General features: G+C 44.6%; 598 protein-coding genes, 3 tRNA genes, 1 other RNA gene, 5 pseudogenes and 3 other annotated features (1 of these 610 cut by a window edge). Of the genes and pseudogenes, 121 read left to right on the forward strand and 486 right to left on the reverse strand.

Annotation, left to right across the window (positions count from 1 at the left end):
- From ACU1JV_RS02605 to adhE, 4 genes are all read right to left on the reverse strand, one after another.
- Positions 1–8: the 5' portion of a copper amine oxidase N-terminal domain-containing protein gene (locus ACU1JV_RS02605; protein ID WP_413986586.1), read on the reverse strand. It extends 2,215 nt beyond the left edge of the window; 8 of the gene's 2,223 nt are visible here — the first part of the coding sequence; the start codon lies at positions 6–8; the stop codon falls past the left edge of the window.
- 217 nt (positions 9–225) lie between these two features.
- Positions 226–984, reverse strand: a complete 759-nt coding sequence (gene pflA / locus ACU1JV_RS02610; RefSeq protein WP_413986587.1) for a pyruvate formate-lyase-activating protein — start codon at positions 982–984, stop codon at positions 226–228.
- A gap of 65 nt (positions 985–1,049) precedes the next feature.
- Entirely contained in the window at positions 1,050–3,311 is a 2,262-nt protein-coding gene (pflB, locus tag ACU1JV_RS02615) for a formate C-acetyltransferase (protein ID WP_013371804.1), read from the reverse strand.
- A 327-nt stretch (positions 3,312–3,638) separates the two neighbouring features.
- Entirely contained in the window at positions 3,639–6,251 is a 2,613-nt protein-coding gene (adhE, locus tag ACU1JV_RS02620; protein WP_013371805.1) for a bifunctional acetaldehyde-CoA/alcohol dehydrogenase, read from the reverse strand.
- A gap of 259 nt (positions 6,252–6,510) precedes the next feature.
- Between adhE and ACU1JV_RS02625 the strand changes: the two genes are divergently transcribed.
- On the forward strand, positions 6,511–7,227 hold the full coding sequence (locus ACU1JV_RS02625; RefSeq protein ID WP_014599995.1) for a Crp/Fnr family transcriptional regulator: 717 nt from the start codon (positions 6,511–6,513) through the stop codon (positions 7,225–7,227).
- 145 nt (positions 7,228–7,372) lie between these two features.
- On the opposite strand, the gene ACU1JV_RS02630 is transcribed toward ACU1JV_RS02625, so the two are convergent.
- The 7 genes from ACU1JV_RS02630 to ACU1JV_RS02660 form a co-directional block, all read right to left on the reverse strand.
- Complete coding sequence (locus ACU1JV_RS02630) at positions 7,373–8,140, reverse strand: DODA-type extradiol aromatic ring-opening family dioxygenase (RefSeq protein WP_413986588.1); 768 nt, start codon at positions 8,138–8,140, stop codon at positions 7,373–7,375.
- A 705-nt stretch (positions 8,141–8,845) separates the two neighbouring features.
- Positions 8,846–9,190 (reverse strand): winged helix-turn-helix transcriptional regulator, encoded by a 345-nt coding sequence (locus ACU1JV_RS02635; protein ID WP_013371810.1) that lies wholly within the window; start codon positions 9,188–9,190, stop codon positions 8,846–8,848.
- A gap of 243 nt (positions 9,191–9,433) precedes the next feature.
- On the reverse strand, positions 9,434–10,165 hold the full coding sequence (locus tag ACU1JV_RS02640; RefSeq protein ID WP_413986589.1) for a ThuA domain-containing protein: 732 nt from the start codon (positions 10,163–10,165) through the stop codon (positions 9,434–9,436).
- 19 nt (positions 10,166–10,184) lie between these two features.
- Positions 10,185–11,153, reverse strand: coding sequence for a sugar phosphate isomerase/epimerase family protein (locus ACU1JV_RS02645; RefSeq protein WP_013371812.1), 969 nt, complete (start codon positions 11,151–11,153; stop codon positions 10,185–10,187).
- A gap of 78 nt (positions 11,154–11,231) precedes the next feature.
- On the reverse strand, positions 11,232–12,314 hold the full coding sequence (locus ACU1JV_RS02650; RefSeq protein ID WP_013371813.1) for a Gfo/Idh/MocA family protein: 1,083 nt from the start codon (positions 12,312–12,314) through the stop codon (positions 11,232–11,234).
- Positions 12,307–13,074: a sugar phosphate isomerase/epimerase family protein gene (locus ACU1JV_RS02655; RefSeq protein WP_413986590.1), complete on the reverse strand. Its 768-nt coding sequence runs from the start codon at positions 13,072–13,074 to the stop codon at positions 12,307–12,309. Before ACU1JV_RS02655 ends, ACU1JV_RS02650 begins: the two co-directional genes overlap by 8 nt.
- Positions 13,067–13,255 carry a hypothetical protein gene (locus tag ACU1JV_RS02660; protein WP_413986591.1) on the reverse strand — a complete coding sequence of 63 codons (189 nt, stop codon included), beginning with the start codon at positions 13,253–13,255 and terminating at the stop codon, positions 13,067–13,069. The genes ACU1JV_RS02655 and ACU1JV_RS02660 overlap by 8 nt, the downstream gene beginning before the upstream one ends.
- A 304-nt stretch (positions 13,256–13,559) precedes the next feature.
- Between ACU1JV_RS02660 and ACU1JV_RS02665 the strand changes: the two genes are divergently transcribed.
- Positions 13,560–14,378, forward strand: a complete 819-nt coding sequence (locus ACU1JV_RS02665; RefSeq protein WP_016822319.1) for an AraC family transcriptional regulator — start codon at positions 13,560–13,562, stop codon at positions 14,376–14,378.
- Positions 14,379–14,462: 84 nt separating this feature from the next.
- Here the strand turns inward: ACU1JV_RS02665 and ACU1JV_RS02670 are convergent, their stop codons facing one another.
- The 5 genes from ACU1JV_RS02670 to ACU1JV_RS02690 form a co-directional block, all read right to left on the reverse strand.
- On the reverse strand, positions 14,463–15,947 hold the full coding sequence (locus ACU1JV_RS02670) for an alpha-N-arabinofuranosidase (protein ID WP_413986592.1): 1,485 nt from the start codon (positions 15,945–15,947) through the stop codon (positions 14,463–14,465).
- A gap of 324 nt (positions 15,948–16,271) precedes the next feature.
- Positions 16,272–16,550 carry a hypothetical protein gene (locus ACU1JV_RS02675; RefSeq protein WP_025674979.1) on the reverse strand — a complete coding sequence of 93 codons (279 nt, stop codon included), beginning with the start codon at positions 16,548–16,550 and terminating at the stop codon, positions 16,272–16,274.
- Between the two features lie 105 nt (positions 16,551–16,655).
- Entirely contained in the window at positions 16,656–16,976 is a 321-nt protein-coding gene (locus ACU1JV_RS02680) for a hypothetical protein (RefSeq protein WP_025674978.1), read from the reverse strand.
- Between the two features lie 55 nt (positions 16,977–17,031).
- A complete protein-coding gene (locus ACU1JV_RS02685; RefSeq protein ID WP_040103426.1) occupies positions 17,032–17,976 on the reverse strand; it encodes a Gfo/Idh/MocA family protein in 945 nt (314 codons plus the stop codon).
- A gap of 162 nt (positions 17,977–18,138) precedes the next feature.
- A complete protein-coding gene (locus ACU1JV_RS02690) occupies positions 18,139–18,828 on the reverse strand; it encodes a TerC family protein (protein ID WP_040103425.1) in 690 nt (229 codons plus the stop codon).
- Between the two features lie 354 nt (positions 18,829–19,182).
- Here ACU1JV_RS02690 and ACU1JV_RS02695 point away from each other — a divergent pair, with 354 nt between their 5' ends.
- Positions 19,183–19,800, forward strand: coding sequence for a TVP38/TMEM64 family protein (locus ACU1JV_RS02695; RefSeq protein WP_040103424.1), 618 nt, complete (start codon positions 19,183–19,185; stop codon positions 19,798–19,800).
- A 181-nt stretch (positions 19,801–19,981) separates the two neighbouring features.
- The gene (gene msrA / locus ACU1JV_RS02700) at positions 19,982–20,953 is read left to right on the forward strand and encodes a peptide-methionine (S)-S-oxide reductase MsrA (protein ID WP_413986593.1); all 972 of its coding nucleotides are present in this window, start codon (positions 19,982–19,984) and stop codon (positions 20,951–20,953) included.
- Positions 20,954–21,047: 94 nt separating this feature from the next.
- Here the strand turns inward: msrA and ACU1JV_RS02705 are convergent, their stop codons facing one another.
- Positions 21,048–21,851 (reverse strand): lipid II flippase Amj family protein, encoded by an 804-nt coding sequence (locus tag ACU1JV_RS02705; protein ID WP_413986594.1) that lies wholly within the window; start codon positions 21,849–21,851, stop codon positions 21,048–21,050.
- A gap of 152 nt (positions 21,852–22,003) precedes the next feature.
- On the opposite strand from ACU1JV_RS02705, the gene ACU1JV_RS02710 reads away from it, so the two are divergent.
- Positions 22,004–22,201 (forward strand): hypothetical protein, encoded by a 198-nt coding sequence (locus ACU1JV_RS02710; protein WP_013371825.1) that lies wholly within the window; start codon positions 22,004–22,006, stop codon positions 22,199–22,201.
- A gap of 210 nt (positions 22,202–22,411) precedes the next feature.
- On the opposite strand, the gene ACU1JV_RS02715 is transcribed toward ACU1JV_RS02710, so the two are convergent.
- Positions 22,412–23,116 carry a YitT family protein gene (locus ACU1JV_RS02715; RefSeq protein ID WP_013371826.1) on the reverse strand — a complete coding sequence of 235 codons (705 nt, stop codon included), beginning with the start codon at positions 23,114–23,116 and terminating at the stop codon, positions 22,412–22,414.
- Positions 23,117–23,536: 420 nt separating this feature from the next.
- Positions 23,537–24,463, reverse strand: coding sequence for a DMT family transporter (locus tag ACU1JV_RS02720; RefSeq protein ID WP_413986595.1), 927 nt, complete (start codon positions 24,461–24,463; stop codon positions 23,537–23,539).
- 305 nt (positions 24,464–24,768) lie between these two features.
- On the opposite strand from ACU1JV_RS02720, the gene ACU1JV_RS02725 reads away from it, so the two are divergent.
- Complete coding sequence (locus tag ACU1JV_RS02725; protein ID WP_013371828.1) at positions 24,769–25,182, forward strand: hypothetical protein; 414 nt, start codon at positions 24,769–24,771, stop codon at positions 25,180–25,182.
- Between the two features lie 175 nt (positions 25,183–25,357).
- Here ACU1JV_RS02725 and ACU1JV_RS02730 read toward each other — a convergent pair whose 3' ends face one another.
- Positions 25,358–27,883 (reverse strand): transglycosylase domain-containing protein, encoded by a 2,526-nt coding sequence (locus tag ACU1JV_RS02730; protein ID WP_040103419.1) that lies wholly within the window; start codon positions 27,881–27,883, stop codon positions 25,358–25,360.
- Between the two features lie 180 nt (positions 27,884–28,063).
- Between ACU1JV_RS02730 and ACU1JV_RS02735 the strand changes: the two genes are divergently transcribed.
- Positions 28,064–29,368, forward strand: a complete 1,305-nt coding sequence (locus ACU1JV_RS02735; RefSeq protein WP_165079665.1) for a DNA polymerase IV — start codon at positions 28,064–28,066, stop codon at positions 29,366–29,368.
- A gap of 127 nt (positions 29,369–29,495) precedes the next feature.
- Here the strand turns inward: ACU1JV_RS02735 and ACU1JV_RS02740 are convergent, their stop codons facing one another.
- Complete coding sequence (locus tag ACU1JV_RS02740) at positions 29,496–30,353, reverse strand: GRP family sugar transporter (RefSeq protein WP_058829805.1); 858 nt, start codon at positions 30,351–30,353, stop codon at positions 29,496–29,498.
- A gap of 136 nt (positions 30,354–30,489) precedes the next feature.
- The gene (locus ACU1JV_RS02745) at positions 30,490–31,329 is read right to left on the reverse strand and encodes an AraC family transcriptional regulator (protein WP_058829806.1); all 840 of its coding nucleotides are present in this window, start codon (positions 31,327–31,329) and stop codon (positions 30,490–30,492) included.
- A 280-nt stretch (positions 31,330–31,609) separates the two neighbouring features.
- Here ACU1JV_RS02745 and ACU1JV_RS02750 point away from each other — a divergent pair, with 280 nt between their 5' ends.
- Positions 31,610–32,974, forward strand: coding sequence for a glycoside-pentoside-hexuronide (GPH):cation symporter (locus tag ACU1JV_RS02750; RefSeq protein ID WP_058829807.1), 1,365 nt, complete (start codon positions 31,610–31,612; stop codon positions 32,972–32,974).
- A 432-nt stretch (positions 32,975–33,406) separates the two neighbouring features.
- On the opposite strand, the gene ACU1JV_RS02755 is transcribed toward ACU1JV_RS02750, so the two are convergent.
- The 4 genes from ACU1JV_RS02755 to ACU1JV_RS02770 all read right to left on the reverse strand — a co-directional run bounded on the left by ACU1JV_RS02755 (position 33,407) and on the right by ACU1JV_RS02770 (position 38,554).
- Entirely contained in the window at positions 33,407–33,694 is a 288-nt protein-coding gene (locus ACU1JV_RS02755) for a stage VI sporulation protein F (RefSeq protein ID WP_013371835.1), read from the reverse strand.
- 110 nt (positions 33,695–33,804) lie between these two features.
- Positions 33,805–35,853 carry an ATP-dependent DNA helicase RecG gene (recG, locus tag ACU1JV_RS02760; RefSeq protein ID WP_064962888.1) on the reverse strand — a complete coding sequence of 683 codons (2,049 nt, stop codon included), beginning with the start codon at positions 35,851–35,853 and terminating at the stop codon, positions 33,805–33,807.
- A 1-nt stretch (position 35,854) separates the two neighbouring features.
- Positions 35,855–36,721, reverse strand: a complete 867-nt coding sequence (locus ACU1JV_RS02765; RefSeq protein WP_413986596.1) for a DegV family protein — start codon at positions 36,719–36,721, stop codon at positions 35,855–35,857.
- A 48-nt stretch (positions 36,722–36,769) separates the two neighbouring features.
- A complete protein-coding gene (locus tag ACU1JV_RS02770) occupies positions 36,770–38,554 on the reverse strand; it encodes a DAK2 domain-containing protein (protein ID WP_013371838.1) in 1,785 nt (594 codons plus the stop codon).
- A 498-nt stretch (positions 38,555–39,052) separates the two neighbouring features.
- Here ACU1JV_RS02770 and rpmB point away from each other — a divergent pair, with 498 nt between their 5' ends.
- Entirely contained in the window at positions 39,053–39,241 is a 189-nt protein-coding gene (gene rpmB, locus ACU1JV_RS02775) for a 50S ribosomal protein L28 (RefSeq protein WP_013310881.1), read from the forward strand.
- Positions 39,242–39,464: 223 nt separating this feature from the next.
- On the opposite strand, the gene spoVM is transcribed toward rpmB, so the two are convergent.
- From spoVM to ACU1JV_RS02870, 19 genes are all read right to left on the reverse strand, one after another.
- Positions 39,465–39,545 (reverse strand): stage V sporulation protein SpoVM, encoded by an 81-nt coding sequence (gene spoVM / locus ACU1JV_RS02780; RefSeq protein ID WP_010345573.1) that lies wholly within the window; start codon positions 39,543–39,545, stop codon positions 39,465–39,467.
- 391 nt (positions 39,546–39,936) lie between these two features.
- A complete protein-coding gene (gene rpe, locus ACU1JV_RS02785; protein WP_013371840.1) occupies positions 39,937–40,605 on the reverse strand; it encodes a ribulose-phosphate 3-epimerase in 669 nt (222 codons plus the stop codon).
- Between the two features lie 4 nt (positions 40,606–40,609).
- Positions 40,610–41,527: a ribosome small subunit-dependent GTPase A gene (gene rsgA / locus ACU1JV_RS02790; RefSeq protein WP_165079662.1), complete on the reverse strand. Its 918-nt coding sequence runs from the start codon at positions 41,525–41,527 to the stop codon at positions 40,610–40,612.
- A 73-nt stretch (positions 41,528–41,600) separates the two neighbouring features.
- On the reverse strand, positions 41,601–43,880 hold the full coding sequence (gene pknB / locus ACU1JV_RS02795; protein WP_137078826.1) for a Stk1 family PASTA domain-containing Ser/Thr kinase: 2,280 nt from the start codon (positions 43,878–43,880) through the stop codon (positions 41,601–41,603).
- Positions 43,877–44,653 carry a Stp1/IreP family PP2C-type Ser/Thr phosphatase gene (locus tag ACU1JV_RS02800; RefSeq protein WP_413986598.1) on the reverse strand — a complete coding sequence of 259 codons (777 nt, stop codon included), beginning with the start codon at positions 44,651–44,653 and terminating at the stop codon, positions 43,877–43,879. The genes pknB and ACU1JV_RS02800 overlap by 4 nt, the downstream gene beginning before the upstream one ends.
- Positions 44,654–44,659: 6 nt before the next feature.
- A complete protein-coding gene (gene rlmN, locus ACU1JV_RS02805; protein ID WP_025675760.1) occupies positions 44,660–45,700 on the reverse strand; it encodes a 23S rRNA (adenine(2503)-C(2))-methyltransferase RlmN in 1,041 nt (346 codons plus the stop codon).
- A 186-nt stretch (positions 45,701–45,886) separates the two neighbouring features.
- The gene (rsmB, locus tag ACU1JV_RS02810; RefSeq protein WP_413986599.1) at positions 45,887–47,302 is read right to left on the reverse strand and encodes a 16S rRNA (cytosine(967)-C(5))-methyltransferase RsmB; all 1,416 of its coding nucleotides are present in this window, start codon (positions 47,300–47,302) and stop codon (positions 45,887–45,889) included.
- Positions 47,299–48,258 (reverse strand): methionyl-tRNA formyltransferase, encoded by a 960-nt coding sequence (gene fmt / locus ACU1JV_RS02815; protein WP_058710373.1) that lies wholly within the window; start codon positions 48,256–48,258, stop codon positions 47,299–47,301. The genes rsmB and fmt overlap by 4 nt, the downstream gene beginning before the upstream one ends.
- 6 nt (positions 48,259–48,264) lie before the next feature.
- Positions 48,265–48,762 (reverse strand): peptide deformylase, encoded by a 498-nt coding sequence (def, locus tag ACU1JV_RS02820; RefSeq protein WP_058710374.1) that lies wholly within the window; start codon positions 48,760–48,762, stop codon positions 48,265–48,267.
- A 132-nt stretch (positions 48,763–48,894) separates the two neighbouring features.
- Entirely contained in the window at positions 48,895–51,471 is a 2,577-nt protein-coding gene (gene priA / locus ACU1JV_RS02825; RefSeq protein ID WP_413986600.1) for a primosomal protein N', read from the reverse strand.
- The gene (gene coaBC, locus ACU1JV_RS02830) at positions 51,471–52,775 is read right to left on the reverse strand and encodes a bifunctional phosphopantothenoylcysteine decarboxylase/phosphopantothenate--cysteine ligase CoaBC (RefSeq protein ID WP_090738807.1); all 1,305 of its coding nucleotides are present in this window, start codon (positions 52,773–52,775) and stop codon (positions 51,471–51,473) included. Before coaBC ends, priA begins: the two co-directional genes overlap by 1 nt.
- Positions 52,776–52,865: 90 nt before the next feature.
- The gene (gene rpoZ, locus ACU1JV_RS02835; protein ID WP_013371850.1) at positions 52,866–53,069 is read right to left on the reverse strand and encodes a DNA-directed RNA polymerase subunit omega; all 204 of its coding nucleotides are present in this window, start codon (positions 53,067–53,069) and stop codon (positions 52,866–52,868) included.
- 121 nt (positions 53,070–53,190) lie between these two features.
- A complete protein-coding gene (gmk, locus tag ACU1JV_RS02840; RefSeq protein WP_013371851.1) occupies positions 53,191–53,763 on the reverse strand; it encodes a guanylate kinase in 573 nt (190 codons plus the stop codon).
- A 14-nt stretch (positions 53,764–53,777) separates the two neighbouring features.
- Complete coding sequence (gene remA, locus ACU1JV_RS02845; RefSeq protein ID WP_005548256.1) at positions 53,778–54,038, reverse strand: extracellular matrix/biofilm regulator RemA; 261 nt, start codon at positions 54,036–54,038, stop codon at positions 53,778–53,780.
- 56 nt (positions 54,039–54,094) lie between these two features.
- Positions 54,095–54,982, reverse strand: a complete 888-nt coding sequence (locus ACU1JV_RS02850) for a YicC/YloC family endoribonuclease (RefSeq protein ID WP_413986601.1) — start codon at positions 54,980–54,982, stop codon at positions 54,095–54,097.
- A gap of 35 nt (positions 54,983–55,017) precedes the next feature.
- The gene (locus ACU1JV_RS02855) at positions 55,018–56,904 is read right to left on the reverse strand and encodes a bifunctional homocysteine S-methyltransferase/methylenetetrahydrofolate reductase (protein WP_413986602.1); all 1,887 of its coding nucleotides are present in this window, start codon (positions 56,902–56,904) and stop codon (positions 55,018–55,020) included.
- A 156-nt stretch (positions 56,905–57,060) separates the two neighbouring features.
- Complete coding sequence (locus ACU1JV_RS02860) at positions 57,061–58,086, reverse strand: hypothetical protein (RefSeq protein WP_413986603.1); 1,026 nt, start codon at positions 58,084–58,086, stop codon at positions 57,061–57,063.
- Positions 58,087–58,244: 158 nt separating this feature from the next.
- On the reverse strand, positions 58,245–59,075 hold the full coding sequence (dapF, locus tag ACU1JV_RS02865; protein ID WP_413986604.1) for a diaminopimelate epimerase: 831 nt from the start codon (positions 59,073–59,075) through the stop codon (positions 58,245–58,247).
- Positions 59,076–59,184: 109 nt separating this feature from the next.
- Positions 59,185–61,983, reverse strand: a complete 2,799-nt coding sequence (locus ACU1JV_RS02870; protein ID WP_413986605.1) for a calcium-translocating P-type ATPase, SERCA-type — start codon at positions 61,981–61,983, stop codon at positions 59,185–59,187.
- Positions 61,984–62,213: 230 nt separating this feature from the next.
- On the opposite strand from ACU1JV_RS02870, the gene ACU1JV_RS02875 reads away from it, so the two are divergent.
- Positions 62,214–63,962, forward strand: coding sequence for an Rqc2 family fibronectin-binding protein (locus tag ACU1JV_RS02875; protein WP_413986606.1), 1,749 nt, complete (start codon positions 62,214–62,216; stop codon positions 63,960–63,962).
- Positions 63,963–64,055: 93 nt separating this feature from the next.
- On the opposite strand, the gene ACU1JV_RS02880 is transcribed toward ACU1JV_RS02875, so the two are convergent.
- The 9 genes from ACU1JV_RS02880 to ACU1JV_RS02920 all read right to left on the reverse strand — a co-directional run bounded on the left by ACU1JV_RS02880 (position 64,056) and on the right by ACU1JV_RS02920 (position 73,289).
- Complete coding sequence (locus tag ACU1JV_RS02880) at positions 64,056–64,925, reverse strand: PHP domain-containing protein (RefSeq protein ID WP_413987580.1); 870 nt, start codon at positions 64,923–64,925, stop codon at positions 64,056–64,058.
- 38 nt (positions 64,926–64,963) lie between these two features.
- Positions 64,964–65,881 carry a selenium metabolism-associated LysR family transcriptional regulator gene (locus ACU1JV_RS02885; RefSeq protein ID WP_040103406.1) on the reverse strand — a complete coding sequence of 306 codons (918 nt, stop codon included), beginning with the start codon at positions 65,879–65,881 and terminating at the stop codon, positions 64,964–64,966.
- A 203-nt stretch (positions 65,882–66,084) separates the two neighbouring features.
- The gene (locus ACU1JV_RS02890; protein WP_013371860.1) at positions 66,085–66,522 is read right to left on the reverse strand and encodes a hypothetical protein; all 438 of its coding nucleotides are present in this window, start codon (positions 66,520–66,522) and stop codon (positions 66,085–66,087) included.
- 229 nt (positions 66,523–66,751) lie between these two features.
- Positions 66,752–67,012, reverse strand: a complete 261-nt coding sequence (locus ACU1JV_RS02895) for a YlbG family protein (protein WP_017427798.1) — start codon at positions 67,010–67,012, stop codon at positions 66,752–66,754.
- Between the two features lie 34 nt (positions 67,013–67,046).
- Complete coding sequence (locus ACU1JV_RS02900; protein ID WP_013371862.1) at positions 67,047–67,487, reverse strand: YlbF family regulator; 441 nt, start codon at positions 67,485–67,487, stop codon at positions 67,047–67,049.
- A gap of 107 nt (positions 67,488–67,594) precedes the next feature.
- Positions 67,595–69,580 (reverse strand): helicase-associated domain-containing protein, encoded by a 1,986-nt coding sequence (locus ACU1JV_RS02905; RefSeq protein WP_413986607.1) that lies wholly within the window; start codon positions 69,578–69,580, stop codon positions 67,595–67,597.
- 6 nt (positions 69,581–69,586) lie between these two features.
- Entirely contained in the window at positions 69,587–71,410 is a 1,824-nt protein-coding gene (locus ACU1JV_RS02910) for a DNA repair helicase XPB (protein ID WP_413986608.1), read from the reverse strand.
- A 160-nt stretch (positions 71,411–71,570) separates the two neighbouring features.
- Positions 71,571–71,999 carry a CBS domain-containing protein gene (locus ACU1JV_RS02915; protein WP_025365208.1) on the reverse strand — a complete coding sequence of 143 codons (429 nt, stop codon included), beginning with the start codon at positions 71,997–71,999 and terminating at the stop codon, positions 71,571–71,573.
- Between the two features lie 84 nt (positions 72,000–72,083).
- Positions 72,084–73,289 (reverse strand): M20 family metallopeptidase, encoded by a 1,206-nt coding sequence (locus ACU1JV_RS02920; protein WP_413986609.1) that lies wholly within the window; start codon positions 73,287–73,289, stop codon positions 72,084–72,086.
- A gap of 248 nt (positions 73,290–73,537) precedes the next feature.
- On the opposite strand from ACU1JV_RS02920, the gene ftsW reads away from it, so the two are divergent.
- Positions 73,538–74,800: a putative lipid II flippase FtsW gene (gene ftsW / locus ACU1JV_RS02925; protein WP_040103401.1), complete on the forward strand. Its 1,263-nt coding sequence runs from the start codon at positions 73,538–73,540 to the stop codon at positions 74,798–74,800.
- A gap of 227 nt (positions 74,801–75,027) precedes the next feature.
- Here the strand turns inward: ftsW and ACU1JV_RS02930 are convergent, their stop codons facing one another.
- The gene (locus tag ACU1JV_RS02930) at positions 75,028–75,393 is read right to left on the reverse strand and encodes an Asp23/Gls24 family envelope stress response protein (RefSeq protein WP_013310912.1); all 366 of its coding nucleotides are present in this window, start codon (positions 75,391–75,393) and stop codon (positions 75,028–75,030) included.
- Positions 75,394–75,584: 191 nt separating this feature from the next.
- On the opposite strand from ACU1JV_RS02930, the gene cax reads away from it, so the two are divergent.
- Positions 75,585–76,655 carry a calcium/proton exchanger gene (gene cax, locus ACU1JV_RS02935; RefSeq protein WP_025675467.1) on the forward strand — a complete coding sequence of 357 codons (1,071 nt, stop codon included), beginning with the start codon at positions 75,585–75,587 and terminating at the stop codon, positions 76,653–76,655.
- Positions 76,656–76,885: 230 nt separating this feature from the next.
- Here the strand turns inward: cax and ACU1JV_RS02940 are convergent, their stop codons facing one another.
- The 5 genes from ACU1JV_RS02940 to ACU1JV_RS02960 form a co-directional block, all read right to left on the reverse strand.
- Positions 76,886–77,176: a YlaN family protein gene (locus ACU1JV_RS02940; protein WP_007431028.1), complete on the reverse strand. Its 291-nt coding sequence runs from the start codon at positions 77,174–77,176 to the stop codon at positions 76,886–76,888.
- A gap of 140 nt (positions 77,177–77,316) precedes the next feature.
- The gene (locus ACU1JV_RS02945) at positions 77,317–77,559 is read right to left on the reverse strand and encodes an HPr family phosphocarrier protein (RefSeq protein WP_013371869.1); all 243 of its coding nucleotides are present in this window, start codon (positions 77,557–77,559) and stop codon (positions 77,317–77,319) included.
- Positions 77,560–77,650: 91 nt separating this feature from the next.
- Entirely contained in the window at positions 77,651–78,766 is a 1,116-nt protein-coding gene (locus ACU1JV_RS02950) for an aminopeptidase (RefSeq protein WP_413986610.1), read from the reverse strand.
- Positions 78,767–78,842: 76 nt separating this feature from the next.
- Positions 78,843–79,664: a hypothetical protein gene (locus ACU1JV_RS02955; RefSeq protein ID WP_025675465.1), complete on the reverse strand. Its 822-nt coding sequence runs from the start codon at positions 79,662–79,664 to the stop codon at positions 78,843–78,845.
- A 169-nt stretch (positions 79,665–79,833) separates the two neighbouring features.
- Positions 79,834–81,819, reverse strand: coding sequence for a sensor domain-containing diguanylate cyclase (locus tag ACU1JV_RS02960; RefSeq protein ID WP_413986611.1), 1,986 nt, complete (start codon positions 81,817–81,819; stop codon positions 79,834–79,836).
- Positions 81,820–82,254: 435 nt separating this feature from the next.
- Between ACU1JV_RS02960 and rpsD the strand changes: the two genes are divergently transcribed.
- Entirely contained in the window at positions 82,255–82,854 is a 600-nt protein-coding gene (gene rpsD, locus ACU1JV_RS02965) for a 30S ribosomal protein S4 (RefSeq protein ID WP_013371873.1), read from the forward strand.
- Between the two features lie 77 nt (positions 82,855–82,931).
- On the opposite strand, the gene ACU1JV_RS02970 is transcribed toward rpsD, so the two are convergent.
- On the reverse strand, positions 82,932–83,798 hold the full coding sequence (locus tag ACU1JV_RS02970; protein ID WP_413986612.1) for an AraC family transcriptional regulator: 867 nt from the start codon (positions 83,796–83,798) through the stop codon (positions 82,932–82,934).
- Positions 83,799–83,994: 196 nt separating this feature from the next.
- Positions 83,995–85,248, reverse strand: coding sequence for a tyrosine--tRNA ligase (gene tyrS, locus ACU1JV_RS02975; RefSeq protein ID WP_013371875.1), 1,254 nt, complete (start codon positions 85,246–85,248; stop codon positions 83,995–83,997).
- A gap of 65 nt (positions 85,249–85,313) precedes the next feature.
- Positions 85,314–85,580: a binding site (T-box leader), on the reverse strand.
- Between the two features lie 135 nt (positions 85,581–85,715).
- Between tyrS and ACU1JV_RS02980 the strand changes: the two genes are divergently transcribed.
- Positions 85,716–88,739, forward strand: coding sequence for a transglycosylase domain-containing protein (locus ACU1JV_RS02980; protein ID WP_413986613.1), 3,024 nt, complete (start codon positions 85,716–85,718; stop codon positions 88,737–88,739).
- 123 nt (positions 88,740–88,862) lie between these two features.
- Here the strand turns inward: ACU1JV_RS02980 and acsA are convergent, their stop codons facing one another.
- On the reverse strand, positions 88,863–90,578 hold the full coding sequence (gene acsA / locus ACU1JV_RS02985; protein WP_413986614.1) for an acetate--CoA ligase: 1,716 nt from the start codon (positions 90,576–90,578) through the stop codon (positions 88,863–88,865).
- A 246-nt stretch (positions 90,579–90,824) separates the two neighbouring features.
- Between acsA and ACU1JV_RS02990 the strand changes: the two genes are divergently transcribed.
- Positions 90,825–91,457 (forward strand): GNAT family N-acetyltransferase, encoded by a 633-nt coding sequence (locus tag ACU1JV_RS02990; RefSeq protein WP_058829830.1) that lies wholly within the window; start codon positions 90,825–90,827, stop codon positions 91,455–91,457.
- A 13-nt stretch (positions 91,458–91,470) separates the two neighbouring features.
- On the opposite strand, the gene ACU1JV_RS02995 is transcribed toward ACU1JV_RS02990, so the two are convergent.
- From ACU1JV_RS02995 to ACU1JV_RS03010, 4 genes are all read right to left on the reverse strand, one after another.
- Entirely contained in the window at positions 91,471–92,169 is a 699-nt protein-coding gene (locus ACU1JV_RS02995) for a 5'-methylthioadenosine/adenosylhomocysteine nucleosidase (protein WP_413986615.1), read from the reverse strand.
- 113 nt (positions 92,170–92,282) lie between these two features.
- Positions 92,283–93,290, reverse strand: a complete 1,008-nt coding sequence (gene ccpA, locus ACU1JV_RS03000; RefSeq protein ID WP_013371881.1) for a catabolite control protein A — start codon at positions 93,288–93,290, stop codon at positions 92,283–92,285.
- Between the two features lie 107 nt (positions 93,291–93,397).
- Positions 93,398–93,739, reverse strand: a complete 342-nt coding sequence (gene ytxJ / locus ACU1JV_RS03005) for a bacillithiol system redox-active protein YtxJ (protein WP_413986616.1) — start codon at positions 93,737–93,739, stop codon at positions 93,398–93,400.
- Positions 93,740–93,840: 101 nt separating this feature from the next.
- Entirely contained in the window at positions 93,841–94,287 is a 447-nt protein-coding gene (locus tag ACU1JV_RS03010) for a hypothetical protein (RefSeq protein ID WP_013371883.1), read from the reverse strand.
- 336 nt (positions 94,288–94,623) lie between these two features.
- Here ACU1JV_RS03010 and ACU1JV_RS03015 point away from each other — a divergent pair, with 336 nt between their 5' ends.
- Positions 94,624–95,160, forward strand: a complete 537-nt coding sequence (locus ACU1JV_RS03015; RefSeq protein WP_413986617.1) for a type 1 glutamine amidotransferase domain-containing protein — start codon at positions 94,624–94,626, stop codon at positions 95,158–95,160.
- A gap of 138 nt (positions 95,161–95,298) precedes the next feature.
- On the opposite strand, the gene ptsP is transcribed toward ACU1JV_RS03015, so the two are convergent.
- From ptsP to aroA, 4 genes are all read right to left on the reverse strand, one after another.
- Positions 95,299–97,044, reverse strand: a complete 1,746-nt coding sequence (ptsP, locus tag ACU1JV_RS03020; protein ID WP_025675451.1) for a phosphoenolpyruvate--protein phosphotransferase — start codon at positions 97,042–97,044, stop codon at positions 95,299–95,301.
- Positions 97,041–98,924, reverse strand: a complete 1,884-nt coding sequence (locus tag ACU1JV_RS03025) for a glucose PTS transporter subunit IIA (protein WP_013371886.1) — start codon at positions 98,922–98,924, stop codon at positions 97,041–97,043. Before ACU1JV_RS03025 ends, ptsP begins: the two co-directional genes overlap by 4 nt.
- 299 nt (positions 98,925–99,223) lie before the next feature.
- Entirely contained in the window at positions 99,224–99,658 is a 435-nt protein-coding gene (locus tag ACU1JV_RS03030) for a CoA-binding protein (RefSeq protein WP_413986618.1), read from the reverse strand.
- Between the two features lie 33 nt (positions 99,659–99,691).
- Positions 99,692–100,984, reverse strand: a complete 1,293-nt coding sequence (gene aroA, locus ACU1JV_RS03035; protein WP_013371888.1) for a 3-phosphoshikimate 1-carboxyvinyltransferase — start codon at positions 100,982–100,984, stop codon at positions 99,692–99,694.
- A gap of 268 nt (positions 100,985–101,252) precedes the next feature.
- On the opposite strand from aroA, the gene ACU1JV_RS03040 reads away from it, so the two are divergent.
- Positions 101,253–101,558 carry a rhodanese-like domain-containing protein gene (locus ACU1JV_RS03040; protein ID WP_013371889.1) on the forward strand — a complete coding sequence of 102 codons (306 nt, stop codon included), beginning with the start codon at positions 101,253–101,255 and terminating at the stop codon, positions 101,556–101,558.
- A 244-nt stretch (positions 101,559–101,802) separates the two neighbouring features.
- On the opposite strand, the gene gndA is transcribed toward ACU1JV_RS03040, so the two are convergent.
- A complete protein-coding gene (gndA, locus tag ACU1JV_RS03045) occupies positions 101,803–103,209 on the reverse strand; it encodes an NADP-dependent phosphogluconate dehydrogenase (protein WP_013371891.1) in 1,407 nt (468 codons plus the stop codon).
- A gap of 174 nt (positions 103,210–103,383) precedes the next feature.
- Positions 103,384–103,983 (reverse strand): hypothetical protein, encoded by a 600-nt coding sequence (locus ACU1JV_RS03050; RefSeq protein WP_040103394.1) that lies wholly within the window; start codon positions 103,981–103,983, stop codon positions 103,384–103,386.
- A 280-nt stretch (positions 103,984–104,263) separates the two neighbouring features.
- Between ACU1JV_RS03050 and ACU1JV_RS03055 the strand changes: the two genes are divergently transcribed.
- Positions 104,264–104,896 (forward strand): YktB family protein, encoded by a 633-nt coding sequence (locus ACU1JV_RS03055; protein WP_040103393.1) that lies wholly within the window; start codon positions 104,264–104,266, stop codon positions 104,894–104,896.
- A 42-nt stretch (positions 104,897–104,938) separates the two neighbouring features.
- Here ACU1JV_RS03055 and ACU1JV_RS03060 read toward each other — a convergent pair whose 3' ends face one another.
- On the reverse strand, positions 104,939–106,225 hold the full coding sequence (locus ACU1JV_RS03060) for an MFS transporter (RefSeq protein ID WP_413986619.1): 1,287 nt from the start codon (positions 106,223–106,225) through the stop codon (positions 104,939–104,941).
- A 187-nt stretch (positions 106,226–106,412) separates the two neighbouring features.
- Here ACU1JV_RS03060 and ACU1JV_RS03065 point away from each other — a divergent pair, with 187 nt between their 5' ends.
- Complete coding sequence (locus tag ACU1JV_RS03065) at positions 106,413–107,888, forward strand: aminotransferase class I/II-fold pyridoxal phosphate-dependent enzyme (RefSeq protein WP_013371896.1); 1,476 nt, start codon at positions 106,413–106,415, stop codon at positions 107,886–107,888.
- 111 nt (positions 107,889–107,999) lie between these two features.
- On the opposite strand, the gene ACU1JV_RS03070 is transcribed toward ACU1JV_RS03065, so the two are convergent.
- Both ACU1JV_RS03070 and ACU1JV_RS03075 read right to left on the reverse strand, forming a co-directional pair.
- Positions 108,000–108,305 carry a DUF1292 domain-containing protein gene (locus tag ACU1JV_RS03070; protein WP_007431055.1) on the reverse strand — a complete coding sequence of 102 codons (306 nt, stop codon included), beginning with the start codon at positions 108,303–108,305 and terminating at the stop codon, positions 108,000–108,002.
- A 79-nt stretch (positions 108,306–108,384) separates the two neighbouring features.
- Positions 108,385–108,942: a hypothetical protein gene (locus ACU1JV_RS03075; protein ID WP_013371897.1), complete on the reverse strand. Its 558-nt coding sequence runs from the start codon at positions 108,940–108,942 to the stop codon at positions 108,385–108,387.
- A gap of 200 nt (positions 108,943–109,142) precedes the next feature.
- Here ACU1JV_RS03075 and ACU1JV_RS03080 point away from each other — a divergent pair, with 200 nt between their 5' ends.
- Positions 109,143–109,901, forward strand: a complete 759-nt coding sequence (locus ACU1JV_RS03080; protein ID WP_413986620.1) for an MBL fold metallo-hydrolase — start codon at positions 109,143–109,145, stop codon at positions 109,899–109,901.
- Positions 109,902–110,029: 128 nt separating this feature from the next.
- On the opposite strand, the gene ACU1JV_RS03085 is transcribed toward ACU1JV_RS03080, so the two are convergent.
- Entirely contained in the window at positions 110,030–110,266 is a 237-nt protein-coding gene (locus tag ACU1JV_RS03085) for a DUF3892 domain-containing protein (protein WP_013371899.1), read from the reverse strand.
- Between the two features lie 86 nt (positions 110,267–110,352).
- Positions 110,353–110,796: a GNAT family N-acetyltransferase gene (locus ACU1JV_RS03090; protein ID WP_025675812.1), complete on the reverse strand. Its 444-nt coding sequence runs from the start codon at positions 110,794–110,796 to the stop codon at positions 110,353–110,355.
- Between the two features lie 139 nt (positions 110,797–110,935).
- Here ACU1JV_RS03090 and ACU1JV_RS03095 point away from each other — a divergent pair.
- Positions 110,936–111,007: transfer RNA gene (locus tag ACU1JV_RS03095), tRNA-Val, on the forward strand.
- A gap of 276 nt (positions 111,008–111,283) precedes the next feature.
- Here ACU1JV_RS03095 and nirD read toward each other — a convergent pair.
- Both nirD and nirB (ACU1JV_RS03105) read right to left on the reverse strand, forming a co-directional pair.
- Positions 111,284–111,613, reverse strand: coding sequence for a nitrite reductase small subunit NirD (gene nirD, locus ACU1JV_RS03100; protein ID WP_413986621.1), 330 nt, complete (start codon positions 111,611–111,613; stop codon positions 111,284–111,286).
- Positions 111,614–111,625: 12 nt separating this feature from the next.
- Positions 111,626–114,058 (reverse strand): nitrite reductase large subunit NirB, encoded by a 2,433-nt coding sequence (nirB, locus tag ACU1JV_RS03105; RefSeq protein WP_413986622.1) that lies wholly within the window; start codon positions 114,056–114,058, stop codon positions 111,626–111,628.
- Positions 114,059–114,501: 443 nt separating this feature from the next.
- On the opposite strand from nirB (ACU1JV_RS03105), the gene ACU1JV_RS03110 reads away from it, so the two are divergent.
- Both ACU1JV_RS03110 and ACU1JV_RS03115 read left to right on the forward strand, forming a co-directional pair.
- Complete coding sequence (locus ACU1JV_RS03110) at positions 114,502–115,104, forward strand: ANTAR domain-containing response regulator (protein WP_013371903.1); 603 nt, start codon at positions 114,502–114,504, stop codon at positions 115,102–115,104.
- Between the two features lie 19 nt (positions 115,105–115,123).
- Positions 115,124–116,197, forward strand: coding sequence for an anthranilate phosphoribosyltransferase (locus tag ACU1JV_RS03115; RefSeq protein ID WP_064962255.1), 1,074 nt, complete (start codon positions 115,124–115,126; stop codon positions 116,195–116,197).
- Positions 116,198–116,329: 132 nt separating this feature from the next.
- Here ACU1JV_RS03115 and nasC read toward each other — a convergent pair whose 3' ends face one another.
- Together nasC and nirB (ACU1JV_RS03125) are read right to left on the reverse strand one after the other, a co-directional pair.
- On the reverse strand, positions 116,330–118,510 hold the full coding sequence (gene nasC, locus ACU1JV_RS03120) for an assimilatory nitrate reductase catalytic subunit NasC (RefSeq protein ID WP_413986623.1): 2,181 nt from the start codon (positions 118,508–118,510) through the stop codon (positions 116,330–116,332).
- 79 nt (positions 118,511–118,589) lie between these two features.
- Positions 118,590–120,764, reverse strand: coding sequence for a nitrite reductase large subunit NirB (nirB, locus tag ACU1JV_RS03125; protein ID WP_413986624.1), 2,175 nt, complete (start codon positions 120,762–120,764; stop codon positions 118,590–118,592).
- A 427-nt stretch (positions 120,765–121,191) separates the two neighbouring features.
- Here nirB (ACU1JV_RS03125) and ACU1JV_RS03130 point away from each other — a divergent pair, with 427 nt between their 5' ends.
- The 4 genes from ACU1JV_RS03130 to ACU1JV_RS03145 all read left to right on the forward strand — a co-directional run bounded on the left by ACU1JV_RS03130 (position 121,192) and on the right by ACU1JV_RS03145 (position 127,669).
- A complete protein-coding gene (locus ACU1JV_RS03130; RefSeq protein WP_058829838.1) occupies positions 121,192–122,415 on the forward strand; it encodes a nitrate/nitrite transporter in 1,224 nt (407 codons plus the stop codon).
- 338 nt (positions 122,416–122,753) lie between these two features.
- Positions 122,754–124,472, forward strand: a complete 1,719-nt coding sequence (locus tag ACU1JV_RS03135; protein WP_058829839.1) for an NAD-dependent malic enzyme — start codon at positions 122,754–122,756, stop codon at positions 124,470–124,472.
- A gap of 100 nt (positions 124,473–124,572) precedes the next feature.
- Positions 124,573–125,532 (forward strand): AEC family transporter, encoded by a 960-nt coding sequence (locus ACU1JV_RS03140; protein ID WP_013371910.1) that lies wholly within the window; start codon positions 124,573–124,575, stop codon positions 125,530–125,532.
- 373 nt (positions 125,533–125,905) lie between these two features.
- The gene (locus ACU1JV_RS03145) at positions 125,906–127,669 is read left to right on the forward strand and encodes a methyl-accepting chemotaxis protein (protein WP_025678998.1); all 1,764 of its coding nucleotides are present in this window, start codon (positions 125,906–125,908) and stop codon (positions 127,667–127,669) included.
- Between the two features lie 90 nt (positions 127,670–127,759).
- On the opposite strand, the gene ACU1JV_RS03150 is transcribed toward ACU1JV_RS03145, so the two are convergent.
- The 7 genes from ACU1JV_RS03150 to ACU1JV_RS03180 form a co-directional block, all read right to left on the reverse strand.
- Complete coding sequence (locus tag ACU1JV_RS03150; RefSeq protein ID WP_165079636.1) at positions 127,760–128,812, reverse strand: glycoside hydrolase family 53 protein; 1,053 nt, start codon at positions 128,810–128,812, stop codon at positions 127,760–127,762.
- Positions 128,813–128,910: 98 nt separating this feature from the next.
- Positions 128,911–130,998: a beta-galactosidase gene (locus ACU1JV_RS03155; RefSeq protein ID WP_165079635.1), complete on the reverse strand. Its 2,088-nt coding sequence runs from the start codon at positions 130,996–130,998 to the stop codon at positions 128,911–128,913.
- A 28-nt stretch (positions 130,999–131,026) separates the two neighbouring features.
- Positions 131,027–131,905 carry a carbohydrate ABC transporter permease gene (locus tag ACU1JV_RS03160; RefSeq protein ID WP_013371914.1) on the reverse strand — a complete coding sequence of 293 codons (879 nt, stop codon included), beginning with the start codon at positions 131,903–131,905 and terminating at the stop codon, positions 131,027–131,029.
- A 27-nt stretch (positions 131,906–131,932) separates the two neighbouring features.
- Positions 131,933–132,823 (reverse strand): ABC transporter permease, encoded by an 891-nt coding sequence (locus ACU1JV_RS03165; RefSeq protein ID WP_165079634.1) that lies wholly within the window; start codon positions 132,821–132,823, stop codon positions 131,933–131,935.
- 187 nt (positions 132,824–133,010) lie between these two features.
- On the reverse strand, positions 133,011–134,693 hold the full coding sequence (locus ACU1JV_RS03170) for an extracellular solute-binding protein (RefSeq protein ID WP_165079633.1): 1,683 nt from the start codon (positions 134,691–134,693) through the stop codon (positions 133,011–133,013).
- 120 nt (positions 134,694–134,813) lie between these two features.
- On the reverse strand, positions 134,814–136,439 hold the full coding sequence (locus ACU1JV_RS03175; RefSeq protein ID WP_165079632.1) for a response regulator transcription factor: 1,626 nt from the start codon (positions 136,437–136,439) through the stop codon (positions 134,814–134,816).
- Positions 136,414–138,234, reverse strand: coding sequence for a sensor histidine kinase (locus ACU1JV_RS03180; RefSeq protein WP_058712101.1), 1,821 nt, complete (start codon positions 138,232–138,234; stop codon positions 136,414–136,416). The genes ACU1JV_RS03175 and ACU1JV_RS03180 overlap by 26 nt, the downstream gene beginning before the upstream one ends.
- Before the next feature lie 114 nt (positions 138,235–138,348).
- Here ACU1JV_RS03180 and ACU1JV_RS03185 point away from each other — a divergent pair, with 114 nt between their 5' ends.
- Complete coding sequence (locus ACU1JV_RS03185; protein ID WP_013371919.1) at positions 138,349–138,525, forward strand: hypothetical protein; 177 nt, start codon at positions 138,349–138,351, stop codon at positions 138,523–138,525.
- Here ACU1JV_RS03185 and ACU1JV_RS03190 read toward each other — a convergent pair.
- Complete coding sequence (locus ACU1JV_RS03190; RefSeq protein ID WP_165079631.1) at positions 138,518–138,955, reverse strand: NucA/NucB deoxyribonuclease domain-containing protein; 438 nt, start codon at positions 138,953–138,955, stop codon at positions 138,518–138,520. The genes ACU1JV_RS03185 and ACU1JV_RS03190 overlap by 8 nt on opposite strands.
- Before the next feature lie 141 nt (positions 138,956–139,096).
- On the opposite strand from ACU1JV_RS03190, the gene ACU1JV_RS03195 reads away from it, so the two are divergent.
- A complete protein-coding gene (locus ACU1JV_RS03195; protein WP_013371921.1) occupies positions 139,097–139,291 on the forward strand; it encodes a hypothetical protein in 195 nt (64 codons plus the stop codon).
- A 385-nt stretch (positions 139,292–139,676) separates the two neighbouring features.
- A complete protein-coding gene (locus ACU1JV_RS03200) occupies positions 139,677–139,979 on the forward strand; it encodes a hypothetical protein (protein ID WP_013371923.1) in 303 nt (100 codons plus the stop codon).
- 72 nt (positions 139,980–140,051) lie between these two features.
- On the opposite strand, the gene ACU1JV_RS03205 is transcribed toward ACU1JV_RS03200, so the two are convergent.
- The 20 genes from ACU1JV_RS03205 to ACU1JV_RS03300 all read right to left on the reverse strand — a co-directional run bounded on the left by ACU1JV_RS03205 (position 140,052) and on the right by ACU1JV_RS03300 (position 210,750).
- A complete protein-coding gene (locus tag ACU1JV_RS03205) occupies positions 140,052–141,938 on the reverse strand; it encodes an Ig-like domain-containing protein (RefSeq protein ID WP_129549586.1) in 1,887 nt (628 codons plus the stop codon).
- Positions 141,939–142,058: 120 nt separating this feature from the next.
- Positions 142,059–142,481: a hypothetical protein gene (locus tag ACU1JV_RS03210; RefSeq protein ID WP_013371925.1), complete on the reverse strand. Its 423-nt coding sequence runs from the start codon at positions 142,479–142,481 to the stop codon at positions 142,059–142,061.
- Positions 142,482–142,497: 16 nt separating this feature from the next.
- The gene (locus tag ACU1JV_RS03215) at positions 142,498–143,166 is read right to left on the reverse strand and encodes a uracil-DNA glycosylase (protein ID WP_013371926.1); all 669 of its coding nucleotides are present in this window, start codon (positions 143,164–143,166) and stop codon (positions 142,498–142,500) included.
- A 258-nt stretch (positions 143,167–143,424) separates the two neighbouring features.
- Positions 143,425–144,087 carry an S-layer homology domain-containing protein gene (locus ACU1JV_RS03220; RefSeq protein WP_040103373.1) on the reverse strand — a complete coding sequence of 221 codons (663 nt, stop codon included), beginning with the start codon at positions 144,085–144,087 and terminating at the stop codon, positions 143,425–143,427.
- A 225-nt stretch (positions 144,088–144,312) separates the two neighbouring features.
- Positions 144,313–146,082, reverse strand: coding sequence for an aspartate--tRNA ligase (aspS, locus tag ACU1JV_RS03225; RefSeq protein ID WP_413986625.1), 1,770 nt, complete (start codon positions 146,080–146,082; stop codon positions 144,313–144,315).
- 177 nt (positions 146,083–146,259) lie between these two features.
- A complete protein-coding gene (gene fabD, locus ACU1JV_RS03230) occupies positions 146,260–148,614 on the reverse strand; it encodes an ACP S-malonyltransferase (protein WP_413986626.1) in 2,355 nt (784 codons plus the stop codon).
- A 31-nt stretch (positions 148,615–148,645) separates the two neighbouring features.
- On the reverse strand, positions 148,646–149,599 hold the full coding sequence (locus tag ACU1JV_RS03235; protein ID WP_040103370.1) for an acyltransferase domain-containing protein: 954 nt from the start codon (positions 149,597–149,599) through the stop codon (positions 148,646–148,648).
- Between the two features lie 62 nt (positions 149,600–149,661).
- A complete protein-coding gene (locus ACU1JV_RS03240; RefSeq protein WP_413986627.1) occupies positions 149,662–150,537 on the reverse strand; it encodes an SDR family NAD(P)-dependent oxidoreductase in 876 nt (291 codons plus the stop codon).
- A 59-nt stretch (positions 150,538–150,596) separates the two neighbouring features.
- Positions 150,597–159,485, reverse strand: a complete 8,889-nt coding sequence (locus ACU1JV_RS03245; RefSeq protein WP_413986628.1) for an SDR family NAD(P)-dependent oxidoreductase — start codon at positions 159,483–159,485, stop codon at positions 150,597–150,599.
- Between the two features lie 31 nt (positions 159,486–159,516).
- A complete protein-coding gene (locus ACU1JV_RS03250) occupies positions 159,517–172,914 on the reverse strand; it encodes an SDR family NAD(P)-dependent oxidoreductase (RefSeq protein ID WP_413986629.1) in 13,398 nt (4,465 codons plus the stop codon).
- A 50-nt stretch (positions 172,915–172,964) separates the two neighbouring features.
- Complete coding sequence (locus ACU1JV_RS03255) at positions 172,965–192,722, reverse strand: SDR family NAD(P)-dependent oxidoreductase (RefSeq protein WP_413986630.1); 19,758 nt, start codon at positions 192,720–192,722, stop codon at positions 172,965–172,967.
- Entirely contained in the window at positions 192,706–203,838 is an 11,133-nt protein-coding gene (locus ACU1JV_RS03260) for an amino acid adenylation domain-containing protein (RefSeq protein ID WP_413986631.1), read from the reverse strand. The genes ACU1JV_RS03255 and ACU1JV_RS03260 overlap by 17 nt, the downstream gene beginning before the upstream one ends.
- Positions 203,839–204,072: 234 nt before the next feature.
- Positions 204,073–204,822, reverse strand: coding sequence for a polyketide synthase (locus ACU1JV_RS03265; protein ID WP_064962171.1), 750 nt, complete (start codon positions 204,820–204,822; stop codon positions 204,073–204,075).
- A 46-nt stretch (positions 204,823–204,868) separates the two neighbouring features.
- Positions 204,869–205,630, reverse strand: a complete 762-nt coding sequence (locus tag ACU1JV_RS03270) for an enoyl-CoA hydratase/isomerase (protein WP_040103364.1) — start codon at positions 205,628–205,630, stop codon at positions 204,869–204,871.
- Positions 205,627–206,889, reverse strand: coding sequence for a hydroxymethylglutaryl-CoA synthase family protein (locus tag ACU1JV_RS03275; RefSeq protein ID WP_013371938.1), 1,263 nt, complete (start codon positions 206,887–206,889; stop codon positions 205,627–205,629). Before ACU1JV_RS03275 ends, ACU1JV_RS03270 begins: the two co-directional genes overlap by 4 nt.
- Before the next feature lie 15 nt (positions 206,890–206,904).
- Positions 206,905–208,152, reverse strand: coding sequence for a beta-ketoacyl synthase N-terminal-like domain-containing protein (locus tag ACU1JV_RS03280; protein WP_040103362.1), 1,248 nt, complete (start codon positions 208,150–208,152; stop codon positions 206,905–206,907).
- Positions 208,130–208,369 carry an acyl carrier protein gene (locus ACU1JV_RS03285; protein ID WP_013371940.1) on the reverse strand — a complete coding sequence of 80 codons (240 nt, stop codon included), beginning with the start codon at positions 208,367–208,369 and terminating at the stop codon, positions 208,130–208,132. The genes ACU1JV_RS03280 and ACU1JV_RS03285 overlap by 23 nt, the downstream gene beginning before the upstream one ends.
- A gap of 25 nt (positions 208,370–208,394) precedes the next feature.
- A complete protein-coding gene (locus ACU1JV_RS03290; protein WP_040103361.1) occupies positions 208,395–209,156 on the reverse strand; it encodes a 4'-phosphopantetheinyl transferase family protein in 762 nt (253 codons plus the stop codon).
- Positions 209,157–209,265: 109 nt separating this feature from the next.
- On the reverse strand, positions 209,266–209,787 hold the full coding sequence (loaP, locus tag ACU1JV_RS03295; protein ID WP_013371942.1) for an antiterminator LoaP: 522 nt from the start codon (positions 209,785–209,787) through the stop codon (positions 209,266–209,268).
- A 327-nt stretch (positions 209,788–210,114) separates the two neighbouring features.
- Positions 210,115–210,750 carry an MBL fold metallo-hydrolase gene (locus ACU1JV_RS03300; protein ID WP_040103360.1) on the reverse strand — a complete coding sequence of 212 codons (636 nt, stop codon included), beginning with the start codon at positions 210,748–210,750 and terminating at the stop codon, positions 210,115–210,117.
- A gap of 572 nt (positions 210,751–211,322) precedes the next feature.
- Between ACU1JV_RS03300 and ACU1JV_RS03305 the strand changes: the two genes are divergently transcribed.
- Together ACU1JV_RS03305 and cysK are read left to right on the forward strand one after the other, a co-directional pair.
- Positions 211,323–211,781, forward strand: coding sequence for a carbohydrate binding domain-containing protein (locus ACU1JV_RS03305; protein ID WP_225683669.1), 459 nt, complete (start codon positions 211,323–211,325; stop codon positions 211,779–211,781).
- A 691-nt stretch (positions 211,782–212,472) separates the two neighbouring features.
- Complete coding sequence (cysK, locus tag ACU1JV_RS03310; RefSeq protein ID WP_013371947.1) at positions 212,473–213,414, forward strand: cysteine synthase A; 942 nt, start codon at positions 212,473–212,475, stop codon at positions 213,412–213,414.
- A 206-nt stretch (positions 213,415–213,620) separates the two neighbouring features.
- Here the strand turns inward: cysK and ACU1JV_RS03315 are convergent, their stop codons facing one another.
- The 19 genes from ACU1JV_RS03315 to ACU1JV_RS03405 form a co-directional block, all read right to left on the reverse strand.
- Positions 213,621–213,950 (reverse strand): YolD-like family protein, encoded by a 330-nt coding sequence (locus ACU1JV_RS03315; protein ID WP_165079620.1) that lies wholly within the window; start codon positions 213,948–213,950, stop codon positions 213,621–213,623.
- Between the two features lie 173 nt (positions 213,951–214,123).
- Entirely contained in the window at positions 214,124–214,519 is a 396-nt protein-coding gene (locus ACU1JV_RS03320; protein WP_413986632.1) for a hypothetical protein, read from the reverse strand.
- A gap of 1,722 nt (positions 214,520–216,241) precedes the next feature.
- Positions 216,242–216,544 (reverse strand): phBC6A51 family helix-turn-helix protein, encoded by a 303-nt coding sequence (locus ACU1JV_RS03325; RefSeq protein WP_413986633.1) that lies wholly within the window; start codon positions 216,542–216,544, stop codon positions 216,242–216,244.
- Between the two features lie 267 nt (positions 216,545–216,811).
- Positions 216,812–217,243, reverse strand: a complete 432-nt coding sequence (locus tag ACU1JV_RS03330) for a DUF6623 family protein (protein ID WP_413986634.1) — start codon at positions 217,241–217,243, stop codon at positions 216,812–216,814.
- A gap of 112 nt (positions 217,244–217,355) precedes the next feature.
- A complete protein-coding gene (locus ACU1JV_RS03335; RefSeq protein WP_413986635.1) occupies positions 217,356–217,490 on the reverse strand; it encodes a hypothetical protein in 135 nt (44 codons plus the stop codon).
- Positions 217,491–217,508: 18 nt separating this feature from the next.
- Entirely contained in the window at positions 217,509–219,545 is a 2,037-nt protein-coding gene (locus ACU1JV_RS03340) for a phage tail tape measure protein (RefSeq protein WP_446724493.1), read from the reverse strand.
- Positions 219,546–219,587: 42 nt separating this feature from the next.
- Positions 219,588–219,932 (reverse strand): hypothetical protein, encoded by a 345-nt coding sequence (locus tag ACU1JV_RS03345; protein WP_413986637.1) that lies wholly within the window; start codon positions 219,930–219,932, stop codon positions 219,588–219,590.
- 58 nt (positions 219,933–219,990) lie between these two features.
- On the reverse strand, positions 219,991–220,566 hold the full coding sequence (locus tag ACU1JV_RS03350; protein ID WP_446724494.1) for a hypothetical protein: 576 nt from the start codon (positions 220,564–220,566) through the stop codon (positions 219,991–219,993).
- Positions 220,567–220,666: 100 nt separating this feature from the next.
- The gene (locus ACU1JV_RS03355; protein ID WP_413986639.1) at positions 220,667–221,368 is read right to left on the reverse strand and encodes a hypothetical protein; all 702 of its coding nucleotides are present in this window, start codon (positions 221,366–221,368) and stop codon (positions 220,667–220,669) included.
- A 20-nt stretch (positions 221,369–221,388) separates the two neighbouring features.
- Complete coding sequence (locus ACU1JV_RS03360) at positions 221,389–221,709, reverse strand: cold-shock protein (protein ID WP_413986640.1); 321 nt, start codon at positions 221,707–221,709, stop codon at positions 221,389–221,391.
- Complete coding sequence (locus tag ACU1JV_RS03365) at positions 221,706–221,984, reverse strand: hypothetical protein (RefSeq protein ID WP_413986641.1); 279 nt, start codon at positions 221,982–221,984, stop codon at positions 221,706–221,708. The genes ACU1JV_RS03360 and ACU1JV_RS03365 overlap by 4 nt, the downstream gene beginning before the upstream one ends.
- Positions 221,981–222,133, reverse strand: coding sequence for a hypothetical protein (locus ACU1JV_RS03370; protein ID WP_413986642.1), 153 nt, complete (start codon positions 222,131–222,133; stop codon positions 221,981–221,983). Before ACU1JV_RS03370 ends, ACU1JV_RS03365 begins: the two co-directional genes overlap by 4 nt.
- A gap of 28 nt (positions 222,134–222,161) precedes the next feature.
- Positions 222,162–222,299 (reverse strand): hypothetical protein, encoded by a 138-nt coding sequence (locus ACU1JV_RS03375; RefSeq protein ID WP_413986643.1) that lies wholly within the window; start codon positions 222,297–222,299, stop codon positions 222,162–222,164.
- 157 nt (positions 222,300–222,456) lie between these two features.
- The gene (locus ACU1JV_RS03380) at positions 222,457–222,669 is read right to left on the reverse strand and encodes a hypothetical protein (protein ID WP_413986644.1); all 213 of its coding nucleotides are present in this window, start codon (positions 222,667–222,669) and stop codon (positions 222,457–222,459) included.
- Between the two features lie 65 nt (positions 222,670–222,734).
- Positions 222,735–222,959 carry a helix-turn-helix transcriptional regulator gene (locus tag ACU1JV_RS03385; RefSeq protein ID WP_413986645.1) on the reverse strand — a complete coding sequence of 75 codons (225 nt, stop codon included), beginning with the start codon at positions 222,957–222,959 and terminating at the stop codon, positions 222,735–222,737.
- A gap of 81 nt (positions 222,960–223,040) precedes the next feature.
- Positions 223,041–223,895 (reverse strand): hypothetical protein, encoded by an 855-nt coding sequence (locus ACU1JV_RS03390; protein WP_413986646.1) that lies wholly within the window; start codon positions 223,893–223,895, stop codon positions 223,041–223,043.
- A gap of 388 nt (positions 223,896–224,283) precedes the next feature.
- Complete coding sequence (locus tag ACU1JV_RS03395; protein WP_413986647.1) at positions 224,284–224,718, reverse strand: hypothetical protein; 435 nt, start codon at positions 224,716–224,718, stop codon at positions 224,284–224,286.
- Positions 224,693–225,103, reverse strand: coding sequence for a hypothetical protein (locus ACU1JV_RS03400; RefSeq protein ID WP_413986648.1), 411 nt, complete (start codon positions 225,101–225,103; stop codon positions 224,693–224,695). The genes ACU1JV_RS03395 and ACU1JV_RS03400 overlap by 26 nt, the downstream gene beginning before the upstream one ends.
- Positions 225,104–225,175: 72 nt before the next feature.
- Positions 225,176–225,616, reverse strand: a complete 441-nt coding sequence (locus ACU1JV_RS03405; RefSeq protein ID WP_413986649.1) for a helix-turn-helix domain-containing protein — start codon at positions 225,614–225,616, stop codon at positions 225,176–225,178.
- A 369-nt stretch (positions 225,617–225,985) separates the two neighbouring features.
- Between ACU1JV_RS03405 and ACU1JV_RS03410 the strand changes: the two genes are divergently transcribed.
- Positions 225,986–226,156, forward strand: a complete 171-nt coding sequence (locus ACU1JV_RS03410; RefSeq protein WP_413986650.1) for a hypothetical protein — start codon at positions 225,986–225,988, stop codon at positions 226,154–226,156.
- Between the two features lie 115 nt (positions 226,157–226,271).
- Here the strand turns inward: ACU1JV_RS03410 and ACU1JV_RS03415 are convergent, their stop codons facing one another.
- From ACU1JV_RS03415 to ACU1JV_RS03425, 3 genes are all read right to left on the reverse strand, one after another.
- Positions 226,272–226,628: a hypothetical protein gene (locus ACU1JV_RS03415; protein WP_413986651.1), complete on the reverse strand. Its 357-nt coding sequence runs from the start codon at positions 226,626–226,628 to the stop codon at positions 226,272–226,274.
- 2 nt (positions 226,629–226,630) lie between these two features.
- Positions 226,631–226,831, reverse strand: a complete 201-nt coding sequence (locus ACU1JV_RS03420; protein WP_413986652.1) for a hypothetical protein — start codon at positions 226,829–226,831, stop codon at positions 226,631–226,633.
- 93 nt (positions 226,832–226,924) lie between these two features.
- Positions 226,925–227,206: a hypothetical protein gene (locus tag ACU1JV_RS03425; RefSeq protein WP_446724495.1), complete on the reverse strand. Its 282-nt coding sequence runs from the start codon at positions 227,204–227,206 to the stop codon at positions 226,925–226,927.
- 400 nt (positions 227,207–227,606) lie between these two features.
- Between ACU1JV_RS03425 and ACU1JV_RS03430 the strand changes: the two genes are divergently transcribed.
- The gene (locus tag ACU1JV_RS03430) at positions 227,607–227,855 is read left to right on the forward strand and encodes a helix-turn-helix domain-containing protein (RefSeq protein ID WP_413986654.1); all 249 of its coding nucleotides are present in this window, start codon (positions 227,607–227,609) and stop codon (positions 227,853–227,855) included.
- Between the two features lie 496 nt (positions 227,856–228,351).
- Here ACU1JV_RS03430 and ACU1JV_RS03435 read toward each other — a convergent pair whose 3' ends face one another.
- The 6 genes from ACU1JV_RS03435 to ACU1JV_RS03460 form a co-directional block, all read right to left on the reverse strand.
- Positions 228,352–228,903, reverse strand: a complete 552-nt coding sequence (locus ACU1JV_RS03435) for a hypothetical protein (protein WP_413986655.1) — start codon at positions 228,901–228,903, stop codon at positions 228,352–228,354.
- 74 nt (positions 228,904–228,977) lie between these two features.
- A complete protein-coding gene (locus tag ACU1JV_RS03440; RefSeq protein ID WP_413986656.1) occupies positions 228,978–229,583 on the reverse strand; it encodes a hypothetical protein in 606 nt (201 codons plus the stop codon).
- Between the two features lie 136 nt (positions 229,584–229,719).
- Positions 229,720–229,980 (reverse strand): type II toxin-antitoxin system HicB family antitoxin, encoded by a 261-nt coding sequence (locus tag ACU1JV_RS03445; RefSeq protein WP_413986657.1) that lies wholly within the window; start codon positions 229,978–229,980, stop codon positions 229,720–229,722.
- A 15-nt stretch (positions 229,981–229,995) separates the two neighbouring features.
- Entirely contained in the window at positions 229,996–230,946 is a 951-nt protein-coding gene (locus ACU1JV_RS03450) for a tyrosine-type recombinase/integrase (protein ID WP_413986658.1), read from the reverse strand.
- A gap of 662 nt (positions 230,947–231,608) precedes the next feature.
- The gene (locus tag ACU1JV_RS03455; protein WP_413986659.1) at positions 231,609–232,559 is read right to left on the reverse strand and encodes a tyrosine-type recombinase/integrase; all 951 of its coding nucleotides are present in this window, start codon (positions 232,557–232,559) and stop codon (positions 231,609–231,611) included.
- Positions 232,560–232,702: 143 nt separating this feature from the next.
- Positions 232,703–232,788 (reverse strand) — tRNA-Leu (locus tag ACU1JV_RS03460).
- A gap of 249 nt (positions 232,789–233,037) precedes the next feature.
- Here ACU1JV_RS03460 and ACU1JV_RS03465 point away from each other — a divergent pair.
- Both ACU1JV_RS03465 and ACU1JV_RS03470 read left to right on the forward strand, forming a co-directional pair.
- Positions 233,038–233,196: a hypothetical protein gene (locus ACU1JV_RS03465; RefSeq protein ID WP_013371953.1), complete on the forward strand. Its 159-nt coding sequence runs from the start codon at positions 233,038–233,040 to the stop codon at positions 233,194–233,196.
- A gap of 126 nt (positions 233,197–233,322) precedes the next feature.
- Positions 233,323–233,514: a hypothetical protein gene (locus tag ACU1JV_RS03470; protein WP_165079618.1), complete on the forward strand. Its 192-nt coding sequence runs from the start codon at positions 233,323–233,325 to the stop codon at positions 233,512–233,514.
- Between the two features lie 32 nt (positions 233,515–233,546).
- On the opposite strand, the gene ACU1JV_RS03475 is transcribed toward ACU1JV_RS03470, so the two are convergent.
- The 3 genes from ACU1JV_RS03475 to ACU1JV_RS03485 all read right to left on the reverse strand — a co-directional run bounded on the left by ACU1JV_RS03475 (position 233,547) and on the right by ACU1JV_RS03485 (position 234,344).
- Complete coding sequence (locus tag ACU1JV_RS03475) at positions 233,547–233,699, reverse strand: hypothetical protein (RefSeq protein ID WP_019688000.1); 153 nt, start codon at positions 233,697–233,699, stop codon at positions 233,547–233,549.
- A gap of 95 nt (positions 233,700–233,794) precedes the next feature.
- The gene (locus ACU1JV_RS03480; protein ID WP_013371956.1) at positions 233,795–234,121 is read right to left on the reverse strand and encodes a YnfA family protein; all 327 of its coding nucleotides are present in this window, start codon (positions 234,119–234,121) and stop codon (positions 233,795–233,797) included.
- Between the two features lie 40 nt (positions 234,122–234,161).
- Positions 234,162–234,344, reverse strand: a complete 183-nt coding sequence (locus ACU1JV_RS03485) for a hypothetical protein (RefSeq protein ID WP_165079617.1) — start codon at positions 234,342–234,344, stop codon at positions 234,162–234,164.
- Between the two features lie 353 nt (positions 234,345–234,697).
- Here ACU1JV_RS03485 and ACU1JV_RS03490 point away from each other — a divergent pair, with 353 nt between their 5' ends.
- Both ACU1JV_RS03490 and ACU1JV_RS03495 read left to right on the forward strand, forming a co-directional pair.
- Positions 234,698–234,976: a hypothetical protein gene (locus tag ACU1JV_RS03490; RefSeq protein WP_040103358.1), complete on the forward strand. Its 279-nt coding sequence runs from the start codon at positions 234,698–234,700 to the stop codon at positions 234,974–234,976.
- Positions 234,977–235,006: 30 nt separating this feature from the next.
- A complete protein-coding gene (locus ACU1JV_RS03495; RefSeq protein WP_165079616.1) occupies positions 235,007–236,038 on the forward strand; it encodes a glycosyl hydrolase in 1,032 nt (343 codons plus the stop codon).
- A gap of 71 nt (positions 236,039–236,109) precedes the next feature.
- Here the strand turns inward: ACU1JV_RS03495 and ACU1JV_RS03500 are convergent, their stop codons facing one another.
- The 6 genes from ACU1JV_RS03500 to ACU1JV_RS03525 all read right to left on the reverse strand — a co-directional run bounded on the left by ACU1JV_RS03500 (position 236,110) and on the right by ACU1JV_RS03525 (position 240,707).
- Positions 236,110–236,325 (reverse strand): hypothetical protein, encoded by a 216-nt coding sequence (locus tag ACU1JV_RS03500; protein WP_013371960.1) that lies wholly within the window; start codon positions 236,323–236,325, stop codon positions 236,110–236,112.
- Between the two features lie 186 nt (positions 236,326–236,511).
- Positions 236,512–237,615 carry a glycerol dehydrogenase gene (locus ACU1JV_RS03505; RefSeq protein ID WP_040103356.1) on the reverse strand — a complete coding sequence of 368 codons (1,104 nt, stop codon included), beginning with the start codon at positions 237,613–237,615 and terminating at the stop codon, positions 236,512–236,514.
- Positions 237,616–237,754: 139 nt separating this feature from the next.
- A complete protein-coding gene (locus tag ACU1JV_RS03510; protein ID WP_040103355.1) occupies positions 237,755–238,297 on the reverse strand; it encodes a GNAT family N-acetyltransferase in 543 nt (180 codons plus the stop codon).
- Positions 238,298–238,497: 200 nt separating this feature from the next.
- The gene (locus tag ACU1JV_RS03515) at positions 238,498–239,484 is read right to left on the reverse strand and encodes a ketoacyl-ACP synthase III (protein WP_040103354.1); all 987 of its coding nucleotides are present in this window, start codon (positions 239,482–239,484) and stop codon (positions 238,498–238,500) included.
- A gap of 31 nt (positions 239,485–239,515) precedes the next feature.
- Positions 239,516–239,866, reverse strand: a complete 351-nt coding sequence (locus tag ACU1JV_RS03520; protein ID WP_013371964.1) for a hypothetical protein — start codon at positions 239,864–239,866, stop codon at positions 239,516–239,518.
- A 187-nt stretch (positions 239,867–240,053) separates the two neighbouring features.
- Positions 240,054–240,707, reverse strand: a complete 654-nt coding sequence (locus tag ACU1JV_RS03525; RefSeq protein ID WP_090738760.1) for a cell wall hydrolase — start codon at positions 240,705–240,707, stop codon at positions 240,054–240,056.
- Positions 240,708–241,163: 456 nt separating this feature from the next.
- Between ACU1JV_RS03525 and ACU1JV_RS03530 the strand changes: the two genes are divergently transcribed.
- Positions 241,164–241,829 carry a cupin domain-containing protein gene (locus ACU1JV_RS03530; protein WP_413986660.1) on the forward strand — a complete coding sequence of 222 codons (666 nt, stop codon included), beginning with the start codon at positions 241,164–241,166 and terminating at the stop codon, positions 241,827–241,829.
- A 115-nt stretch (positions 241,830–241,944) separates the two neighbouring features.
- Positions 241,945–242,172 (forward strand): hypothetical protein, encoded by a 228-nt coding sequence (locus ACU1JV_RS03535; RefSeq protein WP_013371968.1) that lies wholly within the window; start codon positions 241,945–241,947, stop codon positions 242,170–242,172.
- Positions 242,173–242,362: 190 nt separating this feature from the next.
- Here the strand turns inward: ACU1JV_RS03535 and ACU1JV_RS03540 are convergent, their stop codons facing one another.
- The gene (locus ACU1JV_RS03540; protein ID WP_013371969.1) at positions 242,363–242,491 is read right to left on the reverse strand and encodes a hypothetical protein; all 129 of its coding nucleotides are present in this window, start codon (positions 242,489–242,491) and stop codon (positions 242,363–242,365) included.
- A gap of 169 nt (positions 242,492–242,660) precedes the next feature.
- Between ACU1JV_RS03540 and ACU1JV_RS03545 the strand changes: the two genes are divergently transcribed.
- A complete protein-coding gene (locus ACU1JV_RS03545) occupies positions 242,661–242,927 on the forward strand; it encodes a DUF2642 domain-containing protein (protein WP_025676485.1) in 267 nt (88 codons plus the stop codon).
- Between the two features lie 71 nt (positions 242,928–242,998).
- Here the strand turns inward: ACU1JV_RS03545 and ACU1JV_RS03550 are convergent, their stop codons facing one another.
- Positions 242,999–244,543 carry a GH25 family lysozyme gene (locus ACU1JV_RS03550; protein ID WP_165079614.1) on the reverse strand — a complete coding sequence of 515 codons (1,545 nt, stop codon included), beginning with the start codon at positions 244,541–244,543 and terminating at the stop codon, positions 242,999–243,001.
- A 190-nt stretch (positions 244,544–244,733) separates the two neighbouring features.
- Entirely contained in the window at positions 244,734–245,759 is a 1,026-nt protein-coding gene (locus ACU1JV_RS03555) for a YeiH family protein (protein WP_025676482.1), read from the reverse strand.
- A 118-nt stretch (positions 245,760–245,877) separates the two neighbouring features.
- Here ACU1JV_RS03555 and ACU1JV_RS03560 point away from each other — a divergent pair, with 118 nt between their 5' ends.
- Positions 245,878–246,765, forward strand: coding sequence for a LysR family transcriptional regulator (locus ACU1JV_RS03560; protein WP_013371973.1), 888 nt, complete (start codon positions 245,878–245,880; stop codon positions 246,763–246,765).
- A 58-nt stretch (positions 246,766–246,823) separates the two neighbouring features.
- Here ACU1JV_RS03560 and ACU1JV_RS03565 read toward each other — a convergent pair whose 3' ends face one another.
- The 7 genes from ACU1JV_RS03565 to ACU1JV_RS03595 all read right to left on the reverse strand — a co-directional run bounded on the left by ACU1JV_RS03565 (position 246,824) and on the right by ACU1JV_RS03595 (position 255,001).
- The gene (locus tag ACU1JV_RS03565) at positions 246,824–248,401 is read right to left on the reverse strand and encodes a glycoside hydrolase family 43 protein (RefSeq protein ID WP_413986661.1); all 1,578 of its coding nucleotides are present in this window, start codon (positions 248,399–248,401) and stop codon (positions 246,824–246,826) included.
- A complete protein-coding gene (locus ACU1JV_RS03570) occupies positions 248,398–249,375 on the reverse strand; it encodes a pectinesterase family protein (protein ID WP_129549606.1) in 978 nt (325 codons plus the stop codon). Before ACU1JV_RS03570 ends, ACU1JV_RS03565 begins: the two co-directional genes overlap by 4 nt.
- Positions 249,376–249,400: 25 nt before the next feature.
- Positions 249,401–250,285, reverse strand: a complete 885-nt coding sequence (locus ACU1JV_RS03575) for a dienelactone hydrolase family protein (RefSeq protein WP_413986662.1) — start codon at positions 250,283–250,285, stop codon at positions 249,401–249,403.
- A gap of 23 nt (positions 250,286–250,308) precedes the next feature.
- A complete protein-coding gene (locus tag ACU1JV_RS03580) occupies positions 250,309–251,670 on the reverse strand; it encodes a glycoside hydrolase family 28 protein (protein WP_413986663.1) in 1,362 nt (453 codons plus the stop codon).
- A gap of 171 nt (positions 251,671–251,841) precedes the next feature.
- Positions 251,842–253,362 (reverse strand): extracellular solute-binding protein, encoded by a 1,521-nt coding sequence (locus tag ACU1JV_RS03585; protein ID WP_040103344.1) that lies wholly within the window; start codon positions 253,360–253,362, stop codon positions 251,842–251,844.
- Positions 253,363–253,390: 28 nt separating this feature from the next.
- A complete protein-coding gene (locus ACU1JV_RS03590; RefSeq protein WP_126666827.1) occupies positions 253,391–254,014 on the reverse strand; it encodes a YesL family protein in 624 nt (207 codons plus the stop codon).
- A gap of 21 nt (positions 254,015–254,035) precedes the next feature.
- Positions 254,036–255,001, reverse strand: coding sequence for an ABC transporter permease (locus ACU1JV_RS03595; protein ID WP_013371980.1), 966 nt, complete (start codon positions 254,999–255,001; stop codon positions 254,036–254,038).
- Between the two features lie 269 nt (positions 255,002–255,270).
- On the opposite strand from ACU1JV_RS03595, the gene ACU1JV_RS03600 reads away from it, so the two are divergent.
- The gene (locus tag ACU1JV_RS03600; RefSeq protein WP_165079609.1) at positions 255,271–256,170 is read left to right on the forward strand and encodes a carbohydrate ABC transporter permease; all 900 of its coding nucleotides are present in this window, start codon (positions 255,271–255,273) and stop codon (positions 256,168–256,170) included.
- On the opposite strand, the gene ACU1JV_RS03605 is transcribed toward ACU1JV_RS03600, so the two are convergent.
- A complete protein-coding gene (locus ACU1JV_RS03605) occupies positions 256,167–258,428 on the reverse strand; it encodes a helix-turn-helix transcriptional regulator (RefSeq protein WP_025676468.1) in 2,262 nt (753 codons plus the stop codon). The genes ACU1JV_RS03600 and ACU1JV_RS03605 overlap by 4 nt on opposite strands.
- Before the next feature lie 165 nt (positions 258,429–258,593).
- Between ACU1JV_RS03605 and ACU1JV_RS03610 the strand changes: the two genes are divergently transcribed.
- The 3 genes from ACU1JV_RS03610 (at position 258,594) to ACU1JV_RS03620 (ending at position 262,087) form a co-directional block, all read left to right on the forward strand.
- Entirely contained in the window at positions 258,594–260,090 is a 1,497-nt protein-coding gene (locus tag ACU1JV_RS03610; RefSeq protein WP_446724496.1) for a GDSL-type esterase/lipase family protein, read from the forward strand.
- 287 nt (positions 260,091–260,377) lie between these two features.
- Complete coding sequence (locus ACU1JV_RS03615) at positions 260,378–260,710, forward strand: hypothetical protein (protein WP_019688017.1); 333 nt, start codon at positions 260,378–260,380, stop codon at positions 260,708–260,710.
- Positions 260,711–261,289: 579 nt separating this feature from the next.
- Positions 261,290–262,087: a DUF4352 domain-containing protein gene (locus ACU1JV_RS03620; RefSeq protein ID WP_413986664.1), complete on the forward strand. Its 798-nt coding sequence runs from the start codon at positions 261,290–261,292 to the stop codon at positions 262,085–262,087.
- 253 nt (positions 262,088–262,340) lie between these two features.
- Here ACU1JV_RS03620 and ACU1JV_RS03625 read toward each other — a convergent pair.
- The 11 genes from ACU1JV_RS03625 to lspA form a co-directional block, all read right to left on the reverse strand.
- Positions 262,341–262,414 (reverse strand) — tRNA-Ile (locus ACU1JV_RS03625).
- Positions 262,415–262,537: 123 nt separating this feature from the next.
- The gene (locus ACU1JV_RS03630; RefSeq protein ID WP_010345444.1) at positions 262,538–262,702 is read right to left on the reverse strand and encodes a hypothetical protein; all 165 of its coding nucleotides are present in this window, start codon (positions 262,700–262,702) and stop codon (positions 262,538–262,540) included.
- A 147-nt stretch (positions 262,703–262,849) separates the two neighbouring features.
- Positions 262,850–263,491: an orotate phosphoribosyltransferase gene (gene pyrE, locus ACU1JV_RS03635; RefSeq protein WP_413986665.1), complete on the reverse strand. Its 642-nt coding sequence runs from the start codon at positions 263,489–263,491 to the stop codon at positions 262,850–262,852.
- Entirely contained in the window at positions 263,488–264,282 is a 795-nt protein-coding gene (gene pyrF / locus ACU1JV_RS03640; RefSeq protein WP_081317856.1) for an orotidine-5'-phosphate decarboxylase, read from the reverse strand. Before pyrF ends, pyrE begins: the two co-directional genes overlap by 4 nt.
- Before the next feature lie 66 nt (positions 264,283–264,348).
- Positions 264,349–267,564, reverse strand: coding sequence for a carbamoyl-phosphate synthase large subunit (carB, locus tag ACU1JV_RS03645; RefSeq protein ID WP_058829865.1), 3,216 nt, complete (start codon positions 267,562–267,564; stop codon positions 264,349–264,351).
- 1 nt (position 267,565) lies between these two features.
- Positions 267,566–268,702: a glutamine-hydrolyzing carbamoyl-phosphate synthase small subunit gene (gene carA / locus ACU1JV_RS03650; RefSeq protein WP_013372064.1), complete on the reverse strand. Its 1,137-nt coding sequence runs from the start codon at positions 268,700–268,702 to the stop codon at positions 267,566–267,568.
- Between the two features lie 62 nt (positions 268,703–268,764).
- Complete coding sequence (locus ACU1JV_RS03655) at positions 268,765–270,087, reverse strand: dihydroorotase (RefSeq protein WP_413986666.1); 1,323 nt, start codon at positions 270,085–270,087, stop codon at positions 268,765–268,767.
- A 60-nt stretch (positions 270,088–270,147) separates the two neighbouring features.
- The gene (locus ACU1JV_RS03660; RefSeq protein ID WP_058711738.1) at positions 270,148–271,062 is read right to left on the reverse strand and encodes an aspartate carbamoyltransferase catalytic subunit; all 915 of its coding nucleotides are present in this window, start codon (positions 271,060–271,062) and stop codon (positions 270,148–270,150) included.
- A gap of 2 nt (positions 271,063–271,064) precedes the next feature.
- Entirely contained in the window at positions 271,065–271,625 is a 561-nt protein-coding gene (pyrR, locus tag ACU1JV_RS03665) for a bifunctional pyr operon transcriptional regulator/uracil phosphoribosyltransferase PyrR (protein ID WP_013372067.1), read from the reverse strand.
- A gap of 503 nt (positions 271,626–272,128) precedes the next feature.
- Positions 272,129–273,100 (reverse strand): RluA family pseudouridine synthase, encoded by a 972-nt coding sequence (locus ACU1JV_RS03670; protein ID WP_013372069.1) that lies wholly within the window; start codon positions 273,098–273,100, stop codon positions 272,129–272,131.
- 1 nt (position 273,101) lies between these two features.
- The gene (gene lspA / locus ACU1JV_RS03675) at positions 273,102–273,593 is read right to left on the reverse strand and encodes a signal peptidase II (RefSeq protein WP_013372070.1); all 492 of its coding nucleotides are present in this window, start codon (positions 273,591–273,593) and stop codon (positions 273,102–273,104) included.
- Positions 273,594–273,827: 234 nt separating this feature from the next.
- Here lspA and ACU1JV_RS03680 point away from each other — a divergent pair, with 234 nt between their 5' ends.
- Positions 273,828–274,562 carry a TraR/DksA C4-type zinc finger protein gene (locus ACU1JV_RS03680; RefSeq protein WP_025676453.1) on the forward strand — a complete coding sequence of 245 codons (735 nt, stop codon included), beginning with the start codon at positions 273,828–273,830 and terminating at the stop codon, positions 274,560–274,562.
- A 17-nt stretch (positions 274,563–274,579) separates the two neighbouring features.
- Here the strand turns inward: ACU1JV_RS03680 and ACU1JV_RS03685 are convergent, their stop codons facing one another.
- From ACU1JV_RS03685 to ACU1JV_RS03865, 37 genes are all read right to left on the reverse strand, one after another.
- Positions 274,580–274,972 (reverse strand): DUF5665 domain-containing protein, encoded by a 393-nt coding sequence (locus tag ACU1JV_RS03685; protein WP_419538197.1) that lies wholly within the window; start codon positions 274,970–274,972, stop codon positions 274,580–274,582.
- Positions 274,973–275,112: 140 nt separating this feature from the next.
- Complete coding sequence (gene ileS, locus ACU1JV_RS03690) at positions 275,113–278,202, reverse strand: isoleucine--tRNA ligase (RefSeq protein ID WP_413986667.1); 3,090 nt, start codon at positions 278,200–278,202, stop codon at positions 275,113–275,115.
- A gap of 79 nt (positions 278,203–278,281) precedes the next feature.
- Positions 278,282–278,561 (reverse strand) — a binding site (T-box leader).
- Positions 278,562–278,731: 170 nt separating this feature from the next.
- Positions 278,732–279,241 (reverse strand): DivIVA domain-containing protein, encoded by a 510-nt coding sequence (locus ACU1JV_RS03695; RefSeq protein ID WP_013311075.1) that lies wholly within the window; start codon positions 279,239–279,241, stop codon positions 278,732–278,734.
- Between the two features lie 172 nt (positions 279,242–279,413).
- Positions 279,414–280,196 carry a YlmH family RNA-binding protein gene (locus tag ACU1JV_RS03700; RefSeq protein WP_013372074.1) on the reverse strand — a complete coding sequence of 261 codons (783 nt, stop codon included), beginning with the start codon at positions 280,194–280,196 and terminating at the stop codon, positions 279,414–279,416.
- Between the two features lie 8 nt (positions 280,197–280,204).
- Entirely contained in the window at positions 280,205–280,462 is a 258-nt protein-coding gene (locus tag ACU1JV_RS03705) for a YggT family protein (RefSeq protein ID WP_013372075.1), read from the reverse strand.
- A gap of 7 nt (positions 280,463–280,469) precedes the next feature.
- Positions 280,470–280,922, reverse strand: coding sequence for a cell division protein SepF (locus tag ACU1JV_RS03710; RefSeq protein ID WP_013372076.1), 453 nt, complete (start codon positions 280,920–280,922; stop codon positions 280,470–280,472).
- Entirely contained in the window at positions 280,913–281,614 is a 702-nt protein-coding gene (locus tag ACU1JV_RS03715; protein WP_413986668.1) for a YggS family pyridoxal phosphate-dependent enzyme, read from the reverse strand. Before ACU1JV_RS03715 ends, ACU1JV_RS03710 begins: the two co-directional genes overlap by 10 nt.
- A gap of 8 nt (positions 281,615–281,622) precedes the next feature.
- A complete protein-coding gene (gene pgeF, locus ACU1JV_RS03720; RefSeq protein WP_413986669.1) occupies positions 281,623–282,507 on the reverse strand; it encodes a peptidoglycan editing factor PgeF in 885 nt (294 codons plus the stop codon).
- An 82-nt stretch (positions 282,508–282,589) separates the two neighbouring features.
- The gene (locus ACU1JV_RS03725; protein ID WP_016324551.1) at positions 282,590–282,934 is read right to left on the reverse strand and encodes a YlmC/YmxH family sporulation protein; all 345 of its coding nucleotides are present in this window, start codon (positions 282,932–282,934) and stop codon (positions 282,590–282,592) included.
- 117 nt (positions 282,935–283,051) lie between these two features.
- Entirely contained in the window at positions 283,052–283,834 is a 783-nt protein-coding gene (gene sigG / locus ACU1JV_RS03730) for an RNA polymerase sporulation sigma factor SigG (protein ID WP_013372080.1), read from the reverse strand.
- 96 nt (positions 283,835–283,930) lie between these two features.
- Positions 283,931–284,671 (reverse strand): RNA polymerase sporulation sigma factor SigE, encoded by a 741-nt coding sequence (gene sigE, locus ACU1JV_RS03735; RefSeq protein ID WP_013372081.1) that lies wholly within the window; start codon positions 284,669–284,671, stop codon positions 283,931–283,933.
- 110 nt (positions 284,672–284,781) lie between these two features.
- Entirely contained in the window at positions 284,782–285,768 is a 987-nt protein-coding gene (spoIIGA, locus tag ACU1JV_RS03740; RefSeq protein ID WP_413986670.1) for a sigma-E processing peptidase SpoIIGA, read from the reverse strand.
- A gap of 191 nt (positions 285,769–285,959) precedes the next feature.
- Complete coding sequence (gene ftsZ / locus ACU1JV_RS03745) at positions 285,960–287,084, reverse strand: cell division protein FtsZ (protein WP_013372084.1); 1,125 nt, start codon at positions 287,082–287,084, stop codon at positions 285,960–285,962.
- 67 nt (positions 287,085–287,151) lie between these two features.
- Positions 287,152–288,423, reverse strand: a complete 1,272-nt coding sequence (gene ftsA / locus ACU1JV_RS03750; RefSeq protein WP_040103330.1) for a cell division protein FtsA — start codon at positions 288,421–288,423, stop codon at positions 287,152–287,154.
- Positions 288,424–288,622: 199 nt separating this feature from the next.
- Entirely contained in the window at positions 288,623–289,387 is a 765-nt protein-coding gene (locus ACU1JV_RS03755) for a cell division protein FtsQ/DivIB (RefSeq protein ID WP_013372086.1), read from the reverse strand.
- Between the two features lie 56 nt (positions 289,388–289,443).
- Entirely contained in the window at positions 289,444–290,754 is a 1,311-nt protein-coding gene (murA, locus tag ACU1JV_RS03760) for a UDP-N-acetylglucosamine 1-carboxyvinyltransferase (protein WP_413986671.1), read from the reverse strand.
- On the reverse strand, positions 290,744–291,649 hold the full coding sequence (gene murB, locus ACU1JV_RS03765) for a UDP-N-acetylmuramate dehydrogenase (protein ID WP_413986672.1): 906 nt from the start codon (positions 291,647–291,649) through the stop codon (positions 290,744–290,746). Before murB ends, murA begins: the two co-directional genes overlap by 11 nt.
- A gap of 146 nt (positions 291,650–291,795) precedes the next feature.
- On the reverse strand, positions 291,796–292,905 hold the full coding sequence (murG, locus tag ACU1JV_RS03770) for an undecaprenyldiphospho-muramoylpentapeptide beta-N-acetylglucosaminyltransferase (protein ID WP_025677710.1): 1,110 nt from the start codon (positions 292,903–292,905) through the stop codon (positions 291,796–291,798).
- A gap of 6 nt (positions 292,906–292,911) precedes the next feature.
- Positions 292,912–294,009 (reverse strand): stage V sporulation protein E, encoded by a 1,098-nt coding sequence (spoVE, locus tag ACU1JV_RS03775; RefSeq protein ID WP_058829870.1) that lies wholly within the window; start codon positions 294,007–294,009, stop codon positions 292,912–292,914.
- Between the two features lie 49 nt (positions 294,010–294,058).
- On the reverse strand, positions 294,059–295,480 hold the full coding sequence (murD, locus tag ACU1JV_RS03780) for a UDP-N-acetylmuramoyl-L-alanine--D-glutamate ligase (RefSeq protein WP_413986673.1): 1,422 nt from the start codon (positions 295,478–295,480) through the stop codon (positions 294,059–294,061).
- Positions 295,481–295,484: 4 nt separating this feature from the next.
- On the reverse strand, positions 295,485–296,453 hold the full coding sequence (gene mraY / locus ACU1JV_RS03785) for a phospho-N-acetylmuramoyl-pentapeptide-transferase (RefSeq protein ID WP_013372092.1): 969 nt from the start codon (positions 296,451–296,453) through the stop codon (positions 295,485–295,487).
- Between the two features lie 22 nt (positions 296,454–296,475).
- Positions 296,476–297,879, reverse strand: a complete 1,404-nt coding sequence (locus tag ACU1JV_RS03790) for a UDP-N-acetylmuramoyl-tripeptide--D-alanyl-D-alanine ligase (RefSeq protein WP_025677705.1) — start codon at positions 297,877–297,879, stop codon at positions 296,476–296,478.
- Positions 297,879–299,366, reverse strand: coding sequence for a UDP-N-acetylmuramoyl-L-alanyl-D-glutamate--2,6-diaminopimelate ligase (locus ACU1JV_RS03795; protein ID WP_090738742.1), 1,488 nt, complete (start codon positions 299,364–299,366; stop codon positions 297,879–297,881). The genes ACU1JV_RS03790 and ACU1JV_RS03795 overlap by 1 nt, the downstream gene beginning before the upstream one ends.
- A 55-nt stretch (positions 299,367–299,421) precedes the next feature.
- On the reverse strand, positions 299,422–301,338 hold the full coding sequence (locus ACU1JV_RS03800) for a stage V sporulation protein D (RefSeq protein ID WP_058711727.1): 1,917 nt from the start codon (positions 301,336–301,338) through the stop codon (positions 299,422–299,424).
- 81 nt (positions 301,339–301,419) lie between these two features.
- Positions 301,420–303,774 (reverse strand): penicillin-binding transpeptidase domain-containing protein, encoded by a 2,355-nt coding sequence (locus ACU1JV_RS03805; protein WP_413986674.1) that lies wholly within the window; start codon positions 303,772–303,774, stop codon positions 301,420–301,422.
- 59 nt (positions 303,775–303,833) lie between these two features.
- Positions 303,834–304,214, reverse strand: a complete 381-nt coding sequence (locus ACU1JV_RS03810) for a hypothetical protein (protein ID WP_013372097.1) — start codon at positions 304,212–304,214, stop codon at positions 303,834–303,836.
- Positions 304,215–304,238: 24 nt separating this feature from the next.
- Positions 304,239–305,189: a 16S rRNA (cytosine(1402)-N(4))-methyltransferase RsmH gene (gene rsmH / locus ACU1JV_RS03815; RefSeq protein WP_013372098.1), complete on the reverse strand. Its 951-nt coding sequence runs from the start codon at positions 305,187–305,189 to the stop codon at positions 304,239–304,241.
- A 17-nt stretch (positions 305,190–305,206) separates the two neighbouring features.
- Positions 305,207–305,644 carry a division/cell wall cluster transcriptional repressor MraZ gene (gene mraZ, locus ACU1JV_RS03820; RefSeq protein WP_025677696.1) on the reverse strand — a complete coding sequence of 146 codons (438 nt, stop codon included), beginning with the start codon at positions 305,642–305,644 and terminating at the stop codon, positions 305,207–305,209.
- 331 nt (positions 305,645–305,975) lie between these two features.
- Complete coding sequence (locus tag ACU1JV_RS03825; RefSeq protein WP_016821550.1) at positions 305,976–307,241, reverse strand: adenosylhomocysteinase; 1,266 nt, start codon at positions 307,239–307,241, stop codon at positions 305,976–305,978.
- A 43-nt stretch (positions 307,242–307,284) separates the two neighbouring features.
- Positions 307,285–308,916: a bacillithiol biosynthesis cysteine-adding enzyme BshC gene (gene bshC, locus ACU1JV_RS03830; RefSeq protein ID WP_058829877.1), complete on the reverse strand. Its 1,632-nt coding sequence runs from the start codon at positions 308,914–308,916 to the stop codon at positions 307,285–307,287.
- 122 nt (positions 308,917–309,038) lie between these two features.
- The gene (locus tag ACU1JV_RS03835) at positions 309,039–309,977 is read right to left on the reverse strand and encodes an ABC transporter ATP-binding protein (protein ID WP_058829878.1); all 939 of its coding nucleotides are present in this window, start codon (positions 309,975–309,977) and stop codon (positions 309,039–309,041) included.
- Between the two features lie 11 nt (positions 309,978–309,988).
- A complete protein-coding gene (locus ACU1JV_RS03840) occupies positions 309,989–310,939 on the reverse strand; it encodes an ABC transporter permease (RefSeq protein ID WP_013372102.1) in 951 nt (316 codons plus the stop codon).
- 4 nt (positions 310,940–310,943) lie between these two features.
- The gene (locus ACU1JV_RS03845) at positions 310,944–311,876 is read right to left on the reverse strand and encodes an ABC transporter permease (protein ID WP_013372103.1); all 933 of its coding nucleotides are present in this window, start codon (positions 311,874–311,876) and stop codon (positions 310,944–310,946) included.
- A 201-nt stretch (positions 311,877–312,077) separates the two neighbouring features.
- Positions 312,078–313,778, reverse strand: coding sequence for a peptide ABC transporter substrate-binding protein (locus ACU1JV_RS03850; RefSeq protein WP_413986675.1), 1,701 nt, complete (start codon positions 313,776–313,778; stop codon positions 312,078–312,080).
- Positions 313,779–313,931: 153 nt separating this feature from the next.
- A complete protein-coding gene (locus tag ACU1JV_RS03855; RefSeq protein WP_013372105.1) occupies positions 313,932–314,321 on the reverse strand; it encodes a DUF3397 domain-containing protein in 390 nt (129 codons plus the stop codon).
- 4 nt (positions 314,322–314,325) lie between these two features.
- Complete coding sequence (locus ACU1JV_RS03860; RefSeq protein WP_413986676.1) at positions 314,326–315,306, reverse strand: ketopantoate reductase family protein; 981 nt, start codon at positions 315,304–315,306, stop codon at positions 314,326–314,328.
- A 103-nt stretch (positions 315,307–315,409) separates the two neighbouring features.
- On the reverse strand, positions 315,410–316,060 hold the full coding sequence (locus ACU1JV_RS03865; protein ID WP_013372107.1) for an RsfA family transcriptional regulator: 651 nt from the start codon (positions 316,058–316,060) through the stop codon (positions 315,410–315,412).
- A gap of 296 nt (positions 316,061–316,356) precedes the next feature.
- Here ACU1JV_RS03865 and ACU1JV_RS03870 point away from each other — a divergent pair, with 296 nt between their 5' ends.
- Positions 316,357–317,442, forward strand: coding sequence for a coiled-coil domain-containing protein (locus ACU1JV_RS03870; protein WP_413986677.1), 1,086 nt, complete (start codon positions 316,357–316,359; stop codon positions 317,440–317,442).
- A 58-nt stretch (positions 317,443–317,500) separates the two neighbouring features.
- Here ACU1JV_RS03870 and ACU1JV_RS03875 read toward each other — a convergent pair whose 3' ends face one another.
- From ACU1JV_RS03875 to ACU1JV_RS03895, 5 genes are all read right to left on the reverse strand, one after another.
- Positions 317,501–318,832, reverse strand: coding sequence for a PhoH family protein (locus ACU1JV_RS03875; RefSeq protein ID WP_013372109.1), 1,332 nt, complete (start codon positions 318,830–318,832; stop codon positions 317,501–317,503).
- Between the two features lie 301 nt (positions 318,833–319,133).
- On the reverse strand, positions 319,134–320,195 hold the full coding sequence (locus ACU1JV_RS03880; protein WP_413986678.1) for an LCP family protein: 1,062 nt from the start codon (positions 320,193–320,195) through the stop codon (positions 319,134–319,136).
- Between the two features lie 124 nt (positions 320,196–320,319).
- Entirely contained in the window at positions 320,320–322,161 is a 1,842-nt protein-coding gene (gene typA, locus ACU1JV_RS03885; RefSeq protein ID WP_013372111.1) for a translational GTPase TypA, read from the reverse strand.
- A 293-nt stretch (positions 322,162–322,454) separates the two neighbouring features.
- On the reverse strand, positions 322,455–322,946 hold the full coding sequence (locus ACU1JV_RS03890) for a hypothetical protein (protein WP_013372112.1): 492 nt from the start codon (positions 322,944–322,946) through the stop codon (positions 322,455–322,457).
- 162 nt (positions 322,947–323,108) lie between these two features.
- Positions 323,109–323,768 (reverse strand): TerC family protein, encoded by a 660-nt coding sequence (locus tag ACU1JV_RS03895; protein ID WP_016324552.1) that lies wholly within the window; start codon positions 323,766–323,768, stop codon positions 323,109–323,111.
- Positions 323,769–323,984: 216 nt separating this feature from the next.
- Here ACU1JV_RS03895 and ACU1JV_RS03900 point away from each other — a divergent pair, with 216 nt between their 5' ends.
- A complete protein-coding gene (locus tag ACU1JV_RS03900; protein WP_165079590.1) occupies positions 323,985–324,680 on the forward strand; it encodes a TerC family protein in 696 nt (231 codons plus the stop codon).
- A gap of 71 nt (positions 324,681–324,751) precedes the next feature.
- On the opposite strand, the gene thiI is transcribed toward ACU1JV_RS03900, so the two are convergent.
- The 6 genes from thiI to ACU1JV_RS03930 all read right to left on the reverse strand — a co-directional run bounded on the left by thiI (position 324,752) and on the right by ACU1JV_RS03930 (position 329,506).
- Positions 324,752–325,978, reverse strand: a complete 1,227-nt coding sequence (gene thiI / locus ACU1JV_RS03905; protein WP_165079589.1) for a tRNA uracil 4-sulfurtransferase ThiI — start codon at positions 325,976–325,978, stop codon at positions 324,752–324,754.
- Between the two features lies 1 nt (position 325,979).
- Complete coding sequence (locus ACU1JV_RS03910) at positions 325,980–327,128, reverse strand: cysteine desulfurase family protein (RefSeq protein ID WP_165079588.1); 1,149 nt, start codon at positions 327,126–327,128, stop codon at positions 325,980–325,982.
- Positions 327,129–327,283: 155 nt separating this feature from the next.
- Positions 327,284–327,982 carry a lytic transglycosylase domain-containing protein gene (locus tag ACU1JV_RS03915; RefSeq protein WP_040103319.1) on the reverse strand — a complete coding sequence of 233 codons (699 nt, stop codon included), beginning with the start codon at positions 327,980–327,982 and terminating at the stop codon, positions 327,284–327,286.
- Between the two features lie 163 nt (positions 327,983–328,145).
- On the reverse strand, positions 328,146–328,541 hold the full coding sequence (locus ACU1JV_RS03920) for a hypothetical protein (RefSeq protein ID WP_025677688.1): 396 nt from the start codon (positions 328,539–328,541) through the stop codon (positions 328,146–328,148).
- Positions 328,542–328,582: 41 nt separating this feature from the next.
- A complete protein-coding gene (locus ACU1JV_RS03925; RefSeq protein ID WP_013372120.1) occupies positions 328,583–328,810 on the reverse strand; it encodes a DUF1540 domain-containing protein in 228 nt (75 codons plus the stop codon).
- A 189-nt stretch (positions 328,811–328,999) separates the two neighbouring features.
- Positions 329,000–329,506, reverse strand: coding sequence for a YpuI family protein (locus tag ACU1JV_RS03930; RefSeq protein ID WP_025677687.1), 507 nt, complete (start codon positions 329,504–329,506; stop codon positions 329,000–329,002).
- Between the two features lie 186 nt (positions 329,507–329,692).
- Between ACU1JV_RS03930 and ACU1JV_RS03935 the strand changes: the two genes are divergently transcribed.
- Positions 329,693–331,573, forward strand: coding sequence for a S8 family peptidase (locus ACU1JV_RS03935; RefSeq protein ID WP_165079587.1), 1,881 nt, complete (start codon positions 329,693–329,695; stop codon positions 331,571–331,573).
- Between the two features lie 57 nt (positions 331,574–331,630).
- Here the strand turns inward: ACU1JV_RS03935 and ACU1JV_RS03940 are convergent, their stop codons facing one another.
- Together ACU1JV_RS03940 and pdxR are read right to left on the reverse strand one after the other, a co-directional pair.
- Positions 331,631–331,861, reverse strand: a complete 231-nt coding sequence (locus tag ACU1JV_RS03940) for a hypothetical protein (protein WP_013372124.1) — start codon at positions 331,859–331,861, stop codon at positions 331,631–331,633.
- Positions 331,862–331,949: 88 nt separating this feature from the next.
- Positions 331,950–333,425, reverse strand: a complete 1,476-nt coding sequence (pdxR, locus tag ACU1JV_RS03945; RefSeq protein ID WP_413986679.1) for a MocR-like pyridoxine biosynthesis transcription factor PdxR — start codon at positions 333,423–333,425, stop codon at positions 331,950–331,952.
- A gap of 116 nt (positions 333,426–333,541) precedes the next feature.
- Here pdxR and ACU1JV_RS03950 point away from each other — a divergent pair, with 116 nt between their 5' ends.
- Positions 333,542–334,762: an aminotransferase-like domain-containing protein gene (locus tag ACU1JV_RS03950; RefSeq protein WP_413986680.1), complete on the forward strand. Its 1,221-nt coding sequence runs from the start codon at positions 333,542–333,544 to the stop codon at positions 334,760–334,762.
- A 284-nt stretch (positions 334,763–335,046) separates the two neighbouring features.
- On the opposite strand, the gene rnpB is transcribed toward ACU1JV_RS03950, so the two are convergent.
- The 33 genes from rnpB to ACU1JV_RS04115 all read right to left on the reverse strand — a co-directional run bounded on the left by rnpB (position 335,047) and on the right by ACU1JV_RS04115 (position 377,031).
- Positions 335,047–335,445: RNase P RNA component class A (gene rnpB, locus ACU1JV_RS03955), an RNA gene on the reverse strand.
- 79 nt (positions 335,446–335,524) lie between these two features.
- Positions 335,525–336,091 carry a flavin reductase family protein gene (locus ACU1JV_RS03960; protein ID WP_413986681.1) on the reverse strand — a complete coding sequence of 189 codons (567 nt, stop codon included), beginning with the start codon at positions 336,089–336,091 and terminating at the stop codon, positions 335,525–335,527.
- A 62-nt stretch (positions 336,092–336,153) separates the two neighbouring features.
- The gene (locus tag ACU1JV_RS03965) at positions 336,154–337,269 is read right to left on the reverse strand and encodes a Nif3-like dinuclear metal center hexameric protein (RefSeq protein WP_413986682.1); all 1,116 of its coding nucleotides are present in this window, start codon (positions 337,267–337,269) and stop codon (positions 336,154–336,156) included.
- The gene (locus tag ACU1JV_RS03970; protein WP_413986683.1) at positions 337,245–338,006 is read right to left on the reverse strand and encodes a tRNA (adenine(22)-N(1))-methyltransferase; all 762 of its coding nucleotides are present in this window, start codon (positions 338,004–338,006) and stop codon (positions 337,245–337,247) included. Before ACU1JV_RS03970 ends, ACU1JV_RS03965 begins: the two co-directional genes overlap by 25 nt.
- On the reverse strand, positions 338,003–338,842 hold the full coding sequence (locus ACU1JV_RS03975) for a hypothetical protein (RefSeq protein ID WP_019688048.1): 840 nt from the start codon (positions 338,840–338,842) through the stop codon (positions 338,003–338,005). The genes ACU1JV_RS03970 and ACU1JV_RS03975 overlap by 4 nt, the downstream gene beginning before the upstream one ends.
- A gap of 87 nt (positions 338,843–338,929) precedes the next feature.
- Complete coding sequence (gene rpoD / locus ACU1JV_RS03980; protein ID WP_007431230.1) at positions 338,930–340,063, reverse strand: RNA polymerase sigma factor RpoD; 1,134 nt, start codon at positions 340,061–340,063, stop codon at positions 338,930–338,932.
- Positions 340,064–340,105: 42 nt separating this feature from the next.
- On the reverse strand, positions 340,106–341,980 hold the full coding sequence (gene dnaG, locus ACU1JV_RS03985) for a DNA primase (protein ID WP_025679646.1): 1,875 nt from the start codon (positions 341,978–341,980) through the stop codon (positions 340,106–340,108).
- Complete coding sequence (locus ACU1JV_RS03990) at positions 341,973–342,449, reverse strand: YaiI/YqxD family protein (protein ID WP_025679644.1); 477 nt, start codon at positions 342,447–342,449, stop codon at positions 341,973–341,975. The genes dnaG and ACU1JV_RS03990 overlap by 8 nt, the downstream gene beginning before the upstream one ends.
- A gap of 122 nt (positions 342,450–342,571) precedes the next feature.
- Positions 342,572–344,647 (reverse strand): glycine--tRNA ligase subunit beta, encoded by a 2,076-nt coding sequence (glyS, locus tag ACU1JV_RS03995; RefSeq protein ID WP_064962118.1) that lies wholly within the window; start codon positions 344,645–344,647, stop codon positions 342,572–342,574.
- Complete coding sequence (gene glyQ / locus ACU1JV_RS04000; protein WP_013372135.1) at positions 344,640–345,527, reverse strand: glycine--tRNA ligase subunit alpha; 888 nt, start codon at positions 345,525–345,527, stop codon at positions 344,640–344,642. Before glyQ ends, glyS begins: the two co-directional genes overlap by 8 nt.
- Before the next feature lie 403 nt (positions 345,528–345,930).
- Positions 345,931–346,683, reverse strand: coding sequence for a DNA repair protein RecO (gene recO / locus ACU1JV_RS04005; RefSeq protein WP_413986684.1), 753 nt, complete (start codon positions 346,681–346,683; stop codon positions 345,931–345,933).
- Between the two features lie 42 nt (positions 346,684–346,725).
- Positions 346,726–346,863, reverse strand: a complete 138-nt coding sequence (locus tag ACU1JV_RS04010; protein ID WP_080658633.1) for a YqzL family protein — start codon at positions 346,861–346,863, stop codon at positions 346,726–346,728.
- 515 nt (positions 346,864–347,378) lie between these two features.
- A complete protein-coding gene (era, locus tag ACU1JV_RS04015; RefSeq protein ID WP_025679640.1) occupies positions 347,379–348,281 on the reverse strand; it encodes a GTPase Era in 903 nt (300 codons plus the stop codon).
- A 50-nt stretch (positions 348,282–348,331) separates the two neighbouring features.
- Positions 348,332–348,706, reverse strand: coding sequence for a diacylglycerol kinase family protein (locus ACU1JV_RS04020; RefSeq protein WP_016324558.1), 375 nt, complete (start codon positions 348,704–348,706; stop codon positions 348,332–348,334).
- Positions 348,706–349,203 (reverse strand): rRNA maturation RNase YbeY, encoded by a 498-nt coding sequence (ybeY, locus tag ACU1JV_RS04025; protein ID WP_013372141.1) that lies wholly within the window; start codon positions 349,201–349,203, stop codon positions 348,706–348,708. The genes ACU1JV_RS04020 and ybeY overlap by 1 nt, the downstream gene beginning before the upstream one ends.
- A gap of 55 nt (positions 349,204–349,258) precedes the next feature.
- A complete protein-coding gene (locus ACU1JV_RS04030) occupies positions 349,259–351,505 on the reverse strand; it encodes an HD family phosphohydrolase (protein ID WP_058711711.1) in 2,247 nt (748 codons plus the stop codon).
- A 95-nt stretch (positions 351,506–351,600) separates the two neighbouring features.
- Positions 351,601–352,572 carry a PhoH family protein gene (locus ACU1JV_RS04035; protein ID WP_013372143.1) on the reverse strand — a complete coding sequence of 324 codons (972 nt, stop codon included), beginning with the start codon at positions 352,570–352,572 and terminating at the stop codon, positions 351,601–351,603.
- A 6-nt stretch (positions 352,573–352,578) separates the two neighbouring features.
- On the reverse strand, positions 352,579–353,772 hold the full coding sequence (gene yqfD / locus ACU1JV_RS04040; RefSeq protein WP_058711710.1) for a sporulation protein YqfD: 1,194 nt from the start codon (positions 353,770–353,772) through the stop codon (positions 352,579–352,581).
- Positions 353,769–354,062 carry a sporulation protein YqfC gene (gene yqfC, locus ACU1JV_RS04045; protein WP_025679631.1) on the reverse strand — a complete coding sequence of 98 codons (294 nt, stop codon included), beginning with the start codon at positions 354,060–354,062 and terminating at the stop codon, positions 353,769–353,771. Before yqfC ends, yqfD begins: the two co-directional genes overlap by 4 nt.
- A gap of 338 nt (positions 354,063–354,400) precedes the next feature.
- Positions 354,401–355,810 carry an amino acid permease gene (locus ACU1JV_RS04050; protein ID WP_058829895.1) on the reverse strand — a complete coding sequence of 470 codons (1,410 nt, stop codon included), beginning with the start codon at positions 355,808–355,810 and terminating at the stop codon, positions 354,401–354,403.
- A 422-nt stretch (positions 355,811–356,232) separates the two neighbouring features.
- Positions 356,233–356,811, reverse strand: coding sequence for a hypothetical protein (locus tag ACU1JV_RS04055; protein WP_129549634.1), 579 nt, complete (start codon positions 356,809–356,811; stop codon positions 356,233–356,235).
- A gap of 44 nt (positions 356,812–356,855) precedes the next feature.
- Positions 356,856–357,857: a flotillin-like protein FloA gene (gene floA, locus ACU1JV_RS04060; RefSeq protein ID WP_016324559.1), complete on the reverse strand. Its 1,002-nt coding sequence runs from the start codon at positions 357,855–357,857 to the stop codon at positions 356,856–356,858.
- A gap of 43 nt (positions 357,858–357,900) precedes the next feature.
- On the reverse strand, positions 357,901–359,268 hold the full coding sequence (locus ACU1JV_RS04065; protein ID WP_165079576.1) for an NfeD family protein: 1,368 nt from the start codon (positions 359,266–359,268) through the stop codon (positions 357,901–357,903).
- 277 nt (positions 359,269–359,545) lie between these two features.
- Positions 359,546–359,989 carry a GatB/YqeY domain-containing protein gene (locus tag ACU1JV_RS04070; RefSeq protein ID WP_013372151.1) on the reverse strand — a complete coding sequence of 148 codons (444 nt, stop codon included), beginning with the start codon at positions 359,987–359,989 and terminating at the stop codon, positions 359,546–359,548.
- Between the two features lie 16 nt (positions 359,990–360,005).
- The gene (rpsU, locus tag ACU1JV_RS04075; protein WP_005547957.1) at positions 360,006–360,179 is read right to left on the reverse strand and encodes a 30S ribosomal protein S21; all 174 of its coding nucleotides are present in this window, start codon (positions 360,177–360,179) and stop codon (positions 360,006–360,008) included.
- Positions 360,180–360,349: 170 nt separating this feature from the next.
- A complete protein-coding gene (locus tag ACU1JV_RS04080) occupies positions 360,350–360,709 on the reverse strand; it encodes a histidine triad nucleotide-binding protein (RefSeq protein WP_013372152.1) in 360 nt (119 codons plus the stop codon).
- Between the two features lie 162 nt (positions 360,710–360,871).
- Complete coding sequence (locus ACU1JV_RS04085; RefSeq protein ID WP_413986685.1) at positions 360,872–362,215, reverse strand: aminotransferase-like domain-containing protein; 1,344 nt, start codon at positions 362,213–362,215, stop codon at positions 360,872–360,874.
- A gap of 348 nt (positions 362,216–362,563) precedes the next feature.
- Entirely contained in the window at positions 362,564–362,968 is a 405-nt protein-coding gene (locus tag ACU1JV_RS04090) for a hypothetical protein (RefSeq protein WP_413986686.1), read from the reverse strand.
- Between the two features lie 261 nt (positions 362,969–363,229).
- Positions 363,230–366,619 (reverse strand): AAA family ATPase, encoded by a 3,390-nt coding sequence (locus ACU1JV_RS04095; protein WP_413986687.1) that lies wholly within the window; start codon positions 366,617–366,619, stop codon positions 363,230–363,232.
- Positions 366,616–367,800, reverse strand: a complete 1,185-nt coding sequence (locus tag ACU1JV_RS04100) for an exonuclease SbcCD subunit D (protein ID WP_165079573.1) — start codon at positions 367,798–367,800, stop codon at positions 366,616–366,618. The genes ACU1JV_RS04095 and ACU1JV_RS04100 overlap by 4 nt, the downstream gene beginning before the upstream one ends.
- Before the next feature lie 28 nt (positions 367,801–367,828).
- Positions 367,829–371,848 (reverse strand): helicase-exonuclease AddAB subunit AddA, encoded by a 4,020-nt coding sequence (gene addA / locus ACU1JV_RS04105; protein ID WP_413986688.1) that lies wholly within the window; start codon positions 371,846–371,848, stop codon positions 367,829–367,831.
- Positions 371,845–375,411, reverse strand: coding sequence for a helicase-exonuclease AddAB subunit AddB (gene addB / locus ACU1JV_RS04110; RefSeq protein WP_058829903.1), 3,567 nt, complete (start codon positions 375,409–375,411; stop codon positions 371,845–371,847). The genes addA and addB overlap by 4 nt, the downstream gene beginning before the upstream one ends.
- Positions 375,412–375,651: 240 nt before the next feature.
- On the reverse strand, positions 375,652–377,031 hold the full coding sequence (locus tag ACU1JV_RS04115; RefSeq protein WP_413986689.1) for a class I SAM-dependent rRNA methyltransferase: 1,380 nt from the start codon (positions 377,029–377,031) through the stop codon (positions 375,652–375,654).
- A gap of 292 nt (positions 377,032–377,323) precedes the next feature.
- On the opposite strand from ACU1JV_RS04115, the gene ACU1JV_RS04120 reads away from it, so the two are divergent.
- On the forward strand, positions 377,324–378,346 hold the full coding sequence (locus ACU1JV_RS04120) for a Na/Pi cotransporter family protein (RefSeq protein WP_337682793.1): 1,023 nt from the start codon (positions 377,324–377,326) through the stop codon (positions 378,344–378,346).
- Here ACU1JV_RS04120 and ACU1JV_RS04125 read toward each other — a convergent pair.
- The 15 genes from ACU1JV_RS04125 to hrcA form a co-directional block, all read right to left on the reverse strand.
- Positions 378,336–378,770, reverse strand: a complete 435-nt coding sequence (locus tag ACU1JV_RS04125) for an NUDIX hydrolase (RefSeq protein WP_264215966.1) — start codon at positions 378,768–378,770, stop codon at positions 378,336–378,338. The genes ACU1JV_RS04120 and ACU1JV_RS04125 overlap by 11 nt on opposite strands.
- 103 nt (positions 378,771–378,873) lie before the next feature.
- Positions 378,874–380,217 carry a tRNA (N(6)-L-threonylcarbamoyladenosine(37)-C(2))-methylthiotransferase MtaB gene (gene mtaB, locus ACU1JV_RS04130; RefSeq protein WP_413986690.1) on the reverse strand — a complete coding sequence of 448 codons (1,344 nt, stop codon included), beginning with the start codon at positions 380,215–380,217 and terminating at the stop codon, positions 378,874–378,876.
- 1 nt (position 380,218) lies between these two features.
- Positions 380,219–380,983, reverse strand: a complete 765-nt coding sequence (locus ACU1JV_RS04135; RefSeq protein ID WP_129549642.1) for a 16S rRNA (uracil(1498)-N(3))-methyltransferase — start codon at positions 380,981–380,983, stop codon at positions 380,219–380,221.
- A 159-nt stretch (positions 380,984–381,142) separates the two neighbouring features.
- A complete protein-coding gene (locus ACU1JV_RS04140) occupies positions 381,143–381,835 on the reverse strand; it encodes a site-2 protease family protein (protein WP_016821607.1) in 693 nt (230 codons plus the stop codon).
- Between the two features lie 2 nt (positions 381,836–381,837).
- Positions 381,838–382,803, reverse strand: a complete 966-nt coding sequence (gene prmA / locus ACU1JV_RS04145) for a 50S ribosomal protein L11 methyltransferase (protein WP_413986691.1) — start codon at positions 382,801–382,803, stop codon at positions 381,838–381,840.
- Positions 382,804–383,050: 247 nt separating this feature from the next.
- The gene (locus tag ACU1JV_RS04150) at positions 383,051–383,236 is read right to left on the reverse strand and encodes a YfhD family protein (RefSeq protein ID WP_016821609.1); all 186 of its coding nucleotides are present in this window, start codon (positions 383,234–383,236) and stop codon (positions 383,051–383,053) included.
- Positions 383,237–383,260: 24 nt separating this feature from the next.
- Entirely contained in the window at positions 383,261–383,635 is a 375-nt protein-coding gene (locus ACU1JV_RS04155; RefSeq protein ID WP_016821610.1) for a hypothetical protein, read from the reverse strand.
- A 179-nt stretch (positions 383,636–383,814) separates the two neighbouring features.
- A complete protein-coding gene (locus ACU1JV_RS04160) occupies positions 383,815–385,011 on the reverse strand; it encodes an NAD(P)-dependent malic enzyme (RefSeq protein ID WP_064962102.1) in 1,197 nt (398 codons plus the stop codon).
- Between the two features lie 63 nt (positions 385,012–385,074).
- The gene (locus ACU1JV_RS04165) at positions 385,075–386,421 is read right to left on the reverse strand and encodes a 2-hydroxycarboxylate transporter family protein (RefSeq protein ID WP_040103296.1); all 1,347 of its coding nucleotides are present in this window, start codon (positions 386,419–386,421) and stop codon (positions 385,075–385,077) included.
- Positions 386,422–386,541: 120 nt separating this feature from the next.
- Positions 386,542–387,249: a two-component system response regulator DcuR gene (gene dcuR / locus ACU1JV_RS04170; RefSeq protein ID WP_013372172.1), complete on the reverse strand. Its 708-nt coding sequence runs from the start codon at positions 387,247–387,249 to the stop codon at positions 386,542–386,544.
- Positions 387,242–388,897: a DcuS/MalK family sensor histidine kinase gene (dcuS, locus tag ACU1JV_RS04175; protein ID WP_413986692.1), complete on the reverse strand. Its 1,656-nt coding sequence runs from the start codon at positions 388,895–388,897 to the stop codon at positions 387,242–387,244. The genes dcuR and dcuS overlap by 8 nt, the downstream gene beginning before the upstream one ends.
- Before the next feature lie 153 nt (positions 388,898–389,050).
- Positions 389,051–390,175 (reverse strand): molecular chaperone DnaJ, encoded by a 1,125-nt coding sequence (dnaJ, locus tag ACU1JV_RS04180; RefSeq protein WP_013372174.1) that lies wholly within the window; start codon positions 390,173–390,175, stop codon positions 389,051–389,053.
- A gap of 246 nt (positions 390,176–390,421) precedes the next feature.
- Positions 390,422–392,257: a molecular chaperone DnaK gene (dnaK, locus tag ACU1JV_RS04185; RefSeq protein WP_013372176.1), complete on the reverse strand. Its 1,836-nt coding sequence runs from the start codon at positions 392,255–392,257 to the stop codon at positions 390,422–390,424.
- 87 nt (positions 392,258–392,344) lie between these two features.
- The gene (gene grpE, locus ACU1JV_RS04190) at positions 392,345–392,917 is read right to left on the reverse strand and encodes a nucleotide exchange factor GrpE (RefSeq protein ID WP_040103293.1); all 573 of its coding nucleotides are present in this window, start codon (positions 392,915–392,917) and stop codon (positions 392,345–392,347) included.
- Between the two features lie 121 nt (positions 392,918–393,038).
- Positions 393,039–394,070, reverse strand: coding sequence for a heat-inducible transcriptional repressor HrcA (gene hrcA / locus ACU1JV_RS04195; RefSeq protein WP_013372178.1), 1,032 nt, complete (start codon positions 394,068–394,070; stop codon positions 393,039–393,041).
- Positions 394,071–394,512: 442 nt separating this feature from the next.
- Here hrcA and ACU1JV_RS04200 point away from each other — a divergent pair, with 442 nt between their 5' ends.
- Complete coding sequence (locus ACU1JV_RS04200) at positions 394,513–394,977, forward strand: hypothetical protein (RefSeq protein WP_058829911.1); 465 nt, start codon at positions 394,513–394,515, stop codon at positions 394,975–394,977.
- 71 nt (positions 394,978–395,048) lie between these two features.
- Here the strand turns inward: ACU1JV_RS04200 and ACU1JV_RS04205 are convergent, their stop codons facing one another.
- The 6 genes from ACU1JV_RS04205 to gpr form a co-directional block, all read right to left on the reverse strand.
- Positions 395,049–395,525, reverse strand: coding sequence for an N-acetyltransferase (locus tag ACU1JV_RS04205; protein ID WP_025674283.1), 477 nt, complete (start codon positions 395,523–395,525; stop codon positions 395,049–395,051).
- Between the two features lie 156 nt (positions 395,526–395,681).
- Positions 395,682–396,869: a radical SAM family heme chaperone HemW gene (gene hemW / locus ACU1JV_RS04210; protein ID WP_040103291.1), complete on the reverse strand. Its 1,188-nt coding sequence runs from the start codon at positions 396,867–396,869 to the stop codon at positions 395,682–395,684.
- A 410-nt stretch (positions 396,870–397,279) separates the two neighbouring features.
- Positions 397,280–399,094 (reverse strand): translation elongation factor 4, encoded by a 1,815-nt coding sequence (gene lepA / locus ACU1JV_RS04215; RefSeq protein WP_165079563.1) that lies wholly within the window; start codon positions 399,092–399,094, stop codon positions 397,280–397,282.
- A 71-nt stretch (positions 399,095–399,165) separates the two neighbouring features.
- The gene (locus ACU1JV_RS04220) at positions 399,166–399,675 is read right to left on the reverse strand and encodes a hypothetical protein (RefSeq protein ID WP_165079562.1); all 510 of its coding nucleotides are present in this window, start codon (positions 399,673–399,675) and stop codon (positions 399,166–399,168) included.
- A gap of 27 nt (positions 399,676–399,702) precedes the next feature.
- Positions 399,703–400,962, reverse strand: coding sequence for a stage II sporulation protein P (locus ACU1JV_RS04225; protein WP_413986693.1), 1,260 nt, complete (start codon positions 400,960–400,962; stop codon positions 399,703–399,705).
- Positions 400,963–401,194: 232 nt separating this feature from the next.
- The gene (gpr, locus tag ACU1JV_RS04230) at positions 401,195–402,196 is read right to left on the reverse strand and encodes a GPR endopeptidase (protein WP_025674275.1); all 1,002 of its coding nucleotides are present in this window, start codon (positions 402,194–402,196) and stop codon (positions 401,195–401,197) included.
- 198 nt (positions 402,197–402,394) lie between these two features.
- Here gpr and rpsT point away from each other — a divergent pair, with 198 nt between their 5' ends.
- A complete protein-coding gene (gene rpsT / locus ACU1JV_RS04235; protein ID WP_013372187.1) occupies positions 402,395–402,667 on the forward strand; it encodes a 30S ribosomal protein S20 in 273 nt (90 codons plus the stop codon).
- A gap of 83 nt (positions 402,668–402,750) precedes the next feature.
- On the opposite strand, the gene holA is transcribed toward rpsT, so the two are convergent.
- From holA to ACU1JV_RS04265, 6 genes are all read right to left on the reverse strand, one after another.
- A complete protein-coding gene (holA, locus tag ACU1JV_RS04240) occupies positions 402,751–403,782 on the reverse strand; it encodes a DNA polymerase III subunit delta (protein ID WP_025674274.1) in 1,032 nt (343 codons plus the stop codon).
- A gap of 213 nt (positions 403,783–403,995) precedes the next feature.
- Positions 403,996–405,459 carry an anti-sigma factor family protein gene (locus tag ACU1JV_RS04245; RefSeq protein WP_413986694.1) on the reverse strand — a complete coding sequence of 488 codons (1,464 nt, stop codon included), beginning with the start codon at positions 405,457–405,459 and terminating at the stop codon, positions 403,996–403,998.
- Complete coding sequence (locus tag ACU1JV_RS04250) at positions 405,456–406,004, reverse strand: RNA polymerase sigma factor (RefSeq protein ID WP_013311184.1); 549 nt, start codon at positions 406,002–406,004, stop codon at positions 405,456–405,458. Before ACU1JV_RS04250 ends, ACU1JV_RS04245 begins: the two co-directional genes overlap by 4 nt.
- A 408-nt stretch (positions 406,005–406,412) precedes the next feature.
- Complete coding sequence (locus ACU1JV_RS04255) at positions 406,413–409,142, reverse strand: ComEC/Rec2 family competence protein (RefSeq protein ID WP_413986695.1); 2,730 nt, start codon at positions 409,140–409,142, stop codon at positions 406,413–406,415.
- A 79-nt stretch (positions 409,143–409,221) separates the two neighbouring features.
- Complete coding sequence (locus ACU1JV_RS04260; RefSeq protein ID WP_413986696.1) at positions 409,222–409,740, reverse strand: deoxycytidylate deaminase; 519 nt, start codon at positions 409,738–409,740, stop codon at positions 409,222–409,224.
- An 87-nt stretch (positions 409,741–409,827) separates the two neighbouring features.
- Positions 409,828–410,475: a ComEA family DNA-binding protein gene (locus ACU1JV_RS04265; protein WP_413986697.1), complete on the reverse strand. Its 648-nt coding sequence runs from the start codon at positions 410,473–410,475 to the stop codon at positions 409,828–409,830.
- 287 nt (positions 410,476–410,762) lie between these two features.
- Here ACU1JV_RS04265 and comER point away from each other — a divergent pair, with 287 nt between their 5' ends.
- Positions 410,763–411,608, forward strand: a complete 846-nt coding sequence (gene comER, locus ACU1JV_RS04270; protein WP_216974344.1) for a late competence protein ComER — start codon at positions 410,763–410,765, stop codon at positions 411,606–411,608.
- On the opposite strand, the gene leuS is transcribed toward comER, so the two are convergent.
- Positions 411,589–414,027, reverse strand: coding sequence for a leucine--tRNA ligase (gene leuS, locus ACU1JV_RS04275; protein WP_413986698.1), 2,439 nt, complete (start codon positions 414,025–414,027; stop codon positions 411,589–411,591). The two genes, comER and leuS, sit on opposite strands and share 20 nt — an antisense overlap.
- Before the next feature lie 61 nt (positions 414,028–414,088).
- Positions 414,089–414,346: a binding site (T-box leader), on the reverse strand.
- 179 nt (positions 414,347–414,525) lie between these two features.
- Between leuS and ACU1JV_RS04280 the strand changes: the two genes are divergently transcribed.
- The gene (locus tag ACU1JV_RS04280; protein WP_013372196.1) at positions 414,526–414,915 is read left to right on the forward strand and encodes a tautomerase family protein; all 390 of its coding nucleotides are present in this window, start codon (positions 414,526–414,528) and stop codon (positions 414,913–414,915) included.
- Positions 414,916–414,987: 72 nt separating this feature from the next.
- On the opposite strand, the gene ACU1JV_RS04285 is transcribed toward ACU1JV_RS04280, so the two are convergent.
- From ACU1JV_RS04285 to spoVAC, 15 genes are all read right to left on the reverse strand, one after another.
- Positions 414,988–415,761, reverse strand: a complete 774-nt coding sequence (locus ACU1JV_RS04285; protein ID WP_413986699.1) for a class I SAM-dependent DNA methyltransferase — start codon at positions 415,759–415,761, stop codon at positions 414,988–414,990.
- Positions 415,762–415,764: 3 nt separating this feature from the next.
- Positions 415,765–416,673 carry a CvfB family protein gene (locus ACU1JV_RS04290; RefSeq protein ID WP_013372198.1) on the reverse strand — a complete coding sequence of 303 codons (909 nt, stop codon included), beginning with the start codon at positions 416,671–416,673 and terminating at the stop codon, positions 415,765–415,767.
- Complete coding sequence (rsfS, locus tag ACU1JV_RS04295; protein WP_013372199.1) at positions 416,670–417,017, reverse strand: ribosome silencing factor; 348 nt, start codon at positions 417,015–417,017, stop codon at positions 416,670–416,672. Before rsfS ends, ACU1JV_RS04290 begins: the two co-directional genes overlap by 4 nt.
- Entirely contained in the window at positions 417,014–417,610 is a 597-nt protein-coding gene (yqeK, locus tag ACU1JV_RS04300) for a bis(5'-nucleosyl)-tetraphosphatase (symmetrical) YqeK (RefSeq protein ID WP_013372200.1), read from the reverse strand. Before yqeK ends, rsfS begins: the two co-directional genes overlap by 4 nt.
- Entirely contained in the window at positions 417,594–418,184 is a 591-nt protein-coding gene (gene nadD / locus ACU1JV_RS04305; protein WP_413986700.1) for a nicotinate-nucleotide adenylyltransferase, read from the reverse strand. Before nadD ends, yqeK begins: the two co-directional genes overlap by 17 nt.
- Positions 418,185–418,201: 17 nt before the next feature.
- Complete coding sequence (yhbY, locus tag ACU1JV_RS04310; protein ID WP_013372202.1) at positions 418,202–418,498, reverse strand: ribosome assembly RNA-binding protein YhbY; 297 nt, start codon at positions 418,496–418,498, stop codon at positions 418,202–418,204.
- A 68-nt stretch (positions 418,499–418,566) separates the two neighbouring features.
- Positions 418,567–419,436, reverse strand: coding sequence for a shikimate dehydrogenase (gene aroE, locus ACU1JV_RS04315; RefSeq protein WP_013372203.1), 870 nt, complete (start codon positions 419,434–419,436; stop codon positions 418,567–418,569).
- A gap of 105 nt (positions 419,437–419,541) precedes the next feature.
- Complete coding sequence (gene yqeH / locus ACU1JV_RS04320; protein ID WP_013372204.1) at positions 419,542–420,669, reverse strand: ribosome biogenesis GTPase YqeH; 1,128 nt, start codon at positions 420,667–420,669, stop codon at positions 419,542–419,544.
- Complete coding sequence (locus tag ACU1JV_RS04325; protein ID WP_013372205.1) at positions 420,662–421,192, reverse strand: YqeG family HAD IIIA-type phosphatase; 531 nt, start codon at positions 421,190–421,192, stop codon at positions 420,662–420,664. Before ACU1JV_RS04325 ends, yqeH begins: the two co-directional genes overlap by 8 nt.
- Positions 421,193–421,334: 142 nt before the next feature.
- On the reverse strand, positions 421,335–423,581 hold the full coding sequence (locus ACU1JV_RS04330; RefSeq protein WP_413986701.1) for a transglutaminase domain-containing protein: 2,247 nt from the start codon (positions 423,579–423,581) through the stop codon (positions 421,335–421,337).
- Positions 423,578–424,825 carry a DUF58 domain-containing protein gene (locus ACU1JV_RS04335; protein WP_413986702.1) on the reverse strand — a complete coding sequence of 416 codons (1,248 nt, stop codon included), beginning with the start codon at positions 424,823–424,825 and terminating at the stop codon, positions 423,578–423,580. The genes ACU1JV_RS04330 and ACU1JV_RS04335 overlap by 4 nt, the downstream gene beginning before the upstream one ends.
- Entirely contained in the window at positions 424,822–425,787 is a 966-nt protein-coding gene (locus tag ACU1JV_RS04340; protein WP_413986703.1) for an AAA family ATPase, read from the reverse strand. The genes ACU1JV_RS04335 and ACU1JV_RS04340 overlap by 4 nt, the downstream gene beginning before the upstream one ends.
- A gap of 215 nt (positions 425,788–426,002) precedes the next feature.
- The gene (spoVAE, locus tag ACU1JV_RS04345; protein ID WP_413986704.1) at positions 426,003–426,359 is read right to left on the reverse strand and encodes a stage V sporulation protein AE; all 357 of its coding nucleotides are present in this window, start codon (positions 426,357–426,359) and stop codon (positions 426,003–426,005) included.
- The gene (gene spoVAD, locus ACU1JV_RS04350) at positions 426,356–427,378 is read right to left on the reverse strand and encodes a stage V sporulation protein AD (protein ID WP_013372210.1); all 1,023 of its coding nucleotides are present in this window, start codon (positions 427,376–427,378) and stop codon (positions 426,356–426,358) included. The genes spoVAE and spoVAD overlap by 4 nt, the downstream gene beginning before the upstream one ends.
- Positions 427,375–427,881: a stage V sporulation protein AC gene (gene spoVAC / locus ACU1JV_RS04355; RefSeq protein WP_016821646.1), complete on the reverse strand. Its 507-nt coding sequence runs from the start codon at positions 427,879–427,881 to the stop codon at positions 427,375–427,377. The genes spoVAD and spoVAC overlap by 4 nt, the downstream gene beginning before the upstream one ends.
- A 184-nt stretch (positions 427,882–428,065) precedes the next feature.
- Here spoVAC and ACU1JV_RS04360 point away from each other — a divergent pair, with 184 nt between their 5' ends.
- The gene (locus ACU1JV_RS04360) at positions 428,066–429,145 is read left to right on the forward strand and encodes a M42 family metallopeptidase (protein WP_413986705.1); all 1,080 of its coding nucleotides are present in this window, start codon (positions 428,066–428,068) and stop codon (positions 429,143–429,145) included.
- A gap of 94 nt (positions 429,146–429,239) precedes the next feature.
- Here the strand turns inward: ACU1JV_RS04360 and ACU1JV_RS04365 are convergent, their stop codons facing one another.
- The gene (locus ACU1JV_RS04365) at positions 429,240–429,956 is read right to left on the reverse strand and encodes a metal-dependent hydrolase (RefSeq protein ID WP_013372213.1); all 717 of its coding nucleotides are present in this window, start codon (positions 429,954–429,956) and stop codon (positions 429,240–429,242) included.
- 350 nt (positions 429,957–430,306) lie between these two features.
- Between ACU1JV_RS04365 and ACU1JV_RS04370 the strand changes: the two genes are divergently transcribed.
- Both ACU1JV_RS04370 and ACU1JV_RS04375 read left to right on the forward strand, forming a co-directional pair.
- Positions 430,307–431,020: an expansin EXLX1 family cellulose-binding protein gene (locus ACU1JV_RS04370; protein ID WP_337682776.1), complete on the forward strand. Its 714-nt coding sequence runs from the start codon at positions 430,307–430,309 to the stop codon at positions 431,018–431,020.
- A 230-nt stretch (positions 431,021–431,250) separates the two neighbouring features.
- Positions 431,251–433,512, forward strand: a complete 2,262-nt coding sequence (locus tag ACU1JV_RS04375) for an AraC family transcriptional regulator (protein ID WP_064962084.1) — start codon at positions 431,251–431,253, stop codon at positions 433,510–433,512.
- Positions 433,513–433,584: 72 nt separating this feature from the next.
- Here the strand turns inward: ACU1JV_RS04375 and ACU1JV_RS04380 are convergent, their stop codons facing one another.
- The 5 genes from ACU1JV_RS04380 to ACU1JV_RS04400 all read right to left on the reverse strand — a co-directional run bounded on the left by ACU1JV_RS04380 (position 433,585) and on the right by ACU1JV_RS04400 (position 439,207).
- A complete protein-coding gene (locus ACU1JV_RS04380; protein ID WP_413986706.1) occupies positions 433,585–435,126 on the reverse strand; it encodes an extracellular solute-binding protein in 1,542 nt (513 codons plus the stop codon).
- 111 nt (positions 435,127–435,237) lie between these two features.
- Positions 435,238–436,131, reverse strand: a complete 894-nt coding sequence (locus tag ACU1JV_RS04385) for a carbohydrate ABC transporter permease (protein ID WP_058829923.1) — start codon at positions 436,129–436,131, stop codon at positions 435,238–435,240.
- An 18-nt stretch (positions 436,132–436,149) separates the two neighbouring features.
- A complete protein-coding gene (locus ACU1JV_RS04390; protein ID WP_013372218.1) occupies positions 436,150–437,142 on the reverse strand; it encodes an ABC transporter permease in 993 nt (330 codons plus the stop codon).
- A gap of 233 nt (positions 437,143–437,375) precedes the next feature.
- Positions 437,376–438,152, reverse strand: coding sequence for an NAD-dependent epimerase/dehydratase family protein (locus tag ACU1JV_RS04395; protein ID WP_413986707.1), 777 nt, complete (start codon positions 438,150–438,152; stop codon positions 437,376–437,378).
- Between the two features lie 167 nt (positions 438,153–438,319).
- A complete protein-coding gene (locus ACU1JV_RS04400; RefSeq protein ID WP_058829925.1) occupies positions 438,320–439,207 on the reverse strand; it encodes a DMT family transporter in 888 nt (295 codons plus the stop codon).
- Positions 439,208–439,354: 147 nt separating this feature from the next.
- On the opposite strand from ACU1JV_RS04400, the gene ACU1JV_RS04405 reads away from it, so the two are divergent.
- Positions 439,355–440,104 carry a YdcF family protein gene (locus tag ACU1JV_RS04405; protein ID WP_058710250.1) on the forward strand — a complete coding sequence of 250 codons (750 nt, stop codon included), beginning with the start codon at positions 439,355–439,357 and terminating at the stop codon, positions 440,102–440,104.
- A 104-nt stretch (positions 440,105–440,208) separates the two neighbouring features.
- On the opposite strand, the gene ACU1JV_RS04410 is transcribed toward ACU1JV_RS04405, so the two are convergent.
- Entirely contained in the window at positions 440,209–440,670 is a 462-nt protein-coding gene (locus tag ACU1JV_RS04410) for a DUF523 domain-containing protein (protein ID WP_013372222.1), read from the reverse strand.
- Positions 440,671–441,057: 387 nt separating this feature from the next.
- Here ACU1JV_RS04410 and sigK point away from each other — a divergent pair, with 387 nt between their 5' ends.
- Positions 441,058–441,759 (forward strand): RNA polymerase sporulation sigma factor SigK, encoded by a 702-nt coding sequence (gene sigK / locus ACU1JV_RS04415; RefSeq protein WP_013372224.1) that lies wholly within the window; start codon positions 441,058–441,060, stop codon positions 441,757–441,759.
- A gap of 108 nt (positions 441,760–441,867) precedes the next feature.
- Here sigK and ACU1JV_RS04420 read toward each other — a convergent pair whose 3' ends face one another.
- From ACU1JV_RS04420 to ACU1JV_RS04430, 3 genes are all read right to left on the reverse strand, one after another.
- A complete protein-coding gene (locus ACU1JV_RS04420) occupies positions 441,868–442,239 on the reverse strand; it encodes a hypothetical protein (RefSeq protein ID WP_264215992.1) in 372 nt (123 codons plus the stop codon).
- Between the two features lie 254 nt (positions 442,240–442,493).
- Positions 442,494–442,859, reverse strand: a complete 366-nt coding sequence (locus ACU1JV_RS04425; RefSeq protein WP_225683670.1) for a hypothetical protein — start codon at positions 442,857–442,859, stop codon at positions 442,494–442,496.
- 80 nt (positions 442,860–442,939) lie between these two features.
- Positions 442,940–443,164, reverse strand: a complete 225-nt coding sequence (locus ACU1JV_RS04430) for a hypothetical protein (protein WP_413986708.1) — start codon at positions 443,162–443,164, stop codon at positions 442,940–442,942.
- Between the two features lie 208 nt (positions 443,165–443,372).
- Here ACU1JV_RS04430 and aiiA point away from each other — a divergent pair, with 208 nt between their 5' ends.
- The 6 genes and pseudogenes from aiiA (at position 443,373) to ACU1JV_RS04460 (ending at position 449,183) form a co-directional block, all read left to right on the forward strand.
- A complete protein-coding gene (aiiA, locus tag ACU1JV_RS04435; RefSeq protein ID WP_413986709.1) occupies positions 443,373–444,131 on the forward strand; it encodes a quorum-quenching N-acyl homoserine lactonase AiiA in 759 nt (252 codons plus the stop codon).
- A 14-nt stretch (positions 444,132–444,145) separates the two neighbouring features.
- The gene (locus tag ACU1JV_RS04440; RefSeq protein ID WP_446724498.1) at positions 444,146–445,468 is read left to right on the forward strand and encodes an MFS transporter; all 1,323 of its coding nucleotides are present in this window, start codon (positions 444,146–444,148) and stop codon (positions 445,466–445,468) included.
- Between the two features lie 45 nt (positions 445,469–445,513).
- Positions 445,514–446,902 (forward strand): amidase, encoded by a 1,389-nt coding sequence (locus ACU1JV_RS04445; RefSeq protein WP_413986711.1) that lies wholly within the window; start codon positions 445,514–445,516, stop codon positions 446,900–446,902.
- A 29-nt stretch (positions 446,903–446,931) separates the two neighbouring features.
- On the forward strand, positions 446,932–447,123 hold the full coding sequence (locus ACU1JV_RS04450; protein WP_029515917.1) for a hypothetical protein: 192 nt from the start codon (positions 446,932–446,934) through the stop codon (positions 447,121–447,123).
- 116 nt (positions 447,124–447,239) lie between these two features.
- Positions 447,240–448,383: pseudogene (locus ACU1JV_RS04455) on the forward strand (IS3 family transposase).
- Positions 448,384–448,571: 188 nt separating this feature from the next.
- The gene (locus ACU1JV_RS04460; RefSeq protein ID WP_413986712.1) at positions 448,572–449,183 is read left to right on the forward strand and encodes a TetR/AcrR family transcriptional regulator; all 612 of its coding nucleotides are present in this window, start codon (positions 448,572–448,574) and stop codon (positions 449,181–449,183) included.
- A gap of 1,489 nt (positions 449,184–450,672) precedes the next feature.
- Here the strand turns inward: ACU1JV_RS04460 and ACU1JV_RS04465 are convergent.
- From ACU1JV_RS04465 to ACU1JV_RS04475, 3 genes are all read right to left on the reverse strand, one after another.
- Entirely contained in the window at positions 450,673–455,265 is a 4,593-nt protein-coding gene (locus ACU1JV_RS04465; RefSeq protein WP_413986713.1) for a fibronectin type III domain-containing protein, read from the reverse strand.
- A gap of 232 nt (positions 455,266–455,497) precedes the next feature.
- Positions 455,498–456,376, reverse strand: a complete 879-nt coding sequence (locus ACU1JV_RS04470; protein ID WP_413986714.1) for a hypothetical protein — start codon at positions 456,374–456,376, stop codon at positions 455,498–455,500.
- A gap of 211 nt (positions 456,377–456,587) precedes the next feature.
- Positions 456,588–458,054: an Ig-like domain-containing protein gene (locus ACU1JV_RS04475; protein WP_013372240.1), complete on the reverse strand. Its 1,467-nt coding sequence runs from the start codon at positions 458,052–458,054 to the stop codon at positions 456,588–456,590.
- A 334-nt stretch (positions 458,055–458,388) separates the two neighbouring features.
- Here ACU1JV_RS04475 and ACU1JV_RS04480 point away from each other — a divergent pair, with 334 nt between their 5' ends.
- Positions 458,389–458,877, forward strand: a complete 489-nt coding sequence (locus ACU1JV_RS04480; RefSeq protein ID WP_013372241.1) for a hypothetical protein — start codon at positions 458,389–458,391, stop codon at positions 458,875–458,877.
- 37 nt (positions 458,878–458,914) lie between these two features.
- Here the strand turns inward: ACU1JV_RS04480 and ACU1JV_RS04485 are convergent, their stop codons facing one another.
- The 10 genes from ACU1JV_RS04485 to moaA (ACU1JV_RS04530) all read right to left on the reverse strand — a co-directional run bounded on the left by ACU1JV_RS04485 (position 458,915) and on the right by moaA (ACU1JV_RS04530) (position 466,575).
- Positions 458,915–459,745 (reverse strand): hypothetical protein, encoded by an 831-nt coding sequence (locus ACU1JV_RS04485; RefSeq protein WP_013372242.1) that lies wholly within the window; start codon positions 459,743–459,745, stop codon positions 458,915–458,917.
- Positions 459,746–459,771: 26 nt separating this feature from the next.
- Positions 459,772–460,209: an AAA family ATPase gene (locus ACU1JV_RS04490; RefSeq protein WP_013372243.1), complete on the reverse strand. Its 438-nt coding sequence runs from the start codon at positions 460,207–460,209 to the stop codon at positions 459,772–459,774.
- Positions 460,210–460,274: 65 nt separating this feature from the next.
- On the reverse strand, positions 460,275–460,622 hold the full coding sequence (locus ACU1JV_RS04495) for a DUF2294 domain-containing protein (RefSeq protein WP_013372245.1): 348 nt from the start codon (positions 460,620–460,622) through the stop codon (positions 460,275–460,277).
- A 184-nt stretch (positions 460,623–460,806) separates the two neighbouring features.
- Positions 460,807–461,472, reverse strand: coding sequence for a molybdate ABC transporter permease subunit (gene modB / locus ACU1JV_RS04500; protein ID WP_058829934.1), 666 nt, complete (start codon positions 461,470–461,472; stop codon positions 460,807–460,809).
- A 27-nt stretch (positions 461,473–461,499) separates the two neighbouring features.
- Positions 461,500–462,315, reverse strand: coding sequence for a molybdate ABC transporter substrate-binding protein (modA, locus tag ACU1JV_RS04505; RefSeq protein WP_058829935.1), 816 nt, complete (start codon positions 462,313–462,315; stop codon positions 461,500–461,502).
- Between the two features lie 74 nt (positions 462,316–462,389).
- Positions 462,390–463,469, reverse strand: a complete 1,080-nt coding sequence (locus ACU1JV_RS04510) for a thiazole biosynthesis adenylyltransferase ThiF (protein WP_413986715.1) — start codon at positions 463,467–463,469, stop codon at positions 462,390–462,392.
- Positions 463,470–463,558: 89 nt separating this feature from the next.
- Positions 463,559–464,263 carry a molybdenum cofactor biosynthesis protein MoaE gene (locus ACU1JV_RS04515; protein ID WP_058829936.1) on the reverse strand — a complete coding sequence of 235 codons (705 nt, stop codon included), beginning with the start codon at positions 464,261–464,263 and terminating at the stop codon, positions 463,559–463,561.
- Positions 464,264–464,325: 62 nt separating this feature from the next.
- Entirely contained in the window at positions 464,326–464,574 is a 249-nt protein-coding gene (locus tag ACU1JV_RS04520) for a MoaD/ThiS family protein (RefSeq protein ID WP_058829937.1), read from the reverse strand.
- Between the two features lie 134 nt (positions 464,575–464,708).
- On the reverse strand, positions 464,709–465,521 hold the full coding sequence (gene fdhD, locus ACU1JV_RS04525) for a formate dehydrogenase accessory sulfurtransferase FdhD (RefSeq protein WP_013372251.1): 813 nt from the start codon (positions 465,519–465,521) through the stop codon (positions 464,709–464,711).
- 40 nt (positions 465,522–465,561) lie between these two features.
- Complete coding sequence (moaA, locus tag ACU1JV_RS04530; protein WP_129549670.1) at positions 465,562–466,575, reverse strand: GTP 3',8-cyclase MoaA; 1,014 nt, start codon at positions 466,573–466,575, stop codon at positions 465,562–465,564.
- Positions 466,576–467,178: 603 nt separating this feature from the next.
- Between moaA (ACU1JV_RS04530) and fdhF the strand changes: the two genes are divergently transcribed.
- Both fdhF and ACU1JV_RS04540 read left to right on the forward strand, forming a co-directional pair.
- The gene (fdhF, locus tag ACU1JV_RS04535) at positions 467,179–470,121 is read left to right on the forward strand and encodes a formate dehydrogenase subunit alpha (protein WP_413986716.1); all 2,943 of its coding nucleotides are present in this window, start codon (positions 467,179–467,181) and stop codon (positions 470,119–470,121) included.
- A 12-nt stretch (positions 470,122–470,133) separates the two neighbouring features.
- Positions 470,134–470,616 carry a DUF1641 domain-containing protein gene (locus ACU1JV_RS04540; protein ID WP_064962064.1) on the forward strand — a complete coding sequence of 161 codons (483 nt, stop codon included), beginning with the start codon at positions 470,134–470,136 and terminating at the stop codon, positions 470,614–470,616.
- 82 nt (positions 470,617–470,698) lie between these two features.
- Here ACU1JV_RS04540 and ACU1JV_RS04545 read toward each other — a convergent pair whose 3' ends face one another.
- The 6 genes from ACU1JV_RS04545 to ACU1JV_RS04570 all read right to left on the reverse strand — a co-directional run bounded on the left by ACU1JV_RS04545 (position 470,699) and on the right by ACU1JV_RS04570 (position 478,728).
- Positions 470,699–471,046, reverse strand: a complete 348-nt coding sequence (locus ACU1JV_RS04545) for a hypothetical protein (protein WP_413986717.1) — start codon at positions 471,044–471,046, stop codon at positions 470,699–470,701.
- A 151-nt stretch (positions 471,047–471,197) separates the two neighbouring features.
- Entirely contained in the window at positions 471,198–472,199 is a 1,002-nt protein-coding gene (gene kdgT / locus ACU1JV_RS04550) for a 2-keto-3-deoxygluconate transporter (protein WP_413986718.1), read from the reverse strand.
- Between the two features lie 48 nt (positions 472,200–472,247).
- Positions 472,248–473,255, reverse strand: a complete 1,008-nt coding sequence (locus ACU1JV_RS04555; protein ID WP_413986719.1) for a tripartite tricarboxylate transporter substrate binding protein — start codon at positions 473,253–473,255, stop codon at positions 472,248–472,250.
- A 129-nt stretch (positions 473,256–473,384) separates the two neighbouring features.
- Positions 473,385–475,826 carry an AraC family transcriptional regulator gene (locus ACU1JV_RS04560; RefSeq protein WP_413986720.1) on the reverse strand — a complete coding sequence of 814 codons (2,442 nt, stop codon included), beginning with the start codon at positions 475,824–475,826 and terminating at the stop codon, positions 473,385–473,387.
- A gap of 205 nt (positions 475,827–476,031) precedes the next feature.
- A complete protein-coding gene (locus ACU1JV_RS04565) occupies positions 476,032–477,696 on the reverse strand; it encodes a methyl-accepting chemotaxis protein (RefSeq protein ID WP_413986721.1) in 1,665 nt (554 codons plus the stop codon).
- A gap of 27 nt (positions 477,697–477,723) precedes the next feature.
- Positions 477,724–478,728 (reverse strand): BMP family lipoprotein, encoded by a 1,005-nt coding sequence (locus ACU1JV_RS04570; RefSeq protein WP_413986722.1) that lies wholly within the window; start codon positions 478,726–478,728, stop codon positions 477,724–477,726.
- A 296-nt stretch (positions 478,729–479,024) separates the two neighbouring features.
- On the opposite strand from ACU1JV_RS04570, the gene ACU1JV_RS04575 reads away from it, so the two are divergent.
- Entirely contained in the window at positions 479,025–482,201 is a 3,177-nt protein-coding gene (locus tag ACU1JV_RS04575; protein ID WP_446724499.1) for a bifunctional cytochrome P450/NADPH--P450 reductase, read from the forward strand.
- An 88-nt stretch (positions 482,202–482,289) separates the two neighbouring features.
- Here the strand turns inward: ACU1JV_RS04575 and ACU1JV_RS04580 are convergent, their stop codons facing one another.
- The 9 genes from ACU1JV_RS04580 to ACU1JV_RS04620 form a co-directional block, all read right to left on the reverse strand.
- Positions 482,290–482,886 carry a restriction endonuclease gene (locus ACU1JV_RS04580; RefSeq protein ID WP_164964502.1) on the reverse strand — a complete coding sequence of 199 codons (597 nt, stop codon included), beginning with the start codon at positions 482,884–482,886 and terminating at the stop codon, positions 482,290–482,292.
- Between the two features lie 467 nt (positions 482,887–483,353).
- The gene (locus ACU1JV_RS04585) at positions 483,354–484,736 is read right to left on the reverse strand and encodes a lanthionine synthetase C family protein (RefSeq protein ID WP_413986724.1); all 1,383 of its coding nucleotides are present in this window, start codon (positions 484,734–484,736) and stop codon (positions 483,354–483,356) included.
- A complete protein-coding gene (locus ACU1JV_RS04590; RefSeq protein WP_058829947.1) occupies positions 484,733–486,610 on the reverse strand; it encodes an ABC transporter ATP-binding protein in 1,878 nt (625 codons plus the stop codon). Before ACU1JV_RS04590 ends, ACU1JV_RS04585 begins: the two co-directional genes overlap by 4 nt.
- Positions 486,607–489,801 (reverse strand): lantibiotic dehydratase, encoded by a 3,195-nt coding sequence (locus ACU1JV_RS04595; protein ID WP_058829948.1) that lies wholly within the window; start codon positions 489,799–489,801, stop codon positions 486,607–486,609. Before ACU1JV_RS04595 ends, ACU1JV_RS04590 begins: the two co-directional genes overlap by 4 nt.
- Positions 489,802–489,957: 156 nt before the next feature.
- Positions 489,958–490,134 carry an FDLD family class I lanthipeptide gene (locus ACU1JV_RS04600; protein WP_165082011.1) on the reverse strand — a complete coding sequence of 59 codons (177 nt, stop codon included), beginning with the start codon at positions 490,132–490,134 and terminating at the stop codon, positions 489,958–489,960.
- A gap of 525 nt (positions 490,135–490,659) precedes the next feature.
- Positions 490,660–491,250 carry a restriction endonuclease gene (locus ACU1JV_RS04605; RefSeq protein ID WP_413986725.1) on the reverse strand — a complete coding sequence of 197 codons (591 nt, stop codon included), beginning with the start codon at positions 491,248–491,250 and terminating at the stop codon, positions 490,660–490,662.
- A 169-nt stretch (positions 491,251–491,419) separates the two neighbouring features.
- Positions 491,420–492,829, reverse strand: coding sequence for an aspartate ammonia-lyase (gene aspA / locus ACU1JV_RS04610; RefSeq protein WP_413986726.1), 1,410 nt, complete (start codon positions 492,827–492,829; stop codon positions 491,420–491,422).
- A gap of 198 nt (positions 492,830–493,027) precedes the next feature.
- Positions 493,028–493,558: a GNAT family N-acetyltransferase gene (locus ACU1JV_RS04615; protein WP_413986727.1), complete on the reverse strand. Its 531-nt coding sequence runs from the start codon at positions 493,556–493,558 to the stop codon at positions 493,028–493,030.
- Between the two features lie 109 nt (positions 493,559–493,667).
- Positions 493,668–494,069 (reverse strand): VOC family protein, encoded by a 402-nt coding sequence (locus ACU1JV_RS04620; protein WP_413986728.1) that lies wholly within the window; start codon positions 494,067–494,069, stop codon positions 493,668–493,670.
- Between the two features lie 451 nt (positions 494,070–494,520).
- Between ACU1JV_RS04620 and ACU1JV_RS04625 the strand changes: the two genes are divergently transcribed.
- A complete protein-coding gene (locus ACU1JV_RS04625) occupies positions 494,521–495,684 on the forward strand; it encodes an aminotransferase A (RefSeq protein WP_413986729.1) in 1,164 nt (387 codons plus the stop codon).
- 511 nt (positions 495,685–496,195) lie between these two features.
- On the opposite strand, the gene ACU1JV_RS04630 is transcribed toward ACU1JV_RS04625, so the two are convergent.
- The 7 genes from ACU1JV_RS04630 to ACU1JV_RS04660 all read right to left on the reverse strand — a co-directional run bounded on the left by ACU1JV_RS04630 (position 496,196) and on the right by ACU1JV_RS04660 (position 503,215).
- Entirely contained in the window at positions 496,196–497,269 is a 1,074-nt protein-coding gene (locus tag ACU1JV_RS04630; RefSeq protein WP_013372268.1) for an ABC transporter substrate-binding protein, read from the reverse strand.
- Positions 497,266–498,087: an ABC transporter permease gene (locus ACU1JV_RS04635; protein WP_013372269.1), complete on the reverse strand. Its 822-nt coding sequence runs from the start codon at positions 498,085–498,087 to the stop codon at positions 497,266–497,268. The genes ACU1JV_RS04630 and ACU1JV_RS04635 overlap by 4 nt, the downstream gene beginning before the upstream one ends.
- On the reverse strand, positions 498,077–498,889 hold the full coding sequence (locus ACU1JV_RS04640) for an ABC transporter permease (protein WP_013372270.1): 813 nt from the start codon (positions 498,887–498,889) through the stop codon (positions 498,077–498,079). The genes ACU1JV_RS04635 and ACU1JV_RS04640 overlap by 11 nt, the downstream gene beginning before the upstream one ends.
- Positions 498,879–499,988, reverse strand: a complete 1,110-nt coding sequence (locus ACU1JV_RS04645) for an ABC transporter ATP-binding protein (protein ID WP_058829950.1) — start codon at positions 499,986–499,988, stop codon at positions 498,879–498,881. Before ACU1JV_RS04645 ends, ACU1JV_RS04640 begins: the two co-directional genes overlap by 11 nt.
- A gap of 76 nt (positions 499,989–500,064) precedes the next feature.
- Positions 500,065–501,201 carry an N-acetyldiaminopimelate deacetylase gene (locus ACU1JV_RS04650; protein ID WP_090738682.1) on the reverse strand — a complete coding sequence of 379 codons (1,137 nt, stop codon included), beginning with the start codon at positions 501,199–501,201 and terminating at the stop codon, positions 500,065–500,067.
- Between the two features lie 182 nt (positions 501,202–501,383).
- Positions 501,384–502,097, reverse strand: a complete 714-nt coding sequence (gene dapD, locus ACU1JV_RS04655; RefSeq protein ID WP_129549677.1) for a 2,3,4,5-tetrahydropyridine-2,6-dicarboxylate N-acetyltransferase — start codon at positions 502,095–502,097, stop codon at positions 501,384–501,386.
- A 212-nt stretch (positions 502,098–502,309) separates the two neighbouring features.
- Entirely contained in the window at positions 502,310–503,215 is a 906-nt protein-coding gene (locus tag ACU1JV_RS04660) for a hypothetical protein (RefSeq protein ID WP_413986731.1), read from the reverse strand.
- A gap of 233 nt (positions 503,216–503,448) precedes the next feature.
- Here ACU1JV_RS04660 and ACU1JV_RS04665 point away from each other — a divergent pair, with 233 nt between their 5' ends.
- Both ACU1JV_RS04665 and ACU1JV_RS04670 read left to right on the forward strand, forming a co-directional pair.
- Positions 503,449–504,393 carry a DMT family transporter gene (locus tag ACU1JV_RS04665; RefSeq protein WP_413986732.1) on the forward strand — a complete coding sequence of 315 codons (945 nt, stop codon included), beginning with the start codon at positions 503,449–503,451 and terminating at the stop codon, positions 504,391–504,393.
- A 74-nt stretch (positions 504,394–504,467) separates the two neighbouring features.
- Positions 504,468–505,331 (forward strand): sulfurtransferase, encoded by an 864-nt coding sequence (locus ACU1JV_RS04670; RefSeq protein ID WP_413986733.1) that lies wholly within the window; start codon positions 504,468–504,470, stop codon positions 505,329–505,331.
- A 140-nt stretch (positions 505,332–505,471) separates the two neighbouring features.
- Here the strand turns inward: ACU1JV_RS04670 and ACU1JV_RS04675 are convergent, their stop codons facing one another.
- From ACU1JV_RS04675 to ACU1JV_RS04715, 9 genes are all read right to left on the reverse strand, one after another.
- Positions 505,472–506,476: a phosphotransferase enzyme family protein gene (locus tag ACU1JV_RS04675; RefSeq protein WP_413986734.1), complete on the reverse strand. Its 1,005-nt coding sequence runs from the start codon at positions 506,474–506,476 to the stop codon at positions 505,472–505,474.
- Positions 506,477–506,544: 68 nt separating this feature from the next.
- On the reverse strand, positions 506,545–507,144 hold the full coding sequence (locus ACU1JV_RS04680) for a YdeI/OmpD-associated family protein (protein WP_413986735.1): 600 nt from the start codon (positions 507,142–507,144) through the stop codon (positions 506,545–506,547).
- Positions 507,145–507,234: 90 nt separating this feature from the next.
- Positions 507,235–507,603, reverse strand: coding sequence for a hypothetical protein (locus ACU1JV_RS04685; protein ID WP_413986736.1), 369 nt, complete (start codon positions 507,601–507,603; stop codon positions 507,235–507,237).
- Between the two features lie 137 nt (positions 507,604–507,740).
- A complete protein-coding gene (locus ACU1JV_RS04690; RefSeq protein WP_058829958.1) occupies positions 507,741–508,364 on the reverse strand; it encodes a class I SAM-dependent methyltransferase in 624 nt (207 codons plus the stop codon).
- Positions 508,365–508,453: 89 nt separating this feature from the next.
- On the reverse strand, positions 508,454–508,708 hold the full coding sequence (locus ACU1JV_RS04695) for a hypothetical protein (RefSeq protein WP_240664064.1): 255 nt from the start codon (positions 508,706–508,708) through the stop codon (positions 508,454–508,456).
- A 573-nt stretch (positions 508,709–509,281) separates the two neighbouring features.
- Entirely contained in the window at positions 509,282–509,812 is a 531-nt protein-coding gene (locus ACU1JV_RS04700; protein ID WP_058829959.1) for a hypothetical protein, read from the reverse strand.
- Between the two features lie 809 nt (positions 509,813–510,621).
- A complete protein-coding gene (locus tag ACU1JV_RS04705; protein ID WP_058829961.1) occupies positions 510,622–511,035 on the reverse strand; it encodes a GNAT family N-acetyltransferase in 414 nt (137 codons plus the stop codon).
- An 88-nt stretch (positions 511,036–511,123) separates the two neighbouring features.
- Positions 511,124–511,573: a GNAT family N-acetyltransferase gene (locus tag ACU1JV_RS04710; RefSeq protein WP_413986737.1), complete on the reverse strand. Its 450-nt coding sequence runs from the start codon at positions 511,571–511,573 to the stop codon at positions 511,124–511,126.
- A 524-nt stretch (positions 511,574–512,097) separates the two neighbouring features.
- Complete coding sequence (locus ACU1JV_RS04715; protein ID WP_058829963.1) at positions 512,098–512,667, reverse strand: TetR/AcrR family transcriptional regulator; 570 nt, start codon at positions 512,665–512,667, stop codon at positions 512,098–512,100.
- A 239-nt stretch (positions 512,668–512,906) separates the two neighbouring features.
- Between ACU1JV_RS04715 and ACU1JV_RS04720 the strand changes: the two genes are divergently transcribed.
- A complete protein-coding gene (locus ACU1JV_RS04720) occupies positions 512,907–513,656 on the forward strand; it encodes an SDR family oxidoreductase (RefSeq protein ID WP_413986738.1) in 750 nt (249 codons plus the stop codon).
- A 242-nt stretch (positions 513,657–513,898) separates the two neighbouring features.
- On the opposite strand, the gene ACU1JV_RS04725 is transcribed toward ACU1JV_RS04720, so the two are convergent.
- The 13 genes and pseudogenes from ACU1JV_RS04725 to ACU1JV_RS04785 form a co-directional block, all read right to left on the reverse strand.
- Positions 513,899–514,354 (reverse strand): NUDIX hydrolase, encoded by a 456-nt coding sequence (locus ACU1JV_RS04725; RefSeq protein WP_058830142.1) that lies wholly within the window; start codon positions 514,352–514,354, stop codon positions 513,899–513,901.
- Between the two features lie 114 nt (positions 514,355–514,468).
- Positions 514,469–514,914, reverse strand: a pseudogene (locus tag ACU1JV_RS04730) (GNAT family N-acetyltransferase).
- Positions 514,915–515,305: 391 nt separating this feature from the next.
- Positions 515,306–516,361, reverse strand: coding sequence for an ankyrin repeat domain-containing protein (locus ACU1JV_RS04735; protein WP_165081977.1), 1,056 nt, complete (start codon positions 516,359–516,361; stop codon positions 515,306–515,308).
- A 163-nt stretch (positions 516,362–516,524) separates the two neighbouring features.
- Positions 516,525–516,785, reverse strand: a complete 261-nt coding sequence (locus ACU1JV_RS04740; protein WP_064962032.1) for a hypothetical protein — start codon at positions 516,783–516,785, stop codon at positions 516,525–516,527.
- Positions 516,786–517,032: 247 nt separating this feature from the next.
- Positions 517,033–517,401 (reverse strand): hypothetical protein, encoded by a 369-nt coding sequence (locus tag ACU1JV_RS04745; protein WP_165081975.1) that lies wholly within the window; start codon positions 517,399–517,401, stop codon positions 517,033–517,035.
- Between the two features lie 221 nt (positions 517,402–517,622).
- A complete protein-coding gene (locus ACU1JV_RS04750) occupies positions 517,623–517,973 on the reverse strand; it encodes a hypothetical protein (RefSeq protein ID WP_165081973.1) in 351 nt (116 codons plus the stop codon).
- Between the two features lie 772 nt (positions 517,974–518,745).
- Positions 518,746–520,467, reverse strand: coding sequence for a helix-turn-helix domain-containing protein (locus tag ACU1JV_RS04755; protein ID WP_165081971.1), 1,722 nt, complete (start codon positions 520,465–520,467; stop codon positions 518,746–518,748).
- A gap of 109 nt (positions 520,468–520,576) precedes the next feature.
- Positions 520,577–521,353 (reverse strand): (2Fe-2S)-binding protein, encoded by a 777-nt coding sequence (locus ACU1JV_RS04760; protein WP_058829969.1) that lies wholly within the window; start codon positions 521,351–521,353, stop codon positions 520,577–520,579.
- A 1-nt stretch (position 521,354) separates the two neighbouring features.
- The gene (locus tag ACU1JV_RS04765) at positions 521,355–522,395 is read right to left on the reverse strand and encodes an ABC transporter substrate-binding protein (RefSeq protein ID WP_058829970.1); all 1,041 of its coding nucleotides are present in this window, start codon (positions 522,393–522,395) and stop codon (positions 521,355–521,357) included.
- Positions 522,396–523,013: 618 nt separating this feature from the next.
- Positions 523,014–523,514: a hypothetical protein gene (locus tag ACU1JV_RS04770; RefSeq protein ID WP_058829971.1), complete on the reverse strand. Its 501-nt coding sequence runs from the start codon at positions 523,512–523,514 to the stop codon at positions 523,014–523,016.
- Between the two features lie 224 nt (positions 523,515–523,738).
- A complete protein-coding gene (locus ACU1JV_RS04775) occupies positions 523,739–524,167 on the reverse strand; it encodes a hypothetical protein (protein ID WP_058829972.1) in 429 nt (142 codons plus the stop codon).
- Between the two features lie 200 nt (positions 524,168–524,367).
- A complete protein-coding gene (locus tag ACU1JV_RS04780) occupies positions 524,368–524,835 on the reverse strand; it encodes a DUF2691 family protein (RefSeq protein ID WP_058829973.1) in 468 nt (155 codons plus the stop codon).
- Positions 524,836–525,019: 184 nt separating this feature from the next.
- Positions 525,020–525,244: a helix-turn-helix domain-containing protein gene (locus ACU1JV_RS04785; protein ID WP_413986739.1), complete on the reverse strand. Its 225-nt coding sequence runs from the start codon at positions 525,242–525,244 to the stop codon at positions 525,020–525,022.
- A gap of 171 nt (positions 525,245–525,415) precedes the next feature.
- Between ACU1JV_RS04785 and ACU1JV_RS04790 the strand changes: the two genes are divergently transcribed.
- Positions 525,416–525,703, forward strand: a complete 288-nt coding sequence (locus ACU1JV_RS04790; protein WP_058829975.1) for a hypothetical protein — start codon at positions 525,416–525,418, stop codon at positions 525,701–525,703.
- Positions 525,704–525,791: 88 nt separating this feature from the next.
- On the opposite strand, the gene ACU1JV_RS04795 is transcribed toward ACU1JV_RS04790, so the two are convergent.
- The 13 genes from ACU1JV_RS04795 to ACU1JV_RS04855 all read right to left on the reverse strand — a co-directional run bounded on the left by ACU1JV_RS04795 (position 525,792) and on the right by ACU1JV_RS04855 (position 539,567).
- Entirely contained in the window at positions 525,792–526,616 is an 825-nt protein-coding gene (locus ACU1JV_RS04795; protein ID WP_058829976.1) for an HNH endonuclease, read from the reverse strand.
- Positions 526,617–526,788: 172 nt separating this feature from the next.
- Positions 526,789–527,217 (reverse strand): NUDIX hydrolase, encoded by a 429-nt coding sequence (locus tag ACU1JV_RS04800; RefSeq protein WP_058829977.1) that lies wholly within the window; start codon positions 527,215–527,217, stop codon positions 526,789–526,791.
- A gap of 254 nt (positions 527,218–527,471) precedes the next feature.
- A complete protein-coding gene (locus tag ACU1JV_RS04805) occupies positions 527,472–528,077 on the reverse strand; it encodes a class I SAM-dependent methyltransferase (protein WP_058829978.1) in 606 nt (201 codons plus the stop codon).
- Between the two features lie 236 nt (positions 528,078–528,313).
- Complete coding sequence (locus ACU1JV_RS04810) at positions 528,314–528,730, reverse strand: DUF2569 family protein (RefSeq protein WP_058829979.1); 417 nt, start codon at positions 528,728–528,730, stop codon at positions 528,314–528,316.
- Positions 528,731–529,110: 380 nt separating this feature from the next.
- Positions 529,111–529,203, reverse strand: coding sequence for a competence inhibitor ComI (gene comI, locus ACU1JV_RS04815; protein WP_007431380.1), 93 nt, complete (start codon positions 529,201–529,203; stop codon positions 529,111–529,113).
- 296 nt (positions 529,204–529,499) lie between these two features.
- Complete coding sequence (locus ACU1JV_RS04820) at positions 529,500–529,871, reverse strand: hypothetical protein (protein ID WP_058829980.1); 372 nt, start codon at positions 529,869–529,871, stop codon at positions 529,500–529,502.
- Positions 529,872–530,025: 154 nt separating this feature from the next.
- Complete coding sequence (locus ACU1JV_RS04825) at positions 530,026–531,075, reverse strand: hypothetical protein (RefSeq protein ID WP_058829981.1); 1,050 nt, start codon at positions 531,073–531,075, stop codon at positions 530,026–530,028.
- 155 nt (positions 531,076–531,230) lie between these two features.
- The gene (locus ACU1JV_RS04830; protein ID WP_058829982.1) at positions 531,231–532,016 is read right to left on the reverse strand and encodes a hypothetical protein; all 786 of its coding nucleotides are present in this window, start codon (positions 532,014–532,016) and stop codon (positions 531,231–531,233) included.
- Between the two features lie 261 nt (positions 532,017–532,277).
- A complete protein-coding gene (locus tag ACU1JV_RS04835; protein ID WP_058829983.1) occupies positions 532,278–533,090 on the reverse strand; it encodes a class I SAM-dependent methyltransferase in 813 nt (270 codons plus the stop codon).
- Between the two features lie 163 nt (positions 533,091–533,253).
- Positions 533,254–533,688, reverse strand: coding sequence for a tyrosine-type recombinase/integrase (locus tag ACU1JV_RS04840; RefSeq protein WP_301336201.1), 435 nt, complete (start codon positions 533,686–533,688; stop codon positions 533,254–533,256).
- Between the two features lie 375 nt (positions 533,689–534,063).
- Positions 534,064–536,127, reverse strand: coding sequence for a methyl-accepting chemotaxis protein (locus ACU1JV_RS04845; protein WP_413986740.1), 2,064 nt, complete (start codon positions 536,125–536,127; stop codon positions 534,064–534,066).
- A 284-nt stretch (positions 536,128–536,411) separates the two neighbouring features.
- Positions 536,412–536,951 (reverse strand): CueP family metal-binding protein, encoded by a 540-nt coding sequence (locus ACU1JV_RS04850; protein ID WP_165081963.1) that lies wholly within the window; start codon positions 536,949–536,951, stop codon positions 536,412–536,414.
- Between the two features lie 228 nt (positions 536,952–537,179).
- A complete protein-coding gene (locus ACU1JV_RS04855; RefSeq protein ID WP_165081961.1) occupies positions 537,180–539,567 on the reverse strand; it encodes a polyprenyl synthetase family protein in 2,388 nt (795 codons plus the stop codon).
- Positions 539,568–539,743: 176 nt separating this feature from the next.
- On the opposite strand from ACU1JV_RS04855, the gene ACU1JV_RS04860 reads away from it, so the two are divergent.
- Positions 539,744–540,313 (forward strand): TerD family protein, encoded by a 570-nt coding sequence (locus ACU1JV_RS04860; RefSeq protein WP_413986742.1) that lies wholly within the window; start codon positions 539,744–539,746, stop codon positions 540,311–540,313.
- A gap of 43 nt (positions 540,314–540,356) precedes the next feature.
- On the opposite strand, the gene ACU1JV_RS04865 is transcribed toward ACU1JV_RS04860, so the two are convergent.
- From ACU1JV_RS04865 to ACU1JV_RS04880, 4 genes are all read right to left on the reverse strand, one after another.
- On the reverse strand, positions 540,357–541,277 hold the full coding sequence (locus ACU1JV_RS04865; protein WP_413986743.1) for a hypothetical protein: 921 nt from the start codon (positions 541,275–541,277) through the stop codon (positions 540,357–540,359).
- 213 nt (positions 541,278–541,490) lie between these two features.
- Complete coding sequence (locus ACU1JV_RS04870; protein ID WP_413986744.1) at positions 541,491–542,432, reverse strand: ADP-ribosylglycohydrolase family protein; 942 nt, start codon at positions 542,430–542,432, stop codon at positions 541,491–541,493.
- Between the two features lie 83 nt (positions 542,433–542,515).
- The gene (locus ACU1JV_RS04875; protein WP_013372338.1) at positions 542,516–543,601 is read right to left on the reverse strand and encodes a hypothetical protein; all 1,086 of its coding nucleotides are present in this window, start codon (positions 543,599–543,601) and stop codon (positions 542,516–542,518) included.
- Positions 543,601–544,596, reverse strand: a complete 996-nt coding sequence (locus ACU1JV_RS04880) for a hypothetical protein (RefSeq protein WP_413986745.1) — start codon at positions 544,594–544,596, stop codon at positions 543,601–543,603. Before ACU1JV_RS04880 ends, ACU1JV_RS04875 begins: the two co-directional genes overlap by 1 nt.
- A gap of 217 nt (positions 544,597–544,813) precedes the next feature.
- On the opposite strand from ACU1JV_RS04880, the gene ACU1JV_RS04885 reads away from it, so the two are divergent.
- From ACU1JV_RS04885 to ACU1JV_RS04895, 3 genes are all read left to right on the forward strand, one after another.
- Complete coding sequence (locus ACU1JV_RS04885; RefSeq protein ID WP_025679202.1) at positions 544,814–545,464, forward strand: hypothetical protein; 651 nt, start codon at positions 544,814–544,816, stop codon at positions 545,462–545,464.
- Positions 545,465–545,498: 34 nt separating this feature from the next.
- Entirely contained in the window at positions 545,499–546,068 is a 570-nt protein-coding gene (locus ACU1JV_RS04890) for a DUF1697 domain-containing protein (RefSeq protein WP_413986746.1), read from the forward strand.
- Positions 546,069–546,261: 193 nt separating this feature from the next.
- The gene (locus ACU1JV_RS04895) at positions 546,262–546,846 is read left to right on the forward strand and encodes an RBBP9/YdeN family alpha/beta hydrolase (protein ID WP_413986747.1); all 585 of its coding nucleotides are present in this window, start codon (positions 546,262–546,264) and stop codon (positions 546,844–546,846) included.
- A gap of 109 nt (positions 546,847–546,955) precedes the next feature.
- On the opposite strand, the gene ACU1JV_RS04900 is transcribed toward ACU1JV_RS04895, so the two are convergent.
- From ACU1JV_RS04900 to ACU1JV_RS04940, 9 genes and pseudogenes are all read right to left on the reverse strand, one after another.
- On the reverse strand, positions 546,956–547,492 hold the full coding sequence (locus ACU1JV_RS04900; RefSeq protein WP_413986748.1) for an SMI1/KNR4 family protein: 537 nt from the start codon (positions 547,490–547,492) through the stop codon (positions 546,956–546,958).
- Between the two features lie 52 nt (positions 547,493–547,544).
- The gene (locus ACU1JV_RS04905; RefSeq protein ID WP_413986749.1) at positions 547,545–547,979 is read right to left on the reverse strand and encodes a hypothetical protein; all 435 of its coding nucleotides are present in this window, start codon (positions 547,977–547,979) and stop codon (positions 547,545–547,547) included.
- Between the two features lie 29 nt (positions 547,980–548,008).
- On the reverse strand, positions 548,009–548,668 hold the full coding sequence (locus ACU1JV_RS04910) for a DUF2625 domain-containing protein (protein WP_413986750.1): 660 nt from the start codon (positions 548,666–548,668) through the stop codon (positions 548,009–548,011).
- A gap of 35 nt (positions 548,669–548,703) precedes the next feature.
- Positions 548,704–549,222 (reverse strand): hypothetical protein, encoded by a 519-nt coding sequence (locus tag ACU1JV_RS04915; RefSeq protein ID WP_413986751.1) that lies wholly within the window; start codon positions 549,220–549,222, stop codon positions 548,704–548,706.
- A gap of 30 nt (positions 549,223–549,252) precedes the next feature.
- A pseudogene (locus ACU1JV_RS04920) lies at positions 549,253–550,414 on the reverse strand (immunity 26/phosphotriesterase HocA family protein).
- Between the two features lie 84 nt (positions 550,415–550,498).
- Positions 550,499–551,506, reverse strand: a complete 1,008-nt coding sequence (locus ACU1JV_RS04925) for a phosphotransferase enzyme family protein (protein WP_413986752.1) — start codon at positions 551,504–551,506, stop codon at positions 550,499–550,501.
- A gap of 93 nt (positions 551,507–551,599) precedes the next feature.
- Positions 551,600–552,598 carry an AraC family transcriptional regulator gene (locus ACU1JV_RS04930; protein WP_413986753.1) on the reverse strand — a complete coding sequence of 333 codons (999 nt, stop codon included), beginning with the start codon at positions 552,596–552,598 and terminating at the stop codon, positions 551,600–551,602.
- A 28-nt stretch (positions 552,599–552,626) separates the two neighbouring features.
- Positions 552,627–553,820, reverse strand: coding sequence for an MFS transporter (locus ACU1JV_RS04935; RefSeq protein ID WP_413986754.1), 1,194 nt, complete (start codon positions 553,818–553,820; stop codon positions 552,627–552,629).
- Positions 553,821–553,834: 14 nt separating this feature from the next.
- Positions 553,835–556,597 (reverse strand): family 78 glycoside hydrolase catalytic domain, encoded by a 2,763-nt coding sequence (locus ACU1JV_RS04940; RefSeq protein ID WP_413986755.1) that lies wholly within the window; start codon positions 556,595–556,597, stop codon positions 553,835–553,837.
- 261 nt (positions 556,598–556,858) lie between these two features.
- Between ACU1JV_RS04940 and ACU1JV_RS04945 the strand changes: the two genes are divergently transcribed.
- Positions 556,859–557,863: a hypothetical protein gene (locus ACU1JV_RS04945; RefSeq protein ID WP_413986756.1), complete on the forward strand. Its 1,005-nt coding sequence runs from the start codon at positions 556,859–556,861 to the stop codon at positions 557,861–557,863.
- Positions 557,864–557,991: 128 nt separating this feature from the next.
- Here the strand turns inward: ACU1JV_RS04945 and ACU1JV_RS04950 are convergent, their stop codons facing one another.
- From ACU1JV_RS04950 to ACU1JV_RS04970, 5 genes are all read right to left on the reverse strand, one after another.
- Entirely contained in the window at positions 557,992–558,393 is a 402-nt protein-coding gene (locus ACU1JV_RS04950; protein WP_029515491.1) for a hypothetical protein, read from the reverse strand.
- Positions 558,394–558,415: 22 nt separating this feature from the next.
- On the reverse strand, positions 558,416–558,742 hold the full coding sequence (locus ACU1JV_RS04955) for a hypothetical protein (RefSeq protein ID WP_413986757.1): 327 nt from the start codon (positions 558,740–558,742) through the stop codon (positions 558,416–558,418).
- Positions 558,743–558,836: 94 nt separating this feature from the next.
- Positions 558,837–559,187: a CbrC family protein gene (locus ACU1JV_RS04960; protein ID WP_413986758.1), complete on the reverse strand. Its 351-nt coding sequence runs from the start codon at positions 559,185–559,187 to the stop codon at positions 558,837–558,839.
- On the reverse strand, positions 559,165–559,308 hold the full coding sequence (locus ACU1JV_RS04965; RefSeq protein WP_158453334.1) for a hypothetical protein: 144 nt from the start codon (positions 559,306–559,308) through the stop codon (positions 559,165–559,167). The genes ACU1JV_RS04960 and ACU1JV_RS04965 overlap by 23 nt, the downstream gene beginning before the upstream one ends.
- A 115-nt stretch (positions 559,309–559,423) precedes the next feature.
- Positions 559,424–560,626, reverse strand: a complete 1,203-nt coding sequence (locus ACU1JV_RS04970; protein WP_413986759.1) for an MFS transporter — start codon at positions 560,624–560,626, stop codon at positions 559,424–559,426.
- Positions 560,627–560,986: 360 nt separating this feature from the next.
- On the opposite strand from ACU1JV_RS04970, the gene ACU1JV_RS04975 reads away from it, so the two are divergent.
- Together ACU1JV_RS04975 and ACU1JV_RS04980 are read left to right on the forward strand one after the other, a co-directional pair.
- Positions 560,987–562,747 carry a methyl-accepting chemotaxis protein gene (locus ACU1JV_RS04975; protein ID WP_080902334.1) on the forward strand — a complete coding sequence of 587 codons (1,761 nt, stop codon included), beginning with the start codon at positions 560,987–560,989 and terminating at the stop codon, positions 562,745–562,747.
- Between the two features lie 296 nt (positions 562,748–563,043).
- Positions 563,044–564,639 (forward strand): S-layer homology domain-containing protein, encoded by a 1,596-nt coding sequence (locus tag ACU1JV_RS04980; RefSeq protein ID WP_413986760.1) that lies wholly within the window; start codon positions 563,044–563,046, stop codon positions 564,637–564,639.
- An 87-nt stretch (positions 564,640–564,726) separates the two neighbouring features.
- On the opposite strand, the gene ACU1JV_RS04985 is transcribed toward ACU1JV_RS04980, so the two are convergent.
- From ACU1JV_RS04985 to ACU1JV_RS05145, 33 genes are all read right to left on the reverse strand, one after another.
- On the reverse strand, positions 564,727–565,689 hold the full coding sequence (locus ACU1JV_RS04985; RefSeq protein ID WP_413986761.1) for a helix-turn-helix domain-containing protein: 963 nt from the start codon (positions 565,687–565,689) through the stop codon (positions 564,727–564,729).
- A 130-nt stretch (positions 565,690–565,819) separates the two neighbouring features.
- A complete protein-coding gene (locus tag ACU1JV_RS04990; RefSeq protein WP_413986762.1) occupies positions 565,820–566,215 on the reverse strand; it encodes a hypothetical protein in 396 nt (131 codons plus the stop codon).
- A 43-nt stretch (positions 566,216–566,258) separates the two neighbouring features.
- Positions 566,259–567,242 (reverse strand): sensor domain-containing diguanylate cyclase, encoded by a 984-nt coding sequence (locus ACU1JV_RS04995; RefSeq protein WP_413986763.1) that lies wholly within the window; start codon positions 567,240–567,242, stop codon positions 566,259–566,261.
- A 24-nt stretch (positions 567,243–567,266) separates the two neighbouring features.
- A complete protein-coding gene (locus ACU1JV_RS05000) occupies positions 567,267–568,073 on the reverse strand; it encodes an alpha/beta fold hydrolase (RefSeq protein ID WP_446724501.1) in 807 nt (268 codons plus the stop codon).
- 86 nt (positions 568,074–568,159) lie between these two features.
- Positions 568,160–568,510 (reverse strand): hypothetical protein, encoded by a 351-nt coding sequence (locus tag ACU1JV_RS05005; RefSeq protein ID WP_413986765.1) that lies wholly within the window; start codon positions 568,508–568,510, stop codon positions 568,160–568,162.
- Between the two features lie 112 nt (positions 568,511–568,622).
- Positions 568,623–569,459, reverse strand: a complete 837-nt coding sequence (locus tag ACU1JV_RS05010) for a methyl-accepting chemotaxis protein (RefSeq protein WP_413986766.1) — start codon at positions 569,457–569,459, stop codon at positions 568,623–568,625.
- 226 nt (positions 569,460–569,685) lie between these two features.
- Positions 569,686–571,143 carry a glycoside hydrolase family 1 protein gene (locus ACU1JV_RS05015; RefSeq protein WP_413986767.1) on the reverse strand — a complete coding sequence of 486 codons (1,458 nt, stop codon included), beginning with the start codon at positions 571,141–571,143 and terminating at the stop codon, positions 569,686–569,688.
- Positions 571,144–571,171: 28 nt separating this feature from the next.
- Entirely contained in the window at positions 571,172–573,088 is a 1,917-nt protein-coding gene (locus ACU1JV_RS05020; protein ID WP_413986768.1) for a beta-glucoside-specific PTS transporter subunit IIABC, read from the reverse strand.
- A 116-nt stretch (positions 573,089–573,204) separates the two neighbouring features.
- A complete protein-coding gene (licT, locus tag ACU1JV_RS05025) occupies positions 573,205–574,029 on the reverse strand; it encodes a BglG family transcription antiterminator LicT (RefSeq protein ID WP_025679241.1) in 825 nt (274 codons plus the stop codon).
- A gap of 202 nt (positions 574,030–574,231) precedes the next feature.
- A complete protein-coding gene (locus ACU1JV_RS05030; RefSeq protein WP_413986769.1) occupies positions 574,232–574,417 on the reverse strand; it encodes a hypothetical protein in 186 nt (61 codons plus the stop codon).
- A gap of 10 nt (positions 574,418–574,427) precedes the next feature.
- Entirely contained in the window at positions 574,428–575,444 is a 1,017-nt protein-coding gene (moaA, locus tag ACU1JV_RS05035) for a GTP 3',8-cyclase MoaA (protein ID WP_013372373.1), read from the reverse strand.
- A gap of 69 nt (positions 575,445–575,513) precedes the next feature.
- Positions 575,514–575,747, reverse strand: a complete 234-nt coding sequence (locus ACU1JV_RS05040; RefSeq protein WP_025679245.1) for a MoaD/ThiS family protein — start codon at positions 575,745–575,747, stop codon at positions 575,514–575,516.
- The gene (locus ACU1JV_RS05045; RefSeq protein ID WP_025679247.1) at positions 575,740–576,183 is read right to left on the reverse strand and encodes a molybdenum cofactor biosynthesis protein MoaE; all 444 of its coding nucleotides are present in this window, start codon (positions 576,181–576,183) and stop codon (positions 575,740–575,742) included. Before ACU1JV_RS05045 ends, ACU1JV_RS05040 begins: the two co-directional genes overlap by 8 nt.
- Positions 576,184–576,269: 86 nt before the next feature.
- Entirely contained in the window at positions 576,270–577,289 is a 1,020-nt protein-coding gene (locus ACU1JV_RS05050) for a ThiF family adenylyltransferase (RefSeq protein ID WP_413986770.1), read from the reverse strand.
- Positions 577,290–577,397: 108 nt separating this feature from the next.
- Complete coding sequence (locus ACU1JV_RS05055; RefSeq protein WP_025679251.1) at positions 577,398–578,594, reverse strand: nitrate/nitrite transporter; 1,197 nt, start codon at positions 578,592–578,594, stop codon at positions 577,398–577,400.
- A 206-nt stretch (positions 578,595–578,800) separates the two neighbouring features.
- Complete coding sequence (locus tag ACU1JV_RS05060) at positions 578,801–579,448, reverse strand: response regulator transcription factor (RefSeq protein WP_040103856.1); 648 nt, start codon at positions 579,446–579,448, stop codon at positions 578,801–578,803.
- Between the two features lie 7 nt (positions 579,449–579,455).
- Positions 579,456–580,520: an ATP-binding protein gene (locus tag ACU1JV_RS05065; protein ID WP_413986771.1), complete on the reverse strand. Its 1,065-nt coding sequence runs from the start codon at positions 580,518–580,520 to the stop codon at positions 579,456–579,458.
- 1 nt (position 580,521) lies between these two features.
- The gene (locus ACU1JV_RS05070; protein WP_013372380.1) at positions 580,522–580,974 is read right to left on the reverse strand and encodes a GAF domain-containing protein; all 453 of its coding nucleotides are present in this window, start codon (positions 580,972–580,974) and stop codon (positions 580,522–580,524) included.
- A gap of 45 nt (positions 580,975–581,019) precedes the next feature.
- The gene (narI, locus tag ACU1JV_RS05075) at positions 581,020–581,703 is read right to left on the reverse strand and encodes a respiratory nitrate reductase subunit gamma (protein WP_013372381.1); all 684 of its coding nucleotides are present in this window, start codon (positions 581,701–581,703) and stop codon (positions 581,020–581,022) included.
- Positions 581,700–582,266 carry a nitrate reductase molybdenum cofactor assembly chaperone gene (gene narJ / locus ACU1JV_RS05080; RefSeq protein WP_013372382.1) on the reverse strand — a complete coding sequence of 189 codons (567 nt, stop codon included), beginning with the start codon at positions 582,264–582,266 and terminating at the stop codon, positions 581,700–581,702. Before narJ ends, narI begins: the two co-directional genes overlap by 4 nt.
- Positions 582,259–583,848: a nitrate reductase subunit beta gene (narH, locus tag ACU1JV_RS05085; RefSeq protein ID WP_016324613.1), complete on the reverse strand. Its 1,590-nt coding sequence runs from the start codon at positions 583,846–583,848 to the stop codon at positions 582,259–582,261. The genes narJ and narH overlap by 8 nt, the downstream gene beginning before the upstream one ends.
- The gene (locus ACU1JV_RS05090; protein WP_165081898.1) at positions 583,838–587,512 is read right to left on the reverse strand and encodes a nitrate reductase subunit alpha; all 3,675 of its coding nucleotides are present in this window, start codon (positions 587,510–587,512) and stop codon (positions 583,838–583,840) included. Before ACU1JV_RS05090 ends, narH begins: the two co-directional genes overlap by 11 nt.
- A 198-nt stretch (positions 587,513–587,710) precedes the next feature.
- Complete coding sequence (gene modB, locus ACU1JV_RS05095; RefSeq protein WP_238791056.1) at positions 587,711–588,382, reverse strand: molybdate ABC transporter permease subunit; 672 nt, start codon at positions 588,380–588,382, stop codon at positions 587,711–587,713.
- Positions 588,383–588,384: 2 nt separating this feature from the next.
- A complete protein-coding gene (gene modA / locus ACU1JV_RS05100; protein ID WP_413986772.1) occupies positions 588,385–589,236 on the reverse strand; it encodes a molybdate ABC transporter substrate-binding protein in 852 nt (283 codons plus the stop codon).
- 46 nt (positions 589,237–589,282) lie between these two features.
- A complete protein-coding gene (locus tag ACU1JV_RS05105; RefSeq protein ID WP_413986773.1) occupies positions 589,283–589,990 on the reverse strand; it encodes a DUF542 domain-containing protein in 708 nt (235 codons plus the stop codon).
- A 109-nt stretch (positions 589,991–590,099) separates the two neighbouring features.
- A complete protein-coding gene (gene hemY, locus ACU1JV_RS05110) occupies positions 590,100–591,521 on the reverse strand; it encodes a protoporphyrinogen oxidase (protein ID WP_413986774.1) in 1,422 nt (473 codons plus the stop codon).
- Positions 591,514–592,620 carry a TIGR04053 family radical SAM/SPASM domain-containing protein gene (locus ACU1JV_RS05115; RefSeq protein ID WP_413986775.1) on the reverse strand — a complete coding sequence of 369 codons (1,107 nt, stop codon included), beginning with the start codon at positions 592,618–592,620 and terminating at the stop codon, positions 591,514–591,516. The genes hemY and ACU1JV_RS05115 overlap by 8 nt, the downstream gene beginning before the upstream one ends.
- A 15-nt stretch (positions 592,621–592,635) precedes the next feature.
- Positions 592,636–593,424, reverse strand: a complete 789-nt coding sequence (locus ACU1JV_RS05120) for a YwiC-like family protein (protein ID WP_043886028.1) — start codon at positions 593,422–593,424, stop codon at positions 592,636–592,638.
- A gap of 123 nt (positions 593,425–593,547) precedes the next feature.
- Positions 593,548–594,345: a hypothetical protein gene (locus tag ACU1JV_RS05125; RefSeq protein ID WP_413986776.1), complete on the reverse strand. Its 798-nt coding sequence runs from the start codon at positions 594,343–594,345 to the stop codon at positions 593,548–593,550.
- A gap of 34 nt (positions 594,346–594,379) precedes the next feature.
- Positions 594,380–594,850: a hypothetical protein gene (locus tag ACU1JV_RS05130; RefSeq protein WP_025679271.1), complete on the reverse strand. Its 471-nt coding sequence runs from the start codon at positions 594,848–594,850 to the stop codon at positions 594,380–594,382.
- 50 nt (positions 594,851–594,900) lie between these two features.
- Positions 594,901–595,371 carry a DUF6097 family protein gene (locus tag ACU1JV_RS05135; RefSeq protein WP_413986777.1) on the reverse strand — a complete coding sequence of 157 codons (471 nt, stop codon included), beginning with the start codon at positions 595,369–595,371 and terminating at the stop codon, positions 594,901–594,903.
- Positions 595,372–595,395: 24 nt separating this feature from the next.
- Entirely contained in the window at positions 595,396–596,097 is a 702-nt protein-coding gene (locus tag ACU1JV_RS05140; RefSeq protein WP_413986778.1) for a DUF1963 domain-containing protein, read from the reverse strand.
- 20 nt (positions 596,098–596,117) lie between these two features.
- On the reverse strand, positions 596,118–597,044 hold the full coding sequence (locus ACU1JV_RS05145) for a cell division protein ZipA C-terminal FtsZ-binding domain-containing protein (RefSeq protein ID WP_164964565.1): 927 nt from the start codon (positions 597,042–597,044) through the stop codon (positions 596,118–596,120).
- A 156-nt stretch (positions 597,045–597,200) separates the two neighbouring features.
- Between ACU1JV_RS05145 and ACU1JV_RS05150 the strand changes: the two genes are divergently transcribed.
- From ACU1JV_RS05150 to ACU1JV_RS05165, 4 genes are all read left to right on the forward strand, one after another.
- Positions 597,201–597,950, forward strand: coding sequence for a hypothetical protein (locus ACU1JV_RS05150; protein WP_164964646.1), 750 nt, complete (start codon positions 597,201–597,203; stop codon positions 597,948–597,950).
- Positions 597,951–598,224: 274 nt separating this feature from the next.
- Positions 598,225–599,310 (forward strand): WXG100 family type VII secretion target, encoded by a 1,086-nt coding sequence (locus tag ACU1JV_RS05155; RefSeq protein ID WP_013372400.1) that lies wholly within the window; start codon positions 598,225–598,227, stop codon positions 599,308–599,310.
- 34 nt (positions 599,311–599,344) lie between these two features.
- Positions 599,345–600,181 carry a hypothetical protein gene (locus tag ACU1JV_RS05160; RefSeq protein ID WP_058710292.1) on the forward strand — a complete coding sequence of 279 codons (837 nt, stop codon included), beginning with the start codon at positions 599,345–599,347 and terminating at the stop codon, positions 600,179–600,181.
- Positions 600,174–600,659, forward strand: a complete 486-nt coding sequence (locus ACU1JV_RS05165; protein WP_090738600.1) for a DUF5381 family protein — start codon at positions 600,174–600,176, stop codon at positions 600,657–600,659. The genes ACU1JV_RS05160 and ACU1JV_RS05165 overlap by 8 nt, the downstream gene beginning before the upstream one ends.
- Positions 600,660–600,852: 193 nt before the next feature.
- Here the strand turns inward: ACU1JV_RS05165 and ACU1JV_RS05170 are convergent, their stop codons facing one another.
- Together ACU1JV_RS05170 and ACU1JV_RS05175 are read right to left on the reverse strand one after the other, a co-directional pair.
- Entirely contained in the window at positions 600,853–602,028 is a 1,176-nt protein-coding gene (locus ACU1JV_RS05170) for an aminotransferase class I/II-fold pyridoxal phosphate-dependent enzyme (protein ID WP_165081878.1), read from the reverse strand.
- 66 nt (positions 602,029–602,094) lie between these two features.
- Positions 602,095–602,934, reverse strand: coding sequence for a MetQ/NlpA family ABC transporter substrate-binding protein (locus ACU1JV_RS05175; RefSeq protein ID WP_165081876.1), 840 nt, complete (start codon positions 602,932–602,934; stop codon positions 602,095–602,097).
- A 288-nt stretch (positions 602,935–603,222) separates the two neighbouring features.
- Here ACU1JV_RS05175 and ACU1JV_RS05180 point away from each other — a divergent pair, with 288 nt between their 5' ends.
- Complete coding sequence (locus ACU1JV_RS05180; protein ID WP_058710295.1) at positions 603,223–603,780, forward strand: YdhK family protein; 558 nt, start codon at positions 603,223–603,225, stop codon at positions 603,778–603,780.
- A gap of 114 nt (positions 603,781–603,894) precedes the next feature.
- Here ACU1JV_RS05180 and ACU1JV_RS05185 read toward each other — a convergent pair whose 3' ends face one another.
- Genes ACU1JV_RS05185 through ACU1JV_RS05200 form a run of 4 tightly spaced genes read right to left on the reverse strand, consistent with a single transcriptional unit; the run spans position 603,895 to position 606,089 of the window.
- A complete protein-coding gene (locus ACU1JV_RS05185; RefSeq protein WP_013372406.1) occupies positions 603,895–604,182 on the reverse strand; it encodes an antitoxin Xre/MbcA/ParS toxin-binding domain-containing protein in 288 nt (95 codons plus the stop codon).
- Entirely contained in the window at positions 604,154–604,681 is a 528-nt protein-coding gene (locus ACU1JV_RS05190) for a methylated-DNA--[protein]-cysteine S-methyltransferase (protein WP_013372407.1), read from the reverse strand. The genes ACU1JV_RS05185 and ACU1JV_RS05190 overlap by 29 nt, the downstream gene beginning before the upstream one ends.
- 23 nt (positions 604,682–604,704) lie before the next feature.
- Positions 604,705–605,265 carry a bifunctional transcriptional activator/DNA repair enzyme AdaA gene (locus ACU1JV_RS05195; protein WP_025679286.1) on the reverse strand — a complete coding sequence of 187 codons (561 nt, stop codon included), beginning with the start codon at positions 605,263–605,265 and terminating at the stop codon, positions 604,705–604,707.
- Positions 605,266–605,285: 20 nt separating this feature from the next.
- Positions 605,286–606,089, reverse strand: a complete 804-nt coding sequence (locus ACU1JV_RS05200; protein WP_013372409.1) for an isocitrate lyase/PEP mutase family protein — start codon at positions 606,087–606,089, stop codon at positions 605,286–605,288.
- Between the two features lie 420 nt (positions 606,090–606,509).
- On the opposite strand from ACU1JV_RS05200, the gene ACU1JV_RS05205 reads away from it, so the two are divergent.
- Entirely contained in the window at positions 606,510–607,511 is a 1,002-nt protein-coding gene (locus ACU1JV_RS05205) for a chitosanase (protein ID WP_025679287.1), read from the forward strand.
- Positions 607,512–607,721: 210 nt separating this feature from the next.
- Here the strand turns inward: ACU1JV_RS05205 and ACU1JV_RS05210 are convergent, their stop codons facing one another.
- Positions 607,722–608,093: a hypothetical protein gene (locus tag ACU1JV_RS05210; protein WP_025679288.1), complete on the reverse strand. Its 372-nt coding sequence runs from the start codon at positions 608,091–608,093 to the stop codon at positions 607,722–607,724.
- A gap of 183 nt (positions 608,094–608,276) precedes the next feature.
- Here ACU1JV_RS05210 and ACU1JV_RS05215 point away from each other — a divergent pair, with 183 nt between their 5' ends.
- The gene (locus ACU1JV_RS05215; protein WP_013311365.1) at positions 608,277–608,456 is read left to right on the forward strand and encodes a hypothetical protein; all 180 of its coding nucleotides are present in this window, start codon (positions 608,277–608,279) and stop codon (positions 608,454–608,456) included.
- A gap of 90 nt (positions 608,457–608,546) precedes the next feature.
- On the forward strand, positions 608,547–609,236 hold the full coding sequence (locus ACU1JV_RS05220; protein WP_040103172.1) for a hypothetical protein: 690 nt from the start codon (positions 608,547–608,549) through the stop codon (positions 609,234–609,236).
- Here the strand turns inward: ACU1JV_RS05220 and ACU1JV_RS05225 are convergent.
- From ACU1JV_RS05225 to ACU1JV_RS05235, 3 genes are all read right to left on the reverse strand, one after another.
- A complete protein-coding gene (locus tag ACU1JV_RS05225; protein ID WP_413986779.1) occupies positions 609,192–610,364 on the reverse strand; it encodes an MFS transporter in 1,173 nt (390 codons plus the stop codon). The two genes, ACU1JV_RS05220 and ACU1JV_RS05225, sit on opposite strands and share 45 nt — an antisense overlap.
- Positions 610,365–610,435: 71 nt before the next feature.
- Positions 610,436–610,714 (reverse strand): ArsR/SmtB family transcription factor, encoded by a 279-nt coding sequence (locus tag ACU1JV_RS05230; RefSeq protein ID WP_013311367.1) that lies wholly within the window; start codon positions 610,712–610,714, stop codon positions 610,436–610,438.
- A 228-nt stretch (positions 610,715–610,942) separates the two neighbouring features.
- Positions 610,943–611,680 (reverse strand): SDR family oxidoreductase, encoded by a 738-nt coding sequence (locus ACU1JV_RS05235; protein WP_040103170.1) that lies wholly within the window; start codon positions 611,678–611,680, stop codon positions 610,943–610,945.
- A 338-nt stretch (positions 611,681–612,018) separates the two neighbouring features.
- Here ACU1JV_RS05235 and ACU1JV_RS05240 point away from each other — a divergent pair, with 338 nt between their 5' ends.
- On the forward strand, positions 612,019–612,954 hold the full coding sequence (locus ACU1JV_RS05240) for an AraC family transcriptional regulator (RefSeq protein WP_413986780.1): 936 nt from the start codon (positions 612,019–612,021) through the stop codon (positions 612,952–612,954).
- 97 nt (positions 612,955–613,051) lie between these two features.
- Here ACU1JV_RS05240 and ACU1JV_RS05245 read toward each other — a convergent pair whose 3' ends face one another.
- Positions 613,052–613,687 (reverse strand): hypothetical protein, encoded by a 636-nt coding sequence (locus tag ACU1JV_RS05245; RefSeq protein ID WP_413986781.1) that lies wholly within the window; start codon positions 613,685–613,687, stop codon positions 613,052–613,054.
- Positions 613,688–613,774: 87 nt separating this feature from the next.
- Positions 613,775–614,812 carry a LacI family DNA-binding transcriptional regulator gene (locus tag ACU1JV_RS05250; protein WP_013372419.1) on the reverse strand — a complete coding sequence of 346 codons (1,038 nt, stop codon included), beginning with the start codon at positions 614,810–614,812 and terminating at the stop codon, positions 613,775–613,777.
- A 341-nt stretch (positions 614,813–615,153) separates the two neighbouring features.
- Here ACU1JV_RS05250 and ACU1JV_RS05255 point away from each other — a divergent pair, with 341 nt between their 5' ends.
- Positions 615,154–616,206, forward strand: a complete 1,053-nt coding sequence (locus ACU1JV_RS05255) for a 2,3-butanediol dehydrogenase (RefSeq protein ID WP_090738590.1) — start codon at positions 615,154–615,156, stop codon at positions 616,204–616,206.
- Between the two features lie 117 nt (positions 616,207–616,323).
- Here the strand turns inward: ACU1JV_RS05255 and ACU1JV_RS05260 are convergent, their stop codons facing one another.
- On the reverse strand, positions 616,324–618,318 hold the full coding sequence (locus ACU1JV_RS05260; protein WP_413986782.1) for an ABC transporter substrate-binding protein: 1,995 nt from the start codon (positions 618,316–618,318) through the stop codon (positions 616,324–616,326).
- A gap of 272 nt (positions 618,319–618,590) precedes the next feature.
- On the opposite strand from ACU1JV_RS05260, the gene ACU1JV_RS05265 reads away from it, so the two are divergent.
- Together ACU1JV_RS05265 and ACU1JV_RS05270 are read left to right on the forward strand one after the other, a co-directional pair.
- Positions 618,591–619,934, forward strand: a complete 1,344-nt coding sequence (locus ACU1JV_RS05265; RefSeq protein ID WP_013372423.1) for an amino acid permease — start codon at positions 618,591–618,593, stop codon at positions 619,932–619,934.
- A 7-nt stretch (positions 619,935–619,941) separates the two neighbouring features.
- The gene (locus ACU1JV_RS05270; protein WP_413986783.1) at positions 619,942–621,099 is read left to right on the forward strand and encodes a VanZ family protein; all 1,158 of its coding nucleotides are present in this window, start codon (positions 619,942–619,944) and stop codon (positions 621,097–621,099) included.
- 144 nt (positions 621,100–621,243) lie between these two features.
- Here the strand turns inward: ACU1JV_RS05270 and ACU1JV_RS05275 are convergent, their stop codons facing one another.
- From ACU1JV_RS05275 to ACU1JV_RS05310, 8 genes are all read right to left on the reverse strand, one after another.
- The gene (locus tag ACU1JV_RS05275; protein ID WP_016821829.1) at positions 621,244–621,897 is read right to left on the reverse strand and encodes a nitroreductase family protein; all 654 of its coding nucleotides are present in this window, start codon (positions 621,895–621,897) and stop codon (positions 621,244–621,246) included.
- A 50-nt stretch (positions 621,898–621,947) separates the two neighbouring features.
- Positions 621,948–622,340, reverse strand: coding sequence for a MarR family winged helix-turn-helix transcriptional regulator (locus tag ACU1JV_RS05280; RefSeq protein ID WP_413987505.1), 393 nt, complete (start codon positions 622,338–622,340; stop codon positions 621,948–621,950).
- Between the two features lie 282 nt (positions 622,341–622,622).
- Positions 622,623–623,999, reverse strand: coding sequence for an NADP-specific glutamate dehydrogenase (gdhA, locus tag ACU1JV_RS05285; RefSeq protein WP_016821831.1), 1,377 nt, complete (start codon positions 623,997–623,999; stop codon positions 622,623–622,625).
- 419 nt (positions 624,000–624,418) lie between these two features.
- Positions 624,419–625,810 (reverse strand): threonine synthase, encoded by a 1,392-nt coding sequence (gene thrC, locus ACU1JV_RS05290; RefSeq protein WP_413986784.1) that lies wholly within the window; start codon positions 625,808–625,810, stop codon positions 624,419–624,421.
- Positions 625,811–626,025: 215 nt separating this feature from the next.
- Positions 626,026–627,369, reverse strand: a complete 1,344-nt coding sequence (locus tag ACU1JV_RS05295) for a TldD/PmbA family protein (RefSeq protein WP_216974249.1) — start codon at positions 627,367–627,369, stop codon at positions 626,026–626,028.
- 3 nt (positions 627,370–627,372) lie between these two features.
- Complete coding sequence (locus ACU1JV_RS05300; RefSeq protein WP_413986785.1) at positions 627,373–628,767, reverse strand: TldD/PmbA family protein; 1,395 nt, start codon at positions 628,765–628,767, stop codon at positions 627,373–627,375.
- 402 nt (positions 628,768–629,169) lie between these two features.
- Positions 629,170–629,475: a hypothetical protein gene (locus tag ACU1JV_RS05305; RefSeq protein ID WP_240664069.1), complete on the reverse strand. Its 306-nt coding sequence runs from the start codon at positions 629,473–629,475 to the stop codon at positions 629,170–629,172.
- Between the two features lie 357 nt (positions 629,476–629,832).
- The gene (locus ACU1JV_RS05310; RefSeq protein ID WP_413986786.1) at positions 629,833–630,705 is read right to left on the reverse strand and encodes an AraC family transcriptional regulator; all 873 of its coding nucleotides are present in this window, start codon (positions 630,703–630,705) and stop codon (positions 629,833–629,835) included.
- Between the two features lie 495 nt (positions 630,706–631,200).
- Between ACU1JV_RS05310 and ACU1JV_RS05315 the strand changes: the two genes are divergently transcribed.
- The 4 genes from ACU1JV_RS05315 (at position 631,201) to ACU1JV_RS05330 (ending at position 637,267) form a co-directional block, all read left to right on the forward strand.
- Positions 631,201–632,052 (forward strand): copper amine oxidase N-terminal domain-containing protein, encoded by an 852-nt coding sequence (locus ACU1JV_RS05315; protein ID WP_413986787.1) that lies wholly within the window; start codon positions 631,201–631,203, stop codon positions 632,050–632,052.
- Between the two features lie 1,090 nt (positions 632,053–633,142).
- On the forward strand, positions 633,143–636,220 hold the full coding sequence (locus ACU1JV_RS05320) for a polymorphic toxin type 15 domain-containing protein (protein WP_446724502.1): 3,078 nt from the start codon (positions 633,143–633,145) through the stop codon (positions 636,218–636,220).
- Positions 636,221–636,235: 15 nt separating this feature from the next.
- On the forward strand, positions 636,236–636,784 hold the full coding sequence (locus ACU1JV_RS05325; protein ID WP_446724503.1) for a T6SS immunity protein Tdi1 domain-containing protein: 549 nt from the start codon (positions 636,236–636,238) through the stop codon (positions 636,782–636,784).
- A 198-nt stretch (positions 636,785–636,982) separates the two neighbouring features.
- A complete protein-coding gene (locus ACU1JV_RS05330) occupies positions 636,983–637,267 on the forward strand; it encodes a hypothetical protein (protein WP_446724504.1) in 285 nt (94 codons plus the stop codon).
- A 29-nt stretch (positions 637,268–637,296) separates the two neighbouring features.
- On the opposite strand, the gene ACU1JV_RS05335 is transcribed toward ACU1JV_RS05330, so the two are convergent.
- The 15 genes from ACU1JV_RS05335 to ACU1JV_RS05405 form a co-directional block, all read right to left on the reverse strand.
- Positions 637,297–638,919, reverse strand: a complete 1,623-nt coding sequence (locus ACU1JV_RS05335) for a recombinase family protein (RefSeq protein ID WP_446724505.1) — start codon at positions 638,917–638,919, stop codon at positions 637,297–637,299.
- Positions 638,920–639,009: 90 nt separating this feature from the next.
- Positions 639,010–639,135, reverse strand: coding sequence for an SHOCT domain-containing protein (locus ACU1JV_RS05340; protein WP_446724507.1), 126 nt, complete (start codon positions 639,133–639,135; stop codon positions 639,010–639,012).
- Between the two features lie 64 nt (positions 639,136–639,199).
- Positions 639,200–640,351, reverse strand: a complete 1,152-nt coding sequence (locus ACU1JV_RS05345) for an Ig-like domain-containing protein (RefSeq protein ID WP_446724508.1) — start codon at positions 640,349–640,351, stop codon at positions 639,200–639,202.
- Complete coding sequence (locus ACU1JV_RS05350) at positions 640,348–640,638, reverse strand: hypothetical protein (protein WP_446724509.1); 291 nt, start codon at positions 640,636–640,638, stop codon at positions 640,348–640,350. Before ACU1JV_RS05350 ends, ACU1JV_RS05345 begins: the two co-directional genes overlap by 4 nt.
- Positions 640,638–640,949 carry a phage head-tail connector protein gene (locus tag ACU1JV_RS05355; protein ID WP_446724510.1) on the reverse strand — a complete coding sequence of 104 codons (312 nt, stop codon included), beginning with the start codon at positions 640,947–640,949 and terminating at the stop codon, positions 640,638–640,640. The genes ACU1JV_RS05350 and ACU1JV_RS05355 overlap by 1 nt, the downstream gene beginning before the upstream one ends.
- Entirely contained in the window at positions 640,942–641,160 is a 219-nt protein-coding gene (locus tag ACU1JV_RS05360) for a hypothetical protein (protein WP_446724511.1), read from the reverse strand. Before ACU1JV_RS05360 ends, ACU1JV_RS05355 begins: the two co-directional genes overlap by 8 nt.
- A gap of 98 nt (positions 641,161–641,258) precedes the next feature.
- Positions 641,259–642,089 carry a phage major capsid protein gene (locus tag ACU1JV_RS05365; RefSeq protein WP_446724512.1) on the reverse strand — a complete coding sequence of 277 codons (831 nt, stop codon included), beginning with the start codon at positions 642,087–642,089 and terminating at the stop codon, positions 641,259–641,261.
- Between the two features lie 28 nt (positions 642,090–642,117).
- Positions 642,118–642,735 (reverse strand): DUF4355 domain-containing protein, encoded by a 618-nt coding sequence (locus ACU1JV_RS05370; RefSeq protein ID WP_446724513.1) that lies wholly within the window; start codon positions 642,733–642,735, stop codon positions 642,118–642,120.
- 769 nt (positions 642,736–643,504) lie between these two features.
- Positions 643,505–644,812, reverse strand: a complete 1,308-nt coding sequence (locus ACU1JV_RS05375) for a phage portal protein (RefSeq protein ID WP_446724514.1) — start codon at positions 644,810–644,812, stop codon at positions 643,505–643,507.
- Between the two features lie 135 nt (positions 644,813–644,947).
- A complete protein-coding gene (locus ACU1JV_RS05380; RefSeq protein ID WP_025685200.1) occupies positions 644,948–645,265 on the reverse strand; it encodes a cupin domain-containing protein in 318 nt (105 codons plus the stop codon).
- Between the two features lie 170 nt (positions 645,266–645,435).
- On the reverse strand, positions 645,436–646,071 hold the full coding sequence (bluB, locus tag ACU1JV_RS05385; RefSeq protein WP_446724515.1) for a 5,6-dimethylbenzimidazole synthase: 636 nt from the start codon (positions 646,069–646,071) through the stop codon (positions 645,436–645,438).
- A 203-nt stretch (positions 646,072–646,274) separates the two neighbouring features.
- Positions 646,275–647,825: a phage terminase large subunit gene (terL, locus tag ACU1JV_RS05390; RefSeq protein ID WP_446724516.1), complete on the reverse strand. Its 1,551-nt coding sequence runs from the start codon at positions 647,823–647,825 to the stop codon at positions 646,275–646,277.
- A 177-nt stretch (positions 647,826–648,002) separates the two neighbouring features.
- Positions 648,003–648,848, reverse strand: coding sequence for a tyrosine-type recombinase/integrase (locus ACU1JV_RS05395; protein WP_446724517.1), 846 nt, complete (start codon positions 648,846–648,848; stop codon positions 648,003–648,005).
- A 159-nt stretch (positions 648,849–649,007) separates the two neighbouring features.
- Positions 649,008–649,751: a transposase gene (locus ACU1JV_RS05400; RefSeq protein ID WP_446724518.1), complete on the reverse strand. Its 744-nt coding sequence runs from the start codon at positions 649,749–649,751 to the stop codon at positions 649,008–649,010.
- Between the two features lie 64 nt (positions 649,752–649,815).
- A complete protein-coding gene (locus ACU1JV_RS05405; protein WP_446724520.1) occupies positions 649,816–649,977 on the reverse strand; it encodes a hypothetical protein in 162 nt (53 codons plus the stop codon).
- 168 nt (positions 649,978–650,145) lie between these two features.
- On the opposite strand from ACU1JV_RS05405, the gene ACU1JV_RS05410 reads away from it, so the two are divergent.
- Positions 650,146–650,406, forward strand: a complete 261-nt coding sequence (locus ACU1JV_RS05410) for a DUF3953 domain-containing protein (protein WP_044648991.1) — start codon at positions 650,146–650,148, stop codon at positions 650,404–650,406.
- On the opposite strand, the gene ACU1JV_RS05415 is transcribed toward ACU1JV_RS05410, so the two are convergent.
- From ACU1JV_RS05415 to ACU1JV_RS05480, 14 genes are all read right to left on the reverse strand, one after another.
- Positions 650,407–651,663: a site-specific DNA-methyltransferase gene (locus tag ACU1JV_RS05415; protein WP_446724521.1), complete on the reverse strand. Its 1,257-nt coding sequence runs from the start codon at positions 651,661–651,663 to the stop codon at positions 650,407–650,409. It abuts the gene before it with no gap.
- A gap of 73 nt (positions 651,664–651,736) precedes the next feature.
- Positions 651,737–651,925 (reverse strand): hypothetical protein, encoded by a 189-nt coding sequence (locus ACU1JV_RS05420; RefSeq protein ID WP_446724522.1) that lies wholly within the window; start codon positions 651,923–651,925, stop codon positions 651,737–651,739.
- Between the two features lie 676 nt (positions 651,926–652,601).
- Positions 652,602–654,614, reverse strand: a complete 2,013-nt coding sequence (locus ACU1JV_RS05425) for a hypothetical protein (RefSeq protein WP_446724523.1) — start codon at positions 654,612–654,614, stop codon at positions 652,602–652,604.
- A gap of 14 nt (positions 654,615–654,628) precedes the next feature.
- The gene (locus ACU1JV_RS05430) at positions 654,629–654,799 is read right to left on the reverse strand and encodes a hypothetical protein (RefSeq protein ID WP_196765464.1); all 171 of its coding nucleotides are present in this window, start codon (positions 654,797–654,799) and stop codon (positions 654,629–654,631) included.
- A 101-nt stretch (positions 654,800–654,900) separates the two neighbouring features.
- Positions 654,901–658,302: an RNA dependent RNA polymerase gene (locus tag ACU1JV_RS05435; protein ID WP_446724524.1), complete on the reverse strand. Its 3,402-nt coding sequence runs from the start codon at positions 658,300–658,302 to the stop codon at positions 654,901–654,903.
- Between the two features lie 386 nt (positions 658,303–658,688).
- Positions 658,689–659,522, reverse strand: coding sequence for a hypothetical protein (locus tag ACU1JV_RS05440; protein WP_446724525.1), 834 nt, complete (start codon positions 659,520–659,522; stop codon positions 658,689–658,691).
- A 34-nt stretch (positions 659,523–659,556) separates the two neighbouring features.
- Positions 659,557–660,471, reverse strand: coding sequence for a hypothetical protein (locus tag ACU1JV_RS05445; RefSeq protein WP_164965140.1), 915 nt, complete (start codon positions 660,469–660,471; stop codon positions 659,557–659,559).
- Positions 660,472–660,645: 174 nt separating this feature from the next.
- Positions 660,646–661,731 (reverse strand): phospholipase D-like domain-containing protein, encoded by a 1,086-nt coding sequence (locus ACU1JV_RS05450; protein WP_164965141.1) that lies wholly within the window; start codon positions 661,729–661,731, stop codon positions 660,646–660,648.
- Positions 661,732–662,368: 637 nt separating this feature from the next.
- Positions 662,369–664,225 carry a hypothetical protein gene (locus tag ACU1JV_RS05455; RefSeq protein ID WP_446724526.1) on the reverse strand — a complete coding sequence of 619 codons (1,857 nt, stop codon included), beginning with the start codon at positions 664,223–664,225 and terminating at the stop codon, positions 662,369–662,371.
- Positions 664,218–664,712, reverse strand: coding sequence for an ABC-three component system middle component 2 (locus tag ACU1JV_RS05460; protein ID WP_164965143.1), 495 nt, complete (start codon positions 664,710–664,712; stop codon positions 664,218–664,220). Before ACU1JV_RS05460 ends, ACU1JV_RS05455 begins: the two co-directional genes overlap by 8 nt.
- Complete coding sequence (locus ACU1JV_RS05465; protein WP_446724527.1) at positions 664,702–665,787, reverse strand: ABC-three component system protein; 1,086 nt, start codon at positions 665,785–665,787, stop codon at positions 664,702–664,704. Before ACU1JV_RS05465 ends, ACU1JV_RS05460 begins: the two co-directional genes overlap by 11 nt.
- A gap of 607 nt (positions 665,788–666,394) precedes the next feature.
- Positions 666,395–667,033, reverse strand: coding sequence for an ankyrin repeat domain-containing protein (locus ACU1JV_RS05470; RefSeq protein WP_446724528.1), 639 nt, complete (start codon positions 667,031–667,033; stop codon positions 666,395–666,397).
- 9 nt (positions 667,034–667,042) lie between these two features.
- On the reverse strand, positions 667,043–667,438 hold the full coding sequence (locus tag ACU1JV_RS05475; protein WP_446724529.1) for a hypothetical protein: 396 nt from the start codon (positions 667,436–667,438) through the stop codon (positions 667,043–667,045).
- Positions 667,439–668,035: 597 nt separating this feature from the next.
- Positions 668,036–670,276, reverse strand: a complete 2,241-nt coding sequence (locus ACU1JV_RS05480) for a right-handed parallel beta-helix repeat-containing protein (RefSeq protein ID WP_413986796.1) — start codon at positions 670,274–670,276, stop codon at positions 668,036–668,038.
- A 200-nt stretch (positions 670,277–670,476) separates the two neighbouring features.
- Here ACU1JV_RS05480 and ACU1JV_RS05485 point away from each other — a divergent pair.
- The 8 genes and pseudogenes from ACU1JV_RS05485 to ACU1JV_RS05520 form a co-directional block, all read left to right on the forward strand.
- A pseudogene (locus ACU1JV_RS05485) lies at positions 670,477–670,728 on the forward strand (phenolic acid decarboxylase); the annotation flags it as partial.
- Positions 670,729–671,192: 464 nt separating this feature from the next.
- Positions 671,193–674,261, forward strand: coding sequence for a DNA/RNA non-specific endonuclease (locus ACU1JV_RS05490; RefSeq protein ID WP_413986797.1), 3,069 nt, complete (start codon positions 671,193–671,195; stop codon positions 674,259–674,261).
- The gene (locus ACU1JV_RS05495; RefSeq protein WP_058830041.1) at positions 674,254–674,736 is read left to right on the forward strand and encodes an antitoxin YezG family protein; all 483 of its coding nucleotides are present in this window, start codon (positions 674,254–674,256) and stop codon (positions 674,734–674,736) included. Before ACU1JV_RS05490 ends, ACU1JV_RS05495 begins: the two co-directional genes overlap by 8 nt.
- 124 nt (positions 674,737–674,860) lie before the next feature.
- Positions 674,861–675,286: a hypothetical protein gene (locus tag ACU1JV_RS05500; RefSeq protein ID WP_058830042.1), complete on the forward strand. Its 426-nt coding sequence runs from the start codon at positions 674,861–674,863 to the stop codon at positions 675,284–675,286.
- Positions 675,287–676,137: 851 nt separating this feature from the next.
- The gene (locus tag ACU1JV_RS05505) at positions 676,138–676,518 is read left to right on the forward strand and encodes a hypothetical protein (protein WP_253806513.1); all 381 of its coding nucleotides are present in this window, start codon (positions 676,138–676,140) and stop codon (positions 676,516–676,518) included.
- Positions 676,519–676,610: 92 nt separating this feature from the next.
- The gene (locus ACU1JV_RS05510; protein WP_058830043.1) at positions 676,611–677,402 is read left to right on the forward strand and encodes a hypothetical protein; all 792 of its coding nucleotides are present in this window, start codon (positions 676,611–676,613) and stop codon (positions 677,400–677,402) included.
- Between the two features lie 210 nt (positions 677,403–677,612).
- On the forward strand, positions 677,613–677,945 hold the full coding sequence (locus ACU1JV_RS05515) for an Imm8 family immunity protein (protein WP_058830044.1): 333 nt from the start codon (positions 677,613–677,615) through the stop codon (positions 677,943–677,945).
- Between the two features lie 188 nt (positions 677,946–678,133).
- Positions 678,134–678,493 (forward strand): putative zinc-binding protein, encoded by a 360-nt coding sequence (locus ACU1JV_RS05520; protein WP_013311396.1) that lies wholly within the window; start codon positions 678,134–678,136, stop codon positions 678,491–678,493.
- Between the two features lie 276 nt (positions 678,494–678,769).
- On the opposite strand, the gene ACU1JV_RS05525 is transcribed toward ACU1JV_RS05520, so the two are convergent.
- Complete coding sequence (locus ACU1JV_RS05525) at positions 678,770–679,024, reverse strand: restriction endonuclease (protein ID WP_081317865.1); 255 nt, start codon at positions 679,022–679,024, stop codon at positions 678,770–678,772.
- A 69-nt stretch (positions 679,025–679,093) separates the two neighbouring features.
- On the opposite strand from ACU1JV_RS05525, the gene ACU1JV_RS05530 reads away from it, so the two are divergent.
- Positions 679,094–680,521, forward strand: a complete 1,428-nt coding sequence (locus ACU1JV_RS05530; RefSeq protein WP_058830045.1) for a pyridoxal phosphate-dependent decarboxylase family protein — start codon at positions 679,094–679,096, stop codon at positions 680,519–680,521.
- A 268-nt stretch (positions 680,522–680,789) separates the two neighbouring features.
- The gene (locus ACU1JV_RS05535; RefSeq protein ID WP_058830046.1) at positions 680,790–681,662 is read left to right on the forward strand and encodes a copper amine oxidase N-terminal domain-containing protein; all 873 of its coding nucleotides are present in this window, start codon (positions 680,790–680,792) and stop codon (positions 681,660–681,662) included.
- Positions 681,663–682,077: 415 nt separating this feature from the next.
- On the opposite strand, the gene ACU1JV_RS05540 is transcribed toward ACU1JV_RS05535, so the two are convergent.
- From ACU1JV_RS05540 to ACU1JV_RS05580, 9 genes are all read right to left on the reverse strand, one after another.
- Complete coding sequence (locus tag ACU1JV_RS05540; RefSeq protein WP_058830047.1) at positions 682,078–682,590, reverse strand: copper amine oxidase N-terminal domain-containing protein; 513 nt, start codon at positions 682,588–682,590, stop codon at positions 682,078–682,080.
- A gap of 179 nt (positions 682,591–682,769) precedes the next feature.
- Positions 682,770–683,702 carry a M23 family metallopeptidase gene (locus ACU1JV_RS05545; protein ID WP_058830048.1) on the reverse strand — a complete coding sequence of 311 codons (933 nt, stop codon included), beginning with the start codon at positions 683,700–683,702 and terminating at the stop codon, positions 682,770–682,772.
- Positions 683,703–684,827 (reverse strand): serine hydrolase, encoded by a 1,125-nt coding sequence (locus tag ACU1JV_RS05550; RefSeq protein ID WP_013372454.1) that lies wholly within the window; start codon positions 684,825–684,827, stop codon positions 683,703–683,705.
- Positions 684,828–684,837: 10 nt separating this feature from the next.
- The gene (locus ACU1JV_RS05555) at positions 684,838–685,614 is read right to left on the reverse strand and encodes a DCC1-like thiol-disulfide oxidoreductase family protein (RefSeq protein ID WP_412534808.1); all 777 of its coding nucleotides are present in this window, start codon (positions 685,612–685,614) and stop codon (positions 684,838–684,840) included.
- A 544-nt stretch (positions 685,615–686,158) separates the two neighbouring features.
- Positions 686,159–686,842 carry a DUF5819 family protein gene (locus ACU1JV_RS05560; RefSeq protein ID WP_446724530.1) on the reverse strand — a complete coding sequence of 228 codons (684 nt, stop codon included), beginning with the start codon at positions 686,840–686,842 and terminating at the stop codon, positions 686,159–686,161.
- Between the two features lie 75 nt (positions 686,843–686,917).
- The gene (locus tag ACU1JV_RS05565; protein WP_413986799.1) at positions 686,918–687,235 is read right to left on the reverse strand and encodes a hypothetical protein; all 318 of its coding nucleotides are present in this window, start codon (positions 687,233–687,235) and stop codon (positions 686,918–686,920) included.
- A 660-nt stretch (positions 687,236–687,895) separates the two neighbouring features.
- The gene (locus tag ACU1JV_RS05570; protein WP_446724531.1) at positions 687,896–688,420 is read right to left on the reverse strand and encodes a VOC family protein; all 525 of its coding nucleotides are present in this window, start codon (positions 688,418–688,420) and stop codon (positions 687,896–687,898) included.
- 49 nt (positions 688,421–688,469) lie between these two features.
- Positions 688,470–689,096 carry a type 1 glutamine amidotransferase family protein gene (locus tag ACU1JV_RS05575; RefSeq protein WP_165081829.1) on the reverse strand — a complete coding sequence of 209 codons (627 nt, stop codon included), beginning with the start codon at positions 689,094–689,096 and terminating at the stop codon, positions 688,470–688,472.
- A 108-nt stretch (positions 689,097–689,204) separates the two neighbouring features.
- Positions 689,205–690,167 (reverse strand): helix-turn-helix transcriptional regulator, encoded by a 963-nt coding sequence (locus ACU1JV_RS05580; RefSeq protein ID WP_165081827.1) that lies wholly within the window; start codon positions 690,165–690,167, stop codon positions 689,205–689,207.
- A 249-nt stretch (positions 690,168–690,416) separates the two neighbouring features.
- Here ACU1JV_RS05580 and ACU1JV_RS05585 point away from each other — a divergent pair, with 249 nt between their 5' ends.
- From ACU1JV_RS05585 to ACU1JV_RS05635, 11 genes and pseudogenes are all read left to right on the forward strand, one after another.
- Positions 690,417–691,919, forward strand: coding sequence for a hypothetical protein (locus tag ACU1JV_RS05585; protein WP_413986800.1), 1,503 nt, complete (start codon positions 690,417–690,419; stop codon positions 691,917–691,919).
- A 20-nt stretch (positions 691,920–691,939) separates the two neighbouring features.
- Positions 691,940–693,043 (forward strand): pentapeptide repeat-containing protein, encoded by a 1,104-nt coding sequence (locus ACU1JV_RS05590; RefSeq protein ID WP_413986801.1) that lies wholly within the window; start codon positions 691,940–691,942, stop codon positions 693,041–693,043.
- Positions 693,044–693,055: 12 nt separating this feature from the next.
- Positions 693,056–693,568, forward strand: coding sequence for an imm11 family protein (locus ACU1JV_RS05595; RefSeq protein WP_413986802.1), 513 nt, complete (start codon positions 693,056–693,058; stop codon positions 693,566–693,568).
- A 12-nt stretch (positions 693,569–693,580) separates the two neighbouring features.
- Positions 693,581–694,210: a hypothetical protein gene (locus ACU1JV_RS05600; RefSeq protein ID WP_413986803.1), complete on the forward strand. Its 630-nt coding sequence runs from the start codon at positions 693,581–693,583 to the stop codon at positions 694,208–694,210.
- 31 nt (positions 694,211–694,241) lie between these two features.
- Positions 694,242–694,721, forward strand: coding sequence for a DUF4280 domain-containing protein (locus tag ACU1JV_RS05605; protein ID WP_446724532.1), 480 nt, complete (start codon positions 694,242–694,244; stop codon positions 694,719–694,721).
- Between the two features lie 25 nt (positions 694,722–694,746).
- Positions 694,747–697,644, forward strand: coding sequence for an EndoU domain-containing protein (locus tag ACU1JV_RS05610; protein ID WP_413986804.1), 2,898 nt, complete (start codon positions 694,747–694,749; stop codon positions 697,642–697,644).
- An 18-nt stretch (positions 697,645–697,662) separates the two neighbouring features.
- Positions 697,663–698,127 (forward strand): hypothetical protein, encoded by a 465-nt coding sequence (locus ACU1JV_RS05615; RefSeq protein ID WP_013372467.1) that lies wholly within the window; start codon positions 697,663–697,665, stop codon positions 698,125–698,127.
- Between the two features lie 176 nt (positions 698,128–698,303).
- Positions 698,304–698,567 (forward strand): annotated as a pseudogene (locus ACU1JV_RS05620) (hypothetical protein); the annotation flags it as partial.
- 13 nt (positions 698,568–698,580) lie between these two features.
- Positions 698,581–699,048: a DUF6985 domain-containing protein gene (locus ACU1JV_RS05625; RefSeq protein WP_413986805.1), complete on the forward strand. Its 468-nt coding sequence runs from the start codon at positions 698,581–698,583 to the stop codon at positions 699,046–699,048.
- 319 nt (positions 699,049–699,367) lie between these two features.
- Positions 699,368–699,841, forward strand: coding sequence for an SMI1/KNR4 family protein (locus tag ACU1JV_RS05630; protein ID WP_413986806.1), 474 nt, complete (start codon positions 699,368–699,370; stop codon positions 699,839–699,841).
- A 279-nt stretch (positions 699,842–700,120) separates the two neighbouring features.
- Entirely contained in the window at positions 700,121–700,339 is a 219-nt protein-coding gene (locus tag ACU1JV_RS05635) for a hypothetical protein (protein ID WP_413986807.1), read from the forward strand.
- Positions 700,340–700,565: the final 226 nt, after the last annotated feature.

The raw sequence follows: 700,565 nt of genomic DNA on the forward strand, positions 1-700,565 counted from the left end.
AAATTCATTGTCTGTCTCCTTCTATCCCCAAATTATTATCATTCCCGTGAAAAGTCATACTATTAGACGCGCCAGTTGCTAAAAAGTTTCAGGAAATTTTGACGATCATGAAAAAAAGGGAACTTTCTCCTGTGACTGCAAAAATTCAACAACAAAAAACCGCCGTCCATCTGATCTGATGTGGCGGCGGCTTCACAACCTGAAAGTAGTTCTGATCTATTTACATTATGATGGACGACAGGCAGTATTCGTTCCTGCAGTCTCCAGACGACCCTCTTCAATGAGTCGATAAGCGCGTTGAACTTCTTCATCTGTAGGGGACGGAACTCCCTCCAGCGGATACGCCTTACCGAGCATTTCCCATTTGTAAACACCCATTTGATGGTAAGGTAAAATTTCGAATTTTTCGACTCCGTTCAACGTTCCAATGAACCGTCCCAAATTTAGTAGATCTTGCTCGTCATCATGAATACCCGGTACAAATACATGTCTAATCCACATCTTGCGCCCTTGCTCAGACAACCATCGGGCCGTACTTAACATACGGTCGTTAGACTTGCCTGTAAGCTTAATATGCTTGTCGTTATCGATGTGCTTAATATCCAGTAACACCAAATCCGTTACGTCCAGCAGATCATGGATACGACCTGCATCATTAAAGCCGTTACTGTCCAATGTCGTATGCAAATTCCAGCGACGCTTCACTTCCCTGAACAGCTCTGCTACAAAATGAGCTTGCAGTGTCGGTTCTCCACCAGATACGGTTAATCCGCCTCCCGAAGAGCGGTAATAGGCTAAATACGGCTCAATCTCAGCCAATACTTCTTCTAGCGTCATCGGATTACCTTCATTCAAGGCCCAAGTGTCCGGATTATGGCAATATTGACATTTTAACAAGCATCCTTGCATAAAGAGCACGAAGCGGATGCCGGGACCATCGACGGTCCCGAAGGTTTCCAATGAGTGTATGTGACCTTTCAACATGTTGCATCATCCTTCCCGCATCCGCTATGCGTGCGTCAGTGTATTATTTGATACATAAAACTTATTTACATTGTACCGTGGAAAGTACGGTTAATAACATCCAATTGTTGCTCACGAGTCAGCTTGATAAAGTTAACGGCATAGCCGGAAACACGAATCGTAAGTTGTGGATAGTTTTCTGGGTGCTCCATTGCATCCAAAAGTTGTTCACGAGCAAACACATTGACATTCAGATGATGTGCGTGGCTTCCAAAATAGCCATCCATCATCGAAACAAGGTTTGTTTTGCGTGTTTCTTCTTCTTTACCCAGTGCTTTAGGCACGATAGAGAAGGTATTCGAAATACCATCTAAGCTGTGTTCATAAGGCAATTTGGCTACGGAACTCAGAGATGCCAGAGCACCTTTTTTATCACGACCATGCATCGGGTTTGCACCTGGTGCGAACGGTTCGCCTGCTTTACGTCCATCAGGTGTTGTACCTGTTTTCTTACCATATACCACGTTGGAAGTAATAGTCAGTACTGATTGAGTAGGAACCGCATTACGATAAGCTTTATGTTTGCGGATCATGCTCATGAAGCTTTCTACCAGTTCTACAGCGATAGTATCTACGCGGTCATCGTTGTTACCGTAGCAAGGGTATTCGCCTTCGATTTCAAAGTCAACAGCAATTCCTTTTTCGTTACGAATTGGTTTAACTTTTGCATATTTAATGGCGCTCAAGGAGTCGGTAGCAACTGACAGACCCGCAATACCACAAGCCATGGTACGCAGAATATCACGGTCATGCAACGCCATTTCAATGCGTTCGTAGCTATATTTATCATGCATATAGTGAATAACATTCAAAGTGTTCATGTACAGTTTTGCCAGCCATTCCATCATAGGTTTGAAACGGCTCAACACTTCTTCGTAATCCAGCACTTCGCTTGTAATGGCTGGGAACTCAGGTCCTACTTGAACGCCGGATTTTTCATCCTTACCACCGTTAATGGCATACAGCAGAGCTTTTGCCAAGTTGGCACGAGCACCAAAGAATTGCATTTGTTTACCAATTCTCATGGCGGATACACAACAAGCAATACCATAATCATCGCCGTAGATTGGACGCATCAAATCGTCATTTTCATATTGAATGGAGCTAGTTTCAATAGAAACTTTTGCACAATATTTTTTAAAGCCCTCAGGCAGTTTTTCTGACCACAGTACAGTCAAGTTAGGCTCTGGAGCAGGTCCTAAGTTGTACAGTGTGTGCAAGAAGCGGAAGCTGTTTTTGGTAACACGAGTTTCTCCAGTGACAGACATACCACCAATGGATTCTGTTACCCAAGTTGGGTCACCACTGAACAGTTCGTTGTAGTCAGGTGTACGCAGGAACTTAACAATACGCAGTTTCATAACAAAATGATCGACCAGTTCCTGAGCTTGTTCTTCGTTCATCGTACCTTCCTCAAGATCACGTTGAGTATAGATATCAAGGAATGAAGATACACGTCCCAAGGACATTGCTGCACCATTTTGTTCTTTAATCGCTGCGAGATATCCAAAATATACCCATTGGAAAGCTTCTTTTGCATTGTTAGCTGGTTTAGAAATATCAAAACCGTGCTCAGCAGCCATTTGTTTCAATTCATTCAAAGCACGAATTTGTTCAGAAATTTCTTCACGTAGACGGATTACGTCTTCTTCCATGGAATCAACTTCAAGGCTTTTCAATTGAAGTTTTTTATCTTGGATCAAGAAGTCTGCACCATACAGAGCTACGCGACGATAGTCACCGATTATACGACCACGACCATATGCATCTGGCAAACCAGTAATGATACCAGCTTTACGAGCTGCTCTCATTTCATCTGTATAAGCGTCAAATACACCTTGGTTGTGTGTTTTACGAATATGAGTGAAAATGTCAACAATGCTTTGTGGCACTTCAAAACCATAGGCTTTGCAAGCGTCGATCATCATCCGAATTCCACCAAACGGCTGCAAAGAACGTTTGAATGGAGCATCTGTTTGTACACCGACAATTTGTTCTTTGTCCCGGTCCAAATAGCCCGGTTTATGTGAAATAATGGTGGATGGCGTATTTACGTCTACATCAAGCACGCCGCCGTTTGCCAACTCTTTTTTAGTAAGATCAGATACAATTTCCCACAATGCAGTTGTATTGGCGGTAGGACCAACCAAAAATTCTTCATTGCCAACATAAGGTGAGATATTGGTTTCAATAAAATCGTTGACGTTAACTTCTCTAGTCCATTTTCCTTTTTTAAAACCTCTCCAGCCAGATTGTTGCTCTTGTAATTCTCTCTCAATCACCGACATGTAAATCCCTCCAAATTGTTTGGTCTTCCGGACTTGTGATTTTTTTCACGTTTAAACTATTTCTTGAGCCCGGCCTTTTCACCGATGCCTTACGCTCAGTGTCGGGACCTTTCTTACACTCTTATTGTAGAATAATGATAGAGTGTAGTATGTGACATAAATCACAATACGAGTGATTTATGTCACTTTATTTTCCCTAGCTTCACGCCTATACCTTCAGCCTCGCCGCTCACCTCCCTTCCCAAACCAAGAGGCCCTCTATATAGAGAGCCTGCATTGGTATTGTATAGGAAAATGCTTTGTTACAAGCCTCTTCATACTATTATATTATTGATCAAAGCGTCCGTAGAAGGCATTGCGGTATACATCAGCCAATTCAGTAACCAGCGGCAGCTTTGGATTTGCAGTTGTACATTGATCCTCAAAAGCGCGGTCAGCCAGATAATCTACACGTGATTCAAAGTCTTTTGGATCGAATCCGAGTTGTTGGAACGATTCCTCGATACCGAGTGTTTTGTTCAACTTACGGATCGCGTCAATTAAGCTGTTAACCCCTTCTTCAGTGGTACGTGCAGGCAGTCCCAGTATGCGTGCAATTTCTGCATAGCGCTCATCTGCAACAAAGTGCGAATATTTAGGGAACGAAGCAAATTTTGTCGGTTTTTTCGCATTGTAGCGAATAACGTGCGGCAGCAAGATAGCATTCGTGCGGCCATGCGCCGTATGGTATTGTCCGCCCCATTTATGTGCAAGACTGTGGTTAATACCCAAGAATGCATTAGCAAACGCCATACCTGCAAGTGTAGAAGCATTATGCATTTTTTCGCGAGCCAACTTGTCGCCGATCAGAGCCGATTGCTCCAGGTATTGGAATACCAGTTGAATGGCTTTAATTGCCAGACCATCTGTGTAATCATTGGCCATTACAGACACGTAAGCCTCGATAGCATGTGTCAGAACGTCCATACCTGTATCGGCTACAGCTGTTTTAGGCAGCGAATATACAAACACAGGGTCAATAATTGCCACATCAGGAGTCAACTCATAGTCAGCCAGCGGATACTTCGTGTTGCCCAGGTTTTTGTCTGTAATTACTGCAAACGATGTGACTTCCGAACCTGTACCCGAGGTTGTAGGGATAGCTACAAATTGTGCTTTTTGACCCAGACGTGGGTACTTGTAAATCCGTTTACGAATATCCATGAATTTTTGCTTCAAGTTATTGAAATCAGTATCCGGATATTCATAGAACATCCACATGCCTTTAGCAGCATCCATTGGCGAACCGCCGCCGAGTGCGATGATGCAATCCGGTTGGAAACGTCTCATCATTTCAGTACCACGCTCTACCGTAACTGTCGATGGATCTGGCTCAACTTCAGAGAACACTTCAATCGCAACTGGTGTTTGGCGCTGGTGCAAATAATGAATGACGCGGTCCACATATCCGAGTTTCACCATCATAGGGTCAGTGATAATGGCTACACGTGTGATATCAGGCATTTTAGCAAGATACTGTGTCGAATTTTTCTCAAAATAAATTTTGGAAGGTACTTTGAACCATTGCATATTCACCGTCCGTTTCGCCACCCTTTTCACATTAATCAAGTTAACTGCAGATACGTTCGACGAAGTCGAGTTACGACCGTACGAACCGCAACCAAGTGTCAACGAAGGAAGGTTGGTGTTGTAAATATCACCGATTGCACCATGTGTGGAAGGTGCATTTACAATGATACGACCTGTTTGCAAACGGTTTGCAAAGCGAGCGATAACGTCCTCATCTTGCGAATGGATAGCTGACGAGTGACCCATACCGCCGAACTCTACAACTTCAGCAGCACGTTGGATACCTTGCTCTGCATTTTTCACTTTGTAGCAAGCCAATACCGGACTCAATTTTTCCGCAGATAATGGGAATTTGGTTCCTACTCCTTCAATTTCAGCGACCAAAATTTTTGTTCCTGCCGGTACTGTAATGCCGCTCATTTCAGCTATTTTTACAGCAGACTGTCCGACGATGGCCGGGTTCACTGCACATTTTTCTACATTCATAGCCCCTTGAGTGAGCTTAGCTGCTTCTTCTTTATTTACAAAGTAGCAACCATTAGCAATCATCAATTTCTTCACTTGCTCGAAGATAGGCTCTTCGATAATTACGGCTTGTTCCGAAGCACAAATCATACCGTTATCAAAAGATTTAGAAAGGATAAGGTCGTTCACGGCCTGTTTGATATCGGCTGTTTTTTCAATAAAGCAAGGTACGTTACCAGGACCTACGCCAAGTGCAGGTTTACCACAGCTATAAGCTGCCTTAACCATGCCTGATCCGCCAGTTGCCAAAATCAATGCCACATCAGGGTGGTTCATCAGTACATTTGTTTTATCCATCGAAGGTGCTTCAATCCATTGGATGCAATCCGCTGGAGCACCATGTTTAACAGCTGCTTCAAGCAATACGCGGGCTGCTTCCGCACTACACGATTGAGCAGATGGATGGAAGCCGAAAATGATTGGGTTACGTGTTTTAATGGCAATTAACGCTTTGAACATCGTAGTCGAAGTCGGGTTTGTTACTGGAGTAATCCCCATGATGATACCGACTGGCTCTGCAATCTTTTGGAAGCTATCGAAATCATTATCTTCAATGACACCAACGGTCTTCTCATTTTTGATGCTGTGATAGATATATTCTGTTGCAAACATGTTTTTGGTGATTTTGTCCTCGTACACACCGCGTCCTGTTTCTTCAACAGCCAACTTCGCTAGGTGCATGTGCTTATCCATCCCTGCGAGTGCCATAGCTTGTACGATTCCGTCAATCTGCTCCTGATTCATACTCATGAAAGCTTGCTGTGCCCGGTTCGCCCGGTCAATCAGCGTTTGAATATACTGCTCTGCGCTTTGCTCTTTTTGGATAACCTCGTTTTTAACAGCCATTTCCCTCATCCTCCTGTTATCTCGTGTACTATCTCTTGTTCACGCACTGATCGTAACACAGCTTTTCAAGATATTTTGTGATTTTTTTCACAATCTATTTAAAATTTTATTTTATGAAGTGAATTAAATCACAAAGTTTGGAATTCTGCCACTTTTACCCCCTCTTCTTGCCCCAAAAACTCATTGCACAGGTATATAATGAATTTGAATTGATCAAGTTGCAGATAAAATAACATAGGATACAAAGGGGAAATGGACGATGAGAAACCCTACAAATGTAATGGAAGCCCGCGGCAACACCTGTTGCTTCTCGGAGGCCAGCTTCAACCGGCTGCAAGTGATGATGAAAGATCGAGTCATGCCAGAAAGTTCGCATCTGTTCTGGGAAGGAGATACAGCGGATAAGCTGTTTTATATTAAGCGCGGTCGCGTAAAAGTAACCAAAACAACGGATGAGGGCAAGGAACTTATTCTATATATGTATCAAAGCGGCGATCTTGTTGGTCAAGCTGATCCTTTCTTCGGTACCAAGCATTCCTTTTCTGCTGAAGTTCTAGAGGACAGTGATATTGGCGTAATCGATCATACAGATCTGGAGCTGCTTATTTGCCAGCATTGTGATTTTGCGATTGACTTTATGAAATGGATGGGATCGCATCATCGCATTACTCAGACCAAGTTCCGCGATTTGATGATGTACGGCAAGCCTGGCGCTCTATGTTCCACACTCATCCGACTATGCAACACCTATGGTGAGCCTCACGGCGACTATATCCTGATTCATAAAAAGATTACTCATACTGACTTATCAAATATGATCGGTGCTACCCGGGAAAGCGTAAATCGGATGCTCAGTGATCTGCGTAAGAAAAATGCAGTAGAATACGATAATGGTATGATTGTTGTCAAGGATTTGGAAATGCTGCAAGGTGTATGTCATTGTGAATTGTGCCCACGTGAGATTTGCCGGATATAATAAATTGTTTTTTAATGTAAAAGGGAGTGCTGTAAGCCATTATTAGCTTATAACACTCCCTAATTTTATTCCACTCCCCATTTTTTAGAGAACGGACGGGACAGTAACAAAGCACATAACTCGACCTTCTTCTGCCCTACACGCTTTAAAACTGAAAGCATAGATAACTTAAATTTCCCATCTCATAGCTTCTATGGATGACCTTAGCTTTGTTTGCAGGATTGCCACTACCCATTGCAATAAACAACGGTACAAAGTGTTCTGCTCTAGGTACGGCCTGACGAGCATATGGCGCTTCGCTTTCATAGTGATCCAAAGCTTCTATATCTCCGCTTTGCACTTTTTCGATAATCCAGTCATCAAAATCAATTGCCCAAGGCTCCGTTTTCGTTTCTCCCCATTTGACAATACGCAGATTATGGACAGTCACGCCACTGCCAATGACCAGAATATCTTGTTCTCCCAACTCACGCAACACCTCACCAATGGCAAATTGTGCTTTGGGCGAGAGGTACGGATTTACGGAAATCTGAACTACCGGAATGTCTGCCTCAGGATACATACGATGCAACAATGTCCAGGAACCATGATCCAGTCCCCTCACCCGATCAGTTTGTACATCGATGCCCTTTTGTTCATATAACTTTTTCAACTTATTAGCTAGTTCAACAGAACCATGTGCTGGATACTTCATTTCGTACAGTTCGGGTGGGAAGCCTCCAAAATCATAAATTGTATCGTATATGTCATCCATTGAACTAATCGTTAACACTTGCGTCTCCCAGTGAGCTGTAAAGATAACAATCGCCTTAGGGTGAACGCTTTTCCCCAACTGCTCTAGAAATGCAGTGTAGTCCGTCTGTTCAATAGCAAGCATAGGTGATCCGTGGGCTAAAAATAAAGATGGTACCATTAAAAAATCCCGTTATCGCAAACAATTTATTTTATTCACTTGGTAACTTTATGTAAGCAATAATACATAAGTAATATAGTAATGTCAATATAGATGCCAGCATATACTTAAAGATCAGCAATTCTTTAAATAAAGATTGATATAGGTATAAAGTCATAGTAATATGTAACTAATAAATTTAAAAATATTATTATATCCCGATACAAAGGACTGGTTTCTATGGAGATACATACTTCGAATTGCCCAAAATGCGGTTCCGTTTTCCGTCAAAATCTTAGAAACCTGTGTAATACTTGTATTCAAGAAGAAAATATATTCTTTGACCGCTGTTCTAACTATCTATGGAAGCATCCTTCTACTCATACCCACCAACTCAGTGATGTGACTGGCACACCTATGGATTTGCTCACAGAGTGGGTAAGAGCAGGCAAATTTCCCTCCACATACAGTCAGCTTGATTATCCTTGCGAGTCCTGCCGTTCTCCCATTTATGCAGGAAGACTTTGCCACTCGTGCTTAGGCACATTTCGTTCAGCCGCCCTGGATATTCAATCCCGTGTCCCTCGCCGTACAAAAGCCGGAGTATTCTCAGTAGCAGGGCGCGCTAAAAGCTATTAAGCCGTACTGCCTACCACAAAATAAAAAAACAGCCTTTTCCTAGGAAGAGGCTGTTTTGCTATGAGAAACACTTAATGAGTTTGGTGATCATCTAATCCATTCCTCAGCCCAAAATTGAATCTGCTCCATAACCGGCTGAAGTGCACGACCTTTAGTGGTTAGCTCATATTCAATGCGGACAGGAGTTTCCGGATATACATGGCGTGTAAGAATCCCTTCATTTTCCAGATCCTTCATCCGCTCTGATAACATTTTGTCACTCATTGTGGGAATCAGATTGGAAATATCCTTAAACCGCTTGGGACCGCTCATCATGGATTGAATAATCAATCCATTCCAGCGCTTACCCAGACATGAAAAGGCGGTTTCAAAACGCGGACACATTTTTGTAAATTGCGGTTGACTCTCCAAATTTTTCACCTTCTTTTGCATTTCGGTTTGATAAAGCTTTCCTTTTGTTAGTATATATCATTTTAGCATACTTTATCCCGAAAGAAAACACTTTCTTAAATTTAATACCTGTGCTGATAAAGTTGCCATGACCAAAACTGATTATACAACAAACCAATGCAGCAGGTATATGTCTAATTCGTTAAATACAAAAAGGCGGAATCCCCAGAGGTTCCGCCTGTAAACCTGTTATTTATATAATTCATCAATATGTGATAATTGTAACTATACCAACACTCCACCAAGCGGCCTTACCGGTTCACTTCTACCATATACTGGTTTTTTATTGTTTGTCGGTGAAGCCCAACGGATGCTGTTAGCAATGACCTTCAAAATATCAGGCTGGTAATACGTCGGATAGGTCTCATGCCCTGGTCGGAAATAAAATATTTTACCACTGCCTCGATGGAAGGTGCATCCAGTTCTAAATACTTCGCCGCCTTCAAAGTTACTGATAAAGACTAGTTCATCCGGCGCAGGAATATCAAAGAACTCGCCATACATCTCTTCCTGCTCTAAGAGAATTTTGGCGTCTATTCCTTCCGCAATGGGATGTGACGGATTTACTGACCAAATAATCTCCTGCTCGCCTGCAACTCTCCATTTTAAATCACAACTGGTGCCCATCAGAGCTTTAAATGGCTTGGCGAAATGGCCTGAGTGCAATACGATGAGGCCCATTCCTTCCTGCACAAGCTTGACGACACGCGCTGTAACTTCATCGCTCACCTGATCGTGGGCTTTATGTCCCCACCACAGCAGCACATCTGTGGAATTGAGGATTTCTTCTTCCAAACCATGTTCGGTATTATCACACAAAGTAGCTGTTCGAATGGCAAAACCTTCATCTGCCAAGCCGTCAGCCAATGCTTGGTGTATGCCGTTAGGATAAATCCGTTTGGCTTCTTCATTTAACTTTTCGTTCAAAAATTCATTCCAAATGGTGACGTTAATCATCACAGTTCCCCCTATTAGGTTAGACCCACCACATCTCGCTCAGCGGTTCTTCAATCAGGACCTGGCGAAGATTATGGACAGCTTTAGTAAAGCCTTCTTCCACGGACATCAGACCGTCTTCATGCTCAATACTTACTACATAATCGTATCCAACCAGACGCAGAGCACTGATAATATCTGCCCAGGTTTTTACATCATGACCATAGCCCACAGTACGGAACTGCCATGCTCGATCTAACATATTTGTATACTCCTGCATATCGGTAAGTCCGTATTTATTAACATTGATCGGATCAATCGTCGTATCCTTGGCATGGAAATGGTGAATGGCTCCCTCTCGGCCTAAAATTTGAACCGCCTGTACGGGATCAATTCCCTGCCACCACATATGGCTTGGATCCAGATTAGCACCAATGACCTCTCCTGCCGCTTCACGCAAACGAAGCAAGGTTGCTGGTGTATGAACGGAGAAGCCCCCATGTAACTCCAGCCCTATTTTAACATGGTGATCTGCTGCAAATTTACCCGTTTCAGTCCAGTAAGGAATAATTTTATTCTCCCATTGCCACTTCAGCACTTCCTGAAAATCATTAGGCCACGGAGCCACAGGCCAGTTTGGATACTTCGCATCCTCGTGATCACCTGGACAGCCTGAGAAAGTGTTCACAACAGGAACTTCCAGCTTTTCTGCTAATCGGACGGTTTTAAGAAATGTGTCATGATCTGCCTGTGCCAAATGCTTTTGTGGATGAAGCGGATTACCATGACAGCTAAGCGCGCTAATCGTTAATCCCCGGGATTCTACTGCCTTTTTAAAATTTTTGAGCGCCGTATCGTTCTCTAGCAACTCATCAGGCTTGCAATGCTTATCTCCCGGGTTGCCACCTGTTCCGATTTCTACAGCATCCAGTCCCTGAGAAGCCACATAATCCAGCGCCTCCTCCAATGAACGTCCACCGAACAACACCATAAATACTCCAAGTTTCAAAAGAAATCCCTCCCTGTATCATATGTGAAAAAAGCTGCTTTCATTATAGTGATTGTCTATTCGGGATCATTACAAGGCTTAGTCAAAATAAACTGCTTTTCCTGTACGGGCCGATTCATAGATGGCTTCCAAAATTTCAGTAACCACCAGGGCCTGCTCCGGCTTCACAAGGAGTTCTTTGTCGTCCAGAATAGATTCAATCCACAGACGGGCTTCACGGTCTGCCTCATTTTCCGTTTCACCGGAGTAAAAGGCCACTCCTCCTGCATCCAGATCTATTTTCGTGTCAAACAAGCGGCTGTTCTTTTCTCCGTTAATACGCAACCCATCCTGCATATCTGCTCCGCCTTCGGTACCGCATAACAACGTCTTGGCTTCACCAAACTCTACAACATTTAATGCCCAGCTGGATTCCAATACAATTGTGGCTCCATTTTGCATGGTGATGAATCCAAAAGCTGAGTCCTCTACTTTAAATTCATCAGGATTCCACGGTCCAAAAGCATTTGCTGCATTTTTTCGATCTCCCAGCTTATGGAAGGTTGAACCTAGTACACTTTTAGGCTTGTAATTATCCATCAGCCAGAGTGTCAAATCAAGTGCGTGTGTGCCGATATCAATCAGCGGGCCACCACCCTGTTTCTCTTCATCCAAAAACACTCCCCAGGTGGGAACCGCACGGCGGCGTAGAGCAATGGCTTTACCAAGATAAATCTCACCAAGCTCTCCTTGCTCGACCAATTGCTTCAGATACAGACTGTCATCACGATAACGATTTTGATAAGCAATGGATAGCTTTTTGCCTGTACGGTTGGCCGCATCAAGCATTTCCCGTGCCTGCTCAGCAGTTTTAGCCATTGGCTTTTCACATAATACATGCTTACCTGCCTCAAGGGCCGCTACCGTAATTTCTGAGTGCGAGTCGTTAGGGGTACATACATGCACAACTTCAATGTCTTTATTTTCTAGCAGCTGACGATAGTCGCTATAAACTTGCGATCCTTCAGCACCATACTTTTCAGCAGCCTCTTCAGCACGTTCCTGTATAATGTCACAGAAAGCAATGATTTCTGCTCTCTTTTGCTTGGCAAGACTCGGCAAGTGTTTACCGTTAGCAATGCCCCCACAACCGATAATCCCGATCTTGAGTGTTTTAGACATGAATATTTCCTCCCTGAGCTGCGTATTGTTGGAGCCACTTCATACTGGTTTCAATGCTTTCGATTGGAGGATTTGAGCTGAAATCTTGTTCCACAACAACCCAATCCACACCTGCTTCAATAGCGGCATCTGTAATGGTCTGAAGCTGCACTTCTCCTTGGCCTAACTCTACAGTAACTGCTTTTTGCTGCTCGTCGCGTGCCATATCCTTTAAGTGAATGATAGGCAGGCGTCCACGATATCGTCCGATGTATTCCACTGGATCATAGCCCCCATAGTATACCCAACAAGTATCCATTTCGACCTGTAACAAATCATCGGGAACCGCATCATATAAAGCATCGAATACCGGGCGATCATTGATTTTCTCTGTTAGCTCAAAATCATGATTGTGATAAGCCAGTATCAACCCATGCTCCTTTACTTTTTTACCAATACGATTCAGATTAACAAAAAGGTCATCCCACTCCCGCTCTTCTTCGGTTAAATAAGGAACAATGAGGTACTTGTTGCCCAATTCTTTGTGATATGCAATTTCCTCATCCAAATGATGCAGCAAGCGGCTGTATTGTATATGAGTTCCGACAACTTCCAGATTTAGTTCATCCAAAAGCGCCCTGACATCCTTGGCACTACGCCCAAAGAAGCTATGAAACTCAACCCCTTTATAGCCCAGCTCAGCTACCTTGCGCAATGTGCCTTCAAGATCCTGTTCAAGCTCTTCCCTAACTGTGTATAATTGTAATCCTACTTTAGTCAATCCCCTTCACCTCTTCGTTAGGATGAATTTTCGTTATATCTGTTCCATTACACATACTTGCCCGCCTTTGGTATCCGCACATCTGCCGTGCATGGCTGCCAGGCACTGGCAGATAAAATGCAAGCTCCATCTCAGGCTGGTGAAGCAATTCATCCACTTTGTATACGTTTTCAACATTCAATTTATCGGCCCTCTCCTTGGCCCTCTTATCCAGTAGATCATGGGCAACTACTTCAAAGGGCGGGTTGGTTTGGAGAATTTAAAGATATACCAAGCTAGTGTTACCACAGCTGATAATCCCGGCCTTATTCGTTTTACGTCTTCACACTCCTTGGCCTCTAATATGTACTTTCTCATCTAACATGTAAGCTTTACAGTTCACATGGTATTCTATTTTGCTTTCGTTTAAAATGAATAATATGATTAAAACATGAACAATCTGGTCAATATTTGAAACAGCCATATGCCCAAAAGGAGTCATCATCATGTCTATCATTGAGCCTTGCCAGGTTCTTACCGCAGGCTATTCCTTCCACCGTAAGCCCTTTTATTCGAACCAGCCTGATGGAATCAAAAATTATTTATTCCGTCTGCAAACAGATGGACGCTGTCAAGCACGCATTGACGGGAAAATGACACGGATTGAGGCAGGTGATCTGCTGCTGTTCAATCCGACCGAGCCTTATGAACTGGATATTCACAGTGAGTTGAACCCCATGGGAGAGCAGGTTGTAGAAAGTGGGGATTATCACATTTTTTTCGGTGGCCCCTGGGTAGATGAGTGGTGGAATCATCACAAACGTCCCAACCGAATTAAGGTTCAGCTCACAGAAGCCCTGCTTGGCCTATTTCGTCAGCTCGTGTTGGAGCAGCGACGTATTTCTAATCCTTACCCGGAAATATCAAGCTATTACATACGCATTTTATGTTTGGAGTTTGACCGTATACTATCCGAGCAGCCCACTGCTACTCATCATAACTATCTTGCTTATCAGATAAAAAATTATATTGAAGAAAATGCATCATCTAATTTTAAGCTGGATGACGTGTCTTCGCACGTCGGGATCAGCGTATCCCGAGCGGTACACCTGTTTAAGGAAACGTTCGATACGAGCATTATGCAGTACACACTGGACGTCAGGCTCAACATGGCAAGGGAGCGTATCATTTTCAGTCCCATGTCACTGGAACAAGCCGCCGAATCGTCAGGATTTGCAAACTACACATACTTTCACCGTGTATTTCGTTCCCGCTTTGGTATGTCGCCCAAGGAATTCAGAATGATACACCGCGAGCAATTGTAGGAAAAAGAGAGCGTTCCCCTGAACGCTCTCTTTTTTCTAACAAATCATTTAACGGGTGCTGCTTACATACCACAATCTAATTTTTTAAGGAGCGATTGTCAGCATCACAACCGACATCGGTGGCAGTGTAACATCCAAATGCTGACCTTGCAGCTGATAAGATGTAAAGGCTTCCTTTTTCACACGCTCTGGCTGATCAAATGTATTATGTGCCTGCATATCGTCACTGGCTAAGACAACACCATTGATCTTCTTAACCTCTTCGATCCCTCTTAGCTCAAGGCTCAAATTTGCCGATTCGCCCGGATGGACATTGCATAAGCTTATATGAATAAAGCCATCTTGTGCCTTAGAGGCGGACACACTTACTTGTGGGATGGAGTCTCCATCATACTCATAATTGCCTACCTTCGCATGAATAGCCAGTGCTTGTGCATCCTGATGCACTTTGAACATTTCAAATACATGGTATGTCGGGGTCAACAGCATAGCAGGGCCTTCAGTTAGAACCATCGCTTGCAAAACGTTGACCATTTGAGCAATATTCGTCATCTGCACACGATCATGATGATTATGGAATATGTGCAGGTGTAGTCCGGCTACCAGCGCATCCCGCATCGTATTTTGCTGATACAGGAAGCCAGGATTGGTACCTGGTTCGGTCAGGAACCAAGTTCCCCATTCATCGACGATCAGCCCAACCCGTTTGTCAGGATCATATTGGTCCATAATGGCAGAGTGGCGAGTAATCAATTCATCCATGTGCAATGATTTTTTCATCGTCTCAAACCATTCTGCTTCATCAAAACCGACTGCGCGTCGTTTCCCTTCCCAACTCCCCGGTATTGTGTAGTTGTGTAGACTCAAACCGTCCATAAGGTGCCCGGCTTCGCGCATCAGTACTTCGGTCCAACGATAATCATCCACATTCGCCCCACCAGCTATTCGATAAATGCGATTCTCTCCATAATTACGGACATATGTCTGATAGCGGCGATACAGGTCAGCATAATATTCCGGGCGCATGTTACCGCCACAACCCCAGTTTTCGTTACCAACTCCAAAATATTTGAGCTTCCATGGTTTCTCACGACCGTTTTCCTGACGCCATGCAGCCATAGGGGACTCCCCGTCAAAGGTCATGTACTCTACCCACTCCGACATTTCCTGCACTGTACCACTGCCTACATTCCCACAGATATACGGCTCTGCATTCAATAGCTCACACAATTGGAAAAACTCATGTGTACCAAAATGGTTATTTTCAATCACACCGCCCCAGTGCGTATTTACCATTCTTTTGCGGTTTTCTTTCGGTCCGATCCCATCTTTCCAATGATATTCATCGGCAAAACAGCCCCCTGGCCAACGCAGCACAGGAATGTTCAGCTGTTTGAGCGCTTCCACCACATCATTTCGAATTCCGTCAGTGTTAGGGATTGGAGAGTCCTGTCCCACCCATAAACCTTCATAAATGCATCGTCCAAGATGCTCGGCAAATTGCCCATAAATATTTTTATTAATAACGCCCTGTTCCCAATCGGTATTTACAATAACAGAACCCTTCACCACAAAACCTCCCAAACATTAAAATTGTTGAAGTATCACAAAAATGATTACGTTTTCATAACCGCATAAATTACACTCACACTACCGTTCTCTTTTCGAACTCTAATATTACACATTGTCACACCTAACAATCCTTTTATTAATATAAATATTAATAATTAAACAAAAACATTTTACGTGTTTAATATATTTTATTGTCTACAATTTGTCAATTGCTAACAACAAAGTCCAAGCAAACCAAAAAGGTCTGCCATTAAGGCAGACCAGGGGATGACTACTTTAGCCTGTAATCTCAGATTTAATTGAGTCTGGGCTTTGCATTTTTCAAGCTGATCCTTGCCAACGTGAACCATGGTAGCTGGGACAATTTTGAGTTACTGCCAAGGCACGTATACGAACAATACTTCCACTAATGCCACATGTGTGACCGGACATTAACTCATTGCATTGTGCACAGGCCAACAGTCTGGCTTTGTATACTTCATCGTTTACACAATCCATTTTGGGTCTCATATTGTTAAGAATTCTGGTAATTTGCTCTTCCGATAAAGCGATATCTCTTTCACAGCCTTTACAAGTACTTGGCACAGGTATATCTTCCATCGTCAGCTTACCCTCCACCTCCCCGATCAACAATATCCTCAGTAAAAACAGTTTATTTCCACGATGCCACGAATGACTTTGCCAGATGCTTTATTATAGGTGGACTTATTTCCGTTCCGACGGGAGCTGGGCGGCCGCCTCGGATACGACCATCGCCAAGTCCTCATTTCCGAACATGGACAGCACCCCTAATACCGTATCCAGCGGAATATCACCTGCTTCTTCGCGCGATACAGTCAGCTTGCGTATTCGCAGCAGACGCTCGTTGCTATCCTGCTGCGGATACGCTGTACGATATAATTCCTCTGGTTCCAAGTCGTTATTGATGCACCATTGAGCAAACACAAGGATCATCATATCTTCTTCTTGCTTATAATTTTCAATGATGGCTTCTTCTACCTGTTTACCGCGGTTGTCTTCTTCCATTGATACATTTCTCCTTCAACCTAATTCTTGATGTCTGGATCATCATGGTTCGATATTAATCACTCAAACCACTAATCAGTTCTTCCGCTAGCATATGGCTTTCCAACACTTTTCCAGCTTGTATAGCACACTCCTCCGGACGATGAATATGCTCCAGAAAATGATTCACCACCCCGGTGAATCCCCGTCTTTCCAATATTGTCTCCCAGCTTCCAAAAGTTTGCGTTCGTGATAAATGATTTTTTTGCATGAAAACAGCCTGTTCCATATTCGTGACTTCAACAGACCGTCCTGCCCCGTGAAGCTCCAGCTTCTCTATGTCAGCTCCTGCCTGTCTGCTCATACTGTATGTACCGGCAGCATTCCCCAAACGCAAAGTCCCGAACGCAGCGTCCATATACCCTTCACTTGTTGTATCCAGACTACTATGTAGTAGCTCATAATTATCGCCACCCAGCCACAGTAGCAAATCAAGCATATGAATTAAATCATCATAAACCGTCTGTGTCGCCGGTCTACGATCATATCCAGTTCGGTGTTTAATCGCCGCACATTGACTGAAACCGCCCACTTCCTCTAGCCAAGCTTTTGCAGCCACATAGTGCGGAGCAAAACGTCGATTAAAACCTACCGCCAGCAGTACAGCCTGTGCTTCCGCGAAAGCAGTCATTTCCAAATTCTGACGAACATCATAGGACAATGGTTTATCTACGTACACCGCTATCCCTTTTTCAATACACGCCATAACTAGGTCAAAATGAGCTTCGGTGGCCGCATGTATAAATACAGCTTCCGGCTCCCATGCCAGCATTTCCTTCACGTCCGTCGTTCCTCTTGGTAGTCTATACTGCTCCATAGTAGAACTGACCGGCTCCTGTGAACGGTTCATCACTCCTACAATGTCTACGCCTTGGTGTGCAGCCAGTAACGGCAGATACACTTTACGAGCGATTCCACCTAATCCTGCAATAGCTACTCTTGTCTTGATTTGCTTGTCCATATCGTTCCACCTCTAATCACTCATTTCATCTGTTGTCTAGTTTACATGGAAGTCCGCTGACAAGCAAAGAAAAGAGACTGCCCCTGATCCAGATGGATCTGAGGAACAGCCTCTAAGACTTGAGTATCCAGCTTCAGCCAGATTACTTCAATATAAGTTAGCTTATGCGTGCAACGCTTCTTTTTTTGTTTTCTCACTTTTTACTTTTTTAACACGCATCCCGATGGCTACAACCAGAACTACAATCAAGGCTTCAAAACCGTATTTAACGACTCCATTTGCGAACCAGTGTGCAATTAATGGCTCGGCCACCACCATTTTAGCAGCGGTATACGCTAATACTGCGGCTCCAATCGTGATCACTACTGGGTAACGTTCTGTCAGTTTCAGAATAATCGTACTTCCCCACACCATGATCGGAACGGAGATTGCCAGACCGAGAATAACAAGTAGCATATTTCCATGAGCGGCTCCCGCAACAGCAAGCACATTATCGAGTCCCATCATTGTATCCGCAATAATAATGGTGCGAATCGCTGCCCACATCTGATTTGTAGCTGAAATTTCATGTTTTTTCTCTTCGACCAACAACTTATAGGCGATATAGATAAGGGCCAGACCCCCAACCAAACGCAATCCATATATTTGCAGTAAGTATGTGACCAGTACTGTAGCAATCACACGAATGACGACTGCTCCGACCGTTCCCCAGATAATGACCTTCTTTTGATTGGCCTTATCAACATTCCGCGCCGCCAAGCCAATTACGATCGCATTGTCACCAGCTAGCACCAGATCAATGATAATAATGGACAATAATGCGGTTAAAAACTCAATTGACAAAAAATCCATACGTTTCTCCCACCTTCTTTGTTTATTTGTTATACTGTACATAGTTCAGCGCTTTATACTAAAAAAAAAGCGCCATTTCGCGGAATCCGGAAATGGCGCTTGACCCAATTTTGGCATCAAAAAAAGACCATTTACCCGGATTCCTAAAATCCTGGCAAAGGTCTCGCTTACAACATTACGTTGCCAATAAAGCCGGGGATTAAGAATCCCGTAATGACGACTTTACTCGCTGAGCTACTCCCCTTTGGGAACTATTCTGTTAGTGGCAGTATAGCATACATTTTTGGGAATGTGAACCCCATTTTTTTCTGTATAAGCAATAAGCCGAACAGGGATATTGAAAGAGGTATATAAATGAAAAAATGGTTGCTCCCCGCGGCTTATGTTTCGCTGCTCTGCATCGCGTTTATCTACAGATATGATTGGCTCGCCTGGGCAAACAAGCAAACCTCCTTTCCGGTTCTGCTACTGCTCGCATTTTTATTCGCATTAATTCCGTTTATCCCTTACAAGCTGATTATCGCTTCCATTGCTTATGCAGCAGGCGCCTGGCAAGGTGCTTTGATTTGCTGGCTTGGCACTACTTTGGCTGCGTTGGTCGTTTACAGTGCTGTACGTACCCTGTTCCGTGACAAAGGACGTACATATTTGGAGCGTGTTCCCGCACTGGAGCGCTTCAATCAGGTCATGGAGAAAGAGCCTTTTACTGCTGTGCTACTGGCTCGTTTGATTCCAATCATTCCTCAGGCAGCTGTAAATGTATATGCCGGAGTAGCAGGGTTTCCGTTTTGGAGCTTTATGCTAGGCACAGCGATCGGCAAGCTTCCCGCGATTGCAGTGTATGCTTATGCAGGCGGTACCTTTGCGGAACATCCAATCACGGGTTTGCTTATTTTGCTGCTATATACTGCACTGGTAGGTGGAGGGTTTGTACTTTACAGAAAAAGAGTTAGGCGCGTCAACAAAACATAACACCAATGAGTTTGTGCCGCTTCTGTAGAATGTTTCATTGCAGTTTTTGGGACACACTACAGCTACGCAACTGAGTACTTTCTGATGTTTCGTTGGATTTTGCAAAAATCCCGTATATAATTTAATTGTAAGCTATTTAAATAACAACTAATTAAACATTCTCAGATTGGAGTGATAAAATATGAGCACCAACAATCCAAATACGGTAGAAAAGGCAACTTTTGCGGGTGGCTGCTTCTGGTGCATGGTCTCCCCTTTTGAGGAAATGCCCGGTATTTTGAAGGTTAGATCTGGATATACAGGGGGACATACCGAAAATCCTACCTATGAAGAGGTATGCTCTGAAACAACGGGACATGTGGAAGCCGTACAAATTACATTCGACCCTCAAGTGTTCCCATATGAAAAACTGTTGGAGCTATTTTGGCAACAGATTGATCCAACGGATGAAGGTGGACAGTTCCACGATAGAGGTTCATCCTACCAAACGGCTATTTTCTATCATAATGATGAACAACGCATCAAGGCAGAGGCTTCCAAAGAAGCTCTCGCTCAAAGTGGCCGTTTTGACAAGCCCATTGCTACATCTATCCTGCCTGCGGCAACTTTTTATGAAGCAGAAGAATATCATCAGGACTATCATAAGAAGAACCCCGCTCACTACAAACGCTATCGCAAAGGCTCAGGACGTGAAGATTTTATTGAGCAAAATTGGTCTGCCAATATTGATAAATCCGATCTTAAAGATCGGCTGACGCCTATTCAATACGAAGTAACACAAAAAAACGCAACCGAGCGCCCATTTCAAAATGAGTTTTGGGATCATGAAGCTGAAGGCATTTACGTGGATATCGTATCAGGAGAACCTTTGTTTAGTTCACTGGACAAATATGATGCGGGTTGCGGCTGGCCTAGCTTTACCCGTCCGTTGCGCAGTTACAATGTCAAAGAAAAGACCGATCTCAGCCATTTCATGATTCGTACCGAGGTCCGAAGTCGCGAAGCAGATTCCCATTTAGGGCACGTATTCGATGATGGTCCAGGTCCAGAGGGTTTGCGTTATTGCATCAATTCTGCCGCGCTCCGCTTTGTGCCTCAGGAAGACTTGGAGCGTGAAGGATATGGAGCCTATAAGTCATTATTTGAAAAGTAAGTAGCCGTAAAAATAACGAGGCTGACCCGGAATCTATCTGTATTCGATGATCACGGGTCAGCCTTTTTTTTGATATGGTAGCGCATCTACTGATTTAGCTCATCACCCACCCAAGCCAAATGGCTAGCGGTACCAGCAATAGCTGAGCTAATAAAGTTCCTGCCAAACGCGAGATGATCATCCATCCGTACACGCTGTTCATTCGGATTAGGGGCAGCTCCCCTCGTAGCGTTTTTTCTGACAACACCGCCAATCTTGGATCAATTAACAAGGTCAACAATACCGTCGCGACACCATTGATTAAGCCTGACGACATTGACATTGCCGTACCTTGAGCGGGCCATAGGAATGACGCATACAAGGCAGATACCACTCCGGTTGTATAAATTGCGGTAACGGCAATATTTAAAATAATTAGACGCTTGGGGATCACTCCACTGATTAGGGAGGTAAACATGGACCAGCTAGGGCGCTTTATGTAGTAGCCTGCATGCTTCCAGCGATTTCGCCTCATTAAATGACGTATTAAAGCCGGAATAGATCCAGTATTCTCCAAATGTACAATCCATCTGGCTGACATGCGCACCACTGTTGGATACAGTAATATAGCAAGCATAGTTCCAACGGTGGCGGCCAGCAGTACCCCGTGCATATACAGTTCCAGTCTCATATCCGTTCCGCCCAATTGTGCTGCCTCTTTAGCCTGATCGACCATCCCTCCAAGTAAAGGTCCCTGTGCCATATTGGAGGTACGTGAAACCAACAGCAGCATTCCGGCCACGGTTAATGCCAATCCAATCCGACGTGCTCGCAAACCACCAAGCCGAAGAGCATAGGACAAGCTATCAATAGTATGAATGATGATGGTTAGTAAAAAAACGAAACCCCAGGCAAGCAAATGTTTCACTCCTTTTTCTGGTATTCTGCTCACCATTATACGCTTTTTCTTAAGATAAATTTTACAATATATTCATTACTCTAATTTTTGTTAGTCTAAGCCGACAACGGGTAATACATAATACATCACCTGCTAAAAAGGAGTGTGCAACCATGCCTTGGAACAAACATGATTACCCGCCATCCATGAAAAATCTAGAACCCCGTGTGCGAGAAAAAGCCGTTGATATCGCTAACGCTCTACTCCGCGAAGGCTATGAAGAAGGGCGTGCAATTGCGATTGCCACTGCACAAGCTGAGGAATGGAACGATAATCATCCAGCCGCACGAGAATCGCCGAGCAATCAATGAAGTGAGAGACGAACAGCCCATTTCAACCTTTAAATACAAAAATGAATCGGTGGACGAAGCTCAAAGATTTATAGAATAGCAATAGATTTCTGCAAATATTCATGAACAGAACGGGCGTATCCATTCTACTTTAAAGCCTTTCTGATGAAGCTAAATACAGCGAAAGGGTGTTACGTAAGAAGATTTCTCTCCTGACGTAACACCCTTTCCTTATTGACGAAGGCTGTGGACGACCGGCACTGTTTTGGCAACTACCTTTTTAGCGGGAATAGCCGCTGGCAGTACCTTTTTCACAGGTCGGTGCAATTGGAACGTGGTCGTCCATGTAATTATTTTTCCGGCAAGCCACACAGCCAGTATTGTAAACATTGTTTCCTTCACAGGCAGATACAACAGCGATAATCCCAGTACGATGATGTCACTGACGATAAACACGTTGCCGATTTTCCATCCGCGCCACTCGCTGATTAGCAGAGACAAAATATCATCGCCCCCGGTTGCTCCACCGAATCGCAGTACGATTCCGGCTCCTAAACCTGTGAGCACCCCACAAAGTAGAGCTGCTATTAGCAGATTTCCATGCAGGTCTATAACCAGAGTCGAATATTTCTCAAATCCTGCATAAAACAGTGAAAAGGCGACGGCTCCGATTAATGCTAGCATCATAAATCTTTTGCCCTTCAGTACCCATGCTAGCAATATGACGGGAACATCAAGCATCAGCATACTCCATGCTGGAGATATGCCAAACGCATAATGACCCAGCAAAGCTAAGCCTGCAAATCCGCCCTCTGATAAATGATTCTGGGCATTAATGTGATAGTACGTAAAAGCTAAAATGCATGTTCCGAGCAACATGACAGCAATCTGTCTCAGTGCTCCATTGTTCACGATAGATTCGTAAGTTTTCCTCATACAGGCTCCCTCGGTTTCTCGTAAGTTTGATGTGGATGAACCCACTCTTACGGAAGCAACCTGGTAAGATGTGCCTGGAGGACTTGGTCCTTCGCATGTACAATCCCCTCTTCCGCAGAGTTGGCTTTCGCAACTTGACGTTACTCCGCGGAAAAGCTAAGTATAAGACAGATCAAATCGTTTCCAAATCGTCCTTTGGGGAAGTATCCTTCGGGGACACATGGTATCCTGATCCTTTCTTTTGTGGAATAAAACTCCGACATTTCTGTGGTGCATATAATTCTATAATTTATTATACCACACCTTGTCACCTGCTAAACAGCTTGCTTTTTTGCTGCACCATATTTTATTTTATGTGTGAGCATGCTTTATTGTATGTGCGAGTTGACGCATTATACCAAAGGTTTGGCGAATACACACTTAATGACCTGAGTGTGTTTTATTTTCACTTGGAGCTATTACCCTTAGTTTGGCTGTTCTGCGCTGATTGGCCATAAATACGCCCCCGAGTATAAGAAGCAGCCCGGTCAGCACGTTCCAGCCGATATGCTCATTCAGAAGTAAAAAGCCCCATACGATGGCGCTCACGGGTACAAAATACGTTACCGAAGAAGCGAATTCCGCACTCCCGCGCAAAATCATATAGTTGAACAAGATATATGCTACCCCTGATCCCAAAACTCCTAGCCCTATGAGGGAACCCAATACTCCTGGAACAGAAACGATCGACAAATCTGGTCTCTCTACAATTGCCATCATAATACCACCCCCTGTTGCCGCACCAAACAGTGTCGCAAAGGTAGCCTGATACATGGAAAGATTGGAGAGAAAACGTTTGGAGAGCTGTGTTCCAAATCCGTAGCAGAGAGTCGCAAGCAGCATACATCCAAAACCTACAGGATCAACAGAAATAATAGAGGCAGGGTTAATACCCAATAAAATAATAATTCCTATAAAAGCGAGCCCCATTCCTAACCACTGCAGGCGATGAAATATAGCTCCGAAGAAGACAAGGCCCACCAACATAGTCCATATTGGCGTGGTCGCATTCAATACAGAAGCCATGCTGCTAGCTATTCTGGTCTCACTAAAACCAATCAATGTCCATGGTAAAACCATGTTGACACATGCTACCAGAATAACCGATTTCCACGGAATGCTTTTGATTTTAAACGGCTTGCGCATAAGAAGCATTAATAAGACGATAAAAATAAGACCAAAGCTGGAGCGCAGAAATACAATGGTCCACGATCCTACTTGATGTAGCAACAACACCTTAATAAACATAAAGGAACCGCCCCAAATAAGGCTCAACAATAATAAAGCTACATATAACGAACGTGACAATATGTAAACCTTCTTTCTCTACTTTCTTAAGTTAAATAGTAAAAAATGACCGCTAGCAGAACACTATCCCCTTCTATGTAAGGTTTTTTATCCATCAGCTTAACACAAACTCTGTTTGACTGTCATCGGTCATATACGAAAGAACCTTTAGGCAATGGCACATGGAAGTAGGGCTCCCTGCCCCTTTTCCAATAATTGATGATTGCTTTGGCAATAGAAAAATCTCTATGATGAGGTATATACAGAACGTGTGTTCTATATACTTATTATATATTGTAATTTTACTCCAAGTAAAGGAGATATTTATGACAAACAAAAAGGTACTTGATAACAAGCATAAAGCTCCTTTGCCTTCTGAAGAAGACGCAGGACTGATCAAGATGTGTGTACTTCTAACTCTTGTGCTAGATGTGTTGGAACGAGACATTCGTATTATGAATATCTCTCCTCTAAAAATGCCCGATTTGTATATTCGTAGCCTGACTGAAGTACAACAGCGCATAACTGTTCAATTAGCAGAAACAAAAGCGCGAATGAAAAGACAGGGAGTGAAAATATACAGCGAAATCCGAAATCATGAAGGCGTAGAGGTTTTGTATGTATGCCGCGGTTACCAAAGGCGATTTTTCATGCTTTCATCCTTTGCCCGCAGTGAGGTTCGGCGTAAACTCGGATACTACCTGGGAATTGATCTGACCCAAGACTATGCCCCCTTATAATCTCGCCTTGCCTACTTGCCTAAACAAAGAGAAGATTTTAAAGCCCATTGGTTACATAGCAAATAATTTGGCTCGTATTTTCAAAAAGGAGAAATCTAAAATATGAAAAAAAAGAGCAGAGCCGCATAAAATGCTGGCTCTACTCATAATTACAACAGACTGATCGCCGTGTTGCTTAGTTGTTGGATTGATCAGCCGTTGGCTCAGGATAGATAACCTCGTCAGGCTGAGTTTTTGGAGCACCACTCTGGTTCTCTGATTCAGAAGGTGTCTCCGGTTCGTTTTCAATAGAAGGTTGCGATGTATCTGTTGATGGCACATCGTTATTCTCATCAAGCGGTTCGATCTCTGCATCTGTGTCAGGAACAGCAGGAGCTGTTTCCTCTGGTGGAACCTCCTCTTGATCTGTTGCAGGCACCTTAACCTCAGGGACATCTTCTTTCTTGACCTCTGGTTTGGACGGAACTACTGGTCTAGCAGAACGTGGAAGCTGTTCTCTTCCGACTTCGGTCGGCACATACTTTTGGTTAAACCAGTCCGTCACGAGGTGACCCGATTGGCGGGAATAACGCCCTGGCAGTTTACCTGTAAGACTAGATACCGTAACTTTCACAACGCCTTCCGGCTGTATAAAATGCTTATTCTTAAAAAGCTCAGGCTGGTCCTTGACCGCCTCATTCATGATCAGTGCCCACACCGACTGTGCTCTGGTGTGACCTTCTTGAGATAATGTATTAACCTGTTGGCGATAACCAGCCCAGACGCCTAGCGTAACGTCAGGTGTGTATCCCATAAACCACACATCACCAAAGTTCTGTGTCGTACCCGTTTTACCCGCGATATCAATGGTACCGTAGCTTTTAAAAGCTTTTTGCAGACGTTTGCCAGTTCCTCTCGGGTCTGATATAACGGTTCTGAGCATATCCGTCATCAAAAATGCGGTTTGCTGCGAATATACACGCTTTGTCTGTGGTTTAAATTCATATACAATCTTACCGTTGGCATCTGTAATTTTACTGATCAAGTGAGGGGCATTATACACGCCCATATTGGGAATTGTCCCATATGCTGCGGTCAGTTCTTCGACGGATACCCCCTTACTAAGTCCACCTAGCACTCCTGTTTGAGCATGTTCATCCTGTGGTTGAATCGTTGTAATTCCAAGAGAACGCACAAAATTCCAAGCGTTTGGAATTTTAACTTCATATAAAAACAGCCTCAGTGCAGGGATGTTGATTGACCGATTGAGTGCTTCACGGGCTGTCATAAGCCCCTCATACCTTCTGTTATAATTTTTAGGAATATGATAACCCTTACGTCCGTCTTTCAATATGATTTGTGAATCATCAATAAGACCGGCGGGCTGAGTGTAGCCCTTCTCCAAAGCAGGTAAGTAAGCAGCAATAGGCTTCATGGCAGAACCGGGCTGACGTGTCATTTGAGTTGCATAGTTCATTTGCTCGGTATTAAAATCCCGGCCCTCGATCATACCGAGGATAGCCCCTGTCTTATGATCAATCATGATTGCTGCAATCTGTTCTAGCCCCTTCTTCTTACTGTATGGAGAAAAATTTTGTGGATTGGCTGCAATCTGCCGCATATTGCTATAAATTTTTTTATTTATCGTTGTATAAATTCGATAGCCGGATCGTTGCAACTCTTCTCGCGTATTTTGAAGAAGTTCAGCATGCTCAGGCTTAGAAATCTCGGCTGCTGTGAGATTCGGATTTTGCTGGAGTGCTAACAACTGTGCGGCCTCCCGCTCTGTTTCCAGCATCAAATAAGGGAATGTGTTATAGCTTTTTTCGCGATGTGGTGCAAGAGTCGCTCTCACATCAAATTGAAGCGCCTCGTTATATTCGGACAGCGTGAGTTTGCCTGTTGCCAGCATTCTTCCCAACACAACGCGTTGGCGCTCCATCGCTTTATTGAAACCTTCTTCATCAAAATTCCCTTTACCATCAAAAGCGGAATAAACAGATGGCAGCTGTGGAAGACCTGCCAAATAAGCCGCTTGAGCAATATGAAGCTTATGTAGGTCGCTTACATTGAAAATCCCTAACGAAGCAGACTTGATTCCATACAAATTGTAACCAGCGGAACCATTACCAAAAGGCATTTTATTTAAGTAAGCCGTTAATATTTTGTCTTTGCCCATAAAACGCTCCATACGTAGTGCCAGCAGCATTTCCTTCACCTTTCGGCTGTCCGTTTTATCCAGACTCAGGAAAACTCTTCGGGCTACCTGCTGTGTCAGTGTACTGCCGCCAGTTTGGCGGTTTTCATTCAAAAGCTTCTGCTTGACAGCACGAGCCGTCCCCTTTAAATCTACACCATGGTGCTCATAAAATTGGCTGTCTTCCGTTGAAATGAGGGCATCCACAATGGACTGAGGAACATCCTTCAGGTCAACGAGCTGTCGGTCCTCCTCCATGCGCATTCTTCCAACCGGAGTTACCTGATCATTAAAAAATACAAAGCTGGTCAGAGCATTCTCATTTACCTTTTCATATATCAATTGACGTGATCGTACAGGTTCATCATGAACCAGTGCCGCCACATAACCGGATATAAGACCTCCGGCAAACAGCACTCCAAGTACACCCGCAAGCGAGAACCACTTGATATTAATCAGCAAAACTCTGCCAAAAATGCGCCACCTACTGCGTTTTTGAGATGATGGTCGACGTTTTGGGTTCATAAAAATGGTTTTCTCCCCTCAATATTCATTCATTTCCACTTGTTTTTGTTCAAGATAATATGATACGCCATGCTAGGTTTCCCGTAAACTGTAATGTTCCAAAAAATACATTTGTATTAGGAACACTTGTTCTGTATATAATACTACTATAAGAGTATACGTTCAAGAATATTTTGGAATATGATCAATTACATATCAGGGGAGGAGACCAACATTGTGAAGGAGCGTGGAAGTAGAACCATATTTCTAGCGGACTGTCAAAGCTTTTACACCAGCGTCGAAAAAGCGGATGATCCCACCTACCAACATAAGCCGCTCGTTGTGGCCGGTGACCCTGCACTTCGTTCAGGCATTATTTTAGCTGCGTGTCCGCTGGCAAAAAAACTTGGTATATCCACTGCAGAACGTCTGGGAGAAGCTGTAAAAAAATGTCCTGACCTTATCATTGTACGCCCGCGCATGCAGCATTATATCGATGTCTCATTAAAAATAACAGAAATTTATAATGAATATACGGATTTGGTTGAGGTTTTCAGCATTGATGAACAATTTCTAGATATGAGCGGAAGTCTCTCCCTGTTCGGAGATCCGATGAGCATTGCAAGTGAAATTCAGCAGAAAGTGCTCGCACAAACAGGAGTATGGATTCGAATTGGTATCGGTCCCAATAAAATGCTGGCTAAAACCGCAACAGATATATGGGCTAAAAAAAATGACAGCGGCATTTTCTTGTTGCCTGCGTCTGACATTGCAACTTTGCTGTGGCCCCAACCAGTACGTCTTATGTTCGGTATCGGTTCGCGTATGGAACGACATTTGGAGAGGCTTGGACTGTACACCATTGGGGACATCGCCCGTACTCCCTTACCCCGGCTTCAGGACAGATTCCGCTCTCATTTCGGCAAACAGTCCAACATACAGGCAGAGGTGATATGGCGAACTGCTAACGGGATCGATCATAGCCCGGTTAAGCCGGAAACATTTGAGACACCTCCTAAATCCATCGGTCATATGATGACTCTTCCCCGAGACTATCTCCAGCCTGCGGAAGTGGAAACCGTTCTGCTCGAGCTCACCGAGGAAGTATGTCAAGACAGCCGGCGCAAAGGGTATATGGGGTATGTCGTTACTGTCAGTTGCATGTGCAGCCCGTTTGAGTCGCCGACCGGGTTTTCGCGCCAGATGAAGCTGCCCGATCCGACTAACAACACGAATAAAATTTACAAAGCCGCCAAGGAAATTTTCTATAAATTTTGGGATCGCATGCCGGTAAGGCGATTGGGCGTTAGCCTAAGCAGTCTAATGGATGCGGAAACGTACCAGGTTTCCTTTTTTGATGATGAGAAACGGGCACGCTCCCTAGAGAAAGCCACCGACAGCATTAAGGAGCGCTACGGCAATACGGCGATCGTAAGAGCCTCCTCCCTCACTCATGTCGGCCAGGCCCTGGAAAGATCCAGGAAGATTGGGGGGCATTATAAGTAAGACATTAAATAGATTTACTGTACAACCTGAAAGGATTCTGGATCACACAAATCTATTTAATCATCGACTCATATACCCTAACCATCTGTAGCCGTACTGCATGTACAGTTCTTAATTCTGAATATTCTCAGAGCTTGACCAGGCTAATCAATCCCACTCCGACCATGATTACCATAATGCCAGCCAATAGACGAAGCCATTCCCCTGGGCTCTTCTTTTCCCTGAAAATCAGAATACTGCCAACGCAGGAGATGGCGATACTCGCCTGAGAGATGGGAAAACTGGCAGCGACCCCAATAAGCCCATTCGAAATAAATAGCGCCAAATTCGCTACGCTCCACGACAAACCCGTAGACAAATTGCGCAGCACCTGAACCAAATGGAGCTTCTGCCCTCCCTTACAGTTCATTAAAAGCGCTGAACACAACATGCCAAGTGATTGCGGTAAGATGACTGACAGACCGGAGACATGAAAGATTTGATTAATAATAACATACAAGGTTAAGGCTATACCTGAACAAACCAACATGACAAGAATTTGAAGGGGCAAGGGCTTGGACAAACCACTTGATCTCCCCTGATAGCTCGTCAGCAAGATGCCAGACAAAATAAATATAAGCGCTGCTGATCCAATACCAATTTGGTACCCGGTCGTCCATTCGCCCAAGATTAGTGCTGCAAAAAGCGTCGTTCCCATGAGTTGCAGCCCGCAAATAATAGGAATGGCCGTTGAAACGCTTACTTTCTGGAAAGCTTGAAATTGAAGCAACTGTCCTACGGACCAAAACACACCAGAGACAAAGCTCACAATAAATGGTGTGACTTGAAAGTTAACAGGTGAGTACGAATACAGGCACAGTGCGAACAATACGGCACCGATGACCGTCCCCGTCAGTTGCTCGCGAGGACTGGCTTTTGTCAGTTGCGCCAGTATTGGCATGAATCCCCAGCCTATGGCTGGAATAAAGGCAATGAGTGTATCCACATGCAGTTCCCCTCTCGTAAAGTGAGTTCTTCCGTGCAATCCTTTAAAATACCATGCAGGAAAAACCAACAGCTTTACGATATCAAAACAACCCTACCTCAAGCACCAGTATTTTTAGAAGATATATATAGTAAAATCAAAGAGTTTTCTCACGATAAGCGCTGGGGGAAATGCCCATCATATTTTTAAATGCCCGCGAAAAGGTCAGTTGATCCGAGTAACCGACAGAATTGGAGATTACTTGAATAGAGTAACTGGTATCCTGTAACAGCTCGCATGCCTTTTTAATCCGAATGTTCATTAAATACTGCTTCGGTGTTTCACCTATTTCCTGCTTAAAAACAGAGGTCAAGTAATTTGGGTGAAGTCCGAGATACTCTGCCACCTCACTAATTTGAATGCCACCGTTGTAGTTTTTCTCCATATAGTTGATAGCTTGAACTGAATAGGGAAGCTCTTCTTTCACAGGCATCGTTTCACCTGATTCATGTACCAACTTGGCGAGAATATGGCACAAATAGCCCTGAATAGCCAAGGATGAAGAAAGTGTATTATTCCCTATACGAAGCATTTCAAGAATAGTCGAATGAAAAAAAGTGATGTCTCCGATACTTACCACATACGGATTATCCTGAACAAGAGAGATATTCTGCAAGTACATTTCGGATTTGATCCCCATAAACCCTACCCAGCTGTACTCCCATGGCTCGTACTCATCAGCTTGATAATAAGCGGCCTTATTGGCAGGGATTAAAAAAGCCTGTCCCTTCTCTATGTTATATGTTTCCTTATCTAATACCAGCTTGCCTCTACCCTTTAATACAAAGTGAATAAGATTGAAATCCCTGGCGATAGGTCCGAAATCCTGGTTGGGAGAACAAGGCTCCGAGCCACAATTATACAGAATTAAATCTGTAATATTTTTATGCTTTGAACTGGTACGTGTATCTACAAATTGAATCATATTGTCACCCATCCCTAACCTCCATGCTTCAGAATTTTATAGTTAACCAAAGGGCGGTGTCCTCGTAACAAATATAGCATAAATTAAGAAGCATATCCTAAGACCTAAAATGAAACCTTAATCCGTAAATGTATGCAATAATCTTTGTTTTTACTATCTTCTACTTTAGAAAAATCATGTACTCCTGCCACAGCTTTTGTTATTCTGTATCTCAAGATAACGCTTACAATTTCTCATAACAAAATATCATAACAGGCTGTTATGATCGTCAATTTTTGAAAGGGGTTAAAATATGCTTACTTCTGCATCTGCAAAAAATAACGACAAAGTCAGTTTAAAAACACTTATCTCTTACTCACTGAGTAGTTATGGGATGAATGTTATTTACAATTTAACCGCTGTTTATCTCATGTTCTTCTATACTGACAGCTTCGGATTGAATGCGCTTGCAGTCGGAACATTGCTGATGGTGGCACGGGTGATTGACGCGGTCGTTGACATCTTTATTGGCATTGCAGTCGACAACACGAATACGCGTTGGGGGAAATTTAGGCCTTACATGTTCATCGGGGCTTTCTTGGTAACACTCACCACCTTGGCGCTTTTCCTCAGTCCGGACCTTTCTTCCGCCGGGAAGCTGGTTTATGCCTATGTTACCTATATCGCTTGGAGCATTAGCTATTCCATATTGGACATTCCGTATTGGTCACTGTCCGCCGCCATAACCAAAGATGCTGCAGAACGAACCAAAGTCGTGACTGTCCCTCGTACGGTTGCAAGTGCCGGCTTATGGACGGTCAATGTCGTAGCGCTTCCCCTCGTCCATTTCTTCAACGGATGGGCTGGAGCCGTTGCTGTACTTTGTGGTCTGTTTTTCGTCTGCATGATGTTTACGGTGTTTGGCGTAAAAGAAAAACACGTAGTGCCTCGACATGAAAAACAAACGTTAAAAGGAGTACTCCGCCTTTTCTTCATCGAAAACCGACCTTTGCGGCTGTTGATCATCTCGTTTTTTATTATCGAAATGACTGCCAACATCCGTAATGCGTTTACTCTGTATTATTTTAAATACAACCTAGGTGCCGAAGCATTCATTCCACTGTTTATGGGACTAACCGTGGGCTTTCAAATCGCAGGCAACGTCGCAGTTCCGTTCATTGCCAAGTGGATCGGCAAAAAAGGCACTAGCATAGCAGGGGTGCTAATCACCTCCATATCCATGATAGCTCTTTTCTTCTGCGGCAACTCTATTGTACTTGTCTTTATTCTCAGCTGTATCATTTCTTTTGGCGTGGGGCTGAACTATGTTGTCATGTCCACAATGCTAGCAGATTGCGTCGATTATGGAGAGTGGAAAACAGGAAACAGATCAGAGGGGATGGTTTTCTCAGCTAACGTTTTTCGGGCCAAATTGGCGGCCGCAATCGGCAGCGCCGTGGGTGGTTATGCGCTAGCGTTGGCGGGTTACCAGCCCAATATAGTCCAAACAAATACAACCCTTATTTGGCTCACACTACTATTTACGATTATTCCGGGGGTTCTGACATTTCTCTCTGTATTTCCAATGAAGAATTATGAGCTAACGGAAACAATGAACAGAAAAATTGTCCAGGAGGTTCGGGCAAGACGGGAACAAGGTGAACTATCCGTACAGTAACCGGATTTGGTCCTTCAGGTAAGGTTGAGGGTCGAATAAAGCTTTTCTTAAACACATCATTAAAGGAGTCTTCCATACGAACTTATCCAAGTCTGACAGAAGCTGAACTGCATACCTAGACCAATTTGACCGCTTTATCGAACGCAGCTACCGCCCCGTGCGGCGAATTCAATTGACAGGCGCCTGGGGCAGGGAGCGCCTTCAGCACCGAACAACGGTACGTCTAGGTGCACAGGCCATGGAATGGTCTATCAAAATTAGCGGTCATTACAAATAGAATTTCACACTAAGACCACTGCCTATTGCCCGGGGAATGAAATACAAAAACCTAAAATAAAGCCAAAAAGGATCGCCTAAACATCAGGCAATCCTTTTTATCTATGCTTCACATAAAACATAGAAAGTGCTTTGAAGCACCCCTTCGAACAGCAATCAACGGAACATCCCCCATAGCTTGATCAGATGGAACGTATTGGACGGATCAATTTTTTGTGCCAATACGAAGGCGGTCAGTTGCTCCTCCTGTGTAGCCGTCAATCGCTCGTTTAAAATAGCAGAAGTGGTTTTCACAAGATGGCGCACCTTAGCTTTGTTTTGCAGATCTGCTTTGGTCACGCCCTCAATCTGCTGCTTAACCCGCTCCTTGAGCACACGATTTTTCATTTTCAACTTAATCCGCTCCACCAGTTGCGGACTAATTCCATATTGCTGATAGCTCATGTTGCCACACCTCCCATATCATTCGGTCATTCCCAAATATATGACGGCCAGCCTGTCCATTGTGCCTATCTGTTAAAAACGTTTAGAGCATCCTCATCATTCATCATGGGTCAGTCGATAAGATCCCCTTGGAAAATCTGCTCTTTTTGCAAATAACCGCGAAGTGCTTCATACTGCGGAGATGTCCAAAAAGAGGAGTCTTTGATCAGATCAGTTGCATCCTCACGCGCCTTTTCCAGCACCTCAAAGTCCGCTACCATATCTGCTAACCGAAACTCGGGCAACCCGCTTTGTTTGGTGCCAAAAAAGTCCCCCGGCCCTCTCAAATCCAGATCACGTCTAGCAACCTCAAAACCATCGTCCGTATCGGTCATAACCTTCATCCGTTCCTGACCAACCTCCGACTTAGGATCAGCGATGAGTACACAGTATGAGGCATGTGCGCCCCTTCCAACACGTCCACGTAACTGATGCAACTGGGACAATCCAAAGCGATCTGCATCCATAATGATCATTAGCGTCGCATTGGGCACATCTACCCCCACCTCTACAACCGTGGTTGAAACAAGTAGCTGAACCTCATTTGCATAGAAGGAACGCATAACTTCTTCCTTTTCTGCAGGAGTCATTCGTCCGTGCAACAGCCCAACGCGATAATGTGGAAAAGCCTGCTGCATTTGGATATGCAGATCGATGGCATTCTGTACGTCCAGCTTCTCTGACTCTTCAATCAACGGACAAATCAGATAAGCCTGCCGTCCCTGATCTACCTCACGAGAAATAAAACCGAGCACTCGATCCATCAGTTCGTGCTTCACCCAATACGTAGAAATTGGAATACGTCCCTTGGGCCGCTCTGATATCGTAGAAACATCCATATCACCAAAAGCAGTAATCGCCAGCGTACGCGGGATCGGTGTGGCCGTCATGGTCAGTACATCGGGATTGTAGCCCTTGCGGCGCAGTACACTACGCTGGTTGACTCCGAACCTGTGCTGCTCATCCGTCACAACTAGTCCAAGCTGGCGGAAATACACATCCTCCTGAATAAGGGCATGCGTGCCCACCACAATATCCAGCAGACCCATTTGAAGAGCGGCAAGCAACTCCTTACGCTTCTTCCCAGTTGTACTTCCTGTCAGTAATCCCACGCTGATTCCAAAGGGTTCAAACAGCTTGTGAAGCGACCGCATATGCTGCTCGGCCAATATTTCGGTTGGCACCATCAGTGCTCCCTGAAAACCAGAACGTACTGTTGCAAATAAACCGATGGCAGCAACCACTGTTTTCCCCGACCCAACATCCCCTTGAAGCAGACGGTTCATACAATAAGGTGAGCGTAGATCATGCAGTATTTCAAGCTCAACCTTCTTCTGTGCATCCGTTAATTCAAAAGGCAAAGCCCTCACAAATTCACGGATCGTGGCGTTATCCACCGTATGCACCACCCCGTCCGCTCGACCACGATTTAACGCCCGGAATGCCTGCATTTTCAGCTGGAATAAAAATAGCTCCTCATACACCATTCGTCGCCGAGCCTCTTGTCCCTCTCGATTGTCCTGAGGTTGGTGTATACCTGCAATAGCCTGCTTGCGTGGCATCATACTATACTTGCGTACCAGCAGATCTGGCAATATCTCGGGAATCATTTCACCAAACTGCTGGAGTGTCTGATTCATTGTTTTTCGCATCCAGCTCTGCGTAATCTTGCCACCTATAGAGTACACCGGTTGAAGTGTCCCTGAACGGGCCACTCCTTTATCAGGGAACTCAGAGTCTGCAACAGTCATCTGCATTCGCTTAAGATCCCATTTACCAGTCACCACAATTTCACGACCTGATGTTAGCTGATCCTTCAAAAAATGCCGATTAAACCATGTTGCAGTAAACATCCAATCCTCAGCCATCAATTTACAAGTCAACCTTGATTTGCGCCCGTAACGCTGAAGCACCGGAATGCCCATAATTTTCGCCTGTACTGTAATCTTATCTCCGTCCTTCACTTCGCTTAGCGAGCGCAGCCGGTAATCTTCATACCGAAACGGATAATATTCCAGCATATCTTGCACGTTAGAAATGCCAAAAGCGTGAAGCTCTCCCTCTTTGAGAGCACTCACGCCGTGTATTTGTTTTAATGGTATTTGATCCAATTGCAGCATATTACCTCTCATCTCCGGCCGGCCATGCAAAAATACCAATCGTTCCTGGTCCCACATGAGTTCCGATCACAGCGCTAAGTTCAGTATATATTTGATCGCCCAGCTCAAAATGCTCTGCCAGCTGAGCCACGAACGCTTCTGCCGCCGAGCGATCTGCCGTATGACCCACAGCAATATTAATTTTTTGGCCTTTTAAATCCCGCTCCAGCAGTTCAATAATTCGTGCTGTCGCTTTTTTATTCCCTCTCGCCTTATCAGCCGAATAAATAATACCTTCTTTGTCAATCGAAAGAATTGGCTTAATGTTAAGCAACGTACCAACCATAGCCGCTGCCTTGCCAATACGTCCGCCTTTTTGCAAGTATTCCAGTGTATCCACCAGGAAATACAAACAACGGCGTTCCCCAAGACGTTCCACACCCTGAATAATTTCAGTCGGGGATTGCCCGGCAGCCGCCAGCTCTGCAGCATAAACCACGAGCATACCGTATCCGTACGAGGCCGACTTGGAATCCATAACGGTCACTCTATCTTCATGCTTCTCCAACATGGATTTGCCTAGCAGAGCAGACTGGTACGTTCCGCTCACACCGGAGGATAAATGGATCGAGATAATTTGGCTCTCGGGGTATTGCTCCAACAGCTCCGTATACGTCTCCAAAAAACGGGCTGGTGATGGCTGTGACGTTGTAGGCAGTTCATCAGCCCGTACCAGTTCGCTGTAAAACTGTGCAGCTGACATCTCAATACCATCCAGGTAAGCTGTGCTACCGAACATCACTGTCAATGGTACAATGACTATGCCGAGACGATCTGCTATTTCCTGTGGAATATCAGCCGTGCTATCCGTCAAAATGATAGTTCTCATCAGTCAGACCTCCTTTGTAGTGGACTACCATGGGCGTGCTAAAGCACATCAGGTTTCCACTGAGAACAGATAAGGATAAATCGGCTGACCACCTTCATGAACTTCCACTTCAACATCCGAATAATTTTCTTCAAGCCACGCAACAAGCTGATCTGTCTCTTCTTGTTTTGCATCCGAACCTGTAAGAATCGTAACAATTTCATCGCCATTCACCAGCATTTTCGCCAGCAAAAGACGGGATGTTGCCATTAATTGCTCCTCAGTCGCCACAATTTTAGAATCCTGAATACCAATGTAGTGGCCCGCTGTAATATGCAGGTCATCAAGTGTCGTATCCCGTACCGCATAGGTCACTTGTCCAGACTTCACACGGGTAACTGCGTCCCGCATATTATCTTGGTTTACCTCAAAGGCTTCTTCCTCTTGGTAAGCAAATGCTGCTGCAATGCCCTGAGGAATTGTTTTGCTCGGAATAACCGACACCAAACGTTCCACCTCTAGCAATTCACGCGCTTGTTCAGCCGCCAAGATTATATTGGAATTATTCGGCAGAATAAAAATATGTTGAGCCGCAATCGAGCGAGCCGCATTAACGAAGTCCTCTGTGCTCGGATTCATTGTCTGACCACCCGAAAGGACAACATCAACACCCAAGCTTCTGAAAATATCAGCAATCCCTTCACCAGAAGCCACAGCTATAAAGCCAAAGGGTGCCAGCTCATGAGCTGGAGGCTCAGATGGCTCCTCCTCACGTGCAGGCTCTGTTGGTATTTCAGCAAACCACTCAGGCTCAGGAGCACCATCCATACCTGCAGACAGCAAATCACGATGCTGCTCGCGCATATTCAAAATTCGAATCTGTGTAATTTCCCCATAACGCAGCGCAAGATTCAAGACTTCACCTGGAGCCTTAGAATGCACATGAACCTTGATAACATCATCGTCTGAAATAACGATAATCGAATCACCATCTACTGACAACGCTTTCCGGAAAGCTTCCTCATCAAAATTTGTACCTTGCGCTTCGCCCAATTGTCGATTAATAAAAAACTCCATATCATACAAAAATTCAATATTCTCCGTTTCGAGCTTCGCCTGCGCAGAAATCGGCGCATCTGGGGACGGAGCAACAGGCGCAGAAGTAGGTCTCTCCGATACATAAGGAGCAAAAACCGGATGTACATTATCGCCTTTTGAAGTTGGAGATGTCACCAATCCGCTTCCAAGATGCTGCATAAACCCTTCATAAATATACACAAGCCCTTGACCACCCGAGTCTACAACCCCTACTTGCTTCAGTACAGGGAGCATGTCCTGCGTCATGGCAAGTGTTTCCTTTGCTTTGGCAAGCACTTCTTCCATCAGTTCTGTGATGTCGTTCGTCCGGCGCGAGAAAAACACAGCATGTCTGGCCGCTTCCTTCGCTACGGTAAGAATTGTACCCTCCACCGGCTTAACCACCGCCTTGTAGGCCGCATCCACCCCGCTCTGCAATGCCGATGCGAACTGAAGGGTATTCAATTCCTCGTATGGGGCAGCGTAACGGCTGAAGCCACGGAACAACTGAGACAGGATAACCCCTGAATTGCCGCGGGCCCCCATCAGCAAGCCTTTGGATAAGATGCCGGACATGACACCGATGGAGGAAGAATCTCCTCTCTTCAATTCCGTTACGCCCGCGCTCATCGTCAGATTCATATTGGTTCCCGTATCACCATCTGGCACCGGGAATACATTTAGTGAATTGACATGCTCCGCATGCTGCTGTAATTGTTCCGCCCCGGCTAAAACCATCGCGGTAAAGTCTGTTCCATTCAAAGAACGATTACTCAAGAGAATTCCCCTTCCTAGCTTAATACAATTGTTTTACAATCCATCTTCACAACACTTGTTCAAGGTTTAATTGAATTATACTAAAGCCAGACGACGAATACGAATGTCACCCTTTCGTAAGCTTCCGTAACCATCCTCTGGTTTCTTTCTACAGCTCATATAATATGAAAAACCAGTCAACTACCCAACAAAAAATCATTGGCCGGAATGATGATTATGGTCCCGCCTCTGAACTGCCCGGCATGACTGGAATAAGAATTCACATTCCATTAAAAAACAAAATAGTCGCAGCAATAGCTATCCCATATTGTACTATAATGCGAAAGAGAAATAAATAAAGTTTTTGAATCAGTTGACGGAGCTTTTTTGACTATGATATTATATTTAAGTATTGTTTTGTTCAGGTTAGTGACTTATAAAGTCCGGCTGACCCAGTCGGCCTGAAGAGCGACCCATTCCATATGGAGTTTGGTTATTTTCAGAATAGGAGGTGGAATCATGTCTCGTAAATGTTCTGTAACAGGCAAAAAGCCTGGCAGCGGTAACCACGTATCTCACGCTAACAACCGTAATCGCCGTACTTGGGGCGTCAACGTACAAAAAGTTCGCATTCTCGTTAACGGTAAACCGAAACGCGTTTATGTCAGCACTCGTGCATTGAAAGCCGGTAAAGTGACTCGCGTGTAGTCGTAAAAAAATATCGTTATAAACAAAAGGCACCTCGTTTTAAACGGGTGCTTTTTTGATTATTCGAATAATATCCCACTGATTCAAGAGGACAAAATGTCAGGCACCTTCCCGCGCGTTTCTGTCGTTTACTGCCGAGCTATCAATCTGCTGTGCCCGGGAAGCGTGCCTCCTGTGTACCTTTAGCCTTCATCCTACATCCTGTGTTAACGTTACTTTGATTTCAGTTCTTCTGGAATGTATTCAAAATGGCTTTGACGAATCCACCCAGAAATTTTGGCAGCTTGATTGTGTAAAACTTCATGCCTCACCCTCCCCATCATCCTCCTGCATCCGTTCTCTGTAGTTTATGCAACCTGTCAAGGGTTGTTGCCCCACAAAAAAAAGGCTACATGAGAATCCCGCTCATGTAACCATATTTATGCACAACCATCCCAGGCTATACCATCAGACAAGTCCGTGAACATAGAGATATGCTGAGAGTATAAAAATAAACAAGATATAATAAAGCACACTACACACCACAAAACCGATGCGCAAACCACGCCGTTCATTTTTACGAAAATAAAACAGGACAATAAGAACAGCCAAAAGTGAAAGAATGGCATTCCAAGGTGTCTTCACTAGCGAGAAACAACTGAGGGTCAAACCGGTCATCATACTCGCTAAGGTCATCCACAGTGCTTCAGTTAGCTTCACTTGGACAAATGAGCGACACTATCCCGAATAGCAGTAATAGCCGCTGCACGGTCCGCTCTGCCGTATACTGCACTACCTGCCACTAATACGTCAGCACCTGCTTCAAATACGGCTGGTGCCGTCTCTTCCGCAATACCTCCGTCCACCTCGATATGTACGTCTGGACGACCCAATTCGTTCAACCAAGCACGGATTTGTCTGATTTTATTCAACGTCTCTGGAATGAAGGACTGGCCTCCAAAACCAGGGTTAACCGTCATTACAAGAATCATATCCACATTGGGCAGCACTTCTTTGATCGCGTATGGTGATGTCCCCGGATTGAGAGCCACTCCCGCCAGAGCGCCTTGCTGCTTGATCAAGTGAATGACACCATGCAAATGAACACAGGCCTCCGCATGAACCGTGATGATATTGGCTCCTGCCTTTACGAAATCACCGATATAACGTTCAGGCTGCTCAATCATCAGATGAACGTCCAGTGGGAGAGTTGTATGCGGCCGAATAGCCTGAACGATAGGGGGGCCCAGTGTAATATTGGATACAAAATGACCATCCATAACATCAACATGAATCCAGTCTGCCCCCGCTGCTTGGACTTCCGCGACTTCACTGCCCAAACGAGCAAAATCAGCGGATAAAATCGACGGTGCTATTTTTAACATATGCTCAATACCTCCGCTTTTTTTCTTTTAATTCCTGATAAAATTGCAGATAGCTATCATATCGTCCTTGTGAAATATGTCCCTCTTCCAAGGCCTCTCTTACTTTACAGCCAGGTTCGTGAATATGCGTACAACCTCGAAATTTGCATCCTTCTGCATATTGTTGGAATTCTCGAAAACAAGGCGATAACTCATCTACACCCAGCTCCAAAAAATCCAGTTGGCTAAACCCTGGTGTATCTGCTACAAACCCACCGTTGTCTAATGGAATCAGCTCCACATGACGAGTCGTATGTCTTCCTCGTCCCAGCTTATTGCTGATGGCGCTCGTCTCCAGCGTTAACCCGGGCTCCAAAGCATTTAGCATGGAGGACTTTCCTACACCTGACTGACCGGAAAACACGCTGATTTGGCCAGCCAACAGCTTCTTGAGCTCAGCCGTCCCCTCTCCGGTACGGGCGCTGGTTACCAGCACCTCGTAACCGATCTTCCGGTACATTTCCTGAACCTTCAGCACCGTATCATCCTCTGAAGGGCTGTCTTCATACAAATCGCGCTTGGTCAGACAGATAATCGTATCCAGCCCGGCGTGCTCAATATGGACTAAAAATTTGTCCAGTAAAGGCAGGTTTAAATCCGGCTCACGCAGGGAAAACAGCAACACAGCCAGCGTGGTATTAGCCACAGGAGGGCGAATTAGCTCCGTCGTACGCTTTCTAATCTCCTTGACCATACCTTCCCCGTTTTCAGTCAGTTCGTAAACGACCCGATCACCGACAAGGGGCGTAATCTCTTTTTTCTTGAAAAGGCCACGTGCTCTGCATTGTACCGTAGCTTCGCCGGATACCGGACGCCCATCCTGATCCAGGCTGGAGACATAATAATATCCGCTAAGCGCCTTGACGATCAGACCTTCAGGCATGTGTAAGATGTCCTCCTTCATAATGTTCAAGTTTCATTGTGTGGAACAGGTTAAGCTTCTTTCTCTAGTAAGTTTACTGATGCTGCACAGCCTCGATCACTTTGTCCTTCTTTTTGTAGGAACCGTGACCAGGATTGTTCTTTTTGCTAACCGCTAACTCACTGCGCGTAACTCCTGCGGAATCGGTTCCTGGGGCAAAAGCAGAAGGCTCACCATCACCTTCTGTTCCCTCCTGGTTGTTAGGGTCGCCTCCACCATTACCGTTATCATTAGAAGATTCCCCGCTGTTTCCTTCCTCACCGTTTCCATTTCCATTCTGCGAGGAAGTACCACCAGATGAATCCGTCGGTGATGTTCCTGCAGGTGGAGCAATTTGAGGCATCGTCACCGTTCCATTTTTTGCATCAATATAAGAAACAGGATACGTGTCAACAAAAGCACCATCTCTAAATACGGAGACGACACTGTCTTTGTTAGGGGCCATCAGCAGGTTGATCGTAAACGTCTGTGTCGTATTAATCGTACGGCTGCCCCACTCCTGATTTTCTCCACGTGCATCTGTATAAGTGATACGAATTTTACTGTTCTTGCCCTCTTCCTTCGGCGCCACAGGTACATTAAATGGCAGCGTAATCGCTTCTGGCGGGTAACCAGTGCTTACATAAAACGTAATTTCCGTATTTGGTGGCAACTCACTGCCTGCCTCGGACGGCCATTGTTTGGTTACTCTTCCTTTTTCCTGCTCATAGCTAAATTCTTCTTTAATCGAGCCAACCTTCAGCCCTGCCTTTTTGACCTCATTTTCCGCTTGGTTCTGCGTTTTCCCTACGAGACTTGGCATTTTTACAGTGTCAGCGCCTTTGCTGACTGTGAGCACTACCTGAACCGAATCCTTATCAAATGGCTCATTTGCAGCGGGTGTCTGACTAAGGACAGTTCCTTCAGCCTGATCACTGAACTGCTCATTTTGCTGAATCTGCGTTTCCTTAATTTGCTGGGCGGTCAGTAGCTTGACAGCATTCTCGTAGCTTTGCCCTTTGACATCTGGCATCGGGGTGAGCGGCTTGGCAATTCCGACTTTCAGACTAATCTCCGTTCCTTCCTTGACTAAAGAGCCTTCAGGGTAGCTTTGATAAAAAACAACTCCTGGTGCAATCCCCTCTTTATATTCATGCTGGATTGGATCGTCAATGACTAGTCCTGCTTTACTTAGAGTGACCTTCGCTTGGTCTTCTGTTTGTGTCAGTACACTTGGTACTTTCACATCAGCCACGACAAGCACACTTTGCACATAGTACACCACGCCGCCCATGCACAAAAGTAGCACCAACACTAGTGTTACCCAGAAGATCGTTTTTTTTCTATTTTTCTTGGACGATTGCTTGCTCGGAAGCTGTTCAGACTCACGAGGTTGGACAGGCACATCGTCACCACTGGAAGACACACCTAGTTGTTGAGGCTTAATAGCTGGGATAACCCGTGTTTGGTCCTCATCATCCAAATGTGTAAACTCCAGCTTAGATTCATTGCGCCGCCCCGGTAGCAGACAGGTTTCCAAATCTCTTAGCATTTCGTCTGCCGATTGATAACGTTCCTCCGGATTTTTGCGCATCGATTTTAAAATGACATTTTCTACACTTTGTGGAATCAACGGGTTAATTTTACGCGGTTCCTCAAATTCCTCTTGCAAATGCTTGAGTGCCACACTAATTGGGCTTTCTCCCAGAAAAGGAAGCTGTGCCGTTAGCATTTGATATAAGACAATACCTAAAGAATATAAGTCCGATTTTTCACCGGTAATGACACCCTTTGCATGCTCAGGTGAAAAATAATGAACAGAACCCACAACAGAACCTGTCTGGGTAATTGTCGTTGACGTAACAGCTCGAGCAATCCCAAAATCGGTTACCTTAACCCGTCCATTACGTCCAATTAAAATATTATGAGGCTTAATGTCTCGGTGAATAATCTGATTTTGGTGAGCATGTTCCAGCGCATCACAAATCTGGGAAGCAATCCGCACTGCTTCATCCACTTGTAATGGCGCACGTTCTTTAATAATCTCATTCAAATTTTTGCCTTCAACGCATTCCATTACAATATAATGGATTTCATCCTCTTGGCCGACATCATAAATACTGACCACGTTCGAATGAGAAAGTGAGGCTGCTGACTGTGCCTCGCGCCGAAACCGGCGAATAAATTCCTCATCATGAACAAATTGCTGACGCAGCACTTTAACCGCGACATTGCGATTCAGCAAAATGTCTTGAGCCTTATACACCAGCGCCATACCGCCGCCACCGATGCGCTCAATAATTTCGTATCTTCCCCCAAGCAGGTGCCCGATCATGCTTCACACCCCTTTTCACTCAATGAAACCGTGTTGTCGGGCAATTCAAACAAAGCTACAGTAATGTTATCGTCTCCACCGGCAAGCAACGCCAGGTGTAGCAGACGATCCGCACGTTCCTCCAAAGGATTTTCTGCGGCACCTACTACCTTACTGATCTGTTCTTCTGTTACCAAATTGCTTAATCCGTCACTACATAGTAATAGCACATCGCCTTTTTCCAGCGTAATGGTGTCAATGTCCACCTTCACCTCGGAATCAGTGCCCAATGCCCGTGTCAGTACATTGCGACGGGGATGGTTCTCCCGCTCTTCCTTACTGATCTGACCGTTTTTGAACAACTCATTAACCAAAGTATGGTCTTCTGTAAGCTGACGTACCGTACCTTTGGATATGACATAGGCGCGACTGTCACCGATATGTCCGATAATTCCAGATGCATCGTTGAGCAAAACGGCAACAACCGTCGTTCCCATATTATGATACTGGTCATCGCGCGCAGCCGTTTGGAAGATGACTTCATTGGCATGCAAAATAGCGTCGCTGAGCGCCGCCGTCAAAGAATGTGCGGATAACCCGCTCTCCAGTGTCGCCAAATCAGCGACAAGTGTCTCTACCGCAAGGCGGCTGGCCGTATCACCGGCCAGATGCCCCCCCATACCATCGGCAACAATTCCAAGAATATAGCCTTGCTCCAAGTGCCTGATCCAGGCAGAATCCTCATTTACCGAACGCACACGTCCGACATGGCTGACATGAACTGTTTTGATCAAATGGTTTCACCCCAACTCCATATGCTTTGCACGCAACTGACCGCAAGCAGCGGCAATATCGTGACCCTGTTCACGCCGGATCGTCACATTGACGCCTTTTTCGGCAAGAATACGTTGAAAATTAAAAATATCACTGCGCGATGTGCGCACATACTTGCGCTCAGGCACATGGTTGACCGGAATCAAATTGACGTGACACAGCATGTCCTTCAACACATCCGCAAGCTCTTCAGCATGTTCTGCCTGGTCGTTCACTCCACCGATCAAGGCATATTCGAATGAAATTCTCCGCCCCGTCTTAGCAAGATAATAACGAAGAGAATCCATAACATCCTTAAAAGGATAACGCCGATTTACAGGCATTAGCTTCGAACGTAGCGCATCATTAGGCGCATGAATGGATATTGCCAGATTAATTTGTGTATCCTCGTCAGCAAATTTATAAATATTGGGCACAATGCCGCTGGTTGAAACCGTAATATGACGTTGACCAATATTTAAGCCCTTTTCATGAATCATTGTACGTAAAAACGTCATTGTCGCTTCATAGTTCTCAAAAGGCTCACCCGAGCCCATAATTACGATACTGCTCACTCGTTCATTCGTTTTATCCAGAATTTTCTGAGCCTGCACCACCTGTGCAGTAATTTCGCCAGCCGTCAGGTTTCTTTTGAGACCCCCAAGCGTCGAAGCACAAAAAGTACAGCCAATCCGGCAACCTACTTGAGTCGTTACACAAATACTGTTTCCGTAATTGTGTCTCATGATAACCGTCTCAATAGCATGGTCATCATGTAAACCAAACAGAAATTTAACAGTACCATCTTTCGATTCCAACTTTGTAATTTCGTGAAGCGTCACAAAACTGAATTGCTCCTCCAGCTTTTCTCTCAGCGCCTTGGACAAATTCGTCATCTCACTGAAATTATTGACCCGCTTTACATACAGCCAGTCAAAAATTTGTCCTCCCCGAAAGGCAGGCTCACCATTATTTTTGGCCCAGTCCTGAAGCTCTTCCAGTGTTAAATCGTATATAAAAGGTTTCATCAATATTTGCACCCGTTCCTTCTTCATTAAGTTCTGTTTAATCGCAGACAGTGTTTTTCATTCTTCCTATTTTAGCACAAATCCCTGAGGGGGTAAAAATTTTTCATCTTCATGCAAAAAACCGCCGGAAGTGTCCGGCGGATTGTGGAAATACTGGTGGGCAGCTACCTGGAATTCTCTTCCGATCTACTTTACCCGGCGCAGACGGGCGATATAAAATCCGTCACTGTGAAAATGCTGCGGTAACAGCTGTACTGAGCCTTTCTGTATACCATCCATTTCGTGATTCACGTCTGGAAAAGAATGATCCTTTGCCAACTCATACTCTGGATGTTCGCTTAAAAACCGAGCCAATTGTCCTTCATTTTCATCAGGCTCAATCGTGCAAGTGCTGTATACCAGAATACCACCCGGCTTCAACAGTCCGGCCACACTATCCAGCAACTCGTGCTGCAGTTGAGTAATATCGCGAACATCCTCCGCAGTTTTGCTCCAACGCAGATCAGGTTTACGGCGAATTACCCCAAAACCGGAGCATGGTGCATCCAGCAAAATACGGTCAAAAGAAGCCAGAGCATATCGTTCCTTTAAGTCCAACGCATCACCGGTAACCGTCTCAACAGCATCCAGACCAAGCCGATTCGTTTGCTCACAGATTAATTGATGCTTATGGGCATGCAGATCATTCGCAACGATCCGGCCGCGATCCTTCATCAGCTCAGCCATATGAGCTGTTTTACCGCCTGGAGCTGCGCAGCAATCCAGCACTGTCATGCCAGGCTCAGGAGCGACCGCTTCGGCAACAAGCATGGAGCTTTCATCCTGTACAGACAACAATCCGTCCGTATACCACGAGGTAAGCGCCATATTTCCGCCGCTACGAACAACAATCCCATAGGGGCTAACGGGCGAAGGAACGGCATCAATCCCTTTTGCAACCATCTCGTCCAGCAGCTGATCACGACTGGTCATCGTCGTATTCACTCGTACACTGACCGCAGGGGGCTCGTTATTAGCCTTGCAGATAGCCTCAGCTGTATCGGCACCGTATTGCTTGATCCAGCGCTTAACTAGCCACTGTGGATGGGAATGTTCTAGAGAAATCCGTTCCTCTGCTGACAAATCGTCAGGAATGCGCAGCTTGTCCGGCTCACGCAGCATGCTGCGAAGTACGCCATTGACCATACCGGAAATCCCCTGATGCCCGCGCCGTTTGGCAATGGTCACTGCTTCACTAACAACTGCATGATCCGGAACTCGATCCAGATACACCAGCTGATACACGCTCATCCGCAGCAATGAACGTACCCAAGGTTGAAGCTTGGCCGTTCCTTTTTGAACAAATTTATTCAAAAAATAATCCAGTGTATTTCGGCGTGCCACTGTACCGTATACAAGTTCCGTCGTCAAACCAACGTCACTTGCAGATAAACCTGCCTGCTGAAGCCGGCGATTGAGCTCAAGATTGCTATACGCGCCCTCTTGCTCCACACCGGTCAGCACATCAAGTGCAACTTCCCGCGCCGTCTGTTTGCGAGTCTTGCCGGATCTGGTCCCCACTCCCTTGCGTTGGTCTCCCTGACGGGAGTGTCCCCCGCTCATCCGAGCACCGTGCCGGGCTTCATCTGTCCACCGCGCGCAAAGGTTCCGGCTTCCATAACCTTCTTGCCTGCCGGTTGAACCTGGGTCAGCCAGAGGGTTCCTTTACCTGTCTGCACCTCAATGCCACGAGCGGTTAATTGAAGAACCGTGCCGGGTGCTGGAGCATTTGAGCCACTCGCTTCATTATTTATGGAAGGCTGCTCCGCAGCCCATATTTTAAAAACATTGTTCTCCCAAAGTGTAAACGCGCCAGAAAAAGGAACCAGACCGCGAATCCGGTTGTATATTTGCTGCGCATTATCACTCCATGTAATGCGCTCATCATCACGGTTCAGGTTAGGGGCATAGGTTGCCTCGTCCTCATTTTGCGGCGTACGGTCTGATTGCCCTGCCAGCAACTTGGGCAGCTCGTCCTGCAAAAGTCTCGCTCCGGCTACGCTTAGCTTCTCAAAAATTGTGCCCGACGTATCCTCCGGCTCTATAGCCACCTCAACCCGCGATATCATATCACCGGTGTCCAGCCCTTCCGCCATATACATTAGCGTTACACCCGTCACTGTTTCACCGTTAATAATCGCACGCTGGATCGGTGCACCTCCCCGATATCGGGGAAGTAACGAACCATGCACATTCAGACAGCCGAAACGAGGCAAGTCTAATACGGACTTAGGCAAAATTTGACCGTAAGCTGCGGTGACGATCAGGTCGGGACGCAACTCTGCCACCTGAGCCACTGCTTCCGGCTGCCGCAGGCGGGTCGGTTGCAGCACAGGTAATCCGCGCTTTTCAGCCGCTTCCTTGACTGGTGTAGGCGTCAATATTTTTTTCCGCCCCTGTGGTTTATCTGGCTGAGTAATTACGCCGACCACGTTATATCCGTTGTCCAGCAACATATTCAGCGATGGGACTGCAAATTCAGGTGTACCCATAAAGATAATACGAATGTCTTGACTCATCGAACCTCACTCCCCTGCCTGACGGTTCGGTCCTGGCTGTTCCAGAGCAACCTCATATACTTTTTCTGCAATATCCGTGAACAATACTCCATTTAGATGATCAATTTCGTGCTGAAAAGCACGAGAAAGCAATCCTGTCGCTGTAACGGTAATAGCCTTGCCCTCGCGATCCAGTCCCTTGACTGTAACCTTCTCGGCACGACGTACATCTCCGTTCAACCCTGGAATACTCAGGCAGCCTTCAGGTCCCAATTGTTCTCCTTCTTCGGCCACAATTTCTGGATTGATCATTTTAATCAAGCCATGCTCGTCTCCAGCATCTACAACGATGAGTCGCTTCAAAATACCTACTTGTGGAGCAGCAAGACCTACTCCTTCTGCTTCATACATCGTATCAGCCATATCGTCCAGCAGCTTTTGCACATTAGGCGTAATTTTTGTAACTTCCTTTGCTACTTTATGCAATACGTCATCCGGCTCCAACACTATAATTCTAATTGACATGACAACAGAACACCTTCCTCTTTTTCCTTCATTTAGGTTTTACTGTATTCATCACAAAAGCGACTGCTACATTATCCTATGTACGGACGGCTTGTCCGCATTAATTGTACTAATAACTTTAGTGTTAACACTCTACATAAGCATTTGCGGATCAACATCCAAACTAATCAGCAACTTTTGTGCCTGTGCAGATTCGGCCATTTCATCAGCCACTTGCTGAGCCAAACCAATCGCGTCAATATTTCCACGCCATTTTATCATACATTGAAATCGGTATCTATTCTTGATTCTCGAAATGGGTGAAGCTACTGGCCCCAAGATGTCCAGCACATCCGATGTAAGCCGGTCCATATTCCCGAACCAGCCCCGTTGTCTGGCTCGTCCTTGTAGTGTCGCTGAATAATTTTCAGCCAGTCGGACCAGCACCGGGAGCTGTTCATGAGAAAAGGTCACTAAGATTAGTCGGCAGTATGGCGGGTAGTGCAGATTGCGACGATGTTTCAACTCTTCTCTCACAAACGATGCATAATCATGACGACTTGCGTGAACCACCGAATAATGCTCTGGAGTGTAGGATTGTACGAATACTTCCCCCGGCAATTGATGCCTTCCAGCACGCCCGGCTACTTGTGTTAACAGCTGAAATGTCTTTTCCGCAGCCCGAAAATCCGGTAAATTAAGAGCGGAATCCGCAGTAATGACACCTACCAGCGTTACATCGGGAAAGTCCAGCCCTTTGGCTACCATTTGAGTACCCAGCAGTACGTCTGCTTTTTTATCACGAAATTGCTTGAGCAGCTTTTCATGAGCGTTTTTTTCAGTTGTGGTATCGACATCCATTCGGACAACACGTATGCCGGGGAATAGCTTAGCCAACTCTTCTTCCACTCGCTGCGTACCTGTACCGAAGTAACGAATATGCTCACTACCGCACTCCGGGCAAGTCTGAGGTACAGGCTCGGAATAGCCGCAATAATGACAACGTAAATTGTTCGACCGCTGATGATAGGTAAGCGAAATATCACAATCCGGACATCCTGCCACATAGCCGCAGCTCCGGCACATGACGAACGTGGAGTGACCACGCCGATTCAACAGCAATACCGTCTGCTCCTTACGCTCTAATCGCTCTGCGATTCCATTATGCAACGCACGGCTGAACATGGAGCGGTTGCCGGCCCGTAGCTCCTCACGCATGTCCATGATATGGACTTCCGGTAACGTGTTCCCTAATGCGCGGGTCGGCATTTCAAGCAGCAACGGCGCGAATTCGTCGTTGCTTTGGGAGCGGGCAGCATAATAGCTTTCCAATGATGGTGTAGCTGAACCGAGAATAACGACAGCCCCGTGCTGGTGTGCTCTGCGAATGGCTACATCACGCGCATGGTATTTGGGCGTCTCTTCCTGCTTATAGGATGTTTCGTGCTCCTCATCCATAATAATGAGCCCTAGCTCACGAAAAGGGGCAAATACCGCCGAACGAGCGCCGATTGCGACTTTCACACGGCCTTCGCGTATTTTGCGCCACTCATCGTACCGTTCTCCCCCCGACAACCTACTGTGCATCACTGCGACCTGGTCGCCAAAACGACCTTTGAAACGTTCGACCATTTGTGGGGTTAATGATATTTCAGGTACGAGCACAATGGCCTGGCGATTCTGCTCGATACAGCGCTGAATAGTCTGCAGATAGATTTCCGTCTTACCACTCCCTGTGACTCCATGCAGCAAATAAGCTCCTTGCTCACGCATGTCCAGCTGACGAACAATCCGTTCATACACCGACTGCTGCTCTGCCGTAAGCGGAAGAGGATCTGTAGGCTTGAAGTGTCTGCCCCGATAGGGATCGCGAAAGACTTCAATGTCTTCCTGTAACACATAGCCCTTATCTTCCAGTGCCTTAACCGTGGCAGCCGATACACCTAGCGAGGTCATTACTTCCTTCAGCGGCAGAGGCAGAAACTCGCTACGCTCCAGCAAAAAAGCAAGTACCTCCCGCTGACGCTGCGCCTTGGCAGAAAATTGCTCCAGTGCCATGGATGCCTCATCTATGCTGATAGCCAAATCAACAGCTTTCATCGTCTTTTTGCCAAGCTTATCTTTAATAACCTGACTTTCCTGAAGCACTCCGCGGCGTAACAGCGATTTAATAACCTCCGCCTCCTCGGGGAAGCGTCTACTGAGTTGCTGCAACGGGACTTGCTCCTTATTCTGAATGAAGCTGACAATCTGACGCTCCGCCGGATCACTCATACCGTCGTCAGTCAGAAGGGCCCATTCGATCTCATCCTCCTGATTAGACAGCATAGACCGCTGTGGATTCGTAGACTCATGCTGTTCGGCAATTGAGATATAACGTTCCGCCTTGCCCTTAAGCGCGGTAGGAATCATCACTTGCAGTGCCATAATCTGATTACAAGCATAACGTTCGCTCATCCATTTGCCCAATTCAACCAAATCGGGAGATAAGGGCGGTACCAGATCTAGCAACTCCTGAATCGCCCTCATCCTGTATTTTGGCGGCTCCTCAGCTGGAACTACCGAGATAACAAAAGCCTGCACCGTCCGTTTGCCAAAAGGCACAGCTACCCGACTACCTGGCTCAATCCAAGGTTTCATTGAATCCGGTATCAGGTAATCGAAGGTACGATCTGTATCTTTGGCAGGTACATCGACAATAACCTTGGCAACTAAATTGCCTGTTTCCATTAATGCAACACCCCACCCATGCGTCCCGCGGCTAGAGTAAGCAATTTACGCGCAACTTCTTCCTTTGACTGTACAGGGATCTGCTCTACCATCCCGCTTCGGTCATATATTTGAACAGCATTTGTATCAACACCAAAACCTGCACCATCCACAGTTACATCGTTTGCCGCAAGCAAATCACAGTTTTTACGTTCTAATTTATCTATTGCATACGTCTCCAAATTTCCCGTTTCTGCTGCAAAGCCAATTAAAAATTGATGTTTCTTGCTGCGTCCGAGTGATTCCAAAATATCGACGTTCTTCACTAACTCCAATGTAAATACACTATCTTTTTTCTTGATCTTGGTCTGTGCCACCTCACGTGGTCGATAATCTGCCACAGCAGCAGCCATAACGACCATGTCACTCGTTTCCCATTGTTTTAGCACAGCCTGGTACATATCTTCAGCTGACTGGACTCTTTCAAGCGAAATACCTGAAGGCGGCTCCGCGCTGGTATTGGCAGCAATCAAATGTACCTCCGCCCCCATCTCCTGAGCCACTTTCGCAATGGCAAAGCCCATTTTACCAGATGAATCATTCGTAATATAACGGACAGGATCAATTCGCTCAATCGTGCCTCCAGCCGTGACAATGACTTTTTTTCCTGAAAGCGCTAGTTCATTCTTATTTACAAGTGGCTCAGTTACTTGATTCTCTGTAGATTCTTCTCCAAACCACCGTGATTCAGATTTGATTGCGGCTTCAGGTTCCAGAGCCTGCTGATCAAAAAAGCGCTCAATCGTTTGCACAATAGTTTCTGGCTCTTCCAAACGTCCTTTGCCAACGTAACCGCAAGCCAGTAATCCTTCCCCAGGCTCAATCATCTTCACACCACGTGATACCAGTGTCTCCATATTTTGCATGACTGCCGGATGAGTGTACATGTGTACGTTCATCGCAGGGGCCACCATAATAGGTGCTGTCGTAGCCAGTAACGTTGTCGATAACATATCATCAGCAAGACCATGCGCCATTTTTCCGATGATATTCGCCGTTGCAGGAGCAACTAGCACCAAATCAGCCGCATCCGCCAGATGAATATGAGATACGATGGACGGCTCTCTTTCATCAAATGTATCACTGTACACCGGATTGCGAGAGAGTGACTGCAGTGTAAGTTCGGTAATAAACTCCTTGGCAGAAGCCGTCATAATCACATGAACATCGGCTCCCTTTTGCGTCAACTTACTGCAGAGCGCAGCCCCTTTATAAGCAGCAATTCCACCGGTTATACCAAGAATAATAACTTTCCCCTTCAACATCGTTAACTCCCCCTGACCGAAAAAAATAACAACCTTGCGGTTGTCAAAGGAATTGGCATTGCGCCTGGTTATAATGATTGTCTATAATTCTTATTCTTCTTCGCCGCTTTCAAGCAAAAGATGATCTGCATAGATCTCTTCCAGAGCTACTCCAACCTGTTTGTGAGATTTAGGACTCTTCAAGCTCGTCTTCTCACCCTCACGCAACTGTCTAGCACGGCGTGATGCCGCTACAACCAGCGAATATTTACTATCTACCTTTTTCATCATTTCATCAATGGAAGGATACAGCACGAATAGACACCTCTTCATGTAGTTTTAAGCTATATAAGCTGAACTCCAGTGTACACCTTCAAGCTCAGCTTATACAGTATTATTTCTCTTTTGGTACGCTTGGCATATGTAAAGCCCTCGATTAAGGTCGAACCTTACAATGTTCGGCGATAATAATGGATTCTATTCGTTTACAAGCGAAATCAATCTCATCATTGACAACCGCATAATCATAGTGACGTAACAGGTTCATCTCGTCCACAGCTACCGACATACGATGATCAATGGTTGCTTGAGTTTCTGTGCCACGTCCCCGAATTCTATCCTTCAATTCATCCAGTGAAGGCGGAAGCAAGAAAATGAATATGCCTTCCGGGAATTTTTCTTTAACCTTTAGCGCGCCCTGAACTTCAATTTCCAGAAAGATATCTTTACCCTGCGCAAGCGTCTGGTCTACAAAATCACGTGGAGTGCCATAGTAGTTACCTACATACTCTGCGTACTCCAGCAATTCATCTCGTTCAATCATGCCTAAAAATTCTTCACGCGTTTTGAAAAAATAGGTCACTCCATCCTGCTCGCCCGAACGAGGTGTTCGAGTTGTAGCAGAAACGGAATACGTTATCTCAGGTAGCTTTTCGCGCAATGCATTGCCTACCGTCCCTTTACCGACCCCCGAAGGTCCGGATATTACAAATAATAATCCCTTAGCCATAGTACACTCCATTTTTATTCGTCATTGTCATCATCTTTAGTGGATAGGCGATGAGCGACCGTCTCCGGCTGCACCGCAGACAGGATTACATGATCACTGTCTGTAATAATAACAGCCCGTGTCCGGCGGCCATAGGTAGCATCAATTAACATATGACGGTCCCTGGCTTCCTGTATAATCCGCTTGATCGGAGCAGACTCCGGACTGACGATGGAGATTATTCGGTTGGCCGACACGATATTGCCAAAGCCAATATTGATCAATTTGATTGCCATATTCAGGTCTTTCCCCCTATACATGTGACTATTGCAGCCGTGCCGCTACCAGGTAGCTACTCAATATTTGCAGCCTGCTCACGAATTTTTTCGAGCTCTGCTTTCATCTCAACGACCAAATTAACTAATGTGAGATGATTAGCCTTAGAGCCGATCGTGTTGACTTCCCTGTTCATTTCCTGGATTAAAAAATCTAATTTGCGACCGGCCGGCTCGTCCGACAGCAGCAACCTTTTGCACTGTCCAAAATGACTTTGAAGCCGGGTAAGCTCCTCATCAATATTGCTGCGATCCGCGAATAACGCAATCTCCATTCCGAACTTATGTTCATCAAGCGTAAATGAACCGTCCTGAAGCTCTTTAAGCCTGTTCTTCAGCCTGTTACGGTAGTCGCTCACAACATGAGGAGCCAACACCGTCATTTCATGATGGAAGGATTCCAGACGTAAGATACGGGATTCCACATCTTGTGCCAAATGCCCACCTTCTCGCCTTCTCATCTCCAGCAATCCTTGCAAAGCTTCGTTCAAAGCTCGCTGTAAATGCTCTTCCCAGTCCTCTTCGTCTCCATTGCAAGCCTCTCCAGGCTCACCCAGAACATCAGGCAAAGCAAGGATATCACTTATACCTAACGTTCCTTTCACGCCATAACGATCCGCCAGCTGCTCCGCTGCACGCAGGTAAGCCTGCACGACAGTGTCATTCAACCGTGCGGCGGGTATCTGTTCTTCATCACGTTCCCTGTGGATGAAAACATCGATACGACCGCGTTTAATCTGCTGTTGAACCGTTCTTCTCAAGCCATCTTCATAACGAGTCCATTCACGTGGAATTCTCATCATCACTTCGCAATATCGGTGATTGACCGATTTCAATTCCAAGCGCACTTTATACCCCTCATGATGAAGGATGGCTTGACCGTATCCGGTCATACTCAATGACATCGGCATCACATCCATTATACTATTGTAATTGATTATTATAGTCGAAACAAGGGGGCCTGTGCTCGGCCTGATTTTTGCCACACATATGAAGTCAGCTCAGCTGTCATTTCATAGAACATGAAAGGAGTCATGAAATAGATCCCATTAAAATGTTCCATGGCCGTATCAAGCAGCTCCTTGGCAATAGACACGCCCATAGCTCGTCCTTCCGGGCCTTCCAGCCCCGACATGCGTGCACGCACCTCATCGGATAACTGAATGCCTGGCACTTCATTGTGCAAGTATTCTGCATTGCGGCCACTAGCCAGCGGCATAATACCGATAAAAATCGGTATATCCAAGTGTCGTGTCTGTTCTGCAATGGCTGTAATCAGCTCGGGATCGTAAACAGGCTGGGTCATAATATAATCGGCCCCGGAGGCAATTTTCTTTTCCAACCGCTGTACGGCTTTCCCCAAATGCTTAACATTTGGATTAAAAGCAGCTCCCACCACAAAATTAGCTTTCTGCTTGAGTGGCTTACCAGAAAATGCGACACCATCATTTAGTTGCTTGATCATGCGTATGATTTCAAAAGATGTCATATCATACACCGAACTGGCGCCTGGTAAATCACCGAACCGCGCTGGATCTCCAGTAACCGCCAGTACATGGTCAATACCCAGTGCGTCAAAACCCATCATGTGGGATTGCGTACCAATCAGATTACGGTCACGACATGCGATATGAATTAATGGACGCAAGCCTGTTTCAATACTAACCAGATGCCCAAGCGCCATATTGCTCATACGAGTGACTGCAAGCGAATTGTCAGCAAGTGTAAGTGCATCGGCTCCGGCTTTCTTCAAGGCATGTGCACCTTGCATAAACCGGGTAATGTCGAGATCTCGCGGAGGGTCCAGCTCTACAATAACCGTATGCCGTTCCTTAACCAGATCCACAATGTTGGGTTCGCTGGTATGTCTGCCATTTCCTCGTCCCCCTTCATCTGCTGTCTGCTCCACCACATGAATGACTTCCGTCGAAAAGGTTTCTTTTGGAGCCAACGGGGGTGGTTGCAAATCATTTAAAGCTTTGGAAATAGCAGCAATATGGTTTGGTGTCGTTCCGCAGCAACCACCAATCAGCCTCGTACCGAGATCTACAAAGGACGTGGCACATTCTCCGAAATATTCAGGTGATGCACCGTATACATAGTGACCGTCCACATAATCTGCCAATCCCGCATTCGGATATACAGACAGTGGAACAGACAAGGGACCGTCCAGTTGCTCCATTACACTCATAATTCCCTGCGGACCGGAGTGACAGTTAAACCCGAGGATGTCAGCTCCTTCACTACGCAGTGTTGAAAAGGCTTGTGCCATTAAAAACCCATCTTGGGTACGACCAACTTGGTCAACCGCAAATTGACAAATTACCGGAATGTCACTGTATTTACGCACACTGTGAAGCGCAATGCGCATTTCGTCCAGTGAATAAAACGTTTCGCATAAAATGCCGTCAACCCCTTCGGACAGAAGAGCATCAATCTGCTGTTCGTAGTTTCTTGACAGCTCTAGCTTGGATATGCTGAGACGTTTGCCTCCGCATATGGAACCGACCGCACCTACTACATAATGTTCGGGTCCAGCCGCAGCCCTGGCAATCCTCACACCAGCACGATTGATTTCTTCTACCTTAGATTCCAATCCAAAGCGGGCTAATTTATAATCATTTGCAGAGAATGTATTCGTCTCCAGCAATCGTGCTCCTGCATTTAAATACTGACCATGCACGTCTGATATGACGCCAGGCGAAGTAATGTTCAGTTCTTCGTAAGACGTATTTACTGGAAATCCTAGCTGGGACAAAAAAGTCCCCATAGCGCCGTCTCCGACAATAATTTCACGATTCAGCACAGTACGCAAATCCGGTTTCATGTCCTCTGCTCCACCCCGCTCTTTATTTTCATACTAATGTAACATAAAGAGACTACAAACATAAGCCAAAAACAAAAAAAGCCGCCTCACGTCCCGACAATATGATATCAGGAGTGAAGCAACTTGATTGATCATTTTCTATTTCCCACCACATTTTTATTGCATTTTCCCATCAGAAGAATGGAGGGAAAACTCGTAAAAAGTCCCTTTTTTATTTACTTTAGCCACAATAGAATCCGTCCCCTTTTGCTGCTTGGAGAACGTATATTGATTTCCTTGAACTTTCACTTTATAGCCGGACACATTGATATTAAACAACAGCTGAACCTTAGGCTTGACCAGCTTCAATGCTTCGGCGGCAGTATATTTTGGACTTGCAAAAGATTTTTTGAAATCTGCGTCATCATTCCAGTCCATCCCTGATGTGGATACAGCCAGCACTTTACCGGTTACCGCACCAATTTTGACTTCATTCGCCTCGCTTGCATCCTCGAACGACCAATAAGAAAGCCCCTTTTTCTCATCCTTGTACCGTGAGACATGCTGCACTGTGATTCGCTGTCCACTCACTCGCTTAAACGTGTTCATTGCACGGTTCAGTAACACAGGATCCACCTGCTTCAGTGCATAGTCCGCATTGACGGTAATAGCATTACCTTGATCCACATCAACATACAATGAGGAAGCTTTTTCTCCTGCCCCCCAGAATACCCAGTAATTTGAAGGCTTGTTGGACTGATAAGGGGATTTGACTCGCCAGAATGCTTCAAATTGTAAGGGGCGCTTGCTGTCAAACGCTTTGGCGCTGTTTAATACTTTTGCCTTGAGTGGCGCGTTCATCGCCTTTCCCAAACTACTTATTTTATATCGTATGGTTGTAGAATCTACTCTGTTTTTCTCTTTATTATATTCTGTCTGTAACGTAGCTGTTCCATCTTCCAATTCACCCTCGACAATCCAGGTTTTCCCCATATCCGTTACATCGTCAAATTGAAATGCAGTTTTTGAACCGATAAGTTCTTGCACTGCTTTTTCTAAACGGCTTACGACTGTCGGAGTTAGCGAACCAACCTGCTTGTCCGTCGTTTCTGTGGCAGCAGGAATAGCCGCCGCTTGAACCGGAAGCGCGGTGGCTATAAGAATGAGGATTGCAATTGCTGATACCCAACGAAATTTCCGCACTATGAACGGCCTCCTTATCGTTTTCTCATTTTCTATATTATACATCGTTCAGACGTCAAAAAAAGACAGAATATCGCTCTGTTCACCATTTTCCCAGTAAACAGCGGCATAAAAGGGCAAAAAAAGAAGACCTGCTAAGGTCTTCTTCACCCTCACTTCTATATACGACCTTCGAACACAATCTCAGCCGGCCCTGTCATATAAATGTGATTATCATCCTCGCTCCATTCGATATCCAGATCGCCGCCTTTTAGGCTTACCATGGCGCGGCGGTCGCTGTATCCATTTAGTACAGAAGCAACAAGCGTAGCACAGGCTCCGGTTCCGCAGGCTAGCGTAGGTCCAGCTCCCCTCTCCCATACCCTCATATCTATATGCTTCCGACTCCGTACCGTGGCGAACTCAACATTTATTTTTTTAGGGAACAATGGATGACACTCCAGCTTCGGCCCCCAGGCCTCCAGATCAAAGCTAGGCGCGTCCTCAACATAAATGACACAGTGCGGATTTCCCATAGATACAGCCGTAAAGCGAAAACCGCTTCCTCCAGCTTCAATGGGCTCATCAATTACGTTAGTCAAATCGAGTGTAGTTGGAATTTTCAATCCTTCTAGAATCGGCTCTCCCATATCTACCTTCACCATTCGTACAGTTCCGTTTTCCACAGTCAGTTCAACCTGCTGCACACCTGCACCCAGCGTCTCGATCGTGATCTGTTCACGGTTGATATGCTTACAGTCATACACATATTTGGCAGCACAACGAATAGCATTACCGCATTGCTCGGCCTCCGAGCCGTCCGAGTTAATGATACGCATGCGAAAATCTGCCTTGTCAGACGGCAATATATATACCAATCCATCGGCGCCAATACCAAAATGTCGATCACATAGCCGAACAGCTAATTCCGAGGCGTCAGACGGCAATTCCTGATGCCCATACCAAACGATAAAATCATTACCCAGACCATTCATTTTAGTGAATTCCATAGCTTCCCCCCGCCGTTGCTGCTGATCTCATGCTCCTCTTGAAGCTTTAATCCCATAATATCATACAGGGCAAAAGCGGGAAAGCGATGCGATATGCATGACTCAAATTCTAGGCTGAAAACTTTGTACGTCCCGCTGAAAAGTGTGTATTTCCGCCGTGCCGACGGTTACGTCGACCGCCCCATACACTTCCCGCTCCCATCAGGAACGTTGGAATTCCAGCTGCGACAATAGATAGTGCCCATTCACGTAAACCAAGGGGTACCGTTTTGAAAATAGGCTGCAGCACAGGCACATACATTACAACCAGCATCAGTACAATGGAGGACAGTACGGCAAGCACGAGATAACTATTTTGAAACGGATTACGGTGGAAAACGGAACGAGAGCTGCGGCAATCAAATACATGAATTAACTGCGCCAGCACTAACGTAGCAAATGCAACCGACTGTGCTTTGATCAGTTGCCCTGCATCATTCGGAGCAATCCGTAATGTCAACCAAAAGGCCGCAAGTGTACATAAGCCGATCAACAGACCGCGACTAATGATTTTCCAGCCCAGTCGACGAGCAAAAATATTTTCCTTTGCGCCACGAGGCTTATGCTCCATAAGATCCTTTTCCGGCTGATCCACACCCAGAGCCATCGCCGGCAAACCGTCAGTTACCAGATTTACCCATAAAATCTGAATGGGCAGCAAAGGCAGCGGTAGCCCAGCCATCATGGCAAAGAACATCGTCAAAATTTCACCAACATTGGAGGCGAGTAAATAACGGATGAATTTACGGATATTCTCGTAAATATTTCGGCCTTCCTCAATTGCCGCTACAATCGTTGAGAAATTATCGTCACTCAGTACAAGTGCAGCCGCTTCTTTAGTCACGTCTGTTCCTGTAATGCCCATGGCAATACCGATATCCGATGCCTTGATCGCTGGTGCGTCATTGACGCCATCTCCGGTCATAGCTACGACATGTCCGCGTCTTTGCAGCGACTTGACGATTCTCAGCTTGTGTTCCGGCGACACCCGCGCATACACGGAGACGGTATCCACAACGTTATCCAACGCCGCATCATCCATGAGAGACAGTTGCTGTCCCGTCAACACATGTGAGCCGCGTTGAAGAATACCCAGCTGCTGTGCAATGGCTTCCGCAGTTGTGCCATGATCACCCGTAATCATCACGGTGCGAATGCCAGCACGACGGCACTTGCCGATGGCCTCGCGAACCTCGCGGCGTGGCGGATCAATCATGCCGGTCAGGCCGATAAAAACCAGCTGTTCTTCAGCCTCCTCAGCCGTAGAGACACGTTCATGCGAGCGGATGTCACGGTAAGCGACACCAAGTACACGCAGCGCTTCCGATGCCATACCTTCGTTGGCTGCCAATACCTTTTGGCGCAGCGTACCCGTTAATGGAACGACATTCCCTTCCCATAAAATGTAAGAACACTGGCCCAGTAGCACGTCTGGCGCTCCTTTGGCAAATACAATGTGTCCTCCCTGGTGGCGTACGAGTACCGACATCCGCTTCCGATCCGAGTCAAAAGGGAATTCTCGCTCTCGTGTGTACAGTTCATATAGCCCTTGTCGCGTGACTCCGCCTTTGGCAGCTAACGTGACCAGCGCTCCTTCCGTCGGATCACCTTTTAGCTCCCAAACAGCGGAAGGCGTAGGCTCTTTGGTTTTCTTTTTCGAACGCAGCTCATCTATATCGGCTTGAACAATCTCCGCATTATTACAAAGTACACTGGCTTGCAGCAATCTACGCAAGGATTGTCCGTTTTTTAGGTCGGCCGGAAGATCCCTGTCCATAATATGACCGTGTGGATCATAACCTTCCCCGGTAACTCCCCAGAAACGACCATCCAGCCACAGCTTGGTGACTGTCATTTTATTTTGGGTCAGTGTGCCCGTTTTGTCAGAGCAAATGACAGACGCGCAGCCGAGCGTCTCTACGGAAGGCAACTTGCGTACAATGGCCTTGCGTTTGATCATACGCTGTACACCCAAAGCAAGTGCAATGGTTACAATTGCGGGCAATCCTTCCGGTATAGCTGCCACAGCCAAGCTCACGCCGGCCAAAAACATGTTCATGGCTGGCTGACCATGCAAAATGCCCGCTACGACCACGAGCACAGTTAGCGCCAACGCCACGATAATCAAAATTTTGCCCAATTGTTCCAGTCTGTGCTGCAACGGTGTCTCCTGCGACTCCGTATTTTCGATCAAATCTGCGATCTTCCCCATTTCGGTACTCATGCCTGTGCGAATGACCACGCCTTGTGCGGTGCCTCTGGTCATCATGGTGCCCATAAAACCGATGTTCTTTTGGTCCCCAAGAGGTACTTCGGCGGCATGAATAGGGCGGCAATGCTTACTCACCGGAACCGATTCACCTGTCAGAACAGACTCCTCCACATCACAGCCATTGGTACTCAACCACCTTACATCTGCGGGGATACGATCACCACTTTCCAGCAGCACGATATCGCCCGGCACCAGCTCTCTGGCCTGAACATGTACTCGTTTACCTTCTCGCAGCACTTTGGCGGTTGGAGCAGAAAGCTGTCTTAAAGCTCGCAATGAACGTTCAGCTCTGAATTCCTGCACAAAGCCGAGAATTCCATTTAGCACAACGATAGCAATAATGGTAATCGCGTCCAAATACTCACCGAGTAGGCCAGATATCAGGGTCGCTCCCATCAATACAAGCATCATAAAATCCTTGAACTGGTTGAGCAGCAGCAAAATTGCCGAAACACGCTTGCCCTCGCTCAGCTCATTCCATCCCGTCCTTTCTCTTCGTTCCGCAATCTGCTCCTCCGAAAGACCCTGCTTCGGGTCGACTTCCAGACTTGTTGAAAGCTGTTCATTGCTTAATTGGTGCCAGTGTGCTTGTTCCATTCTCCCCAATTCCCTCCCGGTCAGATAGTCCGTTTCCGTCGGTTGTGCGTAGGATGGCTGCCCGTTATTATATTTTTGTGCCACGATTGCTGATATGCTGGACAGACTTTCTTGATTCAATCTATTCGGACAGGACTCGAAATATCACAAAGCCGCTTAAGTTTTGTCCCAAAGTTATGTATCATAGAAGGAAGGCGAAAATACATTTGCTTCAAAGGAGAACATACATTATGGCATTGGACGGAATCGTAACCCGCGCTATCGTACACGAATTGCAAGCCATCCGGGGCGGGCGCATTAATAAAATACATCAGCCAAACGAACGCGATATCGTGCTGAACCTGCGGGCACAAGGTGGGAGTGTAAAACTGTTGCTGTCGGCTAATCCGACATTTCCGCGTGTACATTTTACAGAGCAAAGCTTTCTCAATCCGACAGAAGCTCCCATGTTTTGTATGCTTCTTCGCAAACATTGCGAAGGAGGCATTATTGAGAACATCGCGCAGGTGGGCATGGAGCGCATAATTCATATGGATATACGTCAGCGTGATGAGCTGGGGGATATTTCATTTAAGCGCATTATTATTGAAGTAATGGGGAGACATAGCAACATTATTTTGCTTGACCCGGAAACAGGTGTGATGCTGGATGGCATTCATCATGTCACACCCTCTATCAGCAGCTATCGGGTCGTTATGCCAGGCTTTCAATACACAGAGCCTCCTGAACAAAACAAGCTAGATCCACTAGAAGTCGAAGAAGCAGCCTTCTTTTCCTCGTATCAAGCAGCCATTGAGGCGGAAGAAGCTCCCAAACGCTGGATCGTGAACACTTTTACCGGACTTAGTCCCCTCATTGCTGAAGAGATACTAATCCGAGCATCTGATGAAGAAGCTTCTGGTGACAAGGATCGTCGACTGTGGAGGGCATTCAGTGACATCATGGATGACGTGCGGAATCATCATTTTCAGCCGGTATCTGGACTGAACGCACTTGATAAAGTAATATTTTCAGCCATCCCACTGACGTTGATCCAAGGAGAACGTAAGGAATACGCTACCATCAGTGAGTGTATGGAGGACTTTTTCGGCGAAAAGGCAGAAAGGGACACGGTTAAGCAAAAGGTTAGCGACCTACTGCGGTTTCTGCAAAACGAGCGGAGCAAAAACGTAAAAAAACTCGATCATCTCCATCAAGATTTGGCCGAAGCAGAAGATGCCGATCAATTTCGGATTTACGGAGAGCTGCTGTTCGCTTCACTGCATGAGGTAAAAAAGGGTGACAAGGAAGTAACACTCACTAACTTTTATGACGAGGAACAGAGTGCGATCACCATTCCATTGGACCCGCTGCTCAACCCTTCAGATAATGCACAGCGTTATTTTAAAAAGTACAACAAATATAAAAACAGCCTGGCTGTTATTGACGAGCAACTAGAGAAGACTCACGATGAAATTCGTTATATGGACAATCTTCTTCAGCAGCTAGCCCATGCCTCTATCAACGACATTGAGGAAATACGTGAAGAACTGGTTCAGCAGGGCTATCTTAGAGATCGGGTTAAAAAAGGAAAGAAAAAGAAGAAAAATGACCGTCCGACCTTGCATGTATATACATCATCCGAAGGCATCGAGCTACTGGTTGGCAAAAATAACTTGCAGAATGAATATGTGACCAACCGACTGGCCGGACCCAATGACACGTGGTTGCATACAAAGGATATTCCAGGGTCACACGTCGTTATTCGTGCCGAGAAATTCGGAGACGCGACGTTGGAGGAAGCAGCTCAACTGGCTGCCTATTTCAGCCAAGCCAAGCAGTCCAGCAGCGTACCTGTAGACGCCACCTTGATTCGACATGTACGCAAGCCCAGCGGAGCAAAGCCCGGCTTTGTCATCTACGATCATCAGCGTACGCTCTTTATCACACCTGATGAGGAACTGGTCAAAAAGCTGCCGAACCGCATCAAAAACGGCTAGGTCCCACCAGCATATGGAATCCACATAAAAAGCCCTTTGTCCTTTGCACGATACACTTCTGTGTTCCATGCGGTAGGCAAGGGGCTTTTTCATTTACTTTTGTCCAACAGCAGCCTTTCTCAACTCCTCGACGACCTGACCGTCCACACTACGGCTACCCAGATCGCCGTGGAAAATCACACCTTGGCGTGCACCGTGAAAATCCGAGCCGCCCGTTGCGATAAGCCCATAATGCAGCGCCATTGCAGTATATCGTCTCTCGGCCTCAGCATCATGATCCGAATGACGCACCTCCAACCCTACAGGCTTCGCTGCCTCTATTATGGAGCACACCAGTTCGTCATTTCCATACAAGCCAGGGTGGGCCACTACAGGCACTCCTCCTGCTTCACGAATCCAGCTTATAGCCTCCGCAGGCTCTACACGGGGTACAGACACGTATCCGGGCGCACCTTCTGCCAAGTAACGATCAAACGCATCCCGCATATCCTTCGCGTAACCTTTTTGAACCAGGGTATCTGCCATATGCGGACGTCCAATACTTTCATCCGGCGCTAGTGGTCTGCCCATTGTAGCCACCACCTCATCTAGCGTGATTTCCACGCCCAAGCTACGCAATTGACTCAAAATCAAATCATTACGGGTATCCCGCGCCTGTCTCAGCTTTTCCAACCGTTCCAAAAACATTTTATTACGGTAATCCATAAAATAACCTAATATATGAATATCTTTGCCGCCAGCACGTGTACTGATTTCCACACCCGGCACCACGGTCATTCCAATGCGTCTTCCCTCCTCCAAGGCTTCCTCCAAACCGGCCACCGTATCATGATCTGTAATAGCCACACCGGCCAGCCCTTTTTCCTTCGCCCAGTGCACATTATCAGCAGGTGATTGCATACCGTCAGATGCTTGGGTGTGTGTATGTAGATCATATCGTTGCAAATTATTCTGTTCCTTCATCATGCAGATTCTCCTCCTCTTCATCTCTAAAGCTTGTCCTACGAGTCCTCGAATACGTCCATTCCCTGATCATGACGACGCAAGTAAGACAGAAAAGTTACTACCGGGATCGGCAACAACGCTGATTTCAAATGAATTGCATAAAATTCTCGTTTGAAGGTAATATCTGAAATATTTACAATTTTCAATAACCCAAGCGCAACCTCATGTTTGACTGAAGAAGGTGACAGCATAGTAATCCCCAGTCCTGCCTCTACCGCTGATTTGACCGCTCCAGTGCTGCCCATCTCCATTACAATATCAAGTCGAGAGGCATCCGCACCACGATTTTTCAGCCCGTCTTCTATGACTTGGCGTGTACCAGAACCTTTTTCTCTGGCTACAAAGGGATGCTTGAATACATCTTCTAAAACTACTTTTTTGGCCTTGGCCAGCACATGCCCCGAAGGAACAATCAGCTTCAGTTCGTCCTGCATCACAGATTCTACCACAATATCCGGGTGTTGAACCGGGGCCTCAATCAGCCCTAAATTCAACTGGTGCTTTAGTATATCATCCATAATTTGAGTCGTATTCATTACATTCATTGCCATGCGTATGTGAGGGTACTCCTGACCAAACGGTCCCAACATTCTTGGCACAATGTATTCACCAATCGTTAGGCTGGCACCAATATGCAATCTTCCCTCCAGCATGTGAGTAAAAGCAGACATCGCTTCGTCAGCTTCCCTGATCAGTTGCATACTTCTTTTTGCAAAAGGCAGTAATGTCGCTCCTGCCTCCGAAAGCTCAATTTTTTTAGTCGATCGGTGCAGCAGCTTCGTGCCAAAATAATCTTCCAAAGACTGAATTTGCATCGTCACCGCAGGTTGCGTCATATGCAGCGCTTGCGCCGCCGCCGAGAAGCTTCCGCGCTCTGCTACGGTATAAAAAATGTGCAGCTGATGAAAGTTCATACTGACCAGCCCTCTCCCCTCTGATCTCCTTATTTTAACATAAGAAAAACATCTGGCGAACAATTTCCGAGTAAATTTACCGAAATGGGGAGTTATATGCTTGCAAAATAAAAAAGCATGCAGCTGATAACTGCATACTTCTACTCAAACTCGACGTTGTCAATGTGCCCGCTTTCTAATGGAACCGTCCGTCAAATCACCGTCTATTTTTGCTTACGAGTGCTTTTCATCAGTGTCATGCGCCGTGAATGGCGTAGCCATGAATAGTAGGACTTCAAGTCCCTTAATTCGATAGTCTCTGACATCCGACCCAAAAAGGTAATAATAATCATCTTATGAAGCGGATTCCCCGCAATGTCCATCTCACCTGGCAACTCACCAAATTCGGCGACAACGACCAGATCACCATCAATTAAATATACATCCTCTTCATTATGATAGTAGGACTCCATCCTGTTTTGCTTCAGGCACTCCCAAAGCCAGGCGGCGATATGATTCGTCTCGGACTGTTTCTGCTCTACCCGATCTAAATAACGTGTTTTCGCATGATTTGTAATCACGATATCGGCGACTTTCTTATCGCCCATCTCCACGTAGAACGGTTCGTATGTACTCCATCGCTGCATTGCCTTGTCACGCACGGGATCACTCTCCCCACCAGATAGGTCTTTATATCTACCAATATATTCATATGTTACCTCAACAGACCCGGGACTACAAGTTACAAAATTGAAGTTTATGGGTGTTTTTTAAAGAATTTTTAGGTCTAACAGCATTAAGATTAGTATGCAAAAGTCCTGGCTTCACAAAAAAAAGCCAGCCCGTAGGCTGACCTTTTTCAAGAAATTTGAATGTATAGACAATCAAAGCTTATATTTCATATTCTTTCATCTTTTCCTTATCGTCGTTGTACTCCGTCCTAATCTCATTTCGGAAAGAGCGCTCAACCTTACGTACATAGGAAAGTCTGCGAATATTTTTAACGGTGTCCTCTGCCCGATCCGCATTCATATAAATAACTACATAATGCATACGCTTTGAAATATAGTGGACATTTCCGTATTTCTCCAGATTGCGGGCAGCCTTGATATCGCTTACCCAAATGATGTACCCTGTCCGCTCGGCAAACATTCGCTTCATCTCCCCTCCGTATCATTCCTATGGCCTATCCGCAGGAGCATTTCCCTCCGCTGCCGCATCCGCCCTTTTTCACATTCGGGTCGTTGCTCGGCACCTTAATGGTTTCGGACACGGAATATGCAATCGTTTCAGACATGGCATGAAGCATATCATCCAGCGCCTTTTCGGCTCGCTTGAACTCCTTAACAGCCTCAAATTGTTCTAGCTCCAGTTCAACGGCCTGCACTGCGTCCTTCGCTTCATGATAGTTGGGATGAAAATGCCCAAAACGCTCCGTTTCAGCGAAAAGCTCCTTTTTGGCATCCAGCTTGCGTACACACGCCTGAATAGACGGGTTCAATTCCACACGCTGCTTCCAATATAAATAATCCGATACCTCAAAGGACCGGTTGACCATATCGCCCAATTCATAGGCGTTAATAAGCACTTCTGCCATATTGACCGTGTTCAATTCGGCTACGCTCATGAATGTCATCTCACTTTATATAAAGTTCTACCCAATAAAAGTAGACTCATTTATCATACCACATCCTTCTTTTGAGAAGAAGGAGTTTCATGCACTTCCTGACACGACTATGTAAAAGGAACCAACAACCTCATATCGGACCAATCCCTTGGCTGCAAGGTCGCACGAGAAGGTGTTTCCTCATCCATTCCTGAGGCGTACCAGCCTGTGACACTCCAGGGATCGCCCGAAACCACCGATTCCGGTATCCATTTAACCTCTTTCCCACTAATGCGCAATCCCACCGCCGCCTGCCAACGGATCGCTTGCTCCATCAACTGCCTGGAAGTGGACGTATGGTAACTCCTCCATTCTTTTGTCCATGAAGAGGGTACTGTAGATCTTTCCGGGAAATAGTCAGACGGATCAGGCAGGGTGTGCTCTTGTTCATAAAAATGCAACGTGCGCCCTGTGTAAACCAGACCAGCTCTTCCCTCTTGCGAAAATAGGGAACGGCCGGCTTCTAGGTTCTCTGTCTCCGTCAAAAGTGGATAATGATGAGCTGGCTCATCCGCACCTTTTGGCTCAAGACGCGGACTTAATCCAATTGCAGCGAGCGCTTTTCGTATTTTGTCAGCAGAGCGTACCGGGATAATAAAATCTTTGTCGCCGAGTCGCTCCAGTAATCCTTCTAATGCAGGATGACGCGCAACCATGTCCGCATCCTCCTGAGTACCGCATCGCAGAAGTGTTACCGTCGCAAAAGCCGTTCGTCCGACATCGCCTGTCCACTGCTCTACTGCCAGCCGTACATGTTCTGGCACCCCTGTCCGACTGTACTTGTCCAAAAGAGCGGGAATCGCCTTGGCCTCCATGCCCAGCTCGATTGCCTCTGTAATACTCTCTCTGGTGATCCGATATACTACCAACCGGTCTCCTGTCAAACGCTGACAGCAGCATTCCAATCGCCAGCGCACATCATATGCGACATCTGGCGGTACCAATATTTCAAAATCAGGCTGCACATAAAAGGCACCTTGCTCTTGATAAGTATCCTCGTCATGATAGGGACGAAGCAGATCTGTCGCAGAGACATTCCAGCGAAAACACAATTCGCCTGATGTGGTCTGACCCCAATCCCCCATTCCAAAAGCCGTCAGGGCCTTCAACCAACCCTTTATATCTTCCATAAAAGGTTCATTAAAATTAAAATCAGATACTGTTTCATCCGCAAGCCCATCGAGGTTTGCGATTGTAGGAACAATGTCTATAAGGGTACTGTTTGTGGAATCATCTCCCTTTAAACGATTTTGCGGCATTAAGCCTACCTGAAGCATCCATTGCAGCAGATACTGAATAGATATCCATCCGTCTGTTCCTACATACTGCGAGACGGCACACAGCATATAGCGAAAATGCTGTATGGGCGCTTCAGCCTTGCCGTACCTTTCCATGAGAGTGGCAAAAATATGCTTGCGCATTTGCCCAGCAGACAAACGAATCCATATCGCCAGTTCCGCTTCCTGAATACGGAAAGACACAGTTTCTTTCACTAACAGCCCCAAACTGAGTAGTAAATCGATCATGACCACCGTTTGTACTGGATACAGCTCGGCATGCGCATAATGTAACCCAAGTCCCTCCAGGTCCTCCGGACGAAAGGGGGTCAGTTCATTTAACTTTTGCAATGACCGCTTATGTATGGTTCCTTTGGCCGTCAAAGGAATTCCCTGTATCGCAATACGTGACAACACATGCAGTAACTCTGACTCCAGTCCAGTCATTGCTTCATGTACCGTTATCGGATGATCCGTATGTATCTCGTTCATTGGAGTTTGCTCTAACAACATATCGTACAGAGCGGGTAGTCGATCAACCGGAATGTATAAAATCCGCTCACCCCACGATTTGGTAACTGCCTCCAGCCACCCCCGGGTGCGAAGCCCATGCAGTGCCAGTTTTGTTTCGACTCCGCTTAAGGCACCTTGGGTAAGCTGCACAGGCTCCTCTTCCCTCATAGGCTGTGCAGCATGCCGGATAAAGCATCGTTTAAGCACCAGCAGTTCATCCGCTGAAAGCTCATTATAGCTGCCATGTGTATTCGTTACGCCCATCCTTGATTAGGCCTCCTTTTTCTTTCCACCATCTTCTGTCCCATCCTCCTGGCTTCTGCTAGCCATTGTCCTATCAAACCTGCGAACCGCATATTCATAGCCCTGCTCAATCAGAAACAGCTGACGACGTGCTGCAAAATCCATCTCCTTACTGTTCTCTGTCACTAATGCATAAAAATAAGCTTTATTCTCTCCTGGCTTTGGTCGTAAAATGCGGCCAAGTCGCTGCGCTTCTTCCTGACGGGAGCCAAAGCTACCCGATACCTCTATGGCCACCGCTGCATCCGGCAAATCCACCGCAAAGTTCGCCACCTTGGATACCAATAGGGTTTGAATACTACCCTTGCGAAACGCATCGAACCAACGCACCCGCTCACTCTGAGTCATGGATCCCGTAATCAGTGGAACGTCCAGCTCCTGAGCCAATTTACGTAACTGGTCTAAATATTGACCAATAATAAGCGTGGGTAGCCCCTTGTGTTTCTCCATCAGACTGCGTACTGCCTCCAGCTTAGCCGGATTTTCGGCTGCAATTCGGTATTGCTGTCTGCCTTCAGCGCGCATACTTCGCTCCAAAAGGTCAGCGGTCATAGGCAAACGCAACTCTACACAATCGACCTGAGCAATCCAGCCCTGTCGTTCCAGTTCCTTCCACGGCATATCGTACCGTTTGGGTCCAATTAAAGAGAACACATCCCGCTCACACCCGTCCTCTCGAACTAACGTGGCTGTTAAACCCAAACGACGGGTAGCCTGAATATCAGCCGTCGCTCGAAATACTGGCGCAGGCAGCAGATGTACCTCATCGTAAATAATGAGTCCCCACTTCCGCTCACTCAGCAGCTTCATATGTTCAAACTCTCCGTCTTTGGTGCGACGATGCGTCAAAATCTGGTAGGTTGCCACCGTTATCGGTCGCACCTCCTTTTTCTGACCACTGTATTCCCCGATAGAATCGACAGGAATATTCGTCTTTTGCTTCAATTCTTCGATCCATTGCCGCACAGAGATAGTATTAGAAGTTAAAATAAGCACCTCGCACTGAAGTCGATTCATCACTGCCATACCGATCACTGTTTTTCCGGCTCCGCATGGGAGCACTAGTACACCACTCCCCCCTAAGCCGTCTGTGCCTTCAAATGCATCAGCAGCTTTCAGCTGGTAATCACGAAGCTGCAACTCCGTTTGTCCCTTCCTCAAGGTAAAACGAAGCAGATTCCCCTCAAGATAACCTGCCGTATCCACAACGGGATATCCCAAGCGAGTTAATTCCTGCTTGAGCAAGCCACGATTTTCGGGCGGTACGGATGCGCTTGTCTTATTGGTGCGAAGCAAACCAAGCTGTTTTAGCTCTTTCTTGTTCAATAGCTCATCCAGTAAAGTTGGAGTCTCTACTGCCAAGATCAAGTGATCACCTATTGTGTATGTGTTGGCTTTCCTCGTCTTTGTATCTCTGTCTGACTCTTGCTCATCACGATGCGCGTCAATCGTATCTGTGCCGTAAGTTTGTTCTTCTTTTGCACTCGCCCGTGACAGCGTCAACGTCCCATAACGAGAAACAAGCTGTTCAATATCCTTCAACAAATCACGCGGAATATCCCAACGGGACATAGCGTGCAAACTATTTTGAATGTCCTCAGCACTCCACCCGAGAGCGGCTGCGTTCCAGAGCGACAATGGAGTAATGTGATATGTATGAAAAGCGGACGGACTTTTTACCAGCTCCGCATAAGCCTGCAACTGTGAACGGGCCCATTCCGAATCGGGCAAACCCATTTCCAGCAGAACGGTAAAATCACGTTGTACAATACAAGGATGATCGGGATTCATGACTACCTCCTGACACTCAAAAGTTCTATAATAAATAGCTTATCCGTTTATTCGGATATCAACCGGAATAGCAAGGAGTTCAACCCACACTCGGGTTGAACTCCTGATCAGAAGCTCGGGATAACGACCGTCCCAAACTGGTGCCTACTATATTATCCTTCTAGTGAACCTGCTCGGAAATTTGGCTAAGCGCCTCTCCAGCGTTGTCTGCAAAAATATTACGAACCGCCAAATCTCCGATCGAAACAATCCCGATCAGACGGTCTCCTTCCGTCACGGGCAAACGACGGATTTGCTGCTCTGCCATCAGTTCAGCTGCCTGGTCCACCGACATGTCCACACTAGCTGTACGAATACCTGTCGTCATTACCGCATCAACTGAGCTAGAACCGGAATGCTTGTCCGCATAACCACGAACGACAAGGTCACGGTCCGTTATTACACCGATCAACTTGTCACTGCCTTCTCTTTCCACAACTGGGATAAAACCAGTATCATTGTCCTTCATTTTGACTGCAACCTCATAAATATTGTCTTGTGGGGTCACCGTTACACATTTTTTAGTCATAACTTCCTGAACCTTTTTCATGGGTACTCCCTCCTTTTCAAGAGTAGGGTACCCCATTTCATTCAGCTCATACTCCAGATTGGACCGTTCCCAATTTAGCTCGTATTAGCCGTTAATTGCCCCTGCTTTTCGTTCCGCTGCGTATCCGGTAGACATGGCAATAAATAAACGAACCGCATTAATCATGGCAGCCTCATCAAAATCAAATTTTGGATGGTGGTGCGGATAAATTGCACCTTTGGCCGGATTACCCGCCCCTACGAACATAAAACAACCTGGCACACGTTCCAAATAATACGCAAAATCTTCGGCAGGCATCAACTTTGGCGCTTCCTGTACATTCCCCTCGGCGAACACAAGCTTTGCTTCCTTAAAAAAGCGAGATGCTTCTTGCGTATCATTAACAACTGGCGGGTATCCCATAATGTAACGAATCTTTGCTGATGTCCCATATGTTGCTGCTGTAAGCTCAGTTACCTCATGCAGTCGCTCCTTCATGACCGTCCGGGTCTGCTCATCAAACGTACGAATGGTTCCACTCAAGCGACAGGTTTCCGCAATTATATTTTGCGCAGAGCCCCCCTCGATGGTTCCCACCGTCAACACAGCAGGACTTAACGGGTCGACTGAACGGCTTACGATACTCTGCAGTTGCATAACAAGAGCTGAGCCTGCCACCACACTATCATTTGTAGATTGGGGCATACCACCATGTCCACCCTTACCTGCAATTTCAATATAAAAATCGTCGGCCGCCGCCATCAACGGCCCTGCACAACTCGCAGCGGTCCCGACCGAGAATGGTGTCCATAAATGGATGCCATAAATAACTTCCACACCTTCCAGTACACCATCTTTGATTACATTGACCGCACCTCCAGGCAACAATTCTTCCGCAGGTTGGAACAAAAATCGGATTTCTCCTTCCAGCTCATCGCGGTTCAGACTGTAATAGTAAGCTGTCCCAAGCAATACGGACGTATGTCCGTCATGTCCGCAAGCATGCATGGCCCCATCCACGGTGGAGCGATATTCACACTCCTTTTCATCCTGAATAGGAAGAGCGTCCATATCGGCGCGCAACATAACAACAGGTCCAGGTTTGGCACCACGAATGGTACCTACAACACCGTGTCCCCCTACCTGTCGACGAACATCTAATCCCCAGCTTTCTAGCTTATCCGCTACAAAAGCGGCAGTTTTACTTTCCTGAAAAGAAATTTCGGGATTCTTATGTAAATGTCTACGCCACTCTACCATGTTTTCTTGTAATTGATCGAACCAGGTTTGGTCCATCGCCTGTTGTGTCATTATGTTCCACCTCTCCTTTTAAAACATCGGGCAAGTTTCCGATAAATCATGCAGCTTTACCACGTATGCGCCGTTTCTCTCAAGCCTTTATTTTTATCCTATTGTAGCAGATATGGAATTGTTGTGATATCTGTTGCTCCAGATGGTTGCAGAAGCCTATCAAACATACTATGATAAAATGGATAAACGATAAAATGATAAACGTCTGCGAGGAATGTACCTTGCGGCGAATACCGGGGGAAGCTGATATGAGAAATACGAAGCCGGAGACTCGAAGAAGAGGGACACCGGATTTCCAATTGCTGATCCTCACTTTGTTGCTGGTTGGATTCGGTGTAATCATGGTATTTAGCTCCAGCTCCAGCGTAGCTCTGCTGAATAAAGAATACAATTTTGACTCTTTATATTTTGTGAAGCGCCAAGCCGCATTTGCTGTACTTGGACTCTTCATTATGTTGGTAGCTATGAATATTAAGATGGAAAAATATAAAAAGCTTTTTGTGCCTTTATTTTTCATAACCATATTACTGCTAATCATCGTTCTTTTTACAGGCTCTCTGAATGGTGCAAAAAGCTGGCTCAGATTTGGTAGTATTGGCTTCCAGCCAACGGAACTTGCAAAAATCTCCATCATTCTTTACTTATCCGCGCTGATTGTCAAAAAAGGAGATCGATTTAGAGATTTGCGGACTGGCTACATACCTGTAACTGTCATTGTAGGCTCTGTCGCAGGACTCATCATGCTTCAACCAGATTTAGGCTCCTGCTTTATTTTGGTAGCCACCAGTGGCCTGATTATTTATGCCGGGGGAGCCAGCGTCAAACACATTACCGCATCAATCATCCTGCTCGTGCTAGGCGCTTCCATCGTATTTGGTATTGGGTCATTGTTTGGAGGAGATTCCGAAAGCGCAAATGGACAAGCTACTGCTGCCAAGCAAGATTATAAAATCGGACGCTTTCAAGCCTTTCTTGATCCTGAGAAGTATAGACAAGGAACGGGATACAATCTGGTGCAGTCTTTGCAAGCTATTGGCGAAGGCGGCTTAAACGGATCAGGATTTGGTAAAGGCATTATCAAGCTTCATTATTTGCCCAATTCATTTAATGATTTTATCTTTTCTGTCATTGGTGAAGAGTTTGGATTTATCGGAACAGCCATTTTCCTAATGCTATATTTGTATTTCATTTGGCGAGGCATGCTCATTGCTCTGCGTTGCCATGATCCGTTCGGAACGTTGGTGGGCACTGGCATCATGGGTTTGATCGCCATTCAGGCCTTCATTAATATCGGCGGAGTAACCCAAACGATTCCAATCACTGGCGTAACCCTTCCGTTTATTAGCTTTGGTGGTTCCTCCCTGCTTGTTATGATGTTCTCCATGGGCATCATGCTCAGTATTTCTCGTGAGAACACCAAACAAGCAGTGCAAGAACGCACTACAGGGGTAACTGTCCGTAATGAAGTCCCTACTCGCTTTCAAACTCGTAGAACCAATCGTTACCGCTAAAAAAAGAACTTCCATATAGCCACTAACCACGGTGGCATTGGAAGTTCTTTTTTTGTATATGTATATAACTACAGGTCCGTCTGCAAAATGTTATCCAGCAGATTCACAAAACGAAAACTGGCGTTTTATAACCACCAGTTTTCGTGTAACTTATTCGGATTATCGCAGGGAATTCCCGGCATCTATACCATTGGTGAAAAATGTCCATTTAGCATGTGATGGGTCTATTACACTGCATCGTCCTTGAAGGCGACACCTTCCACTTTTACGTTCACTTCCACGACCCGCAATCCCGTCATACTTTCGACGGCTTCTCGCACATTTTGCTGAAGAATTCGGGACACCTCATGAATAGGTGTTTCGTAGAGCACGATAATACGTAGATCAATGGCAGCTTCCAGTTGTCCAACCTCCACTGATACGCCCTTTTGTACATTTTTACCGCTCAGCCTTTTGGCCCAGCCTTCCGATAAGCCGCCTGACATTGCAGCAATGCCTGGTGTCTCTAATGCGGCCATCCCGGCAATTTTTCCTACGACATCGTTGGAAATCTTGATGTTTCCTGCTTCCAGTTGTTGAATTTGCTCTGCCATGACCTATGTCCCCCTTCATCCATCCTTTATTTGTATTGTAAAGCCTCAGCCACTCCAAATGCAAACCTTACGTATAAAAACATCGTTCGTTTACAACCTATATCATTTTGGGTATATTAATTTAGAAAATCCATACAAGTGACAGTATTCACCAAACTTGTACACAACTATTGATATCGAGGTGCTCTTCATTGAAAAAATGGTTATCTCCCGCTTTGCTCCTAGCGACATTTGCTCTTAGTGCAGTCGCTCATTACACACATTGGAATGCCATAGCCCAATTTGTCATTTGTGCGATTTCTGTTGTATTCGTAGCCGGTTTTCTCGGTAGGGCGACTGAAAGTGTTGCTCATTATGCTGGTCAACGTTTAGGTGGATTCTTAAATGCCACCTTTGGTAACGCAGCCGAACTGATCATCGCCATTTTTCTCGTCAAAGAAGGTCTTTACGATATGGTAAAGGCCAGTCTTACCGGTTCGATCATCGGCAATCTGCTGCTGGTGCTCGGAGCGAGTCTGTTTGCTGGCGGTTTGAAATATAAAGTACAAAATTTCAATATATCGCTGGCTGGATTAAGTGGCTCCCTGATGATTGTGGCTGTTATTGCCTTGTTCGTTCCAGCTGTCTTTCTGAACACGCATGTGATCACGGATAGCGAGTCAGATACACTCAGTCTTATCGTTGCAGGCACGCTTATTGTCGCGTATATTGCTTGGCTTATTTTTTCTATGATTACGCATAAGGACTATTTAGCTGACGTGACCGAACAAAAAGATGAAGAATTGCCGCATGAGCATGCCCCTGTATGGTCTAGAAATAAATCCATTGCCTATTTGGTACTCGCTACCGTTATGGTCGCTTTTGTCAGCGAATGGCTGGTAGGTACACTAGAAGTATTTACGACTCAATTTGGACTCAGCGAATTGTTCGTGGGTGCATTTCTTGTCGCTATTATTGGTAATGCGGCCGAACATAGCGCTGCCATTTTACTGGCTATGAAGAACAAAATCGGTGCATCTGTTGAAATTGCTGTCGGCAGCAGTTTGCAAATTGCCCTATTCGTTGCCCCTGTGCTGATTTTTGTCAGTTACTTTATGGGAAACACGATGAATATTGTTTTCACAACCATTGAATTGGTAGCCATTGCCGTCGCTGTATTTATCGCCAAATCCATCACCCAGGACGGATCAACCAACTGGTATGAGGGACTTATGCTGCTGGTAGTGTATGTATTGTTAGGTGTATCCTTCTTCCTTGTGTAGCTTCCAAAGTTTTAAAATGTAGATTAAATTGTAGTGATTGCTTCGCGTTTTATTTAATCTCCTGATCACTATTGCCCTTGAATTTTTAAGACAATATAATCCTGTAAGCTGTTAAAATTCAAGGGCAAAGGTGAACGCTAAAAAGCGACCTCTCATCCTCTTTTTAAAAAATGGCATCAAAAAAAGCATGCTCTCAAACTTCGCATGCTCTCATCAATTCAACCGTCTTCCTAATTAGCCTTATTATTCATGGCCTCATATAGAATAGCCAGATTGCGTTCCAGCTCACTGACCAGCTGTTTACCTACCATTTCCGGAAGAAGTCCGGCGCGAACCGCAAAATCCACTTCCTTGGAAAATCCGTACATCTGAGTATCCAGCACTTCCTCATAGAGAGGGCAATAACGGGTTGCCAGATTCTCCATCTGTACTTCAATAAGCTTCTTTATTTTATCTGCATCTTCCTGAAGCAGATTAATGGCCTTGATATTCAATTGTTCCTGCAAATCAGATGAAGTCATGGATTCTTCCCCCCTATGTCTCAATGTCGCACAAGACGTCCTAACCTTAATATTAGACCAAATTGCAGGCTAATACAAGAACCTGACAAAAAAAGCATCCCTACAGTTACAGGTAGGGATGCTTTTGCTTCCTCAATAAGTTAGGTGGCTACTGAAATGTGCAGCCCGTGCTTCTGGAACACCTCAATAATCGCTTTTTTGGCTTCCTCTGCGTCAGGTCCGTGAACATGCAGCTCATAACTGTGACTGCTGACCAAGGTCGTAAACAAGCCCAGTATACTTTTCACATCAATATACTTATTTTCGGAATGAAGGACGATGGAAGAAGTGAATTTGCTCGCCGTCTGTGCAATTTCAACAACCGCCGCATTATTGTTGGACATAGTGAGATCCCTCGCTTTACTGGATTTTCATATATCAATGCTCATTCATTATGATACATTGAAATCGCTTTCTCAGCAAGAACAGATATCGTTATTTCAAGTTTTCAGGATTTAACGGCTCCAGCTCAGGCAGCACAAAAATACCGTCCTTACGGATTAAAACATCATCAAAATAAATTTCACCGCCACCATATTCCGGACGCTGAATCAATACCAAATCCCAATGAATCGAAGAACGGTTACCGTTATCCGCCGTTTCATAAGCTTGACCTGGTGTAAAATGCAAGCTACCAGCAATCTTCTCGTCAAACAGAATATCCTTCATTGGGTGTAAAATGTGTGGGTTAAACCCGATGGCAAACTCGCCAATATAGCGTGCTCCCTCATCGGAATCGAGAATATCATTTAACCGCTTGGTATCGTTGCTTGTCGCTTCCACGATTTTACCATTTTCAAAACGGAATTTAACATTCTCAAAGGTAATTCCATTATATAGGGTTTGTGCATTATAGCTAATGGTTCCGTTAACTGAATCACGTACAGGCGCGCTATATACTTCGCCATCCGGAATATTGCATTGACCCGAACACTTAATGGCTCCGATTTGCTTGATAGAGAAGCTTAGGTCAGTACCTGGACCGCTGATCCGTACTTTGTCTGTCCGGTTCATCAGGTCTGCCAATGCATCTTGAGCCTTGTCCATTTTCGCGTAATCCAGGTTACATACATCGAAATAAAAATCTTCGAATGCTTCAGTGCTAATATTGGCCAGTTGAGCCATGCTGTCATTCGGATAACGCAGCACTACCCATTTGGTGTGTTTCACTCGTTGTTCGCTATGTACCGCATGCTGATAAATGGAATTATACATTTTCATTTTATCTTCCGGTACATCTGACAGATCATTTACATTTTCGCCTGCACGAATTCCGATGTAACAGTGCATTTGTTTCATCCGGTTGAGGTCAATTTCAGCCCAAGTTTCCAGCATTTCCTTTGTTGCATTGCGAAGCATAGCGCTCTGAACCTTACGATCTGTAAGCTGAACAAAAACATTTCCGCCTTTTTTACCAACTTCATGAATGATGGTGTTAAGCAAGTCACGCTCTGTACCAATCATTTCGATCAATACATTTTCTCCAGGCTGCACTTCAACAGAGTAACCTACCAGATTTTCCGCCAGCTTAAGTATTCTAGGATCTTTCATGTAGTGTCTCTCCTTCTTTATTTCGCTCTTTTTGAACAACGGTTAATTCAAATCCCATTGTATCATGCCCGCTCCGTTACTTGTAGTCCTCAAAAGCAACTCTGGTTATCAGAGCCTCTTGGTGCAGCTTTTCATTCGCAACTTGTCGGGAAATTCGGCATTCTGACGACAGCTTTAAAGGCAAACCCGTCTGGCGGTCTATAGTTAAATGGTACACAGTCCGCACATTGGAATGCTCCAGCTGATTGTTCATATCCTCACAACTCTGCTTCCATACTTGACTCAGCTTTTGTTGCAGCTCTTGGTTCGTTTTTGTATGCTGCGTTTTTAATATCCTGATTTGAGGATTTAACGTATTCATTTCTTCCATTAAACGTTCTTTCAACCAACGCTTTGCTGAGGCAGGTTCTGGTTCAATCCTCACCATCCAAGTTCCCCGGGCAGCTCCCTTTTCCATACGAATGCTCTTATTCAGTGTGTTTAATTCCTCAAGCTCCTGTATCGGATTGAAGCGATTTAACATGCCATTTTGAACCATAGAAGTATCCCCAGATGTCAGCGCAATCCATTTTCCATTTTGACGAAGAAACCGTTCATGTGTAACACCAGGCTCAAACTTATCTTCTTTCAGTGCTACATAGTCGCCTTGCTTACGCAAAGCCTCTGCAGATCCCCAGTGCATGATTAGTTCATCGTGATTTTTTAGCTTCCCGCGATATTCAAACTGTTTAGTCGTAGGCAGGCCGTCAGTTCTGATTCTAGTCTGTCCGATAAACGTTATCCTCTCTCTGCCAGCCATTCCTGCAACAGCTCTTCTAAAAATCTGCTCAGGAGTATATTGCCGATCCAGTGCACAACCGCTTAACACACATATAATCAGAAACATACAGCCCCGCATTACCCATTGCTTTCTCCAATGCATACCATCATCCGTCCTATCCTAAACATGACTATAAATCATGATAAAAATTCTGTTTCAGAACATCCAGGTTATAGCTATGCTTAGGATTACCTGTCTACAATCGGTTATGCAAAACAAAAAGAGAACATTCCCTAAGGAATATTCTCTACATATCGCCTACATGATCAATAACTATACGATTACGTCCTTCATTTTTCGCTTCATACAAGGCCATATCAGCCCTATAAAATAAAGATTCGATGCTGATTTGCTCGTCCAGCCAGTTCCATTCGGCAATCCCGCAAGAAACAGTCACCTGAGGATTAGTTTCATGCTGTACACGGCTACGTATTTTTTCTGCATATCCCAGTGCCTGTTGAACCCCCAACTGCGGCAAATAAATGGCAAGCTCCTCTCCGCCCCATCTGGCACATACATCCTCATCACGGGTCGCCGAGCGAACAATATTGCTGACGCTTTTCAGAATTTCGTCACCCGTCTGATGGCCATACGTATCATTCACCTGCTTGAATTGATCAATATCAACCAAAATAAGAGAGCCACAGAAATCCTTTTCCTGATGTTCCTGAATAATTCGGTCTACGTAATGACGTACATACAAACCTGTTAACATGTCCATATTAGCCAGACGCCGCACCTCGGCATGCAGCATAGCATTGGTTACGGCCAGTCCGATATGAGGAGCTAGCATTTGCAGCATCTTGTAATTATCGTAAGAAAAAAAATGTGGAAGCTTGCTCGACAATAATATAACCCCTCTAGGAGTCCCCCTGTTCTTCATAGGCACAGCCATCAAAGACTGAGAGTCCGTTGTATCCATAAACCGAGAGGATATCTTCCCATCCTTTCTATAGTCAGACACAATCACGGGTTCTCCTGTTTTGCATATCAGTCCAGCAAATCCACCTTCACGAGGGTAACTCTCCAGCTTTAAACTTTCCACATTGCTTGACATCACCCTAAAACAACTTCCATCCTGATCCAGCTGCACAATACAACAAAAGTCGGCCATGAACATTTTTAATAATTCCTGCACGGCAAACTCAAATATTTCATTTAATTTCAGGCTCTGATTCAAACGCTGAACCAACTCATTAATGAGCCGTAATTCATGGATAAGTACATTCGATTGCTCCAGCAGCTTCGCATTTTCAAATGCGGTGCCAGCTGTATCTGCCATCATCGCAATCAGCTCTACGTCCACTTTTTCCATACTATCCGCACCTGCCGGAAGAATCATATGGAAAACACCATATACGCCCTGTTTGCCACGTAACGGGATACCGATTTCAGTTATTTCATCTTGTGGACCGGCAGGCTCATTCACAGCCATTTGCCCTTTCATAAATGCACGGACACATACATCCTCGTCCCGTTCATGTAGCAACAAAGGCTTGACCTGAGGATTTCGACTGTGCCGATCCTGACTCATATACAACGTGATATCCACATGGGGAAACAAATAGGCGATACTTCCAAATACTTCATCCAGCACGCCTTCTACATCAATCTTGTCATGCATCCGTTTTACAATCTGAAACAAAATAGAGCGGCGTCTGCCTTCGCGTTCGCTCCGATTCTGCATCCCTAGGATATCTTCCATAAATATATACTCAAACTTCGAGTAAAAGCAGGATCTAAAATGCAAAGAAGCCACTAACAATGCGTCCTGATTCGAGACAAAATGTTGAGCAGGCCGTGTAAAACGAAGAGCGGCGAAAGGCTCTCTCTTGTAATTGCGGCATAGTATGGGAACCATATATACAAATGCAAGGCTCCCATCTCGAAGTTTGCGCTGGCTCACTTCCATCTCTCTAGATATGCAACAACGCTCGACCAACTCTAAATCCTCTTCATCATCCTCTTCCCTACCAGCAACCCGAACACCTGTAAAATTAAAGACAGCAGTATACTCTTCACTGATCCAGGATATACCATTGCTCTGCTGTAACCAATTCCGATATCCTTGGACGAGAAGCTGATTAATATAGGGGTAATCATAGGGTGTCATATCCATGTTCTGGAGCCAGGCAAAAGACGTATATCCTTTATCATCAAACAGCGGAGCACCGCTAGCCTGCACTGTTTTACTGTCAAGCGTTTGCTGATCCGTTGTTGAAAATTCCGACATATTAAGGCGCTCCTTCACAGCAAAATTAGCTGTACCAAGACAGCGGCTATACACCACTATAGCTCATAATATGATCTATTTTACTCTCAACTTTAGAAATTTGCATCCATTTTTCAGAAATTCGTCCCACCTTTTTAGTTCTTAAGCCCTATCGACAAATTTTGACGTTTTCATTCTTTTTCTCTACTTGACATTGACCCACTATAACATATAATATATATTATTGAAAAAGACTGTACGGCAGAACTATCTACTGTGCGGATCTTAAATTTTGGGCGTAACAGTTTGTGTCACCCTCATCTTATTTGTTGCTGACAGGACAGCGGCTGAACTTTTCTGTCAGTAGTGCGTCTCACCTTCTAGGTAGCGCCGAACAAATTGGAGCGCAAAGAGAGCCCCAACTCAAATTTTAATTATGAAGGAGTTAACTCTATAATGGCACGTTACACTGGTCCTAAATTTAAATTGAGCCGTCGTCTCGGTATTTCCCTGAGCGGCACAGGTAAAGAATTGAAACGCCCTTTCCCTCCAGGACAACATGGTGCAAACCAACGGAGAAAAATCAGTAACTACGGTATGCAGCTTCAAGAAAAACAAAAGCTGCGCCACATGTACGGTTTGGGTGAAAAACAATTCCGTACCCTGTTCAACAAAGCTCAACACATGCACGGTATCGCTGGTGAAAACTTTATGTTCTTGCTGGAAAGCCGCCTGGACAACCTTGTATTCCGTCTTGGCTTTGCTAATTCCCGTGCAGGCGCACGTCAATTGGTAGCTCATGGTCACGTTACTGTGAACGGTAAAAAAGTTGACATCGCTTCTTACCAAGTAAGCCCTGGCGACGTGATCGGTCTTCGTGAAAGAAGTCGTTCCCTGTCTTCCATCAAAGAAGCTTTGGAAAACCGTAACCACTTGGTAGCTTACCTGGAGTACAATGACGCAGCTCTGGAAGGTAAATACATTCGTTTGCCTGAGCGTGCTGAATTGTCCCAAGATATCGATGAAAAACAAATCGTCGAGTTCTACAACCGCTAATCCTTGCATTAGCACCAAAAAGCACCCGAATTCATTCGGGTGCTTTTTATATTCCCCACATATTAAGCCTCAGATTTTTATTCAATGGGGATGTACACTTTTATATTCAAATGATCAGGATAGGAATTCATCACGTCCGTAATTTCAAAATCAGGCCCCTCCCTCCGTTCAAAATTAGAGTTAGGAAGCCATGTGCCATAGATAAAATCTCGTATATTCTGAACTCGTCCTTTTGAACCTGAAGCGTCAAACTCAGCATACTTGCCTGCTGGAATCTCCATATATATGAAACCCTCTGCCAGTTCTTTTGACTCTTTTTCAACTTCCTCACCCACCACAAATGAAAATGCACCGTTATCTTCAAATCGACAGGCAATCCCATATGACATTCCCGGAGCGATTTTATTCGGAATACACATAAAATATTCATGTGCGCCAAAGTGTTCATAAAATCCTGGGATTTCTTTATAGTGCTGCTCATTATTCAGATTTGTTTTATATTCATATCCTACAATTTTGGTCGTTTCGAGTTGCAATATCACAGGCTTGTTCACCTCTAATTCCTCCGTTGCGTTTTTTTGGTAATCCAGAAAATTGATTTTGCTTTGACCAGAAAGCTCAATATCACAGTTACGATATTTCCCAGGGGTGATCCCAAAACTTTTTTCAAATGCGCGAGTAAAAGCTTCTTGCGAGTTGTACTGATACTCAATAGCAATGTCCAATACCTTTTGATTGGATTGCTTTAGCCGTTTAGCCGCCTCGGACAATCTTCTCCTTCTTATATATTGTTGCACTGTAAAACCCGAAATGGCCTGAAAAACCCGCTGGAAATGAAAAGCTGAAAAGTATGCTTGTGAAGCAACCTCGGCAATTTTTAAATCCTCCCGGAGATTCAATTCAATAAACTCAATCGCACACTGAATTCGTTTAAAGTAGTCCATATAATCCTTCCCCGCACTTGTAATTTATCTAGCCTACGCCCACATTGGGCAACCCACGTATTCATTATGTATAACTCTTTACCTACTTGTTTGATTATTTGTGCTAAGTTTACCACGGCTTTTCACTTGGCAGAAATAAAAAAAGCAGCACTGAGATGTAAAATCAATCTCAACGCTGCTAGTGAATGTATTTTAATTATCCAAGCTTGATTTTAGCAAATTTCCGTTTACCCACCTGTACAATGTCGCCTTCTTGCGGCTTGTATGCTTCGTTCACATCGGTCCACTTCTCTTCATTAATTTTAACCGAACCCTGCTGAATACTACGCTTGGCCTCACCGTTAGATGCTGCAAAGCCTAGATGAGTCAGCAACTGGATCACACGAATGCCACCTTCTTCTAGCTGATCTGCTGTCAAGGTGAATTCTTCAATATCATCAGGAAGCGCGCGTTGTTGGAATACGGTCACAAAATGCTGCTTGGCTGCTTCCGCCGCTTCTTCACCGTGGTACATGCGGACTAATGTTCCGGCCAGTTTCATTTTGGCATCACGTGGATGCACAGAACCCTCCTTAACACCTTTCGCCAGCTCTGCCAGCTCCTCATTGGTAATATCCGTTGCAAGCTCAAAATATTTCAGCATCAACTCATCAGGAACGGACATCGATTTACCGTAAATTTCGTTTGGCTCCTCATCCACACCAATGTAATTCCCCAAACTTTTGCTCATCTTCTGAACGCCATCAAGACCCTCAAGCAGTGGTAATGTAATAGTTGCCTGCGGCTCCACTCCGTATTCCTTTTGCAGGGTTCTGCCCATCAGCAGATTAAACTTTTGATCTGTCCCTCCCAATTCTATATCACTTTGGAGAGCCACAGAATCCATGCCCTGCATCAGCGGGTAAAAGAACTCATGGATGCTGATCGGCAAGCCGTTTTGGTATCTTTTTGTAAAATCATCCCGCTCCAACATACGGGCAACCGTTACTTTAGCAGACAGAGTTACCACATCCGCAAAAGACATCGGGCCTAACCATTCAGAATTGTAGTATACCTTTGTCTTTTCAGGATCGAGAATCTTAAAGATTTGTTCCTTGTATGTTTGTGCATTGCGCTGTACATCTTCCTCAGTCAGTTGCTTGCGGGTCTCCGATTTACCTGTCGGATCACCAATTCTGCCTGTAAAATCTCCGATAATCAGTTGCACTTGGTGCCCTAATTCCTGAAACTGGCGCAGTTTGTGCATAACAACCGTATGTCCGATGTGAATGTCGGGCGCAGACGGATCCAGACCCAGCTTAATTTTGAGTGGCTCGCCGCTAACAACCGATTTAACAACCTTACGCTTCAGCTCATCCTCAGGTACAATTTCCGCTACTCCACGACGTATCACTTCTAGTTGTCGTTCTACCTCTGCCTGTTGCTCAGGCTTCAATTCTTCCCACTTCATCCTGAATCCCTCCTGTTTTTCATCCAAAAATTACTATTTCAACAAACCAAAAAGCCCCTTTCATCCCAAGGGACGAGAAGGAGCTGCTCGCGTTACCACCCTAATTAAAGAAACGTATGCAAAAGCAAACGTTTCTTTCACTTCATTCCTATAACGGGTCTACACCCGGTACCGGATTACTATGATGAGCTTCGCAAACCTGCAAAAGCCTTCCATTCATCCAGACAGCTCCAGACGGTAATTCAAAGGAGGGACGCTACCGATTCACACCACCCATCGGCTCTCTGCACAACGTGATTCCGCCTTCTACTGAAGTCTTTCTCTGCTTTTCACGATATTTACTTTGACCTATTTATAACACACTGTTTTTATGTAGTCAACGACACCAAAAGACAGGCTTTTTAGCATATGGGTTCATTTTGTAATTTTATGCTATAATAATGGCTGTTATAAAGGAGGAAGACTTAATGGTTGAAGAAAAAAACAATGTATCAGAGCCAAAGCCTTCCCGCTTACGGAGAACCATGCGAAGGCTCGGCCGTGTCATAAAGTGGGTCGTCATCATCGGTTTTATGGGAGCACTATTCGCAGGAGGAACCGCCGCCGGCTATATTGCTTCTATTGTAAAAAACGAGCCCGTGCGTTCCAGATCTACGATTCTACAGGAAGTAGATAAAAATGCAATTACAGGCTTCGCTTATTTCAATGATGGCTCTCCCATCGGGCAGCTTCGGACCGAGGAAGATCGAAGACCTGTTACATTTAAGGAGATTCCTCAGCTCGTCATTGACGCAGTCATTGCTATTGAAGATAACCATTTTTACGAGCATAAAGGTGTCGATTTGTCGGGAACGCTGCGTGCTGTGAAGCAAAAGGCACTACATGAATCCGTACAAACTGGGGGGAGTACTCTTACCCAGCAGCTTGCACGTCGTGTCTTTTTAAATCTTGATCGTACGGATGACCGCAAGGTCAAAGAAATTTTACTATCTCTGCGCCTTGAGCGCTTCCTGAGCAAGCAGCAAATAATTACAGCCTATCTCAATAAGGTACCCTTTGGTAACGGATCAAGCGGTTACAACGTCTTTGGTATTAAAGCAGCGGCCAAAGGTATTTTTAATGAGAATGATTTGGGCAAGCTTAATGTAGCCCAAGCTGCCTATCTGGCAGGCTTGCCACAACTCCCTTCTTCTTATTCTGCTTACAACGGTAAAGGCGAATTTAATGAAGCTGGTTTTAAAAGAGCGATCAACCGCCAGCACCTGGTGCTCAGCCGAATGCTGGAGGAGAACAAAATCAATAAAGCACAATATGATGAAGCGATGGCTTTTGACATCAAAAAATCTCTCGCACCACGCACTGTTAAGGCTTATAACACCTATCCATATCTTATGATGGAAACAGAGCGGCAAGCTGCGCAGGCACTCATGTCTGTCACCAATCCGAGTCAAAAGGCTAATGCCAGTGCGGATACCAAAACCAAGGATGATAACGACTTGCTCAAAGAAGCCGAACAGCAGCTTCGCACAGGCGGCTATATGGTATATACCACCATTGATAAGAGCGTGTACAAATCTATGCGTCAAATTGCAGAAAATAAGGACAACTTCTCTGCTACTAGTAAAACCAAGGGTGACGAGCAAGCGGCAGCCATTCTGATTCAGCATAAAACCGGCGCCATTCTCGGTATGATGGAAGGTCGTGACTTCCAAAAAGAGCAAATGAACTATGCTACCCAGATGGTACGCCAGCCGGGTTCAGCCATGAAACCGATTGCTGCTTATCTGCCTGCTTTGGACAGCGGTCTTGTACAGCCTGGCACGATTGTGGATGATGCCCCTATTATTTTGAAGGATGGCAGTAATGGATATCACATCCCGAAAAATTCCAACAACCGCTACCAAGGATTAGTCACAGCGCGTTATGCACTGAATCAATCGCTAAATACGATAGCACTCAAGCTGTTTAACGAAAAGGTAGGGATCAATAAGGCGTGGGCTTTTGCTAAAAAACTGGGTATTACCACCTTGGAACCAAGCGATAACAACGCCCAAACCGGTGTACTCGGTGGCTTGGCCCACGGGGTAACCGTTGAGGAGCTCACCAATGCATATGGAGCCATCCCAAATGGCGGTGTGTTTAATGATGCCTACATGATCGAAAAGATCGTGGATTCGCAAGGCAATATTGTATACAAGCATCAGCCTAATCCTGTGCAAGCCTTCACACCACAAACCGCCTACCTGATGACGGATATGTTACGTACAGCCGTATCGGAAGGCACAGGCAAACTGGTGAAACGTAACTTTAATCAATCCGGCAAGATTCCGATTGCCGGTAAGACAGGCACTACGCAATCCTACACCGATGTGTGGTTCGAGGGTTTTACACCTGACGTCACGCTGGGAGTGTGGGTTGGTTACAAGCAACCTGTCAATAAGCTTGAAACGAAAGCACAAAAAGAGCGGGCTCGTCGTCTATGGGCTCTAATCATGAATGAAGTAACGGCTAAAGATTCTCAGTTATTCCAAACGGATAGTTTCAAGAGACCTGACGGTATTGTAAGCCGGACAGCATCCGCTTATGGTTCAGACATTTATAACAGTAAATATTTACCCAAAAACAGTGAAAATGGCGTTACCCGTGCGAAATATATTACCTATCAGGGTGTAAATTACATTCCACGTGATGGTACGCCAGATGATATGTTGTATGAACGGACCGTTAGAAAACGGGAAAAGCCAATCTCAGAATTGATTAAAGAGCTTCAGCAAGCCTTTACAGTGATGAGACGGCATAATTCGTTGTCCTACTATCTGCCTCAAGATGCAGATAAAGAAGCTCCTACTCAGATTGATCCACGCAAGGACGATGGGGCAGCTCCTAACGCTCCATCTAGCGTCAGCGTAAGCTATAGCGACGGCAAGGCCATAATTAGCTTTAGCCCAAGCGGAAACAGTGATGTTGTAGGTTACCGTCTATATCGTTCTACAGATGGAGGCAGCTTCGAGCGGCTTGGCAAGGTTGTCATGGCTGATGGCTCCAAGGTATTCTCCGACAGCCCTGGTGGAAGCAGCGCAAGTTACTATGTGACCGCCGTTGATGTGGGAGGACATGAGTCTGGACCAAGCAGCAAAGCAGACACAGCACCTGTAGTACCACCTGCGGATTCTGAGTCACCAGACGCTCCGGGCGAGGGAGATGAAACAGGTGCGCAGCCTACAGAAGTTCCTACTGCTCCTGAACAGCCCCAAGCTAAAGCGGCAGGCACGTCCGTAGTGCTCCAATGGAGTGCAGGAAAGCCTGCGGACGCTATAACAGGCTATAACGTATATTACAGTGAAAGCGGTGCGGAGCCTTTTAAAAACATAGGCTCTACCGCAAACACCAACTTTGAGTATAAACCAGGCCGCAAGCCCAAAGGCTGGTTCCGTGTTACTTCCATGAATACCATGGGGGAATCGGCTCCTTCTGGAGCCGTTCGTCCATAGTTCAAGACAAAAACAAGAAGCAATATTTTGGGTGAGATGAATGAGTTCACCCTAATAAAAAAGGGAGTCTTCATAGCTATAATGGCTATGGAGACTCCCTTTTTAGTGCAAACATGCATCAATTCAATCCTCAATGGTAGACAGGTCACCTGTAGGAAGGTTAAGCTCCCAGGCTTTCAGCACACGTCTCATAATTTTGCCGGAACGGGTTTTGGGTAACTTTTCCTTAAATTCAATTTCACGCGGAGCAGCATGAGCAGACAGCCCTTCCTTGACGAAGCGGTAAATATCCTGTTGTAACGCTTCTGACGCGGTATAGCCATCACGCAGGGCCACAAATGCTTTAATGATCTCTCCTCGAACAGTATCTGGTTTCCCAATGACTCCAGCTTCCGCTACAGCAGGATGCTCCAGAAGCTTGCTCTCCACCTCAAAAGGTCCTATGCGCTCTCCGGAGGAGTTGATAACATCATCAATTCTTCCCTGAAACCAGAAGTATCCGTCCTCATCCATGTAAGCCGAATCACCGGATACATACCAACCGGGAAAACGGAAATATTCCTGGAACTTGTCTGGATTGTTCCATATACGGTTCATCATGGATGGCCATGGTGTACGAATCGCCAAATGTCCCATCCTATTAGGAGGCAACACCTGGCCTCTGTCGTCCAAAATAGCTGCCTGAATACCTGGGAGTGGCTTTCCCATCGAGCCTGGCTTAATCGGCAGCTCTGGGTAATTACAGATCAACTGTCCTCCTGTCTCCGTCATCCACCAAGTATCATGAATACGCTGTCCGTAGACTTGCCACCCCCATCTCACCACTTCAGGATTGAGTGGCTCCCCAACGGATAATACATGCCGCAAGCTGCTGAGATCATAATTGGCAACAACCTGCTCCCCTGCGCTCATCAGCATCCGAAACGCCGTAGGAGCACTATACCAAATCGTCACTTCGTGACGTTCAATCGTACGGTACCAGTCCTCTGGGCTGAAACGGCCTCCACGGATGACATTTGTTGCTCCATTTAGCCAAGGAGCAAAAATGCCATATGACGTTCCCGTAACCCAGCCAGGGTCCGCAGTACACCAATATACATCATCTTCCCGCAGATCCAGCACCATTTTACCCGTATAGTAATGCTGAATCATTGCATTTTGTACATGATACACGCCTTTGGGCTTGCCCGTTGAGCCTGATGTATAGTGAATAATTAATCCATCTTCACGACTCAGCCATTCGGGCTCAAGCTCTTCTGAGGATGTGAGCATTTCCGTTTCGAAATCAATAATTCCCTGCTCCCGTTCGTCCATATCACCGACCACAAAAATATGACGCAACTCAGGAAGCTCCTCACGTTTTACCCGTGAAAGAAGCGCAGGTGTGGTTACTAATGCCACCGCCCCGCTATCCTCCAAGCGATCTTTAACCGCCGTTTCCATAAACGCCTCAAACAGTGGACCGACAACAGCGCCTACCTTTAAAACCCCAAGCATACTAATGACCAGTTCAGGTGAACGCGGCATGAATATAAACACCCGTTCCCCTTTACCAATACCGTATTTGCGCAGCACATTTCCGAACCTGTTCGAGCTGGCACGAAGCTGAGAAAAAGTGTAGGTTTCATGACGGTTTGCATCACAATACAAAAGTGCTGCTTTCTCACCCCGACCTTCCTCTACATGTCGATCAATCGCTTCATGTGCCATATTCACTTTGCCTGTTTCATACCACGTAAAATGACGTTCTACATCTTCCCACTGAAAGTTGTTGTAAGCTTGTTCATAAGAGCCCATGTTGGATGTGGGAACTACAGCCTGGAGTTCTTCAATCTTCATGCGTTCAGCCTCCTCACAATGGAATAATGAGAATTACACAGAACAAAATAGCGCTTATAAAATTAATGGTGCAAATGATTTCTTTTGATTTGTGGTTTGATTTAAAGCACTTAATTGTGAACAATTCGTGTCTAAATCAGTATATCATAGGTAAGGATGTGACGACCATCCTTTTCATTTATTTGTTTTTTTGTTATAAGTAGGGGATATGAAGAGCTACTGATGGCAAACAAGGAGGTCGCACCCATGCAGCATTTAAAATTGTACCACTTGGACACGCTGGATCACAACGGACAAACCATCCATGTAGAAGGACCGGTATCCGCTGATCGATTGCGTTCATTTCAAATGCATACGCAATTGGATGCCTTTCGTAAACCAAAGGAGCAATTCGAGGCGCTGGTGGAAATTTCAGAACTGCCAGAAGGCAGAATTATCATTGCCCATGACGGAGAAACCCTTCTGGGATACGTTACTTTTCACTATCCTGATGAGATGGAACGCTGGTCGGAAGCTGGCATGAAGGATTTACTGGAACTCGGAGCTGTCGAGGTAGCCGATGACTATCGCGGACTGGGCCTAGGTAGCCGAATGATTCGGATTGCCTTTGAAGACGGACAGCTCGAATCCTATATTATTTTTACAACCGAATATTACTGGCACTGGGATTTAAAAGGCAGCGGTCTTTCCGTATGGGAATACCGCCGCATGATGGAACGCCTAATGAAAACCGTAAATATGATATGGTACGCCACGGATGATCCTGAAATATGCTCACATCCTGCGAACTGTCTGATGGTACGAATGGGAGATGATGTGCCCCTCGAATCACGAGAACAGTTTGACCGCATCCGGTTTGTCCGAAGATTCATGTATTGAAAAAATTACACCCTTAATCCAAATGCTTGAGCATGAACTCCACAATACGGTGTGAACGATGTGAAGCTTCCACTGTAAACTCAGCATAATTCACGTGAGCCGATCCATCAGCCTTATCTGACATAGATCGTAGGACAACATAAGGCACAGCATTCATATGAGCTGTCTGAGCCACTGCGGCGCCTTCCATCTCGGTACAAGCACCGTCCATTTCTTGATGCAATGCTGTTACTATCTCACGGCTTGCGACAAATTGATCGCCTGAAAGTACTTTTCCGACAATATATCGATCTCCAAACGATTTGCAGGCTTGTTCAGCCAGACGGACAAGTTCGGGATCGGCCGCGAACTCTGAGGTGTCCTGATAAGGAATGACCCCTCTGGCATAACCCAAAGGCGTTACATCCATGTCATGTTGCATACATGTTGATGAAATGACAATATCCCCAATGTTTAAATCCGGGTGTACCGCCCCTGCCACTCCCGTGAATATAATTTGTTCTACGCCAAAATGATCAATCAGGATTTGTGTTGTTACCGCAGCATTGACTTTGCCCACACCGGACTTGCAGACAACCACCCTTTGTCCGTGAATCATTCCTGTAGTGTATGTGATTCCCGCCTTGGTCGTCTTACTTGCTTCCGTCATCGCCGAGAGCAGCAATTCAATTTCTTCATCCATAGCACCTATTAATCCATAAAGTCGGCTCATTACGCATCCCTCGTTTCTTAGTTTGATGATGATTTCACAAGAGAATATGTATCTACGAAAAAAGCTCCGTCAAAGGAGCTTTCATCGAAGGTATATCCTATTCAGCACTGCCGCTAGTCTAAATAATTAACTGATAACCGTAAAATAGTTTCGTGCGGCAAAATAACGCGAGAGTTCTCCACGTTTTCCTTCTTCATCAGCTTGGTTAGCAAACGCATTGCCACCGCACCCAAATCGTACATCGGTTGTGCGACGGTTGTCAGCTGAGGACGAACCATGGAGGCCATGCGAATATTGTCAACACTAATTACCGAAAAATCATCAGGTACTTTCAATCCCTCATCCTGAATGCTATGAATCGCACCAATTGCCATTTCATCTGTAGCGGCAAAAATAGCACTTGGTTTCTTCTTCAGACCGAGGAAGTATTTCATGGCTTCAACACCGGATTCATAGCGGTAATTCCCGATTCGCACGAGATCTTCCTGATAATCAATTCCGGCTGTTTCCAATGCTCTCTTGTAACCTTGGAAACGTGCATAACCATTTGCAGGGTCTTGAAGCGTACCACTGATCATTGCGATTTGACGGTGTCCATGGCGGATCAATGTGTTAACCGCATCGAAAGCAGCGGCTTCATGGTCAATATCGACCGAAGGATAGCTACCTTTTTCATCACTCGTTGCACATAGAACAATAGGGACAGCAGCTGTGTGGAACGCTTGAATATGCTCGTCCGTTACTGTGCCGCCCATGAACAGAAGCCCGTCGACTTGCTTTTCAAGTAACGTATTGATAACACGGATCTCTTTTTCTTTCCGTTTGTCGGCATTACATAAAATGATGTTATAGTGATACATATTTGCAATATCCTCAATACCGCGCGCAATTTCTGCAAAAATTGAGTTCGATATATCCGGAATAACAACGCCAACAGTCGTTGTCTTCTTGCTGGCCAGACCTCTAGCTACCGCATTTGGGCGATATCCCAATTGTTCAATCGCTTCGTACACCTTCTTGCGAGTTTGAGGTTTTACATTAGGATTATTGTTAACTACGCGGGACACCGTCGCCATTGAGACCCCAGCTTCGCGAGCTACATCATAGATCGTTACCGTCACATTCCTTCTCTCCATTGCCAATAAATTTTCAACCGAATCCTAGATCAACTAATTAGAACCATGATACGACAAAATACTACTTTATGCAACGACAGCACTCATTCTATCTATGTGAGATGATCGTGGAGCGCACGGGCTGTAATATTCGAATGGGATGTATGCCAGACAGCCTCCCCGTCCTTGACTAAAATGGCTTGCGGCGATTCATGTTTCACCTGAAGCTTGTCCGCAGCCGCATTGGACACCGGCCGATCTTCTACTACATAAATGATACCGTATTCAATATTTTCGTGGGGAGCACCTTCCAAATAAGACTCCACTTCCTGGTATGCGCCTGCACTTATCGGACAACGTGTGCTGTGCTTAAAGAGGAGTAACGGTTTGTCTGATGACGCTTCCAGAGCCGTATTTAATTGTTGAATAGTAGTCATTTTCGTCATCGTCGCCATTGGATATACATTCCTTTCTGTGTCTTGTCGTATGGCCTATTCTCATCGTAACAAAAAGAACATGTAAAATCCAATGGTGACCATGAAAATTTTCATATTTTTTAGTTTTTCGTATTCGTGAACACCGATTTACTGGTAAAACCGGATAATTGAACCAATCTTTTCTCTACATCATTCATCCAGTCTTCATCTCCTAGGCTTCTCGCATAGCGATAAAGATCCAGCAAGAGATTAATTCGAAGCTCCATTCGCTCCTCCAAAGCAGATTGCCAATCAACATTGGGATTGTCCGCTTCCTCCAGTACAAGCTTGCGAATAATTTCTGCCAGTTCATTGTTGCGAGCAAAAGATATTCGCCGGGGCGCAGGTTTGCTCCCTAGACTTTGTAGAAGTTCCTTAATGTCCTTCGTCACATGTTGCAGAACCTCACTGGAAAAGCATGACGGGCATGAAAATACAGGAACATGCAAAATTTCAACCTTACTCGCATATATTACCTTTCGTAATTCCAGTCCCATCGGTTCACCGCATTGGCATTGCTTTTGCACTTTTACCACCTCATTACATAGGATCAAACTATATAAGGATCTCTTCAGCATCCAGATATATCTATCTACTAGTCTATAAAATATTTGTTAACTCTATAAAATCTATCATACCTTTTTTTATTTCGACTTTGGGGTCTCAAATCCTTCCACAGATTGCAGCAATGAACAAATTACCAAGGCATTAGAGGGTCAAAAAATGACGGCGATTGTTGTAAAAGAGCGACTCCTACCTGAGAATCTGCGAAGGAATGGACTTCGGGCTTACTTTTTCTTAAGATGTAAAAGTACAGATTACAAAACAAAGGTGTCATATGTGACCCATGAAAGGATGGTTAGATGTCAAGACTTGCCGGAAAAAAGGTCATTGCCCTCGTAGATGAGGAATTCGAGGATCTGGAATTATGGTACCCGGTGTACCGTGTTCGTGAAGAAGGCGCAGAGGTACATTTAGCCGGTGCTGAAAAGGGGAAAAAGTATATTGGAAAATACGGCGTACCTGCTGAAGCAGAATATGCCTTTGAAGAACTCAATAGTAGCGATTATGACGGTATTCTTGTCCCTGGTGGTTGGGCGCCCGATAAACTGCGCCGCTACCCCAAGGTTATTCAACTTGTACAGGAGTTTCATGCCGCACATAAACCCATCGGACAAATCTGCCATGCAGGCTGGGTACTGATTTCTGCTAAAATATTGGATGGTGTTACAGTCACCTCCACACCAGGTATCCGTGATGATATGGAAAATGCAGGAGCAATCTGGAAGGATGAAGCTGTTGTGACAGACGGACACATTGTATCCGCTCGTCGACCGCCCGATCTTCCACCTTACGGAAAAGCGTTCTGCGATGTATTAGCTAATAGCGCTCGGAAATAAGATATGTAGTCCGCACATTTAGGACTTGAGTAACCTTATCTATGGCTATATCGAAAAAGCACCTTCAAAACCACTTTATTCATGGTTTTGAAGGTGCTTTTTCGTCCGAGCTATCTAAGCATTGCGGATATTAAAATATTACGGCCGCCCGGGTCCGGCCGGGGTACAGCTGATATTAGCTGCAGTCAGCTTGTCTTCGATCGCTGCACCAGTGGACATGCCAAAGCAAGCACGAGCGATTGCCATTGCTTCAGATGCAGTCGTATTCAGCACACGATGCTTGACCCGCAACAAAGATTGGGGGGACATACTGAGCTGATGTATTCCCAGTTCCAGCCAAAGTGGAACGGATCGTTCATCTCCAGCCATCTCACCGCAGACACTCACATCAATTCCGGCTTGATGTGCCGCTTGTGCAGTCATGCGCAGCATTCGAAGTACAGCCGGGTGGTATGGATGGTACATATGCGCAATCTGCTCATTCATACGGTCTACAGCCAGCACATACTGAACTAGATCATTCGTTCCGATACTAAAAAAGTCGGTTTCAGCTGCTAATAGATCCGCGATCATCGCTGCAGCCGGAACCTCAATCATAATCCCTCGCTGAATTTTAGGATTATAGGCAAGCCCTCTTGCATCCAAATCCGCCATAGCTTCTTTCAAAAGAGCATCTGCCTGACGGACTTCCTCCACGGATGAGATCATCGGATACATGACCTTGATATTCCCCGTTGCACTGGCTCGCAAAATTGCAGTCAACTGAGTTTTAAACATTTCCTTCCAATCCAGACTAATCCGTATAGCACGATAACCTAGAAAAGGATTTTCTTCCTCTGGGAGCTCAAGATAATCCAACGGCTTATCGCCGCCGATATCCAATGTACGGATGACTACGGAGTGATTGCCTGCCTTTTCCGCTATTAGTCGATATACTTGATACTGCTCCTCTTCATTAGGAGCAGATTTACGATCCATATATAAAAATTCCGTGCGGAACAGCCCCACACCTTGAGCTCCATGCTTCAAAGCAGCCTCCAGTTCTTTAACGGAGCTAATATTGGCCGCCAGTCTCAGCGTGGTTCCATCCTTGGTCACAGCTTCTACCGAAGCGAGTACCTGAAGCTGTTCTTTTCTACGTCGCTGCTCGTCACGTAAAATGATATAGTGGTCTGTTACAGATTTTTCTGGATTCACATACACTCTACCCAGGTCTCCATCCACAACCATCATATCTCCGGTTTGAACAGGCAAATTCATATTGCTCTCCAATCCAGAAACGAGTGGAATACCAAGCGCACGGGCCATAATCGCGGAATGCGATGTTTTACCACCATTCATAGTCACAATCCCTAACACATAGCTGGGATTCAAGTGTGCCGATTGGGATGGTGAGAGCTCTTTGGCTACCAGGATATAGGGCTGAGTGTCCTTGGGAAGAGTCACTTCCGGTGCGCCCAGCAAATGCTTGAGCAGTCGGTTCCCCACATCCTTGATGTCGATTGCCCGCTCCTTCATATATTCATCATCCAGCAAATCAAACATTGTCACAAAATGATCAATAGCTTCCTTCACAGCCACCTCGGCCGCCTTATACTGACGCTGAATAATGCCGCTAATTTCATTCATGAACTCCGGATCTTCCAATATCGCTAGATGAGCATCAAAAATGCTGGATTCCTCCGCTCCCACCATCTCTCGGAACTCATCCTTAATAAACTGGATTTCACTTTTGGATGTACGTATCCCTTCATACAAACGTTCAAATTCCTTCGCTAGATCTACCGTATCCATTTTTTGATCAGGTAAATCCCATTCCCAGCTCGGCAGGACAAATGCCTTCCCGATGGCCACACCTGCTGCGGCGCCGATGCCTTCTATCATGTTTCTACCCCTCCAACATTCCTGTCATGCAGCACAACGGACATTACCGAGGCCTGACCTTTTTTCACTGTTTTAAACGGAGCAAAGCTCCACGACTTGACGCGATCCGGATTCGTGATGACCATAGGAGTCACCAGCGATGGAGCTTGCTCTCGTAGCGCCTGCAAATCAAATTTGATCAGCAATTGCCCCGGTTCCACCGTATCGCCTGCTTCTACCATAGCAGTAAAATTCCCTTTTAGCTGTGAAGTATCAATCCCGATGTGAAGCAGAACCTCAAGTCCTTCTCGTGTGGAGATGCCTAAAGCGTGCATGGTCGGATACAAGTGCATCACAGTACCATACACCGGAGACACAAGTTCACCGCGTTCAGGAACAAAAGCAACACCGTCCCCAACCAGCTTCGTTGCAAAAATTTTGTCAGGCACTTCATGAATCGGTAGCATTTTTCCATGTACAGGAGCATTGAACAAAATTTGAGGGAGATCACGCTCCATCAGCTTTGCAATTTCCTCACGAATCAGTTCTGAATAGGTTCCAAATACGACTTGTAAATTACCTCCGCCCAGATTAATAAGCCCGGCCGATCCCAATGCCTTCATCGCTCCGGTATCAATCAGCCTGTCATTATGGACAGTCAGCCGTAAACGGGTGATGCAGGCTTCTACCTGCACAATATTCTCCTTCCCACCGAGTGCTTCCAAAATAAGTGGAGCACTGTAAGGAATATTACCGGCCCAATCCTCCAGAACCGAGCCTTCCTCACGTCCAGGAGTTGGAATCCGGAAGCGACGGATTGCCCATCGAAACAGTACATAATACACAAGCCCATATGCCACTCCGACTGGAATTAACAACCAGGCGTTATGTGATAGATGGAAATTAAGGACATAATCTATAAAACCCGCCGAATATGAAAAGCCATGGTGAATGTCCAGTTCAAAGGTAAGCCACATGGCCAGACCGGACATAACCGCATGAACGAGGAACAAATAAGGAGCAGCAAACAAAAAGGCAAACTCAATCTGTTCCGACACTCCGGTAAAAAAGCAGACCAATGCAGCCGTCAGAAACGTTTTTTGCACCTTTGGCTTCAAATCTTCACGAGCTTCCTGAATGATCGCTAACGCAATCGCAGGGATCGCGAACATCATAATGGGAAACAACCCAGACATGAAATAGCCCGCTGTCGGATCGCCAGCAAAAAACCGGGGCAGATCCCCCTGCACAACGTTGCCAGACGGCGTTTTATATGTACCCAGTTGAAACCAAAATATATTGTTAAGCAGATGGTGAAGACCAAAAGCTGCCAACAGCCGGTATAGAATGCCGTAAATAAGCAGTCCAAAACCGCCCAAGCTCGATTCCAGGCCAACAATAAATTCCAGTCCTCGTTGAATCAGCGGAGCAATAATCAACATGAGCCCTGCAAATACAGCAGAGAACAGACCAATAAGCAGCAGAACAAATCGGGTGCCCCCAAAAAACTGAAGCACTTCAGGCAACTTAATGCTTTTGAAGCGATTATAAGCCAACCCTGAAATGATCCCCAAAATGATACCAATGAGCGTCGCTGGCTGAATGAGTCCGTTTCCAAATCTCAATGTGACCTGATCATATATAGCCATACCAGCCAATGCAGCCAGTCCGGCCTGACCTGCTTGATTCGACATACCCAGTGCAACACCAACCGCAAACAAATACGGCAAAAAATAAAATATCCCATGTCCCGCCGCATTTGCCATATCAGACACCATAGGAAATCCCCACGTGGCCCAAGGAAGGCTGCCGAGACTTAGCAATATTGCAGCTGCCGGTAGCACCATCGTCGGGAGCATGACAGCACGACCAAGCTGTTGTAAGGATCCGAGCCAATTCATGGCATTCCTCTCCCTTCTATCCCTGATGGTAAGCCGAATAAATACTTTTGTCAAAGCCATGGTTCCGTCAGCCAAAAATATTTATTTACGCTTTTACAGGTCATATAACTTATTACTCAACGATAACCCTATGAATTTAACTAGACCATATCATATTCCAAGCATATATACATTATATGGATTCCTGAAAGTATAATATACTGTATCATGATTCTGATTTCACACCAAAAACCTTCAACCCTATGAAACAAGGGAAGAAGGTTTTCTTCATGTGCATATAGCATGGGTCAGAGGTGTGATTATCCTTTACGAACAGCTTGGGTCACTGAATCCTCCACCTTAATGCAACGATCCATAATAACCGTCATTCCATGCTCCTGCGCAATGTCAGCGGCTTCCTGGCTTATAATTCCCTGTTGTAGCCACAATATCTTAGCTCCAATAGCAGCGGCTTCACGTGCAACCTCTGCGCAGTATTCGCTACGACGGAATACATTAACCATTTCAACGGGCTCTGGTACTTCAGCAAGACTGGCATAGCAAGTCTCTCCAAGAATTGTTTGCCCTGCGGCCGCAGGATTAACCGGAATAATCCGGTATCCCCGCTTTTGCATAGCATAAGAAACCATGTATGAGGTGCGGTCTGATTTATCAGACAAACCTACAACCGCAATATTGCCTACTTGTTCCAAAATATTCTTAATCTCTTCTCTGGATGGATTTTCAAAAGCCATTCTATCTCCTCCTGTCTGTATCTTAACTTACCTTTATTTTACCCATTCTACGGAAGCACCAAGCGTCGTCAGATGGTCGAAATACTGTGGATACGATTTGGCGACATGATGCGCATCCTTGATCACTAGCGGCTTCTGCGCGCGCAAACCTACAACCGTCAATGCCATAATGACACGGTGATCATAATGCGCGTTGATTTCCACTCCACCTTCGACACCCTCCGGTCTACCATGCACAATGATTTCCGCTTGACGTTCTTCTACCCGAGCCCCAGCCTTGCTCAACTCATTCAAATAATCCGTAATTCGGTCACATTCCTTATACCGTAAATTTTCCACGTTATAAAAACGAGATGTACCTTCGGCAAATACAGCCGCAGCTACCATGGCAAGTACAGCATCTGTCGCGGCATCACCATCAAACTCGATGGCCTTCAATCGGCCGTTCCCCTTTACAACAACGGTATCGTTCTCATGTGTCAGTGGTACTTCCATCATACGCAGTACATCTACAATAGCGCGTTCTCCCTGTTTGCTCTGCTCTTTAAGACGATGGATGGTAACATCGGAATTCGTTACTGCAGCCGCCGCCAGCACCGCAGCACTCCCTGGATAATCCCCCTGTACAGTATACGTACGTGGCTGATAGGATTGCCGACCCGGGACGCGGAAAGACATGTAGTCATCACTTGCATGAATGGTAATACCAGCCTCTTGCAATACCTCTAGAGTCTGCCCAATGACCACTTTGGATTTCAAATCATGCAGTACTTCAATTTCACTATCTTCCTCCAGTAAAGGTGTAAGGAACAACAGAGCGCTTAAATACTGTGAGCTAACCGAGCCGGACACCTCAATTTTACCGCCCTTCGCCTGACCACCCTGAATACGTATTGGCAACTTGCCTTCACGATGATCTACTTTAACACCTAGTTGGCCCAATGCATCAATTAGATCGTCATGGGGCCTTTTCCCCAATGAGTCGGGATATGTATTCACAAATGTAACATCCGGACATAGGGACGCAATTCCCATCAAAAAACGGAGCACCGCTCCTGCATTGCCTACGTTCAGTTCCTTCACAGCTTGAGGATGGCTACCAAAACCTGTAATCACTATTTTTTCATCATCCTCTTCCAGCACTGCTCCCAGATCGGTGATACAACGACGCATAGCGTCACTGTCCTCACTATGAGCTGGATAATAAATAGTACTTTGTCCATCGGCTAGTGCAGCCGTAAGCAGATAACGAGTCGTGTAGTTTTTGGAGGACAAAGCCCCAATCTCTCCTTGCAAGGAAGGGGTAGGTCTAACGATAACATCCATATTATACATGCTCCTTTTCGATTCAAACCATCCTAGTTTACGTTAATTATACAAGTTGTATCGTTCATTTCTCCACCTAAAAAATAAGGAATATTCATCTAGGTCTGTCGAGGTTTAGCAACCTGGTTGACTAATCTTTATTTAATTTTTAGATTTAGGCTAATTGACAGCTTAGAGATCGCTTCGCTATCATACATAGAGAGTGTGACGTTTCTCACACGCCAACAATACAAGTAGTACCCATTTACATTAGAAAAGAGGTCCAGCCATGACGCAAATCGCTCTGATTGAACCTTCTGAGCTTCGCGCACGCCTGCAAGCAGGAGAGCAATTGCAATTGATCGACGTCCGTGAGGCGGAAGAAGTAGCGGAAGGTATGATTGAAGGTGCCAAGCACATTCCGCTCGGACAGATTCCGGGCCGCCTTGAGGAAATTGAACGCACCGGTGAAATTATCTTTATTTGCCGGAGCGGTTATCGCAGTGAACGTGCCTGCGAATATTTGCAGCAGCTAGGTTACGAGGGATGCACCAACATGACTGGTGGCATGCTGCAATGGTCACAGGAGCAGTAAAACAGCTAGTCTATAAAAGAGACGGAAACTTTCCGTCTCTTTTATTTAGGCTCAGGCTTAGACGCGGTAAAGCATTAAACTATCATGCTTCTATCATACCATAGCGTCAAAAGATTACACAATCCTTTCGCACATCCAAATTCGTATCTAAAATACCAATTAAAAAAACGGAAGCTTCTTCTACCCCAAGGGCAAAAAGCTTCCGTTGTGTTACATACTACATCCTTACATATTCGTCAGTTCATTAGAACCATTGATGATGGAATACGCCTTCTTTGTCCACACGCTTGAACGTATGTGCACCAAAGTAGTCACGTTGCGCTTGCAACAGATTTGCTGGCAAACGCTCAGTGCGATAGCTGTCATAGTAAGCAAGCGCGCTGGAGAAGCCAGGCACTGGAATACCTTGAGATACAGCCACGGAAATCACTTGACGCCATGCATCTTGATACGTTTCTACTACATTTTTGAAATAAGAGTCCAGCAACAGGTTTTTCAGAGCAGGATCACGGTCATACGCATCCTTGATGTTTTGCAGGAATTGCGAACGGATAATGCAACCACCGCGGAAGATCATTGCAATTTTTCCGTATTTCAAATCCCAATCATATTCATCGGAAGCTGCGCGCATTTGAGCGAAACCTTGAGCATAAGACACAATTTTACTTGCGAACAGTGCTTTACGTACGCTTTCGATAAATTCTTTTTTGTCGCCGCTGAAGGATTCAGCTTTAGGACCGCTCAGCACTTTGCTTGCCGCAATACGCTCGTCTTTCATAGCAGACAAGAAACGGGAAAATACGGACTCAGTAATCATGGACAATGGCACACCCAGATCCAGCGCGCTTTGGCTTGTCCATTTACCAGTCCCTTTTTGACCTGCAGCGTCCAAAATCACATCTACCATAGGCTTGCCTGTTTCAGCATCATACTGGGAGAAGATGTCAGCTGTAATTTCGATCAGGTAACTGTCCAATTCACCTTTATTCCATTCTGTAAAGATTTCATGAAGCTCTTCTGCACTCACATTCAGAACTGATTTCAGCAAGTGATATGCTTCACCAATCAATTGCATGTCGCCGTACTCGATACCGTTATGCACCATTTTTACATAGTGACCAGCACCGTCGGGACCGATATATGTACAGCATGGGTCGCCGTCCACTTTAGCAGAGATTGCAGTCAGAATCGGCTCTACCAGTTTGTAGGCACTTTCTTGTCCACCTGGCATAATGGCAGGACCATTCAAGGCACCTTCTTCACCACCGGATACGCCTGTACCAATAAAGCGAAGTCCTTTTTCCTCCAGCTCCTTGCTGCGGCGCTGTGTATCAGGGAAGTAGGCATTGCCTCCGTCTATAATAATGTCGCCCTTGTCCAGATGAGGCACAAGCTGTTCAATCGTGGCATCTGTAGCTTTACCAGCTTGAACCATGATCAGGATTTTACGGGGTGATTCCAGTGAGTTCACAAATTCTTCAATAGAGAAAGTACCCGTCAGTTTTTTACCTTCTGCTTCTTTGATAAGATCGTGCGTTTTTTCTGGAGAGCGGTTAAAAACCGAAACGGTGAAGCCTCTGCTCTCAATATTAAGGGCCAAGTTTTTACCCATTACCGCCAGGCCGATCACACCAATTTGCTGTTTTGCCATCTGGTTCCTCATCCTTTGCAACATATTTTGTATTCTATATCGCCGCTTTACCGCATTACACTTTATGTGAATCGGAACACGTGCACTTCTATTTTAACGTTTTTAGTGTCAGAAGTGAACCCCTGTCTGATCGCAGATCAAAACACCTCATTTTGCATGAGGTGTTCCGATGTACTACGCTTCCATCATCAGCAGTTGGTGAGATAGCGTTTGCAGGCGTTTATGGCTATTCTCGATTTTAATCTTATCTTTCTCCGTCATCGCCTTGAACAGCTTCTCCAATTCATCGTCTACTTCCATCTTAAGCAGCAGCAGCCGGGTTTCCCCTTCATTGGAAGCGTACATATCCTCCATTTCCTGAGCGGACAGCACCGGTCCCTTCTGATAAATAACACGCTGCTTAAAGCCAGTAACCTCGACCAGACGAATGACCTCGCCGAACAAAATATTTTCCACCAAAATATGATGATCCTTGACTCTTTTGACAATGGCATGACCTCGGGTGCTTCCAATCAGCTTCTCCAACCACTCAGCCAGCTTGGCATCGCGGATTACATAATCTCCAGCCAGCTTGTAGTGTCCTGTGCGCAATTGTTGAAAACGGAGCTTCACCAGCTTGCGCCCGGTTCTCACCGACAAAACCAGATACGACTCATCCTCGCTCCAGTACAGCGAATACCCTTCCGATATCAAATCCTTGATCAGATTATGGATATGCCGACGGCTAAACCGGAGCTCTAGATTGCAATATTCTACCTCACAGCCCTTGTTCACGGCATTCCCTCCTTTTTCAAGTCCGATTCAAGAAGTCCGGCTACAGCAAGCCTGCGGCTTTCCCGCTTGATCTTCCCTTGCTCTATTTTATACTTCATTTTATGTAAGGGTACTTGGTTATTTGACCTATTTTTATGAGTAACAACGCACAATCCTACTTTTGCCTTATATGCTTGTACCGAGCCCGGCCTAAAGTCGGCCAAGCCCGCTGACATTATGCTATAATCGGACATATTACGTCACACGATATGGCTTAGCCTAGATACAGGAGGAAATAGGAATGACATTCAGTGGATTTACTGCAAAGGACTTTGATGTCTTTGAAATACCAGGATTGGAACCTCGCATGGAGGTGCTGATTCAGCAGGTTCGGCCCAAGTTGGAGACGATTGGCGAGGAGTTAGCCCCCTTCCTGACGGACTTATGCGGAGAGCCTATGCACGTTCACGTGGCCAAGCATGCACGACGCAAGGTCAATCCCCCGATCGATACATGGGTAGCTTGGGCGGCAAATAAACGCGGGTATAAGGCGTTGCCGCATTTTGAGGTAGGTATGTTCGCTTCCCATATATTCGTCATATTCGCAGTCATTTATGAAAGTCCGAATAAAATCACGTTTGCCCAGGCGCTTGAAGCCAACCTGAGCGATGTGCGCTCTAACATACCAGGTCATTTCTACTGGTCCATGGATCATATGGATCCAAAAGGTACAGAACAGCAGCAAATGGACACGGAAGAGTTTCAAACCATTATTAACAAGCTACAGCAGGTGAAAAAAGCCGAGGTCATGTGTGGGCTCCGTATTGATCGTAATGACCCTCTTGCCAGTGACGGAGCTGCGTTACTGCAGACGGTGCGTTCTACCTTTGAGCATTTACTGCCACTGTACCGGATGTCTTTTCCAAAGGACTAGTTTCAGATAAATGCGTCCCTGATCCGCTACTAAGAGTACCGTTCAAGTCTTAACAACGGTTTTTCTCCGTGGATTGCGCGCCAAAGCCAAATGGCAGCCAAACATGAGCAGCATCACGATCCCACTGATGATAAATGGAGCTGTGTGTCCAGCACGGTCCCATAGCACTCCTGAAACGAGCGGACCAATAACCATACCAGAGCCTTGGAGTGTTAAAAAAAAGCCCCATACTGTTGCACGCTCGCTTTCCGGAATCAGTTGGGCAAGAAACGTGTTCCATGCAGGCAAAATGAGCGCATACCCCAAGCCAATAATGGCTACGGATACGAACACAAGTGGAATGGTCTGTACTGTTGAAAAGAAAAATAGCGTGATCCCGGCAAGCAAAAAACCGATGTGCAAAAAGTACTTGGTTCCAAGGCGATCTACCAGCTTGCCACAAGGGATCAATGCCAGCACAGTCACCCCACCACCGGCAATCAGAAGCACGCTATACAGGTTCGGTGAAATTCCGAGATCCGTGCGCGCGTACAGCGTTAGCACAGGGCTGATCAAGCCGATGACAAAGGACTGCAAAAACAGCGCAGGATAAATTAACGGATTCACATTAAGCTTTGTTTTGAGCGTGTTGATCGTCTCCTGGATACCTCTCAACACTTGCCGCTTCTCCTTGGAGTTCCCACCAGAAGATATGAGAGCGCTCTGTTCGAGGTCGTCTTTGCCAGCTGACCTGTTCGTTCCAGGCAGCATAAGAGCAACCAGCAGCAATACAATACTGCATCCTATCAAAATCATGAACACCATACCGTAAGAGTGTCCGTAATGGGATATGGCGAAATTCATAATGAGTGGACCGAAGCCCGTTCCGCCCATGGACGCAATTTCCAGTGTCCCCATCGCTGCACCGTTATTGTTATTAGGACCAGACATTTCGGTCGTTCCAGTCATCACACAAGGCCAGAGCGGAGATGTTCCCAGTCCTAGTAGCAGACACGCGATGACGAGCCACACAGGTTCTGTCAGTGCGCTTAGCATAATGACCGCTACAAGTGTAAACAACAACGCGGTTGACATCGTTCCACGATAACCGAGCCGTTCAGCCATCCAGCCCGCCGGTGCCCGGAATGCATTGTCTCCAAAATACTGAAGCGAAAAGGCTAAACCGATAATTCCGGCCGACAGACCTAACGTTTCTCCCATATATACCGGCAGGATGGATACCAGAAGAGATCCCTTCATGAATTCGACCAGAAACACCAGTATCCATAATTTGGCGAAAAAAGGAGTCCACAGCCGCTGTGAAGCTTTTTTTCGTCTTATTTGCTTCATTTATCCCACATCCTCCGCCTTCGTTTATTGTCTATACATTCGGGGTTCTCCGCCTACTCCGCTCTTTCGCAAATAAATGCGCCCTCAATCGCTTGCATTCCTACTTCAAACTGCTATACTCAATTTTGTTCTATTATCAATTGCACAGGATTGTCGAAATCCTGCATGAAAGGTTGTGACAACACTAATGAATCAAAGCAACACCCCGCTTTTTACTGCTTTGAAAAAGCATGCTCAGAGCAACCCGGTTCAATTTCACATCCCAGGTCATAAAAAGGGAGTGGGCGCAGATCGGGAATTTCGCGAATTTATGGGGGATAATGCTTTTTCCATAGATATGATTAACATCGCTCCATTGGACGATCTGCATCAGCCATCAGGCGTCATTGAAGAAGCTCAAAAGCTTGCAGCAGAAGCCTTCGGAGCTGATTATACTTATTACAGTGTACAGGGGACAAGCGGAGCCATTATCACCATGATTATGTCCATTTGCATGCCAGGTGATAAAATTATTGTACCCCGAAATATACACAAATCCATAATGTCTGCCATTATCTTCGCTGGTGCGAAGCCGGTATTCATTTCTCCGGTCAGTGATGAGAATCTCGGTATTCACCACGGGGTTACAACCAAGTCCGTACGCCGGGCATTGGAACGTCACCCTGACGCCAAGGGCGTCCTTGTCATCAACCCGACATATTACGGTGTGTGCGCCGATTTGAAGGAAATTGTAGATCTCGCTCACAGCTATAATGTGCCGGTCCTGGTCGATGAGGCTCACGGAGTACTGATTCATTTTCACGCTGATTTGCCGATGTCCGCTATGGAGGCGGGGGCAGACATGTCAGCTACAAGCGTCCACAAACTGGGTGGTTCCTTGACTCAAAGCTCGATACTGAATGTCAATACAAAAAACGGATTCGTTAATCCGCAACGTGTACAAACTATTTTCAGCATGCTGACAACGACGTCCACTTCGTATATCCTGCTGGCTTCGTTGGACACATCCCGACGCAACCTGGCCCTTAACGGCCATGAAATAGCACAACGTGCTCTGGAATTAGCTGAATATTGCCGCGCAGAGGTCAACAAAATCGAAGGGCTATATTGCTTTGGCAGCGAAATTCTTGGCACAGAAGCTACCTATGATTATGATCCGACCAAAGTTACAGTTCATATTCGCCATTTAGGCCTTACCGGATATGATGTGGAAAATTGGCTGAGAGATCACTACAATATCGAGGTTGAGCTTAGCGATATGTATAATATTCTCTGTTTGGTGACCCCTGGTGATACCAAAGAGGAAATAGACATTTTATTAAAAGCTTTGCGAGAGCTGGCTGCACTGCACTATTCCACAGGTCAGCAGCATGAGCTGGTTGTAAAGATACCGGATATACCGCAGCTCTCCCTCATTCCGAGAGACGCTTTTTACGGAGATACAGAAATCGTGCCCTTCAAGGAATCTGCTGGCCGTATCATTGCAGAATTCATTTATGTATACCCACCGGGCATCCCGATCCTATTGCCGGGAGAAGTTATTTCGCAGGACAATATTGATTATATTGTAGATCATGTGGAAGTAGGACTGCCTGTTAAAGGACCTGAGGATCGAACGGTACATCAGGTGAAGGTTATCGTTGAAACTGACGCTATTTCTTAAACATGATCTGTTAACACCTGCTTGCAAAAAATGTTGATAGTCAACAAAAAAAGCCCCCATTTGGGGGCTTTTCTATTGTGTGAAGAGCAAGAACAGCTACTGTATCCAATCCTATTCGTATTGGGCAACAAGCTCGCTATATGCAGCTTCTACACGCTTCCACTCATCTTCGTCCTCAATATTGTAAAGCACCATTTCTTCGTTTTCTTCTTCCATACGAAGAATGATACCATCCGCTTCGGGATTGCCTCGCTCAAGCAAAAGAGCATACACGTGATCTTCTACGTCAAAGGTCTCTACCAGCACCATTTCTACATCTTTGCCATTTTCATCAGTTAGCGTAAGAACCATTTCTTCATGTTCGTGGTCATGATCGTGGTTGCAGGCTTCACCGTGTTCATGTTTGTGATCACTCATGGAAATACCTACCTTCAAATTGTTTTATTTTCCCTCGTATCGTAACATGATCAAGAGTGCAGGTCAATTTGTGGTATGCCTAATTTATCGCTGTAATGACTTTTTCGGACACGAGGGTATAACTGCCATCTTTACTTTCTTTAATGTAGAAACCTACCCGATAGTTTCCTGCTGTTTTGAAATCATACGTAAAGTCGTTTGTACGGAACCAGAAGTTATCCTTTTGCGCTCCTTTGATATCTTGGGACTGAATATCCTTTACATTGCCCGAAGGGTCGGTAATTGCTACTTTCACTCCGGAAATATCTGTTTTCAGGGTATCAATTTGACTGAAAACATTAAACTTCACTTTGTTACCTTTATTCACGTTACCAAACACAGTATCCCCCTTGAACAGGAACATATGCACGTTTGGCTGGTCGAAAACAACTTTTCCACCAGAGGGATCAAAATTTACAAGCCCATTAAAATCACGGATAGGCACATAAGTTTTCCCATCAATGACAACTGCTCCATCTTTTGACACTTCTCCGTTAATAATCAACTGCACTTGGTCCTTGGCGGACTCCGCCGAAATGACGGTCCCTCCCATTATTGAAAAGGCCATCACTAGGGCCATCACTTTTCTCCATTTCATACTACATATCCCTCCATCGTTATCTGTTAAAAACCATCTGTCGTACATTTATACCTAGCTCAGCCGCACAAGTTGCGCTGTGTTTCACAAATTGTCCAAAGTTTTTACATGAGGAGCCAAATCTTTAGTTCTCGCAGCCTAGATGTTAAAATACGATTGTAGAATGTCTTATAACACATCGTCTGGAGGGTGAATCCATAATGGGCCTAACGATACAGATGCTTGGTACAGGCAGCGCCTTTGCCAAGCATTATTACAACAACAACGCGCTGCTGGATAGCGGGGAAGGCAAGCTGCTGATCGATTGCGGTACAACCGCATCGCTGGCATTACACCAGATGGGTGTCCCTTTGCCTGATATTGACGCTATTTTAATCACACATATTCACGCAGATCATGTCGGAGGCTTAGAGGAATTTGGTTTTCAAATGAATATCCTCCATCGTCGCAAACCTCTACTTTATATCGCCGAAGCATTAATCCACCCTTTATGGGAGCATACGCTCAAGGGCGGCATGTCCCAGCAAGGTATGATTGACAAGCTTGAGGATGTATTTGAGGTAAATGTCATAACGCCTGGCGTATCCACCACATTAGTACCTGGTATCCAGATAGAGCTGATCCCTACACAGCATATTCCTGGTAAACACAGTTACTCTTTGTTCATAAATGATCGTCTTTTTTATAGTGCGGACATGGTTTTTGATCCTGATTTACTTCATCATCTGGTGCATGAACGGGGATGCCGGAGCATTTTACATGAGGTTCAGTTACAAGGCGCTGGAGAAGTACATACAACGTTAGATGAGCTGCTAAGCTTGCCAACACCTCTGCAAGAGCAAATTCATCTGATGCACTATAGTGATGATATGGAACAATTTAGAGATAAGGCAGGGATTATGTCCTTTCTGGAGCAGCAGCGAGTTTATCCGCTAGCAGATTTGGAACGTGCAGAGTAGCAGAGCTAATGAGAGCTTAAACAATTAACAAAAAGCCGCCCGGCTTTCCTACAAAGGATAGCCGGGCGGCTTGCTGCATATTTTTTGTATACAATGATAAGCTTGCACGTTAATGTTGCGAGTCAAGGTCAGAACAACGGCAGTTGATCCAGGTTATTAGAAGGATCTCCATCGGCATCTCCTCGAATTCGTTTGCTTCCATCCTTGGCCTTGAACACGTTGACGCCTGCAATGGAGCCTGCTTCAATCTCGTTCAACGCTTGGCTATAATCCAAAATCCGTCCAGTAGATGTCTGAAATGACGTAAGATCGCCATCCCCGTTTTTACGTACTGCCGTAATTTGTTCTCGTTCTGTATTCGCCATGCTGCATCGCTCCTTATCCATAGTATAGTGGAGGAACTTTTACTAGTATGTGCATTGTACAGCTTTGTATACACCCCGTGCCTCAATTACAACTTTTTACGCATACGTACGTGCGGTATTCCCGCATCGTCAAAAGGTTCATCAGAGATCGTTTCATAGCCTAGCTTTTCGTAAAACTTCTCAGCTTGACATTGAGCATCTAGCAACGAGTATCTCAGCCCCAGTTCACGTGCACGTTCCTCCAGTGCTAGCAGTAATACGCGTCCATAACCTGCTGCACGATGCTCCTTGAGAACGGCAATACGTTGCATTTTAGCTGTATCCTCATCATAATATGTCAACCGACCAGTAGCCACCATTTCCCCATGTTCACAAATTAGTAAATGATGGGCGGTATCTCCCAGCTTGTCATAATGATCAATTTCAAGATCTAGAGGAACCTTTTGCTCTTCGACAAACACTTTGGTCCGGATTAATATTGCCTTCTGCAGTTGCTCTTCTGTTGTTACAGTTATAATTTCTGCGGCCATCATCTGTTCCTCCATCTCTAATTTCAAATGTAAACTCGCTAAATTTGAATTATATATATAAATGGTTATGAAGTACAGGCTGATTTGTATTTTTTCACTTTACATATATGGTTAATACATGATATTATCTAGTAACTACAGGACGGTAGCTCAGCGGGAGAGCATTATCTTGACAGGGTAAGGGTCATGGGTTCGATCCCCATCCGTCCTATACGTCTAAAGCCTTGATGTTCAAGGCTTTTTTTGTTTATTTGGAGATACAGAGAATTTTGCTAAAAAGAGAAACAGGTCATTGTTTAAGATTTGAGCACAAAAAAGCCAACCTGAAATAAGGTTGACTTTTTTATATACTCTACCGTTACACTTAAGCTGTAATATCTCTTTATTCAGTAAGATTGAATTCTAGAGAATCGTTAGGCAATACATATCTCTTCTATTATATAGAAGAACAACTAAGCCAGCCCCAAGCACAATATACACGGAGCCCCTAGATTACGATATAAACAGCTCCACTCTCACTGTCAATCTCTGTGGGGTAAGTGGTCACACATCCAGTATCCGGATCTCGCACCTGGCCGGTGAATAGGTCGACTTTCCAGTCATGGAGCGGACAATGGACTACCGATCCACAGATCATTCCTTCAGATAACCGTCCCCCTTTGTGCGGACAACGGTTCTCAAGCGCACGCACGCTGCCGTCACTAAGGCGGAATACGGCTATCTCTGTATTTTGAATGCGAACTGTTCTTGCTCCACGTTGGTCAATTTCGTTCAGATCTGCAATCCTGATTCTGCTGGTTATCGTATTGCTCTCCATTTGGTCAGCCCCCTATTCCATTACTGCCTTAAGCTCTGGCAGCTGCACAAAATTTTTGTGCAGCTCTTCGTTATGAATGATTTCGTGCCACGGATCCGTCGTTGTACTTAACGTCTCCTCAATTCTGCTTACCAGTCGCTGCCTCATCTCCGCATTTGCTAGTACCTGTTTGATCGAGTCTACGCCTACCCGTTCTACCCAATGAGCTGTTCGCTCGTTCCAATTCGCCTGCTCACGGTAATACTGTAAATAGGCACCAGTCCATTCCATCACTTCATCCTCGGTTTTTACAGTACACAGCAGTTCTGCTGCCCGCACCTTAATACCGCCATTACCTCCAATATAGATCCCCCAGCCACCGTCAATAGCGACAACGCCCAAATCCTTAATCGTCGCTTCTGCGCAGTTACGCGGACAGCCCGACACAGCCAGTTTGACTTTGGATGGCGCGTTCAGACGCTCAAATGCCTTTTCCAACCGGATACCCATACTCATGGCATCCTGTGTGCCGAAGCGACAAAAGGTGTTACCAACGCACGTCTTGACCGTTCGTAATGTCTTTCCATATGCATACCCTGACGGCATATCCAATTCAGACCAGATTCCCGGTAGATCTTCCTTTTTCACACCAAGCAAGTCGAGACGTTGGCCACCCGTAAATTTAACCAAAGGCACGTTGTATTTCTCCGCGACAGCGGCAATCTTCTTCAGGTCGGCAGGTGAAGTAACTCCTCCATAAATGCGGGGCACCACAGAGTAGGTACCATCCTTCTGGATATTGGCATGGTACCTTTCATTCGTGAATCTGGATTCCTTCTCATCCTCATAATCCAGTGGCCACAGCATACCTAGATAATAGTTGAGGGCCGGCCGGCATTTGGTACACCCTTCAGGTTCGTTCCAGCCCAGCACGTTCATCACTTCTTTGACGCTCTTCAGCCCCATTTCCCGGATACCATTAATAATCGCTTCCCGATCAAGCGTTGTACAACCACATATCCCTTCTTTAATCGGTTCTCCGGTTTCTTCACCTGCGTACAGCTGTAAGAGCCCCTCCACTATTAGCTTACAGCCGCCGCATGATGCCGATGCCTTCGTACAGGCCTTAATCTCCCCAAGACTCCTGCAGCCTGCCGCAACCGCCTCTCCAATGTCACCCTTGGATACACCATTACATCCGCATACAATTTCATCTTCAGGCATCTGCTCCAGCATCACGGTACCACTACCTTCTGGTTGACCAGGGTTAAAGCCAAGTAACAACTCTTTCTCTCGACCAACCACCGAATCACCACTTTTGATCAGAGAAAACAACATAGCTCCATCAGATGTATCCCCAAACAGAACGGCTCCGATCAGTTTTTCTTCCTTGATGACGATTTTTTTGTAGACGCCACCAATATCATCCTGATACCGCAGAGATCGCGTTTCTGGCTCATCCTTGTAATTGCCTGCTGAAAATACATCGACGCCCGATACCTTCAACCTTGTCGAAGTGACGGAACCACTATAGCCGGGAGTCTCCATTCCCGCGAGTCGCTGAGCAAGGACACCCCCCTGCTCATATAATGGGGCAACCAGACCGTAAGTGATTCCCCGGTGTTCTGCACATTCTCCAACGGCGTATATGCCAGGAATGTTCGTTTCCATGTTATCATTTACGATGATGCCACGGTTTACGGGAATTCCCGCCGAAACCGCCAGTTCAATATCTGGTTTGATACCTACCGCCATAACGATCAAATCCGCTTCCAGTTCGCTGCCATCAGCAAACTTCAGCCCTTCCACGCGACGACGCCCGGTGATAGCCGCCGTCCGCTTATTGACCAGAAAAGTCATTCCCTGTTCCTCCAGCTCGCGCCGTAACATAAGGGAAGCTGCCTCATCCAGCTGTCGGTCCATAATATATCCATTGAGATGAATAACTGTAACGTCCATCCCCAAATTAAGCAGCCCCCTGGCTGCCTCTAGCCCAAGCAATCCGCCGCCGATAACGGCTGCTTTTTTGTGCGTCTTCGCCGTCTCTATCATCGTCTCGCAGTCACGGATATCCCGGAAACCAATCACACCATCCTTGTCGGCTCCTGGAAGCGGCAGGATGAAGGCTTTAGAACCTGTTGCCAACAACAGTAAATCATAAGAGACGCATACACCGGATCGTGAAGTCACCTGCCGCTTTTCCGTATCGATAGCTGTGACAGGATCATCGGTATACAATCGGATATTATTCTCTTCATACCAACTCCAATCGTTGATGATAATATCCTGCAAACCTGCTCCTCCAGCCAGAACAGAGGACAGCATGATCCGATTATAGTTGGGATGGGGCTCGGCCCCAAATACCGTAATCTCATAAGCACCTGGTGCGATCTTCAGCAAATGTTCGAGAGTGCGTATCCCCGCCATTCCGTTGCCGACCAGCACTAATTTTTGGATGTAGTTCATTAGGTCACTCCCTCTCCATTTCTATCCTTAAAACATAAAAAGCCTGCTTCACATACGGGGATGAAAAATATCCCTCCACATGTAAAAACAGGCTCCATTGCCGTTTCATCGAATACGCCGTTGTATCCATCAGAGTATGAATTTAAAGTACTGTAGCCAATATATAACGATTCAAATCACATGTCAATATTCCTTACGCATTATCTTATAAAAAATTATATTTTATCACTAAGTAACATATCCATGACGTATAAAATATCACTCTTCTGCAAAATTAGGATTGATTTTCAGTCCAAAACACGCCAAAATGGTTTAAAAGTCTGTTTCCACTTCATTATGATGGAAAAGTAAAACCATCTCGCAAAGTTATATGTCACATTTCTTATCAAGACATACAATCCTCATGCTTATTTACCCTTGAGTTAAAGAGAGGAGGAGCCCGCTTGCGTTCCTTGTTGGTAATCCACTTACACGCTGACCCTGCATCCGAGCAGGCAAACGCCATTCCCTCATGGCAGGCAGGACCTGAGCACCTTTTAGAATCCAACGGATACCTACCTTTGCCCTGCCGCAATGAATCTGAAATCAAACAGCTCATCCATAATGCAGATGCGGCAGTACTTAACATACCTGTCGGCACAATCAGCATGTGGAGCAGCAGGTTAGAGCAAACCAAAGCAATTCCGTTGCTCTGGTGGTGCAGCCCGATATCAGCGCTGTCATCGACGGAGGCTTGCGAAGCAGATGTGATTGTCGACGGTATTCTAACCCCTTCCATGGCAGCTCATGAGCTGAATTGGGCTCTTCATTTTAGCGCCAAACACTTTTTTGAACGCCAGCATTGGCAAAGTGAACGCAAACAACTGACTGCTCGGCTGGAAGAACGCAAATGGATTGATATGGCGAAGGGGATACTTGGCGAAGTAAACGGCATCCCGGAAGCGGAGGCATATGATCTGCTGCGTAAAAAAGCGATGAATGAACGCAAACGAATCGTTGATGTGGCCATCTCCATTGTGAAAGCACAGCAAATGCTAAAAGCATAAATCTGAAAGGGGCCTGAACATGAATATCATTGAAATATTAAAAGAAGTTGGGCGCGGCAAAAGAGGCGCCCGTGATCTGAACTACGCCGAAGCCGAAGCTGCTGCCGAACTGATTATGACCCGGTCGGCAACCCCTGCTCAAATCGGAGCCTTCTTTGCCGCGGAACGCATCAAAATGGAGAGTGTTGCCGAGCTGGAAGCATTCGTTAATGTCTGTCGTAAATATTCCCACCGTTTTCCCATGAAGGAAGGCATTGATTTTGCTGGTCCGTACGACGGTAGAAAGTCATCATTTATTGCCACCTTCGCAACTGCCTTTCTGCTTTCCTCCTACGGAATACCTGTAACGATGCATGGCAGTGCACCTCTCCCTCCCAAATGGGGGGTTACACTCCCACTTTTGTTGCAGGAGATGGGGGTAGCAACTGCGGATATAACACACGAAACCGCCATTCATGCTGCGAAGCAGACAGGCGTGCTTTTCGTCGTTTCCGAACAATGGTGCACGCCCCTGCGAGATCTGCGGCCTATTCGCGAAGAGTTGGGGCTTCGCACAGTACTGAACACAGCCGAGAAACTAGTTGATTACGGTTCTTCCCCGTACATTGTATTCGGCGTTTTCCACAACACCGTATTCGACAAGACGGCGAAAGTTATGCAGAATCTGAATTATCGCAGGGCTTTGATCATTCAGGGGAGCGAAGGATCGGAGGACCTGTTCATCGATCGACCGACCCGGACTTACCTGTTTGCTAACGGTGAAGTGTCACTCCAGGTTATAGATCCCGAAATGTACGGGCTGGATTCGGTAGTACCAGAACACAACTGGACCCCCGCTGAACAACTGCGCATATCAGAGGAAGTGCTGCAAGGTACAGCTCATACTGCCTTCTCGAACCAAGTGTTGCTCAACGGCGCGGTCCGACTGTTCGTTGCAGGGCGAGTAGACTCCATTGAGGAAGGCTTATATACCTGCAAACCACTGCTTGAAAACGGGGAAGCCTGGGATTTGTACTGCCGTTGGCGTGAAGCTATGTTGAGAAAAGAAATAAAAACGGGAGTCGGCACATCCGAACCCCATTTTCATTTATAAAACTCGTCTCCTACAGTCCAGCATTTATCGGGACATAAACTGAACTACTCAAAAAGGTCCGCCCCCATGCTCATGCAAAGGGGGCGGGCCTTTTATGCAAGGAAAAAGAAGATGCACTCACACCTTCCTGTTCTAGAACTGTGACCACTCCCCGTTATGTCCACTGGTTGCAGCTACAGCTAGGCGGAGGGGACGGATGCATACAGCTGCCGTCTTGAAGCCGGGCATCCGGCAGAACGGATCAAGGTCTGGACGGGTCGCCCGATTTACATTTTGCGCCCCGCCCCAATGCATAGGTACGAAAAGCGTATCTTCGCGAATATGTGGCCTGATCCGGCTGCGGACAGTAAAGCTACCGCGCTGGGATACTATTTCTACCCACTCCCCGTCCTTGATATACCAGTGCTGTGCTGTACGCGGATGAATTTCTACATAATTCTCAATCTCACGCGCGGCCAGCGAAGGACTTCTGCGTGTTTGTGCGCCGGTCAAATAGTGAGCCAGCACGCGGCCATTCGTCAAAGTAAGCGGGTATTCCTCGGATATTTCCTCTCCTGCTCCACAGCTTTCAACCACTGTAAAAACAGCCCTTCGGTCGGAAAGAGCAAAGCTTTCCCGAAACATCGTATCCATACCAGCTTCATCCGTAGATGGGCATGGCCAATATACTCCTTCCTCGCGACGCAGCCTGTCATAAGTGATCCCGTAATAATCAGCAACCCCTCCCCGGCTAGCGAGGCGCAGTTCTTCAAAGATATCCTCTGTATCCTTGTACGCGAAATATCCACCCTTGTTCAGTCTTGAAGCTATCTGGCATAAAATGCTCCAGTCATCTCTAGCTTCGCCCGGTGCAATCCGCACCGCTTCCCGCAGCAAAACGCGGCCTTCTAGATTAGTCATCGTCCCCGTATTCTCCAAATAAGACGTCACAGGCAAAACAACGTCGGCCATTCGCGCCGTTTCAGTGAGAAACATATCCGACACAATCAACAAATCCAGCTTTTTCAGCGCCTCCTCGACCAACCGGGCATTCGGGTTAGATACAACAGGATTAGAACCCATCACGAACAGAGCTTGGATTTTTCTCTGATGAACCAGTTCCATCATTTCATAGGCCGACACTCCTTTTCCCGGCAAACTGCTTGGTTCAACTCCCCACACGGACGCAACATAGGCTCGATCTTCTTCATTCTCAATCGATCTGTAGCCAGGAAGCTGGTCAGCCTTTTGACCGTGCTCTCGTCCCCCTTGCCCGTTTCCCTGACCTGTGATGGCCCCATACCCACACCCTTCTCTTCCAATCTTTCCAGTGGCCAGCACAAGATTAAGAAATGCACGCACTGCCATGTGCCCATCCGTCTGCTGTTCGACACCCCTGGCAGTAAAAACGATACCCGTTTCCACACTGCCAAAGGCACACGCTGCCTGCCGGATCATCTCTGCCTCAACTCCGCACAGCGCAGCCGATTCGTTCAGATCCACCCCATTCAAATGAGTCAACAACTGTTCATACCCGTTGGTCCGCTTGCGGATAAATTCTTCATTTACCAATCCCTCATCCACGATGACCTTTAGCATGGCATTGGCCAGTACAGCATCCGTACCCGGTCTGATTTGCAGGTGCAGATCGGCTATTGCCGCTGTGGGTGTCGCGCGCGGGTCAATTACGATGACAAACGCACCATTTTCCTTCGCTTGGTGAAAATAAGGCATTAACGTCGGCTGACATTCAGCGATATTCGTACCTGCAAGCACAATACAACGAGCCAACGGAATATCAGCCAGCCTGCAGGTCAGTCCGCGGTCAATACCAAACACTTTGCTGCCAGCAGATGCTGCTGCCGACATGCAAAAGCGCCCGTTATAATCGATATAGCGCGTGCCAATAGCCACCCGCGCAAATTTCCCGAGTAAATAAGCCGTTTCATTCGATAGCGAGCCTCCGCCGTAAATGCCGATTCCGTCAGGGCCCTGCGTGGACAGCAGCGAAGAGAAACTGCTACCTACAGCATCCATCGCTTCCCCCCATTGAACGGGAACAAGCTTGCCCTCTTTGCGCAGTAGGGGCTGTGTCAGCCTTTCTGCATGAGTTGCATGCTGATGCGCATTCATACCCTTGATGCATAACCTGCCTTGTGAGGCTGCGTTAGGTTTGCCTTCCGCTTTATACACCGTTCGAATGATACCCGCGAGTGTCTCCGTTTCCGTACTAACGGTCATCTTACATTGCACGCTGCAAAATGGGCATTGTGTCTCCACCACAGGGAGGACGAATTGACCGGCTTCCAGTTTGTTTTCTCCTGACTGACACATAAAAGTCACCTTCTCCCTCCATTCGCTTCAATGTTACTGTCCTCGCATACGAATCTATCACTACAACTCCCACAATCCGTTAACCTGTCAGCATGGTGGACCGCAGGCTACCGGTCAGTTCACTTCGCAGAGTAGCGTCGAGCACACTTTCCCGCAGCGCCAGAACGCCAGTCCGTTCAATCCATTCCCACATTTTCTCCCCATACCTAGCACTATGCCTGTATATTTGCAAGCAGGTTACAGCCATCAGCACTACTTCTTCTGGATTCTCCTCCAATCCAAGCAGCAACCCCTGACGAACCGGGTGCCCTGCATGGCCACCGGCATAAACCTCCCAACCTGCTGGTGATCGGGATATTCCAATGTCATGGACAAGGACGCCACCGGGATACTCTGAACCCGGACTGACAGCAACCGCAACTGGTGACGGTAATGAAAGACCGCCCCATACTGCCGCCAGCCGCTCTCTTAGCCAGATCACTCCACCACAAGCCTGATCGATCGGGGCAGGATCAACACAATCGCGACGTTCAGCATTCAAATTTGTAAAACTCAGGCCCACAGAACCCACTTCCCCTTCGTACGGTACGGTGGACTGAACCGCAACGTCTATTCCCAGTTGATTTGTTGCAGATCCGTTCCGCAAACCTAGAGATTCCAGATAATAAAGTACAGCTGGACGACATAATTCACACCCCTGCTGTCTGGTCCAACCAAGACGGGATACTACTTCCTCTGGAGTTCGACAAACTGCGTCCACCATCGCTGTCTTAAGCGAATCATGATCATAATGCGTACAACCACACACAGAAACAACTTCTTGAGCAGTCGGAGTTACCACAGGTCCAGAAGCTGCCGCTCGGGACAAACCATTTTTGACCAGTGCAGCCACTAGCGGCCGGCAGCCTCCGCAGGAACCGGACGCTTTGGTACGGCTCTTCACCTCTTCAACTGTTTTCAACTTATCCGTGGCAATCGCTCGCAAAATATCCCCCTTGCTCACACCATTGCATGCGCATACCGTCTCTCCTTCGGGCAATGCTTCCGCAGCATCCTCTGCTTTGCTTTTGCTATTTTTCTGGGATGTAAGCTCTGTAGTTGGCGCGCCGCGCCGTACCATTCCAAGCAGCGAGGTGCTTTCCGCCGTATCCCCAAACAAAATTGCTCCAGTGATATTGCCGGCGCGCATCATCACTTTTTTGTAAATCTCCTGCATACCGTTATATTCCATGATCGCGATCTCGCTGCCCTCTTCACGAATGTCTCCTGCCGAAAACACATGAATTCCCGCCACCTTGAGCTGTGCATACGGGACCGTCCCTTCATAGGGAGCCGTTTCACGACCACAAATCACCTTTGCCAGCACTTTGGCCTGCTCATATAGCGGCGCCACCAGCCCATATGAAATCCCGCGGTGCTCAGCACATTCGCCAACTGCGTAAATACTAGGAATACTCGTGCGCATATAATCGTCCACGACAATGGCACGGTTTACTGTCAGACCACTGTCCTGAGCCAAACCAATATTCGGCCGGATACCAACCGCCAGCACAACCAAGTCCGTTTCCAATCTGTTCCCGTCCGCAAACATCAATCCTTGTGCCCGGTTGCGACCTATAATGTTGACTGTATCCTTCGCCAAATGAAACCGCATGCCCTGTTGCTCCAACCGTCGTTGTAAAAGTACAGCCGCAGTACGGTCAAGCTGACGATTCATCAGATACTGCGCATTATGAACAACGTCAGTTTCCATCCCCAGATTCAGCAAGCCTTGAGCAGCCTCAAGCCCCAATAACCCTCCTCCGATGACAGTGGCCTTGCGGTACGTCTTAGCATATCTCGCCATGGTTTCACAGTCATTTACATCACGAAAAGCAATTACTCCCTCTTTTCGAACTCCGGGAATGGGTGGCATGAAAGGCAATGAGCCAGTTGCCAGTACGAGAATATCATAGGGCTCTTGAATACCGGATTCCGTTTCCACCATACCAGTTGCCACATCAATACGACACACACGTTCACCAGCTTGCAACTTTACCCCATTTTCTTCGTACCAGTCCCAGCTATGGGTAACGATATGTTGGAACGTACTCTCCTCCTGAAGCATTTTGGACAGGAGCACACGGTTGTATCCGGGCCGCGGTTCAGCACCAAATATTGTGATTTGGAACCGTTCCGGCTCCAGACTGAGAATTTCCTCCACACATTTGATGCCTGCCATACCATTACCGATGACGACCAGTCTTTTTATCATAATGAATCCAGCCCCATTCTCCGTACTAAAATAAGACAGAAAAAGCCCTTCTCCATTCGATGGAAAAGGGCACCGTTGCCGTAAATGTCGGCACATCGTTGTACCGATATGTACTTAAGATTACTGAATTGTGAGCGTCATGTCAATATTCAATACATGAAACCTGTATTTAAACCTTATTTTAAATTTATTATAATTTTAATGTTATGTATATTGACATAGATAGAATGTCTTTTTATAATTTGAATTAAAATCACTACGATGTGATCATATCAAAGCGATGCACAATGAGGTGTGTCAAACACGGCAATGAAGCCGCAAAGCGTTTCCCAGATACGATGTCGGGACGATTTGCGGTTTTTTTATGTTCAACAGAAGATTGAGGACTGAGCTCTACAAACCACAATAAGAAGAGGAGAGATCGAGAATGAAGAAAAAAAGTTTCTGGCAAAGCGGACACAAGCCCACCCTATTGGGCTCCTTTCTGTATTTTGATATTAGTTTTATGATATGGGGAATGATCGGACCGTTGGTCGTTGTCATTGCTAATGACTATCCAATGGACCCTGTACAAAAAGCCAACCTTGTCGCTCTCCCAATACTTAGTGGTTCCCTGCTGCGACTCGTGCTTGGATTCATGTCAGATTATATCGGTCCCAAGCTCACGGGACAGATCGGTATGCTTGTCACAATCATTCCTCTCCTGCTTGGCTGGCTGTGGGTTGATTCGCTGGAGCAGTTATACGCTGTCGCCCTGCTTCTGGGTGTGGCCGGAGCCTCATTTGCAGCTGCACTGCCGTTGGCTGGCCAATGGTACCCCAAAGAGCATCAAGGGCTGGCCATGGGAATTGCCGGCGCCGGCAACAGTGGGACCGTCCTCGCAACTTTGTTTGCCAACCGCATTGCCCAACATTTTGGCAGTTGGGAGGTCGTTTTTGGCTTAGCCATCATCCCGATTTTCATCGTCTTTGTTCTGTTTAGTATTTTTGCCCGCAACAGCCCTCATCGCCCAGCACCAAAAAGTCTCTCACAATATGCTTCGGTGCTCAAACAGAGAGATGCCTGGGTGTTCTGTGCCTTTTATTGCGTGACGTTCGGCGGGTTCGTTGGCCTTTCAAATTATTTGACCATTTTCTTCAATACCCAATACGGTCTCTCCGCGGTCCATGCTGCTGATTTTGCAACCGTTTGTGTCATTGCCGGAAGTTTCTTTCGTCCTGTAGGCGGCTTTTTGTCTGACCGGATTGGTGGTTCACGCATGTTAATGTACTTGTATGCCGGGGCCGGGATTATGCTCGCCAGTATTGCATTTTTACCCCCCCTTGCCGTGGTCGTAGTCCTGCTGTTCGTAGGTATGATGTGCCTTGGTGCTGGCAACGGCTCCGTATTCCAGCTCGTCCCGCAGCGATTTGGTAACGAAATCGGGCTCATGACTGGCATCGTCGGTGCTGCTGGCGGCATAGGCGGGTACTTTCTTCCCCTGATTCTGGGACATCTGTACAAATTAACGGGTTCTTACATGCCAGGCTTCATCTGCCTAAGCCTGATCACATTCTGTGCTCTTGTCCTCGTGATCATCATGCAATTGAAATGGCGCGACAGCTGGATGCGACGTTCTGCTCCAGTTGCTAATGAAGCCGTTAGATTTTAAGCCTCAATTATCCCTTATAATCAAAAATAGCTTAACTTCGTTATTAGAAAAATGAAGTTAAGCTATTTCCTTATACATATTCAATCTAATTATAAAATCTATGAAAAAAGTCACATTTAATGAATATTTACCGAAAATATTATGAAAATTTAATGAATTTTTCAGTTGAAAATCATTGAAAATCGCTTTCATTTTCATATTTTTTCTTATGTAAACACTTATATAACCATTTTTCACACAACATACTTGTTCACTTGGTTTAAAATAAGGCGTATACTTGTTCACGAATTGTTCAAGGGTTAACCAAATGTATTTTTTTAGGAAAGAAGGAATTGGAAATGCGTGCTTTTCATGTTACGGAAGATGGAACTATCGAAACCAAATTAACCGGAAAGGATCTTCTTGCCAACCCACTGCTGAACAAAGGAGTGGCTTTTACACTGGAAGAGCGTCAGCAGCTTGGACTTGACGGCCTCCTTCCTCCTACCATATTAACTATTGAGGAACAGGTTCAACGGGTATACGAGCAATTTCAAAGCCAACCAGATAATTTGCGTAAAAACGTTGCATTAAATGATCTTTTTAATCGGAATACCGTCCTTTATTATCGTTTGCTTTCCGAGCACCTGAGCGAGATGCTTCCGATTGTTTATACACCAACAGTCGGTCAGGCTATTCAGGAATACAGTCATGAATATCATAAACCAGGTGGTATGTATTTATCTATTGATAACCTTGCTGGCATCAAAGAAGCTTTTAAGAATTTGAACTTGGACCCTGATGATATCGACCTGATTGTAGCCACAGATTCCGAAAGTATTTTGGGAATCGGGGACTGGGGAGTTGGCGGTATTAACATCTCTATCGGTAAGCTTGCTGTATATACAGCTGCTGCTGGAATTGATCCTAGCCGGGTGCTGGCCGTTGTGCTTGATGCAGGTACAAACAACGAAAAGCTGTTAGAAGATCCTTTATACATGGGGAATCGTCATAAGCGTGTACGTGGAGAACAATATGATCAATTTATTGATACTTATGTTCAAGCTGCACTTTCTTCTTTCCCGAACGCACTGCTGCACTGGGAAGATCTAGGTAACGTCAATGCTCGGAATATTATTAATAAGTACGGAAATCATATTTTAACGTTTAATGATGACATTCAAGGTACTGGCGCGGTTACACTAGCAGGTGTGATGTCTGGTGTCCAATTGTCCAGAATCCCACTGAGCAAGCATCGGGTTCTAGTGTTTGGTCCAGGAGCTGCCGGAATCGGCAATGCAGACCAAATTAGTGCGGCTATGATGCTCGAAGGATTGTCAGAAACTGAAGCAAGACGTAACTTCTGGGCATATGATTACCGTGGTCTGCTTACCAATGAAACGGAAGGACTTTTCCCATTCCAGGTCCCTTATGTGCGTGATGCTGCCGAATGCCGTGACTGGGAGCATGCTGAAGATGGCAAAATCCCTCTGCTTGAAGTCATTCGCCGTGTGAAACCGACGATTATGATCGGAACTTCCGGTGTTGCTGGAGCATTTAGTGAGGAAATCGTGAAAGAGATGGCCAAGCATACAGAACGCCCTATTATTATGCCAATGTCCAATCCGACTCCTCTGGCAGAGGCAACTCCTGAAGACCTGATCCACTGGACGGAAGGAAAAGCCCTTATTGCAACAGGAAGTCCTTTTGAGCCAGTAATCTACAACAATATTAAGTTTGAAATTGGACAATCCAATAATGCTTTCGTATTCCCAGGTCTTGGTCTTGGAGCAATCGTAGTAAAATCCAAAATTATAACAGATAGCATGTTTGCAGCAGCTGCCCATGCAGTAGCTCAAATGGTTGATTTGTCACAGCCTGGTGCTTCCCTGCTACCAAAAATCAACGAACTGCGAGAAGTATCTGAAGCTGTTGCTGTAGCAGTTGCTAAGGCGGCAGTTCAAGATGGAGTTGCGCGTCATCAGCCGGATGATATCGTACAAGCGGTTCGGGATTCCATGTGGGAATGCAAATATAAACCCATCAAACAGTATGGACAGGAAGCCGTTCTGGTTTAAAAATAGCGAACAACATCAAAATTTATACTTGCTGTAAGCAAAGTGATTATTTAACTGATGTCCGCCATTTTTGGCGGACATCTTTATTGGAGGCGACATCATGGCTACAGGTCATATCTTTATTATCTTAATTCCTATTTTCTTTGTCATTTTAATTGGTTATTTTGCAGGTTTTTTTAAGGCTTTTAACCCAGCTTCATCTAAGGGATTAAATACACTGGTAACCAAATTCGCTTTACCTGCACACTTGTTTATTGGTATTACGACGACACCAAGAGAGACGTTAATCCAAAAGTGGCCCTTTCTTGTTGCATTGCTGCTTGGAGTGATCGGCTTTTACATTGTATTGCTCATCTTATATCGCTTAATTGCAAAAAAAGGTCTGACAGAATCCTCCATGTTCGCATTGAATTCAACACAGCCTTCTTTCGCATTCATGGGGATTCCGGTTTTGGGAAGCTTGTTCGGAAGTGCGGCGGTCGCCATTCCTATTGCGATTACCGGCATCGTCGTTAATGCGATTCTTGATCCGCTTGCAAGTATTTTGGGAACGGTCGGCCAGCGTAAATCAACAGAATCTGATGACACTAAAGGTAATTTATTTACAGTCACTATAAAATCTGTCCTTCATGGACTCAGCGAGCCGCTGGCTTGCGTACCCTTGATTGGTGTTGTATTGACTTTATGCGGATTCCAAGCTCCGAAGCTTTTGCAATCTATGTTTGATCAAATCGGCAATATTACTGCTGGTACGGCTCTATTTGCCATCGGGGTAACTATTGGAATTAAAAAGATTACGTTCAGTCCAAAAGCACTTAGTATCGCTGTACTGAAAGCGATCGTGATGCCTATGGTTATGCTCGGTATTGCTGTTCTGATCGGACTGTCCCCTGAGGATGTAACTAAAGCCGTACTGCTTGTCGCATTTCCCGGATCTGCTGTAGCCGCTATGATCGCGACCCGCTATGAATCACTGGAAACAGAAGCGGCATCTGCATTTGTTATAAGCTCAGTATTATCGCTCATTTCGCTCCCTCTGCTCATTTCACTACTTGTATAATGACAGAAAGCTTTCAACGTTCAGCGAAAGACTGTTATATATAATGGTTAAGGGCATTCGTTCGCCCTCATTTATCTTATTTTTTAAATATTGTCCAAACAATAAAGTGATTTAGTCATATTTGAGCTGAAAACCAGTATGATATCCCGTTTTGCTAGCAAGCGGCAACCTACATTTATTCCATGTGGGTTGCCTCTTTTTATTTTTGGTAAGCTTCCATACCTTTTGTTGGTTCTTATCATTATTTTCACTATCCATCAGTAAGTATATCCCAATTGTAATAATTCGCTAACATTTATAAAGGAAATTGACGAAATATATAAGGGATAGCTGTACTGTAGCATTAAATTAAAATTTAAAGGAGAAGAAACTTGTGAAAAACTTGAAGTGGAGCACTATGTCCTTTTTTGGTAAAAATCTATTAATATCTTTTCTTAACATCGTATTAATAGGTGCTATTCTTATCACATCTAGCTATATACTTCAAAAGAACATTCTCACCACGCAGCTGCAAGATCAGGTAAAAGTGTTGACCAAAAAATGGGCAGAAGATGTTGACAAAACAAAAGTACAACAAGCATTAAGCGAAAAAGATTATAACGGTTCTGCTCAACAAGAAATACGCAAATTTCTAGATTCCATTCACACATTTTATCCTAATGTCGCCCAAGCTTACATATTTGGGACAGAACTAAAAGAAGGAAATCAAACCTCCATTATTGGCGTTCCCACTAATTTGGTTCAAGCTTTCCAAAACTCGAAGATGAATATTGGGGATATGTACACGTTGCCTGACGAAAATGCAGACGCCGTAAATAAAATGCTTCAATCCAATGAATCAGCATTGAGCAGCTTTTATACGGACGAATATGGCACATGGACTACTATTGTTTATCCGATTACAGATGCAAGCGGTAAAGTCACAAGTGCAATTTACTTTGACGTAGATGCGAGCTCTGTACCTACGGGTCTTCATAAGTTGCTTGTATATGGTGTTTCACTGCTCATTCTGTTTCTTGCTATCTTCTTGACAATTCAATACTTGCTGGTAAAACGCACGCTCTCCCCGATTCGTTCCTTGATGAAGGGGATTGAAGAAGTCAGCGAGGGTAATCTGAATGTAAAAATCAAGACAGGCCTAGACGATCTTGGTATTATCAATCAAAAATTTAATTCAATGATCAAGCGCCTTAACGATACGATGGTGAAAGTACAGGATACGACGCAAGAAGTAACAGGATCAGCTCAGGAATTGTTAAGCATTAGCGAGAAAAATAGTACGAATACAAACATCATTAACAGCAATATTCGGGAAATAACTCAGGGACTTGAAGCTCAGGATCACGCAGCACTTGAAAGCTCCAGGGCTATGAATGAAATGTCTACAGTGATCCAAACCATTGCTGAAAGCTCCTCTTCTGTAGCGGATCAAGCTTATTCCATGGAAAAACGCTCCGTTGAAGGCAATCAGGTAGCCCAAAAGCTATCCACTCAAATGGACTCTATCTCCACTACAATGGGCAGTACAGTTGATTCGGTTAATGCACTGCAGAACCGTTCTAACGAAATCAGTAATATTGTAAGCATCATTACCGGCATTGCCAGCCAAACGAATCTGCTTGCTCTCAACGCTTCGATCGAAGCTGCCAGAGTGGGTGAAGAAGGCAAGGGTTTTGCAGTCGTAGCGGGAGAAGTGCGTAATTTGGCTGAACAATCTCAAGAGTCCGCCAAACAAATTGCAGAGCTTATTGAAGAAATTCAAAAAGAGATTGAACAAACTGTAAAAGGCATTAGCCTGGGTACAAAAGAAGTTCAGGTCGGACTGGAAGTTACGAAGCAGACAGGCGAAATGTTCTCTGAAATTTTAGAAGCGTCCAATAAAGTGTCATCACAAATCCAGGAGGTATCCAGTGCAACTGAGCAAATCTCGGCCAGCACGCAGGAAATGTCAGCTACCTCGGACGAGTTGTCTTCCACAGTTAGCAAAACAGTCAACAGCAGCAAACAAATTGAACAAACCATTGGGGAACAAACCGAGTCTATGGCTTCAATTGTCCAAGCTTCGGACAAGCTTACATCAATGTCCGGGGAGCTAGAAGAGCTCATTTCATTCTTCAAAGTAAACCGTGAAGTCTAAAACTATAACTATCCAATCCTCATAACAATAAAGAACCTCTAGTCTGCATAGAATGCACATTAGAGGTTCTTTGATATTTTACACACTTCTTTAGTTTAGAAAGCCTTCCAACGCTGAGGTCGGCTTGCCGTCAGCCTGCCAAGCACCTTTGTTATAACCTTGATTATAACCTGGGGTTGCAGCCGGCTCCCAATAAAATACGCCGACGCCTTTACCGCCTCCGATACTCCGAACCTTCGTTTTGATTGCAGAAATAAATGCCTTGGAAGCAGCAGGTTCATTATATTCCATTCCGATTTCACTGATGACAATGCCTTTACCATATTTTGCAATGAGGCTATTGGCATTGGTAATCGTCTGATCCACCATACCCTGCCAGTCAGAGGAAGACGGATATAGAGACAGGCCAATAAGGTCGAACTGAGCTCCGTTTTCAATCAGTCCACCAATGTTCCAGTTTAAAACGGAACTGTTATCCCCATTAGCTAAATGCACGATTGTCTTGGTACTGCTGCTTACGGATTTAACAGCGTTATTCCCTGTATTGACGAGCCACGCATAGTTTTTCATATTCACAGAAGCTTTGCCATCATCCCAGAGCATTCCATTGTTCGTCTCATTGCCGATTTGCACCCAATCCGGTGTCACACCCTTGCTCTTCATCGTGTTCATTACATAGACAGTATGGGACCAGACCGCATCCATAAGTTGTGTAAATGTAAAATTGCGCCATGCGTAAGGCTTATTCTGCTGGCCTGGATCAGCCCAGGAATCGCTATAATGCAGGGTCAGCATAACGCTCATGCCTAACTTTTGGGCTCGCTGCGCAAGTTCTGCCGCCTTCTCAGCATTCATGTATCCGCTTGCATAATCCTTCATGTCAGGATTTACCCAGACGCGAATACGAACCGAATTGATCTGATAATCGTCCCGTAAAATTTGCAGAACGTCCCGGCGAACCCCTTTTTTATCCTTCCAGGTCATACCTTGGGCTTCCATCCCTGCGACCCAGCTTATATCTGCTCCTTTGGCGAAAGCAGGGGCGGCCGAAGCCGCACCCACTCCCACAGAGCCCAATGGGTACAAAAAGCTGGATAACAAGATCAACATCGCAAATACCATAGTACGTTTACCTGTTTTCATAAGTCATCCCCTATCTAAATTATATACTCACATTGCCTCTGGCCAATCCACTTGCTCCCTCACTCGGGAAACGACGGCGATCACATGTATAACGTGTTCTATTTATTGCGCTCTGCCTTTAAAACCTTAACAGCATAGGCACCCAGTTGAACGCTGCTATCTGCTATCACATCATTTTCAAGCAGATCCGAATAAGTTCGTCCATCCAGTGTAATCTTTTGCGGCTCATGCGTAAAATTCATTACAAAAATATAGTCATGAACTCCATCAGTACGAATCGCTGTATTCACCCCATGTGGCAACTGCACATCGAGTGCTTTACTGAGACCTGCATCATCAATTAAACTTTTGTAAAAATGACTATGGAATAGTCCAGTGTTGCGTGAAGCGATGTAATAAGCTTTTCCCTGTCCCAAACGGTTCACCGTCAAAGCCGGACGGCCTGCATAAAAGTCTGCTCCGTACTCAGCCAGTACCTCTGCACCCTCCGTATGAATGAGATCACACAATTCTACAGCTTCATATTCCCCTTGTAGATCCAGCTCATTGCCTTCAACCGGTATAATGTAATTACGATCATGATCATGCAATCCATCAATCTCTTCCGACCAGATCCCCAGCGTCTTACGAAGCGGTCCTGGAAAGCCTCCAAGAAAGCATAAATCATGTTCATCCACGATGCCGGACCAATAGGTTGCTACGAATATGCCCCCGTTTTCAACAAACTTCTGTATGCGCTCTCCTACACCGCTGCGAACCATATACAACATTGGAGCTACCAAAAGCTTATATTTGGAGAAATCTGCATCCATATGAATGACATCTACTGGCACTCCCTGCTCCCACAATGCCAAATAATGTGCTTCAGCTGTCTCCTCATATTTCACGCCTTTGTTCCGCGGTCCCTGTGAATCGTTGATTCCCCAACGGTTCTCCCAGTCAAAAATGACTGCGGCCTCAGCCGGTACGGATGTACCGATAACCTCTTCCAGTTTTTCCAGTGCATGACCGACATCTGTCACATCCCCGAATACCCGAGTATGCTCGTGTCCGACATGATCGACGACTGCACCATGCAGCTTTTCACTTGAACCGCGGCTTTTCCGCCACTGAAAATATTGAACGGTGTCTGAACCGTGCGCCACAGCCTGTAAAGACGATAGCAGATGCATACCTGGTCGCTTCAGCTTGCTAACGTCTTGCCAGTTCGTTAAGCTTGGCGTACTTTCCATGAGCATCCAGGGTTTCCCACCTTTAATGGAGCGAATAATATCGTGCATCATAGCCACTCTCGCAGCCTGACGGCTGTCATCCCCTTCACGGTCATGCCACGTCGGATAACTGTCCCAGGATATAACATCGAGCAGATCAGCAAACTTCCAGTAATTCAATCCTTCAAAAAACTCCATTAAATTGGTTGTGACTGGAATGTCCGGATTCGTAGCCTTGAGCGGCACAATCTCATGTTTGATAAAATCTGCGGTCTGTTCGGTTACAAATCGTCTCCAGTCCAAATTCATGGCATGAACCTGCGTTTCACCATGAGGTGCCGGAGATTCAACTTGGCTCCAGTCCGTAACTGTATGACTCCAAAATGTCGTCCACCATGCATGATTAAGATTATCTAACGTACCATATTTATCCTGCACCCAAGCGCGAAATGCCTCCTGACAATGATCACAGTGGCAGTCTCCACCAAATTCATTGGAAATGTGCCAGCCAATAACAGCAGGATGATTAGCATAACGCTCAGCCAGCTTCGTATTCATGATACGTACTTTTTCCCGGTAGACAGGCGACGTATAACAGTGGTTGTGTCTAAACCCATGTAAGTTACGGACACGGTTAGCCCCCACTCGCAGCACCTCGGGATATTTTTGCGACATCCAGGCTGGTCTTGCTCCGCTAGGAGTAGCCAAAAACGCATAAATTCCGTTTTCAGCAAACGAATCCAGAATACGATCCAGCCATTCAAACGTAAATACGCCCTCCTCAGGCTCTAATGAAACCCATGAGAAAATGCCGACAGACATCACGTTACATTTGGCTAGTTTCATCAAGCGGATATCCTCCGCTAATACCTCGGGATATTGCTGCCATTGCTCCGGGTTATAGTCCGCTCCATGCAGCATACGTGGAACTCGCTCACTAATGGGTGGGTACTTGGTTATGTTTGAATAGGTCATTACAAATCATCTCCTTGTATTAGTTCTATTACTCTTTGACGGAACCTAGTGTCATACCTTTAACAAAATACTTTTGTAAAAAAGGATATACAACAAGAATAGGCGCTGCACCAATGAAAATTTGTGCTGCATTGACCGTCGTTTGTGACAGTAATTCCATCTCTTTGGGACTCATGCTCATGGAACTCATGTCCTTCTGTATAATTACAGTTTGCAGGAACGTCGCCAGCGGATAATCCTTTGCATTGCTCAAATAGAGCAGACCGTCAAACCATGAGTTCCAATGAAATACCATACTGAACAGCGCAATCGTTGCAATGGAAGGCATGGATATTGGTAAGAAAATACTAAACAATGTCCGAAAATGCCCTGCTCCGTCGATCAATGCGGCCTCTTCCATCTCTTTGGGAATTCCTCTAAAAAAGTTCAGCATAAGAATGACCAGAAATGTATTGACCGCTCCTGGCAAAACAAGTACCCAGAAGCTGTCCATAAGATGGATCTTTTGAATAACCATATAGAATGGAACCAGACCACCGTTAAAAATCATACTAAATACAAACAGCCATGAATAAATGTTGCGACTGCGGAACACCGTTGTTTCCTTCGAAAGCGGATAAGCAGCTAAAAAGGTAATAAGTAGCGTCAAGCCGGTTCCCAATACAGTCCGACAGACAGAAATCCAGATGGAGTGGAGAAAAATCGGGTTATTCATCGTCTTCTTATAGGCTTCTAATGAAAACTGCACTGGCCACAGTCCAACCAGATTGGCATCTGCTGCTGATTTAGCACTAAATGATACTGCCAACACATGAATCAATGGAACGATACACATGATAGACAAAATCACTAGTAAGCAAATATTGAACACATTGAAAATGCGGTATGGCGTTGTTTTATGATACATGACTCTCCCTCTTTCAGCCTCGTGGAATCAGAATATGCGGTAACCTGCCCATTTGTAAGCAAGCCGATAAGATATCAGAATGAGAATCATACTGATAACGGATTTGAACAACCCAATGGCGGTAGCAAAGCCCATCTCCCCATTGATCAATGCTGTCCGATAGACGAATGTGTCAATAATATCGCCTTTTTGGTATACCAACGGATTATAAAGGTTGAAAATCTGGTCAAAACCGGCATTCAGAACATTACCAAGGGCGAGCGTCCCAACAACGACCACCATCGGAATCAATGAAGGTACAGTAATGTGCAGTGTCTGTCTCCATCGGCTCGCTCCATCCATTTCAGAAGCCTCATACAACGAAGGATTGATACCCGCCAGTGCAGCGAGGAATACGATGGTATTGTAGCCAAACTCTTTCCATATGTCAGATACAATGACGGTAAAACGAAACCAGTTGTTATCTCCCAGAAAGAAGATAGGCTGGATTCCTATACTTCCAAGAATCCGGTTCATAAATCCATCAGTAGCCAACAGATCAATCAGAATTCCGCCCAAGATAACCCATGACAGAAAATGTGGCAGATACACCAATGTCTGAATGGAGCGCTGAAGTCCGACCTTGCGAATTTCATTCAGCAGTATAGCAAAAACAAACGGAACCAACAGATTGAAAAACATCTTTAACACAGCAATAATCAGCGTGTTCCATACGACCTGAAGACTGTCCTCCCGTTGAAACAAAAAGCGGAAATTATCAAGTCCAACCCATTCGGAACCAGTTATGCCTAGCCAAGGCTTGTAATTTTGAAAGGCCATCACGATGCCGCCCATCGGAATGTAGCTGAATACAATTAGGAAAATGATGGATGGCAGCAGCATGATATGAAATGGCCACGTACGTTGCAGACTTCTCATTGCAGTTCCTCCTGTAACTCTCATGGTATACCTTAATTATAAAAGCGTTTTCGCAGTCCCAACAGTTCAAAAAACCAACATACATGGCACAAAAGCAATCATTTTAATTAATCCGTGTGAAGCTTAAGTAAAAAGGCTGTCCACCTTGGGACAGCCCTCCTAATTTGTTTCACAACATCGACAACTTTTACTTTTCTACGCTCTTATACCATTCGTTTACTTCATTTGTAATTTGTTCGCCACCAGCGGCTTTCCACGTCTGTACAAAGGTATCAAAAGCAGAAATCGGCTGTTTGCCATAAATAATTTCATTGAAGGTCTGGCTTTCAATCTTATCCAGGTAATCTTTTTTAGCCTTCATGGTTGGCGTAGTTGGTCCTGTGAACTGATCTTTCATAGAGATATCCTTTTGTTCCATAAGCACTTTGGCCGCTGCGGGAGTGTCTTTCCCGTAATTCACCATTACATCTTTCTCCAGTCTGGTTTTCGGTTCTGCACCGTCAGCCAAGCTTAACAAAGCCTTCATTTGGGCATCAGGGATACGTGCACCATCACGAACCAGCAAATAACGAATAGAGTTTACATAACCGCCTGGTATTTTATCAATAGACATCAGCTTTCCATTGGCATCTAAATCATAATCGTAGCCCTTAAACAGCCCATTCGACAAGTCACCGTCCGGTTTGGCATTTGCATAATGGTCAAACAAGTAATTTTGATACGTGAAGAAAGCTTCAGGATGCTGCATTTGTTTGTTGATGAGTACGACACCATTGGTGTACTGCGTTCCATGGCGCATAGCTTTGTTGTCAGGTCCCGCTGGAATCTTGATCGGCTTCCATACAGCACTCGGCGCATTTTTAACCGTATCCTGGAGCGGCCAACCGCTCATCCAATATGGTCCTGGAATCATCCCGGCTGTCCCTGCAACTGTAGGTTCTGCCGTTTTATTTTCATCCCACAATGCTGCTTCCTGAGGAATATATCCTTTTTTGAGCCACTCGCTCAGCTTTTGCAGACCCGGCTTCATGCCAGGCTGAACAGAGCCATATTCCAAGCTACCGTTTGCACCTTTGTTCCACTGTTGGGGTAGTGTGCCATAAGCTCCGAAAATCCAGGATGGGTCACCCATCCATGTGTTCATGGATGTTTTGAAACCGATGCTGAGCGGGGTCACTTTGTCCGGAGCCAGTCCGTCTGGATTTTTGTTTTTAAAGGCATCCATCACTTTTTCCAGATCATCTATCGTCTCCGGAGCCTTCATCCCCAGCTTATCCAACCAATCTTGTCGTACCCACAATACATAATCATGGTTATAAGCGAAATCAAGCACAGGGATACCCATTTTTTTACCATCTCGGCTATACTGATTCCATACGTTCGTATCCTGACTCATGGCCTGCTTCCAAGAATTCGAAGCATATTTATCGAACAACGGGCCCACTTCAGCGAACATACCGGAATCGATCATATCCTGGGCCAGCTGCTCATTCTCTGTCCCCAGTACAACGACATCAGGCATCTCCTGACCGGAGGACATCGCCAACCGCAGCTTGGTCGCAAAAGCACCATTTGTATCCGTGACAGACCAGAGTGATTTTACATTAATACCAAATTTCTCTTTGGCCCATTTTGTCGCAACGTTATTTTCGATAGATTCGCCATTTTTAAATTTTAAGGCGGGATCTACACCCCATACCGTGGATATTGTAACTTCTGGGTTGTATTTTTCTTTGTATACGTTTTCAGTTTTAGCTGTGCTGTCCGCATTCCCATCATTTCCTGCACCTGAGCAGCCCACAAGGCCAACCCCTAATACCATAGTTGCGGCGAGCAACGACAATAGCTTTTTTTTCGAATGAACTCGCATCTTGTTCCCCCTCTAAAAATCATTTTCTACTCTTTTATTATAAGAGGGCTTTTCTTAGCAGCCTATGTCACAAAATAAATATTTCTGCACCTTTCTCAACTGATCTTTACTCATTTGTCTTTACTGGTCCCGAAATTCATGCGGAGTCATTCCATAATGCTTTTTGAACATCTTGCTGAAATATTGGGGATTCTGATAGCCGAGTTCAGTGGTTATTTCATATATTTTTTTGTTGGAATATTTGAGCAAATAAAGAGCCCGTTCCATTCTCATTCGGATAATATAATCTCCCAGACCTTCTCCAGTTTCAGCTTTATAGATTTTAGACAAATAGACGGGATGAAGATAAACTTGGTCGGCAATCGTCTTAACAGACAGCTCCTGCCCTTTATCCTGGGCGATCAGCTCCTGGACCTGCTTGACCACATAGCTTTTGGCGCTTTGCTCGCTTGCAGACCACTCGGCTTTAAGCTTGTTCATCATGGAAAATATCCACTCTTTGAGGTGTGGGAACGAATGAACCAATTTCTGCGCATGTAACGGATCAAAGCCTACTTGGTCCATCTGTGTAATGAAACGTCCTTGTTTGTGAGCTGTATACATAAAGGCGCTCGTTACCGAAATAAACAGTTCATATAAATGCTCGCGTGTATATCCCGCCTCTTCCATTTTGCCAAATACACGGCTTACTTTTGCTTCGGCCTCTTCCCATTGCCTGGACTCTAGCAGATGAGTAAGCGTAGGGTGCGTATAAAGCCCCTCCAGCGACTTCACTGAGTTGTGTGACTGTTCTGTCTGCTCTTCTATGAATAGGAGTGGATTCGTCTCCTCCTGTTGGTTCCAATATAAGGATCTGATCGCTGTCTGATATAGCTTAGGCAGCTCATCCGGGAAATGAAACCAATTGGTTAATGTGACGTAAATTTCCCCTTTCAAGTAATTGCTCACATTTTTTCGAAAGGTTTCAATCGCTGCACGCAAAAAATGATTCTGCTCATCCAGAGTCCGTTTAGGAAACAAATCCCAATTCCCTTCTATTAATACGATTAGGCAATCATGTGGCGCTTTGCAATGCCAAACATGAAAATCAGGAGCGAACACTTCTTCTGCAATATTCCCAATCGCATACTCAATTAAGGACACTGAGTGATAATCCATGTCAGAAAATTGCTTGCCCAGCTGAATAAGCAGCATACTGGCAGGATGTTCTGTGCGTAGCTTGATTTCATACTCGGACATTTTGTCCTTTATTTTTTGTAAAGTTAAATCACGCCCGAGTAACAAATCGTGCATCAAATGAGTGCGCAGCACACCGTAATCGTTCCTGCGACTGTATTGTAATTGATGAACCTTGTCGAATGCTTCCCATTCTTCCTTTAGCGAATCCATGGCAGCTGACACACATTTGATAAACTCTTCATCATCCACCGGCTTTAAAATGTAATCAAAAGCCTTAAGCTGGAGCGCTTTTTTAGCGTATTCAAAATCAGCATAGCCTGTCAGTAATAAACTACGGATATGCGGCCAACGCTCGTTTACTTCAACAATCAACTCCAATCCCGTCATGCCGGGCATACGAATATCCGTAACCAGAATATCAATGTCGTATGCTTCCAGCACATCTATTGCTGCCAAGGCAGAAGCTGCTTGATGAACCTTCTCGATTCCCAACATCTCCCACGGTATAGTAGCCGCCAGGCTTTCAGTAACATAGCTTTCATCATCCACTAGTAATATCTGAACCATCAGTATCCTCCAATTTACTATTTCTTGAATTTGACGAAGAATGGATCAAACCGTCTTCCTGCCCTTCTTCAATTGACAGTGGCCATTTTAAAATCACTCTCAATCCTCCCAACGGAGACAACGAGAATTCCAAGCCCGCGTTTTCACCAAAATGTAACCGCATTCGTTGGTGCACATTCCATAAACCATAACCACTTTTTTCTTCTACAGGTTTCTCTAGTGCTAATGTAAGGGACGTTATACCTTCATCACTCAAACCGAGCCCGTTATCATCTACAATCAAGTACATGGATGAGCCGACACACTCAGTCATAATACGGATGATCCCCTCCTCCGCCTGAGGTTCTATTCCGTGCAACACCGCATTTTCCACCAGGGGTTGCAACACAAGCGGTGGAACCAGCAGAGGATTGGCCTGTGAAGAAATATCAATAGTGAACGTTAACCGTGGCATACGCATCTGCTGAATTTTCAAATAATATTGCACAAACTCGACTTCATCTGATAAAGGAACCAAATCTCTTTCCTGTCTTGTCGTATAGCGATAATATTTGGATAAATTATGAGCCATGGCCACGACTGCCTCATGATTGCGCAACTTTGCCATACTCGTAATAAAGGAAAAACAATTATAAAAAAAATGGGGATTGATTTGAGACTGGAGCTGCTTTAGACGCGCTTCCTTCACATGCAGCTTCTCAACGTAAACTTTCTCAAACAGCTCCTGAATCTGTTCGACCATCAGGTTGAATTGACGTGACAGAAATGCAAACTCGTGACTCCCCTTAGGACTCAAACGAACAGCGTAGTCTCCATCCTTTAATCTCCGAAATGCCCGCACAAGCTGGAGAATCGGGACTTGTACCTGTGAGTGAAGGAGATAAGCACCAATGATGCCTACCAGTAGTGAGCCAACAACGGTTATATAAAATAGTCGGTTAGATGAGTAAATCGGAGACATCATATCGGACAAAGGCATGTAGTCAATCAAATACCAGCCTGTCGTTTGCGAAAGAACGGCGTGAACAAGGTAACTCTCTTCTCCAATTTTCACGGTCAAATTATCAACTTCATGTAATCCCAATTTCTCCAGTTTCGCAATCAGCTGGCTTGACAATTCTGCATTTGCAGAGCGATTATAAATCACTCCTACGCCTTTTTTATAATAAAAAGGCTCCTTTCGTCCATCGCCTTTAAAGCGGTCAAGCATGTCCTGAATATTGCTGCTATCGAATTCCACTTTAATAATCGTGTTAGCGGTTTCCGGATTAGCTAGAGAGGAAAACGGGGATAAGGTATACAATGAAAATATAAATTGATCCTTACCGTACACTCTTTTCTTAGATACCTGCCAGCCGTTTGTAATCGATTGATTTAATACCTTCTGATCATAATAACTGGCTCCATTTTCCGATACAACTCGTCCAAGTGAAGGGGAATATATACTCAGCCCTGTTCTCCAGTTAGAAGAGCTTTCCTGAAGCCCAAGCTTGGTTTGAATCCGCTTGACCAGGTTAATTCCATCCAGATTGAGAGTCTTGTCCTTTAAAAAAATCGCTTGGAAACTGGCAACATCAGGATCATGAATCAGCAGGTGCGGCCAGGAAGAAATCATTTCAATATTCGTATTCACCTGGTTTTGAAAAAAAGTTAGCTGATTATAATTGGATTGATTCAGTTCCTCACGTAATACACCTGTCGTTGTCTGATTAGAGTAGACATACAGAAGCAGCACAGGTATCAGCAATACGATAACGATGGACACGATTTTAGTATAAAAATTAAATTTAAACATGAGTTTCACACATCCTCTGCACAAAAAACAGGCATACTTAAAAGGTATGCCAGAGCCCTGACCTTCGTTGCCGCCACTACATACTATACATTATTAAGGGTTGGCGGTGATAATATGTTTGACGCTAAGCAAATGGAATGGTTAGACCAACTATCTGCTGAAGACCTGGCCATTTTAGCTGCCGGCTTCAATACACTAGGTGATTTTTTTGATTTTCTGGCGCTGATTAAAGCCAAACAGGAAACATCTAAGGAGCTAAAAGGTAAAAACACGAAATCAAAAACTATTTAATAACGAATTTTACACGAGTTCCATCCTCATACTGATCTAACTGGTGACTGACCCATGATCCTGCCCCACGGTTATCCTTAGGAGCTATGTATTTGACATTTGCACCCTTTCCCCCTTCTGAGCACATAGCCATCGGCCATTCATCACGATCAAACCCTTTACGAGTAGGAACACCCGCAAGCGAATGCTTACGATTTTGCTCGGCTCCTTCCCGGTCAATTGTGCATACTGGTGATTTTCCCGCTTGAATGGCTTCCTTAATATGCTGCGCCGTTTCAGGATAACGACCTGACGGAAATTGCAGCGTTACCTGAGCTGATGAAGGCGGGTTTTCTCCTGTTATTTTTGTAAAAAGATTGTCTCCTTCAACCCAGTACGCGCCCACAGCTAGCAGCACTAAGGCTATAAAACTTAGTAACTTTCTCTTCAATTTCCCTCTTCCTTTCAAGCTATTCCAGTAAATGACCTTCAGCTAAGGCAATCCCCAGATTTTATTTTTTGTAACCCCTTACCGACTATAAAAAAAGATTAAATATCCGACGACAAATAGTATAGAGAGGAGGTTGTACGAATGAACGATGAGATCCAACTGGCCGTGAGCCAAATGCAAGCTGTTGTAATCCGGTTACTGAATGGAAATACCGTAATTGGCTGGCCTAAGCTCCTATCTGACCAAGAAACTCAGCAATTCAAGCTCTACGATGACGAACACGTATATACGATTTCCGTTAATGACGTGGATACAGTCGCAAGAGTTATTGTATAAGATACAGGAAGGCACTTAATGAGTCATCCAGCGGACAAGCCCAAACAAGGCGCACCACAGGAGAAGACTGATCAGAATTCCCCAAAATAAACCTTTAAAAAGCTTCATACCATACTGACAACCTTTCCGACTGGGCTTTTTCCCCATTATAACATGTCAGAAAGACAGCTGTCGCAGCTCGCTCTTACATTGTCTTTGTATCATATATTTCAAATTTTTAAATCATGATACCAAGGGAAAAGCGCAAAATTCCGAAATTATGCCTGATCACCAATGAAAATGCAATCATGACATAATAAAAGTCACAATTTAATCGAAATTTAATGAAACTTTTCCGAAAATCATGTATAATTATTGACATAACAAAACGCACGAGGTGATCATCATGGCATTATTAAACAGAGTTAAGGAATTAAAATTACAACTGCCTAACGAGCATCATAGCATTTCACAATACGTGGAGCATGCACTGCATTCGATCGACAGTTTTGTAGAACAACATCGTCAATTTGTAGCCGCTCAAGCTTTATATGGTGAAAAAATCAATGGTACGGAAGAAAGATTATTTCGCGACACAATTGCTGAGATTAAAGCCCAACTGGTAGCTACGCTGGAGAAAACAGTTGAAGATTTCGCACATAAAGGCGATAAGCACTGGAAAAATCATTATCAGGATGGCGTAGAATAAGCTAAAAATAAACCCCCGGTCTTTGGACCGGGGGTTTATTTGACATACGCGAGGTGTGGTAATGTGCGTTGACTATTTTAAAACTTTGGCAGATGTCGTTACCTTCTTACCACCATAGACTACTTTAATACTGGAGCTTCCGCTATCCAATGCCTTCACCTGACCAGCTGTAACCTGTACGATCGACGGTTTGGAGGATGTCCATACCGCTGAATTGGTCACATTTGCAGTCGCGCCTGAATCATAAACGGCACTCACGCTAAGCACTTGAGACGAGCCTTTAGGCAGCTTCAGGTTTTTATTGCTCAATACCAGCTTAAGCAACTTAGGTGTAACCTTAATCTCCACGTTAAACGACTTATCCTGGTACGTACCCGTAATGGTTGCTGTTCCAATTCCAACAGCTTTAATGGAAGACCCTTTTACGACCACTACAGAAGCATTTGATGTTGTCCATTTCACTTTACTGCTCAGGGTAACTTTTTTACCATCTGTATAATTGCCGACGACTTTGATGGACTTACTTCCCTTCAAATTCATCTCAGCATTCGAAAAGCTTGGTGTCAATGTAGAAATGGCTCCCTCTACAATGACAGGCACTTTCACGTATTTATTCATATACATTGCCTTGATTCCCGAGTTGCCACCACTCACCGCTTTTACTTTTCCATTTCCTACTGTAACTGCGGCTGTTGTAGCTACCCAGCTTACCTGGTTGGTAACATCCAGTACTCCACCACCAGCCATGTGTGCTTTTACGGTCGGAATACTTGTTTCTTGGCCTGCAACCAATACATACTTTTTCTCAGAAGCCGTCAGCTTGAGAACTTTATATTGTACGGTCACTGGAATATCCAGCTTGAGCGCACCTACTGTCGCTGTCAATGTTGCACTACCTGGGTTTACTGCAACCAGCTTACCATTTGCAATCTTGACTGCACTCTCACTGCTTAAGCTCCATTTTACATCGGATTGAACTGCTTTTTTGGCTCCATTGACCAAATAAGCAGATATACTCGGAAGAGAAGTTTTGCTTCCAGTTTCGAGAGTCAGACTGGCTTTGCTTGAGACCAGTTTTTCAACAGTTGGAAGTACATTAATCTTCAGAGTCTTACTCAAACCATGATAGGAGGCTGTAATCGTCGAATTCCCTACATCCATCGGTGTGATTTTACCTTGCTCCACCGTAGCAACCAATGAATTAGAGGAAGTCCATTCTGCCGTGTTGGTCACATCTGTTTTACCGCCAGTCAGATTCACATCGGTTGCAGTAACCTGAAACGGGGAGCTACCCAGATAGACCGATTTGGAGCCAGATGCACTCAGTACCAATGCCTGGGATGAAGAACGCACATACACGATCAATTGTGCATTAAGTCCATCTTTGGTGGCTTTAATGTAAGTCACGCCTTTGGCAAGAGGACGTACAAGTCCATTTTCTACGGTAGCAACAGCTTCATTCGTAGATGTCCATTCCACGCCAGACACATTTTCCGTGCCGCCTCCGCTAAGCACACCTTGAGCAGTCAGTTGCTTCGATTCTCCGCCAATGGTCAGATTGAGAGGACCCGTCGGATTGAATTGCAGCTTGCTGTAAGGCGATTTTACCGTAATCGTCGTACTTACTGTTTTCTGATCATATGTGGCAACAATCTTAATCTGCCCTTTGGACACTGGAGTAATGAGTCCCTTTTCTACCTTTAAAATACTTGAATCTCCGGAGATCCATTCAGCTCTTTCGGTTACATCCGTTTTACCAGTCTGCGTCACAGACCACACTTTTAATTGAGCGGGGCTTCCACCCAGATTAACTGTGGTCGGATTTTGACTGTCCCACTGTACTGTTGAGGTCGTTTTCTCCTCAGCCCGGATCAAACCTGCTGGCCATGCTGCGAATACAAACATCAGCAAAGCAAGTAAGAAGGTACTCCGTTTGCTCATACGTTTCATACGCTCCATTCGTTTCTCTCCCTTGGTTTCATTCTATAAAACAGGATATTATTAACAATCCCAATATCTTTTATCGGTAAGCAGCTAACTAAATTGAACCCTTCATCAAAAAAAGGTGAATTATTACAGTTAAAGTTCTCCACGCAGTGACCTCACTACAAATAAATGCTCTTCCTTGGATAAGGTTTGTCCATCCTCAAGAGTCACATGGTCTGCCGAGTGACTAACCAGCTTTACATTGTAAGCAATCAGTTGATCATCTCTCCAAATCGTCACCGCTGACTGAAAATGAATGGCATTATCAAACTGTAACGGAACGTTCATTACATAACCGAAAGTGTTCAGCCTAGCTGGATGGCGGCTTTTACGCTCACGTCCCGGAGGAAGCATGGTAATATGCGTAATATTTTCAAAAGGAATAGCCAGCATTTTCGGGCCCAAAATAACGCATTTTCGTATATCATCCCATTTTTCAAGTGTGCCGCGCACCTTCTGGGTATGACCGTTGTTGCCGTGATATAAAATGACCTGACGTCCCTTCCATTGACGCATGTCCTCACCTCCCGTGCTAGCGGTTAGGAATCTCCCACTGAATCGGTTCCATTCCATGCTCCTGCAAAAATGCATTGGTACGTGAAAAAGGCTTGCTGCCAAAAAAACCTCTGTGAGCCGCCAATGGACTCGGATGGACAGATTTCAGCACCAAATGCTTGCTGGTATTCACGAAGCTGGCCTTTTTCTGAGCATGACTCCCCCACAAAATGAACACTACCGGCTGTTCACGTTCATTAATCGCTTCAATGACAGCATCCGTGAAACGTTCCCAACCTATTCCCTGATGAGATTGCGGTTGTCCTTCACGCACGGTCAACACGTTGTTCAGCAGCAGCACACCTTGCTCAGCCCAAGGAACGAGGTATCCCTGATTCGGAATGGGAGTGCCGACATCATCGCGTAACTCCTTATATATATTTTGTAGAGACGGCGGTGTACGCACACCAGGTCTAACAGAAAAGCTCAAGCCGTGAGCTTGTCCCTCTCCATGATATGGGTCCTGTCCCAATATAACCGCTTTGGTCAGATGATATGGCGTTAATTTAAGTGCTGAAAACAAGTCTTCTTTTGGAGGATATACCTTATGTAACTTGTACTCTCGAGCTAACGTATACCTTAATTCATTAAAGTAAGGCTTTTCGACCTCTTCTCGTAGTACATCATCCCAGTCATTCCCAAACATACCGCTGTCTCCTCTCAATATGTAAATCTGTGAAAGCTGTAAACTTTTGTCCAAACAAATAAAGCTGACCCCTCATCCGGAGCCAGCTTATTTATTCGTTACTTGTGTTCTATGCCGAAGGACCAGAAAAGTATTCTTACGATAGTCAACTACCGCGGGGTCTAAATTCGATTTCCTTATTATAGCATTCACGGTATTGATGTCAAGTAACTGAAAGCTTAAATTCCTCAGAAGAAAAGCGCTTTGTTGCTGTATTGGTTACGACTTTGGATGAGCATTCAGGTATTCCAATGCATTGTATAACATAACAGCAGCCTCGGCACGTGTAATCGCACTTTTGGGATGAAAATTTCCCTTCCCATCCAGGACATTGACCTTGTACACTAGCGAGCGTTGAATGCTACCTTGGTAAGAAGGCTCCAGTTCGCTGTCATCCGCAATATTTGCAGGTGCGATTTTAATCATGGGAAGAGCGCCTGCTTTTTCCATGCCCTGAATCAACATGTGGGTGAACTCTTCCTTGGTCAGAGCTTTGGCAGGATTGGTACCTTTTGGAATGTCTACGCCATTATAATACGCGTTAATAAAAGCTTCAGCGTACCATGCGGTATCTTTAACCTGGGTAAACAATCCACTCGCCTGTGGCGCCTGGTTCAAATCAATGGCAGCCAAACTGAGCTGAAGTCCACCCGAAATCAACTGAATACCTTGGGCAGCGGTCACTTTAGATGAGGGGAGAAACTGCATGTCTGAGACACCTTTAAGCAATCCCCGCTCTTTAAGGGAGATGATTTTTTCTTTGCCGTTTACATGGTCCAAATCCCTGAATTGACTATCTGCCGCAGACAAATGACCTCCAATCGAGAAGGACAGCAGAGCTACAGTCGTAAGGGCTGCGATTGCATTTTTTCTCATGCGCATGTTAAGTTCCACCTTGTAGTTGAATTAGGCCGCTTGGCCATTAACAACTTCTTGACGTGGTTCAAGCTAGAAAGGTTGCAGCAGACGCTACTAACCTAAAGTGAACGATCTAAGCTAAATAAAAAAACTCTCCTCTGCTTCTAGCAGGGAGAGTTTTTAGCTCACTCCATCGGATTTAATTGCGTGCTGGATTCAGCCTTGCTTGCAGTACCTTGTTAAATCCGTTTATTCTGTTTGTGGCTGAGCATTTGCCAATTTGATATGAACATCTCTCAATTGTTTGTCAGTAACCTCCGAAGGAGCTCCCATTAATACGTCCTGTGCTTTACTATTCATCGGAAAAGCAATAACCTCTCGAATATTCGATTCATTTGCAAGGATCATCACAATCCTATCAATTCCAGGTGCTATACCTGCGTGAGGAGGTGGCCCAAATTGAAAAGCATTAAAGAGTGCAGGAAATCTACTCTTGATCTCTTCATATGTATAACCCGCGATCTCAAAGGCTTTTACCATAATCTCTGTATCGTGGTTACGGACAGCACCCGAGGACAGCTCAATCCCATTACATACAATATCATATTGGTACGCCAGGATATCCAGAGGATTCATATTCAGCAGCGCATCCATACCACCTTGCGGCATCGAAAACGGGTTATGACTGAACTCTATTTTATGGGTATCAGGATCCAATTCAAACATGGGGAAATCAACAATCCAGCAAAACTTAAACGTATCCTTTTCCAATAAATCCAGCCGTTTGCCTAATTGATTTCGGACAGCACCAGCTATTTTTTCGACATTTTTAAGCTCATCGGCAGCAAAAAACAGTGCATATCCCGGACCAGCTTGCGTTACATTCATTAATTCGTTTTTTACCTTCTCCGGAATAAATTTTGCAATTGAGCCGCTGAGAGACATATCATCATTGAACTTAATCCATGAAAGGCCCTTCGCTCCAGCCTCCATAGCAAAGTTCACTATATCATCGTAAAAGCTTCTTGGCTGCCCTCCACAACCAGGAGTTGCAATAACTCTTATCGTTTTATTTTTAAACACTTTAAAATCAGTCTCTCTAAAAAGCTCTGTAACATCATGGATAATTAATGGATTTCTTAAGTCAGGTTTATCGCTCCCATATTTGAGCATGGCTTCTTGATAGGGAATTCTACTAAAAGGCTTTGAAATTTTATAATTTGTAAACTCGGAAAAAACTTCATACAGCATATTTTCAACTACATTAAAAACATCTTCCTGTGTAGCAAAAGCCATTTCCAAATCCAGCTGATAAAACTCGCCAGGCGATCTGTCTGCCCTTGCATCTTCATCTCTAAAGCACGGTGCAATTTGAAAATATTTATCAAAGCCGGAGACCATTAATAGTTGTTTGAATTGTTGAGGTGCCTGAGGCAAGGCATAAAATTGACCTGGATGCACTCTACTAGGAACCAAATAGTCTCTGGCGCCCTCTGGAGATGAACTTGTCAGAATCGGTGTCTGAATCTCTAAAAAATCCAAATCAATCATCTTTTTTCGGATACTTTGAATTACTCTAGAGCGAAGTACAATATTATCATGCAGATTTTCATTGCGCAGATCCAGAAAACGATACTTTAATCTTAAATCTTCCCGAGCTTCATGTGCTGAAGATACTTCAAAAGGCAATGGATTCATGACCTTTCCTAACACTTCTATCTCCTTGGCAACGACCTCAATATATCCGGTTTTCATATGGGGGCTGATCGTACTTTCGAATCTGTGACATACAGCTCCTATGACAGAGATGGTTGATTCCCTGCTGATCTTGGATACAAAATCCTTTAATTCATTAGAATCAGAGACAACGATTTGCGTAACCCCATAATGGTCCCTAAGGTCAATAAAAACAATCCCGCCAAGGTTACGAATATTTTTAATCCAACCTGCAATTCTCACGATTTCCCCGACATGCGTTTGATCCAGTTCTCCACAGTTATGAGTTCTATACCTATGCACGAAAACACCCTCTTTCTTTTACCCTAGTATCTACATGGTTTTAATGATGTAACCCATGGTCTGATTGCAGAGATTGTCACTCTATCCTGCATGTATCCGGCCATGGGCTTATTCAGCTAGAACGTACTGCACTTCACTATTAGCTTCTCGTAGCTTCTCGCCATTGCTTGAATCCAACTAGATTGTAAGTAGACTAGCAGTTAAAGCTTTAAATCTTTCATTCAGGTGTTCTGCAGTCTCAACCATTATTTTTTGTCCTATATCGTCAACATGTCTATTCTTCCAATCCTCAAGGGCTGTCCCCTTAACCCATTGATTAAAAGCACCAAGGGCTGGTCCGCAGTGTACTTGATAATCGACCCTGTTGTTTTTGTCCCCATTAATGGCAAGTCGGGTAGAATAAGTAAAGTACCATCTAAATATCAAGGCCATCTTACGTTTTGGGATTCTTTCAGCTTTTTCAATGATTTCAGCCGGGTAATAAGCTTTAATATCTTCATAGACTTGTTCGATACTCTTCTTAAAATATTTTTCTTCAATATAATGTTTGGTTTCTCTATCAATTTCATCTATGGAATTATAATTCCGGTAAAGATCATATAATTTATTCGCCCTCGCCGGGAAAAACACTCCTTTTTTCATAACCTGAACTTTTGCCCCCATTTCAAACATATCCCCTGCTGGAGCGTAGTCCGTATCCTGAATGTTTAATTGCTGGAGCAAATCTTTTACTTCATCACTCGTCCCTGCTTCAACCGTACATTGATTGATAGAACCCGTCATGATAAAATCAGCACCTAATATAAACGCCGCCGCTGCAGCTTGTGGAGTCCCTATTCCCCCCGCTGCCCCTACCCTTATGCTTTTATTGTATTTATACTTTCGAATCGCTTCATCCCTCATTTGAAGCATTAGCGGAACCAATACATATGCAACTGCATGGTCGGTATGCCCGCCTGAATCAGCCTCGACGCATAAATCATCGACCATGGGAATTTCCATTCCCATCATCGCCTCTTCCCGGCTGATCCTATTTTCCGCCAGCAGCTTATTTATAATATTCTGAGGCGCAGGACTCAGGAAGGCTTCAACAACCTCGGGTCTGGATACTTTCGCTATAATTCTGTTCTGTGGCGTTACGTTTCCCTTTGCATTCCGTCTCAGTCCCTTTAGCCTGTACCTAACCAAAGAAGGCGTGATACTCATAAACGCAGAGGCTTCAATATTTCTAACACCGTATTTTATGTACAAATCAACGATGTTATTTTCTATGTCCGGGTGGTCTGGCACATGAATAAGATTCATTCCATAGGCTTCGCCATGGTTCAATTCCTTTTGAATATACTTTATGGTTTCCTCCAGAGCATCAATCTTCACTCCCCCAGCTCCAAAAAATCCCATCATTCCTGCCTTTCCTGCTTTTACGACCATCTCTTTTGAAGAGATGCCCTTGTACATAGAGCCTATAAGATACGCATACTTAATTCCGTAATCTTGTTTAAATTCGCTATGCCCAAGAGACTCCGCCGTAAATCGTTTGCTGGATTCCAGTACGTCATGACCGGATTTTGTTCTGGGAGCCTGTCGCTTTTCGGATATCGATTCATCATTTCTCAACGTATCCTTCGACATCCTCTTCTGTACCTGTTCGTTCCGGTCTTCAACCTCTGTCACGATCAATGGCTCGGCTTCTCGTTGTATGGCATTAACCAATCCTGCCACAACATTTCCAGGCCCGATCTGAATAAACTGGGTTACACTTTTACCCATCAGATAGCGTATACTTTCCGACCATTTGACCGGGCTCACAATCTGGTTGATTAGCGTGCTTCTTAAATCCAGCTGCTTGTAGGGTCTGGCATGGACATTTGAAATAACGGGTATTTTGATTTTTGAGAATTCGAATGACGCCGCATAAGCCTCAAATTTCTGTCTCGCATTTTCCATATATCTGGAGTGAAATGCTCCACTTACATTCAAAACCACATAATTTCTGGCTCCAGCATCCTCAAAAATCGGTTTCGCCTGCTCAATCAGTTCCTTTGGCCCTGAAATGACAATCTGGCTGGGCGAATTATAGTTGGCAACATCGAGCTCTACTAATTTATTTTTTTCCATTACTTCCCGAAACACTTCTTCTTTCAAGCCTAAAACTGCCGCCATTCCGCCGCCAGCAGCCCGAGCCATCAGCTCTCCTCTTTTTTTGACCAGCTTCAAGCCGGTTTCAAAGTCAAACGCTTCCGCGGCAAATAAAGCATTATATTCACCCAAGCTATGTCCTGCAACATAGTCGGGTTTTCTTCCGGTTTCTCGTATTTTTTTCAGGTAACTTAAGGCATTTACGACAAATAGCGCCGGCTGGGTAAAATCCGTTTGTCCGAGTTGCTTGGCAGGGTCCTCAAGGCACAGCTTCTGAATAGAATAACCAAGAACTGCATCCGCTTGGGCAACCCATTCTGGAAATTCATCAAACAGTCCTTCGCCCATGCCTTTAACTTGAGCTCCTTGTCCAGGGAACAGATATGCGATCATTGATTTCCTCCTTGTTAGTAATGGATGCATATTAGTCAAATATTTCGAACAGACGATCCAAATTTTTTATGTCTTGTTGAAAAGGGGAGAGAATGGAACAAACACTTGCCTTTTTCTTGGGGCCAAAATTATACTTTACAAAATTAGCAAGCGTGCCCGAGGGGCCAAGATCAATATAAACAACCCCGTCACTATCTCCCAGACACTTTAGAGCGCTCTGAAATTGCATAGGCTTTCTAGTAACATCCCAAAGAAAATGGTTGTCAAGCCATGTCGTCTTCCCGCCGTACATAGATGAAACCATATTTATTTTAGGTTTTCTTATGGTCTTGAGCTTTAAGAACGCCGTATATTCCAATGCAATAGGGTCCATTAAGGAAGCATGAAAAGCATAATGTACTGGCAACCTTTGATAGATCATTTCATTTGCTTTCAAATAATGTTCAATCTCTGTCAGACCCTCGCAGCTGCCTGAAATGACAAAATGTGAGTCAAAGTTGATGGATGCCAGTTCTGAGTTGGTATTCAATATGGGTGCTTCGTCGTACAGACTGGGATTGCCAATGACGGCCAGCATGCCCCCTTTCGGACAATAGGCCTCCACCAACTGTGCTTGCTTGATAATACATTGAAGCGTGTCCTCATAGCTTATGCAGTCAGCCACAGCAACAGATACAGACTCACCCAGACTAGAGCCTAAAACATAATCAGGATAAATTCCCTTTTCCAATAACACCTGTGTGAGCGCATATTCAACCATGAAAATTGCAGGGTGAGTATATAGCAGGGTATCAAATTCTTCTCCCCTGCGACGCGTATCATCGTACAGCGTTTTTAATACAGAGCTGCCTGTAATATCCGTATGAATCTCATCCAACCTGGTCATCCATGTTCGGAAAACCGGGTTGGACATATATAATTCCTTTCCCATGCCGTAGTATTGCGAACCCTGGCCTGAAAACATAAAAACCACTGATCTGTCCATCCGAGTAACCCCCACAACGTATTGATCAGACTCTCCTAAGCAGTTCCTCTATCATTCAAAGTTCACAACAAATTGCGCACTAATTGCATTTGGGATGCCGTAGGATTGCTTTCGTTAAGAACATTCTCCATATGCTGCCTGATTGCAGGTTTGAATTTCGGTTCTGTGATGATATATAGCTGCCCTTTTCGGATGCCCTCAAAAATCTGATTGGCCACATCCTCCGGAAGTATTCCATTTTGGACAGCCTTGCGAGCCAATTCGGTAATAACTTGTCTTTCAGGTGGAAGATTGCCGCTCCCATCTGGCTTACGCAGCTCTGTCGGGCGGTTCCGCTCTGCATCCATGATTTGAGTACGAACGAATCCCGGACATACAACCGACACTCCCACATTAGAACCGATCAATCTGAGCTCCTGATATAACGTCTCAGACAGGCTTAAAACGGCATGCTTTGACGCGCTGTATATTCCATTTCCAGGACCGGACAGCAGACCGGCAATAGATGCTGTATTTACAATATGGCATGGAGTTTTTTGTTTCACCATAATAGGAACAAAAATTTCGGTGGCAAACAGAATTCCCCAAATGTTTACGTTGATTACCCACTGCCAATCTGCCACAGTATTCTCCCATAATAAGCGGCCTGTGCCAGCATCCACGCCTGCATTATTGAACAAAAGATGCACAGCGCCAAAGGTCTGAACTGTTTTTTGTGCTAATAAACGAATATCAGCTTCTTTGGAAATATCGGTCACAACGGAGAGGGTAGCTGCACCCATTGCTTTCAATTCTCGTTCAGTCCTTAGAAGAGCCCCCTCTTCAATATCCACCAAAACGACCTTCATTCCTTCTTTGACACATCGGTCTGCAATAGCTCGGCCAATTCCGCTGGCAGCCCCCGTAATCACGGCTACCTTATCTTTGAACTCCCTCATTTGTACCTCCGGATTATTCGTATTTTTCGTCAGACAGTGTTCAGTTCCCCAATTTTTGCTCAGAACGGAGAGGTCGGTAAGGGAATTCTGCGAACAGCTTGCCCCTCATGGAGCGCCTCCCACGTAATTCTGCCTCCCTGGGTCCAATACATAGCGATATTTTCCAGGTTCCTCTCCTCTAGAAGAATTTGAGAAACTTTCTCGCCTACTTTTCCTAAAAGGAGTGCACTTGTATTTGAATCCTCTCCGCCTTCCCCAATAAATATCGGAATAGACGCTCCCTCTGGCTCGTTACCCTTGCCGACGGATTCGATAAGCTCTCTCAGACCAGTGAGCAGTTCCTCTCGCGAGCTCGCTACGATTGCCGTCCGGCACTTCATCGCTTCGCGGCCTGTCTGAAGTGTGAAAGCCACATCATGTAAGGAAAGCTCGTTCTGCTGCTCCACATATTCAAGCAATTGACTCGCAAGAGCCTTCAATCGCTCCCAGTTTACGTCCGAGAGAACCACTACTTCTGTCTGATCTGCCCCTTTCAACTGAACAGCTTCTTTTGGCGAAGGAATGTATTCTTCCAGAATAAAATGGACGTTAGATCCCCCAGCACCGAAGGAGCTTACTGTTGCCCGCAACGGAAATTCCCGCGCTTCTCCTTCCAGCTCTATTACAGGCCGCTTCCATTCCTGAAGCTCCCGCTGCAGATAAAATGGAGTATTGCTGAAAGTAAGATTGGGATTCAGCTTCTCCGCTTTAATGGTGGGAACCAGTTTTCGATGCCACAATTGCAATATGGTCTTGGTTAGCTGCGATATCCCCGAGGCTGCTTCTGCGTGGCCTATATTGGATTTAACCGATCCCATGGCACAAAAGTGCTGCTCGTCCGTAAATTTCTGGAATGATTTTTTTAAGGCGACTAGCTCAATTGGGTCTCCCAATGTAGATCCATTGGCTGCTGCCTCTACATAGCTGACTGTCCGGGGGTGAATGCCGGCTTTCAAAAAGTTCTCTTCAACTAGTTGTGCCTGTGCATTGGGATTAGGGACCGTATACCCATTGCTGTGTCCTCCATGATTAGTTGCCGTAGATTTGATGACTGCTAAAATACAGTCTCCATCCTGTTCTGCCTTATGAAGCGGCTTTAAGAGAACTGCCCCAACTCCCTCCGCCGGAAGATATCCGTCTCCATCCGCAAAGCTTCGACTATCTTCATGGCTTCCGATCAAATTGTTCTGGCTGGATTCGATATATTTTTTGGGGCTTGTCAACAGATTCCCCCCGCCAGCTACTGCGATTTGGCACTCTCCTCTGATCAGGCTTTCACATGCCATATGGACAGCCACTGCAGAGGAAGAACTCATCGTATCAATGGATATGCTCGGACCCTGGAAATTGAAATAATGCGACATGGGGTTGGCGACAGCAACAGAACCAAAGGATGTGACCCGAGGGGCATCCGTATTTGTATCACAGTCGCAGTATTTATGATACGTAGCACCAACGTAGACCCCCACCTTGGACTGGTGTTTTTTCTGTAGCACCTCTCGCGTATATCCCGCACTTTCCAGCAGGCTCCATATCATTTCCAGGAAAAGCTGTTCCATTGGGTCCATCAAACTCACCTCATGAGGAGTCAGGTGAAAGAAAGAAGAATCCAACGGATTTATCCGGTTTAGGAACCCCCCCCATTTGCAGTAGGTTTTTCCCGGTTTATTTCTTTCTTTATCAAAGTAAAGATCGTGATCCCAGCGATCTGTGGGAACTTCGGTAATGCAGTCCTTGCCCTCTTGGAGATTTCTCCAGAATTCTTGAATATTTTCCGCTCCAGGATATTTTCCGGACACCCCGATGACAGCAATGTCCATCGCTCCTGTTCCTGTGACCGCCTCCTTAGGCTCTACTCGCACTGACGAAATGGGTGAGTGCCGAAATATTGGAGAGGGAGCTTTTGCATGTTCTACGATGCCAATGGATTTCGTGCTGGCTCCCGCAACTAGCTCTTGTTCAGCACCAAACAAAGCGTTCAATTCATCCCAGTGTGATTCCAGGAAGTAATCCGTTAAACTCTGGATATTTGGATATTCAAACAGTAAGGTTCTGGACAGTGATCCAAACGTTTCTTCCAGTTGATCGGTTATTTCCATAGACTTTATGGAGTCAACTCCATAGTTCTCTAGGTTTTTATCCTCTTCAATGCGTTGTTCCGGCAGTCCGGTGGACGAGGAAAGTAAGCCCTTTAGATACCCTGTCGTCTGATCACGCAGCCGCCCTTCTCTAGGCAGGGATTTTGTCTCATTGGCTACAGAAACCGTGTCAGCTATTGCACTTACAGTCGCTACCTGATCCAGACCAAACAAAGTGCTTAATTCGTCTCGGTGAGATTCCAGAAAATATTCGGTTAAGCTTCGGATATTCGGATATTCAAACAATAGCGTTCTGGACAGTGATCCAAACGTTTCTTCCAGCTGATCGGTTATTTCCATAGACTTTATGGAGTCAACTCCATAGTTTTCCAGGTTTTTATCCTCTTCAATGCGTTGTTCCGGCAGTCCGGTAGATGAAGATAGCAAGCCTTTTAGATAACTTGTCACCTGATCACGCAACTGTTCTTCTCCTGGTCGAAGTTCTGTACCCATTGCTGCCGTGGCGGTGGCGGCTTTTACACCTACAGTTACTGCCTGCTCCAGACCAAACAGAGCGATTAATTCGTCTCGATGAGATTCCAAAAAATACTCGGTTAAGCTTCGAATATTCGGATATTCAAAAAATATCGTCTTCGACACCTGATCGAACGTCTTCTCCAACTGGTCAGTCAGTTCCATGGACTTGATAGAATCCACCCCGTAATTTTCCAACGGCGTATCCTCTTCAATTCGATATGCAGGCAGTTCGATTGACGAAGACAGCAAAGTCTTCAAGTAATGGGCCGTCTTTTCACGCAGCAGATGTTCATCTTGGACGGACACTACCTTATTTGCTGAGAAGAGAACCATGTTGTCTTCTGATCCGAGTCTCTGATCTCGGGCTGCTTCTCCGCTTTCTTCAAGCTGTCCTTCCATAATCATCATTCTGCTGATCAGCTCAATGTCTCCTTCTACCACCATCGCTTGATTCGATATGCAGGCTATACTTTGATACAACGCACTAATACCAGTCTCTGTCCTCATCGCAAACATACCTACATTCTGCAAGGCCTTCTCCGTCTCCTGGTCAGGCCGCATTCCGCCTTCTTTCCATAGCGGCCAATTGATCGACAGCGTTTTGCCCATACGCTCCCAGGAGGATACCAAGGTATTACGATACCAAGCATATGCATCCATGAACGCATTCGCGGTAGCATAGTCAGACTGACCCGCATTTCCGCCCACTCCCGCAGCTGATGAAAAAAGGATAAAGAAATCTAGGGGCATGTCCTTACTGGCCTGATCCAAATGGGCTAGGCCGGCCACCTTTGGCGCCAGTACTTCCCTAAATTCTGCGCTCGTCTTTTTGATGATATAGTTATCTTTGATAATTCCAGCACTGTGCAGAATGCCATTAATTCCGCCGTATGCCGTTTGGATGTCCTCAATCAGGCCAACCACCGCTTCCTTCTGCGTAACATCCACCTGTCTATATTCCACCTTGGCGCCCAAAGCCTTCAATTCTTCCAATGGGGCCAGCTTGTCCTCGTCCAGCATGGAACGCCCCGTCAGAATCAGAGTTGCATCCTTGGTCTGACGCGCAATTTCTTTGGCAAAAATAAGACCCAGGCCTTTGGCACCTCCAGTAACCAGATAAACTCCATGATCTTTCCATGGAATTTGTGGTATCGACGGCATTTCGACCTTGTTCCAGGCAGGAATCCAACGTTTGCCTTCTACAAACCGGATGCGGCTGTCCTCTGGACGCCGACTGCTCGATCTTAATATTTCAATGAGTCTTTCATTTTTCTCCATTTCCCCTACTTCAATCAGTTGCCCATAGAACTTTGGATTCTCCTTATGAGCTGTTTTGAGTAAGCCGCACAGCCCGGAGAAAAGTAGCTTTTCATTTCCAGACATCATTACAATTTGTACCAACACTTTGCCTTTAGGCTTGTTAATCAGGATACCTTGTATTTTCTCAAAGACCTGAACAGCATATGTTTCAAAGCGTCGGTCGACCTCCTCCATGCGGGCTTGTAGGGTGATACATTCCGCGCCTGTCAAGGAAGCCTCGACATGTAACGCAGCTATGGCATCTGTCTCACAAAGTATGACCACATGCCGTTCGTAGTCGGTTGTTATGGTTTCCTCCCCAACCGCCTGTTCTTTCCAGAATGGCTGCAGCATCATTGCACCGAGCGGTTGCTCACAAGTCTCCGCTTCCTTGTAGGAGACCCCTTTTATGCGCACACAGATTCTGCCTGCCTCGTCGCACAAATCAATGTCAAACTTGTGCGCCCTATGATCAATCTGGTTTCCTCTTCCATGCCGTACCAACGCCCACATGTCGCTCGGACACTCCCGAAATATTTGAAGCCTGTCTATCGCAGTCGGCAGTATTTTTTTCCGAGAGTCAATGCCGGTGAACCGCATAATATTTTCATTATTCGAAAGCAGGTATAACGGCATTTGCAGGGCAGCACTTGTTATGAAGGGATGCACAACAAATAGGCCTTCAGTATTTGCAATACCGGAAGGCAGTGATAGCTTGGCCAGTACCAAGTCCTGACCTATATAAACTTGCTCAGCGGACTGGAATTCCGAACCGTAGTTAACTTCAATCGTCCGCAGTGCTTCATCGTCTCCCCCATGTGAAATACGATCAATGCACTCCATCTGCAAAGCCTGAATATCTAATGTTTCCGTTCTACTTAAAGCCTCCAGCTCGGCACTTCCCTCGCTGTATATGACAGGATCGCCTGCTTCGGTTCGTGTGCTGTAAATCTTAAAATCAATTCCACCTTGATCTCCCGGAAAGAGTCCTATATGTATTTCCGGCCGATCTCCTATGACAGGAGTATGTGTCCATACCATGTCTGTGAGTGTGATGCCTGCCTGACCCTTCTCCTGTACTGTTAACGACTGTTCAACCGCTGCCCGTGCCATTTCAAGACATGCTCCATCTGACAGGACAAGTCTTCCGTCAACGACGGAGCTATTCAGATAAAACTCCTGACCGTTAAAGGTTGAGCTAAATCTTTGCTCAGAAAGAACGGAGGTGTTGTGATGCAGCAAGGGGTGCAGATATGCTGGAGCGACACCAGCGGGCTTTTCTTCATCTACTGATATCCAGTAGCGTTCCCTAGCAAAGGGATATGTGGGCAAACTGATGCGGAAAGGCTGGATATCACTGTAGAGTCTGTTCCAGTCAACGTGCACACCCTTGACCCACAATTCCGAAATTCTGCCGTATTTCTCTGCTAGATTCCAGACATCAAAGGATTCATCCAGCGCTTCTTCCAGCTGAGCTACATCCAAGCTCTCCTTGTCCCGCTTGGCCTGTCCCCGATAAAGCTGTGCAATATCCCGTCTTCCCCCATTGAATTCCCGCAGTTTGTTCCTAAGTTCCTCTACTGACTGAACGACCACGGCAAGACGCTCATCCATCGCCTCACGCCCCATTTGCAAGGTGTAAGCCGCATTCACCAGGTCGTTATCTGAGAAGACATTTTTATCAATTGCAGCAGTCAACTGAACAGCCTGCTCTTTCAATGCTTCATCACTTTTGGCCGACAATATAATGACAACCGGCTTTTGCGGAGTAGAGACAGCCTGTTCTGCCGGAATGTATTCTTCTAGAACGATATGGGCATTAGACCCTCCGGCTCCGAAGGAAGATATGCCTGCAATTCTAGGGTATTCCCGTTGCTCGCCGTTTTTCTCCAAAATCGGACGTTTCCATTCAGCAAGTCCCTGCTGAACTGTAAATGGCGTTTTGGCAAAGTTTATATTGGGGTTCAATTCTTTGGCATGCAGGCTTGGGACAATTTTTCGGTTTTTCATTTGCAGAATAATTTTAGCGATTCCCGCAATCCCTGCGGCCGCCTCTAAATGGCCTATGTTTGATTTTACCGAGCCAATCGCACAGAACCCTGTATCCTGTGTATCCTTCTTGAAAGCCTGGGTAAGTCCGGTAATTTCAATAGGATCACCGAGTTCTGTCCCTGTACCGTGAGCTTCAATATAACTGACTGTTCGAGCATTGACGCCTGCTTTATCCAAGGTTTCTCGGATCAATTCTGCCTGTGCTACCGGATTAGGCACGGTATACCCGTTTGTTTTTCCGCCATGATTGATACTAGTTGCCCGAATAACCGCATAAATATGGTCCTTATCGGCAATGGCACGAGATAAAGGTTTGAGCAGCACAACACCCGCACCTTCACCAGGGACAAATCCATTTCCTCCTTCACCAAAGCTCTTGCACCGTCCCTCTGGCGATAGCATTCGCATTGTGCTTAGAAAAACATAGTTGGAAGGATGAAGATATAAGTTGACTCCTCCTGCAATGGCAATCTCGCATTCTCCGTTATGGATATGCTCACAGGCCTCATGGATTGCAGTTAATGACGATGAGCACATGGTATCGACCGAAAAGCTAGGTCCCTTCAGATTCAAGAGATACGATATTCGATTTGCTACCGAACTGAAGGATGTGCGAGGAAAGATTGGTTTGCCTTGCTCCCACAGCTTGGGTCCGTATAAATTGAAGCCTGTTGCGGTAATGCCTGCAAAGACGCCAATTCGCCCATTATATTGCGCTGCAAGCTGATCTCTGCTGTATCCAGCATCCTCGAAGGTCTTCCAGCATTCTTCCAGGAATATCCGCTCCTGAGGGTCCATACTCATAGCTTCCCGAGGAGATATATTGAAGAAAAGAGGATCAAAATCTGCAAAATCCTCCACAAATCCCCCAGATTTGCTATAGCTTTTGCCCTTCTCCACAGCTTCCTTTATGTTAGGAGAGTAAAATCCTTCCCTCTTCCAGCGATCTGCGGGGATTTCTGTAATACAATCTTTGCCCTGTTGTAAATTGCTCCAGTATTCCTCCATATTTTTCGCTTGTGGAAATCGTCCGCTCATGCCAATAATGGCTATTTGTTCGTGTTTTACACTGCCTGTGTCTATAACTGTCCTACTGGCATGATGGTTTTCTTCCTTTGGTAGAGTCGGCAATGATAATTCGCTATCAGTATGCAAAGATGCGGGGACGAAGTTTTCTTCCGGCTTTAGCGGTCTTCCAAGTCCTGTCCACCGTACGCATTCCTCATAGTAGTCAGCAATAAAATATTCCGCTACCGCTTCCAACGTCTGATATTCAAAAAACAGGGTCATCGAGATTTCACCAAAAACTCCTTGAAGCTTTTGGTTGAGCCTTGTAATCATGATGGAGTCTATGCCGTAGCTCTCCAAAGGCTCACTGACATCAATCTTTTCAATGCTCAGCTTAGTCACTTCTCCAAACAATACTTTAAGCTGGTGCAAGGTTTTTTCCAGAAGCAGCTCAGGATTTATCGGTGAAGAAGCTGTCTCTTCAATATATAATTTTTCCTGTGGCTGAGGCTCCAATAGATGCTTCCGCAATCTAGGCAAATCCCCTTCTATCACTAGTACCTGCTTCTGGCCAGAGGCTAGGCTATCATATAATGCCTTGACGCCGTTTGCAGTTTGCATGGCCACCATGCCAATACTTTGCCAAGCCATCTCCGTTTCGGCATCCGCATGCATTCCTCCATCCTTCCAGAGCGGCCAATTGACCGACAGCGTCTGCCCTTTGCGTTCCTTGGAAGAGACGAGGCTGTTTCGATATAAGGCATAGGCATCCATAAACGCATTTGCTGCGGCATAATCGGCCTGACCAGGATTGCCCATAATCCCTGCGATGGATGAGAAGAAAATGAAGAAATCAAGGTCTAGCTCCTTCGTCGCCTGATCCAGGTTGACCAATCCGGCTACTTTGGGAGCCATTACTTCCTTGAACTCTTCCTGCGTCTTATGAATAATAAAACGATCCTGTATCACCCCTGCACTATGGAGGATGCCATCAATCCCCCCATGCTCCTCTCGGATCTTTAGGATCAGTTGCGAGACCTCTTCCTTTCGGGATACGTCCGCTCGTTTGTACTCTACGCGGGCTCCCAGTGCTTTCAATTCCTCCAATATGGCCTGCTTGCCTTCGTCAAATATTGAACGCCCTACCAGGACTAGCGTTGCTTCTTGGACTCGCCGGGCGATATCTCTCGCAAAAACAAGCCCTAAGCCTCCTGCACCGCCCGTAATCAAATAAATCCCCCGATCCTTCCAGGGCACTCTTCCCGGAGTTTCAGGGGCTTTCATTTCGCTCCAGCTGAGAGTCAGACGTTTACTGTTCTCATACCGTATCCTTTTGTCTTTGGGGTATTGGCTGTTCTCTTTTAATTTCTCAACGATCTCTTCTAAACCTGTAGCTTCCAATTCAACGAATTGCCCTGCGATTTTTGGGTTTTCCTTTTCGGCTGTTTGCAGCAATCCCAAAAGCCCAGCAAAGAGCTGCTGTCCGCTTTGGGAGGAAGCAACAATCTGTACCAGCACGTTGCCCCTCAGATTCTCTTTGAGAATCATTTGCACTTCCACAAGCAGTTGAAGAGCATAGCCCTGAAACCGTTCATCCATGCCGGTTTGACCGGCATGGAGCTTGATGCATCGGGTTCCTTTTAAGAGCGCTTCAATGCTTCGCTCCGAGATATGATCGAGTTCGCAAAGCACCACCAGATGTTGGCTAAATTCAGGGAGAGTCGCTTTTTGGAGTGCAGCTTGCTCTTTCCATGAAGGCTCAAGCATAAGAATTCCTGTATTCGCCAGGGCCCCCGCCTCGGCCCCTGCTTTGCTTTGCAGGGTACCGTGTGAAGCCATTTGAGCTTGAACTTGGCGTATTCTAAAAATAGCCTCCTCTTTCTGCATCCGTCCGCTTTTTACCTCGCCCAGAATATTTTGAAAAAAGTCCTTCATCTTCGATTGCCTCCCAGCATGTAGAAACTTCTCATTTACGTGTGAATATATTGAAGATTTCGTTGGCAGCCTCATCAACAGACATGGCATCGTTCATCATTTCATCCAAGAGTCTGCCACACAATTGATCATCAAAATCTACATTGCTTTCATTTTGCGGCAGTAATGCATGGGCTTTTAATTGATCCTTGCTTTCAGAAGTCCAGTAATGCTCTTTTGCAAATGGATAGGTTGGCAAGCTGATACGGCGAGGTACCTTGCCAGTATAAAGTTTGTTCCAATCCAAATTTAGCCCTTTGGCCCACAGCTCCAGAAGCTTTGTATATTTCCTTTTGGAAATCCAATGTTCAATCAGTTGCTGCAGGTCTTCGTCCCCCGTAAAAATGGACAACGCTTCTTTGTTGCGCTTCACCTGACCTCTATACAGGTTGAGCATGTGGTGGCGTCCGGCCACAAATTCCTTTAATTTCTCCTCAAGATCTGTGATCGAATCCACAAGCATGGCTAGACGCTCCTCCATCGGTTCGCGTCCCACCTGGAGCGTATAGGCAATATCCAATATGCTGGCAGAGGATAACTGACCTTGAAGAGCCTCAAGCAGCTGTCGTCCTTTTTCCTTAAGCTGCTCCTCACTCTTGGCTGATAGCACGATCATGGCAGGTCCCTGAGAAGCAGATTCTATTCCTGATGGCTCCTGGACCTCGGGAATATACTCTTCAATCACGATATGAGCGTTGGCCCCTCCTGCACCGAAAGACGATATTCCAGCCCGTCTCGGATACTCTTTAGTGATTCCATCCGTTGTAATTACCGGTCTCTTCCATTCTTCTAGGCTCTGCTGAACGACAAAAGGAGTATTGATGAAATGAATTTCAGGATTCAACTTCCTAGAATGTAAAGATGGTACTAACTGGCGATGCTTAAGCTGCAACAATATTTTAGTTACTCCTGCAATGCCTGCTGCGCTCTCAGTGTGACCAATATTGGATTTGACCGACCCTATGGCGCAGAACTGCTTGTCTTGTGTGAATTTCTCAAAAGCCCTGGTCAATCCTGCAATTTCAATAGGATCTCCCAAAGCCGTGCCGGTTCCATGGGCTTCAATATAACTGATGGTTCTTGCATCAACATTCGAACGCTGGAGCGCCGCCTCGATCAGCTGAGATTGAGCTTGAGGGCTAGGTACTGTATAACCACTGGTTTTACCTGAAGCATTGAGCATGCTCCCTTTGATGACACCATAAATATGGTCACCGTCTGCAATAGCTTTCTCCAGCGGCTTTAACACGATAGCGCCGACGCCCTCCCCATCAACGAATCCATCCGCTTGGTCTCCAAACGACTTACATTCGCCACTTTTGGAAAGCATCGTCATTGCTGACAGCTTAATATAGTGGATTGGGTCTACGATCAAATTGACCCCCCCGACAATAGCGCACTCGCTGATACCGCTATACAGACTTTCCAAAGCTAGATGGATCGCCGTCAATGAGGAAGAACAAGCGGTATCGATGGTCATACTTGGACCTTGGAAATCCAAATGATAGGATATCCGATTGGAAATGGAATTGTATTGAGGTCCCAAACCATAATTCCCATTCATTACGCCCGCAAATACGCCCACTTTTCGACTCTCACAAAGATTGGCAGGGGTATATCCGGCATCCTCAATACTTGCGTATGCGGCTTCCAGAAAGAGCCGTTCCTGCGGGTCCATAGTTTCAGCTTCTGCAGGAGAAATCTTGAAAAATAGCGGATCAAATAAATCAATTCCATCGATAAAGCCGCCTGATTTCGTATAGATGGTGCCTCGCTTTCCTTTTTCTTCGTCAAAGTAGGTCTTCCAATCCCAACGGTCTTTCGGAATTTCAGTGATGCAGTTTTTACCCTCTTTTAGGTTGTTCCAATATTCCTCTACATTACGAGCTCCTGGATAGCGCCCTGACAAGCCCACAATCGCAACATCTCTGATATTAGAGGAGTGCTCCTTCGGTTTCTCACCTTTGCTGACAGACGGCTTAAGGAAGCGTCCTTCCCGTACAAAGCTCATTGGGGCCATATCGATTACCTGTGGAGCAGGTACCTCTTCCACTCTGGAAGTTTCTTCGCTCATCTCTGTCTCCTTCATACCTACCAGCTTCTTCAACGAATCCCTTTGCGTTTGAAGCAGGTACGCTACCAGATCATCTATGGTGTTGTACTCAAAAAACAGGGTGCTGGCAAAATCCTCGATGACCTCACGCAAAACATTGGTGATTTGCACAACCAATATCGAGTCGATCCCATACTCTTCCAGGGCAACCGTAGAGTCGATGCTTCCCGGTTCCATTTTTAGTGTTTCGCCAAGTAAATTTTTAAAGTAGGCCGTACTTTTGCTGCGCAGCACATTTTCTGATTCTGCCTGTACTGCCTCTCTTTTGGGCTGAGCTGATTGTTTCATTGATCCTGCTTCAACAGTCCTATTCTCTATCGATATGGTTTTCTGCTTTGGCTGTCGCTTTTGCCGAACCAAGCCATCGCTTTGGGCTGCAACGATTTGCTGGCCCCAATCATGCGCCTCCTGCGCTGGGAAGAACGCTGTGTGAAAGCCTTCTTTGGCCAATACGCTTTTCCATACGTGAGGATACAGCCCAGGGCAGCCGGGAATACGCAATTCCGAATCCTCATAAGCCCACCAGCCATCCAGCAAACCGAAGGTAAGATGGGTAAACACACTGCTGCCCATGAGTTCATTTAACAGAAGCAGGCCGTTGCTTTTCAAAACCGCTTTCGCATTGCGCAATGCCTGGCGGATATCTTTTGCCGTATGAAGTACATTGGCAGCAATGACAATATCATATTTACCCGCATCAATACCTTGTCCAGCAATAGGTTCTTCCACATTAAATATTCGATAACTGAGATACGGATTGTCTGGCCCGTACTTTTTTTCTGCGTGCATCAAAAAGGCCTTTGAAATATCGGTATAACAATATTCCTGAATGTGTTTGCAATATGGCCGTAATTTGAGAAATACGGTGCTGCTGGTTCCTCCGGTGCCTGCTCCAATTTCGAGAATTCTGATTTCTGCAGCGGAGTTGTTCGTAATTCTCTGCTGAACATAGGCGGCAATCGTATCGGAAAGAACTTCATTAAAATAGTCGGCGACCAGACTGTTTTTATAAATTCCTTCCACCAGCTCCATAGAGGAATTGGGGAACATGATTTCCGTGGCAGGACATTTGCCGGTAATAATTTCAGGCAAAGCTCGCAGCGTTGTCTCAACCAAATGTACCCTTGCTCGCATCTGCGGATATTTCAGCCATGTATGCTTGTGCTCTTCCCATTCCTGCCAGACATCCTCTCTATAAGTCGAGCTGGAATCATTTCCACCTGTAAGGGCATCATTCATCCGTGCCAAAATTTTTACGCTCTCTCCTAGCCATTTGCCGTATAACTCAGGCAGCCCATGCTTATGTTTAAACTCGTCGACAGACTGACGATCTGTCCCTGACAGCCCCATGGACAAAAGTTGCTCCTGCAGTAGCTTGCCCAATAGGTGTTCCAATTCCCTTTCCTGCAGGCTGCCAGCATCCTCTGCCGCATAGTCCTCGGCAAACTGGACTTTTGATTTGATCACTGCAGCAATACTTTCTTGTATATCCCGAAGATTGGGATCCGTGTTGTGCGGGTATAGGTTAATGGCTTCTGCCGGATTAGTCCCTTCCAGCTCCAAATGTTTTGTTGTTTTCATCAGTCCCATTTGACCCAGCGGTGAGGCAAGCAACGTCTCAAGTGCCTCCATCCCCTCGTGAGGCTCAATAAGTCCGACGCCGATCTGCGCTAGTTTTGAGAAATTTTCGACTTCTTGCTGCCTGTCTTGGGAGGTATTGTTTGCGTCGTTTCCCCAGTATCCCCAGTTCATGACTTTCACCGGGCAATGCCATTCCTGTGAAAGCCGCTGCGCAAACGCATCCTTAAAGGTACATCCCGCAGCATAGCTGCTTTGTCCCGGATTTTTTACATAGGCAATAATAGAAGAGAAAAACAATACGAAATCCAGCGGTTCATTTTGGAAGACCTGAGCCATACGCACACTGACATTGACCTTTGCTGAAAGCCCAGACCGAAGTCCTTCCTCCGTCAAATCCTCTAACCCCTTCTCCAAAAAGGCAATAGCAGAGTGAACTACACCGTTGATCTTGGAGTACCGCTGCTTTATCTCCTCATATGCCCCCTGCAGCGACCTTTCATCTGCTGCATTTGCCGTTATATAGCATGGGACAGGTCCGATGCCTTTAAATTCGTCCAATTTAGCCTGGATGGATGCATCCTTTGGCCTTCTGCCTATCCACACCATCTGGGCCTGATAGGTCGAAGCCATATACTTGCTCCATGCCACTCCGATGTTGCCTGCACCACCGATAACCACATAGACGCCTCCGGTTTTGTACAGCGTCTGTCCGTTTGAGCCTGGAGTCTGTTTAAACGGAATCAGCTGCTGGCGATACCACTGCCCGCCTCTGAAAACCCACATCCGTCCCTGACGGTCTGAAGGAAGCGTAAATAGTTCGGATAACGGCCAGTCATAGTCGGATTGTAGGTCTATAATACGAACCTTCCAGTTCGGATATTCTTTGGCCATCGTGCCTACCAAACCATGGAAACTTGCGTGGGCCGGGTGGACTGTATCATCCTGATCGATCGACTGAGCCTGGGTGGTTATAGTTGTCCAGCCTAATTTTTTCGTTCCATACCCCAGCAGGAGCAGCGCCTTGACCATTCTAAAGAAGAGCAAGACTCCTGGCTTCTGTTCGTCAATCAAGGATTCAGCAGTGACCGATTCGACGGAACTACAAGGTGCAATCCACAAAATGTGGTCAACTGCTCCATATTCTTCGACCTTTGAGGCAACCGTTTCTATGGAATCCTGCGCCTGTAGCTCCAAAAAATGCGCCTTCGGATAGTATTCCCGGATAGCCTGTCTATCTTTGTCTGTACCACCTGCAATGACCATTCGGTCTATCGACGATGGGAAAGCTGTATCTTTTTTAAGCGCAACCGGGTCCCATTTGGGGATGAGCATAACGGCTCCTACAAGCGGATCGGCGGCATGATCTCCTGCGACTACACCTTGTGCATGCTCAGTGCGGATATCTCCGTCCAGCGCCCGGGTGGATAGTCCCGTTATTCTGACACAAACGTTCCCTTCCTCATCACATAAGTCGATATTGAGCTTCTGTACCTTGTCCTCTTTCTTACTGCCCTCGCTGTATTGAATCAACGACCACATATTCTGGGTGCATCCCCCATGGATTTCGACCTCTTGAAGAGCGAATGGCATAGAAGGGGTATTTGGTACCTTGCTGTCCGGTAGCCCTCCATCTTGCCCCATGATTAATCCGATCGATGCATGCAAGGCCGCATCCATTAAGCTAGGGTGAAGAACAAAGCTGTCAGCCGAATCAGAGAGCATGGAGGGCAGTGCCAGCTTGACCAGTACCTTGCCCGGACGTGAGTACACTTTCTCCACACATTTGAAGGCTGGGCCGTAATCCATCCCGATTTTTTGGAAGATATCGTAGCAGCGCGCCCCCTCAAATCCGTGTGGATCAAATTCTGCCTGTAATGCCTCAAGGTTAAGCACTAGCTTTTGTTCCACGTTAAACTGCACCGCATTGCCCTGGCTGTGCACGGTATGTCCGATATTGCTTCCTTCTTGCTCACTATACACTTCAAAGCTGATTTTTCCGGCGTCTTCCAAGAATAGTCCGGTGTGTACTGAGAATGGCCGATCTTCCACCACAATTGGCCGAATCCAGTTTACATTTTTCAACCGGATTCCTGTTGCGCAGTTGTCCTCATCTCCTATAGAGCGTTCCACAGCCGCCCGCACTATCTCAAGATAAGCGACACCTGGTAGAACCCGTTGGCCTTTTACCGTATGATCCCTGAGGAAAAACTCCTCGCCTGTAAACGTTGAGCTGAACCGCTGCTTCAAGAAGTTTGAAGTGTTGTGATGCAGTAAAGGTGACAAAAATATAGACTGACCGAGAGCGGCTGTCATGCCATCGATCTTTACCTGGTTTACGGGCACCCAATAGCTTTCTCTAGCAAAAGGATAGGTTGGCAAACTAATCCTGCGAGGCTTCACTTCCCCATAAAGCCTGTTCCAGTCCAACAGCAATCCCGTCACCCAAAGCTCGGCGAGCTTTCCATATTTACCTTTGCTCACCCATGCACCTACCATTTTAGCCATATCCACATCGATTTCCTGAGTGACCAATACTCCTTTGTTGCGCTTTACCTGTCCTCTATACAGCTCTTCTATACCTTCCTTTTCCAGCAGGAAGCTTTCCAATTTCCAATCCAGCTCTTGGATGGAGGTGGCAATGATCGCAAGCCGTTCTTCCATCGCTTCTCGTCCGATCTGCAACGTGTAGGCGATATCTGCGAGACCTATACGCGGGTCATTCAGCTCTCTGATGGCAGATAGCAATCTTTGGGCCTGCTCGTTCAGTCTTTTCTTGTTCTTGGCCGATAGCACAATCATGGCAGGATTAAGCGACGCAGGAGCAGCTTGCAGCTGAGCAGTCTCTGCTGGAATGTATTCTTCGATTACCACATGCGCGTTAGATCCGCCTGCCCCGAAGGCCGAAACTCCTGCCAGCCTTGTGTATTCCCTGATTTCGCCATCGATGGATACGACAGGTCTTTTCCATTCCTCTAATTCCTGCTGAACTTTAAAAGGGCTATCACTAAAATCGATATTGGGATTTAACTTGCTTGAATGCAGCGAAGGCACCAATTGTTTATTTTTCAACTGCAACAGCACCTTTGTCACCGCGGCAATACCAGCTGCGCTCTCACAATGTCCGATATTAGACTTGGCAGACCCGATTGAACAGAACTGCTTGTCTCTGGTATATTCCCGGAACACCTTTTGTAAGCCCGCAATTTCAATCGGATCACCCAGAGGAGTTCCTGTCCCATGCGCCTCTATATAGCTAATGGTTCTAGGGTTGATTCCCGCCTCCTGAATGGCCTGCCCAATCACGCTAGCCTGTGCGTTGGGGTTGGGTACGGTATATCCATTGGTCTTACCTCCGTGATTCACTGCAGTACCTTTTATGACGCCATATACCCGGTCTCCATCTGCTATAGCTTTGGCCAGCGGCTTGAGCAGCAAAGCCCCGACTCCTTCTCCTGGCACATATCCGTCACCCTGTCCGAAGCTTTCACACCGCCCATTGCTTGATGCAAAGCTTCCCTGTCCGAGTAGTAGATATTTGTTGGGATGGACAGAAACGTTAACTCCCCCTGCAACAGCCAGTTCACATTCTCCATGCTGCAACCCGTGACAAGCCATATGGATTGCTGTCAGTGACGAGGAGCACATGGTATCCACAGCGATACTTGGTCCATGAAAATTACAAAAATACGATACACGGTTGGCAACCGCCGAAGCATTCCCGAGAAGCCCGAGCATATTCCCTTTGGCTTGTTCCTGGGCTCCATAAAGCTGATATTCGTGATACATCACTCCGACATAAACGCCAACATTGCCTTCCATGCCGCCAAGTCCCCGGTCTGCACAAAGAGTTTCTCGCGTATAGCCCGCATCCTCCATGGTTTCATATACGCATTCTAGGAATAGGCGCTCCTGAGGGTCCATCGTTTCCGCTTCTCTTGGCGAAATGTTGAAAAACAACGGGTCAAACCAGTCCACTCCGTCGATAAACCCTCCCCACTTGCTGTAGGTTTTCCCGGGCTTACCTTTAGTTTCATTAAAGTACAGGCTGTGGTCCCAACGCTCCTTGGGAATCTCAGTGATGGAATCCTTCCCATCCCTTAGATTTTTCCAGAACTCGTCGATACCTGCTGCCCCCGGATATCTTCCCGATACCCCGATAATGGCAATGTCCAAGCCCTTCTTTTCCTGACGGGGCTGCGTACCTGTCGGGAGAGGCCATGTACGTTTGCGACCCGCAGCTAACGAAACCAAAGGCTCTATTGCTGCTTTTGCAGGTTCGTTCGCTACTTTGTGAGGAGCCATATTCTTCTCCTGCGCTTTTAAAACGTCTACCAGCCGGCCGCGATGCGATTCCAAGAAATAGCCAGTTAATGAGCGGAGATTATGGTATTCAAAAAATAATGTCTTCGGCAGTGAGCCAAACGTTTTTTCCAATTCATTCGTGAGCTGCATGACCAATATGGAATCAATCCCATACCTGTCCATAGGCGCGTTTACATTTATACTTTCAGCTGGCAGCTTGATTACAGCCGAAAGCAATGTTTTCAAATAGTCTTCAGCTTTTTCTTTTAGCCATTCTTCGCCGATAACAGCGACTTCCCCGTCTTCCAATCCGGAACGGTCTGAAATTTCTGTTCCTGAAGGCTGTCCAAGCAGGGCCGCCTTAATCGTTTGAGGATACCCTTCGATAACCATGACCTGGCTTTTACCGGAAGATAAGCCTTGATACAAAGCCTTTATTCCATTCTCTGTTTCCATGGCAATCATGCCCAGACCTTGCATCGTCTTTTCCGTTTCCCCATCGACATGCATGCCCCCGTCTTTCCACAACGGCCAGTTGATCGACAGCGTGTGCCCATGGCGCTGCTTGCCTGCCACCAAGGCATTTCGATAAGAAGCATAAGCATCCATAAAACCATTGGCAGCAGAGTAATCAATCTGTCCTACATTACCAAGACTTCCGGCGCCGGAAGAAAACAGGATAAAGAAATCGAGAGGCAGGGCTCTGCTGGCCTGATCCAGATGGATCAACCCTGAGACTTTGGGAGTCAGCACTTCTCTAACTTCTTCTATCGTCTTTTTGATGATGAAGTTGTCCCGTATCACTCCTGCTGTGTGTAAAATACCGTTAAGACCGCCAAATTGCTCGACGATGCCATTAATTAACTCGGTGACCGCTTCCTTTTGACCCACATCCACCTGTCTGTACTCTATATGACCTTCCCGCGCTTCCAATTCACTTAACAAGGACTGTTTATCCGCTGACAGAGGTGATCGTCCTGCCAGTACGACGGTGGAGTTTTTCACATTGCACACGATGTCTCTGGCAAAAATCAGTCCCAGACCGCCTAGACCGCCAGTGATGAGATAGGTCCCTCCATCTTTCCATGGCCGGACTGGATCTTCACACAAGGTTTCAATTTCTTGCCACTTTAAAGCCTGTCGCTTGTCGCCATGATATCGTATCCGTTCGCTGTACTGGCTGTATCGGTTCTCTTGTAATTTTGCAATAATCCCCTCAGGGCCATCTTTGGCATCAAGCTCTAGCAGTTGACCCATGATACTCGGGTTTTCTTTTTGGGCGGTTTGCAGCATGGCAAAGAACCCGGAATAGACCTGTTGATCATTTCGGGCAGGGACTGCAATTTGCAGCAAAGTTTTTGGTTTGTGTATGTCCAGCATCATAGTTTGCAATTCTTCAAATATCTGAATAGTGTAGTCTTCAAACCGCGCATCCAAGTCAGTACTTGAGGACTGTAAAACAATGCAGCGAGTACCGTCCATGCGAGCTGCAATATCCTCCCCGGCGATACCTTCAAATTCGCACAGGATCACAATGTGCCGTATCTCGTCGAACGCGTTCTCTCCTGCGGGGACTGCCTTCTTCTCCCAGACCGGCTCCAGCATGAGTGTGCCCACATGCTCAACGAAGTCTGCTTGCCCTACTCCTTCTTCCAGCTCTCTGGATGAGAGCCCTTTGAGCTGCACACAAATCTTTCCGGTCTCGTCACAGAGATCGATATGTACCATGCTCAATCCATTTAGTGTCTCCTCATTCGCTTGTCTGGAAATCCGGGCCCACATCACAGAAGTGCATTTTTCGAATATTTTCAGTTCGTGCAAGGCAAAGGGTACTGAGAGCTTGCCCTCAGGCACATGTTCTTCCCGATCCATCACCAAGCCGATTGTGGCCTGCAAGGCTGAATCCATCAAAGCCGGATGCAATACAAATTCACTTTGGGTATGAGATACATTGGATGGAAGGGACAGCTTTGCCAGCACGTAATCCTTTCCCTGAAAGATGGTCTCTATTCCCCGATGTCCCGGGCCATAGTCTATTCCCATGGTTCTGAAAGCTTCATAGCATTGGCTTGAAGATAGTGAACTGCGAATACATTCTGCCTGTAAGACATTCAGGTCCAGATACTGCGACTCACCGCTTCTCTCCAACACAGCTATCCCCTGGCTGTGTATAATACCTTCGGCGTCTTCTCCCACTCTGCTATATATTTCAAACGCAATCGCTCCATCTTCCTGAGGATATAGGCTGGTGTGCACCCTGACTGGTTTGTTAGCTACAACGATGGGCTGAGCCCATACTACATTTTTAAGCTGTATATGAGTCTCACCCTCCATAACATCCCCCGCTGCTTCTTCTACGGCCGCTCGCACCATTTCAAGGTAAGCCACCCCGGGTAATGTCGGTTGGCCTAGGATTCGGTGATCCGCTAGGAAAAATTCCCGGCCTGTAAAGGTGGAGTCGTAGCGCTGCCCAGAGAGATCGGAAGTATTTTGATGCAGCAAAGGGTGGATTTGGGCGGCCATAGCCGGGTTTATATTCTCCTGCCCCATGTCTGTCTCAGACAACCAATAGCGTTCCCTCTCGAAAGGATAGGTCGGTAGACTGATTCGCTGAGGCTTAATTTCTCCATAAAGTGCATCCCATTCAATACTTGCGCCATTGGCCCATAATTTGGCCACCTTATCAAGTCTTCTATTCTGAAGCCAGGTCCGAACGAGGGTCCCGGTGTCTTCGTCAGAATCAAAAAGTTCAATTCCGTCTCTAGCATCGTCTACCTGTCCGGTTAACACCTTATCCGATGAGTTCCCATTCACAAAATGCTCCAGCTCATCGATCAGATTTCCTCTTGAATCTGTCAAAAACGCGAGGCGCCAGTTCATGGCATCTCTGCCCACTTGAAGGGTATAAGTCAGGTCCGACAAATTAGCATTTTCGTGCAATTTAACAAAGTCCATCATGTCAGCTGCATAGGCTTTCAAGGCTTGTTCGCTTTTGGCAGACAGTACAAATAGCACTGGGTTGTCTTGATCGACAGGGTCCAGCTTCATCTCAGAGGCTACAGGCACATATTCTTCAATAACCATATGTGCGTTAGTGCCGCTAAACCCAAAAGCACTTACGCTTGCACGCCGGGGTGTCCCCGGTTTGGACTCCCACTTTTGTAGCCCGGTGTTAATGTAAAACGGGCTTTCCTCCAAAGAAATATGTTCATTTAAGGCTTCAAAATTGATCGTTGGCGGCAATTGCTGGTGTTTCATAGCCAGGAGTACTTTCATTACCCCGGCCACTCCGGCCGCAGTCAGCATATGTCCCATATTGCTTTTCAGCGATCCCAGCGCGCAATAGCCCTTTTTGCTCGTATAGGATCGGAAAGATTCGGTAAGTCCTTCCACTTCGATAGGATCGCCCAGCTTGGTGCCTGTCCCATGGGCCTCTACCAGAGAGATGGTTTCAGGATTAATATTAAACCGTTGGTAAACCTCTCTTTCGAGCGAAATCTGTGAATTTACACTTGGAGCGGTGATGCCGTTGGTTTTCCCATCCTGATTCATTCCCCAGCCTCGGATAACCCCATGGATGGAGTCCTTGTCCCTGATTGCATCAGAGAGCCGTTTTAATAAAACAACGCCAACCCCTTCTCCGGGGACAAAACCGTTTGCACGGGCATCAAAAGTAAAGCATCGTCCATCCTTGGACAACATTCCTGCTTTGCTGGTCATAACATGCATCCCCGGTCCTGCCATAATCATTACTCCGCCCGCCAAAGCAAGATCGCTTGTTTCTAAAACAAGGCTGTTGCAAGCTTCAGCAATAGCTACCAGAGAGGAAGAGCATGCGGTATCAATCGCCAGAGAAGGGCCCTTCAAATTCAGTAAATACGAAATCCGGGCCGATAAAATGGAAGGCGCTCCTCCCATAAGAACCTGCGCGTTCAACCCCTGTCCGCTCATGGACCTTCCATAATCACTAGCTGCACAACCTACAAAAACACCGCAACGGCTCCCCGACAGTGAGGCAGGATTTAAACCTGCATCTTCAATGCATTTCCAGCTACTTTCCAGAAATAGACGCTGTTGAGGGTCCATCATCTCTGCTTCCGCAGGAGATATATTAAAGAACAACGGGTCAAATCGATCTATATCCTCTAGCACACCCATCCACTTGCTATAGGTTTTCCCCTCAACCTTGGGATCAGTATCATAATAATCATCAATGGACCAGCGTGTTGAAGGAATTTCCGATATACAATCCCTGCCTTGAGCCAGGTTATCCCAGAATTCAGTCAATGTTTTGGATTTGGGGAACTGCCCCGCCATGCCAATAATTGCGATCGAATCCTTCTCCTGACCATGCGGTATACGGGACACGTTTTTTTTCAGATCAGCCTGCTTGAGCGGTTTGTGCGTATCATCGCTATTCGACTGCTGTCCGTAGGCCGTTTGAATCCGTTCCTTGACCTCTTGCTGATTCACAAACGTTTTGTCCTGCATTTTTATTTCTTTTTCAATCGTCGCCGCCAGCTTTTCTCTTATCGGCTGAGCCATATGGTTTTTCAGCTCAATCAATGATTCTCTTGGCGATTCGGACAATTTTCTTGCCAGCTGCATAGCGTACGGTACCACTTCGTTTCTCGGCAGAACAGGAAAAGGAGTCCCTTTGGACTCCAGTTCTGAACCGCTATATCTAGTACCTGTGAATAAAATTTCCTGCGCCATGCTAACTCCGAATTTTTCAGGAAAAATGAGAGTTGAGCCCGCACCAGGAGTGAAGCCGTATTTCATAAAATTAGTGGTGTAGATGCTTTCTCTACTCATCACGATAAAATCGCAAAACATCCCCATGCACCAGCCTGCACCAATCCCATGTCCCTGCATAGCGGCAATGACCGGTAGCTTGCAATCCAGTGCAATCTTGTAAACATTGGTATCGCTATATTTTGCCTTTCCCTCATGAATTGCCAGCAGTCCCTCCTGTGTACCTCCTGTGGCAAAGTAGGTGTCGTACCCCGTCAGAATCACAACTTTATAATTTTCGTTAGCCTGCACCGTTTCGAACGCCTGATTCAGGCCTATAATCAGTTCATTGGAAAATGTATTTTTGTGCACTGTATCCTTCATTGTTAACAGGACAATGCCATGCTCAAATTCCTGCAGTTGAACCACAGGCGGCACTTCCGTTTCGCCATTGCTCTCCTTTTCCGGTCCGTGAAAACTGTCCAATGGCTGTAGCGAAAGAGACAATTCCTCTAATGATGATTCCTCTGATCGAGCTGCCAATGATTCTTCCAAAGATTCATCCGAGAGCCCGCCCATAAATTGGAGCAATTGTTTTTCGGCATCTTCAGAATTTATTTCCCCTGTTTGTACCGCACGAAAAATATCTTTTGGATCCATAAAAATGCCCTCCTAGCTGTATGAAATAGGACGAATATCGTGTCGGCAATTTACGAGTGTAATTGCTTGAACAACTGATCGGCCTGCTCAACATTTAATTCACCTTGCAGCACCTTCTGGATCAACGCTTGCATGGGCTGCGTAGAAGTTGACTCTACAGGCACTTGATTTGAGGCTTCCGCCGATTTGCTTAATTCCTTTGCTAAATATCTGGAAAATTCTTTAATGTTAGGATAGTCATACACTCTGGTTGCTGAAATAGAAGTTCCAAACCGTTTGTTCACGTCCTGTACCCACTCTACGCCTATGATAGAATCCAGTCCCATGTCGATAAATTTATCGTCCCGGCCGATGTCCTTTTCGTCCATACTCAAGGATTTTGCAAGACTTTCAATTAGTTCCTTCTCCAAGGCATCAACCCGTACAGCCGCAGGCCCATTAGCAGATCGCTTGACCTCATCCTTGACAGCCAGTTGCGGTGAGGAAATGATAGGTTTAGGTTGCGGCGGAGCCGGCTTCACTTCTGCGGGCTTGGCTGCCTTTTTCGGTGTATCGGCTACCTTCTCGATGTCAGAAACTGAGCGCAGCAAAATACCCTGCGGTTTTTCAGGTACTTTTGCCAATGTCTGTACCTGCACATTATCATCGACAGCAGGAGGACTGAAAACAGGCTTTTGTGCCGGGATATCAACTTCAAGAGGTTCCATCTTGGTCTCCTTGGACTGGCTTCCGAACGTAGAGATCCAATAGCTCTCCTGAGCAAATGGATAGGTTGGCAGACTCATCCGACGAGGTCTGGCCTTTCCATAAAGCCTGTTCCAATCGAATAACAAGCCCTGAACCCAAAGCTCTGCCAGCTTTGTATACTTGCCCTTGCTTATCCAGACATCCACCAACTGTTCCATGTCCTCGTCTGCTTCAAGAACAGTCAGAATATCTTTATTTTTCTTTACCAGACCCGAATAGAGTCCGTCGATATCCTCATTCCCCGCCAGGAAGCTCTCCAGCTTTCCTTCAAGCTCCCTCGTAGACTTAGCTAAGACTGCTAACCGTTCTTCCATGGCTTCCCGTCCTACCTGAAGGGTAAATGCTATATCCTCCAAACTGGCTTCTGCGTATTCCGATGCTCTGAGTGCAGAAAGCAATCTTTGTACCTGCTCGTACAAACGCTCTTGATTTTTGGCCGACAGCACGACCATGGCCGGGTTTTGCAATATCACGGCAGCTTGTCTAGTCTCCTGCACCTTAGGGATGTATTCCTCAATAAGCACATGTGCGTTGGAGCCTCCGGCACCGAAAGAAGAAATACCTGCAATTCTCGGGTATTCAACGGTCTTTCCATTTATAGTGACGATCGGTCTTTTCCACTCTTCAAGCTCCTGCTGAACTATAAAAGGGCTATTGCTAAAGTCGATGTTCGGGTTGAGTATGTTTGAATGCAGCGAAGGTGCGATTTGTCCGTATTTGAGCTGAAGGAGCACCTTAGTCACTCCAGCAATCCCTGCCGCACTCTCACAATGCCCTATATTAGATTTTGCCGATCCAATGGCGCAGAACTGCGTGTCTTCCGTATATTCCCGGAAAACCTTTTGCAATCCAGCGATTTCAATAGGATCACCTAAAGATGTCCCAGTGCCGTGTGCTTCAATGTAACTGATTGTTCTGGGGTTTATTCCGGCTTTCTTAAATACCCTCCCAATCACACTGGCCTGCGCCTTGGGGTTCGGAACCGAAAAGCCATTGGTCTTCCCACCGTGATTCACAGCGGTTCCCTTGATGACCCCGTATATGTGATCGCCGTCTGCAATTGCTTTGGTCAGCGGTTTGAGCAATACGGCCCCTACGCCTTCACCCGGCACATACCCATCTCCGCCTTCTCCGAAGCTTTCGCACCGACCCTTGCTTGATACGAATCTTCCCTGCCCAAGCATCAGGTATTTGTTCGGATGAATGGAGACATTGACACCGCCAGCAATGGCAAGCTCACACTCATCTTGCTGTAAGCTCTGGCAGGCTAGATGAATGGTCGTCAATGAGGATGAGCACATCGTATCCACGGCCATGCTTGGCCCGTGGAAATTACAGAAATAAGAAACTCGGTTTGCAATGGAGGCCGGATTCCCTGGTACGGCAATCATTTTGCCTCTAGCCTGCTCCTGCGCCCCATAAAGCTGGTATTCTTCATACATAACTCCGACAAAAACGCCTACATTCCTTTCCAAACCAAGCCCTTCTCGTGTATAGCCTGCATCCTCGATCGTTTCATAGACGCATTTTAGGAACAAGCGCTCCTGTGGATCGATGATTTCTGCTTCTCTAGGAGAGATGTTGAAAAACTTCGGATCAAATTGATCCACGCCTTTGATAAAGCCACCCCACTTGCTGTAAGCTTTTCCGGATTTGTCCGCTTCCTCGTCAAAGTGTATGCTGTGATCCCAACGCTCTTTGGGAATTTCCGTAATGCAGTCCTTTCCATTGCGCAGATTGTTCCAGAATTCCCCAACATTCTCCGCCTCAGGATACATGCCCGACAAGCCGATAATGGCAATATCCCCCGTACCGCCTACTGTTTCCGGCTGCGGTTGGAATTTTTTCTGATCCAGTAATTGTGTCTGAGCCGGCATTTCACGAGCTTCTCTTCGGCTACTGGAAAGTGGCCTTCCTGGGCTATCCTTCACAGTAGAAGACGTAAACGCTTGGACGGCGTTAACCTCTTCCTCCATTCCAAGCAGTTGAATCAGCTGCTTCTGGTGAACTTCAAGAAAATATTGGGTCAGCTCCCGGATACTTTGGTATTCAAAAAACAACGTTTTGGGTAGTGTTCCGAATGTTTTCTCCAGTTCACGTGTCAGCTGTCTGATCATAATAGAGTCAATTCCATACTTCTCCATAGGGGCATCGACTTCAATTTGCCTTGCCGGCAGTCTGATCGATGCAGCAAGCAGTTGCTTTAAATAATTTGCCACTTTTTCGGCAAGCAGGTCTTGTCCGATTCCTGACTCCTTTCTGCTCTCCATAATCATAGAGGAGGCATCTTCAGCCTGATTCAGGGATGGCTGCTGCAAGAGCGTTTCTCTGAGCTGATTGGCACGCCCTTCCAATACCATGATTTGATCTTTTTCGGAAGCCAGACTTTGGTACAAAGCCCTCATTCCTGTATCGGTCTTCATAGCAAACATCCCCATTTCCTCCATGATTTGTTCCGTTTCTTTATCAATACGCATTCCGCCTTCTTTCCACAGCGGCCAGTTAATAGAAAGCGTCTGCCCCTGACGTTGCTTCTGTTCTACAAGCGTATTGCGATATCTGGCATAGGCATCCATAAAGGCATTGGCAGCAGCATAGTCAGCCTGTCCTATATTCCCAAGGCTGCCGGCAACAGATGAATACAGGACAAAAAAGTCCAGCGGAAGATCTTTGCAGGCCTGATCCAGATTGATCAATCCTGTAACTTTTGGCGCCAATACTTTCTGCAATTCCTCCCCTGTTTTTTGAATAATGAAATTATCGCTGGTCACACCGGCGCCGTGAACAATTCCGTCCAGCTTCCCAAACTCTTCCTGAATATCCCGGATCAAATCCTCAACCGCTCTTTTATCGGCGACATCGACCTGTCGAAATACGACTCTTGCTCCTAGGGCCTCTATTTCCTCAACCCTTGCTTTGGTGTGACCACGAAGCACAGATCGTCCAACGAGAATTAAAAGGGCATCTTTGGTCTGTCGTGCCATTTCTTCAGCCAGAATCAAACCAAGACAACCTGTTCCTCCGGTAATCAAATATACCCCTGAGTCCTTCCACGGAATACGGCCCGCTTCCCACGAGGATTGGATTTCCGTCCATGCGGCTGCATATCGTCTGCCCCACTGATAGCGGATATGTGTATCCATGGAGTTGCCGCTATTTTCTTGCAGGATATTTATAAGACCTGCTGCATCTTCCTCCACATCCACTTCGATCAGTTGGCCCACCAGTCCGGGATTCTCAAGCCGCGCTGTTTGTAAGAGTCCGTAAAGTCCCGAGTATACCTGCCTATGATCCTGTACCGGAATGACAAGCTGAATCAATGTTTTGTGTTTGGAGTGGGTTTTAAGCACATGTTGAATTTGCTCAAACACCTGAGCTGCATAAGTTCTAAACCGTGCATCCATGCTTTCCTCTTCGGATTGCAAGATGAGACAATGCACCCCGTTCATTTGTGATTCAATCATTTCCCCGGAAATAGGTGCTGGTTCACATAGAATTACCAGATGCTGCTGATAATTAGGTGCTGTTCCTCTCGGGGCAGGCGCTTGTTCTTCCCATACAGGCTCAAGCATCAAAGTCTCAGGTATCGTCAATTCATCTGATTCCGCTGATCCCCTAGTTCCTCCTTCTGCAATTCGTGATGAGAAGCCCTTCATGCTTACACAAACATTCCCCTGCACATCGCACAAATCAATATCGAGCTTTTGCACTGGACCATCCTGTCTGCTGCCTTCACGATAACGGACCCAAGCCCACATCTCTGATGTGCAGCCGCTAAACACCTCAAGCTCTTCCAATGCAAATGGTAAAGCTGGCTTTATAGAAGCTTTACCATCAGACATGAGGTCTCCGCCTGTGCCCATAATCAGGCCTATGGACGCCTGCAAAGCGGAATCCATCAAGCTAGGGTGCATCACAAACTGTCCCATGGTCTGATAAACAGAAGAAGGCAAGGACAACTTGGCAAGTGCCTGACCCACGCCGGTATATATCTTTTCAATTCCTTGATATCCCGGCCCATAGGAAACCTGCATCGCTGCAAACGCCTCATAACACTGCTGGGATGAATAGGTACCTAGATTGCACTGCTCCAGCAAGGCTTCAATATCTATGACAGGAATCTCGGCCAACGGAACAATCGCTGCGCTGCCTTCGCTATGCACAACTAGCTCCGTGTCCACTGATTCAGACTTGCTGTAGATTTCATAGGCAATTTCTCCGCCATCTTGCGGATAAAGCCCAATATTTATAGCAATCGGCCGCTCCTCAGCTACCACAGGCCGGAGCCATAATACATCTTTTAGACGAACACAAATCCGACTTTCTTCCAGAGATGTATCGACTTCCTCTACAGCCGCTCGCGCCATTTCAAGGTAGGCCACTCCAGGCAAAAGCTTCTGTCCCTTGATCACATGATCAGTGAGGAAAAATTCTCTTCCCGTAAATGTGGAGCTGAACTGAAGTCCATAAATATCGGACGTATTTCGCTGAAGCAAAGGATGAATGATGGCTGACGTCTCCTGCTTCGGCCCAACATTGTTTGCTCCGCTCAGCTTATTGGTATCGATTATGCAATAACGTTCCCTGGCAAAAGGATAGGTAGGCAGGCTAATACGGTTCGGCTTATTCTTTCCGTACAGCACGTCCCAGTCAAAAACCGCGCCTTTTACCCAAAGGCGTGCGATTTGGGCATAGTCGCTTTCACTAACTAACGCCTCAATCGTCTCGGCCGCACCCTTTTGTGTTTCCCGGTCTCTATTTTCTTCTCTATAGCGTTTTGCCTGCCCAACATATAAGCTATGGATACCTTCTCGGCCTTCCACAAATCCCTTTAGCTTCTCCTCAAGCTCGGAGAGAGAAACTACAGTGAAGGCCAAACGTTCTTCCATCGCTTCGCGTCCCGCCTGCAGGGTATACGCTATATCTCCCAGACTGCTGTCTGTGAACTGGCGCACCCGGATTGCAGCCCGCAATTGCCGTGCCTGATCTTGCAGCTGTGCTTCAGTCTTGGCTGACAGCACAACAATAGCCGGCTTTTGGGTAGCGAAGGTAACCGGCTCTTTCTCCTGATTTTCCGAAACATATTCCTCGATGATCAAATGGGCATTGACACCGCCGAATCCAAAAGAGCTGACCCCCGCTCTCCGAGGAACATTTTTCCCAGAAGCATCTTGCTGCTGCTTCCATTCCCTCGTCTCCTGAACGATATAGAATGGACTGTCTTCAAGTTTGATATAGGGATTCATTGCATCGCAATGAAGGCTTTTAACAAGTTTTTTATGCTTCAACTGAAGCAGCACTTTGATGACACCGGCGATCCCAGCAGCCAATTCCAGATGTCCGATATTGGTCTTCACTGAACCTAGGCCACAATGGGGTTCATTGATCCCGGGTCCCTTTATAGTCTCATAAAGCTCTTTAAAGGCTGCTTTCAGTCCGTTAATTTCAATTGGATCGCCTAATTCGGTGCCTGTTCCATGGGCCTCAATGTAAGAGACTGTCCTTGGGTCGATACCGGCCTTTGTATATGCATTTACCAGCAAATCCGCCTGTGCCCTCGGATTGGGGGCTGTCAGAGAATTCGCCCGGCCTCCGTGATTAACGGCTGTACCCCGAATTATGCCGTAAATATGGTCTCCAGCCTTTTCTGCATCCTTCAGCTTTTTCAGGAAAAGCATGCCCGCCCCTTCACCGCGCACGTAACCGTTGGCTTGATCAGAGAAGGTTTTGCATCGGCCATCCTCACACAGCATCCCTGCTTTATTGAAGCTGATATGAAGCTCAGGTGTGATAATTACATTGACACCACCTGCAATTGCCATTTCGCAGCTTCCATCTTCTATAGCCTTTACTGCCCGGTGAATGGCCACCAGTGAACTGGAGCAAGCTGTTTCGACAGGCTCGCTCGGACCATGAATATTAAGGAAATAGCTCATACGATTGGGTCCCACCGACGGCGCCATTCCACTGGAGGAGTATGCCTCGACATCCACATTTCCCTGATAGATCATTCCGCTATAGCCGCTATTTGCGGTTCCTGCAAAAATGCCTGTACGGCTCCCAGATAGACCTGCTGCTTGAATCCCAGCATCTTCAATCGCCTTCCAAATATAAGTCATCAACAGGCGCTGCTGCGGGTCCATGAGTGCGGCTTCCCTCGGTGAAATTCCAAAAAATAAAGGGTCAAACTCATATATCCCGTCAATAAACCCGCCCCACTTGATGTTTGTTTTATTGCTCTCATCCGCAGGGTCACCGTAATATGCCTTCCAATCCCAGCGATCCTCAGGTATTTCAGTGATACAATCCCTGCCTTCCTCAAGATTTTTCCAAAACTCATCTACATCCCGGGCCATGGGAAAGACACCGCTTATGCCTACAATTGCAATAGGTTCAGAACCCGCCTGGGTCTGTTGCGGCATAGCTAGCACATTCTTGTTTGCAAATCGAAAACGCTGGCGTCTACTGCGGATGCAGTCTTCCCTATCCTCCTCTTCATTCTGCACAGAAGGCTCAGTCCGGGTCTGGACGAAAAACTGCTCACCAAGCAAGGTGGCATATTCGTCCACTAAATACCTGCAGAAGTCATGAAGTGTAGTGTATTCAAAGAATACGGCAGGTGTCAGCTCAAGTCGGTACAAGTGATTGATGTTGTTGGCAAATTGCGTGAGCAAGATGGAATCAAAGCCATACTCACTCAGTTCGACATAGGCATCAATATCTTCAAGTTTGACTTTCAGCAATTTCGATACCGCCTGCATCATGGCGGTCTGCACCTTGTCCAGCAGGTCCGGTGCGGCATTACTTTCAGTAGAAATTGCTGAAATAGTTGCTGAAGCACCCGCCACCTTTTCAAGCTGTCTGGTTTCCGGAATTGCTATTAAACCTACTGTTCTTTTCATTTTTTCGAGATTGCCTTCCATCACCATAACCTGATCAGCACCCGTAAGCATGGCACGGTACAAGGCCTGAATGCCGGAAGAAGTTGAAATACTGCCCATGCCTGTGTGCTGTTTTACCAGCTTCTCCGTCTCCTCATCAATATGCATCCCTCCTTCTTTCCATAGTGGCCAATTGATAGATAACGTTTGGCCCTGGCGCTGCTGCGATCCTGTCAAAGCGTTCCGGTATCTGGCGTAAGCATCCATAAAGGCATTAGCGGTAGAATAGTCCACCTGTCCCTGATTGCCCAGTCCTCCGGCTACCGACGAAAACAGAATGAAGAAGTCAAGAGGCAGGTTCTTACTCGCCTGATCCAAGTTCACTACCCCTAATACTTTGGGAGCGAGAACCTCCAGCATTTCCCTGCTATTTTTTTTGAGTATACGGTTGTCACGAATTACTCCTGCACTGTGAATGATGCCATTCAAGCTTCCGAATTCTGCCTCAATTTCCCGAATTAAATCAGCCACCGCCTGCTCCCGGGACACATCGGCCTGCTTATATGCTATTCGTGCTCCTAATGACTCCAATTTCTTTATCTCTGCCCGCTTGCCCTCATCCAGCGCGGAACGCCCCGTTAAAATCAACGCAACATTATGAACTTTATTTACAATCTCTTTGGCAAAAATAAGTCCCAAGCCACCAGCACCACCGGTAATGAGGTATACTCCGTTCTCCTTCCACGGGATGTCTACCATTTCCGGAGAAAACGGAACCTCGTTCCAACTGGAAATCCACCGTTTGCTTTTCCCATACCGGATCTGGATGTCTTCAGGACTCCAGCTGTTTTCTTTTAAAATATCTATGATTGCACTCGGGGCCTCATCCTGTTCAAGTTCTATCAACTGTCCCACCAGTTTTGGATGTTCTATTCTGGAGGTTTTTAAAAGACCCGAGAGCCCTGATACAAGCTGCTGCTCCTCCTGGTCGTTAGTGACAATTTGGATTAACACCTTGCCATGGTTTTTTTCGCTAAAAATTCTTTGCATCAGCTCAAGTACCTGAACGGCGTAACGCTGGAACTGTTCCCCGATTCTGTTTTGATCAGGTTGCAATAATATACATTGTGCGCCGCTTATTTGAGCTTCTACTTGTTCACAGGAAATCCCGGACGGCTGGCAAAGGATCACGACATGGCGATCATACACAGGTAAATCACCCTCTATGGTAACTCCCTGCTCTTTCCACACGGGTTCAAGCATCAAGGTACCAGAATTGGACTGCGCGTCTATGGAAATAGACTCTATATCCAAAATTCTTGATGAATAACCCTTTATTCTCACGCAGATCTCTCCGGTTTCGTCGCTCAGGTCAATATCTAGTTTCTGTGCCTTATCTCCCGCTTTACCGTCTGCACTGTATCGAATCAGCGCCCACATGGTGGAGCTGCAATTTTTTATAATTTCAACTTCCTGAATGGCATACGGCAGAGCGGGCTTAGTCTCGCCAGAGCCCAGCGTCAAGCCTATGGATGCCTGCAAAGCGGAATCGATCATGCTTGGATGCAAGACAAATTGGCTTTGAGTGTCAGAGACTGAGGAGGGCAATGATAGCTTCGCCAGCACCTGACCTTCTCCCGCATATACCATCTCAATCCCCTGATGCCCGGGACCGTAATCAATCCCCAAATCTCTGAAAACGCCATACAATGCTGTCGGATAAAAGCTTCTGCTGCATGTATCCTGCAAATCTTTTATATTCAATGCAGGAACCTCCACCGCCGATCTCCGTACCGCATTGCCGTAGCTATATATCATAAGCTCTGTATCACCGGCTCCGTTATTTCCATAAATCTCATATGAAATCTCTTGATCTTCATTCTGGAAAAGCCCGATATGCAACTGTATTGGGCCATCCTCTAGGGTAATAGGCCGTGCCCAAACCACGTTTTTAAGGCACATTCCGACCAGGTGGCCCTCATCCGTCCCTAGTGACTGCTCCACTGCCGCCCGCGCCATTTCAAGGGATGCAGCCCCAGACAGCACCTTGCGACCATTTACTACATGATCCTTCAGGAAAAACTCCTGACCTGTAAAAGTCGAGCTGAACCGCTGTTCAGAGAAATCGGAGGTGTTTTGGTGCAGCAAAGGATGAAGTGCAGCCGCAATGACAGAAGTCGTGCCTTTGCCTGCCTTATTGTCTAGCTCGGGCGCCCAGCACCGTTCTTTTGCAAAAGGATAGGTGGGTAGACTAATCCGGCGAGGCTTGATGTCCCCATACAGCTTGTTCCAATCCATCGTTAGACCCTGTACCCACAGCTCCGCAATTTTTTCTAATTTTCTCTTCTTGATCCAGGTTTCAAGCAAGGATTTGGCATCTTCATCTGCCTCAAAGAGCCCGATCCCGTCTTTGCCCTTTTTCACCTGAGCCGTCAGGACTCCAGCTGGCAGATGATGATGAATCAATCCATCCAGCGCTTTTAGTAGATTATCTTTTGAATCTGCCACAAAAGCCAGACGATAGTTCAGCGGCTCACGGCTCACCTGCAGCGTATACGCCATATCAGCCAAATTAAGATTTGGCTGATATGCAATAAAGTTTCTCATGTTTTCGGCATAGGTTACTAATTGCTTCTCATTTTTGGCAGACAATACGAAAAGAACGGGACTATGCGGTTCGTCCTCTACTGGTAATTTTCCAACCTCAGGACGATATTCTTCAATAATAAGATGGGCATTGGTACCGCTAAAACCAAAAGAGCTCACAGCGGCACGTCTTTTGTTCCCGCGAGAAGGTTCCCAGTCCTTTAATTGTGTATTTACATAAAATGGAGAACCATCAAAATCAAAATGCTCATTCGGGTTCTTGAAATTCAGTGTCGGTACCAGTTTCTTATGCTTCATGCATAATAGCACTTTTTGTATGCTTGCTACGCCTGCTGCTGCCGAAGTATGCCCGATATTACTCTTTACCGAGCCTATGGCACAGAACTTCTTCTGATCTGTTTTTTCTTTGAAAGCTTCTGATAAAGCCTCCAATTCAATAGGATCGCCCAGCTTGGTGCCTGTCCCATGCATTTCAACATAGCTAATACTTTCGGGTTCAATCTGATACTTATTGTATATCTCCTGCTCAAGCTCTATTTGGCTGTTTGCGCTTGGCGCGGTAATTCCGTTGGTTTTTCCATCCTGATTGATCCCAGTTCCGATAATAACCCCATAGATGTGATCCCGGTCAGCTTCCGCATCCTTTAGCCGCTTCAGAACCAGCACCCCTGCTCCTTCGCCTGGAACAAAGCCGTTGGCACTGTTGTCAAATGTCTTACACTGACCATCTGGTGATAACATTCCCGATGCAGACATACCTATATAGGATTCCGGGGTCAGGTATAAGGACACACCGCCGACCAGCGCCATTTCAATCTCTTTATTTGATAAAGCCTGGCAAGCAAGGTGAGTAGCCACCAGCGATGAGGAGCATGCCGTATCCACAGATATGGCAGGTCCTTTCAGATTAAGAAAATAGGAAATACGAGCCGCTGCAATAGCGTTGCTATTCCCGGTAGTATTGCTGAACTGTGCTTCATTCTTGTAGCGCATCATACTATACTCATTATTTAAAATGCCAAGATAAACGCCGCATTTTTTATTTCCCAACTGCGAGCCGCTATAACCTGCATCCTCAAAGGCTTTATAGGCTTCTTGCAAAAAGATGCGCTGCTGCGGGTCCATCCCTTCCGCCTCGGTAGGAGATATATTAAAAAATAACGGGTCAAAATATTCTATATCCTCCAGGGCACCCAGCCACTTGCAATTTACTTTCCCCTCTTGTGCCGGACGCGGATCATACAACGGGTCTACGTCCCAGCGGTTCTTCGGGATTTCAACAATGGAGTTTTGGCCTTGAGCGAGATTTTTCCAATATTGCTGTACATCTTCGGCACCAGGATATCTTCCCGAAATCCCGACAATTGCAATTGCATCTTGATTTTCCGAAGTTGCTGACACTGATTCCTCTTCTGCTTTTATCCGACGCAATGGCACCGTTTCCGCTTTAGGCAACTGCGCTGGAGAGCATTGGATCGTGTCTGTTCGCGGCAAATGGACTTCTGCTATAGGTTTGTCCGTGCCTGTGACTGTGTCCAAGGGCTGCTGAACGAAGCTTTTCTTACCCCCATGCTTATTGATTTCTTGTGCCAAAAACTCGGTAAATTGCAGAATAGTCGGATAGTCGTAGACCTTGGTAGCTGCAATGGATGTGCCGTAGCGCTTATTCATATTTCGAATCCATTCTACGCCTATAATGGAATCCAATCCGATGTCTATAAAGTTTCTATCTGCCTCAATCTCGCTCTGTTCCATGTATAAGGCTTCAGCTAGGCTTGCCGTCAGTTCTTCCTGTAATTGCTCTGTAGAGACACCAGACGGAGTTGTGCCGAATTGCGGCTGCTTTTCAGGCGATATCGGCATCAAATGGACTTGAAGTGAAGTCTCTGCCTGCTTATTCATTTCCAATGATACGAGCGGCGGTAAATGCTTCGCAGGTGCCTGATCTGGAATAGACGCAGCAGAAGACGGCATGATTAATTCGGCCTCACGACCGCCCAATTCCTTTTCTAAAAATTTACTGAACTCCCGTATGGTCGGATAATCGTAGACTTTTGTCGCTGTTATGGATGTGTGGTAGTGTTTATTAATGTTTCGAATCCACTCTACGCCTATAATGGAATCCAATCCAAGATCAACAAAGTTTTTATCCTCATCGATCTCGTCCCGATCTATATATAAAGCTTGCGCCAGACTTGTTGTCAGCTCCTCCTGCAATATTTCTGACGATATGGATAGGGCAGGAGCCACAGGCGTCTGTTCTTCCGTCTTTTTGTCCTTTTCTGATGTAGGCATTACCCCTTCCGGAGAAGTTAAAATAATCGGAGACCCCTGCTGGTTGGCAGACTTACTAAGCTGCGGCTGACTGTCCGACAAATTCCGTAAGGAAATCCCGCTTGGTTTTTCAGAACTACTGGAAAAACCGGATAGCAATAAAGCTTCAGGAGGTGCAGGCTCCATCACTTGAGATTGAACATGAACTGCTTTTTCTTGAGATTCACTAGGGATTCTTTCTACAGATGGGATCGTAATATCCGTGATCCAATACCGCTCCTTTGCAAAAGGATAGGCTGGCAAGCTTATTCTCTGCGGCTTGGCATCTCCATAAAGCATGCTCCAGTCCATCGCCAGTCCCTTCACCCAAAGATCCACAATCTTCGCATATTTCCGTTTCCCGATCCAGGCAGTGATCGTTTTTTCCATATCTTCATCTTCTATCAGTGCGGACAGTGCCTCTTTGTTTCGCTTGACCTGTCCTCGGTACAGCTCGGATATCCCCTCGTGGCCTCCTAGAAATCCTTCCAGCTTTTCCACCAGTGCTGGCATCGATTCGGCAATTACCGCCAGGCGTTCTTCCATCGCTTCACGTCCTACCTGGAGCGTGTAGGCTGCATCAGCCAGATTGCTTTCTGTGACCTCTCCTTTCCCGATCACGGACAGTAATCTCTCGACCTGCTGTTTCAGTCGTTCCTCATTTTTGGCCGACAACACAATAATAACGGGGTTGTGAGCTGTCACACGGATGGGCGCCTTCTCTTCCGGAACGTACTCTTCGATGATGACATGAGCATTGGCGCCTCCTGCTCCAAATGATGAAATCCCCGCCATCCTCGGGTATTCCCGGGTCTCTCCACCGAGTTCAACTACAGGCCGCTTCCATTCCTCCAGCTCCTGCTGGACAACAAACGGCGTCTGCTCAAAAGGAATGTTCGGATTCAGTTCCTGGGCGTGCAGGCTGGGAACCAGCGTCCGTTTTTTCATCTGCAAGACAATTTTCCCAATCCCTGCGATGCCCGCTGCCGCCTCCAAATGTCCGATGTTGGACTTCACAGAGCCCACGGCGCAAAATCCCTTGTCTGCCGTATCCTTCCTGAAGGCCTGGGTCAGACCGGTTACTTCAATAGGATCTCCCAGTTCTGTACCGGTTCCGTGAGCTTCAATATAGCTGATGGTCCGGGCATGTACCCCGGCTCGCTCTAGTGCTGACCGGATCAGCTCCCCTTGAGCAGTCGGGTTAGGCACTGTATACCCGTTAGTCTTGCCTCCATGGTTGATACTCGTTCCCCGGATGAGCGCATGGATCGGGTCTCCATCTGCTATCGCCTTGGACAGCGGCTTCAATAAGACGACCCCCACGCCTTCTCCTGGGACAAAGCCGTTGCCTCCCTTTCCGAAGCTCTTGCACTGTCCGTCTATGGACAGCATCTGGTTGGCGCAAAGTCCGACATAGCTCAGCGGATGCAGATACAGGTTCACTCCTCCTGCCATAGCCAGCTCGCATTCTCCGCGGTACAGATGCTCACACGCTTCATGAATCGCAGTCAACGAAGACGAACACATCGTATCCACCGGCATGCTCGGGCCCTGCAAATTGAACAGGTACGAAATTCGGTTGGCTACCGAGCTAAAGGAAGTGTGAGGGAATATTTGCGCTCCCTTTCTCCATAGATCAAGACCGTACAGATCAAATCCTGTTTTGGTAATTCCCGCAAATACACCTACCCGGCTGTTATGTCGTACTGCAAGCTGTTCTCTGGTGTAGCCTGCATCCTCCATCGCTTCCCAGCAGGCTTCAATGAACAGCCTTTCCTGAGGGTCCATACTGAGTGCTTCCCGCGGTGCAATATTAAAAAACAGTGGATCGAATTCCGAAAAGCCTTCGATAAAACCGCCCCACTTGCTGTAACTTTTACCATGCGCAGCCGCTTCTTCTTTGTCAGGCTGGAAGAATCCTTCCAGCGACCAGCGTTCCTGCGGGATTTCGCCGATACAATCCTTCCCTGCTTTGAGATTTTCCCAATATTCGTTCATGTCCTTCGAACCTGGATACTTGCCTGCCATACCAATGATGGCGATCGGTTCACGTGTTTCCTCTGCGCCAGACTGCACATAGCTTCGAACCGGCTTCACGTAGCTTCGGGTAAGCTTCGCTGTCACCTCTTCCGCAATCGTTTGTTCCGCAACTGGCGCGCTTTCTTCTTCGGCACACTGGGTTGCCGCAGTCGTTTCCTCCACCAGCTGCATGTCTGGACTCATTCCGACCCACTGCATGCATTCCAGTGCGTATTCCGCCACTAAATGTTCTGCCAGGGCACGCAAGGTCTGGTACTCGTAAAACAGCGTCTTGGACAGCTCGCCAAAAGATCCTGCCAGCTTGGCATTCAGCTGGGTAATCATGATGGAATCAATGCCATAGCGCTCTAGCGGTTCATGAGCTTCAATGCTACCAACGCTCAGCCGGGTCACCTCTCCCAACAGCGCCTTGAGATGATGCAAAGTTTTATCGTAAAGTGAGGTCGTAGCCAGCTTCGATACAGATGTCTGTATCGCACGGATACTGGTCTGCGAGACGGACTTCGCCAGATAGGCCTCGATTTTCTCGGGTTCTCCTTCCAGGACCATCACCTGCTCCTTGCCTGAGGACAGGCATTGGTACAACGCCTTAATGCCCGACTCGGTCTGTAAAGCCGTAATGCCCATATTTTGTCTCATGAGCTTTTCTGTGTCCGCATCGATCCGCATCCCGCCCTCTTTCCACAGCGGCCAGCGGATGGATAGCGTCCGGCCCCGTCGTTGCTTGGCTTCCACCAGGGTATTTCGGTATGCCGCATACGCGTCCATAAAGGCGTTGGCGGTGGCATAATCGGCCTGTCCCGCATTGCCCAGGCTACCCGAGATGGAGGAAAAGAGCACGAAGAAGTCCAGATCCTGACCGCTACTTGCCTCATCCAGATGGATTAGCCCTTGGACCTTCGGTCCCAGCACCTCGATAAATTCTTCCCTGCTTTTCTTGAGAATGAAGTTATCGTGAATCACCCCTGCACAGTGAATAATACCGTGGACACGCCCAAAATCCTCCTGGATGCTTTCCAGCAAGCCAGTCACCGTGTTCCTATCGGTGATATCCCCCTGCTTATACACCACTCTGGCCCCTAAGGACTCCAGCTCCTTTAGCCTCGTCTGCTTGTTTCCATCCAGCGACGACCGGCCTGTCAGGATCACAGTCGCTGCTCGGGTATGCCGAACCAGCTCTTCTGCAACAAGCAGCCCCAGACCGCCAAAGCCGCCGGTAATAAGATAAACGCCACCGTCTTTCCATGGCAACTTCTCATCCGGCCGAGATGGCTCGAACCTGCTCCAGCAAGCGGTTTTCCGTTGACCGCCTTCATAGCGAATCCATCCATCCACCGGACTGCGGCTGTTTTCCTCCAGCTTCGCCCGCAGGCTTTCCTCAGATTCTCCCTGTTCCACTTCGATCAATTGGCCGATGAGTTTCGGATTTTCCAGCCGGGCGGTCTTCAGCAAACCTGAAAGTCCCGAAAAGAGCTGCCCTTCTCCAGCCGCCGCCACGACAAGCTGAACCAGCACCCTTCCAGCAGGCTTGTCTTTAAGAATGCTTTGGATGCTCTCAAAGGTCTGAACTGCATAGGCCTGAAACCGCTCATCCACCCGGCTTTTCCCGGATGAGAAGGCCAAGACCTGCGCCGCTCCGTTCACTCGCGCTTCAAGCCGTTCAGGCAAAGCCTCGTCCGGCTCACACAGCAAGATGATACGACGGTCATAAGCAGGGGCTTCGACCTCCGGCGGTACGTTCTGCTCCTTCCAAACTGGCTCCAGCAGCAGGGTATGGCTAGCTGTAGCCACTGGTTTTGCCTCTGGTCTAGAAATCGTTAATTCGATTTCACTTTCTATACCTATGCTCTTAGCCATTTGAGCTTCATTCCCAGGCGCCCAATACCGCTCTTTTGCAAAAGGATAAGTCGGTAGCGGAATTCTGGAGTACTGTTCATTTGAAAACAAACGCTCAAAGTCTAACGGATATCCCTGAACATATAAATCCGCAATCGTAGTTAAAAACTCCAAATACTCGCGGGCATCACCTGCATTTTGACAGTTTTGGATACATTCATTTCCATATCTTTTCAAGGACGATTGAATGCGTTGGTCTTTTTCGTGTAGTTCAGAATAATAAACTTGAGAAGAACTGCCTTTTTCCAGCCACCTTTTAAGGGACATGACAAGCTCACCTTGATTGCGGGCAACACATGCAAGCCGATGATTGCAGTGCTTTCTCCCAAGCAATAATGTATAGCTCATGTTACCGCAGTCTGCCTCAGGCTCCTGTTCGCAATATGCAATCAGTTGCTCCACCTGGCGGCGTAATTGTTGTGAAGTCCGGGCGGACAGCGGAATGAAATAAGCCGGCTTTTCGGAATGTCTTCGTTTTGTATGTGGAGCCTCTTCGATGACCATGTGGGCATTAGTTCCACTGGCACCAAAGGAGCTAACCGCAGCACAACGTCTGGCTTCAGGCTCAATCAACCAATTCTGCAGTTGCGTATTGACATAAAAAGGGCTATCCGCAAACTGAATATTGGAATTGCCTGATTGGAAATGAAGTGAAGGCGGAATCTGCTCATGTTTTAATGACAATAACAGCTTAATTACTCCTGTAATTCCTGCTGCAATTTGCGTATGACCGATATTCGTTTTAATGGACCCGATCGCGCAATATTCCTTCTTGTCCGTATACTTTCTAAATGTTCGCGTCAATGCCTGATATTCAATCGGATCTCCCAATTTGGTACCTGTCCCATGCGCTTCCACCAATTGGATTTGCTCTGGATGAATATGAAAAGTATCGTACACATATTGCTCCAGTCGCTCCTGAGACTTCTGGCTTGGTGCAGTAAGTCCATTCGTGGTGCCGTCCTGATTGATCGCTGAACCTAAAATCACCCCATAGATGTGGTCACCATCGGCAACTGCTTCGTCAAGCCGTTTGAGCACAACCGCGCCAACAGCTTCACCCGGAACCATTCCGTCTGCCCTGTCATCAAAGGTATAACAGTGCCCTGTGTGAGATAACATGCCTGCCCTGTCACCATATAAATAACAGCGAGGGGTAGTATGAATATACACCCCGCCAGCTAAAGCCATATCCGTTTCCCCAGACCATAAGCTTTGGCAAGCAAGATGGGCAGCAACTAACGAACTGGAACAAGCTGTATCTACAGCTATAGCTGGTCCGTGAAGATTCAAGTAGTAGGAGATTCTGGAGGGAATCACGGAACCCATATGGCCCCACAGTGCTTGCGGAGGCAGGTCTTCACCCAGCAATCGCTGGTAGTCTCCTTCGGCACAGCCTACATAAACTCCGCACCGACGTCCATCCATCCCTGTACCCGCATAGCCCGCATCCTCTAGAGCATGCCATGCTTCCTCGAGAAACAACCGCTGTTGTGGGTCCATGTAAGTCGCTTCCAGCCCCGAAATATTGAAAAAAAGCGGATCGAACTTATCAATATCCTCCAAAAAGCTTCCATAATTGCAGTAGCTCGCATTTTTTTCCTGATATTTTGAAAGATCCCACCGAGTCACCTCTTTTACTAAATCGTCGCCATTCTTAAGGTGATTCCAAAGCTCATCTACATTGTCAGACCCGGCAAATCGCCCGCTCATTCCAATAATTGCAATCGGCTCTCTTTGCGCTAAATCCTTCCCTTTATTCTCCTGTTTAGGTCTCTCTGGCTCAATGGATGCACGTGCCGTTTGAACCGGATTAAACATATAATCTTTATCCTTATCCTCAGTCGCTTGGATTTCACGGCTTGCATCTTTTCTATCCTCTATTGAATCAGCATTGTGTCCCAAGGCCTGTAAAACGGTATCGCCAAATTGGCTTAAAATGTATACCGTCAGTTGTTTTACCGAACTGTAATCAAAGATGTCTGTAGTCTGCAAATGAATGCCCAGCCCCTGATTGACATCCTGTACAAAGTTGACGCCAAGAATAGAGTCCAAGCCATAATCTGCGAATGACTCATGGACATCAATCATTGAAAAGTCCACATTCAAGGCCTCTGCCAACTTCTCTACAATAAGCTCCCTGACATGCTCTTCAGCCATTTCATCGGTTACATCAGTAGCTGGTTGAATCCCTGTGTCACGCTGTTTCAATGGAAGCTTGTCATGTTCAAGCTCCTGTTGATGCCGAAGCATACCATCACTTTCAGCCACAATAATTTGTTGGCCTACTTCATGCGCTTCCTGAGCAGGGAAAAAGACGGACCGGAATCCCTCGTTTTCCAATACCTCCTGCCAACTTTCAGGGTATAAACCGGGGGAGCCCGGAATACGCAGTTCAGGGTCATTATAAAGCCACCATCCCTCCAACAAGCCAAAGGTTAAGTGGTTTAACAGCGAGTTTCCACTGATTTCATTGATAAGAATCAGGCCGTTTTTTCGCAGCGCTGCTTTGACATTGCCTAACGTATGCCGAATGTTCCTCGTGGCGTGCAGGACATTGGTGGCAATCGCAATATCATATCCGCCCGTGTCGATATCTTGTCCCACAGCCGACTCTTCCACATTAAAAATTTTATAAGTCAGGTAAGGATTTCGCGGGCCATACTCTTTTTGTGCATGCAATAAAAATGCTCTGGATTTATCGGTATAGCAGTATTCATGAATATGTTCCTGATAAGGTCGAAGCTTATGGAAGAGCATAGCACTGGTTCCTCCGGTGCCTGCACCAATTTCAATGATTCGAATCGACCCTATCGGGTCATGCTTAAGCCGTTCATTCAAGTAGGAAACCACAATATCCCCCAGCACTTCATTAAAGTAATCTGCTGCAGGACTATTTTTATATATGCCTTCCACCAGCTTCATGGAGGACTGAGGAAAAACAATGTCGGTGGCAGGTATGTTTCCGGTCAAAATTTCCGGCAACTTACGCAATGTTGATTCTACGAGTACAACCCAGGCCGAGAGATCCGGATTTTTCAGCCATTCACTTTTCTTCAATTCCCATTCCTTCCACACAGCCTGCACATCAACCGAAGCGGTATCCGTTACGCTATAAGAGTCTCCTTTACGATAAAAATAATGATTCCGTGCCAATACCTCTATGCTTTCTTCAAGCCAGCGATCGTATAAACTCAGCAATGCTGTTTTAGTTTTAAAATCATCAATCATAGCTTTCTTGTTCATATGTGCATAAGGGCATAATCCCATCAACTGCAAATACCCCCATAGCAATTTGCATAAGACATCATTCATTTCCTTCATCTGTAAGCCTCCTCATCCGATTAGTCCCTCGCGTCGCCCCATCCTGTTCCGAGTAAGCTTGGTTGTCGACCATAGTCGAAGGAATTCTTTCGTATTCAGCCGCTAGATAAGAAATATCTGGCATCTTCTTCATTTTGACACTGGTGGAAATGTGGCTCTGAATATTCTGGATATACGAAGGAATAGCTTCGGAATTTGGATCGTCGCTTTCTTTTCCATTCATTTGCGAAATATTTGCCGCTACCGTAGATGCTTTTTGATCGATAAATATATTCGTTGGCTGTACAGATTTGGTAGATTCAAAGGAAGCCTGCTTGGTTTTAATATCCGTGATCCAATACCGCTCCTTTGCAAAAGGATAGGCTGGCAGACTCATTCTCTGCGGCTTGACATCTCCATAAAGCATGCTCCAATCCATCGCCAGTCCCTTTACCCAAAGATCTACTATCTTCGCGTATTTCCGTTTTCCGATCCAAGCAGCGATCATTTTTTCCATATCTTCATCTTCTAGCAGTGCGGACAGTGCCTCTTTGTTTCGCTTGACCTGTCCTCGGTACAGCTCGGATATCCCGTCGTGACCTTCCAGGAATCCTTCCAGCTTTTCCACCAGTGCTGGCATCGACTCGGCAATTACCGCCAGGCGTTCTTCCATCGCTTCACGTCCTACCTGGAGCGTGTAGGCTGCATCAGCCAGATTGCTTTCTGTGACCTCTCCTTTCCCGATCACGGACAGCAATCTCTCGACCTGCTGTTTCAGCCGATCCTCATTTTTGGCCGACAATACGATGATCACGGGATGGTGAGCTGTCACACGGATTGGCGCCTTCTCTTCTGAAACGTACTCTTCAATGATGACATGGGCATTGGCGCCTCCTGCTCCAAACGATGAAATCCCAGCCATCCTCGGGTATTCCCGTGTCTCTCCATTGAGCTCAACCACCGGCCGCTTCCATTCCTCCAGCTCCTGCTGGACGACAAACGGCGTCTGCTCAAAAGGAATGTTCGGATTCAATTCCTGGGCGTGCAGGCTGGGAACCAGCGTCCGGTTTTTCATCTGCAGGACAATTTTCCCAATCCCTGCGATGCCCGCTGCTGCCTCCAAATGTCCGATGTTGGACTTCACAGAGCCTACGGCGCAAAATCCTTTGTCTGCCGTATCCTTCCTGAAGGCCTGGGTCAGACCAGTCACTTCAATGGGGTCTCCCAGTTCTGTGCCTGTTCCGTGCGCTTCAATATAGCTGATGGTCCGGGCATGTACCCCGGCTCGTTCCAGTGCCGACCGGATCAGCTCCCCTTGAGCAGTCGGGTTAGGCACTGTATACCCGTTGGTCTTGCCTCCATGGTTGATGCTCGTTCCCCGGATGAGCGCATGGATCGGGTCTCCATCTGCTATCGCCTTGGACAGCGGCTTCAATAGCACGACCCCCACGCCTTCTCCTGGGACAAAGCCGTTGCCTCCCTTTCCGAAGCTCTTGCACTGTCCGTCTATGGACAGCATCTGGTTGGCGCAAAGTCCGACATAGCTCAGCGGATGCAGATACAGGTTCACTCCTCCTGCCATGGCCAGCTCGCATTCTCCGCGGTATAGATGCTCACACGCTTCATGAATCGCGGTCAACGAGGACGAACACATCGTATCCACCGGCATGCTCGGTCCCTGCAAATTGAACAGGTACGAAATCCGGTTGGCTACCGAACTAAAGGATATTTGGGGAAATATTTTGGCCCCCATCTTCCATAATTCCGGCCCATAAAGCTCGTAGCCCGTTTTGGTAATTCCCGCAAACACACCTACCCGGCTATTATGCTGTACCGCAAGCTGTTCTCTGGTGTAGCCCGCGTCCTCCATCGCTTCCCAGCAGGCTTCAATGAACAGCCTTTCCTGAGGGTCCATACTGAGTGCTTCCCGCGGTGCAATATTAAAAAACAGTGGATCGAATTCCGCAAAGCCTTCGATAAAACCGCCCCACTTGCTGTAGCTTTTGCCATCAGCCACCGCTTCCTGTTTGTTAGACTGGAAGAATCCTTCCAGGGTCCAGCGTTCCTGCGGGATTTCGCTGACACAATCCTTCCCTGCCTTGAGATTTTCCCAATATTCGTTCATGTCCTTCGAACCTGGATACTTTCCCGCCATACCAATGATGGCGATCGGTTCTCGTGTTTCCTCTGCGCCAGACTGCACATAGCTTCGAACCGGCTTCACGTAGCTTCGGGTAAGCTTCGCTGTCACCTCTTCCGCAATCGTTTGTTCCGCAACTGGCGCGCTTTCTTCTTCGGCACACTGGGTTGCCGCAGTCGTTTCCTCCACCAGCTGCATGTCTGGACTCATTCCGACCCACTGCATGCATTCCAGTGCGTATTCCGCCACTAAATGTTCTGCCAGGGCACGCAAGGTCTGGTACTCATAAAACAGCGTCTTGGACAGCTCGCCAAAAGACTCTCCCAGCATGGCGTTGAGCTGGGTAATCATAATGGAATCAATCCCATAGCGCTCTAACGGCTCATGAGCTTCAATGCTGCTAACGCTCAGCCGGGTCACCTCTCCCAACAGCGCCTTGAGATGAAACAAAGTTTTATCGTAAAGTGAGGCCGTATCCAGCTTCGGCACTGATGCCTCGATCGTACGGACATCTACCTGCGACGCTGCTTTCGCCAGATAGGCCTTAATTTTTTCAGGCTCCCCTTCCATAACCATTACCTGCTCCTTGCCTGAGGACAGGCATTGGTACAACGCCTGAATGCCCGACTCGGTCTGTAGAGCCGTAATGCCCATGTTCTGTCTCATGAGCTTTTCCGTGTCCGCATCGATCCGCATCCCACCCTCTTTCCACAGCGGCCAGCGGATGGATAGCGTCCGGCCCCGCCGTTGCTGGGTCTCCACAAGGGTATTCCGGTATGCTGCGTACGCATCCATAAAAGCGTTGGCGGTGGCATAATCGGCCTGCCCCGGATTGCCCAGGCTACCCGAGATGGAGGAAAAGAGCACGAAGAAGTCCAGATCCTGACCGCTGCTTGCCTCATCCAGATGGGCCAGCCCTTGGACCTTCGGTCCCAGCACCTCGATAAATTCTTCCCTGCTTTTCTTGAGAATGAAGTTATCGTGAATGACCCCTGCACAGTGGATAATCCCGTGAACACACCCAAATTCCTCCTGAATGCTTTCCAGCAAGCTGATCACCGTATTCCTGTCGGTGATATCCCCCTGCTTATACACCACTCTGGCCCCTAAGGACTCCAGCTCCTTCAGCCGGATTTGCCTGTTTTCGTCCAGTGGCGACCGGCCTGTCAGAATCAAGGTCGCTGCTCGGGTGTGCCGAACTAGTTCTTCTGCAACAAGCAGTCCCAGACCGCCAGAGCCGCCGGTGATAAGATAAACGCCACCGTCTTTCCATGGCAGCTTCTCTTCTTCCCGGGACGGTTCGAACTTGTTCCAGCAAGCGGTTTTCCGTTGACCGCCCTCATAGCGAATCCATCCATCTACTGGACTACAGCTATTTTCCTCCAGCTTCGCCAGCAGGCTTTCTGCAGATTCGCCCTGCTCCACTTCGATCAATTGTCCGATGAGTTTCGGATTTTCCAGTCGGGCGGTCTTCAGCAGACCCGAAAGTCCCGAAAAGAGCTGCCCTTCTCCAGCCGCCGTCACGACAAGCTGAACCAGCACCCTTCCCGAAGGCTTGTCTTTGAGAATGCTTTGGATGCTCTCAAAGGCCTGAACTGCATAGGCCTGAAACCGCTCATCCATCCGGCTTTTCCCGGATGAGAAAGCCAAGACCTGCGCCGCTCCGTTCACTCTCGCTTCAAGCCGTTCAGGCAAAGCCTCGTCCGGCTCGCACAGCAAGATAATACGACGGTCATAGGCAGAAGCTTCGACCTCCGGCGGTACGTCCTGCTCCTTCCAGGCTGGCTCAAACATCAGGGTATGGCTGGCTGCAGTCACAGGTGCTTCCACCGCTGCTCTGACCCTTGCTGCCCCAGCCTCAACCTCAGGAGCCCAGCAGCGTTGCTGAGCAAAAGGATACGTAGGCAGACTGATTCTTTTCGGCCGGAGATCGTAATACAACAATTTCCAATCGATATAGAAGCCTTTGGCCCATAGCTCTGCCAGCTTGTTCATTTCACGATTTGAGATCCATTGGCTCACTAATTCCTTGAACACTTCTTCCTGTTCAAACCATTGAACTGAATCTTGCTGATTATGTTCTCCCCTCCAGCAATTCTCGATATGTTCTTGTCCATTCGCGAACGATTCCAGTTTTTGCACCAGCTCGCTCGTATTCTTGACAATAAACGCTACCCGACTTTTCATTGCCGTTCGTCCTGTTTGAAGCGTAAAAGATACATTCGACAAATTGATTTCTTGAGAAGCTGTCAAGAAAGCCGAGAGATCCCCAGCATATGCCTTGAGGCGCTGATGATTTTTGGCAGACAAAGGAATAAGATAGTCAGCAGCATCGTTCATCAAACTGGATTTAGAGCGTTCGGGTTCATCATTGGCTATAAATTGTTCGAAAATGGCATGAGCATTCGTTCCCCCTATGCCAAAGGAGCTTAGTGCCGCCCGATGGGGAACTGACGCATGTTCCCATTTCCGCAGTTTATCAACAACATAAAAAGGCGAATCAGACAAATGGATATCGGTATTGGGTGTATCGTAATTAAGCGTTGGAGGAATCTCATTATGATATAAGCTTAAAGCGACTTTAATACACCCCGCCAAACCTGCTGCAGTATCCAGATGTCCGATATTGGTTTTGACCGATCCAATACCACAAAATTGTTTCTTGGCTGTATACTGCCTGAATGTATCATTTAGGGCAGCAAATTCAACCGGATCGCCCAATTTGGTTCCGGTTCCATGTGTCTCAATATAACTGATCGTTTCGGGATGAATTCCGGTTGATTCGATCGTCTTCTGAATAACTTCAGACTGACCCTTAACACTTGGGGCATAAAACCCTAGTTTGTCAGTCCCATCGTTGTTCACGCTGACCCCTCGTAAAATCGTATAAATATGGTCACCGTCTCTAACGGCATCCAGCGTTTTTTTCAGTAGAACAACTCCAACCCCTTCTCCGCCAATCATTCCGTCTGCAGAATCATCAAAAGCTCTAATATGACCATCACTAGAAAAGTTCAAGCCAGGCTGATATACGTAGCCTAAACTGTTGAAAGGAAAGATTGTTGACGCACCAACCAACGCGTATTTTGCTTCACCGGACAACAGGCTTTGCGAAGCTAAACGCAGTCCGACTAACGAGGAAGAACAGTTGGAATGCACAAATAGGCTGGGACCTTTAAATCCCAATTTATGAGATATCATAGTAGGAATGGTCCCGCCCTGTGCCAAAATCCAGGTTACATATTCATCCGCATTCCTCAGGACATTAGGCGACTGCGATGCCAAATTAGGAATAAATGATTGATAAAAACTGCTGCTCGCCGACATATACACACTGGTTTCAGGAATTTCTTTAGAAACATAACCAGCATCTTCAACAGCCTTCCATGCATGCTGTAACAGCAATTTCATCTGGGGGTCCATAAATTCAGCATTTTTCTGGGACAAATTAAAAAACTCAGGGTCAAAATACTCTTTCCCCTCAATTGTGCATTGTCCGGGCACATAGTTTGGATGCTCGACAATCTCTCTCTCCAGCCCTAATTGAGCTAGTTCATCTTCGGAAAAGTACCGGACACTCTCTACCCCTGCCCTCAAATTACTCCAAAACTCAACGTGGTTTTTCGCACCCGGAAAAAGGGACGAGATTCCTATGATTGCGATGCTATCCTCATAATAATCAGGGTAGGATGGTTTATGTTTATCTTCCTTCGAGTCTATTCCCTGTGAAATGGTATTTTCAGTGGTATCTGTTTGTTCTGTTGCAGAAGCTGGGGCCTCGCCTTTTACTTTCATAATATAAGCACTAAGTTCCCTAATCGTTGGATACTTGAACAGTGCTGTCACCGAAATATCGCATTCCAGCTTGTCCTTGATCTTTCTAACCATCTCTGCGGCTGTAAAAGAATTTCCACCCACGTCGAAAAAGGCATCATCCGTACTTAGATGATCGACATCCAGAAGCTTTTTCCATATTGTTAAAACTTGATGTTCAACATCTGATTGTGGCAAATGGATTTTTCTTGTTGCTGTCGCCAGCTCGACCTTGCGACTCATTAATTCCTTCCGGTCTATTTTTCCATTCGGGGTCAATGGCAGCTTGTCTAGTTCGATAAAGAATGCTGGAATCATATAATAAGGCAAGAATGCTTTTAAATAATTTCGCACTTCTTTCGGGTCAAGTGAGGACTTCCCGAACTCGGAGTCGTTCCGCAAATAGTAGGCAACAAGTTGCTTATCCTCTCCTTGTTCCTTGGCAACCACGACGCATTCATCAATTCCTGGATATGTTCTGACCTGACCTTCAACTTCACTAAGCTCAATCCGAAAACCGCGAATTTTCACTTGATAATCCATCCGACCCAAATACTCAATAGAGCCGTCAGAAAGCCACTTGCATAAATCTCCAGTTCTATAGAGCTTAGTTCCGGGCTTGAATGGGTTGTCAATAAACTTTTCATCCGTAAGCACCGGCTGATTCAAATAACCTCTGGCCAAGCCACTGCCCGAAATGAAAAGCTCACCCGGAAGTCCAATAGGCACAGGTCTAAAGTGCTGATCCAAAATATAAATCTGAGTGTTGGCAATAGGCTTACCGATCGAAAGCGGCTTGTCGGCGGTAATCGTTTGAATTGTAGACCAAATTGTCGTCTCAGTCGGACCAAACATATTCCATGCGTCACCGTTGTTATGAACAAAATAAGATTTCAATGTTTCTGAAAGTGCTTCTCCGCCACAGAGCATTTTCATGTTCTCTTCGTTCTTCCAGCCAGCTTGAAAGAGCATGGTCCAAGTCACAGGGGTAGCCTGCATTATTGTCGGTTTTATTTTTTGTATCTCCTGCTTGAGTCTTTCGGCATCCTTGGCTTTTTCAGAACTGCAAACATAGCATTGAGCGCCTTTAATCAAAGGCAGGTATAATTCCAGTCCTGCGATGTCAAAGCAATACGTTGTCACTGCGAGCAGTTTGTCCTGCTCTGTTATGCCTGGCTTTTCTGCCATGGAAAGAAGAAAGTTGGTCAACGCTTTGTGCGGGATCATGACCCCTTTGGGTTTCCCTGTACTTCCAGAGGTATATATAACATATGCCAAATGGCTAGACTGCACTTCCCGTTTGAGTGTCTTTCTCCCCTTTACACTACTTGTCAGAAGATCCCAATCGTTATCAAGAACAATGCAGTTCACATTGCTCCCTGCCAGCCGAGACACTTTTTCCAACAATCCCGATTGCGTAATGACAAGGGCTACATTGGAATCCTGAAGCATATACTCCAATCGATCCTCTGGATAGTCCGGATCAAGTGGTACATAGGCTCCTCCTGCCAGAAGGATTCCCAACAGCCCAATGACCATTTCTAAAGACCGTTCCATGCAAATTCCTACCAGCGTATCAGGAGTCACGCCCTGATTTTGCAAATATATGGCGAGCAAAGTGCTCTTTTCTTTTAATTCCCGATAGGTAAGCGATTGTTCTTCATACACGACTGCAATAGCCTCAGGCGTTTTTCTTGCCTGTTTTATGAATAATTCGGGAAAGCATTTATCCGGATAACTCACTTCGGTTGCATTCCAGTCATAAAGGATGCTGTTCTTTTCCTCTTGCAATAGTACTGAATAGTCCTGCAGGGCCCCTGTAGGATTGCTCATTAGTGCTTCCGCTAATCCGATATAACGCTCAGCCATCTGTACAATAGTTGATTCATCGAACAAACCGGAACGGTATTTGATATTTAATGTCATCTCTTCTTCCTGCTCCAGCAGCTCCAATACCAGCTCATATTCACCTTCCTGGTGAATTTCTTCTACCAACTCAACGGTAAAGCTATCGCTATACGGCGCACAAAGCTGCTGCAAGCTTGAAGTTTGCAGGTAATTTTGGTAAGAAAAAACGGTTTGAAACACAGGCGAGCTCGCCAGCAGACGCGGCACATTTAATGCTCGAACCAGAGCCGGAAAAGGATAAGGAGCATGATCCATCCCATTGACTACGGTCATTTGCAATTTTTTCATGAAATCCAAGAATGTCTCTGTCTCCGACACTTTGCTGCGTATGGGAAGCATGTTGACAAAATATCCAATTAGTTGGTCAAAACGCTCCTCTGGTCGTACCATAACTGGCATACCAACGATGATATCTTCCTGTCTCGAATACTGGTTGAGCAATATCACATACATACCTAGCAAGACGGTAGACAAGCTCATATATTGCGTACGAGCAAAAGATTTTACCCGATTGACCCAATCAACTGGAAGCCGCTTGGTGTATGTTTGTCCTTCCATGCTCGGAGTCAGAAAACCTGAGCGGCTATATGGAAGCTCTAGAGTCGGTAAAGCACCCGACAACTGTTGCTTCCAATAGGAAAAATGCTTCTCCCCTTCTGCACTGGCCAGCATCGCTTGTTCCCATTCCACAAAATCATTATAGCTCGCGGCAGGTGGTAAAACGATCGGTCTATTTCCTCGTACCAAGTCTTTATATGCATCTAAAAAACTTTGAATAAAAAGGACGAAAGAACTACCATCAAAAATAATATGATGGATGACCACTAGTATGAAATGTTCTTGCTCGGACCTGGACATCAGATACACACGCATCATAGAGTCCTGTTCCAGCGCGAATGGCTGCTTTGCCTTGCTCCGAATAAAGGGCATGATTTCATCCGCTTTCAAGCTTGAAATATCCTCTACCTGCATATTGAACGGCTGAGCAGGCTCCAGCTTTTGATAAGGTGTCCCGTTTTCTTCTTCAATCACACTATTTAAAATAGGATATTGTTCTAAAACGGTGTGGAAAGCCTGTTTAACGTTCTCTATCTCCACTTTCGTATTAAATCGGAGACATATTGGTACATTGTAAGCATTGATTTCAGGAGACATTTTATGTAATAACCACAGTCCTTTTTGAACTTCAGAAAGTGGATTCCTTTGCAAACCGTGCAGGATTGTCTCGGTCTTGGCCTCTACAACCGGTTTATCTTTTTCAATCTTTTTGGCTAAATAAGCCGATAGTAGTTGAATCGTCGGGTATTCTAGAATTTCTCTTGCATTAACCTTGATCGGATAAGATTTTTCGATACCACGTATGAGCTTCATAACAAGAATGGAATCGATGCCGTAGCCGTGAATATTTTTATTCAAATCCATTGCCTCGGACTCCAGATTCAGTTCCCCATGCAAAAATTGCACCATATATTCCTGAATCTTCAGCTGTATCAACGAAACAGCGTTTATAGTAACATCCGTTTCTCCTATCTCTGAATGCGCTGTTGAGAGGGTACTCCGATATTGATAAAGCGCCCTAAGCTCTTGTTTGATATAGGCATTACGGCAGACCTTTCTTTGAATTTTCCCGCTCCCCGTTTTGGGAATACTACCCTTTGGCAGCAAATATATATCATATATCTCAAGTTGATGTGTCCCAGATACAGCGTTCAGCATGTTTTCAACCAGTCGTTTATATTCCTGCTGATGAAGAGGTGCTTCAATCTCCTGTACGACGATTACCTTTTCCTGACCATTGATTTCAGCGGAAAATACAGCGATAGGCAAGGTCAACTCCGGCATATTCTTTTGGATGGTCCATTCAATATCGACAGCATGATGATTTTTACCATGAATGATGATGACTTCCTTCTCTCTGCCGATGACATAGATATGATTGTCTGCAATAAAACCAAGGTCTCCTGTACGGAAAAAACCGTCTTCTTGTGTATTGGAAAGTACCGCCTCAAAAGTGCTGTCCGTTTCTTCCTTCCTGTTTAGATAGCCCTCTGCCGTCCGATCGGATTTAATCCAAATCTCGCCGATTTCCCCTGGTAGGCATTGCATATGACTTTCAGGATGAACAATCCGTATTTCTGTTGGAGCTTCGATTTCCCCGCAGCTGACAACGGTCTTTGATGGATTCTTCTCATCTGTGTATTGGACTCTTCTTTGCTCCAAGCTAGGAATATCCAAATTAAGAAATCTCATCGACTGGCCCGGTTTTACACTGGTAACAGGACACAGCTCAGACAAGCCCAGAAGAGGACAAAATATATCTTCTTTAAGCCCTAATGCCCGGAAATTATGAATGAAGTTTTCGTAACTCTCCTTCCGAATGGGCTCACCTGCACATATAATAGCTTGGAGATGGTGTAGAGAATATTCCTGTAGTGAAGCTATGTCCAAGGTGGAGCAGCAGTAATCGAATGCAAAGTTTGGCGCAGCCGTATGGGTAGCCTGATACTTGTCAATCATCTGAATCCAGTGCTCCGGATTTTTAGCAAAGCTTTCTGGTGGGAGAAGAATGCTTGAGGCACCATTGAATAGCGGTACCAAAATATTGTTTTGCAGTCCAAAAGCATGGAATTGCGGCATCCAGGACACGATACGGCTATTTTGGTCAATTCTCCATTGCTTAGCCTTAACCTGATTCATCAAACATCTATGGCTGAGAATTACGCCTTTAGGCAGGGATGTAGAGCCTGATGTGTACAGCAAAAGGGCCATATCTTCAGGTGCTGGCATTCTCATCTTCATATCTACGTGGGCGGCGCTCTTCTGAAAAATCTCATCAATATTTAGGATACGAAACGTTCTATACTCTGGTTGTGTTTGGAGAAAGGCTTTGAATGCAGTATTTGTTATGATACATACAGCCTCGGAATCTGTTTGAATAGGCTTTATTTTCTCAAGCATTTTTTCATCTGGCTCTGCTGCTGTAATGGGTGTAGGGATGGCTACGATGTTTGCATAAAAACATGCCAGCATGCTGCTGATATATCCCAGACCCTGTGGAAATACAAGAAGCGCTCTTTCCTGCGCGGCCAGTTCTTTCATTAGAATGTTGCCCAAAGTTTGCACTTGCAGCAAAAGCGTGGTTCCCGTAAGAACTTGAGGATGCTCTCCTTCATTTTCAAAAGTAAACAACTCTGTTTCAGGAAATTGCCGGCAAGTTTCCATAAAAGAAACGATCGGGATATTAAGGTCTGATCTTTGATCATGTTTACGTGTCATTCATCCACCAACTCCTCAAAACACAAAATTTAAATACAACATGAGCTAAATGCTTATCACGATGTCTATTTTGAGCTGCTGTTTCACGTTTGAAGCGTTGCCTAATCGAAAGTAGCAAAGAAAAAACGAGTGATGAGAAAGGCTATGTGCCCCTTTCACACTCGTTTCCAGATTCCCATGAACAACCGTAAAAGGCGTTCAACAAATCTCGATAAATTAATCTATAAAAAATTGTTATTTTCCAAACAGGTTGATAATTCGTTCTTTAACCTCGGCTTGATGAAAGGTCTTCTCATGCATAATCAGCTCTTGTTCTACGATTTTGGGAAGCTGAGCTCGGAGTGGAGCAACCAGATGATCCTTTAACGTGATTAATGAAAATCTGGGTTTTTCGGCAAGCTGTCTAGCAAGGTCCAACCCATAGCTCATCACTTCTTTGCGAGGCAGAACTGGAAACGGCACTCCCCGCTTCTCCAGTTCTGCACCTCGGTAATTCCCCCCATTTAACAGTAATTCTTCTCCCAGGCTGAACCCCAGTTTTTGGGGAATAATGAACGTCGCACCCATTCCCGGTGTGAATCCATATCTCATAAAATTAGTCGTGTACATACTTTCCTTGCTCAGGATCACGAAATCAGAAAATAGCCCCATGACAAAGCCCCCACCAACCGCATGTCCCTGCATGGCAGCTATCACTGGAACTTTGCAGTTCAATGCCAGAGAGTAAATATTTTCATCAGTAAACTTCGATGTCCCTTCATGTATAGCCAATAGTCCTTCTTGCGTCCCACCAGTGGCAAAGTAGTTGTCATACCCTGTTAGAATTACGACTTTGCAGGTCGAGTCATCCTGGATCGTATGGAACGCTTCTCTAAGTCCATGAGTCATTTCAAGTGTAAATGTATTTTTATGAACTCTATCTTGCATTGTTACTTGAATAATCCCTCGCTCGATCTCAAGTAACTCAACCACAGATTGTGACATGATGATCTACTTCCCCCTAAGCATCCCGTCTTGTGGCAAACGCCCATCAGTCCATCCACGGAAATTGACCTGTTTCGACATAGCGGAAAATGCCCTTAAGATTTTGAGCGTCTGAAAACACCTCTTGATTGGAAGCCAGCGCCAGTGGTTTGCACTGACGCAAATCGCTGAGTTCGTCCATAAAGCGCTTGTAGCGTAAAATACCCGTTTTGGACAATCGTCTAAGACGTAATAAATGCTTGCGCAGCACCGTATCGCTCTGTGCGTCATACACATCAACCAATCCCCATGAAAGGGCCTGTTGAACCATAATTGGCTGTGTCATTAATGTCAAATAATTCGCTTTTTGAAATCCAATTCTGCGTACTAAAAAGGGCAGAACACAAGCAGGGAAAAGCCCAAATAACAATTCCGACAGACTAAACTGTGCTGTCTGATCTGCTATCACAATGTCGCTGGCAGCAATAAATCCGATACCGCCAGCGTTTGCCTTTCCTCGCACATGAGAAATCGTGATATAGGGCCCCGTCGCCAGTTTTAACCACAGATCATACAGAGGTTCGGGATTCTGTGCATGCTCATGTTCATTTGTCATGTTTTCGTACATTCCTTGAAAATCCGCTCCAAGACAGAACACCTCCGGCAGACCTTCCAAAACGACGATCGTAACCGATTCCTCACACAGTGCAAGCACGTGCATGCATTCCTCAATGAGGATGTTATTAATCGTGTTATTTGCCTCCGGTCGGTAAAACCGTAAATAACAAATCGAATCTTGGAACCGAACCTGAATCGTTTGATAATTCATGATTCCCACCGATATTTGCGGTGGAATTCATAAATTTCTTCCAGATATAACCGCTGTCTCCCTTTCCCGGAATCAATCACTCCCGAAACCAATTGAAAATCCAGTTTGGTGTTGCGGGTTCCAAAGCGTACAGCACCGCTGCCTTTCAGCAAAGATTCATATTCATCCATGGATAATTGATAGCGATCATCCAAATTACGCTCGATCTCAAAACGACGCAGATACTCCTGGCCTTGCGGCATGACCACACCGCTATAAAATTCTGAGCAGCAGCCTGATCCATAGGAAAAACAACCAATCCGCTTCGGAGAATCAAATGTGCCCTTATCAATCGTGCCTGCCAAGGACAGGTACAAGGTCGCACCCATAATATTGCCGACTCGTTGGCAATACTCCAATCCTGGCTTGACACGTTGTAAATAATCCGCCTCAATCTCATTCGGTTTGGCCTGAGTCATCCTTCGCATCATTGTTCGATGCGCTCCTTTTACCATTCCACCGAATGGGGTATGGAAGGAAAGATACTGGAAGGTATCTTTATAATCCACCCCTTTTACCCGTTTCTGGTATTCCAGAAATGCTTGCTCGCAACAGTCCAGATAGGACATTAAAGACAAGTCCGCATCTCCGGCCTCGCTATCTGGTATCGGCCGGCAAGTATCCATCACCTCATAGCCATAATATCCATTAGCACCCGCATCAACTTGGAATATATGAGGATTTTCACTAATGAGCATAGCCACAGCTCCTGCCCCTCCGCTTGGTTCAGCGTAAGACCAATCCTCACTCAAAACATCCCCGCCTTCAGCGGCAATAAATCGTGAGATATCACTGGCAATGACAAGCGCTTTGGCCCCTGGCGAGACCTGGGATAAAATAAAATTCACCGCCATTTGGAATCCGGCAGTCCCCGAATAACAGGCTTGCTTGAGTTCAAATAGCCTGCAATTCCGATTCAGTCCCAAATAGTGGTGAATATATGTACTGATTGATTTACCAAAATCAATGCCTGATTCTGTACAGGTTATAAGCATTTCGATGCGGTTTTTTTCCGCTTCAGAGAGGGCGTCCACCAGCGGTTTTGCCGCATTGACTCCGAAGGTAACCGGATCTTCATAAGGCAGAGCAACAGCCTTTTCTTTCATTAATAAATTTTCAAATCTCGCAGGGTCCAACTGTCTGTGCTGCGCTAATTGCATGACATCCAGATAGGCTGAGCCCCCAAAAACGTTCATCGCCTCTATTCCTACCAATACCATAACGCTCCCCCCTTCTTAAATACCCGACTCACACTTTTGCATACAAATGGCAGTATTGATTCCGCCAAACCCCATGCTTAGGTTCATAGTATTATGAATAACTGCTGGAATGGGCTCATTTTTCACCCAGTTGCAATCCACTCCGATAGGCTTCTCCAAATTACGCGTAGGATGAAGTTTCGACTCCTTCATTTGTAAAAGAGTAGCAATAATTTCAACCGTTCCAGCCGCGCTCAGGCCATGACCGATAATGGATTTGGTTGCATTGATGTAAGCGTGCGATAAATTGCAATCCTGTATTGCCTTTATTTCGATCTCGTCCCCAACGACTGAGCCTGTCCCGTGGGGATTAATATAATCAATCTTTTCCGGCTGCAGCTTCGCTTTCTTCAAGGCCCGTTTAATCACCTGAACCTCGCCTTCATAAGAGGGATTGGGATTTCGATTCCGATCCATCCCCATGTCCCAGCCTGTAAGCTTTGCATAGGATTTCCCCTGACGCTTCATTGCAAAATCTGACCGCTCAATGACGATAACTCCGCAAGATTCCCCATATATGAACCCGTCGCGCATCTGATCAAAGGGGCGACAAGCCTTTGCCGGTTCATTAGCGTATCGGTCGCTTCCCATGGCCCCCAAGGATCGCAACGCCTGGCATTCCAAATACGAAATATCCATCAACGCCCCCATCGCAATGCACACATCAACCCGATTTGCTTGAATTGCCTCAATCGCTTGAATGATGGCGACTTGTCCGCTTGCGGAAGCCCCTCCGACAGTATACGCTAACCCTTGAATGCTGAATTGCTCGGTACATAGTCCGCATAAATCAGTATCCATAAAGGAAAGCCCATAGGTTGGAGGTACAAAGTGCATTTTTTCCCGATAAGCCTCATAGGTCTGAAATAATTCCCGTTGCTGAAAATTAGATCCTCCAATCACGAGCCCAATGCGGCTAGGGTCGACGTGATCCAGTTTAGCATCATCCCAGGCTTCTTGAAGGGTAACCATTGCCACCTGTCCTGAAAATGATGCGGTTCGTAACATTCGTTTGGATATGGACTCCGGATAAGATAGAGATGGCAGCTCCGCACCTATAAATGAAGCTTCTCCTTCTCTGCCGGGACGTTGCATAACTCCAAATGCATGTTGCCCTTTGAATAATGCCGAAGCAAAGGCCGTCTTCCCCTGACCAATCGCCGAAGTAACACCAATGCCCGTAATAACTAACTCAGGCTGTTTATAATTTGGCATAGAGCGCATCTGCCAATTCTCCTATATTTTTCACGCCAGATAACTCAACGCGCGGGATATTAAGAGATAATGCTTCCATAGTCTTCATTACAATTTCGGCTCGATCTACCGAATCCGCACCCAAATCTACCAAGCGATCGTCATACTGGAACTGGTGATCATTTAATTCCGGGAGCACTTCACAAATACAACCTTTAACGAGTTCAAACACTTCTTCTTTACGCATGTTTACCCTCCTAAAATTGGATTATCTACAAACAGCTTGGATGAAAAATCGAATTAAATTGCTCATACAATCGAGACATATTCATACTCCATTCCGTCTTCCTTGGCGCTACAATAGTAAAGATGTAGTTACCCAACCGATACGACTGGGCAGCATATTGTGGAAAGTGCGAAAATGTACTCTGAAAGCATCCACTTTTAAATCTGATCTCGTTAATTTCAAGCACTTGCAATGATGCTGCAAAACCGGTGCGCAATATTTTCGAAATCGCCTCCTTTACCGTCCAAGAAACCGTCAATAAAACAGAGTACTCCTCTACTCCCCGAACGGCTACGATTCTTTCCCTTTCTTCCATCGTCAACTGGCTTTCCATGGTCTTATTTCGGTTAGGACTTATCCTCTCAATATCAACCCCCATAGGATGCGCTTCTGGAAAAACAACAGCGGTCCCAATATCATCACAGTGGGCGATGCTCACTTGGTATCCAGGGGCGCCGGTAGTTCGAAGCAAGGGCTGGCCGAAAACACCTGTCTCCACGCTTATGTTGCTCAAGTTCGACTCACTCAACAGCAACGATGCTGCTTGTTTAGCACTTAGCCTGCCGAGCAGAAAGTTGGATTTTCGGCGCTGGAATAGCAGGCTCTCAAAGTAGCTACATTCATCTGAATGAAAAATCTCTGGATCGAGAGAAGCACCGGCATGACAAACTGCATGTACAAAACTTACAGCCGCCTTCATCACAGTATCTTCCCGCGTCAATATGAGCTGTTCCGTATACAAGACCACATGCATATCCCCCTATGAACAGGAAAGCCCAAACCAAAAAAAACCTTCAAATCCCTTAAGGGCTCTGAAAGCTTCCACATGGAGAAAAATATTCTCACAATTGTTCTATTTAAACTTTACTAATAATTTCTAAAGCTACGTTCACTAGTCTGATATCACCCATAAATTCTAACTGAATAACCGCCTGTCTTTTATGCCTGTCTATCTTCTTAACTATGCTGCTTCTTCCTTTAAGTGGTCCTTCTATGATACGTATATTGTCTCCTTCAATAATTCCAGTTGAGCATTCTATACAATATCTATCATTGCATAAACTCTCTAAAACTTGTCTCTCGCAATCTCGCATGGAGGCTTCTAACTTCGAATATCTCAATAAACGAATGATATCACTGGAAGTATAAATCATTGAATTTGTACTTGTTACGAACTGCAAGTCAGGTAAGTTGGACTCAATAAATACATAACTGGGGAACAAAGGTGCTAATTCTTTCTTGACTGTTCCTGCTACTTTAAAAAGTCTCTCTTGGATCGGTATAAATGGTTTGTAAACTTCAGAATCAAACCACTTATTAAAAAGTTGTTTAACCCTTTCTTCCCTACCCGTTCGCACAAAAAGCACATACCAATTCACTCCGCTCATCTCCTAACAAAACATACTGCCAAAATCAACTCCTATAATGTCCGCTGCCAGTATATGCATAGCTTCGCCCTTTCACTTATCCTGATTGATAAGCTACAATCTCTCACGATATGTCCCTCATCAGTGGTTAACGTGACCCGCCAGCGATTAACCGCAAACAAGTTCCTTTATTTTTCATATAATCATATAAATGGAATAGTATAATTCCATTATAATCCTCTGCCCAAACAGTGTCAATTGCCATTTTGGCAACACCCCAGTCTATCTTTAGGGGGGTGGATGCCCTATCCCCCTTTAGAACTCACCCTTTTTACCAACTCATTTGAAATTGAATAGACCTTTTTGGTTGGGACGCATTCTGAAATTAATAAACGGTTTCATACTCGTAAATTGAAAATAAATATTTTCATCCATAAGGTGACTGAGTGGGAAACCAGGTGCTTTACCATATGAATGAGCAGGATAAATTTGAATGGAGCTATCAACCTCTCGCTTTATTTTTTGAACGCTATGATATAAGTCTTTCGGATCTCCTCCATTCGGATCACAAAATCCACAACCTTCAATGAAAATGGTATCCCCCGTAAATAAGTGATTGGATAAAAGATAGCACACACTTCCCATGGTATGCCCAGGGGTCAGAAGACTTATAATTTCTGTTTCTCCAAGTTTGATAAAGTCCCCATCTTTAATAGGATGTAAATTTTTACATCTAAAATGGTAATAATCGATTTCTTGTATTGACATGAATACGTGCGGTCTATACTTTTCCAGGAGCGGATTTACCAAATTAACATGATCTAAATGTGAATGGGTTAATAAAATGGCTCTTAGATTACCATTCAACTGTCGAAGATATGACTCTATTTTTAATATATCCCATGACGGATCGACAATGGCAATGTCTCCTGTTTTTTTATCCATTACAATATATACATAGTTAATAAAATTCATAAAACGGACTCTTAACTGTTCCATATGGTATGTCAGACTCATATCAGCTTTACTGAACCCACCTTCCATGGCCAAATCAAAATTTGTGCGTAAAATTCACTGTTCAAATGCGGCTGAATTGATCTGCATCACTACGCGTTTCCTATGCTGCAATCTTTGCTAAGAGTCCCTGAATAACAAGCATTCCTGCGCTTTTCGGGATCATTCTTGTCTCCGATGGTCTCTCTGTAAAAAGTTGCTGTACCAACGATTATAGCAACTTATGCAATAGAAGGGCTTTGACTCTCTGTTACAAGATTTTGCACTTTAAAGTCGAAAAAGCTGCACTGAAAAGGTCGTAAGGCCCAGTATTACGTAACCAAAAAAATACCGCCCTACGACGGTATTTTTGGTTTCTCTTAATATGAACACTATTATTCACACTTTCATAAACTACTAATACAAAATACATTTTTTACGGAAAGAGAGTTGTTTAAATGAAACCTAAAAAAGCTGGAAAAAGTACAACTACTGTCCGTAGAGGGATGAATAGATCCCCTATACAATCTCACACATTGAAGAAGAAAAAAATTTTGCCTACCCAGGCTGTTGTTAGAAACGGTGGCTTTGAAGATCAAGATTTGACACCTTGGATTGCAAACGTCAGCAACGTGACAGGTCAAATCTTTATTACCAGAACCAACCCGCACAGTGGCAATCAAGCCGTCAGAATCTCAGCTAACCCGGGGCACAGCGTCTCGCTTAGACAAACGATTTCCGATCTGAGTAGAGGAAGAAGATACCGTGTGACCTTCTGGGTACGTAATTTGATCAGGCCTTTTGGCGGTCGGCTTCAAATTAGTCTAGGAGAGCAAACCTACACAATTCAGCTAAACTCGCTACCTTCATCACAATATGAGAGAGTCTCCCGTACCTTCTCAATCTCAGGGAATTCGGGGACAGTCTCTAGAGATTTAGTGTTCCGTGTTACAGCGCAGGATGCTTTTGCCACCATTCTTTTGGATGATGTATCAATATCCAGATTAAGATAACAAATCACTTGGTGGCATAATTATCCTTACAAAACACAAAACTAAACTGGATTTTTATAGCATGTAATTTACCAAAATAACAACGCCTCCTCCGCATACTAACGGTAAGGCGCTTCGTTGGTCCTGTGTACCTACGGATTGCTCCATTACAGCTACACAGGACCTAGCGTTATTTTCATCTGATTAACACTGATGAGATCGAGATAAAACATGAAATGCCGAGATAATCTATACAAAACACTAGAGTCTGTCCCCAATAAAAAGAGCAGAAGGATTAATTCCTTACTGCTCTTTTTGCCTTCTATTAAATACAAAATCATTATCCGCCGACCACTAGATTAGCGGGTAGTATCTTTTGCCGTATGTGTTGTCCTACCTCATGCCACTATCATTTATTGTACATTTTAATCTGATTTCTATCCTTCAACGCATCCTGGGAAAAAGCCAGTTTATTATGAACCGTGATAATTATTCTGAAATTAAAAAATGATACACCGTATACATTCTTAATGACTCTCTTGGTTCTGAATAAACTTGGTCTATTTTTTTATGAATAGCACCTTAGGCTTAAACTGTTCCATCCGTTCCTGCTCCTCACTATGAATTAACAGGACATGGTTATGAAGAAAAATTCGTGATAATATGTATGTTACAGTAAGTAGATATGAATTAATTGTTTGGAGGGATAATTTTGACTAAAATTCACCAAAAGTTGACAGAGTTAATTGGAAATACTCCTTTGTTAGCACTGTTAAACTATAGCCAAATCCAAAATATTGAGGCAAACGTGGTAGCAAAGTTGGAATATCTCAATCCGGCTGGTAGCGTTAAGGACCGCATTGGATATGCTATGATTAAAGACGCTGAGGAGAAAGGCTTAATCAATAAAGACTCCATTATTATCGAGCCGACAAGTGGCAATACTGGAATCGGACTTGCATTTGCGGCTGCGGCTCTTGGATACAAACTTATAATTACACTTCCTGAAACGTTTAGTATCGAACGTCGCAAGCTTTTGACTGCGTTCGGTGCTGAGCTTGTGTTAACACCGGGAACCGAGGGGATGAGAGGCGCTATCAAGCGTGCTGAGCTCTTGGCTGCCGAAACACCAAACTCTTTCATACCACAGCAGTTTAGCAATCCTGCCAATCCAGAAATTCATCGCAAAACTACAGCTGTGGAAATCTGGGATGATACGGACGGCGGTGTAGATATTTTTATCGCGGGCGTAGGTACAGGTGGAACTATTTCGGGCGTTGGACAGGCATTGAAGGAACGAAAACCTTCTGTAAAAGTGATAGCCGTCGAACCGTTCGATTCACCAGTGCTGTCTGGCGGTACTCCAGGTTCACATCAACTACAAGGACTCGGTGCTGGTTTCATTCCAAATAACTTTAATGAAGAATATGTAGATGAGGTTTTTAAAGTTAAAAACGAAGATGCGTTTGAAACTGCTCGCCTGCTTGCCAAAACAGAAGGGCTGCTTGTTGGTATTTCTTCTGGGGCTGCGGTTTATGCAGCAACACAAATTGCGAAACTTCCAGAAAACAAAGGCAAGATGATCGTGGTCATATTACCTGATACAGGTGAGCGTTATTTGTCCACTCCGCTTTTCTCAGACGTAGAATTATAAAACTCCGAAGGCAGGGATCCCCCTGCCTCTTTTGTTAATTTTCCAGCCACATATAGGATTTTTCTTTTTTTAGTTAATTAGCTAAAACACTAGCATCAAATGCTCCTAGAAAGACTTCAATTTGAATTTTCGTAGGTAAGGCGGATAAAAACATTTCTTGTTTGTTGGATAACGTCAGTAGAATATTTACTCCTCTTAGATTTTTGCTAGATACTTGCTGAAATGATACCCTCCAACTTGATCAAACTAAAATTATCCTCGCCACGAAACAGTTTTACTTCCCTACGAGCAGTATTTATAGACGTGATTACACCTGTGAGTTCTTCGTCATCGAACGGGCTAAAAACCACCAATGTTATAGGTTGACATGTGTTGTAGGACTCTATAAGCGCTTGCTCGATCAACTGGGCTTCCTGATCGTCAAGTTCCGGCTTGCCTCCCCGCTGACGGTCTTTCATGAGTTTTAAGTACACTTCCTTGTGTTCTGGTATGATAATCCGACTGCTTTCCCACAAGCCATTACCTTCACTGAACAACGTATACTCTTAATGGCTTAATGCAGCAGCGAATAGTTCTACATCCGACTTTAACACTTTATATGTATGGTTCATGCTATTCACCTCAGAATAGGCATTTGCTGGATTGGCGTAGTATTCCTTTAACGACAGAAAAAGACTTGCCACTTATCCAGCGAGCCTTAATTTTAAGTTTAATGCAACGGAGCCAGATCCCAATCCGTCTGTAAATCGGCGCCAAACTGTCTTATTGCTTCTTTAGTAGCAAAAAGGAAGAAGTCTTGTTGGGAACCGTAAAAATTCAGCTGATATAGAGTACCCGAGTCAAGTTTTTCCCAGCTTAACTCATAAAGGTCTTTCTCGAATGAGGAGTAGAATCCATTCAAACTTTCTACGGGAAATTGCGAGGTTGCTTCAATATAATTCTTAAGTGTGATATTGGTCCACCCAAAATCCAAATCATATACCTTTCTATTTGTTTTAAAGTATTTGAAATTGAGCTGACAACCTTCACGTTCACCTGGGATATGATATTTGAATGTAAATTCAACCCATGTTCCTTCTTCATTTTTGTCTTTAAGAATAGCCATTGTTTTCTCCTCTTTATTTAAAATTCCACATAGACTTAAACCAACGCTTTTTCACATTTACTCGGTAATTAATAGTGTCCTTACCGTTATCGCTATAAATTGTGATTACATCTTTCGCACTATTATCCAAAATGGCCAGGCGGACATTACAGATACTAAGAATAAAGCACCTAACGATTATGTAGATATGCCTTAATGGTATATGGAGGAACTGGTCGTCCATGTTAAAAACATGCGTAAACTAAGGTTTGAGGCAAAGGCAAATGGGATATGAAGAAGGCGGGGATCGGAACTTTATTTTTCACTCAGGTACAGGGAAACCTATTACCATAAAACGCCATCCCAGCAGTGGAAAAACAAGTGTGAGGGGCACGACTTCCGTAATGCATCACTTCATGGTCTCCGCCATACAAATGCAACGTATTTGCTGGGTCAGGGAACATCCATCAAGGAGCTTCAACATCGATCGCAACATTCCACTCCACATCTCAGGTGACTTCAGATAACTATGCTCACGTCACCAAGAAGCTCCGTCGTAAAACGACAGCACACCTTGACGTCTTCGATCCAAAAGTTCGTCCCCAATCCGTCCCCAAAAGCGAAAAGGCGCTCGCTCCCTGTGATATGAGTGTTATGGTCTCAATTACTAAAAAAGCAAAAAACCCTTGAATATCAAGGGTTTCATGCAACAAAACTGATATGCCGAGGACCGGGATCGAACCGGTACGGTAGTCACCTACCGCAGGATTTTAAGTCACTTACGATTAGTAAGCTCGTGAAAACCGCGCTGTATCAACGTTTTACACCGATTATATACGTTAAATTGACGACAAGTACCCGAGGACCTCACCGTTCATTTATGCGTGATGTGATTTTGTAGGCTCCCGCTCCTGTGCGGTTGCTACCGTTATATTATACGGTAAATATTTCCGGTATACAAGCGCCCTTAAACGAAGAAAAAGCGCCCGCCCACGGATCATAACCGTAGACGAGCGCTTTATAATTTTCGGAGGTTTATTTTGATACGCGGATTGTTTTCGCACCAGATTCCGGGCCGCGCGAGGGGGGCGCTTGGGGGTACGGCCCTCGCTATCTCCACGCAAAAACACGCTTATTCATTCGCTTTTGATATCGTAAATAAGCGTTATTTTCGATCGGACACATGCTGCCATACGTGCCATCCGTCCGTCTTTTATGCAGCGGATATTCACGGACATGTGTACAAAATACATATGTTTTGTGCATATGTCTGCGCTCGGAACCCGCGCCGTTATGCGGTTGATGCCGCGCTGCATAAACGTACCCTATGCACTGTATATACATTACCAGCGTATACTCCGTATAAATCCCGCAGCTACGCGGCTTTACGCCATGTCCGGCCACCTACCCGCTGGTAGCGTATGCAGTGAAATGCGCTGGTTCTTTCGGCCATTATGCATAACGTATGCAGCCGGAATGTATAGCGTAAATCCGTCATACCCGAAAGTTTCCGTAGCTATAAAACCGCGAAACTCCGCGCCCTAACTGGACCTTCAGCTATTAGCACGCTTTCGTATCCGAAAAATTCCGAAGGGGCCACGCGTCAGGAGGCTCGTGTAGGAAAATTCGCTATAAAGTACACTTTTGGGACGCGATAAACAGCCGCGAAAGCCCTATATACCGCTGATATAACGCCATGACACCCGATTTCGCATACGGTATGAATCCGAACCGACTCGCAGCTTAAATAAGGCCGAGCATCCGGCATCTCTCCGTGAGTTCATCCGCTGAAAGCGCGAGCCAATCTACCGCACTCCTATGTCGTCGACGTATTGCGGATATAAACCCTCGGTGTACCTTCTCGTATTCTTTATTAAAATCCTCACGCTGCCTCCAGCGGAACAGTGTCCGCCTATCCACTCCGCATAGGGACGCAATCTCATCCATCGTGTCGTGTACACCCTTGCGCGCTAGCATTTCGATTGCAAGCCTATGGCGCTCGTCAAGCGGTGGTCGTGCCCGTCTTTTGCGCTTCTTATTCGCCATTGTAACGCAACTCCTTCCGTATGTAAAAAGGGCGATCCGTAGCCCGCCCGTTATTAAATTCGGCCATGTTCGTAGCTCCTTTACGTGAAATTAACGTAAGGGCGTGCGGAGTTTGCCCGCATCAGGCGTTCCCAAACGGGAATAAGACCGCGCGACGGCGGCCCTTTCAGTTACTCTACGTTTCTCTTGCTGAATGGAATACCAATGGCTAGCTACTAATGCCATACACGCTTATCTGTCGCTGGGTCACAACTTTCCGAAGACGACTTATTCCCAGTCGGCTCCGAATGAAGCGAAAAGGTACGATGCAGCGAAAGTTGCCGATTCTATGAACATCGAGATGCCTAGCCCGTAATAGATAGGCTGCGAGCCCGTTAGAATAGTATTTTCAGACTGAATAACGAGTTTGTTACCACAAATGAGTACCGCATGATCCTGTACTCTTTGTGCGCCGTCAAAAATATGCACTCTTCTTATGCAACTACTAACGTCTGAGTAACCTAGAATAAAGACGCGTGTAAGTTTCGGGCGAACGCCGTTAAGAAGTACCGGCGAGGGCATCGGAGCGTGAAACCATTGGTTGGTACCTCTTCTAAGGCGTACCTGTGTTCCAAAACCAAGGCGAGTATTTTGGTCGAGCAATTCTGGTGTTTCGGGTACGACCGAATTGCCATGGGTCCACATCGCGGTAATTGCCATAGTTTTCCTCCCAGTTGTAGGAATTTGCCTTTTCGATTTAACAATATTCCGTTAAACATAATATTATTACAAAATTTACTACTCAGACTAAGATAAAGGCCCCCGCCAGTATCTACACGCCAATTCTCGTAGCCTGTCCGCTTGCGTCGCGTTGCCTACTGTAGTCTTTTCCGTCCGTTCCCGTTGCTTCTGCCGCTGAACCGGACGTTTCCCGATCCCGCCTAAGCTCGAACTGTCGTTCGCTCATGAACGGGTACTCCTTTCGTTACATAGCTAGACGGCGTGCTAGCATACCGGCGAACCTTTCAACGTCCATATCACTATTAATCGTTACGTTCTGTATGATGATTGATGGAGCGTTACCGCCTTTGCCACGTTGTTGATCGCGCCATTCAGACGCCTCGTGCTTCGTTAAGACCGCTTCATCTTTGTGGAGACGCGCAGGATAATCGTTAAAAGGCACGGCGTCGAGTCCGCCTGCGTGTTTATTGCCGAGCTTATTTCGACGTTCAGCGTTATGTGCCACCAACTGGTCATCCGGAACACCGCCCATCCACGTAGGCAAGTGCTTATTCGTCCAGTCAAAGAATCCATTCACAGCGTCGCTCGATCCAAGAGACTTCGCTCCCTGGCCAATGTAGACGTTAGATGCACCGCCGCCTGCTCCTATTGCAGCCCCTGCGAGCGCACCGCCAGGACCAAACACGCCACCAACTATCGCACCGCCACCGCCATTAATTACTGCACTAGCGATAGGGTCATTAGCGATCGCCTTTTGTATCCCGTCAATTAATCCAGATCCAAGTTTTAACCCGACACTCACAAACGTTGGTACGGCTGCTTCGAGAGACGAGGCCATGAACTGGACAACCTGTGCAGTTAAGTTCTCTACAGTTACCCGTCCCCCACCATTCCACCAACGAGCAAATGCCTTTTCTATCTTTTCGAAGGCGAACGCTACTTTACTTTTAATGTCTGGAAGTTTGGTAAACTCCGGGTTATTAATAAAATTATCCTTGAGAAACGTCTTAGCGGTATTGACCGTACGCTCTACCGCTGCGGTAATCTGCGGCGTATACTTAACAACGAAGTCTGCGGCAGCTTGAGCGAGCTTCTTCAGGATCGGCATCGTCGGAAGCAACGCGGAAATCTGCAACGTTTCGATTGCGCCCTGGAACTGTTCGACCGCACCCGCTGCGCTGTCCATCTTCTTGGTCGCGACTTGGAGCGCAGTTACATTCGCCATTTCCTGCTGAAACTTCTTGACGCCCGCCGCGCCTTCTTTAAAGAGGATGTTACCGGCACGAATCGCGTCGGACCCGAATATCTGATGCAAGTAGTATTGACGTTGCTCGTTCGTAAGCTTACCGAATCGGTTCTTCAACAGGTCCGCTACCTGCGCCAAGTCTTTAATCTCGCCTTTGTTATCGTAAAATGACGAATGGATCAAGTTGCTTTCGGTCAAAAACTTCTTCGTTTCCTTTGCCGCCTTAGACGTTCCGACCTTGAGCCCCGTCTGAGCTGCGACGTACTTCTCGATATCTTTCGTAACTGCTTGGACGGAAGTACCCGTAGACTTAATGCCCTTCTTGCTCATAAAAGCGAGTGCGTCCGTAGTATTTACGGTCAAGAGGTTAAAGTCTTCGAACATTGCGTACGCCTTGTCCGTCATTGGCACGAGGTTCGATAACATCGTTTTCAGCGACGTACCTGCGTCTGAACCTTTCAATCCGTTATTCGCGAACAATCCCAACGCTGTGTTCGTATCTTTAAACGACTGCCCTACGCCGTCCGCAACGGAACCAACAGCAGCCAACGAGTAACGTAAATCGTGTACGTCCGTAGCCGACGCATTTGCCGTGCCCGCCAAGATGTCCGCAGCTTGTGCCGCAGTTAAGCCGTCTTTCTTAAACGAGTTAAGCGCGGTCGACATAATTTCCGCAGATTCCGCTAGGCCGAGTCCGCCAGCCGTCGCGAGATTCAACGCTGCGTTAAGACCGCCCGCTTGGACCTGCGCGGTGGACATGCCCGCTTTCAACAGTTCCTCGATCCCTTGCGCGGCTTCAAGCGCACTATATTTCGTTAATGCGCCTTGTTGGAGCGCGAGTTGTTGCATGGCCTTCGTCTGCTCGTCGGTCGCTCCGGTTAACGCCTGAACCGTCTTCATTTGAGCCTCGAAATCCATGGCCTTCTTGACGGAGTCCGCAGCGAATCCGACGCCCGTTACCGCTACGCCGAGTCCTGTCGCCGCTACACCAAACTTCGTTATGCTGCTAAAAGCCTTGCGCATGGGACGGCTCATATCGTCGACTAGGCGTAAGTGTCCTATCAGATCGAATGAAATTTAGATCGCCGTCCTTTCAATCGCACGCACCAGTAGCCCTAACGCCTTGTAAACGGCAATTGCCGATCCTGCTACGTTCTTTCCGGTTCGAACGGCTGCGTCTACGTCGTCGATCGCGGGAAGTAGTTTCTTCATGCGGTAACCCATCGCTTGTACACGCGCCATGTCTGAAGCTTCAAATTTTGCGGCCACTTCGTTCCATATCGCTGCCTGCTCAGGAAAGCTATCTGCGAAATCATACGAACCGGGACGCTTGTGCGTTAAGACCGATTCAACCAGTCGGATAACGGGCGTCACGCGCTCCATATCAGCGAGGACGCTGTCCGGTAGTTTAGACTTGCTCATTCGTACTCCCCCTTTTGGATATAACAAAATGAGGCCCCGAAGGACCTCCGTGGTATCGCTATTCGATTTCTCTGCCAGGCGCTACGCTTGTCCGAAGTATCTTGCCGTAATTGTATGCCCTCGTGATCTCCATATCGGAAATCCCCCACACCTGACGTCCGCCTCCGCGCCAGTGTAACGCCGTTTCCTGAAAACAGGGCCGGTTTTCCCATTTCTCTCGACCGGGCTCTGTCGCCTCTACGGCATTCTTGTAGATATCAGACGCATCTTTCTTCAGAGTATACAAGTCTAAGAGCGCCCTCAAATACACATACTTGGCATCCTCAATTACTCTCAATTTATCGTCATAATGTCGTTGGAAATAGTCCATCGCCTCAGCCCGCCCGGTACGCATTGCCACTTCCGCAAGTGCGCTCCTCTCATCGGATGACCGTACGGACGCCTTAGACGCTCGTGCTTTGGCAGCCGCGAGTTCACTGGTGAGTTCGGCAACCTTACGTTGCAACTCGGCCTCACGATGTACATTTTTGGGTGTCGGATCGTCTAGCGTTGCGTCCCCCGCTTCCCGAAGTTCTGCGTTGGTTTTTTCGAGTTCTGTGGACAGCTCGACGGCATGGGAATAATGAGCCTCCACTACCCTGTCTATCTGTGCCTTGACGTCATGATACGCTTTAATTGCGTCTTGTACTTTCTGCGGTAATTTAACCATTTAAACCATCCTCTCTACTATCCGTTCACTCTCCATGTACTTGTAAAAACGACTCGTAATCCCGCAATACCTTGTCCGTGAGTTCTTCGCCCAATGTAGGGGCGGCTCCTAATCGGACCATTGAGTTAACAGGCTGCGCAGCCCTAAGTCGAGCAATCTCGTCAAGATTCTGTCTTGCCTGTGTCTTCGCGTCTGTCTCTGCCGTAGCCTTTATTTGCTCATATGAAGTCCGCAATCGTAACGGGTCGGTTATGTGTTTGTTCAGTTCGACGCCGGTATTTGCAAAGTCGTCTACGATGATTTTGGCAATGTACGGATCGCGGATGTCCTCCATAAATTCTAGGAGCTGTTGGGCAGCGCGTTTGTTATTGAATACGAGCAATTCCGTTTTTAGAGAGCCGTACTTATCGGTGAACTCCCGTAATTGCTCGGCGGACGGTTGGGGATTCGGAGAGCTAATCACAGCGCGGACGCTCTTTTCAGCTACGTCCAACTCGGCATCTATGTCGGCTTTATTGGCGCGGATAATCCTTGCCAGTTCGACAGCCCCTTTTTCGCGTATTCCACGCGCCTTTTGTGCGATGCCTATGCCCGATAAAGTCGGGTCTTCTTGCGCTTCTTTAACCTCTTTTTTTACACGGGTGAAGATATCATGAGAGGCTATGATGGAGCCATCTCCATAAATCAAATCTTTTACTTTTTGGATAGTATCGTTGTAAGTTGTCATTGTTCATTTCCCCTTTTAGTTTAGTTTGCTTGTACGTCCGCCGCCGCAGGCTTGCCGCCCCTACCTTCCGTTAGCACGTAACTCACGCGCAAGCCGACCGGTACTTCCGCCGTATCGAACGATTCGCAGTCGGATAGATGGAAGAATACGCGGTTATCACCGGACGAGATGAACCCGTAGCCCCGATCGCTAAAGTACGAAACTACACCGGATTTACGCTTTACTCTCGCCGGCTTATCCGACTCCTTCCGACTGATACCGAGTGACGGGCCGATGCTGGCGATCTCGTCGCCGGTGCCGATGCAGCCTGACCACGTTTTTGAATTGATGAATTTACTCACGCTGATTCCTCCCCTTCAAACTCTTTAACAAACTGGTCCACCGCTCCATTGACATTTGACACCACGGCAACCGGATATTTCCCGAAAAGGTGCCGCCGATCTTGTACCTCGAAGTACCCAGACCATAGCGCATCAACGGCGCTTTCTAGCGCTGTCCTCTCTGTATTAACAGGCCAAGTCCCTGTCAGTGTATCAATGCCGGACGCGTCATAAATCTTAACGATATCCTGGTCGCCCTCTTGCTTATGGATAACTTGCGTACATTGATCGCTCATTTCCGTTTCTCCTTCCGTTTTCTTTTTCTCCGTTCCTCTTCCGCGATCATAGGCGCAGCGAATCGAATCCACGCGCGGGATACGGAGTCACCGAATGTAACATTTATACCGTCAGCGAACGTCACGACCGTTTGATACTGCGGATTCACGTTTACGACCTCCTCGCTACTTGTGTACTCAAATACCGACAGCGAACGGAATCATCGCCGCGCCAGGATTTACACCGCTTATCCGCTTTTGACATCGCGTGAAGCAATACGCAGCTTGAATCCGGCTTGTAATACGGACAATATGTAGCCGCGTCCTCTCGATCACTCACTAGCTCACCTCCCGTTAAAACCGTGCATAATCCGTACTCATTTCCGTGTTTTCGCTTGATTTCAGACGCGCAAAAACAAGCCGAGGGTCATAGTTCCTCCGCTTGTCTAAAACGTTATTACCACGCTAATTCAACGTATAGGATACTACGCCGTCATGCGCTGACTTGGCAATTTAGCAGGCGCTTGATTGACCGTTTCCGCGCTTCCGGTACACGATACTGAATCGCAATTAACTGTCCGAATCGGAAATACTCGGCCATGACGTGAAAATCCGAATAGCTACGCTTGACCTTCGCCATAACGGTAGCATCCTCTGTGTAAGCTGCGAGGTTGTCCGAATCGATCCGCCATATCTTGTTACCCACGTAAGGCCCTCCTCGCTTTTGCAATTTAAAGCAATGAAGTAAAAAGACAAAAATAAAGACGCTTATTAAAGCGCCAGCTTAGTCGATTCTTTTGCACGTTGAATTGCAGCTAAAACGTCATCACCCGTTCCGAAAACCTGCGCGATCTTGATTCGCAGGTCTCGGGAAACCGTTCGACGGCCGTTTTCAACGTCAGATATGCAGGACTGACTCACGGATAAAGCCTCCGCGAAACTTGCCTGCGTCATACCGGTCATAACGCGAATGCCGCGAACTCCTGTCCCATCCATTATCACAGACCCCCTTGTCCTATTTGTAATAACGCCTGTCCCTTAAATAAAATTAACGGGAACGTTAGTTCCCTTCCCACCTTAGGCGGAAATGTGGACAGTACGGGGCTTGCGGCATTCTACAAACTCATCTGTCAATGGTTGTTCATACATGTTATACGTGACTACCGGCCCCCACCATATGGAATGTTCATTGCCCTTGTATTTGTTCCGGTTACTCGTCCACCTATATTCCCCATCCAGGTAGCCCGCACTCTCAGTGCCCTTCTTATCCACGAGCTGCACAGTATTCTTTCGACCGTGCCCTTCCTTCCGCATCTTCGCATCAATCATCTTCGCAATTTTCTTTGGATTTCCGAATGACCGCTCAGAGCGCTCCTGTAGGTCCTCCATCTCCTGGGGATTGTAGAAACCGTACTCCAATTGCGTGCGGTTTCGCTCGCCCTCAAGTTTGACAGTTCCGTATCTGTCGTGGCGTTCCCACAGCGTCTTAGATACTCGGCGGCAACTTTGTCCGCAATCCACTTTACTCGCGCGGCCCTCGAAAGGGTACCGGCACACACGACATAGCTTGACGCCCATTTTCTCGGCGATATCCTCTGCGTCAGCCTCACAGTAAATCCGTATATTGTGCTTCCTCATAAATTCTCGCGCTCCCTCACCTGGCGGAACATCAACGTCACGATCACGAGGTTTGTCGTATGGGTCACGTAAAATTGATAACCCGTTAATGTGATCTTCAGCGAGAACATAATCCGCCAGCCGTTCCAAGCGCTGTTTATCGAGCCGCGTCCGAAACCTGCCGTCACCGCCTATGTGAGCATCGAAATAATAAGCGTCATATAATTCGACCATTGTCTCCGCTATCTTCAGCCTCAGCTCAAGCGGATGCTTAGCGTAGGCCCGATAGTTGGCACGCGTCCAGTTCGGGAACAATTCGCTGGAGTCTCCAGAATAATCATATCTGTCTACGTATGGCGTGACGGTGAGCTCAAGTTGCGGACTATGTTGGTACTCAACTAACTTTTTGGCTGCTTCCAATAAATCCCCCTCCTACAATGGAAACTTAATATTTTGATGTCCGCGTATCTGTTGTTCTTCCTAGTGGAAGTTCTCACGCGAAAATCTATATGTGACTATCTCAATGCGCGTATGATACTTCGCTAGGAATGAGCGTAAGCGAATGACGACGCGTGAGGGATAGTGGTCTTCTATCCCGAAACAGGTTATGATGTCGTAATGTTTATTCTTATTTATTCGTTCTTGTTACTTCGTTCTTATTACATTCCTATAAACGGAGTACGACGATTCCCATGAACGGGATTTAAGCCACTCCGTCTACAGGAATCGCTTCTCCTACAGCCTCCTCTAAGCGCGGATAGTAAAGCGGAAGATAAATCTTTTTAACGTTTCCTCTCCACGGTATCTTCTTCGTAATCAAAAGGCCCTCTACCTCAAGCATCCGGCACAACGGTTTAATTCGGTCACCGTGTATCCCCGTATCTTCACGTATTTGCTCTACCGTTGGGAACGCCCACATATAGTAATCGTTCGCCTCGGTTCCGTTCACATACGCGTGAAGGTAAAGCAAAAGTAGAATTGCGTCTCTCGCGTCGTTCTTCCGGTATTTCTCCCCCATCTCAACTAAATGAACGCGAAAGAGCGAATGGAGCGAAGGCGAGTATCCGCCATGTCCCCGCTCTAGGACGATCTCTTTTTGTTTAGTAGCTATCTTAGCTAACGTCCGAAGGTCGCTCATCCTCTGTACTCCCTCCTATCTCGTATTTCTCGTGAAATTCCGCGTACGTCAGCGGCTCAAGCGGTTCGTATATGAGCTTGTTCGGAATGCGATCGGACTTTGTGACGTTGAGCAAACCGTAACGGCAAAGCGTAGCCGTGTGCTGGCGTATTTTGTACGGAGATAGCCCCGTTTGCGCCTCTATTTCGCGTTGATTTAGCCACGTTTTACCGTATAATCGGTGACTCGGCTTGTTTTGACACCAGGAGCGTAAATAGCCGTAAAAGCCCGCCGTTTCCACGGTAAAACCTTCGAGTTTCGGATACAGCCGGAACAGTATGACCGGGACCTTAACGAACCAGTCGTCCCGTTCATGAGACCGTAATTTCCCCGTGTCGATCGTCATAAGAATCGCGTCCTCCTCCCATAAGATAATTGAGCGACAGCCCACAACGGAGCCGCCGCGTTGTAACGCCGATTAATACGTAAAGAAATATTTACCTCCAGATTTCTCGCATAGCTCAATAGCGATATCCACGTTAAGATCGGGATTACCCGTGTCAATTTCTGCTACCTTCGTATATTCCTTTTTCCTAATCTCAATCTTTCCGGTACCTCCGATTTCTTGATCGACTAAATAATCCGCAACCAACTCCGCGTTATCTTCCGCACACATAAAAGCGTGAACTCTGAGGTCAAAGTACATGTCGTATGCTTTTTCAATGATGTTGGAAGAACGTACCGGCTGACCTAACTCAAACCGTCGAAGTGTGCTTGGACTAATGCCGAGGGCTTCCGCAACCTTCGTGAGTGTAAGGCGATGTGTTTCTCGCCGCTCTTTAAAACGCGCGCCCTTCTCGGCCCACTCTCCAGCTTTTTTAGCTACGTACTGCTCCCGTGTCAACAATGCATTTGTCATAATTAAAATCGCTCCCTTTTCGTTTGGTTTATATGAGATGCGGTTAACCCGCGGTCTACCTAATCGAATGCGCGGCGTAATCGTGCACGCAAGTATGTAGAAAGTCCTCACGCACTTCGCACATCGGATACTGTATTATCTACGACGAATTTTGACTCCGCACAGGGTCGTAAAAACTACCCCCTATATATAAATAGGACACGAAACTGCGAAAGTGGGACACGTGACTACCGCCGCACATTAACGAACAACTTTTTTGTAACAAAACGGAACCTATGTTCCTATCCTGCGTATTACTCGATATAACAAGCAGACGACCGGTGCCTGAACCGGATTTACCGGCCGATCGTCCGAGGATGAAAAATTTATGTGAACTACGCCTGCCTGACGGATATTGCCGTATCCGGACGTAGGAATTATCGAAGCTGGCCGGTAGTTGGGACGTTGGCGCGTCCTTTCGCTATCGACCGAAGTTTACCGAGCAGTTGGCGCTACTCAGCGATTGGTTCCTCCGATTGGCGTCGGAAAGTACGGATTTGAAACGTTTAGCCGCCAATGTTGGCGCAAAGGCAGCCCGGATAATAGGTAATACACGCGCGTCTCCTCCCCGTTGAGTGTCCGAAATGATTGGCGTCATTTTCGAACACACGCGGGTTCATCGGAGAACCTGAAACGGAAACTCTCCGACCATATGATTGAGGACGTCTTGCGTCAACCATTCGATGACATCACGGCCTTGCAGTTTGGTAACGATCTCCGGTATGACTACAGCCGGATCTCGCGTGACGTTGGTTGCGAGTCTAACGCTAGACGTGTTTCGGTTTTCGATATAAAACCGATTGACGCCCGTCTGGTATATCCGCTCAACCTTCGATAGATAGACGGTTCCCTCCAGTACAAAAGCGGCGTATCCCGGTTTGACGAGGAAGCCCTCGCTCATGTCGTAGTCAAGGTCGTCGTCTTCCCATACGTGCAAAATAACGATCTTTTCGAGAACAGAGATACCATCCATACTCAAGCGCCTCCATTCGGAAATACGTTGTTAAATGCTGTATCTAGTTCTTTTAACGTTTCAATTCGTTCGGCATCGGTGAAGTGCGGACTTTCTAATACGTTACCGACCGCAAGTATATAGAAACGGGATGCGATCATTAACGCCTCGCTCGTCGTTTCGGAACCAAGCCGATAATCCGTGAATATTTCCAAGTACGACATTACGTCAACACCTCTCGCGCTATCAACACGACAGCGTAAATAAACTTAAGAATTGCGACAATACGTTTGCGATTCTTACGCGATAGTACGATGTTACGCGTAGTTGATAAATTGCTTACTGCGTTCAATCTGGACGCCTCCCTTCCCGACAATGAATCCGAGTTCCTTCATTACGTCCATTGATAGCGTTAAACTACCGAGCGGCGACCGCCGACTGACTCCCGCTAATTTCCAAAAAGCTCGCGGCTGTATTACGAGTTCCTGACGTGTACCGACGTACCGAACTATGTAGTTCCCTGTGATCGGATCGAGTACGTAGCGGACTTGCGCCGGAGTAACTAGCGGACGGACGACACGGAAGACTTCCCGCTTCATTTCTGCGTCCAATTCAAAGCCGAGTTCGACGAGTTGTGCCGGAGTTGTTTCGACTGTATCACCGTAGAGAAACGGATTAGCTTGCGGTATAATAGAAAAGAATAATTCCGATGTAACGCGGAGTTCTTGACGAGTGCGGCCACTTCCGACCGTGATGATGACGTTACTTTCGCGACGATTACGGATGAAACCTAACGTGATTGACATATGATTCGCCTCCTAGCGGGATTATAGGATGAGTTGCGGCGTAGCTTCGGAACAGTACGATGTTGCTCGGGATATGAATGAAACTTTTTATTAACTCAATACGTTAATAACCTGATACGATAATAACCCAATGAGTTATTAGAGTCAAGCCCCTTTTATGATAAAATAAAATTAATTACAAGGAGGATCGCGGATGATTCGTTTTACACTTGAAGAGATGCTCAGAAAAAGAGAAATGAGTATGTATGCATTGTCTAAAAGCTCAGGTATCCGTCCAAATACCATAAGCCAATGGGTAACAAACGAGGGCGTTGACGTAAAGTCTATAACTATTGAGACTCTTGATCGGGTTTGCTCCGTATTAGACTGTCAACCGGGGGACTTGATTAAATACATAACGAGTGCCAAAGAAAGTACCGAACCAAAAAAAGAAGACCGTTAATCTCGCGGTCTTTTTTACGTAGGAGGCCTATTATGGAAATGAACGACGAAATTCACGCACTCGTCCTCGAACTAAATCACAAGCAACGCGTTACGATAAATAAGATCGACAACGTTAACGCACGCATAGACTCAATAAGCGAGGGCATACGCGAAATCAATTCCCTTTGTAATTACGTGAAATCAGCGTTAAATTAGCACCCCCAATCGTACCCTTCCGTATCCCCTAACGTAGGCTTAAACGGACTAATTTACGGCGATTTTACGGTGAAATATTTAATGAAGACTTGTATTGGGTCAAATAATCGCACAGTTCACAAAATTAGACGCTAATCCGAATTGTTGCATCTCCTCTACCAATTCAGAAAATCCTGAAGATGTCGCGAATATGAATGGATACTTAGAGCAGCCAAAAAGACATTACTGAAAATTGAAAAAGGACCGCTAACCTTTTTAATAGGCATGGTCCTTTTTTCGAGGTTTATTTTAGCTTTAGCTCAGTAGTTAGGCTTACGATTTTTATAAAAACCTCCACTTAGTCCTACTAAACTAAAAAGAACGCTTAAAAAGTCGTCAACGATTTGTGGAGCCTCTTTTGCTTTTGCTTCTATGGTTCCATTCTCGTATATTATTTCTTTATAAGAGCTTGAATAATGTATAATTTTATTTCTAGTTTCTGTTAACTCTACATAAGAACTTTTCACTTCGTCAGGAATAATCATATTAAACAATCTCTCAATTGTCTTAATTTTATTAGCAATAGAGCGAAAAGAAAATGGTGGAATAGATTGTGGATCGTTTAATTTATCTAATAATTTCTTATCATCATCCGATAAGGTCAGCTCATTAGACTTGAGATGGTTATATACTATAGTCGACATAGCGGCCTCTGCGGAGGTACAAAAATTGATTAATGACGATCTGAAAAACCGATATCGAGGGAATAAGTCGGTTGTCCCGTTTGCTTGAGATAAATAATATAAAGCATCATTGTGCATTTCTGCCATGTAACTCCTAATAGATATTGAGGCTTCTTTATCTGATTGCATTAATAACTCTCCTTATATCGTGATAATAACGAATGTCCGATCACACTCACTGGAGACTCAATACTCTGTCTAGCCTATTTCTCCCCAACCAGCTTAAACTCGCCGTCAGCGTAACTACCAATATCGTAGTTTTGGACAGACAAGCTAACGGCTGTGGAATCCGTCCATTTCGGCATACCCGGCGCTTCACCGTAATACTTCTTGGCCGCCGCGATAAGACTGTCAGCCTTCGCTCTCAACTCGCGGTCACCAACAGTGTAGGCACCTTTTCCTTTATACGCCAGCGCCATCGGCGGTTGATTAGTGACGTCCATAGTTACGCTACCAAGAGCGCCCCCATCCGTTTGGTTGAAGTATATACGATCTACTACGAAATCATCGGTAACTACTGAACCCTCGATAACGTGGGCTGCTTCCGTCATATAAGCGACTGACTTATATGTAGCTATTTCTTGCGCGTTAGTATCTTGCGCTGCCTTAACGTCATCCACCGACTTCGCCAGCGCAGCGTTTTCCGTTTTTAGCGAAGATACCTGCGCCTTTAGGTTGTGGTTCACCACGAACAGTACGATCGCCGCAACAATTGCAACGCCCGCCAGTATCGTCGCGATTAACGCAAGCTTATTTAATGGCGCAGTCTGCTTTTCCTCTACGACTTCATAACTACTTAATTCACCCATAAAATACATCCTCTCGACTAATATAGACATATTTTACTATGTAACAACCTCGTAATCTAGTATATTTTTCCTACGAATGAAAAAAAGCGGACCCACCTACGCACTATCGCCTAAATGAGTCCGCATATACGTATAGTTACTTCGGCATCCATACGTCAATCAACACAACGGACTGGTTCGCCTCTGCTCCAACGTCAGGCACGCGTGAGGGTTCCGGAATGTCGTCACCATCCGCTTCCATTCCGTAAAGGTGCAACGCAAGACAATCCTTCGCCATATACAGCGCTTCTTCATCCGTGTCGCCGCAAGTGTAGGCGCCAGGTAAGTCCGGGAAGCTGACGGAGATTCCGTCGTCCGCGTAATCGAATATGGCCGGGTATACGTAGCGGTTTTTCATAAGTGACGCCTCCTACTAATCATTAAGAATCGAATTTACCGGTGAATATTTCGTATGCTGTACGGAGATATCCGGCTGATACATCTCTGCGTAGAGTTTCACCATCTCCAACGTCTTGTGGCCCATGATCGACATAAGCGAAACAATATCACCGCCATTCATTAAGTAATTGCGCGCAAACGTATACCTCAGTGAATGGCATGATACGCGAACTCCCTTGATATTCGCCAGTTTTCCGTAATCGCTTATCTGCTCCTGTACATAGCGGCGTTTAAGCGGCTGTCCCTCCGCATTCACGAAGAAAATATCGTGTTCCTGTTCTCCGCGCATCTCCTGATATTCACGCAATCTTAGCGCCAAAGTTTCGCTGAATGGTACGACACGTTCTGTGCGGCCCTTCCCGTAAATTTGAATCACTTGCTCCTGCCAGTAAACGTCATGGACACGAAAGGTCAACGCCTCCTCCAAGCGTATCCCAGTATCCAAGAGAACGAGTAGGAAAACGTAGGCGCGGAAACCGGCTATCGTACCTCTATCAGACGCGTCCAATAACGCAATAACCTGTTCGCGACTTAGCGTGCGATTAATGCGCTTTTCTTCAACGAGCTTATCAATCGGTTCCATTGGGTTTTCATTTAAGTAGCCCGAGCTATGCAAGTGATTAAAGAACGCGCGCAGACCTCTAATATATTTGTTGACTGTAGACGCTTTATTACCTATGTCTAATCTTCGTTGTATAAATTCGTAGACGTCCTCTGTAATAACGTCTATAGGACGCGATACGTCATTTTCGGCTAGGAACTCTTTGAACTTACTCAAGGTCTGAAAGTAAAAATCATGTGTATTTTCGGTCAGATTTTTGAGCTTCCTTGACTGGAGGAAACCAGTTATAGCCTCGTTCATCTCCAACAGCTCCTTGTTCTGCTTTTGTTCAATGATTTTCTTTCTTTTCTCTTTGTAGTCCATGTTCAAACTCCTCTCCTATTATTAAGAGAGAGTTTAATCTATTAGCTCAGCGAATACAAAAAACGGACCCACTCACGCAATCTCCCGCGCAAATGAGTCCGTTAAACCTCGCTACTTCGTATCATCCGCCTTCTGCTCCGTCTTGAACGTTGAGTACACGCCTGTCCCGATCAACGCGTACGAAACGATGTTGACTCCGATTTGCCACATGCCGAAGTCTGGTGCAACTCCGTACTTTTCGAGGATTTGGTACGCGAGGCCGACGACGGATGCGAATACTAATTATGTTTATATAACACTGATTTCGTACCTACATTCAACAATATGAATACAAATACCTCGTGAGGTGAATTTAATATACAAAAATAATTAAATATTGCCTATAGTCAACGCTTAGTGTATAATAAAACAAAAGATCGCTACAGAAACATAGCGACCCTTGTGTTTACTTTTTAGTTGCAGATAATTTAGCATAAATTGCAATTAGAATCATAAGATTTAAAACTTCGTATAAATTTGCGTGCATTTACTAAACCTCCTTTTAGGTAGGTCTTTTTGTGTTTTACATACCTCCCTTGAGTATACACCATATTGCTAGCTCTCGCTATAATTTTTAGTATAAATAACGCCACCTCCGAAGAGATGAGCGTTACTCATACGTTTTATATTTTTGTATTCCGTTTCGCCTTCGTACTCTTAAACAGCCGATCCACCGGACTCGCCTTCGCGTGTTCCGTTTTCAAATCATCGTTTACAAGCGCCACGTAGCGCCGTGTCATTTCCATAGTAGCGTGACCGAGGGCCCGCTGTGCCGCGAAAGCATTCGCCCCGTTACGCAAGAACTCCAACGCGAATACATGCCGCAAATCATACGGTCGAATATGCGTCCCGATCTTTTTGCAGTATATCTCCATTCGGTCGCCCCACGTATGGCGGTTGAGCGGACGCCCTTCATACGAACAGAATATCGGAACGTCATCGCCCCATTCAGGCGCACGCACCGATATCAGTTTCCGCAGTGCCTTCGTTGTAGTCTCCGATATAGGAAGCGTCCGCGCAACACGACCCTTCGCCACCTTCGCCGGCACGTAAATTTCCCGCAAAGATGCGTTAAAATCCTGCGGTATTAGCTTTGTACCCTCCGACGGGCGGATGCCTGTATCTAGCGTTAAAAGGATGAGCGTATAGTCGCGTAGGCCGACGAACGTGCTTTGATTAGGCGCGGCCAGCAACGCATTCAATACGTCAACTTCGACGGCTACGGCCCGATTCTCTGTCTTGCGTTTCTTTACACTCGCGAGCGGATTCGTAGATAGCTCGCCTTCTCTTATGCAGTAGTTAAAGAACGTGCGTAAGTAGACGAGTCGATTGTTAAACGTTGGCGGTGCGATGTCCTCCGCTAGATGCTCCATTACCGCGTCCCTTAGCGCTTGCTCCGTTTCCCATGCGTTGGGGAACCGCTTGAATAACAGCTTAACGGTTCGATCGTAGTCGTGCAACGTATAATCGCCAACTCCGTCCTCTAGCTTCTTATGTGCGAGGAATTCCGTGAGAAGCTGACGCCAGTCCGTTCGGTTGCCCGCCGTAGGTTTTATACTTCGTAATCTTGCCAAAATAAAAACGCCTCCTCCGCATATTAACGGTGAGGCGCTTCGTTGGTCCTGTGTACCTGCGGATTGCTCCGTTACAGCTACACAGGACCTCGCGTTATTTTCGTCCATTTAACGCTGATGTGATCGGGCTAAAACCGCTTGAATGCCGAGGACCGGGATCGAACCGGTACGGTAGTCACCTACCGCAGGATTTTAAGTCCTGTGCGTCTGCCAATTCCGCCACCCCGGCAAGTATTTAGGAACGCTATTTTACACTTACTTGTTCTTGTCTTACAAGTATCTGAGAAGCTTACTTATTAAGAAGTGTTCTCGCTATGTAAATGTCGTTCAACCGGGCACCAACTTATAATACGACAATTTTATCAAATTGTAAAGTGTTTTTTTAAAAAAATAATAAAAAATCTCTTTTTGTATAACTTGTGCACATTTGAACTACACTAATAAATGTCTTTCCAAACCACCAGAAGGGGTGTTACGAATGCGTGAAGGTATGATTCCAACTGTTCTTGGGACGGTAGTATCGGCTTCAGGCGCTGTGTTGCTGAGCAGTAAGTACAAACTTGCAGCTACAGGCATTCTCGGTTTCGGACTGGCTCATGTTGTTCTGGGAGCGATTGATTTGATTGAGCATCGCTAGTTGTTTGGAAAGTACCGGGCGGGATTTATCCTTCCCGGTTTATTTTATAAGCGTTTAATATGGAGCATAAGCGTTTATGTAAAGTGTAGAACTGAATCATGCCTAAGAAGGAGCGTGTAATGTGCTATGAAAAAACATAACTCCGAAAAAAAGAGTCTTACTGACGATCAAATCGAATATAAACAATCTCTGGATACGCGTGAACCAGGATTTGATCGGATTCCTGACCCTGATGCCGATTCACCTGCAGCTACCGATATGATTGATGAAGCCGTAGACCGTGGAATAGATAAGCTACGTAATGACTTTACCAAATAAAGCATGAATTATAGGTCACAGGTTATTAAGTATCACTTGAAGATAAGCATGATCCAGCCAATAATCGAGATCCACAATACAATGCTGATGAAGAGTCCACACAAGAGACCAAAAGAGAAATTACCTTCACTCTTCGGCATAGCACTGCCAAATTTCAATCTAAGCTTCATTTGATTCCAGTTCATAGAACCCCCTCCTTAAGTTCTATTTCGGAATATGAAGCTTATTTTTGTAGACCTATAGTCATGTTTTTGAAAATAAAAAAGGGGTTTTTGTCCTATCACCCTGAGCGCGGCAACAGAATTACAGCTATACCTACCAAACAAATCAATCCACCAATGAAATCGTACAAGTCAGGTGTCTTTTTATCAATCCACCAGCCCCATGCAATGGAAAGAACAATAAAGACACCCCCGTATGCTGCATATACACGCCCAAAGGAGGAGAAAACCTGAAAGGTAGCAATGACTCCATAGACAGCTAAAATCACTCCGCCGCAAAGTCCGACATACCATGTCTTGCCTTCTCGCAGCCATTGCCAGATCAGATATCCACCTCCGATTTCAGCGATGCCTGCCAAAATAAAAAGTAAAGCTGCCTTTAACAACGTATCACGTCCTAAACTTTCTTACTTTTCAGTCATCTCATTATAGTAATCGATCTATAATAATAATCAATGCAATTACGCCAACCAGAATAAGCAGATTACTGACCTGACACCACAGGCTTGAAGCTCCCTCGGAGTGAAGCTTCCGCTGATTGGCATCAAAGTTTGCTTTGGTTCCCTCAGCATCTACCGGACTAGAAAATGGTCTGTGTTCTTCATTCATATGAAGGCCTCCTTTGCAATCCACTTTAATCATACCAAACTTTTCCGTCGATTTCGCGTTGCAATTATGCCTATAATTCAATGCAACTTCCGAATGAAGCTTCATATGTATGTAGTGTACAAACCAACATGTCGATATTTCACTGAATATAAAGTATGATGACGAATTAAGGAAGAGTGGGTATTTAGACGCCTTTCATTGCAGGACGGTAGTTATGGTATAATTTAGTCAACTTGTTCAGGATCGTATCAGGGCGCAACTGGTTACTCCATTTATAATGAAACTTACATCCAAGAATCCACATCCGCTTAAAACCTGCATATTCTGTTTGTAGATCTAGGAGGAGGAAACGGATGTCCCCTATTTTTATAGCTAGTTTAATGATAATGGGTATATTTTTATTTCAGGCAGCCCTTATTCTAGGCATCATACATTGGGTTTCTAAACGTACCAAGCGTCCAGCACAAACCAAAATGTACCTTACAGTGGGTTTGCTTGTCTTTATATCAGGCTTCCTTGTGTGGGACAACTGGATACACTTGCAGGAACTCAATGGGTGGACCATGATTAGTCTAGTAGTGATCATGATTAGCGCCTACATACAGCTTAGAAAACAAAAAGAAAAATACTAACCCCATTACCAGCATCAAAGGAGGAGCGCCATGAAATCTCACTCAACACGCTTTTGGTTACAGAGGGTGCTACTGCTAATGCTTGTTTTACTCTTTAGCGGCTCTCAACAATCGTTCATTGTTGCTGATGCCGCCCCGCCAATTAATGCTCATGCCTCTGCCAAAGCCAGGCAATTACTTGCCTACCTAACTAATGTGCCGGATGATATGCTAATTTCCGGACAGCACGATTACTTAGAGGCACCGGATGAACAAAATAACAAGCTGCAACAAATCAGCGGACAATACGCGGGACTTCACGGCTATGAGTTTGGAGGGTTGGCTAATCAATCCCGTACTGCCTTACGAGAGCAACGTCAGCGTGTTGTGAATAGCGCTATTCAATGGAGTCGGGACGGCGGAATCGTAGCTATCACCTTTCATCAGGCGTTACCGGGCAAACCAAAAACGTGGAAAAACGTACAAGCAAAAATTACTCAAGCTGAATTTAATCGTTACGTCACGCCGGGTACCCCACAATATAAGCAACTCATCGCTGATTTGGACGAGGCGGCTCTGTCCCTTAAGACCTTACGGGATGCGGATGTGCCAGTTTTATGGAGACCCTATCATGAAATGAATGGTAACTGGTTTTGGTGGGGGAACAAACAAAATTACGCTAAGCTGTGGGATCTAATGTATGATCGGTTCGTACATGTCCATCATTTAGATAACCTATTGTGGGTCTGGAGTCCCAATGCTCCGAACGCTTATAGCACTCCCTATAGTCTGTCCTTTCCAGGCATTAACCGGGTAGATGTGCTTGCAGCCGATATCTATAATAATGATTACAGGTCCTCCTACTACACTGAATTGCTAAAGCTTGCGCAGGGCAAGCCTATGGGAATCGGAGAAAGTGATATTCTGCCGAGTGCGAAGGTGCTACAGAATCAGCCAGCCTGGGCCTATGCCATGACATGGGGAAAGGAACTGTCGGCAACCAATTCGCAGGCAGTCATCAGACATTTTATGAACCAAAATAATATTATCACACGCGATCTTCTCCATGAGTCCCTCCGCTGAAAGAAAAAAGCTTGCACTTTGCTCCTAGAGCGAAGTGCAAGCTTTTTTCTACCCAATCCAAATGAAGCTCCCTAACTATTTCTAATTACCTCTTCAAGATCAAGATCGGCATATGCCTCTTCACCAAGATGTACAGATACAATGGTGTAGATCCGCTTGGTTAATCTAGACATCAGCCGATCACCTGGTGCTACGGAATATTCTTCCCGAAAATCCCCGATCTTGTGAAAACCGCTGGACATATGGATGTACAAGTTGCCCCTACGCGTTTTACCATGTACCAACATCAAATCTCCTCCTGCTGTGTGACCAACCTATTTTCCCTGTTACATCTATATCGGTCAGAACAAGATAGGATATAAGTCCCTGATCCCCTTCTTTTCTTTCACAAGATCGTGCACGTAAACGAAACGGGTCTGTCAGTGATATGACAGACCCGTCTTTGTAAATCCATTTTTCTAGCTAGAAAGAAACTATTCTTGATAGGATTCTGCAATCGCATTTGCTGCGATGATTGCGTTATACACATCATCAGGACTAACTGGGAACGGCATGTTGACCATTGTATCATTTGCTGCACAAGCATCTTCAGCCACCTGACGCCATTCAGCCTCAACAAATACCTCTACACCCAGATCACGAAGCGTTAATGGAAGACCTACATCCTTAACCAGCTTAATCACGGTCTCTAGCTCTTCTTTTGGTGCGTTTTCCAGCACCAGCTGAGTTAACAAGCCGAATGTAACTTTCTCACCATGCTGTGCTTTGTGAAGTGAAGGAACAGCCGTCATGCCATTATGAATAGCATGTGCTGCTGCCAATCCGCCTGATTCTGCTCCGACACCGCTCAGATAAATGGTCGCTTCAATCGTATCCTCAACTGCACGAGTATATACTTTACGATCCACTGCACGCTTTGCCTTCACGGCATTTTCCAGCAATGTATCATAGCAAAGGCGAGCAAGTCCCAGACCTGTAGTGGAAGGCTTGTTCAGCACCAGATTGTCCCCATTGGCCTGATAGCACGCACGAGCTTCAAAATAAGTTGCCAGTGCATCACCAATACCAGCTGCAAAGAAACGTGCAGGCGCCGCTGCCAAAATACCTGTATCTGCAAGTACTACATCTGGATTCGTAGGCAGGAACAAATATTCATCAAAGGAGCCATCCTTCTTGTAAATAACCGCAAGCGCGGTACAAGGAGCATCTGTAGAAGCAATGGTTGGAAAAATAGCGACAGGCAGCTTTTCATAATAGGCTGTTGCCTTGGCGGTATCCAGCGTTTTTCCCCCGCCAATCCCTATAATGATGTTCGAACCATGTTTGCGTACTAATTCACGGTTACGATCAATCTCTTCTTTTGTACATTCATATTGGAATTTCTCGAAGACCACCTGGTTACCAGCTGCTTCAATCGAAGCACCTGCCTCCTTTTGGGCTCTTTCAAGGATAAATTCATCGCAAATAACATAGGCCTTATCGCCATAATCCTTAATGTAGTCATTTAACGACGAGAGCAGATTTTGTCCAGAAATAAATTTCTTGGGTGAAGTAACGGACCTTACAACGTTTGCCATGTAAATTCCTCCTCAGCTTTGACTCATACTCAAATTAATAATGATTTGGGCATGTGACCCCTTAACTATAAACCTCTTTTCACATTATTAAAAGGCTTATTATGGAATATATTATGAACAAATTGTGTATCTATTACATTTAAAGAGACGAGCTCCATTCAGAGTACAGAATGCCCATCATGATGCGATCATAGCTGTTGCCATCACGGAGAACAGCGGAACGAACTCTCCCCTCAAGCTGGAACCCTGCCTTCTCATAGGTACGGATCGCTTGTGTATTGTACTCAATCACATCCAAGCCGACCCGATTTAAATTCAGCTCATAAAACGCATAACGAAGAATGAGACGTATAGCTTCCGCTCCAAAACCTTTGCCACGGTAGTCCGTATTACCTATACCTACTGCCAGCTGCCCGCAGCGATTATTCCACTCAATCCCATGAATAGCAACAAATCCGATCAGGACATCGTCTGCCAATGTTCTTAAGCGAAAATAGACCTCGTTAGAGCTAGGAGATCCTTCTGATTCCATCTGTTTCAACGTGTAGGGGAGTGCCAGATCCGTATCTACATTGCGCAAATACTTCGCATCCTCACCCCATTTGAACATCAGTTCAGCATCTTCTTCCCTAACTGCGGCCAGTTTTATTCGTTCCCCGTAAAATAAATTTTCGATTTTAATGACTCTTCAGCTCCTATTATGAATTGTGTACGATGTTTTCGTCATCTTTGTCATGTTATCCAACGTCCGCAATATAAGCTCTCCCTAATGAATTCATTGTTTAAATTTTACAAAATAATCATACCTAACACAACCAAATCATTACAAATATCATGGTGGGATATACAAAAAGACCTTGCAGCTGCAAGGTCTTCGTATTCCTAATATTTAAACAACATAGCAACCAGTTGATATCCAGCTCCAATCGTCCAAAATAGCACATAATCGCCGCGCCGGATACGCTCCGATTCGATACCTTCATATAGAGCAATGAACGGGCTGCTGGTACCTGTATAACCATAACGATCACCCACATAAATCATTTGGTCATCCTCTAGCTCCAAATGATCCTGGATCTTCAACACATTGGCCAATGAAAACTGCGACAGACAATAAGCCCGTACATCCTGAGGTGTAAGCCCATTCTTTTTTATAATGCGTTCAAGCAGTTCAAATGTTGGAGGCAAGGCCATATTGGCGTCGAACGGAAGCCACTGAATAAATTTGCCGGGTGCGTTCCTTTGGAGGGTCGCCGCTAACCCCCGGGCCGGGTACAATATTTTATCTATATTGATGGGGTCCGTATAATACAGGGAATCTATAAATCCAGTGTCCTCTTCTGTACGCTCCAAAATAGCTGCACATGCAGCATCGCCATAGTTCGCATACGTAATCTCATCCGCGGGATCGGAAATGAGCGAATTATAATCTGAGCCGATAATAAGCGCTGTCCGCACCTCGGGATTAGACATCATCGACCGACTGGCTTGATCGACAGCTACTGTCATCCCTGCGCAATTTGCATTGGAATCCATCACTGCCACATCATGTCTGGCCCCAATCGCCTGGTGTACAAACAAGGCATTCATCGGAAACAGCGACTCAGGAACTTGAGTGGAGAACACGATCATATCCACATCACGACCTGTCATACCGGCTTGCTCCAGAGCTTTTTGCGCAGCTGCTATTCCCATGGTTAGACCGTTTTCGTTCGGATCATCAATGATATAACGCTGTTTTCTACCCATATGCTCCATGAAGCGTCGAATATCCTTTCCCCGCTCGTCAAAATGGCGAACATAATATTCGTTATCCAACGAATGGGACGGATGGTGCACTCCCAGTGCTTTTATTCTGATATGGCTCATCAGGTTTCCCCCTTACACATACGTCAGCGCATTATTGTACTACAATATCTACGTTGTTTAATCCTGCTTCACGTGCTACACGACCAAGCTGCATTTTAATAATCGTTTGCTGGAGGCTGATGACAAAAATTATTTTGGCAAATCCAGTTTCTTTATAACGTGCAAAAGAACCCTTCAGTTTCTCTACTTCACCTGGTCCCAAAAGTGCCATTTGGGTGCAATCTACCCTGAGTGTAAAGTTCGATGCCTGAATAGATGAAGTTTTGGCTATATAATCCTTTACAAAGCTGTCATACTCCTCTTGGCTAAAAACTCCATTCACTGCCATATGTACCGTTTTAATGACTTGATCCACTTCGATGGTATAAGGATGTTGACTCATTTTAGAAAGACTCCTTTGATTTCATTTTTTGTCTATTAAGAGTATCGGAATAATAGGTAGAATTTTTAATATGAAACGAGATACATCATCCCTAACATATTACAAGTTTGTGAATACACAAAAAACCGTCACCGCTTCTAGAAGAAGCTACTGACGGCTGGAAAAAATTACAAATGACCATATGGAATTAATTCGTAAATGTATGACGACCAAGCGAAATGACTGCCGGACGGCTTTTACTCCATTTGGCTGTGGCAATGGCTGGGTTGTAATAAAACAAAGACCCATTGGTCGGGTCAGCACCATTAAGTGCCTGTCTGGCTGCTCGATACGCAGTCTTGTTGGGTTTCAAGCGGTATTGACCATCCTGTACAGCGGTGAATTGACCCGGCTGTAAAATAACGTCCGGAATCGAGCTTGGAAACTCGCCGGACTGTACACGGTTTAATACGACAGCGCCAACAGCTACTTGTCCTTCAAACGATTCTCCGCGCGCCTCGGAATAAATGATCCGTGCCAGTTGATCCAACGCGGTTACGCGGACCTTTCCGAACGAATCGAGCTTGGCCTGTGTTGCCGCTCCGGCAATACCGTCAGGCGCCAGACCGTGATCCCTCTGAAAACGAGCCACCGCTTTGCTGGTCAAAGAGCCATAGTATCCCGTAAAACCAGCTTTGAAGTAACCGAGTGAATGAAGCTGCTGTTGAAGCTCCAGCACTCGTTCGCTTTGAATCCCTTTCTTTAAAGCTGACGATTGTGCCTGTGCTTGTCCTGGTGCGACTGATAATACAGTACCTAACATGCATGCGCAGGACAGGATTAAAATAGATAATTTTTTCATATTCCAGACAACCTCCTCTTTCATGTTCTGTCCGGTGCAACCATTCCGGCCTGTACAACTCAGGGACGTTTATCCGATGATGCTTCTTGTGCCATAACTTATGACTAGCTGCGGAAATGACGCGTGGCTACATATGGAATCGGACATTGATGCGTTCACACGTCCGTTGCAGTATACCACAAGCCGCATTTACGTATCATCCGGCTCTGGTCCTAAGAATACCCAAATCAATAAAACACTATCCAGCAAGGGATGACGTGTATGAGAAGCAATAGATCACATTTTGACTACACTTGAATACGTGACTTTTTTCGCTATTTTTCGATTCAATCTACCCAGGACCTGAACCTGACATCTGCTTTTTTAAACCACATTTTTGTGCACATATATATGGGCGAATGCATAGAGTAGCGTACGATCATTCATTTCGAGTAACAGAAAGGCAGGAAAGAACACGTGAATTCATATATGGATTACACCTCTCCCACTGTACAGTTCACCTATGATTTAAGCGACAATATTTTGTTTCAGAAAGATGCTCAGAACTCAATCAACGAGCTGTCGATCCAGCAGCTGAATACATTAGCAAATGTATCGCTACTGGATATCCGTCTCAGCACTGCTAATGTTGTAGAGCCTCACTACCATCAAAATGCCACAGAACTAATATACTGTATCTCTGGAGCAGTGACCGTGTCACTGATTAATCCTTTTACCCGCGAGTTACGACATTTTCCGATTACACCTGGACAGGTGGCTAACGTCCCTCAGGGATGGTGGCACTATCTAGTCGCCACGGTGGACAACACTCACTTGTTGGCGATTTTTAACGCTCCAGTTCCTGAATTCATTTTGGGCTCCGATGTTTTGCGGCTCACGCCAAGTAACATTGTGGCTCATACTTACTGTCTGGATGAGAAAAAGGTCCAGGAAGCGCTCGCCCCTATAAAAAAACCTACCATCATCGGTCCTTCCAATGACTGCAAACAGCAGCCACCTCGAAAACCAGGGATTCACGTAAGGCTAACCGATACTTCATCACATCGTCAGGTCGCCCCCCAAAGAGGTTACACCTATACCCATGGATATCCTGGCTTTTCCTTTAATCCCTATCAAGAGTAAGATTAACCCTAGTCAGACCTTAAGTACGACGGAATCCCCCTTCCCTGTATGTTCGCCGTTACCATAAGGCTTTCTCTCTCATAAAATGCCAATGTGTATAAGAGGGGGTGATTGAATGGACGCTTACTACAACTGTTTGAACTGTATGAATAAAAGGGTGCGTATTCTCACCATTGATGGAAAACAGTACGAAGGAACCATTACAGATGTGGATCGTAATAATGTGTACTTAAAAACTGAACGGAATGGACGTGTACAAACGTCTGCCTTTTATCCTTACGGGTACGGTAATCAAATCTTAACTTTAAGCCTGTTCACCCTGTTGGCGATTGCTTTAATTTAGTCCCCAATCCATTGCCCGTTCCTGTCTATAGATGCCAAAGCACCTCATGTGACAGCTGCCCAGCCCGGCACAGTTTGTGCAGGGCCTGTACGCTGTTATTTGGGGTGTTTTATCATACGATCCATTCTCTAAAACACTTAACCCCCCATCGGTTATATCCCAATGGGGGGTTAAGCTAACTCAATTCAATTTAGACCCACAAAGACTTTGTAATGATAACGAGCAGAATGAACAGCACCAGAATAGCTCCTGTCGATGTCCAAACGCCTGGGTAGCCCCCTACTGAACCGCCACCGCAACCTCTTTCACATTCACTCATGGATCATTGCCTCCTTCAATTCAAGGTACAACATAGCTTATGTATTGAGCTTTCCTATGGACCGGGCTTTTTGGCAATGTTATGAATATTCTCGCTGATGGGCATTAGCCTACACCTTTTCTAGGCAGGAGCATAGGATATCACAACTAATCCTGAAGGAGTGAAGCAATTGAATTCAAATCAAATGTTCAATTATAACGTTAACCAACCTTTTCCTCACCATCCTACCTCCCACCATGTCGTGGTACACCCCGTAGATCCGTATGTCGTAGAAACATTAAAATCGATGATCGGCAAGTACGTTGTACTTGAAACAACACGTGGCAGAATTGATGGATGTGTAGTAGATAGTAAGCCTGACCATGTCATCTTGGATGTATACGGTAAAAAATTCTTTGTTCGAATCAGCGAAATCGTATGGATCATGCCTGGCTAACCAAATCAGACATTAAAAATCCTCGCAGATCCTAATTCGGATTCGCGAGGATTAATCATGACATGAACCTGCTAATCAAGCGAGCCTGCCAATGAAGCACGAAGTTCATCTATCGTTCCATTGTACTCATCTAGATCGACTTGGCCGCTAATACCTGGAACACTGCCTGTACTACTGTACTGCCAAGCCCACCAGCTATTCCAAGCTGGAACTGCGGTCGGCTTTTGCGTAGTGCTGTATCGCGCTACCCACAATTTATACATAGAAAACGTAGGATCAAACTTGGAAGCAAAGACGTTTCCCGTGTATACGATCGGCTCACGCCCGGTAAGCTTCTCCATTTCATCCAAAAATGCATGAGCCACTTCACTGATCTGTGCGGAAGTAAGACCTTTGGGATTATTTTCATAATCCATCACAGGGGGCAGATCTAGCCTTCCTCCTGCTGAATCTATAGCCCTAGCAAAATTAGCTGCTTCCTGGCGAGCTCCATCCACGGTAGTTGCGTTCAAAAAGTGGTAAGCGCCAACCAGGATGTTAGCATCTCTGGCCCCCTGAACATTTGCTAAAAATTGATTATCTTGATACTTGGTGCCCTCTGTAGCTTTAATAAAAGCAAATGTCTTGCCTGCCGCCGCCACTTGCTGCCAATCAATATTGCCATTATGGTGCGAGACGTCAATCCCCTGCGCGTGTCCGTCAGAAGACATCGTAGGCTCAACAGGTATAGTAGATATAACAGTATCGGTAGATGCTGACTCCTCCGTTGCCTGATCCAACGCTACGATCACTTTACCATCATCTGCATTAATAAGATGAAAGGGTGTGCTGTGATCAAGATCAACCACAATACGTACCGAGGCTGGGTTTGTACTAAACATGGAGTATCTTACCTTGGAAACATCTAGATCTTCTGTGACTGGAAAGCTTCCTTGTCCACCATTGTTAATTGATTGTGAGGCTGGAAATTCCTCACCAAACTTCGAATCAGGTATATCTACAACAATACGATCTGGTTGAGTTAACTTGGTGACTTTGGGGCTTACTTTTCCATCCACCGTTATCGTCAATTGGTGATTGTTGAAGCGAATTTGGTTTACAGCCGTACGCTCACTCTCTATAGCATCGCTTGCAGCTTGAGTAGCAGAGTGATCACCGGTGGTCACGCTATTTCCGCTTGAAGCAGGCGGAGTCGTCAAGAATACGGTTTTAAGTTCGTTGTTCCAGACCACTTCCACTCCTGTCTGTTCAGATACAAAGCGAAGCGGAACATAAGTCGTCCCCCCGTTAAGCAAAGGAGCTACAGCCAACCCCATCGGTTGATCATTGACTGAGGCAATGGGATTGTTGACCTGAAGGCTCAGGTTAAGATTTTCTTTATGTATAGTTATAGTCCCTGTCTTGGACTCCCAATTCACACTATAACCCAATTCTTCTACAATAAGACGGAGTGGAACCAGCACATTGCCCTTTACTTCCTGGATCTGCACCCCTTTGCTGACACTTATATCTTTACCATCCAGCTGAATATGTGAATTTGAAGACGCAGCGTGACTTTCTCTTGGAAATGCTAGTAGAAACAGAAACAAAAAAGCAAACAAACAAATTTTCTTCATATGTACCCTACCAATCTCTAATTTTTCACTATGTAAATTTTACATTCTATGCCCCTCTAAAGCCTCCATTTTGATAGACGCGACTCCTATGTAAAAAGTTACGATTCATTCATTATATATTTCAGCCTTATAATACGAAAGCACTAAAAAGCTCTGCCAGCTATACTCAAGCAGAGCTTATTCCAGTTATTCATACGGTTACAAATGTTAGTCCTACAAGAATGATCGAAGTAACAGATAGTACCAGTAAGGGCAGCATTGCTTTCTCTCGCAAAGTCTTAAAGCTCACATTTAGCCCCATGCCTACCATAGCCATCGTTAACATAAAGGTAGTAAGCTGAGAAAGTTCGTTCATTAGACTAGGTGAAACTACAATATATTTTCCAAAAACATAACTTCCCAAAATACTTGCCGCAATAAAGCCCATGAGGAACCAGGGGAACTCTACTTTAGTACCTGTACGAATCTTTCCGGTTCGTTTCATCCAATACATTAAAATAAAGCTAAGCGGTATGAGTAAGAAGACACGCCCCAATTTGGCTAATAAACCCATGGCAAGAGCATCCTGTCCAGCAGGTGCTGCCGCTAAGGCCACATGTGCAATTTCATGTAAACTGATGCCTGACCAGATTCCATACTGTATATCTGTCAGAGGAAGCCAAGGCCGAAGCACTGTAAACAAAATGGCAAATACCGTGCCAACCAAGGCAATGAGTCCGACACCTATAGCTGTATCCTCATCGTCGGACTTCAATATAGGAGAAACAGCTGCAATAGCTGCTGCACCACAAACTCCGGTTCCAATCCCGAGAAGAAGCGAAATCGAAGCATCTGCCTTAAATCGTTTGGCGAGCCAAACCGTAAACAAAATGGCAAATACCACAGTGCCTACATCGCGCATAAGCAAACCCAGCCCATGATGAATAACATCATCCATATTTAGCTTCAATCCATATAATACAATAGCTCCGCGCAGTATTTTCTTGGCTGAAAATTCAATTCCTGAGCGTACAGCTTCAGGGTACCCCCACAACTGTCGGTATAGTATAGCGAGAAACATTGCACATGCCAATGGACCTACATAATGAAAGCCCGGCACTTCGTTCAGGACGTATCCTGCCAGTGCAAAGATCATCGTTAGCACAATGCCAAATAAAAACTGAAATAATCGACCCCTGTTCAATAAAAATTTGACGTGTTGAATATGACTCTTCATGCTGATTCCCTCCAATTCTACATGCATACAGCTTAATATGTATTTTGTCATAAGAAAAATAAATCATTATAATAATGATGATAAGTAAATATGCATGATAAATTTGGAGGAATAGACTTTGGATCAATCTTTAATCGTCTTTGTTAGGGTTGCGGAGAAACAAAACTTCACACGAGCTGCTGAGGCACTACATATGACCCAGCCTGCGGTAAGTCAATATATTCAAACACTGGAACGCAGTGTAGGAACCCGGCTCCTGGAGCGAAGTAATAAATATGTGCGCTTAACTAAAGCAGGTGAAATTGTGTATCATCATGCCCAGGAGATTATCCGACTCCATACACGTATGCAGTACTTGGTGGACGAACTAATGCATACGGCAAAGGGTAACCTGTCTATTGGTGCAAGCTACACGTATGGTGAATATGTACTACCCCATGTAATTGCGCAAATGAGAATCCAGTACCCGCTCATTCAGCCCTCTATTACCATCGGCAATACATTGGAAATTGAAAAGCTCGTAATTCATAATCAACTGGATGTGGGCATTATCGAAGGAGAATTTCAGCATGACCATTTACACATTGAATCCTTCGCCGATGATGAAATGGTTATTGTCGTTCCGCAAAATCATCGTTTGGCCGGTACATCTCAAGTGGATATAAATGAGCTGCATGATGACATCTGGATTCTGCGGGAAGAAGGCTCTGGAACCCGGGAGGCGGCTGAAAAGATGTTTGCACAGCTTCGATTTTATCCTTCTCATATGATGAATTTTGGCAGTACACAGATCATCAAAGAGTCTGTAGAAGCAGGCTTGGGGATTTCTTTGCTGTCCCAATGGGTAATTCAAAAGGAACTTGCTTTGGGAACATTAGAAGTATTGGATATTCTCAATCTCCCGTTCATTCGGAAATTCTCCTTTCTGACCCCTTCTGCGGTATTTGAGACGAAAGCAACCACTGCTTTTTTGGAGATTTTGCGAGATTATAATGTAAAAAGGTAACCTGTAAAAGAAAAAAGCACCGATTAAGGTGCTTGCAATATAGTCAGTATTATATTTTTTATGAGGAGAGATGGTCCTTACCATAGTATAAGAAATGGGAAAAGTCAGCGTAGCTCCCTTGGAATTGTTGCATATCATGAGCAGCAATACCTACAAAATTCCCTGTAAATCCTCCCGACAAAAAGCTGATATCCTGTATTTCAAAAAGTCGCTTCCAGGAAAGCTCATCTCCGACTCCATAATAAAATTGTGCATAGGAGGCATGGACCTCTACAGCCAAATGTACAGGAAGATCATTCTGAAGTGCAATCACTTGCGGAACTAACGTAAATGAATTAGCTTCACAGCGCATCATGCGCAGCACTTTTCCCACTCCCTCTTCATAGCTGACATACGTATACAAATAGTCCTCTTCATTGAGATACAGCAAAAGTCCCGCCATTTGCAAATAGCTTGTTGGCTGATACTCCAGTGCTGTTTCTACCCGAAAATGATGATCCGTTTGCCGAATGGCAAGCACGTGGTGCTTGAATAGACTTTGTATGGATTCTCCAGCATGAATTCGAAGGTAGCCTGGGCGCTGACTTAATGAACACCAGCTATCGTCCGCCAGGATACGCAATGTGTTCCACGATTTATCAATTGTGGGGCCCTCGAAAAAGTCTTCGAAAATATACTCCTGCTGCTCTTGCTTAATCGAAACTGTCCCTTGAGGCGCAGGCACCTCCAATTGAGGTGTATGGCCCCCGGCGGTTAATCGCAGCCAGCCTTCATCATTCCAATAGACTTGTTGCAACGCTGTCTCGCGCCCTAAAATGGCGTATTTCCCCTCCACTGGACGTGTGCATAAATGGGCCATATACCATTCTCCGTCAGGTGTTTGCACAAGACTGCCATGTCCTGCGCATTGTAACGGGAAATTCAGCTGATCACGAGATGTAAGCATCGGATTATGCGGGTCCACTTCATACGGGCCGGATATTTGCTTGGAGCGTGCTACGGTAACTGCATGCCCCGTACCTGTTCCACCTTCCGCTGTAATAAGATAGTAATAACCGTTCTGCCTGTAGATGTGGGGCGCTTCTGTCTTCTTCAATGGAGTGCAATCAAAAATTTTAACAGGCTCGCCAACAAGCCGCTGTTGACTGCTGTCATACTCCTGCATGACGATACCTGAAGACTTATTGCTTTCCAACATGCGGTAATCCCATAGGGCGTTCAATAGCCATTTGCGTCCATCCTCATCATGAAATAAAGACGGATCAAATCCACTACTATTCAGATAAACGGGTTCCGACCACGGCCCGTGAATCGTAGGCGCTGTTATCACAAAATTATGAACGTCCTTGAACGGACGCTTGGTGCTTTTCACATCCGTATAGAGTAGATAAAATAGGTTATCCGCGTAGCTCAATTGCGGTGCCCAAATGCTGCAATTTTTTGGGTTCCCCCTCAAGTCAACCTGGTCAGTCAAAATATCCGTGCAGTGCTCCCAATGAGCCAAATCTTTGGACTGGTACACCCGTACTCCAGGCAGCCACTCAAACGATGACACTACAATATAGTAAGTATCCTCGACTCGCGTAATACACGGATCGGGATTAAAGCCTTTTAATATAGGGTTTTGGATCATCATGAGACATCACTTCTCCTTGCTTTCCAAAATGCGACTCCCTCAAAAACCTGTTCCTTGCTCCATGCTTCTGTCCTCGCTTCAAAACAATCCGCCCACGGAACACGCTGCTGACGTAATGAAGCTATTTCATCAGATCCGCCATATTCCTGATAGCATACGGTTTTCTCGTTCGCTACAGTGTCCCAATTGTCCCAGCCACGCGGATCGATATGGTCGCCCATTTTACAATTGACAAATACGGTTTTGGCATATTCCCGCCATGGACGACCCAAAAAAACAGGGGTAATATCAGGCTCTGCGGTTAAATAGCAATGATCAAATACATAGCCGTACGTTTGTCCTTGCGGTGTAGAGGCGGCTGTAACGTAGCTTGTATGGTTCTTATGATGACGCAAACTACGAATCTCGCAATCTTCAAAGTAAGCGGTAGCCCCGCCAAAAATGAAGTCTATCGTACCCTCGATGTAACAATGCTGATAAAGCTGGCGATAGTATGCGTGATGTTCTTTCAAAGGAATTCCACCAAACTTTAATCGTTCTTTGGGTGCAGGAGGCAGAGGGCCTGTAAATAACGTGTCCTGGTACCCTTTAAAGGTGCAGTTTCTAAAGATGGTTTGATCACAATGAGCGTATACCGCAACGGCCTGCCCAATGTGTTCTCCCTGTCCGGCCGTGTTGGAAATGATGAGATTTTCCAAGATCAAATGGCTGCCGCCTACAAATAAAGTGGGTGTTGCAAAGGTTCCTATTTCCTCACCTGCTTCATTCCGCTCCCTGGCGTACCGATTCATTCGAATTTCTACCTGTCCGATGCCTATGATATGTAGATTTGAACGGTAAATCCGCACCTCTTCCTCATAGGTACCCGATAAAATAGTTAGCGTTTCCATTTCGTTGGAAGGCGATTGCTCCAATACATTAATCGCCTCCTGAATGGTGTGGAAATCACAAAAGGATTCTTTTCCGACTAGCATGGTTACCCCAATCCTTTCATTTGATTTACAAGTGTTCAGCTAAAAATGACTGCCAAGCCGTTCGCATTTCCAATGTCTCCATATGACCACCGCTCGCAATCACAGGCTGCCAATGCTCAGGGTGACCTGCTTTCTGATAAGCTTCCAACAACCCGTTTGCCAAATGCTCGACTCCTTCTATAGGACACATTCGATCATTTTGACCTGTTATACTCATCCGTGGGCGAGGTACGATCCGCTTTTGAATATCCAACGTGGTGAAATGCTTCAACAAGCCGGGAACATAGGAATAGAACCCATGATGATCCAATCCCCTTTTGGCGATCAGCGTATGGGCATCTACCTGTCCGCAGATATCAACCGTGACCTGTATTCGTTCATCTAAAGCAGCCATCCACCATGCCATAAGTCCACCCATCGACATGCCGATCGTTGCGATGCGGGAAGCATCAATGTCCTCACGCTGGCACATATAATCTACCAAACGACGGTTATCATACAGCATCATGCCCCACAGCACCTGGCCTTGCCAGAGCATTTCTTTTACCAGCTCGCTCTCGGTTTTGCCCCCACGTTCATTGAAGCCCCACATGTCGATACAACACACGCAATATCCCATGTCTGTCAGAACTGTAGCAAACGAGGGCTGCTGTAGGTAAGGACTGCTATGGAGCAACTCCTTACGTCCATTCGTATAGTTGCCCCCGTGCGAATGGTTAAAAACGACCAATGGGAACGGGCCGTTCCGTTGTAAGGGTGTAGCTACATAAGCGGGCACAGACTCGATTCCGTTCAAGTCCAGTAGGAGACACTCCAGTCGATATCCCTCCCGCTCTTCTTGATTCAGCAGAGTTGCCGTTATAGGGCGATCTGCCGGAAGGTCGCCCAGCAATGCTTGCAACTTATCCACGTTTTATTCTCCTTTCATCCCTCCTAGTTCAGCACATTCTGTTCAGAAGGTTGTACCGTTACTTGTTCTATCAGCTTTTCAGGCTGAGCTGTATTCTTCGAATGGCAACGATTGATTTCAACGTTTTCCCCATTTTCAATATAAAAGGTAGGACCTTCATGATTCTCAATCGTAACCTGTTGAAAACGAATATCCTTCACGTTACCCAGATAAAAACCACGGTTATTCATATCTTCAATCCCTGTCATCATGGCCGGACGACCGGGAATCGCATTTTTAGCCATAGAAATATCAATATTGGAAAATGTGATTTCAGCGATATATTGCTCTGCAAGTCCGTACAAGAAGCCAGCCGCCGCATGAACCTGTCTTGCCGTAATATTAGAAAAATGGATTCTTCTAAAGCACGGAGTTTCATCAGTAATCGGATAGGGATTTTTATCCCAAACATATTTGTCTTTGCCCCGAGGTCCGCAGAAATAATACAGGTTTAGAATAAATGGACAAATGACCTCCTCCATCACAATGTTGCTGATGCGAATATCCTCGATGACTCCACCGCGTCCCCGTCTTGATTTCAGACGTATACCCCGATCCGTTTGCTTGAACACGCAATTGCTAATCGTAACATTACGAATATCTCCGCTCATTTCGCTTCCCAGCACGACAGCACCATGACCATGTACCATTGTACAGTTGGTAATCGTAATATTTTCACAAGGAATCCGTTCTTGCGTATCTTCGGTTCCTGCTTTGATCGCAATACAATCATCGCCTACATCTATATTGCAGTTGCTAATACGAACATTGGAACAGGATTCGGGATTAATACCATCCGTATTGGGAGAGTCCGCCGGGTTAAGAATGGACAAATTATCAATCGTAACGTTATAGCAAGCAATGGGGTTTACAGTCCAACTGGGGGAATTTTTTAACATAACATCTTTAATGGTAACCCGCTGACAACGGTCAAAGCTGATTAATTTGGGTCTCGGATACTGTAACTCCTCTGGATGATTCCGATGCTTTTCCCACCACGGCTGACCATTTCCATCCAGCGTTCCGCTGCCTGTAATCGAAATATTCTCAAGGTTCTCTCCATAAATACACGATGCATGTACTTCCCGCTGAACGCCCTCCCATCTGGATTCTACTACAGGGTAATCAGCCAGTTCCGTACTGAAGGAAAGAATAGCGCCAGGGCTTACATGCAGCTCAATGTTGCTTTTCAGAAAAATAGCGCCCGTTAGGTACGTTCCAGCCGGAACAAAAACGGTGCCTCCACCAGCATTACTTGCCGCTTCAATAGCAGCCGCAATCGCCTCTGTTGCCATCGTCGTACCATCCTGAACTGCTCCATAATCTACAATGTTGTACAATTGCATTTCGTTCTCTCCTGTCTTTATTTTATGTGAATGATAATGATTTATAGACTGGGCTGGAAAACACACTGGAAAACGGAGTAGGCGGAATGGTGCTGGACAAGTGTCAGCAATGATAAGCACCATCCGCCTGCGTAGTGACAATACATGTACACTAATATTCAACCTATATCTTTATTTTTTCGATTTCTTATACGCTTCTTCATACTCAGTGGTAATTCGTGCTCCGCCTGATTTTTTCCAATTTTCTACAGCTGCCTTAAATCCGGCTTCATCAATTTCACCCATAATAAATTTGAAGGAGGCGTCGGTAATGATTTTCTCCAGCTCTGTCCCTTGTTCATTAGCGGTAGCTGAATCCAGTGGCACTGTCGGGTCTAGAACAGCAAATTTATTATTTTCTCGCACTAATTCGTTAGCCAGTTCCTTTTCCGGATTGGCATCCTTTAAGTTATAAGTCACTTCACTTGGTCTGGAGCTTGAAAACGGCTGAACGTCTGCTTGCCATAAATCTGTATTCGTAATTTTGAAGGAACCATCCTTTTCAATTTTATAATGAGTACCTTCAAGACCACCGGTCATATACATGTATACATCTTTGTCAATTAAGTCATCTACAAATTGCAGCAGTCTCTTCAACTCAGCTTCTGTCTTTACTTCAGATTTCGGAAATGCCAGCAAGCCTCCTACCCCGCTTCCCTCAGACCATACGTGGTATTGTCCATCTCCATTCGAAATCTTGTTGACAGGTACCAGCTTCAGCCCTTTTTGTAAGCCTTGAGACAAGGTTCTGAGGTTAGAAATATCGATCATGCCTGTATAAATACCTGCTTTACCTTGTGCAAATTGTTGTTGCTGGTCCGTTTTAGCGGTTACAGCAAAGTCTTTGGAGAGATACCCGTTTTTGTATAATTTATTGGAATACTTCAAGGTCTCCAAATATTGAGGAGTATCAAATTCCGGCGTAAACTTTCCGTTTTCATCTACTTTCCAGCCATTAGGTGTACCAAAATAGGAACTTAACGTTTTGAAACTGCTGTAGCGCAGATCCGATCTGTCAACAAACCCAGTCGTATCATTTTTTCCATTGCCATCCGGATCATCTTCTGTAAACGCTCTCGCAACTTCATACAACTCATCCAGTGTGGTCGGCACCTTCAGTCCTAAGCGATCGAGCCAATCCTGACGAATGACCAGACCCGCCCGAGCCAGATTCTTCTGGAACGGAACACCATATAGCACCCCTTCAATAGAAGCGGCTTCTCGCACTTCAGGTGGGATCTTTTTCAAATTTTCGTAATCATCCAAGTATTTGCCTACATCCCAGAATAGTCCTGATTTCAATGAACTACGTACTGAGGAATTTGTCATCATCGTCAAAGTCACCATATCTGCCAATTCACCAGAAGCCAGTGCGGTGGTAATTCTCTCTTCCTTGGAAGCATCCGGTACCCAGTTGAACGTAATTTTGGAATTGGTGTATTCTTCGATTTTACTTTTAATCGTTTCTGTAGGCGGAGAGGCTGTATGCAATACGTTTAGCCAGGTAAATTCCAGTTTGGATTTAGGATCATAGGTTTGACTGCCTTGATCTTCAGTTCCCTTGTCACCACAAGCAGCTAGAAAAACACTCATGACCATAAGTGCGGCAAGAAGACCTGACACTCCCTTTTTCATCTTGATTCCTTTTTTCATCGTGTTTGCTCCTTTTTGGTTTGTATATTCATACCATATCTTCCTCTTTCACCAGAACCTCTCGCTCTATTTTGCTGAATACCTGATGCGTCATCCACATCACGAGATAACCGATGATGCTCGCTCCGGCAAAAGTTAGAATTCCTGGGTACAAGCCTAGAATCAATGCATAAAGCACGACAATGGCTACAAAAAGAACAAGTGTATATTGTAAATACGAAAAACCAATCACGATCGACATCTTGATCTTCAGCTTGATGCCTTTCCAATCATAGTGAGCCAGCAACGGAAAAATGTATGCCAAAGAGATAAGATACAAAAAGGCACCCATCAGCGTCACCACACGAATATACCAGGATGAGACGTTGACGATATCCACGTAGAGCACGTAACCCACAAGGCTGTAAAGCCCGCCAATGATGGCTGCTTCTTTAAAGCTTTCTTTAAAGTAACGTACAAACGTCGAGAAAATGGCGACTTCCTCATTGCCCCGAATCCACTGCCTTAAAATGCTAAGCATAGCAACGGTTGCAGGCCCAACACCTATAAAACCCAAGCCCAGGATCGTCGCAATCGTCCACAGCAAGTTAAGGTAGACCAGGCGTAGCAGGCGCATGCACCATTTGTTCATGTTTTCTACAAACCGTACCATTTTGCATCCTTCCCGTCGTCATTAGTAAACGCCGTCTTCACCAAATTTCTTAGCGAGTCGATTGGAGAGCATAATCAGAATTAAACCTACTACACCTTTAAAAAGTCCTACTGTCGTACTGAAACTTAATTGTCCATTCTTTAAACCCGCAGTATAAATATAGGTGTCAAAGATTTCGGCAACCTCGCGGTTTAATGAATTCAATAGCAGATACATATGCTCAAAGCCCAAATCCAGCGTGCTACCAATTTTCAAAATTAACAATGTAATAATAACCGGGCGGATCGCTGGCAACGTCACGTGCCATGTCTTTCGCAAACGTCCAGCGCCGTCCATTTCTGCTGCCTCATACAATTGCGTATCCACCACTGTAATTGCAGATAAATAAATGATGGTAGACCAGCCGAGTTCCTTCCAAATCACTTGCCCGATATATACCGTTCGCAGCCACTGCGGAGATGTTAAGAAGCTGATCTTCTCACCGCCCAGCGCGGCAATCATTTCATTCAGTACACCGCCGTCCACTGTCAGGAATACATAAGAAATCGAAACAATGATAACCCATGACATAAAGTGCGGAATGTAGATAATGGTTTGAATAATGTTTTTGAAAAACATCTTCCTAACTTCATTCAGCATGAGCGCCAATATGATGGGCAACGGAAAAAAGATTACAATATTCAGTGCAAATAAAATCAGCGTATTGCGAAGCAGCATAAAAAACGTAGGCTCAGTAAACAAACGAATAAAATGCTTCATTCCTACCCATGGACTGCCTGTGATTCCCTGAAATGCTTGATAATCCTGAAATGCAATTACCAATCCCCCCATAGGGAAGTACTTGAAGATAATGAAGTACACCAATCCGGGTAAAACCATCAGATAGAGCAGCTTGTGTTTCTGCATTCGTAAAAGGCTTTCCGTCGTTCTTTTGTTCTTCTTCATTTTCATCTTCATATTTGGTGCGGGGACACTTGAAACTTTCATTAGTTCGACCTCCTTCAAACATTCCTGTATACGCTTTCAAGAGTACGTTATTTTCGGCATTCCGCATATAATCATCAAATGATAGCGTTTACAAAAGTAGGCCGACAGCCTACTTTATAGCCTCTTCACCTTAGCTAATGATTACTACACAACTTAATGATCATCCTCTGTTTTCCACGCTTAGAGAACACCTCAAGATTTGATTATATACGGAATTCTTTCCTCTTGATAAGGTTTAATTGTAAACGATTACAAGGAGGTCACCCACATTGGAACAACCATTAATCAAACCAAAATTACGAAAAAAAGAATCACTGGGCAGTCGTATTTTCAACATTGTAAACAGTACACTTTTGATTCTCATTGCCCTCACTTGTCTCTTGCCTTTTTTGAATATCATCGCCAGCTCATTTGCCTCAACTGAGGAAGTAGTGGCCAAGAAGTTTATTTTATTCCCTGTAACTTTTTCCCTGGATGCTTATCGCTATATCCTATCCACTCCAACGATTTTTAGAGGACTTGGGGTTTCGGTCGGAGTAACGATCGTGGGTACAGTTGTAAGTATGATTTTTACCGCTTTTATGGCTTATGGGTTATCCCGAAAATATCTACTTGGCCGCAATACGATTAACTTCATTGTTGTGTTTTCTATGTTGTTTAGCGGGGGGATGATTCCGACATTCCTCGTTGTCAAAAGCATGGGGCTGATCAATTCGTATTGGTCCTTGATTCTGCCCGTGGCTATTAATGCATTTAACCTGATTATCATGCGTAACTTTTTTCAGGCATTGCCGGATGATTTAGAGGAATCGGCTAAGATGGACGGATGCAACGATTTTGGAATCTTCTTTAAAATTATGTTGCCATTAGCCCTGCCTTCTATTGCAACTATTTCTTTGTTCTATGCTGTTGCCTACTGGAATACGTATATGCACGCCATTCTCTATATCAATGATTCTGCCAAATGGCCAATTCAAGTCCTGCTTCGCCAAATTGTTATCGTCTCCAGTGGTATGCAGGCAGAAGGAACCGCGGTAGATGTCATCCCGCCTGCGCAGACGATTAAGATGGCGGTCATTGTTATAGCGACCGTTCCAATGTTAATCGTGTATCCATTTGTGCAAAAGCACTTTGTCAAAGGAGCTTTGCTGGGGGCGGTTAAAGGTTAATTGGCTTGCTTCATCTTTCGATAAGCCCCTGGTGTAACCTGTTCTTTTTTCCGAAAAGAGCGGATGAAGTTTTGCGAATTATGATATTGCAGTCGCTCGGCGATTTCTTTAATCGTCATATCTGTCTCAACGAGCCACTTCTTGCTCATTTGCAGGCGATAGCCCATCAGATATTCGCTAAACGTTGTACCGTATTCTTTTTTGAAAATACTGCTTAAATAATTCGGATTGTAATGCAGTCGATCTCCAATGAGTTCTAATGATAATTCCTGGTCATATTCAGCACGGATAATCGCGGCAATTTTCTCTGAGAGACAGCGGAATTGCTGGTTGGTCTTCTCCTTCATGCTTTTTACCATGGGGAAAATAACCTGTTCTAACAGCATGCGTTCTATCTCCTCCGGGTTACGGATATCCAGCAAACGGTGATACAAGGCATGATTGTCTTGCGTCAGTAGCACTTCAATCCCTAATAGCTGCTCTAATTGGATGAGGTTATTTACAAATCGTACCAATAGCACTTCAAAGTTCATGGAATGATTGTTCTTTGTCATCATTTCTGCCAATAAAGAGTGCACGGTATGATATACCTGCTCTTCATCCCCTATGCGAATGGCATCAAACAGTTTCGATTCCAATTCCGCAGGATAATGAAGCAGTACCGGACCTGAAATGACCATGGAAATATCCTCATAAAAAATAATCGACTCTTTACCTAGATTTAAACGGTGATGTAATGCTTGCTTGCTCATCTCACAAGCTTCTTTGCTTTCTAACAAGTTATCATACGCTGTGCTAATACCGATGCTGATGGATACATTCAAATACTCTTTTACATGCTGAATCAAAAGGGTCGCATGATCCAGCACTTGCTTTCTCATTTCCTGTGCACTCTTACCTGCCAAAATTAAAATGGTAGCCTGAGTGTTATCGTTCAAAATGATCGGAAGCATACGCAGCTGCTCTGGAATCGTTTCTTCTACGATTTTGTTAATAGCCAGCAGTAAAATATCTTTATCCGAAGGTTCTCGATCTCCCAGATTATCCAGTTGAACTAACAAGGTAATATACATTTGATTCTCGATCTGCGGGTAGCCCAGACGTGGCATTTTTCGTGCCAATTCCTCTGCGGAAACACGTTTGCGAAACAGGTTGAGAATCAATTGCGTTTCCAACTGTGGCATTTCGGACTGAATGAGACTTTCCAAGCTTTCCTTCTCAGTTACAATGTTGTCGATGGAATTAATAATCCACTCAATTTCATTTTTAGAAGGTTCATTTTTGAATGCGAAATTAGGATTTTTCGGCAAGCTGCGTTTTATTTGCTGAAATGGCTTGGTAAAGTAAATGGCAATGATGTAGGCCACCACCACTATTAAAAGCGTTAATACAAGGCCCATCATGATAATCCCAAATTTGGTCGTTTGAAACGCGTTTGCAATCTCTTTTTTATCTAATACCGTTAAGTAAGTCCAATTGTTGTAAGCAGATTTAGCATAAATGATTTGCCGTGCTGGCTGATGCTCCGTTTTCTCCAACGTTAGCATGCCTGTGTTGTCTGATTTAGCAGTTACTTCTGAAATGTGCTGAAGCTGCTGAGTAGACAATAAGGGAGTAGCAGGCTCCGTTTCGTACATTAAGTCGCCTTTGTTATTCAAAATAATCACAGGCATATGATCCTCTGTTTGAATGGTACGACTTAACGTCTGCGACGAAATATCAGACAGTGCAATGGCCTGCTTCTTTTTGGAAAACACAGGCAAGGTATTCACAAAACGGATTCCTTTATCTGTTTTAATCCAGAATAGTCCCTTATCCTGGTGGTCTATATAGGTGCTAATCAGCTGTTCTCGTTCCGTTTTCGTCAAATAAGACAGGCTTCCATTGGAGATTCTCCAATTCTGATTTAGGCTGATCAGTGAATACTCGGTTCCTTCTAATCCCATCGTAGCAATATAATTGAGCTGGGTATTCACATTCCGATATGCTACAAAATCTTTTTCTGTAATGGGATTTTTGACAACTTCATTAAAGGAACTGGTCGTGCTATACGTATTAAAAGCGTATTCAATCGTTTGAATTTTCTGCTCCAGGCTATTTCTAATCTGCGCCATGTAGCTTTGCTTGGTATTGGAAACTCTCTCCACAACGGAGCTAATTGTTGTAAAATAGATGTAGCTGCCGAAGCTGGCCACCAATCCTATTCCCAAAACCAGAATCGTAATAAAAATAGTGTAGAACATTCTTCCTTTTTTCATTGCGCTCCCCCTTTGGTTCTTGGTATCACACCAAATTATAGCGCTTTCATAACAAGGTTTAAATCATTTTTTTCACGTGTGCATTATTTTTTACATCCGTATCATTCCAATTTAAGTTGATTTAGTTTGGTTTGCGGCAGATAAAAAGAAATTTGGAGGTCTCTTATGTTACATGTCGTTAGTTCTAAAGAACAGATTGTAAAAGAAGAATTTCCGTTAGACACTTCCTTTCTCTCCCTCTATCCTGTAGCGGTCCGTGAAGCTCGTCCTTTTGTATTGGTGTTACCTGGCGGTGGCTACGAGCATTTGGCTTCACATGAAGGAGAGCCGATCGCCCGATGGTTAAATGATTTAGGTATTCACGCGGGTGTGCTGGAGTATCAGGTCGGCGATTTCGAGGTTACCTCCTTGCTGGAAGATGTAGAACATGCGTTGCAATGGATTCGCCAAACATCGCATGACTGGCAAGTGATCCCTGATCAAGTGTGTCTCATCGGTTTCTCAGCAGGCGGTCACCTGGCCTCCATTGTGTCCACGATTGGAGCGGAAAAACCAAATCTTCTGATGTTGGGATACCCTGTAATATCATTCCATGAGCCTTATACGCATTTGGGAAGCCGTACGCACTTTTTAGGCGAACAGCCGAACTCGGAGCAGCTTCAAGCCTTTTCATCCGATCGGCAAGTGACTGCACAGACACCCCCAACTTTTATGTGGACAACGGCCAATGATGGAGCTGTACCGGTAGAAAATAGCCTGTTGTTCGCTTTCTCATTATCCAGAGAGCGTATTCCGTTTGAACTGCATGTATTTGAAGAAGGGCGGCACGGATTGGGACTGTCTGAGGACAACCGTGAATGCCGACAATGGCTCGACCTGGCGGAAAAATGGCTTCAAAAACATGGATATGCGCAGACAAGACAGCGGATGACAACTCGACTGTTTATCGCAGGAGACTCTACTGCAGCCCAAAAAGGAGCAACCGAAAAACCGATGACAGGCTGGGGCGAACATTTGCAAGCTCATTTGGACTCTACTGTTCATGTGGACAATCGTGCCGTCAATGGGCGAAGCACCAAATCCTTTATAGTAGAAGGGCGATTAGCTGATATTGAAAAAGATATTCAAGCTGGCGATTATCTGTTTATCCAATTTGGACATAACGATGAGAAAAAAGAAGACCCCACGCGCTACACCGATCCTGAGGGAGAGTACCGTCTAAACTTAATTCAATTCATTCAGTCCGCTCGGGAACGTGGCGGAATTCCTGTGCTATTGACCTCTGTAAGCCGCCGCCGTTTTACCGCGGACGGTGAACCTGATCCGCTGGCCGTAGGAGCTTATCCCGATGCCATGCGAAAAGTAGCCGAGGAAACCCAAACACCGTTGCTCGATATTTTCGAAGCATCACAGCAGCTTTATCATTCCATGGGTGAAAAAGAGTCCCAACTTCTATTTATGCATTTGCCTGAAAAAATGCACCCTAATTACCCAGCCGGGGTAGCAGATAATACCCATTTTTCTGACGAAGGAGCAAGGAAAATTGCCCAACTTGTAGCAGAAGCGATTTGTCAAAGTACGGAGCTATCTGCATTAAAGCAATGCATGATCGATAGAAATCTAAATATCAGTGAGACGGTTGCACACCAACTTGTCAACTGATATCAAGTGCCAGGTATGTTAATACGAAAACGGACTTCGAGCGTATCACGCTGATGTCCGTTTTTTATTTCTTTTTAGCGAAGATAGCCAATCTATAGGGAATAGTTCAAAAATACAGTACACATAATAAATTTCTTTAATTGTTATATTTTAATTATTTTGTATCTAATAGGACTTTAGGATCATTTTATTGCATTGTTTTGACAACATTTGTCGAATGAAGTGAAATCAACAATTTTACATGGTATATTTTAGGAGCTCATATCATACATAAGGAGGATTTTTTAATGAATACTAAGAAAATATTATTATCAACAGCTATGTCTTTGGGACTCCTTGGAAGTATTATCGTTCCTAGTGCGTCCGCATCAGTAGGCCCTTCTCCAGTAATTACACCTATTGTAGAAGTTAATGGAGTATACTACAGAACGGCTACGTTGCCACGTAATTATTCCTATGCCCTGTCAAATTACCCAGGGGATACTTATAAAGTGGCGAGCGGAAATGTCACCGTTTCCGCTTCCGGCGTGGTAACTACCACCACTGCAACGAATGCAAGAGTTGAGATTTACGCCGGTAACGGTAAATTGAGAATGGTGTATACCGTTAAGGTAAACTAGGAAAAAGCCTTAAAAAAGCACTGTTCGTTTATTCGAGCAGTGCTTTCTTTGTTGGACCTATATTCCTACTAGCTATAGCGACGTTATCATGAGAGGCTTCAAAATTAATATACTCGGAACTTATTAAAAACGGATGGGCTGAGTCACCCCTCTCTTTGCTCCCCAATGTCTTGTTCTCTGACCTTTAAAGATCATATTTGGACCGAATCCAATAAAAACAAGGCCTAGCTTTATCAATAACAGTTTGTACTCTCTGAGACATTAACTAGTTCCTTACATAATAAGATTTTGGCAAACCAAACCACAAAAACAACTACATAAAAAATCCCATAAGCATAAATTGCAGACTTGAATTGTAGTCCTCATAGTAAGTTGCGGTATAAATATTAGAAAAAATAGTGAAATTAGTTATTCTTTAAATGTACTTACAGACCATTAGAGAAATCTTATTTTTGTATTTTTTGTTGGGTAGCAAGATTCAATATCTTGAGTTAGCCTGTTTTAAATTTTTATAGAAAAATAGAACTAGTTCTGATAGATTATTGCTACTATATTTTTATACTGGAGGATATTGGGTTCGTGAAAAATAAAACTTTTTTCTCTCTTTTGTGTGCTTTTATTATTTCTATAATGGGATTAACAGCATGTGGAGTATCATCAAGTAAAGATCATTCATTACTATCAAAAGAAGAATTTGAACAAATGTATGTAAATGCTGATCAGTTTGAAGATCGCTCTATTAATTTTTATGGACAAATCACCTATGGTCCTAAGGAAAATAGAAATGGAATTTATGTTCAAGTGAATGCTGATCCGAAAAATAATGAAAAAAACACTTTTGTTTACGGCGATAGTTTTTCCAGCTTCTCTAATGTAAAAGAGAATGATTTTATCCACGTAACTGGTACTGTCATAGAAAAATATCGTTATAGAACGACCCACGGCAATTACACCTCAGCTCCTGCCATCTCAGCAAATAAAATAGAAAAATCTATGTTTATTGATCCTACATTGAGCACTATAGAAGTAAATAAGTCAGTAAAACAAAAGGGCTATATCATGACTCTTCAAAAAGTCGAGTTTGCTGAAGAGGAAACTCGGATTTATATGGCAATCGAAAACAGATCTACAAGCACTATAAATTATTATGACTTTTATACTAAATTGGTTCAAGGAAACAAACAATACGAACCAACGTTTGATCGCGTAAGCTATACTTACCCTGAATTACAGTCCGAAATACTACCTGGTGTGAAGACAGAAGGAATCCTTACATTCTCAAAAATAGACTCTTCTAAGGATTTAACCTTAATTGCAAAAGGTTCTTCAGAGGAACTTGAATATAATCCATTCAAGTTTAAGATTTCAATAAAATAGTCTTTTCGGAGCTCCTTCTAGCGAATTGCATCCCCTAGAATAGATACTGCCCCCTTCGGGTAATGCAATATATTCTACGGGATGCATTCTTGATGGCAATAAAAGATCAAAAAATAAATCGAATTCATAAAAAGTAAAAAAGAGAAAGAGAAGGCTCGTTAGCAACTTAGAATTTCCTCCTCAAATGGCGATTTTACTTCCGCCCTCTGTAAACAACAAAAAAACCCTTGCTTAGCAAGGGTTTTTGAGGAAATGGGCCCTGAGGGACTCGAACCCCCGACCAATCGGTTATGAGCCGACCGCTCTAACCAACTGAGCTAAGGGCCCTCAAAAAAACATGTATATTCACGTTACATATTCGTAACAGCAACGTTAATTAATATACAACATTTTCTTGTGTTTCGTCAATAGTTTTTAGAAATTTTCTTTTTGAAAATTATTTTTGTAAACCTATGGAATAAATCGGACACCATAACGACCTTTGCGCGAGCGGTACACCTCCACTGCGCGGGGATCATTGTAGCCGTACATCCATCCGTCATGCTCCAGCCTTTTTGCCAAACATCCTGCCTGAAATTTAGTCGTGTACAGTCTGCCGTAGTAAACCCAATACATCCGAACTCCCTCTTTTCCCATGATAGTAGGAGTTAGTGTAACCGGATCGAATTCGATTTACACAGCTTGATTTCTAACAGTCTGGACTGGATCGCAATGAGTCTGTGACGCACTACTTATTAGCTCCATTATCTCTAATACTCAGCCTTATTTGCCGAAGGAAGCCGGGTCCTGACGCCAGGAACGTAGCAGTTCCATCTCTTCCTCCTGGATGGTTCCTTCACGCAAGGCAACCTCCATCAAGGCAGTGTAATTGGACAGGGTTTGTAGCTTCACTCCTGCTTCTTCAAAAGCTTGAGTGGCTTTGTCCAGCTGATAGCTGAAAATAGCCAGTACAGCTAACGGCTGAGCGCCTGCTTGCTCTACTGCCTGTGCTGCTTTAATGGAGCTTCCCCCGGTAGAGATGAGGTCTTCGATAACCATAACCTTTTGTCCAGCGCTGATGCGGCCTTCGATTTGATTCTCTTTCCCGTGTCCTTTGGCTTTATCTCTGACATAAGCCATTGGCAGATTTAGCTTTTGCGCCACCCAGGCGGCATGAGGAATCCCTGCTGTGGCTGTGCCGGCAATAACCTCGGTTTCAGGGTATTGTTCTCGGATGAGAGCCGCAAAAGAGTCTGCGATTAGTTCACGCACCTCCGGGTAGGACATGGTCAAGCGATTGTCACAGTAGATAGGGGATTTAATGCCTGATGTCCATGTAAAAGGCTGCTGTGGACGCAGTGCTACTGCCTGAATGCGCAACAGATGGGATGCAATTTGCTCTGGTATATTGTGTATTGTAGTCATACTTGTATCATCTCCTCAATAATATGTTTCGCTGCGGAGCGTGGGTCAGATGCTGCCGTGATCGGCCGTCCAACGACAATGTAGCTGCTGCCCTGGGCAATGGCTTGTCCAGGTGTTAGGACACGCGACTGATCACCTGTAGCGCTGCCAGCCGGGCGTATGCCAGGGGTTATGGTTTTAAAGTCAGATCCGCATACCGCACGAATTGCAGGCACTTCCAATGGGGATGCGACCACACCGTCCAATCCAGCCTCACGCGTCAATTGTGCATAACGAACAACAGCATCCTGTACTGTGCCAGGAATGCCTAACTCCGTATTCATGGTCGTCTGATCCGTGCTGGTCAGCTGTGTGACTGCAATAATTAGCGGCATGGCAAGTGAGCTGTCTGCGGAAATCGCTGCTTCGGCTCCGGCTCTGGCTGCCGACATCATACTGCGTCCTCCAGCAGCGTGTACGTTAAACATATCCACCCCTAGACGGGTAATGCTCTCTGCCCCTCCCCGTACCGTGTTAGGGATATCATGCATTTTCAAATCCAGAAATACGGAGTATCCTCTTGATTTTAATTGTTTTACAAAAGCTGGTCCTGCGCTATAAAACAGCTGCATCCCCACTTTTATATAACAAGGAATTCCCTCAAGCTGCCGAATTAACTGCTCTGCCTGTTGTGCATCCGGGTAATCTAGCGCAACCATCAGCCGTCCTGCCATCTGCTGAAATGCTTCGTTCACCGTTCTACCGCCCCTTCTCACATCAATTCGGGTATATTTGCCCGTGATAAAGGACATCCGTCAGCAAAAGCTGATGAATGTCCTTCCCATTACCACTTATTTTTCTCATCTATTCATAACTTGTTAGTTGCTCAGAACTGGCATCGATTCGGATGTGAAGTTAATCGTCTCCAGCATTTTTAACAGAGCGCGCACTGTATCCAGCGAGGTCATGCAGACAATACCGTTCTCAACTGCTTCACGGCGGATGCGGAATCCGTCACGCTCTGGTGTTTTTCCTTTGGTCAGCGTGTTGAAGACGAAGTTGGCTTCACCTGTGCGGATCATATCCAGAATATTCGGATTGCCCTCACTTAGCTTGTTAACAGTGTTCACTGGAATGTTGGCCTGTTCTAAGGCTGCTGCCGTTCCACCTGTAGCAATAATTTTGTAGCCTAATCTGTAAAAGCCCTGCATCAGCTCGACAGCTTCTTCTTTATCCTTATCCGCCACTGTGATGATGATCGCCCCAGTAGATGGAATTTTCATACCTGCACCTACGAGTCCTTTGTATAATGCTTTGGCGTACTGGATATCGCGTCCCATAACTTCACCTGTAGATTTCATTTCAGGCCCCAGTGTCGGCTCTACACGACGCAGCTTGGCAAAGGAGAATACAGGAACCTTAACCGAGACATAATTACTTTCAGGCCATAGTCCATCTGTATAGCCTGCATCTTTGAGCTTACCGCCCAAAATGGCCTGTGTCGCCAGATTTGCCATCGGAATATTCGTTACTTTACTCAGGAAAGGAACTGTCCGTGAGGAACGAGGGTTAACCTCGATGACATAGACTTCATCTTGATGAATGACGAACTGAATGTTTACCAGACCAATCGTTTTCAATTCCTTGGCGATGCTGATCGTAATGTCCACGACTTTTTTCTTCAGCTCGTCAGACAAGTGTTGTGGCGGATATACTGCGATCGAGTCACCTGAGTGAACCCCTGCCCGTTCCACATGTTCCATAATCCCTGGTACCAGGACCGTTTCACCGTCACAGATGGCGTCAACCTCAACTTCTTTGCCCAACATATAACGGTCGATGAGCACAGGATGTTCCGGATTGATTTTAACCGCTTCTTCCATGTACCGCAGCAATTCCGTATCCGAGTACACAATTTCCATAGCACGCCCGCCCAGGACGTAGGATGGACGTACCAGAACCGGATACCCTAATGCTTGGGCAGTTCCTACCGCTTCATCTACCGACGTGACCGTGTTGCCTTTAGGCTGGGCGATAGCAAGGCGAGACAGCAGCTGTTCGAACTTTTTCCGGTCTTCTGCTTCATCGATACTTTCCAAACTCGTACCCAGAATATTAACGCCTGCCGCACTAAGTGGAGCTGCAAGGTTAATCGCCGTTTGACCGCCGAACTGGACGATGACACCAATCGGTTTTTCCTGCTCAATGACATTCATTACATCTTCGAAGAAAAGTGGCTCAAAGTAGAGACGGTCCGACGTGTTGAAGTCTGTAGAGACGGTCTCCGGATTGTTATTGATAATTACCGCTTCGTAACCTGCTTTTTGGATAGCCCATACCGCGTGCACGGTGGAGTAGTCAAATTCAATCCCTTGACCGATCCGAATAGGTCCTGAGCCGAGTACGATAACTTTCTCTTTGTTGGATGGAATCACTTCGTTTTCCACCTCATAAGAGGAGTAGTAGTACGGAGTTGTGGCTTCAAACTCGGCTGCGCACGTATCTACCATTTTGTAGACAGGACGCAGGTTTTGATTTAGACGGAATTCACGAACCTCAGACTCGGTTGTCATACTCTTCTGTTGACCCATACTGCGAATCTCGGCAATGGAGCGGTCGGTAAATCCTTTTCGTTTGGCCTGATAGAGCGTTTCATAGGTCAGCTCAGGCTCTTCAGCGATAATCGATTCGAACTTGACTATTCCCTCTACCTTATCGAGGAACCACCAATCAATTTTGGTTACATCCTGAATGTCCTGTTGTTTCCAGCCACGACGGAATGCCTCGGCTACCAGGAACAAGCGCTCATCATCTGCTTTAGCCAGACGCTCTTTGAGTACCTCATCAGATAGTTGATCGGCGCCCTTTAGATGCAGGCGATGTACCCCAATTTCCAGAGAACGGACCGCTTTATGGATAGATTCTTCAAATGTACGTCCGATGGCCATGACTTCACCGGTTGCTTTCATTTGTGTGCCAAGCTTGCGGTTGGCAGAAATGAACTTGTCAAATGGCCAGCGTGGTATTTTACTCACGATGTAATCCAATGTCGGCTCAAAGCAAGCATACGTTTGTCCCGTTACTGGATTCACAATTTCATCCAGTGTGTAGCCTAGTGCAATTTTGGCCGCCATTTTGGCAATCGGATATCCTGTCGCCTTGGAAGCCAGTGCCGAGGAACGACTCACCCGTGGGTTGACCTCAATCACGTAGTATTGATAGCTGTGCGGATCCAGCGCAAACTGTACATTACAGCCGCCTTCGATATTGAGGGCGCGAATAATTTTCAGAGAAGCCGAGCGCAACATTTGGTACTCACGATCTGACAGTGTCTGGCTCGGTGCTACGACGATACTGTCGCCAGTGTGCACGCCGACCGGATCGAAGTTCTCCATATTACAGACAACGATGCAGTTGTCATTGCCGTCACGCATAACTTCATACTCGACTTCCTTCATACCTGCGATACTTTTTTCCACTAAGCATTGCCCGATTGGACTGTAGCGCAAGCCAGAGCTGACTGTTTCACGTAATTCTTCTTCTGTAGCGCAAATCCCACCGCCTGTACCTCCCAGCGTATAAGCCGGACGAACGATAATGGGGTAACCGATTTCGTTAGCAAATTCCAATGACTCTTCCAGTGTTGTTACAATTACGCTCTCCGGTACTGGCTGTTCCAACTCACGCATCAAGTCGCGGAACAAGTCCCGATCTTCAGCTTTTTCAATTGAATTCAGTTGAGTTCCGAGCAGCTTAACATTTTCGCGTTCCAACACCCCAGCGCGAGCCAGTTCCACTGCCATATTCAGACCTGTCTGTCCTCCCAGTGTAGGAAGGAGACCATCCGGACGCTCCTGGCGGATAATCTGTGTTACAAAATCAAGTGTAATCGGCTCGATGTATACTTTATCTGCCATATTGGTGTCTGTCATGATGGTTGCCGGGTTACTGTTGATCAGTACTACCTCGACGCCTTCTTCTTTGAGCGCTTGACAAGCTTGTGTACCAGCGTAATCGAATTCTGCTGCCTGACCAATGACGATAGGACCGGAACCGATCACGAGTATTTTTTTAAGTTCTGTATTTTTCGGCATATTAGCGCTCTCCTCTCACTGCGGCGGCGATAGCAGCCTGACGCGGTTGCTTTGGTTGATTTCTTTTGTGTTCACGGATCATTTCCAGGAAGCGGTCAAACAGGTAGCCATTATCGTAAGGACCAGGCGCAGCCTCTGGATGATATTGCACCGAAAACGCGGGATACTTAGTATGTTTAAGACCCTCAATCGTTTTATCGTTGTTGTTAATATGCGTCACTTCAAGTTCTGTTCCTTGGATCGATTCCTCATTCACTGTGTAGCCATGATTTTGTGATGTGATGAAGCAGCGTCCGCTCTCCAGTTCTTTCACCGGGTGGTTACCACCGCGATGTCCGAATTTCAGCTTTTCCGTATCTGCTCCCGAAGCCAAGGCGAACAACTGGTGTCCCAAGCAAATTCCGAAAATCGGGTATTCCCCTAGCAATTCAGCCACCGTACGTACAGCATGCGGTACGTCTTTTGGATCTCCAGGACCGTTGGACAGCTGAATACCGTCCGGATCCAAGCGTCGAATTTCCTCGGCCGTCGTATCATGTGGAACGACAACCACATCACAGTCTCGTTTATTCAGTTCGCGCAGGATGCCGCTTTTAGCACCATAGTCAATCAATACAATCCGTTCTCCGTTGCCAGGGCTGCTGTACGGATGAGGAGTAGAAGTCAAAGGAACCTGATTACGTAGTTCTTCTATGGTCATGTCGGACATCATTTCTTTTAGTTCTTCCAACGGCTGGGAACCAGTCGTCAAAATGCCCTTCATTGTGCCGTGATGGCGAATAATCCGGGTGAGCATGCGGGTGTCGATGTCGCTAATACCAATGATGCCATATTCCTTCAGCAAATCGCCCACGCTGTATTGAGCACGCCAGTTACTTGGCGCCGGCTCGTAATGTCGAACAGCAAAGCCGTGGACATAAGGCCGTACTGATTCAAAATCATCACGAGTAATTCCGTAATTTCCAATTAGCGGGTAAGTCATGGTTACGATTTGTCCGCAATAAGAGGGATCCGTCAGCACCTCTTGATAGCCTGTAATCCCTGTGTTGAAAACGACTTCGCCTGTTTTTTCACCTTCCGCACCAAATGATGTGCCTGTAAACAGCGTGCCGTCCTGAAGTAACAATCTTGCCTGCATCCCGTCTCACTCCTCTATTTTGTTTCCTGCTATAAGGTTCTATTTTTTTAATTAGTTGTGTATTATTTTGCTTCGTCAGCAGACCATACCAGTTTGCCGTCTACCCAAGTTTTCACCGGCCAGCCTTTGAGCTTCCAGTCTGTAAAAGGAGTGTTGCGTCCTTTGCTGGCAAACGTTTGTGGATCAACTGCCTGCTCCTGCTCCAGATCAATCATGGTCAGGTCAGCGGGTGCTCCCTCTTCCAGACGTCCCGTATCAAGGCGGAAGACACGCGCTGGGTCAGCCGTCATACGGCGCACCAGAAAGTCCAGCGTCCATTGCCCGGTAGCTACGAATTTGGTGTACAGCAGCGGAAAGGCTGTTTCAAATCCAACGATTCCAAATGGCGCCAGCTCCATCCCTTTTGCCTTCTCTTCCTCGCTGTGTGCTGCATGGTCCGTTACGATGATATCAATCGTTCCGTCCTCCAGCCCCTCGATGCATGCCTGTACATCACGCGGGGAGCGTAGTGGAGGATTCATTTTCCAGTTGGCATCCAGCCCAGGAATGTCCTCATCGGACAATACCAAGTGATGCGGGCATACCTCTGCAGTAACCTTGATGCCAAAAGATTTGGCATGGCGAATCAATCGCACCGATTGCTCTGTGCTGACATGGCATACATGATAATGTGCCCCAGTTGCTTCGGATAGCAGAATATCACGTCCAACATGGATTGCCTCGGATTCATTGGGGATACCTTTGAGTCCGTGACGCTTGGCAAATTCACCGTCCGTCACCGCTGCTCCTACAACAAGTGTGTTATCTTCACAGTGTGCAATGACTGGCATATCCAGCGCTTTAGCTCGTGACATGGCATCCTTCATCATTTGTGCACTCTGCACTCCGACTCCGTCATCAGTAAATCCGATGGCACCTGCTGCTTTGAGCGCTTCAAAATCTGTCAGCTCACGTCCCAGTTCGTTTTTCGTGATGGCTGCGTAAGGAAGTACCTTGGCCAGCCCAGCTTCCTTACCCTTTTTCAGCACTAGCTGAACCGTGTCTACATTGTCTGTCACTGGACGTGTGTTTGGCATGCAGGCAATCGTGGTAAATCCACCTTTCACCGCAGCGCGGCTGCCTGTTTCAATTGTTTCTTTATATTCAAAGCCAGGTTCTCTCAGATGCACATGCATGTCGATTAGACCGGGGATGACCAGCTTTCCCTGGGCGTCGATTTTTTCGACTTCGAGCTCTTGTCCAGATGCCCCTTCTTCCATAATGAGGCTAACTCCGGCTTCCGCATTTGCGATAGCCAAAATTTTTCCGTCAGCGATTAGGATGGATTTTAATTCCGTCTCGCCCTGCTCGTTCAATACGCTTGCATTCATAATTAATTGTTTCATCTGAAATATTCCTCCGCTCAGGTTTTTTGCAACTTTTTCCTACGATCCTACTGACAGCTGCTACAGCTTCATTGCCCGTTCCATAACCGCCATGCGGATTGGAACCCCGTTGGCCATTTGCGGAAAAATTCGCGATTGCTCGCTTTCCACAACTGCACTATCGATCTCCACATTCCGATTCACTGGAGCCGGGTGCATGATAATTGTTCCGGACTTAAGGCTCGCTGCTCTTTCTTCTGTCAGACCGTACTGCTCTCGGTACTCATCCGCTGAGCGCAACATCCCTTCAGCATGCCGTTCAAGCTGGACTCGCAGCATCATGACCACGTCTGCCTGCAAAGCTTCTTGCATTGGCACATAAGGCGCGTACGTTGCAAGCTCAGGTGCCTGCATATTGTCCGGCGCACAGAAGCTAACCTTGGCTCCGAATTTTTGCAAGGCCCACAGATTCGAGCGAGCTACACGGCTGTGCAAAATGTCTCCTATGATGGATACTCTCAAGCCTTTAAGCTCACCGAAAGTTTTGCGCATGGTGTAGAGGTCCAGCAAAGCCTGCGTTGGATGCTCATTGTTGCCGTCTCCCGCATTAACCAGCGGAACACTGACCTTCTCAGCAAGCTCTTGCAGCACTCCGGCTGGCTTTAACCGGATGACTCCAGCATCAATGCCCATGGATTCGAGCGTACGTACAGTATCGTAAATGGACTCCCCTTTTTCCACACTGGAAGCCGCGGCGGAAAAGTTCAAAACCTGAGCGCCGAGCCGCTTCTCCGCCATTTCAAAAGAAAAGCGTGTACGCGTACTATTTTCAAAAAACATGTTGGCCGCGAAGCGTGACTGTAGGACTGGAATCAGCTTTTGCGGCTGTGATTCCCAATAATGAGCACGATCCAGAATCGACTCAATTTCATTTCGGCTAAGTTCTTTTAATCCGAGCAGGCTACGTTCTCTAAGTTGACTGGCTGTTGTGATCATACCTATTCCCCCCGGTTCTGAATGATCGTCACTTCGTCCTTACCGTCCGTCTCCTGAAGTGCAACTACGATTTCCTCAGATTTGGAGGTCGGGATGTTCTTGCCGATGTAATCCGGACGAATCGGAAGCTCACGGTGTCCGCGATCTGCTAGCACAGCCAGCTGGATCATTTGCGGTCGTCCGCAGTCCATCAATGCATCCATCGCCGCGCGAATGGTGCGGCCTGTGTACAGCACATCGTCAAAGAGAATGACTTTCTTATCATGAACCGATACGTCAGCAGGATTCATCAAAAGCTCTTTTCCATTTCCTTTAGCCTCGGCAACGCTGCTCCGGTCATCCCGGTAGGCTGTAACATCCAGCTCTCCCCATGGAATCGGTGCGCCTTCAATCTCAGCAATTTTTTCAGCCAAACGCTGCGCCAGATGAACTCCGCGTGTTCGAATACCTACTAGCACGCAATCGTCGATACCCTTGTTTTTCTCCAAAATTTCATGTGCAATCCGTGTTAATGCCCGACGAATCGCAATTTCATCCATCAGTACATGTGTTTCATTACTCATGCTTCCAGCCTCCTCAGGTGATGTTCCCTTCAGACCTGGTCCCGTGTCGGATACAAAAAAGACTCCTTGCCCAAGTTTGGCAAGGAGTCTCGTATGAACAGTCTTCCACTGTTCTCCGATCTGTCGGACACACTGAAGACATACCGCCGCAGCGGATGCACTGATCAGTGATCCATTCACGTTACCTTGCCAGCCTCACGGGACTGATTTAAAGGTGCTATTCAGGATTTCCTTTGTCCTGCTTCTTATAGTGCGAGATGGCTAACCATCTCTTGGACAAAGTTCATCGCAACTACAAGAAGTATGACAGATTGAAAATCTCGTGTCAACACCCGTTCAACCGGAACCACCGGAAGCACTTTAATAAATATACATCATATCTGTATAATTATCCATAGTTGTTTTTACCCATTCCTTGTCTCACAATAAAAAAACCGCCATTTAGGCGGTCTAAATTAATGATTTATTCAAGTTTTTGAATAGAAAAGCAGTTCATCGTTGTTTTAGCGACTACGCAAGGACGTTAATACGTCCTCCATATCAGGAGGGATCGGTCTGCTAAATTCCAAGTATTCTCCCGTGGTTGGATGCTTAAATCCCAATACCGCTGCATGCAGGGCTTGGCCCTCCATACGAACCCCTTTACTGCGTCCATACATAGGATCGCCAACCAATGGATGCCCAATGAATTTCATGTGAACACGAATTTGATGTGTGCGCCCTGTCTCCAATTGAAGTTCAAGCAGGGTATAATCCCCCAACCGTTCAATGACGAGAAAATGGGTGACTGCATGCTTGCTGTTGCGTTCCGTCACCGTGAACATTTTACGATCACCTGAATCACGACCGATCGGAGCATCTACGGTTCCCTGATCGTGGCTCAAATGACCGTGGACCAATGCAATATATTTCCGAGTCACGCTATGATCCTTAAGCTGTGCTGCAAGTGATGCGTGGGCCTGATCATTTTTAGCCGCCATCAGCAGTCCTGATGTATCCTTATCAATACGGTGAACAATACCGGGACGTAATTCCCCGTTAATGCCGGAAAGGTCATGGCAGTGGTACATCAGTGCGTTGACCAGTGTTCCCGAGGAGTGTCCTGGTGCAGGATGCACCACTAGACCACGTTGCTTGTTAATGACAATAACGTCCGAATCCTCGTATACGACATCTAGCGGAATATTTTCCGGCATAATATCTACACTTTCTGGCTCAGGTACCGACAATACAATATGATCTCCTTCAGCCAGCTTGTAGTTCGCTTTGACCGCCGTACCGTTCACCAGTACGCGACCATTCCCGATCCACAGCTGAATTTGAGAACGAGATACTTCCTTCATTTCTTCGGCGATGTATTTGTCTATACGTGTTTTGACATTCCCTGAATCTGCCGTCCATTCCAGAGATTCACCCTCCAGTTCGTCCTCATAAGACAGACCTATGGCTTCGCCATTTTCATTCACTTCGTTCATGCTATGACTTCCCTTCAACGCTATCATTGCCATTCCCTTTTTCCCGACGCGATTCCAGCAATGTATCCAAAATAATCAGTGCAACACCGATGACAATTGCCGAATCTGCCACATTAAAAATCGGGAATGTGTAGCTTCCAAAATTGAACTGTGCAAAATCAACCACTTCTCCAGAAATAGCCCGATCCAAAAAATTACCAACCGCTCCCCCAAGCACCAAACTTAGCGCAACAGGAAGTAGTTTTTGCCCAGCTCTGACTGTTTTTCTTAGGTACCATACGATACCGATCACTACTACAATTGTGATCACGATAAAAAGCCAGCGTTGCCCTTCCAAAATCCCAAAAGCGGCTCCGCGATTACGATGGGAGGTAATTAAAAAGAAATTGCCGATGACTGGTATTTGCTCGTACAATTCCATCCGCGTAGCCACCAAATATTTGACTCCCTGATCAATCAAAAAAATAATTAGCGCAATACCAAAATAAATCACAGTCCTTCGTCACTCCGATCCGCTTATATCCGTTGTCGAACCCATTTATTGTAGCATAAGCCTTCTCAGATCGTCCACGAGTCCTGCAGGCTTTCAAGCACAGTCCTTGAATGGAATGAACTCGATCACATTTGATTAGAATTTCCTATGTAAAAGAGGTCTTCCCGGTGCACACTACAAGGAGCATACCTGACACAACGCATGCACGTAAATCTAGAACAAGGAGAGGATTCCATGTCCCCATTGACGGAGCAACAATTACAAGGCTTGCGTAACGAACTGCTGGAACGCAAAAAGGAAATTGAGCATCGGTTGCAAAGCAACGACCATTATGGACTCGGCGATTCTCAACGTGATCAAACCGGTGAGCTTTCTCCCATTGATAACCATCCAGGCGATCTGGCTACCGAAACCTATGAGCGAGCTAAAGATATTTCCTTGCTGGAGCATGACGAGTTTCAATTGGAACGTATCAAATCAGCCTTGATGGCTATGGACAAGGGAACCTATGGCATTTGCGCCGCCAGCGGTAAGCCCATTCCCTATGAACGTCTGCTCGCTGTTCCCTATACCATTTATTGCAAAGAATTCAGTCCTGAAACAGAAGTATCCAACAACCGTCCGGTGGAGGAAGAATTTCTCGCTCCCGCGTTCGGTAGAACAAGCCTGGATGAGCGTGAAGAACAAAACGGCTTTGACGGTGAAGATGCTTGGCAGATCGTTGAAAATTGGGGGACCTCTAACACTCCGGCCATGGCGGAAAGTGGAGAAATCCATCGCTATGATGATATGGAAATCGAAGCCGGCGATGATAATATGGGCTTCGTAGAGCCATATGAAAGCTTTGTCGCTACTGACATTTATGGCAGAAATGTATCCATTGTCCGTAGTTCTATTTATCAGCGTTATATAGAAGATGGCGAGGGTGAAGGTCTGCTGGAGCCAGATTTGCACGAGGACGAATCGTAAGCTTTAAAGTGAAACGCCTAGTAGGTAGTAAGCTCTAATTGTCGCTGTACGATCCGTACAATATCAGCGATATAATCACCGATAATTGGCAAATTCAACGCTCCGAGCACTTGAAGCACATAAATAATGGTAGCAGCAAAAAAAGTAAACCCTAGCGCAATGCCTATCCCTCGGGAAACACCTGATATTAGGTTTAGCCAAAGCAATCGCCAAGGCTTATTCAGCAGCAAAGCGTAATCTGCAATACGTGTTCGTTCCATCTGCTCTGACACAGCTTGCACCAGCTTTTCCACACGACTTAGTTTCTCTGCCTGTTCACCTGCTATTCCCTTTTCTGAGGCTATGGCGGCCCCTTCTCCGTTCATCCCTCGGAGACTCCTTCCCTGTCTGCGCCTTGACCGTGCTGTCATATGCACAATCCCCCTTTTCCCATAGCTGCCCCGAAAGCAGCAAACGAGCCGAAGCACGTAACGGAGGAAACCCGTTTCCGATGCTTAGGCTCGTTTTTATATGCTGCCTGTTATTGTATTATGGGACAGGGGGCTTGTAATTATTCCCCAATATGAACGCCGATGGTTTTGCCGTTCACTTCTACATGTTCCGCTGGTTCAGCTTGACCAAATGTCACCGTGGTTACCAATACGTTCTCACGCAACACAGAGTCGAAGCTTTCGATCGCCTGACGCAAGTCGCTGTCTACATCCAACGTCAATGCTACATACTTTTCAATCGGCAGATCCAGCTTTTTGCGGTAGTCTTGTACCGCGCGAACCACTTCACGTACCCAGCCCTCTTGCTCAAGCTCCGGTGTAATATCTGTGTTCAGCGCTACCGTTAAGCCATAGCCAGAAGCAGAAGCGAAGCCTTCTTTTGCTTTTTTCTCCACCAGCAATTCTTCGGCTGTAACTTGCAACTCTTCACCTTCTGGAGAAGCCACGTTCAGCACTCCTTTTTCTACAACAGAACGAGTATCCTCAGTAGACATTCCTTTGAAAAGGTTTTGTAGGAATCCGACATTTTTGCCGTATTTCTTGCCTGCTACTTTCAAATTCAGCTTCAATGTAAAATCAACAAATCCGCTATCATCCGTCTCAACATGAATATTCTTCACATTGATCTCGTCTTTGATGATTTCTTCATAGCCGCTCAGGTCAAAATCCTGATCCATAGACAGAATCAATTCAGACAACGGTTGACGTGTTTTCAAACCCGTTTCGTTACGGACATTACGTGCTAATTCAACGACGCGACGTGCTGTTTCCATATCTCGTTCCAGTTCCAGATCAATTAAGGATTCATTGGCAGACGGATAGTCATCCAAATGAACACTTTCCCCATTGCTCAGGTTGAGGTAAATATCCTCAGCAAGCAGCGGTGTGAACGGTGCCAGCAGCTTCGCCGTCGTTAACAACACCTCAGTCAATGTTCGATACGCATCCAGCTTATCTTCTGTAAGCCCGTTACCCCAGAAACGATCACGTGAACGACGGATATACCAGTTACTCAGCTCATCCACAAACGACTCAATCGCTTTGGATGAGTTCAGGAAGTCATTTACAGACAATGCTTTATCCACAACCAAGATTAGGCTGTTTAGACGGGATAAAATCCAGCGATCCAACTTGTGTGCCGATGGCTTGAATGGATGCTGTGCCGGATCAAATCCGTCAATATCCGCATACAGAGTCAGAAATGCGTGTGTATTGACAAGCGTATCTACCAGCTTCGATTTAGCCTCGCCTACAATGCCTTTGGAAAAACGTTTGCTATTCCATGGTGCACTATCGGACAGTAATGCCCAGCGGAAAGCATCTGTTCCGTACTCATCAATCACTTCCCACGGATCAATAACATTACCCTTTGATTTGGACATTTTCTGCCCCTGCTCATCCAGTACATGGCCTGTTGCCATGACAGCTTTGTAAGGAGCTTTGCCAGTCAGCATCGTCGAAACCGCAAGCAAGCTATAGAACCAGCCACGAGTCTGGTCAATCCCTTCACAGATCATATCTGCCGGAAATTGCTGCTCAAACGTTTCATTATTCTCAAAAGGATAGTGATGCTGTGCAAACGGCATAGAGCCGCTATCGAACCATACATCGATGACTTCCGGTGTGCGAGTCATTTCGTATTTACCGCATTGGCTACGAACCTTGATATCATCTACATAAGGTTTGTGTAGCTCGATATCCGCTGGTACATCCCCAATTGCACGTTCTCTCAATTCAGCAATACTATGAGGTGCGAACTGTTCTCCAGTTTCCTCACAAACCCAGATATTGAGCGGTGTACCCCAATAGCGATCGCGACTGATGTTCCAATCCACCAGTTCCTCCAAAAACTTACCGAAGCGTCCTTCGCGTACATGGCCCGGGTACCATTCAACTTCGCTGTTGTTGGCAATCAGTTGATCCTTGATCGCAGTTGTTTTGATAAACCAGCTGTCCATCGCATAGTACAATAATGGAGTATCGCAGCGCCAGCAGAACGGATAGCTATGCTCGTATTTTTCCTTGCTGTACAGCAACCCTTTTTCGGACAGCATTTTCACAATATCTACATCGCAATCTTTCACAAAACGGCCTGCAAAATCAGTGATTTCAGCTACATAGTTTCCTTGGAGATCCACTACGTTGATAAACCCAACGCCATTTTCACGACATACGCGATAGTCATCCTCACCATGTGCCGGGGCCATATGAACGATACCTGTACCGCTGGAATCTGTTACGAACTTGGCACCCAGAATTTGGTTACCTTTCTCCACCTGAAAATAAGTAAATGGCGGGGTATAGGTTTGGCCTACCAGTTCTGAACCCGATAGCGTGCCAATCACTTCATGATCACCTTTAATTACGGTCTCAACAAGATTTTTAGCAACGATGTATACCCCATCTTCCTGCTTCACACGTGCGTATTCCAGCTCAGGGTTGACGGCGAGCGCCACGTGACTCGGCAAGGTCCAAGGTGTTGTCGTCCAGGCCAATACATATTCACCACTGCTATGCAGCTTGAATTTGGCCGTGGCACTCAGATCCTTTACATCTTTGTAGCCCTGTGCTACTTCATGGGAACTTAGTGTTGTCTGACAATCCGGGCAGTACGGACTCACACGATGACCACGATACAGCAGATCTTTCTCATGAATCGTCGCCAAAATGTTCCATACACTCTCGATATAGTTATTGTCCAAGGTAATGTATGGGTGATCGAGGTCTGTCCAGTATCCGATCGCTTCGGTTAAATCGCGCCACTGCTGCTCGTATTCAAACACGCTCGCTTTACATTTTTTAATAAATTTCTCAACACCGTATTCTTCAATTTCAGGCTTGTGAGAGATCCCCAGTTGCTTTTGCACACCCAGTTCTACCGGCAGGCCATGCGTATCCCAACCCGCCTTACGTACAACACGATATCCCTTCATGGTCTGATAGCGGCCGACGAAATCCTTAATTACGCGACCCAGCACATGACCGATGTGTGGTTTGCCGTTAGCTGTTGGTGGGCCCTCATAAAACACAAAATTAGGCTTTCCTTCACGATTGGTAATGGATTTACGGAACGTGTCCTCCTGTTTCCATTTGCTCAGGATGCGTAGGTCACGTGACCGTGCTTTTTCTTTAACATCCACTCTGTTCATAACGTCATACTTCCTCTCTGCTCATCATTAATTGTTCTAGCGCACTTAAAAAAAGCAACAAAAAAAGCCCCATCCCTGTAAAAGGGACGAGACTGTGCTCGCGTTACCACCCTGATTCCGTAATTAGACCAGTCTAAAGAAGACGATCTTGTCACGACTCTCTGAGCCCTACTCAACTTCAGCAGGGCGCCATTATAACGCATGGCAAACGGTGATTGCTTACACACGCCATAAATTTAAGCGCTTCAGCTCACTTCTCCGGGAGGATCTTCAGTCATGTTCTGAACGTTGGCTTGCACCGGAAGGCCAACTCTCTGAGGGACAAATCATGACGTACTCGTTCCCATCAACGAATTAAACATGTTAAATTCATCGAATATTAAACCAGCAACATCGTTGCCTTGAATAACAACCATCAACCAATAGACGGATAATCGTTGAATTCAGTATAGTATTTACAGTTATAGCCTGTTTAAAGATAAAAGTCAACCCTAACAAGACCTAATAAAAAGCTTGTCAGAAATCAAAATCAGTAAATTTCTTTCATTTCACGCTCGCGCTCCAGCACTTCGCGTTCCCGGTTTTCAAGTGCTTCCCAGCCATCTTGGCTTAACAAGTCAAGCTGTGCTTCCACCAATGTACGAAACCGTGCTCGGTAAATTGAAGCCTGTTTCTTCAGTTCTTCAACCTCCAACGCGATTTTGCGGGATTTGGACAATGCTTCGTTCACAATACGATCCGCATTTTTTTCCGCTTCCTTCACGATCAGTTGAGATTCTTTCTTGGCGTTGTTGCGAACTTCATCAGCTGCTTCCTGCGCGACAATAATTGTCTTACTCAGTGTATCCTCAATCGTCGCAAAATGATCGAGCTTCTCCTGTACGTTCAGCAACTGGGTGCTCAGTTCTTTATTTTCACGAATAACGCCCTCGTAATCCTTGATCACCTGATCCAAAAATTCATTAACCTGGTCCTCATCATAACCGCGAAGCCGGCGGGCAAATTCCTTATTATGTATATCCAATGGCGTTAATGGCATGCCGTCCACCTCCTATAAGATTGACAAAAAATTCATTTTCCGCGTCACGACGCTCATTATCATCTATCGGTCATCATACCCCGTTTTGTGAATACTGTACAGAGCAAAATCGTTCCAGTTCTTTGCTATAGGTTAATTCTTTCGACAGAAAGCTCACGAATCCTGCCTACAGCTATACAAACTTACCAATTTTGACACGGAATCTACCCTTTTTTGTCATCCCGTCTGTTTCAAGCACTTTGAAACGCCCAAATCCCTGCATGGAAATAACGTCCCCAACCTTAAGTGAAGTAGATGGATTCTCCTCCACCTTCCAGTTTACCCGACATCGTCCCGCTCGAATCGGTGTTAATATTTTACTGCGACTCAATTTGTAGACGTCACTGGCAATCCCGTCCAGACGCAAAGAAGCGACCGTCAGATCCATCGCCTCTAATGCAACTTCCTTCGTTCGGAGACTTGCTACTGGCAACAGTTCTGTCCAAACATGAACACGATGTACCTGCTGCAAATGCATGGTTATAAAATCTCCGATCTCTGATGCCACCAACACATGACACCCATCATCCAGCACGTGAATGTCCCCGATTTTTCCACGCTTGATTCCAAGCCCCAAAATGGCACCTAGATAATCGCCGTGCTCAAGGGTATTGATTTTATGATCATCAGAAGAGATGGAAAGGACCTGAATTCCCATTTCCTCATCGTCCAAATACGAATAATCGGGCGCAATCAGCGCCCGCTTTCGTTCCGAAGCCGTATATCCGCCATCTACCCTAATCGTGACCTTGTCTTCCTTCGAAGCAAGTGTCTCCAATATGTACTGTTGTCGCGGATCCAAAAAATCAGTCAGCTTCTGCTCATGATAAGCTCCCGCATGACTGATCCATTCGGAAGCACGATCCACATAATCCCGTTCATCCGGGTGAAAATGCTCATAAATCTCAGTTCGCATAAATCCTCCTAGACGAAATTGCCAATTAAAGAAATCAAACCGTACGATGCAAAACGCAAAGCAATCAGCGCTACGATAGGTGAAATATCAATCATCCCGAAGATTGGCGGTATAAACCTGCGAAAAGGAGACAAATACGGCTCCACAAACCTGGCAAGTAAATCACCGATCACACTCTCTCTGGCATTAGGAAGCCATGACAGCAGGACATATGCAATGATCATGTACGAATAAATCTGAAATAACCAGTAAATTACCTCGATCAAGAAAAGCTCACCTCATTCTGTTAAGTTCTTGTTCAGTGTCAGCCAGTATCTCCGTAATGGAGCCTTGAATTTCAACCGTATCCGGTGTGCACAGAAAAATATTGTTACCGACCTTCGAAATGCCGCCACTCAGTGCATACACAGTACCACTCAAAAAATCAATGATACGTAGCGCCTGATCCTTGCGAATTCGTTGCAAGTTAACCACGACGGTGCGATGTGAACGGATATGGTCGGCGATTTCCTGTGCTTCATCGTAAGAACGCGGCTCATACAGAACAACTTTCACATTTTTCTGTGAATGGATGCTGACAACATTCGTGCCCTTCTGGTTCTTACGTTTATCAAAGCTTGGGGTTTCAATTTCTTGATCTTCCGGCGTATTCATAACCTCTCGCTCTATAACTTCCTCTTCTTCCTGAAGCCCCAGAAAGTTCATGAACTTATTCATTACGCCCACTGAAAATCCTCCTCTCGTCCGACCAGTACGGAACCAAGCCGCAACCAGGTCGCTCCTTCTTCAACCGCCACTTCAAAATCATTGGACATCCCCATAGACAAGTGAACGATAGGTTCTCTAGTCAAGGCTTGTCCATTTAACCGATCACGCAGTTCACGCAATCCTCGAAACACAGGTCGAGTATGTTCTGGGTCTTCCTCATGAGGAGCCATGGTCATCAAGCCGATTACGTCCACATGTTGCAACTCGCGAATTTGTTCCAAGAAAGGGGCGACCGCCTCGGGGGATAAGCCGTATTTTGAAATTTCCCCAGAAATATTGACTTGTACAAAAGCTTTGACTCGCAGTCCCAAAGCGGCTGCCTTCTTATCCAATTCCTGAGCGAGCGATAAGCGATCAAGCGAATGTATAAATTTAAATTTTCCAATTACATCTTTAACCTTATTCGTTTGGAGATGACCAATAAAATGCCACGTTCCCCGGTCACCCAACTTGCTCCATTTATCTGCAGCATCCTGCCAGCGATTTTCGCCCACATGCTCCAAGTCGTTATCCAATACGAATGCCATTGCCGCCGCCGAAACATATTTCGTGACAGCGATCACATTTACTTCATCACGCGAACGTCCGCTACGGGCACATGCCGCTTCGATACGGGCGTTAACTTCTTTAATTCGTTCCTCCAAAGACACGGGAGGACTCACCTCTCTTCCAGACCAATCCAACTCGCCATTCTTCCTGTAACGCCGCCTTCCTTACGATATGAAAAGAACAAATCGCTACGGCTACTCGTGCACAAGGTAGTACATTCGATATGGCTCGGCAATATTCCTGCTTTCATCATAATGTGTCGATTGCATTGTTTCAAGTCAAGTAGTGTTTTTCCGCCCGTTAAGGGGAAATAAACAGAACCTTCCCATTTATCATTACCCGGGCAATCATGCTCTAAAACCCGAATTTGGCTCATCACATGCTCATCTACCTCATAGGATTCAGGACCAATGGAAGGACCAATAGCTGCTAGTATATCGGACGGCTGAGATCCATATTCAGTTTGCATGGTCTGTACCATTTTCAACGCAATCTCCGCCACTGTTCCCTTCCAGCCTGCATGCGCCAACCCAATCACACGATGCACGGGATCACAAAAATATAGGGGTACACAGTCCGCATAAAAGGACGTCAGCAAAATGCCTGGTATATTCGTCAAAAGTCCATCTGTGTCCTGAAAAGCTGATGCACGATCCATAAAGCCTCGCCCACGATCAGCAGCCTGGACAACAGCAACATGATTACCGTGGACCTGCTCGCCGCACGTCCACGCTTCAGCAGCAAAACCAAGCTGCTCAGCAATTAATCGGCGGTTGCGAATGACTTTCTCGGGGTCATCCCCTACATGAAACGCACAGTTCAGACTATCGTATGGCGCTTCACTGACACCGCCATGACGCCCTGTAAACCCTGCTGTTAATCCCTGAACCTGTCGCTCCCAAGATTGAATATATAACAACTCCGGCACGGGACGTCTGCCATCTTGCATGGGCGTAGTCCCTGTAGCCTTGGTATTCACTATAAACGGTTCCATTTTGTTCTCACCTCTACTGCCCAGTGTACCAAAAAGCCGCCTCTGTGTCTTCACAACATACTAAATTACGTGTCCCTCCTGTTCAAAAGACCCGTCGGTCATTCCGCTCCTGACGTTCGATATACAGCTTTTCCTCCCTTTCATCCGGTGGCTCATGCAATCCCTCCAGTCGAACAAGCACAACATCCGAACCAATTTTCACAATGTTGCGCCACGGAATAACCAATTCGCTTCCCCCTCCAAACCAGCCCATGAATCGACTGCTGCCCGGAACCACAATAGCTTCAATTTTCCCTTGTCGTACGTCAATCTCCAGATCACTGATTTGTCCCAGACGTCGTCCATCTACAATGTTAATGACATCCTTGGTTTGAAACTCGGAAATTTTCATGGCTCTTACTGACGTTTCCGGTGCATTCACACGCATCACATCCTTTATTTCACTATATGAGTGGAAGAGCCCAAAAAATGTCCTACAAACGCAAAAACGATCCGCACGGGATCGTTTTTGTCACTGAATCATTCAAACATTTTATTCATTTCATTAGGACTTTACATGTTTTTGCATTTGCTGTATAGCCGACTTCTCTAATCTCGAAACCTGGGCTTGAGAGATACCGATTTCGTCGGCAACCTCCATTTGCGTCTTTCCTTCATAAAAACGCATAGACAATATCATCTTTTCACGCTGGCCCAGGCGATGCATCGCTTCCCGGAGAGCGATTTCCTCAATCCATGAGACGTCTTTATTTCTGTCATCACTGATCTGATCCATCACATAGATTGGGTCGCCCCCGTCGTGATATATCGGCTCGAACAGCGAAACTGGATCCTGAATCGCATCCAATGCGAACACAACATCTTCTTTAGGCACATTTAGCACTTCTGATATTTCAAAAATCGTTGGTTCCCGCGAGTTCAGATTTGTCAGACTGTCCCGCACCTGAAGCGCCTTATATGCAATATCCCGCAACGAACGGGACACACGGATCGGATTGTTATCCCGCAAATAACGGCGGATCTCTCCGATGATCATCGGCACCGCATAAGTGGAGAACTTTACGTTTTGCGAAAGGTCAAAATTATCAATCGCCTTCATCAGGCCGATGCATCCTACCTGGAACAAATCGTCCACAAACTCCCCCCGATTGTTAAAACGCTGAATCACACTCAGGACGAGCCGGAGATTGCCGTTGACCAATTTTTCTCTGGCTGATCGTTCATTATTTTGCTGAAGTGATGTGAACAGCTCGCGCATTTCTGCATTGGTTAATACCGGCAGTTTAGCGGTATCCACACCGCAAATTTCCACTTTGTTTCGGGTCATCGTGTCTTACCTCCCAAGGAGCAACATTAATGTACATTATCTCCTGAGGTCATTTTTTTATTCGCCGTTTCCATCGCTTCCGGATATCTCCAAGCATTATACCATTTTATTAAATTCCTTTCGTAAGCGCTTTATAATTCGTTTTTCCAGACGCGAAATATACGATTGCGATATACCCAACAGGTCAGCAACATCCTTCTGTGTCTTCTCTTCTCCGTCTTGTAAACCGAAGCGAAGTTCCATAATCAAACGCTCTCGATCCGTCAGCTTATCCAGTGCCTTATGCAATAATTTACGGTCTACTTGCTCCTCAATATTACGATAAATGGTATCATTTTCCGTTCCCATCACATCGGAAAGCAACAACTCATTACCATCCCAATCGATATTCAGAGGCTCATCAAAAGAAACCTCCGTTCTCGTTTTGCTATTGCGACGCAAATACATTAAAATCTCATTCTCAATGCATCGGGATGCATAAGTGGCAAGTTTGATTTTCTTCTCCGGATCAAAAGTGTTCACCGCTTTGATCAGCCCGATAGCACCGATGGATACGAGATCCTCAATGTTGATGCCCGTATTCTCAAATTTACGGGCAATATACACAACTAACCGCAAATTTCTCTCGATTAGCATCGACCGTACTGCTGCATCTCCAGAAGAAAGCTTTCCAAGCAAATACTCTTCCTCGTCTCTTGTCAATGGAGGGGGGAGCGCCTCGCTACCGCCAATATAATAAATTTCTTCACTTTTCAGCCCGAATAAAAATAAAATACGATAATATTGCAGTTGCCATGCTAGCCTAAATTTCATTTTTAAATTCATTTGCTCCCTCATATCATTCTCCCCCTTTTGAAAATAGTACAAGTTAAGTCTTACTGAGCTCCGTCCATTCCAGCATTGAATGTTTCTCCTCGTCTTTAAACCTTGTCCTACGCTCTTCTTCATTATCCTGATTCTGTAAAATGGTCTCTAGCATATGCTTTTCGTTTTAGGTTTGTATCAGCCTCCCCCTCTTCGTGTGCCGTCACATCTGGGTGGATGATGGCACGATATTTGCCCTCTGCCGACAACTTCCCCCCGTCTAAGCCAATCAGCACTCGATGATGTACAAAATGAACCCCATTCATCACCACCTCTACTCGATCTGGTTTGAGTGCGAGCATAAAGGAATGACTTCGGTTAATTCCACGATAAGGGACGAGACGAACACGATCCTGCCAGCTGAACGATTCCTCCCCCAGATCCATCACTAGTTGATCAGCATTACCCTCAGAACATTTTTGGAGCCAGGAAGCGGGTAAATACGATTCCCACAAAGCCGCCTCCATCACCATTACTGGGGTTCGGGTCAATGGATCATGCAGTTGGTTACCTGTATCCAACAAGCCTGTACACTCAATATGATCCTGCCCAATCCACACCTGTACTTGCCCCAAAAAGCCACTCATCCTTTCTGTACGCTGCTTTGAGGACTGCACAATACGAAAGAAGAGCATCACTCCGCCAAATGCGCATAAAATAAACCAGAATGCGATTTTTAATTCAAAAGACATTCCACCTGATGCGGTATACCAGATGCCATTAAACAAATCCCCCGTATTCTGGAGAAAATAATGCATCCCCAAAATGCCACCTGCTGCTACAAAATTGATCATGTAAAAAGCACCCATTGTACGAAGATACTTTTGCATGCTGCCAAAACCAAAGGCCACCAGCAGCATAATGATCGATAAGGCCAGCTTGATTAGAAACGTAAACAAAAATGACAGCTCCGGCACAAACATCATGACCACGTACATTGCGCCAATTCCAGCTGAAGTCATCAATCGCCACCACACGAGTCGGATCTTTCTCATCCAGGCGGTGGCCATTAGCAACACAGCATCAATAAACAAATTGGCCAAGAAAATCAAATCGATATAAACAACCAAGGATTCACCCGCCCAGCATTTTGCAGGATAGGCTTAAGTATAGTAGTCATACGGTTCAAAGTCTGTCTAACGGTGGGGACGGTGTCCGACTAATTTTGTCGGAAAGAGGAGAAGCACTGGCCGTGCGGGATGTGGAGAAAACAGAAAGAAGCCCGCATCTCCAAGGAGGATACGGGCTTTCTAAATTTAAACTAGTTATCGTTATTATTATTGCGTGAACGGTTACGTAAGAATGTCGGAATATCCAATTGGTCACTGCTTTGAGTGTTACCGAATGGACGCAAGTTAGGAGAGGACTTTTCCGTTGCTTCGGAAGCCGCTGGGTTAGCTGCTGGTCTACGTCCCGGTGCTGGCTGGCTCGGCTTACCTTCAAAACCAGTGGCGATGACGGTAACCTTAATCTCTTCTTTCAAGTCTTCATCAATGATGGCACCGAAAATCATATTCACTTCCGGATCGGAAGCTGATGTTACAATTTCAGCCGCCTCATTGACCTCGTATAGAGACAAATTGGTGCCGCCAGTGATGTTCATAATGACACCACGCGCACCTTCTATGGATGTCTCCAGCAACGGACTCATGATAGCCTTACGCGCTGCTTCAGCCGCACGATTTTCACCCGTTGCTTCGCCAATCCCCATCAACGCGGAGCCACGCTCCGTCATGATCGTTTTTACGTCAGCGAAGTCAAGGTTGATCAGACCCGGTACAGCGATCAAATCCGAAATACCTTGTACGGCCTGACGTAGAACATTATCCGCTTCACGGAATGCTTCCAGCATTGGAGTTTTCTTGTCCACAATTTCAAGCAAGCGATCATTCGGGATTACAATCAAGGTGTCTACTTTTTCTTTCAATCCCTCAATGCCAAGTTCAGCTTGATTGGAGCGTTTACGCCCTTCAAATGTGAATGGTCGGGTTACCACGCCTACAGTCAGCGCACCGCATTCCTTAGCAATTTCAGCAATGACAGGGGCCGCTCCGGTTCCTGTACCGCCACCCATTCCCGCAGTTACGAATACCATATCCGCGCCTTTGAGCGTATTCATAATAAGCTCACGCGACTCTTCAGCCGCTTTTTTACCCACATCAGGGTTAGCCCCGGCACCCAGACCGCGAGTGAGCTTATCGCCAATTTGAAGCTTGTGCTCAGACTTCGCCAAGTGAAGCGCCTGGGCATCTGTATTGACAGTAATGAACTCTACACCCTGAACTCCATTTTCGATCATTCGGTTAACTGCATTGCTGCCGCCGCCTCCGACGCCGATCACTTTAATTTGAGCCAAGCTCTCCATTTCAAAATCAAATTCCAACATACTATTCCATCTCCCCCTCAATGTGCATGGATGGCCCGTCCATGATTGGCATAATTAGCAATGAACGTTATATAAATTCACTGAACATATTTTTTAAGCGTTCAATCAACCCCTGCTTTTGCTCGCCTTCCGCAACGGGACTGCTGCTCTTGGTTCGGCTAGTCGGCTTCTTGGTACTACCGCCACTGTTGCTAACACTAGTCGATCTCCCGCGATAGTAACGGATAGCATTATGCAAGATACCAACTCCGCTCGTATATCCCGGATCCCTTACACCGATAAAATCAGGTACAGCGATCCTTACGGAAGCGGCCAGTTCGCTTTGTGCCACCTGAAGTACACCAGGCATGGAGACGGTGCCTCCGGTAAGTATATAACCCCCCGGAAGCTCTGTGTAACCCAAGCGCTTAACTTCCGCCTGAATGAGTTGAAAAATTTCCTGTACTCTAGGCTCAATAATAGCAGCCAAATCCTGTTGGTTGAACTCCTTATCTACATTACTGCCGATACGGGTCACTTTAAAGACGACATCGGCTGCTGCATCATCATACCAAGCGCAGCCGTATTTGAGTTTTACTTTTTCGGCTTGATCGGTAAGGGTTCTCAGTCCGTAGGCAATATCATTGGTTACAAATTCTCCGCCGATGGGGAGTGTTGATGTAGCAACAATCGTTCCTTCCTGGAAAATGGCCACATTCGTAGAACCTGCACCAATATCCACCAGCACGGAACCCATCACCTTTTCATCCTTCGAAAGAGACAACTGTCCAGCTCCAAGAGGCAACAAGACGAGATCTTTAATCCTCAGACCGGCTTTCTCAACGCAGCGCAACAGATTATGTATTGGGGTCTTGCCTCCAGTAACAATCGTAGCCTCTACTTCGAGACGAACACCGATCATACCACGAGGGTCCTGAATTCCTTCAAGGCCATCTACGACATACTGCTTGGCTACCACGTCAATAATTTCTCTCTCCGGTGGTACGGCAATTACTTCTGCTGCCTTCAGTACACGTTCAATGTCCTCCTCGCCGATTTCACGGTCCTCGTTGGACACGGCTACTACGCCATGACTATTTTGCAGACCAATATGGTTGCCTGAAATCCCCACATACACTTCTGTTATTTGAATACCAACCATGCGTTCTGCGTGATCCACGGCGTTACGGATTGATTGCACGGTTTGATCAATGTCTACAATTGCACCTTTGCGAATCCCTTCCGAGTCGGCAGATCCAACTCCAATAATATTAAAGGTTCCATTATTCATTTCCCCAATAATAGCCCGAACTTTGGATGTACCGATGTCCAAACTAACAATGATGTCATTGTTGCTCAAGTCTGTGGCACCTCCTGACTCCAAAATGAATTTCGTTCTTTAAACACACTCTGTACATATTCAACATACTCCATGCTTTCCCTCTTTTTTCTACAAATTTTTTAGAAGCCAATTTATGGTTGCAGTCACATAAAAATTTGAAGAAAAAAGAAGGAGGCAAGTCTATTACCCATAAAATCAATTCTAGCATTTTTTCACATCACTGAGTAGTATCTTTTTCTTGGCCCTCTTCGCTCGTATCGGGTTTGAATGGAACGTAGGAATCCGCCTCCAGCATTGTGATCACACCAGGATCTTCTGTTTCTAGCACCTGGTTCAAATAGCTGATTTTAGAGTTCAACAATGAAACGGTTGTAATAACCTCAAATTGGGAACGCGTGTACATTTTTATACGGTCTGGAAAAGAAGGAATCGGTGCGGGAATGATTTCCGAAATATCAGCTGTCCATTCTCCCGGAATGCGTGATAAAGCATCACATAGCTTCGCTTTGTAGGGATCATCTGATTTCCATTTAGTCAAAATAGGCTTTTCAACCGCTATCCCACTGCTTCCTACGCCCACGCTTGTCCCATTTGCTAGAATAGCACGCAGGCTACCGTCGCTTTGCAACTCGTAAGCTACCGTAGCAAACTCTTTAATGTGAATCGTAATGATACCCGGAAACTGCTTGTCCACTGTGACTTGCTGAATTGACTGAATTTCCCGCAGCTTCTCAGAGACGTCGGATGAACTGACTCCGAAATATTGATCTCCGACAGCGAGACCACTTCGATTGAGAAGTTGCTCCCGGGTCGAAAATACATTACCATCAAAACGAATTTCAGAAACCTGACTCAACGAAGAACGGAAAAAGAGAACAGCGAGCAGTACAATAAACAACAAAATGAGAAGAATAGCAATCTTCCGGCTTGTTCTTTTTTTCGTTCTGTTCTTTTTAAGAACAGGTATTTGAGCATTTGGCATAGCTTCTCTCCACAAAAGCCTTTTGTCCCCCCGTTAACGGAGGGACATTACAGGCATTAATTTACGAAATCCAGTTGCTCGGGCACCGGAGACTGACGGCTCATTCGGGCACCCAATCCCTGGAAAAGACGTTCGATCCGGTCATACCCTCTGTCAATGTGGTGAACCTGCTCGACAATGGTACGTCCTTGAGCGGCTAGACCGGCTATAACCAGTGCAGCCCCTGCCCGCAGATCGGTAGCCTCTACTGTAGCCCCGTACAAACGAGAAACCCCTCTTATAAAAGCAGCATTCGCATCGACCGTAATATCAGCACCCATTACATTCAGTTCATCTACATGCTTAAATCGGCTTTCAAAGACAGTCTCTTTCATGACACTGAAGCCGTCCGCCAAAGAAAGCAACACCATGACCTGAGATTGCAAATCCGTCGGAAATGACGGATAAGGTGAGGTAACGATCCTCTCCACTGCTTTGGGACGGCTCATACAACTTACGGTCATTATATCATTCAAGATGCCGATTTGAACACCAGCCCGCCTAAGGACGTGAATCAGAGCAGACAAGTGGGAAGGATTGCAGTGTGTCAATGACACACTACCTCGTGTAGCTGCCGCTGCAATCATAACCGTTCCAGCTACTATGCGGTCAGGAATGACCTCATACGTACAAGGATTGAGTTGACTGACCCCCGTAATTGTAATTGTGTCTGTTCCTGCACCAATAATATGGGCTCCCATGGCATTCAGAAAGTTTTGAAGATCCTGAATCTCTGGTTCCCTCGCTGCATTGGTAATCGTTGTTCGTCCTTCGGCCAGCGCGGCAGCCATCATAATATTTTCTGTTGCCCCTACGCTCGGAAAATCCATGTGGATGTCCGAGCCGATCAGCTTGTGGGCTCGAAACGTAATTTGCTCGTCTTTCTCCTCGATCTCTGCGCCAAGGGCTTTTAAGCCCCCCAGGTGAAGATCTATTTTGCGCTCGCCTATGGCGCAGCCTCCGGGCTGGTAAATGGAAACTTCTCCGTATCTGGCGAGCAGCGGCCCCATTAGAAAGATAGATGACCGCATTTGCTTCATCAAATCCTCAGGAATTTGGAACGTTCGGACGGACGATGTATCCACATATACCGTTTCCTCTTCATGTCGGCATGTGCAACCAAGTCTTTCTAGGATATGCAGCATGACCTTAATGTCTAAAAGATGGGGGACATTCCGAATTTCCACCTTACCTTGTGCAAGCAAGCTTGCTGCAAGAATAGGTAGTGCCGCATTTTTCGCCCCATGGATACGTATGGTGCCTGACAGGGGACGGCCTCCCTCAATCACCAATTTGTCCAATGTATCACCTCCGAGTTTACCGCTCACCCACTACGAAAACCTCCGGAACTAGCTTGATGCCGGTTTGAGATGATATTGTACTTTGAATATGCTTCATTAGGGTAAGCACGTCCTCTGCTGTCGCTTGACCGGTATTTACAATGAAATTAGCATGCTGTACAGATACCTCAGCGCCTCCCGCCTTCAAACCTTTAAGACCTGCGCTTTCAATAAGCCGGGCAGCATAGTCTCCTGGTGGATTACGGAACACGCTTCCTGCACAAGCTAACTGTAGCGGCTGGGTCAGCCTACGGCGGTCTTTAAAAGCCGCAAGCGCTGCTGAGATTTCCTCTCGGTCCCCCCGCTTCATCTGGAACACTGCCTCTGTCACCATTCCACGTTGCTCATGCAGCACGGAGTGACGATAGCTAAAATGCATATCCTCGGCATTGTACACAGCCAATTCCCCTGTATCCAGCACAATCTCAGCGGACTGGAATATTTGTGACACATCAGACCCGTGGGCACCAGCGTTCATGTAGACAGCCCCACCGACCGATCCTGGAATACCCCCAGCAAACTCAAGGCCTGACAGACCCTGCTTGCTAGCCATAACACATAGTTTGACCAGTGAAACGCCTCCACCAGCAACGATCTGTTCATCCTCAAAACGAACATAATCAAATCCTGGTCCCAGCTTGATCACCAGTCCCCGAATCCCTTTGTCAGAAACGAGCATGTTGGAGCCCCGCCCCAACTGCATCCAGGGAATTCCGTGCTCGCTAGTCAGCTTCAAAATCCTTGCCAATTGCTCTTTGGTATCCGGGATCACAAGAGCGTCCGCAGGGCCTCCGATCTTCCAGGTCGTATACTTGGACAGCGGTTCATGCTCCAGCACTTTTCCGATATCATGCTCCGCTAATAATGGCATCCATTGCTGCATTGTACTGAAACCTCCTTGTTGCTTGCCCCGCATCGTTATAAGGCTCTCACCTAACAACCGGCAGCCTGGGTGATGGTCACAATCTATAGGGTATCCTATGTAAATACCGTCCGGTGTGTGACAACCGCCCAAATCTGCGCTGCGGACTACCTTTTATGGGCAAGACGCTCCATTTCTTTTACTAAAATATCTGCTGAGTCAGGCTTGCCAAGCGCAGATGCCAACTCCGCCATCCGGCTCCGCCTTGCCTCATCCTTCATAATTTCCGCTATAGATTGAAACAGAGCCGGGCCACTCAATTCCTTTTCTGTGATCATGACAGAAGCCCCTGCCTTTTCAAGTGTACGAGCATTAGCCTCCTGGTGGTTATTCGTCACATTGGGTGATGGAATCAGAATGGACGGAATGCCGAGCGATGTAATCTCTGCCAAGAAGGACGCACCTGCGCGATTAACAATTAAAGAGGTACAAGCCAGTACCTCAGGCATATTGTGAATATAGGGAAGCACGTGTAGATGATTGGGCAATGAGCCGATCTGATTTCGTATGCTGTCCAGCGTTTGCTCATAGTAAGATTCGCCGGTCACATATACAAAATGGACGTCTTTCAGTTGCGAAAGTTGCGGAACCATTGCAATCATGGCATCATTAATGGCCTTCGCCCCTCTGCTGCCGCCAACCACCAGGACCACCGAGCTGTTCATCGGAACCCCTATCGTAGCAAATCCTCGATCCCGGTTAGCCAAACGAACTGTTGTAGCACGCGGGTTCCCAGTGTAAAGTACATTTTTAGCTTTAGGAAAAGCTCCTTCCGAGCCTTCAAAGCTAACAGCCACTGTATCCACATAGCGACTCAGAAATGCATTGGTCAAGCCAGGAATCGCATTTTGTTCATGAATAATGCTGGGTATTCCCAACTTGGAAGCTGCATAAACGACAGGGCCGCATACATATCCCCCGGTGCCAATAACGATATCTGGCTTAAATTTCTTTAATAATGCTTTGGACCTGCGAACTCCTTTGAAAAAGCGCATGATTGTTTTTATATTTTCTACAGACAAGCTGCGACGAAATCCTGTGATATCAATAGCCTCAAATGGAATTTTTTCCTGAGGAACTAATTTACTTTCGAGTCCTCGTTGACCGCCAATGTATAAAAATTCAGCGTCCGGATCTATTTCTTCGCACTGTCTGGCTACGGCCAGCGCTGGATAAATATGCCCTCCAGTACCGCCGCCGCTCAACACGACGCGCATAAACGTTCACCTCGCATAACGTGATAAATTTAATAAAATGCCCAGAGCAGTTAGCATTAAGGTCAATGAAGAACCTCCATAGCTGATTAAGGGCAGTGTTATTCCTGTCACCGGCATTAGACCGATAACAACACCAATATTAATAACGACCTGTACCGCCACCATTCCGACAATACCTACCGCAAGCAAACTGCCATAGGTGTCCGGGATGGTAATAGCCACACGCATCCCTCTCCAAACAAGGACCAAAAAAAGCCCCAGCACCGTCATTCCACCGATAAAACCAAGCTCCTCCGCCAGTATGGAAAAGATAAAGTCCGTCTGTGGCTCAGGAACGTAGCTATATTTTTGCCGACTCATGCCGAGCCCCAAGCCTGCCAATCCGCCAGGACCAATAGCATATAGCGATTGAATAATTTGATAACCCGCGCCAAGTGGATCAGACCAAGGGTCCAGAAATGCGGTAATACGCTGGAGTCGATAAGGGGCAGCTGCAATCAGTGCAGCAAACCCCGCTGCTCCCGACAAGGCCAGTAGACCAAGATGCTTCATACGCGCGCCTGTCGTAAATACGATCAGCATGGATGCTCCCATCATTACCGTGCCTGTGCCCAAATCAGGCTGGAGCATGATGAGCCCAAAGGCCAGCCCCATGAGCCCAAGCGGAGGCAACAACCCGCGCGTAAAAGAGCTAATATCATAGTCAGGACGACTGAGCCATTGAGAGAGAAAAAGAATCATACCCAGCTTCATAAACTCGGAAGGTTGAATGCCAAAAGAGCTAATACCGAGCCAGCTTCGTGCTCCGCCTCTTACTACACCAATGCCAGGGATTAAAACGGCAACCAGTAGAGCCAGACAGATCAACAATACGACCTTGGCATATTTCTGCCAAATCCGATAGTCCGTTCGGGCAGTAAAGTACATGGCTACAAGGCCGAGCCCCGCAAACAGCAATTGTCGTTTAACAAAATAGTAGGAGTCCCCGTACTCGTGAAAAGCGAGGACGGCGCCCGCGCTGTATACCATAACCATGCCGATGGCTAACAAGCTTACAATACAGACGAAAAGCCATATATCTGGCGCCGGACGAGATTGCTTCATCAGGAGGCCACCCCTTGCATAAAAGTAGGGGCTTATCCAACCCCCCTACTTACAATTTATGCGCCGCCTCTTTAAAAATACGTCCACGCTCTTCATAGGATTGGAACATATCCCAACTTGCACAAGCGGGTGAGAGTAATACCACATCTCCCGTCTCAGCAAATTCAGCTGCCTTGTTTACAGCCTCCACGAGCGTAGCGGCGGCATCCTCCCCATTATCGACGACCTTGACATGCTCTATTCCAGCCTGACGAGCCCGATCTGCCAGCTTATGCCGTGTCTCCCCCAAGAGTACAACAGCTTTCACACCTTCCTGCAAGGACGGTACAAGCTCCGCATAATCAGAGCCACGATCCAATCCTCCGGCAATGAGTACGATGGGTTGCTTAAAGGAAGATAAGGCCATCATTGTCGCTTTCGAATTGGTTGCTTTGGAATTGTTGTAATAAGCTACTCCACCGTGTTCTAAAACATATTCAAGCCGGTGTTCTACACCGCGAAAAGCGCTTAGTGGTTCCGACAATTTTGCTGGTTCTGCGCCTGCGGCTATGGCGATTGCACAAGCAGCTAGAGCATTTTCTACGTTAAAACGACCCGGAAGCCCAATATCGGTCACGCCTATAATAGGATGCAGTACCCCATTTCCATCACGGTATACGATGTTTCTTTCAATATCATCCGTCACATCCGGTATGTATGGCGGGTCAGCGAACAGCCCTTCCTGCAAACGTTCCGTCATTGAGAAAGGAAGCAGCTTCGCTTGAATATAGGGCACAAGCTCCCGGCAGACGGGATCATCCCAGTTCACGACTGCGGTATCCGACGCTGTTTGATTGGCAAATAGACGTGCCTTCGATGCAACATAGTCCTCCATACCTCCGTGGTAGTCCAAATGGGTCTCAGCTACATTGAGCAAGCAGGCTACTGCGGGCTTGAAATCCTTTGTTCCTTTTAACTGAAAGCTGCTCAGCTCCACAACTATCCACTCGTCCGACTTGGCGTCCACAGCCGCCTCGCATAATGGCGTACCAATATTACCAGCCACGATCGGATTCATGCCGGATGCCTCCAACAACTTGCCCACCCAAGTGGTCGTGGTCGTCTTTCCGTTGGAGCCAGTAATTCCGATAATCGGAGCTTTACATAGATGGTAGGCGACCTCAACCTCGGTCACGACCTCAATGCCGAGCTCGACAGCTTTCTGTACGGGAGGGGCCGTGTAAGGAATTCCTGGATTTTTGACAACTAGTTTCACTCCAGGATGAATCAGCCCTTCCGGGTGACCCCCGCATAAAACGGAAATTCCCAAAGCCTCTAATTCAGAAGCTTCGGGACATTGTTCCCTATCTTTTTTATCATTGACTGTGAGCTTGGCCCCGGCCTGATGTAGCACCTTGGCAACTTGTACGCCGCTTTTGGCCAGACCGATAATGACAACTTCCTGATCTCGGTATGCGTCTGGATGATTCATTTGTCTACAACCCCTTGTTGAGATAAAGTCCAAGTCCTGCCAACAGCAGTCCTACAGCCCAGAATGTAATAACTACGCGCCATTCGGACCAGCCGGACAGCTCGAAATGATGATGAATCGGGCTCATTTTGAAAATACGCTTGCCACGGGTTTTAAAGGAAGCTACCTGCAAGACCACGGACAGCATTTCAATCACGAATACACCACCGATGATGAGGAACAAAATTTCGCTTTTCGTAACAATGGCAATGGCACCAATGGCTCCGCCGATTCCCAGCGAGCCTGTGTCACCCATAAATACCTTGGCAGGATGAGCATTATATACGAGAAAACCAAGTACAGCGCCAATCATGGCCGCTGCGCAAACTGCAGCTGGAAGCGAGGTTGCTTGAATCGCCACAATGGCATAAGCAGCAAATGCAATCGCACTTGTACCAGACAGCAGCCCGTCCAGCCCATCTGTAAAATTGACAGCGTTGCTGATCGCCAGCATCATGATAATAATGAACGGATAATAGAACCAACCGCCCCAATCAAATGACCATGAGGTGCCCGGGATGCCAATTGCCGTGCTGTGATCATTGCTAATCAGAAGCCAGCACATAATCGCGCCAAACAATAACTGCCCGAACAGCTTTTGACGCGCTGTCAGACCGAGCGAGCGTTTGAATACGATTTTAATATAGTCGTCCAAAAAGCCGATCAGCCCAAAACCGAGCGTAGCAACCAGCAGAACGTAAAAGTCCGTATTTTTAATAGCTGAAAACTTTAGAAAGGTCAGCGTAAAAGCCAGCAAGATTACGATACCGCCCATTGTAGGCGTACCTATCTTTTTAAGATGGCTTTGTGGCCCGTCATCCCGGACCTGCTGGCCGAATTTCATTCGCCGCAGCAGCGGAATGAGCAGTGGAGCGGCAATGACCGCCAGTATAAACGATACGACGATCGTCAGCAGTAATAATTGAATATCCATGGGAGTCTCCCTCTCGTCAACATCAGTTCTGTAGCGGACCGTTTTTCAGCGCATCCACAATTTCTTCTAATCGCATCCCTCTGGATGCCTTAACCAGCACAATATCATCGGCATGGAGATAAGATCGCAAATGCTGGATCAGCTTTTGCTTATCTGTATAAGCATGTACGTTAGCAGTTGGCATTGTCCCTTGCGCACCCTGCGCAATCGAAGCGCCTAATGCACCATAGGTAAACAGTGCCTCTATGTTATGCTTTGCAGCAAAACGCCCAATTTCTTCATGAAATTGCTTTTCCTCAGCGCCCAGCTCCAGCATGTCACCAAGCACGGCAATTTTACGTCCACCCGTTTTATATGCAGACAACGTCTGAATTGCAGCCTTCATTGAAGCAGGACTGGCATTGTAAGCGTCATTTAGCACCGTAAGTCCATCCGAACACTTCACGACCTCAATGCGCATGCCCGTCAGCTTTAAAGACGACAACCCTTTACGTATATGGTCTACATCCACATTGAAATGACGTGCTACCGCCAGCGCTGCCAATCCGTTTACAACATTGTGCTGTCCGAGCAAGGGAAGCCGGAAAGCCTCTTGGCCGGATTGGGCTGTTATGAATAAGCTACCTTCTCCATCCGAAGTGATTTCAGTCGGATAATCATCATTGTCCGCAGCTAACCCGAACGTGAATAATTTTAATCCTTCAGGCTTGACCGTTTCAGGCTCCGCCAACACTTGTGGAAGTAGTGGTTCATCCCCATTATAGATAAGCAATCCACCGGGTTTAATCCCACTTGCGATTTCCAGCTTTGCACGAGCAATTTCAGTGCGAGAACCAAGCTGAAGTAAATGCGATTCGCCAATGTTAGTTATGACAGCTACATCTGGTTGGGCAATATTAGCCAGCAGACGGATTTCCCCGCGTCCACTCATGCCCATCTCCAGAATCAGGATATCTGTATCCTGCGGCATGGACAGTACTGTTAAAGGCAACCCGATATGATTGTTATAATTCCCTTCGGTTTTGTGTACTTTAAAAGTCGTGCCTAATAGAGCATTTACAATATCTTTTGTCGTCGTCTTGCCGTTGCTTCCCGTGATTCCAACGACAGAAACGCCAGTTTCGCGCAAGTATGCAGCTGCTAGATGCTGAAGGGCTTCTAACGTATCCTCGACCTCAATAGCATTGACGGTCGGGGATGCTCCATGATCCTTTTGCCATAGATATGCTGTTGCCCCTCTCTCGCTGACGATCTGCTGAACATAATGATGTCCATCAAATCGTTCACCCACGAGTGGAACGAACAGTCCCAGGCTCTGCGGCCTGCGTGAGTCTGTAAAAACGCCCTCAACCATCCGTTCGGCGTCCGCCTCTGCGTGAAGTGTTCCTCCACACATGGATGCAATCTGACCGATTGTTCTTTTCATCACTTGGATAAACCCCTTATCGCTTCTTTGGCTACGATGCGATCATCGAATTCATGCACCGTTTTTCCGATCAACTGGTAAGTCTCATGACCTTTTCCCGCAATCAATACTACATCGTCAGGGCTTGCCATTTCAACAGCTTTATGAATTGCAGTTCTGCGATCCACGATCAGTTCATAACGTTCGGCAGGTACACCTTCATCAATCAACCCTTGTTCGATATCTTTCAAAATCACTATCGGGTCTTCTGTTCGCGGATTGTCGGAAGTAATAAACGAATGATCGCTGTATCGTGCAGCAATTTTTCCCATCAACGGACGTTTTGTACGATCTCGATCTCCGCCGCAACCAAACACACACCATACTTTACCAGTCGCAAATTCCTTTACGGTGCGAAGGACATTTTCCAATCCGTCTGGCGTATGGGCATAATCAACAATTACAGCAAAGGGTTGACCCGCATCAACAGGCTCTACGCGCCCATCCACGCCTGCGATAGATTCCAGGCTCCGCTTGATATCTACCAGTGAGATTCCTTCCAGCAAAGCAGCTGAAATGGCTGCTAGTGCGTTGTACACATTAAACTTGCCTACCATTCGAAGCTCAATGTCAGTTTCTCCTTTAAAAGTGGATACATGGAAGGAGGTTCCCTTGGCACTTATAGTGATACGAGACGCTTGTACATCCGAATCCTTTTCCACGCCGTAGGTAATCACTTGAGCCGCAGTTTGAGCCTGCAAATAGGAAGAGGCTGGATCGTCTGCATTCAGAACAGCATATTTACTATAGGATGTATCACGCGAGAAGGCATTTCCCAGTCTGGAAAACAAAAGTCCCTTGGCAGCGCGGTACTCCTCCATCGTGTTGTGATAGTCTAGATGGTCCTGCGTCAGGTTTGTAAATATAGCGGTACGAAAATCTGTTCCTTTGACACGGCCCTGCTCCAAAGCATGTGAGGATACCTCCATGACACAGCATTGAACCCCTTGCTCTGCCATATTCCCGAGATAACGTTGCAGTTCTACTGCTTCAGGCGTAGTGCCGGACATCGGATAAGACTGGCCGTTGTAACGCATTTGAATGGTACCAATCAGCCCGGTGTTCACCCCGGCGTCCTGCATGATCTTTTCAATCAGGTATGTTATCGTTGTTTTTCCGTTTGTTCCGGTTATACCGATCATACGCATGCGTCGGCTTGGTGAATCAAACATATAATCCGCCAAAACCGCCATGGCATGTCGCGCATCCTTAACAACGAGCTGCGGAACAGGCACATCCAGTTCTCTCTCTACGACCAAAGCCGCCGCTCCTGACGCAACGGCCTGCCCAGCATAGTCATGTCCGTCTACTGTAAAACCGGGCAAGCACAGAAATAAGTCTCCCGGCTGGACACGACGTGAATCCGCCCCGATTCCTCGGCAATCCACTGTACCGTCACCCACCACTCGGGAGACGGCCAGCAGTGAAGCCAATTGTTGAAGCTGCATCTTACATTCCTCCATTGCTCTCTCGTTATTCATAGTATGGTATAAAAAGAACCTATCAATCCCCCATATATATACGGATCGTTGATCCTCGTTCCAATCGAGAGCCTGGCTTCGGTGCCTGACTTATGACCGTCTTGCCTGACCCAGATTTCACGAGCATAAAGTTCATATTCATATCTTCGTATAAATCAGCTGCAGTGGCACCTACTAGATCAGGTACCGTTTCGATCGGTTTTTCCCCATACTTGTACTCTTTGGCAATTTGATTGGTACGAGGCGGTATTTTCAAGGCAATCAGTGCATCCTTTAAAATATTTTGCACGATTGGCGCAGCAACCACACCGCCGAATTGAATCCCTTTCGGGTTATCGACAGCAGTATAGACGACGATTTGCGGATCATCCGCCGGAGCAAAACCAATAAAGGATACAATATGCTCCGAGGAAGAATAACGTCCGTTAATCACCTTTTGTGCTGTACCCGTTTTACCTCCAACCCGGTAACCCTCAATAAAGGCAGGACGACCTGTACCTTTAGCTACAACACTTTCCAGCGCTTCCCTTACCTGTCGAGAGGTATCCTCTGAAACAACTCTACGCACCAGTTCCGGCTCCACTTTTTCTAGAACCTTTCCGGTTTCGGGCTGAATCCAGCCTTTTGTGATGTGAGGCTTATAAAGATTGCCACCATTGATTGCTGCCGACACAGCCGTAACCTGCTGAATTGGAGTGACAGATACCCCTTGACCAAATGCCGTAGTAGCTAGCTCTACAGGTCCGACCTGAGGTAGCTTGAACAAAATGCCATTGCCCTCACCAATCATGTCAATTCCTGTTTTGCTGCCGAAGCCGAAATTGCGAATGTACTTGAACAGTGTTTCTTTGCCCAGACGTTGCCCCAACGTTACAAAACCGGGATTGCATGAATTCTCCACCACTTGAAGAAAGGTTTGGCTGCCATGCCCGCCTTTTTTCCAACAACGCAGGCGTGCTCCACCGACTTCAATATATCCCGGATCAAAGAAACGGTCATTTTTAAGATTAACCTTCTTTTCTTCCAAGGCAGCGGCCAGTGTAATAATTTTAAAAGTAGAACCAGGTTCATATGTCATCCAAATTGGCAGATTTCGATTATAAATTTCAGGCGCATATTGCTTGTAAAGCGCTGGCTCATAGCTTGGTCGTCCAGCCATGCCTAATATTTCACCCGTCTTGGGGTTCATCGCAATAGACAGCGCGGATTTCGCCTGAAATTTGACCATGGCTTGGTCAAGCTCCCGTTCCATAATGGATTGCACCGATTTATCAATGGTTAATTGTAAATTCAGTCCATCCTTCGGTTCAATGTACTTTTCAGAAGAACCAGGCATCAGGCGGCCACCTGCGTCTGATAAATACGCGATGCTTCCATCGATTCCTCGAAGCTTGCTGTTTTGCTGCTTCTCTACACCTGTCAGCCCTTGATTATCAATTCCGGTAAATCCAAGAATATGAGCCGCTAGATCACCATAAGGATAATAACGTTTGTTGTCTTCAGCAACAACGATACCCGGCAGCTTCAAATCACGAATTTTCTGGGCTTTCTCCATCGTAATTTTTCGTCCGCCGGGCTGAAGTTTTTGGCTTGCTGTTCGTTTGGTAATCAGCTTGAGCACTTTATCCTCACTCATATCTAGCAAGGGCGCCAGCCTGCGTGCCGTTTCTTCCGGCTCCTTAATCTGTACTGGTATCGCCATGACAGTCGGCGAACTGACATTATAGGTCAGCGCAGTACCCTGCCGATCCAAAATTTCGCCACGCTTGGCGGCAAAAGGAATATTGCGGCGCCACGAATCCTCAGCCTTGGCTGAGAGCTCGCCTCCTTTACCCAATTGAACATAGGCGAGCCGGATCGACAAGGCCGCAAACAATACAAACAATCCCAGTAGCCCCCATACCAGCCTACGCCGCATGGTCACGTTAGATTTTTTCAAACGCGCCCCCTCCGTTCCTCAAATACTCATGACATGTCTTACCTCATGAATATTCAAAAGAACGGACATTAGAACAAGCTATCAGTTATCTTGGCCTTTAATCGCGGCAGCACTTTTCTCATCTGCTACAGCAGATATCCCTCCCTTAGGAGTTCCCGCATTTGTTTCAGTATCCGCAGTAGTATCGGTTTTGGTTTTAGTATCGGCCTCCGTTTTCGTTGCATTACCTGTCTCGTTAATTGCAACTCCAGTGGTCGAATCCTGTGTTTCCTCCGGCTTCACTCCGGTCACTGTTTCTTTGGCCGGCTGAAGCGTAACACTGACGACCCGCTTGCCATTTACCATTTGTGCCTTTTGAGAGACAACATACCCTTCACCGCTTACCTGAACACCAACCTTCATAAGCGTCAGAACTTGAAGTGTGTCACGCAACGAGACACCTGTAAAATCGGGAATCGTCATGTTAGCACTATCCTCAGTCAGCAAATAAATGCGCTGTCCCGGTTTCATTTTGACGCCTGCTTCAGGATACTGACGAACAATTTTGGAGCCTTTACCTACCGTTTCGTAAGCAATCCCCTGTTTGAGCAATGCATTTTGCGCATCCTTCTTCACTTGGCCTGTTAATTGTGGTACCGTTGGCAAATTCACCGTTTTTACTGCAGCTTCACCTGATTTATTCGTTTTGGTTCCTGTTTTGGGAACCCCCATATATTGCAGCGATTGGGACACGATTTTTTTAAACACAGGTGCTGCTGCTGTACCGCCGCCTACCGATTTGTTAGGTTCATCCATAACAACCAAGACAGCTATTTTCGGATCATTTACTGGTGCAAAACCAATAAAAGACACGACATCCTTCGAATGATCGTAAACTTTTCCGACGACTTTCGTCGCCGTCCCTGTTTTACCAGCAACACGGTACCCGTCGATATAAGCAAGACGTCCCGTACCAATTTCTTGGTCAGACACGACCTGCTCCAGATAGCTGCTTGTCTGAGCTGCAGATTCCTGAGTAATCACTTGGCGGACTTCCTTCGGTTGAATCGTCTGCACTTCGCCTGTATCTGGGTTTATAATTTCCTTCACCAGATGAGGCTGCATCAACTTCCCACCGTTAGCAATTGCCGAGATCGCTGCCACCTGCTGAATTGGCGTTACCTGAACACGTCCGTGCCCATATGCAGCTGTCGCGACTTCGGATTTGTACTGGGTATGGAATGTAATAGCTCCGGTAGACTCACTTGGGAGATCGATGCCTGTTTTCACACCGAATCCAAAGCTATTGATATATTTCTTCAGCCTTTCGCCACCCAACTTATTCAGCCCCAGATGGACGAAACCCACGTTACTTGAACGCTTGACCCCTTGCAGATAGGTTAACGTTCCCCAGTTACGGCTTACGTCACGAATATCCCAGCCTCCGACGCGAATCATACCAGATTGGTAGGTCTCATTCGGATTAAATACCTTTTCTTGGACCGCAGCAGCCAAGGTTACTATCTTAAACGTGGAGCCCGGTTCGTAGATAGACTGAGTAGCATTATTACGGAAATTTTCCAAAGGCGTACTCCCATATGTATTGGGATTAAAATTCGGATAAGTCGCCATCCCGAGAACATCCATGGTTTTAGGATCGGCCGCTACCACAGTCATCGTTTTGGGATTATATTTTGCAATAGCTTCTTGCATGGCATCCTCTATATAATACTGAATCGTATCGTCAACCGTCAGCTTTAAATTTTTACCATTTTGTGCCGGCTCGTAGACACTTTCCGATCCCTGAAGAGGAACTCCCTTTCGATCCCGCTGATACAGAAGCTTTCCAGCCGTGCCAGAGAGCTCTTTATTGTAATAAGCTTCCAACCCCATACCTGCAGTACCATCTTTTCGTTGATAGCCAAGGATATGAGAAGCCAGCTTATTTTCCGGATAATAGCGTTTGGATTCCTGAACAGTGTCCACAGCTCCAACTACCTCATACTTATCCTTCAAATACTCTTTGAACGTATCGACCTGTGTTTTCACCTCAGGGTCTACCTTCCAGCCTCCATTACGAATCTCACGATTTTTTAAATAGTTACCTTCTTTATCCTTTGCAGATAGATGTCTTCTCAGCTCATCTTCAGGCGTTTTGAGTAGCTGATGCAGCTTGGCTACAACCTCATTCTCCAGATCATACTCCTGAATGATGCTAGGGTTGACAACCACCGTGTAAGCCGGTGCATCCGCAGCTAGTACATTCCCTTTACGATCCATGATGGTTCCACGCTTGGGTTGAATCACTTGGTCTTTTTCTACCTGTGTAACTACTAGATTATGCCAATATTCCCCACTTACGACTTGAATCCAAAATACTTTAAGTAGCAGAACAAGAAAAAAGAGGGTAATACATCCCCCTATCAGCAGTGTGCGAAGCTTTATTCTTTTGACCATAGCTCAAACCTCTCTGCAAAAAATGTATGTCAGAGCATAGCTTGATGCTATGCTCTTAACTATTTGGCAGCCTGCTTTTCCACACGAATGGGCTCTCTTGTTGGTTCGATATATCCCTGTTCCTTTGCCGTCGGAACAATCTGATTCTCCAAACGCTCCTTTTGAATCTTCAATTGGGCGATATTGGTCTGTAATTTGGAAATGTCCTTGCTGGCTGTATTAATCGCATAATTAATTTGATAAATGTGAGCATATCTGCCAATCAACGTCCCCGCAATGACAATGCATGCTACAAGTGTCAATAGATACAGCAGCTTTTCTCGAATCGGCAGCTCTCTGCGGCGTGTAACGACTTTGGTGGTCTCACGATACCGTTGTTGCTGAACCTGTTCCTGACGGGCTCTTTCTTTTACAGCCAAATTACCGCGTGTATAAGCCATGTCGCCTCTCCTTCTCCATTAAATTTACAATTTTTCGGCAACTCTCAGCTTGGCTGACCGGGATCGTGGATTAAGCTCCAATTCCTGTTCTGATGCCACAATCGGCTTACGATTCACCAGCTTTAGATCGCCTACCATTTTGTCATCCAGAATCGGCAAATCAGATGGATAGATGCTTTTCGCCAAATACTCCTTGAAAATATGCTTGCATATCCGATCCTCCAAGGAATGAAACGTAATAACCGAAATTCTGCCCCCTGGAGCCAGACATCTTACTGCCTGATGCAAAGTATCTTCCAGTGCACCCAGCTCATCATTCACAGCAATCCGCAAAGCCTGAAAACTGCGTTTAGCCGGATGTCCCCCGGTTCTGCGTGCCGCAGCCGGAATTCCTTCTTTGATAATATCGACAAGTTCCCCCGTTGTGTGAATAGGCTTGTTCATTCTACGTTCAACCATGATCTTTGCGATCCGCCTGGAGAACTTCTCTTCTCCATATTGAAACAGGATCCGCGCAATCTCCGCTTCCGGCCATTCATTAACAATTTCGTATGCCGTAAGCGAACTGCTCTGATCCATCCGCATATCAAGCGGCGCATCATGATTGTAACTGAATCCCCGCTCCCCCTCATCGAACTGGGGCGAGGATACACCCAGGTCGAACAAAATACCCTGGACCTGCGGGACGCCGTCTTTTTCGGGCAATCCCAGTTCGGCCAGCTTGTCCTGCAAGTGGCGGAAGTTGGATTTCACTAATGAAATCTTTCCTTCATAGGCTGACAGCTTCTCTCGTGCATTGTTCAATGCCCAGTCGTCCTGATCAAAGGCAATGAGCCTACCCTCAGGGCCAAGCTGTGACGCAATGACGGAACTGTGTCCTGCCCCTCCCAACGTGCAGTCCACATAAATCCCGTCCTGCCTGATGTTTAGTGCCTGTGTTGCTTCTTCCTTGAGTACGGTAATGTGGTGAAACAAACGGCTGACCTCCTAAATTACAATTCAAAGTTGAAATCAACCAATTTCTCAGCAATGTCGTTAAATGCTTCTTCTGATTGGTTGAAATATTGCTCCCAAGTGTGCTTGCTCCAAATCTCTACCCGGGTGGACACTCCCAATACGACGCACTCTTTTGTAAGCTTGGCGTATTCGCACAAATTCCCCGGTAAATTTACCCTGCCCTGTTTGTCCAATTCGCATTCAGTCGCCCCCGAGAAAAAAAAACGAGTAAACGCCCGCGCATCAGCCTTCATCAAAGGCAGTGCTTTAAGTTTTTTCTCCATAACAGCCCACTCATCCATGGGATACACGAAGAGGCATTGATCCAGCCCGCGGGTAACCACGAACGAGGCACCAAGAAGTTCACGAAACTTGGCCGGGACAGTAAGCCGTCCCTTATCATCAATGCTATGTTGGAACTCCCCCATAAACATTGGTTTCGTCACCCCTTACCCCATTCTCCCACTTTGGCCCACTTTCCACCACCTAAGCATAATAGATTCGCTTTAAAAAATCAAAGACCTCTTTTTCATGACGAAAAAGTGATAATTTCTAGATACATGGCACGATGTCTGTTATTGTAGCCCTGCGTCATAAGATGCCAAAAAGCCCCTTATCCCACGAAGCCGAATCCCCGACAATATGCATCAGGTTTCGAAACAACATGGAATAAAGGGCTTATTCTCTATCCATTGTGTCAACCTATACAAGCACTTGCATTAAAAATGCACCACTTCTACAGCGAACATCGTGACCGAAAATAGATTACGCGTTCCAGCTGTCCAGATAGACCTTTTGGTCTTCTGTTAATGTGTCAATCTTGATTCCCAGACTATCAAGCTTGAATCGAGCCACTTGCTCATCAATTTCATAAGGAACATTAATCACGGCTTTGCCCAGCTCGTTGTAACGATCATTCACATATTTCAAGCCGAGTGCCTGAAGCGCAAATGTGGTATCCATAATCTCTGCAGGATGACCGTCAGCGGCAGCCAGATTCACGAGACGCCCTTCTGCGAGCAAATACATTTTACGTCCATCTTTAAAGCGGTATTCCTCGATATTGCGACGTACCGTGCGAATGGATTCGGAGCGTTTGGCAAGCTCAGGCTTACTAACCTCCACATCAAAATGCCCTGCGTTACACAGCACAGCTCCATCCTTCATAACATCAAAGTGCTCCCCTGTAATTACAGCTTTATTTCCAGTTACTGTAATGAAGAAGTCACCCAGTTTGGCAGCTTCCACCATTGGCAATACATGAAAACCATCCATATGGGCTTCTACAGCCTTGATTGGATCAACTTCAGTTACAACAACGTTGGCTCCCAGCCCTTTTGCACGCATTGCAACTCCTTTGCCACACCATCCATAACCCACCACAACCACTGTACTTCCTGCCACAACCAGATTAGTCGTACGAATAATACCGTCGAAAGCTGACTGACCCGTACCATAGCGGTTGTCGAACAAATATTTACAGTAAGCATCATTTACAGCCACCATCGGAAAGTGAAGCTGCCCTTCTTTTTCCAAAGCCTTCAAACGAATAATCCCTGTAGTGGTCTCCTCTGCTCCTCCACGGATCGTAGAAATCAGATCAGGCCGTTCAGATTGCAACAGAGTAACCAGGTCGCCACCGTCATCTATAATGAGATCTGGCTTAGTTTCCAGTGCCTTGATTTGCAAATTCTTGAATTCCTCTGGATCTGGGTTGTATTTAGCCAATACCGTAACGCCATCTTCAACTAATGCGGCGCAAACATCATCTTGTGTTGACAAAGGGTTACTACCCGTAATGGTGACCTGTGCTCCACCTGCTTGTACCACTTTAGCCAGATAAGCCGTTTTGGCCTCCAGATGTAAACAAATCGTTACCTTCAGACCGGCAAAAGGCTGCTCTTGCTCGAATTGTTGACGTATGCGGTTCAATACCGGCATATGGGCTTCTACCCAATCAATTTTCAAATGCCCTTCAGGGGCCAATTTAAGATCGTGAATAATGCTATTTTGCAGAGAATGGGAAGTCATACGTTATTTCCTCCTATATATTAGTTAAATTCATTTATAATCATTATACATAAATCACACGATGCGTCCCCGACAAATCCAAAGGTACGTTCATAATCATATCCATCAGGTCGAGACCGTAACGGTTCAGAAAATGATAGATGGTATACGCACGCTCCTGCGGCTGTCCAAATGGGAAAAGCGACCATTCGATATGATCCCAATGGCGAAGTGCTGTTCCATTTTGCCGAAGCAGCGCTTCCTGCACCTTTGCCTCCAGATAGTCAATCTGCCCCAGAATTTTCTCGCAGTTGGTTTCTCCGAGCTGTAGCAAACCTTTCTCTATCATTCCTGTCTGCTGTATAAGCGGTTTATACATACGGATAAAAGCATCCTTAGCCTCGGAAAACTGATCCTGCATTCCAAGCTGATCTTGAGTGGCAATCCATTGCTTTTTTCGTTCCTCAAGCCCGTCTCTAACTTGACCAAAAGTTAGTTCGTACTTAAGCATATGCTTCTCCACGCCTGGCTCCATCAATGTAAAAGACATACGGGGCAGCAGTATTGGCATCTGCATCCCGAGCACTCCAAAAGCGTCCCGTGTAATTGCCCAGTAGGCAATTTCTCCTAGACCCAGCACAGATGCCAGTACCGGAAACAGTGAATCCTGCATGAGAGGACGGGTTAGTACATTGTTACTAAAACGTTCGGGGTGTCTATCTATCTCTTCAAGCAGTTCATCCGCTGTAAACGCCACTATACCGCGCCGATCTGTGAATAATCCAGCTTTTTTGAAAAGCAGCAGGCGTTCCTCTTCATGAATGTAAAAAAGGTTCGCACCACCTTCATGCACATCCGCTTGTAAATGATAACCATAGTCTACGATCCGCGTAGCGGTTGTCTTATACGCTGTCTCCAACTCATCATTGTGTTGAACCAACCGTCTAAAAACGGATGCCTCCAGCTTGCGCAGTAAAGGATCTGCAGAATCCATGAGCACCAATCCATAGGCACCAAACAAACGGCCCATCAGCCTGGCAAAGGCCTCACTTAGTCCATATGACTCTGTCAAACCTTGCCCAATCATGCGCATAATATCGGTCTTATGTTCTGAATCTGGCAAGCTTTGCTCTATATCCGCCATCACTTGCTTCCACTCAACCGTATCAACTTTAATGGCACTAACTGAAGAACGGTGTTCAGGCAGCTTATTCAGCTTGATTTTAACTGCTTGCGGGTCTTTCGCCATTACGTATGTATGATTGACCTCGTCCCAGTCATGATCTTCACCAGCAATCCAGAAAATCGGAATAACCGGACGTCCAAGCCGTTCCTCAGCTTCTCTAGCTGCTTTAATAATCGTAGCAGCTTTGTAAATGACCAGCATCGGACCTGTGAATAGTCCACTTTGCTGTCCGCCAACGACTACTAAAGCATCTGGACTTTCCAAACGGTCCAATGAAGCATGAACCGCCTCATGCGAGTTGTGTTGCTCATTGTATATACGAAGACATGCTACGACATCCTTACGGTTTAATCGCAGATGCTCCGTCTTATCCAGCCACTTCGCCCGTTGGGCATAAGCATCGGCGTGCAGAATATCATATTCATACAAATCGCTTGCGCGTCCTGTACCCTGTATGTAGTCTTCTGCCAAAGCCGACCCTCCGCGAAGCGTTTCCGGAACTATTTTCATGGGTCTGCCTCCTGTCTCCACCAAAACCTTACTGCTTGATTGTACCGAAAGCCCATGTCCACGTCAAAGCTTCCTATAAAAAAAACCGCCGAATAACTCGGCGGTTGGTATATAGAACAAGATCAAGCGTAAGGTTCAGCTACAAAATGTCCTTTAGACACTTCGATAAGCGTGGCATTTTCCAGGTTATAAGCCCCTGCCTTATTATCGGACGCGTTATGAATCGGTCCGCCTTGATCGTCAGGCATAATAATTCGTTTTTTGTTGGCTTCGACTTCCGGGTCAGGAAGTGGAATCGCCGACAAAAGCATTTTCGTATATGGATGAATCGGATTGGCATATAATTCAGAGCTTTCAGCAAGCTCCACCATTCTGCCTCTATACATTACAGCTACCCGATCACTAATGTGCTTGACCATCGACAGATCATGCGCAATGAACAGGTACGTCAGGCCCAGACGTTCTTGAAGCTCTTTTAACAGGTTGACAACTTGAGCCTGAATGGATACGTCAAGCGCTGAAATCGGCTCATCACAAATGATGAACTTAGGATTAACAGCCAATGCACGGGCAATACCGATCCGTTGACGTTGGCCACCAGAAAACTCATGCGGATAGCGTGTTGCATGGTCAGGGTTCAAACCAACCAGATCAAGTAACTCCTCAATCCGTTTTTTACGTTCTGCACGGCTACCTGCCATATTGTGAATATCCAGTGCCTCACCAATAATATCAGACACGGTAAAACGCGGGTTCAATGACGCATACGGATCTTGAAAGATCATCTGCATATCACGACGCATTGCTTTCATTTTACCCGGTGATAATTTGTAAATATCTGTGCCGTTAAAACGTACGCTACCTGCTGTAGGTTCATACAAGCGCAAAATAGTACGACCCGCTGTAGATTTACCACAACCGGATTCGCCAACCATACCCAGCGTTTCACCCTCACGAATATAGAAATTCAGGTTGTCCACCGCTTTGAGCACACGGTTTTTGCCAACATTAAAATACTTTTTAAGACCTTCAACCTCAATTAAATTGTTGCTACTCAGCATGATCTCACCTCCTATTTCTTCAACTTCGGATCAAGCGCATCACGCAAGCCGTCGCCAAAAAGGTTGAACGCAAGCATAATCAAACTGATCAAACCTGCTGGGAAAAGCATCCGCCACGGATAATACATCCACCCGGTCAGAGCTGATTCAATCATTGAACCCAGCGATGCCTCTGGATTCGGTACCCCTAAACCGAGGAAGCTCAGGAAAGCTTCGGAAAAAATAGCGGTCGGAACGCTCAACGTCAATGTAACGATGATCGGACCTACTGCATTAGGCAAGAGGTGACGGAAAAGCAAACGACCTGCTCCAGCACCCATTGAACGGGAAGCAAGTACGAATTCTCGGTTTTTAAGTTGCAGCATTTCACCACGTACAATCCACGACATGTTAATCCACCCCGTTACACAGAGCGCAATAATAATTGTAGTGATACTTGGCTCCAGTACAACCAGCAACAGGATCGTAACAAGCAAGTAAGGAATGGAGTACAAGATTTCAGAAAATTTATTCATGATTTCATCAACGCGGCCACCAAAGTAACCCATAATTCCACCATAAATAACACCAATCAGCAAATCAATCAAAGCTGCAGCCAGGCCTATCGTCAAGGAAATCCGTGCTCCCATCCATGTACGGACAAACATATCACGTCCAAGATCATCCGTACCGAACCAATGCTCCGCAGAAGGTGGCAGATTCGTGCTCAGTAAATCATTAGAGTAATAATTATAGGGTGACAATATCGGACCTATTAAAGAAAAAAGCACAATCAGAACTAAAACAATCAAGCTAGTCATTGCAACCTTGTTTTTACGAAGTCGTTCCCAGGCATCGCGCCAAGCAGATAAGCTTTCTCGCTGAATAACTTCAGACTGCTTTTCATCGACCCCTATTTTTTGGAAATCTTCCGGTTTCACCTGAAGTTTATCCAAATTCACAGCATTGTCTTTCACAGACATAAAGTTACCCCTCCTTCCCGCCGGACAGCTTAATCCGAGGATCAATAAACCCATACGCGACATCTGTAATAAAACGCGCTAACATAAGCAAAACACCGTAAAAAATCGTTATGCCCATAATCATGGTGTAATCACGGCTTGTGATACTTTCCACAAACACTTTACCAATACCGCCAATCCCGAAAATCCGTTCAATAACCACAGATCCGGTAATAATATTCGCTGTCATTGGACCTACGTAGGTAACAACTGGCAAAATAGCATTCCGCACAACGTGTTTGAACATGATCGTAATGGATTTCAAGCCTTTAGCTTTGGCCGTCTTGATATAATCTGCATGCAGTACTTCTATCATACTGGAACGCGTCAATCGTGCAATAAATGCAATTGGTTGAGCAGACAAAGCCGCAACAGGCAGAACGTAGTCCATTGGGCCCTCGAAGCCCATAACGTTAAACAATTCCAACTTTTGAGCAAAAAAGAACTGAATTAATGATGCCAGAACGAAGCTGGGAACGGCAATACCCAGAATTGCCAATATCATCGCCACGGTATCAATGAGTCTACGATGGTACAAAGCCGCCAGCATACCTAGTAAAATACCGACAATAATGGAAACAATAATTGCGACTAGACCTAACTTTAGTGATACCATGAAGGTCTGTCCAATAATGTCGCTCACATTTTGATTCAATTTTTTCATAGAAATACCAAAATCACCCGTAACAATATCACCTAAGTATTTAAAATATTGTACATATACAGGCTTATCCAACCCATACTGTTCCATTAATCGGGCTTGAATCTCAGGAGACGTCGCTCTTTCGCTCATGAAAGGGTTACCTGGAATTGCCTTCATCAGAAAGAACGTCGCAGAGATCAGAATGAGCAAAGAAATAAGCATAAATATAAATTTACTGATCAAATAACGCGCCATCGCCCGTTTACACCTCCCATATTTTTCGACACCATTCGATTCTATAGAAATAGAGTTGGGTTATCCAATCTACTTGTATGCATGGTTAGTTTAATCATATTAAGAAGAACCCTCACACACAAAAAAAACGGGATATATATGGCAGTACCCACATATATATCCCGAAGTAACTCCTCAACTTCAGAATCAAGTATTAGCTACTTACTGTGTTATATAAGCTCTTGTAAAATCAATTGCACCACTAAAATCCAAAGCAACGCCTTTTACATTTGGTTTCTTCAAAGAAGTATTAGAGTAGTAATAAATCGGCAGTAAAACCATATCATCCTGAACAAGAAGCTTCTCTGCTTTCGCAAATATTTCCATGCGTTTTCCTGGATCAGTTTCTGTTTTAGCCGCTTTAATCAAACCATCATATTCAGGATTAGAATATCCAGAATTATTGTTGCCATTACCAGTTGTCCAGATATCCAGGAAAGTCATCGGATCATTAAAGTCAGCAGACCATCCACCACGTGCAATTTGGAAATTCAACTTGTTACGTGTTTGGATAAATACGCCCCACTCCTGGTTTTGCGTTTTCACGTCGATTCCCAGGCTTTTCTTCCACATATCTGCAACTGCCAAAGCAATTTTTTGGTGTCCTTCAGTAGAATTGTAGAGTAGAGTGATTGGAGGGAGTGAAGTTACTCCTTCTTCCTTCATACCTTCTTGAAGCAATTTCTTCGCTTCAGCTACATCTTCTTTGAAATAATCATCTTTATGTTCATTACGGTATTCCTGAGATAAGCCTTTAATTCCCGGAGGTACAAAGCCGTAAGCAGGAATCTCTCCACCCATCGTTACTCTATCAACAATCGGCTGACGTTGAATCGACATTGCAAATGCTTTACGAATTTTAAGATTATTGAACGGTTTTTCGGTGACGTTAAACAAATAGTAATAGGTGCTTGCTATACCTTTAGCCTGGAATTCGTTAGGCATTTCATTTTTCACAGCCATCATTTGGTCTGCAGGAATTTCGCCATTAGGTTTACCTGCATAATCAAGTTGTCCACTTCTGTAAGAAGCGAGTTCTGTTGCACCGCTGTTTACGAGGGACATTGTAATTTTCTTCAGTTTAATTTCGTCCTTACCCCAATAATTCTCGCTTTTGGAAACCTCGATCTTTTGACCTGTCTCCCAAGTCGACAATGTGAAAGGCCCGTTAGTGATCATGCTTTCTTTTTTAGTCGCCCATTTATCATTTCCTTCAACAGACGGATGCACCGGATAATAGGTGTAGAAAGAAGTCAATCCCAGGAAGTAAGGTGTTGCATGTTCCAGTTCTACCTGCAATGTATGATCGTCAACTGCTTTGACACCTACATCTTTGAAGTCCGTAACTTTAGTACCTTTAAAAGATTTGGAGGTGCTTAGGTTGTAACCCTCAGCATTTTTGATATAGTACAATTGGTAAGCATATGGAGGTGCAGGAGCCGTGGAAGGATCCAATACCCGTTGCCAAGCAAATACGAAGTCACTTGCTTTGACTGGGTCGCCATTACTCCATTTTGCAGTATCGCGAAGCTTGAACGTATAGGTTTTGCCGTCATCGGAAATTTTCCAAGATTCAGCTACGCCAGGAATTTCTTTACCATCAGGGCCCATGCGAACAAGACCTTCATACATTGTTTTCAAAACAGTGTTTGCTTGAGTATCTTGAGCCTGTGCCGGATCGAACGTTGGCGGCTCGGATGCAAGGTTAATGCGCAAAATTTGCTTGTCGGCCGGGGCCGGCGTAGTCGAGGTGTTTTCTTGTGCGCCCTTACCATTGGTATCATTCTTGCCGCCGCAACCTGCGAGCAGTGCGCCAACTGCAAGAACGAGTGTCAAAAGGACTAAAAAGCTTTTCCTTTTCATCTAGCGTTTTCCCCCTAGTTCTAAAGTGGTATATGTTTATAGATTATACAACCAGCGGTCAAAAAAATCTACATTACATTTCTTCAAATTGAGCTTTTTTTTCAAAAAAACATGATTAATTCATATTTTTTCATCATTTCATGTCACATTTCATCACATAGAGTTGAATATATTTTTAAATATACCAACAACAGTCAACAAAGTATACGCCAATGTCATCGCCATAAAAGTTAATCTCCAGACCGCTCTACATAATCTTTTACCATCAACCTTTCCCTTTATTCGGTTTTGAGCTCCTCCAATTAAACCCAATGCCAGTAACAAGAGCAGTAGAATCAAATAAAAACCGAATCGGGATGTAAACAGGACATTAAAGAGTGCTGCGACGGAAAATATCAGAAAAAAAGTGGTAATATCCATAGAAGTAAGCAATGATTTCTTCTTTTCCATTTTAAGAATGTAGCGACAAACCGCAAACACGATCAAAAACGGAAAAAAGGGAAGAATACTGAAAGTGATAATAGTACCTTGTATAAGACTCAACTGATCACCCCTCTTTTAGCCGCATTCCTTCAATTAATTGCCACAATACCTCATGAGTTGGTGCACTAATCCCAGCTCGCTTTGCCATCTGCACCAGTTGCCCGTTAATGGAAGCAACTTCGGTCATGGACTGTGCAAGTACATCAGCTAGCATAGATGAGTGATTCTCTGCCGTTGCCCGGCAAACATCCATAATTTGATCCCACCATGAACTTTCCCAGCGGATACCATGAGCTTCATACACTTGAATGCCTTCATCATATAGTTTACGCATCATATGTATTCGAACAGGCTCCGATAGCAGCTCGCCATTTCGAACTCGCCATACGGCTGTCAGTGGATTGATCACAGCGTTAATCAACAACTTGCGATAAATCCCTTTCTCGATTTCTTTCGACAAGCAAACGTCAAATCCTGCTGCAAGCAGCCGATTTAGCACACATTGTTTGAATTGATTGTTGTGCTCCCCCTCTCCTTCCTCCGAAAATCCAATTTCAGTCACGCCCGATCCTGCATGCACAATGGATGCTGCCCCCTGTTTCTTGGCTCCTTCGGTTGTCACAGCAGGGTATACTACAGCTTTAGGCCACGCCTGCCTGATGCGTTCTATATGACCTATTCCATTCTGCAAACAAATAATCCCTGGATCTGTTTCCGTTTGAGCCACAGGCTGGATCTGTTCCAGTACTTCTCCTATCGCCCCCTGTTTGGTCAAAAACATAATCCATCGTGCCGGAGCCTGTGAATTTAACCGTTGCCAATCTGCCATTGGCGCTACCTTTAATTGGTCCCCCGTCACATGAACAACCACCTGCCCCTCATTATCAAGCACAGTAATCCCTTCACGAGCAATGATGTGTGCCTGTTCAAGTGTTCGTGTCCACAGCCTTACTGTAGCACCCGTGGCCGATAATCTCCCGGCAAACAGCAATCCCAGCGAACCCGCTCCAATAATATCAATCACTTTGTATCGTCTCGCTTCCATCTTTTTTTCTACTATATCATATGCACTCCAATGAAATAACAAAAAACGCCAACTACGGCCAAGCGATAGTTGACGTTTTATTTAGATAGCTATTGTAATCTTGCTACTCAATGCGCTCCAGATTCCCATTAGCATCCATTTTGAACCTGGATTTAAGCTCTTCCTCATCTTCAGTGATTAAAGCCAATCGCCGGGCACGGTCCATAATCTGAATCAGAGCTTTATAATCATCATTTACAACACGATAGTCGGTCTGCACATCATTCACTTCTTTGGACAGCCGGTCATTAATGGAGCGAAGCTGATTTAATTCTTCTTCCTTTTCCCGCAAATCTTTCTCCAGCATCTTAATCTGCCGATTCGTCTCCTGCATAGATCCCTTCCATTGACGCAAGAAGCGAATTACTGCATCAATAGATAACGTATCTTCACTCGTTCCATCTGTTCTGTATCCCCCTTCGACTGGATCGAGCGTGGCAAAGGCCGCCACCTGCGATACACCTACCGGGCTCTGCTTACGAATATAACTGCGCTTCTGGCGCTGTGCTTTGGCAATGCCAATCGCTTCATCATAACGTTTGCGCACGCAGCTATTCCAACGAAAACCGCATGCTGCAGAGGTTCTACCTATTTTTTGTCCAACCTCCTCAAACGCAGCGAGCTGTGTTCCACCTTCCCGGATATGCCGCAATGTCACCTCCGCCAATATCAAGTCATCTTCCGCACTCCATGCATCTTGTCTTATTGCAGTCATGCCTCTAGCCCTCCTAACAACATCCTGAAATAACCGTCTTCATGAACCGATCTTGCCGGTATTTGAATAGGGTATAAAAGCTGTTTATTCATTCCTATGCCTCTCGTAGAGTTCATAGAATCTATTTGATACTAAATTGTATTTCCATTTCTGCCAGAACTCATACGTGAAGTAAACAGTTTCGGGTTTCAAGCATGCTCTGACTGCTGTACAATAAAATGAATGGTTAAAGAATAAAAAAGGATCATATACATTACCATTAGTCTTTTTCTGGAATACATAAAAGGGGAAACTAAATGAATAAACGAATAAAAATCGCGATCTGTACCCTGCTGGCCCTCATTATGATGCTGACTACCATATATGTATGTCCTACTTTGGCCGCTCCCAGTCCTGAAGAAAATCAGATTTTACAAGATAGTCTGTCTATCGTGGAGATCGACCATGAAATCGAGCGAATTAGTCAGGAGCAGCAGGCTCTTTTACAGCGTCAGCAGGAACTGCGTAGTAGTCTAGCTGATCAACAGAAGCAAATGGACCTACAACGTGAGCGTGCAGGTTCTGTACTGCGATCTTACTATATGGGAGAAAGGGACAAGCTGCTGAGTGTAGTGCTAGGGGCTAAAAGTATAAAGCAACTTCTCTCTTTGTACGATTATTACTTATTGTTGATTAGTCACGATCAGGATGTGCTTCAGGAATACGAATCCAATTATCAATTTATGCGAAAAACAGAGCAGCAAGTTGCCCAAGCCACGACGGAACTGGAGACGGTTAAAACAAACCTACTGGCACAACGTAAACGGATTCTCCAACTCCAGTCGCGTGTAGATGACGGCGTTAACGCCAGTGATAGCCCTGAAACCCTACGCAAGCTAATTGGTGAAATGACAGCTTATTGGGAGAATGTAGGGGTATACGAGGTAAACAAACACTTTAAAGCATTAGCTCAAGCGATGCAGGATCTGCCCCAATTCATTCAACAACAGCAAGGAGCCATGGTTACAAATGGAAAAATCATTACGATAAGCATTCGTGAAGAGGAATTTAACCGTTTTTTAAAGTCTGAGAATGAATTGTTTAATCACTTCAACTTCTCCTTTGTGCAGGATCGGATTGTGGTAGAAGGTCAACAAGGAACGATGAAATTAAGGGTAGAAGGTCACTATACGGTAGAGAATGAACCGAAAAATGCAATTCTATTTCATGTAGATCGACTGATATTTAACGGGCTGGAACTGCCGGACACGACTCGCAACAAGCTGGAAGAAGATTTTGATCTCGGCTTCTACCCACAGCAGCTTATTTCATATGTCAAAGCCACAGAAGTACATGCTTTAAAAGGCATTCTTGAAGTTAAGCTCGAATTAAGCTTTAAGTAAAAACAAAAGACCTCGGGATGTTCCTGAGGTCTTAATTATTTGTAATAACGATCAAAAGTTATAACAGATCAGCTGCCAACTGCGCGAGTTTGGAGCGTTCTCCTTTTTCCAGCATAATATGCCCGCTAATCCCTTCTTGCTTAAAACGCTCCACCACATAGGTCAAGCCATTACTGGCTGCATCCAGGTAAGGGTGATCAATCTGCTCCGGATCTCCCATCAGAATGATTTTACTCCCCTCACCTACCCGAGACACAATTGTTTTGATCTCATGTCGGGATAAGTTTTGCGCCTCATCGACAATAATAAATTGCCCAGGTATCGAACGTCCGCGAATATAAGTGAGCGCCTCCACCTGAATACTGCCCAAGCCCATCAAAATTTTGTCGATATCGCCTGATTTTTTGGCATCAAACAGATACTCTAGATTGTCGTAGATTGGTTGCATCCAGGGGCGAAGCTTTTCATCTTTTTCTCCCGGTAAATAACCGATATCCTTGCCCATAGGAACAACAGGTCGAGCAATTAACAGTTTCTTAAATCGATGCTCATCCTCTACTTTAAGCAACCCCGCCGCTAGCGCCAGCAGCGTTTTGCCTGTACCTGCTTTTCCAGTAATGGTCACAAGTGGGATATCGTCATTAAGCAAAAGCTCCAATGCCATTCGCTGCTGAGCATTACGCGCGCTGATTCCCCACACCGATTCGTTACTTAAGTACAAAGGTTCTAATCGCTCTGCCTCCTGATTTACTTTCAACAGTGCTGATTTTCCAGTGCCCATTTCATCTTTCAAAATAACAAATTCATGTGGATACAGCGTATAAGGTAGCTTCAGTGGTTTGATTGGTAAAAAACGGTTAGAGTAAAATTCATCTATGATGGACGGATGCACCTGTATCGCCGAGTATCCGGGGTACAACTCACTTGGATCGCCTGTTCTATCGGATAGGTAGTCTTCAGTCAGCAGCCCCAATACATCTGCCTTGATTCTGACCAATACGTCTTTACTAACCAACACCACTGAACGCGGTTCAGACTGCTCCTGTTCTTCCAAGTGATAATTTAAGGCGACTGCCAAAATCCGGTTATCGTTCGAAACCTCCCCGAACATCTCCTGAACTTTCAAAAAACTCCGGTGGTTTAACTCAACCTTAAGCCTTCCCCCTTGGGGAAGTGGAACGCCACTGTGAAGATGCCCCACTTCTCTCAACCCGTCCAACAATCGCGATACATTACGGGCATTCCGTCCAATCTCATCCGCGTTGCGTTTTTTGGAGTCGATTTCTTCCAGAACAACAGCTGGAATAACAACTTCATGTTCTTTGAAGGTAAAAATGGCTTTCGGATCATGCAGCAGCACATTCGTATCCAGCACAAAAATTTTCTTCATTAAATCCCCTCCAAAGCGGCGTGGACAATCTCATGTTTCTTACCTATACCTATTCACCGGCTACCCAATACTTGCTGATTCCCTGAAAAAAGAACCCCAAAGCAGCATAATGCAACGAAAAGTGTAGCTGAAGATAGCCTCAGAGCCTGTACATTTTTAAAATTAGACACAAAAGGCCCAGTGATTGCTCACTGGACCTAGACTGGGTTCACTTTAAATTTAGACATACCTCAACCCCCTTATGCTATATAAGAGCTTTACTCGCTGCGAGTATAACATAAGCGGGGAAAAAGATACATACTCAGGAATTGGAAGAAGCTTCAGTGCTGTCGCTTGCTTTTTTGGCAAATTCCTCTTGTAGCGATTGTTTAGCCAAATCGAGCTGTTGCTCATCAATGTACACATAAGGACTACGCCATGTTCCTGCTACAGGATTGTATTTTACATTTTGCTTGGAAATATTCCAATAGGTTTGTACGATATTTTTCATTTGTTGTGACTCTATATCAGTCATCATATTTTTATCAACCGATTTAATAATTGCACTAAACTTGGTCAAAGCGTTAAAGGTTTGCATTTGGTCAATTAGGGAATGAAGCACCTGATTTTGTCGACGATTGCGATCAAAGTCGTCAGATTCAGCTGTTCTCGGACGACAATTCGACTTGCGGTAGCGAACAAAATCAAGAGCTTGGTCACCATTCAAATGCTTGGCCCCAGCTGTCAGGTTAATATCGGTGCCATCAGCACGGTCTCGGTAACACATATTTTTATCAACCGTCACATCTACGCCACCTAGATTATCTACAACATCTCTAAAGCCCTGGAAGTTAATAACCGTTACATAATCAATATTAATGTTTAAATATTTGCCGATCATCTTCTTCATTTGATCTTCAGCAACTTCGCCAGATTCTTTCTCTCTAGCCTTAAACACCGGATAATACTCATTCAGCTTGCGTGGCTTATACCCATCCATTTCTAGACGCGTATCACGAGGCAAGGACACAATGGTAGACGATTTAGTATTAGGGTTCAATGTAGCTACCATAATAACGTCTGACAAATAAGTCGGATGGTCAGGGCGATAGTCGGTTCCAAGCAATAAGATAGTCAAAGGCTTAGCCTCAGCCAATTGCGTTTTGGGCACTTCCTTGTTGATTCCAGTATCCAAAACTTCCTCTACCTGATTGTAAATATAGTAGGTATAACCACCTGCTGCCAAGATACCTATAATGAGTAGAAATAAGACAAACTTCATAAACGATCTGAAAAAGCTTTTTTTCTTTTTCGTTTTTTTCGGTTTGGCGGATTTTTTCCCGCTTTGTGTCCGGGGAGGCAATCCATTCGAAAGATTACTCATGCTTCAACACCTTTTCCTGCGTTTTGAGAAAATAGCTTTCTCCAAGTTTACAATCCTAAAACACATACAGCGGCGCATCCCGTTTCCGGGCGTCGCCGCTGTGGCCGAAGACCAATCCTATGAATTACATATTTGCTTGTGCTGTTTTACGTTGTTTCTCCGCACGCTCGCGCTCACCTTTGTTCAGGATCTTTTTACGCAAACGAATGGATTTAGGAGTGATTTCACAATACTCATCATCATTCAGGTATTCAAGCGCCTGCTCCAGAGAGAAGATAACAGGTGTTTTCAATTTAACCGTATCATCTTTTGTTGCGGAGCGAACGTTTGTCAATTGTTTTTCCTTACAGATGTTAACGACAATGTCGTTATCACGTGTGTGCTCACCAACGATCATACCCTCATAAATTTCAGTCCCTGGCTCCAAGAACAAAATACCGCGATCTTCTACGCCCAGCATACCATAAAATGTCGAGGTGCCGTTTTCCGTGGACACGAGTACACCTTGATGGCGCCCACCCACTTGACCGCCAACAAATGGTCCATAGCTGTCAAATGCATGGTTCATTACACCGTAGCCACGAGTCAAAGTCAGGAAGTTTGTAGTGTAACCGATCAAACCACGTGCAGGGATCAGGAATTCCAAACGAACCTGTCCAGTACCGTTATTAATCATGTTGACCATTTCGGCTTTACGGGAGCCCAGACTTTCCATCACTGCGCCCATGCTTTCTTCCGGAATATCGATGAGAAGACGTTCGATTGGCTCCATTTTTTTACCGTCAATTTCCTTAACGATAACTTCTGGTTTGGACACTTGCAGTTCGTAACCTTCACGACGCATGTTTTCAATCAGGATTCCCAAATGCAATTCACCACGTCCAGATACAATAAAGGCATCCGGGCTATCCGTTTCATCAACACGCAAGCTGACATCTGTTTCGAGTTCTTTCAGAAGACGCTCACGCAATTTACGGGATGTTACCCACTTACCATCGCGACCTGCGAATGGACTGTTGTTAACCAAGAAGGTCATTTGCAGTGTAGGCTCATCAATTTTCAGTACAGGCAATGCTTCAGGATGATTTGGATCGGCAATGGTTTCACCAATGTTGATGTCCTTAATCCCCGCAATCGCCACAATGTCACCCGCGCCTGCTTGATCGGTTTCAATTCGTTTCAGTCCTTGGAAGCCGAACAACTTCTCAATACGCGCTGATTTACTGCTGCCATCACGCTGGATAACTGTGACCGCTTGTCCCTGCTTGATGATACCGCGGTTCACCCGACCTACTGCAATTCGGCCCAGGTATTCGTTATAGTCCATCAGTGTTACGAGGAATTGAAGAGGCTCATCTACTTTCTCAGTTGGAGCTGGAATATGCTCTACCACTGTTTCATACAATGCTTGCATGTTGTCATCTTGCTTTTCAGCATCCATGCTGGAAGTTCCGTTCAGTGCTGAAGCGTACACAACAGGGAATTCTAATTGCTCATCATTTGCACCCAGCTCGATGAACAGATCCAGTACTTCGTCAATGACTTCTGCCGGACGAGCTGCCGGACGGTCAATTTTATTTACTACAACGATAGGCGTCAAATTTTGTTCCAGCGCTTTACGCAGTACGAATTTCGTTTGCGGCATGCAGCCTTCGTAAGCATCAACGACCAGCAAAACGCCGTCAACCATTTTCATAATCCGTTCCACTTCACCACCAAAGTCGGCGTGTCCCGGTGTATCTACAATGTTAATCAGGTAATCTTTGTAAGTGATAGCTGTATTTTTAGCCAAAATCGTAATACCGCGTTCACGTTCCAGATCGTTGGAGTCCATGGCGCGCTCCTGAACAGCCTCGTGTTCTCTAAATGTTCCGGACTGTTGAAGCAACTTATCGACAAGTGTCGTTTTTCCGTGGTCGACGTGGGCAATAATCGCAATATTGCGAATGTTCTCTCTTGCATGCATGGTTTGTATCCATATCCTTTCCGTATATCAAAATAGTGTCTCTATCCTGAAGCAATGCTCATTCAAGGCTAACAATCGTTCTTTAGGCCCACTCCCTGCCAGCCTTCTATATGTTTCAGGCTTTATACAGACAGCTTCTCTCTCCGATTCGCGTGAAAACCTTAAAATAAGCGTCAGAAATCATTCCGACGCTCTTTTCATATCCATTATATTATAGTAGAAATATGTCATAAAGCAAGACATTATTGCCCGTTCCGTAATTTACCGCCATGAAATCTGCACAGCTTGTCGGTTTACCAGTTGCGTTTGCTACGGTTGTTTATGACCAACCAGATTCCAGCTCCGATCAGTAAAACGGCAATAATATACATGATGCCTGTACTTAGCAAGGTAATAATCAATAATAGCACCGATATCAAGCCTAATAGTACGCTCCCTGTATATACATTACGAGAAAGCGAAATATCATTAATGGCATACTCCCATAATCCAATCGCCACACCTAGAAGAAACAAAGGCCATAAGTAGCCCATTAAATGCCATCCCCAAGTATTGCAGAGAAAAAAGAGGAAGCCATATACCGACAAAATCCCTGCCGGCAGCAACATAAAGGGTGATACTTTACGCATCATATACATTGCATGTAGCACGATTCCAGGTATTAAAATCAGCAAGGGCCAAAGGTTGCGTCCCAAGAAGGAGAACATCCCCAATTTCCCCAACAAAATAATCAGTCCTACGGCAACAATGCCTACTCCGATCATACGCTCTTTTCCGGAATTCATCGTGGTCTCCTTTGTTTGCTGGATTTGTTTTTGAGTCATTAAATGTAGTTGTTTTCAAGTACACTTTTATGAATATAGAATTTTTACAAAAACCGAGCTGAATCCTCGGCATCTGCAAAACCCTATGTCTAGTTTAGCCGATGTTTTCCAAAAAAACCACGTTCAAATATGACGGGGCCGTAGCTGCCGATATATTCCTGCAATGACAACTGCTGCTGCCAACAAGACCGGTAACCATGCATGTATAACCTCACCCAAGTCTGCTAACCATATGCCCAATTTGGGATCACGCAGTAGCATTTCTCCCGCCGTAAAGGCCAGGATGGCAGATCCCAGCAGAACAAGGATCGGGAACCGATGAAGCCAGATTGCTATCACGTTGCTGCCCCAGACGACAATCGGAATACTAATTGCAATACCAATGACTATAATAGCAATGTCCCCATTGGCTAGAGCTGCAATAGCTAATACGTTATCTAGACTCATCACAAAGTCTGCTAATAGTATCACTTGTATTGCCTTCCATATGGTTGTTTCCGCTCTTACTCCCACATGATCATCATTCTCATACAGCAGCTTAAACGCAATCCATAACAGAAGTAAACCGCCCGCCGCCTGAATAAAGGGTATGCCTAGCAAAATGACAGCTACAAAAGTCAACACACAGCGCAGCAGGACCGCGCCGACAGCCCCCCACCATATCGCTTGACTTCGCTGCCTTGCAGGCAAGTTTTTGCTCGCCATGGCTATAACAACTGCATTATCACCGCTTAGCACCAAATTAATCATTAATATTTTCAATAGCAAAATGACATGCTCCATATGTACAAACACCCCCATCCTACATGTATGCAAAATTGGACGAGGCTATGCTTGCAAGCTTTTCGAATAAGTCATAATTTAGTAATAACTAATGGCAATTTGATTGAGTATAAACCTTGAATTCAATAACAAACAGCAATATAATGAATCGTATTTCCGAAAAACGGGTATTAACATAAACAACATGCAATGTTTTGAGGATGTTTAATCAGGGAGATGAGAACGATTGACATGTCCGTATTTCAGTTCTTTTGGCTACTTCTTAATGTGATATTTATTGACCTTCTGCTCGCAGGAGATAATGCGATTGTAATTGGGCTTGCCGCCAGAAAGCTGCCTCCTGCAACGCAAAAAAAAGCGATACTATACGGCACCGGGGGTGCCCTGCTCATCCGCATAGCAGCCACTATTGTAGTCCTCTGGTTACTTCAAGTACCGTGGTTGTTACTCATCGGGGGTGTGATGCTAGTCTGGATCGCGTATAAGTTGCTCGTGGACCAAGAGGATCATGCCGAAGTTAAAGCAGGAACAACTCTATGGGGGGCTATCCGCACCATTATTGTCGCCGATGCAGCAATGGGTCTGGACAACGTTATTGCTGTTGCTGGCGCGGCCCAGCAGCATTTGCTACTTGTAGTGCTGGGCCTGTTAATCAGTGTGCCGATCGTTGTATGGGGAAGCACTCTTTTTATCAAGCTGATCAATAAATTCCCCTGGATTATCTATTTAGGATCGGCGGTGCTTGGTTATACGGCCTCTAATATGATCACTGAAGAACGTAAGCTGGCACCATACTTTACGGAGCATCCGGCGCTGCGTATCTTGTTTATTGCCACCGTTATGGCTGGCATTTTGCTCACAGGATATCTTCAAAATCGCAGAGCAGTATCCCGTCGAGAAAAAGCTGTCTAAAAGAGGTTTCAAAAGGACCCCACCCAAATAAAAAGGCAGACCCCAACATTGTTGCGGGTCTGCCTTTTTTATTAAAACCAATCTTCCTGTATAACTTCCTCTTTACGCCCCTCTACAGCTCCGTCTGCCTCAAGGACAACCGTCTCCGTTGTAGCTACAGCCTGATCGATCAAAGCATTCAAATCCCGAATAGAGGCTTCAATCTTCTGAACTACCCACAAATTCGGATTGGTCGTGGGAGATTTGGGAACAAACAATGTACAGCAATCCTCATACGGGAGAATGGATAAATCGTAGGTGCCAATTTGCTTAGCGATTTCTGTAATCTCCTGCTTATCCATCATAACGAGAGGTCGCAGCAAGGGAAGTTCCGTCGAACGACCAATCACATTCATGCTGGATAGCGTTTGACTAGCAACTTGGCCCAGACTGTCGCCCGTCACGAGTGCCAATGCTCCTTCACGCTCTGCCAGCATCGTTGCAATTCGCAGCATAGACCGTCTCATTAGCGTAATAATTAAATTATCCTGCCCAGTGCGTGTAAAGGCCGTCTGCACTTCTGTAAACGGTACAAGGTGGATTTTGATTCGGCCCGCGTAGCCTGCTAATACTTTTGCCAAATCAATAACCTTTTCTTTCGCACGCTCACTTGTAAATGGATAGCTATAAAAATGTACACATTCAATTTCCAAGCCTCTACGCATGGATGACCATCCTGCTACCGGACTGTCAATTCCACCGGACAGCAGCAGCATAGCTTTGCCGTTGGTTCCTAACGGAAAGCCCCCTACAGCCATAATAACATCACTAAAAATATATGCCGCCTGCTCTCTTACCTCCACACGTAGCTCAATATCAGGTTGACGCACGTCGACCTTCAATGCCTGAAACGTCCGCAAAATAGGAGAACCAATTAAATGATTCAACTCTTGTGAAGAATGGGGGAATTCCTTCCATACCCTGCGGGCATTTACCTTGAATGTCGTTCCCTCGTCTACGTTCAGCTCATGCATTAAAGCTACAGCCGTCTCAATGATAGCATCCAGCTCAACAGGAGCCATTTTAACAGGACTAATCGTCGTGATGCCAAACACCTTTTGCAACACTTGAATGATCTGTTCATAAGGCTCTCCTCCGAGAACTACATAAATCCGTCCAAATTCCTTGCGCAACGAAGCACCTGGAAAAGGCTTAAGCAGCAGCTTTACGTGTTTCAGTACAGCCTTCTCAAAACGAGCGCGATTCTTCCCTTTTAATGTAAATTCGCCGAAGCGAAGTAAAAGCATATCATAGTGCATTTTAACGTTTCCACCTTTCAAGGGATTCCAGCTTGGCCACAGCCTCTCGAAGCGCAAGTATGAGCTCGTCGATATCCTGTTCCGTATGTTCATCACCAAAGCTGATACGTATGCCGCCGGCTGCTTCTGCCTCATTGCGGCCCATCGCCAACAGTACCCGGCTAGGCTCGGCTAATTTTGAAGAGCAAGCCGATTTGGTGGACACTGCCACACCCAATTGCTCCAGCGTATGCAGCAGTACCTCGGCCTTCATGCCCGGATACGAAAAGTGGACAATATGCGGCGCTTCTTTCCCACTGTTCAGCCGCAGTTGTGGGATTGTTTTCACTTCTGCGGCCACCCGTTCTCTCCACTCGATCATGCGCCGTGCAGTCTCTGCTTGTCGTTCGCCCGCCAGCCGTACTGCCTTGGACATACCGACAAGCAGTGGTACATTTTCGGTACCCGCACGAACCCCTTGCTCCTGAGAGCCACCACTAAGCAATGGGAAAAGCTCTACGCCTTCCCGAACGAATAGCAATCCAGCACCTTTGGGTCCACGCAGCTTATGCGCCGAAAGGCTGTACAGATCAGCCTGCCAGCCCCGGAGATCAACCGGCAACTTGCCAAATCCCTGTACACCGTCAATATGAAATAGAACACGGGGGAAGCGCTTTTTCAGCGCAACTCCGATATCTCGCAACGGTTGCACCCTTCCTGTCTCATTATTGACATGCATGATACTGACTAAAATCGTATCTTTACGAACAGCTGCGCAAACCTGTTCGGCACTAACATGACCTTTCTCATCCACAGGTAAAAAAGTAACTTCAAAACCCAAATTTGTCAGCTGTTTGCAAGCTTCGTACACAGACGGGTGCTCTGTCGACACAGTCACGATATGCTTGCCTCTGGTCTGATAGTGCAAAGCCGCCCCCTTAACGGCAAGATTGTTGCTTTCCGTTGCCCCGGATGTGAAGACAATCTCCGCAGGAGATACTCCCAAAGCTGCAGCGCATACTTCGCGCGAGCGCTTGATCAACTTATCCGCATCCTCTCCATACCGATGCATGGAAGACGGATTGCCATAATGTCGTCTCATTACCTCGGCAACGGTTGTAATCACCTCTTCAAAAGGCGGAGTTGTCGCGGCATAATCAAAATATTTCATTAAACTCCCCTTTCTGCCCCACAACTGTTACAACAAAAAAAGACCAAAACAGAGAAAGGCCGCTTCATTACAGCGACACCCTTTCCCCATATTGATCCTGTCTGCGGACCTAATCGAATTGAAATTACGCACTTTTATGCTATAAGCTATAGGGCTTAGATGGTATATTTTTCACGTGCATTCTGAATTTTGGTAATATATCTTTGCGTTTCTACCGGAAGCTTGTCCAGTACAGACATCAACTGCTCATCACTACTTACTCCAAGCCGCTGCACCCGTCCGGGACCTGCATTGTATGCAGCCAGCGCCATATTTTCCTGTCCGTTAAAACGTTTAATCTGGTAAGACAAATAGCGTACGCCAGCATCAATATTTTGTGCAGGATCATAGGGGTCACTAACTCCCAAACCTTGAGCTGTAGCGTCCATCAACTGCATAAGTCCTTTGGCTCCAGCCGAAGAAGTAACCGATGGATTAAATGAAGATTCCGTATCAATAACTGCTTTAATCAAAGCTACCGGGACGCCGTATTTCTGACTTGCCTCATTAATCAAACTATCATACGCTGTAGCTTTTGTAGGTCCATCCGTTGCCGTATTGGAAGAAGCAGGATAGACTGCCAATGACGAAGTCGTTCCCCTCGATGGTCCCAGTTGAAGCCAGAGCAAACCGTTTTCATCTCTGGTAACATCGCCTGAATTTTCTCGAGTGACAGCATTATCTGTTTCCAGCTGACCTACTTGTTCCAGCAATCCAGAAAAAGCATCCGCTGTACCCGTCTGGGTCGTAGCACTCATATTATTTAACAGCTGCATGTCTAACATGGATTTGGACACGCGCGGATCAATTTGCATGTGGTGTTCCCAACTTTCTATAGTTGTTATATCCCAAATAGCTTGTCGTTATTGCTATGATACAACTTTTTACTATGTACTTCCATACTTTTTAATGAAAAAAAGCTCCGTTTCTGTCGAAAAGACAGCGGAGCTAAGATACCGGAACCTTTAACCAACAGGGTTAGCGCACAAATGGGATAAAAGCAAAATAACTCAATGTTGCTAGTGCGCCAAGACCAATCGACCAAATACCGGTTGTTTTACTGCCATTTACATAAGCAAAAAATCCTAAAACTGCTGCAATGGGTCCCAGCACAATAGACCACATAAACAATGATGCGATACCTGCAGCCAGCCCAATATAGCCGGAAATACGACCACTATTGTTAATAACCTGCTCTTCACCCTTGTTCTCATGTCTGGTCACAACTGGTGAGCCAGGAGCAACCTCTGCTGCATATTCCTCACGATGATGGCGGCGCTTGGCAGAGCGTTCCTGAACATGACGAGGATAATCTACACGTTCACGGCTAACATGCTCTTCATTCTTATGCTTATCGTTTTCATGATCTTCCATAATAACTGCACCTCCAAATGGAAATGAATCGTGTTATACATTTACAGAGACTTCGGCTTAAAGGTGTGGCAACAGGTTGCGGCAGACGTTGCAGCCTTATCACGTTCATCTGAACTAAAGCTTTCCCCCGCATATTCTTCTTTAAATTTTTTCCCGGCATGACCATCTACTTCAATCATGATCAAATCTGCCTTGCAAAAGTTGTTTTCTCCCCAATAATGGCAATTGGCTACGCTGCACTTTACGATTGGCTTGGCCTCTTGGCTCATGATCATCACCTCGGATTCATTGTCCCCCCGCTCCCCTGCACCTATGCGTTCATGGCATATGGCAGTTGGTGACATACGAAAAAAGCCGCTTCCCTTCGCCTCCTCCAAACTGGCAGGAAACAAGTAGAAAACGGCTTGCTTGTCTTGTTTTAGTTTTTGATTAGAAATGAATTTCTTGGATTGAATGCTTTAGGCATGAGTACGACGAGTCTGCATCCGGCGCTGTGTCAAATAATCACTTTCATAATAAGTCAGATCATCACGCAATTCTTCAAAGTTTTTCGTAATGTCCATGATCACTTCGCGGGCGGCTGGCACTGGCGTTTTACGGAAGCGGATAGCATCTTGTCCCGTATAAGCATAGCGTCCGTCCTCTGCGTAAGTTTCATTTTTGGGATAAAAAAAGCTGTTCACGCAGTCATGGTATACGTTATACAATGCCTTTTCCGCAAAATCGACGTCAAAGTTGGCACGGCGCAAAGCCACACCCAGCTTTTCATAGGATACTTCGGAAAAAACAAGGACATGGCGGAGATCCGACAAAAAACCTTTGTAAAAAAGTACGGACTCCTCATTACCATCCACAGCCAGTTGCGGCAGAGCATGCTCATTGAGGAATGTTTCCACACGTTTCACGGCAGTTTTCAGTCTTTCCTGCGCCGACTCACATAATTTTTGTACGTTGACTGCTGACATCAAGGCAGCTCCCCCTTATTTGTTGCTTGTTCATCAATTTGGTTACCCGAAAATAGTCCCTTCTAACCGAAAGAGCTGTAATTTTCAGTATTTATCCTACCACAAATAAGCATTGAAAGGTATAAAAACATGCCAATCTCCTCACGCTAAACCATAAATTTATGAATACTCAAGGAGGACGGTTTCATGTCTCGGCCAAAATGGTTAAAACCCCTGCTCGGAGCAGCTGCCGGGGTGCTTCTGATCACACTGATGCTACCTTCACGCGATCACCGCCAAACACCACAGCCCGAATATACGACCAAGATGGTACCACAGCAGGAGAAGCAGCTTAAAAAAGGAATGTTGGCTTTGGACCTGTCCGCTACGGATACCCTCACACGGATGGACGCAAGACAAGATATTCAATACGTATTGCGGGAGCTGAATGGTAAAACTGCCAATCAGAAAAGACAGTTCACCCACACATTGCAGCAATCACACAGTCATCTTCATACGCTCCAGTGGATTCACATTAGGGACGGAAAGACTAACACCTACACAGGCAACAAAGCACAGACAAGTCTGCTGAACCACCCTCAAATTCAAAGCAGCTTGGCTGCGGCTCGTCGTTCCGTCATGCAAAATAAATCCTATGAATCGGCTGCTTTTCAAGTTGAGGGCGGTAAATATTTCATCATGGCTGAACCATCGGCTGATGGAACATGCGGCGTTGCTGCCCTGGTCAGTCAGCAAGTATTGCGTGACGTGGAGAAGCATCAGCGCAAAAATTTGCGTTTAATTCCCTATCCAAAAGAAGGTAGCTACAAAATCGAATCCGTACATCCCGACACATTGCACGATATCACGGTCAAAACGGGTCACGACAACGAAAATGCAAGCCATTATTTTGAAAACGAAATTGTCGTTCGCTTCCGTCACAATCCTGATTCACGACAATTGAAGGAAATTGCAGCAGATTTGCACTGTGAACCAGGCCGTAAGCTTGGTTATACTTATGTATTTCATTCGGATAAAATGAACTTTAAAGAGCTAAAGCAATACTTTTCACAAAAGTGGAACCCGCTTTATGCTGAGCCTCACTATATGTATCTGACCAATGAGAAAGCACCTATCAATGCCGACAGCTCTATTCCTAATGATCTGCTCTTTTCTCGCTATCAATGGAACCTGCCTGCTACCGAAACCAACAGAGGCTGGAAACTAAGCAAAGGCAGCAAAGATGTAATTGTCGCGGTTGTAGATACAGGAGTAGATTTGGATCACCCTGATCTAAAAGGCCAAATTCTTTCTGGGCATAACGTGGTAAACCCGTCTGAAAAGCCTTATGATGACGTCGGTCACGGAACGCATGTCGCCGGCATCATTTCTGCGCTCGTTAATAATGGTGAGGGAGTCGCCGGTATGACGTGGTACAACAAGGTCATGCCGATCAAGGTACTTGACCAATCTGGCTCCGGTACAACTTACTCGGTTGCAGAAGGTATTATATGGGCAGCTGATCACGGGGCCAAGGTCATCAATTTGAGTCTCGGCAACTATGCACAAGCTTCATTTTTACATGATGCGATCAAATATGCCTATGACAAAGATGTTGTATTAGTTGCAGCCACAGGCAATGATAATACGGAGCGACCCGGTTATCCAGCAGCGTACCCTGAAGTATTTGCCGTTTCCGCTACAGATTCTTCTATGCACCGCGCATCCTTTTCTAACTACGGCGATTATGTGGACGTCATGGCTCCAGGTGCAAGTATTGCCAGTACGTATCCTGGGAATCAATATGCTGCACTATCGGGTACTTCGATGGCCAGTCCACATGTATCAGCGTTAGCTGCCCTGATTCGATCCGTTAACCCTGATCTAACCAATAAAGAGGTAATGGATTTAATGAGAGACAGCGTAATTGATTTGGGCACACCAGGGCATGACAAATATTTTGGGTATGGTCAAATCGACGTGTATAAAGCATTGAAAGCAGCACAACGTCCCTATGTTCCCCTGCAATTCTATCCACAGCATTTCAGTGACAAGTTGAAATCCATATTAAAGAAACTGGAAGCATAGGATACCCCTTTTGGAAAAAGCAGCCATGTTGCTCCATGGCTGCTTTTTTAGGTTTTCTTAACGCTTGGAACTGGTACGGACAGGTCGCTTTCCATGACTGCGAGTATGACAGCATGGGTCACCAGGATCCTTGACAACCACCGGAAATACGTGGTGGGGCACAGGTATAACATGCGCCTGATTGATGATCTCAATCGGATGAACAACAGGTACCACCTGTGGGTAAAATTGATGATTTACAAATTGGATCGGCGGGCACACGACCGGGTCGTAATGACAATGACTCATAATGTGCAACTCCTTTCGGTGAATTAGTACAGCATATTAAGGAGGCATATGCTGTGCTTGGATGTTTAACCCCTAATACAATTATCCCTTATAAAATAGGCTTTCGTTCCACAATGACCGAATGATCAAGAATATCGCCCAACAAATTACATAGCTTGCGCAGACCTGATTTAAGTGTTTCCTTGTCCGTATACGAAAAAGAAATACGGATATGATTACTATCCATACCACCTGCATAGCACACCGCACCAGGCAAAAAGGAAATGCCTTCACGGTCAGCTACCCGCTCCAATTCTGGAATATCCACCATAGAGGGAAGTTTAATCCATACATTGAGACCACCTTCAGGAGCATACCAGGTAACCTCTGGTGGAGCATAGCGCTGGAGTGTATTCAATGCGACAGTTAGACGATCTCGAATTTGTTCTCGCAATGAAACAAAATGCTGGTCAAGTCGGTTCCTGAGAAAAGGTAGCAGTGTTTTTTGCGTTAATAGAGGACTTCCCAAATCCGTAGTTGACTTGGCAGCCACCAAACGATCCATTACACTCCCAGTTCCCGCTACACAAGCTATGCGGCAACCAGGAGCAACGGTTTTGCTGAAACTTTTGATATAGACAACATGCCCGGACTGATCATGCGCTTTGATAGAGAGTGGGGGTTTAGTTTTGTAATACAGATCGGAAAATGGATCATCCTCAACAATGAGACAGTGATAACTTTGAGCCAGATCCAGTAATTGCGTGCGTCTGGCCATCGTCAAAGTTACGCCGGTAGGATTATGAAAGGTAGGTATGGTATAGATCAATTTTGGGGGATGGGTATCACAGAGACGTGTCAAAATATCAATCCGCATACCCTCCTCGTCCATCGGAATCATAATTACTTTGGCACCACGACTAGTGAACACATCAATGGCGCCAGTATAGGTAGGAGCTTCCATGTAGACCACATCTCCCGGGCCAACAAACGTACGCGCCACCAGGTCAATCCCCTGTTGAGCTCCGCTGGTCACAAGCAGTTGCTCTGCCACTATAGGTATACCGCGTTCACTCAAGTGGTCTGCGAACACTTCTCTTAGTTCTAAATCACCTTCAAAAGTTCCATATGCAGCCATTACATCGGAATTTTCAGAGGATAAACGATGAGTATCTGCGATGATTTCGCGCGTGGGAAGAAGCTCCGGCTGTATTGCCGCTATATGAAAAGAATAGGTAGCCTTTCGGCTATGATTAAAGTTTCTCCATAACTGTGCACGCGGCAAATAATCGATCAACGACATCTGCCAAGACAAATCTTGCGTCCCCTCAGGATAAATCGGTACTGAAGCTTCCGCCACATAGCAACCTTTTCCCTGAGTACACGTAACCAGATTCATGGACTCCAGCTCGGCATACGCCTTGCTTACAGTTACAGGACTCACCGCAAGCAGACTGGACAGATGACGGATAGAGGGAAGCTTGGTACCCTGAGGTAGTAGCCCTGACTGAATGCGATCCGCTAATGTTTTGGTAATCTGTAAATATAACTTGACACTGCTGTTGCGGCTGAGATCAATATGCATCGGAACCCTTCCCTCCAAAAATCAACTGTTACATTTAGACGTTTACTGTTATACTTCATTATCGATATAATACAACAAATTTCTTAGCACAGTATAGAACACAGGAGATGATTGGATTGGAATACAAATTTTCGGGTATGGCTCGTACTCAGGGCTCGTCCATGGTAAGGGACATTTTGAAGCTGACACAGGGAACAGATGTATTATCTCTCGCAGGTGGCCTTCCGGCCGATGCCTTCTTTCCCGTCGAAGCGGTTGCTAAAGCCTATGAGCGGGTATTCCGCCTCGGCGGTACTACCGCACTTCAATACGGCCTAACCGAGGGATACATTCCTCTACGGGAACGTCTGGCAGCAATCATGTCATCCCAAGGCATCTCCGTCACCAGAGATAACATCCTCATGACAACAGGCTCGCAGCAGACCATTGATCTAGTTTCACGTGTGTTGCTTGATCCGCAGGATACAGTATTGGTGGAGTCCCCTACTTATTTGGCAGCTCTTCAGGTATTCAATTCCTATGGCGCCAACATTGTAAGTGTAAATACAGACGCTAACGGTATGCAATTAGATGATCTTGAGGCCAAGATCAAACAGCATCAGCCAAAATTCGTGTATGTCATCCCTACCTTCTCCAACCCAGCAGGAAGTGTATGGAGTATGGAACGCAGAACAGGCGTTGTTGAGCTATGCCGTAAATACGGAACTTTGATTTTTGAAGACGATCCTTACGGACTGCTAAAATTTGATGAAAACCTTAACTTCCCATCCCTATTTTCTATTGATCAACAGCTAGGTGGCGACGGTCATGTAATGTACACTTCTACATTCTCTAAAACTGTCGCTCCAGGTGTTCGCTCTGGATGGTTGGTAGCCGATCAAGCCATCGTCGTTAAGACCGCAAATGCCAAACAATCTGCCGATCTGCACTCCAGCAGTATTGACCAGCGTGCTTTGAATGAGCTATTGGACTTCTTTGATTTGGAGGGACATATACGTACGGTGTCCGCTGAGTATCACACTCGGATGTTGCGTCTTACATCGTTAATGAGAGAACGTCAATGGGAAGGAATCACTTGGAATGATGCACTTGGTGGCATGTTTATGTGGGTTACCTTACCTGAAGGCTTCCGTTCTGATCAGTTGCTGCAACTCGCGATTCAGGAAGGAGTCGCATTTGTCCCTGGACAAGTCTTCTATGCTGACTTAAGCGGCAGTAACCATATGCGAATCAACTTCACGCATACCGATCCTGCCTTGCTTCCAAAAGCAGTTGACCGATTGGATCGGGCACTGAAGCTGTATATGGAGAAAAATGTGGTAAAAAGCGTACGTTAATCTCCAGCTTCAAATGCACGTTACGCTGACTACATGCCTCGTCCTCGCACGTTTTTGCGTCAGGAGAGTGTAAATACAATGAAGCCCCATTCACTATGTTGGGGGCTTCATTCCATAGATATAGCGGACTGCGTAATCCGGCTGCAAATTAAAAAGGGTGCTTCATAATTCCCACAGGAATATGAAGCACCCTTTTTAATGTAATAAATACATTTGGATTAAAGGTTTCTCATGCAAACAGGTCATTAACAAAAAATAATTCATACATTTTAAGGTGTTGCAGTGGGGAAAGTTTTCCGTAAGCCGGGTTCTGTGCTATTCGTGGTACAGACGGGAACTACCCTCCCACTAAAAGCGACAATCATCTATCTAGGCCGAACATTGCTATCCAGCTCCAGCGACCAACCTAGACACGCCTCGGGCTAAGGCTGCTTCGCGAAGAAGCTGTGTCCCTTTAGGTCTTGCTCCAGATGGGGTTTACCAGGAACGAAGTCACCAGCGTTCCTCGGGGTCTCTTACACCTCGGTTCCATCCTTGCCTGTGCCGCAAGCGGCCATCGGCGGTCCATTTCTGTGGCACTATCCTTCAACTCGCGCTGACTGGACGTTATCCAGCATCCTGCCCTATGGAGCCCGGACTTTCCTCTCGTGGCTTATGCCACCAGCGATTGTCTGTCAAACTTTCCGAACAACATTACATAGTATACAGGGAACGCGTGCATGATACAACCCTGAAAATATTGTAAATTATAGAGATCTCTCTTTACTTGTTCAAATAAAACGGATGTACCTTTCTCTGTAATGAATCATCTGCCACGTAATAAGCGGACCTTCCCACGTATAACGGAACTGAAAGCTTACTAAAATTAGGAACGTCCTCATCGAGGAATAGTTCATCATCCCGGTAGGTCTGCTGTATTTCACCGACGATCCAATCATGATCTCCATAGGTATGAATATCCACTACTTTACACTCATAAGCGAGATAAGCTTCCAGCAATATAGGCACATCCACTGAAATTCCGTCCTCATATGCAATCCCAAACTGCTGAAATTTATCTATATCTCTACCACTAAAGGTACCTACAGCCTGAATCCATTCCGATCTGTGCGCAGGCAAAAACTGAACACCAAAGCCTCCACTTTTCTTAATCAGTCCGTAAGAATACGTTTCCTTCCTCAATGAAATGCCATACATGCCCGGTGATGATCCGATATATGTATGCCAGCCTGAGGCCATGACATTATTTACTCCCTCATAGCGGGAAGTAACAACTGCAACCATCCCTGGATAGGCATGAATCACAGAATCGGCTATCAACTTTCGCATACAACCTCTCCCTACGAAAAAATGTAATAGTTCTCCTTTATTTTCTCATAGATGTGAAGCTTTTACAAAAATTGAAAAGGCTCGGTGTTCACTTCAGATACATATACTTCCGTTGAGTATCGATCTTCGGCCAAGCGTCTACGCATCCAATCTGCGGTTTTAGGCTTCATAATCTTTTCTGCGTTATGTCCAGGGTCAATAATAGCAATGCCTGCCATCAGGGCATCGTGAGCCGTGTGATAGTCGATATCCCCCGTCACTAATACGTCAGCGCCTTTAAAAAGTGACTTATTCACATAACGGCTGCCAGAGCCCCCAAGCACGGCTGCTTTTTTGATCATACGATCCAAGTCACCCACCACACGTACATGCTCAACGTTGAGACCTTTTTTCACAACATCTACAAACTCTCGTAACGTGCGGGCTTCCTTGAGCTTGCCTACTCGTCCCAAACCAAAGGTACGGCCTTTCAAATCCATAGGGTACAGGTCATAAGCCACCTCTTCATAAGGATGAGCCTTCAGCATCGCTTGGACAACTTTATTGCGTACACCCTGCTGTACAATGGTCTCAATACGAACCTCTTCACTACGTTCCATTTTACCTGGCTCACCCAAAAACGGCTGTGTGCCTTCACCTGGTACAAAAGTCCCATAACCATCAATGTTAAAGCTGCAATGACTGTAGTTGCCGATATGTCCAGCTCCCGCATTCAGTACGGCATCCAGTACACGTTGATGATGTGTTTTGGGTACGAAAACGACAAGCTTGAATAATTGCTCGGTGTGAACATCCTCCAGCGTACCTTCACTTTGAATCCCCAGTGCTTCTGCCATCCAATCATTCATGCCGTCCTCAGCCGTATCTAGATTCGTATGACTGATGTAGACAGCAATATCATTCTTGATCAGCTTTTCATACAATCTGCCTGCAGGCTGGTCCGTGTTCAAAGCTTTAAGTGGGCGGAATATAATCGCATGATGCGCAATAATGAGATCAGCTTTTATGCGGATCGCTTCTTCAACAACCTCATCATTGACATCCAGGGCTACTAAAATGCTTTTTATTTCCTTTTGCAGACTACCCAGTTGAAGCCCAATTCTATCGTCTGGAACTGCCAAGTATTTCGGAGCCAATTGCTCCATGTAGCTAATTACTGTCTGTCCTTTGGCAAACATGCAAGTACCTCCTCCAGCTGTTCAATTTGCTTGCGCAATTGCTCCTGCTTATGCTGCGCAGATTCCTGATCTGACCGAGCCACTTGTGCCAGCACATCCTGAAGCTTGCGAATCTCCAATTGCCATTTCGAAAAAAAGATTTCATTTGGTGCTTTGACCAATAACGGTCCGAGTTGTATCAGCAAATCCTCTGTCAGTACCAACGAACTACCAGGAAGTTCCCATGGCCGATACATGTCATCCTGTTTCAGTGAACTTTCCGAAGCAGGTACTGCCGTCAGAACTTCATATATTTTACCATCTTCTTCCATGATATGTTCATTTGTTAATACCCATTGATGCTTGATTAGCCAGCGCCGTAAAATATCCTCGCCCACGTTGGGCTGTAAAACAAGCTGTTTCACTGAAACAAGCTTGTCTTTTCCTTGCTCCAAAATAGAAGCGATCAAGGCTCCGCCCATACCCGCTATCGTAATAACATCTACCTCATTGGCCTTGATTACAGCCAAGCCGTCCCCTTTTCTAACCGCAATGCGATCTGTAAGACCTGCTTCAGCCACCTGCTTTTGAGCCGCACGCAATGGTCCATCGTTGACCTCACCCGCTACAGCTTGCGATACTCTGCCGGAGCGCACTGCAGCCACAGGGAGTAGTCCGTGATCCGAGCCAATATCAGCCAGTCTGCTACCGGCAGGAATTTGTTCCAAAATATATTGTAATCGCTGAGAAAGTTTCATGACGTCACCCACGTAATCCATTTTTTTCGAGTCCAAAATAAAATTCCTACAACAAAAGCCAACTTCAATATGCTAAAAAAAATCACTTCCCCTGCTGCTTGATGGCGCAGGACGATCGTGTCTGCTTCCGCCATAAACACTAGGGTCAAGCCTATAGCAAAATAAACCAACGCGAAACGTGGAAAGCGGCGATGTACCCACCAGCTTAACCCAATCAACAATACTGCGTGTAAAATCCAAAATACCTCAAGCATCGCTAAAGTAGCTGTAGGCCAATAGCGGCCTATAAGGACCGCATACACTAAAAGCAGCCCAGCAAGACCACAGTAATGAAGCAAGCTGATGCGCAAAGTTAATCCCACAAGACACCATATCAAACCGCATAGACCCACCAGCACTAAAAACCAAACCTTAGCTTCACCTTGGTGAAGCTGAATGATCCAGACACCTGAACCCAGCATAATTGCACTGCCTAAAGTGCTCAACATTGCACTCATACTCTTTTCGGAAGACCGCCAAACCGCGGCCATCCCATAGCAAATCGCAGTAACTGCACTTGCCGAGCATATTTGCATTGCCAACGGAAAAGCGGTAAAATAAAAACCGATCAAACAAATGCAGGAAATAATGACAAAACCAAGAAGCCAGGCGATCCCATGCCCATGTCGAAGATATGTAAGCAGCCCGGTGTTGTTACGGTTCTGGCTTTGTGCCGGATTTTCATCTTCCCGATACAGGTTGGACAGAAAATCGCAATATTGCTCAGGGAGCAGCCGACTTTGCCGCCAATGCTCAATTTCATGTAACAGTATTGTCCGTTTTTTCTCCTGGTCCAAGCTTCTTCCCCTCCACCAAGGCTGCCATGAGATAAAAAAAGACCTTCTGCGCGCTTCAAGCCGCAGAAGGTCCGCAATGTTACGCTTCTATTCGAGGAAATCCTTCAGTCGCTTACTGCGGCTTGGATGGCGCAACTTACGCAGCGCTTTGGCCTCAATCTGACGAATACGTTCACGTGTAACACCGAACACTTTACCCACTTCTTCAAGAGTTCTGGTTCTTCCGTCGTCCAAACCAAAACGGAGACGCAAAACATTCTCTTCCCGTTCGGTCAACGTATCCAGTACATCCTCGAGTTGTTCCTTCAGAAGCTCATAGGCTGCTGCATCTGCAGGCGCCAACGCTTCCTGATCCTCAATGAAATCCCCTAGATGTGAGTCATCCTCTTCACCAATTGGTGTTTCCAATGAAACCGGTTCTTGGGCAATTTTCATAATTTCCCGTACTTTTTCCACGCTTAGCTCCATCTCGGCAGCCACTTCTTCCGGCGTAGGTTCACGCCCCAGCTCTTGCAACAGTTGACGCGATACGCGAATCAGCTTGTTGATCGTTTCCACCATATGCACTGGAATACGGATCGTTCTCGCCTGATCGGCAATTGCGCGCGTAATCGCCTGACGAATCCACCAGGTTGCGTACGTACTGAATTTAAAGCCTTTTTCGTAATCAAATTTTTCTACTGCCTTAATCAAACCCATATTACCTTCTTGAATTAGATCCAGGAAAAGCATGCCGCGACCAACATAACGTTTGGCAATACTTACAACCAGACGCAAGTTTGCTTCAGCCAACCGACGCTTAGCTTCTTCATCGCCGTTATTGATCCGTTTGGCAAGCTCCACCTCATCATCAGCAGAAAGCAGCGGTACACGACCAATTTCCTTCAAGTACATCCGGACCGGGTCATTAATTTTAATACCGGGAGGCAGGCTCAGATCGTCATCGAAATTAAAATCATCCCCGTCATTGTTTTCCGGGTCGTCATTTTGACGCAATCTGGTAACTTCTTCGTCGTTATCATTCACAACCTCAATCCCCAAGTCACCCAGCTGCTCATAAAACTCATCCATTTGCTCGGGGTCCTGATCAAACGGCGACAGTTTTTCCATGATATCTTTGTAGTTCAGAGAGGAACTTTTTTTACCCAACTCAATCAGTTGATCTTTAACCTGATCCAGTGTTAATTCCGTCTCCAGTTCAGTATGCTGATCATTCGCCATCTTTCGACTCCCTCCTCCTAGAAACATCCGACCTCTGTGTGTTCATTGTCTCTCTAGGGCTATAATCTCGCTTGCAATTTGTGCTGCACGCAAAAAATCACCTGAGCGCTCAGCGGTTCTCATTTCTTCCCTCTTCAAATCCAGTTGCTCCTGCAATGGAAATTTTCGCACTTGACGAATATAATCATCCAAAATGTGCGGTGCCCATACGCCTGGAGCATCCATCATCATGATCGAACTTACGTTCTTCTCCAGTCGGTCGTCTTGCAAAGATGAAATAAAACGGCTTGTATCCGGTAACTTCCCTTGCGCGTAATAGGCATATAGATAAGCAGCAATTGCTGCATGATCCTCAATATTAAAGGCGTCCCCCAGATGCTTTTCTACATACTCTGCAGCTTCTAAATCCTGCATCATCCAGTGAAGCAGCCTGCGTTCAGCCACATGGTAAGCCGGCAACAGATTGGGCGTAGAGACCTGCCCTTTTTTATGCCTACCATTATTCCACCCATTTTCGTTATTATCCCCAAAGTTCTGTTTTTTTTGCAGGGATTGACGGAGTAAATTGCATTCTTGCTTTAAGGTTTCAAAATCCACCTTGACTTCGGCAGATACTTCGCGCAGATACACTTCCCGCTCAGTCGGGGATGACAGAGGTGCAATGACATTTAATGCTTCGCGGGAATACGCAATTCTTCCTTCTTCCTCTTGCAGTATATGGTTTTTTTTCAGATATATAAGCTTAAATTTCACCGTTGAAACAGCACTTTCGATAATTTGGCGCTGGAAACGTTCAGCGCCGTATTGCCGGATAAAATCATCCGGGTCCATACCATCGCTGACCAACGCTACTTTTACGTGAAGTCCCGCATTTTCCAACAGCGGAAAATTTTTAAGCGCTGCCGCTTGTCCTGCCCGGTCACCATCATAACAAATAATAACCTCGTCGCACAGTCCCTTTAACATCGTAGCATGATGCTCCGTTAGAGCAGTCCCCATGGCAGCCACTCCATTTTGTACGCCAGCTTCCCATGCCGAAATGACATCGCCATAGCCTTCAAAAAGAACACTTTGACGAAGCTTGCGAATTGAGGTCTTAGCATGATGGAGATTGTACAGCGTTCGGCTTTTGTTAAATAGCTTGGTCTCCGGCGAGTTCAAATACTTCGGCTGCCCCTCGCCAAGTATACGGCCTGCAAAGGCAATAACTTTTCCGTTTCGATTCCAAATGGGAAACATGATACGATCTCTGAATCGATCTACATATCCATCACCCTCATGTCGGGGAGAAATGAGTCCTCCCTTTTCCATCTCGACAGGATCAAAAGAACGCTTCTCTAGAAACTGAACGATCGTATCCCATCGGTTGGGTGCATAGCCAATTTGGAATTGGTCAATGATCTTGTCACTGAATCCCCGTGAACGCAAATATTCCATGGCTGGTTTGCCGTGCTCCGTATTTTTAAGCAAAAAATGGTACATCTTAGAAGTTAGTTCATACGCTTGCAACAGCCTGTCCAACTCAGGATGCTGATGCGATGAATCATGTCCCTGCCATTCGCCGAGCGGAATATGACTTTCTTCTGCCATTGTCCTGACAGCTTCGGGAAAGGATAGTCCTTCGATTTCCATCATAAACTTGATGGCATTGCCTCCCGCGCCGCAGCCGTAGCAGTAAAAAATCTGACGATCCGGTGTCACGGTGAATGAAGGGGTTTTTTCGGAATGAAAAGGACAGAGGCCTTTCATATATTTCCCCTGCTTGGTCAAATGCACGTACTTGCTTACCGTATCTACAATATCATGATGTTGTAAAACTGACTCGATGATATCGTCCGGTATGTTACCTTGTCCGGCACTCATATTAACCACCTTCATCTCTTTAGCACGTAAATATAATTCGATACCGTTACTCATTCTCCTGCAAGCGAAGTAAAAGTTTTGTCAGTTTATGTTGAAAAACTTCACGATCCTCTAATGTAAACGGTTTAGGACCTTTTCCATAACGTCCTTTTTTCCGTTCTTTGGCAGAAGTGTGGCGTCGGTCCAGCATGAAGTCTATCGAATCGTTTCGATAAATCGTTCCGCGAAAAGACATCACTTCACAACCTTTTGCCAAGGCGAGTGCAGCAAGACCATAATCGTTGGTTGTTACAATATCTCCGCGGCGGATATGATTGGCAATATAGAGATCGGCACTCTGGTCGCTTCGGTCTACTTTAACAACGCTTACGCCTTTGCTACCCTGAATGAGATGATCATACGAAGATACCATAATAACGTCAATATGAAAACGGGAAGCTGTCTCTGCAATTTCACTTTTAACAGGACAAGCGTCCCCGTCAACAACGATCCGTACATCCGGGAAATTTCCGGACTCTCCCATGAGCATCCCCCATCTCGCATCCGCATTCGAGTAAAATACGGAACGGCTGCAAGATCACTCTTACACCGTTCCGTATATTTATACCCATTTTTTCAAGTTGTTCATACTACCACAACCGACGTTTAAACTACAAGCTTGGAAAAATCAGCAAAACGCTTCAATTCTGAGTCAATAGCAGCCAGCAATGCCAAACGATTATTACGCACAGCATCATCCTCAGCCATAACCATAACGGAGTCAAAGAACGCCGTCACCGCAGGAGTAATGGATGAAGCAAGCGCCAATGCTTGTGTCGCATCACCTTCCTGTAAGGCTGTACAATAAGACTCATAGGCGCCATACCATGCTTCGTATAGGTTTTTCTCGCCCTGTTCCGTAAATTCACCCGTATTCACTGACTTATGAACTGCTTTAGCAGCCAAATTACCTACGCGATTAAAAGACTCCACTGTTGCCTTGAAGACATCACCCGTTTGTACAGCAGTCATTAATGCAGCCCCGCGGTTAACCACAGAAGCAACATCGTCATATCCAGCTGAAAGCACAGCATCTACAACGTCATAACGAAGTGTCTCGGACAATAGTTTCTTCACGCGTAATCCGAAAAACTCATGTAATTCTTTACGTATTTCATCTGCGGAACGTTTCATGTTTCCAAGGTTGCTGTGCACATCAAGCGCGATATTGAACACATCAGATAACGTAGCCGAAAGCTTACGATCCAACAGAATCTGCACGATACCTGCTGCCTGGCGACGAAGCGCGTAAGGGTCCTGTGAACCTGTCGGAATAATACCGATGGAGAAGCAGCCTGTAATGGTATCTATCTTGTCTGCGATACTTACAATCGCTCCAGCGTTCGTTGAAGGAACCGTTTCTCCTGCGAATCGCGGCTGGTAATGCTCAAACACCGCTCTTGCCACTTCTTCCTTCTCTCCAGCCTTACGGGCATAATCCTCGCCCATAACCCCTTGCAATTCCGGAAACTCATAGACCATTTGTGTTACAAGGTCAAATTTACAGATATCTGCTGCTCGGCTAACCGATTCCTGTGTATCTGGGGAAACACGTAGCTTCTCTGCCAGAGCATCAGCAATGCGGCGAATTCGACGCACTTTGTCTCCAACTGTTCCCAGCTCTTCGTGGAAAACGATACTTTCCAGCTTGGAGAGTGCATCCTTAATTTCCAGCTTCTGATCTTCTTCATAGAAGAATTTGGCATCAGACAACCGCGCGCGCAATACTTTTTCGTTTCCTTTTGCAATGACTTCCAGCGATTGACTGCCACCATTACGTACCGTAACAAAGTATGGCAGCAGCTTTCCTGTGCGATCCAGCACTGGGAAATAGCGTTGGTGTTCACGCATGGAAGTAATCAGTACATCCTTCGGAATGTTCAAGAACGCAGGGTCAAAGCCACCGAATAGTACTGTTGGAGTTTCCACCAAATACAGCACTTCTTCCAGCAAATCATCCTTGACCGCAATCGTCCAATCTTTTTCGGCTGCAAGTGCTTCAATCTGCTTCACAATAAGCGACTGACGTTCCTCAATGTCCACAATGACATGCTGCTTGCGAAGTACTTCGACATAGTCCGCTGGACTTTCTACAACGGCCTCCTGTCCAAGGAAGCGATGTCCTCTTGTCACATTCCCTGACTGTACGCCAGCAATCTCCAAATTAACAATATCGCTACCAAACAAGGCTACCAACCAGCGGATTGGACGAACAAATTTAAAGTCATAACTTGCCCAGCGCATAAATTTAGGGAATGTCATGGCATGTAAAATGTGTAGTAAACCTTCGGACAGCACATCTGCCGTTGGTACACCTATGCTGCTCTTGGTCGCGTAAATATATTCCACGCCTCCAAGTTCTTTGAACGTGAACTGTTCAGGATCAACACCTTGGCTACGGGCAAAGCCTAGAGCAGCCTTACTCCAGTTACCGGCTTCATCAAGTGCGATTTTGCGGGAAGGTCCTTTAACTTCTTCGTTAATATCTTCCTGCTTCTCCGCTACTTCCTTAACAAGTACCGCCAAACGACGAGGTGTAGCATAAGCCTCTACAGCACTGTAAGCAATACGCGAGCTGTCCAGCCACGCCGTCATACGTTCCTTCAACTGCTGAATCGCATTCGGGATAAAACGTGCAGGCACTTCTTCCAGCCCGATCTCAAACAATAGATCCTTAGACATTTGCCGCACCTCCTTTCTTCAACAGCGGGAAGCCCAGCTTCTCGCGCTCCTCCAGATAGGTCGCAGCGACCTGGCGCGCCAAATTACGCACTCGTATAATAAAACCTGTCCGTTCCGTTACACTGATGGCTCCGCGAGCGTCCAGCAAGTTGAACGTGTGAGAGCATTTCAGCACATAATCATAGGCTGGAAATACAAGATGCTGCGCCATCGCTTTATTCGCCTCTTCTTCATACATGTTAAAAAGAGTAAATAGCATTTTGACATCAGATACTTCGAACGTATATTTGGAATGCTCAAATTCTGGTTGGTGGAAAACATCACCGTACGAGATTCCATTAACCCATTCCAAATCAAACACATTTTCTTTGTCCTGGATGTAGGAAGCAAGACGCTCCATACCGTACGTAATTTCAACCGCAACCGGACTGGCATCAATACCGCCCACTTGCTGGAAGTACGTGAATTGGGTAATTTCCATACCGTCCAGCCATACTTCCCAACCTAATCCCCAGGCTCCCAGCGTCGGAGCTTCCCAGTTGTCTTCAACAAAACGAATATCATGCTCCAGTGGGTTAATGCCCAAACGGCTCAAACTCTCCAGATACAACTCCTGAATGTTATCAGGTGAAGGCTTCAAAACCACTTGAAACTGATGATGCTGATACAGGCGATTCGGGTTCTCACCATAACGTCCGTCAGACGGACGGCGAGAAGGCTCAACGTAAGCTACGTTCCACGGCTCAGGTCCAATTGAACGTAAATACGTCATCGGGTTCATCGTGCCTGCCCCTTTTTCCGTATCATAAGGCTGTACAATAATACAGTTGTGTTCAGACCAAAATTGTTGCAGCGTTAAAATCATCTGCTGAAAATTCATGGGCACACGCTTCCTTTCCAATTCCCTAAAATGTTGGTGATTTCTAATCCTTAAACTCATATGTACAGGGCTAATTTATTCCATAAGCCTTGCTAGAGACAGCAAAAAGCCCCCGCCTCTACGCCTGTACAGACGTAGGGACGAGAGCTAACTCCCGCGGTTCCACCCTACTTGATTGCGACCCTACATCACCAGTCAGATCGTAATCCTCTTTTCCGTGTCCATTCAGACGCTCCCGAGTGCCATGTTCACGAACAATTCCCGCCGGGCTTACACCATCCCCAACTCGCTAACTACAGAGAATACGTCTCGTTACTTTCTCGTTCAATGCATCTGCTCCCAAAGGAGATATATAGTAGGATATTACACGTTTTCAGTGATACAGTCAAGAGAACACCACATTTCACATGTCGTACTTGTCAAGCTGATCCAGGAAATTACGGGATTTCAGCTTGACCTCCAACTGCATATCCATGAACTGACGCATGACATGTTTGATCTCCAGCTTGGTGGAGTCCTTCACGTCGATATTGCCGAGTCGATTCAAATCTATTTGGGCGAACAAGCGCAGCAACTTCAATGTACGCGGAGCAACACTTAACGCAGCCGGATCAAAATGCTTGTAACCCCGACACAAAACCCCACCTAACCTCGGACTGATAAACATATCCTCATCAGCACATTGTTGACCGCTTGAAATACAAGCATCAAGCTGAGGTGCATATCCGGCCGCCTGCAATATTTTAAATTCATAAATACTCGTGACGATCAGCGGATCTTTGCCACTCTCCAGTGCCTCCAAGCAGGCTTTAAGCTGCTTAAACCAAAATGCACCTGTTTCCTCATCCTGTAATACCCGATCGAGCAATTCACAAGCATAGGAAGCGTAAGCAGCCTTTGTAATATCCTCGCGCAGTGTATGGTGGGATTGGATAATTTCACCGGCATTCAACGTGCCTAAGCCAGTGTTGCGAAAAAAAACAAATTCACCGTACGTAAACGGCTGCGTTAAAGCGGCATGACGGCTTTTGGATTTTTTCGCGCCTCTGACTAGCACACCTACTTTGCCTCCGCTTTCGGTGCAAAGCGTAATAATTTTGTTCCCCTCACCGTAATCCATGCTGCGGATGACGATTCCTTCCATCCTGTAAAGCATGCTTCTTCCCCCAAACTTTCGCGAAGAAGCCAGTGGTTCGCACTATTCACGGGCTTCTTCATGCTCGTCCGACTCTCCTTCATCCGTGTCTTGCTCCCTTGTCATGGCGCTCTCCCTATATAACAGATACGCACCGACATCTCCAGTCATCGCAAAATACTTCCACGAAAAATCTCGCAATCGTATTCATCCTTTCTTCGGAAATGACGTCTGCATCTCAAAAATAGGATGATGCGAAGAGAGGGGAAGTATGCGATGAAATAAATGGATTACGTTGAAAAAGGCTACTGTGTACGGTCTGGACACCGGTTCGCAAATGATTTGATCTTACGATCGCTGTTACCCCTGAATTTATTTTATCCAATGAGAAAAGGAGTAAATTCAGGGGTAAAGGCGAACGCTGACGCTTCTTCAGATTCAAATCCTTCGCTCCGCTACAACGTGTACGCAGTTATAATAACTCTTTTAAAAGCACTCCTTATTTCATCACTGGAAGAAAAGGGTAGGTATAGCGAGAAGTTAAGCGCCGCACAAGAGCGGCGCTTGGAATGACCGAAAGATTTAATTCATACGTCAGTGGTAGAGTCGGACGGCTTTTTTATGATGCCTACAACAACTATACATATTGATTAATATCAATTTTAGTCTGTATAATCCTTTGACAACCAAAGTGATCGTAGATATGATATCTACTTTTAGGCGTCGCGATGGAAGCCCAAGTCACGAAGGACACGTTCCTGGTTACGCCAGTCTTTTTTGACCTTAACCCAAAGTTCCAGGAAAATTTTGGAGCCTAGCAAGTTTTGGATATCTTGACGGGCTTGTTTGCCCACCTCTTTGAGCATGGCTCCTTGTTTGCCGATAATGATTCCCTTCTGGGAATCACGCTCTACAAAAATAACCGCCATAATATGCACTACACCATTATCCTGCACTTTCATGTCTTCAATCATAACCGCAATAGAATGAGGTACTTCCTCACGTGTCATGTGCAAAATCTTTTCCCGTACCAGCTCAGCAATGACAAACTGCTCTGGATGGTCGGTAATTTGGTCATCAGGGTAATATTGCGGACCTTCTGGCAAGTATTTTTGAACCTGATCCAATAGGGTGTTTACATTATTGCCCATTTTGGCCGAGATCGGTACAATTTCCGCAAAGTCATACAACTTGCGATACTGCTCAATCAGGGGCAACAATGCCTCCGGCTCAATGCGGTCAATTTTATTCAATACCAATATAACGGGTGTTTTTACTTGTTTAAGCTGTTCCGCAATAAAACGGTCGCCTCCGCCTAAACCTTCAGCAGCGTCAATCAGAAACAGTACCGCTTCTACTTCACCCAACGTATTAAAAGCGGTCTGATTCATATAATCGCCTAGTTTTGACTGCCGCTTGTGAATCCCCGGTGTATCCAAAAATACAATTTGTGTGTCCTCTGTGGTGTATACACCGTGAATTTTATTCCGTGTCGTTTGGGGTTTGTCTGACATGATGGCAATCTTTTGCCCAATGACATGGTTCATCAATGTTGATTTTCCGACATTGGGTCTGCCCACAATTGCAACAAAGCCGGATTTAAAGTGTTTCTTAGCCATTTTATTTCCTCCAGCGCGATTAAGCACCTAATTTTATTTTGCTCTTTTCATTAAAGCAGCTGACTCATTAACGTCAACAAAGGTCTATAAAATACAAATATGCCAATAATTACAGCAAAAACCGCTGCCAGGAGCACGGCTCCGGCGGCGGTGTCTTTAGCCGCTTTGGCCAGCGGATGAATATCAGGTGAGATCAGATCCACCGCTGCTTCAACAGCGGTGTTGATCAGTTCGGCTACAATGACTATGGCAATGGCCAAGCACACGAATAACCAGTCGAGCCGGGAGATGCGCAGAGTTAGACCTGCTACAATGACAAGAAGCGCCACAACCACATGTATCCGCATATTTACTTGCGTACGCAGGGCGTATATCACGCCTTCTGCAGCATAGCGAAAGGTCATTCTCCAAGGCTGACGTCTCATTACCGTGTCAACCCCACTTGAGCCAGCACAGCTTCCTGCTTACCCATCATTTCAGCCTCACTTGCATCGTCCTGATGATCATAACCTAACAGATGCAGAAAACCGTGGACAAACAAAAACCCGATTTCACGCTCAATTGAATGTCCATACTCTTCGCTTTGAGCTTGCGCTGTCTGTACAGAGATAATAATATCCCCCAGAACATCGGGTACATCATTTAATGGATTATCTTCCGTCGGTTCGTAGATAATTTCAAGCTCTTCATCCAGTGTTTCCTTCATAGCAAAAGACAACACATCAGTGGGACGATCAATACCGCGATAATCCCTGTTCAACTCATGAATTTGATCATCATTCACGAAAGTAAGGGCAACCTCACCGTCTGTAACCCCTTCCGCTTTGCCAGCCTGCTCTAATAAGGTGTTCAGCAGCGTGATCAACGATTCGTTAATTACCATATCGTTTTGTTCATTATTCCAAGCTAATTGAAGGCCCATGCCAACCGCTCCTTTTAATTCTAATGCTTTAGCTGTGCTTCATGCACAAGTAATACTAAGCTTTTCCACTTTCGGGCTTAGGTCTTTCCTCTGGATATTCAATACGGGAATGAAAAATCCCCATTACTGTTTCCTTGAGAGTTTGGGCCACGATATCAAGCTCCCTCATGGTCAGCTCACAGTCGTTAAACTGGTGATCATCAAGACGGCTCTTAATAATTTTCTCAATCATAGATTCTACCTGCTCCACCGTAGGTTTTCGCAAGGAACGAACTGCCGCTTCCACGCTATCAGCAATTCCTACTACAGCAGCCTCTTTCGACTGAGCCTTCGGTCCCGGATAACGGAAATCATCCTCCGTGAAGTCAGGCTCCACTCCCCGCTCTTCCGCCTCACGCAATGCCTTGTGGTAAAAATAGTGCAGGAATGTCGTTCCGTGGTGTTGTTCGGCTATATCACGAATCGGCTTGGGTAGCTTGTAATCCAATTGCATTTCCACACCGTCACGAGCATGGGCTATAATGATGGATTTACTCAGCTTGGGCTCTATTGTATCATGCGGATTTTCCATCCCATTTTGATTTTCAATGAAGTACGAAGGCCTTTTGGTTTTACCAATATCATGATAATACGAACCAACCCGGCACAACAACCCATTTGCTCCTATAGCCTCCGCTGCAGCCTCCGACAGATTACCTACCATAACGCTATGATGATATGTGCCAGGAGTCTCGGTAAGCAGCTTGCGGAGCAATGGGTGATTGGGATTTGACAATTCAACAAGCTTCAGTGCAGACAAGATGCCAAAGGTGGATTCAAAAAATGGCATTAGCCCTATAACGAGGATCGCTGTAACCAGACCGCCTGCAAATGCAAAGGCTACCCCATAGAGTGTCGTTGTTTGAGTCCAGTTCCCTTGGTCAATCAGAGCCAGAGAAAAAACACCCAGAGCCCCGAACAGGCATACCATGATAGCTCCCTTGAACAGCGTTGAACGCTGGCTGGCCCGGTGGGTGGAAAAAATCGACGCCAAACAGACCACAAGGGCAAAAAACCCAAAATTAAAATCAAAAATCTGGCCTTGACGGACATTCAAAATAACACTTGCCAATATACTGAATATAACGGCACATACGAATGCCAGCGACATGTCAAGCAACAGCGTTACAAGCATAGCTCCAAGCGCGATAGGCGCCAGATAGCCGAGATAGGATCGTTCACTAGTCTGCAGTATAGAAATTAACAGCATGGCCCCCACTGTAATCACAAAGATTAACACCAGCATGAGCAACTGTGCATTATTATACTTGAAGTTTCGTGTTCGTGATTGAAATTGACGAATATACATAAACAGACCCAATGCCAGCATCATAGACAACATCAGCAGGCCGAATTGTGGCCAATAGTTGATTTTATCCTTGAGCAGCTCGTTCTCATCAAGCAGTGTATAGATTTCCTGGGTAATAATCTCACCCTTTTTAACGAGCACTTCACCCTGTTTAATGTAAACTGTCGGTGTATCTTCACGAGCCTGTACTTTAGCGTCCTTCGTAGCTGTATCATCATAAAACTTGTTGGCTGTAATCACAAGCCGTGCAAGTTCCTGAACAACCTCCCGGGAGGTACGTTTGGTAAGCGAGCTTGTACTCACGCGCTCAGCTACCTTGGCTCGGGCAGTCTGGGCATCCGTAATTTGATCATTCATCAACCCTGTAACAATCTCACGGGCTACGGGCCGCATTTCGGCAATATCCTCAGATGTAAGTCGCGGAATTTTGATGTATGTCTCCTCTGGGATTCGGTACGTTTGCTCTTTCGTTTTTTCCAGTACCTCATCCAGCAACTTATCTGGATAGGCATCCGCATTACGGCTGTTGTTCACAAAATTTTGCACGAATTCCCGTGCACGTTGAGGAATCTCATCCTTATAAATCGAAATCTTGTCCGCTCTGGAGACCTGATCATCCTGATTTAGCCGTTCAATTCGATCCAAAATACCGGTAATCAGGTTATCGTTGCGGATCGGTACAATGGTATACATAGGCTGCACGCGCTCAGCAGATTCCTCTTGGGCCTTCAAAGTCGCCTTACTGTTAGGAAGCTGCATTGGAGCGACAATTTCCTTTTCACTCGGTTGATTCACCCGGATGTCGTAGCGTTCGGGAAGCAGCTTGGATGCAAAACCCACATAAAAAAGAACCACCAAAAATAAAAACAGAAGATAGCGTGTCGCCACGCTATACTTCCATCCATTCATTCTATGCTGGAACGTTTTTCCTTTAGATAATTCCTTCGAGGTCATCTAAAACAATCCCTCTCCATCATCTTTTTCAAGGCAGCTATGCTGCTCATTGTATTCGTTTTCTGATCATACACACTATACTCGTGCTTAAGAGCTTAGGCTTGATTTTCAGCAACACGGTCATAAGCGACGATGATTTTTTGAACCAGGGAATGACGAACAACATCCTCTTCCGCAAACTGGACAAAGCCTATTTCGTCAATCCCTTTTAAAATCGCATTTGCTTCAATCAAACCGGATTTCTTGCCACGAGGTAAATCAATTTGCGTAACATCGCCGGTAATAACCATTTTGGAACCAAAGCCAAGTCGAGTCAAAAACATTTTCATTTGCTCCGGTGTAGTGTTTTGGGCTTCATCCAAAATAATAAATGAGTCATCCAGCGTACGACCCCGCATATAAGCCAGTGGCGCAATTTCTATCAACCCGCGCTCCAGCGCTTTCGCCGTCTGTTCTGGCCCCATCACATCGTATAGGGCATCATAAAGCGGGCGTAAATATGGATCAACCTTTTCCTGTAAATCCCCAGGCAAAAAGCCCAAGTTCTCACCAGCTTCCACCGCAGGGCGAGTCAGTACAATACGCTTGACTGAACCCTCCTTCAGAGCAGCTACGGCCAGCACTACAGCCAGATAGGTTTTACCAGTACCCGCTGGGCCAATCCCAAATACAATATCGCGTTTCTTAATCGTGGTTACATAGTGCTTCTGTCCAATTGTTTTGACACGAATCGGTTTGCCCCGAAACGTCGTCGTAATTTCTCCCTTGAACAAATCAAGCAACTGATCAGCGCGCAGATCTTTTGCCAGCTCAATCGCATAATGGACATCCCTTTCGGTCAGTATATACCCATTACGAATTAACTGGAGCAAAACATCGAACAATTGTTCGAGCACTTCTACTTCGTGAGCATCACCAAAAACATTAATTTCCGCCTCACGAGATGCTATTTTTGCAGGAATAGCTGCTTCGATCAATTTTAAAAAGGAATCCTGCGGGCCGAATAACGCCTGACCTTCTCCCGCACTGTTCAATGCAATTTGTATGCTGCGTTGTTGTTCTGCCAAATAGCCTCATTCTCCTTGGTTATGAACTAACGGAAGTTCTTCCGCAATATCCTGTTCCACTTCAAAAAGTACTTTCATATAAACTTTACCATTCTCTCTCTTCTCATGCAAAATTTTTTGGCTCATTATTTTCGTTCCTTTGCCGTATTTAGCTAAAATATCCGCGCGTGCGCCTTCTATTCCTGACATTTTGGCTTCTGTTTCCGTTAACTTCTGCTCTTGTATCTTTGTCTCCCTCACACTTTCATTCATCCAACCCATCGGAAGTTTGTAAGAACGCCATGTTAGCGGATCATGCTCAACGGTTGTTTTATGTGTAGAATAAGGTATTTTTCCATAGCCCCACAATTGTATCGCACGGTTGCCTAGCACCAGATACAAGCGATCGTGACTATTACCTGTATATGTGCTGCTGCGTCGTACCATGGGACTACTAATTTCATATTCATGCCACACAAGCCCCTTAATCTCTCCTTTGGCTACGACCTGTTGCTGATTCTCCTCATCTCCAAGCGTTCCTGAAATGAGAATAGCTCCTTTTTTGACCCGCGTATTTTTATGCACAACAGGACGACCCTGCTCGGCAAAAATTTCAGTGACCACCGCGTCCGCCTTGCTGATAAGATGACGTGGACTGTAGAGCGACGGGGGAGTAGGCTGTGAAGCTTCAACAACCTGAATTGTCACCAAGGTCCCCTGTCTTTCCACACCGATCCAGGATGCCTCTGGAAGCTTCTGCATGAGTGCCCGCGAAAGCTTGTCCTGGCTGGAAAGACGAAAGCTCCATTGAAACGGATAAAGCCCCTCCTGTCGGGCTGCTTTCAAAATGGATTCCGTTGGGAGCTTATCATTCCCCTTTACTTCAATGTCCCAGATGAGCGATGACATCAGCAGGAGACCTATCCAGAACAAGGCCAGTCCTGTGAGAAAAAATTTGCGTTTGGCGAGTCGTACTGCAGTGAAGGGAAGTCCTTGACGCTTGAGAACATGCATTTTGCAGCCTGTCCTTCTCAAAAGCGGACGCAGCAGGAAGACGTGCGGCAGCAGAAGGTTCATTTCTGCATGTCTAGTACCCATTGGCCGCACGTTCCAAACAGGTATATGATGATCAGTGAGTAAATTAATGAATGCTTCCACACTTTCGCCCTCGACAGCTAGGGTAACCGTGCCACGCAGCTTTGCTAAAGCGGGATGTTTCACGAGCCTTCCTCCGTTCCTTCCATTTGAATATCCGTAATATGTCCCTCTACACTCACCTGGTCTGGCAGGATAGACGTAATGATTAGATTATGGCCTGACACCCTTAGCCTGCCTTGCGCAAGTGCAAGTACGAGTTGATCTGGCGTGAAATCCACCACACCCCGGTGATTCTCTACATAAAGCTGGCGGCTGCCGATGAGGGTTAACCGCGGCAGATCAAATAGAATGTCCTGCGGAAGCTCCAACGTCTCGCTGGCCCACTTTCGCAGTTTGCGGCTCATCCGGCTCATACGGCGAAATCTCCTTTCCTGTCATCAAAATAACTGTTATCCAACGGCAAATAATTATTTTGACGGCAGCTATGCTGCTTTTTTAATCGCTTGTTATTACCATTCGGTTTCATCCTATGTCTCAACCGTCACTAGACGCTGTTACACCAGCGTCACAGATATCTGTACTGTACATTTTATGATCTAGTCATCGCATTTATGAGGCTAAACTTACAATTCGTAGCAACTGCAATATTAAAGAGGAAAAAGACCGTACTTTCTAAAATTCACATAAAAAAAGACAACCTCGTTTTCATATCAAAACAAGGCTGTCTTTTTAACTTCATAGTATGAAATGGTTAGTTTTCAGAATCCTGATTCAAAAGCGAGTTTTTTCTGGAGTATAAAAAGTAAACGGCAATACCAATAACAAGCCAAATGATAAAACGAATAAACGTTTGACCATTCAGATTAAGAATAAGCACCCCACATGAAATGATAGCCAGAATTGGAATAAATGGAACCCCAGGACATCGGAAAGCTCTTGGCAAATCGGGTTGTGTTTTTCTCATCACTATGACAGCGACCGAAATGAGAATAAATGCTGATAAGGTTCCAATGTTCACCAAGCTTGCTAACTCATCCAGCGGGATCAACCCACCCATTAATGCAGATAAAGTACCAAAAAACAAGGTGTTAATATAGGGCGTTTTATATTTGGAATGAACCTTTGACAATACTTTAGGAACTAAGCCGTCACGTGACATCGCAAACATAATACGGGTTTGACCATATAGCATTACCAGCATGACCGTTGTCATCCCCAAGATGGCTCCGATATCCACAATACCCGCCACCCAGTTCTGACCGGCAACCTGCAAAACCAATGACACAGGATGGGAGATACCTTCAAATTGCATATACGGCACAATACCTGTCATAATCGCGCTAACGATCACGTACAAAAGCGTACAAATAGCAAGTGAGAAAATAATGCCACGCGGTAAATCACGAGCTGGATTTTTGGTTTCTTCAGCGGCTGATGAAACGGCATCAAAGCCAATGAAAGCAAAAAACACAAGGGCTGCGGCTCCAAACACCCCACTGAACCCAAATGGCATAAACGGTGTCCAGTTGTCTGGCTTTACATATTTAATAGCCACAATGATAAACAATAAAACGACAACAATTTTAACAATAACCATGATATTGTTAATTCGTTTGGATTCTTTTATCCCAAAATAAAGCAAGAACGTGATAGCCATCAAAATTAAAAAAGCTGGAAGATTAAAATAAGTAGTTTGGTCTTTTAAAGCTCCTGGCGCAGCAGTGAATTCAATCGGGATATGAAGACCAATTCCTTTCAAAAAGGATACAAAATAACCCGACCAACCTGCAGAAACAGCGCTGGCGGCCAACATATATTCCAAAATTAAATCCCATCCGATAATAAAAGCCAATAGCTCTCCCATCGTAGCATATGTAAAAGTGTAAACAGAACCGGATACTGGAACAGTGGAAGCAAACTCGGCATAAGCCAGTGCTGCGAATAAACAAGCGAGCCCCGCGATCACAAAAGACAATACCAAGCCCGGTCCAGCCGTAACTGCTCCCGTACCTGTCAAAACAAAAATCCCCGTTCCAATAATGGCTCCAATCCCAAGCATTGTTAAATCGAACGCACCCAATTCCCTTTTAAGCGCCTTTTCTCCCCGTGTAGCGGCGATCAGCTGATCAATGTTCTTCTTTCTGAACAAGCTATTCCCCATCCATCCCATCCTCCTAAACATAAATTTTTACTTTTTGTATAACCCTGTAATATCACCTCGATATAAATCAAATTTTAGCTAAATATGGGGTAAATTTTCATAAGTTCTATCGTTGTGAACATTATATATAAAAAAGAAAAAATGAAAACGACTTTTGGTAAGCTTCGTTCACATTGTTACATTTGATCATTTTTCACGAATATATTTTCACAAATCAGATCCCAAACTAGACAAAATGCCGTCTTTTTAGATGACAGTAAATGTGAGAAAAATGTAGCATATATGAGATCTTCACATTCGCTGTCAGGTAATTAGAGCATTTGCCGTTAAGTCTTTTTTTATTCCAGCATGTTTATGTATCGCTAAAAACATCGTAAAAAAAGATCCGCCACAGCCAAAGCCGTGACGGATCTACGATTATTTTAGCGTCTTCCTCCACCCATGTAACGCTTGGAACGCGGAGGCCCTAATATCTCTGCCCAAATTACACCTCTGCGTAGGTCATCTGCATTCACTGTACCACTCTCTTGTGAAGTTTGCTCTAGCCCATCTGTAATTTCCTCCGAATCTCTCGCATTGGATATACGATCGAGACGGGCTAAAACCATCCTTCGCTCTTCTTCCATAATACGAATTCGATCCTCTAAAGTCGTACCGTTATCTAATGAATCTTGGTCCATCCGTTCTTCCTTTTCCAGCCCGTCTCCTACTTCTTCTATACGACGAGCTTCGATCACCGCACGTCGCTCATTAGGAAATTGACGTTGCAATTCTCCAGTAACATCTTGCTGACGTCGCTCTTGCTCAGGTTCCGTTGTGAAAGGTCTGGGCGACGTCGAGGACCCGCGCGAACCATGATCACCACCAAAAGTAGGCATACCTTGCCGCCGGGAAGATTTCCGATCTCCGCCTTGAATACTTTTCCCCAAGAAGGACACCAGCGCAAAGCCAATCACGAGCAAGATATACAAATGGTCAAAGATCCAGCTGATAAAGTTCATCACTCACCGCCTAACTGCCTAATTCATAGGCTACGTCCCGTTAGTTAATCCCGGCTTTTGTTATCATTCCCCGAGTTCTCATTCGGTTTGCCTAAGGAACTACGCATTTGCGTATCTGCCTCAATATTTTTTAAATTCATATAGTCCATGACGCCAAGTTTACCGCTACGTAGCGCTTCAGCCATTGCCAGAGGCACTTCGGATTCGGATTCCACCACGCGTGCTCTCATTTCTACGACACGTGCCTTCATTTCCTGTTCCTGTGCTACAGCCATCGCACGCCGCTCTTCGGCTTTTGCCTGCGCAATACGTTTGTCAGCTTCCGCCTGCTCTGTTTGCAGGAAGGCACCGATATTTTTACCTACATCAACGTCTGCAATATCAATCGATAGAATCTCAAATGCTGTCCCTGCATCCAAACCTTTGGACAATACGGTTCTCGAAATGGAATCTGGATTTTCCAGCACGTCTTTATGCGAGTTACTGGAACCAACCGTTGTTACGATACCTTCACCAACCCGAGCAATAATCGTTTCTTCTCCGGCACCGCCGACGAGCCGATCAATGTTGGCACGCACCGTAACACGAGCTTTAACTTTCACTTCGATACCATCCTTGGCGACCGCAGCAACAATAGGCGTCTCAATAACACGCGGATTAACGCTCATTTGGACCGCTTGCAGAACATCCCGTCCCGCAAGATCAATCGCAGCCGCACGTTCAAATTCAAGCGGAATATTAGCCCGCTGCGCGGCAATCAACGCATTGATCACTCGGTCAACATTCCCCCCTGCGAGAAAATGACTTTCCAGCTGATTGATATTCAAGCCTAGACCAGCTTTGGTAGCCTTAATGAGGGGATTGACAATTCGGCTTGGCGTGACACGCCGCAACCGCATAGCTACCAGCGTAATGATACCGATCCGAACACCCGAAGCCAACGCCGAAATCCACAGCATCACCGGGAAGAAACTAAAAAACACGCTCAATACAATAATCGCTACTACGGCAATCAGCAAAATGCTGACAATACCCGATTCGAACACTCGCATCATCCTCCATTAATCTAATTCTTCGTTGTTAGCTTGCTTAGACACTTGCGTCTGCCTTGACCACAATTCGCCCGCCTTCTACTTTGGATACGATAATCGGCATATCCGGGGCGATAAACTCTCCATTCGTTACAACATCCACTCGCTCATCAGCGATTAGCACCGTTCCAGCTGGACGTAATGGGGTCAGACTGACACCCCTCTGACCTAGTAACGTTTCCCGATTCACAACCGAAGAAAACCCTTGGTCAGCCGTTAAACGTTCCTGAAGTATAAAACGGTTCCATATCCCTCGGTCCTTAAAGACAACTGCGATGATCGCCACCACGGCAACAGCCCCTGCAAAAGCAATCCCCAAAGATATAAACGCATGCTGCATGTTGTATGCTGCACGGACTACACCCGCGACAAGGCTGATGGAACCCAAAATACCCAGAATGCCAAAGCTTGGTATGAACATTTCAAGGATAAGCAGTGCCAGACCGATAATGAACAACAGCCACGTCTCCGAACCTGCAAAGCCAGCAATATAATTACCAAAGAAATACAAACCAAATCCAAGTACGCCCAAAATTCCCGGCACACCAAAGCCAGGTACAAGCAGCTCAATAACTACACCCGCGATACCAATAAATAAAAGCAAGGTCTGCACGATCGGATTGGTCAATATCTCGGCTGCTTTTTCAGCCCATGTGCGCTCCACATGGATTACATCATCTGTACTGTAGCCCATCCACTGTATAACTTCTTGTTCCGAAGATGCAATGTGATCCGCATACCCCAATTTCAGCGCTTCCTCACTGGTTAAAGAAATGATCTGGCCATTTTCCTTATTAAAGTTCATCTCCGGGATAGATACAGTCGTTTTGGAGTCGACCATGCCTCTAGCGATATCAGGATTGCGTCCGCCAGCTTCTGCGGCAGATGCCATGCTACTCTTCCACCAAGCTATCGTTTTGGGGTCTGTAATAGCATTCCCCCTGCCGTCTACTAACGCCGCTGCTCCGATAATACTACCCGGTTTCATAGCAATCTTGTTAGCACTCAACGCAATATAGCTACCCGCTGAGGCCGCTTCACCTCTTATATAGGCTACGGTCGGAATAGGACTGTCTTTCATCAGTTTGCCCAGCTTTTCCGCTGTATCTACCCGTCCGCCAGGTGTGTTAATATCCAGTAAAATCAGACCTGCTTTAGAATCAACTGCTTCTGCAAATCCACGCTCCATAAATTTGCCCAGCCCCTGTTCAATTTCCTGATCAACTGGTATAACAAACACTGCTCCACCCTTTGTTTGAGCCGCCGCTGGTCCAGAATAAACTAAGGGTAACAACAGAACGGATATCATAATCCACAACGTTAAAAAGATCAATTTGCGGCTGGAGTGGTGATGTTCTCTATGCATTTCTTTCCCCCCTTTCGATCTCTCCTTGTTACAGCATACCAAACTTTGTTAGACAAACTATACAGTTTTCAGGATTTAATGTGAAATTATTGGGTATATTGCTAATCCTGATGCCTGTAAAATACTTTACGCCCCTAACAGGCATCACGTTTCACACAATCATAGAAAACGCCTTCACAAAGACGTCTTCCACCATTCTATTTTGGCAGGCATCACACATATAGAAATAACACCCTCTGTGAACAGAGGGTGTTGTGTTTTCCTGTTTGTCGCAGGTTTATTGCAGAAATTGCTGAACCGCTTGGTTCACGAGCTTACCGTCAGCACGACCTTTTACCTTAGGCATCAAGGCCGTCATTACTTTCCCCATCTCGGCTTTCGAAGAAGCACCGGTTTCCTGGATGGTCTGCTGTACAATAACTTTAATTTCTTCTTCAGAAAGTTGTTCAGGAAGGTACTGAGCGATGATCTCTATTTCTGCTTTAGTGCTTGTCGCAAGTTCATCACGACCGGCTTTTTCAAACTCATGGAGGGCATCTTTTCGCTGTTTGATCTCACGACTCAGAATATCAAGCACTTCGTTGTCGTCCAAATTCCGTTTCAAATCTATTTCAAGATTTTTAATCGTAGAACGAACCATTCGAATGGTGGAGAGTTTGAACTTGTCCTTACTCTTCATTGCTTGCTTCATATCTTCGTTCAATCGTTCGCTCAAATTCATGATTACTTAGATCCTCCTAGAACTTTCTCTTACGAGCAGCCTCGGACTTTTTCTTGCGCTTTACGCTTGGCTTTTCATAATGCTTGCGTTTCTTCACCTCAGCCAATACGCCATCCTTAGCAATGGAACGTTTAAAGCGACGAAGTGCAGCATCAATTGTCTCGTTTTTGCGAACTTTAGTTTCAGACACCAGTTTTCCCTCCCTCCGACCAGACCGTCCAAGAGCAATAACACGGTTCATCAAATTTTATTATAGGTGAAACGGAAACCAGGTGTCAACCTATAAGAAAAAATGAGTACATAGAAGGAACCTTTTTTCCCGTCAGTTCCGCATTACTGAAAAGACTAGCTCTGTCATTTTTAAGAATGCGAGTCCGAAATACCTGTCAAGGCACCTAATTTGGCGCCCCCTAGCAAGTGATAATGCAGATGCCCTACCGCTTGTCCACTATCCGGGCCACAGTTGTTAATCAACCGATACCCAGACTCAGCAATTCCTAACTTTTTCGCAACCTCAACCGCAACACGATGGATCTCCGCGATAAGAGGAAGATCCTCCTCCGTTACAGCATTCATTGAAGGAATGTATTTTTTTGGAATAATGAGCACGTGTACTGGCGCCGCAGGCTGGATGTCATGAAATGCGAGCACATTGTCGGTTTCCAACACCTTTTTGCTGGGGATGCTTCCATCTACAATTTTCAAAAACAGATCGTCCATTCAAAACCCTCCTTTGGCAGTGAGCCGATCATCAGCAATTATACACAAGCAGTCCTTGCTGTCGGCATTCAAAGTTATGTATTTTTCACACCAAACAGAAACATAATCAATCATAATTGGTTATCCCTGTGTTTCTATATGTATCATAACGGAAAATGGGGCTTAATACCAGTTTCCCTTACTAACTTCCTCTATTATAGATTTAACCCCTTGATCAATTTGGTCTGGCTGTGCACGCGAGATACTTATGCGCAAAAATTTTTCTTGTTCCCTGTAGCTTGATAAATAAAAGCCTTTGCCAGCTACAACCTGGATGTTTCTGGCGTTAAGGCTGTGTACCAAACGTTCCAAATTCACCGTCCTCGGCAGCTTAAACTGCGTATAAACGCCTGAGGTTGCAGCTGGAGTTTGGATGTACCCGGTCTGATTGTATCGCTCCACCGCCTTGTTCAAAATACGAACGCGCTCCGAATATAGTTTGGATATCGTGTGTTTATGGCGTTCATACATTCCATTTTTAATATAGATATCAAGTGCTGCCTGAGACAAAATCGATGTGTCAACATATCTTTTATAGCTACTGAACGTCCTTAATAGGCTTTCTGGCAGTACCGCAACCCCTAATCGCAAGCCAGGGAAAATGATTTTGGAGAAGCTTTTCAAGTAAATAGTATGCTCTGTCTGATCGTATGCATAAATGGGATCAACAAGATGATCAACTCCCAAATCAGCCATATAGTCATCTTCTACGATGTACACATCGTATTTCGCAGCCAAGGCAGCTATCGTTTTCCGTTCCTCCGGGTTATATGAGATACCCAGAGGATTATGATGCCTTGACATGGTATAAAAAAATTTGATATTCTCCCGCTTAAATTGGTTCTCCAACTCATAAAAATCCAGACCTTCCGCTGTCCGCGCAATCGCATTGACGGGTATGCTCTCTTCCTCCAAAAAACGCAAATAAATATCGTAGCTGGGCTGCTCGACCAAAATCTTTTCTTTGCCATTGGGAAACGGCATTTTTGCGAGTATCTCTAATGCCTGTTGAACACCTGAGGTAACGATAATTCGATCTGTTTTTGCAAACACCTGAGTATCAGCCAAATGAGAGACGAGCGTATGTCGTAATGTTTCCAATCCTTGCGAATCCCCATATGTGAACAGATGATATTTGTAAGTGTCAATAGCCTGATTTAGACAATGCTGAAAATCTAGATAGGGAAATACATTCAAATCCGGGGATGCTGAAGCAAAATCAACGTAGTCTGAAATATGGCTATGGTGTACATCGCTGGGGTTTTCCACTACATAGTATCCGCTTTGCGGTATGGAATAAATGGCATGCTTTCTTTCAAGTTCAGCATAAGCTCGCAGAATTGTGCTTTTGCTGCACTTGTATAGCTCCGAAGCATCACGGACCGATGGCAGCTTGTAACCAGATCTATATTGTCCCTCGCGAATTTTAAGCTCTATATCTAATAAAACCGAAACATATTTTTTCACGACATCCTCCTGCCTGTTCTGTACATCCTCTTTATACGCTTATTCATTCTTATATTTCTGTACAAGGTTGATGTTAACATGGTTTATAGATAAACAGGATACCTCTTTTCATTAAACTGTACCCATACAGTTGTCATCCATAAATCATTGTAACCTCACCGAAGGCTGTAACCTTATAGCTCATTTACATATTGAGACGGTAGATGTGAAAAAGAGGCTGTTTCTTCATGCTGGAAGAAGCAGCCTTACTTAGTGATGATGTATGGATACGCCTATAGCCACTTGTACTGTACAAGAGCTGTAGGCGGGAGAGAGTAGAACGATGGTCAGGCAACGAAGGAGATCGGATTAGTAGTAAGGCAGTAAACTAATCGCTGTCAACGCAGCAAGTGGCAGAATCAAACGATTAAAGCGGCGACGTCCGTATGGAAATCCGTACGCATAGGCGGGTACTGGGACTGGGTAAGGGTACGGATAAGGGTACGGAGGATAAGATGCATAACCGCCATAAGCACGGGAGCCACATCCACAATTGTTGGGCGGATATGGGAGATTAACATTTTCCATTTCTTCTCCACCCATAGGAACGGCTAAGTATATCTTTTCATCATCCACATGCTCTACAATTCCGTCATACATTGTCCCGTCCTTCACCCATACGCATACATAACGATGCATATGCTGTTGACATAGTGTTTTAGCATCCATCTGTTTCGGTGCTGCAACATTTTCGGTTGTCATGCTTTTTTCCATGGTCGTTTCCTCCTAGGCTCTTACATGTATACCGTATGTTATTCAAAAACGGGCTATGTGCTACATCAAATTGGGCGAATTCCGGCTTACAAAAAAAAGAAGCACCCCGGGAGCTCTTGGCAGAGCCCCTCTGAACGGACGTATGACGGGAAGATTTCTTCCGCAGCATACGTCCGCCGGGGTGCTGTATGATTAACTTGTCGGCTTAGCTGTATTATAACAATAGTTTGAAACTGTATCTGTGATCCGTATCACATTGTTTCAAAATGTTTCCATAACTACACGAGAGCCTCCACCAGCCTGCTCTGCGGGAAGAACGACCAGCTTGCGTGGGAGCCGGGCCCGCAACTCGGGTACATGGCTAATCACACCAACAGATAATTGATCGTGATGCAGCTTTTCTAACGAGGTAATCACTGTGTCAAGCAGTTCAGGGTCCAATGTTCCAAAACCTTCATCCAAGAAGAAAAATTGAAGAGGGTATTGGCCCCGCAATTGAATTTGAGCCGACAGCGCAAGCGCAAGCGACAAAGAGGTCAGGAACGTTTCGCCGCCGGACAAGGTCGATACCGGACGTTTGACCCCACCGTTGGCATCATCACTAATGACAAAACCACCGCTGGAATCTACTTCTAGCGCATAACGCTGCTTAGTCAGAAAACGCAGGCGGCGTGAAGCGGATTGGCTGACCTGCATGAGCTGCTCCTCGGCAATATATTCAACGAAGGCATTGCCGCGGAAAACAGACTGGAGCTTGGACATTTTTTCTGCCTCGCCACGCAGATGTAAACGATTGGACTCCAGCTCCATCCAGCGGACATGCCGACGCTGCAAGTCCTCTAAATCACGCTCAGCCTTGGCGCGATTCTGAAGCGCCTCTTCATCGCGTGCACGGCAATCACGCAACCTCGCAGTGGTCGTTTCCCACTGTTCCTCTGTTAGTGTTGCTCCATTCAGCTGCTCTTGGACATGTTTTAAGCGCGAAGACAGCTCCTTCTCCCGTTCTCGGTGCAAATTCACTTCACGTTCATAGCGTGCGGCTTCTTCTGGTTCCAAGCAGCATTCCATGACCTCTGCCTCCGTAGCAAAAGAGGAAGCTTCCAGACGGTTGCTCCAACGGGATTCTGCCGTCTGCCGTCTTTCTTCTGCCGAGTCGGAGGCCTGCCGCGCTATTAGTGAAGCATGAACAGCCTGCTGCTTGCGTTCTTCCGCTTCGGTACGGCGGCGTGCAGCGGCTTCGGCTCCGTTTTTCAGTCCCAACAAGCGTGAGGTCGCTTCTTCCAGCAATGAGGCTGCTTGGCCTTCTCCAACCCACTTTCGGAGCTGTTCCAGCTTTTCACGCAGCAAATCATCTTTGCTCTGAAGCCCTGTACGACGGGCAATAATGATTTTGTCTTCCTCGATGATGCTTTGCTGTATCTGCTGTACACGCGCTGCCTTTTCTTCGAGGAAAGTCACGCTTGTCTCCAGCCGGGATCGTAACTCCTCCGCACGCCGGTCGCGCTCCTGCATAGCGCGATAACGCTCCGCAGCTTGGTCGGGGCCGACATCCGGCAGCTGCGTCGCCCATTCGGCGCGTAGCCCCTCGCTGCGCGTGGTGCATACCTCACGCTTGCTGCGCGCCTGCGCCAGTGCTGCAACCGCCGCCTCCTGCTCGGCGGCTGCACGGATACGCCGCTGCTGTCCGGCGGCGTCCGCCTCACGCAGTGCCTGTGCCTCGGCAGGCAGCGTATGCGCACGCGCTGCCAGCTCAGTCGCTGCACGCTCCAGCGCTGCACAGCGCTCCGCCCATACGGCGACACCGCGAGGCATAGCAGCCGCAGGAGTAAAAGGCTCGCCTGTGGCGGCAGCGCCGCTGTCTGCGGCGGCGGGCTGCGCCAGCAGGCTACGCTGCTCGTGCAACTGCTGGCGCAGCGTGAGGCGCAGCTCCTGTAGGCCGAGCCGCAGGCGATGCAGCTCATCCGGCGCAGCGGAATCCGCGCCATGGGCCGCAACAGTGGCAGGCGCAGGGTGATGTAGAGAACCACACACTGCGCATGGCTCTCCTTCACGCAGCTCGGCAGCGAGGTGCTGCGCGAGACGTCCGAGCTCCTCGGCACGGAGCTCGTGACGCAGCTGCTCCTCCTCGGCAGCCAGTGTTGACACGTCGGCTGTAATTTCCGCCTCCAGCGCCAGCAACGCCTCAATGCCTTCAGCCACTTGTGCAGCAAGAATAGAACGCCGTGCCTCCGTCTCCTGTGTCTCCTGCTCCATTAGCTTTAAACGTTCGTCTGCTAGCGCAAGCCGTTTCTCCTGAGTGGAATACTCCTGTTCAGCTTCACGCCATTGCTCATTCGCTGTCTCCAGCTGTTGCAGCCGCTGCACAGCCTCTTGCAGCATACGCCGCTCATCTGCCCGCACTTCATTTTGCTTCAACTCCTGTTGAAGCTCCTGCTGCCGCTTCAAACCTCGTGTCTGTAACTCTTGTTCCTTTACGAGACCTGCGGCATGCTCAGCAAGGGTTTGTTCGCTATGCGCCAGCTCGACCGCCAAACGTTCCCGTTCAGTCCGCAGCACTTCCGTATCACGTTCCAGTTGAAGTGCCTGCTCCAGTTGGTCGATCCGAAGTAACAGCTTTGGTTCTTCCGCACTGAGTGCTTGCCGAGCCTGCTCGTCTGCTTGCACAGATACAAGCGCCGCCTCCGCTGCGGAGGTAGCCAGGACTGCCATTTGTTCAGCATTCCTCTGTCGTTTTTCTGCTTCGACAACGGCTTCTTTCCAATCCGTCAGTGCAGGCAGCAACGCCTCCGCTGCAGATGCTTGCCGCAGCTTGCGCTCCAGCAAAGCAATGCCTGGTTCCTGTCTTGCCATCTCCTCCAGCTCGTTCACTCTTTGGCTAAACTCGATGACCAGTTCCCGTGTTTTGTTCAGCGCCTCCGCTTCCCGTGAAACACGCTCTAGCTCGCGGCGCGAGGCCTCTGCATGCTCCATCGCTTCTTGGAGGCGCAGCTTTACAAGCTCAAGCGCTTCAGCACTCGCATCCCCCAGCCCTTGCTGCTCCGCTTCCAACGATTTCAGGGCAATGTCGTTGTCCTTCACACGGCGGCTCAGCTTCTGTGCAAGTTGATCTCCGTACTTCTCTAGATGGAACAAACGCTGTAGCATCTGTCTGCGCTCACTGCCCTTTAAAGACAAAAATTCCGCAAACTTTCCCTGCGGTAATACGACCGCGCGGGTAAAATCGTCCATTTTCAGGCCGATATACTCTTCCACACAGCGTGTCACATCCTGAACCTTGTCAGCAAGCACTTCCTCGCCGTCTTCTGTATATGCAATAAAACGGCTAAGCGTATTATTAACCGATACGCCTCCTGCGCGTTTGAAACGTCGTTCTACACGGTAACGGCGAGGTCCTTGAGCTGACATTAATTCAAACGTAAATGCTACAGACAACGTGTCCTCGGCATGATTCATAATGCCTTGTGTACCATTCACCGCCCGCTCCACTTTACCGTACATAGCCAACGTAATGGCATCCAGCAACGTTGATTTACCACTACCCGTTGGACCAAAAATTCCGAACAGTCCCGTTTCGGTCAAATCGTCAAAGCGAATTTCCTGGGACTCCCGGTAGCTTTGCAATCCCGCCAGTTTCAGAAGGATCGGCTTCATACCTCATCCTCCTCAGCGTGGTCTCTTGCATCATCCTGTTCTACCAATTCTAGAAACAACTGTACTAATCCTTCATCCGGCTGTGCTCCGCCCGTCTGTCGTTGGTAAAACGCCCGGAACAGCTCATGAACCGGCAGTTCTGAACGTTGCTGTTCCAACTGTGCCGCAGCCATTTCTGGGTACACGGGGCGAATATGAATGATGCCTTCACGGCTTTTGCGCAACCGTTGAATATCTCCCATTGACATCGCTTCATCCAGCGTAATTTCCAGGTCAATAAAGGCATCAGCATCCAGTCCTTCATCCAGCCAGCGATATACCTCTTCCAGACCTCCCCGTGCTCGCCACCTCACTAATGGTCGTCCACTGGTAATATACAATTCCTCAACCTGTGCTGGCTTGCCGGCAATGACGTCAATTAACGTAACCGATTTGGCTTGTCCAGCTTCGGAAAAGCTATAAGCCAGCGGAGAGCCACTATAACGCATCAGCCCATCGCCCTTCACATATTGGGGACGATGCAAATGACCCAGAGCCGTATACTGCGCTCCAATGCTCAAAGCAGACGGATCTACGGTATAAGCTCCCCCGACCTGAATCGGGCGTTCCGAATCCGACTCCAGCCCACCAAGCACATAAATATGGCTCATCGACAAATTAACGGTATCGGGCTGAAACGCTGTACCTAACTGCGACATCAGCATCCCTACACGGCGGCTATATGCCTCGCGTAATATGGTTTCATCTCCGTCTTCAGACAATAGCTCATTCAAACGAGACTCGGAGGGATAAGGCAAGGCTGCAATACATGCCATTTCGCCCGTTCGCGGTGTACGAACGCGTACTGCTTCCCCATGAGGCAGTCCCAGCAATGTAATTCCACGCCCGCTCACCAGCGGGGTGACCGAGGCTACCCTTTCCGGCTGATCATGATTGCCGGCAATGACGACTAGCGGTCTTCCTCCAGCCGTAAGACGCGCAGATGCTTCATAAAACAATTGCTCTGCGGCGGCCGAAGGATTGACTGAGTCGTACACATCTCCAGCCATCATAATCAAATCAGCCTGCTGGTCGTCAGCCATTTTCACCAATTCTTCCAAAAACGCCTCCTGCTCCTTCAGGCGGCTTCGCCCTTCCAACGTGCGACCCAAATGCCAATCACCTGTATGCAAAATCCGCATGCTATTCCCCCTCTCCCTATCTATATAACTACAACCGCACACTCTCTTCAGCTTCTATAAAATACAACCATTTCTCAGCAACCTTATTGCCTGTAATCTCTTCAATCACACGGGCATACAGCTCCAATTGAAAACGATATTGGTCCGTTAAATGTGACAGCGTACGATATTCGGAGACCCGGTCTGTTTTATAATCCAGCAGCACCAGTCCTTCGGGAGTTTCGAACAGACAATCAATGATCCCGTTCATCAGCACTTTATCGTCCTGCCCGCCTTCCGTAACTGTCTTCTGTTCTGGCAGCATCACAGGTAAACTGTGATTCCAGTAATCGGTTGCCCGCATGGTATAAGTAAACGGAAGCTCACGCTGAATACGGGATGAACGCAACATTCTGCTCCCCAGCTCACTTGAGAAAAATCTTAATATTTTATCCGTATCCAGCGCCTCTGCATGAACATCCAGTAAAATGCGTTGATTCAGCAAACGAGCCTTTGTTTCCTCAATAATTTCAGCGCTCATTACTCCATCTAAGGGCAGATGCAGCATCAACGTATGATAGACCGTCCCTCGTTCCGTAGGAGTCAGTCGCTGATTCCCCATAAACTTAGGTCTGCGCAAGTGTAATTGACTGCTCCCAGTGTCAGAATTCTCACAATCTTCTGGTAAGTCTGCTTGTTGGAAGATAGAAGATAGATTCAGCCAATCGTCCGATCCAATTTCCTGCATCTCCAGCCATCTTTTCATCTCTGTGACCGATGTATTGGCTGCTGTCTTGCCCGCCCGTTCATACGGGTAGGTCCAGGAAAGAGCCGCAACAACATCCGTCTCACTCTCTTCGTTCAATTCGATTAGCTCGACATTTCTCAGTGCTTCTGTTTTCTTTTGGCGCTCTTCGGCCGATACCTCTTCTTCTTGATCCGAGTTCACACGAGAGCCAGAAAGTGTTTCTGAGGCTACGATTTTAAATGACCAGTCTGCCCCCGGCATGTGTTCCAGTCTGTGATAATACCCATCCTGATCACCTGCCGCTTCCCTCAGCGAAATCGCAGAAGGATGCCGAATCAATGCAGGACCTACCCAGTCCAGATAGCTGCGACCTGCCGCCAGCATATAATCTGGTAATACTGTTTCCGTATGCTCCTTGGCACGTGCCCAACCCGCTGCGCGGGAAGCGAGATCCTTCACGGTTCCGGTCATAATCAGCTTTTCACGCGGACGAGTAAGCGCTACGTATAGCACACGCATTTCTTCAGCTAACAGCTCCAGCTGTGAGCGTCGACGGATCGCTAAATTAGGCAGCGTAGGGTAGCTGACACGGTTTTGTTCCTCCACATATTTAGGACCAAATCCCAACTCCTTGTGCATTAGAAACGGCGCATTCAGATCCTGCTGATTAAACATTTTTGCCGTCCCCGCAATAAACACGACAGGAAATTCAAGTCCTTTACTTTTATGAATGGTCATAATGCGGACAGCCTGATCGGGTTCAGTCCCCCCACTGATCGATCCTAAATCACCGCCCCGCTCCCGCAGACGGGAAATAAAGGTCAGGAATCGGAACAAGCCACGGTTGGACGTAGAAGTCTCATACTGTCTCGCTCGGTCATATAAGGCCCGTAGGTTGCTTTGACGCTGTGAGCCGCCAGGCAATCCACCCACCCAATCCAGATATCCTGTTTCCTCCAGCACATTCCAAATCAATGCACTTAAGCTGCCTTGTCTGGCTTCCTGCCGCCATGCGTCCAAATTACGCAAAAATGAGCGTAGTCGGGCAGACAACGTATTCCCGTCGTCCCTATGGACAGAGTGGGGTGGAGATAGCGAGTCCTCAGTGAAAAGATCCATCTCCAATACGTCAGCAGAGGTCCCTTTTACACTCTGCTCGACTTGTTCAGTCTCTGCTGCCGCCAGCAATGCATCATAAAATAATCCATCCGGCTTCTCTAGCCGAATTTGTGCCAGTTCATCTTCGGTCAAGCCGACAATTGGCGAACGAAGCACGGATGCAAGCGGGATGTCCTGCTGCGGGTTATCAATAATATGAAGCAGGGACAACATCACCTCAACTTCCGTTGCTTTAAAAAAGCCTGTCGTCTGCTCTCCAGAGGCTGGAATGCCCTCAAGCCGCAATTCCTCGACAATTAAGGGAGCCCATACGCTTGCTGAACGAAGCAAAATGACAATATCACCGTAGACTGCTGGACGCATCGCTTTTAGTCCCCTGTCGTAAATCAACAGTGGTTGTCCAGTATCTCCAGTCAGCTCCTTAATCCGTTGCGCGATCGCACGAGCCTCTAACTGTGCCGTTTCAAGCTCCGCAAGCTCGGCCAGCTCACCTTCCTGTAATGGCGATTCGTCCCCCAATTCAGACAGCTCCGAAACCTCGGAAAGACCACGCCCGCCTTTATCAACTAACAGCAGCTCAGGTGCGTATGCAGACGCAGCTTCCTGCTCTGTCTTCTCGGGATAGGACGCGCCGTGCACCAGCCATGCTCGTTCATCGTATTCAATTTCCGCTACATCCACACTCATAATCTGGCGGAACACCAAATTAACCGCATCGACAACTTCCTCCCGACTGCGAAAATTACGCGCCAGATCAATCAAAAAGCCATCTTCCTGCTCCTGCATACCGTACCGTTGATACTTATTCAAAAACAGCCCTGGCTCGGCCAGTCGAAACCGATAAATACTCTGTTTCACGTCTCCCACCATAAAACGGTTACCCGGTTCCTCGCGTGATACCAGTCTAACGATATCTTCCTGTACGGTATTCGTATCTTGATACTCATCCAGCAACACCTCGTCGAACTGCGCCTTGTATTCAAGTGCAGCATCGGAAGGTAGCAGCTTGTAGGGAGTAGAGTCGGGATGTCTTAATATTTTGAGACAATAATGCTCCAAATCCCCGAAATCCACCAGTCCTTTTGACTGCTTGTACTGTTGAAATCGTTCCCCGAAAGCAATCACGGTCTCCACCAGTTCGTCCATCAGAGGAGCCGTCGCATGCAGTTCCTCCAAATAAGCTTCTGCTCTCCTACCGAACAGGGAAGCCTTCATATCTATAATCATTTTCTTGGCAGCCTCGCGTAGCGTCTTAACCCGTTCCTGCAATGCAGGCTCGGTTTGATCTTTTTTGACTGGCTTGAGCTTACCAAAGGACGCTACCTGAAAATGATCATACAAGGATGCCCACGGCTGTGTCTCCAGCTCCTGCAGCAATTCCTTCACCATCGCCGCATCTTCTTGCAGCGTCATGGCATATGGTGCAGGACCGCCAGGCTGTATAGCTGTTTCATGCGCCTGTTCCAGCAAACTCGCGGCTCCGCGCAACGAAAGTGCAGCATCCGCCAAAATACTGCGAACCCAGGGAGTCTCCCCCAACGCAGCTACATCCTGTACACGAAATGCTGCTGCCGTCTCCCGCAGCCAATGCTCCGGCCAAGGATGACTTTGCGAAAAGTCATACAACCGCTGAACAAGCACATACATGGCATCATCGGTGCGTTCTCCACTAAACCAGTCGACCAGTCTGCGGAATGTGCTGCCTTCATCATGGGCCTCATATTTCTCTTCAAACAGTTCTTCTAATAGCTCTTGGCGCAGCAATTCTGTTTCATGCTCATTCATAATCCGAAAGCCGGGATCAAGAGGAATGGCCTGATAATGCCTGCGGATGACCTCCATACAAAAAGAGTGAAGTGTCGTAATCGAGGCCCGATTCAACAACGATAGCTGTCGGCGCACATGTTCACTTTCCGGTTCCTGTTCCAGCACACGTTCCAGGGCTTCGCGTATCCGTTGACGCATTTCAGCGGCTGCAGCCTTCGTAAAGGTCGCCACTAGTAACCGATCCACACTGAAGCCGAGCCGGGGATCGACAATTTTGCGAATAATACGCTCTACCAGCACTGCTGTTTTACCAGAACCCGCCGCTGCCGCGACCAGCATGTTGTTACCAGACTCCGAAATGGCACGCCACTGATCATCACTCCACATACTTCCTTCCGGCTTCGGCAAGCCTTTAGCGTTTGACGTGCCTATCATTGCTTCATTCCTCCTTTTCCTTCCTGTGTATGACCGAGCAGATCCCAGACCTGATCCTTACCCGGTTTCCCCCATTGGTTGTAATCATTGCCTTCCAGACTGTCATCAAATTGACAAACAGGCTTAAAAGAACAGAAGGTACATGCCGTTTCTTGCTGGATGCGATAAGGTTCAATGGCAACATCGCCCTCTGTCATCCGTGTACCAATCGTCCGAATGTTATTGCGCACCGAAGCTAACAGGCTATCCCACTGTTCAGGCGAAGCAACGGAAGCACTGCTATAAAAACTGCCGTCTGCTTTCACCGCAACAGGTAAAATAGAGGAATATCCCTTGTCCAATGCTGTATCCATTTGCCCAACTACATCCCGATCCGCGAGCAATAATCCCTTCATCTTAAAGCGTTTCAAAAGCTCCTGACGAGCCTGTTCTGCGCTAAGGCCATTAGGTGATTGCAGCATCGGATTGTGGACGTGGAAATACAGTGTACCCGCCGGATAAGCAGTCTCGCCCAACCATTCCTCCGCCGCATTCAACAGCACATCCAGGTACGTGAGCATTTGCAGGGACAAGCCGTAATACACCTCGTGCAGCTTAAGATCCTTTTGGCTGGACTTGTAATCAATGACACGCAAAAGTAATCCTTTTTCTCCTTCTGCCACATCCACACGGTCAATCCGTCCGACAATTTCCATCACAACGCCGTTATCTAGTCGGAAGCTTAACGGAGGAAGCGGCTGACCTGGTCCGAAGTCCAACTCCAGCCCAATCGGCTCAAAGCTACCTCTCCGTGCATGTTCACCCAAAATTAGCGAAGCACGGCTCACGATGTCTTTCAACTTGCGCAAAATATAGCCATACCGCTTGGAGCTCATTAAAATCTCGCCTTGCAGACGAGGTGCCAAACGCTCCACCGTACTTTCCGCCTCTTGGCGACATTCCTCGGTGCTGAGACTTCCCCAGCTGACATTGCGTTCACGCAGATTGATCGCCATCTCACCAAGCGCTGCGTGGAATAATTGTCCGATATCCGGAGCCTTCAGACGATACATTTGACGTTCCTTCAAACGAAGACCGTGAGAGGCAAAGTGAGAAAATGGACATGCGACAAAACGTTCCATACGAGATACGCTGGTGCGCAGCTTGCTGCCATATAGACGGCGACTCGTTTCCTTCTGCATTTCGGCATGATTTTCGTAAAAAAGTGAGGTCAACAGCTGACGCAGCTTGTCCTTCTCACGCCCCTGCTGGCTGACATACCAGTTATACACCTCCCACCAGGGAGATAAAATATCACCGCCACGCCGCCAATGCCGTAATTGCGCAATGAGCTGCGGCAAAGCCTCGGACGGATGGGAAGCATACTCCCATTGCGTCGTCCAAGCGTCTCCAGGCAAAGGGTATCCGGCCAGTGGACGTTCATCCAGACCAGGAAGCAGTTGCCGCACATGTCGCACTAACTCTGACGGCAGCAATGGCTTGCCTTCTTCATCAGTCACCGCATAGCTCATCCATAGGCTTTTACCGGCTGAGGTAAGGGCCGTATAAGCGAGAAAGCGTTCGTCCAACAGACGTCTTGTCATATCTGGTGCCAGGTCTACGCCTTGTTCGTTCAATGCCGTACGTTCCTGCTCATTCAGCACACCATCCTCATGGAACACAGCCGGCATTACTCCTTCGTTCATCCCTAGCACAAAGGCATGTTGAATACCCGATACACGTGTACGGTCCGTATTTCCGACCAGCACCTGATCCAGAGCCGGTGGAACAAGCCCCATACGGAACTCAGCCAATCCCGTTTCCAGCACACCCGCAAACAAAGCAGTATCTAGTCTCTCATCACCCATCATTTCGACGATTTGATCCAGCAATTCAAGCACCGCATCCCATACCTGACGGTGCTCCTTCGCCTGCTCAGGATTTCCTGCTTCCTCTGCCTGATGAATGAAGGCGCCCAGCTTGTGACCGATTTCTGCATCCTCCAGCAACAGATATACGGCTTCACACTTCTCAAGCGCCGTTCGTGCCTTACCCATACGCTTCTCAAACGCATGTAAAGGCGTCACAATCACATCTCGGCACAACTCCATCAAATCCAGCGTTTCATCCCGTTGACGGTTACGTTCCTGTTCCTCCAGCTCCAGCGACAAACTGGGCACAGCCTGCCATGCCCGGCCATCTGTCCAACGGCTACCTTGTATTCCACAGGCCAGCACATAGTTTTCCAGACGGTCCATCTGCTCGCGGCTCACTCGACCGTCCAGCGGCAATAGAAGGTCCGTTTTGACCGCACGAAATACATCCTCATATCGCCAGCGTCGCTGCACGATATCCAGTGAAGCCCGAATCAATTCCACTAAGGGATGATGAAGTATACTTCTCCGCTGATCCAAAAATACTGGAACCTGATATTGCTTGAATATCGGTTCCACCCATGGCTCATAATCTTCAATATGACGCACAAACAGGGCCATCTCCCGATAACGCGCGCCCTCTTCACGGGCCAGGCGGCGCATTTCGCGTACGGCTCCTTCCAACTCGGCACGGCGATTTGCCGCAGCATACAGCTTTATGCCCTCCGGTTGTGTATCTGCCCATTGCTCTCGTAGCTGCTGTAGCCGCATCCGCTGTTCCTGATTCCGCAGCCCTGTACGATGTTCGAAATTAGCCTCCAAATACGCCAACGCTGGACGCTCCTTAAATCTCGGCATCGGATCGGGACGTAATAACTGTGTCTGCGTTTCAATCATCAGCTCGTCTGCCATTCCTTTAAGCTTGACGTAGGTAGCCGCCGAAGGATGAAACAAATCCAGCTCATGCGGAAGCTGGCCGCTTTCGTAGCTGCGGTTACAGGTCAACGCCACCGTCAGCGAAGAGGCGTGCAGCATAAGCTGCTCCACCACCTTATATTCATGCGGTGTAAACCTTCGGTAGCCATCCATCCAAATGTCTGCTCCGCGTATAAGTGAAGACAGTGCAATCTGTTCTGTTAGCATGCGAAGCGTATCTTCACCATCGATATATTTAAGCGTCAGCTCCCGTTCAAAATCCTCATAGATTAGACTGATATCCTTCAGCTTGCCTCTTAATATCGGGGCGGACTCCCCCGCAGCATGCATTCTCTCCAGTTGTTCCGGTACAGACTGAGCATCATTTCCGTACTGCTTTAGCTCTGTAAACAACGTATTCAACCGATCCACAAAACCGAGTTGGTCTCCCGAATCCTTAAACAAACTCAGTTCATCCTTGCGACGACGAATAATTTTATATAAAAGCATCTTCTTGCCTTCTTCTGTTACAGGCACCAGGGCTGAACCCCCTGTTTCCTGCATGACTAAATAGGCAAGACGATGGAATCCCATTACCTGGGCGCGCACCGACCCCTGAATACCGTTTCCGGCTTCTGTAAGCAACGCATGCTCTGAAGCAAATGACGATTGCTCGGGCACAAGTAACAGCATAGGTTTACCTAGCGGCTCCTCGCGTAACATAGACGTCATTTCATTACGGATTAACGTGCTTTTACCACTACCAGAGCGGCCAATCAATAAGCGGACCGACATGATGCGGCCTCCTTTCCAACCAAAAACATTCTATTAAACAGTATAGCATATCAGGCAAAGGAGAAAAGAACGTACGTTTGCCATGTTGTAGCAATTGAGTCCTTCTCAAAAATAAACAGTCCCGCAGGATGGCTTGGTGCAAGCCTTCTCTACAGGACTGATTTATATTAAAAATGAGTTTGTTTCACCTAGTTATCTTTATCGCCTAAAAATAGATTAACTTTGACAAGGGTATGAAGTCTACAGCCGTGTCCGGCTGCGCACTTCAAAGATGGCAAATTTCAAATAATGACCTTCCTCCACACCTAAAATTTGAGGATGGTCTTTTCCTGCCGCTCTCCAATCTACCAGTCGGAGGATTTTGCCGGCATCTGCCGCCGCTTCCTTAATCGTGTCCAAAAACAGCTCTGGCCGCATATGGAACGAACAACTCGCCGTTACCAAATAACCGCCCTCATTGACAAGCTTCATTCCGTGAAGGTTGATATCTTTATACCCACGTGTAGCTCCTTTGACAGCACTCTTCGTTTTGGCAAAAGCTGGCGGATCCAGAATAACTACGTCAAAGGTGCGTCCGCCACCCGCAGTCAGCGGCTTGGATGTATCCCCTTTGCCCCCTGCTCGCGCGGTGCGTTCCTCTACACCTTTCACCTGATTACGTAAATATTGAAAAGCATCGTCCACGACAAACTCGACGCGATCCTCAAAACCGTTCAGCTTCACATTATCCCGAGCACTTTCAATCGCATGTTCAGAAATATCCAGACAAGTTACTTTTTTCGCACCATGTTTACACGCATTGAGCGTAAAGCTACCTGTATGTGAAAAACATTCCAATACAGTTGCGCCGTCCCAGAATGGGAATTCAACAACCTTACCGCTTTTGTTCACAGGCTTCATGACCGTTGTGGCATCATCACCTGGGGTTGCAGCTACTTCTTGTAACGTAATTCCGCTACGCGCTCCCCAACCTGTCATCAACGTCGCGATAGCCGCGCGATTTTCACGCTGGTCAAAGAAATAACCAGTCTTTTGGCCCTCTTCGATATCGACCTTGATTTGTAAGCCATTTTCCGTCACCACCACATGGCGCGGGGAATCGCCGTACAAAGGACCCTTCGTCTGTTCCAACCCTTCCAGCTCGCGGATGGATACATCACTACGCTCATATATACCAACTGGCCCCATGACTTCAACAAGTGCATCTCTGATTTCTTCCCTGCGCCGATCCATGCCAAGCGTTAACAGCTGAACGACCAACACATCACCAAAACGGTCTACAATCAGCCCAGGCAAAAAATCAGCCTCTCCGTACACCAAGCGATAAGCATTTCCTCCGGTTACAAAGCGCTCGCGATGCTCCAAACAATTTCGGAAACGTTGAGCAAAGAAACTTTGGTCCATCACTTCCAGCGGCTCATAGGACATCACACGCACTGTAATTTGCGAAGCAGGATTATAATAACCTGTCGCCAAATAACGTCCTTGATGGTTAAGGATGTTGACCAAATCACCAGCTTCTGGCTCCCCCTCAATTTTAGCTATTTCATTTTTAAACACCCAAGGGTGTGCTTGCTCCAGCCTTTTTTTGCGGCTACGTTCTAATATTACTGAAGGCAAAATCCTTCACTCCTATTCTTGGATTACTTAAAGTCCTTAAAAGTGTGGTGTTCGAAGGGACGCAACTCCGCGGTTCATTTGTTCTTACGATCGCTGGCGCTTCTCTAGATTCAAATGAACCGCGCTTCGCTACTGCCCACCTGTATATCGACGTCACGCTTTTAAAGCTTGTGAAGATACTTCAAAATTATCGTTCCGTGAAAAACTGCTCAGCCATGCTTGTCATGGCTGTCCTTGACAGATCATAGGCTGTTACATAAGTATTTTCACCTAGAAAAGGGGGGCTATGCCCGTGTTCATACATGTTATACTCCCACTGTGCGGTGGGCTGCTTATTTTTTTAGGCGGAATGAAGCTGATGGAAGCTGCCCTCCGGCATTTGGCTGGCCCCTTCCTTACCCGCTGGCTGAACCGGGCTACGGTTTCCCCTTGGCGGGGAATGCTGTTCAGCTCAGGCATTACCGCCCTACTGCAAAGCAGCACCGCCGTAACTGTGCTGACGATCGGACTGGTCAACGCCGGGCTGTTGACCTACGGCCGCACGCTCGGTATCATTCTCGGCACCAATATTGGCACCTGCCTGACGACCGAGCTGATGGGCCTCCAGCTCGGCAAGCTGGCTGTTCCGTTGCTATGCGGTTCACTGCTCTGCTGGGGCACTGCCGTTCTGTGGGGAGAAACGGTCGCTGGCCGCCAGTATGCAGCTGCCGGAGCTTCACCCAGCTCTAATGGGCTCAGCCGCCCACAGGCTGTACAATTTATCAGCCTCGTCTTTGCCGGATTTTCGCTGATTCTGGCAGGTATCCGTGTGATGCAAGCCGTCGGCCCCTGGATTGAACAGGCCGGACTATTCCGCTGGTTTCTTGATCATGCTGCAGCCAACATGTGGTGGGCCTTCGCTGCTGGAGCCTGCCTGACCGCACTGGTTCACAGCAGCGCAGCCGTCATCGGTATGGCAATCAGCCTGGCTGCTGCGGGTGCCTTACCAGTCGATGTAGGGATCGCCATCGTCATTGGCTCCAATGTAGGCACCTGCGTGACTGCCCTGATTGCCGCTGTTGGCGGCAGCGTGTCTGGAAAATTTGTGGCCTGGTCCCATGTGCTGTTGAACGTAGGCGGGGCATTGCTCTTTATGCCGTTGATCCCTGGACTGGATATGGTCGCCAACTGGATATCTACCGAGCCCGGTGCCAAGGTAGCGCATGCCCAAACCCTGTTTAACGTCATCAGCTCTCTGCTTGCCTTGCCCCTCTGTTATTTACCTATATGGACACGTATAGAGGAGCGTATGTCCCTCCATAGAACTAAACGTTAATTCCTAACAAGGACAGCGCCTTGCTTAGAATGACATCATTGTTGTCATATCCACCCTGGCGCTGAAGACGCCAAGCTTCTTCGGGCGTATGCCATGCGACGCCTTTGATTTCTTCAATCTGTGCCTGTAAATTCCCATCCAGTGCCTCTACGAGATAATAATGAACTTCCTTGTCCACTTCCCCATATTCAGGGTGCTGATACGTATAAGCAATCATATCCACATGCTGAATAATTCGCCCGTTCAGCCCTGTTTCCTCACGAATTTCACGTAGAGCTGTTTGTTCGATTGTTTCACCTGGTTCCATTTTGCCTTTAGCCAAAGATATCTTGCCATATCGGTCAGTAATCAGCTGAATTTCAAGTTGCTCCTCCTGTTTGCGGAACACTACGCCACCTGCGGAAATTTCCTTTTTTGCTGCCATCCTGTAAACTCCTTTCCTTGCGCAACAAGGATTCCGTCCTCTCTGTAAGGAAAGGCGAAATCCTTGTTGGCCATCGCTATTGCCTGTTCAGGCTCTTTTTATTTTACAAAGCTGTTTGCAGCCCATTCTCCAATACGCGGACCAATTGGCCTTCACTTTCATTAACGCCTGCCTTCGTCAGCTTCACGCGGCACACCTTACCAACCAGATCCTTATTACCTTCAAACACCAGTTGAATGTAATTGTCACTATAACCGTAGAGTATGCCGCTATCTTCTGTCCCTTTAGGAGCTACTTCAGGAATAACTTCCAGCACCTGACCAACAAACTTCTCAGCATATGCCAGCTGCATTTGCTCAGACAGTTCAATCAGCTCACGCACACGCGCATTTTTCACGTCCTCGTCAACCTGATCCTCCATACGCGCCGCAGGCGTTCCAGTACGCTTGGAATACGGGAACACGTGCATTTCCGAGAAACCGATTTTTTTCATCAGCTCATAGCCATTGCGGAACATTTCGTCCGTTTCTCCAGGGAAGCCGACAATTATATCTGTTGTAATCGCTACATCTGGCATTGCTTTTCGAATCATAAGCATTTTGTTATAAAACTCTTCTGTCGTGTACTTGCGGCGCATCCGTTTCAGCACGGTATCGTCCCCTGCTTGAAGCGGTATGTGGAAATGGCGAACCAGCTTATTGGAGCGTTTCAGCACGTCCAGCATTTTTTCATCAATCTGGCTGGCTTCAATCGAGCTGATACGAATACGTTCCAGCCCTTCCACTTTCTCCAGGTCCCACAGCAGATCGGATAGGTCATAATTATCCATATCGTCGCCATAACCACCCGTATGGATACCCGTGAGTACGATTTCCTTGTAGCCTGCGTGCACCAGTTGACGCGCCTGTGTGATAATGCTCGCCGCATCACGGCTGCGGGATAAGCCCCGCGACCACGGGATAATACAGAAGGTGCAGAAGTTATTGCAGCCATCCTGAATTTTTAGAAACGCGCGGGTATGATGAGCAAAATCAGGTACATCCATTTCCTCAAACACACGGGTCTTCATTATATTACGCACCGCGTTTACGGGTTGACGCGACTCTTGGATCTCCTTTACAAACGGAATAATCTTATCTCGGTCCTGCGTACCAATAACAAGATCAACACCTGGAATATCTATAATTTCAGCTGGAGAAGTTTGAGCGTAACAGCCCGTCACTGCCACAATGGCATCTGGATTTCGGCGAATCGCGCGACGAATGATCTGACGGCTTTTCTTATCACCGGTGTTCGTAACCGTACATGTATTAATTAAATAGACATCAGCAGTCTGCTCGTCAAAATCCACCTGCTCATAACCTTCTTTTTTGAACAGCTGCCAGATCGCTTCTGTATCATAAAAGTTTACTTTACAACCTAATGTGTAAAATGCCACTGATGGCATATTAAACCCCTCCCATTTCTCCTGTCTCATATAAAATGCATGCCAATGCAACCATACCTGCGGTCTCCGCACGCAGAATACGTCTTCCCAGTCCTGTAGACTGTGCCCCGGCCTGCTCGGCCTCTAGGCTTTCCGCTTCAGTAAAGCCGCCTTCCGGGCCCACCACTACCAGCACACGCGGCTTGTCTGTGGACGCCCATTGTCCTGCGAAAGGCTGGATTACATCCCGTAGCTGCCGACCCTGCTCTTTTTCATAACAATAACATATCAAATCATACCCAGCAAAAGAAGCCAGAAGTTCTTTCCACGTCAGGGGTGCGCTAATTTCCGGAATCCGATTGCGATGGCTTTGCTCAGCCGCTTCTTTCACAATTTTGCGCCAACGCTCCAGTCGCTTGCCTTCCTTTTTGGCATCATACTGTACGACCGTACGCTCGGATAAAAACGGTACAAACCCGGTGGCTCCGATTTCTGTACATTTTTGCATCACCGTCTCCATCTTGTCCCCTTTAGGAAGACTCTGCGCGATGGTGATCTGAACATACGGTTCAGAGGTCATCTCCAGCAGCTCGATGATCGTCGCTTTTACATGGTCCTGCTCAATCGTATCCAATGCAGCCAGCGCTTCCCTGGATACCCCGTCACTGACTATAATTTTGTCACCACTACGGCCGCGCATGACTTTGGCGATATGTCGCGCGTCCTCACCCGTAACAATTACGTGATCTTCTAGAAATTGCTCTGCCGGAATAAAATAACGCTGCATTCTCTCACACCTATTCTAAAATAACTATTATCCACTAACGTTCCGTACAAATTCCGATAAAATCACCAAGCATCATCATATCATCTTTTGCGCCTGTATGACCAGTCTGTTCCCTCTTCTGTTTATGTTATACCGATTCTCGTAAAAAAAAGGGAGCCCTTAGGCTCCGAACAGTCCGGTAATGTAAAAAGAGAACTGCAAAAACTGTATATAAATCATCTGAGACAGCGTATATAGAGGTTCAATCGTTACAGCTCGTACCTGCGGAATTACCAGTATAAGCAGAAAAATAAAGATCGACCATTGCTCAAAGTGCTGAAGCTTGCGGCGCACAGGAGTCGGAGCCACATCCTCCACAATCCGGTAACCATCGAGTGGAGGCAGTGGGATCAGATTAAAGATAAACAAAAACAGATTTAAATTGATCAGCGCATTGATAAACAAATAGATTGCCTGTGCCACCCGCTGGTTCTCCATTCCCGGCAATACTTGAAAATGCAGGAGCACAGCATAGATCAGCGTCGTCACAAATGCAAGCAGCAGATTACTCAGCGGACCAGCAGCTGATACAATAATGCCCATGAGGCGCGGACGGCTAAAATTGTCACGATTAACCGGAACTGGCTTCGCCCAGCCAAAGCCTCCGATCAACAGCAGCAGCGTACCCAGCAGATCAATATGAACTGCCGGATTTAAAGTCACACGCCCAAGCAGCTTGGCCGTAGGATCACCAAATTTATTGGCATAATACGCATGCGCAAACTCATGCACCGTAAACGATATGATCACAGCCAGCAAGTAAAATGGAAGGACATTTAAATTTACCCGAAAAATACTTTGTAAAAAATCCATGCTTACCTCTTTCTCGCTACAAACGCCAGCCAATCTTCATCCCGGTTGATTTCGGCAATCTCAAAGCCAGCTGCTTTCAACGCAGATTCGACAACCTCTTCTTTGTTCTTCCAAATCCCTGAAGCAATATAAATGCCACCTGGCTCCAAGGCTTTATATACATCATCAATGAACAGCAAAATGATCTCAGCTAAAATATTAGCTACGACCAGCTTGACTGGCAGCTGGATCCCCAGCGTTGGATCGCTTGCATTAAGCACAGAGAGCAAATCGCTTTCTTTAATGGTGATGCGCTCCTCCAGTCCGTTCAAACGTGTATTTTCACGCGCACTCGATACCGCTACCGGGTCAAGATCCAAGGCAAGTACATGCTTTGCTCCCAGCTTTACAGCTCCAATCGCTAAGATACCGGAGCCTGTACCAACATCAATGACTTCTTCTCCCCCCTGAATCACGGATTCCAGCGTTCTCAGGCAAAGGGATGTCGTCGGATGTGTACCAGTGCCGAAGGCCATACCCGGATCGAGCTCAATGATTTTTTCATCTTCACTCGCAGGCTCATACTCTTCCCAAGTCGGTTTGATTGTCAAATGATCCGATACACGCAAAGGCTTGAAATATTGTTTCCAGGCATTAGCCCAGTCATCCTCGTTGACCGTTTTCAGCTCATACCGAACCTCGCCAGGGTCAATATCAAATGTTCTCAATTGTTCAACCCGCGGCTCAATTTGTGCACGCACGCTATCCATGTCTATTTCTTCAGCAAAATAGCCCTTGATGATCGCTTGTCCTTCAGGAATATCGTTCAAAGGGCGATCGTACCACTGTCCATAAGACGTATCCCGCGGCTTGTTGAGCGAACCGGATTCTTCAATGGAAACCCCTCCTGCACCTGCTTCGTGCAGAAAATTCGAAATCATTTCGACGGCTTCCTCGCTTGTATGTATTGTAATTTCATTCCACAACATGGTTTACATTTCCTCCTCATTTCACATGCATACATTACATTGTACTATATACTCGCATAGGAGTTCAAAAAAGCAGATGGACTCATTTTTGAAAATCAAACACCTGCGACTACTACCTTTGTCTTCAGCCCTCTAGTTTTAGCGTAACAGCATATAGCGGATAATGAATAGAACAAGGGGAAAACACAAATAAGACGGCTATCCCCGCAAATCACCTTTTTAGATGGGATACCCGCCTTATTGTATTCTACTCGTTGTCGTTTATGATACGTTGCTGACGGCGGTCAGCTACTTCACTACGCCGGATCGCTTCCAGATCCTCAGCATCTGCCTGCTCTGCCGAGAACTCAACATCTTCGTTTTTGGCAGATTGCATGCGTTTGATTTTCTCGGTTTTGGTCAGCACTTTATCGAACCGTTTGTTTTTAGACATCGGTCACTGCTCCTTCCAAACTTGTCACAGCATTCCACCCGCTTGTTCCACAATAGACATCGCCTGATGATGAATGGATTCATCCACCACCGCAGTCAACAAAATATCGCGGCCGGTCGGTCCACCTTGTCCTCCATCACTCATGCCACTGGCAGCAGGATCAGCCGCAGCCAGTATTGCAGGAGACGCATCTGTAAAATCCACGCCCTGTGTGAGTGAGGACAAGCTGCTAATCTGTCCCGAGAACACAGGCAGTCCGGCGTTGCCCGTAGACTGCCGCGGATACCGGCTAAAACGATCTATCGACATATCCGTTACCCGGAGAGCCTCCAATTTTCTCGCGGCTCCCTGTGCTTCCTCAGGACTTTTGAAATACGCCAAAATATTTTTTTCGCCCATCCCAAAATCTCCCTGTGTAGTATTGAGCGTAACCTTGGTTGAGAACATAGACCGTTACGCTTTGTTATATCCTGCTCATTGGCAAGACTTTATATTCTCCACGAAAGCTAAACGGATACAGACATTATCAAGAACAGCAGGCCAAGACCGTGAACTAAAGTTCGTAAAGTCCATAACTTTTACGGATGTAAAGTAGCGGCCGGAGCTTCTCCTGACATGGCTACTCCTGTCTCCCAGGCTGCGCGAATAACAGCATCCCGTACCTTCTGAACCACCTTCGCATTAAAAACATTCGGTATGATATAAGTTTCACTTAGCTCCTCAGGGCAAATGGCATCAGCAATGGCAAGACCGGCTGCCAGTTTCATCTCCTCGTTAATCGTCTTGGCATGGCAATCCAGAGCGCCCCGAAAAATTCCCGGGAAGCACAGCACGTTATTAATCTGGTTAGGAAAATCGGAGCGGCCGGTAGCAAGCACACGCACATAAGGTAAGGCTACAGCCGGATCAATTTCTGGCTTCGGATTCGCCATAGCGAACACTATAGGATCAGTTGCCATGCTTTGTATATCTTCCACAGTCAGTATATCTGGACCCGACACACCGATGAAAACATCAGCTCCCACAATTACCTCAGATAAGCTTCCACTTAAATTATGCGGGTTAGTCATGTTCGCATACTCTGTCCAATGCGGGTTACTGTATTCTACACCACGGTGAATGGCTCCTTGCCGATCCACGCCAATCAGATTGCGTACCCCTGCCTTGAGCAGCATACGGGAGCAGGCCATACCTGCCGCACCGATCCCGGCAAATACGACTTTGACATCTTCCATTTTTTTGCCGCATACCTTTAGTGCATTGACCAAACCTGCTAATACAACAACTGCCGTACCATGCTGATCATCATGAAATACTGGGATGTCGAGTTCCTGCTTCAACCGTCTTTCAATCTCAAAACAGCGTGGCGAAGATATATCTTCCAAGTTAATGCCGCCAAAGGCAGGAGCGATCATTTTGACAATTTGAACAATCTCATCAGGATCCTTCGTATTGAGACAGATGGGGAATGCATCGACACCTGCAAATTGTTTGAACAGTACTGCTTTACCCTCCATCACAGGCATAGCAGCCTCTGGCCCGATATCTCCCAATCCAAGTACCGCGGTTCCATCTGATACGACCGCTACTGTATTTTTTTTGATCGTTAATTGATATGCTTTGGCTGGGTCATTGGCGATTTCCATGCAAATTTCAGCTACACCCGGTGTATAAACTTTGGATAACCCCTCCATCGTTTCAATTGGCTTCTTGGGTAAGGTCTCCATTTTGCCACCTGCATGTAATTCTCTAATCTCATCTATTAAACTGCTCATAATTTTCTCCGTCCTTTCATGCCTCTATTTGGATATGAAACTCATTCCTGTGTATAAAACTCATCAGCTCCATAATTGGAGTAACAAGGTGGCTAAAATGACCGTGCCCGCCCCGCCAATCCGTGTTGCAATTTGGGCAAAAGGCATCAGTTCCATCCGATTGGATGCAGACAAAATGGCTACATCGCCCGTGCCCCCCAATCCACCGCGACAACTGGTCACCAAAGCAGCTTCTACGGGATACATGTGAATCCATTTTCCTGTGAAGTATCCAGTAACAATCAATGCAACCACTACAGATGCACAGGTAATCGCATAAGGAACCGTTAGAATCCCAACTACACTATCTAATGGCACATACAAAATACCTAACCCCACCATCAAGGGCCACGTCAGACTAGCGGTTATACATTTGTACAAATGAAAAGCTCCCTGCTCCAATGTGTTCGGCATGATCTGAATACATTTAATTAATGCCGCCGCCAGAATCATGAGAATCGGCCCTGGAATATGGAGATACGGCTCCAGCAGCTTACCCACAATAAAGAAAGTACAGGCCAACAGCAGACCACCACCCATTAATGGAAAAGAAACGGATTGTCCCAAGTTTACCGGAGATAACTCACCTTTGTCTTTTTCGAGTTTTAACAACCTTCCGTTACCAGAAGTTTTTGGTTTTTTCTCCGCTAATCTCTTCAAGACGCCTGCACCTATAATTGCAACAATGTTACCGATAATTGCAGCCGGGATAAACTGGGATACGAATACTGCAGAATCCTTGCCCAGTACCATTCCATACGAAATGGACAACGGTAAGATGCCTTCTCCAATCCCGCCGGAAATAATCGGAATGATGATGAAAAAAAATGTGTGATAAGCACTATAGCCAAAAGCCATACCCACCACCATACCGACGGCAACAGCAGCAATAGATCCTATGATAATGGGGGCAAAAATTTTGACAATTCCATTCATCAGCATTTTGCGATCCATACCAAGAATACTGCCGGTTACTAGACATGCGATGTAAAAATAAAGAAAATTCGAGGTTTTCATAAGCGTGTGCACAGCCCCCATCGCAGATGGACTGAACATATTCCAAAATACCATTAACGATGGAACCATAAGGGATAAAATGGCTGGCCCGCCTATATGTTTAAGCAGCGGAAGTTTGGCTCCCAGATCACTGAGCAATATACCTAAAATCATGATGACGGCAAACCCGCCTAATAGATCGTTCGGAAGTCTTTCTGTAATTGCAGCCGCATAAACAATTAGCGCGATCACGGCATATAGCGGAAGAGGAATCACTCCCACCTTTATCCTCCCCAGCATCCTAAACCCATCTACAGTATTTTTACTCCATCTTTGCCCCTTTTGAATGACAGGCTGGTTCGTAGCATTTTCCATAAATCTCCCTCCATAAAGTGAAGAATGATGATCATGTTCCCATTCTACACCTTGGAAAACGCTTTATTTGGTTTTAAAACTAAGAACTAACTTTTGTAACTAAAGTAATCAGAAATAGGGCTAAATATAACTATTGATGATTCCTTCTGCCTGCGGCAAAACCTGATATTGGTAAACAGGGCGTCCAATGGTACCATATATAGTTTCCATAGAAAGCACTTCAATCTCTGTCATAAAAGCCAAATACTTGCGCATAGACACCCTGGAGATCCCTGCACTCTCCGCAATATCCTCCGTGGAAAATAGAACCTTATGATGCTGCTGGATACAATTCCATATCATAGCCAGCGTGGATTTCGTTATCCCCTTGGGCAACCGTGCCAAGTCTTTAGTCAAGCTTTTATGATAAATCAGTCGATCCAGCTCCTCCTGCGATAGTAGACTGCGCTCACGCACAATACTAATGTGCTCTCGATACCCGGTAAGTGCCTCTAGAAAACGGTTAAAGTGGAAAGGCTTGATCAAATAATCCACAGCGCCAAAATTCATCGCCTTTTTGACACTACTCATGTCACTTGCAGCTGAGATGACAATAACATCCACATTCACTCCAGACTCCCGTATGAATGACAGTAAATCGAGGCCATTACTTTCTTGCATATACACATCCAGCAATATCAGATCAATAGCTTGTTCAGCTAAATATTTCTTAGCCTCTTCCACCGAAGAAGCCCAACCGCCACATTGGAATCCCTCTACCTGCTCCATATATTTGCGGTTAAATTCTGCAACCATCGGATCATCTTCTACAATCAGGACATTAATCATGTTCATCATTCCCCGCTATAATGTATGGAATCTTAATCTGAAAACAGCACCCCTGCTCGACTGGGATCAACTTTACACTACCTTGTAGCCTCTTCACGCTTTGCGCCACTAGATAAAGTCCCATCCCTCGTGACTCTCCCTTGGTCGAAAAACCTTTTTCAAAAATAGCCTTCACAAGGTCCTCCGGTATACCCGGACCATTGTCGCACATGATACAGGTCAGACAGCCATGCTTCTGATTTTCCTCATAATAAAGTGAAAGGGTAATCCGCTTGTGCTCCAGAGATTCCATCGCCTCCACCGCATTATCAAACAGATTGCCAAGAATAGTAATCAGCTCGTGAGTCGTTTGAGTTTGACTGGATTCAGGCAAGTGACTACCCGGAGTCAGTTCAAAACTTACCCCTGCCTCTCTGGCCCGGCTTAATTTTCCTAACACAAACCCCGCCATCACTGGGTCCTTAAGCTGCCGAGTAATGGAACCAATCTCTACTTGATGATGTTCGACGGCGTCCATAATATAGTGTTCCAGTTTATCATACATTCGCAAGTGCACCATCCCCATAATGACATGCAGCTTGTTCATAAATTCATGAGCCTGTGCGCGTAGTGCTTCCGTGTACAAAGAAACTCCGGTCAAACGTTCCGCAAGCTGGTTCATCTCCGTCTTATCCCGAAAGGTTACAATGGCTCCGACAATTTTTCCTTTGACCCGTATCGGAACACTGGTGGTCAGCAAGGTGATCCCACCCAGCTCCATCTCCTCATCCATCAGTGGAGTGCTTACTTCCAAGACCTCTTGTAATCGGAAAGCAGATAAATAAACAGTAATTTCCTGTCCAGAGAATGAGAAGTCTTCAATTCCCGCTTGCCTCAGTAAACGGATCGCTTCTGCATTCATCAACATGATACGACCGCATTCATCCACTGCAATGACTCCTTCCTTGATGGACTGCAACATCGCGCTGCGTTCCTCCAGCAAACGTGCGATTTCCGGCGGTTCCAGACCGACCAGCATATTTTTGATTTTACGAGCCAGCACAACCGCTCCTCCTGTGCCAATCAACATTCCGATACCAATGGCGATAGCAATAAGACGGGTGTTGCCTTCCTGGGCCCGCTGTATATCTTGCATGGATATACCAACAACAATTGCCCCTACCTGCTTTCCCGTCACACTGAACACGGGGGAAAAGGCTCGCATGGACATGCCTAATGTCCCCTTTGCAACGGACACGCTCTCCTGACCATGAAGTGCAGTATACTCGTCTCCTCCGACAAAGGCTTTGCCAATCCTCCTAGCATCGGGGTGCGTTTTACGAATTCCCTTCATATCCATAACCACGACAAATTGGATATGATTCGCTGTTGAGACCTTCTTCACATACTCCTGCATGGAAGGAGAAGAACCCGTCTGTTGCAATTGCTCGATAATAAGCGGTGTATGGGCGAGTGTACGCGCAATGGACATTGCCTTTTCCTCAAGCCCCTTCTCCGTTTCAAGCTCAACTCTCTCCGCAAATAACAGTGTTACTGGCAGGAGCACAAGTGCCATAACCAGACATACGAGCAGCGTTACTAGACCTCTGAGCTTTAAAAGCGGCTTACCCCGACGCAGACTTGTCCGTATTTTTTCGATGGAACTCACCCCTTTCTAGTTGATAGAAGCTCAATAGTTAACTTTGGTTATACAAAAATGGCTATGTATGTGTTTACGTGAATATAAAAAAAGGGACTATCCCGCAATTGCGGAATAGTCCCCTCGGATTCATGATTGAAGCTCCGCGATTTAGACTTTGGCTTAGTCGCCTCGGAAAGCCCGCTTCACACGATCAAAAAAGGACTGCTCATTCTCATGTGTCTGCTCTCCACTAAGCGAAGAGAACTGACGCAGCAAATCCTTCTGTTCCTCACTCAGCTTGCTAGGCGTTACCACAACTACCTTAATATGCTGGTCACCTTGACCTACGCCGCGCAGTTTTGGCACACCCTTTCCTTTAAGACGGAAATAAGTGCCTGTTTGTGTGCCTGCTGGAACTTTCAGCTTCACTTTCTCGGTCAACGTAGGGATCTCCACCTCATCTCCCAATGCTGCCTGTGAAAACGTCAGCGGAATTTCACAGTAGATATCGTCTCCCTCACGCTCAAAGAAGTCGTGCGACTTCACACGGAATACGACGTACAAGTCACCAGCCGGTCCTCCGTTGACACCGCCTTCGCCTTCCCCGTTGATACGCATTTGTGCGCCGTCATCCACACCCGCCGGAATGCGAATATGAATTTTACGTTTCTTGCGGACACGGCCTGATCCGCTACAAGTCGTACATTTTTCCTTGATAATTTTTCCGGAACCGCCGCAATTGGAGCAAGCGCGTCGATTAACCATGCGGCCAAACGGTGTATTCTGTACCACTTCTTCTTGTCCACTGCCATGGCAGACGGAACAGGTCTGTGGTTGAGTGCCCGCCTTGGCTCCTGTACCATGACACGTATCGCATGTTTCCGTACGTTCAATTTGAATGTCGGTTTCTTTACCAAACACCGCTTCTTTGAATTCAATCGTCATCGTATATTGAAGATCGTTCCCTCGTTGCGGTGCATTCGGATCACGCCGACCGTTGCCGCCACCAAAGAACATATCAAAAATATCACCAAACCCGCCACCGAAGTCGGCACCACCAAAGCCGCCTCCCATGCCCTGATTTGGGTCTACATGACCGTATTGGTCGTATCTTGCCCGCTTCTGACCATCGCTGAGAACATCGTAAGCTTCTTTTACTTCTTTAAATTTAGCTTCTGCGTCCGCAGCCTTGTTCACGTCCGGATGATACTGACGCGCAAGCTTGCGGTAAGCCTTTTTGACTTCTTCATCCGAAGCGCCTTTTGCGACACCTAGCACCTCATAATAATCACGCTTATCAGCCAATGTTCCACCCCCATGCCTACAACGTGTCTGCACTACATATAAAAGGAAAGCCAAAGGCGCGGGATGACCCGGCTCTGACCTTCCCATCATTTCAAGGCAGTACAACCCGTAATATGCTTATTTATCTTGGAAATAACGGTTACCCTTAGGCTAATTGTTATTTATCAAGGCAGCTACGCTGCAATTACTGTTCAGTATATCATAACGTACCGGTATACCGTAAAGTTACACTACCCGATCCGTTGCTTAGTCTTTCTTCTGATCTTCGTCAACAACTTCATAGTCCGCATCAACAACATTGTCACGGCCTTTGCTGTCTGCTGCTCCGTCTTGAGCTTGTGCTGCTTGAGCAGCTTGCTCATACAATTTCACAGACAATTGCTGAACGATTTCAGTCAGTTCTTCAGTAGCTTTTTTGATGTCTTCCAGGTTGTCGGATTCCAGCGTTTTTTGCAGATTTTCTTTAGCTGCATTTGCTTTTTCGACTTCACCTGCATCCGCTTTTTCGCCCAGATCTTTAATCGTTTTGTCTACGGAGTAGATCAGTTGGTCCGCAGCGTTTTTCGCTTCTACCAACTCTTTGCGTTTCTTATCTTCTTCCGCATGCAACTCGGCATCCTTCATCATACGTTCTACTTCTTCGTCACTCAAGCCGCTAGAAGATGTGATCGTAATTTTTTGGCTTTTACCTGTGCCTTTATCTGTAGCAGATACGTTCACAATACCGTTCGCATCGAGGTCGAAAGTAACTTCGATTTGCGGTACACCACGTGGTGCTGGAGGGATATCTCCCAATTGGAAACGGCCCAGTGTTTTGTTGCCTGCTGCCATTTCGCGTTCACCTTGCAGCACGTGAATTTCTACGCTAGGCTGATTGTCGGCATACGTCGAGAATACCTGCGATTTGCTCGTAGGGATTGTCGTGTTACGATCAATCATTTTGGTGAATACGCCACCTGCGGTTTCAATACCGAGGGACAGTGGAGTTACGTCAAGGAGAACGACGTCCTTAACATCACCTGTCAATACACCTGCTTGAACTGCTGCGCCCAAAGCTACTACTTCATCAGGGTTTACGCCTTTATGAGGCTCTTTACCTGTCAGCTTTTTGATTGCTTCTTGTACAGCTGGAATACGTGTAGAGCCGCCGACCAAAACGATTTTATCGATGTCGCTAGCACTCATGCCTGCATCTTTCATCGCTTGACGAGTAGGTCCCAAAGTACGTTCAACCAGACCTGCAGACAATTCTTCAAACTTCGCACGAGTCAGGTTCAACTCCAAATGCTGTGGAACGCCATCAGCTACTGTGATAAACGGCAAGGAAATTGTCGTTGTCAGCACGCCGGACAGTTCTTTTTTCGCTTTTTCTGCTGCGTCTTTCAGACGTTGTACAGCTGCTTTATCTTTGCTCAGGTCAATACCTTGATCTTTCTTGAACTCATTTACGAGGTAATCAATAATCACTTGGTCAAAGTCATCGCCACCCAGCTTGTTATCGCCGCTTGTTGCTTTAACTTCGAAGAAACCATCGCCCAGTTCCAAAATGGATACGTCGAATGTACCGCCGCCCAAGTCATATACGAGGATCGTTTGGTCTTCGGATTTTTCCATACCATATGCCAATGCAGCTGCTGTTGGCTCATTGACAATCCGCAGAACTTCCAGACCGGCAATTTTACCTGCGTCCTTAGTTGCTTGACGTTGACCATCATTGAAGTAAGCTGGAACAGTGATAACCGCTTGAGAAACCGTTTGGCCCAGATAAGCTTCAGCGTCAGCTTTCAGCTTTTGCAAAATCATAGCGGAAATTTCCTGTGCGGAATATTCCTTACCATCGATGTTTTCTTTATGATTTGTACCCATGTGGCGCTTGATGGACATGATTGTACGATCCGGGTTCGTAATTGCTTGGCGTTTTGCCGTTTCCCCTACAGTACGCTCCCCATCTTTTTTGAAACCGACAACGGAAGGGGTTGTGCGCGCGCCTTCCGGATTTGGAATAACGACGGCTTCGCCGCCCTCCATAACAGCCACACAAGAGTTGGTTGTACCTAAGTCAATACCGATTACTTTGCTCATCGGACAATTCCTCCTTCTGTATATACGAGGCCCTCAGGCCAGAATGGTTGAATCAAAATGATGTAATTCTAATGTATATAGAAAAAGTTACATGCTAACTTTTACCATCGCTGGACGAAGCACCTTGTCCTTCAGCATGTATCCTTTTTGTACCTCTTCAACGACGATGCCTTCATCATGCTCTTCGCTCTCTACCTGCATAATAGCCTGGTGGAAATCAGGATTAAACGGTTGTCCCACTGCATTCATGGCCGTCACTCCCTCTGCCTGAAGCACACTCTCAAACTGGCGGAAAATCATTTCCACGCCTTTGGTGAATGACTCAGACTCCGCTCCTTGCGATGCTGTTGCCAGCGCTCGCTCGAAGTTATCCAGAACAGGCACCAACTCGGTAACAAGCTTCATAGACGCATATTTAGCAAGGTCTTCCTTTTCTTTCAGTGTACGGCGGCGAAAATTATCAAAATCCGCCTGTGCGCGCAAAAACCGCTGCTGATGCTCCTCAGCCTCTGCACGAAGTTTTGCCACCTCTGTGTTTTCTTCCTCGGCTTCCAGTGATGCCGCTTCATTCACCGGCTCTTCCTGCTGGCTCGTTTCGGCAGCTTCCTCTGTGCTTACATTTTGTTGTTTTTCATCTTGGAACGCTTGTTCTTCCTTCAAAATGTTTCACCTCCTTCAAGTCATAACTACCCATACAAAAGCACGCAACAATGCACCCGCGCAGGATACAAGCCGTATCCCGGCGCGGAACATGTAGGACCGCAACCTGTGCGATCTTGTTCTATTTAAACCGTTGCGTTAGCATTGCGGTCAAATCCTTAGACAGGATACCCAAAATATTAATAACTCTCGCATACTCCATCCGCGTCGGACCCAATATACCTATCGTACCCAACGCTTCTCCGTCTACTGCATATGTAGCAGTAATCAGGCTGCAATTGGCAAATGCTTCATGATCATTTTCTGTACCGATGCGGACTTGAATTTCAGGGGCTCCGGCTACAGGAGTCATCAGTTTAAGCAGCGTTGGTGTTTCCTCCAGCAGATCGAGAATATGTTTAACCTTTTCTACATCTTTAAATTCAGGTTGATTCAGCATGTTCGTCGCACCGCTCAAATACAAGCGCTGATCCGATTCATTATCGAGTGCTTTATCCAGCACCTTCATAGCGTCCTCAAAATGAGACACATGCTTCTCCATTTCCTGACCAAGCGCGGTGTAAAGGCGTGATTTAAGCTGATAAATCGGCACACCGACCAGCTTGCTGTTCAGTAAATTCACAACCTTTTCCATCTCGGAAATTGAAATTCCAGGTGGAATATCCACCGTTTTATTCTCCACCTGACCGGTATTGGTCACGATAATCGCCACAGCCGTCGTTTCGTTGAGCGGCAACAGCTGAAAATGACGCAACGAAGTATGAAAAACCTCCGGCCCAAGCAAGATGGAAGTATAATTGGTCATATGGGACAAAATGCCTGATGCATGCTGAATCACTTGCTCCATTACATTCAGCTTTTCGGCGTAAAAGGCTTTTAGTTCCCGCATTTCCATAGGCTTCAGTGTATTTAGTGGCACCAAATGGTCCACATAATAACGATAACCTTTATGAGACGGGATGCGTCCCGCAGAAGTATGGGGTTGCTCCAGATAGCCCTGTTCCTCCAAATCCGACATTTCATTACGGATTGTGGCTGGGCTGAATCCGACATCCTGCCTTTTGGATATGCTGCGGGAACCCACTGGCTCAGCCGAACGAATGTAGTCATCAATAATCGCATTCAAAATGAGTCTCTGACGTTCGGTTAACAAGCGAATCCCCCCTTATCGTCTATCCATAATAGCATGATTGTTAAATGGAATCATTAGCACTCGTTCGCGATGAGTGCTAACTGATAATACAAAAATACCAAACCGACCTGATCATTGTCAAGTCAGATCAGTATTTTCAATAAACGAGATTTATTACATCCATTTTGATTATTGATATGGAAACAGAGCGTTTACACTTTTTCACATAAACCCTCATTATTCATCATATCCAAACCGTATTTATGTATAGGGATACAGAATGCAAAAAATTGAGACTGTGTCTCCAAACTGTTGTAACTTTATTGTCTTTGAGGAGGAATAGGATCTGAGAAGCCAGCGCCGCAACCTTTTATACGCATTAATCGCTCTTTCACCTACAATTTGTATGTTTTACATTTTAATCGAATTGTTTCCGTACACAGGCCTAGGAAGAATCCTTGCTTTGCCACTAGTTTTTATTCTGAACGCTGCCCTTATGATTTCAGTGAACCATTTAATTCGTAAATTAAGAACCTTGTGGTGTGCCTTAATCTTGATCCCTACAATACTGTTAAGCATATGGAATACCATTTTATTTTACCCACAAGAATTCAGTCCAAGCATTACCAAGCAAATAAAATATAGTGTCACTGCTATATTACATTATGATGATTTAACACCAGCTGATTGGGAAGAGTACACATATCGTCCAAGCCGAACTGGAGAGTCTGAAAAATATATTGTCGCCTTGTATAAATACAAAGGTCAAGTCCCGTTAGATGGCACTACATACTTTTATAATGATACGGATTATCATAAGGACCATCCCATAAGAAGCCTGAGTGATATACCTTCGGAACTGGAGCCTCATCATCAATTTATTTGGTGGTTACTCCAAACATTTGAGAAACGAACAGAGGCACAATAATGTAAGCTGTAACACATACGCAAGGCTGCGTCCTGATAAAAAAACACTGAACTGACCTCATTATTGACAGGTCAGTTCAGTACTTTCAACACTGCGATTTCATCACAATTGTTTTGTTTACTGCAATGAATGCAGTCAGTCCATACCTTTTCAGGGAAAATCTCTTTGCTAACTACATCAAAACCGTTTTTTATAAAAAAGGATACCTCGTAGGTCAGTGCCATAATTTTAGGAATATGTTGCCGCCGTGCTTCTCTAATAAGGCCTTCCACAAGCTTGGAGCCGATTCCCATTCCTTTATGCCCCTCAGAGATACCAAGGGAGCGAATTTCTACCAAATCAGCCCCCAATTTGCATAAAGAACCACAACCAACGACTTCGCCGTCCACCTCTGCAACAATAAACAGCTCCAGTTGGCGCGTAAGCACTTCCCTTGAACGTGGCAGCATAATCCCCCGCTCTGCATAGCCGCTAATCATTTGATATAAAGGCTCCACATCTTCAGGAACCGCACTTCTGCACAATACATCTTTACACACTGAAGCCATTTTGCTCTCCTCCTGCCGCTTGCCGCATATAATGAATAAATATACAACATTACGCATAGAATCGCAATACTCCATTTACCCTGCTGTGGCAGAATGGTGTAATAAAATGATGGCCCAGCTTACGAAGTCAAAATGTACTGTATTGAAGCTTGCAACTTATGAATTTACCGTGATCGAACCGATGAACTCTGCAAATACGTCATTTCCGAATAAAATACCGCGTTCGCTCAAACGATACCCATCCTCGATTGATTCGATTAACCCTGCATTCAGCATTTTTCTAAGAGGAACTGTAAACGTGTCTTCCAATGTCTGACCGAATTGAGCTTCAAAGCGGGATTTGGACACACCCTCCAGCATTCTCAAACCGACCATGAGGAAGTCCTCCATAGCTTCCGCCGTCGGCACCTCAAAGCTGTCCAAACGCGGTAGGCCATTCCGAGTAGCCTCCACATAAGGGTTAATGCCCTTAATGTTCATATGACGCTCTCTGCCAACATAACCATGTGCCCCAGCGCCAAGACCATAATAATCCTCATTCCGCCAATAAGTCATATTGTGCTTACTACCCAAACCTGGTTTAGCGAAATTGCTAATTTCGTACTGTTCATAACCCGCTTCTTTCATGCGACGCATAAGGAGCAAATACATTTCCAGTTCGTCATCTTCATGTGGAAGTGGCAGCTGATTTTTCTGGTATAACGTGTGGAAGAGCGTGTTCTCTTCAACCTTCAAACTGTAGATAGAGTAATGAGGAAGATCCAGCTCCAGCGCTCTACTGACGCTTTCATCCAGCATCTCGACCGTTTGGTTCGGCAAACCGAACATCAGGTCAATCGACAGATTGTCCAAGCCGGCCTTACGTGCGTTTTCCAAACTACGATAGACGTCATCTGTACTATGAATACGACCTATGCCTGTAAGCAGATCATTCTGGAAAGCCTGCACACCAAAACTGAGTCGATTGACGCCGCCCTCTTTCATCACAGAAAGTTTTTCAAAATCAGTTGTGCCAGGATTGGCTTCCATGGAAAACTCAATATCTTCCGCCCAGTTTGGAAAATAGGTACGAACGCTCTTCAGGAAATATTCCATTTCCTTCGGATTGAGGGTTGTTGGTGTTCCTCCCCCGACAAAAATGGTCTTTATCTCTCCTGGCGGGTGAAGTTTGACCGTATGTTCCATCTCCCGTTCTAAGGCATACAGATATTCCATAACAGGCTGATCCTTGAGCACATAAGAGTTGAAGTCACAGTAAAAGCATTTATTCGTGCAAAAAGGTATATGCAGATAAACCGCTTGAGGCGCGGATGAATATTCATGTTTTTGTATGGATGCGGTCATACCGATCCTCCTTGTCGATTCAGGGTATAGTGAGAAAATGAGCCGAGGTCGAGACCAACCGCTTCGTGTTCCATTTGATCTTCTGATCGCTGTTACTCCCCAATTTTCCATTATATAAGCACTCTTAGGGATAAAATTGGGGAGTAAAGGCGAACGCTACGCTTCTCCAGATTCAAATGGCCCACTCCGCTGCTGCCCACCACGAATCGGTCATTTTTTGTGGTGTAGGTGTTGCAGTAAACGAAAAACATTTTAGACATACTCTAAAGATTTAAATATAGTTGCCATATTACTCTAAATCAGAACTTGAACGAGCTCTCTGTCCTGAATAGCTTGCTCAAATAAAGAACGTCCATTCTCCATGCATGGCAAATGCCTCATGAAAGAATGGACGAATACTTCAAACTGCTTTACTCATCTATCTTCAGTACCGCCATAAATGCTTCCTGTGGTACTTCTACGTTACCGACCTGCTTCATACGCTTCTTGCCCTCTTTTTGCTTCTCAAGCAGCTTCCGTTTACGGGAAATATCGCCGCCATAACATTTGGCCAAGACGTTTTTACGCATAGCCTTAACAGTTTCACGCGCAACAACCTTTGTTCCTACAGATGCCTGGATTGGCACCTCGAACATTTGCCGTGGAATCAACTCGCGCAGCTTCTCACAAATGATACGTCCGCGGTGGTAAGCTCGATCTCTATGCACGATGAATGACAATGCATCGACCTGCTCACCATTCAACAGAATATCCATCTTCACCAGATTAGATTGGCGATAGCCTGAAATCTCATAGTCAAAGGAAGCATAACCTTTGGTGCTGGATTTAAGCTGATCAAAGAAATCATATACGATTTCAGACAAAGGAATCTGGTACGTAATCGTTACCCGTGTTGTATCCAGGTACTCCATGTTCACGTATTCACCACGCTTGCTCTGACAAAGCTCCATAACTGTACCTACATAATCATTTGGCACGATGATGCCTGCCTTAACATATGGCTCTTCTACATGTTCAATACGTCCTACTTCCGGGTAGTTGGATGGGTTATCAATTTCAAGCGTTTCCCCGTTAGTCAATTGTACACGGTAAATTACGCTTGGTGCCGTTGTAATCAGCGGAATATTGAATTCACGTTCAATACGTTCCTGAATAACGTCCATATGAAGCAGACCAAGGAAACCGCAACGGAAGCCGAAGCCCAACGCACTGGATGTTTCCGGTTCAAAGCTGAGCGAAGCATCGTTCAGTTGCAGCTTTTCAAGCGCCTCACGCAAATCGTTATATTCCGATGTTTCAATCGGGTACAGACCGCAATACACCATTGGATTAATTTTCCGATAGCCTGGCATCGGTTCTGGTGTTGGATTTTTGGCATCCGTTACCGTATCCCCGACACGAGTGTCGCCCACATGCTTGATTCCGGCAACGATAAAACCAACATCACCGATATTTAGCTCATCCACGATCGTCATACGTGGCATGAAAGCTCCAACCTCGATAACCTCAAACGTTTTGTCAGTGGCCATCATCTTAATTTTCGAACCCGCACGGATACTGCCATCTACAACACGTACATATACGATAACGCCTTTATAAGGATCATAATGCGAATCGAAAATAAGCGCCTTGAGCGGATTATCCGGATTTCCTTGCGGAGCAGGCACACTTCTGACCACTTGTTCCAAAATTTCCTTGATACCGATTCCAGCTTTGGCTGAAGCATGTACGGTTTCACTCGTGTCCAAACCGATAACATCCTCGATCTCCTGCTTTACCCGTTCAGGATCAGCACTTGGCAAATCAATCTTGTTAAGCACTGGCAAAATCTCCAGATTGTTGTCCAACGCCAAATAAACGTTAGCCAATGTCTGCGCCTCAATCCCCTGCGCTGCGTCTACTACCAGCAAAGCACCTTCGCAGGCTGCCAAACTACGAGATACCTCATAGGTAAAATCGACGTGTCCCGGTGTATCAATCAAGTTCAAAATGTACTCTTCGCCGTCATCGGCCTTATAAGTGAGTCGCACTGCCTGGAGCTTAATCGTAATCCCGCGCTCCCGCTCCAGTTCCATCTGGTCAAGCACTTGCTCCTGCATTTCGCGGGAAGTGAGTGCACCGGTGTACTCCAAGATCCGGTCAGCCAGCGTAGATTTACCATGGTCTATATGTGCAATGATACTAAAGTTCCGAATTTTACGTTGTCTTGCCAAAATGTCAGTCATGCCTTACCCCCACACAATGCCTAGTATCAATCAGCTTATTATAGCAGTTGTAAGGGGGGTCAGCAATATTTCTATTCTGTTACCCCGTCAAATACAGATACAACCCAGCGAATGCCCTGTCTTGACAGATTTTGAAGCAGTCCAGCCGTTTTGTCAGCCATGGTATCCACCGAAGCCTGCTGCGCCTTTACGGCTAGCAACTCACGAGGGGTCTCTAGGCCCTGCTGATTATTGTCATCCTGTGCAGTCTTAATATCCCATTCATGTGTCCAGCGTGCGGTCTGTTCCTCACTTCGTTCGTTTGTATTCCCTTCATTCGTGTCCGTTTGTGGCTCAAACTCGACCTTTCTACTTGTATTATACGTACCATTATGCGCTCGGGCATCAGCTGCCGGGGTATCCTCAATCACCGTCTGCTCATATTCAACTTTCTGTTGATTTACTGATGAAACTGGATTCTCGTCCCATTCCGGGCCATAGACTGAGCGCAGACCAGAACCTGCCAGCTGCATGCCAAGTAACACGCCCGCTCCGATCAGAAGCACAAATCCAAGCGCTTTTTTACGAAAATGTCCGGTCATTATATCCCCCCCTAACTGCTACCTTATTTAATTGCCGCTATTGCTCTTTTTGGTGTCAGATACGTCGGTGCCCGCCTTCTGGGCTTTCTGATCCTCCCAATACACTTCACTGATCATGTCCGCCAAAACGTCAGAAGTTCGTTTTAACTCCTCCTCCGTGTTGTCAATCCCACCGATTTCGATCAAAATGCTATGCGAAGACAAGCTTTGATTATATTCACCGTTGTTTCCTTTGCCGCCATCTTTTCCCCATACACCTCGTGATACGCCGTGATAGGATTTTTCCAGCTTTTCATGAATACGAGCAGCAAAAGCTTCATTTTTACGCCAATTTTTGTTGTCATGTCCGATGATAAAATACACTTTGGCATAAGAAAGTCCATTAATGGTGGCTGTTGTTTTTCCATGACGTTGCGAATCACGATGAATATCAAGCAGATAAGTCAAACCTTTATTTTGAGCCAAAGCCTCCTTGACTGTTGCGCGTGAATATTTATAGGAGTAGTTCCAATTGTAATTTTGAACTGTGGTGGCATAATCCTTGTTTACATGCAGTGTAGATATCCCTTGCTTTTCCAGTCTCTTCTTTACGAAGTCACCTACCCTTGATACATTAGCTGACTTAGAGCCTGAATTGGGGTTAGAGCTGGTTTTGCTCAGTAATGGATTATATGCTTCTCTGGGATGAGAATGGTAGATTAATATACGCTTCTCCCCTTTGGCGGCATCACCTGGATCATCCTCACGTGCAGGGTCTGTTTCCGGTGTTGTCGGAATACCCGGCGTAGTAGACGGCGGGTTCTCAGCTGCGTCTGAACCCCCAGGGGTATCTGTCGTTCCCTGATCAGGTTGATAATCCGTAGGACCCTCTACCTTGTCGTTCCCCGAACCCTTGCGCAGCAAGACAGGCGCACCAGCAGACATGCCAGGAATTTCACGAGAAATGAGACTTTTGGGATCCTGCGGATTAATACCTGTAAGCATCTGAAAAACAAATGGCGACCATTGTTCACCCGACAACGAAGAATGCTGCTTCTTTTGTGCCAAATGAGGTACCTCCATACCTAGCATATCCGCGAAAAAACCGCTGGACACCGAGCCTGCCAATCCTTTCATCGAAGAAACAGGAGAGGTTTGCAAACGATTTTCTGCCAACCCTCCTAGTCCCAAAACGACAAATAAAAGCGCCGAGCCCATGATAAGCAGCACAAGCGTATGTCCCATTGCCAAAATTTCGATACCTTTTCTTCTCCATCTTCCGACGTTCCAGGTCTGAATTTTTTTCATGTGAGCCTTGTCCTCCTTCGTCCCGTCGAAACCCGCTTATTACATTCAGAACACAGGGTTCCTATCTGTTGCGGAAATCTCTTATACTTCAACTCTATGAACGGAGAACAATTACTAGAACACAAAAATCTCTATCACAGGTCCAGCCCACCCCTTTTCGAAAGAGATAGGCTACCTGTTAAATAGAGATTTTTGTGTCGTGTCTTAGAAAGATGGTTTTGCTAGCCTTTCATTAATGCGTATAAGCGGCGACATTGTCGGGATCAACAGCCTCATGTAGAGCAGCGTTCAATCCGGTCGCAATGATATTTGCGATATCTTCAATGAATTCATCAATCTCTTTTGGAGTCACAATCAAATCATGCCCTAGTGGTTGGAGCACCTCTTTCACTAGTCCAAGTCTCTCAGGTTCTGATATTTCATCCAACATTCCGAGAATTACTTTGGTAGAAGCTTTTTCTTTGGTAAAATGCGTTTTCATCAGTTCGATTACATTGTTGACGATGGTCGAAGCATAGCATACCGTTGGAACGCCGATAGCGATACACGGAACCCCCATAATATCCTTGGTGATACCACGCCGCTTGTTGCCAATACCTGAACCTGGATGTATTCCGATATCCGCCACCTGGATAGTCGTATTGACACGCTCCAGTGAACGTGACGCCAAAGCATCAATAGCAATAATCAGTTCTGGTTTTGTGCGATCCACAATGCCTTGAACGATCTCACTGGATTCGATTCCCGTGATACCAAGAACACCCGGCGCAATTGCACTCACATCCCGATATCCAGGGTTGATCTGATCAGGTGTCAGTTCAAAATATTGACGGGTGACCATTAAATTTTCAACGACAAGCGGACCCAGAGAATCAGGAGTAACATTCCAATTTCCCAGCCCTACCACCAGCACTCTTGCCACCTTAGAAATCCCTATTTTTTGTATAAAATGCTCCATTTCTTTGGCAAAGGCAATAGCTACCCGTTGCTGAAGTCCAGTGTCGCCTTCACGCAAGCCAGGTACTTCGAGCGTAACGTAATGCCCTTGTACCCGCCCAATACGGTTGGCTCCTTCTTCATTTAATACATCCAGCCGCGTAATTTTAATACCGTTATCTTCCTCCACATTCTCATTTATACCCGCCAGCGGTACAAGCTGATTCCGTTCTGCCAGCTCTCTTGCCTCTAATGCCAAATCCGTGCGTACTGCATACTTCTGCAAATCCAGATCCATCTTTTAAACCTCCTTGTATACCATCTCTGGCTATAGTGTGCGAGACACCCAGCAGGTTTATGCACATCCATTTTCATCCTGTAATTTGCATCGTCTTAGAATGTTTTCTTATTGCAATTTGAGGTGTGGCATGCTAAAATATTTTAAGTTGTGAAACGTTTGTGTTCATAAGTAATGCCTTTACAGGAGGTGAATGTAATGCCAAACATCAAATCCGCTATCAAACGCGTTAAAACTAGCGACAAACGCCGTGCGTTGAACGCTTCCCAAAAATCCGCGCTTCGTACAGCAGTAAAAGCTGCCGATACAGCGTTGGTAGGTAACGAAGCTGAAGCTGCTGCTGCTGCTTTCAAAGTGGCTTCCCAAAAGCTGGACAAGGCTGTAACTAAAGGTCTGATCCACAAAAATGCAGCTGCTCGCAAGAAATCCCGCTTGGCGAAAAAACTTAACGCTCTTACAGCTCAAGCGTAAGCAAGAGCTACTTTTATACGTTAATGAAAAAATCCTGACCAGCCTTGGCTGATCAGGATTTTTTAGTTTATAACTTTATGAGATTAGATTGAAGCACCTGCTCCCATTTTCATCAAAAATAGTTCGAGTCCCAGCACCTTGTCAACAACACCTGTTTTCATATGATAGTCCAGCTCGCCCAGTTCATAGAGAAGCTGGCGCAGCTGCTCAGGACGGAAGCGTCGCGCTTGATCCCCTGCAACTTTCACCCCATAAGGATGCAAGCTGAGCTGACTCGCAATTTGTTGCTGAGAATAGCTTTGACCTGCCAGCTCTTTGACCTGCAACATAATACGAAACTGCCGTGTGATCAAAGCTGCAATCTTGATTGGTTCCTCTTTTTGCTTAAGCAATTCATAAAAAATACTGAGCGCCTTATCCAGCCGCAAATTAGCCAGATCCTCAACCATCGCAAATACGTTTTGCTCTGTATTACGAGGCACAAGGGATTCAATGTCAGCGGATGAAATCGTTCCCTGCGCTCCTGCGTATAAGCACAGCTTATCTATCTCGGCAGCCAAGGATTGAAGCCCGGTACCCGTGTATTGAATGAGTCTCTCAGCCGCTCCTGCTGCCAACTGCACTTCTCTTTCTGCTGCACGCTTATGGACCCAAGCTACAAGATCATCTCCACCCATAGGGGCGAAAGCAATAACTGAGGCATCACTTTTCAGTTTCTTGACGATCTTTTTCCGTTCGTCCAGCTTTTCAGCCTGAACCGTAAAAACGATGACGCTATAGTCAGTCGGGTTATCCATATAAGTCAACAGAGTCTCAAGACGGTGCTCTATTTTGCCATTATCTTTGCCTGCTGCAAATACACTGGTATCCCGTACAATAATTAGCTTTTTCGGCACCAGAAAAGGCGCTGTCTCCGCATCCTCCACAACCACCTCAATTGGCGTCTCGGTTAAATCATAAGAAATAATGGCGAAGTCACGATGCTCCTCCTCCACCACCTTCTCTTTTAGCATATCAACAAACTGCTTCATTTGATATTTTTCACTGCCATATAGCAGATACACTGGCGAAATATCACCTTTGCGAATAGCCTTAGAGGCTGTTTTTACATCCATTTTCCGTTCCCCCCACCCACTGATCGTACCTGACATCCGACCGGAAGGCAAGTCATGACACAAACAAAGGGACCCCACCTTTAGGCAGAATCCCTTCACCACCATCTATATCAACACGGCAGCAGAAAGCTCTAGAAACTTTCAACCGTCGGGATACGACGTCGGTTCATATAGTTTATTCTCTGTTTCTAAAAGTGTGCCAACTTACGGAAACTATTTTCCAGTGCTACGCGGGACGGTGTACGTATATTTACTTGCAGTCCCATCCTGCTCCGTCTCATACATAAAGGTCTGGCTGTCATCTGACCAGCTTCCTTTGACCCAAGCACCCTTCAGAGTACGGACTTCCAGTGTTGTTCGGTCTACACCGTTATCGGAAAGCTTATACACTTTCAGCTTTTTGCCTTCAATAGCCACTGCATAGCTACCATCAGGCGAGTTGAACTGATCTGTAGAGGCGGACTGGGCACCATAGGTGGAAGCATTATTGCTGTCCGGAGAGACCAGCGAATTAGATACAAAGCCTTCTCTACGAACCGGGTCTTGTGACACGGATGATTGCTCATCATTAGAAGCTGCATTGCTGCTATCCGCTCCTAAGGAGTTCCCAGCATCCTTGGTGACACTTTTGGATGTCGTATCTTTCGACGTTTCATTTGAAGCAATTCGACTCTGTACCTTCAATTCCTGACTAAGCGACGAAGATGCATCATTTGTACTTGTATCATCGCTGTTATCCTCCTGAGCGGTACGCGTATCTGCTAATGGTGCCTTTTCCATTTTCGGATCCAGCTGTTCATCAGGAGCAATCGTGGGTTGATCAGATTTTTTCTGTTTTAACTGTTTGTCATCGGATTGAGGAGCATCTGCAGACGAGTCATCCTTTGAGGCCTGACGATCGACGTTTGGCTGTACCTGCTTTTCATCCTGACGGGAAGAATGTTTAGTCGGTGCAGACTTTGTTGAAGGTTCCTCGCCAGCTTGCTGATCATCCACCTTCCCAGCATCCGGTTTGGAAGGATTCTTTTTGTCATCTGAACTGTTTATTCCCTGGTCGCCCAAGTCAGGTTCCTTATCTGCAGGTGTCAGAGAGGAATCGGCTCCTTGTCCCTGTTCAGATGGCGGCTTGGTTGATTCCGCTCCAATGGTTGCATCACGTCCTCCACTCCCATTGGTCGTACCTGGAATTTCCGTCTGATTCTGCTGGCTTGTCACCTCGGGCGACTGGGATGTAAGTATGCCTTCCGCATCCTGTACTGTTTTAGGCTCGAAGTTGAATACTACAATCCCCAGTACAACGGCAGCGGCAGCCACGCCCATGGCAGCACGCCCTCCCACCCGGTTCCACCAAGGCACAGGCTGAGTACGTTGTCCAAGCCCTGTTCCAGGCTCAGGATCAGCAGCTACAGGCTGCATTTCCTGAAGCGCGCTTCCCTGCTCTTCACGTGCGCGGTCAATGGCATCAAGCTGAGGCATGATGGAATCCACCAGGCTGAACGCCGGGGAAACCGCAGGCAATTCCTCCAGCTCGCGAGAGAGTGTCTGAAGAATATGAAATTTTTCCGCACAGTCCGGGCAAGTCGCAATATGGTTCATTAATTGGGACGTCTCTTCTTCACCCAGTTCATGATCCACATAACGCTGCATCCAATCCATCACCTCTTCTCCACACTTCATCCTGATACACCACCTTTCTGATACTCCTGAAGTAGCCCTTGCAATTGTTGTCTTGCACGATACAAGTATGACTTGACCGTATTTAGCGGCAAATCCAGAGAATCGGCAATCTCGTTATAAGAGAAATCCTGCAAATATCTCAGGACAATTACCGTCCGGTGGTGTTCCGGGAGCTGTTGTATAGCCTCACGAACATCCTGTGCCATGTAAGAGGTTAACACCTCGACCTCCACGTTTTGGGGGTCGTTAAATATCATGTCATGCTCGTCAATGGAAACCGAAGGCTTCGTTCTTCTGAATTTGTCGATGCATATGTTCGTTACAATGCGTTGGACCCAGGTTTTAAACTGCGCTTTTTCCTCATAAGAGTTAATTTTGGAATATATTCGTATGAGGGCTTCTTGTGAAGCGTCCATGGCGTCCTGCTCATTATTTAGAATGTAATATGCCGTACGGTACACATGCTGTTCTATCTCTCTTAATAGGGTAATGAGAGCGTCGCGATCGCCCGATTGAGCGGCTCGGATGAGTCCCTGCTCTACCACAAAGGATCCCCCTCTCCCTGCAATATTACAGACGTATCCCTTTTGCAAATTGTTGCAGGATAGACGTCTGACGCTAATTTTATTTTTTTAATAAAAAAAATTATAACAAAATGCCCAGAATCCCCATTGTATCCTCCCTTAGAATAACAGAAAAAGGGAAGGTAGTCACCTTCCCTCAGCCCCTACATATATCTAGATACTGAACCTATTGAATTGCATGAAACGTTTTGTGATTTATTGGAAATCAGAAAATCAGATATAAGTTCTAATTGATAAGACAGAGCAATCGGATCTTGAAAATAAAAATCGTCGATTGAGTATTGGTATCCCTTATCTGATATCGGCAGGCAAATTATTGGCTGTTATAAGCCTGCTTTTTTTGTATAATCAAAATCATTTTGTATCTATTTATTCACGTTTGCGTTGATACCGCACACTCAGCTTTCCTTGCTGCGCACGAATCTGTACCTCTCCCATTGTGTCTGTTCGATATATGGCAGAATCAATTTCGGCCAAACGTTCCAATACCGCTTTATTCGGATGTCCATATGTGTTGCTTGCACCAACTGATATGACGGATACTTTCGGCTGCCAATAGGACAACCACTCTTCCGAGGTGGAATACTTACTTCCGTGATGTGCCACTTTCATAACGTCGACAGCTTTCCTTGCAGCTCCTATTCCCTCCTGAGCTTTCACACGAGATGGAGAACGGGTTAATTCAGAAAGCAACAGCGACTCTGCAGCATCATCCATATCTCCTGTGAATAAAAACGAGGCCCCCTCCATCTCTAAAATCATGGCAACAGAATAATGATTCTGTTCCTTCATAACAGGCAACTGCTCAGATTCGTTCTCCTCCAGCTTAAACGGATAGAGAAAGCGAATTTTCGTATCCCGGTCCGGTTCCCACTCCATGCTATGATGTGCACCGTACAGCTTGATCTGCTTGTCCAAAGCCGTGTTTAACAACTTCCGGAATGGGGCTTTGTCTGTTAGGGTACCGTTAAAAAATAAGGTGGATACGGGAATTTGGTCAAATACAGCCTGTAGACCTCCGGCATGATCATGATCTCCATGCGTCAAAATGACAGCGTCCAGCCGGTGCACCCCACGTTGCTTTAGCAAGGGGACAATCGTATCCGCGCCTACCTCGTAGGAATCTGTACGCTTGCGCCAAGCGTTTTTTCCTGTTGCAAAGTCCATTGTACCCCCGCCATCCACCAAAATATGTTTCCCTCCCGGCGTTGTAATTAAAATGCTATCACCTTGGCCCACATCCAGATACTGAACAACTCCCGTGTTTCTTTCACTAGGAGATTGGTACCCTATACATAGTATGCCAAGCCAGGCAATACCACTTAAAGCCAGTGCCACATGACGATATCCATTCCACTGTCGACGCGCAAATTTCCCTGCACCCTCGGGTTCATGAGCCGTTTGCAAAATAGCAGCCCACTCAGCAGCAGCCTCTAATCCTGTATACATAGGTGATGTTATGGTAGTAGAATTCACAACGGAAATGTCGCCCGTTTTCCTTCGGGATGCCAACCACGTTTTGAGCCAGTACAAAACACTGTACAAAGCTGCATAATACGCCAGAACCCACAGAATAGAAGAAGACGGCCAAATACTCACATAAGCATCATCTACATTCAGCCATTTCACAAGCCAAAAGGTCAGATCGTTCAATTGCTCTGCCGGCCACGCAAGGATACGAGCACCATCCCCCCATAAAAAGGCCATTCCCATGGCCACCGTACCTAGTGGAAGCACGATATATGTAATTAGGGGGACAAGTACAAAATTAGCCGCAAATGATAATAACGAAAATTGATTAAAGTAGAATACCGTCATTGGAAACGAAACAAGCTGTGCCGTAACTGTAATCGCAACTTCACCACCGATCAGGAGGGGCCATTTGGCGAAAAACGGCTTCATAAGCGGCATATATATGAGCAACCCACCTGTTACCAAAAAGGACAGCTGAAAGCTGACGCTAAGCAGGTAGTATGGATTCCATAGCAACATAAGCAACGCAGATATACTTAAAATATTAAGTCCGTCTTTGAGCAGCCCTCGCCGAGCTGCAAACAAGCCAATCATCGCCATAATTCCCGCTCTTACAACAGAGGGAGAAGCACCTGTCAGCAGGACATAAGCCGGAATCAGTACCATCACAATCGTAAGAGAGGTTTCACGGCTAACTCGTAATAACTTGAGTAAATATAATAATGTGGCCGCATATACCGCCACATGCATACCTGAAATCGCCAAAATATGCGTTAAACCAAGCTGCGTAAATTCATTATACGTTGCTGGGTCCAGCTCATCTGTAACCCCAAGTACCAGGCCTTTCATATATCCTGCCTGAAGAAGTGATGTGAAAGCAGATTCCATTTTTTGACCTAGCTGCTCTCTAAGCTGATCATTCCATCTGAATAATATGTAGCGGTTCCACTGTGAAGCCTCCTGCCTCTGTAACGAGGCGGCTCCAGCCCCCTTGAAAAGCCAGTGAATTTCCTGTGTGTGCAGATATTTACTGTAATCAAAACTACCAAAGTTCCCTGCTTTTGCCGGTGCCTTTAAGCGGCCACGCAGCAGGATTGCATCCCCACGCTGCCATGCTGCCGCAAGTTGCTGTTCCTGCTTCGCAGCCAACTTGATATGAACAATGACCTGTTCAGAAATAGATCCTCGATGTTCAACCTTATTGGATTGACTTGCAAAGTGATGGATTGAAGTAACTCTCATCTCAAACTGCGCACGATCCCCATCAATCTCAACTTCTGAAGCAATAAACCCTGCTGCTTGAACAGGCATGTCTTCTATGACAGAAGACGATACATGAAGAGCACCAGGAATACTGCTTACATTATGCGTATCATGCCAAAACCAATGAAATCCACCACTACTTAATGCAATCCATAGCAATACCATATGTCGGATGGGAATTTTCATCAGTAAAGCTATAAGTGGGGAAATCAGGGTAACTCCCGCCCACAGTAATAAAAGTATCCGTCCCGAATACAGACACGCTCCTGCACTTCCTATAATCCAACAAACAGTGAGACTTAATATAGGCCTAGTAAACACAAGTTGGGCTTGAATACAATCACCTTCCATTCGCAAAAACATTGCTTTCTGTCCAACTCACAAAACAAAAAAAGAACCCCTGACAAAATAGCATTGTCAGAGGTTCTTCCTCGTATATTAATTAATCTTTAACATCCATCAGCGTTTCCTGTGGTGGATGATATGTCTCCAGCATACGAAAGGCGATTCCCTTTTCCTCCATCATAGCACGAACCTTGTTGGCATCTTTTGGATAAGGTCGGTGATATACAATCTCCACAATACCGCTGTTCGCCAACATATTGGCACACGTCCAGCACGGCTGGTCGGTGACATATACGGAGGAGCCTTCACGGTCAATCCGGTCAGTAAACAGCAACAGGTTCTGCTCCGCATGAATAGTGCGAATACAACGCTGCTTCTTAACCATTTCCTCCCGTCCATCACGGTGAACGACCTCATATTCCTCCGAGATCATACAGCCTGCCTCAGAACAGTCAGGCACCCCGGATGGTGCGCCATTATAGGCCGTCCCCAATAGCTTCTTACCTTGTACAAGTACGGCTCCAACATGACGCCGCGCGCAGCGCGAACGGGTGGATACCATATAAGCGATATCCATGAAGTAGGTGTCCCAGTCCTTGCGTACATCTGCACTCATTTCCATCTCTCCCGTATAAACAAGTTAAACGTAAAACATATCCGTTACAGCCACTCTCTCAAAGCCTATACCGTAAACTTAAATAAGTTATAAGCTGACATACGGCTTCATTTTCGCTAACATTTTAGCTCCGATTCCTTTTACACGATCCAAATCGTTCACACGTTTGAACAGCCCGTGCTGATTACGATAGTTCAAAATAGCCTCGGCCTTTTTAGCCCCAACCCCCGGAAGTTCCATTAACTCGGCAGCAGTCGCTGTGTTAATGTTTACCTTTTTTTCACCGGAAACGGATGGAATAACCGAATCATTCACCGTATTTGTCCTACTCGTCGTTGCAGCATCCGAACTTGCAACAGCTGTGTCTGATCTCGAATCCGCAACATCTGACTGCTTTACGGTACTTGAATTCCCCGCCATGGAGTTTTCACTCATAGCAGCAGATACACCAGTAGAACTCTGCTTAGTATTATGCTTCACATTGTCAACAGCTTCGACATTCGCTCTGCGTTCAGCTTGGTCTGAAGCCTCTTTTACAGCATGCTTTCCTTGGGCATAGTCACTGCTTCGCTGCGACTCAATTGACTCCGACTCCATCACCAAAGCCTGCTCCACCTTATGGTTAAGCAAACTCCACTCTTCTTGCGGCTCAGAGCGCTGCCCTCCGGCAAACAAAATAAGTCCACTCCCGATTACAGCAAGCGTTATTGCCGTTCCTGTCCATACGCGTTTCATTTTTCGTATCGTCCCCTACTCCACATGGATTTCGGAATTGAACCGACTGAAGACCAACGTCTCAATCTAACAGAGCAAATCTGTCCAATTCCCCTCAAACCGGAGGTTTGTAAACACCTCCATACGTTCTCGCTGTGAGCATTTATACAAAGAGTGGTGCGGCCCCAAGCATGATCTAATGTGTTCAGACATAAAATTCGTCATGTCGGCCAAGACCAAGTGCATACACTAAGAAGAATGACAGCACAGCGTCTATACCGCAAAGTATGAAAGGAGGACGTTGAACAATGAAAGTTGGATTTATCGGGACTGGCAGCATGGGAAGTCTGCTAATTGAATCTTTTATTCATTCGGACGCACTCAAACCGCAGCAAATATTAGCAAGCAACCGAACGTATTCCAAGGTAGCCGAGCTAGCCCGTCGTTATCCAGGTTTGCATGCAGCTCAAAGCAACCGTGAGACGGCAGCGGAAAGCGATATTCTATTTATCTGCGTGAAGCCGCTGGAATCAAAAACCGTAACGGATGAAATACGCAACGTCATTACAGAAGAGCAGATCGTCGTTTCTATCACAAGTCCAGTACAGATCCGTATTTTGGAGCATGCACTGAAAGCCAAAGTGTCCAAAATTATTCCCAGTATCACTCACCAGATTGGAAGCGGAGCCTCACTATGCATCCATGGAAACCGGATTACAGAGGAGGATCGCTCCCTTCTGGAAGAGCTTATGTCCCACATCAGCAGGCCAATTCGGGTTAAAGAGTCTCATACACGGATCACATCGGATTTTTCGAGTTGCGGTCCTGCTTTCTTGGCCTTTTTTATGGACCAGTGGATTCAAGCCGCAGTTCAAGCTACGGGTATAGACCGTACGGAACTATGCGCATTGGCCGGTGAAATGATCATCGGTACTGGAAAGCTGCTCACGGAAGGCGGGATGACACCAGCCGAGTTACAAGCAAGAGTAGCTGTTCCCGGAGGGATCACCGCCGAAGCTCTCGCATTGTTGGACATCAGCCTGCATAGTGTCTTCCCTGAGCTAATACGGGCCACGCACAACAAGTATGAAGAGGACATGCAAAAGATAGATGTCTCCTTCGGCCTAAAGCCGCTTAACCGGCAACAATATTAACCAGCTTACCAGGAACAGCAATTACCTTGCGAACCGTTTTACCAGTCAGTGCTTCCTGAACGCTGTCCAGCGACAAAGCAAAGGCTTCCATTGCTTTGGCATCAAGATCTTTGGCAATCGTTGCACGCTGTACAATTTTACCATTCATCTGGATGACAATTTCCACTTCAGCGTCCACCGTCCATGCTTCATCATAGGCAGGCCAAGCCGCGTACGTAATGCTCTCGTTGTGTCCCAGCAGCTGCCACAGTTCCTCGGCCAGATGCGGTGCAAGCGGAGACAGCATTTGCACGAAGTTTTCCATCGCTGCACGCGGCAGAAGGTCTGCTTTGTATGCATCATTGGTGAAGATCATCAGCTGGCTGATTGCTGTATTGAAACGCAATGCGTCCAGGTCCTCAGTTACCTTTTTCAGTGTTTTATGCCAGGTGCGTTTGAACTCGTCACTACCACCGTCATTTTTAATTTTTTCGTTCAGGCTACCATCCTCGGAAACAAACAGGCGCCATACGCGGGACAGAAAACGATGCGCTCCCTCAACCCCATTCTCATTCCATGGCTTGGTTGCTTCCAGCGGCCCCATAAACATCTCATAAATACGCAGCGTATCGGCGCCAAACGTATTTACAATATCGTCAGGATTGATGACATTACCGCGTGATTTACTCATTTTTTCATTGTTGTTGCCCAAAATCATACCCTGGTTGACCAGCTTATAGAAAGGCTCTTTAGTTTCCACTACGCCGATATCATACAGTACTTTGTGCCAGAAACGGGCATACAGCAAGTGAAGAACCGCATGTTCCGCTCCGCCAATATACAGATCAACAGGCATCCATTCGCGCTGTTTCTCTTTGGATACAAGCTCTTTATCATTTTTTGGATCAATAAAGCGCAGGTAGTACCAGCAGCTTCCTGCCCATTGCGGCATCGTATTTGTCTCACGACGTGCTTTCATACCTGTCTCAGGATCAACGATTTCTACCCAATCTATCGCATTCGCCAGCGGGGATTCACCTGTACCTGAAGGCTTGATATTGTCCATCTCTGGCAGTACGAGCGGCAGTTGATCCTCAGGAACCGTTTTGATCGTTCCATCTTCTAGATGAATTACTGGAATCGGCTCGCCCCAATAGCGTTGGCGGCTGAACAGCCAGTCACGCAGACGATAGGTAACTTTGCCCTGTCCTTTACCCTCAGCTTCGAGCCATTCGATCATTTTCGGAATAGCTTCCTCATTGGTGAGTCCATTCAGCAAGCCTGAATTGACATGCGGGCCATCCTCGGTGTATGGCTCTTTGTCCACGTCTCCACCTTGAACGACCTCAGTAATTTTCAATCCGAACTTCTTAGCAAATTCCCAGTCACGTGTATCATGACCCGGTACTGCCATAATTGCACCTGTTCCGTAGCCTGCTAGTACATAGTCCGCAATCCAGATTGGCAGCTTTTCGCCGTTCACCGGATTCACTGCATAAGCTCCTGTGAATACGCCTGTTTTGTCTTTGGCAAGATCCGTGCGCTCCAAGTCGCTTTTCCGAGCAGCTTGTTCACGATACTGTTGTACAGCGTCCTTTTGCTCAGGTGTAGTAATCATATCCACCAATTCCTGCTCAGGGGCCAGCACACAGTAACTTGCGCCGAACAGCGTATCTGGACGGGTTGTAAATACTGTGAGTTGCTCGTCATAGCCTTCAATTGGGAAATGAACCTCTGCACCGGTAGACTTACCAATCCAGTTCCGCTGCATATCCTTAATACTCTCGGACCAGTCCAGCTCCTCCAAATCATCCAGCAAACGATCCGCGTATTCCGTAATTTTCAGCATCCATTGACGCATTGGTTTGCGGATAACCGGATGGCCGCCACGCTCACTCTTACCGTCAATAACTTCTTCATTCGCCAGTACTGTTCCCAGTGCTGGACACCAGTTAACAGGCACTTCAGCTACATAAGCGAGACCGCGCTTATACAGCTGGATGAAGATCCACTGTGTCCATTTGTAATAATCAGGATCAGTTGTACTGATTTCACGGTCCCAGTCATATGAAAAGCCAAGTGATTTGATTTGACGGCGGAAGTTGTTTACGTTCTTTACCGTAATTTCGCGTGGGTGCTCACCTGTATCCAGCGCATGCTGCTCGGCAGGCAGACCAAAGGCGTCCCAACCCATTGGATGCAGTACGTTGTAGCCACGCATTCTTTTATAACGTGAAACAATATCTGTAGCTGTGTATCCCTCCGGATGGCCTACATGCAGACCAGCTCCAGACGGGTACGGAAACATATCCAAAGCATAAAACTTCGGTTTGCCCGGCTCTTCCCCAGTGCGGAACGTCTTGTTCTCATCCCAATATTTTTGCCATTTTGGTTCAATACTTTGCGGTTGATAGCCGTGCTTCGGCTGTGTGTCTGTCATTGTCTTTTCCTCCTCAAACGGTATGCAACAAAAAAACCTCTGCATCCCGTAGCGTGTCAGCGCTAGGGACGAGAGGTTATATTCCCGTGGTACCACCCTAGTTAGCAGAAAGCGTTCTTCGCATTCTACTCCCTTTGCACCTGATAACGGAGGTGATCCGATGCGTGTTAATAACAGAATGCTAACACCTATATAGTGCTTTCCTGCGTTGGACGCATATCTCCGAGGTGAGTTCGCTTTGCACTGTCAACCGGCTTGCACCACCCGCCGGCTCTCTACATGTCCAGTCAAAACTACTATTCCTCATCAGCGATTGTTTAACCGTTAATAATGGCACTATTATATTGAAAACCGCGAAAAAAGTCAAATAAAGACTACATTTGATACTAAACCCCATCTTCATACTAGTTGTCCATGACACATGAATACGAATGTTTTATAATAACTCCAAGTTACAATGATTCAAGTTGAGATGAGATAAGAAAGGTGAGCTGAGACATGGCACAGATTAAAATTTTCGGGATCAAAGAAAAGCTAAATCCGATCAAAAAGCAACTTTCAGAGGTAATTCACTCTGCCGTGGTGGATGCGTTCAACTATCCTCCAAACAAGAGGTTTCATCGTTTCTTCCCTATGAATCATGAAGACTTTATATATGCCGATGGTCGCTCCGAGGCGTACACCATTATTGAGATCAGTATCTTTGAAGGCAGAACGACAGAAGCTAAGAAGCAACTCATCAACCTGTTATTTCAAAGAATTAACGAACTTTTGGGGATTTCTCCACAGGATCTTGAGATTACTATATTTGAAACCCCGAAACAGAATTGGGGCATTCGGGGTGTACCAGGTGATGAACTTCAGCTGAACTATAAAGTGAATATATGAGTGCAAAAAGACGCCCTTCATGACTTCATGAAAAGCGTCTTTCTTTTTCTATATTAGCTCAATGATTCCTAGCTATTTTACAGCGACATAAAAAAGTCTCGCCGCGTCATCTTCTGCTTCTACCCATTCAAAATCTGCATATACCTTCACATCACGAAAACCCGCTTTGGACAATTCTGCCTTCATCCAGTCTGGATCATAAGCACGCTGTACATGAATTTCCTCAAAACGCTGGTACAGATCGCGTCCTTCATGTTCTGCTTTGGCAAAGATACTGAGATGATGCTCAATTTCACAACGTAGAGTGTCCAATGCGCATGTCCAGATATACGAGATAGAGCGTTCATCCAGTACGAATGGTTGTTCTTCATCATAACGCAAAAAAGTCTGGGGGTGATGTACATCAAACAGAAAGGTTCCACCAGGCTTCAGACCAGCATACGTTCTGCGGAAAGTAGAAATGATATCTTCTTCCTCAAGTAAATAATTCAGGCAATCGCAAAAAGAAATGACAGAATCCACGGGCTCCGGTAAAATCCATTCTCGCATATCTTGCTGTATCCAGCGAACGCTTCCCTCACGAAACAATCGCTGTCCTTGAGGAGTGGTTTCCATTTTGCGACGGGCTACTGCCAGCATGTCAGAGGATAAATCGATGCCAGCCACCTCGAAACCCGAGTTAACCAGTGGAATCGTAATTGAGCCCGTTCCGCAGCCCAGCTCTGCCACTGTATGTGGCATACCGTATCGATCCCAAGCCTGCCGTGCAAAGCGCAACCAGTCCGGGTACGGCATGTCCTGCATTAGCTCATCATACACATAGGCAAACTTGCGGTAAGAAGCCATCTTTTATTCCCCATTCCCGTCCTTCGGTTTAGGCATTGTCTCCACCAGGTAGGTCCAGTTTTCTTTTTGTGTAACCAGTCCTTCCTTCATCAGCTTGCCCATCGCACGCTTGAAGGCGGATTTACTGATACCAAACCGTTGTTTGATAATATCCGGCGGCGTTGCGTCAGAATATGGCATGCCGCCACCCGGACGTTCCTTCAGAAATGCAATTAACCGATCCGCATCCTCATCACGGCCTACTTCCTTGCGTGGCGACATCGCCAGATTGACCCGACCATCTTCGCGAACAAGCGTGACCCGTACCTTAACCTCCTCGCCCAAGCGAAGCATGCGGTTACGTTCCGAGGAATGAATCATCCCTATTGCACCAAAACCAAGCACACCCCCGTCCACCAGGACGAATGTGCCCATCTGAAGCGGCTTGTACACCGTCGCCTGCACCCATGTATTAAGCCACGAACTAGGAGCATGGAAGCACAATGGAGCCAGTTCCTGCTCCCCTGCCAGCTTAGCTCGCAGTCTGCCTTGTTTGTCATGCTCCATAATGGCATACACGTAGTCACCCACACGAGGATGCAGATCCCGGTTTTCTGGCAACTCACGAATCGGCAGCAAAAGTTGACGACCCAGTCCCATCTCCAGGAAACATCCTAAACGCGGATGCACATCGGCCACCTCGAGCTTTGCCATTTCTCCCAAAGACAAGAACGGTTTTTTCATAGTTGCAGCCAAACGGTCCTCTGTATCGTGGAAGATAAATACCTCCAGCCGTTCACCCACCTCGATTTCACGAGTCAGCTCCGTATAATGCAGCAACACATCCTGCTCGCCGACGGTAAGGAAGTAGCCGAAAGGCGATACTTCACGATCCACCATAATGGTGACATAAGTACCAGCGATCAAACTCATACCTTCTCCACAACCTTAGCATCCGACCAGAGTCGTTCAATGTTGTAATATTCGCGTTCGTCGCGATGGAAGACATGCACTACAACATCTCCCAAATCCATTAGAACCCAGCGAGCAGAATCCATTCCTTCGATCCCTTTGATGGCTACACCTTCATCATGAGCGCGTTTGCGAATTTCGGTTACAATCGCCTGTACTTGTGTATCCGAATTACCGTGACAGATTACAAAATAATCCGCGACTAGCGATACTCCACGCAAATCCAATGCGACAATATTCATTGCCTTTTTATCATTAGCGGCCTCAACCGCCGTTTGCATTAATTTCTCATTCGTTAGGGTCATTCATGAACCTCCGTTTTTTTCTGTTTTAGCTGTTGAATCAAGTCATTGCGCGACAAGACCGTCAGCGGAAAAATAACCTTTTGCTTTTCCAGCAACAATGAAATTGTAGAGTCAAATCCAGCAATAAGGCCCTGCTCCAAACTTTTCTTTGCCTGTTTACGGATATGTTCAACCCCAGGGAAATCCCGCCCTGGTTCGATGTAATCAGCCAAACACACGACTTTGTCCAGCAGGCTCATACCTACACGTCCTGATGTATGCCAGCGGATTGCGTTCCTTATTTCCGGATCATCCACTCCGTAATCTCTTGCTGCAACGCAGTACCCTACCTCTGAATGCCAGAGCTGCTTGTCATGCTCCAATAGCTCCTGATCACATTCAGGATAGTTACGAATTACTTCTTCCATCTGTTGAACAGGCCAATATTTCGCCACATCATGCAAAATAGCCGCCAGTTCCGCCTTATCCGGGTCTGCTCCATAACGTTTTGCAAGCTCCACAGAGGTATGCATAACACCCAGCGTGTGTTTCCAGCGTTTTTCAGGCATCTGACCAGATACGGCTTCCATTAGCTGCTCACGGCTGTACTTCATACAAACCGCCCCTTGTAATATAGTCATGTACACGATCAGGCACAAGATAACGAATGGTACGGCCTTCTGCAGCACGCTCCCGTATATCCGTCGAAGAAATGTCCACCACTGGCATATCTGCCAGCAGTACCTTGTCCTGCAAATAATGTGGCAACTCATCCAACGCAAGCTGGAAGCCTGGTCGCCGCACCCCAATAAAACAAATCCGCTGCGCCAATTCCTCAATTCCCTGCCAATGAGGCAAGTAGTTCACCATATCCGCACCAATAATAAAATAAAAATCTACAGCAGGATGCAGCTCCTGAAGCTTCTTGATCGTGTCAATGGTATAGGATACCCCCCCGCGAAGCACTTCAATATCCAGCACTTCAAAAGCAGGATGACCCGCCACCGCTTCACTTGTCATCTTCAGACGCTCCTTGCCGCTTGCCCCCGCTTGATGCTTGTGCGGAGGAATATGAGAAGGCATAAACCATACTTGATCCAGCTCATAGGCATCTCTTGCCGCTTCTCCAGCCAGCAGATGTCCAATATGAATCGGGTCAAATGTACCACCCATAATACCGATTTTCATAATTTTCTCCCCGCGTATTATCCTCTAGGCAACTCGATTTGCTTATGATCACGAGATTCCTTGTACAAAATAATGGTGCTTCCAATAAGCTGTACAAGCTCGGAACCCGTCTCTGCTGCCAGTTCTTCCGCAATTTCATGTTTGTCGTCCAAACAGTTGTTCAAAATTTGTACTTTCATCAGCTCACGCTTTTCAATCGCATCATTGATGTGACGCATAAGATGCTCATTCGTACCGTTTTTACCTACTTGAAAAACCGGGTCCAAATGATGCGCCATAGAGCGCAGATATCTTTTTTGTTTACCTGTTAACATGTATATTTAACCCCTTCGTCGCCACATATGCAATGCGGCATTTCCATAATTTTAATGTATAATCCGACTTACGACAGGCTTCTCAGCACAGCCGCTCTCATTTGGTCTACTGCAGGGGCCACCCCCGTAAAATACTCAAAAGCCACTGCCCCTTGGTACACAAACATGCCCAAACCTCCATGTACAGTGCAGCCACGCTGTTCACGGCTTTCGCGTAAAAGTCTCGTTTCCAGCGGGTTATAGATCAAATCACTCACAATGATTCCTTCCGGAATCAGACTCGTTTCCACTGGAAGCTCATCAGATAAAGGAGACATTCCCACCGAGGTTGTATTAATCAACACATCCACTGTCGTGAGCACATTCCTAGCTTCCTCGTTGGAATAGCCCATTACTGGAATTGCTTCTGTCGTCCACTCCAATGCCAGTTGTTCAGCTTTGTCACGTGTTCGGTTCAGAATAATGACCGATTCAGGTTGCTCCTCCAACAGGGCATGAATCACGCCCCGAGCAGCCCCACCGGCTCCTAAAACAGCAATTCTTGCACCCTTTAACTCGACAGAAGTCTCTTCTTTGAGGGAACGCACGTAGCCAATTCCGTCCGTATTATAGCCCTTGAGCCGCCCATTGTCATTCACTATCGTATTGACAGCGCCAATGAGCCTGGCCCCTTCATCAATCTCATCCAGATATTTCATAATCTCAACCTTATGGGGAATCGTCACATTGACTCCGCGGAAATGCAAAGCACGAATCCCCTTCACGGCATCCTCCAGCTGATCCGGTGTGACATGAAGAGGTACAAAATCTCCATCAACCCCCGCTGCCTGTAAAGCTATTTTATGCATAAGGGGCGATTTGGAGTGCTTGATCGGATCACCCAATACGCCCAATAGTACAAGATCTCGTTCGATCGCTCCAGACTCCCCGCTGCTCATCGTTGTTCTCCCCCATATTACAAAATATTAGGCCGCTCAAATACATGAATGGCGGCAGGAACCAGGTTGTGTTCCTTGCCGCCCTATCACTTGGTTACAGCATTGTTAAATCAACGCAGGCCGCAAAAGCACACGGACTCCCCGAGGAGCATGAACCGCTACCAGAGCTCCGTTCTCGCTATTTACCCTAATCCATCCCAAACCGGATATATAGATGTCTGATGGAGATTTGCGTGGAACACGGAACTCATGTCTGGTCCATTCCGGCATCTCTGCCAATTGATCGCGTGTTGGCGGAGACAATAACTCCCCGGCATGATCAGCGAACAACTGATCAGCTCGCTCCAGCTTCGTACGATGTATTTTAAGACCACCGTTAATGTAGCAGGTAAATGATTGGTGCTGACCATCTACAAAATCAAATCGGGCCATACCGCCGAAAAACAATGTTTGTCCGGCATCAAGCTGATATGCAGCAGGCTTCAGCGGCTTGTCCGGCATAATTGCGCTCAAGTCCTGGCGGGAGACGATTTCACTGAACCGCCAAGGGTACACAATACCCGGAGTATCAATAATGTGCTTGCCGTCGTCGAGCGGAATATTCACCATATCGAGTGTAGTTCCTGGGTAACGGGATGTTGTGAGTTCCTGCTCCATATCGCTGTAATCACGGATCAAGCGGTTAATGAGCGTGGATTTACCCACATTTGTGGCTCCGACCACATATACATCGCGGTTACCACGCAGTTCAGATACCACATCCAGCAGACGGTCAAAGCCCTGATTTTTTTTAGCAGAGCACAGTACGATTTCTTCCGTACGTAACCCTTGCTCCTTCGCTTGCTTTTGTACCCAGTTACGTACCTTGTTCCAGTTTGTCACCTTAGGCAACAAATCGGTCTTATTGACTGCCAGTACAACCGGATTCGAACCTACAAAACGCTGTAGTCCGGAAATCAAGCTGCCTTCAAAGTCAAAAATATCTACAATGTGGATGACGAGCGCATCCTTGTCCCCAATCTGACTAAGCAGCTTCAAGAACTCATCTTGATCTACTGTCACCGAAGAGGTTTCATTATAGTTTTTGATCCGGAAGCAACGCTGACAGATGACCGGTTCGCGAGTTAATAATTTTTCTGGAATATATCCCGGAAGGTCCGGGCCAGTGGTCTGCATGACGATACCGCAACCACTACATTTGACGGCAGTTCCGCCGTCAGGTCTTTCAGTCATTCTTCTTTTCCTCCTCAAGCCATAAGCCTTTCTTGCGTAACCTTGTGAGCGCGATTCGCTCCAACCGTCGATTAAATCGGGTCATGACTCCTTCATCATGAATGGATATCGGTAGTACCAGAACGGTATGCAATCCCATTCGGTTGCCTCCCAACACGTCCGTCAACATTTGATCCCCGACCATAATAGTCTCTTCCGGAGTAAGCCCCATCATACGAATGGCTCTACGAAAGGACGAGTTGGATGGCTTCCGGGCGGCATGTATAAATTCAATGTCCAAAGGCGTAGCAAACACGGATACACGGTCCATATTGTTATTAGACACGATGACAAGCTTAAAACCCGCCTGTTTGACCTTTTCAAACCAGGCCACCAGCTCGGGAGTTGCGTTCGGCGCTTTTGCACCAACCAGCGTGTTATCTAGATCCGTAATAATGCCGCGATATCCTTGAGCATACAAGCCTTCAAGATCAATATCAAAGACGGTATTCACCCGTAATTTGGGCATCAGCATTTCAAACAACGTCGGTCACCTCAGTTTCATACGACAAACTATACCATATTACTATGGCTTAGTAAAAAGCTATCCGCAACAAACGGACAGCTTTTTACTAAACATATAGATTAAGATTAAAAATTGCGGCATCAAACCCAGTAAAAATAGACTAGCCTTCATCCTTCTGATCAGACTTTGCTCTTCGCCCAGCCCATCGTTTCATCCAGGGTCCTTTCTGCAATAGGGAGGCTTGCTGGCGAACACTACGCCAATCCTCCGCGGTTACCGCCGAAGGACTATAACGCGCTTGTTCAAAGCGTCCTAGCAACTGATGTAAAATCACAGCGCGTTCCGGTGCTTCTTGTGACCATCTGTCGACTGATTCCCTCAGTGTCTCATGGCTGGCACGGACAAAGCCTTTCCTTCGCATGTACCGTAACCAGTGTTCAGTTTCGACGACCACCTTTTCATCCGGGGTCAGCGGCTTACCTGTCCGTAAACGCAGCAGATAAAAGTGAATGTCTGCCCGATTACGCCAGATGATATAAGCTACCCACAGCAGAAGAATGGCAACAGCAGAGCCTATGATTACAGGATGAATCTTAAATCCTTCCCCTGGAGCCATCTGCGGGGCCTGCTCAGGCTGCTCTGGTTCTGGTTGATCTTTGACCTCTGAGGCGTCTGGAGTCTTTGTATCCTCCTGCTCTGTGAGTAACGGCATATCAAAGCCAGGCGTAGCTTCTACAGGAACCCAGCCATATTCGCCTAAATAGACTTCTGCCCAGGAGTGAGCATCCGCATTTGTCACAGAGTAAGAGGACATACTTTCGTCACCATCGCCCGTTGTCGCATCATCGGAAAATGTCTGCTGGCCAGGTGCATACCCTTTGACCCAACGAGCTGGAACCCCAACGGAGCGAGCCATCATGACTAATGAAGTGGAATAATAATCGCAGTAGCCCTCCCGAATCTCAAACAGAAAGGCATCCACGAAATCCCTGCTTCTTTTCCGCGAAAGATCCGGATTATTCGTATAGGCATAATTTTGCTGTAAATACTGCTGTAGCAATCCGACTTTTTCATACGGCGTTTTGGCCGTTGACGTTACGTTCCGAGCCAAATCACGAACCCGCTGCGGCAATTCGTCTGGAATTTGCAAATAGGCTTCCTGTTTGCTTTTTCCGTACAACTCATTAAAACTTTTTGTACGCAGTTCTTTCTCAGGGATTACAGGAACATGCGATACCAAGGTATACGTTTTAGGATAAGCAGTTCTTCGAGAGGATGGATTCCAAAGCAGCTCTGCCTGTTCCGGATTCCAACGCAACCCGTTTGCACGTGAATCTCTATCCACCGATTGAACACGATGCACCGAATAGGCGCCAAACAGAACGGGATAGCTCTGATCATTTTGCATTGTAACGGTCTGCACGACTTGTTCAGTAGAATGCCGCGTTTCTTGTGTGTTTTCAAGCTCAGCGGTCATCGGCACCTCATTTGGTGTTAGATCATCGTTCCCACCGTCACTCCAGCCTGTACCGGAATAGATTCGTTTTGTTTCTCCCCGCCAATAGCTTCGCTGATTAGTTGTGATGGTCATGACGGGCGAATAATCAAAATTAAAACCTCCACCCAACCGATTATCCTGGCGACTATAACCTGATGCAGTGTTCATGCGCTGATTCAGCGCCCCAGATCCATTGGTGGTTCCGGCGGTGGTTGAGCTAATACGCTGGGTCCACGCTGTATAGGGGTCCGTCAATGCAGGCTGTACCTCGGGCATATTCACACCCGCCATAATAATAAGCGCAAAAATGACAGCAATATTGGCCGCAATCTTATACGGATAACGCCGAATATGCTTCCATCCTTGAGGATAATGCTGACGAAAATACTGCAAATGCTGTGTCACTAGCCATCCCATACCAGCAAAGACGATCCAGGCAACCTCCTCCCACAGCACAGTTGGTGTGAAGGAATCAAGCACCGCCAGAGCTGCGATATTGATGCCCACAAAAACTAAAATCCGCTGCTTCGTTGTAACGATGAGCGGCACCATTTCAATAACTAACCAAGCAATGAGTGAAAACCAAACATAAGGAGACATGTTAGATATAAATTGATCCAGACGATTGGCTACCCCACCGAAGGGGATAATGATGGAGTAAGACACTAATGTCCGATACAAAATAAAAAACAGCGTTACCGCCTTAACGACAAATTCAATCCATGGACGGAATGGTAGTAAAATCTTCACCAGCGCCAGCATTGTAATAGTCGTCAGTACAAGTGCTCTTGTCTCTTCCAGCCATAATTCGGAAGCAAAAGACACCCATTGCATGGCAATAATAATAATCCACAAGAAAGTAAAGGCGAGGGCCCAGGAGCTCTTTAGCGATTGTAACCAGGTTTTCATTGTGTCCCTCCCCCCATTACAGCCGGGAGCTCTTCGAGGCTCTCAACATCGTAGCCCTTAAATCCCCTTGCACGAAGCATGCTCATCCACTTTTCAGCTTTTCCCTCGGCAGAGCCTTCCCCGATATATACGTGGCACGGGGTCATCCCCCGTGTATCAGCCCAACGAAGAAGTTCCAGTGCCTGATGATCCTTCAGCGGACTAATCAGTATAAAATAACAGCCTTGCGGAAATTGGCGCACACAGCTTTCTACAGCGGTCATCAAGCTGCCTTGCGAAGTGGTGTGGATGTCTACCAAGTGATGCATCATTCGTTGTCGTTCCATCGTCTGCTCACTTGGCTGAAAAACAGTCCCCTTCTCTCCAGCTGTACACAGTCCGACCCCCATCCGCTCCCGTCCACCATATTCCAGCAATGAAGCAGTAGAAGATACAGCTAGCTCAAACTGATCGGCGTTTACATAATGGTTTGTTTGTACGTCGAGCACAAGCATCGTTTTGGGAACGGTCTCATGCTCAAATTCCTTGGATTTCCAACTGCCTGTACGAGCCGTCGCATTCCAATGGATGCGTGAAAACCGATCTCCATATACATAATCCCGCACACCGTTGATTTGTGTCGTTTCACGACGCGTTCGAGTTTGAACGGTCTGCGGTCCAGACATCCTTGAACGGCGATCATTGATCTGCCAGTAGGGGATAAATACCGTTCGGGGGAGCACCCGAAATTCACCACGTGCATTCAACCTGCCCTTGTGCTCCAACAGGCCAAAGATGTCCTCGCTCACACATTCGGTTTCCTCAAAATAGTAGCTTCCTCGTTCTAAAGCAGGGGTTTGAAATGTAAGCTGGCCGCCCCCTTTCATACTGGGGATGACACTGTCTTCAAACGACCAGGATTCCCCCGTATGCCGCTTGAGCACCTCGCGAACAATGACATAGGGTAACGGAAGAAAGCCCGGAATGCTCAGACTGAGCTTTACGTGTACCTGATCTCCCGCATGCAGTAGTTCCCCGAACTCCGAGCCTTGCGAAAGCTGCCGATGGCCCTGTACGCGACGAACTCCACTCAGACCAACCATCCACAGATAAACGATTAACAGCGTAACCATTGACAACAGCATGACCGATGTTTTGCCACCCTGAAACAACAAATAAAGCAGGCACACCACCCATATAAGCAACATAAGCCAGATGCGACCTGATAGCCGGGGAAGCCTGCGCTTCCTTTTGACCATGTTCATTCCCTAAGACGCTCCATTCGTACGGGTACATGAACCTGTCGGAGAACGGACTGCAGCACGGACTGGGCGTTGGAGCTATCGAGGCGTGCTTCGGGACGAAGCAGCAAACGGTGCGTCAGCACATAAGGTGCCAGTGCCTTCACATCATCAGGCAGCACATAGTCACGGTTATCCTGAAAAGCGTATGCCTTGGCAGCCATTACAAAAGCAAGTGCGGCGCGTGGACTAGCTCCGAGCAACACGGATGGATGTTCCCTCGTCGCACGCACAATATCGAGTAAATAGGACGTCACCGCTTCATCCATATAGATATCTCTGATTTCCTGCTGGATGTCAGCAATCTGTTCCATATGCGCTACAGCCTCCAGACGGTCTGCTGGCTGGCCCGTCTGATGATGAAGCAGCATGTTTCGCTCCGTCTCCAAATCAGGATAGCCCAAGCTGATTTTGAGCATAAAACGATCTAATTGTGCTTCCGGCAGCATATAAGTACCTTCAAAATCAATTGGATTTTGAGTGGCACACAGCATAAAAGGATGAGGCAACATATGAGTGTCCCCATCCACCGTCACACTTCGTTCTTCCATAACCTCCAGCAGAGCTGACTGGGTTTTCGTCGTCGCCCGGTTAATTTCGTCTGCCAGTAAAATGTTAGTCATAACTGGACCCGGACGGAAATAAAAACGCTCGTCCCGTGGATGAAATATAGATACCCCTGTAATATCGCTCGGTAGAATATCAGGATTACATTGAACGCGGCGATAATCACCACGCATGGATTTAGCAAGAGCCTTGATCATTTGCGTTTTCCCCGTACCCGGAACGTCCTCGATCAGAATGTGTCCACCGGCCAGCATAGCCGTAAGCAGTAATTTTATTTCAAAGGATTTCCCTAATATGCATGATTCCAGATTAGAACGTATTGCAGATACAATCTGCACAGATTCTTGACGCACGGGCATAACTCTGTAAACCTCCTAGATAGCAACATGTTTCCTATTATTGTACATGAAGGTGGACATAGAGTACACTTAACTCCCTGCCCATATTATTCAAGCTCCATCTTCTCTTGCACGTACATGTTTTTCGGAACAGTCAAAAACCCTTCGGCTATCAAATCCGAAGGGTTGATTGTATACAGTTTATTTTACTTTTGTCCTATTGTAGCACCCTGCTTTTATATGCTTCCTTTTGGACGAACAAACAAACATGCCAGAAAAGAGAAAATAATCGCCGAGGAAATCCCTGCACTGGTCAGACTAAAGATCCCTGTAATGACACCAAGCCATCCGTCCTTTTCCAATTCGGTTAATGCACCGTGTACGAGTGAGTTACCAAAGCTGGTAATTGGAATCGTCGCACCCGCTCCGGCAAATTTGATAAGCGGATCATATATTCCGACAGCGTCCGCAATTGCACCTGCTACCACCAACGTACTCATTGTGTGTGCCGGAGTCATTTTGATAACATCCATCATCAACTGACCCACGACACAAATGGCACCGCCTACTAAAAAAGCCCATAGATATATCATACTTTTCCTCCCGCTTCAAAAGCTACAGCATGTGCAACACAAGGAATGCTTTCACCCTGCTGTGTAGTCAAAGGAGATAATAACGCCCCGGTCGCCACGACCAGCACCTTTTGTAGTTCTCCCTTTTCGATCCGCTTTAACAGATGCCCATAGGTTACAACAGCCGAGCATCCACAACCACTTCCACCTGCAATGACCTTCTTTTGCTTATTGATGTCGTAAATCAGTAAACCGCAATCATTAAATTCCGTTTGATTCATATCGAATCCATCTTTTTTGAGCAGCTCTTTGGCAATCGGCAGCCCTACAGAGGCTAAATCCCCTGTTACAATAAGATCATAGTAGCCTGGGTCCCTGCCTGTATCTCGAAAATGAGACAAAAGCGTGTCCGCCGCCGCTGGAGCCATGGCTCCGCCCATATTAAAGGGATCTTTAATGCCCATATCCATTACACGCCCAATGGTAGCACAATCCACCACCGTCCCTGACTTCGCATGTCCCACAATGGCCGCACCGGAACCGGTAACAGTATACTGGGCTGTGGGGGGCTTCTGTGCTCCATATTCATTAGGATAGCGGAATTGCTTTTCCACGGTACAGTTATGGCTGGTTGTACCCGCCATCACGTAGTCGCCCGCCTCTGAATCCACAATAAGTGCTGCTAAAGCCAAGCTTTCCATCGACGTTGAGCAGGCTCCAAAAACGCCTAAATAGGGAATAGCCAGCTTGCTAGCCGAAAATGAGCTGCTGACAATCTGATTCATCAGATCACCACTGATGAAAAATTGCACTTCCTCTTTGTTTAAATTGGAATTAATTAACGCAAGCTCTGTAGAATGCTCAATTAATCTTCGTTCCGCCTTTTCCCATGTTTTCTCGTTTATTTCGATATTGTCATAAATATAATCGAAATCTGTGGACAACGGCCCCTCTCCTTCATCCGGGCCTACAACAGTTGCACTACCAATGATGCGCGGTCTCGACTCAAACTTCCAGGTTTGTCCTCCCTGTCTTCTCATAAGTGGTTGCCCCCCACACCGAGGATCGCGTATATAACGCCTACGATAAATGCGGCCACAACACCGAATACGACAACTGAGCCTGCCAGCTTGAACATATTTGCGCCCACTCCAAGTACCAATCCCTCGGAACGATACTCCAATGCAGCTGAACACATCGAGTTCGCAAAACCTGTAATCGGTACAGCGGTTCCTGCTCCTGCCCATTGGGCAATCTTATCGTAGACCCCGATGCAAGTTAATATAACAGACAACAAGATCATCATGGATGCAGTCGGTGCCGCAGCCTCTTTGGCGGGAATATGCATGCCTGCCATAAAGGCTTCCTGGATCGCCTGCCCAATCACACAGATGACGCCTCCAACCAGGAAAGCACGCACACAATTGGCAAATACTTTTCTGGAAGGTTCATGCTTTTGGGAAACACTTTGATAGTCTTTCTCATTTATGGACAACGGCGACGAATTGGTACGAAAACCGCGCTGTCCTGACTTAGCTGGCATCATTCACCACCCCTTATTCGTAAGTTCCGCGCTTGGCGGTTCAGATTGCTTGGCTCCTTAACATTATGAGCTTTTAGGGGAAATGTTATGTCAGGAAAATGATATCGTGGACATTCCGTACAAATCCATTCATACTGAATACATGACGACCACTGGTTAATTAATAAGGAGTGAGGTATGCATCATGGAAGCAAAAACATTGGAATTGTTTAAAACCTTAACAGAGTTCCCTTCTATTCCAGGACATGAGCGAGAGCTGCGGGCATGGGTTAAAGAACGAATATCCGGTTATACGGATGAAATCGTGCAGGACCGTTTGGGCAGTCTTTTTGGTGTGCTACGCGGGCAAGAAAGTGGACCACGTGTAATGGTCGCAGGACATCTGGATGAAGTTGGTTTTATTGTGAATGGCATTACGGAAAATGGAATGATTCGTTTTCAGCCGGTTGGAGGCTGGTGGAGCCAAGCCATCATGTCACAACGTCTTCAAGTATTGACCCCAAATGGCCCAATCATTGGTGTAGTTGGATCTGTCTCACCACATTTGCTTGATGAAGCGCAACGCAGCAAGCCGATGGACATCAAGCATATGTACCTGGATATCGGCGTAGACAGCAGACAGGAGGCGCAAGATCTGGGGATTGTACCAGGAACGGCTATTGCCCCGATCTGTGACTTCACTCCACTTGCGAATCCCAAAAAAATCATGGCTAAAGCATGGGACAATCGATATGGTGTAGGCCTGGCGCTTGAGCTGTTGGAGGCATTACATAAGGAAAAGGACCAGCTTCCCAATACATTGTATGCAGGAGCTACTGTGCAGGAGGAAGTGGGACTGCGCGGTGCGCGCACAGCTGCCAATCTGATTCAGCCGGATATTTTCTTCGCACTGGATTGCAGTGCTGCCAACGATATGGGTGGAGATCCGAATGCATACGGACAGCTTGGTAAAGGAGCACTGTTGCGGGTATTTGATCCAGGTATGATTACACACCGCGGGGTTGTGGAGTATGTGCAAGATATGGCGGATACCCACAAAATCAAGTACCAATATTTTATCTCCACTGGGGGAACGGATGCTGGTCAAGTGCACTTGAGCGGAATTGGTGTGCCATCCACCGTCATCGGCATATGTGGACGGTACATCCATACTTCCTCGTCCATTATTCATACTGATGATTATGATGCGGCCAAGGAACTGATCATTAAGCTGGTTCAAAATCTGGATCGCACAACGCTCAATACCATTATTGAACGAGCTTAAGAAGTAACAGAGAATAGGAAGCTATAAAAAAACAGTCAAGACACATACAACGTGTACTTGACTGTTTTTTTAATAGAAGAAAAAATAGAAGATCTCAAATTAAATGTTTGTACCGAAGTAAAGCAATCACTACAAGTACAGCTGTTAAAGTAATACAGATATTTTCTACCTTTGTTCCCTTCCGGGTTCCGGTACTCATTAATCTAAATCGTAGCTTCCATTTGAATGGTGGCAAAGGCTTAATCCCGTTATTCGTCAAGGAATCTGCCAATAAATGCAGTAAGTACGCTATCCCTCCAGCCAGCCATATGCTATCGCCATGCAAACGTGTCGTACCATAAAGCATCGCGGTCCATGCTACTGTGCCATACACCGTGTGCGTCAATCCTCGGTGCGGAACAAGCGTACATATGATCAGCAGACACCCGGCGATATAATTCCACGGTGCATATGATTCCCCATACCAGGCTAGGCCGATACCAATTAGAAAAATGATAACTTTACGCATAGACCGTGAAGGCATAAAAGAAGCGCTGATCATCAGCAAAGCCAAAACAAGATTCCAGGGCGGCGGAGCCAAACGGGTGAAAAACACCCAACCCGCAGCCCCAATCATTAGAAGCTGTACGAGTCTAAGCATTTTGTTCGGTAACGCACGGCTAACAAGCATGGAGTTAGGCTCGTCAATATCCGGTAGCAATGAACCAACCACAGCGGCTGCCACGGCAGCCGGAGTCACTTCGTATCCACTTAAGGCTAATACCGACAGGGAGACCCCGGTTCCAATAATTAAATGGGCTCTTCCCATCATGATGCATAACATCCTTTCGTTGCAGCATACACAGAGTCGACATCACTCTATTTGAATCAGCATGATTCGATTGTATACGACAATCAAAACGAGAACAATAGTTCGCTTATTCTATTTAAAAGACTTCATCCAAAAGTCCTAGTTTCGCCCCCATTACTTAACTCTCCCCTTATTTTTTATCTGTACAGCCATTTCTTAAAAAACACCCCATATGGCCTATAGGTAGGTCGACAAATATTTCCAACATTTTCTTTTTGCCTTAAAGTCCTATTGTACAATTTGGAATATTAGGTAATATAGTGTTTATATTTACTATATAAATCTATTAAATGAACAAGGAGGAAATGATTATGCGAGAAAAATCTCTGTTTCGAAAGTTCAAAACTATCGGTCTGACATCGTTGCTAAGTGTCGTATTGTTCGCCCTGCCCGCTTCAGCTGCTTGGAATGATACATACACCGGGTACGCCACATATACAGGATCAGGTTACTCTGGAGGAGCATTACTGCTTGACCCTATCCCTTCTGATGCCAAAATTACAGCGCTTAACCCCACACAACTGAATTATAACGGAATCAAAGCCGCATTAGCTGGAGCTTATCTGGAAGTTCAAGGTCCCAAAGGAAAAACGACCGTCTATGTAACAGATTTATATCCTGAGGGTCCGAGTGGCGCACTTGATCTATCTCCGAATGCCTTCAACCTGATCGGCAATCAAAAGGATGGAAAAATCAATATTTCATGGAAAGTTGTTGAAGCTCCGGTTAGCGGCAATGTCTCTTACCGCATTAAAGAAGGCAGTAGCCAATGGTGGGCAGCCATTCAAGTACGCAATCATAAATATCCGGTCTTAAAAATGGAAGTCCAACAAAACGGGCAATGGCTCAATCTCGAAAAACAGGATTACAACCACTTTCTGGGTACTAACTTAGGAAAACAGCCTCTGAAAATACGGATTACGGACATTCGCGGTGTCGTACTGAACGATACCATCCCAGCTCTAGCCGAAAATGGCACAGGCCAAGCCTATATCGTTAAAGGTAATGTTCAATTTCCAGACTGATTGAAGTGCCGCCTCATCTTTGCTTCTTTTCATTTGAACCAATAAAACCGACCGGGAACCGACGCAATCCAGTTTGCGTATACGTGTTCTCGGTCTTTTTACGGAAAAATCATTATTTTTCACAAAGAATCGGTTTGTTCACTGTCCTGTTCATAAGATCATACGTATAATGAATACATAAATAGGGTGTACTTTACAGCTACGTGCACACAGACAGGAGGCCTGTTCATATGAGCAATTTCAAAAAGCATCATAAGCTACACAGCAAATTGCTGGTCAGCATTACGTTATGTATAACACTAACATTGCTGGTATCCACCACTGTATATTATTTCTACTATATCCGCGTGGAAAAGGAGCAGGCGTTCGAAGCCAATCACAATAGCTTGACGTTGAGAAGCAAAGAGGTCATCAACATGACATCTATTGCTCAATCGTTGGCATTCCAAATGTACCGCAGCAGTACCCTATCCAAGCTGTTGTATTATCCCAAACCCAATGTATATGATGTAACCGCTGCCATGACCGAATTAAATAATTATCTTAACTCCATGCCGTATATTGAATCCATTTATGTGTATAACCCTAAAAGTGACACTTTCTACATTGCGTCTTCACAAGGCCAAAACGGGTTATTCAGCAAACATGAACTGGCTGATACAGATATCATTCGCGTGCTCGATCATTATCAGGACTACAAACCCTTTACGCCTATCCCACGTACGTATCCGTTGCTGTCTGCCTCAGACTCTGGAGCTGGCCTAGAGCAAGCAAGCCCAGACATCGCAGCCTATACGTATTTATGTTATGACGCAATCAACTCGAACGAAGCGATAAATTCGGCAGTGATTGTGAATGTATCGGCGGCCTGGATGAACAAGGAAATGGCCGCGAGCCCCATCTCAGGCGGGACCGCTTATATTTTAGACGATCAAGGCAGACTGTTATCTGGGACGACGTTGACAGACGAAGCTTTGAACGAAAAAGAACAGCTATGGCTGCATACCAGAGTCAAAAAACAGGAAACAGGCTATTTTGTAGAAGAATTTCATGGTAAAAGATCACTGATTTCCTATACTTCCCCGGATGGACTAGGTTGGCAGTATATTAGTGTCACACCATATGAAAGCGTTATCAAAATGGCGAGTGTTATTCGTAATGCCATGGTACTGATCGCAGCCATCATCGGAATGGCAGGATTTGTGGCTTCCTGGCTGCTGTCCAAAATGTTGTATACGCCTATTGGCCAAATTGTTGTGCATATGAATTCACTGGAATCGGAAAAACGCAACAGTATGTATACGATCCGGCAAAACATTTTACGGAATGTGATTCGGGGAATCCGAAATCTTCCTGCTGGTGAAGAACCGGAACGACTGCGCGAGCTTGGGATTACGTTCCAGTTCGACAAAGACTATCGCCTTGTACTCCTGCGCATAGATGAATATGCCCGATGGCAAAGCGAGCGTGGACCTGATCTGCTACCCTACAAGTTTGCAATCATGAATATCGCTTCCGAAATATGCGGGCAGACATACCGGGTGGAAACCGTTGATATGGATGAGGATAGCGTCCTGCTGATGCTCAACATTCTAGACCCCGCGGAACATACAGACACGGTACTCCTGGAGACCCTATTACGCCAAATACGTGAAGCTTGTTTTGAATATTTGAAGCTGAGTGTATCACTAACCTACAGCGCGATTACCAGTCAACCAGAACGGCTACATCTGCTGTACCGCCAGGTAGAGAACGCATCTATGCACCGTTTTTTTCAGGGTCATGGCTGTATTATTAATGCGCGAAACACTACAGATGAAGATGTCCAAAATACTTATGTGTATCCATCGGATAAAGAAAAAAAATTGCTGGATACGCTGCTATCTGGTCATACGGAGGATGCGCACCGGATGTTCAAAGATCTGTTGATGCATATGGAGAAATATCCGTTTTCCTCTGTTCGGGTGGCAATATCCCGGCTCATCATGAGTGTGAATAATGCCGTTCGGCATATAAGTGAACTCAATGGATTTGCTATCGAATCTAAACCTGAATTACCATCCGCAGATCGATTAGAGACCGCCGAGGATCTTATTGATCATTACCAATTGGTCTTTGATCAGATTCGCTCCAGTCTAGCGGAAAAACGCAATACGAAGCAAGAACGAATGGTACAACAAATCAATGAACGAATGGAGCAAGCTTATACGGACCCCAATTTCTGTCTCAATCAGATTGCGGAAGAGCTGGATATGTCGCCAATCTATGTCAGCAGGCTTTATAAGCAACAAACCATGTCCACCATCGTAGACGTCATCCAGCAACTCCGTATTCGCAAAGCCTGCGAGCTGCTGGAACAGACCGACTGGTCAGTGGCTGACGTGGCAGAACAAACCGGGTTTGCGAGTAGCTCTTATTTCCACCGTATGTTCAAACGTAGCTTGGGCGTGACGCCCACAGATTTTCGCCGTTCTAAAGCGAATGCGCAATAGGTAACATCAAAAAAGCAAGCCTCCAATTTTCTGGAGACTTGCTTTTCTGCTTTGTATCACTGCTCTTATGTTTTACTTGATCTCCTTCTCCTTCACATAGGCTTCCCATTGTTTTGTATATTCGGTTTGAATTTTCTCTAATCCAGCTTGATTCGCCTTTTGCATGAAAGTCTCAAGACCTTGATCAACGTTGTCGATCAGTCCAGCTTGGAGCGGGTATAGGTATTGCTTCTCAACCTGTTCCAAGGCCGCTTTCTCTGCTTGGTAGGTCGTATAGTCCTCTGCAAAGCCGGTAAACAGGTCAGGTTTCTGGATTTTATCCAGCTCAGCAAAAATCTTCTTCACACGGTCAAAACCTGAATCAAACAGCATGTATTCCGGGTTACGCCAAGCCCAGCTGTTCATACCTTCCCGTGAAAATCCATTCGTACTACCGCTACCTATCATTTGATAGTAACCATCTTTAACTTCGTAGTTTTTGCCTTCGATACCATATTGCGTAAGCAGGTTATAGCGTTTGTCTGTCACCAGCTTCTCATAAAAGGCCAATGCGCGGGCTGGGTTCGGGCTGCTTTTTGGAATTGCAAAGCCATTATGAATCGGATGTACCGGAGTTGCATAGCCCGTTGTCAGCGGGAATGGATAGTACTCAAGCTTCCAGTCCGGGTGGGATGCTTTGAGCTTAATGACCATATCATTAAACCGGGTTGGGTTGTCGCCGAAAATACTCGCTGCTTTACCAGAAGTGACTTGATCCTGAAGCGTATCTTTTACGTTTAATACGTTTTTAGGAATGAATCCTTTATCAGCCCAGCGTTTGTAAGTATTCAGCTCTTCTTTTTGTTCATCTGAGCCCCAATATTTATATACCTCTGTTGGTTTTTCATATTTGATACCAATGCCATAAGGTAAAGCACCCACACTCTTCGTTACTAATTCGGTATATCGATCATGCAGATTTCCCTTGATATCGCTGTTCAGAGATACGGTTTTCATATTTGGCTCATGCTGACGTATCCCATCCATATAAGCCTCGTAACTTTTGATATCGGTAGGTTTAGGCAAATTGTACTTTTCGCGTAAATCCTCACGCCATACAAAACCGTTTGTGACATATTCTTTATACGTGCCAGGTACAGTATAAATTTTGCCTCCGATTTTAACCCCATCCCACATATCCTGAGGTACAAATTTTTGCAAGGCAGGTGCGGCCTTAGGCAGCAGATCGTCTAACGGCAGGAAAGCGCCCTTCTTGGCATAGGCCTGATACTGCGTCCAATCTGCAGTGAAGATGAGGTCGATAGGCTGACCCGAAGACAATAACAGCTTATATTTTTGATCCCAGTCGGTCCACGTCGTATAGTTAAATTTGACGGTGGCATTCAGATCTTTTTCTGCCAACTTATTGATCTCTGCCTCAATGGTAGGCAGATCCTTAGGAGCATCACCCAGCATATAAAATTGCAGCTGTACTTTTTGGGATTTATCATCCTCTCCATTTGCTTTTTGTGCGCTGTTTCCGCTACCGCCTCCACATCCAGCTAAGAGCGCCATGATGACCATTACTGCAATCAGGATGGACATGCGTTGTTTTCTTTTCTTTGTGAATGTCATGTGAATCCTCCCTTTGAAATGGTAGTCCGTTTTAATAAAACGCTTACAAAAAGTGCTGCTTGGATGGCACGCCGTCAGCACGTCATGCCATCACAGCTCTATAGTACCGCTTTATCCTTTTACCGCACCAATGGTCAATCCCTTGACAAAGTAACGCTGAATGAACGGGTACAGTAGCAAAATGGGACCCGTAACCACGATCGCCATTGCCATTTTGGTCGACTCTGTCGGCATATCGTTGGAAAGGGACACGCCGGTACCTGCACCCATTTGAGCAATAAATTGCATGGAGTTAATTACATTATACAGATAATATTGCAACTGGTATTTGTGCGGGTCATTAATAAAGAGTGAGGATGAGAACCAGTCATTCCAGTAAGCCAAGGCCAGAAACAGCCCCACAGTGGCAATACCCGGTGTAGATAAAGGCAGTACAATTCGATAATAAATTTTAAAATCACCCGCACCATCAATTTTAGCAGACTCGAACAGCTCTTCCGGCATGGAGGAACGAATGAAATTTTTCATCAAAATAATCAGAAATGGAGTCATCAATCCCGGAAAAATAAGCACCGTATACGTATCTAGCAGCCCTAGATACTTCGTCAGCATAATGTACCAAGGTACCAATCCGCCTCCAAACAACGTCGTAAAGTAAATATAGAATGAAAACGCATTGCGGTATTTAAAATCTTTACGCGCCAGCACATATCCGGCCATCGTCATCAGGAACAGGCCCAGCGTCGTACCTACAACCGTGGTAAAAATCGTCACCCCATATGCCCGCAACACCTCTTCAGGAAAGGTGAACACCGTCCGGTATCCTTCCAGCGAGAATTGCTGTGGAATAAAGTGATAGCCATCCCTGATAATCGATTCATTACTGGTTAGTGAAGCCGAGATAATAAGTAGGAACGGGAGTAAACAAGCAATGGATGCCACAATGATAACCACATAAGAAATGATTTTAAAAATCCGAGTGTATACATCCTCTTTGATCGCCATCCGTTTCGGTCCTCCTTTCTAGAATAAGGCATATTCGTCGTTCAACTTGCGGATGATATAGTTCACGGTCATGATCAGTACAAATCCGAACAAGGATTGGTACACGCCTGCCGCCGAAGCCATACCCACATCAAAAGTCACTTTCAAGGAACGATACACATAAGTGTCCAAAATATCTGTCGTGTTGTACAGCACTCCGTTATTACCAATTAACTGATAGAATAGATCAAATTGTCCTTTCATAATACTACCCAGCGCAAATAACAGCAGCACAACGAATGTTGACTTGAGCATAGGAACGGTAATGTACCAGATTCGTTGAAAAATGTTAGCTCCGTCTATTTTAGCTGCCTCATAATATTCGTCACTGATCCCTGTGATCGCGGCCAGGTAGATTACCATACTGTAGCCGAGATTTTTCCACAAATAGAACAGAATAATCAGGAAAATCCACACCCATGGTTTGTTATACACATCCACGCGTTCACCGCCGAATTGCAGCAGCAGCGTGTTCAGAAAACCATTATCATAATTAAATATGTTATACACGATGACACTTAGAATAACGAAAGAAACAAAATATGGCAGAAACATCACAGATTGAGTGATCTTTTTAAAGTAGCGGCCTCTCAACTCATTCAGTAAAATGGCAAGGACAATCGCTAACACGTTGCCGAGTAAGATAAAAGCCGCGTTGTATCCAACCGTATTCAATGTCAATTTTGTCAGCGTGCCGGATTGCCATAGAAAGCGAAAATTCTGGAGTCCGACGAACTGGGCCTCAAAAAGGCTGGTATTGAAGTCGAACTGGGTAAATGCATAGTAGATGCCGACCATAGGAATGTACGAATTTATGAAGAAAAAGATTAAAGTGGGCAACAACATCAGAAATAATACTCGATTGCGGATCAGTTCATAGAAGAAACCGTGTTTCCTACCTGTTCCCAGCCTACCGTTCAAGCGGGAATCCGTCGTAAGCATTGCAGAATTTTTGGGCATAGGCTGATTCAATGTGAGTCACTCCCCCTCTATATACATTACCGACTGCAAGGTTTGTAGCATCGCCGCCGTATAACTATATATTATGTAAGCGCATTCAAAATGAAAAGTGAAGCCTCTGATGCTTCATGAACAAAGGAGTGTCTAGAGGAGTGAACAATTCGGATATTTGTGAAGTTTTGTGTAATAAGAGGCGCCTGATCGACGCCTTAAGCCTATTATAAAGCACATTTGGACAATCTGCTCTATTCCTTTTGTCCACCCTGAAAAGTGGTTTCATCTTGTTTCACATGAAATCCAATTTTCTCGGCCTGCTCCAGCAACTCAGCGGCATTATCCTGCGGCTTATATCCGATTCGTTCTTCCAAGTAGCCAATATCATAATAATTATCCGTATTGGCTGATGTCCCATACAAATTAAGATAATTCATCTCTGAAGGGGCCTCGATACAGCAGACGGTCAGATGGATCATATCGCGCTCAGAGATCCAAATATGAGCAGCGCGCTCCGAATGCGGTCGATCATCCCCAGGAAAATTACCGATGCGGATATTAATTGAAGATATTTTGCCCTGATCGGCATATAGCCGTCCTAGCAGTTCAATGTAGCACTTACTCAATCCATAAAAACTATCTGGTCGGTAGGGATCTTCTACATCTATGGTTTCGCCTACTCTATAAAACCCCGTGGCATGATTGGAACTGGCAAAAATAATGCGTTTTACCCCATTTTTAACCGCAGCTTCATACAGCTTATAAGCTCCGCTTACATTGCCAGACAGCACTTTGCCGAGAAAGTCCCCTTCATCCTTAATCCATGCAAAATGTAGTACCGTATCCACTCCGTGTGTAAGCTCAGCCAATCTTGCAGCATCATGTATATCCAGTTCGACAATCCCTGCTTCTTCATCCCTCCTTACATCGGCGGCGGTTATTTCATATTTACCTTCCGCTTTTAGCCCTTCATAGAGTACTTTCCCAATTGTGCCCGCCGCTCCTGTAATCAACAATTTCCGTGCCATCGTCCGCATCTCCCTTCTTCTTTGACAGTGTGCCGTCATCCATAGCTTAACCAACTACCTAGAGAGGGAACCTTGTTACTATCATTCACTGCATTCTGTTACCTATAAAAAAGGACCCTGCTACCTGAGCAGAGTCCTTACTTGTTGCTTTTTTTAAGATATTAATTTCAAGCTTGCCGTACTACCCTCACTCTGCGATTAACCAGATAAATGCTAAAGCCGATTAATACCAGACCGATTAGCAGAAAAGCCGTAATCGATTCGTGAAGCAGCATAGAACTGACAAATACTGAAATCACAGGCACCAAAAACGTATAGGAAGCGACCTTACTGGCATCCCCCGAATTGACCAGCGTGAAATACAGCAGCCAGGATAGTGAAATTCCCAGCACAGTTCCGAATACCAGCCCTGACACATACGGAACATTCCACACGATGTCCGACCAGCTTTCCGTAACCGATCCAGCTCCTGTTAACACGATGCCTCCAAGTGTACATTGAAATGCGACCAGCCACAAAGAATCCACACGCTGGTTGACCTTTTTCACATATACGGTTCCCAATGCCCAGCTCACTGCTGTAATAATGGCGATAATTACACCTGCGATAGCCACATGTCCTGAAAAGCCTCCGACACTGACAGCTGCCACGCCTAGAAAGCCAATGATTAATCCAATCACCTTGAGTTTGGACATTGATTCTCCCAGCCACATCCATGCAAAAATGCCGACCAGCACCGGCTGAAGATATACCAGCACAGAGAACAAGCCAGATGGAACATACATAAGCCCTACTGTTTGCAAACCATAAAACAGGACTACGTTAAAAATACCTGAAATAGCATACACTCGCCAATTTTCTTTCCAGCGAATACGATTCCATCTCGGTGCTAAAATCGCTCCCAATAGCAGACCACCCAACAATGTGCGTAGCCCTGCAAACAAAAGGGGCGGCGTGTATTCCAGTGCAATTTTATAGATGGGCCAAGAAATGCCCCACAATACAACCAGTAGCGCGATCATCATTATCCGCTTGGCTGTCGTTAACTCTCCCATGATGCTCTCGCTCCTCTATGAAAAAAATCACTAGACTTTATATATTACGCCTACAGCATAACTTTATCAACAGAGGAATCCAGTCAATTGCCTATGTTACAATGTATCCAATAGATAAAGCTTATAAGGATAGGAGGTTATCAGCACTTGATTTATTTCATCAAATTTCTATACAGCTTCGTGCTTCCTCCCGGTTTGTTTATCCTCGTGATGGCAGGGCTTGTAATCTGGCTATGGAAACGGGCGCGTAAACCTGCGATTGTACTGCTCCTTGTCACATTGCTGCTGTATATTTCATCGACCAATTTGGCTGGAGATGTGTTAATTCGTAGCCTAGAAAAGCAGTACCCACAGCCCCTTACTGTTCAAGGGGATGTTATTGTCGTACTTGGGGGCGGAGCTACAGAGGGAACTCCCGACATCAATGGACAAGGTAATCTGCTAGGGTCTGCGGCCAACCGACTGCTCACTGCAGCTAGACTTCATGAAGCAACAGGTTTACCTATCCTTTTTTCCGGTGGACAAGTGTTTGGAGACAGTGGTAATGAAGCGAATATTGCGCAGAGGCAGCTATTAGGACTCGGTATTCCGGCAAAGGATATCTTCATCGAAAATCGTTCCTTGAATACACAGCAAAATGCCGTATATACCTCCAAAATCCTAAAACAACACCAGCTCACAAAACCTATTCTGGTGACCTCCGCATTCCATATGCCACGTGCTGCACTGGAATTTCAGCGCGCAGGTATGCAAACGACAGCTTATCCAACCGACTATCTGGCAAGTGAAAAATTGTCACTGTATGCTGCCAAGCTCTCACCGTCTGCTGGGGCCATATCTACAACCGGGACAGCCCTCAAAGAATATTTAGGAATTTTGGCATTAAAGCTTAAATAATGTTGATACACAGGTGTAAAACGGACACAGCACAAACAAGCGTCTTGCGCCCACAGTTTATAAGCTAGTAAGCGATCAAGACGCTTGATCTACCATTACATATTCTAATGCAAGAAAATTTCCGATATTTGTTCTTCTGAAATAACTTTAAAGCCTTCCCTTTTTAACAAAGCCGAGGTTACCCCGTTGCCTGCGATTTTACGGTTTTCGAATGCCCCATTATAGATCGCTGCCGACCCACAGGATGGACTATTTTCTTTTAAAACAATAAGTGACGCGTTAACCTCTCTGGCTATATGCAGAGCTTCGTACGCACCTCTAATGTACATATCACTGACATCATTGCCTGAAAACTCGATCACCTTAGCTGTGCCACTCAGCACATCCTCCCCTGTCCCTCCAACAATCTCAGCAGGCTCTCTCGGCGTCATAAAGCCCCCAAGTAGCTCAGGGCAGATCGTCATTGCCTTTTTTTCCTCTACCAACTTCTGAATATGTACATCCAGGCTATCCGTCCCGTTATATCGCACCTTCATGCCTGCCAAACATGAACTTACCAGAATCATTAGTTCACCTCATATCCATTGCTTTCATATTAAGTAATTAAAGTATAAACAAATTTTCTCAAAGAGTCATCGTGCGAAAATTTAGACTTGCTGTTCTCTCTCTAACGGTTGTTGCTTCTGCGGGCATCCAATAAACCAAGTGAAATCTTTCCTTAGATAAGGATGTCGTGCAATTGATGACACACTCATGATCCTGCATATTGATAATGCTCCTGACGTTTTGAATTATGTATTAATGCTGCTCAAGAAAGATATCCGGCAATTTGTTACGAAGCAGTTTTCGGAGTACAGGCACGGATGGGCACCTGCCTACATACAATAAACAGACCGCAAGCCTGGTAAGTAACAAAGGTCGTAAGTTTGCAACTACCTCAGGAGGTGTCATCCGTGCCCGGACTATTTAGTGCTATCGCTCTGTTCATCAAGGAATTGACGCTACTCGTTTCCTACGTGAAAAACAACGCCTTTCCGCAGCCATTGACTGAGAAAGAGGAAGCTCGACACCTAAAGCTGTTTGCCGAAGGCAACGCACATTCCCGTAACACACTTATTGAACATAACCTAAGGCTGGTGGCCCATATTGTGAAAAAATTTGACAACACCGGCGAAGATTTGGAGGATCTTATATCCATCGGCACCATTGGACTGATCAAAGCTATTGAAAGCTTTCAGACCGGAAAAGGAACAAAACTGGCAACATTTGCAGCCCGTTGTATAGAAAATGAGATCCTGATGCATTTAAGATCCCTGAAAAAAACACGTAAAGACGTATCTCTCCACGATCCTATTGGGACTGACAAGGAAGGTAACGAGATTACTTTAATTGATATCCTCGGTTCCGAGGCGGACGATATTGTAGATAAGGTACAGCTCAAAATCGAGAAGAGCAAAATCTATCGCAATCTGGATATTTTAGATGAACGTGAAAAAGAAGTGGTAATTGGCCGATTCGGCCTGGAAGCCGGAGGAGAAGAACGAACACAGCGGGAAATTGCACGAGAACTGGGAATTTCTCGCTCGTATGTATCACGAATTGAAAAGCGTGCGTTGATGAAGTTATACCATGAATTTTACAAGCAGAAGGGATAATGAATAAACAGATACCTACCTAGAACTTTTGACTATTTGGAGGCCCTATAAAGGGCCTTTTTTCATGATTTGAATTTCAATTTGTTTTCCTTTTTTCTTAAATAAGTACTAACTTTTTTCTAAATATGACAATGGAAGTGGGGAATAGACTATCGTATCTCCATCCTCATCTCGTTTTAAAATAATAGCGAACTCAGCACCATTACTCTCATCGCCTCTTGGCAACGGGAAGATCATAGCGGGACAACGCAACTCATAATTATAAGGAAATTCTTTTCGAAAATCCTCTAAAGCATAATTCAGAATTGCATCTATTTTATCGGTAAGCACATGAAACCCACCTATTACAAAATCATTGGACTCTTGGGAAGCGGTATACTTCTCAAATAATTTGGTTTTGTATTCCTCAACAGTATTAAAACAAACTTCCCAATCCAAAGGGAATACGCCATCTGCTAAATAATAAGAGTATATTTTCATATTCCATACATTCTCCTTCTCGCACCTAAAATAGTTATTTATATTGTTTCTCTCAATCTTTTTCGATATAAATTAGCCTAGCCTTGAGAATGAGCTTGTTAAAGACCCGAAAATAGCACCCTTTTCTTATTTCCTCCTATATCGTTTGAATTTTTTAATTACGTAGGTTCTTATCCCGTCCATTGCTAGTATAGTTCATGAAATAACTGGTTGCTATTATAATGTTTGGCCACTCATTTATGATTATGCCTTTTTTAATTAAGGAATACATTCATTGAGAGTTTCATATAGATCATATACAACAACATATTTAGCAAATTAGAAATAATAACCAGTGTGATTCCGAAGTTATCCGCTGTAAATAGTATTCTAAGCTGACTAAAAGAGGGCACTGTCACAATTTCCTCTCCTACTTCGGGGTACCGTCGTAAGATTAAATCGGACCACACTTCAGATACAAATTCATCGTTGCTTTTCAATTCAAATCGTGGCAGATGACTAATCGACTCAGATCGCTTTTTGCCAACTGCCTCTGCATCTTCTTCTTGCTTCCGGGATGCGTAAGGGTAGAGCAGATACATACCAAAATGATATAGATGAATATCTATCTTATTGTCCATGAGCTCGTCCACCAGGTACTTGAGCATTATGAGACGGTCAGGCTTCTTTTCGGCATTCAAAAAGATATCATATCTGTGTCTCAGGTTTCGAAAGAATCTTTCCAGGTATTGGTATACATATCGACCTGCACCCGGCTGCAGGCTAGCCACTTCTCCAATCGATCAAAAACCTTAATTTCAAATCCCGATTCATTTCTCCATACTTCAAACCGGATGTTCTCCTCTACCGCCGGCCCTCCAATTGTAACTTGATCTCCTATCAGCATACCTTCAAGATTAGCTTTTCGACTTAGGCTTAGTTTCATAAAACTCATCCTTTCCTTATTAATTAAGTCCAACTGATCGACTCCACAGCCCGTAGCAGTTATTCAATCAATCTTTACTTGTTGCAGGTGTAAGGCTTTTGCCGAAGCCCAACCGCCGATGATAAATTGACATCGGACAATTTGTCCGATATAATCAAAACAAAACGGACAAAATGTCCGAATTTATAATATGAAGGGTGAAACTGGGATGTATATCAAAAAGTTGTATTTTTTACCTGTAGGTGAATGTTTCCTAGATCAATCGGCAGTTAATCGAACCCTTGCCCCCGGGGAATTAGTCGGAATGCCTGTGTGGTCTTTTCTATTGGAAACGACCAGCGGGCCAATACTCATCGATACGGGAATGCCCGACGCTTTTATCAACAATCCCGATTACTACAAGGGGACTAGACGTGAAGGGCTCGTCGTCCCCAACATGTCTGACGGCGACTCGATCGTAAATGTGTTAAAGCGTGTCGGTTATCGAGCTGACGATATTCAAATGGTCATTAGCTCCCATTTACACTTGGATCATTCTGGGGGAAACGGGCATTTCCGCAATACGCCGATCCTTATTCAAAGGGCAGAGTATGATGCGGCCATAAACAATGAGGATTACTCTCCATTAGAGTGCAGGCTGCCCGATTTACAATATCAAATCATTGAGGGTGACCATGAATTGATTCCGGGGGTTCAAATTTTATTCACTCCGGGTCATTCCCCTGGCCATCAATCAGTCCTTGTCACAACGGAAAAGTCGGGTCCAGTGCTACTGACAATTGATGTTGCTTATACTCGGGAGAACTTCGAGAATAGCGTACCGTTCTTGACATTCGATCAAGAGATGGCTGCCAAATCGATTACTCGCATGCAGGAGTTAATTCAGGATGTTCGGCCGTCCTATGTTTTCTTGGGACACGATAGAGATCAGGCGCAAAAATGCCGCACCTTTCCTGACTTCCTGTAATGGAGGGACAGGCTATGGATACTCAATCAATGGCTTTATCCGGCAATGAGCGGAAATTAATGGGGACACTTTGCTTGCTCATTATTTTCGGAAACATCAATATGACCATGTTTAATTTGTCTATACCTTCGATTTCCGCTGACTTTGCCCTGACCTCCTCGCAGTTGAGCTGGGTTATGGTCGGTTACAGCATTTTGATGGCTATCGGCGCCGGTACTTACGGCAAGTTAACGGAGTCCTTTTCCTTTCGCCAGCTGTATGTCATTGGTTTGATCCTTTTAGCTTTCGGCTCTATGATCGGCTTTTTTGCAGCTTCATACTTGCAAGTCATCACTGGAAGACTGCTGCAGGCAGCAGGGGCCTCATCCATCTCTCCCCTGTCTTATGCGGCAGTAACCCTGTATTTTAAGCCTACAGTCAAGGGACAGGTGCTGGGAACCTTATCCGCCACGATTGCCTTTGCTTCCGGCTTCGGGCCTGTGTTCGGCGGTTTCGTGGAGCAATACTTTGGTTGGCGTGCTTTGTTCATCGTGTCCAGTCTGAGCCTATTTGTTATCCCTTTGATATTCAAGTATGTTCCTGACAAGAAACACGACCGCGGTTCATTCGATTTTCTCGGAGCTGTTTTGTTCTCCGCGGGACTGGCGTTGGTGTTGCTAGGGGTTACGAACTATTGGTTTATGCTCATTGCAGGAGCAGCAGTTCTTCTATGGTTCGGTACTCATATTCAGAAAAAAGAACATCCATTTATCGATGCATCTTTCATGAAAAATGCTCCTTACCGACGAATTCTAGGGATTGGATTCCTTACCTTCGTATGCAACACGGGGTTAACCTTTACTCTTCCTGTCATGATGAAGAGTTCCTTTCATTTACCAACTAGTAAAATCGGTCTGCTGATGCTTCCCGGTGCCGCCTGTGCAGCCTTGCTCGGATCCCGGATCGGAGGTTGGACAGATCGTTTCGGAAGCTCCCGCGTGCTTGTCATATCGCAAAGTCTCGTCATCAGCGGAATTATACTACTGGGGGTATCCGTACATTTGCCGCCATGGATCGACGCTTTATTGATCATTATCCTTATGATTGGATTCAACGGTGTTCTCACCTCTAGCAGCAATTTAGTTTCGACGACACTCCGTTCGGCTGAGCTGGGTGTGGGGATGGGTATTTTCACACTGGCCTATCTCCTAGGCGGAGCATTCGGCCCTGCGCTGGTCGGCCGACTGATTGATCTAAAGATGCCTTTTTTTGTTGTTTATTTTACCATTTCCCTGTTGGCAATCCTGACATACTTATTCGCAAGAAAAGCAAATCCTAGCGGAAGCTATGGTAATTAGTTTGGTAGACTTACGACATGTCCGAAAGATATGGAGGATGAATAGATGAGTAAATTAAATTTCCAACTGTCCTTTGCTGCTATTCATGAGCTGGCCGAGGGGATCCGAACAAGGAAAATATCCCCGGTAGAGATTACAGAACATGCGCTTCACCGCATCGAACGTTTGAATCCGAAACTGAACGTTTTCGTTACCCAAACGTCCGAACTGGCGATTGAACAAGCGAAGCAATCGGAACGCGATATTATGCATGGTCGGTACAAAGGGCCCCTTCACGGGATTCCCATCGTTCATAAGGATCTATATTACACTAAAGGGATCCGAACAACTGCCGGTTCAAAAATATTGAACAGCTTCGTCCCCGATTACGATTCGACGGTTGCAGCTAAGCTACATGAGGCTGGAACAGTTCTGCTAGGCAAAGTACAGACTCACGAGTTCGCTGCGGGATTGACAACAACTAGCCCGCACTTCGGTCCTTGCCTCAATCCGTGGAACACTGAACTTGTAACGGGAGGTTCAAGCGGCGGTTCGGCTTCTGCTTTAGCGGCTGGACTTACTTATCTGGGCACAGGCTCGGATACCGGAGGTTCGATCCGCATACCCGCTGCTTTGTGCGGTGTCGTAGGGATGAAGCCGACGTACGGTCGGGTCAGTCGGTATGGTATCATTCCAATGGCCTGGTCATTGGACCACTCGGGTCCGTTGACCCGCTGTGTCATGGATGCGTCCCTGTGCTTGGATGTGATGTCTGGCTTCGATCCAAAGGATGAATCGACTGTCGATCTGCCTGCGCCAGGTATCAAGATGTATCCGAATGGTCTCAGGGGTGTGCGTATCGGATTGCCGACAAGCTACTATTACGAGGATTTGATGCCGGAAGTGGAAGCTGCGATGAAGGCCGCTATCAATAAATTCCGAGAACTGGAAGCAGAAATCATCGAAGTTAGCCTGCCCCTGATCAAACATGTTAGAAGTGCGACGATGGCCATTATGATGACGGAAATGTACTCGTACCACGAGAAGTGGCTTGAGACAGAATTGGAACAGTATGGACCGGACGTCCGAATGTTTCTTGAAAGCAGTAGAGATATTCCGGCTTCCATTTACCTTCAGTCTCAGCGGGCCCGGCAACTAATTGTCAATGATTTTTTGAATGCATTGTCCGGAATCGACATCTTGTTGACGCCGGCAACACCGATCACTGCGCCGCGTGCAGATGATGATGCTAGTGTATTCAGATTGAACTCATTTACGCTTCCGACCAATTTGACTGGCTTGCCTAGCCTGAGCATGCCTTGCGGCTTCTCACCTTCCGGTCTGCCGATTAATATGCAATTGATTGGCCGCCCCTTCGAAGAAGCGACAGTACTAGGTATCGGCAATACTTATGAAATGAATACAGACTGGCACAAGAGACATCCGGATTTGTAAGCCTGACTATATTTGATGGAGGGTAATCTATGGATCAAAAGCAACTTAACTCTGAAGTTAGCAGGAAAGCATCAACCGAAACCGGAACAGATACGACGAGCGACAAGAAAAAAGCATACGAGCAGTTTATTCATACGATCGCAAGTTTAAAGGAACTGGACCTATCGGGCATTGAACCGCATTTGCCTCCAATTTACAAAAAGCACTATACCAAGAAATAAAAAAAAGCTCATCGGTCACCCGGGACTGACCCCTTAACGTGAGACAAATCAAAACACCTTCAAGAGAATGCAACCATGTCGTAAGATATGGAGACAACCTTGGAGGTGTTTTTTCGTTGGCAACAAGAGTCAGTTATCCATTAGAGGTTAAAATGAAGGCGATTGAAATGAGAATGGCTGGTATACGGTCAAAGAAATCATGGAGCAATTAAACATACGAAACAAGACACAAGTGGAAACTTGGATGAGATGGTACCGTAATGGCGAGCAGAACCGTTTAGAGCAGCCTGTAGGTAAACAATACAGCTACGGCAAAGGGCCCGAATACACTTCGGAATTAGAGAAGGTCCAGGCTGAGAACAGGTTTTTGAGACAACAACTAGAGTTACTAAAAAAGTACAGGGTACTGGAGAGGAGGTATCGTCCAAGATCGTAATGGAGTGGATAGAGTCGATCCGAGGGGAAGTGAGTGTGAAGCAAGCTTGTGCATGGATAGGAATCTCTCGCGCCACGTACTATCGCTGGAAGGCGGAGTATGCGAGCAAACTTGAGGATCACTTGGTAGAGAAAATCCGTGAACTCTGTATCCAGCATAAATATCGTTATGGATACCGGAAAATCACCGCCTTGCTTCGGAGGGAGTATACGGTAAACCACAAACGCGTGCAACGGATTATGCAGCGTGAAGGGCTGCAATGTCGTGTCAAAGCGAAGAAACGGAAACCTACTGGGCAACCCATTCATATCGCGGAGCATCTACTAAAGCGACAGTTTGAAGCAGATACGCCTATGCAAAAACTTGTAACGGACATTACGTATTTGCCATTTGGAGGAAGAATGTTGTATCTGTCGAGTATTTTAGACTTGTTTAACGGAGAGATTGTGGCATACAGTATAGCTGAAAAGCAGGACACCGCATTTGTGCTCGATACCCTTGGTCAGTTGCCATCTCTACCAGGTGCAATACTTCATAGCGATCAAGGCAGCGTCTACACATCCTTGGCCTACCAGGAAGCGGTAAAAGGAAAAGGCATTACCATGAGCATGTCCCGTAAGGGAACGCCTGCTGATAATGCCCCCATCGAATCGTTTCATTCCACACTAAAGTCTGAAACGTTCTACCTCGAAGGTTTAACCTGTACGACGACGGCAATCGTCGAGCAGACCGTTCGAGAGTACATCCTTTACTATAACTCAATTCGCATTCAAACAAAACTAAACAACCAGTCGCCGGTTCATTTCCGACAACTGGCTGCTTAAACTTGGAAGGTGTTTTGATCCCTGTCTCACAAACGGGGGTCAGTCCCCCCAAATGAATGTATTTTTAATTTTTCACGAAATGTATTATAATTATGAAGACGGACAACATGTCCTATACACGAAAAACGGACATATTGTCCGTTTTTCGTGTTAAATAACAGTTAAATTAATGACGAAGGGAGATGTTTATGGTGAATTCAGAATCGCAATCTGTCTCTCTGAAAATTCCCAGAGAGGAGTTAAACCGAAGACGAATTTTGGCGGCAGCTAGAGAACTTTTCATCAAAAACGGTGTTTACAATGTCAATATGCATCAGATTGCGAAGACTGCTGGAGTAGGACAAGCAAGCCTATACCGCCGCTACTCGGATAAGGGCGACATATGTCAGGAGATCGCGTATGAAGAATACCAACCTTTGTTTGATGAAGTTCAAGCATTTCTTGATCAATCCCCAGAAACCGCTGCCTTGGACCGGATTTACCATGTAATCGTAAGATATGTCTCTTTTTTAGAGGCGAAAGTTCCTTGGCTCTGTGAGGTCAGCCGGGCCTCAACCGGGCATCGTCCGTTACAATCTCCGTTATGTCAATGGATGCGCAATATAAGCAGAAATCTGCTAAATGAGGCCGTTGAACAGGGAGACGTATCCGGGGTGGACATTTCATATACTATTGAAGCCCTGCTGGCCGTGCTTCACAATATCGATTACCATCTCCAAGATGAAGGCTTTACAAGCCAACGAGTTCTTGATGGATTACACCGCATATTTATTGAAGGTTTAAGAGCTAATAGACATTAATTGAGGGGCTGGCCACAAAGCCACATAACATGGATGAGGGATAGTCCTGCGTAACTCCTCTTTTTATCTCATAATGGTATATTGAATGTACAAAGAAACCATATCCTTTCAAATGGTCGGGTGGTACCTCCATTTTACCCAGGAACGGTTTCTTATTGTTTTACAATTGGAGAATAGGACGTCCCTAGTCATTTTTATGACTTATGGGACAACCCTTTTTTTCTGCCAATGACTGCTATGCGAGTTGAAGAGATTTGTACAGCACTTGGGGATTTTATTAAAATTTAGTCTATCTTTCTCCTTACGGATATACAGTAATACTTCGGGCATAGATTTATATAAAGTATGGTAAGATACCCCCGTGTATTCTAATACTGTACAAACTGTTATCCGGCCGGCTTTTTGGAGCAAATCGGAAATCACGAAGTCTACATCAGCCTTATATTTATTGATTCTTTCCTGTCTTAGTTTCTCTTTAGTTTCTTCTATTTTTGAAGTTATTTTATTGTTTAATTCGTTATAATTCGTGATTATATTGCTATAAGACATCCCTAAAAATGTGACTACATCCCTTAATGTAATTTGTTCATGATCGTGTGTTTTGATGTACTCATTTGCAAGTGACCAAAGATATTTTTCCTTTAACTTTTTCTTATTGTGGTTTTGCTTTCTAATTGCTTTAGAGATTCTATTACCCAGTCCGTACTCCCAAGGCAGAAAATGGAATTTTTAGATATCGAGCAATTGCCTTATGAGATATTTTAAGATTTTCATACACAAATGTTTGAAGAGCTTTCTCCAATTGATCTACAAGTTCAGCACTGTTATAATTCTGACGTTCTATTGTTTTCCTTTGATAATGTTCTTTATCAAATAGGGCATTAAATATAAAATACCGTTGCACAGAAGGATCAAATAAATAATAGTAGAACGTTAATATTCCAACCTAAAATCGCTTCTTGAGTTCTGTAGTAATCCGAGTTTACCCTCCCAATTTAAAAGCCCTCTAAAAATCTGTACCAAATCACTACTACATGTTCTGGTTGGACCGAATTTTTTAGATAACTCCCTTGACAAAAGCTTATTTTTATTTAAATATCCCATGATCTTGTACACAGTATTATTGGACCTTCCTAGTCGACGTGCTATTTCACTCACCGATTGTGTATTCTTTAGAATCTCCCGTGTTCTCTCAATCATACCAACCCAGTCATTAATTGATTTCCACATGTTATCTGAGGTATCAATCCCGTATTCCATCCAACATACTGTACAGACGGAATGCCTATTATATTTCTGACCTTGTACCATATGTTAGCATATATAGGGTAGATATAGTAAATAGAAACACAAAAAAACCAATAGAAACAAGGGGTTTTGTTTCTACTGGTTTAAAAATGTCTCAAACATATACCCAAAAATGTCTCAGTTATCAACCAAATCAGTCTCAATTATTACCGTTACTCACAGCCCCCCTCCCTAATTTTGGTTATTTCATTTGAAGCATATTATAAATCATCTCAGCAGCTTCCGCACGCGTAACTTCCTGTTTGGCACGGAAGCTGCCATCTGGATATCCTTGCACTAAATTAATCTCGGTTAGGCCAAGCACATCCTTTCTGGCCCACTCAACAATTTGAGAAGAATCTGAGTATACATTGCTTTCTTGCTGTGGTATAGCCTTAATAATGTTATTCACCATTTTAGCAGCCTGCTCCCGGTTTATGACCCGATCTGGACCAAATACTTTGCTACTAAAACCTCGAGCGACTTGATCCTTAATTGCTGTTTTGAGTAGATCAACGTACCACGCCGATGGATTAATATCCTCGAATTCTAGAGCCATATCCGTTTCGAGCGGTAATTTTAGAGAACGAACAAGCATCGAAGTGAATTCCATACGTGTTACAGGTCTGTTTGGTTCAAAAAGCGTGCTGGATGTCCCCTTCACTACGCCCAAATCGGCAAGCGCATTTATTTTCTCTCTATTAAATACCCGCTCGATGTCACTAAAATGATTTGGCTTCGTCTCGATTGTTAAGCCTTGAAAGAACTCTGTTTTTGTTTCTGTCGGCTCCTCTACAACAGTCTGAATCGGTTTTGCACTCCCTGCGCCTCCTGCTCCACCACCTGTATCCACAGTGTTCCCTGTAGTTTTGCCGTTTGCTTGTTTTGCCTCCGTGCGTTTTCCTTGACTATTTTCTGCCCAAAGTTGAACGGTATACAATTGCTTCTCTCTCAGTTGTCTCCAGATAAAACCTCGATCCTTGCCACGATATAGCTCAGTTCCTTCTTCACTGGCGAGGACGAAAATATCATTTTCATGTTCTGACTCCCAATGGATGATAAATTCACTATTGGTTGTTTCTGTCTTCGAAAACGCAAACGTTGGAGACGGTAGCGTCTCTGCCTGACCTTCTGTTCGCTTACCTTCACCGCTTGTGTTCACTGGCTTAACAGTAATACGAGACAATGTAGAACTGTCTAAACCGTCTACTTTAAACTCATGAGCAATCGTATGACCGAAAAGCATCTCATTTTTATAGACATTATAAGCATCTGCGCCTGGAGCTTCTTGCCACGTAATAAGCAGTTCGGTATCCGTTACGCTTTTCACAACCAAGCTACGATCTGGTATTTGACCTGGCAACGCGCGATACGTAAGAGGAGTTATGTCGCCTTCCCCCGTTGTATTCATCGCCTGTATACTAAACGAGTAAATTATACCGGGCTGGATGTCTGAAAGTATAATATAAGCCTTTCTAGTGTTAAAAATTTCTCCTGTATCTTTGCGGATTACAGCATATTTTGAAGCGCTCTTGATTTCATCCCAGGTCAGCGAAATCTTTCCATTCCCAAGTTCCGTGACTTTTACATTTTGTACCTGAGGCGGAAGCGTCAGCAGTTGACCCAACGCTGGTGGGCTGTAACCACTGCTGTTCCCACTCCTCACTTGAAAATCGTAGTTTTTCCCACCTGCTAAACCAGATACAACTACCCGTGGTTCCGTACTATAATAATTTTGACCGTTGATTGTTACCTTATATTGAGTTGCCCCATCAACCGGAGCCCATATCAATGTGGCATTATGCTCGCGAACATCTACAGCTGCAAGTTGTATAGGTGAATTAGGTAGTGTTAATACGTTGATAGATGTATCCCGACCCGTACCACTTCGATTGTAAGCTCGAATTTTAATATTGGCAGATCTGCCTGCTGGCAAGCCCTCAAAAGTATATGAACGGATACCACGCGGAATCTGCACCTTTGGTTCATCGTTAACATTCAAAATGTACCCTTCAGCCCCCTGCACATCTTGCCACGCTACACCGACAGAATATACATCCTTGGTTACACTTGAAAGTGTAGTTACCCGATCTGGCAATGTCATAACGCCGAGATGAGCGTAGTCTCCAAATCCTGTTGCATTTTCGGCAGATATACGATAGCTATACTCCGTTCCTGCCTGAAGCTCAGTATCGGTAAATTCTGTATACACATCGTTATAAACCGAGACCTCGTCTCGCTCAAGGGCGTAGTAGGTGGCAGTGATTACAGAATTCCACTCCAAGTCGATTCCATCTTCTCTTACGGTTACATTTCGGAATCCGCTTGGGCTGTCTGGTAGACTTAAAAAAGATACATGCTTTGCTGCCCCCTCTCCCGTGTCGTTTATAGCGGATACAGAAACTTCGTAATACTTACCAGGCTCCATTCCCTTAATTAAGTTATACACATCCTGTGTAACCGTATCCTTAAATATGATTTCTCCCGTACTTGCGTCCGCTGCTGTAATACTATATTTATTAGCTGAAAATACTGGCGTAAAGTCGGCCATAATTTCTGCTGAATGACGAGAGACTGGTCGCAACTGGACGTGATCTGGGGCATCAGGTAACGTTAATACATGCACTCGATTGGAATACGCATTGCCACCTACATGATTACTACAACGCACTTCATACTCATATTCATGTCCTCCTAGTAGCCCTCTATCTGTAAAAGAATTGGTGGGATGGCTAACATCCCAAACCTCATTTGTTGTTACATTCCGGACTGTATAGACATAACCATCGTTAAGACCAGAGGGTAGAGTCCATTGCAAATCAACCTCTGTGTTGCGTACAGATGTTGCCGACAGTACAACCGACTGCGGTTGCTTTTGAATGCGAAGTGCACTGCTGACCGTTTCGTAGATGTTTCCTGCCTGGTCTTTTACCTTCGCATGGACATACCATTCACCTTCATTTGAAAGATCCAGCTGGACTATGGGATCGGCTGCAGCCTCCCAGTTTTCGGGTGAATCGGAACTGTTCGTGATTTTATACTCCATTGTCGATGGTTCAATCCCTGAATGCTGATCAGCATATCGTATGTTTACATGAATATTAGTATCTTTCCATTCACGCGAATGGGGAGTCAGTTGGATGCTCGGCCGTTCCAAATCGATATAAGTTTTTGCGGTCACCGGAACGCTTCGATTTCCAGCTGCATCTACAGCCTGAGCAGTTACTTCTACAATCCCCGAACTATTTAATATTCCCGATGAACCAGGCACATAAGCGCCAGAGCCCAATTGATATTCATAATGTACGGCTGTAGTATCCGTTGCACCTGAGAGCGTAAATTGTACTGGCTTATTGATATATCGGGTAGGATTCGTTACCTCAGAAAACGCAACTTTCGGAGGGGTTGGTTTGGTACGATCAATCAGGACCGATTGAGTCACAATTGGACTAGACACATCAAGATTATTGATCGTCCGCGCTGATAGCTCATAACTCCCCTCTGCATTCAATGTAAAAGTGCTATTGTATGTCAGCCACTCCCCTGTTGGACTCAAACGATACTGCGTCATCTTAATTCCATTTGTAGAGTCACTCCCTGACTCAATGGCAATATTCACATCACGGTTTGTTGGACCTGTTTCGCTAGCCCGTATAAGAGGAGCCGTCGGCCCCTTTTTATCAATCGTGACTTCTTTGCTTACCTCCCGGCTCACATTACCGACGCTATCGATGGAACGAGCATATATCGTGCTTTTGCCGTCTTGATTCACATGAAACACTCCACCGTAATCCTGCCAATCCTGATTCACAACGCCGGTCAACCGAAATTGAGTATGAGCTAATCCAGAATAATCGTCTGCACCCGGTTGTAATGAAATGGCATATTCATTACTGTTTCCTGTTACGTCTATATTGGGGGGAGTGGGTGGCATCCTGTCTATCCGGACATTCGCGGAAGAAAGACCACTATACTGGTTATTCACATCCACTGAACGAGCATAAATTGTATTTACACCATGATCATAGACAGTGAAAGGCCCGATATATTGCTGAAATGCTCCTCCATTCAGGCTATACTCATAGTATTTTAATCCTTCAGGAGCTACATCTCCATCGATCCACACGGTTACATGCTCTTTGGTCCACCCTGTAACAGCCTGTCCCTCTGCACCTGCATGAATCTGGGGTGGTTTAGGCATCAAGTCTGATTTGGGAATAATACGGATTCCAAACCTGGATATTTCATTACTTGTCTGTTGACTAGTACCCATCGCTCTGAAATATCGAACATCCCTTAATGTAATAGAGTCGGTGATATCTATCCATTTTCCCTGGTAATCGCTATTGGCATAGAATTTCGTTACATTAGTCCATGTATATAAATTCGTTCCGTTAGGTCTCCAACTGTCGCCTGCTGCGGCATTAGATGTATATATATCGGTATGATAAGACCCCTCAATGTATACAAAAATCCTGTAATCAGAAGTCTTAATAGATCTTCCAATATCAATAAAACGATTTGTCGGCTGTGTAGTCCCATCACATTTATACCTTGCCGAACCCATGCCAGTGTATACTTCCGTTGCTCCTACCCCACTTCCTGACCAAGAGCCCCAACTGTCGCCCCCACCCGGCAAATTGTTTTGGCAAAAAGGGCCTCCTATGATTTCTTGGGTAGCAGCTGATACCCTTTCCGGGAATATAGGAATGATCATCAATAAGAGGAGTAAAGCCAGTGCTCCATACACCCATTTACTGTGCTTCCTAACCCTTCGTTTATTTTTTCGATACATATCACTTCTCCTTACTTTATTTTATTTTCAAAGATTTCTACGTACTCGCTTTGACTAAAATAGAAAAAGCACCCCAAACCAAGGCAATAATGCCTGAGTTTGAGGTGCTTCCTCAAGTTCACGAGTATGTTTTGAAGCTATTATACTTCGTTCCAAGGAGGATGTAAACAGAACAGCAAAATGAACTGTAATAAATTCTCGAATTTCTCATCTCAGCGATCGTTTTGAAGTTTTAATCAACCTGAACACCCAAGTTTCGAAAAAATCCCCGCATATTCTGCATGTAAGAGTCCTGAGCAGGAGAAGATTCCTTAAGAAGATTTTGCATACTGTTCATAAACGCAGAAACTGAGGATGTATCGGCTTTGTCAAACTGATTCGTTAACTGTGGTTTATTTAACAGCTCTTCAGTCTGTCCTGTACGCTCCTTGTATTTATTAATCCAATCGGAGTTTTGAGGAACCTTTTGCGCAAAACTTAGCAGCTGGCTTAATCCATTTCCTCCACCTTTGATGTCATTCATGAACGCAGTATATTTTTGAGGATCTACCTGTTTCATAACTTCCGATAGTTTAACGTAATCCTCAGGGGCACCTATCGGACGATCTATTGGAGTCGTGTAGCTAATATCTCCGGTCTCTGAATCCATAGTTCGTGTCAAGGCAATACCAGCTATCTGGTTCATGGTTTGCATAAATTCCTTGGCTTTATCGCCTTCCATGTAATGATCCGCAATATACTTGGACTGGGAAACTCCCATCTCCAGCAATACCGCGCGCTGCTTCTCATCCGTTACCGTTCCATCGACGATAAAATTGGATTGAATCATATTGTACACAGCATCGGATACTTCTTCCGGTTGGCCCTCCAAAACCCGGTTTAATGCATCGTTGATCTGAGTTGTGCCAAAATACTTGGCAGCATGTGACACGATATCCCCCTCAGCCAGCTTTCTGCCAGCTTCACTAATCTCCACAGAATCCTGAACGACGAACCTGGACACTTTTTCTTCATGTAGCTGGGGGGACGGAACTTGCTTGCTTGTCGGATTGATCCGTAAGCTACCAGAGCTAAGAACCGCTTGTTGTGCTTTAAGAGGTTCAAAATTCATTCAACTTCCTCCTGTCATTTTTGTAACAGGCAATCTAAGGCGTATGTACGATGTAATGTAACCCTGTTGCTATATATATCGGACAAAGCATATATGGAATGAATATATGCTTTGTCCTAAAAATGAACAATTTTTGAAGCAAGATCCTGACTCTGAATATAAATTGTTAAAATAAACAATCTGACGTTGTCATTGCTTTATAGACAGTACATCAACCACCATAAATGCTATAAGCAAAGTGATATACAATATCTGTAGCTGTAAGTGAAGTACCTGACACCTGGGCAGCTACACCTGAAAGATCATAGTAATGTGTAAAGCTTATGGGACCAGACAAGTATTCTGCAATACTTCCCGTAGAATGCGGCAGGGAAAGGGTCACACTAAAGGCTCCATTTTGATCCGTATAACCAGTACCTGTACGAGTTCGATTCCCGCTGCTTTCAGTCCAGTTCTGGTTCAACCATGTCACATTAACTGGTGCATTTGCTACTGGATAATTATCCGTTGTAGTAACAACACCCTTTACAGTCAGGCTGGTGTTTCCATTAACCCGATAATGGCGACCGTAAGAGTAGGATGGATAGTCATTCGGACCGTTTTTAGAGTCATAACCGTTAATTACAATTTTTCCAGCCCGAAGTACTGGTTTAAGTGTGAGTGCATATAAATGGTCGGGTGAATACTGGTTTGTGGTGTACACTCGCACATAGTAGGTTCCCGTATTCAAAGTGACATTATGATTGGTTTGCGGCAGAAGCGCCATTTGGTTGCCACTAAGAGCCCCATAAACTTCCGCTTTGTAACCGTAGCTTTCCGAAGTGCTGTCCAGTTTGACATTCAAACCATCATAATTGCGATTCGCAGGAATTGTGATTTGATACCAATCATTGTCAATTCCTGAATGAATGGAGCGTGAATTAAGGGTAGATCCCCCTGTACTAAATGTAAAGTTATAGGCATGAAAAGCACTCTCATCCGGTTCATAGGCATCATATTGGGAGTTTACATCCACGGTTAAATAGAAAGGATCATTTATGCTCGATCCCTTTTTGGAATGGACTGCAACTGCGTAAGCTTTCTCAGATCCGGTAGCATTGCGGCTTCCTACGTTTTCAGGAAGTGATGCCGATCCCTGTTCATACTTGTTAAAATAGGTTCCATAGGTGGAGGCGTCAATAGCATTGGGGTTGATATCCCCTGTTGTCATATCAAATTCGTACAAGTATAAGTCATAGTCAAGCTGCTCTGAAAATGGACCATCCAACTGTGCCTGCAACAATTCACCTGGCTTCACATAAATCGGATATAAAAACTGCGTGCCTCCCTCTTCCGTAATTGTACCTGAATACGTAGCAGAAGAAGCTGTGGCTGCCGTTGGACTAGCTTTCAGGGAAGGAAGGGTCTCCCTTTTCAAAGAGAATGTCTCTGGTGCTTTAAAATTGATATTTTCCTGCATGTTATAAACGGAGGATGTAATACCTTCAGGCTTGTCCACCCGGGTTAAACGCTCAATAACATCTTCGTTGTTCGTTGTTAGCTGAAAACTGGAATCAGCTTCAATAGCTTGTTTCTCCTTGTTCAACTCTGTACCTTGACTCGCGTTTGCAGTCATCCCAAAAGCAAACAGGAGCATCAAGCTTAGCATAACTGAAATAGCCTTTCTGAACCTCTTCATACTGAAATCCCCTCTCAAATGGTTTAAGGAATTCCCGCTTTCCCCGGAGAAACCAGGGCAATTCTAGGCTGTTGTCTCTATCATAAAACATTCTTGGTTCTAATGGAATATATTGAGTAAATATTTTTTAGTCTTCATTCCCTAAAATAGAAACCCCTAGAGTCAATAGATTATATGATAATTCTGGGACAATAAACTTATTTTAGACACTATTTTACCATAAAAACCCTACCAATCTCTTGTTTATACGTTATAATAAATAGATATGGGTAGTACTTTTAGCCTATATCAGCGTCGAATTACCCATAAACATACATAAAAAAGGGGAATACAGATGAAAAAACTCACCGTATTTATGCTAGTATTGTGTTGCTTTTCAATTTTGTCAGCTTGCTCTACCGATCCAGTAAAAAAAGATTTAATTACCTATGTGAATGACGGAATGCTTCCGTTAGCACAAGATGAAAAAGCAGTAACTGAAAAATATGAATCCGTGACAGGGGATAACTTCACAGATGATGAAACACTATATAATACGTTACGAGATGATATTATCCCAGAATACACCAAATACCTGGATAAGGTTGAAGCAGTAAAGACGGAAACTCCTGAGGTACGAGCTGTCCACGAAACCTACATCAAGGCAGTTAGCACTCAAAAGGAAGCACTCATTACGATGGTCGATGCGTTGGAAAAAGGGGATCTGAACTTAATTAATGAGGGTAATACCAAGCTAAGCGAGGGTAAAAAGCTATTCAGAGATTTTGGTGAACAGGTTAACACACTTGCCAAAGAGCACGACGTGAAGATCAATAAGAAATAAATTTTAAAGCTCCCGTCTGGGGAGCTTTTTCTATTTCCTAGGAATACTCGAAGCAAATTACCGCTTTCTTTAATTCTCGATCATAAAATAAGTAAACCGTATCAGCTCCAAACGCTTGAAAATAATACCCGGTGAAAGAACCGATATATGTAAATGTCTCACCATTGGTACGTTTAGGCACATGAAGCAAGTTAGTTTGCTCGAACTTAAGCATCTCTTCCAAGGATTCGTCATATTCCTTGATGTAGCTTTGAGCCTCATCAGACTGAAATGCAATATCATCCAGAATACCGTTGACTTCGGGAAAGCTTAGCCCCCAACCACTGGATTGCTTTTCCTCAAAATCGTGGGTGAGCTCTTCCACAGACTTTTTGGCCTCTCCAAAGGAGGAATAAGGATAGATTTTATTATTTTCTAAGAAAAATGCTTTGCGAGCTTCGTAATCTTGTTCATTAGCTGTGTACACCTGCTCCAGTCCGTCCAACGCCATGACTTCTCTCTTCATACGTAGGTACGCTTTATCCCCGGTAGATTTCAGCGCTTCATAGGTAGCTTCCAGCTGCGCTTTCTGATGAAGACTAAAATAATTCCAGTCTGCTTCGAATTTGTATTTGCCGTCAATTACATCGAATCCCAGCATATCTTCCTTGGTATATAAGGTATGAAATTGCTGAGTATTTTCACCCACACAGCCTTCGTGGATTTCTTTTACGGAAACAAAATGAAGCCACTCGTCCTGCTCTGGAAATAAAAATTGGAGATTAATCGAGCAAATTGGCAGAAAGTGTTTGCGGTGATGTTCAAGATCGCTGGCAAATACGTCCTCGTATGCTGGAAAACGTTTGATAAATCTCTCTGGTATGTTCATAGATGCTCCTCCTAAATTATACGGTTCTATGGTTGCTTTTCGATCCGAAACGTCCCCTCACTCGAAATCACGCTGTAAATTTCATCAAATCCTTCTTCGTAACTTGGGACCTCTAGTTTACTCATTACACTTTTAATACCGATTTCAGGAATATACTCTTTGCCTGTGCGCTGCTCATTACGCTTAATAGATTCAGCATAATCAGGTTCAAAGTAGTAGCCAATGATTTTAAATCCCTTGTTTTTACAAGCATCTATATATTTCTTTCGTTCTTCGACTGTGGGATTTGTATTGTCCACTACAAAACGCTGCATCGTTTCGATGGAGGTCTGAAGGTACATATTTTCCCTATTTCGTGTTTTAAGCATATCAAGATTTATTCGCATATGTGTTTTGAAGAATCGTTCTTTATAAAAAGTCGATTTGCCCGAAGCCTGAATTCCTATAAAAATGACACACTCCAAACCTCACACATCCTTGTTCAGATATACATATTGGTTAATATAATCTCTATTTTGTGAGAAGATTTTTATTTCACAGCAATATTATCCTCAAATACAAAAACGGAGATGGCTATATCTTCTTCCACTTTAATATCTGAAAAAAGATGCAGTAAGCGGGAATCCATATACTCCTCCAGTTCTTTATTGAACTGTACAGGATAGATTTTTTGTACCATTTTGGTTCGAGCTGCATGCACCATCTCTCTTCCTGCAACCTCTTGTGCAAGAAATTTTTCGGATGGAGTTAAATTGCCGTATAGCATTGTGATGGCCATATTATCTACAAAGGTTGTATGTATGCGTTCCGGGCCTTTTCCAAATAGCTCTTTACGTACTTTTCGAATAATTTCGTTAAAACCCGTTTCCTTTCTCATATCGCACCGCTCTCCTAAATCTACTAAAATCCTTGTTACTATTTCCATCATAACCGATTCCTATCATATAAAACAGAGATTAAGCGAAAGTGATTCTTGGAACATGCTTACCATTGGACGCATAGAAAAGAAAACACAGCCCGCCCGATCGGACAGACTGCGTATATTACTGAATCCAAACAGACTAATCTTTCACCAATCGATTCGACAGCATCAACATGATAAAAGAGAATAAAATAATGACGGCTACCCAACTCCAGGAGAGTGTCATATTTCCGACCTCGGACGCGGTGTAAATCGCCGTAGGCAGGGTTTGAGTCTGTTCAGGAATATTACCCGCAAGCATCAGCGTAGCTCCAAACTCCCCTAACCCTCGGGCAAATCCGAGAATGTATCCTGAAATGAGCGGTCGGTAGGCAAGAGGCACCGTAATATGGCGAAACACTTGCCATTCATTGGCACCTTGCGCACGTGCAGCCTGCTCTACCTCGGGATCTACAGCTTCAAAGCCTGCTTTGATCGTCCGATAAGCCAGTGGTAAAGCAACAACTACGGCCGCCACCACTGCGGCTCCCCACGTAAATACAATGGTCTGCTGGAACAGGCTTTCAAAGGCAGTGCCAATCCAGCTTTTCCTTCCCAGCAAGATGAGCAATATAAAGCCGACAACAGTGGGCGGCAAAACGAGCGGAAGAAGTAGGACGGTCTCAATCACGCTGGTTCCTCTCCGCAGCGAGCAGTTCGCCATCATCCGAGCTACCACAGTAGCTAATAAAAAGACAATAATGCTGGCAACGACAGCGACTTTGACAGATACGATAACCGGAGGAAGAAAAGCCGACCAATCCAACGGGACCCCCTCCTTTATCTGTGAATTCTATTTCTTTTCTGTTGGAGCTGAAAATCCATCTTTACTGAATACGCTCATGGCTTCATCTGTACGCAGAAAATCGACAAACTCGCCTGCTTCCTTGCTGTGTTTGGTTGCTTTTACAATACCTTCTGGATACAGGATAGGTGCATGCAATTCCTCAGGTACTTCTAGTGCTACGACTGTTTTATCGGATGATTTGGCATCTGTCAAATAAACGAGTCCAGCATCGGCATTACCTGTTTCAACATAGTTTAATACCTGTCTTACGTCTTTGGCGAATACCATCTTCGGTTCCAGCTTGTCCCACAATCCGGCCTTTGTCAGCGATTCTTTGGAATATTGTCCGGCTGGAACGGTAGTAGGCTCCCCAACAGCAAGCTTTAGGAAAGAAGGATTTGTCAGATCATTAAGTGTAATACTTTTGTTATCCGTGCTGTTCGCCTTATCTTGCGGAACAACCACAACCAGTTTATTTTGAAGCAGTACGCTATCTTTTTCCACTAATGAAGCATCGGTTAAAGCCTTCATTTGCTTCATGCCTGCCGATATAAATACGTCAGCGGGTGCACCCTGCTCAATTTGTTTTTGTAAAGTACCGGATGAAGCATAGTTAAAGGTAAGCTTGATATCTGGGTGCTGCTTTTCATATTGATCCTTGAGCGTATTCAGACTATCTTGAAGACTCGCAGCGGCAGATACAATCAACTCTGTTTTGGGTGCGGACGGTGTCGACTGTACAGCAGCCGGAGACGAACACCCAGCCAGAACCCATGCCAACAATCCAACAAACATGAATATGTACCCGAATCTCTTTTTCAATTTGTTTTTCCCCTGTCCTCTAAATTCCGAAATGAGTTGACAATGCAATCTCATAACGGTCCAAATCTATTGGGTCAACCCAAATATTTGTGATAAATAGATCTTGCCTCGGCGATATCCTTGGTGCCATGGATCAGAACACGTCCATCCTGAAAAAGAACCAACCGATGCGATCCAATGACAACGGATACTAGATATGGATTATGCTCCACTTTGCCCCCTTGGCGGGATAGCAGGCGTGCCGCTTCGTTCAGATCACGTACAGCACCCGTGACTGGTCGAATCTGAACCGTATCACGTCCGCACAGTACAGCCGTTTTAGCCTGATGCTCCGATTGTAGAAATGGATACACTGGATGCTCACCACACGTCGGACAATCTATTTTTTTCATGGCGCTGATCTGGATCGCCTGATGTTGATTATTCCATAGATCGAAGGAAATCAGCTTGCCTTGTAAGGCTGAATTGTCCCCAGTCAGCAGCTTCAATGTTTCGGCACTTTGGTAAGCTGCCACCATTTGTACAGCTGGACTAATGATACCGACCGTATCACAGGTGGCACCGCCGAGCGGTACAGTTCCGAGCAGACAATGCAGACAGGGTGTCTGTCCTGGAACGATCGTAAAGGTTGTCCCGTAGCTACCAACACACGCTCCATAAATCCAGGGGATTTGGTGCTTTACAGCGTAATCGTTCAAAAGCAGACGTGTATCGAAATTATCAGTGGCATCTACGATGAGGTCCACCCCTATCGCAATATCGCCGATTTCCTCCAGTGATACATCTTGAACTAGTGCACGGATGTCCACGTCCGAATTGATTTGCTGCAATCGCCTCTGGGCGGCCACTGCCTTGGGTATCTGTTCATGGGCATCCGCTTCGTCGTAGAGCTGCTGGCGTTGCAGGTTGCTCCAGTCTACATAATCTCGGTCTACCAACGTCAACCGTCCGATGCCCGCTCGCACCAGCATGTCCGCGTTCGCAGTTCCCAGTGCTCCAGCACCTACCATTAATACATGCTTGCTGCGGATATTTTTTTGTCCTGTCGGCCCGATTTTTCCGAATAATTCCTGCCTTGAATATCGGGCGTGAGACGCCTGCGTGTGTGCTTTTGCATCAGCATCCTTTATTGGGTCCTTTTTCATTTCAGACATGTTAATTTACGCCCCCATACTTCTTATCCATTAATTGCTGCAAGTTGATCAGACAAGATAAAAGTCCAGATGTCCCGCCTAACTCGAAGTTATGGGGTGTTATGAGGATTCCAGCCACCTAGCTGGTGCCCCTTCCACTCCGAGCCGTCCTCCCACACTTCCTTTTTCCAAATCGGTACGATTTGCTTCAAGCGTTCAATGGCATGGCGACTGGCCTCGTAGCAAGCATCACGGTGCGCAGCAGAAACAGCAATCACGACACTGGTCTCTCCAATCCTTACCGTACCAAGCCGATGTGTAATAGCAGTGCGCGTTGACGGCCAACGATCTGCAATTTCGTCACCTATCTGCTTCATCGTGTTCATGGCCATCGGCACATATGCTTCATATTCAAGCAGCACCGTTCGCTGACCTTGTGTAAATTCCCGAGTCGTACCATTAAAGGTCAATGAAGCCCCATGTGAAGGGTCGTGTACCTTGGAGGTTACCTCATCGGCATCAATCAGATCGTAGGTAATAGCGTATAAGCCACATTTTGAAACGACCGTCTCCATTCCGGGTGCTGACTGATGAAGAGCAATTGCGTCTGATGGAAGCACAAGTTCATCTGGAGAAGCCAACTTCTTATGATGGGTAAAAAAAGAACCTGACAGTTGTGAAGCTATCTTCGGGTACAGCTCATTCAGCCTTGTTCGAATGTCTGCAATGGTCACCGTTTCCTGTGAAAGTTCCATAGTGATCACGTCACCAAATTGTTCCGCCATACCTGCGAATAATTGAATATGATATTGCATTATGCACCCGCCCCCCTTTAATACACCCTATCTATCGAATTCACCTGGCCTGTTATTGAAACTCATCCTCCTGAAACCGGAGGAATAATCGCAATCTCATCATGTATACTAACCAGATCCTCAGGAGCGGCGTAGGCTTGATTTCTGGCAACAAAAGCCCCCTGCAACTGGGCCGCTGCTTCAGGGAAATATTTGGACAGCAAGTCTTTTAATTCGTTGATGGTCATCGTTTCCTGATCAGCAGACACCGTGATCATAGGCTTTCCCATCAGTTCTGCAAGTCCGGCAAATACTTGAATATGATAGTTCATTAAGTAGGTTCCCCCCTTTCAGTACAAGAATGACCATCGCATATACACCAAGAAAAACCAACATGAACTAATACCTCGAAAGGTTTTATTCCATGCTGGTTAACGACGATGGTCTACATTGATTATTTTTTATATTATATTTTAGATTCTACCAGTTCATCAATCCGCTCCGTGTGCGTGTACACGTTCAAAGAACGACTTCGTATAAAACCGACGGTAGTAATCCCGAGATCCTCTGCCAATTCAAGTGCAAGCTCTGTGGGAGCTGACTTGGACAAAACAACCTCACAACCAATTTTCGCAACCTTCAACAAAATTTCAGACGAGATGCGCCCACTGAATACGATGATTTTATCTTGTAATATAATATCATGCTTTAGGCAGTACCCATAGATTTTATCGAGCGCATTGTGTCGGCCGATATCCATTCTGGACAGGATTATTCCGTCTTTATCACACAGCGCAGCATTGTGAACGCCACCAGTCTCCTGAAACGTATGTGCCGAGGTTTGCATCAAATTCATCAGCCGAAAACAGTCATCGAAAGATACCGTAACATGGGCATCATTCATTCTTTTTGCCACTTTGGCATCATTTATAAAGTAAAATCCCTGTCTACTTTTTCCGCAGCAGGAGGTAATGTATCGTTTGGAATGAAAGTTTTGATAAAACTCATTCATCCGACGGGTTTTAATATGAACAAATCCTTCTTTTTCCTGAACCCAAATATCTTCGATATCATCATACCGTTGAATGACGCCTTCAGAGGCCAAAAAGCCTACTGCCATATCCTCTACATACTCTGGTGTACAAACCATGGTGGCAAATTCCTGCTGATTGATTTTAATGGTCACCGGATACTCCGTCACCACTGTGTCTTCAAAACGCTTGATCTGACCGTCCCGGTAACGTAGGATCTCGCGTTTTACCTCAGCCGGCTTTTCCATGTGCTCAACTCCCTTGTTTCTGACAGGCTGGCTCTTTGGTTCACCCGCCGATATGTGACATTTCAATTTTGGACGATGCTTGCTTTGTATGAGTCAACCGTTCCTCTGAATAGCGGTCGGTACGTCCTCTCCATACACGCTCAATGTAAGATCTAATCTCATCATCGGATTGCTCGGACCGCAGCATCGTGCGAAGCTTGTACCCTTTAGACGCAAACAGGCATGTGTACAAGGAGCCCTCAGCAGAAATTCTCGCCCGTGTACATGTGGAGCAGAAAGCGTCCGTAACGGATGAAATAATGCCGATTTCCCCGTCTCTGTCCAGATACCTATAGCGCGTCGCTACCTCACCTTTGTACTGGGGTGGAACAGGTTCTAACGGCATGTGCTCGTGGATCGTTTCGATGATCTGCTGCTTGGAAACAACCTGATCCAATTTCCAGCCATTGGTGTTGCCTACATCCATAAATTCAACAAAGCGCAAAATATGCTTTTTCTTTTGAAAATAGTCCGCCATGGGCACGATATCCTGATCGTTAAAGCCCTTTTGCACGACCATATTTATTTTCACCTGCATTCCCGCTTGAGCTGCAGCCTCAATACCTTCCAGCACCGCCTTTACACTGCTTCTCCCCCCGTTCATTCGGCGGAATCGATCATCATCAAGCGAATCCAGACTAACTGTCACTCTCTTCAGCCCCGCCTCTCGCAGTGACGCTGCATACTTAGGCATAAAGACACCGTTCGTCGTCATAGCAATATCTTCAACCCCATCGAGTTGAGTTAACGAATGAATGAGCGAGGACAGATCTTTTCTCAGCAACGGCTCACCACCAGTAATGCGAAGCTTTGTAACACCTAGCGAGACAAAGATACGAGAGAGGCGGGTAATTTCCGCAAAGGTCAATATTTTTTCTTTTGGCAAAAACGGATAGTCATGGCCAAATATTTCTTCAGGCATACAATATCGGCACCGAAAATTACATCGGTCTATGACGGATATTCTCAAGTCCCGTAACGGACGATTCCATTGATCGTCGCTGCGGTTCGCCATCCCGTTCACCTCAATCCGTCTTCATTAATAAACCTCTTTAAACTCTAAACTGAACCAAAAAAACCGGCATCACAACAACTTCTTCGCTTATGAATACCGAAGAATCTGCTAAATGCCGGTTAATTTATCTACATCAGGATTTTACGAATCCTCACATCATGTGATATAGAAAAATCAAACTAACAAGCGCTGCGCCAAATAAAATATACGCGATTCTCACGTACACTCCATTCACGAATGCTCTCAAATAGATACATTCCTATTGTTAGCAATCCTGGAACGTTTGTCAATGATTTTTCGCTTTCTCAATTGATAATCATTATCGATTAAAAATTTTAATAAATCACCGTTGAACTATCTTAAATTTTACGCTATAGTTACACCAGATGACATGCAGAAAATGACATATTCAATTTATTGATATACAGACGGTGCGTACTGTCTGGTATTAATACATACTCCTATGGCGGATTGGCCTCCAGGACCTAGAGCTTGGTCACTACTCCACCATAAACACAAGTGCTTAAACACGAGCACTTGTGTTTATGGTGGAGTTTTTTTGTTCCCAATTTTAAAATTCAAAATCTGAAAGGAGCCTGAACCGTGACGGATAGTACGATCAAAATTACATTAAACGGACAGGAACTGAAAACGAATAGCAGTGCAACCATTCTTGAAGTAATCAACGAAAACAATATTGCCCATCCCCAACTGTGTTACGTTCCCGAAGTGGATCCGATCCGCACCTGTGACACATGTATCGTGGAAGTAGACGGAAAGCTTGTACGCTCCTGTTCAACACTTGCTACGAATGGAATGAATATTCATCTACATTCAGATCGCGCAAAAGCAACTCAAACCGAGGCTATGGATCGTTTGCTGGAAAATCACCTCCTCTACTGTACAGTGTGCGATAACAACAACGGTAATTGTAAACTGCATAACACCGCAGAGCTTATGGAAATTGAACATCAAAAATATCCATATCGACCGAAGGTTGATCCCACAGAAGTGGATATGTCCCACCCTTTTTACCGTTATGATCCCAATCAATGTATTGCATGCGGCCAATGCGTAGAGGTATGTCAGAACCTTCAGGTCAATGAAACACTGTCCCTCGACTGGGAGGCTGAACGCCCTCGCGTGATCTGGGACGATGGGGTTGCAATTAACGATTCCTCTTGCGTCAGCTGCGGTCAGTGTGTAACGGTCTGCCCATGTAACGCCTTGATGGAAAAATCCATGCTGGGAGAGGCCGGCTTCATGAGCGGCATAAATAAGGATTTATTAAATCCAATGGTTGATCTAATTAAGGAAGTGGAGCCAGGCTACAGCGGTATTTTTGCAATTTCGGAAGCTGAAGCAGCGATGCGTGAAACCCGTACAAAAAAAACAAAAACCGTCTGCACGTTTTGTGGTGTAGGTTGTAGCTTTGAAGTTTGGACCAAAGGCCGCAAAATTTTGAAGGTACAACCTACCTCTGAGGGGCCTGTTAACGGCATTTCGACATGCGTCAAAGGGAAATTCGGTTGGGATTTTGTGAATAGCGATCAGCGTTTGACCTCGCCATTAATTCGTCAAGGAGACGAATTCGTGGAAGCAACCTGGGAAGAAGCCTTGAGCCTGATGGCCAGCAAAATGGGAGCGATCAAAGAAACCTACGGCGGCGAGGCACTCGGCTTTATTTCTTCGTCCAAATTTACCAATGAAGAAAATTATCTGATGCAAAAGCTGGCTCGTCAGGTGTTCCAAACGAATAACGTTGATAACTGCTCACGGTATTGCCAATCTCCTGCATCATGGGGTCTACAATACACCGGAGGCATCGGCGGAGACAGCGGTACGATTAAAGACATTGCCTCAGCAGGTTTGGTCATACTGGTCGGCTGTGCGCCGGGAGAAGGACATCCTGTGCTGGCTACCCGCATCAAACGTGCGCATAAGCTGCATGGTCAAAAGCTGATCTCGGTGGACCTGCGCAAACATGAAATGGCAGAACGCGCAGATCTGTTCATGCGTCCGAAGCAAGGTACGGATTATGTATGGTTATCCGCTGTAGCCAAATACATCATTGAGCAAAACTGGCATGATGCTAAATTCATTAAGGAACATGTAAATTTCTATCCTGAATATTTGAAATTGCTGGAGAACTTCACCTTGGAATTCGCCGAACAGGAAACTGGCATCTCCAAAGAGACGCTGATTCAGGTAGCAACCATGATTCACGAAGCGGATGGCACGGCCATTTGCTGGGGTATGGGCGTGACACAAAACATCGCAGGCTCCTACACTTCGATTGCAATTGCCAACCTGCTGCTGGTGACTGGCAACTTTATGCGTCCGGGTGCAGGCGCATATCCGCTTCGTGGTCATAACAATGTGCAGGGCGCTGCCGATATGGGTACGATGCCAGATATTTTCCCTGGCTATCAGCCCGTAACGAACGATGCCATTCGTTCCAAGTTCGAAGCGGCCTACGGCGTACAAATTCCAAGCCAACGCGGACTGGACAACATTCAAATGCTGGAAGCCATTGAGACGGGTAAGCTCAAAGGTATGTATATCGCTGGAGAAGAAATGGCATGGGTGGATGCGGACTCCAACCATACCCAAGAAATGCTGGCGAATTTGGATTTCCTTGTCGTTCAGGATGTATTTCTGAGCAAGACAGCTGAATTCGCTGATGTCATTTTGCCAGCCGTACCTTCACTCGAAAAAGACGGAACCTTCACAAACACCGAACGTCGCGTACAGCGTTTATACGAGGCGCTTCGCCCTATAGGAGACAGCAAACCGGATTGGTGGATTTTCAGCCAATTTGCCAAGCACATGGGATTTGATTGGGATTACAGTCATCCGAGTGAAATTTTTGAGGAAATGGCGGCGCTCACTCCATTTTTCTCCCAATGTAATTATGACGTATTGGAAGGCTGGAACAGCTTCCATTGGGGATCGCCGGATGGTAGCAACACACCGCTTCTGCATACCAATGGCTTTAACTTTCCAGATAAAAAAGCACGCTTGGGACTTTTCGAATATGTACCACCAAAAGAGTACCCCGCTGAATTCGATCTGACCTTAAATAATGGTCGACTGCTCGAACAATTTCATGAAGGAAATATGACGACAAAGTCAACAGGCCTTCAGCTCAAACTTCCAAAAGTATTTGTGGAAGTGTCCCCTGAGTTGGCTGAGGAGCGTGGAGTTACAGACGGATCGCTGGTTCGGCTGGAATCTCCCTATGGTGCGGTCAAGCTACGTGTTCTGGTGACGGACCGGGTACAGGGAACTGAAATTTATGTGCCAATGCACTCTACCAGCCATGAGGGTGCTGTCAATCTATTAACTGGTGGAGCATTTGATGTCATCACCCGTACACCAGCCTATAAACAAACCAAAGTACGGATGCAAATTTTGGAGATCGATGGTCAAAATCCACTGCCACATATCAATCCACGTTATAAAAAGCGGCATCCGCAAAATGGGGTTGAAGTGAACCGTAAGTGGAGTCGTCCCGGTTACGTCGATTTGGTAGATCAAAAATAAGGAGGTCGAACCATGGCTAAGCCTATTTCAATTGTGAGAAAACGTATTTTGACAGCAGAAGAACGGCAAAAACAATCCCTGGATCAACTGACTGCCGATCTGGCGGACAATGGGGCGGCATTGCAGAAGACACTTGAGATTGTACGGGAGCTGCATGACAGCGGTCTTCTCGAAGCAGCCCAGTCTATGCTAAAAGCCAAAGAAACCATCGCCAAAATCGCTGTAGGACAAGCGACGCGCAAGCCTGTGACGAAGATGATCAATAATCTGATGGGTGCAGCAGGGATGCTGTCTGAGGTAGACCCCGAGCTGATGAAAAAACTGGCAAGCAGCGTCACTACGGGCCTGAACGAAGCCGAAGAGCATCTAAAGCAGAATAAAAAGACTCGCCTACGTGATCTTATGAAGGCCATGAATGATCCGGATGTAAACCGGGCTATGGGGTTCGGTATTCATTTTCTCAAAGGCATGGGAAAAGGTTTGTCTGATAAATAGCTTAATAGATATGAAAGTGGAAGACTGCTAACCACAGATAATAAAAAGAGCTGCACCCGTTTTCGGAGCCAGCTCTTTTTATTTATTTTTTATCCACCTGTAACAAGGTCACCGTTTTAAGAGAAACAGCATCTTTTATTTGCTCCTCCGCGATAACCTTAAGTTTTAGCAAGCTGGAAATTTTTAAAGTGTCCGGCTTGGAAAACAAACGCCATAATTGAGGATCAGGCAATGCATCATACAATTTTGCATGATCGTATTCCTTGCGCTGCTGCTGTACAATCCTGACTCTGTAGTTGCCAATTTTCCAATCGGATACTTCCTGCTCTGCGCAATGAGCGGTAATGTCATTACGCAAATCAGCCAGTTCGCCTTCAATTTCTTTTTGCTTTTGCTTTAACTGGTAATAGCGACGCACCTTGTTTTCCAATTACATCACGCTCCTCTGCTTACATATGTATGTTGGCAGAAGCGTTTTAGGACAAGTTTTATCATGTCAGGATATAAGGTGTAACTGCAACTGACACAACATTTCCCGGGTAATGGTAACGTCGATGAATTGAGCCCTCATTATTCAAACTTTATTTAGGTACATTCGCCCCTGGAGTTACAGGTCCCGCTCCTTTGGACTCCCCCTTGCGCTTCATATAATTGGCCCAGTATGCCGTCAGAATTGGCACCAAAATAGAGGTCACTATGACCGAAGCGGCTACTAATGCTGTTGCAGATTGTGCAACAGGCAAAAATTCAGGTTTGATATTGGCAACAATGACTGGATTGGCTACCGCTGCACCTGCTGTGCTGGAGGCTGCAATTCCTGCCGTACCATTGCCACCACCAATATATTTGTCCGCCAGAATCAGCGGAATACCTGTAATGATAATGACAAAAATGCCCAACAAAATACCTGGTACGCCTGTCTGAACAATAACACTCAGGTCAATAGAACACCCCAGTGCAAAACCAAAAAATGGAATCAGAGCCTGTGTCGCGTTTCCAAAATATTTACGGAAATCATGATCCAGATTGCCCAACATAAAGCCGACCAAAAATGGTAATACGGCACCGACAAATGTTTGCGGTTCAAAAACGGCCAGTCCGGTACTACCTAGAATAAGCATGGTCACCAACGGGCCCGATTCCAGTGACATCAGCACAAATGCTCCTGCCTCTTCCTTCGAGCCATACTGCTGCATAATGGAGGCATAGAGCCCGCCGTTCGTCATATCCATAGCCGAGATCAGCGCCAGCACCGACAAACCTGCAAATAGCCCACTTTCTACGCCGCCAACAGGCAGCAATCTGGACGCTATGATCGCCACGACCCAGGCGACCGCGATTTTAGTCAATACGAGCGTTCCCGATTTACGCAATACGGTGCCTGTCGCTCGCACATCTATGGAAGCACCCATACAAAAAAACCACACTGCCAAAATGGGCACCGTACCGGTCATCAATCCCTTGGTAAAAGATCCAAAATAGTCGCCTGCCCATGGAGTAAACGTATGAAAAAGTGCGCCAATAAACAGCGGCACCAGCATAATGCCCCCAGGAATTTTATCGATATTTTGTTTGATTTTCATAACTTCATTCAACCCTTTCGTTTTTGCCAATGCAAAAACAAGGCCGTTTTACTTGCGACTTAAGCCGAGTTCAGGAATTAATTTGGCGAAAGTATCATGACTATCCTTCAGTTGACGTGCGAATGCCTCTGCATCCTGGACACGCAACCCTAACCCATGCTTCCGCATTTCCTCCCTGAATTGCTCGTCTTTCGTCCCCTTGATCAGTGCATCCGCTAACGTTCGAGCCACCTCATTCGGTGTATCCTTGGGTACAGCCAGCCCTCTCCAAGTGCCGATAAAATGGACACGTAACCCAGTCGCCTGCTGAAGTGTCGGCACCTTTGGAAACGCTTCCGAAACAGTGTCTGCTTGGATCGCCAGTATGCGAAGCTTCCCATCGTCCACGTATTTCTTTACTTCTGCGGGGCTGACGGGTACAGCATCCACGAATCCACTCATTAAAGCAGAAACTGCTGGGCCTGCTCCCTCATAAGGAATATGGGTAAAGCGGACTCCGCTTTTCTGCTCCAGCATCGCGGCAGCGAGGTGCCAGATGCTTCCTGTGCCTGCATTACCCATTTTCAGCTTGCCTGGATGGACCCTAGCATCCTCCAGAAATGCCTCCGCTGTCTTCCAAGGCGCATCCGCCCGAACCGTAATGGCAGAAGGGTCCATATTGGTTTGAAGCAGCGGCTTAAAACGCTCGTAGGTGATTGGTAGCAGTCCCAAATGTGGTAATGTAGTCAGTTCAGCGACCAGATACGTTACGGTATAACCGTCCGCCTGCGCCTCAGCTCCCTCCATCAGCCCGACAGAACCGCCGCCTCCTGTTCGATTAACGACGATGATCGGCTGCCCGAGATGCTTTCCGGCGGCTTTAGCCAACGCTCTTGCGGTAATATCTGTACCGCCCCCCGCCGCATATGGAACGACAAGCGTTACTGGCTTCGCAGGAAATATACGACTGTGATCCTGCAGGGTACGGTGATCCACATATTCACTGATACTCAAGGCAGAAAGCATAGCCACTCCTGCCGCAACCAGCACATATTTTTGCCATGGCTTTTTCTTCATTACGCTTCCTCTTCTCCAAAAATGAACTGGGCCCATCTTGCACCCGTTGTCACCTCCAACCTTTACGGACATATTGTTTACGCTTACATGAAGTCAATGTACCGCACCGTGGAGGTCCACATCTATCGCCTAATCCTCGTATTTATCTTCGATTTCACCAAAGCGCCGATCTTTTGACCGATCTGCATATTCATTAGAAGATTTGTTGATTTGTCTGAATTTCCCTGGGGTCACTTGTTTATACTTGCGGAATACACGAATAAAGCTGTTCTCATTTCGGTACCCGACCTGTTCTGCAATTTCACCAATTTTCAAATGCGTTTCACATAGCAATATGCATGCCTTTTTGACACGTAATCCAGTCAAATAATCGTAAACGGTAGTCCCCGTTTTCTCCTTGAACATACTGCTCACCGAGGACACGCTCATGTGAACATGATCCGCAATTTCCTGAAGCCCGATGTTCAAATGCAGATAGTTTTCCATATAGTCGATCATCTCTTGTACGCGTACAAAATCTTTGGACTGTTGGCGTCCATGCCATTTTTCTTCAATATCAGTCAACATAATGGCCAGCAAAAGCTCAATGTCTTGAAGGTCTAGTGTCAGAATCTGATTCCAATGATAATCAGCGAGCTGATCTGGCGGTGTCACACTCTGAGTGGCACACCATTTTAGCAAATCTTCCAGCAGTTCATGAACAAATAGGTAGACCTGGTTTGGAGATGTCCTATAGTGTCGAAGTTCTTCTATCCATTGGCTGACTAGCTTTGCACTTGCACCAGGCTCCTGTGACTCCACAGCACGAATCAGATCCACACGCCGATGGTCCAGTAATCTTGCATCCTGAGCCTGATCCTGTGATTGCACATCCACTATGCAATCCCATTTCACATTTATGTTGCTGCTCATATTCATATGTGAACGTCCATACCCCTCGTACAAACGTAAATTAAGCGCCTCTTTTCCTTGTATAAAAGAAGCCCATACCTCTTGAATATCTGTGACCTTATGGCCGATCCCTACCGAAATAGTCATGGGAAGATACTCCCCAACAACCTGAATTAGCCTGTCAACGCTCTTACGAAGCCATGTTCTCTCTTTGGCTGCTCCCTCTGCTCCAACTTCATATACACTCTCCCTGAGCTGCAGCAGGACAACCAGACCATTCTCCTCCTCCGGCGCACTGACTGCTTTCCACTGAGGCTCAAGCATCTCCAGCAAAATATTGTTCAGCGCATATTTGAGCAGCATTTTGTCCTCTTCTGGAAAGCTTGCGGTCCACATAGAATACCGATCAATCGACACGACCATAACAACCAAAGAATTACGGTCCCAATCGGAAAAATACTGTTCCCATTTCGTACGCATTTCCTGTATACCCATTCTACGCTGGATGACATCTTCTATATATTTGGATCGCAGCTCCGGCAAGCTTCGCTCTACCACCAAAGATTTGCGGTGAAATTCTCCAACCAACTTGCTAATCACGGGTTCCAAATCATACAATCCTCCCTGGCGTGTTCCCTTATTGCCTGAATTCAGGAGGCTATTAATTTTTTTCATGGGGCGAAAAGCGGCATAACTGTAATAGTAAACCGCTGAGCACCCAGCCAGGATAGAGATCAAGGCCAGCCACAGCATCATATTGCGCGCCAGCTTGACATTTTTCAGCAGCTTGTCCATCGGCACGAGTGATACTAGACGCCAGCCTGTGACATCAGAGAAGGTCTGGTTCGCCATATATTCCATATCCCCGATTTCTACATAAGCGTAAGGATTCACATCCAGCTCTTTCAAAACCCTGCCCATCTCATTTAAGGGTAAGGACGATCTCAGCTTGGGATAGATCAGCTCACCCTCCAGATCATAGACGTATTGCGAGTTGGATAAATGAATATACAATTTGGAGAAAAAATGGTCGTAATCCAAATTGATTAACACTGCACCGATGACCTGTCCATTCTCTACTATAGGCCTAGCCAGCGAGAGCAGTTCTATCGTGCCATGCTGTTGATCCGTGCCATACCATCTTCGCTTAATCAGTAGCGGCTTTTTTTGAATGTTCTGAATCCAGGGAACCCAGGTTGTATCCGGTGCCTGGTTCCAATCGGGCAAATAACCATAATTGCTGGAGATGAGAGCATGATTCTCCAAAGAAATGACTTCAACCGAATAAATTTCTTCGCTCGAAGAAAGGGTTTTCAAATATTTCTGAAGCCGATCTATAACGGAAGCTTTGTTGGATACCGACTTTCCGTTCGTATGAATACGTATAAAAGACTCTACATCCGGATGATAAGCTGCATCCAGCGCCTTGTTATCCGACTCACGAAAAGCCCGATTGGTCACATCCAGATTGATTTGCAACAATTCTATATTAGGTGTGTTCAGCTCGGTATCCAAACCTTCACGGTATCTTGAATACGATAGCAAGCCGATCAGGCTTATCACGAGCGACACGCACAGCGTGAGCAACAGGATCAGTCTTGTCTGCTTATTTTTCAGTATCAAACGAAGCTTAAGTCGCAACATTCCTGTAACTTCATCCTTCCGGACTACGTTGTCCATCTTCCTCTTACTTTATATTAGATGACATATTACCTCTACATCTATTTGACGCATGAAGTGGAATTTCCTGCCTTTACAAATCAAACTTAACAGAAGTCACATCATTAAAAATAAAAAGAAGAAGTCTCCCTGTACAAGGTAGAACTTCTTCTTACGTGCTGCCTGCCTTCATTGGTCAGCAGCATAGGTATTCGTATTACAGTGTTTAGCTCGTCTTTTCCACCTGAAAACGATTCAGTTCCCGCTGCATCTCCTCGCGAATCTGGCGAAGCTCCTTTACCTTCTCAGCCGATTCCTCGAAGGAACGCTTCTGCTCCACCGTGGAAGCCGTAATCTCTTCACTGCCTGCGGCGGACTGCTGAGTGATTGCGCTAATATTCTCAATAGCTTGCTGCACCTGTACACTCAGTTCTCGCGATACATTCATGTCTATGGATAACTTGCTGACTTGGCCGGCAATTTGCTGCACTTTGCCACTAATCTCTCTAAACGATTCTCCGGTGGAGGAGGTTGCCTTCTCCTGCTCGCGGAACAGCTCCTGACTTTGCTCCACAGAAGCCTTCACCTTATCCATAGCCTGCGTGATCCCCTCAACAGCGGTATAAATTTTCTTTACAGCAGATTCAGATTGACTCGCCAGCTTTTTCACTTCATTGGCAACAACAGCAAAGCCTTTTCCCGCTTCACCCGCACGTGCAGCCTCAATCGACGCATTCAAGGATAAGAGCGACGTCTGGCTGGCAATTTCAGATACATAACCAGTCATAGTTGTGATCTCGGCTGCATTAGACTCCAGCTCTCTGACTGTTTGCTCCACTTCGGACATTGCTGAACGATTCTCCGCAACGATTCGCATTTGATCACTCATAACACGCGCACCCTGCTCAATGACACGCAAAGCATCCTCACTATACGCGGTGGATTGCGTGGTCTCCAGCAGATTAGATTCAAACTTCTGCTGCATATCATCCACCACGCCAACCGTCGATGACAGGTCCTCAGCAATTTTCTGACTGCCTATCGCAAGTTCCTCTGTTGATGTGCTGACTTGTGTCACAATTTCCTTCATGGCCTCATTGTGCTGATCAATATCCCGAGCCATCAGATCGACACGATTCCCCGCCTGATCAATGGAGAGTACAATGCTGCGCAAGTTCCCGATCATAACACGGAAAGATTCATTGAGCTCGTCTAGTTCATCTCGGCCCTTTGTTTGAGGAAGTTGAACGGTTAAATTTCCCTCGGCAATTTGCTTCGCTGCATCCGTTAACTTGCGGGTTCTAAGGGCAAGCTGCCTGGAGGTATATGTATTATATAGCCCGACCGCCACCAGAAGTAGAACTGCGCCTGTCAAGGCTAATTGCCAAGTAAAACGAATACTCTTGGTCAACTCTTCTGTGTATTGTTCGTAACGCGCCTTGGTCAGTAGATCCAGCATAAATACATCGTTCTGAATCCCCTGGGCACGCATGGCCTCTCGTTTGGATTCTGGGCTGTTCTGAGCACTCATCGCTTTTTCCGTTGCTGCTTTCAATTGGCTGAATTTTGTTTTAATCGTATCCAGTCGCTTTTGCTGTGCTTCGGTCTGCATCATGCCCTGTGAAAGCAAAGTAATCGTTTTTTCAGACTGAGTTAGCTGATTTTGCACATCGGCTTTGTTGCTCTCCGTCATGGAAGTAGAATAATTTTGCAGCGCCTGCCCCGACTGAATCAAATAGGCATTAAGTTGCTGTACATTCAACATAGCTGGAACAAGATTACTGCTTTGAGCGTTAATACGTAACAATTCAAAAATGATATAAGCTACTAAAGCCAGGCAAGCGATTAGGGAAATCATCGCGTTAAGCACCAGTTTACCTTGCAGTTTCATCAGCATTCATCCTCCGTTTGCGAAAATTTATTGGGTGGGTACAGTAAGTGTGCCGGATTTGATTTTTTCCATTAAATCATCCATCACCTTTTGCTGATCCGGATTCAGTGTCACGACACGAATAGGCGCCAAACCTATACCTTCTTCCGCAAGTCCAAACACCATATCCTTCTCCGTAAATTTTCTTTGATGATCTGCAAAGCCTTTGACTACTGTATAAATTGCAGTGTCTACATTTTTAATCATTGAGGTCACTACCGCTTTTTCCGCAATAAAAAACTGGTCGCTATCGACCCCGATGGCGAATTTATGCTGCTTCTGCGCTTCCTGTAATGCACCTACACCGGTTAGCCCTGCTGCTGCAAAAATGACATCAATCTGATTCTGGTTGATCATGTCATCTGCAATTTTCGTACCCAGCTCCGGCTTGCCAAAATCTCCTGCATACGTTGTCGTAACTTTCGCATTAGGTTTGACTGATTGCACCCCTGCACGATACCCAATTTCAAACTTTTTCAGCAGAGGAGATTCCGCACCTCCAAGAAAACCCACCTGTTCCGTACGACTCGTCAAACCGGCAACAACTCCGGCCATAAAACTGCCCTCTTCTGCTTTGAACGTAATGGAGGCCACATTCGGCAATTCCGATGTTTCATCCACGATTAAAAATTTACGGTCTGGATTCTTTTTGGCAACGGCCTCCAAACTGTCCTTCACCATATAACCCAACCCAATGATTAAATCTGCTTTTTCTTGAACAAGCTGATTAAAAGCAGCATCATACGTCTTGGTCTCAGTTATTTCCCGGTATTCAAAAACAATCTTCCCCTCATCCCGTGCCTTGACCAAACCTCGAAAAGCCGCGTCACTGTAAGATTGGTCACCCAGACCAATATCTGACAGCACGATTCCCACCTTAATGGGTTGGGCCTTAGTTTGTACGTCTGATTGCCCACATGCACTTAGCAATAATGCAAAGATCGTAACAATGGGAATCCACCTAAAAGTTAATAATAGAGCTCTTTTCTTCATGACATATCACCTCAACATAAAATGCAAATCCCCAACATCTTTATATCGGTTATAAAAGCATATTTTTTCATAAGAGTTTCTGTAAATTCATTGTTAATAGAAGTGTGATAAGTGTGATGTCTTTATTTATTATGTAAAAAATGTATATTTTGCATTGTTTTTATTATACGAACTGTCTAAATTCATTTATTTCCGTTTATCTCGAAAGATTAAAGTGTAATTTCCATTGAAAAACCTAGGTATTTTGAAACTGAAACCATCACTCTATGTTGAAACTGAAAGGAGCTACATTTAGAATGACTTCAACAAATTCAATTCCGCAGCCTAAAACATATGGTCCCTTAGGAAATCTGCCCTTGATCGATACACATGCCCCTGTCCAGTCTCTGGTTAAGCTTGCTAATGAGCACGGTCCCATCTTTCGCGTGGATCTGCCTGAAGGAACGAACATTTATATTTCCGGTCATAAGCTGGTCGCAGATGCTTGTGATGAATCCCGTTTCGACAAACAGGTGTGGGCTCCTTTGCAAAAAGTACGAGCTTTTGCCGGAGACGGACTATTCACAAGCTGGACTGAGGAACCGAACTGGCGCAAGGCCCACCAAATATTGCTACCAAGCTTCAGTCAGCGGGCTATGAAGGGTTACCACAATATGATGCTTGATCTTGCTGTTCAGCTGGTACAGAAATGGTCTCGGCTCAATCCAGATGAAAGTGTAGAAGTACCGGAAGATATGACCCGGCTGACTTTGGATACCATCGGATTATGCGGCTTTAATTATCGTTTTAACAGCTTTTACCGCGACCAACCCCATCCGTTCGTGACCAGTATGACACGCGCACTGGATGAAGCAATGGGTCAGTTGCAACGCCTCAATTTGCAAAACAAGCTGATGTTATCGAAGAAAAAACAGTTTAAACACGACATCGAAACGATGTTCTCTCTAGTGGACAGCATTATTCAAGAACGCAAAACCCTGGGCAACCAAGGTGAAGAGGATTTACTGGCACGTATGCTGGAAGGCAAGGACCCGGAAACAGGTGAAACGCTGGATGATGAAAATATCCGTTATCAGATCATCACCTTTCTCATCGCCGGTCATGAAACGACCAGTGGGCTTTTCTCCTTTGCCATTTACTATTTGCTTAAAAATCCACGAACGCTAACTAAAGCCTATGAAGAAGTAGATCGCGTGCTCACCGATTCGCTGCCTTCCTATACTCAGGTGCGTGAGCTCAAGTACATAAGGATGATACTGAATGAAGCCCTGCGGCTATGGCCGACAGCGCCCGCCTTCTCTCTCTTTGCCAAAGAAGATACACTGCTCGACGGAACCTATCCGCTTAAAAAAGGCGACAGTGTCAATGTACTCATCCCGAAACTGCACCGTGATACCGAGGCTTGGGGCGAAGATGTTGAGGAATTTCGACCGGAACGCTTTGAGGACCCATCCGTCATCCCACAAGATGCTTATAAGCCGTTTGGCAACGGTCAACGTGCTTGTATTGGACAACAGTTTGCCTTACAGGAGGCCACCCTTGTGCTGGGTATGGTACTAAAACATTTTGAGCTGATTGATCATACTCATTATGAGTTGAAAGTCAAAGAGACGCTCACACTCAAGCCGGAAAGCTTCACCATTCAAGTTCGTCCGCGCAGCACACAGACTACCATCATGTTGCCAGGTGCCGCTCAAGAACTTCATGAAAAGGAGAAACAAAAAGTTGCAGCCCCCCATGCCGAAAAGCATGATACTTCTTTGTTGTCTTTATACGGCTCGAATCTGGGTACAGCTGAGGGACTTGCAGGTGAACTAGCCGATTTAGGTCGGAAATTGGGTTTCAACAGCAGCATAGCAACTCTGAATGATCGTGTGGACCATTTGCCTAAAGAAGGCGTGGTACTTATTACGACCGCATCTTATAACGGGCATCCGCCGGATAATGCTGATGCCTTCGTAGAATGGTTGAAGGAGGTAGATGAGGGACAATTGGCAGGCATAAGGTACGCTGTCTTTGGTTGCGGTGACCGGAATTGGGCCAGCACGTATCAGCGCATTCCAAGGATGATCGATGAACTGATGGCTGCCAAAGGGGCAAAACGACTGTATGATCGCGGCGAGGGCGACGCTAGTGGTGACTTCGAGAAGGATTGGGAAGTCTGGAACCACGGCTTATGGCCGGAATTGCTGAATGCTTTCGGGATAGAGCACAGTGATACAGAACCACAGGACACCAGCAGTCTGAGCATAGAGTTTGTAAGCGACGTACTTAGCGCTCCTCTGGCGGCCAACTATGAGGCAGCTACTGCCGTTGTTACTGTGAATCGTGAACTGCACGCTGCTGAAAGTGAACGCAGTACTCGGCATCTGGAGATCCAATTACCAACCGGATTGTCCTATCGCGAGGGTGATCATCTGGGTGTTTTGCCGCGTAATCCTGCTTTGCTGGTGAATAGGGTAATGCAACGCTTTAAGTTGCAGGATCAAAACTACATCGTATTGAGAGGCAGTGACCGGGATGCGGCGCATCTCCCCTTAGATCGGCCTGTCAGCGTAGGAGATTTGCTCACTCTCAGTGTGGAACTGCAAGAATCGGCAACCAGAGCCCAGCTACGGCAACTGGCATCCTTTACAGTGTGTCCTCCGCACAAGAAAGAAATCGAAGCTTTGCTAGAGGATACCACCTTTGATCAAGAGATACGAAAGAAGCGTGTCACGATGCTAGATATTCTGGAGAAGTATCCAGCCTGTGAGCTGCCATTTGAAAATTTCATCTCGCTGTTACCACCACTCAAGCCTAGATACTACTCCATCTCCAGTTCTCCGCTTGAATCGGAGAATTCGGCGAGTATAACTGTGAGCGTTGTGCGTGGACCAGCCCGTAGCGGACAGGGCGAATACCTCGGTATTGCCTCCAATTATTTGGCACAGCTCCAACCAGATGATCCGGTTGTCATTTTTGTGCGAAAGCCTCAGTCTGGCTTCCGTTTGCCGGAAGACCCGACCGTGCCTGTCATCATGGTCGGTCCGGGTACTGGTGTTGCCCCATTCCGCGGATTTCTCCAAACACGCCATGTGCTTATGGAGAGAGGAGAACAGCTCGGCGAGGCTCATTTATACTATGGCTGCCGTGATCCAAAGCTCGATTATCTATACAAGCAAGAGCTGCAAGCCTGGGAGCAGGAAGGGATCGTTACGGTCCATACAGCCTTTTCACGTCTGCCTGGTCAACCTAAAAGGTATGTACAGCACGTTATGAATGAAGATGCAGACACTCTGATTCACTTGCTTGATGAAGGAGCGCATCTGTATGTATGCGGTGATGGTAGCCGGATGGCCCCCGACGTTGAAGACACGCTCTGTGCGGCCTACGCGGATATACACCATACAAGTAAAGAAGAAGCGCAGCAATGGTTGGATCATCTCCAACAGGAAAAACGCTATGCCAAGGATGTCTGGACAGGCATCTGATGATAACGGTATATAAAGATCCATCATGTAAAAAATAAAAGGGCTGACTACCAGGCATCGATCTCGTTGGCTAGTAGTTCAGTCCCTTTTATGATTTGCTCTTGCTCCACCATTTGGAGGCAACCACGTCGGTTTTACTTTCTATACGTTCCATGACCTCGTCACGACGTTTGGCTTTGAACAGGTCAATCATATCCACCAAATCATTGCGGTCCAATAATTTAACCCCGTTGACAGCAGCAAGTGTTTTACAGGATTCCGTGTAACGTCCGGAGGTGATGACAACAGACTTATCGGCCGCATAATAACGCATGGAAGTATAAATTTCCTGTACAGCCCCCAAGCCGACCGGATGTTGTACAGCATAACGCTTGGCCTGAATTACGACTCTGGCGCCTTCTCGGTCTGTAAATACCAGATCTGCTCCAAAATCCCGGCTGCTGGTTGTTTTATAAATGTCCTTATAGCCAAGTGCGGATAATAGCCGCTGCAAATAAAGCTCAAATTCCGAGCCGTCTTCCATACGATCTATATCCTGGATTCCAATTTTACGCGGGTCCAGATCACGTAAAATCCGATTCCGACGACCACGTATCATCCCCCTGATGGTGAGCACAAGCAGTAATAGTAATACAATAAGTCCTATTCCTAATTCCTTATATGCCGATAATTGCTCCAGCAGCATTCCTCTTCCCCTTTTCTACAGCAGGTATGCAAGCGGTATATTCCTTAGTAGGCTTACCGTTACCACCTATCACACTGACACAGTTTTACACAAAGCAACCCCGCCGAATTCGACGGGGCTGCCTTTATTTTATCTCAAAGTTGCCAACTTACTTGGTTTGTGCGGCCGATTGCCCACATGCACTTAGCAATAATGCAAAGATTATAACCATGGGAATCCACCTAAAAGTTAATAATACGACTTGCTTTTTCATGACTTATCACTTCATCCTAATTTGGAAATTTCCAACATATTTATATCGGTTATTAGAAGCATATTTTTTATAAGAGTTTCTCTATAAACTTGTTGTAACAAGTAAAAACAATTTAGGGAAAGAGATTGCGAGCATAATTTTCTTCTGAATCACTTTTACTATGCATAAAACAAAAAACTGACACGGTTTTGTGCCAGTTTATCTAACAATTAGGTTAACGAATCATTAGTACAGCATCCCATTCTGGACTTCTATCACTAATCAATGAGGCGAGGACAAGAGCAATACCTGCAGTCCCCGTTAAAAATCCCGCTTCATCTATGTTTTTATAATCTCCATTCAGAAAATTCACATCGTAATAACCAAATATAGAGTTTGGATCAAACATATCTAATACTCGCTCCACAAGCAGATCACGCAGTGCTCCTAGCCTTTCGTTGCCTGTATCGGAGTACATCCGTTGAAGCAGATGAAGCAAGCCACCAAGACCGTGACATACTGTAGCGGAAGCCATCCCACCATTTTGATCTATTCGATTTTCGATGTCCAGATAAGCTTTCAATCCCAAGGATATCCATTCATCATTTTGTAAAGCCTTACCGGCCAACCAAATTGAACGCGCAATTCCTGGAGCACCATAGCACCAAGAATCCCTTTGATATTGAGTGTTTCCAACGGACAATTCAGATTGTTCCCATTCTTCAAAAGATACCTTACCAGGCCATATCGTCCCCACCTGGCTTTCAATCTGCCATTTAGTGAGCCATTCTGCCAACGTGGCAATTTCCTTGTTTACTTCTTTCGAGGTAACCCCCTGTAAGACAGATATACTCATTAATGCTAGCGGTCCTGCTATACCATGGGATAAGCTTAGATTAAAGTTACCTTTAGGATATTGCCTCTTCTCGTCCTGTAAAAACTGATGCTCTGCGCAAATATGCCAAAAGGGAATACGTTGTCCCTCCCAATTTTTATCTCCACAAAAAAGTTGAAAGCACCCAACAATTTGCCCCCATAGCTCTTTCATTTTGGGCCGTTCGTAAAAAAAAAGAATAATACGGCCGATTCCTGTAAAACCCATAATTGTATCATAATCACTCATTTTCAGGTGCCCTGAATGCCATTGTTCCATATATAATGGTATTCTTTCAGCCGCTAATTCTTCAAACCATGAGGCCACTTGATTCAACATAGACTGGTATCGTGTTCCACCCCGTGATAAAGCCCGAATACCTATTAGCACACCTGCTAATCCGCTATATAGGGATAGATCATACATCCCCATTTCTTCCATAAGCTTTTGAAGCTTTTCTAAATACATATGTCCAGTCTGATCCCATCCATCCTCTGGGTATAATAAATCCAACTGAGCCAGTAATAAACAAATTCCTGGATAACCATTACTTAAAATCCCATCATTCCATCTTTCTATTTCAAATCCGTCCACTTCTAATGTAGGTATACTTTTAGAACGTAAACAAACCTCTTCCGGATTCCTATACCGTTCTCCGATGGAATCCAATACCTTGACCACTCGTTCTCTTATTTCACCTGACAAGGGACGCCATGAACTAAATGGCAATTGAGCAGATGTCATGACTGAAAGACACCTCCCATGTTCGTCACAGCATCAGCGGCAAATGAACTGGCTTGTACCTGATACATTTCTAAATAGACACCACCTAATCTTACAAGGTACTCATGGGTTCCCTGCTCTATGATTTGTCCATCCTCCATAACAACAATGTGATGAGCAAGCCTTGCCGAGGAAATACGATGTGTAATAAAGATTCCAATTCTATCCTTCATTAAATCCAAAAACAGTTCTAGCAAATCACGTTCGGCTACAGGATCTAAAAAAGAGCTTGGCTCATCCAAGATATACACATCCGCCTTCCTAACAAAAGCACGCGCTATCGCCAGCCGCTGCCATTGACCTCCTGAAAGCTGGTGCCCCTCCTCAAACCATTTACCAAGTTGAGTATTCAGGCCATGTGGTAGCTTTTGGATCACGTCATCCATAGCAGCATACCTTGCGGCATCCATCAATGTCCCATCCTCCTCAAGTTGTCCCAAATCGCCAAAGCCTATATTATGGCGAGCAGACATTTCATACTGCATAAAATCCTGAAACACTACTCCTATTTTTCGTTGAATGTCCGCTAGTTCATAGTTCTTAATATTACAACCATTTACACTAATTGTTCCGCTGTAATCTGCATACAATTGCATCAAAATTTTCATTAAAGTCGTCTTACCTGATCCGTTTTTACCTACAATTGCAACTGTCTCACCTTTGGACAATGACAACCTAACCTTGTTTAATGCATATCTGGACTGTCCTGGATATTTGAAAGAGACCCCTTCAAATGCAATTTGTTCAATATGGAAATCCTGCCCGACTCCCGAAGGTTGCATGTAACTCAGATCTTTTTGATGATATACAGGATCTGAGGTGGGTAGTTTTAAAAACAAAAACAATTGTTCAATATAAAGATTATTTTGCGAAAATTGTGAAATACCACGCATCATCATCTGAATTTGGCTTTGCGTTAACATTATGGCTTGAATATACCCGTATAAGCTACCAATCATTATATTAGTAAGCAAAGTTTCCTTCATTGCCATCCATACAAACCATAACATTACTCCGAGCTCAAGCAAGTTATACATCAAAGTGAAGCGGGTGAGCCTACCTAACATTCGACGATCGACCTTAAAAAAACTTTCCAGTAAGTTGGAGTAACGTTCCAATAGATATGGACCTAATTGAAAAATTTTCACTTCTTTTACCGCACGATCATTCGTTAATAAATAAGTCATATACCAAGATTGTCGATACTGTGGAGTCCGATCCATGTATATTTGAAACTGTTCACGATTAATTTTAAATAAAGAATATAAAGATAACACTGATACAATTAGTAGAATAAGAACAACCCACCACTTCCATAAAATCAGCCAAATTGCAGAGGATATCATAGTAATAAGACTTGATACAATCCCCGCCATTTGAGTGTAAAGTTGATACGGACGATAAGAAGCCTCTTGAGAGGCACGTTTCAACTGGTCATTAATAGTCGCATTTTCATAATCCCCTAATCCCAATCGAGTTGATTTTTCACAAATCATAATGTTCAATGATTTGGAAAGAACAGCTTCCAGGTTTCCTTCCACATAACCCTGTGCGGCATTTACTATATTTTTCACAACATAAACCAATACAAACCAACCAAACGGTATGATTACTAAACCAGCGCCTTGTTGCAAAGCAATTGAAACTTTATTTAGTACATTTTGCATAACAGCCAGGGTGAAAATCGGTGTGACCCCTTGAATAAAATAGAACATAATACTGAGAATGAGATAACGTTTATTAGTACTAAAAATTAACCGAAGCAGCTTAAGACCACTCTTCACTGATTTCCAAGCGGAGTGCAATCCATTATTTCCATTACCCATATTTTTCATGTTACTTTCCTATGATAGTGAACGAGGCTATTCATTGCGTGACGAGCCATGATCATGATTTTCCGTTCTCTATATCGATCAATTCCAAGTAAGCGATTCAAATGCATATGAATGATACTGAATAAAATATCCTCTTTCGTATTCATTAAAGAACTCTGCTTTTCTTGTTCTAAAATTTTTTGTTGATAACAATAAGCTGTTGTTTCCCTGATCTTAAATAAATCTAGAATATCATTAATTTGATTCTGAGATTGACCTTGGCCCTGTGCAAATGTTTTATCCAAGAAATCCAAATAAAGCCTACGTTCTTTGCGAAATTCGCCTAGGAACTCCCTTATGTCATATTTTTGATTAAGAACGTCGTAACTTTCTGCTTCGCTAAAACCTAATTGATGCAACAAATAGATTACACTCCACACAGCTACAAAATCTAAATCTAATTTATTTTGTTGAAAACGATTCAAACGAATAAGTCTAGCGGCAACCTCGCTATCATCGGCGAACATAGACTCCGCTAACCCCATTAATTCTGGTCCTCCATAACGCTCAATTTCCGGTTCATAGGTATCGATAACAAATCTGGTCATCAATCCTTCTTGTATCCACACTTTTGTCCAATCATGAAACATGGTAAAAAAGTCAGCAACTACTCTCTCACTAGATATTTTGAATCTAACACGAATATGGGATTCTGGATCTGCATAACGAATATAATATCCATACTCAACTATACCCGACTCCTTTGCTTGCCGAGTACACTCATCCCAATATAAACCAATAAACTCATTTTGCCTGCTTTCCACTCCGTATAGCTTCGCATAGAACCATAAACTACCCGGAAAATGTACTCGTTGAGCAAAATTTACTGGCTGTGTAGAATGGGCTAGTTCCACATCTTCTGAAGTTGTCGCGACCTCCTGAAGAGTATCCAAAGCAACGACTGGCCGTCGAACTAGAGGAAATACGAATTCCGCTGTCAGTCTACCTTCACTACAATGAATAGGTAATTCTTCGAATCCACCAGTGTGTTCAATGAGAACAATCGAGTTACCGGATTTTAATTCTCTATATAGTTCTTCGATGTGTAAGGGATGCTCCAAATCTAACAAAATGCGATGATCGGATTGAATCAAGTAGACATACCGAGGTACCTTCCATTCTAAGCAGAATTGGTGCACCGCTTTTTTCAGGGCTTCCATACTCAGTGGTTTGTTTTTGTCCTGGCGAAACCCCATTCTCCATGTTGCCGGAGTAAAAATGATATTTTTGTACCGCAAACGAGGAGTAAACGGAGCCTGCGCAATAATTCCCCAGTTCATTGTGCTCCATTGTCCGAATCCTGCTAGACCGACCTCAATCAAGAATCGGTATACATTAGGAGCTTGATGATAATTGAGCATATGTCCGATTGTCGGTATGACTTCCCGATTGTGTTTGCGAGATTTTAAGTAGAAGTGATCATCACGCAGCCCCACAACTAAATCTGATACTTGAATTTGCCGATCGTCCGGTAGAGCCTGACTGGTGCCGATTGCAATCTCATAGTCTCGAAAATTTTCAATAAGAATAACATTCGTTGTTCTTCCAGAGCAAGGTAAATAGGATACCTCAGCCCAAATTTTATCAGGGTACAGACTTTGCTCTTCCTGATGAATAGCTTGGAATTCCTCTTTAAACGGTGTACCCAACAAATCCATAAAACGTCCAAACGTTTTTCCCGCACCATTCGACCCAGGGTTTGGTCCGAGCAGTAATGTGTAGTCTCCTCGATTAAGCGCTTGCTGGTCGCGGGTATTCAATAAGAAGTATAGTTCCATAGAAGGCAATGTCGGACGGGTAATGGAATCCTCAGTATGTGTAAGCTGCCCAATCATTTCATCCGTAAGATTCAGTTCATAATTGCCTTTATGTATGGAGGATACAAACCATTGAAAAAGAAGCTGTTCCCGATTGGCTTGCGTTGTGGCGCTTTTTTCCGTTTTTAAAGACCTGCGCCGACTCTGAGGTTGATGGTAGGTCGCAGGCGCGCCCAAACCCATTTCTTCATCTAATAGTTCCAGCAATGGCACCTCTCTACCATATCCATACTTTTCTGAAAACTCATCAGCGTATTCCTTGAGATGAGGATCGGTTTGGGGAGTGAGCTGGGACAATAATTCGGCCACCCGTTCAACATCCTTACGAATATATTCATTCAGAATAATGGAATGGTCCTCCAGTGATAAATCGACCTGCAAAGTGGACATTTCAATGTCCGAAACTTCACTCATCTTTTGCCGGAGCAACTTTAGGTGCTTCTCACCTTCCCCGATAGGAAGTTCATTGTACAATTGGATATCCTGATGAATACTTTGCAGCAGCAACTTTAGATCGTCCATTCCGTTTAACGGATCGATAATATTCAAAATATGAATAAAAGGATCTGACTTTATGGTCGAGGGCCGTAGCTCAGAAATAAGAAACTCTTGTTCAAAAAGTTGCCGAATATAGGGATCAACCCTTCCTTCGTCCGCCTCTGAAAAACGTTCCATAACAAGCTTAACCAATGTTGAATATACTACCGGATGAGCGCAGGCCTCCATAATATAATCAAAAACAGCGGATGCCTTCACCGATACGCTATCGTTTTCCCCTTTTATTAATTTTCCATATCTAGTTGTATAAGGAATTTTCGCCCGGTTTCCTTGCCGATAGATTAAAGGGTTGCTATGGAGACGAAGCTGGCATAATACTTCCGGAATATTTTCTATCTTTTCAATAATTTTCAATACCCATTCCATATCAGGTCTCGCCCGTTTGCGATGAGCCTGCGTATTCTTGAGATACAATTGAGAAGACTCACCAAAGTGTCCCACAGAAACGCCTGAAAATAAACCAAATGGCGTCGGACGGGTCATCATTCTTAGTACATATCGCATGAATCCTTTAAGTACCTGCTCTTGCTTGCGCGGATCGTCCACATCTTGTAAACGAAATAAGGATTCGTGTAGACTCGGACTGGAAACGGCAATGGCTTCCTTGATTACAGGGTCGTTAGACAATTCAATTATACGTCTCACGGTGTAGGCTTTCAGATCTTCCAGACTCCCCCATTCCTCAGGGAAACATGATGTATAATCGTCAAATGACAGGACAGGCGTTCGCAGTAAAAAGAAATCAAATGCTTTGTAAACATATCGCTGATGATTCATTAATTCCTCGCCTCCCCGGACTATCTTGTGCATATGCAATCTCTAAGAATAATTTACCTTACAATAGAAGAGAAAAGGGACTTGAAGGCCCCTTTTCTCTTCCATTTTCCTGTTCCAAAGTTAAACAAATACTCCGAATTATACACATCAAAAATCTTAGCAGCACCAAGTTTCAAAGTTTGTTACACATAATTTGTTGGTATGACAATTGGATGTGCGCTCGCCCTGGCACGCAGCAGCGGAACATGCTGCTATGCTATTCCAAGCTTGTGGTTCTATAGATCCCTTAGACTTATTCACTTGTACATCCAAATCAAAAGCATCGTTTGCCATTTTGTTTTCCTCCTCTCATTCAACTTGTTTTCATAGATGTGATGATTATCACTAATGATTTCTTTATGCTATCTCTTCGAAGTTAATTTATATGAACAATATCCCAACTGATCGTCATCTGTTGGAATATTCTCATATACATCTTTACTTTTATTATTGTTTAGGCTATCAGCTGCTAGTTACTTACGTAAAATCCATAACCTAAACTTCTGTAAAATTTGTATATAATTTATATACAAACAAAAATATATAACTCTATGCTCAAGGAATGGAAAGTTAATTTTACACATTATTATATTTTTTGAATATATAAAGAACAAAATACATTTATATCAATTTTTATTTTTGTAAATATAGCTTAAAACTTTCTAGTTTCAAGCACATTACTTGATTACCTCTCCTATCTTTATTGTCCACACCGTTCAAACACAATTATTTATATGTATCTAGCCATATAGTTAAGAGTATTTCAGAAAGGGGACAGGAACACCTGTCCCTAATACCCGTTTCACTCCTCATATACTTCTATTTGGTTTTACTCCATTTGGAAACGACCACCTCTGCCCTACTTTCTATACGTTCCATGACCTCCTCACGACGTTTGGCTTTGAACAGGTCAATCATATCCACCAAATCATTGCGGTCCAATAATTTAACCCCGTTGACAGCAGCAAGTGTTTTACAGGATTCCGTGTAACGTCCGGAGGTGATGACAACAGACTTATCGGCCGCATAATAACGCATGGAAGTATAAATTTCCTGTACAGCCCCCAAGCCGACCGGATGTTGTACAGCATAACGCTTGGCCTGAATTACGACTCTGGCGCCTTCACGGTCTGTAAATACCAGATCTGCTCCAAAATCGCGGCTGCTGGTTGTTTTATAAATGTCCTTATAGCCAAGTGCGGATAATAGCCGCTGCAAATAAAGCTCAAATTCCGAGCCATCCTCCATACGATCTATATCCTGAATTCCAATTTTACGCGGGTCCAGATCACGCAATATCCGGTTCCGACGACCACGTATCATCCCCCTGATGGTGAGCACAAGCAGTAATAGTAATACAATAAGTCCTATTCCTAATTCCTTATATGCCGATAATTGCTCCAGCAGCATTTCTCTTCCCCTTTTCTACAGCAGGTATGCAAGCGGTATTTTCCTTAGTAGGGTTACCGTTACCACTCCTATCACATTGACACAGTTTTACACAAAAGCAACCCCGCCGAATTCGGCGGGGCTGCCTTCATTTTATCTCAAAGTTACCTACATTCTAAATTCCGCAATATTATTCACGATTCAGCAAAGATTCTCCTGCAATACCAGGCTGAGTCATCTGGTACGGGTCCAATATAATGTCCAATTCTTCCTCAGTTAGTACATTATACAGCAGACACAATTCACGTACCGATTTGCCAGTCGTAATTGCTTCGCGGGCAATGCGTGATACTACCTCATATCCGAGGTGCGGATTGAGCGCTGTAATAATACCTACGCTGTTCTCTACATATTCACGACACCGTTCCACATTTGCTTCAATTCCTTCCACACAATGAACACGGAAAACGTGGAAGCCCTGCTTCATAATTTCCAGCGATTGCAGCAAATTATAGACAAGTACAGGCTCCATCACGTTCAGCTCCAGTTGGCCCGCCTCCGAAGCCAAGCAAATTGTATGATCATTACCAATGACCTGAAAAGCAATTTGGTTAATGACCTCACACATCACTGGATTTACCTTGCCCGGCATAATGGATGATCCTGGCTGACGAGCAGGCAGACTCAGTTCTCCCAGACCAGCACGAGGTCCAGAAGCCATCAAGCGGATGTCATTAGCCACCTTGGACATATTCATCATACAAATCTTCAAGGCAGCAGACACTTCGGTATAGGCATCCGTATTTTGTGTGGCATCTACGAGATGTTCATCTGCTTCCACAGGAAAGCCACTGACCTCAGCCAGTACCTCAGCGACACGCTGAATATAGCGGCGGTCTGCGTTCAAGCCAGTACCCACCGCTGTTGCACCCATATTAATCGTTAGCAGGTGCTCCTTGGTCGCACGGACACGTCCTATATCACGGCCCAGTACACGCGCATAAGCCTGAAACTCCTGCCCTAATCGGATCGGTACTGCATCCTGCAAGTGGGTTCTACCCATTTTGATCACACTATCAAACTCATTAGCCTTGCGGGAAAATGCTTCCTGAAGCTCACTCATGGTGACTAACAGCTTATCAATCATACTTAATACAGCCAAATGTACAGCCGTAGGAAAAGCATCGTTTGTTGATTGCGCCATATTAACGTGATTATTAGGACTGATTTCGTGATAGTCTCCTCGCTGCTTGCCGATCAGCTCCAGCGCACGGTTCGCAATCACTTCATTTGTATTCATATTAATGGACGTGCCTGCGCCGCCCTGAATCGGATCGACGATAAAATGATCATGCAACTGTCCTTGAATAATCTCGTCAGCAGCCTGAATAATGGCCTCTGCTTTGGAGCGATGTAGACGGGTTAGTTCCATGTTTACCGTCGCTGCTCCCTTTTTTACAATCGCCATGGCTTTAATCAACTCAGGATGCAATCGTTGGCCTGTAATTGGAAAATTTTCTTTTGCTCTTAGAGTTTGTACACCGTAATAAGCATCTGACGGCACTTCCTTGGTTCCTAAAAAATCATGCTCCAGCCTCATATTCTTTGATTCCTCCGCTGTGTTTGCTACGTTCTTCAATTCAGTACAGTCAAATGACAAAAAAGACCTTTTCTGATCTCCTCTTCATTATACGTTCCAATTCCCGTGCTTTACCAGTCGAATAAACGCGGAAAAAGGTTATGTAATCCTATGACAAGTTATGATTACCCGTAAATACCACGGTTATTCGGCAAATGCTCAGCTATGACTGGAATACAGATTTAAAGGCTTATAATAATATCGAGTGGCGTGCAGCTGACCATCGGCTGATTGAGCGTAGTTCGGAATAACGCCCGCTTCCACAAACCCGATCGACTCGTATAATCTATTAGAAGGATCTCCCACCCGCGTATCCAGTACCAGTAGAGTTCTATTCTGACGCACTGCCTCTTCTTCGGCTGCCTTCATTAACTGTCGTGCGATCCCAAGCCTGCGTCCAGACGGATGCACCATAAGCTTTGCAATTTCCGCACGATGTGTAGCGTTTGCTTTTTGGGCTAACTGAAGCTGAACCGTCCCAACAGGTACTCCGTCCTTCTCGGCAATCCACAGTACTACACCGTCCTCAAGCACACTGTTCCAATAAGCTGCTGCCTCCTGATACCCTAGGGGTGGTAAGAAACCTATAGATGCACCATCAGCAACCACGTCAATCAACAGCCGGTTTAGTGAATCTGACAATGTTTCGCTAAGCACTTGAACAGGGTATATTCTCACTTCGTTAGACATTGTAATTCCTCCTGATGAGTTCGATAACATGCAAGAAAGAAAGTAAACTATCTTTTTAGGACAGATTACTTCCCATCATACTTTGTTTACTTAATTACCCTTACTTCTATTACTGCTCTGCCATATAAAAGAACTCCCACAGATGACCATCCAAATCCTGAAAGCTCCATCCATACATAAAACCATGATCTTGAGGCTCATTTGAGGGTTTGCCGCCTGCTTCCAAAGCTTTGTGGACGATCTCGTCTACCTTTTCTCGGCTCTCCACCGAAAGAGCAACAATCGCTTCTGTGCTTTTCGTGGCATCTGAAATTTCCTTTGTAGTGAATGCTTTAAAACGTTCTTCAACCAATAGCATGACAAAAATATGCTCACTAACAACCATGCAGGTTGTATGTTCATCCGTGAACTGAGCGTTGAATTCAAATCCGATGGTAGTGAAAAAATCAATGGAGTGTTGCAGGTTTTTAACTGGTAAATTCACAAAGATTTGTTTAGCTGTTACTCCCACGACGCTTCACCTCTTCCTTCTACTTTAGCATACGACTTCTCCACAAAAGATAACTTAACTATCTCACAAAGTCAATCAATCTGACATTTACATAGTTCTATGGTCGATAAGTCAATTGGCTTGCTTGCCTACGCTCTTTCCGTGTGTTTTTCACCGAACTACCAATGCTTACCTTATCTCCTAGCTTTACACCATGACTAGGCTAGTACATCAAAATGGCTTCAGATGTTTTTTCATCCTGATCCACTCGATCATCCAACTCTTGAATATAGAAGCTCCCCTCTCTTCATTTTTCCTATGATTACGCTTACAAACATATCCTATATTTAAGATACCACAAATTAGCCAATTTAGTACCTTAAATATGTAAAATGAATTCTTCTTGCCGTAGCATAATCAGATCATATTATTGTAAACTTGTTCTAATACAGAAAAAGGTGGCACACACGCTATGGAGCATTTGCTTAACGACCAGGTCAAAAATATTCAAATCAGCGGCATTCGCAAAATCGCCAATAAAGTTGCCGCATTACCCGGAACTCTGTCATTAACGATTGGGCAGCCGGATTTCCCTACCCCTGCGCATATTATGGAAGCTGCCCATCGGGCGATTGATGAAGGCCGAACCACTTATACACCTAATCCGGGACTGCCGGAATTACGAGAAGCTGCAGCAGCGTTTGTAGCCCGCAAATACGGCCTGAATTACCGTGGACAAGATGAGGTTATCGTGACGAACGGAGCCAGTGAAGCGCTGGATATTACCCTGCGCACAATTTTGTCACCCGGAGACGAAGTTGTTCTATCTGTGCCGATTTACCCAGGATATGAGCCATTGATCCGTTTGTCAGGTGGCATTCCAGTGTTGGCTGACACCCGCAACAGCGGATTCAAGCTAACGGCAGAAGTGCTGGAGCCTTATCTGACTGAGCGGACAAAAGCAGTCATTCTCGGCTATCCTTCGAATCCAACCGGACGGGTGATGAGTCACCAAGAACTGGAAGCAGTCGCGGATTTACTCAAGAAACGCGATCTGTTTATCATTTCAGATGAAATATACAGCGAACTTATTTACGATACACCGCACGTATCTATTGCAACTCTTCCAGGTATGCGGGAGCGTACCATCGTCATTAACGGTCTCTCCAAATCACATTCCATGACAGGATGGCGCATTGGTTTTACACTTGCACCCGCCGAGATTACACAGCACATGGTCAAAGTACATCAGTACAACGTGACCTGTGCTAGCTCAATTAGCCAATATGCAGCACTGGAAGCCCTGACCGTTGGGGTGGATGATGCACTTCCGATGCGCGAAGAGTACCGCAAACGCCGTGACTATGTACACGGAAGACTGACAGATATGGGGATTCCGCTGGAGAAGCCTGAGGGAGCCTTTTATCTTTTCCCTTCCATCGCCCATTTTGGATTAAGCTCGATGGACTTCACCTTGAAGCTACTGGAAGAGCAAGGAGTAGCCGTCGTCCCGGGAGATGCTTTTTCTTCTTATGGCGAAGGTTACATTCGCTTATCTTACGCTTACGGACAGGATGTACTGGAGCAAGGGTTGGATAAAATAGAGAAGTTTGTTAGAGGAATCGTGAGGGGTTAAGGTGGTTAGAGGCGCTACGCAGTCCATTTGATCTTCCGATCGCCGTTGTTGATGGGATTCTTGAATGGATAAAACACTTATAGGTAAGAATCCCACCGCAAAAGCGAACGCTGCCGCTTCTACAGATTCAAATGGCCCGCTTCGCTTCACTGTCCGCCTTAAAGTCCCACAATTATCTAACGTGTGTGGAGTGGTAGGGTTAAAAACATTACTCACCCGCCTCACGCGGTGAGTAAACAAAACAGGCCCTTGAATCACCTACACGGGTGGTTCAAGGGCCTGTTTGCTTTCACTACTCCCTCACCGTCGGCGTGGGATTCAGGGGTACGTTGCTTTAAGCACGGCGCAGCGAAGGGGGCGGAATGGTGCTGGACAAGCGAAGCGGTCGCCTTTAAATTCCGATTTTCACCTTTATACGTAACATAAAAATCGGAATTTAACAGCGATGGTAAGCACCATCCGCCTCCGCAGCGGCCTTTAAAGCACCACCCCGTATCCACACGCCACTCTCCTACTTTAAATGCATTTTGAATTGCAGGAACAATTCGTTATAATGAGCGAGCATTCGCTTGCCTAGGTTATCGTATACTTCAAGCTTATCTGTAATTTCAGATGGAGGATAGAACCGCTCATCGCCAGAAATATCTTCAGGCAGCAATTTCTTTGCATCCTTGTTTGGTGTGGAATAACCCACAAATTCAGCATTTTGAGCGGCTACATCGGGCTGCATCATAAAATTGATAAATTTATGAGCCGCATCCACATGGGTAGCCGTTTTTGGAATAACTATATTATCAAACCACAGGTTGGACCCTTCATCTGGCACGACGTAATCCAGCTTATCGTTCTGATCCATGATTTCGGACGCATCACCGGACCATACAACTCCAGCAGCAGCTTCCTCGTTAGCTAGCAGCATTTTAATCTCGTCGCCAACCACAGCCTTGACATTAGGCGCTAGCTTTTCCAGCTTCGTCAAAGCTTGCTGCAAATGCGCCTTGTTTGTATCATTCAAGGAATAGTGGAGACTGTTCAGCGACATGCCCATAATCTCCCTAGCTCCATCAACCAGCAACAGGTTATTACGCAGCTTCGGATCCCATAGGCCATCCCAGCTATGAAAATCAATGCCTTTGGTCAGCTCCGGGTTAAACACAATCCCAACTGTACCCCAAAAATACGGAACCGAATATTGATTATTTGGATCAAACGAAAGGTTTAGATAATGAGAATCTACATGCTTCAAATTCGGCAGCTTGCTATGGTCCAACGGGAGCAGTAGATGTTCTTGCTTCATTTTAGCCAAAGCGTATTCCGAGGGAACCGCTACATCAAACGAAGTTCCTCCCTGCTCGATTTTCGTCAGCATCGCCTCATTGGAATCAAATGTCTGATAAATGACGGTAATCCCCGTCTCCTTCTGAAACCGTTCCAGCAGCTCAGGATCAATGTAGTCTCCCCAGTTGTACACCGTCAGTGTGTTACCACCGGAGTAGCCTTGACTGGAGTTCAACCAGGCTGCCACGCCCATCAGACCAAACGAGATGATGAAAATGGACAGAAACACGCGTACAAGCGACTTCATCTAGGCACCCCCATTTCCGCCGCAGGCTCTTTTTTACCATTACGATTCGCCTTGCGCATAATAAAGTAATAGCCCACCACCAGCAGCACAGTAAACAGGAATATGAGCGTGGACAGCGCATTGATGGACAAGGAAACCCCTTGACGGGCCCGTGAGTATATTTCCACCGATAAGGTCGAATAGCCACTGCCTGTCACAAAAAAGGTCACCGCAAAATCATCCAGCGAGTACGTTAACGCCATAAAAAAGCCTGCATAAATCCCTGGCTTGATAAAGGGCAAAATCACCTTGGTTAGCACATCCAGCCGGCTGGCACCCAAATCACGCGCAGCGTCCACCAGGGATGGGCTCATTTCCTGAAGGCGCGGCAAAATCATAATGACCGCAATCGGCACACTAAACGCAATATGGGATAATAAAACAGAGTAAAAACCCAGCTTAATGCCAACCATCGTGAACAAAATGAGGAAGGAAGCGCCAATAATGACGTCCGGGTTCACGATCAGTACATTGTTGAGCGACAACAACGTATTTTTGACTCGACGGTTCTGCATCTGATGAATAGCCAGCGCACCCATGATACCAATAATCGTAGCCAACGCAGACGACAGCAAAGCGATTACTAAGGTGTTAATAACAATAATGATCAAGCGGGTGTCTGCAAACACCTCTTTGTAATATTGAAGTGTAAAGCCTTCAAACTCGTGCATGGTCCCGCCGCTGTTGAAGGAATAGTACATCAAATACAAGATAGGCGCATACAACACGAGAAAAACAATCACCAAATATATATTCCCGAATCGGTTTTTATTTACCATGCCGCACCCTCCGTTTCGTTCGCGAGGTGAGCAGCATAATGATCGCCATCGCCAAAATCAGGAACACAGCCACTGTTGAGCCCATACCCCAGTCCTGAGTAACTAGAAAATGCTGCTCTATCGCCGTCCCCAGCGTAATCACACGGTTACCTGCAATCAGACGGGTAATCATAAACAGCGACAACGCTGGAATAAACACAGCCATACAACCAGACCGCACACCCGAAAGTGTTAACGGAAAAATAACCCTGCGAAATGCGGTCCATTTGGAGGCCCCCAAATCACGGGCTGCGTCCAGCAGTGAAGGATTCAAACCTTCCAACGCGTTATAGATGGGCAAAATCATAAAAGGCACAAAAATATAAACAGATACAAACACAAAGCTGGAGCTGGTAAACAATATTTGCTGACCGCCCAACCCAACCATGCCTAATACCGCATTTACCGGACCATAAGTCCCGAAAATCCCGATAAAAGCATACGTTTTGAGCAACAGGTTAATCCAGGTCGGCAAAATAATGAGCAACAGCCACAGCTGCTTATGCTTGGTGCGAGTAAGCAAATATGCCGCCGGATACGCCACGAGCAGTGAAAATACAGTGATGAGAAATGCATACCAAAACGAGCTAAGCGTCATGCTTAAATAAACAGGTGTCAGAAACTGAGCATAGTTGCTGAATGTGAGATGACCATCCACATCAAACAGTGAATAGTAAAATACAAGTACAACTGGAGCTGCCACGAACAGCACAATCCATAAATAGTAAGGCAGCAGATACGCTGCTCTTGTATTACCGGACATGCTGATCCACCTCTTCATAGGCTTCCAGGCGCCGATCGAATTCTTCCTCTGTTTCCCCGAACCGCATGACATGAATGGCTTCCGGGTCAAATCGCAGACCGATTTCACTTCCCAGCTCCGCCTTTTTGGTAGAATGCACCAGCCATTCCTGTCCTGAATCATCATAGCAGCTTATTTCATAGTGAACTCCACGGAACAATTGGGTATCCACCTGAACACGCAGCTTGCCTTCAGCAACACTGGTAATCTCCAAGTCCTCTGGCCGAATTACAATTTCAATAGGTTCGTTCGGACGCAATCCTCCGTCGACACATTCAAACTGTCGACCGTTGAATTCCACTTGGTAATCCGCGATCATACGTCCAGGAACAATATTCGATTCGCCGATAAAATCAGCAACAAACCGATTAATCGGCTCATCATAGATATCATTTGGCGTCCCACTCTGCTCGATCTTGCCCTTGTTCATGACAAAAATTTCGTCTGACATGGCCAGTGCTTCCTCCTGATCATGCGTAACGAATATAAAAGTAATTCCAAGTCGCTGCTGCATTTCACGCAAAATATACTGCATTTCTGTCCGCAGCTTTAAATCCAGTGCCGACAATGGTTCATCCAGCAAGAGAACATCAGGCTCATTGACGATAGCCCGTGCAATAGCTACACGCTGCCGCTGTCCCCCGGACATTTCAGAAATTTCCCGTTCGCCGTAGCCTTCCAGATTGACAAAGGACAACGCCTGTGTCACCTTCTCTTGAATTTCCTTTTTGTTCATCTTTTTGATCCGCAGACCAAAAGCGACATTTTCGAACACATTCAGATGTGGAAATAGCGCATAATCCTGAAAAACCGTATTGACCTGCCGTTCATTGGCTGGAACACGATTAATGAGTTTTCCATTCAAATAAATAGAGCCCTCTGTCGGCTCTGCAAAACCTGCAATCATACGCAGAATCGTCGTTTTACCACAGCCGGAAGGACCCAGCAGTGTATAAAATTTGCCACGCTCAATCTCAAAGCTGACATCCGCCAGCACTGGGGGATCGTTGTCATATTGTTTGGTCACCCGTTCGAATCGGATGATGGTTTGCTCTCCCATAACACCCTCCTTCAAAAAATTCGACTTCATTCCACCACATTCTCTTCATTAAACATAATTATTCAGACCGTATCATTCACCCTTGTGACTTCCATGTAAAATAGTCTGTCAACACACGGATAGCTACCTCGATGGCTTCCTCTGCAGGCTCCAGCTTGGCATGGTGCAAGCCATAAGGCGTATCCACGCCAAGCCAGAACATCAGGCCAGGAATTCGTTCCAGAAAATACCCGAAGTCCTCTCCGGTCATCGCTTCTCCGCATTCAACAAGCTGCACATCCTGCCGATTACTAACCCATTTCATGAATTCCTCAGTCACCTTGGCTTCATTGTATACTTGCAAATAATTGGAGCCATAATGAATCTTCGCTTGGCATTCAAATCCAGCTTCCACACCGCGCACCAGCGCCTCAATCCGCGATTTAACCAGCGTCATCGTATCGGCAGACAACGTTCGGATCGTACCTTCCAAACGAGCGGTTTCCGCGATAATATTCTGCTTCGTGCCTCCGCTAACCTTACCAACAGTAATGACCGCTGCATCCAGTGGATTCACATTACGGGCTACCACCGTTTGTAATTGTCCCACCAGCTGACAAGCAGCCACTACCATATCATTCGCCTTGTGTGGATACGCCGCATGCCCCCCCGTACCCTTGAGGTCGATGAAAAGCTCCGATGTATTGGCAAATAGGATGCCCGGGCGAGTGGCTATGGTGCCTACAGGATATTCTGGTGCAACATGCAATGCGACAATTTCATCCGGCATCCAGTCGGCCAGCTCCGTGCTGTCCCGCATAGGCAAGGCTCCACCAGGTCCTTCCTCAGCTGGTTGAAACAACACGACCAGATCATCCTTAATCGGATGACTCGCAAAGTGTGTTACAATTCCCAATCCAATCGTCATATGTAAGTCGTGACCACAAGCATGCATGTAGCCGGGATGAGTCGAACGGAAATCGTAACCCGTCTCTTCCTCAATCGGTAAACCATCCATATCACAACGATATCCATAGCGGCGCTCAGGAGCCGTTCCATGAATAAGTACTAACACGCCCGTACGCCATGTACGAATGTCCAGCCGCTCCTGAGGGAGCGTTTCCAAGTAGTTCAGCAAGTATCGTTGTGTTTTATATTCCTCAAACCCTGGTTCGGGAATTTGATGCAGATCCCTTCGTATTTGAACAAAAGAACGATCATCGGCTGTGCTCATTATGCTGCTACGCCTCCTCTTTATAGCTCATCAGCTCTTATCGGGCAAAAGAATAAAAGGACAAAAGCCCGGCGCAGCCGCCGAGCCTTGTCCGTTGTGCTTCGTCCCTAAGTTATGCTGTCAGTGCATCATGCTCCTGACAAGGAATCGTTCACCTTTGGTACCTAAAAAACGTTGCCTTCTTACAGAACGCGCAGTTCTTTCAAAATCTCAGTTTTGGATTTGGTCTTGTCATCGACCTGTTTGATTACACGTGCAGGTGTACCAGCTACTACGGAGTATGGAGGCACATCTTCAGTTACAACCGCTCCGGCTGCAACAACTGCACCTTTACCAATGCGTACGCCTTCCAGTACAACCGAGTTCGCACCGATCAATACCTCGTCTTCTACGATAACAGGCTGTGCGGATGGTGGCTCAATGACACCTGCAAGGACAACGCCTGCACCGATGTGGCACATGTTGCCGACTTTAACACGACCGCCCAGTACAGCATTCATATCAATCATTGTGCCTTCACCAATCGTAACGCCAATGTTAATCACTGCGCCCATCATAATGACGGCGTTGTTACCAATGCCCACCATATCGCGGATATAGGCGCCTGGCTCAATGCGTGCATTAATGCCTTTCAGATCCAACATTGGAACAGCAGAGTTACGGCGGTCATTTTCCACCACATAATCTTCTTCTTTCGCGTTTGCGCTATCCAGTATAGGCTTGATATCGGCCCAATCACCAAATACCACACCGCTGTCTCCAGAAATAAAAGCTTGAACATTCTCGCCAAAAGATGCGGAAGCCAAAGCCCCTTTTACATATACTTTAACAGGCGTCTTTTTCTTGCTGTTTTTAATCACGTTGATGACTTCTTGTGTATTCATTTCGATGGACATATTAAATCTAACAACTCCTTCATCGCTTCATACGACTTCGCAAGCCGGAATGATCTTATTCTCTCATCCTTTATAGCACAAAAGTGCAGGTCTCGCAATTACAGATTAGACCTTCGAATCGCTAATCCAGTACGTAAAACAACAATTTTCAGCAGTTTGACTGCCTTAAATTCATGATTATAAGCCAGCGACCACCTTAATTTTAAACAGGATTATTTATTAGCTTGCAGGCTCTCCAGCGATGTATAAATGAAGGATTCGAATCCTTCAGCAGGTTCACCATGTGGAATGTTCACTTTCACGCTGAAAGCGCCCGTAGTATTTTCCACAACAATATATTGTTGGGTGATCTTCGAACCGTTCGTTTGCAAGAACAGACGGCTGCTGGTCAGCGCTTGAGGCACGGCTGCTTTGTCCAGCTTTTGTACCTTGCCTATGGAAGCCAGGTCCTTCTCGCCATCTTTTTGAAGCTCATCTAAATTAAAGTTGGAGGGCAGCTTCGTAATTTCGGCGTAGTAGTTATCATCTACCGCTAAAGCGACACGGTTTTGATCGGGAAACAGGGACATCGGATCAAACACATACAACGAATAGCCCTCTCCCTTTGCCAAAGTTGCTGTCTGCTTTTCCTTTTTCCCTTCAAGGGTAAGCTCAAAAGTTTGAGTTTTCGTGCGTTCCCCGCCTACTTGTTGACCAGAGCTTCCGTTTTGATTGCTATCTGTTGCAGCCTCTGTCTTTTGTATTTTCGTTAAAGTCAGTTGCTTCGCTGTCGCGTCGCCCTCTACTGCTTTTTCGGTATATTCAAACGCTACTGGATCACCTTCCTTAAGTCCAGCAATTACTGTGTCCAGTCCTTCCCCCAGTTGGAAGGATTGGGCTTCGCCATTGGTTTCAATCTCTACCGTATGCGGGTCAGCAGCTCCGTTGTATACACCTGTGCCTTTTTTAACCTGCGACTCGGCGACCGGCTCTGGTGCGACTTGCGGCTGTTGCGTTTGCGGTTTGTCTGCCCCTTGAGGTGCATTGTTATTGGTTTGCGGTTTCGTACCACAGGCTGATAGAGCCAGCGCTGCAACGACAGTCAGTAGTATGATTGAAAATGTGTTGTGTTTTTTCATAAAATCCACCTCCACGATGATAGACGAGCTTGTGCAGCAAAAGTTCTATACAGCATATCACTTAAAATCCTTTCCTCTCGCTCCCGTTTATTATATTCTCAGGATTTTGCAAAATCCTAATACCATGGGGATGCCAGGTACGGTATAATGGGCTATATTAAACCTCATTTTCGAGATACCGTTAGAAGGAATATTAACGTATTTATTTTCTTCCATACGGATGGAGCTGCCACATGAATCAAGCACACAAACCGTCGTTTTCCTTTGAATTATTATACATCATAGGTATTATCGCTATTTCGTTCTCCTCGATCTTCGTCAGATGGTCTGAAGCCGAGGTGTCCGTCATCGCTATGTACCGTTTGTACCTGACCAATCTTCTGATGCTGCCATTGGTCTGGAAATACCGCACCGAGCTATTCAGCCTCACTCGCAAGCAGTGGATGATGATCCTCTGGTCCGGTATCGCCCTAGGGCTGCATTTCTTGCTGTGGATGGGCTCGCTGCGACTGACCACCGTTGCAAGCTCTACTGTTATTATGACATTGGAACCGATCCTTGTCATGCTCGGTTCTTTTTTGTTTTTCCGGACAGGCACGAATCGCGCTATGCTCTTCGGAATGGGCATGGCCTTTGTCGGCTCACTGGCTATCGGTGCAGGAGATTTTCATGTCTCAGGACAAGCCCTGCTCGGCGATGCACTGTCCTTTTTGGGTATGGTCGCCGTGTCCATCCATATGCTGATGGGCAAGCATCTGCGCGAGCATTTGAGCGCTTTTGTCTATAATTTTTGGGTTTTTATCATCGCAGCCACATCGCTAGCGCTGTATAATGTGGTCAATACTATACCTTTTACTGGATATGCACCACGGGAATGGGGGCTGTTCCTGCTGCTTGCCATTGTACCTACGCTGTTCGGACATTACCTGTTTAACTGGCTGCTCAAATACATTAACGCCACTGCGGTGTCGATGGCGGTACTCGGTGAGCCCGTTATTTCTTCCCTGCTGGCTTGGGTGCTGCTCGGGGAGAGGTTGTCTATTTTGCAATTTGGTGCAGGCTTTTTTATCCTGTTCGGGGTATGGGTTTTTATCCGATACGGAGCGGATTTTAAAAAGCAAGTTGTCCACCAAAGTGAGTTGCCCGGCACTGAGCACCCCCTGAAGGCTAACTCTTAGCTTATTACCCCATTTTCATAAACCATACTCAATGGATTAAATTTACTATTAAAAAAAGGAAGGCGGAATCCTCTATGAAATCCATCGTATCCAAACGCTGGTTGCTGGCCCGATTGTACGAACCTGATATAATCATTGCCGACTGCCGTTCCCTGCTTGGACAAGCCGGAGCTGGACGAAACGAATTTAATGAAGACCATATCCCAGGGGCGGTTCACTTCGATTTGGAAGAAGACCTTACCGCTCCTCTAGGCAAGCATGGTGGCCGCCATCCGCTACCTGATGTGGATACACTTGCCGCACGTTTGAGTCGTGCTGGGATCAACTCCGCTTCACGCATCGTTGCTTATGATGACCAAGGGGGCATGATGGCCTCCCGCTTCTGGTGGCTTCTACGCTACCTCGGGCATGAACAGGTATACGTACTGGAAGAAGGCTACAGTGCCTGGAAGGAAGCGAAGTTCCCCGTTACGGCAGACCAGCCGATTCGCATTCCCTCAACCTTTGTGGCAAATGTTCAGCCACAAATGCTCACAAGTATGAAAGAAGTACAACGTATATCCGAAACTTCTGTTCCTGTTGGCTCCTATATCGGTTTTTCACCTATATTGATCGACTCCAGAGAGCGTCCGCGCTACCTGGGGCTGGAAGAGCCCATAGATCAAGCAGCGGGGCATATTCCCGGTGCAGTGAATTTCTTCTGGAAAGAGGTCTTAGATGAAAAGGGGTCATTTAAAAACGCAGAGCAGTTAAAACAGCTTTTCTCAGACCTTGATCAGAACGCTGAGATCATCGTATATTGCGGATCAGGCGTATCCGCCTGTCCGAATGTCCTGGCCTTGAATGAGGCAGGATTTAGTAATGTAAGACTCTATCCGGGGAGCTGGAGCGATTGGATCAGCTATGAGGAAAATCCGGTGGCGACTGGACAGGAATAATCCATTTTTAACAGATATACAGGTTCTAAAGACAAACACACTGCCTTAAGCGATTGAGCTCATGGCAGTGTGTTTGCTTAATTTTGCAAAGGGCTCTGGGTTGATTTCCGAATATGGTCACCATTAACTTATCGTACTAATTAAAATATAGGGTTTAATTCCAACCACTTTTGAAGCAGTTTAATATCTTCATCGACATTTTTGATGACAGCAGAGTCTCCCCAAGTATTTGGAAGATAAGAAATGTATAGAGTACCAATATTAAAAATTCTTCTGAAGGGAATAAAGAGGGCAATAGAATCTACTTCACTTTGACTCATTGCTCTAACCTTGTTATATCCATTTAAGAATTGATATTTTCGTTCCGCTCTCTTTTGTAGTTTTGTTTCGTCACATCCCATGCCAAATGGGAAAGCATACATAGATATGTCATATGCTCTCCATCCATTTCCACAGAAATCAAAATCAAAAAGGATAGGATTACTGTTAGCGTCAACTCGGATATTCCCACTATATATGTCGCCGTGACATATACCATATTGCGGTCTTTCAACAGTCAAACACTCTAGTTTATCGCTCACATTCTTTGCTACTTCCTCTAAAAAATGCAGGTCAAAATCATGAATGGTTGAGAACTGTCTTATAGCATCCATAGAATTATCTATAAATGAGTCAGCATCTAGATTCCATCGTTTTTTTCCAAGCTCACATTTGTCCCAAGCATTATGAATTGTAGCAATATAACTACCTAGTCTCTCGTTTAATTCAGCAGTTTCCTCAATTTGATTAAACTCATGTTTTCCAACAGACGTATATAGTACTCCATACCTTATCCCATTTGCAGTGTTAAACTGTGAAATAAATTTTCCATCATGTCTTGTAACTGGTGTAGTAATTTCAATGTCTGATAATTTTAGGTGATTGAGCAAATCTACCTCTGTTTGTATTTCTTCCATGCTTCTTATTCCTTTACGGTAAACCTTAAAGAAATACTCTTTTTCGTCTGCATTAACTCTATATATGTCATGTATGCCTCTATAAAATAACCGGCATTTAAGTAAGGCATAAGAAAAATATTCTCTTGAAATGTACTCACGGAGTGCATCTGCAGATAGTACAGATATCTCCAACGGAAAAATTTCCAAATGAATATCTCCCTTCAACATTATTCATTCGATGTACCCAGCTGCATATGATCCGGTATCAACTGACTCTATCGATCGTTTAATCCCTTTCCATTGAGAATGTCCTGCATACATTTTTCAATCCTTGATTCACGAGTTTTAGATTGCTTGGGCGCAGAAAAATGCATAACGTATGCTCTTTGTCGTCCCGGCGTCAATGCAGCAAAAGCAGTTTTCAAGGCAGGATCTTCATCTAATTTAGCCTGAAATTCCTCAGGAAATATGAGTTCTGTATTCTTTTTGAAATCCACTTTCAAACCGGCTTTTTCCACTTCAATGGCTTCATTAATATAGTCCTTTAAGATGGCTTCCATCTCAACAATTCCTTCAACATTAGTGAACCGTATCTGGCGCCCCGCCTGCGTATCCTCCCCAGGTTTGATTAGAATACCATTGGGGTCTTTTAACAAAGCACCTTTGAAAAACATAAGCGCACAGTGTTCTTTAAATCCTTGTATTATAGCTATGTTACTATTCTGAAACATGTAACATGGTTTACCCCACTTCAATTCTTCAGTGAGCTGGCAGTCAAGCATGATCGCTCTCAACTTCTCCATTTCTGCCTTCCATTTTTTCACTTTATCTAAATATGCATCAACTTTAGGATTTATTTCCTCTCTATTTGTCATGTTTGCTCCCCCCTTATTAATTTACTCATAATGTTTATGTATATATATTTACAGAAAATCTATAGAATAGCCATCACATTGCTATATTTATTATACGTTCACCTCATCCCATCTATAAATTACATAACCCAATTGACATATAACTAGCAATAAATAAACTACGTTTATGCATAGATATATTTTAGTTTTTTTCTTATATTTATCTAAATCTACTTCTTCGTTCACTTCTCTTTCTTTTATTTTCTCACTCCAACTCATTATTCTTGAGAATTCTACCGCACCCAATACTCCCCATAGCAATGGAAAGACTAGAAATATGGCATTTACTAGAGACAATAATATACCCATCCCTACATCATCCATTGTTCTTATTGATTTAAAACAAATGTGCACCACTAGTGACAGACTAAATAATCCCAAGCCTATAACACTTACTATCGGTTTGTCTTGCATTCTCATTTTTTTATTCCCTTCGCTTCCAATTACATATAACGATCTGTATTCACGATGTCCCAGCGCTTTAGGACTAATAGTCCGTCTGTTACTTGCGGCAGTTAAGCGGTTGATGTATCTGTTGAATTGCTTCCCCGAAATAGCTATCCAATATTTTGAACAACTACATATCTTAATTCATATTCTTGTTGTTTTTCTGCATGTGTCAGACATTCTCTTATGGAACCCATTTCTAATATATTCAAATCATTAAAATGTTCTATTAAATTTTCTTCAGTAAAGAAGTGAGCATATTTCCCTTTCTTGTATTCATATGTTCCTTCCTCAACGTTCCTACCCACACCATTATTAAAATCGCGATCAGAAAAACACGTAAAATACATCACTCCCTGTTCCTTCAAATGCATCACACAATTCTGTATCAGTTTTTTTCGGTCTTCTAACAAAAATAAATGTAATAAATCATAACAATATATGCCGTCATACCTTTTGCTTGTACGAAACTCTAACACCGATTCTTGAATAAAATTCGTTTTTAAATCCCATTCTTTTGCTAGATTTATAGCTGAACTAGATATCTCAATTCCATCAACCTCAAAATAAGAAGAGAACATCTTGGTATTTCTCCCATACCCAGCCCCAGGAACCAAAATATTATGTGCATTATTCTTTTTGAACAAATCTATAGCTTGGGTTACAGTGTGACTTGGTTCACAACCCCAAATCATTCCTTCTTCAGCAAACCTTTTGTTCCAATAATCTCTCATATTATTCACCTGCCTATATACTCACATAGCTCTTCTTTTAAGCTCATCAATCTGTCTTATATGATGTTGATCATGCCAGATAAAATCTCTTAAATATGATAGTATAGTAAACTTCCCGTCAGCATATTCTTTAGTAAACTTGTCGTCTTCAAAGGTATATTATTTAATATCGGATTTATGGCTGCTTCAAAAAAATATTTATCCCACAGCAGTATATGACTTACGATATCGTGAACTGACCATTTATCTTCGGCAATCTTTATTTGCCAATCCATTTCACGAATCTCAGAAACAAAACGTATCCATTCCTTGAACTCCTCTAGTAACTGCGACTTCTCATTCATGGTTTCAGACCCCTCTTTTCAGATTTGAGTTAGTTAGATAATGTATTTGTATTCATGAACCCCAAAAGTGGGGTTTGCTAAAAATTTTTTCTGAATTCTATTTTTTATGAATTCTATAATGATTATATCTTTCAGCATCTATTTCTATCTCTCCTACAAACTTAAAATTACTTTTTTGAATAACTTTATTGGATGCTGCATTCTCAAGTGATGCAATTGCATTCCGTTTATATATAAAGCTATCCTCCAATTAATAACATGGACCATTCGCCCAGAATGTCTTGTTATATTTTTGTATTCTTTTCTTATGTCAATTTCCATATCTACTGACAGCACATCAAGTCTATTTTCATCTACTTTATTTAAGGATATTTTCATGGTTTCTCCCTGAACTTGTTGTATGACCACCATATTTCACCTAACATTTCTGTATTCATGTCCCCCTCAGGGGTCGCTGTCTGCTCTGGCTTCTTTAAAATCTCTCTGGCAAACCAAGAGCTCTGCATGACCCGAAGCATGAATATTATGTTATATGATTGTTACCATCTTCATGAAATACCTACAGTCCTTAATTCAGCTTCCATTATTGCAAAGTATACATCCATGACAATTTAAATAGATATCATGTTTTTCGCATTTAGGATACCCTCTTGGAATTGTAGGGTTATCATCCCCCTCTTCAATCTCTGACCATTCTGTATAATTATTTATGTCAACATCTTCTTTATTGAATGCATTAATCATTAAGCCAAATTGATTCAAACAATTAACAACCCAATCTTGCCGTGGTTTATAGCTTAATTTCTCCCACCCTAAGCCATCTGCTGCGTTTGAAATAGTATCTAGTATAAAATCTTTCTCACTTTCAAAAGAGTCTATAGTCCAAGGCATTTCATCAATATCAAAACCAACTGTTCCTATTCCAACTACAGACTGGTCCCTTTGTGCTAGCCAAATAATTAATTCTTTTTCTCGATTCGTTTTAGCTAGTAGTGATCCACTAATAGCTAGAACTTCAATAAAGACTGATGTTAATCCATTTGACATACCTATGGGCTCAACTACATCATTTAATTGTTTTGGTAATGAAATGGTGTTCGCCATACTATCCTCCAACACTTTTCAACTTACAAAATCAGCCCTTTATGATCCTCGCCTTAGAGCTGTTTAAAATTCTCAATCAACTATTTATAAGCAATTCTCTTAATCGTAGACAAAATTGCTTCGCATGAAAATGCCAACATTTATTTGTAATCATAATCCCTTAATGATAGTTCTTGAACAATTTTTCTACTGTCCTTTATTCTTAGAATTTGCTTCGGTTTATCATATATCCAACCAAGCTTTATACAATATTCAATTAATATGGATTTTATTAAAGGTCTATATAAGTTAGTGTAATAACATTCTTTCCAGTCGAACAAAATTTCAATAAAAGAAGTTTTATACTTCCTTGAATAAGCTCTAAACAATACCTCATAAGGTTTCTCGTCAACAATGCAAATGAATTGATAATGTCTAACAATGATTGGGATTGCTTTTTTTCGAAATGCTTTCATCATTCACCTCAACATTACTTTATCGGCAATTATGTCTAATAGGGTTCTTGTGTTCCTGAACTCGAGAAGCTTAAAGAAGCGTAGCGACTGGCTAGCTTCGGTTCTTAGCCTCGCAGGATTGTCCATCTGACTTTCACTTTCAGAAAAACGATGTTATGTGATACCTATAGTTCTTATTTAATATATTCTTCAATCCTTGTTTAATATTATTTGGTCTCGTCTATTCTGGATTACTCTATTAAAAAAAATCTCTGTAGTCTAAAGTCAATTCCTTTTTTAGTTCTATATTGGAAGAAATACACCACATATTAGCACTCTCTTCTTAAAATGCTTTTTACATTGATTTCCTCAACGTCAATTCTTGTTCAACTCCTTTGTCAATATTATTTCCAGAGGTTCGTTCTCAAGCATTAAGCATCCAGCATCTTTATACCCAAGCTTCCTATAAAAATGTTGAGCTCCTTCATTCGACTGTGTTGAGGTCATAACCATTTCAAATCCTTTTTGTTTCATTAATTCTTCCCAATACTGGACAACTTTTTTACCAATACCTGTTCCTCTGTACTCCTCATCTATCCATATCATATTCATAAATGGTGTGTTGTCCCAAAAAAAACCGTATCTCATCCAACCTATTTCTTGATTGGATTCTCTGATTATTAGGATTTCATTTTCTTTTATTTTTGGTCTTATCAGTGTTTTATGTATGTGCTTGTCTCTTAACGAGATATACTCGCAATCTGATTCAATTGCAAAATCAATCTTCATTGTAAATCCTCCCTTTCACGCTTTTCATTAAATATCTTCTTGGTAACACTTAGCATTGATGTCTCATAACGTTGTACAGTACATAAGTTTATAAAGTCTTTTTAAAAATGTATAAGTCACCTTCTTCTCCAACCTTAGTAAACCCACACTTTGAATAAAAGTGATGATTCTTCACACTCCAGCTAGGAGTATCCAGCCACCATTCAGTGCTATCTGGAAATTCACTTTCAATTTTCTCCATCACCTTCGTTCCGATTCCTTGATTTTTAAAATTTGGATCAATAAAGATTCTTCCTAAATTATGCACTTGATTACACTCTACAAATATTATAGCTCCCCCGATTATTTCTCCATTAAAGAGTATCTTGAAATATTCGCAATTTTGCATCATCTCTTCTTGCCAACTTATGGAGTCATATCCTATTGGCCCAACGGTTTCATTATTATTAAAATGCTTTGACTCATCCTCAAAACTGGCCTTTTGTATTTCAGCAAGTTTTTGTGCATCATTTTTTCTAGCTTTTTCTAATGTCAGCACCCAACATACCTCCATTGTCTTTTTATTTTTTCCAGGGTTGTCTGTTGAAACGCCTCCTCGAACTCCATCCCAGCAGGTCAAGGCTTCGTGAGGATTCTTATGCTTGAATATTATGTTATCAGAAGTTACCGAACTTCTTCACTATGCATTCAAAATCAATCTGCAATTTTTTTATTAGCGAAATTTCTTATATGGTCTTTTTTCATTTTGTAGTTTGATTATTAGTTCATATGCATCTCTTCGAATTATATTAATCCCATAATTGGCAAAGAGTATATTCATAAAATGACCTCAGATCTTTCACGTTCTTTATACTATAGTTTTTAGTACTTTTGAGATCTAATTATTATGTTTTTAGTAATTCAAGAATTTCTGATAGCGTTTCTGTATTCATGAACCCAAAGGGTCTGTCTGCTGAAATCCCTCTTCGAAACCCAACTCGCAGACCTAGGCTCCATTAGAGATGCAACTTGAATTCTCTTCATTATGGGTGCCAGCCTCAAAAAAGCCTCAAATTTAGAGACTCAAATGGACGATGTTGGTTCGTTTCCCTCGACACCACAATTCAGCAATTTCCAAAATTGTTCAACCATGACCGATGCTGGATACGGCATCGAACGGGTAATCCACCATTCCAATACCCCCACTGCCGCTGAAATTAAAAATTGCACCATAATGTCCCTGTTCATTTCCTGATCGAGGTTGATCGAATCCAGATGCTCGCTCAGACTTTGCCGAAACATTGTCTCTATTTGGTTTCGAAAAACCGTACTTCCCTTGTTCGTCAGCATTATAGAGTAGAATGAAGCATGCTGCTCCAAATATTCAAACGTACGCAGTAGTGCGGTTTTGGAAGGGAGATGAAAGAAGTTATCTTCAGACATACAATTGCGTAGTAACTCTTTAATTTGAGCTTCCATGCATTGATCGCGCAGATCGTACTTATCAGCGAAATGCAAATAAACCGTTCCGCGATTGACATTCGCTTCCTCCGCAATTTGATTGATCGTAATTCTCTCGAATTCCTTTTCTGACATCAGTCTCATAAAAGCATCAATAATGGCTTGCCTCGATTTTTGAATACGCCTGTCCATATCCTTCTCCCCTTTGTACCATCCGAAAAAATGAACATTTCGAAGTCCTCTGTTGAAAAATCAACAACCACGCTTGTTTTAACCATTGAACCCCACATACCGCTCTGATACATTCACTTTATAAAATTTATGTTGATGATTCAACATATGTTCAATTCTAGAGGAGCTGTAATCATGAAATCTATTGTTTTACAATTTTTTGAATTATTTAAATCATATTGAATTAGGAGGTTTAAAAATTGAAACTTACAAGAAACACGATTTTTATTACAGGCGGCGGTTCGGGAATTGGACGTGCGTTAGCAGAAGCTCTCCACAATCTTGGAAATAAAGTTATTATCTCCGGTCGACGTAAAGAGCGTCTGGAGGAGACGATTAAAGCGAATCCCGGCATGTCCGCAGTGGAATTGAATGTACAAGATCCTGCCAGCATAAAGGCGACCGCCAAGCAGTTAATCGAAGAATACCCGGATGTTAATGTCTTGATTAACAACGCCGGCATCATACAGTCCGATGACGCGGCGGGCATGATCGATGAGGATGTTTTGATTTCGACTGTCACTACAAACTTGCTAGGTCCCATTCGGTTGACTTCTGCATTCATCGAGCATTTGAAGGCCAAAGAAGAAGCGGTTGTCATCAACACGACTTCAATACTTGGATTTGTACCGTTAGCGACAACTGCTGTATACTCCGCGACGAAGGCAGCACTTCACACCTATACGCTGTCCCAAAGGTACATGCTTAAAGACACATCGGTAAAAGTAATAGAAATTGTGCCCCCATGGGTTCAAAGCAACAACGATGAACCGCGTGCGATGCCACTTGATTCATTCATTGATGCAACAATAAAGATACTTGGCACGGATACAGACGAAGTTCTGGTGGAAGAAGCGAAAATGTTTCGAAATAACCCTGGTCCGAAAGAAGGTGTTTTTGTGACCCAGCTTAACGATACGATGAATTCTGAACCTCCAAAGATCCATTGATCCATCTGTAATTCAATTTGCAAAAATTTAGGCGAACATGAAGTAAACACTCATCTCCGTCTACTTCATGTTCATTTTACTGCAACTTGCATGTGGAATAAGAGAAAACGCCAAGCAGTCACACCCATGTTTACCTCTTAAATAATTTTGTTGATTTCACATAACGTTGGGTATTCCCGAAGTTCAAGCAGCCCTTTGTTAGGTGATGTCGGGGACATCCTCGATTTACTAAAAAAATATTTTCATGATCTTACTTCATTTAAAAATCTTGTTATTATCGGTAGGTCAGGAGGACTTATTTGATTGGGTATCTTGTTTAAATCAAAAAATTGTACATCTTGTACTTCATTTCCATCGCCTCTAATTATTCCACTGTATTCTTTACATATATAAGCTGCAACTACGTTATATACTTCATCTCCATGAGGATATCGATAGTAGAGTTCCGGGCCTGAAAATATATCAAGTAATTCTAACTCTTCAGCTTCTAAGCCTACCTCTTCAAAAAGTTCCCGGCTTGCAACCTCCTTCATACTCTCGCCAGGCTCCATTGAACCTCCTGGTAATCCCCATAGACCATTATCAGTTCTTTGTTGCAATAGTAATCGTCCCTCATCATCTATGAGTATCACACATGCTCCTGCCATAATTATAGGTCGGGTACCTACTAACTCTCTTAATTCTTTTATGTAATTCAATATCTTCACGCCCCTTTGAGATCCTCCAACAGACCAAGGCTCCGTTAGGAGCCACTGCTTGAATTTAACGTTATATGATAATTGTGAATCTCTGATTAAGTCACAAAAATAAGTTTATAGAGTCTTTTTAAAAATATATAAGTCACCTTCTTCTCTAACCTTAGTAAACCCACACTTTGAATAGAAGTGATGATTCTTCATACTCCAGCTAGGAGTATCCAGCCACCATTCAGTGCTGCCTGGAAATTTACTTTCAATTTTCTCCATCACCTTTGTTCCGATTCCTTGATTTTTAAAGTTGGGATCAATAAAGATCCTTTCTAGATTATGCACTTGATTACATTCTACAAATATCATAGCCCCCCTATTATTTCTCCATTAAAGAGTACCTTGAAATATTCGCAATTTTGCATCATGTCTTCTTGCCAACTTAAGTCATATTCTATTGGCCCAACGGTTTCATTATTATTAAAATGCTTTGATTCATCCTCAAAACTGACCTTTTGTATTTCAGCAAGTTTTTGTGCATCATTTTTTCTAGCTTTTTCTAATGTCAGCACCAAACATACCTCCATTATTTTTTTCTTGCACGGGTTTCGTCTAACGATCTTGTATTCACGAATCCTCACCACCTTAAAGGAGAAGAGCGACTGGCTGCGATGCAGCTAAGTGGTGCAGGAGTTGTCAGCCTGATACGATTTCTTCGAAATGCCTCCAGCAGACCAAGGGGCATAAGCCTCGAAGCGTGAACATATTGTTATCAGATAATGATTGCCTTCTTCGAGTTACTCTACAACGCACTTCATTAATTACTTTATTTACTTGGTTCTTGACATTTCTTATTGTATTGAATTAAAATAATATCCCTCTTTCTTAGTTAGAAAGTGCTTAGAAAAAGGGAATGTATTTGCGTAAAAAAGCTTATTATATACGGTGATAATTCGAACTATATTATCGCTTATATTCAGGCTCTTCCAAAGTAATAGGATTCGGATTGCTGAGTACCCAATGCACTGCCAGTTCACACAGTCTCGCAGGTTCATCACTACCAATTCCGTTATGAAGTTCTTTAACTAATGTTACTGCTTCCTTAAGTGAAGCGGGATTTAATGGTGTACCCAAGCTAAAGTAATGTATCAAACTATTGAGCATTTTACGATATTGGTTATCCCAGTTAATACCACCATTATCTAAAATTTCGTATGACACTTTACCAGTAATACGGATAACCTCACCTTGTACGGTTTTCGCATGTCCCTTTGAAGGAATTAGTAAACTCCAGAGTTCATTATGTTGCGCCTGCCATCCTTTTGTTGATACTATTATTGAAGAGACGCCGTCGTGCGTCTTTCGCTTCTCTACTGGGGGAACATCAAATAGCTCATATAGACGTAAAAGTGCCTCATCGGTTTGATTCAAATATTCTTTATTAAAGCCTTCTCTGTGAAATTCAAAGTTATTTCCGATTCGCTTAATAGAATCTTTCATTTCCGGCGTTACAGTTGTTCCAGCGTTAAGCAAAATATCGGCAACTTCCGCCGTATTGACAATATCCGCGTTTTTGCACAATGCCAAAGCTTTCTCTAATGGAGTCTGTCCCATCTTATTTTTTGCGCTGATATTTGCGCCTTTAGTAACCAACGTGTAAACCACCTTTGGTTTAAATGAACCTGTAGCGGCAAATAAAGGAGTCTCGTTTTGATAATCAACGGCTTCTACATCTGCACCCAAATCAAGCAGCAACTCAGTATTACCACACCAACTCATTGCATGTTTGTGCAAAGGCGTTTTTCCGTAATTGTCTCTAGCATTTATATCAGCACCCTGTTCCACGAGCCAGCGAACCAATTCATTCGGTACTTGGTAAAAGCACAAGGCTGTTGATTTACTAGAACCGCCACGGGCATCCAATTCGCATCGGGTAAATACCTCTTTTAGTGCTGATATGTCACCTACATTAATTAGTTCATCAAAATTTTTCGGTAGGTTTTTTTTCTTCTTACCCATATGTATTTTCTCTCCTTATGTCAGAGTTTATAAATTTTCTTCATCACCATATAAACTCCACATTTTACCATCTTTTTTTAATTTCTGTAGTATTAATAAAAATTGCGCTCTGAAATCCATCTCGCAGACCAAGGCTCCGAAGGAGTCGTGCTTGAATATTATGTTATACGACGGAATTACTTAAGACTTCAATAAAACTAATTGCTGCATCTATATAGTCATCTGATGAGAAAACATCTTCATCTAGAAATCCACTTAAGAGTGCTGCATCTCCTTTATATTTCAAACAAAGATAGCCATACCCAGGGTCAATTATGTCATCTTCTTCTTGTTCTTTGGAGCTATCGAAAAATCTAACTATTATGTCCTTATCTTTGTAATAAATCTCAGTGTCACAGGAGAAATTCTTATAGCTAAACTTCATTGTACTATCCCCCCTCTTTTGGATTTTTTTAGCTGTTTTAAAAACTGATTTTTGCTTCCCTTTCACATAACGTTCTTGTATCTACGAATCCGAGAGGCTTAAGGCGCAAAGTGCCGGTTCCAACGGACTTAGCTTCGCAGGGTTGTGAGTTGATCCCGGCTTCTCTGCTTTCCACTTCTAGTGAATCAAGGGCAACGCCCGCAGCGTAGATGCGATGTTATATGAGGTCAGTTCTTCTTCGAGCCAACTAATAATTATGCTTCCTTGCTAGTTCCCACTTCATGAATAAATTTATATCACTTATAGCATCTAATATTATTCCTTTATGTTCTATATTATTTTTTAATTCTTTCAAAATGATTGGTTTTACTAGTCTTTTATCTAACTGTTTTTTAGTTCTTGCTATATGTGCTAATCCCAATACAGAATTCGCTCTTACATTTGGATTAGCATGTTGTGCTGATTTAAGACATATATCTTGAGCAAACTTCCAATTGTGATGATACATTCCAACTGAAAGTGGTAAATATAGAAGTTCTTCTACTTCTTGACGAGTTAAAATATCTTTTATTTCCTGATCTGTGTATTCCTTGATATGCTTGTAAATTCGCTCCATAGTACTTGCTCCTAAATATAATCTTTTATACCTAGCTGATTTCACGTAACGTTTCTGAATTCAAGACGTCCGGCGTATGCCGGATATGTTCGGCTGATTCTACTTCATGGCTTCTCAACTTCTGCCGGGCCGAGGGCGTATGCGACGATGCTTGGATGTGATGTTATACAAAGGTACCATGAATTCATTGAATCTACTTAGAAATCCTGTTTAATTCACCATCACCATTCTCTCCATTCTTCTGTAATATCCTGATCTTCCTCAATTTCTAATCCAGCTAGTCTTGCTACCTTGTCTATAAATTCAGCCAATTCTTCACGTTCCATCGTTTCAATAAAATAATCGTTCGATTCATTCAATTCATTAAAAGAAATTACAATTTCTTCTACAGCCTTCATAATACTTTCAGGATGTTTAGTTTCTTGTAATAATATTAATTGGTTTAGATAGTTATTCAGGACTTTATCAGACATTAATAATCTCTCTTCCGTAAAAAGGTCATCTCCGTATTCAACCATTCTTTTGTTCCACAATTGAGTTGGTTTTTCATTAAATAGGTCCTGTAATGTCATTGGGCATATCCCTCATTTTCTTTTCTTTGTTTTAATAGATTTTTAAAATTGTTGCATAGTATTTCGCATATGAGTTTGCTTACTAACTGGCTTTTCACTTCACTTATCTAATTTTTTCTTTAATTCATCTTTTTTCATCTGTTAGCACACTTAAAGAAAGACCAATTACGGTCAACATCTGGTCATTACAATTGGCTTGGAGGGTTTATTCCCTTCTAAGTCTCAGGTAATAAAAACCCACCTTCGGCTCTTAACCTTTAGGTGGTTTTTTACTTTCTCTTGTTGTTATTGATGCATGTTAAAAGTGCAAGAATAGATGTTCAAAATAGTACATTAGAGTCACCGCATCTTTTACATCCATGGTCTCACTTTTCGAAGGAAAACCATACCCACCCAAGAGTCAATTGTATCCATATTTTACCTGTGTTTACTTCTGAGAACCGAGTGTTCCCATCTATTTTCTTACATTTTTCTTTTATTCTATTTGTTGTCCATCATTTCTAGCATATAACGTTTCTGTGTTCACGATGTTCCTCTGACTTATGCGAACGAAATGAGCGGCCGTCGTGCGTATGTGTCCGCCTGCCCCCGCTCCCTGGCAATCCTCTTTGCCGGACCGAGGAACCGCCAGGCTCCGATGCGTGGATATGATGTTATCTGATGGATTGGCAAAAAAACAGTTCAACTTTCCCTCTATGACATAAGGCAAAGATGAACTGTCTTTAGTTCCTGTTAAAATCTCTATGCGCACAAGTAGCAACTTCTTCCCCCATCAAGCCAACAAAGCCTGAGCGATCTGATCCACAATGCCATTGATGCCAGTGGGTCCATAACAGCCGATCCATGTCGCGGCATCGACCGCGTGTATGTGCTGGCGCTCAACGGTATCAAGCATTCCCCAGACACGTTGCTCTGTCGCCGATATTTCCTCCTGCATGAGTTCATGGCTAAGCAAGAAGTAATGGCTGGCATGTACAGCCGGTAGTCTGTCAACTGAGATGTGATAGGCCGTGTCGGAGGTATCTGCCACAAATAACGGAACAGGCAGACCTAGATCACGGTACAGTACAGCCCCTGTACGATGAGAGGCAGAATGCACGCGAACCAGAGAATCCAGCGGACGGATCAGTGCCACGCTCTTGCCTGCCAGTACGGGAGCAAGTTCTTCGGACAGCAATGTGGTTCGTCGGTGATAATCCGCTATAATACGCTTTGCCTCTTCTCGTTTGTCTGTCAGTTCACCGAACAGCTTCAGAATGGTCTGCCAGTTTTCATTGCGCTTAAACATGAGAACTGGAGCGATCCGGCTTAACTGTTCATAGTGCTGATCATGCACCTCGGTGCAAATAATCAGATCTGGAGACAGTCGTTCCAATGCAAGCAGGTCGGGATACTCATATGTTCCGAGTAATTCGGTATTCTGAAGTCCTGCCCTGATCATTTGAGGGAAATGTAACACTGCACTTCCTAGTCCTACACTACCTGCTGGAGAGAGCCCCAGCGCAAGCAAATGATCGGCATATTGCACATCGAGTACAGCGATACGCTTCGGAGATCCGATAACATAGTATTCCCCTCGCATATGGCATATCACCGAGCCTTGAGCCGACTCATATGAAGAAGCTGTGTGGTTCCGCTGCAAGGAATGGGCATAGTCTATATCTGTTTTCGAAGCGGCATCAAGCCTATAACGCAGCGGAGGGACGCCATAATATTTCTTAAACGCCCTACTGAAATAATACATGTCGCGATAGCCCATTCTGTCAGCAATTTCACCGATGGGAGCATCCGTATGACGCAGCATCCGCGATGCACTCTCCATGCGCAACTGAATGACATACTCAATCAGTCCGAGCTGCTTCTCTTGTTTGAATCGTCGCTGCAGCTGTCTTAAGCTGCATCCAGCAAGGGCTGCCAGCTCTTTAAGCTTCAGATTCTGGCGATAATGCGACGCTATATATGAAGCGACAACATCCACCATGTCAGACGCTTCTCCTCCATGACCACGTTCGTAATCCATGATCAGTTCGTAGATCATACCCTGAAGCAACGCATTGGCATGAAAACGTTCCATCCCTTCGCCACGACGCCATTTGGCAACGATTTTCTCTGCATTCTCAATCCATTCTGCTTGGGTTACCGAATTTTGCACAAATGAAGTGCGCAACGGGTGTTTGCGATATGAGGGCAAAACAAGAGAGGCTCCCTCCATGGAAGAAGCCTTGTACATGATCACGATATAATAAATGTCGTCTGATCTAGCCGTCAGCGTTAAGGATGTCCCCTTAACAACATGACCAACAAAAGAAGCTCCAATGTGGCAAACCTCACCATTCATTGCAAGCTCCCCTTCCCCTCCGTATGCCAGCAACAACACATTAGAAGTTAATTCCGTTTCGCGAAGAACACTGCCTGTCTGCAAAGTACCGCTATACTCGTCAAGCATCTTGATCGTTGTATCACTCCATAGACTTGTCTGTTCTTGTAGCGGCATTTCTCTCATCTCCTGACAATAGCATCCTTTGCTAGAGTGACTCGCATGACTGGGCTTAACCAATTAACTACAACCAGGCCTGTTAGCAAAAGTAAAATTGTTGCTGTTGTCATTTTAATTGAGATTTATTCTCATTGTCAATTTTCGGACATTTTCTGCAATATTCCCCTGACATCTGGTAATAAAAACAACAGGTGGTACGCTTGCTTTTCACGGCTGGAATGCTGTCCTTATTTTTTGTGAACCGAGTGAACGGATTTCTTTTTACACCGAACAAATGCCCGGGCGCTCCTTGCGTCAGATATGAAAAATCTGCCTGGATGTGCTGACTTTCTTGCTCAGCATTGTCTACTTCAGGAGTATATAATGGGACAATGCGTATCATGATATTCTCCCAAAGGATACTCATCGAAAGAGGAGCAATCGCAGCAAGCGTCTTTAACAGCGGTGCAAGGTGTAACGCAAACATCTCCTTTACCACCTTTTCCCGCCATACTTCCCTGTCTCCCGTTAGTGCTTCTGCCCGAAGCCCGTTTATAGCCAGAAAAGGAAAACGCGTCTCCCCCTCATTAGCTGTGAGCGTCGGATGATAGAGAAAGCTGTTGTCTAGCCGAAAAGAAACATACTGATGATGAACGCTCATCGCGGTCAGTAACGGAGCAATCCACAGGTAGCCGATTCGCTTAGCTAACATCGAAGCGGCTACCCTCATGTCAGGCGCACCAATATACTCTTGAAGCCAGCTTAAATACTCTCGGCATGCAGCTTCTTCATGTAGTTGACTCAAAGCAATAATACGGACATTATCTTCAGACGGCTCACCAAGCCGAATCGAGTGTTCATCCGCCGTTTGCTGCCATAAGTCAGTCGATAGATAATGGTCCATTTTAATTCGATCCCAACAGTGCTTCCGATGCCTGATCTACAATAATATTAATTGCAAGTGGGCCATAATAAGCGATCCAAAGTGTAGAATTAACATCATATGCACGGTTATTTTTGACTGCATCAAGGGATTTCCATACTGAGCTGCTATCCAAAGCCTCTGCCTCTGCCGCAAACAACTCATCAGACAGAACAAAATAATGATCTGCTCCAATCTCAGGAACTTTCTCCATCGAGATTTCAACGGAGGTATCATCTTTGATCTTCTGGACTAATGCAGGCATTTTTAAGCCCAAATCCTCATACAGAATCCCGCCTGTACGATGCTCAAGACCATGAACACGAATGCCTTCTTTTCTCGGTCGAATAAGTGCTACCGTTTCCTCTCCCAACTTCTCCGACAGCTTCTCCTTCAGTCCTGCAATTTTGTCCTCATAAGCCTTACGCACAGTTTCTGCCTCTGCCTGCTTACCTGTGATCGCAGCCACCGTAGCTAACGTATCTCGCCAATCCTCGTAGAAGTCAAGTACGATTGTGGGTGCTATTTTGCTTACACGCTCATACTCTTTCTCTTGAAAATCAGTCATTAAAATAAGATCCGGGTCCAATGCTACAATCGCTTCCAGATTGGGCTTGTCCCGTGTACCTAAAACCTGTACGTCACCCGGCTTATCGCCTAAATATTCTGGAAATGTGGTATTGCCTTCAGCGATAACACTGCCTGCCGGTTGCTCGCCAATGGCTAGCAATTGATCCAGAAATTTGACATCAAGCACAGCAATTTTTTTGGGCTTCTCGTTAAGCGTATACTCACCCTTCTTATGCAAGATCGTAACCGGGAAGGCTCCGGCAGTCTGAGGCGCTTCATTCGAAGGCGTGTCCGTTGGAGTTGTAGCAGACTCATTGCCGCCATTTGTACCTGCTCCGGCACCGCAAGCCGTCAGTACAAGAACAAGGGCCAGCATCCAGCCCATTAAAAATCGTGATTTATGGTCAGCGTGTGCCATGCTTCTGGCAGCTTGCCTCTTTGTTCCTTTATTCATGGTGAATCCTCCTTATGTATGATAATGATTTTCATTATCGAAATATAAGGCGAGTATAATATATCTCCACATCGCGTTACCATATACTTTTGCGACATTTCAGCCGGACTAATACGACATGTAAACCGCTATATCTTCATTTACAATTCTATCAGCTCTTTTACTAATTACTGCATAATCATCGTCTATTGTATCAAGCCAACAAAACCAAGAATCTCCCATTTTTTCTTTTTATTGATTTCTACCTCTTGCATCAATGTACATTCCATATCCATTTGTTCCATTGAAACTACAACAGAGATTTGTATGATAAATTTGTGGGTACTCTTCATTAAATTCTGAATGTGGAAACTCATAAAATGTTCCTTTGGATTCATAAGCCATATTCGGTGAAACATATATCTTTAATACCCTTTCGTCCGCAGATATTTCTAAAACATTTTGCTTTCTCCCTTTATCAAGTATCTCCTATAACGTTCTTGTATTTATGAACCCGTTAGGGGGTGTCTGCTGAAATGCTTCCCTGAACTCCTTCTCACAGACCTAGGCTCCAACGGAGCCGCAGCTTGAATATTATGTTATGTGATGCCACATCTTCTTGGAACTTTCTACCTACAATTATTTATGGATTTGAACCTTGATTTTAGATATTTGTTTATCTATTAAATTATAGATTTTTTCGATTTCATCTTCTTTGATCTTATTTTTTACCAATTCATTTTTAATTTCTTGTTGAAGTTCAATTAACGCTTCAAGTTTCAATGTTATATACCAGCCTGTCCATTCCGTAACTAGGCTATCGTCAAAGCATTCGCCATCGGTATAAAAGAACATTCTATAATAACCTATTCTCTTTTTTTTGTAGTAAATGTCTAACGTAGATATAACCTGCTGGGAATAGTGACTGTCTGCAATCTGATAATCGGAATGAAAAATAGTTTTATACTCAATTGTATCTATTGAAGGCTTAATATCTTCTAGATTCAATTCATCAAAAAATAAACTAATTTCTTCTGGGCATTCTTTCATGTAGTTATTGAATGTTACCCAAAAACCTTCTAAGGTTCTATCCATAATTTTATGTGTATCAATCCAGCTCTCTAGCGCTAAATTATCCAATTGAATCATCCATCCTTTAAAATCTTATGTGATTTCACATAACGTTCCTGTATTCATGAACCCGAGAACCTTAAGTCCCAACGGGGCGGCCGCGACGCGGTTAGGTTCGCAGGTTTTGTCCGCCTAGATCCACTCCATTGAAAATTCCTCGGGAGGATCAAGGAGCCGTCAGGTTCCGCAGCGTGAATAGATGTTATGTGATGTCGACAACTTCCTCAAATTAGCTAAATGCCTAGTACTGAAATATAATTTTGGGATTTCAATCGCTCTTTAATCCATGTTTGAAATTCGTTAATTAATTTTCTCAGTTTTTCAATGTTATTTTCATAGTCTTTTATAAATTCATCTTCACTACATCCAAAGAAAAAGCCAATATGCTCTTTAAGTGTATTCATTTCGGGTTGTCCTTCAAGAAGATTTATTACTCTTTCTAATCTCCCTAGGATTCTCCACCAAATTTCCTTTTGAATCTCATTAAAAGCATAGTGATCATAAGTAGTATATTCACTTTCAATTGATTTCTCTATAAAACCAAATACTTCTTCGGTCAAAAAGATTGAAGTATCATTCCAACATTGACCAAGATATCTACCCGGCAAAATTTCAATATAACAAGTGCCTTCAAGTTCTTCTTTATTTATTATTATCTTCATTGTGCTTACCTCTTAAATAATATCGTCGATTTCACATAACGTTTCTATATTCATGAACCTCAACGAGGTTGTCTGCTGAAATGCCTCTCCGAAATTCATTCCGCAGACCAAGGCTCCATTAGAGCCGCAACTTGAATATTATGTTATCAGATTTCAGCGTCTTCCTTGAACTACTTACAACAATCATTTTTTGTTTTTAATCACCAAACTGATAGTCTTGTCCTTGTATCATTTTCATCAGTTATATATTCCAGAGATTTATATCCCTTTCTCTTTATGTGATCATATAAGTCCTCAAGTTTTCCAAGGTCTTTGCAGTAAACTGTTATGTACACACTATCAATCACAAGAAGAATAATCTGACACTCACTCGCAATATATTCTTCATATGACATTACATCTATTATATTTGCTCCTTTTGGATATGCCTTTAAATTCGCAAATATTAAGTAGTACTTGTTGTAATCAATAATCTTTTTAAGATCTTCTCCATCCATTCCAGTAACCATGTCTGGAAAGAGACTACCCCCTAAAGTATCATCAACGATAAAATATGACTCTTCTCCACCAATAAACCAACTGAAAGTAGTTATATCTATTGGCTTTAAAATCTCTCCAAGATGGTTTCCATAAGAATTTGGAATTTCAAAACTTATGCCTCTATTCATTTATTCACCCACTTCACCCTGATTTCATGTAACGTTTCTGTATTCATGAACCCCAAAGGGGTTGTCTGATGAAATGCTTCCCTGAAATCCTTCTCGCAGACCTAGGCTCCAAAGGAGCCGCTGCTCGAATATTATGTTATACGATGGAATCACTTCTTCGATTAACCAACATTCATTCTTGATTCTAATCTGTCATTGTTCTGCTATATGTTCCAATTATATGTTCCAATAAATCTCCTGGCTGACAACCTAAAGCCGCACATAATTTATCAGTCACTTCTAATGACACATATTCGTTCGTATTGAGTTTCGCCATTGTAGCAGACGAGATACCTGTCATTTTCAATAAATCCTGCTTCTTAATCTCCCTGTCGATCAATAATTTTTGAAAAGGTTTATAACTAATCATCTGAGATTCCTTTCACACATCAAGTGAATTTTTCTTTAATTATATGAAAGTATACTTTTTATATCAAAACCATCTTCAACATGTATTGACTTAATTATTCGATATGATAAAGTTATATTTAATAAGTTGGACTTTTATTCATAAAATCAAATACATTAGATGGTGTCTAAAATGCATAATTCTTTAGAAGTCTTACTTGATTCACTGATTCATACTCGAATTGAATCTTTATATGGCGAGCTTATCAAAAACAACTCCAGCTACAACCAGTTCTCATCCGAACGGAATCTCTACTTCAAGCAGTTACATGAAGGCGTACCGGAGAATATACATAAGACCCTATTTCTTTACGATGATGCTGAGCTTTCTGTTCAAGCTATTTTAGAACGTGAAATTTATTTGCAGGGTTTTAAGGACGCTCTTCACCTGCATAACGAATTACATATATCTTTAGATTGAGAGCCTTCTGGCTCTTTTTCATTTTGATTCTGTTGTATAACGTCTTTTATATGAAGTGCGATGCTTTTTCGAAATGCCATCAGAATATTTAAATATCCCATAAGGGCACTGCATAAACTGAGATCAAGCTACTTTTATTTAACTTTTTCAAATTGCACTCTTTACATAAAATTTGTAAGTTCGAAGGATCATTATTCCCGTAATTAGAAATAGGTACTATATGGTCAATCTCAAAATCTCCTCCTCGATTAATAACCCCCGTCAAGTCATTCCTACAAACTATACAAACTCCGTTATCTCTGTAAAACAATCCTTTCTTTAACCAGGCAGGCCATCGAATTCTTTTGACTTTGTTCCCCTTCTTAAAACTTTCAGGATATTCGAAATCCAAGTCATTTTCCTCGTAAGTTAAGCAATTCGCGAGTTCTTCGTGAAAATCTCTTAGGAATGATTTATTAAGCATTAATAAGTGAAAACTCGAATTAATTACTGTTGGATTAATTTCTTCTTGCATAGAAACCAGAAAATCTACAAATTCCTCAAATCGAATGCATTCAATACATTTTTTACAATGTTCACAATTAATAATTGATTCAAAATCTATGTCAACTTCCTGTAGGTCTATGCCTGCTCCTTCAATTAGCTTAACTTCGTAATAAATATAAGCTTCATATTCAGAAACACTAAGATTACTTAAAGTGCTTCTTACATCATGCTCAACAAATCCATCAACGTATTCTAAATAGTAGTGTAAGATAGTTTTTTTATGAGGTTTTAACAATCTTAATATTATTTCTTCTCTCAGTTCATTCCAAAAATCTTTAAATTTAAATCCATAAACATCTTCTTCATTGTAAAAAATCTCTATTGACCAATTCGCTAATTGAATTGCTTGACTATAACTAAATCTCACATGTCTAGTCTTGATCTGAACCTCTTTTATTTTAGTATTAACTATCGCATGTCATATAACGTAACGTTCCCGTATTCACGACGCCGAGAGGCTTAAGGACCGAGGGTCGTCATGCCCAAAGCGTGAATATAATGTTATATAAAGGATATGCCGTCTCTAACAGCTCACTAAATTACTTATTGCCTTCATTAAAATATGTTATTTCATTTCCATCTATTAGTCTTCTTAATCCATCTTTATAGTAAGGCATTAATTGTTCAGCCTTCTCTATATCAATCCAAGCTATTTCAGAAATTTCGTTAGGTCTAACTAATTCTTCATTCCCACCAATTACCTCACCTTTAAATGTAATAAATAATACATGTTCTTCTTTTTTTACAAATATACATTCATTCACTGACACTATTCCATGAACTTTAATATCTAGTCCAGTTTCTTCTTTAGCTTCCCTTATTGCTGCTTGGTCTAATGATTCGTCTCTTTCAACAGCACCGCCTGGAAGAGACCATCGGTCACTAGAATCATCAATATTCCTGACCATTAACACTTTGGAATTGGTTGGATCAGTAATTAAGGAGTAAGCTACATCGACTCTGATCATTATGTTTGACTTCCCTTCTGATTAGATCTGCATATCTTTCATATAACGTTCCCGCATTCACGACGTCTCAGCGCCTCGTATAGGGCCGGCTGCCGCTTGCGGCAGTTAGGCGGTGGGATGTATCCGGTGAATTCACTCCCCCGAAATGCCTCTTCCGGACCAAGTGGCAGACTTGACCCGCCACGCAGCGTTGAATGCGATGTTAACAGATGTCCACGACCTCTTCGAATTACATACGATAAATCTTTATATATTCATTTCTTTAATATGTAATCAATAAATCCTTGTCGTATTTTTTTGCCCTCATAGATTCTTTCCAAAACTCGATCTTCTTTATAGATTAATTTCATATCATCAAACATCGCATCAGCTTCATTGTAATCATAATACGAATGGATAACTGGCTCATTATCTTCAATCTGTTCATATTGGTTATCTCCTAAATCAATACCTTCTCCAACCCGAAAATCCTTAACGGTTAGGAAATTCACAAATAATACTCCATTGGGTTTCAATACCCGTTTCATTTCATTGATTGATTGTTTCACATCTTCTTTTCTCATATGAAACACCGAGTTATATGAATACACAAAACTAATCGACTCGTCACTAAATGATAAAGATCTCATATCACCATGTTGTATATTTAAATTCTGTCCTCTCATTTCTGCAAATCGATTCGCTTTTTGAAACTGTTCAATATTCATTTCTATTCCAATAGTTTTGTATCCATAATGTGCAAATAGACTTAATGGAGGGGAATCTCCTCCCGCCCCGCAGTCCAATACCGTTCTTTCCATACCGCTTTCATTACATAAAGCTAAAAATCTATACAGTGGTACTTGTCTGAAAAGCTCCACAACAATCGTCTCCTTCGTCTTTTGGTTTTATAATTTTATTGTTTCGTGGATTTCTGCTAACGTTCTTGTATTCACGAACCCTCACTGGCTTAAGGAGCGAACGCGCCGGATCCGACGGACTTAGCCAGTGCAGGGTTGTCCGGCTGCTTCCACTCCCCCAAAATGTCTCTGCCGGACCGAGGGCCGAATGGCCCGATGCGTGAATATTTTGTTATCTGTTGCCAATGCCTTCTTGATTAACTTTCAAATGTTGCTTTGACTCGTTTTGAGTTTTTAAAATACAAAATCCATATTGATCCAAAAATAATTGTAGAGATTAAACTTGGGAGTTCATCTATTTTGTTAATTGTGAGAATGAAGTTTAAAAATCCAAATATTATAGTGATTATTTCAATTTGAATTATTATATTTGGTCCTTTCCTTTTCTTCTTCAATATAAGCACTAGAGAAACAATAATTAAGACTTCAGAAAATAAATATATTCCGACAGAAATAGTTCTAGCAAGATTCCAACCAATTGTTCCAACTAACATATAAATATAAAATTCGAAATAAAGACCTATTAAATTACTTATAAGTAGATAAAAAGAATAGATCACAAAGAAAAGCAGCCAGCCTTTAATTCCACTCATACTATTCTGAGATAATTGCATTATTGGCTCCTTAATATTTGTCTTTTATTTGCATTGAGCATTGGTTTCAGATAACGCTTCTGTATTCATGAACCCGTAGGGTTGCCTGCTGAAATCCCTCTTCGATATACTTCCCGCAGACCTAGGCTCTATCAGGAGCCGCTGCTTGAATATTATGTTATATGATGGATATGCTTCTTCGAGATTGCTTACTAACCTGTCCTTTTCACTTCAATTATTTAATTTAGCTTTGATTCATCTTTTCTCATGTGTTATCATATTCTTAAAGAAAGACCAAGTGCGTCAACACTTGGTCAGTACAATTGGCTTGGATGGTTTATCCCTTCTTAAAGCTTTCGGAATAAAAACCCACCTTTGGCGGTCAACCTTGGGGTGGGTTTTTACTTTCTCTTGTTGTTATTGATGTATGTTAAAAGTGCAAGAATGAATGTTCCGAATAATAGCATAAGAGTCATCGCATCTTTCACTTCCATGGTTTCACCTCCTTTCGAAGGGAAACCATACCCACCCAAGATTCAATTGTATCTATATTTTACCTGTATTTACATCTGCGCACAAGCGTTCTTATCTGTTTTATTGTATTTTCATTCTTCTTTGATCATATTGCTTTTCATTTCTATCATATAACGTTTTTGTATTCATGAACCCCGAAGGGGTTGTCTGCTGAAATGCCTCTCCGAAATCCTTCTCACAGACCTAGGCTCCAACGGGGCCGCAGCTTGAATATTATGTTATGTGTAGTTATCACTCCATTGATTGACATTCTAATTTACGCCTTCCAACCCATCTCTTTATACAATCTTCTAATCTGTTTTATAAAAATATCATCTTCTCTTCCCTTATTTATAATCTCTTCATCTGTGGTTACAGCCCATCTAAAAATTTGTTCAATGCTCCCGTAGCTACGTTTAAATCCTTTGGCCAACTTCAGTATGTTTTCTTTAGTTGGTGCAAATGATAATACTACTCTTAACTCTTCATCTGTCCAAGGTCTCCCCTTATTTTCTGTACTATACGCTTGTTTTTTCTCATATTCAAAGATCAGTAATTTCGTTTTGTGGATTACTTGGTCTGTTGTTAGTTCTTCAATTCCTTCATTAAGTAATTCAATTAATCTATCTTTATATTCTTTCTTTTTCATAGATTTCCCCTCCATGATCTTTTCAATAATTACGCATAACGTTCTTGTATTCACGACCCAACGAATGTTGGGTGTCCGGCGAATGCCGGACCCAGGACGAATGTCCGTAGCGTGAATATTTTGTTAGGCGAATTTGCGTACTTCTTCGATGATTCTAGAAAGAATTCTTCAGTTCTTTTTCTAAATTGAAGCATAATATCCGCATACGATTGATTACTTCTTCTTGATCAAAATTATTAAACACGAATTTATATCTTCTTCGTTCCATAATTCTATCATAATAATTATTAATTTCTTGTAATTCAGCTTGGGTCCAGTTAGTTCTTGTATAATCTACTTCTAAAAACGGAGGCAATGCTGCTTCAGTCTTATTCGCGACCATAAATTTCATTTTCATCGAGTCAAAAATTAACGATAAATTTTCATCTGCTGTTACGAAAACTGGGACAATCTTATCTCTTAAAAGCTTTTGACTCACCAATGTTGGAAATGTTAAGTCTAACGATGCATTCCATATTGCGTGCAGCCTATCTTCATCATTATTCTTTGTTTTATGGATAAGCTTTCTAATTTTATTGTTACCACTAAAATAATAATGAGCAAATATTGTTGTTGAAGCACTAAAAATATCTACTTCCTTTTCCACAAAGTCAAAATACTCAATTATTAATTGAGTATTACTTTTCGACTCTTTTTGCTTATCCAATATGTACATTTTTAACAAACACGCATACGAAACAAATAGAAGACGTTGGAAACTACTTACGCTTTCTAGACTCTTTGTTTTACTGTCCGTTTTTAGTGTTTCGTGTTTAATGAATGGCTCAAACTTTATAATTTTGCTGTGCTGCAACATTTGAAAGTAATCCATCTCAAATAAAGATCTAATTGCATTATTCATGTCACGGAACTTCGACATATTAATTTCAAAGTTGCTTAGTTCTCGACATGACTCTTCCAGTCCAAGAGAAAAGTCAACTAATAAATTATTCATCTCAATATTTTTAAGCAAACTTAATAATTCTTCAAGAGTGTTATCTTTTTGACCTAAAAGACTACTTGGTTCCTTATAGAATCTGGTTAGATATATACAAATATTTGTATCCAAACACAATTCAATTAATTGGGGATCTATTTTATTTTTGATGTCTTCAAATGAGCTCAGTGTTTCATGTATATACAAAGATGAATAGTAAAATTTCATTCTAAATAACCATCCCTTTTATGTAATTTCGCCTAACGTTCCCGTATTCACGACGTCTGACGACGTCTGACGAAGTCAGATGTGTCCGGCTGCTTCTGCTTCCCCGAAATCCTTCTGTCGGACCGAGGGCATATGCCCGATGTGTGAATATTATGTTATACGACGTCATTTTCTTCTTTGAGAAGCCCACAATAATGACTTAATAGTTCCTGAGAAACTTCACTAATTCCTAGCCTCATTGCAACATCTATCGCACATGAATAATCTTTATAGTTTAGGTGCTTTAAAATTAATTTTCTTTTTTCATCTTCCGATACTTTGGAGTAGTAAATCGCCCACATAAGATTTTTGTTACTTGCTTTTATATTTTCAGGAATACCATCTTCAATCAGTATTCCGATTACTTCAGAAACTCTTTCTTGAAGCTTTCTTTCATTAACTATTTGACGTGCCCAGTTAGTAATAAGCCTGTTACTAGTAGGATAACGTAAGAGTCTGTTTACAATATGCTCAGACTCTTCAAAGTTATCAATCAACCAATTAATTTGTTCGTCCTCTAAGGGCTGATCTTTAATAAGTGTACTAACTGCCCACTGAATTTCTTCTGTGCTAGTCAAAATAAAGGTTTGGTAGATATAGAATAAATCATTTATAAGTTTTTTACTAAATAGCTTATTTGAAGATCTATTTTTGATTATTCTTTTAAGCACCTTAAGGCATTCCATTCGACGGAAACGGCTATTCGACTTTAAATCTTTGACAATTATATCGACAAAGTATTCAATGGAATCTGAGTCAAATTCAACTGATTTAAGTAAGCGTCGTTCTTCGTAAATATCTTTTGTACTCTTTACATATTTTTTCACATATTTTAAAGGGGTATAGTGCATTCGTATATGTTCAAGATATTCAATATTGTTTTTTATTTCATTAATATCCATACTTAGGCCCTCACTTTTTAAAAGATGTCGTATAACGTTCAGGCATTCACGAACCCTCACTGCCTTAAGCGACCAACGGGAGCGGCCACGATGCGGTTAGGCAGTGCAGGGTTGTCCGCCTGTTAATCTTCCCTGAAAATCCTCGGGCGGACCAAGGGGCGCGACAGCGACCCGCAGCGTGAATTTTTTTGTTATCGGATGTCAATACCTTCCTCGAACCTCTAAAAATCTTGGAATCAGTTTCGCTTTTGTTTTTATATCTTATAGTTTTCTTGCCTTTATCACAAAAGTTACTGGAAGCATTTTTGCTCTCTTTGCCATATCGCTGTTATCATCCCGCAATTGCATAAACTCATAATCAGATTCCTCAATCATTAGCTCAATTACAAACCCAGCTTTTGCAAGCGCATTTACATAAGTTGACAGCATACGGTCCGCTAACAATAGCTCACCTTCATCAACTGCTACCGGATACCAACCTTCATTAAAGTAACTCTTATTAATTACAAACCTATCATTCTCTGTAGTAACCCATCTGTGTATAGGGTGAGACCAACTGAAAATAAATAGCCCGTCTTTTTTAAGGTAAGAAGATATTCGTCGAAAGGTACCCTCAAGATCGGTGGTCCAACCTATGGCATAAATTGAATAAACATAGTCAAAATAATCCGTCGGGATGCCGCATTCTTCTTCCATGGGAGAACATATCAATTTTGCTGCTATTCCACATGACTTCAAATGTTGCGCTGCCTTTTCAATTTGTCTTTCTGAAATATCCACAGCCCATAGTTCAGATGCGTTTCGTTCCCCTTGATATTGCAAGGATTGACCATTTCCGCAGCCGATCTCCAGCAGTTTTTTTCCTGAGATATCACCAAAGAGCTGGCACTTTTCTTCTGAGATAAATGCTCCATAATAAGGGAGCACGATTGCTTTTAAGAAGTCATTGCCTTTGGTATCCCAATATAGGCTGTTTGTTTTATGAACAACATTCTTTTTTAACTCTTCCGAGCTGCCGACACCATTTTCCCCGTCAACAATAATGCTTCTTCTATTTAATGAATTCTTGTCCATGAAGGCACCTTCTCTTAGTAGATATTTATATTTGAGCATTTCAGATTTGCATTAATTTCTGATAACATCTTATTTACGAACTTTAGAAAAAATGTTCTCTTCGTCATATTCACGAACTTCGTGAATCCTGCACTTTGTTCCTGATTCCTGCACTTTCTGCGTTTCAATGCTCCAGCCCGCTCATCCGACCCAACGGACTTTGAATCCGCCCAATGTCCCGTCTGCTCCCATGTGTATACCGCTCCGTCGTTCGCACACTCTGATGCCCTAGCAGTTCCTGAATATAGCGAAGATCAATCCCATTCTCCAGCAAGTGGGTCGCAAAGGAATGCCTTAGCGAATGGATACTCACCTGTTTGCGAATGCCCGCTTCAGCCAGCGCTTTTTCAAACACTTTCTGCGCTGAACGTTCCGTCAGGTGGCGGCCTTCCCTCTGCCCTGGAAACAGCCAGTCTGCTGGCTGCTCCACCTCTATATACTGCTCGACCACCGCAAAAGCCGCTTCGGATAGTAGCGTTTGCCGATCCTTCCTGCCCTTTCCCTGACGAACTTTCAGTACTTTCCGTTCACGGTCGCAGTCTTCAAGACGCAACCTCACCACTTCGCTTACCCGTCCAACCGTACGCCAATCGTTTTTTTATCCCGATAAAGTAGGTTTATCTTCATCTCACTTGCCTCCTTAGTATATCAGCCGTTCAAAAAATTGGAAATCTAATTTTACACAAAAAAAGGGACTTAAGATGGATATTCATCTTAAGTCCCTGATTCTTTCAGATCGAATTATTGATCCATTAAGTCCAATTTTCGTCATCATAAAGTGTCTTGCCTTTACTTGTCCAGTTCCTCCGTCACATCACCGAAAAAACAAAAGAATAGCCTGCTTATTTTATTAAGAAAATAAGATAAGCCGTAAAAAAGCCCGCGCTGAACGCGGGCTTTGCTGTATATTTAGTCAAAATCATGCCTAGCCTTGTTACTCAACCTTAAACTGTTTTAATTCGTCTTGCAGCTTAGTGGACAATTGGTTTAATTGTTTGGAGAGTTCAGCAACCTGTTCGAAGCTTTCCAATTGTTCCTGCGTGCTAGCGCTAACTTCTTCGGTTGAAGCGGAATTCTCTTCGGTGGTAGAAGAGATAATCTCCAGTGCCTGCAAAATCTCATCTTTGTGCTTGTGGACTTTGGAGGTGTTCGTACTGATCTGGATCATTCGCAATTTTAAATCTTCCAAATCCTTGTTAATACTAAAGAACACTTGCTTCGTGTCCTCCACCGATCTCGCATTTTCTTCTGCGATTTTCAGACCATGAACGGTATGCTCAACCGATACGCTGGTTTTTTCTTCGATGACACGGACCTTCTTGTAGATTTCCTGTGTTGCTAGCGCTGTCTGCTCAGCCAGCTTGCGAACCTCTCCGGCAACCACAGCAAACCCTTTGCCCTGTTCTCCTGCACGCGCAGCTTCTATAGAAGCATTAAGCGCCAGCAGATTCGTCTGTGTTGCAATTTGGTTGACCGTATCCACGATCCCCGAAATCTCATGACGGCTCAGATCGATATCCTGAATGATGGCCGACATCGCTTGTGTGGAATTGTGATTTTCTTCCGCCCATCTGGATAACTGATCTACTACCGCAAGCCCCTGTCCGCTTTGCTCAGCAGAGATTTGCACCATCGTTTCGATGGTTTTGGCATCATTAGCAATTTCGTCAATTTGGCCGGATAAGGCTCCGGTTTTTTGTAAAATGTTATCCGTCTCGATGGACTGGTAGTTCGTCGCATTGGCAATTTCATTAATTGCTGTCGCCGTATCGTTCATCGTGATCGCGGTTCTGGAAGAAATGGATTGCAAATCATTTGAGGACTGATTCAAGACTTGGGCTGAGCCGCCCACCATTTGGAGCATGCCTTGAATTTTTTGAACCATATTGTAAATTCCTTGAGAAATTTGCCCGATTTCGTTGTTGGAATGCGTATCAAACTGAACGGTCAAATCCCCATTTTCAATCAGCTTGATTTTGGCAAGCAATTTCGGGATTGATCTCAACAGATAGCGGAGCGTTATATAACAAATTATAACCAGCAGGATGGTAGCTGCAGCAAAACCGCCAATCGTAATCCAGGTAAAGGTTCTTAGTTCTGAGAGTGCCTCTTGTTCAGAGATGGTTAAACCTACGGACCACCCCGTATCTTTACTGGTTGCATACCCAATGTAACGACGCTCGCCATTATCATTAATCAACTGTACTCCAGACTCACCAGCAATCATTTTCTTACCGATCTCGCCAAGATCACCTGTGCTTTCGTTAATCTTTTCTTTCAGCACTTTATTTTGATCAGGATGATACAAAATATCACCTGTTTTGGACGCAAGAATTGAATAGCCTGTGCTTCCAAGCGAATAGCTTTGCATAACAGCAGGGATGTCTTTGAAAGCAATATCGACAGCAGCAAATCCGATTAATTGGTTACCGCTATCCTTGATCGGATAGAAAATGCCCATGACCACATTCCCCGTATTGACGTCCTTATAGGGTTCTGAGTAGTATAAACCGTCTGCTTCAACAGCTGGCTTGAAGTATGGGCGTGTATTGATATCGAAATCCGGCTTGGAAACAGCACCATCATTTTGTAGAAAGAAGCCTTTACCAGCTATTCCCGCAATCCAAGCATCAGCAAATGATGGCTCTGCTTTTACAATCGCTGCCAGAGTCGCTTCGGTTTCCGCAGCGTGTGGGGAAGTTTTTACCGTTTCAGCTGATTCGGTGGTCTCTATATACTGCCGAAAAAGATTATTTGTTGCCATTTGTTTGACAAGTGAGCCCTTTTCCTTAAATAACGCATCAAATTGACTGACGGTGGCCTGCGTCTTGGTCTGGAGCATGGCCTCTTGCTGCTTGACAAGCATGCTTTGCGTGCTAGCATACATGAACGTCCCCAAGGTTGCAAAGACGACAACGATAATAACTAACAAGACCATGGCCAACGTGTTGGCGATGCTGGATGATCTGAATACGCGCTTCTTCATATTTTGTGACATGCTGCCATCTCCCCGAGGAATATTGAGCGAAAAGCTCTTAGATAATATGTCGGAAGTTTGCAGCTGTTTTAATAGGTTTTTAGTATACACAATTTAAAGTTTTGCTATCTGATTCCTCATAGATTTCCTCCCAACCTGTTCAGTAACTCCAGCAAAAGATTAGGGCAGCATAAAGAGCCTCCGTCAGACGCAGGCTCTTTTCTAAAAAAGCTATGAACACGCGAGGGTTTGCAGACCTAAAGCGTTCGAGCGATCTGTAAGCTCAACCCCATTATTCTCTATCGTTAGCCTAGCTGCATCGTTGTAATACATGTATCGTCTTTCTCATATGTAGAGAATTCAGTTTCAGCCGTTTTACCTTCATGATTCACGCTAATACGATATGTTTTATCCCTCGGCAGCCATAGATCAATAAAACCATTGGGTTGTGATTTCATGGCAGCATTCTCCATGATGACATTCCCTTCGGAGTCGTGAACGGTCACATTAAACTTTCCATTTTTTATTTCGCCTTGGCAGCCGGTTAGACTATGAGTAGCACAAGGGTGGGTCTCTTCTACATATGGCGCTATCGAAACAAAAAACTCGTTGTCAGGCAAATCATAAGTTATGGGTTGGGTGTTGTCTCCATTAACAATTAACTGACTGGAATTAATGGAAGCGGACTGAGCTGTTGCCTTGCCTGCGCTAATATCATGTACTAATTGCTTGATATCTGTGGTCCCGAGCTTGTCCGCTCCTTCTTTCTGCATATTTCCTGCAATCAGGTACGTGCCCAATGCCGCAACAACCAACCCTGAAGCGACCAAGATTCCTTTTTTCATCTGGAGTTCATCTCCTTGTCCGTTTTAAATCATTATAAGGGAGAACGCACCGTAACGGACAAAATACGGTACTGAAGTCACCGGATATTCACATCTTTGCTTGTTTATCCAGACGTATCTGCATTACATTAGATGATCACCAAAGAGGGCAAGGGAAAATGAGCAACTCTACTGTCTCAACGAACAAACACCCCACCACTCCTATAGAGCTATGGGGCACAATTCTTTTTAACGATCCCGGTTCACAATATAATTCATTAGATGCTTCAGAAAAGCGATATTGCGTGGCACCTCTTTTAATGCTTCCATGGCAAGGCAGTAGTGCTCCCACATTTCTTTACTGGCACCTTCGTAACCAAGGATGGACACGAAATTCGAGTTATTGTTATCCGAATCCTGGCCCACAGGTTTTCCAAGTAACAGCGTATCTCCTTCCACATCAAGCAAATCATCTTTAATCTGAAAAGCAATCCCCATATGATAGGCAAATTTCTGCAAAGCAGCAATCTCTGATTCCTCGGCCTGTGCGAGCATGGCTGGCATAACGAGACAAGCCTCGAACGCCACTCCTGTTTTGTAAAAGCACATCATATTCAGCTGTTCCAAGGTCAAAGCCTTTCCTTTGGAATCCAGATCCATCGCCTGCCCCATACACATATCCTCTGCCTTACGAGCCGAGTATTGGATCAAGGCAAGCACAGTCTCAGCATTGAACTGGTTCAGTGACGATTGCTCCCCGATGGCCTTCTGGATCAGATACAGACCGGTTAATTCCGCAGTAGCGCTATTGTGCACCTGATGTAATGTCTGGCGCCCTCTACGGGTAGAGGCGTTGTCCTGGGAAGGCAAATCATCAAAAATCAGGGAGGCTGTATGCATATATTCCAATGATCTTAGAAGAGGCACGATTGCCGATGGGTCTAATCCATATTCGTTCACACCCATAACCCAGGTCAATATAGGGCGTATCCTTTTCCCATCCCCCTCAAGACTATAATTGGCAGCATCAATAAGCTGTTCTTTCATGGCCTCGATCCCAGAAGGCTTGGTAATTTTCAATTGGTTGTTAATCTGGTCACGGACGGTTTTGACCGTATTCATAAAGTCTTCTTTTTCCCTCGAATCGTTCTTCAAATGGGTTATCATCTGGTCCCGAAGCAGCTTATCCAAGAAATCTACATCCTCCGCTTTGCCCACCATCTTCTGGATGAGACGGTTGAATTCAGGATTTCCGGATGCAAAAATCTCCATTATTTCATTGTACTTTTCTGCCCCTACCCGTTCTTTATAACGTTTGAGTCCATTTATTGCACGGTCCAGTATCACCTCGCGAGCCATAGCATCCGAGTCATATACGTTATGGATCAAATTCGAAATGACCGCCCAGTATAGTTCGAAGGGATTGATCAAATCCGATCTTTGATGATGATATTTTAAATAATAGGTATAGGGTGTTACCGCACCGTCCCTCATATCGTCGGCCATATCTGCAAAATCATCAGCAAGCTGGTTATAGATACCATAATAGAATGTTCGTTGCTCAAACCCTTCATCCTCAGGAGCACTAATCACGGAACGGACAATCAAGCGAGAAGAAGCAGATTTTAAAATAACGGGTATATAAAGCTCTTCATTGGTGTAATTAGCTCGTGTTAGATCCTTATCCCGGTCGATATCTTGAGAATGAAAGAAAACATAGGACTGCTCGAAAAAGGTTTGCTGTGTGTCTGGCCGCTGATGTGCCTTAATATACTCAAAAGCATCCGAGAGCTCCGAATGGATATAGCGAATGAACTTCATATGATCGCCGGACCAGTCGCCCAGTTCTGGCACAGATCCGGTAAGAAGCGCGGTACGTATCATATGGGAATATTGTTCTTTCTCTTGAACGGTCAACAGCTGAGAATCGAGCAGATCATCAATAAAAGGATAAGTCAACCCATAGGAATACCCAAGCCTGATGGCTTTATCCAGTCTGCACGAACGTTCAACAGGTGACACGGCTTCGTCCATTTCTTCCATCACATGCAGAATAACCCCAATGATGATTTTAATCAGTTTGCGCTGGGCATGCTCTGCATCCATTTCCTCAGGAATATGAGAAGCTACAGAGTTAAGCTTGTTGATTAGCCAGATTACAGTGGCTTCGATCCCTTCCTTTTGAGACCACCGATACACCCCCGCTAAATTCATAAAATCCGGTTGATCTCTCCTGTTAGCATGGGTGGGTTGAAGCAAATATCTTTTTACGTCAGCAATGACGCGCTGAATCCGGGTCTGTGTGTCGGCAGAATCTAGAGCCTTGCCTAGATCCCTCATGTAAATATAAGAGACACTCCGCTTCAGATAATCATCCAGTTTCCCTGTGTAACTCAGCCATTGAATATATCTGTAGTAATCCCGGGTATCCGGCTTTCTCTTATTCCGCGAAAAGAAGGATAACCATGAAGAAGAATGGATATGATTCCTTTTCCATATATGGATATCTTCTATAAGAGAGGTCACATAAGTTTTATCCTTGACCTGATTATAGAGTGATGCAAAATACTGAAGCGCCTTCTGTTCAGCCAGCTGATATCCTGTATCGGCTTGAAATTTTTTATTCATATGATGCATTACCTCAATTTCTCATTTTGTTAAACATGGTTGCATTTCTCCCTGAGGGAACGATTTGGATCATGTTTTTATCTTTATACGGAATAAAGTCTGTGAAGTTACGAATAGATTATATCCTTCTATATATATGCTACAATTTCAGAGTAGAACGAAAATAATGATAGGGAGGCATAACGTTGAGTATTAGTCTAGTTAAAGGGCAGAAGGTAGACCTAACCAAAAATAATCCACACTTATCCGTGCTAAAAGTAGGGCTTGGATGGGACCCTATGAGGGGCAGAAACATGGATATTGATGCGTCAGCGCTGCTTCTTAATGAGAACGGCAAGCTAACTCAGACGAAAAATCTAGTATATTTCGGAAATAAAAATAGCCCTTGCGGGGCCATCGTACATAGTGGTGACAACTTGACAGGACATGGTGACGGTGATGATGAAGTCATTACCGTCTCCCTCCAACAACTACCACCTGAAGTGCATAGAGTCGTATTTATAGTGAATATATTCCGTTTTTTTAGTTTTGGTAGACGTAAGGATTTCAGTATGGTGGACAATGCTTATATTCGAGTATTGGATGCGTCGCAAGATGAAGAGATTCTCCGATACAACTTGACAGAGTACTATAAAGGGATGTGCAGCATCCGTGTAGGTGAAGTATACCGCTATGGAGGAGAGTGGAAATTCGGTGCTATTGGAGAAGGAAGTACCATTACCTCCCTGAATGATCTTGTCAAAACGTATGAATAAGTATTTTTGATGTTAAGGAAAAACCCACGTCTGACGTGGGTTTTTATGCTAACTCTTCAACAGCCACCTGATACAGCAGAGAACCTTCACGGAGCAGCAGGCGGTCTTTTCTGAAATCCTGTTCGTGTGGCTGAAGGAACTCTTGCTCGTCATTTAAAAAACGAATGTGTTGTCCTTTGCTCAAGTTACCTGGCTTCACATTCTTTTTCAAGACATATTGTCCATTCTTTCCATACCCGCCGTCGAACAAAAAGTGATACCCATCTGTAGCCACCCCAGAGCAGCCGGAAATGCTCGGATTCATAAACGTAATCTTCGTACGATCGCTACCGGAAATGCACCCTAATGAAAAATCTGAATAGTAATAAAACCAGATTTCCTGTTCGCTGACTACGTTCAAAGCATAGCAATCATGAATGTCTGCCGCTTGGTTTTCATATATTTTGTGTCCCTCTTTATTCCAGGCGACAAGGCCGGAGGACCCCACAGGCTCATTCCAACCATAATTCCCAAATATACCTTCATCAAAATAGCTGGTCCAGATCGTACCTTCCCCTGTAACCTGAACACTCTGGATACCGTCTCCAAGCAGTAGTTCATTCACAGTACGGCCTTCATAATCAATAATTTTACCATTTAAATCATATTGGCCGGTTCCATAATAATGACAACGTGCTCCGACGAGCAGTAGATGATGATGTAGAGGCTGTACATAATGATAGTTAAACTGCTGTCCCTCCACATACACTTCTTCAATATGATCGTCTAGAATGAGTATCTTGTAAGTACGTCTCTCTTTAAGAGAGGCAGGCGGGAACATCCCCCGCACTCGTTCTGGGACTTTATCAATTAGCAAAATATACACGCGCCCATCAGGGCCAAATTGGGTCGAAACAATCTCAAACCCTTTAGTATAGTTGGAAATATCGACAAATGAATGAAGCTGTTTATTTAGATGTGACAATGTAGTTCCTCCTCTGAAAGATCAGTAAAGTGAAGTATGATTTGTACTGGACTTCATTTTGTCATAACAACATGCTACTGAGGAGGGCGGAAGTATGGCGATATCGATAGTGATCCCAAGAGATGAGTCATCGGCAAAAATATAGTCAACAAAAAAAGCTGGGTTCTGCTTCATAAGAAAAGCAACCCAGCTTGATCTTTATAGATGTCCCTCTTAAAGTATCTGGCCCTTGTCGGCCTTCTGCCATAAAGCCTCCGTCAGCTCATCAATAGTCTCCTTCATCACCAGCTTCTCGAGCCAGTGACTCGGGATACCGCTTTGCCCGTAATAAGCTCCTGCAATTTGCCCATACACCGCCCCGGTCGTATCGGCGTCATCCCCCAGATTTACGGCCAGCAGTGCCCCCTCTTCAAACGAAGTCGAATGGTGAAATGCCCACAGCGCAGCCTCAAGGGAACGAATGACATAGCCGGTTCCCTGTATTTCGGGCGGCTCCTTATCCTTGTAAGATCCCTGAATGATTTCTTCAATGGCTGCCGAATAAGCTGGCTGTTCCTGCCGCCGCCACTTATAGCAGATGTCGGCTGATAACATGGATTCTTTGTCCGCTCCCCACAGACCCGCCACAAGAATTGAAGCAAGCACGGCACAGGCCTCCACACTTTCGACTGCTCCATGGGTGGTTCGCGAGCTCAGCTCGGCGTACATCACTGCCTCTTCCGGACGGTTCGCATAGGCCATGGCAACAGGTGCAAGCCTCATAATCGAGCCATTACCGGCAGTCATGGGGTCAACGGACCCACTATACGGATCTCCAGAGGCCTCGAAGCGATGCAGTGCTGCTCTCGTTGCACCACCGATATCAAAGCACGTTCCCGTGCTACTCATATATCCCAGGTGATACCAATTGGTGTAGCGACGCATTTGGTCCGCTGGATCAAAGCTATCTTTTTGCACCATACTCTCGGCTAAACAAAGTGCCATAGACGTATCGTCGGTCCACTGCCCCGGCTTTAACCCAAAGACACCGCCGCCCACGATATCCGTTACAGGTTCAAATGTACCTGGACTGCTGAATTCCACAGTGGTTCCCAAAGCATCACCCACGGCCAGTCCAGCGAGACTTCCATAAAAACGATCCTTGATCAGTGCCATTTTGATCTAAGCTCCTTTATAATTGTTATAGCTAATGCGTATTTTCCCATACACTAGGAAGGAAGAAAGTCCGATACCGTCGTTTATTCGTAGCTTAAGGCTGTACAACCGCTATCTGGATTTAATTCAATGAAAATCCCTGCCTCATGATGGTAAATGAGTGGAAATCGCACCGTATCTACATATTCCCTCACACCGCTTGAAAGCCGCCATACCTGGAGCGGTACTCCTTTTCCCCACAAGAATAATCGGTCACCGGAAACGGCCATATCCGCTTGGGGATATGGGTAAATCCCGTATTCATCAGGCTTACAATTTAGAGGCGGGATCGCAGGAAGCACACGTCGGTACCCTGGCTGAGTCATATCGAATAGGACAACCGCCGGTTCCACTCCTTCCTCTCCCCAATCTTCCTCCTCCAGTAAATCGGCATCCATCTGTCCCCAAACCGCCAATCTATCGGGTCCTGTCCAACATACTGGCCCATCCCAATCTATGGTTTGCCAAAGATGGCGAACTGACGGACCATTCTCCGATTCCCATGAGTTCAGCAGCCAATTAGATAAGGACCAAGTTCGGACTACTCCTAATGGAGCCCATACCCATCCCGTATCCGCAATCCACTTTCCCTCTGGAGAAGTCAGGAGCCTCCCATGAAAATAATTTAGATAATGCTCATCTTTTCTTTCGCTGTTATAAACAGGGGTTGGTCTTGCTGTCAAAAGCATCCCGGTTTCTACATCCGTCAGATCCAGCCGGTTCCATTCCGTCCCATGAACAAGGATACATGCACCATCTCGATGAACAAATGCCAGGGGAAACATACTTTTATCGTAGTGGTATTCGTCCCGTGATAATTGCATTTTTTCTTGAGCATGGACTAAATCATACACTGCCGCATGTCGGCCAAATCGATTGGAGATCGCCACGTACTTGCCGTCAGGACTGGTAACCATTTGGACAGGTTGCAGGGGATTAAAATCAGGAATACAAATATGTGTGCATAATTCTGCGCTGCCAGAGCGAAGTTCTAGTCTCCACAGTTCTGCCTGTGTGTTTAGTGCTAGCAGGGTTATGCTTCCCTGAGAGCCACCCTTTAGTGGATGAATGGCCGTAAGACGTCCGATAGTCTGTGGTAAATCAGGTAAAGAAACGTGATGAAATGGCATCATTTAACCCCTTTTAATCTGGATAAATAATAATTTATACCCGTATTTGTGAAGCTGGATTTATCGATAAAAAATCTGATTTCAAGCAATGCAGATAATACTTTCATAAAAACTCCCGGTTTTTTCTTGCAGAAACATTTAAAATATGTAATTTCGCTAGGATTACTTTTGAGAATAAAATAGGAGTAATTCATCAAGATCAAATTGGAGATGAACTTCTCTGTTGGCGATTGATGCTCATTTATACAGTCGATCAGCACCTCTAATACCCTATTTTTATTAGAGTTATAGGCATGTATAAACATCGTTGCTTCTGCAAACGGCTTGTTGAAATCGTCATACGGAAAATCATATACATCATGACTGCCCAGGATGAAGTTCACCAACTGACCTTGCAAAATTTTTATTTTTCCTAGCGCTGCTCGGGTATCTATATCCATCTCATTTTTGTTAATATGCTCATGCAAAATGTCAATTAGAATATGCATATCATACTGTTGTGCGTCTTCCATCCTGTACATCATCTTATTATTTTCAATCGTTAGACGATCATAAATGTCATCCCCTAAACCCAGTTCAAATAAGAGATGGTGAAGAAAAAATAGCCTGTCCTGAGTAAGCGAGAATTCATTCCCTTTCTCTGCTAGATGTGAAACCTGATATTGATAATAAAAACAACATAAGTTTTTTTGGCTATAAGTAATATCTTTATGTATATCAAAAACGTTAAAAATGAGCGAAAGCAATCGAATCAGACGTTCAGCATCTGCTACGCTTAGAATGGGATGATCCATTTTTGTAAATAGCGACCTGTCAAATAAATCATGCCATCGCACTAAAGAAATATGACTCTGCTCATTTATATTCAAAGTTAATATTCTTAAATTTTGCTCTTGATCAGGATAGGAATAGAATAGATATTCATGACTTAAATCAGAAATACGCTCATTAAAGAAGGCTCTTAACTTGTAATCGTATATTTTAGAAAAAGACATTTCTCTCCTCCTTGCACAGCAAGACAAACTTCATGTTGAACCTGGCATAACACATTAATCCGAACTCCTATATTGTAAAATTAATCTGGATCGACTGGCAAGGTGACATAAAATAGAGAAACGTATGTTCTTCCTTTCTATATTATGATATCTTTATGCTAGGAATGAAACGTTATGACGAAGGTCATAGTCTGCGATTAGAAAGGAATGAACACCTATGAAACAGCTAAGCGAAGCTCTGGCCCGGTTTGTACAACTACAAGACTTGTATAATGCAGCCTACGGGCTGTTCCAAGACCACGACATCCAGCCCCGGACGGAGAACCTGACAGATTGCTGGGACAGCCGAATTCCTGTATCCCCTGAGCTTGAATACCTATATAGCCACTATGAAATGATCGATGCCAAGGCAGCGGGAACACACAAATTAAAAAATGCAGCAGTTGAAATTGGAGATGCCGCGGTTCTCTTTTTTGTCGCACCAGAACATCTGTATCGCCAACAGCTAGGCTATCGCTTCATTACATCTGGAGAGCTTGTTCATGAGTCATCTTCGTGGCCCTCCCACCATGTTGTAATTGCCACGTTTAATGATGATCCAGTCATTGTCGATACTAGCGCACCTGGTTCCCCTGTATATGCTGCAATTGAGAGTGGTGGGGCGCAGCAGGTGGCTGACTCTTTAGCTAACTTCTTTACGGCTCTTTCCATCCTGATTGAAGGTGCCTGTACCTTTAAGGGAGAATTGATAGATGAAGATACATACGAAACCAAAGCAGCATATATCGAGCACGTAAAACCATTGCTGCATCATTTGTTGGGCGAAAACCAAACCACGTATTTGCTGAATTACCTATCCTTTTGTTAGAAATCCTATTGGTTAAAGAGAGGTGGGGCTTTTTATGATCTATATCGCATTACTGCGGGGCATCAATGTCGGCGGCAACAACAAGATCGAGATGAAGAAGCTCAAGCAAACGTTTGAACATGCAGGTATGGGGCATGTGACGACTTACATTAATTCTGGAAACATTATTTTTTCCAGTCAGGAGCGGTCCAACCAGGAGCTATCGCTCATACTGGAACAGGCGATTCTCGAGGATTTTAGCTTACCTATCCGCGTCATCGTCCGTAATATGAAGGAGATTCAGAGCATTATGGAGGCACTGCCGAATGAATGGGCTAATGATACACAGATGAAAAGTGATGTAATGTTTCTGTGGGATGAAATTAACGATATTTCCGTTCTGGACAAGCTTCCTTTAAAACCGGGAATTGGACATGTCATCTATACGACCGGAGCCATTCTGTTTTCTGTCAGCAAGGAACAAGTCACAAAAAGCGGTTTAACAAAATTAGTAGGCACTAAGCTGTATCAGCAAATGACGGTGCGGAATGTGAACACAACCCGTCAGATTTATAAGCTGATGCAAATGGCTGAACAGGAAGAGTTGCAGGATATGGACGCATGACTGCAGTCGTGTTTAAATAGGGCTAGGCAAGATCAAAAACTCGCCAAAACTCATTAAAAAAATTATCTATATAAATCAACAATTTCTAATACTATAGGCATAGAGATTTTGCTAAACTGGAAGGGTTCTCAGACGTAGAGGGACACCTATCATCAGCATGAACTAAACACTGAATAATGGGAGAAAAAACACTGTGACAAACCTACAAAATCAAAAACAAGTATATATAATCCACGGCTATACAGCTTCGCCAACAGATCATTGGTTTCCTTGGTTACAAGATAAATTACAGGAAGACGGGGTTTCGGTAAATATACTAGATATGCCCAACTCGCAAGCCCCCAAACTTAATGAGTGGATTGAGCACCTATTGCAAAATATTAAAGCCCTACATAAAGACACCTATTTTATTGGTCATAGCTTGGGTTGTGTATCCATATTAAGATACCTGCAGCAAGTCAACATCCCGGAACCGCTAGGTGGCGCCGTTTTCGTTTCCGGTTTTACTGACCCAGTGCCAAGCCTGCCGTCATTAAATGAATTTACAAATGACCATTTGGATGGACAGCAGATCACGGATTCGCTAAAAGCGCGTGCGGTTATAGCTTCAAAGGACGACGCAATTGTCCCCTTTGCACTTAGTAAGAAACTAGCGGAAGATGTTCAGGCTGATTTTCACGAATTAGATCATGGAGGGCACTTTTTACAAAGTGACGGCTTTACCACTTTACCGATCGTCTATCAAGTTTTAATGGAAATGATGAATGAAAATAAGTAGCGTTAAAAACCCCCGCAAAATAGACCTAGCAAAAAGGGTCCAGCTTGCGGGTTTTACATTTTCCCACTGGATGAATTAGGAGGAATAAAGCGTATGTTTAGTCAAGATATTAATATAATGCCCATTTTTCTGTACACAGCTCCATAAAAGAATGAGCAACCTGTTCACATTCGTCATACCCCAAGCTACCAGAATGAGCAAAAAGAATGGGATATTCGTTGTTTCTTTTTTCCTCTCTCATATCAAACATATAGTGGTTTCCGCTACCATCCATCGCAAACGACACGGCACCCGGCATATACTCTGGCAGCTCGTAGGCGAGGTTCATTTCTCTCAAATCTTCAGTATTGAAAAACTGAAAACATCGTTCTCCATTTTGAAATTCCCCACCGTTAGAGTATTTCAAAAGTTCTATGTAACTATCAGGAAATTGTCCTTGGGGCAGATGCCAGCCAACAGGATCTAGAGGTTGATATTGATCATAAAATGGAGACGATTTCGGAAAAGGGTTCGCTTGTCTTTGTTGGATTTCGTGAATTTCCTGCTCCGATAGCTTGATGTTCCATGTGCTCAAAAAATTCGCGATTTGTTCACCAGTTGCTTCCGGACATTTTATAAATTGATGTTCAAAGTGAATACTCCACATAATAACCACCCTCCTACCTTGACGTCTCTAAAAGTTGTTTTTGCTACCTTTTTCAACCTTTTCCATCTTTTCCAACCCATTCAGCCACACTTTCATGAGGTTGAAGGTTCTCACATTTATAGTAATATACGGTCTTGAGCTCGTAATCCAAGCTTTCCGCAGCAATGAAAAATCGGGTACCAAACGTTTGATCTTCCATACAAATCACAGGCCCCTCAATAAATCCGTAAGAGACAGTTTTTAACATTTCCAATTCCTTGTCATTAGCCAGTCTAAAGTATTCAATTGAAAATACACCGCCCGGACAGGAAAGAAACGAGACCTTGTAAAATGTAATCTCTATGTTGTGATAATAGCTAAAGTCAAAGCTCCCTGCTAGTACTAGCTTAGGGCGACTTGTATAATCATAAATGTAGTAATGGTCAATGTTATTTTGAGAAAGTATTTCATTCAGCTGCATCAGTTTGGATTGAATGGAATGATTCATGATCCTATGTCCCCCCTCCCCACTCGCGGCTATTCCCGATCCGTCACCGCCTGCCACGCTTCTGTTATTGCTATAGGTGATTTGTGGCTGGTCTCTCCGCCACCTTCCTGAGTCCATAGCGGCGGATAATAAGCAAATACCTCTCCTGGCTGAAGTTGCTCCATATCCGACTGCCAACCATTCCAACGGAATGTCTGGTAGAACAAACCCAAATCTCCCTCAGCCAACCAGCTCAAGAAACCGGAATAGGCCAGCTCAGTGGATTCCCACTCCAATGCATCCGGTGCAAAATAGTAGATATGGCCGCTAAATCCAAACTTTCCTGTATCCAATCCAAAGAAGCCACCTGCTGCATCATAGGCCACAATCAGCATTCCCCCAAGTGCAGGAACGCTCGCTGGCTCTTGCAGCCCGTTCCATGAAGCCAAACTACCGTAAACTCCGGGCCCGCCTGCACCCAGTAAGGTGATCCATCCATGGTCAAACATGATCCCTCCTGTTTCATAGGCAACCGTTCCCAAATACGACTTTGTACTCGCCTGCAGACGGTATAGTGCATCTCTCCTAGCCGATTCCGATTCTGCCGATACAATGCAATATGGATTATTCCCTTCTTGCAGAATATTTCTGACCTCTTCCCATGCATGGTTGTCCTGATCCATTAGCTCATCAACCGTTAACGTATGCATATCCATTCTCCTTCCTGTATTCCAATATCCATCTTTCAACCTGTGAACTGATTTTCGAAAACTTGCGTTTGCTCTAAAATCACCCACTGATTCAGCTCGTCGTAGCCTTGGACAATCGCCGTGATCTCATGCCTCGGATACATCCACTCGGATGGGGCCTTTTCCGCATATGAATGGGTGTCTGCCAATCCGACTGCATTGTGCTGGAAAATATGAATTAGTGTTCCGTGTGGAAAAAGGGCTTCAATATATCCAGTTACCTTAGTCCCAACCGGCAGTGCATTTTTGATTTGATGCCATTCCTTTTTGAAGGTGTGAAGATTGTTGGACCAGACTTCTTCAAACTCTTTTTTTGTAATTTTCGTATAATAGGGCTCTGTATCATCAATCGCTTTCTCTGCTAACAAGAAATGATATTGCTCGTGCTTACGATTAGAAGCAATAAAAGTACCGTCATCTTGGATCACAATTTGCCGATAGGCTACGCCGTCTGAGTCTATTTCAAAATACCAGGTTCCCATGCCTGGTTCTGGACAATCTTTAAGATATTTCATTCGTACCTCCTAAAAGGATGTATAACCGTGTCATTTCATCTTTCTTTTTCCGCTATAGATTCTTGTCAAATATGCGAGATATTCCGAACGCGTCAGTCCTCCTGTTTGGCGATTGAACTCATCGTACGAAATGTCTTCCGGGAATCCGAATTCGGCCAGTGCTTTTCGGCGCTCTTCCCGATACAACGGGTTATCCAGGGTGTGGTGCCACTCCCGCTCTTCCCAAGGACCAAAACAGTCTGCAATGACACCTGAATATACACCGTTATTTAACAATTCGCGCGAAGACTTGAACACTGTCTTCCCTTCCGGTTTGGAAATTGTGCCCGTTCCCCAGGACAGTCTATATATTCTTTCTTTACTGCTATCTATGCTACTGCCGTAACCAATCGGAAACACAATATCCTCTTCCGCCAACGCTTTATGCCCTATCCGCTCGTAGGACCCTCGCATAAAGGAATCATCCATGACAATCCAGGTTGTATCAGATAACGGGGCGGCCGTGATGGATTCCAAAGTTATTGAACGGTCACGACTTGTACACAAATACGGACGTACGAATAAAGGCATCGTCATGACACTGTTCCATATGCTCTCCTTTGCAAACAACTGATCCTTTTGCATTTGGCGCAAATCTCCGACGACCAGTACATAGCCATCTGTAAAAAGGTCTATTTCCACGCGGAAGATGTCTCCCGGAATGGTTTTATAACGCAGGTTTTTCATATGCTTCAATCGTTCCAGCTTACGATCATAGTCGTTAGGCACAAGCGACGGGTAACGTTGAAGCCAATCGATGATCTCTTCTTTTACTATGTAAATGCTCACATCCAGTGATGGGCAATCTTACGCCAGTTTTGCTATTCACAGCAGTAACATAACTAATAGGACGATCTCTTCGAATGCCTGCTGAAAAGGACACACCTTCTGCTGTGATGCTCGAAACACTTGTATAATTCAGTTTTTTCTCTTTGCCACGAGCCGTTTTAGGTAGAACAAATGCCCGATCACGAGTAAAAATCTCTACATCAGCTTCTCCATAAGCATCCTCTTTGGAAGAAATTCGCTTGCGAATAACATCTCCATCCATACAAATAAAATATCCTTCTTTAATTTCTACTACGTCCCAATGTTCTTCCAGCGTCTCCAGCCCAAAATAGGGTCGTAACGCGTTCGTTAACCAACTATTCATCTGCTCCTCCTGTTCCGAGTACGATTCAGTAGACTTCATTTCTGTTATTCCAGAAATTATAACATAACACGGCATGTAGCTCGTTTATTCATACATTGTTCTAGCTTGGACCAACTCCTCCTGAATCCAGCTACTGCTGGTAGACAGTTGGAGCAAGTCGGCCGTGATCTGTTTGATCTGTTCTTGCAGCACGTGTGGCTGATCTGTTCCTTCCAGAAAGCGACTCATAAAATGAAGAAAAACGTCTACCTTCCTAAGCAGCATTAACACAGGCAAAGCGTCAACCTCGGATTGGCTTAAACAAACCTGACGGCTGAAGCCCCGGCAAAAATCACGAACAGCTGTCGCTTTCTCCGGTTGTCCCAAAAATCCTGATAAAATGACCGCCGGATCCATGACCCGAACGTCCAGCGTACAAAATTCAAAATCAAGCAGTGCAGCCACCTGACTAGGGTCAGAATCCTTTACTAACAAATTGGAAGCGTTCAAATCTCCATGTACAAGCTGATGCGGCAAGTCTTCCAATGCATGAAGTGAATCTATAATCTCTTCATATACTTTTCCTATCAAACGCAGCTCCTCATGTAAATCTTTTAGAGGCTCCGGCGGGTTTAAACAAAAGCCTTGGATTACTTCCCGGTTACATAATGGATAGGATTGCTGCAAAGCATAATACGGCCGATAGACTGGAGTCATATCAAGATTAAGTGTTGCAAGTGCAGCAGATAATTCGCCAGCTGTCTCGCCAAAAGAATAGGCAAAGCTAGGATCCTGCTCCGATGGGGATGTGCCTTCTATGTATTCGAACAGACACACATATTTGCCACTATCCTTCTCAACCTGTGCAAGTGTCTCTCCCGTAATCGTTCGGATTGGCATTGGAACCCTGAATGATAGAGAATGCCTGCTCAGTTCCTGCAAAACCGCATGCTCAAATTCGATTTTGTTCCGATCCCTGTGTGTATCGTAGATGCGCAGCACCCCACTTCGCCCACCGCTCTTAACAAAATACGTCGTATTATTCCAACCTCCGGTTCGTCTCTGTAGTGTCCCGTCCCACTCCGGCCAGTGCCGTCTTAATACCGCTTCCAAAATGTATCCTCCCTATTAAACATCCGCTTATGAATTTGCAGTTATTATAACAAATATAGACGCCCATTAGAATTGGACGTCCTTGTGTATCCTTCATTTCCTCATTTGTTTGTTTAGGATATTCTGCGGGGTGGCACCATACGCTGTTTTAAATTTTTTATAGAAAAAACTCATGCTGTTATATCCGACCTGCTTAAAGATCATTTCGAATGGCAGGTTGGTATTCACTACCAAAGAATAGGCCGCATTAAGTTTAATGTTGGCAATAAGCTGCGTGTAAGTAAGACCGGTTACTTTTTCCAACTTATTACTTAAATACGTACTATTGTAATTAAAATGAGTAGATAATTGCTGGAGGCTTAAATGCTGATAATGCTCTTCCATGTAATTCAGAATAGAAGTAATATTACTTTCCTGCTGGTTTAAGTGAATATTATGCTCGCTTTCCAATACACGGACCAATTCCCCAAATACAATGGGCAAATAAGCCTTGACCAGCTCCATTGAATCCTCTTGCCTGGAAAAATATTCGATCAAGATTCTACGCAATATATATTGAAGGTTTTCATTATGCTGTGACTCAAAAATAATAAAGTGATTATGATGCTGATGCTGGAGGACTGAATTGGCAAGAAACTCGCCGATCAAACTTTTTTTCTTAGATAGCCGCTGTAGAAATAGGGATGAAATCGTTTCTCTTTGCAGGAGGATATTAATCAGTATATCGTTTTCTCCCAAAGGTGCGATGCTGTGCGGCACATCCTTATCGAGGACACACACTTGGCCTTCACAAAGCTCAACTTCTTTACCCGCTATGATTTGGTTGCACTTACCTGAGTAAACATAGTTTAATTCAATAAATTCATGCATGTGCTCCAGCATCGGAGCAAACCTGTTGTGCTTGCTAATATAAATATCATGTTCTCCGAAGAAAAATAAAGCAGACATTCGATACATATTCTGATTTATATCAAAAAATCGCTCATCTTCCGATTCTTTGGAGAGATCATTAATCACTTGATTGTTTTGCTGTTGTAAAAGCTCAATTTCAGTTTTACTTCTCAGCAACTGATCCAACTCATGAAGGTTCATAAACACAGACTCCTCCTTCATACTCCCATTAACTGTGAACTGCCGTCTGTGTTTTGCTTCCCTTTCCTCTAATAGCGATTCCCAGACAGAGGAGCGCAGCAATCATAAATACAATCGCAGAGACGAGAAAGGAAAATGAGGCAGTTTCATTCCCAGACAACACCCCAACTAACTTGATAACATAAGGCGAAGCAAACGCTCCCAAATTGGAGCCTACCATTGCAATCGAAATAGATATCGTCTCACTGCCTTTAGGTACGATTTTAGTTAGTATCGTAAAAATATAAGGAATAAACAGCGCAAAGCTAAAGCCAATGATCAGCATGGCAACCGTAACCATGGTCACATTCTGAGCAAACCACAGCAGGACAAAACCTGTCGCTGTTATTAAACTGGAGATAAAAGGTGCGTAATTTCTGAACCATTTATATATTCTACCGAACAAGAAGCCTGCAATCATAGTTGATAAGGAGAACAGCGTCAAAGCGGTCCCTAAAAACCCTGCGTTAGGCATACTCTTTTCAGCAATCATAATACCTGTTTTGGTATACACAATCATGATAAAGGTCATAAACAGGAAAAGTGCAGCCCCTAATCCAAGTACAGGTAGGGACATTCCCCCACTCTTTTGGCCCGTTCCTTTCGAGCTTACTGTTGGCTCCCCACGCTCTGGTTCAGGAATGATAAAAAAGAACAACAGTGCGATAGGAATAGTGATCGCATAGCACAAAAAGGCAAACGGCCAGTCGATTAGGGCAAGCTGTCCTGCCACGAAGGTAGCCAAGCTGCTTCCGAGCCCTTGTACAGCGCTTTGAAAGCCTACCAATTGAGCACGCTCGTCCCCTTCAAAAAAATCACTAATTAAACTGACAGCCAGCGAATTGAACATCCCCAGACCTGCACCTAGCACCAAACGCAACGCGAGAATCCATGTAATGTTCGTAGTGAGCATAGGAAGTATTCCGCCGATGACCACGAGCAAAAGTCCTAGCAGGACTGTATTTTTTTTACCCAAGCGGGAAGAGATCGGGCCACTCAACAGCACAAACAGCATCATCGAGAAAGATGGGATTGTAACTATGCTTTCAATCAGTGAACTGGAGACTCCCGGTAATTGGTTCAGCATCATCGGGATGATAGCTGAAATAGCACTCGCTGATGTCAGGACTAAGGAAATGGACAACAATGCTGTTTTAAACCATATTTTGTTTTTAATATTCATCAAGCTTCTCACCTCTAGTCTATGTTATTTAGCCTCTGGTTGTATTTGTACTGGAACGTATACTGTCCAGATCCGACGGTAAACGTCAATTCATGATCTCCACTCAGTTGGAAAATCGCCTGTTCTCCGATAGAACCTAATTTCCCGGCCAGCTCTTGTGGCACATTACCAGGCGGATACTGAATCGACGGGTATTGCGTAGTAATGGTCTGTTGTAATGCATCTGGCTCTAGAACGCCCGGAAGCGTAATCTCAGCTGTCGTATTATGTGGTACGTGAACCGTCATCCGCATTTCTTCATTCACGATTTCCCAATGGACAGCAACCTCACCATAAGGTGTCTCCAGCTTGCCATGGGCCGAAGTAAGATTAACAGGCGGTTTGGGTGCTAACCGCGACTTTTTGTAGCCCGCTTCAAGTACATCGATTCCGGCAATATTTTGGTACATAAAGTTTCCAACTGAACCGTACGAATAGTGATTGAACGAGTTCATATCGGTGCTCCAGAACGAGCCGTCCACTTTGATACTGTCCCAATGCTCCCACATGGTCGTTGCTCCCCGTTCAACCTGATAGAGCCAAGAAGGATAATCTTTCTGAAATAAAATTTTATAAGCTATATCTGTATAGCCATTGTCGGATAAAACCAGGCATAGATAAGGTGTGCCTACAAAGCCAGTATCCAGATGCATATCATTTTTTTCTATCAGCCGTACGAGCTCCTGGATCACTTGCTTTTTATACTTTTCCGGAACCAATCCGAAGTGCAAAGCTACAACCTGTGCAGTTTGGGTATTCGAAGTCAGCTTGCCAGCGTCATCAAAATAACGGTTCGCAAAAGCGGCTTTGATCCCCTCATGCAAGCTTTGATAGGTGTTGTAATCGGTATACCGATTCAGCAGTTTGGCCGTCTGCGCCAAGATATGAGTCGAATACGCAAAGTATGCAGTCGCTACCAGCGTTCCATCGGTCGCTCCAAAATAGCTTCCTTCCTCGCTATCCAGCGCCAGCCAGTCTCCCAGCTGCAAACCAGTATCCCACAAATGTTCCTCGGTCCCCTGGGCACGAATATAATCGACCCATGCTTTCATACTGTCATACTGCTGAGCTAGAATTTGCTTATCCCCATAACATTGATAGATCGTCCACGGACATATAACTGCTGCATCTCCCCATGCGGCTGTCGTTTGGTCCATATTGTCTGCAAAGGTTCCTTTGAGGACATCCGGCACGACAAAAGGCACAGCCCCATTCTCCAGCTGGTTGTAAGCCAAATCTTTCAGCCACTTTCGAAAGAAGGAAGCACTATTCATATTGAAGCTGGCCGTTCTGGCAAAAATCTGTGCATCGCCGGTCCAGCCTAATCGCTCATCACGTTGCGGGCAATCGGTCGGCACATCCAGGAAGTTCCCCTTTTGTCCCCATACAATATTGTGCTGGAGTTGGTTCAGCTTTGGATCGGATGTCTCGAACAAGCCAATTGTCGCCATGTCTGAATGCAAAAAAACGCCTGTAAAATCTTCAATGGCTACGCCAGCCGGAAAGCCCTCAAGCTTCACATACTGGAAGCCTTGAAAAGTGAAATGCGGCCTAAATATCTCCGTCCTCTTGCCGCTGCAAATGTACGTAATCTGCTGCGCTGCATCACGAATATTATCTCGGTAAAAATTCCCTTGCTGATCCAGCACTTCACCATGAACCAGATTCAGAACCGTACCTTCGGGGGCTTCCACTTTAAATTCCAGCCAGCCTACCATATTTTGACCCAAGTTAAGTACTAGTTCGCCTTTAGGAGTCCAAATCAGTTCAACAGGCTTTAATCGGTTCATTACACGGACAGGCTCGTTCTCCTGAGCAACCAGATGACTTAACGGAAACGGGACGACCTGCATCATTTTCCGTTCGTTCAAGAAGCGATGTTCGGCTGCCTGCTGCTCCAGTCGATCATCATAGATTTCGCCGTTATAAATATCTGACATCAAAATGGCACAGCTCCTTTCCTCCCAGGAAGAATCAGAGCAAATGAGTTCTGAACGGCCATCTTCATAGCTAATCTTCATTTGAAATAGCAAAGCATTCGTGTTCCCGTAGGTATCCTTGCGCTTTTGCCAGCCTAGATAGCCGCTGTACCAGCCTTCTCCCACCGTTGCTGTGATGCGGTTATGTTGTTCTCGAACGGTAGAAGTCACATCATAGGCTTGCACCTGAACACGATCGTTATAATCTGTCCATCCCGGGGTAAAGTAGGCATCGCCTACTCTTTGTCCATTGAGCTCCAGCTCATACAGACCAAGGCTTGTGGCATAAATGACTGCTTTTTTCACTTTTCCCTCAACCAAAAAACACTTGGAAGCGGCAAAAGGGGCTCTTGTCTGAAACTTTTCATGAATGCTTCGCTCCTTCACTGTAATCCATTGTGCCTTCCAGTCCTGCTCATGGAGCAGCCCCATTTCCCAAAAGCCAATCTCACTCCATTCCGATTCCTCCGGTTCGGTGTCACCCGCTCCCTGAGCCCATACTTTTACCCGGTAATAATATCTTTGTCCTGATTCGAGTGGAGGACCTTCATAGGGAAACAGAATGGATTGTTCCGAATAGGAAAAATGATTCCAGAGCAGCGGTTCAAAAACAGGATTTATGGATACCTGCAATTGGAAGCGTTTTTGGAAAACATATATGTTGTCAGATTCAATTTGCCAACTTAATCGAGGCTTTAGACAACCCAGTCCAATCGGATTGTTTACATGTTCACATCTAAGCGCTTTCACTTTTAGCATTCTTATGTCCTCCCTGAGATCTTCTTTTGTGTTTCTATACTCAAATTAAAACGCTTTCATTAATTGTGCGCAATGTTGTATCCCTGCATGTTGTATGCTTGATTTACAGGTGTTGAATGTCCATCCCTCATATTGAATCTTAAAATGGGTCTATTAGAAAAATATGTACGTGTGACAGCGCAGTACTCAAAAGGAAAACTCTTGTTTTTTGTGCATATGGATTGTAGTATTAAGCCGATCCGTGAAAGGAGAATTACAGTAATGGAAACGAACTACAAAAAGCTGCTGGATCAGATGATGGCACCCTATGATGAAATGCTGCAGAGTCTAATAAGTGATCACGCCGATTTTTCGAAGGTTGACTATTTGGAGCAACACAGTGAGGAATATGGAAAAAGTGATGCCAATTATACCAATCGCTTGAAGGTGCTTTTGGCTTTGTATAATCGTGAGGATCGATATGCCCCGCATTACGAACCGATTGTGAGAAGGCTGCTCGTTAATGAGATTATAGATAGGGAAACGAACAGTTTTCAAGGGATTGGAGATGCTCTGCATTATGCCGTTTTTTTACTGCAAAAGTATGAGCGTGAACAGGACCAAGTTTTGTTCCAGCAGGCCAAGAAAGCCAATTTCGATACATACGCCGGGTTTGATCCTGCGTTGATTTTGGAAACATATTTGTTCAGCAAAGATACAGCTGATCTTGAAGATTGCATCAATATCGCGAGTGAACTCGGGGAAGATGTATACCTATCATTATTTATTGATATGTGGATCAGAGAGCAGACGGATTGGAACAAAGGAAATTTGCAGGCACTCGTTTATCATGAGAGATGGCGCAACCATGCAGAAGGCGAAATTGAAGCTCTCAAAAAGCTGGCCGAAATGGAGAAAATAGAAGAAAATCCTAGTAACTACTGTTCTACTGCATCCAGCTTGGTAGAAAAGCTCATTGAAACAGGACGATGGGATGAAGCTTGGGAAACGATGGCAACCATCATTCCGCTTATTACGAAGGAAAAAGAATGGTTCCTGTACGGACTTGGCCGCAATATAATTACAGCCTGTATCCACATCATCATGCATTTTGGAGCAAAAAGCCGACAGGCTACTTCGTTATGGCAAACGATAAAAGGGGTTCTTCAACCTGCCGCTAACAATATGGGGACCATTCAATATCAGCTTGCTGTATCTGTCAGCAAATTTATGGGTGATACCAAATTGGAGCAAAAGTTACTCAGGATTCGGAAGCAACGTCAATAATCCAGTTGCCATAAGGAGCCTGTCGCATGCAATGTAAAGAACGAGGCATTTGACCCAGCAGCTCGCTTTCCAGTTGCCCCTCGAAGCGAGGGGCAGCGAAAATACGGATTGCAGTGCATTGCCTTCCTCTACAGATTTCCGGTCACGATAATACCATCTGCTTGCTTCAAATGCGCTCTGACCCATGCTGTAAAGGAATCGATAAATATGCGTAATTCTGGCTCCTTGGCAGGCCAAGCATCCAATTCTGTTAATATTTCATGCCATACCGACGCCTGAATCGGATTATCCCAGCAGGCATCAAAAGCCTCATACGTTTCCCCCGTGTCAGGATCGACAAGTGGATATTTGGACTTTAACACAGACAGCACGATATCAAAGTCATCTGCGTAGATGAAGATCATCTCCTCCAGCTTTGGCTCATCTGTATCTCCATAGCGCAGCGGTTCAAAAGTATATCCAATATTGGCTCTTGGACCACTATAGCGATAGATTAGTGTCTGAATCTCTGTTTTTCCTTTCTTAGTCACTCTCTCTTACTCCTCTCTTCGGCTACAACTCGAACCAATCCGCAGCGCATTTCTCTTCTTCCAGTGCCCTACACATTCCTTCCCTCAACCTCATCGCATCTCCGCCGCCGATATGAAATAGACAATAGATATAAGGTTCATCATCTTCTAACCCTTCAATATTTCTTGCCTCTTCCACTGAAATCTGAAGCGCTTCAGGCCAATCAGAATTATTCTGAAGCAGAACAAAGCCATCCTCATCCCTTTGCATCCGATATCCCTCAATCCTAGGCAATGCTTCAGCTAAGCGTCCCATTAGCGCTTTAATATCCTTAACATCTGCGACCTTAATTCCATACTCCCACCCCATCTGCATTCCTCCAATTTTATGAACTCCTCCTTAATTAGAACCGCCCCTAAATTGGGTTTCACCTTCTCATTCACCTCAGGAAATTCACTTGGATTCAGTCATAGTCCGCATATAAGAGGTATTCCTTACAATGCCTGCACTGAAATAAATAACCCCGAAACGATCCGTCACGTTCCATGCTTTCCCGTATTCGACTCTTAGCCTCTTTTTCATTATACAAAGCCAAAATAGGCATAAACATCAGGTTGACATCATTTTCTATCCCTCTACTGACAAGCTCCTTCCAGCCCACAAAACCTATAAAAACACAGTAGTCATCGCAGTGATCCAGCCACGCGGCGGTCTGCCATGCCTCATAACCGGGAGTCCGATGCAGTAGCTCATCCAGTTTTGCTTCCTCTAGTTGTGCACAGCAAGCAGGGTCATGAAATATTCCCTGTAGCATGCTCGCTTTCTAAGCCCTCAAGCTCTTCCTTCAATTGGTACATGGCTTGTACAGCCTCGGGACTGGGTGCGTACAAACTATATCTTTTGTTTAGTGCCACCCATTTTTGCTGGATTTCCATAAGCCCCTCACTTCCTTCTGATTTTCCTGAAATTTCTTATAACTTATTATAATAGATATAGGCTTCCGGTGAGTATACCCCGGAAGCCTATGGATTCATCTAACCAATCTTTTATTTATTTTGCCTTATGAGAAACAGGCTCACTATTCCCGTTTCTTTTTCTCACTACCAACATAATAACAGCCATAACAGCTACCAAGACTGCTATAAGCGTAAAGGGAATATATTTGTCCACTCGATACAAGGTGGTCGTCAAAATAGGAGCAATGATCGCGGAAATTCCCTGTACCGCAGCTACCAGCCCCGCTGCTCCCCCTTGCTGCTCTTGACTGACCGAAAGCGAAGCACCTGCCATAAAACCGGGCATCAGTAAGCCTGTGCCTATGCCAAACATAAAGAATGCTGCATAGTAAACGACCAAGCTGGCTGAAATCAGAAATAATGCCATTCCAGCAATTAGGAATAGAGAACCAAGCAAAATCATCGGTTTAGGCTGCCATTTAAGCCATTTCATCTGGATGATCTGCACAATCAGCATCGCTGCCCCGGAGAACATAAGTCCAAAGGACACGACTCTTGCTGTTTCTTCGGATGTAAGACCTAACTGATCTTGAAAATAAAAACCACCTATAACCTGAATAGTCACAATACTTATCATCGTAACCAAGCCTGCAAACAAATACATTCTTAGACCTGGCTGGAGGGGGTTAATTCGAGCGGGTTTTTGCTGAATAACGGGCTGGGCCGCCGGAATCGCCAGCAGAGACACCACGAATGCAACAGCGGCAATGACAATTCCAAAATATAAGGGCCATAACAGCCCTATTAAAGTAAAGGCACCTGCAATCGCGGGGCCAAATACCAGCCCAAGCCCATTCGCCGCACTAATAATAGCCATACCACTTCCACGCTCTTCTCCTTCCGTTACATCCCCCATATAAGCTTGAGACGATGACAACACCGCCGGGATAAAGCCGCCAATTAAGCCGCGTGTAACAATCAGCAGGACTAACAGCAGCCCCCCACTAAGCCAACCATTTAATCCTGCAAAAAGAGTAAGTGTAAACAACAGACAGCTTACACACATCCCTATGAAACCAAGCAGAATCACCGGCTTGCGTCCCTTTGCATCACTCAGATTTCCCCATACTGGAGCCATTAAGGCCATCGTTATAGAACCAAGCGATATAATTAATCCGGAATGGCTTTCTCTTAAGCCTAATTCACGAATAAGGGGCGGCATAATTGGAGCAATGAGCATGAGCCCTAGCATAGCCACAAATACACTGAAAAAGATGCTCCCTTTTATTCTACTCATCCTCGCACACTCCTCTGTTAAAGATTCTCTCTATGCAGAAGTATACGGAGCATACCAAAACGCTACTGCCTATAGACGGATAAATTTGCGGTTAAACGGATTTAATTTTGCGTATAAAACAGCAGCCAGTCTTCAGACAGTAAAAAATGGCCTGCATTCTATGGCCCAATGGGCGTCGTTAATTATAGAGTCGCTCTTTCGTTGTGAAATGAACTACATCGGTCTCTTCATCGCTGACTGGATGGAAGGGCTTCATTTCCTGGCATGTTATTACGATATATGATGTACAGTCTTTTGCCTTTAGTAATTAGCGTAGCTGTGGGTTGAGTCTGTATATCGATGTCTAAGGGGGAAATCTCAGTGAAAACAAAAATAGGATCAATCATGAAGGTAAGATCGTTAAGAACGAAGTTAACCATAATGTGCTTGATTATTTTAATTGTACCCACATTCGTGATTGGAATCAGTTCTTATGTTGTTTCCAAGAATGAAATGAATGAATCAGGCAAAGTAGCACTTAAGAATAGTGTGCAAATGGTAATTGGTATGATTAGTTTCCTCAATGGGCAAGTCGAAGCCGGTAATTTAACATTGGAAGAAGCACAGGAAAAACTGCGCATCGAGCTGCTCGGTGTAAAAGATGCTAATAACAAAAGACCGGTAAAGATTAAATATACTGTAGGTAAAACAGGTTATCCGTGGGCAGTCAACCAAGATGCCGTTTCAGTGATGAACCCTTCAAATGAAGGCCAGGATTTAATAAATGCCGTATCGGAAGACGGTGTGCATGTGGGAAAAGAGTTTGTAGAAGCCGGTACAAACGGCGGGGGATTCGTCACTTATAAATGGGCTTTACCTGGTACAGATCAAGTGGAGACGAAAATTTCGTACGTTGAAAGGGATCCTTATTGGGGATGGATCATCGGTTCTGGAGCATATTTTAACGAATTTAACAGCGGGGCGACCAAGGTCCTTTATATTGTCCTGATTATTACGACTATTGCAGTTATTCTGGGAGCAATTATCGTAAGCTTTGTTTCGGGACGTTTTACGAAGCCTATTATCATGATTGCAAAGCGGCTTAATGCAGTTGCGGACGGTGATTTAACGGTCGAAGAAGTCAAAATGAATTCAAAAGATGAGGTTGGCGAGCTGGCACAGGATTTCAATCATATGATTAAAAATATTAGATATTTGATCGGTGAGGTAAACCTGTCCACAAAGCAGGTAGCAGCTTCCTCGAAAGAATTAACCCTTGGTGCAGAGCATACTGGGCAGGCAACCGAGCATATCACTATTGCGATTCAGGAATCGGCGGCCGGTGCGAAGGAGCAGCAGCTGATGCTCCAGAAGACAACCAGCTCGCTTGAGGAAATTTCAATAGGTATGCAGCGGATCACGGATAGCTCCTTGACTATTGCTGAATCGTCTGCAGACGCGATGGAAATGGCGAGCCTTGGCGGTACTGCTGTACAACATACGGTGAAGCAAATGGACTTGATTAACCATTCCGTCAATGAAACCGATGCGGTTATGAGAATGCTGGATGAACGCACTCAACAGATCGACACGATGCTACATGCCATTACGGATATCGCACAGCAGACCAATCTGCTTGCCTTAAATGCTTCGATTGAGGCTGCCCGTGCAGGCGAAGAAGGCCGCGGTTTCTCCGTAGTTGCTTCAGAGGTAAGAAAGCTGGCCGAACAATCGAACCAGTCTTCCGGGCAGATTTCCGAGTTGATTCAGAATATGCGCAAAGATATGGAGCATTCGCTTAAGACCATGGAACGCGTAAAACAGGATGTAGACTCCGGCATTAAAATTGCCAATGAGACGGAGCAGCAGTTTAATAAAATTGTGGCGTCCACCAATCATATCGCACAGCAAACGGAAGAGCTCGCGAGCATCACGGAGCAAATAACCGCAAGTGTCCAGGAGATTTCGGCGAGCGGAGAGAACGTATCCAGTCTGGCGCTTCAAGCGGCGGACAACTCGCAGAATATTGCAGCGTCTGCAGAAGAACAGCTGGCTTCGATGCAGCAGATCACCAGCCTGGCAACGACCTTGTCGGATATGTCACAAAAGTTACAAGATCTAACGGTCAAATTTAAATACTAACGGAAATAAGTCTTTCCAAAACATCGCGCTAAACTGTTATTCATATTATAAGGTCAACCAGTTCTTTCTGGTTGACCCTTTTTGCATTGTTCTGAGGAATTACTGAAAAGGCTTGCAAATCATGATTCCCTTCTAGCGATGTGAACTGGACACGCTTTTTGTTGATTTGGTTCAGAATTGGTTCAGAGGCATTTAGTATAGTAATTCAGTAGTGTAAGAAAATCATATTCGTAGGTTAGTCATCATGGAGATCTTAGTAAGCTCATCGTGACACCGGAAATTTATGGAGGAAGTTTATGAGTAAATTCAAGTCTTTTTGTTTAACTTATCTTGCTGTTATCGTCTTATTTGGAACCTGGACATGGAGTTTTTCCGAGAGTACCGTGTATGCAACCTCCTCACCAGCACCTAGTGTAACGGATGCTGTGTATGCTACTGAAACCACGGTAACGAGTTGGACAAATCCTTCTAAACAAGGTCAATCCGTAACGTTTAGCATCAAAACCATCTCAACCCCACAAATTACGAAAGATTTAACCGGCTCGGTTATCCTAATGGACGGTACGGATATATTAGATACGCTGACGATGAGGCCAAATGGCATTGCGAATGGATATGCCACTGCGACTTACACCACAAGCGATTTAAGTGTGGGAAGTCATCCGATTACTGCTATTTATAGTGGGGATGCTCGATTTGCTCCCAGCACATCTGAGCCATACATTCAGGTCGTAAATGCATCTACACCTACGACTACACCTTCACTGAGACCTACAGTAACTACAGTACTGAGTTCGCCGAATCCATCTAGTCACGGCCAAGAAGTAAGGTTTAGCGTGAGGACAACTTCGAACCCACAAACTTCGGGCGATTTAACCGGAACGGTCATTCTTATGGACGGCACGAATATATTAGGTACGCTGACGATGGAGCCAGTGGGCATTTCGAATGGTTATGCCAATGCGTACTACACTACAAGCAACTTAAGTGTGGGAAGCCACCCGATTACTGCTATATACAGTGGAGATGTTCGATTCGCGCCGAGTACCTCTGAAGCGTATATACAGGTTGTAAACGGAGATGCAGGCACTGGTGGTACTGGAAGTACGAGCGGAACCGGTGCTACTACTGGTAACGATAGCAGCAGTAGTAATAAAAAAGATAAGAAGGATAACGCGGATAGCAGTGATTCATCTTTTTCCAGTGAAACAACCACATCTTCATCACCATCGGTTTCAACAACGGATGTACCGACTCCGGAAATCATGCCCGTAGAGCAATCCGAGGTTGCGCATGAAAAATATATAACGGGTTATCAGGATGGTACATTCCGACCGGACCAGTCCATTACACGAGCTGAAACCGCCGCGATGATGGCTAGAATTATGAAGCTGGAGACAAAAGAAGGCTCAACGACATACAAAGATGTACCTAACATGTATTGGGCAAAGGATTCGATTATAGCGCTTACGGCACAGCACCTCATGAATGGATATGCAGATGGAACATTTCGGCCAGAGCAACCCATTACCCGTGCAGAAATGGCAGCAATACTCGCATCCTGGAAGCATCTTAAAGGTACACAAACCGCAGCGTCTCCCTATACCGATATCGAAAAGCATTGGGCAAGAGATTCCATTGTAGCGCTAGCTAATGCAGGATGGATTACCGGTTATAACGACAACAGCTTCCAACCCAATAAATATATAACACGAGTAGAGACTGTTACCATTTTGAACACGATCTTAAAGCGAGGACCCCTGGAAGGAACAATTCAGGCTACTTGGAAGGATGTACCAGTAGATTACTGGGCATTCAAAAATATTGAAGAAGCGTCTCGTACCCATACTTCAACCATCAATTCAGAGGGTACAGAAACTTTCGTAAAATAAGCACCAAATAAAAAGCTGGCATCCTTTCTATAACAGGGTTCCAGCTTTTGTTTACTTGATATTTTTAGAATGGTCAAAAAAGAAATTTTAAAATACTTTCTTCAAGGATGATGGTTTCACTCCGTATTCCCGGAAAAATTGCTCTGAAAATGCACTCACATTGCTGTACCCTACAGCCATCGCAGCTTCTGTTACATTGCTTTCCTGGCTTCGAAGCAGCTTCATCGCATAATTGAGACGAATTTGGCGCAAATATTCAAATACAGTCGTTCCAAAACATGCTTTGAATCCTTTTTTTAATTTAAAATCGTTTAATCCTACTTTTTGGGATAATGCGATCAGTGAAGGAGGATCAATCATGCTGGATTCAAGGATTTGCCGAGCCATATGCAACTTTCTGACATCTTCTTTAGATAATCCTTCGGGCATGGGGGTTAAATCAAATAATTGAATCATAAGTCGATTTAAAATCTCTAGTGCTGCTGCTTCCATTAATAAAGGCGATCTATGCACACTTTTCAAGTCTTTGATCAAATGTTCAATCATCACTATACTTCGGTGATCCAGTTCAAAACCAAGGTGATGGAATACAGCACCCTTCAGAATTTGATTAAATTCAATAGCTGCCTGGTGACGAGCCGCCAACTGTGAAGCAGCATAATTAAACAACGAAACAGGAATGCCAAGTGCAAATGATTGGTATTGTTCGTTAACCGGAGGATGGAAACGTGCTTTGAAATCCTGTAAAAAAATAAGAGCACCCTGTCCCATCGGGAGTGTATAATCCAGACCAGATATATTCACATGACGTCGTCCCGAAAGTGCAAATTGAAGTTCAATCATTTGTCCTCTGGAAGCAAAATACGTCGGGTACGGCTCGTGATATTGAATGTGCGAATAGACAATCTCGATTCCGCTGTAAGTTGTAACTCGGTAGATATATCCGTTACCCGCTTCTGGTAACATCATATACGTATGCTCGTTTTGTTTTCTAAACGGAGTTTTTTCTAAGTAATGCTGATATATTAATGATAACGAATTTGAATTCACAAGCATCCACCTCAAAGGTTTTCATTCATTTTGATGATTCAAATGAGAATCGTTATCATTAATATTAGCTGAATTTGAATGGTTTGACCAGACTTATTGGAGTATGCTGTAGTGATATTCGGGGAATCTATTAATCCCAATCCATATAAAACGTTGCTTTCAATTTCCCCTTTTCACATGCTGGGCAACTCAAATGAACAGGCACATTGTTTTCAATGTGTTCCTGCTCCATAACACTCGCGCATCTAGGACAAGCATAAGAAATTTTATACTGTGATGAGTCCGATATCATCTCAATAAACAGTTCATTGCGGATGGCCTGACAGACCGGACATACATATATCGCGTCATAAGCATCATATCTCGTCGAAGGGTTGCCTATGAATTCCCCAATACGTCGTTTAAGGACAGTATCCTGTACAAACGAAGCAATGGATTCCAAACTCGTATATGAAAAACCAAACCCTACAAATATGTTCTTAGTATAAGCACAGGTATCACAGTCCAGCTTGTACGCTTCCCCCATGTTTATCACTCCCCAACTCTTCATGCGGTTATTGAAGCCTCATTTATTTCTTTACGAGACTTGCTGAATGCGTGACTTGGTTTCTCCCGCCACTCTTAGAAGCATACAGTGCCAAATCCGCTTGATGAACTATCGATTGTTCCGTATCCGCTTGCGTAACCGTTGCCACACCGATACTCACAGTAATGCTGTATTCTCCCCAATCCCTTGAGGCCGTCATGGAACGATATCTTTCTGCCGTACGAATGGCTTCCTGTTGATTGTTGCCGGGAAGGATAATTACAAATTCCTCGCCACCGTAACGAGCGACAATGTCCATTTCCCGTGAAATGGATTGTAGTAATTCTGCCAGATGAGTGAGCACCAGGTCGCCCACCGGATGACCATAAGTGTCGTTAATGCTTTTGAAATGATCAATATCAATGAGCAGCAGCGAAAAAGGTATTCCAGTCTCTTGAAAAGAGGCTAGGCTGATTAGTAATTGATCTTGAAAATATCTTCTATTCTTTAGCCCAGTTAACGGGTCGGTTGACGCCATCGTTTCTAGCTGGAGATTGATTCGCACTAATTCCTGCTGCTTGATTTCATATTCTGCGTGCAATCGTTCAAGCTTCTGGTTGGCTTCATTCGTCGCCTGATATAATTCCTGAAGCTTGGTTTTGGTCTGTAATATATCTTTTTCATGTTCAATTCGCTTACGCATCATTAGCACTACACAATCAATAACAGCTTCTCCGTTTCGTTCCTGGCGAACCCCGTTTAGAAGTACAGGCACATCCTGTCGATCACTTGTCCGAAACGAAAAGTACATCTCATCGACACGCCCGTACAACTGGATATAGGGATAAAAATAAGTATGAAAAAATAGCTTGTTCGTAACAGACATTGTCGTTTCAATCGGCCGTCCAAGCAATTGATCGTGTTCATAAAGAAGCATGTCCAATAAAGTTTGATTTACCGATTGAATGATCCCAGCGTCCGAAATTGAAAAGTATCCACAGGGAGCTTTATCTAATTGAATGTCCATTGTATGACTGCCTTTCATTCGATATTACATACTGGCTAAATATTCTTTGATTAAATCGCTCGTTTCTCCTGGTTGGCTTAAATGAGGATAATGTCCCTTTGCTCTCATCTGCTGAAGTCTGCTATTTCTAAGATGGGTATGCAAATAATCCCCTACCTCAATCGGAGCAATACTATCGTCTGAGCACTGGAGAATAAGCGTAGGAACCGAAGCATGCTGAAGATCGACACGGCAATCTGAAAAAAATGTAACCTCTGCGAATTGCCGTGCTATATGAGGATCTCTTGAACAAAATGCTTTTTCCAATTCTTCGGTTAAGTTCCCTTGCTCGGGATTCTGCATAGCAATGGGTGCCATGTAACTAGCCCAGCCAATAAAGTTCATTTGCATCATATCCAGTAATTCATCAATATCACTCTTATCGAAGCCTCCATAATAAGAAGGCAGGTCATTCACATAGCGTGGAGAAGGACCGAGCATGACAATGCGTTCAAAATATTGAGGGCTGCGGATGGATGCGAGCATTCCGATCATGCTGCTAACGGAGTGTCCGACGAATATGGTATTTCGTAAGTCTAACGCTTCCATAATATCCAGCACATCTTGGGCATACCCTTGCAAGTCACTGTATTTTTTGGAATCATAGTATTTTATTTGAGAATCTCCGGAACCAACGTAATCAAATAAGACGATTTGGTAGTTGTCGATAAAGCTAGGGACGATATAACGCCACATATCCTGGTCGCATCCAAAGCCGTGAGCAAACACAATCGTCTGGCTACCTGTGCCCAGCACTTTTACATTATTACGTAGGAGAATATCAACGGTCATTGTAAATCACCTCTCTGAGGTAGTATCTGTTCTATGGCTTCTCTTCCCTATTATATCGGAAAAGATTTGATTATGGATAATGGATCTCATTCATAAATCCAGCGTTTAATGATCCCTTTTACCTTGTGCACATGTTGCTGTGATAAGGAACAAATAATAACTAATTCGTTTTTCCCATTCGTATCTAACCAATAGTGTACGTCATCCTCTTCATGAACCGTTTCTTGAATGATTCTGATGGATTTATGACTTAATTTTGATTTAGCCGAAAAAATGGGGTTCATATCCATGATTTTCTGACCATTAGAAAAAGATGTGTTGTAATAAGGAATCACCCAGTTCTCCTTATCCTGATCTTGTACTACATTTAGAAATACACGCACCCAATAATCCTCTAGTTCTGTGTAACTCTGTTCATTCAACCCATTCAAATTCATACATGTATCCACTCCAAGTTATTCATCTATAAACTTAAAAAAAGTCTCGCCCTGTGATCTACATTTCCATGACGGAATGCACAATTCACAGACCGAGACTTTTTTTCAATCTTTATTTTGCATCAATATCATTCGTGATTTTCTCTATTAAACCTCTCAAACCTTGGTTAGTTTCATTTAATTGATCGATAATATTCATAAACTCCGACACAAGCTTGGCCTGCTCTTGGGAAGATACCGTAATCTGCGTAATCTCTTGTTCCATGTTATAAACGGATTGTCTGACAGCTTGCAAGGATTGCTCGATTCGTCCAGTTGCTTCCTTAGTGCCCGTAGACATCTTGCGGATTTCTGCAGCGACAACTCCAAACCCTGCTCCTGCCTCACCCACCCGAGCAGCTTCAATGGCTGCATTTAATCCAAGCAAATTTGTCTGCTCTGAAATTTCCTTGATGTAGCCTGCCACCTCAGTCACATTACCAGAATCCTCAACCGCCTTTTTCGTATTGCTTAAAATGTCCTCGGCCGTCGCACTAAGCTCCTCCGAATGTGCTGCCACATGCTGAATCCCTTCAACTAGCTTGCTTGTAACATCCTCTGCTTGACTCATCAACTTCTTCAGTTGATCTTGATTATCCGTACTATAGGTGATGCACATTACTGCCTCGATCTCATTCTGTTCATTCTTAATCGGATGAAAGTAAGAATCAGCAGCAAACCCAAAAACTTCGGCATCATAACGCACTCTGGTCTTTTCTCCGCCTACTAGCATTTTGAAGTTCTTGTGTACATCAGGAAGAGGGTCGCCTGCCTTGAAGTCATAGACTAAACTTTTACCCGACTGAAAGAATAGAAATTTTTCCCTATCCATTACGGAAATTAAAATATCTTGTCGTGCAGCTTCTCTGATAAACGGCATGGCAGTCAAAACAGCTTCTACTTGATTCATAATATGTATCCACTTCCTTATATTTTGTTATCCATCCTACCCTCTATTTCGACATTTTCATCCCATGTGTTTAGTGAATTAACATACTATTGGCTAGGTTGAGTCCCTAATTTGTATACATTTACCGTAGTTTCCTGAAGGGGAGTCGTTTTTAAATCCAAACAGCGCATACCTATGGAATAGGCACGCGCTGACTGTACAACTTTTTGAAGACACACACGAAGCATTAATCCAGCTGTTCTCCATTGGTTTCGATCACGCTCTTATACCAATAGAAGCTCTTCTTTCTGGATCTGGCAAGTGTCCCTTTACCTTCATTATCCTTATCGACGTATATGAATCCATAGCGTTTTTTCATTTCACCGGTTCCCGCACTTACCAGATCAATACATCCCCAAGGCGTATAACCTATTAAATCTACTCCATCAGCAATGGCTTCTTTCATTTGCTCAATGTGTTGCTTCAAATAATCAATTCGATAATCATCCTGAATGGAGCCATCTTCTTCCACGGTATCCACAGCACCCAGACCATTCTCCACAACCATTAACGGAATTTCATATCGGTTATAAATGTTATTGAGGGACCATCTCAATCCCTGTGGATCGATTTGCCAGTCCCAGGCGCTTGCTTTTAAGTAGGGATTCTTTAATCCCATGGATAAATTGCCACCCACCTTCTCCTGATTGGGGTCTGCACTGACACAAGTAGATGAATAATAACTGAAGGTATAAAAATCTACGCAACCTTCTTTTAAGACATCCTCATCATTGTCCTGCATCGTAATTTGGATATTATGTTCTTTAAAATATCGTTTAGCATATCCCGGATAAGCACCTCTTACTTGAACATCTGAGCATAGGAAATTACTCAAATTATCCTTTTGTTGAGCCAGCAAAACATCATCAGGGTTACAGGTAAGTGGATATGAACACATATAAGCAATCATACAGCCAATTTTAAAATCCTTATTAATCTCATGTCCTAGCTTTACCGCCTTTGCGCTGGCTACAAATTGATGATGCAAAGCTTGATACAATACCTGCTCATCCTTCACTGTAGCATGGGCAAGCTCTCCATTTCCCTCTGGCATCATCGCTCCGGCCATGAACGCTCCGAAAGATAAGGTTAAGATATTGATTTCATTAAAGGTGAGCCAGTATTTTACGACATCTTTGTATCTGTTAAAAAGCACTTCACAATATCTTACATAAAAATCGACGACTCTGCGGTCTGACCAGCCATTATATTTTTGGGTTAAATGAAACGGTGCTTCATAATGTGAGATTGTAACCAATGGCTCAATGTTGTACTTTTTTAATTCTGCGAACACACGATCATAGAACTGCAAGCCTTGCTCATTCGGCTCTGTATCATCTCCGTTAGGAAATATTCTGGACCAAGCAATCGACATTCTAAAGACCTTGAAACCCATTTCAGCAAATAATCGGATATCCTCTTTATAATGATGGTAGAAATCAATCGCCTCGTGACTTGGATAGTTCATGCCTTCTTCCAACACAGGCGTAATTCTTCGGGAAACAGTATGCGTCCCGGCTGTTATGACATCAGCAGTGCTTAGTCCCTTACCACCCACGTTATATCCACCTTCAAATTGGTTAGCAGCCGTGGCCCCTCCCCATAAAAATCCTTGTGGAAATTCCTTAGTTATATTGTGTTTCATTGTTCATTCCTCCTAAAATATGGGTAGCTTAGACCATGACCGTCAATAAATCCTCTTTATAACCAATCGTCTTCTTCTCTGTTTCAATGACATCCAAGTAACTAGCAGTGTTGGCAACGATCACAGGGGTAGTCAGAACGTAACCTGCCTCTTTGATCGCCTCCATATCAAACTCCATGAGCAATTGCCCTTTTTTGACGGCTTCCCCTTGTTTTACTTTGGGATAAAAATGTTTACCTTTTAATTTGACCGTATCCTTGCCTACATGGATGAGGATCTCCACACCCTGATCACTGGTAATTCCGATGGCATGACCTGACGAAAATAAGGATGTTAATACACCATCTACAGGTGAAACAACCTTGCCTTCGGAAGGCTCAATGGCAATCCCTTTACCCAAAGCACCTGTGGAAAAGGCTTCATCAGTTACCTCAGATAAAGGCTTTACGTCACCCATTAACGGACTGATCACCGTCTCCTGCCTTACTAATACTTCCCCTCCTTTTGCTGCCCCTGTTGTACTCGCTTCTTTTTTCGTTTCTTTCACCTCATCATCTTTGAATCCGCCAAAGAACATAAGCAAGAAGCCTAATACGAAACTTACCAGGATACCGATAACAGCCCCATAAAATCCGCTGTCTATTCCTGATGGACTGATATAGCTCGGAATCGCGAAAATGCCCAAGCCGCCAATAATATAGCCTTTCGTTCCCATCATGCCTATAATACCGCCACCTACCGCAGACGCTATACAGCTTAAAATGAATGGTTTCTTACGTGGTAATGTAATCCCGTAAATCGCTGGTTCTGTCACACCAAAGATCCCGGAGATGACCGCTGGAATGGAAAGGGATCTCAGCTTTACGTTTTTGGTTTTGAACAAAATCGCCAGCACAACACCTGTTTGAGCAAAGGAAGCTCCCAACGTTGCAGCAAGGATCGGATCGAATTTGAGCACCGCCAAGTTGTTCATAGCGATAGGAACAAGACCCCAGTGTAATCCAAAAATAACAAATACCTGCCAGAAAGCACCCATGATGGTACCTTCTATAATTGGGCTTAAGTTATACACAAAGAGCGTTGCTGCGCCAAGCAGTTGACCTGCCCAAGTCGAGAGCGGTCCAATCACAATCAGTGCTAATGGAACAATAACTAACAAGGTGAAAAACGGTACCAAGAATGTTCTCACTACGCTAGGGATGACCTTTTTAAAGAAATTTTCTATTTTTGCGCCTACATAGGTGGATATGATAATCGGAAGAACAGTTGATGCATAGCTCATCAGAATGACCGGAATACCTAAGAAGGTGATGTATACTGGTGACTCAAATATAGTGCCGCTAAATAGAGTGTATAGCGGTTTACCCGAGGCTGTTATCGTGCTAAAGGTTGGATAAACAAGTGACGCCCCGATCGCCATACCTATAAAAATGTTGGCATTGAACTTTTTGGCCGACGTATACCCCAGGAAAATAGGGAAGAAGTAGAACAAGCAATCTCCTAAAGCATTGAGAATTTGATAGGTACCTGATGTTGCGGTCAACCAGCCCAAGGCTACAAACAATGCTGTAAAGCCCTTAATCATACCCGTGGCACTCAAGACACCCAGCGTGGGTGTAAATACACCTGAAATGGTATCAATAAACCTATTGAACAAACTCACTTTTTCACCTGATGCTTCTTCTGAGTCACCTGCCTGGAAACCACCTATCGTGGCAACATCCGCATAAACCTCGGGCACATGATTACCGATCACCACTTGGTATTGCCCGCCGCTTTTTACCACAGTGACAACACCATCCATGTTTTTCAGAACCTCTGTATTGGCCTTATTTTCATCTTTTAGCTTGAATCGCAAGCGTGTAATACAATGAGTTAGACTATTTACATTTTCTTTGCCGCCGACATTTCTGATGATGTCTTGTGCTAATGTCTCATACTTCATTGTAACTGCCCCTTTATTTGTATTTATAAAAAAAGGCAAAACCAAAATAGATCAAATTCGATCTAGGTTGGTTTCGCCTGCATTACCAGTAACAATCCAAGGAGTTATTCAATTGGTCATTGAGTTACGCGCTGAATATGAATCGTTATATACAGTTTTTCTTCATCTGATAATACCGTGTCCAAGTATTTCTCAATCTTCAGCATACAGCTGTAAGCTTTTTTGTATTTTGCTTTCACTTGCCTTAATAGAAAATCATCTTCCAGTGCTAATTTTTCTTTTTGAATTAACCGCTGAAAGAAAAACCTTAAATGTGTAATAAATCGTTCATAGCTGGTCGAGTGTTCGTCTAGCGTAATATTGTAAGAGTACTTAATAATATTTAAGATATCCTGTATTTTTTGAGTTTGCTGAGCGACATCAGTTACTTTATGGTTGGAGCCGTTTACTTGAGCATTGATTAAATGAAGAGCTATATTCCCTGCTTCATCTTCAGACAATCGTTTACCTGTCTCGTCTTCAATAAACTCCAGTGCTTTTAAGCCAACTCCAAATTCTTTAGGATAAAATTTTTTAATTTCCCAGATGAGCGGGTTCGCATTTTTAAACCCTTCATCAAACATTTTAAATGCATTGTTCATGTGATCTGTAAGCGAAACATATACATAGTCACTCAGTTGTGCTTCCAATATGCTTTTTCCATATTCAATGATGTCATAGCATAACGAAACATATTCTGTAGGGACATCCTCTAACAATAATTTAAATTTTTCTGAAGCATCTTTTTGTTTAAGTACAAACACCTTTTCAATTAAATGCTCTTCTACTTGTTCTCCTGCATTCTTTTTGAATGCAATTCCACGACCCATAACAACAAATTCATGCCTTTTTGAATCTTTGGCTATTATGGCGTTATTATTAAATATCTTTGTTATGATCATTCTGGCTGCCCCCTGATCCCGTAATAATTTAAAAAAGGATTTAGATGCTGGGCGATATTTCAGATAGGTCACAAGACGGTAATAGCCGATCAACTTTCATTGCAAACAAACTGTAAAGTGCAGTAAAGATCTACAACTCCATTGTATTGAAAGCGCATTCATAAAGAGAGATAAGCCCTACATCATCACTCACCTTTCTGTGTTATTGCAAATCTGTATACAAAAAGAAAAGGCAAAACCCAACACATGGAAATCCAGTTCCATGTCCCGGGTTTTGCCTTTTCAGTAACAATCCCAAGATCATAATAACATCAAATTTAAGTTTTGCCAACAAAAATGTTTGCGCTTTCTTTTTGGGGGCAAAACCTTGAATACGGCCCATTGCCATGATAAAAATGTCAGCCCCCAATATAGGACATGTTAATTTTTTTTCGGTTGTTTGCAGTCTCTTCAGTACGTTCATCGGAATACCGATCTAAACGTTGTTCCCATACTGAAGTAATCGCATCGAGTAGTTCCTCATTATTCGCCCCGTTACGAAGCATCTGACGCAAATCGAATCCGTCTGAAGCAAATAAACACGTATAAAACTTGCCATCAGAAGATAAACGGGCACGCGTGCAGGATGAGCAAAATGAATCAGAAACCGAAGTAATAAAGCCAACTTGCGCGTCGCTGTCTTTATAACGGTAACGTTTTGCCACTTCTCCAAAGTAATTTTGATCTATCGGCTCCAGCTCGTACGCATTCTTAAGACGCTCAATAATTTCTTCTTTTGTTACTACCTTTTTGAAGCTCCACCCGGTATCGTTACCTACATCCATAAACTCAATAAAACGAAGGGTTATTCCCTGCTCCTTAAAATAAGCGGCCATCGGCAAAATTTCAGAATCATTAACACCTTTTTGAACCACCATATTGACCTTGATCTCAAATCCGATTTCTCTTGCACAATCAATCTGCTTCAAAATAAAAGCAGGCTTAATGCCCCGTCCATTCATTCGCCCAAATAGCTCGGGGTTCAGAGCGTCTACACTGACATTCAGTCGTCGCAGCCCCGCATCATAGAGGCGCTGAGCCTGTTGCCCTAGTAGCAAGCCATTTGTGGTCAACCCCATATCCTCCACTCCGTTGATAGACAAAATTCGGGAGACAAGGTCGGGAAGATTCGGCCGCATTAATGGCTCACCGCCTGTGAGCCGGATTTTTTTGACCCCAAGGCCTACAAAGAGCTCCGTAAGGCGATGGATCTCTTCAAACGATAGGCATTCGCTTTTGGGAAGAAAGGCAAAATCGTCGCCGAAAATTTCTTTTGGCATACAGTAGGAACAGCGGAAATTGCAGCGATCCGTAACAGATATACGTAAATCGCGGATCGGACGCCGCAATAGGTCTTTCAGTGAATGTGAACTCATGTGACCACCTTCTTTTTTTCATTAGCTGTATTTGACGTTGCAGAAATGGACACATGACGAGCATTTTCACTAGCCACCGCTAACAGGCGGAATAAAAGCTGCGATATCTCCATCCTGCAGTACATCTGTAAGCAACGCGTACTCTTCGTTTACTGCAATTCGTGTAGACTTGATCGGCATATCTGGATATTTATCTGTAATCCAACTGCATAATTCTCCTACAGTTTGTCCTGCCAAATCTGCCATTTCTTCAGATTTCCCCGTCACCTCACGGAGTCCTGCAAAATAGTACAGCTTAATCATGACTGATTTCCTCCGGTTTTTTCTTTTGTTGTCCGATCCATTGCGTTCCGTCTTCCCAAATCTCTCGTTTCCAGATTGGAACGATTTCCTTGATTCGCTCGATTGCGTATTCATTCGCCTGATATGCATCCGAGCGGTGTGGTGAGGAGACGGCGATGACAACGGCAATATCACCGATCTGAAGTTCACCAATCCGATGTGCAATTGCTACTCTTGTCCCTTCCCATTTCTGTTCAATTTCGCGGCCAATCTCTGCAAGCTTTTTCTCGGCCATAGGCACATAAGCCTCGTAAGCAAGATATAATGTCCGCACGCCTTGGGTCCACTCTCTTACATGCCCCGTAAACACGGTCACCGCTCCCGCTTCCGGTCTTAAGACATAGTCTGCATAAGTCTGCGGAAGAATGGGCTCCGTCACGATTTCAAATACTCTCATCTTTTCCACCTTCCAGCCACCTAACAAGCTACTCTGCTATGAAAACTCTATACATTATTTACATTTATCAGATCTATATCTCTTGTTCAACCAAACAACTGATGGTATAGCTTTTGACCTCTGGCAACACTTCCGATCCCGTGAATGAGGAGTCTTCCGTTTTTAAATAAAATCATTCGATGCTTAAAGGCATAAAATTCAACGAAATAAGGGGTCCTTTTTACATGTTCCGCCATAAGTCTGCCCATCTTCTCTGCATCGTCCAGCGTGATCGGACGATGAGGGTCTGGAAGAACCTGCACCACATCCCGCCCGCACAGCGCCGCATATGCCGAGCGATGGGTTGCTGTCAGTGCAGGAAACTCAGGCTGTTCTCCACAGGTTGGACAATCCTGATTCCGGATGCGGGAAATCCCTATGTCCATTTGATTATTTTCCCATAGATCAAATAGATGAACCTTGCTGCGCATCTTATCACGTTTGCCGCTCAGCCACTTCATGGCTTCTGCACATTGGAGGGCGGCCGTCACTTGGACAGCAGGCGATATGATTCCAGCCGTATCACAGGTCTGATTGATCGCTGGCAGCGAAGGCAGAAGGCAGCGAAAACATGCCGACTTGCCCGGCACGAATGGAAAAACAACGCCTGTGCTTCCAACACAGGCGCCGTAAATCCATGGAATTTCAGCCTTTAGTGCAGCATCGTTTATAAGTAACCGAGTTTCAAAATTGTCCGTTGCATCCATCAGCAATGTGCTTTTACCAGCAAGCTCTTGAGCAAGCCCGGCATCCAGGCTGTCGAGATAGGTATACAAGCGTACGTCTTCTCGTATCGCCTTCAGTCTTTTTTCAGCAGCCATAACCTTGGGGAGCATTTGTACAGCATCCTGCTCCGTGAATAACTGCTGACGTTGCAGATTCGATGTCTCCACATAATCACGGTCAACCAGGTGAATCTCTCCGACGCCCGCTCTTACTAATGTTTCAGCAATGGCGGAACCTAGTGCCCCGCAGCCGATAATGGTGACAACAGCTTCAGACAGATTACGTTGTCCTTCACTGCCGATGGGTCTAAATAAGATCTGTCTTGAATAACGTTCCTTCATCACAATGTCCCCCTAACGTTGAAGAGCGATCGTTAACTTTGTGCTTATTCCTGTGGCTCTCGCTAGAAACGTTAAAGGTGCCTTTATAATTTCTTCACTCTTAATGCTTTACTGCTGAAGTTCCTTTTGTTTCTCAAAGTGGTTCTGCTCGGCAGCTACAGGGAAACGTGCTTGATAATATAGCCATATGACGAGAATCAGGCTAGCCAATGCCACTTGGGAGAGTAACATGAACCCAATGGAATATTGGCCAGTAGCCGCATGAATCGTCGATAACAAGATCGGAGGGAAAAAGCCACCAAGACCACCCATCATGGATACAATTCCGTTCACTATGCCTGCCTGTTTATTAAAATAAAATGGAACTAGCTTGAAAATGACACCGTTCCCGATTCCCGCACTCACAGCGATAGCCAAGCACCCTACGGTATACAGTGTGATATCTGGTGAAAAAGCCAGAAGAATCGCAGCAACCGTATACACAGCAAACGTACCTACCAGCAGGAACAAGGGCTGAAAACGATCCGCCAGCCAGCCACCGATAGGGCGGAAGAATGTGGCAATCGCGATAAAGCCTGCTGTACGCATCCCTGCATCCACTTTATCCAGTTCAAAGTTCGATACGAGGAAATTCGGTAGATACACCGTGAACGCTACAAATGAACCAAACGTAATAAAATAAAAGAGCGAGAAAAACCAAAGCTTTTCATTTTTGTAAACTCCTTTGATTTGCTCCATAATGGGGGTTTTGACTTTAGTTTCATGACGGTCCCCAAAGAAGAAATTCAAAACGATAAAAACAAGCAACAGGATCAGATACAGCTTAACTGTAAGTGCCCATCCTACCTGCGTCGCTACAATCGGAGCGGAGAAGGTCGTTACCGCTGTCCCCAGGTTGCCCACACCATACATCCCATTGACAAAGCCATGTCTTTCCTTCGGATAATACTTTGGCAACGAAGTCACCCCAACCGAGAACACCGCTCCCCCAATTCCAAGGAACAAGCCACCGATAATTAAATCCGTCATCGTAGAAGCTTCACTGATATAGTAGACCGGAAACAAAAGCAAAACAAAGCTAACGAGAAAAACGATTCTTGCCCCGAAAATATTGGCATAATAACCAAGCGGAATGCGCAAAATCGATCCAAGCACGACCGGAATCGCCGTAACCATAGCCAATTTTCCGGGTGGAATAGCAATATCCTCCGTAATGAACGGCATGAGAGATGAAATGATAACCCATACCATAAATCCAAGAATCAGGTTCAATGTTTGTAGTGGCAACTGCATTTTTCTAATCATTTAACTCACCTTTTCAACTTTATTCTGTCGAATGTTTGATTTGTATTTTTCTGTTCCCATTGTAGCCGCTAGCCTTCCTTTCGAATATAGGGGACTCCCCTTTCCCGGTCAGGGGAGTCCCTGAAAATAAAAAAGCAGCTTCTCGTAAGAAGCTACTTGATTTATTCCAGATATATTATTGGATGAAAGATAATCTTCTTCATAAACTAAAAATCCAGCATTTTTTTCTTTAAAGCATATTGGACCAGCTCAGGCCGGCTTTTTAAATTCAATTTCTCCATGATTTTAGCTTTGTTAGCTTCCACGGTCTTGACAGAGATGAACAGTTTTTCGGCAACTTCCTTGTTACCGTATCCCTTTGCGACCAGAGGGAGAATCTCCAGCTCACGCTTGGACAGGATCTCATATGGATCCTCTGTTTGTGATGTTGTGTCTTTTTTGATGAACTCACGCACGAGAGAAGTAGCCATTTTAGGATGGATATACGTCCCGCCCCCATGAATGGTGCGTATGGCAAGCAATAGCTCCTCATCAGGTGCATTTTTCAAAACATACCCTGAAGCACCGTTCTTCAAAATATGAAATAGATATTCTTCGTCGTCATGCATGGTCAAAATCAGAATTTTAGTGTCAGGGTGGTCTTCTTTAATTTTGCCTGTGGCAATCAATCCACTTTCGCCTGGCGGCATACTAAGGTCCATAATGAGAATATCCGGCTTATGCTTAGCTACCATAGTATACGCTTCAATACCGTCTGCAGCTGTCCCGACAACCTCCATATCCGATTGGAAGTTGAGGATCATGGAAAATCCACTTCGTACAATGGCATGGTCATCCGCTAATACAATTTTGATCAAGTTTCTATTCCTCCTCATGTCCAATCGGAATTTGTAAAAAGACTTTGGTGCCTTGACCGACATTCGAAAGGACGCCAAAACTTCCGCCTACCAGCTCTGCCCGCTCCTGCATACCATACAAGCCAAGTCCCGTTCCAATAGGCTTGCCCCCTTTATCAAAGCCAATCCCATTATCCTCGACAGTCAAACGAAGTGAATGTTCATGCTCGGACAAAGAAACTTTAATGGTATCGACCTGCGCATACTTCAACGCATTGAGCACAGCTTCCTGGCAGACACGGTATATGACTGTTTCTTTTTCACTTCCATACCGCTTTTGGGGAAGATCAGATACAAACTCAACCACTAAACCAAAGCTTTGCTCGACCCGCTTAAAGTGAGAGCGAAATGCCGCTTCAAGACCAAAATCATCAAGGGTGGCCGGACGAAGTTCCACAGACAGGTTACGGATATCATCCAGCAAGCGTGTCATGGATGCTTCCGTCTGCTTCATGTTTTTAATGAGCTGATCATCATTCGTCATGTATTTTAGCACCCGTAGTTCAACAACCGCGCTCATCAATTCCTGGGCGACACTGTCGTGCAGTTCCCTGGAAAGCCGTTTTCGCTCATTTTCCTGTGCTTCAATGACATGCTTCATCATTTTGTTTTGATATAATTTTTCCTGCGTCTGAAATTGCGGGGTCAAATCTCTCAGCATCAGCACCCGGATTCCATTTGTAGAATCAACGGTGTGAAAAGAAGCGGCATAGGGAACCATGCCATTGCTTTTGGTTTCCAAATAGACTTGAAAAGAAGCAAATTTGTCGGATTCAGGCACATTGAAGTAACAGTCAAGGCAGGTGCGAGGCTCTGTGTCGCTTGTATAACCCCTGCATGTTCCGCATAAAGCTCTGTCCTGTCCTTCATAGAGTTGAATGAGAACGTCATCGCCTACAATCTCCTCAGCCGCCGGATTCATGGCTAGGGTTTTCCCTTCCCTATCAAAAAAGAAGATAGCTTCTGTGCTGTTCTCAAACATCTTTACCATTAGCGCACTCAAAGAGTCTGTCCCTATAGACAATGTCAATTCAAATCACTTCCTTCCCGTTCAACTCTCCAAATCCCTCATGTGCCAAGGCTTCCAAATCACGCATCATGGCTTCGGTCATCAGTTGTTCTTCTCGAAATCCACCCAATAGTACGCCCGCGACGCGAGCATCGTTCCACAGAGGCACAGCCCCGAGACTCTTGAGCTTTTCGGATTGAACGATCGGATAGTTAAATAGGTTCTCTGCCCCAACATATTGATGAACAGATGGAATAAAGACAGACTTCCCGGTTTTAAACACGACTCCTGCTATGCCCTTTCCAGATTGCAGCACAATCCGCTTAAATCGATCATTTAAATTGCCAGCGGCATTTTTCCATTTAATGACGTATTGATATTCGGCCGGTTCAACCAGAGCAAGTGCCATAAAATCATAACCGAAATGTTCGCGTATTCGCTCAAGCTCCCTTTGATAATCCATCTTATTATTCATCACTCTCTCCTAATAAAACTAGGAAAGAAGGCAGGGCCCGCTTTCCTAGTTCGATTTATGTCTTCTGTACAGGATATAACTTCTGCGCACATAATTCAACGGAACGCTCCACACATGTACAAGCCGGGTAAACGGCCAGAACGCAAAAATCGCAAAACCCATAAGTACATGAAGCTTGAAAGAAATCGGTACATCTCTCATCAGTGTCGGGTCGACACGGAATATGAACAGGCCGCGGAACCAGATTGAGATCGTCTCCCGATAATCGAATTCAGGCTGTACCGCATTCGTTACGAGAGTTGCAAACATCCCCATGCATACAAGCGCCAACAGCAATACATTTACAATCAAATCAGAAGCTGTACTTAAACGGCGCACATTACGAATTGTAAAACGTCGAGAGGTAAGTATCAACATCCCCAGGAACGTCATAGCCCCAAATATTCCACCAATATAGACCGCTCCAATGTGATATAGATGATCGTTTACACCCAGCGCATGCATCCAGGTTTTGGGTATGCCCAGACCAGACACATGACCAAATATAACAGGAATAATCCCCAAGTGGAATAAGAGACTTCCAATCATCAATTGTTTCTTTTCAATAAATTCACTCGATTTTGCCGTCCAATTGAACTGGTCAGTTCTATAGCGGAAGATATGACCTACGATAAAGATGACCACGCACATATAAGGGAAAATGACCCATAAAAACTGCTCCATCATCATAACGCGGCTGCCTCCTGTTCTACGCAAGCTTTAAGCGTTTCGCGCAGTCCCTTGACCAGATGAAAATACGGGCTTTCCATTTTTTCCAGCGCTTTAAGCAAATGATAGGTGCCGTCTTCCAAAATCGCGATGGGCATGCGGAAGTTTTCTGTCGTCTTTGCATCCTGCACCCATTCAGCGGCATATAGAAATTCACACATGAGCGGCAGATAATCAGGCAGCTCTCCATCTGGCATTTCAAGACCATACATTTCATAGAGGACCTTTAACTTGACCAGCATTTGTCCTCTTTCCTTTGCATCTTCGAACTTGAAGTAAGTCATATATAGTGCGCAATTTTTTTGAAAATCAAAAGTTTCCGTATACATTTCCTGGATTTCTTCCATACTAAACTCTTGCATCAAAGACCAGTACATATTAGCATGCGTATACGCAGGATGATCCGGATTAAAGGATGCTTCCAGAAAAGCCGGATGAAAATCCAGCTTTTCTGGGTACATGAGTTGTTGGGCGAAAAACCCGAATGAAGGCTTGAATTCATACAGTTTCGCTACATTAATCACGCCAAATACCCCCGTAGAAGTTTTCTTCATACATTTGCTTGCCTGTTTTCGAAGGCTCTTCCATTCCTGTGGAGCTTCCCAGGCTACAACCGCTACAGCCAGCTCCTTGAGTTCCACAACTATCCATAGTCCCTAAAGTATCACCGTAACCGGCAGCTCCTTGGGCGCGATATGGATTGGCATAACCCTCTTTATGCGATGTCGGAATGACGAAACGGTCCTCGTATTTGGCAATGGCCAGAAGCCGGTACATTTGCTCTGCCTGACGTGCTGTCATGCCAGTGCGTTCCAGACGGCTTTCATCGAAAGATTGTCCTGTGGACTGGGCGCGCATATAGGAGCGCATCATAGCCATCCGCTGCAGCGATTCTTTCACCGTCTGGGTGTCGCCCGCCGTCAACATATTGGCAAGATACTGAATAGGCGTGCGCATTTCTTCGATAGCTGGAAAGATCATATCCGGATTCTCGATGGAGTCTTTCCCTTCAAAGTAATTCATGATCGGACTAAGTGGTGGTACATACCAGACCATCGGCAACGTGCGGTATTCCGGATGAAGCGGGAATGCCAGCTTATATTCAATCGCAAGCTTGTAGACCGGTGAGTTCTGCGCTGCCTCAATCCAGTCTTGCGAGATCCCATCTTTTTTGGCCTGCGCAATCACTGCCGGATCACTTGGGTCCAAGAATAAATCACACTGTGCTTTATACAGATCTTTCTCATCCTCTTTAGAAGCAGCCTCTTGCACCTTATCCGCGTCATACAATAGAACGCCAAGGTAACGAATTCGTCCAGTACATGTCTCGGAGCAGACGGTTGGCAACCCGGCTTCCACGCGCGGGAAGCAGAAGGTACATTTTTCTGCTTTGTTCGTCTGCCAGTTGAAGTACACTTTCTTGTATGGACAACCCGTCATGCAATATCGCCAGCCGCGACATGCTTCCTGATCCACGAGCACGATGCCATCCTCGTCCCGTTTGTACATAGCACCCGAAGGGCAGGACGCGACACAGCTCGGATTCAGACAGTGCTCGCAAAGCCGAGGGAGATACAACATGAATGACTTTTCGAAATTGAATTTAATCTCTTCTTCGATTTTCTGAATATTGGGATCAAGAGGTCCTGTCACATGGGTGCCTGCCAAATCGTCTTCCCAGTTTGGTCCCCAATTCAGATCCATTTTTTCGCCTGTTACAGCAGATTGTGCACGTGCTACCGGAGAATGCTTCTGCTCTTTAGCGTTGGTCAAATGTTCATAATTGTAAGTCCACGGCTCATAATAATCTTTCATTTCAGGCATATCGGGGTTGTAGAAAATTTTACCTAGCGCTATCTTGGACAGCTTGTTCCCTGACTTCAGTTCAAGCTTCCCTTTGCGAAGCTGCCAGCCGCCCTTATACTGCTCCTGGTCTTCCCAGCGTTTTGGATACCCAATACCAGGTTTGGTTTCCACGTTGTTGAACCACATATATTCCGCACCTTTGCGGTTTGTCCAAGTTGTTTTACACGTCACGCTGCACGTATGGCAGCCAATACATTTATCCAGGTTCATGACCATGGCAATTTGAGCTTTAATCTTCAAGCCAGTTAACCTCCTTCATTTTACGTACCGCTACGTACACATCGCGCTGGTTGCCGATCGGACCGTAATAGTTGAATCCGTAGCTAAGCTGAGCGTATCCACCAACCATCTGGGTCGGTTTGAGATGAATTCTTGTTGGCGCATTATGACTGCCCCCGCGTGTATCCGTGATTTCGGAGCCTGGCACTTGAATGTGCTTATCTTGAGCATGGTACATAAACATCGTTCCTCTTGGCATCCGGTGGCTGACAACTGCCCGGGCGGTTACGACACCGTTACGGTTGTACACCTCCAGCCAGTCATTGTCGGCAATAGCATGAGTCGCTGCATCTTCGTTATTGATCCATACCGTAGGACCTCCGCGGAATAGCGTAAGCATATGCTGATTATCCTGGTAGGTGGAGTGAATATTCCATTTCCCGTGTGGAGTCAGATAACGAAGCACCAGTGAATCCTGACCACCCTTGATTTCCCGATCACGCGTGCCGAATACCATCGGTGGCAAAGTCGGTTTATAGATAGGCAGCGACTCCCCAAACTGCTGGAAGATTTCATGATCGATATAGAAATGCTGTCTGCCTGTCAAAGTCCGAAACGGAACGAGACGCTCAATATTCGTGGTAAATGGCGAGTAGCGACGTCCCTGTTTGTTGGAGCCACTGAATACCGGTGTCGGTATAACTTCACGCGGCTGCGCTGTAATGCTTTGGAACGTGATTTTCTCGGCAGCGCGGTCGGCTGAGATGTCCATCAGCTTCACTCCGTGATCCTTTTCCGCCTCTTCGTAGGCTTTTTGGGAGACACGACCATTGGTTGCCGACGACAGATGGAGGATCGTATCGGCCACTTGGCGAGCTGTCTGGATTTTCGGCAGTCCATCTTTGATGGACTCATCGTAATAGACCCCGTTCAGCTTCTTCAATTCCTCATATTCCTCCGCTACCGAGAAGCTAACGCCGTGCGCGCCCGTTTTTCCTGTAGCCAAATTGGGACCGAGCGAGACATACTTATCGTAGATTTTCGTGTAATCGCGTTCTACGATGCTGAAATTAGGCATAGTTTTACCCGGTACAGCAGCGACCTCGCCCTTCGTCCAATCCTTGACAAGACCCATCGGCTGCGAAATTTCGCCTATAGAATCATGTCCAAGCGGTGCAGTTACAAGGTCTTTATATATTCCCGGCAGATGCACTTTGGCCATGTTCGAGAAGGTTTCAGACAGCTGACGGTAAATATCCCAGTCTGAGCGGGATTCCCAAAGCGGATTTACCGCCGGATTAAATGGATGTACGAACGGGTGCATGTCTGTTGAGGACAAATCCGTCTTCTCATACCAGGTTGCCGCCGGAAGTACGACATCCGCGTACAATGGCGTTGTGGTCATCCGGAAATCAAGTGCGACCATCAAATCAAGCTTTCCTTCTACATCTTCCCGCCAAACGATTTCCTCTGGCTTCTGATCTTCGTTCGGTCGGGCAAGCAGCGCGTCGGAGGCTCCGAGCAAATGCTTCATGAAATATTCCTGTCCCTTGGCCGAGCTGGAAATGAGGTTGGACCGCCAAATAAAGAGTGAACGCGGGAAGTTCTCTGCTGCCCCTGGATCTTCAATAGCGAAACGGGTCTTACGCGATTTAATCTCTTCCACAGTATGGTTAATGATTTCCTCGTTTGACTTCTTGCCTAATTGCGCTGCTTCTTCAGCGAATAGCAGGCTGTTTTTATTAAACTGCGGGTAAGAAGGCATCCAACCCAACCGGGCAGCAAGCACATTGTAGTCCGCCGGATGCTGGTAACTGACATCTCCCGCAGTCGGTGATTTCAATGTGTCGGTGCCACTTTCTTCATAGCGCCACTGTTCTGTTGCAAAATAGAAAAATGAAGTAGCATTTTGCAATCGAGCCGGTCCCTGCCAGTCTTTTGCAAAGGCAATCGTTGACCAGCCTTCAATAGGACGGCACTTCTCTTGACCTACATAATGCGCCCAGCCTCCGCCGTTGACACCTTGAGAAGCAGTCAGCACGACCAGGTTCAAGATGGAGCGATAAATGGTGTCACTGTTGAACCAGTGATTGATACCCGCCCCCATAATGATCATAGAACGTCCTTGGGTGTCGATTGCGTTTTGAGCAAATTCGCGAGCAACTTGCACTACAACCGATGCCTTGACTCCCGTGATCTTTTCCTGCCAGGCAGGAGTATAATGACAAGCTGCATCGTAATAGTCCTTTGCATTATGAGGGCTATCATTGCGAGCGACACCATACTGGCTCATCATCAAATCATATACGGTGGCTACGAAACGCTCTGAACCATCAGCCAGACGTACTTTTTTCGCCGGAATGACACGTTTAAACGTTCCGTTACCTGCGTTATCAAAATAAGGGAATATGATTTCTTCCCATTGCTCGTCATGACCTACCACCGTGAGCGCAGGTTCAACCTTTGTTCCGTCTTCCCGCTCCAAGATCAGATTCCATTTCTTATCTTGCTCCCAGCGCTGTCCCATTGTACCGTTCGGAACCATCATTTCGCCTGCTACTTCATCGAATATGACCGGTTTCCAATCTGCATGTTGTGAAGCATCCCCCAGATCGCTGGCCCGCAGAAAACGTCCGCCTTTCCAGGCTCCTTCGTGGGGATCAAGCAGAATCATGAATGGCATATCTGTATATTGCTTGGCATAGTTAATGAACATAGGTTCCTGGCGTTCTTGATAGAACTCATCCAGAATGACATGCGTCATCGCCTGTGCCACAGCGGCGTCTGTACCTGGATTAGGTGCAAGCCAGTTATCAGCGAACTTCACATTTTCCGCCAAATCCGGAGCCACGGATACAACCTTCGTTCCTTTATAGCGTACTTCCGTCATAAAATGGGCATCTGGCGTCCGGGTAAGCGGCACGTTCGAGCCCCACATGATCAGATAACCTGCGTTGTACCAATCTGAGGATTCAGGTACGTCCGTTTGCTCACCCCAAATTTGAGGAGAAGCAGGCGGAAGATCGGCATACCAATCGTAAAAGCTCAACATCTCCCCACCAAGCAGAGAAATGAACCGAGCTCCCGAGGCGTAGCTAATCATTGACATCGCCGGAATGGGGGTGAAGCCTGCAATCCGGTCAGGACCGTACTTACGGATTGTGTAAATTAATTGAGCCGAAATCAGGTGCAGAACATCATCCCAAGCCACACGAACATGGCCGCCTTTGCCGCGAGCCGATTTGTAGAGTTTGGCTTTCTCTGGATCTTCCACAATGCTGGCCCATGCGTCTACCGGATTGCTATGCTCCTTGAGGGCAGCTTGCCAGAGTCGCAACAACTTACCGCGCATATATGGATATTTCACACGTAACGGGCTGTATTCATACCAAGAAAATGAAGCCCCACGCGGGCATCCACGCGGCTCAAATTCCGGCATGTCTGGACCGCAGGAGGGGTAATCGATTTGCTGATTTTCCCAGGTGATGATGCCATTCTTAACAAAAACCTTCCAGCTACAGGAGCCAGTACAGTTAACACCATGCGTCGTACGAATCACTTTGTCATGAGACCAACGCTGGCGATACACGTTTTCCCATTCTCTATTTTTTTCTTCAAGGATTGACCAATTTCCAGAATAGCTCTCGATTGGCTTGAAGAAGTTGAGACTGTATTTTTTTTTCATCGGTGATCAACGCTCCTTTTCAGAATGAATCAGCCCATCGCAAACTCACGGGGAAGATTCATTCGCTTACTCTCATTATGTAATTCATTCATCTCCGTTCCCATTAGGGAATGTCCTATAGCGCTATAGAAAATCCCTCGTTCTATGGAAAGATACAAAAAAAGCCCCCTCTACCAGAGGGAAGCTTGTATGAATAAATTAATTTTTCTTTTGGCCTGTTAACAGGAGCATCATAAAGGAAATCAGTATAATAGAGCATGTCCATACCCAGGCCATAGGAAGATGACCAGAATCTACTGCAATATAGATGGCTGTAGGGATCGTTTGTGTTTTACCCGGAATATTTCCGGCAATCATCAGCGTAGCCCCGAATTCGCCCAGCCCACGGGCAAACCCGAGTATAAAGGCCGCTTTAAAAGAAGAGAAAATCAACGGAAAGGTGATATATCGAAAGACCTGCCATTCATTTGCCCCCATTGAGCGTCCCGCGTTTTCCAAGTCCTGATCCACTGAAGCGAATCCCATTCTCAGTGTTCGATAGACTAGAGGAAAAGCCACAACCACCGCGGCCACAACCCCAGCCCACCATGAAAATACAATAGGCTCGCCAAACCATTGCTCCACCAAACGTCCAAACCAACTTTTTCGTCCGAGTAAGATTAACAGTAAAAATCCAACTACCGTTGGTGGGAGTACCAAAGGCAGCATAAGCACGGTTTCAACGAGTGTTTTCCCTTTGAATAATCCTAACCGCGACATGGACCATGCCGCAAACAAGCCTAGTAGGATCACCAAAACGCTGGATAACAGTGCAACCTGTAACGATAATCGGATCGGAGGCCAATATTCGTTCCAATCTATAGCCTGCATGCTCACTTCGGTATGGTAAATCCATACTTAGCCATAATATTCAGAGCTTCTTGCGATTGAAGGTATTCATAGAAGCTTTCGGCTTCTTGGATGTGCTTGGAAGCTTTGATAATCCCGATAGGGTACTCAACCGTTGAATAAGTTTTAGAGTCCACCTCAAAGGCAATTTTCGCCTTTTGCGAAGTCAACGCATCTGTCTTATACACAAATCCGACATCTGCGTTACCCGTTTCCACATATTGCAGCACTTGTCTAACATCTTTTGCCTGAACGAGCTTGTCCTGTAGCACATCCCAAAGCTTTACGTTCGTCAGTGCTTCCTGTGCATATTTGCCTGCAGGAACACTCTCAGGAATACCGATTGCTACCTTTTTCACTTCGCTTTGCGTTAAATCCTTTACACTCGTGATGCTCATCGTCCCGTCTGCAGGGATCACCACTACCAACTCGTTCGTCAGCCATGTTTTTTGTTGATTGCTCTCGATTAACTGCTGATCTACGAGAGACTTCATGTTTTTCTTCGAAGCAGACAAAAACAAATCCGATGGAGCTCCTTGCTCAATCTGCTTTTCCAGTGCACCAGAACCACCAAAGTTGAAATTCAATTTAATACCTTTATGGGATGATTCGTACAACGGTTGAATTTCTTTGAGTGCATCTGTTAAGCTCGCGGCTGCGGAAATGGTCAGATCAACAGTTTCAGCCTTGTTCGATGAATCCTGGCCGGAGACCTCATTCTGAGCCGTGCTGCTACCACTTGAAGCTGATTGTTGCCCCGCACCGCACCCCGCAAGTAATAACACAATGGCAAAAATAAAAAAGAGTGCCTGACTATGTTTAACAAATCTATTCATTTTATTGGCTCCTTACGTTCAGCCTGTCATTAAGTGAGAGGTTACATTATGAATGGAGTTGTGCCTGTCTGGTACGTTCAACTAAGGTACAATTCTCAAGAAGAATATGATTATAAATGTCCGCTTCCAGATCCTCCAAACGCTTCAATACAAGTCGATGCGTACCACAAGCTTCCTGCAGCGGCTCAAAACCATTGGTAATCAAGCGCAGCTCCTGCAGTATATCCACAACCGCTTGATGCTCCTCTTGCAACTCGGATAAATGAAAGTGAAGTGCGTCCACACGCTCAAATGCCGAGTCTTGAAAAAACGCTTGAATCAACGGAAACAGGAGGCTTTCCTTGAATTGAATATGTATCGTTAACTTCTGTTTAAGCAAGGTATAAAGTTCATTCACTCGCTTTAGGTGCGAATAACGTTCGCCGTGAACCCGCGTTAGTTTGGTAATATACGGTGTGAGCGCCGCTAGTTCTTCACATAACTTTGTGTGATACTCATTCTGAATATAGGCAATTAGTTCTTTGGGTTCGAGTGAGGAAGGTTGCATTTGCTTGTGCCGTGCCTGATTTTCCTCCACTTCATGCACCCGCGCCAGCAGTTCACCAGCGTGAAGCCCCCGGCTGGCAGCTGCTTCACGGAGTGATATTTTCCCGCCACAGCAGAAGTCAATCCGTAGTTTACGGAACAAGTCACTTGTTTTGGGTACTTCTTTCACAATGTCCGCTACCCATGTTTCTTCCGTTAACTGGCTCATTTTTCATTCCCCCATCTTACTTCAGTTTTATACTCAACTCTCATTCTATGTCTCTCTCAAGGCTGAACCAATTAGGGTGATCCCTTTTTCACTCGTGGAAAGAGCCTGATTATAAAAAACCTGAGACCAGCTGTTCAGCTGCTTCTTTGCCTTGAGCGATACAATCTGGAATGCCAACGCCTCCATAACCAGCGCCACAAAGAAATACATTCGGAAAATACTGTGACAAATCATGTCTCACCTTCGCCATCTGCTCTTTGTGCCCAATCGGATATTGTGGCATCGATTGAATACACCGACTGACCTCGGTCATTTCAGGTTGAGCCTCGATCCCCATTAAATCTTTCAGGTCTTTGCGGGCAGCTTCCACCAGTTCCTCGTCTGTCATCTGAACCCACTCCTGTGCACCTGCATGACCAATGTAAGTCCGTAAGAGTGTATACCCTTCAGGTGCGGTATGGCTCCACTTTGTAGATGACCAAGTACAGGCCGTAATCATTTTTCCTTCCTTACGAGGAACTAAAAATCCTGTACCCTCATAGGAAAGATGAAGGTCTGAATTTTTATACGCCAAGGAAATATTCGCTACCGAAACGTAATTGATCTTATGGAGCCAACTTACACTTGCGATATCGGAAAATAATTTAGCTGCCTCAAAGGCTGGAATAGCGCAGATTATTGCATCTGCATCTATGATTTGTCCTTGGTCCAGGACTACCTGATAACCGTTCTCTTTTCTTATCTCAGCCACACGCTGCTCCATCACAAATTGGACAGTGTCGAGCTTTTCCTTTAACCGCTCCACGATGGTCGATAATCCATGTCGATAGGAAAGAAACATGCTTTTCTTGGCGATTTCCGGCAATTTGTTAGGTGCACCCGACTTTCTCCCCGCCCCTTTAGCCATACCTATAATCAGACTTCCATGCTTTTGTTCCATCTGTTTAAATTGAGGGAAGGTTGACTTGAGGCTAAGAGAATACGTATCGCCAGCGTAAATACCAGATAACAAAGGCTCTGTAATCTGCTCCAACACCTCTTTACCTAGACGCCGCTTGATAAAATCTCCCAGAGATTCATCCATATCACCTTTCTTGGCTGGAATGATCAAATCCATGGCTGCGCGCGCTTTTCCCAATGGAGAAATTAACCCTGTCCGAATGAAGGGAGTTAGCTTGGTTGGAATACCTAAAATAAAGCCCATCGGCATGGTGTGCAGCTTCCCTTTATGCAAAATGGAGGCCGACTTGGCCTTCGGATTTGTTGACACCAAATCAGCTTCCAGTCCCAATTCCATAGTCAAATCCAATATAGCCGTCTTTCTGGCCAGGAAAGCATCCGGTCCTTTTTCAATCATAAAATGATTTTGGCGAACCGTTTGCAGCTTTCCTCCCAGGCGATCGCTTTTCTCCACCAGTGTAATCTCCACTTCAAGCTGCCTGTCCTCTGCCAGCTTTTTCACATAAAAAGCGGCACTTAAACCGCTTATTCCTCCACCAAGGATCACAACTTTTTTAGCATTTTTATTCATAAGCGCACGTTTCCTTCCCCACTCCAGGCATATATGCACAATATGGATCACTCTCTAAGTAATCTCCTGTGATGGCAAAAGCCCTTGCTCTGGAGCCTCCACAGACTGTATTGAATTCGCAGACTCCACATTTTCCTTTAAGCAGAGATTTATCCCGAAGATTATTCATAATCGGAGAGTTCCGATAAATATGGGCCAAACTATCCTTTCGTACATTCCCGCATGTTAGCGGCAGGAAACCACTCGGGTACACTTCACCGATATGACTGATAAAAACAAATCCATCTCCATCATTTACACCTTTAGGGGCACGCCCCAGAACATCTGCCCTTTTTTGTTCGAACGTTGCACTATGCTGTCCTGCTTTGTGCTTTTCCTGTAGAACCACCCTTCGATAGTGAGGTGCTTCGGTAGCCTTTACACCGTAGGGCATCTGTTGCTGTATCTGATACAACCACTTCATTACAGCCTCATGCTCATCAGGAGTAATCATATCTTTTTCCATACCACGCCCGGTTGGAACGAGAAAAAACAAGCTCCATAACACCGCCTGCATTTCCTTTACCTTCTCTGCAATTCGCTTCAGATCGTGAAGATTGTATCGGGACACGGTTGTGTTCACTTGGATAGGAATGTTCAATTCCTTCAAATAGCCAATTCCCCGCATGGTCGTATTATAAGAACCCACAGTCCCTCGAAAATGATCGTGAATGTCCGCGCATGAACCATCCAGGCTAAAAGCCCACCGTGATAAACCAACCTGCTTTGCTTTTTCGACCGCTGCTCGTGTCACTTTTGGGGTAGCACTGGGCGTCATTGAAACCGATAGTTTTTTCTCCTCAATTGCATATTGAGCCAGCTCAAATAAATCAGGACGCGATAACGGATCTCCACCTGTGAAAACCACTAATGGATGATTCATTTCGGCGATTTGATCAAGCAGCTTTTTGCCCTCTTCAAATGTCAGCTGACGAGGGTCAGGCTTATATTGGGCTTCCGCTCTACAGTGAAGGCATTTTAATGCGCAAGCTCTTGTTACCTCCCAAATGACGATAAACGGGTCTACGCGATAATCTCGTGGCGTTTGCAAAGATATCATTGATGTCTCTCCTTTTTAAAAATATAAAAACAGCACAGATACATAGAGCATCAATGAAAATCCAATTTCAGCCATGCCTACATGCTTTGCCTTTAACTCGAACTTAGGAAGCCATATAGCTCGTATGAACAAAATTAAAAATGGAATAACCAAAAACACCTTGATCCAGGCGGCAAACAGCACAATGATCAGATGATAGATAATAGACGCATAATAGTAACGTGGATTTTTTCTTTCACGGATGATCGTTTTAACATAAAGAGCCGTTCCTATGAAATAACACACCAACAGCAAAAACAGCTCTGTGGTTAGCGTCCAATCTCCGCCTTCTCCAATATGAACAACAGGATATATAAAAGAGCAGAAAAGCAGAATAGCGGCAATATCATTTAACAAAGCACGCTCATTCTTCATTTTGGCGTAATACATATTAGCCATAAAAAAGAACAGAAGCAGAACTCCGTACCAGATCAACGCAGGTTTAACCCATACTAGAGAAGCTAAAAGAGGAAGGAGTATTGCTCCGTAAATAACAACAGGTTTACGGTATCTTTTACTGTTTCCTGTTTTGATCCATTGGAGAACAGGAAAACTAAATAAATAGATAAAAAACCAGCATACGAATAGAGGTATATGAATGAATTGTTTTGGAGAAGCAGCTAAGCCAAACAAAAATGGAAGAATGAGCATTGCCCAAGCTCCATGCTGATTGGGGATGTATCTACTGATCCCTTTCAAAGTCTTGATCCTTTTTTCACAATGTGTAACATCTTTGTAGCTACGGTTAATCGACTCATCATCCATTCCCCCAAAGTTCAATTTTTCACCCTACTTTAATTCTAAGTATTCTGTCCAATTGAACCAATCAGGGAGTTCCCTTATTTGTTTGGGGGAATAGCCTAACCTGAAGATAAACCTTCACTTTCTTTATAAAAACGTACCGAAGTAATAGTCGAGCGCTTCCTGTGAGTATCCGTCATCTCCTTGCCAGGCTGCTACCGAACAAAAATCATCATTGCCGCCGCGGCGCCTGCGAGGTGTGTCCCGTGGTGTGAGCAATCCTGCATATCCCCATACTTCCATAGCCACATCGCGTTCATTTTTACTGGATGGGAGCACATCTTTCCAGCGCTTCTCCAATTGTCGTGGACCGTTCTGATCCTCACAGTCCTGAATCGCTTCCAGCATGTTATGAAGGATAACCAGATCCTCATCAGTAACCTGGAACTCCTCCTCTTGACTGAACAATTCGAGGTCCATCCAGCAATAAAGAAGGTGATTCAGCCGAATACCTCCCCATTTGATTCGTTCAAAATTCAGTACATTCAAATCCTTATTGACGTATTCCTTATCGGACATTAGTTTATTAAAATTACAATCCCCACAGCTACTGTAGTTGGGCAGGACGACAGGCCGCTCCCTATAGGTGTGCAAAGGCAGTTTTGCGGTTAATGCCCAGCTCGATAAGGCGCTTCGTAAATGGACTTTTTTCGTGGAAAGACTGTGTAAAAACGCTGCTGCCACTCGCTCTTTTGTAGCCTTTTGCTGGTGCAGCTCATATAACCTTTTTATAATCTCATCATGTGTAATGGTGATCGGATCGAACATCAAGCCCATACTTTTGGCATATTCAAAATCCTCACCCGAAAAAGGTTCCCTCTCCTGCTTCCAGCCGCTGGAGGACCAGAAAGTGTTCATAAGTATTTTCTTAGCTTTTTTATCCATCACACTTCTCCTTACTCGTCTGACACTCTCACCTTCAACAATCATCTTTATACTTAAAAGCAATGGCCGTATTTCCCGACCGGGGGTCAAAATAAGAAGAGATTTTCCCCCAGTTCAGTTCATATTCCATATAGGGGTAAGGCTTGGTTTGACGATAGCTTGGCTTCATGGACAAATGTTGTTCTAACAAACGATCATGCTCCCTTTGCCGCTTTCTCTCCCCTTCCTCAGACCAATTATCCCATGAGGTTGGAAATTCGTTGCCCTGGAGCGAAATCTCCACAACAATTAGGGTTGTATCCTTAAAGCATACAGACACAAAAAAATGCCGGTGCAGCAAAGGAACCTGATCAAAATGGTACCAAATGTACCCATTTCCTAGCTTTCTTACAGAATGAAAATATTTCGTGTACAAAGCAGTCTCTAACAACTGATCTTCCGTTAAAGAAGAATAAATCGCGTGCTCATTATCAACTTGAATGATTCCCGATTCCCAGTCATTCATTGCTGCCACTCCTTAAGCTGGTATGACAATCTACTAGTTGCTCTCTAGCCTCATTTGTCCACATGTTGGAAAATGGCCTGCCAGGACCGATCCAGCACACGCGTATGTAATCGTCTGGCAAAAACATTTCTAACGATGGCAAGAACGATCACACCCACGAATACAACACTAAGTATGGTAATAGAGGGAACCCAGTAGTCGAACATGGCATTCACCAACACTTGCAGCAGATGTCGTTCCGGCTGCAAATATTCCACCGCCGCAACGATAACTGCTGCCAGCAATATAATCACAGATATGATCAAAAGCATTGTATTAATTACTTTGTATCTGGCAAGCCCTTGCTGAAAAATGCGAGTGCCGGCATATTGCTCCAGCAAGATGATCTGCTTGTGAAAATCATTCTCCACCTGCTCTACAGGCAGGTCGTGCTTCTGAATCAAGGCATGTGCTTTCTTCAGTTCGGATTGAATAAATAGACTGTTCTGGATGGCAGATCCTAACTGACCTAAAACATTCATCTCTTTTTTACCCCATTTCAATATTTAGTAAAAATCAAAGTAACCCCGCCAGATTCCTTCATTCTGATGCTTGGCAAAATAAAAGCTGCCCCCATCGACAATATTCAATCCAGCTTTGGCATCTGACGCAATCTGAAACACATACTCATAGCCTTCGCCAAAGTCGATGCCTGGTTGAATAAAGCTGGGATAGCCACCGATTTTGTGAACCGCATGTATTTCCTCCACGATGTCCTCAAAATAGTCGGGTTCCTCCTCATCCATGTTGTTGAGGGCATCACCATATTCCTCAGGGATGTCTTCCCCGTCCCAAACGGGATAGTCATTCTCTATGAGCTCGGGGAATAACGGGAATGCCTTGATATGCATGAATGCCTCCCCAAAATCTTTTTCGACCAAATCCTCTACCGACGTATACTCACGAATACACATATATCCTTCCATGTCCTCATGATCCAGAACATCGGGTGACAGGAAGACCGTCAACAGCTTGACATCACGCATAGCTTGTGGAACAAAAGGCATAGCAGGCAAATACAATTGCATGATCGGAGCCATAACATTCCCCTGTACATCAACGGGTTGTTCTTCCGCCGGCAAAGCCACTGCAACTCTGCCAATCCAGCTCTGTTCCAGGGAATCTAACGGTCTGTGGCCCCCTGTATGAAAAATAGTAGCTTTACGCTTTAGAATCGTTCTTAGCTTCTCGATAGAGTTGCTGGACAACGAAATCACCCCTTTCTAGGCTAGAGTAGAAACGCAACAGCATACGAGCCTGCTTTAAATCCAAACTCACTTAATCGGTCTTCCATCCCTTGAATTTGACAAAGATAATCTTCCGGTACAGCTGGCAGATCCTGTTCATTGACTAATGTTCCGCCGAGTCTAGCGCGTGCATATTCGGCACTTTTCCACATCGCCTCAAACACAGCTTGCGGCTGCACTGTTCTTACCACATCCATACTGAAAATCAAATCTGCAAACTGATCCTCTGCAAGTGTACTCAGCCAAAAAAATCCAGGCTCTGTTCCCGTATGTACGCTAAATAGTTCATCATTGCCTCCCCGACCGTGATGGTGTGCATGGAAAATATCCATATCTCCCCACTTCATTCCAAGGCTCAGCATGACATCCCAAATGTCCGCTCCACGATAAGATTGACCTTGATCCGCTACCAGCCTAAGCATGACAAAGTGTTCCCTCTCACCCTCCTGATCTGTAAAGGCTTGTAGCTTTTCCGCTTTTGCACGTGCATGGGCAGCATCCTCCCGAGGAAGCACGCGAATGGTCCCCTTCTCCTGAAATCGCGCCGGTAGTGTGTTCATAAAATCAGCAACCTTGGCTTCTTCCAAACAAATCTGCATCTCTACATTGTTGAATATATCCACACAAATACAGATTTTATCATAACGGCATTCGCCTTCTAGTCTACGCCCGACACTAGTCCATATCTGCAAATCTTGGACATGCCCGTATACGATATATCCTTTGAGCAATTGCAAAATGTCTTCATCTGACAACGTAAAACCATTGAATTCCACATCAATCAGCCAGTAGATATTAGAATCAGGCTCCACTTCATGGACTCCTTTTATTGTCTTTCTAGGCCCATGATCCAACTCTACGGCAAGGATGCTCGATACATCCTCACTTCCATATTCAGGTAAAATCAAAATCCCCCTCCTTATTACCTATTTTTTACTTTATAGTTTCCTATAATTCTCAATCTATATTAAACTATAAACCACCAAGCACAAAATAGGTTAAAAGTGCTGGGTTGTTGAACATGACTCGTAGAAACTCAAAGCTTCGAAAGGGGAGAACTCATGATGCAAAAACTTTGGCAAAAAGGAAAGGCTCTGTCCCTGCCTATAGTGGTGTCTGCATCGCTGATTTCAGGAACGCTGTTGGTAAATAATATACCTACGGTGAATGCGGCTGCGACCAAGGAACTGCTTCAGTTATCCGGACAGACGACTTACTACGGAGAGGTTGAGAATGGACAGCCAAGCGGACGTGGTACGATCAAATGGAGCGAATACAAGCAGTATTCGGGCGATTTTGTGAATGGCAAGCGATCAGGAACTGGAAAATATATGAATCAATACACAGATGCAGATGGACAACATCATAAAGTCGTATACAACGGAACATGGAGCAATGACACGATGAGCGGTAAGGGTACGCAGACTGAAAAAGTGACGCAATCGGATGGAACGATCCGTTCGAATCAGATCCAGGTAGGTACTTTTCAGGATAATGGATTACAGAACGGCTACCAAGTGATCCATGCTGTAGCCGATCCAGACTATAGCTTCACTTATAAAAATGGAAAAGAAGTGCTAAACATCTTGCACAGTAATCAGGATCTAGTCCAAAGATGGCAGCAAGGAGAGCTCTTCTCCGTAAATTATAAAAATGGCTCTGTTCAAAAGGAATACTCCATGTTCCCTGAAGAGGTCGCAACCAAAGAACATCAAAGACAAGCGGCCATCAAGTATCTCAAAGGGATTACCGCCAAGGTCACCCCTCACTTGCAGCAGTTTGAAAAATTGTCCAAGCAGGTCCCTCTCAAATAAGTTAGAGTATCGCACAGTATATAAATAGCCTCTACGCAAGAAGCCCTCTCTTTCTTATAGAAATTCCTACAAGAAAGAGAGTCTTTTTCCATTTTCTTCATAAATGACATATAAGAACTTCGGATCATAACGACTCCTACTATTCTCCCTTATGCCCATCAATGAACTCATACAAATGACTTATTTTTCGCTCAAACCCCCTCCTTTTTTTGCTAACTCCCGCTAGAATCACTAAAATATAAAGTAATTATTTTAATCATCCGAGGTGGACATCATGGCTAAAATTATGGTTCCTCCTGAGAAACTAGAGGCGGTTTCCAGGCAGTTCGCGCAGGCACGTGAGCTGGGGGCACAAATTTGCGGACAACTGTCACAGCATATTCAAATGCTAGAGAATAGCTGGGCAGGAACGACACAGCAGCGCTTTTATCAGGATTTTCACAAAGCACGTGGACAAATGGACGCTTTCACTCAAACCGTCGGTTCTGTCAGCACAGAGCTGCGTTCGATTGCAGTAAAATTCAAGGAAACAGATACCCAAGCAGACACAGGGATTAACCAAGGAGATCAAAGCGGACAGATTAAGAGCAGTGAAGGAGCAACTTCCGGGAAAAAAGGAAACGATCCCGCAGATATAGCCATTAACAGCCTGTCAGAGGCCAATAAATGGCGAGGGCAACTGGGCTTTGCCGGAACAGCGATCTATAGCGGTCTGGCTTCCACACTTGTCCTCACCAAAACAGTAGAATTCAAGAAAAGTCTGAAAAATCCCACTCGAGCGGTTATACATAATGCGGCATGGGTGAAAGGCAAAGGTAACAATGCTTTTATGCGTAATTTGGGCAAAAGCATAAACCGCCAGTTCGCTAAACCAGGTATTGTGATGAAGGGCTTGAAAGGTTTTGATCGTTTAGCTGGAAAGCTGCAAATGGGTAAGCTCGGCCTTGGGTTTAACAAAGCCAACAGCTTTCCTCAGTGGACGCGCAACGTCATCGCCGGGGTGGAAAAAGGACGCTACGGCATAGCAACACGCCAAATTCCCGGCATGATCGCCAAAAAGTTATATCCAATTAATGCCACCATGAATATTGTGGGCGAAGGCATCAGTCTGGCTGGAAAATGGAAAAGCGGGAAGCTTACCGGAACGGATGTGGCTGTATCTGCTTCTAACGTAGCGATTAAAACCGCCGCAACTTATGGCGGAGCTGTCGTTTTGGGGTCCATAGGCGGTGCTATCGGCGGTCCGGTTGGTGCAGCCGTCGGTGCATACGTCGGCGGTACAGTGGGGAGCTGGGCAGGTGGAAAAGTCGCCAAATTCGCCGAAAAAGGGATACGCTGGGCCAGCAAACTATTTAAATAAACATACACTTAACAGATGGAGAAGGAGCCTGACTATGGACAAACAAACGGTAATTTTAACGCTTGAGGAACTAGGCTTTGCCTTGACCGCGCTGGGTGCAGAGGATATGGCTTCGGGTCTGCTCCAATCCTATTACGGGGAACTAACCGAAGATCGCTGGGAACTGCTTTTTCATGCTGCAACACATAGCCTGGTATCCAAAGGCTTGTTGGAACAGCAGGATGACGGGCAACAGCAGCTTGAATTTGATGCGTTCATTGTTGAAATGCTAGCTCATCTGGTACAAAGCCGCCAAATGCTGCGTGGATACAAGGAGCAGCAGGACAAGCAAAATACATTAACGATACACCATGGAAACGAACGTTTTCTGTATCACTTTTCCAGCCACAATGAACTCCATTTCTTTCGCTGGTCTTCTCCAGAAGACTGGCATCACGATATTGATCAATTGTTCGGCCTGTCGGCTCCCAGCTTCAATGGTCACAGCCGATACGTCGATCTGACAGAAGAACAGTGGAATGAGTTGACCTCATCCAACTTCACGATGCAGCAAATGGCAACGTGGAAACTTCAAGAGTTGGATCAACAAATGATACAAGACTGGCGAGAGGATTTTAATCGTAATCACTGCAGCCTGGATAATTTGAGCCAGATGGTATACACGGACACGGATGAAGAGGGTCCTTCCGTTACGAATCTGCTATTTGTTCTTAAAGGAACGAATGATGTGTGGGTTGTAAGAAATACAGAACTGGATATGCAGGCCACCCCATGCCTGCGAATTGAAAGTGTGACCGAATCAGACTGGAGAGAACGGATCACTCATTTCATTCAGGCGTTTGTACCCGACGAGGCGGTATTCCGTGGATAAAATTGTATATCGCAGATCTTTGGCATTTTGGAAAGCCCTGGGCAGCTTGATGTTTGTGCTGATTTGTCTGTTTTTGCTGTTGCTCATTTTTATCGACGAAGATATCTCTGCTCTGCAAATCTTCTTCTTTATTACGTCCGCCATTATTGGAATTCCTTTTTTCGGTAGTTATTTGGTGGTCTGTTTGAGCAGAACGCTTCGTAAGGAAGCCTTCCTGTTCATCTTTGACGAACACAGTATTTCCGATGGTATTCGAACTGTCCCGTGGTCTGCAATCACTAAAGTCGAATTCGAGGGGGCCTCCATCCGTAAATGGCTGCGCCCTCGCTTCCCCGCCTTTATTTTTTATCTGAATGACCGCAGCACCTGGGAAGTCAGCACCGATTATGTGTTGAATGATATGGAATTGAATCAAGCCGGGAAACAACTTCGAACTCTCATTAACCAGTATGGCAAGCCAAAGAAAATACGTTCCTGAACATTGCATGGACGCAGCACAATAACTTCCTTGCCTTGAAGATGACCCGTATAAAAAATCCCGTTCGCAATCTGGGTCATCTTTATCCCTTCGATTTGCGCTCTCAAACCTGCTATTTCTTCTTCCATGGCTCCGATATGGCTATACTCAAAGTTCGTTTCTCGATCCCTCCATGAATTTCTTTTATTCCAGCTTAAGCTTGAAAAACACCCGTTGCTGCGATGCGCTGTACCGCCTCCAGCAGTCTTTCTTCACTATTCACCAGACTGACCCTCACATGAGAAGCTCCTGCACGACCAAAGCCTTCTCCAGGGGCAACCGCAACATGCGCCTCATCCAATAAAAAGTTTGCAAAGGAAGCCGATGTATACCCCTCCGGCACCTTGAACCAGGCAAAAAAGGACCCTTGGGGAGCAGCTACATCCCAGCCAATATTTCGTAACGCTGCAATGAGAACATCACGTCGCCGCTCATATAACGCCGCGAGTTCCCGTACTGGCTCCTGGGTGCCCAGCAATGCGACAGCTCCTGCATCCTGTACCGCACCAAAAACAGTGCTGTAGGCATGCGTATGATAATGCTTGAGTGCACCAATGACGGACGCATTTCCAACCGCAAAGCCGAAGCGCCATCCAGCCATGTTATACGTTTTGGAAGCTGTATACGTCTCGACACCATACTCCTTGCCGCCAGGGATTTGCAATAGACTAATCGGCTTATGTCCACCAAAGCCAAGAGCACCGTAAGCAAAATCATTCATAACCGGAAACTGGTACCGAGCAGCATAATCCAGTGTCTTCGTCAGAAAATCTACAGTAGCTACGGCTCCTGTCGGATTGTTCGGATAATTAATCATGAGCAGTTTGACCTGCTCTGCGATTTCTTCCGGCACGGTTGTATAATCAGGCAAGAATCCATGCTTCTCTTTCAGTGGAATCGTATGAATATGGGCTCTTGCCAGCGCAGCAGCGGAATAATATTGGGGATATGCCGGATCGGTGGTCAATAACCAATCACCAGGATTCAGCAACGTCTGTGGAATCCCCATTACACCTATGGCAGAGCCGTTGAATACGGCAACTTCCCGTTCAGGGTCCAGCTCCACCTGATACTCCCGTTTATAGAACGCAGCGACTGCCTCCAGCGTGCTTTTTTTTCCATGAAAAGGCGGGTAGCCCTGATTAATCGGTTGATCGACCGCATCCTTCAAAGCGCTGATGATATGCGGCGGTGTTGGCTGATCCGGGTTGCCGGCTGCCAAATTAATTACATCTATTCCTTTGCTTTTATACAGATTCACTTTGTCATCGATTGCACTAAAATAGTTGTCAGGCAGAGCCTTGACGAGATCAGAGGATGAAAAAATCACGTTTATCTCCACCTTCTATCCATAAGATATAGACTGAGAATGTCAGCCCGCCAGGATCATAGCCATTTATTTAAAATAGCTTGGCAGCTTGTAGCCTTCATACGCAGGATTCGATTTGATGTACTGTTGGAATTCATCTGAATGATATCCCTCAATAATGTCTTTGACAAATGGCTTGTCCTTATTCTTGCTGTCCACAGCCACCACGTTCGTGAACGGGTCTGTCATATTTTCAAGCTTTAATGCCGAGGTCAACTTCATTCCATTCGATACAGCAAAGTTCCCTTGTATAGCCGCAAAATCAACATCCTCCAGTACACGTGGCCCCTGTGCCGGATCGGTAGCAACAAATTGCAGATGATGCGGATTAGAGGTGATGTCATTCACCGAGGTTTGCAATGGATCGATATTGTCCTTTAACGTAATCCAACCTACTTCCTTCAAAATGTTCAGCGCGCGCAGCATATTAACTGGCTCGTTGGGCAGGTTGATTTGGGCGCCAGTGCTGATTTCATCAAGGCTGGTATGCTTGCTGGAGTACAATCCCATTGGAGGAGTCGGGACCTGCACAGCACCAACCAGATCAATATTCTCCCGCTTATTCATAGAATCCAGATAGAGCGAATGCTGGAACACATTGGCATCAATATCACCATTAGCCACGGCTACATTGGGCTGAACCCCGTCTGTAAACTCTTTATATGTAATCTTATACCCCTTCTTCTCCAAATATGGAGCCACACCATTCTTAAACTGATCGCTATATGGGCCGGGATTAAAGCTGATATGCAGTGTTTTCTTTTCTTCACCAGCAGCGCCGCCCGACGTATTCTTGCTGCCACAGCCTGAAATAAAGAGCACGACTACTCCCAGTAGCAATATAAATGAAATCCATTGTTTCTTCATTTTGATGTCTCCCCCTGCTCCTTGATATGATCTACGTTTAGTGAGTTAAAATGTTTACAGCTTTTTAAAACATAGTAATTTGATATGTTTTGTAGATATTACAATAATTTTTTATTCACTGTCAACAATATTTAATTACGCATCTTCCGCATAACTCAAAAGGATCACATCAGGCGCTCCGCTTGAAGGCAAAACACTTCACAAGTTTGTAATATAATTCTGTTTCAATTATACCCCCAGGGGGTATAATTGAGTGTGTAAATACAATCCTAAAGGAGCTATTTAAATATGAAAAAACAATGGGCTTTGCTTGCTGGTGCAGTCATGATTATTTTGAGTGGGTGCGGGAACAGTAACACGCCAGATCAGGAGCATACGACAAACAGCAGTCAACAGCACGACACATCAGATATGAACCATTCCACTTCCAGTGAGCTTCCTGCTGGGCTAAAAGAAGCTGAACATCCAGCCTTCAAAATTGGCAGTCAAGCGACCATGCAAGCCGATCATATGGCAGGCATGAACGGCGCTACGGCCACGATTGTGGGTGCTTATACGACTACTGCTTATACAGTCTCCTATACTCCAACGACTGGAGGAGAAAAAGTGACTAATCATAAGTGGGTTATCCATGAAGAGATTAAGGATGCAAGCAGCGAGCCCTATGAACCGGGAACGGAAGTTATCCTGGCGGCAGATCATATGAAGGGGATGGATGGGGCTAAGGCTACCATAGATTCCGCTGAACCAACGACCGTATATATGGTAGATTACACGCCGACTACAGGAGGAGAGCCTGTCAAAAATCATAAATGGGTGACGGAGAGTGAGCTTTCAGCCAATTAGAACTCTTTTATCACAGGTTGCTTGTGATCGCCAGAGGGAGCACGGCAACGGCTCCCTTTGTATAGCTTGATTGGGGTTTGGACGTGTTCATATGTATCTCCTTGTGTCAGTTGTTTAACGCGGCATACGCAGAATGGCTGCCTTCAGTGCTTTGGTCCCTTCTTCGCTTTTTAAATAATCCGACGGTGTTTCGTGACCAAGTGCGGGAACCTTTCGATCCATCCAAGTCAGCAAATATTCGCCCATGTCAGGCAGCAGCACAATCTGAATCTCCTTTGGAATTTCACTCTTGGCCACCTTTGCTCTTACCGCTGGATCTACCTGATCATATTGCTCCTGATAGATTTGAACCATGTTGGCCCAGCTTTCCGGCTTAAACTCTTTCAAATATATCTCTCTCATCCATGAGCCCTCCTTTTGATCCCAGACAACGCTTCTCATGCTGAAGAAGCCATTCTTTTCTCCATAGGCCCCCTGCATAGCCAGTTAGTTTCTGATTCGATCCGATAATTCGGTGACATGGAATCACAATGCTCAGCTTATTTTTGCCATTCGCACTGCCAACAGCTCGGATTGCTTTTTCATTTCCAATAGCAAGAGCAATATCTTTATAAGCTGTCGTTCTACCGTAACCTACGGTCACCAGCGCATTCCATACTTTTTGCTGGAAGTCTGTACCTTCAAAAGCATAAGGAAACGAAAATTTAAAGCGCTCACCTTTAAAATACTCGTCAAGCTGGCTGGCGCATTCCTCTAATACTTGGACTGGAGCCTCTTCTGTAAGCCTCGTTAAGGGCTCATTCCGATTAGAGAACATAATAGAATAGACAGCCTCTTTGGTGCCCTGTATCTCTATCTCTCCAATCGGCGATACATAATTCAATACGGATAGCTTGCTCATAAAAAGATAACCACCTTCCATTCCTAATCTTTATGTAACTTCCTATACTCACTAGGAGAACATTGGTTCAAGCTGCGAAACGACTTATAGAAATTTGAGGGACTTTGGAAGCCTGTCTCATAGCAAATTTCAAGATTCGTAAGATCTGTATTTTTAAGAAGATAGGACGCCTTATCTACTCTTATTTTTTCCAAATACGTACGCGGGGTTTCGGAGGTTTCCTGTTTAAAAATCCGATCCAAATAAAAAGGGCTTATTCCAACATGGTCTGCAATATCCTGCAATACTAGTTTTTCTTTATAATGATTGATTAAAAAAGCAACCACATTCTGGACAAGCCTGATATACGGCGAATGATCTATATGAGGCTGGCATCTTTTGCAAGCGCGAAAACCCGCTTTTTCCACGGTGTCCACATCAAAGTAAAACTCGACATTGATTTTTTTCGGTTTTCGGGATCGACAGGAAGGTCGGCAATATATACGGGTTGTTTTCACAGCGGTAAAAAACACCCCGTCATATTTACGATCACATGCTATAATTTTATCCCACATTTCTTCAAAAGAAAGACTAAGGTTAGCCATGATCGAAGATTCCGTCCCTTCTATAGTTCATACTCATCTAGTTCAGGATTTGCAAAATCATCATATAAATGTGACGTATCTCGAAGGTTGATCAACTGTTCCGCATTCTTTTGCAAAGCAACTATTATCTTATCAGAAAACGCATTTCCAAAGCTAAACCTTTTGACTCCTAACTGCTGAAGCTGGCGGACATTCGTCAGACCTGGCAAGGATAAAACATTAAGCGGAGCATGTATATGATATACAACTTTTCTGATCTCTTCATCATTCTTTAACCCTGGCACAAAAATGCCGTTCGCACCACTTTCCACATACGCTTTGGCCCTTTCTATGGTCTCCGAAAGTGGAGCTTCTATCTGCAAAAATGTATCCGTTCTTGCGTTTATAAAAAAATCTTTAAACCCATGAACATCCAAGGCAGCTCTTATTTTGGACAGCAGGTTACTGTGCGCCCTCACTTCTCGAAGCCCCTTTTGCTGTTTTAATGAATCCTCAATATTAATCCCTGCCACTCCGACATCGGCTGTCCTTAATACATGCTCAACAATCGTTGCTACATCCTTCCCATATCCTGCCTCAATATCTGCCGACACTGGAATCTGAACATGCTCTGCAATCGTCCGAATGATGCTTACATGCTGTTCAAAATCAATAAGCTCTCCATCTGAAAACCCAAGCGTATTGGCAATTCCCCAACTTGTCGTACCTATCGCCTTAAAGCCTGCTTTTTCCAGAGCCAGGGCAGATAGCAAATCCCAGGCGTTCCCTAGAAATAAAATTTCCTCTGATGTATGCAAATCGTTAAATTCTTGTATTTTGTTCAATTTATAACCTCCTGTTAGGTGATGTATCTCATTCTATCAAGAGGCTGTATTGGTTTTCGTCCTCATTCTTGCTTTTATGGTCTGTGTTAATCTAATTACTTGAATTCAAACGAGCTGTTAAAGTGTTCCTTCTGTTTTCCATACACTCTACGAATCTAATTTTGAATTAAAAAACAGAAGATTTAGGCCAATGTATCCAGTTACAATTCACAAAACTGGAATAAAAATGGTTATTCGAGCACTGTTCAATCATATGTTTCTTATCTATAATCTTGCTAAATTAATTCGAGTTAGATGCTAATCTACGTAAGCTTTAAAAGTGTATTTGGTGTTGCCACTTACTACTGACACAGCATCACTTTTTTTATATGTAACATTTCTTTTAGCCTTTCACAATTACATTATTAGAGGAGGAGTTATATGTTTAAAATCAGGAGTAAACTCATTTCCCATAAAACGAAGTTTTTTATGATATTGCTAAGCTTTTCTGTAATCGCTTCATTCTCTAGCTTGTACGGCCCCTTACCCGCCAAGGCTCTTGCTGAAGAAAACGGAACTCCAGTACAAGAAACAAATGAATCAAATATACAGCAAATCCCCCTCACCAGCGAGGAGACTACTAGCCAAACAGCGGTTACAGCTATTGATCATGATGCTAATTTCTCACCTTCAACACTTCAGTTTCTGAAGGATAATACAGGACTCGACGGTGAGCAATGGGATAATATTATGAAGCTAGTGAACAAGCCAGAGCAGGATTCTTTGAAATGGACTGAATTCTATGGCTATGCCGAAGATATTGGCGATGATCGTGGATATACCATTGGTATTTTTGGAGCAACAACAGGCGGTTCCAATGATACGGGACCAGACGGTCCGGCCTTATTCAAAGCTTTTGATGCTGCTAGTGGAGCTAGCAATCCTTCCATTGCAGGTGGATTAGCCCGTGCTGGACTGAAGGGGAAAATGAGTGGCTCGATTTTAAAACTCAGCGATAGCGATAGTGTAATCAAAAAGAAGATCAAAGCTCTCCAAAATAATGAAGCTTGGAGAGAAGCCATGTGGCGTACGTTCTATGACACCTATATCGAATATAGTGTGCAGCAAGCCCGGAAGCGCGGATTTAATACTGCTCTGACGATTGGATCATTTGTCGACACTGCACTCAATCAAGGTGCTACGGGTGATGACGGTAGTCTTGAAGGAGTCCTCTCACGATCTGGCAATAGCACGAATGAAAAGACATTCATGACTAACTTCTATGCTAAGCGTACATTGGTTGTCGATACCAACGATTATAACCAACCTCCTAATGGTAAGAATCGGGTGAAACAATGGAGTTCTCTTTTAGCTTCTGGCGAAACAGATCTTAAGAACGCAGATGCAGCCATAATCAAAGTAACTAATTGGGAAATGAAGTAAATAACCATATACGTAATAAGGAGAGCATATCGTATGCCCTCCTTATTTTATTTTCATGAAAATAACATTCCATTCATTCTTCCATACAGTTCTTCTCATCGTTCTATTATGTAGGCATTGTGTACAAATAGAAAAACTGCTCCAGAAGCCCGAAAGTTGCAAGCTCCTGAAGTAGTCTTGTAAAATGTTTATTGTGTCGAATGGAGTCCGTTAGATGATCCGATAGCCAGCTGGCAGTCTGCCAGTACTGCGGATATTACGGATTTGCTGCAACGTCAAACGTTGATTGGTAGAGATAATAGATTCCACATCATTCCCGCGAATCAGATCATCCAGGTCGGCAATGTTGCGATTGCCTCTAAACACACGGAAGTTACCTCTAAACCGCGTGCCAGTAAAGAGTACAAGTGTAGCATTGCTGCTGGTAGAAAAGAAACGCAGACTTTCGATGCCGTCGAGAATATTATCGGTATTACGAATGCCTAGGTTTCCTCTGAATACTCTCCTGGAACCCCGAAAATTTTCTTCGTTGTAAACTGTAAGACGTGGATACGTTTGAGATACATATGCTTTGTTGTCCATATTGTAATTCCTCCTTTCAACTTTATCTTATGCTTCACCATCCGATTGGCGCGGGCCTCGCAGCATCCATCTAAAAATGGTTATGTGATTGAATAGAGCAGACGCAGACTTGAAAAAGGAACATACGTTCTGTATAATCTAGCTTAGCAATTTGGAAAATCCTGAACTAACGGAGATGTAGACATGGACGATAAATTTATTGAGGAACTACGTGAAATTAGCAGGAACGACAAGCGAAGATCCGAATTTCTCATTAAGGGTATGAAAGAAACGCTTCAGGAAAGAAAAGAAAAAAACTTTATCGAAAGATGGATTTGGCGACAAAAGAATAAGAAACTTATAGCGCGGAAGTTTAAGTCCTAGTAGATATAACAACAGTACTTCGTAGCAGTTTAATTTTCATAGCATATACAAGTACATTAGATCAAACCTCATTTTTAGGGAGGCAAATCCATGATTGAGCAGCTAGTCCCATACGACGATCTATTAAATCACAATTTATTTTTAGCTGATGAGGTTCGATATAATTTGCTTCATCGAATATGTGAGTCAGAAGAATCAACATGCCTTAAAACGTCTGATGGAAATATGATTTTCGCTCAATCACCCGGACATAAGGCTTGGCTATGGATTTCACAGCAAATCATCGGCAACCATCAGTTGACCTATATCGAACAACTATTACGTTATTTAAAAGGAAACAACCTACCAGGTGTCTGTGGTGATGTCGAAACCGTCGAGAAGTTCGCAAATGCTTACGCCGAGCGGCACACTGCTCAGGTACATACACACATGGTCATGGAATCTTATTTCTGTCCTGAATACAAAAAACCTTTAGGCGTTGGGGGAATTCTGCGACAAGCCATTTCAAAGGACGTACAGTTAGTTGCCCAGTTTCTAGCTGGCTTTGCAGAGGAGGCTTTAGACCATTCAGTTGATCCAGCAAGTCAAATTTCAGCTGCGGAGGCAGCAGAACTACTGATATTGCGTTTGGATAAACCCTCCTGCTGTAAGAGAGCATATGATTGCTCATTCAAAATAAACAAGCCCAGCGATGCCATCTATCGCTGGGCTCATCCTTCAATTATCTATAATTCTTTATTCTATCACACCCAATTCCGTGTGAACCGAAGATCTTCGTGAAAGTAAATATACAGCTACCATGGCGATGGCGACACCAGCTGCTCCAAACCAAGTGATAGAAGCCAGCGAAACCTGGCTAACAGCCACACCACCAATACCAGCTCCGGCTGCCATAGCAAGCTGCATCATAGACTGATTGAGACTCAGCATCACACCGGAAGATTCCGGTACGAGAGTGACCAAGTTATATTGTTGAGTAGGTCCGGTTGTCCAGGCTGCGAACGACCACAGCATCAGTAAGACAAATAATACACCTAGAGAATGAGCGGCGACAGGAAGTAAAAGCAAGGAAAAGACATGCAACACCATGCCCCCGAATAATGTAAAGGAAATACCCTTTTTATCTGCGCTGTATCCACCGATTTTCGACCCGATCAGGCTGGCAATCCCGAAGGCAAGTAATACTGAGCTTAGCATATTATGCCCTACACCTGATACATTCAGCAAGTACGGTGAAATGTAAGTATACGCGAGGGAATATCCCCCTCCCCAAAAGAAGGTAATCGCCAATCCCAAAGCAACTTCAGGCTTCTTCAGAAGAGCAAACTGCTGTAGTAAGGGAATCGGTTGATCTCCTTTTAAGCGAGGGATTGTCATAGCGATAACAATCAAAGCAATAATCCCTGTCAAAGCGATGCCGAGAAATACGGTTTTCCAGCCATATGCAGAAGATATCATTCTTCCAAGCGGCACCCCGATAATCAGCGAGGCTGTAAAACCCATAGTGACCGTAGCAATAGAACTAGCCTGCTTGCCAGCTGGGGCAATTTTCGCAGCAATGCTCAATGCTGTAACCACGACCATCCCTGCCCCGAGGGCCATAAGAATACGTGCAGCGATAAACATTCCAAAACCCGGCAAAACAAAGGAGAGGACATTGGCTACTGCAAATAATCCGAGGGAACTCAAGAGCAGCTTGCGTCTGTCCCATTTAGCGGTTACTGCCATCAGAATCGGCGTGCCAATCGCGTAAGCAAGAGAAAAGACTGTAATTAGCTGGCCTGCTGCGGACACTGTAATCCCCATGGTTGTCGCAATCTGATCCAAAATGCCTGAGATAATGTATTCGGATGTGCCTACCAAAAAACTAACAATTGCCAAAATATACACTTTCCACGTGCTCTGCATTTTGTAAATAACGCCTCTTTCCTTTTTGTATTTTTATATTTTTACAAATATCGAAATAAAGACTAAAAAAATTATGTGATCAGAAACGGGGCATATTTCTGTGCTGCTTCCACATCCAAACTGTAATAAATAAACGTCCCCTCTTTACGGTATGTGAGCAGCCCCGACTCTGCCATTTGCTTCAGATGGTGCGATAGCGTTGAAATAGCTACACTGTTCAGTTTCTCGCCCAGCACAGAGCAGCATTGGTCACTTTCCTCTTTTAACAGAAGTGCTATCTTGAGACGAGTCGGTTCTCCAAGTGCTTTATATATTTTTACAGCTTGCTGCATCTCTGTTGTATCTTTCACCCTGTTCGTCTCCCTTCAGTTCCAACCTTAATTTCGATGTTTGTCGAAATTAAGTTAACACAAACTTTGGTAAAAGTAAACCCGTTATGGTAAAGTCACATCTTTTTTGAACTCTATAGTGTGAATAATGGTCTTTCTCATCTTATAATAAAATAATCCCCCATCCATAAAGATAGAGGACCAAACAATCTAAATGCAAAGATGAACTACGGATTTCATTTCATGGTGTTAATTCGGACTTGCCGTGGGTCTGACAATGATTTCATTCACATCTACATCTGTAGGCTGCTCCATGGCATACACAATGGAACGAGCAATGGCATCCGGCGAAATTGAAATACGGCGGTATTCTTTCATTCCCTGCCGGGCCTCTTCATCAGAAATACTGTCGGCAAGCTCGGATTCAGTTACTCCCGGTGATACCAGTGTTACACGAATATTTCCTCCAACCTCCATACGCAATCCTTCGGAAATGGCCCGAACTGCATACTTCGTTGCGCAGTATACTGCTGCAGTCGGAGTTACACTATACGCGCCAATAGAGGCAATATTGATAAACTGACCAAATCCTTGCTTTTTCATAATGGGAAGCCCTGCCGCGATCCCATGCAGAACGCCTCGTATATTAACATCAATCATGCGGTCCCATTCTTCTACCTTCAGGGCTTCCAATTTTGAAAGAGGCATCACTCCCGCATTGTTCACAATGACATCCACACGTCCAAATCGTTTTTCAGTATACTTAATGAACGCTTCCATCTGCTCCCTTTGGGTCACATCCAGTTGCAGATAATCAGCGGATCCCCCTTTTGAACGAATTTCGGAGGTAAGAACCTCCAATCGTTCTGTGCGTCTGGCCCCTAATACCACATGAGCCCCATGTTGAGCAAGTAAACGAGCAGTAGCTTCACCTATTCCACTGCTTGCCCCTGTAATAGCTGCGACTTTCCCTTTAATATTTAACATGCTTGTTCCTCCTGTACTGAAAAACGATAAGTTACCCACATCCCTATATAGGGATACCGAGAAGCGTGTACACTTTTTTCCGCTTTGTTGCTCTCCATGACTATTTCACTCCTTTGCACTTTTATTTTTTCTTAATTGCTCATTAGGTGTTGTATCTGCATCTTATTATGAGAGGAATGTCCATCGGGCTGGTAGAAGAATCAGAGCAAATTATTGCCTAATCCTCCAAATACACTTAATATGAATTCAAATCGATATCGAAAAACAAAGCGCATCTTAAAGTGAATTGTCCACTGAAGAGTGAAGATTAGCTACGTTGTGAAAAAGGGAGGGTCCTAGTGAAAGCAACCGAAATTGAGAGTTCTACTACGGAAAAGCAAGCCGAATTGCCCAGTCTCATAGAACAATTTACAAGTCACGACGGAGTTCACGCTACAGAGATCCCTTCACTTTACTTCGTCCGAAGTTCGAATACCACCGTTCCGATTTATCAGGTTCATGAACCCGCCTTATGCATTGTGGCCCAGGGGAGAAAAGTTGTGATACTCGCAGAGGAAAGTTACTATTACGGCACATCCGACTACCTTGTGGTTTCGGTGGATTTACCCATTTCCGGACAGGTGATACAAGCCTCAGCAGAAGCCCCGTACTTGTGCCTCCGGCTCAATTTTGATCCGCATCAGGTTTTGGATCTCATCAAGGAGTCTACTTTTCCTACTACCTCAACCTCAATACCTGATTCCAGACGAGGCTTGTATGTAAGTCAAACCAACTCCCTACTGCTGGATGCCGTGGTAAGGCTCGTACGTCTTTTGGAAAGACCGCAGGATATTCCGGTGCTGGCTCCATTAGTCATTCGTGAGATATTGTATAGGATTTTACAGGGGAAGCAGGGGGAATCCTTAAAACAACTGGTCATGACTGGCAGCCATTCAAGCCGGATCGCAGAAGTCATAAAGCGAATTAAACAAGATTATGATAAGCCGTTGCGAATTGAGGAATTGTCCCAACTGGCTAGTATGAGTCCTTCGTCGCTACATCGTCATTTTAAAGAGGTTACGGCTATGAGCCCCATGCAATATCAAAAACAATTACGTTTGCAAGAAGCTCGTCGCCTGTTGTTATCTGAATCAGCAGATGCGGCAGATGTCGGTTTTCAGGTAGGCTACGAGAGTCCCTCTCAATTCAGTCGTGAATACGCTCGTTTGTTCGGCCTCCCTCCAATTCGTGATATCAAGCGCTTGCGTGTAGATCAGGATTACCTCCAATCATAATCGCAGGATGTACAAACAGCACAAAAAAGCTGCCTCGGATAGAGAAGCAGCTTTTCATTTTATATACTTCGAGGCAAAGCTCATCACTCGTTCAGCATCAATAGGGATTATCCAGCTTGGCGAACAGAGCACGAATAACATCCTTCTCTGCCGTAGTAAGCTGTTGCCCAGCCTGCCATTGTTGAATCTCTTTCTTGACTTCCTTTGGGTCTCTATAGCTGAGAGCATACCCGATGCCCCCTATACCTTGTACACGGTTGGCTTTGTCCATATTTGCCAATGCTCGAGTCATCGCAGTTCTGTCTCTTGTAAACAAATCTCCCATAAGTGCATCATAGCTTTCAGTTAGCGCTCCGTCCAAGCCAGCAGTGCCCTTAATCACATTGGGGAAACTTTCCGAAGGAATCAAAGCACGCTGCTTATACAAATATTCGATAATTTCCATGCTTTGATGTTCACTGATTTCGTTCATCTTCCTCCAATCAATACCTGCCAATTGGTCCGTAATGTGACGTACCTTTACTTCATCCTTGAGAGAGGAATCCTTATAAAAGGACAGCACAAGCTCCTCTTTACTTTGCTGGGCACGCTGCGTACTGACTGCGCTATGCTTAGACACCTCATTGCTTGCTTCAGACGGCGCCGCAGGGTCAGCATGGGGAGTACACCCTATGATTACAGCCAGCAAAAGTATAGTACAAGCTACAGAAACAAACACGCTACCTTTTGACACGAATCCACTCTCCTATCCATATCTATTACTCCTGTAGCCATTCATCCATGGTTATAACGGAATAGGGTTCAGAGCTAGACTTATCTTCTACTCGTCACGCCCAACCGTAGGCTTACGGATCACAGAGACGCTGGATTCCCTGACGATCAAACGAGGCTCGAACTGTACACGCTCATAATCTCCCACGGTCTGGTCCTGAATTCGCTTAAGCAGCAGTTCCGCAGCCAGGCGTGCCACCTCTTCCCCCATGATAGAAACTGAGCTGATCTGTGGGGTCGTTACGGTCGCCCACAAATTGTTGTCAATACCAACCACTGCAACCTCTTGCGGTACTTTTACACCCAAATCCTTAAAGCGGTTTACGATTCCTATGGCCACCATATCATTAACTGCATAAATGGCATCCGGCATATTTTTCAAGCTGTAAAAATAATCGGCTGCCCGCAGCCCAGTTTCAAAGGAAAAATCATCGCCAAAATACACAAGCGAAGGGTCCACGTGCTGGAGAGACTGCTCGTAAGCAAAGTATCTCTCTTCGATTTTGTCCTTCGCCGCACCTGCATAAGCAATTCTCGTTCTCCCGATTTTAAGCAAATGCTCCATCACAAGTCTTCCCTCTTGCCGGGCCAAACTGACGATATCCGCCTTAACGTCTTCACCCAGCTTCTTACCATAGTTAATAATCGACACCGGAACGCTGGCTTTATTAATCAGGTCTACCAGCATTTTAGGATATGCCAGCGGCATAATGATAAGTCCGTCTACATGCAGCTTCTTAACCTCACGCACCGTTTCAAGCTCCATTCTGGCATTCCCGGCCGTATTGATCTGCACGACACGATAACCGTGCTGCTTGGCAGCCTGTTCTACAGACCAAGCAATCTCTGGAATGATCGCGTTCCGAATATCCGGTACAGCCAGCGCAATTTGCCGTGTCTGCCGCACCTTTAGACTTTGAGCTGAGGTATTGGGCGTAAAGCCCATTTCTTCAATCACTTGCAAAATAAATGCTTTCGTCTTGGGGCTGATGCCCTCACTATCATTAATAGCCCTAGAGACAGTCGCAATACCAACCCCTGCCCGCTTGGCTACATCCTCTATGGTTACTTTCTTTTGCTCTGACACACCCAAAATCCTTTCACGCTCGGAATCGTTTTCTATCTATGCACATAAACTCTCTAATATAGATATTATACCACAGAATAGTTCTCTAAAAATTGAATTCGTTTTCTTCTAGCCTCTGCTTCACTTGCAAAATTCGCAAAAATTCTTTTGTACTAAGCAATGAGTCAAATATAGCGCCATAGTCACAAGTGATTATATTCACAAAAAAATCAAGTGCTTTTTGCATTAATTTGGTTTGACAATGTGTAAAAATTGTGACATATTATTTTTCGGAAACGTTTCCTAATTCATTCACTTTTATAGCGGCAATGATCATATAATCATCAAGGAGATGACAAAACATGCAAGCATTGAGATGGCATGGAGTAAAAGATTTACGTTTGGAAAACATTGAGCAGCCCGCTGCTCTTCCCGGAAAAGTAAAAATCAAAGTCGAATGGTGTGGTATTTGCGGAAGTGATCTTCACGAATATGTAGCAGGACCGATCTTCATTCCTGAAAATGCTCAGCATCCATTGACTGGTGAAAAGGCTCCAGTTGTGATGGGACACGAATTTTCTGGACAAGTCGTTGAAATCGGTGAAGGCGTAACCAAAATTCAGGTTGGCGACCGTGTAGTCGTAGAACCTGTGTTTGCATGTGGGGAATGTGATGCATGTAAACAAGGTAAATATAACCTGTGCGATAAAATGGGCTTCCTCGGTTTGGCAGGCGGCGGCGGTGGATTTTCCGAATATGTGGCAGCTGACGAGCACATGGTTCACAAAATTCCAGAAAGCGTATCTTTCGAGCAAGGCGCTTTGGTAGAGCCTTCGGCTGTTGCTTTGTATGCTGTACGTCAAAGCCAATTGAAAGTCGGCGATAAAGCTGTCGTATTTGGCGCTGGTCCTATCGGCTTGCTCGTAATTGAAGCGTTGAAAGCTTCAGGCGCATCCGAGATTTATGCAGTAGAGCTTTCCGAAGAGCGTAAAGCTAAAGCTGAAGAGCTGGGTGCTATCGTGCTTGATCCTAAAACTTATGATGTTGTGGAAGAGCTGCACAAACGGACCAACGGTGGCGTAGATGTAGCCTATGAAGTCACTGGAGTACCTCCTGTGCTGACTCAAGCGATTGAATCCACTAAAATCAGCGGACAAATCATGATCGTCAGCATTTTTGAAAAAGAAGCTCCGATCAAACCAAACAATATTGTCATGAAAGAACGCAATCTGACTGGTATTATCGGCTACCGTGATGTATTCCCGGCTGTCATCAGCTTGATGGAAAAAGGATATTTCCCTGCTGACAAACTTGTGACCAAACGTATTAAGCTCGAAGAAGTGATCGAGCAAGGTTTTGAAGGTCTCCTGAAAGAGAAAAATCAGGTTAAAATCCTGGTATCTCCGCAATCCTAATATCGAATATAAACCAGATGTCTGCCCTTTGCAGGCATCTTTTTATATAAAAAAACGCTCTTCTTCCTGCGACATACTGTCGTCAAGATGAGCAGCGTTTTTTGATTACCGTTTTGCTTATTTCATTACATTTTTCAGAACATCGTCAATCATTTGACTGTTTGCGATTGTACCTGTATACAACCAGCTGGAATCCTTACCAAAATCGTATACGTGCCCTTCTTTAACTGCCGGTATTCCTGCCCAGACTGGATCTTTAATAATCTCATCCTTGCTCACTTTTTTGCTGTTCACGATAAAGATATAATCAGCGTCCAGCTCAGCTAGTTTTTCCAGGGATAAGTTGCTCCAGTTCGCCTTGGCTGTTTTGGAAATCTCCTGTACGACCTGTGGAATCTTAAATCCCAAATCCTTGTACAATACATCACCGCTGGATAGATTCTGGTTCACCACATATACGTTTTTATCCGTTACCCACAATGCCGCAGCGGTTTTTTGTCCTACCTTCTGACTTAGCTTGGCTTTCGCTTCTGCTGCTTTTTTGTCGTAATCGCTCAATGCCTGCTTCGCTTCACTGCTCTTATTCAGCACCTCACCCACGGTCAGCAGCTCTTGGCGCCAATCATTATTCATATTACTACCTACAACATAGGTCGGAGCAATTTTGGAGTATTGATCATATTTGTCACCTTCGACCATACTCGCACTGTCCATAATGATCAGATCAGGTTTGAAGTTCAGAACCGCCTCGAACGGAAGATCTGAAGCGATCGCAGGAACATCCTTCAATTCTTTTTGCAGGTAAGCTTGAACTGAATTTTTACCTACCGACCATTGGGCTACCGGTTTAACACCCAACGCTACCAGATGATCCTCAAGATAAGAAGCGAGCACACGCTGAGGCTGAGCCGGAACCTTCACCTCATGCCCAAGTGCATCCTTCAGCACCCTTTCCTGTGATGTTGGTTCCGCTGATGTATTATTGTTCCCTTGCGAAGCGCCATCGGTTGCCGCAGGACTGGATGAGTCTGAGCATGCGCTCAGCAGCAGGGTAAAACTAAGCAATAAAATAAATGCCATGGAATGCTTTGCGTTTCTATTCATTCGTAAAATCCCTTCATCATGATTTTGATAATGATTATTATCCTCAATAACAGTATGCAGGGCGCCACTTTTCGAATCAATGGAACATTCAGACATGCTTGATGGATTATCCAGACGCATATTACTAATAAAAGCAGATGAATATAAGCTGTCCCGATAATGAACCGGGGATACACCAGTATGTTTTTTGAATGCCCGGCTAAAGAAATACACATCCGGATACCCCACACTCACAGCAATATCCTGTAAAGTGGCATCCGTCTTCCGCAAAAGCTCCTTCGCCTTGTCCATCCGTAATTGAATCAGATACATAATCGGGCTGCAATCCGTTTGTTTTTTAAATAATCGGGTCAGGTGTCGCGGGCTGCATTCCAATAATCCGGCCAGACGTTCCAGTGTGATGGATTCCGCATAATGAGCCTGCATAAATCGAATTGTCTGTGCCACGACATCCCGCGTGGAAGTCCGAGCCTGCGGCTCCTGCCATTGACGCATACATTCATATGCAAAATCATAGAACCGACCCTGAGCCTGAATCTTCGATAACGTCTCTTGATCCTGCCAGGCGTCCGCCAGTAGTTGCAGCTTTTGATATAGTATAACCGGATAGGACGGTCTGAAACCATAAGCTATCGAAGGATGATTATACACCGTGTTTCCCGAAAAAGAGTTTGCTTTATATAGTACAAGAATATATTCGATTCCGCATGGCGAGGGCTTTATATTCAGTTCAAAGCCTTTGCTGCCATGCAGTACATAACCTGAATGGGGTGCATCCTTCCAATCACCAGCCAAGCGTACGCTACCCTGTAGCATAAACACAAAAGCATGCGCTGGGAGACGATAGGGTTGAGCCAGCTCTTCCGCTTCCAGTCGAATGTGCCGGACATCCATGACACGGATCGACGAATGAAGCCATACGGACAGCAGCTTGTTCAGCTCATCAGCTTCATGCCCCTTGCTCATCCCGGTATGGGAACCTGTCTGCTTTTGCCGATCCTGCTTCACGTATCCAAGCCTCCGCTTCTTAAATATCATACTTTTTTTCAAACCAACCTCATTATATATCATAAAGACAGAATGATATCATAATACAACAATCGTCAACGATATCATTCTGCCTCTGTTCACCAGTTTGTCCCCTATCTATGTCATTCTCCCTACCAGATCCTATTTCTTTCATTTCCTAATTGGATATTTTCATGTAGTATAAGTCTAATTGAAGTAACCCTGCTTGGGCTATGCTGAAGCTATACACTATGATGAAGGAGGATTTCATATTGAAATCAAATGAAGCAACTTTACACAAAAAGCTTCGACCACGGCATATTACCTTTATGGCTATGGGTGGAGTCATCGGGACGGGTATTTTTAAAGGAAGTACCGAGACGATTAGCTTGGCAGGACCTGGAGTTATTTTGTCCTATGTCTTCGCAGGACTCCTGCTCCTGGTCGTTATGGGCGCGATTGCCGAGATGGCTACCGTCTATCCTAACATGAATATGAAGGATTTTATTCGCAAGGCTTTTGGAGAGCGACTTTCTTTTATTATCGGCTGGTTGTATTGCTTCATGTGGCTGGCCGTCTGTGTCATTGAGGTCATTGCTGCTGGAAGCTTTCTGCAATATTGGTTGCCAGATGTTCCTCTATGGCTCCTCAGCTTAGCAAGTGCGGCTTTCATTATTGTCGTCAACATGCTGAGTGTCGGCGGTTTAGGGGAGCTGGAATTTTGGTTGGCGGGTATTAAGATCGCCATGATTATTATCTTTATCGCCTTGGGTGGCTGTATACTATTCGGAATTATTCCCACTGAAACTCCACCTTATCTGAGCAACTACGCGCAGCACGGCGGGTTTCTCCCCAATGGCTGGCTGGCTATCTTTTCGGCGTTGCTGGTCGTTACCTTTTCTTACGGAGGGTCTGAGCTGATCGGATTGACGTTGACGGAGACTGAAAATCCAGAAAAGGTACTGCCTAAAGTGGTTAAAAGTTTTATTCTTCGCGTTGTTTTGTTCTATACGCTGCCAATTCTCATTATTTGTGGCTTGATTCCCTGGAACCAATTGGATGCAAGTACCAGCCCGTTTGTACAGGTATTGTCTTCTGTAGGGCTTCAAGGCTCAGCTCATGTCATGAACTTTATTCTGATCACTGCTGTACTGTCTGCCGCCAATTCGGGAATTTACGGGGCTACACGCATGCTTCATTCGCTGGCGATTAATGGAGAAGGTCCCAAGTCACTCGCTCGCCTGTCTTCAAATGGAGTTCCGGTGAACAGTCTCAAACTGTGCGCAGTCATCCTGATTGTTGGCTCCATGGTCGCATACGTCGCTCAGGACGGGCTGTTCCGTATTTTGATGGCTGTACCTGGCTTTGTCGTGCTGCTTGTCTGGAGCTGTATCTGCCTGTCCCAATTGAAACTGCGCAAATCTTATCCAGTAGAGCCTACTTTCAAGATATGGGGATACCCTTATATAACGGCGGTAACAGTGGGATGCCTATGGGTCATTGCCTTCCTGTTCTTGATTGACCCGCAAAATCGGATCAGTATCAGTGTATGCGTGGCTTTTATGGCATTTTTAATCATCTGGTCTTTGGTGAAGTTCCGGAGAAAGCAGGCTTAAACAGCTCATGATTCAATCGTATCTGTTTCCAGTTTCATATGCTTTTCTAGCCTTCCCTGTTGCTGCGTTACTGTTTACACTACCATTTCTCATCGTGCAATATCGCAGACATGGCTATATTCACAAGGCTAGAGCGTGGTTGCTTTACTTGATGCTGTTATACTTGATGAACGCCTTCTTTCTGGTCATACTACCGCTTCCAGCATCGCGTCATAATGCAGCCTTGGCCGGGGGAGCGTTGCAATTGATGCCCTTGCAGTTCGTGCAAGACATTATAAGAGAAACATCCGTTTCACCTGCTCATCCCTCCAGTTATGTTCATTTGCTGAAGGAGCGTGCTTTTCTGCAAGTGGTTTTTAACGTGATGATGACCATGCCTTTCGGTATGTTCTTACGTTATTATTTCCGCGCACGATGGAGATGGTGTCTCATTCTGTCCTTCACCTTGTCCCTCTTCTTTGAGGTGACACAGCTGACAGGATTGTATGGATTTTTTGACCATGCGTATCGTGTGTTTGACGTGGATGATCTGATGGCTAACACATTGGGCGGTATGCTGGGCTTTCTGCTCGGCGAATGGTTTTCACGCTTCCTTCCCCGTTTGGAACATCTGGACAAGCACTTGGACATTACGACCAAACGGGTGTCCTATACGAGACGAGGAGTAGCCTATTTAGTGGATTCTATCCTTTGGGCGGGGTTGCTCAGCATTATGGAGTCCATGCATGTATCTGCTGCTTTCTGGGTTTCCAGTGGAATTTACTTTATGGTGGTTCCTTACCTGACGAATGGACGAACTCCGGGGAAGTGGCTGGTACGCATTCATCTTACGGGGAGAGAAAAAAGAGTTTCCCTGTGGGAGCTCATTAAGCGCTACAGTCTCTTGTATTGGTTGTATTTTGGACTGAATTACGTACTAGGTGGATCTGTACTGGGATCTCATCTGTCTCCTTGGATAAATGTTCTGATCAGTCTTGTGCTGTTGGTGATAAACGGATGGTTCTTTTTCCATCTGGTCATACGCTTATTCAAGAAAGGCCTGTTATTTTATGAGGAGCTTAGCCATACTTCGCACCAGATTATATGGCCCAAGCGCTACCATCCTACTCAGAATGACATCGCTGACCCAACACAGACGTTGGGAGCGAATATAGTACAAAAATAACCAGAGGATCGACACGTCACCAAACCCGGGATCCGCATTACATCTAGGCAAATAAAAAAACAGGTGAGAGCAAAGGGATGTCCTTGCTCCACCTGTTTTTTTATGTTGCTTATATTTTATGTTGCGTATAGATGTTAACTCAACTTATTTCCACTGTGCAATTTGATCAATTGGTAGACGTGTGGACGGATGACCCTCGTTGATTCCTTTACCCATCGAAATGAGCATAACAGGGACATAACGGTCTTTGTCCATACCAAAGGCTTCAGCAATTTGATCCTTTTCATAACCGCCGATAGCGTTAGTGTCGTACCCATGAGCACGTGCCACCAGCATAAGCTGCATGGACACCAATCCACCGTCGATCAGGACCGTTTCTCTATTCACAACTGGATCAAGGGCAGCAAAATGGGCTGTTACTTTTTCCTGTTGCATTTCTTTAATGTCTTGTGGCATATAGCCCAGTTCTACAGCTTCTCCGAAGATTTGTTCGAAATTATCAAAGTTGTTCAGATCCCCAAACACAGCGATCACTGCCGAGGAGGTCTCCACTTGACGTTGGTTGAAACGAGCCAATGGCGCCAGGGTTGCTTTACCTTCTGGGCTATCAATAACAAGGAAACGCCAAGGTTGCAGATTAATGGAGGATGGTGCGCGTGTAGCTTCCGTTAGAATCTCTGTCATTTCCTCGCGGCTAATCTTCACGGACGGATCGTATACTTTTACCGAACGGCGTCCCAGTGCGATTTCCTTAAAATCATTCGTTTTTACAATATTGGATGTATTCGTATTACTCATTCCAATCTCTCCTTTGTTCCTCTGTGGGTAATCGTAATATGACAATGTTGTCAGTCCATACTGGATATATGACTATTCATCACTTGCAGCATATCGGCTAGCTGATGCCGCTGCGTCTCATCAAAGCTCTGTAGCAGCTGAGCTACAAACTGCGAGCGCTCCTGCTTAAAGATGACAATACGCGCACGTCCATAATCGGTCAGGCTTACCAAGGTAACCCTGTTGTCCTCTGGCTTCGTGCGTCGTGTGACCATTTCAGTCGCCTCCAGTTGTTTCAAATGGCGCGTTACGGCCGCACCGTCGATGCCAATCTCTTTTTGCAGCAGCGTTTGGCTAATCTCCTCCACTTGATACAACTTGCATAACAACTGCAATCTGGATGCGCTGATCCCTGCACACCGCTCAAACTTGGAGCTAATCTGCTTGTTCAGCAGCAGCAGCATATCAAAAATATACTCAGCCTCGGATGGTGTCTGGGTGATATCAATCTCTCCTCCCTTTAGCATATCGCTGGGTCTCGTGATTCAACCTTTGATCTATCAATTATTGATCTATCAAGTAATATACATCCTCTTTAACAATAAATCAAGTCCCTGAGAAAAATAAAGTGCCTCATTCCAAATAAAAGCTGAGCGACTCCCACGGAGCCGCTCAGCTTCAAGTTTGCTTTTATTAGCTAGGTTATTAATCATTGTACAGTTGAGAAAAGGAATTGTAGCGTTCAATTAGATAATTCCGTGAGACAGCATAGCATCAGCTACACGCACAAATCCGGCGATGTTCGCTCCAACCACCAGGTTGCCCGGTACGCCGTACTCCTCAGCTGCCTTCACGCTGTTAGCATAGATATTTTTCATAATATCATGGAGTTTGGCATCCACTTCTTCAAAGGTCCATGACAGGCGCATGCTGTTCTGCGACATTTCAAGCGCCGAGACTGCTACTCCGCCTGCATTAGCAGCTTTGGCTGGTCCAAACAGAACTCTGTTCTCCAAAAATACTTCAATAGCCTGTAGCGAGGACGGCATATTCGCACCTTCACCTATAGCTTTTACGCCATTGCTTACCAGCAACTGCGCTGCATGCTCGTCAATTTCATTCTGTGTCGCACATGGCAATGCGATGTCGCATGGGATTGACCAGATTCCCGAGCAGCCTTCTGTATAGATTGCGCCTGGACGCTCTTTCGTATACTCGCTAATTCGCAGACGATTCACTTCTTTAAGCTGCTTCACCAGCTTGAGATCAATACCGTCTGGATCATAAACATAACCATTCGAGTCGCTACATGCCACGACTGTAGCACCGAGCTGCTGAGCTTTTTCAATCGCATAAATGGATACGTTACCCGAGCCCGACACAACGACACGTTGTCCTTCAAAGGACAAACCTTGAGCTTGCAGCATCTCGTTTACAAAATACACACAACCGTAGCCAGTTGCTTCCGTACGTGTAAGACTACCTCCGTAATGAATCCCTTTACCCGTCAGGACGCCGCCTTCATGCCCTCCGCGAATCCGCTTGTATTGCCCGAACATGTATCCGATCTCACGGCCACCTACGCCAATATCCCCTGCCGGAACGTCAGCATCTGGGCCGATATATTTATACAGCTCCGTCATAAAGCTTTGTGTAAAACGCATCACTTCGTTATCTGATTTACCTTTGGGGTCAAAGTCCGAACCGCCTTTACCACCACCGATGGGAAGACCCGTCAACGCATTTTTGAAAATTTGTTCAAAACCCAAAAATTTGACGATACCCAGATACACGGACGGATGGAAACGGAGTCCACCTTTATAAGGACCAATCGCACTGTTAAACTGTACGCGGAAGCCACGGTTGACCTGTACATTGCCTGCATCGTCTACCCAAGGTACGCGGAAGGTAATGACACGTTCGGGCTCCACCAGCCGTTCCAAAAGCCCCTGCTGCATATACTTAGGATGCTTAGCCAATACCGGAATTAGCGAATCCAAAATTTCCTTGACGGCCTGATGGAATTCATTCTCATGAGGATTGCGCGCGATAACCTTCTCAAAAACGGACTGCACATATTCAGCTGCTGCTTGTTGACTCTGCTCTGGACGGATCATGGTCATTATTTAATACACCCCTTTTATAATTAGCCCCTCTGTTAAATGACGGAATGACTTTATTCTGCACCCTTGAGAGTGGAACTTTATGTATTCATAAAATTTAGTTAACTATACATGATTTTTTATATAAATACATCCAATTCGCCTATAAAAGATTTTTGTATCCTTCATTAAATAACTCTATGAACCTACCATTGCCTGTTATATTCCTAAAGCCAAATCCCTTGATTTACGGGCTTTTTTCACGATTTCTAAGGCTTTCACACCTTACTTTGTATGGCATTATAATGTGAACAAATTGAAACTAAAACATACATTATATCTGGAAAATATGGATTATAAAAAAAGAGGCTAGCGCACAAGGCGCAGCCTCTTTTCTCATCAGCAAGAATGTAACCACTCACCGTTACGGAAATATTCTGTTACACATAAAAGGCTTCAAGCTGACGCACAATTTCGGCCTCGTCATGCTCTACCACCTGCTGGTGTTGTGGCTTGGCGAACAATTGTTCAATTTGCGCCGGGAACTCCTGCTTAATATCCACCAGACGGATCGCCTCATCGAATTTGGCCGGATGTGCTGTTGCAAAGGTCACACAGACTTCGCCTGCGCCATTATACGCCTCATACGCGGCAATACCGCAAGCTGTATGCGGATCGAGCAAATAATCGTATTCAGCCTTGTATTTTTTGATCAGCTCCAGACACTGCTCATTCGAAGCACCAAGCGCTTCAAAATCCTGCTGTACCCGTTTCAAATCCTCTGCCCCGATCACAATCCGTCCCTCGGTTTTGAGCTTATTCATGTACTCAGATACCTTGGCTGCATCCTCTCCGAGGAAGTAGTACAGGTATCTTTCGAAATTGCTCGCCACTTGAATGTCCATCGAAGGACTGTATGTGCTTTTGAAGTCTCCTGGCTTATATTCGCCTGTCTTCACGAAGCGCTCCAAAATATTATTTTCGTTCGTGGCAATGATCAGCTTATGGATTGGCAGACCCATTTTCTTTGCGAGAAAGCCGGAAAAGATATTGCCAAAGTTGCCGGAAGGCACGCTGACATTGATCTTCTTTGCACCCGATGACTCCTGCGCCCGGAAATAAGCATAGAAGTAATATACCGTCTGCGCCAAAATACGCACAAAGTTAATCGAGTTAATCGCCCGCAGATGATGTTTGGCTTTGAAGTCCAAATCGGCAAACAGGTCCTTAATCACTTTTTGACAATCGTCAAAGTTCCCTTTTACAGATAGATTCAGCACGTTCTCATCGTCTACCGTCGTCATTTGCAGTTCTTGTACCTTGCTCACCTTTTGGTGTGGGTGCAAAATACAGATTTTAATGCCTTCCTTGCCTCGCACGCCCTGAATGGCTGCTGCCCCGGTATCGCCCGAGGTTGCACCCAGAATATGAATGATCTCATTCTGCTTTTTGGACACGTAGGAATAAAATTCACCCATAAATTGCAGCGCCACATCCTTGAACGCGAACGTAGGTCCATGGAACAGCTCCAAAATAGACAGGGAATCGTTGATCTTCTTCACTGGCGTAACTTCCGGATGACGAAAGCTTGCATAGCTGCGCTCTACCAGTTGTTCCAAATCTTCACGAGGAATCTCATCATTGATATACAGCGCAAAAACTTCCAGCAGCAGCTCTCTGTAGCTCAATGTAGCCCACTGCTCCAGCGTAGCTCCCGACACGGTCGGAATCTGCTCCGGTACCATCAGACCTCCATCGTCAGCTAACCCCATGAGCACGGTATCAATAAATCCCTTGGCTTCTACTCGACCTCTAGTGCTTATATATCTCATATACATCCCCCAATAAAAATTCAATTCGAACCTTTTTCGAATATATTATTGTCTATAATACCCTGTCGCGGTGCTGTAACCAAGCCTTTTTTTCATATTTCAAAGACTTTCTCCTACTTTACCATACCCTGATGCATCAGGCATCTGTCATCGCCAGTCAATTAGAACGTCAGGTACAGGGCGTAAGTGTGAAAAAAAGTAGGCTACTCCAGCCATTACGAGCCTGAAATCGAGAGTGCAGCCAGCTTGAGCGAAGGAGAAGTGCAGCTTCCCGTAAAACGCAAATCGTTGCCAACTTCCTCTACCTGCTGTAGCACGTCAAAGAAGTTGCCCGATACCGTAATCTGATTGACCGCTCTGACCACTTGCCCTTGCTCAATCCAGTAGCCCAGACAAGCTAGCGAAAAATTACCAGACGCCGTATTCGTACCTGCATGCAGCCCTTGAAGCTCGACGATCATCAACCCGCGATCCGTCTTGCGAATCATGTCCTCCAACGTAGACGTGCCTGGAGCCACGTACAGATTATGATACGACACCCCAATTTTACCGTTATAGCTGCCTTTGGAAGCATGAGAGGTACTCTGTACCCCTGCCTTGCGGGCCGTCTTGCGGTTATGGAAATACGTCCGTAGTTCTCCATCCTTGATAATCTCGTTGCGGCGTGTCGCACTACCTTCAGCATCAAACGTACTGCCTGCGGGAACATTCTCCATCAGCGGATCATCAATCAGTGTGATATGTTCGCTTGCCACCTTTTGTCCCAGTTTCCCAGCTAAGCGTGAAAAGCCTTTATCCACTGACTCCGCTGAAAATACCGACGTATACGCAGCCAGCAATTGCGCTGCTGCATCATGACGGAAGATGACCGGATAGTTATCCGATTGGATGGTGTGCGCACCCAGCTTGGAAACGGCCTCTTGTACGGCTTTATGCGCCACATCCGCAATATCGATCTCCTCCACGCTCCGGAGCGAATAATCATGCCAGCCCCCGGTAACCGTCTCGCCATGGTCTGCTGCAATCACATACACATAAGCGTTCGCTAGGCTTTTACGACGATGGCAGTGTAACCCTTTGGTATTCACAATCAGGACTTCATTTTCACGAATGCTGACCGAACAATGCCGAGCCATCACAATCCGTGGGTCTGCGGCAAGCGCTGTACGCTCCATTTCCAGCGCAGCTTCAATCAGAATCTCAGGAACTGTGTCAGCAAGCGTTGAGGCATAATCAGGCTGCTCAGGATAGCTCTCAGAGCCTGCAAACAGCTCATCCTGCTCCTCGCTCTCCAATATGTCCGCGTTGCTGCGTGCTTCCTCCAATAAGAAGTCGATCACATCCGGTTCCAGCTTTTCCGTAGAGGCATAGCCCATTTTCCCGTTAATGACACCACGGAAGGAAAGTCCGCCATTTTCAACGATGGTATATTGGTCAATCTCTCCCTTTAGCACCTTTACCGAGGTAGAACGTCCATTTACATAGTAGATTTCCATATCCGCATAGCCCATTTCCCGGCCTTTGGCGAACAACGCTTCCTGAAATTGCTGAATATTCATCGCCTATTCCCCCTTCCGTCCACCGACGGTCATCTCGGACACCCGTATAGTAGGCTGTCCGCAGTTGACCGGAAGACTTCCACTGACCGAGCCGCACATCCCCTGACCATGATCCAGATTGTTGCCGACCCTATCAATATTTTGCAGGGTTTCAATCCCTTTGCCGATCAACGTTGCGCCTTTGACCGGCTCGGCAATTTTGCCGTTGCGAATCATGTACGCCTCTTCAACTGCAAAATTAAACTCGCTCGTCGAGGTGTTCACCGAACCACCGCCCAGCGATTTGGCATAGATTCCATACTCCGTATTCGCAATGATCTCTTCACGGGTCGAATCCCCGTTCGCAATAAACGTATTGTTCATACGGGATGCAGGCGCGAATTTATAGGACTGTCTTCGTCCCGACCCTGTCGCAGGCGCCCCCATCTGGCGCGAGCCCATGCGGTCGATCAGATATCCTTTTAAAATGCCGTTCTCGATCAATACGTTACGCTGTGTTGGCGCCCCTTCGTCATCGATATTGAGCGAGCCCCACGCATTCGGAATCGTTCCATCATCTATAGCCGTGACGAGCGGTGAAGCCACCTGCTGCCCGATTTTATTGGCAAACACGGAAGTTCCATGCGCCACCGCCGTAGATTCCAGCCCATGCCCACACGCCTCGTGGAAAAGAACGCCGCCGAAGCCGTTCTCAATTACGACAGGCAGTCTGCCACTAGGCGCATATCCCGCTTTGACCATCGTGGACGCAATCCGAGCTGCGTGTCTGGCATTTTCTTCGATATTCAGATTCTCCAGGAATTCAGTCCCTGCATACGCTCCCGGCCCACGGAACCCGGATTGTCTATGCTCCCCATCAGTCGCAATCGCGCTTATTCTCATGCGTGTATACGTACGGGTATCCTCCACCAGCAGCCCGTTGCTATTGGCGATCAAGACGTTCTGGATCGAGTTGCTAATCCCAACAGAGGTTTGCGTGATGGAAGGAGCGTATTGGCTTGCCGCCTCATGCGCCCGTCTCATCATGTCGATCTTGGCGCGCTTCTGCGAACCTTCAGGAATGATCGCAATCGGATGTTGGTTAGGGATCACATGAGGATGGAGTGTAATCGTGTGTGTACCTGGCGCTCCACCTCCGCGAATAGCCTTGGCGGCCGATTTGGCCAGTCTGATCAGGCTCTGCTTGCTCATATCACTGGTGTAGGCATACACCGAAAAATGCTCCTTCATGATCCGAATACCAATCCCAAAATCCCGGCCTGACAACGCCGTATCCACGACTCCTCCGGTCATGCCCAGTTGTCCATTGGTACGGTCCTCGACGAACACCTCTGCAAAATCCCCGCCCGTCTCCAGCGCGGCTTGCAGCATATCCTGAATCTGTGTTGGATGTATCATCACGTTCCTCCTCGTTTTTGCCATGTTTCATATTGTACGTCTAAGCGATCAAGATCATATGCGGGTTCATGTTTATTTCCCATAACTTTACTATACATGATGTTGGGAGTGGGTGTAACTATCTGGGTGGCAAGTGGTTTGGAAGGGAGTGAGATTTACGCGCGGGGATAGAGGGATTGAAATGAGAAAACCCGATTAGACCGTGAAAGGTCATGTCGGGTTATTGAGAAAATTGATTACTGGGTGGATTGAGCAAGTACGTGCATATGAGGCCGCTACGTGGACGGATCATTCTTCCGATCGCTGTTGCCCCCTGATTTTTTTAATTATATTTTAGCGGTTAAAACCCGGGGTCAAAGGCGAACGCTCCGCTTCTTCAGAACGATTCCGTCCCCTTCGCTGTTATGCTTGGGTTTGTTTCATTTGGTTTGCTAAAATACTTTTTTTCAAACGAACTTTAAACAGTTCTCTTCGTAAATCCAGTTCCATGATATGAAGATGGTCGGCCGCTTCTTTGACCGTATCCATGTGTAGTACGCTCGCCTTTTGAGAAATAATAGCTAGCGCATCCCAAATGAGCTTTGTGCATGTTTTAAGTCTCTCTATGTGTTCGTCTTCCTGCTGTACCAAGCTCTCGTATTCTTTAGCCGTATTTTCAGATGAGTTTGTATGTTCCATGCTCTTTAGTATCTTAGGTTGGGTATCCAAGTTATCATCTCCTTTTACTCAAAGTGTATCAAAGGATGATAACGGATATGGTACGTAGATACGTAGCAATTAGAAAATAATAGATAAGGTTATTATGACAATTTAGTGTGCAAGATAAAATAAGACCCTTTGACATTCCGAGATAAGGATTATATCAAACTTACAAGTTTTAAAAGTACAACTAAATGAATGGATATTTTTTCAATTCAAATCATTAGTCCCGTGAAATAAATTATCCTTCCTTTCACGCCAAATGGCTGTACCTTAAAAGAAATACCTTCTTCACAAAATGAGCTTCAATTGTAAAAAGAGCTGCCGAAACAGCTCAAGGAATACTTCATAATCACACGCATTATTTTACTTTTTTAAGATTGGTATCCATATTTCACTTTTGAAATTCGGTGAGGTTATATCCTTATTCTCATTCCACAAGATTTCCGGGCCTTCTATTTGTTCATAGTTTGAGGATGGAAACCATTCGGAATAAATACGGCCCCACACATCTTGTAAAGTATCAGGAAATGATCCGATTGCTTCAAATACTGCCCAGGTTGAGGCAGCAACTTCAAGTTGTGTTAGGTTATCCGGACACTCCTTTGTTGTTGCAACGCCAATATAGTGATCAAGCCCCCCTTTTTCCTCCATTCTACCTTCAGAAAAGTTCGTGGATGCGCTAAGCAACCCCATAGGCTCGACATTAGAAATTCTTTTAAGATTATTGATCGTTTCACCATCTAAACTTTCCCACATCGCAGCAATCTCTGGATTGACTCCGTTGAAAATAATGGGAACTCTTTTTTGGATACCAACGATGCGGAATGCCCCTTTTTCTTCAATTCGATAGTTCATTTCACTTCCCCCTTTAATTGATAACTGGAAGGTCATTCGTGGATATGCTTTAAGTGAACGGCCATTAATTCTGGCTTCAGACGGCGTTAATCCATGTAAATTTTGAAAAGCTCTTGTAAAAGAATCTGGTGAATTGTACCCGTATTTAATCGCGATATCTATGACCTTTACGTTGCTATCTTTAAGCTCAAATGCTGCAAGAGTGAGGCGTCTGCGGCGGATGTATTCTGATAACGTAGCACCTGCAAGAAAAGAAAACATCCTTTTAAAATGAAATTCAGAGCAGTAAGCCAGCCTTGCTACCTCTTTAAAGTCAATTTCGTTAGTCAGGTTTTCTTCAATATACTTGATTGCTTCATTCATGCTCTTAAGCAAATCCACTATATGACCTCCTTCATCAATAGAATAACAGTAGTTGAATGTATCCATCCGATAATTCCTGCACGATTATGTAGGGTCTATTCTTATTCATAAATTTAGTGCGAAAACATATATAACAGAGCCTATTCACCATATGTATCAGTTTAACTTTCAAAATTTTCCTCGTAAAAAAACTTGATATCCTCAATTACATTTGAATCAGCATGTAGCCGATGAAACCATTGAGCTTCACATTCTGGCGTTTGAAGTACTTATCAGTAATAGATGGCTGCAAGCCCTTTTCCAGCAAGCGTTTGACTGTCACGGAATTTTAAATCTGAAGTATTTTAATTTGTTATGTAATGGTATTATAGGTAAAATTAGGTTTATGTTGTGAGTAAGAAATGTTAGCACAGGGCAATTTCATTAAGGGGAACCTGTATAGCTAGCCCTCTAAACTGTAATTATTGGAGTAAAATATCTAGTGCAGTATAAATGAATGGAGGGCAATATTATATGAAGTTGTGTAAAAGTATTGTTTTATTTTCTTTGGCGGCCTTATTATTGTTTTCGTTAAACATGGGGAACGTAGATGCGAAAGCGACTGTCATTAAGGCACCAGTGATTCTTAAAATCAACCAATATTACATCTTATACACATCACCTGACGCGCCATACATCGACAAACAACAGCGCTTTATGATTCCATTACGTGCAGTAAGCAAGTTGCTTGGAGCGACAGTAAATTACGATGTGCCTAAAAAAACAGCCACAATTTCTTGGGATCACAAGAATATAGAAGTTACAATTAACTCTAACAATGTAACGTATAATGGAAAAAACACAAAAATTGATACTGTACCTGTTCTTAAACAAAAACAAGTTTTTATTCCTGCCAAGGTACTACTTGACGGCTTAAACATTAAGGGCAGCTGGGAGGATCAATTGTTAACGATTAAAGATAATAAATTCAAAAAAAGTAAAGTGATTTCCTATTTAGAGGGCGGCTACGATCCAATTACAATCCCCTTAAGCACGGACATAGATACCAATAAAATTCGCCCGCTATCTTATGAGCTAACCTTACCAGGAGATGGTAGCAGTTCAAAAATGGCAACATTATCTATAACCGCTCGAAATATATCTAGTAAGGATTTGAAATTAGGTAGCGAAGACCTTCGGCCCACTTTCATTACAGATATAAGCTACCAATACGATAAACAGGATAGAGATCGACCTGCAGTAGAAGCAGGAGCAACTTTTACGCGTACCTGGAACAAAATAGATCTTTCGTCTACAAGTTCTTCCAACAATTTTCAATCCAATCCTCTTAAATATATCGTAGCTGTCGGCAACACTAAAGATTAAATTAGGGGATCTAGAAGACCCTAGACATGTTTAGAACTATAGGAACATCAATTTCCAATAACTTCTCAAGCAAGGCATGCTGATATATTAAAATAAACTATTTTAAATCTATATAAAGGATTATTTAAGCAAAAGCGCCCATACTTTACTGGGCGCTACTTGTAGCCCTCTTTGCCTTTGAGAATTATTTTACGTAATAGAGATGAACCTAAAGTTTAAACATAATGATGAAATCAGTGAATCTCACAATATGACAACACTACAGAACATGAGATAAGGAATATACTTCAGCTTTTATCGAATATAGCAAGATCATTGAATGAGATAAAAGCTTTTTATGATGAAAAATCTTGAAATAAAATGCTACACTTTCTAAAAATATTCAGCATCTCGCAATTAAGAGGGGCACGCCGCCCCTCATTACTGTTTTCCCAGACATCTTCCAAGTTATTTGTCATTGTGCAATGCAGTGACAACCCTAAAGCGTTTTTTGAATGCATGAACATATGCAAGTTGCTCTCAAATCCTTGTGCATCAATGCTTCTCATTTCGATATATTACTACCACGCACTCCACATGTGTCGAGACAACAAAAGGGATATATTCCTTTTTATTATATATATTACCTATAGTATCAAAAGCTGCTCCTTCTCACAATACCCCTTTTGCCAGATAATGCCCTTCTCCCTTCACTTCTATTGATCCCACTGATTCCATATGAACCTGTATTTAGTTTACCGAATCCATGATCACGATTAAATCAGCCCCTTCCTGACTTTGGAAGGCAATTGCTCAAAATTACTGTCAGCTTTCTCTCTTCTCATACTCCTACTTCCAAAAATACACATTGAAAATCCCCCAATGAATGGGTCATTCTGTAAACTAAATCTCTCTTTTAACCGATAAATACATATGCTGGGTTGTTTATTAAATATCACCTCTCGCCCCTTTTTAGCGTACAAACCTTGTTATACATATTTATCTTGACTCACTATTGTGCTCATCTGCTGCTTCTATAATCAGAAGCAAATGCAAAATGAAGTGCTTTACTTGGAAACCCATCGCATCTAGAAAGGAGTTATGAACTCACTTGAGCGTAATATCAGATGGGATCGGATATGAAAGCCTACGCTTTTATGGTCCCTTTCAGCCACTACACATTGAACTACTTCAAATAACACGTGCCATCAACGATCATGCCTATTTACACATCAGTGGCATGCTCTCCGAAGAACAGGGAGCGGCTTGTATTGGTCAAAATATGGAGCAAGAGCCGATTGTGATTCGTCAGTTGAATGATCAGGGACAATCGCTAAGAAGACTGTTCCACGGGATCGTTACGCAAATGTCTGTGAATTGCACACGTGGAGTATATACCTTTGAACTGGAGGCCGCTTCCCATTCGTATCAGATGGATATTAAGCGTAAAAGGCGCTCCTATCAAGATATTCACCGCACTTATGATGATTTGGTCACTGCGCTGGTTCGGAAATATCAGTACGGAGATGCCATTGATACGGTAAGCAACTATGCCAAATTGGAGACATTTGTTTTACAATATGAGGAGACGGATTGGGCGTTTTTAAAACGCCTCGCTTCTCGCTTTGGTTCCGTACTTGTGCCAGAGGTAACCGCAGCCTCGCCCAAGGTTTTCTTCGGGATGCCAGAAGGCAAGCAGCATAAGATAGAGCGGGATGTATTTTATCGAGTACGAAAAACGTTTCATGAACTGGATGCGGAAAAGCCGGGAGAACGTGCTGGCTCGTATGTCACCTATATGATTGAAAGTCTGCAATACTATGCGTTGGGTGATTTCATCACGTTACCGATTGGACAAGGAAAAGAGTTGGTCGTTGTTCGGGCAGTGACCACACTAGCGGATGGCTTACTGCGTACCCGTTATGATCTCCAAGCGGAACAGAATATTCGCTATGCCCGGTATGAGAACGATCAGGCGACCGGGATTTCGCTTACAGGAACGGTGCTGAAGGTACAGCATGATTTTGTACAGCTTCAACTGGACATCGACCCAAAGCAAGATCCTGCCAAAGCCTGCTGGTTTCCTGTAGCAACTCGATATGTAGCTGAAGAACATAGTGGCTGGTACGATATGCCTGAGATCGGGGAACAAGTCGAGTTATATCTGCCTACACATCACGAACAGGATGCCTATGTGACAGATTCATTACGACAACAACGCCACGCGAATGGACAGCCCGATATGAAGGTGTGGCAACACGTGCAAGGAAGCGGCATAGAAATGTCTGAGCAAGAACTGACCCTGTCCACCTCGGATGGATTTTCAATTACACTAAATGAAGATGGTGGCATTACCGTTAACAGTCCGGGGAATGTGCAGATTCAGGGTGGTCATGTGAAGCTCGATGCAGGTGAGGAACTATCACTGGAAGCTGGCACGGCGCTATACTTAAAAGGTGGAGCCAGCAGCATGGTATTGGATGGTGAGACAGACACCAAAGCCCCAGTGATTTATCAAGAAGGTACGGTAAAAGCTCCAGTTTTCGTAGCTGAACTTCCTCCTGTACCTGAGCCTCCATTGATGAGTATTAAAGCCTATGAAGCGGCTCAAACTGCAGTAACAGCCAAAGCTCCATCCAGCAACACTCCTACCGCGAAAGTGACAAGTCCGGTAGCCCTTCAACAGGCCAAAGCCTTGATGAGTACGGTATCTAAGCTTTTAGGCTCCATTCCGGTGATGGGAAAAGTGGCTGGTGCTGTTATAGGAGCACTAAGTGGGCCTGCGGCGGGTGTCATTCTGAAAGCAACCGCAGCGATCCCTGTTCGGAGCAAAGGGACCCCTACCGTTGGAGGAGGCGGTAAGGGAACCAGAATTCATCCGTTAAAATACTTGGCTGGTTTAACAATGCAGGGACTGGTCAGTCAATACGAGTATGAGCGAGCTCAGGAAGCCTATTATAACAAGTGGATTTTGGGGAAAGTGTATACAAGTGCTCGTCATGTGGCTCATTCCGGTGGAACATTGGAGCTGGTTCAAAACTTGCTGAAAGAGTCTAAGATGATGGTTCATGCGTATCAGCAGGTTCCTAAAAGTGTTCGTGAAAAATGGATTAGGGATTATATGAAGCAACAACCTCCTCCTAAGCCGCTTTCCCCAGAAGAAGAAAAATTACAGAGAACAAGAAAGTATGTGCAAAGTATTCGTGACTGGGAAGCTAATCGTCCCGAACCCCCTAAAAAAAGCTTTGGCGAGGAAACGACACTCTTTTTCCAGGGCATGGAGGAAACAGTTCAAGCGAACGTTGAAGGCTTAAAACAGTTAAAAGATGCTCTTATCGAGCATCCTGTGGATACTATAAGTACTATAGTGTCAGGCCAATATGAAGAGGCAAAGGGAAATTTGGTATTTGCTAAAAATTATGTTTTGGATCAGGAAAATGCCAGAGAAGAGTATCTCAAAGGTTTAAAAGAAGACGATAAACGGATGTTAGAGAAGGGCCAAAGTTACATGGAGGGTGAGACATTAGCTGGGATGCTAATTAGCTCTCTTCTGGGTAAGGGAAAAATAAAAGGTGGAAAAGGGAAACATCATAATTCCAAAGATGCTCCAGAACCAAAACCCTTGAAGCCAACGAATGAGCCGAAATCGAGTCAAACTAAAACTGAGGGGACGGGTAAAGCTAATCTAAAAAAAATCCCCCGAATCTCTGAAGTTGAAGTCAATTTCAAAAGGAATCCAAAACATGATAAAGTAGAATTTGAAAGACAGCTAAAGGCTCAAGAGGAAGGACTTAATTCCTTAACCGTTGATGAGTTTATCAAAAATAGAGATAGATATTTAAAAGAAGGACGAGCACCCGAAGGTGATACTGCGCAAAAAGCTGCGAGAGAAAAAGCATACTTGGATAAGGTTACTGAGTTAAGAAAAGAAGGAGTGGATAAAGAAGAAGCAAAAAAACAAGCTAGTAAATGGCTAGATGGTCAGGCGGCATTACATAATCCTGATCAAATTGCTGGAGGTATACCAGAACATGTCAGTGGAGTGGGGGATAGAAGGATTAACTCTTCTCTTGGCTCCCAATGGAAAAAAAGGGCGGGTAAAATAGATGAACATGTAAGATCAGCTGCGGAATCTATGACCGAGGCAGAAAGAAAGTCAACTCATTTAAATATTAAACTAACAAATTAACAGAGGGAGATCAGGATGGATATTGGAATTTTTAATGATTTTGAGCTACATGAAAAGGCTTCTGAAAAACTGATTAATAAATTTGAAGGTAAAGTACCTGAGCAATTAATAGAAGTTTGGAAGCAGTATGGCTTTGGTAGTATCCTAAATGGATATTTAAAAATAGTAAACCCAGATGAATTTCATTCTTTGCTAGAAGAGGTGTATGTAAGAAGCAAAGAGGCTCTGGTTTTATTTACTACTTCCATGGGAGATCTACTTATTTGGGAAGATAATAAATATTTACTTTTACTTAATTTTAGAAGAGGAAAGATGCAAGGCATATCATCTGGGTTTGAATTTTTTTTCTCTGACCTAGAGGATGATTCATCCCTACAAAACGATCTAGATTGGCTACCATATCCTGATGCCATTGAAAAATACGGAAAACCAGCATTTGATGAATGCTTTGGTTATGTTCCACTTCTAGGATTAGGCGGTTCCGAAAAGGTAGAAAATCTAGAAAAAGTCAAACTAATTGAGCACATATATTTGATTACCCAATTCACGGGTCTTGTTAAGTAAGAAAATTGCTTTCAAAATTATTATATTCCTAAAGGCTCATTCCAACTTGATTTATAAGGTGGATAAGTCTTTTATCTATTCAAGATTAATAACAAAATAATATAGCCAGCCAATCCCCCATAAATAAACAATAACTTGCCATCCCTCCCCATCAGAGTTAACATACACACACTCAAACAGCGGGAGGGAAAATACGTTATGCCAAATTGGCCAGATTGGTTTCTGGAAGCATTACGCCAACGATTTTATCAATTAGAGCTTGCCAGTGAACAAGCTTCATGTTCATCTGAGGAAAAAAACTTATTCACGCAAATGGATCAATTCAAAATGAATCAAAACGAGGATGTTCAGCAACTGCTATCCGAATGGGAAGAAGCTATAGGCTATCAGCTAAGTCAGGACAAGCAATCCATCTATATGGAAGGAGTTAAAGACGGGATTCGATTGATCCTTCCCGTCATACACTCCACAAATATTCGTTAGCCTATTTATCGCATTAGCTTATGATTCTGTTAGTCCAATATTTCATCTATGCTCATTCCACTCTTCAAGGTAAAAACAAAATGCGCTGGTGAGAGAATCGTGATCTTCTCCACCAACGCATTAAATAGGTTATCATCAAATTGTTCCAGTATATCTTGCCGTGAGCTCAAAAGTTGAATAATCTCATCAACTCGTTCCTTGGTTTTCTCCTTCTGATCCTCTTCCTCCTCTAATATCAGCATCTGTTGCCGTAGCTCGTTTAGCTCGCTGGAAAGTCTGTTCGTTTCTTCATTATATACAATCTCATCAATCTGATTCCGTAGCTTAAGATTCACTAATTCCTTCAAGTCGGATTTCAATTGTTGCATCTGTCCTTCGATATCCAATAGCGGTTCTTGCCCTACTTTGCTGGAAAGCACCGATTCAATATTGGCTTTCAACGTCTTCATGAATCCTTTCTTATTCTCATACATCCGGTTGAACAATCGTACAAACGCGGAATGTAAAACTGGTTCATCAACCGATTTGGCATCACAGGCTACTTTCCCTTCATTGACATACGTTTTGCATTGCCATACCACTTTTTTGGATGGATTATTGCTGTTCCAGGTTCGGCGTTTAAAAATGGCTCCACAGCATCCACAATATACTTTGCTACTGAGTGCATATTTACTGGAGTATCTTTTACTCTCCCCCATCACACTCCCTTTTAGTTTGGCTCTCCGTTCCTTTTCCTTTTGCACCGCTTCAAATATTTCCTTGGATACAATCGGTTCATGGTTGTTTTCAATTAAATATTGCTGCTCCTGTCCTTTATTCCTTATTCGTTTGTGGGTTAGAAAATCTACCGTTACTGTCTTTTGCTGAAGCAAAGCTCCGTAATATTTCTCATTGGTCAGAATTAAGGTAATGGAGGAATCCCACCACGTATCGCCACCCGTGACTGTTTTAATGTGATCTCGCATCAATCCTCTGGCTATCGCCTGATAGCTTTTACCATCCAAATACTCCTCGTATATGCGCCGTACAATCTCGGCTTCTGGCTCATTAATGACCAATTCACCATGTTCATCCTTGTCATAGCCAAGGAAGCGATTCGTGTTGCAGAAGACTTTACCGTTTTGGAAGCCACGCAGTATTCCCCATCGACTGTTTTCAGAAATGTTTCGGCTCTCGTCTTGGGCAAGGGAACTCAGGATGGTCAGCAACACTTCACCTGTCGTATCAAGCGTATTAATGTTCTCTCGTTCAAAGAATACAGCCACTCCGAGACTTTTGAGTTCCCGTACATATTTCAATAAATCCAGTGTATTCCTAGCAAATCTCGAAATCGACTTGACCAGAATCAGATCCAGTTTACCGTTTCGAGCATCCTGTATCATCCGATTAAAGTGTGTTCTATTTTTAGTGCTGGTTCCGGTGATCCCTTCATCGGCATAGATATCAGCCATTTCCCATTCCAAGTTGTTTTGAATGTATTGGGTATAATGGTTTACCTGATTAGTATAGCTCTCCTTTTGCTCCTCGGAATCGGTACTGACCCGACAATAGGCAGCGACTTTCTTCTTTTGAATCGATTGAATTCCCTCTACGATGTCCATCGTTTTAATGGGAACAACGACGACTTTTTTTGCGGTTGCGGCTTGGGCCATAGGTGTTTCTCCCTTCGATATCTTCTTTATACGGTCACATGTTATAATGCTTGCGGCACATCATCAAGTCCATTTCTGCCCATGTTATAGCTATTTGAAAGACTTTTTATTCAGCTCATCAATTTCTCTAAACTCTTCTTCTGTGATTACATTTTGTGATCTCAATTGCTTCAACAGGCTTAGACTCAGTAGATAATCAATAGGTTTTCGTTGCATATGTAAGTGGCTCCTTTGAAATAAAAAATGGCTGCCCTCTAAGGCAAGCCGGTAGATACAATACTTAGAATAAATTCTTAAGGCTAATGTTCTTTTCTGCGGTCATGCTAGGATCGCTTACTAAAGTGGCAGTCAGTACAAGGGCTTTATTGTTCACCCCGCTACTGCTTCCGGCTTTCACCGTCACACTATTTCCTGTGCTGGCTGTTATGCTTCCCATGATCGGAATTGAATCATCTTGATTCCGTAGGCTCCACTCTACCGACTGGTCGAACACTTCTGTTCCATGATCATAGATATGACTAACGTATGAGGCGCTTTGGCCTGTTTTGAGCATAGGATTGCCGGTAATGGCTATCGAATAGATATGCGTTCCCGTTTCAACGACTCTCATTTCAATGGTACTCCGTACTGTGGGGTGATACGTTAATTTTGCGGTGATGCTTGCTTGTCCCAAAGCGATGCCTATCACCTTGCCTTGCTGATCTACACTAACCACACTTGGATCACTGGATATATAGGTAATTGCTAGATTAGCCAACTCATTCCCATTATCCGTAGCGGTCACATTCAAAGATAACGTTTCGCTGAGCAGCACATGAGCTATCCTTCCTTGATGTATATGTAATGCGTATGTATGAGCAATCTCGTACTTCCATTTGTCCGCAATATTATTTTCCACGTCATCATAAGCTGTATTTATGCTATCCAATGTGCAGCTTAACTGGATGATGCCATTCATCGTGCGATCCATTCCGACTATTTTAAATGGCTGATGAGTCATATAAAATCGTTGGCTTAATGTAATGCCCCTCGTATCTGCGTTGTCCTGTACAGTAACCATAATGTTTCCCTCTGGCATGGAGATAACTTTACCTGTTTCCGTTGAAAACGTTCTGGCTTCTACCACAGCATCAAACCATTTCACTTGTCCATCCCAGTTTAAAGCTAGCCGTTGATTACACTTTTTCATTCTGCCTCGACAAGACTTTTCATTTTGATCCACCTGACTGGTGATCAGATACCGTTCATCACGATAATCTACAATATCACCTGTGTGTAAAGGTGTCACTGTCCGAATGATTTTTTCATCGGTCATTTGAATGGTATCTGTCGCATCCCGAATCAGAGCAAGCTGCTTTACACTATTGATATGCACAAGCTCTCCCTTCTCTCGCAGAAAGAAATCCATCATCGGCTCTAGGCTCCTTGTCATTCCTCCACCTCCAATACAAAGTCCGGCTTACAGCGATACAGGTAACACTCCACGTAATCACTCCATTCCTTCATATCTAAAATAATAAAGACATCCTTACCAATTCGAACATAGGAATTTGACTGCAATAAGGATTCCAATGGACAGAAGGCTCGATGTATCGTCTCCAAGGTGTAGCCATCTTCAAATGAAAAACTTTTGCGATAAGGTTGTACATCTGCCATGATCAACTGGACAGGAGTGAAATCGGCATTATTCAAAATCTCCAGCTTCGTATCATAGAACATTAATCTGTTCCGACCTTGATTTTAGGTAGAGGAAGAGCAGGCCGGATACTTGTCGGAATGCCTGTTTCATAGGTGGCTGAGCGTTCACCTTCCTGCTTATGTGTTAAGCCAACCGAATCCCTATTTTTATAAAGAAACATTGCATAATCGACCATAACATCATCATATTCCACAGGCAGTGTTGCCACATTACAATAGCCATAAATATTACTCCTCGCTTTATTCAAATAGTGGATCAGGATATCATCCTTGGATATGTCTGTTGGTTCCATGCCTAATAATCGTTTCATCAAATCCATTAGCTCACTCATGTGCTGTCTCCTGTACCTCCTTTACCTGCTCCTTCTCGGTACGCTTCATGCTCTTGGTAGCTTGTACTTTCGTTTGGGCTGCTTCTTGCTCAGTCTCATCTGGTTGCGGTTCCTCTACTTGCTCATAATGCCTACTGGCCTGTAACCGCAGCATTAGCTCCTGATCTGTTACTTCCCATATACATCCTGTTTCCTGATTCAAAAACCACATTTCCATCACCCTCCAAAAAATAAGAATAGGGCATCCAAAACGGACACCCTAAACGTGTTTCTTCTATTATAATGTGTTTGCATATCATCCACTTTCAATTAAGACTTATTGGCTGTGAGTACAGCGAGAGCTTCCGGCTTGATACATTTAGCTCCGAATACTTGTAATCCTTTCACTGCATCTGAAAATTGTTTCTCTGGTCTGAAGGCTTCCACCGAATCTACTTGTCCGGCAAACGAAATGGCACTCTTATGACCTGCGATGATTTTATACTTGGCTCCTCCTGTATTTGGCACATTGTTGGATTTATAAACGGTCATACCATCAATATCTCCGACATAACCTGTACGGATAATGTTCGGGTCTTTGGTAAAACGTGCATCTTTCAGCAGCAAGCCATAGTACCATGCGGGAACCACCACAAATCGTTCCGTTTCAGGCACATTGTTCTCATCCAGCAGCACGCCAAGATCAATCAGCAAATCATAGGCTGTATCTTTCGTTGGAGTTATAGGTGTTGTATCATTGCCAATAATATTTTCAGCTTTGACCTCTGTGTAGAATCCAGCAAGATACTGATCGACTACATTGGCCAGTCCATAAGAGGCTTCCACGATTCCACCATCCAATAAGTTTACATTCGCTTGAGCAGCATCTACATCATCCACTTGAAAGTTGAAATACTTCGCTTGATCGATCACCAACGTTTTTTGCGTAGCGTCCAGTTCCTGTGGGTTACCGATTCCTGCAGCTTTATCATAATTGCCAATCGTTACTGCCCCAATGGAATTGATTTTTACGGTGGAGCCTTGACCTTGAATCTCACCTTCATAATCGGTGTTGACCACATTTCCGTATACCAGATTCTTTTTCAGACTTTCATTTAAACGTGCACTCCAAATGGTAGGAATAAAATGTTGTACTGACATATCTAATCACCCTGTCCTTTTCTATGGATTATTGTTTGTTTTGTAATGCTTGTTTGACTTGATCCCAATGCTGATTGATCTCGTTTGGCGACATGCCTTTAATCGCTTCTAATGTAAATGTGCTACTCATTGAACCAGCCGAAGGTGTATAACCATCCCCTTTGAGCCGTTGTTCCACTTGCTGTTGGATAGCCAGTTGGAGTGATTGTTCCAACATAGCTAAATTCGCTGTCGTTGTATCTTCATCTGCACCAATAAAAAAATCCACTAACGGAAGTGGAAGTTTCTTTTCGGATGCAATTTTGATCGCTCGGCTGGTTAACCGTTCACGCTGTTTCTCCAGCTTCATATTCTCCACTTCGGCTCGCAGCTTCTGGACTTCGATTTCTTTCTCATCCTTAGCCGGGAATCGCTTCTTGATCTCAGCATCCACTGCACTTTCCAGATGATTGGTCTTCCACGTTTCCAACGATTTGGCTGATCGTTTGTCCACCGTACTATCGAACCAACTTTTTGCTTGCTGATTAGATTGAATGTATTGCTCTACCCCTTTCACGCTATATGGATTCAAATTCTGAAGATACGATTGCCATTCCTCGTTTGTTTGGTTTTCCTCAATCAACTGCTTTACTTGTTCTAAATTCATTTTCATTAATCTCCTTTATTGCCCATTCGACTCTGTAGAACCGAACACGCTTATGTATGTATGGAGCCTTTTAATGTCATGCTCAGGACAGGATTTGTTACGCTTTAGAAATCACAAAAACGAGGAAAAGGTACAAACATACCAACTCCTACTTTTACCTATATTTCACCCATTGTTTATGCGGATTTTGGATAGCCTAAAGCGTAACACTGAGTCTGTATAGGTTCGAGCTTTCGAACACGCATATGTATGTTGAATTCGTTTAACGTCATATCTGATACAATGATGTTACGCATTAGAAACCGCAAAAATGAGAAATAGTACAAACATACTCCCTCACCATTTACAGTTGTTTTTCACCCTTAGTTTATTTGGCTTTTGAATAGCCTAAAACGTAACATCGAGCCTGCTTTTTCTCATCTGGCGCATCCGTAGCTTCGACTTTTCGTTCGCATTCTTATCTCTGCATTTCTCACAATATTTCTGCCGATTCGAATTTGCTGAAAATGTAGCCCTACATTTCGGACAGTTCACCCTCAGTTGCGCTGTTTTAAATTCAGATTCTATATTCCGCTCAGACTTATATTCTCGTTCTAACTTTTCATCTATGGGTAAAACCCCATTTTCAAAATATGTACATTGAGGCAGAGAATCATCTTGAGCGAAAAATACACATGGGCCATCCTGTAAACAGCAATAGTTTGGGATACCATGCTTTGCTCCGAGATAACACGCACAATTATTCTTGACCAGTCGCTTGATCCTATTTTTATTCTGCATTTGATACCTCCTTATCCGTACCAACTAATTGTTGCTGCTCCGCATGAAATTTATTGAATTCCAGCTTGGGATTCTCTACAAATGGTAATAGTGTAAGCAACGTTTCCTGAGATACGACTTGCTGCAATTTAACGATCACATCAGCCATCCCAACCAAATCTGTTGGCAAGTTTCTTGTAAACTTTACGGCGATATCACGGTAATCATATTGCACACCTTCTTTAATGTGCAGGAACGTGAAGAAATTCCGTAAACGCTGCTTGATTGCCTTTTCCATCAACGCTTCACGCATAGCTACTCGATTCTCCAAATTCAGCAGCTTATTCCTCAGCGCCAAGGAAGACGTATTGCTGGCCCAGTTTTCATTGAAGTTGACCTGATCCATCATGTCGAAGATTTTGCGTTCAATATTGTCCAGCTCGTTCTTCACAAAAGAATCATTAATCTCTTTCGTAAGCCAGCTTACTTTCCCACCAGCCGGAACCTGAATAATGCCCATCTTCTTCATATTCAATAAATCTTCAGCTTCCAGCTTTGCATTCTCAATCACAAGATAGGCGTTGCGATGATCTGCAATTTCATTGACCAAGTCAGAATTCAATGCGTTATAGGCATCAAATAAAGAAATCACATCATGGAAGCCACTTTTTCTCTCCGTATTGGCTGGACAGGAGATGAGCGGTACTCTTCCGAAGATGTGATTATGTTTACCGATATATTTTAATTCAGGTGCTTGATTTTGCTTTATTTGATTGCCTTTATCATCACTGTCGATTGTATAGTGTAGGATTTCATGATCGGTATACACGTCCAAATATACCTGCTTATCAAACCTTCTCGTAAATTTATGTAAGCCAAGTAATACATTTCGTTCTGCTGTTCCGTCCTCTAACACAAACGCATTCAAAGGAGATAATACCGTGGCTGAGAACTGACCATCCGAATCAATATAGTTCAATTCGAAGCTCTCACCGAAGATTTCGGATTGTTTCCGAAGCTGTAAATTATGCTCCTTATCCCAATGGTTCATATGCACATCTATTTTATGTATGGCTTCATCCTGATCCGACTTGGACACATAGTTTACTGGCTTTCCAAGCAGATAGCCGACCTCGTTATCTACAAATTTACGTGGGAAATTGAAGATAAGCTTTTGATTGCTTCGGCTTTCTTGCATCGCATAGTTCTTGAGAATAGCATGCTGACCATTGTAGTAATCTGAATATTTCTGTTTGGCTAATGCAGCCGATTGGAGTTCATTTAGACATTCAAAAATAAGTTCTACATTTATTTTCATACCTTTGCCTCTTTTCAAAAATGGGTCATTTAATTGCTGATTGTAATAATAAAAGAACCACCTTTAATAAGGCAGTTCCTTCTACGTTAAGTTATTAACGAACTACATGGCGTACTTGAGTATATTTCTATCCTATTAGTTACCCTTAATATTATTTTCTGCTTTCTCAAAACAAAGATTTACAGTTCTTCCGTTAGAGCGTGTTCTATGCATGACATTTTGGGGAATGGTATACACATCTCCTTGGTTCAAAACTATAGTCTGGTCTTCAAAATCTATTATTAATTCCCCTTCAATTACAATAAAGAGTTCATCGCAGTCATCGTGTTTGTGCCAATGAAATTCACCATCGATTACAGCAGCTCTTAAAACATGATCGTTAACTTCACTGACCACAAAGTTCGCATAATCGTTTATGTCTTTTGTAACCTCGAATAAATTTATCTTTTTCATTTGTCCCTGCTTCATAATCCTCCTACCTTTCTCTTCAGCGGTTTTTACCATATTGCAGTCTTTCTAAACGTAGCAAGCTCGACTAAACCAACAGCTTAATCTTGATGCTTATGAAACAATCGTTTCCATTAGCATCATATCCAAAAAGGAGAATTCACTTATATTTCAAATCAATCCCAAGCATTATGGTGTATTAGATTATTTAGATTTCGACGTCTCTCCCAATTTACTTGCTCTAGGATTGGTTTTGTAGGATAAAAATCCGTATAACCTAATGAAATCAAAGCAATAGGGTCAATATGTGGTGGAATATTTAGTATTTCCCGTACGTCTGTTTTCTTGTAAAAACTAACCCATCCCATAGCTATTCCTTCTGCATAAGACGCCAACCACATATTTTGGATACAACAGGCGACGGATAGAATATCTGTTTCAGGAATAGAATTTCGCCCAATTACATGTCCGCCACCTCTTGTTGGATCACATGTAATACAGATCGTTATAGGTGCTTCCCTTATACCCTCTAATTTTAACGAGAGAAATCTTGTCTTTTTTTCATCTTCATAGTGTATGGACAAGGCCTGTATTTCTTTATGACATGCATGCGCCAATCGTTCTTTAACTTCTTGAGAGTCAATTACAATAAAATCCCAAGGTTGCATAAAACCAACGGAAGGTGCATGATGACCAGCCCTTAATATGTTGTTTAACTTAATTTTGGATATGGGTTTTCCATTAAATGATCGAATATCTCTCCTTTCAAAAATGGCTTTAAATATTCCTTCTCTTTCAGAATCATTTAACAATTTAATTCCTCCCTTAAAACAAAAATTCCCAGCCTAAATAAGACTGAGAATGCGCCAGTACTCAGATTATTATGACAGGGCTTCAGGCTCAAGTTTACATTGAAATTGGTATTTTTATGATATAACTCTAATATTATTTATGCTTGAAATCAATATTATCTCTTGCAGTTCATTATCAATCCGTAGTCTAAACTGCCTGACCCTCAAAACAACAAACTACGATCATAAAACTTTAAACTTTTCACAGACTGAATCAATTGAACAGCCCCATATAAACTGTCTGGCGCATCATCATATGTACAATTTCGATTGTAATCCTTCACCTGATGATTATATCTGCGGTTATCTGCATTGAACAGAATATGACCCTTCTTCACTTCCGGCTCCAAGCTAATAATGCGTTCATGCTTCTGCCCCTTGGAATGAACACTTTCAACTGGCGTATGTATCTTCGCTTTCCATAACTCTTCTTCAAATTTCTGCTTCATATAGCTTTGTGCCTGATTGACTTCAAAGCCCAGCTTATCTACAGGATAAAGCTTTAACTTCTCAATAGCGACTTGGAACAAATCATCCGGCAGCAATTTATAGATAATGCCATCGATCACGTACATCTGCTTCGTCTTCCGATGCTGCCCAATAATTGAAACCGCAGAATAGTCATTTTTCTTCCCGGCTTTAATGGCTGGATCAATGTACATGGCTAGTTCCATATCCTCAAACTCAGGTAACCTATCCCAATACATGATATTTTGAAATATATATTCATCGGTTGAACGCGGATCGTTTTGTAATTCTTTATAGAAGCTCTTTTCACCCATGGCTTGCTTCTTACACATCAGATAATAATAGTCCAAATACTCGCTCCACAGGATTTCCGTACCCTTCAGCATTTCCTCCTCATGAGCTATAAAAAAAGACAAGGCCGTATTGATCCTGTCTTCATCCTGCAAGTTATTATACATCCGCTCCCACTCTGACCAAAGATCATCACGCTCTGAAAACCGAAGCACGGCTGCTTTACGAACACTTCTCACACCTGGGATTTTACCTTTGAGCAAATCGGCCATAATGTCCTCTTCATTCAAAATGGTTCCACAGATCAGAATATTTGTATCTCTTGTGCCAATAGGCAGAATGACATCCGTAAACGTATTTTTAATCTGTTCTCGTTTTGCTTCGGATCGAGCCGTATCCTCTTTAAGCAAATCATCCATTAGAACTAGTGTAGGACGATGATGCTTATAGTGAATACCTCTCAAACTACCATCAATCCCGCGAATCATAATACATGAGTCCAGTCCACCTTTACTCTTGAGCCATATTTCATTGTTGTTCCAGCGGCTCCCTTTACGAATCCCAAAATCCTCAATCAGCATCGTATTGGTTTCTAGCTCATCTTTGATCATATCGAGGAACGGAAGAGCAATTTGTTCTGTCGCAGATATAATCAATGTAAACTGTGATTTATCATATAGTGTGGCATACAGCGGAAATAAAAAAGAACTGATCGTCGACTTTCCATGCTCCCTTGGGAGGCCGAAAGCCGTAATCAGTCCTGTATTTGCAAGCATATGTCTTAATTCCGTGAATAGCTCTTTGTGAAACTTGCCAAATACTCGATCAAAATATTTAGGAAAATAGGCCAAAGCAAAAAATTCAATGTCTATCTCACCGATAAGCTTTCTTAGTTCAGAGAAAGAGAACGTTTCGATCAGTTGTTTCATTTTGGGCGGCTTGAAATGCTTCTCCATATACTGCTTAAGTAGCTCAGCTTGTCGCTGTTCTTCTTGCTTTATTGTTTCAATGGGTATAACTCCTTTCTCATATTCACTATAAAATCATCACAAAAATTTCTGCACCCTTTGCTGGCGACTCTGTTTCTACATATAGAAGCCCCCCTCCCCATCCACGACATAAAGAGTGGCTCATCACCACTCGATATTTGCCAAAGCTTCAGCCATATCCTGCTGTGTTGTTAGGGTATAAATATTGGTTGTGGCTACGTGATCATGTCCAAGGATTTGCTGGATGGTCGTCAATGAAGTCGTTTTGACCAGCTTATAGCCAAGTGTATGCCTGAGCATATGGGGCGTGACCTTTACGTTGACTCGGTCCCCGTATTTGTTCAAAATCAGGTTGATCGCATTTCGTTCCAATGCTCCACGCTGACCAATACATAGATATTCTGATTCCACTTTTGGCCTAATTTCAAGATACCGAATAATGGCTTTTCGCACATCCTTATTTATTGGTATGGTGCGGTAGGAATTCCCTTTGCCGAATACCTTCAATAAACCTTTGCGTTCGCTTATTTCAATATCTTTCAGCTTGATACCAACCAATTCGCTTACCCGTATCCCTGTTCCCAGCAGCAATTCAATCATACAGATATGCATTCGATTGCCCATACGGTGAATTTCATTCCGCAACTTCCACAAATCCTTTTCCGCTAGCCCTTTGTATTGCCGAACGACCTTGTTTCTGACCGCTTCGATATGTATTTCTTCCTTTATATAGTCTTGCTGATGCATCCACTGAGCAAAGACGTTGATACTAGCGATCTTACGGTTAATGGTCAGTATTGCTTGGTTGGTGCTTTGCAGATATTTCTTGTATTCTACCCCATCCAATTCAATCCACTTGTCCAGTCCATATTCTGTTTTCCTTTGAAACCAGGTTATGAATTGCAATACGTCCCTAATATAGCAGGAAACCGTATTTTCACTCCGATCCTTGCTCCGTAAATGTGCTTCAAAGCCTTGAATATAGTCCATATTCGCCCCCACCCTTCGCTTGTGTGTCACATCATACCGTTGATGTGGGGGAAAGTCCACTCATTACATAACTTATCTTATGCACTGATTTTGGCTTCTTTTGGGGCAAATTCCGGGCTGAAACTGGCGTTTATCTATACAAATACTGACGGCATAATGTTATGACTGTGAATCATCTGGCTCTATGTATCCTTCCTCAATATCCACTGATTCCTCAATAGCTTCATAGTCGGCATCCACTACATCGGCTTCAATCATATCCAAAAATAGCTGCTTGCGCTCCTGTTCCAGTGCCTTTGTATTGACCAGCAATTCACGTCGATCATTCCATTCGTTAGGTGCACGGTTCTTTAAGTAGAAGATCATCGCTGTCGGATTCGGAGGCTGATATCGTTTTACTTTTTCGATGCGCGTCTTCTTTTTTCCATTTTTATCCTCTTCAATAATCGTTTTAATTTCTTCATATTCATACCCTGTAGCAGCTTTCAATAAAGAATTTTCCACGTGGGATATAGGGACAGATCTGCTCCATTTGACTAGTTCAGCCAGCATCGGATGTTTATCTATATACTCGTACCAAGTTGTTTTACCTATATCGAGTTTCCTGATGATGTCCTCTGCGTTCATGCCTTCTTCGAACCATTGCTGAATCTCCGCTAATCTAGGATATACATGTGTCTCCCATTTAGTTGGACGTTCCAATGCTTCAGCAAATTTGGGATGTTTCCTACGATAATCGCCTAATGTCCAGATATGAATGTTTAGTCGTTTCGCAATTTCCTCATCTGTTGCCCCTTCACGTACCCAAACAGGAATATCTCTTAGTCTTGGCACAACAAATTGATCATACTTGGTCTGTATCTTTGGCTTATTCCTTTTTGGCTTGTCATTGTTTTTGCTCATTAACTCACCTCCATCACAAAAAAAGGGAACAGCCAACGATCAGCCATTCCCCATATGTATCAGCTTACCCTTCCAATTCAGCCTCGTAAAACAACTCGATATCCTCAATCACCTTTTGAATCAACTCATTGTCCTTCATAGCCTCCTCAGTCCCTAGCACATTTACCTTTTCAGCTTGCATGCCCTTTAGGAATCGAATCACCATATTCACTTTTGCCTTACCCACTTGAATCACCCCTTCGGTTTAGTCAGCACATGATACCTCTGACCTTGCCGACTCAGCAACTACTTCATCATAACCATACTACTTACCATTCCGAATCAAATAGTTGTATAATACTGTATAAAAGGGTTACACCGAATAATACGGTATATGAAGTGAGGGAATTTACCTATGCTTAAAAAACTGAATATCTATCAAGTTCTTAAATTTGTATGTGCCGCAGTTGTTATAATCACGTCCCTTTGGTCACTTGCTTATCCCGGCGACCATATTCTATTCAAATTCTCACAATTTTTCCTCGGTCTCATGTTTCTATTTTCTGGCTTCTCAGAACTTAAGGCAAATCGAAAAACTTACGCAATAATTAGCTTCAGTGTCTCCTTGTTTTCTATTTTGGTATTTATAACTACACTTTTATCAAGAAAAGGTTAACTACACGCACTCTAATTCTGACTCAGCAACAATTTCATGATAGTCATACTGTTTACCATCTCGAATCAGATAAACGCCGCTATTATCGCCAACATGGGCAATATATCGCTTCATAATCACATCTACATATTTGGGATCAAGCTCACTCGTATAGCAAATTCGATCCGTTTCCTCACAAGCAATCAACGTTGAACCTGAACCACCAAATGGATCAAACACAATTTCACCAAGCTTACTGGAATTTTTAATAGGATAGCTAATCAAGGGGATCGGCTTCATCGTAGGATGATATTCATTGCGGAAGGGGCGATCAAATTGCCATAATGTCGTTTGCTTACGATCACTATTCCAATAGTGTCCACTTGTCGGCTTCCAACCGTACAATACAGGTTCGTGCATCCAGTGATAATCTTGTCTACCCATAACCATCGCTTGCTTAGCCCATATGCAGCACTGTGCCAGTTTGAATCCAGCTTCGATAAATGACTTCCTAAAGTTCAAACCTTCACTATCCGCATGGAACACATAAATACTTGCTCCGTCATCTGCTACTTCATACATTCGAGTATAGGCGGCCAATAGGAAATTATAAAACTGGTGATTGTCCATTTTATCGTTCTCTATTTTCAATGCATCCTTGGTTTTACCTGTATAATCCACGTTATAAGGTGGATCAGTTACAATAAGCTGAGCCTTCTTGCCATCCATCAACGTTGCGATATCCTGCGGATTAGTCGAATCACCACATATGAGCCTATGCTTACCAAGTAGCCAAATGTCACCTTTACGAGTGATCGGATGCACAGGTAATGCTTCTTCTACATTAAAATCCTCTTCGTCTTCCGCTGTATCTTCATGTAATGTATCCAGCAACTTCTCCGCTTCAGACCAATCAAAGCCAGTTAGCTCAATATTGTATTCTGCTTCTTTCAACTCATCTAATAATGTAGCCAGTGCGTCAAAGTCCCACTCCCCTGTAATTTTATTGAGCGCTATGTTCAGAGCTTTCTCTTTCGACTTGTTCACATCCACTATGACACAATCGACTTCATCGTATCCGAGTGCCTTCAACACTTTGGCACGTTGGTGGCCTCCTACGATGGTATAATCACTATTACAAATAATCGGTTCACAATAACCGAATTCCATTACACTATTCCTGATCTTTTCAAACTCTGGATCACCCGCTTTTAAATCCTTCCTTGGATTATATTCGGCATGTACCAGTTGATCGATCTTCAATTTCATCCATTTCATTTATAGAATTTGCTCCTTTTATTTAAATCCATAACTTTGAATACTCGTTGCTACATAATCTACAGCTTTCTCATTATTTCTGGCGTTTTTTATGTAAGGTACGAGCATTTTTACGTTTACAAATTTGATTTCCAATCCACTTGATCCCCCTTTCTACCTTCATTTTTAAAAAGGCTGCAATCCACATCCAGGTGAAAAACACACCAATTGCAGTAACAAATCGTAATATTTCTATGATTATTACTTGTAACATTAATAACACTCTTATTTCTCCTCTCTAAATGAAAAAGGAACCCTAGCTCATAGCCAGAGTTCCCGTATATAATATGTACTTTTAAATTTTCAACATTGTGTCACGTGACACATTTTACTCTTTGTAGGTTCAAGTCCTCAATTCGTGTAGTTTAAAATTTTGCAAATAGCAGTTGGTATTCAACAAGATAAATTTGAATATGAAACATGCAAATTTTAAAATAAGCAGCCTGACTACAAATGAATAGCTGTCTTGAATATGAGGTAAACATCATTTCTCCATTTCATTCTTTCTAAGTTTAAGCTACATTCCATGGACTGACACCAGTTCCCCCTATATATAGAAAAGTAGGGTCACGACAATCCATCATGTTCAAGAAAATAAAATAAAGACAGCCAACGATGTTGGATGGCTACGGAAAGAAATAATTTGTTTACAAATTTTTGTTGACGGTTTCTTTTGATCTTTACATCTGTACCAACATAAAGGGAAACTCTCTCACCATCTCGATAAAAACCACTTCGCTACGCTTCGTAATCGGTATTCATCGACCTGCCGCCGTTTCCCCTCTTGCCTACGGCAATTCACCCTTTTGCGGCTCATTTTGGACACTTTATTTGCAAATTTATCATAAGAGGAAGAAATCTTCCCTTAATATTAGGGAGAAAATCTTCCTTTGGAACTACTATAATAGTTTACGATAATGCTCGCTAACCACGTGATCGGTAAATGCATCTTGATCCACTAGCATAAATAACCAATATTGTCGTCCAACTTTTGAGGTTTTTTCAAAAAGCAATATATTATGATTCTTTAACTCACTCAAAATGAATTGCTTTCTATTTCCCTTCCAATTATCTCTAAACCACTGATATAGTGCTTTTCCACCTATTTCCTTAGCGGTAAGCTTGATATTCTTTTTGCCCACCATGAGCTTAACCATTTCGATCATTTTCTTAGAACAAGCTTTCTTAAATCGAAGTTCATTATGTAGTTGATGCATATGGACTCGTTCATCCGGCAATCTAAATTCCTGTTGCATCAGTGTTAACCATTCCGTCCGTTTCGAGTACATTACAATATCCACTTCTTCGGTTAAATTTACATTGCGTAAGGATGTCCTATGAATAATTTGTGAGAGATTAGCCAGCACATCTTCTATATATAGTTTTTGTATTCTCTCATCTGTAAACCAGTTTCCTTTATTTCGGTTCTCTTTTAAGGATATATCGATGTCTACACCATACATGGCTACAGCGGTTTCCCGATAATGCCTAGGAGGGCGAATGGGAATACCAAATAAGGCCATCGCATTAAAGCTAGAAAAATCATTATTACCTACCACATTGAAAAGATGTTTCCTCATATCATCATCTGACTTCTGCTTGATTGTGAAAAATTGCTTGAGCTGCTCGTCCGTAATTACACCCTCAGCGTGATAAAATGCGATATCATCCTGCTTAGGTAATGCAATCATTTTGAAACTTGGACGTTTTTCTTGTAGTTTACTTTGTATCTCCAAGAAATCTCCTGCTATCGCTTCCTTGACTTCTTTTAGTTCACGGTAAGATAATGTTGTGGACGTATTTATATTTTTCCATCGAATATTCAACCGCTCAGCATATCGATGAACATTTGTCATGGGGATCAGTTCAAATCCAGAACGTTCATATATACTTTGGCTAATATGTGCTGTCCCGTCCAAAATCAACATATGGGTATGTAACCGACTATAGTCTAGCCACTCTGAACAAATAATAGCTTGCTTATTCGTTCGTTCTATACAGCCGATATGATCCTTTGCATACATCTTTATAAACCACGTATATCTTCTCATATCCTCAAGTTCGCCTTTAGCATCAGCCAATTTAGCCAGGATTGTATTGAAGAACCGTTCTCTTTCTGAACCCTCTATAAATCGATTCAATCGTAATGTTGAATGGGAAGTTACATTGTCCTTTAATTCCAAGTTGATCAACTCACTCAGGATATCTCTAGCTTCCTTAAATTCACGATTACTTAAATGAATACGATCTGCCAAATGCTCAAACCAGTCAAATGAATTGTCTTTACTGCCAATATCCCAGACACAACTGTCATAGTAAATAGGCATCTCGTCTATGATCACCAATCGTTTCCACTTATGTACCTCTTTAAGCTGAGCATCATCTTTCGTATTCTTAGCTCGCTGCGGGTAATAAAATAAATAGTTATTCATGTGCTCATCATCTAACATCAAATCTCGAAGTCTTTGCTGAGGAATACATAAAATTTGATATTTTCTCATGGTATCTATCACTTTATGAATCTCATCAGAATTGACATATGCAATGGCATCTGGTATTTCATGTTGCTTGGCAAATTCAAAGACATCCTTATATACATTATTCTTCATCGTGTCGTTATTATTAAACACAAGCAATAGCGGATACTTTTCATGTTGATTTGAAGCATTTTTCTCTAATAGGCTCTTGCATAGAACATTTAATGCTGTACTTTTCCCTGTGCCTGGAGCAGAATTAACTACCCATGACAAATAGGATTCTTCATTTTCAGATTCATCCATATTCATTTGAAATCCCTTATGTACAAAACTTGTTAATGCATGATATGTTTCCATAAACGCCTCTTCGTGGAGACTGTTCATATGCGAACGAGAAATATAAGCTTCCAGATCGCTCCATTGATTCACTGCCAAATCAGATTCACTCCTTATATTTTCAGTTGCTTAATTTCCTCTAAAGCCTGTTGAAATTCTTCATTAATAGCGTACAACCAAAACTTTTGATGCTTATCAATCGTCAAAGCGCGAGTAATGTACCGGATATTTTTACCCTGCAATTTCCGCATCATCTGACCATCGTAACAATAAAAATAGCTCACTCAGATTCACTCCTCTCATTTGTGAAATCGCACCTATATAGCAGGTGTCACCCAAGCGCCCGTGTTAACAGGCGCCTATCATGACAGACCTATGATTTAATTTATTCGATATGGACTATCGCCTTAAAGCTCGATTTCGTGACTTTCTCGGTAGTTATAAATTCAATTGTCGCACCGTCAAAATCAAAGAAGGATAACCCCTCATCTCGGTGAATGACCTGATCCCTCGGAATGATACACTTCACTTTCCCCTGCTCATCTACAATATGAACATATTGGTATTTGGCTATTTGAATCCGCCATGTCTTGCCTAATAGATCGTCAGCAACCAACTGCGATTCTTCCTGAGACTTTTTCAATGTGCTGAAGCCGAGCAAGTAATCCCTCAATGTTCGTCTTGTACTTTTCCCATCCAGCAAAGAAGGCGTATTACTAGTTTGTACTACGGTTTCCCTCTCAGCTTCGTACCCGATAAAAAATTGTCCCACGATCTCAAATAATGAATACACTCCATCCGGCACATGGAATGGAAACTCCAAATCATTTATGGCAGCGATGCCAGCGTGAACGGTAAGCCCTTTGCCTTCTACATTACGATTCGTGAGCCGGTTCACTCTTCGTACTTCCCTCTTCATCACATTTTCATGCTGCTTTAGATTTTCTAGTAGCCCATCTACAAATAGCCATGCAAAGGAGTACGTTCCATATTTCTGATAAGCGATCTCCACAGCTACACTCGCAAGTATTGAAGGGTGCTGACAAATCTCCTCACACTGAGCCTTGTACTTCTCTCTTAACTCGGCGTATTCAGCACTAATGGCTTTCCGAGTTTCATTGTCTCGTTCCCATTTTTTCAGTTCATTGAATTGCTTTTGGCGATGATTAATTTGGTTTTTCTGCTTATTGTATTTTTTATACAGTGGCTCAATATGGGCTAGATAGTCCAGAAACTTAGGCTGGCTAACCTTTCTCATATCCTGTAACAATTGTCTCGTACTTTCGATGCCCAAAATCGACTGATCCAGTTTGCCATCTTTCATCTGGAACTTGTCATCTATGTACTTCTCTGCCACAACGCAAAACTGGTTAAACGGTGATTTTTTCGAATACTGATAATAATCATCCGCTTTGCCACCATTCACGAAACGAAAGAAATACGGCATCTGAATAGCCAGACGATCCAACACATATGGGATCTCTACTTCTAGTCCATTTTTGGTCGCATCAATGATTTGACCTTGGAGAAATTTTAAGACTGAGTTTTCCAAAACGCGTGCTTGAAGGCTCCCTTCCTCCAAAGCCATATTCTGAAAATACGTATTCACATTCGTACATCTACCCGTCAGATTATGAAGGCTTTTCAGTTCCATCTTGACGATGCTATCCATATTATTCGATACAGGAGCAGCTACTTTTTTATCATCCTCATTGATAATGGTAGGAGCATCGATCACTGCTGAGAGTATGGTGGGATCGTTGGTACAGAGAGCCGTGTCCCCATCGACATCTCCTAGTCCGAGCCTTGCCAGTGTTAAATCACAACAATTCAGAACAATCACATTATCTAAATGACGTATATATCGGTTATGTACTTGTACAAAATCTAGCTTGCCAACTTCATTAAATATCGTTAGCGGTGAACGGAATAGCGCATGCATTCCACGTTTTCGATTCATAAAAGCCTGGTTCTTGTTTAGCACACCTGTTACATGTTTTCCAGCGGCGTGCTCCATAAATGCAATGGGATCATTGGTTAGATAAAAGTAGCTACCTCGAATCGGGATGCGACCTTTCAACATATCCTGTACTTTCAGCATGGCTTGCTTCACGATGAATTTGCGGACGTTTCCGTCATACAGCATTAGTTCATTCAAATCGATGGCTTGGATGATTTCATTTATAAATTGTTTCTTCTGGCCCCGTCCTATTTCATCTTCCTGTTCATCAGATTCTTCATCTACATCTTTAGGTTCATCGTCTTCTTGGACTAGCATATGTAGGAACGCTTTCGTGTACGCAATATCTCGAAGCCACTTTTCATGGGTGGCATTCTTTTGCCCATGTAGTACACGTTTGATGACATCCATTAGAGGCGTAGCTAATTGATATAAATCGTTCAGTGTAAGATTCAGCGCATGAATATATTGGTATGTCAGTGGTGTGTAGGCGTTCATCTGGTATGCTGGTTTCGCATAATTGGCGACCCAGAAGTTATTATGATTATGTACTTTCAGTAATGCTTCGTATTCCGATATATTTTCAAACAAACACTTAGGCTTTGCTTCTCCCTCACTGTATTGATGCCATGCTTTGAAGCAGGATTTGGTGAGGATGAGATCAATAGGACGACCCTGTTTGTCGATGATCGGCTGTGATTCACCAGAAACATCCTTTATCTCTGTCACGTTATGTTCCTTAAACCATTTCATCAGATCGAACCGGATAAAGTTACCTTTGATATATGGTAGTCTTCCCTGAACTGCATTAGCTGGATAAGATAGATTCAGGTGTTGTCCAATACGCTCGGCAAACTGGAAGCTCATTAGACCTTGACCATCAAAAAATTGGATATTCTTATTTTTATACTTTGGATACTCCACTCGCTTAAATCCGATGGACTCTTCATTGATTGCTATGATTGGGATTTCTTCTGTCTGCTCGATGGAATAGCAAGGGTATAGTTCGTCATTATACATAACCGAACGAGCAGGAAAAGGAATTGCTTCTAGCTTCACACGACGATTCTGTTTATTCCACCCATTGAAGGTTTTATAGTCTTTTGGATCGGGAACAGACTTCGTGCGACCATTCCACGAGATCGTTTTATTCGGTATACGTTCTAATTTATGTAGATGTTCCTTTGATGGCTTTAATTCTTTCTTCGCTTTGAAGTATTCACGTTGCTTTGCCTTTTCATCTAGTATCAACTTCTGCTGTTCCAAATCTTCAGCACACTTTTCTACTTTCCATACATCCTCAATGATCGTATCTTTTTCATAATCTGGAATGACTACAATACGAGGGATATACGGAACTGGTTGTGCTGCTGAACGACTCACACCAAGTGCTGCTTCCCACTTATGGATGTTGGTGAATGGTGACATTTTACCGAGTGTGATGCGGTCATACAGATCAGCAACATACTTTTCCTGGATAAATTCTATTCGCTGTGTACGTCCCATGGCAGGTGACTTGATCGAACGAACATATTTCCTTCCATTATAGTAGATACCCTCTCGTAACATACGTTCGAACAAAGCAAGTTGGGATGGATCATCTTCGTCAATTTGATCAGCTTTGAGCATAAAGACGACATCGGTAACATTGGTGAAAGGATCACATTCTGCTACGATTCGTTTGAGTTGATCGAGATAGATGCTGTTCGATACGGTGATGATACGAGTGCTGGATTGTGGCGCGTAAAGCTGATCTCCTTCAACCGTGATCTCGTTAAAGTGGAACAGTTTGATTTGGTATTGTTTTCGTGTTGGATTACTGGACAAATTTTGGCCTCCTATTTGTTGGTTTGAGTGATATGAATGTGAACGTTCCATCCTGATGGATTTTGTATCTGTACGACATACAGAACGAATGTTCTTATTCATTATACAGAATATATGTTCGTATAACAAGAGTTGAATTCTAATAATTTTTTATATGGAAAGGCATGACGAAAAGACCTAGCATCGGTTACTAAGTCTCCCTTTTAAATCCTTCGTACGACTTAACTTGAGCCGTTCCAGCTTGTTATTCTTAAAGGGATGCCCACAGTTGCTTTCTTATCCAAAGTCTCATGTGTTCTTCTTCAACCATTCTCTTGTTCCCATTTTAGATGCTTTTGGAGTTTACACAAAGTATCTTACAGGCTCACATTAAAATAATATCGAACCTATCCATCTTCTTCGATTTCTTTATTTTCATCCAAAAATGGATATGGATATTTTTTCTTGTAAATCTCAATATTTTTCTCATTGTATAAAAAACGATTATATTCTTTTTTTATTCCCACTCGAAACGTGACCCAATTTAATGCATAAAGAACTATCCAGAACATAGATATAAAAACCGTCCAGGGTAATATATACAGCATATCAACAACGAAATATAAATGAAAAAAATCTAATTTTAGATAAGCCAGATACTCCAAGTATATAATAACCGAAAGGCTAATAGATACCTTTGACAAACCCGCCACAGTTACATACAATTTTCTGAAGATTTCATAACAAAAGGCTAAAATAGGGTTACTCCGTTCTAAAATATAATACCAATTGTAATGCTTAAATATTACATTTCTATATTCAGATATTTTCTTATCTACTATTTCATCTAACAAACATAAAGCCATCCAAACTTTCTCATCATTTATTTGTGGTGATTTTAATTTATAATAGTCGTACTGAAGCTGTAACTCTCTGAAATTTGAGAGTACTTCAGTTTCAGTCGAAAGAAACAATGGGGTATCTTTACTTCGGTATTTTTCTACAAACGACTTTAATAATCGATCTCTGGCACTAATATTTTTTTCCTGAAAAATATTGCGTAACTCTTGATACATGGGACCCAATATCTCTGTTATATTCAATTCTGTTTTTGTTAGGAATACTTCATATAGCTTTTGTTTTCTATTTGCGTTGTAGTTTACTATCCATCCTAATACAACAATACAAACAGATATAAGTGGAATCAAATCTTTAAAATAAATCTGATAAAATTCAGTCACAAGTCACTCTCCTTTTTTCGCAGTTTTGCTTCAATTAAACATGAAGGTTTTTAGCGCCGATTTCCCCCTGAGTATTTCCTATTCTAATTCTTTCCAGATATGTGACAGTCAAATGAGATATTGCCAACAGCAGTTCAACTTCATATTGGTCAAGTGGGATAGTAGTCTTCAAACCATCTTCAAGTTGTTTTGATTCCCTGTGATGTCCGACTTTATTTAAGTATGTAGCTATACCTGAAAATAATCCAGCAAGAGCGGCCTTCTTCTGTGGTACAAAGTCTTTAAGGAATCCTTCCCAAGATTTGTTATCATAAGGTCCACCCCGATCCTTAGCATCCGAATAGGCTTCTAAGGTAGAAAGACACTGTCGAAGGGCGTCATGTGTGATTCCCCTTTGCATATGGTCTCTAGCAACTTTTAGTTTATCAAAAGCTTGAAGCCAACTCTTGTCGTTAAGGAGTGAAGGTGGTAACGTTAAACCGTACTTAGTTGAATACCCGAAATGTCTTATGAAAGAGAGCCATTTCTCTTCTGGGAAGCTTATCTGACCGCTACCGTTGAAAGGAATGATTTTATTTTCGTTCTTCGTTAGAATAATAATTTTGATTTCTATTGAAAAACTAGCATCCCCACTGCGAATCTCTTCAATATTGGAAATATCTTTGGAGTCAAAGACCCATTCCCATTCAGTAGAATTCGAATAATAATTAAAGGTTAAAAGAGAGCATTGGATCTGACCTATTGTCTTTTTAATTTTAATGTTATTTACCTTAGCACAAACTTGAACATCTAACACATTTTGAATTCGATTCTGCTGATCAGAAAGTTTAATCCTGCTAAAGCGAATCGTGTCTTCATAAAAATTCAGATCGAATTCCAGTTTTAGAGAGACATTGTTAGAAAGGTGGCTGGTCTGAATAGAACGTTCATACAAATAAACCTCATACATATATTAGCCTCCTAAAAATTAAGAAAATTAACATTTCTAATAAGAACTTCTTATGGGATCTTTAAAACTTGCATTTTCTACTCTTATACTGCAATTAGTTACTCAAAACTACATAAGTGTTAAGAAAGCCCTGTCTTCTTCTTTCTGTAGTTACCTCTTTCGAGCATAAATTAATTAAGTATTATTTATGGTTGATTGTTGAGTCTCAAGACGATTCAATTCCGTAACTGCAGTCTGGAATGAATTTTTAATGCTCCCTATCAATCGATACAGTTCTTCAACAGAAGCCTCCGCAGCTACAGCCAGATCATGCTGCTTTTCATTAGCACTATCTGCAGCTTCTTGTGAAGCGTCATTCATATCCTCATTATGAACCATTTGCTCAGATAGCAAATCAGATGCGTACTCAACAGCATTGAACTCAGCAAGTTCAAAAATTGGGGTGTCATAATCACAAAGTTCGCGTATTAAGTTTATCGACTCAATATCAATAAGATCCACAACATGCTCAAGTCCACTGACTGTACTAAATTCCTTTTCTAACTCAATTTCGATTTGCTCAAGCTCAGCTAAAAGATCATCTAAAGTTTTGTTGTTCAACCAAGGGTCATGCATGTTATATACTTCTTTATCCTCATACGGGTATCCTACAAACGTAAATAACCCATCACGCATGATTAAAGCTGCTCCTTCCAACCGTGACAAGAGAAAGGAAAGTAGGATTTTCTTATCATCCAACATACTACCGAAGTAAGGAATCCCTTCTTCGATCAATATAGGAACAAGATTTTCACTGATTTTGCTGACTAAGTCTGTTCCACGAACAATAAATCCTGTTTCTCTGCTTCTTCCGCTTTCATCTGAAAAATTTGCCGATCCAATATAAGCAATATTTTCGGTCATAACCACTTTTGAATGATTGCTAAGATGGAAAGTGGTAGCAAGGTTTTCAAAGTTAGTAGGGTCTAGCCGCTGTGTAATACGCTCAATACTTTGAGTTGCACGATCCCTTGGTTTTTGACTGTAATACTGCTCATACCGATCAGGGATATTCGTTACAATGCGTACATCTGCATGTTTTGTTGCACGTTCTAAGGCTCGTATTAATTGACTGCGATGTGCTGAAATATTATATGTTGTAACAAAAATTGATTCTGCATTAGGAAAGTCATCTAATACCTCCTGAAAGTTAAATTCTCCTTTCGAAGTTACAATATCAATCTGACCTGGTATTAACGGTATTATTGTTGTTTTATACAACTGTATTCAACTCCACAAAAAATTTATCCATGATAAAGTAACCTATAACTTATTCTTCTAATTCAACTTTCCGATATTACATTTTTATATAAAAAACTATATTTTTGCTATTAACTAAATCCACAACTGTTAGCTTTAGGCTATTAAGGAGCCTACGAGATGACTTACGTTTTCCTCAGGTTGAACGACATGATTCCGAAGGAATTACCACGCATTTGAAAGTTTGGCTTTGATATCATTTCACCCTCCAGAGCACATAGTTTTCCATTTGAAAAACCCCACTCTTTTTATAATAAAAGGATTATATTCCTTTTATAGATAACGATGCTATTCTGCAATTATTCAATCATACTAATACTTGAGATCAAACCAAGATTTGCTTTAAACTAGCTATCATCAATAATAGGTCTTCATTAATTACAGTAAAAAAGGCAAACTGATGTGATTAAAGATAAGTTCACCTAAAAAATCTGACAGAGTTCGTTGTTGAACCTTTTACTATAAAAACTGTACTATAAAATAAAACAATCACTGCGACATGAATAACCATTAGTTGGGGTCGAGTATAACTGTTTAGGAATTATTTTTCTGTTTTTATTTGTAATTCATCATTTTTTCTCCGTCTACATCTTATTCATTAATTAGGAATGAACCCCGTACGTTCTATTTCTTTGTTTCCTGTGAAATGATGATATGTGATATTTTCCAAATCACTCGGAGGAACTTCATTATCAAAAATAATTATTTGACATTCATTTGATAAGGTTGCCAAATGTTTGAAAAATAATTCCTTGACACTAGTTTTGACCTCTTCATTGTTCTCGTTTTGTTTTTTATCTCGTTCTTTATATGTCGTTAGTGGAGAGTCTAATATGACGAACCCAGGATGCGAGAGCCCACGGCTAACACAATACTCCATTATAGATAAAATAAAAGCAGAATTTATTATGGCTCTAGCACCCTTTCCATATGAAGCTTTTGTTTTATCCGCAACCACAACATCATTGGTATTTTTATTAAATGAAACCTCATCTTTATCAATAAAGCCCCAGTTTTCAAGAAACATCTGAATAATATTGCAGAATTCAATCATTAATTCATCGGATAACTTTTTGATTTCAACTTTATTTGCATCAGATTTGGTATTGTCAAACCTATTAGAAAGCTCACTAATACGGCTGCTCATATCAAACAACTTCTTTTTTCCTTTTTGAATTTCTACGATATTATCTCTTATTTTTAAATAATTTTCGTAATCTGATATTATACTAGAAACAGACAATGATTGTGTGCGTAGCAAGCTTTCCAGTTCTTCAATAGTGGTTTGATTCTTGTGCAGCAATCTATTGTTCTCCAACAAATCATTTTCAAAATCAAATATAGTATCATCTAAATCAGATAAGTGGGCTTTTAATTTTTGTTTCTCCTTATCAATAGCAATAAAGTAAATTTCCTTTGGGTGATTATCCACTTCGTTTTCCATTGGAGAATTACATACTGGACATTTTATATTAACTAGTTGATCAGTAAAGTTGTGAGACTGATCAATAAAATCCAGTCTTTCAATGTCTGATTCGTAGTTCTTTTTTAGCAATCGAAATTTCGATAAATTATCCATTATTCTTGATTTTTCATTTAACAGAATTCTAAGTTGATCTAGCAATAACCTATGTTCTTCTTCTTGCTTTTCTAGGAGCAATTTGTGTTCCTTTATAATAAGCTCTAATTCAGTAATTTTTTCATTGACTTCTCCTACTTTACTTTCTTCTACAAACTTCTCCATAGTTACAATTTCGATCTTTAAATCATTGCAAATCAGGGATAGCTCTTCGATTCTCCCCCTAAGCTGGGCCTTTTTTACATCTACGCTTTCGGATTTAACATATTTTTTGTAGTCATATCCAGATAGTATTGTAAAAAAAGTTGCTATTTCTTTAGAAGAATTTGCATCACGTTTTGTATCACCAAGAAAGATTGGTGAATTACGCTGAACAATCCTTGATTCATTTAACATCGTCAAAGAAACAAACTTCCTAAATGTGAATGCTTCAGTTTTTCCTTGAGATGTCGACCTCAATACATTTTCATATGTACAGTTACATAGGCTCATAAGCTTGGATGATAAACTGTTTTTAGCTTTTGAGTCGCTTGAGAGGACATCCAATGATGCATCATTCATATGATCAATATCTGAATAAAAATAGTGAATATTTGTTTTCTCGCTCTCATTTAAACTTCTTTTCAAAGTAATAGTTTGAGCAGATTTTTTCTCAAAAAACTCTAAAAGAACTATATCATAACCCAAGGACTCAATCGGCTTTTCTGGAATATCAGTAGCGCCAAAAATATAGTTGATACATTCGTATGCAAAAGATTTCCCAGTATCGGATGCCCCAGCAACAACGTTTAAACCCTCATTAAATATTAGAATGGCATCTTCTTTCCTAGCTCCTTGCAATACTAGTTTTTTTAATTTTATTCCAAAATCACTCAATTAATTCATCCCCCGAAGAATATTCTTTTTCAAACTCTCCTGTCCATGAACCTATATTTTTATTAATATACCTATAAATTTGAGTATCAGAATAATTAGAAAATTTTTCGTTTACCACAGCGATATTCTTCTTTAAGTGCTCGACATAACCATTAGAAAATAAACTCACAAAAGGATCGGTTATATTATTCTTTTTATAATATATTCCTGTTTTCGTATATTTAACATCTAATAATCCTTTAGAAAGCATAAGCGTTATTCCTTTGTTTACAATACCCCTTCGTACTGCAATTTCGGAAGAGTGATTGGGATTATCCGGGTGCAAGCTACCATATGAATTATCAATATCATTTAAATGCAAAACAAAATAATCATAGTACATAATTCTCTGTGAACTCATTCGTTTATCACATAAAGATAAGATAAATAATATTCGTGTACCAACTTCTTCAGGTGAATTAAAAATTTTAATTTTGTTAGTCGTCATATACCCAATTCATCTCCCCATCATTGACCAGTTCATGACATATCCCACTTTTCTCCATTACATTGATATCTCCTAATTCAGAACTGTTAATAGGAAGAATTTGAGATCTTGCAACGGTTTTATCTACGCGTTTCAAGTCATTATCATATTTAATCTCACAAGTTGATATAACTCCATGAAAGACTTGATTTTTAACATCTTCATAGATATCATCGTTTATTAACTCATCCCGAGTAAATCTTTTTAAAGCCTGTGCATTATGAAAACACTCTCTTTGCCGCTTAAAATGATTATGCAAACTTTTCTTCGATTTAAGACTATCAATATCCTTTATAGGTGTATTCTCATGATTTGAGTATACCTGTAATAATTGATCAACATAATTCATTCTTAATTCATCATCTTCAAGGGCTTCCTGGGGCTTTTTAACTTTTGGGCGTTGCTTCAGTCCTCCCCCAAAATGATATTTGTACCATCCTGTTTTGGCAAACTGCTCAATCAGAGTTGCAGGTGCAATTTCAGAGACAATAGAAAAATCGAAATCTTGTATGTACGTCTTTAATTGAGAAGATAAAGGTAAGCCACCAGATAAAATTTTTCTTTTCCCAGCACAGTATTTGTCCCAAGTATCTATTAATTCATTATTTATTCTTGATGGATGTTCAACTAAATTTCTCAAGTCTTGTCCTATACCATTGCTTGCAACTATAAAATATTTTCGTGGTTTATTGTATTTTCCAATCATAGTGTAATAGCAAAGCTTTCCAAATTCAGTCATGTACCCTGAAGGTGCAAGGGGATCTTTATATCTTTTACATTGAAATATATCAAAATTCTGCATAGAATCATCAAGATAGGCAACAATATCACGTCCTGAATCTTTAGAACCACCTATTTGAGCAATACTTTTATAATTTTCAAATTGCGTTAAATACCCGGATGCCCACTCGCATGCTATATCTTCGAACTCTCCAGCTTCAATAGTTCTTAGACGAACTAATGGATCAATCGTTGTATCAAAGATTCGACTAGTATTATTAGGAATTTCGAGCATCGGTACTGGATTAGTTTTCACTAGTGAACCTCCTTAATTAATTTCAATTGTCTCAGTAATTTTTATACTTTTGCTGGTCTGAAAAAGTCTTTTCTTGGTGGTTACCTCATTATCCTTTGAATTACCACAATTTATAAAAAAGGACTATATACTCACGACCAAGGAAACGCATTAGTCCATTTTCCTACTAAATTCTGCATAAATCTTCTTTATTTCTTACACTATAGCATATTCATGGGGATATATGGAACAAAAAAAAGCCCTTAGTTAATACTAAGGACCTAATTTAGAGCATTTATATAATTTTTGCTAAATTCCATTTTCATCCCGATTAATGAGGCTTGACAGAGCCTTCTGTAACCTTATTTATCTAATTTGCTTCTCTATTTTTTCAAACCATACAGTTTCCCACAACATCATCGCATATCCCTCAAACCATTCCGACCATGATGAAGGATTTTTCTCAACCACTCGATTATTATTCTCGTGCAACACTATTTTTTGAATTAATCTTCTTACAACCTCAAAGAAACTCTCTATATCCCCCTAATATCTCCGAGAAATCCCACCATTTACTCATACTAGATCGGCTATCAAAGAAATTACTTAAATCATATTTACAATTACATCATTCCATCATATTAAATATTGTTTTGTCTTCACGTGCCCGAGCCAATTCCAAAGGTGTTTTTCCATTATCATCTTTAGCCTGAATGTCGGCCCCATATCTTAATAGGATTTCAACTGCTGCTGCATTTCCCTTGCTGACAGCTCTATGCAAGGCCGATTGTTTATACTGGTTCCTACATTCAATATTAGCTCCATGATCCAACAGGAATTGAATACCCAAAACGTTATTACAATCCGCAAAATTATGTAAAGGGGGAAACGGTTTCTTTTCGCAATTCACATCACAGCCCATCTCTAAGATATCATTTAATAGAGCTTCATCTTTACAATGAAGAGCGATCCCGAATCCCTTCTTTTCTACCTCTTTTTGATAGATATCCGCATATTCCGTATGTATATAATTCACAATATCACTTGAATATCTAAATGCAATTTCAAGCGGTGTTTCAGCCAACGCACGTTTTCCTACATTTGCCCCTTTTTCTGCTAAAAGTCTAAATGCCTCTAAATTATTGTGTTTACAGCAAAACTGCAAAGCTGTGCCGTGATATTTCAAAACCTTATCTAAATTGGATTTACTTGCGTTCGCAACGAGTTCCTTGATTCCTTCCATATCATTCATATAACATGCAAACACTAGAGTTTTTTAAATTTTTTCGGCCTTTAATGATTTCCGTAAGGTTACTTTACTCTCCTCTCCCACCGGTTCCAAATCATATCTCTGGTAGATAATCAATTCGAAGACATCACTATCAAAAAGCTCTGGATTCATATCGTTTACAATACTATATTCCATTAATTTTCCAGCTTCCACTTTAATACAAAGAATCCCCTTTCCCTTCATTATCATCTCAATCTCATTTGTATATTTTTCAAAAAGAAAAACCGTTACATCACTAACATATGAGACTTCATTTTCAACAATCTTATAATATCCGCTGGTAAACGAATTCTCTGTGCCTGATATTAAATAAATATAAGTTTTCCCTTTAAGCACAGATTCATCGACAATACTGTTAACCAAATTCTCCACACTTTTCATACATTCATGCCCCCATGATTATACCTTCTCTATTTCTGTTATATTAGCATGAAATTCGTGCGCCAGTAAAAAATCAAACTGATTTTAAGCCCATTCAATTAAATTGTGTGAATCTGGAGTTTTAGCCTTCTTGAAATTGAAGCCAATTAACGCCGTGCTTCCATCCTGTGAAGGTTGAGTCTGCGTTTTATTTGATCCACAAAGGTAAATGTGATACTTATCAGGTGTTATCTCACAGCAACACACAGCACTCCACATGCTTTAGGTATGTAAATAATATATATTCCCGCACTCAACCCTAAAGCGTTTTTTGAATGCAGGAACATATCCAAGTTAATCTTAATCCCTCGTGTATTAATGCTTTTCCTCTCGATATATTACTACCACGCACTCCACATGCCTTGAGTGTACAAAAATGATGACCCTAAGGCCTGGTCGCCCCTTGGCGGAAAATCTATCGTTTTTAGATCAGAGTCTTTATGTCTTTCTTTTTTTATTTTCTACTGAAAGTGTCCCTCCTGATCCATCTGCCCCAAGGCAGTCTTGGTTTTTCTGACTTTCTGACAATCCTGTCAAACATAAAACCAGTAAAATAGTTTATTGCTCAACTACCCCAAAATCATCCACATAAACATATGCTGTACCAGGATTCTTGTAAGCATACACTGTTGCCCTGGTAGCGCCTGCTCCGGTTGTAAAAGGAATGTTTACCATTGTCCAGGATGTACTGTCAGATGTTGCGGATGCATCCGTTCCTTCAAAGCCATTAACGCCAATCTGAATCCGCTCTCCTATGTCTGCCTTAACCCACGCGGTACACATATAGCTGGTATTAGGACTTAGCCCCGTAAGTACCTGCTCGATACCATCTTCTCCGGGTCCCAATCTAACACTCTTAGAGCCGCTTCTTGGTACCGATACACTTGCAGCAGTATCTGAATATGTTGCTGCCCATGGTGAGATTATCCCTTTCTCGAAATCAGATTGCCTTACGTTATTAACATAAAGTAAGCTGACACTCTCAAAAACCGGGTCCGGAGGTGAAGAAAAATCATGCCCGGCAGTCCAGTCAGCTCCACCGAACTCATATGCTCCAATATCCGGTGCCGCACCAACATAATCATTCGTGATTCCAGATATTACAGCCCCTGCATTAATAGCTGGAGAAGTAGACTGCAACCTGAAATCATATGCTGTGGGATTCACAAATAACGGATTGGTTTCTGAGGTAATATTATTTCCCTCTATATGAGTACCAGGCAGTGTAAAGGTAGTAGTAAAGATATTGTTGAAAATTCTGTCGCCGTACATATCTGACTGAAAATTACTTCCCCAATATCCTACATTTCCGTTACTGTAGGTGGTATTGTTATAAATCAGGTTAAAATTACTGGGTGTATTCAATCTTATCCCTGTATAGTTTCCCCATACAACATTATGATGCACAATATAGCCCTTGCTACCGTTATCCAGATAGATACCAGTGCCGGAATAATTCTTTGCCAGATTATCATGGATGTAATTATGATGAATTACCGTCCCTTGCCCATCCCAGGCAAATTCATAGAGTATTCCGCAGTCTTTTGTCAGCTTTCCTGCATTGTACAGATTATTATATTGTATCTGGCTGTTTTGGGTAGGCATAAATATCAGATGACGTCCAGCGTTATATACCGTATTATGACTGATTAGATGGTTTGCCCCCAATAGATAGATTGCCGGAATATCCGCTGCCGAATAATTTGCTTCATGAATAAGATTATTAATTACCTTATTTCCTGTTCCCTCTATACTCACCAGATTACCGGAACTGTAGGTCAAAGTACTGTCTCTAAGCTCATTATTGGTACCGGACATAAATATCCCTGTACTGTATTGTCTGGTAACATCCGAATCATGACTGACATATTCCGCAATCATATTAGAAACTTTACAGTAATTAGAATTAGACATTTTAATGCTGGAGGCAAAGATATTAATTCCGGTAATATTTATGTAAGAGCGGGAACTTAAATCAAATGCATAAGTCCGCTTCTTTGCTTCTACTGTCAAAGTATTCGGATCAACTCCACCAGGTGCCCATAAATAAAGTCTGCCAGTAATGCTGTCAAAATACCATTCTCCCGCACTGTCAAGATCTTCAAGATTACCAGTAATATAATAGCTGTTACCGCCTGTCGCTGCAGTATCTATTTGATCAAAGGTAATGGAGCCGTCACTTGAGCTGGTAATGGTACTTTTATAAGATTTGTAGCCTGTTCCCGGAACACTCCAAACCGTTTTGCCAACCCAGTATCCAGGTGCCTGAGTTAAGTCTCCATCCTTGATGGTTGTAGTGGAACCGGAATCAACTGTTGCATATGCTAAATTTAAGGGATCAAGTGTTGGTGAATTGGGCCATCTGGCTTCAAATTGCATTTGCTTATTAACAAATATCTGATTTTTTGTTCCAAGGGAACCCTTCATTTCCGCATAATAGATGGATCCGGAGTAATTTTTCCAGCCAGTAACCGGATCGGCACCGGATACCGTTACGTTCTCTCCTGTATAAGCCTCAAAGTTTATGGGTTTTGCAGAAGTTCCGGAAGTATGAAGTGTTACTGTTTCCCGGTATGTACCACCTCGTATGATGCAGGTATCTCCGGCTGTCATGGTATCTGCTGCCTTTTGTATGGTTTTCCATGGATTTGATAGTGTACCGGTTCCAGTGATGTCATTCCCCGTTGTAGAAACATAATATACGGAATTTGCCTTTACAGTTTCCACACCCAGATTAAAAGTAAATACATAAATCATCATAATTACAACTAAAAATCTAAAGCCTGTTCTCTTATTCATAGCTTACCTCCTGGAATGAATTCTATTTTTAGATACGGCTTCTACGCTTGGGCCTAAGTTCACTGCTAGGTATGTTCTAATATAGAAATTTGTGTATATATAAGCCCTTAATTATTTAATCGACTTATACCGACTTAAAGTTTATGATTCTTTCGGCGAAGCTTCTCCAATACTGAACCCATCCAGCCATTTCATTGACCATGCATGGTATTATTTTCTTTCCGAAATGGGTGCATGAGCATCCAGGGATTAAAGTACGCTATCAAAATGATTTCATCCCTGTAATGGAAGAATCGCGTGAAAAGTATGAGACTTATCCGAAGCATGTAGTTCCTGAATTCGCATATATTACTTTCATTGAAAATGCAGGTGTGAACAACAAGAAGTTGATTGCCCAGGCACCTTACGCGGGCATGACAGATGATATTCGTGCGGGTAAGTTGCAAGCATAGTCAAACAAGACGAATTGAACTGAAAAGCCTGAGCCTGTGTCCCATAACGTAAGACAAATTAAAACACCTACCAACCTGGTCATACCCTGTCTACTTGACAGGGGTATGACCAGGTTGGTAGGTTTCCATATTAACTCATATTACACATCGCATAACTCTCCTTCTCCCATAAATACACATTGTATATACCGCTTTCAATGGGTCATTCTGTAAACTAAATCTCTCTTTTAACCGATATATACATATGCTGGACTGTTATTTAAATATCTCCTCTTGCCCTTTGTACCTTGAATGGAAGCTTACTTGAAACTCCTAAATCCGAATAACAAGGTTTCTATGCCAAATAAACTCAGTGATACATATGGGTCTTAACTCAAGTTGTACTCATCTGCGGCTTCTATAATCAGAAGCAAATTCAACTTAGAAAAATACCCATCACATCTGGAAAGGAGTTATGAACTCACTTGAGCGTATTATCAGATGGGATTGGATATGAAAGCCTACGCTTTTATGGTCCCTTTCAGCCCCTACACATCGAACAACTTCAAATAACACGTACAATTAACGATCATGCCTACTTACATATCAGTGGGATGCTCTCCGAAGAACAGGGAGTAGCTTGTATTGGTCAAAATATGGAGCAGGAGCCCATTGTGATTCGTCAGTTGGATGATCAGGGACAATCGCTAAGAAGGCTGTTCCACGGGATTGTTACACGTATGTTCGTACATTGTGTGCGAGGCGTGTATACGTTTGAATTGGAGGCCGCTTCCCATTCATACCAGATGGATATCAAACGTAAAAGACGCTCCTATCAAGATATTCACCGCACCTATGACGATCTGGTCACAGCGCTGGTTCGAAAATATCAGTACGGAGATGCCATTGATACGGTAAGCAACCATGCCAAATTGGAGACGTTTGTTTTACAATATGAGGAGACGGATTGGGCGTTTTTAAAACGCCTCGCTTCTCGCTTCGGCTCCATACTTGTACCAGAGGTAACCGCAGCCTCGCCCAAGGTTTTCTTCGGTATGCCAGAAGGCAAACAGCATAAGGTGGAGCGGGATGTATTTTATCGAGTACGGAAAACGTTTCATGAGCTGGATGTGAAAAAGCCGGGAGAACGTGCTGGCTCGTATGTCACCTATATGATCGAAAGCCTGCAATACTATGCACTAGGCGACCTTATCACGTTACCTATTGGACAAGGCAAAGAACTGGTCGTGGTTCGAGCAGTGACAACCTTAGCAGATGGCTTACTGCGCACCCGTTATGATCTTCAAGCCGAACAAGATATCCGCTATGCGCGGTATGAAAACCATCAGGCTACTGGAATTTCGCTGACAGGAACGGTGCTCAAGGTACAGCAGGATTTTGTACAGCTTCAACTGGACATTGACCCGAAGCAAGATCCTGCCAAAGCGTGCTGGTTTCCCATCACCACCCGTTATGTCGCGGAAGAACATAGTGGCTGGTACGATATGCCTGAGATCGGGGAACAGGTGGAATTGTATCTGTCCACCCACCGCGAACAGGATGCCTATGTAACGGATTCGCTCCGACAACAACGCCACGCAAATGGAAAGCCGAATGTGAAGGTATGGCAACATGTGCAAGGTAGCGGCGTCGAAATGTCTGAGCATGAACTGACCCTATCCACCTCCGGTGAATTTTCCATTACACTGCATGAAGGTAACGGCATTACGATTGACAGTCCGGGGAATGTGCAAATTCAGGGTGGTCACGTGAAGCTTGATGCTGGACAGGAACTTTCACTGGAAGCTGGAACGGCGCTGTATCTAAAAGGCGGAGCCAGCAGTATGGTACTGGATGGTGAGACAGATACCAAGGCTCCGGTGATTTATCAGGAAGGTACAGTGAAGGCTCCTGTTTTCGTGGCTGACCTCCCTCCTGTACCTGAGCCGCCACTCATGAGCATAAAAGCCTATGAAGCAGCTCAATCAGCAGCCAAGGATTCATCTAGCAGCCAAGCCTCTACTCCTAAAGCAAAAGTCACAAGTCCAGCAGAGCTTAAACAGGCGAATGCCTTGATGGGTACGGTGTCCAAACTATTAGGCTCCATTCCAGTGATGGGAAAAGTGGCTGGTGTTGTAGCGGGTGCGCTGAGTGGACCTGCGGGTGGTATAATTCTGAGAGCAACCGCAGCGATCCCTGTTCGGAGCAAAGGAACCCCTACCGTTGGAGGCAGTAAGGGGAACGGCATTCATCCGTTGAAACACTTGGCTGGTTTGGCCATGCAAGGGTTGATTAGTATACACGAGCATGAGAAAGCTAAACAAGCCTATTATAACAAGTGGATTCTTGGGAAAGTGTTTACGAGCGCACGTCATATAGCGCATTCCGGCGGCACATTGGAACTAGTACAGAATCTGCTTAAAGAATCGAATGCCATGGTTCATGCGTATCAGCAGGTTCCGGAAGAAGTAAGAAAACGCTGGAGAGCCAATTACGACAGCCGCATGGCACAGCAGCCTAAACCACAAGTCGTGGAACCTAAGCCTTGGTGGGAAAAGATGTTTGAACAAAGTGCTAAAAATGACATGATGGCTGCTCAAGCAAAAAGGGAAGCGGCACAGCTTCAAGGTGAATTGATATGGGATGCTGCTCAGGGAGCCAATGAAACCATCAAGGTGAATATGTCAATGGATTTATATAAGCAACGTGACTATCATCCTAAGCACCCGACAGCAGGTAAGGTAGGCGAAGTTGCAGGAAACGTGGTTAGCACTTTAGTAGGTGCTGGGGAAGTAATCGCTGGGGTGGGAGGAGAAGGCATATCTGTAATTGCGACTTCTACGGGCGTATTAACTCCTGTAGGCGTACTGGCAGCAGCAGCATCCGCTGGTTTCATGGTTCATGGAGGTAAGGCGCTCTACAGTGGCGCGTCCAACACTGGAAAAAGCTCCGCTGAACTCTGGCAAATGATCAAAGATGAAGGCAAACATGGTTCCGCTCCTCCTAAGCCGAGCAAACCTAAGGAGAAACCGCCTAAAACTGAGAAGATTTCAGAAAATCCTACCAAAGTAAACTATGGAGATCATTACACTAAAAATGGTCGCAAAAAGGTTTTGAAACCAGATATTGAGTATACTAGTAAGGAAGGATACAATTATAAAACCGATGGTCAAGGACGTGTTTCAAATGTGGAAGGTGAACTCAAATTAGGAGACGGAAAAAGAAACGGATATGCTCAGAGGATTGCAGGTCGAGAAGATCGTTTGCCTGATGACGAAGGTGGCCATCTGATTGCAAGTATATTTAAGGGTTCAGGGAATCTTGATAATCTCGTGCCAATGAATGGTAATCTAAATAAAGGTGAATGGAAGAAACTCGAAAATTCTTGGGCTGACGCACTTAAACAAGGCGATGAAGTGAAGGTAAAAATAACACCAAATTACAAGGGGAATTCTCAACGTCCTGAAAGTTTTGATATTAAATATAAAATTGGTGAAGAAGATTGGGAATTTAGTAGATTCGATAATGTACCAGGAGGGAAATTGAATGAATGATGAACGATTAGGAATATTATATCAACAAATAGCAGAAGTCATAGTGGATGCGATTCCCGAGGAATGGTCTAAGGTCTACCTGTACGGCGAAATCGTAGACGGTGCCCAAACTGCATATTTTTACTTTTATCCTGAGGGTAGTGATACAGCTGTTTACAGCCATGACATTCCTGAAATTTTCACAGTAAGTGAAATTGAATATTCTGAAAAGTGGAATGAATTAGTGGATTTAATTCAGGTGCTCTGGAGAGAATTTAAAGATAACGACCAAGAGGCCTGGAGCAATCTAACTTTAGTATTAGAAAGTACAGGAAAATTCAAAATTGATTTTAATTATGACAATCTTTCGAACACAGACCCTCATGCAAGAAAAACGATTTGGAAATACAATTATCTCGGCATTATGCCTAAAAGTAACTCAGGAAAAAAGCATTTAGAAAAGTATCTTGAAACTGTAGAAAGAGAAAATAAATAAGCATAACTATGTTACTTTTAGAGAAAATAATATTGAGATAGTTTGGAGACCTTCTAATCCTAAATTAGGAGAGATTTATATAACTAATCTATTTGAAAATTTTTTTAGCGAGTTACAAGCTGATATGGTTTCCATTTGCTTGGAATATGTTAATGATAGAGCAGATAAAATTTATATTTATTGCTCATATGAAGAGGGAATGATTTCTAGCGACTTTTTTTATCGTATAAACAACAAAGTTATTGAAAGACATAAACTTAATGATGTATTAAACAGTGCAGAAAAAGACGTTTTTGTATATGACGTATCTGTTAAAAGACAACGTAGAGTTATAAAAATAATAAACAATGATATTGAGAAATCTTTTCATTTATGCAAAAGATATGGACGTGAAATACCTACAGAAATGAAAATAATTTATGATGTCAAATCAAACAAATTAACAGCTAATTACAATTATGAATTAGTACACACTAATCATCCGGTTAAAACTGCAGACGATATTTCAATGGAATGGTTTGAACAAATTCAAGCAGAAAAGAGTTTTTAGAGTAAATTCGAATACTTACCAACAAACCAAACACTAACTGATTCAAGCACTCGATAAACTTACAAAAGCTCATTCCAACTTGTTTTATTAGTATGTATGGATTTCCATCCAAAAAAACAATAACTTTCCATCCCTCCCCATCAGAGTTTACATACACAGACTCAAACGGCTAAGGGAGGGAAATTCACTAAGAACAGTGTTTATTTATCAATAATAATCTTGATGAAAATCAAACCAGGTATATCACTAAAAAAAATCTAGAGCTACTGAATTATCCTTATTTAGAAGAAGATATTTTTAAAGATAGCGGATATAAAAGGTAACTTTTTCCTGTTTATTATATGATAAAAGTAAAATCAGAGTATCCTAAATAACATTTTTGAATTAAGTCGAACGAGTCGATTATGGTCAGATACTACCATGATTGACTTATTTTTTTGCTTTACTCTTGGCCTTAATGCCGTTTGGTAATATGAACAAGCTGGTGAGAACATTAGAGGATAGAGGGTTGAAGATAAAGGTGAAAGACGAGAGATCCCCAATGATGGCAGCTATTTAACTACAGATGGTGAAAATATAAAATCACCAATGCTAGATTAGTACACCTTTATAAGAAAGTGAGGTTATAGTGAAATGATACTTACTCTTGATATAAGTAATGAAGAATTTGATGGAATTATAGATGGTGATGGAGAATTTACACCGACTATTTTTTTGAATTTTCCAAGTGATGTTAGAGGAATATACGAATTTGAACTCATAAATACAGTGATAGATATTTATAATTTTAAAGATCAAATAAAAATCAGGGACTTCATGTAAAAGATGATTCACTTTTTGTATTTGGAAAAATGAAAGTTCGAATTGAGGGGGTCAAAGGTGCGGATTTCAAACTAATTGAAGGTAACCTTCTTGCAGGACGTGAGCAATCTTACAGTTGGCCCTATACAATTGATAGCGGTGATATTGTATGTAAATGTGGGGGGAAGTTATCTTTCCTAGAGGATTGCTACGTAGCATTAATGATTGTTACTGAAAGTAAGCCTAAAATAACATTAAAATTTAATATTGAGGAGACAGTTCCTTTTGATTTCATGAATAGCAGTAGCATAGAGCAAGCAAATTTTAAAAAAGTAGAGTCTAAATACATGAAATCTCTTGGGAAGTTGTTTGATTTCAACTTTTTCCAAGAGTATTTTGGATCTGGGAGAAGAGCTATTAAGAGTGAGTAGTTCAAATGTTAAATAAAAGGATCATCTAATGGCTTATTCTGAAACAATGAGGAGGATGAGCCTTTTAATCTAATCCTGAGAGGAAGAAATATGTGATTGGAAAAATTATGCACCTAATAATAAACGCGTCTTTAGATAAAGATGATAGTGTTATAGTAGCTGCTCTAAAGTTATTAAAAAATGATTGCAATTTAGAAGAATTAGAGGGTGACTATTTTGCTCAACTTGTTAGTATGATTCCTCTGGTTAAAGAACAGAGTACAAAGGCGCTTTTAATTGAAACAATTGTGGAATCTCCAGAATTCGTTAGCGACGATACGGTACTGGACGAATATGTGAAACTTATATCAGAAGGTGCGACTAACGTTCAGGAAGCTGCAAGATGTTTAGGTGCATTTACTGCCTCCGGATCTACAAACAATCAGATATTCTTACAATTGGCCAATAAATTAAATAATAAATTTGCCCTTGATATACTAGTTTCAATGGGACGTTCTAATTGGGGAGAAATCCCTCATTACCTAGAATCATTTGCTCAAGAGGTTCAAAAAGCACAAAGGATAAGATATCGTTCAGGAATAATTGCAGCCTTTTTATTAATTGTTCATCCTCTGTGTTCAGAATACGCTCATGTCAGTTCGTTATCTTTTGGATATCCATTTACTGAAGCGGCTATGAATGATTGGGCATGGGTAACCCCAAAAAATACAGAAAATATAGTACAAAAGAAAATAGTAACCTCAAAAGAAGCTGACGTATTGGTGAAATTAGGGAGATTATTGCGATATAATAAGGATTTGAATTTAAACGAAATTGCAAAGCTCTACACCGATTTTTTTGAAGATAAGAACCCATTTGATGTTATTTACACTTTACCAAAGTAAAAAACATAACGCCAAAGAAGTCACTGTGGACAAGAAATCGTAGAACCTGCCCCTATCTTTCCCCTAAAACAATGACTTGAGATCCCTTCCCATCTAAAGACGTTTGACTTGAAAAAGGAAATGTTCGAAGAATACAGTGCTGGTAAAGCATAGGCACCAAAGCAGGTAAGTAATGTTCATATTGATATTGAAGAATAGGAGAATAATTAAATGCTTATAATAAAGGCTTTAACCAAGATGTATGAGGATTGGGGTGAAGATATAGACGATTTCTATATTACTTATAATGTAGATATCGGACCCAGTGAAATAAATGGAGCATCAGACATGTTTTCACTTGAACTAATAAGTCCAAAAAGGTTAGATAGAATGGCAGATCAAGGTGATATTATTATCGGGCATGGTCATTTTATAGCAAAGGACTTTAATGAAAATACACTTGAAACAACATTAAACCGTATCATTAATAGATGCACAGATGATGATATTAATAAGGCATACAAAAACCTATCTACATATTTTCGTTGGGAGATGGATGAATAATTAGAGATCTAGTTGATTTACATACACACAGTTAGCCCTATAGCAGATTTCACAAAAACAATGTCGTGATCACGATCACGGTTTAGACTGTAAATTTAAGTTAAAATATAAACAATTTTAAATTTATTTCAGCTGAAACCAAAGATACCGTGATCGATCACAAAGAAAAAACAAGGAAGTGTACAAAGATGAAAAGAACTGATTTACCTCTTGTCTATTCTTGTTCTGGATGTTCCTCCGCAGCACAAACCGCTAACATGATCGCTATACAAATGGACCGAGAAAAAGTCGCTGAAATGTCCTGCATTGCTGGTGTTGGTGGTGATGTCAAACCCCTTGTCAGAACAGCAAAATCGGGACGTGACATCATTGCAATTGACGGCTGTCCCTTGTCCTGTTGCAAGAGTTGCTTAGCAAGGCATGAAGTTCAACCCAAACACCATTTCCTGCTGTCTGACTTTGACGTACCCAAGATCATAGGAGAAGATCCTAACCCTGATCATTATAGGAATGCTTACACACAAATCTTAGAACAAATTGGACAATAATCCTTAGTCAAAATTAAGGTGTGTATCGAAAGATGGCTCTCAATATGCACAATATCGTAAATTAGTTTTTACTGGTGGCTCCTAACATATCTTTAGGGGCCACCAGTATTTTTTTACTCCCAGTTTAATTATTGGATATAAAAATCCTAAAGAATTTGGGGTTCTAATTAGAGTCATTTTTCAAATTTTTAAGCAGCTCATTTGCAACATATGGCAAAGCGTTTTCGAACCCTTTTCTTTCTTACAAGTGACTATACATTCTTTTTTTAATACTTTTCAGATAACTAAGTTTCCCCCTCCTATATTCAAGCTCCCCCGCCTCCTTAGCTGCCTTGTAAAATTACTCGTCGTTACCATCCAAGCAACACAGCAACTATGTACCTGCGTACCAGCCTTGAGTTGGAGTACTATCTCATTCCCAACATCACGTTTCCAGCATCTGCACTGAACGGCGATTATATAGCCCTCTTTGCCTTTGAGAATTACTTTACGTAATAGCGAAAAGCCTAAAAATAAACATAATGATGAAATCGGTGAATATCACAAAATGACAACAGATGTTATATTATACTTTGTTGATATTAAGCAAAGGAGATGCTTATGATGAATCAAGAACCAAATCAGCAATTAGGTGAGATTATTGAGCGGTTCATACATTCATATATGTCAGAAAATAATAATATCCGATCTCAAAAAGTAATCAACACTGCAGATGAGGAAACAATAGCTCATTTAAGGAAAATTGGTTTTCCCAAAAAAGGAAGACCCGTAAAAGAAGTTGTCGATGAAATGAGGAAAAACGTTTATTCTCATCAAACTTTCATGCAACACCCTCGCTTTTTCGCCTTGGTTCCTAGTCCAATGTCTCTTTACTCTTGGTTAGGAGATATCATGACCAGTGCTTATAATACCCACGCCGGAAGCTGGATGCTGAGTTCGAGCGCAAGCCTTTTAGAGGGAGAAGTGATCCGGTGGATGTGTGACCAAGCAGGATATCCAGATACGGCTGGGGGCTTATTTCTGTCGGGCGGATCGCTGTCAAATTTGACCGCGTTAGCGGCTGCCCGCAATGCAAGGCTATCCGAGCAGGAATATGCCATTGGAACCGCTTATGTTTCAGATCAAACTCATTCATCGGTCGCCAAAGGGCTACGCATCCTCGGATTCCGTGGTGATCAAATCAGGAAAGTTCCAAGTGATAAAAAATTTCGTATGGATGTTTCAGCCTTAGAAAAAAAGGTAATGGATGATCAGGCGGCTGGCATGAAGCCTTTTGCGATCATTGCCACAGCAGGCACAACCAATACAGGAAGCATTGACCCGCTAAACGAAATTGCTGACTTATGTGAAAAACATAATATTTGGTTACACGTGGATGGAGCTTACGGTGCGTCGATTTTGGCTTCTTCGAAATATAAGTCTCTTTTGAGCGGGATATCGCGTTCAGATAGTATCACCTGGGATGCACATAAATGGCTAATGCAGACCTATTCCTGCAGCGTAGTTTTAGCCAAAGAAAATCAACAGCTTAGAAACTGCTTCAGCACACATCCAGAATATTTGAAAGATGCCGAGACTAATGAAGAATATATTAATTATTGGGATCTGGGCCCCGAATTAACGCGACCTGCTCGAAGTTTGAAACTGTGGGTGACACTGCAAGCTTTGGGGACTGATGCTGTCGGTGAAGCCATAGAGCATGGAGTTCAACTCGCAGAATGGGCTGAAGATGAAATCAAGAAACATAATCATTGGGAAATTGTATCCCCCGCGCAGTTAGCGATTGTTAATTTTCGATATGCACCACCTGGATTATCCGACCAAGAATTAGATTCACTCAATAAAAGGATCTCCCAAGAAATGATGACAAACGGATACGCCTCTGTGCTTACGACACAACTTAATGGAAAAACGGTTCTCCGAATCTGTGCCATTCACCCAGACACTACGGAAGATGAGATAAGGAATACAATTCAGCTTTTATCGAATATAGCAAGATCATTGAATGAGAAAAAAGCTCTTTTATGATGTTCAATTGTGAAAATGAAGTACTGCACTTTCTGTAAATAGATGAAAATGTTCAGCATCACACAAATAAGAGGGGCACGCCGCCCCTCTTTACTGTTTTCCCAGACATCTTCCAAATTATTTGCCATTGTACAATGCAGTAACAATGAACAGCACTCAATCCTAAAACGTACGCACTCCACATGTGTCAAAGAAGGACAAACTATCACTGCTCCAAAGCAAACATGCGATCTTACGCAACCTATCTCAATTCACGGAGGGTAAAAAAATGAAACGAAAATATTTTTATAGAACGGCTGTATTATCTCTTGCAGTTCTTGTGAGTGCTATATTTGGAACCTCTTCTTATAACGCTAATGCAGCACCGATTAATCACTCTATTCATGTCAAAGGAACCTCTTTGCTCAAAGTGAATGATTATGATGTTTTGTACTGCACACCGATTGGTCCCTACGTTAATGAAGAAAAACGTCTCATGGTTCCGCTTCGTTCCGTTGCCGAGCTTCTTGGCGCAAAAGTTGATTATAACGGTAAACTTCAGGAAGCAAAAATCAGGTGGAGTTCAAATGAAATTGTGTTTCAAAAGGGAGCAAAAACATATAAACTGAACAATACTCCAGCACAGATGGACACTCAGCCCGAAGTGATTCAGGATGCCTTTGTCATTCCGCTTGGAGTATTGCTGAGAAGTATGAATATCCCGTTTGAGTACAGGAACAACAAAGTGATTTTAAAAAATCCGGCTTTTGACCAAAGCAAGACTTTTCAAAGAGTAATAGAACTGGACCAAGGAAGATTCATTCTTGATAATCCTTCTGCACTGGATATTCAAAATTTCAAGCTTGTGGAAGAGAAAAACTCAGCAGGCGAAACCAGAGGGAGTATTACGGTGAGTGGATTAAATCGGACAGGCTCTACGATTAGAGAAGGGAAAGAAGATTTGCACATCATTGGCTATTTTAATCAAACGGTGGATATAGATGCAGACTTCGCGTCTATAGATCTCCCGGATCGAAAACGTCCAAAAGTTAATCCGGAAGGCAGCGTGTCTCAAAGTCTGTCGTATCTCAAAATAAATGACCCTTTGCAGTATATATTAGCTGCCGGAAGAACATTAAAAACGAAGAACGAACGAAAATAGTAATATTGGAGAAGTTTAAACTCAATACAAATGCTTGGTAGTCGGTCTGAACAGACTCTGTCAAATAGATATACAATACTAAAAATCAATTAAAAGGCCCTTAGCTCTTTAACTGATAAGAGTATGTCTTGAGTCATGGCTTTTCTTATGCTACCTCGCCCATTGGCTAGATTAGTTTCTCGAAGGATTACAACAGCTGTACTAACGTAGCAGAATTCTACAAGCTCACTTAACTCGATGTCTTAAATATTTAAAGCAAAAACCCGCTCAAGAGCGGGTTTCAGTATAGAGACATGGGGAGTTGCCCCCCCTGTTCCGAACTTTTTAATATGCATTAAAAATTTTCACTCCTCAAACCTACGATCCAAGATTAGAAGAGTCCTTGGTTTGTTACCTATTCCCAAGCAATCAAGCATTATTTCTTAATGTGAACATGTAATGTTCCATTGATCGTCGTTGTATTTACTATAGCTCCCAGAACTTCCGAAACAAATCTAAGAGGAACCATGACCCGGTTTGGAAATTCTGGCATAACGGGAGCACTTGGCATCATCTTTTCTTCATCGTTCACGTATGCAACTTTGCTACCCACGGTTAATCGTATAATTGTACCATTCTTCGATTTAATGGTAACTTCTTGTGTAGGCCTGTTCCACGAGACAGACTCTCCCAAGCCCTCAGATATGAATTTAATAGGGACGTATACTGTGTTGGTGGATCTCTCTATATAGGGATTGATGTCTGTTATCAAAGTGCTATTATTTTCGTTTGTAGATTTCTCTCCAAATGGATCTAATGTCAAAGCGCTGTTATTTACATCAACTTCAACATTATAACTAAATTTAGATCCTGCATAAGCGTTCTCAACTGAGATAGAAGAAACAAACACAAAGATAACAGCTAAGGGTAAAATTATACGTTTTAACATGGTTTATTACCTCTCCCCATTTATCAACTAGCCCCTCATTGAGAAGCTAAAACACCAAATGCATCCTGTATTCAATCTTTCCTTACTGACAGTGAACAGTAATCAACATGTGTCGAGACGATGTACGGAAAACCTGACAAACAAATTCTCAAACCGACGTTCTAAGGAGATATTCATTTTTATCGAAAAATAAGCGTTTGATTAAGCAATAAATCATTTCTTTTTAAGTAATTACCATTAAAAGTAATAGGTATCGAAGTTCCATTGAAGTAATCTCTCTTATTGTCATGTTTTATAGCATGAATATGAAGATGCGGCTCACTGCTGTAACCTGAGTTTCCTGCTTTCGCAATTTCTTGTCCAACCTTGACAAAATCATTTTTCTTAACTAACAGACTATTTTTCTTCAAGTGTAACAGCAAAATATTATATCCTTTGTGTTTGATGATAATCATATTTGTATTACTACGACCCAGGGAGTTTGGCACATTATCTTCTACTCCATCCACAACTTCGATAATTCTACCCTCAACCGGACTATATACTGAATCATTATAAATGGGATAGGATTTTAAAGATTCAGGATTATCAAATTTTCCTTTTCTTGAACCTAACGGGGTGAGCTTGGTTATATCTACCGCATATTTCAGAGTACGATGCGAAAAGTGATAGTTCATAGATGAACTCATTCCACCATTCACTACCTCGTAAGCCCCTCCTTTCAAAGGGAACGCTAAATCGACTGCATCTTCGTGTTTAGGAGTGGATGTAATGTATGAAATATTAAATAAAATACATATAAAAACTTGATATATCGCTAATAAACCATAAAGAGAAAGGAATATTCGTGTTTTTCTATTTAAGCCATTAAATTTAAAAGAGCGTAAAGTAACCATTTGACGGAATAAGGAACATCCAAACAATACGATGCAAACCGGACGTAAATAATAACTAATTTCTGTCCAATCATTTATGAATAAAATCATGAACGTATATGCACTTGTAAACAAAGTGTGAATATACCACGAAATACGATTTTTAAATGGAAAGTAAGCCATAATCCAATAAAGTATAAGTGGAATCAGCAGCATTTTTACAAAATAAAAAAACATTCAATTTCTTCCTTTATCATATGATAATTTTTTACTTACCTCTTTTTGAAATTCAGTATCCGTTAATAATTTATGAAAAAATAAATCCAGCTTCTGCTTGAGCCAAATGTGATCCACCCCAGAATCATCTTGAATAAACATGGCTAGTTGAATGTCATTTCCTTCCCGATCCGTACAATATAAAGCCTCTGTTAGGACAGAAATGGTAGACCCACCTTTGTTCCCGAACTCTATTAGCTTGGAGTTATCCACCTGTCGCTGAATTAGCATTTTTAGATATGGATTTAAAGTAGAAGGAACCAACTCCTCCTTGTGTATAAGCTTCATGAGGTAAGCATATTCTTTAGTCGTTGAACGAGGAAGCTTGCGCGATTCCAGCACTTGAAGCCTTCGTGCATAATTCTGCTTGGTGTTCCATTTCTGAATACATCCTAACCCCTTATCACTATTTAGTATCTGGTGAATTTCAATGGATTTTTCCATGTATTCTTTGTAGGTCATTTCACTTATTTTTTGTATCGATTCTTTAAATCCTATTTTATCTACTTCTTGGATATAAGAAGACATTAAACCCGCAGATGAAAAAGGAAAAATTTTATCATGTAACGAAAGTGAGAGTTTATTTATATTTTCATTTATCTCATCTAATCCCATTTTATCCATCAGAAATTCTGTATTGGCATTGGAACTGTAAGCTAACATACCGTGAGCAATTTCAAATAATGTAATTTTTCCTTGAACCTCTTTATGATTTGACTTAATCCATTTGATCCAGCTATTATGAGCGTTGCCATCAGAACCAGGAATATAAAATTTATTTAATTCCTCTAAATCCACAAGTTCATGTTCATCTAACAGCTTTGCCGCTACTTGGCGAGCAAACTCAATAGCGATGATCACTTTCGCAGTGCTGGCAAGCGGCATTTTAACTTCTGAGTTGTAGCTGATTTTCTCCATACCATTTTTGATCATATACAAAGAAGCTTTACTCGGATTTTCCTTCAAAAAGCTTAGAACATCTATTTCTGTTTTCTTATTATTTTGGCGCTTCGCAATGAGCAAAAACAGGATACATATGAAAACAAATATTAAAGTTATAGCTACTAACAATAAGATTATTTGCATACTTTGCTCCTTAATGGTGAAGTTCACATAAATCGTCACAGTTCCCTACAGGAATCACTTTTCTTTTAGAAGCTATATAATCATACAAATAACCGCCTATACCCATTTTTTTGAAAATGATTATAAAGGGAACCGCCCACCATAGATACGGTATTCTTGTACAAATTTGTGCAATAGAGTCAATTCCGCGGTGTATTCTACTGGGATCATTCAGTGAGAAGCTATGCATTCGCCTTTGTAATTCATCAACATCTAATTTGTATGCTTGAACCAATGAAGAATTCCGAAAACTAACAAGCCGTAGCATTCTAAAATAATCCAGCTTGTACAAATAGTCTTTTATATTTGTACAGACAGGACACCAACCATCATAGAAAACCAGAATTTGTTTGTGTTGAAAGCTTACATATCCTAATCTTCTTGTTTTTCTTCGAATTGTAATTGTTATTTTCCGGAAACTGATCTTTATAAAATGGTATAACTTTTTATATTCTTGATCCGTAAACAACAATAATTCCATAACAATCATAATTAACGAAAATGTCAGCAAACCCATTCCTATAGCAATACCTATATGAAACAATATCATGGCAATAACTACAAACGGTTTAAGCCTCTTATTAATCACAGCAAAAGGGAATGCAATTTTAATAATTATAGATAAATAAGTGAATAGAATGGTGAGTCCAACATAATGGTTAACCATATAATCCAAAATAGGTCTGCTAAACTCTCTCACTTGAGATATATAATAAAGTGCTGTTCCGTTTTGCCACATTTCGCCCATAAGCTGGTACATTCCTGAGAAAAAATAAACAATACACAGTTGTATAATACAAAAAAGTACTGCAAAATTGTGGATTATCACGGATAACTTATAGAGTAAAGAGTCTTTCGAGTCTTTTCCACGTGAGTTGTTCATTTTAGAATCCAAAGAGAAATAGGCAGTGTTATTGGTGAACAACAGAAAAAACATATTCACTATAAGTAAGTTGTCTCCTCCGTCACTAATATGAAAAGAGCGAACATACAATGAATAAAAAAATAAGTAGGCTAGAATTGAAAAAAGACGGCCTTTATATCCTATTAAATAAAAAATAGTAACTATAATTCCTAGGTGATAGATAAAGTCAAAAAATAAAGCTGATGAATTCAAATTATATAAAGACCATGTTAATGACTTGTACCCAGTAGAATAAATATTAATTCCAGATTCGTGCCAAAAAAAGTATCTTTGTTTATAATGAATAAAATAATTGAAAAGTAATATCAACCCAATACATATCCGAAGGATACTTGTACCAATAAGAAAGCGTTCATTCATAAAAAAATTACGGTAATTCAACAACATCCTTTACAACTCCTTTCCAATCATATACGACATTCTCTTCTTTCACTTTAAAATGAAGATCATTCCGCTTTGAATATGGAATCGCATCCGATATTGAGGTCATAAACTGGACATCAGTTATTTCATGTTTCAAAAACTCCCTTTTTGCAAACGCAGAAGCATAGCGATAAATGATTTGTTCAACTTGATCCGAATCTTTTTCTAAAGAAGCATTTATTTCTTTGGATATATTTTCTTTTCTTGATATTTTATCCATTAATTTATATGTTAGGTCATCTTTCCCTCCTATATATAATTGATGTATGTATCCACTTCCAATTCTGAGCATCCTATTATAAGGTGAAAATACTGTCGTCTCATTCGTCCTAATCATAGGTTCAGTAACATCATACCAATTGCTTAAAACAGTTTTGGTACTGCCCTCCTCCTTATACTTCACACGTACATATAATTTTAGATTTTGAGTCATAGGCTGGGGAGCAAATAGATGCCAGTTTTGTTGAAAAAACCGTCCAACATAGTTATCAGTTACTGATTTCAATGAAACAGAGACCGGGTTAAGCGGTCCAGCGTGAAGTAAAATAAAGAAGAAATGAACCATCAAGAACAACGATAAAGAGAATAACGTAGCATTTAAAATACACGCTTCACTTTTTTTTTTCATTTAAGAAATCACCTCTTTTTAATAACATCAGGGAGAGAGAAACATAAAAATCTGATCCTCTCCCTAATATTTCAGCTATTTATCAAAAATTACATCTGCATTCTCTACATCACTGCTAGAAACACCTGTACCTAATAGACTTCCTAAGCGGGTCGCTTCTCTCAGAGCATCCTTGTTAGCTTCATAAGCTGCTTTACCAACTTGTACTGCTTTACGAGCAAGGGAGGCTATTGCTTGAGGTTCAATAGCAGCACCATTTGCATTCGCGCTAATTAAAGGAGAAGAATTTCCAGAGGAAACGTCATAATCAGAAGCGTAAGAAGCGCTTAAACTTACAGTAGAGAAGGCTGTGATGGCTAGAGCCAGACTAAGTATTGTTAATTTTTTCTTCATAGATAATTCCTCCTAAAATGGTTAGTAACAAAATAATTTCAATCTCTTAGTTTTATAACTTTTATATTACTATTATTTAATATAATTACTTATTATATCACTCCCTTCCATATTTTATATCTTATTTTCCCTTGCCAAAAATCATAAACATAAATTTTTGGTAATTAAAATTAAAAATTATTATCTTAGTCCAGTCACGCTTCATTTTAAAATCCATTAAGAAAAGAAAACAGCAATCTCTACAAACCCCATCAAACTCTGTGCCTTAAATAGTTTCATGTCTACATTTGGTCTACAATTAAGGGTGATTAAAAGCAAAAACCCGCTCAATGAGCGGATTTCAGTATAAAGACGTGGGGAGTTGAACCTCTGTCCCAAACTTTTAATATACATTAATTGTTATTATCAGTGTTCTTCAAGCCATATGTATCAGACTTGAGGAGCTCTCTCCATTTATCAACTAGACCCTCATTGAGGAGCTAAACACCAATGCATTCTGTAATCAATCTTTTCTTACTGACAGTGTACAGCACTCCTCATACTCTTGTGTGGTGACAATGATTGCCGTATTTTGGGCCAACTATCTGGCATCCGAATTTTTATTACATCATTTCAGCAAACTGTCATTCTTAATACTTTTTTATTAAAAAGTGATCGCATCTATTTTTCACTAAAGCTTTTGGCCCATTCAGCAACCCTAAGACTACTTTCTTCTTCTGACAAATCCTCAATCCTGGTCATAATAGACCATCTTACTCCACAGGGATCCAATATACTTGCGAATCGATCACCTGAAACAAAGTTTGTAACGGGTTCCCTTACTTTCGCTCCTCTTGCTACCGCATTTTCAATGACCTGATTCACATTCATTACGTAAATTCCGAAAGAATAACACGCATTTCCTTCATCTGGCGGCAAGACCAATTGATATGTCGGATTCGCTGCTCCCAGCTGCAAAAAACCATTTCCAAAATCTAATTCCGCATGAACAATGATTTTATTGCCATTCTCATCAGGAAATTCAGTAATATCCTTAACTCTCGCATTGAAAACCGCTTTATAAAACTCTATTGCTTCCGAAGGATTCTCCACAGTAATAAACGGGGTAATAGATGTAAAGCCGTTGGGTATTCCCTTCTTTGTATATTTACCTGACACTCCCACATATTCTCTGCTTTCAGTCATTTTAACTCCTCCTTTAAATGATCGTAACAGTTCAGTTTTATGCTTAGCTTCATTGGATTGAATTCATCAATTCATAGTAATGTTTGGATGCACGAGTCTTATTAAGACTATACCAAGCCTCTAATGTTTTAGAAGAAAACACACCTAGAGCTTTCAAAACGTGTACGGAGAATTCCAACGGAGCCATTCCAGATGCAGTGATTAGTTTTCCATCCGTTACAGCAGACTCCATTTTGTAATACTTTTCGCCCGTATAGGTGGGACAGATCATTTTAAGGTATTCCAGATCATTGCTCGTATGCGAACGTGAATTCAGCAGTCCTGCCTGGGCAAGTCCCATGGTAGCACCACAAATCGCTGCAACCCATATACCTTTCTCTAAACACCTCTCAGCGACTTTTAAGATCGGTTGGTGAATGGTTTCTGTCCATGTATTTCCACCGGGTAAAATCAATAAATCCGTGCTTTCAATACTGCACTCATCCAGTTTGATGTCAGGCAGGATTTTCAATCCACCCATGGTAGTGACAGGAGTCTTCTCCATTCCCACAGTAACTATTTTGGATGGGACCAGCCCCTTTTTATAATATCTCCCCGAGTTCAGTTCGGCAGTTAAGTAACCGATCTCCCAGTCTGCCATAGTGTCAAAAACATAAAGATATACCGTACTATTCATTCACAGGTTCTCCTTATTTTATAATTTATCAAGTGATACCAACCTCGGTAACCCGTGATTATCCCCATTATAAAAAAGCTTCACTGACATCTGCTGTCAGTGAAGCTTTTAGCGCTGATAATATTCTACTAACTCCGACGCAACAGCAACTAGTTTTTCCTTCAAGCTCTGTGGTTCGATGACTTGAATGGATTTCCCATAGGGGAGGAGTAAATAAGGGACATATGTATGAAGTGATTTTTCCTCAAGCAAAAAGATGGCTTGGTTAGCGGTTCGTTCTTTCAGATGATGCCCCAAAAACCAATGCAGACATAAGTCATCCAATGCCTCTGACTTGCCTTCGATCATTAAAGAAATTAAACCGTCCTTGCCTACTAAATCAGGTAACAGATTTTGCATAAAAAATTCACGAGCCGAAAAAGCCTCAGGCCGCTTAAATAGGCTTGGAGTACGCTTAATCTGTAGAATCCGATCTGCCCGAAAGCTACGGATCTCATTCCTTAGGTGACAAAATGCAACAGTATACCATTTGTTGTTCCAGTAAACCATTCCGTAGGGGTCTATCATTCTATTCTTGGGTTGTTCTTCATGGCTTGTGCGATAATCCATTTCGACAGAGAATTCGTTGGCTACAGCCTGCTCCAATTCTGCCAATATCGGCTGAAGAGAAGGATCTCCCATGCGATTTATCACTTCAAATCCGGCTAAATGACGACTAAGTATACTTTCCTGCTCTTGATTCGAATACATTTTCAATTTTGACGTCGCATTGCTTAATGCCTCACTCAAAGGGTATCCAGCCTCTTTTGCAAAAACCGCAGCATGAAGGAGCGCCTTTTTTTCCTCCATATCAAATAGTAAAGGTGCTCTAATAAAATTATTCAGCAAGCGATACCCGCCATGATGACCCGTGTCGGATATTATAGGCACTCCACTGGCGCATAGTGCGTCAATATACCGATAAACTGTCCTTATATTTATTTCTAACTTTTCGGATATTTGTTTTGCGGTCATTTTCACACCCGAATTCAGCATCCATAAAATGGCCAGCATATTACCGTTTTTTGGCATAACATGAACCCTCCTCTCTTATTAAAGCTTAATCTTTTATAAATATCACTTTATACTCCCTCTTACCACCTATTATATGCTTTTTTCCATCTTATACTTCCCTCTCATATCTCCAAATTCCAGATTTACACATAGTAAATACCATAATGAATGGGTCATTCTGTAAACTAACTCTCTCTTTTAACCGATAAATACATATGCTGGATTTATAATTCCACTTTTTAAACACAACTACAGAAGGAGACACCTATGGAAAATATCGTGACGTACGGTCATATCGAAATCATGCCTTATGAGTTCGTCCGCCTTCATGAACTTAAAATCTTTAAAACAGTCAATGACCATGCCCGAATGATCTGTACAGGCATCATCTCGGAGAAAAAGCGAGAGCTGTATGTACGTGCTTCGGATGAAGAAACCCAGGTCAAAGCTTTTGTTACGGACAAAAATGGCAATCGGCAGCCTCTTTTTCGAGGCATTGCCTTGGATGTGGAGGAAAAAGTCGTTCACGGGGTCCATTACCTAACCGTCGAAGCCATCTCTCATACCTACGAGTTAGATATTAAACGCCATCAACGCTCTTTCCAAAATCCCAAGCTCACCTATACGGGTTTGATTGAAAGTATTGTATCGGACTACTCCAAAGCAGAAGCGATGGATGTTGTGTCCCATAAGAAGCCCATTGGTACCTTTATCATGCAATATGATGAAACCGATTGGCAATTTCTGAAACGGATGGCTTCCCACTTCTACTCTCCGCTCATTCCTGCAGTGGGCTATGGAGTGCCAAAGTTTTATTTTGGTCTACCTATGGGACTCAGCAAGGGCGAAATACAATCTACCAATTATAAAGTCACCAAACGGGTCGCGGATTTTCAAACCGCCTCAGAGAACCATATCCCTGGCGTGCGTGATGCGGATTTTATCCAATATGAGGTCGAGACGGAGAAATTGCTGGAGCCTGGCTACGAAGTGACCTTTCAAGGTCATAAGCTGATCGTAGCTGAAGTGCTAACAGAGATGAAGGACGGGGTACTGACCCATACCGCCAAGCTGTCACCACGAAGCGGCTTACGTCCGATTAAAGACTACAATCGCTCCATTATCGGCGCTTCTATTCAAGGCAAAGTACTGAGCGTTCGTCGGGACAAAGTACGTGCCCAGCTCGATATGGACGATCAGCAAGATCCGAACACAGATTACTGGTTTCCCTACTCTACCATTTATGCCTCTGCGGATAACACGGGCTGGTATTGTATGCCTGAGGATGGGGACAGCATTCGCATTTATTTCCCCAGTTATAAGGAAGAAGAAGGATACGCAATCAGCTCAGTTAAAAGAGAACCACAACCTTCCGGGGGAAAAGCTTCTGTTACTTCTGGTCATGGCACAACTTCTGCTTCGTCTGCCGGATCAAAGTCTTCTTCGGCACTGTCTGCGGTAGCTCCTGCGCCAGATCGAATGGCTGATCCTGCCATTAAAACGCTGCGAACCAAATACGGCAAAGAAATCATGCTCGCCCCAGATCAAATCGTTATTTCTGGCAATGGCATGTCCATTGTCATTAACGATAAAACAGGCATTGATATTGTAAGTGGAAAAAATGTGAGTATTAGCGCGGCTTCGGATATTATTATGAGTTCCGGTAACATCCAGCTTTCTGCCGGAAAAATTGAGCTGTCTGGTAAAGGTAACACGATCACGTTGGATGACAAAACCACCTTCTCCGGCACGGAAATTAAGATGAACTAACGGAAGGTGAAAACTAGCAGATGGATAAACAAGCGGCATTACACCATTTTAAAGAACATCATTTTACACCTTTGCTGGACATTCAGTTGGACAGGCTGGAAGCCATGTTTGATCGCTACCAAGCTCAACTAATCTCCGATTTCAAAGAATCGTTTAGGGATTTGTGTATACACATTCTGAACATGCAGCAACAAGGCCAAAAAGAACCCATTGGATATATTCACTACTCGTTCTTGCGCACTCAGATGCTGGAGCAATCCTACCTGTATATGGTCGAGGCTTATTCTGCTGAATGGTACGAAGATGATTCCGATTGCAAGTTAACCTATGACGCGTCATGGGCTTACGCACCAATGAGTATCATGTTGGAAGCCTTGGAGAAGGAACGAAAAATATATATGGGGACGATCACTTCAGTGGACGTTGAACGATTGATGTTGGAATCCGCTCCTTTATTCCACCAGTTTGTGAGCTCCCTTCTGCGCTTAGGGATAGCAGAAGTGGTTCAAATGCCTGAGTATCTCGCTATTCATAAAGCTGATCGTGTAGTCATCCGAACGGGCGAATACAAGGATATCAGCGAGAATCTATATGTCGAAGATCAGGAAGCACTTCTTGCAGATCATGTGAGAGAGCAATTGATACACTCCAGTGAAGAAGAACCCTATGTTTACGAAAGCCTAAAGCGGCTCTCTCTTCCCCACCTTCACCTGATGCAAAAGGATCTGCGCTATAACGATTTTAGCCACACTGACTTACGGGAAAGCCAGTTTCACACCTGCATATTGATCGGAAGCATGTGGCAGCGATCGAATCTAGCAGGGGGTAGCTTTCAGGGATGCTTACTGACCGACGCGGATTTTAGATATAGCGATTTGAGAGATGCTAACTTCAGTAATGCCAGCGGACAACCTTATCGGGAACATGGAGTTCGGGTACCAGGTCTATGTGGCCTTCATTTTGAACATGCCATCCTGGATGGGGCCGATTTTACGGATGTGCATTCGTTTGAACATGCGTATTTTGATGGGGCTTCGATGCAAGGAACCCTCGTCCCGCAAAAGTACTACCAGCATTGGAAACTAAGCGAAGCACAGCTTCAATCTATTGTGTGGACGGAGTAAGGAGGAATGTGTATGCGCCATTATTATGTGCTGGTCGATGGTCATCGTATATCCCGAAACATTGAACCGATGAATTTAAATCTTTTTAAAACGCCATTTGTTGGCATGCCTCCGGCTCAGGTTTTAGATGTTCATGCGACAGAAGATGCGGAGTATACGGACTGGCTACCATTTTTAACCTCACAACCGCTATTTTCCGATCCTATGAAACGGATTCTAGAATTATACAATACACAAGCTCGTTTTAAGCAGGTGTATATCGTGAACCGGGAACCTAGCCGTCAGGAATTATATTGGATTTGTTCCGTTCCCACTGTGGATGGCATTTCAGAACAGACTGAATTTTATGCGCACGACCAAACTCTAAAACGACTTGTTCTAGATAGCCATAAGGTGAATGGACACCATTTTTTCCGATTGTCCAACGTGAGGGAACCTTATTTCATCGTTAGCTTAGAGGCTGCTGAAAGCTTGCTTCGGCGGAGTTTGAGTGGTTTTCGGCTACAGAAGCTAGAACTCTTATAAGGAGGTTCAATCTTGACGGAGCATTGGGATGAATTTTTTTTAAAACTGCATCATCAGCAAATATTGAAAGAGCAATTAAGTACAGCGGAAAACGATGAAAGCTGGATGATGATATCTATTGAAGAAGCGATAGAGGGAATTTTAAAAGGCTCACTAACGCTGACGAATGAACAGGAAATTCGGTTTCAAACCCTTCCTGTCTTTGAAAATCAAGTCACCATTTCCCTGCCTGACTCTCTTGCTCCAGAAGTTCGAACTGGACAGACGGTAGATCCATCGAGAAGCTTCGTCGTTCAGGACAAGCTGGGCGGAATCCTGTTCGGTCTGCACCAAAGCGGGCAAGAACTGGACCCTACGCAAATAGAAGTCTATCAACAACAGATGATTAAGCAAACCAGTCGCGCACAACCAAGTATGAAGCTTGTAGATGAAAAGATTCTTTCTATTCAAGATACCATCATTGGCTGCTATGAAGCTATTTTTCTAGTTTCCCCCTCTCCCTATTATCAGATTGTCTTTGTGCGTTCCTGGCGTGGCAAGGCTATGATCGGGAGTTGCCAATTTAAGCTGGAGGATGCTCCCCTCTGGGTTCCGTTAACCTATGCCATGCTGCATACTGCGACATGGTTGGAGCTTTCTTGAATCTATACCTTTTATCCAAGGAGGTACTTATATGTTTTTACCTATACTTATTAAAGCTTTGGCCCAAGGTGCACTCAGCGGAGAACATTCCTATGTGGTGAGAGGAGCCAAGCTACAGTGCAGTCAAGGTACAGACCCTGGTGTGCTTAATATGATGTACAGCCATGGTGTCTTCATTAAAGATAAACCCGTTCTGAACGTGGACGATGCCATTTGTGGAGCCAATATTAGCAAAATCAATGCTTTTGGTCTGTGTAAATTGAAGCATGGTCTTCCTTGCGAACCAGAGATTGCGTTTGGGTCCAAGTGGACCGGTAGGAAAGAAGACGTATTGATTGAGGGGGCACCCGCCCTACTCAACAATTCGACCTTAATGTGTAGCTGCCAAGATGTTCTGACTAATACGTTCAATTTCATGATAGACCCCAGTGATGATGGTACCCTCTCTTCTGCGATCGGACCTAGTGGTGGGGGCATCATCTCGATCATCGATGACGGGCAAGACAGTTGACTTTATCAAGCAAGGAGATTCAGGAATGAACATCGTAGCAAAAGACCGTTTTACCTATCAGCATCTACATGTTACCTGGCCCTATGGCAAGCTGCGTCTTCGTAATGTCCATATGAGTCACGAGCTTGGAGAACATGCCAGACTGAAGATCACGGGCGTCTTGGAAGGCAATCAAGCAGACACGATCATTACTAAAGCAAGTAGCGACGACGAAGTTGAGCTATGGTATTCCGATGCCAAAGATCAGAAGCATCCATTATTCATAGGACAACTATACTGCGTAGATGTGGAGCACACGCACCAGGAAATCGTGGTAACTCTCGACGTCATTTCTCACAGCTTCAAATTGGATACGCAGCTCAAAAATCGTTCCTTTCAACATATCAATCAAAAATTTGTGGAGATTGTAGATGCAGTGCTGGCCGATTATAAAGGCTCGGATAAGATCGATGAAGCTTTTGAGAAAAAAGCGACAGGCCAGTTTATTATGCAGTATCAGGAGACGGATTGGACTTTTTTAAAACGGCTGGCTTCACATGTGGGAGCCCTGCTCGTCCCCAATATCGTTTCACACCATGCGCAAATTTGGATCGGAATCCCGCAAGCCAGGCAGCATATTCATTTGAAAGAGGTTCCTTTTTCGTTACAACGCAAGATCGCTCCTTATCTGGATCAGGAGGCGAACGGCTGGAGATCTGCCAACATCGGAGATTACACCCGTTATACCTTTGAGTGGGATCAAATGCTGCAATTGGGAGATGAAGTTGAACGCAATCACGAAACTTACGTCATCACCAAACGTGAGGGTCAATTGATTCGTGGCTTGATGACTTGGTCATATGAATGCGCCCTGTCGGCGGGCTTGAAGGTCCCTAAAATCTATAATCGAACAATCATTGGCGCGGCTATTGAAGGAAAAATACTGGAGGTCAGCCGGAATCAGGTTCGATTGCATTTGGATATGGACGATCAGCAGAATCCTAAGGATGCCCAGTGGTTTCCCTATTCTGCAGAAGGGAATCAGGTGTGGTATCTGATGCCGGAAAAGGGTGCGCAGGTGAAGTTGTATTTTCCAAGCGCTGACGAGGACGATGCGATGGTTATACAATCGGTCCGAACGAAACCATCTAGTGTTGCTGTCCCTTCATCTCACGCAGCTCAAGGTACCGTGATCGAATCACCAGCAGAACGCCACCAGCGTAAAACTTCTGATCCCGGAATCAAATCCTTTGCAAATCCCCAAGGAAAAGAAATTTCCTTAGGGAACTCCGAGCTGGCGATGAGTGCACAGGAAGGATCACTATACATCTCCATGAATACCCATAACGGTGTCAGCCTGAACAGCACCCAACGTGTACAAATTCAAGCCGCAGGTAGTCTTAGTCTTTCGGCAGGTAGCATTCTTCTGCAAGGAACGAATGGCTTACACTTGAATACAACAACGGATACGCTTGATTTGGAGCAGGAAGTTAACAGCGTGAGTTCGGAAATCCAGCTTAAAGCTTCCCTCCATCAATATTATCCAGAACCGATCTTGTCTGACTTTGAGATGCAAGTCGCTGAAAAGGGAATTCAGGGCGTAATGGGGGCACGTGCTAAAGAAAACGTTGGTGCCACCCTCAAGGGAGAATGGGATGCGGGTTTGGAGTTTGCAAAAGGCATGTGGAATTCGTTTGTCGATATAGCGGATCTTGTAACAGTTCCTCTTGCTTTTCGTTTTATCTTGCCAGAAGGAATCTTGAGACGTAATGAAACTTTCGAAGGTATTCAGCATGGTATAGAACTGGGCGCTGAGAAAGGTATCAAGTATGTGGAAGTTGTTAAAAATTCGTCCAGTGTAGGACAGGGATTTAAAGACGTTGGGAAAGAAGTAAAAAAAGATGCTAACTTTATATGGGACGGCATCACAGAACCTTTCGTAAAAAAATTAGATAACTTCTTCCCCAACCCCTATACCGATACCAAACAGGAAAGTTATGATGCAGGATATGATAGTATAAAAGCCGCGGAACGTGCAGCAGACATTTATACAGTTCTTAAAGGCGGCGCAAAGTTATTTAAAAATCTTGGAAAGCTGGGTAAAGAAGAAGTCTCCTTATCTAAAGGGGCCAAGGAAACTGGAGAAAAGAATACTGGAAAAGGTGGCGCGCCGGGATTATTCGGAGATACAGCAAAAGCTGAATCTGCCCTTGCCAAGGCTGGAGATGGAAAATTCAAAACGAATGCCATTCGTTTCCCTAATAATTTTGAATCCTTAGGTAGTTACTTGCAAAGTGTAGCTAGAAAGATGAATATTCGTATTACTAAAAGGTCACCCATCTTTGCAACTGCTGGAGATCATTATCGGTTTCATGATTCTGGTCATGATATCCCACATTCTAAAGGTTCTGGTGCAAAAATTTCGCCTGAGAGACAAAAACAGATTGATGCGTTAGAATCAGGAGAGTACACGGGTAAGAGTACTAAAGGAACGGATGAAGGTGCTAGGTCTACAAACGTCTCTATAGAGAAAAAGAAATGGCTTGAAAGTCTGCAAAACACAGAAAACTTCAAACAAGGGACCAAAGAAAATGGATTAAACCATATTTTTGATGGTGAAATACTCAAAAATGGAAATGCCAACGGTTTCCATTATGAAGGAATGCCGAATAGTAACGGTAAAATTGTAGGAAATATCGACCCACCTAATGAGTTTGGTGTGTATCAAGCAAATATTGAAATTAATGGAGTATTAAAGGGCCCTAAATCCACATTTTTTCCAAAGGAATGGACACCACAACAGGTGATAGATGTAGTAAATGAAGCTTTTAATAATAAAGAAATTATAAAGAACAATAAATATATAGGAAAAACAAGCACGGGAATGGAGATAGAGTTTATTTTAAGAAATGATAAGATAATTTCAGCTTATCCAGTATATTAATTAGAGGAGATTTGAATAATGATTAAGTATAAATATAAATTAAAATATATGGAAAAATTCAATATAGTCGTATTAGATTTTGACGAAGAAAAATCACTGGAGTTCGCAAATATGATAAGTGATCCATTAGGATCTGATATACCTTGGAGATTTAAAGATTTGAAAATTGATATTGATAATTATATTGATTTATTAAGAGGAAATATACCACAATACAACCATGGAGGAAATGCATCTAGTGTTATATCCTACAGAGATTATACAATAATTGAAGATCCTTTTTATGACGAGGAAGAAGATGAAGTTGAACCGATCTGTAAATTAGAGACAGTTGAATTTGTGAAAATCATATTAGTATGGGCTTATGAAACTTATAAATATAAAAGTGAGCGGGGGGTGATTGCTCAAGAAGAGGCAGAAATGGTTATGAATTGGATCAAACAGAAAATGACAGAAGTTAAGAGTATAGAAAATAACGAATAAACATAACAAAAACAAACAAATATAAATATGTAATGAGAAGCTTATTCCAATAAGAGTTATAATGAGGAATAGGCTTTTTCAATGCGTAGACAGGTATATCAACAGTCGTTATAACACTGAAACATTACATAAATTTTGATTTTGCGTAACGTAAGCGGGATACAGATTAGGCTGATATTCCACCTGCCTTCAAGCAGACTGAATTCGCCATTTTATTATGAAGCAAGAGTTAGTCAAACTCCTGCGCCAGATAATCCAAAGATCGGTTTTGAAGGAGCACGTGGGGAGTCTCAATGTACGCTTAAGCCAGCACCAGATCCTTAAATAAAAAAGATATTATATGAAGCTGGTATTAATGGTGTACAATATAAAAATGCTGTCCCCAATCTTTCACCAGTAGCAAAAGCACAAGTAGAATCGACTATATGCTCAGTGGAAAGAGGAGATTTTAAAATGACAATAAACGATCCAATCTTTGGCGAACTCGAATATAACTATAGTTGGGCTAAAGATACCACTATTCATTTTTTGGGAAAAGAAACTGAGATTGCATTGATGATAGATGGTGAAGAAGATGGCGAGTTTGATGAAGATCAATATACGGCATATCAATCATTAATGCAAAATTGGGAGCAATTGCAGCAAAGCTTCTTGCAACCAATTTTAGATTATTACCAACAAAAGCGACATGAACTTGGTTATGATACTGAACTTAATGAGAATTATCCCTTAGTTGAAACAACCGACAAACTTCTTGAAATGATTACTTTGGATGGAATTGTTGTTCCATATGCAGGTATTTATGAAGGTCGAGAAATCGGAATACTTTTTGATTGTACATGGGATGTAGAGAATGGATTGGGAATTCGTTTATTAAATGAAAAAGTAACTGAAGTAGGTTACCAGGATGTTGCAATTTGAATATTTGGAGAGAGGCAAACTGGTGCTGAATTAAACACTTAATCACACCATTATTTTCGATTTAACCTTTGTTTTATCTGAGGAAGTTTCGTGAATTGAGAGTTGAACTGTTCACACGAAAGTTCTAAAAAAGAATATCCTATTTAACAATACACTGAACAGGTCATTATGGTTAGATACTACCATAATTGGCTTGTTTTTTGTTATTATCTTAGCACTAGTCCCGTTAGGTATTCATAACATCACCAAGCATAATGGGGAAAGAACAAAAGGAAACTGGGCAGACGATCCACGACATTAATTTGAGAGGTGAAATATTTTGAAAATACAGAATAAAAGTATAATTTTCCCTCTTCCAGATAGAAATTTAATTATGCGTGTGGAAGAGAATTTCGAAATTAAGTTTCCTAATGATTTTATAAATTTTATATCGAAAAACAATGGTGTTATTCCAATAACTAGATTCTTTGAATATAAATCTAATAGATATGTAGTTGATCGTTTTCTTTGTTTATTAGACAATCCCGGCGAGCATGACAAAGGGATGTATGACATCAAGGTTGTTTTCAGTCAGTTAGATGAAAGAATACTTTCTGATGGAGACATAACAGGTGCAGAATTAGTACCATTTGCAGCCCTATTTGCAGGCGATTTCGTCTGTTTAGATTTTAGCGAAAGTAAGACCGACCCAGTAATTTGTATTTGGTACAATGAGGAGTCTGACGATTATGATCCAGTTACAGAAAAAATCGCTGATAATGTAAATAGTTTTCTTGATATGTTAGAAGAATAATTGGAATGGACATGGATGAAATCATCATTCGAGTCTATTAATAATTTAGTGTAAATTTGACCTTTTTAAGCTAAAAACAATGACTTGCCATCCCTCCCTATCAGAGTTAACATACACACACTCAAACAACGGGAGGGCAAGTACACTATGTCGTATTGGCCAGACTGGTTTCAGGAAACGTTACGCCAACGATTTTATCAGTTAGAACTAGCCCATGTATAACAGACTTCATGTTCATCAGAGGACAAAAATCTATTCACTCAAATGGATCATTTCAAAATGAATCAAAATAAGGAAATCCAACATCTGCTATCTGAATGGGAAGAAGCTATAGGTTATCAGCTAAGTCAGGACAATCAATCCATCTACATGGAAGGAGTGTATGACGGGATTCGATTGATCCATCCCGTCATACACTCTCCACAAATATTTGTTAGCCAATTGATCACATTAGCCTATTTCGTTAGTCTATTAATTCATTTAACAATGATCTATTGATCTTCTATAATTTTATGTATGCTCATTTCACTTTTTAAGGTAAAAACAAAATGCGCTGATGAGAGAATCGTGATCTTCTCCACCAACGCATTGAACAGGTTATCATCAAATTGTTCTAGGGCCTGTACGCAAACTGTACAACTCGTAGAAATCTAGTAAAATAAGGCACATGAGACGAAGATACGAGTTAACGGATGAAGAATGGAATATAGTTGACCCCCTGTTG

This window comes from Paenibacillus sp. T2-29 (genome assembly GCF_052921365.1).

Excerpts from the sequence above, each read along its gene's own strand:
- ACU1JV_RS03615 (WP_019688017.1), top strand. The coding sequence starts at position 260,378 with ATGAATACTAAGAAAATATTATTATCAACAGCTATGTCTTTGGGACTC.
- ACU1JV_RS04565 (WP_413986721.1), bottom strand. The coding sequence starts at position 477,696 with ATGAAACTGCAAGGTAAACTGGTGCTTAACGCGATGATTTCCCTAATC.
- gndA (WP_013371891.1), bottom strand. The coding sequence starts at position 103,209 with ATGGCAAAACAGCAAATTGGTGTGATCGGCCTGGCGGTAATGGGTAAA.
- ACU1JV_RS04260 (WP_413986696.1), bottom strand. The coding sequence starts at position 409,740 with ATGAGTGCAGATGTACGCAAGGACTGGGACACCTACTTCATGGATATC.
- ACU1JV_RS05395 (WP_446724517.1), bottom strand. The coding sequence starts at position 648,848 with ATGGACTATATTCAAGGCTTTGAAGCACATTTACGGAGCAAGGATCGG.
- ACU1JV_RS04540 (WP_064962064.1), top strand. The coding sequence starts at position 470,134 with ATGGCTAAGCCTATTTCAATTGTGAGAAAACGTATTTTGACAGCAGAA.
- ACU1JV_RS04470 (WP_413986714.1), bottom strand. The coding sequence starts at position 456,376 with ATGAATTTTGAACCTCTTAAAGCACAACAAGCGGTTCTTAGCTCTGGT.
- ACU1JV_RS04560 (WP_413986720.1), bottom strand. The coding sequence starts at position 475,826 with ATGGACAACGTAGTCCGGAAGGATGAAGTTACAGGAATGTTGCGACTT.
- ACU1JV_RS02750 (WP_058829807.1), top strand. The coding sequence starts at position 31,610 with ATGCTTACTTCTGCATCTGCAAAAAATAACGACAAAGTCAGTTTAAAA.
- ACU1JV_RS05090 (WP_165081898.1), bottom strand. The coding sequence starts at position 587,512 with ATGAAAAAAAAATACAGTCTCAACTTCTTCAAGCCAATCGAGAGCTAT.
- ACU1JV_RS04790 (WP_058829975.1), top strand. The coding sequence starts at position 525,416 with ATGCATAATTCTTTAGAAGTCTTACTTGATTCACTGATTCATACTCGA.
- ACU1JV_RS03130 (WP_058829838.1), top strand. The coding sequence starts at position 121,192 with ATGAAGAAAAAAAGTTTCTGGCAAAGCGGACACAAGCCCACCCTATTG.
- nadD (WP_413986700.1), bottom strand. The coding sequence starts at position 418,184 with ATGAAAATCGGTATTATGGGTGGTACATTTGACCCGATTCATATTGGA.
- ACU1JV_RS03015 (WP_413986617.1), top strand. The coding sequence starts at position 94,624 with ATGTCAAGACTTGCCGGAAAAAAGGTCATTGCCCTCGTAGATGAGGAA.
- aroE (WP_013372203.1), bottom strand. The coding sequence starts at position 419,436 with ATGAGCAGCGGGGAGTCTGGAGCGATCGAACGAGATCTTGTACTATTG.
- ACU1JV_RS04685 (WP_413986736.1), bottom strand. The coding sequence starts at position 507,603 with ATGAGAATGCAAGACAAACCGATAGTAAGTGTTATAGGCTTGGGATTA.
- ACU1JV_RS03365 (WP_413986641.1), bottom strand. The coding sequence starts at position 221,984 with ATGAGCGATCAATGTACGCAAGTTATCCATAAGCAAGAGGGCGACCAG.
- ACU1JV_RS04960 (WP_413986758.1), bottom strand. The coding sequence starts at position 559,187 with ATGCTACAGGGAATATTTCATGACCCTGCTTGCTGTGCACAACTAGAG.
- ACU1JV_RS02995 (WP_413986615.1), bottom strand. The coding sequence starts at position 92,169 with ATGAGCCGACTTTATGGATTAATAGGTGCTATGGATGAAGAAATTGAA.
- ACU1JV_RS04900 (WP_413986748.1), bottom strand. The coding sequence starts at position 547,492 with ATGTGGAGTATTCACTTTGAACATCAATTTATAAAATGTCCGGAAGCA.
- fabD (WP_413986626.1), bottom strand. The coding sequence starts at position 148,614 with ATGATCGCATATCTGTTCCCTGGACAAGGAGCTCAAGTTAAAGGCATG.
- ACU1JV_RS05175 (WP_165081876.1), bottom strand. The coding sequence starts at position 602,934 with ATGAAGAAACAATGGATTTCATTTATATTGCTACTGGGAGTAGTCGTG.
- remA (WP_005548256.1), bottom strand. The coding sequence starts at position 54,038 with ATGGCAATCAAATTGATCAATATTGGCTTTGGCAATATCGTGTCGGCC.
- ACU1JV_RS04810 (WP_058829979.1), bottom strand. The coding sequence starts at position 528,730 with ATGCAATTATCTCAGAATAGTATGAGTGGAATTAAAGGCTGGCTGCTT.
- terL (WP_446724516.1), bottom strand. The coding sequence starts at position 647,825 with ATGGAGAAGCATTTCAAGCCGCCCAAAATGAAACAACTGATCGAAACG.
- ACU1JV_RS04510 (WP_413986715.1), bottom strand. The coding sequence starts at position 463,469 with ATGTCTGAAATGAAAAAGGACCCAATAAAGGATGCTGATGCAAAAGCA.
- ACU1JV_RS04080 (WP_013372152.1), bottom strand. The coding sequence starts at position 360,709 with ATGGACGATCTGTTTTTGAAAATTGTAGATGGAAGCATCCCCAGCAAA.
- dnaG (WP_025679646.1), bottom strand. The coding sequence starts at position 341,980 with ATGAGTAACGGTATCGAATTATATTTACGTGCTAAAGAGATGAAGGTG.
- ACU1JV_RS05635 (WP_413986807.1), top strand. The coding sequence starts at position 700,121 with ATGAATCAAAATAAGGAAATCCAACATCTGCTATCTGAATGGGAAGAA.
- pknB (WP_137078826.1), bottom strand. The coding sequence starts at position 43,880 with ATGATCGGGCACCTGCTTGGGGGAAGATACGAAATTATTGAGCGCATC.
- ACU1JV_RS04380 (WP_413986706.1), bottom strand. The coding sequence starts at position 435,126 with ATGACATTCACAAAGAAAAGAAAACAACGCATGTCCATCCTGATTGCA.
- carA (WP_013372064.1), bottom strand. The coding sequence starts at position 268,702 with ATGCAGGCAAGATTGTTACTTCAGGACGGCACGCTGTTTACAGGCACA.
- ACU1JV_RS05000 (WP_446724501.1), bottom strand. The coding sequence starts at position 568,073 with ATGACCGTTGATATTCTCCTACGTAATAATGTAAAAGTGCTGGGCACA.
- ACU1JV_RS04395 (WP_413986707.1), bottom strand. The coding sequence starts at position 438,152 with ATGGCACGGAAATTGTTGATTACAGGAGCGGCGGGCACAATTGGGAAA.
- ACU1JV_RS04940 (WP_413986755.1), bottom strand. The coding sequence starts at position 556,597 with ATGCTAAAAGTGAAAGCGCTTAGATGTGAACATGTAAACAATCCGATT.
- ACU1JV_RS02900 (WP_013371862.1), bottom strand. The coding sequence starts at position 67,487 with ATGAGCGTAGCCGAATTGAACACGGTCAATATGGCAGAAGTGCTTATT.
- ACU1JV_RS02855 (WP_413986602.1), bottom strand. The coding sequence starts at position 56,904 with ATGAAACCGGATTTGCGTACTGTGCTGAATCGTGAAATTATTGTCGGA.
- ACU1JV_RS03900 (WP_165079590.1), top strand. The coding sequence starts at position 323,985 with ATGAGAACGATTGACATGTCCGTATTTCAGTTCTTTTGGCTACTTCTT.
- ACU1JV_RS02870 (WP_413986605.1), bottom strand. The coding sequence starts at position 61,983 with ATGGAACAAGCACACTGGCACCAATTAAGCAATGAACAGCTTTCAACA.
- ACU1JV_RS05500 (WP_058830042.1), top strand. The coding sequence starts at position 674,861 with ATGGTTTCCATTTGCTTGGAATATGTTAATGATAGAGCAGATAAAATT.
- ACU1JV_RS03695 (WP_013311075.1), bottom strand. The coding sequence starts at position 279,241 with ATGCCATTAACGCCATTGGATATACATAATAAGGAATTTGCCCGCCGG.
- gmk (WP_013371851.1), bottom strand. The coding sequence starts at position 53,763 with ATGGCTAAGGGATTATTATTTGTAATATCCGGACCTTCGGGGGTCGGT.
- ACU1JV_RS03725 (WP_016324551.1), bottom strand. The coding sequence starts at position 282,934 with ATGCGTGTGAATGCACCGGAAACGTCAGTAAGAGCCATGAAAATTTCC.
- ACU1JV_RS04845 (WP_413986740.1), bottom strand. The coding sequence starts at position 536,127 with ATGTCACAAAATATGAAGAAGCGCGTATTCAGATCATCCAGCATCGCC.
- ACU1JV_RS03395 (WP_413986647.1), bottom strand. The coding sequence starts at position 224,718 with ATGAGCGACCTTCGGACGTTAGCTAAGATAGCTACTAAACAAAAAGAG.
- ACU1JV_RS04365 (WP_013372213.1), bottom strand. The coding sequence starts at position 429,956 with ATGATGGGAAGAGCCCATTTAATTATTGGAACCGGGGTCTCCCTGTCG.
- ACU1JV_RS05370 (WP_446724513.1), bottom strand. The coding sequence starts at position 642,735 with ATGAATTTAGAACAAGTAAAGCAGTTGATTGAGGAAAACCAAACAAAC.
- pgeF (WP_413986669.1), bottom strand. The coding sequence starts at position 282,507 with ATGGAACCGTTTATAGTGAATACCAAGGCTACAGGGACTACGCCCATG.
- ACU1JV_RS03890 (WP_013372112.1), bottom strand. The coding sequence starts at position 322,946 with ATGAATTCCGGAAAAGAGCGTATGATCGGAGTAGGCATTGTTGCCGTA.
- ACU1JV_RS04615 (WP_413986727.1), bottom strand. The coding sequence starts at position 493,558 with ATGTCTAACGAAGTGAGAATATACCCTGTTCAAGTGCTTAGCGAAACA.
- ACU1JV_RS05410 (WP_044648991.1), top strand. The coding sequence starts at position 650,146 with ATGCTTAAAAAACTGAATATCTATCAAGTTCTTAAATTTGTATGTGCC.
- moaA (WP_129549670.1), bottom strand. The coding sequence starts at position 466,575 with ATGGCGAACCGCAGCGACGATCAATGGAATCGTCCGTTACGGGACTTG.
- ACU1JV_RS03060 (WP_413986619.1), bottom strand. The coding sequence starts at position 106,225 with ATGAAGCAAATAAGACGAAAAAAAGCTTCACAGCGGCTGTGGACTCCT.
- ACU1JV_RS05315 (WP_413986787.1), top strand. The coding sequence starts at position 631,201 with ATGAAGTTGTGTAAAAGTATTGTTTTATTTTCTTTGGCGGCCTTATTA.
- gpr (WP_025674275.1), bottom strand. The coding sequence starts at position 402,196 with ATGGATCTGGATTTGCAGAAGTATGCAGTACGCACGGATTTGGCATTA.
- ACU1JV_RS03895 (WP_016324552.1), bottom strand. The coding sequence starts at position 323,768 with ATGGAGCATGTCATTTTGCTATTGAAAATATTAATGATTAATTTGGTG.
- ACU1JV_RS04140 (WP_016821607.1), bottom strand. The coding sequence starts at position 381,835 with ATGGATTTTTTACAAAGTATTTTTCGGGTAAATTTAAATGTCCTTCCA.
- ACU1JV_RS05015 (WP_413986767.1), bottom strand. The coding sequence starts at position 571,143 with ATGAAACACAATATAACTAAGGAATTTCCACAAGGATTTTTATGGGGA.
- ACU1JV_RS03030 (WP_413986618.1), bottom strand. The coding sequence starts at position 99,658 with ATGGCTTTTGAAAATCCATCCAGAGAAGAGATTAAGAATATTTTGGAA.
- ACU1JV_RS03970 (WP_413986683.1), bottom strand. The coding sequence starts at position 338,006 with ATGAAACTTTCTCAGCGATTACAATATATTTTGGAACAAATTCCTGCC.
- ACU1JV_RS04780 (WP_058829973.1), bottom strand. The coding sequence starts at position 524,835 with ATGAATAGAGGCATAAGTTTTGAAATTCCAAATTCTTATGGAAACCAT.
- ftsZ (WP_013372084.1), bottom strand. The coding sequence starts at position 287,084 with ATGTTGGAATTTGATTTTGAAATGGAGAGCTTGGCTCAAATTAAAGTG.
- ACU1JV_RS04665 (WP_413986732.1), top strand. The coding sequence starts at position 503,449 with ATGAATCAAGCACACAAACCGTCGTTTTCCTTTGAATTATTATACATC.
- ACU1JV_RS03790 (WP_025677705.1), bottom strand. The coding sequence starts at position 297,879 with ATGAAAAGAACAATCGGTCAGATTGCATCCATGTGTGGAGGAACACTT.
- ytxJ (WP_413986616.1), bottom strand. The coding sequence starts at position 93,739 with ATGGCGACGATGACGAAAATGACTACTATTCAACAATTAAATACGGCT.
- bshC (WP_058829877.1), bottom strand. The coding sequence starts at position 308,916 with ATGAAAATAGTTCCGGAAACGCTTCGCGGAGGGTCGGCTTTGGCAGAA.
- ACU1JV_RS02710 (WP_013371825.1), top strand. The coding sequence starts at position 22,004 with ATGCCTTGGAACAAACATGATTACCCGCCATCCATGAAAAATCTAGAA.
- mraZ (WP_025677696.1), bottom strand. The coding sequence starts at position 305,644 with ATGTTTATGGGGGAGTTCCAACATAGCATTGATGATAAGGGACGGCTT.
- ACU1JV_RS03660 (WP_058711738.1), bottom strand. The coding sequence starts at position 271,062 with ATGATCACAACAGCCAGTCAACTTAGAGAACGTAGCCTGCTCGGATTA.
- ACU1JV_RS05545 (WP_058830048.1), bottom strand. The coding sequence starts at position 683,702 with ATGTTTTTTTATTTTGTAAAAATGCTGCTGATTCCACTTATACTTTAT.
- ACU1JV_RS04205 (WP_025674283.1), bottom strand. The coding sequence starts at position 395,525 with ATGGCTTCAGTGTGTAAAGATGTATTGTGCAGAAGTGCGGTTCCTGAA.
- ACU1JV_RS04740 (WP_064962032.1), bottom strand. The coding sequence starts at position 516,785 with ATGAAGTTTAGCTATAAGAATTTCTCCTGTGACACTGAGATTTATTAC.
- ACU1JV_RS02715 (WP_013371826.1), bottom strand. The coding sequence starts at position 23,116 with ATGAGGAAAACTTACGAATCTATCGTGAACAATGGAGCACTGAGACAG.
- spoVAE (WP_413986704.1), bottom strand. The coding sequence starts at position 426,359 with ATGATATATCTATGGGCTTTTTTAGTAGGCGGTGCCATTTGTGTCGTG.
- ACU1JV_RS03755 (WP_013372086.1), bottom strand. The coding sequence starts at position 289,387 with ATGCCAAATGCTCAAATACCTGTTCTTAAAAAGAACAGAACGAAAAAA.
- ACU1JV_RS04885 (WP_025679202.1), top strand. The coding sequence starts at position 544,814 with ATGAAACAGCTAAGCGAAGCTCTGGCCCGGTTTGTACAACTACAAGAC.
- glyS (WP_064962118.1), bottom strand. The coding sequence starts at position 344,647 with ATGTCTAAGGATCTATTGTTTGAGATCGGGCTGGAAGAAGTGCCTGCA.
- ACU1JV_RS03680 (WP_025676453.1), top strand. The coding sequence starts at position 273,828 with ATGTCCCCATTGACGGAGCAACAATTACAAGGCTTGCGTAACGAACTG.
- ACU1JV_RS05325 (WP_446724503.1), top strand. The coding sequence starts at position 636,236 with ATGGATATTGGAATTTTTAATGATTTTGAGCTACATGAAAAGGCTTCT.
- yhbY (WP_013372202.1), bottom strand. The coding sequence starts at position 418,498 with ATGTTAACAGGTAAACAAAAAAGATATCTGCGCTCTATGGCGCATCAT.
- ACU1JV_RS04155 (WP_016821610.1), bottom strand. The coding sequence starts at position 383,635 with ATGGGCGAAAAAAATATTTTGGCGTATTTCAAAAGTCCTGAGGAAGCA.
- ACU1JV_RS04695 (WP_240664064.1), bottom strand. The coding sequence starts at position 508,708 with ATGAATGAGAAGTCGCAGTTACTAGAGGAGTTCAAGGAATGGATACGT.
- ACU1JV_RS04850 (WP_165081963.1), bottom strand. The coding sequence starts at position 536,951 with ATGAAAAAAGGAATCTTGGTCGCTTCAGGGTTGGTTGTTGCGGCATTG.
- ptsP (WP_025675451.1), bottom strand. The coding sequence starts at position 97,044 with ATGATAGAAGGCATCGGCGCCGCAGCAGGTGTGGCCATCGGGAAGGCA.
- ACU1JV_RS05330 (WP_446724504.1), top strand. The coding sequence starts at position 636,983 with ATGCCAAATTGGCCAGATTGGTTTCTGGAAGCATTACGCCAACGATTT.
- rlmN (WP_025675760.1), bottom strand. The coding sequence starts at position 45,700 with ATGAAACCTTTTATATACGATTTAACACTGGAAGAGCTTCAGGACTGG.
- ACU1JV_RS03565 (WP_413986661.1), bottom strand. The coding sequence starts at position 248,401 with ATGATGATCCAAAACCCTATATTAAAAGGCTTTAATCCCGATCCGTGT.
- ACU1JV_RS03860 (WP_413986676.1), bottom strand. The coding sequence starts at position 315,306 with ATGGAAGCGAGACGATACAAAGTGATTGATATTATTGGAGCGGGTTCG.
- ACU1JV_RS04160 (WP_064962102.1), bottom strand. The coding sequence starts at position 385,011 with ATGAGCAGTTTAATAGATGAGATTAGAGAATTACATGCAGGTGGCAAA.
- ACU1JV_RS03915 (WP_040103319.1), bottom strand. The coding sequence starts at position 327,982 with ATGCAAATTGATCCGCGCGTGTCCAAATCCATGTTAGACATGCAGCTG.
- ACU1JV_RS03425 (WP_446724495.1), bottom strand. The coding sequence starts at position 227,206 with ATGAAGCGGGAAGTCTTCCGTGTCGTCCGTCCGCTAGTTACTCCGGCG.
- ACU1JV_RS02910 (WP_413986608.1), bottom strand. The coding sequence starts at position 71,410 with ATGAATCCCGATCATCCTTGTATTGTACAACGTGATTTTACCGTTCTG.
- ACU1JV_RS05300 (WP_413986785.1), bottom strand. The coding sequence starts at position 628,767 with ATGATACATCCAACACAGATTCAGGATATGCTGCAAGCCGCGCTGGAG.
- ACU1JV_RS04640 (WP_013372270.1), bottom strand. The coding sequence starts at position 498,889 with ATGTCCGGTAATACAAGAGCAGCGTATCTGCTGCCTTACTATTTATGG.
- ACU1JV_RS03300 (WP_040103360.1), bottom strand. The coding sequence starts at position 210,750 with ATGAATTTTATTAACTATGTATATATTGTAATGGATAAAAAAACAGGA.
- ACU1JV_RS04335 (WP_413986702.1), bottom strand. The coding sequence starts at position 424,825 with ATGAACATGGTCAAAAGGAAGCGCAGGCTTCCCCGGCTATCAGGTCGC.
- ACU1JV_RS03475 (WP_019688000.1), bottom strand. The coding sequence starts at position 233,699 with ATGAACTGGAATCAAATGAAGCTTAGATTGAAATTTGGCAGTGCTATG.
- comER (WP_216974344.1), top strand. The coding sequence starts at position 410,763 with ATGAAAGTTGGATTTATCGGGACTGGCAGCATGGGAAGTCTGCTAATT.
- ACU1JV_RS02690 (WP_040103425.1), bottom strand. The coding sequence starts at position 18,828 with ATGGATTTTTTGTCAATTGAGTTTTTAACCGCATTATTGTCCATTATT.
- nirB (WP_413986622.1), bottom strand. The coding sequence starts at position 114,058 with ATGAACTACATCCAAAAATTAGTGCTGGTCGGCAACGGAATGGCGGGG.
- ACU1JV_RS02915 (WP_025365208.1), bottom strand. The coding sequence starts at position 71,999 with ATGAAAAAGGTTCAGGAAGTTATGACTAAAAAATGTGTAACGGTGACC.
- recG (WP_064962888.1), bottom strand. The coding sequence starts at position 35,853 with ATGCTGCAATTGGATCAAATACCATTAAAACAAATACACGGCGTGAGT.
- ACU1JV_RS03210 (WP_013371925.1), bottom strand. The coding sequence starts at position 142,481 with ATGCGTCAATGGAAGGGACGTCAGGTCATTTTATATCACGGCAACAAC.
- ACU1JV_RS05610 (WP_413986804.1), top strand. The coding sequence starts at position 694,747 with ATGAACATCGTAGCAAAAGACCGTTTTACCTATCAGCATCTACATGTT.
- ACU1JV_RS03070 (WP_007431055.1), bottom strand. The coding sequence starts at position 108,305 with ATGAGTGATCACAAACATGAACACGGTGAAGCCTGCAACCACGATCAT.
- ACU1JV_RS03195 (WP_013371921.1), top strand. The coding sequence starts at position 139,097 with ATGAACGATGAGATCCAACTGGCCGTGAGCCAAATGCAAGCTGTTGTA.
- ACU1JV_RS03080 (WP_413986620.1), top strand. The coding sequence starts at position 109,143 with ATGGGCCTAACGATACAGATGCTTGGTACAGGCAGCGCCTTTGCCAAG.
- ACU1JV_RS05070 (WP_013372380.1), bottom strand. The coding sequence starts at position 580,974 with ATGAATAATAAGATGGATTATCAAAGGGAGCTTGAGCGAATACGCGAA.
- ACU1JV_RS03610 (WP_446724496.1), top strand. The coding sequence starts at position 258,594 with ATGTTACATGTCGTTAGTTCTAAAGAACAGATTGTAAAAGAAGAATTT.
- ACU1JV_RS04340 (WP_413986703.1), bottom strand. The coding sequence starts at position 425,787 with ATGCCCGTGCGTCAAGAATCTGTGCAGATTGTATCTGCAATACGTTCT.
- ACU1JV_RS03150 (WP_165079636.1), bottom strand. The coding sequence starts at position 128,812 with ATGAAAACAGGTAAACGTACTATGGTATTTGCGATGTTGATCTTGTTA.
- ACU1JV_RS04225 (WP_413986693.1), bottom strand. The coding sequence starts at position 400,962 with ATGAAAAAAATTCAGACCTGGAACGTCGGAAGATGGAGAAGAAAAGGT.
- ACU1JV_RS02940 (WP_007431028.1), bottom strand. The coding sequence starts at position 77,176 with ATGACTTCATCTGATTTGCAGGAACAATTGAATATCAAGGCCATTAAT.
- ACU1JV_RS03495 (WP_165079616.1), top strand. The coding sequence starts at position 235,007 with ATGAAATCTCACTCAACACGCTTTTGGTTACAGAGGGTGCTACTGCTA.
- ACU1JV_RS04570 (WP_413986722.1), bottom strand. The coding sequence starts at position 478,728 with ATGAAGAAAAGAGCTCTATTATTAACTTTTAGGTGGATTCCCATTGTT.
- carB (WP_058829865.1), bottom strand. The coding sequence starts at position 267,564 with ATGCCGAAAAATACAGAACTTAAAAAAATACTCGTGATCGGTTCCGGT.
- pyrF (WP_081317856.1), bottom strand. The coding sequence starts at position 264,282 with ATGTCCTTTATCACGGGCAAATATACCCGAATTGATGTGAGAAGGGGC.
- ACU1JV_RS04425 (WP_225683670.1), bottom strand. The coding sequence starts at position 442,859 with ATGGACAATAAGATAGATATTCATCTATATCATTTTGGTATGTATCTG.
- aroA (WP_013371888.1), bottom strand. The coding sequence starts at position 100,984 with ATGGATGTTATCGTTAGACCTACCCCTTCCTTGCAAGGAGAGATTGGG.
- mtaB (WP_413986690.1), bottom strand. The coding sequence starts at position 380,217 with ATGCCATCAGTGGCATTTTACACATTAGGTTGTAAAGTAAACTTTTAT.
- ACU1JV_RS02950 (WP_413986610.1), bottom strand. The coding sequence starts at position 78,766 with ATGAAAGATCCTAGAATACTTAAGCTGGCGGAAAATCTGGTAGGTTAC.
- ACU1JV_RS02735 (WP_165079665.1), top strand. The coding sequence starts at position 28,064 with ATGATCAATTACATATCAGGGGAGGAGACCAACATTGTGAAGGAGCGT.
- rpoD (WP_007431230.1), bottom strand. The coding sequence starts at position 340,063 with ATGGCGAATGATCAGCATACTGAACTGGAGACGGAATTAACACTGGAT.
- ACU1JV_RS04430 (WP_413986708.1), bottom strand. The coding sequence starts at position 443,164 with ATGAAACTAAGCCTAAGTCGAAAAGCTAATCTTGAAGGTATGCTGATA.
- ACU1JV_RS05445 (WP_164965140.1), bottom strand. The coding sequence starts at position 660,471 with ATGTATGAGGTTTATTTGTATGAACGTTCTATTCAGACCAGCCACCTT.
- ACU1JV_RS03430 (WP_413986654.1), top strand. The coding sequence starts at position 227,607 with ATGATTCGTTTTACACTTGAAGAGATGCTCAGAAAAAGAGAAATGAGT.
- ACU1JV_RS04830 (WP_058829982.1), bottom strand. The coding sequence starts at position 532,016 with ATGGATATTAATGAAATAAAAAACAATATTGAATATCTTGAACATATA.
- ACU1JV_RS04485 (WP_013372242.1), bottom strand. The coding sequence starts at position 459,745 with ATGAACATACCAGAGAGATTTATCAAACGTTTTCCAGCATACGAGGAC.
- ACU1JV_RS04590 (WP_058829947.1), bottom strand. The coding sequence starts at position 486,610 with ATGAAAAATATGGGTAATGGAAATAATGGATTGCACTCCGCTTGGAAA.
- ACU1JV_RS05415 (WP_446724521.1), bottom strand. The coding sequence starts at position 651,663 with ATGAAATGGATGAAATTGAAGATCGATCAACTGGTACATGCCGAATAT.
- ACU1JV_RS04495 (WP_013372245.1), bottom strand. The coding sequence starts at position 460,622 with ATGAGAAAGGAAACGGGTTTTAACGAAATTATTCGAAAAGTACGTAAA.
- ACU1JV_RS05005 (WP_413986765.1), bottom strand. The coding sequence starts at position 568,510 with ATGAATTTGAATGGGTTGAATGAACAGAGTTACACAGAACTAGAGGAT.
- ACU1JV_RS05380 (WP_025685200.1), bottom strand. The coding sequence starts at position 645,265 with ATGAAAAAGATAAATTTATTCGAGGTTACAAAAGACATAAACGATTAT.
- thrC (WP_413986784.1), bottom strand. The coding sequence starts at position 625,810 with ATGAGATATATAAGCACTAGAGGTCGAGTAGAAGCCAAGGGATTTATT.
- ACU1JV_RS04760 (WP_058829969.1), bottom strand. The coding sequence starts at position 521,353 with ATGGACCATTATCTATCGACTGACTTATGGCAGCAAACGGCGGATGAA.
- rpe (WP_013371840.1), bottom strand. The coding sequence starts at position 40,605 with ATGTTAAAAATAGCACCGTCGATTTTATCCGCTGATTTTGCTCGTTTG.
- ACU1JV_RS03255 (WP_413986630.1), bottom strand. The coding sequence starts at position 192,722 with ATGAAGGAAATGAATGATGTCTTATGCAAATTGCTATGGGGGTATTTG.
- ACU1JV_RS03505 (WP_040103356.1), bottom strand. The coding sequence starts at position 237,615 with ATGGCAAACGTTGTAAGGTCCGTTACTTCACCCAAGAAATTTATTTCT.
- murG (WP_025677710.1), bottom strand. The coding sequence starts at position 292,905 with ATGCGCGTCGTGTTGAGCGGCGGCGGTACTGGAGGGCATATTTATCCA.
- ACU1JV_RS03920 (WP_025677688.1), bottom strand. The coding sequence starts at position 328,541 with ATGGAAGATCATGAAAACGATAAGCATAAGAATGAAGAGCATGTTAGC.
- ACU1JV_RS03960 (WP_413986681.1), bottom strand. The coding sequence starts at position 336,091 with ATGCGAAAGTTGATAGCCGATTCTGTGATTCATGCCTATCCAGGGATG.
- licT (WP_025679241.1), bottom strand. The coding sequence starts at position 574,029 with ATGATCATAACAAAGATATTTAATAATAACGCCATAATAGCCAAAGAT.
- rsfS (WP_013372199.1), bottom strand. The coding sequence starts at position 417,017 with ATGACCCTAACGAATGAGAAATTAATGCAAACGGCGGTTGAGGCCGCT.
- ACU1JV_RS04700 (WP_058829959.1), bottom strand. The coding sequence starts at position 509,812 with ATGGCGAACACCATTTCATTACCAAAACAATTAAATGATGTAGTTGAG.
- ACU1JV_RS03345 (WP_413986637.1), bottom strand. The coding sequence starts at position 219,932 with ATGAGCAAGTCTAAACTACCGGACAGCGTCCTCGCTGATATGGAGCGC.
- pdxR (WP_413986679.1), bottom strand. The coding sequence starts at position 333,425 with ATGCATATTGATCTCAGCCGCAACAGCAGTGTCAAGTTATATTTACAG.
- ACU1JV_RS04100 (WP_165079573.1), bottom strand. The coding sequence starts at position 367,800 with ATGCGGATTTTGCATACAGGTGATTGGCATTTGGGTCGCACGTTGGAA.
- coaBC (WP_090738807.1), bottom strand. The coding sequence starts at position 52,775 with ATGTTGAAGGGGAAAGTTATTATTCTTGGTATAACCGGTGGAATTGCT.
- ACU1JV_RS04600 (WP_165082011.1), bottom strand. The coding sequence starts at position 490,134 with ATGGCAAACGATGCTTTTGATTTGGATGTACAAGTGAATAAGTCTAAG.
- ACU1JV_RS04150 (WP_016821609.1), bottom strand. The coding sequence starts at position 383,236 with ATGTCTAAAAACAAACGGTTCGATAAAGTGCTGACCAAAACCGAGAAA.
- ACU1JV_RS03025 (WP_013371886.1), bottom strand. The coding sequence starts at position 98,924 with ATGAATTGGCTCGGATCCTTACAACAGCTTGGTCGTGCTGTCATGCTC.
- ACU1JV_RS04445 (WP_413986711.1), top strand. The coding sequence starts at position 445,514 with ATGAGTAAATTAAATTTCCAACTGTCCTTTGCTGCTATTCATGAGCTG.
- ACU1JV_RS03420 (WP_413986652.1), bottom strand. The coding sequence starts at position 226,831 with ATGTCGTACTTGGAAATATTCACGGATTATCGGCTTGGTTCCGAAACG.
- ACU1JV_RS04280 (WP_013372196.1), top strand. The coding sequence starts at position 414,526 with ATGGCACAGATTAAAATTTTCGGGATCAAAGAAAAGCTAAATCCGATC.
- yqeK (WP_013372200.1), bottom strand. The coding sequence starts at position 417,610 with ATGAAGTACAGCCGTGAGCAGCTAATGGAAGCCGTATCTGGTCAGATG.
- dnaK (WP_013372176.1), bottom strand. The coding sequence starts at position 392,257 with ATGAGCAAAGTAATCGGTATTGACTTAGGTACAACCAACTCTTGTGTG.
- ACU1JV_RS04820 (WP_058829980.1), bottom strand. The coding sequence starts at position 529,871 with ATGAAAAAGAAAGAATATAAAGATAGATTAATTGAATTACTTAATGAA.
- kdgT (WP_413986718.1), bottom strand. The coding sequence starts at position 472,199 with ATGAAAATCAAACAAAATATCGATAAAATTCCTGGGGGCATTATGCTG.
- ACU1JV_RS05225 (WP_413986779.1), bottom strand. The coding sequence starts at position 610,364 with ATGCAGAGCACGTGGAAAGTGTATATTTTGGCAATTGTTAGTTTTTTG.
- gdhA (WP_016821831.1), bottom strand. The coding sequence starts at position 623,999 with ATGACCATGATCCGTCCAGAGCAGAGTCAACAAGCAGCAGCTGAATAT.
- ACU1JV_RS03180 (WP_058712101.1), bottom strand. The coding sequence starts at position 138,234 with ATGTTTAAATTTAATTTTTATACTAAAATCGTGTCCATCGTTATCGTA.
- ACU1JV_RS05570 (WP_446724531.1), bottom strand. The coding sequence starts at position 688,420 with ATGACTGAAAGCAGAGAATATGTGGGAGTGTCAGGTAAATATACAAAG.
- ACU1JV_RS03115 (WP_064962255.1), top strand. The coding sequence starts at position 115,124 with ATGAATATCATTGAAATATTAAAAGAAGTTGGGCGCGGCAAAAGAGGC.
- ACU1JV_RS02630 (WP_413986588.1), bottom strand. The coding sequence starts at position 8,140 with ATGGTACCATCTTTATTTTTAGCCCACGGATCACCTATGCTTGCTATT.
- ACU1JV_RS04680 (WP_413986735.1), bottom strand. The coding sequence starts at position 507,144 with ATGACAAATAGAGAGGAAATAAATCCTAAAGTTGATGCATATTTAGAT.
- ACU1JV_RS05130 (WP_025679271.1), bottom strand. The coding sequence starts at position 594,850 with ATGAATGACTGGGAATCGGGAATCATTCAAGTTGATAATGAGCACGCG.
- ACU1JV_RS05180 (WP_058710295.1), top strand. The coding sequence starts at position 603,223 with ATGAAAAAACAATGGGCTTTGCTTGCTGGTGCAGTCATGATTATTTTG.
- ACU1JV_RS04585 (WP_413986724.1), bottom strand. The coding sequence starts at position 484,736 with ATGACATCTGCTCAATTGCCATTTAGTTCATGGCGTCCCTTGTCAGGT.
- ACU1JV_RS05295 (WP_216974249.1), bottom strand. The coding sequence starts at position 627,369 with ATGAATATTCAGCAATTTCAGGAAGCGTTGTTCGCCAAAGGCCGGGAA.
- ACU1JV_RS05155 (WP_013372400.1), top strand. The coding sequence starts at position 598,225 with ATGGCTAAAATTATGGTTCCTCCTGAGAAACTAGAGGCGGTTTCCAGG.
- ACU1JV_RS02945 (WP_013371869.1), bottom strand. The coding sequence starts at position 77,559 with ATGTCCAACAATAATGCGGCGGTTGTTGAAATTGCACAGACGGCGAGC.
- recO (WP_413986684.1), bottom strand. The coding sequence starts at position 346,683 with ATGCTTTACAGGATGGAAGGAATCGTCATCCGCAGCATGGATTACGGT.
- thiI (WP_165079589.1), bottom strand. The coding sequence starts at position 325,978 with ATGCACTATGATATGCTTTTACTTCGCTTCGGCGAATTTACATTAAAA.
- ACU1JV_RS02970 (WP_413986612.1), bottom strand. The coding sequence starts at position 83,798 with ATGGACTACTTTAAACGAATTCAGTGTGCGATTGAGTTTATTGAATTG.
- ACU1JV_RS04660 (WP_413986731.1), bottom strand. The coding sequence starts at position 503,215 with ATGAAAAAACACAACACATTTTCAATCATACTACTGACTGTCGTTGCA.
- ACU1JV_RS02895 (WP_017427798.1), bottom strand. The coding sequence starts at position 67,012 with ATGTTTGCCGAGCGGACAGGGTACATCATTTGGGTAAGCGATATCAAG.
- ACU1JV_RS04880 (WP_413986745.1), bottom strand. The coding sequence starts at position 544,596 with ATGTCTTTTTCTAAAATATACGATTACAAGTTAAGAGCCTTCTTTAAT.
- ACU1JV_RS03075 (WP_013371897.1), bottom strand. The coding sequence starts at position 108,942 with ATGAAATGGAGAAAAGTGATGGCCCTAGTGATGGCCTTTTCAATAATG.
- ACU1JV_RS05590 (WP_413986801.1), top strand. The coding sequence starts at position 691,940 with ATGGATAAACAAGCGGCATTACACCATTTTAAAGAACATCATTTTACA.
- ACU1JV_RS03500 (WP_013371960.1), bottom strand. The coding sequence starts at position 236,325 with ATGTTGGTACATGGTAAAACGCGTAGGGGCAACTTGTACATCCATATG.
- ACU1JV_RS03185 (WP_013371919.1), top strand. The coding sequence starts at position 138,349 with ATGTTTGACGCTAAGCAAATGGAATGGTTAGACCAACTATCTGCTGAA.
- ACU1JV_RS04265 (WP_413986697.1), bottom strand. The coding sequence starts at position 410,475 with ATGAAACGCGTATGGACAGGAACGGCAATAACGCTTGCTGTAATCGGG.
- ACU1JV_RS05535 (WP_058830046.1), top strand. The coding sequence starts at position 680,790 with ATGAAACGAAAATATTTTTATAGAACGGCTGTATTATCTCTTGCAGTT.
- ACU1JV_RS04735 (WP_165081977.1), bottom strand. The coding sequence starts at position 516,361 with ATGGGTAAGAAGAAAAAAAACCTACCGAAAAATTTTGATGAACTAATT.
- ACU1JV_RS03085 (WP_013371899.1), bottom strand. The coding sequence starts at position 110,266 with ATGGCGAATACAGAACGAGAACAAATTACGGCAGTACGTAAAAACGGG.
- ACU1JV_RS05340 (WP_446724507.1), bottom strand. The coding sequence starts at position 639,135 with ATGCAACGAAAACCTATTGATTATCTACTGAGTCTAAGCCTGTTGAAG.
- fmt (WP_058710373.1), bottom strand. The coding sequence starts at position 48,258 with ATGAGTCAAGACATTCGTATTATCTTTATGGGTACACCTGAATTTGCA.
- ACU1JV_RS04915 (WP_413986751.1), bottom strand. The coding sequence starts at position 549,222 with ATGAAATATCTTAAAGATTGTCCAGAACCAGGCATGGGAACCTGGTAT.
- msrA (WP_413986593.1), top strand. The coding sequence starts at position 19,982 with ATGAGCACCAACAATCCAAATACGGTAGAAAAGGCAACTTTTGCGGGT.
- ACU1JV_RS03355 (WP_413986639.1), bottom strand. The coding sequence starts at position 221,368 with ATGACAACTTACAACGATACTATCCAAAAAGTAAAAGATTTGATTTAT.
- ileS (WP_413986667.1), bottom strand. The coding sequence starts at position 278,202 with ATGAACAGAGTGGATGTTAAAGAAAAAGCACGGTCACGTGACCTACGC.
- nasC (WP_413986623.1), bottom strand. The coding sequence starts at position 118,510 with ATGTGTCAGTCAGGAGAAAACAAACTGGAAGCCGGTCAATTCGTCCTC.
- ACU1JV_RS05565 (WP_413986799.1), bottom strand. The coding sequence starts at position 687,235 with ATGAAGAAAAAATTAACAATACTTAGTCTGGCTCTAGCCATCACAGCC.
- ACU1JV_RS04480 (WP_013372241.1), top strand. The coding sequence starts at position 458,389 with ATGAAAAAACTCACCGTATTTATGCTAGTATTGTGTTGCTTTTCAATT.
- ACU1JV_RS02980 (WP_413986613.1), top strand. The coding sequence starts at position 85,716 with ATGGTTGAAGAAAAAAACAATGTATCAGAGCCAAAGCCTTCCCGCTTA.
- ACU1JV_RS03270 (WP_040103364.1), bottom strand. The coding sequence starts at position 205,630 with ATGAATTATCAAACGATTCAGGTTCGGTTCCAAGATTCGATTTGTTAT.
- ACU1JV_RS04750 (WP_165081973.1), bottom strand. The coding sequence starts at position 517,973 with ATGACATTACAGGACCTATTTAATGAAAAACCAACTCAATTGTGGAAC.
- ACU1JV_RS03330 (WP_413986634.1), bottom strand. The coding sequence starts at position 217,243 with ATGGCAATTACCGCGATGTGGACCCATGGCAATTCGGTCGTACCCGAA.
- ACU1JV_RS03465 (WP_013371953.1), top strand. The coding sequence starts at position 233,038 with ATGCGTGAAGGTATGATTCCAACTGTTCTTGGGACGGTAGTATCGGCT.
- aiiA (WP_413986709.1), top strand. The coding sequence starts at position 443,373 with ATGTATATCAAAAAGTTGTATTTTTTACCTGTAGGTGAATGTTTCCTA.
- pyrR (WP_013372067.1), bottom strand. The coding sequence starts at position 271,625 with ATGAGTAATGAAACACATGTACTGATGGATGAAATTGCGATTCGTCGG.
- ACU1JV_RS03040 (WP_013371889.1), top strand. The coding sequence starts at position 101,253 with ATGACGCAAATCGCTCTGATTGAACCTTCTGAGCTTCGCGCACGCCTG.
- ACU1JV_RS05560 (WP_446724530.1), bottom strand. The coding sequence starts at position 686,842 with ATGAAAAAAAAAAGTGAAGCGTGTATTTTAAATGCTACGTTATTCTCT.
- spoVAD (WP_013372210.1), bottom strand. The coding sequence starts at position 427,378 with ATGAGAAGACAGGGAGGACAAACCTGGAAGTTTGAGTCGAGACCGCGC.
- ACU1JV_RS04645 (WP_058829950.1), bottom strand. The coding sequence starts at position 499,988 with ATGGGAGAGCAAACCATCATCCGATTCGAACGGGTGACCAAACAATAT.
- ACU1JV_RS04090 (WP_413986686.1), bottom strand. The coding sequence starts at position 362,968 with ATGGAAAAAAGCATGACAACCGAAAATGTTGCAGCACCGAAACAGATG.
- ACU1JV_RS03090 (WP_025675812.1), bottom strand. The coding sequence starts at position 110,796 with ATGGCCGCAGAAATTATAACTGTAACAACAGAAGAGCAACTGCAGAAG.
- ACU1JV_RS05040 (WP_025679245.1), bottom strand. The coding sequence starts at position 575,747 with ATGATTAAGCTGTACTATTTTGCAGGACTCCGTGAGGTGACGGGGAAA.
- ACU1JV_RS03810 (WP_013372097.1), bottom strand. The coding sequence starts at position 304,214 with ATGGCTTATACACGCGGTAATTTGGCTGTAAAAGAAAGAGCCCGTCAG.
- ACU1JV_RS05280 (WP_413987505.1), bottom strand. The coding sequence starts at position 622,340 with ATGCTGCTGCTGCTGAACAAGCAGATTAGCTCCAAGTTTGAGCGGTGT.
- ACU1JV_RS03685 (WP_419538197.1), bottom strand. The coding sequence starts at position 274,972 with ATGACAGCACGGTCAAGGCGCAGACAGGGAAGGAGTCTCCGAGGGATG.
- ACU1JV_RS05255 (WP_090738590.1), top strand. The coding sequence starts at position 615,154 with ATGCAAGCATTGAGATGGCATGGAGTAAAAGATTTACGTTTGGAAAAC.
- ACU1JV_RS03585 (WP_040103344.1), bottom strand. The coding sequence starts at position 253,362 with ATGAAAAAAGGAATCAAGATGAAAAAGGGAGTGTCAGGTCTTCTTGCC.
- spoVM (WP_010345573.1), bottom strand. The coding sequence starts at position 39,545 with ATGAAGTTTTACACAATCAAGCTGCCAAAATTTCTGGGTGGATTCGTC.
- ACU1JV_RS04055 (WP_129549634.1), bottom strand. The coding sequence starts at position 356,811 with ATGAACTTTATCAGCTGGATCTTTGACCATTTGTATATCTTGCTCGTG.
- ACU1JV_RS03880 (WP_413986678.1), bottom strand. The coding sequence starts at position 320,195 with ATGAGTAATCTTTCGAATGGATTGCCTCCCCGGACACAAAGCGGGAAA.
- comI (WP_007431380.1), bottom strand. The coding sequence starts at position 529,203 with ATGGAAGTGAAAGATGCGATGACTCTTATGCTATTATTCGGAACATTC.
- ACU1JV_RS02675 (WP_025674979.1), bottom strand. The coding sequence starts at position 16,550 with ATGGAAGATATACCTGTGCCAAGTACTTGTAAAGGCTGTGAAAGAGAT.
- ACU1JV_RS04935 (WP_413986754.1), bottom strand. The coding sequence starts at position 553,820 with ATGAATATTAAAAACAAAATATGGTTTAAAACAGCATTGTTGTCCATT.
- ACU1JV_RS04785 (WP_413986739.1), bottom strand. The coding sequence starts at position 525,244 with ATGATTAGTTATAAACCTTTTCAAAAATTATTGATCGACAGGGAGATT.
- ACU1JV_RS05605 (WP_446724532.1), top strand. The coding sequence starts at position 694,242 with ATGTTTTTACCTATACTTATTAAAGCTTTGGCCCAAGGTGCACTCAGC.
- ACU1JV_RS03220 (WP_040103373.1), bottom strand. The coding sequence starts at position 144,087 with ATGCGCATGAGAAAAAATGCAATCGCAGCCCTTACGACTGTAGCTCTG.
- ACU1JV_RS04020 (WP_016324558.1), bottom strand. The coding sequence starts at position 348,706 with ATGAGACGTCAGCCTTGGAGAATGACCTTTCGCTATGCTGCAGAAGGC.
- ACU1JV_RS04370 (WP_337682776.1), top strand. The coding sequence starts at position 430,307 with ATGCGAGAAAAATCTCTGTTTCGAAAGTTCAAAACTATCGGTCTGACA.
- dapF (WP_413986604.1), bottom strand. The coding sequence starts at position 59,075 with ATGGAATTCACTAAAATGAATGGTCTGGGTAATGATTTTATCGTTTGG.
- ACU1JV_RS04715 (WP_058829963.1), bottom strand. The coding sequence starts at position 512,667 with ATGGACAGGCGTATTCAAAAATCGAGGCAAGCCATTATTGATGCTTTT.
- ACU1JV_RS03490 (WP_040103358.1), top strand. The coding sequence starts at position 234,698 with ATGTCCCCTATTTTTATAGCTAGTTTAATGATAATGGGTATATTTTTA.
- ACU1JV_RS03400 (WP_413986648.1), bottom strand. The coding sequence starts at position 225,103 with ATGACGATCGACACGGGGAAATTACGGTCTCATGAACGGGACGACTGG.
- ACU1JV_RS04285 (WP_413986699.1), bottom strand. The coding sequence starts at position 415,761 with ATGGCTTCTTACCGCAAGTTTGCCTATGTGTATGATGAGCTAATGCAG.
- pflA (WP_413986587.1), bottom strand. The coding sequence starts at position 984 with ATGTTGAAAGGTCACATACACTCATTGGAAACCTTCGGGACCGTCGAT.
- ACU1JV_RS03265 (WP_064962171.1), bottom strand. The coding sequence starts at position 204,822 with ATGTCACAATCTGTGGTTGAGTTACTTGAGATCGAGCGAGGGATTATT.
- murB (WP_413986672.1), bottom strand. The coding sequence starts at position 291,649 with ATGCAGCAATGGATGCCATTATTAGCGGAGCATGATATCGGAAAAGTG.
- addA (WP_413986688.1), bottom strand. The coding sequence starts at position 371,848 with ATGATAGGCACGTCAAACGCTAAAGGCTTGCCGAAGCCGGAAGGAAGT.
- spoVAC (WP_016821646.1), bottom strand. The coding sequence starts at position 427,881 with ATGCCAGCTAAGTCAGGACAGCGCGGTTTTCGTACCAATTCGTCGCCG.
- mraY (WP_013372092.1), bottom strand. The coding sequence starts at position 296,453 with ATGGATATTCAATTATTACTGCTGACGATCGTCGTATCGTTTATACTG.
- ACU1JV_RS04475 (WP_013372240.1), bottom strand. The coding sequence starts at position 458,054 with ATGAAGAGGTTCAGAAAGGCTATTTCAGTTATGCTAAGCTTGATGCTC.
- ACU1JV_RS04980 (WP_413986760.1), top strand. The coding sequence starts at position 563,044 with ATGAGTAAATTCAAGTCTTTTTGTTTAACTTATCTTGCTGTTATCGTC.
- murD (WP_413986673.1), bottom strand. The coding sequence starts at position 295,480 with ATGAATCATCCAGACGCATACCGAGATCAGGAAGTTGTCATTATCGGT.
- lepA (WP_165079563.1), bottom strand. The coding sequence starts at position 399,094 with ATGACTGACATTTTGGCAAGACAACGTAAAATTCGGAACTTTAGTATC.
- ACU1JV_RS05115 (WP_413986775.1), bottom strand. The coding sequence starts at position 592,620 with ATGATATCTTTGCAAACGCCACGAGATTATCGCGTAGACCCGTTTATC.
- rpmB (WP_013310881.1), top strand. The coding sequence starts at position 39,053 with ATGTCTCGTAAATGTTCTGTAACAGGCAAAAAGCCTGGCAGCGGTAAC.
- ACU1JV_RS04135 (WP_129549642.1), bottom strand. The coding sequence starts at position 380,983 with ATGCAGCGTTATTTTATTCCGGCAGAGCAATTTCTAGAAGATCACGTA.
- ACU1JV_RS04990 (WP_413986762.1), bottom strand. The coding sequence starts at position 566,215 with ATGGGGGAAGCGTACAAGCTGGACTGTGATACCTGTGCTTATACTAAG.
- ACU1JV_RS04625 (WP_413986729.1), top strand. The coding sequence starts at position 494,521 with ATGGAGCATTTGCTTAACGACCAGGTCAAAAATATTCAAATCAGCGGC.
- ACU1JV_RS05335 (WP_446724505.1), bottom strand. The coding sequence starts at position 638,919 with ATGGCCCAAGCCGCAACCGCAAAAAAAGTCGTCGTTGTTCCCATTAAA.
- ACU1JV_RS03935 (WP_165079587.1), top strand. The coding sequence starts at position 329,693 with ATGTCTCGGCCAAAATGGTTAAAACCCCTGCTCGGAGCAGCTGCCGGG.
- ACU1JV_RS05010 (WP_413986766.1), bottom strand. The coding sequence starts at position 569,459 with ATGAATCAAGTAGAAGCTGTTTTGACTGCCATGCCGTTTATCAGAGAA.
- ACU1JV_RS04580 (WP_164964502.1), bottom strand. The coding sequence starts at position 482,886 with ATGCTGCTGGAGCAATTATCGGCATATAAGGAATTAGGAATAGGACTT.
- ACU1JV_RS04360 (WP_413986705.1), top strand. The coding sequence starts at position 428,066 with ATGGAAGCAAAAACATTGGAATTGTTTAAAACCTTAACAGAGTTCCCT.
- ACU1JV_RS03930 (WP_025677687.1), bottom strand. The coding sequence starts at position 329,506 with ATGTCAGCAGTCAACGTACAAAAATTATGTGAGTCGGCGCAGGAAAGA.
- ACU1JV_RS03525 (WP_090738760.1), bottom strand. The coding sequence starts at position 240,707 with ATGAAAAAATTATCTATTTTAATCCTGTCCTGCGCATGCATGTTAGGT.
- ACU1JV_RS05575 (WP_165081829.1), bottom strand. The coding sequence starts at position 689,096 with ATGAATAGTACGGTATATCTTTATGTTTTTGACACTATGGCAGACTGG.
- ACU1JV_RS05460 (WP_164965143.1), bottom strand. The coding sequence starts at position 664,712 with ATGACGACTAACAAAATTAAAATTTTTAATTCACCTGAAGAAGTTGGT.
- yqfC (WP_025679631.1), bottom strand. The coding sequence starts at position 354,062 with ATGAGCCGGATGAGCCGCAAACTGCGAAAGTGGGCCAGCGAGACGTTG.
- ACU1JV_RS05475 (WP_446724529.1), bottom strand. The coding sequence starts at position 667,438 with ATGAAAAGTGTGGAGAATTTGGTTAACAGTATTGTCGATGAATCTGTG.
- ACU1JV_RS05550 (WP_013372454.1), bottom strand. The coding sequence starts at position 684,827 with ATGCAAATAATCTTATTGTTAGTAGCTATAACTTTAATATTTGTTTTC.
- ACU1JV_RS04930 (WP_413986753.1), bottom strand. The coding sequence starts at position 552,598 with ATGAACCTTCATGAGTTGGATCAGTTGCTGAGAAGTAAAACTGAAATT.
- ACU1JV_RS04460 (WP_413986712.1), top strand. The coding sequence starts at position 448,572 with ATGGTGAATTCAGAATCGCAATCTGTCTCTCTGAAAATTCCCAGAGAG.
- ACU1JV_RS03595 (WP_013371980.1), bottom strand. The coding sequence starts at position 255,001 with ATGAAAGTTTCAAGTGTCCCCGCACCAAATATGAAGATGAAAATGAAG.
- rsmB (WP_413986599.1), bottom strand. The coding sequence starts at position 47,302 with ATGAGCGGGGGACACTCCCGTCAGGGAGACCAACGCAAGGGAGTGGGG.
- ACU1JV_RS05125 (WP_413986776.1), bottom strand. The coding sequence starts at position 594,345 with ATGGATAAAAAAGCTAAGAAAATACTTATGAACACTTTCTGGTCCTCC.
- ACU1JV_RS05195 (WP_025679286.1), bottom strand. The coding sequence starts at position 605,265 with ATGGCTAACCTTAGTCTTTCTTTTGAAGAAATGTGGGATAAAATTATA.
- ACU1JV_RS03670 (WP_013372069.1), bottom strand. The coding sequence starts at position 273,100 with ATGAACGAAGTGAATGAAAATGGCGAAGCCATAGGTCTGTCTTATGAG.
- ACU1JV_RS02685 (WP_040103426.1), bottom strand. The coding sequence starts at position 17,976 with ATGGACAAGCAAATCAAGACAAGAGTAGCTATTGCAGGATTAGGTGGA.
- ACU1JV_RS05345 (WP_446724508.1), bottom strand. The coding sequence starts at position 640,351 with ATGACAAGGAGCCTAGAGCCGATGATGGATTTCTTTCTGCGAGAGAAG.
- ACU1JV_RS05190 (WP_013372407.1), bottom strand. The coding sequence starts at position 604,681 with ATGAGCAAGCTATCCGTATTGAATTATGTATCGCCGATTGGAGAGATA.
- ACU1JV_RS04670 (WP_413986733.1), top strand. The coding sequence starts at position 504,468 with ATGAAATCCATCGTATCCAAACGCTGGTTGCTGGCCCGATTGTACGAA.
- rpsT (WP_013372187.1), top strand. The coding sequence starts at position 402,395 with ATGCCAAACATCAAATCCGCTATCAAACGCGTTAAAACTAGCGACAAA.
- hemY (WP_413986774.1), bottom strand. The coding sequence starts at position 591,521 with ATGAATAAAAATGCTAAAAAAGTTGTGATCCTTGGTGGAGGAATAAGC.
- ACU1JV_RS04690 (WP_058829958.1), bottom strand. The coding sequence starts at position 508,364 with ATGAGAGATTATTGGAACAAAAGGTTTGCTGAAGAAGGAATGATTTGG.
- ACU1JV_RS03870 (WP_413986677.1), top strand. The coding sequence starts at position 316,357 with ATGAATAAACGAATAAAAATCGCGATCTGTACCCTGCTGGCCCTCATT.
- sigG (WP_013372080.1), bottom strand. The coding sequence starts at position 283,834 with ATGACCCGAAACAAAGTGGAAATTTGCGGTGTGGATACCGCTAAACTG.
- ACU1JV_RS03325 (WP_413986633.1), bottom strand. The coding sequence starts at position 216,544 with ATGGCGAATAAGAAGCGCAAAAGACGGGCACGACCACCGCTTGACGAG.
- ACU1JV_RS02745 (WP_058829806.1), bottom strand. The coding sequence starts at position 31,329 with ATGGGTGACAATATGATTCAATTTGTAGATACACGTACCAGTTCAAAG.
- ACU1JV_RS05185 (WP_013372406.1), bottom strand. The coding sequence starts at position 604,182 with ATGAGAGAGATATATTTGAAAGAGTTTAAGCCGGAAAGCTGGGCCAAC.
- ACU1JV_RS05055 (WP_025679251.1), bottom strand. The coding sequence starts at position 578,594 with ATGATTAGAAAAATGCAGTTGCCACTACAAACATTGAACCTGATTCTT.
- ACU1JV_RS03385 (WP_413986645.1), bottom strand. The coding sequence starts at position 222,959 with ATGGATGGGACAGGAGTTCGCGGCATTCGCGTTATGACCGGTATGACG.
- ACU1JV_RS05540 (WP_058830047.1), bottom strand. The coding sequence starts at position 682,590 with ATGTTAAAACGTATAATTTTACCCTTAGCTGTTATCTTTGTGTTTGTT.
- typA (WP_013372111.1), bottom strand. The coding sequence starts at position 322,161 with ATGCATGCAAGAGAGAACATTCGCAATATTGCGATTATTGCCCACGTC.
- ACU1JV_RS03320 (WP_413986632.1), bottom strand. The coding sequence starts at position 214,519 with ATGGCTATTCTTAAAGACAAAAATGAAGAAGGAACATGGGTTGAATTT.
- moaA (WP_013372373.1), bottom strand. The coding sequence starts at position 575,444 with ATGAGTTCACATTCACTGAAAGACCTATTGCGGCGTCCGATCCGCGAT.
- holA (WP_025674274.1), bottom strand. The coding sequence starts at position 403,782 with ATGGATGTAAAAACAGCCTCTAAGGCTATTCGCAAAGGTGATATTTCG.
- ACU1JV_RS03550 (WP_165079614.1), bottom strand. The coding sequence starts at position 244,543 with ATGAAGAAAATTTGTTTGTTTGCTTTTTTGTTTCTGTTTCTACTAGCA.
- prmA (WP_413986691.1), bottom strand. The coding sequence starts at position 382,803 with ATGTTGTGGAATGAAATTACAATACATACAAGCGAGGAAGCCGTCGAA.
- modB (WP_238791056.1), bottom strand. The coding sequence starts at position 588,382 with ATGCAGGCTATAGATTGGAACGAATATTGGCCTCCGATCCGATTATCG.
- ACU1JV_RS02880 (WP_413987580.1), bottom strand. The coding sequence starts at position 64,925 with ATGAAGGAACAGAATAATTTGCAACGATATGATCTACATACACACACC.
- ACU1JV_RS02695 (WP_040103424.1), top strand. The coding sequence starts at position 19,183 with ATGAAAAAATGGTTGCTCCCCGCGGCTTATGTTTCGCTGCTCTGCATC.
- leuS (WP_413986698.1), bottom strand. The coding sequence starts at position 414,027 with ATGACAGACACACAGCCGAAGCACGGCTATCAACCGCAAAGTATTGAA.
- ACU1JV_RS03535 (WP_013371968.1), top strand. The coding sequence starts at position 241,945 with ATGGACGCTTACTACAACTGTTTGAACTGTATGAATAAAAGGGTGCGT.
- ACU1JV_RS02730 (WP_040103419.1), bottom strand. The coding sequence starts at position 27,883 with ATGAACCCAAAACGTCGACCATCATCTCAAAAACGCAGTAGGTGGCGC.
- ACU1JV_RS03540 (WP_013371969.1), bottom strand. The coding sequence starts at position 242,491 with ATGAGTGAATGTGAAAGAGGTTGCGGTGGCGGTTCAGTAGGGGGCTAC.
- ACU1JV_RS04825 (WP_058829981.1), bottom strand. The coding sequence starts at position 531,075 with ATGAAATTTTACTATTCATCTTTGTATATACATGAAACACTGAGCTCA.
- ACU1JV_RS05495 (WP_058830041.1), top strand. The coding sequence starts at position 674,254 with ATGAATGATGAACGATTAGGAATATTATATCAACAAATAGCAGAAGTC.
- ACU1JV_RS03215 (WP_013371926.1), bottom strand. The coding sequence starts at position 143,166 with ATGTTTGGGAATGACTGGGATGATGTACTACGAGAAGAGGTCGAAAAG.
- ACU1JV_RS05020 (WP_413986768.1), bottom strand. The coding sequence starts at position 573,088 with ATGAAGTATGAGACATTAGCACAAGACATCATCAGAAATGTCGGCGGC.
- ACU1JV_RS04400 (WP_058829925.1), bottom strand. The coding sequence starts at position 439,207 with ATGGGAGAGTTAACGACAGCCAAGCGGATAATGATGATCGCGCTACTG.
- ACU1JV_RS03910 (WP_165079588.1), bottom strand. The coding sequence starts at position 327,128 with ATGAAATATTTTGATTATGCCGCGACAACTCCGCCTTTTGAAGAGGTG.
- ACU1JV_RS03165 (WP_165079634.1), bottom strand. The coding sequence starts at position 132,823 with ATGAGAAGTCTGCAACGTACGTGGCCATTTCATATCATGCTGCTGCCA.
- ACU1JV_RS05360 (WP_446724511.1), bottom strand. The coding sequence starts at position 641,160 with ATGTGGTTTTTGAATCAGGAAACAGGATGTATATGGGAAGTAACAGAT.
- ACU1JV_RS03845 (WP_013372103.1), bottom strand. The coding sequence starts at position 311,876 with ATGGCGCGTTATTTGATCAGTAAATTTATATTTATGCTTATTTCTTTG.
- ACU1JV_RS05585 (WP_413986800.1), top strand. The coding sequence starts at position 690,417 with ATGGAAAATATCGTGACGTACGGTCATATCGAAATCATGCCTTATGAG.
- glyQ (WP_013372135.1), bottom strand. The coding sequence starts at position 345,527 with ATGAATTTTCAGCAGATGATTTTAACGCTGCAACAATTTTGGTCTGAA.
- era (WP_025679640.1), bottom strand. The coding sequence starts at position 348,281 with ATGGCTAAGAAACACTTTAAATCCGGCTTTGTTGCAATTGTGGGCAGA.
- ACU1JV_RS05580 (WP_165081827.1), bottom strand. The coding sequence starts at position 690,167 with ATGCCAAAAAACGGTAATATGCTGGCCATTTTATGGATGCTGAATTCG.
- ACU1JV_RS04755 (WP_165081971.1), bottom strand. The coding sequence starts at position 520,467 with ATGCCGCTACAAGAACAGACAAGTCTATGGAGTGATACAACGATCAAG.
- ACU1JV_RS03520 (WP_013371964.1), bottom strand. The coding sequence starts at position 239,866 with ATGAGTCAACATCCTTATACCATCGAAGTGGATCAAGTCATTAAAACG.
- ACU1JV_RS02990 (WP_058829830.1), top strand. The coding sequence starts at position 90,825 with ATGCAGCATTTAAAATTGTACCACTTGGACACGCTGGATCACAACGGA.
- ACU1JV_RS04030 (WP_058711711.1), bottom strand. The coding sequence starts at position 351,505 with ATGACCTCGAAGGAATTATCTAAAGGAAAAACGTTCCAGCATAGAATG.
- ACU1JV_RS05220 (WP_040103172.1), top strand. The coding sequence starts at position 608,547 with ATGATTGAGCAGCTAGTCCCATACGACGATCTATTAAATCACAATTTA.
- ACU1JV_RS04955 (WP_413986757.1), bottom strand. The coding sequence starts at position 558,742 with ATGGGGTGGGAGTATGGAATTAAGGTCGCAGATGTTAAGGATATTAAA.
- ACU1JV_RS05625 (WP_413986805.1), top strand. The coding sequence starts at position 698,581 with ATGACAATAAACGATCCAATCTTTGGCGAACTCGAATATAACTATAGT.
- ACU1JV_RS02920 (WP_413986609.1), bottom strand. The coding sequence starts at position 73,289 with ATGACACAACAGGCGATGGACCAAACCTGGTTCGATCAATTACAAGAA.
- ACU1JV_RS04635 (WP_013372269.1), bottom strand. The coding sequence starts at position 498,087 with ATGGTAAATAAAAACCGATTCGGGAATATATATTTGGTGATTGTTTTT.
- ACU1JV_RS04440 (WP_446724498.1), top strand. The coding sequence starts at position 444,146 with ATGGATACTCAATCAATGGCTTTATCCGGCAATGAGCGGAAATTAATG.
- ACU1JV_RS05030 (WP_413986769.1), bottom strand. The coding sequence starts at position 574,417 with ATGGCAATGGGCCGTATTCAAGGTTTTGCCCCCAAAAAGAAAGCGCAA.
- dapD (WP_129549677.1), bottom strand. The coding sequence starts at position 502,097 with ATGTCCATCGAAATGAATACACAAGAAGTCATCAACGTGATTAAAAAC.
- ACU1JV_RS04745 (WP_165081975.1), bottom strand. The coding sequence starts at position 517,401 with ATGGAGCGAATTTACAAGCATATCAAGGAATACACAGATCAGGAAATA.
- ACU1JV_RS05150 (WP_164964646.1), top strand. The coding sequence starts at position 597,201 with ATGCAAAAACTTTGGCAAAAAGGAAAGGCTCTGTCCCTGCCTATAGTG.
- ACU1JV_RS03835 (WP_058829878.1), bottom strand. The coding sequence starts at position 309,977 with ATGCTGAGTAGCAACAATTTAATTGAGGTTGAAGGTCTTAAAAAGTAT.
- ACU1JV_RS02725 (WP_013371828.1), top strand. The coding sequence starts at position 24,769 with ATGACAAACAAAAAGGTACTTGATAACAAGCATAAAGCTCCTTTGCCT.
- ACU1JV_RS04890 (WP_413986746.1), top strand. The coding sequence starts at position 545,499 with ATGATCTATATCGCATTACTGCGGGGCATCAATGTCGGCGGCAACAAC.
- ACU1JV_RS03435 (WP_413986655.1), bottom strand. The coding sequence starts at position 228,903 with ATGCAATCAGATAAAGAAGCCTCAATATCTATTAGGAGTTACATGGCA.
- ACU1JV_RS04835 (WP_058829983.1), bottom strand. The coding sequence starts at position 533,090 with ATGGACAAGAATTCATTAAATAGAAGAAGCATTATTGTTGACGGGGAA.
- tyrS (WP_013371875.1), bottom strand. The coding sequence starts at position 85,248 with ATGAAGTGGGAAGAATTGAAGCCTGAGCAACAGGCAGAGGTAGAACGA.
- ACU1JV_RS03135 (WP_058829839.1), top strand. The coding sequence starts at position 122,754 with ATGCGTGCTTTTCATGTTACGGAAGATGGAACTATCGAAACCAAATTA.
- ACU1JV_RS03700 (WP_013372074.1), bottom strand. The coding sequence starts at position 280,196 with ATGCGAACTGAGATTTATGAGCATTTTCACCCGGATGAACGGGATTAT.
- nirD (WP_413986621.1), bottom strand. The coding sequence starts at position 111,613 with ATGGAGAGCAATACGATAACCAGCAGAATCAGGATTGCAGATCTGAAC.
- ACU1JV_RS03580 (WP_413986663.1), bottom strand. The coding sequence starts at position 251,670 with ATGCAATTGTACAACATTGTAGATTATGGAGCAGTTCAGGATGGTACG.
- ACU1JV_RS04595 (WP_058829948.1), bottom strand. The coding sequence starts at position 489,801 with ATGAATCATCAGCGATATGTTTACAAAGCATTTGATTTCTTTTTACTG.
- fdhD (WP_013372251.1), bottom strand. The coding sequence starts at position 465,521 with ATGGAAAAGCCGGCTGAGGTAAAACGCGAGATCCTACGTTACCGGGAC.
- ACU1JV_RS05355 (WP_446724510.1), bottom strand. The coding sequence starts at position 640,949 with ATGAGTGAGCTAATGGATTTGATGAAACGATTATTAGGCATGGAACCA.
- adhE (WP_013371805.1), bottom strand. The coding sequence starts at position 6,251 with ATGGCTGTTAAAAACGAGGTTATCCAAAAAGAGCAAAGCGCAGAGCAG.
- ACU1JV_RS03240 (WP_413986627.1), bottom strand. The coding sequence starts at position 150,537 with ATGAGGGAGTTCAAAGATAAGGTAGCCGTGATTACGGGGGCTGCCAGC.
- ACU1JV_RS05120 (WP_043886028.1), bottom strand. The coding sequence starts at position 593,424 with ATGGATGATGAGTCGATTAACCGTAGCTACAAAGATGTTACACATTGT.
- ACU1JV_RS02640 (WP_413986589.1), bottom strand. The coding sequence starts at position 10,165 with ATGATTAACGTCACCATTTGGAATGAATTTTTGAACGAAAAGTTAAAT.
- ACU1JV_RS03865 (WP_013372107.1), bottom strand. The coding sequence starts at position 316,060 with ATGACTGCAATAAGACAAGATGCATGGAGTGCGGAAGATGACTTGATA.
- ACU1JV_RS02680 (WP_025674978.1), bottom strand. The coding sequence starts at position 16,976 with ATGGAAGAAGACAACCGCGGTAAACAGGTAGAAGAAGCCATCATTGAA.
- ACU1JV_RS05400 (WP_446724518.1), bottom strand. The coding sequence starts at position 649,751 with ATGAGCAAAAACAATGACAAGCCAAAAAGGAATAAGCCAAAGATACAG.
- ACU1JV_RS04910 (WP_413986750.1), bottom strand. The coding sequence starts at position 548,668 with ATGCATACGTTAACGGTTGATGAGCTAATGGATCAGGACAACCATGCA.
- ACU1JV_RS03605 (WP_025676468.1), bottom strand. The coding sequence starts at position 258,428 with ATGAAAAAAGGAAGAATGTTCTACACTATTTTTATTACGATTCTGGTT.
- ACU1JV_RS02875 (WP_413986606.1), top strand. The coding sequence starts at position 62,214 with ATGGCATTGGACGGAATCGTAACCCGCGCTATCGTACACGAATTGCAA.
- ACU1JV_RS03055 (WP_040103393.1), top strand. The coding sequence starts at position 104,264 with ATGACATTCAGTGGATTTACTGCAAAGGACTTTGATGTCTTTGAAATA.
- ACU1JV_RS04125 (WP_264215966.1), bottom strand. The coding sequence starts at position 378,770 with ATGGCAGCAAAAAAGGAAATTTCCGCAGGTGGCGTAGTGTTCCGCAAA.
- ACU1JV_RS05520 (WP_013311396.1), top strand. The coding sequence starts at position 678,134 with ATGAAAAGAACTGATTTACCTCTTGTCTATTCTTGTTCTGGATGTTCC.
- ACU1JV_RS03175 (WP_165079632.1), bottom strand. The coding sequence starts at position 136,439 with ATGGTTCAGATATTACTAGTGGATGATGAAAGCTATGTTACTGAAAGC.
- ACU1JV_RS03485 (WP_165079617.1), bottom strand. The coding sequence starts at position 234,344 with ATGAATGAAGAACACAGACCATTTTCTAGTCCGGTAGATGCTGAGGGA.
- pyrE (WP_413986665.1), bottom strand. The coding sequence starts at position 263,491 with ATGACTACAATACACAATATACCAGAGCAAATTGCATCCCATCTGTTG.
- ACU1JV_RS05045 (WP_025679247.1), bottom strand. The coding sequence starts at position 576,183 with ATGAGAGTATTTGAAATCGTGACGGAGCCCATTCTTCCGCAGACTTAT.
- ACU1JV_RS04330 (WP_413986701.1), bottom strand. The coding sequence starts at position 423,581 with ATGAAAACCTGGTTACAATCGCTAAAGAGCTCCTGGGCCCTCGCCTTT.
- ACU1JV_RS05105 (WP_413986773.1), bottom strand. The coding sequence starts at position 589,990 with ATGAGCCAGTTAACGGAAGAAACATGGGTAGCGGACATTGTGAAAGAA.
- ACU1JV_RS05615 (WP_013372467.1), top strand. The coding sequence starts at position 697,663 with ATGATTAAGTATAAATATAAATTAAAATATATGGAAAAATTCAATATA.
- ACU1JV_RS05160 (WP_058710292.1), top strand. The coding sequence starts at position 599,345 with ATGGACAAACAAACGGTAATTTTAACGCTTGAGGAACTAGGCTTTGCC.
- ACU1JV_RS04520 (WP_058829937.1), bottom strand. The coding sequence starts at position 464,574 with ATGAACTATCATATTCAAGTATTTGCCGGACTTGCAGAACTGATGGGA.
- ACU1JV_RS03065 (WP_013371896.1), top strand. The coding sequence starts at position 106,413 with ATGAATCAAAGCAACACCCCGCTTTTTACTGCTTTGAAAAAGCATGCT.
- ACU1JV_RS03200 (WP_013371923.1), top strand. The coding sequence starts at position 139,677 with ATGGCATTATTAAACAGAGTTAAGGAATTAAAATTACAACTGCCTAAC.
- ACU1JV_RS03280 (WP_040103362.1), bottom strand. The coding sequence starts at position 208,152 with ATGCGCTCTATGCCAAATTATAAACAGCCTGAGTTAGTTATTACGGGC.
- ACU1JV_RS04515 (WP_058829936.1), bottom strand. The coding sequence starts at position 464,263 with ATGCAATATCATATTCAATTATTCGCAGGTATGGCGGAACAATTTGGT.
- spoVE (WP_058829870.1), bottom strand. The coding sequence starts at position 294,009 with ATGAAGCAATCTCGTCCGGCGCCAGATATATGGCTTTTCGTCTGTATT.
- ACU1JV_RS05270 (WP_413986783.1), top strand. The coding sequence starts at position 619,942 with ATGATTCAATCGTATCTGTTTCCAGTTTCATATGCTTTTCTAGCCTTC.
- ACU1JV_RS04050 (WP_058829895.1), bottom strand. The coding sequence starts at position 355,810 with ATGGGGAATAGCTTGTTCAGAAAGAAGAACATTGATCAGCTGATCGCC.
- ACU1JV_RS03260 (WP_413986631.1), bottom strand. The coding sequence starts at position 203,838 with ATGACACGTAAACATGATCAAAGATCAGACCTTAATATCCCGATCGTT.
- yqeH (WP_013372204.1), bottom strand. The coding sequence starts at position 420,669 with ATGACTGAAAGACCTGACGGCGGAACTGCCGTCAAATGTAGTGGTTGC.
- ACU1JV_RS04255 (WP_413986695.1), bottom strand. The coding sequence starts at position 409,142 with ATGTTTTTGCGAATGGAAGGTGATTGTATTCAAGCCCAACTTGTGTTT.
- ACU1JV_RS03515 (WP_040103354.1), bottom strand. The coding sequence starts at position 239,484 with ATGAGCCATATCAGAATAAAAGCACTGGGAGTGCACCATCCGTCCCAT.
- ACU1JV_RS03235 (WP_040103370.1), bottom strand. The coding sequence starts at position 149,599 with ATGGACAGATCAGTGGTTTTTATGTTTTCAGGCCAGGGTTCGCAATAC.
- ACU1JV_RS05595 (WP_413986802.1), top strand. The coding sequence starts at position 693,056 with ATGCGCCATTATTATGTGCTGGTCGATGGTCATCGTATATCCCGAAAC.
- pflB (WP_013371804.1), bottom strand. The coding sequence starts at position 3,311 with ATGTCGGTGATTGAGAGAGAATTACAAGAGCAACAATCTGGCTGGAGA.
- ACU1JV_RS03925 (WP_013372120.1), bottom strand. The coding sequence starts at position 328,810 with ATGAGCCAAGAGGCCAAGCCAATCGTAAAGTGCAGCGTAGCCAATTGC.
- ACU1JV_RS02930 (WP_013310912.1), bottom strand. The coding sequence starts at position 75,393 with ATGGCAGAGCAAATTCAACAACTGGAAGCAGGAAACATCAAGATTTCC.
- ACU1JV_RS02905 (WP_413986607.1), bottom strand. The coding sequence starts at position 69,580 with ATGGGCGTAACGAATACACATGGCAGCTATAATGAGCTTTCAGCGGAT.
- ybeY (WP_013372141.1), bottom strand. The coding sequence starts at position 349,203 with ATGGGCCTTCAATTAGCTTGGAATAATGAACAAAACGATATGGTAATT.
- ACU1JV_RS02635 (WP_013371810.1), bottom strand. The coding sequence starts at position 9,190 with ATGCAAAAGAAGGTGAAAAATTTGGAGAGTCAACCGCAATTTACAAAA.
- ACU1JV_RS03445 (WP_413986657.1), bottom strand. The coding sequence starts at position 229,980 with ATGAAAAACCGCTACGTATACCCGGCCATATTCGATTACGCGGACGAC.
- ACU1JV_RS03850 (WP_413986675.1), bottom strand. The coding sequence starts at position 313,778 with ATGAAAAGGAAAAGCTTTTTAGTCCTTTTGACACTCGTTCTTGCAGTT.
- ACU1JV_RS04630 (WP_013372268.1), bottom strand. The coding sequence starts at position 497,269 with ATGAAGTCGCTTGTACGCGTGTTTCTGTCCATTTTCATCATCTCGTTT.
- aspA (WP_413986726.1), bottom strand. The coding sequence starts at position 492,829 with ATGAGGCTGGAGCATGATTTTTTAGGAACCAAGGAAGTGCCGTCAGAT.
- ACU1JV_RS05235 (WP_040103170.1), bottom strand. The coding sequence starts at position 611,680 with ATGTTAAATATTAAAGGGAAAGTCGCAGCTATTACAGGGGCAAGCAGT.
- ACU1JV_RS05135 (WP_413986777.1), bottom strand. The coding sequence starts at position 595,371 with ATGAATGTTTTAGGTCAGTTAGGATCTGCCATCCAGAACAGTCTATTT.
- ACU1JV_RS05215 (WP_013311365.1), top strand. The coding sequence starts at position 608,277 with ATGGACGATAAATTTATTGAGGAACTACGTGAAATTAGCAGGAACGAC.
- ACU1JV_RS04465 (WP_413986713.1), bottom strand. The coding sequence starts at position 455,265 with ATGTATCGAAAAAATAAACGAAGGGTTAGGAAGCACAGTAAATGGGTG.
- hemW (WP_040103291.1), bottom strand. The coding sequence starts at position 396,869 with ATGACCGCATCCATACAAAAACATGAATATTCATCCGCGCCTCAAGCG.
- ACU1JV_RS04765 (WP_058829970.1), bottom strand. The coding sequence starts at position 522,395 with ATGAATAAAGGAACAAAGAGGCAAGCTGCCAGAAGCATGGCACACGCT.
- ACU1JV_RS03655 (WP_413986666.1), bottom strand. The coding sequence starts at position 270,087 with ATGAAACAATTAATTATGAATGCAAGCGTATTGAACGAGCAGGGCGAG.
- ACU1JV_RS03795 (WP_090738742.1), bottom strand. The coding sequence starts at position 299,366 with ATGCAGCTTCAACAATTGGCTTCACTGCTGGCCGTCTCCCGAGTGGTG.
- acsA (WP_413986614.1), bottom strand. The coding sequence starts at position 90,578 with ATGAAGATTGAAGAACTCCAGGCTGTAGTTCCCACATCCAACATGGGC.
- ACU1JV_RS03140 (WP_013371910.1), top strand. The coding sequence starts at position 124,573 with ATGGCTACAGGTCATATCTTTATTATCTTAATTCCTATTTTCTTTGTC.
- sigE (WP_013372081.1), bottom strand. The coding sequence starts at position 284,671 with ATGAGGGAGCAAATGAATTTAAAAATGAAATTTAGGCTAGCATGGCAA.
- ACU1JV_RS04420 (WP_264215992.1), bottom strand. The coding sequence starts at position 442,239 with ATGAAAATATACTCTTATTATTTAGCAGATGGCGTATTCCCTTTGGAT.
- rpsD (WP_013371873.1), top strand. The coding sequence starts at position 82,255 with ATGGCACGTTACACTGGTCCTAAATTTAAATTGAGCCGTCGTCTCGGT.
- ACU1JV_RS04575 (WP_446724499.1), top strand. The coding sequence starts at position 479,025 with ATGACTTCAACAAATTCAATTCCGCAGCCTAAAACATATGGTCCCTTA.
- ACU1JV_RS05515 (WP_058830044.1), top strand. The coding sequence starts at position 677,613 with ATGCTTATAATAAAGGCTTTAACCAAGATGTATGAGGATTGGGGTGAA.
- ACU1JV_RS04970 (WP_413986759.1), bottom strand. The coding sequence starts at position 560,626 with ATGAGTAGAATAAAAGGGAGCATCTTTTTCAGTGTATTTGTGGCTATG.
- addB (WP_058829903.1), bottom strand. The coding sequence starts at position 375,411 with ATGTCGGTCCGCTTATTGATTGGCCGCTCTGGTAGTGGTAAAAGCACG.
- ACU1JV_RS03155 (WP_165079635.1), bottom strand. The coding sequence starts at position 130,998 with ATGACCTATTCAAACATAACCAAGTACCCACCCATTAGTGAGCGAGTT.
- ACU1JV_RS04555 (WP_413986719.1), bottom strand. The coding sequence starts at position 473,255 with ATGAAGAAAAAGCCATGGCAAAAATATGTGCTGGTTGCGGCAGGAGTG.
- ACU1JV_RS02960 (WP_413986611.1), bottom strand. The coding sequence starts at position 81,819 with ATGTCGGAATTTTCAACAACGGATCAGCAAACGCTTGACAGTAAAACA.
- ACU1JV_RS02755 (WP_013371835.1), bottom strand. The coding sequence starts at position 33,694 with ATGAGCTATCAGCAATATGGAATTAGTCCGCAACTGGTGGAGCGGATT.
- ACU1JV_RS03170 (WP_165079633.1), bottom strand. The coding sequence starts at position 134,693 with ATGCGAGTTCATTCGAAAAAAAAGCTATTGTCGTTGCTCGCCGCAACT.
- ACU1JV_RS04450 (WP_029515917.1), top strand. The coding sequence starts at position 446,932 with ATGGATCAAAAGCAACTTAACTCTGAAGTTAGCAGGAAAGCATCAACC.
- ACU1JV_RS03965 (WP_413986682.1), bottom strand. The coding sequence starts at position 337,269 with ATGTTTGCCAAAGGACAGACAGTAATTAGCTACATGGAGCAATTGGCT.
- ACU1JV_RS03940 (WP_013372124.1), bottom strand. The coding sequence starts at position 331,861 with ATGAGTCATTGTCATTACGACCCGGTCGTGTGCCCGCCGATCCAATTT.
- ACU1JV_RS04995 (WP_413986763.1), bottom strand. The coding sequence starts at position 567,242 with ATGGACATTCAATTAGATAAAGCTCCCTGTGGATACTTTTCAATTTCG.
- ACU1JV_RS02885 (WP_040103406.1), bottom strand. The coding sequence starts at position 65,881 with ATGAACTTTCATCAGCTGCACATTTTTTATACCGTAGCAGAGCGCGGA.
- ACU1JV_RS04775 (WP_058829972.1), bottom strand. The coding sequence starts at position 524,167 with ATGAAGATAATAATAAATAAAGAAGAACTTGAAGGCACTTGTTATATT.
- ACU1JV_RS05530 (WP_058830045.1), top strand. The coding sequence starts at position 679,094 with ATGATGAATCAAGAACCAAATCAGCAATTAGGTGAGATTATTGAGCGG.
- def (WP_058710374.1), bottom strand. The coding sequence starts at position 48,762 with ATGTCAATTAGAATTATAGTGTTGGAGCCGGATGACGTATTGCATAAA.
- ACU1JV_RS04220 (WP_165079562.1), bottom strand. The coding sequence starts at position 399,675 with ATGACCGGACATTTTCGTAAAAAAGCGCTTGGATTTGTGCTTCTGATC.
- ACU1JV_RS03590 (WP_126666827.1), bottom strand. The coding sequence starts at position 254,014 with ATGGTACGGTTTGTAGAAAACATGAACAAATGGTGCATGCGCCTGCTA.
- ACU1JV_RS04245 (WP_413986694.1), bottom strand. The coding sequence starts at position 405,459 with ATGAAGTGTGGAGAAGAGGTGATGGATTGGATGCAGCGTTATGTGGAT.
- ACU1JV_RS04065 (WP_165079576.1), bottom strand. The coding sequence starts at position 359,268 with ATGCATAGAGAACATCACCACTCCAGCCGCAAATTGATCTTTTTAACG.
- ACU1JV_RS04375 (WP_064962084.1), top strand. The coding sequence starts at position 431,251 with ATGAGCAATTTCAAAAAGCATCATAAGCTACACAGCAAATTGCTGGTC.
- ACU1JV_RS04385 (WP_058829923.1), bottom strand. The coding sequence starts at position 436,131 with ATGGCGATCAAAGAGGATGTATACACTCGGATTTTTAAAATCATTTCT.
- ACU1JV_RS02765 (WP_413986596.1), bottom strand. The coding sequence starts at position 36,721 with ATGAGAACTATCATTTTGACGGATAGCACGGCTGATATTCCACAGGAA.
- rsgA (WP_165079662.1), bottom strand. The coding sequence starts at position 41,527 with ATGCCTGAAGGTCTGATCGTCAAGGCGCTTAGCGGATATTATTATGTC.
- ACU1JV_RS04800 (WP_058829977.1), bottom strand. The coding sequence starts at position 527,217 with ATGATCAGAGTCGATGTAGCTTACTCCTTAATTACTGATCCAACCAAT.
- ACU1JV_RS03840 (WP_013372102.1), bottom strand. The coding sequence starts at position 310,939 with ATGTCTGTGAAAGACAATGCTGTGAATTTGGATAAACTTCAGGTGAAA.
- ACU1JV_RS03285 (WP_013371940.1), bottom strand. The coding sequence starts at position 208,369 with ATGCGTAAAGAAGAAGTGTTTGAACTCGTTAAAGGTTGTATTTGTGAA.
- ACU1JV_RS03160 (WP_013371914.1), bottom strand. The coding sequence starts at position 131,905 with ATGTATCATAAAACAACGCCATACCGCATTTTCAATGTGTTCAATATT.
- ACU1JV_RS03335 (WP_413986635.1), bottom strand. The coding sequence starts at position 217,490 with ATGAGCGAACGACAGTTCGAGCTTAGGCGGGATCGGGAAACGTCCGGT.
- ACU1JV_RS04945 (WP_413986756.1), top strand. The coding sequence starts at position 556,859 with ATGGAAACGAACTACAAAAAGCTGCTGGATCAGATGATGGCACCCTAT.
- ACU1JV_RS03440 (WP_413986656.1), bottom strand. The coding sequence starts at position 229,583 with ATGGGTGAATTAAGTAGTTATGAAGTCGTAGAGGAAAAGCAGACTGCG.
- modA (WP_413986772.1), bottom strand. The coding sequence starts at position 589,236 with ATGAATAGATTTGTTAAACATAGTCAGGCACTCTTTTTTATTTTTGCC.
- ACU1JV_RS05350 (WP_446724509.1), bottom strand. The coding sequence starts at position 640,638 with ATGTTCTATGATACGAAGCTGGAGATTTTGAATAATGCCGATTTCACT.
- dcuR (WP_013372172.1), bottom strand. The coding sequence starts at position 387,249 with ATGATTAATGTCCTGATTGTAGAAGATGATCCGATGGTTGCAGAATTT.
- ACU1JV_RS03275 (WP_013371938.1), bottom strand. The coding sequence starts at position 206,889 with ATGGTATTGGTAGGAATAGAGGCGATGAACGTTTTTGGGGGCTCAGCC.
- ACU1JV_RS04870 (WP_413986744.1), bottom strand. The coding sequence starts at position 542,432 with ATGGCACTGATCAAGGATCGTTTTTATGGAAGTCTCGCTGGACTGGCC.
- ACU1JV_RS03405 (WP_413986649.1), bottom strand. The coding sequence starts at position 225,616 with ATGACAAATGCATTGTTGACACGGGAGCAGTACGTAGCTAAAAAAGCT.
- ACU1JV_RS05365 (WP_446724512.1), bottom strand. The coding sequence starts at position 642,089 with ATGTCAGTACAACATTTTATTCCTACCATTTGGAGTGCACGTTTAAAT.
- ACU1JV_RS05505 (WP_253806513.1), top strand. The coding sequence starts at position 676,138 with ATGAAAGTTCGAATTGAGGGGGTCAAAGGTGCGGATTTCAAACTAATT.
- ACU1JV_RS02625 (WP_014599995.1), top strand. The coding sequence starts at position 6,511 with ATGAGAAACCCTACAAATGTAATGGAAGCCCGCGGCAACACCTGTTGC.
- priA (WP_413986600.1), bottom strand. The coding sequence starts at position 51,471 with ATGGAAACAGGCAATTTAGTTGCCAAGGTTATTGTCGATGTACCTGCC.
- ACU1JV_RS04095 (WP_413986687.1), bottom strand. The coding sequence starts at position 366,619 with ATGAAGCCGATCCTTCTGAAACTGGCGGGATTGCAAAGCTACCGGGAG.
- ACU1JV_RS05480 (WP_413986796.1), bottom strand. The coding sequence starts at position 670,276 with ATGAATAAGAGAACAGGCTTTAGATTTTTAGTTGTAATTATGATGATT.
- ACU1JV_RS03825 (WP_016821550.1), bottom strand. The coding sequence starts at position 307,241 with ATGACTTCCCATTCTCTGCAAAATAGCATTATTCACGATCTTAAATTG.
- ACU1JV_RS03205 (WP_129549586.1), bottom strand. The coding sequence starts at position 141,938 with ATGGAGCGTATGAAACGTATGAGCAAACGGAGTACCTTCTTACTTGCT.
- ACU1JV_RS02665 (WP_016822319.1), top strand. The coding sequence starts at position 13,560 with ATGTCTATCATTGAGCCTTGCCAGGTTCTTACCGCAGGCTATTCCTTC.
- ACU1JV_RS04290 (WP_013372198.1), bottom strand. The coding sequence starts at position 416,673 with ATGAGTTTGATCGCTGGTACTTATGTCACCATTATGGTGGATCGTGAA.
- ACU1JV_RS04605 (WP_413986725.1), bottom strand. The coding sequence starts at position 491,250 with ATGCTGCTGGAGCAATTATCGGCATATAAGGAATTAGGAATAGGACTT.
- ACU1JV_RS03990 (WP_025679644.1), bottom strand. The coding sequence starts at position 342,449 with ATGGGAGAGTCCGGAAATTTCCCGGATGTACGGATCGTTGTTGACGGG.
- ACU1JV_RS02850 (WP_413986601.1), bottom strand. The coding sequence starts at position 54,982 with ATGTCATTGAGTATGACCGGATACGGTCAAGCCATCCTTCATCATGAG.
- ACU1JV_RS03415 (WP_413986651.1), bottom strand. The coding sequence starts at position 226,628 with ATGGATGGTATCTCTGTTCTCGAAAAGATCGTTATTTTGCACGTATGG.
- ACU1JV_RS03875 (WP_013372109.1), bottom strand. The coding sequence starts at position 318,832 with ATGAAGAAAATTTTTGTGCTGGATACGAATGTGCTGCTGCATGATCCG.
- ACU1JV_RS04855 (WP_165081961.1), bottom strand. The coding sequence starts at position 539,567 with ATGCATCATATGAATAAAAAATTTCAAGCCGATACAGGATATCAGCTG.
- ACU1JV_RS03450 (WP_413986658.1), bottom strand. The coding sequence starts at position 230,946 with ATGGACTACAAAGAGAAAAGAAAGAAAATCATTGAACAAAAGCAGAAC.
- ACU1JV_RS04875 (WP_013372338.1), bottom strand. The coding sequence starts at position 543,601 with ATGCCATTTCATCACGTTTCTTTACCTGATTTACCACAGACTATCGGA.
- ACU1JV_RS05555 (WP_412534808.1), bottom strand. The coding sequence starts at position 685,614 with ATGGGCGAAATGTGGCAAAACGGAACAGCACTTTATTATATATCTCAA.
- ACU1JV_RS02955 (WP_025675465.1), bottom strand. The coding sequence starts at position 79,664 with ATGCGGGGCTGTATGTTTCTGATTATATGTGTGTTAAGCGGTTGTGCA.
- ACU1JV_RS02650 (WP_013371813.1), bottom strand. The coding sequence starts at position 12,314 with ATGTCTAAAACACTCAAGATCGGGATTATCGGTTGTGGGGGCATTGCT.
- ftsW (WP_040103401.1), top strand. The coding sequence starts at position 73,538 with ATGAGAAATACGAAGCCGGAGACTCGAAGAAGAGGGACACCGGATTTC.
- ACU1JV_RS03250 (WP_413986629.1), bottom strand. The coding sequence starts at position 172,914 with ATGGATCCAAAAGATATTTTTCGTGCGGTACAAACAGGGGAAATAAAT.
- ACU1JV_RS03570 (WP_129549606.1), bottom strand. The coding sequence starts at position 249,375 with ATGCTAGTCGGAAAAGAATCCTTTTGTGATTTCCACACCATTCAGGAG.
- ACU1JV_RS03555 (WP_025676482.1), bottom strand. The coding sequence starts at position 245,759 with ATGAAGAGTCATATTCAACACGTCAAATTTTTATTGAACAGGGGTCGA.
- ACU1JV_RS04905 (WP_413986749.1), bottom strand. The coding sequence starts at position 547,979 with ATGAATCATTCCATTCAATCCAAACTGATGCAGCTGAATGAAATACTT.
- ACU1JV_RS03245 (WP_413986628.1), bottom strand. The coding sequence starts at position 159,485 with ATGAAGGACTTTTTTCAAAATATTCTGGGCGAGGTAAAAAGCGGACGG.
- ACU1JV_RS03340 (WP_446724493.1), bottom strand. The coding sequence starts at position 219,545 with ATGAGCCGTCCCATGCGCAAGGCTTTTAGCAGCATAACGAAGTTTGGT.
- ACU1JV_RS03805 (WP_413986674.1), bottom strand. The coding sequence starts at position 303,774 with ATGGTCAAAAGAATAAAGCTTCGCACACTGCTGATAGGGGGATGTATT.
- ACU1JV_RS05210 (WP_025679288.1), bottom strand. The coding sequence starts at position 608,093 with ATGGACAACAAAGCATATGTATCTCAAACGTATCCACGTCTTACAGTT.
- ACU1JV_RS04705 (WP_058829961.1), bottom strand. The coding sequence starts at position 511,035 with ATGAAGATTGATTTTGCAATTGAATCAGATTGCGAGTATATCTCGTTA.
- ACU1JV_RS05275 (WP_016821829.1), bottom strand. The coding sequence starts at position 621,897 with ATGAGTAATACGAATACATCCAATATTGTAAAAACGAATGATTTTAAG.
- narI (WP_013372381.1), bottom strand. The coding sequence starts at position 581,703 with ATGATGATGGAGCAGTTTTTATGGGTCATTTTCCCTTATATGTGCGTG.
- nirB (WP_413986624.1), bottom strand. The coding sequence starts at position 120,764 with ATGATAAAAAGACTGGTCGTCATCGGTAATGGTATGGCAGGCATCAAA.
- ACU1JV_RS05205 (WP_025679287.1), top strand. The coding sequence starts at position 606,510 with ATGTTTAAAATCAGGAGTAAACTCATTTCCCATAAAACGAAGTTTTTT.
- ACU1JV_RS04410 (WP_013372222.1), bottom strand. The coding sequence starts at position 440,670 with ATGATTCTGGTAAGTTCATGTTTGGCAGGCATGAAGGTGCGATATAAC.
- ACU1JV_RS03630 (WP_010345444.1), bottom strand. The coding sequence starts at position 262,702 with ATGTATTGGGTTTACTACGGCAGACTGTACACGACTAAATTTCAGGCA.
- ACU1JV_RS04070 (WP_013372151.1), bottom strand. The coding sequence starts at position 359,989 with ATGAATTTGAGCGAACGATTGAACGAAGATATGAAGCAAGCAATGAAG.
- ACU1JV_RS03470 (WP_165079618.1), top strand. The coding sequence starts at position 233,323 with ATGAAAAAACATAACTCCGAAAAAAAGAGTCTTACTGACGATCAAATC.
- ACU1JV_RS05375 (WP_446724514.1), bottom strand. The coding sequence starts at position 644,812 with ATGAAAATAAATGTAGAACTTATTTTTGAATGTCTAAATGAACTCCAA.
- ACU1JV_RS04165 (WP_040103296.1), bottom strand. The coding sequence starts at position 386,421 with ATGGAAAATGCTACGAACCAGCCTGTCATTCAAAAGGGGCAAAGATGG.
- ACU1JV_RS04650 (WP_090738682.1), bottom strand. The coding sequence starts at position 501,201 with ATGAGCACAGCCGATGATCGTTCTTTTGTTCAAATACGAAGGGATCTG.
- ACU1JV_RS05050 (WP_413986770.1), bottom strand. The coding sequence starts at position 577,289 with ATGAAGGAACGTTATTCAAGACAGATCTTATTTAGACCCATCGGCAGT.
- ACU1JV_RS04965 (WP_158453334.1), bottom strand. The coding sequence starts at position 559,308 with ATGGAAATCCAGCAAAAATGGGTGGCACTAAACAAAAGATATAGTTTG.